This window comes from Fibrisoma limi BUZ 3, from assembly GCF_000296815.2.
Classification (GTDB): domain Bacteria; phylum Bacteroidota; class Bacteroidia; order Cytophagales; family Spirosomataceae; genus Fibrisoma; species Fibrisoma limi.
The window spans coordinates 115,344-1,038,089 of sequence record NZ_CAIT01000004.1; the positions used below are offsets into that span (position 1 = coordinate 115,344).

Consider the following 922,746-nt stretch of genomic DNA (forward strand, 5'->3'; position numbering starts at 1 on the left):
TGAACAGGCTAATAAACCCTGCAAGTACTATTTTTTTCATAACTGATTGTAAGTTCTGACCCACTGCGACTCATAAACGCTACGTACCTGGAGGGATGTATGTTGCTTAACTGATCTGTTCGCTCAGCCAGCTAAATAACCCCTTTTTTGCCTTCAGCCGTATGGTGTTCCCCGGGTTTGTCGCGTTGAAATTAGTCAGGATTTCGGCTTCGTGCTGTTTGTAAAACTCCGGGTCGAAATTAGCCTGGGGCAGGTGTTCCAGTACGTATTGAATGGTTCGGCGGTCGGTGATCCAGCGGGTCCAGACCTCCTGCCGTTGCCGGATGCCAACCGTATTGACCCCTACGATGACCTGGTCGTCGGCTTTGTAATAAAAGCGCATGGCTTTTCGGCCATCGGCGTGTTCCCAATAAAAGGTCCGGAGGTGGCTATGGTCGCGGAGGTGCGCCGGGGCCAGGCCGTACGTCTGGTACTCAATATTGAAGAACTTGGCCGAGTTGAAAAAAACACCGGGTTGGTAGGTTGTACGGTTGCCCAGTATGGTTTGCGCGACGATTTCGCCCATAATCCGGCCGGTATACCAGATCTGCTCCAGTGGCTTGCGACCGGTGGGCGGAGTGCGGTGCTGCACACAATCACCGATGGCATAGACATCCGGCAGGTTGGTTTCCAGATACTCGTTCACCAGAATGCCCCGGTCGGTTTCCAGTGGGGTATCTTTCAAAAAGTTGATGTTAGGACTAACGCCCACGGCAATGCCTACGAACTGTGCGGGTATCTCTTCGTCGGCCGTTGTCACAATTGCCCGCACACGCCCGCTGCCGTCGTCGAGGAGTTCCTTCAGTTCCGTTCGTATACGCAGGTCTACATGATGTTCCCGAATGTGCCGACTCGCCAACGCCGATTCTTCGTCGGGTAATACGCTGTTCCAGAAGCTCTTCTCCCGCACCAGAAACGTAACGTGAATGCCGCGCGACAGCAGCATTTCGCACAGTTCGATGCCGATCAATCCCCCACCAACGACCACTGCCTGTTTGATACCTTTGGTGCTGGCTTCCATGCGCTCCAAATCCGGAATGCCGTACAACCCCTGAACGCCCGCAAGCGTCTGGCCCGACCATCCGAAAAAATTGGGTTTTGACCCCACCGCCAGAATCAATATATCGTAGCTTATCCCGGCCGCATTGGGTGCCGAAAGTCCCTCTTCTGTAACCGAAGGATTGAGCGTTAGGTGCTTCTGATCAAAATCAATGGATTTGACCTCAGCCCGCACCAGTTCAATCCGATTCTTCTTCCAGAAGCCGTCTTCATACGGTTTGGTATGGTGGTATTCGAGGTGGCCCATGTAGATATACATCAGGGCTGTTCGGGAATAGAAGTGATCGGTTTCGGAAGAAATGACCGTAATTTGGTCATCGCTGTGTTTGCGAATTTCGCGGGCGGCCGTAATGCCTGATATGCCGTTGCCGAGGATAACGATATGGCGCATAGTGGCTAAATGTACGCAATTGTCGGCAGTTTGTATGTCGCCTATCTGACAGATAAACCGACTATTTGTAGCAAGCATTTGAAGCACAAAACGAGCATAATTAAGCTCGCTCTGACGTACCGTCAGTCAGAAGGGGGAGGTTCTATCATCGTTTAATTCCGGTCAGCCGTAACGTCAGACCTAAGGTGGGAACTTTATTCTTGGTCTTACTCGGTCTGACGGTACGTCTGACCGCCGGTATTCGCTATCAGCCAGGATAAGCCGGACCGGCCTAAATCAAAAACGGCCGATTCCCGTAGGAACCGGCCGCTAACGTGGCTTCGTGGTGTGGCAAGATAGATAAAGTTACGGTGATAAAGGCGGCACTACGTCCGCTTCTCTTTCTTCATATAGGTAGAGGCACCCGTACCGCGCCGGGCACCCATCTTGTGCAACTGCTGAGCCTCCTGCTGCGACACGATCTGTAGAGCCGAGTACTCCGTTTTACCCGTGATAAGCGGGAAACCAGCAACACGCTGGGCTGACGAACAACGAACGCAGGTCCTGGTGCTGGGAACAGCCTTTAGACGAGCTTCGGGAATCGGTTGACCGCACTTAATACAATACATAACGTTGCTGAGTAGTACATTGAGATAACAGTCAAATTCAGGAAATAGTGCTATTAAATGACTACTAATTAGCCGTTTTTATTAATTTTATTTAATTTTTTTCTTTCGTTTCGGCGCTCTTTCCGTTGTTTGTTCCACGCCCGGAAATCAGCGGTGAAGCGGTCGAGGAAGAAGGCTGGACCAATGGAATAATATAGACCATTGTAGTTGATCTGACTCGCCGGAATGTCTTTTTTTAGGATGAACCGGTAACCGGACAGGAAGTTCACGCCGAACCAATGGATGGGCCGGAACCCACGGATGGGTGGTAGTTTTACCGAGAACGAGACGCCCAGACCTGCCGGCATAAAATTCCCCTTGGCAATTTCCTGTTCCAGTGCCGGGTTGTCGACGCGTTCGTATTGCGAGTAGCCCCAGCCCAACTCGGTCAGCAGGCTTAGTTCCCACAGCTTTTTGCGGAACAGATACGGCTCATAATAAGCGGTCAGGTAACGTAGCTGACGCCGGACTGACGCCGACGTTTCGGGAATCAGGCCGGGCTTGCTGATCCGCTGGTTGGCGTAATAGACACCAAGCCCAATTTTGTAGGCCGCCGGGAGCAGCATACCTACCCGGGCTCCCCAGACATTTATTGGTACCCACCGGTTAGCTTCGTTGCGGGAGTCGCTGAAAAAGAAGAATCGTTGGTCGGTTTCGGCAATGAGCGTAGCGCGGGTCGGACGTTCAATAATAGCACCGGTCGTATCGGCCGCCGATTTGCCGTTACCCTGCGACAGACCGGTCATCGACTGAGCCAGCAGAAAGAATACCCATAATGCTTCACGTACTTGTTTCATTTTCATAACGCCGTCAGTCATTTTAACTCAAAAGCTATCGAATGGTTAGAATGGCGATTGAGTGTAGACTGGTACTGTCAACTTTTTCGGGCACAATTGGTTAACGGTTGATCACTAATCAGCAAACGACAATGGCGACCAAAATCGAGAAGGATGAGAAGAAGCCCGCTTCCAAAGTGAAGAAAGAAGATGCAAAGCCCAAAGCAAGCAGCCGTTCGAAGAAATCGGATGACAACTATACCGATCCGGAGCTGCGCGAGAAGCTGAAAAATGAAATTATGCAGGGCGACAAAGGTGGTAAATCCGGCCAATGGAGCGCCCGGAAAGCCCAGCTACTCACCCACGAATACGAGAAAGCCGGGGGCGACTACAAGAGCAGGGAGCGTACCGAATCGCAGAAGCATCTGGAGGAATGGACCGATCAGGACTGGCGGACCGAAGACGGCAAACCTGCCGACAAAGGGGATAAAACGGCCCGCTATTTGCCCGCCGAAGCCTGGGAAAAACTAACACCCGCTCAGCGAAAAGCCACCAATGCCAAAAAGCTGAAGGCATCGGCAGATGGAAAGCCCCGCGTAGCCAATACGAAGAAGGCTAAAGAAGCGCGTAAGGAGGCTGAAAAATAAGCATTGGTCCACTACGTTGGTTCCGGCTAGAACCGGACGCCCGCCCGCACGTCAAAACCTTCGGCGGTGTTCAGGATCGCTTTCAGGCCAACACCCAGTATCCACCGATCCTGTAGGGTGTAAAGCAGTTGATACCGCTGAAATACGCGTTCGCTGCGGGACTGGCTGGGCTGGTAGGCGTTGTAGCCGAGATGCGTTGAAAAAACATACCGACCCAGCCATAATTCATAGCCGCCCAGCAACGCCATGCGCCGATGGTCGACGTCGCGGTTTTCGCGCCGGAGTTGTTCACGCGTGTAGCCATCATCAGCGAACTCCAGCCCACCCGTAAACGCACTTAGTCGACTGACGCGGTAGCCAGCCGTGGCCGTAAGGCCCCACAGTGGTTCGGCTTTCTCAGGAAAAAGGGCCGTTTGCGGAACCGTCCGGATGGAGCCAAAGACGAGAACTCGCTTTACAAATCGACGGGATAAGGCCGGACGGGCCCAATGGCGCGCATCGGGGAAAGATGTCTGGTCGGGATGATACGTAACGCCCACCGACACCGTCGGGAAGTTCATACCCCGGTTGGGCTGGCGCGTACCGCCGTTGGAAATGTGGTTGTAGTTGGCCCCGAGTTCGGCATGTACCCGGGGCGTCAGACGAAGATGCGTCTTGAATGACAAGGCCAGCAGCCCGCTGAGCGGGTGGCTGAAGAACGTATTGCGCGGATTCGTTTCAGCGTTGTACACTCGCGTCAGGTAGGCTAGCCCCGCCGTGGCCCGAACAGAAAAATAAAGCGGCTTTCGGTAGTTGATTAACGGCTCGAAGAAGCCACCCAGGCCGATGGTACGTCCCAGTTCGGGGGGATTGTTGAACGCAACGTAGTTGATGTACCCACCAATGCGGGCAAAGCAGTTACAACGCTCATAGGCTTCCTGGGTAATGGCCATACGACTGTATGTCAGCTCAATGCCTACGGGCCGCGATCGAGAAATCTCCTTCAGATCGGCTGCGTGTGGAATGATAAAGCCAGTGTGAGCGCGTACACCGATCTGACGTAACACGGAGTCTGGTTCAGTGAAATCAGCCACTGACCCTAACCAGGTTAGAAGCAATAGCGCTTTCATGGTATGGGCGAAGAGCCTGGGGCTTGGGGCAACTTTTACTCTGAGCCCCTTGCCCCAAGCCCCAGGCGCATTTACGGTTTCAACACCACTTTAATCAGACCTTTCTCTTTCTCGTAGAGCCGCTTGAACCAGTCGGCTCCTTCTTCCAGCGGTACCTCAGCGCTCAGGATCGCTTCAACGTTGATACGACCCGACGAAATGAGCGCCAGAGCCGCTTCGTATTCGCCGTTGATCGCGCAGGACCCCTGCAATCGCAGTTGCCGCGTCACAACCGCTTGGAGCGGTATCTCGACCGACGGGGCCAGATTGCCGACCAGCGTTACGGTCGCTCCTTTCCGAACACAGTCGATGGCGGTTTTAACGGTCGGACCGGCCCCCACCACTTCAAAAGATACGTCGGCCCCGCGGCCGTGCGTGAGCGACTGTACCTGCTTGGCTACGTCCGGCGATTTGCGGTCCGACGCTCCGGCGTTGATTGTGTGGGTGGCTCCGAGTTTCCTGGCCAGTGCGAGCCGGTCGTCGTCTAGGTCAATGGCGATAATTGTTCCGCAACCGGCCAGTTTCAGGGCCTGAATGATGAACAGGCCAATCATACCCGCGCCCACCACGGCTGCCGAATCGTTGACCTGGATGGGCGTCAGGCTGAGGGCGTGCAGGGCCACAGCCACGGGTTCGACCAGCGCGGCCTGCGTAAATGATACGTTGTCGGGAATGGCGTACAGAATGTGGTGAGGAATGGCCACAAACTCCGCGAACGCGCCCTGCCGTTTAAAATCCGGCGTCGAGACGCCTACCACTTCGCGGCCGTCGCTGAGGTTATACATGCCCCGGCGACTGTACCAATCATCGAGGGCGTACACGGTTGAATCGAACGTAACGCGGTCGCCTACCGACCAGCCACGGACGTCGTCGCCCACTTCGGCAATGATACCCGAGGCTTCGTGGCCCATCACGATGGGCGGAATTCGGCGTCCGCTGCTACCGTCCATGCCGTGAACATCGGAGCCGCAGATACCAACTGCCTGCACCCGTACCAGCACCTCGTTGGGCTTGATGGTCGGCTTGGGCAGGTCTTGCACAGAAAGGTGATTGTATTCGGTCAGAACAAGAGCTTTCATGAGTTTATACAGTTGGACCAACGTAGTACAGGCCGCAAGCCACTACGTCGGTTTCTGGTAAATATGGACAAACGCTTCGTTCGGGATCTGCTCGTACTCACCCCGCAGCAGGTGCGGATTGATCTCATAGGTCACTACGTCGTCGGCCGTGTCGGGGACTTCGCCAAACAGGCTGGCGGCCATTGTCGGCGTGTACTTCTTCCTGATCCAGACCAGCCGCTGTTCAGGTAGCTTTCCCCAGGCCGGATTGTCGCCCAGTACCAGTTGGATCTTACCCCAATCGTTAAAGAAATATTCTTGCAACAACGGTATGATTCGGTAACGGAAGGCGTCGCAGAGATCAGCCGTGGTTTCGAGACCCGTCAGGTACGCGTGACCCAATTGGTGGTCGCGGTCGAGCAGATACTCAATTCGGTCGTTTATGGTTTGTAGTAAAACCGGTAGGTCAATACTTTCTACTGTGCTGAGCACAGCCGGATCGGGCACGATTTCGCGGAAGCAGAACCGCCGGCGGAGGGCAATGTCCAGCAGGGCAATCGACCGGTCGGCGGTGTTCATCGTACCGATCACGAACAGATTAGCCGGCACGCCGAACCGCTCCTGCGAGTAGGGCAGCGTCAGCCAGAGTTCATGATCAGCCCCGAGCCGTTTGTTATCTTCTAAAAGTGTGATCAGATCACCGAATACACTCGCTACGTTGGCGCGGTTAACCTCGTCGATCAGCAGATAATGGGGCGGGGCCTGTTGCAGGCGCCGACGTCGGTTGTCGGCCGAGTCGTTGAGGCAGTCGGCCAGCGTGGCGTATCCGGCCTGCTGTACGGCCGTCAGACAGGCCTTGTAAAAGAGACCTTTCCGCACCCGGTAACTAACCTGATTGCCCACCACCTCCGGCCGGATGCCTTCCACAAATTCCTCATAGCTGTACGACGGATGAAACGTAATCAAACTCGCTTTCCCGTCCTGCAAATACGGTTGCAGTGCGAACGTTTTACCCGTACCGGGTGGGCCATACAGAATCAGGTTGCGAGGCTGGTCGGGAGCCGACGGTTGGGGGATGTAATCTGCTTCCGGCTCTTCGGCATGGTGGCCGTTTAACGAGCGGTCGACACCTGAGTGCTTGTCGAGCGTTGGGTCCTGAGCCAGTCGGATCAGGTCACTGAGTCGGGCTTCGTCTTCGGCTGCTTCGTAGATGTCGGAGTTATGCCGGGCCAGGTGCGGACCGCGTTTGTTGCTTTCTACCAGTTCGAGCAGGCAATCTTCCCAGCAGGTGCGCAGGACCGGATGGTAGAGCAAGTGCGCGTTGGACTGCCCAATGATAACCGACAGATAGTCCGACTTTTCGGTTAACGGCTCAAACACCACTTCTTCAAGAGATGCCAGCCGATCCTGGCACGACTTCTTGACCGTCAGCCAGTATTCTACCTCGCCCCGGCGGGGTTTATGAATACGTAGCGCCAGAAAAAAATTGATGTCGGCCGAAATGGTAGCCTTACCCCGCCGGGTCGAAAACGCCAGCCGGGCGTCGCCGTTGGGCAGGTTGACGATGTCGATCAACTCTTTGAGTAACCCAAAGAACCGCCGGATGGCCTCGGGGTGGCCAATCTCGCTAATCCGGTCAAGAAGCAGTTGCTGAGGGTTGTCAAGTACCACTGAATTCGGGATAATTTGTCAATTCGCTAAATTACATTATTCTAACGTCAGAAAGTAGGTAAGCCTATTCATACAGTATACATTTGCTGTGTATAGATCGCAAAAAATGAGACCCTTTTTGTTACCCAACCGTATTCTTGTGTCATTGCTGCTGGTGGCCAGCCTATCCTGTAAGCGCGAGTCGGATCCTGATCCGGTTGTCTGTCGGCTGGTGGGGATGACCGACCAGAACGTTGACCCAAGCGGCAACCTGACCAACGTACTGGAACGTGGCTTCACCTACAACGGACAGGCCCTGGCGGCCCTTTTCGAGCGGTCGGCCCGGCAGGAAGCCAGCTTCCAGACGGTATACGAAAACAATCGTCTGGTACGGGCTACAAACAATCAGGCCACGATCACGTTCGACTTTGCCGGGGCCAACGCACCGGCTACCCGGGCTACCTACGCCAGCGGAGGGCGGACCCAGACGGTCTTCACGATAGAGTACACTACGGCGGGTCGTTTGAGTAAAATCGTGGAAGCACGGCAGGTATTGCCGACCGGTTCGCTGATTAACGAGCGGACATTCACCTTTACCTACGACGCTAATGGAAACCTGATCAATGAGCGCTCCCGGTTTGGCTACGTCGATGGCACGGCCGTGGTGCAGGAAACCGACTATACCTTTGATGCTAATGCTTCACCTTATACGTATATGCCCGAACCCGGCCTGATGACGTTGATGGCGTTAATTCAGAATAATGAAGGATTGCCCGGCCGGTTCTGGCACCAGAAAGCGCCAAGTGGCTTCAGAACGTACGCCATCAACGCAAACGGCACCCGCGGTTCGCTGCGTGAATCCACTACGATCTCTCTGCTCTATGACGCGGACAACAAACTGACGGCTCAGGAGCAGAACTCCCAGACGTACACCCTGAGTGTACCGACGCCCATCAGCCGCAAAAGCCGACAGGCGTTCACCTACCAGTGTCAGTAATAAGGTCTACTAAATAGCGCCAGTTTGCCTTTCAGGCCATTAGCGAAGCCATCCTGTTTGCCGGGGTGGCTTTGCTTGTTTATTGGCTTTCGGCCAGCTACTTACCGTTTGCTCATCGGTTTAGGTTTCATCCGTTAAAATCCGGATTTGATGCTGTCCTGCCTACATTTCAGACCGCTGTCCAGGCCCCCATCCAGTCCACCACCCAATGCCCGGTAGTTTTGAGCCGTAATTCAATCAAACACAACAACTACTGATGAAACAACTCCTTTTTTCACTGGCGGTGCTGGCGACGGCCGCCAGTTGCGAGCCGCCACAGGCTAATGATGATCAGGTTCCGCCCGGTGGCCGAGTCGCGGCCATTGACGTTGGCGGAACACCACCGCCCGCAAAAGCCGGATTGTTCACATTCTGGACCTCCACAACTGGCTGGAAATTCGATCGGATTGACATTCGGCTTAATGCCGACACCGTGGGTACAATCACGACTCCTTTTCTGATCACCTCTCAGCATCCGGTTCCGGAGTGTGGCCTGTCAATTCCTAAAATGCTCGTCGTAGCCAAGCGGCCCGCCGGTCAGTACGTCCTGAAAGCAACCGCCACCAAAGGTGGTCAGGTTGTGAAAAAGTGGAGCGGTACGCTGACTTTCGCGGCAGATGAGTGCCGTCTGTTCAGATTCATTTTGCAATAATCCTCTCAAACCAAAACGTCAATCCATCAATGAAAACGATTGTTATTGCCCTGCTTACCTTATTAACTGCCGTTAGCTGCAGCAACGAACGCGAAGTCATCAAACCCGCTATGGGCAGCTATCAGTTCTACACGAACAAAGCGTCTGATCAGTTCGATCAGATCGAGGTGAGGCTCAATGGGGAATTGGCCGGCTCGCTAACCAAGCCTTATCTGATAGGTCAGCAACCCGACTGCCAAACCGAGATTGCCGGGATGATTCTGCGTGTGGAGCGGCCCGAGGGCAGTTACGCGCTGGAAGCGGTTGCGAAGCTGAGGGGTAAGTCGGTGAGCAAATGGTCTGGTACGGTCACCATTAAAGCTGGCGACTGCGGCCGCAGCCGGCTTAACAGCAATCAATAGGCAGCCACCAGATAAGGTTGTCAGAGCGCCAACACCAATCAGAACAGTAAACAACAAAAGGTATGAAACTCATTCTGTTCACCATCTGCACGCTGTTAAGCCTATGTACTGCGCTCAACCAGACGAGTAGTGCCCGGCCGCACGATCCAACCGGGCCGAAAATCCTGAGCAGGCAGGTTGCCCGTTACCTTACGTATCCCGACGTACTGCAACAGGCCGACCGGGCGGGGGTGGTTGTGATCAGCTTCCGCATTGATACCAGACAACGCATGGCCGACATCCGTGTGCACAGCAAAGACGAATCCCTGAATGCTGAATTAATCCGGCAGTTGCTTGGTAAACCTATGCTCGGCGCTGGTCTTGACACGCAGATCCGGCATATGGTCCGTATCCGCTTTACAATGAAGGATTGATTCCTGACGAAAAGTGCATCTCGATTGGCCGGGCTCTGATGAGCCCGGCTTTTTTGCTGATCGGGTACTGGATACTCAGGAATTCGACCGCTTACTAAGTCATTTGACGCAGAAATCAGGCGTATTCGCCCGTTCGCGGGGTGCCACCCATCGACATAAGGCTATTTCTTGTATCTTGAATCACTGTTGTTTCGAGATTGTATATGCCTGTTCGTCAGCTTGTTCACGCCACCCGTTATGTAGCCGGCCTGCTGGCTGGACTGGTATTTTGCGGCTGGACGACCGATGGGCTGGCGCAGCAGTTTGCCGATCGCAAATACGGTGTGTACGATGGTCTTTCGTACGTCCACGTACGCCAATTGCACCAGGACGCCCTGGGCCGACTGTGGATCGGTACCATTTTCGGACTAAACGTTTATGACGGAACGTTGCCCATTGCCAATCACCGGCGCTACCCGATGCTCCCCGATATGAACGTGTCGGGCATTACGTCTACCGACGACGGGATCGTCTGGGCTAATGCAAACAACCGGCTGTTTCAGATCAACGGCATCGGTACCGCCAGCCTGATCGTGCGCGAACATCATATTGACTATGGTGTCGGCGTGTTTCGGCACCGGATGCGATTTCTGGTCGCCGATCATGAACGTCGGCTCTGGTTTACAGCCGAAAGTAAGCTCGATCATGTAGGCCATCGGCTGTATTGCTGGGTCGGTGGTAAAGCTCAGAATGTAACAGGTCGTTTCTTTGCTAACCCCGAGCAATCATTCCGGGGGGTATTGGCGGACCGGATCAACAAGCGATTGCTGCTGCTGACTGACGACAGGCGTTTGTGGAGCCTGCAAAACAACAGACTTACCGAATTGCATACCGGACCGGCGCTGGATCAGTTGCTGCTTAACCCGGCTGGTCGGGTGTATGGGCTGTCTGGAACAACCCTTTACCGAATTGACGGTCAGTCCCTACAAAAATTGTACACCGTCCCCGTTCCGGCCGATTACCTGTCCATCTGCGCGGTCGGTTTGAACGAGGAAATTGCGTTTCAAAGACAGGTCGACAACCGGAATATCTGCTGGTATGATGGTAAGTCGCTCAGTCATTCGCACCGAAGCAGTTCGCCGATCGACCATCTGCTTTTCGACCGTAATGGCGAACTCTGGGTTGCTTCCTCGAGCGATGGGCTCTATCACCTCCGGTTAAGCGGCTGGCGGTATTTCGACGAATCGGAGGGGTGGGTGAAGGGGACCTGTTCCGTGGGGGAGGATCGTACGGGGGCTATCTGGTTCGGCTCGTGGGGCAATGGCCTGAGTCGGCTTACACCGCATGGCATCACGGTCGACAGTACGTATTTCCGGGGACACCTGATGCGGTATTTCCGGCCGTCTACCCAGCACGATGCCGCTGGAAACATCGTCTTTTCGGCCGGCGATAACGATGGTGTCTTCCGGTTTGATGGCCGTGTGCTGCAACAGTTTCCCGGTACGGACACGACGGACATTATAACCGCTTTTTACGATGACGTACCTCGCAATCGCTACCTATTGGCTGGCTCAGGAGCGTTACTAATCTACAATCGGCGGACGATGAAGCTGACCGACCGAATACCATTGCCGACCGATGAATACAATACAATTGAGCAGGATAAGGCTGGTACGTTCTGGATTGGAGGAGCGTACAAAACGCTGCTGTGGGATGGCCGGGGTCGTAAATTTCGCATCCTGAGGCAGGAAGAAGGGACCCTGCCTGTGCAGACGGTGCGGGAGATCCAGCGCGATAACCACGGCAATCTCTGGCTGGCTACGAACCAGGGACTCTGGCTGTACGACCATAAGCAGTACCGACGCATTGCGGCCGATTACATACAGAAAACAATTACGTACTGCCGCTTTCTGAACAAGTACCTGATCATCGGGACGCTGGAAGGCCTGTTTGTGATGGACCGGCAGCGTTTCTACGAACGGGGAGAGGAATGGGTCATGTATTTCGACCAGGAAAATGGATTCCGCGGAAGCCAGTGTTTCTTTAAAGGCTATTGGCGCGACACAAAGGGGCGTCTCTGGATACCTACGCAAAACTGCGTTATGATGATTCCGGAGACGCAGTTGATAGAACAACTCAAACCCGTTCCGGCCGGCATCTGTTCGTTCCGGGATCTTCGCACCGGCCAGCGCATCGATGTGCAGGCCGATATGCACCTGAATCCAAACCAGAACGATCTGGAAGTCACGCTGCTTGAGCCGGATAACCACAACGCGCTTACCAACAGTACGTATAGCTACCGACTTGAACGACTGGACGGCAAACCCGATCCAACCCTGGCCGAATGGTCGGCGCCCGTCAAGCAGAATATCATCACATTCCGTAACCTGACGGATGGCCGGTATCGGTTGACTGCCAGGGTACTGCGGGCCAATGGCCTCTGGAATACCCGGCCATACGTACAAGCGTTTCAGATTGCTCCGCCCTGGTGGGCAACGTGGTGGTTTCGTACCTGGGTTATTGTCAGCGTAGTGGTCGGGCTGGCGTTCTGGCGAATCCGGCAGGTGCGGACAGTGACCCGTCGGCGGCTCAAAGCGGCCCGTACGCAGCGCCGGCTCGCGCAACTCGAAGCCGAAGCCGCCCATAAACAGAAACAACTTGCCGAAGCCAGTCGCCAGCGTGCGTTGCTGGAACTGAAAGCCATATCGAACCAGATTGACCCGCACTTCGTCTCAAATTTTCTGATGGCGGTACAGTCGGTTGCTTTTGAGAATGATCCTGAAACCATCGTAGAGTATCTGGCCAAGTTTGGCGCTATCTTCCGTAATCAGTTGACGAGCCGTAGCCGGGTCTTTTGGACATTAGGCGAGGAACTGGAGTTTGTCAACAACTACCTGGATCTTGAACGTGTGCGTTTCGGCGAGCGTATTCGGTTTGCCGTACAGGTAGCGCCCGATGTACCAATGCAGACGAGTTTGCCGAAAATGCTCATTCAGGGCTATGTGTCTAATGCCATCAAGCATGGGCTGGAGAATAAACCCGAGGGCGGCACAGTGCAGCTAACGGTCAGGCTCGACCAGGAGCGCCTGTATATCTGTGTAGAAGATGATGGCGTTGGGCTGGACCAGGCCAGGCAGTACCGCCGACGCAGCACGGGTCGGGGACTGAGTATTAACGAAGCCGTTCTGAATCAGTTGAATGAGTACAATACGCTGCGGAGCTGGCAACAAATCACGGATTTAGCTAAAACCAAGGCCGGGGGTGTGGGTGTGCGACAGGAAGCCAGTCTGCCTCTCCATCCCGTTCTCCCACCCGAAGAAGCCAGCGATGATGCACCAGCGACCGAGCCGAAACCTATGTCGGACACTACGTCGGCATTGGCTTGATTAGGATTGCTTAACCCACACAACTATGATTGTACCCGTTGTTAAAGCTGTATTGATTGACGATGAACTGCCTATCCGACGGACCTTGCGAGGGCTGCTGTCGCCTTTGCCCGAAGTGGACGTAGTAGGCGAAGCGGGCAACGTTACTGAAGGTATTGACCTGCTCATTGAGCACAAGCCTGATCTGATTTTTCTTGACATCAAGATGCCGGTCCGGAGCGGTTTCGACCTGCTGGATGAACTATCGGTGCAGCACCAGTCCTACGGGGTTATTTTTGTATCGGGCTACCCCGACGAGGCCCTGACGGCCGTTCAGAAAGCCGCCCCTTACCTGCATTCTGATTTTTTGGTCAAGCCGGTTGATCCACGGCTGTTGAAGGAGAAAGTTCGCCTGTTCTACCATAAATGGCTTGCTGATAAGGAGCATGAAGCCGAGATCGTAGCGCAACTGGAAGAAGCCTTTTCCCAGACCGGCAACTCTGATTTTACCGGTCCCCGGCACCTAATTTTTCACAGTAGTTCCGCGTTTCACCGCATTCCGGTGGCCGACATCATGTACTGCGAAGCGTCGAATCGGCAGATCAGTATTTATTGCAGTCAGGTTGAGCACATCAACGTACCAAATCTTACCCTGGATACGCTCGAAAAACAGCTTCCAAAGCAACTGTTTCTCCGAATTGGCCGTAGCCACATTGTTAATAAGGAAGCGATTAACTACCTCGAAAAAGGAGCCCGAACTCGCTGCCGCCTGCTGTTGAACGGGCGAGTTCGGGAACTGCATATCTATGCCAGCAATGCCGAAAAGATAGAACAAACTACCTGGTCGTGAGTTAGTAGCGGCCGACAGTCTGCCCAGCGAAGTCTTGAATCAGGCCAGGTAGCTACCAATGCTTACTACGTCGGCGAACACACCGGAGGCCGTCACCTCCGCGCCGGCACCGGGACCTTTCACCACCAGTGGCCGATCTTTGTACCGCTCCGTGGTGAAGGACACGATGTTGTCGGCACCGGTCAACTGATAGAACGGATGCTCCGGTCCAACGGACCGTAGTTCAATTATGGCCTTGTTGTCTTCAAACGAGGCAACAAACCGCAGTTTCTTGCCCTCGGCTTCGGCCTCCTGAAGCAGATTTTCGAAGTAGTCGTTATTCCGCTCCAGTTCGTCAAAAAACGCTGGTACGCTGGGAGCATCCAGGCATGATTGAGGCAGCAGGTTTTTGACTGTCACATCGGAGGGCTCCAGCGGGAAACCGGCTTCGCGGGCCAGAATCAGGATCTTACGGGCTACGTCCTGGCCGCTCAGGTCGTCGCGCGGGTCGGGTTCAGTATACCCTTTTTCTTTGGCTTCGCGCACTACGTCCGCAAACGTGGGCCGACTCGCCGGATCGCCGGAACCGAAAGAATTGAAAATGTACGACAGCGTACCCGACAGAATCGCTTCGATTTTAATAAACTGGTCGCCGGCCGTAATCAGCCCCTGCAGGGTGTTGATGATGGGCAGGCCAGCACCAACGTTCGTTTCGTAGAGGAACTTGACGCCCCGGTTCAGCGCCGTTCGTTGCAGTCGCCGGTATTCGCTGTACGGTCCGGAATTGGCTACTTTGTTTGGCGTTACGACCGAGATGTTGGCGTCCAGCAGCGATTCGTAGAACTGCACAATGTCCTTGTCGGAGGTGCAGTCGATGAAGACCGAGTTCGGTAGGTTATAGTCCTGCATTTTCTCCACAAAGGCGGGCAGCGAAGTCGTGACGCCCTCGGTTAGGAGCCGTTCGTGCCAGGCGTCCAGGGCAACGCCCTTCGGATCGAGCAGCATTTTTTTAGTGTTGGCCAGGCCAACGACGCACACCTTCAGCAGCTTTTCGGAGCGCAGGAATTCGTACTGGCTGCAAATCTGTTTCAGCAGCGTTTTGCCGATCAATCCGGTACCAACCAGATACAGATTCAGCACCCGCGCTTCTGACTGGAAGAATACGTTGTGGATGGCGTTGAGGGCCTTCGACAGGTTGTTTTTGTTGATCACCACCGAGATGTTGATCTCCGACGAACCCTGCGCCACCGCTACGATGTTAACCCCGTTCTTCCCGAGCACGGAGAACAGCTTTCCGGCGATACCCGAGCTCTTCCGCATCCCCTCACCGACGGTGGCAATAACCGACAGATCGCGCTCGATGCTGATGTTATCGATGTGTCCATGAGCAATTTCGGTCGCGAATTCCATGTCCAGAATGGCCTTCACGTTCTCGGCTCCACGCGGATCGATGGCAAAACAGATCGAGTGTTCTGACGACGCCTGCGAGATCAGGATGACGCTGATCCGGTGACGGGCCAGCACCCCGAACAGCTTGGCCGATACACCCGCTACCCCGATCATGCCGGAGCCCTGTACGTTTACCAGCGCAATGTCGTCGATGCTCGAAATACCGGTGATGGTGTATTGCCGCCGTTCGGCCGTCCGGCTCACGACGGTACCGTCGTGCGTCGGGTTGAACGTATTGAGCACCCGAATCGGAATGTTGCGGGCAAAGGCCGGCTGTAGGCTCGGCGGGTAGATTACCTTGGCGCCGAAGTGCGACAGTTCCATCGCTTCGGCATACGTAATGGTCGGGATATTGAAGGCGTTGGGTACCTTGCGCGGGTCGGCAGTCATCATGCCGTCTACGTCGGTCCAGATGTCGATGCGGTCGGCGTTGAGGGCCGCACCAAGGATGCTGGCCGTGTAGTCGGAACCGCCCCGGCCGAGGGTGGTGGTTTCACCTTTCTCCGTCGAGCCGATGAAGCCCGTCACGATCTGCAACGCTGTTTCTTTTGCAAAATGAGCCTGCACCAGCTCGTTCGTGAGCGTGTAATCCACCTCCGCGTGGCTGAACTGATCGTCGGTCTTGATGATCTTCCGGGCGTCGCAGAAGGCGACAGAAAGCCCACGACTACGCAGACACTCGGTCACGACGGCCGTCGATAGCCGCTCGCCGAAGCCCATAACCAGGTCCATCGTACGGGGCGTTAACTCGCGGATCAGCGATACGCCCCGCAGCAGGTCTTCGAGTTCGTTGATAACCCCCCGGATGGACGCAAATACCTTGCTTTGTTCCTTGATCGGAATTAGAGCCTTGACTACGTTGAAATGCCGGTCTTCAATGCGCCGGACGAGTTCTGAGTAGTCCTGGTTACCACCCGTAGCCATCCGCCCGATTTCAATAAGCTGGTTCGTTACTCCGCTCATGGCCGACAGCACAACGGCTATAGTATCGCCCTGTTCGCGGTGGGTTTCAATGATCTGGATAACCTGTTTTATGCTCTCGATCGAGCCAACTGAAGTACCGCCGAATTTTAATACGAACATTATAATAATTGCGAATGAGTGAATGAGCGAAAGAGCGAATTACTGCTGCCAAGGGCATACGACACTCAAGCTCATAACTAATCAGGAAGCCGTTGATGAGGGTAACTGGAACCGCAAAGATAACGGAAAGACAGCGGCAAGCCACCGCGTCGGTAGCAGAAATTAAAAAGACATGTTTATCCGGTCGTGCGTGTCTGACCAATTGCCGACATCCGAGTGAGTAGTAAGTCCAAGGAGTAGTCAACGTTTCGGCAACCAGCAGGGGCAGTCTTGATTCAACAGCTAGGGGTACTCACAGAGCCACACAGGTTGAAATAGACTTTTTCATAGTATATGGGATGAGTAGAATATTTGATTCGTTTTGATAACACTGTCGGAGAAGCTCGTTAAATTTTAGAAAATTAGCGATTCGAGTCAGGTAAAAATGGGTAGTAAGTCAATCAGGTTTTGCTTTCTGGCTTGGTACTATAAATAGAAAATCAAGATTCGCTGCGTATAATTGCGTACCATCGGATTCAGGAAGTGGAAGTACATAATCAAGCACTTCCGGCCGATTTATTAAGCGTTCACTATTCACTGTTTAACCATTCCCTTATGTCCATTTTTAGCTGTAAACGCCTGCTCAGCGGGTTCAGGAAAGGGGCGTTGGTCAGTCTGTTCGTACTGATAGCCCACCTGAGTTATGCGCAGACCTCGGTCAGCGGTCGTGTCACCGATGCCGCTACAGGCGACGCCCTGGCCGGTACGACCGTTCAGGTTAAAGGCACCAGCGTGGGGGCGACGACCGACGCCAATGGCCGCTACCAACTTACGCTGCCCAGCGGGGCCAGAACGCTCGTTTTTTCGTTCATCGGCTATCAGCCCAACGAGGTCGAAATTGGTAACCGTACGGTCGTCGATGTCAAACTGACCAACGCCGACAACGCCCTGGGCGAGGTAGTCGTGGTGGGTTATGGGGTGCAGAACCGGCGCGACATCACTACGTCTATCGGCTCTGTAAAAGCGCGGGACATTGCCAATCAGCCCGTGACGAGCTTCGATCAGGCCCTGGTGGCCAAAATCGCGGGGGTGCAGGTGGCACAGACCTCCGGCGCACCGGGCGCAGCCCTGTCGGTACGGGTGCGTGGTACGGGCTCAATCAGTGCCGGTAACGATCCGCTTTACGTAATTGACGGGATTCCGCTCTCGCGGGATACAAAGTTTGCAACCGGCAGCACCAATACCCAGTTTCCGGACAATCCGATCAACGTATTGAGTACAATCAATACCGACGATATTGAGAGCATCGAAGTACTGAAGGATGCGTCGGCGGCTGCTATCTACGGCTCGCGGGGTTCCAACGGGGTGGTGCTGCTGACAACCAAACACGGTAAGGAAGGCCGGACAACGGTGAGCTACGATACGTACGTCGGGTTTCAGCAGGTGACCAAAAAGCTGGATCTTCTCAACGCCTACGAGTACGCTCAACTCAATTACGAAGGCAAAAACAACGCTTACCTCGACCGGAACCCGAACGGGCGACCAACCGACTCCAATGAGATCCGGCAGCGCGGGGTAGGGGCTCCCAGTACGTTGATTCCACCCCAGGTTACCCCGTATCTGTCGGGGCAGCCCGGCCTGACCAATACGGACTGGCAGGACGAGATTTTTCAGACGGCCCCCATTCAGAACCACACGCTCTCGATTGCCGGTGGGAACGCCAACGTGCGGTATTACGTATCAGGCAACTACTTCGACCAGCGCGGGGTGGTGATCAATTCAGGGTATAAACGGTACAGTACCCGCGCCAATGTCGACATAAAAAGCGGGAAGCTATCGGTCGGGTTCAACCTCAACCCCACGTTTGCGCACCATGACCTGATCAAAGCGGAAGGACCTTACCTGGCCGATGGCGTCATTGGTTTGGCAGTGCAGATTGCGCCCATCTGGCCGGTCTACAACCCCGATGGTACGTATAATTTCGACGCCAATGGCTGGGGCTACGGAGCGACATCTATCCTGAATCCGGTAGCGGTGGCTCGCGAAGTGAGCGACAAGCTCGATCACCTGCGCCTGCTGGGAAATGCATACGCGCAGTACGACATCGCCAAAGGCCTTTCGTACCGGCTGAGCGTTGGATCGGATATTAACAACTTCCAGCGTAATTACTACCGGCCATCGATTGTTGAAATCCGCGACCGCAAAGGCCCTTCTGTCCCGACTGGATTCGCCCGGACACAGAATTTCATCAACTGGCTGGTCGAGAATACGTTAAACTACAACCGCACCATTGGGCTGCACAACCTATCGGCTCTGGTCGGCTTTACGGCCCAAAAAGATCGGCGGACATCGGCCGAACTGACGGCTACCAATTTCCCGAACGATCTGGTGCAGACGCTTAACGCCGGGCAGGTAACCGCCGGGGGGACCGATATTCAGGAATGGTCGCTGCTGTCGTATCTCGGTCGGGTTCAGTACGACTATAACGGCAGGTACCTGGTATCGGCGGCTATCCGCGCCGATGGGTCATCGCGTTTTGGGGCCGCCAACCGCTGGGGCTACTTCCCGAGCGTATCGGCCGGCTGGAATGTTTCGCAGGAGTCATTTCTGCGTTCACAAACCTGGCTGAGCGATTTAAAGTTACGGGCCAGCTATGGCCTGACCGGGAATTTTCAGATTCCCAACTATGGCTCGCTCAGCCTGCTCGAATACCGGAACTACATTTTGGGGGCCGATGTCATTACGAGTGGTCTGGCACCGGTGAACTCGGCCAACGACAACCTGAAGTGGGAAAAAACGGCTATGCTGGACATCGGTTTCGACGCCAGTTTCTTCCGCAATCGCCTTAGCCTGACGGTTGATTACTACGACGCCAATACGTCGGACCTGCTCCTGAATGTACCCGTGCCGCGTGCGTCGGGTTTCAGCACGGAGCTACAGAATATCGGTAAGGTAAACAACCGGGGCTTTGAGTTTACCCTGGGTACGCGGCAAACGTTTGGCCAGTTTCAGTGGACTGCCAGCGCTAACCTGGCTACGAACCGCAACCGGGTAGTGGCACTCGGTCCCTCCGGTGATCCGATCATCGTGTCGGGTGGCGTGGCCGGGGCACAGTTCATCACGCAGATTGGTAGCCCCATTGGGCAGTACTACACCATGCTGGTCGATGGTGTATTCCGGAACCAGGCCGAAGTGGATGCGTATCCGCGAACGGCCACGACCAAACCGGGCGACTTCCGGTTTGTCGATGTAAACGGCGATAAGCGCATTGACTTCAGCAGCGACCGTACCGTTACGGGCAGCTATTTTCCCAAATACACGTTTGGCTTCGTTAACAACTTCGCGTACCGGGGTTTCGACCTGGGGGTAACGGTGCAGGGCGTGCAGGGGAATAAGATCATGAACCTGATCCGGCGATATATCTACAACGAAGAAGGCAACGGGAATCAGTTCCGGGGGGCGCTGAACCGCTGGCAGTCGCCGGAGAATCCGGGTGATGGGCAGCATAACCGGGCCAATCGGCTGCAAACAGGCTCCAACGGCGAAATCTCAACCTGGCACATCGAAGATGGTTCGTTTGTTCGGGTACGGACCATTTCGCTGGGCTACGCCCTGCCAACGTCCCTGTTGCAGAAACTACGCATGACGCGGGCCCGAATCTACGCGACGGCTCAGAATCCGTTTACGTTCACCAACTACATCGGTTACAACCCCGAGGTGAGCAGCCGGCCCGACAATGCGCTTTCGGCTGGTGAAGATTACGGCACGTACCCACTTCCACGCACCATGTCCCTCGGCCTTAACGTATCCTTCTGAGTTCCATGAAAAACGCATTCATACTCCTTTGCGGCCTTGGCCTGGTTGCCTGCCAGAACGATTTTCTGGATCTCAAGCCGCAGTCGCAGCCTAACGTTGATAACTTTTACCGGACCGCCAACGACTTCGGTAATGCGGTGAACGGAGCCTACGATGCTCTGCAATCGTCGAACCAGTACGGCGGAGATTTCAATACGCTGATCGAAGCCCGGGGCGACAACGTACTGGACAATGATCCTTCGTCGAATGCTGGTCTGCGCTACAACATTGACCGGTTCATCGAGCCCACCACCAACACCATCCTGCGCGATACCTGGGGGAGTTTATATACGGGCATCAATCGCTGCAACCTGATTCTGGATAAGATCGACGCCGTGGCGATGGACGCCAGGCTCAAAGCCCGCTACAAAGGTGAAGCCCAGTTTATCCGGGCGCTGTCGTATTTCAACCTGGTGCGGTTATGGGGAAGGGTACCCCTCGTCCTGAAGGCCGGTACGACTGCCGATGCCCGGTCGTATGTCCGTAACGACGTGACTGAGGTCTACGCGGCTATTGAAAAAGACCTGACCGATGCTGCGGCCAACCTGCCGGCCAGCTACACCGGTGCCGATATTGGGCGGGCTACATCCGGGGCGGCAAAGGGACTGCTCGGCAAAGTATACATCACCGAAAAGAAATATGCCCAGGCCGTTCCGGTGCTGCGCGAAGTGATCACCAGCGGTACGTACCGGCTGCTGCCCAACGTAGCCGATGTGTTCAACGTAGCGAACAAAAACAACGCGGAGATCGTGTTTGCCGTGAAGTTCAGAAAAGGCGTGGGCGGCTCACTGACCGAAGGCCACGGCCTGTGGTACGGTACCAACATTGGCGACAACATCGAACCGACGCTGCGGGCAGCCTACCCGGCCGGGGACAAACGCCTTCCGTTGACGGTGCAGGTACCGGTACCGAGCAACGTAAACGTAGTACCCCGTAAGTATTACGACGAGTTTTCGGCCACCAATGACGTAGGCAACGATTTTCCGGTACTGCGTTACGCCGACGTACTGCTGCTTTACGCCGAAGCACTGAACGAAGTAGAGTACCAGGCTACCGGCGAGGCTTTCCAGCGGTTAAACGAAGTCCGGACGCGAGCGGGCGTTGCTACGTATACGGCGACCCAACTGGCAACGAAGGACGCGTTTCGGGCGGCTGTGATTAATGAACGGCGGCTGGAACTGGCCCTCGAAAATGATCGATGGTTCGACCTGATTCGTACCGGAACGGCCGTTGACGCGCTCAAGGTGACGAACATTACGGTGCCGACGTACCGGGTCGTGTACCCGATTCCGCAGTCGGAAATTGATACGTACAATAACCCCACAGCTTTTCCGCAGAATCAGGGCTATTAAGCGCCTGACAAGAAGATAGGTACATAAGCGGCCGGGTACGTTAGCAGGAAGAACCTGCTGATTTGCCCGGCCGCTTATGCACAAGGAATTACTGGCCTATTGCTGCTGGCTGGAATCCAGGTAATTAGAAATGAGATTATAAAGTATCACAAGCAGCGGAAGCCCCTGTACGACCAGAGCGGTAATTTTAGACCAGTTGTAGGGCATTAGGTTCAGGCCGGCCATGGCTGCCAGCAGGATGACACCAACGACCAGAAAACCTCCTTCCATACCTCGCCCGGCCGCGTCGTTGCCGGGGCGATTGATATTGAATAGTGTAAAGATGAGCAATAGCCCATACAGACCAACCAGGACCCAGTTGAGGGTAGTTATCGTTTTCATGATGGGATAGGGTTTAGACTACCGTAAAAGCACCGGGCCGTTCTCTTCTATCGGCTTGCTACCCCAGAATTGTTTCAGCGGTAGGGTTTGTTTCTACAAGTTTCTGCGCACCCCGTCCCAGTGCTAAAAACAGGCGACCTGTTCTGACTCCCGTCCATGGTCAGTTCATTACGGTCTGTTTTGGCGCAACACCGTATTGAGCTGGGCGTGACCAGTTATAAGGGAGTGGTTGAGCTGCAGCGGCTATAAGGAATTAGCCGGAGTTTTCTGATGCCCGACTGTTACTTCTAGTTAGTAGTTGAATCGCCCAGCCACAGGCCATGAAAGCCAAGCGGGATGTTGTGGGGTAGCCGCAGTCGGGCTACGGTTTTCAGGTCTTCTGCATCGGCCACGATCAGATCGGTCTTCTGCGAGGGTGCGTGGAAACGGAGGTACAGCAGCCAGGCATCGTCTTCCCGCGTGCTGCCCGGGCGTGGTACGACAATCGGCTCGCTGGGCAGGGTATCAGTCTCGTAGGCGTGGCAGCCCTCGCCGGTTTGTACATTCAGCTTTACGATATGATCCAGCAACGGCATGGAGTGGGTAGCCGGCCGACCGATTGTCCAGGTGTATTGGTACGGTTGGCCTACCCGGTTCGGATGAATTTCGGGAAGCTCGCCCTGGTAGTCAGACAGGACCTCATGCGCGACAGTCTGGGAGTCCAGGTTGATACGGTACCGAACAAAGCGGGCCATGTCAGTGTCGTCGGGAATGTTGCCGACAAGGTATTCCTTCATGCCCGGCGACTCTGGGTAATCGGATAACCGAAGCGCATCAACCACCAGCGTGCCGTTGGTGTCCTGGTAGCCGTTGATGTAGTGAAAGACAAAACCAAAGTGGGTCTTGAGCCGGTATTCCCGGCCATCGGGGGCGACTACGAGAACTGTAGTCTGGCTGGACCGGTCGACGCGCATGGAAGCCGCCGGAGAGGTAATGCCTGCAAACGCCCGCAGCATATCGAAGGCGACCGGGGGCAGAAAAAAGATGCGGTGTCCACTCTGCGTCAGCACGAAATCGTGCGCAAAAATCACCGAGGGCATCTCAACAGTTTTGGTAATACGTGCCCGGCCAGCCGGGTCTACTTCGTACAGAACCAGCCGTTGTTTGGTGCCGGGTACCGTGCCGAAATTATGCATAATGCCCGTGGTCGGGTGAATTTTAGGGTGAGCCGAAAACGGTAGTTCCGGCATAATCTGTCGGTCGAGCCACGAAAAGGAATTGCGCAGAACGCCGTCGTAATCGTAGCGGCCGATGGTATCGAGCGTATCGGGGTCAATATGGTGGGGCAATCCCCCTTCCCACATAGCCAGCATGTTACCGCCGTGCCAGACGACGCTGGTGTTGGCCGTATTCTTGAACCGCATATTCATGATGTTCTTCCACATGCCACCGGGGATGTTGGTGCCGAAGCTCCGGTACAGCATCCGCCCGGCCTTTTCTTCCTCCACAAACTCAGCGGTGCGGACGTAGCGGTTGCGGTAGCGAACGCCCGTTTCGTCGAAGGTGAAGCGGGCAATCATTCCGTCGCCGTCGAAGAGATGGTCGTACATGACTCCCTGGTGCTCGAATCGCCCATTGCCGTTGCGGTACAGCGATCCGACGAGCCCGGCTGGTAGGCTGCCCTCAAGCAGCGGTAGCACTACGTCGGTATACTCTTCGGTAACGCAGCGATTTGCCTGGATGTAATCGCGCAGTGTGGCGTAGTTACGAACTGACATGAACCGGTTCGGTTTGATAAAGCGTATCCGTACAACCCCGCGTTAACCGGTTTGTTTGGCTTCAATCGGGCTTTTTCATCGAGTTTGCTGCTCATATTGAAAGGGTTAGCTTTCTAGCCTGGATGGGCTCGCCCCAGAACAGACTCGCCTGGCGTTCAAAGTTTTCGGCGGAATCAGTCGTGTAAAACGCCAGCTTCCCGCCCTGGCTGCACTGGGCTTCAATCTCGGGGTGGCGGTTCAGGTAATCGGCGAGGCTATCGGCCACAATAGTACCCTGGCTCAGGATGGTGATTGCCGGTGACGTAAAACCCTGAATTTTGGGCAGCAGCAGCGGATAGTGAGTACAGGCCAGTAACAACGTATCCAGCTCCGGATCGCGCTGTTGCACCCGGTCGAGGTGCTGCCGTACGAAATAGTCGGCGCCGGGGCTGAGGTGTTCGCCGTTTTCGACCAGCGGCACCCACATCGGGCAGGCTTCCTGCACAACGGTCAGCTCCGGGAAGAACTTGGCAATCTCGACTACGTACGACTCCGACGTAACAGTACCCGTAGTAGCCAGAATTCCAACGTGGCCCGTTCGGGAGTACTGCCCGATCACTTCGGTGGTGGGTCGGATAACACCCAGTACCCGGCGGTCGGGGGCGATACGCGGCAAATCCAGTTGCTGAATGTTGCGGAGTGCTTTGGCTGAGGCTGTGTTGCAGGCCAGAATCACCAGTCGGCACCCCATAGCAAACAAATGCTGAACGCACTCGAGGGTATAGTGATAGACCGTATCGAAGGAGCGGGTGCCGTAGGGGGTGCGGGCGTTGTCGCCGAGGTAGACATAATCATACTGCGGGAGCTTGCGAACGATCTCTTTCAGGACCGTAAGGCCACCGTAGCCGGAATCAAATACGCCAATGGGCTGGTTCGTAATCATGCTGCAAAACTACCGACTTCGGTGGTTTCTGCGGTTGAGGTAGCAAAGAGCAGATCGTTTACGGCTGAACGGCAATCCCTGTTTCAGCCGTAAACGATGATATACGGGGTTAGTCCCGGTTTACAAACTTGACAAACCGGCTCTCGTTGCCATCCTTGGTTTCTTCCTGGTACAGCATCGCCAGGTTATTCTTGTCGAACTCCTCGAAAAACTCGTCCCAGGAGATAGCTTCCAGCTTGTCTTCACCAGCACCGGCCGGGAAATCAATGCGGATAACGCCTGAGCCGTCGCCGTTTTTTTCGGTGCCTTTTACGCGGGCCGGTTTACCGTCGCGTTCCTCCACATACGTCCGAATCTCGTCGTGGTTGGTCGTCGTTTTTGCGCTTGCCATAGTCGTTGTGGTTAGTTGTTACGGGTTAACTGCATTTGAAAAGACCCGGTTTATTATTTTATTAAAACTATAGATTATATTGTTTTTAGGCGAATCGTTGCAATTCATATAAGAAATTGACCGCTTGTGCCAAATTATTGTGCGTAGGTTGCAACGGCTGCTTACATTACGGAGTCCATACGTTATGAATGCGTAGTGGTGTTAGCTTTGCCTGAGTGCTCATGCGGTGTCAACTCCTTCTGTTTTTACTTCTGCTTGCTGCTAGTCCCATTCTGGGGCAGTCGGTTAGTGCCGATACGTCGTTTGTTGGGTTAGCCGCTACTCAGGCCGTTCGGGTCTATGAGCGGGCTTTTCCGGACAAGCCACACCTGAACAACGGGACAGAATACATCCGATACGACTATCGTATCACGGGCCACCCTTATTTCCTTACCGACAGCACCCTAACCGGCTACATTCAGTACAATGACGTACGCTACCACGACGTAGCGATGCGCCACGATATTGTTCGGGATGAAGTACTGATCGATCAGATCGATAAACTGTTTCGCATCCGGCTGCATAGCGAGCGGGTCGATTCGTTTTCGCTGGGGCCACACCGCTTCATTCGACTGGTGGCCGATAGTCTGAGCAACAACGGCATTCGTACCGGCTTTTACCAGGTGCTCTACGATGGCTCTGTCCGGTTGCTGGCCAAACGCGTTAAGACCATCCACGAGGATATCTCGAGCGGGAAATACAAAGCCAATTTTGAGGAGAACGACCGCTTTTTCGTGCAGACAAACGACGGTACGTATCACGAGATTAAATCGCAGCAATCGTTGTTCGGGCTATTTCCGGATCAGGAAAAAACGCTGCGACGCTACCTGCGTACGAACGGTATAAAATTCCGAAAGCAACGCGAGCTGGCCATCACCGGCGTTGTGAAACAGTATGATGCCTTAGCCCGTTGAGTATGACCTATTTTTACCGGACCACACTTCTTGTATTCACTCTTTTCTGGTTTGTTCGGCCTGGTTTCGGCCAGACCGTTGCTGATAAACCCCTCAACGGCGACTACACCAACCTGCGCTTCGAGCAGTTTGTGAAACGCCTGGAAGTCAGTACGCCCTACCGGTTTTTCTACAACCCGGCCGAGGTCGACAGCCTGGTTGTCAATCTACAGATTGATCGGCAGCCATTGCCGGAGGTACTCAGGCAGCTCTTTACCGGCACGAACTTCGCCTACGCCATCGACAAACAGCAGCGGGTTTACATTACGCTGAACCGCCCCATCCGGACCGAACTGCCCATTGGTTTTTTTGAGCGGGGAATCACAGGCGGTTCGTCGGCCGATTCTATAGCGGCCGCTTCTTACCTGACCGAAACGCGCCGGAAACTGGTAGCCGCCGAAACGAAGATTTACGAAGTAGGGCAGCGAACTAATCCCATTCGGTCGGGTCGGGCCACGGCGGCCGGTCACGTCCGAAACGCTGCGTCGGGTGAGCCCATCATCGGGGCGGCCGTCTACATCGACAATCCCCGTATTGGTACGGTAACCGACCAGTTTGGCTACTATTCCATTACGTTGCCACGCGGGCGGTATGACCTCAGACTCCGCAGTATCGGCCTGAAGGATACCCGGCGTCAGATTATCCTGTACAACGACGGCAAGCTCGACATCGAGATGGAAGACGATGTGATTCCGCTAAAGGAGGTCGTGATTGAAGCCGAGAAGGACGTGAACGTGTCGGGCCTTCAGATGGGGCAGGAGCGCATCAGCATCGCCACCATGAAGCAGGTCCCGACAGCCCTGGGTGAAACCGACCTGCTGCGGGTAGTGCTGACGTTGCCGGGTGTGAAATCCGTAGGTGAAAGCTCAACCGGGCTGAACGTACGCGGGGGCGCAACCGACCAGAATCTGATCCTGTACAACGACGCGACCGTCTATAACTCCGCGCACCTGTTCGGCTTCTTTTCGGCCTTCAACCCCGATGTGATTAAAAGCGTTGAACTCTACAAAAGCGGGATTCCGTCGCGTTATGGTGGGCGGTTATCGTCGGTGCTGGATGTGCTGACCCGCGACGGCAACAAGAAGAAGCTGACCGGCTCGGGGGGGATTGGCCTGCTCACCGGTCGGCTGACGCTGGAAGGCCCAATCATCAAAGAGAAAACCTCGTTCATCGTTAGTGGCCGGTCAACGTATTCCAACTGGCTGCTGCGGCAACTACCCAATGCCGCGTATCAGAATAGTCAGGCATCATTCTACGACCTGAATCTGCACATCACCCACGATTACAATGAGAAAAACAGCCTGTTTCTGACCGGCTACCTGAGCCAGGACCGGTTCCGGTTCGATCGGGATACGGTGTATCGCTACCAGAACCAGAACGCAACGCTGAAATGGAAGCACATCTTTAACAACAAACTTTACAGCGTTTTCACGGGCGGGTATAGTTACTACAAATACAACATCACCAGCGAATTAAATCCGGTAAACGCCTACCAGCTCGGGTTCTCCATCGGCCAGGGTACCGTAAAGGCGGATTTTAATTATTACCCCAACGCCAGGCATACCATCGATTTTGGGGTGAGTTCGACGTACTACAAACTGCAGCCCGGTACGTTCCTGCCGCGCGGAGGGGAGTCGCTGATTACGCCCGATGTGGTGCCTAACGAACAGGGGCTGGAAAGCGCCGTCTACATTGGCGACCGCTATGACATCAGCCAGCGGTTGTCGATCAGCGCCGGCCTCCGGTATTCCCTCTATAACTACCTTGGACCCCGGTCGGTGTTCTACTACGCCCCGGGCCTGCCACGGTCGGTGAGCAACATTGTCGATACGGTCGCCTACAACAACAACGAGGTGATCAATACGTACCACGGGCCGGAATACCGGTTCTCGGCCCGCTACAGCCTGACGTCCGAGGCATCGGTCAAGGTGAGCTTCAACCGGATGCGGCAGTACATTCAGATGCTGTCGAACACGACGGCCATTTCACCAACCGACATCTGGAAACTGAGCGACCCGAACATCAGACCACAGGTGGGCGATCAGTACTCGCTGGGCTTGTACAAGAACTTCAAGAACAACACCATCGAAACATCGGTCGAGGGGTATTACAAGACCATGGAAAACATGCTTGACTACCGGAACGGAGCCACGCTGCTGCTCAATAACCACATTGAAACGGACGTAGTCAATGCCGAAGGGAAAGCGTACGGTGTGGAATTTCTGGTGAAGAAACTAACAGGTAAGCTGAACGGCTGGGTAAGCTATACCTACGCCCGGACGCTGCTGCGGGTGAAGCCGACTCCTTCGAACGAAGGGATCAACCAGGGGAACTGGTACCCCAGCAACTACGACAAGCCGCACGACTTCACGATGATCAGCAACTACAAGATTAACCGGCGGTTCAGCATGTCGCTCAATTTTACCTACAATACGGGGCGACCCATCACCTTGCCGCTGGCCAAATACACGCTCGGCAACTCGCAGCGGGTACTGTACTCGGAGCGCAATCAGTATCGCATCCCGGATTACTACCGGGTCGATTTCTCGATGAACATCGAAGGCAATCATAAGATCAAAAAGCTGGCGCATAGTTCGTGGACCGTCGGGGTCTATAACCTGACCGGTCGGCGGAATCCCTACTCGGTGTATTTCCGCTCGGAAAACGGGGTCATTCGCGGGTATAGGCTGTCGATTTTTGGCCAGCCGATTCCGTCCGTTACGTACAATTTCAGATTCTGATTACGCATGAATACATCCCTGAAAAAAGGACTTGGCTGGTTATTGGTGGTGTTGGTCAGCAGTTGCGTGGACCCGTACCGGCCCCCTGAAATTGCGGCACCCAACACCTATCTGGTGGTAGACGGGTTTCTGGATAGCGGCCCGGGCACAACCACAACCATCCGGCTGTCGCGGACCCAGAACGTTTCGGATACGAAAGCCCCAACGGCCGAAACCCGGGCGCAGGTTACCATTGAAAGCGAACGCAACGAAACCTACCGCCTGAACGAAACCACTACGGGCGTTTATTCCATCACCGGACTGAGTCCGCAAACCAGCCAGAAGTACCGGCTGCGTATCCGCACGTCGCGCGGAAGCGAGTACCTGTCCGAGTATGTGGCGGTGAAGCAAACGCCCGCTATCGAAGACATCGGCTGGCGGGTCGAGAACGATGGGATTCAGCTTTTTCTGGATACGCGCGACCCGCAGAATAACACCCGCTATTACCGCTGGGAGTTTGAGGAGACCTGGCGATTCACGGCCGGTTATCAGTCCTTTTATGAGATCGTAAACAGGGAGGTGCTGCCACGGTTGGTTGATATTTTTCGGTGCTGGGCTACCAATCGCTCGACGAACATCATGCTGGGCTCATCGGCGCGACTAAGTCAGGATGTGATCAATGACTTTCCGCTGACGTTCATCCCCGGCACGTCGGCCAAACTGGGCATTCGGTACAGCATTCTGGTGAGGCAGTACGCCCTGACGCGCGAAGCGTACGAGTACTGGGATCAACTGGCCAAAACTACCCAGAGCCTGGGGTCATTGTTTGATCCGCAGCCGACCCAGGTGACGGGCAACGTTCGGTCGGTGTCAAACCCGAATGAGCCGGTACTGGGGTACTTCGGCGCGGGTTCCGTAGCCACGAAACGTATTTATATCAATCGGAGTGATTTACCTTTCCGGCGGACCATCACGGGCTACGAAAGCTGCGTCGTTGATACACTGACGTTACCAGAGTTGATCGAGCAGAACAAATTCATTATCGATATCAACGACGACGGGCGATACTTCGCTACTTCCGACGGCTGCGTCGATTGCCGCCTGAGGGGCACTAACGTTAAACCGGCATTCTGGGAAGACTGACATCTACTGATGCAGAACCTGACTAACACATCCTTGCTACGTTGCATGAAAGGTAACCAACTCCGTTTTGTTTGCTGTCTGCTGTTGCTCGTTGGGTACGGAGCCGCCGGGCAACCCGCCGAGGGGCTTCAGCCGGTCGTGCAGCGGCTCGATCAGTATCGGAAACAGACGCTTCAGGAGAAAGTGTTTGTCCACGCTGACCGGGCGTTTTACCTCACCGGCGAAATGCTCTGGTTCAAGGTGTACTGCGTGGACGGTACGTTTCACCGGCCGCTGGACGTGAGTAAGGTCGCTTATGTGGAGGTGCTCGACCGGGAGCGTAAGCCAGTCGTGCAGGCTAAAGTAGCGCTGACGGCCGGAAGCGGCAATGGAGCCTTTTTTCTGCCCACGTCGATCAATTCGGGTCATTACCTCCTGCGGGCTTATACCAACTGGATGAAAAATTTCGGTGCTGATTTCTTCTTCGAAAAGCCGATCACCATTGTCAATTCCTTCAAACGATTGGAATTGCCGGTGCTGGCGGCTGCCCCCGACTACGATGTTCAATTGTTTCCGGAGGGAGGTCAGTTGGTACAGGGGCTGAGCAGTAAGGTTGCCTTTCGCGTAACCGATGAGTCCGGCAAAGGCATTGCCTTTCGGGGGGCGCTCGTGAACCAGCAAAACGATACGGTGAGCCGGTTTACTCCGCAACGCTTCGGCATTGGTCATTTCATGGTCACACCCGAGCCGAACACAACGTACCGGGTGGTAATTACGGATGAAAAAGGGCGAGCGGTGGTGCGGCCACTGCCGGCAGTTCAGGCGCAGGGGTACACCATGCGGCTGGAAGAAACCGGGGGTGACCAGCTTAAAGTGACGGTCAGCACGAACGTAGTCGGCCAGGCGCTGGTGTATCTGCTGGGGCATACGCGGCAGGTCGTCAACGTAGCTGAAATGCGACCCATGCAGCAGGAAGCAACATTCCTGATTGACAAAAAGAAGCTGGGCGACGGCATTTCGCACCTGACCGTGTTCAATATGGATCGCAGGCCGGTCTGCGAACGCCTTTATTTTAAGCGCCCCGAACAGTCCCTGAACATCGGGTTGACGCCGGACAAAAGCGAGTATGCATCGCGGACAAAAGTGAGCATCGATGTAACGCTGCCGTCAATGGCTAAAAACGGTGCGGCCGATCTGTCGGTGGCCGTGTACCGGCTCGATTCGCTGCCCGCAGCTTCGTCGGGTAACCTGCTGAGTTATCTATGGCTTACCTCCGATTTGCGTGGGACAATCGAATCGCCCGAATACTACGTACAAGCCGAAAATCCGGACGTTAAGGAGGCTGTCGATAACCTGATGCTGACGCATGGCTGGCGTCGATTTACCTGGGATAACGTGTTGACGAAGCCATCGACTGCGTTTCAGTTTGCACCAGAATACAATGGGCTGGTTGTGCAGGGTATGGTGAAAAACCCCGTATCGGGTGCGCCGGTCAAAGGCATCACAACCTACCTGTCGACCATCGGCAAACCCATTCGGTTCTACGTGGCAGAAAGTGATACGGCCGGCCGGGTTTTATTTGAACTAAAAGACGCGTACGGGCCAAAACAGGTCGTTGTCCGGACCGAACCCGCCGATAGCCTGAACCGCCTGTCGATCATAAACCCGTTCGCGGAGCAATGGTCGGCTACCCGACTGCCCGCATTTGATCTGAGCCAGCAGACGGCCGAATCGGTACTGAATCGGAGCGTCGCCATGCAGGTACAGAACACCTACTGGAGCGACCGCTCGGTACGATACCGCTACCCGGTGGTCGACAGTACGGCTTTTTACGGCAAGACCGACGAATCGTACAAATTGGATGATTATACCCGATTCACGACCATGGAGGACGTATTGCGTGAGTACGTGCTTGGGATTCAGCCCCGGAAGCGGCAGGGCAAGTTTCGGCTGGTCGTCATCAACGCACCGTACCGGGCATTCTTCGACGAACCGTCGCTCGTGCTGATGGACGGGGTTCCGGTGTTCGACATGGACCGGATTATGGCGTTTAGCCCGCTGAAGATCAACCGACTGGATGTTATGACGAAACGGTACTTCATTGGTAGAACGGTGTTCAACGGACTGATCAGTTTCTCTACATACAAAGGCGATCTGGCCGGTTTCGAACTTGACCCCGGTCTGCTGAAAGTCGATTACGATGGACTGCAATTGCAGCGCGAGTTCTATGCACCCCGCTACGATACCCCAAGGCAGTTTGAAAGCCGCCTGCCCGACGCCCGGACCCTTTTGTACTGGTCTCCTGGTTTGGCAATTGATGCATCCGGAAAAGGAAAGATTGAATTTTTTACCTCCGATCAGGAAGGGCGCTACGTGATCGATGTGAATGGCCTGACGAAGCAGGGGCAGGGGGGGAGCCAGCAAACAACATTTACCGTAAAGAATCCGGTCAGGTAGTACCAGTTTCATGCTGGTATTGTGTGTTACCCCCAACCCCCTGGAGGGGGTAACACACAAAAGTAAAGTGCGGCTGTCCACCAGAACCCATTTAAAACCCCCATGCCAGCAGACCACCGTCTACGGCGATGGTCTGGCCGGTCACGTAACCCGACGCAGGCATACACAGAAACGAAACCACGGAAGCCACCTCCTCGGGTTCACCGATGCGCTTCATGGGCGTACGGCTCAGAATGCCCGCCAGCTTGTCGGGGTTGTTCAGCACGGGGCTGGCTAATGGCGTGCGAATGTACCACGGCGCTACGGCATTGACCCGAATGCCATCCGGTGCCCACTCTACAGCCAGATTGCGCGTAAGTTGGTTCATGGCGGCTTTGCTCATGCCGTATAGTGAGCCGCTGCTGGTGTGCGTCAGGCCCGATACCGACGATATGTACACAATCTTACCGTGACCCGACGCTTTCAGCAGTGGATAAGCGGCCTGGCTTAACTCATAGGCCGATCGGAGGTTCGTTGTCAGAACGTGGTCGTATTCTGCGGGGCTGTAGTCGGCAGTGGGTTTACGAATGTTTGTGCCGGTGTTGTTCACCAGAATGTCCAGGTTGCCCCAGGTCGTCTGAACGGCGTCGATGATCTGCGAAGCAACGCCAGGCTGGCTTAGGTCGGCCGATAAACCCGCTACGGAGTAGCCTTGTTGACGATACGTTGCCAGTTGCTCCTGCAGGCGTTCGTTATCGCGGGCGACGATGAATACGGCTGCGCCAAGCTGTAAAAACTGCTGTACGATGGCTTCTCCGATGCCTTTCGTACCGCCCGTTACGAGCGCCCGCTGGCCGTTGAGTTGCCAAGTAGGTAAGGTCATTGATTACGTTTCAAAAGTTTCGGCTGAAAGTTATGCGTTCCGGCCGGTACTTCGACAACGTAGCAATCACCTTTTTGCCTGGTATCCCTGTACTTCCCGCCTTTCTGTCGGTTGCTGCTGGGCGCGATAAGCAGGCCGCCGATCCGGTCAATAGAAGCTTTCAATTTTAAGGATCTGCCGTTCCACATTGGAAGGCACTACCCGACGATTGCGCCAGATGTACAGTGCTGAGCGGAATGCGTCCTTCAGACCCCGGCGCACGTTGTGGTCCCGGCGGCTAATCCGGACGATATGCCAGGTATGGCGCAGGGCGTAGTACAGCGGCCGACGAAGCCAGTAATACCAGATCGTGTCGCGGGTAGTGAGGGCGGTGCGCACGGGCATGTTACGAACACTGGATGCATAATGGCGGGCAACTATGTCTTCTGCATAGGCCAGGCTCCAGCCTTTTGTTCGCATATCGACTGCAAACATTCGCTCTTCGACGGCAATGGCAAAACGAGTGTTGAACCCTCCTATTTCCAGAAAGGCCTGACGACGTACCACCACGGCACAGCAGACGAAGCCCAGAATAGCCGGGCCGGGTAGTGGTTGGGGATCGGTGATCGGGCTGTCGTGCATGGCCTGACAAACCGGTTCCAGACGTTCGCCGTGAATAAACACTTTGGCTGCCAGTACGCCTAGGTGCGGATACTGACGAAAATACTGTACAGCTTTAGTCAGCGCGCCCGGTTCCCAGTACGAATCATCATCGCAGAACGCAACCAATGGCGTCTGGGCAGCTTTTACCCCCTCATTTCGACCCGAACAACCCCGGTTCTCCGGTAGGGCCAGCACCGTAACGGCGGGGAACGTAGTGCGTACCTGCTCAACCGTGTCATCGGTCGACTGGTTGTCGACAACAATGATGGGAGGCTGTTCCGGTAAGGCCAGTAGCTGCTCGAGTGTGCTGAGAAGGCCCTTTGCCCGGTTGCGGGTGACTATCACCACGGTAACATCGGCGTTCATACGGAGCGGTTAGTGGTTAAACCCTAATGAAACCCGGGCCGTCGGCGGGGCGTTTGGACTCGGATTTGTCCAGTGAGGGAATGGTCTGTCGGCTGCTGACTTACCATTTTGTTCGTCGGCAACAAATTCGGCCGAAGGACCAGCAGACGCTGACAAACCAGTGCTAGTCAAAGAGTGAATTGGAATTTTATCGATAGAAAAACTACCTTTGCAACGCGTTTAAGGTTTGCCCGGTAACACGGGCGATTAAAAGGGAACACCGGTGCAAATCCGGGGCTATTCCCGTAGCTGTAAGCTCTTTTTCCAGTCGGCAACACAAAGGCCACTGCCCCTCGGGTGGGAAGGCGTTGTCGGTAGAGCGAGCCAGAAGACCTGCCTCAAACGAATTCATGATCGAGCTTTCGGGAAAAAAGCCGGGGATGAAAGACGTTTGTCTAGCGATTGGCGTGGGCACGCACGTGTCCGTTGACGGGTGAATTTCTCGTCTATCTTTTGTTTCACTTTCCGACAGCTCATTACTTAATCAACCTGATTAATGATGAGCAAAACTACTACGTTGCTGTCGGCCTTCATGGCCACTCTCTGCCTGCCTGCATTGGGGCAGGACAATCCCAATTCATCAGTATCACGCTCCCTTCAGTTAGACGCCGTTACGGTTACGGCCAATAAGGTCGAGCAGAAGCTTTCACAAACCGGCAAGGTCGTCACGGTATTATCCGATTCAGTGCTGCAACGGTACGCTACGCAGTCGGTCAGCGAACTGCTGTCTCGGCAGGCGGGGTTGCAGATCGTCGGTGCCAACGGACCGCTCGGTACCAACCCCGACATCTACCTGCGCGGGGCATCGGCCGGTAATACGTTGATCCTGCTGGATGGGCTGCCTATCTACGACCCTTCGGGATCGGCCAATACCTTCGATCTGAACCTGCTGACGGTTGGGGAGTGCGATCGCATCGAGATTCTGCGCGGGGCTCAGTCGACCACCTATGGATCGGATGCCGTGGCGGGGGTGATCAACATCTTTACCAAACGAGGAACGGGTACCGCTGGCCAGAAGCCGCTGGGCGCTACGGCCTCATTGAACTACGGGACGTATAATACCTTCCGTGGGACGGTTGGCGTAAGTGGCCAGACCAGCAAACTGTCGTATAACGTTCAGTACACGCGCTTGTCGTCGGCCGGCTTTTCGGCTGCTACGGATACCACCGGCACCCGCAACTTCGACAACGATGGCTATCGGCAGAACGCGTTCCTGGGTAACCTGACGCTGCAACTCACCCAAAAGCTGAGCCTGAAACTGCGCGGATTGACAACGGCCTATCAGAGTGATGTAGATGCCGGAGCATTTGCCGATGAGAAAGACTTTACGTTCCGAAATCAGTTCAAGCAACTGGCTACGGGTTTGGAATACCGCCACCAGCGTGGCCAACTGGTGATCAATTACGGCCTGAGCGATACCCGCCGGACGTACCGTAACGATTCGACCGCTATTGAATCCGGTGCGTTTGAGAACTACTCATACCAGGAATACGGTGGCGTGGCTCATTATGCCGAAGTATATCATACACTGAAAGTAAACACCTGGGGCGAGTTACTGACGGGAGCCGATTACCGATTCAGCAACACCGACCAGAGCTACCTGTCCATCAGTGAATATGGGCCGTACCAGTCTCCGCCGATCGGGGCTGATACGGCCCGCATTGGCCAATTGGGGGTTTATGCAACGGGCATCGTGACGCCGTACAAAGGCCTGTCGATTGAACTGGGTGGACGCTACAACCGGAATTCGTTATACGGAAGTGTCTTTACGTATTCGTTCAATCCATCGTACCTGCTGGCCGATCAGATCAAACTGTTCGCGAATCTGTCGTCGGGATTCCGCGCACCAACGCTCTATCAGCTTTTCTCGCCCTACGGCAACAAAGCCCTGAAACCGGAGCGAAGCCATACGGTCGAAGCGGGGGTTCAGTTGTTCACCAAAAGCCGTAATGCCTGGCTGCGGGTCGTGTATTTCGATCGGCAGATTCAGGACGTGCTGTATTTTGAATCGCTGAACGTAGACCCCTACGGTCGCTACATCAATTTTGACCGCCAGCATGATCACGGCTGGGAACTGGAAGCGCAGGGGCAGTTTGACCGATTGCTGTTAACGGCCAACCTGACCTTGCTCGACGGCGCCATCACGACGCAGGTGGCCGGACGCGACACAATGTACAACAACCTGTTCCGCCGACCCAAAGCGCAATTCAACGCCAGCGCCGGGTATCAGATCACGCCCCGAGTGCTGGTCAATGCGACGGTTCGCTCAATTGGCTCCCGAACTGACCGGTTTTTCGGGGGCTCGGCAACCCGTAATGTTACGTTGGCCGGTTACACCACCGTTGATCTGTATGCAGAAGGCAAACTGACGTCTCAGCTTCGGGTGTATGCTGATGTGCGCAATTTGTTTAACGAGAAGTACTTCGACATTTACGGATACAATACCCGTGGCCGCAACGCCATGGTTGGCTTACGATTCACCTGGTAATAGATAGTGACCTCATGAAACAATCCCTCAATCCCCGCTTCGTTGTGCTGCTGCTGTTCATTGGGCTGGCTGCAGCGGTACGTATCGTCAACACGGTCGACGATGTATCGGCCATCTCGACGTTCACGCCCATCGGCGCTATGGCGCTCTTTGGAGGTTCGTATTTTTCGAACCGCTGGAAAGCGTTCGGTCTGCCGTTGCTTACCCTGTGGCTCAGCGATCTGGCAATCAACGTCGTTCTGCTCGACGGTCGGTTTGGTATCATGTACGACGGCTGGTACTGGATTTACGGCATCTTCGCCCTGATTGTGTGGTATGGCAAGGTGCTGTTGCAAAAGGTATCGGTTAAGAACGTACTGGTAGCCGCTTTGGTAGCCTCACTGACCCACTGGCTGCTGGCCGATACGAGTGTCTGGCTGGTTGGCGGAACAGACCTACGCACAAACCTGCCGCTGAGCCGCGATTTTGCGGGCTGGCAGCAGTGCATATTGCAGGGCGTTCCCTATATGCGCAATTTTCTGGCCGGTACGTTGATTTACAGCGCGGTGCTGTTCGGTGGATTTGAGTGGCTGCAAGCACGCTATCCGAAGCTGGCAGTAGCATGATATTAACCGCAAAGACGCCAAGATTACGCAAAGTTCGCTAATATATTCTTTGCGCTCTTTGCGTAATCTTGGCGTCTTTGCGGTGAAACTATGAATTATGAAAGCTTGTTCGTTTTTGCCCGCTGCTACCCAGATGGTCTACGACATGGGCCTGCAGGATTTATTGTACGGCGTTACGTTTGAATGCCCGGAACCAGCCCGCGCCGAAAAAACCATCCTGGTGCGATGCGTGCTGGAAGGGCACGACTACAGCAGCGAAGAAATCGACCGGATTTTTTCGGCCTCCAAAGCCGAAGGGCGCAGCCTATACTACGTGGAAGAAGACGCTCTGCATCAGATTGCACCCGACGTAATCTTCACGCAGGATGTCTGCGAAGTCTGCCAGATCGATACGAAGTGCACACACGCAGTGCTGGACCGATTGCCTAAGCAACCCACCGTAGTACCGCTGACGCCCCAGAGCCTGACCGATGTGTTCGATACGGCCGTGGCCATTGCCTCGGCGCTGGGGCATGAAGAAGCGGCTTACACGTATCTGCAACGGTTGCGCGACCGGATTGACGCGGTGATTGACCGGTTGCGGGCCGAGCGGGCGCTACCCAAACGTGTCATGGTGATGGAGTGGATGGCCCCGATTTATAACTGCGGCCACTGGATTCCGCATCAGATTGCCTATGCGGGCGGTATCGACATGCTCGGCAATCCGTCGGGCGATAGCATCGTCACGTCCTGGGAGAAAGTTCGCCGGTATGACCCGGAGGTGCTGGTGATTGCGCCATGCGGGTTCGCAACCGACCGGACGCTTCAGGAACTGTCGGTGCTGGAGCGGCAATCCGGCTGGCACGAACTGCGGGCCGTACAGAACAAAGCCGTTTATATTGCCGACTATGATTTGTTTACGCAACCCTCGGCGGCTACCTTAGTGGACGGTATTGAACTCCTCGCGGCTTGTTTCCACCCCGATCTGTTCGCCGTTCCTGAAGCCTTACGCCATAAAGTTCATGTCCTGTATGCTCCCTCGACAAGCGTATCTGCATCTGATTACGGGCGGGGCGCGTAGCGGTAAAAGCCGGTATGCGCAGGAACTGACCCGGCAGTGGAGCGAAACGCCTATTTACGTAGCAACGGCCCGGGTCTGGGACGATGAGTTTGCTGAGCGGGTAACGCACCACCGGCATGACCGTGGTCCGGAATGGACCGTTTTTGAAGAGCAGCGGTACGTCAGTCGGTTACCCTTAGCAGATCAGGTGGTGATGATAGACTGCGTAACGCTCTGGCTGACCAATTTCTTTCTCGATACGCAACAGGACGTAGCGCAGTCGTTATATTTGTTCAAACAGGAAATCGATACGTTGCTGACGATGCCCGGTCGGTTCATCATCGTAACGAATGAGCTGGGCATGGGTGTTCATGCCGAAACAGCCGTTGGTCGGGCATTTACCGACTTGCAGGGCTGGGCCAATCAATACGTAGCTGGCCAGGCCGACGCCGTTACCTTAATGATCAGCGGGATACCAGTACCAATCAAAACAGCGATACCATGAACAAAGCCATCATGAACTGGAGCGGGGGCAAGGATTCGGCGCTGGCGCTCTACCACGCCCGGGAGTCGGGACAATGGGACGTAGTAAGTCTGCTGACGACCGTCAACGAGCAGCACAACCGTGTGAGTATGCATGGTGTCCGGGCGGACTTGCTGATGGAGCAGGCCCGGCAACTCCGGCTGCCGCTTCACCAGTTGCTGCTGCCCGGCGACGTATCGATGGAAACCTACAACGCCCGGATGTTCGAAACGTTGCAAGCGTTTCAACAACAGGGTGTCACGCATTCCATCTTCGGCGATATTTTCCTGGAGGATCTCCGGCAGTACCGCGAAACGCAGCTCCAGCAGGTCGGTCTCAGGGGCGTATTCCCGATCTGGCAGCGTAGTTCCACGGATCTGATCCATGAGTTTGTTGATCTGGGTTTCCGGGCGGTATTGGTCTGTGTGAACGAAAAGCAACTGAGTCGCGAGTTCGTTGGCCGCGAACTGGACCTGGATTTATTGAAAGACCTGCCCAAAACGGTTGATCCCTGCGGAGAAAACGGCGAGTACCATACCTTCGTTTACGACGGGCCTCTGTTCGCTCAGCCCATTCCAATCGAGAAAGGAGAGGTAGTGCGCCGAACCTACGCCCCATCCGGTGGCAGCGACTGCCATACCGATCAAACGGATAGTGACTGGGACACGGGTTTCTGGTATCAGGAACTCTGGTTGGCGCCCCAGGAAGTGGCCATTCCGTAGCCACCCAGAGCAGGATAATTCATAAACAGCGATGCGGTAGTTTTGGCATTCATTTGCCTTTCATTACTAAATTTACGAGTTATCGTACAATGCGTTGCCTTACTCGTTTCTGTTTATGACATCCTTCCGAATCCCCTTCTCATCCTCTATGGCCCGGCGGGCGCTGGTCTTTTCAGCGGCCGGATTGCTCGTGGGAGGAGCGCTGATTGGCGCGTATCAGAACCGTAATCTCAACCAGGCGTCGGGAACATATCTGAACCGGCTCTTCGCGCAACTGAGCGACGACGACAAACACGACCCGAAGTACGCCGTTGGTAGCCTCAATATCGCTCCCGGACTGGAAGCTACGCTGTTCGCAGCCGAGCCGATGCTGACCAACCCGACCAACATCGATGTGGATGCCAAAGGTCGCGTTTGGGTCTGTGAAGCGTACAACTACCGCCCGGCCATCAACGGTAACCCAACCCACAAGGAAGGCGACCGGATCGTGATTCTGGAAGACCAGAACGGCGATGGTAAGGCCGACGTGAGCAAGGTGTTCTATCAGGGGCCAGACGTTGAATCGCCCCTGGGAATCTGGGTGCAGGGCAACAAAGTAATTGTGTCGAATAGTCCGAACGTCTACGTCTTCACCGACGAAAACGGCGACGATAAGGCCGACAAAAAGGAGTTACTTTTTACCGGTATCGGTGGCGAGCAGCACGACCACGGCATGCACACCTTCGTGTTCGGGCCCGATGGTAAGTGGTACTTCAACTTCGGTAATTCCGGCGAACAACTCCTCGACAAAGATGGTAAGCCGGTCATTGACAAAGTTACCGGGAAAGCCATCAACAAAGAAAACTTCAAGCAGGGCATGGTGTTCCGCTGCGACCCGGGCGGTAGTAACGTAGAAGTGCTGGGGCATAATTTCCGGAATAACTACGAAGTCGCTGTTGACTCCTACGGCACACTCTGGCAGTCGGACAATGACGACGACGGCAACAAGGGCGTCCGGATCAATTTCGTTATGGAAGGTGGTAACTATGGTTACACCGACGAAATGACCGGAGCGGGCTGGCAGGCGAATCGCACCAATATTGAGCCCGAAATTCCGAAACGCCACTGGCACCTGAACGACCCGGGTGTTGTGCCGAATCTGCTGCAAACCGGTGCCGGTTCACCAACGGGTATCATTGTGTACGAAGGTACGTTGCTGCCGCAGCAGTTTCAGGGACAGATGATTCACTGCGATGCTGGCCCGAACGTAGTCCGGTCGTATCCGGTTACGAAAGACGGTGCTGGTTATAAGGCCAGCATTGTGAACATTCTGGAAGGCGCCCGCGACCAGTGGTTCCGCCCGGCCGACGTGTGCGTAGCGCCGGATGGGTCGCTGATCATCGCCGACTGGTATGATCCGGGGGTGGGAGGTCACCAGGCTGGCGATCAGAACCGGGGTCGGGTGTACCGCGTTGCTCCGCCCAATACGCCTTACAAACAGCCAAAAGTAGACGTTTCGACCACCGAAGGAGCTATTGAAGCCCTGCAAAGCCCGAGCATGGCTATTCGCTACGCCGGTTGGAACAAGCTTCACGAAATGGGTGCGAAAGCGGAAAAGCCGCTGGCGAAATTATACAAAACTGCCGCCGACCCGCGCATGAAAGCCCGTGCGCTGTGGTTGCTGAGCAAGCTGCCCAAAGGTAAATCATACGTTGAAACCGCGCTGAAAGACCCTAATCCGGACCTGCGCATCACGGCCTTACGTGCGGCTCGCCAGCTCAGTAACGACCTGACCATCGCGGCTGTGAAGCAACTGGTCAGCGACCCCGACCCGCAGGTACGTCGTGAGTGCGCCATCGCGTTACGTCGCAGTGCAGCGGCCGAAGCCCCGGGTCTGTGGGCGCAACTGGCCGCCAAACATGACGGTAAAGACCGCTGGTATCTGGAAGCCCTCGGTATCGGGGCCGACGGCCAATGGGACAGTTACTACGCTGCCTGGCTGAAGCAAATGGGTAATGAACGCGACGGCGCCCCGGCCATTGCCAGTGCCGCTGGCCGCGATATTGTCTGGCGGGCCCGTACGAAAGAGTCAGTACCCCTCCTGGCTAAGCTGGCCGCCGATCCGGGCGTTGATCTGAACAACCGGCTGCGGTACTTCCGGGCGTTCGATTTCAATTCCGGCGCCACTGAGAAGTCAACGGCGCTGCTGAACATCATTCAGTCGGGACAGAACACGGACGTAAACAAACTGGCGCTGCGTCACCTCGACCCGGCGTTTGTGCAACAGAATAAGGTAGCCATGACCGCCCTCCAGAACCTGCTGGATCAGGTCTATGGCAAACCGGACTATATGGAACTGGTAGCCCGCTACGAACCTGCTTCCGAAAATGCCCGGCTCCGCCAGTTGGCACTCGACAAGCCAAGCGATAATGTCGGCAGCGCAGCCGCCCGTCAGTTGCTCAAACAGAAAGGCAGTTCGATGGTGTGGGACGTACTAAACGGTACTGATCCGGATGCCGCGGTCAGTATGGTGACCGCGTTACGTCGGGTTGGCAGCAAAGAATCGCTGGACATATTGAAAACCGTAGCGCTGGACGAAAAACGGTCGACGGCCTTGCGTATGGAAGCAAACCGCGCACTCGGAGGCAGTGGCAACGGCGAAGATATGGTGATTGCCCTGTTGAAGTCCGGTGATATTAAAGGCGATTACAAAAAAGCCGCCGTACAGGGTGTCAGCGGTGCCTGGCGTAAGAAAATCCGGCAGGAAGCCGCCAGTTATCTGGACGGTGGTAACAGCGCGGAAGGCAAGAAACTACCTACAATGAACGAACTGCTGGCCATGAACGGCGACGCCAGCCGTGGGGTTACGGTTTTCAAAACCAACTGCTCAACCTGTCATCAGGTCAACGGCGAAGGCATGGATTTCGGACCAAAATTGTCGGAGATTGGCAGTAAACTTCCCAAGGAAGGGCAGTATCTGGCTATCCTGCACCCCGACGCGGGTATTAGTTTTGGCTACGAAGGCTACGAAGTGAAGTTCAAAGACGGCAGCACCATGGCCGGTATCATCGCCAGCAAAACCGAAACTGACCTTCAGATGAAGTTTCCGGGCGGTGTTGTGCAGAACTACAAGATGGCCGATGTGGTCTCGATGAAGAAGATGGATTCGTCCATGATGCCGTCCGGTTTGCAGGAAGCCATGAGCACCCAGCAACTGGTGGATCTGGTGGAATATCTGGCAAGTTTGAAGAAAAAATAATTCTTTTCTTTGTCTGCCAGTCGCATGATCGGCTGGCAGACACAATTGATCCTTTCCTTTTTATGCAACGACGCAACTTTGTAAAATCAACATTTGGTCTAGCCGGAGCGGCAATAACTGGGGGAACCGCAGCCGGCGACTGGCATTCACAACCGGCTTCACTGGCCAAGAACAGTTTCAAACTCAAGTACGCTCCGCACTTCGGCATGTTTGAGAACAGTGCCGGTAAAGACCTGATTGATCAGCTCAAGTTCATGGCTGACATGGGCTTCACCGCGCTGGAAGACAACGGCATGATGGGTCGCGATGCGGCTACGCAGGAAAAGATTGGCAAAGAGCTTGATCGACTCGGCATGACCATGGGTGTGTTCGTAGTCGATAAAGGGGGCAACTCACAGAACACCCTCGCGGCTGGTAAGAAAGAACACATCGACATTTTTCTGAATGGCTGCAAGCGCGCAGTTGAAACGGCTAAGCGCTGTAACGCCAAGTGGATGACGGTCGTACCCGGTGATTTTGAGCGTAATCTGCCGATTGGTATTCAAACCGGCCATGTGATCGACGCGCTACGTCGGGGTGCCGAAATCCTGGAGCCAAATGGTTTAGTGATGGTGCTGGAACCGCTCAGCGATACGCCCAACCTGTTCCTGCGTACCTCCGATCAGACCTACGAAATCTGCCGTGGTGTAAACAGTTCCGCCTGTAAGATTCTGTTTGATATCTACCACATGCAGAAAAACGAAGGGCACATCATTCCGCACATCAATTGGGCCTGGAACGAAATCGGGTATTTCCAGATTGGCGACAACCCCGGTCGGAAGGAGCCAACTACCGGCGAAATCAACTACAAGAAGGTGTTCGAGTACATCCACAAGAAGATGAAGGAAGACAACCGCGATTTTATCTTCGGTATGGAACACGGCAACTCAAAGCCCGGCAAAGATGGCGAGGTAGCGCTGATCAAAGCCTACGTCGAGTCGGATAGTTTTCAGGTCTAATCCATTCGGTACAATTCATAAAAAAAGGCCCGACCAGACGGTCGGGCCGACCAGACGGTCGGGCCTTTTTTTATGAATTGTACAATTACTTCAATACAACTACAGAGTTTTCTTCGTTGGAAACCCCACTTGCTACATACTTATCAGCGTCCTTATCGTTTGTCCACTTCTCACCATCAAGTACAAAACGATACTGGTATTCTGCACCTACAGGGAGTTCGAGTGTCGTTTTGTATGAACCATCTTTTTGCTTCTTGAGGGGGGAGGCACTTACATCCCAGCCATTAAATTCACCAGCCAGCGAAACAGTTTTAGCACCATTCACGGCATCGGCCGGTAATTCAAACGTTACTTTAGCAACCGGTTTACTTTTGAGAAATTGCTTGGCAACAGCCATACGGATCGATTGTTTAGTTCGTGGGACAAAATTATATTACAAAAATTACAAGATCATAATAGTCAGGGTTTTAAGGGCTAAACTTCTTGCTAAAATACTAAGCAATGTATTTTGTTTTATACTGCCATCGAAAAAGTAGACAATTTTTTACTGTACGGCCCCTTCCCTATGTAAGTGGCTGTAAGTGCGGTATTCACGCGTCCAGTTGCGGGCTCCTTCCAGTGCAAAATAACAAAAAATCAGGTACTCAAGGCTGACCAGTTTTACCCCTTTTACGTAGTACATGTAGGCCGAAATCAGGTCAATAATCAACCAGAGGTACCAGCATTCCAGCTTCTTGGGGATCATCAGAAAGGTGGCGATGATGCTCATGGTGGTGGTGAACGAGTCCAGATACGGAAACGCACTCGGCTTGGTAAATAACACCGGGAACCACTCATGCAACCGACTCGCAGACGTACCCAGCAGGACGGTAACCAGCGACCCCGCCGATAGCCAGGTTAGTAGCTCCCGGGTAGTTAGCCGGGAAACGCGAAGTTCGCGCTGCCGGACCACTTCATCGGCCTCCGGATGCGTCCACCGCCACCAGCCGCGCAGGTAGGTGATGACGAAAAACACTTGCAGAAACATATCGGGATACAACTGAATTTGATAGAAGAGGAAGAAAAACAGGACTGCGCTCAGCACGCCCACCGGCCATGTCCAGGTGTTGTTGCGGGCAACCAGCCAGGTAGCCAGCCCGCCGGTGGAGACACCTATCAGTTCCAGGTAACTCATCGAGTAGCCCCAAAGAGTGAAGGCAATCGTATTAATGTCAAAAAAATCGGTCATAGTTGGAAGTAATCAGCGGGGGTTTTTACCTTTAGCCCTGCGAAAGTACAGCCTTACCTTGGTTATGCCATACCGAATAAGGCAGCTTTGTTCACTAACCTAATAACCAGTCTATGCAACGCATTGCCATGTTAGGGGGCGGCTTCATCGGCCGCTTTTATGCCGAATCACTACACGGCCAGCGCAGCCGCGACCGGGTGGTAGCCATCTACGCCCGCCGGGAAGAAACCGCTAAAAAGTTTGCTGACGACTACGGGTGCTCCGTCTGGTCGACTGATATGGAGGAGGTAATTGCTCATCCCGATGTCGATATGGTCTGCATTGCCTTGCCCAACAATCTCCATGAGCCTGCCGTTCAGCTTTGCGCCAAGCATAAAAAGAATGTAGTCTGTACGAAGCCGCTGGGACGTAACGCTGACGAGGCTTTACGCATGGTACAGGTGGTTGAAGAAGCTGGGATCTTTGCAGGATACCTGGAAGACCTATGCTACACGCCGAAGTTTCTGAAGGCGATGGAATCGGTTAAGAATGGTGCACTGGGACGTATTCTGTGGGCAAAGTCGCGCGAAACACACCCGGGCCCGCACTCGAACTGGTTCTGGGACAAGGAGCAGGCCGGTGGCGGTTGTATGCTCGACCTGGGCTGTCACTGCGTTGAGATTGCCCGTAATTTCATTGGTAAGGACGTACGGCCCGTAGAAGTGATGTGCTGGGCGGCTACGCAGGTGAAGCCAATCGATGCCGAGGACCACGCGATCGCCCTTGTGAAGTACGAAAACGGCGCGATCGGCCAGTTTGAAGTGAGCTGGACATTCCGGGGTGGTATGGACCTGCGCGACGAGGTGATGGGTACCGAAGGAACGATCTGGATTAACAACTTCCTGCGCACCGGCTTCGAGATGTTCACGACCGGCAAAGGAGCCGACTACGTAGCGGAAAAAGCGGAATCCAACACGGGCTGGTTATTTCCCGTGGGCGATGAGGTCAACGACCTGGGCTACAACCACATGTTTACGGACATGTTCTTCGCGGCCGAGGAAGGCCGCGAAGCCGCTGAAACCTTCTACGATGGGTACGTCGTCAATGCCATTCTGGATGCGGCTTACAAATCGGCCGAAACCAAACAATGGGAACCGGTGAACCTGCCCGTGTGGCGCGGCAAAGAAGGCCTATCGCAGGAGCAAACCCTGACGGACTACGACGAGCAACACTATCTCATTAAAGAAGAAGTAACCCACGACGGCCGGCATAAGGTGATCCTGAAGGAGAAAGCCAGCGGAAAAATCGTTGAGCGGGATTTGGTGTAATGAAACTGGCGCAGGTACCAACCTTGCGCCAGTTTGTTTTCTACTTGCTTGAAATGACCTGGCTTACTAACAAACGAATTGTCGTCGTAGGCGGCACAACCGGTATTGGCTTATCAGCGGCTCAGTCATTCGTTCGCGAAGGGGCCAGAGTTGTTGTTGTCGGGCGGAACCCGGAAAGCTGTACGGCGGCTGAACGGCAACTTAACGGCGATGGGCTGGCTATGTCGGGCGATGCGGCTGACCCACAAACGGCCAATAAAGCGATCGCGTTGTGCCAAACCATTTTCGGGGGATTCGACGGGTTGTACCACGTAGCAGGTGGCAGTGGTCGACGCATGGGCGACGGACCCCTCCATGACCTGACGCTGGAAGGCTGGAACTTTACCGTCAACCTGAATCTGACCTCACTGATGCTGTCGAACCAGGCGGCTGTTCGGGCGTTTCGGGCGCAGAAAACCGGCGGAACCATTCTTAACATGGGCTCCGTGCTGGGTTCATCGCCTTCGCCGGCCTACTTCGCTACGCATGCCTACGCAGCCATGAAGTCGGCGGTGATTGGCTTTACCAAATCGGTAGCGGCTTACTACGCCCACGACAATATCCGCGTCAACGTACTGGCGCCGGCCTTAGTCGAAACGCCCATGGCCCAACGAGCCGCCAATGACGATACCATTATGGCCTTCACCCGTACCAAACAACCCCTGGATGGCGGGCGCATCGGTCAGCCCAACGACCTCGACGGAGCCGCGGTTTATTTTATGTCCGATCAGTCAAAATTCACCACCGGGCAGGTATTGACCGTCGACGGCGGGTGGAGTGTTTCGGAAGGACAACTATGAACGCGATCGGCATTGACCTTGGTGGTACGTGGATCAAGGGCGTACTGATGGATATCTACACGGGCGAAATCGTCAAGCAGCTTTATCACCCGACCAACGGCGACAATGACCGAAGCGACGCCCATTGGAAACAGGCCGTCGCCGAAACAGTAGCTGATCTGCGGCAACAAAGCCCGGGATCGGTAAAGGCCGTTGGGTTGTCGGCACCGGGTTTGCCCAATGAGTCCAACCAGTACATTGCGTTCATGCCCGGCCGGTTGCAGGGACTGGAAGGCTTCCACTGGGGCCATTTCCTGAACGATCGTGTTTACGTAGTGAACGACGCCCACGCGGCCCTGATGGCCGAAAGTCGCTTCGGGGTAGCCAAAGGGCACAGCAACGTAGTGATGTTAACGCTGGGAACGGGCGTCGGGGGCGGCATACTGATCGATGGAAAGCTGCACCAGGGTTCATTCCAGAAAGCGGGCCATGTAGGCCACATCACGGTCGATTCCGAAAGCGACCGCGACATTACGGGCGTACCGGGTAGTCTGGAAGACGCGATTGGCAATGTTACCATACAGAAGCGGTCGCTGGGCCGGTTCTCCTCAACGTATCAACTGCTCGAAGCCTACAAACGGGGCGATTACTTTGCGCAGTGGCTCTGGCTTACGTCCGTGCGGAAGCTGGCGGTGGGAGTTAGCTCGCTGATTAACTGTTTCTCGCCGGAACTGGTCGTGCTGGGGGGCGGCATCACGCAGGCCGAAGATGACCTGCTGCTGCCTTTAGCCGAATTCATGAGCTTATACGAATGGCGTCCCGGTGGGCAGGCCACGCCCGTCAAGATTGCCCATTTTGGCGATATGGCTGGTGCTATCGGGGCCGCGAGTTTTGCTATTCAGACATCACTATGATTCAACAATACCTTCAAAAATGCCGTGCTATTCTCGATACGGTCGAGCAGCAGCAGGCGCAGGTACAGCAGGCCGCCCGCTGGTTCGCTGATTCCATCCTGGCCGGCCGGATGGTGCACGTCTTCGGCTCCGGCCACAGCCGGATTATGGTCGAGGAGATGTGGCCGCGCTACGGTTCCTTTCCTGGCTTTAACCCCATCGTTGAGCTATCGCTGACGTTCCATAACCTGGTCGTCGGGGCAAACGGCCAGCGGCAGGCCATGTTCCTGGAGAATGTACCGGGCCTGGCCGACCGCATTCTACGTAACTTCGACCTGAGTGCTCAGGATTCCGCGCTGATCATTTCGTCGTCGGGCTGCAACGTCGTACCAATTGAAATGGCTGAACTATTCCAGCGACACAGCGTCAGGGTCGTGGCACTGATTACGAAGGAACACTCCGAAAAAAGCACCAGCAAACGCGCTGATGGCAAAAAACTCGGCGATTTTGCAGATCTGGTTTTAGATACAGGTGCCCCCGTCGGTGACGCGATGGTGACGGTGCCGGGACTGGACACGCCCGTAGCACCGGGTAGCACGGTCGGTGGCGCGGTGCTGGTCAACTGCATCAAAGCCGAGGTTGCCCGTCTGCTGACTGAAGCCGGGCAGCCGCCTAACGTCCTGAGTGCCGGGGCTGTTGTTGGCTCCGAACGGGCCGTGGAACTGTTCGAAGCCGCTTACGATGAGCACGCACACCGGCTGGCTAAGCTCTACGAAAACGTAGGGATTGCTTCCTACGTATCAAAATCAAACGCTCATGAATAAGATCAACGTCATTGACAAATACGGCCTGTTCAACGACCATTGGAATCCGCGTATTATCGGTGAACTCAACGGCCAGCACGTTAAAATTGCCAAGGTGAAGGATGAATTTATCTGGCACAGTCACGAGCAGGAAGACGAACTGTTTCTGGTATGGAAAGGGACGTTAATCATGGATTTTCGGGACAAAACCGTTGAGATAGCCCCCGGCGAAATGCTGATAGTGCCCAAAGGCGTTGAGCATCGGCCACGAACCAATGGCGAAGAGGTCTGGATCATGATGCTGGAGCCGACCACTACTGTTAACACAGGGGCGGTCGACAACGAACGTACCCGGAAGGAACTAGAGAGTATCTGAGTCGTATGATCAATACCCGGCGCCTGACCCTTGTTCCACTGACCCTCCAGCAGCTTCAACTGCACGTTGCGGATAGCCACCGGCTGGAGCAGACGATGGGTTTACTGCCCGGCCATCGGCAGGTGACGGAGCCGTTGCTCAGCATAATCGTTCACTTCACTGTTCCCCGGTTGAAAGACCCTGCCTTTGATCCTATTTTCCATACGATCTGGATTGCCATTGATCGCGAAAAACGACAGATTGTCGCCGATGCCAAGTTCAAAGGTGAGCCCGACGAAACCGGTACGGTCGAGATTGGCTACGGTACCTACCCGGCTTTTCAGCGGCTGGGCTACATGAGCGAAATGGTGAGCGGACTGCTGGCCTGGGCAAAGCAGCAATCTGACATACGGCGTGTGGTGGCCGATACGGACGTGGAGAACGTAGCGTCCCAAAAAGTGCTGGAAAAAAACGGATTTCGCCTGTTCGGACGGGTCGAGCATCTGCTGTGGTGGGAGTTTGTGTTCGATGAGTAGCCGCAGTTGAGCAAAATCAATTCTTATCTAAATTTCAGTGAAGTTTACGTTCATTTTTACCTAATGAAAGATCTGATCGAAGCGTATCTCGCGGCTTACAACCGGATGGACGTAATCGGCATGCTGGACCTGTTACACGACGACGTTGTGTTCGAGAACGTATCGAATACCGATGGCGTTCTGACCATCCACGGCAAAGCCGCTTTCGCTGAACTGGCTCATCGTTCGGTTGAGTTGTTCTCCGAGCGAACGCAGTTGGTACGTTCAATGGTTCTGGGCGACGACGTAGCCGCGGTTGAGGTCGATTACCACGCTACGTTGGCGCATGACCTGTCCGATGCGAAGAAAGCAGGCGATACGCTGGCCATCCGTGGTGTCAGTTTCTTTCGCTTCAAAGACGGTAAAATTTCTCAACTAACCGATTATAGTTAAAAAAGGAGGAGGGAGTAACGGAGAAAGGTTATAAACCAGTTACGTCCTTTCTCCTTCCTCCCTTTCTTCCCCTTTCACCTTTTCCATGCAACCCGTACCTATCAAAACCACCGTTGTCGGCTCGATGCCGTTTCCTGGTTGGCTTGAGTTTTCAAGCCAGAATCTTTCCGCGTTTGGGCCCGCCGACATCAACGAAATGATTGAAGACGCTGTTGTGGCATCCGTGCACGATCAGGTCGCGGCTGGGCTCGATGTCATCACCGACGGCGAACAAACCCGCTTCGATTTCAACCTGTCGTTCTACGGCTACATCAAGGGCATCCAGAACAACGAAACTGAACTTCGTCGATTCGGGCCACCCGCTCACGACCAGCGCGGTAAGCACAACATTGTTGAGCCGCTGACCGCCCCGAGGGGGCTGGGCGTCGTGGAAGAATACCAGCGTCTGAAACGACTGGCACAGGAAGGGCAGGGGCTAAAAGTGTCTATTCCCGGGCCTTATACGCTCAGCGGACGGTTGCTGCCGGGCAATTTTTACAAAGATCGCTGGGAGATAACCGAAGCGCTGCTGCCGTTGGTCAGTAAAGAAATCGCCGATCTGGTGGCGCTGGGCGTTCCCGAAATCTGCGTCGATGAACCGTCGATGAGCTGCTACGCGTACAGGGAGGACACGAAACGCTTTGTCGACATTTTTAACCGGACGGTAGCGCCGGGTGTGGGTAAAACGCGGTTGTCCATGCACCTCTGTTTCGGCAATTACAAAGGCCGCTCGGTCGGCAAGAAGACCATTGCGCCCATGCTCCCCGACTTCCTGGACATGACGGTTGACGAACTTCATTCCGAGATGACCATTCTCAATTTTGCGGAAGTGAACCTGCTGGAAAGATTCGCCGAGAAATTCGACGTAGCGGTGGGGGTCATCGACGTGAAAAGCTACTACATCGAAACACCCGACGACGTAGCCGAACGTATCCGCAAATGCCTGCCTTACGTACCGGCCGACAAACTGGCCGTTGCGCCCGATTGTGGCCTGAGCCAGACCGCCCGCTGGGCCGCGAAGCAAAAGCTGGCCAACATGGTGGCCGGGGCCAGAAAGGTGCGGCAGGAGCTTGGGGTTGTATAGGAGGACCATTCTGAAATTAAGTGATTTAACCCGCTGGTTCTTTAGGCACAGTAAAGGGCAACTATTCTTCTTTACGCAGCTAAGATGCTGTAAGCGGTTTAGCTTGCCTCAGGCATTTCGTTTACAACTTGACGTCAATCACCACATAATTGTACAAATGCGTACTACCGGTTGATGTGCTGATAGATCTGTTGGGTCTATCCACGTCATGGGCAGAATAGGTAGGTGTATATGCTCTGGGTGGTACGTTAAGAATGATGCGTTGAAATAGATAACTGTATGCTCTCCTTTCTTGGATTTGCCACCATTAGTCTTTTCCTGGCGCTTATTATTAGCAAGCGATTGTCGGTCGTTACAGCACTGGTCTTAGTGCCGTTGGTTATGGGGCTTTTGGCCGGATTCAGCCCGAAGGAACTGGGCGAGATGATTCTGGCGGGCATTAAACAGGTAGCCCCCACGGGAATCCTGCTCATGTTCGCGGTCCTCTATTTTGCGACCATGCTTGATGCGGGGCTGTTCGATCCAATCATTGCCGGAATCATCCGGTACGTCAAAGGCGATCCACTCAAGGTAATTGTCGGTACGGCTATTCTGACCATGATCGTCCATCTGGACGGTGACGGTACGGCTACGTTTATGATTGTAATGTCGGCCTTCCTGCCTATCTACAAACAGCTAAAGATCAACCGTCTGGTCTTGTCCGGCATTGTCGCGCTAAGCGTTGGTCCGTTGCATTTGGTTCCCTGGTCGGGCACATCAGCGCGCGCGATTTCGACGCTAAAGACCGACGCTACGCAGTTGTTCAATCCAAATATTCCAGCCATTATTGCCGGCGTCGGCTGGGTACTTTTTGTGGCCTACTGGTTTGGGCAGAAAGAACGAAAACGGCTAGGCATTACCGACCTGACCTATTCGCATCACGAAAATTTAACCGAACAACAGCAGCAGCTACGACGGCCTAAGCTGTTCTGGATCAATGCCCTATTGACAATTGGACTCATTGTTACCCTGATGAAGGGCTGGGTTCCGACGCCTGCCTTATTTGTGGTAGCAGGTGCGGTTGCGCTGTTCATCAATTACCCCAGGCTACCCGATCAGCAAAAGGTACTGCGAAGCCACGGTAACAATATTTTTATGGTGTCGAGTATGATCTTTGCGGCAGGGGTGTTTTCGGGCATCCTGACCGGATCGAAAATGATCGACGCGATGGCAACCTCCCTGGTTTCGCTTATCCCCGAGCAACATGCAGCGTGGTTGCCAACGCTGACAGCGATTACCAGCATGCCCGCCAGTTTGTTGTTTACGCCAGACGCCTATTATTTTGGAGTTGTCCCCATTTTAAGTCAGACCGCTACGCAGTTTGGTATCGATCCGCTCGAAATTGGCCGGGCTGCGTTGCTGGGTCAAATGACCGTTGGTTTTCCGGTCAGTCCCCTTACAGCTTCGACATTCCTGTTGGTTGGCCTGGCCGAAGTTGATCTGGGTGATCATCAGAAATTTATCTTGAAATGGGCCTTCGGAACAACACTGGTGATGACACTGGCCGCGCTGCTCACTGGATCAATTCACCTATAAATGGCGAGGTGCTATGAACAAGAGTATTCGTATTGGCTGCGGAGCCGGTTTTTCCGGCGACCGACTGGAACCGGCGGTTATCCTGACCCAGCAGGGGCAGTTAGACTACCTGGTGCTGGAATGCCTGGCCGAACGAACGATTGCGCTGGCCCAGAAACGGAAGCAGCAAAACCCGGCACTTGGGTACGATCCACTGCTGGAACGTCGTATCGACCGTTTGTTGCCGTCTTTGCTGGCCAACAAGGTTCGTTTGATTACCAACATGGGTGCCGCGAACCCGCTGGCCGCTGCCCAGGTAATCGTCGGCATCGCCAGACGGCTTGCGTTGTCCGTAACTGTAGCTGTTGTAACGGGCGATGACGTAGTTGATCAGTTGACAGGTGATGAGATTTCGCTGGAAATGAGCCAACCTGTACAGGAAGCCGGTCCATTGATTTCTGCAAACGCGTATCTGGGTGCGGACGCTATCCTGCCCGCTTTGGCAACCGGTGCCGACATCATCCTTACCGGGCGCGTGGCTGATCCGTCGCTGTTTGTCGCGCCGATGGTTCACGAGTTTGGCTGGTCGCTGGATGATGCGGATCGTATTGGACAGGCCACGGTCATTGGGCATTTGCTGGAATGTGCGGGCCAGTTGACAGGTGGTTATTTTGCAGACCCCAGCAGAAAAGACATCCCGGACATGGCACATCTGGGCCATCCGTTTGCCGACGTTTCGGCCGATGGAACGGCGGTGTTTAGTAAAGTAGACGGGACAGGTGGATCGTTAAACGTAGCGACGGCCAAAGAGCAGCTTCTGTACGAGGTCATGGACCCAGGCCGGTATTTGACTCCCGACGTAGTAGCCGATTTTACAAAGGTACGTTTGGAGGAAATTGGGCCAAACCAGGTGAAAGCGACGGGTGGACAAGGCCAATCCCGCCCGAGTACGGTAAAAGTGAGTGTTGGGTACAACGCTGGGTTTGTTGGCGAAGGGGAAATTTCTTATGCAGGGTCAAATGCGCTGGGTCGGGCGAAACTGGCCGGAGCGATTATTCAGGAACGATTGCAGGATCGCTTTACGGACCTTCGCATTGATTACATGGGCACTACGTCGGTGCACCGGACTAACTTTGGAGACCATCCGGACCCGTACGAAGTGCGGCTTCGGGTTGCAGGGAAAGCGTCAACCCCTGAGCAGGCGGCTTTAGTGGGCGAAGAGGTCGAAGCGCTTTACACCAATGGGCCAGCGGGTGGTGGTGGTGCCCGAAAATACGTTCATGAAGTGGTCGGTATTGTATCGACACTCCTGGATCGCGATAAAACCAATCCTCAAGTTACGCTCTTTCAGTCATGACCATCAAGCTGTATGACATCGCTCATAGTCGGGCGGGGGACAAAGGCAACACCCTGACGCTATCGCTGATTCCTTACAAACCGGAGGACTACCCGTTATTGTGTGAGAAGGTAACGGCTGATGCTGTTAGCCACCACTTTCGCGATCTGGTACTGGGCGAAATTACGCGGTATGAATTGCCAAACCTGCCTGCTCTACAGTTTGTCTGTCAACAGGCTTTGAGTGGTGGCGTGACTACTTCTCTAACGATCGACACCCACGGTAAAAGTTTGAGTTATGCGCTGCTGGAGATGGTTATCGACAATGATCTCTAGCGAAATAAGCACCAATTAGCATACGCTACTCACAGAGGTGCTTTTGCGTCAAAAGCTCTTTTTCCCGGAGACCCTTTCCGGGCTGATGGTGGATAAGTTGGCAAGAAGATCTCCCCTGTATACATCAGTAAGTTTTATACTTTTTCAGCTTATTAAAGTACTTTATTCTTTACTAAGTTAAGTAACTCCTGATGACAGATATTCTTCAGTTGCTTGTTGACGAGCTTACCGGTTTCCTGGGCATTCACCACTGGATGGAAATGTTTCGCTCCGGTGATTACCAGTCGTTGCTTACCTGGAAGGGGATTCAGGGGGCTCTCTCTCCCCTTATTCCGTTGCTGTTACTGATCGAATTAATTCGGGGTAGCTTATACCGCAACTTTAAGGTGGAAAACTATAAGCTACCCTTTCTGACTTACATCTTCAATCGCTTCGTTTCCCGCTACCTTTCCATCAGTGCAGTCGCTTATTGCATTGCCTTATTTGAAGAACACGCCTTGTTGAAGACTACCCTCACCTGGTACTGGTTTCTCTACGGGTACGTAGTGTGGGAACTAGCTCACTTTGTCTATCATTATTTAGGGCATAAAGTGCGGTTGTTGTGGTGCCTACATGCTACGCACCACGCCCCGGAAGACATGAATCTTTCGGTTACCTATGCTCACTTTTTCCTGGAGGCTCCCTATGCCGATGTCATTCGGACCACCATTTGCCTCTTACTCGGGGTGAACCCTCCGCTTTTGTTTCTCATCATGTTCATTGATGGGACCTGGGGCTCCTTTATCCATGTGGGAGAAAACCTCTTGAAAGACGGACGACTGGGCTTTCTCAACGGCATCCTGCTAACCCCTTCTCACCACCGGGTGCACCATGCGAAGAACCCGCTTTACATGGACACTAACTTTTGTAATTTACTACCTATTTGGGACAAAGCATTCGGTACGTTACAAACCGAAGAAAAAGAGCTCCCCATTGAATATGGCATATCCCGTCAGATCAGGCGCGGGCATTTTGGGGATGCCTATTTTGGAGAGTTTTATGCTTTATTCAACGATATAAGGCGGGCACCGGGCTTGAAAAATAAGCTTCTATACGTAGTTATGCCGCCTGGCTGGAGTCATACAGGCGATCACAAAACAGCGAAAGTGGTTCGTCACAATTATCGTCAACAAGCCACCGGCGAACCCGTGGCTCAAGTAAGCTAAGTTTACATAAGCTGGCCCTTCCAACAGCCAGTGTATGTAGGCCATACGCGGCTGAGAAACTGTATTTTCTGCTTCGGAAGGGGGCTACGTTGCCATACATACGATTGACCAACGCTAAATGCCTTTTTGCTGGCTTCTGATTGACTCATACCTTCCTGATGGGCTCGAAAGGTACGCTATCAGTCAGGTAGTCATCCGGTAAGTTACTCTTCTGATTTCTTGCTGGTTCTCTGTAGCTTAAACGCCCTATTGAAGAATCAAATACGTGAACGCTCCCTTCCGATGATGCAGTAGTCGGACTATGGGTCAGTCACTATTTTCACACTTTAACAGAGCTATCTTATTACCGCTTCGTTTAGTAGGTTTTCGTAAACTATGCTTTATTTAGAAACATAAAACATTACAAAAGGGATATTCTATGTGCAAAAAATACAAATACGTACTGCCGTTTATTGTTTTATCCGGATTACAACTAGGTGGCCTCACCGTTTTTGCACAGGGTCCGGGCCCGGGACAACGGATACCCCTCCCGCCCATACCTATAAAAGGCGATACGACCCATACCCTATCCAGGCACTTCACACCGGCCTCTGCCGCCAAAAAAACACCGGATGCCAAGGGGTTTATTCAACGCTGGCTGGTGCTGGAACCGGTAAAAAAAGACATTGTCAGGAATAACATATTCACGGACAACTACCTCAGAACAACCTTTTCAGCCGACAATTTTTCCCCTGATTACACCGCCGTTCCCCGAAATGGCGAAACGGTAAACGTCGGAAACCAGGACCTGAAGTGGTATGCGCTGGACAGCAAAACCTTCAACGTTAATTTATATCATTTTACCTACGCCCTTAATAAGCCCAAATACGGAATACTTGTCTGGCTTGTCACGGTCATCGATTCCCCCGAAGAAATCAAAAACGTAAGAATGGCCGCTGGCTGTAACTCCGGCAGCATGTGGTGGCTGAATGGTCAGGAAGCCTTGCTGCTTTCCGGCGATAGGGATATGATTGCCGATAATGGTACCTCAGCGCGCTTAACGCTCAAGAAGGGCAGGAACATCATCCGTGGGGCAGTCATAAACGGACCGGGTATGGCTAATTTCTGTGTTCGTTTTATAGATGAAAAAGGATCGCCCGTAAAAAACCTCAGTATTAGCTACGAATAAGTAAATGAGCGAATTAGTGAATGAGTGAATGACCTGGATTACCTCTGCTGGTCACTCAATTCAGTTTACGCTAGTTAAACCACCATTGTACATGAAACGCATGAACATATCCTGCCTGACAACCGTATTCGCTTTACTGATAACCCAAACCGTACTAGCGCAGGTCGGAAGACCCTTTATCCATGATCCCTCAACCGTCACGGAATGCGACGGCAAATATTACACATTCGGCACAGGCGGTGGCGGATTGATTTCCAACGATGGCTGGACATGGTACGGTGGCGGGGTGAGACCGGGTGGGGGCGCAGCTCCTGATGTCATCAAAATTGGGGATCGCTACCTGGTCATCTATGGAGCAACCGGTGGTTCGCCCAGCCACAAAGGAGCGATTCTGACCATGTGGAATAAGACACTGGACCCAAAGTCTCCTGATTTCAAGTACTCTGAACCGGTTGTCGTGGCTACGTCGGATGGCTATGAAGAGAACGACGCCATTGACCCCGGTGTCATGCTAGATCCCACTACCGGACGCCTTTGGCTAACCTACGGCACCTATTTTGGCTACACTCGCCTGATTGAATTGGACCCCAAAACCGGAAAGCTCAAGGCAGGGAATAAACCCGTGGATGTCGCCATCGTATGCGAAGCCAGTACGTTGGTCTACCGCGACGGTTGGTACTACCTGCTTGCCACGCATGGCAGTTGTTGTGATGGGGCCAACTCGACCTACAATGTGGTGGTGGGTCGTTCCAAAAAAATAACCGGCCCTTACCTCGATAATGTAGGCAGAAGCATGCTGGAAGGTGGCGGTAAACTGGTGGTGGCTACCCGTGGCGGGTTAATAGGTCCCGGACATTTCGGGCACATTATGCTTGAGAACGGCGTTGAAAAAATGTCCATCCATTATGAAGCTGATTTAGAGCAGGGTGGCCGTAGCGTGTTGGGCATACTGCCGGTAGTTTGGAAAGATGGATGGCCGGTTGCGGGCGAAAAGTTTAAAGAAGGCACGTATGAAATTGAATCCGTACGAAGAGGATATGCCTTGGAGCTGGCCGTTGATTTTACACGAATGCCTGTTGTACGGGGATTCGGTCAGCCCAACAATGACCCCATAAAGCCCGTTCCGGCTCAGCAACTAGCCGATGTCGTGAAAAACTGGCCGACCGGGAATATTCAGCTACGCATAGGCGACTACATGTCCCGTCCCCACCAACAATGGACGATTACGGATGCGCCTGACAGCACCGGGTATTTAGGTGGCCCCTATTATAAAATTGTCCTGGCCGGAACCGATCGGGCCTTGGCTGCCACGGCCGATGCCGAAGTCATCACCGTACCGGCCTTTACCGGCGCACCCGAACAGTTATGGCGCATCGATCAATTGACGGATGGCACCTACCGAATACTGCCTAAGATCGTACCGAATTCAGGAAAGAAGCTAGCGCTGGTATCCTCCGGAGACAGCACACCGACCCTGGCAGAATTTGATTTTAACAGCGATAATTCCAAATGGAATTTCAGGGCTCACTAAGACGACTATTCATTACACCGTTGATGCTGTGAGGCAAGCTTGAGTGGCATAGCCTAACCCTTGATATTCTGGATAGATAAAATAGCCAATATGACCGGCGTACTTAGTAATCCAATCAGTGTTTCCTAATCGAAGGGTAATTTCACCAACCGGGCTGTCATGTTCAATCAGGATGGTAAAGGTGAGCGCCGGGACCCAGCCTTTATGGGCATCACCGGCTGATTTAACCGGTTTGCCTAACTTTATGGACATTATTCAGCGTTGTATCATTAAGATAATTCCTGCTGTAAGGCATCCGTCAACTGGCACCGTTCGCTTTGTAGCTTCCCTACATTCTGATTCAGTTGCATGCGCGTTACGGCATTGTCGAAGTGCTCGCCATAGGCGGCTCGCAGTTCCTTTCGCTTCATAGCTTCCAGAAAACGCCGGACATCTTCGGTCGTTTCGAGCAGGAGCGGTGGGACTTCCGTGGGTTTGCCGTTGTCGTCCTTGGCAACCATCGTGAAGTACGACGTATTGGTGTGCTTGACCGTTCCCAGCTTCACGTTTTCAGCAATCACTTTAATACCTACAACCAGCGACGTCCGGCCGACGTAATTGACCGACGCCAACAACGACACCAGATCGCCGACATCGACCGGTTGCCGGAAATTGACGCCATCGACGGAGACCGTCACGCAGTATTCACCGGCATGTTTGGAGGCACAGGCATACGCGGCTTTGTCCATCAGGGACAGAAGAATACCACCGTGAATTTTGCCGCCGAAATTGGCGTACGACGGAATCATCAATTCGGTGAGCGTGGTACGGGAGGCACTGACGGGCTTGGCAGATAGTGACATAGGAGAGGGTGGGAGACAAAGAAAAAGCACCGCCATGGAAGCTGACGATGCTTTAATCACAACTAATCAAGGTAAGCTCGTTATACGGCGAAACTTTCACCGCAACCGCAGGTACGGGTGGCGTTGGGGTTCTTGAACTGGAAACCCTTGCCGTTCAACCCGTCCGAAAAGTCGAGTTCTGTACCGGCAAGATACAGCAGACTTTTGCGGTCCACCAAAATTTTAATGCCTTTATCTTCAACGACGTGGTCAGTTGGTTGCTGCGTCGCATCGAACTGAAGGTCGTACATCAGACCAGAGCAACCTCCGCCCTGAACGGCTACGCGGATGGCAAACTCATCGGTCAGTCCGTCCTTCTGGCGAAGTTCAACAATTTTATCTTTAGCGATTTCTGAGACAGTAACCATAGTCGTATTTGAATCCTAACGAACGCGAATCGGCGCTAATCTATTAACTTTCCGCCGAACGGAAAAGTTCTTTTCAACCTATGCTTACCAACGTCGAACACATTGGCATTGCTGTCCGCGACCTGGCCGCATCCAACGAATTATTTACCAAACTGCTCAACGTAGGGCCCTACAAATCCGAAGCTGTCGAGTCGGAGGGTGTGACGACGTCGTTTTTCAAGGTTAGTCAGACCAAGATCGAACTTCTTGAAGCAACCAACCCCGACAGCCCGATTGCGAAGTTTCTGGACAAGAAAGGCGAAGGAATTCACCATATTGCGTTTGAAGTCGACGACATCCGGGCCGAGATGGAGCGCCTGAAAGGGGAGGGGTTTACCGTCCTGAACGAAATCCCCAAACGCGGAGCCGACAACAAGCTCGTCTGCTTCCTGCACCCAAAAGGCACGAACGGGGTGCTGGTGGAGTTGTGTCAGGAAATAAGGGAGTAAGGGGAGAAAAGGAGGAGAGGAGGAGAGGAGGAAAGGAGTAGGAGGGTATAAGTAATAAAAGAGAAGGAATATGCTGAAGCGCGTTTCGATACAAAATTTCAAGAGCCTGAAAGACGTCACGCTCGACCTGCAAAAGGTGAATCTGCTCATCGGGCCTAACAACTCGGGGAAGACGAATTTTTTGAAGGCGCTGGAGTTCTTTGACTTTTCGGTGTTACAAGATTACGTAGCAGCCGAGCGACAGGCAAGTAATGTTCGATTCATGCGTTCAGCCAGTTCAATGTGCCTTGAACTAACGTTTCAACGTGAAGATGAAGAGTTAGTATTCTTGAGAAGATTTAATTTCGAAAATACCGTAGATGTTAAGTCCTCCCAACGAAATTTGAAGAAAGGACTTGAAGTGACTAAAAATGATGAAGGATACCCTGATGTACTTTTTTTGCGTCGCCAGCTTAACTCTTTAAGAATATACCGACCTGATCCTAATAAGCTCACTCAGCCTGGACCAGTAGGGGCCGGTATAGAAACAGTTAACGCTGATGCCTCTAACTTGGTTGGATTTTTAGACCAAATGCTGGGCAAGTATAGGAGAACAGTATTCAGTCGTATTGAAGATGATTTGCATACTTGTATTTCCGAATTCGATGAAATTAAGTTAGAAGACGCAAAGCCTACTGATGAACTTAGAAAACTGGTTGGTGATAAATCTTTTAAGCGTTTTGGGCTAAGTAATAGTAGTCAGGGAGCGACTTATTGGGCCGATGAACTATCCGAAGGAACCCTGTATTTTCTTGCTCTTCTCTGTATTATCCATCAACCCAACCCGCCCAAGCTCCTGCTTCTTGAAGAACCTGAAAAAGGTATTCACCCGCGCCGAATTCGAGAGGTGATGGATTTTATATTTCAGTTGGCCGAGCAGAAAGATATTCAGGTTATTTTGACGACACACAACGAAAATGTGCTGAACGAATTTACGTCAATGCCGGAAGCTGTTTTTGTTTTTGAGAAGGATGAGGAAGGAGTAACTCGCGTTAAGAACTTGTTGAAAGATATTATTGAACCCTCCCACCAACTGAGCCGAGAGACAGGTACGAAAGAAATAGATTTTGCTAGCAACTTAGGTGAAAACTGGATGTATGGTCTGTTAGGCGGTGTTCCTCAAGAGAATATATGAAGCAATCCTTAGAATATACCCTTGTTGCCGAGGGTTTTGCTGAGTACTCGTTTATTCCAGTTTATCTAAAGCGTATAGCAAGTGCAAGAGGATTACAAGTCAAGCGCAGTAGTTTAGATTTATTGAAGAAGCAACCCAGTAAGTCGAAAGTGATTCAGGAAGCTGAAGACTTGTGTTTACGGGCGCTCCGTGACGAGCAGCAAGCGTTTTGTATTGTGGGCGTTGACTTGGATGGCCCCGACCACACTGATGAACAGGAAAAGTATACAATGGAATGTGACAACCTAAAGAAAGCTTTGGGAAGCGCTCACAAACGTTACGAGCAGCAAATTGTAATTTACGTCACCATTCAAGCCATTGAACACTGGTTGTTTTACCAACTACATCAGATAAAATCGATTGACAAACCGGTAAAAGATAGTATTGAAAAGCAGCCGCAAGCCAAATTGAAGAAGCTGTTATACAACGGCCGAGAAGATAGAAGACAAATGGAATCGGTTGCCCGGAGCATTGCTGAGAAAGCAGACTTCGACGAATTAGCCAAACAATCCCGCAGCTTTAACCATTTTCATAAACAGATAACCGCCTTTCTCAACGAGTACAACAAAACGTAGCCATGAAATACTACAATAACATCATAGAAACCATTGGCGATACGCCGTTAGTCAAGCTCAATAAAGTCACGAAGGGGATTCCGGGTACGATCCTGGCTAAGGTTGAATACTTTAACCCTGGTAATTCTGTCAAAGACCGTATCGCCATCCGGATGATTGAGGACGCCGAGAAAGACGGCCGGCTCAAACCGGGTGGCACCATCATCGAAGGCACCAGCGGCAACACCGGCTTTGGTCTGGCCCTGGCGGCAATCGGAAAAGGCTACAAGTGCATCTTCACCATGGCCGACAAGCAGTCGAAGGAGAAGATCGATATTCTAAGGGCCGTGGGCGCGGAGGTGATCGTTTGCCCGACCAACGTAGCGCCAGAAGACCCACGTTCGTACTACTCGGTGGCGAAGCGGCTGAACCAGGAAATTCCCAATTCATTGTACCCGAACCAGTACGATAACCTGTCGAATACGGCCGCACACTACGATACGACTGGCCCCGAAATCTGGCGCGACACCGAAGGGAAGATTACGCACTTCGCGGCTTCGGTTGGGACTGGTGGCACCATCAGTGGTACGGCGAAGTACCTGAAAGAGCAAAACCCGAACATCGTTACGGTAGGACTGGATACCTACGGCTCGGTGTTCAAGAAATACAAGGAAACCGGCATCTTCGATCCCAACGAAATCTACCCGTACCTGACGGAAGGTATTGGTGAAGACATTCTGCCGCAGAACGTCGACTTCGATGTAATTGACCACTTTATCAAAGTCACCGATAAGGACGCGGCTATCATGACCCGTCGACTGTCGCGCGAGGAGGGCTTGTTTGTCGGTTGGTCGTGCGGAACGGCCGTACACGGCGCGCTGGAATACGCCCGCGAACACCTCAAGGAAGACGACGTGATGGTGATCATCCTGCCCGACCACGGCACGCGCTACCTGGCTAAAATCTACAACGATACGTGGATGAAGGATCACGGCTTCCTGGAAGACCGCGCGTTCAAGACCGCCCGCGATATCGTCCATGCCAAGAACGGTCAGGCGAAACTTACTACCATTGAAACGGGTGTTACGGTGAGCCAGGCTATTCAAACCCTGAACCGGAATGGTATTTCGCAGATTCCGGTCACGGATGATTCCGGTCACATCGTCGGCAGCCTGACCGACTCAACGGTGCTCAGCCGATTGATTGAAGACCCGGCCATTAAAGACCAGCCCGTTAGCGAGGTGATGGATAAACCGTTCAAATTCGTGGGGCTGGACAACACCGTCGACGTATTGTCGTCGCTGATCGACCGGGAGAACAAGGCGCTGCTGGTTCGTGATGAGACACAGCAGGTACACATCATTACGCAGGCCGACCTGCTGGCTGCGATGACGAATTGATTGTGAGGGAGGAAAGGAGGAAGGAATTTGCGGTGTTACCATGCTCCTCTCCTCCCTTTCTCCTTTCCTCCTTTCCTCCTCTCCTCCTCCTTATCTCCTATTATCTTCCCCCTCTATCATACTCAGGTAGCTCATATAGCGGGTTTCGGCAATGTCGCCTTCGCCGACGGCATCTTTCACAGCGCAGCCGGGTTCGTTCAGGTGCAGGCAGTTGTGGAAACGGCACTGATTCAGGCGGTCGCGCATTTCGGGGAAATAATGGCTGATTTCCTCTTTTTCCATATCGGCCAGCCCTAATTCCTTAATCCCCGGCGTATCGATGATGTACGTATCCGGAGCCAGCTCGAACATCTCGGCGAAGGTGGTCGTGTGAACACCCTTGTTGGCAAAGGTCGATACTTCGCTGGTACGGAGGTTCAGGTTCGGCGCAATCGCATTCACCAGCGACGACTTTCCAACGCCCGAGTGACCCGACAGCAGCGTAATCTTATGATCGAGCAGTTGCCGGAACGCATCGACGCCCTGGCCTTCCGTAGCCGACGTAGCTAAACATTCGTAGCCGATGCTTTCGTACAGGGTCATAATTTCCTGCTGATACGCCAGTCCCTCGTCGCTCAGGATGTCGGTTTTGTTAAACACCAGCGTCGTGGGGATACGAAACGACTCGGCCGTTACCAGAAAGCGGTCAATGAAGCCCAGTGATGTTCGGGGCAAAGCCAGCGTGACCAGCATGACTGCCTGGTCGATGTTGGCCGCCAGAATATGGCCATGCGCCGTTTTGTGCACCGACTGCCGGATGATGTAGTTTTCCCGCGGTTCAATATCGGTGATAACGGCCGTGTTTTCGGTTTCATCCTCGACCTCAAACTGAACACGGTCGCCCACGGCAATCGGGTTGGTGACCTTCAGGCCTTTGATTTTAAATTTTCCTTTCAGCCGTCCCTGGTAAATATGGCCGTCGGAGTTGCGGACATCGTACCACGAGCCGGTGGAGCGTATAACTAAGCCTTTCTGCATGTTTGGATTAAACGCAGAGAACACAGAGGTTGACGCAGAGAGACAGAGAAAACTTCTGCGCGCTCTGCGCTAGTCTCTGTGTTCTCTGCGTTTAAGAATGTTTTCTACAACCTCCATAACCTTAGCTGTTGCGCCAATGTTCCGCTCGACGTAATAGCGGGCTTTCCACGACGCTGAGTTGTAATACGCCGAATCGTCGTACAGGCGCGTGAAGCAACGGGTCAGCTCGGCTGCGTTGTTGACGGGAAAGGCGGCCTCGTTACGTACCAGGTCAACGGCTTCCTGAAACCGCTTGTAATTAGGGCCAAAAAACACCGGCGATCCGAACGTGGCTGCTTCCAGAATGTTGTGCAGCCCTTTACCAAACGCCCCACCGACGTAGGCAAACTCCCCGTACTGGTACAGCGACGATAACATGCCAATGTTGTCGATCAGCAACACATCGTAGGATTCAAGCGTTGACAGATCAAACGTTGGTGACTGGGCTTCAGAGTAGCGTATGGATTTGTTCTTCAGTTGATTACGCCAGCGTTCGATTTCCTCATCATTGATTTCGTGCGGGGCAATAATCACCTTCAGCGGTTTTCCGAACTGGTTGATAACGGGTATCAATACGTCCATGTCGGCTTGCCAGGCGCTGCCAATCACCCAAAGAGGGTGCGGCATGTCGTTTCCATTCGCCTTGAACGCAGCAGCCAGGGCAATGTCTTTTTTGGCATCCGCAACCTGCTTTACCCGGTCGAAGCGCGTGTCGCCAGCCAGCGTTACCCTGGTTATCCCAATCGATTTCAGCAATTCTACCGACTCTCCGTTCTGAACAAGAACTTGGTCGAAGTAGGTGAGCAGGTTACGGTAAAAACCGCCGTACGGTTTAAAAAATAGCTGCCTGGCGCGGAAAATTGCCGAAAAGGAAATAATTGGTACGTCGGCGGCTTTTAGTTCACGCAGGTAGTTGTACCAGAATTCATACTTGATAAAAAACGCGATACGGGGTTTCACCAGCGCCACAAATTGCCGGGCATTAGCGGGGGTGTCGGTCGGGAGGTAACAGATGTAATCCGCTCCGCTGTAGTTTTTGCGCACCTCGTAACCCGATGGGGAAAAGAACGTTAGCAGAATCCTGTACGTCGGAAATCGTTGTCGAAACGCTTCAATAACCGGGCGTCCCTGTTCAAACTCGCCCAGCGAAGCTGCGTGGAACCACGCAATGGGCGCGGTGTTACCCGCGAGCTTATTTCTCAGTTGGTCGGGCCAGTCTCGCCGGCCTGCCACCATCAGCCGTGCTTTCTCATGAAAGGGAGCCGCCAGCCGAAGCACCGTCTGGTAGGCATGAATCGACGCGTTATACAAGGTAGACAGCAAGTGCACGGGCTTTTGATTACTTTTGCAAAGCTACAAACTCACCCACAATCTGCGAGTATCATGCAAACCTACGACACAGTGACCGAAGCACTCGACGACCTTCGTCGGCAGGGCTTCACCCGTGACTACAATTTGCACACTAACCACCTGAAGTGCCAGCAGGATGGTGTGGAGTTACCTCCCGACCAGTTTGAAATTCTCAATGTATTTCGGTTCGAAGGCATGACTGATCCCGGCGATGAAACCATCATATACGCGCTCGAAGAGAAAAATGGCCAGCGCGGTACCCTCGTAAATGCCTATGGACCCTACTCCGACGACATGTCGGCCGAGATGGTACAGAAGCTACACGTACACAATGGATAATCTGAACTTTTTCTAATCAGAAAGCCTTCTTAAGCAGTATTGTAATAGTATACCAATGAACTGGAATAAACTAACGAGCGAAGAGCAGTTAGACGGCATAAGGCACGAATCGGCGCAGCATCCGGTGCTGATTTTTAAACACAGTACAACATGCTCAATCAGCGCTATGGCGCTCAGCCGTATGGAGCGCAACTGGAACGAACAGGCGGGGATTAAGCCGTATTATCTTGATCTGCAAGCTAACCGTTCGGTTTCTAACAAAATTGCCAATGAATTTGGTGTTGAACACGAATCACCGCAGGTACTGCTGATTCGTAACGGTGAATGTGTTTATGATGCTTCGCACATGGCCATTTCATTCGATGGCCTGCGGCAGGCGGTTTAGTTCTTAAAAGGAGTAAAGCCGGAAGGGAGGGAAGGAGAAAGGAAAACCAGTTGGGTAATTCCTTCTCCTTCCCTCCCTTCCGGCTTTACTCCTTCAGTGTGATCTTAGCGCGGTGGCAGACACCCCCAACAGGTGGATTGAACTTAGAGACACTTACTTCCACAGATTCAACGTCTGCGTACTTCTGGCGTATCTCGTCAATAATGCTGTGAGCAATGTGCTCAAGCAACCGCGCCGGCCGTTGCATAACCGAAGCGGTAATCCGGTATAATTCTTCGTAATTGACCGTAGCGCTCAGGCGGTCACGCCTGGCTGCTTCCGAGAAGTCGGTCGTCACGACGATATCGACCGAGTACTTATTACCAATTTTCTGTTCTTCGTCGTAGAAACCGTGGTAAGCGAAAAATTCGAGACCTTCTAACGTAATTGTTCCCATTCGTACCGTAGCCGGGTCGGCCTTTCGGTAGAAAACCCGTCCGATGATGCGCGGGTTCGCTTCCGCATTACTTAAATCTGGTCAAAAAACGACCCGCCCTTCTTTACCTCCGATTCCTGAGCAACTGGTTCCGGCTTCTCTTCTTCGGCCATGGTCGGCTGGGTTTCGTACACGCCATTTGACGTAGCTTCTATGGGTACGGCTGTCTCGGCCTGCGCCGTTTCTGCCTCGATGTCAGCGTTGACATGATCCCCCGATTCAATTTCTTCCGACTGTTCGATGGCTTCGTCCACCTTTTCCATCAGTGGCTCATCCGTCGGGATGGCCTCCGGTACAAATTCAGTCCGGTCGGTGAGTGGGGGCAATTCCGCTGCCTCGTGGTTTGGTTCCGAGACCTGCGCCACAGGAACGTCGTCGGCTGGTTGACTCTCGTCGTGTTGTTTTATTTCTTCCTCGATTTGCGCGGTTACCTCATCGATTTTGCCTTTCAGGTTGTGTTTGGCAAACTTCTTCTCGAAGCGATCAACACTATCAATGGCGTTGCCGGCCAGCGTCCGAATCTGCACCGACAGATTTTCCTTATATTTTTCGAGGGCCTGAAAATCGTGTTCCAGGGCTTTCAGATCATTCAGAATATTATCTTTCAGGTAGCGGGCCTGATTTTCGGCGTCCTGCACCATCAGGGCGGAACGTTTGCGGGCTTCGGCCAGAATATCGTCAGCTTTCTGACGGGCTTCAGCCAGGTATTGTTCAGCGGCTTTGTTGGCCTGATCGGTAATCTGCGTACTGGTATCTTCGGCGGTCTTGAGCGTGCGGAACAGCGTCATCTCCACCTCTTTCAGCTTGTTCAGTTCCTTTTCGGCTATTTCAAGCTGCATCTTCATCATTTTATGATCGCCGATCACGCGTTCCCATTCCTGGGACAACGAGACCAGAAAGGCGTCTACATCCTCGGGTTTGTATCCGCGCAAACCTTTCTCAAACGTATGCTGCCGTATTTCGATGGGCGTGATTTTCATCGGTGCGCTTAGGTTTTGGGTAATGCTGAATTGTCTGTTAAAAGTGAAGTAACGCCCATTATATGGATTTAGCAAAAATTAGCAAGAAAAATCTACTATTTTGTCCGGTTAAGTGAGTTTTAGGTTACCTGCCAGACCGAAATGGTTCGATCGTCGCTGGCTGATATTAACTCAGATTCGTAGTTTGTCCAGAGCAGTTTATTAACCGATGTGCCGTGTCCGGCATGGCGTGCGCGGTCGACGACCTTCAGGAGCCGGAACGTATCAGCATCCCAGATTTTGATGGATTTGTCCATACTGGCCGTAGCCAGCAGACTACCGTCCGGGCTAAACGTCAGGTGGTTGATCGCGAACATATGCGCTACAATGTCGTGCCGGAGTATGTACTCATTTTCGGCGTCCCACACCTTCAGATGGGCATCCCGTCCGGCCGTCAGCAGGAACCGAAAATCCGGGGAGTAACTGACGGTAAAAACCGAATTGGTGTGGGCCGCAATGACTCGTTTCAGTTCGTACGTTTCCAGATCGTAGATGCGTACGGCATGGTCGCTGTAGCCAACGGCCAGTTCCCGTTCAACAGGATTGAGGGCCAGGCTCCGCGCCGACTTGTCCGACGATTTCAGGTATTTTCGGACAACCACCCGCTCGGTATCCAGTATCACAACCACACCGTCGGAAAGGGCCACGAACGTATCGTTTTTGTAAAACGCGATGTCGAAGATGGCGGCTGTGGTCAGTTTAATCGACGCAACTTCCTGCTTTTGGGCCGGATCAATCAGGTGAAGGCCCTCATAGTTCTGCCCGACCCATAGCAGACCGCTGGGCGTGTGGAAGGCAATGGCGTATACCGAAGCGGGCACCCGCGCAACCAGTTCGCCCTGGTCCGGGCGGTCGAGTTGCCACCGTACCACCAGCCCATCCGCGCCGGAGGAGAAAAACTGCTCCGGCTGTGGGCCTTTATCGAGGGTGTACACACAGTCGCGGTGACCACCAAACGTATCAAGTTTCTGAACGACCAAACGCTAAACAGGCTGTGATTCCGGCCGTAGGTAGCGGGTTACCGACAACCGGACGTCATTACTAATGAACTTACCGCTAATTTTACGGCAAAAGTAAAGAAAATGCCCCTGTCCACGAATTTACCGCTCAACGACGAGTGCATGGCCGTTTTATGGACCATCACCGAAGATGAGCCGATGTTGCGAACAAACCTGACCATCACTACGTCCGAACTGGAAGAACTGGAAACCATCCGGCATCCGGCGCAGCGTGTGGAGTGGCTGGCCTGCCGCGTGGCGATTCGCGATCTGGTCGAAGCGCAGGGCGTACCGTATCAGGGGCTGGTCAAAGATGAATACGGAAAGCCGCATCTGATCAATCTGCCGTGGCACGTATCCCTTTCACATACGACCGGCTGGGGGGCTGCGGTGCTGCATCGGTCGCGGCCGGTAGGGATCGATATTGAGCCGGTGCGGGATCAGTTTACGCGGGTAGTGCCCCGGGTGCTGTCGGAGGCCGAAATCAGTCATGCCGCCGGAGAAGCCGGTCGGCTGGCGGTGTACTGGTGCGCCAAGGAAGCGCTCTACAAGCTGTATGGAAAACGGCAGCTCACGTTTCGCGAACACCTGCACGTAGAACCTTTTGCCGACGGGGCCGATCAACTGATCGGGCACGTCCGGCTTCCCGATCACGAAGCCCAGTTGACCATCCGTTGCTTCAACACCGGGCCGGGCCTGCTGGCTATAGCGTATTAAAAAAAGCCCGAACGATATCGTTCGGGCCAGTCGTTAGCGTTGGGTATAATCCGAAAGCGGCAGTCCGTCGCCTTCATCCTTCACCGCTTCCAGAATTCGCTCTACCTCGCGGACACGCTCCGTATCGCCGTTTTTCTCAAACGCCAGCGTCAGGTTGCGCAGCACACGCCGGACAATATCGGCATTTGTGCAGGGCTGGTAGAACGTATCGAGATGCTTGAGGTTGAGCTGGTCGATGTACTGATCGATGTCCTTTTTTGAAAAAATCAGCCCCCGGTTAAATACGTTGATGTAGAACTGAACCCCGTTGTTGTCTTTGTACGTCAGCACAAACAGGTTCGGCAGGTTCACCCCGAAGATGGGCAGGTTCAGCCGCTTGGCAATCAGCATATAAATAACACAGAGCGCAATGGGATTACCCCGGCGGGTTTCCAGCACCTGGTTAATCATCGAGTTGGCTGGTGAATGAAAATGCTTGGTGTTCGGAGCAAACTTAAGTTTGGTAAAGAAGGCGTTGTTCATGGCCTTGACCTGATCGAGCGGGTGCATATCCGGCTTGATGTCGAGCCACACGTCGTAATACAATTGCTCCAAATCCTGCTGTAACTTTTCCAGCGACAGGTCGGGGTACTGATACGTAGCTACGATCCACAGGCCTTCGAGTAGGTCCATCGCGCCCCCGTTTTTCCAGGTTCGCATCCGTTCCAGTACCGATTCGTACTGCAGGTCATGAATAAGTTCTTCGATTCGTTTCTGGAAGTCAGGATTAAAACTGCTCTCCCACTCAGTCTCCAGCAGGGGGATCATCTGACCGCCCATTTGCCGGATGCGCTGCTCGACGTGCTCCACCACTTCCTTGTCCTCGTCGTCTAAGAGCGAGATGAGCGCTTTTAATTCGTTGTCGTTCATGCGTTTTTATGGATGATCCGGGTGACCCCAGGATAAATACTACTTTTGGAAACCTCCTGAATATACTACTTTTGTCGGGTTTCAAAGCCTGCTACTCAAAAGTAACAACAAAAATTTTATAAAAAACGATTTGAATCCAACAGGCAATCTCCCCAAAATCCTGGTTACCGGTGGTGCGGGTTTCATTGGTTCCCACACGGTCGTTTCGCTGGTAGAGGCCGGTTTTGAGCCGGTTATCGTTGACAACTTCTCCAATTCTGAACGTGGTGTGCTCGATGGTCTGCGGGGTATTCTGGGACGCGACGTTATCGCCTACGAAGCGGATTGCAACGACGCCGGCGCTATGGAAGACATCTTCCAGAAAGAAGCGTTTATCGGTGTTATTCACTTTGCGGCTTTCAAGGCGGTGGGTGAGTCGGTTCAGCAGCCGCTGAAGTACTACCGCAACAACATTGATTCGCTGCTGTTGCTGCTCGAACTGATGCCGAAATACAAGGTGCATAACCTGGTGTTTTCGTCGTCATGCACCGTGTACGGACAACCTGAGCACTTGCCTGTTACGGAAGAAACGCCCCGGTTGCCGGCGCAGTCGCCCTATGGTAACACCAAGGCCATTTGTGAGGACATTATCCGGGACGCCGTGCGGTCGCAAGTACCGGTCAAATCCATTGCACTGCGGTATTTCAACCCAATTGGCGCCCATCCGTCCGGATTGATCGGGGAACTGCCACGGGGGGTACCAGGCAACCTGGTGCCGTTCATTACGCAGACAGCCGCTGGCCTGCGCGACCAGCTCACCGTGTTCGGGAATGACTACGATACGCCCGACGGCACCTGTGTCCGGGATTTTATTCACGTCATGGATCTGGCGGAGGCCCACGTGCAGGCCCTTCGCAAACTCAACGAAACGAACGCCGACGCGTACTATGATGTGTTTAATATCGGAACCGGCCGGGGCGAAACCGTACTGGAGGTGATCAATACGTTTGAGCGTGAAACGGGCGTTTCGGTCAATTATACCATCGGTCCGCGACGGGCGGGCGATGTGGAAAAGATTTACGCCGACGTTACGAAAGCAACGCGCTCACTTGGCTGGGAGGCTAGTCGGTCGCTGGCTGATTCGCTGCGGGATGCGTGGCGCTGGCAGCAGAAATTAGGGCAGGAAGTTTGATGTTTACAGTCAGAAGTTTGACGTCAGTTCACCTCAAGCTTCAAACCATAATACCATGAAAACCATTCTCATCACCGGCGGTGCCGGCTTCATCGGATCGCATGTGGTCCGGCTGTTCGTTACCAAGTATCCTGAATATCGGATCTATAACCTCGATAAACTGACCTACGCCGGTAACCTGGCGAACCTGTCGGACATCGAAGACGCTCCCAACTATACGTTCATCAAAGGGGATATTACCGACGCGAAGTTTCTGGAAGACCTGTTCGCGGAGGTACCCGTCGACGGGGTGATCCACCTGGCGGCCGAATCACACGTTGACCGGTCTATCACCGATCCGATGGCGTTTGTAATGACGAACGTAGTAGGCACGGTGAATCTGCTCAACGCGGCCAAGAATTCGTGGGTAGCAAATGGATTTGACGGCAAGCGGTTCTATCACGTATCAACCGACGAGGTATACGGATCGCTGCACAACCCTGAGGAATTCTTTACGGAAGAAACGCCGTATGATCCGCAGTCGCCGTATTCGGCGTCCAAGGCCGCTTCCGACCACTTCGTACGGGCCTATGGCAATACGTATAAAATGCCAGTGGTACTCTCGAACTGTTCGAATAACTACGGTCCGAACCACTTCCCCGAAAAGTTGATTCCGCTGATGATCCATAACATCCGGAACAATAAGCCCCTGCCGGTTTATGGCAAAGGCGAGAACGTTCGGGACTGGCTCTACGTAGTCGATCACGCCCGGGCTATCGATACGATCTTCCACAACGGCAAACTGGGCGAAACCTACAACATCGGCGGGTTCAACGAGTGGCGGAATATCGACCTGGTCAATCTGCTGTGCTCGATCATGGACCGCAAGCTGGGTCGGCCGGAAGGGACTTCTGCCCAACTGATCACTTACGTAACCGATCGTGCCGGCCACGACCTCCGCTACGCCATCGACGCCCACAAGATCATGAACGAACTCGGCTGGGAACCGTCGCTGCAATTTGAAGAAGGCTTGGAGAAGACCGTCGACTGGTTCCTCAACAACCAGGAATGGCTCGACAACGTAACCTCGGGCAACTATCAGTCTTATTACGAATCCATGTACGCAAACCGATAATTGCAAGGGGCGAAGGGTATAGGGCTGGGGGTGTATCCTATGCCCTATGCCCTTCGCCCCTTGCCCTATGCATTATTATGAAAGGTATCATCCTCGCCGGAGGCTCCGGCACCCGACTTCATCCGCTGACGCTGGCCGTATCGAAGCAGTTAATGCCAGTGTACGATAAGCCGATGATTTATTACCCACTGTCGATTCTGATGTTGGCCGGTATCCGGGACATCCTGATTATCTCAACCCCCCACGATCTGCCGCATTTCGAAAAGCTGCTCGGCGACGGCTCCCGCATTGGTTGCCAGTTCAGCTACGCCGTACAACCCAGCCCGGATGGTCTGGCGCAGGCATTTATCATCGGCGAAGAGTTTGTCGGCAACGATAAGGTAGCGCTGGTGCTGGGCGACAACATCTTCTACGGCTCCGGCCTGTCAAAACTGCTGCAATCCAACAACGACCCGGATGGGGGCGTCGTATTCGCTTATCAGGTACAGGACCCCGAGCGCTACGGCGTTGTTGAGTTTGACGGTGGCTTCAAGGTATTGTCCATTGAAGAGAAACCGGCCAACCCAAAGTCGAACTATGCGGTGCCGGGTTTGTACTTCTACGACAACGAAGTCGTCGACATCGCCAAAAATATTCAGCCATCACCCCGGGGCGAACTGGAGATCACGGACGTAAACCGGGTGTATCTGGAACAAGGCAAGCTAAAAGTTGGGGTACTTGACCGCGGTACGGCCTGGCTCGACACCGGTACGTTCGCGTCGCTGATGCAGGCTGGCCAGTTCGTGCAGGTGATTGAAGAGCGGCAGGGGCTTAAAATCGGCTGTATTGAAGAGATTGCTTACCGTATGAAATTCATAAATGCCGAGCAACTGGAGGCCGTAGCGCGCCCGCTGGTAAAGAGTGGATACGGTCAGTATCTGCTGAATATACTAAAGTAGCTGACTGGTGGAGTTGGTATAATACGGCACCACCTGATTGTGCATATTGGCCCGGAAGTTCTGATTCCGGGCTTTTTTATGGTCTACAGATTCGTGATCGAATCATCGTAAAACAACGATGACTTGCCAATCAGATTGTCGGCAAGCCATTCGCAACCTAACCTATTTATTGAAAAGCAAAATTTAGTAAGAAGTAAAGCTGGGCTTATGTTTAACCGGCTGTGGCTACCAGATTAGTACGGGTCCACAACGGGCGGAGTTGGCTGATAAACTGAACGGCCTGGGAGCACGAAGTCAGGGGTGGCAGAAAACGGCAACGTTCCATCGGGCCGTCTTCCCGCACATGTTGACTCAGGTAACCGGCCACCCGGGTAACGAACGCGGGAATGAGCCGCGCCTGTGCAATGGGCTGACTGCTGTGAGACCGCGGACTTTGTAAGCCATCGGTCAGGATCAGGTGTGGTTTATCCTGCGTTAAGGTCAGGTGTTCGAGCAGTTCGTCGTACGTACTGAAGAAATATAGGACGCAGTCGGGGGCGGTGCGGCTGAAGGCCCGTAGCAGTAAAAGTTGCGTGTCTTCCTCCACGCCGATCACGTAAATTAAATAGGGCTTAGTCATAGTAAGGTTGGGTTTACAGGAATAAGGCATCAATGAACGAGATTCTAACTATTTGTACTGAATAAAGCAACGACCAACCGCCGGTGCAGTTGGTCGCTCGCCCGCTCCATTTTCAATGATGTGCATGTCGAGCGAAAAGCTGCCCTTAACAAAATTGGTAATATCTGCTTAAAATGAAGGATTTTACTGCTTAGAAAAATATTAGAAAGGGAACGGGCTGGATCAGAACTCACTATGTTGTCTCGGTAAATCAAACGAAGATCGGACTTGGCGCAAATAATGGGTGCATTATGGATAGCTTGTGTACTTAGGGTTGCACTAAATTTTCTTACATTTAGTGCAACCCTAAGCTCATTTGTTTAACCCTTCTAACCATATAAGTTATGAAAGCCTGCATCACAGTTTGGTTGTTACTTACGGCTATTGGTACGGGCCTTTCACAACCGGTTGGCGTTGTCGCTATCGAAGATCCACAATTTGATGCCCAGTTTTCAAAACGGAAAATACCCCAAGTCACCGGTAAACTCCTCCACATAAGCCCACAGGAAATAAAGGAAACCACCATCAAATATACGCTCGTTACACTTTTAGGACAGAAAACGAAAACCGCTCACTTAGCAGCGGACGGAAGCTTTCAACTGGAACTGGACTATCCGTTGCCTTACCAGCAGATCTGGGTACATTTCGGCGAACTGTTTTATACCGGTCTCTACGCCAACAAACAGCTCTATGTCGAGTTAGACGTCACCAAACTAAAAGCAGCCGGAAAGGAGCTTGCTTTTAAAGCAGACGGGGTTCGGTACCTAGGCGAAGATGGGCCACTAAACGAGTACATGAATGAGTACATCCTCTTCAAACGGGCCGACCAGCTGGCCCTTTCTTCTCGCATACAGCAGATTCCCCAGTCTAAACACCCAGTGGCCAGCGAAGTGCTTGCTACTTTAACCCCTGTTTTCGATTCGATGAAAACGATTCAGGCTGAGTTTGCCGCTACTCATCCGTCTCCCTACGCCTGGCTACTGGAGAATGAGCGCCTGTCCGAGTTTTATAGCCAGCTTTGTCTTCATCACTGGGGGCATCCGATGGAACCGGCTCTTTTCGATCAGATTAAGGCGCATAAGACCTATCTAGTATCCAATAGCAGTATGTTATTTCGCCTATACCTGTCCACTTATTTCCGCCAGCTTCCCGCCGATCGAGTGACGGTCAGTTGGCAGGACGTTGCTCGTTTGCCTGATCTTACAGAGGAGGAAAAGGCCGTCCTTGATTCCTTACGGAGTACGGAACCGATTTCGCCCGCTCGTGCCCAGTGGGCCAAACAGTTGAGGCCAAGAATGGAAGAGGTGTTCCAGAATCAGAGGGTTGCCCGAGGTATTCATTGGCTGGATAGTCTCTATTCCCCCTCTAGGGCCGACATCATGAAGTTGCAGTTGAACGATAGTAAGGATATTGCCGAACAGAAAGCGGCCCTGGAACAAATCCTGCCCAGTATGTCTACTAATTGGTGTAAGGTAGTAGCCCAAAAAGAATATGATCATGCTGTTGAGCAGCTAGCCTCGGTGAACAGGGCACTGGCCGCTTCGGGAAATTCACCCACCGCAGCCAGTTTCGGCAGCCCTTTACAACAAACTGATTTTGGGGCAACGTTGTATAAGCTCTCCGGAATGAGCGGGGCGGATTTTTTAGCCAAACTCAAGCAGAGTTTCGAAGGCAAGGCCATCGTCCTTGACCGGTGGGCTACCTGGTGCGCGCCCTGCTTACAAGAAATGCCACATAGTAAACAGTTGCAGCAGGACGCCAAAGAGTTGCCAGTAGTCTTTGTATACATTTGCACAGCCCGAGGTTCAGACGAGGACAAGTGGAAGCGAAAAGTAGCTGAGTTAAAACTGCCTGGCATTCATATCTTTATTGATGAAGCTCTGGATGCGAAACTGGGGGAGATGTTCTCTTTCAGGGGTTACCCAGGGTATGCCTTCATCGATCAAAAGGGGGTCTATAAGCCAGGAGCTATCACCAGGATATCAGCGATAAGAGACAGTACTGCCCTGGCAGCACTGCTAGAGTAAGCGGGTGAAGAAAAGATTTCTATTTTACAGCTTAGCCTACTCAATCCTTATTCAGAATAATTCAGTAACCAAACCATTTATTTATTCCCACACAATCCGCCCTCGTGAGATAATGAAAACTGCCCTTAAATGGGGCGTTTTATGACCCTATCTAACTGGTCCAGCATCGAATGATGGTCAAACAAATAGCGATTGAGGGAAACGCCATCAACGACATTGCCTCCTTTTATGAGGAGATCAACCGGGTATTTATGATGGAAGAAAGCTGGACGATCGGCCCAAGCCTTGACGCGTTCAATGATCTACTGTATGGGGGCTATGGTGCCCTACAAGGAGCCCAATGGGTTGAACTTTTCTGGCGTCATATGGACCACAGCCACAAAGCGTTAGGATATCAAACGACCCGAAACTACTATCTGGATAAGCTTAGGCCTGGATCGCCCTATAACAGGAAACTATTTGCCGAAAAGCTGGGCGCTCTCGATAGTGGCCATGGCGAAACGTATTTTGACAGCGTCATGGCTATTCTTGCTGAGCATCCGAGGATTCGGGTGGTTAGTGCGTGAAGATACGGGTGGTAATCACGACTTCAGTTGTTAGATTCCCCAGCGTTGCAGATATAAAACAACAATGACTTGCCAATCAGATTGTTAGCAAGTCATTCGTAACCTAACCTATGAGATGATCGGACCGCCGAAGCGGAAAATCGTTCTGATCTGAACCGTTTAAGTGCTCGATCAAGTACGTTACAAAGGTATAGCTGGGTTGCAAAGTATATGAGCGCAGAAACCCCTTTTTTGGGCATTTGGCGCAAAACAGGCAGAAATCCGCACTTTGGTACGTAGTTCTACGTATTCGATTCACGATATAGCCCGAAAAGGGCATATGGTTCCATAGTCGATTGACAAGCCCGAGAATAAGTGATAGTTTTCAGCGGTTAATTATCACTAGTTCACGTACATATGCCAGTTTTTACTAAAGATGCCGGTCGGTTTCTGGCGTCAGAAGAAGTAGTTCCGCTTAAAGAAGCGTACCAGAAGCGCAAGGCCGAATCTGGTCTTGCCAAGGATAAAGTAGTCCAGTCGGAGTTTTTTGGAATAGATCAGATTCAGCGGTTGCTCAGCCAGCCGGGTTGCGTTGGTTTGCGAATTCACCATGCCAAACGGTGGGAGGATGAAAATGGTCGGCCTACGGCACCGGGGAAAGGCGATCTGAAGCCCCGGGTCCTGCTGACGGCCGTAGATAGTGCCGGTCGGGACCTGCCGCTCAGGTCGGCTAACGGCGGACTGAAGGATAGTATGGGAAGGACGGAGGCTTTGGGGGATGGGCCCGTCTGCCCACGGCATTGCGCCGAAGACGATATACAATGATGTACAATACGGTATGTGGGAAAAGTTTATTGAGCTTAGTAGTAAATACCCGTTAGACACGCTTTCTCACGCTGCCAGTTTATTGCCGGTCTTGATTGGTCTTACCTTTCTGAACCAGTTGAGACCGGCAGCCAGGCTAATGGTACTGCTTGTAGGCTTGTTCTTTCTGAAAGATTCAGTTGCCTTATACCATAGCCTGCGCAGTGAAAGCAATTTGTATTTATATAATCTTCAATCCTTTGTTGAAATTGGCGTGGTAGGGGCCGCATACGCAGTTGTATCGCCTGTTTCGATAAAGAAGGTAATTATAAGTAGTGCGATAGCGTGTTTAGTAGTTAATGTGATCTTTTACAGTAGCCTCGAATTGTCCCCGGGTAATCTGACCGTTGCCCGGCTATTTATGTTAGCTGTCGTGCTGATGTATCTGACCAGAATCACAAATCAGGTCATTGTGCGTAATATCATGACGCACGATTTATTCTGGTTTAGTGCGGGATTGCTGGTTTACATTGCGGGAACGTTCTTTATATTTTTGTTTGGGCATTACTTGTTTGAAGAAACAACGTCTCTTGATACGTTTAATTTATACTGGAACATACAGCAGGTGATTTACATTATTTTTTGTGTCATCTCTGCTGTAGGTTTGTGGATGAGTCGGTTCGAGCGCGTTAAGCCGCTCCCGGCCTTGTAAATGATTAGCTGTTTTAGCCACCGCAAGGGTGGATCGCCTGAGAGACGTATCGTTTGGGTAAGTTCAGAAGAGAATGGTTGATCATCAGTAATTTACAGTTGTGGACGCTTACACAGTTAAATTGTATATCGCCATGGGAACCGCCGTACTGTTGATGATGGTCTTGTTCATCATCATCTTTGTGGCCTATTACCAGCAAAAACAGGTGAAGCAGCAACTGGCGTTTAAAGAACTTCAGGAACAGCATCGGCGCGAACTGATGGCCGCTACCTTTCGGGGCCAGGAAGAAGAGCGCCGTCGGCTGGCGGCTGAGTTGCACGATGGAATCGGCACGATGCTGTCGGTGACCAAAATGAGTTTGAATCAGGTAGAGCGACAATTAGGCGGGGAGGTCCGGGTGGGGTTACAGTTTCAGAAAACTCGCTTTATGCTTGATGAAACCATGACCAACGTTCGGCGGATTAGCCGTGACCTGGTGCCGACTACTCTTGAACGGTTCGGGTTTCTGGCCGCGCTGGAAGAGCTGGCCGAACGGGCTACCGATTCCGACCTGCAGGTGCATCTGGACTGCCCTGAGTCAGTGGCTCAACTGACAGCACCGCTGGAACTGATGCTGTACCGGATTGCGCAGGAACTGCTTAACAATGCCATTCGTCACGCCCGGGCTCACCACATTACGATTCAGTTGTATTGCCAGGCCGACGAAATCCGGTTGTCGGTACTGGACGATGGCGTCGGCTTCGATTTTGATGCCATCATGGAAGATAAACAGCGTGGTTTAGGACTGCGCAACATTGAGAGTCGCCTGAGCGTGGTCAACGGCCACGTGACCTTCGACGTGGCCCCCGGCCGCGGTTCGCAAATTCATGTACAGATTCCGCTCAGCGATCCTAAACCCGTCGCGTTAATGTCCTGACCAACCGCTCTTCAACCTATCCAATGAGTATGCGTAAGATTAAACTGGCGCTTTGCGACGACCATACCCTGTTCCGGGTTGGGATGTCTACGATTCTTGGCCAGATTCACGATTTTGAACTGATCCTGGAGGCTGCCAACGGGCAGGAACTAATTGATAAGCTACCCCGCAAAACCCCCGACGTTGTATTGCTTGATCTCCAGATGCCGGTCATGGACGGTACCGCTACGGCCGACTACCTGCGCGAAAATTATCCGCTGGTCAAGATCGTCGTACTAACCATGCACGACGAAGACCGGATGGTGCTGCACTTGCTCGAAAAGGGGGTGAGCGGCTACCTGCTGAAAGATGCCGAAGCCGGCGAGGTTGAGAAAGCAGTGCGCAAGGTGATGGACGAGGGCGTTTACCTCAACGAGTTTGTCTCGAAAGCCATGCTACGGAAAATGACCAATAAAACGACCGTAGCTAAACCGGCTAACCCGTTTTATAACAGCAAGGTGCTACTGTCGGAGCGCGAAAAAGAAGTACTCCGCCTGATCTGCGAGGGGTTATCAACGAACGAAATCAGCGAGCGGGTCTTCCTGAGTCCACGTACCGTCGAAGGGCACCGCCTGCGTATTCTCGAAAAAACCGGCACCAAAAACACGGCCGGTATGGTTGCCTACGCGTTTAAGAATGGCTTAATTTAAAGGAGGAAAGGGAGGAGGGAGAAAAGGAGAAAGGTAACGGTCACCGCTAAAGCCTTTCCTCCCTTCGCCCTTTCCTCCTTTTTCAAAGACTTCCCGTCTTTCCGCCATCCACCGGGATGTTGATGCCGCTGATCGATGCGGCTGCGGGTGTGCATAGGAATGCTGCGGCCGCGGCCACTTCCTCAGCCGTAGCAAAACGACCAATCGGAATTTCGCTTTCCATCTGGGCCGCTACTTCTTCCTCCGTTTTGCCCGACGATTTTGCCCGCATGGCCAACACCGCATCCAGTCGGGCCGTACGGGTGTAGCTCGGCAGTACGTTGTTGACCGTAATGCCATACTTGCCCAGTTCGAGCGACAGTGTTTTGGCCCATTGGGCCACTGCCCCCCGGATGGTATTGGATACGCCCAGGCCAACAATAGGCTGCTTTACCGACGTACTGATGATGTTGACAATACGGCCGTAGCCTGCCTGCTTCATCGCCGGAACGACGGCCTGCACGAGCGTCTGGTTGTTGAGCAGGTGGTTGTGAAACGTTTGGATAAACTCTTCGGGTTTGGCGTCGATTAACGGGCCACCGGCTGGGCCGCCCGTATTGTTGATTAGAATATGCACATCGGGATATTGCTGTAAATGCTGCGTAATGGCCGTCTGCACAGCCCCCGGTTGGCTGAAGTCAGCAACGAGGTAGCGGTGGGTTTGGCCCTGCCGTGTGTCAAGCTCGTTGAGGGTTGCGCCGAGCGCTTCTTCGTTGCGGGCAATTAGCACTACGTTGGCACCCAGCAGGGCCAGTTCTATCGCCGTTGCCCGGCCGATGCCCTGTGTGCTACCACCTACCAGGGCGGTTTTTCCGGTCAAATCAAGATTCATGTGCTTGTTGGTGTATGATGGTTGACTCGTTCGGAGCCAAACCTTTTGTAAAGGACTGGCGTATGTATGTAAAAACTGTATCACTCATGACCAAGATAGGAAACCTGACGCGGGCCTGTTTGTTGATTGGCCTGCTACTCATACTTTCTCCGGCCCTGACCGGCCCACCTACTGCATGGGCTGATGCCACAAGTAGCGGCCCTGTCGATCACAGCATCTACGATCAACTGCTGAAAAAGTACGTCGATGAGCGCGGGCAAGTTAACTACAAAGGCTTCAGGAAGGACCAGGCCGAGTTTAAAAAATACCTTGATCTGCTCAGCAAAAACCCTCCGGCAGCTTCGTGGAGTAAAAACGAGCAGATGGCTTACTGGATCAATGCGTACAATGCTTTCACAATTCAGTTGATTCTGGACCACTACCCCGTTCAGAGCATCAAGGATATTGGCAGCAAAATCCAGATTCCGTTCGTGACTACCCCCTGGGCTGTTAAGTTTATCCCTATTGGCAAGGAGAAGATTAGCCTCGACAACATTGAGCACGGTACGCTCCGGAAGAAATTTGATGATCCCCGCATTCACTTCGCGCTGGTGTGTGCGTCGAAGTCGTGCCCGCGGTTACGGAACGAAGCGTACACGGCCGATAAGCTCGACACCCAGCTTAATGATCAGGGCCGTGACTTCCTGAATAACCCGGCCAAAAACGCCATTACGCCCAAACAGGCCAGCTTGTCGAAGTATTTCGACTGGTACAAGGGCGACTGGAAAGACAACGGCAAATCCATTGAAGAATGGGTCAATCGGTATTCAAACACGAAGATCAATAGTAATACGAAGATCTCGTTCATGGACTACAACTGGAACCTGAACGAGCAGTAAGGCAGGCTTAATTAGTTCGCTTGGCGATTGTCGTAACCATACCATCGGCCGATAAGCGCCGGATGCAGTCGTTGCCCCCATCGAGTATGTAGATGTTCTGTCGGCTGTCGATGGAAACGGCGCAGCGTTGGGGGAAGTTGAACAGGGCAGCCAATGCCTTTCCATCTTTGTAGCCTTCTTTCGACCGGCCACCCATGTTGACGTTGTTAGGTTGAATCTCGCTGTTACCGGCCAGGGTCGCTACGGTTTGGTTGGCAACCTTGATGATGCGGTTCAGGCGACCATCGGCGAAGATAACGGCCCCAGTACGGTCGATTAGAATGTCCTCGGGTGCCATTAACTCCGCTTTACTAATAGTACCCTGTACGTAGACGGGGTGGAATTCACGCTTGCCGCAAAGCCCCGCTACGGTACTGATGATACCGTTGGAAGCCACTTTTTTAATGCATCGGCCGTCGCCATCACTAATGTACAGGTTGCCCTGGGAGTCAATCCCCATGCCGGCAAGCCATCTGGATTTGAAGGCCGGATTATCGCGGGTGTTGAACAGTGTGGTCACCATACCATTCGTGTCGATTTTGCGGATGAGGTAAAAGTCACCGAGGTTGTCTTTGTTGGTATTGTCCCGTTCGGCTACGTAGATCGTCCCGGTCGCGTCGACCTCCAGGAACTCAATACTGCGGAACTGGGCGGTTGCAACAGGGCCATCCTTGACGGTGGTGGTAAACGGCACCCCGGCAAACAGGGTAACTTTTCCATCGGGCGTCATCTTCCAGATCTTCTCACCATCGGCCATGTAAACGTTGTCGCGGGTGTCGATGGCCATGGCGTTGCAACTCGGATAAGGCGACTTTTTGATGTCTTTGCGGATGTCATCAGTAACGACGGACAAGTTACCGGCTGGGGAGAGCTTGAGAATCCGTCCCCGGTATACATGGATGATCAGGTTATCCTGGCTATCGACCACGAACGCCATGGGTGAGGAGGGCAATTTAGCGATGGGCGGCTGTGCCAGAGCCGTACCGGCTAGTAGCGAGATGACGATTAATGCCTTGATAGTCATGTTGGTTGGTGGGTAAACTGCTAAGGTACAGAGAGGAAGTAAAGATAAGTCGGCGCGTTTAGTAAACGGTGTGGGCAGTAAACATAATCGGGGCTTCGGCGTTGACAATGTATAGTTACTTTACGATTACTGCTTACTACTTATGCCCAAACGAATCCTGTACTGGTTCCGGAACGATTTGCGTCTGCACGATAACGAAGGGTTCGCCCGGGCCGTTGCTGATGCTGATGAAGTCCTGCCTGTTTTTGTGTTCAATCCCCGTTTGTTCGCCGAGGTCCATAACCTTGGCTTCAAGAAAACGGGTATTTACCGGGCCAGCTTCCTGCTCGAAAGCGTGGCCGATCTTCGTCAATCGATACGGGCAAAAGGAGGAGAATTGATTATTCGCATTGGAGAGCCCGCCAACATTCTGGCCGAACTGGCCGAATCTGCCGACGTTGCGGCTGTGTACGCCAGCAAGGAAGTGACACAGGAAGAAACTGATGCGGAGTCGAACCTAAGTAAGCGGCTGAAACCCCTCAACATCGATCTTGACCTGTTCTGGGTGGCGACACTTTACCATGTGCGGGACCTGCCGTTCGAAATTTCGAAGCTGCCGGATATTTTCACCCAGTTTCGTACCCGAATTGAAAAGTACGGAAAAGTACGGCCAACAATTCCTGCTCCCGAACAAATTCGAATCATGTCGGAAGTTGAAGCCGGCGATATACCAACCCTGGCCACCTTTGGCTTTGCGCCCGACGTAGCGCCGGATATTCGGGCCGCCGTGCCGTTTAAAGGGGGCGAAACCGTAGCGCTCGAACGGCTCAACCGCTACGTGTGGGAACGCGAACTCATTCGCACCTACAAGGAAACCCGCAACGGGATGCTGGGCGAAGACTACTCGTCTAAGTTTTCGGCCTGGCTGGCGCTGGGATGCCTGTCGCCCCGGCTGATCTACGAAGAGGTAAAGCGCTACGAGGATGAACGCGTCAAAAATGAATCGACGTACTGGCTTATATTTGAACTGCTCTGGCGGGACTTCTTCCGGTTTGTTGCCCTTCGGTACGGTACCCGGCTGTTTAAACCCAGCGGTATCCGTCATGACTTTAATCGAAAATGGCGACGCGATACCGACGTGTTCATCCGCTGGGCTGAGGGAGAAACTGGTATCCCCTTTGTTGATGCCAATATGCGGGAGATGAACGCGACCGGCTTCATGTCGAACCGTGGGCGGCAAAACGTCGGTAGCTTTCTGGTAAAAGACCTTGGCATCGACTGGACCTGGGGAGCGGCCTACTTTGAAAGCCTGCTGGTCGATTATGACGTTTGCAGCAACTGGGGCAACTGGAACTACGTAGCCGGGGTGGGCAACGATCCCCGCGAAGACAGGTACTTCAACATCTATTCTCAGGCTACCCGCTACGATGAACAGGGCGATTACGTCAAACACTGGCTCCCGGAAATAGCGGGCGTGCCGGCCGATAAGATACATCTGGTGTCGAATCTGACCAGGGCCGAACAGGAGCAATTTGGGGTGGCGTTGGGCGACACGTACCCCTTGCCGATTGTCAATCCAAACAAGTGGCTCAGGCCAGAAAAGAGCCACTGACACCATTTTTTGAAAACAAATCGATAGTTTTATTCAGTTTTGTCCTAGAAAACATGTGTGAAGAGTACCATCCTTCATGCATAACCTATACACTAAAACCATGTCACGAACCTTAATCATTGTCGTTGTTATTGCCGTACTGCTGGGTATGTACGGTTGTAGTTCTTACAATGGCTTAGTCGAGAAAGATACACAGGTTGAAAACGCCTGGGCCAATGTGCAAACACAGTACCAGCGCCGGGCCGACCTGATCCCGAACCTTGTTCGGACGGTACAGGGGGTTGCTAACTTTGAAAAAAGTACGCTCACGGCCGTTCAGGAAGCTCGTTCGCGGGCAACCGGCATCAACCTCTCCGCCGATCAGCTGACGCCCGAAAATCTGCAGCGGTTTCAGCAGGCACAGGATCAGTTAGGCGGGTCGCTGTCGCGGTTGCTGGCGGTAGCCGAAAACTATCCGCAGCTCCGGGCCACGCAGAACTTTTCGGAGTTGCAGGCACAGCTCGAAGGCACCGAAAACCGGATCGCTGTAGCACGTAATGATTTCAACGGCGTTGCGACCAGCTACAACCAGTCGGTGCGATCCTTCCCGAACAACATCTTTGCTGGCCTCTTTGGCTTCGAGCGCAAGGGCTTGTTTGAGGCCAGTCAGGCTGCTCAGCAGGCACCAACGGTTCAGTTTTAATTGCGCGGGGAATTGGGCTTAGCGCTCCGGGTAACGATACCCAGCTCGCTAGGCCCAACGCCCCAAGCCCTTTGCCCCAGCGCCATGCAAGCGAATCCCTTCTCTGCTGAGCAGCAGCAGCGCATCATTGAAGCCATTCGGCAGGCCGAGAAAGCCACATCCGGCGAAATCCGGGTACACATTGAGCCGCAATGCCCAAATCCGGATCCCGTTCAGCGGGCTATCGAGGTCTTTGCGAGGTTAGGTATGCACCAGACCAAAGAGCAGAATGGGGTTCTGTTTTATCTGGCTCATGCCGACCGTAAGTTCGCCGTTATTGGCGATACGGGCATTGACGTAAAAGTCCCGGCCGACTTCTGGGAAAGCACAAAAAATATTCTCCGCAGTCACTTCGCAACAGGTGATTACACTGAAGGGCTTTGCCGGGGTATTGAACGGGCCGGTCAGCAGTTGAAGCAGTTTTTTCCATACGCCAGCGACGACACTAACGAACTCGCCGACGATATTTCGTTTGACTAACACTTCCGTGAACGTACCCATTCTGACAACATATACCGTCCGGACCGTCAGTTTGTGGATGCTGGTATTCCTGCTGGCTTTCACGACTGGGTTGCGGGCACAAAACCTCCCGTCGACGGCCGATTCGGTGATTCCGAACCGACCCAGCCCCCCCCGGCTGGTCAACGACTTCGTGGGCATTTTAAATCCAGGTGACCGGGCGCAACTGGAGCAAAAACTACGGGCTTACAATGACTCTACCTCCACGCAGATCACCATTGTGATCGTTCGGACAACCGAACCCTACCCGATTGGTGATTTTGCGTTTCAGGTTGGCCGCAAATGGGGCGTCGGGCAGCAGGGGAAAAATAACGGCCTCGTGATTGCCTGGGCCACGCAAACCCGCAAAGTCTTTATTGCAACGGGCTATGGGCTTGAAGGAGCCATCCCTGACGCCATTGCCAAGCGTATCATCAGCAACACCATTGTTCCTAATTTCAAGCAGGAGCAGTATTATCAGGGACTGGATCAGGCCACTACCGAAATCATTCGGCGAGCCAGCGGAGAATATGACGCCGAGCCATCGGAGGATGGGGGCGGGGGTGGCTTCATCGTCTTTGTCATCCTGGCCATCATCATCTTCGCCATTATCTGGGGCCGTCGAAATGGCGGTGGAGGCACCCGCTACCGGGGTGGTGGCTGGGGTGGTCCTGTCTTCTTCCCTACGTCTACTTTCTCCGGCTGGGGATCATCCGGCGGGGGCGGCTGGAGTGGTGGGGGCGGAGGTGGCGGCTTCGGTGGTTTTGGGGGCGGTAGCTTCGGGGGTGGTGGTGCCGGTGGCGATTATTAAGCCACCGCTACTGAACGACCCCTTCTACCCGAAACTCGTTCTTGTCGAAGTACGAGAGTTGCTGAAAACCGGAAAGCTGATAATGCTGCACCTGCCACTGGCTGTCGCTGGCCGGGCCACTTTCGAGCAGCAGGCGACGTTCGGAGGTGTAAAGTGGATTACCGGTACGTAGAACAGCCTCAATCCGGCGGGGTTGCTGCGTGGTGGGATCAAGCTGCACCCGTAGCGACCGAACCGTCAGTTTTTCTTCCCCTTTTTTCAGCGTGTATTGATACGTCAGCGAATCGGGCCGGGAAATCTGGTAGCTGTTGCGCAGCGCTGGTTTGTTGATGTCGGCTTGCGAAAACAGCTCCAGCTCACGATTCCAGTTGATGTTGCGGGTAGCCTGTCGGCTGCGCTCTCCTTTAATCTGAGTAGCTTTGTTGACCAATGGTTTATGCTGCGAAAGCAGCGTAATCTGGCGTTGCACAAATCCCGCTACGTCGTAGTATACATTGGGTTGCGTCTGTTGAGCAGGATTGTTGCAGCCGGCCAGAAAAAACAGCGCTGAAAAGGCGAAGAGGATACGATTGGATTGCATGGATGAGGTACTGACTACCCTCCCGAAGGAGGTCATTACTGAACCACCAACACGAATTTCGGTAAATCAGTTTGGTCTATCGAAATCTGAACCAATTTTGCATCAACAATGCTTACTAATTAGCTAACTATCGAACCTCATATGGAATATGACGTTATCGTCATTGGCTCCGGGCCAGGCGGTTACACCGGCGCAATCCGTTGCGCTCAGTTAGGCTTAAAAACAGCCATCATTGAGAAATATCCCACCCTCGGCGGTACGTGTCTGAACGTAGGTTGCATTCCGTCCAAGGCGATGCTCGATTCGTCGGAGCATTTCTACAATGCAGCACACACCTTCGCTGAACATGGTATCCAGCTCGCTGATCTGAAAGTGGACCTTAACCAGATGGTGGTCCGCAAACAGGGCGTGGTTGACCAGACGACGAAGGGCGTGGCGTTCCTGATGAAGAAAAACAAGATCGACGAGATTCACGGCGTTGGGTCGTTCGTTGATCCGCATACCATTAAAATCTCTAAAGCCGACGGTTCTGAGCAGACTATTACGGGGAAGAACATCGTCATTGCGACGGGTTCAAAACCGCTGTCCTTTCCGTCGATGCCCATCGATAAAAAACGCGTCATTACGTCGACAGAGGCCCTAACGCTGGAGCAGGTACCCAAGCACCTGATCATCATTGGCGCGGGTGTGATCGGTGCCGAACTGGGCTCGGTATACGCCCGGCTTGGTGCCAAAGTGTCGTTTGTGGAGTTTGCTGATGCCATGATCCCGACTATGGACCGGACCATGGGTAAAGAACTTCAGAAAGCTATCAAAAAACTGGGGGCTGATTTTTACTTCAACCATAAAGTCACCAGCGTTGAGAATAAAGGCGAGGAGGTCGTTGTCAACATCGACACCCCGAAAGGCCAGCAGATGACGCTGACCGGCGACTACTGCCTGGTATCCGTTGGTCGCCGTCCCTACACGGATGGCCTGAACCTCGAAGCCGCCGGACTTAGCGCTGACTCGCGCGGAAAAATTGACGTGGATAACCACCTGCGCACGAAGGTGCCGCATATTTATGCCCTGGGCGACGTAATCCGGGGAGCTATGCTGGCGCACAAAGCCGAAGAAGAGGGGGTGTTCATTGCCGAAACGATCGTGGGGCAGAAGCCGCACATCAACTACAAACTGATTCCGAACGTAGTCTATACCTGGCCTGAAGTGGCGGCCGTGGGCTACACGGAAGAAGAACTGAAGCAGGAAGGTATTCCCTACAAAACCGGGTCGTTCCCGTTCAAGGCGCTGGGTCGGGCTCGGGCCAGTATGGATATAGACGGTTTGGTAAAAGTGTTGGCGCACAAAGAAACCGACGAATTACTGGGGGTTCACATCATCGGACCGCGTGCGGCCGATATGATTGCCGAAGCCGTAGTGGCGATGGAATTCCGGGCTTCAGCCGAGGACGTATCGCGGATGTCGCACGCGCACCCAACGTACACCGAAGCGTTTAAAGAGGCCTGTCTGGCGGCTACCGACAACCGGTCTATCAACATGTAAAAATAAGCCTCACCGGTACCATATCGGTGGGGCTGTTTGCTACATTGTTGAACGGCTAAAAACTTTTGTCCAGAATTTTCTGAAGTTCCTCAGACGCGTCCGGTAAGGGCGCGTTTCGTTTTATGATCTTACCGGTTCGGTTGATGACCGTTGCCGAGATTTCCTCCTCTGGTCGCAGTTGTTCAATGATGTCCGAAAACTGTCCTTCCGTTGCCAGTACGTGATCGCCGGACAGATTATACCGGGTACTGATTTCAGGCCAGAGGGTTTTCTCGGTGTTAGGCATAGGTACGTACACCAACGCAAAATCGCGGGCGCGGTACTGATTACGTAGTCGTTGGGCGTCGATAGCCGCCTGCCTGCCCGCGTCGGTTGTCGGCGATGTCATCAGCACGTAGATGACTTTTCCCCGATTGGCGTTAAGCACCTGGTTCAGTAACGTGAAGCCATCTGAGCCAGTACTCTGACTAACAAATACACCCGGCGAGATTTCCAGACTCTGTGCTGTTGAGCCGGCTTTGGTTAACTTCCGGATGGCCGTTCGAATGCGCGTGCTATCGTTTATCTGAAGCTGATACAATTCGTTGAGCGACGCGACCAGTTGCGGGTTATTTAGCTTGGGCTGCACGTAGTTATACAGCAAATCGGCGTAGTTAAGCGTCAGGCCAGGCAGGGCTTGTGCCAGCCAGTACGCTGCTACGTATTCCATCGACGTACTGTCAAAATCCTGCCGCCCCCGCTGAAGCAGGGCTTCGTAATTCACCAGCCGGGTAAGCGTATCGGCATTTCGGCGGAGCAACGTATCAAAGAAGCGCAGGTCCGATGCCTTCGCCGAATTTTTGGTTTTGTACTCCTGAAGCCGATCCCGGTCGCTCGCGCTCAGGTTGCGACCATACTGTTCCAGCAGCGTGGCTAGTGCCCGTACCGAAAGGCCGTTGTTACGCCCTGAGACTGGCGAAGATGCCTGCTGTACAACGTAATCCGAGAACCGGTTGGTAGCCGCAGCCCGGGCCGCCGTCAAAAGTGGTTCTCTACGAGGACGGAGCGAGTCCTCCAGTGCTACCGTACTGCCTTCAAAAGCTGCTTTGTCGTACAAAAACGCAACGGCATTGTACCGGTTATTGGCCGTGATCCATTGGGTCAGTAAGGGAAACGGCTTCTCCTGCGCGGCAAATGCACGAAACGGGGCGCTGTACGCATCAAACAGAACGGAGTAGGCCCGACTGTCGCTCATGCCGGTTACCTGCCGGGATAGTTTCTTGGTGTCAGGTTTGTTGGTATAACCCGCTTCAAACGCTTTGTAGCGGGCGTACTGCTGGTTTACCTGGGCATTTGCCCCCCTGAATCGGAAAGGAACGGCGGCCGTGAACAGCGAGTCAGCGTCGAGGGTAATGGTGATAGACCCAGGCGCGGCCAGAAAAGCGGTGGAAATGCGGCCATAGTTGAAGTACAACTCTTCCTGCGGATAGAGCAGCGGAACGGATACCCGGAACGTTCCGTCGGCATTGAGCTGAGCAGGTCGTACGAGTTCGCGGCTGGCCTGTAGAATATTATTGCGGCTGATTAATACCTGCGGGGATTCGCGGTACAGCCGGGCCGTCAGGTGGTCAATGCGCCCCGACACAAGAACCGAATCAGGCTGGGCGACAGAAGGCGTAGTGATTAAAAAGCAGACTGCCGTGAGTAACAGGCACACGCAACAGACTCGAAATGAATTTCTCATGAATTGACAGTATCGGTTCACAAGGTAATAACAAATGAAACCACAAAACTGCCGATTGACAAAGGATTACTGATTGCGGATGCCGTGATATTCGTCTATTTCCTGATAATCCGTTCGGAGTGGATGCCCAACCCAGTCGGTGGGCAGCAGAATTCGGCGGAGGTCAGGGTGCCCCTCGAAGCGGATGCCAACCAGGTCAAATGCTTCGCGTTCGTGCCAGTCGGCCGTTCGCCAGATCGATGTAACGCTCGGTACACTCGGAAGCGGTTCCCCCGCCTGGTTGCGCGGGACAGTCACGTAGAGAGACAGGTTCTGCTCGTACGGGATTGACGTGAGGTTGTAAATTACGTCCATCGTGGCGGTTGCCGGGCCGTTGTCGATGGCTGTAACGCAGGCCAGCAGATCAAAAAATAGCCGGTTATCATCGCGCAGGAATTGACACACGTCAACTAATCGATCAGTCGGAACGACAAGATACGGCTGTGGGTTCTGCGTACTTACCTGAAAAATCTGACCAAACTGGTCTTCGAGTAGGGCCTGTATATCAGTAAAGGTCATGCGTTATTCGAATGGATTGGTATCGGGGTTGCTGCGGGGGGCTAACAAACCCAACAGCCGACTAAAACTAAGCCTATTTAAGCCGTCTTGTTCTCTTCGGCGGGGGTGGGTATCGCTGGTGTTGGCTTGTCACCAGTCAGCGGGTGTTCGGCTCGAATCTTCTCCTGCAATTTTAGAAAACCGTCGATCAGCGCTTCAGGTCGCGGAGGACAGCCGGGTACGTATACATCGACGGGAATGATCTTGTCGACGCCTTTGACCACGTGATAGCCATGCTGCCAGTACGGGCCACCGCAGTTGGCGCAGGAACCCATCGAGATGACGTAGCGCGGCTCCGACATCTGCTCGTACAGCCGCCGAATCCGGTCGGCCATCTTATAGGTTACGGTTCCTGACACAATCATAATGTCCGACTGCCGGGGCGAAGGCCGCGGAAAGATACCGAAGCGCTCAAGGTCGTAGTTAGACGCCATAGCCCCCATCATCTCGATCGCGCAGCAGGCCAGACCGAACGTCAGCGGCCACAGCGACGAGGACCGCGACCAGTTCAGTAACTCCTCGGAGGTGATAAAAAATACACTGGCTTCGCCGGATTTGTTGGATGGATTCATGAGTACTAAAGCTACGTAATGACAAACGTTTCAGGGTTGCGGGTAGTTCAGTTGCTCCTGCTGGTAGCGGTACGTGAAAGGCAGGAGTCGTCGGCGGAGGTTCTCATTCTGGTCGGCCTGATCGCGTTTCAATGGTCGGATAACCCGCCGACCACTCCCGCTGACGGCGTGACCCAGCAACGCACCGGTCGCGGCCCCGCCCCCTATGCCCATCACCAGATTAATACCGTACAGAGTTGGACTACGGAATGGACTTTTCCGGGCCGACCGAACAACTACCAAACCCGTAAGCAAACCGCCAATGATAGCTCCCTGAAGGGTGTACCGGTGATTACTAGCCCGTTTCAGCACAATCTTTCTGACCAGGGCCAGGGGGACGCGACCGCCCGACCGCCATTGCCACGAGCCATTGGGTGCATTATCAATCAGCAGGGCTGTTTCATCAACATCGGCCAGTACGCCCTGCAGGCGGCCACCGTTCGTCATCACCACCCGAACCAGGTATGCGTCTACTTCCGACGACTGCGCCAGCGTTATTGAGCCTGTCAGCAACAAGAACAGTGTCAGGATCGTGGACTTTATCAACGTTGTGGGCGGCTGTACTTGTCGTTGATCCGCTGGTACAGATCCGCTGGTACGTTCGTATCGACTTGAGGAATTTTGGGCTGCGGTTTTACCCAGTCGAGGTAACCTTTGGCCCATACGTACGCCAGACCCAGGCCCAGAATAACCACGAACAAAACGGCTTCTGTCAAAGCGAACCAGCCCCAGGTGCCGTTGGTCTCGTTGATGAGCCTGGCCTGGCCAAACACGGTGGCCCACGGAAACAGAAAAACCAGTTCGACATCGAACAGCACGAAGACCAGCGCTACTACGTAGTACCGGATGTTGAACTGGATATTGGCATTTCCGATTGGCTCCTCGCCCGATTCATACGTACTGTTCTTTTCCGGATTTGGGCGGTGGGGCCGGAGCAGCCGTGCCACAAAGAGCACAACGGCAATGAACGCGAAGGCGGCCAGAATGAACAGCAGAATGATGCCGAAGTCGGAGAGCATGTTCAGGGAAAGTTAGTGCCCGATGAAGGGGGATGTCCCGCCCATCAGTTTTTCTTTTTCTCTTTAGGGTACAGATTATACACAATGCCTACCTGCAGCGTTCGGTTTTTGTAGGTTGCCAGCGGCTCTGGCGATACGTTGTTCAGGCCGTATACATACCGGACATGCAGGCTGAATTTGTCGAGAAAATCCAGGAAATCATAGTGAGCGCCCACGGCGATACCAACATCAGTGCGGTTACCGGGGCCGTTTGTCTGGCCCGCGTTGAGGGCATAGCTAAATTCAGGACCCGCCTGAAGCGTTATACCTTCGGTCGGGATAAAACCCAGCAGCACCGGGACGCTGGCGTACAAATACCGGTTCCGGATGGTTTCGCGCTGGCCAAGCCGTTCGATCTGGAAGCTACCGCCCTTGCTGGAAAGAAGAAGCTCCGGCTGAAGCACAAAACGCTGGAAGCGGTATCGATACATTACGCCCAGATGAGGGTCCAGCGTACGTTTGGGAATGTAAGGACTTATACCCGAAACGGCCAGTTGCGTAAGCGTCGGCCCCGCTTTAAGGCCAAAGTGGCCACCTCGGGGATTATTGCTCTGCGCTCGGGCCAGCAGGGGGGAAACAAGGAAAAAGACAAAAACGAGTAGTCGGTTGCTGCGCATAATTGAATGTCAGGACGGGGATAACCTTCCCATAACGCTTGGTTAGCCGACAAAATTGGTTAAAAAAAGTTAAAGGTGACCGAGTTAATTTAACCGCGGGTCGACCGGGTAGTTGGCAATGGCTTTGTATTCGCCCCCCATGCGCTTCAGTACACCCCGCCAGAACTGATCGGAAGGGGTATCGAACAGGAAATCAGCATCGGTCCGGGTCACGATCCAGGCTTTCTGCTCAAGCTCATCTTCCAGTTGGCCTTCGCTCCAGCCCGAGTAACCGACAAAGAACCGGGCGTCGCGTTCGGTGAGGGTACCTAGATTAACAGCCCGCTTAATTTCATCAAAATCGCCACTCCAGAACAAACCCTCCATAATCCGGATCGAATTATCGATCAGGTCGGGACGGCGGTGAATAAAATGAAGGGTGTTTTGTTGTACTGGTCCGCCCACAAACAGGGGTACATCGGCATAAATATCCTCAATTACGTCGCTCAGATGCAGGTTAGTCTGCTGATTCATGACGAGCCCAAAGGTACCGGCTTCACTGTGTTCGCATACCAGCACAACACTACGCTCAAAATTGGAGTCGCCCAGGAAAGGCTCGGCAACTAACAGATTTCCGTTCGTAACAGGGGGCGTATGGGTGTTCATAAGCGTAGCATTGTTGTCTGCCTAAAAAACCGGCTTTACTAAGCCGATGTTATCGAAAAATGCCGGAAATATGAATTTCCTTCATATAATGTTTCTGAATGGACGAACCTGGTGTCCACACTAAAGACCCGGCCGGATTAATCAGGGTTGGAACACCAGCACCACCTTGCGGCCTGACACTCGTTCGAGCAGTGGCCGCAGCAGGGGAGCGGCATTCTGGCGAGTCTGTTCCAGGATGTTGCTGCGCAGCGCCGATTGCCGAATCTGTCGCTCGGCCTGGCGGTAGGCGTCACTCACCAGTTGCGATTCATCCAGAAACGCAAACCGGGTGTCATATACCCGCGACCGGTCGTGGTTGACCTTCCAGCCACACAGCTCAGGGCGGGGCAGGTGTACGACAACAGAATCGCCTTCGATACGAATATCGTCGGGTTTGATCTTCGTCAGGTCGAGACAACCCGTTGCTTCACCTTCCACGATCAGGACAGCGCTGGAATTAGGCCAGAAGGTTTTATTCTGCTCATGCTCGACGATATCCCGGAAGGTGTACTTGACCAGTTCGAGTCGTCCCAGTGAGGTAATTTCCCGAATAATAACGCTCTGGTTCACCGAATCATTACGCCGAAAGCGGCTCAGGTACTCGCTGGTACGAACCTGCTCCCATACCGCAACCAGACCGGCGACAAGAACCGCCAGCAGAAAGACACGAAGCAGGGCATTGATGAGTCGGGACATTCGTATGCGTCAGGTAACGTTGATATAACGAATTTGAAAGGCTTTTTCATCCAAATCGAGCTTTATTTTTGATAAGCTGCGTATAAAGAAAAGCCCCGGATCAAGGCTGACCCGGGGCTCCTTAAACAACATTATATGGCTTAGTACGTGCGCTTATGCTCTGCATCAGCAGCGGGCTGGCGCTCGAGATCAAACAGGTCGTTCAGAACGTCGATCAAGGTTTCGGCTTCACCGCGTTTGCAGGCTGCCTTCAGTTGCAGCACGGGCAGCTTGATGATCTTCTGCATGATGCCCCGCGTAATTTTATCTATCTTCTCCGACTCTTCGGTGGTCAGGTGCTTCAGATGGCGGGCAATCTCGTCCCGGCGGATTTGCTCCAGGGCGTTTTTGAGCTTGTTGATCGTCGGCGAAACGATCATCTCTTTCGACCAATCCCCGAATTCAATCAGTGACTGGGTAATAATGGCTTCGACCTGCGGAATAGCAGCCAGCCGCTGGTTCAGGGCTTCGTCGGCTCGGTTCCGGATATGGTCGATGTTGTAAACCAGCACGCCCGGAATCTGCTCAACGGCCGCATCAACACTGCGCGGTACCGACAGATCAATGAAATATTTGTACGTCAGTACGTTCAGATCATGCAGCAACGTCGGCGTAATAAGCGGCTCATCGCGCATCACTGACGAGATGATAACATCGGCTTTCCGAATCTCATCGGTCAGGTTGTCGAAGTTTGCCACCCGAAAACCGTATTCGGCCGCCATTGCTTCTGCCTTGGCATAGGTACGGTTGCAAAGCGTAATATTTTTCAGGCTATGATCAGCCAGGTTCTTGCACACATCTGTGCCGATCTCACCCAGACCGATCACCAGTACGTTCGGATTCTGGTGAGTGCCAACCAGTTCCTCAATCAGCTCAACGGCTGCGTACGAAACCGAAGCGGCCCCGCCGCGGAACGATGTTTCCTGGGCGACCCGCTTGTTGGTGAAGAAAATCGTGTGCATCAGCCGGTGCAGAAATGGCCCGGCCATGTCCAGATCTGCCGACCATTGGTAGGACTGCTTCACCTGGTTAGGAATCTGCATATCGCCAACTACCTGCGAGTGCAGTCCGACACATACCTCAAACAAGTGACGCACCGCGTCGTCGTGGGCACTGAACAACTGAAAATAAGGCAGGTACTGGTCGGTATCGGTTAGTCCCTTCTCAATCAGTAACAGCCGGGCAATGTCGGCGTTCAGGTCCTGGTCAAACGCGTAATAAACTTCCGTACGGTTACAGGTGGAAATAACGAGAAGATCGGACAACCCGAAAAAGTCGCGCAGCCGAAGCATTAATCGCTTGGCTTCCTCTTCGTTCAATGCAATTAGCTCCCGCACACGGAGAGGTGCCGTCTTATGGGATAAACTAATTGATTTAAAAGTGTCTAACATACTTTCAACTGACGCTAATTGACCTTTAGCCAGCACAAAATTACTGCACAATCGCTGGACGTGAAACGTTCTGGGCAATCGGTTTGGTTATTTAGAAATTGTATAAATAATCAGGCCGATTTCTTACTTAAATTCTACTATAAACAGAACACAACAGCCGGGCTGTGCGTTCTGAAATGCACCATGAAGTACGTTTTTTCGTTATCAATTGCCTAGTAATTTCGTTATCAACCGTATAGATTGTCCGTTGAAACAGGCAGGTCGCCCGATGAAGTGAATAGCAAAGCCTTATGCTTAAGTCATTTGATATATATAATCAGAACAACGTTCTGAAAATCATCGTTGCGCTGAATCTACTGCTGGTTGGAACGGCGTCATTGCTATACACTAACCGGCTTATTAACCGGCTGGAAGAACGCGAGGAGCGTTACGTCCAACTCTACGCCAAAGCCATATCCTATCTCGTTGATCCGTCTCATAACAACTCGGGCGATATAACGTTTGTAACGAACGAGATTCTGACGGTTAATCATTCGGTGCCGGCTATCTATGTTGATCCAGAAGGTAATATCTCTATCTATCGAAATTTTGAACTTCCAGAGGGTACGCCAGAGCAACAACAGCAATTTCTGCGTAGTAAAAAGGCAGAAATGCGGGAAAGCCATGTACCGATTGTGGTAGAAGTGGGCGGAGGGCGACGTGGTTTAGTCTACTTCAACAATTCAACGTTGTTACGTCAATTACGATATTTTCCATATGCCCTGCTGGTCATTCTCGGGGTGCTGGGCGTATTGGCTTATCTGGCCTTCAGTTCGTCGCGGAGGGCTGAGCAGAACCGCGTCTGGGTGGGACTGGCCAAGGAAACGGCGCACCAGCTCGGTACGCCCATGTCGTCGCTGATGGCCTGGGTGGAGTACATGCGCTCCGATCCGCAGCAGTACGACGAGAGCATTACTGACGAACTAGAAAAGGACGTCCGGCGACTGGAAACCATCACGGCTCGTTTCTCCAGCATTGGCTCAATTCCTACGTTGAAGGAAGAAAACCTGAGCGAGGTTGTGTTTCAGTTTACCGACTACCTGGCCAGACGTATTTCGACCAAGGTTAACATGACCGTGACGAGTCAGTTGCCGGCTGGGCAGATGGTGAAGATTAACAAACTGCTGTTTGAGTGGGTGATTGAAAACATCTGTAAAAATGCCGTTGATGCGATGGGGGGCGTTGGGGCGTTACGGATCAATATGCTGCTGCTGCCGCACCAGGAAATTGGCATCGACATCACCGATACGGGTAAGGGGATTTCAAAAGCGAACCTACAGAAAGTGTTCTCGCCAGGCTACAGTACTAAAAAGCGGGGCTGGGGACTGGGCCTGACGCTGGCCAAGCGGATCGTGGAGGAATATCACAACGGCAAACTCTTTGTCAAACACTCGGAAGTGGGGAAAGGCACTACGTTCCGGATTGTATTGAAGACTGAACAAACAACGAAAGCTGTGCAACCACAGCTTTCAACAGTTGAAAAAACGTGAAATAACGCGCTATTGCTCCAGTAGCGGAACGCTGACGGTATCCGTTTCGATTTCGTTGCTGACGTTGAGCGCCCGGTCACGAATCTGTATTCTGAACCGTACAGGGTATTTTCTGGAAGCCGAGGTATAGAAATAGATTTGTCGGAATTCGAGCGTTCCTTCAATCGGGCCTTTCTGTCCCTCACGGGTCAGTCGGGGAAATACCAGGAAATTGTTTTCAGTTAGCTGGACTTCCTGTTCCTGACCTCTGACCACCTTGAACGTTCGAATCCGGTAATTGCCCCAGTTACCATTTCGTAGATACCGATTCTGCGTGGCGGTATCAAGCGGAATATTATCACCGAGGTCACCATCGCCGTCCTTAAAACCGATGGTGATAATAACCGAGTCACGGGCAGCCTGTCCGATGCCCGTTCCCCCGGGAATGAAAAAAGGCGGAGTCACTTCCTTATACTCAATCTCAGGGGAGTTTGGAAAGTCCGGCTCGTTGAAGCAGGCCGTCAGCGATAAGGCTAACCCTATTATGAAGAGACCCTGGTGAATTTGTCGCCGTTGCATACTGTTGTATCGGTAACGCAATAAAAAGCTGTTTTACAATTGTCTGATTCTCGTTTATTCTCCGCCGAAGTGGCTGCCCAGCGGCAAACGCTTCGAACGCGCATTCTGAACGCTGCCGCAGCCGACTTTGATTCGCTGGCCCTGGCGGTGTTTTACTACCAGGCGGCTCATAATCCGGTCTATGCTACGTATCTGGGTCACCTGCGCGTTCGGCCTGAGCAGGTTTCGAGGCTGTCGCAGATACCGTTCATGCCGATCGGCTTTTTCAAGCGCCACGCCGTGCTGACCGGGATCGAAACGCCACCCGATACGGCCGTCACCTTCGCCAGCAGTGGCACAACCGGCTCGCAGACCAGCCGGCACTACGTGCCTGATGCTGCTTTGTACGATGCCATCAGCACCCGAATCTTTGAGCAAACATACGGTCCGCTCACCGACTTTCACATACTGGCTCTGCTGCCGTCTTACCTTGAACGAAATAACTCGTCGCTGGTGTATATGGTTCAGCAATTTATGGCCAAAACGGGTTCCAGCCAATCGGGATTTTACCTCCATAACGTGGAGGAGTTAACCGAGCGGTTGCACCAACTGCGGACTGCGCCTGATAGACGGAAGGTGCTGCTCATCGGTGTTACGTTTGCCTTGCTCGATTGGGCCGAATCGAATGCCGACGTATCATTGCCTGCTGATTTAATCGAAAAATTGGTGGTGATGGAAACGGGTGGTATGAAAGGACGCCGACAGGAACTCCTCCGCGAGGAAGTGCATCAGATGTTGACCAGTCGGCTGGGCGTTCCGGCTATCCACTCCGAATACGGTATGACTGAACTGTTGTCGCAGGCGTATTCAAAAGGGGAGGGAGTATTCGAACCAAGTGCTACGTTGCGGGTGTTCCTGCGCGACATCAACGATCCATTCCACCTGTTTGCGCCCGGTCAGGCGGTTCGACAAACCCAGACGGGCGGCATCAACGTAATCGATCTGGCTAATTTGGACTCCTGCTCGTTCATCGAAACGCAGGACCTGGGCCAGTACGTTGGCACTGAAGGCGCGTTTCGCGTGATCGGCCGCTTCGACAACTCCGACATCCGGGGATGTAATTTGATGGTGGTATAAAAGGGGGGAGGAAAGGAGGAGAAAAGGGAGGAGAGGAGGAAGGGGCCCTTGAATTCCTTTCCTCCCTTTTCTCCCCTTATTTAAGCATACAACTTCACATCATCGAGGGTGATGATGTCGCCACACATGATTACCAGGCGTTCGACGACGTTGCGTAGCTCGCGGACGTTACCAGTCCAGGGGAGCGATTGCAGGTACGCCATACCAGCGGGGTCAATGTCTTTGGCCGGAGAGCCGTATTCGTTCGCAATGTCCTGCAGGAATTTGTCGGCCAGCAGCGGAATATCGGAGCGACGCTCAGCCAGGGGCGGCACGTGGATCGGAATGACACTCAGGCGGTGGAACAAGTCTTCGCGGAAGTTACCGTTGGCAATCTCCTGACGCAGGTCTTTGTTGGTAGCCGCAATCACCCGAACGTTAACCTTAATTTCCTTGTCGCCCCCGACGCGTGTAATCTTGCTTTCCTGCAACGCCCGCAACACCTTGGCCTGCGCCGACAGGCTCATGTCGCCGATCTCGTCGAGGAACAGTGTACCGCCATCAGCCTGCTCGAATTTGCCCACTCGCCGGGCGTGGGCACCCGTAAAGGCACCTTTTTCGTGACCAAACAGTTCGCTCTCGATTAACTCGCCGGGAATGGCCGCGCAGTTTACTTCGACCAGCGGCATGGTGGCCCGGTTGCCTTTTTCGTGGATCTGCTTGGCAACCATCTCTTTACCGGAGCCATTCGGCCCGGTGATCAGCACCCGGGCTTCGGTAGCCGCTACCCGGTTGATGGTTTCCTTGACCTTTCGGATTGGCTCAGAATCGCCAACGATCTCGTTGAGCTTGTAGATGCGCCGTTTCAGGGTTTTTGTCTCCTGCACCAGTTTCGACCGTTCAATGGCGTTGCGGACCGTAACGAGCAGGCGGTTCAGATCGGGTGGCTTGGTGATAAAATCGAAGGCACCCCGTTTGGTAGCTTCAACGGCATTCTCCACATTACCGAAGGCCGAGATCATCACAAACTGAGTTCCTTTTTCAGCCTGACTGGATTTAAGCAGCAATTCGAGGCCATCCATTTTGGGCATTTTGATGTCGCAGAGCGCAACATCGTAGCTGGATTTAAGAATCATGTCCAGGCCTTCTTCGCCATCTTTAGCTTCGTCGACTTCGTAGCCTTCATATTCTAAAATGTCACGGAGGGCAGCCCGGATACTCTTTTCGTCGTCAACGATTATTAATCTGGCCATAAATACAAATGGTGGCGCGGTTATGAATTCTGAAGATTGCGGTGGAAAGTAAACGGATAGGTTCTGTCAACACAAGCACAATTTAAATTTTTATTCGCAACTTATTAATAAATGAGCCGATGATACAACTGCGCAATAAGAATTCACATACCATAACATTGAGTTGTCGGGCTCCTGGTGAGTAATAGTTGGCTGTTACCCAGACGAGTTAAAATCTAACAAATTTATTTAAAAATTTAAGTCTAAATTGTAATAAAGCAAAGATTTGTGATACTATTTTAAGTGAAAGAGATACATTTAGCAGTATACAATATCCGTAAAAATAACTACAAATTTGGCATAGTCTGAAATCATATAGGCTTGATATTCAGTAGTATTTATAAAATTTCTTATAAACCATCCTGTAAAAGATTTAACAATTTTGATGTGTTTTTACAGTAAAATTTAAGTAGGTTTGGTTTCTGGTAAAAAAAGCAGATAAAATTGCCTTATTTGATTAATTCTTCATGTTCCAAACCCATGATACAACTCTACTTTATTTCAAAACGAGGCTCTATACTACCCCTGTTGCTCTGGGCGGTATTGGGGTTAGCGGTAACGAGCTATGCTCAGGACCGGCGGGTGACCGGACGCGTTGTGTCTGGTTCCGATCAGCAGGCAATTCCGGGTGTTAACATCCTGCTAAAAAACACCCAAACCGGTACGACTACCGATGCCAACGGTAATTTTACCCTGAATGTCCCGGCAAATGCTACCTTAATCTTCAGCGCCATTGGTTTCGTTGGGCAGGAGGTGGAAGTGGGTAACCGTGCCAATCTTACCGTAACCTTACAACAATCTGAACAAGCCCTGAACGAAGTCGTCGTGACGGCTCTGGGTATCAAGAAAGAAGCCAAAACCCTGGGGTATGCCACGGCCACGGTCAACCCCGAACAGATCACCACCAACCGGACGGTGAACTTCGTGAATGCCCTGCAGGGGAAGATCGCGGGGGTAAACATCTCCAGCCTGGGTACAGGAGCCGCTGGTACGAGTAAAATCCGGATTCGGGGGCAATCGTCGTTCTCGGGGCAAAACAACCCGCTCATTGTCGTGAATGGAGTGCCCATCGACAATACCAACTTCGGCCAGAACAACGGTAATACCGGGGGCGATAACTCCATCGGTAACCGCGACCGAAACTACTCGGACGGGGGCGATGGTCTGTCGTCGATCAACCCGGATGATATTGAGCAAATGACCGTTCTGAAGGGCGGTACGGCCGCGGCTCTGTACGGATCACGCGCGAAAGATGGTGCTATCCTGATTACGACGCGGACCAGGGCGGCCGGTCAGGGTATTGGCGTGATCTACAATACGAACTTCACGACCGATCAGCCGCTGGATTTCACCGACTTTCAGTACGAGTACGGCCAGGGGGAATACGGCGTTCGGCCTACCGCGCCCAACCCGACCTCGGGCGTATGGAGCTTTGGGGAGCGATTTGCCGGGCAGACGCAGGTACTCTTCGATGGCGTAACGGTGCCGTATCAGCCCGTTTACGACCGGATTCGTAAATTCTACCGTACCGGTTCAACCTGGACGAACTCCGTAGCGGTTTCGTCGGGTAACGAAAAAGGTGGTTTTAACCTATCGGTGTCCAATACGGATAATAAAGGCATTACCCGTAACAACACCTACAACCGGAAAACGATTAACTTGGGTTTCAGCTACAACCTGTCGCCGAAACTGAACGTAACGGGGTCTATGAACTATTCGAACGAGTACAACAAAAACCCGCCCCAGATCGCTCAGCAGGACAATAGTACGCCCACGGTCGTTTACACGCTGGCGAACTCTATGCCGCTCGATTTGCTGGAAGCCAAGCAGATCAATCCCGCTACGGGCAACGAGTTTGTGTACTCGCGTTTCATGAACCGTACGAACCCGTATTTCGTCCTGAACAACAAGTTTGAGAACATCCGCCGGGACCGCCTGTTCGGTAACCTGACGGCTCGTTATAATTTCACCGACTGGTTGTATCTGCAAGGACGCGTCGGTCAGGACTTCTGGGCGCGTGATCAGGACTACAACTTCCCAACCGGTCAGGCGTCGCTGGCGGCAGCACCGGCCGGGTTTGTCAACGGGGCTTACGTACAGGAGGCTCGCCGGTTCCGGGAGATCAACGCCGACTTCCTGATTGGAGCCAACCGACAGTTCGGTAAATTCGGTGTCAACATCAACGCCGGGGGTAACCAACTCTATCGGCGGAGCGACCTGAACAGTGTGCAGGTGACGGACTTCATCGTGCGCGGGCTGTACGTACCCCAGAACGGTCGGGTAAAAGACCCCACTTTCGGCCTGAGCGAACGGAAAGTAAATTCGCTGTATGCAGCCGCCGAATTTTCGTACAACGACTACCTGTACATCAACGCCACGGCTCGTAACGACTGGTTCTCTACCCTCGCGCCGGGTAACCGTAGCATCCTGTACCCCTCAGTCACGGGTAGCTTTGTGTTCTCGCAGGCGTTCAACACCCTGCCGGCCTGGGTAAACTTTGGTAAGATTCGGGCGGCTTATGCGGAAGTTGGTAGCGATGGCGACGTAGCGCCGTACTCGAACAACCTGTTCTACGGCGTGGCGGCAAACCTGTTCCCGAACCCCGCCGGTCAGGGACAACCCGTTGGTTTTATCACGTCGAATACCGTGCCGAGTGCTACGCTGAAACCGAGCCGTACGGCCGAAGCGGAAGTAGGTCTGGAGTTGAAGCTGTTCAATAACCGGTTCGGTATTGACCTGACGTACTACAACAAGATTACGAGCGACCAGATCGTAGCAGCCCAGTCGTCGGACGCGTCGGGCTATACGAATACGCTGATCAACAGTGGTCAGAGCCGTAACCGGGGCGTTGAATTGTTGCTGAGCTTCGCGCCGGTCCGGACCAAAGACTTCTCCTGGGACGTAACGTTCAACGGTTCCTACAATGAAACCAAACTGTTGAAGCTGCTGACCGATGATGACGGTTCGCCGGCGAAAGACTATAACAAAGACGGCCAGCCGGAACAGATCATCGTTGGTAACGGGGTCTTCATCGGCGATCTGCGGCAGGTGGTAGGTAAGCCGCTGGGTCAGTTGTATAGCTTCGGATACGCCCGTGTACAAAATACCAATCCTCAAGCTCCTTACTATGACGCTTCCGGTAGATTGGTTGGCCAGATCGTGCATGGTAACGACGGCCTGCCTAACCGTACGGCAACGCCGATTTCGTTTGGATCGGCCCTGCCAAAATACGTGGGTGGTATCACCAATAGCTTTAACTACCGTGGTATCGCTTTGTCGTTCCTGATCGATTTCAAGCTGGGTGGTAAGATGCTGTCGGGTACGAACCTCAACCTGTTCCGCCACGGTCTTCAGAAGGAAACGCTGGTTGGGCGGGGCGATCCCGACAACCGAATGGTGGGTGTTGGCGTAAATGAGCGGTTAGAACCCAACGCGGTTCGGGCTACCGTGCAGGACTACTACTCGGTTGGTCGTTCAAAAAGCCTGGGTGAGCAGGTGGTGTATGATGCCGGTTTCTGGAAGCTCCGTCAGGTTACACTTGGCTATGACTTTACCAAGTTCCTGCCCAAATCGCTGTTCATCAAAGGTGTACGGCTGAACGCTGTGGCTAATAACGTAGCGATTCTGAAGAAATGGGTGCCAAATATCGATCCTGAGTCATTCGGCTTCAGTTCCGACAACCTCGTTGGTCTGGAGTCGACCGGCCTGCCGACCACCCGTAGCATTGGTTTCAACCTGAACGTACGATTCTAAATAAACCTGTTGTCCAATAGCCGCAACCTGGTGGTTAAACGAACTATAGTTTATGAAAAAAATATTGTTGTCAATATCGACGATCGCCTTGCTTCTCGGGGCGAGCAGTTGCGAAAAAGGGTTTGATGAGCTCAACATAAACCCGACGGCCGCTACGGCGCTAAATCCTGTTTTTACCTTTAACAACGCGTTGATCAACAGTACGTTCCCTGGCTCAACGCTGGTGTTCGAACATCCGATCGTTCAGCAGATGTTCTCGCCTAACTCGGGGGTACTGGCCGGCGGAAACTTTAACATCGATAACCGCGGGCCCACCGGGCCGAATGCCGGTCTCTGGCAGCGGTACTACCGGGACGTAGTGCGCTACCTGATCGATGTCCAGAATCAGACCAAAGCAGACCCAAACCGGTCGAATTTGTACAACATGACCCGAATCTGGCGGTCATATATTTCAATGGTGCTGACGGATTCGTATGGCGATGTGCCGTATTCGGAGGCCGGTCTCGGCTTTATTGGGGCTAACATTTCGCCCAAATACGATACGCAGGAAAGCATCTACAACGACATCCTGAAGGAACTGACCGAGGCTACGGCCGCCCTGGATGACAAGAAGGCAACCGAAGCCGGTGAGGTGCTCTATGGTGGTAACATCACTAAATGGAAACGCCTGGGATATTCCCTAATGCTGCGGGCCGGTATGCGGCTGGTAAAGGTCAATCCGACCCTGGCCCAGTCGACCGTGCAGAAAGCCGTAGCGGGCGGACTGATGCAGGGCAATGCCGACAACGCCTTTATCAGGAACAACGCCAACTACACCAATCCAGTAGGCGCTACGCTCAACTCGACGGAAGCCGCTAACTACTACCTGACTGGTAACTTTGTCGATTATTTAAAAACGACTAAAGACCCCCGGCTGGGGTCGATTGCGGTACGGTACGTGGGTGCCAAAAGTGGTCCGGAGCAAACCGCTGCGCGCGCCAATCGTGACCCGTCTATTCAGATTGGTATGCCCCTCGGCTTCGACAACGGTACCATTCCGGCGCAGGCCACCAAAGATGGTCTGGCGAGCTTCTACGATTATACGCAGTTGGACCGTACGCGGATGGGTAGCCAGTTTGCACCTACGTTCTTTGTGACGTATGCCCAAACGCAGTTGCTGCTGGCCGAAGCCGCCCAACGTGGCTGGACAACCGGCAATCCAGCTGATTTTTATAATGCTGGTATAACGGCGCACATGCAGCAACTGGGCGAATATGACGCAACGTCGCTCGTACCAGCGGCTGCCATAACAACTTATCTTCAGGCGAATCCGTACGTTGCCGCCAGAGGGTTGGAATTAATCAACACGCAGTACTGGGTAGCGTCGTATCTGAACGGGCCGGAGGTGTTTGCTAACTTCCGCCGGAGTGGGTTCCCGGCCCTGAAGCCAAATCCGTATCCAGGCAAGGAGATCAAAGGTGATTTCATCCGTCGGTTGTCGTACCCAGACCTTGAAATTTCTGTCAACCTGGCCAAGGTAACCGAAGCCATCACGCGCCAGGGACCGGATAACCTCGACACCCGCGTCTGGTGGGATAAACAATAGCCATACGTTTTAATCATGCGCGAGTGAAAAGCAGGTTCATATAATTTGAGCCTGCTTTTTTGCATTTGTGTTACAACGGTTTGGGCTCAGATTGTATCTTGTTACCAAAGAACAGCGGAACTCATTAAAGGGCGTATGGCCAGGAATTGTTTTCGAAGTATGTGGAAGCCAGCCTGCCTCTGGCTGTGGTTACTGGGTGGTGTCTGGCTGATGCAGGGATGTTCCTCGCCGGAGCCGGACCCAGAACCGGATTTTGTGCCTGAACCGACGTATCCGAAGGGCGTCCGTACGAATACCTACGATGCCAGGCTGGCTGTGCATTGGGCGAATATGGCTCTTCGCATTACCGCTGGAACGCCCGGTAACTCGCCAACCTACGCGTCGCGGGAGTTTGGTTATCTGGGGCTGGCCATGTACGAAACAACCGTGTATGGCATCGCCGACCGGCAGTCGCTGGTGGGGCAATTGAAAGGCATCAAGGCGTTCCCAACGCCTAAGACCGATAGCGTCTACAACTGGCCGCTGGCCCTGAATGCGGCTCAGGCGTTTCTGCTCAAAAATCTGTACGAACATACGTCGGCGTTCAACAAAACCAGCATCGATTCGCTCGACATGGCGATGCGCACAGCCTTTGGCGATACGCTTAAAGATAAGGCGGTGGTGGCCCGGTCCATTGCGTTCGGGCAGGCCGTGGGGGCGGCCATCTACGAGTGGTCGAAAACCGACGGTGGACATCAGGGCTATAAAAATCCCTTCCCTGAAAACTATGTGCTGTCCACGACGCCCGGCTCGTGGAGTCCCCCCTTTGATGGGCAGGTGGCGATCCGGCGGGCACTCCATCCGTACTGGGGCCGCAACCGAACCTTCGTCCCCGCGAATAGTAGTCTGGAAATGCCCAAGCCGGCACCGTATTCAACTGATCCCAACTCCGCGTATTACAAGTTGTACAAAGCCGTTTACGACAAAAACCTCCGGCTGACACAGACGGAGAAAGAAATCGCCATGTGGTGGGGCGACGATCCGAGCCAGACCTTTACGCCCCCCGGCCATTCGTACAACCTGGCTACGATTACGGTAAAAACCGCCGGGGCAAACCTGGCTAAAGCCGTTGAAACCTACGCCCGCGTGGGGATGGCCGTAGCCGATGCGTTCATCAACTGCTGGAAGTGTAAGTATACCTACCACAATGAGCGGCCATCTTCGTTCATCCGGGCCAATGTGGATAGAACGTGGTCGCCGTTCTGGCCGGAACCCCCCTTCCCGGCGTTTTCGTCGGGACACGCTACGCAGGCGTCGGCAACGGCAACGGTGCTGACCGACCTTTACGGCGAAAACTTCGGGCTGGTCGACAATTCACACGTTAGCCGGCCAAAGGATTTCGGTCGAAACGTGGAGTACAAAGCCCGTACGTTTGCGTCGTTGTGGGCTACGGCCGAAGAATGTGCCCACTCGCGGTTTCTGGGTGGTATTCACACCCAGCAGGACAATGATACGGGCCTGAAAGAAGGAAAGGTCATCGGCGGGAACATCAACGCCCTGCAATGGAAGAAATAACAAACGCCCGGCTTCATAGCCGGGCGTTTGACGTATCGTTTATTGGTCAGCGTCAGCGGGCTCGCCGTCGCCGACCGGACCTGCTCCCGTATCCGACGTACCGCCGAGTGTATTGCTCTCAATATCGGCGTTGTCGTCTTCATTCGGCAGTGGTTCCATGCCGGCCATCTGTTCCGTGGTCATACCACCATTGAACGTACCTTCACCTTCTACCCGACCGCCACCGCTATCGGGGTCGCCGTCAATCATCCGTCTGTTCATGGGATCTCCTATGGTTTTGTTTATTCTGTAACGGGACGACCGACGCATTGTTCGCGACCCCGAGCCAATGGAATGGGCGCTAAATAGCGGTTGTGGTCGGGTCCTGCTGAGCCTGCCCGGGTTGTTCAGGCTGAGCGCCCCGCCACTCGCGACCGTAGCGCCCTCCGCCACACCGGTTGCGCCACTGCTGCCGGAACTGCTCGCGTTCTTCGGGCGTCATGGTCTGCCAGCGTTCGGCCATTTTCTGCTTCCAGGCATGACCACGGGGGCCATAGCCTCTCCGCCAGCCGGGACCCCCGTAGCCACGGAAGCCACCGAACAGCAGCCTGCTCAGTAGCAACAAGCCAAGAGCCTGCCCAAAGTTTATCGCTGATACACCCAGAATAGCGGGTAACAGCGCATTCCAGAGTGCCATGACGGCCAGACCAGCCAGGCCGACAAAGAGTATGGCGAAGCCGAGAAACCGAAGGCCCCGGCGAATCCAAAATCGTTTCATTGGTTAGTTATTCGTTTGATACGTAACATTCATAATATGAGATGGATAGTAAGCCGACTGACTTGTATTCTCCTTCTCCGGCCGGGGTTCAACCCGGTGCTGTTCATGCCGCCAGTGGTTGTGCTGGCCGCGATAACCGTAGCCACCCCGCCCGAAGCCAAATCCGAATAGCAGTCGGGCCAGGAAGAACAGCCCCAGTGCCTGAACAAAACGCAGCCGCGGCCCATTGAACAGCGATGGCACCAGCCAGTTCCAAAGCCGCATCACCACATACGTAGCGAGTAAAAACACCGCAATACCAAGTGCGGCAAATCCAATTCCTTTTAAGATCCACATGGTTTCCATTGTTTTAAAGAGTGAAAGAGCGAATTAGTAGTGCTTCCCTGAAATTCACATTCGCTTACATGGCCGGTCAAGATTCACTCTTTCGCTCATTCACTCATTGAATAAATCCTCGTACAGGTCGCGTAGTCGTTCGCGGAGGTGCAGCACCGCATATCGTTTCCGCGACAGCAGCGTGTTGACGGGAACGTTCCATTCGGCAGCCATCTCCTTAAAACTCTGTCCTTCCAGTTCGTGCCGGACAAATACGTCGCGCTGGTCGGCGGGTAGTTCGGCGAGGGCCTCGGTGAGCGCTTCGTAAAGCGTTTCGCGAAAGAACTCGCTTTCTGGCCCCGTATCGTCGGCCGCAGCCAGCCACTGACCCAGCACCGGCACCTCGCCGTCATCGTCGGTTGTAAAATCTGACGTATCGAGCGAAACCGTCTGCACCCCGTTGGGCCGGGCTTTTCGGTACCAGTCGCTAATTTTATTCCGGGCCACCGCAAACAGCCACGACGCCACGCGCTCTATGGGTTTGGCGAGCTGATAGGCTTCGGTCAACTCCACGAATACATCCTGCAGTACGTCTTCGGCTTCGTCCGGATCGGGCAACCGCCGACGAATGAACTCGAGCAGCCGCGACCGTTCCCGGCGAACCGTTTCGCTCAAAGCCGCATTCGGTGGTTCCGGAGCGGGTGTTTCGGCCGTGGAGCTGCTGAGTGATAAGTTGATACGTAATGCGTTCACGATTCTGCTTGCTATACAGCAGGGTAGTCGGAAGCAAAAGGAAAATATTGTAGAGAAGGTGTCGATGAGGTAAATAAAAAGGATAAGAGGAAGAAAAAAGGGTAGAGCGGTCAGGGTAAATGACGTATTTTATCATATACGAAAAAGACGTATATTGCAAACCGTTTATGTAGCTGATTATGGTGATCTTCTCGCTGATTACTTACTTTTTAGTCAGTTGATTGCTCCAACTGTTTATGACACTCAACGTTGATCTCACTTCCTGTGAACAGGAGCCTATCCATATTTTGGGGCATGTCCAGTCCCACGGCTATCTGGTTGCCATTAAGCCGGAGACATACTCCATTGTTCATGCCAGCGCCAATGTGGCCGAGCTTGTTGGACAACCCATTAGTGAACTACTCGGGCAGTCGCTCGATGCGCTACTGGCTAAAACGGACCTTCCCGTCAATAACCTGAAGGAACTGCTGAACGTTGGTCGGCGCGGTGGCTCCTGGGATACCATCAACCCGCACCAGGTCAGGATTGGCGGTCGGCTCTTCAACCTGATTATTCACGAACACGACGGGCTGTTGCTGCTTGAGTGGGAACCTACCGGCGATACGTCCAACCTACCGTTCAACCAACGGTTGATTGCCGAAGCCCTGAACGAAGTTCAATCCAGCCGCCAGCTCACCGATCTGCTTCAGAATACCGCCCGGCGGGTTAAAGAGATCATTGGTTTTGACCGGGTCATGGTCTATCGATTCGGAGCCGACTGGCACGGGCAGGTCATTGCCGAAGCGAAGGAGCCGCAGCTCGAGTCGTTTCTGGGGTTGCATTACCCCGCATCCGATATTCCACGGCAGGCCCGCGAGTTGTACAAGATCAATCTCGTACGGCTCATTGCCGATGTCGGCAGTACGCCCTCCCCAATTCTGTCCAGTCCGGAACTGTCAGAGGACCGGCCCCTGGACCTCACACATTCGACCTTGCGGGCCGTTTCGACGGTTCATATCGAGTACCTCAGAAACATGGGCGTTCAGGCCTCGATGAGCATTTCGCTGCTATACCGTGGTGAACTCTGGGGGTTGATGTCGTGCCATCATTATTCGCCACGTTTGGTCGACTACTCGGCCCGGCAGTCGGCCCGGTTTGTTAGTCAGCTATTGTCGGCGGCACTTGAGTTTCGTCGGGATGCCGAAGACCAGCAGCAGCTTCAGCAAAGCCGGGAGTACGGCCAGCAACTGCACGAGCAGTTGATTGCAGACGATGACGTGGTGCGGGCGCTGACCAAGCGAGCGGTAACGGCTCTTGATCTAAATTCGGCCACGGGGCTTGTACTGCTGTTTAACAATCAACAGTATCACTTGGGCAAAACGCCCGACGAAGCGGCTATCCGGGACTTAACTACCTGGTTGAAAACGGCCAACCCCAATACGTTCATGGAGACCAACCAGCTACCGGTACTATATCCGCCCGCCGAAGCGTATGCGGGGGTGGGAGCTGGGTTGCTGGCCATTGAGCTATCGCGGGAGTTAAACGAATACCTGCTCTGGTTCAAGCCCGAACGGATTCAGCAGGTAACCTGGGCCGGTAATCCGGAAAAGCCCGTTTCAGTAAGCGAGAATGGCGAAGTGCGGCTGAGTCCGCGTAAAAGCTTCGCGGCATGGACCGAACTGGTACGTAACACGACCGACCCCTGGACCGAAGTTGAAGTGTCGGCGGCCGTGAAACTGCGGGAAGATATCCTGCAGATTGTGACGCGGCAGGCTAACGAAATCCGGTTACTTAACCAGCGGCTACAGGCCGCTTATGAGGAACTGGATGCCTTCAGCTATACCGTATCGCACGACCTCCGAACTCCCCTGTCGTCGATCCGGTGTTACGCCGAAATTCTGCTGGAGGAATACGGGCAGGACTTCAACCCTGACGCCCGGGCGTTGTTCCAGAAGATCATGGATTCGACCGACAAGATGCGGGCGCTGATTCGGCACATCCTCTATTATTCCCGCATGGGGCGTACGGAGATCAATGCTCAGCCGATCGACATGCGGAAACTGCTCGAAAGCATTCGGGAAGAAGTGCTGATTTCTGAAAAAGACCGGGCGCTGAAAATTGAGCTGGACGATACGCCCTCGTTCAATGCCGACCCGACCATGGTCACGCAGTTGTTCACCAATCTGGTTGCTAACGCAGCTAAGTATACGCGGCCCAGGCCGGAAGGGTTTGTGCGCGTTAGTGGGCAACAGAATGGCGATGAAGTGGTTTATCAGGTTGCCGACAATGGTATCGGTTTCGACATGAAAGAAGCCGGTAAAATGTTTGATCTGTTCAAGCGGCTGGAAAATGCCCGATCTATCAAGGGGTCTGGCGTAGGGCTGGCCATTGTAAAGCGTATCGTTAGCCGTCACAAGGGCAAAATCTGGTACCACAGTGAGCCGAACCGGGGGGCTACCTTCTTTATCTCGTTTCCGATAGATCCGGCTGATTGAGTATGGTTGATATATTGTACGTTGAAGATAACGCGGACGATGCGGATATCTTCAGTCGTTTGTTGCGTAAGTACGAGGAGCCGGTAACCTATTCAATTCTTACGAGTGGCTCTGAAGCTATCGAATTTCTACAACAGGCGAAAACACTTCCCAAACTGGTCCTGTTAGATTTGAACCTGATCGGCCTGAGTGGATTTGATGTATTGGAAACCATCCGCAAGAACCACCATACCCGTCGACTGCCGGTCGTCGTGTTCAGCACGTCGGATAACCCCAGCGATATTCGAATGGCTTATGAATCCGGCGTCAACGCGTATCTGGTGAAACCCGGCACGTATCAGGCTACCGGGCGGCTTATTCAGCGGCTGTGCCAATTCTGGCTGGAGGATAACACGCAAACCAACGAACGATGAAAACGCTACTGGAACGACTGCGCGACGAAACCCGGCTTCAGCACGAGCAAACCGAACAACTGCTGTATACGAGCGAGCTGCGCGGTGGAACACTATCGGCAGAACAGTACGTTCATCTGTTACTCACCCACCTGGCTTTTCACCAGGCGCTGGAGGGTGCCATCAGCGAGTATCCTGATTTTTTTGAGCCGTATGAGCCGCAGAAGCGCCGGAAAACGCCCTGGCTGCTGGCCGATCTGACAACCCTTGGTGTCCCGTTGCCGACCACTACGCCTGTTTTTGCCGGTTGGTCGCCCGAGGACTTACTGGGGGCAGCCTACGTTGGTGAAGGCTCGATGCTCGGTGGAAAAACTGTGTGGCACTATCTCCAGCAAAATCCGGCCTTACAGCCTTTGTTGGTCCAGGCCCGTTTTTACCGGGGGTATGGTGCTGAAACCGGGCCTAACTGGCGGGCGTTTGGCCAATTTGCGATGGAACGGGGGGCTGGGCTGGAAGACCGCGTGGTGGCGGCTGCCGGACGGGCTTTTACAACGTACCAGCAACTGTTTCGGCAACGGCAACCGGAGGCAAACCGCTACGCTTTGTCCTGATAAACCGGTAAAAAGACTTTGAATGTAGAGCCTACGTTGGGTTGGCTGCTTACGTCGATTGCTCCGCCATGACTTTCGGCCACTCGCTGACAGATGGCCAGGCCAATACCGGTTCCGCTAAAGGCAGATGTATCGTGCAGCCGCTGGAAGGGATGAAAAATTCGGTCTTTGTATTTCTCTTCGAACCCCAGGCCATTATCCGTGACACTGATGAGCCAGAAGGATGATGTTGTCTGGTTGTGTAGGGTGGCCGGTAATTCGTTGGCAGCAGCCAGCCGCGCAGCAAACTGAATTACCGGCGACTGGTTAGCTTTTTTAAACTTCAGTGAGTTGGCAATCAGGTTCTGAAATAGTTGCCGTAGCCGCGACGGACTACCCAGTATGGTGGGCAGGTGGGATACCTGCACGGTGGCGTTTTTTTCGGAGACGGCTATTTCCAGGTCACTCAGCACGTCGCGAATTACGTCATTCAGGGCTACCGGCTCAAACGGGTCGCGTTGCGAAGCCAGTTGTGAGTATGCCAGCAAATCCTTGATGAGCATCTGCATCCGTTTGGCTGATCGCTGAATCCGCCGGATCATATCGCGTTCGCCATCCGCCAGATTGTCTTCAAATTGATTCTGAAGAATATCGCCGAAGGTTTGAATCTTTCGCAGCGGCTCCTGTAGGTCATGGCTGGCCACCTGTGCAAACTGACGCAGGTTTTCATTGCTCTGGCGCAGTTCAAATACCATCCGGTGCTGAAGCTCGTTCTGTTCTTTCAGCCGCAGTTCACTCCGCTTTCGGGCGGTGATCTCCATCCCCGTGACGATGCAGCCGTCGTTCAGTTTGGTGATTGACGTATCGTACCAGACCTGCGGTTTAGGGTAATAGATCTCCAGACGAAAGGGCTCCCCGGTTTCAATCACCCGAACGCAGTGATTGAACTGGCCCATCTCACGCGACTGAGGGTAGATGTCCAGGAGAGTGTTTCCAATTGCTTCCTTACCCATGTAGGTTTTCACATCCTGAACGGCCTTCTCGTTCGCAAACCGGATATAAAAATCCTGAATCACTCCGTTTTCATCCCGAATGGCTTCGTAGACGAATATATTTCCCAGCGATGCGTTTAATACGTTGGTGATCCACTGAAGCTGGCCGTCCGGCGCCGGCTGAGGTGTGTCCCGGATCGTAATCAGCACCCCATCGGTAATCGGAGAAATCCGCAGATTGGTCGATGGGAAAAGAGAATCACTCAGCGAATAGTTGACTGTTTGCCCTGTTTCAACAACTTCCTTGCAGTGGTCAGCGATTGGCTGCCAGCGTGCTGTTTTATCAGCATCGCCGGTCAGCATCTGCTCGTTGGCAGCCAGTTGGCAGTCAGCAGGCATCAACTCCTGAAACAGGGCATTGGCATAGACCAATTTGAAGTCGGTGATGAAACCGTTGTGGCGAACGGCCTCGTAGCTGGCGACCCCGTCCGGTAATTGATCGAGAATGGCAGTTGACACTGCAGACAATCTAAATTTAGTGGTTACTAATGACATTACCGCTCTGGGGAAACAGAGCTAAAGTAACGAATATTCAGCAATACATGAGGTACGTCCGTTGGAGTTTATGGTAATCCATCCTGTTTTGTTAGCCACTGGCAACTTACTGTTTCTGAAAGATCACGTCTGCAAAATACTCTTTGCAGTCGGTGAACCAGTTGGTTAACGAAAATCCGGTTTCGTTCGCGAGTTGTTCGAGCTGAGTACGCGTAAACTTGCGCGAGATTTCGGTATGAATGACCTCGCCGTATGCGAACGGTACCGTTATACTCAACGCCCGAATCTGTACCTGCTGTGCTTTCTGGCTGACCAGATAACTGCGGGCTTCCCCCGACTCGGGGTCGTAGGTTTCGTAGTGGTCAAATGCCGACAAGTCGAAGTTGGCGTCCAGTTCACGGTTAATGCGCCGAAGCAGATTCAGGTTGAACGCACGGGTCAGGCCCTGGCGGTCGTTGTAGGCCGCGTGGATAACGGCCGGGTGTTTTTGCAGGTCAACGCCGGTTAGGACCAGGTCGCCCGGTAGCAGCCGACTGCTGATGCTCCGGTAAAAATGGATGGTCTCGCTGGTGGTGAAGTTGCCGATGTTGGAGCCCAGAAACAGTACGACCCGCCGGGTAGGTGCCCGGTGCGGGCGGGTTTCGCCGGACAGGCGTTCGAGAGCCGTAAAGTAGTCGCTGTGCTGCGGTCGTACAGTCATGGAAGGCCACTGTTGGCGGAGGGTACCGACAAGCCCTTCCAGGGCATCTTCCGAAATATCGACCGGAACGTAGCGAAACGCCACCTGGTTTTCCCACAGGTGTTCGAGCAGTAATTTTGTTTTCAGGCCGTCGCCAGCCCCCAGCTCGATCAGGTCCACTTCGTAGCCACCCGCTGCAAACAGCCTCGCCAGATCCGATTTGTGCGTGTCCAGTATTTCATACTCCGACCGGGTCAGATAGTACTCGGGCGCGTGCATGATTTCCTGGAAAATCCGGCTTCCTTCGGCATCGTAAAAAAATCGGGAAGACAGCCGCTTGGGAGTTTTTGCCAGTCCGGTGCGTACTTCCTCTGCAAGGGGCGATGGGCTAAGGGCTTGGGGTGAAGGGCTTAGGGATAAAGAATCAACTCCAAGCCCCTTGCCCTCAGCCCTACGCTCTACGCCCCCAGCCCTTACCCCATCACCATTCGTATTCCCGTGAACTGCCATTGTTTATCAGGTTGAAAGAAATTGCGATAAGTCGGCCGCGCATGGCCGTCGGGTGTGGCAACAGATGCTCCCCGGAGCACCATCTGCCCACTCATAAATTTGCCGTTGTATTCGCCGACTGCCCCGTCGGCGGTGGTGAAGCCGGGGTAAGGCAGATAAGCCGAGTTTGTCCATTCCCAACGCTGGCCCCAGCGAAGCGATTCGTTGTGCACAGCCGCCGTTTCCCATTCAAATTCGGTGGGTAGCCGTTGCCCCCGCCAGCGGGCAAAGGCGTCGGCTTCGTAATAGCTGACGTGGCAAACCGGCGCATCCGGCTCCACTGGGTTCAGCCCGTCGAAGGTATACACGTACCAATCGCCCTCAACGCGGTGCCAGTATAGGGGAGCCTGTACGTGATGGACATTGACCCAGGCCCAGCCGTCAGATAACCAGTACCGGAAATGCTGGTAGCCGCCAGCTTCAATGAATGCCATGTATTCGGCGTTGGTAATCAGCGAACCGGCCAGCGTTGTTTCATTGAGGTACACGTTATGGACGCCCAGTTCATTATCAAAACAGAAACCATTGCCCTGATAGCCAATCGTATACACGCCTTCCTGTACCGTCACAGCTTTACCGGCTGCGGGAGAAGTATCCGACAGGGCCGGCATCTCGATGGCCGGAAACAGGGGATTGTGGCCCAGTATGTATTTAATATCTGTAATCAGCAACTCCTGGTGCTGTTGCTCGTGGTTCAGCCCCAGGTCGAGGAGTGGAATGAGGTTCGAATCGGCCTCTGCCAGGAAACGGCTCATGTGTTCATCGACGTATGCCCGGTAGCGATAGACATCGGCCACGGTCGGTCGGCTGAGATTCCCCCGGTTCGTACGTAACACACGCCGGCCAACGCTTTCGTAATAGCTATTGAAAACGAAGCTAAAATCCTCATGAAAAATTTGATAGCCAGGCAGATGAGGAACGAGTACGAAGGTTTCCCAGAACCATGTCGTATGACCCAGATGCCACTTAGGCGGACTGACATCGGCAATCGGCTGAACTACATAATCTTCTGTTTCGAGGTGGCGGCAGATTAACTCGGTATGCGCTCGGATTTGCTGATAGCGGTCTACTAAAAAAGCCGTAGCCGATGGGTTAAGCACAAGCATAGTAAACAAGAAGTGTGGTGACCTATCAGTAAAACGATCGAAACCGGCATTTGGATTTAAAATATTTGCCTCCATTCATCACATTTATTTTGTAATTGAATGATCCTGTATCCAAATTTGAGATTTGTAGACTAATTTGTTCGATTTGCCGCTGGTTTTGGTGAATTCTTACCAAATTTTCTACTGAATTAGATTTTTACAATATAACCTATTCTATTGATGAAGAGAAGAGATTTCATGCAGTTGTCGGGCATGGGAATTGGCGCGCTGATGGGTGCATCGGTTCCGGTGTTGGGCAACGCCGTTCCGCTGGAGTACCTGCTGGAGCCACGGGCCGATGCCGCTACGAAAAAGAAGCTGGCTGACGTTGCCCTCAACGCGGCCAAGAGCAAAGGAGCTACGTACACCGATGTTCGGATTGGGCGATACCTGCAACAATTTCTGTTCACGCGGGAAAACAAAGTGCAGAACATTGTGAATGCCGAATCGTATGGGGTGGGGATTCGGGTGCTGGCTAACGGAACCTGGGGGTTCTCAGCCACCAGCGACGTAACGCCCGACGGCATTGCCCGGGCCGCCGAAACCGCCGTGGCCATTGCCAAAGCCAACGCCAAGATCCAGAAAGAGCCCGTAACGCTGGCTCCGCAGAAGGGCGTAGGCGAAGTGACCTGGAAGACGCCGATCAAGAAAAATGCCTTCGAAATTCCGGTGCAGGAAAAGATCGACCTGCTGATGAAAGTCAACGGCGAGGCCATGAAAAACGGTGCGGCTTTCGTTACATCCAATCTCTTCTTTGTCAACGAACAAAAGTATTTTGCCTCAACCGACGGTTCATACATCGACCAGGACGTTCATCGCATCTGGCCGACCTTCACCGTTACGGCCGTTGATCGGCAGGCCGGTGGGTTCAAAACCCGCGATGCGCTCAGCTCACCGATGGGCATGGGCTACGAATACCTCGATGGGGTAGCCACGGAAAAGATTCCCGGACCCAATGGTTTAGTGGGCTACCGTAACTCCTACGATATGGTCGAAGATGCGATCCTGGCCGCCAAACAGGCCAAGGAAAAGCTGACCGCCAAATCCGTACAGCCGGGCAAATATGACCTCGTGCTGGACCCTAACCACCTCGGCCTGACCATTCATGAATCGGTGGGTCACCCCACGGAGCTGGACCGCGTGCTGGGCTACGAAGCCAACTACGCCGGTACGTCGTTCGCGACGCTGGACAAGTGGAAAACCAAGAGCTTCAACTACGGCAGCAAACTGGTCAATATCGTTGCCGACAAAACCCAGCCTTACACCCTCGGTACGGTCGGCTACGACGACGAAGGCGTACCGTGCAAAGAATGGGATCTGATTAAGGACGGCGTTCTGGTCAATTACCAGGCTATTCGCGACCAGGCCAGCATCATCGGCGAGAAAGAATCGCACGGCTGCTGCTACGCCGACAACTGGAGTTCGGTGCAGTTCCAGCGGATGCCGAACGTATCGCTGCGTCCCGGTACGGAAAAGCGGAGCGTTGCCGACATGATCAAGGGCGTCGACAAAGGTATCTACATCATCGGTCGCGGTTCGTATTCCATTGATCAGCAGCGGTATAACTTCCAGTTTGGCGGGCAGTTGTTCTATGAAATCAAGAATGGTGAAATTGCCGGGATGCTCGACGACGTAGCGTATCAGGCCAACACCCAGGAATTCTGGAACTCATGCGCTCAGCTCTGCGACAAAGACGACTACCGCACCTTCGGGTCATTCTTCGACGGGAAAGGCCAGCCCTCGCAGGTCAGCGCCGTGTCGCACGGCTGCCCGACTACGCGCTTCAACGGTGTCAATGTGATCAATACGGGACGGAAGATATAGCATAGTTCGTAATTGGTGGTTTGTCGTCTGCGGTCCACAGCCGCCACTCAGCCACGAACTACGAACCAAAAACTACAAATTGACAGATGGCAATCTTAAGCAAAGAAGAAGCTAAAAAGATAATCGATAAAGTACTGTCGTTCTCGAAGGCCGACGAGATGAGCGTTAACCTTGGCGGTGGGCGGACGGGCAACATCCGGTACGCCCGTAACTCGGTGTCGACCAGTGGCGAATCCAACAACCTGTCGCTGGGCATAACGGCCGTTTTCGGCAAGCGCTCCGGTACGGCCACCATCAACGAGTTCGACGATGCATCGCTGGAAAAAACGGTCCGTCGGGCGGAGGAGATCGCGCGGCTGGCCCCCGAAAACCCGGAGTATGTACCGGCGCTGGGGCCGCAGCAGTACGTCGATACCAAAGCGTACGTGGAAAGCACGGCTAAAATTGATCCCGCCTACCGGGCTCAGGCTGCCTTCGACAGCATTGATCTGTGCAACAAGAAGAACCTGACGGCTGCGGGCTATCTCGAAGACAGCGCCGGTTTTTCAGCCATCGGCAACAGCAAAGGCCTGTTCGGCTATAATCCGGCGACCTCCGTTGATTTCTCGATCACGGTCCGGACGGCCGACGGTACGGGTTCCGGCTACGCCATTCGCGATGTGAATGACGTATCGAAACTGAGCACGAAATCCGCCACGGACGTAGCGGTGCAGAAGGCGCTGGCGTCAACGTCGGCCAAGGCGCTGGAACCGGGTAAATACACCGTTATTCTGGAACCGGCCGCGTCGGTTGATCTGCTTCAGAACATGATGCGCAGCATCGACGCCCGCAACGCCGACGAGGGCCGTTCGTTCCTGAGCAAGAAAGGGGGTGGTACCCGCCTGGGCGAAAAGCTCTACGACGAGCGGGTGACGATCTACTCTGACCCAACCAACGCCGATATTCCGGGTTCACCGTACTCCGGCGACGGTCGGCCGCAGGAAAAAATCGTCTGGGTCGATAAGGGCGTCGTGAAAAACATGACGTATTCGCGCTTCTGGGCCGAAAAAAAAGGCGTGAAGGCCGTGCCGTCACCGTCGGGTTTTATCATGGAAGGTGGCACGCAATCGCTGGCTGATCTGATCAAAAGCACCGAGAAAGGGATTCTGGTGACGCGGTTCTGGTATATCCGCTTCGTGGACCCACAGACGCTGTTGTACACCGGCCTGACCCGCGACGGAACGTTCTACATCGAGAACGGCCAGATCAAATTTCCGGTCAAGAATTTTCGTTTCAACGAGAGCCCGGTCATTATGCTCAACAACCTCGAAGCCATGGGACGGCCGGTACGTGTGAGCGGCAACATGGTTCCCCCGCTGAAGATTCGGGACTTTACCTTCACGAGTCTGTCGGACGCTGTTTAGGAATACAACCGCACCACCAGTTCAGGCTGGTGGTGCATTAATTTTTCAACAAACTTCTCACTCTATGAAAGTTATGCTTATTCTGCTGCTATCGACCGTTTTCCTGTCGGCATTCGTGCTGATCGACAATCCGCCGGTTGCAGATAATCCCTTCTTTGAAGAATACGATACGCCGTTTGGCGTACCGGCCTTCGACAAAATTAAGCCCGAGCACTTTGAGCCGGCGTTTGAAGAGGGAATGAAGCGGCATCAGGCCGAGATTACGGCCATTACAAAGCAAACGGCTGCACCTACGTTTGCCAATACCATTGAGGCTATGGAAGCCAGTGGTGAACTGCTGAGTCGGGTCAGTACGGTTTTTTTCAACCTGAACAGCGCCAATACCAGCGACGCTATCCAGAAAATTGCGCAGACGATCGCGCCTAAACTGTCGAAGCACAACGACGACATATCGCTTGATCCGGCTTTGTTCCAACGCGTCAAGGCGGTGTACGACCAGCGGACCAAACTGAAACTGACTGGCGATCAGCAGCGGCTGCTCGAAAAAATGTACAAAAACTTTGTGCGCAGTGGTGCAGCTCTGTCGCCCGAGAAGCAGGAGCGTCTGCGTAAAATCAACGGCGAACTGTCGGTGCTGACCCTGAAGTTTGGTCAGAACGTACTGGCCGAGAATAATGCCTACACACTCGTCATCGACAAACAGGAGGATTTAAGCGGCCTGCCTGCTTCGGTAGTGGCCGCGGCTGCTGAGGAAGCTAAGAAACGAAAGCTGGCGGGCGATAAGTGGGTCTTTACCCTGCAGAACCCGAGCATTATGCCGTTCCTGCAATACGCCGACAACCGGGCGCTGCGGGAGCAGCTATTCAAGGCTTACCTCGAACGAGGCAATCACAACGATGCGCGCGACAACAAGAAAATAATGGCCGACATGGTGGCCTTGCGGGCCGAAAAAGCACGCTTGCTCGGTTACGAAAACCACGCGGCTTATGTGTTAGAAGAAAGCATGGCCAGCACCCCCGCCAAAGCCCGCGAACTCCTGGACCGGCTCTGGACGGCTACCGTGCCCGTAACGAAGCAGGAAGCTGCCGAACTGCAAAGTGTGATGGATCGCGCGGGAAAAAACGAAAAGCTGGCCGGCTGGGACTGGCGGTACTACGCCGAAAAACTGCGCAAAGAGAAATACGCCCTCGATGAGCAGGAATTACGGCCGTATCTGTCGCTGGACAACGTACGGGAGGGAATATTTACCCTCAGCAACCGGCTCTACGGCCTGCGTTTCGAAAAACTGACGAACGTACCGACCTACCACGAAGAAGTCGTGACGTACGAGGTCAAAGAAGCCGACGGACGGCACGTAGGTATTTTGTACATGGATTTCTTTCCCCGGGCCAGCAAACGCGGTGGTGCCTGGATGACCAGCTACCGGCGGCAGGAGGTTAAGAACGGCAAGAAAGTAACGCCGGTGGTTTCGATCGTCTGCAACTTCCCCCGACCCGCTGGCAATGCCCCCGCGCTGCTTAATCTGGAGGAGACCAGTACGTTCTTCCACGAGTTCGGCCACGCTTTGCACGGTCTGCTGTCGAATGTCCGTTACAGCAGCCAATCGGGTACGGCTGTTCCCCGCGACTTCGTCGAGTTGCCGTCGCAGATCATGGAGAACTGGGCCGAGGAGCCTGAAATGCTGAAGCTCTACGCCAAGCATTATCAGACCGGCGAGGTGATTCCCGACGCGCTCATCGAAAAAGTAAAGAAAAGCAGCCTGTTCAATCAGGGTTTTGCAACGACCGAATACCTGGCCGCTTCGTTGCTGGATATGGATTACCACACGCTTGCACCGGGTCAAGCACCGAAGGACGTACTGGCGTTTGAAAAGCAATCGATGGATAAAATTGGCCTGATTGAGCAGATTCCGCCCCGCTACCGGAGTACGTACTTCCAGCATATCTTCTCGGGAGGGTACTCGGCCGGATACTACAGCTACATCTGGTCGGCGGTGCTTGATGCCGATGCGTTCGAGGTGTTCAAGCAGAAAGGGCTTTTCGATCAGAAGTCGGCCTTATCGTTCCGGAAAAATGTGCTGGAGCGGGGCGGCACCGACGAGCCGATGAAGCTGTACCAGAATTTCCGCGGTGCCGAGCCTGACATCCGGCCGTTGCTTCGGCGGAGAGGGCTGGATAAGGCGTTGTAGTTCGTGGTTTGTAGTTCGTAGTTGCGCTGCTCGATCGAACTACGACCACAAACTACAAACCATGCGTGCAACGCCGACACACCGCTTTACATCATTTATCAAACGAATCTCCAACCTAAAACCACAATACAATCCTTGAATCGTCGCGATTTTCTTCAATTAACGGGTATGGGTGCCGGGGCTGTGATGCTTCCCAACCTGTCGGCCTGGGGCCGTCCCGTTGCGCCTGAAGCCTTACTGGAGCCGGGTATAGACGTAGCCGTCAAGAAGCGCCTGGCTGATGCCGCGCTGAATGCGGCAAAATCGAAAGGAGCCTCCTATGCGGATGTGCGGATTGGTCGGTACCTACGGCAGTTTGTCATTACGCGCGAAGACAAAGTGCAGAACATTGTCAATACCGAGTCATTCGGGGTGGGGGTACGGGTTATCGCGGATGGATGCTGGGGCTTTGCGGCCGTGGTTGACGCCAAAAACGAGAACGATACCGCCAAAGCCGCTGAGAACGCCGTGGCCATTGCCAAAGCCAATGCTAAGCTGATGAAGGAGCCGGTAAAACTGGCCCCACAGAAAGGCTTTGGGGAGGTAAGCTGGCAGACGCCAATCAAAAAGAATGCGTTTGAGGTGCCGATCAAAGAAAAGGCCGACCTGCTGCTTGGGGTGAACGCTGCCGCCATGAAAAACGGAGCCAACTACGTAAACTCCGTGCTGTTCATGGTCAACGAGCAGAAGTATTTTGCCTCGACCGACGGCTCGTACATCGACCAGGACGTTCACCGCATCTGGCCGACCTTCACTGTTACAGCCATCGACCCGAAGTCCGGCAAGTTTGAAACCCGCGACTCGCTGAGTGCGCCGGTAGGCATGAGCTACGAGTATCTGCAGGCGAACCCTTCCGACAAGGTGACCGGCATCACGACCCGCTACAACAAGGGGTACGATATGCTGGAGGACGTAGTGGCTGCGGCTAAACAGGCTAAACAGAAGCTAACGGCCAAATCGGTCGAAGCCGGGAAGTACGACCTGATTCTCGACCCTTCGCACCTCTGGCTGACCATTCACGAGTCGGTTGGGCACCCGCTCGAACTGGACCGCGTATTGGGCTACGAAGCCAATTTTGCCGGTACGTCCTTCGCCACGCTGGATAAGTGGCAGTCGAAAAATTTCAACTACGGCAGTAACATCGTAAATCTCTTCGCCGACAAAACGCAGGTGGGTTCGCTGGGCGCCGTTGGCTGGGACGATGAGGGCGTGAAAACTAAAAAATGGGATCTGGTTAAGGACGGTACGTTGGTCAATTACCAGGCCATTCGGGATCAGGTACACATCATCGGCGAAGACGAATCGCAGGGATGTTGCTATGCCGATAACTGGGGATCAGTACAGTTCCAACGGATGGCGAACGTATCGCTGGCGGCCGGTAAGCAACCCCTCTCGGTCGACCAACTGATCAAGGACGTCAAGAAAGGTATCTACATCATCGGCGACGGTTCGTTTTCGATTGACCAGCAGCGCTACAACTTCCAGTTTGGCGGGCAGTTGTTCTACGAGATCAAGGACGGTAAGATTGCCGGGATGCTCAAGGACGTAGCCTATCAGTCGAACACGCAGGAGTTCTGGAACTCCTGCACCCAGATCTGCGATGATCGCGACTATCGGTTAGGCGGCTCGTTTTTCGATGGGAAAGGCCAGCCCGGTCAGGTCAGCGCCGTATCGCACGGCAGCTCCACGGCTCGTTTCAACGGCGTGAATGTGATTAATACCGCAAGGAAGATATAGCATCAGTTTTCAGTTGGTTAATTTTCGGTAGCTTCTGCTTTAATGCCTGATTTAGGCACTGGTAACCTGAAAACTGTGAACTAAATACCATAACCCGTTTATGTCCATCATACTCACTGAGGCAGAAGCAAAGGCGCTGCTGCAAAAAGTCCTGAGCTATTCCAAGGCGGACGAATGCGAGGTGAACCTGCTCGGCGAAGAGCGGGGGAACCTGCGCTACGCCCGTAACGAAGTATCAACGAGTGGTTCGCTCATCAATCAGAACCTGCAGGTGCAGTCGGCGTTTGGTAAAAAAGTCGGCGTGGCGACCATTGATGAATTCGACGATGCTTCGCTAGAAAAGGTAGTGCGTCGGTCGGAAGAACTGGCGCGCCTGGCTCCCGAAAATCCCGAATACGTTGGCATGCTTGGCCCACAGCAATACCTGAAATCAAACGGATTCTTTGAATCAACGGCTAAAGTTGATCCGGCAGCCCGGGCGGAAGCGGTGGCCAAAAGCCTGCAGCTAACCCGGGAGAGCGGCAGTAATGCCAAACTGACGGCGGCCGGCTTTCTGGACGACCGGCGGGGCTACACGGCCATGATGAATTCTAAAGGGCTGTTCGCGTATTACCCCGATACGAACGTCAACTTCTCGCTGACCGTCCGCACTGAAGACGGAAAAGGGTCGGGTTACGTAACGCGGGGTTACAGCGATTTTGCCAAACTGGATACGGCCGACGCTACCAAAGTAGCCATTCAGAAGTGTGTCGGGTCGGTAGGCGCGCGGGCGCTGGAGCCGGGTAAATACACCGTCATTCTGGAGCCAACGGCCGGAGCCGTACTGCTCGAAAACATCTTCTTCAGCATGGACGCCCGGAGCGCCGACGAAGGCCGGTCGTTCCTGAGCAAGCCGGGCGGGAAAACCAAATTAGGTGAAAAGATCGTGGACGAACGCGTAACGATCTATTCCGATCCGACGAACCCCGACTTGCCGGCTTCACCCTGGTCGGGCGATGGTCGGCCGCAGGAAAAGGTGAACTGGATTGATAAAGGCGTCGTTAAAAATCTGGCGTATTCGCGTTTCTGGGCGCAGAAGAAGGGCGTGAAAGCCGTCCCCTTTCCCAACAACGTAATCATGGCCGGGGGAACGCAATCGCTGGACGAGATGATCAAAAGCACCCAGCGGGGTATTCTTGTGACCAAGCTCTGGTACATCCGCTCCGTTGACCCGCAGACGCTGCTCCTGACCGGTCTGACCCGCGACGGAACGTTCTACATCGAGAACGGCCAGATTAAGTACCCGGTCAAGAACTTCCGCTTCAACGAAAGCCCGGTCATCATGCTTAACAACCTCGAAGCGCTGGGTAAGCCGGAGCGGGTGGTGAGCACCGAGTCGGATAATAACTACCTGATTCCGCCGATGAAGATTCGGGAGTTTACGTTCACGAGTCTGTCGGATGCGGTGTAAACAATAAGTCTTTAGTTGACAATCGTTAGTCATTTATGTTAGATAGTATTCCAATCAATCGGTGACTTTTGACTGTCAACTACTGACCGTATTATGAGACCTTTCATTTTCACCCGTATCCAGTATACCTCCGGCGATTGGGACACCGACCAGCGGATGCCGACCAATCTGCTGCACTCGCTGGTGGAGTACACCACGATTCCGGTTGACCAGAAAGAAAAGGTGGTACAACTGAGCAGTAATGAGCTGTTTAAAAGCCCGTTCTGCTACCTGAGCGGGCATAAACTGGTGGAGTTCTCAAGTCAGGAGCGGGACCATTTTCAGCGCTACGTCCAGAACGGCGGCTTTGTGTTCGTAGACGATTGCAACCACGATATCGACGGCCTGTTCGCGAAATCGTTTGAGCAGGAAATGGCCCGAACGTTCGGACCCAAGGCGTTGCAGCGGATTCCGAATAATCACCCGCTGTATACCTGCTTTTTCAAATTTGAAGATGGCCCGCCTACTACGTCGTTTGAACTGAACGGCTGGGGCGACGACCTCGTCCATGATTACCTCAAGGCCATCGTCGTCAACGGGCGGATCGGGGTGCTGTATAGTAACAAAGATTATGGCTGTGAGTGGGATTACGATTTTCGTAACAAGCGCTTTCTGGCCGAAGACAATACCAAGTTTGGCGTCAACATCGTGACCTACGCGTTGACAACCGTATGAATACAAACCTGAAACGCAGAGAGGCAGAGAAAAACGCAGAGGTTGCAGAGTAACTCAATAAACTCTGTGTTCTCTGCGTTTCCCTCTGCTCCTCTGCGTTAAACAAACGTAAACTTGATTTGGAAACACAGGAACTGACGCATTACAAAACACTTGTCGCCAAGCTCCCATCGCTACGCAACGAGATTGGTAAGGTAATCGTCGGTCAGCATGAGGCTGTCAGCGAAATTCTGATCGCCCTGCTGGCCGGTGGGCATTGTCTGCTGGAAGGCGTACCGGGCCTTGCCAAAACCCTTATGGTCAAAACCATGGCCGAGGCCCTGGACATGAGCTTCAAGCGTATTCAGTTTACGCCCGACCTCATGCCCGGCGACATTGTCGGCACCGAAATCCTGGAAGAAGACCACGATACGGGTAAGAAATTTTTTAAATTTAATTACGGACCCATCTTCGCCAACGTAGTCCTGGCCGACGAGATCAACCGGACGCCCCCCAAAACGCAGGCGGCTTTGCTCGAAGCCATGCAGGAATACAAGGTGACGTACGGTGGCTCGGATTACCCGCTACCCCGGCCGTTCCTGATCATTGCTACCCAGAACCCCATCGAGCAGGCCGGTACGTATCCGCTGCCCGAAGCGCAGCTCGACCGCTTCCTGTTGTATATCCGGCTTAACTATCCCTCAGAGCAGGAAGAACTGGACGTACTGAAAAGCACGACCGGCACCAAACGGCCGCAACTGCAAACCGTGCTGACCGATCAGGACATCATCGAACTGCAAAGCCTTACCCGGCAGGTACACATCAGCGACGATCTGATCAGCTACATCAACCGGCTGGTGCGGGCAACCCGACCCGATGGCAGTCCGTCGGCCTTCGTCAGGCAGTGGTGCGACTGGGGGGGCGGGCCGCGGGCAGGGCAGGCACTGGTCCTCTGCGCCAAAGCACGGGCCGTTCTGAACGGACGTTTTTCCGTTGTTCCGGAAGATATCCAGACGTTGGCGTATCCCATTCTACGCCACCGTATCGCTCTGAATTTCCGTGCCGAAGCAGAAGCGGTAACGACCGATCAGGTGGTTCAGGAGTTGTTGAAGACGGTGAAATAGAGAACGTGAAGTGTAGAGGTGACGCCAGTTTTAAGAAACTGACGTCACTCGAAGTAGACGATACTCATACGAATATGGCGCAACTGGCCACGGAATTAATCAAACTCAACAACCTGCAACTGGCCGGGAAACTGGTCAGCGACGAGCTGTTGCTGGGCATTCATTCCAGTAAACGCTCGGGGTCGGGGACGGAGTTTGAACAGTACCGCCACTACCAGCCCGGTGACGATCCCAAACGAATTGACTGGAAGCTGTTCGCCCGGACGGATAAGCACCTGGTACGGGAATCGGCGACGGAGAGTAATCTGCAAATCCGGCTTCTGCTCGATTTGTCGGGTTCGATGAATTACACTGAGCAGGGGGTAACGCGCCTGAACTACGCCAAGATTCTGCTGGCGTCGCTGGCGTACCTCGGTTATCGGCAAAGCGATCAGATGAGTTTGTATGCGCTTCAGCAGGGTGCCTTACAGACACTCGTACCGGCTGGAACGCAGGGATTCCAGAAGATTCTGTACGCCCTCCAAAACGCGCAGGCAGCCGGTCAGTGGCTCAATACCGAGCCGAAGTTTCCCGAATTTTATCAGAAGCAGAAAGAACTACTCGTGCTGGTGTCGGATTTTCTGCAGGTGGGCGATGAGTGGTTGCGCTTGATTCGAAGCATAGCCAGTCCGCGCCGGGAAATCGTCATTTTTCAGGTATTGGGCGATCAGGAACTGGCATTTAACCTGAGTGGGTTTTACCGCTTTCAGGACCTGGAAACGGGCAAAGAAATCGAATTGCAGGCGGAGAACGTCCGTCAGACGTTTCGGGAAACGGCCGTTCAGTACCTGCAAAACCTGGACGAAGCGCTGCGAATACCGCATGTTCAGTTGATTCGCGTCAAGCTCAGTGACCCCATTGCGATGGTGTTGCGGGAGTTTTTAGCCAAAAGAAAAGTCTGATGGAGTTCATACAACCGGGTTTGTTATGGGGGGCGCTGGCCGTTGTGATTCCGATCGCGATTCACATCTGGCATCAGAAAAAAGGGCAGCTTTTGCCCTGGGCGGCTACTCATTGGCTGATCGAGAAAGAGCAGCAGCAACACCGCGGACTCCGGCTTGAAAACCTGCTCCTTCTACTCCTGCGTTGCCTGTTGCTGCTGTTGCTGGCGTTCTTATTGAGCCAGCCGATTCTAAACTGGCTGAATAAGCCCAATACAGTGCAGCGCATCCATCTGGTTCAACCCGACGCGCTTCTGATTAATAACTTTCGGTTTGAACTTGAAGAAGCACTGAAAAAAGGCGAACCCGTTTATTGGATCGATGAAAGAACGCCATCGGCATCGGCGCTTACGTCACCGCCCGCGTCAAACGGCGCTAACGCATTGACGCTGCAGACAGCTATTAACCGCGTTCGTAAAAACGAAGCCGAACTGCACCTGTACGTACTGAATCAACAGCAATGGGCCGATGTACCGGCTATTTATGTGCCGTCCCAGTTCCGGCTTCATGCGGTGGTAGATTCAGCCCGGCGACCGGTGCAGGCTTACCTGGATGGGGGAAGTAAAAAACTCTTTGTAAACGCGGCCAACCAGTTGACCAGCAGCTCTACGTTGCCGACGGAGGGACGGTTTAAGCCAGCCCCGGTACGTACAGGACCATTGGCCGTGCTGGTCGAGTACCGTAATTCCGCTGAACGGCAAACCGTTGTTGCTGCGTTAAAGGCACTGGCCGATGTGTATGGTCTTGAACTGGCCATTGAACTCGAACGTAGTGCCGCCAAACCGTACGATTGGGTGTTAACGGATCAGCTACCTACCCGGTCATCGGCTCAGGCGCTGTACGTTGTTTCGGGTGTGCAGCGGGAACCGGTGTCGACCAACGTAGTGTATACCGGCGAATCGTTGACGCCCCAAACCTCCGAACGGGTAGCCAGTGGGCAGTTGCCGGAGTGGTTGGGTGAGCAATTTGTCCGGCATTTTGGGCTTCAATCGGTACAGCGCCCCCTGAGCCGGCAGCAACTTGCCGGACTATTTGTGCCGTCGTCCCAGAAAAATACGAAGCACCAGGAACAGGTGCAGCAACTGTTAACCGCTCTGTTTATCGTTTTGATAGCAATTGAGCGGTGGATCGCTTTGAGGAAGAACGCATGAACGAGTTACGGAAAGCCATATCGTCGGTCACGAACCAATTGTACCTGAATGCTTGGCTAAAGACATTGCTCCTGGGGGTAACGCTCAGAATCTTGACCCAGACAGTAGGACTGGAAGGACGTGTCATGGCCGCATTAAGCACGGGAGTAGGCATGGTTATTGGTCTCTGGGCTACCAGACCTTTTAGTAATAAAAAACCGCGGGCCATTTCGATTATTCACCGGTCGGTGGGCGATGCAGAATATAGTCTGCCACTGCTCGATAAGGCGGAACTGAATCTGGCCGAACAACTGCAACTGGAGCGGCTGAACGAACGGATTCAGCGGGTGTCGGTGCCGACCGTTATCTTTTCCAGATTAGGCGTGTATGGCCTGTTGCTGGCCGCAGCAGTCGCCATTCATCTGGCATATCCACTGCTTCAGTCTGATCTAACACCCTCGCCAACCAAATCGGTAAATCGGACGGTAATGCCAAACGCTGAAGAGCAGACTATACCAGCGTTTGAATCAGCTACGTTGCGAGTGCAGCCGCCTGCCTACACTCGATTGCCCGAACGGCGCTCGGCGGATTTGAACGTAACGGCCATCAGCGGGTCACAACTGACGTGGCAGGTGCAGTTGTCGAGCAGCCAGGACGTAACGGTGCGACTGTCCAACAGTCGGGGTGAAGAGCGGCCGTTCAAGAAGGCGGGGGAGCAGTTTGCCTATAGTGATCGGCTGGTTAACTCCGGTCTGTACACCATCAAAGCCTACTGGAACGATTCATTGATTTACCAGTCGGATCTGTACCGGCTGGAAGCGCAGCCCGACCTGGCCCCAAAGATCGAACCGGCTTCGAAAGAACTGTATCGGTATCATTACCTAAAAGACCCTAAAACCATCAACGTTTCGGCCAAAATCAGCGACGATTTCCTGGTCAGTCAGGCGTTTATTGTCGCGACGGTAGCGCGGGGCTCGGGTGAGAACGTCAAGTTTCGGGAGGTCAAACTACCCCTCGGACAGGCTAACTTTAAAGAGTCACGCATCACAAAAAGCATTGACCTGAAGGCTCTCAATTTTGCGCCCGGCGATGAGCTTTACTACTACTGGGCCGCGTTCGACAACCGGCAGCCGGAGCCAAATTTCGCCAAATCGGATACGTATTTTATCGTCTACAAAGACACGACGAAGATGGACGAAGCCGAACTGGCGACGATGGCCGTTAACGTCATGCCCGAATACTTCCGGAGTCAGCGGCAGATTATTATTGATACCGAGAAGCTGATCGCCAAACGGAGTAAGATACCGGCCAAGCCCTTCAATAGTACGTCCAATGAGATTGGCTTTGACCAGAAAGTACTGCGGCTGCGTTACGGGCAGTACCTGGGCGAAGAATTTGAAACATCCATTGGTGGTCACGGCGGCCCGGAAGGGGGCGGGGATGGCGATCCGCTGGAGGGATTCATGCACAAACACGATTCGGGCGAGGGCGAACACGAGCATGACCACGATCACGACGATAAACACGAAGCGCACGAAGAGTCACACGATCATGGCCATTCGCACGGGGGAAATCAGAACCCGGCCGAGGAGAAAGACCCGATTGCGGCCATGATGGAACAGTACGTCCACTCCCACGACGACGGCGAAGCAAATACCTACTACGAACAATCAACGCGGAGCCTGCTGAAAATGGCGCTTGAGCAGATGTGGCAGTCGGAGCTGCACCTGCGGCTGTATGAACCTGAAAAGGCGTTGCCGTACGAGAAAAAGGCCCTGGAGTTTTTGAAAGCTGCCCAGCAGAAAGCGCGGACGTTCGTGAAGAAGACCAGCTTCGATCCGCCACCGATCAAAGAGCAGGAAAAACGCCTGACGGGTGAGTTGAAAAACGTGAACCCCCGGTTCAGCCAGCAGCGCACGTACGACCAGCAGCGAGTTGGGCAACTGGCCGCGGAGGTGCTGGGCTATCTGGACCAATCGAACGAACTCAATGCCGCCCAGCGCCAGGCGGTCCAGCAGTTGGGCACGGCCCTCACTGATCGGGTCATGAACAGCGGCCTGCGCAACTGGTCGGTCTTGAGCAGTTTGCAGAAACTGGTGGGCGGGCAGTCGCTCTCTGAGTCAGAAGAAAACCAATTGAAAACGAAGCTGGCTGAATTGACGGGCGTAACCATCCGCACTAACCGTTCGTATTCCAGCGAACGCAAACTGGAGCAGGCCTTCTGGAAGCGCCTGAAATAACGTACATGATCGACGTAACAATCAACTGGTCTGATCCTGCGAACTGGTTCATTCTGCCCGGATTAGTTGCTCTGCTGGGCATGCAGGTCTGGCTGGTAGTAAGAAACCCCCATCTTTCGGCGGGTCGGAAACGGATTCGGCTGGCCTTGAACGGACTGCTGTGGCTGGTGCTGCTCGGGTATGTGGTGCAGCCGGTCTGGCGGGAAAGCGCCCGAACTACCCACGCCCTGATTGTGGGGGAGGAGGTGCCTTCGGCGGTGGGTCGGCGGGTGCAGGACAGCCTGGGCATTCGTCGGCGGTTTACGCCCGGTACGTTCAAGGGGCAGTTCGATTCAGTCACGCTGCTGGGGCAACAGTACCCGCCGGAGTTATTGGGTCGGCTGAGTCGGTCGGCAATACGTTGGCTGCCGTATCAGCAACCCGATCACCTACAGGCCATACGATGGAAAGGGATTGTGCGTCAAGGTGAAATGCAGCGGATAACGGGGCGCCTTGTTTCCTCGCGAAAGCAGGCACTCACAATCCGGTATGGCGGCCGAACGCTGGACAGCCTGGCCTTGCAGGAAGGCACCAATACGTTTACGCTGCAATTCCCGGCGTTTGTCCGAGGGCGAACGGCAGTCACATTGATTCTGGGAGAAACACCAATCGATACGGTCCGTTTCTTTGCCCGGCCAACCGCTCCGCTAACGTACCAGTTTGTGTTGAACAGCCCGGATTTCGAAAGCAGGACGCTGGCCGACTGGCTGGGAAAGCAGGGGCATACCGTCCGCGTGACCAGTACCCTCTCGAAAGACATCAGCAGCAATCTGACTCTTAACGAGGGGGGACGTAAAAACCCTAAACCCGATGTTGTCATTACCGATCCGTCCAATGCCGCTGATCCGCTGGTTCGGCGGGCAGTTGCCGACGGCAAGTCGGTTCTGTTTATTAATACGACGGAACCCGAAGCCGAAACCCGGCGTATCAATCAGGCCCTGGGTAGTAGCTGGCAGGTTCGAAAGACGTCAACGGAGTCAACGGTACCGGTAGGAAATGGGCTGACCGCGTTGCCGTATGCTATCACTACTTCCATCAATCAGTTCCCGGTACCCGGCTACCCGGTGGCGGTGCAGCAGGGAGCGGGCAAGGTGGGCCTGAGTCTGATTAGTGAAACGTATCCCCTTAAACTCAGTGGCGACAGCGTTACGTACGACCGGATCTGGACGGCGATTCTGGCTCTGCTGCAACCTGCCGGCGTCAACAACGTAATCGTCGATGCACCGGCGATTGCGGGCCTGCCGACTGGCGTGCGGCTCAATAACGTACCGACCCGGCCTGCCACGCTGGCCGTCAGCCGCGATACGGCTGTGCTGGCCTACTCTCCCCTCAACGGGCTATCGGCACAGGCTACGTACCGGTTCAATCGGCCGGGCTGGCATACAATTCAGGATTCGTTGGCCGTGTATGCCTACGATCCGCAACGGGTAGGGTCGGTGGCCGGCAACCAGTTACTGAATCAGTACGTTCGGGTGCATGCTGCCTATCAATCGGGCAGGGAAGTAACCGAGGCCGTGATTGACAATTCGGTTCCGAACTGGGTCTGGCTGGTGCTGCTGCTGACTTGTCTGACGGCCCTCTGGCTTGAGCCGAAGCTGGGCTAAGAGGGGCCGGTCAGCGCAGCATCTCCGCGACCAGAATACCCAGGTACGTACCGATAGCGTTGCCGAGCGTGCCGACCAGGACGGCCGGCAGTTGCAGGTCAGCGCGGTTCAGACTCCTGGCCAGGGCCAGCGCCGACGTAGCGCCCCCGATGTTAGCCTGCGACGCAATGCCCAGCACATCCCAATCCTGACGAAACAACGCCCCGAGTCCAAACAGCAGAACGGCGTGTATCAGCACCAGCAGCAAAATCATTCCGAACAGCACCAGGGCCAGTTCACCGTCGCGAAGCAGGGCCGCTACGTCGCAGTACGCCCCAATCACAGCCAGGAAAACATATATACCGAATAGGCCGAGTAATTTGCTTCCGCTCAGGTTGTTGACGACGCGAAACTGTGCCAGAATCAGGGCTATGGTTGTCAGAACCAGAACGAACGGTAGGGTAGGAAACCAGGCTGCAATCTGTTTCGCGAGAAAAATAGCCGCAAATCCCAGTGCCAGCAGCAGGGCCAGGTCAGTGGGGCGGATGGTTTCAGCATCGGAGAACAGCGGTTGAGGAGCCGACCCGTCCTTCAAACCACTTGCGGGGGTTGCCAGTGGGGCCGGATTGACAACAGACGAAGGTAACTGGCGCGGAAACCGGCGCTGTAGCAGGCGGGGCAAGGCCAGCGTAGCCATCATCCAGAGCGTTGTCAGGATGTTGTCGGCGGCCGTGGCAGCAATAAACAGATTCCCGGCTTTCGATACGTTGTAATGGAGCGCGAGGGCGTGAAAGTTGATGCTGCCACCAATGTACGTGCCGGTAAACATACCGGCCAGCGCATAATGCAGTTCGCCTACCGTTTGCGGAGCCGCGAATACCCAAACACTTGTAAACACGCCGATGACCACACCCGCCGAGCCTATCAGGTACATGGTCAGCATGGGTAGGCCCGCCTGCCGAAGGTCTTTCAGGTTGACGCTGAGCAGAAGCAAAAACAGCGCAAACGGAGCCACGTAGCTGAAAATACCGTCGTACACGGGCGTTTCAGTCGTTGGAATAAGGCGCAGGTTTGCTTCAATGGCCGTGAGGACAATGACAAGCAGGGCGGTGCCCAGGTGCCGGAAGAACCGGCGCTGGCATAGCCATTCACAAACAACGACGTTCAGGCAAAGAACGAAGAGGATAAATAGCGAGTCTGTCAAGGAGAAGGCGGATTTGCAGTGGGCAGATGATTGCCACAATCTACTTATTTTCCGCCAACTGCCAATGCATTACGCAGCGGTTTCAATATCGGCCTTGACCAACGAACTGGTTAGGCAGCGTTTTCGTCCAATCTGCTCGGCTACGTAGTATTCCATCTGCCGGATGGTATGCAGCCGGTGCCATTCCTGATCGACGATGCGAATGCCATACCGGATTTCCAGTTGAACTAACAGGTCAATCCGGTCCAGGGAGTCCAAACCCAGATCGAGCGTTAAATCGGCTTCGTTGGTGAGCGCTTCCTGACGAACTCCCATTTCCCGTAACATGCGTCGCACGGGGGCATTCATTGAGTCTGTCATGTCAAAATCGTTTGTCATCGCTCTGTTTACTTAATGGTTTCGTTTGCGTCCGGATACAAAGTGCGTGCGTATTGAGTTGGTAGCTCCGGGCGTCTGTACGTAACTTTATGCAATAAGCAGGCCAGTCGATGCAAGTGGATTAGATAATGGCATTTGGGGAAGCTAATCGATTACTGCAACAAATTGGTTAACAGGATCGTATTGCAGATAAAAAATTACTGATAGGCCTCCTGGTCTTCCTCTGGCCCACACTAGACCTGATTTTCTCAGAAATCATCGGCAATACGTAGCCAGCAGGTGATAAGACGCCGATAAATCAGCCGGTTGTTAGCAAAATCTGGGCCAATAACATAGTTGTTAAATAGAGTATATGAGCCTTTGTGGCAAGCCCGGCCTGGCTCACGTGAGTCAGGCCGGGCTGATTGTAAACGCGGTCGAATGATTCGTTAATTAGTCAGCTTCCATATCGACAAGCGCCGTGGAAGACGGTTCAGTAATCGACGCGGGCGATGTATCAGCCGGATCGGTTGCCGGTTCCTGCTGGTTATCTGCCTGCGCATCCTGGAGCCGTTTAACGAAAACGCCGGCTAAAGCCACCGCCCAGGCAGCGGCCAGAGCGGCCACTTCGTCGTTACGTCCCCGCTGCTTAGCCGCAATACCAACGAAGGCCGTAATAAGCGTAAGCAGGTAATACGGATCGTTCAGGCGTTTTGACACAATGATTCCCAGACCGCCGGTGGCCGACAAAATACCGTACGCCCAGCGCCGGGCGGCAGCGGGCGACACGCGATAACCTGCCTGAAGCAGAAGATTAGCCCCGCTGACGACCGTAGCGGCCGTTAACCAGCCGGTGTAAAGGCTGATCGATTTGCGCAGTGTGTTTTCTGGTTCCGGTACTTCGGTTCGGCCGATTTCCAACTGACGGTGCAGACCCAACGACAGGGGCAGCAATGAAATGGTAGTCAATGCACCGCCCGCCCGGCTGGGCAAATCGGATTTCGAAAAGAAATAGCCGAAAACAAGATTCAGTGCATAGTTGGCCCACAGCCACGGCCGGGCGCTGGCATAGCGAGGATTGTTTTCCTGCGACGGAAGAGCCTGGTGAATCGCCAGACCAATGGTGCCGGTATAGATAACCGGCCAGGCAATGCCAAACGTTGCGTTGGCAGGCGTAGTCAGATTTAAATCCAGTTCCCGTTGTTGTTCATCGGCTATTTCCGTACGGAAGGCCCCCCGGCGCGGCCGACTGAAGAAGTACGTACCAATGATGCTGCCGATCACGAAAGCAGCTGTAGCATAGCGTTCAAGCTGGTTGTTTTTCATTACGACTTTTGATTGTTAAGACGCTATGAAACAACTTCACTCCATAAATTTTGTTCGGTAATGTACTTAATTTAATTATGTAGGATAAGATTGTATTAATAAATGTTGTTTTTAATTAACTCGGTAATTGAGCCATCGCGGTTGTTCAGGAAAATGGGGTTATGAAACGAATGCAGTTTTTGCAGTAATCCGACCAGCACCATCTTCTCGGTTGTAGTCAGATTACCACCCATAAGAATCGCGATTTGTCCCATAAGGGGCCACATTCCCATCAGGAGTTCCTGACCCCTGGGCGTCAATTGCAGTCGTTTACTGCGTTTATCGGTTTCATCGGCATACTGCTCTACCAGCCCATTGGCCAGCAACCGCCGGATGATTTCCGTACCGGTGGTTTTCTCATGGATATTGCGCTCGATGAGGGCGATTTTGGTCAGGGGCTGGTGCTGCCAGAGGGTGGCTAGGTACGTGAAGTCATCAAGCGTAACTAATGGGGTGTTCTCCAGGCCTTTCTTGGCGTATAGCTTGGAGTATCGATTCAGGAACCCGATCATGATGCCGATGTAAACATCGGGCGTCTGGTACGCATCGCGGGTGTAGTCGCTATGTTGAGCGTGCTCAGCGGCCGAGGTAAGCAGGTGTTGGTTCAGCCAGGCGACAAAATTGAACAGCGTCTGCTGGTCGGAGTTGGGCTGGTCACGCTCAAAACTTTCCAGATGGCCGATCAATTCCTGAATGAGCTGGTAATTTTTCATAACGACGGATTAACGTACGGTTCTTCTGGCGAAAGTACGAAACCCTAAAAACATATGCAGGTTATTCGGGCTGACGGCGTATCTGATCCGTACCCAACAACATTTTTCTGTCAATCCCAATTCAATTTCCAACAAAATAACTAAAGTGTTAGTTGTAAAACTAAATGATTAGTCATACCTTTCGTTCACTAAAGTACAGACCGTATGCAACTCCGTGAACTCACTAAGGCTGAGGAAGAAATTATGCGTGTTCTCTGGAAGCTTAAGAAGGGCTTCGTGAAGGACATACTGGCCGAACTGCCGGAGTCGGACCGTACGGACGGACCGGCCAAACCGGCTTACAATACCGTGTCGACGATTGTTCGGATTCTGGAAAAGAAAGGGCTGGTGGGTTATACGGCCTACGGCAAAACGCACGAGTACTACCCGCTGATTACGGAGGAGCAGTACCGGCGTTTCCAGACGGAGCAGTTAATGACCAATTATTTCGACGGGTCGCTGAAGAAACTGGTGTCATTCTTCGTCAGGGAGAAGAACCTGAGCCTGAAGGAAGCCGATGAGATTATTCAACTCCTAAACAAAGAGAAAGAGCAATGAGCGCCCTCGACTATTTCTTCAAGGCCAATCTGTTTCTGCTGCTGTTCTACGGCTGCTACTGGTTGCTGCTACGTCGGCATACGTTCTTCGGTCTCAACCGGGCGTATCTGCTCGGCGCAGTGGCAACGTCGTTGCTGCTGCCGCTGGTTGAATTGCCCAATCAGGCTGCCGAAACGATGCCCGTTCCGGTGGGCGTCATTGTGCTGCCGACGGTTGAAGCGGTGCCGGCGGTTTCCGCAGATAGGCCGGCCGAAACGAATTGGGAAGCGATCGGCCAGTGGGCGTACGTATTGGTGGCTGTTCTGCTGCTCGTGCGGCTGGGAGTCCGTTTATTCGGGTTGGGTCAGCTTATTCGCCGATCGCCACAGGAGCTACAGAACGGCTTTGTACTGGTTCAGCCGATTGACGAGCAGTTGCCTACGTTTTCGTTCTTTCGCTACGTTGTGCTGAACCCGGCCGATGGGCATAACGAACTGATCCTGCGTCACGAACTGGTTCACGTTCGGCAGTGGCATAGCGCCGACATACTCGCGCTGGAAATGCTGAGGGCTGTGTGCTGGCTGTGCCCAGCGCTGTGGTTATACGACCGGGCAATCCGTCAGGTACACGAGTTTCAGGCGGATCAGGCGGCTGCTCAATCGGCAACCTACGCCCGTTTTCTGGTGGCGTACGCGTTTGGGGTTCAGCCTGATTCGCTGGCCAATGGCTTCTTCAATCCGTCACTGCTGCGGCAACGGCTCCAGATGCTGGGTCGGCGGGCAACGAGCCGGTGGGCGATGGGCAAGTATGCCCTCGTGCTGCCGCTGGCGCTTGGGCTGCTGGCCATGACCAGCGTGCCGGAGGAAGTCGCGGCAATTGCGGATGAACCCGCTGATAAGTTCATTACAATTTCTGGCCGGATAACCGCCCCCGATGGTAAACCGTTGCCAGGAGCAACTATTGAGGTAAAAGGAGCTACCCGCGGCACATCCACTGATCTGCAGGGGCGATACGTGTTCTCCCATGTGTTTGGAAAAGATACGCTGGTCGTAGGTTTCGTTGGTTTTAAAAACCAGGAAGTGCCCGTAAACAACCGGACGGTGATCAATGTGCAACTGGCTCCTCAGAAGAAGAAAGTAGGTCAGGGCAGTGGTACAAAGAACCGACTAAATCCAGAAAAGCAGCAGGATAAACGGACAAGCCAGGCGGCACCACCACCGTCAGGTGCTGTAAAACCGCAGTTCACAGCCATACATGACAATAGCCCTAACGCCAGGTACTTACTGGTCAATGATGTGAAGCCGCGTTCGTATAATGCTGTCGATTCAATGTTTACTAAGGGACGATCCAGCATACGCGTCCGGGGCCTTAGGCCATTCGGGGAAAATCCGTTGTACATCGTTGACGGCGTTCGTACTACGGCTGATACGTTGATGACTCTCAATCCAAAAGACATTCAAAACGTTGAGGTGGTCAAATCTGATATGTCGGCTATGTATGGGAAGAAAGCAAAAGATGGAGTCGTCATTATAACCATGAAGAAATCATGAGCGTCCTCGATTATTTTCTCAAAGCCAATCTGTTTCTGCTGCTGTTCTACGGCTGCTACTGGCTGCTGCTACGTCGGCATACGTTCTTCAGCCTGAATCGGGCGTATCTGCTGGCTTCACTGGTCGCTTCGTTGGTTTTGCCGCTGGCTGAACTGCCCAATCAGGCCAGTCAGACACTGCCGGTAAATGTAATGACGCTGCCAGCTATTTCGGTAGGAGCAGGCCCCGAATCGTCGGATTTGTTTTCGCTGCCCATGCTGCTGTGGCTGGTGTACGGCATCGGCGTCGTTTTCATGCTTTTTCAGCTTGGGCGCAATGTCTGGTGGGTATTTCAGCTAATAAACCGCGGCCAGCGGCAAAATGCATTAACGTATATAGGTATACGTTTGCCTGATGATGTGATTAGCTCGTTTTCCTTCGGGCCGTATCTGGTGCTGAATCGCAGCGATGCCCTGGCAGCCGACGAGGCTGTGCTACGTCATGAGGAAGCTCACATTCGACAAATGCATACACTTGACATACTGCTTGTAGAATGTATGCGGGCTCTATTCTGGTTCAATCCGGTGCTGTGGCTGTATAAACGATCGCTGCAACAGGTACACGAATACCTCGCCGACCAGGCCGCCAGCCAGCTCATTAACCCGTCGGATTACGCCCGGACACTGGTAGCCTACTCGCTCAACGTACCGGTGGCCGCGCTGACTACCGCTTTTGTATCAATTAGTAACCTCAAACAACGAATCCATATGTTACAGAAACCTGCAACGCACCGCCGGGCTTTGCTTAGCTACGCGGCCGTACTGATCCCGGCAACTCTCCTCTGGATGTGTATCCAGAAAGACACCGAACTGACCTCTCCGAAGGGAGAAACCATTGAGGTGAATCAATCCGCCCGGCAGGCTGGTGTTGACGGCGAAGTTTACACGGTAGTTGAAAATCACCCGGAGTTTGTGGGCGGGATGGAAGGATTAAGTGAGTACCTCAGTAAGAACTTACGGTATCCGGCCGCGGCCGAACGCGCTAATGTTCAGGGAAAGGTGTTTGTCAATTTCGTCGTCACAAAAGAGGGGAATGTTGCTGATGTTAAGATATTAAAAGGCATCGGCTTCGGGGCGGATGAAGAGGCCGTTCGTGTTATGCAAAAGATGCCGCGCTGGAAGCCCGGCACACAGGACGGGAAGCCGGTAAATGTGCGCTATAACCTACCAATCAATTTCCAGTTAAAAGCTGACACGCCGTCGACGAGTGAAGGGCAAGGTAGCTTGCCAGGAGTGAAACGGTGGATCATTGACGGTAAAGAATATACAAACGAAGAGTTTCAGAAGCTTAAACTGGCACCCAACACAATCAAGCGCATGGATGTTAATAAAGAGGAAGGGGTTATATCAATCACAACAAGAAAATAGGAAGCGAACGCTAATCAGGTAAGAATACAAAAAAGCCCGTCAGGTATCTGGCGGGCTTTTCGCATTATCCGTCTTTACGTTACTCAATTCTATATGCTATAGACGCTCAAAGGGAGGATTGGTCATGTCCGGCTACTACTGATCTTACTGAACGGTTGTTTTGGAGCTTACTACGTCTATAAATCTGCTTTCGCGACTACCCTCTACATAGACAACTATCAGAGAAACCTTTTAAGCGGAAAACAAAAAAATATAAAAATAATAACAAAAGCAGGAGAGTATAGGAAAGTTGCGTACCTGGATGTGATAATATTTGACTCATTATTATCTGTTGCACGCTTACAGTTCATTTACCCGAACCCTTAACCTTAATTCTATGAAAAGCATTTATCAAGTTGTTACCATTTGTCTGGTGGCAGGCTTTTGTACAGGCTTTGTTCATGGACAGCATAGTGACAGGCAACCTGCCTATGCACTTCAGAGTGGGCAACCGGTTGCCAGGAATGCACTCAAGCAACCATTGCTGAATACCGGTGCTGCGCCTGCTGAGATTCCTGTATCTGGAAAAGTAACTGATGAGCAGGGAAACGGACTACCGGGCGTCAGCGTGGTGGTGAAAGGTACAACGCAGGGAACAACAACGGACAGTCAGGGAAGTTTCCGGCTTACGGTGCCTAACACCAACGCAACCCTAGTCTTCAGCTTCGTAGGCTATGGGCGCCAGGAAGCGGTGGTCGGTACGCAGACAACGTTCAACGTCCGACTGATTCCGGATGATCAGACGCTGAATGAAGTGGTGGTTGTCGGTTACGGTAGTCAGGTCAAAAAAGAAGTGACGGGTGCTGTACAGACCGTGAGTGCGCAGGAGATCAAAGACATTCCCGTGTCGCAGGTCGGTCAGAAACTACAGGGCCGCCTGGCGGGGGTCCAGATTAACCAGACCACCGGTCGGCCGGGTGCGGGTATCAACATCCGGGTTCGGGGGCAGGTGTCGGTAACGGCCGGCAGCGATCCGCTGTATGTAATCGATGGCTTTCCGATTACGGGGAACATTGCTCAGTTAAACCCCGACGAGATCGACGACATTTCTATCCTGAAAGATGCAGCTTCGACGTCGCTCTACGGGTCGCGGGCGGCCAACGGCGTAGTGCTGATTACCACCAAAAGAGGGAAAAGCGGAAAGACAAACATCAGCTTTAACGCCTTCGCTGGTACGCAGCACGTTCCGGAACGCGGCCGTATCAAAATGCTGAACGCCCAGGAATTTGCGCAATTTAAGAAGGAGTACTACGAAGATCAGGGTCAGGCGGTGCCGGTTGAGTTCCAAAACCCGGCAAGCTGGGCCGACAAAAACAACGACTGGTATGGTGCCGTTCTGCGGGATGCTCCGATTCAGAGCTATAACCTGACAATATCCAGTAACACCGAGCGCTCCAATACGTCTCTGGTGGCCGGTATCTTCAACCAGGATGGCGTAGTTATCAACAACAAGTATAAGCGCTATTCGCTGCGGATGAACTCCAACTATAACCTGTCGGATAAGATAACGGTTGGTTTCAACGTAGCACCTTCGTATGTATTTGACAATACACCCCGAACCGACGGCGACCGCGGTACGGGTATTCTGTTCAACGCCCTCCATACCTGGCCGGTAATGCCGATCCGGGATGACCAGGGCAATCTGACATTAGTCAACCGCTTCCCCGGCAGCACGGGTAACATTTTCTCATATCCGAACTGGGTACGGGCCGCCAGTGAGCTGACCAACGAGACCAAGAATACCAACCTGCTCGCCAACGCGTACGTACAGTACTCGCCGATTCCGGGGCTGTCGTTGAAGTCGACCATCAACGTCGAATACCTGAACTCGCGGTTCTTCTTCTTCAATCCGTCGACGGCAACCAACCAGATCAACGTCCCCATTCCGACACTGGCCGTTTCGATCCGTCAGAACCGGGAAGACATTTCCTGGCTGAACGAGAACCTGGCTACGTACACCCGGAGCTTTAACGAGGTTCACAACTTCGAGTTACTCGCTGGTTTTACGCAGCAACGGTTTAGTCAGGACATCACTCGAATTCAGGCCGATACCTACGCCGATGATCGGTTACCGACAATTCAGGGCGGTCTGAATATAAACCGCGCGGGTTCTACCAATGCCATAAACCAATGGAGCCTCTTATCATACCTCTCGCGCCTGACGTACAACTACAAGGGCAAATACCTGTTTACGGCGGCTATCCGGACCGATGGTTCGTCACGCTTCGGGGCCAACAACCGCTGGGGTACCTTCCCGTCGGTTTCGGCGGGCTGGGTGCTTTCCGATGAAAATTTCATGAAGACGCTCACCCCGGTTTCGTTTGCCAAAGTGCGGGCCAGCTACGGGATCATTGGTAACAACAACATCGGTAACTACACCCAGTACGCGCTGGTAAACAATACGGTGAACGCAGCGTTTGGCAGCACAGTTGCGCCGGGAGCGGTGGTCACCTCCATTGCTAACCCCAACCTGGGCTGGGAGACCACTAGGCAGCTTGACCTCGGTCTCGACCTGGGTCTACTGAACGACCGCATCAGTTTTGTGTACGACTTCTATACCAAGCGGACCACCAACTTGTTGTATGCCGTACAATTGCCACAGGAGTCGGGCTTCACGAACTTCAACGACAACATTGGTGAGATCAAGTTCTGGGGGCATGAGTTTGCGCTGAATACCCGCAACACCACCGGTAAGCTGAAGTGGAACACCAACGCCAACATCTCGTTCAACCGGAACCAGGTGGTAGCGCTGGCCCCCGGCATCGACCGGGTGTATGGTTTGTTCCACATCACGCAGGTAGGCCAACCCTTTGGGCAGTTTTACGGGCTGGTCAAGGATGGCTTCTACATGAACGCCGAGGACCTGAGAAGTTCGCCGGTTATTCCCGGCCGTTCGGCAGTCGGTACGATCAAGCTGAGAGACGTGAACGGCGACGGCGTAATTACGTTCGGCGGTGATACCGACGACCGGGCCATCATTGGAAACCCGTTCCCGAAGTTCACGTACGGGATTGTGAACGACCTGCGGTACGGCAACTGGGATATGTCCATTACGGGTTCCGGCTCCTACGGCAATCAGTTGTGGGTGCGTCACCTGTACAGTACGGCTAACCTGGATGGCGTATTCAACATGGTTGCCGGCGTAAAAGACCGCTTCCGGGTCGATAGCCGGGGTAACGTGATCACACCGGGCAAGGGTATGTTTGGGGCCACCAACGGCGGTGGTAACTTCACTGGTATCGAGCGCGACTGGCCCAGCTCGCTTTTTGTGGCGGATGCCTCGTTCTTCACCATCCGGAACATCACGCTGGGCTATACCTTCGGCGCTCTGAAGAAATTCTTTAATTCGGCCCGCGTGTACGCTTCGGCGCAGCAGGTCTATGTGTTCACGAAGTACACGGGTGGTCCTAACCCGGAGACCAGCGCCCAGGGCGACGGTCAGGGTGATGGCGGTAACCTGAGCCAGGGGGTCGACCTGTCGAACTACCCGGTTCCGCGTACCTACACCATTGGTGTTAACCTGAATTTCTAATTTCCGGCAATCAGTCTTTCATCCTTACCCGACTATAGAATGAAAACGAAAATTCTTTTAGCAAGTCTGATCGGCCTGTCTGTGACGAGTTGCAACAACGATACGTTTCTCACCGTGGTGCCCCAGACGGCGTTGAGTTCGGCTACCTTCTTCACCAAAGAAGCCGACTTTCAGCAGGCGGTGAACGCTATTTACGTACCGCTGCGGCCGATGTACAACGAAGCGGCCTGGGCGCTGGAGGAGATGCACTCCGACAATACCTACTACGCCCGAAACGTACTGTTCGGGGCGGTGGATAATACCCAGAACCTGGCCGACTTTGCCATATTGAATGCCGGTGGGCTCACCGCCAATACGATTGTGCTGAACATGTACCGCCTGAACTACCAGATCATTGCGCGGGCCAACCAGGTGCTTGCCCTGATTGATAATGTGTCGTTTGGGACCGATCAGAAAAGTACCGATTCGAAGAATAACCTGAAGGGACAGGCCTATTTTCTCCGGGGGTTTGCGTACTTCAAGCTGGCTCAGTTGTTCGGCAAAGCACCCTTGCACCTGACCCCCGTAGCCGACCGCGAAGGCGCGGCCAAGCCCCTGGCACAAGCGGCTGAATTGCAGGGGCAGGTGGAGAAAGATATGCAGGAAGCGATTAAGCTGCTGCCGCTGAAGAAGGATCAGGAAGGGGGACGGGCTACCTCAGGGACCGCCCGAATGCTGCTGGCCAACCTGTACATGGTTCAGAAGAAATGGCCTCAGGCCGAAACCCTTCTCCGGGAGATCGTCACCAGCGGGGAGTACTCGCTGATGGCCGACTACAATGATGCGTTCTCGACTACGACGGGTAACAAGAATAATCGGGAGTCGGTTTTTGAGGTACAGTACATCGAGGGAGCTGCCGGTCTGAACGGTAACCAGATCTACCGGTTTATTCCGACACCGATCACCGCCGACGAATTACGGCCCATTACCGGTACGTCGAATCCGCAGGCCATCTCCGGCGAAAATAACAACGTGCCAACGCCCGATATGATCGCGGCCTACGAACCCGGCGATAAGCGGAAGGATATTTCCATCGGCAGCGTAACGCTGAGCCAGAGCTTACGGGCTAACAAAACCTACCCGTACATCAAGAAGTACGCCCGGCCGCACGCGCAGCACAACAACACGGGGCAGAACTGGCCGGTGTATCGTTACGCTGAGGTGCTGCTGTTCCTGGCCGAAGCCCTGAACGAGCAGGGTAAAACGGTCGAGGCTGTCCCGTTCCTGAATCAGGTGCGCAGCCGGGCCGGGCTGGCGGCTGCTGCGGCTGCTGCGGCTGCTTCGCAAGCCGGCATACGTGAGGCAATCTTTAAAGAAAGGCGCGTTGAACTGGCGTTTGAAAACAAGCGCTGGTATGATCTGGTGCGGACCGGCCGGGTCAATGAAATCATCACCGCCTACGGAGCCCGCATCAAGGCCAACCCGCAGGATTATTACTTCCCAAGCGGTGCTGTGCCCCCACCGAACGCATTCACTAACCTGGAGGTGTATTATCCGTTGCCGGCCGTTGAAGCGGCTCTGACCCCGAATTTCTGATCACTACGGTCCCGTGTACTCGGAGAAATGCCCGGGACCGTACTGTTGACGCGCGAATGTCGCCGGGATTCATTACAGTAATCAGTAGATTAAACCCGGTTGGGATCTCTTAGTAAAGAATGAAACGGCGACGTAGAGCCTCCCAGCAGTTGACGCTTCAGACAACGATATTCTGTAACCCTTTATGAAAAACACCATGTTTTCTACCACTAATAAAACTAAACTCGGGTTAGTGGTCTCTGCCCTTGTGCTGCTCGGGTCGTCCTGGATCAGCATGCAGAGTTCGGAAGTGGCGAAATCCGCGCCCGACAATCCCAGGCTGGATAAACTAAAACTGCTCCCCGGTTTTAAAGCTGAACATCTCTATAGCCCATCTGACAGCAAACAGGGGTCGTGGGTGGCGATGGCGTTTGACGACAAAGGCCGGATGATCACCTCCGATCAGTATGGGTTCCTGTACCGGCTCGAAATGCCGCCGATCGGTTCGGGCGGGTCACCAAAGGTCGAAAAGCTCCGGATCGGTGCCGTGCAGCCCGGCGACACCAGTTCGAAGGTCGGCATGGGCTACGCGCAAGGCCTGTTGTATGCATTCAACAGCCTGTACGTGATGGTGAACAACCGGGAAAATAAAAACTTTGAAAAGAGCAGTGGTCTGTATCGCTTACAGGATACGGATGGCGATGACCAGTTCGACAAAGTGACGCTGCTGAAAGCCCTGAAAGGTGAGGGTGAGCACGGCCCGCACAGTATTGTCTTGTCGCCTGATAAGCAGTCGCTTTATGTTATCTGTGGAAACCATACTGACGTTCCGAAACTGGATGCGTATCGACTGCCCCCCAACTGGCAGGATGATAATCTGTTTCCTAAAATCACCGACCCGCGTGGGCACGCAGCCGACCGCAACGCGCCCGGAGGGTGGATTGCCAATATCGATCCGGAGGGCAAACGCTGGGAACTGGTTAGTGCCGGCTTCCGAAATGCGTTCGACATTGCCTTCAATGAAGTCGGTGACATGTTCACGTATGATTCGGACATGGAGTGGGATTTTGGATTGCCCTGGTACCGGCCCACGCGTATTTGCCACGCAACCAGCGCCAGCGAATTTGGCTGGCGTACGGGCGATGGGAAATGGCTACCGGCCAACCCCGATAACCTGCCTCCCGTCCTGAATATCGGGCAAGGCTCGCCGACCAACCTGCTCTATGGCCAGAATGCACGGTTTCCGCAAAGATACCGTCAGTCGCTGTACGCGTTTGACTGGAGTTTTGGTATTATCTATTCCATTCATTTAAAGCCGAAAGGCGCTTCCTATGAAGCCGAGCGTGAGGAGTTTGTGTCAGGCTCTCCGCTGCCGCTGACGGATGGAGCCATCGGACCGGACGGAGCGCTGTACTTCCTGACGGGGGGGCGTCGGCTGGAATCGGATCTGTATCGGGTGTATTATAACGGTTCCGAGTCGACCGAAGCTGTGGCAAAAGCGCCGACTCCTACCAAAGAACGCCAGCTCAGAGCCCAACTGGAGCAATACCACGGCGAACCGAATCCGGCGGCTCTGGCAGCAGCCTGGCCGAATCTGAACCACCCGGATCGCTTTGTTCGGTACGCAGCCCGGCTGGCCGTGGAGCATCAGCCCGTAAGCCAGTGGCAGGACAAGGCATTGACGGAAACCGATCCGCAGCGGGCAACGCAGGGGATCATTGCACTGGCGCGACATGGAGATGCGGCTATGAAGAGTAAGCTGCTGAACGCGTTGTTGAAAATCAACATGAGTTCGTTGTCCGAAGCGCAGCAGTTTGATCTGGTCCGGGCGTTTGAACTGGTATTTACGCGCATGGGTATGCCCGATCCGGCCGATAAAGAGAAGGTGATTGCTTACCTGAATCCACGCTACCCGGCTAAAACCGCGTTGATGAACCGGGGGCTGAGCCGGGTATTGATTTACCTCGAAGCGCCGGGCGTGGTGTCGAAAACGCTGGCACTGATGGACCTGAAAGACGAACCGGGCAGTCGGGATCTCGGGCTGGAAACCGCTACGGCATCGTCGGATCTGATTTTGCGCAACCCGCAGTACGGTCTGGACATCGCCAAGATGCTGGAGAAGGTACCACCCCTTCAGCAGACGTTCTATGCGGTTATGCTGAGCCGTCAGGAAAGTGGCTGGACGCCCGAACTCCGGAATAAATACTTTACCTGGTTCGCCAACGCTTTCAAATACCAGGGAGGCCGTAGCTACATCGGCTTCATCGACAAAGCCCGCAAACTGGCCCTGGCTCATGTACCTAAAGAGCAGTTAGCCCGGTACGACAAGTTATCGGGTGGGGATTTGTTGACTAAATCCGGAAATGATCTGGCCCTGGATTACACGCCCAAAGGACCGGGCCGCCCCTGGAAGCTCGAGAATGCAGTAGCCGTGGTCGACAGTGGAGCGCGGGCTCGGGATTTTGACCGGGGTAAGAAAATCTACTCGGCCGTGCTGTGCAGCCGCTGCCACACGATGCGGGGCGAAGGCGGAGACATTGGCCCGGATCTGACGCAACTGGGTACGCGCTTCTCGAACAAAGACATGCTGGAGGCCATTATTCATCCCGACAAGGCCGTTTCGGATCAGTATGCCTCTACCATTTTTACGCTGAAAAACGGGCAGTCGGTGCTGGGTCGGCTGGTAGGCGAAGACAAGGTCAATTATTCAATTTCACAGAACCCCTTTGCACCGGATCAGCTTCGGAAGATTTCTAAAAAAGATGTCGTGTCGAAAAAGTACTCAACCGTGTCGATTATGCTGCCGGGGCTGATCAACAGCCTGAACCCCGATGAGCTGAGAGATCTAATGGCATATCTGAAATCGGGAGGTAATCAAAGTCATGAGGTGTATAAGGCACCAGACGGTGGGTCAAAGGGCAGATAAGGCAGTATTGCAGTGCTGCTGTGGTGTCAGGTATACGTACCTGACACCACAGCAGCACTGCAATACACACCAGAATTTGACACCACAGCAACACAAACACTCATCATCTCACGTAGTATGGTTGTAAAAAGACCCTTTATGCTCACCAAAGCAGGATTACTACTAATCATCCTGATAACTAGTTTTGATGTTATCAGCCTGGCTCAGGGCAAAAAAGATAAGGATGGCTTTGTCCGGATATTCGACGGTAAATCGTTGAAGGGGTGGGATGGCGATCCGACGTACTGGCGGGTCGAAAACGGTAATCTGGTCGGGGAGATCACTCCTACAACACTCCTGAAGGCCAACTCATTCATTATCTGGCGGGGTGGGGAGCCCGCAGATTTTGAGTTCAAAGGCGAATTCAACATCACCGAAGCGGGCAATTCCGGCATCAACTACCGCAGCGAACAACTGACCGACGTACCGTTTGCGCTCCGGGGCTACCAGGCCGATATCGACGGCAAAAACCGCTACACCGGCCAGAATTATGAAGAGCGTCGGCGCACTACCTTAGCCTACCGGGGAGAGAAAGCGAAAATCAACGCCTACGATGGTCCGGCTACTCTGGAAGGGGTTAGGGCCAATGTGAAAAGTAATGCGTGGACCGGCCGTGCTGTGACAGGATCGTTGGGTAACTCCGACTCCCTGAAGACTTTAATAAAAAGTGAGGACTGGAATACGTTCCGCCTGATCGTGAAGGGCAATCGCCTGCAGCACTACATCAACGGGGTGCTGATGAGCGAGGTTGTAGACGAAGATACCGTCAACGGCCGGGCCAAAGGGCTGCTGGGCGTTCAGGTACACGTAGGGCCGCCCATGAAAGTGCAGTACCGGAACCTGATGTTGAAGCAATTATAATTTATAGAACGCCTGAGTTCTCTGTAAAGGGAGCTGGCGCTTAAGCTTATTTGAATGTTGGCACAGTACCCCTGGAAAGACAAAGTATCGAACCCGGCTCAACTGGGAGGCATTGAAACGGCCGTGCTGGACAACGGCGCAGGGCGGGGCGTCCGGATTGCCTGGATCAACACCGGTACGGGCCTGCGCTACAAAGTGGTGCTTGACCGGGCTATGGATATTGCCGAAGCATTCTACAACCAGCATAGTCTGGCTTGGCTCAGTCATTCGGGCGTTACGGCCCCTCAACCGTTTACCGAACGGGGTATTAACTGGCTGCGGACGTTTGGTGGAGGCCTGCTGACAACCTGTGGTCTGTCGCACGTGGGTGGTCCCGAACAGGACCAATACGGCGAACGCGGATTACACGGCTACATCAGCAACATCCCGGCGGAAATCGAATCCATCGTTCAGCCGGACCCAGCCAGTGGCCAGTTGGCGTTCAGCATCACAGGTCGCATGCACGAAACGACGGTGTTCGGCCCGAGTCTGGTGTTGAAACGTACCATTTCGGGAACGCTTGGGCAACCCGTCATCCGAATTCACGACGAGGTAACGAACCGGGCCAATACGCCTGCTCCGCATATGCTGCTGTACCACGTCAACTTTGGCTGGCCGCTGGCCGACGAAGGGGCGAAACTTATCTGGCAGGGCGAGTGGCAGGCGCGGCCGGGTGGTATCAACGGCGATATGTTTCGGGAGGGCAACGACTTCCGGACGTGTCCGGCTCCGCTCGATGCGCATAGCGGTACGGGAGAAGCCGTCGCGTTTATTGATCCTACCCCCGATGATAGCGGACAATGCTCGGCCGGCCTGTACAATGAAAAACTTGGCTTTGCGGTGGCTCTGCGGTTTCAGAAAGAGCAGTTGCCGTGGCTTACCAACTGGCAGCACTGGGGCAGGGGCGAGTACGTAACGGGCGTTGAGCCTGGTACCCACCCACCCATCGGACAGGCCAAAGCCCGCGAAGAGCAGTCGCTTATTTTTCTGGAACCGGGCGAACGTAGAAGCTACGATCTGGATATTGACGTACTGCAAAATCAGGCACAGATCAACCAATTTACCAAACAGCAATCAGTAAATCTGTAAACTGTTTGTGGTCTGTAGTTGAGAACGCCTAACTACAAACCACAAACCACAAACACGAGCCCTTAATGGAAACGACGACGAACGTTAGCTTGGCAGAAAAAGCGTTAGAGCAAGGTAAAGGTATTCTACGGCTAGCCCCAACCTGGGTTCCCCGGTCGTTCTGCGTACCCGGCCGACGTATCAAACTGCACCCCGACGATTACTACGTACTCGGTGGCGTGCGCGGTGGCATTGATGAACGCTGGCTGTCGTCGACCACGCCCGCTAAAAATGGTCCGTTAACCGGCGAGAACGAGGGACTGAGTATGGTCGTCTTCAACAACGGAGGCAAAGAAGTTCAGTTCCTACTGAAGGATGCTATTGATGAATTGCAGAGCGCGTTGATTGGCGAACGGCTATGGAATCAATACCAAAGCTGGCCGATGTATTCCAAGTTTTTCGATAACATGGGGCCGCTGCCGCACCATGTGCATCATAATGACGAACAGGCCGCCCTGACCGGCCAGTTGGGCAAACCCGAAGCGTATTATTTTCCTCCTCAACTGAATAACCACGGTGGAGACTACCCGTACACGTTCTTCGGCATCGCACCCGGTACGTCGAAAGAACAAATCCGCGAGTGCCTGATGAATTTCACCAAAGGCGACAACAAAATCACCAACTACTCGTCGGCGTATCGGCTTGAGCCGGGTACGGGCTGGGACGTTCCGCCGGGACTGCTCCACGCACCGGGTAGTATGTGCACGTACGAGCCGCAGAAAGCGTCCGATATTTTTGCCATGTATCAGTCGCTGGTCAACGAGGCCATTGTTCCTGAAGAACTACTCTGGAACGGTACGCCGAAAGATCGCATCGGCGATTATGACCTGCTGATGGACGCCATTGACTGGGAACTGAACACCGACCCGAACATGATGGCGAACCGATACATGGTACCAGTGCCGGTGAAAGATCTGGCCGAGATGGAAGCCGAAGGGTACGTTGAAAAATGGGTTTGCTACAAATCCGACGCGTTCAGCGCTAAAGAGTTGACTGTCCTCCCCGGACAAACGGTAACTATTAAAGACAGTGCTGCCTACGGCCTGATCATGATGCAGGGACACGGTAAAATGGGCGTGTGGGACATTGAAACACCCGCTCTTATCCGCTACGGTCAGTTGACCAACGATGAGTTTTTCGTCAGTGAGCAGGCTGCTATGGAAGGTGTTACGATCACCAACCCGTCGACTACCGACCCCATCGTGATGCTCAAACACTTCGGGCCGGGCAATCCGGACCTAGTTCTATAAAAGTATGTGCCGGGCCGCCGGGCGGTTTGTGGTTGCTGCCGCAAACACAAGGGAGCGGCAGCAACTACAAACGTCAAACCACAAACTACAAATCATGAACCTTAAAACCATAAACCTCCCATGAACGACAACAATTTCCCCAAACTTCACAACGCTACCTGGCCGGGGCTCGTAGGAAAAGGCGAAAATTCGGAGCCGCCTATTTCGTTTGATGACATGCTGAACATGACCGCTGCCGCTGAAGTAGACGGGATAAAATTCGACGGTGTTGATATTGGGCTGATGCCTCCCCACTTCGATGTCGAAACCATGACGGATGATGACATCAAGCGCCTGGCCGATAAGGTTGCCTCGAAGAACCTTAACATCGGCAGTATGGTAGCTCCCATCTGGGGTGGTCCCATTCTGGGCTCAAAGGAAGACCGGGCTACGTTCGTCGAAATGGTTCGCAAATCGTGCGAGATTGGCCAGAAGCTCCGCGAACTGGGTGTTCGGCCGTACGGCGTAATTCGCATCGACTCGGCCAGTTCTCCGCAGGAATGGGAGAAAGACCCGGTAGGTAACTCCAAACTGATCGTCGAAACGTTCCGGCAAGCCTGCGACGTAGCCGCTGACTTTGGCGAGCGTTTAGCCGCCGAGGGCGAAATCTGCTGGGGCGGTATGCATAGCTGGCGGGTGATGGTCGAAACGCTGGAGGCTGTGGACCGTCCGAACATGGGGTTCCAGGCAGATATGGCGCACACCCTGCTGTATCTGATGGGCTATAACCACCCGGAAGACCGAATTTTGCCCGAAAACTTCGACTGGAACGACCGCGCTACGTTTACGGAAGCGCTCAAAACTCTGACGCGGGCCCTGCGTCCGTGGACCATCGATTTTCACGTGGCTCAGAACGACGGCACCGTATTTGGGTCCGGCTCGCACGACAAAACCGGTCGCCACTGCCAGGCTACGGACCCTAACGGCAAGCTCGACATCGTAACGGATGCGGGCCTGTGGCTACGGGATGAAAACGGGGAGTTGACGAAAGCATTCAGGCACATTTGCTGGGATGGCTGCATGTTCCCGAATGCGGTTATGACCAATCAACAGACCTGGAACGACATTCTGGCCACCATGATTAAGGTACGTCAGCAGCACGGCTGGTACGAACCGGAGCAGGTAGCCGTTGGCACTGTGTAGTCTGAAGTGCTTGCTATTGATGTGCTGTCGGGTATGAGTACCCGACAGCACATCAAGCACATTGCAACACGGCATTAAATACTAAAACACTTAACCCCTTACTCTTCCCACATAACATGTCAACCAAGAAAGACTTGCGAATCGGAATTATAGGCACGGGCTTCATGGGCCGGACGCATTCCAACGGCTACAGCCAGGTCAGTCATTTCTTCCCCGAACTGCAATATAAGCCTGTCCTGAAAGCCGTTTGCTCACGGAACCCCGAGAAGGTGCAGGCCTTCGCCGATCAATGGGGCTACGAATCCATTGAAACCGACTGGAAAGCACTGATTGCCCGCGACGATATTGACGCGGTCGACATCTGTACCCCCAACGATTCACACGCCGAAATTGCGATTGCCGCAGCGGAAGCCGGTAAGATGGTGCTGTGCGAGAAGCCGCTGGCCCGCACCGTAGCCGAAGCGCAGCAGATGGTCGATGCCATTGACAAGGCGGGTGTGGCCAATACCGTCTGGTACAACTACCGGCGTTTGCCGGCCGTTACGCTGGCCAAACAGATCATCGATTCTGGTAAGCTGGGCAAGATTTTTCACTACCGGGCTAACTTCCTTCAGGACTGGACCATCAGCGCCGATGTGCCGCAGGGCGGTACCGGTACCTGGCGGATGGACGTTGAAGCGGCCGGTTCGGGCGTAACGGGCGATTTGCTGGCCCATTGCATCGACACGGCCATGTGGCTGAACGGCAGTATCACCGACGTATCGGCCGTAACCGAAACATTCGTGAAAGAACGGATGCACGCGGTGACGGGTAAGGTACAGCCGGTTGGTATCGATGATGCCTGTATCTTCCACTGTCACTTTGAGAACGGTTCGCTGGGCTTGTTCGAGTCGACGCGCTATGCCCGGGGCCACAAAGCGCTCTACACCTTTGAAATCAACGGCGAGCACGCGTCGATCCGCTGGGACCTGCACGACCTGAACCGGCTGGAGTATTTCGACCATCGCGATGAGGGAATTGTGCGCGGCTGGCGGTCCATCCACGTCACGGACGGAGATCAGCCGTATATGAACAAGTGGTGGGTGCCGGGGCTGGGCATTGGCTACGAGCACAGTTTCATTCACCAGGTAGCCGACTTCCTGAAGAGCCTGGAAACGGGCGAACCTTGCTCACCAACCTTCCAGGACGCGCTCGAAACCCAGAAAGTGTGCGAAGCTGTGCTGGAATCGGCCGCTTCGAGAAGCTGGAAAGAAACGGGCATAGGCGCAACAGTCAGTCAGGAAGCGTAAGTGGTTTCTTGATTTTAGTCATGCTGACCGGTACGCCGGAGCGGAAGGAAGCATGACAAAAGTAGCTTCATGTATTTTCGATAACTTGATTACTAACAGGTTAGTGCCAGCCATGTGAATGGCTGGCACTTCTGAATTTTACGCTACTTATGCCATTCGACCGGGACTATGTACTCACCATCCGTGGCTTAACCAAAACGTTCTCAGGCGTCAAGGCGCTTGATAATGTGGAGCTGACCGTGCGCCAGGGCGAGGTTCATGCCCTGATGGGGGAGAATGGTGCGGGCAAATCGACCCTGATGAAAATCCTGATCGGGTTGCTGACCGCCGATTCGGGAGAGATCTTACTGGATGGGCATGAGTTGAAAAATGGAGATGTCAACGAGGCCATGAAGCGTGGCATCGCTATGATTCACCAGGAGATTATGGCGGTACCGGAACTGACCGTGGCGCAAAATATCTTCCTGGGGCGCGAAACAACGGGAAGTTTGTTCGGCTGGCTGAATGACAACCACCTGAACCAGCAGGCTAAGCAACTCCTCGACCAGATGGGCATCAGCATTCGTCCGGATACGCGCATGAAGTACCTGAGCGTGGCTGAGATGCAGATGGTGGAGATTGCCAAGGCCATTTCCAACGATGCCAGGGTGATTATCATGGATGAGCCAACGTCGGCGCTGTCGGATAAAGAAGTCGCTACGTTGTTTGGCATCATCCGGGATCTGAAGCAGAAAGGCGTGGCAATCATTTACATCTCGCACAAAATGGACGAGATATTCACCATCGCCGACACCATCACCGTCCTGCGCGATGGCCAGTACATCGGCACACGTCCAGCCGCTGACCTGGATATTGATCGGTTGATCGCCATGATGGTCGGGCGGGAGCTTGGCAGCCTGTTTCCCGAGTCGAGTATTCGCAAAGGGAACGAAGTACTTTCCGTTCGTCGGATCAGCCGGACAGGCGCATTCTCGGACGTAAGTTTTTCGGTGCACGAAGGCGAGGTGCTGGGCATTGCCGGGCTGATGGGGGCGGGCCGGACCGAGGTTGCCCGCGCCATCTTCGGTCTTGATCGTATTTCCAGCGGTGAAATTCGGATCAAAGGGCAGCCGGTTGTGATCCGGTCACCACAGGATGCCATTCAGTACGGCATTGGCTATGTTAGCGAAGATCGGAAAGGGTGGGGCTTTGTGCCGCGCTTGTCCGTAAAGCAGAACATTACGCTGGCAAGCCTGCCGAATCATACGAAAGGCGGGCTGCTTCAGGAGAAAAGCGAGACTGATGTCGCCACGAAAATGATCGCTGATCTACGCATAAAAACGGCGAGCCCTGACCAGCACGTACTGTATCTGAGCGGTGGTAACCAGCAGAAAGTGGTCATCGGGAAGGTATTGCTGGCGTCGCCGGATGTAATCATTCTCGACGAACCGACTCGTGGTATTGACATCGGCGCTAAAGCCGAAATCTATAAACTCATCAATCAGTTGAAAGCCAGCGGTATCGCTATCATTATGATCTCGTCGGAGTTACCGGAAATACTCGGGCTGAGCGACCGGATACTGGTGTTGACTAAAGGAAAACAAGCTGCAATGCTTTCTAAAGAAGAAGCGACGCAGGAAACCATTATGGCCTACGCCATGCAGTACTAAACCATGAAAAACACGATAGATCCCTACTTAAAACCGGTTCGTGAGTCGTACAGGACCCGCGTCAGTCGTCTTGGCAAAGCCGGAATTTTTGTGGCGTTCATCGTGGTATGTGTTGCGCTTTCGCTGATTACACCCCGATTTCTGACGGTCCCGAACCTGATGATCATCGTCACGCAGGTGTCGATCAACGCACTGCTGGCGTTTGGCGTTACGTTCGTCATCATCACCGGTGGAATCGATCTGTCGTTGGGTTCAATGGTGGCCGTGACGGGCGTCGTTGCGGCCCTGTTCGCCCGGTCGGAGACGTACCCGGTCGTTGTTCCCATCCTGGCCGGATTGCTCAGCGGACTGCTCTTCGGCGCTTTCAACGGCTTCGTAATCACCCGCAGTAAAGTCCCGCCCTTTATTGTTACGTTAGGCACGATGACCATCGGTCGAGGTCTGGCGCTGATTCTGAGTAAAGGTCGCCCGATCTCTAATCTGTCCGACTCGTTCAATTTCATCGGTGGCGGTCAATTATTGGGCGTTCCCATGCCGATTATCATCCTGGTTGTTCTGTTTGCAGTCTGTTCAGTAATCTTGAGAAAGACCGTACTGGGACGCTACATGTACGCCGTGGGTGGCAATGAGCAAGCGGCTAAAGCATCGGGCATTCAGATCAATAACGTCAAAATGGCCGTTTATACCATGAGTGGTCTGCTGGCAGCCCTGGCCGGTATCGTCCTGACGTCCCGTATCACTACGGGTCAACCGAACGCCGGAGCGGGTTTTGAACTTGACGCCATTGCCGCGGCCATCATCGGTGGCACCAGTACGTCGGGCGGCACCGGCACCATGGCGGGTACGTTGATCGGTGCCTTGCTGATTGGCGTTATTAGCAATGGCCTGGATTTGCTCAACGTATCGTCGTATTATCAGCAGGTCGTGATGGGGGTTATCATCATCGGGGCCGTTGTACTGGATAGTGTGAATCAGAAGTAGTCCGGGCCATGTCCGGGCCAAGCTCCAGCTTGGCCTTAGTATAACAGTTTTACATTAACAGGCCAAGCTGGAGCTTGGCCCGGACATGGCCCAAACAGTACCATGAAATCGACATTCCTAACCGTACTCACTACCGTACTTGTACTCACTGGTTGCAACCAATCGGACTCCACCCAAGCCAGTCAGGGCGATGGTGGCAAAAAGCTCGTTGTGGGTGCGACCATGCTCAGTATGCAGAACGAGTTCATTGTCAACGTTAATGATGAGATGGCTAAGCAGGCCGAAGACGCAGGGGTTGAATTGATCACGGTCGATGCCGAACGGTCGGCGTTGAAACAGGTCGAGCAGGTGGAAAGCTTCATTGCGCAGAAGGTCGACGCCATTATTATGAATCCCTGCGAAGTCGAAGCCAGTTCGCCGGCCGTAGCAAAGGCCCTGGCCGCCAAGATTCCGATCATCAACGTAAACTCAGAAACCAGCACAAAACCCTCAGCGTTCGTCGGCTCCGACGATGTAGAATCGGCCCGCATTGCCATGAAGTTTATTGCCGATAAGCTCGGTGGCAAAGGCAACATCGTGATGATGCACGGCTACATGGGTCAGGCCGCCCAGATCAAGCGGGAGCAGGGCGCACGGGAAATCCTGAAGCAGTATCCCGGTTTGAAACTGATTGCCCACCAGACCGCCGAATGGGATCGCGCCAAGGCGATGGATCTGATGGAAAACTGGATTCAGTCCTACGGTTCGGGGGTTAACGCGGTGTTTGCGCACAACGACGAAATGGGCATGGGTGCCGTAAAAGCGCTGACCGATGCCGGGTTGAAAAATAAAGTCATCGTAGTCAGTATCGATGCTATTCCCGATGCCTTACAGGCCGTTCAAAAGGGAACGCTGGACGCTACGGTTTTCCAGAACGCCGAACAGCAGGGATCGAAAGCCATCGAAGCGGCTGTAAAACTAGCTAAGGGTCAGGCGGTTGAGAAAGAAACGCTGATTCCGTTTCAACTGGTCACGAAGGACAATGTGGCTCAGTTCATGAAAAAGCCCGAGTAGTCGCACCGGGTAAATCGATTGGAAATTCTTCTTTTTTACTCAGTTCACCTTTTTACCTTAAACCTGCTTTCATGAAAACCCAACGACGAGATTTTTTACAACAAGCTGCTAGTTTGCTGGCGGTAGGCGGCCTGTCGACCTGGACGGAAACCGTTGCCGCTACGGCGGACAATGCCAATAAACCCTACGTCGTGTTCGTTACCGGCGATCATGAATACAGCAGTGAGGAAACGATGCCGCTGTTTGCCGCTGAACTGGAAAAGAACTACGGCATGCGGACGACAGTGTTGAAGTCAGTGCCCGACTACAACGGCGAAAAAGACATACCCGGCCTCGAAGTCCTGAAAGATGCCGACCTGGCGGTTTTCTTTCTGCGGTGGCGATTACTGCCACAGGAGCAGCTCAATCACATTGACAATTACCTCAAATCCGGTAAGCCGGTAATGGGTTTTCGTACAACTACCCACGCGTTCAACTATCCGGAAGGCGACGAGCGTCGGCGGTGGAATGCCTTCGGGGAGTTTGCGTTCGGGAGCCCTCCGGGCTGGGGCGGGGCGGCCAAGCACACGCACTACGGCCACAACAGCACCACCGACGTAGCGGTCATTACCGAAGCCGTTAAACACCCTATTCTGACGGGCGTTGAACCAAATTTTCACGTAGCCTCCTGGCTGTACCGGGTTAAGCCGGATTATCCGCCTAAAAATGCGGTGCCGCTGCTGATGGGAAAAGCGGTCAATCCTGATAAAGAAGCCATTGAGAATCCCGTGGCCTGGACCTGGCAGAACCAATGGGGCGGCAAGGCGTTTCTGACCACGCTGGGCCATCCCGAAGACTTCCGCCAGGAAGCCGTTCAGCGGTTGGTCGTCAATGCAATCCACTGGGAGCTGGGTCAACCGGTTCCAAAGCGGTGGAAAGGTAAGATGGATATCAACGTACCGTATGGCCACCCCAAAAAATCGTGATGGTATGAAGCGGCTTTCTCTCCGAACAAAAAGCATATACGGCCTGCTCATCGTCTCGGCCATACTGATCGGTTTCAGTGCGTTTCAGTTTTATAGCGCCAAAACGCTCCAGCTAAAGCAGGGCGCGCACATTGTCCTGCTGGGTAATAACCTGGGCTCCCGGATGATGAATTACGATCATTTCGAGACCGAGATGCACCTGCGCTACCCCGACAGTCAACTGTTCATCCGCAACATGTGCGACGGGGGCGATACGCCGGGTTTCCGGCCGCACGCCAGCCGGTTCTCACCCTGGGCGTTTCCGGGGGCCGAAAAATTTCAGACGGAGCTGGCTACTCCGTCCGAAAGTGAAGGGCATTTCGAATCGCCGGATCAGTGGCTTACTCGCCTGAAACCGGATGTCATCATTGCGTTTTTCGGCTACAATGAATCGTTTCAGGGACCGGCCGGGCTGGCGAACTACAAGGCTGAACTTGATGCGTTCGCCAGGCATACACTGAATCAAAAGTATAACGGTACAGCAGCCCCGCAACTCGCGCTTGTTTCGCCGATTGCTTTTGAAGATTTATCGGCCCTGTACGACCTGCCGAACGGCAAGAAAGAAAACGTGAACCTGGCGCTGTACGCCAAGGCCATGAAGGAGGTGGCCGATAAGAATAATCTGCTGTTTGTGGATGCTTTTACCCCTTCGCAGAAGTGGTATCAGGAAAGCCAGGAGCCGCTGACCATCGATGGCTTTCAACTGAACAATGAAGGCTACAAACGGCTGGGCGTTTTGCTGGCCGATCAGGTTTTCGGCAAAGTGCCGGCCAAAGCGGAGGCTAACCGAAAACTGGTGTACGATGCCGTCATTGAGAAAGACTGGATGTGGCATAACGACTTCAAAATCCCGAACGGTGTGCACGTGTACGGTCGTCGCTACAATCCGTTTGGGCCGGATAACTACCCCGCCGAAATCGAGAAAATCCGGCAGATGACCGCAAACCGGGATACGGCTGTGTGGCTGGCGGCTTCGAAAGGACAAAAAATGGACCTGGAAGCCGCTGATGCCAGAACCCGACCGCTGCCGGAGGTTAAAACCAATTTCAATCCTCAAAAGAACGGAAGCCTGACGTATCTCTACGGGCAGGATGCGCTCAGCAAGCTTAAGGTTCCGGAGGGCTACAAAATTGAGCTGTTCGCGTCGGAGCAGGAGTTTCCAAACCTGGCCAAACCGATGCAGATGTCGTTCGACAACAAGGGCCGGCTGTGGGTAGCCTGTATGCCGAGTTATCCGCATTACAAGCCCGGCGACCCGAAGCCCGATGACAAAATCATCATCTTGGAGGATACCAACAACGATGGCAAGGCGGATAAGGAAACGGTATTTGCCGATAAGCTGCACCTGCCGCTGGGCTTCGAAATTGCGCCCGAAGGTGTGTACGTATCGCAGGGCACGAATCTGAAGCTGTTTGTTGATACCAACGGCGACGACCGGGCCGATAAGAGCGAGATTCTGCTCAGCGGCTTCGACGATCACGACACACACCACAACAGCCACGCGTTCACCACCGATCCGTCCGGAGCGATTTACTCGGGCGAAGGGGTGTTCCTGCATACGAACGTAGAGACGCCGTACGGGCCGGTTCGGGCAACCAACGGCGGTTTCTACCGCTACGCGCCCCAGCTCAAAAAACTGGAACGTACCGCGCAGCTTGCCATTCCAAACCCCTGGGGCATTGCCTTCGACGACTGGGGCCAGCCGTTCTTTGCCGAAACGTCCAGTCCGGACTTCCGCTGGATGCTGCCTGGATCGGTGCTGCCGCGCTACGGCGAATCGACGCATAAGTCGAAGCAGCTAATCGAAGACGCGCACCGTGTCCGGCCGACCTCCGGGGTTGAGTTCGTATCGAGCCGCCACTTCCCCGACGAAATTCAGGGCGATTACATGATTAACAATACCATCGGCTTCCTAGGTACCAAGATGCACACCCTGGAAGACGAGGGTACGGGTTACAAAAGCCGTCACCGGATGGATTTGATCGTGAGCGACGACCGCAACTTCCGGCCGGTGGACATGGAGTTTGCGCCGGATGGCTCGCTGTACGTCATCGACTGGCACAACATCCTGATCGGTCACATGCAGCACAACGCCCGCGACCCGCTGCGCGACCACATGCACGGTCGGGTGTACCGGATTACGTACCCGTCGCGGCCGCTGGTGCAGCCTGCCAAAGTTGCCGGAGCCAGCATTGACGAGTTGCTGGACAATCTGAAACTACCCGAATACCGCACCCGCTACCGCACCCGGCGCGAACTGCGCGGCCGGGATGCCAACGAGGTGCTGGCGAAGCTGAATACGTGGGTCGCGAAGCTCGACAAAAACGACCCGCGCTACGAACACCACCTGCTCGAAGGCTTGTGGGTAAGCTGGGGCCTGAACAAAGTGGATCAGAACCTGCTGCGCCAACTGCTGAAAGCGAAGGACTATCGCGCCCGGGCCGCGGCCGTTCAGGTCGTGCGATACACGGGGCACCAGGTGCCTGACCAAGCCAATCTATTGATGCAGGCGGCTCGGGACGACAACAGCCGGGTTCGGTTAATGGCCATCGTAGCAGCTTCGTGGATTGGTCCGGAAAAGGGACTGCCCATTCTGGCCGAAGCAGCGAAAAAGCCCCTCGACGACTGGATGGTTCATGCTCACGAAGCGGCCGTAGTCCATCTGAAAGGCGAACCGGTGAAGAAAGAAAAGGAGATTGCCACTACGTCGAACCTGAAGGGCGAAGAACTGGCCCTGCATACGCTTGGTAAGCAGCTTTTTGCCAAAGAAGGCTACTGCATTACCTGCCACCAGCCCGACGGTAAGGGGCTGGCCGCGTCCGGGTTCCCGCCGTTGTCGGGTACCAAATGGGTGCTGGGCGACGAAGAGCGGCTAATCAAGATTGTTCTGAAAGGACTGATGGGACCGATTGAGGTAAACGGAAAAACCTACCCCGGCCAGGTGCCCATGACGCCCTACGGTGGTCTGATGAATGACCGCGAAGTGGCGGCCGTGCTGACGTACGTACGGAATGCTTTCGGCAACCAGGCCCCGGCTGTTTATCCCGAGAAGGTTAAGAAAGTTCGGGCGACTGTAGAAAGCAAAAAGGATTTTTACACGCCTGAGCAACTACTCAAGGAGCATCCGATGGAAAAGGATGTGTCTTCTCGATAACACGTTAGTTCAATGTGACAAGTTCAAGCTGAACCTTGAACTTGTCACGTAAGATACCAAACACATTCCTATGCCTTCAGCAACTGAATCAACCCAACGTTCACCCATTGGCTTCAACGTATTAGCCTGGTCGGCCTCGATATCGGAGAAGATGCACCCGATCACGGAGCGGCTCAAAACCATAGGCTACGACGGTATCGAGTGCTTCATCGACAACCAGGACGTCAGCGTCTATCGGCAATTTGGGGACCACTTAAATCAGCTTGGCTTACGGAGTACGACCGTGATGGTGATCGGGCCGGACGAAAACCCGGTTAGCGAATCGCCACAGGTCCGCGAAAAGGCGGTTACGTACCTCAAAGGAGCCATCGACCGGGCGCATGCCATGGGCGCTACGGTGATTGCGGGGCCCATGCACTCTGCCTTTGCTACGTTCAGCCGACGGGAGCCACAGGCCGACGAGTACGCCCGCAGCGCCGAAGTACTGCATGCCGCCGGTGAGTACGCCAGACAGGCCAATATCGTGCTGACGCCCGAAGCGCTCAACCGCTTTGAGTGCTATTTGTGCAATACGATGGAGCAACTGGCGCACCTGATCCGGCTGACCGATCACCCAAACGTACGGGCCATGTTTGATACCCACCACGCCAACATGGAAGAAAAGCGCTTCCCGGAAGCGATCCGAACCATTGCGCCGGTACTGGCCCACGTCCACATCAGTGCCAACGATCGCGGTACGCCCGGTGCCGATCACATCCCCTGGGACGAAACGTTCCGGACGCTGGCTGAAGTGAACTACACGGGTTGGATGACGATCGAAGCGTTTACGCGTAATGACGTCGATTTTGCTAATTCGATCGGTGTCTGGCGTGAATACAACGACCCGTGGCATATTGCCGAAAACGGGCTGACATTTATCAAAACGATGCAGGAGAAGTACGCGAAAAAAGAACTGGTCTGAGAAAGCCCGGTTGCCGAATCGTTGGTCTGCATTGCGGATACGTAAAGCCGTGACTACCCCTCTACGCGACGGAAAAACTCATCCCGGTAGGTGTCGCCGATAGGGATCACGGCCTTGCCAATATAAATCCGGTTGCGCTCGATGGACTCAATCCGGTTGAGCGCCACGATATACGATTTATGCACCCGCACAAAGCGACTGACTGGTAGCTTCTCTTCCAGGTGCTTCATGGTCTGCAACGTCAGCAGGCGAGTGGGGTTGGCGGGCTGGCCGGTGTACAGCGAAACGTAATCTTTTAATCCTTCGGCATAGAGAACGTCGGCCAAATCGACGCGCTGGAGCCGGTATTCCGTTTTAACGAAGATAAAGTCGGACGTAGCGGTGTCGGCAACAGCCGTGGCAGCGTCGGTAGGTTGACGAGGTTCCGGGGCGGAAACGGCGCCCGGGCTGGGAAGCAACTTCTGCACCGCCCGGTAGAATCGCTCGAACGAAATCGGTTTCAGCAGGTAATCAACTACGTCGTGTTCATAGCCGTCGAGAGCGTATTCCGAGTAGGCGGTGGTCAGGATGATACGGCAACGGTTACCAACAATTTTAAGAAACTGAATGCCCGTAAGCTCCGGCATCTGAATGTCCAGCAATACTACATCGACCTCACCCGCCTGTACGCGCTGCAAAGCTGCTATGGGGCTGGTGGTGGCCCCAACCAGTTGTAGAAACGGCACTTTGCCAACGTAGTCGCTCAGGATCGTAAGCGCCAGCGGTTCATCATCTACGAGTAAGGTACGGAGCATGGTGACAATGTGAATGGTCGTTGACAATGTCGGGTAACCGGAAAAGAAAGCAGCAGGCAGGATCAGCTACCCAGACTCTCTCAGCGGCCCGGCATAAACTTACTACAAACTTAACACGAGCCGACACGCGTAGGTCTGTTCGTCTTCGTCGACGTGCAGCGTGTACTGGTTGGGATACAGCAAATCCAGGCGTCGGCGAACGTTGGGCAGGCCAATGCCGCCCGTCGCGTCTTTCTGATGGTGGTTTTTTTGTTCAAAATGTCGGCCTGTAACTGCCCCTGCCGAACGCTCAGTTGAATAACGAGAGGCTGATTGGGATCGGTCAGGTCGCCGTGCTTAAACGCGTTTTCTACGAACGAAATGAGCAGCATTGGCTCGATCCGATATAGGTCGGTGCTGCCTTCTACGTCAAACTGTACCTGCGCGTTTGGCACCCGAAGCTTCTCCAGATCAACCAGGTTGCGTAGGTACTGAATTTCCTTCGCCAGCGAAACTTTATGCGATCCCTCCCGGGTGGCCGTAGTATGGCCGTTTGTCGGTAGCGCGGGCCCGGCACTTTCATAGAGCATATAGCGCATCAGTTCCGACAGCTTCAGGATAGCGCCCGGTGCGGCATCTGATTTGGTGTAGGCCAGTGCATAGATGTTGTTGAGCGTATTGAACAGAAAATGCGGGTTGATCTGCGACTTCAGAAAAGCCAGTTCAGCCGTTGTTTTCTCATTGACCAGCGCCCGGCGCTCCTGCTGGTGGACAAACCAATCTTCGATCAACTTGAAGAGTATGCCCAGCCCAACAGCGGTAAAGGCGTAGTACTGATTATCCTGAATATAAAACCATACGGTTAACCCATCAGGATCGTAATTCACTGAATTTATCAGGATAGGTGCCAGTTGCTGCTCAATCAGGTAACGAACCGTAATGAAGAAAAATAGCGCCCCGACTGAGCCGAGAAGAGCCGCCCAATACTGTCGACGGTCTAGGAAACGGTTCAGGATAACGACGTGCTCGAACCAGGCCGTAAGCAGAAAGACTACGTTGAACGAAATGCCAAAAAAGCTGTATTGATACGCAACCTGACTGGGATTGATGAGGTTCAGGGAAATAGGCAACAGCAGGATACCAACATACAGTAGGTTGCGGGTACGGGCACGGTTGGATCGAACGGATTCAGTCATGGCTATTAGTGTAAGGTAATACTGAGGGACGGAATATTCATCGTAGGCTGCAAATATGGGGCGGTACAAACGTCTGACTTGTGGACCGGAAGCCCAACGCCGTTCGACCAACGCCCTTTTTTTGCCGACCAACCGGCAGGGTGCTCTGCGTGGACGTTGGACGATAAAACCAGTGGGTTTGTCGAATTGAGTCGTTGACTGCCAGGGGTCTGCTTCACTTTTGTTGCATCAATCGCACAACAAAAAACGCAACCCCATGAAAACGCTTACCACCTTCGTTCTCTTTCTCGTCGCCTTCTTCGCAAATGCCCAGAATCAACCCCTTGAGGTATTGATGGTGGGTACGTCTCACAGTTATGGCAAGCAGCCCGTTGAGAAATTCGACGTACTCATCGACAAGATAGCTGCGTTCAGACCCGATGCCGTATACGGTGAATTCCTGTCGCCCGAGGATTACGACGCTATCAAGGATTACTGGAATAAGAAAGCCATGGAAAAACGCTTTGCCTACCTCAACAGCCTCAACTATCCGGCACCGGCCAATCCAGATCGGTTCATCCGGCAAACGCTCGAACGGCTGCGCAAACACCCTAACCTTCATCAGGATCGTATGAAACTGGCGCGAGCGCTGTATCTCAAGCACGACGTCGCCAATGCCCGGTACCAACTATACCGACTGGATAAAGCCCGGCCGAACTTCGGACCGGAGGAGGTGGCCGCTTACCAGGCTATCCTCGGTGTGCCGGATTCGTTGTACGGCAACCGTTCCAACGAATACCACAATATTGTCTTTCCGTTAATGGACAAACTCGCGATTGATCAGCTTGGCGCGATGGACAGCCAACGCCACGACCTGACCTGGCAAGCGGCCTGGGACAAGGCGGATGCGCTGTTTCGTACGTGGGAGAAAACGATGGAAGATACCACCTTGGCCGATGCCCGTCGGTATTCGGCGCTCATCACCCGAGCAAAAGCGCTGGGCAAAGCCGAAAAGGAAGCGGGCCTCGCCGGGAAAGAAACGTGGTATGTGAACTCACCCGACGGCGATGAACTCCTGAATATCGTCAATTTCTACGGTGCCCGGCGGTTGTTTGGTACCAAAGGGTTTCCTGAGCAGGAGATTGAGGCCATGCTCGCCCAATGGCAGAACCGCAACGACGACATGGTACGTAATACCGTCGAGCGGGCCCGCAAAGCCGGGGCAAAACGCGTCGTTGTGTTTGCCGGTGCCAACCACCGGAAAATTATGGTCGACGGCTTCCGGGCTACTCCAGGCGTGACCGTTTATGAACTAAATTCTTTGTGAGGGTTCAAAGGCTGGATTGATGTGAGGTAGGGATGGTAAGCAGTCGAATCCATTGTTTACCAGCTTACTATGGTAGCTTTTTTGTCATCCCGAAGAATGAGGGATGACAAAGTTTACAGATTTAAGAAGTTATCCATAACTCACCCCAAACTAGTGAGCGTTTTTCGGTAAGGCTATGTATTCGACCTCACCCCAACCCCTCTCTTTTTGAAGGAGAGGGGCTTTTGAATCTGTGTTTGTAACGAAAGTGCTGCGGGTGATGGAAATTGCCTTACCAGTTATTCTTTGACTACCTTCCGATTCACGACGCCACTCGGTGTCTGAACCTGGAGCAGATACATGCCTTTGCTCAATTGGCCCAGATCGAGCGTTACGGTGCTGGTGCGGCTGCGGGGCGTTGTCTGCACGGCCGTTGAGCCGCTCAGCGTAGTCAGCGTCAGGGTCTGAATGGGGGCGGTCGTTGGTAGTTCCACCGTCAGGGTGCTGCTGGCGGGGTTGGGGTACACCTTCAGTTGGTCGGCCAGGGTCGGTTCCAGCCCCAGAACGGCCAGTACCGTGAACGTGCGGTCAACCGGCGTGGCGGCATTGAACGTCGTGTTGCCGTCCTGCGAGGCCCGGATCGTAACGGTACCCGGACCCATGATCTTCAGTTTCGTGCCGTTAAGCTGGGCCGGACCGCTGCGTACGGTAAACGTAACCGGTAAGCCCGACGAGGCCGTGGCTTTCAGCGTTACGTCGCCCTGATCGGTGTAGCGGTCGGTGATCGCATCGAAGGAAATCGTCTGGTTGGTTTTCGTGACCGCCCGCTGGCCCTGGGTGTACCAGACCGGCCATTTGGCGTCGGTGTAGAGCACGGTGGCGTTGCCAACTATGGTTAGTTTATCAGCGGCCAGATTTATACCCGCTACGTCTTCGCGGCCGTTGGTTTCGGTGTTGAACACCAGCCGGTTGTCCAGGCGCGAGTAGCTTGGGAAACCCAGGGTGTTGTTTTCGTAGATTACCTTCAGGTCGCCTTTGCTGAGGTCGCCCCCGAGGACGTAGTAGGTGTCGTCGTTTTCGTTGAAGTAATCGAACGCGATGATGTCGGGCGAGTTCTTCGAGAACGATGGGTTACCGATGCTTTCGCCCTCGTCCAGGCTCGGAATCAGCTTCTCAATCTGACCATCGGCGAAGTTGTTGGTGCCTTTGTCCCATACGTGGATGAACCCTACATCCCAATAATTGATGGGATCGCCGTCTGCCTTTTTGATCTCATTATACGCGTCGTAGACGACATACTCGCCGGAGAAATCCCATTCAAACGAGTCGGCGTATTGAACATCGCCGGTTTCAACGCCTTCGGTGTAGGTCGGGTTGTAGAGCTTGAACTGCTTCCATTTCTTCAGGTCGTAGCTGTACACCCAGATCGACGCATCTTTCTCCTCGGTCAGCGCTGCGAGCTTCTTGCCGTCTCTCGAAATCGTAACGTTGTCCCAGACTGCCTGATCGGTCAGCTTCTCTTCTTTCGGGGTTCCGGTCAGGTTGACGGCGCGGAGGTAGTTATCCGACGACACGTAGTACGCAAACTGACCATCGTCCGTAACGCTCGGCCGGTGGAGCAGCGACGTTGCCGTTTTCTTGTCAAACTTGGCCGGTGTCACGGCTACGTCCGTCGAGTACAGATTCTGGTTTTCCGTATCGGTGAGCAGGAGCAGGTCGCGGCCGTTGGCCACCGGTACGTCGGGCTGCTTGCCGGGGTCAGGATTCTGCGTGTTCTCCGTAATGCCCACGGCGTCGAAAGCGGCTTTGGCGGCTGCTACTTCCGGACCCGTGGCTCCATACAGATCGCCTGCGGCCTTGATCACGGCCAGGCGCAGATCCAGGAACTGTGACGTCCGGACGAGGTAGTTTGTCAGCGCCCGGTAGTAGACCTTCTCGGCCTTGTCTTTGCCGACGCTGTTGTTCGTCGCGAATAGGTAGAAGGCGTAGTTGCTGATGCCGCTGTTGCTGTGTACCCCGCCATTGTCGTCGGTCGTGTTGTTGTACTGGGCCATCGTTTTCGGCTGGTACCCACGGGTGCCTTTCCCGTTCTGGTTCGGGTCCGACAGGCTCCGCATCGCGCCCGACGGATAGTACTGTGTTTTAACGATGTCTTCGCCCAGCGTCCAGTCGTCGCGGTCGATCATAGCCCCGAAAATGTCGGCAAACGACTCATTGAGGGCACCCGACTGGTTCTTGTATTGCAGGTTGGCCGTGTTCTGAATCACGCCGTGGGTCATTTCGTGACCGGCGGCATCGAGCGCACCGGCCAGCGGTTTGAACGCTACGTTGCCGTTGCCGTACGACATGAATTTTCCGTTCCAGTAGGCATTGTCGACGCCTTTGCCCTTGTCGTCCACGATGTTAATGACCGATACAATCGTGCCGCCGTTGCCGTTGAGCGCGTTACGGTTGAAGGTCGTGCGGTAGTAGTCGTAGGCGATTCCGGCGTTGTAATGAGCCGATACGGCCGTGGCGTTCCAGTTGGTATTATTGGTGGACGTAATCTGATACGTTTTCTCATTGTCGCCGTAGGTTTCGCGGGCATCCAGCGTCCAGATGGCCCCGACCGGACTGCCGGGCATGGTCGACCCTTTGGCGTTGAACATCGGCCGCGAGGCATCGATCAGGTAATAGCCACCGTCGTGCTGATACGTCTGGAAGGTACGCGATACGCCGTTGAGGTCCCGGGCGGTTGCCTTGAATGGCCCATCGAGCGAACACGTGTGGTTGTATTTGTCGAGTACCGCACCCGTCTGGGCATCGATGACGTACTCCCAGCGTTCGAGCAGATTGGGCCGGACGGTCAGTTGATACGCCAGGGCGGCTCCTTTCTCCGATGTGTACACGCACAATTCACCCTCTACCGGTTTCATGTCGAACAGGTTAGCCCCGAACGTCCGGACAATGGCTTCTTTTCCTACGTCGTTGAGCGCCCGGCTCGTCGCGTCGTTCATCGACAGTTTGGGCTTCGTGGATAAGGTAGTCGGTACGGGCTGGTAGCGGCCGTTCAGAACAGTTACCTCGCCATCGGTCAGGTGAGCGACCAGTTCGCCACCCAGTACGGGCAACCCCTTGTGGGTTTGCGTCAGACGCACGTGCGTCTGCCCCAGGTCGTCGACTTCCGAGCGTACTACGTTGAAACTGGCCTCTGGATTGTCGATGTTCAGCAGGGTACGTACCTGACCGAGAAACTGGTACGTTGCCGCCGTCGCGCTGACGCGGGCGTTCCGGTTGGTCCGGCCGGGCGATTTGGCTGACGGTTTGCGCTCAATAAACACCGGCAGCCCCGTGGCCGTATCGCGAACGACACGCAACCGCAGGGGCTGGCTAACCAGTTGCCGCCCGTTGGCCAGCAGCGATTGACCGCCCGTTCGGTTACTGGGCAGGGGCACTACGTCGGCACCCAGTTTTTCGGCCAGACCGGGCGTTGGGGCCGCGGTCTTATACTTGTGCGTAAAGCCTTGGGTGGCTGAACGTGGCTTCGTCAGGCCCGGTTGCTGGGCCAGTACGGCTGATGACAGCAGGAAGGTGAACGGGAGTAGAAATGGTTTCATATGGTTGATGGACAGTATTACAGACGCGACGACGTTGGGATCATCGCCATGAATGAGGTATAAAAGCGTGGATAAGCGCCGGGAACGGTGGTGTCGGGGGCGCCCCAGGTGACTTTGTACGTCTGCCGACCTTTTTTCCAGCCAACGAACGTGTATGTATTGCCGGGGTTATCGAACCGGGTCGACTTGATCTTACAGGTGTTTTCCAGGGCGGTAAATACCCGTTTGGTATTGGCGGCCGTTTGCTGGCCAATGAAGCGGAACCCCGAATCCTGACTGCGCTTACCGAATAGCTTGCCGTTATCGAGCAGGTAATACGTCGTCGATTCGCCGGTGAAGCCCCCGCCCGTGCCGACCATAATCTGCCGACCTGCGTACGTAGCCGGGGTTTTGGCCGCGGCCGTTTTGCGAACCGATACCGGTACGCTGCCGGTTGTTTGCGCACCGGCCGCGGTGGCGAGTAGGGCAATCAGGAACGTGTAGAACAGGCGTTGCATACGGGTCTGGTTGATCAGGGTGGTTGAGGTTGATACGCTGCGGAGATACCGTAACGCTCGTTGACAAAGGTATCAGGGTGGGGTAGTGGGGGCAATACTGCATTTGCATGATTTGTCATTATCAAATCATGAACCGGAGAACCGGCCGCCTAAAGCGTACCGAATTGCCATGAGGCCGGGCGGTTTGGGGTGGTAATCAGGTCGCCTTGTATCGTGAGAGGGAGAATGGTCAGGAGCAGGTTACGACCACTGGCATTTGCCCGAATAGAAAGGAGTACATTTACGAAGTGGTTAGTTAAGAGTTTATAAGTAATTTGCTAGGCACTCTTTCTTACTATAGTACAATCAGGTCACTGGCCAGTAGCGTGTACTTTTCTGATGAGCATTAAAAGACGTTAGGTGAAAAAATCAGAATTACATAAGTATAAACTTGTTTAATCATCAATGTCTAATGCATTACATTTCCTGTAAAGCTAAATCAAGCTGACGGCATAAGATTGACTCCTTTAAATGAGCGGGCAACTGAATCATTAGTTGATAAACATTAGCCCGCCCTAACTCCAGCCGATACCAGCAGAGCAGGTACAAATTCACCCAGGATAAAGGATGACGTTCTCTAAATGTAATTAGCTGTCGCCGACGAACTTCTATTAGATTCATACCCGTTCTGACAAAGCTCATTACTCTACTTGAATCATAAGCAACGCTTTTTTGATGTAAGTACCCCTAATCTCAGACAGTACCAATTAGAGTTTCTTCGTTTTCAATCACCCTGCTTTTCCACTCTTCGGGCGTGAGATTACCCAATGACTCATGGGGTCTTCTTAGATTATATTCCTCTATCCAATCGCTCGTCAATTGCCGGACCTGTTCAAGGTCAAAAAATAGGTAAGCATCCAAAATAGCCTCCCGGTATAGTCGATTGAACCGTTCAACGTACCCATTTTGCATCGGTTTGCCTGGCTGGATGTATTGAATCTCAATCTTCTCGCCCCTACACCAAAGCTCAAAATCACCCGAAGTAAATTCCGGGCCATTGTCGGTTCGAATGGTCTTGGGCTTTCCTCGTTCTTTTATCACCCGTTCCAACGTTCGGATGATCCTTTTGCTGGAAAGTGAGGTGTCGATCTCAATCGCCAGCACCTCCCTCGTACAATCATCGATGACGTTGAACGTCCGGAATTTACGGTTACCTACCATCGTATCACTCATGAAATCCATACTCCAACTGCTGTTAATTGCGGTCTGTTGTTGCAGCGGATGCTTCACTCGAGTTGGCAGCCTACGCTTCCCCTTACGTTTTCTATTCAGCTTGAGCAGTTTATAAATCCTATACACCTTTTTATGATTCCAGGTCTGGCCAGATCTTCGGATATAGGCAAACAGTTTCCGGAACCCATACGAAGGATGGGCAAAAGCCAAATCCTGCAATACCTCAATCACAGCCGTATCATCCTTCCTGGTGTTATAATAGAATTGCGAACGCGGTAAAGACACTAGCTGACAGGCCCTGCTCACGGGAATAGCGTGCTCCTGAACAATCTCCTCGGCTAATTGCCTTTTGGTGGCAGGGCCCAACCTTTTTTTGTGAACAGATCCTTCAGGATTTGATTGTCCATCGCCAGATCAGCGTACATCTTCTTCAAGCGAGCGTTCTCCTCTTCGAGGTCTTTGAGCCGTTTGACATCGGAAGCTTCCATACCACCATACTTGCTCTTCCAATTATAAAAAGTAGCTTCAGAAATGCCATGTTCGCGGCAAATTTCCTTGGTGGGGATGCCATTCTCCTGCTGCTTAAGGATTTTGACAATTTGGGATTCGGTGAATCGGGTCTTTTTCATGGGAATCAGTTTAAAATTAGCATTTTTCTCTAATTCAAAACTGTCCGAATTTTAGGGATACTTACACAATCTCACGAAAGATGACAAGGTTAGAGTCAATCTTAGCTTGAGCTTGCTCGGCAGTTAACTCTCCTGTCAGCACCTGTTTGCGTGGTCCAATAACGAAATCATACAATTGGGATAAGCCTGGTCCAGAAAAACAGCCGACATGAGTAACATGAGGAGATAAAGTAGCTACTTTAGCTGCTACAGGTGCCCCCTCTGAGTGACCAGCCACTATAATTCGTTTCTGGTCAATATTCACTTTGTTGTGAAGGTCATCAAGAACTAGAGCTGCCGCTTCGGCCCTCCAATTCAAACTAGCTCTGTCATTATATGATCTGCCGCACTGTTGGTCAACATACTTAGTTTCCGCAAATTTTCCGTAGTCAAATGTTTGTAACGATTCAACATGGACTGTATCGGTAAAGGGGATGCCTGGCTTACTAATCAATACGACATGGAAGAAATCAGCTAAGCTGTCCGCTTTTATCATGATCGACGATAAGGTGTAGCGAGACTTTTTTGTATCTTCTACAACGGTTCGAAGGGGAATACAACCTGATCCATCAAGCCATAAAAGGACGGGCTTTTTAATCGAAGAATCCTTTGAAAGAATGTGATAGTTTACTTCCCTAAGCTTAGAATGATTGATTAGAAAGTGTTTGTACTGTTTTGTTAGTGGCTGGCCATGAACGGTGCTCACTAGCCTAAGCATGATTAAGAAGAGTGGAAGCTTTATTCTCATAAAAACATTATAGAACTGGTTGTATAATCTCTTACATATTAACTATAACCAAATATATACCAGAAATCAATGAGCCCAAGCTTCTCCTGACCCTATTCTCGTCAAGGAATATCAACTAAAAATGATAAAGGCTACGTTTTGTCAATCTATGCTGGCCAGGTTGCCATATACTGACGCCCGGACACGTAGAGGTACGCATCCAGGCGCTTGTGGAATTGAATAAATCAGTGCTTGAAATAGTGACCCAGGTTGAGGTCGTCAATCAGGCCGGGGTGCGTGGGCTGCCAGCCCAGTTGTTCCCTTGTTTTCTCGCTGGATGCCGGACTATCGAACTGAATAAATCGACTCATCCAGTCGAAGTGACTGACCGCTTCTTCAGGAGATATCGAAACGACGGGCAGGTTGAGGTGCCTGCCGATTAGTTCAGCAATTTCCCGAACGGGTATGCCTTCGTCGCCGATGCTGTTATACCGACTACCAGCAGTTCCTTTTTCCAACACCAACCGGAACAAATGAGCCGCATCAAGCCGGTGTACAGCGGGCCAGCGGTTACTACCATCCCCTGCGTAAGCCGATACGCCTTTTTGCCTGGCCGTGTTTATGATGTACGGTACAAAGCCGTAATCCCCAATGTCGTGAACTGAGGGCGGAAGTCGAATAACCGACGCGTGAACGCCAGCTTCCGCCAGCGACATGGCCGTTGCTTCTGAGGCACGCGGAAATCCGGGAGCGGGGTCGTCTTCAGTTGCGGGAACCCCATCGTTTCGCAAACCCAATATGCCGCCGGTAACAACAAGCGGACGAGTAGAGCCTGCCAGGGCGGAGCCAAGGGTCTCGATAGCCCGTTTATCAGTTTCGGCAGCCGCCAGATAGTTGGCAAAATCGTGAATGAAGGCCGTATGGATAACACCATCTGCCTCCGTGGCACCCTTTTTTAAGCTGTCAAGGTCTTCCAGATTGCCCAATAGGACCTCAGCACCAGCCTCCGTGAGTGATTTAGCTGAGGCTTCTGAACGAGCAAGTCCTACAACCTGATGGCCTGTACGTAGCAGTTCCTGTACAATGGCCGAGCCGATGAAGCCTGTGGCTCCCGTGACGAATACACGCATAGTTGTCAATGAGTTGGTTGTTGATCGGATGCGCACAATCCTGTACCTGCAATCAGGTTGAAGATTACGCGGCACCCTTATTTCATCGGCCAAAATTGATACATAGGCGAGTGGCAAAAGAGGACATTTGTCCCTATTTTAAAGAGCGCTGAAGCTGCGCCTGCCGGATACGGGTGAGGGTTTTGACCGAAACGCCCAAATAAGATGCCACCATGCGTAACGGTACGCGTAGCAGAATGCCAGGATAGGCGTTTATGAAATCGTCGTACTTTTCTTCCGGGGTGGCGCTAATGACTTTATAAAGGCGGTTCTGGCTCGAATACAGGTTCCGTGAGATGAGCTGGTCGGAAAATGCTTTGAGGGCAGGAATCTGATTGAGCAACGTATCAAAACAATCTCTGCTCCACATCAGCACTTCACTAGCCTCAATTGCATCAATGCTGTACGCAGACGGAGTACGATGTGTGTAGCTTTCACCGTCGGTAATCCAGGTAAGCTCCGTCGAAAACTTCAAAATGTGTTCGCTGCCATTGGCTCCGGTACGATACATCCGCAACAAGCCTTTAGGGATGAAGATTTTATGCCGACATGTTTCCCCTGCCTGTAACAGTATTTGTTTTCGATGAACGACCCTTTTAACCGCAGCCGCGCCGATCAGTCTGATCTGGTCATCAGACAAGGCGGTACCCTGCGCTTTCATGTATTCTTCGAAAACCGTAACCATCTCCTGCTGCAAAAACTTAGTTCGGAACCGCTTTTACCAGCACTAAGTTCCATCATATAAGTATCTGGCCTATCATTCGCCTATTTGCTGTTTTGTCGTCCCGACGTCAGGAGGGATCTTCGGGTGAAGCTATGTTTTCTTCCACTTACCGAAGATCCCTCCTGACGTCGGGATGACAAAAATAGTAGCTAATTGAATATAGTATTCGTCAAATAGACGCCTGACTTACGGAGCCGTGGGCTGTCCATACGTTCGCTGATCGAGCGAAACAGATTGGCCAAACGGTTTCTTTTTGATCTTCACAACCAGTAGGTTGTCAAAATCGCCGGACTCAATTTTGGGTAGGGTTGGCTGGGTGCCCAGGCCCTTCGCTACGTCCAGAATTGTGTTGCTGTGGCCTACCACCAGTACGTCTTTGCCCCGGATGCGTTGAAGCCGCTCAACGATCCGCTGTGTCGATTGCGCCGGGTAATTGACGATTGGAACGCCAGTCTGTCTGGCAAGCGGTTCGGCGGTCTGCCGGGTACGTCGGTACGGAGTGGAGAAGATCGAGTCAATGCCGGCGCTACGTAAGGTTTCGGCCAGGGCTGCGGCCCGTTCGTGCCCGACCGTAGTGAGATTGGTCGAGTCGGTTTCGTCTACTTTTTCGGCATGGCGGACAATGTAGACGGTTGTGGTAGCGCAGCCGGAGGCCATCAGATAGATAAGCCCGGCTGTAACGAATTGTACGATGGGGTGTACGCGCATGAGTGGCGGATTTTTAGCAAATTACGGTCAAGTAAAGCTATAAAGCGAATTGTAACTAATCAGACGTGGTTTTCGTTACGATCTAACCAACACCTCTTTCCCATCGTATGCCCTCCATTGAAACGCTGAAACAGTTTCCAGCCTTTGCTGCCGTTCCGTCCGAGCAGCTTCAATGGCTGCTCGACCGCGCCGAAGAACAATCCTATTCCCGTGAGCAGGTTATTACCAAAGCCGGTGAGCCTATTGACCACCTGACGCTGGTGCTCGACGGGCGCATTCGCATCGACGGCGGGCCCAACGGTCAGGCCGACGAAATTGCGGTGTATGAAAGCCACGGCATTCTGGGGCTGCTGCCGTTTTCCCGTATGGTTAAAGCCGTAAGTCGGATAGTGGCTGAGCAACCAGCACACGTACTGCTGCTGCACCGTACGCATCTGCGCGAGATGCCCGCAACCTGCTACGAGTTGACCGAAGCCCTGGTGCATCAGATGACCACACGCGTACGGGATTTTACGAAGCTTGTGCAGCAGAACGAGAAGCTGGCGTCGCTGGGGCGATTGTCGGCGGGACTGGCCCATGAGCTGAATAACCCCGTAGCCGCCGTGGTTCGGTCGGCCGACACGCTTCGGGAACACATGCGGGCCACGCCCGACGCGTTCAAGACCATCATGCACCTGAACCTGACGGATGAGCACGTTGATGCGGTCAACGAAGCACTATTCCGGCGACTGGATCAAAAGCCCCCGACCCTCACGCTGATTGAGCGGAGCAACCTGGAAGACGAGATCACCGACTGGCTCGACGACCACGATGTACCCGACAGCCTGGACCTGGCCGGGCCGCTGGTTGAATACGGCTTTACGACCGATGATCTTGACTGGGTGCTCGACCGCGCCGATGAGAAGAACATCGGTGGAGTAATCAACTGGCTGGTTAACAACCTGATTACCGAGAAACTGGTCATGGATATCAGCGAGGCTTCCAAACGTATCTCGACGCTGGTCGGCTCGATCAAAAACTACACCCACATGGACCGGGGGGCGGGTCGCGAAAGCGTCCGGCTGAGCGAAGGCATCCGCAGTACGCTGACGCTCCTGGATCATAAGCTCAAAGCCAAGCACATCAGCGTTGAGGTGGACGTACCGGACAATCTGCCGATGGTTTGCGGCTACCCGGGCGAGCTGAACCAAGTCTGGACGAACCTGATCGATAACGCCATCGATGCCCTGCCCGATGGCGGTAAGCTGGCGATTACGGGTGAAATTGACCGCGAGTTTGTGCTGACCAAAGTGATCGACAACGGTACGGGTATCCCCGACGACGTAAAGGATAAAATATTTGATCCGTTCTTTACGACAAAAGCGATAGGGCAGGGTACCGGCCTGGGCCTCGACATCGTGAAAGGAATCGTGAAGCACCACAACGGTTCCATTAAAGTTCAGTCGCAGCCCGGCCATACCGAATTCAGCGTCTGCATCCCGATCGAATGATTTAACTAATCCTATGAAGCTACCCATCATCCTTTCCATCGACGATGATCCACAGGTGTTGCAGGCCGTTCAGCAGGACCTGCGCAAACAATACCGGAAACAATACCGTGTCATCTGCACGACGTCGGCGCAGGAGGCCCTTGATTCCCTGACTGAACTGAAAAAGAAGGGTGAAGTGGTCGCCATGTTCCTCTCCGACCAGCGGATGCCTGGGATGGCCGGGGTTGATTTCCTGACGAAAGCAAGGGTTATTTATCCCGAGGCTAAACGGGCGTTGCTGACGGCCTATTCCGACATCGACGCGGCTGTGCGGGCGATCAACGAAGTGCAACTGGACTATTACATCGCCAAGCCCTGGGACCCGCCCGAAGAAAAACTCTATCCCGTACTCGACGATCTGCTCAGCGACTGGCAGTCGAATCATAAACCCGATTTTGAAGGGCTGCGGCTGATTGGCTACCAGTTTTCGCCCCGCTCGCACGAGTTGAAGGATTTTCTGGCCGGCAACCTCTTTCCGTACCAGTGGCTCGACATCGAAACGGACCCCAAAGCGCAGGAGTTGCTTGATCTCCATAGCGTTGAGCGAAAAGATATACCCGCCGTCGTGCTTGAAGATGGCACCATACTCCTCCAGCCGAGCCTGAGTGAACTGGGCGAAAAGCTGGGGTTGAAGCCCAAAGCGATGGAGTCGCTTTACGATCTGGCCATCATCGGGGCAGGACCGGCCGGGCTGGCCGCGGCCGTATACGGCGGCTCCGAAGGACTGAAAACAATCCTGATCGACAAGCGGGCGCCGGGAGGGCAGGCTGGTACCAGCTCCCGAATCGAAAACTACCTGGGTTTTCCATCAGGACTGAGCGGAGCCGATCTGGCACGCCGGGCCATTACGCAGGCGCAACGGTTCGGCGTTGAGTTTCTGGCTCCGCAGGAAGTGGTCGAGATCAGTTCGCAGGGGCAATACAAACACATCCGGATGGCTGATGGCAGTGAGGTGCTGACCCGCGCTATTTTGCTCAGCACAGGCGTGTCGTACCACAAGCTTGAAAACGAAAGCCTGGATAAATTTACCGGTGCGGGGGTTTACTACGGAGCCGCCACCACCGAAGCCTACGCATTCAAAGGGCAGCCGGTGTACATCGTCGGGGGAGGAAACTCGGCTGGGCAAGGGGCTATGTACCTATCCCGAACGGCCTCGGAGGTATTTATCTGTATCCGCCGGTCGAGCCTGAGCGAAACCATGTCGCAATACCTGATCGACCAGATCGAAAAAACGCCGAACATCACGCTTTTGCCCTGTACGGAAGTAGTGGAAGGCCTGGGCAACGAGCGGCTGGAGTGCCTGGTGCTTGAAGACATGAACACCAACGAACGGCGCACGGTGAAAGCGGGCGGTCTGTTCATTTTCATCGGTGCCAAACCCCTGACCGACTGGATCGAAATGGACATCATCAAAGACAACCGGGGCTTCATCGAAACAGGACGAGGTCTGGCCCGCTACGATGACTTCAAAAAATCGTGGAAGCTGAACCGGGAGCCGTACGCACTGGAAACGTGTAGTGCCGGAATCTTTGCCGCTGGCGATGTGCGGGCAGGAGCCATGAACCGCGTAGCCTCAGCCGTGGGCGAAGGGGCTATGGCGGTTAGCTTTGTGCACAAGTATCTGGCTGAGAACTGAGTTCGTGGTTGTTGTAGTTGCTACGCTGTTCTTAACATCCAGGTAGAGCCACGAACCATTAACCATGAACCACGAACGTTACACGTAAAACCAACCCACTTTATGCCTAAACAACAGGTATGCAACCACCTAGCCGAGCTAACCGAAATCAAACCCGCTCATGCCTACGTTTGTGACGAATGTGTGAAAGTAGGCGGGACGTGGGTACACCTGCGTACGTGCCAGACCTGCGGCACCACGCTCTGCTGCGACTCGTCGCCGGCCCGTCATGCCACGCAGCATTTCCACGCGTTGGGCCATCCGGTGGTGGCATCGGCCGAACCGGGCGAGCGCTGGGTGTGGTGTTATGCCGATCAGCAAATGGCGCAGTATTAGCGGCCGACTGGTACCAGATAAACACGAACGCGCCCCGATCAACTGACCAGGGCGCGTTCGTGTTTGTTGCTATGTTGTTTACTGCAGGCTGATCGTACGCTCAACCACAGGGGCCTTCGTTGATACTGTGAACGGATACGTATTCGTGGTCTGGCCGTCGTTCACTTCGACTTTATATTGACCATCCGTAACCTGTTGCAGATTGAATTTAACCCGGTACGTACCTGACTTACGGTTCAGTGACTGGGCAGCCAGTTCGTTTCCTTTGTTGTCAACTACCCGGATTTGCAGCACTTTGGTAGCGGGTTTTTCAACAATTACGTTCAGTACGTCGTAGTTAGCCGTTGGATAGATAGCTACCTGGTATGAAGCTTCCGTTTTCTTAACGACTACATCGTCAATTGAGGGGGCCGTTGTTTTAGCGTCTACAGTATAAGCGGTTGTCAGCGCAAAAGCGACCAGCAGGGATTTGAAGACAGTTTTCATGGCGTGTAAATGGTTTTTGTGTTGTTCTTTGTTGTTTACGATTCAAAGGTATAGCGGTCTGCTAACGTAGCCACTATCATCTTACGCCAATGGTTATAATAGCGGGGTGAACCGTACAAAATTCGGTTTGAATGGTTTTAGGTCTATTATGATCGGTGAAATGAGCCAAATAAGAGGTTTATTGCCAAATAAAGTAGAAGTACGCAATAATTAACTGTCAAACTGCGCAGAACTACGTAAACGTTCTACAAGCCGGTCAAACTGCCTAATTATATGAACGTTTTCGATTAGCGGCTTGCCTCGTTTAATACGGCCGAACAGCAGCGTCTTTCCGCCGTCGGTGAGGGTAGGGGCAAACTCGGCATCGGCCGTGTTAATATCAGGCCCCAGGTTCTGTGGGCGGCTCCACCGGCCATTTTGGTTGAACGAGATTACCAGGTCGCCGTCTCCGTAATCCTGCTGGCTATCGCGCCCGACGTAAATGATAAAGTCCTCGTTCGGCGCAATGCAGGGGTTCCCTTCGTAATCGCCGGTGTTCAACGTAGTGCCAAGGTTTTCCGGTTTCTGGTAAACGCCATTGCGCTGAACGGAGCGCCAGATGTCGGCTTTACCCAGTCCACCCTGCCGTGTAGACGAAAAATATAAGGTACCGTTGGCCGCCACGCTGGCGTAAAAATCCGACGAATCGGAGTTGACCGTAGCGCCCAGGTGATACGGTTCACTCCAGCCTTTGTTTGTCCGGCGAATGGCCCAGATGTCGAAATCGCCGGGTTGATTTCGGCCGGGCTTCGGCCGGTTCGAGTTAAAAATCAACGTACTGCCATCGGGCGAAAAGAAGGGATCAATGTCTTTGTACTGGCCCGAAAAGGGAACCCGGCTTGGTTTCTGCCACTGGCCATTTTGCCGGCTGGTCGTGTAGAGGTGGAGGGTGTCGCGCCCGCCGTATGACTTGACGAAGAAGGCCGTCTGCCCGTCGGGGGCGATGGTAAGGCCAAACACGTCGTTGGTAGAAACTGTGTCCGGCGCGTATAGAGGGGCTTTGTCGATGCGGTTGAAAATCTTGCTGACAACCTGCCAGCGTCCGTCGATCTTCAGCAGGTTGAAGTAATCGATGAACGTGTGCGTCGGTGCGTTGATTTCGAGCTTGGCCTGGGCGGCTGTTCCCGTAATGTCAATGGCCAGAATGCGGGTTGTGCGGTTGGCACGCTGGCCCGCCGACGCCTTTGCCCGGTTCAGGTAATCGGCGATGGGTACATCCCGAAATTGCCCCGTAGTTTTATCCACAAACTTCATCGTTGCCGATGGGTGAAAGGCACGGATCAGCCGGGTTGTATCGCCGTAAGTACCGCCGTCTAGGTAATCAAGTGCGGCCGCTTCGACCTGGGCACGTTCGGTTTGCTGGGCTGTGGCCGGCAGACAGCCAATCAGCAGCAGGAGGGCGGTAGTCAGGTGCTTGTTCATTTGGATGAGTTGTTTTTAGGCCGGCAAGTTTCCGTAACGACGTAGCGATCAGCAAGTAAAGTAGACCCCTGCCCCGGTTTTTTCGGCCGAATGGGCCAATGGCCGTCTGTCGAAAAAATGAGGTCACCCGTCGAAATGCTGGTCGTGGCTCGGTTGATTTCGCTTATCTTCCCGGAATGAAAAAGCCTGTTTTGCCGTGGGTTCAGGTGGGGCTGTGGGTGATGGTGTACCTGCTGCTGCTGGTCTATACGATCCAGAAGGGAAGCGACTGGCAGTATGGGTTCGTGTACACAACCGTTGGGGTGGTGTTTTACGTCGTGACGGTATATCTCCATGCAAATTGGTTGCTGCCGCGTTTCTTCTACCAGGGACACCGTGGGTACTATGCTCTGTTTGCCAGTTTGCTCCTGGTCGGGCTGGTGTTGGTCCGGATGTGGCTGGAATACGAACTGTTGTTCATCCGGTTAAATCAGCACCAGTTCTTCGGCTGGAACGCTGCCCATGCCGCTTTCGATTCGATCACGATTCTGCTGGCGTTCCTGTTCGGGTTTCTGCTGCGGGTAGCCATCAATTACGTTGACCTGCTCCAGCGCGAAGAACGGCTGCGCAGTCAGCAAACCGCCAGCGAACTTGCCCTATTGAAGTCGCAGGTGCAGCCCCATTTTCTATTCAATACGTTGAACAACATTTACGCGCTGGCCGTAGCCCGGTCGGAGCAGACGGCCGAAGTGGTGGCCCGGTTGTCGGACATTATGCGGTATTTTGTTGACGAAGCGCCCAAGGACCGGGTGCCCCTCTCGTCGGAGATGACATTTATTCAGAATTACCTCGAACTGGAGCAGATTCGGCTGCGCTATCCGCTACCGGTGCAGGTTTGTGTTAACGTGGCCAACCCGGCCCCAGCCATCCCGCCCATGCTGTTGATTCCGTTCGTGGAGAATGTCTTCAAACACGGCATCGACAAGACCCGCCCCGACAACGAAGCGGAAATTCGGCTGACGTATCAACAGGAACGGCTGGATTTTCTGGTGCGGAACAAAGTCTTCCAGACGTCGGAAGGGCCGTGGCGCGGGCTGGCTAATCTACAGCGTCGGCTGGAACTGGTGTATCCCGGTCGTTTCGAGATGCAGGTGTTTCAGGAGAAGGAGTATTTTTATGCGTCGTTAGTCATTTCCCGCCCATGAGTCTGACCTGCCTGATCGTTGATGATGAGCCACTGGCCGTGCAGTTGCTGGAGGGGCATATTCGCCTGACGCCCTTCCTGACCCATGCCCACACCTGCTACCACGCCCTCGAAGCGCTCAAATGGCTGGAAACGAATACGGTCGACCTGATTTTTCTGGACATCAACATGCCGTATCTGTCGGGTGTTCAGTTGAAGGCCCTGCTGCCGACGCAACAGCCGGTCATCTTCACAACCGCTTATTCCGACTATGCCGTAGAGAGTTACGAACTCAACGCGGTGGATTACCTGCTGAAGCCCATTACGTTCGACCGCTTCCTGAAAGCCGCCATGAAGGTCCGCAAGGCAGGGGAGCATCCCCAGGTACCGGCCGTACCGTCTGTAACCGAGTCGGACACGTACATTTACATCAAATCCGGTAAGGACTACCTGAACGTAGCTTACGACGACATCCTGTACATCGAAGCTCTGAAAGACTACGTCACCGTGGTCACGCCAACGGCCCGGATCATTGCCTACAAACGCCTGAAGGACCTGGAACAAACGCTGCCCGGCCAGTTCAGTCGGGTACACCTGTCGTACATCGTCAACCACAACAAAATACAGAAAGTGGTGGCCAATCACATCTGGATTGGTACGCAGCAAATCCCGCTCAGCGATACGTACCGGGCCGCGTTCCTGCAACGGATCGAGCGGCAACTGTGGTAGTTGGGGCTATTCTAGAGCCATTCGAGGGATGAAAACGGGCTGGTGATGCAGGCAAATCATGGATGAAGTTATAATTTGCACCGACCTGCATAGCGCCGATCATTCATGACGACAACACGACCCATCAAAGCCCTCTTCCTCGACATAGGGGGCGTATTGCTGACCAATGGCTGGGACCGGGATGCCCGGCGTCGGGCCGCCGACCTGTTCGGTCTTGATCACGACGAACTGAACGAACGCCATCACCTGACGTTCGATACGTACGAAGAAGGCAAGCTGAGCCTGGACGACTACCTGAAACGGATCGTTTTTTACGAAGAACGCTCATTTTCAGAGCTGGAGTTTACCCGCTTCATTATGGAACAGTCGCAGCCGTTCCCCGATATGATTCAACTAATCAGCCAGTTGAAACAACGCCACGGCCTGAAACTGCTGGCAGTCAACAACGAGGGGCGGGAGATCAACGAGTACCGCATCAAACAGTTTGGACTGGATAAATTCATCGACGCGTTTGTGTCGTCCTGCTACGTCCATTTTCGTAAGCCCGACACCGATCTGTTTCGGCTGGCGCTGGATGTAGCGCAGGTCGACCCGCAGCAGGTCGTCTATATTGATGACCGGCGCATGTTCGTGGAGGTGGCCCGGTCGATGGGCATGAACTGCCTGCATCACACCAGCTACGAATCGACGGTGCAGGTCCTGGCTAACCTTGGCCTGGCGCTATAGGCGCAGAAACGGGTAGCGGAGGTATAGGGAAGTGGTGTCAGGTGCAGCACCTGACACCACTTCCCTATACCTCCGCTACCCCACTCCGATTACATTAATTGCCGCATAGGCAGGATGATGCGGAACGTAGCGCCCTGTCCTTCGGCTGATTCAGCCCAGATTTCCCCCTGGTGATTTACTACAATCCGCTGACATAGCGCCAGGCCAATGCCGGTGCCCTCGTAGCGCTGCCGATGATGCAGGCGCTGGAACAAACCAAAGATTTTTGGCGCAAACGCCGGATCGAAACCAATACCATTGTCGGCAACACTAATTTCGCAATGCGGCACCTGCTGATTCAGATGGTCGCGAGCCGCTAACTCATCGGGCGTAAGCTGGCGGGATGAGATGGTAATGGCCGGTGGTACGTCGTCGCGGACGAACTTGAGCGCATTGCTGATCAGGTTGTGGAACAACTGCGTCATCTGCAACGGAATGGCATCGATCGTGCAAAGGGTGTCGTAGGTGACGCGGGCGTTCTTCTGACTCAGCAGCAGGTCAAAGTCCTTTAGCACGGACGTAACCGTTTCGGTCAGGTTTACATCCCTGACAAATCGGACGTTCTGGCTGATGCGGGAAAAATCAAGGATATTTTTGATCAGCACCGACATGCGGTTGGCCGAATCCTGCATTTTGGTCAGGTAGTCGAGGTCTTCTCCACTGACGTTCGATTGCAGGCGCTCAGAAAGCAGGCTGGCGTAGAGCTGAATTTTGCGCAGGGGTTCCTGTAAATCATGCGACGCTACGTAGGCATAGCGTTCCAGTTCCTGATTCGACTGCTGAAGCTGTAGGTTCGATTTTTTTAATTCTTCCGTCCGTAACTGTACCTGATTCTCCAGTTCATACTCCGTCATCCGCTGGGCCGTAATGTCCTGCGAGGTACCCCGTAGCAGATACGGCACATCCTGTTCATTAAACAAAACGCGGGCCTGCGTTCGCAGAATGTGCTCCTGGCCGGTTAGCTGGTTTACAACGGTGTACTCCAGGTCCATCCGACTGCCCGATTCCAGGTGCATGGCCGCCCGAAACTTCTGGTCTACCTGCGCCCGGTCTTTTTCATGAATGCACCTGGAAATGAGCTCAGGCGTAACCGCTTCGGTCGTGCCCAGCCAATCCTTCACCCGGTCAGATGAAGTCATTTCACCTGTCAGCAAGTTGATTGTCCAGGTTGCTAGTTCGGCCAGATCAACGGCTTCGCTAAGACTCTCCTGGGCTTCCTGTAGTTGTTGTTTGGCCAGGACGTGGTGCGTCACATCGACGGCCATGTTCAGAATGGCGTACACATTGCCATCGGCGTCGTGGAGGGGCTTGTAAGTAAACGTAAAGTAGAAGCTTTGCAGTACCCCGTCAATCACCAGATCGGCGCGGTCTTCGGTGGCCTGGTAGGCAACTCCCGTGGTATACACATCGGCCAGCAGTTGGTGAAAAGGCTGACCTTCCAGTTCAGGTAAGGCGTGGCGCAGTTTTTTTCCAATCGCGGATGCGTCTTTGCCCCACAGTTTCAGCATTGCGTCGTTGGCCAGTTGAATGACCATGTCCGGACCGGCATAAACGGCCGTAGCGAAGGGCGCATCCAGCACCAGATGGCGGAACCGCTTTTCGCTTTCTTCCAGTTCTTTTTTGGCTTTTACCTGCGGGGTCACCTCGGTAGCGACAGTCAGTACGCCGTTGATGGAACCGTCGGTATCCCGAACGGGTGCGTACACAAAATTGAAGAAGCAATCGTCCAGTTGCCCGTTGCGGTAGAGTTTGACCGGAGTCTCATAGCCATAATACGGGTTTCCGGATGTGTAAACGCCTTTATAGAGGTCAATAAACCCCTGTTCTTCAATTTCGGGAAGAGCGTCGGCCAGCGGAAGACCAATTATGTCGGCGGTCCGGCCCAAAAGGTTGAGCATGTAGTCGTTGGCCGATTCGAAAACCAGCTTATCGCCCCGGAGCAGCGTAATGGCTACCGGTGCCTGCATGATCATACCCCGGAACCGCTCTTCACTTTCCATTAAGGCCTGTTGGGTCGCCAGTTCCGGGCGCATATCCCGCATCACGGCCCCTATCGCAATGGGCTTACCGCTGTCGGGGTCGTCGATCCGGATCGTATTGTTGAATACCGGAAAAATTTCGCTGGTTTTCAGGTTCCGGACCAGCATCTTGCCCGACCAGCGGCCGAGGTTCATGACCGAGGGCAGAACGTCCTGCTCTACCAGAGAAAAATGCTCGGGTGCGTGAAGTTCGGCGATGGGCGTTTCCTGAACCTGCTGAAACGAGTCGAAGCCCAGCATGTCCATCCCGGCCTTGTTGAGGTAGGAATTTTTGCCGTCCAGTTCCAGAATGGACATAAGTTCAACGCTGTTGTCGACCAGCGTGAGCAGTTTTCGCTGGGCTTCTTCGGCGGCTAGTTCCGGGCGCAGGTCGCGCATGGTGAACCCGCGACCGATGGGTTTACCCGTACGGGGGTCGTCGATCCGGATCCCGCTGGCATGGCAGAGAATCGGTTCGTCCGTCTGGAAATGCCGCAGCACCACCTGTCCCGACCAGTGGCCCTGCTCCAGGACTGTTGGCACCGCTACGTCGCGAATGAAGCTGAAATGGTCCGGTGCGTAAAAATCAGCTACCGTCTTTCCCGCAGTCAGGTCGGCTTCGGCCAGCCCAACGAGTTCGCGTCCGGCCCGGTTAACGTAGGTAACTTGTCCGTCAAGCGTAGCGATCGCCATAAAGTTCTGGCTGTTCTCAACCAGTTTCAGGAGTTTCTGCTGTTCGTCACGCAGCGCTACGTCGGCGGTGATGTCCTTGATGATGGAGAAAAGGCTTTCGGGCTTTCCTGCCTCATCGAAACTGATGGTGGTCTGGCTGTCGGTCCAGATGACGCTGCCATCCTTCCGAATCCATCGTCGCTGGACGTTTATGGTGTTTTCAGTCCCGGGTAGTAAGGTTTGCAACCGACTGTGAAAATCGGGGAGTTCATCGGGGTGGAGGATGACCGTGAACGTGTTGTTGTGAAGTTCCTCGGCCGCATAGCCGGTCATCTGGCAGAACGCCTTGTTAAACTCGATAAACGTACCGTCTGGCTCAGAAATAACAATGCCAACCGACGCATTGTCAAAAGCAGTCTGAAAGCGTTTTTCCGCGTTTCGAAGAGCGGTTTCCCGGCGTCGGTCTTCCGTAATGTCGAGCAGGGTTCCGGCTAATCGGTACGGGCGACCGTTGTCATCAACGTACAGTTTGCCGTGGCATCGAATCCAGCGCAGCCGACCATCGTCGGCACCGACGACGCGAAATTTACGATCAAATCGACCGGTTAAACCAGCCTGCAAAGCCTGTTCTATATTCGAGTCAACACCGGCGCGGTCGTCCGGATGAATGAGCCCCAGCAGTTCGGTCAGGTGAATAAACTCTCCTTTTGAATAGCCGAAGAACGACCGGCTGCGTTCGTCCCATTTGACCAGACTATTCGTCGGGTCGAGGTTCCACGTACCCAACTCTGCCGATTCCAGCGCAATACGCCAGTCTTCGTGTTTTTCCTGCTGCGCCTGTTGCAGTCGGACCCGCTCAGATAAGTCGGTCATCGCTCCAACCATCCGGATGGTTTTGCCGTTGTGGCGAATGGTGAACCCCCGGTCGTATACGTGTGCATAGGTGCCATTAGCCAGCCGGAATCTGTATTCATCCGACCACTCGCTGCCCTGTTCAATAACTTCGTGTATCCGGTTGACCACCCGTTCTTTATCGTCGGGGTGAATCCGGCCGTACCAGAATTCTACGCCCGGTTCGATGGTTTCGGTATGGCTGCCAAACAATTTTTCAAACCCTTCGTTACGCCAGATCTGGTTGGTTTCCAAGTTCCAGTCCCAGAAAATATCATGAGTTGCCCGGGCTATGAGTTCAAACCGTTCATCGGCCGGTGCCGTGTACTCATCAACGGGATTCTGATTGTCAGGCATGCGTGGCTTTTACGTTACAGGTGTCAGGAATACTTACTTCATGGCCTCAAGTTAACGGGCTGAGCTACCGGCGCGTAAACGCACAGCATATAACACATCTAATCCAGGATCAGTTATCGGTTAGACGCCTTTCACAAACAAAATAGCCCACAGCGAAGCACCGTGGACTATCCGGTAGTTCCATTTTGTACTCAATGGATGTTACAAATATATTGAATAAAGTATACGGTGCTTTCCTGGAGGAAAGTCCGGAATCATCCAGGTAGGGTCAGACACTACTTTACTGAATTTGTGGTGCTGCTAAGGAGCGTTTTCAGGAACTGGCTGAGGCTGTTAATGCTCTGTTGGATGGTTGTGATAGGGGAGAGCTGATCAGGGCGGGGGGCGCTGCCGGCCAGCGTATCCGACGCTGAAACAATAGACTGAAGCAGAGGCTGAGCGTCCGTTTGGAGCGTATGCCTGGCAACCACGATGGCCTGATGCTCGGCTTTCTGTTTCTGTTGGGCTTCGGTGAGGGCCAACTGAGTTTTTCGCAGTTCAAACTCCGTACTTACCCACCTCGCCAGCGCTTTCAACGACATTAGCTGATTGTCGGTGAGGGTACGGGGGCGGTGGTCGATGACGCATAGGGAGCCAAGCGCGTGACCATCGGGGTTAACGAGCGGTACACCAGCATAGAACACTACCCGGGGATCGCTAACGGTGAGGGGATTGTCGAAAAAACGATCGTCGGTACGTGCGTCCGGAACAACGAAAATTTCGTCGGGCTTCAGAATCGCATGGGCGCAGAACGAGTATTCGCGGGGTGTTTCGTCGTCGTTTAACCGCCGTTTTGACTTGAACCACTGCCGATCTTCATCCACCAGACTGACCAGCGAAATGGGTGTGCGGCAAATCTCAGAAGCCAGCCGGGTGATGTCATCGTATACTCCCTCAGGTAGGGTATCCAGGATGTTGTACGAATGTAAGGCTTTCAGGCGTTCAGACTCGTCGTCGGGCAGGGGGGCTGATTTCATCAGATGTGTATGGTGATAGAAACAAAGATAGCGACAAATAGGAACGGAATTGCATCACGTCGACCAGAGGGCTATCGCAAGTCGCGGAGGTTGAAGCCGTACAGCACGGCGAAAATGATGCTGAAAAAGACCCCGAACGTATGCAGGAAGGCGTCGCTGCCGGCCAGTATGAACGGTAAAATTAAGCCGGTCGACACACCCAGCAGGTAAATCCAGAAGCCGATCCGGCGGAGTCGAAACATCAGAATTGCGCCAATCAGTGTGAGCAGTGAATACACAAATTGAGCAATGGCCAGCGAACGGATCTCTTCCGGATCGCCGGGCATGGGAGCATCGCCCGATGACCGGTCCTCGAAGTATTCGGTAGGCTGTTGTTTTTGCTGTTCAGGGGTTAGTGTCCGCTTAATGTAGGGAGTTTGCGAAATGGCATCGGTCCGCCAGAACGAAACGGCCGAATCAAAAAGGCCCCAGCCGCAACTCAGAAAGGTTAATACACAAAGAAGGGTCAGAAATTGGGAACGCATGCTATTGGGCGGGTTAAAACCCACTTTATACTGTTAAGGCAGACATCCGTCCGCTATACCTAAAAACCTTATTTTCGCGCGAGAGTTTCCATAATGAAAACTCAATAACCAGCTATTCGTATGAGCCTCCAGGAACTAACCGAACAAATCCGCACCAAAGCTACTCACGCCGACAGCCTGAACGCAACCGCCAAGATCGTAACCGAACAGGGTGTTGTTTATATTGATGCAACCCAATCGCCGGCTGTTGTATCGAACGACGACCAGCCCGCCGATTGTGAACTACACGTCAAAATAGACGATCTGGTACGTATGGGCACCGGCGACTTGAACCCCATGATGGCGTTTATGTCCGGCAAGTTAAAAGTAAAAGGCGACATGGGCGTAGCCATGAAGATGGGCCAGGTGATGGCGTAAATTAAAGAGCGAAAGAGTGAAAGATTGAAAGAGCGATTTGATAAATTCGCTTATTCACTCCGCCATTGCGATGGTGCGCCACAGCGATGGTTTGTTTCACTCTTTCACTCATTCGCTCTTTAAAATGCCTAATCCCTCACGACGTAAATTTTTGCAAAGCAGTGCCCTAACGGCGGCTGCGTTTTATATTGTACCCCGCCACGTATTAGGAAAAGGTTATGTAGCGCCTTCCGACAAGCTGAATATCGCGGCCGTCGGCTGTGGTGGGAAAGCCGATTTTAACATACAACAGGCTTATAACAACGGCTCCGACAACATCGTCGCACTGTGCGATGTTGATGATCGGCAGTCCAAAAAATACCGCGAAAAGTTTCCGTCCGCTCCCTATTTTCAGGACTACCGCGAACTGCTCGACAAAGCGGGTAAGACGTTCGACGCGGTGATCGTTACCACGCCCGACCACATGCACGCACCCATTGCGATGGCGGCCATGCAGCTTGGCAAGCACGTATACGTAGAAAAACCCCTCACTCACGATATTTACGAGGCCCGGATGCTGACCGAGGCCGCCCGCAGGTTTAAGGTGGTGACGCAGATGGGCAACCAGGGCAGTAGTGGCGATGCGACGCGGATCATCGAAACGGCGATTCAGAACAAGACGATCGGGCACGTGCATACGGTCTATTGCTGGACTAACCGCCCCGTATGGCCGCAGGGCGTCAGGTCGCCCAAGGATAAGGGCGAGTCGCAGCCAATTCCGCCCGAAGTGAACTGGCCACTGTGGCTCGGTACGGCCCCGGCGCGGGAATACCACGAAGCGTATATGCCGTTCCGGTGGCGGGGCTACTGGGATTTCGGTACGGGCGCGCTCGGCGACATGGGGTGTCACTTCGTGGACGTACCGTTCCGGGCGCTGAAACTCAAATACCCAACGTCGGTCGAGTGCAGCGTCGGGTCCGTATACGCTGACTTCTTTCAGGAGGCTTTCTTTGATGATGTCTGTCCACCGTCGGCCGCTATTCACCTGACGTTCCCTTCCGAAGACCGGAAGGTGAAAGAGATCAAACTATCGTGGTTCGATGGGGGTATCCGGCCGCAGCTTCCCGAAGGCATCGCCTACGAAGACGTATTTCGTAGTGTCGACGGGGGCGTATTGTTCATCGGTACAAAAGGCATGCTGGCGGGTAACCTGTTCGGGAATGACCCGATTCTGCTACCCCGCGACAAGTTTGAGAACAAGTCCCTGCCCACACCTGAAAAACCGCTCGTGGAGGGCAAAACGGATGGGCATCAGCAGCAATGGGTCAAAGCCTGCAAGCAAGGCTACGGTGCTTACACGTCTTCTTCGTTTGACGAAGCCGGTCCACTGACCGAGACGGTCCTGATGGGCAATCTGGCCACCCGCAGCTACATGGCCCGCGAACCCAGAGCCGACGGACGCGGGTTCACCTTCCCCGGCCGCAAAAAACTGTTCTGGGACGGCGAACACATGCGGATCACCAACTTTGATTTCGCCAACCAGTTCGTGAAGCGGCAGTATAACGGGGGGTATTCTTTATAGGGGGAGAAAAGGAGGAAAGGTTTTCTACTGCATAATCAATACGGCCCGGAGTCAGCTTTGGAACTCAACAACGCTCCAGCGTTCGGGCTGGTGGGTATCGTATAATCCGTGCGGGGTCATGACCATCGCCGGATGGGGCTGTACTTCCTTACCCGATACCGTCAGTTTCTGGAAGCGGCCTAGGAAGAGCCGCCACTGATCGCCGTTTTCAGGCGGCAGTGAACGACCATTGGCCAGCCACGTCAGGCTTTGCCACGGAATGGCAATTTCCAGGCTCCAGCCCCGGTCGATGTCACTGTTGTCGTTTAACGTACCGTCGATCTGAACCGCCGTTTGCAGGCCCGGCATATCGTAGTTCAGGAACGCCCAGCGTGTGCCGCGAGGATGGGTACCGTACCAGAATGAAGAACCGCTCCGGTCGTAGTCACCCCCAAAGGTCATAGCGTGCGGCTGGTGTACGTCGAAAAGTGGTACGTCGAACCGGCTGCCCCGCTGGTAGGCATCGCGCCAGATGAAAAACACTTCGTAGATGGTGTTGAGGGCGTTTACTTCCAGTTCGTAGTAACAGTCGCCACCGTCGATGAAGAGTTCGAGGTCGTTTTCGAGGAAAATGATTGAATCGCGCCTGGTCTGGTGGGCTTCTACGAATGGTTCTTCGGCCGAGAAAGCGACGTAGAGATGGGTGTCGTTCCAGAGAATAGCCGCCCGGGTGTCATACAGGCCTGCCGCACCGGTGACCATATCAACAAAGCGCTGACTCCACGTAGCCGACTGCCAGACTGGCTTAGTGACATCGCCGTTGATGGCTATGGTTTCGTTGACTTTTTGGGCGATGTAAGGCTGTATCATGGCAGGATGTTTAGCCAAACATACGGCAAAACCCGTAAAGTCGATGCTGGTGCCATTCGGCCCGGGCTACTAGAATAGCTTTTGCATATCCTCACCCCAAACCCCTGAAGGGGCTTAGCGCTGCTAATTTCAAGGGTCCATGGTAAGCAGCGCTAAGCCCCTTCAGGGGTTTGGGGTAAAGCGTAGTGCCAAGATGAAACTGTTCAAATTCGTCTGATCGGGTAGGGGTCCCCATTCGTTATTGCCCGCTACTCCATCAAAAAAACACATACCCAGCCTGGCATTGGCGTCGTCAGGCTGGGTACGTATACGGATGACTCGGTTCGATCTAAACCGGAACAGGCGCGGCAAAAACGGCTTTGTGTTGGGCTACCCACTCGCTGATGGACGTCATTCGGACCGGCAGTTTGTCCAGTACCGGCTGCATATCCACCTGGAAGTTTGGGCGCTGGTCGGGGAAGTCCCACATCCGCTGGTATTCGCTGGCGGCAGCGGCTCCGGCCCCCGGCCCGAACAACTGATCCAGGATGCCACCAAAGTCGCGGGGCGGCATGGCGTAGTAGTCGACCGAGCGGCCTAAGCCTTCGGAAAACGCACGGGCCAAGGCCGGTCCGTCCGGGTTCTCCAGACCACTGATCGGCCAGTTGGCACCCGCCAGTTCGGGTCGTTCGAGGGCGGCTACCACCAGCGCACTGACATCGTCGGAGGCAATCCAGCTTATCGGCATATCGCTCGGTGCCGGGTATGCTACCCGATTCTCGTTCGCAACAAAAGGAGCCGTCCAGGGGCCGAGCAGGTTTTCAAGGTATACACTGGGTTGCAACACGATGTAGGGCAAGCCACTGCGTTGCAGGTAGTCCAGAATATCAATACGTACGTCGATCGATGGGTTACCCGTTCGGACGGGTAAAATGAATCCACTCGTATTCCAGGCCAGCAGGTTTACCCCAGCGGCTTTGGCGGCATCAATCGCCTGACGGCCGTAGTTGATCACTTCCGCGGGGTTGGCGAAAAACGGAATCAGCAGCGATACGGCGTCCATGCCTTCGCTGAGTTCGCGCAACCGGTTGGCGTCGGCCATATCGCCTTCTACAACAGTGGCTCCGGCCTGCGCATGATGTGCTGCCTTGTGAGCCGACCGGGTGAGTACGTACGGTTGATGGCTGCGTTCCAGCAGCCGGGTCGGGATAGCACCGGCCTGTGAGCCCGTGGCACCGTACACCAGTACTTTGAGTTTTTTGTTAGTGTCCATGACGGATCGTTTGCTTAAACTACGTCACAAAGGTGGGCTGAGTTGCTATATAAAATATATGGCTATACTTTTGTATAGTACTATACTTCACCATAGCCTCTGATAATCAATATGAAAGAGACGTATTGCACGGCGCACCTTCGCTCCATCTCCGACACGCTGGAGCTTATTGGCGGCAAATGGAAGCTGCTTATTATGACCTTACTGTTCTCGGAAAGCCCCATGCGATTCAGTGAAATTCAACGAGCCCTGGGTACCATTACGCCCCGAATGCTGTCGAAGGAGTTGAAAGAGTTGGAACTGAATGAGTTGATCGAGCGACGCGTGTACCCGACCATGCCCGTATCGGTAGACTACCGCCTGACCGACTACGGCCGTTCGCTGGATAGTGTCATGGTCGCGCTTGGCGATTGGGGAAAGCAACACCGAAAACGGATCATGCACCCAGCAAAGGAAGAAGCCGTACCCGCTTGATACCGTACGGCTGACAAACACGAAGCCGTTCGACAACAGTGAGTTCGTCGAACGGCTTCGTGTTTGTCGGATTAGTACCGATTTTAGTACGTTGCCTGCGGCTATTGTGGGAAGCAACCGGCGCAGACACGCTGTATCAGCGATTCTTTACGTACTCATCCCAGTTGATCTCGGCCTGAGGACGGGCCAGTTGCCGGAAAATAGTACCCCGGTCGAGCGTTACGTCTACGTTCTGGGCGTTGAGCCGGTCATAACGACGGAGGTCGACCCAACGGTGGCCCCAGGGCTCGGCCCAGAGCGAATACCGGCGCTGAAACAGAATTTCGTTGATCAGCGCATCGCGGGTCGTTGCGCCAGTGTAGTTACCAATACCGGCAGCCGTCCGAATCCGGTTGATGGCAGCAACGGCGGCAGCCGTGTTGCCTAACTGCGCATTGGCTTCGGCCAGGATCAGAGCTAGCTCTTCGTTGCGGATAAACTTAACCTCGCTTGTGTTGACCGGAAACCGCCGGTCCTGAAACAGCCCGGCCAGGGACGTACCGTCGGCGGTAACCGCAACGGGCGCGGTTCGCCGGAAGAACTTGGTCCGTACCCGCGCATCGCCGGGGATCGTGTCCCGCAACACCGACGGATGAACGACCATCATGGTGGTTACGTTGGCGTTCAACACAAAAAACAGCGGGTTGAACGAGTCGGGAGGAGCGCCGTAGGTATGGGCCGGTCCCGCATCCAGACTACCCGTGGCGTTGTAGAACGAGTTGTTTACGGCCGAGATTGCCCCCTGCCAGTCCTGCTGGTACACAGCCAGCCGGGCGGCAATAGCGCGGTTCATCTGACGTAGGGCGGCAATTGTCCCGAATCCATTTCCGGTAAAGCCACTCGTCAGGCGCAGGGGGAAATTGCCCGTACCCGCGTTGGAGAGTTCTGTATCGCCTTCGTCGATGATTCGTTTAATCTGCGCCAGCGCTTCGTTAAAGGGAAGAAATGGACCTGGGTTTTGCAGGTCGCTGATGTCGATCCGGATGCCGTTTTCGTACTGCCCCAGCGCCACAATCAGGTACTGATACGCCATCAGGGTCTTGGCAAAACCCGATACGGCGTTCTTTTCCTGCTCCGTAAACGTATTGGTGTTCCGAACGGCGTCAATCGTGGTCAGCGCCTGCCGAATGGCAAAATAGGGGTTCTGATACGTAGGCAGATAGCCGAACATATTGGCCGTTGCCGTGCGCCCGTTTATACCCAGCCAGTCGGTTTGCCAGCGTGGGTCGGAGGCATTCAGGTACCAGAGTTCACGCCCCATCGTACCGTACAGCATCGTTACGGTGAATACGTAGTCGCGGTGGCGCGATTCCAGACCGGTAATCAGGTTTTGTACCTGGGTCCGCGATGCATTCTGGGATACACTGCCCAGCGATGGGTTGTTCGGGTCGTTCGGGGCGTCGAGTTCAAAAAAGCTGCAGGCATTCAGCATGAGCAGCCCCGCGAGCATCGGTATGTATATGAGAAGTTTTTTCATGGGTCAATCTGGCTTGGCTTAGAATTCAACGACGAGATGGCCAAAGAAACGACGCTGTGTGGGGTAGGGAGCAATGTCGACCCCTGAACCAACGGCCTGCACGCCGAACGTAGACGTTTCGGGGTCGTAGCCGAAGTAGTTGGTAAACGTTAACGGATTCTGGCTCGATGCGCCGATACGGATGCGGGAGATGCGGCTGCTGAACCATTTGCCAAAGGATTGTACCGGCAGGTTGTAGTAAACGGCAACCTCGCGGAGCCGGACATACGACGCATCCTGTACCCACCGGTCGGCGCCGTTGTGCGGAGCCAGGCCGCGCTGCCGGCCATTGGGTGTCCCGTCTCCGTTATCGTCATCATCCCAGTCAGGCGTTGTGCCGCCCGAATCCATCAGGAACTGCGTCAGGTTGATGTTATCCCCGCCCTGCTTCCAGTGCCAGAGCATGTTGACATCGATTTTGCCGAACAGGGTAAACTCGTTCAGCCACGACATCTGGAAGTCGGGCTGGCTATTACCCAGGATGAACGCCCCCGTACGGACGTTCTGAGCCAGTGGCGTATCGCTGGCATCACGCGCCGGTCGTGTTCCGACGATGGTTGTTGGCGAGAAACCTTCCTGATACAGGAACGTACCCAGAGTTACGCCGAACGCCCCCGAGTTGTAAGGGGGAATGCCAAGCCGGGTCAGCAGCAGGTTATTACGCCACCACATCAGGCGGGTGTTCCAGCGGAAATTGATAAGCTGCGCCGGTACGACACTCAGTGCCAGTTCAACCCCCCGATTCTGAAGCTGGGCCAGGTTGGTCGGAATGGTGCTGATACCAACGGCTGGCGACAGTTGCAGGTTCTGGATATTGCTCCGCGTCTGCTTGTCGTAATACGTAGCTTCCAGCGAAATGCGGTTGTTAAACAAGCCTAAGTCGAGGCCAAACTCCAGCTCACCAGCCCGCTCGGGTTCAATGGCATTGTTACCCGCAGCCGTGGTGACGACCGATCCCAGCAAACCACCGATGTTTGCCGAGTTCAGCGGGGTGAAGGTCGTACCAAAGGCCGGCACGCCCGCCGTTTCGCCATAGGCAACGCGGGGTTTAATCTGCGAGAAAATAGTGGATAGCCCCGACGACCGGATGAAATTGAAGTTGGCTACGTTGACGGCCAGCGAAGCTTTCGGGAACGCCCAGAAGCGGTTGGCGTCGCCGATAAGCGTCGATTTATCCCAGCGAACGCCCACCGTAGCGATGATTTTATCCTCCCAGTTGGCTTCCTGCTGGGCAAACACCCCTACATCGGTAACTTTCTGGAACCGCTGGTCAAAGATTTCCTGGACCGTTCCCTGCCGAAGGTTGTTCTGCCCACCGGCCAGCCCCCGCGACCGGTTAAGCAGGCGATCCTCGCGGAAATTCAGTCGAACTACACCTACCTGAGAGGTGAGGTTGACGCGATTGACGTTCCAGTTGAACACCAGAGCCGCTTGTAAGTTCGTGTTGACGTTTTCGGTCTTCCCCCAGATTACGTCGCCCGGGTTGCCCTGGGCACGCTGAAATTGTAGATCCTCGGGCAAATAAACCTGCGTTGTGTTCTGCGCAAAATCCAGCCCACCCTGGCCGATCAGTTTGAGCAGCACCCGCTCTGATTTGTACAGATTGGCCGTCAGGTTGAATGACTGGATAAAGCGGTTCACGTTCGAGTTGTTAATGCCCCGATCCGTAACGGCCACCGGGTTCTCCGAGAAATACGGGTTGTCGGGGTAGCGACCGCTGGCGTCCGGAAACAGGCTGAAGTAGTTGGGTACGTAGGCGATGTTGTAGCCGATACTGGCCCCGGAGTTGTTCTGGTTACCGGTAAAGCCCCGGTCGGTGTTGGTGTTGATGTAATTGGAGCCGACCGACAGCGTAATATCCTGGGTCAATTTATGATCAATGTTGGCCCGGATGGAGTACCGTTCGAAGCCTGTACGCCGGATGATGCCCTTCTCGTTCGTGAAGGCTCCTGAAATGTAAAACCGGGTTTTGTCGTTGCCGCCCGACAGACCCAGTCGTGTGTTTGAGAGCGGGGCCGTGTTGCCGTAGAAATACTTTTCGTAGTCGTACGTCTGGCCATTGGACGCCCGGAACCGATCCAGTTCGACAGGCCGCCGGGCTGCGGCAAAGAACGTGTTGATCTTGTCCTCCGACCAACTGTCGACGCCCAGCAGCCGCTGCGCCACGGCGAAGCCATAGTCCTGCGCAAAGGTCAGGCGGGTTTTGCCGGCGGTGCCCCGTTTGGTGGTAATGATGATAACGCCCGCGTTGGCCCGTGTTCCATAAATAGCCGCAGCCGAGGGCCCCTTCAGTACCTCGACCGTTTCGATGTCGTTCGGGTTGAGGTCGGAAATACGGTTCGCTGCATCGTCCTGGGTTTCGACCCCCGACGCGCCCGTTACGCTTCCCCGGCCGTTACGGTTTACGGCGTTGTTGGCATAGACTCCATCAATGATATATAGGGGCTGCGAGGCTCCCACCAGCGACGAAATACCCCGGAGCTGAACGGAAACACCTCCACCCGGCGCTCCGCCATTGGTGTTGATGTTCACCCCGGTCAGTTTACCATAAAGGGCATTGTCAACGGTTTGAATCTGCGTGGTACCGATCAGCTCCTTGGCCGAAACCGTCGATATGGCGTTAGCAAGGTTGGATCGCTTGATGCTGGTTGCCAGCCCCGTTACCACCACTTCTTCCAGATTGGCGACGTCTTCAGTGAGCGTAACATTCAGGGTGTTGCCTGAACCAATGGCTACTTCCTTGGACTGGAAGCCGATCGAGGAAAACACCAGCGTGGCGTTTCGTTGCGAGACATTGAGCGTGTACGTTCCGTCGGCAGTGCTGGTTGTTCCGGTGGAGGTGCCTTTCACCACGATGTTTGCACCCGGAATAGGTGTACCATTTTCTGACCTGATTGTGCCGCTGACTGTCGTTTGTGCAAAAGCGACCGCATGTAACAGGCACATCCCTGACCACAGCACAAACCTGGCCAGTCGGCGATAGGTAGTAGTTTGCATGAATGGATATGTTTAGGTTGATGATAAGTACCCAAAGCGCTAAAAATTGGGCCCATTAAAATAGCATTAAAAATGAGAATAGGAAAATAAAAAATTAGAATATTAATACTATAGAGTAACTAAAAAAGCGACGACCCCAATAAGAGACCATCGCTTTTTTATAAATACGTTACTAAAGTGTAATCACTGGCTCAGCCAGCGCGGCTTCACCGTTTCTTCTTTCGGGAATCGAACGGTTTTTTATACGACGACTTCTTAGCGTCTGGCTTCTTGGGCACTCCTACCAGCTTTTCGGCCAGATCCGGGCGGTTGAGTTTGTTCAGCCGGTTGCGAATCCAGTCCTTGAACTCGGGCTTGTACCAGAAGAAGTAGCGGTTCTGCGCCTGTTTTTCCTCACGGGTTTTGGCCGTTTTGACTGGTTTCAGCGTATACGGGTGAACACCCGAGTAGTAGATGACCTCGGCCACCGTCATCGGCGTGGGCGTGAAATCCTGCACCTGTTCGAGCTGAAAACCCATGTCTTTGGTCTCGGCCGCCAGATTCGCCATGTCCTGTTCCTCGCAACCGGGGTGCGACGAAATGAAGTACGGAATCAGCGGCTGCTTCAGGTTGTGCTTATCCTGAATCTTGTCGTACTTTTTCTTGAACAGCTTAAAGTATTTGAACGACGGCTTCCGCATAATGCGCAACGTATCGTCCGATGTATGCTCTGGAGCTACCTTCAACCGACCCGATACGTGGCGCGTAACGAGCTGCTCCATGTACTCATCGTGGTTGCCGTCTTCGTTGTTCTTGTTGAAATCATCGACCAGCAGGTCGTAGCGAACACCTGAGCCAACAAACGCCTTCTTGATATTGGGGTTGGCGTCCACCTTGCGGTAGAGTTCCGTCAGGGGCTTGTGCGACGTATCGAGGTTTGAACAGATCACCGGGTGAATACAACTCGGGCTCTGACAACGGGCGCAGATCGACTCATCTTTGCCCTTCATCTTGTACATGTTCGCCGACGGGCCGCCCAGGTCGGAAATGTACCCTTTGAACTCTGGATGCTTCGTGATTTCGTCGACTTCCTTCAGCACCGACTTCTCAGACCGCGAGGCAATGAACTTACCCTGGTGCGCCGAGATGGTACAGAAGCTACAGCCGCCGAAACAACCCCGGTGCATGTTGACCGAGAACTTGATCATTTCGTAGGCCGGAATCGGGCCCCGCTTTTTGTATTTTGGGTGCGGCAGACGCGTATACGGCAGATCGAACGACTTGTCGATCTCAGTCTCGTCCATCGTCTTGAACGGCGGATTGATTACCAGAACCTGGTCACCCACCCGCTGCGTAATCCGGTTGGCCTGCCACTTATTCGACTCCACCTCCACGATCTTGAAGTTGGCCGCGTACCTGATCTTATCTTCCAAGCAAACTTCGTGGCTGGCTAGCTCAACGTTTTCCCAGTTATTGTAATCGCGCAGGGGGCCGGTTTTGGTATCGTGCAGAAATGCCACCTGGTTGATGGTCCGCATCGACGTAAAGGGTACGCCTTTCTGCACCAGTTTCAGAATCTCGCGCAGGGGTTGTTCACCCATACCGTACACGAGCATATCGGCCCCCGAATCGACCAGGATCGACGGCATGAGCCTGTCCTGCCAGTAATCGTAGTGCGTAACCCGGCGCAGCGACGCTTCGATGCCGCCGAGCAGTACCGGTACGTCGGGATATAATTCCTTTAAGATTTTTGAATACACGATGGTCGCGTAGTCGGGGCGGAAACCCGCTTCGCCACCAGGCGTATAGGAATCGTTGGAGCGCAGGCGCTTGTTGGCCGTGTAGTGGTTGACCATCGAGTCCATGCACCCGGCCGTAACGCCGAAGAAGTATTTCGGGCGACCGAATTTCCTGAAATCCCGCAGGTCGTCTTTCCAGTTGGGCTGGGCGATGATCGCTACGCGAAAGCCTTCACTCTCCATGATCCGACCAATCACAGCCGTGCCAAACGCCGGGTGATCGACGTAGGCATCGCCCGACACCAGCACGATATCCACTTCGTCCCAGCCTCTCTTCTCTACTTCCTGTTTCGTCAGCGGTAACCAGTCTGTTATTGGTCTTTCAATCATGAGTACGTGAAAAAGTCTACCTGAGAAACACCGAAATTACAAAATAATTCCATTCACACCGGGCCAAATTGTCGCTTTTGGATCTCGTGTATGCGGTTTATTTGCTTGAAAGCGAATTGATTAACTTCGTTATTTCAGGAGGTTGGTAATCTACTATTAAAGTAGGGTGATTGGTTCTGTTGTCGTAGCATTGACACTTATGCCTGCGTGCGGCACTCGTTGTCTTTATCCAACTCAGTAACCAGATCGACCATTGTATCAATGACCATTTCCATACGGTCGTGGCCAACAATGGCGTCGAAGTGGTTACGGGCCTCCTGCATACACTCCCGCAACGCGATGAATAGCTTTTTTCCGCGCTCGTTGAGAAAGATCACACTAGAACGGGAATCGGTCGGATGTTTCTGCGTATAAATGTACCCTTCAGCTTCCAGCAGACTGACAATTTTACTCATCATCTGCTTCGTCACGCAGGCACGTTTGGCTAACTCATTATTTGTAATACCATTTTCGTTGATGTTGGCCAGAAACATCAGGTAGCTCATCTTGAAATCGGTATAGCCCATCGCGTGCAACCGGGGTTCAATGAAGTTGTCCATGAACCGCTTCAGGCGCCAGATCAGACGACCCAAGGCACGGCCCCGGATGAGCTTAAACTCTTCAAAGTCAAACGCTGTATTGTCTTTTTCGACGATCATATTGGCAAAATAAAATAAATCACATGAATTCTCGAACAATGTCTGTACAAATATAGTCAACTTCCTTGACTATAAAGTCAACTCAGTTTACTTTTGCCCTCGGATAGTCAAACAAGTTGACTAAATTATTTGTTCTAAACGCGCATTCAATCAGTAAGTACATATACGTTCATGGCAACCGAAGAAACCAACTCATTCCGTAAGAACATGCCCCGCATCATTATCGCCATTGTGCTGTTGGCGGGTGCTTTCTACGGATTTCAGTCGTATCGCTACAACCAGAAGTTTGAAACGACAGACAACGCTCAGATTGAAGGTAACTCAGCTCCCGTACTGGCGCGGGTGGCGGGCTACGTGCAGCAAGTAAATGTGGCCGACTACGCAACGGTTAAGAAAGGACAGGTCCTCGCAACCATCGATCCGCAGGAGTACGATGTGGCCCTGCAACAGGCTGAGGCCGATTATCAGTCAACGCTGGCCGATTTGCAGACGGCCCGGGCCGAACTGGCCAACGCTCAGGCAAATTTGCGAAACGTACAGGCTGGCCTGAAAGTGGCGCAGACAAATGCCGACGTGCAGGCGATCCGTCGCGATAAAGCCCGCAATGATCTGAACCGCGACCAGAACCTATACAAAGAGCAGTCGCTGACACAAAAGCAACTGGAAGATTCCCGGAACAACGCGCACGTGCAGGCCAGTCAGTATCAGGCAACGGTCGAGCAGGTGGCGCAGGCCCGTACGACCCAGGGGGTAGCACAGGCGGCTATTCAGCGCGCGCAGGCGAACATCCAGAAAGTAGAAGCGCTTCTGAAAGTGAAGCAGGCCGCCATCGAAAACGCGAAACTGCGCGTCGGTTACGCCCAGATTACGGCTCCTATCGAGGGAAAGATCGGACGGAAAAACGTAGTGGTAGGCCAGTACGTACAGCCCGGCCAGAACCTGATGACCATCGTCGCCGATTCGACGTTCTGGGTGGTGGCTAACTTTAAGGAAACCCAGCTTGAAAAAATGAAAATCGGCCAGCCGGTCAACATCAAGCTCGACGCTTATCCCAATCTTGACATCAAGGGGAAGGTTGTGTCACTGTCGGAAGCGACGGGCGCCCGGTTTGCCCTGCTGCCCCCCGATAACGCGTCGGGGAACTTCGTGAAAATCACGCAGCGGGTGCCGGTCAAAATCGAAATCCAGAATCCGCAAAACTACAAGGAACAACTGCGGGCGGGGCTTAGCACAGAAGTCGCTGTTCAGGTAGGTAATTAAGATTAAAAGGAGGAAGGGGAGAAAAGGGAGGAGAGGAGGAAAGGGAGCTGAACGGTTCCATTCTCCCTCCGCCTTTCCTCCCTCTCCGGCCTTTTCTCCCCTCTAAATCATGGCACAAAGTGGATTTCGGCGGTGGATCGTCGTCATAACGGCTGTTTCGGCGGCCATTATGGAACTGATTGATACGTCGATCGTGAACGTCGGCCTGACCGACATTGCCGGTAACCTCGGCGCTACCATCGAAGACGTTTCGTGGGTCGTTACGTCGTATGGCATCGCGAACGTAATCGTGATTCCGATGACGAGCTTTTTGCAGGGTTACTTCGGTCGTAAGAACTACTACATCGGCTCAATTATTCTGTTTACGCTGGCCTCCTACGGCTGTGGCGTAGCCCCGGACCTCTGGACGCTCGTGGCGTTCCGCTTCCTGCAAGGGGTAGGCGGTGGAGCCCTGCTGTCAACCTCACAGGGAATCATGTTCGATGCCTTTCCGCCCCAGCAGCGGGCGCTGGCGTCGGCGCTGTTTGGTCTGGGTATCGTGCTGGGTCCAACGTTCGGACCGACGCTGGGCGGCTACATCATCGATAATTACCATTGGAGCTGGATGTTCTACATCAACATTCCGGTGGGGATTCTGGCGGTCTTTCTGAGCCTGAATTTCATCGAGAAGAAAGAAGACGAGTATGACATTGACCGCAGTAAGATCAACATCGACTGGACCGGAATTCTGCTGCTGACCGTAGGCGTGGGTAGTTTGCAGTACGTACTGGAGCGTGGTGAAGCCGACGACTGGTTCGAGGATAACATCATCCTGTACCTGACGGTGGCCGCGGCTATTGCCATACCTTTCTTCATCTGGTACGAACTCCGTGGTACCAAAACGCCGGTGCTGAACCTGCGGGTGCTAAAAAACCGTAATCTGGCGCTAGGGGCTTTTCTGGTCTTTGTGGTCGGATACGGTCTGTTCACGTCCGTACTGCTGTATCCGCTGTTTGTGCAGCGGGTGATCGGCTACACGGCTACTAAAACAGGCCAACTGCTCATTCCGGGCGGAGCCATCGCGGCCGTTTGCTTTCCGCTGGTAGGCCGGCTGCTGGCCAAGGGGGTGTCGCCCCGCTACATCGTGATGGCGGGCTACGTGCTCTTTGCTGTTTTCTGCTTCATGATGTCGGGCTACAACGCCGAAACAACCGACGGCTATTTTACGGAGGCACTGCTGATCCGTGGGGTTGGTCTGGCCTTTCTGAACGTACCGCTCATCAACTCGTCCGTTTCGACGCTGAAGCCGTTTGAGTTGCCGACCGGTATCGCGTTCACAAACATGACGCGGCAGCTCGGTGGGGCGTTTGGGGTGGCGATTACCAACACCTACATCGCCCAGCGGTCGGCGTATCACCGCGTCGATCTGGTATCGAACATCAACCCGGATAACCCGCTGGCAACCGAACGGATCAACAGCATCGCGCAAGGACTGATTGCGAAAGGTATCAACTCACTCGACGCCATATCTGGGGCTTACCGTAACCTCGAACTGGCGGTTCAGAAACAGACGCTGCTGCTGGCGTACCTCGATACGTTCCGGCTGGCGGGAGTGTTCTTCATCGTGTCGTTTCCGCTGCTGTTCCTGTTGCAGAACAAAAAAATGGATGCTGCCACGGCTAAAGCAGCCGCTGAAGCAGCGCACTAAAACTGGTTTTCTACTCGTGACAAACTCAATGAAATCAATTTTAATAGTCGTCGCTGCCCTGGCCGGTAGTGTTGCTCAGGCTCAGACACAACCGGTGCCGCTGCCCGACGAACTGCGGACGCTGATCCAGCAGGCCAACGCTAACTACCCGGTGCTGAAACAACAGGACCAGCTTATCCGGGCCGGTGAGCTACGGATCGACATCGCCCGAACGGCGCTACGTCCATCGGTTAACCTGAACGGCAATTACACGTACATCACACCGGTACCACAGGTTACGTTTCCAATTAACGGCCAGGAGGCTACCCTGAAGCTGGCCCCGAACAACAACATCAACGGCAACGTCGGTATCGGGCAGACGATCTACGATTTTGGTCGGACGGAGGCTGCGGTTCGGCAGGCGACCGACAACGTACAGGTGCTGCGCCGGACGTATGAACTGACCCAGCAGACGTTGGGATACCAGGTGGCCGCGGCTTACTACGGTGTCGGGTTTTTACAGAAGAGTCTGGCCGTGCAGGATTCGGTGATCAAAACAGCAGGGGCTAATGTGCGGTTGTTGGCCACACGACTGCAAAACGGCGACGCTCTCGAATACGACGTATTGACGCAGGCGGTACGGGTGAAAGTGGCTACGAACCGCCGAATCGAAATCCAGAACCAACTGGAACGCCAACTGGCCCTGCTGACGTACCTGACGGGTATTCCAAATCCAAACGTTAGCGAGGCCGTCAACCAGTTCAACGCTGGGCTAGCTGCCGCCGGCGTACCGGCCGCCGGTACGCCGGTTCAGCCGCTCGATCTCAGCGGAGATGTACAGGGCATATTGGCCGGCAACAAGGACGTACAGCTTGCTCAGGACCGTTTGCGGGCGGCCGAGACCGATATTCTGGTGAACAAACGGGCCGGACAGCCGAGTATCGCGTTCAGTGGGACGGCGGGATTTAAGAACGGGTACCCACTGGAAGTGGAGAAGCCCCGGGCCAATATGGCGGCCGGGATCAATATTGTGGTGCCGCTTTATGCCGGCAATCGGTACAACTTGCAGAATCAGGCGGCTCACCTTAACCTGAATGCCAGTCGCTACGCCCTCGAAACGGCCAACGCTCAGCTACGGCAGAGCATCGCGCAGTTGAACGCCGACATCCGGAGCAACCAGACCCGCCTGCAAAATCTTGAAACGCAGGTGCTCCAGGCCCGAAAGGCGCTGGATATCGCCAATGCCCGGCTGCGCAATGGGGTGATTACAAACGTGGAATTGCAGAGTGCGGAAACGGGGCTGGAAGAAGCAGAACTTGGCCAATTGAATTTTCAATACCAGTTGCTGCTCAACCGGCTTGAGTTGAAGCGGTTGCTTGGGGAGAGCCTGCAGTAGCGTTGTTAAAAAATCTAAAATTGATGGCGTCGCTACATACCAAACCCCGCCCGGTGGGAGTTAGTAGTAACGAAAGTACATCACCCATCAACCTTATAAACGGCAAATTATGAAAGAGCGCGTTATCCAGCTACTCAAGAATTTTGGGGTTCAGGAATCGGCCCTGGCCGAACAGAACGGCCACCCGCTGCATTTTAACCGGGATCTGGGCTTCGATAGCCTCGACAGCGTGGATCTGATTATGCAACTGGAACAGGAGTTCGGTATCCGCATTCCCGACGAAGATTATCCGAAACTAACCACGCTGCAAGGCGTATACGAGTACCTGCAAAACGAACAGCAGGTGGCTGAGGTCGTTTAACGATGTCAGTCAGATACCATTGAAAAGCCAGGCTTTCGGGCCTGGCTTTTCGTTTTATAGTTCCATGCTGACCAGCGAGTTGCCACGTAGCACCGGAATTACGTCGTAGAGGTCGTGTTGCAGGCAATAGGTGATATCGCGCTGAATACCCAGCCGCTGCAACCGCCGGATGTGCGACGAATTGGCGAGGTAGCTGAGCAGGTTGTCTTTGCCCTGCTGGTACAGTCGCCAGGCCATCAGGGCGCTGTCTTCGGCGGTCATGAAGTGGCTTTTCAGCCGGTCAACCAGGGCGCCCGCAAACAACGTATCTTCCAGATTGACTTTACCCTTCCAGCCCGCGCATAGCACCAGCACATCGTACGGCTCCGAACGGAGATACCGCGCAATGGCTTCCAGATTCAGGAAGGAACCGACCAACACTTTCACGGCCGCCCGTGAACGGGTGATGGCATACGTGCCGTTGGTAGTAGTCATGGCCACTTTTTCGCCCCGAATCATTTCCTGCATGTACGTAAATGGCGAATTATCCAGTTCAAAACCATCTACCTTGCGGGCATTACGTTCGGCTGCGGCCAGGTAGCCGCGTTCCTGCCAGAGCTGGCATTCGTCGATGGTGGCAACGGGGATGATACTGTCCACGCCATAGGCAAAGGCCGTCACCATACAGGATGTCGCCCGGAATACGTCGGCAACGATCACAATGGTGTTATCCATTGCGTGCAGATGCAACAGTTCCGGTGTCAAACAAACGTCGATTTGTTTCATAGTTGTCAGAACTGGGATTTAAGGGATTGACCTGATTGGCAGGATTTTGCTTTGGTTAAGCGCAGGACGCTTCACAAAGTCGTGTTAATCGGCTCAATCCCTTAAATCCCGGTTCAGCTTATTTTTTTACGAAAGGAAGCTTAACGATCTGCGCTTTCAGGAGTCGATCGCGCACGTTTACAAAAATCTCGGTGCCGGGTTTGCCAAAGGCCGTTGATACGTAGCCGAGGCCGATCCCTTTTCCCAGCGTGGGCGACTGCGTACCGGACGTTACTTCGCCAATGGCGTTGCCGTCGGCATCAGTGAGGGCGTAGTGACTGCGCGGAATGCCCCGGTCAATCATCTCAAAGCCGACCAGTTTCCGGCTGACGCCCTGTTCTTTCTGTTGTTTGAACTGGTCTGCCCCGATGAAGTCATGGGTAAATTTGGTAACCCAGCCCAGTCCGGCTTCAATGGGAGAAGTTTCGTCGGTGATGTCGTTACCGTATAGGTTGAACCCCATCTCGAGTCGTAATGTATCGCGGGCACCGAGTCCGATGGGTTTGATGCCGTAAGGTTTTCCGGCTTCCATAATCGCGTGCCAGACCCCTTCGGCCTGCTCATTGGCGACGTAGATTTCAAAGCCGCCCGCACCCGTATAACCCGTGGCCGACACGATGACGTTGGCCGCTCCGGCAAAATCCGTTTTCTCGAAGGTATAGTAACCCATCGAGTCCAGTTTGGCCGGGGTCAGGGATTCGAGCGCTTTGGCCGCCAGCGGCCCCTGCACGGCAAACAGGCACATACCGTCGGAGATATTGACCATGTCAACGTTGTCGGTATTGTGCTGGCTGATCCAGTTCCAGTCTTTGTCAATGTTCGACGCGTTGACAACGAGCATGTACTCGACCGCACTGATCCGGTACACGAGCAGGTCGTCGACAATGCCGCCCTGGTCATTGGGGAGGTAGCTATACTGCACCTTACCGTCGTAGAGCGTAGACGCATCGTTGGCCGATACGCGCTGGATCAGGTCCAGCGCCCCCTCACCTTTGAGGATGAATTCGCCCATGTGCGATACGTCGAAAATGCCGACCGCATTACGGACGGTGTTATGTTCGTCGAGATCGGAGGTATAGCGAACGGGCATTTCGAAACCCGCGAACGGCACGATCTTCGCGCCTGACTGCTGATGAACGTGATGGAGAGGAACTTGCTTCAGGGACATTTAATCGGGGATTATCCGACAAATTTATCGAAAAATGGGGATAAACCGGTTAATAACCCGAACAGATCCAATCTGAGGCAGCTAACCGCGCTTTCGAGCAACAATATAAGAAAGACCAAGCTGAGGATGAGCGTAATAGCCTATGTACCGACGACTGGAGAAACCATCAGAAAGCGTACGTACGTTATACTGAAAACCGTAGCTCAATTCTGCGCGGAGGGTAGGAGAGAGCCCAATGCTTAATCCCGGCATAAACAGCGCCGACCGCTGGAGCCCTGGCTCCCGCCTGGCAATACCCGGTGAATTCAAGGTTCGGCGTTCAAATTGATAAGTTAGCTCAACGAAGGGGGATACGCGGGTGCGGGTAATTTGCCAATGCACCATCGGTCCGGCACTGAAGGTTTGGTAACCAGCTTTACCTAACCACTCACGGGTGTACAGACCGGCTACCCCGAGGAGCAATTTGTTGGCTACGAAATAGCCTGCATTGAGTTGCGTATTGATCCGATTTCGGAACAAAATGCCGCGCAAATAGCCGCCACGGGCAGTAAATTGCCAGTTGCCCCGATCAAACGATTGACTAAAGGCAGGGCGAATGGGTTCCTGTTGGCCACTTGATTGAGCGTTGACGCAACAAGGTAATAAAAGGCAGAGGTACAGGACGTTTTTCATAAGGGGTGAAGGTTGACTCCTCTAAAACGTCCATTTGTTGATGGATGATATGTAACTTTATGTTAAGTTTTTTAACGCAGCGTTACAGACTGACATTGAAGTGAGGACCGTAAGATCATCACTGAGAAACCGGCTGGGCAACGGTCCGCTTTTTGAATGAAAACCGGTAGCCAACGCCTAGACCCGCCATACCGCTGATACCACCATTGACCAGATCAGCGTACCCAATTCGGCTGTGCAGGGATATGTTTGGTTTGATCAGGTATTCGTATTCAACCGTCAGGTGGTAGCCAAAATCATTCGTCTGTTGGCGCTCGCGTTGCACCGACGTCGTCGCAAGGCTACCATCCGGCAACCGGACCAGGTAATACCCCGTCAGTACGTCATCATCGCGGTACCAGAGTGATGGGCCGGCTCCTGCCCGCAAGGCATGGCGATTGCTCGGTAGAAAGTCGTAGAGAAACGTAAGGTCGCCGGTTAAGCGGGTCCGCTGATCCTGGCCTAGCGGTACGTCGGTAAACGTCTGCTGATCTGTTGAATACGTCAGATAGCCAAGGCTGGCGGCTATTACAAACCGATCGTTGAGAAAATGGCGAGCGGCCTGAACGCTAAACCGTAAGCCTGCATCCTCAGGATTGGATAGCGTCATGTAGTCCACCGTAGCCCGCACCGAGTTTTTGTGCAGCGGAAACTGGGCATATGATAGCGAGGCATTCAGGAATAGCAGAATCAGTAAAGTTTTTCTCATAGCGAATCATACATAGTCACTTACTGGCTGGTGCGTCGACCGGTCTCGATGACCATGCCAATCGCCGTACAAGTTGCCGTAAAGTAAGTGATCAGCAGCCAAACAAATAGCTTAAGCCATTGCTTCGTCCGGAAACTTAGTGTAAGGTAAAATTGATGGGCAGGGCATACCGTACCCGTACGCGCCGGCCGCGTTGAAAACCCGGTTCCCACCTGGGCGATTTGTTTACTACCCGAAGCGCTTCTTCATCGGCGCCAAAGCCGAGCCCCTGCAAAACGTGTACGTCGGACAGGGTGCCATCGGTATTAACAACAAAACTAACCAGAACGCGCCCCTGTGCCCGGGCTTTCTGGGCTTCGGCAGGGTAGCGTAGATTCTGAGCCAGGAATTGGCCCAACGCCTGCATGCCACCTGGAAATTGAGGCTGTTTCTCCAGGGTTGTGTACCGTAGCGTATCGGAACCGGCTACTATCGATTTACCACCCTGGCAAATTCCTTTATCGTAAGTTTCTTCGTAAAAAAAGGAGCCATCTTTGTAGCGGCCCGTCCAGACGCCCTGCTTCAGGCCGTCGACTATTTGTCCTTTTTCAACAAACAGCGTTTGCTGGGCCGTATCCTTTTCAGAGCGCTGGGGTTCAGATAGGACAGCCAGCCCATTGCCCTCCTGGACGAGATGTTCACCGGTGTTGCTCCACAGACCCATGATTTTGCCGGGTGCATGACCGTCTTTTGCTTTCGGCAACGGGCTGACCAGGACCTGCCGCAGTTGCCCATTAGGATACCAGGATGTAGTGACGATCTGCGTGTCGTATTCTTCCCGTTTTTGTTGCAGGACGCCGGAGGAGTCAAATGTGAATGAAGTGCCAACGGGCCTCCCTTTTTCGTACGATTGCTGGCTGCGGATTATTCCGGCTTCGTCAATCTCAAAAACGATTCCTTCCCACCGGCCAGGGGTAGACTGATACCCAAGCATGTACCTCCGTTTGTCGGCCCGGTTGAGCGGTTTAACGTCTTTCTGGACCAACTGTAGCCGGTTGTATTCCTGCCAGGACTTGCCTTTACGTTCGAATACGACGACGTCGGCGGTGGGCAACCCGGCCGAATCCATCGGGCTTACCTGCTTGTAGCGGGCTTGCTCAGTGCTGTCGGGTAACTCCCTGAAGTCCTTATCGTAGTAGCTGACGGTTGCACCATTAACGTAGAGAAACGGCTGGTTGGGCTTGAACAGAATCGGGAATGTCACCTCCTGCGACACCTGTTTGTCGGCTTTTCGGGCGGGCGACCAGTTTTTATATAGCGAAAACACACGTATAGCTTCGCGGTCGCAATCGGGCCGCAGTGACTTAATAACCTTTACATCGGTGGGAGAACCATCGGCCTGAATAACGGCACCGATAATTACACGGCCATTGATGTTCTGCGACCGGGCAGATATTGGTTTGCGAAGGTTAGCCTGAACGAAAGCGTCGAGGTATTGTGTACCGCCCTGGGGCTCGGCTGGTTTGTCAACTTCAAAGGGCTTAAAAGCTTGTTTTTGAGCAAATAAAGGTAGACTAACGAAAAGGAATAAGAAAAAAATAAGGGGTCTCATGAGCAGTTTGTGATGTAGATAGCCGCAAATTAACTAAATATAGTAACATAGTAGAATACGTAAAAAAGCTTAATTATTCGGTAATGTAGCCAGCGACGAACCCAGTGCCAGCCGCTCCACGTCGGCCGCTACCAACTGTTCCATCTCGCTTTCCGATGCCCCATCCACTACGATTTTGACGCCTACTGATGAGGGTACTAATTGCCGGAACGCCAGCGCGCCGTCGAGGGAGAAACGGCTGGTCTGATCGGCGTCAGTCCGGTTCTTGATGAAATCGGCTCCGGCGTCGGCTGCCAGTTTTATCATGTTGACCAATTGGTCCCGATTGAGGAGCGACGACTCCAGGATGACCGTGAACAGCTTCTCCTCGGCATGAGCCAGCGCGATCAGTTTGACCAGTTCGATTTTCAACCAGACAAACGTTGGGGAGAACAGTGCCGAGGTGTTCAGTACCGCTTCGATTTCGCTGGCCCCGTCTTTCAGTGCCCATTCGACTTCGGTTTGTTTGGCTTCCGTGCGCTGGTAACCGTAGGGATAACCGACGACCGTACTCAGCACCGCCGGATGCGAATCGCCCAGTTCGCGCCGGAATTTTTTGACCCAGAAAGGTGCAACCGTTAGTCCGGCCAGGCCAAGCTGTGTGACTTCGTCCAAAGCTTCGTACTGCTCGTTGATCGTTACGCCCGGATGCAGCAGCGTCCGCTCGATGTAAGGGAACAGGTGGTTCAAGGAGATAGGATTGATCGTGTATGGATAAGACCAGCAGGGCAGCCGCGTTGTTTGCGCTGATACGCTATACTACAACAAAAGCCCCTGTTTTGGGGCTTTTGCTCTCGGAAGAACGAAGGTAAACCGCAATACGACTAGTCAGTCTGGCGGACGTTTCCCCGGATTTCACCATTCGGAAACTGCGCCGAATGCAGATTGACGTACGTACGGCGAGCATACATCTCATCCTGTTGCGCCTGGCTGAGCGCAACTGTACCAGAGATAGGCGAGGCCAGTGAGCCTTGGAACGGAATAGAAACCGGTCCGTTGTTGCCCTCAGCCGTGGTAGCCGTTACGGAATGGATGTGACCCATAGTCGGCGTAAAGCCCTGGTAGGCTACGGTGTAGCTCAGTACCCGCGTTACCCGGTTGTAGTTGGCCGTGTAGGTGCCGGTGGCGGTCGAACTGGTTGGAGGTACCTCCTGGCCGCCGTTCAACGTGGCGCCAAACGTATCGTTCGGATCGTCGGGCGTTGAATCGTCGTCGTCATTGCAGGAGACCATCAGGATTGGGGCGGCCATCAGTGCCATGGCCATGAGCCACTTTTTGGTGTTCATAACGTAGTGATATTTAGTTGGACAAAGCAGTAAGCATACGAAAGGATGTTCGCATCCTTCTTCATATGTACTCCTTCCAACGGGTAGTTCAGAACTTTTGTTGAGTTGCTGCGGACATTTCTATCAAACAGCCTGCTGCTAACAACTAAAAAAAAGCACATTGTAAACGAAAAAAGCGGGCTCTCCGTAGAAGAAACCCGCTTTTACTGCTGTCTGAAAAAAATTAGTTGAAGTACTTGAGCTTGACGACTTCTTTTGGCTCCAGGAACCGCCACTTACCCCGTGGCAGGTCTTTCTTGGTCAGCCCGGCGTAGGTAGTACGGTCAAGCTTGGCCACCTCATACCCGAAGTGTTCGAAGATCCGGCGCACAATCCGGTTCCGGCCGCTGTGTAGTTCAATGCCGATTACCTGGGCGTCGGGCGTTACGATGCTGAGGGCATCTGGTTTGATGAAACCATCTTCCAGTTCGACCCCCTGCTGAATAGCCTCGAAGTGTTCTTCCGTGATGGGCTTGTCGAGTTCAGCCTGGTAAATTTTCCGGATGTTGTTCGACGGGTGCGTCAGCTTATCAGCCAGTTCACCGTCGTTGGTCATCAGCAATAGACCCGTAGTGTTACGGTCCAGCCGACCGACCGGATACAGCCGGAAATTACCCGCATCGGCGATAAGTTCCATAACGGTCTTACGCTCTTCCGGGTCGTCGGTTGTTGTGATATAGTCTTTCGGTTTGTTCAACAGAACGTAGACCAGCTTTTCCGGATTCAGCACCTTCGTACCAAACTTGACGATGTCGCCCTGTTTCACCTTGTAGCCCATCTCGGTCACGACGTTGCCGTTCACCGAAATGTCGCCCCGGGCAATGAGTTCGTCGGCTTCCCGGCGTGAACAGATACCCGCGTTGGCAATGTAGCGGTTCAGGCGCGTCAGGCCTGGCTCGCTGGTGCGATTAGTGTTGGCCTCTTTGTCTAATTTAACGCGTTGCTTAGCCGGCAAACCGTCGCGGATGGCTTCGAAGTTATAATCCGGCGAACGGTCGTAACGACCCGTACGGCGTTCCCGCGACTCGCTGCGTTGCTCATTCGTGTACCGATTTTCGGCATCCGACGAATGTGAACGGTCGGTACGGTCGTCACGCCGTCTGGTTTCCCGACGATCAGTATCCCGATCAAAGCGCGGTTTCTCGGGGCGATCGTTTCGCTCAAACCGTGGCCGATCGGTACGGTCGGCGTCCCGACGGTCGGCGTCCCGACGGTCATTGCTTCGGCGGTCATCATCGCGCCGATCAAAACGAGGCCGGTCACTACGGTCCTCCCGATCCCGGTTTCCAAACCGGCGTTCACCACCTTCATCCCGGCGCTCGAAGCGGGGTCGGTCGTTACGATCGCCATCCCGGCGGCCGGCGTCCCGGCGATCGGCGTCGCGATTGAACCGGGGCCGATCAGTACGGTCGGTGTCCCGACGGTCGTCGCTCCGGCGATCGTTGCGCTCCGAATACCGGCGCTCGCTGCCAAAGCGGTTGTCGTCCCCTTCTTCGCGGTTATCGTTACGTCGTTCGTTGAATCGGCGGTTATCGCCGAATCGATCCGGGCGTTCAGTGCGGTTATCGAAACGTGGCCGCTCAGTACGGTCGTTGTCGCGTCGATTATCAGTAAAGCGGGGCTTATCACTACGGCTGTCCCGGTCAAAGCGGGGGCGGTCACTACGGTCATTATTCTGACGGTCGGGTCGATTGTTGAACCGGCGCTCACCTGATTCATCGCGTCGGTCAGAACGTGGGCGCTCATCACGGTCGCGATTGAAGCGCGGGCGCTCCGAACGGTCGGTTCCCCGACGGTCGGCGTTCCGACGGTCGGCGTCCCGACGATCGTTGTCGCGGTAGCCGCCCCGGCGGTCATTGTCCCGGTCGCGGTTAAAGCGCGGCTCATCGTCACGATTGCGTGAGCCCGTGCTTCGGTTAAAACGTGGTTGGCGGTCATCATCCCGACGATCCGACGAACGATCAAACGGTCGTTGTGGCTCGCCATCCCGGCGGCCGTTGTTCCGGTCGTTCTGTTCAAAATCCTGATTCATGGAAAAATACAGTAATCACTACTGTTGTGAAAAAGTACTGGTGCTGATTGTCAGCGGTTTGAGTTGTGCCTTCAAGTAAAGGGCTGCAAAGTTACGCCTTTTGTTGATAACTAACTGCGAAGCCTTTTACCCACAACGTTTTTTATCAAAAAAACAATCCGGATACGCAAGAAGTAAACACAAATACGTTTACAGAAAGGCAATGTCATGATTGTTCAATCACCTTGCCGACTGTCTGCTCCGGCAGGCATCCGACCTGTTTTTCGTATCCTGACACAAACCTTCATCATCGACCGACACATGGCCGGCTCTACACTGACACCGCTTTATACACCTACCCCGCGCAGCCGCGAACAGTCGCTGCTCAAACGATACATGGACTGGCTCTTCATTAAAAAAGGGCTCTATTTCCGCGATTACGATGACCTGTGGGACTGGTCCGTTACGGACCTGGAAGATTTCTGGGAGAGTATCTGGCAATTCTTCGACGTGCAGGGGCACACGCCTTATAACCAGGTTATTGTGAAGCCAGGTAGCCGGTCGTCGGCTGCGGGGATGATCGGAACGCAGTGGTTTACGGGGGCCACCCTGAATTATGCCGAACACATTTTTCGCCATAAAACTACCCAGCGACCGGCCTTACTTTTTGCTTCCGAACAGCAACCCCGGCTCATGACTATGTCGTGGGCGGAACTGGAGCGGCAGGTAGCGGCCGTTGCTGCTTACCTTACTCAACAGGGGGTCGGTATTGGCGACCGGGTCGTGTCGGTGCTGCCCAACTGCCCCGAAGCCGTGGTGGCGTTTCTGGCGACCAACGCCGTGGGGGCGGTCTGGTCGAGCTGCTCGCCGGATTTCGGAACGGCCAGCATCGTCGACCGATTTCAGCAGATAGAACCGAAACTGCTTTTTGCCGTCGATGGCTACACGTACAACGGCAAACCCATCGATAAGACCAACGCCATGCGCGAACTGCGGGTGAGCCTGCCGACGCTGCAACGGGTTGTGTGGATACCGTATCTGAACCGAAGTAGCCCCTACGCGGCCGAAAAGCTGGAACGATCGACGCTGTGGACCGACGTACTGGATACTGTGGCACCCGAGGGCCTTCAGTTTGAGCCGGTGCCGTTCGATCATCCGATCTGGATTCTCTATTCATCGGGGACGACGGGTAAACCCAAAGCCATTACGCATAGCGTGGGCGGGTGTCTGCTGGAACACCTCAAGGCGCTGGGGCTGCACCAGGACGTACGGGCGGGTGAGACGTATTTCTGGTATTCGACCACCGGCTGGATGATGTGGAACTACGCCCTCGGCTCCATGCTGTTGGGTACAACGCTGGTGTTGTACGATGGAGCCGCCGGTTATCCCGATCTGAGCGTGCTCTGGAATCTGGCCGAGCAGGCCCGGATCAATCATTTCGGCGGGGGGGCTGCCTTCTACCTGGCCTGCCTTCGGGCGGGTGTGCGGCCGAATCTGATGAACCGGTTTCCGCAACTGCGTACCATCGGCTCTACAGGTTCCCCCCTGCCACCCGAAGGGTTCCAGTGGATATACGAAGCCGTGAAGTCCGACGTATGGCTGATTTCGCTCAGTGGCGGTACCGATGTATGCAGTGGATTTGTGGGTGGAAATCCATTGCTGCCGGTGTATGCCGGTGAGATTCAATGCCGGATGCTGGGCTGTAAAGTAGAAGCTCTGGATGAATCGGCGCGGCCGGTGCGGGGCGAACTGGGCGAGATGGTAATCATGGAACCGATGCCTTCCATGCCTATCTATTTCTGGAACGACCCCGGCAACAAGCGCTATTTCAGCAGCTATTTTGAACAGTACCCCGGGATCTGGCGGCATGGCGACTACATCCGGATCACCGAACGTAGTGGGGTCATCATCTACGGCCGCTCCGATGCTACGCTCAATCGCGACGGCGTTCGGATCGGTACGAGTGAAATCTACAGCGCCGTCGAAAGTCTGCCCGAAATCGCCGACAGCCTGGTGGTAGGGCTCGAGCAGCCGGGTGGCCGGTATTTTCTGCCGCTGTTCGTGGTGCTCCGGAATGGGTATTCGCTGACGGATGAACTGGTTAGCCGGATCAAACAACAACTACGTTCGCAGTTCAGTCCGCGACATGTACCGGATGCTGTGTATGCCATTCCCGAAGTGCCGTACACGATCAGCGGTAAGAAACTCGAAACGCCCGTCAAGAAAATTTTATCAGGTGTTGACCCATCGCTGGCGGCCAGTAAAGACACGCTTCGTAACCCAACAGCGCTGGATGCCTTCGTTCATTTTACCATCGATAGCGAGTCCTGTCGTTAACTTTTGGAGGTGCGCATAATTTTTTATCCCAATTAGGACTTTCTCCTAAACATTTAGCTATATTCCAAACGTTTAGAGATACATACGACAGTTATCAGGAAGAGAAACGAATGGAGGAGAACGAACACTTTGGTGAGGAGCCAACCGGACGCAACGACGCCCGGCAGAAAAGCAGCGGACAGCGGATTCAGAACGACAAAGCAACGGTTCGTTTGCCGATGCTGATGGGAATTACGCTCGCGGGCGGGATGTTGATTGGCGCGACGTTTTTTGGAGGAGCGAAAAGCCTGAATAACATTGGACGTGGGTACACCAAGTACCGGGAGATATTACAACTGATTGAAAATAACTACGTGGATACCGTTAATACCGACGAACTCGTGGATTTTTCAATCAATAAAATGCTGGAAAAACTTGATCCACACACCGCTTACATGAATCCGCAGGAAGCCGTTGCGGCCCGTTCGCAACTGGAGGGCGGCTTCGATGGTATCGGGGTTGAGTTCAATATTTACAAAGACACGGTGTATGTAGTAACGCCCCTGGCGGGTGGCCCGTCGGAAACGGCCGGTATCCAGAGCGGGGATAAAATCATTCGGGTAAACGAAACGGACCTGACCGGCAGCAAAGTGGATAATGCCAAGGTGTTCCAGACGCTGCGCGGTAAACGGGGTACAGAGGTGAAACTGACGATTGTGCGTAAAGGCGACGCTGAACCAAAAGTGTATACTGTTACCCGCGACCGAATTCCAACGTACTCGGTCGATGCGGCCTACATGGTTGATAACAAGACAGGTTACATCAAAGTCAACCGCTTCTCCGAAACGACCTACGACGAGTTCAAAACGGCGTTGTCATCGCTAAAACAGCAAGGGATGAGCCAGTTGATGCTCGACCTGCGCAACAACCCCGGGGGCTATATGGACCGGGCAACGAGCATTGCCGATGAGTTTATCTCGGGCAACAAACTGCTGGTGTATACCGACGGGAAGGACAACCGCTACGACCGACAGACCTACGCTCGTATTGCCGGACAGTTTGAGGAGGGAGCCCTGGTGGTCCTGATCGATGAGGGTAGTGCATCGGCGTCGGAGATTGTAGCGGGTGCGTTACAGGACCACGATCGCGCCCTGATTGCCGGTCGCCGGTCGTTCGGAAAAGGGCTGGTGCAGATGCCGGTCCAGTTGTCCGACGGCTCAGAACTGCGGCTGACGATTTCACGGTACTTCACGCCGAGCGGCCGCAGTATCCAGAAGCCGTACGTACCGGGTCAGGCCGGCGACTACGAACACGAACTGGAGCAGCGCTCGAAACGCGGTGAGTACTTCATTGCCGACAGCATTAAGAACGATCCGTCGAAGAAGTTCAAAACCGACGCCGGACGGGTTGTGTACGGTGGCGGTGGCATTACGCCGGACTACTTCATCCCGCGGGATTCAAGCTGGCAGACGAACTACCTCGTGCAGCTATATGGCAAGAACATCATCCGCGAGTTTGCGATGGAATACGCCAATGATAACCGGAAGAAACTGGAGAAGATGCCGTTTGCCGAGTTCAATAAAACGGTGATCATCAACGACGAGCAGATGAACCGACTGGTGAAGGATGCAACGGCGCAGGGAGTGAAGTTCAACGAGAAAGAATATATCCGCTCGAAGAACTACATCCGGACGCAGGTGAAAGCCCTCATCGCACGGTATGTGTACCAGAAGAACAATAAAGGCGGACAGAACAACGAGTTCTTCCAGGTGCTTGGCGATTCGGACGATACGTACCAGAAAGCGCTGAAGCTCTTCGACCGGGCCAACAAGCTGGAACAGGGAACGTACACGTACAATACGCCGGAGAGGAAGTGATTTTTTGAGGAGTAAAGGAGGAAGGGGAGGAAAGGAGTAGAAGACGCCGGATAGCGATCCCTTTCTCCTTTCCTCTCCTTCCTCCTTTACTCCCTTTTCTTAAATTGATACGCTACGCCGAGGAACGACTGCAAAACTCCGACTTTGAAATTCTTCTGGGCGTAAGGAGCGATCTCGAAGGCTACCCGAAGGTTTGGTACGGATAAAATTGGCTTCACCCGCACTCCGACGTGCAACGCATACCCTTCCAGTACGTCCCGGTTATCGATGCCGTTCAGGGCGTTGAACCGTACGCTCAGGCCGGTGTAATAGTTGACTTGCTCGCGCCGAGCTACATTAATCATCGGCGCGAGGGTGGTGCTCAACGAACCAAAAAACGTATTGGTTTGCACGCGGGCGTCGAGCCAGAAAGCCCGGTCGGCATTGGTGCTGACACTGATGAGGGAATTGAACGGATAATAGGCCACCGATGCCTGGCCGAAACTAAGCTGACTGCCCAGACCGAACAGCAGCGCGAAGATAGATGAGCGGATTGTCATGCCGTAAAGATAGTAGCTCAGCGCAACACCATCAGACTCCCACGATAGAGATTCTGATCATCGCCGAGCCGAATCTGGTACGCATAAGCGCCCGCTTCGACCGGAACGCCCCTGAACCGTCCGTCCCACGGCTGCGCATACCCCACCGACTGAAAGACAACACTGCCCCAGCGGTTGTAGACCGTTACCTCACAATTCGGATACGTACCGATGCCCGGCAAGTCCCACGTATCATTCAGGCCGTCGCCGTTGGGCGTAAAAGCGGTCGGGATAGAAACCTGCCCGAATACCCGAACCGGTACGCTGGCCGTGGCCGTACAGCCGGCAGGGTCCGTTACGCGGATGGTATAGGTCTGCGACTGCTGGGGGCTGGCCTCCGGCTGCAACAACTCTATATCGTTCAGGCCATCGGGTGGCGACCACTGAACCCGAACCTGGTTGTTGCTGGCGCTGACCGCTAACGTGACTTTACTGCCTGCCAGGATGGAATAACCGCCCGGTACGTTCAGTTGAATCGGCTGACCGACATTGGCAATCCGTTGTTGGGTAATTTTACAGCCGCTGGTATCCGTAAACGTATATTGTATAGCGTGACGCCCGGCCCCAGCCGCGTTCGGGCGAAACGAGGTGCCCGAAATGCCGGGCCCCTGAAACTGACCACCCGCCGGGCTGGCTTTCAGGGCGACGGCCGGCGAACTGGGATCGCACATCGACGGAATGGAATCGAACACCACCGTTGTCGATGATTGATTTACCTGAACCGGCTTGGACATAGTGTCGCGGATGCAGGTGCCCGTCGAGCTTTTGATTACGGTGTATAACCCCGTTTCCCGAACGTTCAGGGTTGCTGAAGTAGCGCCGGGAATATTTGCGCCGTTTCGCTGCCACTGGTACGCCCAGGTTGCGCTGGTCGGCACGCTTAGCCGCAGCGAGTCGTTGGGGCAGAGGCTGACCGTCTGCACGGGTGCATTGTTACGGGTAATGATCGGCGGTTCGAGCGTTGACTTCGAACAATCGACTACGAGCAGGTAAAACTCCCGCCGGGCCAGCCCGATCACCTGTCCATTACGTCGTTCGGTCACCTCCACCGCAAACGCAAACAGGCCCGTTCGGTTCGCTGATAGGTTCAGGATGCCCGTAGTAGCGTCAATTTGCAGCGGTACAGCACCTGGAATTACGTTATTATCGCCAAAGCCGGTCTGCCATCGGATTGTTGGGTACGACGTTCGGGGCGTACGATCGCCTGTGGTGGTTGTCTGGGTCGTGTAGCCCGACCATGGGGTGACCAGTCGGTACGAAAGCTGGTCGCCGTCGGGATCGCTGGCGTTAAAGGCAAGTTGAAATGGCTGGCTGAGGCAGGCATACGTACCGGGCGCCGTCGAAAACTCGGGACTGGAGTTAACGATATCCTGCCCGTTGCTGCGCATGGCGGGAAATTGCAGGTAAAGGACAATGCCGGCCTGCCCTGCGTTGGCAATATTGATGAGGTCAGAGTTTCGGCAGCACCGCTCCCAGACCAGATAATAGCCATCTGGATCGTTATAGAGGTTTACGTCGAACTGGTAAGTTGCTTCATACGTCACCTCCACATTCTGAAGTTTATTGGCTTTGGCACAGGCCGGGTTTTGATAGATCAGCGGCTGGTTCCTGGTCTGTCGGAGGCTGATCTGTTCCATGTACGTATTTGTCCGGCGACTGAATACGTAGACAATGAGCGAGCTTTCGTTAGTCGTACGGGTAGGATCGTTCGGGTCTTCGTTCCAGTGCTGTTTCATGAAGACGCGGAACTGGCCGGGTTTGCCCAGATACGTCATGCCTAGTTCGCCACCAATAAGGTGGTTGGCGCGTAGCGATAAAGAAGTTAATGTAAGCCAGGACAGAAATAGTAAGCGTAAAGTCTTTGGCATAACGTGCTGAGATAGAAACCGTAGCTAAAAATACGGTGATAAACAGAAAAAGCCCGACATATTAATCGGGCTTCTCTTAAACGGTCGAAAACAGTCGGATTAGCGCATCATTTTGTTGAGCTTACCGGATGCCTGCATCGTATTCATTTTCTTCATCATCTTCCGCATTTCATCGAACTGTTTCAGCAGGTTGTTCACTTGCTGAATGTCCGTACCACTACCGGCGGCAATGCGTTTCTTGCGGCTACCGTCGATGAGTTCGGGGCGTTCGCGCTCCTTCGGCGTCATCGAACTGATGATGGCTTCAATGGGTTTGAACGAGTCGTTGTCGATGTCAAGGTCCTTAATCATCTTGCCCATGCCGGGAATCATGCCGAGCAGGTCCTTAACATTCCCCATCTTCTTGATCTGCTGCAATTGCGACAGGAAGTCGTTGAAGTCGAACTGGTTCTTGCGCATCTTGGCGTTGATGCGCTTGGCTTCGTCTTCGTCGAATGCCTGCTGTGCCCGCTCTACCAGCGAAATTACGTCGCCCATGCCGAGAATCCGGCTGGCCATCCGGTCGGGGTAGAACACGTCGAGGGCTTCCATCTTCTCGCCCGTGCTGATGAACTTGATCGGCTTGTTGACGACCGTTTTGATCGACAGCGCGGCCCCACCCCGGGCGTCGCCATCGAGTTTGGTCAGCACTACGCCGTCGAAATTCAGCCGGTCGTTGAAGGTTTTGGCCGTGTTGACAGCGTCCTGGCCGGTCATCGAATCGACCACGAACAACGTCTCGGTCGGGCTGATGGCCCGCTTCACGTTCTCGATTTCCTGCATCATCGCTTCGTCGACAGCCAGACGGCCGGCGGTATCAACGATGACAACTTTCTTGCCGGTCTTACGGGCCTGTGCAATACCGTTCTGGGCAATCTGAACGGCGTTTTTGTTCTCCGGCTCGGCATACACCTCTACGCCAACCTGCTCGCCCAGTACTTTCAACTGGTCGATAGCGGCCGGGCGGTAAATGTCGGCTGCGACGAGCAGTACGTTACGCCCCTGCTTTTTAAGGTAGCTGGCCAGTTTGCCCGAAAAGGTGGTCTTACCCGATCCCTGCAAACCAGCGATCAGCACTACAGCCGGCTCACCTTTGATATTGATGCTTTGGGCTTCGCCACCCATCAGGTCGGTCAGCTCTTCCTGCACGATCTTGACGAACAGTTGGCCAGGCTCTACGGAGATAAGAACCTTGCGGTCGAGGGCTTTGTCGCGAATACGATCGGTGATGTCCTTCGCGACTTTGTAGTTCACGTCGGCATCGGTGAGCGCACGACGCACCTCCTTAACCGTTGCCGCTACGTTGATTTCGGTAATGCGGCCCTGCCCTTTGAGGGTCTTGAAGGCCTTATTTAATTTATCCTGAAGATTCTCGAACATAATCGCTTACAAAACAGTGGCGCAAAGATAACAGTTTCCGGCGGGCAACAGTTGCCGTGCGTTGTGAAAGGCGGTTAGTTTCAGTATATTTGAAAAGAGACGAAGAGTTATCATGGAAGTCGAGGTAAAAAAAATATCGGTAGCGGAGTTTCAGGAGATGGAGTTCGACGAGAACGATTCGCACTTGTACGAACTTATCAATGGAGAACTTGTGAAACGGAAGGCACCCACCCCGCAACATCAGCGCTTGTCAATCAAATTGTCTGTGTCTATTCATACGCACGTAGAGCAGCATAAACTTGGACAAGTATATTATGCGCCAATCGACGTGTTTCTCGATGACCACAACTCTCCCCAGCCGGATCTGGTATTCGTAGCCGCCGATCAGCTATCAATTATCACTAAGAATGGCATCGAGGGCGTACCAGCGCTGGTCGTTGAAATTATCTCTCCTACGTCAATTATTCGGGACCGGGTGACGAAGAAAGAACTGTACGAACGCTCGGGTGTGCAGGAATACTGGCTGGTTGACCCGCAAAATCAGGAGATCGAAATCTACACGCTTCAGGATGGACAATACGTGCTGCTTAGCGCAGCTTCGTCGCTGGAAGGAGAACTTAAATCAGCCGTTTTACCTGGCCTGTCAATTGATACTAAAACGTTATTCAGTTAGCTGGGTCAATGCGCAGAGCGACCCCATATCAGAATAGTATTCGGTAAAAAATTAGGTAAACAATATCATGGAATAATCATACTGACGTTATTATAGTAAGAGCCGATGGTTAGCAGCGATCGGATATGGATAGTTTACTATAAACAATGTACGTATGAGACAATCCGTGTTGAAGCAGGTGGCAGGAGGAATAGCGATTGGCTTGTTACTCAGTTACCAGCCTGATGTATCCATTGCTGGTTCAATGAACTCTGAAAAGGCTCCTACAGCAAAAACGGAAACCAGCGCTCCGGTTCAGGCAAATCCGAAACCCGAACCCGCTAACGTTCGTAAACCCAACGCAACGGGGGAAGAAAAACCGATTGCCCGATACTGGAGACGTATCATGGAGGCTGTTCGGGAAGTGCAGCAGGCTCAATCGACAACTGAAGTCAAATAAGTTGTTCAGGGTTTCAGGTTCAACCAAACCATACGTTGAACCTGAAACTCTGAACTTGAACCAAGTAAACCTACCTCCCTTTCGATTCCTTACTGGTCTTTTCCAGCTCCGCCCGCTGGTCGTCGCGGAGGGTCGGATACTTGATACCTAACTGTTCCAGATACGTTTTATACTTCGTTGGGTCGTAGTAATACTTCTGTAGTTCCGGCTTGAATTTCGTCATGATTTCGCGGTTCAGATAAACGGCCGGAAACTCCTTGGGCGAAATCAGCGGAGTGTATTTCTGCTCTTTGGTCTGCTCGTCGTTGTAATACGTCCACGCATCCTTAACCAGTTCGGGCTTCATCAGCAGGTCCAGCAGGGTCATGGCTTCGGCTTTTGCTCCGGCTACAATTCCCTTGTGGGCAATGGGCGTAGCCATCGAAATGGCGTTGCTCCAGTGGTGACCGGGCAGGTCCGGAATATTCGACGGGTAGCGCAGCACGACCGTCGGCAGCGACCAGGCAATGTCGGCAATATCGTCGGAGCCGCCCGTCAGCGGAATGAGCGTCTGACCGCCCATCATCACCGTAGGGGCCGTAGACGCGGGCAGGCCGATACTGTCCAGCTTTATGGCCAGACCTTCTATCTTACGGGCTTCCAGTTCCTTCTGAGTAGCTTTGGCCAGCATCTGATCCTCGGCCGACCAGGTGGGCAATCCAACTTTCCGGATGTTCTGGTACATAGCTTCGGCGATGGGTTTGTTGAAATGCCCCGGCCAGGCTGATCCCAGCACCTCATACGTAACCTTGGTGTCGGTCATCATGGCAGCTCCTTCGGCAATCTTGACGCCGGTATCGAATAGCTTCTTGATCTTCGGGTAGCTGCGTTCGCGGAAATAATACCAGACTGATGCCTTCGACGGAACTACGTTCGGCTGATCGCCCCCGTCCGAGATGACGTAGTGCGACCGCTGGGTCAGTTCGAGGTGCTCGCGCCGGAAGTTCCAGCCAACGTTCATTAGTTCAACCGCGTCGAGGGCGCTGCGACCGCGCCAGGGGGCACCGGCCGCATGAGCCGCTGAGCCTTCGAACGTAAATTTGACCGATACCAGACCGTTGTTGCCCGCGTCGCCGTACGATACGTTGAGGTTGTTGCCCACGTGAGTGAAAATGCAGGCATCCACATTTTTGAAGTACCCGTCGCGGACGTAGAAAGCCTTGGCCCCAACGAGTTCTTCGGCTACGCCCGGCCAGAGCATGAGTGTGCCGGACAGCTTTTCGCGCTCCATGAGCTGCTTCACCGCCAGTGCTGCAACGATGTTCAGCGCTTGTCCGGAGTTGTGGCCTTCGCCGTGGCCGGGTGCGCCATCAACCAGCGGGTCTTTGTAGGCCACGCCTGGTTTCTGGTTTGCTTTTGGAATGCAGTCCACATCGGAGCCGATGGCAATAACGGGTTTGCCTGATCCCCAGGTAGCGATCCAGGCGGTAGGCATTCCCGATATATTTTTCTGAATGGTGAAGCCTTCTTTTTCAAGGAGGGTCGTCAGGTACCTGAACGATTCTTCTTCCTGAAAACCCAGCTCCGAGAAACTGAAGAGCATGTCGTTGATCTGCTGCGCCTGGTCTTTGCGGGCTTCAACGGCGTTGATCGCTTCCTGCTTCAGCTTATCAATCCGGCTCTGGGCAGCCGTAGGTTTTCCTGCCTTTCTGGCTTGCCCAAAGAGGACGGCGGGCATCAGCAGCAGACAAACGAGATAGATTTTTCTCATGATCAATGTTTGTTAGGTTAGATGGACTGGTTAATATACAAAAAAACACCGGGTTAGGGCTCGGTGCTGCTGTAAAATAGCCTCTTTGGCTGGCCCAGGAAAACCATACGTTTCGGTAAAGTACGCACGGAAGGCCGCTCAGGCGGTTGCCAGGAAAGGGATACGGCAAACTGAGCGAGGAGGAGATGTGGGTAAGCCGGTCAGCGACAAACAGTGGTAACGTCTTAACGTTGACCAACGTTTATCGCTGACTAAACGGCCCCCATTCAGAGAGGGGTTGTGGATGGTGTGGATAGAGTAATCAGTACTGCGGCTTCGGCTTACAGCGAGTCATGCATATCTGCCGATAACCATCATTTAGTGTTGGATAGTACGTAATTTAAGGCTGCTTCGACAAGGTGGCTGGGCGTCTGGTTTGATGTCAACAAAAGTAGGTGCCTTAATAAACCCTGTCAACTGCGAAAAATCGCAGGTTATCAATCTTTTTGTAACTTGTGCGTGCAGAAATCTATCCGCATGTCTACACCCGGAGAATACTCGAAATCAATGATTACGACTGTTCCGGCCGACCTGAACAGTGAAGAAGCTCAATACTTCAGGCAAACACTGAAGCGGTTTCCCAATGAAGCCATCTATATCTACTCGTTCCAGCAGAATCGTATGCTGTATGCTGATGGGTGGGAGGAAATCCTGGGTTATCGTGACGATGAAATCAACATGCTGACGATCGTCAGCATCACTTCGGCTAAGTACGCGCGCTTTTCCAATGAGTTGAACGACAAGGCGCTTCGGTTTATCCTGGGTAAATCGCAGGAGTTAGAGAAGTACAGCTTTACGATTGAACTACAAAAAATGCACAAAAACGGAACCCCCGTGCCTATTATCGTCAAGGTGGGGGTGTTCCGTTCCGAAAATGGCCGGGTAACCGAGATTATTGGTCGTAATGAAGTGAACTACAGCATCAACCTGGGCAGTGTGATGCGGTACGCAGCCTTTGGTCCGGAAAAGTCCGAGTTTGAAGAGGAGCTTAACAAAGAGCTGTTTCACCACTTTGCGATCTCTCAAAAAGAAAAAGAAGCGCTGGCGATGGTGGCCAGTGGCTACTCGTTCAAGGAGATTGCGCATCATTTCAAGGTATCGCAGTCGGCTATTGAAAAGCGTATTCTGCCCTTGTACCGGCGATTTGAGGTAAAAAGCCTGACACACCTGGTAACGTTTGCCTACGAAAATCACATTTTGCCCTGAGAAGCAGCCGGTGACGTTTTAAGCGGAAGACTTACCGAATGAATATCATCTTCGTCGACGCCAATCAGCCGGAGCATATCGGCCCACTTCTGATTGATCAGTTCCTGTTGATCATCCTGGCCCAGTATCCAGATCACGTCCTTTTCGGCAAGTGTTTTCCGGTTGTTGGGATTTGCGTCCAGCAGGCGCAAAAACTGACTGGGCGTAATCAGATCGTCAATCAGGCCGCCGGGGTTGATATCGTCAATAACTAACACCGAAGCCTGACGCCAGGTCCATAGATTTCGTTGGTGGTGCAGCGATCTGGAATTTCGCTCCGAAAACATGCTATACAGTTTCATGCCCGTAGTGTAAAAGCAGGTTTCATGCGCAATGGACCGCTCGGTGGCAATACCTACGCCAAGGCTTGTTTTGCCGTTGCCCCGGCCCCCAAAAATCAACAGGTGTTTATGGCTTCTTTTGGCGTTCAGGAACGACAATACGGTTTGCCGGTCTGCCTCGCTGATCGAAAAAGTCCACTGGCTCAGGCGGCACTGAAACGGATACTGAGCGGCCTGCAGATACATTTTAGTGATGTACCAGTAGCGGCATGGGAGTAGTAAGATCAGAAACAGCAGCAGATATACTTTTGAGGATGAGGGCGTTTCATATAGGTACGCTGAGTAAGCCCCCAGCCAGAAGAAACCGATATCCGTAATCGTATCATACGTAATGTTGCGCCAGTCCGGCTGAAAAACGTATTTGTGTCGGCTGGGTACGAACAGGTGTTTTGCCCGCGATACCCGCTTGGAAAGCAGGGGCCCCAGAAAATTATAGATTTCAAACCCAAACCAGAAAACAGCGATACCCAGGGCGGCCCAAATAGCTGGCGCTTCGAGATTGGTGAACTTTTGTAGAAGGGCCTGAATAAGCAGGGTAGGAATAAACCCTAACGTAAAATGCCCTAATTGGTTGGCGAGCCAGGAATACGTAAACGTAACCCCACGGTGTGAATCTTTGCCGATGAGGTCGGCTTCTAACTGGCGCAAGACATCGCGCCCGGTAATGATCTTACCCATGTCTGTTTGGTGTGGTTGCCTGAAAAATCGCCGACTAAGCTAAGCAATTCCACCGTGTATGTGTGCAGCCGACGCCAAGTTTTGTTGGCCTACTGCCTGGCAATCAATAATAAAGCCGCTTCGGGTGCCCGATGGCTTATCCGAAACGGCTCTCTGACATGTAACAAATCCATTTGCATAACCCCAACCCGTGGAGGAGCTTAGCGCTGCTAAATTGAAAACCCAACTTCAGCAGCGCTAAGCCCGTACAGGGGGTTGGGGTAAAGACAAAAACTATTTGATGCAGGATTATCCATTACTCCGTCCGGTTGAACCGTGCGGATCAGTACTGGGGCGACTTCCCGCTCCTGGACTGGTTTCGTTACGTTTTCCCCTGCCCAGCGTCCGGTACAACATCACACCTGCCGCGATAAAAGCAAGGACAAGAAATAGCATGATCAATGACACACCCATAGCTCTGTTGGTTTAATTGCTGAAATGCTTACCCATAAAATCTTTAATATTGATAGATTTTGTGGTTTATTGTTTCATCTCATCAACGCATGAAACGTAGCCTGGTTTTCCCCGAGTCCTGGGAATTAGCCAATGGGTACCGTATTGTTAGGTGTTAGGCTGAGTGCAGCAATGATTTATCGGCAACAGGTAAGTAAATCTCAAACGTAGCCCCCTGACCAGGTTGCGCAATTGCTTTAATAACCCCACCGTGGTTGGCCACCACTTTCTGGCAAACCGCCAGGCCAATGCCCGTTCCGGCGTACTGGCTTTTGCCGTGGAGTCGCTGAAAGACCTGAAAAATGCGTTCCGCATACCGGTTATCAAAGCCGATGCCGTTGTCGGTTACCTGAACGTACTGGTACTCTGCCGCTGGTCGCACTGGTACAATGAAGGCAGGCAGGTCGGTCGCAGCAATCCGGGTAGCTCGCACGTGTATGTAAGGAGGAGTATCTGGCCGTCTGAATTTGAGGGCGTTGCTGAGCAGATTCTGTAATAACTGCCGTAACTGCGACTCATCGCCTTCCACAACCGGCAGTTCGCCTACGTCGATGGTGGCGCCTGTATCCTGAATGGCCAGTTCCAGGTCATCAATAACATCGGTTAAAACGTCGGTCAGCGAAACCTGTTCCCGCCTGGCCGTCTGGGTTGACAACCGCGAATACATCAGAAGATCCCGAACCAGGCTCGACATCCGATTGGCCGAAGCCTGCATACGCTGGATCATATCAAGCCCTTCCTGGTTCAGATTCAAACCATGGCCGTTCAGCAGAATGTCGCCAAACGCCTGAATTTTGCGGAGCGGCTCCTGGAGGTCATGCGAGGCAACGTAGGCAAATTCACTCAGGCTCGCGTTTGATTTCTGAAGCTGCTGGTTGGCTTCGTTGAGTGCGCTGGTCCGTTCCGTTACCCGCTGTTCCAGTTCTTCGGCACTTCGGCGCAGGGCTTCCTGGCTTTGCTTTACTTCCGAAATATCGAAGACAATGCCGGTAAACCGAATGAGCTGGCCCTGTTCGTTGCGCATCGTTTTGCCTTTGGCGTGCACCCAGCGCTGGTAACCCTCCATGCTGACGGTTCTGAATATAAGGTCGTGTTGACCATCGCCAGCCGGATTCAGCGCCTGGCCGTTTGCCCGGCTAACCCGCTCGCGGTCGTCGGGATGAACCCGGCCCATCAGTACGTCAGCAGTAACGGAAATACCAGGCGGCAGGCCAAACAACGCCTTGCAGGTATCGGACCACTGCACCCGACCCGTAACCAGGTCATAATCCCAGGTGCCGAGCGAGGCCGCGTCGATGGCCAGTTTCAATTGCTCTTCGCTCTCCAGGTATCGAAGTTCGGCCAGCTTTCGATCGGTGATATCGACCAGAACGCCCAGCAGTAAGTCAGGCAATTGAGGGCTGTGGCCGGCAAATTGCGCCCGTACGATTACCCAGCGAATGTCGCCGTTGGCCAACACGATCCGGTATTCGGTATCAAGCCCCGTGCGGGTATCGACTGCGGCCCGGAACTGCGCCTGTACGCGCTCGCGGTCGTCGGGATGGATAGCGCTTATGAACTCATCGAGTGACAGACCGGCCGTTGCCCGCTGTTCGCCAATGCTGAACAGGTCGGCCAGGTTTTCGTCGGCATAAATCTGATTGGTGGGCAGTTCCCACAACCACGTCGCTACCCGCCCGGCCGAGAGCGCTGTTTGCAGGAGAATCTGCGTACGCTGCAGGACGGCCTCCGTTTCCTTACGCAGGGTTACGTCCTTAACGGCCAGCATCAGATGCGGCCTGCCTCTGTACGTAAATGTCTGCCCCTTCACGGCGACCTGAATTGGTCTGCCCGACTTGTGCTGGTGAGTGCTTTCGGTGGCGAAGGGCGTGTCGTTCGATGGATTGGTGGTAATAGTCCGGAATGAGGACCGATCGTCCGGGTGGATCAGATCAGTACTGCCGAGTTGCAGGAAGTCTTCATGCGTATAACCATACAGTCGGCAGGCAACCGGATTGGCTTCCGTAAGCCGGCCCTCATGATCGACGATCAGGATGGCATCACTGGTTGCCAGAAATATACGTTTGTACTGTTCCTCCTGTTCGCGCTGCTGTTGAAATTTCCGTCGCCGTTCGATTTCGTCCATGATCAGCGTAGCGAAGCGGACGAGTAATTGCCTGTCCGACTCGGTGAACGCACGCGGCTGTTTGTCGATGACGCAGGCGGTACCAATCGTGTACCCATCGTGGGTGATCAAAGGGGCCCCAGCGTAGAACTGCAAACCAAAGTCGCCGGTAACCAATGGGTTGGCCAGCAGGCAGGGCTCGCGCAGGGCATCTTCAAATACTGTCGGTTCCGTATCCAGCACCGCCAGCGAACATAGACTGACGCCCCGATCAGTCCGGTCAACCTCCGGCATGCCGACGTTGGCCTTAAAAACCACCTCCTGTTCATCAACGAGCGAAATCAGAGCGATCGGGGTCCCGAATACCTGGGCCATGATCTGCGCTATGTTGTTGAAAGTTGCTTCGGGCAGACTATCGATCAGGTCGTAATGGTGGAGTGCCCGCAGCCGACCTGCTTCATTCTCCGGGATGATCGCTTTACCAAAAGTGTTCAGCATACTATAATACATCCTCTGTAGAATGTATTGAAATATTTGCGAATATACAAAGTAATAAATACTCGCCAATGTTTTACAAGTCTGTTCGTCATCACGACCAGGTAGTAGTGATTAAGTAATGATAACTAATTTGCAGACAGGCTGTTCGGCTATTGTAGTGCATATGCCATTATTTTGATTATACCGCACCTGCTGGCTGGTAGCCATTTTGCTCTCGTAATAGAAACGGGTAGGTTGTAGTGTTCGTGCCGCGTCTGGCTTTATTTTCTAACGGTACTAACATCCGGTATGACCAGGGGCGGGTTGTTTTCGATAACGAAGAGGTGTATACGCCGGGACCGATTCGAAAGCTATTTCCAGATTCGGATTGCATGGGAATAGGAGTTGACAGTAAAATTCAGTACCCTGTAATGCCTTTATTACTACTTTTGCGTCCTGATTCTGTGTCTGTTTTTCCGCTTATAAAACCAATCGCATGGAGAAAATTAAAGTGGCGAATCCCGTCGTCGAACTGGATGGCGACGAGATGACCCGTATCATCTGGAAGTTCATTAAAGACAAACTCATCCTTCCCTACATCGACGTTGACATCAAATACTACGACCTGGGCATCGAATACCGCGATGAAACCAACGACCAGGTAACGATTGATGCCGCCAACGCGATCAGACAATACGGTGTCGGTATCAAATGCGCCACCATCACTCCCGACGAAGCCCGCGTCAAAGAATTTAATCTGAAGCAAATGTGGAAGTCGCCGAACGGTACCATCCGGAACATTCTGGACGGTACGGTGTTCCGCGAGCCGATTGTGATGCAGAACGTACCGCGTCTGGTTACGAACTGGTCGGCACCGATCATTGTCGGTCGTCACGCCTTCGGTGACCAGTACCGCGCGACGGATTTCGTGGTACCAGGTAAAGGTAAACTGACCATGAAGTTCGAAGGCGAAGACGGTACGGTACAGGAGTTTGAGGTGTACCAGTTCAAGGGAGCCGGCGTCGCGATGGGTATGTATAATGTCGATGAGTCGATCCGGGGCTTTGCGCGTTCGTGTTTCAACGTAGCAATGCAAAAAGGCTGGCCGTTGTACCTGTCGACCAAAAACACCATCCTGAAGAAATACGACGGCCGTTTCAAGGACATCTTCCAGGAAATTTACGAAACTGAGTTTAAAGACAAAGGCGTTCACTACGAACACCGCCTGATCGACGACATGGTGGCCTCCGCCCTGAAATGGGAAGGTAACTTCGTGTGGGCGTGTAAGAACTACGACGGCGACGTACAGTCGGATACCGTAGCGCAGGGCTTTGGCTCGCTGGGGCTGATGACGTCGGTACTGCTGACGCCAGACGGTCAGACGATGGAGGCCGAAGCCGCCCACGGTACCGTAACGCGTCACTACCGCGAACACCAGAAAGGCAACAAAACCTCGACCAACCCGATTGCATCGATCTACGCCTGGACGCGTGGTCTGGCGTTCCGGGGCCAACTGGACGGCAACCAGCCGCTGATCGATTTCTGCCACGCGCTGGAGCAGGTTTGCGTCGAAACCGTCGAAAGCGGTAAAATGACCAAAGACCTGTCTATTTCAGTGTATCCGGATGTGAAAAACCTCGTACCGGGCGAACATTACCTCTACACGGAGGACTTCCTCGAAGCACTGGATGCTAATCTGAAAGCAAAGCTGGGATAAAAAGTAAAATTCGATTTCGTCTGAAACATCCAGCCCTGTAAGGTTTTGAAACCTTACAGGGCTTTTTTATTACGTAGCGCGACAAAATCACCTTGAGCTATATCAACCAGCTTAGCGCTTGCCAAGATTCATCCCGGCGATGGCCCATGCCAGATTTTGGCAAACCAATCAATGACTCGGTGGCGATTACCAAACGGTAGACACAATCCCGCCAAATTCCGCAACATATCTGCCTCTTTCAAACACATGATAGTTGGTTCACAACGCCCGTAACCTCCCGGACGTACTTGTTATAGAATCCTGAACATGTGTGCACCATGATTCAAGGACAAAACACATTACAAACCTACTTTCACCTACTATGAAAACCTTCTTGTGGTCTGGCCTTATCCTGGCAATCGGTCTTTGTGTGAGCTGTGTAAAAGACCATATTGCATCCCCGATGTCGCTGGAGGAATATACCGCCTTACTCAATCAATTAGTAGCCATTGATACCTCCCACACAGCGTCATACGCAACTGCTCGAGAGTCTATCTTAGCTCAAGCGGAAGGATATCGCAAGCAGTGGGAAGAATTAAGGGCAGTTACTGCTCCAGTGGAAGTGACTGAATCTCATAATGCTTTTGTTAACGCGCTGGAAGAGCAATACAAAACTAGTTTGGATGCAGGTCAGAATACTCCTGCTAGTTTGGCAGCGACGGAAGAAAACGTTAATGAATATGCTCACTATCATGCCGATGTAGGCTACGCACGGGATGATCAGGCCAAAGCAGGCTGTCAACTACAGGCAAAGCTGAAGGAATACAACCTTACTTTTAATGCTGCTGGTGTATGTAGTGCCGCTAACAACCCTAGAGTGCAGGGTAAAACGGCAGGTAGCCAACAAAATCCGGTTAATGACGTGTATATGTTACACGACATTATCAAAGAATCCGACGGAAGTAGTATACGACCCAATGTCGACGGTTTTGAATATGATACGATTTACGCGAAAGCGGATCAATCGCTCACCATTCAGTTCGACAATCGAAATCCGGCTCCCTTCGTCTTTAGCTTTTCGGTTTACAAGGGGAACGACGAGCGGGTGAAAGGAAGTGATTTTGTTGCTGGAACACCTGCTTACGCGGGGGTACGAGTCCATACGCTGACTACGACCTTGTCGGCGGGAACCTATACGTACGTCGATAATGTGCATCCCATCGCGATGCGTGGAACGCTGATTGTTGTGCCCTAGGAGCCGATTCAAGTCATGGTTCGAACGGGACAGACTGGGCAGATTGTTCTGCTCGAACCATGACGAAGTTAACTTACTTGTGCCGGTAATTCATACAGAATCGGGCTTTACTGCGTTCAGATGAAAAAAGAACTTTGATGCCCGGGTCGATGAATTCAACTCAGGTGATAAACCGTCAGTTTGTAGCCCGGAGGTGCTAACATGTCGATTAAAATGAGAGTACTACCTACACCCATCAGTGTTCTTCACCTAACTGGCTGGTTGGCTTACTTATTCCTTCCGCTCCTGTTTTTTCTGATTGTACCGGTAAAGCCATCGGCTTTAGGCTATGTTTTACTGGCTAAAGTAGGAGTCGACCTGTTGCTGATGATGGTCTTCTATCTCAATTACTATTATTTAACGCCACGACTCCTTTTACGCGAGCAGAGAATCAGGTTTGTCGTCGCGATGTTCCTGGTGTTTCTGGTCGTCCACGGTATAAATGCCTTATTTACTATTCACTATTTATCAAATAAATTATTGTCCTTACCATCAACTAGTTTACCAGGTTCAGCAAAAAATGAACAGGTTTTTTACATGCAGCCAGTTGGCGTCACCGAAACGCTTCCCAATCTATTGGGCATCTCTCTGTCTTTTTCGTTGGTAGTTCTGCTGAGTTCGCTGCTTGTTCTCTTCAAGGAACGGACCCGGATCAAGGAAGAACAGCAACAGGCGGTGCTGGAAAAAGTACAGGCTGAGTTAGCGATGCTGAAGCTCCAAATAAGCCCTCATTTTCTTTTCAATACCCTCAATAATATCAGTTGGCTCGCCCGAAAGCGGTCGGATAAAACCGAGTCGGCCGTGATCCAGCTTTCTCAACTGCTGCGGTACATCATTTATAAACCGGAGCACGAACTCGTATCACTCCGGGAAGAAATTCAGCACCTGGAACATTACATCCACCTGCAGCAGATGCGCCTGGCTCACAATACGACCGTTCAGTTCACCTGCCAGGGGCCGGTATCCGTTCAGATGATTAAACCGCTCTTGTTGATACCGTTTGTCGAAAACGCCTTTAAACATGGTGTCCATAGTTATCTGCCAAGCCGGATTGAGATTGGCATCAGCGTTGAACCAGACCGGTTGCTTTTTTACACCCGGAATCCAATCTTTACCCCCGAGTCGACAAACGGCCAAACGGATGGGATTGGCGTCAACAACACGCGCCGTCGGCTCAATTTGTCTTATCCGGGCCTGCATACCCTGCGTATTGATAAGGATGGCCAGCGGTTTTGTGTGTCCCTTGAAATCTGCTTTACCTCATGAGCGTTCTTCGCTGTATTGCCATCGATGATGAGCCATTCGCCCTGGAAATTATTGCCGACAATATCAGCCAGGTGCCTTTTCTTCATCTGGTGGGCACGTTTTCCAATCCCTACGATGCGCTGGATGTATTGAGTAGCGGGCAGGTAGACATTCTGTTTCTGGACATTCAAATGCCCATGCTGACGGGGGTACAGTTTTTGCGCAGCTTCCCTCAGCAAACTCCCGTCATTCTAACCACTGCTTACGAGCAATACGCTCTGGAATGATTTGATCTGAACGTGATCGATTATCTACTCAAGCCGGTTCCTTTCGACCGTTTTCTACGGGCGGTCAACAAAGCGCGGGAGTGGCGCAGTGTCCGTACAGCAATGGATGCGTCGGACAATCGCATAACGTCATCGGCCTTCTTTACAGTGTTTTCTGACTACAAACAGGTTCGCATCTACTTCGATGATGTGCTCTACATTGAGGGATTGAAAGATTACGCCAAAATTTTCATTGTTTCCAGTCAGTATCCAATTGTCACCCGAAGTAATTTGAAAACGCTGTTTGCCCGGCTACCGGTCGGGCAGTTTTGCCGCGTCCATCAGTCTTTTATTGTAGCCATTAAACGAATTACGGCGCATCAGAAAGCTCGTCTATTCATTGGTACACAAGAGATTCCGGTGGGTGGGCGGTTTGCCAAAGAGTTCGAACGGGTCATGAATAATTCATACTGACGTTCTGCCATCAAAAGGCTTGGTTTGCATGAAAGCCTGTGGGCTATACTTACGCTAGCAAAATTCTCACGGCCCGACAAGAATAAAACAGTTTGTGGCTAACTTACCGGCCATTCCAAGTTAACTCCCTCGTATGAAAAAATTGTTTGTATCGCTGGTGGTACTGATGCTGCTGTCAGCTAGTTCCTACGCCCAAAGTACTGCAAAACCCATGACCGGAAAAGTCCTCCAACACATCGTTCTGTTTAAGTTCAAGCCGGAAACCACACCCGAAAAAGTGAACGAGATCGTCGCGGCTTTCGAAGCCCTGCCGTCGAAAATCAAAGAGATCAAGAGCTTTCAGTGGGGAACGAACAATAGCCCCGAAAATCTCAACAAAGGTCTGACCCACGCCTTTATCCTGACATTCGACAACGAGAAGGATCGGGATGCGTATTTGCCTCACCCGGCTCACAAAGAGTTTGGTAAGGTTGTTGGCCCCTGGCTCGCCGACGTAACCGTAGTTGATTTTACCAACAAAGCGAAATAACCCAATCTATCATCCTGAGCCGGAAAAACGTAGTCATATTGGCTGGCTCAGGATGACAATACGCCATTCAAAAAGTCTGCGCTCTTCATCCGCAGTGACGATTCGCGCACGACAAGCTGAGTCGGCATGACCGTAGTTTCGGGCGTAATCGGGCCGTCGGTGGCTTCTAATTGCCGGAGCAGCAACCGTACCGTTTCCATACCCATCTCCTGAATCGGCTGGCTGATGCTCGTCAGCGAGGGCGAAAACAGCGAGGATAACGGCTCGTTGTTAAAGCTGACTACGGCCACATCGTCGGGAATCCGCACACCTTTTTGTTTCATCGCATACATAGCCGGGTACGCAATCCGGTCGCTGACCGTCAGCAGACCATCCGGTGGTTGCGGTAGGCTCATGAGCGCCAGCGTCTGCATCAGTGTGTTCTCCTGCGTATAGTCGCAGTGAAATACGTACTGGTCGCCCATGTACAGGCCGTGTTTAGTCAGCGCATCGCGGTAGCCCGCCAGCCGTTGGTTACTGAGTACCAACTGAGGAGGTCCGGCCAGAAAGGCAATCCGTCGGCAGCCGTTCTCAATCAGGTGCTCGGTTGCCTTAAAAGCCGCTTCGCGATTGTCGACCATCACTTTTGACGCAGCCATGTTGTCGGCATAGCGGTCAAAAAGTACCAGCGGGACGTTTTTTTGAATCAGTCGTTCGACGTGAGCGCAGTTGCTCGTATCCCGCGACAGGGATAAAATAAAACCTTCTACCTGACTACGCAGCAGGTTCTGGATCTGCATGGTTTCCCGCAAATACGATTCGTTCGATTGGCAGACCAATACGCTGTAGCCCGCCTGAATGGCGGCATCTTCGATGCTGTTGAGCATCGCCGAGAAAAAATAATAACTCAGGTTAGGGACAATGACACCGATAGTTTTAGTACGGCTCTTGGCCAGGTTCTTCGCCAGTTGGTTGGGCTGGTAGTCCCATTCTTCGGCCAGCCGCATCACAGCGCTACGCGTATCAGGGTGAATTTCGGGCATACCCCGTAGCGCCCGCGAGACCGTTGAGATGGATATATTCAGGGCCTTAGCAATATCCTTGATGGTAACGGGTGCGCTCTTCATACGTAGTAATCAATATGAAATTTTCGAGTTTTTCTTCCCAAAAGAAGATGAATGTATACTATTTTAATTCTAAGGCTTTACGAGTGCTCTTGCAAAAATAGTGTAATGTTTTCAGAGTTAAATTCTTTTTGCAAACGCTTGCGGTAACGTTTGCAGTGAAAAATATACTTTTTACTTCGTTAAGGCTCTTGACATGCTTGGCTTTCTCGTATAATTTCCTCTAAAAGTTAAGTTTTGTGGCATCCTGGTACGCTTAATCAAGGAACTCATCACTATCTTATCTTTTCATTAAGAGTTGTATTTTTTTTATAAATAACGATTTTTCGTCTGTCAGAACACTACTCAATCCATGCTCCTCCAACAAACCATTATGCCTGTTCGCCACACGGTGGGCCAGAATGAAATTCAGCGGTTTACGACCCGCGAACTTCGGGACAATTTTTTGATCGATACCGTGTTTGAGCCGGATACCGTTCAGGTTGTTTACACACACTACGACCGGGTTATTGTCGGGGGGGCGTTGCCGGTCTATGAACCCCTTCCGCTACCGACCTACGATAACCTGAAGACACCTTATTTTCTGGATCGGCGCGAGCTGGGCGTTATTAACGTTGGCGGGCCGGGTTCGGTAACGGTCGATGGTGAGCGCTTCGATCTGACCAAGCTGGATTGTCTGTATGTAGGGCAAGGCTGCCGGGATGTGCAGTTTGACAGCCTTTCGTCTGATACGCCGGCCCGTTTTTTTCTGTTGTCGGCTCCCGCCCATGCCGCCTACCCAACCACCAAGCTGGCAAAGGAGGAGGCTAACCCGACTCGTCTGGGCTCGTCATTAACGGCTAATGAACGTACCATTTACAAGTACATTCACCGCGATGGTCTGCAAAGCTGCCAGTTGGTGATGGGGCTGACGGTGCTGGAGCCCGGCAGTGTCTGGAACACCATGCCGGCGCACGTGCACGACCGGCGCATGGAAGTGTATTGCTATTTCGATTTGCCTGCCGATCACCGGGTGTTTCATCTGATGGGGCAGCCGCAGGAAACGCGTCACCTCGTAGTGGCGAACGAACAGGCCGTAGTATCGCCCCCGTGGTCGATTCACTCAGGTTGCGGTACCACCAACTACTCGTTTATCTGGGGGATGGCCGGCGAAAACATGGATTTCGCCGATATGGATCATTCGCCGATTGCTGACCTTCTCTAATCCGATTAGCTTACTACTAACCAGACCTATGAAATACTCAGTTGTTTTCGCGCTTGTGCTGCTGGTCAGCCGTTCACTGGCACAAAGCCCGATCGACGTTAAGAAAGAGTTTGCTTTTGCAGCCCAGCAATACGAACGGATGCTGGCTTCGCACCCCGACACGACTAAATTTCCGCAATCGACCAACCCCGATGGCAGTCCCCGCGACATGAAATCGTCGTGGTGGTGCAGCGGTTTCTTCGGCGGTTCGCTCTGGTACATCTACGAGCAGACGAAGGACTCGAAGTGGAAAGACGCGGCCCACAAATGGTCGATGGCCGTAGCGAAGGAGCAATACAACACCGGCACCCACGATCTGGGCTTTATGCTGTACTGCCCCTTAGGCAACGGCTACCGGCTGACCAAAAACGAAGCGTACCCGCCCATCATGCTGACGGGTGCGAAGTCCCTGTCGACCCGGTTCGATCCTAAAGTGGGGCTGATCAAGTCGTGGAATAAGTTCAAAGACTACAATTACCCGGTCATCATCGACAACATGATGAACCTGGAGTTCCTGTTCTGGGCGTCGAAAAAATCAGGGGATAAGCGGTTCCGGGAGATTTGTATTACCCACGCCGACAATACACTGAAGAACCATTTTCGGCCCGACGGCAGCAGCTACCACGTTATCTGCTACAATCCGGACGGTAGCGTAGCCGCTAAAATGACGCACCAAGGAGCCGCCGATGAATCCGCCTGGGCGCGGGGGCAGGCCTGGGGCTTGTACGGCTATACGGTTATGTACCGCGAAACGAAGGATAAGAAGTATCTGCAGCAGGCTCAGAAGATCGCTGATTTTTACCTGAACCACCCGAACCTGCCCGCCGACAAAGTGCCGTACTGGGACTTCAACGCGCCCGGCGTAGATTCGCCGAATACATCGAACGAAGAGCGCGATGCATCGGCCGCGGCCATCGCTGCGTCGGGGCTGCTGGAACTGAGTACGTACACGGGAGCCGCTGGTAAGACGTACTACCAGGCCGCCGTTCAGATGCTGCAAAGCCTGGCCAGTCCGGCTTATAAGGCAAAACTGGGGGAGAATAACAACTTCATTCTGAAACACTGCGTAGGGCACAAGCCAGGCAAGAGCGAGGTGGATGTACCGCTGGTGTATGCTGATTACTACTATCTGGAAGCCTTGTTACGTTACGAAGCCCTCCGCCAGAAGATGGGTTCTCGGTCCTGACCGTATTGAATTTCCAAGCTATTCGTAAACCCTAATCTTTTCACCTATGCGAAACGTGTATCAGGTGCTGAGAGCCAATGTCGCCTGGCTCCTGTTGTTACTACTTTGGCTAAATTTCCCGGCGTATGCCCGAATTGCTGATGTGCCTGTCTCGGGTAAAATTACCGACGAGAAAGGTGAGCCGCTACCCGGTGTGAGTGTCGTTGTTAAAGGAACCACGCGCGGAGCCACAACTGACGGCAACGGTCAGTACAAACTCAATGTACCCAACGGACAATCCGTATTGATTATCAGTTTTGTCGGCTATCTCAAGCAGGAAGTCGAGGTGGGTGGCCGCTCGGTCATCGACGTTCAGTTGCAGACCGACGACAAATCGCTGGAGGAAGTGGTGGTTATTGGTTACGGAACCCAGAAAAAGGTCAATCTGACGGGAGCCGTATCGACGGTTGATTCAAAATCGCTTCAGTATCGTCCGTCCACGAACCTGGCCAATGCGTTGCAGGGCGTAACGCCGGGCCTGACCATCACCCGCACGAGTGGTCAGCCAGGAAATGAAAGCATCCGGTTGCAGATTCGGGGCGTTACGTCGGCGAACGGTAACGTTGATCCACTGGTGGTACTCGATGGGGTGAACGTACCGATCTCGACCATGACGACGCTCAACCCGAACGATATTGAAAGTATCAGCGTACTGAAAGATGCCGCAGCCGCGGCTATCTACGGGGCGCAGGCTGCTGGTGGCGTTGTGCTGATTACGACCAAAAAGGGTAAATCGGGTAAAGTGACGTTTGATTACCTCGCGCAGTATGGTACCGACTGGGCCATCAACGTACCGGGCCGGATGAGCCTGCTCGACGAAGCACTGTTCTCGAACCTGGCCCGGAAAAATTCAGGCAGTGGACCCGAATACACGGATGAGGATCTACAGCGAATCCGCGATGGTATTCCATACGTTGTGAACCCAGCGGATACCGGTACGTATCTGTACTACAATCAGCAGCCGCTGACGGACCAACTGCTCAAAAAATACACGGTTATGAAAACGCATAACCTGACCATGCGGGGCGGTACGGATAAACTTAATTTCCTGTTTTCCGGCGGTTATTACGAAAAGCAGGGGCTGTTCAAAGTAGGACCCGACAAGCTCAAACGCTACAACCTGCGGCTGAACGTAGGGGCGCAGTTAACCCAGCACCTGTCGCTTGATACACGACTATCGTATATGCTGGAACAGACCCGCCGATCGTCCATTGATGCGAATGGAAGCGGTCTGATGTATCAGGTATACCGGCTGCGTACCCGAACCCCGTTCTTTACGCCAGAGGGCCGCTACAACGGGGCTGGATCTGCCGCAACCGCCTATGGCCTGCTCGAATCCGGCGGGTACAACAACTACGACAGGAATCAATTCGACGGTGTGTTTACGCTACAGGCGGCCAACTTTGTGAAAGGGCTGACCTTACGCGCCGTGGCCGGGATGCAGCACCGACCCGCCTATCGCGAAATATTTAACCGGACGGTGCCGCTCTGGGGCAGATCCCGGATTCTGAGTTATGCCAACAACCCGAACTCGTTTACGGTCCGTAATGAACTGGTTCGGAACACGAACCTCCAGTTCCTGGCTAATTACGATTTCAAAGTGGGCGACAGGCATAACTTTGGCTTGTTTGCCGGTTATCAGTGGGAAGACTTCCGCGACGAGTTTGTACAGAGTGGAGCTACTAACCTGGTCAGCAACGACCTGCCGACGCTGAACCTGGGCGATGACCGTACCAAGAGCAGCAGCGAGGGCGTTGGTACGCGGGCGTTCCAGTCCGTGTTTGGCCGGTTCAATTACAACTACGCCGACAAATACCTGTTTGAGGCAACCCTTCGCCAGGACGAAAGCTCGAAACTGGCACGCGACGGACGAATTAAATTGTTCCCGTCGGCGTCGGTTGGCTGGAATATGCAGCGCGAAGAATGGTTTGGCCGTGCCTTACCATTCATCACCGAATTCAAGCTACGTGGTTCATGGGGACGGCTTGGTGGTGCTCTCGGCGATAACATTGGGAACTACGATTACCTGAGCCAGTTAAGCCGCAGTGCGAACCTGGTACTAGGCGACTCCCGTACGTCCTACATTTATCAGGGCTATATCCCTTCCACCAATTTGTCGTGGGAAACAATCGAGACTACGAACGGCGGTCTGGATCTGGGCTTCTTCCAGAATCGGCTGCAGTTCACGGGCGACTACTACGTGAAGTACAACCGGAACATGCTGACCCCGCAGCAGTTACCCGCCACAATCGGCATCGCGACGCCCCTGAAAAACAACGGTGAGCTGAAATCGTGGGGTTGGGAGGCTGAGGTCCGTTTCCGCGACCGCATCGGTAAGGATTTCAACTATTCGTTTGCGGTGAACCTGTCGGACAACCAAAACCGGTTATTGAATTACTCGAACCGGAATGTGATTGGGGCCGGTACGAACGGCATCATCGAAGGCTACCCGCTCAACACCATCTGGGGCTACCAAACCGCCGGCTATTTCCGGACAGAGGACGAAGTGAAGGCCTGGGCGTTTCAGGATAACCGCACCGGAGTTGGTGACGTAAAGTATATTGATCAGAATGGTGACAACCGGCTTTCAGTGGGGAAAGGTACGGTAGCCGACCATGGCGATCTGATCTTGCTGGGGACGACGCAGCCCCGCTACCAGTTCGGCGTTACGCTGGGGGCACAGTGGAAAGGTTTCGACCTGACCGTTTTCCTGCAAGGAGTAGGCAAGCGTAATTACCGCCCTACAACGGAATCCATTGCTCCGTTGCTCGTAACGTGGAAACAGGCGCTGGCCATCCATGCCGATTACTGGACGCCCGAGAATCCAGATGCCCTGTATCCCCGTCCGTACGTGGGCGCTACACACAACTACGTAGCTTCCGACAAATGGGTACTCGACGCCAGCTACATGCGCCTGAAAAACCTGCAGTTTGGGTATACGCTGCCCACAACGCTCACGCAGAAGGTCAAGGTGCAGCAGGCTCGCCTGTTCTTCTCGGGTCAGGACCTGTTCACGATTTCCGGACTGGGGCCGTTCCAGGGTTACTACGATCCTGAAATGCGTGATAACGTAGAAAACGATTATCCGTTCTTCGCTACGGCGTCGCTGGGTCTGAACATCTCATTCTAAACCGGTTAGCCAAACTTGAACGAACTTATGAAATCAATTCTGAAACATACAACGCTCGCTTTGGCATTGCTGGCTGCGCTGCCTTCCTGCGAGGTGGATCGTCTGCCCGAAACGTCGATCAGTGACCAAACCTTCTGGCAATCGGAAAACGACCTAAAGTCCGCGGCTAATTACCTGTACACATTTTTGCCCGGCTGGTCTGGAGATGATGTTTGGTCCGACGATGCGTTCGGGCTGGCTTCGAATGGCATCAGTGACGGGTCGCGTCTGGCACCAGCAACAGATGGGAATTACAACAATAACTACGCACTTATCCGGGCAGCAAACAATATTTTGGAGAAGGCTCCCCGTGCACTGGCGGCTACGTCGCAAACCATTGTTGATCGCTATTCAGCCGAGGCCCGATTTTTCCGGGCATGGGGTTATTTCAATCTGGTGCAGCGTTACGGCGATGTCCCGCTGATTCTGAAAACCCTTGATGATAGTTCACCTGAGCTACAGGCACCCGCCAGTCCGCGGACGCAGGTAGTCGACCAGATTTATCAGGACCTTGACTTTGCGGCATCTAAACTGCCTACGCCAACGGCGCTCGGAACCGCCGATTTTGGTCGTATTTCCAATACGGCAGCGCTGGCATTCAAGGCGCGGGTAGCTCTGTTTGAAGGAACGCGGGCGAAGTTTCACAGCTACGGCGAGCCTAACAAACACCTGAAGATTGCCGCCGATGCGGCCAAAGCCGTGATCGATAGTAAACAGCACGACTTGTTTACGGGCGCTTACTTCGATCTGTTCCAGATGGCGGGCGAAGGGCGGCAGAACCGCGAGAACATCCTTGTTCGCCAGTACGGTGTATCACAAACCGACCGGGTTGCTACCCATGCGTATTACCGGGGTACGTTAGAGAACGGCAACATGAACCCGACGAAGAGCCTGGCCGATTCGTACCTGATGAAAGACGGCTTACCCATCACGAAGTCGCCTTTATACAAAGCGCCGGTGCAGTCGATTGATGTGTTTAAAGACCGCGATACACGTATGGGCGATACGTTTATGAAGCGTGGTGACCCGATGATGACGACCAAACCCATCTTCGACATCGCGAATCTGGTGTTCAACAAAACGGGTTTCATGTTCCGGAAAACGGCTAACATCGACGACTGGAACACCCAGGCATCGACCATTGATCGGCCTGTTCTGCGCTATGCTGAAGTGCTGCTCATTTTTGCGGAAGCTACGTACGAACTGAACGGTTCCATCAGTGATGCTGACCTGGACCTGACCATCAACCGACTGCGGCAGCGGGGTGGTGTGGCCAAGCTGACCAACGCGTTCGCTACGGCCAACGGCCTGACTATGCGCGATGAACTGCGTCGCGAGCGCCGGGTGGAACTGGCACAGGAAGGGTTCCGGTACTGGGATCTGATCCGCTGGAAAACGGCCGAAATTGAATTGCCGAAGCCGGTACTGGGTAACTTCTATTTCAAAAGTGAGTTTACCGGCGCTACGGTGAATCTGACACCTGACAACTACATTATGGTGCAGGCGGCCAGTTTCCGCAAATTTGACCCGAATAAGGACTACCTCTGGCCATTGCCAATCAACGAAATCGCACTGAACCAGTCGCTGAAACAGAATCCGGGCTGGTAGCACTGAAACGAGGAACTGAGGGAGTTACGTCCCCGGTTCCTCGCCTTCCGACGTGTACCCTGCCGGGCAGGGCAGCTCTTGTTTTGCCTGAAAAATCGCTGATCGAAACGTTCCTGGCTTCAGTTGAGGTTAGTAAATCCAGGCAACTTACTAAAAATCAGGACGATATACTCACCAGTGCTGACCGGTAATTTGATCTGACTTTGCATCTGTCGATATCCTAAACCAATACCAATTGATGATACGATTACAACCCACACAAGCTGGTTTGGGACTCCTGTTGCTGTTAGCGGCCGGAATTCCAGACGTTGGGGCACAGACGCGCTTAGTAGCGTATCAGCTACCCACATTACCGAATTCGGCTGCCCGCAAGCCGGCCACGACGCCCCCGCCCGTATCAGGAGCAATCCGTCCGGAGTGGCTGGCTAATCGGCCGACTGGTCCTGCTGCCTCGGCTCGTCAGGTTAGCCGCATTCCTGTCGATCTGGTAGCGCCAACCGACATCACAATTTCCGGTAAAGTAACAGATGCCGATACGAAGCAGGGGTTGCCCGGTGTTAGCGTAGTTGTGAAAGGGTCTACGCGGGGTACCAACACGGATGCCGATGGCCGGTACTCAATTTCTGTACCCTCCGAGGATGCCGTGCTGGTCTTTTCATTCGTGGGTTATTTGGCCCAGGAAGTACCGGTGGGCAACCGCAAAGCGGTGGACGTAACGCTCCGAACGGATACAAAAGCGCTGAACGAAGTGGTGGTAGTCGGCTACGGTACGCAGAAAAAAGAAAACCTGACGGGGGCCGTAGCGGCCGTAACCATCGATGAAAAGATATCGAGCCGATCGCTGGTCAACGTGTCGTCGGCTCTTTCGGGGCTGGTGCCGGGGCTAGCCGTTCAGCAGTCGACGGGTATGGCGGGCCGTAGTGGTGCATCGCTGGTAATCCGGGGCCTGGGCACGGTCAATAACGCCGGTCCGCTGATCGTGGTCGATGGGATGCCTGACGTGGATATCAACCGCATTGACATGAACGACGTCGAAAGCATCTCGGTTCTGAAGGATGCGGCTTCGGCCTCCGTCTACGGGTCGCGGGCGGCCAACGGCGTTGTGCTGATTACGACCAAAAACGGATCGAAATCCAAGAAAGCGCAGATTAACTACACCGGCACCTACGCGATGTCGCAGCCGACAAATTTCTACAACTACTTCGACGACTACGCCCGGGCGCTGACAATGCACCTGCGGGCGTCGGCGGCTGGGGCGTCGTCAACCACGTTCCGGTACGGTACGGTAGAAGAGTGGCTGGCGAAGAGCATGGTCGATCCCATTAAATACCCCAGCACCAACTGGTGGGATGTGATCCTGCGCGATAACGGACGTATTCAGACGCATAACTTATCGGCGTCCGGCAGCACCGACAAAGCCAATTTCTACGTATCGGCCGGTATGCTCGACGAACTGGGCGTTCTGGTTAATCATGATTACAAGCGCTACAACATGCGCTTTAACATGGATTATAAAATTCGGGATGCCCTGAAAGTAGGTGTCCGGATGGACGGTCAGTGGTCGAAACAGCAGTACGCGAACCAGGAGGGCTTGATTACCTACACGGGTACGGCCGGTTACGACATTCGGTATGCGGTGGCGGGGATCTTACCGAAGGAACCCGAAACCGGGCGTTACGGGGGTATCATGGCTTATGGGGAAGACGCGTTCGCCAGGAATATGCTGACCATCATGGAGGTCAACCACAACCTGCGCGATCGGCAGGAACTGAACGGCAACTTCTACGCCGAATGGGAGCCAATTGCCGGGCTGAAAGTGCGGGGCGATTATGGCTTACGCTACTACAACCAGTTTACGAAAAGCTATTCTGATCCGACGGACGAGTGGAATTTTCAGACCAATCAGGTTGCACGAAACATCATAGCCCCCAGCGCGGGTATTGCCAATGCAACGGCGCAGGGATATAAAACGCTGTTGCAGGGGCGGATTAACTACAACAAGACCCTCTTCGGGAATCACCAGTTGAGCCTGCTGGGAGCCTACACGGAGGAGTACTGGTTTGCCCGCAATCTATCGGCCAGCCGTCAGGATCGGATTCACCCGAACCTGAGCGAAATCGACGCAGCGTTAACCACTACGCAGAGTGCCTCGGGCGATTCGGAATCCGAAGGTTTGCGGTCTGTGATTGGCCGAATCAACTACGTCATTAACGATAAGTATCTGTTTGAAGCCAACGCCCGCTACGATGGTTCCAGTAAGTTCCTGCCTGGGTTTCAGTACGGCTTCTTTCCGTCGGCTTCGGCGGGCTGGCGCTTTTCCGACGAGCCGTTTCTGGCTGGGCTGCGCTCCTGGCTGACCTCGGGTAAGCTGCGCGCTTCTATCGGTCAGTTGGGGAACAACTCCGGCGTTGGGCGCTACGAACAACGCGATATCCTGGCCCTGACGAATTACATTCTCAACGGGAAAATCGTCAAAGGCTTCAGCAGCAACAAGATCATCAACGAGGATTTCTCCTGGGAGGAAACCAACGTAACCAACGTTGGTCTGGATCTGGCTTTCTTCGGGGGGCGGCTGAACGCGGAGATCGATTTGTACCAGAAGATGACCAACGGCATGATCCGGCCCTCGTCGCTGTCTACGTTCCTGACCGGGTACAGTGCGCCACGGGTCAACATCGGTCGGCTGCGCAACCGGGGTCTGGAAATGAACCTGACGTACCGGGCTAAAATTCGGGATGCCAACGTGGGGGCTAACCTGAACATGGCCTTCAACCAGAACCGGCTCCTGGAGTGGAATGAGTTTCTGGGCAAAGGATTTACGTATCTGAACATGCCGTACCATTTTGTGTACACCCGCATCTCAAACGGAATCGCTCAGTCGTGGGAGGACATCGCTAATGCGCCTTACCACGGTCAATACTTCTCTCCGGGCGACATCCTGTACGAAGACCTGAACGGCGACGGCCAGATCAACGATGAAGACCGGAAGGCAATGCCGCAGTTTAACCGGGATCAGCCGGTCGGTACGTACGGCCTGAACCTGTTCGGCAACTGGCGGGGCTTCGATCTCAGCATCCTGTTCCAGGGCGCAACCGGTCGCCGGGACTTCTGGCTGGAACCGTTCAACAACGTGAATATACCGGGTGCCCGCAACGCATTTCAGGATTTTCACTGGTACGACACCTGGAGTCTCGACAACCGGACGGCGTCGTTGCCACGGCTGATTACCGGCTCTGGCGGAGCCAACCAGAACGAATCAACATTCTGGCTGGACAGCTTCAGCTACCTGCGGCTCAAGAACGTACAGTTTGGGTATAACATCCCGGATAAGTACACCAGCCGCTTCGGGGTTAGTCGGGTGCGCCTGTATTTCACGTCGGAGAACCTGCTGACCTTCACGCGCTACCGGGGCGTCGATCCCGAAAAAAGCACCAGCGTAGCCGGGGCTGATAACAACGACGACCCTTTCCCGCTGCTGAAATCGTATTCATTTGGCCTTAACCTCAGCTTGTAATAACCATGATTCGTACTTCATTCCTTCTACGTGGCGGCCTGTTGCTGAGCCTGTCGCTGCTGCTCACCTGTTGCACCGAAGATTTGCTCGATCAGATTCCGGCCTCAGACCTGTCGTCGGAGCTGTTCTGGAAAACGACGGATGATGCCATTTATGCCGTCAATGGTGTTTATCAGGCCAACCGGACCACGTTTGACCGGGACTATTATTTCGACGGAGCCGGTGAGTTTGTCAATACCCGCGGTACGAGCAATAACCAGGGGAGTTATAACCCGAGTGGTATCGGGTCGAGCGGTAATTTCGGATTTCTCTGGGGCGACTGTTACCGGACAATCAATCGAGCGAACGATGTGCTGGGGAACATCTCGACGTTGCAGACGTCGGTCAGTAGTCCGACCGATCAGGCGCTGTTAACCCGGCTCGTTGCCGAAACCCGGTTTATGCGGGCGATCAACTATTTCCGGCTCATTGACCTCTGGGGCGACGTACCGTATTTCACCAAAAAGCTGAACGGAAATGCGGAAGCTTATTCCCTGAGCCGTACCCCGCGGGCCGTGGTTAAAGATTCAATACTGGCCGATTTGGCGTATGCCGCTTCCGTTTTACCGGAACGCTACTCGGGCGATAACCTGGGGCGGGTGACGCAACTGGCTGCACTGGGCTTCCGCGGAAAAGTGAATTTATACTGGGCGTGCTGGATGAAGAATGAAGGAAAAGCCAGCGAAGCCCAGGCGCATTACACGGCTGCTGCGGCCGACTTCAAGAAAATCATCGATAAGAATATTTCGTTGTTCCGCGGGGGAGAACCCGGACCGGCCGACAACCCGAACTACTGGCACCTGTTCCAGTATTTCAACGAGTACGATCCCGAAATCATCTTTTCCGTACAGTTTGGTGGGCCGCTGCTCGGACAAGGCGAAGAGCTGATGCGGGACTTCGGAACCCGCAACACGGGCAACGCGCAGTGCTGGGTGGCGCCCACAATCCGGCTGGCCAACCGATACCAGCTTATCTCAACCGGCGATTTTGCTCCGGCACTGATTGCGTCGCGGAATACGACCCAGGTCAACAGTGCAACCAACCCGAAATCGTACGTAGGGCGCGATTACCGGATGCGGGCTACGATGCTCTGGGACGAGCAGAAAATGCTCCGGCTTTCGACCGATGGGCTGAACGTACAGGACAGCATTCCGTTCCGGTTTGGTAGTCGCGACGGCGTGACGTACATCAACTACGACGGGGCACCCTCGGGCTATATTTTTCGGAAATGGGTGCGGCAAACGGGGGGCATCGGACGTAGTGATGGGCCGCAGGACATCTATCTGATGCGGTTGCCTGATGTGTGGCTGATGTATGCCGAGGCCGTTAATGAGCTGAACGGGCCTAACGAAGAGCTGTTTACGCTGCTGGACCGCATTCGGCGCCGGGGAAATCTGCCGCCTTTGAGCCGGGGTAAGTTCAGCGCTAAAGAAGAGTTTTTTAAAGCCATTGAACAGGAACGTATTATTGAACTGGTGGGCGAAGGCCATCGCTTCTTCGACATCCGGCGCTGGAAAAAGCTAGAAGAAATCTGGCCCGCGCCGAACGGGCAGGTGCTGACCGATTCGCAGGGAACCCGAATTCGGGATGAGTTTGTGAACGCGCCCGAACGCAACTACCAGCGCTATTACATTTTCCAGATTCCGCCCGGCGAGATTGAAGTCAATCCGAAGATCATCCAAAACGAACCCTGGCTTTGAGCCGTAATGCAACGTACTGACATGAAAAGACGATTCATCTATACCTTATTGCTGGCAGTGTCGAGCGTATGCCTCTTCGGCTCGTGCGAAAAAACGCCGGTCGACGCCGACGGATTACTCATCACGCAGCGGTCGCAGTGCTTCATGACCTTCTTCGATGCGCTGGGCTCTGACCATCGAACGGTGCTGGTGTCCGGTTCTACGCAGATCGATACCACCGCACTGACCGTGAAAGCCGTGGCCCGGTTTGGAACGAATCTCAAACGGATCAAGCCGTATTCCAGCGTAGTAACCGACGCCATTGTCGAGCCCAATATGGGTATCTGGACCGATTTTTCGACACCCCAGCAGTACACGGTGGTGTCGGGCAACCGGAAAGTACGCAAAACGTACACGATCACGATAACGCTTCAGCAGTAACCCTTTACCAAGCCATGACCATGAAAGCGAATAGAAGTTACCTGTTGTTGCTGGCGATTGTCGCGGTTGGCTTAGCGTCCTGCGAGCCAAAGGAAGTCGAAAACGAAGGACCGCTGCGGAACGATCTGCTCAAAAAAACAACCAGCCCGGCCGTTATCGGCGACCGTATTGAGTTTGTCTACGCCCTGGGAACGCTGGAAGGTACGTTGAAAACCGCCCGAGCGGAGGCATCCATTCCGGGCGCGGTCGGCACGGGTTTCAGCCGGTATTCCTGGTTCACGAACCGGAGTAACGGACAGGACGTACCAGTCTTGACAGCCAGCGATACAATTACCAACGGAGCCGTGTCAACGGCCTCAATCCTCGACGGCGATAACAACAAAGCGCTGTCTCTGCGCTATTACTACGCCGTTCCGGAAGAGGCCCGGGGGAAAACGGTCTCCTTCCGGTTCAGCGGTACCTCCTCCACGGGCCAGGAGGTAACCATAAATTCCCCCGCTTATACGGTAAGCCGGATGGATATGAAGCGGCAGATTACGTTGAAAGATGCGGAAAAGTGCTACGTGTCCCTGGCCGACATGACGGCATACACGAAAGAGGAAGTTGAACAGAAAGGGCTGTCGGGTAAGATTGATTTCGTGTATGTGTACCGGGCCACGCTCGGTGCCAACAAGTATGCGTTCGGCCACGCGATGGTTTCGCTGGCCAACGGTACGTATCTGAGCGATCTGAACCTGCCGGCATCGTGGACAAAGACGCCTACGCTTTTAGATAAGCGGGTAGATGTCAAGGACGCTCAACTGCGCGGGGGCGGCTTCGACGTGTACATCGATGATACTGATCTCGAACGGACTACGTTCACCAACTCGGCTGACTTTGCCTATAATCTGGCTGCCGATCAGGGCGCTTTTGTGCGGTCGGGCGATGGTACGTACGTTGCGTATGTGTTTGTCAACAGCGTCAATAATACGGCGAAGACAATGACAGTCAGCATCAAACGGCTGCAAGTGAAGTAACCCAATGCCACCTGGGATGATGGTACGTATGTTGTCATCCCAGGTCTAAACCCAACTTAGATCATGCAGACAGTGTGGCAACGACTGGCCGTCTGGACTGGTACGCTCGTTATGGTATCCCTGTTGCAGACTTTTGCTCAATCGGGGCAGGCACCCGCTACGTTTCTGCTGGATGGAACCGTCCTGAAGGCAAATAAGGAAAAAATTCAGCGGGGGGATCAGGCGTTGGTAGCCGCCCGGCAATCGCTGCTGGCCACCGCTGACCAGATTCTGACAAAACCGACCCACTCCGTCGTTGAAAAGAGCAAAACCCCGCCCAGTGGTGATAAGCACGACTACATGAGCGTGGGGCCGTACTGGTGGCCGGACCCGACCAAGCCCAACGGATTGCCGTACATTCGAAAAGATGGCCAGATCAATCCCGAGCGGATGGCGATTCAGGATAACGCGTATCTGAACGAACTGTGCAGCCAGGTGCAGACGCTGGCCGTTGCGTATTATTTCTCCGACGACGAAAAATATGCCCGGCGGGCGGCCGACCTGCTGCGGAACTGGTTTCTCGACCCCAAAACCCGCATGAATCCGAACCTGAACTACGGTCAGGCGATTCCCGGTATTACGGAAGGGCGGGGGATTGGCCTGATCGATACGCGGGGATTGGCCGAGGTGGCGGATGCAGTCCAGTTGCTGAAAGCATCAAAAGCCTGGCCGCAGCGCGATCAGGTGGCTTTACAAGGGTGGTACCGGCAGTTTCTGGACTGGATGCTGACGAGTCCAATCGGCAAGGACGAAGAAGACGAGCATAACAACCACGGCACCTATTATGATTTTCAGACCATTGCCTTCGCCTTGTTTCTCGGTGATAAAGACCAGGCCCGGCAGATGATCGAAAAAAAGACGTACGCTCGTATTCAGAGCCAGTTGAAAGCCGATGGTAGCCAGCCGCACGAACTGGCCCGAACACTTTCCTGGAATTACTCGGTGATGAACTTGAAAGGCTTTTTTGGGCTAGCCGCACTGGCCGAAAACGTGGGGATTGATCTCTGGAATTACGAAACCCCAGACGGTAAAAGCATCAAAAAAGCGTATTTGTGGTTGCTGCCGTACGCCGAAAATCAGAAGCCGTGGGAGCATAAGCAGATTAAAGAGCTACACCTCGACGAATTCAGGCCGGTCATGGCCGTGGCTGAAACCAAGTACGGCCGCCTGGCAGATACGGAGAGTAAGCCCAGCGTTAACGATCCTTTCTTTGCGCTCACTCGCTCGCTGTTCTAAATCCGTCCTGGCGTTTTATCGTTAGCAACCGAAATCCTAACCCACTCAATGAGATACCTATTTGTCGTTGTCGTAATTAGCCTGCTGGGGTGGCCGGTCTGTGCTCAGCAGCCGGATCTGCTGAGCGGAAAGTTCTCGCCGGAGAAACTAAAAACCGTGCTGATTCCGCAGGCGCAGTGGACACCTTTTCCCAAACGGGACGATCGGGCGGGCTGGGCGAAGGCCGACGCGGCTATGATGAACGCGTACTTGAAGAAAGCCGAATCGTACCTGAATTACGAGTGGCCATACATCCCAGCTACCAAATCGCTGCTGATTGAACGTACCGGCGACCGGGATCAGTACCAGGCCGTGAGCTTTCAGAAGCGGGAGGTGCTCGGTACGCTGCTGCTGGCCGAAATCTATGAGAACAAGGGTCGGTTTGTTGATCCGATCATTGATGGCGTATGGTCCATCTGCGAAGAGTCGTTCTGGGGCGTACCGGCTCACCTGCCCAAATCGAAGGCATACGCCGGTCTGATGGACGTTTCGCAGCCGTTCGTCGACCTGTTCGCGGCCGAAACCGCTACGTATCTGGCCTGGGTTGACTACTACCTCGGGGATAAGCTCGACGCCGTTTCGCCCCAGATCCGGAAACGGATTTATACCGAAACCAACAACCGGATTTTTCAGCCGCTGATGACCAAACCCCACGGCTGGATGACCAAAACGGCCAACGGCCGCGCGCCCAACAACTGGAATCCGTGGATCTGCTCGAACTGGCTGAATGCGGTTCTGTTGCTGGAAAAAGACGATGACAAGCGGGCCGCCAACGTAGCCAGGCTGCTGGACGTACTGGACGAATTCCTGAATCCCTATCCACAGGATGGGGGCTGCGACGAAGGCCCGAGCTACTGGGGGGCTGCGGCTGCTTCGTTGTACGACAATATTGCAATGCTCAACCTGGCCAGCAACGACGCTTTTGCGTACGTATACGCCGACGAGAAATTTAGGAACATGGGCCGGTTTATTTACCGCGCACAGATCAGCGACCGGTATTTTCTGAATTTCGCCGATGCCGATCCGCAGCCCGGCATGGCCGCTACGATGATTTACCGCTACGGTAAAGCCATTAACGACCCCGACATGATGCGGTTTGGCGCGTATTACCGGAAGCCGGAGGATGGCACCATCGGGAAGTTTCATTACTTCCGTAATTTCTACGCCCTGTTCATGCAGGATGAGTTTCAGAAAGCCGCACAGGGGCTACCGCTGCCCAAAGACGTCTGGTTGCCTGACCTGCAGGTGTTCGTTGCCCGCGACCAGGCCGGTACGACCGACGGCTTCTACGTAGCGGCCAAAGGGGGGCATAACGACGAGAGTCATAACCACAACGATGTGGGCAACTACGTGGTCTATTACAACGGGCAGCCATTGCTGATCGATGTTGGTCGGGGAACGTATACGGCCAAGACGTTCAGCGGCAAGCGGTACGAAATCTGGTACAATTGTTCGGACTACCATAACCTGCCGACCATCAACGGCAAAACGCAGCCGCCCGGCCCTCAGTTTAAAGCCGCCCAGGTAGCGCATAAAGCAGGAGGAGCGTTTACGCAGTTTGACGTCGATATCGCTCAGGCGTATCCTAAAGATGCCGGGGTTACGCATTGGCAGCGTAGCGTCCGGCTGAACCGGGGCAAAAATGTGCAGGTTACGGATGTCATCAGCCTGGAAAAAGCCGACGCCCTGACCCAGCACCTGATGACGTGCTACCCCGCTGAAGTGCAAAAACCGGGGAAACTCCTGATTCATTATCAACCGGCAGGTACTCCGGCCAAGGATTTTGTGGTGACCTACAATCCGGCTCAGTTGCAGGCATCTGTTGAGAAGGTAAAGCTGGAAACGCCGGAAGACAAGGGCATTATTACCAAATGGGGGGATACGATCTACCGGATCAATCTGAAAGCTGTGTCACCGAAAAAGTCGGATAAACTTATGCTTTCGGTTGCTGCGGAGTAATCTCCCGGGCCACGGATGGGCTCAGTTACCCGACAATCAGATTATTGACAACGCTACGTTTCAGGCAACAAGTGGGAACGTACGTTGCTGTCTTACGAAATCGTCTTTCATAGGTTTAAAGTGGGCATCAGTGCTTCCGGTGTAGGGGCACTGATCTTTGTTTTAAAGCTATTCAGTACGCTTGAGGGCGGTGATGTCAGGTGCTGAATCTGACATCACCGCCCTCAAACACGTATTCGGATGTTAGAGATTTTTTTCGATGAAGTTCGTCATCATCTGATAGAGGTGCAGCCGGGTATTGCCCCCCGAAATACCATGATTACGGTTCGGGTAGTAAAACGACTGGAACTGCTTACCCGACCGGATCAGGGCGTCTTCGAACATGACCGAGTTCTGGAAATGCACGTTGTCGTCGCCGGTTCCGTGAATGAGCAGGTACGGACCGCGCAGCTTGGCCGCGTGCGTTAGGGGTGAATTTTCGTCGTAACCCAGTGGATTTTCCTGGGGGCGTTTAAGGTAGCGTTCGGTATAGATGGTATCGTAGAAACGCCAGGTCGTAACGGGCGCCACCGAAATCCCCATTTTGAATGTATCAGCTCCTAACGTCATGCACAGCGCCGTCATGTAGCCCCCGTAGCTCCAGCCCCAGATACCCACGCGGTTGGGGTCGACGTACGGCCACGTCTTGAGCGTCTGTGCCACCGCGATCTGATCCTGCGTCTCGAGCTTGCCAAGCTGCGCGTAGGTCTGCGTCCGGAAGGTCGTTCCCCGCGCACCTGTGCCGCGATTGTCAACCGATACAATCACGTAGCCTTTATCGGCCAGCACCTGATACCAGAAAAAGTCGCGGGTATCCCAATCGTTTTCGACGGTTTGTGAACCGGGGCCGCCGTACACAAACATGAGTACCGGGTATTTTTTGGTGCTGTCGAACGAGAGAGGCCGTATCTCAAAACCATTCAGCGGGGTACCGTCGGCGGCTTTGGTAGTGAAGAACCGTTTGGGCGAGATGGCATACTGACGCAGCCGGCCGGTTAGCCCGCTATTGGTTTCCAGTACGCGCAGTTGCTCGGCCGTTGGGGCTTTGCGCAACGTAACGACGGTGGGCGTAGTGGTTGAGGTGTAATACTCCAGATAATACGTAAAATCCGGGTTGAACTTGATGGAATACGTGCCCGGCTGTTTGGTCAGTCGGGTTTTGTTGCGTCCGTCCAGTCCGATGCGATACAACTGCCGTTCGAGCGGAGAATCCTCCGTCGACAGGTAATAAACGGCCTGATTCTTCTCGTCAACGCCGAGGATGTTAATGGCTTCAAACTCGCCGGAGGTAATCGGGCGAATCAGCTTACCGCTCATGTCGTGCAGATACAGATGCTTGAAGCCACTCCGTTCGCTGCTCCAGACGAAGGCTTTGCCATCGCGCAGGTAGGTCAGGTCGTCCGTGAATTCCAGGTCAACGTAGGTCGGGCTGGTCTCCGTCAGAATGGTGGTAGACTGACCCGTAGCGGCATTGATGTGGAGCAGATCGAGCCGGTTCTGGAGCCGGTTCAGTCGCCGGACCGACAACAGATTAGGATTCTGGGTCCATTGAATTCGTGGCAGGTAGATGTCGGTATCCGTACTCAGGCCGGTTTGGGCCTGAACCTTTTTGCCGGTTTGGCCTTTTCCGGCTACGTCTGCAATCCAGACCGTCACGGTCGAATTTGCTTCCCCGGCTTTGGGGTATTTGAACCGGTAGTCAATAGGGTAGAGGTTACCCCAGAGCTGCATGTTGTATTCCGGCACGCGGCTCTCGTCGAACCGTATCCAGGCAATACGGCGGCTGTCGGGCGACCACTCGAAGGCCCGCGACATCGTAAATTCTTCTTCGTACACCCAGTCGGCCGCGCCGTTGATGATGGCGTTCTGTTTACCGTCGGTCGTGAGCTGGGTTTCCTGCTTCGTGGCCAGATCGACCACAAACAGATTATTGTCGCGCACGAACGCCACCAGTTTGCCATCGGGCGAGAACGTTGCGTACAACTGCTTGCCTCCCTTACTCAGCAGGGTTAGTTGCCCCGATTGCAGGTCATACACGTAGAACTGGGCGCGGCTCGACCGGCGGTAGATGGGTTCATCGTCGGTCGTGATGAGGAGTTTACGTTCGTCGGCACTGAGTTGGTAACCCTCCAGGTTGATGTGTTGGCTGCCACCTGCCACGACAGCCGTACGCTGGTCAAACAACGTATCGACCGACTGGCCGGTGGTGATGTTGAATTTAACGATACGGCCGTCGTTCTGAGTGGTATAAAATCCACCGGTTTTCATCCAGTTGACACCTTCGACGGTACGTTGGGTAAATACACCGGCATTGCGACCCCAGACGTCGTCGAGCGTGACGGCCCGCTGCATCTGTGCCGTTGCCAGGGTGTGGGTCAGAAAAAGGAGCGCAAGGAGCGAACCTATGTATTTCATATAAAAATGGGTTAACTGTAAACAGAAAATCCAACCCTGCGATGGAGTTGGATTCTCAAAAATAGCAAAATAGCATTTACGATGGTTCGCCCAGCAGCCCTTTGCGCTTCAGCAGGGCATCGGTGAATTTCAGGTCGTTTTCGCTGTTGAAGATGGTATAAGGCAGGTACAGAAACTGGGCCTTTGACAGCCCACGCGTCACGGTCTTGGCGATCCAGTTGGCTTTTACGTTCTGCAGCGCCTGTTCGTTATTCAGGAAAAAAATGTAGGCTTCTTTGTCCTTAATTACGCTGCCGATCTGGTCCCATTTCAGCATACCACCTTCGCGGGCGTTGATGCGCATGAGAATCTGCCGACTGTCAATTTCATACACGTATTTCTGAAACAGGGCTTTGCTCTGTTCCATCTGCGTGATGCCTGTAATCTGCACCGCCCAGAACAATACATACAGAATGGTCAGAAGCACAATGACAATGTAGATCCAGATGTTGGGATAGACTCCCGTAACGTTCAGGACAACGTTCAGAATAATCAGTCCCAGAGGAACAAATGCCCATTTCCAGTTATCTTTTAACCACTGACGCAGGGCTATGTTAATGTACGTTTTTTGATCTAACGCGTATTTCTTGGTTTTAACAATCATGGTACCTCATAATGAAGGCACAAAGATAGGAGTTTGTTAGGAAAGGAGGAAAGGAGGGAGGGGGAGGAAAGGAGGAAGGGGAGGAGAGGGATGAAGGTTAGGTCGTTCTCCTTTTCTCCTTCCCTCTCTACGCTTCCTTACGGAAATGAAGGGCGTTGATGACGTACTGTCGGCCGGCGGTTTGCCGCATCAGTACGTAAACCGTAAACGTCCGGCCTTCCGTTGCGTAGGTGCCGGTGTTGTATAACAGCCGGTCCGATGCACCCCGGTACACAAACTGGAAGTTATGGGGCGGATACTTTCGGAAAAAACTGCGCAGAATCAACTCTGCGTGCGGAGCCGCCAGGGACGTAAACTCCACTTTCTCCGAATCAATAATTAACTCAATGGTGCTGGCAAAATGCGCTGAGAGCTGGCCGGCGTTGCCGCTGCGAAGCGAAGTACGTATGGTCTCGCTGAGTTGCGAACCGGGCGATGAGCTGGCCGGGGGCGTCGTCCATAATGTGGAGAAGAGTAAAATAGCGATCAGGGCTTTCATGATGATGGTTGTAATCTCGGTATGCCCTGACAATTGGCTAAAACTATGCCAAAGCTACCCTATCGCTGAAAGCCTTCATGCTGATAGAGTCTGGCCACGTACTGGCGCTCTGGTGACTTTTTCCCATCTTTGCAGGGCTAACCATCGTTACAGCCGGTATGACGACCGCTCAACCCACGCTCATCCTGAACGCCGAACAGATTCAGCAGAAAATCCGGCGGATTGCGTTTCAGATTTACGAAAACAATTTCGAGGAACCGGCAATCATTCTGGCGGGCATAACGGGCGAAGGTTATGCGCTGGCTGAGTCACTGGCACAGGAATTGCGTCAGATTGCACCCTTCCGGCTTAATCTGGTGCGACTTACCCTCGACAAGTCGCAGGCTGCTCAGCCGTCTGTTCAGGTGGATGGGGCTGACGCCGACTTTACCGATAAGGTCGTGATTGTGGTGGATGATGTGCTCTACACCGGCCGGACGCTGGTTTTCAGCTTACAACCCTTTCTGAGCGTACCGGTTCGCAAGCTACAGGTGGCCGTACTGATCGACCGTAATCACCCGCGCTATCCCGTTGCCGCTGACTACAAAGGGTATGAACTCAGCACTACCCTTACGGAACACGTTGACGTGATGCTGAGCGATCCAGGCCGGATTGGCGTTTACCTGCAATAAGAAATAAAAGAGCGGGGACATGGACCGAATTGAATCTCGGTCCATGTCCCCGCTATAGTACTACGCCTTCGTGCTGCGAATCAGGCTAACCCCGGCGAAGAAAAAGATGCCGCCCAGCACCAGGAAAACAAAGGATGCCTGCGCGACGCCCCCTTTTGAAAAATCAATACCCGCGTAAATCAGACCAATTAGACCGATCACTGTCAGGATAATACCGAAGATGCTTTTCGTATTCATACGTTGAGCTGATTATTTTGGTGAATGATAGCGTATATCTCCTCAGTAACAAATACGGAGCGCTACCTTCCCAAAAATCTTGTGAACGTACAACCAGCGTTACTCCAGGAGCACCATGACGTCTTCCTTGGTCAGGGATTTGACAAAGTTTTCTTCGGTGGCGATGAGGTTACTGGCCAGTTTCTGCTTAGACCGCTGCAAGGCCAGAATTTTCTCCTCAACCGTGTTCTTGGTGATAAACTTGTAGGTAAATACTGTCTTCTTCTGACCAATGCGGTGCGCCCGGTCAACGGCCTGGGCTTCAATGGCGGGATTCCACCACGGGTCCAGAATGAATACGTAGTCGGCGGCCGTCAGGTTATGGCCAAGCCCACCGGCTTTCAGTGAGATTAGGAAAAGCTTCACCGAGTCGTCGGTCTGGAACAATTCCACCTGCGACTGTCGGTCCTGCGTCGAGCCATCCAGATAGGCGTATTTGATGTTCTTCTCCTTCAAATATTGACGAACTACGCTCAGGTGTTTAATGAACTGGCTGAATACCAATACCTTGTGGTGGTCGGTCATGGCGCTTTCCAGACGCATCAGTACGTCCTCCAGCTTGCCCGAGTCGCCTTCGTAGGTATCGTCGATCATGCGGGGGTGGTTCGCAATCTGCCGGAGTTTCGTCAGGCCCTGCAGCACAATCATCTGCGATTTAGCCATGCCGTCTTCCTCGATGCGTTCCAGAATCAGGTTCCGATAGTACGACTTCGCTTCTTCGTACTGCTTCTCCTGTTCGGGCGTCATTTCCGAATACAGAATGCTCTCTACTTTCTCGGGCAGATCCGTGGCTACCTGCGCTTTGTTCCGACGGAGCATAAACGGTTTGATCAGCCCGTAGAGCCGCCCTGTTTTCTGCTCGTCGTGCCGTTTCTCAATCGGTACCTGAAACTCATTGCGGAAAAACGACTGGCTGCCCAGCAGCCCCGGATTGATGAACGTCATCTGCGTCCAGAGGTCCATAGTACTGTTTTCCAGCGGAGTACCGGTCAGTATCAGCCGGTTGGCCGAATTGAGCTGCATGACCGCTTTTGTAATATGCGACGAAGGATTCTTGATAGCCTGCGACTCGTCCAGAATCACGTAGTTGAAGCGGTAATCCTTAATCAGTTCAATGTCGATCCGGACGATACCATACGACGTGAGAATCAGGTCGTAGTCGTCGAACTGCGCCGTGTTCTTATCGCGGTATGTGCCGGTGTACACCATTACCCGCAGATCGGGCGTAAACTTGCGGGCCTCCAGTTCCCAGTTGTACAGCAGCGAGGTAGGCATAACCAGCAGCGTCGGTTCCGTAATGCCGAGTTCTTTCTGGCCCTGTAGCATGGCCAGCGTCATCACGGTCTTACCCAGACCCATGTCGTCGGCGAGACAACCGCCAAACCGATACTGCCGCAGAAAATTCATCCAGTCGTAGCCGGCATGCTGATAAGGACGGAGCGTACCGTTAAACTGTTTCGGCAACGGGAAGCTTTCAATTTCCTCAAAGTCGCGCAGCCGTTCGAGCTTGCGGGTCATCACGGCCGTTGCCAGGCTGTCGCGTTCGAGTTCCTGCACCAGCGCCAGGTGGTGTTTGCGCAGCACGAGCTGGTCGGTACCGTCAGGTTGTTCCAGAAAACCGAACAGTTCTGAATACTTCGTGAACCAGGCTTCCGGAATGACAGCAATCTCGCCGTTCGGGAGCGTAAATTCGCGCTTTTTACTCAGAATCAGGTTACGTAGCTTAATGAACGGGATTTCAAATTCGCCGAACCGGACATTAGCGTAGATATCGAACCAGTCGCGGCCCTCCTGAATCGATACGTCGATGGACGAGTAACCCAGAAAATAGCGTTTGGTGTCCTGGGCGCTCTGCTGTAGCACAAACCCGGCCTGTTCGAGCTGGGCGCTGTGCTCCGAAAGCCACGAGAAGGCCTCTGACTTAGGCAGGGCAAGCCGACCGTGCCGAATGTCGAGGTTGTGTTCGCGTAGCCAGTTTAGTTTCTGCCGTTCAAGTCGCTGATCCCGGCGAATCTTATGAAAGATGTAATCGTCGCCGTTTTTCTCCAGACTTACGTTGGCCGAAGCCGCAAAGCTGTCGAACCGGAACGTAAAGGAACCGTAGCGAAACGCCAGATCGAACGCGATACGTTGACCAGCATCATCGTCGGGGTCGGCACTATCCGCAAAAAGCGATGCCGCCACCGGTCGGCTCGAAGCCACCTGTTCCGAAACAGTCAGAACAGGCACCGGCTCCACGGTTTCCGTTTTTATTTCGAACCCTTTGGGATATACGTCGTATGATGCGATCAGTGGGGCTACAAATCGCTCATAGTACTGATGCTCAATATTTTTCGGGATAACAATGTGGTTCTTGTTAAAGAACGGTCGAAGTTTTTTCCCGTCTACATTCTTGCTAAAATGATAGAGCCGATTGTTCACCATCATGTAGGCCGGCTCATCGCAGATCATCAGCGCATCCTTAAACTGAAACTCGACCCGCTCCGTTTCCCGCGTGGCGTTCTGGCCGTTGATCACCTCGCCGATCTCGGCGACCGGATAGCGAATAATAGGAAAGTAATGGGTAGAATCGTCGTTCCGGACGAAATGAAAATGTACGCGGGCGGGTTCCGGCATCCACTCAATGCGTGACCATGCCGGATTTCCGTCGTTGCCCATCACGTAAAAGGGCTTGCCGGGCAGCAGGGCCATGACCTGCGCCTTCAGGTTTTCCAGATAACCCGCAATGGCTTCCTGCACCAGCTTGTCGCCTTTCTGCGGGTCGTATAGTTTAAGGAAGAAGTCGACGGCCGGCAACCGCCGGGTATTGAATTTCTTAACGATGGTATCCTGCTGAATACTTTCGATCAGCCGAACAAGTTCGAAATCCCGCTCATCGAGCTTTTCGGCAAACTCGCCGACGTTCTGTGTTGAGAGGGTCTGGTTAAGCAGCGTCAGTTCCCCCCGGTTGTTAAGCTGAACGACAAAGGCTTCAATCAGAAAGCCTAAAAATTCATGCTCCAACAGCGAATAAACGATCTGAAACGGATCAGATGGTGAAACTTTCATGACACTGTATATGATCGGCCAGCGCTAACGAGGAAGGCGAGCAACTGGTATGACGAGACTAACAACTAAACCCCTGAATCGGCCTGGCTAAAATCAGTTGATAAGTCATGTAAATGATTTATTGTCAACAGTTTATCAGGCAGAATCAGAACATAACGATCTCAAATATACGAACTGGGACAAAAAACCCAACTCTACATTTCAGCCAAAATAAACAAAGACGGATTGGATCGCGAATAACCTTATTAAACGGCAAGGCTGGCCTGTAAAATCAATCAGCGCGTAGGTAGGCGCTTGCCGAATCATTGATAGGATGATCGATTGAAAGATAACTTTGGCATAGTATTAGATGATCGGTCGTTCAAGTAAAAAAGCAGTTGGCTGACCCGAAGTTGGTGTTGATAACCTCGAACTGATAGAGCGAATAAGGACTGGCTCGGCAACTAACAGATTAAAAAACGACTAATTTTTACTGGAGTAAATCGTAGCACGAACGTATGATTTGTTTGTCGTATTAATGAATTAACTAGTAATAATATGTAGGTTTTTGTTATGCATTATGTCTACTAAGTGGTTAATAATAAGTACATTATCTAAGAGTTTGTTGCATTATTATAGATTAGGTAGGGTTGTTTATTTTCGCTACCGATCCATTCGTTATTCTCCTGTTTGCCCATCGATTATACCCCTGTCTTTCGGGCGATAACCCCTCTTCAATTCGGTAAGCTGGCACTCTCTTTGATAGTTTCTGGACAGCTACATAAAGGATAGGCGGGATTAGCTCCTAATCGGCTCCGTTTGACTGTCACTTCGTAGGCAATCTTAAAACGTTACTCTATCTGCGTATGGTAAAGAACATTTACCCTCTTGTATATAGTCTGCACAGTATTTTCCGCCAGGAAGGCTTTAATAGGCTATATCGGAACCTTGTTCCCTTGCTTCTTCTGCTACTGCTGGGAGGTAACGCAGTCGCCCAGATATCAGGGACGGTATATCGGGATTTCAACGCAAACGGAACCCGGGAATACAGTCCCACGTCGCTCACCGGCGAAGTTGGCGTTGGTGGCGTGACCGTCACCGTTTACGCGGGCGGGGCGGTGGTCGGAACAGCGACTACCAGCTCCGTGGTTGCCACGCAGGGGCAGTTTAGCATTGTACCCTCAGCGGTCGGTCCCTACCGCATTCAGTTTACCAACCTGCCATCCGGCTATTTTGCGGGGCCAAGAGGATCGCAGAGCGGTACAACCGTTCAGTTTGCCAATACGTCGCCCGCAACGGTCAATCTGGGTATCAACTACCCAACCGATTATTGCCAGACGGAGCCGAACTTTTATGTGCCCTGCTACGTAAACGGTAACCCGACCAGTACGACCGGCAACGCCGGAGCACAACCCGTTCTTGTCACGTTGCCTTACAGCACCACGAGTACCGGAACAACCACGGCCGAAGTTGGTATTGCTGTCAATAGTCAGATTGGAACTGTGTACGGCGTTGCCTATCAGCGCGCGTCCAGAAATATTTTTTCGTCGGCTTTCGTGAAGCGGCATTCCGGTCTCGGGCCAAGTGGCGCGGGTGCTATTTACATCACTAAGCCTGGTTCCGGAACGACGTACACATCGTCTTTATTCGCTACGATTCCGAATGTCGGTACGGTAGCAACCAATACGGCCCGGGGTTTAACGGGTACTATCACCGATCAGAACCGGGATGTATCGGTATTTGATCAGGTTGGAAAAACGGGTCTTGGCGACCTGGAGATTTCGGATGACGGTTCGCAGTTGTACGTCCTTAACCTGAACGACCGGCAACTGTACCGGGTGCCTATCACTAACGCAAACAGCGCCAATCCCACGGCCGGAACGCCCGTGGCGTTTACCGTTCCTTCACCATCACAGACAACGGGGAGTGTGTTCCGGCCATTTGCGCTCAAGTACTACCGGGACCGGGTGTATGTCGGGGGCGTCACAACGAACGAAGGTGTAACGGCCACCCGAACTTTTTCTGCTGCGGGAAGCTCGGTTTCTTCGCCTAACCTGATCACCCGCGATACGGTCGGTATGAAGGCTGTCGTGTACGAATTCAACCCGGCTACCAACGCATTTACGCAGGTTTTGTCATTTCCGCTGACGTACAAGCGAGGAGCCGTTAACAACGATAAAGTTGGTGTTGACCGCTCGGAGTACTGGCTTCCCTGGACCAACATTCAGCCCGGTTATGATCAGAACAACCCGTCGAATGCTAACCCGATACCGAACCGGTTTTCGCGGGCCGATCTGGCTAACTGTAGCTATCCGCAACCCTGGTTTTCGGGTATTGAATTCGACATTGATGGTTCGATGATTGTCAGCATTCGGGACCGTCTGGGCGATCAATACGGTAACCTGAACTTAGGGTTAAATCCGAACAGTACTCAGTTGTTCCGGCCCATTTCGCCGGGCGACCTTCTCCGGGCCGGTCAGTGCTCACCGGGGCAGTGGACGATCGAGAACAATGCCCGTATTTGTAACGGAACCCCAACGGCCGGAGCCAACAACGGACAAGGACCGGGCAATGGCGAATATTATTTCAGCGATGCTGTATCGGTGGGCGAAACCGTCAATAACGTGTTTCGCCCGTACCACCTTGAGATGAGTGTGGGCGGACTGGCCGTATTGCCGGGACGGGATGAGGTAGCCGCGACCGTCATGGACCCTACCACGAATATTGATGCGGGGGGGATTCGGCGTTTTCGGAACTCAAACGGAACCGGTAGCCCGTCGACCAGCGTGCAGATCTACGAAAGTTCGAACGTAGCGACTTTCGGTAAGGCTAACGGCCTGGGCGATCTCGAGATTGGCTGTAATTATCAGCCGATCGAGATCGGTAACCGTATCTTCAACGACGGATCGGTACAAACGGCCAATGGTGTTCAGGACAATGGCCAGGGAGCGTCGAATTTCGCCAATATTACCGTTCAACTGTATCAAGGCGGTACGCTCGTCGGCACCACTACGTCCAATGCTAATGGCGAATATTATTTCACTAACCTGCTGCCTAATACAGCGTACGAAATACGGGTGCCGCTGAGTCAGACCGCTCTGGCTGGCTACACGCCAACAACCGCCAATGCCGGGTCGGATGATAATATCGACAGTGACGGCGTTACCGTGGGCAACAACGTTGTTATTTCTTTGACAACCGGCGACTATGGCGAGAACAACCACTCCTACGATTTCGGGTTTGCCACCTGCCCCACCATCACGAATGCCTCCGCGTCACAAACCGTATGCTCGGGCACGCCTGTCAGCTCACTGAGCGTAACGACGACGGCTACCGGGACGGATGCCATCCGCTTTGTCTATTTTACCAGTCCACAAAGCGGGACGGCAGCCTATTCGGGCGGCACGAGCCTGGGAACAGCTACACCTTCCGGTGGCACAGCGTCGATCAGCAACGTTGCTTTTCCGGCTAACACCGGTACGACGCCAGTTACGTATTATGTATATGCCATCCTGAACCCGACACCCGGGGCGGTAGATTGCCGACCGCAGGACGATATTCTGATAACAGTCCGGCCATTGCCAGCTGGTAGTGCCACAGCTACCGCTATAACCTGTGCCGCCCCGGCTACCGTGACGGGCACGTCGTCGCTGACCGGTTCAACATTTAGCTGGACCGGCCCGGGCGGCTTTACCTCAACCGCAGCCAGCTTTACGACGAATACGCCAGGTACGTATACACTGGTTGTGTCGGCCAGTGGCTGTACTGATCCGACACCCGCTACGGTGGTGGTCAACCAGAACACTACGCCCCCGCAGAACGTAACAGCGACTAATAACGGCCCGCTGACCTGTACCAATCTGTCTGCGACGGTATCAGCTACAAGTTCAACGACCGGAATCACTTACCGCTGGGTCGGTCCGAGTGGCTTTACCTCGACGGCCCAGAGCTTTACGACCAGTATTTCCGGTACGTACTCGGTGACGCTAACAGGCCCGAACGGTTGTACGGCCACGACATCGACAATCGTATCCAGCAATACCACCGCGCCTTCGGTAACGGCTTCCGTAAGCAATACGCTGACCTGCGCCCAACCCACGGCGACGGTTTCGGCCAGTAGCACTACCGGTGGAGTGACCTACCGCTGGGCGGGTCCGGGCGGCTTCACGTCGACTGCGGCCAGTTTCACCACGGCAACGGCCGGCACCTATTCAGTAACGGCAACGAATCCGGTCAATGGCTGCTCGGCTATTACGTCAGTGGTCGTTAGCCAGAACACGACACTACCGGCCAATGTCGGTGCTTCCAACACGGGCCCGCTGACCTGTACGCTGACGACGGCGACGGTATCGGCCAGCAGCACCACGGGCGGAGTTACTTACCGCTGGGCGGGACCGGGCGGCTTTACCTCAACGGCCCAGAGCTTTACCACGGCAACAGCCGGTACCTATTCGGTCACCGTTACGGCTCCGAACGGCTGTACGGTGGTTACCAGCACGAGCGTCCAGCAGGACCTTACCGCGCCGACCATCACGGCAAGCAACACGGGTCCGCTGACCTGTACGCTGAATACGGTGACGGTTAGTGCTACCTCCGACGTAGCGGCTACCTACCGCTGGGCAGGACCGGGTGGCTTTACCTCAACGGCCCAGAGCTTCACCACGGCAACAGCCGGCACCTACTCGGTGACGGTGACCTCGGCCAATGGTTGTACGGCCGTGACAAATACAAACGTTCAGCAGGACCGTACCGCTCCGACCATCACGGCGAGCAACACCGGTCCGCTGACCTGTACGCTGACGACGGTGACGGTCAGTGCTACCTCCGACGTAGCGGCTACCTATCGCTGGGCAGGACCGGGTGGCTTTACCTCAACGGCCCAGAGCTTCACCACGGCAACAGCCGGCACCTACTCGGTGACGGTGACCTCGGCCAACGGTTGTACGGCCGTGACAAGTACGTCGGTAGGACAGGATGTGGCGGCTCCAACGGTAACGGCTACTAACACAGGCCCATTGACCTGTACGCTGACTTCGGTTAACGTTTCGGCGTCAGCCAGTGAAGCAGTGACGTACCGGTGGACCGGCCCCAACAACTTCAGTGCTACTACACAAAGCTTTACTACGTCTGTACCGGGTACGTATACCGTAGTCGTAACAGCAGCGAATGGCTGCACGGCTACGGCAACGTCAACAATTAATCAGAACACAACCCCGCCGGCTGGCGTAGTCGCATCGAACAATGGCCCACTGACCTGTAATCTGGCGGCTGTAGGAGTCAGCGTCACCAGCAGTGGGGGCGTGGCATACCGCTGGGTCGGCCCGAGTGGCTTCACGACCACATCGCAGAGCTTTACGACTTCCGTAGCTGGTACCTATTCAGTCACCGTTACGGCAGCCAACGGCTGTACGGCGACGGCCAGTACGAGTGTGACTCAGGATGTAGTTCCACCGGCCAACGTAGCCGCCACGAACAACGGCCCCATCACCTGCGCCCAAACCACGGCGACGGTATCAGCCAGCAGCACCACCGGTGGGGTAACCTACCGCTGGGTAGGTCCGGGTGGCTTCACCTCGATTTCGCAAAGTTTCGTAACGACCGTAGCGGGCACCTACTCGGTGACGCTGACGGCTCCCAACGGCTGTACCGCTACGGCCAGCACCACCGTTGGGCAGAACATCACCCCTCCGGCTGGGGTGGCCGCCACCAACAACGGCCCCATCACCTGTGCTCAACCTACAGCAACGGTATCGGCCAGCAGCACCACGGGTGGGGTAACCTACCGCTGGGCGGGTCCAAACAGCTTCAGCTCGACGGCTCAGAGTTTTGCCACCAGTGTAGCGGGTGTGTACTCGGTGACGGTGACCAACCCGGCCAACGGCTGTACGACCACGGTAACGACCACGGTCACTCAGGACGTAACAACTCCGGCTGGGGTGGCCGCTACCAACAATGGCCCCATCACCTGTGCCCAACCCACGGCAACGGTATCAGCCAGCAGCACCACGGGTGGGGTAACCTACCGCTGGGCAGGACCGGGTGGCTTCACCTCAACGGCTCAGAGCTTCACCACCAGCGTAGCCGGTGTGTACTCGGTGACAGTAACTTCGGCCAACGGCTGCACAGCTACGGCTAACACTACGGTCGGTCAGGATATTGTTCCCCCGGCTGATGTTACAGTTTCCAATACGGGTCCGCTGACCTGCACATTGACGGCAGTAAACGTATCGGCCAGCAGTTCAACGCCTGGCGTCACTTACCGCTGGGCAGGTCCGGGTGGCTTCACCTCGATTTCGCAAAGTTTCGTAACGACCGTAGCGGGCACCTACTCGGTGACGCTGACGGCTCCCAACGGCTGTACCGCTACGGCCAGCACCACCGTTGGTCAGAACATCACCCCTCCGGCTGGGGTGGCCGCTACCAACAACGGCCCCATCACCTGCGCTCAACCTACAGCAACGGTATCGGCCAGCAGCACCACGGGTGGGGTAACCTACCGCTGGGCGGGTCCAAACAGCTTCAGCTCGACGGCTCAGAGCTTTGCCACCAGCGTAGCGGGTGTGTACTCGGTAACGGTGACCAACCCGGCCAACGGCTGTACGACCACGGTAACGACCACGGTGACTCAGGATGTAACAACTCCGGCTGGGGTAGTCGCTACGAACAACGGTCCGCTGAGCTGTACGCTGACAGCGGTGACCGTCTCAGCCAGCAGCACCACGGGTGGGGTAACCTACCGCTGGGCAGGACCGGGTGGCTTCACCTCAACGGCTCAGAGCTTCACCACCAGCGTAGCCGGTGTGTACTCGGTGACAGTAACTTCGGCCAACGGTTGTGTGGCTACAGCCAACACCACGGTTGGTCAGGATGTGGCTCCGCCAACGGTGATCGCGTCGAACACGGGTCCGCTGACCTGTGCACTGACCACCCGTACGGTATCAGCAACCGCCAACGAAGCGATGACCTATGCGTGGAGCGGTCCGGGTGGTTTCACCTCAACGGCGGCCAGCTTCACGACGAGTGTGGCGGGTACGTACTCGGTGACGGTGACCTCGGCTAATGGCTGTACGGCCACGGCCAGCACTACCCTCCAGCAGGATGTGGTTCCTCCGACCGTAACAGCAGCTAATAACGGCCCGATCACCTGCGCCCTGACAGCGGCCACAGTGAATGCTACGGCCAACGAAGCAGTGACATATGCCTGGAGTGGCCCAGGTGGTTTCACCTCAACGGCGGCCAGCTTCACGACGAGTGTAGCGGGTACGTACTCGGTGACGGTGACTTCGGCCAACGGCTGTACGGCCACGGCCAGCACTACCCTCCAGCAGAATGTGGTGGCTCCAACCGTAGCGGCTTCGAACAATGGCCCGCTGACCTGTCTGATCACCAGTGCTACGGTTTCGGCGGTTGCTAACGAAGCGGTGACCTACCGCTGGGTCGGCCCAGGTGGTTTCACCTCAACGGCTCAGAGCTTTACAGCATCGGTAGCAGGCACCTACTCGGTGACGGTAACCTCAGCCAACGGCTGTACGGCTACGGCCAGCACCACACTCGGTCAGAATATCACTCCACCAGCAGGTGTAGTTGCCTCTAATAATGGTCCGCTGAACTGTGCTCAGCCGACAGCCACGGTGAGTGTCACCTCGACCACGCTGGGTGTTACCTATAGCTGGAGCGGTCCGGGCGGTTTTACTTCAACGGCGCAGACCTTTACGACTTCCGTCGCGGGTGTATATTCAGTGACAGCCACCAATCCAGTTAACGGCTGTACAACGGTTACTTCGACGAACGTAGTGCAAAACAACACGCCGGTTGCGAACGTAGCGGTTTCCAACACGGGGCCGCTGACCTGTACGCTGACGACGGTAACCGTTTCGGCCAGCAGTTCAACGCCGGGCGTTACGTATGCATGGACTGGCCCAGGTGGTTTCACCTCAACGGCCCAGAGCTTTACGACCAGCACACCGGGTACGTATTCGGTGACGGTATCCGGACCAAATGGTTGCTCGCCGGTTACGGTCAGTACAACGGTAGGTCAGAATATTACTCCGCCGGCTAACGTATCGGCAACCAATACCGGCCCGCTGAGCTGCACATTGGGTTCGGTGACGGTATCGGCCAGCAGTACGACTCCAGGTGTCACGTATGCGTGGAGCGGTCCGGGTGGCTTTACCTCATCGGCTCAGAGCTTCATTACGGCATCGGCCGGTGTCTTCTCCGTGACGGTGACTTCGGCGAACGGCTGTACGGCTACGGCCAGCACCACCGTCGGTCAGGATAATACGGGTATTCAGAATGTAACGATCAGCAACACCGGTCCGCTGAACTGCACCCAGACATCCGCAACGGTTTCGGTCAACACAACAACGGCAAGCGTAACGTATAGCTGGGTAGGACCGGGTGGTTTCACCTCAACGGCTCAGAGCTTCACCACCAGCGTAGCCGGTACGTATTCAGTGACGCTGACGAGTACGGTTAATGGCTGTACGGCCGTAGCGGCTACCACTGTGGAGCAGAACATTGCGCCCCCAGCGGCTGTAGTGGCCAGCAATACGGGTCCGTTGACCTGTACGCTGACGACCGCTACGGTGAGTGTGACAACAACGACACCGGGCGTTACGTATAGCTGGGTGGGTCCGGGCGGTTTCACCTCAACGGCCCAGAGCTTTACGACCAGCACACCGGGTCTGTACTCGGTGACGCTGACGGCCCCCAACGGCTGTACAGCTACGGCCAGCACCACCGTTAGCCAGAACATCACCCCACCAGCGGGCGTAACGGCAACCAATACAGGTCCTTTGTCATGTACGCTGCTGAATGCAACAGTATCAGCCAGCAGTACGACCCCGGGTGTCATCTATGTCTGGGCGGGGCCGGGTGGCTTTGTCTCCACAAGTCAAAACTTCGTCACCAGTGTGCCGGGTGCGTACACGGTTACCGTGACGAATCCAGCGAATGGGTGCTCAACCACGGCTGTAACGACCGTTGGTCAGGATATTACCCCGCCGGCCAACGTAACAGCTACGAACAATGGCCCGCTGAGCTGTACGCTGACAGCGGTGACCGTCTCAGCCAGCAGCACCACGGGTGGGGTAACCTACCGCTGGGCAGGACCGGGTGGCTTCACCTCAACGGCTCAGAGCTTCACCACCAGCGTAGCCGGTGTGTACTCGGTGACGGTAACTTCGGCTAATGGTTGTGTGGCTACAGCCAACACCACGGTTGGTCAGGATGTGGCTCCGCCAACGGTGATCGCGTCGAACACGGGTCCGCTGACCTGTGCGCTGACCACCCGTACGGTATCGGCAACCGCCAACGAAGCGGTGACGTATGCCTGGAGCGGCCCAGGTGGCTTCACTTCAACTTCGGCCAGCTTCACGACGAGTGTGGCGGGTACGTACTCAGTGACGGTGACCTCGGCCAACGGCTGTACGGCCACGGCCAGCACCACCCTCCAGCAGGATGTGGCTCCGCCAACGGTGATCGCGTCGAACACGGGTCCGCTGACCTGTGCACTGACCACCCGTACGGTATCGGCAACCGCCAACGAAGCGGTGACGTATGCGTGGAGCGGCCCAGGTGGCTTCACCTCAACGGCGGCCAGCTTCACGACGAGTGTAGCGGGTACGTACTCTGTAACGGTGACCTCGGCCAACGGCTGTACGGCCACGGCCAGCACTACCCTCCAGCAGGACGTAACAACCCCAACCGTAGCGGCTTCCAACAATGGTCCAATCACCTGTGCGCAGACGACTGCCGCTGTAAGTGCTACGGCCAGTGAAGCGGTGACGTATGCGTGGAGCGGTCCGGGCGGGTTTACCTCAACGGCCCAGAGCTTTACGACCAGCACACCGGGCACCTACACTGTCGTAGTGACAGCAGCTAACGGTTGTACGGCCGCTACTTCGACGACTATTTTCAACAATACCGCGACTCCCGACGTAACGGCGACGGTGAGCAACACAATAACGATCAACCAGCCTACGGCGACGCTTACGGCCAGCAGCACCACACCAGGTGTTACTTATCAGTGGAACACGGGTGAGACTACGGCCACTATCTCGGTGAGTGCAGCCGGAACCTACTCGGTGACGGTTACTGCTCCCAACGGCTGTACGGCGGCTACAACCACGACGGTGGTCAGCGACACAGCCGCGCCGAGCGTAACGGCATCGGTGAGCAACACGCTGACCTGTGCTCAACCCACGGCGACCATCTCAACGACGGCTACACCGGGTGTTACCTACCGCTGGAATACAGGTGCAACCGCGGCTTCGATTGTCGTGAGTGAAGCCGGTACCTACTCGGTGACCGTCACGGCTCCGAATGGGGCAACTGCGGCTACGACTACGACGGTGGTCAGTGACACGACCGCGCCGAGCGTGACGGCATCGGTAAGCAACACGCTGACCTGTGCTCAGCCCACGGCGACCATCTCGACCACGGCCAGCCCGGGCGTAACGTATCAATGGAGCACGGGCGAGACCACGGCGACAATCTCGGTAAGCGCAGCGGGTGCTTACACGGTAACCGTAACGGCTCCGAACGGCTGTACGGCAGCTACGACTACGACGGTAGTGAGCGATACGGCAACGCCGGATGTGACCATTGCGGCAAGCAACACCCTTACCTGCGCTCAGCCCACGGCGACGCTGACGGCCAGCAGCACCACGCCAGGTGTTACTTATCAGTGGAACACGGGTGAGACTATGGCCACTATCTCGGTGAGTGCAGCCGGAACCTACTCGGTGACGGTCACTGCTCCCAACGGCTGTACGGCGGCTACAACCACGACGGTGGTCAGCGACACAGCCGCGCCGAGCGTAACGGCATCGGTGAGCAACACGCTGACCTGTGCTCAACCCACGGCGACCATCTCAACGACGGCTACACCGGGTGTTACCTACCGCTGGAATACAGGTGAAGTAGCACCTTCCATCCTGGTTGGATCGGCGGGCGTCTACTCGGTAACGGTAACCTCGGCCAACGGCTGTACGGCGACCGCGACCACGACGGTAGTGAGCGATACGGCTGCGCCAACCCTGACTGTCGGGGTAAGCAACACGCTGACCTGCGCCCAGCCAACGGCGACCATCTCGACCACGGCCAGCCCCGGCTCAACGTATCTGTGGAGTACGGGTGCCAACACGCCGAGCATTCTGGTCAGTGTAGCCGGTACGTATTCGGTAACGGCTACCACACCCAACGGTTGCGTGGCAACGGCCATCGGTGTAGTTGAGCAGAACTTCCTGCCACCAACTAATGTGACGTCTTCGAACACCGGCCCGCTGACCTGTACGCTAACGACGGTAACGGTCTCGGCCAGCAGTTCGGCTCCGGGTATTACCTATAGCTGGAGCGGTCCGGGCGGCTTTACGGCCAATACACAGAGCTTTACAACGTCAGTAGCCGGTACATACTCAGTGACCTTAACGGGTATCAATGGCTGTACGGCGGTGACCAGCACAACGGTGCAGCAGGATGTAGTCGCGCCAAATGTGACAGCTACGAACTCAGGGCCGCTAACCTGTACGCTGACGACGGCTGCGGTAAGTGCCACGGCTAACGAAGCGGTGACGTATGCGTGGAGCGGTCCGGGGGGTATTACTTCAACGGCCCAGAGCTTTACGACCAGCACCCCAGGTACCTACACCGTAGTCGTAACAGCGGCTAACGGTTGTACGGCCACCACCACGACCACTATTCAGATCAATCAGGCGGCTCCGACCGTAACGGCTACCAACAGCGGTCCGCTGACCTGTACACTGACGACGGCTGCGGTAAGTGCCACGGCTAACGAAGCGGTGACGTATGCGTGGAGCGGTCCGGGGGGCATTACCTCAACGGCTCAGAGCTTTACGACCAGCACGCCGGGTACTTACACCGTCGTCGTAACCTCGGCTAACGGCTGTACAGCCACCACCACGACGACTATTCAAATTGATCAGGCGGCTCCGACCGTAACGGCCACTAACACGGGCCCGCTGACTTGTACGCTGACCACAGTTAGCGTGTCGGCTTCGGCTAGCGAAGCGGTAACGTACGCCTGGAGCGGTCCGGGGGGTATTACTTCAACGGCTCAGAGCTTTACGACCAGCACCCCGGGTACCTACACCGTCGTCGTAACCTCGGCTAACGGCTGTACGGCCACCACGACGACCATCATCACCAGCAACACGATCGCACCGGCACTAGTCGCTACGGGTGGGGTGATCAGTTGTGAGGGAACCTCGTTGCAGATTACGGCCAGCGCCACACCTACGAACGTAACGTATGCGTGGAGCGGTCCGGGCGGGTATACCAGCACGGAACAGAATCCGACGGTAACTGCTATCGGAACCTATACGCTGACGGTAACCTCGGCCAACGGCTGTACGGCCACGGATACGGCCATTGTCTCGAAACAACCGTGTGCCAGCCTGGGTGACCTGGTCTTTGAGGATACCAACGCCAACGGCCAGCAGGATGCCGGTGAGCCGGGTATTGCAGGTGTTACGGTTACTCTTTTACAGAACAACTTAGTGGTCAATACGACCACGACGAATGCCAGTGGCGTCTACAGCTTCACGGGCCTGACGCCTGGCTTGCCTTACGTAGTGCAGTTTGGCGCACCAACCGGATACACGGCTACGGTCGCAAACGTAGGCCCGGATGCCACTGATTCGGACGCTGATCCGAATACAGGGCAGACCATCAGCTACATTCTGGCAGCCGGTGAAAACAACCTGACGGTCGATGCGGGCTTCTACCGGCCGGCCTCTCTGGGAGATCGCGTCTTTGCCGACGCAAACCGCAACGGTATTCAGGACGGCGGAGAAACCGGTATCCCGGGGGTAACGGTTACGTTGGTGAACAACGGCACAGCCGTGGCCAGCGTAGTGACGGACGCGAATGGCGTCTACAGCTTCACGGGTCTGACACCGGGTGTATCGTACCAGGTGCAGTTTACGGCCCCGGCCAACTTCACGGCGTCACCGGCCAATCAGGGTGGCGACGATGCGACCGACAGCGATGCCATCAACGGGGTAACCCAGAGCGTAACGCTGGCGTCGGGTGAGAACAACACCACGCTGGATGCAGGCTTCTACCTGCTGCCGGCCAGTCTGGGTGACCTGGTCTTCGAGGATATCAACGCAAATGGCGTTCAGGATGCCGGTGAACCGGGTATTGCGGGTGTAACGGTCAACCTGTTGCAGAATGGAACGGTGGTTGCCACAACCACGACCAATGCCAGCGGGGTATACAGCTTCACCGGTCTGCTGCCGAACGTAGCGTACGTTGTGAGCTTCACCGCCCCAGCCGGCTTTACCGCTACCCTGGCCGACCAGGGGGGGGACGACGCGGCTGATTCCGATGTCAATCCGCTGACCGGACAAACCGGCAGCTACACACTGGCAGCGGGCGAAAGCAATTCGACGGTCGATGCGGGCTTCTACCGGCCGGCCTCTCTGGGGGATCGCGTCTTTGCCGACGCTAACCGCAACGGTATTCAGGACGGCGGAGAAACCGGTATCCCGGGGGTAACGGTGAGCCTGCTTCGGGATAATACCGTGGTGGCTATCATTACGACGGATGCAAATGGTGTATACAGCTTCACGGGTCTGACCCCGGGCGTATCGTACCAGGTGCGCTTCACAACACCAGCCGGCTACACGGCAACGCTGGGTAACCAGGGTGGCGACGATGCGACCGACAGCGATGCCATCAATGGGGTAACCCAGAGCGTAACGCTGGCATCGGGTGAGAACAACACCACGCTGGATGCAGGCTTCTATCTGCTGCCGGCCAGCCTGGGTAACTTCGCCTTCGAGGATATTAATGTCAACGGTATTCAGGATCCGGGCGAACCGGGTGTGCCGGGCGTAACCGTCAGTCTGCTCCAGAACGGCGTGGTGGTGCAGGTTACGTCAACGAATGCAAACGGAGAGTATAGCTTCACGAATCTCCTGCCAGGAGTAGCCTACCAGGTGCAGTTTGCGCCCATGCCGATGTTCACAATCACGGCCGATAATGAGGGTGGGGACGATGCGCTTGATTCGGATGCTAACCCGCTGGACGGCGAAACCGGGGTGTACATCCTGGAGTCGGGTGAGAACAACACAACCGTTGATGTGGGGCTGTACCGCCAGGCTGCCTTGGGTGACCGGGTGTTTGCCGACGTGAACCGCAACGGTGTGCAGGATGCCGGTGAGCCGGGTATTGCAGGCGTAACCGTTACGCTGATCAGCAACGGCTTGTCGCTGACGACCACAACGACGGATTCGAGCGGGGTGTACAGCTTCACAGCCCTGACCCCGGGTGTACCGTACTCAGTGAGCTTCACGGCTCCGGCCAACTATACGGCTACGCTGGCTAATCAGGGAGGTGACGATGCTGCCGACAGTGACCCGATCAACGGGGTAACGCAGAGCATCACCCTGGCATCGGGCGAGACCAACAACACCCTCGATGCTGGTTTCTACCTGCTCCGCTTCGATCTGGCCCTGTCAAAAGATATAGTCTCCGCGCCGAGTCCATTGTTGCCGGGAGGGGTCATAACCTACCAGATTATAGTCACCAACCAGGGAGAACTGACCGCGACTAATACAGAAGTAACCGACTTTATACCCGACGGAACAGCGTTCAATGCGGCTGCCAGCCCTGGCTTCACGCAATCGGGCAGCAATGCCGTGGCGACTATCGCCAGTCTGGCACCGGGTGAGTCGGCTACGCTGACGATCGGCCTGACGCTGACGGCTACGACGGGTGGCATTATCACCAACCGGGCCGAGATCACCGCCGATAGTGGCGACGATGTAGACTCAACACCGGGCAATGCCGGTACGGTACCTAACGAGGATGATACCGATACGGCTCTGTTGCAGCCGCAGCAGTTCGCGGCCCTGGGTGACTTCGTCTTCGAAGACCTCAACGCGAACGGCCAGCAGGATGCCGGTGAGCCGGGTATTGCGGGTGTGACGGTGCAACTGCTGCAAAACGGAGTAGTGGTGAACACCACAACGACCAATGCCAGTGGGGTGTACAGCTTCACGGGCCTGACGCCGGGCCTACCGTATCAGGTGCAGTTCACGGCCCCGGCCGGCTATACGGCTACTCTGGCCAACCAGGGTGGTAACGGTGCGACAGACTCAGATGCAGATCCGCTGACGGGTCGCACGGCTACTTTCACCCTGGCTTCAGGCGAGGTTGATCTGTCGGTCGATGCGGGCTTCTACCGCCCGGCTTCCCTGGGTAATCTGGTCTTCAACGACCTCAACCAGAACGGGCAGCAGGATGCGGGCGAAACAGGAATACCAAACGTAACGGTGCAGTTGCTCAATACTAACGGCAACGTACTGCTGACTACGACGACGGATGCCAATGGTGTCTACAGCTTCACGAGCCTGACGCCGGGTATAATCTACGTCGTAGCGTTCACGCAGCCTGACGCCTTCACGTCGACAACGGCCAATACCGGCAACGATGCGACCGACAGCGATGCCAACGAAGTGACCGGCCGGACTGGGCCGTACGTACTGGCCTCCGGTGAGAACAACACGACGGTCGATGCAGGCTTCTACTGCATCACGCCAGTGATCGCGGCCAGCGCTCCGCCGGTGTGTTCGGGCGAAACCCTGGTGCTGACGGGTACTACATCGTCGACGGGCGTTTCCTACGCCTGGACGGGTCCGAACAGCTTCACGGCCAGCGGGGCAGTGGTCACTATTCCGAATGCGATGACGGCTAACAGCGGTTCGTATACGCTGACCGTCACCAACCTGATCACCGGTTGCAGCAGCAGTATCGGAGTTGACGCGGTAGTGAATCCGGCACCGGAGAGCGTCACGCTGGCGGCCCGGGAGGCTACCTGCGACGGGTCTACGTCACGTTCCGATGGCCAGGTGGTACTCGGAAACTTCGGCCCGAACGACCGCTTCGACGTATCGACCGGTACGACCTACAACGGCGCTACGAGCTACAATGACGCCCTGCCGATTCCGGCCAATGGGGTTATCCTGAGCAACATCAGCCGGACCGGTACGCCACAGACGTATATCGTCCGGGTGTTCACTCAGGCCGGGTGCTTCATACAACGGTCCGTTGTGCTTCAGAACACCCAGTGTGAGTGCCCACCGGCGAAGTGCGTACCGTTCGTGATTCAAAAGATAAAAAGCCGCACGGCTGGAAGATAGTGCACATAGAGAGAATGTGTCGAATAAAAACCCTGGCGATAGCATTTCGCCAGGGTTTTTTGTTTTCGGATACCGATTAACTTTTAGTAGTCGTTAGGTGTTAATCCATTGAAGTGATTGACTGATTTGGAAGCATTGACCAGTTACTTTATTTTCACCCGTTTGTTGAACGTACAGCGTCAGTCTTTGCACTGGCCCGTCGACCGGAACATGACTTATTGGGAAAACACAGCCTTCTCGGACGTTTTCTGCATCGATTTAATGAATTACCATTACCCTGCATGATCCTGATTGTTGATGACAGACGGGAAAATATCCTGCCTCTGAAAAAAATACTTGAGCTGCATCGATTTGTGGTCGACACGGCCGAATCGGGAGAAGAAGCACTACGGAAAGTTCTGACTACGTCCTACTCCGTTATTATTCTCGACGTGCAGATGCCGGATATGGATGGGTTTGAGGTCGCGAATGCCATTGCCGGGTTTAGTAAGGCCCGGTTCACGTCCATCATTTTTCTGTCGGCGGTCAATACCGAAAAGAAGTTTATCACCAAAGGCTATACCTCGGGCGGGGTCGATTACCTGACCAAACCGGTCGACGCCGATATTCTGGTTCTGAAAGTCAAGACGCTGCATAAGCTATACGAACAGCAGCAGGAACTCCGGGCGGCTCAGGATTCGCTACGGAAAGAGGTGGAGGTGCGAAAACAGGCACAGGAGGTCCTTACCGAACGTATGCAGGAGCTTCAGGGCGTGCTGGCGTCGTTGCCTCAGGTCGCCTTCACGGTGGCTTCGAATGGGCAATTGGAATACGTCAACGAGTACTGGTTTCGCTACGCACCCTCATCGTCGACGTTTCCGGCTGTGTACGCCGACGATAACGTCTGGGATGAATGGAAGCGGTCGTTGACCGACGGTGGTGAATTTACGCGGGAAGTCCGGCTGAAGGATCTGAATACGGGCGACTACCGGTACCACCTGCTGCGTATCATTCCGATCCGGCAGCAGGGCAACCTCACCCGCTGGATCGGTACGTTCACGGACATTCACCCGCAAAAGCAGGCTGCCGAATTGCTGGAGCGCGAAGTAGAAGTCAGGACAAACGAACTCCGGGTGAAAAACGCCGAGCTGGAGCGGACAAACCACGAGTTGCAGCAGTTTACGTGGGTAGTATCGCACGACCTGAAGGAACCGCTGCGGAAGATTCAATTGCTCAACGACACCATCAAGGAAAAATACCTCAAAGATAATCCGGAGGCAACGCCGTATCTGGATCGGACCATCCGGTCGTCGGCGCGGATGGCGACGCTCATCAATGATCTCCTGTCGTACACGCAGCTATCGGCCCCCGAAGCGTTTCACCCGACCGACCTGAACAGCCTGCTAACGGATCTGCTCCAGGATTTTGAGGATGTAACCGCGAAAAAAGGCGCTATTGTAGACGTAGGGCCTATTCCGGTGCTGGACGTGATTCCGACGCGTATTCGGCAGGTTTTTCAGAACCTGATCAGCAACGCTCTTAAGTTTGCGAAAGAGAACGTACCGCCCGTTATCACGATTCGGGCCGAACGTATCGATACAAAGGACATTAATGGCTGCCCGGTCCCGGATGGTGCCTATTGCCGGATTGTGGTGCAGGACAACGGCATCGGTTTTGACGAGAAGTTTCTGGATCGGATCTTCGTCATTTTTCAGCGGCTCCACAACCGGACTAATTACGAAGGTACTGGCATTGGCCTGGCTATTGCCCGCAAAAACATTGAAAAGCACCACGGCATCATTTCAGCGCGGAGCCGTGTGAACGAAGGAGCCAGTTTCATTCTTGTGTTGCCGGTCAAACAAGCTGCCAACGAGTCGGTTTCTGAAACGCGGTAAGCTGCATTTATCTCTTTTTTTATGCCACCAAACGCTACGTCGAACTCAATTATCCGGCAACTTCAGGTTGTCTTCTCGCTCTCCACAATCTTGCTGCTGCTCAGTCTGGTAGCTTCGTTTGTAAGCATCCAGCGCCTGATCAGTAATTCTGAACTGGTCAACCACACCAACGAGGTGCTGATCGAGTCGGAAAATATCATCTCATACATGAAGGATGCGGAAACGGGGCAGCGGGGCTATCTGGTCACCCTCGATCCGGTTTTTCTGCAACCGTATGACGGCAGTTACGAAAAAGTGGTAGCCAGTTTCAATCGGCTCGGCGTACTCATGGCCGATAATGCTGTCCAGCAGAAAAATTTGGCGCAGTTGAAAGCCCTCTTCGAGGCCAAATTTGATCAGATGCAGAAGGTCATTGACCTGACCAGGGCCGGGGCCATTACGGGCCGGGATACAGCCCGGCGATATCGGGAAATGGTACGCGGTAAACAGGTGATGGATGATTTACGGTCGGTAGTCAATCAGATCAAGGCGCAGGAAAACCGATTGCTACAGGTCCGGACGGATCAGCAGCAGGTGTACATTACGTATACGCCTATTCTGCTTGTCATCACAGCCCTCATCTCCATGCTGATAACGGGCTTTGCCTACGTTCGTATCAAGCGGGATATGGATGTCCGGCTGGCTGAACAGCAGAAAACCGAAGAACAATACGTCGAAACCAACCGGCGGATCGGCATCATGGAGGGGATTACCCGTAAAATAGCCGATGGCGACTATGCCGTCCGGAGTACCGATACGGAAGACGATGAGCTGGGTCGGATTGCAACCGCCCTGAACAAAATGGCGGCCTCGCTCGAACGGACTTTTACGGACCTGAAGAGCCGAAACTGGCTGCAAACGGGTGCCGTGGCCGTCAGTGATGCCATTCGGGGCGAAAAGGACCCGAAAAAGCTGGCCAGCCGGGTGCTGGCTGCGTTGGCGGAGTACATGGAAGCGCCACTGGCTACCATGTACATCATTGACAATGACCGCAACTACCGATTGGCGGGTAGTTACGCAGTGCAGAAAGTGCCGCCTGTCGTCAGCATCGGAGAGGGGCTGGTTGGGCAGGTCATTGAACGTAAGAAAACCGTAGTCGTGCAGGACGTACCTGCCGACTATAGAAAGGTGAGTTCGTCGCTGGGTGAGGCCACTCCGGTGTCGCTCATCATCAGTCCGCTGGTCTACGACGGTGTCACCATCGGAGCCATTGAGCTGGGAATGCTTCGGGCGCCTACCTCGCTGGATGTCGAATTTGTGGAAGCCAACCGCGAGACTATGTCCATTGGGGTGAATGCCGCGCTGGACTATGGCAAAATGCAGCATCTGCTCGAAGAAACCCAGGCGCAGGCTGAAGAACTACAGGTGCAGCACAGCGAACTGGAAAACCTGAATACGGAACTGGAGATGCAGGCCCAGCGGTTGCAGGCGTCCGAAGAAGAACTTCGTGTGCAGCAGGAAGAACTGCAACAGACCAACGCCGAACTGGAAGAGCGGGGCCTGCTGCTGGAGGAAAAAAACGACGAGATTCAGAAGAAGGCAGACGAACTGGAACTGGCCACCCGCTACAAGTCCGAGTTCCTGGCCAATATGTCGCACGAATTACGGACACCCCTCAATTCGATTCTGCTGCTGAGCCGGCTGCTGGCCGAAAACATGGACGAGAACCTGACCAGCGAACAGGTAGAGTACGCCCGTGTCATCCAGTCGTCGGGGAACGGGCTGCTGGGTCTGATCGACGAGATCCTGGATCTGTCGAAGATTGAAGCCGGGCAGATGAAACTCGAATACGAGCGTATACCGGTCAGCGACATTGCCGACGAGATGCAGGCGTTGTTTGGCATCATGGCCCAGGAAAAAGGCTTACAGTTTGGGATTACAGTTGCGCCGGATGTACCGGCCGTTATCGAAGTTGATAAGATGCGGCTGGGGCAGATTCTAAAAAATCTGTTGTCCAACGCCCTCAAATTTACCGCGAAAGGAAGTGTTACGCTGGCCATCAAACCGGAGAATCGGTCGGCGAACCGGCTCTGCTTCATCGTGAAAGATACCGGCATTGGCATACCGCCCGAGAAGCAGCCGCTTATCTTTGAAGCGTTCCAGCAGGCCGACGGATCAACCAAACGGAAATACGGTGGAACGGGCCTTGGACTGTCCATCAGCCGCGAGCTGGCCAAGCTGCTGGGGGGCGAAATCACCCTGAACAGCCGGGTCGACGCAGGTAGTGAGTTTACGTTGATTATCCCGATAGTTGCCGTACCTGGCGCGGCTGCTCCGTCAGCTCCTGCGCCGGCTGAGGTTGTAACGCACCACGTGCAGAAACCACCGGTGCACGAACAGCCGTCGCCGAATGATACGCCGGTGGCCGAGACGAAGAAATACATCAGCCCAACCATTCCGGAGCCCGTTCCCGACGACCGGCAGACGATCACCGAGCAGGACAAGATTATTCTGATCGTTGAGGATGATACAAACTTTGCTAAATCGCTGCTTGAGTTTGCCCGCAAGAAAGGATACAAGGGGGTTGTGGCCGTACGGGGCGATGAGGGGTTGCGGCTGGCGGCTGCCTACCGACCCATCGGCATCCTGCTGGATATTCAGTTGCCCATCATGAGCGGTTGGGAAGTTATGGACGCCCTGAAGGCTAATCCGCAGACCCGACCTATTCCGGTGCATATCATGTCGTCGCACAAACTTAAAAATGAGAGTTTGCTGAAGGGCGCCATCGATTTCGTGGATAAGCCCGTCGCGTTCGAGCAGATGCAGGAGGTTTTCGGCAAGATCGAATACGTCCTGAATCGGGATACCAAAAAGGTGCTGATTATTGAAGATAACCCAAAACACGCCAAAGCGCTGGCCTATTTTCTGGAATCCTTCAATATCAATTCTGAACTGCGGAGCGATATTTCGGAGGGAATTACGGCCCTGAAACGGCGGGAGGTTGACTGCGTTATTCTGGACATGGGTATCCCGGATAACAAAGCGTACGATGCCCTTGAGGAAGCCCGGAAAAATCCAGAACTGGAAAACCTGCCAATCATCATCTTTACGGGCAAAAGTCTGTCGCTCTCGGAAGAGCTGAGGATCAAGAAATACGCCGACTCGATCATCGTCAAAACGGCCCATTCGTACCAGCGCATGCTCGACGAAGTGTCGCTGTTCCTGCATCTGGTGGAGGAGAACAAGTCGGCGGCCAACACTAACGGAACGACGAAAAAGCTGGGTGCGCTGACGCAGGTACTGAGCGGAAAAACCGTGCTGGTAGCCGACGATGACGTACGGAACATCTTCTCGATGTCGAAAGCGCTTGAGCAGTATAACATGACCGTTGTTGCTGCGCTGGATGGCAAAGAAGCCCTGCAGCGGCTGGAAGAAAATCCGACTGTCGATGTGGTGCTGCTGGATATGATGATGCCGCAGATGGACGGCTACGAAACGGCCCGCAAAATCCGCGAGCAGTATCGATTCAGGAACTTGCCGGTCATTGCCGTGACGGCGAAAGCCATGACCGGCGACCGGGAAAAATGCATCCAGGCCGGTGCGTCGGATTACATTACCAAACCCGTCGATATTGACCAGCTTATATCCCTCTTGCGCGTCTGGCTGTACGAACGGTGAGATGGTTTGTCGTTTACGGTGCCTGGTGGAATTTGCAACCTGTTCAAACAGAGAAAGCCGTAAACGTAAAACCACAAACCGTAAACCTTAAGACTATGGAGAAAAAACGAGTATTGATTATTGACGACGACGTGCGGAACATCTTTGCCCTGACGGCCACGCTGAAGGCAAAGGGGTACGAGTGTCGGTCGTGCCAGAGTGCCCCCGAAGCGTTGGATCTCCTGAGTGCCGACGCGGTTGTCGACGCGGTCCTGATCGACATGATGATGCCGGACATGGATGGGTACGAGGCCATACCACGTATTAAGAATATACCTGGCCGGAGCAATATGCCCATCATCGCGGTGACGGCGCAGGCAATGGTCGGCGACCGGGAGAAATGCCTGCGGGCCGGGGCTACCGACTACATTGCCAAACCCATCGACGTCGATCGGCTCCTGGCGCTGCTATCGCGTATCTGAGTGTTATTATGATTGAGGAAGAAGAAGTTACGCTCTTATTGAGTGATCTGCTGGAGCTTTATGGCTATGATTTTACCCAGTATGCCCGCGCGTCGATCAAGCGTCGGGTCAACCGGTTATTGACGCTGGACAAGTTTCCGAGTTTTGCCGAATTGCGGTACCGGGTCCGTAATGACGCCGATTACCTGAAACGATTTGTGGAGGAACTGACGGTCAACGTCACCGAAATGTTCCGCGATCCGTCGTTTTACCGGGCACTCCGGAAGGAGGTGCTGCCCGCGTTAACCGCCAAGCCCTTCATCCGGGTATGGCACGCAGGCTGTTCAACGGGGGAGGAGGTATTTTCGATGGCCATTCTGCTCAAAGAAGCCAATCTGCTGCATAAGTCGCTGCTCTACGCCACCGACCTGAATCCTGAGGTGCTGGAGGTAGCGCGCAAAGGTATTTTTGCACTTGCTCCGATGCGGCAGTACTCCGAAAATTACGTACTGTCGGGGGGGACAGCCGACTTTTCCAGCTATTATACCGCGCAGTACGACTACGTCAAATTCAACGAGGAACTGACCCGGAAGATGGTTTTTTCGACCCACAACCTGGTGTCCGACCGGTCGTTCAACGAGTTTGACCTGATCCTGTGCCGCAACGTACTGATCTATTTCGACAAAACCCTGCAGGATCGCGTACTGACCTTGTTCGACGAGAGTCTGGGTATGCTCAGCTTTCTTGGGCTGGGGTCGAAGGAGACGCTGCGTTTCTCGAGCATCCGACAGAAATACAAACAGGTAGGCAGCGAAAAGATATGGCGGAAAATCGAGTAGTCAGCAACAGCGCCATGGTTGTCATTGGGGGCTCAACCGGCAGCATCGACGTATTGCTGAATCTACTCCCGGCATTGCGGTCACCTCTACCGTTTGCACTGGTGATCGTGCTCCACCGGAAAAGCACCTCCGATACGTCGCTGGCCGATCTGTTTGCGCTGAAAACCAGCCTGCCGCTTCATGATGTGGAAGATAAGGACGTTATCTTGCCGGGACACATTTACCTGGCTCCGGCCGATTACCATTTGCTGATTGAGCACGACGGTACGTTCTCGCTCGATGACTCTGAGAAAATCAACTACAGCCGTCCCTCCATCGACGTCACGTTCGAGTCGGCTGCTGACGTATATGGCCCCGCTCTAACCGGAATCCTGCTATCGGGGGCCAACGCCGACGGAACGGCCGGCCTGAAAGCTATTCAACAAGCCGGCGGCCTTACCATCGTCCAGCGGCCTGACACGGCCCAGGTCGCCTACATGCCCCAGCAGGCCATCTTAAACACCCGACCGGATTACGTACTGGATGTGGTAGGGATGGTAAGGTTGTTGGAGAGGTAAGTTATGCTACAATAACTGCTACTAAATTCGTGAAGTAAAGCGGAACGTTGAGTTCAGGACTCTTTCTCCAGGCAACACCGACGAGTTGATGTTCTCCCGTTTTTTACGTGGAACCCACACCCGTGCGGAGTTTAATGCCTAAGTGATTCATTACAAAAACTGTCTGTAATGAATCACTTAAGCCTGAATAACCGTATACGCTACGTTTAACTTACCATACTACGGTTTCTCACTATCTGCTGGTTACTATTCAATAGCCTGTAAGTAGTGTTAAGCGCCTAACTGCCTGCAGAAACTGGCATGGTCCCAGTCGATATCCAGGTGGGTGATACGGTCAGCAGTGTCGAAGCGGAAAACAAAGATGTGATCGCTGTTAAAGCGAAGTCCCTGGTTAGCAATGCCCATAAAATCCTGAGCTTGTGTCCCGAAGATGGCAACGCTGGCCCTGATGGTATCGCCGTCGGTGACTAAACTATCAACAGTGTTGTCTACGTCCGGGAAGCAGTCCATGATAAGCTGCCAGACGCCCTGGCCAAATTCCCAGAACGAACCTTTACCATCTTCGCCCATCGGCATAAAATGAACGGTAGCATCCGGAGCTGCTAATTGGATCATACGGGCCGTATCCATGTCCTGGTAGGCCGAAAAGAATGCCAGACAAGCGCCCTTGCGGGTTTGCTCAGTGAGCGAGATTTTGCGTATAGTTTCCATTGGTTGAAGGGAAGATTATTTTTTCAAAGCGGTTTCTGTGGGGTAGTTGGGATGTTGCTTGATCTTGCGAATCTGCCGTAGGTGCCGGTCGACGTGCCCCCACTGATAGATGTACACCTGGTGTAGGTTGCGGGGCGATTGGGTGGCTGTTAACTCAAACTGCGCCCGCATGTCGGCCTGCGTCGTATCGGCAAACGTAATGGCCTGATCCCGTAGCGTCCGAAAGAACGTCAGGTTGTTTTTGCCCTGGATAAAGCCGGTTGGTCGTGAATAAGCCTGGGATTGGTGCAGCTTGCTCTCCATAATAAAATCTAGGTAATAACTGTCGGGCTTGCTGGTGGCAATAAGGTCAGGACGGGCGGTATTGCGGACACCCATACCGATTTCGCGAGCCCAGATGATTTCAAACAACGCGAGGTGTTCAACGACCTCGGCAATGCTCCAGCGGTCGGGCGACTCGTGGAAGTGCCACTGCGCATCGGTCAGGTGTTCGGTTTCCCGCGTCAGTTCATCGCGGGTACGTTTGAGGTTATCAACTGTGTAGCGTCGGTCGGCCTCGGTCCAAAGCTTCTGGGCGTAGCTGGTCGTGATTGCCAGCGACAGCATAGTCAGCAGAATTAAGCGTTGCTTCATCGTTTGTCTTAAAAAAGAGGTGATTCCTGACGACAAAACTACTGGAGCCCCCGAACGGACTATTGTACAAATGCGACATTCGCTCAGGACAGGTACTGGGCCAGTTCTTGGTTATCCTTGATGTAGAGCGTTGGGCGTTTGCCTAAAAACTGCGTGAACTCGCGGATAAAATGCGATTGATCGTAGTAACCACACTGATAGATCAGGTCGTGCCAGTCAGTCACCTGCCAACGTTGGTTGGCGAGTTGAGCGCAGAGATGACCTACTCGGCGAATGCGGGCAAAATACTTGGGACTTACTCCTACTTTGTGCAAAAACTGCCGTTCAAACTGCCGTCGGCAAACGTACAGTTCGTCCATTAACTCGCCGACGTTGATAATACCTTTGCGCTCGATGATTAGATTCGCTACGTAATCCGTCCGGTCGAAGGAGTTCCCTTTTTTCTTAAACTGCTGATGTAAGAATTGGTCAAGTAGTTGAATTCGCTCGGTTAAATTCCCTGCCTGTATAATCTGCTCGTGCAGGGATTGGCATCTATTGCCTAATACATCGATCAGATTGATGCGCTCGTCGGTAAACTCGTACATGGGTAAACCAAACAGCGACGCCAGACCCGACGGCTTGAAGACGACGCCTATCATACCGATTTTTCCACTCAGCTCAAGTGCATAGCTGTGCGTGGCTTGTCCCGTTAAAAACGCGGGCGGAACCAGTAGTTCGTTGTGTTTGTCGTTGTAAAGGCGATAAACATCGCCGTAGTTAAACACCATCGACGCATAACCACTTGGGGGCGACTCAATGCGAAGAGGGGCGATCTGCATGTCGCGTCTTTCCCATACGAAGTAACATTCCACGTAGGGGGACAAAGGGATAGATGGAGCGATCTTGCGGTAGTACATGAGAAGCCTCAGCCCTTACGCTGCTGATTTGCCTCAATGTTAGCGAGGTAAATCACAGCCGATCCTCCTTTTTTATTCATCGGTTGCGAATTGAAAAAATAGTGAACTTAATCTGACCTTGACCTCTTCCACACAAAGCAGTTGTAGCATCATTGGTGCGATTGCTCCGCTCTACCCAACCGGGTCGCCAGAGCGATGACAACCCATTGAGTGTCGGTTCATCCTCTGTATGGTTATAGTTTTTCGACTATAAAGATGACATGAGTCTCCACTTTCTCAATTAGCCAACACGCTCTTAGTGTAACTAAACACCAAGATCACGGCTGAGATTGGAGGGATTACAGGAATCTGTTTAACGCATACACATCAAGTTGTAAACTTCGCTCGAGCCATAAAGCAACCCCATCTTCTCCAATTAAACATCGATACACCTTCGGCACTTTAATTACCAGTCAGTGTACTGGCTATTGCAACAGTACAGTCATATTGATATCTCTCTAACAAGCAAATGCCTTATGTAAAACCATGCATAAGGCATTTGCTTGTCTTATGACCATAAGCATCCTTTTGCTCAAGGTTGCTGGCTTATTTCGATTTGGACTTCTTTTTCGTTTTCTGCTCCCGAAGTTCCCGGTCCAGTTTTTCGCTGTCCTTGATCATCTGCGCCGGGTTGTCCATCTCCGAATTGGCTTCTACGGCTTTCCAGTTAAACTTCTCGTCCAGAGGGGTCAGGGCCTTCTGCGGGTCGAACAGCCGCGCATCTACGGGTTTGGCATTGTAGGGCGTGAAATCCGGCTTATTCGTGAACAGGTCCGACAGGTCGGAAGCACCGGCGTCGTACTGGTTTAGGTACGGCGTGTTCAGCGTGTGCCAGAACGTCTTGAAAATACTGCCGAAGCTGTAGTGTGCCGATCCGACATATCCCCGTTTGACATAGGGTGAAATGACCAGCAGCACGCTCCGGTGCGCATCCACGTGGTCGACACCCCCCTGCGAATCGTCTTCGGTGATGACGATCGCCATGTTTTTCCAGTACTTCGTACGCGACAGGTATTCGACCACCCGGCCGATAGCCAGGTCATTATCGGCCATGTAGCTGTGCAGGTAGGGGTAGCCGTCTTCCGGCCGCTCGCCTGCTCCGTGGTCGTTGGGAATGCGGAGCGTCATGACAGCGGGCAATTCCTTACCCGACTTGACCCAGCGCATGTCAGCCTCTTTGATGAACTGGTCGACCCGGAACTGATCGGGGATGGCGGTGTTGTAGACCGGGAACATCCGCGACGAGTTTTCCCACAGCGAACCGGGCAGCGGAAAGTTAGCCAGGTATTTAACACCCAGCGGCTTGAAGTCGCGGTCGTTCAGCCGGGCGTTCAGGCCCAGGCCCAGGCCGAAGTTAAAATACGTGATCCTGTGGCGGTCGAAGTGATCCCAGATGGAACCGTGTTCGTTGTAATCTTCGGGATAAATCGCGCTTGATGAACCCGTTATGGCCAGGTTACCGGGAGCTTTGGAGTTAGCGCGCATGCTCCGGTTATTGCCGTAACTGGCCGACGTACTGGTTTCGACCCACTGGTTCGGATACGTACCCACCAGCCAGCGGTGCCCATCGGCGGAGTGGTCGGCATCGACGTAAAAATTATCGGCCACGGCAAACTGACGGGCCAGGGCCAGGTGATTGGGCATCACAGACACCCCCGAAAGCGCGGGCGTACTGGCATTGCGGGACGCGATACTCACGTTTTCACCAAAACGTGCAATCGTCGGGTCCCCGTTGGCCGTCGTCAACTGACCAAATACCTCGTCGTACGTCCGGTTCTCTTTCGAGATAAACACCCAGTACTTGATCGGCGACGTTTTTTCGCCGGGGCGGCCCGGAATGGGATTATTGGTCCGCTGACCGGCACTGGCGGGTTGAAACGTAAAGTTGTTGGTAATGACCTGCTGCGTGTAGCGTGCCAGGTCGGCATCCGCCGGAATCGGCAGAATCGATACGGTACCTTTCATCAGTTTTCCGATGTTGCTGCCTTCGGGACCGGGGGTAAACGTACGGCCACCGTTCGGGCCGCTGCCGTAGCCTTTGGCGTTGCTCACAATCAGTTGATTGTCGCGGGTGACGGCCAGCTTGGCCGGAAACCAGCCAACCGGCAGATGCCCCAGCACCCGGCGCGTCGGTACGTCGATGATACCCACGGCGTTGATACCGGCTTCGGCTACGTACAGGCGTTTCTGATCGGGCGAGAGCGCCAGCCCGAACGGGATGATCCCCCGCAGATTACCCAAGCGCGGTTCGGGATTCAGAAAGATGTTGTTTAGCATCGCGTGCGTCCGGGCGTCGATCACCGATACGCAGTCGTTATTGCCGTTGCTGACAAACACGTAGTCGGCCGTAGCGACCAGTGAGTTGGGGCTGGCCCCACCCACGGCGGGAATGTCTTCCAGCTTCTGACCAACCAGAATGCCCGTTTTCGTTTTGGCAATAACCTGTGGCGTCGCCCCGCCTACATCGACCGTCCAGACCGAGAAGGACTCGGGTACATTGGGATCACCCAGGCCCGGCACCCGAACCGAATCGGTTTTTATCCCCTCGCGGGCTTCGCGGCTGTTGACGCCAAAGGGCGGAAACGTCAGGGCCGTACCCGCCATATTCTTAGGGTCCAGACTTTCGACGGGTTTGTAAACGAACATACCGACGTTGGCAACGTAGACCCGTTTTTCGTCGGGCGAGAGGGTTACGCCAAACGGATACCGGCCAACGGGAACGCTGAACCGCACCTGCTTCGACGGTACGTCGATGACCACAAGCCGGAAGCCAATCTGGTCAACGGCGTAAATCGTCCGGCCGTCGCGGGTCAGGACCAGATCCCCAATGTAGCCGTGGGTATAGTCGGCGGAGTCGGTTTTGGCCGAGCAGTCGATGAAGCCGCGCGATTCGCCCGTGGCCAGATCAAATTGGTAAACGCGGTTTTCCTGGCCACCGGCTACGTAGATGGTCTGGCCTGCCGAGCCACCGCCGTTGTCCGGCGAAATGGCCAGCCCCATGAATACCGAAGCCAGCACCCCCTTGTCGGAATTGGCACCGGGCGGAATCTGCTGCACTGCCGGCACCGCTTCCCGGATTTTCCGGATAATGCTGATTGAGAGCGGGCTGGTACCAGAATTGGCCGTCACGACCGTATTGCCGTCGGGGCTCAGCACCAGACCGTAGGGGTGCGGTGCTACGGTGACCTGCCGACCCATCGGCGTGATATACCGGCCATTGGGCAGAATAGTCGTGCCGTTGCGGTCAATGCGCGTGGGTTGTTTACCCGCCGGTGCCGAGATGAGCCATTGATTGGTTTGCTGCGACAGCCCCAGCAATGGCAGCAGGCAGAGGACCGCTACCGTAAATTTTCTGATCGAGAACGTGTGCATCATGTAGTCAGGAAATAGGGTTGGTTCTAAGTAGCCGTGTTCCCTGAGCGGACGAAAACCTAATCGCCACCCAGGGAACAACGGTCAGTAGCCAGTAGGCCGGTGCGGATTTAGTTGCCCATCCACCACAGCCGGGTATTGATATCGTCGGGGCCCTGCACCTTCACGGCCTCCGTGTAGTTCGTCCGGTTGGTCACCTGCTGGTTGGTCGGGTACCGGAACCGGACTGGAATCCGGTTGGAGTTGTTGTTCACGAACGACGGCTGGAGCCGCGGAAAACCGGTGCGCTTCCACTCGTGCCAGCCTTGCAGGTCGTTGAAATACAGGGCGATCCATTTTTGCGTCGCAATCTGCTCCAGCGCCCTGTCGGCCGTTAACGCAACGGTTGGCTGCGCCAGGTACTGGGGCGTGACGCTGATGTTCGTTCCCGACATCTGGCGGTAGTAGTCAACCGACGCCTGGATACCGGCCGTGTAATACGTCGAGGCATTGCCCGTGATCCAGCCCCGCTGAGCGGCTTCGGCCAGGATAAACTGCACCTCGGCGGCCGTCATAATTAGGCCCTGCGCCGGTACGGCTACCTGCAAGCCCCGGTAATACGACGACCCCAGCGCCGACACCGTCCGGTCGATGCTACTCCCCAGGTTCTGATCGGTTTCGCCGTTGCGGACGCCCGTGTACACCAGCGGACCGCGCCCGGCCGTGAACGCATCCTGCGACGCGGCCGTCGGCTGGGCAAATACGGCCAGTCGCGGGTCCTGCAGGGCATTCAACTGATCGGCCAGGGTCTTGCTCAACCGGCGGTCGAAGAAGAAACCGGACCGCTGGCCTGTGAGCGGGTACAGGTTCGGCGCTTCTACGTAACGCAGTACGGCGTTGTCGGCATTGGTCAGAATCAAGGGGTTGGCCGCAGGGTCAGCGAGGATCTCGCGGATAGCCGCCGACGGATCGACCCGCTTCGACTGGCGCACCAATACCCGCAGCCGCAGCGAATTGGCCAGCCGTTTCCAGCGGGTGATGTCGCCGTTGTACAGAATATCGCTCCGGACCATACCGCCCGTTGCCGACAGCAGCCGGTTGGCCTCGACGAGATCGGCCAGGATGCCGCGGTAGATCACCTCCTGACGGTCGTAGGCCGGGGCATAGATCGGATTTTCTTCCTTGCCTTTCAGCGCGTCGGTGTAGGGCAGATCCCCGTAGGCGTCGGTCATACGGGCGTAAATCAGCGACTTCATCACCAGCGCGATGCCCTTGTAGTTGTTCAACTGCCGTTCTTCAGCGATTTTGTAGAGGTTGTTCACGTCGCGAAGCACGGTGTAGCCGTTGCCCCACGTATCGAACGAACCCCAGATGTAGCGGTCGGTATTCGGTTCGCGGATTTCGGTCGCGTACTGTGCCACTACGTTGCCCGTTGAGAAGGCTTCGTTGACCATCTGGTTCACGGTACCCCGGATGACGGTCACCATCAGCAGTTCAGGATTAACCACCTCGGGGTTATTGGGGTTGGCGTTAACCTCCTCAAACTTGTTGTCGCAGGACGTTGTGAAGACGCCCAGAACGGCCAGTACAGCGATAAAAAAGTAGGTGCGTTTCATGATCGTCAGTAAGGTTTACAGCCGGAAGTTGATGTTGAAGCCAAGGCTGCGCGCCGACGGCAGCGACATATCCTCGATGCCAGGCAGCAGGGTGTCCCCGCTGATACCGGTAGTGTCGGGATCGATGTGCGGCACTTTTGTCCACAGGAACAGGTTGCGACCTACCAGCAGTACGTTTACATCGCGGAACGGCAGACGGGTCAGCCAGCGATTCGGCACCTGGTAGCCAAACTTCAGCTCCCGCAGTTTCAGGAACGTCGCGTCAAACGTGGCCTGCTCGGGGTTGAAGAAACCTGAGCCCCAATAGCGCTCGGCCGTTACGTTGACATCGTTCGGCCGGAATGTACCGTCCGGGTTGCGGATTACACCCGGTCCTACGTAGCCATTGTCACGGCCCGGTAGTGACTCTACCAACTGCCCGGCTTCGTTGCCGCGAACGTACATGTACGAATAGATGCTGCCGCCCTTGCGCATATCCAGCAGGCCGCCCAGCGTGAAGCCTTTGAATGTAAAGGTGTTGTACAGACCGCCCGTCCAGTCCGGATTGTAGTTGCCAACTTTAATCAGTTCGTTGGTGAACAGCGGCAACCCATCGGCGTGGATGATGTTACCCTGCGGATCGCGCAGGAAGCCCCGGCCATACATGTCGCCCATCCGGCCGCCGACCCGGGCCTGCACCGACACGTAGCGGCTCGGCAGCGAATACGTATCCAGGCCATCGACGAGTTCCACCACCCGGGCGCGGTTGGTCGCCCAGTTCAGGGCCACATCCCAGCGGAATCCGTTGCTCAGTTTCACCGGCGTTGCGTTCAGCACCACTTCCAGCCCCCGGCTGCGGATTTCGCCCGCGTTCAGGAAGCGGGACGTGTACCCACTAGTCTGATCGAGCGGAATGTTGATGATCTGGTTGCGGCTGACCGTATTGTAGTACGTCACGTCCAGACCAAGGCGGTTGTTAAAGAAGCGGATGTCGGTACCAATTTCGTAGGTATCGACCGACTCGGGCTTCAGGTCCGCGTTGTTGATCACCGACGATTCCGATACAGCCTGGTTGCTCTGCCATGGCGTGTTGTAGTTGTACACGTTCCGCAGGCGATATGGGTCGGTGTCGTTACCTACCCGGGCCCAGCCTACCCGCAGCTTCGCAAACGACAGCGTCTGGGTTCGCAGCCGATCAAACAGATCAGTCAGCACCACGCTGGTGGCCACCGACGGGTAGAAGTACGAATTGTTACTGGCGGGCAGCGTACTCGACCAGTCGTTGCGGGCCGTCAGATCCAGGAACAGTGCGTTTTTGTAGCTGACCTGCCCGAAGCTGTACAGGCTGTTGATACGGTACCGCGAATCACTCTGGATGTTCACCAGCGGTACCTGCGAGTTACCCAGGTTGTACACGCCCGGCACACTCAACGCATTAGCCCGAGTGCTTAGTTCGTCCCGACGCTGGCGCATCTGGTTCCCGCCCACCGACACCTTGAACTGCCAGTCGCTGGACAGGGTCTTGTCGTAGGTAAGGAGGAAGTCGGAGTTGCGCTCTTCGAAATAATCGCGGTCCTGGCTGTACATACCCAGCGGGAAGGCGTTGCTGCCGAACGTCCGGCGACGGTCGGCGCGTTCGTTGCTCATGTCCATACCCGTCCGCACCAGTAGGCTCAGTTCAGGCGTAAACTGATACGTAGCGGTGATATTCCCTGTCAGGCGGTTGCGTAAGAGGCCGTTCAGGTTCTCGTACATGGTGTAGTACGGGTTGTCGTTGAACTGGTAGTTGTACGTAAACGGCTGCGTTCCTTCCAGTCCTTTCACCCAGTAATCCCGCATTTTGTCGGTGCGTACCTGCCGGCCTTCCCAGATCCAGGTGTACACGATCGACTCGTTACCGTAGCTAAGCACCGGCCGGTTGTTGCTGATCGTGTAGAAGTAATTGACCCCGGTGCTGATGTGCAGCTTGTTGGTCAGCGCGTACTTACCGGTGATTGAGGCCGTGTGGCGCTGCTGATCGGTGTTCGGCACGATACCGGTCTGGTTCAGGTTGGTGTACGACAGGCGGAAATTACCGTTGTCGTTGCCGGCGGTCAGAGCGATGTTGTTGGTCAGCGTCCGGCCTACTTCGTAAAACTCCTTTACATTGTCGGGATACGGCACCCAGGGCACCATTTCACCCGTTTTCGGTGGCCATTCGGTATTGACCGGCACGGCGATCATACGACCGTCGAGTTTAGGGCCCCAGCTACGGCCACCGTCGCCGATGTTGTACTGACCACCCCGCCCCTGGCCGTATTCGTTCTGGTAGTCAGGCAGCCGCAGCACCGACTCAAAACTGGTCGTTGAGTTCACCGATACACCGACGCCTTTCTTGTTTTTGCCCGACTTGGTTGTGATCAGGATAACGCCGTTGGCTGCCCGTGACCCGTAAAGTGCGGCTGCATTGGGGCCTTTGAGGACCGAAATCGTCTCCACATCGTCGGGGTTGATTTCGGCGGCTCCGTTGCCGTAGTCGATGTTCTGCCGTTGCGACGACGCGCTGACGCTGTTGTTAATGGGGATACCATCCACCACGAACAGCGGCTGGTTGTCGCCGGCCAGTGACGTTTCCCCCCGGATCACAATCCGCGACGAGCCGCCAATGGAGTTGGAGCCGCCGGTTACGTTCACACCCGCTACTTTACCCGCCAATGAGTTGATGAGGTTCGTTTCGCGGGCCTGCGTCAGGTTGTCGCCTTTCACTTCCTGTACGGCGTAGCCCAGCGCCCGTTTCTCCCGCGTAACGCCCAGGGCCGTCACGACGACTTCTTCGAGCTGGCCCGCGTCGGCGACCATCCGAACCTCGATTACGTTCTGGTTGCGAATGCGGACCGTCTGTCGCTGGTAGCCAATGTATGAAAACAGCAGCGTAGAAGCCGAATCGGGTACGTTCAGCGAAAAGTCACCCGTTGCCGACGACAGCGTACCGATCCGGGTACCTTCGACGACGACGTTCACCCCTGGCATCCCTTCGCCCTGCTCATTAAGGACTCTCCCCCGAATGGGCCGCTCGGCCAACCGGGCAAACACCGCGGTTGACAGGAGCAGAAAGCTGACACACACCATGAAGCAGCGGCCGACTGCTGACCAACAGCGCGACCGGATCGGGCATGGCGATGCCATACCTGATGTTGTTTCACAAAAAGACAGCATAGGTGATTAATTAGGTATGTTGAGTGGGTTGACTGATTGCCAGTATCAGTAGCCTTTGATGTATTCGTCGGCAATCATCCCTGGGTACAGGATTCCGTCGGGTACTTTGAAATCGATGCCCAGCGTGTAGGCCACCAGGGGTGCTACGTCTTCCATGCCGAGCGTCGGCACGACCATTTTCTTACGCAGGCCCGGACCGAAGGCTACGAAACCGGCGTTCAGGCTGGGCCGGTCGGGCAGCATCCCGTGCGAACCGCCCGGCGTTGACTGCACCAGATCGGGGTGGTTGTAGCGCGAGGTACATACTACGCCCTCCACGGTCTGGATAGCCAGGGCGGCATTGGGATCGGCACCATACTTGTCCAGTTCGGCGCGCTCCACAATACGGTACAGTTTGCGGATGGGCGCCGGTTGCTCTTCAATCAGCTTCCGGACGCGGGCTAGGGTAGCTTTATCGTTCGGGTCTTTCAGGATCAGGAACTGGTCCTTGAAGCAGGCTTTCCAGTTGCCCCGATCCGGCTTGTTTTCGAGCAGACCTTCCTTGATCAGCAGGGAGTTCCAGGCCAGTTGGGTGTGGCGATCTTCAAAGCCGTGGTCACCCGCGATGATGAACACCGTGTTTTCATAAATCCCGGCTTTTTTGGCAGCCTCCACCAGTTGACTTACGCACACATCGGCGTGGGCCACCGCTTTGTACACCTTATCGCCTTCCTTACCCTGTTCGTGCTGCACGTGGTCGGTCGTCACGAAATGGACCGTAATCAGGTTGGGTTTATGCTTCTGAATCAGGTAAGCGGCTACGTTGGCGGCCCGCATATCCGACGCGTACGAATCGAAATCGGTTGACGTCTGACTACGATCTGCAACCGGCGTTTTCCCAGTTACGTTCTCCTCAATTTCCTTCAGAAACTCGTCGGGAGCGCTGCTGTCCGGCGTGCGGTACGAACGGTAGTACCAGTTTACCGGAGCGCCCACCGACACCGGCCAGTTGATGGCCGCGCACGTGCCACCGGATTTTTTAACGGCATCCCACAGGGTCGGCACCTTGATCTGGCTGCTGTTCGAAAAACTGCCCGCACTCCATCCTTTTGCATCAAATGGCTGGTTGTGGTAGATGCCATGCCGCATGGGCAGCGCCCCGGTGATCATGGTGATGTGATCCGGCAGAGTTACCGACGGCAGCACCGGGCGCATACCCCGCGCCTGGATGCCTTCTTTAGCTAACTGCTGAATGGTGTAGGCCGGCCATTTGCTGTCGGTGTAGAAATCGGGGCGCATGCCATCGATGGAAATCAGGATGACGTGCTTGGCAGTCGGTTTCGGCTGGGCAAAACCCGGCTGAGCTACTACGGCCATCAGCAGCAGAAGTAGAAATGCAGTCAGTTTCTTCATGAGTTGGGGAATAAAGTGGTTAGCGAAAAAGCTGGATTTATTGATTCTGGGTTAACAAACGGGGATTGGCATCAATAGCTGGTTGCGGGATGGGAAACAACCGACGCTTCGGGTCTTTGTCGGTTTTCGACGCCCGCGTGTCTTCGTACTTACCGAACCGGATCATGTCGGTCCGCCGAACCATTTCCCAGTAGAGTTCGTATCCGCGCTCGTTGAACAGCGCATCCAGCGTCAGTTCGTTAGCGGCCAGCAGTTTGGGGTGTTTGCGGGCTCTCCGCACAGCGTTGACGTCTTCGAGGGCAGCGGCTACGTCTCCCTTGCGGAGTTTGGCTTCGGCCCGCATCAGGTAGATGTCCGCCAGACGAATCAGGGGCTGGTCAACCCGCGAGTAGTTCCGGCCGTTGGTAGCCCGGGGGTCCACTTCGTATTTGGATACCCGCACTCCGTTGGAGTGCCCGCTGTTCCGGTCAAAATCAACGGCCACGGAAAAGTCAACTGCTTCGCCGGTCCGGGCCCGGTTGAACAGTTTTTCGATGACCAGTTCGCCGTTGGCCGTCCGTTTGAATCCGTTTCCGGCGCTGTTGAGCACAATGCCGTACTGCTGCCCCTGCAACAGGCCCCGGTTCAGTCCCCAGCGGCTTTCGGGCACCGACGTAACGGAGCCGTCCTGCGGAATCACTTCCTTGTAGAAGCGCGGATCGTTGCGGTTGTTCTGCCAGGTGTTCCAGAACTCGGGCGTGATGGAGCCGCCATCTGTACCCACCGACTGCGGATTGATCAGGCTGAAGTGGTGATTGCGGGCCAGGGCAAACCAGGTGAACCGGCCGCCGTTGTTGGCGTCGTCGCGCTGGTCAAGCACGAAAATATGTTCCGGATGGTTGTGGTTGTCGAGGTTGAAAATCCGGAAATAATCGGTGGTTTCGAGGGCGTACTGGTTTGAGCTGATGATGCGGTCGCAGAACTCAATCGTCCTGTTCATATCATCGGCCGGGAACGTGAACGTCGAGGCCGTACGATTTAGGTACACCGCCTTGTTCAAATAGATTTTGGCCTTCAGCGCCCAGACAGCCCCCTTTGTGAAGCGACCGGCCCCCACCTGGCTTTTGGTTTGGAGCGTGTTCTCGACCGCGTCCAGTTCGCGAAGCAGGAAGTCGATAGCCTCCTGCCCCCGGAATACCTGCGACTCGCCCGTACCGGCGCTGATCGAAGCCGGATCGCGGTACAGACACAGGCCAAAGGCATCGAACAGAACGTAGTTGTAGAACGCGCCCATGGCCCGTGCTTCGGCTCCGTAAAGGGTTGCGTTCGGGTCGTTCAGCGTCTTCAGGGTGCTTTCGGCGATACCCGCCCGGGCAATGCCTTGCGTCAACTGGTTCCAGACGTTGGCAAGGCTCGTGTGGTTGCTGCTCCAGGTATGCTGGTGCATTTCGATCAGTACCCCACCGTTGTACCAGTCGGTACCACCCCGGAACGGCACGATGGCCTCGTCCGTAGATACTTCCTGGAGCAGAAAATAATCTTCGTGGCCGTTGAACAAACCGTTCATGCGGGCGTAGACCGGAGCCAGAATGCCACCGGCTGCGCCGGGTCCCTGCAACAGGTTCGTATTCAGAGCTTCGTCCAGCACTTCTTCTTTCAGGTCGGTGCACCCGAACGTCAGTCCGAGCAACATCACAAACAGTATCTTTTTCATGGGTTGAGACTGAGTAGATTAGAATGAGACATTTATACCAAGCAGGTAAGTGCGGGCTCGTGGATAGTTGGTGATATCAATACCGTAGGCAATGATCCCATCGGTATTGGCCGGCACGTTAACTTCGGGGTCGAAGCCTGTGTAGTTGGTGAAGGTCAGCAGGTTCTGGCCCGTGGCGAACACCGACAGGTTTTTCAGCCAGTTAATCTTCGCCGTGTTGAAGTTGTACCGCAGGGTGGCGTTATTCAGCCGCATGAAATTGCCGCTCTCCAGGAAGCGGGTCGAGGCCGTGGCGGAGTTGGTATTGCTTTCGTTGGCCGTCACATACGCCTGTGCAATGTTTTGGCCGGATGCCAACTGGGGCAGATTGAAGTAGGCATTGGCCGTGTTGTTATAGATTTTGTTGCCCGACACCCCGTTGAAATTGACCGACAGATCAAAGCCTTTGTAGCCGACGTTACCGTTGAAGTTATAGGTAAAGTTCGGAATGGGCGAACCAGCCACAATCCGGTCGGCGGCACTGATGGTTCCGTCGCCGTTGACATCGCGGAAGGCGTTCAGACCGTTTTCATTCAAGCCGGTGAACTCCTGCAGGTAGAACGAAGCGATGGGATACCCGTTCAGGTTACCGCTCACCGTTACGCCCGACAGGCCCGGACCGCTGATGGAACCGGTACGCAGGAACGAGAAGGGCGCATTCTGCACTTCATTCCGGAGGAAGGTCGCGTTACCGCCCAGTTGCCAGTACACTTTGCTGTTGCGGGGCGATGCGTAGTTCAGGCCCAGTTCCAGCCCTTCGTTGATCACGTTCATGTCCACGTTCTGCCACCGGCTGCCGGTCGGCGATACGGGATCGGACACGGTGATGTTCAGCAGCATATCGCTGGTGTTCTTGTAGAAGTAATCGACTGTACCGGACAGCGCACCACCGAACAGGCCGAAGTCCAGCCCGATGTTGGTCTGCGTCGTTACCTCCCACTTGATGTCCGGATTAGCCGTCCGCGAGTACGTGTAGCCGGGCGTAATACCGGATTCAGTCAGCGGGTAGCCCTGGCCGTTACCGGTACCCGACGTCAGCAGTGGCAGGGTGATCTTGCCGGGAATTTCCTGGTTACCGGTCTGGCCCCAGCCCGCCCGCAGCTTCAGATCACTGACAAAATTTAAACCCGACAGAAACGCTTCATTCTTGAGCTTCCAGGCGCCCGATACTGACGGGAACAGACCGTAGCGGTTGTTGGCTCCGAACTTCGACGATCCATCGGCCCGCACCGTGGCCGTCAGCAAGTATTTGTCGGCAAAGGCGTAGTTGACCCGGCCGTAGAATGATTGCAATTCGTTAATACTGGCACTACCCAGGATAGGATTCTGGCTGATGCTCAGGCTGGTACCGATGCCTGGATTGTAGATGGCGTCGATTTCGCTGGTCGAGAAGTTGTTGATGCTCGACGAGTTGGTCCGCTGGAAGAAGCGCTGGTACGAATGACCGGCCAGCACATCAAACGTATTGTTCCCGACTGAAAAGGCGTATTTCAGGTAATTTTCAATCAGGTTGCTGGACGACTCGTTTTTGGCGAACACCGCCCGGCCTTCCGGGAAATCCAGCTTTGGCAGACCGCTCCGCTTCACCTGCGTTTCGCCGTTGCCGACGCTCCGGTCGATCGCGAAATTGATCCGGTATTCCAGGCCTTTGATGAGCTTCAGTCGCCCTTCAATGTTACCCAGAACCCGGTCGGTGCGGGCGTAGCTGTCGAACAGCTCCAGATCGGCCAGCGGGTTACGACCTTGCGGGAACACAAACAGTGATCCATCGGGGTTGCGCACCGGGTACGTCGGGTTGGCCCCCAGCGCATCCGGAATTAGACTGCCCGAGTTGGCTCCGGCGAAGTCGTTGCGCGGAGCGGCCCGGTTGTTTGTATGCCCCGCCGTAAAGTTGACACTCACCCCCAGCCGATCATCCAGCAGCTTCTGCGTAAAATTGATCCGCCCGGTGTAGCGCTTCAGTTCATTCGTTTTAATAATTCCCTCCTGGTTCAGCAGCGACAGCGATACGTAGTACGTTGAGTTTTCGGAGCCACCGTTCAGCGCCAGGTTATGGTTCTGCGTGAAAGCCGTGCGGAGAATCTGATCCTGCCAGTCGGTACTGATGTTGCGGTTGTAAATATTAGCGGGTCGGTTGTTGGCATCCTGAAACCGGATAAACTCCTCGGCCGTGAGTAGGTCAATCTTATTGGCCACCGTCGATGCGCCGAAGTAATTGGAGTAGCTCAGGCCCGATTTTTTGGCCGATCCTTTTTTTGTCGTAATAATAACGACACCGTTGGCGCCCCGGCTTCCGTAAATCGCCGTTGCCGACGCGTCTTTCAGTACGTCTACAGACTCAATATCAGCCGGGTTGATGAAGTTGAGCGGGTTCAGCGGGGCGCTGGAGCCGAAGCCTACGTTAGCCGACCCGGTACTCACCACCGAATTGTCGAGCGGTACGCCATCCACCACGAACAGCGGAGTATTACCACTACGGATTGAACCTGGCCCCCGCACAATGATCGTCTGGTTAGCGCCCGGCTCGCCAGTGTTACCGGTTATATTCACCCCCGACAGCTTACCCTGAATCAGTTGCTCCGGCGAAGTGATGACGCCCCGGTTGAAGTCTTTTTCGCCAACCGACCCGATGGCCCCCGTCACGTCGGCCCGCTGCTGAGTACCGTAGCCAACCACTACCACTTCGTTGAGGGAGCGCGTATCGGTCTGCATCGTCACGGACAGAACCGTACGTGTTCCCACCGTCACTTCCTGCGTAACGTAGCCGATCGAGCTGAACACCAGCACGGCGTTCTGATTTGGTACGTCGAGCCGGAACTGCCCGTTGCCATCGGTCGTCGTACCGGTGTTGGTCGATCCTTTCAGGACCACGTTGACACCCGGCAGCCCTTGCCCGGCGTCATCGATAACCCTGCCGCTAATTCCCACAACCGTGCCTGCAAACAAAGCGTGCATAGCCATTCCCTGCAGCACAAAGACAACCATCATTAGTCTTACCAGGTGCATTCGAAATTTTCGTAGTTGTAAGCTCATTTTTCAGCCGTTTTACGTGTAATGTTCTTAGTAATCATATGATTGCGCTGATGAACGCTTCCGGCAACAGTCATGCTGACCGGTCAAGGAGGGGGCTTTCAGGAATTGATCTGATCAATTCGGTGGCAAGATTATCGCGGCTATGTTAGGGTTATATTTGAAATCGTTTAGGGTTCTGGTTCCCCGTTTTAAGTTTCGGTTAAGGAATATTGGCCAGCGAAACAGGTAAATAATGTAAGTCGGGTAGACAGGCGATCCGGATGGCTGAGGGAATTTTTAGAAGAATATACGTACCCGAATGGACTCTTGTGCCAGTCGGCCTCACTAACTAAAACCTAATACAGGTCTAATCAAATCGACACGTTTGTGCCGGAATATTAAGGTCTGACCAGCAAGGTTATACCACGCCTACGCGTGAGATGCGTGATGTTGCTGGTAGAGATTAAAGCCAGCAGATAGGTGTAAATGTGTGCTGAGTCTATGGAAAGCGTGTCAGCGCCGGTTCAGACGCGCTTAGGGTAAACTGTTAATCCGAAACGGCGGCATGGTATGCCCCTGGCGCCGACAGACTCGCCAGCGATTTAATACTAACATAAACTCAGTATTCAGGCGACTCACTAATTTAGTCGTTACAGAATGCTAACAATCCAGATCACTTCTTGTGTAGTCCAAGCCTTTTCAGTGGCAACTCAATGATAGTTTCGGCTATTAACTGGACATACGAATGAAATTTTCAACAATTGTCGTCATCGACGACGAGGAAGATATTCTAGACCTGATCCGGTACAATCTCGAAAGAGAGCGAGCTACCGTCCATACCTTTCTGTCGGGGAGGGAAGCCCTGCAGAACATGTACGCTATCCGGCCCGATCTGGTGGTGTGTGACTGGATGATGAACGACATTGACGGGCTGGATCTCTGCCGGCTGATGAAACGGGACAACAGTCTGTCGCACATCCCCTTTGTGATGCTGACCGCCCGGGCCGACGAAATCGATGCCGTAACGGCCCTCGAATTGGGGGCCGATGAATACCTCATCAAACCCATTCGAATTCGCGAACTGATTACCCGCATAAAAAAAATTCTCATCCGCACACAACCAGTCCCTTTGCTGCTGGCCGAGCCGGAACCGATAGAAGTAACTCCGGACGACAAGGTTCTTTCGTTCAAAAAGCTCACCATGAACATTGAGCAGCACCGGGTTCTAATTGATACGGAAGCAATCGACCTGACCTACACGGAGTTTAAACTGCTGCAACTCCTGATCAGCAAACCCGGCCGGGTGTACACCCGCAACCAGATCATGGAGAAGGTCAACGGCATGGACTATTTCGCCACGGAACGCTCCATCGACGTGCAGGTGGCAGGGCTTCGAAAGAAACTCGGACCGTATAAAGACTACCTTGAAACGGTACGGGGCGTGGGCTATCGGATGCAGGAATGAAAATACTACTGTAATTGAATGCTATCTGTTTCCTAACCAAATCTGAATATAGCCCAGCTACTTTTGTCTGCTCACTGATCGAAACAGCCGTTTATGGAGCAGAACCAACGTACGGACTACATTCTTTGCGAATGCCCGCTCGACAACCTGACCAGGTTTGTCAATGACTTATCTGATCGCTATCAACCCAGTCTCCTGAAAGCTCCCCGCCTTTGTCTGACCATGATCCAGGCGGAAGATTCAGTCGAATACCAGCCTTTTTACCTGGGCGAAGCACTCACCACGACCTGCGAGGTAGCCATCAATGGTAAGGTTGGCTATGGCATCTGTCTCGGCGACGAACCGGAGCGGGCGTATTGCCTGGCCGTTATGGATGCGGTCATGGCGCTGAACGACGCCCAGGCCCCCGCCATTGACGCTTTTCTGGTCGAACAGGAACGGCTGATTCAGCGTCGGGACGAAGACGAGTTCAGCCATATAATGCAGACTAAAGTAGATTTCAAACTGATGGAGCAGTCCTGAGGGCTTCTCTGTCTTTTCAGATATGATACGGGAAACTTCTTACGACGAGGTCTTCGACGCGCAGACGCATTTCAGGCTTATTATGGACAGCATGGCGCGGCCGGGCAAACTCAACGTACTCAATGGGGTAGCCATTCAGCCACCCGATTCCCTCAACCGGGCGTCGGCGCTGATCGGTCTGGGGCTGCTTAACGCCGACGTGTCTTTTTTTGTCGCCCGGAACGCGACGGCCATTACCACCTACTTTACGGTGAATACGGCCTCGCGACCAGCCCCGGCCGCCGAGGCCGACTTTCTGTTCCTGCACGGAAACGACAGTCCGCAGCACCTCGACGCGGCTAAACCCGGCACACTCACTTACCCTGATACGAATGCGTTTGTGATCATCGACGTAGCCAGTATCAGCCTGCATCCCGATCAAACGACCGAACCCCGGCTCCAACTGACCCTGTCGGGACCGGGCGTAAACGGGCAGCAAACCGTGTTCGTTGCTGGCCTGAACGAAGCCCTGCTGACAACACTGCGCGACAAAAATGCAGAATATCCGCTGGGTATTGATACGATCCTGACCGATCAGAACGACCAAATTTTGTGCATTCCACGATCTAATCGGTTTGTGGTGGGTGGTTTGTAGTTAGTGGGTGGTTTGTGGTTCGTGGTGAGTGGTTTGTAGTTGTCGGACGGCTATGCTTATTGGCCAGCGAAACACTACGAACTACAAACCACTCACCACAAACTACACCACCCCCTACAAACCACCCACCACGAACCGCAAACCAAAAACGACCATGGGTTACGTTGCCGTCAAGGGAGGGACCGAAGCCATTGCCAACTCGATTGATCTTGTTGAGTTTTACCGGATAAAAGACGAAACGCCCCCCATCCACATCAAACAGTTGCAGGCGCAGTTCCGGCTGGCTATTGACAAGATCATGGGCGAAGGCTCCTTCTACGCGCCTGAATACGGAGCCCTGGCCCTCAAGCAGGTGGAAGGGGATGTGTTCGAAGCTGCGTTTATCATGCGGGCGTTCCGGGCAACGCTGCCCCGCATGTATTACTCAGCGGTAATTGACACCCGAAACATGTTCGTTCAACGGCGGATTTCGTCGTCGTTTCGGGATATTCCCGGCGGACAGGTACTCGGCCCAACCTACGATTATACCCAACGTATCATCGACACCCGCCTGGCCGACGAAAGTTACGAGCAGGTGCAGGCGTTTCTGGAGCAGTTCAAAGCCCGAATCAGCGAAACCGACCGGAAAGCCGTCACAACGTTCGGCAAAGTCATCGACATGCTTCGCGCCCAGGGGTTGCTCAAAGGCGTCGGCAACCGGGACGACGAATCGGAGGAAGGTCGCCGACTGGTCGACATCACCCGCGAGGCCATTAAGTTTCCGGCCCCCCGCTCCGCCCGGCTCCAGATGCTGGCACGGGCCGAAACGGGCGGCATCATGGCCCTCGGCTACAGCAGCATGCGGGGCTACGGCGGGGTTCACCCAACCGTGGGCGAACTTCGGGTCGGACTGGTTGAGGTGAACGTTGCTGACCCATCAGGCCGCAGCCGCTACATTGGCCGCATCCGGGTGACCGAAGCCGAGATGATTACCAAAGCTAAAACCGGCAAAAAGTCGGAACGTAGTGCGGGCTCGGTACCGTACTACGCCATCGGCTACGGCCTGTGCTTCGGCCAGAACGAAACCAAGGCGATCTGCATGGGGATTCTGGACCGGGCCATGCGAAACGGCACGAAAGACGCCCCGGCCAATGACCAGGAGTTCGTGCTGTACCATACCGACGGTATTGAGGCTATGGGTTTCACAAACCACCTCAAGCTGCCCCACTACGTTACGTTCCAGTCGGGACTGAACAACGTGCGCCGGGCCGTTGCCAAAAGCAAAAAGAAAACGGAGGCCAAACCCACGTCACCGACGTCAACCCCGGCCAACGGCGCATCCGGGCCATCGGCCGGGGATGCCGAGCGTATGCCAACCGAAGTCCTGACCGAACTATGATCCCGACGTTCAAAAAATTCGATACGCAGTTCAATTTCGCCTTCATTGATGAGAATACAAAGCGCGAAATCCGGCGGAAACTCCTGAAAGCCATCTGCATACCGGGCTACCAGGTGCCGTATTCGTCGCCCGAAATGCCCATTGCGCGGGGTTGGGGAACGGGCGGCCTGCACGTCACGCTGTCGGTGATCGGCAAAGACGACCGCTTCAAAATTATCGATCAGGGCAGCGACGCCAGTGTGAACGCCTGTAACCTGCGCGATTTTGTACACCGGGTCACCCACTGCCGCGTCACCTTCGATACGCACGAAGCTACGTTGATTCAGACCCGCCACCGGATACCGGAAGAGCAGTTGAACGACGGCCAGATTCTGGTGTTTCAGGTACCCCAGCCCGAGCCGCTGCGGGCTGTGGAGCGCTACGAAACCAAAACCCGCGAGATGCACGGCGAAGCCGATTACGCCCGGATGTGGGTGTCGCTCTACGAAGCCTTTGTTCGCTACGGCGATATCATGCAGGGAGCGGGCTACCCGGTGATGGTCAACGGGCGGCACATCATGTCGCCTTCGCCCATTCCCCGCTGGGACGTTCCGAACCTGAACCAGAGCGACTGTTTGTACCTGTTCGGCGCGGGCCGGGAGAAACGACTCTACGCCGTGCCCCCCCACACGGACGTTGTTCCCCTTGAGTTTGAGGACGTCAAGTTTCGGATTGAGCAGTTTTCCGGCATTCGCTGCTCGATGTCGGGCACGGGGGGCGCATTTATGGACGAACTCTACAACGACCTCGGCGACTTCCGGCACGTGATCAACGACAGCGACTTCCTCGACAAGCTGGTCGAACGCAAAACCCGCCCGCAGCAGTGGTCGAACAAGTATTTGCAGGAGGTGCTGGATGAGATGAACGCTAATACTGACCCGCAACCATGACCAACCTATCCGATAACTGGCTGCTCAAAGTAGAGGGGCTGACCAAGATTTACGGCGAACCCAACGAAAACTCCGTTCGGCTGACGGGCCCGCTGTTCGGCTCCAACATCTGCCCCGAAACGGACAGCATCGTGGCCTGCGCCGACATTAACCTGGAGTTGTTTCCGGGCGAAGTGCTGGGGGTCGTCGGCGAAAGTGGCTCGGGCAAAAGTACGGTAGTGCGCCTGCTGTACTTTGATCTGGAAAGCACGGCGGGCGTGGCTTACTTCAACCAGTACGGCAACGGCGCCATCAACATCCTGAACGAGTCCAGCCAGAAAAAGCGCTTCATCCGCAACCACCTGATGGGCATGGTGTACCAGAACCCGAAAGACGGCCTGAACTTCCGGTTTTCGTCGGGGGGCAACATCGCGGAGAAGCTGCTGATGGCCGGCAATTTCAACGTCGGCCGTATCCGCGAACGCGCCACCGAACTGCTGGAACAAACCGAAGTACCCGTCCGGCGTCTGGACGACAGCCCGGCCAGTTTCAGCGGGGGTATGCAGCAGCGGGTGCAGATTTCCAAGGCCATCGCCAACAACCCACCGCTGCTCTTTCTGGACGAAGTCACGACCGGACTCGACGTATCGGTACAGGCCAAAGTGCTCGATATGATTCGCACGCTCCAGCAGGAACTGGGTATCGCCATGATTGTGGTATCGCACGACCTGAGCGTCATCCGGATGCTCACCGACCGGACCATCGTGATGAAAAACGGGCGTATTGTCGAGCAGGGCCTGACCGATCAGATTCTCCAGGACCCCCAGCATCCGTATACGCAATTACTGGTCAGCTCGCTCTTGTAAACTTGTTTGTGGTTTTCGGTTCTCGGTTTTCCCTTGATAAAGCCCCTGAGCCGCTCAGAGGACTTAACCACAAACTACAAACCGTAAACCACAAACCGTAAACCTGTAAACCAAACCCCTGCCCCATGCCCCCCATCCTCGACGTCCGGCACTACACCAAGCGATTTGACATGCACGTATTGAATGGCAAACGCATCAACGCGCTCACCAACGTTTCGTTCAGTCTGGAGCCGGGCGAAATCGTGGGGCTGGTCGGGAAATCTGGCTCCGGGAAGTCCACCCTGATGAAAAGCATCTACCGGACGTATCTGGCCACCAGCGGGGCGATTTACTACCAGTCGCTGCGCTACGGGCCGATCGATCTGGTACGGGCCACCGACCACCAGATCATTGCCCTGCGACGCGACGAAATCACCTACTGCTCGCAGTTTCTGAGTGTAATCCCCCGGGTATCCGCTGCCGATGTGGTCGCCGAAGGCTTGTTCCGCCGGGGTGCTGGGCGGACTGAAGCTTGGCACCAGTCGCGCGACTACCTTGACCGGCTGGGGCTTCCTCAGGAGCTCTGGGATGCGTACCCATCGACTTTCAGCGGGGGGGAACAGCAGCGCATCAACGTAGCCCGCGCTATCATTGCCCGCCCACGGCTGCTGCTGATCGACGAGCCGACGGCCTCGCTGGATCAGCGGACGAAAGATGTGGTGATCGACATGATCATAGCTCTGAAAGCAGAAGGGACGTCGGTGCTGTGTATTTCGCATGATCTTTACACCCTCGACCGGCTGGCCGATCGACGGATCGAACTTAAAGATGGTCACATTGTAGCTACCACCTCACCTGTGAGTTAACCCTAAACTACGTTTTCAGTCCATGCTTCTCTACAACGCCAGTATCGTCACCCCCAAAGGACTAATCCGAAACGGCTATGTACACCTGTCAGGGGGAAAAATCATGACCATTGGTAAGGGCAGTCTCGACTACCTTTCGGTTAAAGATGCCATCGATGCACAGGGCAAATGGTTGTTGCCGGGACTTATTGATCTGCATACCGATGCCATTGACGCCGAGATTTCGCCCCGTCGGAGCGCCGACTTCCCGATCGACGTAGCGTTTCGCGAACTCGAACGGCGCATGAGCGGCTGCGGCATCACAACGGTCTACCATTCCCTGCATTTAGGGTATACCGCAGCCGAACTCAATGCCCAGAGCAAATACAGCCGGCGGGAGATTTTTGACCGGGTGTACGCCCTTACCCGGCAGCGAACCCTGATTAACAACAAAATACACCTGCGCTTTGAGCTAACGGGTATCGACGCGTTTGAAACTGCCTGTGACCTAATCGAAAAAGGCTGTATCGATCTGCTTTCGGTTATGGATCACACACCGGGGCAGGGGCAGGTCAGCGTTGATAGTTTCATCCGGATGGCCGTTCGGCAGGGGATGTCGGAGGCTGAGGCCCGGCAGGACCTGGCCGAAAAACAGGCCGCCCCAATCCTGCCCACGAACCAACTTGACATTCTGCTTGATTTAGCCCGCAGCCGCTCAGTAGTTGTGGCATCGCATGATGACGACACGGCTCAGAAGGTGGATGACATGTACGCAGCCGGAATCCGTATCTGTGAATTTCCGGTATCGATGGAAGCGGCCCAACGCGGCAAGGAACTGGGTATGTACGTTATCGGCGGCTCATCGAACGTGCTGCGGGGGGGCTCTCTGTCGGGCAACCTCGGCGTTGAAGAAGCCATCCGGGCGGGGGTTATCGATAGTCTCTGTTCGGATTATTACCCCCCTTCGTTGCTTCATGCGGTGTTCCGGCTGGCGGCCAATGGCATGGCACTCACCGAAGCGGTTAAACTCGCAACCCTGCACCCGGCGCAGGCCGTCGGCATCGATTCGATGACGGGTTCCATCGAAACGGGCAAGCAGGCTGATTTGATTCTGGTGGACGTATCCGAAAGCACGCCCATTGTTACCCATACGTTTGTGAACGGCCACCTGGTCGCGCAGGCGAATCTGCAACCTCAACCCGAACCCGCATGGCAAGCCTAGACACGTCGGCGGTCGCCGAACTGACGTACCACGAATACCAGCAACGGCAACTCCGGGAAGTTACTGAAGATCAGCTTCGGTACCGGGCCGGGCAGCTCCGGAAAGCCGACCATTTTGCGTATGTAGGCGGCCAATGGCACCACCTTCCCTACGAAGGTTACGCCGTCGTTTCGATGGTGGATACCAATCCGGGCAACGACGATGTGAGCCCCCGATTGCGTGCGATGCAGGGGCAGATAGCGACCGGCTTCGACCGACCCGATGCGTTTTTCCCGCTGCCCGCCGACAGTTTCCACCAGACTGTCGCCAATACCCTGTCCGCCGAGCGGTACCATGCTCACGTAGTAGCCGCCGGACTGACCAACGAATACCCGGCACTGGTGAGCGGGGCGTTTGCCCAACTGCCGCAGGCCACCGAGGCCACCCCGATCCGGATGCGTCTGGTCGGGGTGAGTCTGTTTTCCAGCGCGGTGGGGATACTGGGAACATTCGATGAGGAGCGTGACTTCGACCGGATTCTCCGGTTTCGGGAGCAGTTCTACGCCGACGAACCCCTCCGCGCCCTGACCGTTCGGCGCACCCGGCCGTTTATCGGGCACATTACGCTGGCTTATTTCGGCTCTTTGCTTTCCGAAGCCGAAAAAAAACGGTTAATCAGCACCTGTGCGACGATCAATGACGCCCTGAACCGCGAACCCCTGTTTTTTACCGTATCGACAACCGAATTACGCAGCTACCAGCATCTGGCTCATTTCGAGACCAGGCCTGGCTACCCCGTGTATTCATTTATCAAGTCCTGACGTATGCTCCTAGCCATCGACCGTTTTCCCGAAGACCCCGAACCGGCGGGTGGAAAACTCCTGAGCGAAGAACCGACCATCCATCCAACCTGCCGGATTCATAAGAGCCAGGTGGGTAGCTGGACAGCCCTCGGGCCTCATACCACGCTTTCCGAAGCAACGTTCGGCGATTACAGCTACACGGCCGGTCATGTGTCTATTATCTACGCCGACATCGGTAAGTTCTGCTCTATCGCCAACAGTTGCCGCATCAACCCCGGCAACCACCCGCAGTGGCGCGTAACGCAGCACCACAGCACGTATCGCCGGATTCAGTACGGTTTCGACACCGTCAACGACGAAGCATTTTTCGACTGGCGCCGGGAGCACCGCTGCACCATTGGCCACGACGTCTGGATTGGTCACGGGGCCATCATCATGCCGGGGGTTCGGATCGGGACGGGGGCAGTTATCGGCAGCGGGGCTGTAGTCACCAAAGACGTCGGGCCGTACGAGGTGGCGGTCGGCGTTGCGGCAGCGGTTATTAAAAAACGATTTCCGGACGATGTCATCGAGAAACTCCTGGCTATTGCCTGGTGGGACTGGGACCGCCCGACCCTCGAAGCGCGCTTCAAGGATTTGTTGGACGTGCCCTCATTTCTGGAAAAGTATAGCCAATGACGTCGCCCACCAATTAACATATCCGGCGACGTTGCCCGAATAGGGGACACATGACCCATTGTTAACGATTTCATCACAGCATCCTAACTTTTTAAACAAATGCCCCGGCTATTTTTAACAATCGGTAAGCGTAACCTCTTACTTCCTACTGCAATGAAAACAGGGTGGTCAACCCTACTGGTTTTTGTGCTGGCCGGAGGATTGCTGGCCGGTTGCGGCCGTTCAGAAGACCAGTCTGACAGTAATCCGGAGAAGCTCCGGTTTGGGCTGTTGGTTGCGCAGGAAACCGAGCAGACATATGAGCGGCTGGACGTCCTGACGAAATACTTCGCCAAACAACTAGGGCGGGAGGTGGAGTTTTTGCAGATAACAACGCCCTCGGCCATGATTGAGGCTATGCGGGCCCGAAAGATTGAGGTCGCGGGGGGCACCGGCGCGTTTACGTATCTGGTTGCTTCGAAGGTGATCGGGGCCGAAGCCATTGCCACTACCACGGCTGCCGACGGGAACGTACGTTACTACAAAAGTTGCCTGATCACGAGCCCTAACTCGGGCTTACGATCCATTGATGACGTCATAAAAAATGCCGGTAATATTACGCTATCCTGGGCGTACCCTACATCTACATCGGGTCACCTGGTTCCTCGCTACTACCTACAGAAACGTGGCATAAAACCACAGGATTTTAAGGAAGTATTTACGTCCACCGATCACACCGCTACCCTGTTCTCGGTCGCGTCTGGCAAGGTCGACGTAGCTGCGATCATGTACGCTACCCTTGATCGATTCATGAAGACCGGTAAGGTAAAGCCCGGTGCTGTTCGGGTTATCTGGGAATCGGAGCCGATTGCACCGGGTCCGATATTTGTCCGGAAGGATCTGGACCCGGCTTTGAAAAAACAGATCCAGCTAGCCTACACGAACGTAGCGAAAGCTGACCCCGACGCTATGGAGGCCTTACAGTCACAGTTTACCTATAGCATGAGCTATATTCCCGTTACGGATTCACTATACCAGTCACTGCGACAGATGGCCAATCAGATTGAAGGACTTACTCTGAAAGAAGAATGATAACTTTACGTATATCCATACGGCCAAGAAGCTACGTCGAGCTATGAAATTACTGCTGATCTCTAACTTTAGCGACATCCCCAACGAGCACTACGTCCTAAATCTGCTGTTCTGCGAGGGACTGCGCTATTTCCATCTGCGCAAACGCGATTATACGATCCACCAGATGGCCAACTACATTGAACAGATCGCCGAGCCGTTTCGCCAGTATGTTGTCCTGCATTCCCACTTCGAGTTGATCAATGAATATGGCTTAAAGGGCGCTCATTTTACCAAAAAGTTCGGCTATGACGATTACCTGCTCAGCCGAAAGCTTCCCTCAGACTCTCCTTTGGCATTTGAACACCTCAGCTTTTCGTTGCACTCGATTCCAGAGATCAAGCGGATGCCTGTTTTTTACGACTACCTGTTCCTGAGTCCGGTTTTCGATAGTATTTCCAATCAGGGATATAACAGTAAGTTCAGGACGCAGGAGCTAAAAAGCTTCCTGACACAGAAAACCAACCGACCGGAGGTAATCGCCCTCGGGGGAATTACGGATGAAGTCGTCACCAGTGTGTTCGATACCGGATTTGACGGGATGGCGTTGCTCGGCTACATCTGGACAACATTCGAACGAACCCAAGACATTGTTCAGGCGGTTAAACGATTTAAAACCATTAAAAATCTGATTCGCACCCGAGAAGAGGCTACGGCGCTTTCGTTAGCGGCTTCGAGAGAATAGTCCGACGACGGTTTTGCCCGCTAATCGAACCCTAACAAATGGCTTAATAGGGGCTAATACGATGCGATTACTTTCGTTGCAGATTTTTAGCCCGCATGATAGAGGTTCGACAGATCACGAAATCGACGAAAGAGGGGGTGCCTATCCTGAAGGGTATCAGCTTCACCATAACCAAAGGCGAATTTGTCGGCATACTGGGTCCGAGTGGCGCCGGTAAGACGCTGACCATGCGATGCCTCAACGGACTCACCCGACCCACCAGCGGTGAAGTCCTGTTTACCGACCACCAGAATAACCTCGTCAATCTGACGCATGCTAAAGGCCGTGAGCTTCGAAAGGCACGTCGGCAGATCGGGGTGATTTTCCAGGGGTTCAACCTGGTGAAACGTCTGTCAGCGATTGATAATGTCATGATCGGTCAGCTCGGACGTATTAACCTGTTGCGCAGCCTGTTCTATGGCTTTACTGACGACGAGGCCATGCGTGCGCTGGCCGTGCTTGAGCACCTTAAAATAGCCCACCTGGCTCAGCGCCCGGTCGGATCGCTGAGCGGGGGCGAACAGCAGCGGGTAGCCATTGCCCGCGCCATCTACCAGCAGCCGTCTGTGATGTTGGCTGACGAACCCATTGCGAACCTAGATCCGACTAACGCCCGAAAAATCATGCAGATTCTCAAGCCGCTGGCTGAGCAGATGCCAATTATCGGGGTTTTTCATCAGCCTGATCTGGTTATGGAGTTCTGCACTCGGATTATTGCGCTTAAAGATGGTGTGGTGGTTCGCGACGGCGATAATAAGATGACACGCAGTGAACTGATTGATCTCTACGGGGCTGAACTTTCAGAAATTGAAGCGTCTCAACGAATTCTACAGCCTGTCTGATGAAACAGAACGTATCCTGGACATACAGCAGCTACCGGCGTAAGCAGACGTTACGTAACTGGACGGTGATGCTGGCTACCTTTTTCTGTGCCTACTGGGCTGGTATTTCCTGCAAGGTCGACTTGGACGCTCTAAGAGCTGGGATTCCTAAAGGCATAGAATTTATCAGCTATTTGTTTCCACCCGACTGGACCGCCTTTGCCGACATGGCCATGCCGGCCCTAGAAACTATCTTACTCGCTTTTCTGGCAACTGTCCTGGGCGCGTTTCTGTCGCTTTTTTTTGGATTGGCTGCTTCGTCGAATATTGCTCCCCGGTGGCTGCGCAACCTGAGCCGTTTTCTGCTGGCTACGGAGCGATCCCTACCTGAAATTGTGATTCTCCTGTTGCTGATTTCTGCCCTGGGGCTGGGACCTTTTCCCGGCGTTATTGCGATGGCGTTCGGATGTATCGGCATGCTGGGTCGGTTGTTCAGCGATGCTATTGAAGAGATAAATCCGGCTACACTGGAGTCCATCGAATCGGTGGGGGCTCGCAAATTGCAGGTAATCGCCTATGGTGTGCTGCCCCAGGTGCTGCCCTCTCTGTTGAGCAACACCATCTTCCGGTTTGAAGTCAACATCCGGCTTTCGGTGCTGCTGGGGGCCGTAGGGGCTGGTGGCATTGGGTTTCAATTGTACTATTCGTTTCAGACACTGCAATACCAGCGGGCTACTACGGCCATTCTCATCACGCTGTTGCTTGTATTCCTCTCTGAACGTCTGTCGAACTCCATTCGGAAAAAGCTATCCCAGGAGGCTAAACTCTGATTAACCCTGTAATGCTTGCGGTTCAACTTGTCAGCTAACCTCTTTCGCTCTATGAACGTATCGCTCGATAAGCAGTATCTGCCTTCCGAACGCTACAAACGCCATGCTGCATATCTGTCGGTGCTGGCTTTAGTGATCATCGGCCTGTGTACGTATTTTAAATTTGAGCCGCTGCTGTTTATCACCGATTTTCACTACATGGCCGACCTGGTGGTCGAAATGACCCCGCCTAATTTTGAGGTCTTGTGGCGCAAAGAAAAAATCTTCATTTCCATCCTGCAAACCTTATCTATGGCGTTTCTGGGTACGCTGGTTGGTAGTACGGTAGCGATGGGACTGGCATTCCTGGCGGCCCGCAATACAACTCCTCACCCAACGGTAGGTGTCATTGTCCGGACGCTCCTGGCCATCGAACGGGTCATTCCAAGCCTGGTCATACTGCTTTTATTCCTAATTGCCGTGGGGCTCGGCCCCTTTGCGGGGATGCTGTCGCTGGCCGTAGGTACCGTCGGGATGTTCGGTAAATTGTTTGCCAATGCCATCGAAGGGGCTGAGAAAGAACCCATCGACGCCGTGTACTCCGTCGGAGCCAGTAAGCTGCAGGTCATCCGGTATGCGGTGATGCCTCAAGTGCTGCCCTCGTTTATTGCCAACCTGTTCTACGCCTTCGACATCAACCTGCGGGCGGCCATTGGGCTAGGGGTTTTCGGGGGCGCGGGCGTCGGTTACGAAATCAGTATGGCCATGCGGCTCGTGCGCTATCGGGATGCGCTGGCCCTGATCTGCTTTACAATTCTGCTTGTTTTTGTGGTGGAAAAGCTGTCGGACTGGCTTCGGAGCCGTGCGTTGGGGCAGGACCTGCTCAAATAGCAACACGCCCTGAAAATCTCATGCACCCCTAATCTGTCCCTAACAAACGGACTTCACCTTTGGCTGTCTTTTCCGAACGTTTGCTCTTGCCCAACTGTATGAACCACCATATCCTGACCAACGCCCACATCATTACCTCGTCCGACGATTTTACCGGCTCCGTTGTCATTGAAAACGGTCTGATTACCGACATCGTCAGGGGAAAAACCTACGCCGAGGGCGATAACCTGCAGGGTATGTGGCTGGCACCGGGCTGTATAGACATTCACTCCGATTACCTCGAACGCGAAATCCACCCACGGCCGGGTGCTGACTTTCCGATTCCGATGGCGTTCCATTTTATGGATCAGCGTGCGGCAGCCTGCGGACTGACCACCGTTCTGAGCGCAGTCAGTTTTTCAGACAATGATGGACTAAACCGCTCGTTCAGCCAGGCTATTGGCCAGTCGCGGGAGATTGATGAGCTGCGGAAAGGGGCGCTGGTTCGGCATTTTGTGCACGCCCGGCTGAACCCGAATACGGATACGGTGCTGGACTACCTCGACCAGATGAAGTCGATTGAAAGTCTGAAATTAGTGGTGTACAACGACGCTATCCCCGGCCAGCGGCAGTTTACGTTTGAGGACCTGGTAGTCAAACGCATGAAAGTCTGGAACACGAACGACGCCGAAACCCGGCAGCGGTTGCACCAGCAGATTGACGAACTGAGCCGTATTAACCACCGCGACGCCATCCAGGCTGCTTTCGAAGGGGTTTGTCCGCTGGGTAGCCACGACGATACGACCGTAGCCCATGTTGAAGAAGCCCGGCATTTTGGCGCTACGTTATCAGAAATGCCGACGACGCTGATCGCGGCTCGCAAAGCTAAAGAACTCGGCATGCTCGTATGTATGGGAGCCCCAAACTACGTTCGGGGGGGATCGCACTGCGGTAATCTGTCATGTGTGAGCGCCATGCAAGAGGATCTGGTCGATATGATTTGCTCAGACTATCACTTCCCGACCATGCTCACGGCGGTGTTAATGATGATGCACGATGGCATGTCGCCTAGCCAGGCTATCAACTTAGTATCGCTCAATCCTGCTAAGGCTATAGGATTGGATAAAATTGTTGGCAGTATTGACGTAGGCAAAGAAGCTGATTTGATAGCTTTTTATAGCAAAGGCACGTACGCTGATGTAAAGAAGGTATGGGTACGAGGGGTTGCAAAGTTTCAGGTTGCAGCCCAGGAAGTTACCAATTCGATGGGTGTCAATGTGGCGCTTTCATAGTCACAAGGGGATCGATACTTTTTTTTCTCTTTAGCCTTAACGAAAGGTCGATACACCCGGACTTCAATTCTCGATCAGCCTCCGATCCCCCTCTTTGGACTTGGGAGGGCTGACGGTATGGGAAATCGACGATGAGGTTCCTCACAATTATCTACTGCCCTCGATTGTCCTCGCGTTACGTTCTGTGCCCGAACTGACTGCAACCGAACGAGCTATCTGGCACCGTGTTAAATCACGTGTGATGCCTCTTTATGAAGTTACAGGATCCTGTGATAGTTCAAATGCGGAATACGCGGCCGCCTGTAGTCTAACTATTTAGTAACTCAATAAATCTGGCTCCTGTTTCAGCTAAAGGTTGGTCATTATTGAGCAGTACCAAATTAGGATGCATAACCGGCGCCATGAGTTGTGAGCGTTCAATGCGAGCGTTGATTTCGCTGGTAGTTTCGCGGCCCCGATCGATCAACCTCTGTCGTAGTACCTCTGGACTTACGTCAATCAACACTACCCGCATCGCTGGAAACCGTTGGCTGGCTGTTGGCAAATATTCCCGTGAGCCATTAACTACTACATTGGCTCCCATTTTAAGCCACGAAAGAATTTCAATACCGATGCCATAGAAGTTCTGATGGCTTTGCCAGTCGAGTGCGAAAAAGCCCAATTCCCGACGTTTCAAAAACTCGGTCTGACTCAGTTCAATGTGGTTTTCGCCCCCAGCTGACATAGGTCGTGTTATGTACCGATGCGCGAACACCACGGGCAGTTTGCCGTTGATTTGCTGACGAGCGTAATTCATTAATGTGTCCTTCCCCGCCCCTGAAGGCCCAATTACGTAAAATAGCTTTCCGTCTGCCATAAACTGGTAGTGAAAAAATGAGTGTTTTCAAGCTTTGCTCGAATACCAAAAGGTGTTGACACCCTGATGGTATACATCTTAGTACTTCTTACAAAATGACGTAAATCATCAATGGCTGGCCATCGCGGGTGTTCGTCCGTCACCACGTTCTGATTTTCGGAGCCCGAACGTACAGCTGACAATCCATTGATCTCTGATACGTTCAATGTATGAGTTAGTAAAGTCAGCTCAATTCGGCTTGAATCATTACCCCGAAATGATCACTCGGGTAGATACCCGCTTCATCGGGCGTGTCAAGAACGATACGGGCGTCTGTAACATGTGGATGCGAAGAGTGATTGTATGACAGCGAGAAAATAAAATCAATGCTTTTACCCTCTGCTGACGGCTCGCCAGACTGATTAACAACTGTATAACAAGGCTGTTTACCATTTCCAACCTGGTAGAGATTATGCACTGAAACAGTCGGATGAGCCAATAAATATTGAATTTCATCCGAATGCAGGTCAGCATTAAAGTCGCCACATAAAAAAATAGGTATGTCTTTCTCATACAAATCGACCTGCGCCAATATCGCCTGCAGTTGTGCTTTGCGAAGGGTCGAACCGTTGTACAGGTGTGTCAAGTGCGTATTGATGACCAATACGGTTGTACCGTCGCAATCGAGCTGGCAAAAAAGGGCAGTTCGTTCACCATCCCTCTCGTTCATTGGCAGTTTAATTGTATCGGTATTAACAATTGGATACTGAGATAACAGGCCCAATCCTGAACAACTCTCCATTATCAACCCCTCAAACAGGCGAGGTTTACAGCGGGTGGAACTACCATGGTAATACATTCCCAGATGGTCGGCCAGGTCTCTTCCAGTATCAGCTCCCGCGGCCTGAAATACCTCCTGGCAAGCGACTACATCAGGCTTCAAAGCTTGCAGTTGATGTTTTAGTAACTTGAGTCGAGCCCAGTACGTACCGTCGCCTTTCCAGGTATTAATGGTGATTAGTTTAAGAGAAGATCCCATAACGCGCTCGAGCGATAACAGATTTTCGTGTGAGTTCAAGGGAAACTCCGATGCAAATCTACCGCAATCTTAAACAGTCAATTATTAAGAATTTATGTATTTGATGTGCCGATAAAACGCGCAATGCAACTCAAAGGCGCACTGGGGCTTTCGTTGCGAATTCTAAAATTTTATCCTTTATATCGAGTAAGTATGAGCAAAATATAGCGAAGGCAATTCAACCGGCCCGCAACAAAAATTTTTACGGGCCGGCTAAACGTTTATGCATGTGCGAACAAGAACTTACCTTAATGCTTTCCCCGGTTTGCCGAGAATGTTACCGTACCCACGGATCAACGACATTAACCCTGTCAGGACTTATAGTAATGTTAGTAGTTGGTTAGGCTGACTTAATCGCTTACAGCAAATGTAACCTCTTGTGCTTACAAGGAGTGGGAACCCCTATCTTTTACAATAGATTGCTAATCTCAAGTTCAGGCACCACCTGCCTGCCGTTCTGGTTTGCCCCAGCAATTTGGCATAGGGTAAAATTACTCACTTATATGGGGCGAGAGCCAGATATTGTAATACTTGTAACACAAAAAAGCCTCAAATCGTGAGATTTGAGGCTTTGTGCTCCCGAAGCTGGGCTCGAACCAGCGACCCTCTGATTAACAGTCGTATGTAATTTTATTCTTGTTATTTATTGTCGTTTGCCTGTATTTGTTAAAGTATTGAAAAACAGAACCTAACAGGCGGTAAGGCTTTGCCATTGTTTATAGTTGTTGCGTGTTATTATGTAAGTTTGTGTATCAAACTGTGTTCACGCAAAAAAATATTAACGTATGCCCACAGGTAAATCAGAGGTTAAGCCCACTGCTGCGGTCGTCTTAGACACCCGGCGCCAAAAAGTCAATGGTACATTTCCCATTCGGCTACGAATAACGTACCAGCGAGAGCGTAAGTACTATTCCATCAGGTTGGACGATTTAACTTCTGAGGAATGGTATAAGCTGAGGAAAGCAGAACGTCTTAAAGACAAACGTTTGGTGGCTATGCGTGATGAAATTGCGGAGTACGAAAAGTTGGCCAAGGACATTATCAAAGAGATACCACGATTTTCGTTTGAACGTTTTGAAGAACGATATTTTGCCGACCATTCCATTGACGCTAAGTCGCGAGCCGATGACGTTTACATGGCTTTCACGGATGAGATTGCAAAGTTGCGAGGTCAAGGTCGTGTGTCAACCGCTAGTACATACGAAACAGCGCTTAATTCGCTTAAAAATTATAGGTCACGTTTACGGTTCACCGACCTAACCCCCAAACTTCTTGAAGAATACGAAAACCGTTTGGTACATGAGGGAAGATCAATCACAACAGTCGGAATATACTTGCGTAATCTACGGACGCTGGTAAATCAGGCTAAGGCGAAAGGGGTAATCACTGCTGCCGAGTACCCTTTCGGAAAGGGGAGGTATGAGATACCCGCTGCCAGAAACGTTAAGAAGGCCTTGACATTGTCAGAGATTGAGCGAATTTATAATTCGCCTACAGTGCCGGAGTCACCCGCTGATCGTGCCAAGGATTTGTGGTTTTTTTCTTATCTGTGTAACGGCATTAATGTGAAGGATATATGCCGCCTGAGGTGGGCCAATGTGGATCAGGACCGAATCACGTTCGTCAGAGCTAAAACGGCACGTACCAGAAAAAGCAATCAGAAGCCGATATCAATTATTGTGACCAAGGAGGTTCGTGCAATAATAGAAAAATGGGCTGACAAGGACCATTCATCTAACGGTTATGTATTCCCATTCCTGCCAGCTAATGTCACCCCTCAACGGGAGCGAGAACTTGTACAGTACTTAACCAGATCCATCAATAAATATGTCAAACGGATTGCCGTTGAACTTGGGATAGACAAACCGGTTACGACTTATACCGCTCGCCATTCCTACAGTACCGTACTAAAGCGTTCAGGGGCACCGATTGAATTTATAAGTGAAAGTCTTGGTCACAGCGATCTTCGGACGACAGAAAATTATTTGGACAGTTTTGAAGACGATACCAAACGACAATATATAAAGAGTCTGTTGAATTTCAATTATTCGACAGATTAGTTACACGTCTTGCGTTATATGAATGAAACAGCAAAACGAACGTGTAACTGTTGTATAAGCAGATGATTATGTAAAAATGAGAAGGATTTTGTTCGGTTTTTAGTCAAATCATTTTGTAGAGGTTGGTTTTTGCGGAATTAAATTTTGTACAAAATACATTGATTCGTTGTTTTATTACGGTTAATCTATCAATTTTGTGACTGTTAAAGTTCCTTGAAATATTGGGTCATGAGGAATTATTCCTTTGATGAACTCTTTGAGCGTTTGCACCGTATCGAACGGAAGTTGGACGCCATTGAGTCAAAGGCCAACGGTATGGGGCACGCCAAACCCACGCCGGAGCCAGCGGATCTGATCGATATTCATGTCGCATCAGTTATAATTGGTAAAGCGGTGTCTACCATTTATAGTATGGTAAACCGCAACGAGATTCCCTACATGAAGCGAGGTAACAGGTTGTATTTTTCTCGCGAAGAATTACGGAATTGGATTAGGGACACACGGAACAGAACTGTGGACGAGTGTAAAGAGGAGGTAAGGAGCGATCTACGAAACAGGAGCAGGGTGTAAGATGACAAATCATTTAATCGAACTTCATTTTGACAGTTCGCCGTTGGGTGGTGTCACGCTTGATGGGTTGCTTGCCGAGTTTGACCGGCTCGACCAGCTACTTAGTAAAGAACAGGAAAATTTTGGAGCCTTAATCGTTCGTTCAGGTAACGAATGGCTGGAACGCTCAAAAAGTAAACCTGTTCCTAAGAAGTTGTTCGACTGCTTATGGTTTGAGGGTGAAATATGCATATTGTTTGCCAGCTCAAACCAAGGCAAATCGATCCTGGCTGTTCAAATTGCTGATGCTATCAGCAAGGGAAGGCCCATACCTGGTTTCCGATTGGAAGCTGACACTCAGCCTGTGCTTTATGCTGACTTTGAAATGTCGGAGAAGCAGTTCGAAATTCGTTATGGTGACGGAGAGGGTAATTTTTACAGGTGGTCGAATGACTTCATGCGGGCTGAACTTAATCCCGAAGCTGATCTGCCGAAAGGTTATACAAACTTCGAAGATTACGTGATTGACTGCATTGAACAGTTTATTGTACAAACCCGTACGAGAATACTTGTCATTGACAATCTCACCTATCTGGCAACGAACACAGAAACGGCCAAAGAAGCCGCACCGTTAATGAAAAAACTGAAGCAGTTAAAAACCAAGTATGATTTATCGCTGCTGGTGCTGGCCCACACGCCTAAACGTGATTCGTCGAAACCATTAACGCAGAATGATTTGCAAGGCAGTTCACGGCTTATACAATTTTGTGATAGCTGTATTGCGATTGGTTCCAGTGTCCAAGGGAGCGACGTGAAGTATCTGAAACAACTGAAAGCTCGAAATACTGCTTATGAGTATGATGAGGACAACGTTGTAATCTGTCAGATTAAGAAAACGGACGGTTTTCTACATTTCGAACGGATTGGTAACGGTAAGGAACGCGACCATTTAAGGACGGCTTTTGAGGAAAAGAATGTTCAACGTACCGAAGTAATGAGCTTAGCTGCTCAAGGCATGACACAACGTGATATAGCCTTGACTATCGGTAGGTCAGCGTCTTTCGTTAACCGGTTGCTGAAAGCCCAAAGTACCTAATCCGCTGTGTTCAGTTTCAAGTGTTTCATTCGTTTCATTCACGAAACAAGCGAAACATATGAAACATATCAGTCTCGTATTCGTACCATCCATGGTGATCAGGGCGGTACACCCTGGCTCGGTTCAAACGAGCGAACCTATGTACGACCCTATTATTGAACTGTGAAGTGGCGTGCTAAGCAGTCAATGTTTATCTGACGACCGGGAGCTTGTAGCTCTCTACTTCGTTGTTAGAAGCGAAGATTATTGATTTTCTTCTAACATTGGCTGGTGTGCTCATGATGGATACACCAGCCAATTCTTTTTATTAATACACATGTACGTAACAGGCATTTGATTAAACAAACAACCGCCAATACAATACTATGGCATACAATGAAATTGACGAGTCAGCCGAAAATATTACCATGATGCCCCGCTGGCTGTCCAAACCGCCAAGTTTAATTGACCCTGAGGTGGTAAAGCGTTCATTGGTCGATTATAAAAACAACAACCTGTTTCATTACCTGAGTCAGACGTTTAACGTACAGGTGGCTACAAATCTCGCTCAAGCCTATGTGGTCGGAACAACTGATCATTGGCCAGGAGCGAATACGCTATGGCGTAAAAACCAAAACGGTCACGTTCAATTTGGTGAATTGGTCTTGTTTGACTCTGCAACAGGAAGACGACGAAAAGAGCTCGAACATACACCTATTCAGGTGCATTCTCATTTAAAACTCGCCAGTTTTAATGCCGTTCCATGTTTCTTCGGGGAGCATCTGCTTAAAAATCGCCCCACTAACATTGTTGCTGTCGTTGAACGAGAGGAAACTGCTATGATAGCTTCAATCTTTAAGCCGGATTGGGTCTGGATAGCTGTGGGTGACACAAACATGTTTGAACGGTATAATTTGCAGGTATTATCTAACCGTAAGGTTGTCGTATTTTCGACATTATCCGATCATGATCATAAAAGAAAGTTTTGGGAAAAACTGCATATGTCGCTTTCACTGATATCGGGTTGTCAAGTCACTGTTTCCACTTACCTGCAAGACAAGTCCACAAACGAACGACGGGTTGCTGAATTTGACATTGCTGATGTGCTTGTACGATACCGCGACAAGGGAACCGGTATTATACCCGACGACTTAAATGAGGACGCTGTATTGGGGTAGGATGCATAAACTGTTGGGGAGCCGCGTTAGTGCCTGGTAGGACAGGTCTAAGCAGATTGACCAAAGCACCAATAGCCCCGGTCAAATTGATGATACGCTGTATGTCAAATCTTAGCGGTTAAGGGCCGAACCTCAGTATCGTCGTCAACGCTTCGGGTTGAACCTGTTCCTCCTTCCGCTAGGGCACCTGCCGTTAGGTTAAGAACCAGTTCTTCGGTTTTTGAGGACGGATTCGTCACTCGAAGGGCGGACGGTTGGTTGAGTTAACGTAAATCCATCGGCAGGGAGTGGGCAATGCAAAACTACTCAAATCTAACTCGGTCGTTTCTCCTGATTGAACCGCCCATAGGGTCTTCTCCAATGGCTGTTCCTCGGCGGATTTGCCTTTGCTCTTTTTTGCCATACGTTGGTTTAAGGTTCGAGGGTAAACAAACAGTAATCTCACAAAAACCTATTCTCACGGTAACGCTCACCCCCGTGCAAGTATACTATATACCGGTGATGTGGTTGATTAACGACCACAGTTTTTTTAATGAAACATGTACGCGTGAGAATGCGGTAACCACTTATACGGTGTTTTTTCGAGTTATGTGTCCCGCACAAAAATGGGGCGATACAAAGATCAAAGCAAATGGCTATAAATGGCATCGACGCCCGTCATCGAATGGGCAAATTCTTTCAGAGGAGCGATGGTGCAAAACGGGCATGCGAAAAATTTTGCGAAAATTTTTACGGGAATCGTCACGGTTCGTGGCAGTGCGAGCCTGAACCTACCCCCGTGCTCTCCCCCCGTACGTTGGCGCATTGCTCCTACCCCCGGTGTGTCTATTGGGCATGACTCAGCAACAAGTATAAATAACCTTGCTGGTACATTTCAAATAAGGCTTTGATGCGTCTTTTGCACCAGATACTGAAATATCATTCACTTGGATACGTGGACATGCTGTACGGTAAACGTGACCCAATCACAGTCAAACAAATAAACATGTTTTGATTGCCCTGTCAGATCGGTGTGTTACTTTATATAAACGTCCATCACTCCTGATGCAGACAAAGTATTGGTATAACGGAACTCATTAAGACCAGGCCCAATGCCGTTAATCAACCCGATATCGATACGCCATGCTACGGACCTACAATCAATCCTCGAATGGGGGTGACACACTTATTTCTGGTACTGGGGCCTGTAGTGTACCCGATGTACGTATGTCATACAGGGTGATCATGCAACACTGTTCACGTTCATCAGAAAAGTAAGCCCGGAATGCTGAGTTCCGGGCTTATATCCTTAACCACTGACCGCGTAGATGACCTCATGAGCCTCCCATGGAACGGGTATCTCCAGTTTTGTGAGTAGTTGGCTGATCACCGGCTCCGGTACCACGTATTTACGGTTGCGGTTCTGCTCCATGAGTTGGGTGTAAGGTACTTCTACATATACCAGCCGCACTTTGGCCCGGTAGGTCACAAATAAGTCAATCAACTGCTGGCGTATCGTGCGGGTAACGTTGGTCGCGTTCCAGACAAAAGGCTGCTGGCGACGCAGATACTGGCGAGCCAGCTCTTTGGCCTGTTGCACCACCCGCCCTGTACCGCTGCGATCCTGAGCATTTATGCCAGCCTTTCGACGAAGGGCGTCCAGACTTACCACCGGCCAGTCCGCATAATGACGCCCGGCGTAGTAATCCTTTCCGGACCCCGGTAATCCGCACAGCAGGGCCACTTGTGTCTGGGTGGCATCGAAGGCAGCATAATCCGGACTGCGTTCAGGCTGGTTGAAGTAAGCGTAGCGGGTAAACGGGTCCGGAAACGGATAAGGTCGTCCCCAACAACCCTGCTCCTGAGCGTAGTCGGCAAACAAGTCGACACGATAAGCCAACTCTGCCTGATCGGCACATACCCGGCCTAAAACATCAGCCCGAGCCAGCATCGTCAACTCGGATGTATCCAACAGCTGACTGACCCCGAGCATTCGTTGATGCGGATCAGCCTTGTCCCACAACCACAAGGGCAGTCCATGATGCCGTACCAGTTGGGCCACCGCTTCGCGTAGCAAAAACGGAGTAGGGTGGTCTATGTAAAGTAACGAGCGTGCGGTACGTTCTCCACGCTTGGCGTGACCTCGTGAGGTGATACGCCCATCGGGTTCCCGAACAGTCGTTGATCGCTTTTCCACATCGTGTAGCAAGGCTGCCGCCCAGACAACAGCCTGCCGCTGGCGAGGTAACGACTGATAAGCCTGCTGGCTGGTTAGGGCTTCGAGAACCATCTGGGTATGAGCGGCTACGTCGCCCTCGGCATGGTAGAGCGCATCCTGGGGTACTCCTCGCATGGCTCGTACCCAGTCAAACTGATCTTCAAGTGCTGACCAGTCGGTTTGGGTGGATAGTTGCCAACTCATACCGTTCTCCTTTCTGCCCGTAAGGGGGCACGTTGCCAATGGCGGGTCCAGTGTTCGTCTGTCTGTACATGTCCGGACCGTACGTACTTGAAGACATTATTGGCAAATTGGGCGACGGGAAAGCCATCAGCATTGCGGGATACGATTCCCTCCCGGCTACAAGGAAAACCGGTCAAAGCGTCCACTGAGCCAAACACGCTGGGTTGACCCGCCAGTGCTTTTACCTGCCCTTGCACCTGGTCCGCTGTAAAAGGCTGATTGCACAACGCCAGTTGCGGCACGGTGTCAAAGTCCAGCAGCCGGGTGTAAAAAACCACTTCCTCCCAGGACAGCCAACGGTCGGCATCTCGAATTGCAAACACGAAGAAGTGGCTGTCGAGTTGTGAATAACGAATTGAATGGATGGCGTACAGATTCTCGCCAAATACTTCCAGTTCACCCAGTTCGTGGCGAATTCGCTGCCAACGTTCCCGAAGCCAGGCCGTCCATGGTGAACTGGAAGGAGCCGCGTGCGAACGGGCGAAGACACCATATCGACTCAGGCAGTTGTTTTCCCCGTCGAGTTTTTCGGTATGAACCAGCGTATTGATGCCAGCGAGGTGATGGGCAAAGTGGTGATTGATTCGGTCGTCTTAAGCAGTACCCGGTGAAAAAGGATAGTGGTACGTCCGACCGTACTTTTGGGATATAGCCATGGTATTATTGTTTGCATGAAGACAATGAAGCAGCAGGCAACCGGCCTAAAGCAGGTGCGGCTGACAAAAGCATCAATCAGTCAAACATTACATGGCTCAACGCAGACAGAATATGACCCTTTATGGGATTGCAAAGATACAACACTTAATTGCATCTGTGGAATGACTAATGACAGAACGAGACGGCATTTGTGTATAAAACGTACCAAACTACTGCTCCTCGTGGTTACATGTCGTAACGTGAAACGTCAATTTCTGCCCATACACGCTACTCAGGGGGTTAACCGCTAAACGTTTACGAGTTAAACTGCTGGGGTGGCGCTTTGATGATGTCGCCAGTTAGCTCATTTGCAGGAAGTTGGTGCTGAATGATACCTGAGCTTGCTGTTTTTTCAGGAGCAAATGCATACCAGATTGCATTATGGACATGGTTTGGCAATGACGCTTAAGCAAGCTGTATTGTGACGTCAGATTATGACTCTAGGGGCGGCAATGGAAAGTCAAACAGATCACCGACCGGTACTTCCAGTGCTCGAGCCAAGACAAATACGGTACTGATGGTGGTGTTGATCTCACCCCGTTCAATGCGGCCAATCTGTCGGATGTCGATCTGACAACGGTCGGCCAGTTCTTCCTGTGAGAAGCCTTTCTGTAACCGCTTTTGCCGAATGCTGATCCCAAACCGTTTGATGGCTTCTTTGTCCCGTGTGCCTATCACAGGGCAAAGAATTGCAATTGGATAAAAAAACGTTAGGGCATGTATGTCCTATTGCGTGTAAGGTCGCTTATATTTACGTATGCTTTATGCGTAAAGCCGAAAGCACACAACCGGATTGATTTTTCTATATATGAACTGATCAATCTCTACAAGGAAAGGCATACAAGAAACACAACGAACGTCAATGAAAAATCACACCAATTTTGATTACAGTCAGTTCAGATTTGAAATCAGGCAGAGGATTCGTGTTGGGAGTACTGAATCCATGTCCCTTCAGGCGATGCTGGCCCCCATCGTCGCTGATATTTATGACCGGCTGAGTGACCCGGACGAATCGCTGGAAACAAAAGAAGACGGCGATACTAAATCCGCTGAGCCAACTTCTGTGGGCTCAAGCAGTAAGCCCGAACTGACCCAAAATACACCTGTTTTCGATCAAAAAACCGATAAGGTGGTTCCTCAACAACGCCGGGAATTCCCTGAAGAGATTAAGCAACACATCCAATTTCTTTTTAGGAGCCTCAGTACGTATAATAACATAATGCATCAGGTGGCCGAGTATGGGGTTGGCTTATCAGATGTTATGTCCTTGACTGACTGGATTTTACCCAGAATTGCCAACTGGCTGAAGCACCCTCTTAAGCCGGTGTATTCGTTTTTGTGGGTTGCCAGGATGCCCTTCGTACCAGAGGTGGCCGGTCATTCCAACGATTATTTTATGTATGTCGTGCTTAGTCTGGATATGCAGGGGCGGCAGGATATGGTCGGATTGTACTTCAGTAAACGAAGCGAAGATTTGTGGCCCAAATTAACCCAGGACCTACAGGCGCGTGGGGTTAAGGACATCCTCATCACCTGTAGTAACGAACCAGCCGGGCACGAAGAGGCTCTCAGAAAGGCGTACCCCCAAACGCATATTTTGAGCAGCCTAATGCTGCAACTGCGATATAGTCTGTATGCTGTGCGCAGTTGGGATAAAAAGGCGGTGGCTGCCGATTTAAGCGAGTTGTATTCGGTAACGAAGGTAAAGCAGGCCAATCAGCTATGGCATTCGTTCAAAGCCGAGTGGGAGGACCGTTACCCAGCCTTGGTGGAAAGTTGGGAACGGGATTGGTCACGGTTAATGGCACCGCTTTCATACCCTGCTGTTATATGGGAGCGCGTAAATCGGTTTGCGGCACTTCAAAGCCTGCAGAGAAATATGATGGAATTCTTTGAGCATGACGCTCCGTACCCTAAGTTAACAGAAGTGTGCAAAGCAGTGTACTTGTCTTATCGTCGGGTTGCTTCAAAAGAGGTGTCCTCCTATGGAAGGCAAATATCGGGGAAAAAGCCTGCGGGTTACTACACATATGGTCCGGGCTTCTCGACACAGGTGGACAACTGGGCTGCGTTGTCGGAGGAGCTTATCAGGCTTTTCGGCGATCGGGCAAAAGTCCCTGACGATACGGTTATCAAACCGGTACACGAATTCAAAATCACGACATGATTAATGGGTTAACCACAGTACAGTCTCCACCGTACATCATGAGCGCTTTTATACTTATTCCTGATTGAGAAGCCCGATAACTCAATCCCCGTGCCACGATTGGTGTCTTTGGCCAATCAACACGATATATACATGAAATGATTCTGAGAGGTAAGCTGCGTCTGGGGCCTTTCAATACCATACGTGCGCTTGTGGTTCGTTTTGCTGTTTGTTACGAGGGCGAGCTTTTTGACGCAATGTGTATGGTATTGGCACCCCGGACGCAAATGCCTTTGCCGATGTCATATATGAGCTTAGCACGCACCACTGAAAGCCGGTCGAAGCCAATTGCAACCGGAAAATAAAACATCTTCTGTTGGTGAGGTGGATTTCATACTTTCCGTATACAAACCACCGATAACGAATACCCGTGCACATCGCGTACCTGGACGAGTGGGGAAACAAAGGCCTCGATTTCACCAAAAAAGACGTATCCACCCATTTTATCGTCTGCGCGCTGACGCTCCCCAGGGAGAAACTGCCCGAGGCCGAAGAGCATATTGAAGCCGTACGGAAACGCTTCTTCCAGACCGGCCCCATTAAATCATCCGGCGTTGGAAAGAGCGACACTCGCCGTCGGCAGATTCTTACCGAGTTGATGAAAGCACCGTTTCAACTGTTTGCCCTGGTAGTGGACAAGCGACGGCTATGGTCGGAAGGCTTCACGTATGCTGGATCATTTTACAAATACCTGCACGGTTTGGCCGATAAGGAGTTGTACCGGCTCTTTCAGGATTTGGAACTGGTTGCTGACCAGCACGGCAGTGATACGTTCATGGAAGGTTTTATCCGGTACGTACAGGCCCGGCAAATCCCCCCCACCATCTTCAACCAGTCTTCATTTACGTTCGTCAACGACAAGACGAACGTCCTTATACAGGCGGCTGACTTCGTCGCCGGTACCCTGGCCAGGTGCTACGATGAAATGGTAATGTCTGACCAGCGCCAGGCGTTTACCGAAATTATACGCCCCAAACTGTTGATGCTGAAGTATTGGCCCGAGGTTTTTCCTGAGTTGACTGTAACACCAAACGTTGATGATACCCGATACAACGCTGAATTGGCGCAACTCAGCATTAACCTGGCCAATGATCACCTTAATAAGCGAACCGGACGAGCACCACAGCAGATTGACCAGATAACGTGCCTGCATTACCTGATATTTTACTTTCGTTACGTCGATCCGATGCGATACGTATCAAGCCGTGAATTGATGCGTCATATCAGCGAACGACGAGGGAAAGTGGTAACCTTGCATTACTTCCAGACACGTGTAATTGCCCCATTACGGGACGCGGGTGTGCTGATCGCCAGCAGTTCGAAAGGGTACAAGCTCCCTGCTTGTGAGCAGGACCTGTACGACTACATCAACCATAGCAACACCATCATTCAACCGCTGCTATCCCGCATCCGTAAGTGCCGGGACCAGATCCGACTCGCCACTCACGGAGCCGTTGACGTGTTGGACAAGGAAGAGTACGGCTCTCTGAAAAAGATCTTGGAGGACCAATAGGATGCACGAGGCACATGGAGAAAAACACTTGCTCATTTTAATGATGAAACCTGACCCATTAGTGCCCGTTATTCTCGTCATGTCGATCTGTCTTACCGCGTACGGAATATGTGTGGGGCAGCTTTACCAACCCCAAATTTTGCAAAACGACATCTTTATGGAGGACACATTTTTGCGAAACGCCAATTTTCGTAATGCCACGTTTTTGCAAGGCGCCATTTTCCCTAATGCCACGTTTTTGCAAGACGCCAGCTTCGATATAGCCACATTTTCGCAAAACGCTGATTTCAGTCAGGCCACATTTTCGCAACACGCCAATTTCAGTCAGGCCACATTTTCGCAACACGCCAATTTCAGTGGGGCCACGTTTTTGCAAAACGCCGATTTCCGTTATGCCAAATTTTCGCGAAACGCTTCTTTCTATGGGACCACATTTTTGCGAAACGCTGATTTCAGTGGAACCACATTATTTTCGCAAAATGTCTATTTCGATGATGCTCAGTTGCCAGATACACTACGATTCGAGTCTGTTAATATGGGTAACGAAGTATCTGCTATATACCTGAGCGTTGCCTCGGTTGATTCTCTCAGGAAACGAACCGCTGAAAGTACACGAAAATGTGTCATTTTTCTTTGGCATACCGACGTCAGCAAATTAGTCCTTAACCACGACAAGTTTGCGCTTGGATATGATGAAGACGTCAATTGGGAAGACCGGATAAGCACGTATCAACAGACTATTAAAAGTTGCCGCGACCGAGGATTAGAAGCCAGCGCACAAGGTTTCGATATTGATATGCAAAAAATGAAGTTGGAATACTCATGGGGATTTCTGGCCCCAGCAATCATCTGGTTTCAGGAATACTGGTGGAACTTCGGGTACGACCGCAGCCGAATCTTACAAAACACGTTTTACGCTTTTGTGGCATCGTTCCTGTTATTCCTGTTGGGTTTCCAACGATTTATGAACGCATACTTCCCATCGGACCAGCTCGGACTTACCGCATCCAAGGCGCGTGTTTTGTGTTATTACCGATCACCACGAGAACATTGGCCAAACCGGTTTAAGATCGTTTTGTTTTATACCGCGCTGGTGTTCTTCAGTTGGAAGATGGACCACTCGAAAGTAAATTATCGGCAGTACCCGTGGACGTCGCTCGCCGTGTATCTGGTTTTCACCATTGGTTTGATTCACCTTGCGTACCTGGCCGCTTTCGTCATCGCCCGATAATTCGGTTGGCAATTACCGATGATATAAACTCTCAAAATAATTGCTTTCATAGAACCTACCCCATTTGAGAAAGCGATTCGTATTTTACCACCATGAATTGAAAGTGTTCTCAGTCGTCTACGTTATGGGAGATACAAACCGGTTCAGCCTTATCTTCCCGGTCAAACACTACATCCCCACGAACGTAGGGATCATCAGCGCGGCAACTTTGATATGGGCCGGGTGTACGGTTCATCCCCACGAGCGTAGGGGTCATTATTGCTCCGGCGTTGGCGTGTTGTCAATGCCCGGTTCATCCCCACGAGCGTAGGGGCCATTAACCAATCCCTTACTTTCTTTCATTGCCAAACGGTTCATCCCCACGAGCGTAGGGGTCATCAGATCCACTGCTCCAGAATGATGTTGCCATCCGGTTCATCCCCACGAGCGTAGGGGTCATGTCTCGCTGGAACGTGATATGGCCGATAAGTACGGTTCATCCCCACGAGCGTAGGGGTCATCCTGAACGACCCCATCCTAGCGTAATGGCCATCGGTTCATCCCCACGAGCGTAGGGGTCATGCACTCCCGTAGCTCGGGGATTTCAAAAATGACGGTTCATCCCCACGAGCGTAGGGGTCATTCATTGGCCCGTTTTTCGCGCTCTTTCGCTGCCGGTTCATCCCCACGAGCGTAGGGGTCATCACTGGCCCTCTTCTTTCGGGGTAGGTGGGGTCGGTTCATCCCCACGAGCGTAGGGGTCATATCGTGAATGCGAATGTAAAGTGCCATAGTTGCGGTTCATCCCCACGAGCGTAGGGGTCATATAGGTGTTTCAATCAGATCAACCCGCCCGCCCGGTTCATCCCCACGAGCGTGGGGGTCATGCCGTGCGTTTGCACATCTTTCTCGGCCCTCTCGGTTCATCCCCACGAGCGTGGGGGTCATGTCGGAGCTTAACGAAGAGCCGTTCTCTGCCGCGGTTCATCCCCACGAGCGTGGGGGTCATATGTAGCGATAAACGATAATTTAATAGAAGAACGGTTCATCCCCACGAGCGTGGGGGTCATCAAAATGCCCTGATAAGAATAAGTAGATATATCGGTTCATCCCCACGAGCGTGGGGGTCATCACGATAGGATTGTCCTGAAATTTGCGAATATCGGTTCATCCCCACGAGCGTGGGGGTCATCTTAACCCAGTTCTCAACCAGCTTTTTCGAGTCGGTTCATCCCCACGAGCGTGGGGGTCATATCCGAACAGTCGGGCTTTTCAAACGGATTGTCGGTTCATCCCCACGAGCGTGGGGGTCATGTACAAGGGTGCAAAGCGCCGATCTTGTCTGTCGGTTCATCCCCACGAGCGTGGGGGTCATTAAATAAAGCCTTTTTCGGACGTACGTATTTGCGGTTCATCCCCACGAGCGTGGGGGTCATACCGAACCACGTACAGATTTCTTCCCGGCCGACGGTTCATCCCCACGAGCGTGGGGGTCATAACCTCGCTCGGCTGTAGGTGTTTGATCACCTCGGTTCATCCCCACGAGCGTGGGGGTCATGAGTTGTGAGGTCTGATTGGTCTGTACCTTTGCGGTTCATCCCCACGAGCGTGGGGGTCATTGTGAATTGAGAGGATTGTTTCCCTGTCGCTCCGGTTCATCCCCACGAGCGTGGGGGTCATCCTGCAGGTCAGGCCGCACGTTATCGACGCGGCGGTTCATCCCCACGAGCGTGGGGGTCATGCGAGCCCAAAACGTTCGACCGTATGGGTACCCGGTTCATCCCCACGAGCGTGGGGGTCATGGTGGTCTGTTTGGCGATGGGGTGCCGCGTGACGGTTCATCCCCACGAGCGTGGGGGTCATTCATTAATAAAGCCAGATAATGCCGTTTCAATCGGTTCATCCCCACGAGCGTGGGGGTCATTGCTTGTCCAGCTCCTGGTTGGTCTGCTCCACCGGTTCATCCCCACGAGCGTGGGGGTCATATGCCCTTTAGATCGACACAGTTTTCCTAACCCGGTTCATCCCCACGAGCGTGGGGGTCATACGGCGATCGCACTCCACTGCTCCAGTACACCCGGTTCATCCCCACGAGCGTGGGGGTCATTGATTCTGAAGGGCATTGTAGCGGACTGTCACCGGTTCATCCCCACGAGCGTGGGGGTCATTGATTCTGAAGGGCATTGTAGCGGACTGTCACCGGTTCATCCCCACGAGCGTGGGGGTCATAACTTCACGACCGACAGGGCGTTGCGTTCGATCGGTTCATCCCCACGAGCGTGGGGGTCATCACCCGGGCGTTTGATTAAGCCGTCAGAGCGTCGGTTCATCCCCACGAGCGTGGGGGTCATGCAAACGCAGGTTTGCCGCTATCTTTTGTTGTCGGTTCATCCCCACGAGCGTGGGGGTCATCCGGGTAAAGCGGGTCTGCAACTCGCTGTAGTCGGTTCATCCCCACGAGCGTGGGGGTCATATGGGGTACAGGTCGGTCATGGTGTACAGGGCCGGTTCATCCCCACGAGCGTGGGGGTCATACTGGAAATTTACGCCGAAATGGGCAATTTGTATGTCAAAGAACATTTATGTCTATCACGTTATCGGATTGACACAACAAAGCCACGACCTTGTAAAAGGCGCGGCTTTGTCAACACTGTATCGGTATTTATTGAGGTTTCGCCAGTGACAGCATACCAAAACCAAAGGCCTTAGAGGGGCCAATACCTGATTGCAAAGCGCTGGTTAGCAGTGCAGGGTCGGTCACTTGTAATAACCCATCGTAACGAACGCCGTAGATGGGTATCGCGTTTTTGGTAGCCCTACCCCGGTCCATTCCCAACCAAAAAGCCTCTGTGGTGGCGTAAAGAACATGAAACCCATTTTGCTCCCCCTTACGGACCAACCACCCACGAGCTGGTGTTATCTCATCCTCCTCTGCGTAGTCTGGTAAGGCAATGCGCCGACCTTGACGCCGATCAGGTCGTTTTTCCTTCTTCGTCGGGTTGGCCAATAAGCGGAAAGCTAAGGTCTGGCCAACCGAAAAGGTAGGAACCAACAATTTTGTTTCTGGCTTGTGCATCAGGTAAGCTTCCGGCAACTCGTTCCAATTCGGGGCCGTTGCCGACTGCACCAGTACCGCCGGAAGAGCGGTTGCATGAGATAGCGGCTCAATACGAAACAGTACCTGATGTTGCGCCCGGTAATCTTGACCGGAATCTGTTGTGTAGGCATGCGCCAGCGTTCGGTGTAGTTCGTAAGGCGAACTTAGATCACGCTGAACCTCCCGACAGCGTGGATTGAGAATTAGTTTAGACAAATGCATCGTGCGTTGTGGCATAAATGGATACTTCGCGTGGGGCGAATCGGCGATCTTCAAATGAGAGGGGAACGTCTGTCCGTTGCGCTTTCCGAGTCATGGCTAACCTCGCTTCTGCTAAGAGAGTGTCGTCTAGTGTTCCGTCTATGACTAGGCGAAGTGTACGTGTATTTTCCTCAAGAGGCTCAACCGGTTGGTCGGTACGGCGCACGTACAATTGACGGGTCAGCAACGGATCACGGGCAGAAAGCAGGGCTTCGCCCAGCGGCAGATCAACTATGCCAGGCATGGATGCGCCAAACGGGTTCGTCGTTGCACTGGAAGCGACGTCAATCGTGTAGCGCACGGGCAGAGCAGGCATGAACGCTTTACGACCCAGGCTAAGGGGCCAATACGGAGCAGCCAATGCTTCATCCAACGCTTGCAGCAGAGCACGGTCATCGCTTTCCAGGCCAACCAAGAAATAAGCATCGCTCAGGTAATAACGCTCAGACAGCACCGTGTTCTGCAAATCACCATCGGCGGTGGGTTTGCCGGGGCGCAGTTTCGCTTTGGCGCGCAGTACGTTCTGAGCCGTATGGTAGTCTCGCCGGACGGTTCCCTCCCGCACAACCCGCACACCAAACCGTAAATTGGCTAAGTCATTTAAGGTTCGCGTTTGTCCGCCGACGACGTGCGTTGTGGCGGCCCGGTCCCAACCCAGTGCGGCACAGAGTAAACCGATTACTCCGCTCTTGGAAGGTTCAGTGAGCGTTTCACGAATGGAAAATCGGCTGCTTACTCCCCACGACTGCATTGGCCCTGCCAGGCGCATGATGAGTGTATGACTCATGGAGAAGCGGGTTTAGGTATTGATGGTTTGCTTGAGGTTAGTCAACAGCGCATGTACATCTTCCTGAACTACAACCCCGGCTCTGCTGAGTTGTTCGGCTTTGTCGGCACCATCGAGCAGCACACAAACGGCCTTTCCGTTGAGTCCATACACCTTCTTTAATTTGTCGTAGTGTTGGCTTAGTGCTTCAATAGCGCCGTCGGTCAAACTCCGCTCACGCTGGGGTGATACCGGTTTTTCGAAGGCATTAGCAAGGGATACAGGTTGCCCCTTTTCACGGACCACAATTAGGATGAACGCCGGTAGTGAATGAGCCGCAAAAGTATTCTGTTTGCCGGAAGGGCGAGCTTGGATAAAGGCCTCGGCAAAGGCCATAACGCCTTCACGAGCTGCGGCAGCGTCACCACCGAGGTTACGTGTCAATTGATCCCAGTCCACGCAGGCAAAGCGGTAGAAGCACGACGACGCAAAACCAACAGTGCCAATCATACCCGCGCCAGCGTTATCTTCGGGTTGCAGGTCGTCAACCGCCGTGAAGTAGTCGAATTCCATGTTCATCCGGTTCACCGAGATGGCGTGGCTGACCTGACAAGCCGCATCAATGTTTTCGGCAGGATTATCAGCCAGCATTCGCCCGAAAAGGGCTACGTCAACCGAGCGGACGTGTTTGGGGTACGTCTTCTTGTACTGATCAGCCAACGTAGCAAAAGTCTTAGCCGCTTCGTCAATTTCTTTCTGTTTCGCGTCTCTTTCCTTCTTCTGGAGGGTGGCAGATTCGGCTCGAAGCGTGGCTAACGTTTCCGCAACAGCCCCGGTATTATCATCGGCCTCTTGCAGTAACGTAGCAGCCCGCTGCAACTCTTCGGTGCCAATGTAGAGCAGATAATCAGTCATGCCTTTGTCGTTCACGCCGTACAAAGCCTCGAAGAACTCTTCGGCCATCGCTTTAGCGCGTGTCTCAGACTGGCCCTGTTGCACGAGCAGTTTAGCGACTTCGATGGGTGCGCGTTTGGTGCGCAGCCCCAGCCGGTCGTTCATTTGCTCGCGGAACGTATCCGACTGACGAACCGAGCGTTTTAGACACTGCGAGGAAATGCGCTGCCGTCGGTAACCACCGAAGTCGCAGTCTTTGGGGGCACCACTGTCGTCACGGTTGAGGTTGGAAGGGGGAAAATTCTGTAAAATGTGGAATTCGATCGTTTTCATTGACATAAGGGGTTATGATTAAGAATTTGTTTCAAAAACGGTTTCTGACTTGTCGGTTTCGGCAACGGCGGCTTGCCAGTAATCGCGTGCCCAGACACGTCCGGTTTCCTCGCTGTGCCACTTGATAAGGTCCTGAAGCAGCCGGGCGAAGTCAATGGGAATCTTGTCACCTGTGGCGATGCGCTGGATCATCCCCCGTAATGGCACGGCCAAATCATCCCGGTAGGTGTCGAGCAGAGCCGATACGCGCAGGTCCAGACTGTCCTGACCCACGCTGAGACTGTTTCTTAGCCGACGTAGTGAAGCCCCCAGCGACCGTCGTTTGTCGTTCTTACCAAAGCGTGGCAGTTCAAGCTGCCCATCTCGGCCCCAGAACTTGGTGGCATACAGGGCAAAAAGCGTGGCGGTGAGCCGGTGTGCGTCATAAACCCAATCGTCGTCGGGGGTTGGGCGGCTTGAATAAGGCAGGTAATCGCCAAGTATTCGAATATCGCGTAGGTCACTGAGCGGATTCATGGCGGCTCGGCGTAACTCGGCTAGATTAGCCCGAACGTCGGTGCGTGAGCCGTCCCGCTTTCTGCCGGTCTCCAAAAAGGCAATGAAGTCGCGGGCTTGCTCGTCAGTTAGCTGGTTCATACTGCTTCGGTTGTTTTAGTGTTTAAGGGTTCGTTTTTGGGATAGAGCGTTCCGTATCGGAGCACCATGTCGGCATCAGCCAGCGCTTGGTACGTACGGGCGTCCTGCGCTAGTGACCGGAGCGCATCGTTGAGTGCCGTGTAAGCCGCTTTCCAGATAAATTTTTGCCAGTCGGCCCGCACATTCGACAGTTCTTCGATGGGTGACGTAGCAATGCGGGTCAGGTATCCATCAAACCGGCTGCCGAGTAGAAGCCAGTAGCGGCTGTCGGTATCGAGCATCTGCACGAAGGCGTCCCGGTCGGCGCGTTCAACATCACCCAACCGAACACCCCAGGGCTTGTTGAGCCGGGCACGGGTAGCAAACGCACGAGTCGCTTCCCGCAACCGGTCGGCCCGTTTTTTAGCGTCGTCCGCCGGATTCTTTTCGTCGTTCAGCAGTTCCATCAGTGCCTGCCAGCGGGTTTCGTTGGCAATGATCTCAGGATAAATGGTAACCCGTTCGTGGCGCCATAATTCCACCTTGGCCTGATCGTTAACCAAGCCAAAGACGTCCACGGCGTAGGCTGCTTGTGAGTCGATACCGTACTGCCGCATCGTCCTCTTCGAAAGCCAGTTCAGCGTGCGGGGGGCGTGACCGTCCGTACCTGTCTGCTTCATCATGTAGATGGCGCTGTCCTGCCAAAGTGCCCGGCCCAAACCGAAACGTAAGGGAAACTCACCGTCTTTGTTGCTGCGATAGGCCAGGTATGGGTCATGGAAAAGCAGCTTTTCAATTTTACTGCCCTGATTATACCGCACTCCGATGACCTGCCGGTCACTATTCAGCACAAGCTGCAACCGACGGCTTTGAAACGTGAACAGGTCGCGCAGGTTGCTTACGTCGCGCTTTTGAGCAACGGGTGGTTTCTCCGATTCCCACGTGGCCGAATTAGGCGCATCTTCGCCCCACACCTCAGTCGTTGGCGGCAGGTTGAGCAGCAACGCCCGAAACAGCGAGGGGGATTCGTTAACCGCTCCACGCAGCCAAAAGAACGCTCCACCAACCAAGGGGGCGTGACAAAGATTGAACGGCTGGGCTACGCCCCCACCCAGCGCGGCAGCTTGTGTACAAACCAACGCACGGGCGGCTTCAGCCAGGTCAACTGGTTTGTTAACAGCATCTAAGTCATGGCTGAACAATACGGCGTTGTTACCGCTGGCCGCTGCGTGTTGCAGCCGCGACATGGGTGAAACCTCTTTCGCATCGGTCTTCGGGTCTCCGTAGAAGGGACGCGTAGGCGATAGCAAATCGAAGTGGTCAGTGTGCCGATCAAGGTAAGCCGCATACCGATCCACGTCGAATTGTCCCTTTTTCCAGGTAGCCGCCCATTCCCGCGGCTCAATCAACTCGGGAAACGCCGAAGCCACCACCGCCACAAGCAACCGGTTTAAAGCAATCGTTTCGAGTGGGTTGTCGGTCGCTAATTCGCTAATATCGTGTGCCTTTACTATGGCATCGCGTAGGCCCACCATCGAAGGGGGCGAGTCCCCGCACCACCGTACCGGTAGCCAGGGTTCATCAAGCAGGTTGAAGGGAATCATTGCTGTAAACGAATGTGTAGCCGAATATTGACCAGCTCGGTCATTTTATGGATGGCGGTTTGTAGATTCGGATTTTGAGCCGTCAAAGCTTTTTCAATGGCCGCTCTTTCACATGGCGTCAGTACAATAGGCAGGAAGTTGTCTTCGCAGGACGTCCAAAAACATTTTATTCGCCTTTCCGTACGGCTTTTTATATCGAAACCGCTATCTTTTAAGTGTTTAATAACCTTTTGCGTAGAGCGTTTCGTAACGCAAAGCTTATCGGACAATTCGTCCAGTGTACATTGCTTCTCTTTCAGAAGCGCAAGAGCACGTAACCCTTTTAATTGTGTTTGGTTCATGATGTGATTTATATAATTACTCTGCTTTGAAATCGTTGAGACAAAGCAAAAACGCTTTCCGGAAAGTACCAAACGTAACCGCGAACAAAACAGGGCGCATGACATAAATTCTTTTTCTTGTACTTTGCGATATTCCACTCAAGTGGGAATGAACCGCAGAGCAATTACATGATAACTGCTCGTTATTTGCATTCCTCACATCAGTGGGGATGGATACGTGAAATAGAAGGCCGATTATCGGCCTTCTATTGCTAATCCTAGGCGATCATCTAACCGAAGCGTTGCGTTACCAACGGTGGCCACGTTTCCGGTTAGCTCGATCAAGTGAAAGCGTTGTAGTACGCGGTTATGCTCCTGTTGCTTTTTCCATTCTTCGTTTTTCTGTTGCCAGAGCGCAGCCACCACATCCGGCTGACTAATGCGAATAGATGCGCCAAAGACTGTACGAAGCGTCTCTGGGTCCAGAAATCGGGGTCTATCACGGTACAGCACCGTTGGTCCACCTGCCTCTACACTCCAACCTTGGTCCGTACGGTGTAATAATAGCACCTCGGCGTTAATGCCATCCGGGTTACGGGTTAGCGCCTGAAGGTGTTCGGGAAGTTGGCTTTTTTGGCCTTCGTCTTCTTCGGCCAGTTCAGGTTTCTCGAACGTAAAGAGATCCTCAAAGCGCTCCGGCTGGGGTACGAGCCGTTTGCGGGCATCAGCCGCCTGACGGTTGTCTTTAACATCCCATTTATCCAGCGACTTAGTGTAGGTGGTCTGCGCCTGGTCGTTCAGGTCATCCGGTGGTAGATTCAGGTGGCCATACACTGCTTCGATCAGGCTCCGGTAACCTGGCAATCTAGCATCGCCTAATGGCAATGCCCAGCCGCCAACCCGCCGAAGCAGCGCGTACGTTTTCCAGAGCAGTACTTCCCCGTAGATTTTTCCACCACCCGAAATCTCACCTACCTCGGGCAATTCACCTGACTGCGCTTTGGGACAGGCTATGTAGAACACTGGTTCCTCAAAGCCAGCCGGTCGGTCTTTACGCTTATGTCGGTGAAGTCGTCCGGCCCGTTGCAGCAGTAAATCGACTGGGGCCAGGTCGGTGATCATGGCGTCGGCATCCAGATCTAAGCTTTGTTCAATCACCTGCGTACCGACGAGCAGGCCGGGCCGGGTTGGACGGTCCTTACCGAAGCGAGCCAGGGCTTCTTTCTCGCGTTTTTGCCGCCATGCCTGAGGCATTCGGGCGTGGAGCAACATTCGGTCTTCTTGGGGCAACAGGTTATCATCGTCCAGGGCTTCAAACACCTGCTGTGCCCGCGCAACTTTATTGCATATCACAATCACCGTTGCGCCTTCTTGGAGCAGCGTTCTAACCCGTTCGACAAGAGTTTCTACTTCAGCACCGCACCAACGAAACATGAGCCGCTGCCCCCGGTCAGGAGCGGCATTAAACGGGTGTACCTGCATCTGCCCATCGGTCGCGTGCCAAACCACCGGGTAAGCGACCGTAGCCGGATCTGCTACAGTTGCCAAAGCAACACCCCACGCACGCAGCATCTGTTCACGGGCACTGCCGGGTAGGGTGGCCGACAAGATCACGACGTTCACGTCTAGGGCCCGCAACCACTGCAGTAATTGCCCAAACAGTGTATTCATGTAGGTGTCGTAGGCGTGGACTTCATCGAAAATGACCGTCTTACCACAAAGTGCAAACAGCCGTAGGAAAAAGTGCTTGGCGTACAGAACCCCTAGAAACACCTGGTCTACTGTCCCAACGCCGTAGGGTACCAGCAAGGCCCGTTTCTTGGGCATAAACCAGGACAACAGCCGCCCTTTACTTGACTCGTCAGGCTTGGTGGACTTCTCGTCTTCGTCGGCAATGGATGCGGTTGCCTGGTCAATTGTCAACAGCGACAGCGCCTCATCGTGTAACAGATCATTACCGTGTACGAGCCGTAGGGCCGTCGTTTCGCCCTCGTGCGCCGGAGATAAGCCCTTGTCCAGGTCGCCCTTGATGAACTGGCGTAATCGTGGAAACAACCCGTCAGAGGTTGACTGAGACGGCATAGCCACGTACAGTCCCCCACCCAGCCGGGCCGCGCCATAGAAAGCCGCTTCGGTTTTACCCTCACCCGTCGGTGCTTCGGCAATCAGCAGGTTTGGGGAGTCGGTGCTAAGGGGCAGATCGCGGATGATGGCTTGCAATGGACGCGGCTCATAGTGAAAATGCTCTTCGAAAGTCAACGCCCGCAGATTAGGCCGCTGGTTTAGGCCCGCCTGTTGGTAAGCTCGCTCTGCCCCGGCGCGGCTATTGGGCACATAATTCGCCAAACTGGCACCGGCCAGAATACTGGTATCATAGCACCGCTGCATTGACCCCAGCCAGTCGGCCAGCGTTGCCCATCCTGCAAATGCCATTAACCAGTCAGGCCAGGCATCGTTAGGTCCGCCAATGCTCTCGAATCGACTCAAGTCGGGCCAGTCGGCTCCCCAGGCGGTGAAGACGGCTTCGGCCAGATCAAGTTGTGCCCGTTTCCACTCTTCATTACCTAATACAGCATTTGGTTTTTCGTCCTCGGCTACCTCTTCCCAGCAATCGCTGTGGCATAATTTACCGTGGTGAATACCTACGCAGGCTGCTGTAGCGTCAAGCAGCGTGTCGAAAGGCAGGTCCTTAGCCCGCAGCCATCGCCAGACAATCGCAATGGACGCATGACCGTGGTGGAGTCGGTTAGGACGTTCGTGAAATATAAGTCCAGCGTCAGTTAATTTCTGCTGCGATGGGGCGTGCATCCCTTGAAAATTGGGAATGCCCTTGCCCAGGTCGTGCAGGCCAATCCAGATGCTGAGAAAACGACCAGCCTCGTCAATGGTCATGCCAAGGGCATCGGCCATTTTTTGTTTTAGCGATGCGGGTAGAAAATTGTCCCAAAGTACCTGGGCCGCACTACCCACATCAATCAGGTGTGCCCAAAGTGGATGTGTCCAATCGTCGGGCAGGTCCGCAATTTTTTCACGGTTGGTTTTGGCCCAAAACAGCCGCCATGTTTCCATGTTTCTAAGGGGTGTTGGTGATTACGGTGGAAAGCTACGCGAGAGGGATAGCCTGAGTAGACATTAAATGTCCGTTTATCAGGCCCCATACCGTTCCAGCAGTACCTGGGCTTCCTGATACAGGCGATCACGCAAACTGACCGGTTCCAGTACGGTGATCCCCACACCCCAGCTTTGACAGAACGAACGCATCTCTTCGAAACCTTCCAGTTCGTATGAGACGATTAGTCGTCCGTCAGGTTGCTCATTTTCAACTTGTTGTGTAGGGTGATAGAGCCTGCGCCGGAAATAAGCGGCCTTGTTGGGCTCAACCAATAAGCGTAACTCGTAACATTCTCCCGTCGAGATAGCCCCTAATGATCCTCGAAAGAAATCTTCTGGTACGAAGTCAGCCGGTATCTCAAAAAAGGCGTCTTCCGTAGTTTCGTCGCAGGGTGTTACTTGACTAATACTCGCTACGGCAAAGGTGATAGGCTTGGCGCGGGTATGGCAGTAGGCAACGAGCATCCAGGCCCGGTTCCGCAGGGCAAAAAAATAGGGATCGACCTTCCTGCTCTTCGATAAACGACCTTTGCTGGCGGTGAAATAGTCAATTTTGACCGATCGGCGTTCGTCCATTGCCGTCTCGAGTTGTCGAAAGCAGTCCAGCGCAATTTGGTCAGCGGAGTTGTCATCAAAGTGCCACTCATTCATGGGTTCTTCCAGGTCGAAGAGATAAGTCGCTGGTCGGGCACGATCGAGCAACTTGTCGAAGGCACTTTGTAAGGCTTGCGCATGAGGAGTACCACTAAGCATGGAACGACTTGCTTTGGCCGCAATGGCTAAGGCGCGTAGTTCAGCCGAATCGAATTGTAGGTCAGGTACCATCACCTGTTGACGGTCAGCCGGCAATGAGAACACTTTGTGTCGGCCATTACGATGTTCTTGAACAGGAAGCCCTTCGCGCTGTAATTGTCGAATTAATCGCGACGCCTGTTTGTCTCCTAAGCCCGTAAGGTGTTGAATCTGCTGGTAGGTGAGTTGCGCTCCGGCGTTCAGGCGCTGACGGAGTACTTCCGCCGAATTAAGTCTTGGCATTATGGTCGTGGATAAGGCTTGAAAGTAACAATATGTGTTCAAAATATACAATTTGATTTTTTAACTGGACATTTTGTGTCCGGCCTAACATTCAACTGCGCATAGCTTTCGGCAAAAACATTTGAAAAAGTCATGAAGCACAAACACGCTATGCGCGATCTGCCCAAGATCCGCGATTCGCTGTCTTTTCTGTATTTCGAATACGGTCATCTTGAACAGTCAAAGCTGGGTGTCGAGTTTGTCAACAAGCAGGGACGTGTTCCATTACCGGTTGCCAGTTTATCAGCCTTAATGCTTGGACCTGGCACAACGGTCACGCACGGTGCTGTACGCACGCTAGTGGAAGCAGGTTGCTCTTTAATCTGGTGTGGGGAAGCAGGAGTTCGTTGTTACGCCCAAGGAATAGGCGAAACGCACAAGGCATATCGGTTGATGCAGCAGGCGGAATTGTCAGCGTCGCCCGATTTGCGAATGCAGGTGATCGAACGGCTTTATCGGGCACGCTTTCCGGAGCCCTTGCCGACAGGATTACGATTGGAGCAAATTCGAGGGCGAGAGGGAATTCGGGTTCGGGAAGCATACGCGAGTGCTGCCCGTCGGTTCGGCGTTGAATGGAACGGTCGGAACTACAACCGCACATCCTGGAATGATACTGATCCAATTAACCGGGCTTTATCGGCGGCCAATGCGTGTTTGCACGGCTTAGTACATGCCGCCTTATTGTCATCCGGTTACTCACCAGCATTGGGTTTTATTCACCAGGGCAAGCAGTTATCTTTTGTGTATGACATTGCGGACCTTTATAAGATGCAGTTAACCGTACCCGTGGCTTTCTCGGTGGTAGCCGAGGGTTTATCTCAGCCTGAGACGCACGTACGAAAGCGTTGCCGTGATGCCTTTACCAACATGCGCTTATTACAGCGCATCGTCCCCGACGTTGATCGGCTGTTACGCTTGGACATTGAACCAGAAAATCCGGATGGTTTTGATCCGGACGAAGATCCTGCGTTACCAACACCTTGGTGGAGTAATCCAAAACAAGACCAACCATGACTGTATTCATCTTGGAAAGGGTATCCCCGTCGCTACGTGGCGATCTAAGTCGATGGCTCGTTGAAGTACAGGCCGGTGTGTTTGTAGGCCGAATCAATGAAGTGGTACGCGACGCATTGTGGGAGCGGGCGACGGACCGGGCGGATGACGGTACTGTCACCATGTTATGGCGTATGAACAATGAGCAAGGGTTCGACCTAAGAACCTGGCAGCCTAAGCAATACATACCCATCAACATAGAAGGTATATGGTTAACGATGCGACCTTTGACACATAAAAGTTAGATTGTCCATAAAATCGGCCTTATTTTGCCATTGGTCAGTGTGTTCCCTACGTACGTGGGGATGAACCGGACAGTTTGTAGGTACAAATAAGCCTTTTGAGGTGTTCCCTACGTACGTGGGGATGAACCGACGGCGGTAAATTCTTTAAGGTTCTTAACTCCGTGTTCCCTACGTACGTGGGGATGAACCGCCTGGGTGCGACCCGTCCCATGGCGAAAAGAAGTGTTCCCTACGTACGTGGGGATGAACCGATACCGTCGTTGCCCGCTGGATTCGTAAGGTTGTGTTCCCTACGTACGTGGGGATGAACCGGACAAAGGGGGAGCGGCAGAGGTCGCTAAAAAGTGTTCCCTACGTACGTGGGGATGAACCGACCGTGGCCAGATTGATCGTTGCCAGCTCAACGTGTTCCCTACGTACGTGGGGATGAACCGTCGTTGTCATCCCGGCGGAAAACGCCCTCTTTGTGTTCCCTACGTACGTGGGGATGAACCGTGAACTGAACAAGGTCACCGCCTACCACAGTCGTGTTCCCTACGTACGTGGGGATGAACCGAATGAACGGACGGTGCTGAATGCCCTGGGCGAGTGTTCCCTACGTACGTGGGGATGAACCGGCAGTTGAAAAGGACGTACTTTATGCAGAGAGGTGTTCCCTACGTACGTGGGGATGAACCGATGGCGGCTATGCCAAAATTGACTCCTCAGTAGTGTTCCCTACGTACGTGGGGATGAACCGGTTGTGGTTTTCATGGGGAGGGAGGGGTTAAAGTGTTCCCTACGTACGTGGGGATGAACCGCCCTCTGGGATCAGAAAGGCCAGCGCGTCCGGGTGTTCCCTACGTACGTGGGGATGAACCGACATTTGCCACCCGCTACTGCCTGAACTGGGGGTGTTCCCTACGTACGTGGGGATGAACCGACCTCGATACCAAGGAAGGGATTGTCACGGGCGTGTTCCCTACGTACGTGGGGATGAACCGATTGACGATGTGCTCAGGGAGTTGAACCTAAAGTGTTCCCTACGTACGTGGGGATGAACCGTGATTAGATTCAGTAAAACAATAAGGGAAAAGGTGTTCCCTACGTACGTGGGGATGAACCGTTGTTCGCGCCACCAGTTTGTCGCCAGTGGTGGTGTTCCCTACGTACGTGGGGATGAACCGGAGAAAGTGCCAAAGGCCGTTAAACCCGAAAAGTGTTCCCTACGTACGTGGGGATGAACCGGACCTGCTGCAGGGAACGGCCGACGCCCTGGCGTGTTCCCTACGTACGTGGGGATGAACCGACCGGGGTATGTTCTTGAATCATGCTCTGATCGTGTTCCCTACGTACGTGGGGATGAACCGCATTAGGAATATAACTTACTACAACTAAACTAGTGTTCCCTACGTACGTGGGGATGAACCGCGGGATTGGGCAGGGAGCCTGACCGTTGACAGGTGTTCCCTACGTACGTGGGGATGAACCGGCCGCTGATAGTCTGGGTGCGCTCAATTCGCTGTGTTCCCTACGTACGTGGGGATGAACCGGTCGGTAGCTGTAGCCGAGTAGTTGCCGGTGATGTGTTCCCTACGTACGTGGGGATGAACCGACACGCTTATTTTCAAGACGCCGGGCTTTGGTGTGTTCCCTACGTACGTGGGGATGAACCGAATGGACGGAGTTCGTAAAAGCTGAAAGAGCGGTGTTCCCTACGTACGTGGGGATGAACCGGATCTGGCCACGGTCGACTTGCAGGGCATCGAGTGTTCCCTACGTACGTGGGGATGAACCGTTGGGATTAGTCAATGCTCAACTGACGAGAGAGTGTTCCCTACGTACGTGGGGATGAACCGACGTTCGGCTGATCCCTAATTCGGATGCTATAGTGTTCCCTACGTACGTGGGGATGAACCGGTTTAGGCGAAAAGCTGGGATTTAAGCGCGTCGTGTTCCCTACGTACGTGGGGATGAACCGGTGGAACCCCTGCAAATCACGTACAAAACGGAGTGTTCCCTACGTACGTGGGGATGAACCGTAAAACAACATTATCAAAATGGCGATTGCATAGTGTTCCCTACGTACGTGGGGATGAACCGGTCGCAGTATTTATTCGTACTGATTACCAAGCGTGTTCCCTACGTACGTGGGGATGAACCGTCAGATAAGCGCGTGCTGATTACCGAGAAGGAGTGTTCCCTACGTACGTGGGGATGAACCTACATTTTCGGGCTGAACGATGCGAGCCGCGCAGTGTTCCCTACGTACGTGGGGATGAACCGCTGATCCTGCCCGAGGTGAAAGTGACGCCAAAGTGTTCCCTACGTACGTGGGGATGAACCGAAATCGACGCCGAAAAACGGGCGCTGGATGAAGTGTTCCCTACGTACGTGGGGATGAACCGTTAGCCGACGCAACTACGGTTGTACTTCAATTGTGTTCCCTACGTACGTGAGGATGAACCGTTTGGCCTGATTCTTTTTCGTATCGCCTAACAGTGTTCCCTACGTACGTGGGGATGAACCGGCCAGCGTGTCCGGGGCAAGCACCGCGATATAGTGTTCCCTACGTACGTGGGGATGAACCGTTGTCGGCAGCCACCTGTCGGCGTTTCGGCCGGTGTTCCCTACGTACGTGGGGATGAACCGCCCGCCGTAGCAGGTCTGCTCTGAAAGGTCGTGTGTTCCCTACGTACGTGGGGATGAACCGGATACGCTGCGCTCGCCCCGCTACCGGATGGGGTGTTCCCTACGTACGTGGGGATGAACCGGATGCCGCTGCATCAAGTGTAAACCCGCACCGGTGTTCCCTACGTACGTGGGGATGAACCGGAACAACTCGCACGTACAGGGGAAGCGAAATCGTGTTCCCTACGTACGTGGGGATGAACCGATAGCGTCGTTGTGGTCGTCGTTGGTTCAAAAGTGTTCCCTACGTACGTGGGGATGAACCGGCGGCTGTCCGTGGCGCACTCAACGACCTGATGTGTTCCCTACGTACGTGGGGATGAACCGGCGCACCCTGAGTTTTGGGAGGCAGTCACGCGGTGTTCCCTACGTACGTGGGGATGAACCGTGATCCGGGCCTGTACGACCACAGACAACAAAGTGTTCCCTACGTACGTGGGGATGAACCGTTTGACGATTTATCCGTGTTTGGCTAATGAGCGTGTTCCCTACGTACGTGGGGATGAACTATCCGTGGATGCACTGACATGGGTCAGGTAGTTGTGTTCCCTACGTACGTGGAGATGGCAATTAATTTGTGGTATTTGTATAATTTGTTCTTGCATAAGCGGTAAGAATCAGCGCTGTTCATTGTAAACATAAGCGAACACTTGTGTATCAAGTTGTGTTCACGTAAAGCAAATGAGCCACTTAGTACTTGTACTAAGTGGCTCATTTTCAAAGCTCCCGAAGCTGGGCTCGAACCAGCGACCCTCTGATTAACAGTCAGATGCTCTAACCGACTGAGCTATTCGGGATCGTTATCGAAAACGTGGTGCAAAAGTAGTGTAGATAGCGATAGCACGCAAGCTCCAACCGCAAAAAATCTGCAAAATTTGCAAGCTGATGCCCTTACCGCCCCGGATAGCCACCCCGTGGCGTATCAAACGCGTCGGGCCGATTGTTCGGTACGTTCTGGAGAATCAGCTCTTTAACCCGCCGGGCATCACCCCGCGTAAAGTTTTTGATGACAATCTCCGGGCGAGCCCGGGGAATCACCCGGATGGTCGAGAAAAACAGACCGTTGTCGATTTCAACGCCTGATATATCCGAGTAGAAGACAAAATTGTCGGTACCACCGATGAGCTTGCGAACCCGGAACGTAACGCCCTTGTCGTTGAACTCAATAATGTCGCGGTTGAGCGGATCTTTGAAACTGCTGGATGCGAATCGTTCGTTTGCCATGGTTTGCTGTAGTTCGTAGGTTGTGGTTGGTAGTTTGTCGTTGATCAACGCATGTGTGGTTCCTCCCGCGTCAGTTAACGATCAACTACGAATCTCAAGCTACAAACCTATTTCTATTTCTTCGGAATGTAAATCACTTTTTTGGTCTCAAAAAACGGCTCCTCGAAGTAGTCCGACAAGTCGTAAATTCGGTACTTGTCAGGTACTTCGCTTAACTCTTCAGTCAGGTCGCCACCTTTGAGGTACAAAACTCCATTGGGCAATTCATTGTTGCCCTGCTTGTGAATTTTGTAGCGTACCCAGCCCAGAAACGGCTTCAGCCGCGTTACAGCCCGGCTTACCACAAAATCATAGGTGCTGTTCAGGTGTTCTACGCGCGCCTGTTCGGCTTTTACGTTCTGCAAACCTAATGCACTGGCTACCTCCGTTACAACCTTTGTTTTTTTTCCGATGCTGTCTACCAGGTGAAAGTCGACCATCGGGAACAGAATGGCCAGCGGAATCCCCGGAAAACCCCCTCCGGTTCCGACGTCCAGCACCTCGGTTCCGGGTGTAAACTGAATCACCCTGGCAATCCCCAGCGAATGCAGTATGTGCTTTTCGTACAATTGATCGATGTCCTGCCGCGAGATGACATTGATCTGGGCGTTCCAGTGATGATACAATTCGTTCAAAGCCGCAAAGCGCTCCTGTTGCTCGGCGGTCAATTTGGGAAAGTATTTATAAATTAAATCGACGTTCATGCGATCGCGTTATGGTTTTCGGTGCGGCTGGCCTTCAGCGCCAGTATATCTTCCGACGGCGGTTAATATACGTATTCAGCCCCATCACAATGTAGTACACTGCCAGCGTTACGTCCATCAACGGCATCATGACCCAATGAACGGTGTGCGCCAGCCGGTAGCTGATCCGCCCGACAATGCCCCAGAAAGCCACCAGCCGTAGGACAAATAAGCCTCCAACTACTTCGAGTAAGAGCCGATCAACGTCGGTGAAAGGTCGACCGACCTGCCAGACTGCCAGCAAGGTCAGCCCTACGGTTAGACCGAGCCACCACATCAATACGTGCGAGCCGGTTAACAACCCCAATCGAAGCTTGTGCCCAGGTTTGTAATGCTTGCCCACATGCAAATGCCGACGTTTCTGCATCCGCCAGTCAGCCCAGCTTTCCTTGGGCTTCGACCAGGTGAACGTATCCGGATCGAGACTGACAGCGGTGTTGCGACTGGTCGCTACTTCGTTAATGAACAGGTCGTCGTCGCCCCCCAGCACGCTCATGTGTGAGTAAAAACCCCGGTTATCGAAAAAGAGTTGCCGCCGGTACATCAGGTTCCGGCCCACGCCCATGTAGGGTCGTCCGGCCAGTGCCAGCGATACATATTGTACGGCCGTGAACAGCGTTTCAATCCGAATCAGCCAGTTTAACAGACCCGGTTGGTACTCGTAAGGCGAGAAGCCAAGGACAATGTCGGTACCAGGTTTGTTCAAGGCTCCAACCATACCCGCCAGCCAATCGGTACCAGCCGGGCGACAATCGGCATCCGTGAGCAGTACGACGGGGTGAAGCGCCTTCTTCAACGCAATCGTAACGGCGTACTTTTTTGGGGTAACGTGGTCGTAGTCCTTGTCGATCCGGATAAACCGCACCCGAGACAGGTGACTGATCTCGTTCTCGAGGAAGTGCTGAGTCCCGTCGGTGGAGCGGTCGTCCATGACCAGCACGTCAAACGCAGGATAGACCTGACCATCCAGCAGCGGCAGTAGCTCGGTTAGGTTATGAAGTTCGTTGCGGGCGCATACCACCAGCGTAACTCCTGGACCGGAATCATCAGCGGGTTGATCAGGCTGGCGGTAAAAGGCCGTTCGGACAAAAACGAAAAGAACAAAAATGAGCTGAATACTGATGGCTATTCCCCACAGTATCAGAAGGACAGTAAGCACAAGGTAAATGTGGTTCGCTAATTAATTCAGTTTAAGGCGGTAAAGATAGGAGGAAAGGAGGAAGGGGAGGAGAGGTGAAAGGGGAAGAAAGGGAAAAAAGACAGGCCTGGCACCCCTTGCTCCTTTTCTCCCTCCTCCCTTTCCTCCATCTTTTCCCCTATTTTTGTAAAATGACATTCTCAATTTCAGCCCAGGATCAGCAGTCGAAGGCCCGCACGGGTACGTTGACGACCGATCATGGGCCTATACATACACCTATTTTTATGCCCGTTGGAACGGCCGGAACAGTCAAGGCGGTCCATCAGCGGGAACTGGAAACCGACGTTCAGGCCGAAATCATTCTCGGCAACACATACCATCTCTACCTCCGGCCGGGGCTCGACGTACTGAGTCAGGCAGGTGGTTTGCACAAGTTTAATGGGTGGAGCCACCCGATCCTGACCGACAGTGGCGGGTATCAGGTTTATTCGCTGTCCAATACCCGGAAGATCAAGGAGGAAGGCGTTACGTTTAAATCACACATCGACGGGTCGACGCACCGATTTACGCCCGAGGGCGTCATGGACATTCAACGGACCATCGGGGCCGACATCATCATGGCCTTTGATGAGTGTACGCCCTATCCCTGCGAGTATGGCTACGCCCGGCAGTCGATGGAGATGACCCACCGCTGGCTGGATCGCTGCATCGGTCGATTCGATGCAACCGAAGGGTATTATGGCTACCAGCAAACCCTTTTCCCCATCGTTCAGGGGAGTACGTATCCTGATCTTCGTCGGCAGTCGGCGGAGTTCATTGCGTCGAAGGAGCGCGAAGGCAACGCCATTGGTGGACTTGCCGTGGGCGAACCAGCGGAAGAAATGTACAAAACAATCGAGCTGGTCAACGAAATACTGCCCGTCGATAAGCCCCGTTACCTCATGGGCGTCGGCACGCCGGCCAATATTCTGGAAGCCATTGCGCTGGGGGTGGATATGTTCGACTGCGTGATGCCGACCCGTAACGCCCGGCACGGGATTCTGTTCACAACGGAGGGCATCATGAACCTCAAGAACGAAAAATGGAGCCGTGACTTTAGCCCAATTGATGCCGGTCTGGGCGGCTATGCCAGTACGTTCTACACGAAAGCGTACCTGCGTCACCTCTTCAAAGCCGAAGAAATTCTGGCTGCGCAGATCGCCAGTCTGCACAATCTGACCTTTTATTTGTGGCTGGTACGGCAGGCGCGGGTGCACATTGATGCCGGTGACTACGTGACCTGGAAGAATGAAATGGTTGAGCGATTAATGCGCCGGTTATAACATTTTTAAGTTGGCCGGATCGTTGCATTCAAAAGGATTCGGGCCGGACCAGTAAACAATGACCGGACGAGTTGGTTTGTAAACTTGATCGAGAGCCCCTGTTTGCCCCACGGTGCTGTTCGGAAAGGCTTGTTTCGGCCGGGGCAGACGGTACGTGCCGGTCAGGTCGCTTTATCCATCCGTTGTCTATAGTCTATAACAAAACCCTGAACGCGATGAGGAAACTGCTTCTACTGCTAACGTTTTGTTGCCTGCTGGGGCTCCTACCCAAAGCCGCTCAGGCTCAGTATAATCCGAAAGCCACTTACGACGGTCCCGCCCGGTTGAACACCTGGTCGGTGTCGGCCCATGGCGGCTGGTCGCAGTTCTATGGCGATTTGCGGGAGTACGATTTCTTTCCCGTAGGCGCTGATAATTTCGACAGCGTCAATGAGCGGAATTCGTTTTTTGGCGGGTTGGCCCTGGGCAAGCAACTGTCGCACCTGTTTGGCGTACAACTCGGCGTGAATGCGGGCAACCTGCGCGGCATGAAGCGCCGGATTTATTACTCCTATTTCCGGTCCAACTTCGTGCAGACGGATCTGACGGGCAGCGTCAATCTCAAAAGCCTGCTGTTCGGAGTCAACAAAATGAAGCACTGGAAAGTGGATGCGTACACGGGCGTGGGCGTTATTTTCTATAATTCCAAAGCGTTTGAGTTGACCACAGGGCGGCTGCGTCGGCAAACCGGCGACGTTAGTGATCTGGTCGTTCCGATGGGGCTGGCGGTTCATTACGAAATCAGCCCGCGCTTCGATGTGGGGATCGATATCCGTGTAAACCACGTGAACTCCGAGCGGCTGGATGCCACCATTGGGGGCGATGCCTCCAGTGTGTTCGATCTGGTTGGCAACCGGGGGAGCCTGAGCGAAACGTTCGTGCGCCAGGGCAATTCAGCGAAAGATAAGTGGGGCTACGGCGGTATCGTGCTGACGTATAAGCTGGGTCGCCGGGCGATTCGGGTGCAGAAGGTGAACGATAAATTCGACTACGATACCACAGCGGGAACGTATCACCTCCGCTGGACCGACCCTAAATCACTCATCAAGCCACCAGTTATCCTGACACTGGCGCAGATTGATTCAGTGGCCAAAGCCAACCGACCACCCGATATTGATCCTAAATTGCTGACCGACACCGACAATGACGGCGTATCGGACTATTTCGACAAAGAACCTAATTCGCCGGAGGGTAGCGTCGTGTCCGGCTCCGGCGAAGTCATTGACTTCGACAAATACGTCAGTGCAGCCCTGCCTGGTATCGCCTGCGCGGAGATATTCGCCAACATTGAGTTTGATACCGATAAGAGCATCGTAAAGCCAGCGTTTAAGGAGGTATTGAACAAGGTGGTCGAACTGATGAACAAGACGCAGTGCCGGCTGCAACTGGCAGGACATGCTGACCGGCGGGCGTCGGATAAATACAACCTGTCCCTGTCGCGTCGGCGGGTGGAGGCCGTTCGGACGTACCTGATTGAAGCAGGACTGAATGACCCCAGCCGGATTCTGGTCGACTACTTTGGTGCGTATAAACCCATTGCCGATCCGAGTAAAACAGGCTTACAGAAAAACCGTCGGGTCGAAATGAAGTTGATACCTTAGTCACTTACTATATAGACTTTGAGTAAAAACCCTCATCGGTAATACGATGAGGGTTTTGTCATTTTTTAATCTACCTAATGTGTTGTTTTTGGTTACAAAGGCATACATTTGCGCGCTGCTCTATCGCTGGAACAGTCACCGTAACTTTGTAAAAATACTTAGTGAAAACATTTTTACCGCTTGGCCGGCTTATCCTGTCGTGTCTACTGGTACCGCTTTCCCTATCCTGGGCGCAGAAGGTAGATAATCTGACCGATGAGCAGATCCAACAGTTTGTGCAGCAGGCCCAGGCTAGTGGTCTGTCGGAAGCGCAGGTTGAGCAGTTGGCGCAGACGCGCGGATTTACATCGGCCGATATCAGCAAAATGCGGCAACGGATTGGGCAGGTCAAAACTGAGCCGTCCAAACCTGCTGAAAGTAACGTGGTTCGGGAGCAGCCATCAACCCCCGCACCACCGCCGGTGTCAGCGGCCTCGGCCGTATTTGGAGCTTCTCTCTTCACCAATGCCAACCTTTCCTTTGAACCGAATCTACGGATTCCAACGCCACGTAACTACCAGGTTGGCCCTGAAGATGAACTTATTGTCGATGTGTACGGCAATGCCCAGCAGACCTACCGCCCGAAAGTCAGCCCCGAAGGGAGTATTCGCATTGAAAACCTAAGCCCGATTTACGTCAACGGCCTGACCATCGAACAGGCCGAGCAGCGCATCATAAGCCGGCTTCGGACCTTGTATGCCGGTCTGAACACCGCGACAAGCGGTATCTTCGCGCAGGTGACGCTGGGGAGTGTGCGGAGCATCAAGGTAACTCTGCTGGGGCAGGTCGTGCGGCCGGGAACGTACACGCTGTCGTCGCTGGCTACGGTGTTTAATGCCCTTTACGCAGCCGGTGGCCCGGCCGCGGATCGTGGCTCATTTCGCAACATTCGGGTGTACCGCAACAACCGGCTCGTCCGCACGCTCGATGTCTACGACTTTCTCCTGCGCGCTGACCAGAAAGATAACATCCGACTGCTCGATCAGGACATCATTTTCGTCGATCACTACGGTACCCGTGTCGAGTTGACGGGCGAGGTAAAACAGACTGGTCTGTACGAAGTTCGGCAGAGCGAAACGCTGCTGCACGTACTGGCGTTTGCTGGGAGCTTCACCGACAAAGCCTATACGGCATCAATTACGTTGCGACGGAATACGCCCACAGAACAGCAATTAATTACTATTATACCGGCTGAGTTTGGTCAGTTTTTACCAAAGTCGGGCGATCGATACACGGTTGGGGCCGTGTTGGAGCGAGTGGCGAACAAAGTATCCATCATGGGTGCTGTCTTTCGGCCGGGCGATTATGCGCTGGAGAAAAACACAACGCTGAAGCACCTGATTAAAACCGCCGAAGGGTTGCGCGAAGATGCTTTTCTCAACCGGGCTACCATTCGCCGGCTCCGTGAGAACCTGGACCCGGAAGTCATCTCGGTTGATCTGGGGCGGTTGCTGCGGGGCGAAACCGCCGACGTACCGTTACAGCCTGAAGATGTCGTACAGATTACAGCCGTGGGCGACCTGCGTACCAAACGTACCGTCAGCATTCAGGGAGCGGTCAATCGAGGTGGTTCGTTTGATTACGTAGACAGCATGACCGTCGCGAACTTGGTCGTGCTGGCTGGTGGCTTTTCGGAAGGGGCAATTTCGTCGCGGATGGAAATTGCCCGACGTATTAACGGCGATACAACGGGTATCCCCACGAACCAGAATGTCCAGCTCATTGCGTTTTCTATCGACCAGCATCTGAGCCTGGCCCCTAACGATGCCCGGTTGACTCTGCAACCCTTTGATCAGGTGTTTGTCCGCCTGTCGTCCCGCTACGAAGCACAGAAAGGAGCCGCCATCGCTGGTGAAGTCGTATATCCGGGTACGTACGCTATCCGTGATCGAAACGAACGTATTTCCGATCTGATTACGCGGTCGGGCGGGCTTAAAGCGGGGGCATATTTACCGGCTACGCGCTTTTCACGGAAAGGCGAACTGGTTTCGCTCGATCTGAAGCGCATTTTGACCAACCCCGACGACGTGAGTAATCTGTTGCTGGAAGACGGCGATGTACTGACCGTGCCGCGGCAGACCGAACTTGTTCGCATTCGGGGGGAGGTTGTTAATCCAGCCACGGTGGAATACGATCCAGCCAAGTCGTTTCGGGAGTACGTCAATGAGGCCGGTGGCTTTACGGCAAAAGCTTCAAAACGAAAGGTTTATGTAGTCGGAGCCAACGGAAAAGTCAGGCCGACGCGTTCGTGGCTCGGCATTCGGAACTATCCGGCGCCGGAAGCGGGTATGGAACTGGTTGTACCCGCCCGGCCGCCTAAAGATCAGACTAAGTTATCAGCCAGCGAACGCCTGGCGGTACTGACGGTCATTGCCACCGCATCGACAGTAATTTTAACCGCTATCCGCGTTATTACGAACCGATGATGGAGCCGATCATGAACGCATCGCACGCTGGCCGACAAACCGGCTTTACCTTGTCGGCCGGTGAAGTGATCCGGATACTGTTGCAGAACCGGGTGCGGGTATTGCTCGTTGCCCTGCTGTTTGGGCTGGCAGGAGTTGGTGTGGCCCTGATGGCTACACCGGAGTTTGTGTCGGAGGCTAAAATCATGCCTGAGATGAACAGCAGCTCCAACGACGTGTTCAAGCGGTTGGCATCCGTGGCGGGGTTTGCCGGGATCGATATGGCCGAAACGGAAGGTGTTGATGCCGTACGCCCTGACCTATACCCAAACGTATTGCAGAGTACTCCCTTCATTCTGTACCTGCTCGATCGACCCGTACGTACCCGAACCGGGCAGCAACAAACAGTGGCCAGTTTTTTAGATAGCCACAAAAGCTGGTCCGTTGGAAAGTTTCTTGCCCGAAACGAAGAATCACAGCGTTTGGTGAAAAACACCCCCGGTCAGCCGGTGGAACTGACCCGGCAGCAGCAGGATCTGGCGGAGGAGGTGCAGAAGCGGGTGTCGGCTAAGCTGGATACGCGGTCGGGAATTATTACTATTTCGGCAAAGATGCCCGATGCGAATGTAGCTGCCGGGGTTGCTCAACTGGCGATGGACTACCTGACGCAGTATGTAACGAGCTACCGGACCGAAAAAGCCCGGCAGGATCTGCAATTTTACGCCGATCGACTGAGCGAAGCCCGCCGACGGTACCAGAATGCGCAGAAGGGCGTTTTTGAATACAACGATCAGCATCGTTACATGGTGGTACAGGCCGCTACAATGGACAAACAGCGTCGGGAAGCTGAACTGTCCATTGCGCAGACAGTTTATACCGAACTGGCCCGGCAGTATGAGCAGGCTAAACTTAAAGTGCAGGAACGTACGCCGGTATTCAAGGTGCTCGAACCAGCCAGAGTACCACTGATTCGGGTATCGCCCAAACGAACGGTGATGCTGCTGTTGTATACCCTGGTTGGCCTTGCCGTCGGCAGTTTGCTCGTGCTGGTAATAAAGCTGAACCTTGTGGAACGCCTAAAACTATTGATGGCGTCCTGAGCTACGCTGTCTGGCATGATTGCGATTATTTATTGACTTAACACTACGTATACTCACTTGAATCCCACCATGTACGAAGAATTGCTTCAGAAACAGAAACGGATTGCCGTTGTTGGCCTTGGCTACGTCGGGTTGCCGATCGCGCTGGAATTTGCCCGGCATTTCCGCGTCATCGGTTTTGACATCAACGCCGACCGAATCGCCATGATGAAACAGGGCGAAGACCCGTCCCGCGAACTGGAGTCAGCCATGTTTTGCGATAAAGACATTCTGTTTACGTCCGATCCGGATGATCTGAAGCAGGCAAATTTTTTTGTAGTAGCCGTACCGACACCCGTGGATGACTACAAGGTACCCAATCTGAAACCATTGCAGCGGGCATCGGAAATGATTGGGAAGGCGCTCAAACCCGGCGATTACGTTGTCTATGAATCGACAGTCTATCCCGGCTGCACGGAAGATGATTGCCTGCCGTTTCTGGAGGAACAGTCCGAGCTGACGCTCGGTCGGGATTTCAAGATCGGCTACTCGCCGGAGCGCATCAGTCCGGGGGATAAAAAACGAACATTGACCACGATCAAAAAGGTAGTCTCGGGGAGCGATGCCGAGGCTCTGGAGCAGATCGCGGCTGTCTACGGCAGCATCATTAAAGCCGGTGTCTACAAAGCGCCGAGCATCAAGGTAGCCGAAGCGGCCAAGGTCATTGAGAATACCCAACGTGACCTGAACATCTCGCTGATGAACGAACTGGCGATCATCTTCGACAAGATGGGCATTGATACGCAGGAGGTGATCAAGGCCGCCGGTACGAAGTGGAATTTTTTAAAGTTTACCCCCGGGCTGGTCGGGGGACACTGCATCGGAATTGACCCGTATTACCTGCTCTACAAAGCCCGTCAACTGGGCTACGATCCGCAGGTGATCAACAGCGGCCGACGTATCAACGACGGTATGCCAGCCTACATCGCCACGAAGCTGCTGCAGATGCTGCTGAAAAAGGATAAGAATCCCCGGCAGACCAAAGTGCTGGTTATGGGGCTGACTTTCAAGGAGAATATTGCCGACATCCGCAATTCGAAGGTCGCCGAACTGGTGCGCGAGCTTATGAAATACTCCATCAACGTACACCTGGTTGACCCACACGCGTCGCCTAATGAAGTGGCGCACGAATACAACCTGACGCTGATGGACGGCCCATCGAACAAATACGATGCGGTGATTGCCGCGGTTTGCCATGACGAGTACAAGGCGCTGGATATTAGCTACTTTAAGGAGTTGATGAACGGCCAGCCTATTTTGCTGGATTTGAAAGGAATGTATGCGGTACGTGAGGACGATGGGGTAGAATACTGGCGCCTGTAACCCTTAACCGACTCGCTGCTTGATACACCGTATACTTCGTGCGATGGCCGCCAACGCAGTTGGACAGGCTACTACATTGCTTATTCAGTTGATCAGTGTACCCCTGCTGCTTCATTATTGGGGAGCCGCCTACTATGGCGAATGGCTGTTGCTGTTCACTGTACCGTCGTACCTGACGTTGAGCGATGTTGGTCTAGTTGCTGCGGTGTCCAATGAATTGGCCGTCAGTGCCGCCCAGCAAGCGTACCGACGAACCATTGTACTGCTGAGCAGTGGTCTGGTGGCGGTGGGTTACCTGAGCTTACTGTCCACAACCGGTCTTTATACCCTGCTGTCGGCGGTACCGTATCAGCAATGGCTGCGTATCCGGCTCATTACGGAGGAAGAGAGTGCCTGGACGTTGATTGCGCTGATGTTATACGTTGTTTTGTGTCTTCAGCAGGAACTCCTGAGCGGTGTGTACCGGGCAGAAGGGCGTTATGCTACCGGACGGTTGTGGATTACCGCAACCCGGCTGGTAGAATTCCTGATAATGGCGCTGCTTGTGTTGCTGGGAGGAGAGGCACATCGAGTGGCTATAGCCTACGCCCTGGTGCGCGGGGTTAGTTTACTAGGCATGTCGGTCGACTGTCGCCGACGGTTTTCGTGGGTTAAGCAGATTCATCCGCGCTATGTAGAATGGCCGGTAATCCGGGAACTGGTGTCGCCCTCCGTGTCGTTTCTGGTGTTTGCGCTGGCGAATGCCGCAGTACTACAGGGGAGTATACTGCTGATCGGCGCTCTGCTGACACCAGTTCATGTAGTGGTGTACAATACCCTCCGGACGCTCAATAACGCCATTCGGCAACTTGTCGGGGTGGTTACGTTCTCCATCTGGCCCGAGTTCACACTGGCAATTTCGCAGGGGTATACGCACACGGCAATCGACCTCCACCGAAGGGCCTGCCAGCTTACCCTCTGGCTGGCGGTTGGAGCCATTGCCGGACTGGAACTGATGGGCGGCCCTATCCTGCACTACTGGACGCAAGGTGCCGTGCAGGCCGAACAACCCCTTTTTACGTTCATGCTGCTGGCTACGTTGCTCTACACCTGCTGGAACACCAGCGCTACGACACTCATCGCCGTTAACCGGCACCAGTCCATCGCGCTGTCGTTTCTGATCGGTAGTCTCGGCGCGTTAGGGTTGGGCGCAGTACTGATGCCCCACTGGGGGTTGGTTGGACTTGCTGCGGGCTTTGTGGTGGCGGATGCCATTCTGGTCTGGGTAGTGCTTCGGCAAAGTCTGCGGCTGCTGGAAGGGGAGCGAATGAAGGAGCTATTCCAAAGCATAATAACCGATTTTGGCTGGATAAGGCAGGTAAAACAACTACACCGACCCACGAACAGCGTAGCAAAGGAGATGGAGCCATGACAACGAAGCAGGCAGCAACTACCCGGTGCGTAACGGCTCATGCCGGTGCCCGCGATTACTACCAGCTCAGTCTGGCCCTGTACGAAGCGGGCTTGCTGGAGCGGTTGGTTACTGAAGCATATGCACCCGACTGGCTGTATGCGGTGGCACCGAGGCAGGCCCAGAAACGATATTGTCAGGGTTTGCCTACATCGGCGGTCAAGCTTTCGAGAGGTGCTTTGTACCGCACGGTTCGTTCCCGGTTGCTCAATTCGTCCGATACCTTTGCCATCGATCATTGCCTGAGCCGAACGGCCTATGAGGTTGCCAGACGAACGGATAGTAACCTGTTTCTATACAGCTATTACGGTCACGAAGCATTCTGGCGGGCGATTGCGGACCGTAGCCAGCGTCACCGTATTCTGTTTCAACTGCATCCTCACCCAATGGCCATTCGGCACCTGCTGGCTGGGGAAATAGAGCGGCTGCCCTTCGCGGCTCAGTCCATACGCGATGAGGAGGAGTTCCAACTGCCACCTGATCAACTACACGCTCTGGCCGAGGAACCGCTGCTGGCCACGTTGTGCGTAACGGCCAGCCAGTTTACACGGACATCGTTGATTGAGAATGGAGTCGCGGCCGATCGAATCCGGGTGGTGCCTTATGGAGTTGACACGAGGGCATTTCCCGCCCGGACCACTTCGCCCAAAGCCCGGCCGTTTCGGGTCGTGTTTGTGGGTCGGATGAACCAGCGAAAGGGCCTGGCCGATCTGCTACAGGCAGTCAGACTGTTAAACAGCCGACACATAGAAGTGGTCATTTGCGGACGGGGCTACGTTGACTATACCCTTCTCGCAGAGTATCGGGATGTAGCCATCAACGTTCAATATGCCATCTCGACAACCCGGCTGGTTCAGGAGTTACACCAAAGCCACGTGTTTGTGCTGCCGTCGCTGGCCGAGGGCTTTGGGCATGTCATTCTGGAGGCCATGGCCGCTGGTTTGCCGGTGATTACAACGGCTAATACCTGCGGCCCCGACGTACTGACCGAAGGCGAACACGGGTATCTGGTACCCATCCGCAGTCCCGAAGCCATTGCCGCCCAACTGGAAGAAGCCATTCGGAACCCGAACGACTGGTTTGCTATGGGGCAACTGGCGGCCCAACAGGCACGGTCGTTTACGTGGGAGCGTTTTCGGCGTGGCGTTACGGAGGTATATCTACACGCTACGGCTTCTCAACCAAACCCCGCCTTATGAAGCCTAAACTCAGTTTTTATACCAACATCCCGACGCCGTACCAGGAAGACTTTTTTTCGGCGCTGGCAGCCTACGTCGAGCTGACGGTAGTGTACTACGCCACCACGGAGCGTGGCCGACAGTGGGTCGTCGATCAGCAATCCCGGCCTTACGCCATTCACTGGCTACGGGATAGCCGCCTGGCCTGCTTTCTGCAACGTTGGCTGAAAGATTATCATTTCAGTTGGCGCATTTTTCGAACCGTTCTGAACGACCCGGCCGACTACGTCATTGTGGGTGGTGGGTACTGGATACCGAATGCTGTAGTGGCGATGTTGCTGGCTCGCTGGCGGGGCAGGAAAGTCGCTTTTTTCGGCGAACGCCTGGCCGGGAGACCGTCCGGCTGGCGAGCTATTATCAAGCGGCTCTTGCTTTGGCCGCTACGTTACGCCTGCGTTCGGGTATTTGCCATTGGTCAGGAAGCCGCCGATACCTACACCACGTTTGGCGTGGACCTGCCCAAAACAGTTGTGCCTTACTCCGTTGCCATCGAGCCGTTTATTCAGGAAGGCCAACGACCGGTTGCCAGCGATGGACTGGTTAGGCTGCTGTCGTCGGGGGCGTTGATTCCCCGGAAAGGTATGGATACGTTGATCCGGGCGGTTCGGGCGCTGAACGAGCCGCACTATGCTACGCTTCGCTTGCAGATCGTGGGGGAGGGCCCTGGGCGACCGGCGCTGGAGCAACTCATTGGCGACGACCCGCGAATTGAACTGCTGGGATTTGCTGATACCAATACGTTGCCTACGCTCTTTCAGCAGGCAGATGCGTTCGTGTTTGCGTCGCGCTACGATGGCTGGGGCGTAGTGATCAACGAAGCCATTGCTGCGGGCTTACCCATTATCAGCAGCGATGCCGTGGGAGCCACCCGCGAATGGGTTCGGCATGGGCTGAACGGCTTCGTCTGCCCACCCGACGACGTAGCCGCCTTTCGGACTGCCATAGGTCGGATAGCCGACGAACCAGCGCTACGGGACGAACTGGCTCGCTACAACCGGGCCTTTCGGGAGCAGACCAGTTCGGCACATTACGCCCGGCTCATGTTTCAGGTCATTCAACAGGATATGAGCTTATGATCTGGATCTATACGCTGCTCAATGCGCTGATTCTCATTGTCGGTATTCGATACGTGCGACACCAGGGAGCGCGGTACGTGATTCCGTTCGCTGTTTGCCTGGGGTTGCTGGTCGTCTACTGCTTACTAACGCCTTTTTACTATTACCTCAATGGCCGTGAAACCGTAACGGGCGATCTGGGCATGTTCCGATTTGTGGGAAAAAACATCCGGGCGTATTTTGAACCGGGTATGCTGGCCTACCTGATCGCGAACGGCTGTTTTGTGCTGGGGTTTGTTAGCCGGGGGCTACCCGAATCAAGTAATAATTCATCATTGGCTACGGATACGCTGGCTTCCCTGCGCCGGTTCGTCGTTGGGTTATACGGGTTGTTCATGGTCATCGTACTGGCCGATGTCGTCATCAGCGGGGTCAATCCGCTGGCGGTGCTGCTTGGTAGCTCCGACCAAAATCTGTTTGCGTCGCAGAGCGCCAGCAATACGTACTATTTCCGTGCCTTCGCCGACTCCATCATCACGACAATTGTTCTGTATGCTTACCTGCGGGGCAGCTTCCCGAAGCTGATCGTGCTGCTCGTGCCGGCGTTTGTGCTGTTTGCCCTGCTTGGATTTCGCTACCGCTTAATTCTGACCATTCTGGGGTTGGTGCTGGTGTACATGCTACAGGGCGATTTGACCCTGCATCTGAAGCGATGGACGATGGTTGGCCTGCTGATTTTTTATTTCATCTCGACGATTACGCACAATCGGTGGTACTTCATCAGCGGCCAGTACGACGACATGACCATCGACCCGACCCAATACGATTACTCGATGTTTTTTGAACAAACCCGGGGTTCGCTGGCCGACTTCAACATGCTTCGGTATTACGACGAAAATCCGGAAACGCCCCACGATTATGGTCTGTCGATGTTTGGGTACGTACTGGTTCGCGTGGTGCCCCGGCAATTGTTTCCGGGGGGTGAGAAGCCGTATCCATCGCCCTACCTCGACGTACTGGACCGGTCGCTGGAGCTACCCCGCGAGTGGCTGCGGATTGGTGAGGCTACCCTGCATTACGGGGCTTTCTACGCCGGTTTCGGTTGGCTGGGCTTCTGGCTATTGCCGTTTGTGATGGGGCTCTGGATTAACCAGTTCGTCCGGCGAAATCCGGCCGCTACGCCCCTGGGATTTAGTAAACAGATTGTGTTTTCGCTGGCCTTGTTCCAGCTCATTACCCGCGGCTATTTTCCGCAATTTGTTGATCACTACGTATACCTGTTCATTCCGCTGTGGCTGATTGGCCGCCGGATGCGGCAGGCTGCCGTTCCCACCGTACTATCCGTTCATCATGAAGCTGTTTATTAACGCCGTCAATTTGTCGTCGGCGGGAGGGCTAAACGTGGCCCTGAACTTCCTGAAAGGCATTTCAACGCTCAAACCGGACGACCTCCAGGTATATGTAGCGGCTCCGCGTCAATGCGGTTACGAAGCCCTGGCGACCGATGCCATACACCTGTACGTTCTGCCCAAAGGTTCAGGCTACTGGGTATCGCGCCTGTACATCGACTACCATTGGGTGCCGTCGCTGATTGACCGCATCCAGCCCGATGTCGTGTTCACGATGGGCAACTTTGCTACGCCCGTGGCTCATCGACAAGCCGTATTGCTGCACTATCCGCATCCGGCTTACCCCGATGAGGTCGAAATCTGGAAGCGGCTGGACCTGTTTGGGAAGCTGAATGTATGGATGCGGAACCGAGTGTTCAGCCGGCGAATCCGGTACACAGATGTACTGCTGGTACAAACGGAGACCATCCGGCAGCGCATCCGGCGGGTATATCCTGATCTGCCCACTATCTCGCTGATGCCGAATGCGTACACTACGTTGCGCAGTCAGACTACATACTCACTTCCGTTCGTGAAGCAGCCGGGCGTTCGCTACCTGATGTGTTTGTCGCGTTATTACCCACATAAGAATATGGAGATTTTGGTGGACGTAGCCCAATTGATTCGCGATCGAAACATGCCGTATCGGCTGCTGCTGACCATCGAATCGACCCAGCACCGCAAGGCTCGCCGGCTGCTGAAGCGGATTGAACGGCTGAAACTGAGCGATGTGCTGATGAACATTGGGCATGTGCCGGCTACGGGCATTGCCTCCCTGCATCAGCAGGTAGATGGGCTGGTGCTGCCGACCCTGCTCGAATCATTTACGGCTACCTATGTCGATGCCATGCACTTTGGGCTACCGATTTTTACTTCCCGTCGGGATTTTTCGGAGGAGATATGCGGAGACTGCGCCTATTATTTTGATCCGCTGTCGGCCGAGGATGTTCTGAATACCATTCATGCCGGGTTCAGCAATCCGTTCCGGATGCAGCGAAACATCGACCGGGGGCAGCAACGGTCGATGCAACTGCCCGACTGGCCGACGGTGGTGCAGATGGGATTAGAATCGCTCCGGGCGCTCTGTTCTGAATCGCAATCTATCCTGAGCCGCCCATGAACGCCGTTGATTTTCATTCGGACATTGCCGAGGCCTTTGATGAGCGTTACCGGCAGTCGCCGGGGTTTCAGGAGCGGTTTCGGGTCTGGACGAAGTTGTTTGGCCGCTACGTCAAATCGACCGATAGGGTGCTGGATTTGGGCTGTGGGTCAGGGATTTTCAGCAGTTACCTCGCCGATCGGGGCTGTACGGTCACGGGTATCGACGGATCGGCGGAAATGATCAGCCTGTGCCGACAGAAGACGTTGACTGCCAACGTACGCTACGTAGTGGAGCCGTTGCCGCTGGTATCGCCGGGCGATTACCCCGTGCAGGACGTTATCATTGCGTCCAGCCTGCTGGAATACATCGAGGACATGACGGCCATGATCACACAGGCCCACGAACTGCTTCGGCCGACGGGCCTGCTGATCGTTTCCATGCCCAACGAACGGAGTCTGTACCGTCGACTGGAGCGGGTGCTGTTCGCACTGACGGGGCGACCGCGCTATTTTGCCCACATCCGGAATCTGTCGAGCGAGTTAAAATTCAATCTGTTACTGCGAAAAATGGGCTTCGATCATATTGAAACGGCTTATTTCTCCAGTTACGATCCCGTGTCCCGCTTTGTAAAATTCGTTCTGCCGCGCCCGTACGCCAATAACTTGTTCGTGGGCGTGTACCAGAAGCGATAAGTTCTGTTACCCACCGTATCTATGAAAATTCTGAATATTGTAGGGGCCCGGCCTAACTTCATGAAAGTAGCGCCCCTGCACCGAGCGTTCGGGCGACAACCGGGCTTTCAGTCCCTGATTGTACATACGGGACAGCACTACGACGCCCGCATGAGCGACGTCTTTTTTGGGCAGCTCGAGTTGCCTGCACCTGATTATTACCTCGGCATCGGGGGCGGGACGCAAACCCGGCAGACGGCCGACATCATGCTTCGGTTCGAGGAGATCATGACCGCCGAACGGCCTGATCTGGTGCTGGTTGTCGGCGACGTTACGTCGACCGTCGCGTGTGCGCTGGTGGCCGTACGACTCGGTGTACCGGTTGCCCATGTCGAAGCCGGGCTGCGCTCCGGCGACCGCCGAATGCCGGAGGAGATCAACCGCATAATGACCGATCATTTGGCTGACTTGCTGTTCGTGACGGAGCAGGCCGGACTTGATAATCTTCGGCGTGAAGGTATAGACGACGCCAGGGTTCGTTTTGTCGGGAACGTCATGATCGACTCGCTGCTGCATTACCAGATAAAAGCCAATGAGTTGAATACCGTTGGCGCACTGGGTCTGACGCCGGGGCAGTACGTTATTATGACGATGCATCGACCGGCGAATGTAGACCACGAAGCGGGTCTGCGAAACATCGTCCGGATTGCCGAAGATACGGCCCGCCGTAAAACGGTCGTGTTTCCCATCCATCCACGCACCCAGGCAAATCTGGTCCGTTTTGGGTTGATGGATCGGCTGGATAGCCTGGCTAACATCCATCTTCTGGAGCCGCAGGGGTATCTGGAGTTTCTGAACCTGATGGAACACGCAGCCATCGTGATTACTGATTCGGGTGGCATTCAGGAGGAAACGACTTTTCTGCAAGTGCCCTGCCTGACTTTCCGCGACAGTACCGAACGCCCGGTGACGGTCGAGTTGGGAACGAATCAGCTACTGGCCGATCTGAATCCTGCGACGGTACAGCAACACGTAGCGGACATTCTGTCGGGACGTTCGAAGCCCGGTGTCATTCCTCCATTGTGGGATGGGAAGGCTGCCGAACGAATTGCCGATGTGCTAAGCCTAAGCAGGAAGTCGTTTGACACTGTTCTCGCCGGGGCCGCATGAAACAACTGGTACAGAATCTTAAAACCGGCGAAACCGTTCTGGAAGACGTACCGGCCCCGCAGGTTCGAAGGGGGCAGGTGCTGATCCGTACCCGCCGGAGCCTGGTGTCGCTCGGTACCGAACGCATGCTCGTTGAGTTCGGGAAAGCGAGCCTGATTGCCAAGGCGCGGCAGCAGCCCGACAAGGTAAAACAGGTGCTCGACAAAATTCGGACCGATGGACTCGTACCGACATTGGAAGCCGTATTCCGAAAGCTCGATCAGCCGCTACCACTCGGTTACTGCAACGTAGGGGAGGTGATTGCGGTGGGGGAGGGCGTACTGGACATACGACCGGGCGACCGGGTAGCCTCCAATGGACCACATGCCGAAGTCGTTTGCGTACCCCGACATCTGGTTGCTCAGATTCCCGACGGGGTGAGCGACGACGAAGCCGCCTTTACAGTCATCGGTGCCATTGGGCTACAGGGCATTCGGCTCCTGAATCCTACGTTGGGTGAAACGGTGGTTGTGATCGGCCTGGGGCTAATCGGTCTGTTAACGGCCGATTTGCTGCGGCTTAACGGCTGCCGTGTCATCGGCGTCGACCTTGACGAGACTAAAGTGCAACTGGCTCGCGATAAAGGTATACAGACCGTTCAGGTGACCGATGGAACGGACGTAGTCAGCTACGTTATGGCGCAGACGAACGGCATTGGGGCCGACGGCGTTCTGCTGACAGCGTCCACGGGCAACGATGAACTGATCTCGCAGGCGGCCCGGATGAGCCGAAAACGGGGACGGCTGGTGCTGGTGGGCGTTGTGGGGCTAACCCTGAACCGGGCGGAGTTCTACGAAAAGGAACTGACGTTTCAGGTGTCGTGCTCCTACGGGCCGGGTCGCTACGATGACGTCTATGAACAGCAGGGGCACGATTATCCGCTGCCGTTTGTCCGCTGGACTGAGAACCGTAATTTCCAGACCATTCTACAATTGCTGTCGACGGGGCAACTGGACGTAAAGCCGCTAATCACGGACGTTGTGCCGCTGACCGATTACCGGCAGATTTACGACCGGATTGGCCGGTCGCGTTCCATTGCATCGCTGCTTCGTTATCCCGAATCGATCGAGCTACGTACTACGGTCTCTCTGCCCGAACACCGATACGTCGGGCTCGGGGCTGGGCAGAAAACGCCGGTAATAGGGATCATTGGGGCGGGTAACTTCACGGGGGCCACCTTGCTTCCCGCGCTGCAACCTACGGGGGCGGCCCTTCGCATTATTGCCAGTGCCGGTGGGCTCAATGGGACGTTGCTGGCAAAAAAGTTTGCGATTGCCGAAAGCACCACCGACTACCAGCAGGTTATTCGCCATCCCGAAGTCGATATTGTCGTCATCACAACCCGGCACAACAGCCACGCCCGCATGACAAGCGAAGCTCTTCGGGCCGGAAAGCACGTGTTCGTCGAAAAACCGCTGGTCATTTTTGACGAGGAACTGCCCGATGTTGTGGCGGCCCAGCAGGAAAGCGGCCGGACAGTGCTGGTAGGATTCAATCGTCGGTTTGCCCCACACGTGCAGCGTATGAAAGCGATGCTCGGTGGCATACGGTCGGCCGATGTGCCGATGAACGTAGTTGCTACCATGAATGCAGGGTTCATCCCGGCCAGTGCCTGGGTACACGACCGCGCCGTGGGCGGGGGGCGACTGCTGGGTGAAGCCTGTCATTTCGTTGACCTCATTACGTTTCTGACCGGCAGCCGGGTTGCGGCCGTTTGTATGAATGCGATGGGGAGCCGACCGTCTGAAACGGTTGATTCGGCCTCGTTGCTGCTACGGTACGAGAACGGGTCAACGGGCGTGGTCAATTACTTTGCCAACGGAAGTAAAGCCTACGCCAAAGAACGGGTTGAGGTGTACGCGCAGGAGCGAACGCTGATACTCGACAATTTCCGGAGCCTGAAAGGGTATGGATTCAGGCGTTTCTCCGGGCTGAAAACCCGCCAGAATAAAGGCCATAAAGAGCAGTTCCGGCGGTTGGTCGAGCAGGTACGAACGGGTGGCGAACCCCTGATACCATTTGCTGACATCGTTAACACGACACAAGCGACCCTGGCTGCCTTACGGAGTCTGCGCGAGGGCCGGTGGGTGGCTGTTGAGGAAATAAGCGTATCTCGATCCGAAACCCAACTGGCCGTATGATACGCCGATGCGCATTACTCTGGCGGACGGTACGACATTTACGGGTACAGCAGGTTATCTACCAGGTCTGGAACCGGCTACGGCCAGCGTCCGTAGTACGGTTGCCGGCAATGGTACCGGCTGCCTACTGGCTTCGCGTACCTACTGCCGATAAACCTGTTTCCCGTAAAGGACAGGCGTTCTCGTTCCTGAACCAGACGGTTGTCTGGGATGATCCCGGTCAGATTGACTGGAATTATGCGGCTAATGGCAAACTCTGGACGTATAATCTGACGTACTTCGACTGCCTGAACCAGCCAGACGTACCGCCGGGTATCGGGCTGGCGATGATCCGCAGCTTTATTAACCAGACCGATCGGATCACCGATGGGTTAGAGCCGTATCCCACCTCCCTGCGCATCATGAACTGGGTTCAGTTTCTATCGCGGCACCAGATTCAGGACGAGCTTGTTCAGTCCCATCTTTACGCGCAGGTATCGTTGCTACGGGGGCGGCTGGAATACCATCTGGCCGGTAATCATCTGCTCGAAAACGGCTTTGCGTTGCTGATCGCTGCGTTGTTTTTCCAGAAGCGAATCTGGTTCCAGACCGCAGCCACACTCGTACGGCAGGAGCTAACAGCGCAGGTTCTAACCGACGGTGGGCACGACGAACGGAGCCCTATGTACCACCAGATCCTGCTCGATCGGTTACTGGACGTGTGTCTGGCCGTTGGGGCCGACCCCTGGCATGGCGATCCGACCTTTGCTGTATTCCTGAATCAGAAGGCTGCGTTGATGCTAGGCTGGCTGGAGGCTGTTACCTTCTCAGACGGTAGCGTGCCGATGGTCAATGATGCTGCTGAGGGAATTGCCCCTTCTACCGCGCAACTTCGGCGAAAAGCAGAACTGACTGGCGTTTCGACTGCCTCTGTAAAGCTGGGCGAAAGCGGATACCGATTGATCCGCCAGGGTCGACACGAACTCTTTGTCGATGTCGGCGCTGTCGGACCCGATCATCAGCCGGGTCATGCCCATGCCGATACCTTCTCGTTCATTCTGTACGTTGATGGGTTGCCCGTGCTGGTTGATCCCGGTACGTCGACCTACCAGCTTGGTGATCAGCGGCAATGGGAACGTAGCACACGGGCACACAACACCGTTACCCCGCAACTTGCCTCGGATGAATCGCCCAATTCATCCGAAGTCTGGAGTGGGTTTCGGGTCGGTCGGCGGGCGCGGGTTACTTTGCTTGATGATACCGACACCAGCCTGATAGCCCGGCACAACGGTTACCGTCGACTGGGCCTGACCCATCAGCGAAGCTGGCAGATGCCAATTCACGATCAGTTTGTCATTTCTGATCAATTAACCGGTTACGGGACAAAAACCGGTGTGGCTCGCTTCTACATCCACCCTCGCTGGGCAGTCGATGTGCAGGTCAGGGGCGTTAAGATCGGCCCCATACAAATCACATTTCAGGGTGAGGCCGTTGGCGAAGTAACAACCCGGCCCTATGCCATGGCTGCGGGTTTCAATCGCCTTCAGCCGGCCCGCTGCCTGGTTGTTCTGTTTACCGGCTCTTTGCAAACCACCGTAACCATCACACCATGACGATTCTGTACCTAACCTTTTACTTTGAGCCGGATCTGTGTGCCGGGTCATTCCGGAATACGGCGCTGGTTGCCGAACTGGCTAATCAACTCAGTCCTGACGATTCCATCCACGTCGTTACGACCCAACCGAATCGGTACCAGTCGTTCAGCGCCAAGGCTCCCGATCATGAACGGCGCGGAAACATAACAATTGATCGCATCACGGTACCAACCCATGCCAGCGGTCTCGCTGATCAGATTCGTTCGTTCCTGACCTATTACCGGCAAGCCCAGCGACTGACTCGTGGCCGGTCATACGATCTGGTGTTTGCCTCGTCGTCGCGGTTGTTTACGGCCTTTCTGGGCGCTGGTCTGGCCCGAAAACGACGCGCTCCGCTGTTTCTGGACATCCGGGATCTGTTCCGGGAGACAATTCTGGAAATGCTCAGGAATCCGCTGCTGCGGGCCATGCTGAGTCCTGTATTGTGGGGTGTGGAACGCTATACGTTCGGGTATGCTACCCACATCAATCTGGTATCCGAAGGGTTTCTCCCGTATTTTAAGCGCTTTGGGCAGGCGACGTACAGTTTTTATACCAATGGCATTGATGACGAATTTATAAACTGGTTGCCAACCGACCGAACCCCTACAGGTGTTCGAATGGTGCTGTATGCCGGTAACATCGGCGAAGGACAGGGGCTGCATAAAGTCATCCCTCAGGCCGCCCGGGCTCTTGGCGATGGATATCGCTTTATCGTTATTGGCGACGGTGGCGCTAAAAGCAAACTGGAAGCCGCCATTGAGCAGGAGGGTGTTTCCAACGTAGAACTTCGTCGGCCGATTAGTCGTGCCGTGCTTATTGCCGAGTATCAGGCGGCCGACTACCTGTTCGTACACCTGAATGATCTGGTTGCGTTTGAGCGCGTACTGCCGTCGAAGCTGTTCGAATACGGCGCTACTGACAAACCCATCATAGCGGGCGTGGCTGGTTACGCAGCTCGGTTCATACGGGAACATATACCCAATAGTATGTTATTCTCGCCCGGTGATACGGTAACAATGGTGCGATTATTGCGCGAAAATTCGTACAAAAGTCAATTAAGGACAGAATTTACGGCGCAGTTTGGTCGCAGGACTATTATGCAGCAAATGGCTCGGCAAATCCTGACGAAACTTCACACGAAAACCTTATCACCAACCGCTGTATGAACGTCCTGCTAACTGGGGCATCGGGCTTCCTGGGAAGCCACATTTACCGTGGGCTGAGTGTTGACCACCTGGTTACGACCGTAGGGAGGCAACAAGTGGGACATCGGCATATTTCTTGCGATCTGGCAGCCGAAGTGCCCAAGCTGCCACAGCAACAGTTTGACTACGTCGTTCATGCGGCCGGGAAAGCCCATTCGGTTCCCCGCAACCGGCAGGAACTGGCCGAGTACGAGCAGGTGAATGTTCAGGGCACGGCCCGATTGCTGGCCGCTCTTGAACGCCTGCCATCGCTGCCAGAGGCCATTGTGCACATCAGTACCGTGCTGGTCTACGGCCGTGATGAAGGGTACTGGCTTACGGAAGAAACGGCTTTACGGGACAACGGTGTGTATGGGCTCAGTAAGATCAAGGCCGAAACTCTGGTCCAGGCGTGGGGGCAACGTACTGGAGTTCGGAGCGCCATCCTGCGCCTGCCGCTGGTACTGGCCGAAGAACCTTCCGGCAACATGGCTGCGCTGATGACTGCCATCCGGCGCGGCTACTACGTCCGGCTGGGCGATGGGGCCGCCCGGCGGAGCATGGTCCGGGCCGACGACATTGCGACTATCATACCACGGGCGGCAGCCATCGGTGGTATTTTTAACCTGACGGATGGGTGCCATCCCAGCGTTCGGGAGCTCGATGAGATGATTGCTCAGTACGTTGGCCGAAAAAGAGTCATGGCTGTTCCGGTTGGACTGGCCAAAGCAGTAGCCCGCGCCGGCGATGGCGTCAATGCCTTAATTGGGCGAAAGTTTCCGCTCGATTCCATCGCTTTACGTAAATTGACGAGTTCGCTGACCTTTTCGGATCAGGCGGCCCGCCAACGGCTGAACTGGAATCCCCGACCTGTACTAGACTTGTTCGTATGACATTTACCTTCTACCTGTTCATCACAACTGTGCTGTTTGGTACCGAGCTGCTTTACCTCCAGGTAGCCGAGCGGTTCCGGATTGTCGATAAGCCCAACGAGCGTAGTTCGCACACCGCCCTCACGATCCGCGGTGGAGGGATTTTGTTCTGGATTGCCGCATTGGGCGCTTTTGTGTACAGCCAGTTTGCGTTTCCGTACTTCTTCCTGGGGCTCACGCTGGCAGCCGTCGTCAGTTTCCTGGACGATCTGTATACGTTACCCAATCGCTACCGAATTGGCGTGCAGTTTGTTGCGGTAGCGTTACTGCTGCGCGAAACGAACGTATGGCCGATTGAACCCTGGGTTTGGGTAATCGTACTGGTCGTGGGTGTCGGTACGCTGAACGCGTATAATTTCATGGACGGGATCAATGGCATTACGGCGTTTTACAGCCTCGTTACGGTCGGGACGCTGTGGTTCTGGCAGATTCAGCAGCCTGTTCTGGTGGCTGATTCACTTTTTGCGTTCGTGCTGGCTTCGGTGCTGGTGTTTACCTATTTTAACGCCCGGCGAAAGGCTGTTTGCTTTGCGGGCGATGTCGGCAGCGTGTCAATTGCCGTGATTATCCTGTACATGCTGAACCAGTTTATCATCTACTACCAAACGTACCTGCCCATTCTGCTCCTAGCGGTCTACGGCGTTGACAGCGTGCTCACGATCCTCCACCGGCTGTATCTCGGGCAGAACATCTTTCAGGCCCACCGGCTACATCTGTTTCAACTGCTGGTTCACCGACTGCAATGGCCTCATTTGCGGGTATCGGCTTTATATGCCTTGCTGCAACTTTCTATTAACGCGATGGTACTGGCCGCCATCGACTGGTCAACGACGGCTCAGATAGGATTAGTGGGGTCGATTTTGCTGACATTATCCGTGGGGTATTGCCTGTTTAAGTTGCGGCTGATGGGTACTGCGCTGGTTGCGTAGCAGGAAGTAGCCATACACCCACAACGACACTACCGTAATGCCGTGAATCCATTCGGTACCCGGTACGGCAAGTGGCGCGTTGAGGACAATCAGCATATCAACGATTGGGATTATAGAACCTGCCAGGGCTACCACCGCGAGCGGTTTCCGCCAGTTTGCCGCCGTGAAAACAATGAAGAGCAATCCCGAGAACACATCCCGGACACCCTTGATGTAGTGAAACGCATCGGTCGGCTGGTCGAAAATTAGGCCGTAGCCACGTTCGGCAACTTCAGGGGCGAGCAGGAATCGGCCGCCGATAAACACAAGTCCGGCCCCGAACAGGTAGCCTACTACTTTGGTCCAGCTAGAAAGTTGGTTCGTTTGCATCGTCGTTTGTGAGTTAGTTTGACGAAGCAAAGGTCTTCAGCACCGCTTACCGGTGCATTCACCCAGGTGAAGATCAGTTAATACGATTTGCCGGCCCGGGCCGCCCGAATCCGGCTAAGCGACTGGGGTTTGATACCGACATACGACGCTATTACGTACTGCGGAATGCGCTCCTGCAATGTTGGAAAGGAGCGAATAAAGGTTTCGTAGCGTTCTTCGGCCGTTTCCTGGTAGAATGACGTCAATTTCTGAAGGATGCCGACAAATAGTTGCTCAGCCACCAGCCGCCCGAATTTCTGACCTTCACCGATGGAATTATACAACCGTTGCAGGTTGTTGTAGTTGATAACCAGCAGCGCGGTCGGTTCGATGGCCTGAATAAAACGCGTAGAGGGTGTCTGCGTCAGGAAACTTTCGTAGTTGCTCACAAACGTTTGCTCGGGTGAGAAGTCGTAGGTGTGTTCGGCACCATCGTCGAGGATGTAGTAGCGGAGCAGGCCCTGCGTAACGAAGCCGGCATACCGGCAAACGTCGCCAGCCTGGAGGAAATAGCCATCGGTCGGCAAAATCATCGGCTCAAACAACGACGATACTACAGCTTCTTCTTCTGTCGTGAGAGCGATGATCCGGCGAATCGCCTGCAACAGAGTTGAGTAATCGGTAGTCATAATTCTACGTATGCGTTACGAATTCCACGATTCACACACAGGCGGGACCCTTCGGCTGCAACGCCACGAGCCCCATATTGATCGGTTTTTCTTTCGGGATCGGACCGTACGCCAGGAACGGTTGCTGACCATTGCCTGGAACGCCGGGCCGGACGCACCTGTCGTCATTGATGGCGTTGAGTACCTGTTTCCAGCGCAGTCCATTTTGCCCCTGATGGTCAACCAGTCATTCCAGATTGATCAGTCATCCAACGTAATAGCGTGGCAGTTTGATCGGGAGTTTTATTGTATTGTTGACCACGACAAAGAAGTGTCGTGCATTGGGTTTCTGTTCTATGGTGTCAAGGACGTTATGTTTTTGCGCCTGGATACGGTCGAAGAGCGAAAGTTTGAGGCACTCCTGGCCGTATTTGAAGACGAATTTTCGACGAAAGATACAATTCAGGGCGAGATGCTGCGGATGCTCGTGAAGCGCCTGATCATTAAGCTGACCCGGTTGGCCAGGGAGCAGTACCTGGAGCCGGATGTCAGTGAGAAAGATTTTGATATTGTCCGGCGTTTTAACCTGCTGGTCGAAAATAACTACCGGTACCTGCACGCCGTGAGCGACTACGCCGATCTGCTGAATAAGTCGCCCAAAACCCTGTCGAACCTGTTTGCCCTCTATCGCTTCCCAAATCCATTGCAGGTTATCCACAACCGTATTGCTCTCGAAGCCAAACGGCTGCTGATGTACACGGATAAATCGACGAAAGAAATTGCCTACGAACTTGGCTTCGAGGAGGTGGCCCATTTCAGCCGATTTTTCAAGAAACAGAGCGGGGCGGCTCCTACGGAGTTCAAGGAGCAGCTCAAAGCGACGCTGATCGGGAAGAATTGATAACAAGCCGGGAATTGCCGTCATTTCTTACGGGCGATCGCGGCTGCAACTTTGCCATGTCAATCAACCAATTAAACAACCACGACAATGGCACAGTACACGATCCCCACAAAAGAAACCGCGAAGCCGGAAAGCGCAGCTATGTTCGCTAACCTGGAGAAGGCGCTCGGATTTACTCCTAATCTCTATGCGTACATTGGGCATTCACCCGCTACGTTGGCCAATTACCTGAGTTTCCAGCAAGGACAGGCCAAGGGCGCGTTCCGGGCTAAAGAACGCGAAGCTATCTTTTTGGCCGTCAGTGAGGTAAACGGTTGCCGGTATTGCCAGTCCGCCCATACGGCCCTGGGCAAGATGAACGGCTTCTCCGACGACGAAATTCTGCAACTACGCGCCGGAACCCATCCCGACGAAAAACTGAACGTACTGACGAACCTGGCCGGTGAGATCCAACGGACGCATGGGCACCCATCGCCGGCGCTGCTCGACCATTTCTTCGCGCTGGGCTATGATCAGGCGGCCCTGGTCGATCTCATTTCGCTGGTGGCCGATAAAGTGTTGGCGAACTACCTCCACAACATCACCCAGATTGCCATTGACTTCCCGGTAGCGCCTGAACTGCAGGCCGTTGAGGCTTAACGTATTCAATGCCTACCATCGGACGGTATAATGCCGTCCGATGGTAGGAGTAAACAACCTTCCAACGAACGTAAAATCACCACAACGATGAATACCACAACTCCCACCACACAGACTGGTGTACCGGATTATTTTACGAAATACGAACATCTGCACCTAAGCCGCACCACCGACGGCATTCTGGAAATCCGGTTTACAACCAACGGAGGGCCAATTGTCTTCACGGGTAAAGATCATACGGAATTTGTCGAAGCGTTCTTCCAGATCAGCCGAGACCGGGCCAACAAAGTAGTCATTCTGACCGGCACCGGCGACGAGTGGTTTGCGCAAATCGATGGGCCGAGCCTTGGGGATATCACTAACCCGCGCGAATGGTATAACACCTGGTGGGAAGGACAGAAAGTGTTGCAGAACTTGGTGGATATCAACGTACCCGTTATTGCTGCCATCAACGGCCCGGCCACGGTTCACTCCGAATACGCACTGACGGCCGACGTGCTGCTTGCTTCCGAAAACGCCTATTTCCAGGACTTTCCGCATTTGACGTTTGGTATCGTTCCCGGCGATGGCGTGCAGACCGTCTGGGCAAAAGCGTTAGGCGATTACCGCGCTAAGTATTTTCTCTACACCCAGCAAAAACTGTCGGCTCAGGAAGCCCGGCAGCTTGGATTAGTGGCCGAAGTACTTCCCGACAGCGCTGCCTTGATGAACCGGGCGTATGAAATTGCTCGTCAGTTGCTGACCATTCCGGACCTGACCCGGCGCTTCATGCGGTCGGTATTCACGCAGAACCTGAAACGTGATTTTCTGGAGCAGGTTGGCTATGGCATGGCCCTCGAAGGGATTTCGGCCACCGATCTGAAGATTGCCGCTGAAGAAGCAAGCCGGAATAAATAACACCAAAAATTGCCGGCTGAACGGGTATTCTAACCAGCCTGGGACCGACGTAGTTACTAAATCAGTATATTGTTTCGTCAGAAACCCTGCCGGTCAATACCATGAAGCGACGCATCGTACACAAGCACCCCTTAGCCATCCGCTGGTTTCACTGGATCAACTTTCCCGTACTGGGCATCATGATCTGGAGCGGCCTGCTGATCTACTGGGCCTACGACCCCTACAAGATTCAGCTTGGCGACTGGACACTCGTATCGTTCTTCCCCGACGGGTTCTATAAGGCCCTGAAGCTGTCGCGTCGGCTGGCCGAGGGGATGGCGTGGCATTTCGTGTTCATGTGGATTTTTCTGCTGAATGGTCTGCTCTACGTCGGCTACACGTTCATTTCGGGTGAATGGCGGCATCTGGTTCCCAATCGAAATTCGTTTCGGGAGGCCGTTCACGTGACGCTGTATGACCTGGGGTTACGCAAAGATCAACCGCCGTTTATCAAGTACAACGGAGCGCAGAAGATCGCCTATTTCTCCATCATGCTGATGGGTGTAGGCTCAATACTGACCGGGTACGCGATTTATAAACCCACGCAGTTTTACTGGCTGACGGCCCTCATGGGTGGCTATAAAACAGCCCGGCTTATTCATTTTGCGCTCACGGTGGGCTACGTCCTGTTCTTCGTCATTCATATCGGGCAGGTGATCCGGGCGGGCTGGCAGAACTTTCAGTCGATGGTTACGGGATTTGAAGTGCTTAAGCCGAGTGAGCCTGATCGACCGGCCCTGACCGACGTTACACCCGAGCCCGGTCCATCGGACGACCCTGAGCCTACCGAACCCCGTCCCGACAGTACTCCCTTTCAACCCGCCCTTTCATGAAAACGACAAATGAGCCTGATTTGCCCGAGAGCGATCTGCCGGAGTCAGTGATCCGTCGCCGTACCCTGAAAGCGTTTGGCTGGTTTGCCCTGGCCTCGGTCGTACCGGTAGGCGTGTACTCCTGGATTCAGAACAGCCCGAACCTGGCCGGAATCCGCAAGCCGCTCCGGAAAATGCTCGATGTAAACGAGGACATTGCCAGTACGTATTTCAGCAACAACCACCTGGTCAGGACGTATCCGGTCGAAGCCGCGGCCCGTGTTCCCCGCGTAAACGGTTTCGACGGGCTACGGACGCCTTTGCCGGACGACTGGAAACTCCAGATTGACCGACAAGGCAGTGACGGAGAACCACAGGAACCACTGCTGCTGACAATGGACGATGTAAAGGCGCTGCCCCGGCAGGAACTGGTTTATGACTTCAAATGCGTGGAAGGCTGGAGCCAGATTCAGCACTGGAGTGGGGTCAGGTTCTCGGATTTCATGGAACGCTACCAACTCGGTACCCGAAGCGGCAAAGCGCCCAGCCCGGACAATACCGACGATCTGTACAAATTCGTTGGTATGGAAACGCCCGATAAAGGCTACTACGTCGGTATCGACATGGAGAGCGCCATGCATCCGCAAACACTGCTGGCCTACGAATTGAACGGCGAGCCAATTAACAACCAGCATGGCGCACCCGTCCGGTTGCTGATTCCGCATAAATACGGCGTTAAGAACCTGAAACGCATCGGCCGGATTTTTTTCAGCGATACGCGCCCCCGCGATTTCTGGGCCGAGCGCGGCTATGATTATTATCTGGGATTGTAGCAGGTGTGAGGCTGAGGGGTAGGGGCAAAGGTGAATCTGACGTTGTACCCTATGCCCCTTGCCCCACGCTCATCGCTGGTGCTTTGTAGCCTTTCTCGACGACACCACGCACGATATTGTGGAACCACGACAATGGAATCAGTCGGCGCACCGTGAGCAGAGCGCCGGTCTGGCTGTTGCCCGTTACGTAACGCAGCCGGAAGCTGCGGTCGTTGGCGGCTTTGAAAATGGTTTTGGCTACTACCTCTGGACCCGGCGCGTTCTCGCCCTCTTTCTGGGTGTTGGCGAGCGTAACCCGAACGTACTCGTCGTAGGCAGTCAGTCCGTCTTTTTTCAGGACATCCTGCGAGCGATCATAGAAGTCAGTTTTAATTGCCCCCGGCTCTACGTTTTTGACCCGGATGTTGAACGGGCGCAGTTCAAACGACAGGGCTTCAGCAAATCCCTCAACCGCCCATTTCGTGCCGTGGTAGATGCTGTAGCTCGGGAAGGTAATCAGGCCACCCATCGACGTTACGTTGATGATGGTACCGTCGCGTTTCTCGCGGAAATAGGGCAGAATCTCCCGGATTACGTTCATGACGCCGAAGACGTTTGTATCAAACTGACGCTGAACCTGCTCCGGTGTAGCGGCCTCAAACGCTCCGACCGCGCCGTAGCCGGCGTTGTTGACAATAGCATCGATGCCACCAAAAGCCGCCCGGGCATCGGCAATGGCCTGACGAATGCTGTCGGCATCCATTACGTCCAGGCGGAACAGCTTGACGTTGGGCAGTTTCGTCAGTTCGGTTTCTTTAGCCGGTGTTCGCATGGTGGCGGCTACGTTCCAGCCGTTTTCGGCGAAGTAGCGGGCGGTGGCCTTGCCAATGCCCGACGAGGTTCCGGTAATCAGTACGGTTTTCATGCGTTTACTCCCTGTAAGATGAGTTTGGTTAACAATCGTGTTTCGTGTTCGACCTCAGAGTAATCAATCGCGTGTGTGGGGCCAAATCCGGCGTCGCGAACGGCTTTGTGCTTCAGCGCATCGGCTACGTTCAGCAGCAGACTGGCCAATTGGCGGGCGTCTTCGCTGGGCGGAATGGCCTTGCGCATCAGCGTTTCGAGGAAATCCAGTTCCTGCTGGAGTACACTGGTGTAGAGCTGTTCAAACTGAGGTTCCAGTGTCTGGAGATTTTCGATAGACAGACTGTGCAGATTAAGCACCTGCTTGTAGTAGCGCAGCCGTTCGGTCAGATACGTACTGATTTGTTCGGCTGGGTCGTCGATCGTCGCGACCTTGGTCATCAGGTCGGTCATAAAAGCCGCGCTTTCCTGCAGCACGACATCGATGAACAGTTCCTCTTTGTTTTTATAGTAATAGTAGAGCGATGCTTTGTTAAGCCGGATCACTTTACCAATGTCATCGAGCGTTGTTTTATCATAGCCGTAGCGGGCAAAGCAGTCGGCGGCTGCCTGGCGAATTGCCCGGCGTTTTTGGTCGGTTTTTGTCTCTTCTGTTTTCGTCTCCATCGTTTCAACTTCACATTGGCGAAACAAAGATATTTTATTTTTCAAACAATTTAACAAAAAGTTTGAAAAATAATTTTTGTGTTTGTTAAGTGGTTGTTTTGATGTAGAAACGATTGACAGGCAACTGCTTATCTTATTTTCTTGTTACATCTACAATCTGCCAAAACTAAACGCAGCATGAAATACATAATCATTGGCGGTATACTTCTGGTCGGAGTTGCCTCCTGGACGCTGGTACGAAACCCGGAAAAAGACGTAAAGGTGGCTACCCAGCCGGTTGTGGTGCTGGAGTTGTTTACATCGCAGGGGTGCTCAAGTTGCCCACCCGCCGACCGGGCTTTGCAGGAGATTACGCAGCGGGCCGCCAGTGCCGGACAGGCGGTTTATGGGTTGTCGTTTCACGTCGATTACTGGAACCGGCTGGGGTGGCAGGACCCCTTCAGCACGAAACAATACACCGACCGGCAGCGGCAGTACGACCGGCTGCTGAAAACGCAGACCTATACGCCCCAACTGGTCATCAATGGCCGACACGATGTGGTTGGCGGGCAGCGCGGCCGTATTGACCAGCTCATCCGGTCGGTGCAGGAACAGCCAGCGTCCCAGTTCATCCCGGTTGACGGAAGTTTGACGCGGCAGGCTAACCAACTCACTGTAAGGTATCAGTTACCGGCTGGTCCATACCGCCTGAACGCTGCGTTAATACAGAAGGAAGCCCGAACGAATGTGCAGCGGGGCGAAAATGGCGGCCGAACGCTGGTCAATACCAACGTTGTCCGGCAGTTCCGCACCCTCGATCAGCCCGGTCAATCGGGGAGTGTTACGATGCCAATGCCGGATGGTTTGAAACCGGACGACGTAACGGTGGTGCTGTACGCCCAGCGAACCGATAACAGTCAGGTCGTGGGTGCAAAGCGGTTGTAGCCGTCTGGTTATGTTGCTTCGGCCATCGGTTAGCCAACTTAAGCGAACTACCGTTTGCATTTGCTATAGATCGTGGTGCCGGATTCTTAAATGCGACCAGTTAGGGTTCTGAACCCTAACTGGTCAGGTTCGGAACCTGACCGCACAAGTGCATAGATGCGGATACCAACATGGTTCATTAATTTCCACTTGGCAAGACTTGATTCACTTAATCGCCTTTACAAACTCACTTCCTGCCGTCCTCCCTTCAGCGCCAGCGATTTGCCATTCCAGCGCAACGTACCGGTCAGGTTGGCGGGTAACGTAACAGTACCGGTCAGGCCACCTGATGGTGTTTTAGTAAACTGTACCGTAATGTCACCAGCCGGGTGCGGCACTTTTCCCTCCACGCCGGGCAGGTTACCGAGGTAAGGCGTAATGCGTACCGAACGGAAACCGGGCTCGGCCGGATTAATCCCGCATACCGTCGAAAGAAATTCGTAGAGGGGCGAGGCACTCCACGCGTGGCAGTCCGAACGCGTAGGCTCGGGGTTTTCGGCAAAGGTGGTCAGGCCGATCGCCAGCATGTCGCGCCAGGGTTTCAACTGAGCCAGATACTGATCGCCCATACCCGTTTTCTTCAGCGCTTGGAATAGGTAATATTTGAAGTAGAACGTAGCCTGCGTTAAGGACGTATCCGCCATGACTTTCTGCAATACGGCCTTCTGTTGCGCTACCGGTACGGCATCGGTTAAAACGGCCCAGATGCTGCCATGCTGGCTGAAGCTGTTCTTGGCGGGCGTATCGGCCATCAGGCCCCGCGTCGCATCCCAGCAGGTGGCCATAGCCGCTTTGTTGATGCGCCGGGCCAGTTCGCGGTAATGCTCGGCGCGTTCGTTCTGTCCGTAGTGGGCCAGGAGATCGGCCGCCCGGAAGTACGTGTAGGCCTGTTGCAGCGACAGAATGCTGGAACCACCTTTCCGCGCTCCAGCCGGAACGCCCCCGGCTGCTTCGTCTTTTGCGTTCTGCCACTTGGCCCAGTCCACAAAATTCCACCATTCGAGCGGACCGTTCAGGCCGGTTTTGTCCAGCCGCTGTTCATGCCAGTTCAGCACCTGCAAGATTCCCGGTAAATACGATTGGACAAACGCATCGTCCTGCCGGTGCAGCCAGTAGTCGTGGATCATGCAGACCCAATACAGCGAAAACGGCGGAATCACCTGGAAATCGGCGCTGGGGTAGCGGCTTTGCGTCAGCCCGTCGTTAAACCGGCTATGGTCATAATCCATAATTGCCTTGCGCATCAGCCGGTCGTCGCCGGTTACGTACAGCGAGATCATGGCCTGGATACGTGTATCGCCGGTGTATTGCAGTTGCTCATAATAAGGGCAGTCGTAATACGTCTCGCCCGCGCAGAGCCGGGCCGTCCGCCAGCCAACGTTCCAGATTTGCCGCAGGGACGAGTCGGCGGTTGCGCCCGAACCGGCCATGAATGTCGCTTTTTGCTGGAACGGATAGCCGGTAAACTGGCCAACCAGATCCTCCAGCACCAGCGGGTCTTGGGCAGTCTGGACGGTCAGTTGCAGGTAGCGGTACGTCCGGAACCAGAGCGGCCGGAACGTCCGTTTGGCGTTGCCGTCGGATACAAACTGATCCTCAAAGCCGATGAGCTTTCTACCCTCAACTTCATTTCGATTGCCTTTCTGCCCTTTATCATTGACCAGCGCTTCGGCGTAGGCCATCGTCACTACGGCGCTCTTGCCTCCGCTGACGGTTAGTTCCGGGTACGCGTTCGTCAGATGTCCCTGATCGAGGAGGAACGTAGCTTTTGTGTTCGCCTGTACGGTCACGGGGCCCTTTCCGGCCAGAAAATTGGCATTCATCTGGCCATTCTCCGCGCGCCGGACAGCCGTGAGCCGCAGCGTACTTTCTTCCATCATCGGAATGGTTCGCGGCACCAGGTTCCAGTTGCCATCCGTACCGAGGCCGCGCGGTTTGGCGGGGTAGCCAATGGGACGGGCATTGGGCCAGTTTTTATCGTCAAAATTGGGCTGTTCCCAACCCCAGGGGTACTGAACGCCATCAACACGGTCGCCGGCCCCAACCACGATGTAGGTGCGTAGCTTGGCGTTGTCATTGACAACGGGCGAGTAGGCCGGGTTCTGGAAAACTTTCCAGGTTGCGTCGGTATTGGCCACTTTCTCGGTTTCACCGTCGCCCTGAAGCACGAAGCCCAGTTGGTAGCTCATCTGTGCAAACGGAGCCGATTCGCCAAGATACCAGACCTGGGCGGCCAGTACGTTACGGCCGACCTGTAGATAAGGAGCCAGGTCGAGGGTTTCATAATTCCAGTTCTGCGTATCGCTGCGGGCGGGTCCGAGCGCCACCGAGCGCCCGTTGACAAACAGCCGGTAGCGGTTGTCGGCCGATACGTGCACGACGAAGTGGGCTGGTTTTTGTTTCAGGTCGATGGCTTTGCGGAAGTGGTACACCCCGTACTGCCGGGCGGGCGTTGTCGGATGCATCAGCCACCGGGCCGTCCAATAGGCGTTCTGCCAGCGCGACGTAGCCGAAACACTCGTGGGCGTCGTTTGGGAGAAGGCGTTCAGGGAAAGGAAACAGGCAAGAATAAAAAGCCGGGCATTCATCAAAAGCAGAGCATTAACGTACTGCCGCGAATATAACGACAATCCGGCGCTGATGTAGGATGTAGTGTCCTGCTCAGCCTCATCAAGTCCACTTTTGTATACTTTTCTTTGAGATGTTTATAAATGTAGCTCGATTTTTGATATGAGTTCACAGTAGTGAAGTGTAGCTACCTGTCAACTACTATGGCCAAATTTATACTTTTATCCTGTATCATTTTTTCATTAATCGCTTTCAACTCTCAAGCCCAGGTTGGTATTGGGATATTAAATCCAAAAGCATTTCTGCATGTAGCAGAGGGTAAAAACGTATTATTCGGTGATACGGCTTCTGGTCAAAAAAGATTCTTCTGGAGAGGAGATAAAGGGGCTTTGCAAGTTGGCACGGGTTATACCAGCCATGTTGACTGGATGGGTAAAAACTCATTCTCAGCCGGAAATGGCTGTCTGGGATTTGGTGAAAGTTCAATTGCTCTAGGGTGGGCTGCTTATGCCTATGACGATCAGTCCGTTGCGATTGGTCGTAGTGTATCGGCAAGTGGCATAGGCTCTGTTGCAATAGGAGGAAACGTGAATACCAGACACTCAGGTAGTATAGCTATCGGGGACGGAGCCCCTTTTACATCCGAAACAGGAGGTGAGAACCAGTTTGTAGCACGGTTTCTGGGAGGATACACCTTAACGACAGGGATAAACAATGGTTATGGTGTAGGAGCTATATTAGGTCCCGGCCAAAGTGCATGGGAGACTCTGTCGGATTCAACTAGTAAAGAGAGGTTTCTACTCGCCGACGGGGCTGCTATTTTGAAGAAGATAGCCCGTATGCGTCTGGGAAGCTGGAACTATATAGGTCAGGATGCTAAGCAGTTTCGGCATTATGGGCCAATGGCGCAGGATTTCTTTGCAGCCTTTGGACAAGATAATATTGGAATTATTGGTAACGATAAGACGATCAACCAGGCAGATTTTGATGGTATCAACCTGATTGCGATAAAAGCGTTGATTGAGCAGAACGAACAACTTAAATCAGAGAATCAAGCTTTGCGGTCTGAGTTAGCTTTATTGCGGTCGGATATTGAGCAAATAAAGAAGGCGTTGTATCGTAACGGCTTAACAGCGGCTAGCAAATGAAAATTTTCGTGGCTTTGTTAGTCGTTGTGAGCAGTGGTCTGAGCCAGACAACCTGGGCGCAACTAATGAATCGGGATACATTAGTTGTTAAGGCGAACACAGCGATCGCGGTCAAACAGGATCTGATAAATCAGGGTAACCTGTTAGTAGAAGGAACGCTTCACTTGGAGGGTAGCTTAATCAATCAACGTGTTATCGCTGCCGACAAAGGACGCCTGAAATTGGCGGGAGAACTACTACAGATCATTTTTCAAGAAGATTATAGAACTAAGCTGGCCGTCAGTCATTTGATCATTAAAGCCAAAGAAGTTCGCTTGTCTCATCCTTTGCTCGTTCTTGATACAGTACGGTTTGAAAAAGGCATTATAGACGCCCAAAGCTCATTAAATCAGTTAATTATTTCACAATCTGGTGTGGCAATAGGTGCATCAGACAGCTCGCACGTAGTAGGCGTAATAGAAAAATTAGGAAATACAGAATTTATCTTCCCACTTGGAAGCGGAACCAGCTATCGACCGGTTCTTCTTACGCCCAGTAATGGGCAGCAAACTGATTGCTATGTCGTGGAATATAGTTCGGATGTAAGATTCCCTCTTGAACGCGAACCATGCCTTCAACAAGTTGCGGAACGAGGATACTGGCGGATCTTAACCAACAATGAGTCAACACCTTTCCAGATTGGTCTACCGGTAGCTCGCTTCGAAGAATTAGGCTTGCCAACTGTTAACCCTTCAGCAGTACGAGTTGCTCAGGTTGACAGCCATAACAAATGGGAAGCATTAACGTGTAATCGGGCTATCCTTACCCCATCTGGATTTGTCAAATCCGCCGATCTCATAAGACTCGTCAATCGTAATACAGGGATGTTTACCCTGGCCGTAGTCGCCGAATGTGTAGGCCCGAAATATGCGCCATTACGGATCAGCCGATTACGCTAACTCGTCACCACAAACGTATAACCGGCCGCTACGTTACTGCCTTTGTTCGCTACGTTCATCAACAGTCTGGGGTTAAATAGCCCATCCCGGCGGTTGCCCGGCTCATCCGGAAAATAAAGCTGGGTAGTCAGCACGGGTTTGTTGGGGGCCTGCACTTTAACGTGAAAATGGCGCGTTCGGCCGGGATACAGCCCCGGTACGATGGTCTCTAACTGAAAATTGCCGTTTTTATCGGTGTACTGGTGACCCCGCAGCCGGAAGCCACGGTTGTCGTAGTCGCCCTCGTTGTCGGCATGCCACCAGTCCAGCAGCGCATGGGCAACGGGTCGGCAGTCGGTCGTCAGCACCCGGCCGGTCAGCACGAGTCTGGTACCGCCCATGCCCTGCTCCAGCAGACTATTACGTTCCGGAGAATTAGGTTTGAAGTAAGGCCCTTCGGTTTCCGATGGCGTCGGTTCGTCGTGGTCGTCGCAGGGGGGCGTAGCGGGCAGCGTCAGGAACTTCGCGCGGAAGCTGGCCGAAAACAGGCCCGTGAGCGGCAGAGTGGCCAGTAGGGAGACAAACCGGCGCCGTGTCGTTTCCATGTCGAAAGGAAGGGGTTGGTTATCAATTAAAGTTAACAATTTATTTACCTGATAACGGGTGGACAGGTAAAAAACGGCGATGGTATGCCAGAACGGGAGCCGCGGTTATTGTCTGGTGAATCGTCTGTCTGGTTAAATTGGTCATAGGTTGAACATTTAGTCAAAACAACCTATTGACAATCAAAAGTTTTTGTACCTTTTGTCTCCTTTCAACCTCTATCTGCATGGAATCTACTCAATCTGAAACATCAGGCAGTCCCTCCATACCTGCTCAGTCGCCCCGACGCTCTGCTTTATTAGTAGGTAGTATGCCCTTTGCCGATGAGGAAACGTGCATGCGTCGGGCGCTCGATGTGCTTGGACCAGCGCTGTTTTGTTTGCCCGATGGTGAGATTGGCGAGAAGACCCCGGCCTTTCCGAAAGGGAATCGCATCGCCTGGGTGGTATATGCCATCGAAAAACTGACTGAGGATAAAACCAGTTGGCAGGTCATCAAACAGCCGGTGCGTAGTCCTGAGGACGGCATGGCCGATAGCTACGAAAATTTCCAGAAACTAAAACCACTGCATTCGCCGGCCGATATGCCGCAGCATGTGCAGCTAGGGTACGATCTGTTCTTTGCGAAGAGTTATCCTGTTTTTGTGCGGTTGCGCGAGACGTATGGCTTACCGCAGTTGAAATTTCAACTGGGCGTACCAACGGGGTTCGCGATGGGATTTGCCTTCGCCAGCCCGATCACCTGGCTTCGCTATACGTACGCGTTCAACACCGTAATCGCCCGTGAGGTCAATGCGGCCCTGGCTATGGCCGGTCACGACGTTATTGTGCAACTGGAAGTACCGCCGGAACTTTACGCAGCTTACAAACTACCCACTCCCCTGATTGGGCTGGCGCTTCGGCCTATCAAGGATCTTCTGAACAAGATTACACCCGGTGCCCGTGTCGGCATCCACCTGTGTCTGGGCGATTTTCATAATGAGGCCCTGGTGCATCCCAAAACGCTGGGGAAAATGGTAGCCTTCTCAAATCGGCTGGTAGAGGAGTGGCCAACGCAGCATACTCTCGAGTACGTACATTATCCGTTTGCCGAGGGAATCGTTCCCCCGCCGACAGAAGCCAGTCACTACGTTCCGCTGAAGGATATTGCCCTGCCTCGATCGGCCCGTTTTATTGCCGGGTTTGTTCACGAAAAGCGGAGCCTGGCCGAAAATAAACACATTCTGGAGAGTATCGAATCCGCCCGTGGGCAAGCTGTCGATGTCGCGAGTTCGTGTGGTTTAGGGCGTCGTACGCCCGAAACGGCCGACCAGCTACTGGAACTGACCGCGCGGTTGACCAATGCCTGATACGCCCACAGTTCAATCACTGGCCACTCACTTTTCAATTAATATTACAACCAGAACCCAACCCAACTACCATGTTTGCGCGCGTCGTTCAAGTGCCCCTCCAGCCCGGCTCATCAACCGAAGCTGCCAATTATTTCAAAGAGTCGGTGGGGCCGGCCCTGAAACAGCAGGCCGGATTTATAAACAGCCGGTTCCTGACGAATTCGGAGACTAACAAATGTCTCATGGTGACGCTCTGGGAGTCTGCCGACCACCGGCAGGGAGCCGAGTCAAATGGTTTCCTGCAAGGTGTATTGCAGGAGATGAAACAGTACTTTGCCGGCGCTCCGACGATTGACTACTACGACGTTGATGTTCAGGTGGTGAACTAATCAGAAATTCATCTAAACGTAAAATCCCTGCCAGAGTCCATCCGGCAGGGATTTTGTCTATTCTTTGGCTTACTGACGACCGCGGCCACCACCCGACGGCGCACTTTGCCGACCTCCGCCATTGTCGTTGCCGCCGTTACCAGCGTCACCACCATCACCTCCTTTTACGTCATCGTTGTTAACCGATCGGTTCCGGCGCTTGGGGGAGTCGAAACTCATCTTACCGAAGCGATAGCTGATGTTCAGGCGAACGCCGGCGTTATAGAAGCTCGTTACGCTGCTCTGCGACAGGATGGGCGAGCTTACCTCCGAGCGTACTGTGAACGGGTGGTTCAGGAAGTTTTCGGCGGCCAGACCGATGCTACCCCGCTTTTCGGCAAAGTCTTTCTTGATGCCGAGGTTGTAGAAGGCAAACGTACCCTGGTAGCCCTGTAATTGTACCTGGCGACCACGCATACCACCCCCGGCCTGGATCGCCCAGCCGTTGGGTAAGGTAACCGTCGAGAACAACCGGCCGGCCAGTACCCAACCCGAATTGCTGGCGTTGTAAATCGGATTCGGGTTGTTGTTGGTCAGCGTTACGTGGTAGGCATCTACACTTCCGTTAAGCTGCCAGCGTGAGAACAGGCTGACGTTGGCAAACAGGTTCATACCATACGTATTCTGCAAGCCTACGTTCTGGTACGACGTCCGGATGACGCGCTGCAGCACCGGGTTGGTAGGGTCGCCCAGGCTTTGCGTTATCGTATCGCGGATGCTCGTGATCTCGTTGTTGGTTCGGCGGGCAAACACCGATGCGTTGAGGTAAACACCTTTTACGTTACCGCTGGCACTGAACTCCAGGTTGTCGGTCAGCTCGGGCGACAGGTACGGATTACCAACCGAGATGTTTGTCGGGTTAGCCGCGTTCACGTTCGGGTTCAGGAACTGAATGCCAGGCCGCTGTAACCGGCGATTATAAGCCAGTTTGATCGTTTTGCCGCCTTTCAGCGATTTCGAAATGTTGAGGCTGGGCACCAGGTTGCCATAGTTGGGCAATGTCGGATTTTCGCCGGATTCGTTGCTGAATCGCGCATCAAGGAAGGTGTACTCATAGCGGGCACCAGCCTTGATTGTGTATTTATTCTTTGTCGTGAGCGTATATGACAGATACGTGGCCGCGATGTTCTGATTGTAATTCAGCGTGTTGGCCGGTCGGGTTACGTCCAGTAAGAACGGGGCGCTGGGGCCATCGGCGTAGTAATACTGGTAGTCACTGTTCACCTCCCGCAGAATGCCCTTACCGCCGAACTCCAGCAACTGGTTCTTGCCCATTGGGGTCTGGTAGTCAATTTGCAGCGTCGATTCCTGATTGTAGCTGACGTTGTTGTTGCGCTGGCGGGCCGTGATCGTTTCAAAATCGACATTGCTGAGCAGATCGGCCGTAAAGTTGTTCGTGCGGTTGTTGCGGCTGAACAGCCCCAGAACGCTCAATTCCTGCTGTGGCTGATAGGTACGAATGTAGGCTACGTTGGCATCGATCGTACCGGACAGATCTTTCGTATCAACGTTCCGGCTGTTCAGGCGCGGGAAAAAGTCGGTTGGGCCGAGGGTCTGCGTTAAGAGATTATTCTGCGAGCTCAGGCCATTGCGGGCTCCGTAGCGGATGCTGGCTGTTAGCGATGTATTCTTGTCGATGTCGTAATCCCATCCGAGCTGATAGTTACCAAACATCCGTTGAGTCAGCGTATTAGCACTTTGCGTGACGATGGTGTTGCCCTGTGTACCGATGGTGGTCTGCACGTTGTTGAACGACCCCCGAACGTTGTATTCAGCCCGGCCGAAACCGCTGAGGCTAAAGCCCATCTTGCCGGTCCGGTAGTTGCCGTTCAGGCCGAGGTTGCTGCCCCGGTTGCCACCGCCCGCGTCGACGTTGAGGGTAGCGCCCTGAAGTGTATTCTTTTTCGTTACGATGTTGATGATCCCCGCCGAGCCCTCCGCATCGTAGCGGGCTGAGGGCGACGTAATTACTTCGACAGTCTTGATCTGATCGGCCGGGATCTGCTTCAGAGCGTCGGCTACGCTGCTGGCTACCACCGTCGACGGTTTGCCGTTGATCAGCACCCGGACGTTGCTGCTGCCCCGGAGCGACAGGTTACCATCCAGATCGACCGACAGCATCGGTACCTTCCGCATGATGTCGGTGGCGTCGCCCCCGCGGGCCGTGATGTCCTTGTCGGCGTTGAAAACCAGCCGGTCTACTTTTTCTTCGACCAGCGCGGCCTGACCCACTACGTTTACTTCGGTCAGCGTCCGGACGTCCGGTGCCAGCCGAATCGTACCAACGTTCAGGTCGTCGCCCCGCTGGATGGTGATTGTCTTGCCAGTCAGCGCTTTATATCCTATAAATGAGTATTGAAGCTGGTACTGACCCGGCGCAACTTTGCCCATCGTGAACCGACCTTTATCATCGGCCGTGGTGCCGTCGACGGGTTTGCCGGTCTGCGGATTGAGCAGGGCAACGGTCGCATACTGTACGGGTTGGTTGGTCGTTGAGTCGATCAGCGTACCGGTGATTTTGCTGTTGCCGCGGGGCTCGTCGGTCGACAGCGCCGGACCGGGTGTGCCAATGGTATTGCGATCAGGGCGCGTAGCTCTCGTACTGTCGGGTCGGCCTGCCGGGAACTGCTGAGCAAGGGCTGGGGCCGACAGACTGAACAGGAGGAGTGGGATGAACAACTTATTCATGGTGTATCGGTATTGCGATGCGTTAGAAACCGTCTGACTCCTTTGCCACACGGTTGACGAATCAAAACAACAGCGGCCCAACGAGTCTGAAAAATGCAATAGACGGACCCTGAGCAAATACCGATGGATGTATGACTTTAACCGATTAGTTGCGTTTAGGGGGAAATAACGCCATTGAAGGGCATTAATCGGCATAAACCGGCAAACAGTCGGGAGAATTGGGCAACTGGTCGGTTTGGCCGGTTTGTTTGTACAGGCAGTGGTAGGTTTGTATCATCAATACGTTTACGTTTGCTCCAAACAGGTAAGCGTGTTTCATATTTAGGTATAGCATACAGACAGCCTGGCTCACTTGAAGTCAGGCTGTTTCGTTCCACGCAGGTCCATTCCATCGGCTGAAATACCTGAACAGTCGGGGGGGCGGGGCTATCGGTCGATTGGCAGCGGTAACTTTCGTGTTTTTGCGTAAACTTGTATAAACCATTCTTGACCAAACTAATGCCAGGCTATTCAGTACGTCGCAACGTCACCTTTCTTATGCACCTGCTGATGTGGGGCGTATTTGGCTTTGCGTTTTTTGTTTTTCAGCCGCTCAATGCCAGCGTCAACTTCCCAACTGGGTTCTGGATAAGACAGGGGATTTTTTTTACGACGCTGGTAGGAGCTTTTTACCTGAACGTGCAGGTACTGGTACCTCGTTTGCTGTTTCGCGACCGCACGGCCACCTTCATTGCTGCGGCCGTTGGCGTAGTGGCGGCTGTGATACTGATTTTCTGGGCGGTCGATGCGTGGCTTAATCTGACCGAGTTGATGTATAAAGCCTATCATCCGGACAAACCGATTAAAAGACCATTGCCGCAGTTTCGCTGGTTCCAGCCTACTTTAATGACAACGCTGCTGGTGATGGGGGTCAGTACCAGTATTGCTACCGTACTGAAGTGGCAGGCCGACGCCCAGCTTCGGCAGGCGCTCGAACAGGCCAAAACAGCATCAGAACTGTCGTTTCTGAAAGCGCAGATCAACCCGCATTTCTTCTTCAATACGCTCAATAATATCTATGCCCTGACGCTGGTCGATGTTGAAGCCGCCCGTGATGCCCTGCACCGGCTCTCGCGCATGATGCGCTACGTGCTCTACGAAACCCAGGCCGGTTCGACCATGCTGAGCAAGGAGATTGCCTTTGTACAGGATTACATGCAGTTGATGCAGTTACGCCTGACCGACAAGGTAGCCGTTACGTTCGAGCAACCCAAGCCCCTCCACGACGTACCCATTGCGCCCATGCTTCTGCTTCCTTTTGTCGAAAACGCGTTCAAGCACGGAGTCAGCTCGGTGTATGATAGCCGGATTCATATCGGTATTCATCAGCACGGCAACGAATTAAGCATGGAAGTCCGCAATACGGTTTTCCCCGAAAAAATGCCTTCGCTGGAAGCCGGTAGCGGGATTGGCCTGACCAACACCCGTCGACGCCTGGACCTGCTATATCCGGACAAATACGTGCTGGCGGTAGAAGAAAAAACGCCGGAGAACGAATACGCTGTTCACCTGAAGCTGTTTCTGGATGGTCAGGCGGTTCCTGTAGAGCAGGTGATCGCCACCTCGAACGTACCGGTTTAAGTACCCCTTTCCGTTATCTTTACCGTTGGCGGCCTTAGCTGCCGACATCTTCTATGACGTTATCCTGCATTGCCGTTGACGACGAGCCGCTGGCACTGGGGCTGGTGAGCGCATTCATTGAAAAGACGCCATTTTTAAACCTGGTAGGGCGCTATTCGAGTGCGGTAGAAGCCCTGCGGGGGCTGCACGAACAAGCCATCGACCTGGTATTTCTGGACATTCAGATGCCGGACCTCACGGGTATCGAACTGGCCCGGGTGCTTGAACCCGGGCCGAACGGCCGCGCTCCCCGGGTGATTTTCACCACCGCCTACAACCAGTTTGCCCTGGACGGCTACAAGGTTGATGCGCTGGATTACCTGCTCAAGCCGTTCAATTATGAAGAGTTTTTGCGGGCGGCTAATAAAGCGAAAGCGTACGTAGAACTGCTCCAGCGCGCTGGTTCGTCGCGGTTCGAAGGTCCACTCGATCGGTCTGGCCCGGAATTGAGCCCCATGCGGCCGGTTGGCTCATTCGAGTCAACGGATCAGCCCGCGGTCCCGGCTCCGACAGGCTCCCACCAGCAGGAAGACTATCTGTTCCTGAAGGTTGAATACCAACTGGTACGGGTCGCATTTGATGATATTCTGTATATCGAGGGGCTGAAAGACTACGTGAAAGTTCACCTCCGCTTCGACCCGCATCAGAACAAAACGCCCAAGCCACTACTGTCACTAACGAGCCTGAAAGCCCTGGAAGAAAAACTGCCCGCCCGGCGATTCATGCGGGTCCACCGGTCGTTTATCGTTTCGCTGGACAAGATCGAAGCCGTCACGCGCAACACCATCCAGATTGGTACCGTAACAATTCCGGTCAGTGATCAATACAAAGACGCTTTTGCACAGTTCTTAAGTAAATGGACCTGATGCATCATGCGCAACACACGATGGGTATTGGCACATAGCTGGCTCTGGATGGCGGGCCTTTTTCTGATCGGCACGAATGCTTTGGCACAAAGTCAAATCGAGAAAACCGTAAAAGCCGGTAAATGGCAGAAACGGATTTTAGTCGTGTACACTCCGTCAGACCAGTCGGCCGACTACAAACAACAGAAAGAAATCCTGGCCAGCGAAACGTCCGGGCTGAACGACCGCGATATGCTCATTATCGACGCGCTGGAAAACCAACTCTCCATCGCCGATAAGACGTACCTGCGCGACGACCTGAACGTAAAATCCAGCAATTTTGCGGTAGTGCTGATCGGAAAGGATGGCGGTGTTAAGATCCGGCAGACGAAGCCCTTACCAACCAAGTCGCTATTTGCTACCATCGACGGTATGTCGATGCGGCAGCAGGAAATGCGGGAAAAGAAGCGAAAGCAATAGAAAGGGGCGCTCAGTGCTGAGCGCCCCCTGTATTCAGATACGTTGGATAAGCTCGTTGACCTTATGTACTTCCCGGCCCATAATATGGTCGATAATGGCCTGGGCGTGTTCACGGCCGTTTTCAATGAACACTTTTTCGGTGTAAATGCCGGCCATCACTGTCCCGCAGACATACAGTCCCGGTACGTTGGTTTCGAAGGTCGTTTTGTCGTAAATCGGTACGTGCGTTTCCGGATTCAGTTCAACCCCACAGCGACGAAGCAGATCGGAGTCGGGTACGTAGCCGGTCAGGATAAACACAAAATCGGCGGGTAATACATCTTCCTCGCCGGTCTGCACATTAGTAATCCGAACGCTGTCTGGGGTGATCGCCGTTACGCACGAATCGAAGCGGGTTTTGATCTTACCTTCCTTCACCCGGTTCTTTACATCCGGAATCAGCCAGTACTTTACCGTTTGCCGGAAATCTTCGCGCCGGTGAACAACCGTTACGTCCACGTCGTGGCGATACAATTCCAATGCGGCTTCAACGGCCGAATTCGACGCACCGACAATAACGACTTTGGTAAACGAGTATTTAAATGGTTCGTCATAGTAGTGCGATACGTTCGGCAGGTCCTCGCCCGGGATGCCGAGCCAGCGCGGCTTGTCGAAATAGCCCGTTGCCAGAATTACCTTACGCCCCTGGTATTCCTCACCGGATGTTGTACTCACGGTAAAAACGTCGCCATGTTCATGGTGGCTGTGCTTCTGTACCCGCTCGACTTCCTGAAAAACTTTGGTGTTGAGTTTGTAATAAGCGGCCACCTTGCGGTAGTACTGCAACGCTTCGTTCCGATTGGCCTTTACGCCTGAAATCGGAAACGGAATGCCGCCAATTTCAATGTTTTCGGCCGTCGAAAAAAAGCGCATCATCCGTGGGTAGCGCCGGATGGACTCCGTAATGCTGCCCTTCTCCAGAATTACGTGACTCAGGCCTGATTTGGTCGCTTCAATCCCCGCGGCCAGTCCGCAAGGACCTCCACCTACAATAACGACGTCGTATGGTTGTATTCCGTTGTGCATAAAGTAAGGCGGGTGGAAACCCGCTCAGTAATAGCATTCATGGGTGTAAACACCGCCTTAGTTCACTAACATACAAATTTATGGGAAAGGTTTACGTGGGTTGGCCTTTTTCCAGACTCCGCGAAATCCTTTTCGGCAGCCGGGCGTTTATCCCTATATTTACTAAAACGACCGCTCAGCACCCTCCGTGGATACGTCACTACGCACCTTATTTTCCCACCTTGAAGACGAAGAAGTCACCTTTTTCGCCGATCTGATTCTGCCCATTCCGGTCCCTCGGCTCTTCACGTACCGGGTGCCGCGTGGCATGGCCGAGATCCTCAAGATCGGCGCTCGGGTGATCGTACCGTTCGGGAAAAACAACGGCCGCGTGCTGACGGCCGTAGTGGCACGGCTGCACAACTCCCCACCGACAGGCTATCAGGCCCGCTACATCAGCGAAGTTCTCGACGAGTACCCACTCGTGACGAGCTACCAGTTGGAGCTGTTTCGCTGGATGTCTGAGTATTATATGTGTTGCATCGGCGACGTCATGAACGTAGCGCTGCCGTCGGGCCTGAAAATTTCGAGCCAGTCGAAAGTGCAGTTTAACCCCGACTTCGACTACCCCGAACTGCTCACGCCGGTTGAGGAAATGCTGTTGACCGAGTTGAAAAAACACCCGGCCTTGTCGTACGAAGAACTGGGGCGGTTAGTAGGAGAGGGGGGCAACGTACCGGCCGTTATCAAATCGCTGGTCGGCAAAAAAGCGGTGATTGTCTTCGAGGAAGTGAAGGAAAAATACGTTCCGAAGATGGTCCGCAAGATTCGTCTGCACCGCAATTACGAAGAGAAAGAGCAGTTGCTGGTGCTCCTGCAACGGCTGGAGAAACTGCCGAAGCAGCAGGAGGTGGTGATGCGGTACCTCCGTCACGTACCCGTTCAGATCACCCCGTCGCTCAACCAGAAAGGGCTGGATAAGAGCATTCTCAACCAGGACGATGAACTGTCGCAGTCGTCGCTGACGACCCTGATCAAAAATCAGGTGTTCGAAACGTTTGAGGTAATCCAGCCCCGCTTTGCCGACAACCTGGTTCCTCAGGCCGAAATCCGGCTGACCGACGCGCAGCGGCAGGCAGCGCAGGACATCATGGCGCAGTTTGAGCGGCAGAACATCGTGCTGTTTCATGGCATAACGGGCAGCGGCAAAACCGAGATCTATATTGATCTGATTCAGCAGGCGCTGGCCGGTGGTACGCAGGTCCTGTACCTCCTGCCGGAAATTGCCCTGACGACCCAGATCGTAGTGCGGTTGCAGCGGGTGTTCGGCGACAAAATGGGTATCTATCACTCTAAGTTCTCTGACAACGAACGCGTGGAAGTCTGGAAGGGCGTTGTATCAGGGCAGTACCAGTTTGTGGTGGGCGTACGGTCGGCGGTGTTTTTGCCGTTCGATAACCTGGGGTTGATCATCGTGGACGAAGAACACGAGACCTCGTATAAGCAGCATGACCCGGCCCCACGCTACCACGCCCGCGACGTAGCGATGATGCTGGCGCACTGGCAGCAGGCTAAAGTGCTGCTGGGTTCGGCTACGCCCTCGCTGGAATCGTACTACCAGGCCCAGCAGGGACGCTACGGATTGGTCGAACTGTTTCAGCGGTTTGGCGATGCCACCCTGCCTGATATTATGCTGGTGAATACGCAGCAGGAAAAAAAGCAGAAGACGATGAAAAACGAGTTTTCGTCGGCGCTGCTGGATGAACTGGAAACGAATCTGGAGCGCAAAGAACAGAGCATTCTGTTCCAGAATCGTCGGGGGTATTCGCCCTATATGCAATGCGAGGATTGCGACTGGACGGCCGAGTGCCCGAATTGCGCCGTAAGTCTGACGTATCACCAGCGCGACGCCGAACTCCGCTGCCACTACTGCGGGCACAAGGAAGCCGTGCCACGCGTCTGCCCGGTCTGCGGCTCAACCAAAGTACGTACCATCGGCTACGGTACTGAAAAGCTGGAAGACCAGTTACAGATCATTTTCCCACAGGCCCGAATCCTGCGGATGGATCTGGATACGACACGGGCCAAGAACGCGTACCAGCAGATCATCCAAGAGTTTGAAGGCGGGCAGGTCGATATGCTCGTCGGGACGCAAATGATCACCAAAGGGCTGGATTTCGACAATGTGAGCCTGGTCGGTATCTTCGACGCCGACCGGCTGATTCACTTCCCTGATTTCCGGGCTACGGAGCGGGCGTTTCAGATGCTCACGCAGGTTAGTGGTCGGGCGGGTCGGCGGGCAGGCCGGAAAGGGAAGGTATTGATCCAGACGACCAATCCGCAGCAGACCATCCTGCAGAAAATCATCGAAAACGATTACAGAGGACTATACGAAGAGGAAATCCAGGAGCGGCAGAATTTCAACTACCCGCCTTTTTCACGACTTATCAAATTAACCATACGGCACACCGACAAAGCCATCAGTTTGCAGGCGGCAGAACGGCTGGCTGCTGAACTGACCGACGCCCTGGGCGAGAGTCGGGTGCTCGGGCCGGAGGAACCGCTGGTAGAGCGTATCCGAAATCAGTTTCTGTTTGATATTCTGATCAAGATCGAGCGCGAGAAGATGAACGTGAAGGCTGTGAAAGCCTACATCCAGGACCGTATCAACGACATCCTGACGGACAAAGGCCTTCGGCAGGTCTCGATAGTAGCCGATGTTGATTGTTTATAATGCCAAACCTGTTGAGCTATGTTAACTACAGTAACTGGAACGTATGAAAATGGGCAAATCCATCTGGACGAAGAATTGCCAATTAAATCAGGAAAAGCAAAAATTATAGTAACTGTAGTAGAGGAACTGGTAGAGGAGATTACAAAGCCAAAACGTGAGTTAGGCCGTTTGAAGGGTATGTTTGCTCATCCATACTGGTCGTCCAAAGAATTTAATGACCCGATTGACGACTTAAAAGACTACATGTGATGAATATTTTGCTGGACACACAGGCCTTAATCTGGTCGCTCGATAGCCAGGAAAGGTTGACAGGTAAGGCTTTGCAAAGTATTCAGGATGCTGAAATTGTTTATGTAAGCCCCATCAACTTTTTTGAAATAGCGATAAAATCGACAATTGGTAAGAGCCCCACTATCAAGCAATCATTACGTGATATTATTGAGGGCTCTGTCCAATCTGGTTTCGTTTGGTTACCCTTAATGGCTTCACATATTGAAGCTTACACAATGATTCCATTCTATGATCAGCATCGTGATCCATTTGATCGATTGATTTTAGCTATTGCTTTTGCAGAACAATTGAATATTGTTTCTTCAGATCACAATTTTTCGTTATATCAACCTCTGGTTAACATCATATGGTAGCAGGCTTATAACCTGTCAATAACGCCTTCGCAAAAATTTTACGCACATTTTTCCGGTAGCCGGTTATTTTTGCACCGGCTTCTGGCCGCTTTTGCCTCATTTGTTCCTTACTCATGTCCAAAAAAACCAAGATTGTGGCCACCGTTGGCCCAGCTTCCGAATCCAAAGAACAACTACTGGCACTGGCCAAAGCGGGAGTGAATGTTTTTCGGCTCAATTTCTCCCACGGTACGCACGAAGACCACCTTGCCCGCTTGCAGCGCATTCGCGAAATAAACGAAGAGTATGGCCTCAACCTCTGCGTTCTGCAGGATTTGCAGGGGCCCAAGATCCGCATTGGTAACGTTGAGAATAAGGATGGCGTCCTGATTCTTCCTGGCAACAAACTCATCTTTACCAACGACGAAGTGGTTGGCACGGCCGAGCGCGTCAGTACACCGTATAAGGATATGTACCGCGATGTGCAACCCGGCGAACGCGTACTGATGGACGATGGCAAGCTGGAGGTGAAAGTACTGAGCGTCGACGGTACGGATGTTATTACTGAAGTCGTGTACGGTGGACCGCTTAAATCCAAAAAAGGCGTGAACCTGCCCAATACGAAAGTCTCCATGCCGTCTGTTACGGAAAAAGACTGGGCTGACCTTGACTTCGGGCTGGAAAATAACGCCGAATGGATTGCTTTGTCGTTTGTACGGCAGGCTTCCGAAATCCTGGAGATCAAGGAATACATCCGGTCGAAAGGTAAAAGCAGCCGCGTTATTGCCAAAATTGAGAAGCCGGAAGCCATTGAAAATATCGATGAAATCATCGCGGCTACCGATGGCCTGATGGTAGCCCGGGGTGACCTGGGGGTTGAACTGCCCGCCGAAGAGGTGCCGATGATTCAGAAGATGCTGGTCGAGAAATGCAACAAGGCTGCCAAGCCCGTCATCGTAGCGACGCAGATGCTCGAAAGCATGATCGATGCCCCTCGTCCGACCCGCGCCGAAATTAACGACATTGCCAATTCCGTACTCGACGGGGCTGATGCCGTCATGCTGAGCGCCGAAACCGCGTCAGGAAAGTATCCGATTCTGGCCGTAGAAAGCATGGCCAATACGATCCGGCAGGTTGAGAAGAGCAGCGAAAAAATCTATTTCCGCTACCACGCGCATGTCAACGAGGAGCCGACGGAGAATGTTATCAACGACAACGTAGTGATGAGTGCCTGCCGGCTGGCTCGTGATACGAAGGCAAAGGCCATCATCGGCATCACTAATTCCGGATACACGGCCGTGCGGTTGTCGCACCACCGCCCCAAAGCTGATCTGTTCGTGTTTTCCAACGACCAGCAGTTGCGCAACACCCTTGGGTTGTACTGGGGCGTTCAGGTGATTGCGCACGAACCGAGCGCAGACCTGACCATCGACCAGACCGTCGATGATATCAAGAAAACGCTGGTTGAAAAAGGGAAGCTGCAGTCGGGTGATATCTTTATCAACACCCTAAGTATGCCGCTGGCGCAGTCGCGCCGAACCAATACGGTAAAATTGAGTGTGGTGGACTAACGAAAAGGTCTGACACACGTCTAACCCGAAAACAGGGGCGTACAGAGACCTGAACGTGCCTGATTAGCCGGTCAGACGTTCCGTCAGACCTTGTTGCCAATAGTCGTTAAAAAGTCAAAAAAGCCGCGAAGCCAATGGCCCATCGCGGCTTTTCTACTATTCACTGAAAATGGAGACCTTTCTTTGTTATACCGGGAATCGACCGTGGTCTGATCCGATACAACAAAAGTTATGCGTTAGATTCCTCCTGCGTTTCCGCTGAATCGGTTGTTTCGGGGGCCGTTTCAGCTTCAGGAGCCGGAGCGGCTTCCTGCGTTTCAAACACCTCGGGGGCGTACTGACGCAGGATACCGTACCAGGTAATCAGTTTCCGAATATCACTGGCCCGAACCCGCTCGCGATCATACTCCGGAACCACCGACTCCATGAAATCGGCCAGTTCGTCGTTAGAGCCTTTCGCGTTGACCGTCAGGTTCTCACCATATTTTTCGTTGATCGCCGTCAGTACATTGGCCAGAGGAATTGACTGGTCGGGCGTATCGACGTAGATCGAAATATCATTCAGAACCGAGACTCGGGCAGTTGGCCCCATCATAGTCTTGGCTTTTTTGTCGTCCAGCGACTCAACAATCACACCGGTGCGGCTGGGTTTCAGAATACGAAACAGGCCACTCTGGCCGGCGATGTTGGCGATTTGTTTTAATGCTTCCATGCTTACTCGATAAAATGGTAACGCCCGCTTAAGCAGACGTATTGCCTTTGCTTTTAATTAAACCGCGAATTTAGCGGGTGTTATCTAATTTGACCTGAACTCTTTGTTCAATGAATGGATCAAAGCCAGCACCTCTTCACGCCCGGCAGCAGTTATGGCCGACGTGACAATGATTTGAGGAGCCTCTTCCCAGGTTTCGAGCAGCGTAGCCCGATACTGTTCAAGCGTAGCCTGTAGTTTGGTGGCGCTTAGTTTCTCTGATTTGGTCATCACAATCACAAACGGGATGCCCTGTTCGCCCAGATTAGTCATAAAATCCAGATCAATCTTCTGGGGGGCAATGCGCGAATCGACCAGCACGAACGTGCAGAGCAGATTGGAGCGGGTGGTAAGGTAGCCATTGATCAGTGCTGCAAACTTGTCGCGTTCGGTCTTGCTTACCTGTGCATAACCGTAGCCCGGTAAATCAACCAGATACCACTCGTTGTCAATCAGAAAATGGTTGATTAGTTGTGTTTTGCCGGGCTTGCCCGATATTTTAGCCAGCGACGTCCGGCTGGTCAGCATGTTGATCAATGACGACTTGCCTACGTTCGAGCGACCGATGAATGCGTATTCGGGGCGGTCGGGAGCCGGGCATTTGGCCGGATCGGAATTGCTGATAACAAACTGAGCTTGCTTGACAGGCATACAATTCAATGGTAAATGTGCACAAAGTTCGGAAAGATTGACAACATAGGCACAGCAACCGACGTTTAAACGCTAACAAACCCGGCCGCCGTCCTTCGTGGTTTGCGGCATTGTGCGGTGTGGAGCGGGACGGCTGGGTTTGGGATTATCAATCTTGTGCTGTAATTTGGTGGTCAACAAAGCGGTCGTGAAACGAAAGCGATGGGACGCTGCGTTATAGGAAACGAAACTAATTAGTTGCGTATGAAAAAAGTGTTTTGGATGCTGATGATGCTGACTGTTACGCTGGGTGCGGCAGTGGCTGGAGATGATAAAACGCCCAAGGGCAGCGAACCTGGTATTCAGTTTACAGAATCGTCCTGGAAAGAGGTACTCAAGCGTGCCAAAGCCGAGAAGAAAGTCATTTTCCTGGACGCGTATGCGAGTTGGTGCGGTCCCTGCAAGCTGTTGCAGAAAAAGGTATTTACGCAGAAAGAAGTAGGCGATTATTTCAACGGCAAGTTCATCAACGTAAAGATGGACATGGAAAAAGGCGAAGGCCCGGCGCTGTCGCAGGTATATCCGCTGGAAGCGTATCCTACGCTGCTGTTCATTGATGGTAACGGACGCGTACTTAAGAAAGTTATTGGTTATCAGTCACCGGAGAATCTGCTTTCAATCGGAAAGAGTGTGAAAGCATCCATCTGATCAACCGCCCATACATGTTAATCCGGCCCCGGTTCGCCTTGAACCGGGGCTTTTTTGTGGGGGCGACCCGACTTTGTCCAGCAAGGCCGTGTCGAAAAATCCTTTGGGAAGTACACGGCTGATCGGTAATCGTTGCCTATGGTTTACGGCTAAAGACGTAATTTGCCGAAAAACAGACCGTATGCATTTTCAAACCCTCGATACTGGCCTTTTCAAATTAGACGGGGGCGCTATGTTCGGCGTCGTGCCTAAGCCTCTCTGGAACAAACTCAATCCGGCCGATGAGCAGAACCGCTGTACCTGGGCGATGCGCTGCCTGCTCTTCGAACCGGACAACAGCACGGCTAACCGACGCCTGCTGTTGGTTGATACGGGAATTGGGGATAAACAGGACGCTAAATTTTTCGGGCATTATGCTCCCGACCGTACACACTCGTTAGTAGGGTCTATTCAGGCGGCCGGTTATTCCGAATCCGATGTAACGGATGTGTTACTGACCCACCTACACTTTGATCATGTTGGAGGGGCTGTTAAGCGCGACGGCGACCGGCTGGTTCCGGCATTTCCGAACGCTACGTACTGGACCCACTCCGCGCACTGGGACTGGGCCATACAGCCCAACCCCCGCGAAAAAGCGTCCTTTCTGGCCGAAAATATTCTTCCACTACAGCAAAGCGGTCAACTGAAGTTTCTGAACCAACAGTTATTTCCTTTCGAAACGATTGCCTTGGTGTACGTCGATGGCCACACCGAAAAAATGACCCTGCCCATCTTTCATGTGAATGGCCGGCTGGTAGCCTACGTCGCCGATCTGATTCCGTCGTCGGCGCATGTGCCGCTGCCTTACGTAATGAGCTACGACGTCCGGCCATTGCTGACTATGGATGAAAAGGCGCAACTGCTGAAACGTGCGGCTGATGACGACTGGATTCTGGTGTTTGAACATGATCCGGTAGTCGAAGCGGCCACGGTTGAACATACTGATAAGGGTGTGCGTATTAAGGAAAAGGGCCGACTGGCCGACTTTCTGTGAGATCGTAAACCGAACCCTTCCTGTCAGCGTTGTAGTAATGAGTTCAATGTTTCGCGGTCGCGGTGTTGCCGTAGTCTCACCGGCAGATGTTAAACTGGCTATATTAATACGTACTTGACTTGTCATGAAAATAGGTTTGGTTTTATCCGGGGGCGGAGCGCGGGGATTTGCACACCTGGGTGTTATGAAGGCGCTCCGGGAAATGGGCATTACCTTCGACCGGATCGCGGGAACCAGCGCCGGAGCCATCACCGGTGCGCTGATCGCTCAGGGATATACTCCCGACGAAGCCCTGAAATTAATTGAATCGTCGTCATTTATGCGGCACCTGCGACCGGCCTGGAACCGAATGGGCCTGCTGCGCATCGACGGTATTGCGGAATTATACCGGAAATACATTCCACACGATTCGTTTGAAGGGTTGAGCATTCCGCTGCACGTTCTGGCCGTTGATATCAATGATGGTGAAGCTGTGGTGTTTGAGCAGGGAGAACTAATTCGACCCGTGCTCGCTTCGTGCTGCCTGCCGGGCGTATTCGAGCCGCTCTATATCAACAAACACCAGTACGTTGATGGAGGAGTACTTAATAATCTGCCCGTGGAACTGATTGAAAATAAGGTCGATTTCGTGATCGGTTCACATTGCAACGTCTTGGGGCCGAGGAAGCCCCTCACCTCCATGCGAGGAGTTATTGAGCGAAGCCTGGTACTGGCCGTGCAGAATAAAACTAAAGAGCGCTTTTCAAAATGCAATGTATTGATTGAGCCGGCAGAAATGGCACAGTACAGCGTAACAGATGTTAAAAAAGCCCGGGATATGTTCCGGTTCGGTTATCTGCACACACGCTCGATGGCAAATGAGTTAGAAAAAGCGCTGACCAACCCTTCATTGTCGGCTACATAATATAAAATTCAGATAAGCATGAAAAAGCCAGGTTGATAGCCTGGCTTTTTTGTTTTCAGCACAGGCGGAACATTTTTGTACTATCACCAGAATAAATTTTAAGTATAAATAACTAACACCCAATCTAAGTGACACAAAATAAAATTTTATTTATTAGTAATAGTTTGAAATATTATAATGAGATTAAGCTTAAAGGTAAATTATTTGTAAAGTGTCGGCCAATTATTAGATTTGCTGAAGTAACACGTTTTCTTGACCTAACTTAAACTGTACATGAGTAGAATTCTACTGGTGAGCTTACTTGTAGTATGCTCATCCTGGGCCACGGCATGGGCTCAGGAGCGGAAGATCACGGGCAAAGTCACGTCTGCCGATGATGGTGCACCGATCCCAGGTGTATCGGTCGTTCTGAAAGGAACAACGAAGGGTACAAACAGCGACGCCGAAGGTAATTATTCAATTGCCGTGCCTGATAAAGGAGGCAAACTGGTATTTAGCTTCGTCGGTTCAGCAACGCAGGAAGTCGAAGTTGGCAACCGCTCATCCATCGACGTCCGGCTCGAAAATGATTCCAAGCAATTAACGGAGGTTGTGGTAACGGCTGTCGGTATTCAGCGGGATAAAAAAGCCCTTGCCTATGCCGTATCGAACGTTAAAGGCGACTTATTACAGCAACGCTCAGAGCCGGACCCGCTGCGGGCACTGGCCGGTAAGGTACCGGGTGTAAATATTACGGCCGGGAACGGAGCTCCGGGTGCCGGTACACGGATCACCATCCGGGGAAATAACTCGTTCACGGGTAATAACCAGCCGCTGTTCGTTGTCGATGGTATTCCCTTCGATAACTCGGTTAACTCCACACAGGGGTATAACCAGAACACAGTGACGACCAACCGGGCCTATGACATCGATCCCAACAACATCGAGAATATGACCGTGCTGAAAGGCGCGGCTGCTTCAGCGCTCTACGGTTCGCGGGCTGCTAATGGGGTAATTGTCATCACCACCAAGTCGGGTAGCAAATCGGCCCGCAAAGGGTTAGAAGTCAATTTCAATTCTTCCTATTCGATCGAAAACGTATCCTCAATCCCTGACTATCAGAACACCTATACGCAAGGGTCTAACCAGACGTATAACGGGGGTTTTATTGGTAACTGGGGAACCGTTTTTCCAGCCGAAGTGGATCGGGTTAATGCGGCCTTAGGGTTTGATCGGTATTCTAAAGTAGTTGATCCCGACTACCCAGCCGGTACGATTCCCCACCCACTCGTCGATGCGACCGTTCCCTACGGGGCGGCTCGTTACCAGACGGCTTTCCCGGAACTGTTGCAACCGAATGGCCGGGGTATTGCCGTACCGCTGGTACCGCACGACATCATAGGCGGGTTTTTCCGGACGGGTAAAGTATTGGAAAACGGTATTCAGATCACCTCAACCGGGGATAAGACGTCGCTGAATGCATCCGTCTCGCGGACAAAAAACGAAGGTATTATTCCTAACTCATTTACGGAACGTACTACCCTGAGCTTTGGCGGAAACGCTACGTTGTCGAACAAGCTTAACGTAGCCGGTAGTGTGGCCTATACGAACACCAATCAGCAAAGTCCACAGTCGGGGGCGGGTTATTACGCTGACTATGGCGGGTTGGCGTCGGCAGGCTCTATTTATGGACGCTTGTTTTACCTGCCCCGTAACTATGACCTCAATAACTATCCGTTCGAAAACCCCGTCGACGGGTCAAACGTATTCTACCGAGCCCTGGATAACCCGCTCTGGACGGCCAAATATAACCTGTACAACTCCGCCGTCAACCGGATTTACGGGAATATGACCCTGAGCTACGACGTGACTCCCTGGTTGAATCTGACCGCCCGTGGTGGACTCAACACGTATTCGGAAACCCGCAAGAACGTGATTCGTCCCGGTGGTACGTTCGTGCCATTAGGCTCTGTATCCCGCCAGGATCTGACCAAAACGGAGGTTGACTTTACGTTTCTGGCGACGGCACAGCATGATTTTTCGGAAAAGTTTAATGCGAAACTGCTGCTTGGCTTTAACCCCAACGAACGTACCTACACCGAATCGTCCGTTACCGGATCGCCGGTTATCGACCCGAATGTGCTGACGATTGGCGGGACGCTGAACCAGAACGCGGCTGATTACAGGTACACACGCCGTTTGTACGGCATCTTTGGTGAGTTGACGCTGGGCTACAACAACTTCGCCTTCCTGACGGCGTCAGTGCGGAATGACCACTCGTCTACGTTGCCGGCCGGTAACAACAGTTACTACTACCCGGCCGTAGCAGGTTCGTTCGTGTTCACGGAGGTGCTGAATCTGCCGAAAAACATCCTGAACTTTGGTAAGCTGCGGGCCAACTACGCCATGGTTGGTAAGGATGCTGACCCGTATCAGGTGTTCACGGCTTACAACCTCGGTCGTACGTTTTACAATGGAACGGCCATTTCGACTGCCAGCCTTCCCAGCCAGTTGAATAACATCAACCTCAAACCTGAATTTACCTCGGAGGTTGAGTTAGGCGCTGAGCTGCAGTTCTTAAATAACCGGATTGGGGTTGATGTTGCGCACTTCGACCGGATTTCGACCGACCTGATTGTTACCCGCGAGTTGCCACGGACCACGGGTTTTGCTACCGAAATCACCAACGCCGGTAAAATCTCGAACAAAGGTTGGGAGGTTGGCCTGACGCTCGTTCCGATTCGGGCCGCAAACGGACTTACCTGGAGTTCGTTCGTAGCCTATACCCGCATCCGCTCACGAGTTGAGGATGCTGGCCCGGGCGGAGAAATTTTTATCGGTGGCACGGGCCTGTCGTCGCTGGGAACTATCTTCCGCAACGGCCTGCCGTATGGCCAGATCATTGGGTCGAGGAATGCGCGGGATGAAAACGGAAATCTCCTCATCAACCCGAACACTGGTTTGCCGATCCGGGCGGCTAGTTCAGGAATCATCGGTGACCCAAACACAAAATATACACTGGGCTGGACCAACACCGTATCGTTTAAAAACTTCAACCTGTCGGTGCTGGTGGATTACAAAGCCGGTGGAAGCCTGTTCTCAAGTACGGCGGCTTCGTTGCTGCTGCGGGGGCAGTTGAAAAACTCGGAAGATCGCGAAGGAATGCGGGTAATCCCTGGCGTATTGGGCGATCCGGCCACGTACAAGCCACTGATTGGCGAAGATGGGAAGCCAATCAAAAACACCATCGCCATGACGGCTTTCCAGTACCACTTTACGGATGGATACGGGGCTTACGGAGCGGATGAGGTGAATATTTATGACGCCAGTGTGGTGCGGCTGCGTGAGGTATCGCTGGGGTACAGCGTTCCCAAGGCTTTCCTGCAACGGTACGCGAAAGTGTTCGGTAGTCTGCGCCTGTCAGTATCGGGTCGTAACCTGTGGTTCTATGCACCCAATATGCTGGAAGGGCTGAATTTTGACCCAGAGGTATTGTCAAACTTCGCCGATTCAAACATTCAGGGTTTTGATCTGGGGGCTTCGCCTTCGACACGTCGTTTCGGGGTCAACCTCAATGCTTCCTTCTAATTACGATCAAAAATGGCGGCCCGCTGTCGTTTTTGCTTCTTACCTAACTGTTAACAACCGAATTAAGATGGTTAATCTGACTATAATCAGGACACTGGTACTGGCTGGGCTTGTCAGCGTAGTCAGTTCGTGTAACCTGACCGAACTGGATATAAATACTGATCCCAACCGACCAGCAACGGGTTCGCTGGGGCTGCTGTTACCGGTAGCCGAGAATGCAGCCGTCAACGCGTTCGGCGCTGTTAATAGCAACGCCATGGGCTTCGCCGGTCTTTGGAATTCTGCCGATGCGTATAATCTGAGTAATACCAGCTACCAGGGAACCTGGAATGGCGCGTTTCAAAGCTTGCAAAGCATTGAAGAGTTGTTGCGAGCCACTGAAGATGGCAAAAATCCCCGTTACCGGGGCATTGCCCTGGTGCTCAAAGCCTATTCGATGGGTAACTACGTGGATATGTTCGGGGATATGCCGTATTCGGAAGCCTGGAAAGGTAACGCAGCAGAACCCAACAAGTCGCCTAAGTTTGACAAAGATTCGGATATCTACGAAGACCTGCTCAAACTGTGCGATCAGGCAGTTACCGAATTAGCTAAAGCCCAGCCCGTGGCCGTAATCAACGACTATATGGGAGCCGGCAACGCAACGACCTGGACACGGATTGCCAAAACCGTTAAGCTGCGCCTGCTGCTGAATTCGCGCAAAGGTCGCACCAACGGCAATGCTGAGCTCAAGGCGGCTTTTGATGCAGGTGGGTTTATCACAACCCCGGCGCAGAACTGGACATATCTGTATTCAACGCAGATATCCCCGGCCGATAACCGGCATCCCTGGTATTTCACTTATGCCGGGCAGGGTGATCCTACATACATCAACCACCAGTTGATGGGCGAAATGATCCTGAACAAGGACCCGCGTCTGCCTTTTTACTTTTATCGGCAAACAGCCCGGGTACTCGATCAGAACAACCCAACCGACCGGGGTACCACGCCTTTTGGTGGGTCGTATCTGCCCCTACGGGCGTCGTTCCTGGATGAATATAAACGGGCGTTTAGCATCACAGGTGATGTCCCGGCCGCTGATCTGGCCTACATCGCCGGGTATTTTGGCCGCGACCGGGCCGACGTATCAGGTGCGGCTGCCGATGGTCCGTTACGGACTACCCCGGGTACGTATCCAGCCGGTGGAGTTTATTCTGATCGGAGTACGCCAGCCGTAGCGCTGACCGGGCAAGCCTCGCTGAACTACGGCGGCAACGGGCAGTGGCCACTGATTAACAGTTGGAACACCAAGTATTACCAGATTGAAGCGATCCTGGATGGAACCGGCGTAACCGGCGATGCGAAGGCGCTGTTTGAGGCTGCCATGCGCGAACAGATTGCGGTGGTGGTGGCGCAGGGACTCAAATCAGATCCCAGTAAGGCAAAAGCCCCGGCTACGGCCGATGTTGATGCGTACGTAAAAGCATGGCTGGGCCTATACGATGCGGCAACGACTAATCAGGCTAAACTGAACGTAGTGGCCAAGCAAATCTGGTTCTGCTCGTGGGGACAGGGTATGGAAATCTGGAACCTTCAACGGCGGACGGGTTATCCGATTCAGAGCCAGTTCAAGCAGTTCTCCATTGGTGTACAGGCTCCAATTTCGAGGCCGCCCCGTCAGTATGCGCTGCGGTTGCCGTATCCTCAGCAGGAAGGTGCGCTGAACCCGAATGCAGCCAAGTACATCACCGACGTTATTTTTGACCGGGACCCAATTTTCTGGGATAAAGTAAAAGTGAAGTGGGAGTTTTAAATGAATTACAGGTAGCTCAACCAAAGCTAACCGTAGGCGTGGTTGAGTTGCCGGAAAACGGATAATAACAATGAAAAAATATTTAATATATTCATTATCAGCCGTAATTGCGCTTTTGGTAGGTTGCCGAGATGAGGCCCTCAACCCCAATAAGCCCTGGGAGCCGGGGGTTCACGCATTAACTGTTTTTGCGGACATACCCGAGGGTAAATTAGGGACGAGTGACAAAGCCAACTTTGCAGCCAACGGTCGAAATTTCCCATTAACCGGTCAGGACAATGCAAAGCTGGATCTGAAGATTCGTTGGGTATCGCTCGATAACAAGCTGACTGTTACCAAGATCGTTATTAAAGCAGATATGATCGAGTCGTACACCGACCCGGATGGTAACCCTAAAACGGTGTCGCTGGGCAGCGGAGGGAAAATTGTAAAAACGATTGAGTCGCCCGCAGCTAACCGGCAATGGAACACGTTCAGCATCACCCCCAATGAAATCTACAATCTGTACAAAGATGCAACCGTGAAGTACGACAAGGTAAACGCGGTAAAAGTCTTCGAAAACCCTGCTCGTCCTCGCCCGGCCGGTGCCCGGTTGCAGGGACCACAGGTTGTTGGCGGTAGGACAGTTGCTAATGCCGATGCCTTTGTTGTGACGTGGGAGCTTACCACCTCCGACGGCCTAGTATTTAGAGTGTGGAACGAAGAAAGTATCTGCCTCGATCCTACGCCGGTGTCTCAGGCCAATTCAAATTGCCGCCTGAATTTTACAGTCAGATAACCGTGCCTGTAATTTGTACTGGAGCAGCAATGGGCTTACCCCATTGCTGCTTTTTTCATCACTAGAGACTATGTACTACGGGCGAACTGGTTTTTGGCTACTGCTTTGGTTGTTTATGAGCCATGTTATTGTAGCTCAGTCGCCTACCTACGTCCAGCACGTTAAACCAATTATTACACGACACTGTGGAACCCCCTGTCATCATTCCGGGGGCGTCGGGCCGTTCAGCTTGCTGACGTACGAGGACGTAGCCAAGCGTGGAAAGTTCATTGCCAAAGTGACACAGGCCCGGTACATGCCACCATTTCCGGCCGATCGGGAGTTTCAGCACTACGCCAACGAACGAGGATTGTCGGATGCCGAAATTGACCTGATTCAGCAGTGGGTACAGGCCGGAATGCCGGAGGGTACACCGAGGGAGATGACCGGTCTGCACCGAAGGTCTGACCAGTCATCTCCCTCGGCAATTGGTGTATCCGGTGCAGACCAGCAACGAAAGCCTGATCTGGTGCTGCGTATGAAACCGTATGCTATCAAAGGCGACGGCCGCGAAGATTTCCGGTATTTTCACGTACCGATGGGCCTAAGGCAGGACGTTTGGGTAGAAGCCATCGAATTTGTACCGCAGAATCGCAAACGGCTGCACCACAGTCGACTGATGGTTGATTCGACGGGGACTATGGCAGGGATCGACGGCCTGGCGGAAGATGATCCCCGGCTGCGGGACTTCCAGCGGACGCCTTTAGCCGATGCATTCCTCTACGGCTGGGTACCCGGCAACGACCGCGTTACGTTTCCGGTAGGGGCCGCCAAGCGCATTCCGGCGGGCAGCGACCTAATCCTGAATCTCCACTATGCTCCGTCGCCGAAACCCGAAACCGATCAGTCGGAGGTTCGGCTGTATTTTGCCCGAAAGCCGGTGGAACGGGAAGTTCGGACGCTGACACTAACGGAGAATGATATAACTAATCAGCCATTTGTGCTGCCGGCCAATACCCGCCCGACGTTTTACATGAACTATGGCCCGATCAGCGACACGATTCGGTTGTTATCAGTGATGCCGCATATGCATTGGCTGGGCCAGACGATCAAGGCGTTTGCCATTACGCCCGCCGGCGATGCTATTCAATTAATAAAAATTGACAATTGGGATTTTAACTGGCAGTTATCCTACTTTTTTCGCGAGCCACTTGTGTTGCCTAAAGGCTCGACCATCATCGCCGAGGCTTCATACGACAATACCGACCAGAATCCGCTTAATCCCAACCGCCCGGTTCGACAGGTAGGCTACGGCTGGAACTCCACCGACGAAATGATGAATCTGGTCTTCTACTACGTGAAATAGCGAATCACGCTCTATTCAATCAGACACCCCACCGCATCCGTCCGCGGAACAGCAACAGGTTGCCCGGCCAGCAGCGCATCCAGCGCATCACGGAGAAAATGTTGAGTAGGGGAGGGCCGATGCTTCCCGAGCGATACGTACCAGTCGTCAATGGCGCCCTGGTAGCTTACTGTTCCATCTGCAGCCATCAGAACAACTTCAGGTGTAACGTGAGCCCGAAAATAGCGTGCGAGCCTGGCACCTGGATCGGCCTGCCCCGCAAACGGAAGCTGATATAGTTTATGAAATTGCCGGATGGTTTGAGGTAGGTCTGTCCGAAGCGGATAAACACCCACAAAGCGCACGTCCGATTTCCTGAAGCGCCGATATAGGTCGGCAAGCCGTGGGGTGTACTGCTGGCAGACCGGACATTCGGTATTCAGAAAGATGTAAACCGTAGGCTGCGGTTTAGGCTCTTTACCTGCCCTATCGTATTGTGGACTCTGCACGAATAGAGCGAGTAGGAAATGACTAAGTACAAATAATGCGTTCATTGCGCTGAGGTGAATAGCCATCATTTAACAAAAAAAGCAAGGCGATCAGTCCTGCTATTTTATTATTTAACGAGTTTGCTGCAAAAAAATACTATCAAATATTGGTTGCCTGCAACGTTCCATTTTTATCTGTGTCATTAATTGAATTGTTGAAAATATTGTTCGGAATCTCTCTTGTGTTAACAGATTTTTAATATTTAATTTTGCAGTTTACTTATCTCACAATACCACTTTATGAGAAAAATTATATTGCTTCTGCTTTTAATGGTGGGGGTTCTGCACCTCCCGGCAGTTGCACAAGATCGTCGGGTGACCGGGAAAGTCACATCGGCGGAAGATGGCAACGTGCTGCCTGGTGTTTCTGTACAAATCAAAGGAACAACACGGGGTACGCAGACGGATGCCGAAGGTAACTACTCAATCTCTGTACCCAGCACTGCAACAACACTCGTGTTCAGTTTTGTGGGAACCACGGCGCAGGAAGTTGTTATTGGAAACCGCAGCCAGATTAACGTAGCGCTCACCAACGATTCGCGCGCGTTAAGCGAGGTGGTGGTTGTAGGTTACGGTACGCAGCAGCGCCGTGACCTGACCGGTTCACAGGCCAGTATCAGCGGGAAAGACATTGCTAACCTGCCCGTCCAAACGTTCGAAACGGCGCTACAGGGCCGCACGCCAGGTGTGCAGATCACGCAGGGCAGCGGTAAGCTGGGAACAGCACTTCAGATCCGTGTTCGGGGAGCCGCGTCGATTTCGGCCGGTAACGAGCCGCTGTACGTACTGGATGGTATTCCCATTACGTCGCAGGACCTGAACACGACGGACAATGAGCAGTTTAGCCCGTTGGCCGACATTGATCCGAACGACATTGAATCCATCGAAATCCTGAAAGATGCGTCGGCATCGGCGATCTACGGCTCCCGGGCCAGCAACGGCGTTGTGCTGATCACCACCAAGCGCGGTAAAGCCGGTCGGACCAACGTGCAGGTCGGCTACTACACCGGCATCAGCAACCCGACCCGGGTGCGTGAATTCCTGAATGGTCCGCAGTATCTGGAGTTGTTTAAGGAATCATTGACCAACGCTGGTATCGATCCGAACGACCCGAACGACGGTTTCCCGGGCTATGGTCTTGATCCGAATTCAACGGTTAATAGCGACTGGTCCGGTGCCGCTTTCCGTCAGGGAACGATAAATCAGGCAAACTTTGCCATTAACGGTGGTAGCGAGAAAACCCGGTTCAACCTGTCGGGGGCCACTAACAAGCAGATTGGCTTCATCATCGGCAACAACTTCCAGCGGAACAACGTCCGCCTGAACCTCGACCATACGGTTAGTGATAAGTTCAGTCTGGGGGCCAGCATTGCGTTTGCTCGTACCAACAACAAGAAAGTGCCGGGTGATAATGCGTTCTCGAACCCAATTCAGTTGAACGCCCTGCCGCCGATCCAGCCGATCTACGATCCGAACGATCCGACCGGCTACAACCGGCAGACGTTGTACTACAACAACCTGGTTGAGCTGAACAACGCGTCGAACTACGCACGTACGTACCGCACATTCGGTAACCTCTTCGGTCAGTATCAACTGCTGCCGGGGCTGACGTTCCGGAGCGAATACGGTTTCGACGTATTAAACCTGCAGGAAGAAATTTTCCAGGGCCGCGTAACGGAAGATGGTGCCCCGACCGGCTACGGCTATCAGGCACAGACCCGTTCAAATAACTGGACCGCCAACAACACGTTCAGCTACCTGCGGACGTTCGGTGGGGTGCACAGCATCGACGCTCTGGCGGGTATTACGTACCAAGAGCAGAATGTACAGACCGTATCGGCAACAGCCCGCAACTTCCCGAACGACAAATTTCAGGAACTGGCCAGTGCCAGTCAGAAAACCGATGCCAGCTCAACCGAAACCGGCTTTAGCCTGGTGTCATACCTGGCGCGGGTGAACTACAAGTTCCGCGATCGGTACCTGATTGGTTTGTCGGGCCGTATCGACGGTTCGTCCCGCTTCGGTCTGAACAATCGCTACGGTTTCTTCCCGGCTATTTCGGCGGGCTGGATTCTGAGCGACGAGCCGTTCATCAAGAACACGGTTCCATCGCTTAGCCTCCTGAAACTGCGGGCCAGCTACGGCGTGACGGGTAACTCCGAAATCGCCAACTTCGCGTCTCGCGGTCTGTACGGTACCATCAACTACGCCGATCAGGTTGGTATTCGTCCGTCGCAGGTGGCAAACGCTGACCTGCGCTGGGAGCAGTCGACGCAGTTGGACATTGGTCTGGAGTTTGGTTTCCTCAACAACCGCATCAACGGACAGATCGACTTCTATAATAAGGTAACGAACGACCTGTTGCTGAACCAGCCGCAGCCAGCTATTAACGGGTTCACCACCATTGCCCGGAATATTGGTAGCCTGCGGAACCGCGGGGTAGAATTCAGCATTACGTCGCAGAACCTGACGAAAGCGCTCCGGTGGTCGACCAACTTCAACATCTCGTTCAACCGCAACCTGGTGACGAAGCTGAACGTATCGCCGATCCGGGCCAACTCGCGGTTCCTGAGCTACGTAACGGAAGGCCAGCCGCTGGGTATTTTCTACGGCAAGAAGTACGTAGGCGTCGATCCGCAGACAGGTGATGCGCTGTACCAGGGTGCAGACGGAAATCCGACTGCCGACTATGCAGCAGCACCGGAGATGTTTGTGGGCAACCCAAACCCTGATTTCACGGGCGGTCTGACCAACAACTTCTCGTTCAAAGGATTCGACCTGAGCTTCCTGCTGCAAGGGGTTTACGGCAACGACATCTACAACACGGCGGCTATCTATCAGTCGGTGAACGGTGACTATTTCGACAACCAGACCGTCGATCAGTTGAACCGCTGGCAGAAACCTGGTGATATTACCAACGTACCGAGAGCTGTTTTTGGGGGTGGTAATGGCACGGGCGTATCGTCGCGTTGGGTGCAGGATGGTTCGTTCCTGCGCGTGAAAACCGTATCGTTTGGCTACAATCTGCCGAGTGCGCTGCTGCGGAAAATCTCCGTACAGTCGGCGCGGGTGTACGTATCGGCGTTGAACCTGTTCACATTCACCAACTACACCGGCTACGATCCGGAGGTGAACACGCAGTACGCGAACGGCAGCAACCAGACAGCCAACATCGCCCTGGGCCACGACTTCTACACGCCACCTCAGGCCCGGACGTTCACGGTTGGTATCAATTTAGGTTTCTAAGCAAAACAGTCATGGCGCCGGGCAGCTAACCCGGTGTCTATACGGATATATAGAGTATGAAAAAAATAATTGTATCGCTGGGTCTGGCGCTGGCCTTGGTTGCCTGCGATGACCGGCTGAATATTGAACCCCGGCAATCGGTTGATGCAGCGACGGCGCTTTCGTCGGCTCAGGACATCGAGAGTGCCATTATCGGTGCGTATGGTGTATTGCCCGGCGTGCAGGGCGGTGGACTGGCCGATGCCGAATTGTACGGAACCAACCTGAACCTCCTGGCCGAGCTGCTGGCGTCAGACGACTACGTAGCGTGGCGCGGTACGTTCCAGGGCTACCGGGAGGTGGCAAACCGGCAGATGCTGGCTACCAACTCCGAAGCGCAACGGACGTGGGTGACGGCCTATCAGGTGATCAACGTAGCCAACAACATCCTCGGATCACTGGACAAAATTCAGAACGCCGACCAGAAAGCGGAGTTTGAAGGCGAAGCCCGTTTCCTGCGGGGGATCATGTATTTCGAACTGGTACGGCTGTATGCCCTGCCGTGGGGCACTCGCGCTGATAACAGCCAGCCGGGCGTACCCCTGGTGCTGCGTCCTACACTGACGCAGGAACAGGCGGCCGAAACCAGAGCCCGCAATACGGTAGCGGAAGTTTATACGCAGGTACTGGACGATCTGACCAAGGCATCGACGCTGCTGCCTACCGATAATGGCGTACGGGCCGATAAGTATTCGGCGCTGGGTTTCCTGAGCCGGGTGTATCTGCAACAGGCCGATTATGCCAAGGCACTCAATGCCGCCAACCAGATTCTGCAATCGAACCAGTTCCGGCTTAACCCCGGTGTGGCGGATGTGTTTCGGAATAAGAACACGGCCGAAAGCGTTTTCGAGATTCAGGAGAATACGCAGAACAACCCCGGAACCACCAACGATGGCCTGACTACGTTCTACGCCAGCATTCCGGCGGATGGCGCTGCTGTAGGCCGGGGCGATGTGCAGGTGCTGAACAGCTTTGTCGAGTCGTATGCCCCCACCGATAGCCGTCGTGAAGATTTGTTTTACATCGGCGTGAAAGGTGCCGGTACTCGCTACTATTCGGGCAAGTGGACTGATTTCGGTGGTAACGTGCCTGTCATCCGGGTTGCCGAAATCCTGCTGACACGGGCCGAGTGCAACCTGCGGCTTAATTCGGCGGTAGGCGCAACGCCCGCCGAAGACCTGAACGCCGTTCGGACACGGGCTGGGCTGGCCCCCATTGCCAACCCCACGCTCACGGACGTACTGCAGGAGCGCCGGTTAGAACTGGCCTTCGAAGGCTTGCGTATCCACGACATCAAGCGGCTGCGGCAGAATGCGGGTACCCTGCCCTGGAACTCGCCCAAACTGGTATTGCCGATTCCAAAGAGTGAGATTGACGCTAACTCAGCCCTTGTTCAAAACGAAGGCTATTAATACTAGTTTCACATTGCTTTTACCCCAAACCCCTGAAGGGGCTTATCACTGCTCAGCCAGAATACGTGAAATCAGCAGCGCTAAGCCCCTTCAGGGGTTTGGGGTGTCATGATACAAAAGGCTATTCTGAAGTCGTGTATGTAATTGTATCAAATCAGGCTATACCGAGCAGGTGTAGCCTGATTTGTTTTTAAGAGGTGGAGTCCTGCGGTCAGGGTGGTGTCAGGTTCTGAACCTGACACCACCCTGACCGCAGGACTCCACGTATCATCCACTTATGCTAGTTACTAGGCTTGCTGAAAAATGAAAAGCAGCGTATATAATTTGCCGTAAGACAACGGGCGTGCCGAAAGACTTGTCAGTATGCTATACGGGTTGTGTTACCCGAAATTTTATTTTACATTATAATTCGTTAGCAATTGTATGGTTGGTTTTAATTGAAGCAAAACAAATTTGATAATTTTCACGTAATTGTTGTTTTAACAAAATTTTAACCACAACTTTTGCTGCCTATTTTCTCATAACATAATTTCAACGACCGCTCTATGAAGAGATTTTTATTGTTTGTGGTATGGTTGGGAGCATTCGCCCTGCCTGCCCTGGCGCAGGAGCGCCGGGTAGCCGGGAAAGTAACCTCAGCGGAAGACGGAAACCCACTGCCAGGCGTTTCTGTCGTTGTGAAAGGAACAACCCGTGGTACTCAGACCGACTCAGAAGGTAATTATTCTTTAACCGTACCGGCGAATGTGGGGACACTCGTCTTCAGTTTCGTTGGCACCACCTCGCAGGAAATCCCTGTTGGTAATCAATCCACAATTAACGTGCGGTTAGGGGCCGACACGCGCTCGATCAATGAAGTGGTCGTTGTCGGCTACGGTAGTGAATCGAAGCGGAACCTGACAGGTAACATTGCTAAAGTATCCGGCCGGGAAATCGAGAATCTGCCCGTTACCAGCGTTGAGCAGGCCATTCAGGGCCGGGCCGCCGGTGTGCAGATCACCTCCCTGAACGGTAAAGTTGGCCAGGGGCTGCAAATCCGGGTGCGGGGCTCATCGTCCGTATCGGCCAGCAACCAGCCGTTGTTCGTGGTCGATGGAATTCCCATTACAACCGGTGCGCCGGGGGACCCGAATGCAACAGCAGCGCTGACAAACCCCATTGCCGACATCAACTTCAACGACATTGAGTCCATTGATATCCTGAAAGATGCGTCGGCGTCAGCCATTTACGGATCGCGGGCTAGTAATGGCGTGGTGCTGATTACGACCAAGAAAGGACGGCAGGGTAAAACGCAGTTTGAACTGAATGCCTACGGTGGTTTCAGCAACCCGACCCGCAGGCGTGAGTTTCTGAATACGCAGGAATACGTTCAGTTTTTTGAAGAAGCGCGGGCCAACTCGGTAGCGCTCGGTCTGACCAACATTACCCAGGCGCAGCTTCAGAACTTCTTCACGTCAAATGCGGCCGGCGACCGGGCTAACTGGGAGCAGGGACGTATCAATACGAACTGGCAGGATCAGGCGTATCAGGATGCCCCCATTCAGCAGTATGACCTGAGCGCCCGTGGTGGCGACGCCAAAACGCGCTTCTACGTATCGGGGTCGTATCTCGATCAGAGCGGTATTCTGATCAGTAACCGTTTCCGCCGGTTAAGCGGTCGGGTTAACCTCGACCACTCCGCCACTGACAAGCTGACGCTGGGTGTTAATCTGAACGTAGCTCGCACGGTCAACAACCAGTTGGCTAACGACAACTCGTTTACGACGCCGATGCAGATTGTCGCGTTGCCGCCCATCTCACCGGTTATTGATCCAACAACTAATCGGCTCAACGACCAGACCTACTACTACAATTCCCTGCTCGACCGGGATTTCGCATCGTACGTAACTACGTCGTATCGGGTAATAGGGAATGTGTTTGCCGAGTATCGCATTCTGCCCGGCCTGTCGTTCCGGTCGGAGTGGGGATCTGACATCCTGACTAAGAACGAAGAGCAATACTACGGTCGCGAAACGCTGCTGGGTAATCCAAACGGCGTTGGGATCAACAACTTTGCGCAAATCGTAAACTACACGACCAACAACTTCTTTACGTTTGGGCGGACGTTTGCTGAGCGGCACGATGTCGATGCTACGGTCGGTATGTCGTACCAGGAATCGAGCACCAATTTTACACAGGTGCAGGGTAGGGATTTTCCAAGTAACGCCTATAAGCAGATCATCGCTGCGGCCCGCATCACGGCCGGTTTGTCGACCGAAACCTCCTTTAGTTTCCTATCCTATTTCGCCCGTCTGAACTATCGCTTTAATAACCGTTACCTGCTGGGATTGGTAGGCCGGGTAGATGGTTCGTCGCGGTTTGGTGCCAACAATCGTTACGGTATCTTCCCGTCAGCATCAGTAGGCTGGATTCTGACGGAAGAGTCGTTTATGAAGAACATTCCGGCTATCAGTAATCTGAAGCTGCGGGCCAGCTATGGTCTGACGGGGAACGCTGAGATTGGGAACTTCGGCTCGCGGGCGCTGTACGACGGAACGGCCAGTTACGGCGGGATTCCAGGGCAGGCTCCCTCGCAGATTGCTAACCCGGATTTGAGCTGGGAAAAAACGCTTCAGACGGACATCGGTCTTGAATTCGGCCTGCTCGATAACCGCATTACCGGCGAAATCGACTATTACACGAAGAATACCCGTGATCTGCTGCTGAACGTGAATGTACCGGGAACAACCGGTTTTGCTACCCAGCTACGGAACGTCGGTCAGCTGGAAAACAAAGGATTTGAATTTGTCATTAACACGCAGAACGTTCGGGGCGCTTTCCAATGGAGCACCAACCTGAATATTGCCCGCAACACCAACAAGATCACGAACCTCGACGGGCAGATCATTCAGGGCGGCTACATCAACCAGGCGCAGGAAGGAAGCCCGATCGGGGTGTTCTTTGGCCGTGAATATGCCGGGGTAGACCCGCAGAACGGTGACGCCCTTTACTACCGCAATACCACCAACGCAGACGGTAGCCTGGATCGGAGCACCACCAACAATCCGAACCAGGCCGAGCGCGTAGTGATCGGCAATCCGAATCCTTCCTTTATCGGTGGGGTAACCAATACCTTGTCGTACAAAGGGTTGGAGCTTAGCTTCCTGTTCCAGGGACAGTTCGGCAACCAGATCTACAACGCAGCCGGTCAGTACATGTCGGCCAACGGTAACTTCTTCGACAACCAGACCCGCGATCAACTGCGTCGCTGGCAGCGCCCGGGCGATATCACCGACGTACCGCAGGCCCGGTTAGTGGGCGGTAATGGAACGGTCGAGTCGTCACGTTACCTCCAGGATGGAGATTATGTTCGGTTGAAAACGGCTACGCTGGGGTATACCTTGCCTAAAACGCTGACAAACCGGGCGAAACTCAGCCGGGTTCGCGTCTACGTAACGGGCCAGAATCTGCTGACCTTTACCAACTACACTGGCTGGGACCCTGAAGTGAACACCGATGCAGCGGCTGGCAACATCGGGTTGGGTAACGACTTCTACTCGGCTCCGCAACCCCGGACCATTACGGCGGGTATCAACATCGGTTTTTAATGGTAATCTGAACAACTCATTGCTCTTAATTCGGTATGAATCATATAAAACTGTCAATCGTTGGGTCGGTGCTGGCCGTGGGCCTGTTGCTGACCGGATGCGATAACAAACTGGATATTAATCCGATCAACTCGGTTGATGCACAGCAGGCGTTGCAGACGGCCCAGGATCTGGATGCCTTACTGGTCGGTGCCTATGATGCGCTCGGGAATGGAAATCTGTACGGCGGTAACCTGCTACGGGATGCTGAACTTTTGGGCGATAACGGCGAGACTACCTGGAACGGAACGTTTCTGGAACCAGCCGAAATTGCCCGCAAAGCCATACTGACCACAAACGGACAGGTTAGAGATACCTGGTTGGCTGCCTATTACACGATCAATATCTGTAATACGGTGCTGGCTAATCTGAATCTCGCAGAAGCTAGTGAACGGGGACGCATTGAAGGGGAGGCCAAGTTTATCCGGGGGACGATGTACTTTGAACTGGTGCGCTTCTATGCCCGGCCCTGGGGCGACGGTGATGCGAACACCAGCCCGGGTGTCCCCCTCGTGCTGACGCCTACGACGGTGCTTAACCAAAGCAACCAGGTACCGCGTAACTCGGTAGCGGAAGTGTATGCCCAGGTAATCAAAGACCTGACCGAAGCCGAAACCCGGCTACCGGCCACCAACGGCTTCTTTTCTACCAAAGGAGCAGCCGCCGGCATGCTGGCCCGCGTGTATTTGCAGCAGGGCAGTTTCGGTCCGGCCGCCAGTGCCGCCGATCGGGTCATTGCGTCGAACCGCTATCAGTTGGTGCCCATTGAAGAAGTATTCGACCTGCGCTTGTTCATCAATGGGTTCAATACAGACGAAACCGTGTTTGCAGTGCAGGTAACCGATCAGGACGGGGTCAATAACCTGAATCTGTATTACGCTATCCGGGACTACGGCGGTCGGGGTGACATCTACATTCAGGAGCGCCACCTGAACCTGTACGAGCAGGCCGATCAGCGCGGTGGCCTGTTCTATGAAGATGATGGTGGTTTGCTCCGTACGGCTAAGTTTGTCAATCAATATGGCAACGTACAGGTACTGCGGCTGGCCGAAATGTACCTGATCCGGGCCGAGGCTAATTTCCGGAACAACACGTCGGTGGGGGCTGCCCCGCTCGATGATGTAAACCTGATCCGGGCGAGGGCCGGGCTGGCGCCACTGACGCCCGCACAGCTTACGCTGAACGCAATTCTGCGGGAACGCCGGCTGGAACTGGCCTTCGAAGGCACGCTGATTCACGACATCAAGCGGACCCGGCAGAACATCGGTACCATCCGGTTCAATGATCCACGGCTCATTTATCCAATTCCGCAGCGGGAAATCGATGCCAACCGGGCCTTGGTGCAGAATGCGGGGTATTGATTCTTAGGCGTATACATGAAGCGAGGGCACACCCGACCGGGGTGCCCTCGCTTCGTTTTAAAACTTACCACTTCTTGAACACGAAGAAAACCGCCAGCACCAGAAAGACAAAACCAACGATGTAGTTCCACTTTATCTCTTCTTTCAGATACAGCACAGCAAAGGCCGCAAACACAATCAGCGTTACAACTTCCTGAATCGTTTTGAGCTGAAATGCGTTAAATTCAAAAGAACCGATACGATTGGCCGGCACCGCAATGCAGTATTCAAAAAAGGCGATGCCCCAGCTTATCAGGATCACTTTCCAGAGCGGTTCGTTATGGTATTTCAGATGCCAGTACCAGGCAGTTGTCATGAAAAGGTTAGAAACGATCAGTAGTAGTATCGTACGCATAAAAAATTGAAAAGCAGAGAAATTAAACCCTAAACTACCCGGCGTAATCAAACGTTTAGTAAAGGTAAGCGCTCTGTAAACAACGATCATGAACTGCCGACACATTATCCTCTTTTTGCTGCTGCTCAGTCCGTTTGGTCTACGGGCTCAGGCGCAGTACACGACTGAAAATCCCCGCGTTGATGACGTTAACGACCGCGACGTAACCATCCGGCGCGTCGAGCTGACGGATCAATACACGATCATTTACATGACGTTTCGCTCGAAACGGTCGTCGGGGCAGATGTTTAAAATTCCGTTACCGAACGGACGTGGCTACTCGCTTCCTTCGGGTAATACCATCAGCTTCGTACCGACCGCAAGGCTCTACGTGAACGATGGCGAAAAGTCGTTTAAGTTCGTCAGAGCGGAGAACATACCCACCGAAAAACGGCGGGACGTATCGCCGGGCGAGCAGGTTGATTTTGTGGCTTATTTCGAGCGAATCACCCCTGGTTACGAGGTATTCGACCTCTTCGAGTGTAGTGATCAGAACCGAAACGGCGAGATCTGTTTTAACTTCTGGGGGGTTCATATCACCAATCCGGCGAAGAAACCAAATGCCAGACGAGCCCCGACTACGCCACCCAAACAGGAGCCGAAGCCCCGTGAGACACCCCGGGCAACGCCAACCGTACCGACGCCGGAGCCCGAAAAACCTAAGCCCAATACGCCCGTGGCCGTGGCTATCAACGGTACCGTGCGCGACGTTAAAACCAAAAAACCGTTGAAAGCGACTATTACGTACCAGTTGCTGTCGGGGGCTGAAACGAACGGAGACGAACCCGCCGATTCAGTACGTAGTGATGCCTCTACCGGAAAATACAGCGCCCCCGGCCAGACCGTTGCGGTGTATGCCGTTATGGCCTCGGCAAAGGGTTATTTTAGCCAGAGCGACACCCTGGCGACCAGTCGTTCGGACGTAACCCGGAATTTTGACCTGGTTCCGATCGAGACCGGCGCAAAAATCACGTTGAAGAATATCTACTTCAACGTGTCCAGGTTTGATCTGAAGCCGGAATCATTCCCGGAACTGGATCGGCTGGTTGGAATTATGCAGGAAAATCCGACGCTGACGATCCGGCTCGAAGGACACACCGACATTGTCGGTAGCTTTGATGCCAATGTCGAACTCTCGCGCAACCGGGTCAACGAGGTAAAGCGATACCTAGTCTCCAAAGGTATTGACTCCGACCGTATCGATACGGTTGGCTACGGTCCGTCGCGCCCGATCAATTCCAATAAGAGCCTGAAAGAACGGCCCGAGAACCGCCGGGTCGAACTGGTGATCACGAAGGTCTAAAAACCCTGGATGCGGGTTTTCGGTTTACAGTTTTCTGTTTGCGCTTGGGGCGGATAGCCAGTATCACCAGCCGTGAACAGAAAACTGTAAACCGAAAACTGAATGAAGCCTGATTTTGATCTTACAACCGTTCTGAACCTCATCGACAAGGCCATTCAGCCGTACCCGAAGGCCGCCATGTTCGAGCTGGCAGAGCGGGGCTACAACAGCCTGTTTGAGCAACTGATTTCGTGCATCGTTTCCATCCGGACGCTGGATGAAACCACCATTCCGGTGTCGGAACGATTGTTTGCGGTTGCCCGTACGCCCGACGAGTTGCTGGCTCTCGACATTCCGACCTTAACGGAATTGTTGTACGGTACGACCTACCCCGATCAGAAAGCGTACACCATGCGGGGGATTGCCGAACGTACTGTTTTAGAATTTGGCGGTACACTCCCCGCTGATTTTGAATTGCTTACTTCCTTTAAAGGCGTAGGGCCAAAGTGCGCGAATCTGGCATTGGGCGTAGCGGCCGGTCAGGCGGCCATCAGTGTGGACGTACACGTGCATCGGGTGGTTAATCGCTGGGGCTATGTTCTGACCCGGCAACCCGAACAAACGTTGAAAGTGTTGGAGACTAAGGTACCGCAGGGGCAATGGATTGATATCAACCGGCTGCTCATGCCGTTTGGGAAGCACATATGCACCGGAACGCTACCCCACTGTTCGACCTGCCCCGTTTTGCAATGGTGTGAGCAGGTTGGTGTGACAAAACATCGATAAATAGACGTAGCTCGTTACAGTTCAGCGTAGAAGTCCTGCCAATTCATACTGTTCAGATAGGGTTCCAGCGAATTCAGCTCTGTAAACGTGCAGATACAGGTAAGCGTTTGCTGCGCTTCATCGAAACACATTTCAGCGAAGAAGTCGTTGAACTGATACAACTGCCGAAATCGGCCTGCTTCAGAGTAAGACGATAATTGCGTTCCCCATAAAATTAGAGCGCCAATCTTAATGGCAAAGGGGAGCTGATCGTATGCCTGTCGTTCAATTTTCATAGCGTATTCTTGAGTAAAAAGAGGAAGCACTGTTGGCTTTTTCTAATGTTGACGTAAACAAGGGCAATTTTGTTTGTTTCTACTTATATAATTAAATAGACTTATTATAAATTTACTGGGTGGTGTATAAAGAAAAAGCCACCGACAGGCAACGGCCTATCGATGGCTTTGGGAGTAGCTCCGACGGGAATCGAACCCATATCAAACGTTTAGGAAACGTCTATTCTATCCATTGAACTACGGAGCCAAATAAAAGGCGGTTGTGAAACCGCCTTCCTATCCGCAAAATTGCTTAAAATTCGTCAACCTGCCAAACCGTCGCCGTATTCCGCCGATTCAGAAAGTGGTACGTTAACCCAGTTCGGATAAATCGTAAAGTGCTTCTCTTTCACGAGATTATAAATCAAGTCCCGCAGTTCGTCGATATTTTCCCGGTTTTGGGCCGATATGAACACAACGTGCTCGGCTTTCTGGGTCAGGTACGTCTTCTTGAGGTATTGCAGCGCCGTTTGTTTACGGACGGCCACCGGAACCTCGCCTTCCTGTTCCTGCACCAGTTCATAAGCCGAATCCTCCTTCGGCTCAAACTGGTCAATTTTGTTGAACACCAGAATTGTTGGTTTGTCGGCCGCACCGATATCACTCAGCGTTGAGCTAACTACCTCAATGTGTTCCTCAAACGACGGGTGCGATACGTCGACTACGTGCAGCAGGATGTCGGCTTCGCGTACCTCGTCCAGCGTCGATTTAAACGACTCGATCAGCGTTGTCGGCAGTTTTCGGATAAATCCAACCGTGTCCGTCAGCAGAAACGGAATATTACCCAGCACTACCTTCCGCACGGTGGAATCGACCGTAGCGAAGAGTTTGTTTTCGGCAAAGACCTCGGCTTTAGCCAGTGTCCGCATCAGCGTTGACTTACCGACGTTGGTATACCCAACGAGGGCTACCCGAGCCAGTCGGTCGCGTTCTTTCCGGCGGGTCTGGCTTTGCTTATCAATCTTCTCTAGCTTCTCCTTCAGGAATGCAATCCGGTCTTTTACAATCCGGCGGTCAGTCTCCAGTTCGGATTCCCCTGGACCACGCATCCCTACACCCCCTTTCTGGCGGCTTAAGTGCGTCCACATGCGGGTCAGCCGTGGGTAGAGGTACTGGTACTGGGCCAGTTCGACCTGTACGCGTGCCTGCGCCGTTTGCGCCCGCATCGAGAAAATGTTCAGAATTAACAAACTCCGGTCAAGTACCTTAATCTCCTTAAACTCACCTTCGAGGTTACGCACCTGGGCAGGTGTCAGGTCATCGTCGAAGATAATCGTATCAACCGGGTTATCGGTAATGTAGGTTTGAATCTCTTCTAACTTACCCTTACCTACGAAGGTACGCGTATCAGGCCGTTCAAGTTTCTGAACGAACGTTTTAACGGTTCGGATTCCCGACGTCTCGGCCAGAAACGCCAGTTCATCTAAATACTCTTTCGTCTGGTCGGCGGTTTGCTTCTGTGTTACCAGCGCGACTAAGACTGCGGTTTCAGGGTTTTTATGGGTGTCGATCATGTACTAATTTCGGATTAAAGGTGCTGATCCAACCAAGGGTCAGATCAGTACCGTATAAATAATAACGGGGCAATTTGGCTAAAAGTTTCGGTCTGAATCAGCCGTTTTGAGCGGTCTGAGCTATAATTTGCCTAGACCTGAACCACCTTCCACCGACCCCGACGGAACACAATGATGGCAATAATTGCCAGCAGCGATTCGCTAATGGCCACGGACCAGAATACGCCCGGCGGACCCCAGTTCACGAACGTTGCCAACGTATACGCTAAAGGAATCTCAATCACCCAGAAGCATAGAATGTTTATGAGTGTTGGTGTACGGGTATCGCCGGCTCCATTGAGCGCCTGGCTGATGACCATGCCGTACGCAAAGAACACGTACCCTAAGCAGAACACCCGTAGGCATTCAACCGCTACGTTCACCACCCGTGGGTCGCGTTCAAACAGGCCCACAATCTCGGTTGCCCCGATAAAGAACGTAATCCCAACCACAACCAGAAAGATCATGTTGCACAGGGCCGCTCGCCAGGCCGAAGTTTCGGCGCGTTCGGGCTGGCCTGCCCCAAGGTTCTGGCCGACCAACGTGGCGGCTGCGTTGGCCATGCCCCACGACGGCAGAATGGTGAAAATCATGATCCGGATAGCAATCGTATAGCCAGCCACTACGTCGCTGCCGAACGTCGACAAAATCCTGGTCAGGAAAATCCAACTGGCTGATCCCACCAGAAATTGCCCCGTGCCACCAGCCGCAATGCTCAGCAAATTCCGGACGATATCGCTGTTGAACGACAGGTCGGACCGGCGAACGTTGACGGAACCGCTACGTCTGGTCAGGGCGTACAACTGATAGAGCACCCCCGCCGTCCGGCCGGTGGTTGTTGCCATGGCAGAGCCCATAACGCCCATCGCCGGTATCGGGCCAAATCCGAAAATAAACACTGGGCACAGGATAATATTAAACCCGTTGGCAATCCACAGCGACCGCATGGCGATGGAAGCCTCACCCGCACCACGCAGACAACCACTGAGTGTATAGAGCAGGACGATGGCTGGTGCACTGGCAAAGATCATCCGTGTAAAACCCGAGCCATTCGCAATCAGGCGCTCATCGCCACCCATCAGGCGGAGGATGTCTTCGGCAAACACAAAACCCGGAATGCCCATCACCAGCGCAACAGCCAGTGAAACGAGAATGACCTGCCCGATTGTTGTGCCGGCTTCGCGTTGGTTTTCTTCGCCCACGCGACGGGCTACCAGGGCCGTTGCCGCTGTACTCAGGCCGATAGCGATGGCATACACCAGTGTCAGCACGGACTCCGTCAGACCCACCGTTGCGACGGCTTCGGTACCAATTTTAGCCACGAAAAACACGTCTACTACCGCGAACAGCGACTCCATGACCATTTCCAGAATCATGGGAACGGACAGGAGAAAGATAGCCCGGTTAATACTGCCGGATGTGAAGTTAGATTCTGAACCGCGCAAAGCGGCCAGGAATAACCGAATAAATCTGGTCATTGATACAATGAATTAAGCCGCAGCCTGGTTGGCCGACAACAGCATGTGGATAACGAAAAATGAGAATAGCTGCCCGAGCGGACAGTAAATCTGGAAGAAGAGAAGACCTACGTAGGGTCTTAAGCGAGGAACTTCATGGGCTTTTGGGAACCGCGGGCGCGGTTGCTTTTGCGCTGCAAACCTACAAAAAAGATCTACAAACTTGCAAGGGGTCTTGAGCAAACGGTTGGTTTCAGGCAGTTAGCGAAACCATACGTAGTCGATTCCGTTGCTTAATAAACGCCCGTTGGATGGAGCTACGTGAGTTTATTGCCTTTCTGGATCAATGTTTTGCAACTGACCGATACGCTGCTTCTGAACAGGGTGGAATTTATTGGCCAGCAAAAGAAAAAGCGGACGATTTGTTCATAAAGCGCATTGGGCTTGCGTTGGAACCCTGGCCAGGTATATATGAATGGATCGTTGAAAAACATCTGGACGTACTTTGGCTACACCGCCCCTGGAAGCTGGAAATTGAGCGTGTGTCGCACAACGTATCTGTACTTTACCATCATCTGCCCTTCGATGAGACACTGACGATGGGATACAACCTGCGTTTGGCGCAAACGCTAAAAATGAGCAACCCTGAGGAGATCGGCTACAAGCAAACCGTAGATTTGCCCCGACGGGCTATCGGTATGCTTGGCCAGACGCCTATGGCCGACGTAATAGACTGGAGTCAGATGGTTGAGGGAGTTTTTGGCGGCTATGATCAGGTTCACCAGGGAAGTCAACCAGGCATCGGCCGTATTGCCATTGTGGGCGCAATGAACGAAGCTCTCATCCGGGAAGCCGCCGACCGCGGGGCAGGCTTATACCTGACTGGTGAGTACCGAAAATCAGCACAAACGGCGGTTGAGGAAACAGGAATATCCGTAATTGCCGTTGGGCATCGGCGTAGTGAGGAATGGGGCCTACGGGCGCTGGCGGATCTATTGCGGGAGCAGCGGGAAGGGGTAGTTGTATATTGCCCTAACATAATGAGCTGATATACGGCAGGAGTGATTTGTCTTTTTCCCTAAAAACGTCTTTCTTATCCTATCAATCTTTCGTTGATCGTGTGTTTTTCAAAATTTTCAACAAACTTGCCCCTTTGTACGCCTGAATCTTAACCCGATACCGGGTTACTTGCCAAACTATGAAAGAATACATCCGTCCAATTCGTCGTTTGTTAGTCGCTAACCGGGGCGAGATTGCTATCCGTATCATGCGGGCCGCCACCGAGCTTGGCATTACCACCGTCGCTGTCTATACCTACGAGGACCGCTATTCGCTCCACCGCTACAAGGCTGATGAAGCCTACCAGATTGGCCGCGATGATGAGCCGCTGAAACCCTACCTCGACGTTGAGGGAATCATTCTGTTGGCTAAACGGCATAAGGTTGACGCTATTCACCCCGGCTATGGGTTTTTGTCCGAGAACGTGAAGCTGGCGCGTCGTTGCCGCGAAGAAGACATCATCTTTGTCGGGCCGTCGCCGGAAGCGATGGAGGCCCTTGGCGATAAAGTACGAGCCAAGAATCTGGCAACCCGCGCGAACGTACCGATGATTCCGGATTCCCGGCAGGATTTGTCGGATTTCAACTTAGCGCAGTCGGAAGCGGATCGGATCGGCTTTCCGGTGATGGTAAAAGCCGCAGCCGGTGGGGGAGGACGTGGTATGCGCGTCGTCAGGAATGCGGATGATTTTGAGAAAGCCTACAACGAGGCCCGTAACGAAGCCCGCAACGCGTTTGGCGATGATACAATCTTCCTCGAAAAATTTATCGAGGAACCGAAGCACATTGAAGTACAGTTGCTGGGCGACAACTACGGCAACATCGTTCACCTCTACGAGCGCGACTGCTCGGTGCAACGGCGTTTTCAGAAAGTTGTTGAAGTAGCCCCCTCGTTCGGGTTGCGGCAGGAAACCAAGAACAAACTATACGACTATGCCCTGCAAATCGGGCGGGCGGCCAACTATTCAAATGCCGGTACGGTAGAGTTCCTGGTCGATAAGCAGGAGAATATCTACTTTATTGAAGTTAACCCACGTATTCAGGTAGAGCATACCATTACTGAAGAAGTGACCGGTATCGACATCGTGCGGACGCAGATCCTGATTGCAATGGGCTATAAGCTGTCGGACAACGGCATTTATATCAACCATCAGGATGAGATTCCGCTCAACGGCTTTGCTATTCAGTGCCGAATCACAACCGAAGACCCCGCCAACGGCTTCAAACCCGATTTTGGTACGATCATCGCCTACCGGAATGCGGCTGGTTTCGGTATCCGGCTGGACGAAGGCAGTAGCTACCCCGGCGTAAAAATTTCCCCGTATTTCGATTCGATGATCGTAAAAGTGTCGGCACGGGGCCGCACCCTCAAGGGCGCTACGCAACGTCTGACGCGGGCGCTGGTCGAGTTTCGGATTCGGGGCGTCAAGACGAACATTCCGTTTCTGCTGAACGTAATTAGTCACCCGATTTTCCAGCGGGGCGAAGCGCGGGTGTCGTTCATCGAAAGCCATCCCGAGCTGTTCAATCTGCGGAAGCCGCGTGACCGTTCGACCCGGGCGTTGAACTACCTCGCCGATGTCATCGTGAATGGGAATCCAGAGGTAAAAAAGAAGGATACGACCAAGGTGTTCCGGACACCGATTGTTCCGCCGTTCGACGTATACGGCAGCTACCCCAAAGGCAATCGCGACCGTCTGAAAGAACTGGGACGGGATGGATTTGTGCAGTGGGTGAAAGACCAGAAATGCGTGTTGTATACGGATACTACGTTCCGGGACGGTCACCAGTCACTGCTGGCTACGCGCGTTCGGACCCAGGACATGCTGAAGGTAGCCGAAGGGTTCGCCAAAAACCATCCCGAACTGTTCTCGATGGAAGTGTGGGGGGGCGCTACCTTCGACGTAGCTATGCGGTTCCTCTACGAATCGCCCTGGAAGCGGCTCGAAGCCTTACGGGAGGCCATGCCGAACATGCTGTTGCAGATGCTGTTCCGGGGGTCAAACGCGGTTGGGTACTCGGCTTACCCGGATAACCTGATCGAAAAGTTTGTCGAGAAATCGTGGGAAACGGGCGTTGATGTGTTCCGGATTTTCGACTCGCTGAACTGGATTGACGCCATGAAAGTGAGCATTCGGGCCGTTCGCGAACGGACAGATGCCCTTTGCGAGGGGACCATCTGCTACACCGGCGATATGCTCAATCCGGCCGAGCATAAAAAATACTCATTGCAGTATTACCTGGATCTGGCCCGGCAGCTTGAAGATGAAGGTGCACACCTGCTGGCGATCAAAGACATGGCCGGTCTGCTGAAGCCCCTGGCAGCCGAGGTGCTGGTACGTGAGTTGAAGCAGGCGGTTGATATTCCGATTCACCTGCATACCCACGATACGGCGGGTATTCAGGCCGCTTCTTATCTGAAAGCCATTGATGCCGGGGTTGATATTGTGGATTGCGCCCTCGGTGCGCTCTCCGGTCTGACTTCCCAGCCGAACTTCAATTCAGTCGTGGCCATGATGGAGGACCACGAGCGCCGGTGTGAGATGAATCTGGCGTCACTCAATGCGTATTCAAATTATTGGGAAGATGTCCGCGAATACTACTATCCCTTTGAGTCGGGGATGAAGGCCGGTAGCGCGGAAGTCTATGATAACGAGATTCCGGGTGGGCAGTATTCCAACCTGAAACCTCAGGCGGTTGCGTTGGGGCTGGGCGATAAATTCGAGCTGCTCAAACGAAACTACGTAGTAGCGAACGAGTTATTCGGAGACATCGTCAAGGTAACGCCCTCGTCGAAGGTCGTGGGTGATATGGCCATTTTCATGACGGCCAATAACCTGACGGCGCAGGACGTACTGGAACGGGGCGAATCGCTGTCGTTCCCCGAGTCGGTAAAAGAACTCATGAAAGGAGTGCTGGGCCAGCCGTACGGCGGTTTCCCGAAGCAAATTCAGGAGGTCGTGCTACGTGGTGAAGAACCCATCACCGGGCGGCCGAACGAACACCTCAAGCCAATTGATTTCGACCAGGATTTTGAGGCTTTCCAACAGAAGTACCCGCTGAACGATGGTTTCCTTGATTACCTGTCGTATCAGATGTATCCTAAAGTCTACGACGAATATTACAAGGCGGTGGTGCAATACGGCGATGTGAGCATCATCCCGACGCCCGCGTTCCTCTACGGCTTGAAGGAAAACGAGGAAATCCTGATTAACATCGACGAGGGCAAGAACATTCTGGTGCGGCTGCTGTTCAAATCAGAGCCGGATGAACTGGGTATGCGCACCATTACGTTCGAGCTCAACGGCCAGAGCCGTCAGGTGCAGGTACGTGATAAAGCGCTGAAAGTCGAAAAACAACAGAACCAGAAGGTCGGCAAAGACGGCGACGTTGGCGCTCCGTTGCAGGGCCGCCTGACCCGTATCATGGTGAAGGAAGGCGACGCGGTCAAGAAAAACCAACCCCTGTTTGTGATCGAAGCCATGAAGATGGAAAGTATCGTGGCTTCGCCCAGAGCCGGTACGGTGTCAAAAATTGTGCTGAGCGAAGGAACCGTCGTTGAGCAGGACGACTGGGTGGTTGAAGTGGCGTAAATCAGACCAAGCAATAAGGCCCCGGCTAACTACGCCGGGGCTTTTTCATTTATGTACGTCCCTGAAACGAAGCATCTCGCCCAGGCGTTGCTCTTTCTCGTTATCAAAGCCGCAGCTCGACGTAAACTCTTTTGGGTTTTCGTACGTACCGAATAACATGTCCCACCATACAATGTCGCCGTAGTTATTCGTGTGCTTTTCGTACTCATGGTGAATTCGGTGCATTTCAGGCCGTTGAAAAATGTAGCCAACCCACTGGGGTGTTTTTACGTTCGTATGATAAAAGAATTCGCCTAATGCGGTGCAGAGCGTGTAAATGCCACCGGCTTCGGGTGTTAAGCCCAGCAAGGTGTAAACCAGCAGGCTGCCAATGATGGAATTAACCGTCATTTCGAGGGGATGCTTGTAGAACGACGTGATAACTTCAAGTCGCTGAGGGCTATGGTGGATCTGGTGAAAGTGCGTCCACAGGAAATCGACAGTGTGCCGCCAGCGGTGCCACCAGTAAAAAATAAACGTGGCAATAATGTAAGCGATAATGCCACCCCCTACATCACCTACGAATGCTGATAGATGAAAAACGGAGTAAGCTGAGAGCCACTTTTCCCAGGTATAGCCGGCGACGATCACCACAATTAACTGGACGAAATTGATAGCTAACACGCGGATGGTCCAGGTAGGGACTTGCGGGAGCCTCCAGCCGGGGATGAGTCGTTCCAGCACAAAACAAAAGGCGAATACGGCGAAAATAATGGGTAACATACCAGTTGATTGGTTTAGTGAACAACCAAAACTATCGTTACGCATCCGACCAAGCATTGACGGATATCAATTTCGACCGTTACCCCTTCTGGCGCCAATGTTTCGGGCGAGATCCCCAGGTGCGAGGCAATGTATTTAAGCGGTACGCGCTGGAAGATGGCCGGAAAGTCTGCCAGCAATTGAACGTACCGTTCGTGCGCCGTCATCATGCGTAGGTTCTGCGTCCGTAGTTCGCTCAGAACGTAGTATTTCTCGGTTAGCTGCCGCCCCACCGCGTTGAATTCCAGAAACTGACGGTAAAGCTGTTGAAGCTGATCAAAAGTAATCGACCAGACTACACTGTCTTCGAGCAGTTCAATGTATTCCCGGGCGGGCTGCCGGGTATAAAAACTAATGATGGAAATAATGAAATCGTTTTCCCGCATAAACCACGACGTAACCTCACGGCCGTCGGAACGAGGCCCTTCTGCGCCAGCCAGTTCTTTAAGATAATAGCCCCGCACAACGCCTTTTTCGATAAAATAGATCCGGTCGGAAATCTGACCGGGCTGAAGGAGCCAATGGCGCCGGGGCAATTCGTCACGTCGAAGCAAATGCCGTAGGGCCTGCTCCAGTTCCTCGGTAATCGGTGCCAGTTGACGTACTTGAGTAAGTAAGATTTCCATACACGTAGTGTTAGTCGTTACTGGTTCAAATTCAAGGTTTTTAGTTGGATAAATCGGTTAAATTTCTCTATTTGAATCATACTTTAACCAATGTCTTATGGAAAATCAGCCGTCTTCTGTTCCACCTCCAATGTCTGGTTCGACTCCACTGAGTGATTCGGATGCACGCATGTGGGCTATGTTAACTCACCTGAGCGCTCTGCCTGGTTCTTTTTTCGTGATTGGTGCGGTTGTAGCTCCGATTGTTATCTGGCAGATCCAAAAAGACAAATCAGCCTATGTTGATTATCACGGTAAGGAGGCCGTTAATTTTCAAATCACCATGGCAATAGCTTTTGCGGTATCGTTCCTGCTGATGTTTGTTCTGGTAGGTATCTTTCTAATCTGGGTGGTTGGTATAGTGTGGCTTGTTCTGACGATCATAGCCGCCGTCAAAGCCAACAACGGCGAGTATTACCGCTATCCGCTGACGATTCGGTTCATCCGCTGAACAGAAACCCCCAACACAGTAACTCGGGTTTGCTGTTACGTCGGTATGACCGCCGGCTGAGTAACTAGTGAGGTTCAATATGAACCAGTACGTCGGTCACCTGGGGCATGCGTTGGCGAATTGCGTCCTTGACTTCATGCGCAATGGTATGTCCCTCCCGGACAGTTAATTGAGCCGGGACCAGTACGTGCAGATCGACAAAGTAATAGCTTCCCATCTTTCGAACCAGGCATTTGTCAATGCCCGTAACTCCTGCAACGGTCAGCGCGATGTCCCGCACCTGATCAGCCAGCGTTGAGGGCGGGGCTTCGTCCATAATTTCTGCTAAGGCCGGACGGAAGATGGCGTAGGCGTTGTAGATGATAAACGCTGAGGCAAAAAGAGCCGCGTAGTCGTCGGCACTCTCATACCCTTCGCCCCCAATGATGGCAATGCTGATACCGATAAAAGCGGCAATGGACGTAAATGCGTCACTTCGCTGATGAACAGCGTCGGCCTGTACGGTCGTGCTGCCAATAGCCTGTCCAATCCGGCGCTGATAGCGGAACAGCAACTCCTTCACCACAACTACGAGCGCCAGAATGCCCAGTGTAAACGGCTTCGGATTTTCGTGGGGTTGAATAACGTTCTCAATACTCTGGTAGCCGATCAGCACTGCTGCTGCGGTAAGGCAGAAGGATAGAAACAAGGCCGTGAGCGGTTCGGCTTTACCATGTCCGTAGGGATGGCGCTCGTCGGGATTGCGTGAAGCCACCTTAAGGCCCCAGTAAGCCACCAGCGACGTTACTATATCGGCCGTCGACTCAACCGCGTCGGCAATGAGCGCATACGAATTGCCGACGATACCTCCAACGCCTTTAACGACAGCCAGTCCTATATTGATGGCGATGCCCCGACTAATGGACTGAATGCCCTGTTCAGCTGATGTCTGCTGATTACTTGTCATAGCACAAAGGTACGACCGGCACGGGAAGACTCAGTCCAGTTGGATACATACTGGTTCAAGGTTTCAGGTCGTGCCCAACGTTAAATAGACTTGACTCTTTTAACTGTTCAGAACGGGGTTAGTTCAGATTCACGCCCAATGAAACGCCCAGCCAGGGTTTCTGGCGGTAGATCCAGAAGCGATTATTGCGGTCGGCCAGATTCTCGAAACCAAGCGCCAGCCCGACCGTCACGGTTTTGTATCCAACCAGCCCTAGCACGCCGTAGTTGATACCCAGTCCTTCATACTCACCCGTGAACCGCCCCGCCGTACTGAACTCGTTGACCGTGACCGGATCGATGCTGATGAACGTCCCGAACCCAAAGCCAAACGACTCGATGTTGGAACGGCGATCCTGCCGGAAGTAGATGTTCTGATACCGCCCGACGTCGTAACGAATACCGGCGTACACCCCCAGATTAGCGCTGGTAGTGAGTTCGCCCGGCTGTCCGGCCTGCCCAAACCGGTATTTGAACGGTGCCGTAAACAGATCCACATCAAATGAGGTCAACTGGTACCGGAACCAGGGGCTTTTTTCTTCAATGTGCTTCAGCTTCGGGTTATAGTGATAGAAAAAAGTGGTCAGCGAATCCGATCGGTCCAGTGTGGCCGGATTCTGGTCCGGGCGTGGTAGGGTTTCAGCCAAAAAATCAGCGTACAGGGTATCTTCCCGTTCGTACAAAGCGGCCTGTGCCCCCCGGGCAATCAACTGCTTGGCCCGTACGTTGCCTCGTCGGTCCAGAGCATACAACTGCTGTCGCGGTTTTATCTGATAGATTTTGTTGAGCGTTATGAGGTCGGAAGTAGTATGAAAACGTGAGCAGGATACGAACAGACTGCCAAACGCGAACAGACAACCCAGACGGAAAAGGCTGGTCATGGCAAAACTGGATGGTCGAAGTTAGCCGGAAAGATAAGGCTTTCCGACCAACCAGCATCGGTTGCTTCGACAGAGCAGTAGATTCTAACGCTACTGGCTAAAACCAGGGTCGTCGGGTCTTGAACGAACGGCGCAGGCCGCTGATCAGCAGAAATGCCCCCAGCAGCCCGAATATGACAGCCAGGAGGGTAACTTTCGTTAGCGCAAAAATGACCGCTATCAGAATAACAATAACTGAAGCCTTGAGCTTCCAGCTAATGCGCTGCCACCAGTTCAGTTCTTTGCGAAGGGGCATGCCCAGTTTTTCGCGAATACGGTTGCCCAGACGCATTTTTGGCTTAGGCTTCGGACGAGGCTGCTTATCGAGCGTCGACGGTGTTGCCAGCATGGATTGAGCCCGGTGCATATGCCGTTGCACGCGGGTGGTGGTCGGTTCAGAGCGGTTGGTCGGGGTGGGTAAACTGGCCAGCGCGGGACCGCTGAGGACAATCGGCAGGCTGTCGGGGAGGGCAACGACGGCCGAATCTGCTTCTGGCTGGGCTTGCGATGAAGTAGGGGCTACCGGTCGAGCTGAGGTAAAATGTTCGCGTTGACTGGGTTGGAAGTAGGCGTATGGACGGTGGCAGGACGTACTAAAAAGACTAAGCGCAAGCAGTAAATAAGCAGCGGAGTTTCTCATCAGGTTGTAGTAGACGAACAAAAATAGACGGGCCGAAGAACCGACAGTAGAACGAATGAGAAAAGCCGGTTCATATTTTTCGTCCTAAAATAATATCATAAAAACGGCTTTTTGCCCTCTGGACTGGGGTAAATCAGGTAAAAGAGTAGGTACGAAAAGCTGGTTTGCTTTAGATATAAACCGACGTATCCATGAATCGACTTCCCTACAGCCTGGCTATTCTACTGTTTGTTGCTCAAATGGCCTGGGGCCAGGAGCCACAGGCTAACTACGATGAAAGTAAGGTAGGTACGTTTACGCTGCCCGATCCTCTGTTAATGAAAAACGGGCAGCGCGTTACCACGCGCGACGGTTGGGAAAAGCGACGGGCCGAACTGTTGGCGTTGTTTGCCGAGCATGTCTACGGTAAAACCCCAACTCAATCCGTACGGCTTCGCTTTCAGACGTTGCAGACGGACAACAACGCGCTCAACGGTCGGGCCATCCGTAAACAGGTTGCCATATTCTTTACTGATTACCCGAAGTTGCCGCCAATCGAGGTACTGCTCTACGTACCAAAAGCTGCCCGACAACCGGTACCGGTCTTTCTCGGCCTGAACTTTTGCGGCAACCACTGCGTCTCGACGGAGGGCGATCTGCCGCTGTCGACCCGCTGGATGAGCACGGCTGTTGGTGGAGAAATAGTCAATAGGCAAAACGGGGAGCCGAGGGCGACCGAAAAGGCTCGCGGGTTCCAGGCCCGACGCTGGCCGATTGATACAATTCTGGCGCATGGTTATGCAGTGGCAACAGCCTACTATGGTGATATTGAACCCGATCATCCGAAAGGCTGGCAATCGGGTATTCGGTCAGTACTGGGCGACACAGCCCGTGCCGACAATTGGGGAGCCATTGGCGCCTGGGCGTGGGGCATGAGCCGAATACTCGATTACCTGCAAACTGATCCGGCCATCGATGCACAGCGGGTGATTGGTATCGGACACTCACGTATTGGTAAGGCTGCCTTATGGGCCGGGGCGCAGGATCGGCGTTTTGCGGCTGTCATCTCAAACGAATCCGGTGAAGGTGGAGCTGCGCTGGCTCGTCGGTGGTACGGCGAAACAGTAGAACGAATCAACAACAGCTTTCCGCACTGGTTCTGCGGGCGCTACAAAACGTACGGCAAGCAGGTGGCCAATCTGCCGGTTGACCAGCACGAGTTACTGACGCTGATTGCTCCCCGACCGCTCTACGTAGCCAGCGCCGAAGGTGATCAGTGGTCCGATCCGAAAGGTGAGTTTCTGGGGGCCGACCTGACGGAGCCGGTGTATAAACTGTACGGCAAAACGGGCATTGGTGGCGCGGAATTTCCGGGGGTGAACCAACCTGTCGGACAGACCGTTCGCTACCATAACCGAACTGGCAAGCATGACGTAACAGACTACGATTGGCAACAGTATATCCGCTTTGCCGATGATCTGGTGCGTCGGGATCCTCGTTAAAACTGAGTATGAACTAACCGAAAAGCGGCCCAGCCAATCCTGACTGGGCCGCTTCGTTGATACGGAATCAACTACGGAATGCGAGAGCCTTTAGGGTCGGGTGTACCATCGGGATCGTTGGTGACAAATCCTTTGGCATAGATAGTACCACCGTTGGCCAGCAGGATACCTGACAGGTGGGCGGTAGCTGCGGTGGTTCCCTGCGTAATGGTCAGATAACCGCCACCTTTATAGGTCGACTTAACGTTTACGGCCGGAGCGGAAAAATCAATAGGTGGGTTACCAACGCAGGAAATGGTGGCAAAAACGCCCTTGTTATCGTGCCCCGAAGCCGTGTAGAAATTAGGGCCGTTGGCGCGGGCCGGCGAAATCTGATTGGCATTCGTTACGCCGGAGCCGACATTTGTGTTTCCTGCCGAAGCCGCCACGAAGATTCCTTTGGCCGCCAAACTAATTACAGCCTGATCAACGGCGTCGGATGCCGCAACACCCAGGCTGATGTTCGCTACGTCGCCCGGCTTACCGTTGGCTGCCACGAAGTTGATCCCGGCAATAAAGTCTGAGTTCACTACTTTCGTTGGGGCTGCGCAGACTTTGACTGGCACAACCGTAGCGCCGGCGGCTACCCCCACTACCCCGGTTGTGTTGTTAATGGCTGCAATAATGCCGGCTACCAGCGTACCATGACCGTCGAAATCCTTAACCGAGCGGTGAGCACCAAATTTAAAGACCGAGTACCCCTTCGTTGAATCTACTTTGAGGTCAGGGTGAGTTAGTTCGATGCCTGAATCAATAACATAGGCAACGTTGGAGCCGGTATAGTTGACCGAGCCACCTACGTAGGTGATGCCCCAGGGTGTTTCCTGGCCGGCCGCCACTCTGGCCGACTGCGTTGTTGAAGCTAACTGGTCGGCTCCGCTGTTCGAAATCTTATCGGGTTCAACATAAGCGACCAGTGGATTTTTACGCAAAATGGCTACTTCTGCGGGCGACAAACGGGCAGCAAAGCCCGGAAATGCGGAGCCGTATACCTGTAACAGATCCTCGGGGGTGGTTTTCAGCCGTTGTAATAGTTGTTCGGCAACCTGCTGCATTCGGGATTGCTGACGAACGTAGGATTCCAGAGCCGATAGCGACAGTGCCTCTTTTTTTAGTACAACAATGTATTGATCCGAAACAGTCGACGCTGCTGAAACGGCCTGTACCGCATCTGTATTGACGGCTACAGAGCTGTCGACGGTGATCTCGGCAGGAGAACAACCCGTTAGCCAGATCAGGCCCGCTCCGACTAATAGACTACCTAGGTTGAATGATTGATTCATAGACATGTGAGATGATTTTCTTACAAGCAAAAGAATCAGCTTGATACGTCATTAATAAGTAAATATGCTTAGTGGTAGTGTTGCGTTAAAAGGTTATTAAAAGGCGGACTGGTATTAGTTTTTATATTTTTCTCAGCTTAAATAAAAAGCCCTGGTTGGTTAGAAAGCCGCAGTGTGTCGTAGATGGCTACGTTGATTTTTCCATATTTGCATCGTAGACGTAACATTTCTTTCATTATCTGGCTGCTATGGTAGAATCAAGGGGAAAGGCATCACTGCCCGATGATCCGGCACCGTTTCAGGTTGAGCATTCTGAATACGTTCACCGGTTGCCGTGGTTCACGGTGCGGAAAGATGCCGTGCGGATGGCCAAAGGCGGCTATATTCCCGATTATTTTATTCTCGAATATCCGGATTAACTGAACGTAGTGGCCGTTACGAACGACGGGCAACTGGTTCTGATCCGCCAATACCGGCATGGCATTGGTGGGGTTCATTACGAACTCTGTGCCGGGGTAATTGATCCTGGTGAGGAGCCTCTTCAGGCCGCTCAGCGGGAACTGCTCGAAGAAACAGGTTTTGGTGGAGGGCAGTGGCAATTATACCTAACGTTATCGGCCAATCCGGGAACGCACACAAACCGAACGTTCTGTTTCCTGGCAACAGGTGTTGAGCGGCTTCAGGACCAGCAATTGGAAATCACCGAAGAGATTTCAGTGCATGTTCTATCGCCGGAGCAGGTGCTGGATATTATCGACGCGGGCGGCATAATGCAGGCGTTGCACGTAGCGCCACTATTGAAATACTGCCTGACCCAGGTTTAAACCAGATTTACAGGATTGTTTTTAGGGCTATCTTTGCGGTTCGCTACATCAACATACAAAATCTGTAAATCTGTCTAGCTGATAAATCTTGATTCAGAAGTGATTATTCCCCTGGCTCATCGGGCCGATCAAACGCAGGAATACTATTTTTCCGTTAAATTAGCCGAAGTCCGTCGCCTGCAGGCGGCCGGCCACGATGTCATCAACATCGCCATTGGTAACCCCGATATGATGCCGTCCGACAATACGCTTGATGCGTTAACCACGTCGGCGCGGCAATCTGGAGCGCATGGGTATCAACCGTACAAAGGTACGCCGGGATTTCGTCAGGCCATTGCCCGGTTCTACGCGCATACGTATGGCGTTACCCTTGATCCGGATACTGAAATTCTGCCGCTGATTGGCTCGAAAGAAGGAATTACGCACATCTCGCTGACGTTCCTGAATGATGGCGATGGGGTGCTGGTGCCGGAACTGGGCTACCCGGCCTACCGGGCCGTCAGTCAGATGCTCGGCGCAACGGTACGTGAATACTCGTTGCTCGAACACGGTGGCTGGCAACCGGATTGGGAAGCAATGGCTGCGCTGGTTACCGAAGCCCCCGCCGACCGACCCGTGAAGATTATCTGGCTCAACTACCCTCATATGCCGACAGGCGCTCCAGCCACCCGCGACCTGTTCGAGCGGGCTGTGCAATTTGCCCACGACCACCGGGTACTGCTTTGCCACGATAATCCGTACAGCCTGATTCTGAACAAAAAGCCGCCGATCAGTCTGCTGGCTATCGACGGTGCCAGCGAGGTAGCCATTGAGCTGAATTCCATGAGTAAGTCGCACAACATGGCCGGATGGCGCGTTGGCTGGATGGCTGCGGCTAAACCATACGTCGATGCCGTGCTGGCTATCAAGAGCAACGTTGATTCCGGGCAGTTCAAACCCATCATGGACGCTGCGGCTGAAGCCCTGGGCAACTCCGATGAGTGGCACCGCCTGCGCAACGAGGTGTATCAGGGACGCCTGGATGCCGTACACGCCTTCCTGAATGCACTGGGTTGTACCTACTCAACGGATCAGGAGGGACTGTTTATCTGGGCGAAGCTACCCGACTCGGTTCGCTCTGCCGAAGCCCTGGTTGATGATCTGCTGTATAATAAGCACATATTTATAGCACCGGGCTTTATTTTCGGACCCAAAGGCGAGCGCTACATCCGAATGTCGTTGTGCATGCCCAGGGAGCGTATTGAGGAGGCTTTAAATCGTTTACGGAAATGATTATCAGTATAATCGGCATTGGCTTGCTGGGCGGCTCGTTCGCTCTGGCCGTGCGTGAAAAATACCCCAGAGCGCAGTTCATTGGCGTAGACGCTTCACCGGTGCATGGTCAACTCGCCATTGCGAAGGGCATTGTCGACGAGATTCGGACGTTCGATGAAGCCGTCGCCGTCAGTGATCTGATCGTGCTGGCTATTCCTGTGAACGCAATCGCCGATTTGTTACCCTCGCTGCTGGACCGCGTACCCGACAAAGCTACGGTTCTTGATTTGGGGTCGACCAAAGGGTTGATCTGCCAGGCGGTTGAAGGTCATCCTAAACGGGCGCAGTTTGTGGCGGCTCATCCCATGGCTGGCACCGAAAACTCTGGTCCGGGGGCTGCATTCCGGGAGTTGTTGCCCGGCAAGAACCTGATCATCTGCGACCGCGACAAAAGCCGTTCGGATAGTCTTAAGCTGGCCGAAGCACTGTTCCGCGACATTGGTATGAAGATTTTTTACATGACTCCCCAGGAGCATGACCTGCATCTGGCTTATGTCTCCCACCTGAGCCACATCAGTGCGTTTGCGCTGGGTTTGACCGTATTGGAAAAGGAAAAAGACGAGCAGGCTATTTTTGACATGGCCAGCACGGGCTTTAGCTCTACCGTTCGGCTGGCCAAAAGCTCCCCCCAGATGTGGGCACCCATTTTTGACCAGAACCGCACGAACGTATCGCAGGCACTGGCCGACTACATTGAGTTTCTGCAACAGTTCAAGCAGGTGATCGATCAACAGGACGTAACGACTTCGCTGGAGTTTATGCAGCGGGCAAACGTGATCCGGCGCGTACTGGAGGGGATTGAAAAACGGTAGCTTTTTCGATGGCCCGCAGATATGTCACATCATAAATCTCGGCAAACTGGCGGTCGGTAAGCGATTTAGGTAACGCTCCCATAGCTGCAAATAAGAACGGTTTCAACCAGCCGGGGGCATTAACGGCCTGGCCAATTTGCCGGGATACCTGAACAATCCGGTCGGCCTTCGGTTTGCGTAGTGCCTGAAACTGCCGGAAAGCTTCGTCGGGTGCCTGATACCGGTACAGACAGGCCGCTACGGCCCAGGCGTCTTCAATGGCCTGACAGGCACCCTGGCCCAGATTGGGTGTTGTGGCATGAGCCGCATCGCCCAGTAACGTAACGCGTCCCGTCGACCAAGTCGGAAGCGTCGGTAAATCGTACAGGTCGGCCCGGTGAATACGGTTCTCCTCAAACTGTTCCAAAACTGCTTTTACGGGTGGCGCGAACGATTGGCTTAGGGAAAGCAGCGTTGGCAGGGAGTTTGGAGCAAGTTGCCCGGCTGGTGATGCGGCCGTTACGTACACATACAGTTGGTCAGCTCCTAACGGCACAAGTCCAACCCGCAAACCAGCGGGTAAACCCCAGTATTCGTATGAGGTAGTCTGGGTTTCGGTTGGTAGGGGGAGATCTACCAAACCACGCCAGCAGGTCTGGCCGGAGTAGCGAAGCGGTTGGTCGCCAAACAACTGTTGCCGTACAACCGAACGAATACCGTCTGCACCGATTACAAAATCGCCTTCGGCTGTGCTGCCGTCGGCAAACGTAACGCGTACACGCTCGCCGTTATCGTATAGATCTACCAGGCGTTTGCCGGTATGAACCCGATCGGCAGGCAACGAATTTAGTAAAATGGTTTGCAACAGACCACGCTGGATGGCTACCATACCAAACCCATACCGTCGGCTTAGTGCCCCTACATCGACGGTTTGAATAGCTGCACCGTCGGGCCGGGTAATAAATCCTTTTTGCAAAGCCCAGCCTGTTCGCTGAATTGATTCGGCCAGCCCCAGCCAAGCCAGCACCTGCATGGCATTAGCCGCCATGATCAGACCAGCGCCAACTTCCCTGATTTCCGGTGCCTGTTCATACACATGAGCGTCGATGCCCCGTTGCTGTAGCGCGATGGCTGTGGTTAAACCGCCAATGCCCCCGCCAATGATGATGCCTTGCATGTTTGTTCCAGTTAGTATAATTTTAGAACAAATGTACTAGAAGTGTTTTCGGTTAGAACACCTGTTCTAAAAATTTAATGACCACGAAGGAGCGAATTGTTGAAAAGGCCCTACTGCTGTTTAATGAACAAGGGGCGGATAATGTGACCGTACGAACCATTGCGGGCCATTTAGGCATGAGTCACGGCAATCTGTGCTACCATTTTGCCAGCACCGATGTTTTGATCGAACGGTTGTATGATCAGTTGGTTGACCGGCTGAGCATTGGCATCGATGCTGTATCAACCATGCCTGCATTAACCATGGGTTTGCTGCGGGAGCTAAGTAAGCAAAGTTTCCACCTGTTGTATGACTATCGCTTTCTGTTGCGGGATTTTGCGGGTATTATGCGCCGGATTCCGGCATTGGCGGAGCGTCATCAGGCACTGGTTCGTCGGCGGAAAGAGGTGTTTCGGATGTTAGTGGCGCAGATGAGGGCTAACGGCTGGTACCGAGCGGAGCCGTACGCGGGCTACGACGAGCATTTTCTGGAGCAGTTGTTTATCATCGGTGACTTCTGGCTGTCCAGTGCTGAAGTCCTGTACGAAGGACCTGAGTCAGAAAAAATAAATCATTACGTTGCCGTGTTCGAGGCTGCCCTGGTACCCATGTTAACTCCGGCCGGCATGGCCGCCTGGGGCAGGGACCAATAACGGATCAGGGTTCTTTCAGCAGAAAATTGACGCCGATGGTTGTCTGGGTTAACGACGTAGGCTTATCCGCCGACCGCCGGCTGACGTTGATTTCGTGCTGCGCTTCAATTGACCACCGTTTGCCCAGCCGGTACTGCGCCCCAACGCCCGCATTGACCATGCCCGACCGGTTGACCTGTTCAACACGTAGCACCCCACCGGTTGGCGTGGCTTCGATCGTGTACGTCCGGTTACGGCTCTGGCCGTAGAAATAGCCGCCCTGTCCGAATACTGTAACCTTGTTTGTCCGCAGCACGTAGTACCGGGTCGTGAGGCCTATGCCCGTATAGCTGGATTGGCGGCCATTGGTTTCGTGGCGGCCTTCGACGTTGACTGACCAGCCATTCTTTAGAAAATACTGGGCTTTAGGGGCAACCCGGCCATACGTACCTACGGAACTGCCTGTTCCACCTCCAAGGCCTACATTGACGCTGAATGTTCCCTGGCCCAGCAGGTCATTCGGCTTGCTTCCCGACGGGTCCTGCGCAAAAGCTACCCACGGAAGCATCACGAAGAGAAGTGATATATATCTTTTCATAAAACAGTTTCCCAAGTTATACAGTAGATAGTAGGACAGCTAAAATAGTTGCAACGACTTAACATTTATTAACAATTAACTTATCGTTTATGCAGCCAACGACCGCTCACCCCGCTACTCAGTCCGGCACGTTCACCATTGGCGGAGACATTACCGTTAATCGATTAGGATACGGTGCCATGCGCATCACAGGGGAGGGAATCTGGGGGCCTCCTAAAGATCATGACGAAGCGATTCGGGTGTTGAAACGGACACTCGACCTGGGCATCAACTTCATTGATACGGCCGATAGTTATGGACCTCACGTATCGGAAGAGTTGATAGCAGAAGCATTACATCCGTATCCGGATGGCCTGCTCATTGCCACAAAAGGCGGTTTGCTACGTACCGGACCGAACCAATGGCCTGTTGATGGGAGCCGTAAACATTTGGAAGAAGCCCTCAACGGGAGCCTGAAACGTCTGAAAGTTGACCACATCGACCTGTATCAGCTACACCGCTTCGACGATAAAGTGCCGGCTGAAGAGTTTCTTGGCTTTTTGCAGGAAGCCCAGCAGCAGGGTAAAATTCGCCACATTGGCTTATCGGAGGTAGACGTTGCTCAGATCAAACAGGCGGAAGAATACTTCGAAGTTGTGACGGTGCAGAATATGTACAGCTTCGGCCAGCAGAAGTGGAACGAAACACTGAAGTATTGCGAAGAAAACAGCATTGGTTTCATTCCCTGGTATCCGCTGGGTGGTGGCAACCTGGAAGCCGAGCAAGCCATTCACCGCGTAGCCGAACGGCACGGAGCGACGGAGTACCAGATCGCTATTGCATGGTTGCTGGCTGCGTCGCTGGTAATACTGCCGATTCCGGGTACGTCGTCGGTGAAACACCTGGAAGAAAACACCGCGGCCGCCGAGATTAAACTGACCGAGGAGGATCTGAAGGATTTGCCTTTGCCGAAGTAACTGTCTGGGCCGGGCTGCTACGGTAGGCCGCAGCAGCCCGGCCCACAAGCTTTAGAAAAGACGTTTGAGAATGGTAGCGGGGTGGGTATTCATAAGCGTCATCGGTCTGGTTCTGCTGTTTGTCGGCTTTGTCTGGTGGCATAGCCCGGGCAAAACACCGCCTATCATTAGCAATGACGGTAAACCGCTACCCAACAGTATTGCCACGCTGGAAGCGGTTGAGATAAACGGCAGTACGCAATGGCTCCTGATACGGGGCCATGACCAAACGAAGCCGGTGCTGCTGTTTCTGCACGGCGGCCCTGGCCTCCCCGAAATATCGCTGCTGTCGGGGCATGAACTGGAAAAGGAGTTTGTGGTGGTCAACTGGGAGCAGCGCGGGTCGGGAAAGTCGTACGGGGCCGGTAAATCTGACAGGTCGTTTACGGTTGATACGTTCGTTGACGATGCTGCCGACGTGAGCCGCTGGCTGAGTCGCCAGTTCAACCAGCCGAAAATCTATTTGCTGGCTCATTCGTGGGGTACGTTCCTGGGCGTACTGACGGTGAAAAAATACCCGGAGCTGTTTCGAGCTTTTTTTAGTATCAGCCAGATTGCCCGCCAGTTGGAAGCCGAGCAGATTTCGTACGATTGGGTGCTACAACAGGCGCGTAAACGCTACGCAAACCGGGTGGTCAGGCGGCTCGAAAAGCAGGGCCGTCCGCCGTATCCGCCGGAGGCATGGCTGGCCTACCTGACCTGGCAGCGCGAAGTGGTGGCCCGGTATCGCGGAGGGATGTACCGGGCAAACTTTTTTCCGTTTTTTATCCGGAGCATTCTGCTGTGCCGGGAGTATACGCTGGCCGACAAGGTCCGCTACGCTCTGGGGGCGCAGAAATCGGTTCGTCTGCTTTGGCCTCAGGTGGTGGCGACTGATCTGTTTGAAACAGCCCCTGTGTTACACGTGCCTTATTACCTGTTTCAGGGTGTTCATGATTACCAGACCCCCTATCCAATTGCCCGGCGCTATTTTGATCAGCTACAGGCACCCCGCAAGCAATTGTTTACCTTCCTGGAGTCGGCACACAGTCCCATCTTTGAAGAGCCTGACTTATTTCGACAAGGATTCAACGAAGCGATGCAACGAGAGCTGACCACTGCTGCCGCCGATGACTAGAATCCTGAACAATACGTGGAAGAACCGGTTCTACCACCGAACAAATCTTTTCCTGTTATGACGCCACAGAATCAGGATACCCAGCAATTAATGACAGTCACCCTGCAAGGACTACAGGGCGATGTAACGACACTGGCTCCGCAAGCCAACGATTTAATTGAGCAATGGAATAAGGTACTTGGCGAAGGATACGATACCCGCGATGACGTAGCGGATGAGCTATACCAGCTTAAACGGGTACTGGCCGAGGGGAGAATTGCGCAGATTGCCAGTTCGCTGCATACACTCTGTAAACTAACCCGACGAGCCGCCGACACGGCCGATGAAGATACGGCTGCTCAGCTTCGTCAACTGGCCGATACATTGGATGATGCCTCCGCGCGGATTGCGCAGTCGAGGTGAGCGGAAAAAAAGGAGGAATCAGGAAAGGGAGGAGAGGAGAAAGGAAACTACCAATCTGCCTTTTCTCCCCTTCCTGCTCTACAATTACGCCGGCTGCAGGGATTTGATGCGATCATAAGCAGACTGAAGCTCAGTCAGTTGCTTTTGCAGATCCTCCTTGATGTAGGCCGGAATGTGATCTTTTTCGATAGCGTCCTTGTACGCTTCGATGGCGGCATTCTCGCCAAATTCGACTGAACCCAGAATGGCTGAACGGTCTTTGCCCGTAATAGCGGCCTTAATGTCGATCCAGGCGCGGTGAATTTTGCTGGTCAGGTCCGTAGACGTAGCATCCGTTACACCTGTGCCGTCGATGCGGACAATATGATCGGCCAACTGGCTGCGGAAGTTCTGACTCTGGATTACGTAGTGCCGGAACAGATCGTCCAGTTGCGGGTCTTCGTTGTCTTCTACCGCTTTTTCATAGCCCTGAATGCGGTCGTTGTTGATCTTGACCAGTTCGTTGAGGTCGTCGACAATCTCCTGATTCTTAATCATGATAATTGATAGTTTGTGAACCATTACATGAACCCCGGCCTTTGGTAAATGTTTTGCAAAAGGCGGGGATTTGAGTTTGCGACATATTTCTATGCGTTAACTCATTCATCAGCTCACGATATGGGCGGGGGCGGCAGCGTCGTCCGGCACCCGGCGCTCGAGCGACTTCTTCGCACCCAGATATAACGATAATCCCCACGGCACTGCCGTGGGGATTATCGTAAAGGAAAGTTTTTTCTAGTAACCTTATTTTACCATGGCCTTTAACTGCTCAATGTTCTGCTGCGCTTTGGTTACGAGTTGCTGCGCAAATGACTTCAGAGCGCTGTTGTTGCCGTACTGGAGGTAGGTATTGGCCATGTCAATGGCATCCTGCCGGTGTTCCTGATACAGTATGGCGAAGTTCTTATCAAAGTTATCGCTTAGCTTGTCCTCGGCACCTCCTTGCTGCATTTTCAGCGCCATTGCTTCCGTGTTGCGGCTTTGCTGTTGCACAAAAGCCTGGTTAGGCCGGTTAGGTTTGATCTGCCGGATCAGGCCGTCGATGGCAGCCATATCGGCCTGAGCAGTCGTCAGCATGGTTTTCGCGGCCTGCTTCAACGAGTCGTTTTTGCCATTTTGTATCTCCTGATTCAGCAGGTCAATAGCGCCCTGTGTGTGGACTTTGGCCCGAAACGCATAATCGAAGTCCGGATCACCCGTCGTTTGCAGTTTCTTGATTTTATCCATCATCTGCCGCATCGGTTGCAGCAGCGGAGTTTTGGCCGGATCATCGGTAGACACTTTCGCTCCAGCCCTGGCCGCCCGGGTAGCGAGGGTTGTTGATTGAGCACAGGCATTCAGCAAACCTGCCGTAAGCAACAAAGCTACGCCAACTATGTGGAAGGAGGTATTTTTAATGAGTTTCATAAAACAAACTAAGTTTTGTGATACATCTATGAGATGGTGTAAAGCTAAAAAGGTTTAACGAGCCGTCTACGAAGTAACGTACGCTATTTCCAGAATTGCTGTCAATCAGCCCGACGCCCTGACTCGGATTAGGCCCATATCCTACTATTTGCTCAACTATTTAGAAGCGACAATGTTGCCTCGTGCAGCGGTGCTGGGTCGGTTCCGTGGTACATCATAACCAACGTAAACCAAGTTTGCGTACCTGACCTGCGTCGATGCCATTGTGATCGAACGTTCTACCAACAACATCTACGTATGTGATGCCAAAACAAATGCCATTCGGATTGTGTCGCCGAATGGGGCTAGCCGGGTACTGGCGCAGAATGGTGATACCAATGGGACAGAGGGACGATTGGACGAACCGGACGAACCGTTACTCCGGAACGATCGACTGTATATTGCCAGCTACAACGTAACGATGATGGGACGATCAATGTCAAATCTGATGCTCCGCATACCGTGTCGGTTCTGGAACCGAAGTAGTGGTCACCAACGCAAAAGCCGCCCAGGTGAGCGGCTTTTGCGTTAGGTATGATTCGTCGATTACAACCGAATAATTTCGGCTCCGATGGCATTCAGGCGGGTATCAATATTCTGATAACCCCGGTCAATCTGCTCAATGTTGTCGATGATGCTGTTGCCCTTAGCCGATAGAGCCGCAATCAACAGCGCAACCCCCGCCCGGATGTCAGGTGAGGCCATGCGGATGCCTTTGAGCGGCATCTGCCGGTTCAGGCCGACCACCGTGGCGCGGTGCGGGTCGCAGAGGATGATCTGCGCGCCCATTTCGATCAGCTTATCCACGAAGAACAATCGGCTTTCGAACATTTTCTGGTGGATCAGCACCGTACCGCTGGCCTGCACGGCCGTAACGAGCACGATACTCAGCAGATCAGGCGTAAAACCAGGCCAGGGGGCATCAGCTACGGTCATCATGCCGCCGTCGAGGAACGTATCGATCTGATAGCGTTCCTGCGCCGGTATGAAAATGTCGTCGCCCCGGAATTCCATCTGGATTCCCAGTCGCTTAAACGTATCCGGAATAATGCCCAGTTGAGGTATCTGGCAGTTTTTGATCGTAATCTCCGACTGCGTCATCGCAGCCATACCGATAAACGAGCCGATTTCGATCATATCGGGCAGCATGGTGTGTTCCGTGCCGTGCAGTTCCGATACACCCTCAATGGTGAGCAGGTTGGAACCAACACCGGAAATCTTAGCCCCCATGCTGTTCAGCATTTTGCTTAACTGCTGGAGATACGGCTCGCAGGCGGCATTATAGATGGTGGTCGTACCCTCGGCCATCACGGCGGCCATCAGGACGTTGGCCGTACCGGTCACTGACGCTTCGTCCAGCAGCATGTACACACCTTTGAGGTGATCGCCTTCGACGCGGTAAAAATCACCGTCGTAGTGGAAGGTAGCGCCCAGCTTCTCAAAACCGAGGAAGTGGGTATCCAGCCGACGGCGCCCGATTTTATCGCCACCGGGCCGGGGAATCCGCCCTTTCTTAAAGCGAGCCAGCATAGGCCCCAGCAACATAACCGACCCACGCAGGGCAGCGGCTTTGCGCTGGTACGTCTCACTTTCGAGGTAATCCAGATTAACATCACTGGCCACGAAGCGGTACGACGATTCACCAATTTTTGTAACCCATACGCCCAGATCGCCCAGCAAATCGATCAACTGGTTGACGTCGCGGATATTCGGAATGTTATGAATAGTGACGGGCTCTTTCGTGAGCAACACGGCGCAGAGGATTTGAAGAGCCTCGTTTTTAGCGCCCTGCGGAATCAATTCTCCCTTGAGCCTACGCCCACCCGTAATTTTAAATGAAGCCATTAAAGAATTAGTTTTCAGTTAATCGGTTTACTGTTTTCCGGTATGGCTTGACGTACTTTGAACCAACAACCCGAGCGCCCGATACGTCGGCGCGAGGGTGGAAAACTGAAAACCGGAAACGGTTTCTACCGCCGACGGCCATTACGGTCGTTGTTTCGGTTCGGTCCTCCGCTGTTCGGACGATACGGCCCACCATCGCGACGACCCCGCTGGTTGGCATTGGGGTTATTACGTTGGTTGTTGCGCGAATTGTTATTCTGGTTGTTGCCGTAATTACCGGAGAAACGCGACTGACCACCACCGCGCTGCCCTTGTCCGCCTTCATTGCGGTAATTGTTGCCGCCCATCCGCTGGGGCTGGTCGCCGGTACGTTCGCGGGGCGTACCTTCCACAAAGCCGTTCGTCCGGATTTCCTGTATTTCGTCCGCCAGCTTCCCGTTCGACAGTTCCAGCAGACTCTGAAAAATAGTCTCGTCTTCGACGGATTCCTTGTTCCAGGCGGCATAGAACGTTTTCATCAGCCGCGCGAGGTAGGAAACAAACGCCCGTTTCTCGTCGGCATCTTCAATGGAAATCGCTTTGGCTACCAGCAGTTCAACGTTCCGTCCAAAGTGTTTGAACTTCAATTGATGCATATTGTAAGGCACCTGCTGCGGCTTTTTGCCCAGGACTTCGGGCGATGGGGGCGGGTAGGGGCTGTCAACGTCCAGCGTAAAACCGGACATGATGTACAGGTCGTCCCACAGTTTGTTGTAGTAGTCCTGCCCATCTTTCATGTTCGGATGGATTTGCCGCATTAATTCAACCAGGATGTGCGCGTAGCGGGTGCGCTTTTCCCGGTCCTCAATGTTGACCATGTTGTCAACTAACTTCTGGATACTACTGCCGTATTCTTTCAAGGGCTGTATCGGATTCGTGTTCAAGAAAACAAAAGTAAGAACAATATACTGAAAACTGGTTTAACATACCCATAAACGTCATCAGGAACCCCGGGTGCGTGAACCGACGTTACGTCACCATGAAAAAGTTTATCCAAACCTATCGTCCGGAGATTGCTGATACCTTGCGCCTGAGCATTCCCATCGTGATTGCCCAGCTTGGTGTTGTTCTGATGGGCGTTACGGATAATTTATTTGTAGGGCGGTTGCTGGGGGCTGTACCCCTGGGAGCGGCCGGACTGGCTACGTCATTGTCGTTTCTTGTATCCTGCATTGGCGTGGGCGGATTGGCGGTAGTGGCAACACTCGTGTCGCAGGCCCATGGACGCAACGATAGTACGGCCATTGGCCGGCTATTCCGGGCGGGGCTGTGGGTAGCCGGGTTGCTGAGTGTCGTGTTGGGCGGAATCTCCGTCGTTGTAGCGTATAATTTTGACCGGATGGGGCAATCGGCCGAGGTAGCAAAGCTGGCGGGCGATTTCATGCTTTTGCTCACTGTTTCCATATTACCCCTGCTGGTTTTTGTGGCGGCTCGCCAGCTTTGCGATGGGCTACGCTACCCACGGGTGGCAATGGCCATTACGCTCTCAGCGCTGGTGTTGAACGCTGTATTTAACTACATACTTATTGAAGGTATTGGGCCATTTCCGGCTATGGGCCTGATGGGTTCGGCGATGGCTACGTTACTCTCCCGCGGGTTCATGGCCACGGCGATGCTACTTTATGTCTACCGCGCTGACCTGTTTGGCGAATACGTCCGGAAAGTGGTAGACACTCGTCCGTTAACCGATGAGATCTGGACAATTCTGCGGCTGGGTATTCCCGGCGGCCTGACGTTTTTCTTTGAGGTAGCTACATTTTCTCTCGCCGTTGTTATGGTCGGCTGGCTGGGTGAAGCGCAACTGGCGGCCCATCAGATTGCGATCAATATGGCATCGACTACTTACATGATGGCTACCGGCATTTCGTCGGCGGCAGCCATCCGGGTAGGTGCGGCCGTCGGGCGAGGTAGCCAGGAAGGGGTTCGCCGGGCGGGTATTGCTGCGTTTGTGTTATCGGCGGGGTTCATGAGCCTTTGCGCCCTGCTGTTCCTGACGGCCAACGATTGGCTGGTGAGTCTCTACATTCGCGATAATGCAACGGTGGCTGCTTTTGCTGCTTCACTGGTCATTATGGCTGGCTTTTTCCAGTTGTCAGACGGTATTCAGGTGGTAGGCGTAGGGTCGCTTCGGGGCTTGTCGGATGTGAATGTACCTACGGTTATTACGTTGTTTTCCTACTGGGGTGTTGCGTTGCCGATGAGTTATGTGTTTGCGTTTCCTCTTGGTTTAAATGTAGTCGGCGTTTGGGTTGGATTGCTGGCGGGGCTAACCATCGCGGCTGTGCTGTTAACAATGCGGTTCTTCCGGCGGGTACGGCACATTAACCCTACAAACGTTTCGGATGCTCAGCTCGCTCACAGTGCCTATTGATTCCTTGCTGCGTACTGGATTTCCGTTTTTTAGGTTTTACCCCAAATCTTTGCAGGGTTACCCCAAACCCCTGAAGGGGCTTAGCTCCGCCATTTCAGGCATCTATCTCAGCAGCGCTAAGCCCCTTCAGGGGTTTGGGGTAAAACGTAATAGCTATCAACCGAAGCACAAAAAGCCTTACCGCATCTTTTCTAAAAGCTCATCGCGCGTAGGCTTATCGGCAGTCAGGTCATAACCAATGCCTTCACGATCGAGATAGTCCATAAACGAGGTGTAATCGTCTTTGGGAACGGAGAAAACGTACCAATTGTCGAATGGTTCGCTGAATACTTCGGTTTCCGTCAGGGCCGCTTCCTTTTGTAGTGCCTGAAAATGGATGGTTTCAAGCGTATTCTGTTTTATCAAAAAATACCACATATCGTTGCTGATTGTACAGCCCTCAACGAAAAACCCCACGTAACGGTTTGTCACGTGGGGTTTTTCGTTGAGGGCTGTACGTTGATTACTTATTCACCGCAATGATATAATCGGCCAGAATCCGACCTGCTTCGTTCAGATACAGGTCTTTTTTCTTCTTGGGCGCGTTGGGCGACGGTGTGCCGGTTTCATCGATCGGGGCCGTCATCTGGCTTACCTTATTGGCGGCCGCCCGCTTGCGTTCAGCTTCTTCACGTTCTTTCCGACGCTTGGCTTCCTGAAGCGAGACCACCGTATTTTCTTTCGCCTTCTTGAAGTCGGCCAGGTCCTGAGCCAGTTGCTTCAGTTCCGGATCTGACTTCAAACGCTGCTCAAACCGGTCGCGCAGACGAGAAAGAACTTTATCGTCCAGGCCACGGCTAACTTCGTAGCGAGTAGAGCTGATCTGGTCCCATGGCAGTGCGCTGGGCTGAGAGCTTTCGCCATACTCCTCGGCCGTGAAGCCCGAAGGTAGCTCAATGTCCGGCGTTACGCCCTTGTGCTGCGTGCTGCTGCCATTGATGCGGTAGAACTTCTGAATGGTCATTTTTACCTGACCAGCTTTCTCCGGCTCTTTCGGCAACCACTGATTCAAATCGATCAGGGTTTGCACGGTACCTTTACCGAATGTCTGTCCCCCAACGATGATACCCCGCTTGTAGTCCTGAATGGCAGCGGCAAAAATTTCGGATGCAGACGCACTGAAACGGTTGACGAGCACGGCCAGCGGACCATCGTACGTAACAGACGGGTCCGGATCGGTATAAACCTCCGTCTCACCCGTTGATTCACGAACCTGAACAACAGGGCCTTTCGGAATGAACAGACCCGTCAGGTTGATGGCTTCGGTGAGCGAGCCACCGCCGTTATCGCGCAGGTCAATCACGATGCCGTCCACTTTTTCAGCTTTCAGTTCTTCGACAAACTTCTTCACATCACTCGTCGTGCTGCTGAAGTTTTCTTCGCGTTTGCGCGCGCCTTCAAAGTCGCGGTAGAACATCGGGATGTTGATAACCCCAATCTTGAACGGCTTACCATTGTCGGTGATGTCGATCACTTCCTTTTTGGCACGCTGCTCTTCAAGCTTGATTTTCTCCCGCACCAGTCGGATTTCTTTCGGCGGAGCACCGGCGATGGCGTTTGGCGAAATCACCTGAAGCCGTACTACGGTTCCTTTAGGCCCTTTGATGAGTTTGACAACCTCATCGACCTGCCAGTTCATGACATTGACCATCTGGCCGTTATCGCCCTGAGCTACCCCCGCAATCTTATCGTCCTTGTTCAGCAGCTTGCTCTTGAAAGCAGGGCCGCCGGGCAGCACCTCCGTAATCCGGATGTAGTCACCATCTTCGCGGAGCAGGGCACCAATGCCTTCCAGCGACTGGCTCATCTCCTGGTTAAACCGGTCGGCGCTGGTTGGCGACAGGTAGTTGGTATGTGGATCGAGCGCTTCGGCGAACGAGTTCATGTACATCTGAAATACCTCCGGGCTCTTGATCCGGTTGATCGCCCGATCGAGGTTCTTGTACCGATCCGTCATCGTAGCCGCTACGGCGCTGTCCTTCCGGTTGCCGAGCTTTAGTTCCAGCGCCTGATTCTTCAGAATCTTGCGCCACAGATCGTTCTGCTCCTCAATGGTCTTAGGCCAGCTTGCTTTGTCGCGGTCGGTGTTGAACGTCTCGTCAGCCGTGAAATCGAAGGGTTTCTTCAATTGATCCTTCACAAACTCACTACGCTCCTGATACCGTTTGCGGAACACGTTGTAGAGTTCGTAAGCCGCCGTCAGGTCGCCGTTCACGAGGGCGTCGTCAATCTGATAGCGGTATTTTTCGAATGCAGCTACATCGCTGGCGAGCAGATACGTTTTGTTATTGTCTACCTCCTTAAGGTAGTTATCCCAGACAACCGACGACAGGGAGTCGTTCAGCCTCACCTTTCGATAGTGGTAGGTAGTCAGCAGCTTAGCAACGAGTTGCTCTACTTTTTCCTGTGAGACCGACGGCTTAAGGTCCTCAGTCGGTGCGGTCACCTCCCGGCCGGGCAGCAGCTTCAGTGGTGCGCTGCTCGACGGCGAATCCGGCTGAAAGCTCAGCATCAGCACGGGGACTAAGGTTACGAGATACTTCTTCATGCACGTAACGCGGTTTGAAAAATGAGGCCGCCTGATCACACGCCGAACGGATGTTTAACTAAAAATCAGTTCGGTATTATGGCCGTAACGGCAAACGTAAGTTAGCAATTATTGCTTTACAATGTCGAGCAATTCGACATCAAATATTAAGGTAGACCCCGGTTTGATATCCGGGCCCGCTCCACGATCGCCATAAGCCAGTTCAGCCGGAATAAATACCTTCCACTTGGAACCAACCGGCATCAGCTGAAGCACTTCCGTCCACCCTTTAATTACTTCGCCCACACCAAATTCAGCGGGCTGGCCACGTTCGACCGAACTATCGAACACCTTCCCGTCAATCAGGCGGCCGGTGTAATGTACCTTAACCCGATCAGAGGCCGTTGGTTTAGCACCTGTGCCTTCTTTTTCAACCAGGTACTGCAAACCACTGGCTGTAGTCTGTACGCCCGGCTTGGCTTTATTTTCGGCCAGAAACGCATCGCCTATCTTCTTGTTTTCGGCAGACACTTTCTGCGTTTCAGCCATCCGCTGAGCCGACTGTTTCTGGGCATACGCGTTCAGCACCTGACCGGCTTGTTCTTGGGTAAGTTGCGTTTTGCCGCCCTTCAGGGCATCCTCAATACCGCGCACCAGCGCTGTGTTATTCAGGTCGGATATACCTTGCTGCTGCAAATTCTGCGCCATATACAGGCCGATGCTGTAGCTGAGCGAATCCTGCGAGGATGCGAGTGTTGTACCGGTTGCCGACCGAGTGGTAGGGGTTGGTTTTGCCGTTGACGAAGGTTTTGTTGTAGCTGGCTTTTTGGCGGCTGGTTTAGTTTGAGCAGCTGCGGAGCCACTGATAAAAACGGCCGATACCATACCGGCCAGCATCCACTGGTTGAACTTCATGCGAAACAATTACAGGTTGTATGAACGTAGAAATCGTTACTGATAAAACGTGAAAGAATAACGGAAAAGTTTGGCAAAACCTATTTTCTGTAAAATTTCATCACTGAATCGTATCGTTCGTTGCCAATATGTCAGCAGAGCAACGAAAAATACGTACCTGGTAAAAGTAGCAAAAAAGAATGGTTAAGGCCAATTCGCCCGGACCAAACCAGGATGAATTTGGACGAACGGTTTCAGCAGTCATTCAACGGTTTAGGTCCGGGGTTGCGTCATATTGGAAAAGTCTAACATTCAGCCGATACTTTACGGGCTCAACGTGTTTTTATCAAATTTTACTCGTATCTTTGCGGCCGAATTCTTATTAGTTAACTAAAGCATCCATCTAATTCATATGACATCCGTAAGACCCGACGAGGTATCGGCTATTCTCCGCGCCCAACTGGCCGGGGCCCAAACTGAAGCCGAACTCGAAGAAGTCGGTACGGTGCTGCAAATCGGCGACGGCGTAGCGCGTATCTACGGCTTGTCGAAAGTGCAGGCCGGCGAACTACTGGCGTTCCAGAACGGACTTCAGGCGCTCGCGCTGAACCTCGAAGAAGACAACGTGGGAGCCGTGTTGCTGGGCGACTATTCTGAAGTAAAAGAAGGCGATACGGTGAAACGCACTAACCAGATTGCTTACGTCCGGGTGGGCGAAGGTATCCTGGGGCGTGTTGTCAATACGCTGGGTGAGCCAGTCGACGGCATGGGCCCGGTTCAGGGCGAACTTTTCGAGATGCCGCTCGAACGGAAAGCGCCGGGCGTAATTTACCGTCAGCCAGTTAACGAGCCGCTGCAGACCGGTATCAAGGCTATCGACGCCATGATTCCTATTGGTCGGGGGCAGCGTGAATTGATCATCGGTGACCGCCAGACGGGTAAAACTGCCGTGGCTATCGACACGATCATCAACCAGAAAGAGTTTTTCGACAAAGGCGAGCCGGTTTTCTGTATCTACGTAGCCTGCGGCCAGAAAGCGTCAACCATCAAGCAGGTGGAAGCTACGCTGCGCAAGGCCGGTGCCATGGAGTACACGGTGATTGTAGCCGCTGCCGCTTCTGACCCATCACCGATGCAGTTCTACGCGCCGTTTACCGGTGCCGCCATTGGTGAATATTTCCGCGATACGGGCCGTCCTGCTCTTGTGATCTATGATGACCTCTCGAAGCAGGCCGTATCTTACCGCGAAGTATCGCTGCTGCTGCGTCGCCCGCCGGGCCGTGAGGCTTACCCCGGTGACGTATTCTACCTGCACAGCCGTCTGCTGGAGCGGGCCGCCAAGATTACGGCCAACGACGATATCGCCCGCCAGATGAACGACCTGCCGCCTTCGCTGGCAGGTAAAGTAAAAGGTGGTGGTTCGCTGACAGCACTGCCGATCATCGAAACGCAGGCTGGTGACGTATCGGCTTACATCCCGACCAACGTGATCTCGATCACCGACGGCCAGATCTTCCTTGAATCAAACCTGTTTAACTCGGGTATTCGTCCGGCCATCAACGTGGGTATCTCGGTATCACGGGTAGGTGGTAACGCTCAGATTAAATCGATGAAGAAAGTGGCGGGTACACTGAAACTTGACCAGGCCCAGTTCCGCGAGCTGGAAGCCTTTGCTAAGTTCGGTTCAGACCTTGATGCCGCTACGAAACTGACGATCGAGCGTGGACGCCGGAACCAGGAAATGCTGAAGCAGCCCCAGTACTCACCCGTACCGGTTGAACAGCAGGTGGCTATTATCTACGCATCAACAAACGGTCTGCTGGACAAAGTGCCGGTAAACCGGGTGAAAGAATTTGAAAGCCAGTTTGCCGCCGTTCTGAGTGCGCAGTATCCGAATGCGCTGGCGACGCTTCGCGCCGGTAAACTCGACGATGAGACGACCGCGACGTTGAAGAAAGTGGCTGCTGATCTCTCGGCGAGCTACGCATAAATGTGTTTGTCGGTTTTTGGTGTACGGTTTTCGTTAATAAACGAGGCCGTACGCCGAAGACTGAATACCGCAAACTCACTGAAAAATGGCAAGTTTAAAAGAAGTACGCAGTCGTATTGCCTCCATTAACTCGACGCAACAGATTACCAAAGCCATGAAAATGGTGGCGGCCGCTAAGCTGCGTCGGGCGCAGGATGGTATTACGCAGATGCGGCCGTACGCGCAGAAGTTAAGCCAGATGCTGAGCACCGTGTCGGCCGGTGCTGAATTGGCTGCCGATAGTCCGTATAAGCAGGCAAGGCCCATTGACCGGGTACTGCTGATCGTTGTTACGTCTGACCGGGGGTTGTGCGGAGCCTTCAATACCAACGCAATTAAGGCAGCCATAAGCCTGCTCAACGACCGCTACGCAGCCCAGGCCCGGGCCGGTAACGTTGAAATCATGGCGCTCGGTAAGAAAGGTGCCGAAGCGTTTATCCGGCGCGGCTTCCGGGTCAACACCAAACACACGAATATCTTCGGCTCGTTGAATTTTGCCACGGTACGCCAGGCTGCCGAAGAAGCTATGGACGGTTTTGTATCGGGTCGTTACGATGTGGTCGATATTGTCTTCAACGAGTTCAAGAACGTAGCGACGCAGATTATTCGTACCGAACAGATGCTGCCCATCGTGGCGGCTGAAGCACCAGCCGGAGCAACTTCGGCGGTTAACTACCTGTTCGAGCCGTCAGAAGAGGAAATCATCAGCGAACTGATTCCGAAGACACTGAAGATTCAGTTGTATAAAGCAGCTCTGGAATCGAATGCTTCTTTCTATGGTGCTCAAATGACCGCTATGGATAAGGCTACCGAGAACGCCGGGGAATTGTTAAAAGAACTTAAATTGGTGTACAACCGGACGCGTCAGGCCGCCATTACGAAGGAAATCCTCGAAATTGTGGGTGGTGCAGAAGCCCTCGCAGCTGACTAAGACGTGTTAAGTGTCTAATAAACAGACAAGTTTTTATATACATTAAGTGTAAACACCCCCAATGGTTAACATATCATTGGGGGTGTTTTCTTGTTTTATAAACGATTGATAACTAGTGTGTTAAGTGTGCTTCGGGGCGGGGTTATATATGAACAGTACCGAACTTAACAGTTGCATTTTTAGTTATTTAGATATACTATACGATTGAGCATTTTTCTAACGTTAAATAGTCGGTTAGACAACCTACTAACGATTCAACTAATATGAGATTCAAAGGCATAATCGCAAGTCTGATGGTGGCCGGTACGCTGGCTTCCTGCGCGCCGGCTATAACGGTTAAGTACGATTACGATCCGAAAGTGAATGTTCGTCAATTTACGACCTACCGTATTGAAGCCGACCGTCAACGTAATGCTGACCCGATTGTGGGCAGTAACCTGAACCAGCGCCGGATTGCCGAAGCACTGGAGCAGTCGCTTAAAGCCCGTGGCTATAAGCCTGTTGAGCAGGGTGAAGCTGATTTGATTGTTCGTTTCTTCGCCGATTCGAAAGATCGTCAGCAGATCCAGTCGAATAACGCATTCGGTCCGTACTCATGGTGGTATGGCGGTTACAACAACAACGTATACTCTCGTCAGTACGAAGAGAACCGGGTGGTTGTTAACGTAGTCGATGCCCGTACGAATGATATTGTATGGCAGGGCTGGGCAACTGGCCAACTGAATTCACGGAAGCGTGAGCGTGACCGCGATCAGGCGTTCCGTGAAACGGTGACGAGCATCATGAAGAACTTCCCGGAAAGCGCCGGGCAGGACTACGGTGCCTCCCGCTAAACAGTGAACAGAAGTACACATGCGGACGCCTACGATTCAGCCGAGTCGTAGGCGTTTCTTTTAGTTAACCGTTTTCGTTACTTTGTGTAGGTGAAAAGATACCATGGCTACAGAGAACCAGAGCACTGTCCGTACGTTACTTGTCGCAGTTGTAGTACTGCTGGCAGGAATAGCGGCTTTGCTGTGGGTAGCGTATAACCGACACCAGAGGCTGGTTGATGAAGCGCAGGATCTTCGGCGCAATCTGCATCAGAAAAGCAGCCAGATTAAGCAGTTGGAAAACCGGCTTCAGAATTGTGATACGGTCCAGACGGTCGTTGATTCATCGTGGGGCGCCCAGCCGACTACCACAACGGGAGTCGCCAGGCGATACTACTGATTGGCTGATCTGACATCAGGGAGCAATCGTCCTGGCAATCCAGCCCGCCAGTCCTTCTTCACTCCGGACGAGCAGATATTGACCATACGTTGCCAGAACCTCCAGCGTAGTACCAGTGGGCAACGTATCAATCACCCCGGCCGTCGGGGCGGCCGCATCCAGTAAATTGCTGATGCTGGGAAGCGTGTATTGCCGAAGCGGCCGCGTAGCCGATTCGGCTGTATTGCTGTTAAGGTAGCCCGTCAACCCATCGGGAAGTTCGACCCGCAGCCAGGTGGCTGTTCCGCCAAGGATCGTGAAGGCGGTTGTCCGAGTCAATTCCCGCAAAATGGGTGCATCGCTGCCCGGCGACGATCGCATCGGGGAGCGAGTAGTCGAAATGCGCATTGAATCGCCTAATCGGGAAGCCGCCAGCAGTGACTGTTTGGCCGGTCCCCGACCCAATCGGACAAAGGGCAGTGGATCAACTGCGCCTTCGCTAAACTGATAAATACCAAAATGCAGATGAGGAGCGGTGGTGCGGGCGTTACCCGTATTCCCAACAAATCCGAGCGTATCGCCGATGCTGACGCGCTGCCCATCGGTTACGTTGAAGCGGTCGAGATGCGCATAGTATAGCCGCAGGTTTCGGTCATTGTCCGACAGAAAAACGACGTTACCGCCCAGGTTGTTTGTACCAACGCCCGTTACAACCCCATTGGCCGCAGCGACGGCGGGCGTGCCACGCGGAGCAAAAATGTCAATGCCTTCGTGTCGCCGACGCCCGCCGTCGCGGGGAGCGCCGAAATAACTGCTGATGCGTCGACTGTCCAGCCCCTGCACCGGAAAGCTCAGAGCCGGTTCACGGGTGATGGAAATGGTGTAACGACCACTACGTAACAGCTCCGGCTGAACCCGAATCAGATGAGTCTGCGTCCGGTGGACTTCCCAAACCAGATTGTTGGTATCGGCTTTCGACGAGGCCAGGCGGTCGGGTGTCCGGCCGCCGAGTTCGAATACGTCGATAAAGACCTTGGCATCACGTTGCCCCTGCGTTTCTACCTGGACAATAAACCGATCACCGCGCGTACCGTCGATTCGGTACCCAACTGCAAATGGTTTGCTGGCTGAGAAATAGCCACTTTCCCGGTACGGTGTAGTTATCTTAAGTGAATCGCGGAGCGCTTTTTCGCTTGCCTGTAGCCAATCAATACCTAAGGCTGTCTGGTCCAGTTTAGCTTCCTTCAGCGAATGGGCGTATTGCTCATGGGGCGACGAAGAGCGAAAGAGATTTGTAGCCGGTCCCAGGCCTGTGCAGGCGCTCAGGTAGCTGAGGAGCAGCCCACAGAAAACCAGTTGATGCCAGTATGTTTTACGCATAGAAATTCTATGAATTTAACGGACTTTGGCTGCCAATATTTTAGTGCAGCGTCAGTCAGCGTGATCACTCAAGCAGCAGGTTGACGAAAAGAAAAGGAATACCTGATTGGAACGCCAGATCGATGTTTTTAACAAAAACAAAGCCGTATGGTTCTGAACGACAACTGAACGCTATTGTATGATACCAGAATGGCTTAAGGCTGGGCTGTGGGGCCTGCTGTCTGGTGGGGCTCTGCTGATTGGCGCTTCATTCGGTTATTTCGTGAACGTTCCACAACGGTTTATTGCAACCGTGATGGCATTCGGTAGCGGTGTGCTCTTCTCAGCATTATCGTTTGAACTGGTTGATGAAGCGTACCAAACCGGTGGAATTGATGCTACGGCACTGGGCTTTCTCGGTGGGGCAGGGGTATATACAATCGTGAACTACTGGCTGTCCAGACAGGGGGCGAAACACCGCAAACGGTCTGGTCAGCAACAAACGTCTGAACAGGATCAGGCGGGCAGTGGACTTGCTATCGCGATTGGGGCCCTGCTCGATGGTATCCCGGAGTCTATTGTGATTGGCTTGAGCCTGATTGGTGGCAAGGGGGTGAGTGTGGTGGCTGTGGCGGCCGTATTTCTATCGAATATCCCAGAGGGTTTATCCAGCGCGGCCGGGATGAAAAAAGCTAATCGGTCGATGAAATACGTGCTGGGGATCTGGGGTGGCATTGCCATCGCGTCGGGGGTTGCTGCACTGGTCGGCTATACCGTATTTCAGCACTACTCCAACGATGTGATTGCGGCTACCAGCGCCGTTGCGGCCGGGGCTATTCTGGCCATGCTCGTGGATACAATGATACCGGAAGCCTTTGAAGAAGCCCATGAGTTTGCCGGATTTATTACGGTAGTCGGGTTTCTGCTGGCCTTCATGTTGTCAAAGATGGGCGGTTGATGCTCATCCAAACGAACATTACGTGGTTTGTAAAGTTATCTCTGCAAAATCTATCAACGTTATGGAAAGTAGAGCAAAGATTGTAGGACATCCGGCGCATCCGATCCTGATTGTGTTTCCGCTGGGATTGCTGGCAACGGCGGTCATATTTGACATTGTGTATCTGCTGAACGATAACCCAATGATGGCGACGGTATCGTACTGGATGATCGTAGCCGGATTGATTGGCGGGCTGGTGGCGGCTGTTCCCGGCTGGAAAGACTGGTTCAATATCCCATCCGGTACGCGGGCGAAACAGGTTGGTCTGGTACATGGTCTTGGGAACATGCTGGTGTTGTTGCTGTTTGCGGTAAGCTGGCTGTTCCGACAGGACGAAGCAGCGTTTGAGCCGTCGACTCCGGCGTTGGCGCTGTCATTTCTTGGCTTTGCCATTGCAGGCTTTACCGGTTGGCTGGGTGGTGAAATGGTGGATCGGCTCGGGGTAGGCGTTGATAATGGCGCGCACCTGAACGCTCCCAATTCCTTATCGGGGCGTCCTGCATCGGATATTGATGCGGGGTATCGAACCGGCCGAATTAAGGATACTCACGGCCGCGAACGGTTTGCGTAAGTAAGAATGTCAATAGTACATAGTATGAAAAAGGGGGTCGGCTTCCAGAAGCCGCCCCCCTTTTTAGGCTAGTAATTGCTATTCTATCGCCCGCTGGCCGCGACGAGTCAGTAAGTAAACCGGTACGCCTAAGCCTGCAATGAGGAGCCCCATGCCGGTATTGAACGTTTTGGTGTACAGCAGGATCCCGCAGATGGTTAGGCCCGCGATGATGTACAAGGCCGGAACGAGCGGATAACCAACTGCCCGGTAAGGCCGCTCGGTATCAGGTTCTTTCCGCCGGAGTACAAACAGACCAATGATCGTGACAATGTAAAAGCACAACGAAGCAAACGTGCAGTAGTCAAGCAAATCACCGTAGCGACCCGACAGGCACAGGATTGAGGCCCAGATGCACTGGAGCCAGAGCGCCTTGCCCGGTACGGCGTTTTTGTTCAGGTGCGAAGCCTGTTCCAGAAACAGCCCGTCTTTCGCCATCGCGTAATATAGCCGGGCACCCGCCAGGATCAGGCCATTGTTACAGCCAAAGGTCGAAATCATGATCAGCACTGCCATGATGCTGACCGCTACGTTGCCGAAAATAACGGACGATGCAGCCGTGGCCACCCGGTCGGCTTCGGCAAACTGAATCCCTCGACCAATAACGTCGGTGGCCGTCGGTGAACCCGTCAGCGGAAGCAGCGATAGGTAGGATACGTTAGCGAGCAGGTAAATTGTTGTTACGAGCAGCGTACCGAAAAAGAGAGCCAGTGGAATGTTCCGGCGCGGATTTTTGATTTCGCCCGCGATGAACGTTACGTTATTCCATGCGTCGGCCGAAAACAGTGAGCCAACCATCGACGTACCGAAGGCCAGCAGCAGGGCAATGCCGGTCAGCGGCAGCACCGACGCAATCGTGCCGTCGGGGTTGAGCAGGGTCTGGTTCGCATTCCAGGCATCAGTCAGGTTGGCCGATAAAACTCCGCTGCTGATCCCAAGCCCAATGCCTACAACGATCAGGCCCAGCAGGGCGATCAGCTTGGCCGACGTAAATACGTTCTGAATCAGTTTGCCACTTTGTACGCCCTGGCTGTTCAGCCACGTGAGCAGAACCAGACTGGCGATGGCAAACAAAGACCCCGCCGAAATATCGACGGGGCCGAGGGAAAACAGTACGTTGGCTGGGCTCAGGGCTGGGACGAAAACAGCCGTGTATTTTGTGAAGGCTACTGCTACGGCCGCGATGGTACCCGTCTGAATGACCATGAAGACCGTCCAGCCGTAGACAAAACCGAGCAGGGGACCGAATGCCCGCTGAATGTATACGTACTGCCCTCCAGCCTTAGGCATCATACCGGCCAGTTCGCCGTAGCTGAGCGCGGCCGCAACGGTCAGTACGCCGGTCAGCACCCACAGCAGCAACAGCCAGCCCGACGAGCCGAGGTTGCGGGCCATGTCGGCCGATACGATAAAAACGCCGGAGCCAATCATCGAACCGGACACGATCAGGGTCGAGTCCATCAGCCCCAGCGAGCGTTTGAAGTCTGTTTTCTCTTCGACGGCAGGTTGCACGGAAGTACGCAGATTTAGGTGAATATCTAAGCAATAAGCAGAGCGTACTTTAGAAAAACAAATTCGGGGTTACGTTTAAAAGCGAACAACAATACTGGCACCCGATTGTCCTAAGGTAGAATACGGGCGAAGCTCCCAGGATACCTTCTGTTTCAGGGCCCGGTTATAATACTGTACTGCCCGCAGGAAAGAGTCTGCCCGTCCGGCGGGGGCTGAGACATAAGCAATAAGGCCAACCAGGGTTGAGATCGCACCACCAATGATCAGGCCCCGGCCGTTGGGTCGGTTGACTTCTGTTGGTGAGGACGACAAAAAGCCCGGGGCAGGAATCGTTTTACCGGGAGTTGTGATCTGAACAGCCGGTATCTCATTAGGACCAATTGTCGTTTTGTAGCCCTGGTAGGGCCCTGAAGTCATGCAAGTATAAGTTATTGTCCCATCGCTATTGCCAGTGCCTATCCAGGCGTTGCAGGCATTTATGGACGACGTAGTTGTTGGCGGGAGTGTGATGGTGCCTGGCGAAGGGGCTGGGCTCCAGGCATTTCGCTGCCGGGTTAATTCCTGGTTGTAAAGATTGGCCTGCACAAAACCAATACTCATGCTAATGATGCCCGACCAGAAAAAAATAGCGCCAACCGTCCGACCTGTTTGTTGCCCCTCCACAATTCTCGTAAAATTCTCGTGTTCGCGCTGAACGTCTGGATCATTCAACGCCAGCATGCGGGGCCACAGCTCGCGTTCGGGGTCTTCAACATCAATGCCATCGTATGTATAAATGCGTTGTAAGGTGGTGCTTACATGCCGACGGTTTCCATATGTAAATGGATATTCCCGGAACTCAATGGGTTTGAGGGTATCACCATAAGGCTTCGGTAAGACGCTGCCCGAATTGACCGTTTTGGTCTGAGCCCATACGCATAGAGGTGAAACGGCTAGAAGTAAAAGTAAGGTTTTCATGAGCGTTGATTCTGAAAGCAATGTATCAAAAAGTACTATATATCAATATATCCTGTTTAAAGAAATGAGTAGCCAAAATGTCGATTTGCGTGTTATACATGAGAAACTTGTCCATCATGGCGCAACGCTCCTTCTCGACTGCTACGTCAGTTAGTGATCTGGTCAGTAAAAAATCAACCAACAACACCGTTTACGACGCCGACCGAGATATATGGTGGGATCCCGATGAGCTGTTTTTCATGCTGAAGACGTCCGTCAATCCGGCGCGGTTTAGCTATTTCAACCGTATTCTGGCTGCTCAGGATAGCGTTGTTCGGGGAGCCGCTCTGCTGGATGTGGGCTGTGGGGGCGGGATTCTGGCCGAGGAGTTTGCCGAATTGGGAATGAACGTAACAGGGATCGATCCGTCGGCATCAGCCATTGCTACGGCTCGTCGTCATGCTCAACAACAAGGCTTATCGATTGATTACTACGTTGGCGCGGGTGAAAAGCTGCCGTTTGCCGATGCGTCCTTCGATTATGTCAGTTGCTGCGATGTGCTGGAACACGTAGAGGACGTCAACCAGGTACTGAGTGAGATCAGTCGCGTACTACGGCCGGGTGGCTTGTTTTTCTATGATACCGTAAACCGGACGTGGCTGAGCTGGCTGTTTTTGATCAAAATTGCCCAGGACTTGAAACGCTGGGCGTTCATGAAGCCTGATCAGCACCTGTATGAGTTGTTCATCAAACCGGCCGAACTCAACCGGCACCTGAATGCCGTTGGCCTGACGAACCAGGACGTACGCGGTATGGTCGCCGACTACAATCCACTGCTGACCCTGCATTACCTACGCAAACGCGCCACTGGCCGCTGGACCTTCCGGCACCTCGGCGAACGCATGAAAATGCGCGAGGGCAAGGATACGAGTTTGTGTTATATGGGATGGGGGAGGAAAAAATGAAGAAAGGGAGGAAAGGGATGAGGGGGAGGAAAGGGAGGAGGGGATGAAATTACCGTTTCTTCTCCCTTTCTTCCCCTTTCTCCCTTTCCTGCTTATTTTACCTCAATTTCATCCACGGCCAACTGAGCGGGTTTGCCGGGGTTGCGGAGTCCGGCAGGGACGCGCCCGACGTTCAGAGCCGTAATGCGGACGTAGCGGGCCGACGTAGGCGCAAACTCAAAAGGGAGCCGGATAATGCCCCGCTTACCGCCTTCGGCTGCGTTGCTCTTGAACGTACCGACCGGTCGGTACGTCTGCCCGTCGTCAGAAACAGCTATATCAATCTGTTTAGGCAGGCAGAGGTTGCGGGCCGTGTACTTGACAAATCCCACCGAAACCGACTGGACCGGCTGCGACTGGCCAAGATCGACGACGGCACTGAAATTACCCGAGAACGACACCACATCCATCAGTTCGTACCCGCCCATGCTGCCCAGGACGCCGTCGGTCAGGTTGTTTCGATCGGGACGGCCTTTGGTGGCCGGAGCCAGCAGCGTGTACGGTTTACCAGTGGCTTTCGAGATAAGGTATTCCTTTTGCATAATTCGGCCCATAGGTACCTTCATCGTGGTGCTATCGGTGAAGGCTACGGCCCGGATGGTAGTCGTTTTGTTGAGGGCGATCGGAGCCGTGTACTGGGGTGATTCACCGGAAGGGACGGAACCGTCGGTGGTGTAGCGGATTGCAGGAACCTGTACGCCGGTCGACAGCGAAACAGAAAGCTGACCGGTTGATGTTACGGTGGTTTTAGCGGTTACGTTGTACAGACTGCGGGCGTAGTTGGCGCCAACGGCATCCAGGCGCTTAAAATGCGTTGCGAGCCGTCGGGTAAAATCGGTATAATCCTTTTGTGCCAGGGGTGTCCACACGACCTCAGCCAGCGCAGCCGCCCGGGGCCAGACCATGTATTCGACATAGGCCGAATCCTGTATGTATTCAGTCCAGACGTTACCCTGAGCCCCCAGGATGTGCTTTGCTTGCTCAGCGTTCAGTTCGGTGGGCGTCGGGTTGTACGAATACACCAGCGACAGGGGAACAAGGCCGCCGAAAGCCGTTGGCTCCTGACCCGGATCGGCCTGATAGTGGTCGAAGTAGCAGAAGGTGCCGGGCGTCATCACAACGTCGTGGCGCTGGCGGGCGGCTTCAATACCCCCTCTGGTTCCCCGCCAGCTCATCACGGCGGCATTGGGCGACAGTCCGCCTTCCAGGATTTCGTCCCAGCCGATGATTTTTCGGCCTTTCGACGTAACAAACTTGTCGATGCGCGTGATGAACCAGCTTTGCAACTGATTTTCGTTCTTTAGTTTTTCGCGCTTAATCAACTGCTGAGCATACGCGCTTTTCCGCCAAGTTGACTTGGGACATTCATCACCCCCAATATGAATGTATGGGCCGGGAAACAGCGCCATTACCTCCGTCAGTACGTCCTGAAGGACCGTAAATGTTTTTTCATAGGGGCAGAACACATCCTCGAAAACACCCCACTTGGTAGCCACCTGATACGGCCCCGCAGAGCACCCCAGTTCAGGGTAAGCCGCCAGAGCCGCCAGCGAATGGCCCGGCATTTCAATTTCCGGAATCACGTTGATGTGTCGGGCGGCTGCGTATTGAACGACTTCCCGCACTTCGTCCTGGGTGTAGAAGCCGCCGTAGGGTTGACCATCGAATACCTGCGGATCGTACTCGTCGTAGTGGCCGACAATGGTCTCGCGACGCTGCGACCCGATCTGGGTCAGCTTAGGATACTTCTTGATTTCAATACGCCAGCCCTGATCGTCGGTCAGGTGCCAGTGAAACGTATTGAATTTATGCAACGCCATCAGGTCGAGGTACTTCTTGATGAAGCTGACCGGAAAGAAATGCCGGCAAACGTCGAGGTGCATACCGCGATACACGTAGCGGGGCTGATCTTCGATGCGGCAGGCCGGAATGAGCAGAGGGCCTGTGGCTGAGGGCGTGGGGGCAGGCGTTATACCGCTCGATTGCCCCATGCCCCCGGCCCCACGCCCCAATGCTGATGGTGGGAGTAACTGATAAAGCGTCTGGACGGCGTAGAAAAAGCCTTTCGCTTGACGGGCTTCAATGCTGACGACCTGATCCGTAATGTCGAGCCGGTAGGCTTCGTCGCCCAGGGTTACGTCGGTGGAGGGGATAAACTGAATCAGATTTCCGGGTAGCGCCATCTTGTTGACGTTCCGCACCGTAATGCCTAAGCCACTCGACTGATTAAGCTGGCGAGCGAAGTTGTCGGCAATGGTTTTCAGTTCCGCCTGCGCAAACGGCACCATGATCGTGGTCGTATTACTGACAGTAAACTGACCCGGGCGGGGCTGAAGCTGCGCCGGGCGCGGAATAATCGTGTACTGATTTTCAGATTGGCTAAACCCTGAGCAGGCACTCAGTAAGAACAGAAACAGCAAATACGTGCAGCGCATAGAAAGACACTAAGCAAGTTCACGTCAAAAGTACGGTATTTCCGTCGAGCCAGACGTTTGGACCCGATGCACCTATAACAAGAAGAGGTAAGCTATCGTTAGCTTACCTCTATTCATACTACATAAAAACCTATGTGACTCACCTGATTTTACCCCCAACTCACTGGAGAAGGTTGGGGTAAAAAGATGGGTGATTTACTCCCGCAGGTTCTTCAGATACGCGATGCTCTTCGGTACCTGTTCGCCTTCTTTGTTGCTTTCGTCCTCAATGAAATAGTGCTTGATACCAACCTTCTTGGCCGTTTTCAGAACGGCGGGCATGTTGATCTGGCCGTCGCCCAGCACGACGTCGTTTTCCGGAGGGGTACCACCCGTAAAATCGCCTTTAATACCTTTCTTGAGGTCTTTCAGGTGCATTAGTTTCCAGCGGCTGCCGTACTTATTCAGCAGCGCAACCGGATCGGCACCCCCGTGGGTGGTCCACAGGATATCCATCTCAAACGACACGTAATCGGGGTTGGTGTTCTGTACCATGTAGTCGAACAGCGTCCCGTTTTTATAGGGCTGAAACTCAAACCCGTGGGTGTGGTAGCAGAAGGTCAGGCCGTTTTCTTTCAGCACCTTGCCAACCCGGTTAAAATCCTCGACGGCTTTCTGCGCATTTTCGAGCGTGAAGTTGCCCTTCTGATGAGGAATCCAGGCCACCATCACGTAGGAGGCACCGAGTTCTTTGGCCCGATTCACGGCGTCCATCGGGTCTTTGACAATCTGCTCGTAACTGGCTCCGGTAGCCGGGATTTTGATGTTACGCTCGGCAAGCAGTTTTTTAAAGGTCTCAGCAGACATACCTTTCGGCACACCCCCTTCCATCTCGGTAATGCCCAATTTATGAATGGTGTCCAGCGTAGCTACTACGTCTTTAGGGAACCAGTTCCGGTAGGTGTAGGCCTGAACGCCGATTGGAAACGTGTACACCGGCTTCCCCGATTGGGCCGAAGCCGTGATATGGCCCGCACTAAACAGGGCCGCCAGGCAGAGAGAATAAGTCAGCCTACGCATCAGTAGCAGTTTGGTAAGGTTTAGTTGTGTTCGTTTATAAGGGATAAGAAAGTTGACCCAAACTACTACTCTTTTGATTAGTGTAAATCAGCTTAAACGCAGCATAAAGTAAAGTTCTGTACGTAACGTCCAGGCTATGCGGCCCGTAAACCTCAACCGTGCGTTACATGGGATACTACGTCCATCTGAACGTATCCGTGAGATGGCAAAAGATCAATGAGTGTCGCGCTACTTTGGGTGTAGCGTTAAAACTTTCTGACTATGTACACACCGGCGATAACCAGCAGAACACCCGCCACGCGTTGCCAATTAATACGATGAATGGGCGCGTTAAGTAATTCAAACTGGTCAATCAACAGGGCCGCGATTACCTGGCCCAGTAACACCATCAGCGTTACGTTGCCAATGCCGAGCCTGGGCGCGCAAATGACAATCAGCAGAATGTAAGTGCCACCCAGAATGCCGCCCAGGTAACTCCACCAGGGGGCGTTGGTAAACTGACTGCTGCCCGGTAATGTCTGCTGACTGACCAGATTGTATAGCGTTAAACCGACAGCGGCCACCACAAATACGGTCAAAGCCGAGTAGTAAGGACTTTGCAAACTTTTACCTAACTGCGTATTCATGGCACTCTGAAACGGAATCATAGCGCCGGCCAGTACTGCCAGAAGGATAAATAGAAATTGCGGATTCATTTTCATACGGTTCGTAGGATCGGTGGTCAATCAATGGCGATGGGTTTTTCGAAGGTTATACGATAGCCCGACAGTCAACAGCCGATCGTTGGGCAGAACCTTGATAATGACGACGTTTTCATGTGTGTAGGTGTATAACGCGGTAAGGTTAAGCCCTCGCCAGACTGGGACGTCAACGCCCACATCGAATTGCCACCGGTAATTGTTTGCGTCCGAAAAGGCGGGTTGCCAGAAGGCGTCGTAGTACAGGCGCAGGTGGTTGTCGAGCAGATAATGCCAGCCACCCAGCCAGGTAGTCGCTCGCCCTACCGCGATAGAGCGCGAACCGTTGTAGCGTTCGCTCGAAAAAGTTGAGGCCGTAAACCGCGTGTCTTCATACACTCCACCAGCCGACAGTTTTAATACATTCAGACGGCTACGCCAAAGCTGTATGGTAAGCCCTGCTCCGGCAAAGTAGCGAAAGTCGATCTGCCGCCGATAGTTCGTACTTATGTAGGCAATGGCAAACGGATACAGGCGCTGATACGGTCGGAAATACAAATAATTTCGACTGAACAGGTCATTGTCTGCCTTGACCGAGTAAAACTCCTGATACAAACTGGAGTTTTGCGACTTAAACACCCAGTTACGTCCGGGGGATGCGGTAAAATCCAGCCGGCCCCTAAAGTTCAATACGTCCACGTTACCGGTCTGGTAATTGCCGGTCAGGGCAGTACGTAGCTGGAATAGTGTTGTGTCGCTTTCATTCAACTGGGCCTTCGCCATCCGCCCCCACAGGCAGAATAAAGTTAGGTAGAGCCAGGGCTTCATGGCTTACTTGGCAATCAGGTCTGCCAGCTTAGCGGGATGGCTAAAAAACGGACTGTGCGACGAATCCAGTGTGTATATGGCCGACACGGGTGTTTTGCTGACCATCTGTTGCTGGAGATAATAGCTGACAGCATTATCCTGCGTGGTGTGGACATATACCTTCTTCACTCGGCCAAACCTGTCGGCGGTCAGATTGACGGGCGTTGCTAAAGGAGCCAGTGCATCAGCCTTGTGGTTCCGGATGAGTCTCTGAACAATAGGCTCATCGCAGTCGGCCGCAAAACACTCTTTAATACCCTCAGGGGCAATGTAAGCTGGCGAGTAATGCTCTGGATCATCCTGCCGCCAGTATTTTCCGATATGGCTGTCTTTGTCCTGTTGACTCAGGCCGTATAAGCTTTCGCCATTCTGCGGCAGATAAGCGGCTACGTACATGAGTTTGTTTAGCTGAGTCGGAATAGCTTCGGCCACTTGCGAGATAACCATACCGGCCATACTATGACCCACCAGAATAACATCGTCTTTGTTCCCAATGGCGTTTTTAACCGCATCAACGTAGTTCTGCAACTGAATTTGTTCGTACGGTGTGTTGTCGGGGCCATGGCCGGGAAGGTTCACCGCCGTTACGTCATAGCCTTTGTTTGTCAGAAGCGGAACGACCTGATCCCAGGCCGAGGCATCCATCCACGCGCCGTGGACAAGCACGATTGGCTGACTCATGTTTCGTTGTGTTTGACGTTTAGTTTGTAGTGAATACGGGGCTTAGCGTTGCAGGACTTTCAGCGCTATGTTACGGCCTAGTTTAGAGCCGAAGGCCAGCGTTGTCCAGACAAACGCCAATTGCTCCACCAGCGGAATCCTGGTATCATCCCCCAGATCGTAGCATTCGGAGCATCCTAGTTCAAGAGCCAGCAATCGGGTAGCTTCTTTCGCTTCGTGACTATTACCGGCCATGAACATGTCAATCCCTTCGCCCTGATAGGAAGGGTTGAGCAGGTTTTCGTAGCCGGTCGAATTAAAGCACTTGATCACATCGGGACATCCGGTAATTGCTTTCAGAGCGGCTACGGCGTTCGGAAAATCAGACGTACCCAACGAACCGTTGGTGGTTTCAATGATGTATTTACCGCTCACCTGACCCAACTGATTGGCGACGTCAATGACCGCCTTCGCCGGTACGCTGACTACGATCAGATCAGCGGCTTGAGCAGCTTCCGGTATGGTGTGTGCCGTAATGGTTTCATACTGCGCCAGCAAAGCGTCTGATGTAAACGCTGCGGGGTCTTTCACCCCGAAAAAGATACGGTGTCCGGATTTTGCCCAGCCCTGTGCTAAAGCTCCACCAATGTTTCCAGCACCAATGATCGCTATGTTCATAACCTGTAAGTGAAAACCTGACCTGCTTTGATTTTCTTCCGATTTATTCAGCTTACTCCCCCAAGGCCTCGATGATGGCTCTGGCGGTTTCTGCCCCCGAGAAGTTTTGCTGTCCAGTGATAAGGTTACCGTCGCGGATGGCGAAGCCTCGCCATAGACCGGCCTGTACGTAGTTGGCGCCTATTTTTTTCAGTTCGTCCTCAATACGCCAGGGCATCACGTGTTTGTCGCGCGAGAGCAGACCGTATTCCCAGACGGCATTGTCGGCGAAATCTTCTTCTACGTTAGCGAAGCCGGTTACCGTCTTGCCTTTTGCCAGATACTCACCGTTGGAAAGCCTGGCGTAGCGCAGGATTGCCGTGCCGTGGCAGAGCGCCGACGTTACTTTACCCGCTTCGTAGAACTCGACAAACTTCTTATGCAACTCGGTCGCATTGTCAAACGTGAACATAGGCGCTTGTCCGCCCGCAATGACAATTGCGTCAAACGCATCGACCGTTAGTTCAGAAACCGGTTTTGTGTTGTCGATCAGTGCCCGAAGCTTCTCGGTGTGAATAAATCCCTGCGAAATGAGGTCCGTTGACGAATAGCCGCTGGGATCGTTGGGGTCACTCATGGCATCAGGTTCGCACTGGCCGCCATTGGGGCTGAATACCTCTACTTCGTAGCCTTTTTCGGCAAATTCGTAGTAAGGATGGGTCAGTTCGCTCCACCAGAAGCCGACGGGCCAGCCGGTGGTTGTTGAAACGGCTGGATTTGAGATAACAAGGGCAACGCGCTTCGGGCGTTTCGGGCTGACTACATTAGGGTCTTTTAAGCTCATGATTGCCAAGCGTTAGAGTTGAAAAGAGATTAGCTCATCGGCTTGCGCAAAACTATAGCGAGCATATACTTTTGTAAATATATATACTACGAAGTGTGCTACTCTCTAAAAGGAGAGCGTTTGATAATCAATTGGTTAAATCATGCCTGATTTCATTTATAACGGAAAGCTCTACTATAATCCCGTTGAGCTGGCGATGGACCACATCGGAGGGACCTGGAAAATGCCAATTCTCTGGCGGCTGAACAAGCAAGTAATGCGGTACAGTGAGTTGAAAAAATACCTGCCGCACATTAGCCATAAGATGCTGACGACCCAGCTTCGTGAACTGGAGAAACACGGCTTTGTCAGTCGAAAAGTATATCCGGTGGTTCCCCCTCACGTGGAATACAGCATCACCGACAAAGGTCGTCGGGTCATTCCTATCATTGAGGTAATCCGGGCGTTTGGCCGCGAGTTGATGGAAGAAGTGGGAGTCAAAGAAAAGCCGTAGCGATGCCCAGACGTAAACGTCCTTAAGTAGGCAAGGGTAAGTACAGAATGCGTTTAGCTTAGGTGTAAATGAAACAAAACAGGCGAATGGCGGTAGATACGTACATCGGACCTGCAAAATTTTAACAAATCAAGCTGCTTAGGTTCCGAACCGATCGCGTTTAAACGCGGCAGTCATGTCCTGATTAGCCTTTGGCCGCAACACGGCAGCCGAGGGTATTATCGTTGATTATTAAATGATGAAGTTTTTTCTGACTTTCCTGTGGCTGAGCCTAGGGTTCAGCTCGTTTGCCCAGTCATCTAACAATGCATCCGAAACCCATCACTACGCCATCGAAGTGGCCGGCATCCGGGTTGGTACCATGACCGCCGTTCGACAACCCCAGCCAGACAACCGCACCACGTACACGCTGATTAGCGACGTGAAGGTTAGTTTGCTGGTTTACACCGTGAAAATTTACTATAAAGTCGTCAATCAATTTCAGGGCGACAAGCTGATGCTATCAACGGTTGAAGCGAAAACCAATCGCGGTAATTACGCGTCGAGAACCGAATGGAAAGGGGATCATTACGACATTGTGGCGAATCAGTACAAGTACGATCACAAGGCTACCGAACGGACACCTATTGATTTTACTATCTCCTCGTTGTATTTTGCCGAGCCCTTACAGCGAAGTAAGGTGTATGCCGAGTACTTTGGCGATTATTTTACGTTCTCCCGAACGTCCCGCGGAACCTACCGCGCCGTGCTGAACGATCGGGAAGATGAGTATGTGTATGAGCAGGGGAGATTGGTGAAAATAATCAAACACAATGCGGTAAAGAATTATGTGATGCGGCTGCTGGATTAGCACAGCGGAGACACGACACGGAGGGGGCCGCCGAATACCGGGCACGTTCTGAACGGGCTTAGGATACGTAACCATCGCAGCCCACCGTTGTATGACGAAGCTGATTCTGATAGCCGCAGCCGGTTTCAGCTGTGGCAGTTTTGCCGTAACTTCCGTAAACGCAAAGTCGCCGACCTACGCTACGGCCCTTCCGCTTACTACCATAGCGCCAACCCTTTTTGCGCTGCACAAACCCATCGAAGAGAAGCCGGTCGTCCGGTTCTGTGGGGAAAGTCTACCCGCCAACCAGCCCGATATTACGGCCCGTTGGGCTCGTACGTTGAGCCGACAGGCTGCCAGGGCGGGTAGCCTGGCCGCCCTGAAACGACGCGCATCGGTCGTGTTTCCGATCATCGAGCCGATCATTTCGCGCTACGACATCCCTAATGATTTCAAATACCTGCCCCTGCTCGAAAGCGCTCTGACCACCCGCGCCGTGTCGCGCCAGGGAGCGGCCGGTTTCTGGCAATTGATGCCGCAGACGGCCCAGTCGATGGGACTGAGCGTGGCGCGTCGGCGCGACGAACGATTTAACTTGTTGAAGGCGACCCATGCAGCCTGCCGCTACCTGAAGCAATTGTATCAGCAACTGGGTTCGTGGATGCTGGTGGCGGCTGCCTACAACGCCGGCCCGAACTACGTTCAGCAGGTACGGCGGCAGCATCCCGATCAACATCCGCTGGCGTTGCCGCTCAAAGGCGTTACTAAAGCATATCTGTACCAGGCCGTAGCGGTTAAAGAACTGCTGACCCGCCCCGAAGCGTACCGCGATTACCTGAGCAGTCGGCATCTGGCCGCGCTGAGCGATTCGCTGGGTGAGGCCATAACCACCGACGAACGCAGTACCATTCTGGCCTCGCTCGACATGAGTGCGTGGACTCCGACCGATTCGGTGGAGACCGAATGGGGTATTGCCATACCGGATAGTACGTCGGGGGTTGAGTTACTGACCGAAGCGGATGAAACCGACGAAGCTGCTACAACGACTGATTCGGTAGTTGTTGCGCCGGTGGCGGACGTTGCCAAAGCGCCCTCCGTTCCGCGGCTGACGACGCGTAGTTTAAGTGAGGGTGCTATTACGGAAGGGCAGTTGTGCGTGTTTCAGGTCGTGCAGCCCGTTACGCTCAATGGCTATACGTTTGCCGTCGGCGATATGATCTACGCTCACGTCGAACTGCTGGACGCGACCACGGGCAAAGCATTCCTGCGGACGGACAAAACCGTAACGGCCGATACGCAGGAAAGCCGTCCGCTGAAGCTAATCGCGGCCGACCAGCCCCGGCAGCCGGGCGTACCGATTCCTTCGCGGCTGGAAAACTGGCGGCTGGAGTGGGAGCAGTTGTAAAAGGATTACAGTAAGTGCGTCAGTTGGCTATTTCTCAAAGGCCACGTAGTTAATCTTGACCGGCTCAGGAATCCAGCCAGTCTTTCATTTGACGACTCGCCGGTCGTCGACATTTAGTTTTCGTACACGATGGACAACCCCAGAAACTGATAGAAGGGGATGTTCCGGAACTGGCCATGGGGATTCAAGCCCGTGTAGGCTCTGAGATAGGCGCCCAAACGGGGTATGTTCGCGGAATTAGACGAAAACTTCCAGCCCATGTATCCGTTAAAACAAAGCCTTCGTTGCTCGTTGTTCTGGATCTCGTTCAGCAGGCTGGGGTCCGATACGGTACTACTGTTCAGGTAGAAGGGATAGCCAAACTGCACTCGATTGCGTACCTCCAGTGAGAGGATAAACCAGGCGTTTCGACTAGCCAGCCATCCCCGCACTTGCTGGTACTGATACTGCGCATACTGTTCAGCCCAGCGCCTGGAAGGAACCACTTTGGTCGTGTCTCCCTCAACGGACCGGATACTGTACCACCCTTTTGACGGATTCAGTAAGGCCCGTACCCCGATTTTGAACGCATGATTATTTTCTGCTCGGCCATTTGGATCATTCAGGGTCAGGGCTGCTTCGGCAACCTCGTAGGAGATATTAACCCGGGTAATGGGCAGTGCGCTGCTCACGCGGTTTATGACAAGCTCATCGCCCAGATGAGTGCTCTCGTGGAAAAAGGGAATCAGCTTTAGAGCTACATTTTTTAGATGACGCCGATTGAGCTCTCTGAGCACGTTTAGTTCCACAAGGGCAAACCGGTAATCGGTGTTAAGGATCGGGGCCGTAATCTGCTCGGTAAAGTCAAACCAGATGTTGGTCGAAACCGGTATGGAAATAGCCAGTCGCGTTTGTTGCCGTCGCCGGTTTAACCAGGTTGCGGAATAAATAGGTACCTCGACAGCCAGGTCGGTTTCGTTGTAAAACACATACAAGGCCTTCCGATTGGTGTTAATGTTGTACTCTCTCAGATTCAGACCGGCTCCTGCCTGAAGTTTAGTGAAAGGCGAATAGATGTCGGCGAGGAAATATTTTCCAAAGGAGCGTTGACTAAAAAAGCTTTTTTGGCTTACTGAGCTATCGTTTTGAGCAAACGTAGGAAGCGAGTAAAACAGGCTTACCAGGCAAAGTAGATAAGTCCGTATGAGCCATTGTCTTTGCATACCGTTGAATTTATTGGTTAACTCCCGCTCTGCAAACACTGTTCAACAGCCTAAGTTTGTCGAAGGAGAGATAGTGAATTTGATTGCTTACTATGCATAACCCACGTTAGACTATTGGCCAGTTTGGCAAAAACGGCTGAACACTTAATACACAGTCTGCAACAGATCCTCCACCTCGGCCAGCATGCGCTCGGTAGTTGCGTCTTTTTCCAGCACGACGCGGTGGCGTTCGCGATCCAGGGGAGCCCATTCGGCGGGGTCGGCGGAGGTGAAGACAACGACGCTCGGCGCGTGGCAGGCTGCGGCCAGGTGCGATACACCGGTGTCGTTGCTGATGAGCACGGCGGCTCCGTCCAGAATGGCCGCCAGCGAACCAAGATCCGTCTGGCCGGCAATACTCACCGATGGGTGACGCATCAGCGCCTGAACCCGCTGGATGATGGGTTCTTCGGCGGTCGTGCCGGTCAACACAATGGTGTATCCCTGTTCGGCCAGAGCGTCGGCTACGTCGGCGAAGCGATTCTCCGGCCATCTTCGGCCCGAAATACCGCCCGCATGAATGCAGACGTAGGAGGGGGAATGTCGTATTTCGTTTTCTGTTTTCGGTTGTATGCCCGCTGTCGTCAGGATAGCCTGGGCCCTGGCACGGTCGTGTTCTTGAATTGGGAATTCCAGCTCATAGCCCTGCGCCGGAATGCCGACATACTCCATTAGCCGCACGTGGCGTTTGACCTCATGCTCTTTTTCCGGGTAGGGCATGAATAACTCCGGATGGGGTAGAAACCGTTCGGGGTGATTTGTCGGGTGATAACCTACCACCGCTTTAGCGCCAAATAACGTCAGCATCGCGTTCACCAACGTACCGTTACCCTGCATCTGAAACACCATGTCCCACTGCCGGGCCTGCATTTCCTGCAGGAAGGCCACCGATTTTACTATGTCAAGCGGTTGCTCAGGCAATCCCGGCCAGCCGGGAAACGTAATAAATTCGTCGAAGATGTGGTTATAGCGCTCAACAAACTCCTGCGCCCAGGGTAAGGCAATGAGGGCGATGTGGGCGTCGGGGTAGGCCCTGCGAATCGCCCGGAACGCCGGTACGGCACAAAGCAGATCGCCAAGCTTGATGGCGCGTAAAACGGCAATACGTTGGGGGGAAGCGGGTAGGGCGTTGTGGAATTGCATGGCGGGGCGTCGGATTGGTCGATACTACGCGTGGCTCGGAAGCACGAACGATCTGGTTAAACGTTCGTGCTTCCGGATGACAAAAGTGAAACCTACCAATACAGTACTCGATACTTGAAAGCGCCGTATAGCCGCCAGTATACCGACAGGAACGGCGTTGGTACGGCCGTCAGGATAGCGTGTTTGATGTCGATCCACCGCCAGTGTCCCTCGGGGAGTCGTCGGATGGTCAAATCAGCCGTAGACAGGAGCCAGACCGAAAGACCGGCCGAGGCAACGAATCCGCTGAATGGCAGGGTTAACAGGCCGATCACACCACCCACAACGGTCAGGTAGTACTGAAACACCAGCCCCCGGTACGCCGGAATCCGTTCGCGGAACAGGTCCGGGTGACGTTTGTAGAGCAGGGCATCATACCGGTTTTTCCGCTCGTCGCGCAGGGGAGCGTACCAGGGCGCTTCGCGCAGGGGATGAACAATCACCGCTTCAGGGCACTTTGTAACAGGAATGCCTAACTCCAGAAATTTGAATTGCAAATCGCTGTCTTCGCGCCAGGCAATGTCGAACGCTTCTTCAAACCCACCGACCCGCTGCAAGGCAATCCGGGAACAGAAACAGTTGGCTGTTACAAACTCCGCCGTTTCGAGCAGGGCCGTAGTACGGTCGTGGTGCGTAGCCTGATTGGGCAGCGGCATACGTACCGAGCCGGTAACGACCTGCGCGCCCCGCCGAAAACACACCAGCGCGGCCGACAACCAATCGGGCTGCGGCACACAATCGTCGTCGGTAAAGGCCACGACCCGGCCCCGGGCGGCCCGCCAGCCCCGGTTGCGGGCGGCAGCCGGACCCCGCCGTTCGGGCTGGCCCAGATAGCGAATCTCCAGCGGGCCACCCTGCCGGGCTACCCGTTTCGTGAACTGCCAGACGGCCTCAGCCGTTTCGTGCGAGTTACCGTCGTCAACTACAATAATCTCAAACTGGTCGCGGGGCAGCGTCTGCTGACTCAGGGCTTCCAGACATTTCATTAAAAGGGCCGGTCGCTGATACGTCGGAATCACGACCGAGAACTCCGGTGTCATGGTATTGTGTAGTTAACTGTATTAAGTTTCATGTTCCAGGTGTCAAGTTTTCGTTCGGCTGACAGAGTACCTGTTGGAACTTAGAACCTGAAACCGGGAGCTTTAACTTTCTTCAACTAAAAAGGGGCTGGAACTCCTTCGAGACGGCTTCGCTCTGGCGCGACCAGCTACTGCCGGTTTTCTCCAGCATGAACGAGCCGATCACCAGCGCATCCAGGGGCGATGTCCAGAACGATTCCACCGCATCGCGCGGGGTGCAGACCACCGGTTCGCCCTGCGTATTGAACGAGGTGTTGATCAGCACCGGTACGCCCGTTTTCTCCCGAAACGCCTTCAGCAGCCCGTAGTACGACGGGTTTTGCCCCGCGTTAACGGTCTGGATTCGGGCCGTTCCGTCGGTATGCGTTACGGCCGGAATCTCGTGTTTGCGATCGTCGCGGACGTCGTTCACAAACAGCATGAACGGCGACTTGCGGGCGTTGACGAAATACGTATCGGCGTACTCCTCCATCACCACCGGCGCAACAGGTCGAAAATCCTCACGATCTTTCAGGTCGTTCAGTTTTGCCTGCATCTCGGCCGGGAACGGGGGCGCCAGTATTGACCGAGCGCCCAGCGCTCGTGGACCAAACTCCATGCCCTGCTGGAACCAGCCGATGATATGCCCGTCGGCAAGATACTCAGCGACTTCTTCCGCTACGTTGTCCAGTTTTTTATACGGTAGCTTCGACCATTGTAAAAACCGTTCTATTTCGTCATCGGCAAATTTGGGGCCAAGATAGGCGTGTTCCATCTCGTAGCTCCGTTCGTCCGTCCGGCGTTGCTGCGCGTCAATCCACATGGCCGCACCGAGGGCCGTACCAGCATCGCCCGCGGCTGGCTGCACCCAGATGTTTTTGAACGGTCCGCGATCGCGTAGTCGGGCGTTCATCACGCAGTTGAGTGCCACACCACCCGCCATGCACAACGTATCGACACCAGTTTTTTCGTGCAGCCACGTAATGAGTTGCAACACCGTTTCTTCCAGTACGGTCTGCACCGAATGCGCAATGTCGAAGTGGATGGCTTCCAGCGGACCACCCTTGTCGCGGGCGGGGCCGAATGTTTCGACCAGCTTCAACGGCGCAATGGTGTACTGCCCATCATTGCTTATTCGAATGAGACTACGGAAATAATCGACATACTTCGGTTTTCCGAACGATGCCAGCGCCATGACCTTGTATTCGTCCGATGAGTGGAGGAAGCCGAGGTAGCTCGTCATCTGTTCGTACAGGAGGCCCAGCGAATGGGGCAGGGCTACTTCACCCAGCAACTCCAGTTCGTTGCCGTTGCCCATCCAGTAGCTGGTCGAAACCTGCTCCCCGCGTCCGTCGAGCACGAGTACGGCCGCTTTTGTGTGCGGACTAGGCAGAAAGGCGCTGGCTGCGTGGGCCAGGTGGTGGTTGACAAACTGCCACTGCCCGAGGTTGTCGAGCGTAGCGCCTTTGAAGCGTTTCGACAGGTGCAGCGGTACGCCGTCGACCAGGTGTCCCGGTGCGTTCAGAATCGCCGACAGAAACATACCGGCGTAGGGATTCTCCCAAGCCAGCCCACCGTTGGGGTTGAGCGAAGTCTGGGTGCCCTCCGGCCGCAGGGGAATCTCTACGGTTAGTTTCTCCTGATGATCGCCCAGCAGCGGATACGGGTCGAACGAGTAGGCGATGTGGTCGACTTCGCTGAGGGTGATACCGGCGGTTTTCAGGCAGAAGTCAATGGCGTTGTAGGGTAACTCCCAGGTCGAAAACGGAACAGGCCGCTTGCCGTGCTTGATGTGCGTGAAGCGTTCTTCTTCGGCGGCTGCCAGCACCACACCGTCTTTAACAAGGGCTGCGGCCGGGTCGTGAAAGGCCGCATTGATACCAAGCGTGATCATGCGTTGAGTAGTCGGTTTGCGTAGGAAACTAATTTAGATAATACGTTGACAGGCTGCGGAGCCAGTTCCCGCACGGCCCGAACAATGGCCTCGGGCGAAGCGACGGGCTCGGCTGGCTCGGGAAATTGCTGCAACAGCACATTTTTAGAGCGCAGGGCTTCGGGTACGTCGAAATACAGCACCCGGCCCGGTACCTGCCAGGGCGTATGCTGCGGATTGGTTTTGGCATACAGCACCACCACCGGCGTACCGATGGCAGCCGCCAGATGAACAGGCCCCGTGTTGTTGGCAATCAATACCGGCGCTTCGGCAATCAGAGCCGCGAGTGTCGCCAGGTCCATCATACCGGCCAGATTGAATGCATCGGGGCCGATCTGCTGACAGATACCGTCAACGTAAGCCCATTCCGATGCGCTGCCAGTCAGGATGATCTGATAATCGTGGATATCGGCCAGGCGATTCGCGGCTTTGACGTAGCAGTCGGCAGGATAGCGCCGTTTTTCTTCGCTAACGCCCGGATGCAGGATAAGCCACGGCCGGTTTGGACTCACACCTGTTTCTTTCAGCAGGTCAATGGCCTTTTCATGAGCTTCCGCCGGAATTTGCAGCGACAGGTGGGTATCATTGGTGTAGCAGCCAATGGCAGCCACCAGATCAAGTTGCCGGTTTACTTCATGTCGGGTTGCGACCAGTACCTCTGGGTCCGGAATCCAGTCGGTGATCAGGCGATACGGGTTTTCGCGGCAGTAGCCGAGCACACGCGGAATACCGGCTAGGTAGCACAGCATAGCGGCCGGCAGCGGATTCTGGCTCTGCACCGTGAACAGAATAGCCGCATCGAACCGCTGTTGCCGGAGTTCTTCGGCCATCGTTACTACGTTGGCTGGGTCGTGGTCAGTTTGTTCCGAGCGCACCCAGGGTACATCAACCGTAATTACATCATCAATTTCAGGAATCATCCCGGCTACGGCCGCTCCTACGGGCGAGGTGAGCAGGGTCAGGTGGCAGTTAGGATAGGTTTCCTTCAACGCCCGAAAAGCGGGCGTTGTCATCAGTACGTCGCCAAAGTTGTCCGGCCGTACGCAAAGGATACGTAACGGCTTGCCGCTAAGTAAGTTGCCCCAGTAAGTTTCGTTCATAACGTTGCGTCAGTTTCGAGTATACCAGCGTTGAGTTGATCGCCTGGTTGGTTAACTCCGAAAACGGTAGCTAAGATTTGTATAGGTAGCCTACGGCCGGCTTATCAATTACACGGCTATTGGGTGGTCCGGCCGAAAGAATCAGATCGGAGGCTTCGGCCAGATCGCGAACCGTAGCCAGTGGTTCTCGATGAGGCCCTGGCTTCCATTCGGTTTCGTTACCCCGGTCGACCAGGATAGACCGGCATCCGGCGCGGTTACCGGCTTCGACATCGTTCAGAATATCGCCGATCATCCATGACTCGCCCAGATCAATGTCATGTTCCCGGGCGGCCTGTAACAACATGCCCGGTTCGGGTTTGCGTAGTCCGCAACGAATGGCATACGGCGTTACGGTGCCGTCCGGATGATTGGGGCAATAATACCAGGCGGCCAGCCGAACGTTGAAGGGAGCCAGAAGCTCGTTCAACTTCGCAAATACGGCAGGCAGGGCGTCTTCCGTAAAATAGCCCCGGGCAACCCCGGCCTGGTTCGACACGACTACAAATTGATACCCTGCCTGCTGTAGTTTTTGCAGGGCAGGTCCGGCTTCCGGATAAAGCGAAATTAAGGCCGGATCAACGTTGTAGGGAATATCGGGAATAATGGTGCCATCCTTGTCGAGAAAAACGGTCCGCTGCATAATCGCCCGAGTTCAGTTTTCAGAGGTTAATACCCGGGATGAATCCGGTTCAATGGATGACGGGTCGATAACCCGCCGTTTCAGTCGAGCCGGTACCAACTGCCCCGTCAGGATCAGTTCGTACAGATTGGCCGTTTGCTGGGCAACCTGAAGCCAGGTGTAAGAGTCCTGTACGTGCCGGATTGCTTCCTCACTCAGTAAGTCGCGGAGTTTTTTGCTGTAAAGCAAAGCCGCCAGCTTGGCTGCCAGTGCGGCTGGGTCGTTTGGCGGTACCAGAAAACCGGTTTCGCCGTCGAGTACGGTTTGCTTGATGCCACCTACGGCCGAACCCACAACGGGCGTACCACAGGCCATTGCTTCAAGGGGGGTGATACCAAACGGTTCATAGAGGGGCGTGGTCACGAACGCATCGGCGGCACTGTAATAATAGCGTAAGGTTTCGCGCTGCCGTCTACCCGTAAACGTCACCTGATCCGTTACGCCTTCTTCGGTGGCAATTCGTTGCAGGCGGCCAATTTCGGGAGTTAGTTGCGGATCGGGTAGATCCGATTCACCCCCCACAATCAGCAGCCGGGGTATCATGCCGTACGACCGGCGCAGGCAGCCCATCGCCCGCACTACGTTATCGACCCCTTTACGCGGCACCATCCGGCCCAGTTGCAGAATGATAGGTTCGTTAGGGTCCAGTCCCAGTACCATCCGGGCCAGGGGTTTTTCAATCGGATAAAATTCGTTGGGGTTGTATCCGTTCGGAATGGTAAAGATTTTAACCGGATCAGCTACGTACAGATTGATCAGATCGTCGCGATCCTGCGGGCAGAGAGCAATCAGTGCATCAGCTTCGCGGATAACGCGCTGCTCAACCGTGAATCGCTCGGCCGGAAACCGGTCGCAGTCGCCCTGAATCTGCTTGCGTACCTCGCCCAGAGCGTGGAACGTAACGGCAAAGGGAATGTGCAACGCTCGCTTGATGTTGGCCGCAACCAGCCCGGACATGAAGAAGTGGGCGTGAATCAGGCGATACGGGTCCCCTTCCTGTTTAAAGAACCGGACGGTGTTTTCGGTAAACTCGTCCATGTAGCATAACAGCTCCTCCTTAGGTACAAAGCCAACCGGTCCCGCTTTGATGTGAACAACCCGAATACCTGGTTTCCAGTCTACCGTTTCGGGAAGGGCGTTGTTGTCCCACCGGGTAAAAATGTCAATCTGGTAGCCCAGTTTCGACAAATGCTGGGCCAGTTCGGCAACGGCGATGTTTTGCCCGCCAGCATCAACCCCGCCGATCAGTGCCAGCGGTGAGGCATGTTCACTGATTAATGCAAGTTTCCATTCCATTGAGTAGTTCTTCAGCAATGAGTGCGTAAGAGTAAAGTAGTCTTCTAACTTTATATAGTAAGAAAGGTTGTTAAAATGCAGCATGAAGAACTGTTTATGTTCAAAATTTGAGGTTACGGACCAGAGGTTTTTTCATCGGAATCAGCCAGTAGATAAAACCCTGATAATGCGTAGTTTTGCGTCGTAAACAGGCTTTTTTGCTGTAATAGCCTTACATTCATTTGTTGAATATAACACTCATTATGACACGGATAGCGTTGATTACCGGAGCGTCGTCGGGCATTGGTCTAGCCACCGCCGAAGCCTTTGCTGATTTGGGATATAGCCTGATCTTATGCGGTCGGCGGCAGGAACGGCTCGATGAATTGACTCAGAATCTTCGGCAGCGGACCAGCGAAAACTCAGCCGATGAGGAAACGCCCTCGTTTACTACGCTCAACTTCGATGTCCGCGACCGGAACGCAGTCGAGTCGGCGATTGGTAGCCTGCCCGACGAGTGGAAAGCCATCGATATTCTGATCAATAACGCCGGTAATGCCTACGGGTTCGCACCCATTCAGGACGGCGACCCGGACGACTGGGACCTGATGATCGATGGTAACGTGCAGGGGTTGCTCTACGTATCAAAAGCAGTCATTCCGGGCATGGTTGAGCGTAAGCGCGGCCACATTGTTAACCTGAGTTCCATTGCTGGTAAGCAGACCTACGCCAACGGAGCCGTGTACTGTGCGAGCAAGGCTGCCGTCGAAGCCCTGAGCGAAGGAATGCGCCTGGACCTGACCCAGCACGGTATCAAGGTAACGAACATTGCACCGGGAGCGGTTGAAACCGAGTTTTCGATGGTGCGTTTCAAAGGCGATGCCGACCGGGCCGCGAAGGTGTACGAAGGGTTTACGCCCCTTACGGCCGAAGACATTGCCGACACAATCGTGTATGCCGTAACGGCCCCGGCCCACGTCACCATTGCTGACTTAACCATTCTGGCGAGTGCCCAGGCGGCCGCCACAACGATTCACAGGAAGTGATAGTAGCCGCAGATTACACGGATTTACGCAAATTTTATTTAATTGTAAGTGTAAATCCGTGTAATCTGCGGTTATGTTCGATCGTCTGAAAACCAGCCTGGAACGATTTCTTCCGCTTACCCGCGAGGAGTTCGTACACTTTGCCGCGCTGCTGACACCCCGTAAGCTGGCTAAGCACGAACATTTCCTGCGGGCTGGCGAGGTATGTACCCAGATTGCCTTTATCAATCAGGGATGCTTGCGGTATTACTACCTCAACGACGGCGACGAGTTCAACGGCCAGTTTTTCTTCGAAGGGTCGTGGATAGGAGAGTACCAGAGTTTCCTGACCGGGCAACCGTCCATTCAGTATTTTGATGCACTCGAAGACTCTGAACTGTTGGTGATGCAGCACAGCGACCTGCAAAAGATCTACACCGACCTGCCCAAATTTGAACGCTTTGGGCGGGTTTTGGCCGAGAACGTCGTGATCGGCTCGCAGCGTCGAACGGCTTCTCTATTGTTCGACACACCCGAAGAGCGTTACCTCAAACTCATCAGAGAGCGGCCCAAAGTTGTGGAGCGTATTCCGCTGCACCACATCGCGTCGTACCTTGGCATTAAGCCCGAAAGTCTTTCCCGTATTCGCAAGCGGCTTGCCGAAAACCGCTGACTTCGCTTCAGCGAGTTGGGGTGTAGATCAAGCGGCCCAGGCTTGGAAACTGACCCCTTTGCAATGGCAGGCTGCGTTCCGGTAAGCGCCAACTAACCTTAATATTCCCGTAACAGGGGTCTTCAATCCCTTTTGCAACTTTATCCTGAAATCAAACGGTTATGGGTGAAGAAGCGAAAGGGATTGATTTTTTGAGCCTTGGGCTGCAGGTGGTCGCTGGTCTGGCGCTGTTTCTGTACGCCGTGACGCTGATGGGCGACACTCTGAAAGAGCTCGCCGGCGACAGGATGAGGACATTCCTGGCCCGGTTTACCAGCAATCCGTTCAGTGGTATCCTTACTGGCACCGTGGCCACTACGTTGCTGGATTCTTCGTCGGTCGTCATCATCATGGTGCTGACGATGGTGAACGCCAGCCTGATCAGCAGCATCGAGTCTTTCGGGGTCATCATGGGAGCCAACATCGGAACCACCATTTCCAGCCAGATCATAGCCTTCAACATCGCTGAGTATTCACCGATACTGCTGGTGTTTGGCTTGCTGCTGAGTACCATCGGCGAGAACGAAACCCGACACAAAATAGGCAAAGTTGTTTTTGGGGCCGGTCTTATCTTCTTCGGTCTCTGGACGATGGACAAGGCCGTAGAGCCGTTGCACAACTACCCACCGTTTTTTGAGTGGATGAAAAAGCTGGACAGCCCTATTGAGGGAGCGCTGATCGGTGGTTTGTTGACCTTAATCATCCAATCCTCGTCGGCCACGGTTGGTATTGCTATAGTCCTGGCTTCTCAGCAGTTAATCTCATTGCAGGCCGGGATAGCGATCATGCTGGGTGCCGAGATCGGAACGTGTTCGGATACGCTGCTGGCCGTAATCGGCCGTTCAAAGGAAGCCGTTCGGGCTGGGTTGTTCCACCTCTTGTTCAACATCGCATCGGTCATTATCGGCCTGCTACTGATTCACCAACTGGTTGCGACCGTCGAATGGCTCAGTGGCGATGCACCCCTCGGGCGTAAAATCGCCAATGCCCACGTGCTGTTCAACGTACTGGGCGTAGTGCTGTTTGCTTGGTTCATTCCGTACTTCCACCGGTCGCTGAACGCGCTGGTTCGGTGAAGATGAGTCCTTGCACCTTTGTATTGAGTAAGTAGTCAATAGCAGTTATTACTGGTCATTTGTTCTGAACCGTCGGGCGATCAAGCTATGAATAGACCGCGCATTATAACGAATGGCTACATAACGGTAATACATCATTTCTCATGGCCGGTTACCAAATGTTCTCTAAAATTGGGTGAGGGTCGATCCCCCCGATAGGTTCTGCGTTATTTTTGGCGTACCCCGATAACGAATCCGGCTTCCGCCAGATGCCGTTATGTTCAGCTCCTGGCTGACGTTGAGTTCAGCGGTACTACCACCCGAAGCATCGATGGTGCAGGTAGCCGCGGGCAGATTGACCAGACGCAGCGTACCACCCCCACTTAGTGCCGATACTGAAACGGTTTTCGCCGTACCTGACAGTTCAATTTCGGAGCCACCACTGCTGTTGATGGACAGTACGTTGGCAGTCAGCAGGAGGTTTACAAATCCACCACCATTTACGGTAAGGGCCAGATTGGTCGGCTGGAAATTATCGGTACTGGTCACCCGCGCTCCGCCCGAGGTGGTCAGATTCGTCAGCGCTTTCATGGTTACCATAGCCCGTTTCTCCGTTAGGCGGCTGCTTTCGAGCCGGTCGTCGATCCGGATGCGCAACACACCGTTGACAACTTCTGTCAGAATATACGGCTGGTAGCCTTCGCGGGCTTCAATCGTTACGCCTTCGGTAGTTCCTTTTACGATGGTTGCCTGAATGCCATTTTCAATCGATAAGCCACTGAAACCCGAAACCGTACGGCTGGTAGTCGTCAGGTTGCCCGGCTCTGGCGAAACATTATCGTCATTAGTGCAGGCCGAAACTATGAGCAACAGGAGGGCAAAGCCCGTAAGAGCTGAAAATCGAATAAAGTTTTTCATAACACGTAGTCGGTTGATTGTGAATATGCGGACTCCGTTAAAATCCGTACCCTATCCCAATGCCACCCCAGGGCTGAAACCGGCCACCTAACGGAGCAAAGGGAAACCCACCGTTGTTAGTGAGGGTTTTCATACCATAGAAGGGTGTGAAACCAGCCTTTAGCATCAACCCACCGTCTGACCGTTGGTAGCGGTAGCCGGCGATGCCCGTCAGGTTCGGGAAAACGTCCGTTTTTCGGTTAAATTCAGTCAGGTTGCCTGATCCGTACACCAGATTGATACCACCCCCAATCTCCGCGTGATGGGGCGACGAACCGAAATTAATTAAGTAGCTGACGGTGAGCGGCACCGTAATGATCGTCTGCTTTTTGCGCGAACCTTTTTCCACTACCTGCAACCAGGAAACGCCCAATCGAACGGCAACCGAACGATTCAGATTACGCTCGTAATTCAGACTATAACCCAGACCATTGCCGCCCGCTTCGGCGAAGATGGTCTGACGCGGATACGGATTTACCTGGGCGGGTACCGGGCTACTGACAAGCAGGACTAAACCGAAGAGATAACGAAACATGGATTATAGTGCGTTTTTAATGAGTTGAAAGAGCGTATATCCCGAAACCTCGTCCTGATAGCGCGATGTGCTATTATACCAGACTACCCCCGCTGGTGAGGTGCCGGTGTTGTTACGCAGCACAACGGCCAGATTCCTGCTGCGGTCAACAATCAGGAAGTGGCCTCCCGCGCCATCGGCCCAGAACGTTTGCGAGGCTTTGTTGGTCCACCACAGGTAGGCATAACCATCGTAGAATGGTTGCTCGGCTGCACTCAGGTCATTATCGACCCCCTGCATCGACACGGGCCGGGTACTTTCGTCTACCCACTTTTTCGGTACGATCTGCTGGCCGTTGTACACCCCGCCCTGGAGCATGAGCGAGCCTAACCGCGCCAAGTCTTCGGCCGAGATATAGACCCGCGTCTGTGGATACTCAGTATAATTGCCGTATTCATACTTGACGTTATCCGGGCAGAAATCCCGCATGCCGGTCGGCACTGCCAGCCATTCGTAAATCAGCTCCCCTATTTTCTTTCCGGTCACGCGTTCCAAATAGATGGGTAGTGTATTGAAATCCCAGTTGTTATAGTAAAAATGTTCACCTGGCTTATACTGTCCTCGCTTAGGTCGGCGCCGTTTCATACTCGACGACTCACCAAGGGCCGGGATGTATATCCCTGAGCGAGCCTGGAGCAGGTTGCGGAGGGTGGCCTGTTTCTCGGTAGTCGTCAGTGGATTTTTGCTGTCGTCGATGCCCAACTGCGCCAGTGTAGCGTCTAAGTTGACAATGCCTTTACTTTCGGCAATGCCGTAGAGCATACTAAAGATGCTTTTTCGGGCTGATGCGCAGTTCATGGGCAACCGGGTTTCGCCGTGCTGAAACAGCGCATTTTGACCGCGAACAACGACAAGCGCGTCGAAGTCTGTTTTGTTGAATTCGTTGACGAGTTGCGTTTGGGACTCGGTGGAAAGCCCTGCAACAGTCGATAATGCCTGGGTGTTGGGGTTGCACGATTGATTCGGATCGACATAATTGTCAACCTCGATACAGGCTGAGCAACAAACCAGGAGCAGTCCAGCAAGCGATACCTGTTTTAAAGTCTTCATTGCGTAAATGCGAATTACATTCCTTTGTTCAGTAGCTGACAGCCGACCGAAAAGGCACGCAAAATTGGCTGGCTGCCTTATACCGCACCAGTCGTACTTGGCCTGAAAACAGGTATTGTAGAGGATTTTGGACGTATGTGTAGAATGCTGGACGACCGATGTTATAATTTCAGACGTTGGTTGTCCTTGTACTGAGAAGGGGTTAGGCCGGTAACTTTTTTGAAAACGGCCTGAAAGGTCGATTTGGCATTGAAGCCGGCCTCACGCCCTAAACTTTCCAGCGTATAATGCTGAAATGCCGGTTCCGTGAGTAGCCGCTTGACCTCATCAACACGGTACTCATTTAACAAATCATTAAAACTTTTTTTTGCCTCCTGATTGATGATTCGCGATAGATAGTTTGGTGTCAAGTCTAATCGCCCGGCCAGATCACTAAGCTTAAGCGACGGATTTTTATAGAGATGCTCGTCAGTCAGCAGCCGCTGAAACTCCTGATAAATACGCTGTTGGGCCGGGGGCGAAAGTTGAGGAGCCAGATTGGTTGTGTTCTGAGCGGTATCTGAAGCTATACGGGAGTCGATCATCAGGCTGTTAAGACTTACCCAGAACAGCGCCACCGTTACGGCCAATCCCTGCGGATAATAAAGCCATTGCCCAGGCCAATCGAACAAAAAACTGTAGATCAGAGGAAACGTGACCAACGCAAAAATGAGAACGAATATTCCGAACAGTGTCCAAATCCAGCGAATTCGGTAGCCGGACTGTCCGGCTGGTAGGTGAGCCAGTTGCCGACGATAACGTTCCGCTAATTGTCGGATGACGACCATAGTAGCAATGGCAAAAGGGATGCTGCCGATATTGACCGCTTTCTTGATTGTCAGGGCAAAACGAATCAGGTCTTTGTCGAGAGAAGATAAATAGAGGGCCGCCCCAAAGGGCATCAGATGTCCCAGCAATTCGATGATAGCCGCCCATTTCAGGGCTGTTGTCAGGCGGGCAAAGTCTTTTTCGGCATTGGTAAAATGTTTGACGTATGTAAGCAGAAAAAAAATAGGCATTAGCACCGAATTCAGAGGCAGTAACAGAACCAGGCGCAAAGACAGAATTTGAGGGTAGTCCAGGGTACCAGAACCCTGCCAGCCCAGCAACCATAGAAATACGTTACTGGGCGCGAACGTCAGCAGCAATAGAGCCATCCACCGATCCCAGGGAAGACAGGGTCGCTTGACTAAATGAACCAATCCAAGCACTATTCCCTGAATACCGCCGATTAGAATGACTAACCTGATGAAGTCAACAAGCATAGCTCAGGTAGTGACCGACCAATCTGCAAAATATACATTTCGCTTGTAAGATACGGGGTATGTCGGTAAACTGTAGCCGGAACGTAGTATTACTTATCCGTTGATTCTGCCAATTTTATTCTAATGTTTGTGCCGTTGGTGACTATAGTAACCGAGTCAGCACCTCCGGCTCCACCCGATGGCCGCCCTCGTAGGCCGTCAGCTTCAACCCCGGTATGTCGTTCTGAATTCGGCGGAGGTACCCTTCTACATCGTCCAGTTCAGCGATATACTCATCCTGCCGCCCGTAGACGTAGTGTGTTTCAACCGAAGCAAGCTGAGCCGGATCAATCAATTCCCGTACGCCATTCGGAAAAAAGCCCGCCCACAGAATCAGGCGGTGGACCTGAATAGTCCCGGCATTCAGCCAGCGACAGGCCGTGGCGGCTCCCTGCGAAAAACCCAGCACCGTAAGGTGCAGGTCGGCCAGGGTTACATCGGTCAGCAAGTGGTCGTAGAGCGAATTGAGGTAGTTGACGTAATCGTCAATTTCGTGTTGCCGGTCCTCGCGGGTCATCCACGACGCCCCCACGCGCTCATAGCGACCGTTCAGGTAGGATCGCGACAAGCCCTCCGGCACAACAATCAGCGTCTGACCATCGTCCAGCCCCGTAAATTTCCGGCTGAAAAAGCTGGCTAACTGCCCGAAACCGTGCAGGCAGAACCAGATGCGTCTGGTGTCGGCGTTCAGTTCGCCAAGCGTGTAGTAGCGGGCCGTCCGCTGAACGGTGAGGTGATGTTCGGTAGCCATGCGCTAGCGTTGAAAACGCGATTGTTGCCGGTCATTTTTCCGTTGTTCGTAATGCGCTTTGTCGGCGATGTAGCAAAGCCGCTCTATTTCGGCGTGAACAACCTCGTTCGCATCGACCCATTGCAGTCGGAACGTCCGTTCAGTCTGGCCGTTGGCTGCTACGTTCTGCCGGATGCTGTCAAGGTCATCGTCCGTCAGCAGGTAGCGCGTATAAAGCGTCTGGCGGGCTGGTTTGCGGAATCGAATGCTGCCCGCTTTGTCCCAGACGACGTACTTATTGCCCAAAATCCGGAGCAGCATCAGCATGTAAAACGGATCGGACGCTGAGAACATACTGCCGCCGAAGATCGTGCCGACGTAGTTGTACGTCCATATGCTCCGGCGTAGGCGCAGATGAACTTCCTGTGAGTCGCCCGACCAGAACAGGATTTTCCCGCCCGTTCCGAAAAACATAGGGTACCAATTCATCAGCGTTCGGAACCGCCAGGATTTGAACGATTCAGTACGGGTGGTTTGCCGAAAAGATGGCTTCATGATTCGTTGATTGAGTCCTCTGCTATTCTTTAGGAAGCTTCGTTAACAGTTTGTCCGAGAGCAGGCTTAAGCCATCGACAGCATCCGTTCCCAGCTCCTCCCGGACGCGTTGGTTGAGACCCTTCCAGATTTTGTGGCAGCGCTTGGCCAGGGCTGTCCCCTCGTCAGTCAGGAACAGACCATTGCGGACGTTGTCGGTAATCCAGCCGTTGCGCTGCATTAGTTGAATATCCCGGCTCACGGCCGATTTTTCGATCTGCAATTGCTTCGACAACGTAGCCTGCCGCACACCGGGCTGCGGAAAAATGTACATCAGCAGACTAGCCTGGGCAAACGTAACGCCCTCAGCCGTGAAAGCGTCGTTGTACAGACCCGTAACCACCCGGGCCAACATGCGTAACCGACCGGCAATGCAGTAGTTCTGGCTTTCCATAGCACAAAAATAATCAATGAAGTTGTATATGCAACTATTATTCCTCACTTTAGCCGCATCATTCACCTTCTGAGAAAACGTATGAACCTTACCGAACAGAAAACAGCGCTGACCAATGCCCTGCAGGCCATTACTGACTTGCTGGAAACCTTCTCGACCGACGACCTGCACCGACCCCAAGGCACCAAGTGGACGATCGCTCAGGAGATGGATCACCTGCGGAAATCGACGCAGGGAACGGCTTTTCTGCTAAGTCCGGCCAGCCGCCCGAAGTGGTATCCGTATACGGGAGAGTCGCGGTCGTACGACACCATTGTGATGCAGTATCAGTCGTCATTATCGGCCAATACGCTGGTTAATAACGTAGCTACGCGCCCAGCCGACGAAGTTGCTGACCTGACGATAGACCAGCAAACCGAAGCCTGGCAAACGGCCGTTCAGCAGCTATCGGCCAGTGCTGGGCAATTAACCGAAGCGGATTTGGATGCATTTACGGTCTGGAAACACCCGCTGCTGGGACCGCTGACGGTGCGGGAGATGATCTACTTCACCACGCATCATACCGAACACCACCACGCCAGTCTGGTCCGGAAACAGAGCGCGATCGCTACGGTGTAGTGCTTTCGCCGGCCAATACTGCCCGAATTGGGACGACTATTGTGGTTGTCCCAATTTTTTTTAAACGCAACCGCAAGTTTTTTGTCCAACCGGCATTTATCTACGTAGCGATTCAATTTTTCGCCGTTTGGACGTACCGCAACTCATCAGGGAGCTACAGCAGGGGAATCAGGCCGCCTTTCGAACGCTGGTCGAGACCTACCAGAGCCGCGTTTATAACACGGTGCTGGCTATTGTACAGCACCCTGAGGAAGCCGAAGACGTAGCGCAGGAGGTGTTCGTACAGGTGTACGAGTCCATTGGCCGGTTTGGGGGCGATATGAAACTAACAGCCTGGATTTACCGCATTGCGACCACCAAGGCGCTGGAAGCGTACCGGAAACGCCATGCCCGAAAACGGTTTGGTGGCACGCCGTTTTCGTTTCTGACCAGTCTGTTCGGGTCCGACGAGGACGACGGCCCCAACGACCGGCTGCACCCAGCCGACTTCGAGCATCCGGGCGTAAAGCTGGAGCAGCAGGAGCGGGCCAAAGTTTTGTTTGGGGCTATCAGCCAACTGCCTGAGCAGCAAAAGGTGGCGTTTACGCTGCACCACCTTGAAGGGTTGAGCTACCAGGAAATTACGGAGGTGATGCAAGCCTCGCTGTCGTCGGTGGAGTCGCTGCTGCACCGGGCGAAGCAGAACCTTCGAAAACGGCTGGCGGGGTATTACAAGGATGACCAATGGACTTAAACGAATACGCTGATGGAGCCCAATGAGCGAATGAACAACAAGATAGACGAAACGCTGCGGTCGCTCGATGGCCTGGAGCGGGCCAATCCCGGGCCGTTTTTTTACACCCGGGTGCAGGCACGTCTGGATAGGCATCGGGAGGGCCGAACTGCCAAAAGCTGGACGTTTCGACCGGCCTGGGTAGCAGCTTCGCTGGGACTGGTGCTGGCGCTGAACGTGTCGGCGGTGCTGATGTACCAGCGCCAGCTTACGACGCATGAACAGCAGCAGGCTACCGAAACCGTAGCCGACGAGTGGGGGATTGACCCCCTGAGTTTAGATTGGTAATGAACATGAATGATAAGCGAAAATTTTACTGGCTCTGGGCGGCTATTGGTCTGCTATTGTTGCTGAACCTCGGTACGATTGGCTGGATACTGACGCGTGGCCGACAGGTTCGCGCTGTTCGCCAGAATACGGAAATGGTAATGATCCGGCGGTTGGGCCTGACGCCCGACCAGCGTCGGCAATACCAACAGGCGCGTCGGCAGTTCAGGACTACGGTTCAGCCGCACGAAGACAGCCTGCGGGCGATGCGTCGAGAATTGCTCGGACTGCTCGATCAACCTACTGTATCTGACGAAGCCATCGATCAACTGGTCAGCCGCATGGAGCGCCAGAGTGGGCAAATAACCCGGCTACGGTTCCGGCACTGGCGACAGATCCGGGCGCTGTGTACGCCCGACCAGCAGGAGCGCTTCGACCGGCTGATCGGGCGGCTAACGCAGGCCATGCAGCGTCAGCGGCCCGGCAATCAACCCGACCGGTTGCGGAGTCCATTTTAAAAAAAAGGTCGGTCACCGCAAGTTTTCAGAAACAACTGCATTCTTAGTCTTGTGGACCCGCGACGGGTACAGCAAACGCTTTTCCAACTAAATAAACCATAAAACCAAACAACAATCAGTTCCATGAAACGCAATCTGTTTTTAGCCCTTTTCGTAGCCACGTTCACGTTCGTACAGGCTTGCGCACAAACAACACCGTCGGATGAACCCACCATGTCGCGTCGGGAATACGGCCGGGCGGCTGCGGCTATGAACCCCGAACAACTCGCCGACCGTCAGACTAAGCGCATGACCAAGCAGTTCTCACTGTCGTCGGATCAACAAACGGCCGTAGCCGAGATCAACCTCAAGTACGCCAAGCAAATGCAGACATTACTCAAAGAGGCCGAACAGAACCAGGCTAAAAGAAAAGAAATTCGAAGCCTGACGGCCAGCAAAGACGAAGAACTCAAGAAGGTGTTCAGCGCTGATCAGTACAAACAGTATGTCGAGTTGAAGGATACGCAGCGCGACCGTATGAAGCAGGCTCGTAGCCGACGGGCTAATTCTAAATGAGTTTAATTACGGCCTGAACACTGACCACGGCCAACCATAGGACCGTGGTCAGTGAACATACTCAACCGAAAAAGCCATGAAACCGATACGATTGATTCTCGCATTCGCGTTAGGTAGTTGTCTGTTAGCTGGTTACGATGCCGAAGCGCAAACTGTTGTTATTCGTCGTCGGCCGGTATATCGACCGCCCGTCGTAGTGGTACCGCCCCGCCCGCGGGTAGTCGTTGTCTCCCCCGCGCCGGTAGTGGTCGTGCCGCGTCCGCGTCGGGTGTATGTAGCTCCTCCAGCACCAGTCATTGTTCGTCGGACTTTCCGCCCGTATGGTCGGGTGGTGTGGTGATCCGCCAAGCTAAAACCAACCTAGTATGAACACAACCTCGAGGCAGCAGCAGGTTCAGCACGTGTACTGGCGGGCTGGCTTCGGCACAACGCCGGCGGTTATCCAGCGCGAAAGCCGCAAACCCATCCGCAAAGTGGTCCGTGATCTGCTTAACGAAAGCGACGCTTTTAAGCCCCTGATCGTCACAGCGCAGGAACAACTCGTGACCCGGCAGGCGCTGCGGGGTATGTTTCGCGATGGAATGCTGGACCGGGATAAACTCAAGCAGCAGCTCAAAGAAAACAATGAGCGCATCCGGGACCTGAACGTACTGTGGCTCGAACGCATGGCTTCGGGCGAAGGCGCTGTTCGGGAAAAACTGGCGTTTTTCTGGCACGGGCATTTTGCCTGCCGGGTGCGAAACCCGGTAACGGTTCAGCAGTACGTAAATACACTGCGACAACATGCACTGGGTACATTCGGCGACCTGCTCATGGCCGTATCAAAAGAGCCGGCCATGCTTCAGTTTCTGAACAATCAGCAGAATCGCAAAAACGCCCCGAATGAGAATTTCGCCCGTGAGGTGATGGAACTGTTCACGCTCGGCCGTGGTCACTACACCGAGCATGACATCAAAGAAGCCGCCCGGGCCTTTACGGGCTGGGGCTTTAACGTGCAGGGGAATTTCGTGTTCCGGCCCAATCAGCACGACGATGGCCCTAAAACCATATTCGGGCAAACGGGTACCTTCGCGGGCGAGGACGTAATCCGGCTGTTGCTCGAACGGAAGGAAACGGCGCAGTTCATTACGGGGAAGCTGTACCGATTTCTGGTGGATGAGCAACCGGAAGCCGACCCGACAGCCCCGCAACGTATCAACGCGCTGGCCGACCGGTTCTACCGCAGCGGCTATAATATCGCCGATCTGGTTGAGACCATTCTGACCGCCGACTGGTTTTACGAAGCCAAGTACATGGGCAACCGGATTAAATCGCCGGTGGAGCTGATCGCTGGTATGCAGCATTCGCTCGGCGTGGAAATGGCGCAGAAGCAACCGTTGGTCTATTTTCAGCGCGTATTGGGGCAAGTGCTGCTGTATCCACCCAACGTAGCGGGCTGGGCCGGTGGCCGGAGCTGGATTGATAGTTCGAGCCTGTTGTTCCGCATGAAGCTGCCCGACATTTTGCTGGGGGCCGATCAGGTGGCGATCCGGCCGAAAGAAGATGGTGATGTAAACACTGAAGTCCTCGACCGGCGCGTCCGAAAACCCCAGAACGTTACGGTCGACTGGGCTACGTTCGAGAAAGCGTTTGAGCGGGTCAGTGATGACAAACTGCCCGACGAACTGGCGGCTTATCTACTTCAGCAGCCCCTGCAGTCCGCTCAGCGCACGATCGTGCTGAAACAGTTAAAGCCCGGTGCAACACGCAGTGAGCAAATCCTGCGACTGACTATCCGGCTGATGGCATTACCGGAATACCAACTGTGCTAAACGAACCGGCCTGAGCCAACCAAAACCATGAATCGGAGAGATTTTATCAAGCAATCGGCCCTGACTACGGCAGGTACCATGCTCATTCCGCACTTCCTGAAGGCGTATGAGCTGGACCGGCTGGGCGCGGCTTCTGCAACTGGCAAAACACTGGTGATCGTACAGCTTTCCGGCGGCAACGACGGTTTGAACACGGTCATTCCCTTCCGGAACGATATTTACTACCGCGAGCGACCTACGCTGTCCATTGCCAAAGAGAAGGTGTTGTCGCTCAACGACGAGATTGGCTTCCACCCGGCGCTCGAACCGCTCAAGGCGCTCTACGACGATGGGCTGGTAACGATCGTGAACAACGTTGGCTACCCAAACCCCGACCGGTCGCACTTCCGGTCGATGGACATCTGGCAAACGGCCAGCAGCGCCAGCGACTACCTGTCGACAGGCTGGATTGGCCGATTCCTCGACGCCAACTGCGCCGGAAAGGATTGCCTTCCGTACCGGGCTATTGAGGTAGACGATACGCTCAGCCTGGCCCTGAAGGGTAACCAGGTGAATGGCCTGGCCATGCTCGATCCGCAGAAGCTCTACAACCAGACCCGTAGCGGCATGGTAGGGCAACTGGCCAAAACCCAGCACGAGCATCATGACCATGATAACGTCAGCTATCTGTATAAGACTCTGGCCGAAACCGTATCGTCGTCGGCCTACGTGTATGATAAGGCGAATATCCACCGTACCAAGGGCACGTATCCGGCCAGCGAACTGGGTAACCGTCTGAAAACGGTATCGGAACTGATCCAATCGGGGGTGAATACCAGCGTCTACTACATTTCGATTTCCGGTTTTGATACGCACGTGGGGCAACTGGGCCAGCAGGAGCGCTTACTGCGCCAGTATGCCGAAGCTGTCCACGCGTTTATGAGCGACATGAAAGCCACGAACCGCCAGAACGACGTCCTGCTGATGACCTTCTCTGAGTTTGGTCGGCGGGTGAAACAGAACGCCAGCAACGGTACTGACCACGGTACGGCCAACAACGTATTTCTAATTGGCGGACCGCAGCGCATTCCATCGGGGCGGGTGTTCAACGAAGCGCCCAACCTGACCGATCTGGACGAAGGTGACCTGAAATACACCGTCGATTTCCGGAGCATTTACGCCACCCTGCTGCGCGACTGGCTCAAGGCCGACGACAAAGCCATTCTCGGTCAGTCGTTCAAGCCCTTAGAACTGGTGTAAATCCAGTTCGGAGTTATACTAATACGCTCGAACGTTGTCAATCTGACAACGTTCGAGCGTATTAGCCGGGCTATCTGTCAAGTACAAAAACGCCAGTTATATTAGGGAGGTGTTGGCGAACTATTGCCGCTTCGTCTAGCCGATAAGGCTTTTTATTTTGATAACCAGGGTCCGAACCTATTTTTTCTATTGACTGCCTTTACATACGTATCAGTCGTTTTCATTGATCTTATTACCAGGAGCTGATTTTTATAGACTTGAAATTCCATTGATACCCATTCTTGTTGGTTAAGTTATCTAATCTATAATGCTTTGGGACTCGTTATAGTCCGCTGACTTCCTTTTCATTCACTCCTAGTAATTCAAGCAGGCAGTAATCGGCTGTTGGCCTGTTTATACGTAATAAGCTATTCGTAATTGATACACACAGCAATAAATCTACGTGTAGTATCGGCCGTAGTATGTGTCCTGGTTTTAGCAAGATAACAGTAAAGCTCAGCTTGCCTCATCCAAAAAAATAAAATTTTATTGGTTTTGACATAGTTTTTTAAAAATGTGTATGTTTGACACATAAATAGTGTGTTATCTACACAATTGTGCATTGGGAAGGTTTATGACGGGGTATCAACACAGTAGCCGAATACTGGTAGCGTTGGATTGTATCATCTTCGGCTTTGACGGAGAAGCGCTGAAGTTGCTGTTAATCAAGCGGAATTTTGACCCCGAATTCGGCAAGTGGTCGCTGATGGGTGGTTTCTTAAATGCAGACGAAGACCTGCACGATGCCGCCACCCGTATTCTGTTTACGTTGACCGGCCTGCAGAATAATTACCTGGAACAACTTCAGACGTTCGGCGCTGTAAAGCGGGACCCGGTTGAGCGAACCATCTCCGTTGTTTATTACTCGTTGGTAAATATCGATGATCAGGATCCGCTCGCTCTCAAGACACACAATGCGTCCTGGATCGATCTGAGCAACAAGCCCAGGCTCATTTTCGACCATGATCAGATGGTAGAAGCCGCCCTGCGGCAGTTGCGCTACAAAGCGGCCCTGTACCCGATCGGCTTTGAACTGCTGCCGGAGAAGTTCACCGTCCCCCAATTGCAGAAGCTGTACGAGGCCATTTATAACGTGAAGCTCGACCGGCGAAATTTTAGCCGCAAGATCATGGCTACTGAACTGTTGATGGGCACCGGCGAAAAAGATCTGACCTCGGTGACTAAGAAAGGCCAACTGTTTAAACTCAATAAGGAAAAATACCAGGACTACCTGAATGGGTATCAATCGTTTTTGCCCGAATTCACGGAGTTGTCTTTGTCATAAATAGCCTGATTATAAACACCTCCTCCAGTCGGCAGTGGGTGGGCTATGCAAGTTAACTATTTGTTTATCATTGGTTAGTAAGGCAGTAAACAGGTGAGACTATGTTTCACCTGTTTCTCTCAACAGATAGCAAAAACGTACTCAGTCATGCATAATCAATATGTCATCGGGGTTGACTTCGGCACCGATTCCGTGCGGGCTCTCCTGGTCGATACCCAAACAGGAGAAGTAGCCGGCACGCACGTGCACGAATACACCCGCTGGAAACAGGGGTTGTACTGCAATCCGGCTACCTCGCAGTTCCGGCAGCACCCGCTCGACTACCTCGAAGGTCTTGAAGCGAGTATCAAGGGCGCTTTAGCTAATGCACCGTCCGACGTCAGGCAACAGGTAGTCGGGATTTCTATCGATACAACGGGTTCAACACCCGGTCCGGTCGATGAAACTGGTCTTCCTCTGGCGCTACGTCCCGATTTTGCCGAGAATCCGAACGGCATGTTCATTCTCTGGAAAGACCACACGGCCAATGCAGAAGCGGAGGAGATTAACCACTTAGCGCATCATTGGGATACAGATTACACCAAATACGTTGGCGGTATTTATTCGTCGGAGTGGTTCTGGGCCAAGATCCTGCGAACCTTGCGGGTCGATGAAGCGGTTCGTCAGCATGCTTTTTCGTGGATTGAACACTGCGACTGGATGTCGGCGGTACTGACGGGCAATACCAACCCGCTGACGCTCCGGCGGTCACGCTGCGCAGCCGGTCACAAAGCGCTTTGGCACAGTGAATTCAATGGCTTGCCATCGGACGAATTCCTGACCCGGCTCGATCCGTTGCTGGGCGGTCTACGTGATCGGCTCTTTACAGATACCCACACATCCGATCAGGTTATGGGTACTCTCGCGGCCGAGTGGGCGGAGAAGTTAGGGCTTACGACCGATGTGGTAATTGGTATCGGTGCTTTTGACGCGCACATGGGCGCGATTGGTGCCGAAATTGAGCCGTATGCCTTTGTGCGGATCATCGGTACGTCCACCTGCGACATTCTGATGGCTCCGAACGACGAGATCGGTCACCGGCTCATCCGGGGCATCTGTGGGCAGGTAGATGGTTCCGTAGCGCCTGGCATGCTCGGTCTGGAAGCGGGGCAATCGGCTTTCGGGGATGTTTATGCGTGGTTCGCCCGGCTCATTACGGGTCCGGTGCGCGATCTGCTGGGCGATGAAGCCGCCAATACGTTAGCAAGTCAATTGATTCCGCACCTGGCCCAGCAAGCGGCTCAACTGCCCGTCACGGAAAATGATCTCATTGCACTCGACTGGATCAACGGCCGCCGGACACCCGATGCCAACCATACCCTCAAGGCGGCCATTGCTGGTTTGAACCTCGGTACAGATGCCGTTAAGGTATTCAAGGCGTTGGTAGAAGCTACTGCCTTTGGGTCGCGGAGCATCGTCGAGCGGTTTATTCAGGAAGGGGTTCCCATCCGCAAGGTGATCGCCATTGGCGGGGTGGCTAAAAAGTCGCCGTTTGTGATGCAGACCCTCGCCGACGTACTCAACAAACCAATTCAGGTTGCACAGGCGGATCAGGCCTGCGCCCTGGGGGCGGCCATGTGCGCTGCCGTAGCGGCCGGGGTTCATCCATCGCTGGAAGCCGCTCAACAGGCTATGGGTTCAGGTTTCGACGCCGAGTATACCCCTCAGCCCAGTAAAGTGGCGGTGTACGAAACGCTGTATCAAAAATACCTCAAGCTGGGCAGTTTCGTAGAGGCTCTGCCCACGCGGGCACAGGTCCTACCCGAAGTCGTTTAGAAAGGCATACCAACTACTAATCAATAGCAAGTTTCATCATTCATTTTTGACGGAATGCTCGACCTGAAGCAATTTGAAATCTGGTTTATTACGGGAAGTCAGCATCTGTACGGAGAAGAAACCCTTCGGCAGGTTGACGCCCATTCACAGCTTATCGCGGAGTTTTTAGACAAAGCGGCTCCCATGCCGGTACGGGTGGTATTTAAGCCGGTCGTGAAAACTCCGGACGAGATTTACGCTATCTGCCAGGAGGCCAACGTAGCGCCGAGCTGTGTCGGTATTGTCGCGTGGATGCACACGTTCTCACCCGCCAAGATGTGGATTCGGGGACTGACGATCCTGAAAAAGCCACTGCTGCACTTGCATACGCAATTCAACCGTGACATTCCGTGGGGCGATATCGACATGGACTTTATGAACCTGAACCAGTCGGCGCACGGCGACCGTGAGTTTGGTTTCATGATGTCACGGATGCGGCTTAACCGCAAAGTGGTGGTGGGGTTCTGGCAGGAAGACGCCGTAGTGCAGAAGATTGCCGCCTGGGTGCGGGTGGCCGTCGGAGCGTACGAACTCAAAACCCTGAAGGTTGTCCGTTTCGGCGACAACATGCGCCAGGTGGCCGTAACCGAGGGCGACAAAGTAGCCGCTGAAATGACCTTCGGGATGTCGGTGAATACGCACGGTATTGGTGATCTGGTGGCCGTAATTAACCAGATTTCCGACGCCGAGGTAGACCGACTCGCCCAGGAATACGCCGATACGTATACGCTCATGGAATCCCTGCAGAAAGGTGGAGACCGGCACAGTTCGCTGCGCGATGCGGCCCGGATTGAACTGGGTATGCGGGCGTTTTTGCAGGACGGCGGCTTTGGCGCGTTCAGTGATACGTTCGAGGATCTGCACGGCATGAAACAGTTACCCGGCATCGCTTCCCAACGCCTGATGGCCGACGGTTACGGATTTGCGGGCGAAGGCGACTGGAAAACGGCCGCGATGGTACGGGTGCTGAAAGTGATGGCGGCCGGACTGACGGGCGGTAACTCCTTCATGGAAGATTATACGTACCACTTTGATCCGGCGAATCCCCTCGTACTGGGTTCGCACATGCTGGAGATCTGCCCAAGTATTGCGGCCGGTACTCCATCCTGTGAGATTCATCCGCTGGGGATTGGGGGTAAGGAAGACCCCGTTCGTCTGGTATTCAACGCTCCGGCGGGTCCGGCCATTAACGTGTCGCTGATCGACATGGGTAATCGTTTTCGACTGCTGGTCAACGAAGTAGAAGCGGTGGAAGTCACTGAAGCGCTACCGAAGTTGCCTGTTGCCCGGGCGCTCTGGAAACCCATGCCCGACATGGCCACCGGTTGTGCAGCCTGGATACTGGCCGGTGGTGCTCACCACACCGTATACAGCCAGAACCTGACAACTGAGCACATCGAAGATTTCGCCGACATATTCGGTGTAGAACTGGTCGTCATCGACCGTAACACCAATCTCCGTCAATTGAAAAACGAACTGCGCTGGAGCGAAGCAGCTTTTAAATAAAGAGTGAAAGAGCGAATGAGTGAATGAGCGAAATGCTGAATCACTCATTCGCTCTCTCGCTTTTTCGCTCTTTACCCATGAACAAATACATCCTAACTCTACTCCTTTCCCCACTCAGCCTGAGCGCGTTGGCGCAAAACCGGGTGACGGTCAATGCCGATCAGGGGAAGACGGTCATCAGCCGTCACATCTACGGCCACTTTGCCGAACACCTGGGCCGGTGCATCTACGACGGTTTTTACGTTGGCGAAGGCAATACAAAGATTCCCAACAAAAACGGCGTTCGCCTGGACGTAGTCGAGGCTCTGAAAAAGATGAAGATTCCGAACCTGCGCTGGCCGGGTGGGTGCTTTGCCGACACGTACCACTGGAAAGATGGTATTGGACCGAAAGCCAAGCGACCGAAGATCGTCAACACCTGGTGGGGGGGCGTTACGGAAGACAACAGCTTCGGTACACACGATTTTCTGAACATGTGCGAACTGCTCGGCACGGAGCCTTACCTGGCCGGAAACGTCGGCAGTGGGACAGTACAGGACCTGAGCGATTGGGTGCAGTATGTCAATTTTCCCAGCAACAGCCCGATGTCGAATCTCCGGCAACAGAACGGACGCCAGGTTCCCTGGAATGTGCGCTACTGGGGTGTTGGGAACGAAGCCTGGGGTTGCGGAGGGAACATGACGGCCGACTACTACGCCAACATCTACCGCCAGTACGCTACGTTCATGGAACCCAAGGTCGGCAACGAAAAAATCTTCCGGATTGCGTCGGGGGCCAGTTCGGATGACTTCAACTGGACCGAAACGCTCATGAAAAATATTCCTGGCAAGATGGTCGAAGGGGTGGCCCTGCACCATTATTCCACATTCGGCTGGGGTCCGAACGAGAAAGGTTCAGCCACTGAATTTACCGAAACCGACTACGCTCACACCATGAACGAAGCCTTGAAAATGGACACGTTCGTGCAGAAGCACTCGGACATCATGGACAAGTACGACCCGCAGAAGAAGATCGCCCTGGTGGTCGATGAGTGGGGGGCGTGGTACGAAGTCGAGCCGAAAACGAACCCAGGTTTTCTGTATCAGCAGAACACCATGCGCGACGCGATTCTGGCCGGGGCTACGCTCAACATCTTCCACAAACACGCCGAGCGGGTCCGGATGGCGAATCTGGCCCAGGCCATTAATGTGCTTCAGGCCGTAATTCTGACCAAGGGCGACAAGATGCTGCTGACGCCTACGTACCACGTGCTGGAAATGTACAATGTGCATCAGGACGCAACGATGCTGCCGATTGATATAAAAACGGAAGAGTATAAAGTGGGGGACTATAAGATGCCGGCCGTATCGGTATCCGCGTCGCGGGATAAGGCGGGCAAAACGCACATCTCGCTGGTCAACATTGACGCTGGTAAACAGCAGGAGATTACGGTTACTCTGAAGGGACTCAAGGCATCCGGCGTAGCAGGGCGCATACTTACCTCCGCCAAGGTGCAGGACCATAATACGTTCGAAAACCCGACGAAGGTAAAGCCCGTCGCCTTTACCGGGGCTAAACTTACCGGCGACAATCTCACCGTTACGTTGCCGCCGGTATCGGTGGTGGTGCTGGAACTATAAAGAGCGTTTATAAAGAGTGAAAGAGCGAATGAGTGAAAGAGTGAATGGCTGACGCAAACTTTTCGCTCTGCATCAGATAGCTCGGTTTCGCTCTTTCACTCATTCGCTCCGCTTCGGCGATGGTCCGCCATTGCGGTCCGATTTCACTCATTAAACTATGTACAAGACACTTCAAGAAGAATGTTACGAGGCCAATATGCAGCTACCGAAGCTGGGACTGGTCCTGTTTACGTTTGGAAACGTCAGCGCTGTCGATCGTGAGCGCGCCGTATTCGCCATCAAGCCGAGTGGGGTGCCCTACGAAGCTTTACGACCCGAGGATATCGTGATCTGTGACTACGACGCCCGGGTTGTTGCTGGTACCATGCGCCCTTCGTCGGATACGAAAACCCACGCGTTGCTTTATAAAACCTGGGACGATATCGGGGGCATCACCCATACGCACAGTACCTACGCCGTTGCCTGGGCACAGGCGGGAATAGATATACCGATCTTCGGAACAACCCACGCCGACCACACGCACCAGGACATTCCCTGTGCGCCGGTGCTGACCGATGAAATGATTCAGGGCGATTACGAGTACGAAACAGGCAATCAGATTTTCGGTGTCTTCGGGCAGAAAGGATTGTCGCACCAGGAAATGGAAATGGTCCTGTTGCAGAACCACGGGCCGTTTACGTGGGGTAAAACCGCCGAAAAGTCGGTCTACAATGCGGCTGTGCTTGAGGAAGTTGCCCGCATGGCGTACCTGACGCTGCAAATCAATCCCGACACGCCCCGCATCAAAGACACGCTCCGGATGAAGCATTATGAGCGCAAGCACGGCAAAAACGCGTACTACGGACAGGGCTGTTAAACTACCCACTTATCTAATTCCTTACCCCTTATGACGCTTGGACTTGAAACCATCGACTACGTAATTTTTTTCATCTATTTCGTCATTGTAGCTTCCTACGGCTACTGGGTGTATCATCATAAAGGCAGACAGAATGCCGATAGCAAAGACTTCTTCCTTGCCGAAGGATCACTGACCTGGTGGGCCATCGGCGCGTCCATAATTGCGTCAAATATCTCGGCTGAGCAGTTCATCGGCATGTCGGGGCAGGCATTTCAATTGGGGCTGGCCATTTCGGTTTACGAGCTGGTCGGGGGGCTGTCGCTGGTGGTCATCGCGATCTATTTTCTGCCGATGTACATCCGCAACAAGATTTACACCATGCCGCAGTTCCTGGAAATGCGCTACGATAAGCGGCTGGCAACGATTATGGCGGTGTTCTGGCTGTTTCTGTATATCCTCGTCAACCTTACGTCGATCATCTACCTCGGTGCGCTGAGTCTGGAGAAAATGACGGGATTTGCCTTCATGCCCTGCGCTATTTTCCTGACGGTGTTTGCCGTGTTCATTACGCTGGGCGGCATGAAGGTCATCGGCTATACAGACGTGATTCAGGTTGTGTGTCTGGTCGTCGGCGGACTTGCTACGACGTATCTGGCCTTGAGTCTGCTGTCGGATAAGGTTGGTACGGGGGCAGGGGTGTTCGAGGGATTGAGCCTGATCAAGCAGAAAGCCGACCACCATATGCACATGATTTTTGAGCGGGGTGAATACTTCGTGCACGACGGCCGGGGCGGAAAAATCGACGCTTACAATCAGTTGCCGGGACTGATGATGTTCATCATCGGCGGGCAATGGATCGTGAACTTCAACTACTTCGGCTGTAATCAGTACATGATCCAGCGCGCACTTGGCGCTGATCTGCCCACGGCCCGGAACGGCGTTCTGTTCGCGGCTTTTCTGAAGCTGATGATGCCGTTTATTGTTGTATTGCCCGGCCTGGCAGCTTACGTACTGTTTCAGGAAAACGCCGATGCCGCCATCGTGCAGGGTATTACCGACAATAATATAGTCAAACCCGACAATGCGTATCCGGTGCTACTGAACATCCTGCCGACTGGCCTGAAGGGGCTTTCCTTTGCGGCCCTGACGGCGGCCATCGTGGCCTCGCTGGCCGGAAAGGCAAACAGCATCTCGACGATTTACATGCTGGACATTCACAAAAAATTCGTTAACCCCAACATCAGCGAGAAGCAGACCGTCTGGCTGGGTCGCGTAGCGATTGTTGTTTCATTTGCCATTGCTCTGGTAATCAGTCCTTTTCTGCAAAACTTCGGGCAGGGCTTCGAATACATTCAGGAGTACACCGGTTTTATCTCACCGGGCATTCTGTGCATTTTCCTGCTGGGTATGTTCTGGAAACGCGCTACGGCCAACGGAGCGCTGGCGGCTGCGGTGCTGAGCATCCCGTTATCGACTCTGTTGAAGTACCAGGTTCCGGATATGCCGTTCCTGAACCGTATGGGTACGGTCTTCTGGATTTGCGTCGTCGTGCACGTAGCCATTAGTCTGATTGAATCACGCGGACAGCGTAATCCTAAAGCGTTTGCCGTAGATCGGCACTGGTTCCAGACCAATCCCTCGTTCCGGGTGGGCGCTGCGGCCGTATGTGCGTTGCTGGCCCTTGTCTACGTAATTTTCTGGTAACGAATCCGAGCCGCCGGCGTGAGTACTCAGTAAACTTTTAATCTGTCATAGCACTAGTAAATATGAGAATCCTACCGCTTGTTTTAGTCGCCCTGATGGCCTTATCTGGCTGTAATTCGAATAATATGAACGAACAGAAAGCTGGAATTGACAAGACTTCCTTTGGGAAGCTAACCGACGGCCGGGAGGCAGAGTTGTACACGTTGCGTAATGCCGCCGGTATGGAAGCGAAGATCACCAATTATGGGGGCATCATCGTATCGATGACAGCGCCGGATAAAGACGGTACGTTCGCCGATGTTACCCTCGGTATGGACTCGCTGGCTGGCTACGAAAAAGGCGTACCTTACTTCGGGGCGCTGATTGGCCGCTATGGGAACCGTATCGCCAAGGGGAAATTCACGCTGAATGGCCAGGAGTATACGCTGGCTACCAACAACATGGGGAACCATCTGCATGGCGGACTGAAAGGATTTGATAAGGTGCTGTGGTCGGCAACGCCCGTAGATGGCGAAGAGCCGGCGTTGAAACTGGCCTATACGGCGAAGGATGGCGAAGAAGGCTACCCCGGCAACCTCAACGTAGAGGTGACCTATACCCTGCAGAAAGATAATGCCCTACGGATCGACTATAAAGCGACAACCGACAAGCCAACCGTGGTGAACCTGACCAACCATTCGTATTTCAACCTGGCGGGTCAGGGCGACATCCTCAGTCACGAAGTTACCCTCAACGCCGACCGCTTTCTGCCGGTAAACGAAACCCTGATTCCGACGGGCGAGTTGAAGCCGGTGGCCGGTACGCCCTTCGACTTCACGAAGTCAACGGCCATTGGCAAGCGGATCAACGATTCGTCGGATGTGCAGATCAAGTATGGGTTGGGTTATGACCACGCCTGGGTGCTGTCGGACAGCTCAAAAACAAGCAAACTGGCTGCTACGGTATATGAACCCACAACCGGCCGCGTTATGGAGGTGTACACGACCGAGCCGGCCATTCAGTTCTATACGGGTAACTTCCTCGATGGGACGCTGACGGGCAAAGGGGGCGTGGTGTATCAGAAACGTACGGGTCTATGTCTGGAAACGGAACACTATCCCGACTCACCCAATCAGTCTAGCTTCCCGACGACCACGCTACAGCCTGGCGAAACGTATCAGACGACCACAATTTACAAATTTTCAGCCCGCAAGTAAGCCGATCTGAAACCTGGAATGATGGATTTCAACCCATAGGGCACCGGTTCTACCCTAGATAGTGCCAGGAAGTTGTAACAGCTTGTCAATCGAGTGGCTGTTTTGGTTAATTTTTAAATTGTACAATTAAATTTATTTGTATAATTTTTTCAATCAACTTAATCAGGCTACATGGATTCCCGAAACAAAGACCAAGCCTTATGGCAATCATTTCGTGAGGGAGAAAAACAGGCATTGGGGCAACTGCTTGAACGCTATTATCGCGTGCTGAAGCACTATGGGTTGAAATTTATGGTAGACGAGGCCGTAGTAGAGGATTGTATTCAGGATCTTTTTCTACAACTCTGGCAAAACCGCGAACAGATCAACGATACCGATTCGGTTAAGCATTATTTATTAAAAGCTTTACGGCATCATGTACTTCAGTATTTACGGTTACAGAAACGCATGACCTATGAAGAGCCGGATTGGGATAGTTCGCTGCCGGAGGAGCCAGATTCCGAAGCCTTAATGATACAACAGGAGTCATTTGAGCAACTGAAAAAAATCATAGGAGCGCAGTTGGCCAGCCTGCCGAACCGGGAGCGGGAAGCGCTGTATTTGCGCTTCTATGAAAATTTGTCTATTCCTGAAATAGCGGAGGTTATGAATGTGAACCGTCAATCAGTGTCCAACTTTCTGCAAAAAGCGCTGGCTAAGCTTCGTAATCAGTGGCTTTCACCCATCCTCTTAACGTTTTGCATTATTTTATAAAAAAATTTCCTTTAAGTAGGGTATAGCGGAGCCAAATATTCATACTATCATTGAAAATAGCCGAAAAGTTCAATGGACTTCCCTCCTGAAACCCTTTCGAGCGTCGAGGATTTCTTAGCAAATGATGCGTTTCGAAAATGGATGCTGGAAAGGCGTCCGGAAGATCAGTTGGACTGGCAGCGATGGCTGGCGCAGCATCCGGAAAAGAAACCCCTTTATGAACAAGCCGTTGCTACCTTTCTGGTAGTGCAGGGCAAACGCATAAAGATTTCGGACCGGGAGGTCAAGCGCCGAACGGAGATCATGCTGAATCAACTGCCGGACGCAGCTCCTGTTGTTAAGCCGTTGATCAACTGGCGATGGGGCGGATGGGCAGCCGCAGCAGCCGTAGCTGGTTTGGTTGTCTGGTGGCAGGTAAGTGGCCTTCCACCCAATCCATTGACGGATACGCGTAAAGCCGACGCTCAACAGAATGAGGGCTGGAAGGTAGTCAGGAATACAACGGGGCAGGCGTTGATCGTGCTCCTGCCGGATAAGTCATCAGTACTTTTATCGACAGATAGTCAATTACGTTTTCACAAACAGATGCAGCAGGCGGTACGGGAGGTTTTTCTGGAAGGGGAAGGGTTTTTTGAGGTGATGAAAGATTCGACCAAACCATTTGTAGTGTATACGCCAACGTTAACCACGAAGGTGCTTGGAACGAGCTTTCAGGTTCGGTCATTCATGAAAGAAGCGATTGCCTATGTGAAAGTAAAAACGGGTCAGGTTACCGTTGTATCAACAGCAACCCCTGACAAGATTGTGTCCCTGAAGGGAAATGAAGAAGTTAATCTTGAAACCGCTAATAAGCAATTTGTTAAGCAAAAAATTCTCACGGTAACGAATACAGCCCCAATTCTGAAACAACAGTTTACGTTTGAATACACGCCTGTTCCCGAAGTATTTGCCCGGCTTGAAGAAAATTACCACGTATCTATTCGCTATGACCGGAACAGGCTCAGTAACTGCACCTTCACCGGTCAGCTCAACGACATCCCCTTTCTCGAGAAAATACGCCTTATCTGTATGGCTACTGAATCCACTTACGAGTTCGTGGATAACCAAATTACCATACAGGGCCTTGGATGTAACTGATTGTTAAACACTTAATCATACAAATGCCAATGCTGTAGAATCTATCCGTACTCGTGCGATGCGATAGTATTCTGGTACTACCGCCTATTTTTCACAAATGTGTAAAAATGACACATTTTATTGTATGTCATTACGTTTAAAACCCCCAACCCATGCAAAACCGGTTAACTAACCGCAACATCTGGATCAGGATTATGAAGCATTCAGGCCTGCAACTTTTGCTTGCGTTTACCCTCGTCAACATTAGCCTTGCCTTTGATGGCAAGTCGCAGGAACTCCTGAATCGACGCATTACCCTTGTGGCTCAGAATCAGGACGTCGAGTCGGTCATTAAACGACTCGAAGAGCAAGCCAAGGTGCAATTTTTATTCAGCAGAGAGATTATCCAATCCAAAAGAAAGGTCAGCTATCAGGCAAAAAACGAACAGCTTCATCTGGTACTGGATCACATACTGACTCCGCTCAACCTGAGCTACGAGGTTGTTGGCCAGCAGATTGTAATCAAACGGAATGCCGCACAATCAAGCAATATCCCGCAGGAGAATACCTTGCTCGAAACCTCGCAAGATGCAGCCCTGCAGGATGTTCAGATTTCCGGACGGGTCACGGATGAGAAAGGCGAAGGACTACCCGGGGTCAACATTCAGATAAAATCGACGACGCGCGGAACGATTACGGATGCGGATGGTAATTACAGACTTTCGGTTCAGAACACCGGCGCTGTGCTTGTTTTCTCGTTGGTCGGGTACGTAGCCCAGGAAGTGACGGTCGGTTCGCAGAAAGTGGTCAATATCAGTCTAGCACCGGATGACAAAACCCTGGACGAAGTCGTGGTTGTTGGCTACGGTACACAGCGGAAACGGGATGTTACGGGTTCGGTAGTGTCAGTGAACGAAGCTACGCTGAAAGAAGTACCGGCTCCCAACCTGGTCAACCAGCTCAAAGGCCGCGCGGCTGGGGTAACCATCGTTAGTAACGGCTCTACACCCGGTTCGCAAGGGCAGATTCGTATTCGGGGTAACCGGACGCTGACCACCGGTAACGGCGATGGACTTGATGGTCCGCTGGTAGTTGTGGATGGTATTCCGTACGGGGGGCTGAACGACATCAACCCGGATGACATTGCCAACCTTGAAATCCTGAAAGATGCATCCGCTACGGCTATCTATGGGTCGCGAGGTGCTGGCGGGGTTATTTTAGTCACTACTAAACGGGGTAAAGTTGGCAAACCAGTATTCACCTACGATGGCTATCACGGGCTCACTAACATCATGGGCAAATACAATGTCATGAATGGCACTGAGTATGCCCAGTTCAAACAAGATGCAGCCAAATACAACCGTACGGCACCCGGAACCACGGCTTATCCGCTCACAATCAAGGAGCAGGAAGCACTGGCCGCTGGTGTTTCTACCAACTGGCAGGACCTGATTTACAGACAAGGTTTTAATACGAACCATCAGTTGGGCCTGCAAGGGGGTACTGAAAACACGCAGTATTCGATGGGAATGGGCTATTTCAACGAAACCGGTATTATCCCCAGCCAGAAGTTCGAGCGGTACACGATACGCGCTACCATCGATCAGCGGCTTGGAAAGAACATCAAGATTGGCCTGAATACGCTGAACACGCTTACTTACACAAACACGCCGGGCGGTGGTGGCATACCAGGTGGTTTGGTACGGTTAACCCCACTGGCTGCTCCCTACAATGCCGACGGTAGTGTGAACCTGTTTCCTTTAGAAGGCTCAATCGATGCTGCTAGCGTAAGCCCGCTCACCATTATCACGAAGAAAGATTCATATCTGGGCCGTACCCGGTCGATACGTACCTTTAACAGCTTATACGCTGAGGTAAACATTTTACCGGGTCTGCGCTATCGGTTCAATGCCGGTCTGAACTTCAGTCAGTCGAATTACAACGGCTACGGTGGCCCGCTCACGTACTTCAACAACGCCACGGTTCAATCGTCGTCAAACGCTGAGATCAGCAATACCGAATTTTGGGACATTAACCTCCAGCACCTGTTGTATTACGACAAAACTTTTGGAAAGCATAAATTAGGCTTTACTGGACTGTATGAAGTTACGCAAAACCATTCGCTGGGCAGCCGATTCACGATAACCGGGGTTCCAGCCGATTACATTAAAACGTCTAACTTCTCGCTGGCTTCCGGAACACCGGTCGCCAACTCGGACTTTGGCAACTCCTTTACCGAAACGGGACTGCTGTCGTACATGGGCCGCGTCAATTACAGCTACAATGATCGCTACCTGTTAACCCTGACCCTGCGTCGGGATGGTTCTTCAACCCTGTCGCCCGGCAACCAGTACTTCAATTATCCGGCCATTGGCGCAGGGTGGAACATCATTGAGGAAGGTTTCATGAAGGGTATACCGGTTATTTCAAACCTGAAACTACGCGGAGGCTGGGGTATATCGGGCAACCGGAACGTAGGGGCCTATGCCACACTGGGCGCGCTGTCGGCAGGTTACTATAATTTCGGTCTGGGCACGGCCGGTCAGCAATTGGCCTATACGGTGACCAGCCTGCCAGCAACGAATCTGGGCTGGCAGTCAACCTCGCAGGTGGATATTGGCGTTGACTTCGGTTTCCTGAACAATCGAATTACGGGTACGGTAGACTGGTATCTTCAAAAAACCAAGGACATTCTGCTGTCTGTGCCGCTGCCCCCCAGCAATGGCGCTGGCTCAACGCTGAGAAACCTGGGAAGAACAGAAGGCCGGGGTCTGGAAACATCGCTGACGTTTGATATTTTCAGAAAGCCGGGCGGATTCAACTGGAGCGCCGACCTGATTTATTTCTTCAACCGGGAAAAGATCACCCAGCTCACCACACCGACCGAGCTCTCGAACGTAGGAGCCGGCTGGTTTGTTGGCCAACCTCTTTCGGTCATCTACGACTACAAAAAGATCGGTATCTGGCAAACTGCTGACCAGGAGAACGGTACGTTGCAGAGACAAACCGCGCCCGTGCAGTTTCCAGGACAAATCAGAGTTGAGGACGTTAATGGCGACAATAAGATTGATCCGGCCGACCGGCAGATTCTGGGTAACTTTCAGCCCAAGTTTGAAGCGGGCATCACTAACCGCTTCACGTACAAAGGTTTCGATGCGTCGATTGTCACCTTTGCCCGAATGGGAATGAAAGTAGTTGTGCCTTACCTGACGGGTAACTCCACTGGTTCAGGCGGGTTTGCCTTCTTCAACCAAGGCCGGGTAAACCAGGTAAAAACCGACTACTGGACCGAAACCAACCCAACCAATGCGTTCCCTGCACCTGATGCGGGTGGTGCTGTTCAGTGGTTCGGCTCAACGCTGGGCTATTATGACGGGTCGTTCGTGAAAATAAGAAGTATCAACGTGGGCTATACCTTCAGCAGTCAGCTCATCAAAAAGATTGGTGTCAGTTCGGCCCGGCTTTACTTCAACGCCACCAACCCGCTTATCCTGTATTCGCCTTTAGTACGTGATAATCTGGCTGTTGACCCAGAAGGTAACAGCTATGCGTCTGGTTCGGCAACGCTCAATGCTCAGGGAGCAGACCGGGCAACGCCGGAGCGCCAGATCGCGGTGAACCTGAACAACCCGCCGGTTCGGCAATTCACGTTAGGCGTTAATCTTAAATTCTAATCTTTGACACTTCTATGAAAGCTATAAACGTTTGGACCCTGATTGGCCTTACGGCTTTACTGAATACAGGGTGCGAAAAAATACTGGAAGAGAATCCACAATCGCAAATTGTCCCTTCTTACTTCAATAGTCCGGCTGGTGTACTGGGCGGTATTGCCGGTGTCTATAACGACATTCGGGGCCAGTGGGGTACCGAAGGATTTACCGTGGAGATGCAGGCCGGCACTGATGATTTCCTGCAGGGTGCCAGCTCAGGCGGTGGACCCGCTTACACCTACAACGGCCTTAACGGCAGTAACTTTGGTTCGGCATGGGGCGTGGCCTTCCAGGATATCAATACGTTGAACGGTGTACTCCAGTACGGTCAGACCATTGATTTGCCGGAGGCTACCCGAAAGCAGTACCTGGCACAGGCTAAGTTTCTGCGCGGATTCTGGTATTTCTATCTGGTGCAGACCTGGGGCGATGTGCCGCTGAGTACTACCTTTATCACGGTTCCCTCACAGGCGGCTGCCCGTCAGCCAGCGGCCCAGGTGTACGAGCAGATTATTAAAGACCTGACCGAAGCGGCTGCTGATTTACCCAACCAGCCAACGGCACCTTTTCTGGGCAAAGCCGCAACGAAGCCTGTCGCGCAATTGCTATTGGCGAAGGCGTACCTAACCCGCGGCTGGCTGAATAACACCCAGGCCGATTTCACGCAGGCCGCTACTATCTGTGCCGATATTATTGCCAACAAGGCAGCCTATGGTCTTGATCTGTGGCAGGATTATGGTGATGCCTTCGTACCGGCCAACGATTATGGCAAAGAAACCATGTTTGTAAGCGACCACGTCAACGATCCCAAGTTTGGCTATTATACTGTAGGCGGTGGTGCCAGCGGTGGGGCGGCACAGAACCTGACCCCCTGGTTCACTAACTGGAACTATCCCAACAACAGCGGTGTCAACTCGTTCGTCAATGCGGCTGGAACGCTGGTAAACAGTGGCACGTCCGGTATGATTCGCGACTCTCAATACGGACGGCCCTACGTTCGTATGCGGCCTAACACGGACAAATTAAAAACAGGGCCTAATGTGGGCAAGAGTTACTTCCTGGATCAGGCATTTGTCAAACGGGACGTTGACTCACGATTCGCCAATTCGTTTATTACTGTGTACATTTCCAACACGTCGATTTCTAACCAGGCTAATGCTGCCAACAACCGCCGGGGTATCGGCTACACTACGGTAGTTGGCGCCGACACGGCTGTCTGGTTACCAGATTACGAAGTGGCCGGGGCTCCGCAGTTTGTCGGCACCAGACCATTCAAAGGGATTGTGGTGCCGCCGAGCTTATGGAATAATGGCATCTTCCCGGCCCTGAAGAAGTTCATGGACCCCAGCCGGGGTGCAAACTTTAACGACCCGTCGACCCGTCCTGTGGTACTGTACCGCTTCTCTGACGTTTACCTGACAGGCGCTGAAGCGTACCACAAAGCGGGTAACAACCAGCGGGCTGCCGAGTTGATCAACGTCGTACGGCAGCGGGCCGCGTTCCGTAAGACCAATACCGCTGCGCAAAATGCCGCAGCTGCAACAGCCATGACGATTTCTGCCAGCGATGTAACGGTAGATTTCATCCTGGATGAACGGAGCCGCGAATTCTTTGGCGAATGGCAGCGGTGGCATGATCTGGTGCGGACCCGCTCGCTGGTTCGTCGCGTGAAAGCCTGGAACCCGGAGGCCGCGAATTATATACAGGATTTTCATATGCTGAGACCGATTCCGCAGAACCAGATTGACCGCACGGTGGAGGGGCCTAAGTTTCCGCAGAATCCGGGCTATTAATTCCATACATTGTTGACTGATAGGATGCAGGAGGACTAAAATCCTCTTGCATCCTTTTAATGCAAAATAGAAGTTGTACAAACCCGGCTGTAAATAGCCGGGCGTGCGCTTTAGAAAGCAGCAAGATTATGAGAACATTGGTGTGTACCGAACCGGGAAAACTTGCCTATTCAACAGAGGAAAAGCCCTCGTTGAGTAAAGACCGGGCGATCATCAAGATTAAACGCATTGGCATCTGCGGAACGGATTTGCACGCCTTTGAGGGTACACAGCCCTTTTTCAGCTACCCACGCATTCTGGGTCACGAGCTATCAGGTGAACTGATCGACGCGGATGGAGCCTCTGATTTTAAACCCGGGGAAGCCGTATCGTTTATCCCTTATTTCAACTGCGGCACCTGCATTGCCTGCCGGAGGGGTAAACCAAACTGTTGTACCCACATGCAGGTCTGCGGAGTGCACATAAATGGAGGCATGGCCGAATACCTGTCGGTGCCCTCAACCGCTTTGTTGCACGGCGAGGGACTAAGTTTCGACGAACTGGCCCTGGTTGAACCGCTGGCCATTGGTGCGCACGGTGTTCGACGGGCGGGGGTAGAAGTGGGGGAGTTTGTACTAGTGGTAGGCGCTGGACCTATCGGCTTAGGAACTATGGAGTTTGCGCGGATTGCCGGTGGGAAGGTCATTGCGCTGGATGTGAACGACCGGCGGCTTCAGTTCTGTAAGGACAAGCTACAGGTTGCACATACCGTCAATGCGCTGGACCCTAACGCGTTTGAACAGATACGGGACATCACCAACGGCGATATGCCCACGGTGGTTATTGATGCGACGGGAAGCCTGAAAGCGATCAACGACGCGTTCAAGTACATGGCGCACGGAGCCCGTTACGTCTTAATTGGCTTGCAGAAAGGGGATATCTCGTTTAGTCACCCGGAGTTTCACAAACGGGAAGGCACCCTGATGAGCAGCCGTAATGCGACCCGGCAGGACTTCGAGCACGTGCTGGCATCCATGCGAACGGGCGACGTCGACCCCAAAACGTACATCACCCACCGGGTATCGTTCGACAACGTTGCCGATGAATTTGAATCCTGGCTTAATCCGGCTACGGGCGTAATTAAAGCAATGGTGGAGATGCCATAAATTAAAGACACCATCTTCAGCATCCGTCCGAAAAAGTACGCGACCTATGAACTACTATTCGTATCTGTTTTTAGTACTCTTAACAACAACCGTTGGCTTTTCGCAAAACAAGCCGGCGTTCAAACTTTGGTATAACCAACCCGCCGGACAAACCTGGGAAAATGCCCTGCCCATCGGAAACGGTCGGCTGGGCGCTATGGTCTACGGCAACGTAGCCCGGGAAACGATTCAACTCAACGAACACACTGTCTGGAGTGGTGGCCCCAACCGTAACGACAACCCGGATGCGTTAGCCGCTTTACCTGAGATCCGAACATTGATCTTTGACGGGAAGCAGAAAGAAGCCGAGAAACTGGCCAACAAAGCAATCATCACCAAGAAAGCGCACGGGCAAATGTTTCAGCCCGTGGGTAATCTGCACCTGACCTTCAACGGTCACGATAACTACACGAATTATTACCGTGATCTGGATATTGAGCGGGCTATAGCCAAAACGACCTACACCGTAGACGGAGTGGCCTACACCCGCGAAGTCTTCACGTCGTTTCCCGATCAGGTGATTGTCGTACACCTTACGGCCAGCAAGCCAGGACGTATTGACTTTACTGCTTCGTACTCAACACAACAAAAAGCCGATCGCAAAACAACTCCGGCCAAAGACCTGACCATAGCCGGTACTACGTCGGACCATGAAGGGGTGAAAGGAATGGTACGGTTCAAAGGTATTACCCGCATCAAGACCGAGAAAGGGACGCTCGCATCGACGGATACCACACTCACCGTCAAAGGGGCCAATGCCGCAACGATTTACATTTCCATTGCTACGAATTTCAATTCGTATAAAGACGTCAGCGGGGATGAAAACGCCCGGGCGGAATCGTATCTGAACAAAGCGTACCCCAAATCATACGCGGCCATGCTGACTCCGCATGTCGCTGCGTATCAAAACTATTTCAACCGGGTTCGGTTAGACCTTGGCTCAACGCCCACCGAAGCCGCGAAGCTCCCCACCGACGAGCGGCTGAAAAATTTTCGAACCGCAACCGACCCGGAGTTTGCGACCCTCTACTACCAGTATGGGCGCTACCTGCTGATTTCGTCTTCCCAGCCGGGGGGGCAGCCCGCCAACCTACAGGGAATCTGGAATCATAGAATGCGACCGCCGTGGGACAGTAAGTACACCATCAACATCAACGCCCAGATGAATTACTGGCCCGCCGAAAAAACGAACCTGGCGGAGCTGCACGAGCCGTTCCTGCGGATGGTGAACGAGTTGTCGGAAGCGGGGCAGGAAACGGCCCGGGTCATGTACGGAGCCCGAGGTTGGATGGCGCACCACAATACAGACATCTGGCGGACAACCGGCGCTATTGACGGAGCTACCTGGGGTATGTGGATTGCGGGTGGCGGCTGGACGGCCCAACACCTCTGGGAGCACTACCTATACAATGGCGACAAGGCGTATCTGGCCTCGGTTTATCCGATTCTCAAAGGAGCTGCCCAGTTCTACGTAGATTATCTGATCGAACATCCCAAATACCACTGGCTGGTCGTCAATCCCGGTACTTCGCCTGAAAATGCGCCTAAAGCGCACGGTGGTTCATCACTGGACGCGGGCACGACGATGGATAATCAGATTGCGTTCGACGTATTCAGCACAGCGATCCGGGCGGCCGAGATTCTGAAAACCGATGTCGCCTTTGTGGATACGCTGAAGCAAAAGCGCAGTCAGCTTCCTCCCATGCATGTTGGTCAGCACGGTCAGTTGCAGGAGTGGCTGGAGGACATCGACGACCCGAATGACAAGCACCGGCACATTTCGCACCTGTACGGCCTGTTTCCCTCCAATCAGATTTCCCCGTACCGTACGCCAGATCTGTACAGTGCGGCCCAAACGTCGCTCATCCATCGGGGCGACGTATCGACGGGGTGGAGTATGGGCTGGAAAGTTAACTGGTGGGCGCGTTTGCAGGACGGTAACCACGCCTATACGTTGATTCAGAATCAGCTTACGCCCCTGGGCGTCAATAAAGAAGGGGGCGGTACGTACAATAATCTGTTTGATGCGCACCCACCCTTTCAGATCGATGGCAACTTCGGTTGCACATCGGGCATCACGGAAATGCTGTTGCAAAGCGCTGACGGAGCCATTCACATCCTGCCTGCCCTGCCCGACGTGTGGCCAACCGGCAGCGTGACCGGGCTGCGGGCGCGTGGAGGTTTCGAGGTAGTGGACATGCAGTGGAAAGCTGGTAAACTGACGAAGCTAACGGTCAAATCAAATCTGGGTGGTAACCTACGTTTGCGGGTACGGAATGCGCTGAAAACTAGCGGAGGAGGGGCGCTCACGACCGCGTCGGGACAAAATGCAAACCCATTTTACTACGTCGAAGATACGCCGACGCCAGTCGTATCTGCCCAAGCCGGTAAGCCAGCGTTGACCCTGAAAGAAACTGTGGTCTACGACATGCCTACGCAAGCGGGTAAGGTCTACACGCTGGTAGCTCAATAACCAAACTACTGACTTAATAACCTGAAATTGTTTTCTATGAAGAAGTGCCTGTTTCTTATTGCGTTTACGGCAATATCCTGCGTGATAAACTGTGTCAGTTTTGCGCAGACAACGCTGATTAACCCCATCCTGACTGGCTTTTATCCAGACCCGAGCATTGTGCGAGTGGGGGCTGATTATTATTCAGTACATTCTACGTTTTCCTATTTCCCGGGCTTGCCGATCATGCACAGTCGTGACCTGAAAAACTGGAAGCAGATCGGCAATGTAATCAACCGGCCCTCGCAGATGGATTTCATGGGCGAACGTATGACGCGCGGGCTATTTGCCCCGGCCATCAGTTATTACAAAGGGACTTACTACGTAACCTGTACGGATATTGACCATGATGGAAATTTTGTTGTAACGTCCAAAAATCCGGCGGGACCCTACAGCAATCCGGTGAAAATTCCGCAGGTACGCGGGATTGACCCGTCAATCTATTTTGATGAGGAAACCGACAAAGCCTACATTATTTATAATAGCGATGCCCCCGACCGCAAACCGCTGTATTCGGGCCACCGCACTATTCGGATGTACGAGTTCGACTATAAGAATTTGAAAGTGGTGGGTGAAGAAAAACAGCTGGTGAACGGGGGCGTAGATCTCTCGAAGAAGCCGGTTTGGATTGAAGGACCGCATATTCTGAAGCGCAATGGCTGGTATTACCTTTACGCGGCCGAGGGCGGCACATCGGTTAATCACTCGGAGGTAGTGTTGCGGAGCAAGGATGTATGGGGGCCATACGTTCCCTTTGAAGGCAACCCCATTCTAACGCAGCGGGACCTCCCCGCCGACCGCAAAGACCCCATTACCTCGGCTGGACACGCTCAGTTTATCGAAGGTCCCGATGGCAACTGGTATTCGATTTTTCTGGCGGTACGTCCCTACGAAGGCGATTATTATAATACAGGTCGCGAAATGTTTATTGCTCCGCTGACGTGGGTAAACGATTGGCCGATGATCGAACACGGCGAGAAAGCCATTGCCTACCAATACAAAACCAACATCAAAGAAGTTAAACAGAAAGGGGCTTTACCGCAAAATGGCAACTTCGGATATACGATGACCTTCGACAAAGGGCTTGATCTGTCGATGCTTTTTTTGAGAACGGTGGATAGCAGTTCGTTTAAAACATCAAAGGCCAATGGATTGACGCTGACACTTAAACCAGAAACGATTTCTGAAATGGGAAACCCTTCGTTTGTGGGTAAGCGTCAGCAACACCTTTACAGCACCGCCGAAACTGAAGTGATGTTTTCGCCAAAAGCCGACAATGAAAAAGCGGGGTTGGTGATTCTTCAGGACGAACGCCATTTTTACTTCGTGGCCAAATCGAAAACCGATGGCAAAGACGTGGTTCAATTGTTCAAGAGCAAAGACAAAACCCTGGAAATGGTGACTGAAGTGCCTTTACCTTCATCCGTTGCCAAAGTGAATTTTAAAATACAGTCGGAAGGAGCCTTGTACAGCTTCTATTACTCGACCGATGGGAAAAAATGGAACTTGTTAAAAGACCAGGTTGACGGCAAGTTTTTGAGTACCAAAGCGGCCAATAGCTTCATTGGCTGCGTGTATGGCCTGTATGCTACCTCATCTGGCGAAAAGTCCGAGAATGCTGCTTCATTCAAGTACCTGAAATACAAAGGCGACGACCCGATGTATAAGTAATTGATAAGCCATTGAAAACGAAAGTATTACATATCACTCTCCTAGTTCTGCTCAGCCTGTCGGCAGGGGCGCAGATGCAGCCGTTTACCTTGCAGGAGGTGAGGCTGACGAGTGGACCGTTCAAGCAGGCGCAGGACGTTGACCTGAAGTATATCCTGGCGCTGAACCCGGATAAACTACTGGCTCCATACCTGATCGATGCCGGTTTGCCGTTGAAAGCGCAACGCTACGGTAACTGGGAAAGTGTAGGGCTGGATGGGCACATCGGCGGGCATTACCTGTCGGCGTTGGCCATGATGTATGCCTCAACGGGCGAACCCGAACTTAAAAAGCGGCTCGACTACATGATAGGCGAACTAGCCCGATGTCAGGCCAAAAATGGGAACGGATACGTCGGGGGTATTCCGCAGGGTAAGGTGTTCTGGGATCGGATTCACAAAGGCGATATTGACGGCAGCAGCTTTGGGCTGAACAATACCTGGGTGCCGCTGTACAACATTCATAAACTGTTTGCGGGGCTGCGCGATGCCTATGCATACGCCGGAAATGGGCAGGCTAAGCAGGTGCTGATTGGCCTCGGTGACTGGTTTGTTGAATTGATCAAACCCCTGTCGGATGAGCAGATTCAGCAGGTGCTACGTACCGAACACGGTGGTATCAACGAAACGTTTGCTGATTTGTACATCCTGACCAACGACAAGAAATACCTCGAAACGGCACAGCGTCTTTCCCATCGGGCCTTGTTGTATCCGTTGCTGGAACAACAGGACAAACTTACCGGACTGCACGCCAACACGCAGATTCCGAAGGTGATCGGTTTTGAGAAAATTGCTACGTTGACGGGTAAGACCGACTGGTCAGAAGCTGCTATGTACTTCTGGCGGAACGTATCACAGACGCGTAGTGTGGCCTTTGGCGGGAACAGCGTTCGCGAGCATTTCAACCCCACAACTGACTTTAGTCAAGTATTGCGGTCGAATCAGGGACCGGAAACCTGCAATTCGTTTAACATGCTCCGGTTGAGCAAAGCCCTGTTTCTGGATAAGAACGACGTAAGCTACCTCGACTTCTACGAGCGAACCCTGTACAACCACATCCTGTCGAGTCAGCATCCCGAAAAGGGCGGGTTCGTCTATTTTACGCCCATACGCCCCAATCACTACCGGGTGTATTCGCAGTCCGAAACCAGCATGTGGTGCTGCGTGGGGTCAGGGCTGGAGAATCACACTAAATACGGTGAGCTGATTTACAGTCATTCGACTAATGACCTGTTCGTTAACCTGTTCATCCCATCAACGTTAAACTGGAAAGAAAAAGGGGTTCGGCTGAACCAGCGCACCAATTTTCCGTATGAAAATGGAACGGAACTAGTTGTACAGCAGGCAAAACCACAGGTATTTTCGGTGCAAATCCGTTATCCGAAATGGGCTGAAAACCTGGAGGTGTTGGTCAATGGGAAGCAGCAGGCTGTAAATGGGAAACCTTCGGAATACGTAGCTATTTCCCGAAAGTGGAAAGCAGGTGACATCATAACGGTGCGTTTTAAAACGTCTACCCGGCTGGAGCAGTTGCCGGATGGCTCAAACTGGGCCGCGTTTGTGCATGGTCCCATTGTGCTGGCCGCTAAAACGTCAACGGCAGATCTGAAAGGACTTTTTGCCGACGATAGCCGGATGGGGCATGAGACAAAAGGAAAGCTGTACCCGCTGACTAGTGCGTATGCGCTTGTCGGTGATTCGGCGACGTATCTCTCGCGGCTGAAACCCGTTGACAGACTGCGTTTCCAACTGGACACGCTGACATTGCAGCCCTTCTATGAAGTTCACGATGCCCGCTATCAGATGTACTTCCAGACGTTTACCCAGGCCGCCTTCGACGAACAGCAGGCCCGACTGAAACAGCAGGAGGCCGAGACTTTGGCGTTGGAAGCCATTACCATCGATAAGGTTAATTGTGGTGAACAACAACCCGAAGTGGATCACGCGTACAAGGGCGAAAAGAGCGAATCCGGCTATGACGACGAGCGGTTCTGGCGACGTACCCGCTCGTATATATCGTACCAGTTGCAGAACAAAGGACTGGCAGGTAAATCCATTTCTATCACGGCTTTAGATGATATAAAGCCAGAAAACGTAGACTTCCTGCTTGATGACGTTCCTGCCCAGGCTATAACCACTGAGGGGAAAACGATTCAACTGAAAGCGAATGACAAAGAGGTGGTCACCTTGAGGATAGTGGCCCGAAACGGAAAACAAACTCCTCGCATCAACCAAATCAGACTCTTAACCCGTTAACGACTTTTTGAAATGCCTAGAAACTTTCCTATTACCCTTAAATGTGTCGCTTTGACACTATTCGTTTTTGGTAGTGTTTTCACCACCTTGGCCCAATCCAATTTTACCAGCAAAACCATTGGGATCGGTGTGGTGGTGGCCGACCTCAACCGCTCGCTTGACTTTTATGTAAATGGTATCGGTATGGTGAAAACCGGCAGCTTTACCATCAACGAAGAATTTTCGAAACGCTCGGGTCTGGCAAACGGGACGTCTGCGGCCGTAACGATTCTGAAGCTGGAAAACAGCCCCGAGGCCACGGATTGGAAGCTGATGAGCTTCAACACGAAAGCGTCGCATCCAAAGCCCAAGGTCATTCAGGACGATACGGGCATGCAGTACATCACGATCAACGTGAAAGCCCTGAAACCGATTGTTGAGCGACTCAAGCAGATGAATGTGCCGTTTTTAGGCAGCACGCCAACGCCCCTGAACGACAAAGCCCACTTTGTTCTGGTGCAGGACCCCGACGGAACGTTCATTGAACTGATCGGCCCGCTGGAATAATACAGCGAAACCACTGCTCGAAACCTTTAGTCCATGAAAACCCTGTTTTCTCGTTCTGGTCTGTTGCTGCTTGCGCTCGTATTGGGGACGCTTTCAGTTAACGCCCAGACTGCCCGTAACCCAATCATTTTCGCCGATGTGCCGGATATGGCCATGATTCGGGTGGGCAATACCTACTACATGAGCAGTACGACCATGCACATGAGTCCGGGCTTACCAATCATGAAGTCAAAAGATCTGGTAAACTGGCAGATGGTGGGTTATGCCTATGATACACTGGCGAGCGTCGACGCCCTGAATCTAACCAACGGCAAAAGCACCTACGGACGCGGTTCGTGGGCCAGTAGCCTGCGGTATCATAACGGTCTGTACTACGTAACGACCTTTGCTCAGACGACCGGTAAGACCTACATCTATACCACGAAGAATATTGAAAAAGGCCCTTGGAAAGAAGTGTCTTTCAAGCCTTCGTACCACGACCACAGCTTGTTTTTTGATGACGATGGCCGGACGTACCTGATTTACGGGGCGGGTAAGCTCAGACTTGTCGAACTCACAGCTGATGCGTCGGGCGTAAAGCCCGGTACTACCGAGCAGGTTCTGATTGAGAACGCCAGCACACCGTCGGGCACCGGTGGGGGCTTACCCGCCGAAGGGTCGCAATTGTTCAAAGTGAACGGCAAGTATTACCTGTTCAACATTACCTGGCCGAAAGGGGGGATGCGTACGGTGGTCATTCACCGAGCTGATCAGCTAACCGGCCCCTGGGAGGGTCGCGTGGCTTTACAGGATTTAGGCGTAGCGCAGGGCGGCCTGATTGATACGCCCGATGGCCGCTGGTTTGCCTATCTGTTTCGGGACTTTGGCGGAGTTGGCCGCATTCCGTATATGGTACCCGTCAAGTGGGAAGACGGCTGGCCCGTGCTGGGCGAAAACGGCAAAGTGCCTGAAACGCTTGGCCTCCCCACCAGCAAAGGGCTAATTCCGGGCATCGTTGCATCGGATGAATTTACCCGAAAGAAAGGCGAACCTGCTTTGCCGCTGGTGTGGCAGTGGAACCACAACCCGGATAACCGTCTGTGGTCGGTGTCTGCACGGAAAGGCTACCTGCGGCTGAAAACTGGCCGTACCGACACCTCGTTCGTCATGGCTCGCAACACGCTCACCCAGCGTACCATTGGCCCTGAAAGTACGGGCGCTACGTTACTTGATGCCTCGAATCTGAAAGATGGCGATTTTGCTGGTTTAAGCCTGTTGCAGAAGAACTACGGCTTGGTGGGTGTGAAGGTCGAAAATGGCAGCCGGTTTATCGTCATGGTCAGCGCGGCTACGGGAAAGCCGATAGAGGTGCAACGGGTGCCATTAAACCAGAAGACCGTCTACCTAAAAGCCGAATGCAATTTCAGAGATCGCAAAGACACAGCCCATTTCTTTTACAGCCTCGACGGTAAAGCCTGGACCGCGATTGGCGAACCGCTGAAGATGCCCTACACCATTCCACACTTTATGGGCTATCGGTTCGGACTATTCAATTACGCTACCGAACAAACGGGTGGCTTTGCCGACTTCGATTATTTCCGGATAGACGATAAAATCACTAAAAAATAACGCTTGATTACTCAAGTACTAGAATGAAGTCTATAGTTTGTCTTTTATTATTGACCGTGTTTGGGGCTTACGCGCAAACGAATAACTCGGTTGTGAGCAGCCCGGACGGAAAGCTGGTGGTCACCGTTTCGTTGGAAAATGGCAAGCCAGCTTATACCGTTTCACTCAACGGAAAACCATTTCTGAATAAATCCCCACTGGGGTTAAAAACCAACGTCGGCGACTTTAGCGAGGGACTGGAAGCGGGGAAACCAACCCGTATGACTAAAATTGACCAGACCTACGAATTGCCCAACATTAAACAAAGTAAGGTACATTACGTAGCAAACGAAGGCGTCATCTCGTTCAATAAAGCCAATGCGGCCGCTATCGACGTAACCTTCCGGGTAAGCAATCATGATGTGGCGTTCCGGTATACCGTGTATCCCCAGAAAAACGCCTTGTCTTGTGTGGTCAATGCCGAACAAACGGGGTTTGTCTTACCAGCCGGTACCACCACGTTTCTCTCGGCACAGAGTAAAGCGATGGTGGGTTTTGCCCGCACTATGCCCAGCTACGAGATTCCGTATACGGTCGATGATACGCTGGGCGAAAACGGACGGAACAACGGCTATACCTTTCCTTGTCTATTTAAAGTGAATACCAACGGCTGGGTGCTGATTTCCGAAACAGGGGTCGACAGTCGCTATTGCGGAAGCCGACTGATGGGCCATCCGGACGGATTGTACACCATTGGATTCCCGATGCCGGACGAAAACAACGGCAACGGGACATCTGCCCCCGGTATTCCCCTGCCGGGCCAAACGCCATGGCGTACGATTACGGTCGGTGAAACCCTGGCCCCGATTGTCGAGACGACAGTCCCGTTTGATGTCGTGGAACCGCGGTATGAAGCGTCCCAAAAATACGAGTATACAAAAGGTTCGTGGAGCTGGATTATCGGCATGGACAGACGAACGGTTTATGATGAACAAGTAAGATACATCGACTTCAGCGCGGCCATGGGGTACAAAACTATCTTGATAGATGCGCTGTGGGATACCCAGATCGGACGCGACAAGATAGCCGAATTAGCCAAATACGGGGCTAGTAAAGGGGTTAGTCTGTACTTGTGGTACAACTCTAATGGCTACTGGAACGACGCCCCGCAAGGGCCGCGCGGCATTATGGACAATACAATTGCCCGCCGGAAGGAAATGGCCTGGATGAAACAGATCGGCGTGAAAGGCATCAAGGTTGACTTTTTTGGCGGGGATAAGCAGGAAACCATGAAGCTGTACGAAGACATTTTGTACGATGCCAACGACTATGGCATCTTGTGTGTCTTCCACGGTTCGACACTCCCCCGCGGCTGGGAGCGCATGTACCCCAACTACGCAGCCAGTGAAGCGGTCTTGGCGAGCGAAAATCTAGCCTTTTCCCAACGAAGCTGTGATTATGAAGCGTTTAACGCCACCCTGCACCCGTTTATCCGCAACACGGTAGGCAGCATGGATTTTGGCGGTAGTGCCCTGAATAAATTTTACAATGCCAATAATACCCCAAACCGAGGTTCGAAACGGGTTACGTCGGATGTGTACGCATTGGCAACGGCGGTCCTGTTTCAGAGTGGAGTTCAGCATTTTGCCCTTGCGCCCAATAACCTCACCGACGCTCCAGGCTGGGCGATTGACTTTATGAAAACCGTGCCGACGACCTGGGACGAAGTACAGTACATTGATGGTTACCCGGGCCGGTACGTGGTGCTGGCTCGCCGTCAGGGTGCGAAATGGTATGTAGCCGGAATCAACGCCCAGAAAGAACCTCTTAAACTAAAGATCAAACTCCCAATGCTTGCCGCCGGAGCTGCCTATCAGCAATACAGCGACGACGCGCAATTAACGGGCAAAGTAACCACCGCAAAACTTCCAAAGAGTCAGGAAGTGGAGTGGACTATTCCGACCAACGGGGCTGCGCTGATCGTGAATTGAGGTGTACGTTGCGATGCGCTAGCCTGTTTTCCTAAACCCGATGAAGTAGCTACTAAACCTTTATGATGATGAAAGCGCTGGTTATCGTTTTTCTGCTTACCCATCTGTTGTTGACGGGTAACGGTGCCTTTGCTCAGGATCGTAACTTTCATATTTACCTCTGCTTTGGGCAGTCGAATATGGAAGGTAACGCCAAAATCGAACCGCAGGATACCGTCAATATAAATCCACGTTTTCAGGTGATGGAAGCCGTTGACTGCCCGAGCCTAAATCGGAAAATGGGTCAGTGGTATACTGCTGTTCCGCCGTTGTGCCGGTGCCGCACGGGCCTTACCCCCGCCGATTATTTTGGTCGAGAACTGGTAGCGAACCTGCCCGAAAAAGTTCGGATTGGCGTCATCAATGTGTCCGTGGGGGGCTGTAAAATCGAGTTGTTCGACAAGGATAATTATCAATCGTACACCGCCAATGTACCGGGCTGGATGAAGAATTTCATCAGCGAATATGGCGGCAATCCATACGCCCGACTGGTTGAGATGGCCAAGCTGGCACAGAAAGATGGAGTCATAAAGGGTATTCTGCTGCATCAGGGCGAATCGAATACGGGCGATACGCTATGGACGAAAAAGGTCAAGGTGGTCTACGATAACCTGATGCACGACCTGGAATTGAAACCCAAAAAAGTGCCCCTGCTGGCGGGTGAGACCGTTAATGCCGATCAGGAAGGCCGATGCGCGAGTATGAATACGATCATTGCCACGCTGCCGCAAACCATCAAAAACGCACATGTGATTTCGTCGGCGGGCTGCACCGATTCGGCCGACAACCTGCACTTCAATGCCGCCGGGTACAGGGAGCTGGGCAAACGATATGCGACTCAGATGCTGTCGTTGCTGGGGTATAAACCGGTTGCTGTTAACTAACGCGAGTTATGGATGATGCACTAGGCTAACATAGTCCTTTTTGTCATTCTTCGGGATGACAAAGACTCTGAATTGCCATAAACCCTGACAACATGAAACCATTCATTCTAGGAAAGTTAGGTCAAAAGATAATACCCACAGCTGCGCTGACTGGCTGGCTAATGGCTACTTCCTTAAGAGTAAACGCCCAGGAAATCATTCCACTCTATTCGGGTGCGGTGCCTAACTCAAAAGTGTCGGATATGCAGGAGTCAGGTGCGGATAAAGGTGTCCTGAAAGGAATCACCAAACCAACGCTGGAATATTTCAAACCCGCGCCCGACAAAGCGACCGGCACGGCGGTCGTCATAATTCCCGGTGGAGGATATGGCGTAGTGGTGTATCAGGGCGAGGGTGTCAATACCGCCAAAGCACTGGCTGAAAAAGGCGTGGCGGCTTTCGTATTGAAGTACCGACTTCCCAGTGACGCTATCATGACCGATAAGAAAATTGGCCCGTTGCAAGATGCTCAGCAAGCGATCAAACTGGTTCGGGAGAATGCCGCCAAATGGGGAGTTGATGCCAGCAAAGTCGGTATCATGGGTTTTTCGGCGGGTGGGCACCTGGCGTCAACGGCCGCTACGCATTTTGAAAAAGCGTATATTGATAACGGTAGCAACACAAGCCTGCGACCCGATTTTCAGATACTCATCTATCCAGTCATCAGTATGCAGGACAGCCTGACTCACGGTGGTTCGCACGATAATCTGTTGGGCAAAAATCCGTCACGGCAGGACATCGACCTGTTCTCCAACGAACTACAGGTACGTGCCAACACGCCACCTACCTATTTGACCCACGCAGCCGACGACAAACTGGTGGATGTAGATAACAGCATCATTTATTTCGAAAGACTGAGACGCCAGAAAGTACCTGTAGAAATGCACATCTACCCGAAGGGTGATCACGGTTTCATCTTCCGACACCCCGGCTGGATGGACCCCTTGTTTGCCTGGATGAAAGCGAATAGCTGGGTTAAAAACTAAGTAGCCATTTCTATAAAGCTTCCTAAACCATGAATCGTGTAGCCCTACTTTGTTTTCTTCTGCTTTGTGGCCGGATAGTTTCTGGGCAGCCATCGCCGGTTTCGATTCAGGTCAATGCCGCAAAGCCGGTTGGCGAGATGAAGCCATTCTGGGCGTTTTTCGGGTATGATGAACCTAACTATACTACCCGTAAAGACGGACAGAAGCTGCTTACCGAACTTCAGCAACTAAGCCCCGTGCCAGTGTACGTTCGGGCGCACAACCTGCTGACCTCTAAAGGCAATAGCCCCGGCCCAGACCTTAAGTGGGGCTTTACCGATGCCTACCGGGAAGACGCTACCGGCAAGCCAATTTATACCTGGACGGTCGTTGACAGCATCGTAGATACGTATGTGAGACGGGGTATGAAGCCCCTGATGGAAATTGGGTTTATGCCGAAAGACCTGTCATCGAAACCCGAACCGTATGAACATACCTGGAGCAAGGGCGGTAACATCTGGACGGGCTGGACCTACCCACCGAAAGACTACGACAAATGGCGGGAACTGGTCTATCAGTGGGCCAAGCACTCCATCGACCGCTACGGCAAACAGGAAGTAACGAGCTGGCTCTGGGAGGTCTGGAATGAACCGGACATCGGCTACTGGTCAGGTACGTTCGACGAGTATTGCAAGATGTACGATTATGCCGCCGACGGCCTGAAACGGGCTTGTCCCGAATGTACCATCGGCGGGCCGCATACCACTAGCCCCCGCAGTGAGAAAGCGTATAGTTACCTCACCCGATTTATTGAACATTGTCTTCGCGGACAGAACTACGCTACCGGAAAAACGGGTACGCCCCTGCAATACATTGGCTTCCACGCCAAAGGCAATCCTGAGTTTGTCGACGGTCATATCCGCATGAATATGGGTGTGCAGTTGAAAGATATTCAACGGGCGTTTGAAGCGGTTAATTCGTTTCCGGAACTGAAAAACATTCCCATCATCATCGGTGAGTGCGACCCCGAAGGATGCGCAGCCTGTGCCGTCACCCGCGACCCGAAATACGGCTACCGAAACGGTACGATGTATTCCAGCTACACGGCTTCGTCGTTCGCCCGCATATACGAACTGATGGACCAGTACAACGTAAACCTGCGCGGGGCCGTGAGCTGGTCGTTCGAATTTGAGGATCAGCCGTGGTTTGCGGGTTTCCGCGACCTGGCCACGCATGGGGTCGACAAGCCAGTGCTGAACATTTTCCGCATGTTCGGTAAGATGGGTGGGCAGCGCGTTGCCGTACAGACCAATCGGGGGCTAACTGCCGCCAACATCATCGCCAACGGCGTTCGGGCAGCAAACGACGTCAACGCCATCGCCAGTAAAAACGGAAATACAATTGGCGTGATGGTCTGGAATTACCATGATGACGATGTGACGGGCCCGGCAACACCGGTTCAGCTAACCATCAGCGGTCTCGACAAAAACAAGGTGCAGGTGCGCCATTACCGTGTGGATGACAAGCACAGCAACTCGTTCGAGACCTGGAAGGCAATGGGTAGTCCGCAGCAGGTGTCGACCGACCAATACAAAACACTGGAAAAAGCGGGACAACTACAGGAACTGGCCCCACCAGCAACCAAAACGGTCGCCAACGGAACAACAACGTTCACCTTCGACCTGCCCCGGCAGGGTGTGTCTTTTCTGCAACTGACTTTATAACGCCTACGTCCCGTTCATTATGCTTAAATCGGTCTTCATTTCGCTAGCGCTTTACCTGCTGAACGGTCTTGCCGGATTGGCGCAGACAACGCCCCCGCAGCCGGTTGGTCCGCTTCCCAGCGAAAATCAACTGCGTTGGCAAAAAATGGAGTACTATGCTTTTATCCATTTTTCGATCAATACCTATACGGATATGGCCTGGGGGCTGGGTAACGAAGATCCAAAGCTATTCAACCCGACGAACCTGGATTGCCGACAATGGGCGCGGATTTGTAAAGAGGCCGGGATGAAAGGCATCATTTTCACCGCCAAACATCATAGTGGATTTTGCCTCTGGCCCTCGAAATACACGGAATACTCTGTCAAAAACGTACCCTGGCGCAATGGGAAAGCGGATATCGTTCGCGAACTGGCCGATGCCTGCAAGGAATATGGGCTGAAATTCGGTGTATATCTGTCGCCCTGGGACCGTAACCATGCTGACTATGGCAAACCTGAATACATTACGTATTTCCGCAACCAGCTGACCGAGCTATTAACCAACTACGGTGATATTTTTGAAGTCTGGTTCGATGGAGCCAATGGCGGGTCAGGCTATTATGGTGGGGCCAACGAAACCCGGAAAATCGACGCCAAGACGTATTATGACTGGCCAACTACGTATAAACTCGTTCGTAAGCTACAACCTAAGATCGTTATCTGGAACGATGGGGGTGATCGGGCCGACCTGCGTTGGGTGGGTACTGAAGCCGGGTACGTGGGCGAAACCAATTGGAGTTTACTGAATGCCACCGGCGATGTGCCCGAGGAGCAATTGCGGCACGGTGTAGAAAATGGCAATGCCTGGGTGCCGGGTGAAGTTAACACGTCGATCCGTCCCGAATGGTTTTACCACGAGCGCGAAGACCGGAAAGTGAAGACCCTGTCCCAACTGATGGATACGTATTATAACTCCATCGGCCGGAATGCGACGTTGCTCCTCAATTTTCCGATCATGCCGAACGGGCTGATTCACGAAAAAGATGAAAAAGCTGCACTGAGCTTTGCCAAAGCCGTTAACGACGCCTTTGCCTTAAATCTGGCTAAAAATAGCCGCGCTACAGCCTCGCAGGTACGCGGAAAAAGTTCGATGTACGATGCCAGCAAAGCCATTGACAACGATACAGAAAGCTATTGGGCAACGGACGATGCCGTCAGAAATGCATCGTTGACGATCCAATTTTCAAAACCCACAGCTTTTAATCGGTTTCTGGTACAGGAGCCCATTCGATTAGGGCAGCGGGTTAAGTCGTTTACTGTCGAAGCTTTGGTCGATGGCAACTGGAAAGAAATTGCCAGGGAAACCACCATTGGGTACAAACGTATTCTACGCTTTCCGACCGTCGAAGCTACGCAACTGCGACTGACCATTCTGGATGCCAAAGGCTGCCCGTTGATTTCGAATCTGGAAGTGTATAAAGCCCCACTGATTCTGACATCCCCCGTCATCACCCGGAATCAGGCAGGCGACGTTCTCATCAAATCCGGCGACACCGAATCGGAATTGTACTACACGCTCGACGGCAGCACGCCGACCGCGCGTTCGAACAAGTACGTAGATCCGGTGAAAACCAGCTCGGGAAAAGTTGAGATAAAGGCCATTGCCTACAATCCGTTCACGAAACAGAGCAGTGTTGTCAGCGAAGAAAAATTTGACATTGCCCATACGGCCTGGAGAATCCTGAATACGGAAGCCAGGTCGGCGTATCAGCTTTTGGATGGTAATCCCGGCACCTCCTGGCAGCAGCCCAAAAGCCAGCAGATGCCTGCTGATCTCGTTATTGATCTGGGTAAAGAAGAAACGCTGACCGGTTTCCGGTATCTGCCTGCGCAGAACTGGTGGGAAGAGGCCAGCATCATTACCCACTATCAGTTTGACGTGTCAACCGATAACAAAGCCTGGACGCGAGTCAGTGAGGGTGAATTTTCCAACATCAAAAACAGCCCGTTCTGGCAAACTAAACCGTTTGAGCCAACTAAAGCCCGATACATTAAACTGCGTGCCCTGAAAAACACGCAGGAAGGTTCGGCTTCGGGCTATGCTGAAGTAGACGTTGTTACGCAGTGAGTGCAACCCGTTTTTGTCATCCCGACGCAGGAGGGATCTTCTGTAGCCAGAGGTTTTTTCAGCCTCGCCCGAAGACCCCTCCTGCGTCGGGATGACAAAAAAACGAGCAATTCTAAACCTTTAACCAATGATGAACAGACCCTTACCCCTTCGCTTCTGGCTTGTTAGCCTGCTGCTTTGTCTGAGCAGGCTAGGCCTGGCCCAACCGCCCGGCGGGCCAACGGTGGTATCACCACAGGTCAACGCTGACAACACGGTCACGTTTCGGTATCTGGCCCCGGCGGCCAAAGACGTAAAGCTGAACGCCCAGTTTGAGAAGTCGCCCGTCGCTATGACCAAAGATGCACAGGGCATCTGGAGCATTACGACGGGACCGGTGAAGCCCGATATGTATCCATATAGCTTTCAGGTCGATGGAATTTCGGTGGCCGACCCTAAAAACTCGGCCATCTTCCCAAACGAAGGTTTTCAGAACAGCCTGGTCGAAATAACGGGTAATACGCCCCTCGTGCATACTATCCAGAACGTACCGCATGGCACCGTATCGTACCGATTCTACACATCGCCCGAGCTGGGACAGCGGCCCGTGGTGGTGTACACCCCGCCCGACTACGAAACGGATGCTAAAACAACCTACCCGGTGCTTTACCTCCTGCACGGTACTACGGATTTGGAAGAAACCTGGACCAAAGTGGGGCGGGCAAACATCATTCTGGATAACCTGATTGCGCAGGGAAAAGCCAAGCCGATGATCATTGTCATGCCCTACGGACGGGCGTATCCGGTCATCAGTAAATCGTCGGGGAGCCTTCGCAATTGGGATAACCTACAGGAGTTCAAGAAGGATTTCCTGGGGAATCTGATGCCGTTTGTTGAGAAGAATTATCGGGTAAAGAAAGACAAAGACAGCCGGGCCATTGCCGGGTTTTCAGGGGGTGGTGGCGAAACGCTCTATCTGGGGCTGAACAATCCCGAACTGTTTAGCTGGGTTTGTGGCTTTGCACCGGGTATGCTCAAAGAGGAATTTGACCGCAACAACGCCACTGCGTTTGCCAACCCCGCTCAGACCAACCAGCGACTGAAGCTATTCTGGATTGGCGTTGGGAAAGAGGATATGCTCTATCCGGTCATCAACGATTATCTGAAGGTGCTCGATGAGAAGAAGCTCAAACACGAAACGCTGATTTCGGACGGTGGACATACCTGGATGAACTGCAAGCTCTACCTGTCGACCATCGCCCAAAAGCTGTTCCGATAAACCACTACCTATTCCTAAACCTGTTCAATACCATGATTACAAAAACACGTACACGTCTATTGTTGCTCTGGGCGATACTGTTCGTGCCTGGACTGGCCCTGGCGCAGCCGCCACGTGGGCCGCTGGTAGTGTCGCCCCAGGTGAACGCCGACAAAACCATCACGTTCCGGTATCTGGCTCCGCAGGCTAAGTCGGTGGAACTGAGTGCGCAGTTTGAGAAAGGACCTGTGCCCATGACCAAAGATGCGCAGGGCATCTGGAGCGCAACGGTCGGCCCCGTCAAGCCTGATATTTATCCGTACAACTTTCGGGTGGATGGTGTCTCGGTCATGGACCCGGCCAACGTAGCGTTCTTCCCGAACGAACGCTTCAAAGCCAGTCTGGTCGATGTGCCCGGCGATACGCCCCTCATTCACGCCATGCGCGACGTACCCCACGGTTCCATCAACTACGAGTATTACCCATCAATGGAAGGAACAACGGGATCGCTGGTCGTTTACACCCCACCGGGTTACGACCAGGCGCTGTCAAAAAAGTACCCCGTTTATTACCTCATCAGTGGCACGACCGATACGGAGGAAACCTTTTTCAAAGTTGGCAAAACCAACCTGATTCTGGATAACCTGATCGCCGAAGGCAAAGCCAAACCGATGATCATTGTCATGCCCTACGGCAACATTGCCGCACGGATAGCCGAGCAAAAAGGCGGTTCCAAACCCGCCGACCCGACCGTGCGCGACGGGGCCGATGCCGTAAAACGGGCTAACGACTTCACGACCGATCTGGTGAGCAACGTCATTCCTTACGTTGAGAAAAGCTACCGAGCAATCCCTAACCGCGACAACCGAGCTATCGGAGGTTTCTCGCGCGGGGGTGGGCAAACCCTGCGAACAGCCTTCAACAACATGGACAAGTTTGCGTGGGTGTGCGCGTACAGTTCATACCTGTCGCCCCAGGAGATGGATGGCAATTTCAGTCAGATTGTGGCCAAGCCCGATCAAACCAACAAGCAGCTAAAACTGCTGTGGGTGAGCGTGGGAAGCGATGATTTTTTGTATAAAGGAACGGTGGAGTTTATGGACTACCTTAAGGCTAAGAACGTGAACTTCAAAAGCCTGATTACCGACGGAGGCCACACCTGGATGAACGTGAAAACGTACGTTGCCGCCACTACGCCACTTCTGTTTCAATCCCAAACCCCACGCCCATGAACCGACTTGTCTATCTCCTGTCTATCCTGACCGTAGCGTCGTTATCGGCTCGGGCGCAGCAACGGCCACCGGCCATTAGCTCGCCCGACGTACACCCCGATCATAGCATCACGTTCCGCTATTTTTCCCGCAATGCGAAAAAAGTAACGCTCAGTGGCGAGTTCCTGAAAGCCCCCGTGCCTCTGACCAAAGACACGTCTGGAATATGGAGTGTGACCGTGCCACCCGTCAAGCCCGACATCTACCCGTACAGCTTCACAGTCGATAGTGTGCAGTTAGCTGACCCCAGCAACACCTACATCTTCGCCAATGAACGCTTCAAGCGCAGTATCGTCGACGTACCCGGCGATCAGCCGCTGGTGCATTCGTTGCAGAACGTACCGCACGGCAAAGTCAGCTATAGGTATTACAAGTCGGGTACGCTGGGTACCACGCGCCAGTTGCTGGTCTACACCCCGCCCGGCTTTAACCCGAACGGTAAGACCAGATACCCGGTGCTGTACCTGATTCACGGCGGCTCCGACACGGAAGAAACCTGGACGAAGGTCGGTCGGGCCAACCTGATTGCCGACAACCTGATTGCACAGGGCAAGGCCAAACCGATGTTGATTGTGATGCCCTATGGGAACGTCCGTCCGGCCCCCATGCCTGATTTCACGAAGGATATGGTGAACGACATTGTGCCGTTTATCGAAGCCAACTACCCCGTCATAAAAGAAAGCAAAGGTCGCGCCGTCGCTGGCTTCTCGGTCGGTGGCGGACAAACGCTGAACATCGGCCTGACCAACCCGTCCACATTCGCCTATGTCTGTTCGTATGCGCCCTACACGGCTACGGAGGAGTTTAAAAAGAACTTTACCGACTGGTCGCCCAATGCTGACCAGATGAACAAACAATTGAAACTCTTCACCATCAGCGTCGGTACAGAGGACTTTCTGTACGAGCCCGTGAAGCAAAACATCGCCATGTTTCAGGACAAGAAACTGGCCGTGAAAAGCTACATCGTGCCCGGCGGTCATACCTGGATGAATTGCAAACAATACCTGGCAACGACATTGCAGGAGTTGTTCAAATGATTGCGTTTTTGTCATCCCGACGTTAGGAGGGATCTTCTGTAGCCAGAGGGTGTACAAGCCTCACCCGAAGATCCCTCCTGACGTCGGGATGACAAACTCGTCGGCAGGACAAAGACTATACCTCTGAACTACAAAAAAGAGCATCGTATCAACTATTTCTAAACCAATAATTAACATGACAGCCAAACCAATTGCTGCCTTATTCGCAGCCACACTGATTAGTACAACCTGCTTTTCGCAGGCCAGCCAACCGGCCATCGCCGAGGATTTTAAACCCTCTACGCTAAACCAGCCGGGGCAGGAGTACCCGCAGGTCAATTCGCAGGGGTATGCCCGCTTTCGGATAAAGGCACCCCTGGCCGATAGTGTCCGGGTAAGCCTGGGACTAGGTGGACGAGGAGGAACCATTCTCACCAAAGGGGAAGACGGCTTCTGGACCGGCACGACGGCGGGTCCGATGGATGAAGGATTCCATTACTATAACGTGACAATCGACGGCGGGAAGTTTAATGACCCCGGTGCCAAGAACTATTACGGCTCTGTTCGGTGGGAGAGTGGCATTGAGATTCCGGCTCACGATCAGGACTTCTATGCATTAAAAGACGTGCCCCATGGTAACGTCCAGCAGATACTTTTTCCGTCAAAGAGCACCGGTACACCGCGTCGGGCGTTTGTGTACACGCCACCGGGCTACGAGAAGGATAAGTCAAAAAAATACCCGGTGCTGTACCTGCAACACGGCTGGGGTGAGGACGAAACGGCCTGGAGTAATCAGGGGCACGCTAACCTGATTATGGACAATCTAATCGCCGAAAGTAAAAGCAAGCCTTTTCTCATTGTGATGACCTACGGCATGACCAACGAAGTAAAGTTTGGTAAAATCCGGGAGTTCAAGATTGAGCCTTTCCAGACGGTACTGGTCGACGAGCTGATTCCGTACGTGGATGCTAATTTCCGTACGCTGACGAACCGGGATAACCGGGCGATGGCGGGGCTATCGATGGGCGGTATGGAAACCAAAATGATTACCCTGAACAAACCTGATGTGTTTGGCTACTACGGTCTGCTCAGCGGTGGCGTCTACGCCCCCGAAGACCTCAATGGGAAAACCAAACCGAAGCTTGTATTCATTAGCTGCGGCAGCAAAGAACGGCCCGATGGCGTAACCAAAGCGGCTACCGACCTAAAAGCCGCTGGTTACAACGCCGTTTCGTATGTCTCCGATAAGACTGCGCACGAATTCCTGACCTGGCGTCGTAGCCTGCACGAGATGGCCCCGCTGCTGTTTAAGTAATAACGCTTTTTTGTCATAGCAACGGCCACCCGATCCAAAGAACGGAAAAGACATTTTTTGTCATCCCGGGGCACGACCGGGTCGCCGGGATGACAAAGAGTACTCCTTAAAAACCTCAAATGCAATACTCAACCGGTATTATGGTACGATCAATACGAGCTAAGCGAATCGGCGGGATCAGTTTGTGGCTGATACTGGCCGTGTTATGTAGCGGACAGGGAGTCGTTTTCGGGCAGAGCAAAACGGCAATTAAGCCTAAATACCGCAACCTGTTTCGGGAGGCAGGCTATAGTCAGGCCGACACCGACGCGAAAGTGGCGAAAGCGTATCACGACATATTTGAAGGGCCGAATAAGGTCTACTTCGAAGTAGGTGATACGATGGCCTACGTGTCGGACGTGAAAAATAAAGACGCCCGTACCGAAGGACTGTCGTACGGGATGATGATCGCCGTTCAGCTCGACAAAAAAGACGTATTCGACCGAATCTGGCGCTGGTCCAAGAAGTACCTCCAACATCAGAGCGGCCCCCGCGAAGCCTACTTTGCCTGGAGTATCAACCCGCAGACGATGAAGAAAAACGCGGAGGGGTCAGCCTCCGACGGCGAGTTGTACTACATCACGAGCCTGTTGTTTGCTGCTAATAAGTGGGGGAATAATACCGGCATCAACTATTATGGTGAGGCCCGCCGAATCCTCGACGCCATGTGGAAAAAGGACGGCACCGGTAACATTTACAATCTCATCAATACCGACGCCAGGCAGATCTCGTTCGTACCGGAAGGCGGCATGTATAACTGGACTGACCCGTCTTACCACCTGCCAGCCTTCTATGAAGTATGGGCGTTGTACGCCAAAGATGGTCATGAAGCTTTTTACAAGGAGTGCGCCGATACGTCGCGGGTGTTTCTGCACCGGGCCTGCCACCCCGTAACGGGCCTGAACGCCGACTACACCGAGTTCAGCGGCAAGCCACACGACACCCGTTGGTCGCCCTCGGCTTTTCGCTACGATTCATGGCGAGTGCCTATGAACATTGCAATGGATTATACCTGGTACGGCAAAGACAAAGTCTGGCAGGAAGATTACGCCAAACGCTTTCAGGGCTTCCTTCGCTCGAAAGGCCTGGATACCTACGAAGATCAGTTTAATCTCGACGGTTCTCGTCCAGACTTTATACTGCAGGCCGGGCCAGTGAAAAAACTACGGCACTCAATAGGCCTGGTGTCAACATCTGCCACGCTCTCGCTCATCAACAAAGAGAAGAACAGTCTTGATTTTGTGCATGCCTTATGGAACGCCAAACTGGAGCCTTTCGAGGATGGCTATTTCGATCCGTATTACGATGGGCTGCTGTACCTGTTCAGCCTGATGCACCTGAGCGGGAAGTATCAGATTATCACTCCGCAATCCCGTTAATAAACCCTATGCTGACCTTTTCATGAAAACGATCATCGCTTTAGTTGCCTGGGCTGCGTTGCTCACCGCTACCGTTCGGGCTCAGGATGCGGGCGTACCGGCATCCACCAACATTCCGGGCCAGAAATACCCGCAGATTCTGCCCGACAACCGCGTCGTGTTTCGCGTGAAAGCCCCGGAAGCACAAAAAGTGCAGATGGACCTGGGCCGGAAATACGACATGGTGAAAGATACGAGCGGTTTCTGGACCGTCACGACCGACCCCATCGTGGAAGGTTTTCACTATTACTCCCTCATAATCGACGGCGTTCCTCTTTGCGACCCGTCGAGCCAGACGTTTTACGGCATGGGCCGGATGGCGAGTGGCATCGACATTCCGGACAAAGACATGGACTACTACCAGCCCAAAAATGTGCCGCATGGTCAGGTTCGCTCCGTTAGTTACTACTCCGACATGACCAAAGCCTGGCGACGCGCGAATGTCTACACCCCACCCGGTTACGACGAAAGCCCAAAAAAGCGTTATCCGGTGCTGTACCTGCAACACGGCTCGGGCGAGGACGAAACCGGCTGGCCAACGCAGGGTAAGATGAATTTTATTCTCGACAACCTGATCGCCGAAGGCAAGGCAACGCCCATGATTGTGGTGATGGAGCGCGGCTACGCTACCGACCCGACCAAACCCGTCAGCACAACGGTCAGCGGACCCGCCAGCATGAACAGCAATGTCTTCCCCGACGTACTGGTGAGAGAGGTGATTCCAATGATTGATAAGTCGTTCCGAACGCTGACGGATCGAGACAATCGGGCTATGGCTGGGCTATCGATGGGCGGCTTTCAAACCTTCCAGACCACGATGACCAACCTCGACAAGTTTGCTTACATCGGTGGTTTCAGCGGGGCAGGACGGTTGCAGCCGGGCGCTGACATCCAGCAGCTTTACAACGGGGCCTGGGCCGATGCCGACGCTTTCAACAAGAAAGTGAAAGTAGTCTACGTAAGCATCGGTACCAAAGAGCCGGAGCGGATGTATGCCGGCGTGAAAGGCTTCCACGAAGCGCTCGACAAAGCGGGCATCAAACACGTGTATTACGAGTCGCCGGGTACGTCGCACGAGTGGCAAACCTGGCGCCGGTCGCTCCGGCAGTATGCGGGCCTGATCTTTAAAAAATAACCGGCGTTTTTGTCGTCCCTACCGGGATTCGTAGGCAAAGATTTATCATCCCGACGTTAGGAGGGATCTTCAGGTGAGGCTGAAAATATCTCCGATCAAAGAAGATCCCTCCTGATGTCGGGATGGCAAAATAGGACCGGCCCTATCGTCGGAATGACAAAAAACATCATAAGCCAACGGATACTTACAAACACACTATATACAAATGAAAGGACTCTTTCTACTAGCAGCCATCATGGGCGTTTTCTGCTGTGACGGCTTCGCTCAACCCACGGACAAAGAAGCGCCCAAAGGCTTCGATCAGCTCCGTTCGGGCATTGCTACAGGCAAGCTTGATTCGATCAGTTACCCATCGAAAACGGTAGGGACTACCCGTAAAGTGTTGGTGTACACGCCACCGGGCTACTCCAAAAAGACAAAATACCCGGTGCTGTATCTGCTGCACGGCATCGGGGGCGATGAAAAAGAATGGCTGAAAGGCGGTAGTCCCCAAGTGATTCTGGACAATTTGTATGCCGACAAGAAGCTGGAGCCTATGATCGTGGTGATGCCTAACGGCCGGGCCATGAAAGACGACCGCGCCATAGGCAACGTCTTCGATCGGGAGAAAGTAGAGGCTTTCGCTAAGTTCGAGAAAGACCTGCTCAACGACCTGATTCCGTTTGTTGAGAAAAAGTATTCGACCCTGACCGACCGCGAACACCGGGCCATTGCCGGGCTGTCGATGGGCGGGGGACAATCACTAAATTTCGGACTGGGCAATCTGGATAAATTCGCGTGGGTGGGCGGTTTCTCGTCGGCACCGAACACGAAACGGCCCGAAGAACTGGTCCCCAATGCCGACGAAGCGAAGAAGAAGCTGAAACTTCTGTGGATCTCGTGTGGTGACGCCGACGGCCTGATCACCTTCAGCAAGCGTACGCACGACTACCTATACCAGAACAACGTACCGCACATCTATTACGTGGAGCCGGGTGGACATGATTTCAAGGTCTGGAAAAACGGGCTGTATATGTTTTCGCAGTTCCTGTTCAAGCCGGTTGACAACGCATCGCTGACCAAATACACCGTCCTGGGTTCACCGGCAACTACCAACATCCGTTCGGCCAAATACCCGCAGGTTCTGCCCGACAATCGGGTTGTGTTTCGCGTAAAAGCGCCACAGGCGCAGAACGTGCAGATTGACCTGGGCAAGAAGTACAACATGGTGAAGGATACGGCCGGTTTCTGGACCGTTACGACCGATTCAATCAGCCGCGGGTTCCATTACTACTCGCTTTTGATCGATGGCGTCCCTCTTGTCGATCCCGCCAGCGAAACGTTCTACGGCATGGGCCGGATGGCCAGCGGCATTGAGATTCCGGACAAAGACGAGGGCTTTTATGCGCTGAAAGACGTACCCCACGGCGACATTCGTATCAAACGGTACCTGTCAAAAGCCTCGAATACCTGGCGGGAGATGTACGTCTACACCCCACCGGGCTACGATAAATCAACGGAGAAATACCCCGTGCTGTATTTGCTGCACGGTGGGGGTGAAGATCAGCGTGGCTGGGCTACGCAGGGCCGTACTGACCTGATTCTGGACAACCTGATTGCCGAAAAGAAGGCAAAGCCAATGGTAATTGTCATGCTCGACGGCAACATGAACATGCCCGGTGGGCTGGCGGGTTTCAACGAAAACGTACTGCGCGCCTTCGAAAACGAGTTGAAGCAAGGAGCCATTCCCTTCGTCGAAAGCAACTTCAGAGTCGAAACCGACGCGAAAAACCGGGCGCTGGCGGGCCTGTCGATGGGCGGCTTACAAACGCTCTACGCGGGTATCAAGAACACGAATATGTTTTCGTCGCTGGGGGTGTTCAGTTCGGGATGGTTTGCCAATAACCCCAAACTCACCGACCCGCAGTACGCCTTCATGAAAGACAATGCCAGCACCATCAACAGCAACCTGAAAAACTTCTGGATTTCGATGGGCGGCAAAGAAGACATTGCCTACCAGAACTGTCAGGTGATGATGAAGAAGTTCGACGATATGGGCGTCAAGTACACCTATAGCGAGTATGCGGGCGGCCATACCTGGCCGGTCTGGCGGCACGATTTATTTCAGTTTTCTCAATTACTTTTCAAATAAGTTGTAAACCAAAACCCCAATTTTCACCATGAAAACGTTGTTTTTTTCTTTACTTCTATCAATTGTCAGCCTTGTAGCATTTGCTCAAAATCCAATTGATGGCAACTGGAAAGGCAGCCGTGAAACGCCGAACGGTACTTTCGAAGTAAACTATACCTTCAAGGTAGAAGGCAACAAATTAACAGGAACATGGAAAACTCAATTTGGCGAGTCTCCCATACAAGAAGGGACTGTTGATGGCAAAAAGATTTCGTACAGTATCACATTTAACGATCGTAAAATGAGTTATACTGGCGAATTAGTGTCTGATAAAGAATTAGTTGTTAAAAGTGAGCGTGGTGAGATGAAGCTCGCTAAGCAGTAGGAAATTTTTACCGTTTAACTGAGCAAAAAAGGCTCAGTTAAACGGTGTTTTTAGGAAGCACATAGTTCCTATTTAAGGATTCTGCTCAAAAGATAGTTATCTCCATGATTTCAAAAAGAAACTTCGTGGCTGTAAGTACGGCCATTTTCATGATAGGAACCGTCCCTGGATTTTCTCAATCTATTCCATCATTAAAAGACGCGTTTACACGAGATTTCGGGATTGGTACATGCCTGAACAACGCCCAGATTGAAGAACGAGACCCACAAATGACCGAGTTCATCGCGCGTCAGTTCAACATGGCTACACCGGAAAACGTCATGAAGTCAGGGCCGATCCACCCGAAATGGGATACCTATAATTTCGAGATGGCGGATAAGCTGGTGGCGTTCGGGAAAAAGCACAACATCAAAATCAACGGCCATACGTTGGTCTGGCATAGCCAGTTACCACCGTTTATCAGGGGAATAAAGAGTTCGGATTCGATTCGCACGTTCTTTAATGAGCACATCAAAACCGTTGCCGGGCGCTATAAAGGCAAGGTATTTTCGTGGGATGTCGTCAACGAAGCCCTCAACGAAGATGGTACGATGCGTAAGTCGGTGTTTCTGCAACACCTCGGCGACAATTTCGTAACCGAAGCCTTCCGGCTTGCGCAGGAAGCAGACCCTAAAGCCGAACTGTATTACAACGATTACAACAACGAACAACCGGCCAAGCGGGCGGGCTGCATCACGCTCATTAAGAAAATACAGGACGCTAAGGTGCGGATTGATGGCGTAGGTATTCAGGGGCACTGGCACGTGGGCAAAGTACCCCTGAAGGACATCGAAGAAAGTATCCTTCAGTACGCAGCTCTGGGGTTGAAGGTCATGTTTACGGAACTGGACATTGAAGTGCTGCCCCGTAATTTCCAGGGTGCCGATGTGAACCAGCGTATGGTCAACAATGAACAGTCGAATCCATACGCGAACGGTTTGCCGGACTCCGTGCAGCAGCAACTGGCGGCCGACTACGAAGCCTTGTTCAAACTATTGCTCAAGCACAAGGACAAAGTCACCCGCGTGACGTTCTGGGGCGTCAACGACGGTGATAGCTGGCTGAACAACTGGCCGATCCGGGGTCGGACCAGTTACCCACTGCTGTTCGACCGCAACAACCAGCCTAAACCAGCATTTTATAAGGTGTTGGCACTAAAAAACAGGTGATTCACAGTAAACGTGTAAAATCTCACTCTTGGGTAACATATAAAATGGTACGCCAAATCAGCGGAGATGCTAGAATAAGCCAGTTGTGATGTGCGTACCTGACAGAACGTAGCAATTTATTGTACGAAAAATCTGACCCAAGTAGTCACAGTATTGACCTGAATATCTGCCACAGGGTATCCTTTCTGTCTCATAATGAAACTTAATACCCAAAGTTGTGCTGTTGAGGGATAAAGTGTGTTTGAACGAACTGCAAAGACAGCGATTCGCTTGTAAATGAGTGCATAGCGAGAAGCTTTACAGATTAAGTTTTTCAGAAATCCTGTTAACTAAGCGCTTAACAGAACAGCCTGGTTCAGCGAAGCTAACCAGGCTGTTCTGTTAAATGTACAAAAATGGACTTCTACCCATGCTCTTAGTTCAGGACAAAAATCTATTCGTCGTCTTCCCCCTGGTCGACGTGTCCATGAATAAATCCGCCGGGTAGCTCTTCCTGATCTTCCAGGGGGGTATCCCCAGGTTCGTGCGGTCCTTCCTGACGGAGAACAGACTCTCGATCGTTAGCACTGTTTCCTCCTTGATCTGCCTCGCCCCCAGGCGAATACCATCTAACAGTCTTCATATCCAATTCGGTTTGTTCGTATTGTCCCTCAGAAAACGGTTGAAACGAGATGAAGTTTTTTTTTATAGGATTTGGTCAGTAGACGTAGTTGTAAGATATGCCTAGACTGAAGGTACGTTTCTGGTCATACTCACTTGTCACCAACAGGTATATTGCTACCCGCTAGTCTACTTATTGATGTATTGACTTTCTGCCCGGGGCGCCTGAAAACGATTCCGCAGAATCTACGCCACCCTGCTGCGCGACTGGCTCAAGGCCGACGATAAAGCCATCCTCGGCCAGTCCTTCAAACCGTTGGAACTGGTGTAGTTTTGGTTGCCAAAAAACACTGTTACGTATTACCCCAAACCCCTGAAGGGGCTTAGCGCTACTTTATCAGGTTTTACCCTAGCAGAGCTAAGCCCCTTCAGAAGTTTGGGGTAAAGCAGGTTGAAAGAAATATCAAGCCGCCGTTTGCGGGGTTGACGTAGTCCCGACGGCGACCTCTTTCGGCGGGCGCTGACTCCAGTACGTGGCAAGCAGCGAGCCTGTTGTGTTCATAATCGGTCCGAATAAGGCAGGGGCCAGTCCAACCGTAGCGACTTTACCCAACTGCACGGCTATACCCGACGCCAGGCCGCCGTTTTGCAGACCAACCTCAATAGCTACGGTCCGGCAGCTTTGCTCGTCCATGCCAAAGACACGGGCGCTCCAGTAGCCCAAGAAGAAACCCGTCAGGTTATGAATGAGTACGCAAAGGGCCAGGGTCCAGCCGACGGTCAGCAGGCTGTCGCGGCCGGCCGCGGTGATAATGGCTACGATCAGGACAATACCAGCCATCGACACCAGTGGCATAACCCGGTTAATGAACACGGCCGATTTGTGGAAAATACGATTCAGAATTAAACCGACAATTACCGGAAGAATAACGATCTGCATGATTTCGAGCATCATTTTCCAGAACGAAATCTCGATGAACTGCCCGGCAAGTAGCTTCATCAGGGCGGGCATGACAAACGGGGCCAGTAACGTCGATATAGTCGTGACGGTGATGGAGAGTGGTACGTTGGCTTTCGCAATGAAGCACATGACGTTTGAGGCCAGACCGCTGGGTGAGCAGCCGATCAGCACGACCCCGGCCGCAATTTCGGGCGGAAAACTGAATGAATTAGCCAGGGTATAGCCCAGCAGCGGCATAATAATGAAGTGACACGTAACGCCTACGAATACCGCCCGCGGTTGTTTGATAACCCCCTCAAAATCTTTAATGGCCATCGTCGTACCCATACCAAGCATGATAATCTGCAACAGCGGCACGATTAACCGTTTCAGTTGAAAGTCACCAACTTGAGTGAATAGGTTCGGAAAAGCCAGCGCCGTGGCCACGGCGGCAATAATCAGCGCTGTGTAGATCAGGTTGCGGTATGAGGATTTGGCGTTCGTTTCTGATTTCATAAGGGTTTCGGTTTTCGGAAAAAGTGAAGCTACGTTAAAATTTACCTAAATCCCATAGAAGAAAAGCTCCCCCCGATATCCGGAGAGAGCTTCGTTGAACCAGTGTGTACAGAAGGTAACCGATAGACAACCACTGCCCCGGAAAACCGGACACGACAGTCGGGGCTTTCCGGGCAGTTTTATTTCTTTTTCGAATGACCCGCGCTGATCTCATTGGCGAACCGATCCTTTTAACGGTCAACGCATCAGGTGTCAGCTTAAGGTGCTTAAAACGCCTTCTTTCAGCGAGTAAGTTGAGGTACGGATGTGATCGATGCGATACGTTTTCAATACGTAATCGATGAGACAAACGGCCACAACTATCATATCGACCCGCAACTCAATCATACCCGGTAGAGCCATACGTTCGTCGTGGTTGCGAGTCAGTAACAGTTCGTAGGAACGATAGAATTCAGCCACCGGAAGCTCAAACGCTGTCTGCGACGGGTCGGGAAAATGGCCCTGATCGTGCATGCACCACATGTCAACCAACGTATCAAATGAACCCGACGACCCAACGAGCATGGTCGGCTGGTACTGGTGAACCGCATTGACCAGCGGCAGCAGTTGTTCCTGAAAGAAGCTGGTCAGGCGCTGTACCTGGGTAGGCGGAATCGGGTCGGAGCGTTCCGGCGCACCGGGCATGAAGCGTTCGAGGAGCCGCTGCCCGCCTATCTCGAAACTTTGCTTCCAGAAGATCCGGTGCTGGTTTCCCAGAATGAACTCGACGCTGCCCCCGCCGATGTCCATGATGAGGGCCGTATGATCGTCGAGTGACCCAGCCGCCCGAACGCCCCGGTATATGTAGTCGGCTTCCTGATCACCGGAAATGACCTGAATCCGGATGCCGGTTGTGTGCTGGACTCGATCAATGAACTCGCTCTGATTACGAGCAACCCGGATGGCGCTTGTACCAATAGCAACGACCTGTTCGGGAGCCACACCGTACTGGTCCAGTACTTCGCGGAAATAGCGCAGTACGGTCAGAGCCCGTTCGACGCCTTCTTCCGTAATCATTCCCTGATTGATGCCGGCTTTGCCGATTTTAGCCGGACGACTTTCCCGAAAGAGCGTCTGGTACAAACCATCCGGTCGGCGGTCAACGATGAGTAGGTGAAAGGTATTGGTTCCTAAGTCGATAATAGCTTGCTTCATGTCCGCAAATCTACTATCTTTGCCGTCCGCTATTAGCAAAAATCAATATCCGGATATGCTTATCATAAACGTTAAAGACAACGAGTCCATTGACAAGGCGCTGAAACGCTTCAAGAAGAAATTCGAGAAGACGGGCGTTTTGCGGGAGTTGCGGTCGCGGACGGCTTTCGAAAAACCGTCGGTAAAGCGTCGCACTCAGGTTATTAAGGCTGCCTACAAAGAAAAAATGTACGGCAACCACACCGAGCAATAGATCGGTGACGCGCGTAGGGTTGGTACTTGGCTGTTGATGTGCGCAGTCAACATAGAGTAGCTAACCATAAAAACATCGAAGCAGCAGGCAGGAATGTCGGCTGCTTTTTTGTTGCCCAGCATTAGGATTTATGTGACAAGGGTTACTTTTCACAATAATGATCCCCCTCTTTAATCGGCTCAGCGTTGTTCAAGCCGGATTTTAAAAATAACGGAGCTTGCCCCATGAAGGGATTGGGGTGATAGATAAAACGTGAATGCCGGGATTGGTATAGAAACATTGACCTGTTAGCTTTGGTAAGAAATTAAGTTAAGTCAGCTACAGCTTATGAATCCGATAGGGCCAACCTTTGCTTCAGACTTCCTCCAGCACATTCGGTACGAGAAGCGCCTGAGCCATCATACCCTGACGGCCTATGCCAACGATCTGGAGCAGTTCGGTACGTTTCTGGCTGCGGAGTGTAACCTGGAACAGCCTGATAAAGCCGATTTCCGGCACATTCGGTCGTGGGTGGTTAGTCTGGTAGAGAACGGTCTCGATAAAACGTCGGTAAATCGAAAAATAGCGACCCTGCGAAGCTATTACGGATTTCTGCTGCGCCGGAAACTGATTACCGTCGATCCGATGGTGAAAATCCAGGCGCTGAAGACAAGTAAGAAACTGCCGGTCTATGTTGAAGAAAAACCAATGGCGACGCTGCTCGACGACATTGACTTTCCGGACACATTTGAAGGCATACGCGACAAACTGGTTCTGGAGCTACTTTACAGCACCGGCATCCGGCTGAGTGAACTTACCGGCCTGAAAACGGCGGATGTTAACCTCTACGAAAAAACCATCACCGTGCTGGGTAAGCGAAACAAACACCGGATCGTTCCCCTGACGCAGCCGCTGTTTGACCTGGTGCAGCAGTATACCCGGCTGAAACAGGAAACATTTGGCGAACAGGCTGATGACGTACACCTGATCGTGAGCGACAAAGGGATTCAGGCTTATCCGGTGCTGATTCAGCGAATTGTGAAACGCCACCTGAACGTAGTCACGACGCTCGAAAAGAAAAGCCCGCACGTATTGCGTCATACGTTCGCGACGCATCTGCTGAACCGGGGGGCGGATCTGAACGCTATTAAGGATTTGCTGGGGCATACCAGTCTGGCCGCGACGCAGGTCTACACGCACACCAGCCTTGAGCAGTTAAAGAAAACCTACGACCAGGCACACCCAAAGGCCAAGAAGTAACCCTACCGTGCTACATTTGCCCTTATGAATATCCTGACCATGAGCCAGACGCTGTTCTACATATTGGAGCAGCAACCTGATGCCGAAAAAGCGACTATCTATCTTCGTCAGCAGGCCGACGTATTCCAGCAAAATCCGCAGACGGCTACGTTCTACCGCGTGTTTGTGTCCATTCCCCGATTCACCGGTAAGCAGGTACTTGAGGTGTCGCCTGATATGGCGTTCGCGCTGGAACGAATCCGACCCCATTTCACCGTAACCGGCTGGACGCGTGATCGGCTGGCGCGGGTCTGGTGGCTGTTGCAACTACCCGCCGACGATGAGACTGCTTACGTTAAAACCATTACTGAACTATTCAAGACGGCTGAGCTAAACGAACTTGTTGCGTTGTATTCGGCCCTGCCTGTACTGGAATACCCGGAAGCCTGGCGGTTTCAGGGAACGGAGGGGATTCGTAACAATATAGCTGATGTTCAGTCGGCCATCATGCTCCACAATCCCTATCCAATGGAGTACTTCGACGAAGCCGCCTGGAACCAGCTCGTCTTAAAGGCGTTTTTCACCGACAAGGACATAACGCAGATCATTGGGCTGCACGAACGCAAAAACGCCCGACTGGCTCAGACGCTGGCGGACTATGCCGCCGAACGCCGGGCTGCCGGGCGTAGCTTACCTGCCAATATTGATTTGCTGATGAATTAATTAATTAGTTGTTCGTTGTTTGAAGTTGAATTAACTACAAACAACGAACAGAAATTAATACCACCGGTACGTAATACCCGCCGAGATCAGCAGCGAAGGGCTGCTGTTGGGCAGTTCGGCGTAATTAAAGAATACGTGCTGGTACTGCGCCTGAATTTCAGCACCAAGGCCTTGTTCACGTCTGCCGTAAAATTTCAAACCAATGGCCGGGGCTACAGCACCTTTGAACCGGGAGTACTGATCAGATAACACACCGTAAAAGTTCGTGTAATCGACGAAAGCGCCACCGCCGGCCAGTTGTACGTAAGGCCGTATAGCTGCTGCGTTATCGGAGAAATAGTAGGAAGCCGTTACCATCGCCGGAATCGTCGTCAGCGTACGGGTTTGCACGGCCGAAATGGTTTCTCCGCTTGAAAACTGATACGTACCACGCGGCAACCGGTTCTGGTTGTACTGGTAGCCTGTTTTCAAACCCAGCGAGAAGCGCTGTGGGAAGAGCCATTCGCCCTGCAGTACGAAGTTGGTCGGCGAAATCTTATCGATGTACGTTTGCTGACCACCCAGCGGAGCCGCAACGGCGTAGTGCGCTGAGATGCCGAACGTAACGTATTCCTGATACGGCGACGGAAAGGCCGTGTATTCGTCATTAGACTGGTTTTGTGCCCATGCGCTTGTTGCCAGCACTGACAACAGAGCCACTAGTGATCCTATACCTTTCATAATCATTAAGGAGCTGCCTGTAAATAAGGTGATTGTTCAAATACGGCATTAACGGCCCGATCGACGGACTCTTCGTTGAAGATGCCATTGCCACGAATGTCGGCCTGATAGATTACCCGCAGTTGATTCTGGTCAGAACCATTGTTGCCGCCGTTGGTTGGCCGGTTTCTGAGGTCAACGATCTGTAGTTCCCAATACTGTTCGCTAACCTGATAGAATTGATAGTAGCTCGGATAATAGGGGTAATACCCACCAAAGCCAGGCCCTAAACCACCATAATAGCCGGCCCCGTACCAATAATCAAGGTAGTAGGGCGAATACGGAACCGAAGTTACGCCCGTGTATCGGTTGTTGACCCGGATGGCAGCCACGCCCATGTCGGCGGTCTGCCCCTGTGCCACGCGCTGGAACCCACGACTGGTTAAAGCAGCCGCAACCTGGTTGATAAACCGGGCTTCGACCGTAGTGAGCGAACCCTGATACGTATTGTTGGATTCAACCAGTACGGAATCTGGTAGGCTAAACGTACGGTACTGAGCAAAGTTGACATTCCGGTCGTAGTTGGTGATGTACACCTGGCTGTCTTCCGGACTTAGATCGTCGACTGCATTATCGCGACAGGCCGTCAGGCCACCGCCAATAGCGAACAACAGGGCCATCCAAATGCCCAATTGGTTTTTTTTGAACGTCTTACTTGTTTTCATCTTCAATGTCAATTACCACTTATCTATCTAGTTAACTAATAGACTTGTTAAGTGGTTATGAAAAGAAACTAAAAAATGAGATAGTTGTCGCATAAATAGAGACGGCTATTTTGTTGAACTTTGCGTGTTAGAACCGGACGTACTGAACGCCCTTAGCAATACAATTATTTATGAGTTTCTTGGACTCCATCCGTGGCATGACGTTCTTCGACATGCACGTACACATGACGTCACGTACGACTGACGATTATCAGGCTATGGCCGACGCAGGGGTAGTGGCATTGATCGAGCCGGCTTTCTGGCTGGGTCAACCCCGCACCGGCGTTGACTCGTTTCGGGACTATTTTGCCAGCCTCGTGGGGTGGGAGCGGTTCCGGGCGTCGCAGTTTGGTATTCGTCACTACTGTACCATCGGCCTGAACTCAAAAGAAGCCAATCAGGAAGCCCTGGCCGAGCAGGTTATGGAAATTCTGCCGCTTTTCATCTATAAGGAAGGCGTTGTGGGAGTGGGCGAGATTGGTTTCGACGACCAGACGGCTGCGGAAGAAAAGTATTACCGGGCGCAACTGGAACTGGCCAAAGAAGCCGGTTTGCCGGTGCAGATCCATACGCCCCACCGTGACAAAAAACAGGGAACCAGCCGGAGTATGGATATTGCCATTGAGCATGGTATTGACCCCGGTATGGTGATTGTTGACCACAATAACGAAGAAACGGTACGCGAGGTGCTGGACCGAGGCTTCTGGGCAGGATTCACGATCTATCCGTTTACCAAAATGGGCAACGAACGGATGGTCGAGATCGTGAAACAATACGGTCCCGAACGGATTATGGTCAACTCGGCCGCCGACTGGGGGATCAGCGATCCGCTGGCTGTACCAAAAACGGCGGCTCTCATGAAAGAGCGCGGTATCTCCGACGAAGCGATCCGGCTCGTAACGTTTACAAACGCCGTTACAGCGTTTGCGCAGAGTGGCCAGCTAAGCCTCGCCGAACTGGAGCAGCCGATGGACATCGATCAGAGCCAACGCTACAACGGTAGTTCCGTACTGCGCGGTGGTCAGGCTCCGCGGGTAGATAAAAGTTCAACAATTATCAAATGAGTGAAATCGGCGTGCCGATTTCACTCTGTCGCTCTTTATGCTTCTTGCTCTTTTGCGTCTGACACGTCCGGCAAATTTGGTAACGGCAATTGCTGATGTGCTGGCGGGCATGGCCATTGCCGGGTATTTTGTGTTATTTAAAGCACCACCAGCGCCGGTTGGCTGGTTGTGTCTGGCAACGGTTGGCCTGTACGGAGGGGGCGTAGTTTTCAACGACGTCTTCGACGCTGAACTGGATGCGATTGAACGGCCGGAACGCCCTATTCCAAGCGGAATCGTCAGTCGGCAGGCGGCTGCAACGTTGGGCACCGTTCTCTTTGCCATTGGGATTGCCGCTTCATTTGCCGTTAACGTAACGGCCGGCGCTCTGGCTGTTGCTATTACGGTAGCCTCGCTCGTTTATGATCGTTTTGGCAAACACCATGCGTTTTTTGGACCGATCAACATGGGGCTATGCCGAGGGTTGAATCTGCTCTTGGGGGTTAGCATTTTACCGGATCAGGTTTTACCCTGGGCCTGGGTTGGGCTGATACCCATAGCGTATATAGGGGCTATCACGATGATCAGTCGGGGGGAAGTACACGGCGGAAAGGCGGGAACCATGCGGCTGGCAGGACTGCTCTACGCTATTGTGATCGCGTGCATTGCGGCCATTGCGCAGCGTCGGCAGCAATTAGGAACGGCGCTGCCGTTTCTGTTTATCTTTGGCTACTACATTTTCCCTCCCCTTTGGCGGGCTACCCGCGAGCCAATTGGCCGTAACATCGGTCTGGCCGTAAAAGCAGGCGTTATCTCCCTGATCGCCATGAATGCAGCCTGGGTAGCTGCGTTCGCGTCGTTCCCGCTTGCCTTCCTGGTGTTCTGCCTGTTGCCCCTGTCGCGGCTACTGGCAAAACTGTTTGCTGTAACATAAGAAAAGCGGGCTTCCACCCGCTTTTCCTGATTACTCATATGTCGGCAGGTTTCTACCCGCTTTCCTTTAGGCGTTTGCTGGATCGCAGAACTCTTCCAGCGCCATTTCGAGGTGCTGGGCGATCATCTGGGCCGAACGGCCTTCGATGTGGTGCCGCTCAATAAAGTGCACCAGTTCTCCGTCCTTGAAAATACCAATCGACGGCGACGACGGCGGATACGGCAGCAGGAACTCCCGCATCTTGGCCGTAGCTTCCAGATCCGCACCGGCGAAAACCGTTACCAGTTTGTCGGGCTTTACCTGGCTGTTGGCCAAAGCGGCTTTTACGCCCGGGCGAGCCGCACCGGCCGCGCAACCACAGACAGAGTTCACCACCACCAGCATCGTGCCTTTGGTGTTATCCATCGTTTCTACCACTTCTTCCGGTGTGGTCAATTCCTGGAACCCAACGCTCGTCAGGTCTTCCCGCATCGGGACAAGCAAATGAGGAGGATACATAATTAGTTTACAGTTTGTAGTTAGTAACAATCCGCCGTAGCGGTTTACAGGTAAATATTACATGAAGCCAAGTTCAAGTTTCGCTACTTCCGACATCATTTCGGTCGTGTAGGGCGGGTCGAAGGTTAGTTCAACGCTCACGTCGTTAACACCGTCAATCTCCCGAACCTTCTGCTCAATCTCACCCGGAATGGATCCGGCGGAGGGGCAGGAGGGCGACGTCAGCGTCATCAGGATGTAGACGTTATTGACCGGAAATATTTTGATGTCGTAGATCAGGCCCAGTTCGTATACGTCGACCGGTATTTCGGGGTCGTACACGCCCTTGAGCGCCATCACAACCTGTTCTTTCAGTTCTGCGTCTGTCATGGTTGGGAAACGTTATGCATTTGATTTCAGATCAGCCTGCACGGTCGAAAAATCCTTCATCTGCTTCAGCATCGACGCCAGACCACCGGCCCGGCGTGAGGTAACCAGGTTACTCAACCCGATGCGCTCAATAAAATACAGGTCGGCGTTGGCTACGTCTTCCGGTTTTTCGCCGTCGAGCACCCGGATCAGCAAGCTGACCAGCCCTTTACTGATCTGGGCAGTTGGTTCACTGTCAGCCTCGAAGTGCACGTTATCGCCGGTCATTTCGCTGTGCAGCCACACTTTCGACTGACACCCCCGGATCAGATTGTCGTCGGTGCGGTATTGCTCCGGCATCGGCGGCAGTTTCTTTCCGAGATCGATGATGTATTGCGTCTTGTCGAGCGGATCATCGAACAAATCAAATTCTTCGATGATATCGTCCTGCTTTTCGTTTATAGTCATGTTTATATTCTTCCTAATGGACTGGCTTGATGTCTTACGCCTACCACTGTAATCGTGTTGTGGAGGTAGATATACAACAAACGATAATTCCCAACTAACAATTCTCTGAAATGGCTTAGCTGCTTTTCGGGAACAATACGGCCCATTTCGGGAAAGGACTCTAACAATTTAAGCTTTCGTACGAGTTCATCTGACCAAGCATCAACAGGCGGACGGAGAACGTGAAAGATAACGTATTATGTCACGAACGTCTTCTTTGGCTTCGTCTGTCCAGATTATCTCTGTGCCTGAATCCATTCCTTCATCTCTCGTATAACATCCTCGTTTTTGTGGCCTTTGTTCTGACCCATCTCTTCCATCGCACGTTCATAGCGATCGAGAATGATGAGTCTTTCAACGGCTTCATCGAGTGTTATTTCACCAGGTATGGCCTGAAAAGATTCAACAATCTTGGCAGTACTAAGCATGTCTGAAAACTGGTTTAGGTACTACGACATCATCTTCTTCACCCGGTGCAGACCCTGTACCAGGCGGTCGATTTCGTCTTTGGTGTTATAAACCGCAAACGATGCCCGCGTAGTTCCGGCAATGTTGAACCGGCGCATCAGCGGCTGGGTGCAGTGGTGACCCGTCCGGACGGCGATGCCCAATTGATCCAGAATGACACCAATGTCCTGGTGGTGAATGCCATCCATGACAAATGACACGACGCTAATCTTGTTTTTCGCCTGACCAATAATTCGTAGCCCCTCAATCTCGCTCAACTGTGCGGTGGCGTATTGAAGCAGGTCATGCTCGTGGGCGGCAATGTTCTCCTTACCCAGCGTGGCCATGTATTCCAGCGCCGTCTTAACGGCCACTACGTCGGCGATGTTCGGTGTCCCGGCTTCAAACTTATACGGAATCTCGTTATACGTCGTCTTCTCGAACGTCACTTCCTTAATCATCTCACCACCGCCACGATAGGGAGGCATGTCGTCCAGCAGCGCTTTCTTACCGTATAGAACCCCCATGCCGGTCGGGCCGTAGAGCTTATGGGCCGAGAAAACGTAGAAGTCGGTGTCCAGCGCCTGCACGTCAATGTCGACGTGCGAAGTCGCCTGGGCGCCGTCAATCAGGACCACCGCCCCCACGGCGTGGGCCATGTCGATGATGGTCTTAACCGGATTGATCGTTCCCAGAGCATTCGATACGTGCACCACCGACACAAATTTGGTCCGGGGGGTTAACAACTTCTCATATTCCTCCAGAATCAGTTCGCCGTTATCATCGACCGGGATCACCTTTAAGATGCAACCACGCTCCTCGCAGAGCATCTGCCAGGGCACGATGTTGGAATGGTGCTCCATGGTGGTGATGATAATCTCGTCGCCTTCGTTGAGAAACCGGCGGCCATATGTCTGCGCTACGAGGTTGATACCATCTGTAGTACCGTACGTAAAGATAATCTCTTCCCAATGCCTGGCGTTCACAAACTGCTGAATGGCCCGGCGCGATGCTTCAAAAGCGGCCGTTGCCTTCTCGGCGAGGTAGTGAATGCCGCGGTGGATATTCGCATTATAGCCTTCGTAATACCGAGTCAGGGCGTCGATTACCGGCAAAGGTTTCTGGTTTGTAGCCGCGTTGTCGAAGTACACCAGGGGCTTGCCATTGACTAATTGGTCAAGCACCGGAAAATCACGGCGTATTTGCTCTATATCGAGTGTATGATCTACCGCAGTTTGCATAAGAACGTAGAGAGGTTGTATAAAATACAACAAAACCGGCGGGGGAAAGGTGCAGATTACAGGCTGATAAAGGCTGTGCTGATTTGCACAGCCTTTATCAGACGTCACATAGCCAGCTTCTGCTGAACTACGCCTTCGAGGTACTCGCGGATGGGGTCAATTTTAATCTGGCTTAGTACGTCTTCGGCGAAGGCATACATGAGCAGCGTTTTAGCTTCGTCTTTCGGGATACCCCGCGACCGCATGTAGAACAGCGCTTCTTCGTCGAGCTTACCCGTCGTTGTGCCGTGTGAACACTTCACGTCGTCGGCAAAGATTTCGAGCTGTGGCTTCGTGTTCATCGACGCATTCGGCGACAGCACTACGTTCTTGCACGACTGGTAGGCATTGGTCTTCTGCGCATCCGGCCGAACGAAGATTTTACCGTTGAAAACGCCCGTACCGCTGTCGTCGAGGATACCCTTGTAGAGTTCATTGCTGTAGGAGTTTGGCATGGCGTGGTCAACCAGGGTGTGGTTGTCGACGTGCTGCCGTCCGTTTGGCATGTACAGGCCGTACATGAAGGCTTCGCAGTGCTGACCGTTCAGAACAATGTTCAGGTTGTTACGAACAAAATTACCGTTCAGCGTTACCGTTGCTGAGTAAAAATGGCTATTGTCGGCCTGATAAACCTGCGTCGTGCCAATGTGGTAGGCCGCTTCGCTTTCGTTCTGCACCTTGTAGTATTGAGCGCGGGCGTCCTGCTCAACCACAATCTCCGTAACCGCATTGCTGAAGCTCGACCGGTCGCCGAGCGTACGATATGACTCGGCCAGCGTTACCTCGGCATTGCGGCCGACGATGATCAGGTTGCGGGGCTGTGAGGCAATGTTTTTCTCGCGGGCGTCGGTGATAAAGCGCAGGATAATGGGCTGTTCAACCGTTTTGCCGTTTGGTACTCGCACCACTACACCATCGTTGGCCAGAGCCGTATTCAGGGCCGTAAAGGCGTTGTCCTGGTAGTCGGCGTAGCGGGCGAAGTGTTTGTCTATCAACTCCGGTTCGGCTTTCAGGGCTTCGGCGAAGCTGGTAATCTGTACCTGTTCGGCCGGGCTTACGATCCGCGACAGGTCAGGTTTGTACTGGCCGTTCACGAAGTAAAGAATGTTGCCTTCCAGGTTAGGAATCTGAAGATCGTCCATGTCAGCTTCCGAAATAGAGGAGGCACCGTCAATGTCGAACGCCTGTTTGATCAGGCTATTGACGTTCGAGTACTTCCATTCTTCGTGCTTGATGGTCGGGAAACCCAGCCGCTCGAACTGCTGTAGGGCCGACCGGCGCAACTGATGCAGCGGAGCTTTGCTCTCGCCGTTCAACCGCTCTTCGTTCGCCCGGAAAGCCGCCAGCAACTGGTCTTTAAACTGGTTGTATTGTTGATTCGATGGAGTCATAATTAGTTTGCAGTTTACAGTTCACGGTTTATGGTTGGGTAGCCGGCAGGCTATAAACCAAAGACCATAAACCGAACACTGTGAACGGTTAAGCGGCTTCGGCTTCGGCCCGAATCCAGTCATACCCTTTTTCCTCCAGTTCGAGGGCCAGTTCTTTCGGGCCAGATTTAACAATGCGGCCCTTGTAAAGCACGTGCACGAAATCAGGAACGATGTAGTCGAGCAGGCGCTGGTAGTGGGTTACAACGATAGTAGCCCGCTCCGGCGAACGTAGTTTATTCACCCCTTCGGCAACGATCCGCAGCGCGTCAATATCGAGACCCGAGTCGGTTTCGTCAAGAATTGCCAGTTTCGGTTCGAGCATGGCCATCTGGAACACTTCGTTCCGTTTCTTTTCGCCACCCGAGAAGCCTTCATTCAATGACCGGCTCAGCAACGACTGGTCAATGTTAACGAGCTTCATCTTCTCTTTCATCAGTTTCAGGAACTGCACAGCGTCGAGCGGGTCCTGCCCCCGGTGTTTACGAATCTCGTTCAGGGCTGTTTTGAGGAAGTTTGTCGTACTCACGCCCGGGATTTCGACCGGATACTGGAAGGCCAGAAAGATACCCGCTGCCGCCCGCTCTTCGGGGGCCATGTCGAGCAGATCGTCACCTTCAAACAAGACCGTTCCCTCCGTGATTTCGTAATCTTCACGACCAGCCAGCACGGAGGCTAACGTACTTTTTCCGGAACCGTTCGGACCCATAATTGCGTGAACTTCGCCGGCATTGATTTGAAGGTCAATGCCCTTTAATATCTGCTTATCGCCAATTGAGGCTTGTAAATTGCTGATAGATAACATGATAGGTTAGTCGTGGCAGCTAAAATGAAGCCGCAAAGTTAACACATGATTCGGTACTATACCTGTTACCCTAACAAATTCAGCGGGTTAAAAGTTGACTGCGGGTTTCAACAAAAAAACGGCCCACAAAAACAGAGACCGGTTTGCTAAAAATCCTGAATTAAAAATCATCGTCCGTTACCATCCAATTGGGGTGGGCTACCTGGCGTTTGCTGCGATTTTCGCAAGGATGTTCCCTGCGTCGGCCGTCGGGTACGGGTTAGTGCAACGACCGTCGTTGCACAACGGGCGGGTGGGCACGTGCAAATCGTGGGCGGCAACAAAACGGTCTGGTCAGCATAACATCCCAATGCATTGTATACGCGGATTGTGTACGGTGTACTGGTTGCAACGGCCGCCAGATTGACGGCTAAAACGCCGTTGGCCGGTACCTGGGCGGTATCCGCTAACGGTGTTGCTGCGGTGAAACTCGTACCGGGTGAAATCTGATAGTGAAAGGCCGTCGATAATCCCGTGACTACGATCTGCCCGTTGCTTTGGGGCGTATTGTTTGAACAGGTAGCTGCTGCGGCAAATACCTTAAAAGCAGGTATCGTATCTTCTTCAACAATGAACGGACAGCAGCTCAAATCGGCGCATTGACCAGCCAGACTATCCGCTACGACCCGGTATTCGCCGGGGGTCGATACGGTAAACGAGTTGACCGGACTATCCTGCACCAGCGCCGATCCACGGTACCATTGATAGCGGCTGTAGCCGGATTTCACGGAAAGAACAAACTGGTATTCGCTGCCACGGCATACCTTGATTGGCACGGAGGTGCAGGCCTGAACCGTGTCGACACCGGGCAATGACGCAGTGTTATACACGAGCCCATCGAGCAGAATCCTGGCCCGGATGGTCAGGGTTACCGAATCGCCGGGTACTACGGTATTGAGTGACCACGTACCACCGGGCGCTGCGGCTGTAAATGAACCCGCCGAGGCAGTGGCCGAAACAAACGCCAGATTTGCGTCCAGGGAGTCGCGGATGCTGAGGTTGCCTGAAGCGGCCAGTCCTTTGTTGACCAGGCTGATGATGTAGGTAAGGGTGTCACCGACGGCAGCCCGGGATTTATTAACCCGCTTGGTAAGGTATAGTCCGGGCAAAGCCTTCGGTGCTGTGACACTAATGAGGGCGGGTTGATCATTTCTATCGACTGATTGTAGCAAACCGGCTAAAAGGCCATCCGGCCGATGCACGAATGCCAACGTACTGTTAAGACCCGGTTTGGTGAAGGATGACCCTGTTCCCTGCTGGCTATTGGTGTTAAAATCCCGGGATACCCGCCCGGATTGAGCCAGTACCTGACTCAGGGTCAGGCTCACCAGCCAAACCAGCATCAGCCAGCCGCCAGGTTTAGTAGCGTGGGTATCAATTCGTCGCATGAGAGAATGGTGTATTGCTTCATTAACAAACACGGCAGGGCGTATCATACCGCAGCCGCGTCGGTCTGAATGGCGCAGGCTAGTCTCCTCAAGCTGAGGTTTGAACTAACCCGAACCGGTTAGTAGCAAGCAGTTACAAAATATATGCCAGGATGAAAACTTTTAAGTCTACCGTTTACTTAGAGAATAGTAGTATGGTAAGGTCAATTACCCTGAAATGACCGGCTGTGGGCTATTTCACCAGGAACGTTAACTTTCTTTTCCGGTCGCAAAACTGTACCTTGCCAACCCGGCAGACTGCTTTATGGGCTTGCCGCTGATTGTATGAAAAATGGAAAACACGCGCTTGATACCCCAACTACGGCTGTAACAACTGACTCAATATTGACCAATTCGTCAGCACCGAAAGGCCAGCTACAGGAGGGACGCCCGGAAAATCGAATCAACGTTTCTTCTGAAGTGGGTACCCTCAAACGACTGCTCATTCACAGTCCGGACCGGGGGTTGGGAAAAGTGATTCCGTCCAAAGCGCAGGACTGGCTCTTTGAAGATATTGTGCATCTGGATATGATGCGCCGGGACGAATACGACTACTACGTTAAGATTCTCCTGTATTTCCTGGACCCCGATAAAGTGCGGGGCCGAATCGATGGGCTGGGTCCTGATTCCGACCGATCGTTTTTTAAACCCGATCATCCCGGCTACTTTAAGTCCGATAAAGTAATTGATATACAGTGTCTTTTGTCTGATATTCTGGCCGACGACGAGATTCGCCCGAAGCTGATCGCGTCGATCTGCGCCGTCGAGCGAACTTCCTTCCGGATTCAGCAGCAGCTTAATCAGTACGATCCGGTTGAACTGGCCAAAATCCTGATTTCCGGATCGCTGCCTGACCGGACGATGCTCTTTGCTCCGCTACCGAATTTTATTTTTACCCGCGACATCGGTATCGTGATCAACGACCACATACTGCTGAATAAACCCGCCAAAATGGCCCGCACCCGCGAGGCCCTGCTGGCTCAGTACATCTTCTTCCAGCACCCCTTGTTTGCGGATTACCGCGATAAAATCATCGAGATTCCGGACAACGAGTACGCGTTTCTGCTGGCCGAAGCCGACACCGACCGCGACCTGACCCGCTCGACGCTGGAAGGGGGCGACGTGATGATGATCTCTCCACGCCATCTGCTTGTCGGCGTTAGCGAACGGACTACGCTGTATGCCGCTCAGCAGGTAATGCGGCTGGTGTTCGCCAAGAATCTGGTCGATACCGTCACGATCATCAAGATACCCAAGAAGCGTGACTACATGCACATTGATACGATCTTTACGCAGGTGAAGCGGAACGTATGGGTGCTGCTGGGGTCGCTGGCGCGGCTGGGCGACGAAGCCCGTAAGCGGGATATGCTGCACTTTTTTGCGCCGAAGGATTTGTCGGAAGATCTCCGCATTATGCAGTTTATCAAGGGGCTGGAACATAAACCCATTGAGATCGAAAACCTGGAAGACCTGCTGGCCGACATCAGTAAGAACGATCTCGGGGCCACTGAACCCGTGCGGTTTATCTACTCGGGTAACAACGAGTTTCCGTTTGGAGCCCGGGAGCAGTGGACGGATTCCTGCAATCTGCTGGCCCTGAAAGACGGCGTAGTGATTGGGTATGACCGGAACGAAAAAACCGCCGAAGCTTTCCGGGAAGCCGGTTTCGACGTAGTGGCTGCCGTTGATCTGCTCACTCGTTTCGAACGTGGCGAATCGTCGCCGGAAACCATCGAGAACACATTAATTATGCTGCCTTCCGCCGAGTTGTCGCGGGCGCGGGGTGGTTCGCACTGCATGAGTTTGCCGCTGTTGCGCGGAGACATATAGTCGCGCCAGTAACCCGGGAATCAAGGGCAGATAGTGGCCTGACTGGTCGTGAGCGTGGTTCGAACGGTTGATTTTTCGCCCACGCTCACGCTTTTGATGCGGTACCCGATGCGCAGTTCGCCAGGGGTAGCTTACCAGGCTTAGGGTTGTGCTAAGTCGTTCTGTATCAAAACTACTGCTGTCAGTGCCAGCACTGGCCATATAGCCTGCCTGTAACCCTGATTTAGGAAGGGGCTGGCTTCCGGGAGCCGCCGAAGAACTTTCAAAAATGCAGTACGTGTTCTCGCAAACGTTGAACAATTGATTTATCAATACTAATTTGCCTGCTGGTTAGGTATAGCTAACCGGTTCAATGACTCACTGACTGATCAACTAACTTCATGCAATCACAGGCTACTTCTCAGATTTTGATGATTCGTCCGGTTCGGTTTGGTTTTAATGAACAGACCGCCCAGTCGAATGCATTCCAGGACATCAAAATGGCGGCTCAAACCAAAGATGTGGCTCAGGGAGATGCCTTGCATGAGTTTGAGGAAATGGTTCGCCAGTTGCGGGCCCTTGGCGTCGACGTGATTGAGTACGAAGACACGACGGAGCCGTACACGCCTGATTCCATTTTTCCGAACAATTGGGTATCCTTCCACGCCAGTGGTACAGTCGTATTGTATCCGATGCAGGCCGAAAACCGGCGGTTCGAACGACGGATGGATATCATCGAAGATCTGGGTCAGCGCTTCCACGTAGCGAAAGTAATTGACCTGACGGGATTCGAACAGGAAGGTAAGTTTCTGGAAGGTACGGGCAGTATGGTGCTGGACCGGATGAACCGGGTTGCCTTTGCCTGCCTGTCGCCCCGTACGCATCCGGACGTACTGGCCGAGTTCAGTAATCGGACGCGCTACCGGGTCGTGTCGTTCCGCGCATCGGATTCCAACGACAAGGAAGTGTACCACACGAACGTACTGATGTGTATCGGCGACTCTTTCGCCGTTGTGTGCCTGAGCGCTATCAAGGACCCCGACGAGCGGCTGATGGTCCGGCAGGAGCTGGAGCGGCTGAATAAGCGCATTGTTGATATTTCGCTGGAACAAATGGCCAGTTTTGCCGGTAACATGCTGATGGTTCAGAACCAGAAAGGACAGAAGCTGCTGGTGATGTCAACGCAGGCGTACAAAGCATTAACGCCTAAACAAATTGATCAGTTAGACGACTATGCAACACTAATTCACTTTGACCTGTCCATGATTGAAGGAAACGGTGGTGGCTCTGCCCGCTGTATGATGGCCGAAGTACATTTACCAAGAAAATAATAATTTTGCTTGCACATACAAGTGTTGAATAGTACTTTTGCACAGGCAACACCAATAAATCGATGACTAGAGAAACGATTGACACAGTAGATGCAAGCGTCGATAACCGGTACAGCGCCTGTTTGCTGTTTTCGGCTAACGCGCTGGCGCGGGTAATCACGGCGATTGGTGATGAGGAGTTTGGTCGGTTGGGACTGGCCTATTCGCACGCTTATTTGCTCCGTGAAGTGGTGGATCAGCCGGGCGTAACACCCACGCAACTGAGTAATACGTTGTTTTTGACGCCATCAACGATCACCCGACTGATCGAGAAGCTGGAACAGAAGCAACTTGTTGAGCGCCGGGCGGAGGGAAAAAACACCAAAGTTTTTCCAACTACCAAAGGAGAACAACTGCGTGATGAGGTCGTAGCGGCCTGGCTCCGGACGTGGGATCGGTACGCAGGCGCGATTGGAGAAGAACAGGCCAAAACGCTGACGCAGCAAATTTTCAAGGCCGCCCAGGCACTCGGGGCCGTTTAAATTTTTTTACCCTAAATTTTTGTGTGTACAAGCAACCAGTGTAGGTATGAAAAAGAAAGAAGAAGCAGTTGGGCTGTTGATTGGCAACGGCGATGCGGTCACGAAACAAATCTGCCAGGCACTGGCCAAGGAAGGTATTACGTCGCTGGTTCGCCAAAAAGGGGCTGACAGCGTATTACCCAGTGATGAACAGGTACGGCAGTTGGCCGGGGAGCCGGGAAAGGATCTGTTTTTCAACGGATGGAAATTGTTATTCTAATCGATTATAGCCTATGCAGTACGTAATTACAGGGTCGTTGGGGCACACGGCCCGGCCCATAACCGAAGGCCTTATTAAGGCAGGCCATACCGTAACGGTTATCACCAGCAAAGCAGACAATGCAGCGGCCATTGAGGCCCTGGGGGCAAAAGCGGCCGTTGGTTCGGTTGAAGATGGTGAGTTTGTAAAACAGGCGTTCGCGGGTGCCGACGCCGTTTACCTGATGATTCCTCCGAAATGGGGCGTAACGGATTGGCGGAGCTATCAGAACGCCGTCGCTGATAATTACGTAGAAGCCATCAAAGCCCACGACATTCGCTTTGTCGTAATGCTCAGCAGCATCGGTGCGCACAAAGGCCAGGGAACCGGCCCGGTTGATGGTCTGTATGATCTGGAACAAAAACTAAAAACGGTTGCCGGTCTGAACGTCAAGGTGCTTCGTCCGTCATATTTCATGCAGAACCTGCTCGGCATGATTGGTATGATCAAAGGGGCCGGAATCATCGGTGGTAACTTCGGGAGTGACAAAATTGTACTTGTACACACCAGCGATATTGCGGCTGTTGGGTTGCAGGAGTTGCTGAACCTTGATTTTACGGGTATACAGGTTCGCTACATTTCCAGCGATGAACGAACGGGCCAGGAGATTGCCCACGTGCTCGGCGAAGCCGTCGGGAAGCCTGATCTGCCCTGGGTTATATTCTCCGACGAACAGAGCCAGCAGGGGATGCTGCAGGTCGGTATGAACGACGAAATGGCGCGGCTCTATACCGAGATGGGTCATTCGATTGCTGATGGTTCTATGCAGGAAGATTATTTTGCCAATCGCCCGGCGTTCGGCAACGTAAAGCTGGAGGACTTCGCCCGGAACGAATTTACACCGGCGTATCAAGCCTGATTTTACGTAGCAAACAACAGATTATCAGGATTGTAAGGCATTTTGCTAAAACCAAATCCTGCTTGTGTGAGTTGGGTTAAGGATACCACAGTAACCTGACTCACACAATGGGAATTAAAACTGCCCTCATCACCGGCGGCAATTCCGGTCTGGGATTAGCCACCGCCCGCGCACTTGCCCAGCGTAGTTTCGATCTCATCCTGCTTTGTCGTAATGAAGAGAAGGGCCGCGAGGCTCAAGCCGACGTGCAGCGTGCCAACCCCAGTATTGCTGTCGAACTCGTTACGGCCGATCTCGCCAACGTAGCTTCCGTCCAGCAGGCAGCCGACTACATCAAGAGCCACTATGACCGGCTCGACGTGCTGATTAACAACGCTGGCTACACCCCCGCAACGCTGAAGTTTACGGCCGAAGGCATCGAAAAATCTTTTTTCGCCAGCCACATCGGACACTTTGCGCTGACGCATTACCTGACCGACCTGCTGACGAAAACTGCGGCTCAAACCGGTGATGTCCGGATCATTAATCTGTCGTCGGGGGCGCATCTGCTGGGGCGGAAAGAGCGATTCTTCCGCCGGATTGATAACCTGGCGTTGTTTTCCGCTTACGGGGACGACAAACTGGCCAATCTGCTTCATGCCCGTAGTCTGGCTAGCCACTTTGCTGGTCAGGGCATCACGGCCTATTCTGTTCACCCCGGCGCCGTACAAACAAACTTCGGCAGCGATACGCCCGGTTTTGTCGGGAAGGTGTTCAAAGCGTTTGGGCCGTTGATGCGCACACCCGAAAAAGGAGCGCAAACCACCGTTTTTCTGGCGTCGGCTCCGCTCAAATCCATCGGTGAAAGCAACAACGGCGGCTATTTTGCCGATAGCCGACCCAAGTATACGCCCCATCGCGACGTTACCGACGAAAATGCGGAGTGGCTCTGGCAGAAAACAATGCCCTACGTGTAGCGAACGCCGGGCGACTCGCACCCGTCTTACTTACACAACGGCATCAATCGCTTCAAGAATAAGGTGGCAGGCCTGCCGGATTTCATCGTCCGTAATGATCAGGGGCGGAGCAATGCGCATGGAGTTGTTGCAGAACAGGAACCAGTCCGTAATCACGCCTACGCCCGATTGTCCCTTTGCAATGGCGTGGTCGATAATGGGTTTCAGTACGTCGAATGAGTCGAACTCAACGGCCAGCATGAGGCCTTTGCCCCGAACATCGCGAATGGCCGGATGCGTCAGCAATTGTCTGAACAACTGCCCCTTGGCTTCTGCTTGCTGGTAGAGTTGTTCGTCGCGGATGACGTTCAGCGTGGCCAGCGAAGCCGCGGCCGATACCGGATGCCCGCCAAAGGTCGTAATGTGTCCCAGAATCGGGTTGTTTTTGAAGACGCTCATCACCTCCGCCGAACTGATAAAGGCACCGATGGGCATACCGCCCCCCATTCCTTTGGCGCAGAGTACTACGTCGGGGATGATACCAAAATCCTGAAAAGCCCAGAACGTACCGGTTCGCCCGAATCCGGTCTGAATTTCGTCGACGATCAGCAGGGCTCCTACGTCCGTGCAGCGCTGCCGGACGGCCTGTAGGTAGGCTGCTTCGGGAACGCGTACGCCCGCTTCGCCCCCGATAACCTCCATCACAACGGCCGCCGTACGGTGGCTGATCTGCTCAATATCAGCCCATTTACGGTAGCGAATATGCCGAACATCGGGTAGGAGGGGGCGGTAATTCCGTTTAAAGTTTTCATCGCCCGACAGCGATAGCGCTCCCTGCGTAGAACCGTGGTACGCATTAAAACAACTGATGATCTCACTCCGGCCGGTGTACCGCTTGGCCAGTTTCATGGCTCCTTCCACGGCTTCGGTGCCCGAGTTGGTAAAATACACGTTGTCCAGTTGAGCCGCCGGGCCATTGTGCTGCAAGGTCTCGGCGAGGGCATGCGCCAGTTGAGTCTGGGGCGACTGAACGTATTCGCCGTATACCATCAGGTGCAGGTATTTGTCCAACTGCTCGTGGATGGCAGCCAACACCCTGGGGTGACGGTGACCAACGTTGCTCACGCCAATCCCCGAAATCAGATCGATGTATCGTTCGTGCGACGGACCAACGTGCGACGCCCCGAATAAATAAATGCCTTCGGCCCGGTCGATTTCCAACCCTAACGGGAAATCGGAGGTCTGTGCTACGTGCTGAAAAAAAAGTTGGCGGTGCGTCAGCGTTTGCATGAACGTATTTACTACTATTACTTTACCTGAACTCGTACGTTAATGAAAACACTTCTCCTTGGTTTGCTGTTCCTGCCTTTTCTGGGGTTCGCTCAATCCGTACAGATTACACAAGAAGATCTTCAGCGTACCGAATCGTTCCTGCTTCTACAGGATGGGTCGGTGGTCCGTGGGCGCATTATTCGCCAGGACAGTACGTTGATCACCGTTCAAAAGCGAAACGGTGAATCGACGTTTATTGAAGCCGACCAGCTCGTTCGCATTACAGCAACCCGGCTCAACGAACCGGCAGTTGTTGATCTACAGCGACCATCGCCGTACACTGTTTTTGTTTTCAAGGACGGAACGCAGGTCGAAGGCAAATTCGTTCGGCGCGACAGTACGATGATTACCGTTCGGAAACGGGACGGCCGGCTGACTTATTTCGAACCGGAGCTGCTACTCCGGGTGGATTCTGCCCAGGCAGTGGCCGCTGCCCCTGATTCGGGCCGGACGTTTCCGAACCGGTTTGCGGCCTGGCTGCTGACCGATCAGTCAGCCTTCAATCCGGAGAAAGGACGGGGCTATTACCGCAATGTGTGGCTGGCCTATAACGAAGTGGGCTACGGGATTACGTCCTGGTGGAGTGTGAGTGGCAATATAGTCGCCATTCCTGGTCTGGACATCCGGGATGTGTATATAGATGGCCTGGAAACGCGTCTGTCAACCAAAATAAGCATTCCGGTCAGTAAACAATTCCGATTTGGTTTGCGGGCTACGTATCAACCCACCAAACGCTACGACTATTACCGGGTAGATGAGCAGTGGACGTTTCACGCATTGGCATCTATTGGTGATAGCCAACAGAACGTAACGATCGGGTACGGACAGACCCGGTACCGAAACACAAATGGGCAAAGTCGTTCGTTTGTAACGCTGGGTCTTGCCCAACGACTGACCCACAATCTGACGCTCGTCAGCGAAAATGCGATTTATCCCGACCGCCGATTCAGTGATCCGCTTTATACGTTATCAGCCGCGCTCCGGCTCAATCGACAGCGCCATGCTTTCGATCTGGGCGTTTACAGCTTCATTTTTCAGGAATTTTACAATCAACAAGGGCAGATCAGGACTCGGCATCGCTTCGTGCCGCTGCCCTATATTGGCTACAACCTGATTATTGGCAGACCATGATCCGGCGGTCTACTGCTCAAAGAAACAGACAGTCCCCCCAACCCAGTCGAAATCCTTGTTGAAGCGCACGCCGATCATTTCACCCCGGCTCAGTCGGGCCAGATTGGTGAGCAGCAGGGGCCGGGGTTCGCGCTTGTGCCAGATAAACAGCATCCGGATTTCGCACTTGATGAAACCGTCGGGGGCCTGGATCACCGGTTCATACTTCACCTTACGCTGAAGCAGGTAGTTGTGCCGCTCGGCTTCCGGAATGGCATCCAGATCGGCCGGCGAAATGTTCAGCCTGACGCCACTCCCCGCAAATGAATACAGCGGTTTCAGGACGTAGTTCTCCAAATCAGCCGGGTATTCGCTCACGGTCGACAGGTAATAGCTGGGCGGTACGTAGGGGCTATTCAGCAGGGGAAGCGTGTACTTGCTGATGCGGAAAAACCAGTTTGGGTGGCCGATCCATTCTACGTCCACGTCGTCGGTGAGGGTAAACTCCGTTTGCAGGTCCGGGAAGTTTTGCAGATCGTCGAAGATCAGCCGGTTATAGATACGCTTAATATGAACCAGCCGTCCGTCTTTTTCATAGTACAGCTTTCGGCCCTGCTTTTTGATTTTGGTCAGGCAGACGGCGTCGATGCCGAGGTAGCGTTTGGTCAAGGCGAAGTCGATGCGGGTTTTCTGTTTTTCGGGGAAAATTTCCAGCAAAATTACCTCTTCCGGGTCGCACAGGCCGACGATCAGCCGACGCAAATGCTGGAGGTACGTATCGTTACTATCGACATTGAACAAATGCGACAGGTTGTCGGGGATGGGGAAATGGGCCCGGAACTGATCGGCGATGTAGGGCTGAAACGCATACAGCGACGGAAAGCCCTGCAATTCGATTAGTTGGGGCGTCAGTTCGCCCTGCTCGTCCCGACAAATCGCGAAGTCGATGGCCATGAACTGCGTATGGTCGCCCAGATCGTCGGACTGTTCGTTCGGTACCCGTTGCCCGGCCGGGATGGCTTGCTCGGTCAGGTCTTTGAAATGTTCGCCGGTGATCACGTCAACAATGTCATCGCAGGCCGCCAGAAGCTTATCTGTCAGGGCTTTCGGTACAAAAACGGGCGTTTCGGCCACTCGGAAATCGAGTTGTCCCGGCAGGTCGGCGTGAATGGCATCCAAAAAAGCCCGGTAACGTTCCGGGCTGAAAGCTTGGTTGTACGTCTGACGAACAGATTGGAGCATACGGAAAAAGTTCTGAAAAAAGGTTGTCGAGAACCAGCTTTCAAACCAGGAGACTGGTTCTCGACAGACGATATATTATGAATGAGCTACGTTTTCTTCCGCGACTTCAGCCAGGTCTTCCAGGGCGTTACGCAGAAACGTGGGCAAAATGACGGATTCCGTCAGGGCAATTTTATCGGGGTCCTGAAGGTACGCAACCATTTCGTCGTATTTCTCCTGACCGTAATTTAGAACGATGTGATTGCGTTTTTCGTCGGTCAGGAAGTACCGCAGCATTCCTTCCCCATCAGCTTCGGGGTGAAACTGCGTACCGAAAATTTCGTCGGAGAACCGAACTGCCATAATGGCCCGCTCCAGCGGTACGTGCGGTCTGTCTTTCTCCAGGCAAAGAATCTCAGCACCAATTTGGTCAATTCGTTCCAGATTCGGCTGGGTTACCTGGTAATCGCGGGAATCAACGGCGTAGAACGGATCGGGCAACGGATCGAGGTTGTGATATAGCTGGCCTTGATCGGTTTTATGTACCGGGAAGATACCGAACGAAGTCGATTTCCGGCGGCTCACTTCGCCCAGTTGCAGGTGCCGCATGACCAGTTGGAACGAGTGGCAGATCATGAACAGATACTTCTTCCGCTCGTTGGTGTGATTCCAGGCAAACAACTGATCGATCAGCTCAAAATAAGGTTCCTCCCAGGCTTCACCGGACGGGAGCGGACTACCGGGCCCGCCGGTTGAGATGTAGATATCGTAGTCCAGTTCCGGCAACTCATTGTTGGCCCGAACATTAAAGATGTCGAACGTAACATCGGTGTTTTCCTGCTGTCTGACGGTCCGGATGATCTGTAAAATACAACGCATACCCTCGTTGGCATGGTTGTCATACATGTCCAGAATTGCAATTTTAACAAATCTCATAGGTTGTATTGGCAGCCTGTTGCTGCTCGTTTAACGGTGAACGATGACTGGCTGCGCAATGGGCGCGTACGGGTGGGTTGCCAGTCGTATTACTTGATAACTACCTGATCCCGTGAGAAGTTTCTTCGACTATGTAATCCACTACTCGCTTCAGGTCGTTGGTCTGGTGGTAAACGGCCAACTGGCGGTCGGCCCCTGTACCCATTTCAAGAATTTTCAGTACGTACTCACATTCCGCGCGGCTACCCAGTTCGTCCAGTACGTCGTCGATAAAATCGAGGAGTTCGTGGATTAACTGGTGGGTCGGTACTTCGGCCTGCTTCCCAAAATCAATGAGTTTACCCTCAATACCGTAGCGAGCCGCCCGCCATTTGTTCTCGCTGATCAGGACCCGCCGATAGGGCCGGAAGTTGAGGTTCTGCCGGTGCAGTTTGTCAATTTTAGCTACCAGCGCCTGCATGATAGCGGCCAGACAGATGGTTTCGTCGACCCGCATCGGTACGTCGCAGATACGGAACTCAACGGTGTTGAAAAACGGGTGCAGCCGGATGTCCCACCAGATTTTCTTGCCGTTGTCGATGCAGCCGGTTTTCACCAGCAGGTTGATGTACTCGTCGTATTCGGCTGCCGACGAGAAGAAGTCAGGGATACCGGTACGCGGAAACTTATCGAAAACTTTCGAGCGGTACGACTTAAACCCGGTGTTCCGGCCCCGCCAGAACGGCGAATTGGTCGACAGGGCGTAGATGTGGGGCAGAAAATAGCGTACGGCGTTCATGATCTGGATGCCCTCGTTGCGGCTCTCGATCCCCACGTGTACGTGCAGCCCAAAGATCAGGTTGGACCGGGCTACGTCGCGCATTTCCTCAATCAGCCGGTCGTAGCGCTCGTTCGGGGTGATGAGCTGATCCTGCCAGTCGGAAAACGGATGGGTGCCTGCTGCCGCAATTTTCAGGTTTTGCTGGTCGGCGAGGTCCATGATCATCTTCCGCAGATACGTCACCTCATGCCGGGCATCCTGGATGTTGTTGCAGATGTTCGTACCTACCTCCACTACGGCCTGGTGCATTTCGGCTTTCACGCGCTCCTGAAGGGTAATCTGACCGCCATCGACGATCTTCGACATGTGCGACCGGAGTTCACCAGTCTTCGGATCTATGGTTTGAAATTCTTCTTCTATTCCGAGTGTGAATACGGGCATTTGAACTGCTTGGTTTGGGTCTGGTGGGTTTATGCGCCACAATGATGGTTTAATATACTGTTTTTTATCAAAACCCAATGATGAAAAGATGGTTTTTGTTTTAGGAATCCATATAAAACTAACCAAATCTTAGCATGAACGATACCATGCAAACGTCGCGGGAGAAGAAACTGCTCACGAAATACTGGGTGTTCGGAGGCAGTGGCGCTATGCTGCTCGGCAGCGGATTATCTGTGCTGCTACACGGCTCGAAGCTGAAAGAGGTAGGGGCTGATTCGTGGTTCTGGGTCAGTACGGGCGGTTTTGCGCTCATTATGTCGGGGCTGAGCTTCATCGGCGATGCCAACCGCTTCCGGACGATGGTGGACGTGCTGCGGGAATTGGATGCGCGGGAGAAAGCCGCTCATTAATAACTGGAACGTAACAACTGATTGGCTATGACCGCTTATGCTGAGCAACTCGAAGATTTTATTCAGGACGTGTTGATCTCGTTGCACGCCAATATTCGCGACCTGGAAGAGAAACGTACCTTCGCCGACCCTGAAGAGCACAACTACATCGACGGGCGGCTATTCAGCTACGTTGAGATGCTGGCCATCCTGCGCGCGTCGGCAAAGGACACGGGCGTCGACCCCAGGCGGCTTGGGTTGTAAGGTGCTTACTCAATGGCCTTCAATTGCCGGAGTATAGCAGTGGTGATCGTCTTGCGGCAGGCAGCAAAATTGGGGTTTGGTGTTGAGCGTGGTTTGATGAGCCGGGTGGCGAAGAAATAGACAGTATCGTTTCGTTCGACGTAGCCAACCCACCAGCCGGTATCGTTGCCGCCGTAGCGTGTCCAGCCAGTTTTAGCCCGAATGGTGTAGGCATCTGTTTGCTCGGCTACCATGATTCGCTTCAGGATGGCGTAGCTGCGCTTGGAAAAGGGAAGTTTTTCGTCATAAACATCCTTCAGAAACAGGACCTGATTACGGGGCGAAATGCCAAACGCGCCAAAATTCCAGAAATCGTCGTCTGGATGCGATAGGTTGCCATTGCCGTAGTGACACCGCTGGAGATACTGCCGGTAGCGCTCCTTGCCGATTCGTTTGGCCAGTTCAATGTACACCCAGCCCGCCGATTGCTCAAACGCTTCTTTCATGCTCATGTTGTGGTAGATCTCGGGACGGTAGCCGTACAGCACCGTATCAACCTTACCGACCCAGGCGACAATTTCGTTTTCGTCCCTGATCACGCCCGTTTCCAGCGCAATCAGGGTATTGATAATCTTGAAGGTTGACGCGGGTAGCGTTTCTTTTCGGCTGTCGGCTTCATCGCTGACGGTCCACCGCTGGTGCTTATAATCATAAACTGTAGTGCTCCCGTTGAGTCCACAATCCTGAAATGGTTTTTTGAGGTCCACCTGACCAAAGGAGGTGAAGAACGAAAAAGCAAGGAAGCAGAGAAGCCAAAGGCGCATAGACAGATGGATACGTAGCTGATCGCTAAACAAAGTAAGAAAAAGTACGCATCAGGACGTTAGCTTACGTTTCATCCCCTCATGCGTCGCCTTGAATCCCAGCGACTCGTAGAACTGGATGGCGCGAGGGCGTTGCTTGTCGGTGGTCAGTTGCAGAACGTAACAACCCTTTTCGGTAGCCCGCTCAATGGCGTAGTTGAACATCTGGGTACCGAGCCCTTTGCCGCGGTGGGCAGCGCTCACCCGTACTGCTTCAATCTGAGCACGCAATCCTCCCTGATGGGTCAGGTACGGAAGGAAGGTCAGGTGGAACGTACCGGCTATGGCCCCGTTCAGTTCAACAACGGTCAACTCCTGGTTGGGGTCGTTTTTGATGCGATCAAAAGCCCGTAGGTAACAGTCGGGGAGTGGGGTTTCTAACCGTTCGCGCTGGGCACCCAGCGGATCGTCGGCCAGCATGGCAATAATGGCCGGCAGATCGGCTTCGGTTGCCAGTCGATACGTAAGGTCTGGAATCATGTAGATGAATGGGGTACCGGTGGCATACCGCTGACTACGTACTACACAAACGCACCGGCGTTGGTCGGTGCGTTTGTGAACAAATCAGGTTATTTTTTCTTCTTCGGCTTGTCGGCTTTATCCTCGACCTTGTCAGCCTTAGCGGCTTTCTTCGGTTTTTCGTCCTTCTCGGCTTTGGCCGCTTTGGGCTTACTGGCCTTGCTGCCTTTCTCGATCACACTGGCCTTTTCTTCCTGAATGGGTTCGCCGAGTTCGATGGGTTTCGCCGACTTCTTTGGCTTGGCTTCGTCGGTCGGGGCTTCCGGACCGGTGCCGGTTACGGAGCCGCGCACGAACGTACCCCACGTCAGATTATCCTTACCCTGCTGCACACGTTTGGCCCGCTCGATGGCCATGTTGGCGGCTGCCTCGACCACCCACTCAAAATTGGCCTGACCCACCGAATGCAGGTCGGCATCCGGGGCAGGGTTGCAGAAGTCGATGGCAATCGGTACGCCATTACGGACGGCGAACTCCACCGTATTAAAATCGTAGCCGAGAGCGTGGTTAAGTTTCAGGACGTAGTCGGTCATGGTCTGAAGCAGCTTCTGGCCCGCGTCACCGGTCGTTTTCATTTCGGATGCGTAGCGCAGGTGGTGCGGGTTGCGCGGCTCGTAGGGCATGATCCGGACGTCTTTGCCGCCAATGCAGTAGCAGCGGAAGTAATCCTCAAACTCGATGGCTTCCTGATACAGCATCACCAACTGGCCGGTTTCGTCGTAGGCCCGGAACATCTGCTCGGGGTTGTCGACTTTGTAAACGCTCTTCCAGCCACCGCCCGCGTGGGGTTTCATAAACGCCGGGAAGCCGATGTGGTTGAAAATGGCGTCCCAGTCCATGTGCCGCAGGTTGCGGAACGAGTTGTGGTTGGTATCGTCGGGGCGCTCTTTGGAAGGCAGCAGAATGGTTTTGGGAACCGGCACGCCGATCTGCACGGCCAGGGCATTGTTGAAGAATTTCTCGTCGGCGGCCCACCAGAATGGATTGTTGACAACGGCCGTACCGGTCAGAGCCGCATTTTTCAGGTACGCTTTGTAGAACGGTACGTCCTGCGAGATGCGGTCGATGATGACGGCATAGTCCGTGGCGACGCTTTGTTCGACGCGGTCGATGCTAACGAACTCCGCTTGAAACTCGCTTTGTTTTTCATTGACGCGGTCGACAAACGCCTGGGGAAACGTGTTCTCCTGACCAAAAAGGATACCAATTTTGGTTAAGTTGCTCATAGTGTGTTGATTATTGGCTTTAATCGGGCGGAAAAAACCAACAATGGGTCAACATTGCGTGGATTGCTCCCGATTTCATACCGGCAAGATACAGTTTTGCCTGAATCTCAGTGGAGGTAAATTAGGCTGTGGAGTTGATCGGTATCCGCCAAAATTAACCGCTATAGTACCAGATTATAATTAGAGTGCCTGGAAAGAATAATAATGTTTACATTTGCCATATCAAAATGCTGTAACAAGCATTATGGTGTGGATAGAAGCAAACACCCTGACACAGATTGATGTCAGGGTGTTTTTTTTGAGAATAAGTGCGTATTAAATTCCAGAGAGTAAGCACTGACTTGATGCCGAACGGCAAGTAAAGCACCTAGTGTTACAAAGCAAATCAGCGGCTTTAGATCATACTCAGATACTCCGGGAATTGCTGTTTCCAGACGGGCCAGTCGTGAACACCCCACGGCTTGATATCGAGCCGGTGCCGGATGCCCTTGCGGTTCAGAATACCTGAAATGTGCTGCGTCGAGGGTTTGCAGAAATCGTACTCCGACGACCCCAGCACGATATTCATGTGGTAAAACTCGTTGTTCTGCGCGTTGGGCAAGTAATCGGGCGGGTTGTTGAAATAAACGTTGTCGTCGTAGTACCCATTCAGGAATGACCTGATGTCGAAAGCCGCCCCCATCGTAAACAGGTGTCCGACCTGCTCGGGATGCCGGAACGCAAAGTTTAGCGCCTGGTAACCACCAAAACTGGCCCCGGCTACGCCGATCTTCTGTACGTTACATTCCCGCTGGATACCCGGCACCAGTTCGTGGTGGATGAAGCGGTCGTAGAGTACGTGGTTCCAGATGCGGGTGCCGGGGTGGAGGTGCTTGCCGTACCAGCTATCCCGGTCGATGCTGTCCACGCAGTACAGCTTCACCTTACCGGTCTCGACGAACCACCGGGCCGTTTCGATCATCCCGAAATCTTTGTACTCATAAAAACGGCCCATAGATGTCGGAAACATCAGAACCGGATAGCCCCAGTTGCCGAAGACCAGGAGCTCAATGTCGCGGCCGAGGTGGTGCGAATACCACTTGCGATAAGATTCGTGCAAATCGAAGAATGGTTAAGATTGACATGAATTATGTTGCTGAAAATTAAGCAAAGCAGCATAAACCACAAATTGCGACGATAGGTAAGCCAAAAAAATGGCTACTTTGCAAAATCGTGACGTTTGTATTTACCCTGTTGATTTGCTTTATGGCTGATTTTTCGCCGGCCCTGACCCACGCCGAACCGCCTGCGGTGACGGTGGTGCGGGATGATTCGTTGTATTCGGTTCCGTTGAAACGTACCGTTCGGCTGGACATTATGCTGCCGCCCGGTTACCGCCCGACCGATGCCCCGTATCCTACATTGTACCTCAACGACGGCCAGGATCTGCCCCGGCTGCGCATGAGGGCCGTACTGGACTCGCTGTATCAGCAACAAACCATCCGGCCGTTCGTGCTGGTGGCTATTCACGCCGGCGACCGGATTCAGGAATACGGTACGGCCGCCCGCGCCGATTACATGGAGCGGGGGAGTAAAGCCGATCTGTACACTGATTTTGTGCTGACGGAGCTGCTGCCCTACGTCCGGAAGCACTACCGCGTCAGCGACCGGGCCGATCAGTCAGTATTTGCCGGCTTTTCGCTGGGCGGCCTGTCGGCGTTTGACATCGTGTTTCACCACCCGGAGCGGTTCAGCAAAGCGGGCGTATTCTCGGGTTCGTTCTGGTGGCGCAGCAAGGCGTTCGACAGTACGTACTCAGACGATACCGACCGAATCATGCACAACCTCGTCCGGGCAGGCAAGCACCACAACAACCTCAGCTTCTGGTTCGAGACCGGCACCGACGACGAAACCAGCGACCGGAACAACAACGGCATCATCGACGCCATTGAGGACACGACTGATCTGATTGATGAACTGGTGACGATCGGTTACCACCGCACCAACGACATCCGCTACGTGGAAGTGCAGGGTGGGCAGCACAACCAGGAAACCTGGTCGGCCGTGATGCCCGATTTTCTGACATGGGCTTTCGGTAAGCAGTGAGAAAAGCGAACCCCCGTGCTTTTGTGGCTATGCTAAAACTACTTTTTGCTACCGGCGTAGCGGCCCTGATTGCCTGCGGAGCAACCGAGCCCACTGTACCGGCTGTTCAGTCGCCGGGAACTGCGCCCACCGCCCGCAAGCTGGTCTGGGCCGATGAGTTTGACAAAGCGGGCCTGCCCGATACGACCAAATGGGCCTACGAAGTGGGTGGCAACGGCTGGGGCAACAATGAACTACAGTTTTACACCAACCGGCGCGCCGACAACGCCCGTAGCGAGGGCGGTAAGCTCATCATTGAAGCGAAAAAGGAAGACTATCAGGGCCGAAACTACACCTCAGCCCGGCTGCTGACCCGGGGCAAAGCGGAGTGGAAATACGGCCGTATCGAAGCCCTGGCCAAGCTCCCGGCCGGTCGCGGTACGTGGCCCGCTGTCTGGATGCTGGGCAAGAATATACCAACGGCCGGCTGGCCCCGCTGTGGTGAAATCGACATCATGGAACACGTCGGCTTCGACGAAGGGGTTGTTCACGGTACGGTCCATACCGAAGCCTACAACCACGGTAAGAAAACGCAGAAAGGCCAGCAAACGCCCGTGCCCGACGCTACCCAGGCTTTTCATCTGTACGCCATCGAATGGACTCCCGATAAGATAGATTTCTTCATCGACGATCGGAAATACTACACCGTGGAGAAGTCGGTTTTGGGCAGTACCGTAGCCGAATGGCCATTCGACCAGCCGTTCTATCTGATCCTGAACGTAGCTGTAGGCGGCAACTGGGGTGGTCAGAAAGGCGTCGACGAAACCATCTGGCCCCGGCGTATGGAGGTAGACTACGTGCGGGTGTATCAGTAAGGAATTGTAACGTTTTACGTTGTCAATCAGAGCCGTTGCCATCAGGTAACGGCTTTTCTGCTATATTGCTCAACGCATTGCCTCCCGTTTAACACAACCTGCCATCTATGAATCGACTCACTACACTCCTGATGCTTTGCTTTGGGCTGGCCACTACGGCCGCGATGGCCCAGACTACCTTCGCCGTTGCGTTTACGGATTCGCAACGTACCCAGCCGCTGGATGGGCGGGTGCTGCTTATTTTGGCCAAAACCCAGTCGCCCGAACCTCGTCAGCAGGTCAGCGATGCCGTCAGTACGGCGCAGATTTTCGGCAAAGACGTAGATAAGCTGAAACCCCGCGAACTTGTTACGTTCGACGGCTCGGTGTTTGGCTACCCGCAACGGAGCCTTGACAAGGTGCCACCCGGCGACTACTACGTACAGGCTGTTCTACATAAGTACGAAACCTTTAACCGAAAGGACGGGCATACCGTTAAACTGCCCGCGGACCGGGGCGAAGGACAGAACTGGCGCACGGCTCCCGGCAATCTTTTCAGCAAACCTCTCAGGATCAGCATCCGGCCGGGCGCGAAACAGCGATTCACCGTGCTGATGGATCAGGTAAACCCGCCGATTCCGGAGCCGAAAGACACAAAGTTCATCAAACACATCAAGATTCAGAGTAAGCGCCTGACCGAATTTTGGGGACGGCCTATGTACCTGGGCGCACACGTACTGCTGCCGGCCGGCTTCGACGAACATCCGGAAGCAAAGTATCCGCTCTGTATCTACCACGGCCATTTCCCGGCCGACTTCGACGGGTTCAGCGAAACGCCCCCACCCGCCAACATGGACACGACGGACTATATTGAACGGTTCAAGGTGCGGGGCTACAAGAAACTAGTGGCGCAGGAAGCACATGATTTTTATAAAAAGTGGACCAGTAAGGACTTTCCGCGCATGCTGATTGTCGAGATTCAGCACGCTAATCCCTACTACGACGATTCCTACGCCGTCAATTCCGAAAACCTTGGCCCTTACGGCGACGCGATCATGTATGAACTACTACCCGAAATCGAAAAGAGGTTTCGTGGCATTGGGCAGGGCTGGGCACGGTTCACATACGGCGGCTCAACGGGTGGCTGGGAAGCGCTGGCCGCGCAGGTTTTCTATCCCGACGAATTTAACGGTTGTTTCGCAGCCTGTCCGGACCCGATTTCATTTTCGGCTTACACTGTCGTTAATCTGTACAAAGACAAAAATGCGTACTACGTCGAGGGACCGTTTCGCCGGACACCCCGCCCCGGCCAGCGGGACTACCTGGGCCACGTGAAGTGCACGCTCGAAGAAAGCAACCACCGCGAACTGGTCCTTGGCACCCACTCTCGCTCGGGCGACCAATTCGACATCTGGGAGGCTGTGTATTCGCCCGTTGGAGCCGATGGGTATCCCCAGCCGATCTGGAATAAACTGACCGGCGAGATTGATACGACGACTGCTGCCTACTGGCGCGAACACTACGACCTGCTCCATATTCTGAAGCGCGACTGGAAAACCCTCGGCCCGAAGGTCATGGGCAAGATGCACATCTACTGTGGGGACATGGACAATTACTACCTCAACAACGCCGTGTACCTGATGGAGGATTTTCTGAAGCAGACCAGGAACCCGCCCTATGCCGGCGAGGTAGCCTACGGTGACCGGGCCGAACACTGCTGGAACGGTGATCCAACCTTACCGAATCACATCACGCGACTCCGCTACAACACCATGTACATTGACAAGATCCTGAAACGTATTGAAGCCAATCACCCTCAGGGAGCCGACCTGACGAGCTGGAGGTATTGAAGAGGGGAGGAAAGGGAAGAGAGGGAGAAAAGGAGAAGGGAGGAAGGGTACGGCTAATTCTTTCCTCCGTTCCTCCTTTTCTCCTTCATTTCTACAGGCCCGCTAAAAACGCCATGGTGTCGATTCCATCAGGGTAGTCGGTCAGGCCGGGGCGCTGGGTTTGCCCGAAAGCGACGCTGCCCGGGTACCAGCCCGTGCCGTCGCCCCGGTCGGCCGACGCAACGACCTGAATCTTGTCGGCGCGTTCGGTCAGGAGCGCCGTTACATCATCCGTCGTCTGGTACGTCTGGTAATACACGACCGAGATCGGCGACACCAGACCCGGGTTCTCCGTCAGCAACAGAAAGCCGTTGTCGAAGTGGGGCACCTGGTTAACCAGGTAGATTGACTTGTTGTAGTCGTAGTTATTCAGGTACTTATGATGATTCAGGAAGTCAGGCAACTGGGGTTCGAGGGTTTGCAATAAACCCGTGAAATTATAATCGTCCGGAACCAGCAGCGTAGAAATATTACGGCATCCCAGGCCGAAGTAATCCAGCAGGTCGTGGCCCAGTTTTTCGAACTCCGGTTGCCCTTCGGCACCCATCAACAGACCCACGGAAGTGCGGTTTCTGCGGATTACATGCGGTTTTTTGGCAAAATAGTACTCAAAGTACCGGGCGGTATTATCGCTGCCGGTAGCAATGTAAGCTTCGGCCGCATTCAGCCGTTCGGCCACCTCAATGTACGCCGAAAAAGCCGGATTTATCTCCTTTATTTTTTGTATTAAATATTGAATTAGTACAAAATCTTGGGAGCTCAATTTAGCCAGCACTTTGTGTCCGCTGACGAGTATACAAAGCAGATCGTGAAAACCAACCGCCGGTATATTGCCCGCCATAACCACCCCCACGACCCGGGGAACGACCGGTGTATCTGTGCCAGACTGGTCGGTATAAGAATGAGCCCAGGGAAGTAATTTGTCGGCCGCGAGGAATTCATCGGCAATTGCCTGAAGAGCACTTAGCGAATTGTTGGGAGTAAACCAGTTGTTTTTCTGATGAGCCTGGTGGGCAAGTTCAGTCAATTCAGATTGCGCGCCGGGCGAACGCAGAAAGTCACCCAACGCCACGAACGTTTGCAGTCGTTCTGATTGCAGCATGTATTCGATAAAAGATGAGTACTCAGATAGGAACCTCTAAAATTTATTTTTAGTTTGGCGCCAACCTTTAAATAATTATATTTGTTGTTCAATCTAAAGATAACTGATTTTACAGCCATAAAATTGTATCGCTCATGGCAATCATGATCACCGACGAGTGCATCAACTGTGGTGCCTGCGAACCGGAATGCCCGAATACCGCTATTTATGAAGGCGGTGTTGAATGGACATGGGGGGGAGGAACTGAACTGACAGAAGTTGACTTTGGCGATGGTACGGTGGTCAGTGGTAAAGCACCACAGTCGCCCGTATCAAACGAATTTTACTACATCGTGTCAGATAAATGTACTGAGTGCGTGGGTTTTCACGAAGAACCTCAGTGCGCGGCCGTCTGCCCCGTCGATTGTTGCATTCCCGATCCGGACCATGTTGAGGATGAGGAAACGTTACTAGCCAAGAAAGCCTGGTTACACGCCGAAGCGTAAGCAACCATACGTATACAGAACAAAAAGCCCGACCTGCGCAGGTCGGGCTTTTTGTTTTAGCTCTTTACCGAGCTAACGATACTAAACAATTTCAGAGAAGTTATGTTTTTAAGCATTTCGATTAAATTTTGAGAAAAATTCAAAAAAGTAGCTTTGTTTTTATGCTATTTACAATGAAAAATTATAATAAATGATGAAAAATAGGTTTTTGGCGTAACTTCCTATTGCTCATATAATATTTTGTGATAAAATTTGTGACAATATTATAGTAGGTAATTTTACAGCAAAACAGAATATTATTATGAGAAAAATTCTTTTACTTGTTGGTTGTTCTATTGCAGCATATGTGGGAAAAGCACAAGATTCAACGGCAATAGCCGTTAAAACGACGGCTTCTACGGCTTCACAGACTGCTGCGCCGGATGCTGAGCCAGTTAGCACCGGTAAATTCACGTTTTCTGGATATTTAGATACCTACTATTTCGGGAATTTCAATAATCCAAAGAGTCAGTCAAACCTGGGTCTAAATGGGGAGGGGTTCGGTAATGCGCGGGCATTTGATCAGAAGGCCGGTCAGTTTGGCATCGGTCTGGTGCAGGCCAAGGCCTTATATACGTCTGATAAAGTAGACGCTGTATTTGATCTGGCGTTTGGTCCGTTTGCTGATCTGGGTAACTACGGGAACAACGTTGGTTTTCTGGGGGCCGGCTCAACGTCACTGGCGATCAAACAGGCATTTGTTACCCTGAAGGCTACGCCGAAACTCTCGTTCACCGCCGGTCAGTTTGGTACGCACATCGGTTATGAGGTAATCGACGCGCCGGTGAACTACAATTATTCTTTATCCAACTTATTCAATAACGGACCGTTCTATCACATCGGTTTGAAAGGCCAGTACAACTTCAGCGACAAGGTATACCTGATGTTGGGCGTGGTTAACAACGTCGATAACATTTTCGACAACAACAAGCGGAAAGGCCTGATCGGTCAGTTGTTCTTCTCGCCGGTATCGGGCTTGAATGTGTATCTGAACGGAATCGTTTCCAACGAATCGTCTCCTGACTCGCTGGGGAACACACCCGACGGCAGCTACTCGCTGTTCGACCTGACTACTACGTATCAGATCAGCTCTAAATTCTTCCTGGGCCTGAACGCGGCCGTCGGTTCGCAGAAAGGTGACTTCCAGGGCTACGGTGGGCCTGTTACGGCAAAGAGCTGGAGCGGTATTGCGTTGTACAGTAACTACGCCTTCACCGACAAGTTCGGCCTGGGCATCCGCTACGAAATCTTCGACAACAAGAGTGGCGTTCGGGCACTGACCGATGCCGCTGGCAACGGAGCCAGTGTGAACTCAATCACCATCACCGGCAACATCACGGCCGCTGAGGGACACGTACTGCTCAAGCCTGAATTCCGGCTCGATAGCTACTCAGCCAATAAATTCCAGAAAAACGACGGCTCGCTGACTAAATCGCAGGCGACGCTGGGTATGGCTGCCATCTTCAAGTTTTAACACGTTTTCGTAACCTAACCTACACATTTAAACCTAATTCAAGTACAACAAAAACCTCTTTAGCATTATGCAAAAGCCTAATTACGTACCCCTTGTTCTCCTGCTGGCCGTTGCCATACTGGGCATTATACCCGGCTTCAACGCTGTGCCTACCCAGATCGTTACGGAAGGCATTAACTCGGGCGATACCGCCTGGATGCTCGTGGCGACAGCTCTTGTCTTGTTGATGACCCCAGGCCTGGCCTACTTCTACGGCGGGATGGTGAACAACAAAAACGTTATCTCGACCATGCTGCAGAGCTTCATTGCCATGGGAGTGATCAGCATACTTTGGGTGGTGGTAGGTTTTAGCCTGGCGTTCGGCGATACTATCGGCGGATTTGTTGGTAACCCAGGTACGTTCTTCATGTTCAAGGGCGTACTGGACGGTAAGCCGTGGTCATTGGCGGCTACCATTCCACTGGTTGTCTTCGCTTTCTTCCAGCTTAAGTTCGCTGTCATTACGCCTGCCCTCGTAACGGGGTCAATGGCCGAGCGGATCAACTTCCGATCGTACGTGCTGTTCATGATTCTGTTCAGCCTGTTCGTATACGCTCCGCTGGCCCACTGGACCTGGCATCCGGAAGGGTTCCTCTTTAAGCTGGGTGTGCTTGACTTTGCCGGTGGTACGGTCGTACACATGTCGGCGGGTTGGGCGGCTCTGGCGGGCGCGTTGTATCTGAAGCGCCGGAAGTCGCACCTGGAAGCGAATTACTTCCCGCCTGCCAATATTCCGTTCGTTCTGCTTGGTACGGGTCTGCTGTGGTTCGGCTGGTTTGGTTTCAACGCTGGTTCGGCTGTGGGTGCTTCTCCGCTGGCGGCTTCGGCATTCGCTACGACAAACACGGCCGCTGCGGCTGCGGGTCTGGCCTGGGTATTGTTCGATGCAGCTAAAGGTAAGAAAGTATCGGCCCTTGGTTTCTGTATCGGTGCTGTTGTAGGTCTGGTGGCCATTACGCCCGCTGCTGGTTTCGTAACGGTTCCGACGTCAATCTTTATCGGTACAATTGCCGCGATCACCAGTAACTACATCGCTCACCTGCGCACAAAATCAACGCTGGACGATACGCTGGACGTATTCCCCTGCCACGGCGTAGGCGGTATGGTTGGTATGGTCATGACGGGTATCTTCGCATCGAAGGGTGTTAACTCGGCCGTTGTTGATGAAGGTCTGGCTTTCGGAGTAACGAAGCTGTTCACTACGCACATGCTGGCCCTGGTTATCGTATCGGCCTTTGCGTTCGGTATGTCGCTGCTGCTGCTGAAAGTAACCGACCTGATCCTGCCGCTGCGTGTGTCTGAAGAAGATGAAAAAGTTGGTCTGGATGTCAGCCAGCATGACGAATTCCTGATCGAAGGATAAGAGCTCACGACAGAGCCACAGGCACCTGCTTAGCCTATTTGGGTCGGCAGCCTAACTGTGGTTTTGTTGTACTCAGGAAGCCGTTCGCCTTTGGCGGGCGGTTTCTTTTATTTTTACCGGTCTACTCCTTATCGAACTGTGCCCGTTTGTTTTGGGCCGCCATCCGGACAATCTGGGCTATCCGCGTTTGCCGGGTTTCGGAGCGCCTAGCGTTGTTGAGCCACTCCAGTATCCCTCGCTTTACTGACTTGGGAAACCCCTCGAAATACTGCCGGGCGGTTGAGTTTTCGGCAAAGGCTGCTTCCAGGTCTGCGGGGACCGTCAGGTCTTCCACCTCATCAAGCTTGGTCCAGGAGCCGTCTTGTTTCGCCTGTTCAATCTTCGTTAGGCCCGCTTCGGTCATCAGGCCGCCGGCAATCAGCTTGTCGATCCGCTGTTTATTTACCCGCGACCAGCCACTTTTGGGCTTTCGCGGGGTAAACAATTGCTTGAACCGCTCGTCGTCGAGCTTGTTGGGCACACTGTCAATCCAGCCAAAACACAGCGCTTCTTCAACGGCTTCGTCGTAGGACACCCGTGGTTTTCCGCTATTTTTTTTAAAGGAAACAAGCCAGATGCCCGACGACGTAGCGTGGTTGGCCTGTAGCCAGTCGCGCCATTCCTGTCGGCTCTGCGCAGAAAACTCGGGAAGTTGCTGATTCGATTTTGCCATTACTGAGTAAGAATAGTGGAGCAAACGTACCAAAATGCGCTGAAGTAGGAGATCGTAGCCGTCATCGCCGGTGCTACGGCCGTTTCCTTATTTTCGGGGGACTTGCCAGCCAATTTACGGCGAAATACGTTAAGCCAGAGATCAATCCAAACAACACACTCAACGCTTAAATTGACGTACAGCATGAACACTGGCGAACAGACGAACACGTACGAAAAAAAAGATCCACAGGAAAAATATCCTCAGCCTCCTTATCCGGAGCAGCAGCAGGAAGTTCCCGGCACGGAAGCAGCGATGCAACCCCAGGCCGATCATGGCGAAACGTCGTATCGGGGATCGGGCAAGCTGACGGGCCGAAAAGCCATCATTACAGGAGGAGATTCGGGTATTGGCCGGGCCGTAGCGATTGCCTTTGCGCGGGAAGGTGCCGATGTGCTGATTGCTTACCTGAACGAAGATCAGGATGCGCAGGAAACAGCTAAGTACGTTAAGGAGGCCGGCCGAAAAGCGGTTCTGGTACCGGGCGATGTTGGTGATGAAGCTCACTGCCGGCAGATTATTCAAAAGGCGATCGATGAGTTTGGCCAGATCGATATTCTGGTGAATAACGCAGCCTTTCAGATGTCGCGGGAGTCGTTGCAGGAGGTGTCTACTGAGGAGTGGGACCATACCTTCAGGACGAATATCTACGCCATGTTTTATCTTTGCAAAGCGGCCGAACCCCATTTAAAGCCGGGCAGTACAGTTGTCAACACGACATCGATAAACGCCTACAAGCCGCGTCCAACGCTAATTGCCTATGCGGCTACCAAAGCGGCTATCCAGAACTTTACGGCGAATATGGGCCAGCTATGGGCTGAGAAAGGCATCCGGGTCAACTGCGTTGCGCCGGGACCCATCTGGACTCCGCTCATTCCGTCGACTATGCCGCCGGATCAGGTAAAATCGTTTGGACATGACGTACCCCTGAAACGGGCCGGACAGCCCGCCGAACTAGCGCCGATCTATGTGCTGTTAGCTTCCGAAGATTCGAGCTACATGACCGGTAGTACGGTGCAGGTGACGGGTGGCTCGCCGACCATATAACGATAACGCTTACCACATAACAACCGGCCATTGTATGTACAGTGGCCGGTTGTTATGCGTAAATTGCTAAGCGAATACGGGCGATACGTCCTGATAAATACGTACCAACTACCGTAACGGCCTGCCTGGGTACGTCGAAGTCCTGAATACCCACTCGTATCCGGCAACGGTCTTCGTGCATAAGCCCGAGGGCATAGAAGTAACTTCGGTAAGGAAATTTAACGTTTCCGGCTTTTTGAAAATCAGACTCCGTTGCCACGTAAAGATGCCGATCCGCCGGCGCAACGCCGACTACCTGCCGAAGGAATTTGTGAAACTCAAAATTGAACGGAGTCTGATGAACCATAGTGCTTACGCTGATCTATGGCCGCGTCGGCTTATTTCTTAGCGTTGAAAAACTGATACGTACCGAACAGGAAATCGTTGATACCGGCCGTATGGTCTTTACCCGGCAGGGGGATAAACTCAACGTTTGTTGCCCCCCGTTTGCGCATGGCCTCGTAGGCGTCTACTGAGTTAAAATAGAACACCTGCTGGTCGGCATCGCCGTGGTAGAGCTGTGTGGGTGTGCGAGGCTTCCAGTCGTAGATGTCATTGTCTTTCACGGCGTTGATAAATTGCGTATCCGTACCGTCGTTTATCCCCTTGCGGAATGAATCCGTAACGGCTTCGTTGAAACTAACCGGAATATTGCTGCCGAAAGGATCTTTCTGCACGGCCGCGGCATATGGCTCTTTGAGGTAATAGGTTAACGGCCGGTTCAGCTTGTAGACCTGGTTGATTGTCGCTAATACCATCGTGTACAGGCCATTGTAATAAGGATTTCCGTGCGTTTTCTGATTAAGCAGATACGTCATGAACGCCGATGAGTGGTAGGCCCCGGCTCCGCAGCTCGATGCCACCAGATTAAATTCGGTACCGGTTTCTTCCTCGATTTTCTTTTGCAGCGCCATGGTCGCAAAGCCACCCAGCGAATAGCCGGCAACGAACAGCTTCTCGTTCCAGTTAACTTTTTCCTGCCGTAGAAACTCCCGGGCGGCCCGGATCATATCCAGCGATGAGGAAGCCAGCGAAGCTCGGTGCTGATAGGGATGCGGCAGGTTCTTCGACTCGCCGTAGCCGATAAAGTCGGGCAGAACCATAATGTAGCCGTTGGAGCCCAGCAACGCACCGGAAAAATAGGTTTCGCTGCCCGTACCGTTGTAGGAAGGGGCCTGGTCGTCGGTCCGGATGGTGCCGTGCTGTTCGCTGATCATCGGAAAGCTCAGGTTCTTATCCGTGGCCACAGGAACAACCACCGCACCCGAAGCCTGAATGTCGGAACCATCCACGTTTTTGGTCTTGTACACCAGTTTGTACACCTTGATGGAGTGGTTCAGCAGAAACGTAATGAGCTGACCACCATCTGTGCCCGCAAACCGCTGCGCCAACTCGGTGCGTGTGTATTCGCCGAGCAGGCTGCTGCTGACAAGATACTGATTGGTCGGATTAGGCTGCGGATCGGGTTCAGTAGTGCTGCTCTGGCAACTGGCCAGCCACACCGACCAGATGAACACAAACGCAAAGCGAGAGGTAGAACGACGTGAAATCATACTGAGTAGTGGAAAGAGGGATTAGTGTACTGTCAGTAAAACGAAGGCACTCGGCTAATCAATATAGCGTATTCCGGATGAATAACCAATGAATTACACGAGAATGTCAGCTTCTTCAACTTCAACCAGACTGTCGGCGTTGACGGCCAGCAGCCGGATGCGTTTGGTTTCGTTGATCAGCAGCGGATCGTATTTGGCAACCACCCGAACGTAGTTCTCCGTAAAGCCCTGCATGTGGCCGTCGGCAATGTCTTCTTCGAACAGGACGGTGGCCTCGCGGCCCAGTTGTGACTCGTAAAAGGCCCGGCGCTTCTTATCCGACAGAATGTGCAGCATCTTCGACCGCTCGGCCCGTACATGGCCGGGTACCACCGGTTTGATGCTGAGTGCGTAGGTGTTTGGCCGTTCGGAATAGGTAAATACGTGGAGGTATGATACCGGCAGCTCAGTCAGAAACTGGTACGTTTCTTTGAACAGTTCGTCGGTTTCGCCCGGATGACCCACAATGACATCTACGCCGATGCAGGCATGCGGCATCAGCTCCTTGATTTTAGCGACGCGATCGGCGTAGAGTTCGCGTTTGTAGCGACGGCGCATCAGGCCCAGTACCTTGTTGCTGCCCGATTGCAGCGGTACGTGAAAATGCGGCACAAACCGTTTGGATTGAGCAACGAACGCAATGATCTCGTCGGTCAGCAGGTTTGGTTCGATCGACGAAATCCGGAATCGTTCGATACCGTCAACTTCGTCCAGCGCCTGAATCAGGTCGAGGAATGTTTCCTTCTGGTGTAGTATCTCCCCGCTGCCATCTACATGGCCAAAATCGCCGATGTTGACGCCGGTCAGAACAATCTCCTTAACCCCCCGTTCCGCAATGTCATGCGCGGCCCGGACCACGTTGGCGATCGTATCGGAGCGGCTTTTGCCCCGGGCGAGCGGAATGGTGCAGTAGGAGCAGGGGTAATCGCAGCCGTCCTGCACCTTCAGAAACGTCCGGGTGCGGTCGTTCAGCGAATAGGAGGCATGGTACTCGATGGCTTCTTCGATGGGCGAGTTAAATACCCGGGCCGACTCGCCGGCGGGCTGCTTATCAAACGTCCCGATCAGTTCGTGCAGCCGAAACTTCTCTGCCGCACCCAAAACCGCGTCGACGCCCGGAATCTGGGCAATTTCCTGCGGCTTCAGTTGCGCGTAGCAACCCAGAATCGCTACGTAGCCATCAGGATTGATCTTCTGCGCTTCGCGGACAATCTTCCGGCATTTCTTGTCGGCATTGTCTGTCACGGAGCAGGTATTAATAATAAAAACGTCGGGCTGCTCATTGAATTCTACCCGCTCGTGCCCCTGCTCTTCAAGGAGCCTGGCCAGTGTGGATGTTTCGGAGAAATTCAGTTTGCAGCCGAGAGTATAAAAAGCAACTTTCTTCATGATTAACAGTCCCTTACCTGGTCCCGAAGGGCGGTAGAGCATCCTGCAAAGGTACAAAAAAATAGACGGCTCGGTTCCGTTTTGAGGCTATCGGCACCGAGGAAGGCAGGTTTCAAAAAATAAATCTATGGGGCAGAAAAATAATATTTAAGCCTAATCGAGGATTGAAAAGCAAAATAATCTGACCAAAAAGTAGATCAATGCCATAAAACTGCCTTAATTCCGAAAATAGTCGCGTTCCAAACAAACGGAGCTATAAATTGTAAATTACAAACGAAAATTAGGAATATTTTGCAAATATGCAATTAAAAGTAGGTTAAGGGCCTAAGGGCTGCTATAATTTTTTGGACTGTATTATATATTTGTTAGGAAATCATCGTACTTATCTGTTCCATACAATTTTATTTACGTACACCTATGGCAAAAGCTAAGTTGGAGTATATCTGGCTTGACGGTTATAAGCCCACCCAGAGCCTGCGCTCGAAAACCAAGATTGTAAGTGATTTTTCCGGTGAACTGGCAGACTGCGAAATGTGGTCATTCGACGGTTCATCAACTGAGCAGGCTCCGGGCGGTTCGTCAGACTGTCTGCTGAAGCCGGTGTTCATCGTGCCTGATCCGCAGCGTAAGAATGGATACCTGGTTATGTGCGAAGTGCTGAACGCCGACGGAACACCCCACGAGTCGAACGGTCGCGCTACGATTGAAGATGACGACAATGATTTCTGGTTTGGTTTCGAGCAGGAGTACTTCCTCTACAGCCGCGAAACCAACAAGCCGCTGGGCTTCCCCGCCGAAGGTGAACCGGCTCCTCAGGGACCGTACTACTGCTCAGTTGGTGCTAACCACGCGTTTGGTCGGGAAATCATTGAAGAGCACCTGGATGCCTGCCTCGAAGCTGGTCTGAACGTAGAAGGTATCAACGCGGAGGTTGCCCCGGGTCAGTGGGAATTCCAGATTTTTGCCAAAGGTGCCCAACAGGCCGGTGACCAGATCTGGGTAGCCCGTTACCTGCTGGAGCGTATCGGTGAGAAATACGGTGTCTGGATCAACTGGCACTGCAAGCCGCTGGGTACGGATGCTGACTGGAACGGATCGGGTATGCACGCCAATTTCTCGAACTCGACCCTGCGTACGGCTGGTAAGAAAGAAATTTACGATACGATCTGCGAAGCCTTCGCGCCGGTGGTTAAAGAACACATCGACGTGTATGGCGCTGATAACCACCTGCGTCTGACGGGTAAGCATGAAACCCAGTCAATCGACCAGTTCTCCTACGGCGTATCTGACCGGGGCGCTTCGATCCGGATTCCCATTGCTACCGTTGAGCGCGGCTGGAAAGGCTGGCTCGAAGATCGCCGTCCGAACTCAGCGGCTGATCCGTATAAAGTAGCAGCCCGGATCATCAAGACGGTTAAATCAGCAAACGTACTGCAGGAAGCCTAAGCGTTTCGCACACGTTTATAATCAGAAGCGGCTCAGGTGACTGAGCCGCTTTTTTGTTGGTTACTAGATACCCACTCTGAAACGCCGGTGGGGCAAAGTTCATACCAAGTTAACCAACCTATGTTGATAAAAGCCAAATTACTGAAGAACGGGCGTAGCTAGCCGGAATTGCGGGTTATCGAACCAGACTCCCCCCTTTTGGCATGTATTTTGAGCCGGAACAACGGACGCCACCCGATTGCGTATGCCGGATCTCTCCAAGCTCAACGTTTCCTTCCCTCGTCGCATTTTAAGCCGAATTGGGCTACTGCTGCTACTCATCAGCGGCATGACCTTCAGTACGGTCACGCCGGCTTTGGCCCAACTGGTCGAAATCTGTAACAACAATATCGACGATGACGGCGATAACCTCATTGACTGCCAGGATCCCGACTGTCCGGAATGCGCGCAGACGATTGAATGCGGTACGTCCAATACGTGCTACATGCCGCCCATATACGGCAACCCGACAACGGCTAATGTCAATTACTTCGGTTCGCAGGACCTTGTTCTGTCTACGAACGCTCCCTTCACGACCGTACGCATCCGGACGCCGGATGGGTCCTACGACCAGACCGTTGTCGTAACCTCGACCGGATCGACGATCGTATCACTTCCAACCAGCCTGACGGGTGGCCAGACCGTGGTTATGTCGAATACGGTAAATACGGTTCAGCGGAACAAAGGGCTGATCATTACGTCGGATGAGCCCATCCAGGCAACCTACCGACAGACGGCTTCTCTGAACCAGGACATTGTACCGCTCAAATGCCGGGCGGCTCTTGGATATGCTTTCTACACCGGTAGCCAAACCCGGCTAACCACGACCAACAACAACCTGGATGAGCGGCATTTTGTGGGCGTCATGGCGACGCAGAACAACACGGTCGTTACGTTTCGGTTGCCACCCTCCGCTGCCGGGGCACCCACCAGTGTAACCTCGTTGCAGGGCATCACCACGTTTCCGCATACGGTAACGCTGAACGCCGGTGATACGTATCTGGTATCGACCCGGATAATTGGTACGGCCAACTCGGAAAACCGGTCGGTAGCTGGGGTGTTGGTTACGTCGAACCAGCCGATCGTGGTTAATTCCGGGTCGCAGCACAATGGACAACCCTACAGCGGTAACAAGGACGCCGGGATCGACCAGTTGGTACCGGCCCGAACGACCGGCCAGAACTACGTGGCAGTTCACGGCCAGAATACGACCGCTAATTCTGATTACATATTTGTGGTTGGGATTGAGCGGGCAACGACGGTTACGATCTCAGGGCCGACATCGGCGGGGGGGACTGTCACGGCTCCGCTGGCAACCACTGTCATCAATAACGGAGAGGTATTCACTTACAATCTGCCCAACTATCCGAACCGGGCCTTTACCATCACTACCTCCCGGCGGGCGTATACGTACCAGGTGTCATCGTACGCAGCCAACGAATTCGGCATGGGAATTCTGCCGACCATCAACCCCTGTAACGGGAGCAGGCGTATCGATTTCTACCGAACCAGCAGTAGTTCCAACGATCAGGCCATCGTGACCATTCCCCAGGCTGGCTTGTCGAGCCTGCGGTTCAGAGGGCAACCCTATACGACCTATGGTACCGTTGTAGACAATGTAACGGTAGGGGGCGTACCGCAAGCCATTGTCAGTTTTCCCAACGGCTCGATTGCTGCGGCTGGTACGGTCAATACCGTTACGTCCAACGAGCGGTTTCAGGTCGGTGTAATCAGTAATACGGGGGGGACCAGCACGGGTAATTTCGGCTTCTACTCAAACTACGACGCACGTGTCGATGTACTGAATCCCGACAACAACCTGCCCGACGATTTCTATACTGCGGCTGAAGTTACACCGGGGCAGGCCGTTACGCGGTGCCTTCGGCTGGCCAGTTGCGGTACCCGAAACCGGATTACCAGCATTGTAGGCGGTTCGCTGACGCAGTCAGTTAGTTTCTCCCAGGATAGCTGCATTACGTACACGATGCGGGCTAACGCCCCGTCCTGTTCGCGCGATACGATCCGGGTGGCTGTCGAAAATGAGCTTGGCCGACAGGGGACTGTCTGTCTGGAATTTGTGAACCGGAACAATGACCTCACCGTCACTATTTTGCCGGCGAATCCGGTGGTTTGCTTACCGGGCGGTACAACCTCGCTGACAGCCGTAGCTACTAGTTCGAGTGGCAACTATACGTATCAATGGATCACGCCGGACAAGCAGATTCTGACTACCCGGGTTATTTCGACAACGGCGGTCGGGCGATATAACCTGACCGTCACCAACGCGCAGGGGTGTCGGGATACCACCTCGATTGTGGTGCAGGCCGAAACCCCAACGCTCAGTTTTGCCAGCGGACCCACAACGGCCTGTACCGGTAGCACAGCCACCTATACCCTGGCCGGTAGCTCGGGAACGTATAGCTGGTCGGTCACCAACGGAACCATCACGGCGGGCGGAACGCCAACCAGTAACAGTGTGACGGTGCGCTGGACCGGTACAACGCCCGGAACCGTCCGGGCAACCGTGACGACGCCAAGTGGTTGTACGGCTACGGTAGCGCAGTCAGTGACGGTGTTTGCGACTCCTACGCTAACCGTTACCACTCAGAACCCACGATGCAACGGCAGTTCCGACGGACTGGTAAATCTGACGGTAACCGGTGGAACATCACCTTATACGTATCGGTGGAGCAACGGCGCGACTGTTGAAGACCTGGCGGCTGTTCCAGCCGGTACGTACTCGGTGACGGTTACGGACCGCAATACCTGCCTTGCTACGCCCACGCCCTTGTCGGTCACCCTTACCCAGCCCACGGCCCTCACCCTGACTACGGCCGTGACGAACCTGTCGTGCAGCGGGGCTACGACTGGTACCATCAATCTGACGGCAACGGGAGGAACACCGGGCTATACGTATCGGTGGAGTAACGGCGCGACGACTCCGAACCTGGCGGGCGTTACGGCCGGAACCTATTCCGTAACGGTCACCGATGCGAATAGTTGTACGGCCACTACCTCGGCCACGATCGCTCAGCCGCCTGCTCTGCGCGTAACGCTCGATGAACGGGATGCGCTCTGCAATGGGACCAGCACCGGTTCGGTCAGCCTGACCGTAACGGGCGGTACAACACCCTACTCTTACCGTTGGAACACCGGTGCGACGACCCAGAACTTACCGGCCGTTTCGGCGGGGACCTACTCCGTGACGGTGGCCGATGCCAATAGTTGTACGGTTACCGGCTCCATCGTGGTCAGCCAGCCCCCGGCTCTTACGCTCACCGCGCAGGCAACGCCGGTTCGCTGTTTCGGCAGTGCCACGGGGGCCGTATCGCTGGCCGTAGCAGGCGGTACGCCGGGCTATACATATCGGTGGAGCAACGGGGCCACGACCCAGAATCTAAACGCAATTGTGGCCGGGGCGTATTCCGTCACGGTCACGGATGCCAATAGTTGTACGGCTACCACGTCCGTGACGGTGACGCAGCCAATAGCATTAAGCCTGAGTACGACGCAACAAAACCCAACCTGTTTCGGTAATGCGAACGGCAGTATCAATCTGACCGTAACGGGCGGCACACAGCCCTACCAGTACCGCTGGTCGGATGGTGTCCTGACCGAAGACCGTTCGGCACTGGTCGCCGGGGTGTATTCCGTGACGGCCACAGATAACAACAACTGTACGGCGGTTACGTCGGTAACGCTGACGCAGCCCGCAGCCCTGACCGTAGCAGCATCGGTTATTAATGTGGCTTGTGCCGGGGGCACAACGGGCACTATCAGCCTGACCGTGTCGGGCGGAACGGGACCTTACACGTATCGCTGGGCGGATGGACCGACCACGGCGAATCGCACCAATTTGGCGGCCGGTACGTATCAGGTTACGGTAACCGACGCGCAGGGGTGCCTCAGCAGCCGTAGTTTTATTGTCGATGAACCGCAGCCGCTGCAACTGAGCCGGACCTTCACGAATGTGCGGTGTTTCGGCGGTACCGACGGCAGCATTGACCTGTCGGTCGTAGGTGGTACACAGCCATATGCTTACCGGTGGAACACAGGGGCGACCACACAGGACCTGACCGGGCTGGTAGCGGGTACTTATTCAGTAACCGTTACAGACGCGAATAGCTGTTCGGCCGCCATAACCACTACCATCACCCAGCCAACGGCGCTGAGTCTGAACACTCAGGTGACGGGCGTTGCCTGCAACGGGGGTGCCAACGGCGCTATCAATCTGTCCGTTACCGGTGGTACCCTACCGTATCAGTTCCGCTGGACAACCGGCGCGACGACCGAAGATGTCTCGGGCCTGACTGCCGGGGTGTACTCGGTCACGGTTACCGATGCAAATCTGTGTACGGCTACGACGTCCGTGACGGTGACGCAGCCGACGGCTCTAAACCTCTTGACCGACGCTACGAATCCGTCCTGCTTCGGCAGCGCCGACGGGGCCATCAGCTTGACGGTGCTGGGCGGTACGGTTCCGGATACGTACCAGTGGAGCAACGGCGCGATCACCGAGGGCCTGATCGGACTCACCGCCGGGGTGTATTCCGTCACCGTGACGGATGTCAACAACTGCACCATAGCTACATCGGTGTCACTCACGCAGCCGGCCGCCCTAAGCCTGACTACTTCATCGACCAATGTGGCCTGCAACGGTGCCCGCACCGGAGCCATCAACCTGACTGTGTCGGGTGGTACCACGCCCTACCGCTATGCCTGGAGCAATACCAGTGGGATACCCGGCGCGACCACCGAAGACCTGGCTAGTTTACCGGCCGGAACGTATTCAGTGACGGTGACCGATGCGAATGGCTGCACGGCTACCACCTCCGTAACCATCACTGAACCTCCGGCGTTGGCTATTCAACTCACCGAGCAGGATGCTGCCTGCAACGGTGCCACCAACGGGGCGGTCAACCTGACCGTCACCGGAGGAACGCCCGCTTACACGTATCGGTGGAGCAACGGAACCACGACCGAAGATTTGACCGGACTGGTAGCCGGAACGTATTCCGTGACCGTAACCGATGCCAATAGCTGCACCATCAGCGGCTCCGTGGTGGTAGCGCAGCCCACCGCACTCAGCCTGACGACGCAGGCGACGCCGGTACGTTGCTTCGGCGGATCGGACGGCAGCGTTCAGTTGGCCGTAGCGGGCGGCACGTTGCCCTACGCGTTCCGCTGGTCGACTGGTGCGACCACCGAGGACATTACGGGAGTATCGGCCGGTGTCTATTCCGTCACCGTGACCGATGCCAACCAGTGTACCGGCGTTATGTCGGCGACCGTGGGGCAGCCCACCGCGCTGAACATTGCCGCCGTAACTCGCGACGTTGGCTGCTTCGATCAGCCAACGGGCAGCATTAGTGTGACCGTAACGGGTGGTGTTGCCCCCTACGAATACAGTTGGAACGACAATGTCAGCACGCGCAACCGACAGGCTTTGGTAGCCGGGGTGTATTCTGTCACCGTGACCGACAATAACCAGTGTACGGCTTTCCGTTCCTTTACGTTAACACAGCCCGATTCGTTGAATCTCAGCGAGGTCATCAAGCCGGTGTCCTGCAAAGGAGGCTCCGACGGCGCCATCGACCTGACCGTAACGGGCGGTACGGCTCCGTATCAATACGCCTGGACTAATACCGCCGGGCAACCAGTTGCAGCAACCCAGGACCTGGCAAATATTCCGGCCGGTAACTATACCGTGACGGTAACGGATGCGGCCGGATGCGTGAGCCGATCTACCTCGGCCGTGACGGAGCCTGATTCGCTGATTGTCGAAGGCATGCCGAGCAATCTGCAATGCAGTGGGCAATCGGGCAGCATTACGCCGGCCGTTCGGGGTGGCACACAACCCTACAGCTATCAATGGAGTAACGGAGCTACAACGCCGAGTGTATTTGGCTTGCCGGCCGGCTCCTATACGCTGGTCGTTACCGATGCGAACGGCTGCCAGGCTTCGCTACAAACCGTGATTACGCAGCCACCGCCGTTTGCCATCAGCGCTCAGGTGACGCCCGAAACCTGCAACGAAAGTTCCGACGGTGCCATCAACCTGATCATCGAAGGAGCGACACCACCGTACCAGTTCCGCTGGTCAAACGGTGCCACTACCGAAGACCTGACCGGTCTGACGGCGGGCACATACTCCGTTACCGTCACGGATGCAAATGGGTGTACCGAAACACTCATGGCTACCATTACTGAACCACCGGCGCTTGTACTCAGCGCCACCGAGGTAAACGCATCCTGTTTTCAGGGACGCACCGGCAGCATTGACCTGACCGTTACCGGTGGCACGGCCCCGTACAAGTATCGCTGGTCAGATTCCTTGACGACCCAGGACCGGACCAATCTGGAAGCCGGAACGTATGTTGTGACGGTGACTGACAACAACGGCTGCGTCCAGAGTCTGACCGTCGTTATTACGCAGCCCCCGGCGCTGGTGATCAATACCTCTGAGCAGGACGTATCCTGCAACGGTGGCAGCAACGGCTTCGTTCGGCTGACCGTAACGGGTGGCACAGGGGCCTACGCGTATCGGTGGAACAACGGCGCGACAACCTCCGAAATCAATGGATTAACAGCCGGTATTTATTCCGTGACGGTGACTGATGCGAACAGTTGTACAGCCACCGAGCGGGTCGTGGTCAACCAGCCAACGGCGCTGAGTCTGTCGGCGGCTGATCAGGATGTTCGCTGTTTCGGTGGTAACGACGGCTCAATCCGGCTGGCGGTTTCGGGGGGGACGCAGCCCTACACGTATCGGTGGAATACCGGTGCTACGTCCGAAAACCTGTCGGGGCTGACGGCCGGGGTGTACTCGGCGACCGTGACCGATGCCAATGGCTGTTCCATTAGCCTGACCGATGAACTTACTCAGCCGGCCGCCCTGAGCATTGCCGCTCAACAAACGAATGTTCGCTGCTTCGGTGGCGACGATGGCACCATCAGCCTGACGGTTACCGGCGGTACATTACCGTATGAATACGAATGGGCGGATGGAGCGGCCACCCGAACCCGCCAGGGGCTGAGCGCCGGGGTGTACTCACTGACGGTCATGGACGGTAACAATTGTGTGACGAGCCTGAGCATCACCATCAGCGAACCGCCTGCGCTGACCTTGCAGGCGCAGGTGCAGGCGGTAGCCTGTGCCGGTGGTGCAACGGGGACTATCAGCCTGACGGTGTCGGGCGGTACGGCTCCTTACAGCTATTCCTGGAACACCGGCGCTACGACGCAGAACCTGACCGGGCTGACGGCGGGAACGTATCAGGTTACCATCACCGATGCGAACGGGTGCCGACTCACCCGCAACTTCACCGTCGACGAGCCGACTCAACTGCAACTGAGCAATAGCTTTACCAATGTTCGCTGTTTCGGCGGATCGGATGGGACCATCGACCTGACCGTAGCGGGCGGAACTCAACCGTACAGCTATTCCTGGAATACCGGCGCAACGACCGAAGATTTGACGGGGCTGGCTGCCGGTGTCTACACCGTAACGGCTACCGACGCCAATCTGTGTACGGCTACTATGTCCGTCACGATTTCGCAGCCGCAACCCCTTAGCCTGACCGCACAGGCCACGCCGGTTGACTGTTTCGGCCAGGCGAACGGTACTATTCAACTGGCCGTTACGGGTGGTACGCAACCGTATGCTTATCAGTGGAACACCGGTGCCACCACCGAAGATTTGACTGGCCTGATCGCGGGAATTTACTCAGTGACTGTTACCGATAGCAATGGCTGTACGGCCGCTACGTCCGTGACCGTCACGCAGCCCACTGAGCTAAGCCTGACGTATCAATCGCAGGACCCGGATTGTTTCGGGGCATCCGACGGAGGTATTCAACTCACTGTGGCCGGCGGCACTCAGCCGTATACGTACCAATGGAACACCGGCGCAACCACCGAAGACCTGGCCAACCTGGTGGCGGGGGTATATTCCGTTACGGTGACAGACACCAACGGCTGTACGGCCGCTACCTCGGTAACCCTGACGCAACCTACGGCGTTGAGCCTGAGCGCATCGGCCACGAACGTGGTCTGCAATGGGGCGGCAACCGGCCAGATCAATCTAACTGTCAATGGCGGGACTACCCCGTATCTGTATAGCTGGAGTAATGGAGCGACCACCGAGGATCTTTCCGGTTTGCTGGCCGGGGTGTATTCGGTTACCGTAACGGACGCGAATCTGTGTACAGCCATTACCTCCGTCACGATCACCCAGCCACCGGCCCTGACACTCGCCCTGGCCGAGCAGGATGTGCTTTGTAATGGCGGGGCTACAGGCAGTATCAATCTGACCGTAACCGGCGGAACGCCCGCTTATACGTATCGGTGGAGCAACGGAACCACAACGGAGGACCTCAGCGGGCTGGTAGCCGGGGTGTATTCGGTCACGGTAAACGATGCCAACAGTTGTACCGCTACCGGAACCCTTGTCATCAATCAGCCTACGGCTCTGACCGTAGTGGAAACCAGCCAGAACGTTCGCTGCTTCGGCGGGAACGAAGGGGCTATTCAACTGGCCGTTTCGGGTGGTACCCAGCCGTATACATATCAATGGAGCAACGGGGCTACAAGCCAGAATCTGACGGGCCTTATTGCGGGCGTATACTCTGTAACGGTGGCAGATGCCAACGGCTGTACGCAGGCTGTTTCCGAAACCATCACCCAGCCTACGGCCCTGAGCCTTTCTGCACAAACGACCAATGTGCGCTGCTTCGGTGGTCAGGACGGAACCATAAACGTGACTGTTACCGGTGGTACGGCTCCCTATCAATTCGAGTGGGCTGATGGTACGGCCACGGAAGATCGGCAGGGCCTGGTAGCTGGGACGTACTCCCTGACGGTTACGGATGCTAACAACTGCGTGACGAGCCTGAGCATCACCATCAGTCAACCGCCTGCGCTGGCCCTTCAGGCGCAGATACAGCCGGTAGCCTGTGCGGGAGGGGCCACCGGAGCCATCAGCCTGACGGTGAGTGGCGGAACAGGCCCCTACAGCTATTCGTGGAACACCGGTGCTACGACGCAGAACCTGACGGGACTGACGGCGGGGGCGTACCAGGTTACCATCACTGATGCCAACGGCTGTTTGCTGACGCGTGGGTTTACGGTGACCGAACCGACTCCTCTGCTGGTAAGCGGCAACGAAACGGATGTCAGTTGTTTTGGCGGTTCGAATGGCAGCGTCACCCTGACCGTGGGGGGCGGCACACAACCGTATACGTATCAATGGAACACCGGGGCAACGACCGCCAACCTGAGCGGGCTGACGGCCGGGGTATATTCGGTGACGGTTATCGATGCGAACCAATGCACCGGTGGCTTGTCGTTCACCATTAGTCAACCATCAGCCTTGAGTCTGTCGGCGCAGACGACCCCGGCGCTTTGCAACGGCACCAACACCGGCACTATTAACCTGATGCCTTCGGGAGGAACCGCGCCGTATACGTACCAATGGAGTACCGGCGCAACGACCGAAGACCTCGACAGTCTGGCGGCTGGGCAGTACGTCGTAACCGTAACGGATCGTAACAATTGCGTTCAATCGCTGACCGTTACGATTGGCCAGCCGGATGCCCTGGTACTGACCTTTACCACCCGGAATATTCGCTGCGAAGGCGACCTGGCCGGTCTGATCAATCTGACCGTAACCGGTGGAACAGCCCCGTACTTGTATGCCTGGACGAACGCCACCGGCCAACCCGTTGCGACGACCGAAGACCTCAACAACATCGGAGCGGGTACCTATCAGGTTGTTGTAACCGATGCGAATGGTTGCCGCGACAGCACCCGGGTCACCATCACGGAACCGTTCCGGCTGGAGTTTGAAGGGTTCGTGACGAACGTAACGTGCTTCAGTGGTAATACCGGTAGTATCGATATCAGTACCCGGGGAGGTACCCCGCCTTACCGCTTTCTCTGGAACGACGGCGTCACGACCGAAGACCGCACGCAACTGGTGGCCGGAACGTACTCGCTGACCGTGACCGATGCCAACGACTGCCAGTTCTCACAAGCATTTGGGGTGACGCAGCCCGCAGGCTTCCCGGTCGTTACGGCGAATAGTAATGCACCCATTTGTTCGGGAGATACACTCCGGCTGACGGCTACCGCCAGTGTGTCGGCTACGTATCGCTGGACCGGACCGGCCAATTTTACCGCCAACGTAGCCAACCCAACGCTGGCGAACGCAACTACCGCCAACGCGGGATTGTACATCGTTACGATCACGGATTCGGCGGGCTGTTCGGGGGCTGATTCGGTCAGCGTCACTATCAATCAGCGCCCGGCCTTTAACGCTTCGGCGGTATCACCGACCTGCGTGGGAGCAACGCCCCAGACAGACGGCCGGATTGTGCTGGGCGGCTTCAACCCCGCCTACCGGTACGACGTCTCCGTTGGGCCAACCTACACCGGTCCGGCTACCAGTCCGGCGGGATTGCCGACCATACCTGCTACTGGCGTCGTTGCTCAGAATCTGGCCAACCCGGCCAGTCCGCAGCCCTATACCATCCGGGTGTTCAACGACAACGGCTGTTTCCGGGACGTAACGGTCGTGCTGGTGCCAAGCACCTGCGAGTGCCCGGAAATCTGCGTACCCGTGAGCCTGCAAAAGGTTTCGCGGTAGTAAGTGGGTCGTCTGACGAACAGAATGAGCTTGATGTCAGGAGTTGGTCAACTGCGGAGCGGCCTTGTAGTTGAGCAGTTTCAGTACGGCCGCTTCCTGGCGCGGGGTGTCGGTCGTAATCTTCTGCTGTAGCGACCGGACGCGTTCTGCATAGGCATTCTGATCGGTGAGTAGCATACTGATTTGCCAGCGGATTATGTTCGGATCGGCTTTCCGCAGTTCGCCCGCCAGACCCAGTCGATGGTACAGCACCCGGCCGACGTTACCTACCTGATCGCTGGTCAGGTTGAGCGGATAAACGAGCATGGGCACCCCGGCTGCGAGACATTCCGTAACGGAGCCAATTCCGCCGTGCGTCAGCATCAGATCGCAGTGGGGGAGGAGCTCAGGCTGTGGTACGTGCGCAAACAGGTGGATATGCGACGGAAGCGACACGTCGGGCTGAGCGGCCAGCAGTTTGTTGGCGATGATCACCTGAACGCCCGGCAGGGGGCGCACGGCTTCCACCACCTTGTGCAGAAACTGAACCGCTACGTCGGCCTGATCGGCGCTGAGTGTACCCAACGCTACCAGAATCACTTTGTCTTCTCCACGCAGCACCGGCGAAATGGTTTTCCAGAACGGAGCATTGTCGGTAGTATCCCGGCGCTGGTAGGGCCGGGTCAGAAAGAACTCCGCAGCGGTCGGCCTGAACCAGGGGTACTCAAACGCCTGGGGCGTCATGTAAATGGACGACACGCCCCGGACGATGTCGTACAGAGCGTTATTGCGCTGGTCCAGACGGCGCTTGTCAACCCCGAACCTGCGACCCCGGCGCCCGACAAAATACAAATCGTTTTTGCCGAGAAACACGCCCTCGCGGAGCCAGCGCCCAACCCGTCGGCGCATCAGGTGTTTCTCCCACGACCACCAGCTATAGGCCCGGTCGCGGAACGAATTGAAGCTTGGGGTTGGGTCGGTCATCGGCGGCAGACCAGGAGCGCGCCGGGTGGGTGGCTTGATGTGCAGAAAACAGACCTGCGGCACCAGGTGCTGCACCAGGTAATAATAATAGTTCAGATGCTCGTCGATCAGCACGTGATCCGGACGAACAGCTTCCAGAACGCCTTCGATGGACCGGACCTTTTCCAGAAACTCGCGGTACCGCTGCCGACCGAACTGTTTGCTGCGGATGGTCCGTTTCAGATCCTCCAGGCTTTCGTGTCGGTTAACGACGTAATATTCGATGAGGTAGTCGAGCTCGATAAACGCAAACCCCTGCGATTCGATGTGGTTGCGCAGGTAAGCCGTCCCCGTAAAGACAACCCGGTAATCATGGGCGCGAAGCAAATCGGCCAGCCGAAAAAAGCCATTATAGTGGCTGGGTAGCGGATTAATCAGGAACAGAACGGTCTTCATCGAACAAGCAGGCAAAAAGGCACGTTCCGAAGTTCCGAAAATTCGGAACGTGTGCTCGTCTTGAAAGCGGCAGAGTTTGCGCTTATTTTCTGAGCGGTTGTTTTCTGCCTATTTTGACTCCCTTCGTTCGACGAGGTAACGTTGATTAGGGCAAAATTTGGCCTGTTCGCTTCTACTTAAAATCAAACAGGACCGGAAACAGGAAGGTCACGACGACGGTCCACAAGCTATAAACCGGTAAAAATCCGGCTATGACGTTCCCCACAACTTCGGCGCGGAGGGTGGTCCCGTTCTGGCCGCTTCGGATGGCCTGAAAAAGCGTACGCGTTACCAGAATCAAATTGACCAGAATAAGCACATTGCCCCCTAAAACGGCGAGCCGGTTTGGGGTAATGCCCCATTCGGTTATCCGGTATAGGATGGCCGACAGCGCAATGCCATTCACAATGATGGTCGTAAGCGCCAGCACGAACAGCAGCAACACTTCGTTGCGGTTAACAGCCGCCTTCGACGATTCGGCTACGGAAAACAGGATTAGGGCCATAACCCCAATCAGGAGCAGGTTGAAAACAATCAGAAAATCCCGGTCTTTAAACGGATCTTTACCGGAAGTTACGATGGCGATCAGAAAAGCGATTACGGTAAGTAACGCCAGGGGGGTAAAGAGCCGGGCGATAACGGGTGAGACCCGGCCGACCAACTGGGGGTTGGTGCGAACCAGGTACGTACCGACGAAGGGCGCGGCCGATACGCCAAAAACGACAACATAGCGGCCATAGAATTCGCCAATGTTGATTTGTATTGATTTAAACAAGCCAATCGTGATCGCGGTGAACAGGAAACCCGCGATGGCAATCAGGGCCATCATTACCGCCAGATCGCCATTGTAGCGCAAGAAGTCGAGCCGTTTCCGGCTGTCTGTTATCCTATCGCCGACGAAGCTGAATCCCAGTAACGTCCACAGGAAAAGGGGGAGGTGAATGCAGGCCAGAATCAACGTATCGCTCCTGGGCGCAACAGGCAGTTTGTTAATATACAGCAGCGAAATCAGCGTCACCGAGGCCACGCCAATCAGTTTGTTTACGCTACTTTTCTGCGTCCAGAGGAAGTAAGCCATCAACAGCGGAAGCACGATGAAAGCAATATTTCTCGAATAGAAATATTCTTCGTCGATTGCCAGTAGTTCCGGCAGTTTGGCAAACAGCCCGGCCAGAACGGAAGCGATAACGGTGAAGGTTAAGTCTCTGGTCGAATCCTTGGAAATCGCAGGACTGGCGTAATTCAGCCGTTCGTACCAGATCGCTACGGTTTTGTTGTTTTTTAACTCTTCGTAAATCGAGTTGAACGACTGCGTAAAGGCGGTTTGGTTGTCCCGGTACAATACTTCGAGCTGCCGGGGATTGTCCAGATTGTTAAGAATGGCCTCTTTCATGGATGTGGTCGTTTTACGTTAATACCAGAGTACGGCTTGTAAATCAGTACGTTTGTTACGGTTATAGGTTTTTTATGAACTCTTCCAGGGCGTTCAGGTGATCGGTGAAAGCCTGCCGACCGGCGTCGGTGGCCGAGTAGGTCGTATTGGGTTTGCGGCCAATGAATTGCTTCTGCACGGCAACGTAACCGGCTTCCTCCAGCGCCCGCAGGTGTGTAGCGAGGTTGCCGTCGGTCAGGCTGAGCAGTTCTTTGAGGGCATTGAAACTGAGTGACTCATTTACCACTAGTACGGACATGATGCTCAGCCGCGCTTTGCTCTCAAAGGCTTTGTTAAACTGCGCTAACAGGTCTTTCATCATGCCGTATCGGTTTTGCGTTCGTACTTGTACCACATGGCCAGTCCATACACGATGTGCAGGACCCCGAAGCCCAGCGCCCAGGCCAGCAGGTTGATCCCACTGATGAACAGGGACAGCAAACCGAGTGCGATTTCGCAGTAACCCAGCGATTCAACATCGCGGTGCGTGTATTTACTGCCGTTCAGCAGCGCCAAACCGTAGAAAATAAGCGTCGTTGGGAATGTCAGCCAGACCAGATTGTAGCGGATGAATGCCAGACACACCAGGCCCCCCGTCGCCAGCGGCACCAGCAGCGCCCACAACAGCCGCCGTGAACTGGCATTCCAGACGCTCAGCCCCTGCCGACGAGCCCGGCGAACCGTAAAAAACGTACCAGCCAGCAGCGCAAGCACCAGCACGACAAGGGCATCCGTGATGAGGAACGTAACCAGATCGTGCCGGGTGGTAGTCGACGGAATAATCGGGCGGTCGTAGATGGCGCGGGGATACGACTCGGCGGCTTTTCGGAGGGAAACTACCCCCACCCCCACGAGTGCGATAATGCCCGCCGAGACGCCCGATAAACCACTTAAGGACAGGAATTTGGAAGAGCGCTCCATCAGGCTGCGGATCTCGGTCAGCGTCTGGAGGTGTTCGCGCGATTCAGACATGGTCAAGGTTGGATGAATACGTAAATTAACGGAAGGAGTACTGGCTGTACAGGAGGTCGACCAGTTTTCCACCCAGGATTATGACACCGACTACGACGGACGTAATGGCCAGCACCAGAACGGCTCCCGACGACAAATCTTTAACGGCTTTGATCGTTGGATGAAGTTCCGGCATTACCAGATCGCAAAGCTTCTCAAGGGCTGTGTTAAACGCTTCGGCGGCCCAGACCAGCCCGATCTGAGTCAGGATAATTGCCCATTCCGTGCGGGCCAGACCTAACCAGAGGCCCGCAATAATGACAGCCGCAGCGATGAGTAAATGAACTTTGGCGTTGTTTTCGTACCGAAACAGATCGACAATGCCCTGCCCGGCAAACCGGAAGCTGCGAAAAACCTTGTGAACATTAATCATGAAGCAAAATATCGGTGAAACAGCCGGACGTTCATGGGCTTATGCGGGCAACCGGCCAGCGTGAAGTAGCGGTCTTCCCGGCGGAGTATCGATGCTGGAAGCAAAAACGGATTCATGGCGTGACTATACGGCTCAGGCTTTTGCATCGCTATCCTGCTCGACGTACCAGTAAAAAGCCACGTACAGGACCGTCAGCACAAAGCCATACGCCAGGGTTAGTTTCAGGCTCAGGTGATCCTGGTACGAACTCGTTACGGCGTTCAACAGCAGCGACGGTTTAGTCAGAATGTGCCAGCTATTCCACCGCCCGAACCGCCCGAGGTAAATTCCGAAGCCCGATAGGAGCTGGCAACCGATCATCAGGACCCAGGCGAGGCTATGTTCTGTCAGGGGGCGAATCATCCGGTGAACCAGCAGGGTTGAGTACAGCCCCGCCAGCAAACCCGTCAGGGCAAACAGGAACAGCGTCATGGTGTCGAACCACAACAGGGAGTCCTGTAAGTTCTTGATGTGAAACAGGTCGGTGATGATGTACGGCGCATTAGGTACGAAGGCCAGCCAACCAGCCAGACCAGCGGCCAGTAGCCACATCTGTCGAAAACCAGCCGCCCGCAAATCGCGCAGCACCAGTACCACGCCCAGCGGAAACCACGCCAGAAACAGGTTCCACGTCAGCATGATAAAGAACCACCAGTTGCCGGTCAACAGCCCGCGGGTGATCAGCAGGCTCAGGCCGGCTACGGTGAGCAGCGTAAGGGCACGCAGGCCACGGCTGGTCGATACGTCCTGAAACGGGGAGCGGTACGTACTTAACGTCTGGGTAAGATTATTCATGTTATAAAGTACTTTGTGTTGCAAAGTAAACGGATAAATGAAATGCCAGTCAAGGAGACCGGCAAAATTATTTTCAGTGGTTCAGTTCGTCACCACAGCCGTGCGGAAAAAACGAATGAAAAAGCCCCAGCCAATCAACACCATCGACCCCGCTACTACGATGGGCAGGTGCACGTTAATCGTATCCATGTAGGCCGCGAGGATAGGCGGTAAGGCAAACGCCGATGACAGAACCGACTGGTTGATGCCCAGCGTCCGGCCCTGTTCCTGCGCTCCCGCGCTCTGCGACACCAGGGCCGTGGAATTAGGGGAGGTCAGGCCCTGAAATAAAGCCAGAATCGGCACAACCAGAAACAGTTGCCAACTCTCCTGGGGCAGCAGGAACAGCCACAGCGCAAACCCAAGGCCAAGGACGCTGAACCGCAGAATTTGTTGGGGAGCATACGAATTGGCCACCCGACGTACCACCGTGCCCTGCATGAGCGCTACCCACAGACCCACGTAGGCGAAATACCGCCCGATCTGGGTCTGGTTGTAATCAAATACCTTAATGAGAATGACCTGAAAAAACTGGGTGTAGAAGTTAAAACCCAGCGCGTAGAAAAACACGCCCAGAAACAGAATACGTAACCGTGAGTCGGTAAAAGCTTCGGACAGGTTTCGGATACCGGTCAGGATCGTAACCGGCCGGTCGACGGGGTGTTGCAGCGTTTCGCGGAAGTTCAGCACGACCAGCCCAATGTTGATCAGCGACAGCAGGGCCGCGGCCAGAAACGGTGTCGTGAAATTAAACCAGGATACGGTGTTTGGGTTCGCCAGTTCGCCACCCAGGGCCGGACCAATGATGAACCCCAACCCAAAGGCCACGCCAATCAGCCCAAAGTTTTTCGTGCGGGACCGCTCATCACTTACGTCGGCGATAGCCGACTGAATAACGGAAAGGTTCCCCCCACCAATGCCGTAGATGGTTCGGCTCAGAAACAGCAGCGGGACATTCTTCAGGTAGATTCCCAGGGCAAAGATCAGGTAGCCGGTAAAGGTTAAGCCCAGCGACGCCAGCAGAACTTTCTTCCGGCCGTAGCGATCCGATAGAGCGCCCAGTAGAGGGCCGCTGAAGAAACCGGCAATCGAGAACACGGCAATCAATACGCCCAGAAGTAGTGTGCGTTCATTCTCACTGTAGTCGGCCGGCAGCATACCCGATTCTGGCCGGAGCAGCAACGGTGCAATGATCGGATTGGCAATACCGACGCCAACCAGGTCCAGAAAAACGGTGAAAAAAATCGTGCCCAGTCGGAGCCTGTTTGCTGACGTTTGGGATGAAGTTGGGGTGTTCATACTCAGAATAACCACCGATGACGGGTAGTTTCTTAGGATTCACAATAGAACTTATTGGGTGGTTTGGCGATCCGTCGGCTTAGCGTTGGACGCATAACCTTACAGAAATTTCTGCCATGAAAAACACTTGCTTTTTAAGTCGGTTTGCTATTTTTAACTGCTGATAATCAGTGTGTTATGTTTAAAATTTATTCCTTTCGTACCTCTGTTGTGACTGTAAGTAATACTAAAAAATAAACATGTTACTGTATGCCGGTGTGGAATGTTGATACGGCGCGTCACCTACTGTCCCGGTGCTTATTCGGTTACACACGTAGTGATTTGCGTAAGGTCTTGTCGTTCGCATCGGCTGATGCGTTTGTCCGTACCGAACTGCTGACCGATCTGCCGCAGCCGGCTCCGCCTGATACGTGGGTGTCCGAAACACCGGTGGCCAACAACGCCAGAGTCGACGGGGATCGCTACAAGGAGCTGACCAACTGGTGGCTGAACCGGATGCTGACCGAAGGCACCAGCATGCGCGAAAAAATGGTCCTGTTCTGGCATAATCATTTTACGTCCGAACGCCAGAAGGTGAACTACCCGCAACATATGTACCAGCAGAACGCCCTGTTCCGGCGGTATGCGTTCGGTGATTTCCGGCAGTTCGTCAAGGACGTAACCATCGACCCCGCCATGCTGATCTACCTCGATGGTCGGCAGAATAACAAAAACGCGCCGAACGAGAACTACGCCCGTGAACTGATGGAACTGTTCACGCTGGGCCGGGGCGACGGACCGACTGGCAACTACTCGGAAACTGACGTAAAACAGGCTGCCCTGGCCCTGACCGGCTGGCGGGTAGAGGGGTTGAAGGCGGTGTTCAACAAAGCTAGCTTCGCCGACCGGGACAAGACATTTCTGGGTAAAACCGGCAACTTTACCTATAGCGACATTGTCGACATCATTCTGACAAAGAACGCCGTTGCTGAATTTATCAGCCGAAAGCTTTACAAAGAGTTTGTTTACTATCAGCCCAACGAAGCCTTCATCAACCAGATGGCGACTGTGTTTCGGCAGGCTAATTACCAGATTAAACCCCTGTTGCAGTTTCTGCTGACGTCGGAGGAGTTTTATAAACCCGACTACCGGGGCGCTAAGATCAAAACCCCGACTGAACTGCTGGTTGGGACCATCAAAGAACTTGGCATCACTAACCCCGACTGGAATTACCTCGCGGATGTAGGCAAAACGCTCCAGCAGCAGCTTTTTCAGCCACCCGACGTAGCAGGCTGGCCCGGGCAACGCGACTGGATCAGTTCCAATACCTACCCGGCTCGTGGCGGCTTTACCGATTCCATCGTGAACGGCCGCCGGGCCAGTGGCCAGGCCTTGTCGTTTGCCCTCAATCCACTTGGCTATGCCCGAAGCTTTGCCAGCGCTGAGCAGGCCGAACTGTTCGTGAAAGAGGTTACGGACTGGCTGCTGCGGTTTCCGCTCAGCGACCAACGGCGGAAACAACTGCTGGAGACTCTCCTCGACGGTACCATTGCGGCCAACTGGTCTACGAACACACCCATGGCCGACGTACGTATCCAGAAGTTTATCAAGGCAGTCATGCGCCAGCCCGAATATCAACTAACATAAGGGAGGAAGGGGAGAAGGGAGGAAAGGATAATGCAGTTAGACTCCTTTCCTCCCCTCCCTTTCCTCCTTCATTTCCATGAACCGCAAGGATTTTCTACGACAACTGGGTTTGCTGACCGGCGGAGTTGCCTTCGGCATGGAGGGCATACCGGTCCGGGCGTATGCGCACAGCCCCTTGCTGTTCGACCTCGATGGTACGAACGGCAACGTATTGGTGCTGGTACAGCTACAGGGCGGCAACGATGGCCTGAATACGGTCGTGCCTTACGAAAATGATGTGTATTACCAGAAACGCCCGGCTATCGCCATTCCGAAGGATAAAGTATTGAAACTGACTAGCCAGCTTGGTTTCAATCCCGCGCTGGCCGCTTTTCGGGAACTGTACGACAACAGCCAGTTGTCCATCGTCCAGAACGTAGGGTATCAGTCGCCGAACCGGTCGCATTTCCGATCGACGGACATCTGGCTGTCGGCATCGGATGCGAATCAGGTGCTGACGGAGGGCTGGGTGGGGCGTTACCTGACCAGCCGGTTTCCGAACTACCCCGTTACGTTGCCTGATCAGCCCATGGCCATTCAGCTTGGGTCGGTCGAGTCGATGCTGCTGCAAAGCGAACTGGGGTCAATGGGTACGGTATTCGACAACCCCAATGCGTTCTACGAGCTGGTGAAAGGCAGCAGTACCGACAGCGAAATCATTCCTGACACCGTAGCGGGGGAGGAATTGAAGTTTTTGCGCCAGATTGCTGCCCAGTCGATTCGGTACTCCGACGTAATAAAAAAGAAAGCCGACATTGGGAAAAACCAGGTCACCTACCCGAACACGAGCCTGGGCAAGCAGTTAGCCATCGTGGCCGAACTCATCGCCGGTGGTCTCACTACGCCCGTTTACCTGACCACCCTTGGCGGCTTCGATACGCACGCCAATCAGGTGACGGCCGGGAACGTAACCAGCGGTCAGCACGCGACGCTCCTCAGAACCGTAGCCGAAGCGGTGGCTGCTTTTCAGAAAGACCTGGGCAAACAAAACCTGGCCGATCGCGTCACGGTGATGACGTTCTCTGAATTTGGCCGACGGGTCAATCAGAACGGTACGACCGGCACGGATCACGGTACGGCTGCCCCGCTGTTCGTTATCGGAAAGCCCGTTCGTGGAGGTATCGTCGGTACGCCCCCCGATCTGAAAGACCTCGACGGCAGCGGAGATCTGAAGTTTAAGAATGAGTACCGGCAGGTGTACGCCAGTGTGCTACAAGATCATCTGGGCGTCGACGGACCTACCACCCGAACAATTCTGGGTCGTGATTTTGACACTCTGCCTATTTTCCGGCAGTCTGCTGCCTTGCAGGTGGCAGAAGGTGTGTTTGCTCTTGGCCAGAATACACCTAACCCCTTTGGGGACCTGACAGAAATTCAGTTTACGGTAAAAACCGCTCAGTACGTCCGATTGGCGCTTTACGACATGCAGGGCCGCGAGGTATCCATCTTGCGTGAAGGTCGTGTGGATGCGGGTAACTACATCGTACCGGTCAGTGGTTCGGGTCTGCCCGCCGGGCATTATCTCTACAGCCTGCAAACCGATACCGGTCGGGCGGTAAAGCGACTGGTGAAAATATAACATCAGAGAGCCGGATAAACCATCCGGCTTTTTTTGTTAGGTCCAAAAGGAATGGGCAATTTTGTACTATGACAACCAACAACCTGGACGAGAAAATTGACGCAATGTCTCCCCGCCGACGGGAGCAGTTGCTGGCCTTCGATCGGCTGCTGACCATCATGGACGAGTTGCGAGAACAATGCCCCTGGGACCGCAAGCAAACCTGGGAAAGCCTCCGCCATCTGACCATCGAGGAGACCTACGAACTCTCCGATGCAATTCTGGAAAACGACGCTCCTGAGGTACGGAAGGAACTGGGCGACCTGCTCCTGCACCTGGTTTTCTACGCCCGGATTGCGTCCGAAACGGGCGTCGAACCGTCGAACCGTTTCGACATTGCCGACGTACTGAATGGCATTTGCGATAAGCTCATCAGCCGGCACCCGCACATCTACGGAAATACGAAAGCTGAAACAGAAGAAGAAGTAAAGCAGAACTGGGAACAGCTAAAACTGAAGGAAGGAAACAAATCCGTGCTGGGGGGAGTGCCGGGTTCACTACCGGCACTGGTGAAAGCCATGCGAATCCAGGAAAAAGCGCGGGGTGCGGGTTTTGACTGGGAAGAAAAGCAACAGGTGTGGGAGAAGGTAGAAGAGGAGATGCAGGAGTTTAAGAATGAATTTAACGCAGAAAATAACGAGACGATCGATAAGCAGCAGGCGGAGGGTGAATTCGGCGATTTGCTGTTCTCGCTGGTCAACTACGCCCGTTTTATCGACATCAACCCCGAAACGGCCCTGGAGCGGACAAATAAGAAGTTCATCAAACGATTCCAGTACCTCGAAGCCCGCGCTAAAGAAAATGGCCGGGAGCTGAAGGATATGACGCTGGCGGAGATGGACGTATTCTGGAACGAAGCGAAAACAGCCCTATGAGAATCGCTTTTATTACCGATCTGCACATTGGGGCTGAAGGCGAAAAGCCCATGGACGTTGATGTTCGCCAGAATTTCCTGAATGCGCTGGCGTTTCTGCCCGAAATCAATCCGGCCTGCCTGATTATTGGGGGCGATCTCTGCTACCAGACCGGCGACCGGACCATTTACCAGTGGATTCGGCAGCAGGTAAGCCGACTGCGGTTTCCGTGTTATTACATTGCCGGCAACCACGATGATTCGACGATGCTGGCGGAGGAGATGAACCTGACGCACAAGCTACAGGATGGCGAACTGTATTACGCCCTGCCGCTGGAAGGTTACCCGGCGCTGTTTCTCGATACGTCGCGCGGGACCATGTCATCGACGCAATGGGAGTGGCTGCGGGAGCATCTGCTGGTGCTGAAAGACAACAACGTAATGGTTTTTATGCACCACCCACCCATCGAAGCCGACGTTCGGTACATGGACGCGACGTACCCCTTTCAGCAGAGCAATCAGTTTCTGTCGCTGGTCAAGGAGCTACCCTGCCACGTAACGGTGGTCTGTGGGCACTATCACGTTGAAAAAACCGTACTGCGGGGCAACCTGGCCGAGTTGGTAACCCCCTCCCTGTTTTTCCAGATGAAACACGATCCGGCTCACGAGGCCGTCATCGATCATTACCGCATTGCCGTGCGGGAAATCAACCTGACTTCCCACGGCACCAGCAGCACGGTGCACTATTTATGATGAAATGAGTTGCTGACGGATTGACTTAATACGCAAATCGTCCATTCAATCAGTCAGCAACTCAATCAGTCAATCCCATTTATCGCACCGAATAGTTCGGCGCTTCTTTCTGAATCTGGATGTCGTGCGGGTGGCTTTCGCGGGAGCCGGCAGCCGTAATTTTTACAAACTTGGCCTGCTGCAACGCCGGAATATCCAGTGCGCCACAGTAGCCCATGCCCGCTTTCAAACCGCCGACGAGCTGATACACGATTTCCGATACGCGTCCTTTGAACGGTACCCGACCAACGATCCCTTCCGGCACCAGTTTCTTGATGTCGTCTTCGGCATCCTGAAAGTAGCGGTCCTTCGAGCCTTCTTCCATCGCTTCGACGGAGCCCATGCCGCGGTACGTTTTGAACCGGCGGCCTTCGTACAACACCACCTCGCCCGGGGCTTCTTCCGTACCGGCCAGCAATGACCCGATCATTACCGTACTGGCTCCACCGGCCAGCGCTTTGGTGATGTCGCCGGAGAAGCGAATACCACCGTCGGCAATAACGGGAACACCCGTACCCTGCAACGCCTTGGCGGATTCGTACACGGCCGTCAACTGGGGCATACCGATCCCGGCAATGATCCGGGTGGTGCAGATACTACCCGGGCCTACGCCCACCTTCACGGCATCGGCACCCGCATCGGCCAGGGCTTTGGCACCTTCGCCCGTAGCGACGTTACCGGCAATGACTTCCAGGTTCGGGAACCGCTGTTTGATGTTCCGCACCGCGTCCAGCACACCTTTGGAATGACCGTGGGCCGTATCGACGCTGATAACATCGACGCCCGCTTTGACGAGGGCTTCGATGCGCCGGATCAGGTCGGGCGTAACACCAACGGCCGCACCAACACGCAGTCGACCCAGTTCGTCCTTGCAGGCGTTGGGGTGGTTCTTTTTCTTCAGGATATCCTTGTACGTAATCAGTCCGACGAGCTTATAGTGCTCATTGACGATGGGCAGTTTCTCGATCCGGTATTGTTGCAGAATACTCTCGGCTTCTTCGAGCGTCAGTCCTTCACGGGCGGTGATCAGGTTCGCTTTCGTCATGATATCCGTGACGGGCTGCGACAGATCGGTCTGGAAGCGAAGGTCGCGGTTGGTCAGTATACCAACCAGTTTGTTGTCGGCATCGACAACGGGAATCCCGCCGATTTTAAACTCGCGCATGATCTTGTGCGCATCGGCGAGGGTGGCGGTTTCAGCCAGCGTAATGGGGTCAATGATCATACCGCTCTCCGACCGCTTTACTTTCCGAACCTGATCGGCCTGGGCCTCCACGCTCATGTTTTTGTGAATCATGCCGATACCGCCCTCCTGCGCCATCGCGATGGCGAGTTCCGACTCCGTCACGGTATCCATAGCCGCCGAAATAAGCGGAATGTTCAACCGGATGTTACGGGTGAGTTGGGTAACAGTCTGAGTGTCGCGCGGGAGAACCTCCGAATAGGCAGGCAGGAGCAGTACGTCGTCGTAGGTGAGAGCCTCGTAAAGAAACTTGCTGGCGTCTAAGCTCATGGCAAATAAACAGGTGGTGTTATTTGCCGGACAAAAGTACGAAAAATTTCTGATCCGAATTTACCCGATGAATGGTTTTACCCGATTTTCCAACAATACAGGTAAGAATCCTGAAAATCATTTGAATCGGATAAATCCTGCCCGCCGGGCTGTGTGTTCGACCGAATCAGAGTAACTTAATACTAATCGCTTTGTCGCTGGCGCCGACCTGAATCTCGCAATCCTTAAACTTGGGAGCCGACATCACCGGGCGGAAATTATTGCTGAAGCCGTAAGGTTCCTTGGGGATGCCGAACATACGTTTGTCCAGCACACCGTTGGCATTGGCGTCGTGGTACACCGCCACGGCGTAGTTGCCAGGCTCTACCTCGAACGAGGTCTCAACGCTCTTTGTACTGGCTTTGATCAGCCTAAAATCAAGGGGTTTGCAATTCGGAAAATTGTCGCAGGCTTTGAAGATGGCAATGTGTATGGACCCTTTGGCTTCCCGAATGTTCTGGACGTCAACGTGGAGCTTGGTTTTTTCGGTCAGAAGGCTGGTGGAAGCGGTTGACAGAAAGCCGCAGAGCAGCAACAGGAAAACAGGCATTGGCATCGTAGTTTTTCCAACAACGAAAATATACCGGATTTAGTAAATTCTGGCAATCGTTATTTTTCAAATGTATGGCTGAACAATTAACAGCGGCTTCCGATGAATCGCATGATCGTAGCCCCAACTTGTGTCAAACTGAACCAGTCAAGGGGCAGGCGTTGAGACTAACTGACCGGATAATATTTTTCCATGACATATGGAACGAGGATTTGCCCATCCATCCATGAAGCTATTAACAACTGATTTGATTATGGGTGCAATCGATTGCATAAAATTTAGTTTATTTGAGAATCTAAACAGATTAACTGCCTGGTCCTTTTGTAGAAGCTGTCGGAAGGAGCCGTAATTTTTAGATGCTGAGAAACAACTTTGTGCGAGCATACCGATTAACAATGAAACGATTAACTCTTCTCTGCTGGCTGCTGATAGCCAGTCTGACCGTACAGGCGCAGTTGCGTTTACCTAAACTCATCAGTGATGGCATGGTGCTGCAACGCGATACACGCCTGACTATCTGGGGCTGGGCGAAGGCAGGGGAGCGAATCACGGTACGTTTCAAAAATAAAACGTATAAAGCCACAACAGATAATCAGGGGAAATGGAAGGTGGCATTACCGCCCATGCCCGCAGGTGGGCCATTTACGATGGAGATTACGGGTGGGAATTCCCAATTGACCGTCAACGATGTTCTCCTGGGCGATGTCTGGTTGTGCAGCGGCCAGAGCAACATGGTTCACCAGATGAATATTCACGACGTGACCTATGCGAAAGAGATTGCGGAGGCCAACTTTCCCCAGATCCGCCAGTTCTGGGTACCTACGCTGACAAACCTGCGAGGGCCGCAACCCGATTTTCCGCAGGGGCAATGGAAAGCGGCCATAGGGGAGGACGTCCGGCCGTTTTCGGCGGTGGCTTACTTCTTTGCCAGGAAGATTCACCAGAAGTATAACATACCGGTTGGCATCATCAATGCCAGTGTGGGTGGAACGCCTATTGAAGCCTGGATCAGTGAGGAGGGTCTGAAGGAGATTCCGGCGCAGCAGGCGCTCATCGAAAAGAACAAAGACACAACCTACGTCAACGGCCTGGCCCGACGGAGGACTAACGCTCCCCGGCCCGCACCCCCAGTCGATTTAGGCACGGCCGGTGCCACCAAATGGTACGACCCGGCTTATACGCCCAAAGGCTGGCGGCCGATCAATATTCCAGGCTATTGGGAGGATCAGGGCATCAAGGACCTGAACGGTGTGGTCTGGTATCGGCGGGAGGTAGACATTCCGGCTTCCATGACGGGCAAGGCAGCCAGGGTGTTTCTGGGCCGAATTGTGGATGCCGATGAACTCTACATTAACGGCAAACAGGTTGGGCGAACGACCTACCAATATCCGCAACGTCGGTATGCGGTCCCGGCCGATGTGCTGAAGCCTGGTAAGAACGTCTTTGTCGTGCGGGTGACGAATATGGCCGGAAAAGGCGGCTTCGTACCCGACAAGCCCTATTGCATCTTCGCCGGTGCCGACACTGTTGATTTAAAAGGAACCTGGCAGTATAAAGTAGGTACGGCTTACCGACCATTTACCGGTGGCGGCTTTGGCGGGGGCAATCCAGCCGGAGGAATCAATGCGCAGAATCAGCCGACGGCCCTGTATAACGCCATGGTCGCTCCGGCCATCGACTACGCCATCAAAGGGGTGTGCTGGTACCAGGGCGAAAGTAACGCCGGCCGTCCCGGGGAGTACGAAGCTTTGCAGCGGGCACTGATCAGCGACTGGCGAAACCGGTTCAACCAGCCAAATCTGCCGTTCCTGTACGTGCAGCTTCCCGGCTTCATGGAATATACCTATCAACCTGCCGAGAGTAGCTGGGCCGTCTTGCGGGAAGCGCAGCTTAAAGCCCTTTCGGTACCTAATACGGCCATGGCGGTCGCGATTGACCTGGGCGAATGGAACGACATTCACCCTGACAACAAAAAAGATGTGGGTGAACGGCTGGCCCTGGCTGCTATGAACGTAGCGTACAACGAAAAGCTGGTTTACTCGGGACCGCTGTTCCAGTCCGCCACGATTGAGGGCAACAAAATCGTGATTAGTTTTACGCATGTAGGCAGTGGTTTGATCACCAACGACGGCGAAGCACCTGGTGAGTTCGCCATTGCCGGCAGTGATAAAAAGTTTGTCTGGGCGAAGGCGAGAATAGAAGGTGACAACGTGGTGGTGTGGAGCGATGAAGTGGCTTCGCCCCAGTACGTGCGCTACGCCTGGGCCGACAACCCCGTTAACCCGAATCTGTATAACAAAGAAGGAATACCTGCTTCTCCGTTCCGAACGGATGGTAAGTAGAGGTAATTTAGGGACCTCACCCCAACCCCTCTCCTTTTGAAGGAGAGGGGCTACGCGTAGCCCATGTTAAGCTAGCTCTAGCGTTGTCGCAGAGGACAAAAGAAATCTCATTAAAGTCTCCCCTCTCCTTCTGAAGGAGAAGGGGCGGGGGTGAGGTCGACGCCATGTATCAGCCATAATCCAGACACTCAATCAGTCTACCAACACATAAAAGAAGCTTTTTCAACACATTTCAACCTCCCACTCATAAATTAAACCCTTATCAATCAACCACATTCGTCATGGACAAATCAATTGGTTTAACAGCGCTACTCGGTGGTTTACTTTGCTTCGGAGCCACGGTCGAGCCCGACAGGCACCTGGCTGAGCCTACGTTGAAAGAAGCCTACAAGAACTATTTCCCGATCGGGGTGGCCGTATCGCCCAGAAGCCTGACCGGGCCGGAAACGGAGTTGATTCGGCAGCAGTTCAACAGCCTGACACCCGAAAATGCCATGAAAATGGGCCCGATTCATCCTGAGGAAAACCGGTACTTCTGGCAGGATGCGGATGCCATTGTGGCCTTCGCCCAGCAGAATAACTTCAAGGTTCGGGGGCATACGCTCTGCTGGCACAATCAGACACCCCGCTGGTTTTTCACCGACGCCCAGGGTAATCAGGTAAGTCGTGAGGTGCTGCTGAGTCGCCTGAAACAACATATCAACGACGTAGTGGGGCGGTACAAAGGCAAGATTTACGCCTGGGACGTAGTCAATGAAGCGGTGCCGGATACGGGTACGGGCCTCTATCGACGGTCTAAATTTTACGAGATCATCGGGGAGGACTACATCGAAAAGGCGTTTGAATATGCCCACGCGGCTGACCCCAAGGCTACGTTGTTCTACAACGACTACAACACCGAAAATGCGTCGAAGCGGGAGCGGATTTATCAGGTAGTGAAAAAGCTGAAGAACAAAGGCGTTCCCATCCACGGGGTTGGCTTGCAGGGCCATTGGTCGATCTACGAACCAACCGTCGAGGAGCTGGAAAAGTCCATCAGGCAGTTTGCCAGCCTGGGTTTGCAGGTTCAGATCACGGAGCTGGACGTATCGGTTCACCCGAAAGAACACGAGCGCCGGCCTAAAAAACCAACCGATACGGGTGAGCTGACCCCGGATATGGTGACAAAACAGGCGGCTCAGTACAAGATGCTGTTTGATACGTTCCGAAAGCACAAAGGAACCCTGACCGGCGTTACGTTCTGGAACGTCTCCGACAAAACGACCTGGCTCGACAACTTCCCCGTTCAGGGGCGAAAAGATTACCCGCTGTTGTTTGATCAGAATTTTCAGCCCAAGGAAGCCTTCAAAGGAGTTGTCAATTTCTAAGTCGGCCAAATACCGCAGCGAATAGCGCGGGAATTGACTTGAACAGGGGCGGTGACTTTACCCGCAGCCGGCCTTTTTTGGTCTGTTGCGCGGTAAATTCACCGCCCATTTTTTACATTTGTAAAAGCCCCTCAACCGGGCCATTAGTAGCCATGAGCAGTTCAAGGGCAAACGTAAGCGAACAGAGGGTGGATCAAGCCTGCTGAACCTTACACTTTGACCGGCTTAATGAACGTAGTTTGCCAGTATGATAGCCCAGCCGACACCACCCCCGAAACGATGGATTACCAAACCCCTCCCTGACTCGTCAGCGCAGCGGGTGGCTATCGAAGCGCTTACCCAATCGTTGAATATCAGTCCGTTTCTGGCCGGGCTGCTCGTGCAGCGGGGCATCCATACGTTCGAAGAGGCCCGTACTTTCTTCCGGCCGGAGCTGGGCCACCTGCACGATCCGTTCCTGATGAAAGACATGGACCGGGCCATCGAGCGCCTGAAACTGGCGTTTCTGCGGCAGGAAAAAATTCTCGTGTATGGCGACTACGATGTCGACGGTACAACGTCGGTCGCGCTGTTTTATGGGTTTCTGAAGACATTCTACCCCCACGTTGACTACTACATTCCCGATCGATACAAGGAGGGCTATGGCGTATCGAAAGCGGGTATCGAGTGGGCCGTCGAGAACGAATTCTCGCTGATCGTCAGTCTCGACTGTGGTATTAAATCGGTCGATCGGGTGACCGAGGCCTGGCTGCTCGGGGTCGATTTTATTATTTGTGATCACCACCGCCCCGGACGCGGAACCGCCGGCGATGAACTGCCGCCCGCTGCGGCTGTGCTGGACCCCAAACGCTCCGACTGCAACTACCCCTACAAGGAACTGACCGGCTGTGGCGTTGGCTTCAAGCTGCTACAGGCTTATTGCATCTTTGAAAATATCCCGCTCGAAACACTCTTCGGCTACCTCGATCTGGTGGCCATCAGCATCGCGTCGGATATCGTACCCATCACGGGCGAAAACCGCGTAATGGCCTACTACGGACTGAAAGTGCTGAATCAGTCGCCCCGGCCGGGCGTGAAGGCGCTGATTAAGGTAGCCGGTTTCACGCGGGAGCTCGACATCACCAACGTAGTGTTCGGGCTGGGACCCCGCATCAATGCCGCCGGGCGGATTCAGCACGCCAAAGCGGCCGTGCAACTGATGCTGTCCGATTCGGAGGAAGAAGCCGAAACGTTTGCGCAGGAGATTAACCAGCACAACGCCAGTCGGCGCGAGTTCGACACGACCATCACGGAGCAGGCGCTGTCTATGATCCGGCGTAACGAGACGATGGTAAAGGCCAAAACCACCGTACTTTACGATGCCACCTGGCACAAGGGCGTGATCGGTATCGTGGCGTCGCGTTGCATCGAGCATTTTCACCGCCCGACAATTATCCTGACGCAGTCGCATAACAAAGCGGCCGGGTCGGCGCGGTCGGTACCGGGCTTCGACGTGTACGAAGCCATTGAAGAGTGCGCCGAACTGCTCGAACAGTTTGGGGGGCATACCTTCGCGGCCGGGATGACGCTGCCCATCGATAACATCGAGGCTTTCCGGCGGAAGTTCGAGGAGGTGGTCGCCCGCAAGATCACCGAAGAACACCTGACTCCCCTGGTCGAAATTGACCTGCCGATGGACTTCAGCGAAATCGAGCCCAAGATGGTCCGCATTTTGAAGCAGATGGCGCCGTTCGGCCCGCAGAACATGTGCCCGGTGTTCATGACCGACGATGTGTATATGGTCGGATTGCCGACGATCATGAAAGAAAAGCACCTGAAGATGACTGTCCGGCAGGGGCGCTCGGGTCATACGTTCACGGCCGTTGGTTTCGGCTTTGCCCACTGGGCCGATCAGCTCAGTTCGGGTGAGCCTTTCTCAATCTGCTACCAGGTTGAAGAAAATCACTACGGGGGCAACATTTCCCTGCAACTGATGCTGCGGGACATTAAATGGTGATGCATATTATGACACTACGCATCCAGTTCGTGATGGGTTTATTTGCGGTCGGTGCGCTTGTGGCCTGCCAGTCTGAGCCGGAGGGACGGTCGCTGACACCAACCCTCATGGTGTATGCCGACAAGCCTGAACCAACGTCCCCGGTTGCAACGCCCCCGGCCGGCGTACCCGACGGAATGGTGTTCGTTCCGGGTGGCCTGACGCAGATCGGGGCCGACGATGGACAGGCGTGGGAAAAGCCGTTGCTCTGGGTGCAGGTTAAGCCGTTTTTCATGGATGAACACCCGGTTACGGTGGCTGAGTTTCGTCGGTTTGTGACTGCAACGAAGTACAAAACCGAAGCCGAAAAGTTTGGCGATGGGGCCGTACTGGACGAAACCACCCGGCAGTGGACACTCCGCAAGGGAGCCAAGTGGTCGCACCCACAGGGGCCCGAGCAACCTCCAGCCCCCGACAATCATCCCGTTACGCAGGTATCGTGGAACGATGCCCAGGCCTACGCCCGCTGGGCCGGTAAGCGGCTGCCCTATGAGTTTGAGTGGGAGCACGCAGCCCGCAACGCGACCAACAGCCGAACCCGGTATCCGTTTGGCAATGAGTTGATAAACGCTGACGGTAAGTACCTGGCTAACACCTGGAACGGAACGTTCCCCGAATCCGACGCAGTACTGGATGGCTTCCACCTGACCTCGCCGGTGGGCCAGTTCGGCAAAACTCCGCTCGGCCTGACCGATATGACCGGTAATGTCTGGCAGTGGTGCGAAGACTGGCGACAGAACTACGCCGACGTAATGGCTGGGCAGCCACCCACCAACCCGACCGAGAAAGTACAGCGGGGCGGTTCGTTCCTGTGCGAACCGGGCTGGTGCCACGGCTACCGGGTGTCGGGCCGGTCGTTTACCTCACCCGAAACATCGCTGATGCACGTCGGTTTTCGTTGTGTGAAAGACGTGTGATCGCTACGCCTTCTACTCCCTCTGAAGTGGGTTAAAACAAAAATGGCGACAGCCAGGAGCCACCGCCATTCCGAAACCCACTCTATGAGAAATAAAAGTCTAAAGTTCGTTTTTTCTGGTTTATACTTTCAAGTAAGCAGTTAACCGTATCAGGCCTATCGTCCGCCCAGCGGAATCAAGTAGCCAAGGGTCCCCTGAAGCTCAATAAGGCGGCTGTCGGTATTGATTTCTTCGGTGGTACCAAGTGTATACAAACCACGTACTTCAACAGTCAGGTGACCGGGACCCGCTTTAAAGGCCGCTCCCAGCCCGGCCGCAGCCCCGACGCTGAACCGGGTATCCAATACGTTATCGAGGTCCTGTTCTATACCATTGCTGGTGGCGCGGTAGAGATATGAGCCGTACGGACCAACGTTGAAAAAGAAGCGGTGCCCCGTGGCCTGACCCGACGAAAATTTCAGCAGCAACGGAACCTCGATCTGGGTGAACCGGGCGTTGATGGAGCCCAAAAAGGGAATCGATGTATTGAAGCCAAACTGGCTGTAATTAACCTCCGGCTGAAACGATACGTTACCCCGCCCAAATTGCGCTACAATGCCCCCCACATAACCGATGCTTGGGTCGGCGCCCTGATTTTCCAGAAAGATTGGGTACGTAACGCCACCACGAATCCCTACCCGAACGGCCGCTACATCGCGGGGAATCGTTAGGTCCGATTGAGACGAACCAACGGGCCGGGCACCAGCCTGACGGCTTGTGGACGGGGAGGTAAACCCACCCCGATTCTGGGCAAGAATCGGCGCTGAAAGGATTGACAGGATAAAGCTAAATGTCAAAAGAAACGATAGTGGTTTCATAAAGATTAGTGGAGACACCACAAGTTTAGTCGGTATATTACAGAAAAAGAGAACACTGATGAGGAAATGGCAACGGTGTTTTAGCTTACGGTTGTTTTCCTGAACACCTGTGCGACGGAAGCAGTTAAGGATTGGATGGCCAACATCCGGCCGTCGTCGAAAAGGTTGCGTTCTGGTTTGGGCGATGTATTACATATTGTGTGCCAGACATATCGCAACAGCAGAAAAACATCCATGATTACTGAACATTCACGTACGGCCTTTATTACAGGCGCTAACAAAGGTATTGGCAAGGAAACTGCCCGGCAGCTTGCACAACAGGGCTTTGCCGTTTTTATCGGAGCCCGCGACATGGCCAAAGGCCGCGAAGCCGCCGAAGAACTCTGCAATCAGGGCTTCGAAGCTACGTTTATTCACCTCGACATTACGGACCCGGTCAGTATTAAGAACGCGGTCGGTACGTTCTCGCAGAAAGCCGACCACCTCGACGTATTGATCAACAATGCGGCCGTGCTGGAAGACCACGGCGAGGACATTACCAAACTCAATACCGAAATGCTCGACCGGACGCTGAAATCGAACGTTACGGGGCCGATTCTGGTGACGCAGTATTTTTTGCCGTATCTCCAGAAAAGCCCGAATGGAGCCCGTATTGTCAACGTATCGAGCGGGGCCGGGGCGCTGCACGATATGGATACGTACGCACCCGCTTATAGCATTTCAAAAACGGCGCTGAACGCCGTAACGCGCCAGTTTGCGGCCGCCCTGCATAAGCATAACATCGTGGTCAACTGCGTTGATCCGGGCTGGGTACGTACCGACATGGGTGGTCCCAGTGCCAGTCGTCCGGTGGAGAAAGGAGCCGACACCATTGTCTGGCTGGCGGCTCAAGCGTCGCCGACCGAAACCGGCAAGTTCTGGCACGACAGGCGCACCGTGGAGTGGTAATGAGCGCGGGATTCGGAGATTCGGGTCAGACGTGCCGTCAGACCCTTGAGATAGGCGTATGATTCGGGTCTGACGGTACGTCTGACCGGGCACGATAGACCCGCGTAACGAGCCGGGAACTGGGTGCAGACGTGCCGTCAGACCGCGTAAAGGTGCGGTCAGGTTCTCAGCCTGACCGCACCCGAACATCAACTTGCACTTAATCAATCTCTTCGCTGGTCAGGAGGGTCTGGCGGATCAGTTGGCTGAGTACACCATCGTTCTGCATTTGGTTGACCGCCACCGAAAGACTAACATCCTTCTCCGGGTCGTAATACAGCACGCATCCCCAGGAACCGCTGTGGCCGATCAGCGTATACGAACCAAAACGAAGCCGCCGGATACCCAAACCGTAGTCGCTGGTTGGTGAGCCGAGCATGAACCGCGCATTGTTTTCGGGCCGGAAATCCGTCATCTGGGTCAGCGTGGTCGGCTTCCTGAATAAGCGACCGCCTACCAGGTTCCGAATGAACCGGTGCAGATCGGCATGGGTAGACACCAGACCACCCCCGCCCCAGTCGAACGAGGTGTTTATGTGCCGCAGCGATAATTCACCAACGTACGGATAAAGCAGAGGGGCCTGACCACGGGGTGGCTGGTAGAACTCCAGGTAGGTGTTGTCCATGCCCAATGGCTCAAAAATGCGCTCCGTCAGGTTCTGGTGCAGCGGTTTATCGGTAAGCTGCTCGATCAGGATGGCCAGCAGCACGTAGTTGGTGTCGGCGTAATGCATCCGTTCGCCCGGGGGCGCTACGGCTTTGTCAGCCAGTTTCAATTCCTCGAAACACTGCATGATGGTCTCCGCCGACCAGTGCTGTTGCGGGTTCGCCATCACATTGGCCAGAAACGCTTCGTTGTCGATATAATCGGCCAATCCGCTCGTGTGCCGGAGCAGATGTTCGACGGTGATAGACTGTCCATAGTCGTGTCCGCCAAACCGATGCAGGCGGTCGGGATGAACGTAACGAACGCCCGAAAGCCGGTCGGCGATCCGGTCTGACAGGGCAAGCCGACCTTCTTCAATCAGTTGCAGCACGAGCGTGGCCGTGAACAGTTTCGAAATGCTGGCGATGCGAAAGGCGTGCCCGACCGTGATGGCTTCGCCCGTTTCGGGTACTCGACCGGCGGCCCCGCTGAACTGATCCGGGCCCTGCAACTGCATCGATACGTAATGAATGGGGTGGTGGCCCCCGGGTTGTATAACCTTATCCAGCAGATTCTGGGTTTGTAAGGTAGTCATGGTCTTATGGCCTTGTGTGTCGAAGAGGTAGTAACAGCCGAGCGTCGTCAGGCCAAGGGCCAGAACGCCCAGCCATAGACTAGGCCGTTTCATGGCTTGATGAGGTAAGGTGGACGAACTGATCGGCCGCTACCGGCGCGGGATACGTGCAATACTGGCTGAACACGCGCAAAAACGCATCCGGGTCGAAAGCGGCTTCCGGTGTGAGTACCCCCCGTTTGATTAGTTGTCCTTCGGCCAGCAGCGACAACCCAACGGCCAGCGGAATGCCCGTCATACCACCCATACCCGGCGCAAAAGCCCGCAAACTAATAGCTCGTTGCTCCCGTTGCCCATCAATCCAGCCCTCGCCCCAGGCAAAAAGCGACGGAACCTCGGCTGCATCGGCCGGTAGTATGTCCTCCCGCGTCGGATTCGCCTGTTGCTCCTGAGCAATCTTGTCGGCGGCTTCTGCTACGGTGAGCTGCCCCTGATTCACCGCAGCGGCCAGTTGCGCTATACCCTGATACGTTGCCTCCTGCATGTGCATCAGGTTCTTGCATTCGCGAAGGCCGGGCAGCGACAGCGGCAGGGTTACCGCTTCGGGGTGCCCGAGCGTATAAAACGTCCGTTCGCCCACGCCGGGGTAGTGAAGCGTGACCGGTTCCAGCGGCCGGGCCGTTTGCCGCATTCCGTTCTGATGTACTTCGATCTGCCCCGTGAACTGGTGGACCCAGTGTTCGATAGCCGCCCGACTGTCGACTGCATCAAACGACGACTCAACCCGCCAGCCGGTGTAGAGCCGGTCGATCTGGTCGAAGGACGCGACCAGTTTCATCGCCAGCAGATTCGATACGCCCGGACTGGCACCTAAGCCGATTACAGCCGTAATCCCCGCTTCTGTGGCCGACGCACTCAGGCTGAGCATATCGAGCGTCGGTTCCCAATCGTCGCAGAGATCGAGGTAGTGACAACCCGCCTGAATGGCGGCTTTGAGCGTCGGTACGCCAAACCGATAGTACGGCCCGACGCAGTTGAGCACTACGTCGTGGGTACGCAGTACCTGCTGCAACGTGACCTGGTCGGTAACGTCGAGTGCCATGGCTTCGGCTTTCGGGCCGCAGGTGTCGGCCAGTGCCTGGGCTACAGGCAGGCTACGGTCGGCGATGGTCAGCCGCGTGACGGCTTCAAGTTGTACGGCGGTTTGAGCAGCCCACTGGCCCATGCTCCCCGCGCCTAACAGCATTACGTTCATGATGTTGCGTTGGTTGATTGACGGGGCAAAGTTGGCGAGGGCCGCCGGGCCGTTGCTTGACAAGTATCAAAAGCCGATTTGACTAATGTCAAAAACGGTCAGTCGATTCGGGCGCGGATGCGGCTGAGGGTTTCGAGCGTGATGCCGAGGTAGGACGCGATATAGCTCAGGGGGACTTTCTGCACCAGATAGGGCTCGTTGCGCAGCAGGTCGGCGTAGCGTTCGGCGGCCGTGTGGAATTGCAGGGAAAAGATGCGCTGCTCCAGCCACATCGTGTAGTAATCGTTGCTCAGCCGGTCAATCTGGTCGATCTCGGGATAAGCGGCCCGCAGCGATTGCAGGGCGTCGTAGTCAAGCAGCGTTACCGCCGATTCTTCCAGCAGTTGGATAGCCGACTGGCTGGGCACCTGAAGGTAGAAACTCTGGAAAGACGTGACGAAATCGCCCGGAAAGAAAAAGGCCGTTGTTACGTCGGTGGCTCCGCTTCGGCCTTCCGGTTTGAGGTGGAAGATCCGGGCTGAACCGCTCTGCAACGTAGCGATGGTGCGGCAAACGAATCCCTGTCGGCATAGGTAGTAACCTTTGGGCAGCAGTTCCCGGCGCGTAACGGCGTCGTAGGCGGTACGGGCCGAGGGCGACAGGTTGTCTACTAGCTGCAGGTAGCGCCGGCGAAGGGATTGAAGGGCATCCATAACCCGAAATTACACCGGAATGGCGGCAAGGCAAGGGGTGAGGGCATGGGGCATAGGGTGAGGGGGATTCGGGTCTGGCGGTACGTCAATGGGTGCTCTCTAACCCTCTGTAAGCCTGTTTAAAACCGTTTAGTTTATATTTTTTGAATACCGTTAATAATTATTGCCTTAAATGTTGCTTATACTACATTTGCGAAGCATTAACGTATATTATTGATTGTTAAATGTAAGAATGTGGTGTGAAAATGTACGTAAAATAATGTCCTGGGTTTATTGATAAATCGAATAGTTGCCTAAGTGTTTTCAGTAAGTATACATGTTGACGGTAACCCTGACGAGCTTTAGTTTGTAAATAGTTTCCTTTTTTTAATGTACACCACTTCTAAAACTTGTACCACGTATGAGAAGATTTATATGGCTCTTCTTAGGATTAATAACGCTATCTACCGTAACCCAGGCTCAGTCGCAATCCAGTGCGGCCCTTGATTCGCTTACTAATCGGCTCGCGTACTTTCAGAAGAAAGCGCAGTATTTGGCCAGGCGTTCGAAAGGATTAACCCAGCAGGTTTCCAAACTCAATACCAGAAACAAAAAGCTGGTGCTGCATGTCGAAGCTCTGCGGCAGGATAGCGTCCGGTTCAAACAACTGCTGGAGGAGTCGTACGCTGAAAACAAACGACTGGTGAAGGCCTATGAGCTTCGGATTCAGGGCATGGCCGGCGAACTCCGGGCGCTCCACGACTCGGTGGCTTCTCTGCGCGTGGTTAAGCACGATCTGGACGTAATCAAGGGCTATTTTGCTACGGCCCGGCTGGCCAAGCGGGAGTATGACCTGCCCGTCGATAAGGTGATCCAGGCGCTGAACGACTTGTTCATCAAGCAGAATTCGCCGTATAAGATCAAGTCCATATCCGATAAGGAACTGGTAATTACCGAAGATTTTACGCTGAAGCGCCAGACCTTGTTGTTCATCAAGGCCAGCGTTCAGATGCAGGGCGAGTACAAGCTGATTATGAAGCCGCACCCGTTCGCCAGCGATAAGACGCTGGTCGACCTGCGGGATTCGCTGGTACACAAGCGGGGGGATGTACTAGTGACCGACAACAGTTCGGTTGACCAGTTACGGGCAGAAAGCAGACTGTTCTCGTTTATCGACAAAGCGATTTACTGAGATGAATTCGTATTGCAAGTACATACTTCTGGTAGTGTTTCTGACTGCCGGCAGGGCGTGCTTGGCCAATTCCCCGGCAGCTCGATCGGCCAATAAAGCCTGCCGTCCGGATTCGATGGTCGTGACTGAAAATCAACGACTGGTCGACGAGGGACTACGTTTCTGGGAACGAAAAGACTATACCAAAGCAGAACAATGTTTTCGGAAAGCGGCCGATAAGGGCTACAGTTGGGGGCAATACAACCTGGCACTCTGCTATTTTCACGGTAAGGGTGCCAGCAAAGACCTGTCGAAAGCGGCCGTTCTGTTTCAGTTGGCCGCGCGACAGGGGAATACCGAAGCCCAGTGTTGCCTGGCTACCATGTATCACTTCGGGATGGGTATCCATACGAATTTTGAGCAGGCGCTGAGTTGGTACACCCTGGCCGCCAAAGCGGGTAACGTGCAGGCACATACCTACATCGGCTCGATGTATCAGTTTGGGCAGGGTGTTCAGAAGGACTACCAGACGGCCCATGACTGGTACCAGAAAGCCGCTCAGAAAGGCTGTGCCAATGCCATGTATTACCTGGGTAGCCTATATGAAGGTGGTTACGGCGTGGCGAAGAACACGAAGGAAGCCCTGACATGGTACCGGGCCTCGGCAGATCAGAACAACGCCGAAGCCTGCTACCGGGCATTCCGCATCTATTATTACGAGCTTTCGGATGCGGCTAATGGGTATAATTATTTGACCCGGGCAGCCGCTCAGAACCACGTAGGAGCGCTCTATGAACTGGGAGAAACCCATTATCTGGGGCTATTGGGACGACCAGTCGACCGGAAGAAAGCCCGGCTGCATTATACAAAGGCCGCCGACGCCGGTAACGCAATGGCCCAGATGGCACTCAAAGTGAGAACTTTTGACGAGTAGTACGTAGTAGTTAGTACACGGCCGTATTGTTGCTCTGGGTTGGGGTCAGCAATACGGCTTTGTCTTGTTACGTTGGGGCGTATGGCGAGGGGCAGGGGGCATAGGGCGAGGGGTGATTCGGGTCTGACGGTACGTCTGACCGGGTCACAATAGACCCGCTGGATGGGATGGTTCGGGTATGGAAACTGGGGTGCAGACGTACAGTCATCCCCCAGCCCTACGCTCCCTCCACAATCACGATTTCTTCCGGGGTGAGCGCAAACAGGGCGTACACCATCTGGTCCAACTCGGCTTCCAGGGCCGACGTATCGGCCTTAGGGTTATCCCGTTTGGCTGCTAAAATCGCATCCACTTTCTCAATAAACGGAGCCTGCGCATCGGCAGAGATGTCGGGAATGGGAATTTGTGAAATGTAAACGGGCTTATACTCAAAATAGCCGTTTTGTTTGGTGGAAGAAATTTGCTGCATGACAAAATTCGTCGTGCGGCAATTCATAATTCCTAACACATACTTGTTGGCCGTGGCAACGATTGTTGTCTTTTCGTTGAAGTAAATGCCGCTTTCATCCCAGATACAGGAGGATTCTTTAGTTGTAGTCGGAGCAATAATATGTGGCTTCTCAAATTCAGGAAAGTAATCAACGGCATCCTGAATTTCATACCAGTTATACGTGCCTGCCTTACGGCCGTTCCATTTTCCCGAGAAACCTTTGGGTTTCGGCATTAACTCTTCCCTGTACGTTTCGAGGTGTTTCAAAATGGCCGGGTAATCTTCAATCTGGATACCGCGACGGGCGAATATCAAAAACTTCTCTGCCTTGGGCGTCTGATAGCGTTTAATATCCCGGCCGGCCAGGAATGGCTTGATGACCTCGGCGCTACGTGGGTCTTCGGCAATGAGCCGGTCGCGGGTTTCAGCGTTGATGACAAAAGCTTCGTTCAGGCCGGTTTTGACGCCGTAGTAAATCTTGTCCTGGACGTACTCGCAGAGGGGTTTGCCGGTCTTCCGGAGTTTGGTCAGCAGGTTCTGCACCGACGCATCGGACAGTACCCAGCCCCCATCCTGCAACGAATCCGTCGGGACGCTGAACGTCCGGTCGGGGAGGTACGCGGCCAGTCCACCTTTGCCAAACTTGAGCGTATCGACCTGCGCGGCCCGTAGCTGCCCCGTCGACGGCGCTTTCTGAATGGCCAGGATGCTGGGGTATGTAGTTGCTTCGTCGAACACCGGCAAATCGCCAAAGTCCGTAATCTGCTCGATGTTCCACTGTTTCAGCCATTTGCGGAGATTCGCGCCGTAGCCCGCCCGCATCCACTTGTTCGGCAGGATATAGGCAAACTGACCGCCGACCCGTAGCAGGTTCAGCCCCTGTTCGATGAACATCACGTAAAGATCGGCCGTACCGGCGTAGGTGTTCGGAAACGCCTTCTGGTACACCGTCTTGTTCGCGCCCAGTTCTTCCTGCCGGATGTAGGGCGGATTGCCCACGACTACGTCGAAACCAACGAAATTGCCGGTTTCGTCGAGCACCTCCGGAAACTCGAACCGCCACTCAAACGCATTCCGGAACAGTGGATTCCGGCGTTTGTCTTCCAGCGCTTGTTCTTTAACCGCCAGCTCAGTTTGCAGTTTCTGGCGTTTCTGCTCCTTCGTCGGCTCACCTTTTTTGCCCCTGGCCGGCGGCAGCGACGTAGCAAACAGATCGAGGCTGCTGTCGAGCAGGGCCAGTTCGCCCCGTAGCCGCGAGATGTCCTTCAGCAGCGGGTCGCGGTTGAGGTAAATACCCCGCAGGTAGGCATTGATGTCGTTCAGAAACCGGCTTACGTCCTGCTTCACGTCCTTGCTGCGGGCCTGTTTGTAGGTCAGTACGGCCGCGCGGTACGCCCTGAGGTTAAAACGCGGGTGCTCAAAAATCTCGCTGAACGACCGATCCAGTTCAAACCGCCCGATCAGCGAATTCCCCGCCTTGAGGTTGATGTCGAGGTTGGGGAGGGTTTGGAGGGTAAACGCTGAGGGCGTGGGGCCGGGGGCATGGGGCATGGGGAGGGGGGCGTGGATGGCATCAACCTCATGCCCTACGCCCCCCGCCCTACGCCCCATGCCCCCGGCTACATAATAAGCACTCTTCAGCAGTTCAATCCACAACCGAAGCCGGCAGATGTTGACCGAGTTGGGGTTGATGTCCACCCCGAACAGGCAGTTTTCGATCAGCGTCTGTTTTTCGTGAAAGAGCGTTTCCTGCACCCGTTGGCGTTCGGAAAGGGCGTGGATGGTGCCACCCCCATGCCCTACGCCCCCAGCCCCACGCCCCTGGCCCCCAGCCCCACGCCCTACGCCCCCCGGCGCAAAATACTGAAACGGCAGGCCGTCTTCGTCGGTGATAACCAGCTCGTCGTTCACGATGGCGATGTCGTAGCCGCGCAGTCGGCGGCCGTCGCGGTCGGCCAGGATACCGAGTTCGGCCTTGATGGCGATGAGTTCGTTCAGGGCCGACACCAGGAAGTGGCCGCTGCCCACGGCCGGATCGCAGATGCGCAGGCCGTTGATGACCGCGTTGGCCTCGGCGATGGGGATACGGTCGAGCTGGTTGTAGACGTCGGTGAGGTCGCGGGCCGTCCAGCCAAACTGCTCGTTGAACCGGCCGACCACGGCCCGGCGGATGGCGTCGCGGACCATGTACATCGTCACGAAGCCGGGCGTGAAAAACGAGCCGTCGCGGTAGCCGTTCAGCTTTTCGAAGATCAGCCCCAGCACGGCCGCGTTGATGAGCGGTTTGTTCTCCGACTGGATTTCGGCCGGGCCTTCGGACGAGAAATCGTAGGCATCCAGAAACGCCAGCAGGTAGTTGAGCGTCGGTAGCTGGCCGGTCTGGCGTTTGCCGTGCTGGTTGCGGAGTACCGTCTGTTCGTAAAGCGGCAGTTCGAGCCGGTCTTTCAGGTCCTTGATTTTGGCTTTCCGTTCCAGGTCGGTCAGTTCAAACAGCGAACTGTTCAGGTACGGGATCGGACCAAAGCGCGTCTGGATACTGGCCGGGCGCTGGCCTTCCGGTACGGCCAGAACCTCGAAAAACAGTTCGTGCAGCTCGTCGAATTCGCGCAGGTGCCGCGAGGTCAGAAACTGCACGCTCCGGTCGTTGTGGTGATAGCGTACCAACTGGCCTTCGAGCAGTTTAAGGAACAGGATGCGGTTCAGCCACGTAATGCACAACCCCAGCCCCACACCGAACAGTTGTTCCTCTTCCGTCTGACCGTACTGATCGGGTGCGTCGAGTTCGCTCAGCACGTTGTCGACCCGCAGGATGTTGATCGTGTTTTCGAGCAGCGAGCCTTCCTGGCGTTCGCCCTCGGGTAGCCGCTGGATGAGTTTCCGGCCGCCCTGAACGGTTTCGTGCAGCCCGATGATGTGGAGCAGTTCGTTATAAAAACTCCGGTTGAGCTGGTTGGCGTCGTTGGCAAAAGGCAGCTTCAGCAGGTGCTCCGGCGAAAACAGCTTGTAGACCGGGATGAGCCGCGCCGGGTCGGCGTCGAGGAGGTCGGCGGCCTCGCGCAGATTGAGGTACGTAACGGGCAGTTCGTCGTCCAGTTCGCGCAGAATACGAGCCGTTTCGGCGTAGAAAAACGTATTGTCTTTTTTCTGCTGCTGCTTGATCTGGTACAGCTTCCGGAGCTTGGCGTTGTCGTAGAAAAAGTGCCGGAAATCGTTCTCATCGAAGAAAAACCAGTTGTACACGTCGGTGATGACCAACTGGCTGATGGCGATGTTCTGGTGGCGTTCGCGCTCCTCGAAATAGTACAGAATCAGTTCGTGCAGCGCCTTGACGTTGTTTTTGATGGGCGTAATCATCTCGCCCGCAAACACCCGCTTGGCTTCGATGATAACTGCAGGCTCGTCGTGGCTGGTCGGACCTCTATGAATCACGAGGTCGATACGCTCCCGGGTGTTGATCTCGAAACGGTCGGCATAGAACGCTTCATTCAGAAACCCCGCGACGATGTTCTTCTGGTGCTCTTCGGTTTCGTCCTCGTCGAGTCGGGAAAAGAGCCGTCCCAGCGCCCGCCGGAACGTATCCATGCGCTCCTGCGTGATCGACTGTTTGGCGTATGCTTTATTAAGAGATTGGGTGGGTTTGCGGAGTTGAAGCCTCATACTGCAAAGGTAAACTGATCGGCGGATTAGCACCAGCTTCGGACGGTGGGGTGATCAGACCGGCGCGTTTTTGTTCCGTATAGTAAAGATTGAGTATAACCAGCCCGCAGGCAGACAGTTTCTTTGTATGTTAGTACAATAATTTGATAGACTAAACGGATAAAAACACACTTGTCTGTTTATAATCGGTTCGTGCCTACAACCTGGATTTGCGTATGATTCTTTCATTTACAGCCATTGATAAGAACGCTCAGCTCCGAAATTTCTCTTGTATGCTGGACGGGCTGGAAGTAGCGCTGGACGTACTGACCACAATTGTATCCTTCGGCGATACGATTCTCGACGCGCAGGTGGAGGAGGATGACTCGGCGATTCAGTTACCCTGCGAAGTATTCGACGGCGAGTCGATGTCGGTGCATATTCAGCAACTGGAGCAGGAGTGGCAGGCTATTCTGAGCGAGCCGTTTCGGTCGCCAAAAACCGATGGAAAAGAAGAATTACTTTCGTTGACACGCCGACGGGTCACGTTATACGAAACCAGAATCAACCTCCTTAACCAGGCCAGTTCCACATTTGAAAGCCTGATTCGGCAAACGGAGGAGGCATTGCCCGAAGGAATCCGAAAAAATCAACTCCTGGATCGTTACCGTTCGACTCTTAGCAGGCACCAGCGGTTGGTGAAGCGCAGCAAGGTAGATTACATGTACCTGCTGGAGCGTCTGTCGCAACTGACGGCTGCATAACATGGCAGGCTGCTGGTCTGGTGTGAGGTTCGGAACCTGACACCAGACCCGCAGCCTGTTTTTTTAATTTCCTTCCTTATCGCCAAACAACTGGCCCCAGAGGGCTTTGGCACGCTCCTTGGCTTCTTCAATCTGCACGGCTGCTTCAGCGCGGAGGTCGTCGAGCTTCTGCTGAGCGACCTGTAGCTGCACGGCCGCTTCGGCTCTCATCTCGTCAAATTTGTCGTCGGCCTGATCGACCAGTTCGTCTACTTTCACAGAAGCGGCTGCCACTACGGTTTCTGCCTGGGCCTGCAGGGCGCTGAGCTTCTCGGCGGCCGTTGCTTTCGCGGCTTCAAATTGCTGGGTGGCCTGTGCTTTCAGCCCCTCAACGTCGATGTCATTGGTCGCTTCGGTGGCTCTGGCCACGAGCTGGTCTTTCAGTTCGTCGAGGTGGGCCGCAGCCGCGCTGAGGTGCTGCCCCGCTTCCGTCTTGAAGTGTTCAAACTTTTCGGTGATTACGGTTTTTGCTTCCTGCAGTTTGTCGGCGGATGCGTTGGCGGGCGTGTTGGGTTTGTTTTCCATCGTGTGGTCCGGACTTCCGTCCGGTTGGTATAGGATGACTCGTCTTTAATTAATAAGAAATCAGTCAGGCTGAGACCGCTTCGATACTACCCCAGCCGCCGGACAATCAGCCCGTTGACCAGTTCAAACAGCGATACCGGCTTCAGGGTTCGCCAGTTGGCAATGTCGAGCGTACCGCCGAAATTGATGTAATAATCGAGGTGGTATTTTTTCCATTCGCGTTCGATGAACTCCGGCGAGTGAATAGCCGCGATCCAGCCGTCTTCTACATCTTCGAACCATTCTTCGTAGTAGGAATCGTCGGAGCCGTGGAAGTTAAACAAGTTTTCGCTGATTAGCATAAAGTACTTGATGCCTTCGTTCACGAGCGGGTCAACCACCTGTCGTTTCAGGTACATGATGTCGTTGTGGAGCGTATCGTTCCACTCGCCGAACAGCTCGATGATGACAAATTGCCGGTCGTAGTTGGCAAACAAAATCTTGCAATACAGCGTCTCCGAGCCGATGTCGTCCCAGAGCGGGTGGATATAGTAGCCGTAGATGTTGTTCTCGTACTGCTGCATGTTGTATTCCCGCTCGTGAAACGGAGACCGTTCGTCTTCCGACGCTACGTAGTACTTTTCCCAGCCGTAGAAGGGTTCAATGTCCTGCATAAAGTTTTCATGAAACGGCCTGCCGGTTGCCGGGCAGGCAATCGAAAAGATAACGCCAATTACCGTTGTTTGTTAAACGAAGCATACCGCCTTTTTTGTAGCTTGTAGCTCTATGGAAGACCTGTTTCGCCAACTGCAAACGCTCGTTACGTTGCCGGAAGCTGCCCGGCAGGCGCTTGAGTCGTTGTTTCGCCCGGTGTCCCTGCCCCGACACGCCTACTTTGTCCGGGCCGGAGACCCTACCGACGACGTCGCTTTCGTTCAGGAAGGAATTCTGCGGGCGTTCTGGACTTCGGCCGACGGCGTGGAATATAACAAAACGTTTTTTACCGAGGGCGACCTGATGGGAATTTACTACGCTTTATTGCTCAAACGCCCCAGCCATCTGTCGGTCCAGGCCCTTACGCCCTGTTCGCTTTGGGTAGCCAGTTTTTCGCGTATCGAAGCGTTGTATGACGAGCACCCGGCCATTGAGCGGTTGGCCCGCAAGCAGGCCGAACAGCTATTTCTCATCAAAGAACAACGCGAAATTGACCTGGTGATGCTCGATGCCAAAGCCCGCTACGAGAAACTCCAGCGCGAGTACCCTGATCTGGTGCAACGCATTCCGCAGTATCATATTGCGTCGCACCTGGGAGTAACTCCTACGCAGCTAAGCCGGATTCGGGCGCAGTAGCGATTTCTTTACGTATGTAAATGGATGGGGCCTGGGGGCCCTTTTTCTTTGCATTGAGGTCAACGTAATCGGTTGATTGTCACGAATCAATTTTTATCTCATACGCACGATCGGTATGTCAGCTTCCAGCAATCAGGCGCAGAGCGCCACCGTTCTTACTCAGGAAAAGAACACCTTTATGAACCCAGCCGGGCTATTCAATCCGGTGTACAACGGATTCTCGCACATCGGCAAGGTGCCGGCCGGAACAGAATTGATTTATCTCTCGGGGCAGTGGGCGTCGGATACGGATGGCAAACTGGTTTCCGCTGACTTTGAGGAGCAGGTTCGCCAGACGCTCAACAATCTGACGATTGCACTGGCCGCTGCGGGTGTATCGACCCGGCACATCGTGAAACAAACCATCTACATCGCAGACTTTACACCCGATAAGAAAGCGACCTTAATGAAGGTGGCGGCTACCGAATGGGACGCAGACGTATTCCCGGCCAGTACGATTGTTCCGCTGCCGCTGCTGGCAACGGCTCCGGGCTGCCTGATCGAAATTGAAAGTGTTGCCACCAAATAGCCGTTGGTTATGAAACTCCACGGACAATGCATTGTACTCACGGGCGGTACGTCGGGCGTAGGCCTGGCGTTGCTCAAAGCCCTGCACCAGCGCGGCAACCAACTGGTCGTGGTTGGTCGTAACGAAGCCCGCATCGCCGAACTACAGGCAACTTTTCCCGACGTAACGTTTCTGCGCGCTAACCTGGCGTCGACCACCGACGTAGCGAATCTGATACTGACACTCCAGCGCGATTTCGGTAACTGCTCAGTACTCATCAACAATGCCGGTGTTCAGTTTACCTACACCGTAGGCGATAACGCCGAAGGCCAGTCGCGCATCGCGAGCGAAATCCAGATAAACCTGACGGCACCCATTCAGCTAACGGATGCGCTGCTGCCCACCATGCGCCGACAGCCCGCTGCGGCCATTATCAATGTAACGTCGGGGCTGGGGATTTCACCGAAGCGGTCGGCGCCCGTGTACAGCGGGACCAAAGCGGGATTACAGGTGTTTTCGAAGGCGATGCGCTACCAACTGGAGGGCACGCGGGTGCAGGTCGTGGACGTAGTGCTGCCGCTGGTCGATACACCCATGACGGCTGGTCGGGGGCGCGGGAAGATTTCGCCGGAACAGGTGGCCCGCGAACTCATAGGGGGCGTAGAACGGGGGCGGTCGGTGGTGAACGTCGGTAAGGTTAAGCTTTTTCGGGTAATCCACCGGCTGGCACCAGGGCTGGCTGACCATCTGTTAAAAAACGGCTGATGTCGTCTGCGCCGGCTTCCACCACAGTTATCTTATGTCGTACGTAGGCTTTCACCTGTTCGATCTCGGCAATGGCCTGGTCGAGGTGGCTTAACTGGTCGTGGAGCACGCGCAGCTTGTCGGCGACGGATAAGTCACCGGTTTCCCAGCTATCGATTGTCTCCCGGATCTGTTGTAAACTGAAGCCCATCGCTTTGGCGTACTTGATTTGCAGCAGCCGGATTACGTGCCAGTCGGTATACTGTTTGAAACCACTACCCGTTCGTTTAACGGGCAGGAGGCCAAGTTTTCCGTAGAATCGAATGGTGTCGTGCGTAAAGCCCGTACGCTCCGCCAGTTCGCCGATGTGCATAGCGGCTGTTTTTTTGGTAAGTTACGAACTCTGGAGTTAACTCCAGGTTGTTGAGCCCTTGAAGCAGTACATCAGCCATGAAATCAAGTAGCAAAAACATCCTGATCACGGGCGTATCGACCGGCATCGGTTGGGGAGCCGCCCACCAGTTCATCGAACAAGGGTATACCGTATTCGGCAGTGTCCGCAAGGCATCGGATGCCGACCGGCTACAACGCGAGTGGGGCGAGCGCTTTGTGCCGCTGCTCTTCGACGTAACCGACGCTGAAGCCGTTGCGGAGGCAGCGCAGTCGCTCACAGGCCGGCTGGCCGGGAGCGGGCTGGCCGGGCTGGTCAACAACGCGGGCATCGCCATCGGCGGCCCGCTCCAGCACCAGCCAATGGCCGAAATCCGGCAGCAGTTCGAGGTGAACGTATTTGGGTTGCTCCAGGTGACACAGGCCTTTCTGCCCCTGCTCGGTGCGCGGGAGAATCATCCGGTGCCGCCGGGCCGGATTCTGAACATCAGTTCGGTAGGCGGTAAGATTGCGGCTCCGTTTATCGGGGCCTACGCCGGAACGAAATTCGCCGTTGAGGGACTGTCGCACAGCCTGCGCCGGGAACTACAGCTCTACGGCATCGATGTGATTGTGATCGGGCCGGGCGCGGTCAACACGCCGATCTGGGACAAAGGCGTTGATGCCAGTCCGTATGTTCAGACGGCCTACGGCCCGGCCATCACCCGGTTCGTGAAGAATTTTATTGAAGAAGGGCGCGTAGGGTTTACGCCGGATTATCTCGGCAGGCAGATTGTCCGCATTTTTGAAACGCCCAATCCCAAAACCCGCTACGCGCTGGTGCCGAAACGGCTGGAACGCTGGGTGCTGCCCCGGTTATTGCCCGATCGGCTGCTGGACCGAATTCTGGGCCGTTTGACGGGATTACGCCCGGCGAAAGGGTAGATGGGTTAGTGGTTTGTGGTTTGTAATATGTATGGTGAGTGGTTTGTGGTTGCGCTGCAAGGGTACCGGGCTCCAGTTCCACACACCAATAACTACAAACCACAAACCCATAAACCACAACCCTCCATGCTCAAGCCCGCTTTTCAGAAAGACGATGCCCTGCTGGCCGACCTCAAGGCTGCCGCCGGCCACCCCGAACAACTCCACATCTGGTGGCTGGGGCAGAGTGGTTTTCTGCTGCAATACGTCGGCAGACGACTGCTGTTCGATCCGTACCTGTCCGATTCGCTGACGCGCAAATATGCGGCTACCGACAAACCCCACGTCCGGATGTCGGAGCCGGTCATCGATCCGGCGAAACTGACGGGCCTTGAGGTGATTACGTCCAGCCACAACCATACTGACCACCTGGACGCGGAAACGCTGTGCCCGCTGTTTGAGGCTAACCCTAATGCGCAGTTTGTCATTCCGGAAGCCAATCGGGCGTTCGTGGCCGACCGGCTCGGGTGCGATCCGGACTGGCCCATCGGCCTGACGAGCGGGCAGACCACGACGGTGGGGGGCTTCGTGATTCACGGGGTACCGGCGGCTCACAACGACCTGGCCGTCGATACGAAGGGGCACAACCTGTACATGGGGTTTGTCGTCGAACTGGGACCGTACAAAGTCTACCATTCCGGCGATACGCTCTGGTTCGATGGCCTGGAAAACCTCCTTCGGCCGTTTGCGGTGGACGTAGCGTTTCTGCCCATCAACGGCAACAAACCCGAACGGCGCGTGGCCGGAAATCTCAACCCCGACGAGGCCGCCCGGCTGGGGCGCGACATCGGCGCGAAGGTGACCATACCGCACCATTACGACCTGTTTGAGTTCAACACCGCTGACCCAGCCGAGTTTGTTCAGGCCTGCAACCAACACGGAACACCCTACCACGTACTGCGGCTGGGCGAGCGGATGACCATCGGTCAGGCGGTAGAATGAGCAGGAGGGCGGCTTTTTTGGGTATCCATGACCCGAAACGCCATGAAGAACGTCCTGCTTTTCCTACTGTCAATAACTACGCTGCCGCTGTCTGCTCAGGCACAATCAATCCCCAACTTCAGGATTCAGGTCGTCGACAACCAGATCGACATTGGCTATGGGATGGCCATTGGCGATGTCGATGGCGACCGTCGGCCGGACATTCTGCTGGCTGATCAGAAGGAGTTTGTCTGGTATAAAAACCCCGGGGGTAGTTCTTCCGGCGATAAAACCAGTACGTGGCAGCGGTACGTTATGGCGGCCAATCTGACCCCACAGGATAATGTCTGCATTGCGGCCCGCGACATCGACGGCGACGGGCGCGTGGAGGTGGCCGTGGGTGCCGGCTGGAACCCCGCCGAAACCGACGACAGCACGAAGTCCGGGGCGGTTTTCTACCTCATTCGCCCTAAAGACCCGACGCAGCCCTGGGAGCCGGTGCGCTTGCATCACGAGGTAACAACGCACCGGATGCGCTGGGCGAAAGTAGGGCGCAACAACTTTCAATTGATTGTGGTGCCCCTGCATGGTCGCTATAATCGCAATGGTGAGGGGAGGGGTGTTAAAGTCCTGGCTTATGAAATGCCGAAGAATCCGCGGGATACGTGGAAAATGCAACTGGTCGATTCGACCATGCATATGACCCACAACTTCGACATCTGGGAGGATGGAGCCGAAACGCAACTACTGATCGGCAGCAAGGAAGGTGGTAAGCGACTGGCGTACCGGAAAGGCCGGTGGGAGCCGCTGGGGCGCTGGATCGGGCAGGGCAACGGCATGGGTGAAGTCCGCCGGGGGTTTGATAAAGGCAAGGTTCCCTTTGTCGCATCGGTTGAGCCGATGCATGGCAACAAAGTGGCCGTGTATCGCAACGGTCCCGTCGCCGACGCGCCCGATCGGCTGATGTACGGCGTTACGCAGCCGCTGACCGACAAGTTCAACCAGGGCCATGCGCTGGTCTGTGGCGATTTTCTCGGGCTGGGCAGCGATCAGGTAGTGGCCGGTTGGCGCAATCCCAATGCCGACAAGCAGGTAGGCATCCGGATGTTCGTACCGGGTGCGGCCGGGCAATGGCAGGAATATCCGATTGACGACAGTGTTCGGATGGCGTGTGAAGACCTACAAGCCGCCGACCTCGACGGGGATGGCGACCTCGATCTAATAGCCTCCGGCCGTGCAACCCTGAACGTACTGATCTACTGGAATCAGCGGAAGTAAAATTCAATAGATACCGATCTGCTCAGTTACTCAATCTGAACTAAAAGGCAAGGTCAAAATAGAGGTAGTAATTGTCAATTTTTAACCATATTGGCTGTAAACGGTCATTAATAGGGTTAATAAAGAGTCAAATTTTTAAAAAATTTAAGATTTATATCGATTAAGTACAGTAGAAGCATACGGTAGTACCCTTTTCCATCTTTGAAGAAAAAACATAAAAAAACCTATGCAAAAACCTTTAACCGGAACGGCTTTTCCTGCGCTACCTGGAGGCCATCCTGTGGAAAGCAGGCAGGTAAGGAAATTTCTTTATTTACTCCTCCTGCTCCAATGCTGCGCCATTACGGCCTGGGCGCAGACGAGAGTAAGCGGTCGGGTCATTGACGAACAGAACTCAGCGCTACCGGGCGTGAGTGTGGTTCTCAAAGGCACGACAACGGGTACCGTAACGGACGCCGACGGCCGTTATCAGTTGAACGTGACGGGCAGCAACCCTACGCTGGTGTTCTCCTACATCGGCTACGTTACGCAGGAACTACCTGTGAATGGCAAAAGCTCAATTAACCTGACCCTGGCGGCTGACACCAAATCGCTGAACGAAGTGGTGGTTGTAGGGTACGGTACGCAGAAGAAAGAAACCGTTACGGGCTCAGTTGTGTCTGTGAAAGGGGCCGACCTGATTAAATCGCCGACAACGAACCTTTCCAACTCAATCGCCGGCCGTCTGCCGGGTGTAATTGCCGTAAACCGTAGTGGTGAGCCCGGCGCTGATGGTTCGGCCATCCGGATTCGGGGAACCAACACCATCGGTAATAATGACGCGCTGGTCGTTGTGGATGGTATCCCGGCCCGGGCGGGTGGTCTGCAGCGTATCAACCCGAACGACATCGAGAGCATCTCCGTTTTGAAAGATGCGTCGGCCGCGATCTATGGATCACGGGCCGCCAACGGCGTTATCCTGATTACGACCAAACGTGGTAAAACCGGTAAACCGCAACTGTCTTACTCCTTTAATCAGGGCTTTGCGCAACCAACGGTTATTCCAAAGCTGGCTAATGCAGCCCAGTACGCGGAGATGCTGAATGACCTGAACATCTACGAACTGCCGGTTTCAGAATGGTCTGCTGCTAACCAGGCCTATAAAACGACGGGTACGTTCACCCGTCCCAATGGTACTGTTCGGACGGCTCCGTATTCACCAACGGATATTGCTAAATACAGAGATGGCTCCGATCCGTGGGGGCACCCAAATACGGACTGGTACGGGTCGACGCTGAAAACCTGGTCGCCCCAGCAGCAACATAACCTGCAGGTAACGGGAGGAACAGAAGACTTCAAGTATCTGGCTTCATTGGGTTATCAGAATCAGGACGCCTTTTACAAAAACTCCGCAACGGGCTATAAGCAGTATGATGCACGGGTGAATCTGGACGCCAACATCAACAAGTACGTTCACCTGGCCGTTGGCTTGTTGGCTCGCGAAGAATACCGTTATTACCCGACGCGCCCAGCTAGTGCTATCTTCCGGATGCAGATGCGTGGTAAGCCCAATCAGCCGGCTTTCTGGCCCGACGGTCGTCCCGGTCCTGACATCGAGAATGGCGAAAACCCGGTGGTAATTACCACCAACGCAACGGGATATGACCGCGATAAGCAGGATTATTTCCAGTCGAACGGTCAGGTAGATTTCAAAATTCCGGGTGTTGAAGGACTGAAAATCAGCGGTACAGCGGCTGTCGATAAACGCCTGCGTAACCGCCGGCTGTGGCAGACGCCCTGGACGCTCTACGAACGCGGAACGGGCACGGATGCGAACGGTAATCCGAACTTGATTGCCAGCGTACGTGGACCGGCTGAACCCCGCCTGAACGTGTACGGTGAAACGCAGTTAAACATTCTGTTAGGGGGGCTTGCTACCTACGAGAAGAAATTTGGCGACCACGCGCTGACATTCCTGGCGGGTGTAAACCGTGAAACCATTCAAGGGGATAACGTAGAAGCTTTCCGGCGGTATTTCATCTCGACCGCTATCGACCAGTTGTTTGCCGGTGGTGACCTCGAGAAAAACGCTACGGGTGGTGCCTACAACCGCGCCCGGATCAACTACTTCGGTCGGGTTGCCTACAACTACAAAGAGAAGTACCTGGCTGAATTCCTGTGGCGGTACGACGGTTCCGATATCTTCCCCGAAGTAACCCGTTACGGCTTCTTCCCTGGTTTCCTGGGGGGCTGGGTAATCTCGGAAGAAAACTTCTGGAAAAACTCAATACCAGCGGTAAACTACCTGAAACTCCGTGGTTCGTGGGGCCAGTTGGGTAACGACCAGATTTATTTACCGGGTACCACAAACCTGGCTACGTATCAATATCTGGCTACGTACGGATTCAATACGTATATCATTGACAACGCTCCCCGCACAACACTATCAGAAGCTCGTATCCCCAACCCGACCATTACGTGGGAAGTGGCTAACAACACCGATATTGGTCTGGAAGGGCAGTTGTTCAACGGTAAAATCAACTTCGAGTTCGATTTCTTCAATAACCTGCGGACGTCAATCCTGTATCCCCGAAACGCGTCGATTCCTCGCTCAACGGGTCTGACGCTGCCTCCCGAAAACATCGGAAAGCTACGGAACCGGGGCTTCGACGGACAGATTGGCTACAACGGTCAGGCTGGCGCACTGCGGTATTCGGTGAGCGTAAACGGTGGTTACTCTCAGAACAAAATTCTGTTCTGGGACGAAGCGCCGGGTGCACCCGAGTGGCAGCGTACGACCGGCCGGGCGCTGAACTCATACCTCGTGTATGAATACGACGGTGTATTTAAAGATCAGGCGGATATCGATGCCAATAAGATCGACTATTCGGCAATCGTGAAAACCATCCGCCCCGGCGACATGAAGTACAAGGATTACAACGGCGATGGTAAAATTACGCCTGACGACCAGTATCGTCTCGAACGTACGAACCTGCCGCTGTTCCAGGGTGGTATGAACATTACGGCATCGTACAAAAACTTCGATCTGACGATCCTGTTCCAGGGGTCAGCCGGTGCTCGTCAGTACATCAGCCTGGGCGAATCGGGGAACATTGGTAACTACCTGCAGGAGTTTTATACCAATCGCTGGACAATCGAGAACCCGAGCAGCGTTCACCCGCGGATTGCCAACCGGAGCGATCAGTACTACTCAAATGGAAACACGTACTGGCTGCGTTCGGCTGATTATCTCCGGTTGAAAAACTTCGAACTGGGTTACACCGTTCCGGAGAAAATTGGCGGGAAAGTAGGTATCAGCAACCTGCGGGTGTATGCCAATGGGCTGAACCTGTTCAACATCATTAACAAATTAGGTTCGTATGATCCCGAATCAGATAACGCGACGGGACAGTATTACCCGCAGTCCCGTATTATGAACTTCGGTGCAGCAGTACGATTCTAACCCACATTGTCAATATGATACGTAACGTTAAAACGATAAGTTTAGTCCTGGCCATCGGTGCGATGACCGTGACGAGCTGTAACGACAATTTTGTCAATACGCTGCCGCTGGATCAGGTGTCCGGCTCGGCCGTATGGTCAGATGCGCCCCTGGCCGAAGCCTTTGTCACCGGTATTTATGCCGGCTTGGATATGGGTGGTTTCAGAGAGGAACAACTCGCATCGACCACCGACGAAACGCAGTTCACCCACCCCGGTCGCGGTATAACAACCATTACGGAAGGACGGGCAAACCCCGCCGATCAGGGCTGGTCGAATAACCCGCACGAATGGAACAACATGTACCTGCGGATTCGGGCCTGTAATCTGGCCCTGGAAAATCTGGCCAAGCCTGGTTTTGCGAACACGAACAACATCGTGGAACGGCTAACCGGCGAAGCCAAGTTCCTGCGGGCGTACTACTACCATCAACTGGTCCGGTTTTACGGCGGTGTACCGATTGTGGACAAGACGTATGGACTGGGTGCCGCCGATTATACAGTGCCCCGCAATACGATGGAAGAGTGCATTAATTTCATCGTGAAAGATTGCGATGATGCGGCCACGCTGCTGAAAGGTAGAGCCATGGCGCTGGGTCGGGCTAACGAAGCAGCCGCACGCGCGCTGAAAGCCCGCATCTTGACGTATGCGGCCAGCGATCTGTACGATGCAACAACGGCTAAGCAGAAATCAACCGCTCATGCTGCCTTTTCTAAGCCAGAACTGCTTGGCTACGTAAGCGGTAGCCGCACGGAGCGCTGGCAGAAGGCCAAAGCGGCTGCGAAAGCAGTACTGGATCTGACGGCCTACGGTTCGCAACTGAATCTGTCAGCACCGGCCACATCAGCGGCAGGTTCGGAGAACTACATGAACATAGCCCTGGCGCGGAATGGTGGCGAAAAGGACATTCTTTTCTCGCGCTTGTTCAACAACATCAAGCAGGAAGACGGTGGTCGCCAGGGTCTGTACAACGGACCGAACGGCTATCATAACTGGGCGGGTAATACACCCATCCAGCAACTGGTTGATGATTACGAAATGATGGACGGCACCAAATTTAGCTGGAGTAACCCAACCCACGCTTCGGCGCCCTACGTCAACCGCGATCCGCGCTTCTATGCGTCAATTCTGTACGACGGTGCTCCCTGGAAACCCCGTACGGCCGACGTAGCGGCTAAAGACCCCGCCAACCAGATTCAGACCGGCCAGTACGAAGTGACCAGCGGCAGCGGCAAAGTGTCGGTTGCCGGACTGGACACGCGCAAAAGCACGGTTGAAGACTGGAACGGCAGCTATACCGGCTACTACATGCGGAAGTTCATTGATCCGAACCCTGCCATTGTTGACCAGAACACCTGGCAGCAGATTCCCTGGCCGTTCCTGCGCTATACGGAAGCCGCGCTGAACTATGCCGAAGCCTGCATCGAGTTGGGTGAGGAAGCCGAAGCCCGCACCTGGCTGAATAAGATTCGCTTCCGGGCTGGTATGCCTGCAATAACCGCGTCGGGTGATGCACTACGCCAGCAGTACCGGAACGAACGACGTGTCGAACTGGTCTTCGAAGAGCACCGCTACCACGATGCCCGGCGCTGGATGATTGCGCCTACCACGCTTGGCCGTAAGGTGCAGTGGATATCCATTAACGGTACGTTGAAACCAGGCAAATCGGTGACTATTTACAAATACGACCCGACTAACTACGATTACACGTATCGGGTGGTTGAGGGAGATCCCGGTAAGGAAAACCGTGCCTGGCTCGATAAAATGTATTTCCGACCGATTAGCCGCGACGAAATGAACCGGAACAACAAGCTGGTGCAGAACCCCGGCTACTAATCCGATCATTTTGCCAGATTGCACCGGTGCCAGCGTAGTGATGCGCTGGCACCGGTTGTTTAAGCCCCATTGATTCAAACGAACAAATTGGGTAATTTCCTTGCGTTTGCCCCTTATAGCCTTAGCCTGTCGCACCTAATCAACCCCTTATCCCATGAAAGCGGTTTTTCTCACTTTACTCCTGGGTGGCCTGACCCATGCTGGCCTGGCTCAGTCAGACGTACTGCGGCTCAAAGGCGGGGCCGCCGGTGAAAAATCCATCCCATTCGCCGAACGGTACCGGTACGACCAGTTTCGAGACGGCAAAATCCTCTACCAGAATGGAGCGTCGGCCAACGCCCGGTTCAACTACAACATTGTGCTGGGCGAGATGCAGTTCATCGACCAGCGCGGAGATACCCTGGCGGTGGCGAGTGAGCCGGTGGTTCGGATGGTCGGGGTTGGTTCAGAAGTGTTCTGGTTCGATCGGTCGCTGGGTTTTCTGGAGCTGATTGGGGAGGAGACCCCCGTAAAACTGGCCGTGAAGCATGGATTAAAAACGGTCAAGAGCGAGAGAAAAGGAGGGTATGGGCAGTCATCCGGCACATCGGCCATCACGAACTACCAGTTTTATTCGTCCGGTAATACGTCCGTACGGGCGCTCGATATCAAAGGGGATGTGCTGGTGAGTAAAGACAAATCGTTTTTTCTGATTGATCAGAACGGCCGCGCGTGGCCGGCTAACCGGGCCAGTGTCCTGAAAGTATTCAGTAAACAGCGGGATACCCTCAAAACCTACCTGGATCGTGAATCCATTGATTTCAAACAGCAGGACGATATGAAAAAACTTCTAAAATATTGTAGTAACTTGCTCTAGTTTCCGTACGCGTTTCTCATGAAGTTTACCGTTCTCTCTGTCTCTTCCTGCTTATTTCTGATCATGCTTTGGGCACTGTCCGGTTGTGGTGATGCCGCATCCTCGACTGGGCAAACGGCCGCTTCAGACACAATTCCTCCGTTGTTTACGCTGCTTTCGCCCGATCAGACCCACGTCGACTTCTCCAATAACCTGGCCGAAGGTCCCAACACGAACGTACTGATGTACGAATATTTCTACAACGGCGGGGGCGTGGCTGTAGGCGATGTCAACGGCGATGAACTGGAAGATCTGTATTTTACGGCCAATATGACGCCGAATCGCCTGTACCTCAATAAGGGCAATATGCAGTTCGCCGACGTGACAACTGCGGCCGGTGTAGCCGGGCGCGAAAGCCCCTGGAAAACCGGAGTGACCATGGCCGACGTGAACGGCGATGGACGACTCGACATTTACGTGAGCTACTCCGGGACGATACGGCCTGAGAACCGCGTTCCCGAACTCTTCATTAATGACGGTCCCGATGCGAATGGGGTGCCGCACTTTACAAACCGCACCGCTGAATACGGTCTCGATCATCCGGCCCAGAGTACGCAGGCCGTCTTTTTCGACTATGACCGCGACGGCGACCTGGACCTGTTTCAGCTCAACCATAATCCGCGTCTGCTGCCTGTGCTCGACCCGTCTGCGACGGCCGCACTGCTGAAACAGGCCAGCCCCGAAATCGGCGTCCGGCTGTTCAGAAACACCCGCAACCGGTTTGAAGACGTTACCGAGCGCTCCGGCCTGAGCAGTTCCGTGCTGACCTACGGCCTGGGCGTGGGCGTATCAGACCTGAACAACGACGGCTGGCCCGACCTCTACGTATCGAATGATTATGGTGTACCCGACTACCTGTACCTCAATAACCGCAACGGTACGTTTACGGATGCCCTCAAACGCAGTGTAGGGCATACGTCAAACTTTTCGATGGGTAACACGGTGGCCGATCTCAACAATGATGCCCGGCCCGACATCCTGACGCTTGATATGCTGCCGGAAGATAACCGTCGGCAAAAGCTGCTGCTGGCCCCCGACAACTACGACAAGTATGATCTGGCCGTAGCATCGGGGTTCCACCACCAGAACATGCGCAACATGCTGCAAATCAGCAACGGCACGGACCGGGATGGCGTACCCTCATTTCGGGAGGTTGGCCAACTGGCGGGTATTTCCAATACCGACTGGAGCTGGGCACCCCTCGCAGCCGACTACGACAACGATGGCTGGAAAGATATTTTCGTTACCAACGGCTACGTCCGGGACTACACGAACCAGGATTTCCTGAAGTACATGAACGACTTCATGCAGAACCGCCCGACGAACCCGAGCCGGGAGGAGGTGCTGCAACTGGTGCATCAGATGCCGGCGTCGAATGTGATCAACTACATGTTCCGGAATCGGGGTGGCCAGTCTGACGAAGTACGCTTCGACAACGTGGGCGCTGGCTGGGGACTGGCGCAGGCATCGAACAGCACCGGCGCGGTCTACGCGGACCTGGACAACGACGGCGATCTGGATCTGGTAACCAACAACACCAACCAGCCTGCGTTCATTTACCGGAACGATGCCGAAAGTCGGCTCAAACATCACTACCTGACCGTGAACCTGATGGGGGCCGGTGCCAACACGCAGGGGCTGGGGGCCAAAGTGACGCTGTACCGGGCCAGTCGGCAGCAGTTTCGGGAGCAGATGCCGACGCAGGGCTATCAGTCGAGCGTATCGCCCCGGCTGCACTTTGGGCTCGGTACCGAACCGGTCATTGATTCGCTGCGCGTGGTCTGGCCGGGCGGCAAACAACAGGTACTTACTACGGTTAAAGCCGATCAGATGCTGACGCTGAAGGAAACCGACGCTCGGTCGACGTACCGGGCACCGGTATCAGAACCCGCTGTTTTCCGGGAGACCAAATCGCCTATTGCACACGCATTTCCCGCGAAGCCGATCAACGATTTCAAACGACAGCCGCTGCTGGTCAATGCCGTGTCGCACAACGGCCCCTGCCTGGTCAAAGCCGATGTGAATGGCGATGGTCGGGAGGATGTGTACGTGGGCGGTAGCAGCGGACAGGCCGGGGTCCTATACGTTCAGCAGTCAAATGGACAGTTTAGCCTTCAGCCTGAGCCTGCGTTCGAAGGCGATAAAAACAGTGAGGATACCGACGCGGTCTTTTTCGATGCCAACGGCGACGGGTTTCAGGATCTCTACGTTTGCAGTGGAGGTTACCACGATTTTGAGACTAATAAATCCCCGCAGTTGCAGGACCGGCTCTACCTGAACGATGGTAAAGGGCAATTTACTAGGAGCCCGAATGCACTGCCGGTCATGCTGACGAGTACGAGCTGTGCCCGGGTAATGGATGTCAACGGCGACGGTCGGCCGGATTTGTTCGTGGGCGGGCGCGTAATCCCGGGTCGCTACCCCGAAACACCCCGCAGCTACCTGCTCGTCAACGCCGGGAATGGAACGTTTACCGACCAGACGGCGAAGCTGGCCCCTCAGCTCGAACGCATCGGGATGGTGACCGACGCGGCCTGGACCGACCTCAACGGCGACCGAAAGCCGGAATTGGTGGTAGTAGGGGAGTGGATGCCCATTACGGTACTCGGCTGGCAAGCGAACCAGCTAACGGATCGTACGAACGAGTTTTTAGAAAAAGAGTACCGCGGTTGGTGGAACAAACTGCTGGTAGATGACATCAACGGCGACGGTCGGCCGGACCTGATTGCTGGCAACCAGGGGCTGAACACCCAATGCCGGGCCAGTGACAAAGAGCCGGCCGAACTGGTGTACAAAGATTTTGATAACAACGGGAAAATTGATCCGGTCCTGTGCCTGTACGTGCAGGGACGGAGTTATCCCCACGCGACCCGCGACGAACTGCTCGACCAACTGGCGATGCTGCGGCCACGGTTCACGACCTACGACAAGTATGCTAACGCTACGCTGACAGACGTTTTCACGGCCGACGAACTTGACGGCGCTCAGCGACTAACGGCCAATCAGCTACAGACAACCTGCCTGCTGAGCAATAAATCGGGTAAGCTTGTTGAGAAAGCGTTACCGCTGGCGGCTCAGGTAGCGCCGGTGTTCACCCTGACGTCCCTCGACTACAATCAGGATGGGCATAAAGACCTGTTGGTATGCGGCAATACGACTCACGCCCGGCTGCGATTCGGGCGGGCGGATGCCAACTACGGTGTGCTGCTGCGGGGCGACGGAAAGGGAGGCTTCACGGCCGTACCGCAGGCCCGGTCGGGGCTCCAACTGACGGGCGATGTCCGTAGCGTGTTACCGATTGGCAATACACTTCTGTTTGGCATCAACCAGCAGCCGATTCGGGCGTACCAGCGACAGGCCAGTACGGTGCAGTAAGGCTGATGGTCAATGGTTCCTGAGTTGTCCAGCGGCAGTTTGCAGGGCCGATGAGAGCGCTACGAGTCGGGTCGCTACGTCGCCTTCCGGTCCCAGCCGGGTGCTCAGGTCCTGGGTTTTGGTCGACAGATCTGTCAGTAACTGAGCCAGTTCCCCTTCGTTGATCTGTCCACTTTTCAGTTGATTCTTCACCTGTTCAAGGGAATCGGCAATGTCGGCCGTATTTTCCGCTTTGCGGAGTTGTTCCAGCCACTCGTCGATGATGCCGGTACCACTTTGGGGCGTCGCGTTGGCAATGTCGCCCTTAAGGGTACTCATCGTGGCATCGAGCAGGTCAGTTGAGCGTTCGTGTGAGGTCATGATTGGTTAAAGTTGACTGCTGAGGTTTCGTAAGGACTCTACCAGTTGCTTGAGCTGACTAACCGTTTGGTCATCAATCGTGGGATCTTTGGTTACGCGGTCGGTGTGGCTGGCGAGATTCAACAATAATTCCCGAATACGGGCCAGATCAGGGCGTTCTGACCGGAGGTGCGTCCGGAGCTCGGTGAGTTCGGCACTGATTGCTCCAGTGGGGGCATCGCCCCGCAACGCGTTCAGCCAGCCTTCAACGAGCAGCAAGCCCTGATCGGGTGATTGAGTAATGGTGTTGATATTGCGGCCAGAGCCAAACAGGCCCAGGGTATCGGCCAGCATTCTTTTTTCCAGTGGGTAGGTTTCCATTGTATTAAAGCTTTTCGCTAAAGTTTCGTAATACTTTCGACAAACTCATCAGCTTGCCGGTCCAGGTGCCTTCAGACGTTGGGGCCTTAGCGCCCTGCTCAGCCTGGTCGGCCAGATTGGATAACAACTGCCGGATGTGCCTTCCGTTGGGCTGGGCGGCCTGAAGCTCCGTACGCAGTTCGTTGAGATACTCCTGAAGCTGGTCCAGATTAGGGTCGCCATGCAGCGCCTGGAGCCAGCCGTCGATCAGCATGACACCCTGCGCCGGCGATACGCCCGCCTGGTTGCCATCGCGGAAGAGACCGAGCGTATCCTCGAGCATTCGATCTTCCAGAATATTTGATCCTAACATGAAGTATATGGTTTTACAGGGTCCGATTTACGGTTTTCAGTTTGTGGTTTTCAGTGTACGGTTTACTGTATTTTGAGCCTGGCCGCGAAGCACACCGTTACCAACTCTGAAAACCGTAAACCACAAACTGAATACCGCAAACGAACTCTGATTTAAAACTGACTGCTGAAATTTTGTAGTCTCAGAGCCAGGTCCGAGAGTTTATTAACCGTAGGCTCCTGCAAGTCCGAGCCCTGCGCAATCTGGTTGGTATGCTCGGCCAGTGACATCAGAAGTTCCCGAACGCGGTCGGCATCTGGGTTTACAAACTGCAACTGACCCCGCAGCTCCTTTAGTTTTTCTTCGATGTTGACCGTCTTGGGCGAACTGTCGCCTTCCAGAACCGTCAACCATTTAGTGATAAGCTGAACGCCATCCGTGGGCGAAGCCGTAGCGGAACTACCTTCGCCGAACATCGTTTGCATCTGTTCGAATAAGCGCTGATCCAATGCGTGTGAAGCCATGTTATTGTCAGGGGTTTGGGTGGTAGTGGGGTTTGTGGTTTACGGTGGGCTGACGCAACATCGTTGAGCCGAACACTACAAACCGTAAACCACAAACCGACTACGTATTACCGTCTATACTGCCGTTGAGAATTGACCTGCGAAGTTGCGAAGCGCCGTTGCCAATGTAGTCAGACGGGAGGGAACATCACCTTCTGTTTCGCCGGCCAGTCGTTCCGTCTGATCGGCCAGTTGGTTAAGCAGTTGCTGCATCCGGCCTGCATTGGGCGTGCCGGTCTGGAGTTCGTCGCGCAGTTCGGTGAGCGGCTGCATCAGTTCGCCGGCTTCGTGGTTGTTTTTAACGGACGAGAACCAATCCGTAATGAGGGAGAGGCCTTCCTGAAGAGAAGCGGCCTGGCCCTGATCGAATGCCCGAACGGTTTCGTCAATAAGCGTCGTTGCTTTCGAGCCTTCCGTTTGAGAATGTTGATTTGCCATAAGTTGAGTCATTATCGTTTAGTTAAAACCCGGCCATCGTCGGTTTGTTTTGACCGTAAAAAAGAGATGCCTCCCCTGGGTTGGAAGCATCTCTTTTACAGCTTTATGCAAAAACTAGCTGGAGCGACCGCCTGAGGAACCGGTTTCTGAATCGCTCTGGCCACCGCTGATGGAGCCGCCCCCCACCGGGCCGCTGTGCATGTCGCGCTCCGTACCTGAGTTTGGCGTACCTTTTTCGGCCGTCGAGCCGGTACCGTAGCCGGAGCCGTAGGAGCCGCCCCCCTGGGTGTTGCCAGCGTCGGGCTGATCGAAGCGGGCCGCGTCGTCGGTGGTGCCATAAGCCGCCCCGCTGCGATTGTCGCCTACGTCTGTCTGCCCCGACGACGTACCTGTGGTGGGACTGATACCCCGCGGTTCGATGTCACCATCGCTGCCGGTCGGATCATCCATGTACGATTGGGTAGAACCCGATGTTGTGGTACCAACGCCACTGGTCGACGAATTACCGCCAACCGTACTGGCCATGGGTGCCTGCCCCCCCGTATTGGCTGGTCCAGCCTGACCGGTGAGTTGCTGCTGAAAACTTTTTAGCGCATCCACCAGCGCATTGACCTGAGTCTGCACGCCCGTATCGGCGGAATTGGCTGCGTTACGTGCCTGATCCGTAAGCGCCTTCAGAATCGTTGAAATCTCGCTTGTGCTCGGATTGCCTTTCTGTAGTTCGGTTTTCAGAGCTGTCAGGCTGTCCGAAATAGGATTGGCCTGCTCATCCGTCGACCGGAATGCGCTAATCCAGCTATCAATCAGTGTAATGCCATCCTGCGGAGAGACCGCCGTTACATTGCCGTTGAACGTCTGGATGGTTTGGTCAATCAGACCTGATGCTTGTTGTTCGAATGCCATTGGTTTGTTGGTTTAGTCTAACGTACTGTTAATTGAGCGGATCAAACACCGCCTGTTTACTGCTCATTGGCCGACGCGTTGGCGAGTTGCCGGTGCAGGTTTTCCAGTGTAGCGACGAGTTGCTGAAGTTCGACTTCCTCGGCGCTGGCTTCGGCCGAACGGGCTACCTGCTGGGTCTGGTCGATCAGGTCCTGCAACAGCGACGTAATGCGCTCGGTGTTGGGTTGTTCTACTGCCTGCGGATCGAGTTGTGCCCGCAGGTCTTCCAGAATATCAACGATTGCATCGGTGCTGTCGAGGCCGTTGTTCTCCAGTACATTGAGCCACTCGTCGATGAGTTGTACGCCATCTTTGGGCGTGGTTTCGTGGATGTCGCTGTCGAGCACGTCGTCCATACGTTCGATCAGCGCCACCGTTTCCGGATTTTTTGATGTTAATGCCATGTTGTTGATAAGTTGTATCTGGGTTGGTGGTTTGAAGTTTGTGGTTTGTCGTTAATAGGTTGTTGTTGCGCTGCGGGCGTAAACTGCCTGGTTCCTCTCAACACGAACCACAAACGACAAGCAAGCTTCACCCCCTACTTAGCCATTCCCTGTGCGAAGTCCCGTATGGCCGTAGCCAGGTTGCGGAGTTCCTGTTTGTTTTGTCCTTCGGCTGCGTTGTTGGCCAGGTCTTCGGTCTGACCGGCCAGATCGCGCATTACCCGCTCTACTTCGCGTATATTGTTTGAGTCGAGCGCATCGCGTAGTTTCGCCAGCGGCTCGGCTACCCACTGCGTGTTGACGTTCGTACGAACGATTGCAATCCAGTCTTCGACGAGGTTGACGCCGTGTTCGGGCGACGTAGCCGGAGCACCCCCGCCAAGGGTGTGCAGGGTGTCGTCAATCATGGTTTGTATTTTCTGATCGTGATGTGCCATGTTGATAGTTGAGTTTGCTATTTGTTGAGAAATGGTTTTCAGTTTTCCTTATCCGGTTCTGGGCGGTCGACGATCACCGTGAACTGAATACTGAAAAACGGAGGAACCGAAGCTATAGCCGATTCAGGTCGAGGGCGAACGACCGGAGCGATCCCGCGAGTTGATTGAGAGAATCGGCGTAGGTCGGACCGGCGTTGCGGGCCAGATGTTCGGTTTGCTGAGCCACCTGGTTGAGCAGGTCGCGGGTGCGGGCTGCATCGGGCTGCGGGTTGCTCAGTTCGTCGTAGAGCGCCTGCAGGCTTTGGGCGGCTGGCTGGGCACCTTCCGTGTGGTTCAGCACGGAGAGCCAGTCTTTGATGAGATCAGCGCCGGTGCTGGGTTCGAGACCCCGTTGCTGTAAGGTTTGCAGGGTTTCGTCCAGCATGGTGTTGGGATGCGCATGTGCCATAACGTTGAATGGTATAGTTTGTAGGGAACAAACTGACCCGTCCGGCGATTGTTCGCTTAGAGAATCTGTTTTTTCTTGAAAACCTATTGAATGACTAGAGAGTAATGGATGCGACTCGTTTACAGCCCGAATTGCAGTACCAGTTTGCCCGCAGTGGTGGCAAAGGTGGTCAGAACGTCAACAAAGTGGCGACGAAGGCCGAACTACGGTTCAGTGTTCGGGAGTCGGCCCTGCTGACGGATGACGAACGGGCTGTGTTGCTGGAGAAACTGGCCACCAGGCTAACCACCGAGGGCGAACTGGTGTTGAGCCACCAGACCGAACGAACCCAACTGGCCAACAAGGAGAAAGTAACCCGGAAGTTCTACCGGCTCATCGAAAAGGCGTTTGAGCAACCGAAACCCCGCAAGGCTACCAGGCCCACGAAGGCATCCGTAGAAGAACGCCGGGCCGAGAAAAAGCGCAAGGGTGAGGTGAAGGCGGGTAGGAGGAAGGTCGAATATTAGCCGGTCAGAGGATAACGTCGGGACCGAACCGCTGGCTTGGTCACTAGAGCAGACCGTGATGGGCACCTGTCAGTTTATTTACCGGTTGCTCCCAGTAGATTGTCAATGGCCGCTTTAGCTTTATAATAAGGGTCTAGCGGGCCGAATCGACTATCTACTCCTATCCAGGCCTGTTGAATAATACCCTGCCCGTCTACTACGTAGGTCGTGGGATAGCCCGTAATGGCAAAGGAATCAGCCAGGCGCTGGGCATCAGCGACAATGTTAAAGTTGAAGGGAGTTTTCTCAAAAAATTCGGGTTTTAGCCGGTCGGTTTTGTCGGGGGTAAACCCGAAAAAGAGCACATCTTTTCCTCTGTACTCGTCAACCAGTTTATTAAGAGCTGGCATCTCTGCCCGACAGGGTGCACAGCTCATGAACCAAAAATTGATCACGACAACCTTACCGGCTAAGGCCGCTGTATCATACGATTCACCTGTCATCGTTTTGAAGGCTGAGACAGGCGCTTTTTGGCCTTTCACACAGTCTGACCACTCCAGATAGCTTTGTTCGAGTTTCTGAGACGCGGGGCTGAAGAGCGTAAGAGATGGAAATTGATGGGGCTGGTTGCGATCGGTTGCTGCCTGTCTTGCTGTCCGTATGGTTTCGGAACACTGCTTCAGCGAACGGTTTTGAGCGTAGAGGCTGGGTTTTCCTGCCACAAGCAGGCAAACTAACGTAGAGCCGAGTACCAGAGCCGTCCGGAAGGGTGAGGAAAACATTGGATGTGCGTGTTTCGTGCAGACTTATCCGAATAACGAAGTCTACATGTTATTCTTTTACTCAGGCAGGCGTATTCGCTGACCATAGTGTTAACGGTGCCGAATCGCGTCAATCAACCAATTGTCAGTTAACCTACTCTGTGGCAATCAACTCAGTGCTGCGTTCGGTAATACTTATCTCCTAAAACACTGATCTTTTGTAATACGATGCTGTTCGTGTGTTCGCCGTGGTAATCGGTATCAGGCGGTACGATAACCTGACCATGCTGATGATCCCTTAGCGAGAAAACAACCGGTAAAATGTAATGACCAACGTAGCCTGGACTTAAAGGAGGAAGTCGATTAAGTGTTGATTTTACGACTGCATCGTAGAATTTGTGGTGATCTTCCTCAGTTGGTTGTCGTATGATCTGAACGTTGCGAACATGACCTCGTTCATCAACGGAAAAGCGAGCATACACCATAAGAGCAACCTTATATTCGTCCCGGACGGAAGGGTAGGTAAGCCGCCGTCGCATGACTTTTCTGTACACCGGGTCTTTGTCGAGGGGACTAGTATCCAGCACAGATGTATTGCCTGCTGTTAGCAGTAAGCAGAGCGTCAACGGGATGGTAAGAACGTGGATCATCTTGTTTAGGTAGTTTCATAATAGGGGACTACGTAAACGGCTGCCATCTTACGTTGATTGGCCTGGACTGGGTTCGCACTGGGCTCAATCCTGGGAACCTACCGACGTAGGGCGCCGTCTATGTCGTAAAGTAGTGAAAGATTGCGTTATTTTCTGTAAATCAGCGGGTAAACCGGAAAGGTCGTAGTGACTTAGTAAGGCACGTGCCATAAAGCCTGGGCGCCACCCAGGCTTACCCCGGCGTCTGAAATAAGCAAATAGTTGAGGAAGACCAATAGCTTAAAATAGAAAGCTATAGCCATTGAGGATTGTAGGGCATTCCGAGTCCTCTGTAAGCTGCGAACGGCAGCCAGTTCGCCAGATTTCCTGGGGAGGCTTCCAGGCAGTTCACCAAGATTACCGCCAGAGCGGTTTCTTCTTCAGCCGAGCACTACTGGCCTGGTAATCCGCCAGCCAGTTGTAGACGTATTAGGCCCGAGCGCTACCTTGGTTGTCCAGCAAGGTAGCGCTCGGGTTATTGCCCCATGCCCCCAGCTCCACGCCCTAAGCCGTAGTAGGACGTAGCTCCCCTTGGCGATACCGGGCAAAGGTCTTCGCGGGTGAAGTCCTTTACGACAACACCAATGCTGACACATGAAGAGCGGGTTGTAAACCAGGTTGGCGAGCGGATTACCGTCGCTATCGTAGTTAAGGTTTACCCGGATACCCTAATGACTTTCTGGCTGCATAAGCGGCATCGTACATGCCATTGAAGCATTTGATGAATGACGTAAAGCCGTCGGTCAGATCCCATAAGGGTAAGTAAGCAACTAGTGATACATCCGTGAGGGGATCGTAGGCCATCACGGCCAGATTACCTATGCGGGCCCCGTTGTGCCCGTAGCCCAGGTTGGGCGTAAATGTGCATCCTAACGCGTAGGTTGGGTTTGCCGACGATACACTGGTCTGCATCAACTTCACGGTTTGGGGCGTCAATACGTTCTGCCCTTTCATCAGGGAGCGAATGTAGCTGTTCAGCGAAGCCATGTTGCCGTAGCCGTTACCTTCGCCCACCTGGGCGCTCATGTTATAGTCACCATACCGCTTCTGGATGTTACCGGGCAACAATTCAAGGCCTTCTACCCGGGGGCTGGGCAGTACCGTATCATCGGCCCGAACCGGGAAACGTATGGTAACCGGGATGGGTGCACCAGGTCCCACTACGTAGTCGTACAAATAATCGCCATAGGTTTTCGTAAGACCGCTTCGGGCCGAGTACACGCGTGCAATGATGTAGCTCAGGATCGAATACCCAGTGTTGCTGTAGTGGTAACCCGTACCCGGAGCGAAATAAGAAAGCTGATTGAGAATAAGCTGATGTACCATTTCCTCCGTAGTGAACTGGTGAGTTGGGTCCGCCGTTTGAACGGCTTCGGTATAGCTCATCCCATTAAATCCGGGTACGGAATCGTTGTCGACATCATACACCCCTGCACTGTGCTGCAACAACTGCTCAATGGTGATCTGATCCTTGTTGGGAAAGTTCCACTCGGCCGTAGCCGGTACGTAGGGCTGGGTGCTGCCCGGCATCAGGTCAGTGATTTTCGCTTTGTAATCCAGCCAACCGTCTTCGTACATGTTCAGGATGGCTGTGGCCGTAAAGTTCTTGGTGTTGCTGGCAAAGCGGAAGTACGTTTGAGGGGTGATGGGCGACTGGCCGGCCGGCACTGAGGATGCGAAATAGGTCTGGGATGGGGTCTGGATAAGCACGCTCATCGAGGGCACGGTGTGTCCCAGGCTGTCTTCGAGGGCTCGTCGGACACTGTCGACGGCGGCCTGGACGCGGAGCTGGTTCTGGTCATCAGGATCAGGCTCCCGGTGGTCGGCACAGGCAAACAGCAGGCCAGCAAGATTCAGCAGCAGCCACAAACGACTGGTTCGTCGGCTGATACTGCCGTGGGATGGGGCATGGCTGGCCCGCAAAAAATGCAATACGATAGTAGTCATGCGATTGGTAGGTTTCGGGGCAAATTTGCCCTTACATTGCTGTTAAAAGATGAATGCGGTTAATGGCCCTGGATCACCTTTATCGTCTGCTGGTGAGAGCCTGCTCGCACACGCAATAATAACACACCACCCCAGACCGGACTAATGCGTAGATTGAGTTGCTCAACCCGGGCAGATCGTTCGATACGTTCGCCGGTTAATTGTCGCCCATTGAGATCCGTAAGCGTTAAGTCAACTGACTGGCCTTCTACACCTTTGAGTTCCACCCTGATTTGGTGATCTGTAACAGGGTTACCCAGTAGCCTGACCTGCATACCGGCACCGATTTCCTCAACGGCGGCCCGGCGGGCACTGCTGGTAGCCTGACAACCCGCCAGCCAGTTGTAGACGTACTGAGTCTGAGCGTTGCCTTGCTGGGCCACCAACGTAATGGTCGGGTTATCGCCCCATAGCTGTAGCGTATAAGGGCCCGGAGCCGTAGTAGAACCTAGCTCATTGACCACCGAGAAGATGATAGGTTGGGTGTTGTCCTGGCCGGCGTACTGAGGTTGCAAGCTGATTTTGTAACGCTTGCTGTTGGTGGCATCCTCCAACTGGCAGTCGACCACCTCAGCCCCCGTCAGCGTAAAACCACCGGATGAGGCAGGGCAATTAGCCAGCCAGTTATAGGTGTATTTGGCTTCGTCGCTTCCCTGCTGGGCCACCAGCGTGATGGTTGGATTGTCGCTCCACAGGTGCAGCGTGTAAGGGCCTGGAGCCGTGGTAGGACTTAGCTCATTGACCACTGAGAAACTAATGGGCTGAGTGTTGTCCTGACCAGCGTATTGAGGCTGCAAGCTGACTTTGTAGCGCTTGCCATTGCCAGCCTCTACCAACTGGCAGTCGACTACCCGCGCCCCGGTAAGGGCGAAGTCGGTAGAAGAGGCAGGGCAATTGGCGAGCCAGTTATAGGTGTACCGGGCCTGGGCGTTGCCTTGCTGGGCCACCAGTGTGATAGTTGGATTGTCTGTATATAAGCGCAGGCTGTAGGGACCGGATTGAGTAGTGGGCAAGAGCTCATTGACCACCGAGAAGCTAATCGGCTCGCCATTGATGCCCTCGTACTGGGGTGTGAAGCGCACCTGACGTTGATTCTCGCTGAGGGTCTCACAATTCACGGCCGTCACGCCCAGAATAGCAAAGCGCTCCAGGCCAACCTCCTCCCCAATAACCGTGACTGATACGGTGGCCGTGGCCGTTCCCTTGTTCTGGGTAACCACGGTGAGTGTATAGAGCTGAACACCAGAACCCTGGGCCGTTACACTTTCCTGGAAGGGCGCCCCATAGAAGTCACCCGTTAGCGGAACCGACTCCTGACCGTTGGTGAGCGTGTAGCTGTATAGATCCGCGTTGGTTAGCCCATCCAGCGTAGCGGTAAACTCGACCGACTGGCCTGATTTTACGGGGTTCGCCCGGGCCTGAAGGCCGGTGATGGAAAAGGCCCCAACTGTGACCGTGACCGTGCCGGTGACTGAGTAGGGAGAATCGCCGATGGTGAGCGTATAGGTCTGGAGACCGGTTCCCTGTGCGGTCAGGCGCTGACTGAAGCTCGAACCGCTGGCCGTACCAGTCTGGATGCTTCCGGCTCCGTTCGTGAGTGTGTAGTTGTAGGGAGCCGTCACGCCACTCACTGTAGCGGTGAACTCGATGGATTGGCCTGGCACAACCGATTGGGGAGAGGCCGAGAAGTTCGTCAGCGTTGGCGTGCACTGGGTCTGGGTGAAGGTAGCGGCCTCGGAATAGACCGTACAGGAACCGCTCGTGATTTTCACCCGGTACTGGCGCCCATTACCTTCGTCCCCATTGGTGGTCAGCGTAGCCGTATTATAACCTGGATACGCGCTGGCATAGGCGCTCAGCGGGTACCAACCGCCCCCGTCGTTATATTCCCACTCATACGTCAAGCCAGTTCCGTCCGCCTTCACCTCATACGTAAGCCCCTTGCCCGAGCAGGCGAATTGGTTAGTAGGCTGGACATTAATAGTGGGCGTCGGTGCGAGCGTGAACGTAGCGGGTTGAGAGAACGCTATGTTACAACTGTAACCAAAACCTACACGGTACTGGCGGCCATTCGGTTCCTCACCATTGGTGGTCAAGATGGCGGTGGATATACCTGAATACAAACCATTGTCGGGGCCTAAGGAAGTCCAGCCTTTGCCATCGTTATATTCCCATGCATACCCAATTACATCACCATCTACCTTGACCTCATACGTAAGTCCCTTGCTCGAGCAGGCGGTTCGGCTGAGGGGCTGTTGGGTGATGGTGGGCGTCGGTGCGAGCGTGAAGGTAGCGGGGGTGGAATAGGTACAACCATTATTGATTTTCACCCGGTACTGGCGGCCGGGGGTTTCAATGCCATTGGTAGTCAGTGTAGCCGTGTTGTAGCCTGGATAAAACTCGGCAAAATCACTCAACGGCTTCCATGTATCCATGTCTGGGTCTTTGAATTCCCAGTCATAGGTCACCTGGCCCGTACTTTCAACCACCACCGTGTACTGAAGGCCATTGTTGTTGGCTGAGCAGGCAGTTCGGCTGCTCGGCTGTTGGGTAATTACCGCAGGATTTGTCGCTAGGGTGAAGGTAGCCGATTGGGAATAAAGCGTAGTGCCACAGCTGTTCGTGATTTTCAGGCGGTATTGGCGGCCGTTGGCTTCATTGCCATTGGTCGTTAGGGTAGGAGTGTCATAACCCGGATATAGTTGGGCATACTGACCACCCAACGACACCCAGTCCGTCATATCAGGGTCTTTAAATTCCCAGTCATAGGTCACCTGGCCCGTGCTTTCAACCACCACCGTGTACTGAAGGCCATTGTTGCTGGCCGAGCAGGCAGTTCGGCTGCTCGGCTGTTGGGTAATTACCAAAGTGGGAAGCGTAAAGGTGGCCGAGTCGGAATAGATGGTACCACAGTCGTTGATGATCTTCACCCGGTATTTACGGCCGGGGGTCTCTACTCCGTTGGCGGTCAGCGTAGCGGTAGTATAATCCGGATACGTATCAGAAAAATTACTAAATGACACCCAGTCTGTCATGGTAGGGTCTTTAAATTCCCACTCGTAGGCTAAATCATCTCCATCGGCCTGTACACTGTATGTAAGCCCCTTCCCATTACCCGAGCAGACGGTTTGGGTGATCGGCTGTCGAGTGATGACTATTTCTCTCAGTTTCGTGAAGGTGACCGAGTTGGAGTAGATGGGGCAATACCCGTTGCTAACTTTCACCCGGTATTGGCGGCCACTAGGCTCATCCCCCTTGGTGATCAAGACGGCGCTGTTGTAGCCCTGGTACGCGTTGGGGTTGGCACTCAGGGGGTACCAGTCACTACTATTACTGTCTTTATATTCCCAGTCGTAGTTGTAGCTCAGGCCTTCTTCTTGCTTTACCTGTACCCTGTAGTCGAGCCCTATGCTTGAACAGGCGATCTGGTCGGCTGGCTGTTGGGTGATGAGCGCGGTCGGCAACTTAGCCAAAGTGGCCGGCTGGGAAGTGACCGAGCCATAGTCGTTCGACACAACCGCCCTGATCTGTACCTGGTACTGCTCACTACTGGGATCGTCATCGAAAACAGTCACCGTATTGGTATTGACACCCTGAAAGAAGGTTTGAAACGGCAGCGGGAGCAGCGTATCCCAAGTACCTTTGTCGGGGTCATAAAACTGCCAGGCATACCTTAAGTCCGTTCCATCGGCCTGCACGCTGAATTGAATTCCATTGGCCGAGCAGACGGTTCTGCTTACGGGCTGAACCGTGATGCTGGGTGGTACTTCCTGCGTGAGCGCAGCGGGTTGGGAATAAACAATGCGGGAATCGCTCGTACTTTTCGCCCGATACAAACGATGATTACCCGCATCCCCGCTGGTGGTCAACGTAGCAGTTTTGCTGGTTGGTTGTTTTATAATGGAGACGGTGGGCCAGGAGCCGTAGCCACTACGTCCACCGTCATCGTCCGGGTATACAAAGTACCTGAGTCCACTCTGCCCCCAGGTAGGCTGAAGACCCAACAGCCATAGATACAATACCCACTGAAGGAAAGCCCAGCATTGGCTCGTCCTGTTTTTGCGCTGTCTTGCGGGGAAAATAAATGTTGGCATAAAATTATAGAGGTAAATACGGCCAAGACCATCCGTCTTGGCCTGTAGCAGAGGTTTCTAAATTGTGCTGTTTCGATAGATCCGCGATAGCCTAGAGCTTAATAGAATGGCTTAGGGTGCTTTAGACCGGGTAACCGGCGTAGTATATCCACCGGACGTAGGTTATGAAAGAGGCATCGCTCTTGGAGAAGTCCTGCAGCGACAGCAGAGCTACTCCGCGATGACTCCGTTGTTGTACCTCGGATTGTACGTTATTGGGCTACTGTTGTCTGGGTAGCAAATCCCCTTTCCCGAGCCGTCAGGAAAATTAGTCATTTGGCTTGAAGCAGACTGGTTATTTGAGGGCTGCCGCACGCGCTTTAAAGGATGCCCAATGTGCCTCGCGATCCGCTTTTAGCTCCTCAGTGATCAACGTCGACGAATCGCCGAGTTCTGGGAAGGCTTGGGTAAAATCATCCGCTGTCCGTTCTGTGGGGCTCGTTATATAAATAGTACGCATTGCGTCCGTGCCTGCGGGTAACTGCAAATTCATGTACTGGAAGCCAAACACTACAAGATAGGCACCGAAGTATATACTTGATACATAATGACCGGAAGGAGGTTTTACCTCAACAATATATGAATTGTTCAGGGTGCCAGTCCAGGGACTAGTTGCCCCGTCTTTATATACAAACTGAATAGCCGATACGCCTAGAATATTATTGTCGTATTGGGGTGGGTATTTGTTAAAACTAAGTCGGACAAGGACGATCGGGTTGGTAGGTGATATATGAAATGTACCACCTTTGGGCGGCTGGTTACTACCCCCGGTCAAACTATCGAGTCCCATCCGGACCGTTTGCGTAATACCGTTTAGTCCACCACCTGTTGGATACGTTACCTGCATCCCTTCAATTACTTCCCCGCCCCATATGGTTATCTGAGTAGGGGCCTTCTTGGGCGGAACGCTATAACCAATTAAGAATGAATTCGTAGGGTTAAACCCATATTTTTGTACGAGATCGAATCCTTTACAATAGCCCTGCAGGCCCGAGTAAATCTCGCGACTTAACGGTATCCTCGGTCCGTTAGGGTAGAGGGTTACATCAAAATAGGGCCATGTCGCAGCGTAATCTTGTGCGAGTAGAGTCATAGTACTCGCGTAAAGAACACCTGCTGCCTCAGCATCACAAAGATCTTTACCGTTGTTTAGCGCCTGACCAATGGCATTATCATAGCCAAATCTAAGCGTATCGTAGGTATAGGATGCATAAGCAGTTATCGCACTCTGTAGGTCGAGAATATCCTGTTGATGCTCAGCTTCGCTTCTGCCCCAGGCTTTACCATCAATTACTATATCTCGCAGCAGCGCCAGGTGCATGCTGGCAAACGGAACAAAAAGGGGCAACAGCAGGTCTTCATAGTTGTCTGCCTGGAAATGGGGGAGAGCGTTCACAAACGCAGCCCGGGTAGACACCCACTGCCTTATAACGCCTTCGGGGGATGCATTTGGATTTGTCTTAAGGGTCTCATTGTAGGCTTTGACTTCGTCTAGGTAAAGCGTCATTAAGCCAACCAAACCTCCTGGCTGACCATTTTTAAAGCCGCCCAAATCCTGCTTAACCTGCTGATAGACAAGTTCATCGATGTCCTTTTTTATCAGAGCTTCCACCCGATCTTTCACCTCATCCCACGGGTCTTCCTTAGTCTCAGGCCAAAAGATCTCAACCAGAGCAGCCAGAATTTCGCCTACTTCGGGTATCATGCCAAGTGCGGTTACGACGCATGTTTTGGCAATGTCATTGCCATCATAATCCTCGTCTCCTACCGGCGGAACGGCAGGATCACCGGGACCAACAATACGGTGGTCAGCGCAGCTGGTCAGCAGCCCTGGGAAAAAGAGCATACTACCGGCACCCAGTGCCGTTTGTCCCAGAAACTTTCGGCGGTTAGTTTGTAAAAACATATAGTTTGGGTGTAAATAGTTTACAGAAGTTTTTTTGCAACGGGTGGTCCTCAAAAGGCGTCAATGGCTCGACGCCCCGAGTTGTCTTCTCATACACCCTTCCCATACCAAGTTTTGTGGGTGAGCCGCTGTTAAGAAGGCCGACCGGTAGCATAGCTTTGACTGCTTAGCCTCAGCAGGCGGAACCTGTAGCCGCCTGCTGAGGCTAAGCAGTCAATAAATAGCCTTTATCGTATGATAGGATAGCCCAGCGCACCTTTGGCCGCGTAAGCCGCATAGTACATGTGAAAGAAACAGGTGTCAAAGGAGTCAATTCCCCTGCTGAAGTCCCACAGCGGCAGCATCGCCACCACCGATACGTCGGTGTTCGGATCATAAGTCATCACCGATAGATAGCCCGCAATGGCCCCATTGTGACCGTAGCCGAGATTATCGAACCACTCGGTGCCCAGGCCATACTTGGGATTCTTCACCGATCTATCCGTTTGCAGCAGTTGCACGGTTTGTTTGTCGAGCACGTTCTCGCCCCGCATCAGCGAGCGGATATACTTGTTCAGGGCCGCCATGGTGCCGTACCCATTGCCTTCCCCCACGTGGGCGCTCATGTTGACCGGACCAAAGCCCACGCCCCACTTGGATGACTGCCGGATCAGGCTGGCTACATTTGGCTGGGGTAGCAGTTGGTCGTTGGCTCGATACGGAAACGAAACCGGGATGGGTACCCGGCTGGCCGGACCGGTGATGTAGTCGTGGAGGTAATCGGCGTACGTCTTCGCGCTACCACTCCTGGCCGAATAAATCCGCTCGATAATCCGGCTTAGGATGGCGTACCCGGTGTTGCTGTAGTGATAGCCCGTACTTGGAGGAAAATAGGAGAGCTGGTGATCAATGAGCGGTTTGATCAATCCTTCGGTGGTAAACTGATGGGTCGAATCCCGGGTTTGGACGTAGTTGGTATAGGTCTCCCCACGAAGGCCGGGTATGGTATCATTATCGGTATCGTAGACCCCGGCGCTGTGTTGGAGCAGTTGCTCAATGGTAATCTGACTTTTGTAGGGGATATTCCAGTCTGGGGTAGTGGGCACATAGGGCAGGTTGGTACCCGGAATCAGATCATTAATTTTCGCTTTGTAGTCCAGCCAGCCATCCTGGTACATCTTCATAATGGCGGTGGCGGTAAAGTTTTTGGAGTTGCTGGCAAAGCGGAAATAGGTATCAGGGGTAATGGGTTGCCAACCCGGGGCGACCGCCGAGGCAAAATACGTCTGGGATGGGGTCTGGATGAGCACGTTCATCGAGGGTACCGGCCCACCCAGGCTGTCTTCCAGCACCCGACGAACGCTATCGACGGCGGCCTGGACGCGGAGCTGGTTCTGGTCATCAGGATCAGGCTCCCGGTGGTCACTACAAGACAACGCTAAACCACTCAAACTGAGTAACCCGAGCTTTATTAGCCTAAGTCGCCATGGGTAGTGACGGCTCGGCAAAGTCGACGGAAAGGAGTAGGCTGATTCGGAGGGGTAGACATCAGCGTGCTCACTGGTTAAAAGTTGACGGGGCAAGTTGCCCGAAACTTGAGAAATGAGTCGATTAACCCAGGAAAGTGGAAAGAAACGAAAAGCCATAGCCGGACATGTTAAGAGAGCAGGGATAAAACCAGTCGGGTTCTATCGTCTGCGTAAAAATGGAAAGGAGTTCCAGCCGCTGCTCGGAATTGGTAACGAACAACCTGATTTGGTGAACGAACAACTATATTTAGCCACTAAAGAAAGAAGGGTTCGACATATGTGGCAAGAATCAACGCTGGACTGATCCGGCGTCCATTGGAATCAACAGTTGAAAATAGGTACCCTGGTGGGTTGTCAGAATCATCTCGCCCCCCAGTTGACTGGTTAGTTCCCGAATCAATCGTTGCCCGAACGATCGGTCCTTGTTCATCGAACTGCGTTCTGATCCGGATTGGAGCGTATCGGATGGTATGGCGTTTTCCAGCCCGGGCCCGTTATCCTGCACTTCAAGGAGCAACTTGCGCCCAGCCGTTAGTTGGAGCCGAATCTGTAGAGAAGGCCGTTTTACGTCGTTGTACGCGTATTTGAAGGCGTTGGTCAGCACTTCGTTGAGAATCAGACCCAACGGTACGGCTATTTCGACATCCAGTTGGATATCAGCTACGTCGATCTGGCAGTCAAACTGTTCCGGATCAAAACCGTAGCCTAACACCAGGCTTTCCGTCAGCTCAGTCACGTAGGTTTTGATACCCACCTCGACCAGATTGTCGGTCTGGTAAAGCTGCTGATGAATCAGTGAGATCGCTTCTACCCGGCGCTGGCCATCCTGCACCGCCTGCACCGCCCGTGGATCATGCAGCCGTCTGGACTGCATTCGTAGCAGACTCGATACAATTGCCAGGTTATTCTTAACGCGGTGGTGCAGTTCCTGCATCAGAACGCTGAGCTTTTCGGCTTGCTCGCTGATTTGCCGGTTCTTGTCCGAAATGGTCGTATTGGTGCTGCTCAACCGGGCATTCACCTGGCGGATGGTCCGATACTGCCAAAGGGCGAGGCCCAGGAGTCCAACCAGAATTATCAGCCCGTTGGCCTGCCAGTTGATCTGGTTTAGTTGACGCTGATTGGCCTGGTTGAGCTCGTTGATGCGAATCTGTTTCTGAGCGGACTGGTAGCGGGCTTCCACTTCGGCTAGCTGACGGCTTTTTTCGACACTCTGCACCCGATTCCAATACTGATTAGTTAGCCGTTCATACCGTAGCGCCTGCGCAAACTGGCCTCTGGTTTCTGCAATGCGTGTCAGTAGACCGTATACCTGAGCCCTGTGTTCATCCTGGCGTTCGGGGTCGTTTTCAATTCGATTTAACGCCAGCGTGGCGTACCGCTGAGCTTCATTCAGGCGATTGAGCTTCAGCAACGGTTCGGGCAGGTGCATGTATTCATACAACTCCCGTCGTTTATCACCTTGTCGCAGACTGTAGGCCAGACATTGTCGAAAGATTTGTTCGGCCTCCTGATACCGATCCGCTGTCGTTAATCTAACGCCATACCCGTCCAGAAGGCTATAATAATTCGGCCAGTTTCGTCGCACCCAGTAAACCGTCATGGCTTTCTTATGATACGTTAAAGCTGAATCGGTTTTTCCTGCCTTCTGGAAGTCTTCGGCCTTGTCTAAATACCTTAATGACAGAGTAGAAATCTGGTTGTATGTCTGTTGTAACCCGGTAATTTGTTGAGCCAGTTCTTTACTTTTAATTAAATCGCCTATATAGCCATATTCGTTCAGAAGGCGGCTGTAAACATGCTGCTGATTGTCATAACTATGCTGGGCTCGGTAGAGGTCCAGGGCATTGAGGTAGTAAGTAACTGCCAGGCTATGATTACTGGCGGTAGTTTCAACTAAACCTAAGAGCTCATACAGGTTAGCCATCCGAGCTTTTAAGCGTGCCTGCTGAGCGACTTTAAGGGACGTTTGTAGAATTGATCTGGCTTCAGAAAAGCGCGATTGTCCATTCAGAAAAACGGCATATTGGATGGCCCAGTCGATACGTTGTACCGGTGCAAGACCCGCCATTCGCCGTTGGAACAGACTATCGTAATTAATTGGTTTTGGGGGTATAGCCAGACTGCTAAACGCCAAAAGCAGCAATAAAAGCAGCAGACCGATACGCATATACATTACTGGACGGTGAAGTGACGCATAAAATCGGGCTTATAGAGTCTGCCCAGCGGTAGGGTAATTGTGGGTAAACAGACTTCTCGTTCATTAAAGGTGCTCACCCAGTTCAGATTGACGGCGTAGGAGCGGTGGATGCGAACCAGTCGAGGCAGGTTGAGCCGGGTCAGCACCTGGCTTATTGTTAAACGTAAGGCATATCGATGTTGGGAGGTGACTAAAAAGGTATACGAACTGTCGGCTTCCAGATACTCGATCTCCGCAATTTTTATTTTCACAAACTGGTACTTATGCTTAACAAACACGGCGTCATCAATCCGCAGGATGGGCTCCGAGGGTACTTCTTCTTTTACTACAGCCGCAGGTGATACACCGGGGTTAGAGTCCGGTACTTTGGCCATCGATTGGGTAAACGTTCGTAGGGCCAGTTCGACGGCCGCCCGAAGACCGGGTAGGGTGACGGGTTTGATCAGATAAGCCGCCGGGTAAAGCCGCATGGCCCGTTCGAGGGTTAGCTTATCGGTAAGAGCCGTTAAGAAAATAATCGGAATTGCTCGTTCGGCCAGCAATCGTTCTGCCGTTTCGATACCATCCCATTCGCCTTTAATATGAATGTCGCATAGAGCCAGATCAATCTGGTTTTGCCGGTGCAGGCTCAGGGCTTTGGGGCCGTTGTTTGCCGTCGCTGTCACAAAGTAGCCTTCCTCTTCCAGCAGATCGCTAAGGTCCATAGACAGCACGGCTTCATCTTCAATGATCAGGATGTTAATGGATGTAGCCATAATTATCGGCAGTTTATGTACTCAATAAGCACTGTATCCTTGACCATGTTCAGCGCATCGGCACTGGATTGCCTGGTTATATAGCCCTGGCGATCGGTTTGCCAGCTAACCGTTACATCCGAGCGCTTAATGAGCTTCGTGGGCGTTTCGGGGGCAGCATAACGGTAGGTTTCGATGCGACGAGCAAGCGCTTCAGAAATCGGAAAAACCTCACCCCAGGTTATCCACGGATGGCGGTTAAGGTCATACAGTGTCTGCTGAATCGAGCCGAAAGGGTTTTTTACCAACGGATCGAAGTTGTGCTGAACGACGCGATGATAAAGTACACCTTTGTCCGTGTAGGCATCAAGTTGTACGTAACGCCCCTGCTTATCAAGCCGGTATTGCGTCGAATACGCCATCAGCCCGCTGTTTTGAAGTGGAATGCCCTTCAGCCCCACCACCTGCCCCTGAGCGTTTAATCGTATCTGATACCGATAAATAGGTTGTGCTTCATGAAAAAAGTCGATGAATGAGAGTCGCCCATTGCGGTAGTGGTAACGCGTTTCGCCCCTTTCGTACTCTACCTTTTCCAGCAAACCGTCATTTGTATAGCTCATTTTCTGCTCAAAGGTGTATTCGTTTAAGCTGTATCCGTTTTCGACGGCATAGCACTGGGTCAGGTGGTGGGTGGCATCAAAAAAGTAGGCATACCGATTTGTGTTGTATGCATGCCATACCAACCGTTCGCACTGACGATCGGCCTTACTATATGCTTTATGATCGGGCCATGTACGGGTTTGTACTACTCGTTTGTTTTGGTCGGTAGTTGTGCAGGTAATCAGAATACTGATCAGCCACTGAATACTGATGAGCGTTTTCCATTTGGCCATCTTATCGATGTGAATAGCGTCAAAAACTGCTCACAAAAGGCTAATCGAATTGATCACCTACCCTATGTTGATTAAATAATCTTAGCACGTAGTTAGTCTGAAAGTGAACAATTTCAGGCTTTCATGCCACGAAATTGACTTGAACGACCCGTTTTCGTACACAAACGACAAAAACAAAGGAGTGGACGCTGATGCCCCGTTTGGTCGCGTCAATCACAAGGCTCTTTCAACTCCTCAGCTACCACCAGTAACCACGAGAGCTTTTGCTGATTGATTCGGTGCCTTCTTAACTATTGACCTTAATCAAGCACGATCACCGACTTTCCAAGGATGTTACCCCGACGGGCTTCCTGGTAGGCTCCCCTGACGTTGCTGAGAGGATACGTCTTGTCCAGGACAATTTGCAGGTCTGCTTCTGCAAGCTTTGTTAACGTAGTGAGCCCTTCAGCGGTTGGTTTTACGATCAGGATCTTACGTTTCTGCCCGGAGAAGATATTGTTAATAAACGAGGAAATGAGTGCCACAGGAGAAGGGAGCGTACTGACAAAGATGGCCTTTTGCTTCATCAGGCGCTTTGCCTCGCTAAAGGAAAGCCTGGTGGATAGGTCAATGACCGCGTCGAACTGCTGATTTAGCTGCCTGATAGGCTGCTTTGTGTAATCAACTACGGTATCTGCGCCCCATTTTTGGGCCTCGGCAACGCCTTTTGTACTGACAACCGCCGTCACCCGGGCACCGCGTTTTTTGGCGATCTGCACGGCAAAGATGCCAATCCCACCGGTGGCACCGTTGATCAATACGTCCTGATTAGGGCCGACTACTGCCAGTTGATCAATGATTTGCAGGGCAGATAGTCCCGTCAGGGGTAGGGCGGCTGCCTCTTCAAACGAGCTATTGACCGGTTTTAGGGCAATATCGGTCTCTTTGACAGCAATGTACTCGGCCAGGGCCCCGCCTTTGAATACGTCCAGTAAGCCCATTACCGCATCACCCACTTTGAAGCGTGTAATGGCGCTGCCTGTTTGTTCAACAACACCCGAGAAATCGATGCCCAGCGATTTAGGAAACGTAGAGCCAGACATCAGTTTCATTTCTCCGCCGTACACCTTCCAGTCCAGGGGATTGATGGAAACCGCTTTTACCCGAATCAGCAGTTGATCGTTCTCAATAGCCGGTACCGGTTGCTCCACTACTTCCAGTACGCTTTCGTCGCCAAACTGGTTATACATTACTTTTTTCATGATTGCCGTGCGTTTTAGTTTTGACACAGCAAAGTTGGACCTGTTGCAGACGGAGAAATAGCGCAAAAAGCCAGAAAAACAGTCGAATCCGACGAGGCAGGTTAAGCCCGATAAATAGGTGACAGTTGCTTATTACAGAGTGCACGGAAGGTATGGATTCGATCTTGTGGTTTGTCCGATAGGACTGATTTGTTGTCCCATCGGAATATTTTTCAACAGGGAATCGGCCGAACTTTGTGACGTATTTAAAAGCAACTCGCATGGAAAATCACAAAAAACCGTTCACCGTGGGCCCCGAAGAGGGGAAAAGCGTCTCCGTTGTTGGCGACACCTACCGAATCCTGATCAGCGGAAAAGACACGGGCGGAGCTTTCGCCACGATTGATATGCTTGTCCCTCCCGGCGGTGGCCCTGGCCCGCACGCTCATGCAGCGTTTGAAGAATCCTTCTATGTGATCGAAGGCGAAATCGAGGTCAAATCCGAGTTTGGCAGCTACACAGCGACCAAAGGGTCATTTATCAGTATTCCGAAAGGGGGCGTCGTACACGGCTTTAAGAATAACACCCAGCAAACGGCCCATCTGCTCTGCACCGTGGTACCTGCCGGCCTGGAAACGTTCTTTGAGGAAATTGGCCAACCCGTTGAAGCCGGCCAGTTCCTGCCTGTTCCCCATTTTGATGCTGCGACCATCAAACAACTACAGGCTATCGCCGAAAAGTACGGGCAGCAAGTGTTCCCACCCGATTATCTGGGGTAGGCAGCGCGTTACGAATACGAGTACCGCTTCGGGCTTAGGCCGTAGTGCTTTTCGAAGAGTCGGCTGAAGTGGCTCAGGTTGGAAAAGCCCAGTTCATAGCCTACTTCGCCCACGGAATGCTTGCCCTGCTTCAACAGGAAGGCGGCTTCTTCCATTCGGGCCTGCTGGTAATAGGTGTAGATCGTAGTGCCAAACGTTTGCTTGAAAAGCTGTTTTAGTTTGGTTTCGCTCATGGCGGCAATCTGTGCCAGTTCGCGGATTACCGGCGGCACACTCAGGTCGCTGATGATCTCATTGCGTATGTACAGGAGTCTTTCTGCGTCGGCGCTGTTGATCATTTGATGAGCAGCGCTTTCGCGTAAAGACAGTTTATGGAAAACCAGATAAAGCAGTTCCTGCACTTTGATCTGCATGTAGAAGTGGCTCAACGGGTCATTCATATCCACGGCACCCATGTTTTTCAGCAGCAGCTTGGTCTCGGCTTCCATACGTTCGAAGAACAGAAAGGAATTACCACTGCCGGTAATGGTTTTGAGTACCGAATTGGGCTCGCAGCCGACCAGTAATTCCTGCAAACGGCGCGGCTTTATGGCCACAACCACGTAATGAACAGTTTGGTGGGCGGGAAAACGGATGGTCGAGTTGAGATCGTTTGACGTAACCTGGATAGCCGACTCGTCGCGCTGAGAAAACAGGACCTGGGTGTCGTCGTTGTAATCGATCTCAAGTGCCTGCTCGTTGTTGTAGAAAAAGACGGTGATCAGGTCATTTCCCTGGCCGGATGTATTGCGGTTGAGGATGAGATCTTCCTTAAGGCAGTAACGGTGTATGGTAATCTTGAAATCCTGCCCGAAAACCAACTTGCGAATGTAGCCCTGTCCCAGGTGATCCGGTATCGTCAGAAGACCGTTCTGTACGGTTGCCTGTATATGACGGGCAAAATACGTCATGAAGTCAAAATCGGGTGTGGCAGTAAAACTGAATATCATAACGGTAAGAAAACGTATAGAGCTAACGATCGGCAATATTGACTAATCGTACTGTATAATTACAGATTTACATTCAAAACATATCACATTGAAATAGCCTGACGCAGACAGCATCAGGCTATTTCAATGTAACGTAACAATAAGTAAGTCAGCCCTACCGGAACCGGGATAAAGCGAAAAGTATTATGCTACAGCTCCCGGATCCGGATGTTCCGGTACCAGACCTTCTCGTCCGGGCTGTGGTTTTGCAGCGCAATCTTGCCTTTGGCGTGGGGCGTCGCGTAAGCCCAGTTGGCAAACTTGCTCTTGGCTACCATCGCTTTCCACTCGTCGGTGCCGTATTGATAATCGACCACTTTCTTGCCGTTCAGGTAATGTTCGACGTGGTTGTTGTTGACCACAATCCGGCCTTTGTTCCACTCACCGGCCGGTTTCACGGCGGTCAGGTCGCTGGGGGCCATCATGTCATAGTTGGCACCTGTCAACTGGCTACCCTTTAGTTTGGTGCTGTTACCCTGAGCGTCTTTGACCCGGTAAAATTCGTCGTCGATCACCTGATATTCCGGACCCGACATGTACGTGGTTTTGTTGTCGGGACTTTCGATGATCTTGTACACGACTCCGCTGTTGCTGCCTTTCGGAAGCTTGAATTCAAACTCCAGATCGAAATTTTCGTATTCCTTGTCCGTTACCAGGTCGCCACCCGTACCGTCGGGCGTCAGCGTGCCGTTTTCTACGTTCCAGCCGATGGCGCGGTCTTTCAGGTAGCTATGCCAGCCTTTCACGGCTTTGCCGTCGAACAGGGTGACCCACTTGCCGGGAGCTTCATACGTTGTTCGGAAACCGGGCAGGGCAACGGCCCCCGCCAGTAAACCGACCAGAATAAGGGATGTCTTTTTCATAGTACTGAATGGATTTGCGTTGGTGTTGTCGTCGATTGCGAAAAGGCCAAAATTAAGTTGCATTCAGGATCTTCATCGCGTTCGGGTCCCAGCCGACAATCTTCTTCTGGAAATAACTCATGTTGCCGCACTGGGTCGGACCGCAGGCACGGAGACCAAATGTAGCGTCCTCGATATTCGGCTTTTTGTCGCGCACGGAGTTGAAGAAGTTCACGAAGTGTTCGTAGCGGTCGCCTTTGTAATCTTTCGGGACAACGTACTTGAACTCCTTCGGGCCTTCCATTTCGGGCCGCTGCGGGTACATCTTGGTGTACTCGGCGATGAACAGTTCTTTCTGATCCTTCGGGAAATTGTCGATCGACATACCCGGGGCTTTCGGAAACTTATTCCGCCGGACCGTCAGGCTATCCCAGCCGATGGACAGATCACCCTCCGTGCCGACCAGACGTACCAGGTAGCCACCACCGCCCCCATCAACAAAGTTGGAGCGGGTGGTCAGGTTAAACTCGGGATGCTCGGCTGTTTTGGGGTAATCGTAGATACTCAACTGAATGTCCGGTACGTCGCGGCCGTCTTTCCAGTAGCGCAGTCCACCACTCGAGTAGACCCGGTTCGGTCCTTTGGAGCCCGTGATGGTATGCAACGTAGTAAGGAGGTGAACGTAGAGGTCGCCGGCAATACCGGTACCGTAGTCCTGGTAATTCCGCCAGCGGAAGAAACGGAGCGGGTCCCAGGGGCGTTTGGGCGCACTACCCAGGTACGTATCCCAGTCGACGGTTTGCGGAGACGCATCGGGTGGAATCGAATATTGCCAGGCACCCATGGCGCTGTGGCGGTCGTACTGTGCTTCGGCAAACACCAGCTCGCCGATATCGCCGGCTTTCAGCAGCTCTTTGGCTTTGGAAATGATGATTGAACTGGCAAACTGACTACCTACCTGAAACACCTTGCCCGTGTCTTTCGATACCTTGATCAGCGTATGGCCGTCCTCCACTTTCTGAACCATCGGTTTTTCGCAGTACACGTGCTTGCCTTTCCGCATGGCGTCGGACGAAATCTTTTCGTGCCAGTGGTCGGTGGTGGCGTTGATAACCGCGTCGATGTCGGTACGGTCCAGCAGTTCGCGGTAATCGCGGGTGGTTGTCAGTTGATCGCCCCAAAGCTCCTTGGCCCGGCGCAGACGGCCGTCGTAGAGGTCGCAGGCGGCAACCATCTCAATACCATCGACCATCAGGGCCGTTTGTGTATCGCCGATGCCCATACCGCCCGTACCGATCAGGGCAATCCGTACCTTGCTGTTGGCAGCCGTACTGTTGTGGCTTTTGATCAGGTTGAGGTACTGGGTCGATGAGCCCGTCGAAGCGGCCAGCGTTTCCGGGGCTGCCGCAGCCGCCGTACCGGCCAGGCCGAGGGTCTTCAGAAACGACCGGCGCGAAGAATTGTCATGCTGCATAGGTTGTTCAATTTATCATAACCCAAACGCTCATTGGCGTTGAGGATTGTATTTGTAAAAGGGCCGGAACCGCCGGAGCTACTGGAAATTATCGATTTCATTATTACCCCAAGTACCCCAAACCCCTGAAGGGGCTTAGCTCCGCCAGGATAAAAACCTGATAAAGCAGCGCTAAGCCCGGCAGCGGCCGACCGTCTTCAGGGGTTTGGGGTGACGTAGCACAAATGCAAAAAAGCCGGGAACAAAAGTCCCCGGCTACGTACAGTCTGTTGATGGTTGGTAATTAGATAACGTCCTGCCGTGCGGCTTCCGGATCGTTGTATTTCAGGTCCAGCCCCTCGGTCGATTTCTGATCAGACCGGTCTGAGCCCGTAATCATATCATCGGCTTTCACGCTGCTTTCGTCCATCGATGCGCGGGGCTGTTCCCGCATTTCGGTAGCTTCCTGCGGCCGTTCGCCGGGCTGATACGTGTCGTTGTCTTTCGCGTTCACGTCGTAAGGTCGTGCCGAGTCGCCGGTGTCGGGTTCGTCTTCCATGCCTTCTTCCGGCCCGGTCGACATACCCTCGTACTGATTACCCGGTACGGCTTCCCCTGGTTCTACGTCCTCCCGTTCCGGACGGTCGCCCAGAATATCGCCGGGCATATCCGTCCCGCTGGTTGGATCGGCCGAAAACGATGAGGTGAACGTAACGAAATTAGTCGCGTTGATGTCCGGCAGCGGCTCCGTACCCGGTTCCTGAATGGGTGGGTTTACGGGTGGTACCTCCGGCAACGGCGGATACTCCGGCACCGGTCCGCCCGGCGTTGGGGGCTGCGGGGTTTCGGGCGCTGGTGGCACCGGATTATTCGGATCGGGTGTTCCTGGAGTTGGCGGAATCATATCACCCGCCGGGAATGCCCATCCACCGAACGAACTGGTTGGGGTGGCGTTTGGATCGGTTTCGGTCCGGTCGTTGGCGGGTTCGTCTTCCGACGGCAGACCGGTGTTCACCGACGCACCTGCATCCGGATTGCCCGTGATTTCGGCCGTAGCAATGGGGTCATCAGGAACGGCATTGCTGTCCGTAACAAAACCGCCCGATCGCAGGGCCGCTTCCGACGTTTCGTACTTCTTCTTGTCGTCGCCGGTTAGTGCCCGCTCTTCGTCGCTTCCCAGGCGAATACGCGGCATATCTTCAGAGACATCCCCGGTTGTATGGCCCGTTGGTTCCAACTTGCCATCGACCAGTTTGACCATATGCGTTTCGGCCTGATCAGCCCCGAACATCGTTTCCGCGTCATCGCTGGATACCTGATTGGCTTCTCGTGCGCCATCAGAAAGATTTGCTGATTGTGCCATGGTTGTTCGTGTTAATGATTCATAAACAACCACCGACTGCGCAAAAGGTTTTGCTATCCCGGAGCCTGCGTTCGGAAATGATACTAACTCAAATCAAACCTGCCATGCCCAGACTACCTGAGGGCGTCGAACAGAATCTCGGCGGGGTGCTTAGCCTTACGGCCGGTACCATCCTTGATCTGGTGGCGGCAACTGGTGCCTGCTGCTGAGATGATAACGTCCTCGTTCGTTTTGCGAATAGTTGGAAAAAGGACCAGTTCGCCAATCTGCATCGAGATGTCGTAATGCTCGGTTTCATAACCAAACGAACCCGCCATGCCACAGCAACCGGATGGGATCAACTGCGCCGTGTAGTTTTGCGGCAGCGACAGAATCTTTTTGACCGGTACCATCGACGACATGGCCTTCTGATGGCAGTGACCGTGAATTTTCACCTGTCGGGCCTCAGTCGTAAACTGGCTTCGGTCGATACGTTTGGCATCGACTTCGCGGGCGAGCCATTCTTCGAACAGGAACGTATTTTGGGCAATCCGCTGCGCGTCGGCCTTCAGGTCGGCCGGAACCAGATCGGGGTATTCGTCGCGGAACGTCAGGATGGCCGAGGGTTCCAGCCCAATCAGCGGGCTGTTATCCGTTACCTTATCCTTCAGCAGCGTTACGTTACGAATGGCAATCGCCCGGGCGTCATCGACAAGGCCCTTCGACAGATACGTCCGGCCACTTTCGACGTGCTCTGGAATGGTTACGTCATACCCTAAACGTTGCAGCAATTGAATGGCCTTCTGACCCACTTCAACGTCGTTGTAATTCGTAAACTCATCGGCGAAGAGCAGGGGGCTTGGGGGCTGGGGCTTGGGGCGAAGGGCATGGGGCGTGGGTGTACCAGTATCCGCCCCTTGCCTCACGCCCTTCGCCCCCTGCTCCTTCGCCCACCGCCGTAGCGTAGTCCCCGCCAGTCGGGGCATGGTGCGCTCAGGGTGGAACCCGACGGTGCGGTTGGCCATGCGACGCAGAGCCGGGCTGTCGTAGATGGCGTTGTAGGCCCAGGGCGCCAGGCTGGCCAGCGACATCAGCCGGGTGAAATTGCCGACCAGCCTGGCCCGCAGCGGCACGCCTTTTTCCGCGTAATACTGCTGGGTAAACTCGGCCTTCATGCGAGTCATGTCCACGCTCGATGGGCACTCGGCTTTGCAGGCTTTGCACGACAGACACAGATCCAGTACGTCCTTCACGGCTTCGTAGTCGTGTTGGGCTGGTTTGTCCTGATTGGTGTAAAAATGCCGCAGGATGTTGGCCCGGGCGCGGGTGGTGTCGTGTTCGCTACGGGTTGCCATGTAACTCGGGCACATCGTTCCGCCCGAGATGTGGGTCTTGCGGCAGTCGCCGGAACCGGAACATTTTTCGGCCAGTTCGAGCAGACCCCCGTCTTTCGAAAAGTCAAAAAGGGTCTTTGGCTGCGGAATGAACTTATCGGCTTCATAGCGCAGAAACTCATTCATTGGTGGTGTATCGACTACCTTGCCGGGGTTAAACAGCCGGTGCGGGTCCCACAGCACCTTGATGTCCTTGCACAACTGGTAGTTTTCCGGACCCAGCATGAACGCAATGCACTCACCCCGTAGTCGGCCGTCGCCGTGCTCGCCTGAGAGCGAACCGCCGTAGCGTTTGACGAGCTGGGCCGTATCCATCAGTAGCGACCGGAATTTCTGCCGCCCTTCCGACGATTTGAGGTTGATGAGCGGTAATACGTGCAATTCGCCGGCGCCGGCATGGGCCGAGTATTCCAGCTTCAGGCCGTGATTTTTCCAGGCCATCCGATCCAGTTCATCGATGTAGTCGGGGAGGTCGCGGACATCTACGGCCGTATCCTCAATTACGTTCGCCGGTTTGTCGTCGCCGGGGATGTTGTACATAATGCTCAGCCCGGCTTTACGGAGTGCCCACGGCTTTTTGGTGTCATCGCCGAACAGAACCGGGTAGGCGTATCCCAATCCCTTGGCCTGTAGGTCAGCAATAAAACGCTCAGCCCTACGCCCCACGCCCTCCGCCGTTTCATCGAAGAACTCGACCATCAGAATGGCTTTGGGGTCGCCTTCGGTGGGATGTGGTTCCACAAAGGTGCGATTCCGGGCTTGGTCGATATTGGTTTTGGTCAGCTCCAGAATGTAATCGTCGACCAGTTCGGAAGCGGCACAGTGGTGATTAAGTGCCACCAGGTTAGCTTCCAGCGACTGCCGGATGCTCAGGAAATGACCGCAGACCAGCGCCACTTCTTTCGGTGGCAGAGGCAGCAGATTCAGCTTGGCTTCGGTGACGAAGCAGAGTGTTCCTTCCGAGCCCGCGATGAGGTGGGCAAAGTTGAAGGTCGGTTCCGCAAGCGGGCGAATTAATTCGCCCGCTTGCGGAACCGACGACTCGAAAAACTCTACCAATGCATCGACCGCGTAGCCCGTGTTTCGGCGGGTAACGGTCGGCTTGGGATACCCATCGCGAATCTGCTTCCGGATGGTCGGGTCCGACAGCCACGTATTGACTTGCTGGTATAGCTGCTGCTCAAGGGGGCTTATTACATTTTCGCCCGGTGTGGATGCACCCGGTGTGGATGCACCCGGTGTGGACGCACCCTGGCATTTAGCATTGAATTGTGCCTGCGTCAACGGCCCAAACGTGACCTCGGTGCCGTCGCTCAGCAGGGCTTTGACTTCGAGCAGGTGATCGCGGGTCGTGCCCCATACGATCGAGTGCAGACCGCAGGAATTATTACCGATCATCCCCCCAATCATGGCCCGGCTGGCCGTTGAGGTCTCCGGTCCGAACATCAGCCCATACGGTTTCAGGTAGGCATTGAGGTCGTCGCGGATGACGCCCGGCTGCACCCGTACCCAGCGTTCTTCAACGTTCACTTCCAGAATGTTGCCGAAATACTTGGAAATATCTACTACGATGCCGTTGCCCACGACCTGACCGGCCAGCGACGTACCGGCCGCCCGTGGAATCAGCCCAACCGCTGCGCCGTTTTGTCCCTGCTGCCGGGCGAACCGAATCAGTTGTTTGATGTCGGCTACGGATTTCGGTATGGCCACGGCGACCGGCATCTCCTGGTACACGGAGGCATCGGTGGCGTAGAGAATACGCTGGGCGGTGTGTTCGGGCGATTCATCAAAGTACAGTTCGCCCTCGAACGACGAGCGCAGATCGGCAAATCGGGTAGGTGCTATTCGGAACATACCCTAAAGGTACAACAAAACTGCCACTCACTGTCGCTACACCAGCTTATCGGGCGTGATGGGTAGTTCGCGGATGCGTTTGCCGGTTGCGTGGTACACGGCGTTGGCCACTGCGGCTGCAAAGCCCACCATGCCGATCTCACCAATGCCTTTCGCGCCGGTCGGGCTGACAATCGGGTCGGGTTTATCGATCAGAATCACATCAATGTCGGGCGTATCGGCACAAACCGGTACGTGATACTCGGCCAGGTCTTTGTTCATGTAGCGACCGAACCGGTGGTCGATCACGCCTTCTTCCATCAGGGCCATGCCGATGCCCCAAATCGTTGAGCCAAGTACCTGGCTTCGGGCGGTTTTGAGGTTCATAATCTTGCCCGCGTCAACAGCCGATACCACCCGTTTGACCTGCACCATACCCGTGGCCGGATGGACATGCACCTCGATGAACGTAGCGCAGAAGGATTTGGTCGAGAACGTTTCTTTCTCCGGCCCGCTCTTCGATTCCTTCGTCACTTCCAGTTCCGGCAGGTTGTTCAGCTTCAGAATCTCGGTATACGTCACCCCGTTCGACCGGCCTTTGAGCCGGATGGCGTTGTCGGCAAACACCAGATCGTCGGCACTGGCCTGATAGAGCGCCGACCCTTGTTTGTTGATGGCCAGTTCCTGCAATCGCTGCTTCAGGGCAACGCATACGTCGTGTACCGCCGAGCCGACCGAGGCCGTCGTGTGGGAGCCGTATTGCGGGGGAGCCTGTGGAAACGATGAGTCGCCCAGCTCAAACCGCACTTTGCCGACAGGGAGGCCCATTGTATCGGCGGCAATCTGCGTCATGATCGTGTACGTACCGGGACCAACGTCGGCGGCTGCGCTCTGCACCACCAGCGACCCGTCGGCGAGCAGTTTGGCGCGGGCCGAAGCCGGAGCGCGTTCAGCTTTGTATATACCGGCGCTCATCCCCATGCCGACCAACATGTCGCCGGCCCGCATGGAGCGGGGTTTGGGGTTACGTTTTGACCAGCCAAACCGTTCGGCTCCTTGCTCGTAGCAGGTTTTAAGAAAATTGCTCGACCAGGGTTTGTCGTTTTCAGGGTCTTTGTCGGCGAAGTTTTTGAGCCGCAGCGTCAGCGGGTCCATATTCAGCGCGTAGGCCAGCTCATCCATGGCCGATTCCAGCGCAAACGAACCGCTGCTTTCGCCGGGGCCACGGGTCCAGCAGGGGGTACTCAGATCCAGCGGAACCAGCTTGTAAACAGCGTTGAGGTTCGGCGAACTGTACAGCGACTTGGTTGGGTGGACGATCCGCTCCGTGAATTGCTCATAAGTCGACGTCAGGCCCATCGCTTCGTGGGTGACGCCAATCAGTTTGCCGTCGGCGGTAGCACCCAGGCCGACTTTCTGGATCGACCGGGGCCGGTAGCCGACCATGTTGAACACCTGATCGCGTTTCAGCACGACCTTCACCGGCCGGCCTACGTGTTTGGCACCCAGTATGGCGGCCATTTCCTGCGGCCAGATGCGCGACGAACTCCCGAACGCACCCCCAACGAAGGGCGAATGAATCCGGACGTTTTCCGCCTTAAGGTCAAACGACTTCATGATGTCCTTCTGCGCCAGCTTCACCCCCTGCGCCTTATTGTAAACGATCACCTTGTCGTTGGTTTCCCAGACCGCCGTGGCTGCGTGGGGTTCCATGGGGTTGTGGACGTGAATAGGTGTGTGGTAGTCCTGCTCAATCCGAACCGGGGCTTTTTTGTAGGCATTGGCTTCGCCCCGGGCGTAGTCCTCCGGTCGTTCGGGTTTTATGGCCTTTTCGGTCTGCGTTTTGATATTGGTCTGGTGCTTATCCTCGTTGTACGTCACGCTCACAAGGGACGCTGCGTACGTAGCACGTTCCAGCGTATCGGCAATGACGAGGGCCACCGGCTGGTTGTTGTAGTAAATCCGATCGTCGTAGAACACGCGGAATTCCTGTCCGTACACCCGTGAGCCCTCATTGTCCGTCCCCGCATTATAGCCCGGTACTTTCGGTGAATTTTTATGCGTGACAACAGCCAGTACGCCGGGTGCTTTTTCGGCGGCTTTCGTATCAATAGCCCGGATGCGGCCTTTCGTGATCGTACTGGTGGTCAGCACGCCGAATGTTATGCCGGGCAGATTGTATTCGGCCGCGTAGCGGGCTCCACCCGTTACTTTCAGGCGACCATCGACCCGATTCAGCGGATCGCCGATCTGGCCAGGTTTCAATGTATATTCTTCCATGAGCTGTTTCAGGCTGGGCGAGCCGCCGTTTTAAGGGCTTCTACGATAGAACTGGGGGCCATTCTGATTTTGAACGCATTGTGCTCAAAGGCTTTAGCCCCCTGCATGGCGATGTCGGCGGCTTGCCGGAACGTCGCTTCGGTGGCAGGTTTGCCAACCAGTGCTTTCTCGGCGTCGAGCAACCGCCAGGGTTTATGCGCGACGCCACCCATCGCCAGCCGAGCGTCGCGGATGGTGCTGTTGCTGAGGTCCAGCGCAGCCGCCACCGACACCAGCGCAAAGGCATACGAATTCCGGTCGCGTACCTTCAGGTAATGTGTATGTCGGGCGAAAGCATTGTCGGGAACGTCGATGGCCAGGATGAGTTCACCACGTTCGAGGTTGGTATCCCGTTCGGGCGTATTGCCTGGCAGCCGGTGAAAATCGACGAACGGAATCCGGCGTTCACCGTTCGGCCCGGTCACCAGCACCGTTGCGTCCAAAGCCACCAGCGCTACGCACATGTCGCTGGGGTGTACGGCGATGCAGGCCGTCTTCGGATCGCGGTCGCTGGTGCCGAAAATCGCGTGGATGCGGTTGAAGCCTTCCAGCGCCCCGCAGCCTGAGCCGGGTTCGCGTTTGTTGCAGGGCAGGGCCGTATCATAAAAATAGTGGCAGCGGGTCCGTTGCAGCATGTTGCCGCCCATGGTCGCCATGTTCCGAATCTGCGCGGAAGCCCCCGCATTGAGGGCCTGTGTCAGCAGGGGTTGCTGCTGGCGGATCATCGGATGGTCGGCCACGGCGCTGTTCAGGGCCAGGGCTCCGATGCGAATGCCGCTGCCCTGCTTGTCAATGCTTCGGAGCGTCAGGGCGTTGATGTCGACTACTTTCTCCGGAGCCGTTACGCCCCGCTTCATCAGGTCGATGAGGTTGGTCCCTCCGGCTATGAACTGCGCGGTCGGATCACTGACCAGGGCTGTTACGCAGGCCTGCCGGGTGGTGGGGCGGACGTACCGGAAATTAATCATACTTTTTGTCCGCCTTTTTTGACTTCCTCAATAGCCGCAATGATGTTCGAGTACGCTCCGCACCGGCAGATATTGCCGCTCATGTACTCCCGGATTTCAGCCTCGGTGTCGGCGTGCCCTTCGCGGAGGCAGCCCACCGCCGACATGATCTGGCCGGGAGTACAGTAGCCGCATTGAAAACCATCGTGTTTGATGAACGCTTCCTGCATGGGATGCAGCCGCTCGGGCCCTTCGGCCAGTCCTTCGATGGTCGTGACTTGCTTCCCCTGCATCATTACCGCCAGGCTCAGGCAGGCCAGCACCCGCTGCCCGTCCACGTGAACCGTACAGGCTCCGCACTGGCCGTAGTCGCAGCCTTTCTTGGTACCCGTCATATCGAGCTGCTCACGGAGCAGATCCAGCAACGAAACCCGAGGTTCGACGGACAGTGAGCGGGACGTACCGTTGATTTCGATAACCACCGGAATGTTTTCGGCAGTTGGCGACCCTTCAGTACCCAATACCGTCTCCGCGGCCTGTAGGACAGTTGAGGGGGTGAGCGCCAGGGCGGTCAGCAGAGACGACTGCTTTAGAAAATCGCGTCGGCCCGCCTGCGGTGGTGCCTGACCGGGGTTGATCAGCACACTGAAGGTTCTGTTTTTCATCACCGTTGAGTTACTTGCCTGTATAACCATTGGGCGGGGAGAAGGTTACCAAAAGAAAAAGACCAGTGGTTTACTGGTCTTGGCAAGCGGAGGCAACAGATGCCGGAGCGGGTAATCAGTGTCGTCGGCTTCCACATAGTGAGGTCACTCAACTGGACCTGCCAGATGAAGACGCAATACAACAAAGAAGGCCCGCCAGTTTATTCTGGCGGGCCGCACACCTGTTAACACCGTCTGATGAGTAATTTTTTATCGATTCAAATAGACACTACCACTGGAAGCCGCAATCTCGACCGGGACACCACCGCCGTTAACCTTACCACGAACGCGGTCTTTTTCGTGCGATCCGCTGAAATTGCTTAACGTACCAACTTCAACGCGGTTGCCGCTCAGGTCGAGGTCAAGGCCTTTGTTCATCGGCATCTTGACGCGCACGCTCCCGGCCGTTGTACTCAGCCGAACGTAGTCGCCGAGCTTGTTCAGGCTAACCTCGATGCTCCCGGCACTGGTGCTGGCATCGAGGCTGCCCGATACGTTGGCCAGCCGAACCGATCCGCCCGAGGTACCAGCCTTGAGCGTACCGGCAATGTCGCTGCCCCGAACGCTGCCCCCGCTGGTCCGGGCGTCGATGGTACCCTGGAGGTCGTTCAGTTCGATGCTGCCGCCCGAGGTGTGCAACCGCATTTTCCCTTCCGAGGCTTCAGCGTGGATGGAGCCGCCGGACGTTTGCAGATCGATGCGGCCATCCCGGTCATTTTTGCAGCGGTCGAGGTGGATGCTGCCGCCCGACGTCTGGCCGCTGATGTCGCCTTCTACGCTGGTCAGGTGCAGGCTACCACCACTGGTTCGGAAATCCTGGTTGCCGGCCAGGTCGCTGAGCCGGATGCTGCCGCCCGAGGTGCGCAGGGTCGTTGATACGTTGCGGGGTGTGTAGATTTTGAAGCCGATGCTGAGGGAGCGTTTCCAGTCGCGGTTGTTGTTTGACCGGCGTTTGGCCGTGGCGATGATCGTGTTGCCTTCCTGACGGATGTTTACGTCATAGTCCTTCAGCCGCTCGTCAATTTCGGCTTTATCCAGTTCGTTGCGGCCGTTCCAGTTGTTCGGCCGAACGTACATTTCCACTTTGGCACCACTGCCGGAGCTGCCTTCGACGGTCAGGCTACCCCCTGATGTTTCGGCCCGAACGGCGCTGATGTTACCCGTAAATGTCTTGGTGTCATAGGGCTTTGTGTCGTCGTTCAAGCGAACGATTCGGTTGGGATCGGTTGTAAAAGCGCTGAAGGTAATGGCTCCAACGCCGAGCAGGGAAAGGATAAACTGGTTGCGTTTCATGGCGTATCTGATAAGTACACGACTTAGTTTGGTTGAAAGATGCAAAAGCAGGACAGTTCGTTGCGTCCTGACCCCTACGTCTGCTGTATTATTTTAGCCAGACAGGCGTAGCGATGCTCAAAAAACCTGAAAACAGGTCAGAATCGTTGTTCCGGCCAGCAATTATCTATGAAATTACTCAGCGTGATGATTTCGTTTTTCTGGACGGTTCGGTAGCTATCGAGGGGGCCAGTTCACGGAGGGCTGCGTTCAGCACCGGGTCACGACCGGCCTGTACGTCGGCCACGGTCGGGCGCACCAGGATGTCGGGCTGAATGCCTTTGCCAACCCACTCGGTGCCGTCGGGGAAGGCGTCGCGTTTGGTGCAGACCCGGGCCATAATGCCACCCGGCAGCGAAAAGACCAGCGGCTGACCGGTGCTGCCACCCGTTGGTTCGCCGATCAGTTTGCCGCGTTTCATAGCAGCAAACGCTACCGTAAAATCTTCGGCGGCCGAGAAAGTCATGCCGCTAATGAGCACAACCACCGGTTTGCTGTACAGCTTCTGGCCGTTTGCCGACCACGTATTGCCCGTGTCGACCGGTTCGAACAGGACGTTTTCGCCCCGCGCCCGCCGAACCGGGCTGTATAAACGCGAACGGTAGCTACCAGTAGCGAATGATTTATCAGTCAGGTAACTGAGGATGTTCCAGCCGTTGCCCGAATCACCACCGCCATTTTGCCGAACATCCAGAATCAGGGCGTTGGCAGCCGCAATGGTATCGAAAGCCGCCACGAAGCGCTTAAATCCCCTGTCGCTGTCAAACTCGTTAAGTTGGACGTAGGCGACGTTCCCCGGCAGGATCTTAATGGACACCGATTCGACCGGAGCCAGTTTCGAATAGCCACTACGGGGTAACACGCGACTGAACGTCTTGCCCTTAACGTCGCGGAACGTTACCATCACGGGCCGATCCTTTGGACCACGCAACAGTTGATAGCCATACGTCTGGACGTCAACGTTCTGGGGTGTTGAGCCGCTTTGATACGGCCGGACGTAGCGATCGGCATAGTCCCGGACAGGCATACCGTCGACCTGCACAATCTCCAGGCCGGGAACAACGCCGGTACGCATCAGACTATCGTGCCGTACCTGCTGCACAAATACCCGACCTTCAATTAACTGAGCCAGTACGGGTGGGCGGAACGCCACCGAATCGGCCAGCGGGCCGTTAGTCGCCCAGACATCGGTATGGCCGTCGCGGAGTTGGGCGTAGAATTGTTTCAGCACCCGGTAGTAGGCCACCGTGTTGGGCGTGGCACGTACTTTCGGCAGGTATTCCAGATACAGCTTGTCCCAGTCAACGTCGGGGATTTGGTCAAAATAGGCGAAGTTATATTTGGCTTCGGCCCACATCTTCGACAGACCTGCTACTTTCTCGTCGTCGCTGATGTTCGGTTGGTAGGGCGTTGTCAGTGCTTTCGACCGGAAGGTATTGATCTGTGAGGCCGCCTTATCCAGAATCGGTTTCAGGGCCGGATCCTGCCGGACTGAAGCCAGATACGGGTCGTCGAGAATCCAGGGTGAGTACACATCGGCAAATTCCGGCGTCAGCAGTTGCTGCAGAGTGGCCGCAGCCGCCGGTTGATCGTTGAGCCGACTCTGAATACGCGATAAATCGTAGAGCATGTCTGTTTTTCGATAATACAGCGATTTGCTGGTCTTGGCCAGCGCCAGTACGTCGGGGCGTTGGTAGTAGGCCAGTGCTTCCTGCAGGACCTGAGCGCCTTTCCGTAGGCTGTCGGCCGACGGCTGATCGCTGGTGCCAATAATCTGACGGACCCGGGCGCGTTCGTTCTGAAGGTATTGATAGGCCTGATTAGCCGTAAGTGCGGTCTGGGCGTTACTTACCAGCGGCCACAACAGGAGCAGGCAGATGCATCGAAATAGAGACATGGAGTCAACAGGGCTTACACGTTGTACAGATGAAAATACGGTTTTTTTCGTATCCTTTGTCAGTGTACCTGTATTTCCACCCGCCGGTTTTTAGATCGGTCGGATTCGGTATCGTTGCCCGCTACCGGTCGGGTGCAGCCGTAGCCTTTCGCTTCGAGCCGTTCTTCCGCAATGCCGTGACGAATCAGGTAGTTCATCACCACCCTGGCCCGATACTCCGACAGCGACTGGTTGAGCCGTGGGTCGCCCACGTTGTCGGTATGCCCACTGATCACAAGCTGAACTGTTGGATTGTCGCGCAGGGCCTGCACCAGTTTGTTTAATTCAACGTACGATTCGGGCAGCAGTACGTAACTGCTTTGCTGAAACATGACGTTCTGAAGCACAAGCGTCTGCTCTGATTCCAGCTTTGTGAACGTAACGGGCGGCTGTTCTTTCACAACGGCCGGTGGGTCTGTCTGCACAGTGGTGGTTGGAGTCGGCCTGGTGGCGACCGCTGGTTTACCCGTCGGCTTGGCGGTGGGTTTGGACGCCGGTACCGTCGGTTTGCTGGTTACTGCCACTGAAGGCTGAACCGGGGTGAGTTTCTTCGCGGTAGGCTGGGGCGTAGTAGTCTTTGGCGTAGCGACCACCGGCTGAGGTTTGGGCGTCGGCGTAGCGGCCACCGCTGGTTTGGGCCGGGGCGGCATAATCAGGTATTGGGTATCGATCAGTTGTTTTGGACCGACAGGGGTATTATCAGGGCCGATCATCTGCCAGTACAGCTTGATTTCTCCCTCCAGAATGTCGTTATAATAATCGATGCGCAGGTCGTAAAAACCGCCCCCTTTCAGCTTAACCTTGCCCGTAAACGTCACGTTGTTGTGCAGGCCCCAGGCGTCGATGATGTTCCGGTTGCCCACCCATAACCGGATGCCGTCGTCGACCTCAGCCGTAAACTGATACGTTGCGTCGGTTGGCGGCTGGAGCAAACCCGTCCATCGAATGGAATAAAATTCCGTGCCGATGCCCCGGCCGGGACTCGTGCCCCGCCAGTTGAAGTTGATCTGCTTGTCGTTGCGGATAAATACCTTCCGGTTGAAGTTTGGACCATCGTAGTATTCCCCCCGCAGTCCATGCTGTGCATGGGTGCTGACAACCAGCAGGGTCAGCAGCGCCATCAGGGTAAAGGGTTTCATAACAGTAGAGCGCTTTTGGCAGGAAGAAGTTATGAAAAGAAATAGAGCGCGAGGGTATATTTACACCGGTGGTAAAAGGGCCGTTCTGAATTGCTTAGCGGGCATTCGGCCGGTGAATACACGGCCGTCTATCGGACCTGAATTTCGACCCGTCGGTTTTTGGCCCGCTCGGATTCGGTGTTGTTGCCGGCTACCGGGCGGGTGCCTCCGTAGCCCTTTGCGTCGAGCCGGTTTTCGGCAATGCCGCGACGAACCAGGTAGTTCGCCACCACTTTCGCCCGGTTCTCCGATAGGGCCAGGTTGAGCCGCGGGTCGCCCACGTTGTCGGTATGGCCGCTGATTTCGAGCCGGGCTGCGGGATGTTTCTGAAGGGCTTTCAGCAGCCGGTTCAATTCCGTGTAGGATTCAGGTAGCAGAACATAGCTGCTCTGTTCAAACAGGACGTGCTGCAGCACCAGCGTCGTTCCAGCGGTCAGCGTCTCGAACGTATTGATGGGATTGCTCACGGGGGCAGGCGCACTGGCCTCGTTTTTAGCCACCGGTTGACCAACACCGGCCGTCTTTGGAGGAACCGGGCGCAACGACCGCGTAGCCGTCGCCACGGGCTTGCTGGGCTTGGCCACAACATTAGGTTTACTGACGACCGGCGGCTTCGCGGCTGCTACCTTCGGTTTGGTTGGGAATGACGGAACGAGAAAATTGGCGGAAATCACCTCCGGGGACGTAGTCGCTGCGATTCGCTTGTCTACAGGTAGTTTCCAGAACAGGTAGATGATGCTGCCTTTCCAGTCGTTGTAGTACTCAACTTTCAGGTCATAATAGTTGCCGGCTTTGAGGATGATCTCACCGACGAACTGGGTGTCGTCCTGCTTACGCCACTCGTCGATTACCTTTTTGCCACCAACCCAGACCCGTACACCATCATCGACCGTAGCGCTGAACTGGTATTTGCCCGACCGGGGGGCGTAAAGCTTGCCGGTCCAGCGCACGGAAAAATACTCGCGTGGCACGCCCGGACCGGGCATCTGCCAGTTCCAGTCAAAACTTACCTGCGGATCAATCCGGGTCAGGACTTTGTGTTCGAAGTTTGGGCCGTTGAAATATTCCCCTTTCAGGCCGTGCGTAGCCGCCTGTCGACTGGATGGCGACTGTGCAAAACCACTCCCCGAAACCACACCCCAAAGCACAACCAGAAAACCACACGCGCGACACATAGGCAAGTCTGTTTACGTGATACGGGAAAGGTAACGATCCTGATGCTGAACTCCTTCCCGGTGGCTAAGTTGTCATGCTTTTAGAAGAGCGTTCATTAACGAAGCAGCAACAAAGTGCCACTATGTTTACGAACACCGCCCAACGCGGACTCGAAAAGTAGCTGGTAAGGATAGACACCCGCGCCGACCGTTTCGCCCTGAAAGGTTCCGTCCCAGCTTATCGGGTTGTTCCGATTGGATTCATTACGTTCGTGAAAGATAACCTGACCCCACCGGTTGTATACGGTCAACAGCTTAACTTGCTTTACGCAGGGGCTTGGCATGATTGTGAACTGATCATTGATTCCGTCGCCGTTTGGTGAAAAAGAGTTGGGGAGATTAATTGTGCACGGGACTACCTGAACACGTACGGTTTGAGACGCTTCGCAGCCTGAGCCGGGCGTTCGGGCGGTTAGCCGATATTGAGTTGTTTGGCCAGGCTTTGCCCAGGTTGCAGCACAAGTGGAGCAGGCTAAGCCATCGTTAGGTGACCAACTGTAGGTATAATTGGCTTCGTCCGGAACAAGGGCTTTTAACTGTATACTATCGCCCTGCACCACCAATGTATCCTGGAAAGGAGCAAGATCAACTTGCTGAACCACGAGATGGGTGGTTACTAAGCTGTCACAGAGGGGAGCAGCCCGGCGAATGCGGGTCTGGTACGTACCAGCGGTTGTGTAGGTGCTGTCGCCTATCTTTAATTGATCGCCCTTACATATTGTCTTGCTTTGTGTCTCACTAACTAGGGGGAGAACCGTCAGTTTTGTTAAAATTACGCTATCACATAGTGGGTCAGGGCGTTTGATGACGGTACGGTAGGTGCCCGAACGGGTATAAACAGAGTCGCCAACCGGGTATGATTCACCCGCACAGAGGGTAATGTTTTGGCTGATTGGTACAATGCCTTCTTCAACTTCATACGATAGCATCAACTCCACTGAGCAGTCAGGTCTGAGTGTAGACTGAGACCGAACCTTCACCCAATAGCGATCGCCAATCCGAGGAGTGATGGCAATAGTTGCCGTAGTATCTCCCGTACTCCATTGATATCGGTCGAAACCTGTTGGAGCGGATAAGATCATGGTTGTGTCTCGTTGCGAACAGAATGAAGAGGTGGTTACAGCGGCTTGGAGACATTGCGCGTCAAAATAAGCGTACCCAAAATGTCCTCCATCCGTACAACCATGAGCAATCACCTCAATCGTTAGTTGCTGGCCAATGTAAGGACGCAGATCAACTACACAGTTTGTCCATTTCCGGTAAATTAAACCACCTTGCTTGGAGAATCCTGCAGTCTGATTGCTTGCCGATGCCTGATAATAGCCGCACGGAATTGTATCTCCCTGTAGTGTACGGATAAGTAGCCGAAAGGCTGGCTGTTGGTAAGGTTTATGGTTGGGATTTTGCAATACCACTGCAAATCGGTAAAGTAACAAAGGCGTATCTGCACTTACTCGCAGCGTTGATCGGAGTTGATCGGCGGTGCTACCAATTGCCGACGTACCGAGTCGAACAGAATGTTGGCTGCCCGGAGCCACTACCGGTATCTTCTCAGTGATGATTGGATCGTATCCATCAGTAACTTGGGTAATCATATGCCCCAAAAGCGCTGTACCTAAATGTTCGCTGCCTGGTCGGAGGCTAACGAAAAACAGTTTTTGGGCAGAGTCGGCGGGTAAGCCTATCCACCGCTCCCAACTTCTGAAGGTGCCTTCTTCAAAGCCAATGTTGTTACAGTCAACGGGCTGGCTGTAGCCGACTACGCCAGCAAACAGGCATGCCCAACCAAGTAACAGGAGCCGGATCATACTACCGATTTTCTCGGAAAACGGAGGTAGTAAAAAATTAGTATACTGGTTGTGTTAAGAAATGTACTTAAAAGGCATTGATTTGAGCGTATGGCTTCAATAGCCTATTTTTTGACAAGGCTATATAGGGCGACTTTGAGTTATAATCGTGAAGGAGAATAGGGGTGATTAGGGTCCATTATCTGTCTTCGCTTGATCACTCCGTCCGCAAGCTGTCCGTCGGATTGGCCTGCGCGGCCCGGTACGTTCGCAGCCCAATTGTCAGGCCGCCCACGAACAGCAACAGCCCCAGACAAAACCCCAACGTTTCGAAGCCGATGGAAACGCGGTACGCAAAATTGGACAGCAGGGCCGTGCCCGCCAGATAACCCAGCGGGTAGGCAATCAGTCCGGCAATGAGCAGCAATTTCACAAAGCTCCACGAAAGCAACGTGACAATCTGCGCAACCGTAGCCCCCATCACCTTCCGAATCCCCACTTCCTTGATCCGCATCTGGGTGTTATACGTTACCATGCCTAATAAACCCAGGCAGGCAATGGACAGCGCCATGCCGATGAGGAGTGATAGTAAGTTAATTGTTTCACTGTTATCGTATTTTCGGGACAGATTGTCATCATACCACTCGCCCGTGAATGGTTCGTAAGGCAGCAGACCTTTCCAGATGCGCTTTGTTTCGGTCTGTATGGTCAGTTCGGCTCCTTGTGCCGCGGCAACGCTGACGTAGCGAAACTGCTGAGGTTGATGTATCAATAGTAAAGGCTTGATTGGTTGAGTTAGCCAGCCAAATCGAAAACTTTTCAGCACACCCGCGACCTGCACCTCAGTGCTGTCATTTACCCACAACGAACGGCCGACGGCTTCGAGTGGATTGCCCAATTGAAACGTCCGGACGGCTTCTTCGTTAATTAGGGCAAAACGAGACTTCTGTCCGCGCGATGCCGCTCCATTGTTGGTAGGTAGATTCCGACCTGCCAGGAGCGTCAGGCCCATGGTTTGAAGAAAATTGGAATCAATGGAGACCAACGCGGCTTTTGCGGAATCACGCCCGTTACGTTCACGACGTACATACTGTGAGTCGTCTAACTCGCTCAACAGGTTCGATGTGGCCGTTACGTGCTCTATACCCGCAAGCTGTTTCAACTCGTTGATCATCCGCTGTGCTGGCTGGTCGCTGATGCGAATGGTTAAGAGTCGTTCGCGCCGAAAGCCATAGTCGGCCGTTGAGAAGTAGTGGAACTGTCGGACTATACTCACCAACACGATCATGGCGACCAGTGAGATAGTGAATTGAGCAACAATCAGTGTTTTGCGAAACGACAGTCCCCGGATAACGCGCAGGCCGGTGTAACTCCTGAACACCTGGGCAGGCTCAAATCCCGACAGTATCCGCGCCGGAGCTAAGCCCGCCAGTAAACCGGTTATCAATGTAAAGCCAATCAGGATCAGCCAGAGAGGAACGTCCCACTTTAGCTTAATCATAAACTGGTATTGCGGAATAGGCATGATTCGGATAACTTCTGCCAGTCCATACGCTAATCCCAGCGCCAGCAGCGCCAACACGACTGATTCGGCCATGAACTGGCCCATGACCTGCCACCGTAAGGCACCAACTACCTTGCGGACACCGACTTCACGGGCCCGGCTAATGGACCGGGCCAGGGTTAAGTTAACGTAATTAAAACCGGCCAGAAGCAACGTAATCAAACCTATGCAGAACTCACCCGCTAAATCGTCGTAGGTGCATTCATTCATCATCGATTGCCGCAGCCGCTCACGGGAAGGAGAAATTTGGGTAAGCGGCTGTGCCCGTAAGCTATAGCTGTTTTGGCTCGGTGAACGTAGCTCTTGATGTACCCGCTTCACGACGGAAGGCAACACCTTTTCTAGGTTAAAAACCGTAGCCGAAGGTTTCAGCAAGACGTACGTATAGCCATTATCGTACTGTTGCCAGCCCCAGACCGGGTCCTGTTGATCAGGATTCTGATAAATCGTTAGAGAAGTGAGTGCATCAAACTTGAAATGGGTGTTCAACGGCAAATCGCCCAAGACACCCGTGATTGTTAATGGACCAAGCGTAGCGTGATTGAGTGTTTTGCCAACAACGTCCGGCGAGCCGAAGAAGCGCACGGCTGTTTTGTGGGTAACCACAACCGTACGGGGTTCGGTGGCAGGGCGGCCTTTTTCCAGCGGAAAGTTGAAGACCCTGAAAAAGCCGGGGTCAACCGCAACGGTTTCAACGTTGAGCCGTTTGTCATTACCGGTCATCTCTTCCGGGAGTTCCATGATGCGGACAGCCTCTTCAATGAAGCCGTAATCGCGCTTCAGGGTCGAAGCCAGCGACAACGGTGAGGTCGCATAAACGGCTTTACCGGTGGTTCGGCTGGTTACGTCGGTGATGATGCGGTACGTGCGGTCGCGGTTTGGGTGAAAATTATCGTAGTCGAAGACACCCTTGATGTGCGCAATAGCCAGAAAACACACCACCAGCCCCGATGCTAAGCCGAACACATTGATGGCTGAAAACAGCTTGTGTTTCCACAGGTTGCGTAGAGCAACAATGAGATAGGACCGTAGCATGGGGTAGTGGGTTTAGGTTGAACGGGGGCAACCAGGGGAGCAGGGATTACTCCGGCTTCGTCTTCCGAATCGTTACGTCGCCGATGACCAGGCCCTTGTCAAGGTGACCGCCACCTGCGTATTTCACGTCTGATTCGCCGAAAGCCGTGACGCCGATGCGATTAGATGCGTACAATCGCAATTTGCTGTCGCCATACAGACTGGTCGAAACGTCTTCGCCGATCAGGTTCTCAGCGTTGATCTCGCTTTCGCCATAAACGCGGTATTTCTGTTCGGTAGCCTGCCCTGACTGGATAGTAATCCGGTTTTCGCCGTAGATCGATGCCACCAGTCGGCCGGTTTTCAGCGACGATAGCGTAACGTTGGCCTGGCCATACACCCGCAGTTTGAATACATCGCTGGTGATGTCGCTCTGGCAGGTGGCTTCTTCTTCGCCACGGATTTCCAGTTCGCTCAGTTGGCGGTACGTTACGTAGGCGGTCACCTTCACACTCTTATCGTAAATAGGTTCTTTGCGCGTCCGGTAGCCGTTTTCATACGTTCGCTGCTTTACGGTAATCTTGGCATCATCAAGAAAGATGCGCAGGGTGTGGCCCTCAACGTAACAATTGACCTTATCGGGCGATACGTTTTCGTACTCCAGCCGGGCGTTTTCCTGTTCACCAGCTACCAGAACCAGACGAATCAGCGGACTGACGATAACTTTATCGAACGACGGCAGCGTTTTGGTGGACGTTTGGGCCTTGGTCCAGAAGCTTACCAGACAGAAAATAAACGTAAAAATCAGTAGACGTTTCATGGTTACTCCGTGTTTAGTGTGTTTGTGTGATTTGTTACTCCGTCCGCAGGCTGTCGGCTGGATTCGCCAGCGCAGCCCGGTACGTCCGGATTCCTATCGTTAAGACACCCAACACCAGCAACACCCCTACGCACAGACCAAATGTTTCGAGTCCAATCGATACGTGGTAAGCAAACGAGGTCAGAAACGCATAGCCGGCCAGGTAACCCAGCGGCATAGCAATGGCGGCCGCCAGCAGCAGGAGCCGTACAAAATCGCGGGATAGCAGCCAGACGATCTGGCGGACTTCAGCGCCCAGTACTTTCCGTACGCCCACCTCTTTCACCCGCGTCTGGGTGTTGTAGGTGACCATACCTAACAGACCCAGACAGGCAATGGAAAAGGCCAGAGCGAGCAGCAGACCCATGAAATCGGTATCCTCGGTGTGCGAATGCCGTTGACGCAGATAGTCGGTGTACCACTGCCCCGCAAAGGGTTCGTACGGCAGGAATTGCTTCCAGATCCGCCTGACATCGGCCAGGACGGCTTCTTCGGCTCCCTGCGCAACCGCTACGTTGATATACCGGAAATTGGCGGGCTCGTACCGAAGGATCAGGGGTTTAATATCCCAGTTGAATGTAGTATACCGGAAGTCCCTGACAACGCCCGCAATCTGTACTTCCTTATCACGGAGCCATATCGTCTGACCGATGGCTGCCCGACTGTCGTTCAGCCCAAATGTACGGAGTGCTTCTTCGTTGACCAGAACAAAATGCCCCGACGAATCAGCTACGGACCGCGACAGGTTACGGCCCGCCAGCAGAGACAACTGCATGGTTGGAAGGAACTCCGCGTCGACCGACATGACAAACGCCATGGCGGAATCCAAAGCGGACCGCTGCCGCCGAACCATCGCAATCTCCTCGCCCCCGTGGTCGGCCAGCATGACGGAGATGGGCGATACGCCTTCCACGCCCGAGAGTCGGTTTAGTTCATTGGTAAAACGCTGGACGGGTACGTCGTTGATTGGCAGGGTCAGCAGGCGCTCCTGCCGAAAACCGTAGTCGCCCGTAGCCATGTAATCCATCTGGCGGATCATGGTCCGTAGGGCGATCATGGCCACCAGCGAGATAGCGAACTGAATGACAATCAGTGTTTTTCGTAAAGAGAAGCCTCGTGCTATTTTCAGACCGGTCTGGCTGCGTAACACCTGCGCCGGTTCAAAACCGGATAGCACCCGGGCCGGAACGATACCGGCCAGCAGACCCGCAATGATGCTGAATCCAATAAACGTGCTCCAGAGGGTCCAGTCCCAGTGAACCCCGCCGATGAGCCATTGCTGGACAAAGGCCATCGGTTTAACGGCTTCCAGCATCACAAAGGCCAGTCCCAGCGCCAGCAGCGACAACACGATTGATTCGGCCATAAACTGCCCCATCACCTGCCGACGTAAGGCACCGGCTACTTTCCGGATACCTACTTCGCGGGCGCGGCTGAGGGACCGGGCCAGGGTCAGGTTGATGTAGTTAAAAGCCGCCAGCAACAGGGTTACCAGGCCGACGCCAAACTCAGCGAGCAGACCCGTAATTTGAGGCTCGTACGTTCCCCACATCAACTCTTCGCGGGCTGGCGAAAGCCGATCCAGGCGCTGGGTCCGAAAGCTGTAGCTTTTTGCGGTTTTGAATGACAAGCCACGCGTAACCCGGCTAACGACCGATGGCAGAATTTTATCGAGCGCATCGTCGGGCGTATCCGGTTTGACCAGTACGTACGTATGCCCCGTTTCGAACTGATTCCACTGCTCGAAGGCGGCACGATGCTCGGGTTTGTGCAGTGTCTGAAGCGAATAGAGCATGTCAAAGCGTAGATGCGATTTGGCCGGTGGTTCGGCCAGCACCCCCGTGACGGTGAACGTACCCAGATCGCTGTTCTGAAGCGTCTGCCCAACCGGATTTGCCGTGCCAAAAAACCTCTCGGCCGTTTCCTGCGTCAGGACGACCGTATTGGGTTCGGTAGCCGGACGGCCTTTGGCTAGTTTGAAATTGAAAATCCGGAAGAAAGCCGGGTCAACCGCAAACGACATCATGGTAAGTCGTTTATGATTGCCCGTAAACTCCCCATACTCCTTGACGGCCCGGGCGGCTTCCTCAATGAAGCCGTATTGCTGCTTCAGCAGAGCGCCCAGGGGCATGGGCGAGGTCGCAAAGGAGGCCAGGTCGTTATCTTTCCCGATTACATCCGTGATGATGCGGTACGTCCGGTCGCGGTTCGGATGAAAATTATCGTAGTCAAACGTGCCTTTGATGTGCGCAATGGCCAGCAGACACACCGTCAGGCCCGACGCCAGCCCGAAGACGTTGATAAACGAAAACAGCTTGTGTTTCCACAGGTTCCGAAGGGCGATTTTGAGGTAGTTCTGGAGCATGGGGTATCTGGAAGATGGCTGAGCGGATAATCTTGTCGCTCAAATCACATACCATATTAGATAAATAGCTAAAAACCAACCGAATATCTATTGGGCCCAATAAAGACTGTCCGCAACCGGACGCCATATACGTTCAGTTGCGGACAGCTTCATAGGGTATACTCTATCTGAGCAGGCTTGCCTACGGTTTATCCCACCAGAGGGGCGTCGACAGTGGGACATCGTCTGGGACGTTTACGCCGTTTTTCGACGTTTCGCCGTTTGGATAGGCCACCCGACGAATGAACGTAGGCAGGGCTGCGTTGAGGGGCAGCGTAAATCCTTTATAGCGGTAATCGTACCGGCGGGCGTCATTCCACGCTTCTGGATTCAGGTACGTGGTGACGTATTTCTCCTTGAAAATCAATTCGAGTGTGAGCCCATTGGCGCCAACCCCAACCGCCGGATTGGATAGGTACGCATCACGGGCGGCTGCCGCTACGCCAAGTTTATCCATATTGGCCCGAATGCCCGCCAGATAAGCAGCATAGGCCCGCGCCCGGTCACCGGCCCGCAGAGCGGCTTCTGCCTCCACAAACTTCATCTCCGAGTAAGTGACAATCAGCAGCGGGGAGGCATCACCGCTCAGGGGTGAATTCAGTGAAATATAGACTTCATCTTTGGTGGTGTTGTTGCCGCCCACGTTGCCCTGACCGTTTCGGGTGCCGACGTAGGTATTGTTGACCGTTCTGTCCGTAATCTTCTCGATGCGGGGGTCAACAATGCTGTAGGTGGTGCCGTTCAGGTGGTTAACCAACTGCGTCGACAGCCAGCCATCCAGCAACAGGTTTGCGTTGTTGCGGGCTACCTGCGCCCACGGGTTCCGCAGTTGAAAAGAAGCCATCTGGGCGTCGTCCGCATTCGACGAATACGATTTGGAAACCGCGTCGAGAACAGCCGCCGGATCGTAGCTGCTCTTCTTTGAAATCTTATTCAGCATCCTGGCTCTGAGTGCGTGGGCCGTTTTGATCCAGGCGGCCGTGCTCCCTTTGTGGATCAAATCATTAGCGGCCACCAGCTTGATCCGCGAATCAGTTTTCGCCAGTTCAGTAAGGCTCTCGTTGAGAAGGCTCAGCGCGGTTGTGTACAGCGTCTCTTCCGAATCGTACGTCGGTGTGAGTGTTGTGCCATCGAAAGCATTCGAAAAAGGGGCGGCCCCGAACGTATCAGCGATCAGGTTAAGGTGATACGCCAGCATGACATCCGCTACACCCACGTATTCCGAAGCGCCCTGTTCCTGGGCCTGTAACTTCATGTCGCGCAGATCGGCCAGGGCAAAATAAACGTAATCCCAGGTGGCGGTGTAATCCGTAACCTGGTACGTATCGGTTGACCCGCCGGCGGTCGGATTCGCCAGATACTGGACAAAATAAGACGTGAAGTTTGCCACCCGCTGCGAGCTGAACGCCGTTTTCTGCGTTGTGGTCGACAGCAACGCGCTCAGGGGTGGGTTGGAAATCAGACTTGGGTTGGTGTCCAGTTTAAAATAATCCTGACAGCCGCTTGTTCCGCCAAGCAGCAGGACCGCCAGCGCGAACGTTGTATATCGAGTATGAAATTTCATGAGTTGCGTTGTGAAAGAAGTGATTAAAAACCAGCATTCAGGGTGAACAGGACGCTCCGGACGGCCGGGTAGGTGAAACCGGTGAAGCCGTCGACGTTGCTGCCGCTGTTGAACGAGCTGGTTTCCGGGTCGTAGCCGCTGTATTTTGTCCACAAGGCGAGATTGTTGCCTGTTACGCTCAGCGTTACGTTTTTGACGAACGAGTTTTGGAATAGGGACTTGGGGAGCGCATACGTAATTCCCGCCGAGCGCAGCCGTACCCACGAAGCGTCTTCAATGAAGTTTTCGGATACCCCCCGGTGTATGTTCCGGTAGAAACCGTTCGTATAATCGACGCCGTCCGGGCCTTTACCCTGACCGAGCCAGACGGCCTTTGTGTTTGGTGTTCCGTCGGCCAGAACGCCCTCAAACACCTTGGTCGTGTTGCGGTCTTCGGTGTATTTGGCGATGCCGAAAGCCGAGAAAAAGTTGCCCAGCTGATTGTACCGATCCTGACCCACGCGGGCGTCGAAGAGGGCTGTCAGCGTGAAATTGCCGTATCGCAGGGTGTTGTTCAACCCACCGATCCAGTCGGGCTGCGAGTTGCCCAGAATCTTTTGGGTCGTATTGATCACCGGAAAACCATTCGCGCCAATCACGATCGGGCGGCTGCGATCCAGTTCGGGTGAGGCATTGGCTTCGGCTGCGTTGGGGTAGTAGCGCTGGTAGCTGCGACCATACAGGTTGCCGTATGGATAGCCCGGTACGAGCCGCATGGTGACGCTTGAACTCAGATAGCCGAACTGATTGGCGTAGTTGATCTCGGTCAGTCCTTCGCGCAGGCTCAGGATTTTGTTCCGGTTGGCCGAAAAATTCAGGTTAACGTCCCAGCTCAACTTACCCGTCTGAACCGGTGTTGCCCGCAGAATCAGTTCAATACCCCGGTTTCGCATGGAGCCGGAGTTGATCGCGGCCTGCACGTAGCCCGTCCCCGACGATACATCCACCCGGATGATCTGGTCCCGGCTGAGGGAGTTGTAATAGGTCAGATCCAGCCCAAACCGGTTGTTGAAAAAGCCCATTTCCAGCCCGGCTTCGAACGTATCCGTGAACTCAGGGCGCAGATTAGGATCGCCCAGCAGCGAACCCCGCGTGAAACCGGTCAGCCCGGAAGGCAGTGCGGTGTAAGCTGCATACCCCGTAACGGTCGAGTAGGGGGCTGCGTCCTTTCCGATCTGCGCGTATGATGCCCGCAGCTTACCCAGACTGATAAATTCAGGCATTTTGAACTGCTGCGAGAAAAGGTAAGAAAGGCTGGCTGATGGGTAGAAGAACGAATTGTTGGGGGCCAGGAGCGACGAGGTGATGTCATTCCGGCCGGTCAGGGTCAGAAACAGGTAATCGCGGTAATCCAGGGTCAGTTCGCCGAAGACACCCATCAGGCGATAGTCCTCGTCGTTCTGAACCGTCCGGACCGTCTTGGCGTTGCGCAGGTCGAAATAATCATACACGGTCAGCTCATTACCTTCCGCACCGAAGCTCCGGATCCGGCGGTCGTACAGGTCGTGACCCAGACGAAAGGTGGTGTTGAAATACTGGCCCAGTTTAGTACTGGCGCTGGCCGTGAACGTCGACGTAATGGCCCGAAAATTTGTATTGTATTGATATACAAAGCCCAGACCATTGTCTTCAAAGACCCGCTCACCCGCCAGGCCAGTTGGCCCCGGCGCGGTACGAAGACGACCTTCCGAATACGTATCCAGACCGACCCGGTAGTTCAGCGAAAGCCACTTAAACGGATTGTAAAGGAAGTTCAGACCACCTACGAGCCGGTTTACGTTGTCGCGGAGTTTGTTGGTGTAAGCGCCGTAGATCGGATTACCATTGCCGTAGGTATTCTGCGTGCCGTCGGGCTTGATGTAATCCCGGACGTCGTAACGTGGTGACCAGTAGCTCAGGCTCTCGTTGAACCGGTCGGCGTTGTAGCGGTCGCCACCCGAGTTGATGTAGTTCAGCGAGGTGTTGACCCCGAATTTTTCGCTCAGTTTGACGTTTGTATTCAGTCGGACCGACAGTTTATTGAAGTTCGTAAATGGAATTACCCCTTCATGGCGCAGGTGGCCGATGGACGACAGAAACGTTATCTTGTCTGTGCCACCGGTAAACGACAGGTTGTTCTGGTATTGTTTCCCCGTCTGATAGGCGTCCCGGAAGTGATTGTACAACTGCTGCGGGTGCGTCGGGTCAATCCGGATGGCTTCTGCCACGGTTGGCCCCCAGGAAGGAAAGAAGTCTTGTGGGTTATATACACCCGCGTAGCCAATCGTATATTGATCCTGTACTTCCGGGTATTTGTTAACGTTCTCGATGCCGAACGTGCTGTTAAGATTCGCCCGGAACGCACCGGCTTTCCCTGATTTGGTGGTGATCACCACCACCCCGTTCGCTCCCCGCAGACCGTAAAGCGCCGTAGCCGCCCCGCCTTTCAGAATATTGATCGTTTCAATATCGTCCGGGTTAATGTCGGCCGCCCGGTTGGTAGCGCCCCGCAGTTCAGCACCTGAGCCAAAAGTCGACGTAGTATTGTCTAACAAAATCCCGTCGACTACAAACAATGGCTGATTATCGCGGCTGGCATCGAGCGAGTTGATGCCCCGAATGAGGATACGGGCACCTTGCCCCGGTGCGCCACCCGTGTTGGTGATGGTCACGCCGGCAACTTTTCCCTGGAGCGCACTAACGACGTTTGTCTGCCGATTTTGACTGATTTCGGCTGCATCGACGCTTTGTGTAGCGTAGCCCAGATCTTTTTTCTGGCGGCTGATACCCAGGGCCGTAACTACCACTTCGTTGAGTTGCTGATTGTCCTGCTTCAGCACAAGGTTGATGCTGGTCCGGTTCCCGACGGTAATCTCCTGAGTTTGAAAGCCGATGTAGCTGAAGACCAGTATGGCATCGGTCGAGTTAACCCGCAGCCGGTACTGACCACTCGCGTTGGTTTGCGTACCTGTAGACGTGCCTTTTACTGATACGTTTACGCCCGGCAGCGGAGCGTTGTCTCCTTCGGCCGTCACAATACCGCTTACGTCGATCGGCTGCGCCATAACCTCCGAAAAACAGAGCGAAAAGGCAATAACCATACAGACTCGTAATAAGTTTTTCATGTTGATAAGTAAAGATTAAGAATAGTTTTAAAGCTAACAGTACGTAAAAATAAGGCCTTCGTAAAGTTTCGCAAGCTTAATGAAAGGGCAAAGGATAGTTGGATCCTCAGTTGCGGGGATATAGCGTATAATGAGAAGAGGGAGATGCCTTACTTGCTTTCACTCCGTTCGCAAGCTCTTCACCGGATTCATCAATGCGGCCTTTACACTTTGCAGGCCGACGGTCGCCAGCCCTACGGCCGTCGCCAGAAACCCCGCCAGGGCAAATACGGGCCATTCTATATCAATCTTGTACGTGTATTCTTCCAGAAACTGGCTCATGGCGTAATAGCCAATGGGAGCCGCAATCATGAAGGCAATGAGGATGAGCCGGAGAAAGTCCGTTGATAACAGTGTTACAATACTGACGACCGTAGCGCCCAGCACTTTCCGCACGCCAATCTCCTTAGTTCGCTGCGTGACTACGAACGATACCAGACCGAACAAACCCAGGCAGCCAATGAAGATGCCGACAATGGCGAGTAGTGACAGAAAGTTGGTCAGCTTGCGTTCGTCTTCGTAAAACGTTCGGAGGGTATCGTCCAGGAATGCCGGATCGTAGTAATGGTTCGGAAACAGGGCTTTCCAATGCTGGCCGATGTGCGCCAGGGCGGCCGTTTTCTGCTTTGGATCAATGCGGATACTGGCTTCCTGAAAATTCCAGTCGGCATAGAGAAACACGTGCGGCACAATACCCGACTTCAGGCTCTGCGAATGGTAATCTTTCACGACGCCCATGATCGTGAAGGGTTTGTCGTGGTACAGATTGATACGTTCGCCGATTGCTTTTTCCGGTGTTTGAAATCCCAGCTCACGGGCCGCTTTTTCATTGATAATCGCAACGGTGTTCGTATCGGCGCGGGTCCAGGACCGTCCGGCCACTAGGGGTATCCTGAAAAACTGGAAGTAATTCGTGTCGACGTATTGGGTCCGGAACTCGTATTCGCCGTTGGGCAGGTTCGGGTGGCGTACCGTACCCCACCACCAGTTGTTGTTGCTGGACGGTGTGGTTAAGGCAAAGGCAACGTCTTTGATTTCCGGATGCTGCCTCAACTGTTGACGCAACCGTTCGCGCAGAACAGGATTGCCACGGTCGGGCATCCGGACGGTTACGACAGCTTCTTTATTGAATCCCAGATCAGTCTGGTAGAAATACCGAATTTGTTTGGTTCCGATCAGGGTGCAGATAACTAGCACCTGAGCAATAACAAACTGCGTAACGACCAGCGTCTGACGTAGTGAAATCCGGCCGCGATCCGGGGTACTTAACCGGCTTCGCAGCACCCGCACCGGCTGAAACCCTGACAACACCAGGGCCGGATAGCTACCCGCCAGCAGGGTTACGATGCTGCCCAGCAGCACCAGAAAAGACACCGTATTCTGGTCCCAGACAGTTGATTGCGACACCTGTGTCGTCAGCAGGCGGTTGGCGTAGGGAAGCAACTGCATGGCTAACAATCCGCCTAAACTGATGGACACTAAAACCAGAAAAGCCGTCTCACCAAAGAACTGCGCAATCAATTGAGTGCGGCTGCTCCCAAGCACTTTCCGTACGGCGATTTCGCGGCTGCGCCGTACGGCCTGCACCGTGGCCAGGTTTACGAAATTAATGCAGGCAATGACGATCAAGAACAAGCCGATGCTGGCCAGGGTGTACAGCATCCACTGCGGAATGACGTAGTTATACGGATCGGCATCACTCTGTGTGTCGCGGTGTACGTCGACCAGCGGCAGCAGGTCAAAATTCGTGTAATGGCTTTCGGACCTATGCTGGGCGGCCAGTTTACCCACGGTTGCTTCAATCGCCGACGGAGCCGTATTGGGTTTCAGCAGCACGTAGCCGTGGTGCATGGAGTCGCCCCCGCTCCAGTAGGTTTCGTTGGTGTACTGCGGCATAATTCGCTTCAGCGTCTCTCGCGACGCCAGCACCTGAAACTGAAACTCGGTGTTGGCCGGCACCTGCCGGATAATGCCCGATACGATCAGGGTGACGCTGTCCCGAATGCGAAGCGTTTTTCCCAGCGCATCCCCGTTTTTGAAGAAACGCCGGGCGGTCGGTTCGTCGAGCACTACCTGATACGGTTGACTGAGCGATTGCTGGGGCGATCCGCTGAGCCAATCGACGTCGATCATCTCCAGAAAGGCCGGGGGCGCAAAATAGATGTGCTTCACGTTGAAAACCGTTTGGCCGACCTTAACCCCGTCCGATTCGATTGCGTAGGTGTTCACGGCCCGCTCAACGCCGGCTACCTGTTCATTCAGGGTTTTAATAACGCCCTGCGGTACGTGCGACCCCTTTTCGCCGTACTTATCCTTACCAATGAGCCGATACAGGCGGTCGGCGTTTTGGTGGTAGCGGTCGAAGCTATACTCAAACCGCACAATCCAGAACAGCACAATGGCTACACCGAGACCCAGCGTCAGGCCGGTCAGGTTGATCAGCGCGTAACTCCGGTTGCGGAGCAGCGTGCGCCAGGTGGTTTTAAGATAGTTGGTTAGCATGGTTTTTAAGGGGATAAGGGCTTGGGGACAACTACCCCAAACCCAGCACTATTCATTACGTAAACTCTTCACCGGATTCATCAGAGCTGCTTTCACCGTATGGAAGCTAACCGCCAATACCGCCGTTAGCAGACCCATTGCTCCGGCTAAGGCAAATACATCCCAGCCAATGTCGACTTTGTAGGCAAAGTCCTGCAGCCATTTCGACATCAGCCACCAGGCGGCCGGTACGCCCAGCGCAAAAGCCAGCAACGCCAGCCGGAACGTTTCACGGTTAAGCAGCAGGAACAGTTGCGACACCGTAGCGCCCAGTACTTTGCGAATGCCGATTTCTTTGGTTCGGTTTGCGGCATTGAGCCCCGACAACCCAAATAGTCCCAGACAGGCTACCAGAATGGCAAACAACGTAGCCGACGCCATAATATTCATCCAGCGGCTGTAGGATTCGTACTGTTTGGCAATATCCTGATCTAGAAAGGTGTAGTTAAACGGCTGACCATCTGATAGCTGTTTCCAATCGCTGCCGATACGGGCAATGGTTTCGGGCGAGGCTCCCGCGCGGAGTTTGAGCAGGAATTGCCCCGCACTTTTCGGGTCGACGCGTAACATCATTGGCTCAATCTTCGACTCCAGCGTTGAGAAGTGATAGTCTTTCACAACGCCAATGACCCGCTGGTTACCAAGTGGTTTTAAGGGCTGGTTGAGGGCGAAATCCTTGCCCAGACGTCGGGCCAGGGCCTCATTGATGATAACCGCTTGTTCCTTACTGGCGGTGTCGCTGGGGAACCTGGGGGAGAAATTGCGCCCTTGAGTCAGCCTGAGGTTGAGCAAAGGCAGGTAATCGTAATCCACACCGTACGAATATACCCAGGTGTCCTCGTCGTTGATTTTGTAGAAATACATATTTGTGCCCCGACCCAGTGAACTGGACGTACCGCTCACGGCTACCAGATCCGGATTGGTGCGCTTAAGGTCAACCAGTCGTTCTCGTACTAATTTCACTTTGTCGGGGTTCTGGTCGTAGTTGTTGACAACCAGTACGTGTTCCTTGTCAAAGCCCAGATCTTTCTGCGCAATGAATCGCATCTGCCGATTCATCACCAGGGCCGCGGTCATCAGAAACAGGCAAATGCCGTATTGCACGACCACCAGTGCCCGCGACAGAACAGGGTTTACCCGATACGTCTGGTGCCCCCTTAGCAAGCGAATGGGTTGATAGCCCGAAAGGACCAGCGCCGGATAGCCGCCTGCCAGCAAACCAATGACGAGAACCAATACGGTACTGCCGCCGACAACCCATCGGTCAGACCAATCAAGCAGGAGTTCACGGCCGGTGTACTGATTGAAGGTGGGCAGAAAGGCGGCCGTAAGTACGTAGGCCAGAACAAACGCCCCGAGCGTCAATAGCTGCGTTTCAATCCACAACTGAAACCAGACCTGGCTTTTACCGGCACCAACCACCTTCCGAACGCCGACTTCCTGCGTGCGCGTAGCCGCATTAGCCAGGGTCAGTGATACGTAATTGACACAGGCCACAAACAGCATCAGGGCGGCAATACTCATCAAAATATAGGCGTACAGCGGATTGGTGACCTCGGGGAAGTAAACGGCGCTGTCGAAATGCAGATCGGGTAATGCTTTGGCTTTTAACTCCAGACCCGGTTTGTCCTTCGGTAGCCGATTGTTTTTCTTCCAATCGCTGATCATGCCTTTGAAGTAGTTGTTGGCAAAGACGTTCAGCTTGCGGCTAAAAGCGACCGGGTCTACGCCGGCTTTCACCTCAATCATTGTGGACGTGCAGAAGCAGTTGTCCACCGTGTTGGCGTATTCTTCATACGCCGGATTGCGCTCTATGCGCACCAGCATGTCAGGTTTCAGGCTGGAGTTCGAAGGAATGTCGTCCATGACGCCCCGCACCGTAAACGGCTGCATACCCTCAATGTCCAGATTGATCGCTTTGCCGACCGGGTTGCTGTTGCCAAAGTATTTCCTTGCCAATTCCTTCGACAGCACTACATCGTTTGGCTCGCGGAGCGCTGTTGGGCGGTCGCCATACACGAGCGGGAACGAGAACATGTCCAGAAAGGTCTGATCGACGTAGTATAGCTTCTCGCTGGCCATCTGCTCACCAACGCGCATGAGTGCCTGGCCCTCATTGAAGCGTACGGCGTTCTGTACGTCTGGCAATTGTTGCTTAATGGCTGGGGCAATGGGGTAGGGCAAACGCACCAGCCGCTTGTTGTCTTTGGGGGTAAGTGAGCTGAGGAACCCCGACGACCAGGTCATCGACGCATTAACGTTGTCGATGTAATCGATTCGGTAGATTCGGTCAGCTTTGGCATGGAAACGGTCAAAACTGTACTCGTGCCGGACATACAGGTAAATCAGCAGGCAAAACGCCATCGCAACGGCCAGACCTGCCAGGTTGATAGCGGAGTAGACGCGGCTTTTCCACAGATTTCGGAGCGCGATTTTAACGTAGTTCCGGAGCATGGTTGGTTTGGAGTTCGGTTGAGGATTTAGGTCTGACGGTACGTCTGACCGGCTAGTCCAGTGTTGTTAAACACGATTTCGATTTGGTTAACTCCGGTCAGACGTACCGTCAGACCTACATGAGCCTGCTACTTCATGGCCTGCAACGACTTCGGTGGAGACTGCCAGAGTACGTTGACAATCATCCAGCGACCGTTATCCTTCATCAGGTGGATATAGTCAATACCCCAGACGGCCGTCACTTTAGCCGAAGCCGTTTTGTCGGCTATTTCGAATACGTCTACAATTCTCGGGGAGTTGGCATTGGCGCGTTTCCCATCCTTGTTCCAGGTACTGGCCAGCCGGATCAAGGCCGGAAAGGGCATTTCCAGTTGCCTGGAATACGCACTGGTTTTGTCGCTGTAGGAGAATCCGCGCTTTTGCAGACTGGGATGGATGCTCTGGTACGCCAGCGTCGTATCGGCTTTGTAGAACGTATCAATATAGTCATAGCAGGCCTGTTTGACGCCCGCTACGTCGTCGGTTGGGCTACTCTGGGCATACAGGACGGCCGTGGTAAGTGCCAGAAACGTTGTAATCGCTAGTTTTCTCATAGGGTTAAAGGTTTTATCAAGATTAATGTCATTTGCCGGTTTTGAAAGCCACTTCGTGTTCGACCAGTGGGTAACCATCAGTCGTTTGAAAACTTCTGTCGGTTAATTTGAAGGAATACTCCCAATTCGGTTTCAAGGCAACCTTCAGTCTCAGTGACCGATTGTCGTTGCTAAATCCAAGCATGTCTCTTAGCGGGAAGTGCTCTTTCCCTTTCTCCCCCATGTTGATCGAGATTTTTTTGGGGTTCATTGGCTTGTCGAAGCGGATGACCAGTTCGGTTAGGGTTGGATCAACGTCGATGGTTTTGTCCGCCAGCGGTTCAACAGCTACTACGTGCGCCCGTTTTTGGTCGTAAGCTTGCCGCAGAGCTGGGAAGTCGGCGGCTGTTTTGTCGAAAAATTCAACAATTCGCGGCATGAAACTGGCCAGCGTCGGAAACTGGTCGCGGCTCTTTTCGTACTCCTCAAGTAAGTCGGTCAGGCTTTGGGTCCAGATGAACCCGTTCGCTTCTTCGGCCCTCACCTGACGCCAGACAGTTTGCCCTTCAGGATCATGCCTGGCCAGATAGCGCACCACGGACGCCCGGACCAGTGATTCGTAATACATTGTTTTCCAGTTGCCGTACGCCTGCCTGCGCATCTGATCGGCTACCTGTGGGAAAATAGCGTTGCCAGATGATTCTAGCGCATCCTCATGAGCATCAATCAGCGAATTGACAAATGAGTGGTTAAACTCGTGGATGATGATGGGCAAAACGGAAGACGCTTCGTACGTAGGGTTGTTCAGGCTGTCGACTGCCCACGTGCCCATAATGGCGTAGATTTCTTCCTGGCCGTCTGCGTGAATGACCTTTGGACCAAAGTTTCCTCCGCCGTTGCCAACCCCGATCACTACGTTGAATTTCCCGGCTGGTACTGTCCCATAATACTGCTTGTACCAGCTTTGGTCTACTTTGTCCAGGACCTGACCGAACCGGGTAATGGCCGTCTGATACATGGCTTCGTGCTGATCGAAGAATGCCTGACACCGGGCATCCTGGTAGAATCGTTGTAGGAGTTTGGCAAAGCTTTCGGCGTTCGTAGCGCCCCACCGTTTGTCTAATTGCGCCTTGGAGAACGCCATGATGGGTTTCAGCGACGGCGGCTGTTCCAGGTGGATAGCCATGGACATAACCGCATCGTAGCCCACGCCGTTATCCTGCGCCAATTGCCTGGCCATCGCCACGGCCGGGTGGTTTTTATGCGCATCGAAGTGCCGATGAATATCGTTTACATAAGCACCGAACTGATGGCCATTGTATTCGTCATTGCCGGCCAGCCGAAACACGATGCTCAGCAGCTCAACGCGCCGGTCAACCTGGGGGTTGAGCTTGACGGGTTGGGCAAAAAGGCAGGATGACAGGCCGATCAGTACAGTGAGTATGGTCAGTTTTCGTAGCATAGGGGTTGGAGGAAAGGGAGAAAGGGGAGGAGAGGGACGAAAGGAAGGAAAGGGTATGGTGTACTCAATACCTTATCCTTACCTCCCCTTTCTCCCTTTCCTTCCTTTTTATTCCGTTCTTAATGATTTAACCGGATTCATCAGGGCGGCTTTGATGCTCTGAAAACTGACGGTGAGCAGCGCAATGCCTACGGCCAGTACACCCGCCAGGGCGAACATCCACCATTCGATCTCAATTTTGTAGGCAAATTTCTGGAGCCATTGATTCATGATGTACCAGGCAATGGGTGAGCTTAGCACCAGGGCAACCAGCACGAGCCGAACGAAGTCAATAGAAAACAAACCGAAGATGTGGGCCGCTGATGCGCCCAGCGCTTTCCGAATTCCCACTTCTTTGGTACGGGTTTCGGCCATGAAAGCAACAACACCGTAGAGTCCCAGGCAACCGATGAACAAGGCTATAGCGGCCAGCAGTTGGAACAACGAGTACATGCGCTCTTCGCCCTTGTAGAAGTTGGCTAGGGTTTCGTCCAGAAACGTGTACTTGAACACAAAATTCGGGAAGGTGGCATTCCAGACCGTTTCTATTTCGCCCAGCAACTGACTGATGCGTTCAGGACTGGTTTGGCCGGCCGCTAGTTTGATGCCCAGGCTTCGGTACTGATCCCGGTAAGAGGTTAAAACACTCGGCTCAATTTTCTGATGCAGTGAAAAGGCGTTGAAATCCTGTACTACGCCGACGATAGGCTTTTTTACATCTTCGCCATTTACCCGCAAAAATTTACCAATGACTTGCTCCGGCTTCTGAAAACCCAATCGTTTCATGAAAGCCTCATTGATCACAAACTCCCGCATACTGTCGGCCGCCTGAAACGTCCGCCCAGCTATTAGTCTCAACCCATAGGTGCGTACGTAAGCCGAATCGGCTGGCCGCATCAGTACCCCATAGTCGGGTTCTTTGTCGTCGTTTTCAAAGCGAAATCCGGTAGTCCAGTTGCTGGCCGATGAGGGTGTCGTCATGCCGAAACTCATGGACTGTATGCCGGGCAAACCCGTCAGCTTGGCTTTCAAACTTTCCAACTGGCCGGGTTTTTTCTCCGGAATCAACACGGTCAATACGGCATCACGGCTGTAGCCTAAATCAGCCGAGCGGAAATACGTCATCTGGCTATAGGCAACAATGGTACCGATCATGAGCAGTTGCGAAATGGCAAATTGCCCCACAATCAATCCCCGGCGAAGCGTAAGCTGATTAAGGCCTGCCGATGAGGCTCTAACCTTTCCTTTCAAGGCCAGAATTGGCTGGTAACCCGACAGGACGAGGGCCGGATAGAAGCCGGCCAGCGCGGTTGTCAGAAAACCCAGTACCGCCAAGCAGATAAGCACTGTTGGGTCGAACAGCGTCGTAGCACCTGGTTTAATGTTGAGCAGCTCGCCAACATAGGCTAGCGATACGTGCGCCAGGAACAGAGCCAGCACCGTAGCGAAGCCTGTTAGTACGCCGGTTTCGCCCAGGAACTGCCGCACCAGTTGCCCGCGCGAACTGCCCAGTACTTTGCGGACGCCCACTTCCTTAGCCCGCCGAATGGCCTGCGCCGTAGCCAGATTGACGAAGTTGACGCAGGCTGTGATCAGAATAAACAAACCAATCAGCGCCATCGCCCAGATCATTTCCTTGCTGATGGTTCGTTTGGCGTAGTTGTCGGTGCGGGTATCGAAATGAATACTGGTCAGCGGTTGTAACGCATAAATCAGGTCGCGGGCATCGTCAGGCTTATGGTATTTTTTTACAAAAGCGGTCAGTTGCTGATTCATATGGGCAGCCGCAACGGGCTGATCTTGCGACGCACCAGGCAGCATCAGGTACATTTGCGCGCCACCGTAGGTCGACTGCCAGTCGTCCCAGTTCGTGCTGGCGCCGTATTGTTTTAACGAGGCAAATGACAGCAGAACTTCAAACGGCAAACTGCTCGTAGCGGGAGGAGACTGCACGACGCCTGTCACCAGGAAATCCATTTTGTTCTCGACGCGCAGTGTCTTTCCAATGGGGTTGCCGGTGCCAAAATATTTCTGGGCCATCCGATCGCTCAACACCGCTGTATTGGGGTTATTGAGCGACGTTTGGGGGCTTCCTTTCTGCCAGCTGAAATCAAACAGCCGGAAATATTCGGGTTCAACAAAAGCAACAACTCCGTCGCCTTCCTGAAATTTGTTCACGGATTGACGGGTTTTTTCACCCACTGTTATCACTGCACTGGCAATCCGGTTGACCATCGTAATCTGGTGTTTCAGACCAGGGAAATCAGTCCGCAGAGCCGCCAGCGCCGGTAAAGGCATACCGACCTGCCGACGATCATCGTTCGATTTTTTGTTGAATGACACTAGCCGATACGTCTGGTCTGCATGGGCGTTATGCTGGTCAAAACTTAATTCATAGCGAATAGCCAGGAATAAGAGCAGACAGCAGGCCAGACTGAGCGTTAACCCAAGTACATTGATAAGCGAATAACTCCAGTTGCGTCGTAAAGCGCGGAGGGCGGTGGTGAAATAACTCTTTAGCATATACATGGCTTGCCGAGTGTTAACGATTGGGTTGGGTGCTATTCGCTTCTTAATGATTTAACTGGGTTCATCAGGGCGGCTTTGATGCTTTGGAAACTGACGGTGAGCAGCGCAATGCTTATGGCCAGAGCACCCGCCAGCACAAACACCCACCATTCGATGGCAATTTTATAGGCAAAGTCAGACAGCCATTGATTCATGCCCCACCAAGCTACTGGTGACGCAATGGCAATCGCAATTAAGACCAGCTTCAGAAAGTCTTTGGATAACAGTGTTACAATACTGGCGACCGATGCCCCCAGCACTTTCCGCACACCGATCTCTTTAGTACGTTGCTCAGCGGTAAACGTAGCCAGGCCAAACAAACCCAGGCAGGCGATGAAGATAGCTATGCCGGAGAAGCCCAGAAACAGGCCACCCTTTCGCTCGTCGGAGCGGTACTGCTCAGCAAAGGTTTGGTCCAGGAAAGCGTATTCGAACGGTTGGCTGGGGTTTACCGCTTCGTACGTTTCTCGTACGTAAGCCAATGCCGCCGGTACGTTCTGGGGCGCTATGCGAATCAGTAAGTTATCACCCCGATCCGGGTGAAGAATCAGCACCAGTGGTTCGATCTGGTTGTGTAGCGAGCGCAGGTGAAAGTCACGGATAACCCCGGCGATCGGTATTTTGCGGGTATCAAACTCGATCAGGCCAGCGGTACGGTTTTTCCAGCTTAATCGCTTGAGCATCGCTTCGTTGATGAGTACAGCACCCGCCGAATCACTGGCAAAGTCAGGTGAAACGTTACGGCCCTCTTTCAACTTGATTTGTAAGACATTCAGGAAGTCATGATCAACCGAGAAATACTCGGTACTAACTGGCTGCTCCCGGCCGCCTGCATAAAAGCTGAACGTTGTTTTGTTGTTCATTTCACCGCCTACCGACCCGTCAGTCAGACTGACGCCTTTGATGATCGGGTTTTGCAATAGCTTGTTTTTTAGAAACCTGGAAGCTTGCTGAACGGAAGGCGATTTGAGCGGAACGGTAAGCACCTGTTCCTGATTGAAGCCTAACTGCGTATGCCGCATGTACTGCAACTGCTGATATACGACGATCGTACCAACAATCATGACCATCGAGATCGTAAACTGTAGGACAACCAGCGATTTCCGGAGCAAAGCGCCTTTCCCGCTGGCTGTAAAAGCTCCCTTGAGAACGATGATCGGTTTCAGTCGGGATAGGATAAGGGCGGGATATAAGCCGCTTATCAGGCCAACCAACAGCGTAAAAGCGATCAATACCATGGCTGTCTGCGTATCCGTTACGTCGATCGTCAGCGTCTTAGCCGACACCTCGTTGAAGAGTGGCAACAGGGCATACAGGAGCAGCAAACTCACCGAAAGGGCTACGAATGACAACAATGTCGATTCGGCCAGGAATTGGTTTACTAGCTGAAATCGTAACGAACCGATGGCCTTGCGAATGCCAATTTCCCTGGCTCGTCCTGCCGAACGGGCCGTGGCGAGGTTGATGTAATTGACAATGGCGATCAGAAGAATAAACAAGCCGATGGCCGAGAACGTGTAGACATACGCCATATTGCCGCCGTTCTCTTCACCCATCAGGTGCGTTGAGCGCAGGTGTATGTCTGCCAGCGGCTGGAAGGTAATAGTAAACGTAACCTCCTTCCCACTATCATCCCCGATGGCTCGGGCAATGTATTTTTGGTAGAAAGCAGCCATCTTTCCTTCCAGCTTCTCGCGGTCGCTGGCCTTGTTTAACAAAAGGTAGACCATCGAGTTGAAGCTATCCCACTTACCCAGGTTGATCCCGCTGATTTGCTGGTTGGAATACGGTAAGATGGCCTCAAATTTCAGATGGTGGTTGGCAGGGACATCGCTAATGACACCGGCTACTGTAAGCGGCTGATCGTCTTTCACCTTAACGATACTGCCTAGTATGCCATTGGTTTTTCCGAACAGGCTCAGGGCTAACTGTTGCGTCAATACGATGCTGTTTGGACTGGCAAACGCTGATTGTGGGCTACCGGTGACGAAGTCATAATCAAAGAAGGCAAATAGCGTCGAGTCGGCGTAAATAACGTCTTTTGCATACAACGCTTTATCGCCCACCCGCAACAGGGTTTCGCTGCCGGTCTTCACCCGCAGTACCTGCCGGACCTCAGGGTAGTCCTGTTGTAAGGCAGGACCCATGGGGGCTGACGCGATGCCGAGCTTGTATTCATTGTCCGACCAGTTGATATGCAGGTTGATACGGACTATTCGCTCGGCGTTGGCATGATACTGGTCGAAACTTAATTCGTCCTTGACATAAAGCCCCAATAGAATAGCACAGGTCATGCCACTGGCTAATCCCAGCAGGGTCAGTATGCTGTAGGTTTTGTTGCGAATCAGGTTCCGCCAGGCGATTTTGAGGTAGTTGAGCAGCATAGGGTTTTGAGGGAGGAAAGGGGAAGGAAAGGAGGAGGGAGGAGAGGAGGAATGCTACAGCCCTTTTCTCCTTACCTCCCCTTTCTCCCTTACCTCCTTTTTTATTCCGTTCTAAGTGATTTCACCGGATTCATTAAGGCCGCTTTCACGCTCTGGAAGCTGACCGTCAGCGCTGCGGCCAGGACTGTTGCCAGCAAAGACAGCAGAAAGACAGCAGGGCCAATAGTTATTTTGTATTGAAAGTTGGCCAGCCAACCCGTCATAACCCACCACGATAATGGCGCGGCTATGGCAAAAGCGATAAGAATGAGCCGGGCAAACTCCCGGTTGAAGAGCCAGAGTAAACTCTGTACGCTGGCACCGAGCACTTTCCGGATACCAATTTCTTTCCGCTTCTGCCCAACCATGAACAGAACCAGGCCGTAGAGCCCCATACTGCCAATCAGCAACGACACGCCAGCAAAGAAATTAATGAGCATACTCATGGTCCGCTCCTGCTGGTAGTTCTGTCTTATTTGCTCGTCAACAAACTGCGGCTCGAAGAAGCTGTCTGAATAGACCTCATTGTACGCTTTTTCCAACTGCGCGAGAGTTTGTTGGTAATTGGCAGAACTCAGCGAAATGTTGGCGAAGTAATAGCCCGTTGCAATCGTCGTCAGGAAAAGAGGCTCGATGCCCACCCGAAGGTTCGACTGGTTATAATCGTTCAGCACGCCAACTATTTCCAATGGCGCGAGACTCTGTTTATGAATGAATTTACCAAGTGCGTCGGTCGGGCGAGTAAGGCCAAGTCGCTTCACAAAGGTTTCGTTGACAACAGCCTCGCGCGCCGTGTCGGAGGGCTGAAGATTACGTCCGGCAATCAATTTGAGCTTGTACACATCAACGTAGTCAGCGTCGATCCAGGCTTGCTGAGGGCTGAACGACTCTTCGTTTTGGCGGGTGTCGAAACGAATCGTGGTCTGGCTGGTCCAGCCTGATTGCGGTGGGCCACCCATGGAATAGCTCACTTGATCAACACCCGGTAAGGTTGTAGCCAAATTCCGGAAGGTGGCCATTTTGCTCTTATCCTGACTAGGCACCGAGGGCAGAGCGACCGTAACTACGGCCTTTTTCCGAAATCCCAGTTCCTTGTCTTGCATATACTCCAACTGATTCGCCACCACGGCCAATCCAATAATCAGGATTTGCGAAATGGCGAACTGTGCGATTACTAGGCCGCTACGCACGGAGAAACTTCCCGACGGTTGCGTAGTAAGCCGACTGGCTAATGCCGTGACCGGACGAAAACCGGCCATTATGAATGCTGGATACAAGCCGGACAACAAAATGACCCCCATAACCAGGAGTGAAAGCCAGAGCAGGACTGCCGGCGAGAAGTAAAACCTGAAACGGAATATGCCGGTGAGGTACTTGTCGGCCAGCGCCTGCCCGACATCAAATATCCCCATGGCCAGGATCGTTGCCGCTACCACAATTAGCGCCGTTTCGCCCATGAATTGCCAGAAAAGCTGGGACCGTGTGCTGCCCATTACCTTCCGGACACCCACTTCCCGCGCCCGCTTGAGTGCCTGTGCCGTTGCCAGATTCACGAAGTTGATGCTCGCTGTACCAACCAGCAGGAAACCGATGGCCAGCAGCGACAGCAGTAGGTTCCGACTGACGCCACCGTATTCCTCCGACAGGTGCATGCTGCTGAAAGGCTCGGCCGGATAAAAGGTCTTGTTTACATTCTTCGGGTTGTGCTTTTTGACAAACGATACCTGCTGCCGGTTCCAGTCGGCGAGCGTAAATCGATCGTTAAACAGCGCATAGCAGTGGGTGCTGCTGTTGGTGTTATCGAAGGGTTCACTTTCCGGCCTGGCCCCGCGCGTGTCTTTCAGCGTGGTCCACGACGCCATAATCGAATAAGCCAGATCTGTGTTATCCTGGTAATCCGCAAAAACGCCCACAATCCGGGCCGGAACACGGGCATCGAGCAGCAAGTTCTGACCCACCACATTTGCAGTCCGGCCGAAGCATTTGCGGGCCATTCTGGCGCTGATCACCACCGTATTCGGTTGGTTAAGGGCTTCGGGGCCACCAGCCAGCCACTGGTAGTCGAACAGTTGAAAATAAGCCGGCTCGACAAAAGCACCCGATTGCTCTTTATCCTTGATTTTCTTACCCGTACCGATTTTCGCTGGCACGATGACCAGTGGCTCTCCCCACTCTTCGAGCATCGCTACGTGGTTAAGTTCAGGGTGGTCGGTACGTAGTGCCTGTCCAAACGGATAGGGTATTCCTCGTGTCCTGAACTCACCTTCTGCCGACGTGAATCTTGACGCGAACTGATAAATCTGGTCATACTTGTGGTGATGCTGGTCTGTCTGGTAGTGGTAGCGCACCAACGCGAAAATCAGCAACGCGCAGCCGATGCCTAGTCCCAGACCGGTTACGTTGATAAGGGCGTACGACCAGTTTTTTTGTACGTTCCGCCAGGCGATTTTGAGGTAATTGAGCAGCATAGGGGTTGAGGGAGGAAAGGAGAAGGAAAGGAGAGGGACGAGAGGAAAGGGGATGGTGTACTTAACCCCTTTTCTCCTCTCCTCCCCTTTCTCCCTTTCCTCCTTTTTTATTCCGTTCTAAGTGATTTAACCGGGTTCGTCAGCGCTGCTTTGATGCTCTGGAAGCCTACGGTCAGTAGCGCAATTGCAATGGCCTGAACGCCCGCCAGGGCAAACATCCACCATTCGAGGTCAATCTTGTAGGCAAATTCATTTAACCATTGATTCATAGCATACCAGGTAAGGGGGGAGGCAATGAGGATGGCAATCAGCACCAGTTTTAAAAAGTCTTCGGAAAGCAGGGCAACGATGCTGGTAACCGATGCGCCCAGCACTTTACGTACGCCGATCTCCTTGGTACGTTGCTCGGCTGTGAAGGCCGCTAACCCAAATAAGCCCAGACTGGCAATGAAGATGGCGAGGACGGTAAAGGCAAGCAGCACCTGACTCTGTTTTTCTTCCGTTTTGTATTGCTGGGCAAAATTTTCGTCCAGGAAATGAAACGAGGGGGTACTGGCCTGATCGAACGTATGATACACCTGACTGATATAAGCGAGGGCTTCTTTGGTTTTCTCGGGACGTATGCGGACGTAAAGATTGTCCTTCTCCGACGGCGCGGGCATTTGCAGCACCAGCGGCTCAATCTTGTGCTGGAGCGAGTAAATATGGAAGTCGTTGACGACACCGACCACGCGGGCTTCTTCAACGTTATCTTTACCCAGAAAATACCGGACGCGCTTGCCGATGGGCTCCTGCCAGCCCATTTTCTTGACCAGAGCTTCATTCACCAATACCGCCCCTAACGCATCGCTGGGGAACGATTCGGAGAAGTTACGCCCCTTCAGGAGCTTAATTTCCAGGGTGCTCAAATAATCTGAATCGACGGAGAATTTCTGAACAATCTGCGTAGCGGTGGGTATCGTACCGTTTTGTTCGAAAAACATGCCGTTGGTGCCGATGTCATTGCGACCAATTGGGTTGCTGGCTGCGGCTACCTGTTCGATGAAAGGGCTTTTGCGGAGTTCTTCTTTCAACGCCCGTACCTGCTGGCGAGATGCCTCATTCTCCAGGTGAAAGGTTAACACCTGCGTTTTGTTGAAGCCCAGCTCTTTATTGAACATGAAGTTCATCTGCCGGAATATGACACCCGAACCGGCAATCAGACCAACAGCTATGATAAACTGGAACACCACCAGCGACTGGCGTAACCGGGCTTTTCCGGTCAGGCTGCCAACCTGGCCCTTCAGGGCAATAACGGGCCGGAAGCCGGACAGGAGCAGGGCTGGGTACAAACCGCTGCCAAACCCGAGCAGCACCGTGAATACCAGCACGACGGCTAATGGGGTGAGCTGACCGTACTGCGCAACGGACAGCGACCGGTCGGCTAGCTGGTTAAACCAGGGCAACGCGGCTTCCATCAGTATAATCCCGAGTACACTGGCTAGTAAAGCCATCAGGACCGACTCGGTTAAAAACTGGACTACGAGCTGGCTCCGGCGCGAACCGATGGCTTTGCGAACACCAACCTCGCGGGTTCGGGTAATGGCCCGGGCGGTATACAGATTGACGTAGTTGATACCGGCGATGAATAAGACCAGCGCGGCTATAATGACAAAAACAGAAATCGTTTTGGCGTTACCATTGGGGCCGATTTCGTAGTCGAGATGGGAGTGGAGATGAATGGACGACAGCGGCTGAAGCTCCATCCGGTAGGTGAGTTCGCCCATTTCCTTCTTGAGGTGCTTGGTGTAAAACCCCGGGAGTTTTGCTTCCAGCGCCTTGTAATCAGTGTCCTTTTTCAGCAGCAGGTACGTATAAAGCTCGAAGTTCTGCCAGCCGTTGGTGTAATCCGCCGGGAATGAGCGTATGGCGCTGAAGCGCAGGTGCGAATTGTTCGGAACATCGTCGATAACGCCCGTTACCGTATTGATAAAGTTATTGCTGAACGCGATCGGCTTCCCAACGGCCCTGGCTGCATCGCCGAACAGATTCTCGGCTAAACTCTTCGTCAGGACAATGGTTTGGGGCCGCTCCAGCGCAGTAGCGGGGTTGCCGTACAGGAACGGAAAGGAGAAAACATCGAAGAAGGTTTGGTCGGCAAAATAGATGTCGTTCGCTTCGATCGTTTTATCCCGGTAGGTAATCATACCGCCCCCCTCGGGGTGAATCCGGACGGTTTTTTCAATCTCGGGATAATCGGTCTGAAGCGCTTTCGCGTACGGCGCTGACGTAGGTGCGATCTGGAGATTTCCCGTTGGCCAGCTTGCATAGTGCACAACGCGAACGATCCGGTCGGTGTTGGTATGAAACCGGTCGTAGCTTAGCTCATGCGCGATGTAAAGCGCCATCAGGCCAACAGCCGCAATTCCGATGCCCATGCCGACTATGTTTAACCCGCTAAAGAGCCGGTTTTGCCAAAGATTTCGAACGGCGATTTTGAGGTAGTTCAGCAGCATGGTCGTTTAGCGTTAAGAAAGGTTGAACAAGGTGTGCCAGTAACTGCCCAAATGGCGTACCACAAAAGTCAGTGGTTTGATAATTAGTGGGTTAGGGGTGGGTCACAAATGGGAATGTCCGCAAACGGACGTCTTTACGTTCACTTGCGGACAAGGATGAGCCAGCTAATTGGCTATTCTACAGGGGCTTGCTCAACAACGAACCGATACCCTACCCCATGTACTGAATTAATGCGCACGGCCGGGTCGTTCTGAAGTAGTTTGCGCAGCCGGGATACGAATACATCGGCGCTGCGGCCTACAATGATCCCTTCGTCTTCCCAGACGGATTTGAGGATAAAATCCCGTTCAAGCACCTGATTCGGATGATCCGCAAAGAGACGGAGCAGCTTCGCTTCCCGATACGTCAGTGTGTGGTGGGTGTCGGCTACGTCGAGCGACAGATTGGCGGGGTTGAATACGGTATTGCCCAGTCGAATGACGTCGCTGGACACCGGGGGTAAAAAGGGCTGAGGGGCTACTGGCTCTCCTTTCGTTTTAGCAACCCGATACCAGACAAAACCACCCAGTCCGGCCAGGATGAAACCCAGCGCACCCGCCCACCAGGCGTTGATGGGCTGGGGTGCTGGTTCGGCGGCTGCGAACGTAACCTGGAGCGTGTAGCAGCCGCGCTGCTGCTCCCGACCGACACAGGGAACCTCGTTATGCCGGGTATAATCCAGAAAGTTGTAACCCAATTGCAGCTCGCCGTTCGAACAGTCGAGCACGGCGACATCGTAGTTGGTACCGATCCGATGAAGGGCCAACGATTGCTGTAAGAGGGTGGGCAGCCGACCGTAATCAAACGGGCGCTCCAGCCGGATAACGAACGTAGTGGCATTCGTTTGCTGCACCGGCGGAATCCGCGATGTTGAGTCACCTTTTTCGGCCAGGAGGTGGTGGGCCGTCCTACGCAGGGCGAGGTTGACTTTCCGGGCAAACGGACTGTTGTCTGCTCTGTCGACTGCGGGCGTCAACCCCACAAACTGCGTGAACAGCATCCCGGCCAGTAAAAGTCCGATAAGGGCGGCTGCTTTTCCCATACTACACAAAGGCTTCTATGCAAAGATACAAAAGCCTCGATTTCAACACCCATCGGTTGCTTTCTTCGGTAGAAAGAGCCACTTGGAGATGGGCATATTTATGTAATTTACTACCTGAAAGGTGCGTCTGGCACTACCCTCATTTTGCCGGACCGGTTCAATAATCAGCTCATCGCCGTGCTTGGCCACCGCTAAAACGTTACCTATTTCTACTTCCGTAACCACCCGGTTCGGGTTAGACCCCGTGCTGGTAATGAGGGCGTTCCCTCGCTTCAGGTAAATTCTGAACGGAATCGGGGCTGTTTCCGGCTCATCGGGATGAACAGCATGCAGGGCTAACGTACCCCGGCTGCCGATGGTGAACGTCGTATACGTCATTGGTTTGCCGTTCAACAAAATCAGACTGCGGTCAGCATCGGCAGTGTTATTTCGTGCAAACGCACCCAGACAAGCGAGGACCAGTACTCCCAGCATGATCCCCGGATAGTTTATAGATCGACGGTTCATTGGACCAGAATTTCGTTGTGTGGAAGGGCGTATTGGTTTCCGATAGCCATCAGGACGATGTGATCACCTTTCTGGCACTTAGCCAGTACGTTCCGGATGTTCACCTGTCTGTACTGGTTAGCTGAGAAGGGTACCAGCTTCTTCGTGGCTTTGTCCCGGATGGCTACTTTAAAGGGAACTTTGCCGAGAGCTTTTACCGATTTTGGGGATAGGGCGACGGTCTGGACGCTCAACTCACCGGTCGACGTAGCGGGCACTACGCACTTCCCTGTCGTGCTGTATTCGTTCACCACCATCCGGTTGCCCAGAAAAGCGGCCGTGCAGGATTGGGTTGTACTTTGCCCGAAGCTTAGGATCGATACTGCGCTGAGCGCAATTGTAAACGTGAGCCAATGGGTGCGTTTCATAGTTCTGTCTGTTTATGGATGAAAGACGAACAAATGTACTGGCTCACGTTCGGGCAGGCGAAAAAGGGGTGTAAAAGAGTGTAAAGGAAACGTAAAAGTTTGATGGCGAAGGTTTGACAGCATATTTGTAAAATGTGCTGTTTGCTAATCAGCATATTACGTCAATAGATAAAGGACTGATAACCAAAAAGTGTGCTCCTCTGCAATGGATTTGGCTATGAATCACCTTGGCTTTTATCAGCTTTGATTGTCTTTCATACGGGAACCCAATGCCCGTCCATTGTGTAATAAAGGCATCTTATGAAAAAACGATTAAAAAGACACTATCGGGTTGCCCGGTACGTCGTCTACCGACAAACCATTCTGGAGCCGGTTGATCATTTGTGGACATTCCTCGGAACGTTTGCCGCCATCTCTTCGATTGGGTTGATTCAACAAGCGGGCTTTACCCGGCAAGACACTATCTTTTTGATTGGCTCATTTGGTGCCTCCTGCGTTTTAATTTTTGGGGCTACGCACAGCCCACTGGCTCAACCCAGAAACTTGATAGGCGGCCATCTATTGGCTTCCCTCATTGGCGTTGCTATTCATAAGTGTCTACCCGACCAACTCTGGTTATCCTCTGCCCTGGCAGTGTCTTTATCTATTGTTGTCATGCAAATAACGAAGACCATGCACCCTCCCGCCGGTGCCACCGCGTTAATTGCTAATATAGGTTCAGAAAAGATTATTCAGTTAGGGTTTGGGTACACACTAACTCCGGTTCTCACGGGAGTTAGTGTGTTGTTTGTAATTGCGCTTATTGTCAATAATCTGGCACCCCATCGAACGTATCCTACGCAACCGCTTTCGTGGCCAGGGCGTTTCAGGGGTTTGCGCCGTCGGTTGCAGTCTTCAAAAACGGAAAGTACATAACCGGCTACATTATTACGACCCGCTTCTTTTTTACTCCGCCCGCAGGCTCTTCACCGGATTCATCAACGCAGCCTTGATGCTCTGGAATGAGATGGTGACGAAGGCAATGGTGATGGCCAGCGCCCCCGATACGACGAACACCCACCACGGAATAGCGATCTTGTAGGCGAAGTTGTCCAGCCATTTGCTCATGGCCCACCAGGCCACCGGCGACGCAATCACGATGGCGATCAGCACCAGCTTCATGAAGTCCGTTGCCAGCAGCATAACAATGTTTGTCACGGAAGCCCCCAGGACTTTGCGAACGCCGATCTCCTTAGTACGTTGCTGGGCTGCAAAAGCCGCCAGACCGAACAAACCCAGACACGAAATCAGGATGGAGATGATGGTAAACGTACTGACGATGCGCGAGGTGCGGGCTTCGGCCTGGTAGTTATGCTGGAAATCTTCGTTCAGGAACGTGAACGCAAACGGCTCGTCGGGGCGGATGGCTTTCCACTTCTGTTCGAGGAAGCTTAGTACACTGGCCATATCGGCCGTATTGACGTGGACGATGATGTAGTTGAAGTCCGGATCGTTATTCAGCAGGAAAGCGTACGGCTCAATCGTCTGGTGCAAATCCTGGAAGTGAAAATCGCCGACGACCCCGACAATCTCAAACTGCTGCGTTTCTCCCTGCCATTCGAAGTCCAGTTTCTGACCGATGGCCTTCTGTTCCGGAATCTGAAATTTGCGCAGGGTGGCCTCGTTCACAACGATACGTCGGTTGGTGTCGCCCGGAAATTCGCGCGAGAACAGACGCCCCTGCTTCAGGCGAAAACCCATCGTTTGCAGGTAATCGTAATCTACCCAGTTGGTTTTAACATCGTGTCCCTGCGAGGCTGTCTGCTCGGGTAAATGCAGAATAAAATCGGTAGCGTTGGCAATGCCGGGGTAATACTGCGTACCGGCCGCCGAAACGACCTGATTGTTGCGTAAAATTTCGTTGCGGAAAGCCGTATAAGCCGCCCGCGATTCCGTACTGCGGAAGGGGATGGCGATCTGCTGATCCTGCGTAAAGCCCAGCGGTTTGTCGCGCAGGTAGCGCATCTGCTCCTGGATGATGAACGTAGCCAGTACCAGTCCCACCGATACCACGAACTGGAAAATAACCAGCGCCCGGCGCAACGTAATCGCCGACATGGAGTTGATGAACTTACCTTTCAGAACCTGCGCCGGATTGAACAGCGATAGGTAAAAGGCCGGGTAACTGCCGGCAATCAGGCCCGTGGCCAGTGCTAACGCCAGAAACGCCAGCGCGATCTGGGGCTGAAACAATTCAAAAACGGACAGCGACTTGCCGGTGAGCTGGTTAAACAAGGGTAAGAAAACCGCTACCATCACGATCGCAATCAGCAAGGCCATCAGGGTCAGGATCATCGATTCGCCGAGGAACTGGCGAACCAGCGCCCCCTGTTCGGCCCCCATTACTTTCCGAACGCCCACTTCGGCCGCCCGTTTCGCCGACCGGGCCGTCGATAGATTCATGAAGTTGATGCAGGCAATCAGTAACGTAAAAAGCGCGATGGACCCCAGAATGTACAGGTACGTAACGCTATTGGTTGGCGTAATGACGGATTCGAAGCCGCTGTACAGATGCAGGTCGGGCACCGCCACCAGAAACAGTTTCTTGTCGAAGCCGACCATTTTCAGGTCATTGCGGGCGTGCTTTTCAATAAACGCCGGGAACTTCTGCTCCAGCCGGTGCGGGTCCGAATCAGGGCGTAGCCGCAGGTACGTCACGAACATATTGTTGCTGGCAAAATCCAGCCGGGCTTCGCGCAGGAACCGACCCGTCCAGCCGGCCGACATCGGTATGAAAAACCGGGCGTCGATGTGGGATCGATTACTCTCGTCTTTGTAGACCCCCGTAACCTTATAATCCTGCCCACGGCCCATCGTTCCATTGATACGGATAATCTTGTTCAGGGCGGGGTTTTTGCCGAATAGCTTCTGCGCTACCGTTTCCGAGAGTACGACGGAGTTGGGATCAAGCAGGGCCGTTCTGTGATTCCCCTCCGTAAACTGATAGGTAAACAGGTCGAAGAACGTAGAATCAATCTGGTAGCCTTTGGTTTCGTAAAAGGATTGCAGGACTTTACCGGATTCGCGTACCTGCAACAGCGCTTTATCGTCAATAATGTTGACCCACAGGCGGCCGACCTGCTCAATCTCCGGATAGTCTGACTTAAGGGCAAAGGCAAATGGGGCCGATGCACTGCTGGTTTTTTCTCCGATGCCATTGAGCGCTTTACCGCCGATGGTCATTTGTTGACCCATCAGATACAGATTGTCTGCGTGCTCGTGGTGCTTGTCGAACGAGAGTTCGCTGCGGATGTAGAGCAGCAACAGCATACAGCAGGTCATGCCTACCGATAAACCCAGGATGTTAATAGCCGAAAACGACTTGCTCCTCAGCAAGTTCCGGACGGCGATTTTGACATAGTTGCGTAGCATAGGGGTAAGGAGAAAAGGGGAGGAAAGGAGGAAGGGGAGGAAAGGGTAAGCCGGATTCTTTTCTTCTTTCCTCCCCTTCCTCCTTCTCTCTCCTTTTTTATTCCGTTCTAAGCGATTTTACGGGGTCCATCGTCGCGGCTCGGATGGCTTGATAGCTCACGGTCAGTAAGGTAATGATGGTTGCGCCGATGCCGGCGAAAGCAAATACCCACCAGGTAATGCCGGTTCGGTACTCGTATTGCTGGAGCCAGTCGTCCAGGAAAAACCAGGCGATGGGAGCCGAGATGAGAAAGGATATAATGACTAGGCGCACAAAGTCTTTGGACAGCAGCGTCCACAAGCTGACTACGGATGCCCCGAGAACTTTGCGGACGCCAATTTCTTTCGTACGCTGTTCGGCCATGAACGAAGCCAGGCCAAACAAGCCCAGGCAACTGATGAAAATAGCGAGCACGGCAAAAATTCGGGCCAGTTTTCCGATCCGTTCTTCAGCCCGGAATTTGGCATCGTACTCATCGTCGGTAAACTTGAAATCAAAGGGACTGTCAGGGTCGTACTGCTTCAGAACTGCTTCCACTTGCTTCAGCGCGTCTTTTACGGGCGTGCCGGGTTTCAGTTTCACGTTGAGGATACTGGCCCAGTTGTAGTTGACCAGGAAAATGGTGGGTTTGATCGGTTCGTACGGCGACTCCATCACCATGTCCTTGACGACGCCCACGACCTGCATAGGCTTCTCATTGAAGCGAATCGTTTTGCCGACGATGTTCTGTAGGCCCGTCAGTTTAACGGCGGCTTCGTTCAGGATGAAGGCTGACGTATCGGTCGAGTAGTCGCGCGAGAAATCCCGGCCGTTTATGATTTTCCAGCTAATGGTTTTGCCGAATTCGTGGGTGCAGGCAATGGTTCCGAACAGGGGGAGCGACTTGGGGTCTTTGCCCTCCCAGTCGAAACCGATCTGATTCGACCAGACGCCGGTGGTCGGGCTGGACGACTCACTGACCTCGTAGACTGCCCCCGATTTCAGCAGGTCCTGCCGTAGTGGATCGAATTTACCCCGCAAGGCCGTACTGATGTTGACCTGGAGAAGCCCGGAACGATCATAGCCGATCGGCCGGTTTTTGGCGTGTTGAATCTGACGGAACACGATGACTGTCCCGATGATGAGGGTGATGGATACGGTGAATTGTATCACTACCAGCATTTTGCGGGGCAACGAAGCCCAGCGCCCTACCCGGAACGTACCTTTCAGCACGCTGAGCGGATTGAAAGACGACAGATACAGGGCCGGATAGCTGCCCGACACCAGGCCCGTCAGGAGTGTAAAACTGAGAATAAGCAGCCAGAAAACCGGCGATTGATACGGTATGGCCGCCTGTTTGCCGGCCAGCTCATTGAAAGCAGACAGGGAAACCAGGACCATCAGCAGCGACAAAATCAGGGCGAAGAAAACAACCAGAATGGATTCGCTCAGAAACTGCATGATCAGTTGCTGACGAAGCGAACCAACGGCTTTACGAATGCCCACTTCCTTCGCTCGCTTTTCGGAACGGGCCGTACTGAGGTTCATGAAGTTGATGCATGCCAGGAGCAGGACAAACACGCCAATGATGCCGAACAGCCAGACGAACTGAATGTTGCCTCCTACGTTCCGGCCGTTTTTAAAGTCGGAATACAGGTGCCACTTGCTCATTGGGTGCAGAAAATATTCGGGATTTTCGCCCGGTGAACTATGCGGTTTCTCTACGTTCTTGATCTTGGCGGATACTTGTTCAATATCCGCTTTGTCTGCAAGCTGCGCAAAGCTCTGAAACGAGTGGTTGCCCCATTGCTCCTGCGAATTTTTCACCCAGGGTTCATCGGCCAGGTAAGCGCTCCAGGGCATGTATAGTTTGACCTCGTAGAACTCCGAGTTGAACGGCAGGTCCGCAAACACGCCCGTGACCCGAACGTCCCGCTTGGCATCCAGCCGGATGATCTTGTTCATGGGGTCCTGATCGCCAAACAAGGCCTTAGCTACCGATTCCGCTAACAGGATGGACGAAGGTTCCTTAAGAGCAGTGGCGTAACTGCCTTTCAGCATGTCCAGCGTCAGCATTTCCGGTAAGCCCGGATCGACGAACATGCCTTCCTGATTCAGCTTTTTATCTCCGTTTACCAGCAGGTGGCTGAAGTTCCAGGAAGCCAGCGATACGTATTTGAAGTCAGCTGCGTACTTGGTCCGGATTTCGGTGGCCGACGGGATCGAAACGGCCCGGCTGGCGCCTGTAGTGCCGTTGAACGTCTGGTTGACGTAGAGTCGGGCCAGCCGGTCGTAGTTTCGGTGGAATTTGTTATACGATAACTCGTCGTACATCCAAAGACCGATCAGCATGGCGATAGCCATACCGACGGCCAACCCCAGGATGTTAATGGCCGAATACGCCTTGTGTTTGGCCAGGTTGCGGAGGGCAATTTTGAGGTAGTTGCGTAGCATAAAGCAAAGGGGTTGGAGCATGGGGCGAAGGGGGTGGGATGGAAGGTGTTACCCCAAGCCCTTCGCCCCATGCCCTACGCTATTCTGTTCTAAGCGATTTCACCGGATTCATCAGGGCGGCTTTGATGCTCTGGAAGCTGACGGTCAGGAGGGCGATGAAGACCGTTAAGCCACCCGCCAGCAGGAACACCCACCAGTGAATGGTCGTCCGGTAGGCGAAACCATTGAGCCAGTTGTACATGGCGTACCAGGCCACCGGAGAGGCAATGACCAGCGCGATGAGGACTAGTTTCAGGAAATCTTTTGAGAACATGGTTACCAGGCTGAACTCCGATGCACCCAAAACTTTACGGATGCCAATTTCTTTGGTCCGCTGCTCGGCCATGAACATCGACAGACCAAACAAGCCTAAGCACGAAATCAGGATAGCCACCCCGGCGAAGATGCTAAACAGCGTTTGCTGCGTTCGTTCGCGGGCGTAGAGCCGGTCGAAGCGCTCATCCAGAAACTGATAGTCGAAGGGCCGCTCCGGGAAGTATGTTTTCCAGACGGATTCAATGTGCCTGAGCCCCGCTTCGACGCTTCGTCCACCTCCGCCGATGTGCATCGACACCCAGTTGAGCTGCTCGGGAGACATCACCATCGCGATAGCCGACATATTCTGGTGGAGCGACTCAAAGTGAAAATCTTTCGTCACACCAATGATCTGACCGTCGCGGGAACCGTATTTGAATCGCTTGCCAATGGCTTGCTGAGGGGTCCAGCCCAGAAGCTTAACCGCCGTTTCGTTCAGGACGATCATCGACGTATCGGTCGAGAACGAACGGGAGAAATTGCGTCCGGCGGCCATAACGATCTGATACGTTGGAATAAAATCCTCGTCGATCTGCAAGCCCCGCAGGTTGATACTGACCGGGGCCATGGTGTCGCCTTTCATGGCCGAAGCGTCCCACGAATCCAGCAGCCGTCCCGACGGAATCCGCGACGACCGCCCTACTTCGCGAATAATACCCGTCGATTTCAACGCCTGCTTAAGCGTTTCGTAGTTGGTCGTGGAGTCGCCAACGTCGGGCAGCAGCGCAATCTGGTCTTTCTGGTAGCCCAGCCGGTAATTCTGAATGTAGCTCATCTGGTTGTATACGACCGCCGTCGCGATCATGAGCGCAATCGCAATGGCAAACTGGGTAACAACCAGTACCTGCCGGAGCTTGCCGTTACGCATGGCCGATGCCACCTGCCCTTTCAGGACGCCAATCGGTCGGAACGACGTCAGAAAGAAAGCGGGATAGCTACCCGCCACCAGGCCCGTAAGCAACGTAATGCTGATGAGAATAGCCAGGAACGCAGGATCAACCAATTGACGGAACGAAAGCTGTTTCTGCGTAAAGTCATTCAGGGCGGGCAAACAGAGTACCACCAGCCCAATGGCAAGCACCAGGGCAAACAAGACTAGTAAAATAGACTCGCTCAGAAACTGGCCGACCAATTGGTTGCGCAAAGCCCCTACTACCTTACGCATCCCGACTTCCTTGGCGCGGCCAGCCGAGCGAGCTGTGGCCAGATTCATGTAATTGATGCAGGCAATCAGCAAAATGAACAAACCAATGGCCGAAAAAAGATAGACATACTTAATATCGCCGGACGGCTCAATTTCTGAGTCGGTATGGGAGTGAAGGTGGATATCGGTTACCTTTTGCAAAGTCAATACCGACCACTTCGACGCTTTGGTGCCACCTCCGGATGGAACGTGTTTATCCTGAAATGGCGCAAAAGCTTTCTCCATGCGCGCTGGATCAGCACCTTTGGCCAGCAGCAGATACGTATTGAAGGAGTTGTTGCTCCAGTTGGTTCGCAGTTGTTCGGCTCCGTAGATACGTGGGTCGTTCAGGGTCGAGAAGGAAACCAGAAAATTCGGGTGAAAATGCGCCTGGGCGGGTAGCGGTTCGTACACGCCCGTCACCGTCAGATCATACTGATTCTCATACCGGACCGTTTTGCCGATTGGGTTCTCTTTTCCGAAATACTTCTCGGCCATTGGGCGCGAGAACAGGATTGAAAATGGGTTCTCCAGTGCCTTGTCGGGATTACCACTGACCAGATCAAAGCTTAAGATCTTGAACAGATTGTCTTCCGCAAAAAACACATCTTGCTCATCGAACCGATTGTCGCCGTAGCGAATCAGACCGCCGGTTTCGATCGTTCGAACAACCAGCTCCGCTTCCGGAAAATCCTGCTTAATCAGGGGGCCAAACGGCGGAGCTGCCTGCGCCAGCCGTAGTGAAGGCACACCATCCGACGAGAGGAACGTACGTGTAACACGGTACACCCGATCTGCGTTGGCATTGTAGCGGTCGTAGCTGAGTTCGTCTTTAACGTAGAGAGCGAGCAGCAGAAAGCAGGCCAGACCAACGGCCACACCAACGATATTAATCGCGCTGAAGGCTTTGTGCTTACGCAGGTTGCGTAGGGCGATGAGGATGTAATTGCGTAGCATAAGAGCTTGAGGTTAAGGGCTTGGGGCTAAGGGCGCGGGGTAACAGCTACCCTCCGCCCCAAGCCCTTCGCCCTACGCTATTCGGTACGTAATGATTTCACCGGATTCATCAGGGCGGCTTTGATACTCTGGAAGCTGACGGTCACTAAGGCAATACCGATGGCCAGCACACCCGCCAGTACAAACACCCACCACTGAATATCAATCTTGTAGGCAAAATTTTGCAGCCATTGATTCATCGTCCACCAGGCAATGGGTGACGCGATGAGGATGCCAACCAATACCAGTTTCAGGAAATCCTTCGACAGCAAGGCGATAATGCCGGTGACCGATGCACCCAGGGCTTTCCGAATTCCGATTTCTTTGGTACGTTGCTGGGCGGTGAAGGTGGCCAACCCGAACAGACCCAGGCAGGAAACCAGCACCGCAATGCCGGCGAAGAAGTTGAACAACTGGCCCGTGCGCTGCTCCGATTTGTACATGCTGTTGTAGTCATCGTCCAGAAACTTGTACTCGAAGGGATAATCCGGGCTGTAGCGTTTCCAGATCCGTTCGGCCGCGGCAATGACGGCGGGAGCATGCTGTCCGGTCGTCTTGATGTAAAGACGACCGTAATTGCGGGTCGGTCGGTAGTAGAAAATGGCGGGCTCCATCTTGGAGCGCATCGACGCAAAATGGAAATCTTTCACGACGCCGATAATGGTTCCTTCCGTCTGCCAGAGCTTGAACCGCTTACCGATCGGGTCCTTAATCCCCGCGTTCTTGACGGCTGTTTCGTTCAGGATGTAGTGGGTAGAATCAGCCCGGGAGCCGGTAAAGACACTGCCCGCCACCATATTGAGCTTGAACGTCTGGATAAAATCTTTCTCTACAGCCAACGGGTGAATAATGAACATGCTGTTCTTCTCCTTGCCGTCCCAATCGGTGTCGCCGGTGGAGTTGCCATTACTGATGATGTTATTGCTCGCCGACGTAACGGCCCGCACGCCCGGTTGCTGTGCCAATTCGTTCTTGATGGCTTCGTAGTGTTTGCCTACGTCTTCGGTCATCCAGAAACCAAAGACGTTCTCCCGGTCGTACCCCAGATTCCGCTCGCGGATGTAGCGGAGTTGATTACCGATGATGAGGGTGCCGACAATCAGGGCTGTAGAGAAGGCAAACTGCGTCACAACCAGTGCCTTTCGGAACGCACCGCCCCGACCGGCTGCCGTGGCTTTGCTGCGCAGCACTTTCAGCGGTTCGAAGGACGACAGCACCAACGCCGGATAAATGCCCGCGACGGCCAACGTAAAGGTCAGAGCGCCAACCAGCACCAGCCACACCTGCGGATCAAACAGGTTGAAGGATTGGGTTTTGCCGGTTAACTCCAGGTAAACCGGTTCAATCAGCTTAATGAGGACAACGGCAAGTAAAAGCGCCATGAGGAAAATCAAGGTGGATTCGGCCAGGAACTGCCCAATCAGGTGTTGGCGGCCTGCACCGACTACTTTCCGAACGCTCACTTCCTTAGCTCGTTGGGTTGCTCGTGCCGTAGCGAGGTTAACGTAGTTAATACAGCCGATTGCCAGCAGAATCAGCGCCACTATGCCCATCATGCGTACCTCCTGCATGGCCGACGGCGTACCATCAGCGTTGTAGAGGTGAATGCCTTTCAGCGCCTGTAGGCGGTAATAGGTTACCTGATCGTACTGGTTATTCTGGTGGTGCAGATCGGTCAGCGTTTTGGCAATTTTGTCCAGATTCGCCTGCGGATGAACCTGCAGGTACGTATTGGCCATCCAGTTGCCCCAGTCACTTTCAATCGATTTCCAGTAGTCATTGGCCTGATACCCTTTGATGAGAATCTCGAATGGAAACAGCATGCTGTACTTCATCGTCGAGTTATCGGGGAAGTCGCGGATGATACCGCTGACGACGTAGCTTTTCTTCTTGGGTACTGAGTACAGCATTTTGCCCATAGCCTCCGCGTTACCGAAGTACCTGCGAGCGGCTGATTCGGTCAGGATCACCGATTCGAGGCTTGAGAACGGGCGTTCTTTGCTGCCTTTTACCCACTCAAAGTCGAACAGGGTAAAAAACGCAGGGTCGACATACACGCTCTGTTCTTCCACCAGCGTTTTATCGGCCACTTTGAAAGGAGACATGTCGTAGTTCTGCACCACCCGGGCTGCTTCGATAACACCGGGTACCTGACGTTTAGCGTAAGCGGCTACCGGCGCAACAATGGAGCCCGAAACCTGCAAACTACTGCCTGTACCAAACCCACCATTTACGCGGTAAATCTGATCCCCTTTTGTATGAAACCGGTCGAAGCTTAATTCCCCCTTAACCCACCAGAGCAGCAGGATACCAATGCCAAGTGCGACAGCCAGCCCTCCGATGTTTATCGCCGAATAGCCTTTACTGTTACGCAGTCCACGCCAGGCGGTTTTGAAGTAATTACGTAGCATGATGTTTCTGTATAAGTTGAAAAGTATCGTGCTTAGTCCGCTTCAAATGCTATACCATTAAATGTAAGATTTTGATAATCAATACATAGGCGATTGGGTTGGCGGGTTGATTGTCCGCAATCGGACGTGAGAGCGGACAATCTGAACCGAACCGTGAATCTACTCTGCCCGCAAGCTCTTTACGGGGTCCATAAGGGCGGCCTTAATACTCTGGAAGCTGACGGTAAACAGCGCAATCGCAATGGCCATCAGACCGGCTACGACGAACATCCACCACTCAATGTCGATGCGGTACTTGAAATCCTGAAGCCACTGGCTCATGCTGTACCAGGCAACGGGCGTCGCAATAACAATGGCGATCAGCACCAGGCGTAGAAAATCTCTGCTGAGCAACGTAACGATGCTGGGTATGGAGGCTCCCAGCACTTTCCGGACACCAATCTCTTTGGTACGTTGCTCAGCCGTGAACATGGCCAGGCCGAACAGCCCCAGACAGGCAATAAAGATGGCCAGAATCGCGAAGTAGTTGGCCAGCTTACCAATGAGCGTCTCGCTTTTGTACTGCTTCTCGAAACTGTCGTCGGCGAATTCATACGCAAAAGGATAAGCCGGGTTGTGTTTTTTGGACAGTGTTTGCATACTGGCAATGGCCTTTTCCGTTTCGCCGGGTCGCGTACGAATGATAACGGTACTGTTATACGTCGTGTCCAGCCGGAGAATCAGCGGCTCGATCGCCACCCGTAGTGAGTTCAGGTGGAAGTTCTTCATCAAGCCGATGATTTTGCCGGGTTTGTTCCAGAATTTGAGGTCCTGCCCGACCGGCGCTTTCATGCCCATGCGTCGGGCGGCTTCTTCGTTGACGAGGTAGTTAGTGCTGTCGGTAATGAAGTCTTTGGAAAAATCGCGGCCATCCAGCAGCTTAATCTTCATGGTGTTGATGAAGTCGTAGCTGATGGGCATTTGCGTGAAGAGCGTCTTATCGTTCGGATCTTTGCCTTTCCATTCCACACCAATGGTCGAATTGCCGATTGCCAGCGGATCGGAACCCGACGAGGTTACAGACTGAATGCCCGGCGCTTGCAGCAGTTCCTGCTTAAAAACATCGAAGCGTTTGGGCAAATCGCCTTCCAGAGCCATGTACACGACGTTCTCCCGGTCGAGACCGAGGTTTTTGGTGCGGATGTAATCGACTTGCCGACCCGCGATCAACGTACCGATGATGAGCAGCAGCGACAGGGCGAACTGAAACACGACGAGACCCTGCCGAAACAGTACGGCCCCGGCTTTGAACCGCAGCGTACCTTTTAAGATCCTGACCGGTTGCAACGACGACAGGAACAAGGCCGGATAGCTGCCGGACACAATACCGGTTACCAACGCCAGACCCAGCAAGGTTAGCCAGTAAAACGGGTTACTATAATCAATACTGATTTGCTTCTCGGTCAGCTTATTGAAGACAGGCAGCAAAACCTGCACGAGGAGGATGGCAAAGATGAGCGCCATCCCGGCGGTCAGTATAGCTTCGCCAATAAACTGCCCGATCAGGAACGACCGTTCTGCACCAACTACTTTACGAATACCGACTTCTTTAGCCCGTTTCGCCGATCGGGCCGTGGCCAGGTTCATGAAGTTGATGCAGGCGATAATCAGGATGAAAATGGCAACGATGGTGAATAGACGTACGTATTCAATGCGTCCGCCGTCGGGTTTGCCATTTGTAAATTTGGAGTAGAGGTAACCATCTTCGAACGGAAAGAGGAACATTTTGATAGTCGTCACGTTTTTTTCGTGCTTATGGACAAAGTCCAGAATCTTGGCGTTGACGCGGTTCACATCGGCGTTGGCATGAAGCAGCGCAAACGTTCGGATACCGTTATTGTCCCATTTGGTGAGCCACTGGTTTTCTTTTTCGAACGGCTCCAGCGGCAGCACGAAGTCAAACTTCAGCGATGATGTTTCGGGAATGTCCTGCATCACACCCGTAATCTGCCGATCCTCTTTGTTGTCCAGTCGAATGATACGTCCTACTACGTCCGTTTTACCGAAGAATTTCAGGGCCACCTTTTCGGAGATCACAATGGACGTAGGTCCGGTTATAGCCGTTTTTCCATTACCATGCAGGAGGGGAAATGTAAAAATCTGAAACAGATCGGTACTCGCAAACCGACCTTTCTCCTTATAGGCTTTTTCGCCCAGGGACAGCAGCCGTTCTTCCTCCCACGTAATCTTGACGGCTTTCTCTACCTCCGGTACTTCGGCAACTAAGGCCGGAGCCAGCGGGCCGGGCGTAGCCGGTGTGGTGCTGATGTCGTTGCCGGTCCACTGCTGATTTTCCAGCACCTGATACAGGCGTGGGCCGTTGGCGTGAAAGCGGTTAATGCTTCGTTCGTCCTGTACCCAAAGCAGAATCAGCAAACTGCACGTCATACCCAGGGCCAGCCCCAGTACATTGATGAACGAGAAGGTTTTACTCTTGGCGATGTTCCGCCAGGCAATTTTCAGGTAGTTGCGTAGCATAGCGCGTGGGGCAGGGGCTAAGGGTAAGGGTGTTGGAGTTTGATAGCAAAGACGACTGAGTTACGCGATCATTACAACAGATGCAGAAAAAGTATGGAACGTTGCATGAGGGACTGCTAGACTCGGTCTCCGCGACTCGGTCTCCGTGACTCGGTCTCCGTGACTCGGTCTGACGGAACGTCTGACCGCTACTGTACCTGACCGGGTTCAAAAAGTCAGACGTTCCGCCTGTGTCCGCGCCGGAGGAAACGTTTACTGTGGCGTAGGATTGTCAGCGTGTACACCTCCAACCCTTTGCCCCTAGCCCCCGTCATTACTTTCCCTTCCGGACGTAGATACTGCCCTGCATGCTCTTCATCATGACTTCGGGGCCACCCCCGTTGATCTTGCCGTATACCCAATCTTCCACACTGACCCGGTACATGCCCGACTGGCTGGATCGCGTGGCTTTCGGCTGTGCTTTTTCGATGTCTATGTCAAAATCGCTGAAGATATCGCCCCGGTCAGATTTCATCTTGACGTTGGCTTTGGCATTGGAGGGAAACGTAACATCCACACGGCCGTTGAGCGTTGAAAAGGCCATGGGTGTTTTGGGGTCCACATCCCGGAAAGTCGCTCGCAAATCGCCATTGACCGTATTGGCTACCGCTGAACCACTAATGTTAGTCAACTCAATAGGACCGTTGACGTTGTTGATTTCCAGTTCGCCGTTGACGTTTTCGACAGTAATATCGCCGGAGTTGACAGTGCTTAACTTGAGCGAGAACCGTTGTGGGACCTTGATCGTCAGATTAACCGGCTTCGCATGGCTGGTTGCGTGAACCTTCACCCGGTTATTGCGCTCTTCGGCCGACACTTCAAGGCTATTCCCCGTTGGGATTCGTCTCATACCTGACTCAGTGTTTCGGCTTTCGCTTCGGGTAGTACGTCGTTGACCATCGGAGGCCGCGTCGATGACGACATCTTTGCCGTTGTAGCCCACTACGTGAATGAAGCCGTTTATTAAGCCGATTTCCATGGAACCGGGCTTGCCGGGGTCCGTTAGGGGGACAACCAATTGTTCTTTTACGTCATCCTGAGCAAAAACTGGTGCCGAACCGGTCAGGAGCAATAAGGCAATAGCCGTTACGATGTTATTCATGTCAATTAGGATTGCTTTTTAATGTAAACGTTACCGTTGAATGTCTCGAAACGAAGGGTTTTACCACCGGCTCCGATACGTATGGATGTGTTTTTGTTGAGTTTATACACCGTCTTATCGCCCCGGCGCTCTTCGTTTTTAACGACCTGTACGGGTAGGATTTCGGTTTCAGGAAAGTCGGTGTAAAACTCGCCCTGAAAGCTTTTGAATTGCAGATCAGCCGAAAGGTTGGACGGGTAGCTGACTTTAATATCACCATTGAGGGTGTAATACGACGATTTCTCGGGTGGACTGGCGAGGTAGTTTGCTTCTACGTTGCCGTTGATGGTGTGGGCATTGGTGGCTCCTTTGGCATTGGTCAGCCGAATCGCTCCATTAACGTTACTGACCCGCATTGAACCCGTTACGTCCTTGACCGTTACGTCACCCCGGTTAACTGTCGCTACACGGACGTTCATCTGACGCGGTACTTTCACCGTAAAATCCAGCGTGAAGTCGTAGTCAATACGTCGATTGTTGCGGTCCTGCCAGTTGTTGCGATTCGGACGAGAATCAAACGGTTCAGCAATGTAAGCGATAATCGTATCGCCTTTCTGCTCGAAGGCCAGTTTGAACTCCCGCTTGCCTTCTTCGAGAGTTTCCTTGTCGTCGGCGGTGATGCGCTTATCCACCTCAAACGACACCTTATCGCCGGAAGTGCCCTCCACGTTGATAAACCCGTTAATGTTGTAGATGACCAATGTGCTGGCTCCGGTGAACTCCTTGCTCACCTTCTCGTTAAATTCGGGCGACTGGGCGTTCGATTGGGCACAAGAGAAGACCAGCCCCGCCAAAATGGGGATTAGAACGTTTTTCATGATGGAAAGATTAAACAGTGAAAGGTTACTAAAGAGCGAAAGAGTGAATGAGTGAAAGAGCGGTTTAAACCACTGCTACATTCTGATCTTTGGAAGAGCAACTTCGCTTCAGAGAGGGTTCACCACTAGGGCCCGACTTCGCTCTTTCACTCATTCACTCTTTCGCTCTTTGACTAGGTTATGACAATTCCCGGATTGTTTGCTCGATTTTGCTCTTCACCAGGTCGTTAATGCCTTCCTGTTTGAGCATCTGCCGAAGGGGTTTCAACGAGCGTTTCTCCTGCAACTTCACCATCACGTCGGCCAGGGCAACCTGCACCAGCGGAGAGTCCTGCCTGGACAAGGAATGAACCAGTCCTTCGCGCACTCTCGAATCGTGGCCCAGATCGGCCAGGGCTTCGAGCGTCACCAGGCGCACGTTGACGTTGGGGTCGTTGTTGAGCGTTGTCAGCAGGGCATCAATCACGCGGCCGTCTACGTCATTGATTTCCTTCGTGATGCTTACGGCCCGCAGTCGCTCCGTTGCCGATGGGTTCTCCAGCATCGAGAGCATCATCATCTGGCGCATTTCCTGCACCTGCGACGACAACGTATCGATCTGCTGCCTGTACGCTACGTCGGGCGACTGCTTCTGTTGTAGCCAGTAGCCCGACGCAACGCCAATGCTCACGAGCAGGAGACTGTAGGCCAAGCGAGTTACTAATGTTGGTGTCCAGAAGGCCTTAATATGTTCCAGAATGCTCGTCCACGAACGTGTTGGCCTGGCTGCCTCGGCTTCAGCGAACGTATCGAGCATCGCGTAAAAATTCGCACGCATGTCCGGGCGGGGTTCCGGTGTCGGAACGGTCGCCATCAGTTGCCAGATCTGCCGGTTGTCTGCCAATTCCCGCTGGCAGTCGGGGCAATTAGCCAGGTGCGCGTCGAGGGCAGCTCGTTCGGTAGCCGGTAGCTCGTCGTTCAGGTAGTCAAGCAGCCTGTCTTTCGCGCCCTCGCAGTTCATTATTTGTTTGTTAGTGTTCAAGCTTCAGGTAAATCTTTTTCAACTCGTTCATGGCCCGATGAACCCGCACTTTTACGGCACCTTCTGATACGTTCAGAATTCGGGCAATCTCCTCATACTTCAACTCCTGATACCGGCTCAGCACCAGTACCTCGCGGTATTCGGGGCTGAGTCTGGTCAGTGCATCGTGGAGCGTTGCGAGCTCCTGTTCTTTCTGCAATGACTCATCGGCCGTTGTTCCGCCCCCGATTCGTTCGGCATATTCGGCTACATCCTGATGGTAGGCCGATCGCTTGTTCTTCTGGGCCGAGTCAACCAGTACGTTACGGGCCAGATGGTACATCCAGGAACGGAAGCTACCCTCGCCGGTGAACGTATGCCGGTATTTCAGCATCCGGTAGAACACCGTCTGGGCCATGTCTTCACTGGCGTCGGCGCTGCCGCTCATGTGATACAGGAAGCCGAACAGCTCACGATGATAGCGCTCAAAGAGTAAGCCCATCTTGTGCATATCGCCCGCCTTGACCTGAAGCATCAGCGCGTTGTCCGTTAGTGAATTCAACCTGGTAACGAATGGGTTTTTCGGAATCTGACGTGGAAACCGGGGGAATTGGAGAAGGTTACAGAGAAAGTTGAAAAAAAATCGAGGCAACCTGAAACCGCCTTGTAAAGAAGGATACCCTACAACAGTAAGGTATCACTAGTCTTGACGTAATACCTGTTGTAGGGTAGGTAATTGGCTAGCTTACTCTGCCCGTAGGCTCTTCGTCGGATTCATCAACGCGGCCCGGATGCTTTGATAGCTCACCGTCAGCAGGGCAATAACCACCGCCACCAAACCAGCCAGCCCGAACATCCACCACTCAATGGTAATTCGATATTCAAAGTTTTGCAGCCACTGTTGAGCCACGTACCAGGCCAGCGGAGTAGCCAACACAATGGCAGTCAGCACTAACTTGAGGAAGTCCTTCGACAGCAGCGTAACGATGCTGGCTATTGATGCACCCAGCACTTTCCGTACACCAATTTCTTTCGTCCGTTGCTCGGCTGTGAAAGCCGCTAAGCCGAATAAGCCTAAACAGGCAATGAAGATAGCCAACCCAGCAAATACGTTAGCCAGCGTTCCGACAACGGTTTCGCTTTTGTAGAGCTTCTCGTACCCGGAGTCAACAAACATATAGGTAAACGGAGAGGCAGGGTTCATCTTTTTGTACAAGGTTTCCAGACTGGCTAAAGCCTGTTTGGTTTGGCCGGGTTTCGTACGGACCAGCACAATGCCGTAATAATTTTCGTTCTGTAAGCGAACAATCAGGGGGCGGATTGCTTTGTGCAACGAATTGAAATGAAAGTCCTTCATTACCCCAATAATCTTTCCCGGTTTGCTCCAGAACGTGAGAGGTTGCCCAACCGGGTCTTTGTAGCCGATTCGTTTAGCGGCTGCCTCATTGATGAGGTAATTGGTTGAATCAGTACCAAAAGCTGTTGAGAAGTCACGCCCTTGTACGAGCTTGATATTCATGGTTTTGATATAGTCATACCCCACAGCCGTGTTATTAAACTGAATAGCCACCCTGGGATCTTTACCTGCCCAGCTTGCTCCGTCCGATGTGTTACTGTTTCCCAGTGGGCTCGTCTGAGAGTACGTCACAGCCTGAATACCAGGCATGCGGAGCAACTCATCCTTGAACGTCAAGTATCTCGTGCTCAAAGAGCTGCTGTTGGTCGAGATTTGAATCAGGTTATCGCGGTCGTAACCCAGGTTCTTGGTTTGGATGTAGTCAAGCTGCCGGTACACTACTACTGTGCCCACGATCATTAGCATCGACAGCGCAAATTGGAAAACCACCAGACCCCGACGGAATGACTGCGCTCCTGCGCCGAATCTTAACGTACCCTTCAGCACCCGAACCGGTTGTAGTGACGATAAAAACAACGCCGGATAACTCCCCGCCAAACCACCCGTCACGACCAGTAAACCAGTCAACAGCACCCAGACGTAAGGCTGGTTGAGCGGTAGAATAAGCTGCTTGTCGGTTAATTGGTTGAAGAGTGGTACTGATAGTTCAGCCAGCAGCACGGCCACGCCAAGCGCCAGCGTAGAGATGAGCAGGGCTTCACCCATAAACTGCCGGATCAACGACGCCCGCCCGGCCCCAACCACTTTCCGAACCCCTACCTCCTTCGCCCGCCTGAATGATCGGGCCGTAGCTAAATTCATGAAGTTGATGCTGGCAATTAACAGCAGAAACGCGGCTACGACGCTGAACAGCCGCACGTACTCGATACGGCCACCGTCGCGCTGTCCGTTTTTGAAGTTAGAGTACAGATAAGCTTCCGTCTCGGGTTGCAGAAACAGTTGAATATTGTATTTGGCCTCAATGTCCTTGTTGCGGCCTTTCAGAAAAGTCCTGAGTTTAGTATCAACTTTGGCCGGATCAGCATCAGAACGGAGTTGCAACCGGGTGCCAGGGCCAGAATTTTCCCACACATTAAGCCAGGGCTCTCGCTTCAGAAAGACATTCCAATTCAGCAGGAAATCATACTGGTCAGGTGCATTGTTGGGTAAGTTCTCGAACACGGCCGTTACTTGGTAATTGGTTTGATTATCGAGCCGCACAGACTTACCAAGCGCCGTTTGTGCATCACCAAAGTAACTCTCGGCCAATTTTTGAGAAATAGCGAGATTGTTGGGTGCCTTGAGGGCTGTTTCGGGTGAGCCAGCCAGCAACGTCATACCGTACATCCTGAACCAGTCGGCTCCAACAAAGTGTCCTGTTTGTCGGGCTACCTTGTCACCTACGCTCAGTACATGTTCTTCCGGCCCGGAAAACCCGGCTGCGTAAACAACCTCGGGAAGTGCTCGTTTCAGCTCATCTGCCAGAATGCCCGGCGTATCCTCGTCGGTCACAATCCGCCCGTCGGCAATTTCGTGTTCCATCACCCGGTACAGATACGGCGCGTTCGGGTACTGCCGGCCAACGCTCAGCTCATCCTGAATCCAAAGCCCAATCAGCAGACTGGACGTCATGCCCAGCGCCAGGCCCAGGATGTTGATGGCTGAGAAGGTTTTATTGCGGACCAGGTTCCGCCAGGCGATTTTGAAATAATTGCGTAACACAGCGTCGAGAGTTTGTTAGGTCATGTATTTTACTGAGGTTTATAATCCCAAATGGTATACCACAATTATAAGCATTTGTATAACAAGGTATTACATAGTTGCTGCAAATAAAAATGTCCGCAAATGGACGGGTTAGGTACAGTTGTGGACACTGTCTGAACCGCATGGGCGGCCCCGCAGGATTTATGTGATTTTGATAATCTCTATGATTCTGAACCGTACAGGTACTAATCAAGGTAATCATCAAAATCACATGAATCCTGGTCTTACTCCGCTCTCAAACTCTTCACCGGATTCAGCATCGCGGCCCGGATGCTCTGGAAACTGATCGTAATCAGCGCAACCACTACGGCCAGCAGACCCGCCAGGGCGAACATCCACCACGATAAATCAATCTTGTAGGCGAAGTTCTGCAACCACTGGTGGGTGGCGTAGGCGGCAATGGGAGTGGCAATGATGATGGCGATGAAGACCAGCTTGAGGAAGTCTTTCGACAACAGCGTAACGATGCTGGCTATTGATGCCCCCAACACCTTACGCACACCGATTTCTTTGGTACGTTGCTCGGCCGTGAACATAGCCAAACCAAACAGGCCCAGACACGCGATGAAGATGGCTAAGCACGAAGCCGTTGTGAAAATGGAGCTGTACCGCTTTTCGGCTTCGTACTGCCTGTCGTAGCGTTCGTCGACGAAGTAATAGTCAAAGGGATTGCCCGGATAGCTTGTTTTGAAGAGCCGTTCCAGTTCCGCCATCTTGGTTTGCATGTTATTTGCCGTTAAACGGACGGTTAGGTCGCCATTTTCCGTGCGGGGCAGGAAGATGATCGGGTCAATGGCCTGACGCAGCGATAGATGATGATAATCGTTCACTACGCCAACCACCTCGTAGGGTTGTCCCCAGTTAATTTTTTTTCCTACCGCTTCCTGCGCATTACTGAAACCTAACTGCTTAGCCGCGGTCTCATTGATCAGCACTTTAGCGCTCTTTTCCCAGGCCAACTCACACATGGCCGGGGTAAAATTGGTGCCAGCGGCCAGTTTGATCCCGTACGTAGCCAGGTAGCGATCATCCACAATCATCATGGCGTACCCTTTTTTCTCGTCGCCCGCCCGAGGGGTCGGTCGAGTGATGCCATTGGCCGTAAAGGCGTAATAACTACCTGGGCCCGCCGAACTGCTGTAATCTTTGACGTAGGCAAGCTGGCTAACCTGCTGCCGGAAGGCCGTCTTCTGTTGGTCAAACGTCTTTTCGTCGGGACCAATCGCCGGACCCTGAATCACCAGCAACTGCTCCAGATTCATCCCTAAGTCCTTGTTCTGTATGTACTGTAATTGCCGGTATAGTACGACCGTAGCAATAATCAGGACAAGCGAAATACTGAACTGAAACACGACCAGCGACTGCCGTAGCCACGCCCCTTTGCCGACCTTGCCGTTCATGCCTTTTAAAACGTGCGTTGGCTGGTACGACGTCAGGGCGAAGGCCGTATAAGCCCCCGAGGCCAGGGAGCCAATCAGGAGTAATCCGACACCAATGATCCATAAGTTCGTTTCACCAAAAACCGCCAGGGACAGCGGTTTGCCGACAAACACGTTGAAAGACTTCTGACACGTATTCACCAGGAATAACGCCAACCCGAAGCCGAGCAAGTTGAGCAGGACTGATTCGCCTAAAAACTGCCCGATGAGTTGTTCTTTATTGGCCCCAACGACCTTGCGCACGCCCACTTCTTTGGCCCGTTTCAACGACCCGGCCGTTGACAGGTTAACGTAGTTGAACCAGGCGATGACCAAGATCAGGATGGCGATTCCGGTGAGCAGATAGACAAATTTCAGATTTCCGTAGGTGGTGTACGGGTCGTTCAGAGATGCGCCCAGGTGCATGTTCGCCAACGGCTGCAACCGAATCTGCTCATCGCTCCTGGGGTCTACTTGCTTCTTGAAGTCGTTGATCTTCTCTTCTAAAGCCGCAGCATCAACCGAGTTTTCAACCCTGAAAAACGTCTGGACATAGGTACCTGCATCCAGCCTGTCCAGAGCCGCCCAGCCGTTGCCGTTGAGATTCGCCGGATTCGCAAACGTCTTCAGCGAGAAGAGCATGTCGAGCTGTAAGTCCGAGTTGGCGGGCATATCCTGGTACACGGCCGTTACGGTATACGGTGTTTTGCCAAAGTTGTTGTTGAGCGTCAGGAGCTTACCAATGGCTTTGTCCTGGCCGAAATACTTGCGGGCGGCTGATTCCGAAATAGCAACGGTATTGGGTTGCCGCAACGAAGCGCCCGAGCCGGCCACCAGAGGAAACGAGAAGAAGTCGAAGAAACTGCTATCGGCCATGGCGATATTCGATTCGCGAAACGAGCGTAACGGCGCGTTGCTTTGGGGATCCTGGTATGACACAATTCCCTGAACTGGACTGTTTGCTGAAACCCGGCAGAAGTCGGAAACCTCACCGAACTGCTGCTTAACAGCCGTAGCAATAGCCGGTGAAACGATTTCGTAGGTGTTGCCTTCTTTCGTTTGAAACAGCAAGCGGTACAACGTCGGCAGGTTACGGTGGAACTCGTTGGTGCTGCGTTCGAATCCAACGTATTCGAGAATCAGCACAAAAGCCGCAATGCCAAGCGCCAGCCCGGCCACGTTAATTCCGGTGAAGACTTTGTTCTTCCACAGGTTGCGGAAGGCGATGGTGAGGTAGTTGTAAAGCATAGAGGTGGTTTAGTGCTGATTATAATAAATGTGCTACCCTATACGAGGGCAATTTTGGTCATCGGTTCAGTCACATTAATCCCGGCTCGGATCATTCCGTCCGCAAACTCTTCACCGGATTCATTAGAGCGGCCCGGATGCTTTGATAGCTCACCGTAAGCAGGGCAATAACCACCGCCACCAAACCAGCCAGCCCGAACATCCACCAATCGAGAGAAATGCGATACGCAAAGCTTTGCAGCCACTGATTCAGTGCATACCAGGCGATGGGCGTAGCAATAAGAATAGCCAGTAGCACAGGCTTTATGAAATCTTGGCTGAGTAGTAACACCAGGCTTGCTATACTGGCACCCAGCACTTTGCGAACACCTACTTCTTTGGTACGTTGCTCAGCCGTGAACGTCGCCAGGCCAAACAGCCCCAGGCAGGCTACCAGAATAGCCAGCCCCGTAAAAACAGTAAAAATCCGCTGAAATTGCCGCTCCGACCGGTATTGTTCGTCAAACTTCTGATCGAGGAAAAAGTAGTCGAATGGGCTTTGCGGAAAAAGCTGCTTCCAGATCTGGTTCACCTGGTCAATCGTGCCCGGCAGTTGCTGCGTGCCCAGCTTCACCGAAAAGTAGGCCATTCGGGTGGGCGGTGGACAGGTGTATAAAATTGGGCGGGTAGGTAACTTTAGCGATTCAATATGAAAATTATCCACAACGCCGATAATCCGCATGTCGCTGCCCCGGCGGGTTGCTTCTCCGCCGAACACCAGCGATTCGTCGACGGCTGCTTCGGGCGACGGAAAGCCAAGGGCTTTTAAGGCGGCCCGGTTAATAATGTAGCGGTTGCGCCAGTGCGGTTCGTTTGCCTGGAAGCCCCGGCCTGCCAGTTGCCGAACCCCATACGTGCGCATGAACTGCTCATCTACATTGACAAAGTAGATGGTCGGTTTGTTAGCGGTGATCCGTTTCTTCCAGTAGACGCCATCGCTGGTGCCGCCAATGGTATTAATGCCTTCGCCGGGCACTACTGATGAAGCCGTTATGTTGCGAACGGAAGGCAGTCTGGCCACTTCTGCCTTAAATACCGCATACTTCTTCTGATAAACGGAGTCCTGATTGAAATCAAAGCGGGGTGCTTTCAGCACAAGCATCTGATCAATGGATACGCCCAGGTCATGCTTTTGCAGAAAGGTAAGCTGACGATAAATTGTAACCGTTGCCGCCAGCATCCCGACAGTACAAACCAGTTGAAAAACGACTAACGCTTTCCGTAAGGCCAGCCCTTTGCCAACCCGACTAAATGAGCCGCGCAGCATACTCATCGGCTCGTAGCCCGACAGCACCAGGGCTGGGTAGAAACCGGCACCTACCACGCTGATCAAAAACAACGCAGCCAGCGTAAGCCCAAATAGTACGTGATTCGTGTAAAACCAGTTGGTCAGCGGTTTACCCGTAAGTTCGGCAAAAGCCGGACCCGCCAGTTGCATGAAAAACACGGCCAGGCTGATGGCGAGCAGATTAACAACAATGGCCTCGCCCAGAAATTGCCCAATAAGCTGACTTCGGCTGGCACCGATCGTCTTCCGAAGCCCTACTTCTTTCGCTCGTTCCATCGCCCGTGCCGTTGTCAGATTGCTGTAATTAATCCAGGCGATACCCAGAATGAAAGCCGCAATCAGCAGGAGAAAATACACGATACGAACGCTGCCATTCGGTTCATGTTCGTACGTAAGATCCGAGCGAAGATGAATGTCCGTAAGCCGCTGCATATTCAGCGCCAGGTTGCTGGTGCTCAGATACCGCTTGCTGAGTTCGGCCAGCTTAGCCCGCACCAACTCCGGATTGGCCTGTGGATGCAACTGAATGTAGTTGTAATCCCAGTAATTCTCCCAGTTGTCGGTATGCCCCTGGCTGTACAGCGTCTGGTACGGCAAGAGCATCTCAAACTTAAGGTGCGAGTTGAGCGGGACATCCTCGATCACGGCTGCGACGGTATGCGGCCCGGTAAACCACCCGCCCACCAGTTGAAGCGTTTGCCCAATGGGATTTGCAGGGCCGAAATACGTTGCTGCTGCTGATTTGGTCAGGATAACACGGCCTGGCTGGCTTAACCCCTGCGTGGCGTTGCCCTGTAGCACCCTGTACGGAAACATACGCAGAAAGGCAGGCTCTACCGCGTAGGCTTTGCTTTGTGTGTAAGGGGTTTGCTTGTGAATAACCGTCAGATCGCGGGCGCTATATACGCGGGTGTAATCGACTACTTCGGGCAATTCAGCTTTCAGGGTTGGACCAACCGCGCTGTGCGTGTTCGCATCCCGGGTATCGAGGGAGCCGTTGCTGTAATTCTCCGTATAAATCCGCCAGATCTGCTCAGCGTGTGGACTTTGCCGGTCGTAACTACGCTCAAACAGAACGTACTGTACAATCAGCAGACAAGCTGCCATCCCCACCGCCAGACCAACAATCGTTACGACGGAGAAAACCTTGTGCTTCAGTAAGCTACGTACGGTAATGATAAGGTAGTTTTGGAGCATGGGGCAAGGGGTTTAGGGTGTGGGGCAAGGGGCGTGGGTTGGCCGTTACTCCAAACCCCTTGCCCCACACCCTACGCTATTCAGCTCGTAAACTCTTCACCGGATTCAGCATCGCGGCCCGGATACTCTGGAAACTGACCGTAATCAGCGCAACCACTACGGCCAGCAGACCCGCCAGGGCGAACATCCACCACTCAATGCTGATCTTGTACTCAAAGTCTTTCAGCCAGCCGCTCATGACGTACCAGGCCACGGGTGAGGCTACCACCAAAGCGATCAGAACGAGTTTGAGGAAGTCGAGGGAGAAAATACTGAAAATATGCACCGTCGATGCACCCAGCGCCTTGCGTATGCCCACTTCCTTTGTGCGCGACTCGACCATGAAGGCGACGACACCGTAGAGACCTAAACAGCCGATGAAGATAGCGATACCGGCTAACAGCCGAAACACCGAAAACAGTCGCTCTTCGTTCCGGTAGAAGTTGTCAATGGCTTCGTCCAGGAACTCATATTTGAATACAAATTCAGGAAAAGTTGCCTCCCATGACTGTTCAACTGTATGGACAAGACGGTTGATCGCTTCGACACCGCCTTGTCGAGTATCAAACTTGATACCCAGCGTATTGTAGGCGTCCCGCGATGACGTTAAAATAGACGGGGCCGTTTTTCGGTGCAGGGAGTAGGTGTTGAAATCTTTAACTACGCCAACCACCGGTTTCTTTTCCTGACTGCCGCCCAACGCAATCCGTTTGCCGATAATCTGTTTCGGATCGCGGAAGCCCAATTTTTGGGCCAGTGACTCGTTCACCACCAACTCCCGCATAGTGTCGGCGGGCAGGTACATACGTCCAGCAATCAATTGCAACCCATAGGTACGGATGTACGATGTATCGGCCGGGCGCATGACCACGCTAAAATCGGAGTCTTTATCGGCGTTTTCGAAGCGGATGCTGGTCGACCAGTTGCCATTGGCCGAAGGAGCTGATATGCCATAGCTCAACGATTCTACAGTAGGCAGACCGGCCAGTTTAGCCCGTAAGTTTTCCAGTTGTCCGGGTTTGCGTTCAGGAATTGGTATAGTCAGGACGGCATCTTTGCGATAGCCCAGGTCGGCCGACCGAAAATGCTGCATCTGGCTGTAGGCAATGATGGTACCAATGATAAGCATCTGCGAGATGGCAAACTGCACCACAATCAGGCTCCGGCGCAGGTTTAGCTGCTTACTGCCTGACCCACCAAGTTTGCCGGATGCAGCTCGCCCTTTCAGCGCCAGCACGGGCTGGTAGCCTGATAGTACCAGCGACGGATAAAAGCCCGCCAGAAAAGTGGTAAAAATGGCCAGTATGATCAGAAAACCGAATACGACCGGATCCGCTAATGTCAGATTGTCCGCTTTAATATCCAGAAGTTTAGCCACACTGGGAAGAACGGCATAGGCCAGCACCAGAGCCAGCCCGACGGCTATCGTAGTAAGCAACCCCGTTTCGCCCAGAAACTGACGTATTAACTGTGCCCGCGAACTACCCATTACCTTACGAACCCCCACTTCCTTCGATCGGCGGATGGCCTGGGCTGTGGCTAAGTTGACAAAATTGACGCAGGCCGTGATGAGAATAAATAAGCCAATCAATGCCATAGCCCAGATCGTCTGCTTACTGACAGTGCGGTTGGCATAATTGCCAGTTTCTTTACTGTAATGAATATCGGTCAACGGTTGCAGTTCAAACCTGAAATTCTTTGCATCCTCTGGGCGTAGGTATTTCTTGCCGAACGCAACTAATTTATCGTCCATCTGCCGGGTCGCTACCTCCTGATCCGCTGACGATGAGGGTAAGCTCAGATAAACCTGTGCACCACTGTAGGTCGACTGCCAATCATCCCAGCCGGTAAATGCTCCGTATTGCTTTAAGGAAGCAAATGCGAGTAGTATTTCAAACGGTACGCTGGTCGTAGCGGGCGGGTTCTCCACAACGCCAGTTACGGTAAAATCCATCTTATTCTCTAAGCGGATAGTCTTACCAATCGGGTCGGTGTTTCCAAAATACTTCTGCGCCATGCGCTCCGACAGCACGACCGTATTGGGGTTCTTGAGGGCTGTCTGCGCATTGCCTCGTTTCCAGCCGTAATCGAAGATGTTGAAGTATTCGGGTTCTACAAACGATACCAAACCACGGCCTTCCTTGAACTTGTTCGTGGTCGAACTGCCTGTTCGGATAACCACATCCGCGATCTCGTGGGTTAGCGTCACGTGTTGCTTCAACTCCGGGAAGTCGTTGCGCAGAGCGGCTAATACGGGCAACTGGATGCCGGTGTTTAACCCTTCCTGCTCACCATTTTTATAGTGACCAATCATCCGGTACGTACGGTCGGCGTTGGCGTTGTGCCGATCGTAGCTCAGTTCGTAGCGAATGGCCAGAAACAACAACAGGCAGCACGCCAGGCCGAACGTCAGCCCGACAACGTTAATGACCGTGTAGTTCCAGTTGCGCTTCAGGGCGCGAATTGCCGTTGTGAAATAACTCTTTAGCATTGTTGTAAGAGGCTTGGGACTAGGGGTGCAGGGCAAGGGGAATCGGTACCCTATGCCCCTCGCCCGACGCTATTCGGTTCGTAAACTCTTTACTGGATTCAGCAGCGCGGCCTTAACGCTCTGGAGGCTGACCGTCAGGAAGGCAATCAGCAGCGCCATCGCTCCGGCCAGTGCAAACACCCACCACTGAATGTCAATTTTATAGGCGAAGTCCTGAAGCCACTGATGCATACCGTACCAGGCCAGTGGCGATGCGATCACGACCGATACCAGCACGAGTTTCAGGAAGTCTTTGGCCAGCAGTGTGACAATACCCGGTACCGATGCGCCCAGCACCTTCCGGACGCCAATCTCCTTCGTACGGCGGACAACGGCTAACGTAGCCAGACCGAACAGACCCAGGCAGGCAATCAGGATCGACAGGCACGACGCCATGGTGACGATCCGGCCCAGGCGCTGTTCCGCTTCGTACTGTCGCTGCAAATCGGCGTCGAGGAACGTAAAGCTGAACGGCTCGTTAATCGTCATACTTTTCCAGGTCCGTTCCAGCATCGCTACCTTATCGGACAGATTTCCGGCCGACAGCCGAACCGACAGATCCGGCGACGGCGACGATTGGTACATGAGGTTCTCAATGCCTTTGAAAACTGAATCCGACCGCATCATCAACATGAGCGGCTCCACTTTTTCGTGCAGCGATACGTAGTGAAAGTCCTCTACTACGCCGATAATCCGGTGGGCCGGGAACCGGCTCGACAGCCGGGCGTTCATCGGGTCTTTCCAGCCGAACTTCTTCACAAAGGCCTCGTTGACGATGATGGCACCGAAGTTGTCGGCGCTGTTTTTGGCGTCGAAGTTGCGACCGGCCACCAGCTTGATACTGTAAGTTGGTATGAAATAGGGGTCTACTACGTTGAAATTTGTTTCGCGGTACACCTTCTGATCGTCGGTGAAGCCCATTTCACCCCAGCCACCACTGGCAAACGGAAAAGCCGATGACGTTACGCTCAGTACGTCTTTCTGGCTGGACACCGCATTGCGAAACCGCTCGACAAGGGCCCGGCCTTCGGGGCCGCCTACGCCAACCGGAATGACTACGGTTTGGTCTTTCTGATAGCCCAGCGACTTGTTTTGCAGGAAGTTCAGTTGCTGGTTCAGCACGAACGTACCGGCAATCAGCATCACCGACAGGCTAAACTGCACAACGACCAGGGCCCGGCGGAAGAAACTAACGTCACCTTTCAACGACAGCTTGCCTTTGAGCACCTCAACCGGCCGGAAGCCCGAAAGGACCAGCGCCGGATAACTACCCGCGACCAGACCGACCACAACTACCAGCCCCAGCAGAAGCAGGGCCGTTGTGCCGTCGAAGCGGAAGTGAAGTTCCTGATTGGCCAGTTGCCCAAACAGCGGAGTGAGTACGATTGCAAGCGCTAAGCCCAGCACCACGGCCAGCACAGTCATCAGCAGTGCTTCGCTCCAGAACTGGTTCATCAACTGGCTTCGGAGCGCCCCCATCGCCTTACGAACGCCCACTTCCTGCGCCCGGCTAACCGATCGGCCCAGCGACAGGGTCATGAAGTTGATGCAGGCAATAACGAGCAGAAACAACGCGATACCCGACAGGATATACGAATAGGCCGGGTCGCTCACGGGCTCATACCCACCGTTCAGGGCCTTGTTCAGGTGAATGTCGGTGATTGGCTGAAGATTAATGACGTAATTATTCCCTTTATAATCATCGCCGAGTGCCGAGCGAAGCAGGGAAGGGTATTTAGTAGCCAGTTTGTCGGCGCTGGCCGATTCGCGGAGCAGGACGTACGTTTCGGGGGTAACGTTGAACCAGCTTTTCAGGGTGCGGTCCGACACCAGATTCTTGACATGGGCCATCGGGATCAGGATACCAAACCGGATGCTCGAACTGGTCGGTACGTTCCTGGCAACGGCTTTAACGGTAAACGCCTGCATGGTACTATCCAACTGCATGTTCAGCGTTTTACCGATGGGATTCTCCGTTCCGAAATATTTCTGAGCCATCTCTTCCGACAGCACCACCGAGAACAAATCCTGAATGGGATTACCTCCCGGCGAACTGACTAATGGGAAGTCGAACATCCGGAAGAAGTCCGGATCGGCCATGTGAACCCGTTCACTGAATACCTCCGCTCCTTTCCGGACATTGACGGTGTTGACCTGCACCCGGCTCATGGCTTCCACCTCCGAGAAAGTCTCTTTGAGGGTAGGACCGAGGATATAGGGGGTTGATACGTTGACAAATTGTTCGCCTTTGTACACTTCCTGCGTCCAGGCCCGGTGCAGCCGGTCGGCTTTGGTGTGGAACCGGTCGAAGCTCCACTCGTGCCGAACATACAGGCCCAGCAACAAACAGCAGGTTACGGCGATCGTTAGTCCTCCCAGGTTGATAAAGGCATACACCTTGTGCCTGGCGAAGTTGCGCAACGCCACTTTTAGGTAATTCCGGAACATGAGAAAGGAGGTTAAGGGCAAAGGAATAGCCGGGAAAGAAAACGGCTTTCGCCAACTTTCTTTCCGAATAGTATAGTGCGCTTGGCGTAGGATATTACTGGTTCACCGACTTGATGCCGAGGCTGCGCTCGGTTTCTTTAATAATCGCCTGCTTTTCGCGCTCGGACTTGCCGATTACGTTGACGGTCCGTTCGAAAACCAGTTCATCGCCGTCTTTCTTAAAGGTATACTGCATCCACAGCCGACCGTTTTCCTTGTCCTCACGGAACAGAACGGATGCAGGCGGTACGTCGCTCGGCGAGAGGGTTCTGGCGGATTTGGCTTCGAGCAGTGCTACCTCCGGGTCAGCAGAGGCCACCTGGTCTTCGGCATCAATCCTGGCTGCGAAAGCCACCTGTTCGGTGCAGTCTTTCTTTTTGGACTTGCTACTCTTCGATTCCCGCTTCCGCTCGTTGAATACGCCGGCATACCGCCCGTCGCTGGCCTGATCGAGGGAGTCCAGTACGCTGCGTTCGAGGTCGCGTACGGCGCTGACGCTCATGGCCGATACGTCGAACGAACGGCTAAAGCGTATTACGCGATTGGGTTGTTCAATGTCAACGCGAATCCGAAGCTCCCGACCGTCGGTCGTCACTTCTTTGCTGTAGGATGACCGCTGGGCCAGGGCACCAAAGCCAACCGTAAGTAACAGGAGCGTAAGTAGCGTTTTCATCAGTTGCAGAGAATTTTCGTATTGAGCAGTATAAGTAGAAATCCGTATACATGGCATATCTATGATCATGCCAAGTAATTATCCGTTTGAAAAACAATTAGTTATGTCGGCGTATAAGGCAGGAAATGTCCGTTTGCGGACAAGTGCCGTACGACAGCGGACAGCGGCTAAGCTAGATAGGTTCTGCCGGTTGCTCCAAGGAGAATTACACGCACGGTCTGATTATGCTCATGAGTGGGCAGAATAGCATGGAGCAAAGGGCGTGGGGCTGTGGGCAAGGGGTAAACAGAGCCACCTCAACCCTATACCCCCTGCCCTTCGCCCCATGCTATTCTGCCCGCAAGCTCTTGGCGGGATTCATCAGGGCGGCCCGGATGCTCTGGAAGCAGACGGTCAGAATGGCGACGGCAATCGCCAGTACACTCGCCAGTATAAATACCCACCACGCGATGGTCGTTTTATACGCAAAGTTCTGTAACCAGCGATCCGTCATGTACCAGGCAATCGGCGAAGCGATCACAATGGCAATCACGACCAGTCTAAGGAAATCTTTGCTGAGCAGAACGACCACCCCGGCGACGCTGGCTCCGAGCACTTTCCGGATGCCGATCTCTTTAGTACGCTGCTCGGCCATAAACGTAGCCAGCCCAAAAAGCCCCAGACAGGAAATCAGAATCGCCAGACCAGAGAAATACAACACAACCTGACCGGTTCGCTGCTCACGCCGGTATTGCTGGTCCAGTTCCTGATCAACGAAGCCATATTTCAGTGGAGCTTCCTTTTCATATTGCCTGTACACCTGCGCTATCGTTTGAATGGCCTGTTGTGCCTGACCCGGCCGCGTTTTGACCAGCATCTGGAAATACGGATTGCCGGGCGCATACTGGAAGATGAAGGGTTCGATCGGTACGTTCAGCGGACGGAAGTGAAAGTCCCGGACTATACCACGGATACGGCCTTTCATACCCCAGAATTCGACCTGTTTGCCCATGGCGCTCTGGCTGGTGTAGCCCATACGCCGGGCGGCTGTTTCGTTCACCAGGAACGTCCAGGTGGTGTCCTTCGCCGACTTCTCCCGGAAGTTACTGCCTCGCTCCAGCTTCATGCCGACCGTCGACAGAAAATCGGGGTCAACGTTCATCTGGGTGATCAGAAACTCATCTTTCGGTTGCTGACCTTCCCACGTAATATTGGATTCATTGCCAACGTCGACCAGCGTAGCGGTTGTAGCAGCCGCCGATTCAATGCTGCTCTGGCGCAGGAGTTCCTGTTTAAAGTCGAAGACCTTCCCTCGTAATGCCCCCTTCAGGCGCACGTACAACAACTGCGATTTATCAAAACCGAGGTTCTTTTGCTGCATATACTGCAACTGTCGGTAGACAAAGAACGTGCAGATGATTAATGCTATCGAAAGCACGAACTGCCCAACGACAAGCGCCTGGCGGAACGTCTGACCCGACCCCACCCTGAATACGCTCTTCAGTACCCTGGCCGGCTGAAACGACGATAATAGAAACGCCGGATACAAACCCGCCATAAAGCCAACAAACAACGTCAGCACGACCAGTGCCAGCCAGAAAGGGGGAGCCGAGTAATCCAGCGTCAGTGTTTTGCCGGAGAGCTCATTGAAGACTGGCATCAGGATACTGGACAGGACAAGCGCTGTCACTACGGCCAGACCCGTCAGCAGGAACGATTCGCCGAGAAACTGACAAATCAGGTGCCACCGCTGGGCACCCACCGTCTTCCGGACGCCCACTTCCCGCGCCCGCCGGGTAGAGCGGGCCGTCGATAGGTTGATGAAGTTGACGCAGGCAATCAGCAGCACAATCAAGCCGACTACCCCGAACAACTGAACGTAGAAGATGTCGTTATGCTGCCCCCAATCGGTATTGAAGGCGAAGTTCGAGTATAGATGGATGTCTGTCAGGGGTTGCAGACGTAGCGTTGTGCCCGTCTTGGCATACCGCATGTACTGACCTTTAATTTTCTGGTCGAAAGCAGCCGCGTCGGTGGCAGGTCGTAACTGGACGTAGGTGTGAAAATTATTACTTTCCCAGTTGTAGTTCCACTTATCGAACAACTCCAGATTCTTGAATGACAGCAGGATGTCAAACTGTATATGGGAGTTGGCCGGTACGTCTTTCAGAACGCCGACCACCCGGTAGTCCCGCTCGTTGTTCAGCCGTAACGTAGCGCCGATTACGGCCGGGTTCTGCTGCCAGTTATTACCGAAATACTTGCGGGCGCTCGTTTCGGTCATGACCAGTTCGTCGGGGCGGGTCAGGGCCGTCGCGACGTTGCCTTTGACCAACGGGAAATCGAACATCCGGAGCAGGCCATTGTCGGCAAAAAACAAGTTGCCTTCTTCAAAGACCTGCTTGCCGGATTTCATCAGGCCACTCCACCGGCCGATTCGGCCCACTTCGGCAACTTCCGGGAAGTCGGCTTTCAAGGTTGGGGCCAGAGGACCGGGGGTTATGGCAACGTCGTAAATTTCACCTGATTGGGGTTGTTTCTCAACGACGCGGTAGATGTTGGGGGCGTTGCGGTGGAAGCGGTCGTAGCTCCATTCGTCGTAGACGTAAAGCGCTATGAGCAGGCAACAGGCGATGCCCAGGGCCAGCCCACCGATATTGAGCAGGCTGTACAGGGGTGATCGCCAGAGGTTGCGAACCGCGATTTTAAAGTAGTTGTAGAGCATACAAAACAGGCTACGAAACCATCAGCAACTGACGCTGTTTTACCAGATCCTCCTTTTTCACGAACGTAATAGGTACAAACTGTTCCGTCGGTGACCCAATGTAGTAGAGCGTCCAGTCCTGGTCGTAGTCAGACAGCATTTTACGGATGCACTCAACCCGGTCGAAGCTGGGTACGTCGCAATCAGCCCAGTAGAATAGCTCCACGCGGTAATGCAGGGCCTGCTTCTGGCCGTTGACGGTCACTTCAATCTCGACGTCCTGTTTGCCGGGAATCGTAGGGATGGGAATAGCGATGTGTGCCATAGTGGTTTAGAGGTTATTTGTGTTAATAAAATGCATGGGGCAAAGGGCGTAGGGCAAGGGGCGCAAGGTTATTTACCCCAGGCCCCTAGCCCTACGCTATTCGGTTCGTAAACTTTTTACGGGGTTCGTCAACGCGGCTTTAATGCTTTGAAAACTGATGGTTAATAAAGCGATGGAGATCGCCAAACCGCCCGCCAGCGCGAAAATCCACCAATCAATGTCAATCTTGTAGGCAAAGTCCTGCAGCCAGCGATTCATGGCGTACCAGGCCAGGGGCGAGGCAATGATGATGGCCAATGCCACCAGCTTGATAAATTCGGAGGACAGCAGCGCCACGATACTCGCAACGGACGCGCCGAGCACTTTGCGGATGCCTATTTCTTTGGTGCGCGCTTCAACGTTGAACGTAATAAGGCCCAGCAAGCCCAGGCAGGCTACCAGCAGCGTAAGGCCCGTGAAGGCGTTGAACAAACGGGCCAACTGGTCTTCTTTGGCGTACAGTTTGTTATAGGCGTCATCGAGGAAGTAATATTCGAAGGGTGTTGTCGGTTGGAGGTTATTATAAATTGCCTTGAGCTGATCGAGCGCTTTGGGTACGTCAGTCTGGGCCGCGAGCTTAACCAGTACATAGCCGCCGTCGGCAACTATGGCGCGGCTCGTATCGCTCCATACCGTCAGCTGCATGGGCGACACGGGACCGTGTAGACTGTTTACATGAAAGTCAGCTACGACACCGCCAACGATACCTTCTTTAAGAAACGGATCCTGCAATGGCAGAACCGTTCCTTTCATGCTGGTTTCTTGCACGACAGTCTGGTTATAGACCGTTACAAATCCCGACACGTGCTGCTTACCCCAGCCGATTGGCGGAATAGCCCACCGGATGCCCAACGTTTTGAAAAAACCTTCATCGACTGATAGGGCCTTGACCATCAGTTGCTTCTTGGTTTTCTTGTCCTCCATGAAATAAGTCATGATGTTGTTGGTAAACAGGGCCGCGTTGGTGGCTGCTACGTTATCATACCCCGCCCACCGCCGTACCGCGTCCCGAAAGCCAATAAACTGCCCTTTCATATCCGCTTCGACGGTAATGGCGACAACCTGCGCCCGGTTAATTCCAATGCGTTTGGCCCGTAGAAACCGCATCTGAGCAAAGAGGACAAAGCTGCATATGAGCAGCCCAATCGACGCCGTGAATTGTACAGTAGTAAAGAACCGGCGCATACCGGCTCCGCGTCGTCCCGCGCTTACCGAACCTTTCAGAACGTCCTGGGGGCTAAATCCGGATAAAACCAGGGCAGGGTAACTACCGGCCAGCAGGGCGCAGCTAAGCCAGAAAGCCAGCATAAGTCCCCAATAGCTTCCCTGACGCAGCACCCGCTTATCCATGTGCAGATCAAGCGCCTGGCTGGCCCAGGGGAAAAGAGCCTGCAACAGAAGAATCGACAGGCCAAAGGCCAGCGTCGTCGTAAGTAACGACTCCGTGTAGAACTGGCCCATCAATTCGTTCCGAAGGCCACCTACCGCCTTCCGGACGCCTACCTCGCGGGCGCGTTTGGTGGCGCGGGCAGTGGTCAGGCTAACGTAGTTGATAATAGCCAGGGTTAAAATAGCCAGCGCAATCGACAGAAGGATATATAGGGTTTGTTTGGAGGCCGATGAGCTTGAACGACTCTCCAGGTGTAAAGCGGGCAGCGGTTCTAGAATAAAACGGCTGGATGAATTGGTGAAATTAATGCCGATGCCCACATTGATCTTGCTGAGCTTCTGCTCAATAGGGGGTACGTTCGCATCCGGACGAAGAACGAGGTACGTTTCCAGAAATCCGGCTCGCTCGTACACGTCCCGGTGTTTAGGTCCTAACGTTGGTAGGCTACTGATCGGGATCAGGGCATTGAACTGAAAAACGCTGTTGGTGGGTAAATCGGCGAGGACCCCCGAAACGGTCAAGGGATATTGTTTGTCGTAGATTAACGTCTTCCCAAGCGGGTTCTGACTGCCGAAATACGTCTCGGCTAACCGGCGGGTCAGCACAATACGTCCTGGCTCAGCCAGGGCCGTTCGGGCGTCGCCGATCAGCAATGTAAAACCCAGTGCCGACAGGAACGATGCATCCGTGAAGCCGATCTCTTCTTCCTTAAAGCGTGTCGATCCATATTGCAGTAAGGTAGGGCCAAATCCTCCCGAAAACCGAACCGCCTGCTCTACTTCCGGCAACTGCCGCTTGGCCTCCCGCCCGAACGCTTCCTGAAGACCCGGAAACGTAACTTCATCGCCCCCGTACGTAGCTACTGACAGAATACGGTATGTTCGGTCGGCGAAGGGATGAAACCGGTCGTAGTGAAATTCGTGCCATACGTACAGGGCAATGAACGTACTGACGGCTAAGCCGACGGTTAATCCGACGATGTTCAGGAGGCTGAATAGTCGGTTGCGCCAGAGTTGGCGGAAGGCGATTTTGAGGTAGTTGCTAAGCATAGGGTAAGGGGCGTAGGGCGTTGGGCTTGGGGCGTAGGGTAGTTAACCCCATGCCCCAAGCCCAACGCTATTTTTTACTTGGCTTGATACCAAGTTCTTTCTCAATACCCTCGATAAGCTGTTGCTTCTCGCGGTCGGTTTTGCCTTTGACGTTCAGCGTACGTTCGTACGTATGCTCATCGCCGTTTCGCTCGAACCGATACCGCAGGTGCAACTCGCCCGTCTCCGAATCTTCGTCGACCTCTTTGCTATAGGGACGATCGCCGACCTCAACCTGTGACCGGTGGTAGCCGTGGCTATACGACATTGATCGGTGATGGGGTGGCGTCGGCGGAGTTGGCGGTGTCGGCGGAGTTGGTGGCGTCGGAGGTGTTAGGTTAATTCCCAGCGAATCCTCGATGCTGGCCATGAGTTTGTCTTTTTCCGAAGCGGTCATACCCGCTACGTCGAATCGTCGGTTGTAGCGGATGTGCTGTGCGTCATTGTCCACTTGAATGCGAACATCCAGCGTCTTGCCGTCGTCGTTGACCGACTTACTGATATGCTGTTGGGCGACCGCATTAACGCTCAAACCCAAAAGAATGACTGAAAGGATACGGTTCATACTAATCATAGTTATTCAGTACGTAGTGATTTTACCGGATTCATCAGCGCGGCTTTTATACTTTGGAAGCTGACCGTCAGGATGGTGACGACCGTCGCCAGGATGCCAACCGTCAGGAACATCCACCACTCGATCGTGATCTTGTATTCGAATGACGTCAGCCACTGGTTCATGGCGTACCAGGCCACGGGCGTTGCGATGACGATGGCCACGAAAACCAGTTTGAGGAAGTCTTTGGAAAGTAGTGCCACCAGGCTCACTACCGATGCACCGAGGACTTTCCGGACGCCAATTTCCTTGGTCCGGCGCTCGATGACAAACGTAGCCAGCCCCCACAAACCCAGACAGCAGATGACTAAGGCCAGGCCCGCAAACACGCGCAGCAAGGTAAACTGGCGCTCCTCTTCCTCATACTGCTCCTGTAGGCTCTGGTCCAGAAACGTAGCGTCAAATAGGCCTTCCGGGTAAAATGTTCGGAAGGTTTGCTCAACCGCTGCTATTGTCTTTTGGTAATTCGCCGTCCGTAACTTCAAACCTGCCGTTCGGTAGAAGTAAGGGAAGTTCATCATGACTACCGGCTCAATCGGTTTGCGGAGAGAACTGCTATGAAAGTCTTTGACAACGCCGACGATTTCGGCCGTGATGTTGTTGATACCCGCCCTGATTTTACGCCCTAATGCCTGTTCAGGCCGCGACAGGCCCAGGGCTTTCACTACGTTTTCGTTGACCACAAAAACGTAACGCCGTTGCTCTTCGGGAATCTTGCTGGAAATGGCCAGCGTATCGTGGTGGTCGAGGAAGCGACCGGCCAGCAGCTTCAGACCATACGTTTTCAGATAGTCGGCATCAACAATCTTGAGCGATATGCCTATTTTTTTATCATCATTGGTAGGGTCAGGGTGCATATCGGTGCCGAAGTTGTTGTCCGACGTAGGAGCGCCCAGCGCAAACGAAACCTCCTCAATACCCGGAATCTGCCGAAGTTCCTGCCCCAAAGGGGTTAAGTTTTTTGTCTCGGGCAAGCTAATCGTGACAATAGCATCGCGGCTGAATCCCAGATCTTTCTGGCGGAAATAACTCATCTGCCGGTACACGACCAGCACACCCACCGCCAGTACCAGCGAGATGGTGAATTGAAACACGACCAATCCCTGGCGCAGCCAGGCTTGCCCCCCGCGGCCCGGTTCAGCATGAGTTTTTAAGACTTTGACGGGTACAAACCGCGCCAGGAAAAAAGCGGGATACATACCCGCGCAAACCGTTGTCAGCAGGGCCAGCACCGCAATGAAGACCACCGATTCGTTCCACCGGAACCCGATCTGCTTCTGCATGAAGTCGTTCACTAGGGGGAGTAGGCCGTACGTTAACACCAGCGCCAGCACCGCCGACAAACTGGTCAGCCAGAAGGCCTCACCCAGAAACTGACTGATCAACTGCCCTCGCGTTGCGCCGACAACCTTGCGAACGCCTACCTCGCGGGCGCGGGTCATGGCGCGGGCCGTTGACATATTGATGAAATTGACGCAGGCAATCAGGAGCACGAACAGCCCGACGATGCCGAACACATAGAGGTACGTCGGCGAGATTGGTGGTGCGAATTTGCTGCCGTCGAAACTGGTGTTGAAGTGTATGTCGTGCAACGCCTGCAGTACCAACTGATGGGTTGAGCCCCGCTCCTCAGCGAAGTATTTTTTACTGACCGTAGCCAGCCGGGCCGCGTATTGTTCCGGCGAACGGCCCTCGGGCAGCAACACAAATGCGCTCCCACCCGAGCGAAGGCCCCACTGATCAACTGAAAACTGGAAATAATCCTTCATTGTCGGGAAGGATACGATCATCCGGGCGTTCAGGATCGACTGCGAAGGAATGTCGCGCATGATGCCCGCAACCTGCACCATCACTTTGTTGTCGAGCTTGAACGTCTTACCGACGGCCGAGGTCGTTCCGAAATATTTCCGGGCCGTGCTTTCCGTTAAAATGGCTTGATTGGGCTGGCTCAGAATCGCGCGGCTATTGCCTGACACCATGTCGAAACTAAAGAGTTCGAATAGCTCCGGTTCCGCAAAGAGGATTTTATCTTCCAGCAGAATCTTCTCCCGGGACACCATGACCGTCACGTCGCGGTCGGCGTGAATTCGGGTGATCTTCGACCAGTCGGAGAAGTCGTTGCGCAAGGCCGGAGCCAGCGGGTACGGTGTTATACCCGAGCGGTCTACCTCATCGCCGGTGTTTATGATTTCGTTGACACGGTAGATACGTTCGCCCAGTTTATGGTACCGGTCGTAGCTCCACTCGTTACGTATGAACAGCAGAATCAGTAGGCAGGTCGTTAAGCCCAGGGTCAAACCAAGCAGGTGAATGCTGGTAGTTGATGGATGCTTAAGCAGGTTCCGCCAGGCGATTTTGAGGTAATTCTTGATCATGAAAAGTCGGGTGAGAAGACGTTGATAAGTATTGGGAACCCTGACCAAACCTCGTACCAGACTTATAATGCGTTGACTGTGAATGTGTATGAGTGTCGGGTGGTCTAAAAATGTCCGCAAACGGACGGTTCGTTGTACAGTTGCGGACAGGAAATTAGGTGCTAAAGGTCAGGGTGTTACAGGATAACTTTTGCCCTGCTACGTTCCGCTTCCGCATTAACTTACACCGCCATTCCTACCAACGACTGACTATTATGAAAACCGAACTGGAAAAGATGCTGGCCGGTGAACTCTACATCGCCAATGACCCAATGCTGGTGGACATGCGCTTCAAAGCCCGCGCGTTGTTCTCCGAATTTAACCGGACTCCCCACGATGCCGAACCCGAACGACAGGCCATTCTTCAGCAGTTGTTGGGAGACTTCGGGCCGGGGCTCAACATTCAGCCGCCGTTCTACTGCGACTACGGGGTTTTTATTACGTTCGGCAGGAATTGCTTTCTCAACTTCAACTGTACGTTCCTGGATTGTGCCCGAATTACCATCGGCGATAATTTCCAGTGTGCGCCGAACGTCCAGTTATACGCAGCGTACCACCCGGTCAATGCCGTCGAACGCGACAAAGGACCCGAACTGGCGGCTCCGATCACCATTGGCAACAGTGTCTGGCTGGGTGGTGGCGTGATTGTTTGCCCCGGCGTAACGATCGGCGATAATACCACCATCGGCGCGGGTAGCGTCGTCACGAAAAACATACCCGCCAACGTATTCGCGGCCGGGAATCCCTGCCGGGTGATTCGGGAGCTAACGTAGCGTAGGGCATGGGGTAACTGAGTGGCCTCCCCATGCCCCAAGCCCCACGCCCCACGCCCCACGCTATTCGGTACGTAGTGATTTTACCGGATTCATCAGCGCGGCTTTCACGCTTTGGTAGCTGACCGTCAGCAAGGCAATCCCCACTGCTAGTATGCCTGCAATAGCAAATACCCACCATTCGATATCAATCTTGTAGGCAAAGTCCTGCAGCCAACGGTTCATCGCGTACCAGGCTACGGGCGTAGCAATCACAATGGCGATCACGACCAGCTTGATAAAATCCCTGGAAAGCAGTCCGATCAGACTAGGTACGGATGCCCCGAGCACTTTACGAACCCCGATTTCCTTGGTTCGCTGCTCAGCGGTGTAGGCGGCTAACCCGAACAGACCCAGGCAGGCAATCAGAATCGCCAAGCTTGAGAAGGTAAGCACCACGGTTGCCGTCCGTTGCTCGGCCCGATACAACGTATTGAGAAAGTCATTGAGGAATGTGTACTCAAACGCTGATTCCGACAGGTCCTTTCGGAAAACAGTCTCCAGTTGCCGCATCGTCTGGGATAAGTTGGCCGTCCGCATTTTAACCAGCAGATACGGCCGACCTTCGGTGTCGGCGTTGTGGAACGCGTAGGCGCCAATGGGCTGATGAAACGATTCGAAATGGAAGTCATCAACCACCCCAATGATTTCGGCACTGTCCCAGCCGAACAGATTGTGCGCCTTTTTACCAATGGCTTGCTCCGGCGTATAGCCCAGGTAATCGACGGCCTTCTTGTTTAGTAAGACCTGGACCGTAGTGTCTTTAGGATCTTTGTAAGCCGGTAGCGTTTTGCCCGCCAGAAGCTTAAGACCCAGGACGCTGATGAATTCGGGCGTAACGCGGTTCGTCCGAATGGCGGTACCTTCCCTGGGATTGTTGGACTTTGATAACGTACGTCCGCTACCCCCAGAGCCCGGAAAAACCTGCGCCCGGCAAACCTCTTCCACGCTGCTCAGACCGCGGTAGTCGTTCATGAGCGCTTCGATCTGTTCGGGGTTTCGGGCACCCGCCGTCGTAATGGCCAGCACCTGCGTTGGCTCATAACCTAGTTTCTGATTCTGAATGAACTGAAGCTGTTGGTAAAAAATAAGGGTGCTGATAATCAGAACGACCGACGCCGTAAACTGAATCACTACTAACGACCGCCGAAATAAGCCAGCCCCCGACTGGCTTCGAAACGTAGTACTCAGGAGTTGTTTGGGTGAAAAGGACGATAGGTAGAAAGCGGGATAGGCACCGGCCAGCAACGTAATGACGACGCCAATGGCTACCAGGCCAAGCAGAACCTGTGGGGTGAAGACCGTCCAGAAAGATAGCTGTTTATCCGTCAGTTGGTTAACGAACGGAAGGCCAATGGCCACCAGGGCAATTGCAAATACCATGGCTAACGATACCATAATGCCCGTTTCCAGGTAGAATCGGCCAATCAGGTGCTGCTTGGTCGCGCCAACGGTTTTCGTAAGACCCACCTCTTTAAAACGGATCTGAGCCCGCGCCGTAGCCAGATTCATGTAGTTAATGCAGGCAATTAGCAGGATCACCAGGGCCAGCATAAGCATAATCTTGACCTGACGGGAGTCGCCGACGCGCTGTGTGTTAGCGTTCGTAATTTCGGATGAGCCCAGGTGAACATCCGTCAGCGGCTGGAGCCACAAGCTGTAGAACTGGTCTGCTTTGGGAACGTGCTTATTCACCATAGCCGCCATTTGTTTCTCTATCTGGGCTACGTTGATCTGAGGAGCCATGAGCAGGTACGTCTCGAAGCTGGCGTTGCTCCAGCTTTGATTCGTGGGGTTGCTGGCCCAACGGACGCTCGCAAACGATCCAATCAGGTCGGCATCGATGGTCGATGCGCCCGGGAAATTGGCGTAGACGCCAGTTACTTCAAGCGTATCTTTATTATCTACTATGATGACCCGGCCCATTGGATTATCAGCTCCAAAGTACCGGTTCGCCGTTGACTCGCTTAGAAGAACCTTCCCCGGAGCGTTGAGCGCGGTTTGAATACTTCCCTGCCGGAGCGGAACATCAAATACATCGAACAGGGTACTATCGGCCCAGTAGAATTTTTTCTCTGCAAACTTCTTCTCGCCCGAACCGACGAAGGCGGTCTGGCCAAAATTGTGGTGCAGGAAGCGGACCTGCTGTTGCACACCGGGGATTTCTGCCTTGGTGGTTGGTCCGACTACATTCGGCGCGTTGGCCCATTTCATCGTCTGACCATCGAAGGACACGGTCAGGTTGACGCGGTAAATACGGTCCGCCTTGCTATGATACCGGTCAAACAGCAACTCATCCTTCACGTAGAGAACAAGCAACATCGCAACGGCGAGGCCAGTTGCCAGACCAATCAGGTTAAGGGCCGAAAACAGGCGGTTCTTTAACAAGCCACGCCAGGCGATTTTGAGATAGTTTCTAAGCATTTCTGTATCAGGTTAAAGGGGGAGGTCATGGGGCTTGGGGCAGGGGGTAACTGAGCGGCCTACCCCACGCCCTGCGCCCCACGCTATTCAGTACGTAGTGATTTTACCGGATTCATCAGGGCGGCTTTAACACTTTGATAGCTGACTGTCAATAAAGCAATACCGACGGCGAGGATACCTGCGACGGCAAACACCCACCACTCAATGTCGATCTTGTAGGCAAAGTCCTGCAGCCAGCGGTTCATTGCGTACCACGCCACCGGCGATGCCACGATGAAGGCGATCAACACCAGCTTCAGAAAATCCCTGGATAACAGCGCGACGATGCCGGGAATGCTGGCTCCCAGCACCTTCCGGACGCCAATCTCTTTCGTACGCTGCTGAATGATGTAGATGGCTAAGCCAAGCAGCCCCATGCAGGCAATGAGAATAGCCAGCAGCGAAAACACACCAAAAATGCGTTGCGACACCTGCTCCGATTGATACAGGGCACCCCAGTCTGATTCCAGAAACGAGTAGTGAAACGGCTGGTCGGGCAGGTAGCGTTTCCAGATGCCTTCCGTCCGTGCCAGTACCGCCTGCGGATTCGGAGACTGGATGCGCATGACGACCTCGTTGTTGGTACGGCCAAACCAGCGGTCATTGATGATGAACAGGGGGGCAATGCGTTGGTGCAGCGACGCAAAGTGGAAATTTTTGACTACACCAACTACCGTGTAGACAACCTCGGCATCGCCCTCCCGACCGAAATCATCCGGGCTCACGACGCGTTTGCCGATGGGGTCGGTCAGGCCGAGTTCTTTGGCGGCTTCTTCGTTGATGACCACCGACAGCGAGTCGTTAAATGCCTTGGAGAAAGGCCGGCCGGCCGCCATCGTCATCTGTAAGGTTTGCAGGTATTGGTCATCCACCACCATCCCACGCCCCGTTACGGTTTCGCGGTCGCCTTCTTTCTTGAATGTGATACCAAAGTAGTTGGCTTCTCCAGGGGTAGCGCTTGTGCCGGCCACGGTCTGCACGCCGGCAATCTGACCGATGTCCTGCTTGAAAGCTTCGGTATTGTTACCCAGAAAGCCGGCGCCCTGTACGGTAATGACAGCCTCCTTCGCGAACCCTAACTCTTTGTTCTGAACGTAGCGCAACTGCCGGTAAACGACCAACGTGCTGATGATGAGCATGATCGAAATGGAAAATTGAAACACGACCAGGCCATTTCGCAATTGGTGCCCCTGGCGCGTGGAGAGAAACTTGCCCTTGAGCACCTTGATCGGCTCAAACGAGGACAGTACCCCGGCCGGATAGCTACCGGCCAGCAAACCGACCAGCAGGGCCAGTATGAACAGAGCCGGTAGGGTAGTCCACCGGATCAGAAACCGGGCCGACAGTTCCTTATCCGCCAACTGATTGAACAGGGGCAGCAGCAGAATCACCAGCCCGATAGCCAGCGTAAAACTGAATACGCTGAGCAGCACCGACTCGGTCAGGAACTGGGCCGCTAACTGACTCTTCGTTGAGCCCAGCGATTTGCGGATGCCTACCTCTTTGGCCCGCTCCGACGACCGGGCGGTGGCCAGATTCATAAAATTGATGCAGGCAATCAGCAGCACGAACCCCGCAATAACCATGAACATGTAGACCAGCGTCCGACTGCCGTTCGCCTGTAACTCACTCTCCAGGTTCGAGTCGAGGTGGATGCTACGTAGCGGTTGCAGAAAATAGAAATAGCCGTTCCTTGCTTTCAGGTATTGGTCAAAGTCAACGCCGAAATTACGCTGTACCTCACCCGCTGCGTACTTGGCTACGAGGGCCGGAAACTTGGCCTGGACTGCGTCGGGGGCAGCGTTGGGCCGTAGCAGCAGATACGTTGTGGACGAAAAGTTGATGTGGTTGATTTGGTCCGCTACGGGAAACCCCCGCGTCGAGGCCAGGAAGTCGAAGGTAAAGTGGACATTCCTGGGAAGGTCCTCGCAAATGCCGGTCACTTCCAGCTTGGGACCTTGTACCATTTCGAGTGTCTTGCCAATCGGGTTGGTGTTGCCAAAAATTCGTTTGGCTGTGCTTTGGGTCAGTACAACGGTGTTCGGTCGGTTTAAAACCAGATCCGGCTTTCCTTCCAGCAGCGGTACCTGAAACACGCGGAAGAAGCTCGAATCGGCCAGCATAACATGCCGCTCTTCAAAGGTCTGATTCTGGTATTTCAGCAGGGTAGGGGCGTTTTCTCCGCCAAAGCTGATCAGCCGGACACTTTCGGCGACTTCCGGAATCTCACGCTTAACATCCTGGGCGTAGGAAGCAGGAATGATGGCGTATTTGGCGCTACGATCGGGGTATTTGCGTTCCAGTGCCATTCGGTAAATACGTTCTCCGTTGGCCCAATAACGGTCGTAGCTCAGCTCGTCGGCTACGTACATGACAATCAGGATGCAGCAGATCATGCCGACCGACAAACCCGTGATGTTGATCGCGGTGTTCATCTTGTTTTTTTGCAGACTGCGCAGGGCGATTTTCAGGTAGTTCTTCAGCATGTTTGCATCGGTTTGGGTGTGTTTTCGGTTGGTCCGTCGGCTGCCGTTGTCAGGCAGCCGCTACAGCGTCTTTCCTTCCGAAACGGCTCTGATCATGGCTTCTACGTTGGTTTTGTTCTGCGGATCGGGGGCCTGGGCAAGGGCATTTTGCAGATAGCGCAGCGCTTCCTTCGGCTTGCCAATGGCCGCCAGCCCCCGACTCATGCCGATGTTCGTGGTGAACTGGTTGGGGTATTTGTCGTAGTTGGCTTTGAAAATAGCATAGGCTTCCTGACCTCGTTGCTGGGCCAGCAGACTGCGCCCGTACTGATGGAGTTCATTCATGGTGCCGAGTGGCAGGGCTTCGGCCATCAGGGCATTGGCTTCGTCGGGCCGCTTGAGGGCCGTCAGCAAGGCGGCTTTGGTGCTGAGCGTCTGAAAGTTCTTCTGACCTACGTAGCGGGCATTAACGGCCTGATCGGCCCAGAGTAGCCCCTGTTTCAGATCATGGCTTGTGGTCAGACAGTACGTAGCAGCCTGCACCAGCGACTGCCAGGTGAAGCCGGGTTTAGACAGCAGCTCGCGACGAAACGAGGCCATTTGCTGCCCGACCAGATCGACGCTTACCGTGAACGGAATCATTCGTTTCTCCCACGACAACGCAACGGCGGCCGAGCTGTCGGTCTGATTTACGAACGAGTAGGTTAAGAGTTCCACCGATCGGTCGAGCGGTTGGTTTTTGACCGTCACACGCAGCACGTCCATCGCCGGATCGTAGTAGTAACTCCCCCACGAAACGACAATTTTGGAGAAGATAACGGTGGTTTCCTGCTCGCCCAGGTTCATAAACAGGCCATAAGTTCCGGCAGCCATCGGTTTCCCTTCTACGCGTACGTCGTCAGAAAACGTAATGGTAGTGGTTTCATTTGCCCCCGCCCGCCAGGGTGCCGGCTTCCCTGGTCCGTACCCCAGGTCCTGAAAGCCGTAGTGGGCAATGGGCGTTCCCCAGATGTTGCCTTCCCGTCCTTTCACACCAGGTCGATCGTAGTGAATCGTGACGGTTGTGAGGCCAATCTGCTCAGATACTGACGCCTTTTTATTACCGCCAATGGGTGGGGTAGTGAGTTGAGCTTCTGCCGGATGGGCGAAGAAACCGGCAGACAGTAAAACCAGCAGGCTGATTTTGAGGTAGGTGTGTGGCATGGGGTTTAAAAGTTTAGGGCATGGGGCGTAGGGTAGAGAACCCCATGCTCCACGCTACTCACTTCGTAAACTCTTGACCGGGTCCATCAGCGCGGCTTTCACGCTTTGGAAGCTGACCGTCAGTAAGGCGACTACCGTAGCCAATACACCGGCCAGGGCAAATACCCACCAGTCAATGTCGATGCGGTAGGCGAAGTCGTTCAGCCACTGGCTCATGGCGTACCAGGCGATGGGCGAGGCAATCAGAATCGCAATCAGCACCAGTTTGAGGAAGTCTTTCGATAATAACCCAATGATGCTGACCACCGACGCGCCGAGGACCTTGCGGACGCCAATCTCCTTCGTTCGTTGTTCAGCCATGAACGCGGCCAGTCCGAACAGACCCAGACAGGCAATCAGGATGGCCAGAGCCGCGAAGGTTAGCGCAATGGTGCCGACCCGCTGTTCGGCGCGATACATGTTGTCGAAGGCTTCCTCCATGAATGCGTAGTTGAAAGGCTGACCGGGGGCCAACTCTTTCCACTTGCTTTCGATCTGGCTGACTAATGCGGGCAGATCGGTACTGCTTAAGCGGAACGAAGCAGCTCCACTGTTGGCATCCATTACTAACCCCAGCGCTCCGATGTTGCGCCGAAGCGACTCGAAGTGGAAGTTTTTCACGACGCCGATAACCGTGTAGGTTTTGAATGATTTGAGCGTGGGGTCATCGAACGACATGATCCGTTTTCCGATGATGCCGTTTTGGCCACCGAACAGCCTGGCGGCCGTCTCGTTCAGGATTACGGCCGTTGAGTCGGAGCCAAACTCGCGGGAGAAATCCCGCCCCTGCACAATCTGCATGCCCAGCGTTTTGACGTAATCATGGTCAACACCCCAGGCCTGCATGCTGACGGCGTTGCGCTGGTCGACCTGACCTTCGGGGAAGAACGAATTATCCGTACGGCTCGACGGTGTTGGCAGGAAGCCCGATACAGACCCACTTACCACACCGGGTAGGCGCAAAACTTCCTGCTTGAAAGTTTCGGCTTGCTTACCAAGCGCGTAGACGTCGTTGATCGTCAGAACCTGATCACGTCTGAAGCCAAGGTTTTTATGCTGAATGTACGTGATCTGGCGGTAGACGATAATTGTGCCGACGATCAGAATAACCGACATCATAAATTGAAAAACGACCAGACCACTCCGCAGACTGACGTTTTTCAAACTGACATTGATGCGGCCCTTCAGGACACTGATCGGTTTGAACGACGACAGGAAGAAAGCCGGGTAGCTGCCCGCCAGTAAACCGACGGCAACAGGAAGCACGACAAGGATAGGTAGCAAATACGGCGACAACAGGCTTTGAATGCTCAACTCCTTAGCCGCAATGGTATTGAAAAACGGAATAGCCGCGGCTACCATAAGCAGAGCCAGGATCATAGCCAGCACCGTCATCAAGACCGACTCGGCCATGAACTGGCCGATGAGCTGCTGCCGTTCGGAGCCGAGTACTTTCCGAACGCCCACTTCTTTAGCCCGGTTGGCTGAACGGGCCGTAGCCAGGTTCATGAAGTTGATGCAGGCAATCAGCAGGATAAAGAGGGCAACGGCCGAGAAGATATAAACGTATTGGATATCCCCGGCGGGCAGAAATTCAATCTGCTGTTTTGAATGCAGGTGAATGTCGGTTATAGGCATCAGCCAGAACTGGTAGCGGTTACCGGCCTTCCTGAACTGATCCATTGTTGAACCAATGGCCTGAAGTGCCTGCGGGCCTACGTATTTTTCAATGACGGCGTCGAAATTCTTCTCAAACTGCTTATAATCGACGCCCTCTCGCAGAACAATGTAGCTGTAGTGATTATTACTGAGCCATTGCCCCCACGGATAGTCATCGTTGAGCATGGCCAGAAGGAAATCCGAATGAAAATGGGAATTGGTGGGCATATCACGCATGACGCCGGTTACCTTGAAGGCCTGCTTGTTGTCGAAAACCAGCGTTTTACCCATGGCATCCTGCTTGCCGAAGTGCCGTTTAGCCGCCGACTCGCTGATGACCACCGTGTTGGGCGACGCCAGCGCCCGCTTCGGATCACCCGAAACCAGCGGTAACGTAAACACATCGAACACAGTAGAATCAGCGAAGGTGATATGTTCTTCGCGTAGGTTGGTAGCCGAGCCGGCGGGCTTGACCAGCCACGTACCCCGCTCGTGCAGCCGAACAAATTGTTCAACTTGTGGGTAGTCCTGTTTGAGCGTAGGGCCAACCGGATCGGGCGACACCGCCATTTTCATGTCATTACCGCCAAACTTGATGTCGGAATTGATTCGGTAGATACGGTCTGCCTTCGCGTGGAAGCGGTCGAAGCTCAGTTCATCGACGACGTAGAGCGTGATGAGCAGGCAGCACGCCAGCCCAACGGCCAAACCAAAGATGTTGATAAAGGTAAACCCAACGTGTTTACGCAGGTTACGGATGGCGATTTTGAAATAATTACGTAGCATGGTTTATCAGGAGGAAAGAAGTTGGTGTTCTGTAAGCGGGGGACCGCGACGGCGGACCGATTAAACCGCCCGCTAACGGAAGGCTTAGTCTGTTCGCAAACTCTTCACCGGGTTCATCAAAGCCGCTTTCACGCTCTGAAAGCTGACCGTCAGCAGGGCAATACCGATCGCGAGTAAGCCAGCCAGGGCGAATACCCACCATTGGATGCCAATCTTGTAGGCAAAATCCTGTAGCCACTGGTTCATGAAATACCAGGCCACCGGCGAGGCAATAAGAATGGCTATGACAACGAGCTTGAGAAAATCCGTCGAGAGTAAGGTTACAATACTGGCTACTGACGCCCCCAGTACTTTGCGCACGCCGATCTCCTTCGTGCGCTGAACGGTGCTGTAGGCTACCAGGCCAAACAACCCCAGGCACGAAATGAAAATAGCCAGACCTGCAAACAGACCCAGCAACTGCCCTTGCTGCTCCTGGGTGCGATAGAGATTATCCAGCGTTTCGTCGAGGAAGGCATACTCGAACGGCCGCTCGGGGAAGAAGGACTCCCATTGTTTTCGCAAATGAGCGATTGTCTCCGGCATCCGATCCGGCAATACGTTGACAGCAAAAACCGTGAAGCGCGGTACGTCGATGTCAATAATCAGCGGCTCCAGTGGCTGTTCGAGTGGATCGAAATGGAAGTCTTTCACTACGCCAATAATCAATCCTTTTTTACCGCCTTCGCCCCCGCGCTGAATCGGTCGCCCGACAGCCGAAGCTGCGTTCGCGTAGCCAAACGACTTAGCCGCCGACTCGTTCAGTATGAAGGCTGCCAGGTGGTCCGTTCCGGTCTGTTTCGAAAAATTACGGCCAGCTACAAGAGGAATGCCGAGGGTCTGGAGAAAATCGTAGTCGACGGAAACCCAGGCTGCAAATACGTTGCTTTGCTCAGTTTTGCCCTCAGGCACAACCAGCGAACGCACGTAGCCGCTGCCGGGTAGTCCCGATAAGGCCGTAATGCCTTTTACCCGAGTCGATTGCACCACGGCTTCCTCGAAGGTATTCATGCGCATTCGTAGCGGTCCGTCGATACCCTGCGGCAGGTTGCCCGATGCGCCACTGCCGAACAGGGGAATAGTTACGACCTGCTCTTTCTGGAAGCCGAGCGGTTTGTTGCGCAGATAAGTCAGTTGCTGGAAGATAACAACGGCCGCTACAATCAGTATCAGTGACACACTAAACTGCGCCACGACCAGCACCTGCCGGAATCGAGAGCCGCGCTGCTGTCGTTCGCTGGTCTGCCCTTTGAGTGCCAGCACGGGTCGAAACTTCGACGCGAAAAACGCCGGATACGTACCGGCCAGCAATCCCGTCAGCACGAACAGGCCAATCCAGAGCGATAGCAGACCCGGACGAAGGAAATCAGTAATGACGAACGACTGACCCGTAAACTGGTTCAGATAGGGGAGCAACACCACCGCCAGTACCGACGCCAGACCGAACGCCAGACTGCTCATGAGCATGGCTTCACCCAGAAACTGGCCAACCAGTTGGCTACGAACCGCCCCCAGCGTTTTACGTAATCCGACTTCTTTCGCCCGCCGGAGTGAATACGCTGTGGCCAGGTTGATAAAGTTGAAACAGGCAATCAGCAACGTAATGCCCGCAATAACCGAGAGCAACGAGACGTACCGGATATTGCCCGTGCTGCTGGAACCCGACAAGTCAGCCGAGTATAAATGAATGGCGTGCAGGGGTTGCAGCGACAGTCGAACGTGTTTGATGACCCGCTCGTCGTTGCTCCGACGCAGAACGCCGGGAAACTGGGCTTCTACCCGACTGGCCGGAAAACCGGGTGCGAGCCGGATGAAAGCCTGGGCGGTGTTGTACAGCCAGTCTTTCCGCAGAAAATCAGCCGATCCCTCCGTTTCAACGGCAAAGAGGGTTGCGAAATGAATCAGGAAATCGGCTTTAAAGTCGGTGGTTGTCGGAATGTCGGCATAAACGGCCGTGACGGTCAGGTCGACTTTATTTTCGTGCCGGATGATCCGCCCAATTGGGTTCCCATTCCCGAAATAGGTACGCGCGACGGTCTCCGAAATTGCCACCGAAGCGGGGGCTGTCAAAGCGAGTTTAGGATTGCCCTGACGTAGCGGCAGCGGAAATACATCGAAGAAGCTTGAGTCGGCAAAGACAACATGCTGTTCCTGAAACAGCTTGGGCGACTGACCCGCTTGAGCAATCCGCATACTGCCGCTCCGCTGAAACAGTCGGGTCATAGCCTCTACGCCCGTCACCGTCCGGGCAATCGTCGGACCCGCCGGAACGGATACCGTAGCGGCCTCGCGCTCTTCCTCGAAGTGGTTGGTCTGGTTGATCCGGTAGATGCGCTCGCCGTTCGCCCAAAATCGGTCGTAGCTCAGTTCATTCTGAACGTAGAGCGCAATCAACAGACAAGCTGCCATCCCCACCGCCAGTCCGGTGATATTGATGACGCTGTACGTCCGGTCTTTCCGAAGGTTCCGAACAGCGATGTTGAGGTAGTTTCGGAGCATGGAGCAAAGGGGTTGGGGCGAAGGGCTGGGGGCAAGGGGCGTGGGGCATAGGGTAACAGAACCCTTAGCCCCACGCCCCCGGCACTACGCTATTCGGTACGCAACGATTTCACCGGGTTCATCAAAGCCGCTTTCACACTTTGGTAACTCACCGTCAGCAGGGCAATACTGGTAGCAACCAGACCCGCCAGCACAAACACCCACCAGCCCACGTCAATGCGGTAGGCGTAATCGTCCAGCCACTGATTCATAGCGTACCAGGCGATGGGCGTGGCAATCACAATGCCGACAATGACCAGTTTCAGGAAATCTTTGGACAGCAGGGCGACGATGCTCAGCACGGAAGCGCCCAATACCTTACGCACACCGATTTCCTTCGTGCGCTGCTCGGCCATGAACGTTGCGAGGGCAAACAAACCCAGGCAGGCAATGAAAATGGCGAGTCCGGCAAACAGGGTGCAAACGCTGCCAAACTGTTGTTCGGCTTTGTATTGTTCGTTGAAAAACGAGTCGAGGAAGAAGTACTCGAACGGATTGCCGGGGAAGAACTCAGCGTACTTCGCCTTGATCCCGGCCAGTTGGCCTTCCAGCTTGTCGTCTGAGCGGAGCTGAAGAGAAAAGTAACTGGCGTTATCAGGCAGAAGCCGCATCAGCATCGGCCAATGACCTTTTTGTAAGCCCTGCTGGTGGTAGTCTTTCACTACGCCGACAATCTCCAGCGTATCGCCGGAGCGAATCTTTTTACCCAGCGCATCAGCCGCCCCGTTGAATCCCAGTAGTTTCACGGCGGTTTCATTCAGTAGCGCCCCCTTTCGGTCGGTGCCAAACGTTTTGCTGAAATTTCGGCCGGTCACCAATTTGATGTCGTACGCATCCAGAAACTCATAATCGACCGACGTAATGTAAAGCGTATTGGACGGAACATCGGAGCGGTCCAGGCGCCGAAAACCGTTGGTCCACAAGATTTCAATGCCCGGTACGTAGGCTGATGCCGCGGCTTTCTCGACCAGACTGGCCCGTACCAGTCCCTGCTTGAAGGCATTTGCTTTCGCTTCGTAGGTTGAGTCCCGAACGTCCGCACCCCGGACAATCAGCTTTTTGTTGACGGTAAAACCCAGGTCCTGTTCCTGCATGTAACGCAGTTGTCGATAGACCGTTACGGTGCCAATGATGAGAATGATTGAGGCCGAAAACTGGAAGATAATCAGACTCTGCCGCAGCGTTAGGCCACCGGCTGCACTCTTCAGGCGACCAAACGTTGTGCGTCCTTTGAGAACCGTGATAGGCTGGAAACCCGAAAGCATGAACGCCGGATACAAGCCCGACAGCACCGTCCCCAGCGCCAGCACACCGACGGCCGGCACCCAGAGGTTCGTCTGGAACCATTGTGTCAGGGACAGCGGTCTTCCCGTCAGCTCATTGAATGCCGAGGAACTGACCTGCACAATAACCAGCGCCAGCACCGCAGCCAGTAGGTTGAGCAGCAGCGATTCCAGCATGAATTGACGGATTAGCTGAAGGCGTTCGGCCCCCACTACTTTGCGAATCCCCACTTCTTTAGCCCGGTCGATGGCCCGCGCCGTAGCCAGGTTGATGTAGTTGATCCAGGCAATCAGCAGTATGAAAGCCGCAATGATAGATAGTACCGTTACGGCCTTTCCGTTGCCGTTTACTTCGGCTTCCTGGTTCAGGTTCGAGGTCAGGTGAATGTCGCGAACGGGTTGCAGCAGGAGCTCATCCCGGCTGTTTGTGTTCTTGAACCGGTTCGGGTCGTGGTTGATGACCAGGTTCAGGAGTTTGCGCTGAAATTGGTTAACGTCGGTGCCCGGCCGCAGCTTCACATAGGTGAAGAAGTCGTACCAGCCCCAACTGGTTTGTGCATCGGGCTCGGTCAGATAAGAGAACAGCAGATCGATTTCCAGGTGGGAGTTTTTGGGATAGTCTTTGAAAACACCTTTAACCAGATACGGCTCCCGCCCGAGTTTAACCGTTTTGCCAAGTGGATTTTCAGCGCCAAAGTATTTGCGGGCGGTAGTCTCCGACATGACTACCGTGTTCTTGTCGAGGAGCGCCGTTTTAGGATTGCCGCTGATAAAATCCAGCTTGAATAAATTAAATGCGGAGTTGTCGGCGAAGTAGAAATTCTCTTCCCGAAAATGTACTGTCTTGTACGTTACTACGCTACTGTTGGCGTCGAATAACCGGGCGGTCTCCAACACCTCAGGAAACTCTTTCTTCAACGTAGGCGCAATCGCCGGATACGACGTAGCCGACCGAAACGCCAGCTTCCCGTTCTGGTAACTGTCCAGCTCGATCCGGTAAAGGTTATCAATGTCGGCGTGGAAGTTGTCGTAGCTCCGCTCAAACGTCACATACTGGAGAATAAGCATACAGGCCGCCATGCCGACGGCCAGCCCCAGCGTATTGATGACGAAAAACGGCTTGTTCTTCAGTAGGTTTCGCCAGGCGATTTTGAGGTAGTTGCTGAGCATGGAGCAAAGGGGTTGGGGCGTTGGGCGTAGGGCTAAGGGCGTAGGGCTAAGGGTTCTGTTACCCCATGCCCTTAGCCCTTAGCCCCCGGCCCTACGCTATTCAGTACGCAAACTTTTCACCGGATTCATCAACGCGGCTTTCACGCTTTGGAAGCTCACCGTCAGCAAGGCAATACCAATCGCGAGTAAGCCGGCCAGCACAAAGACCCACCACTCGATCTCAATCTTGTAGGCAAAATCCTGTAGCCACTGATTCATAAAATACCAGGCTACGGGCGAGGCAATTACAATACCGACGATGACCAGTTTGAGGAAATCTTTCGACAGCAGCGCGACAATGCTCAGCACGGAAGCGCCCAGCACTTTCCGGACGCCGACCTCCTTGGTCCGTTGTGTCATGACCATTACGGCAATAGCGAACAGACCCAGGCAGGAAAGTACGATCGCGACGATTGCCGCACTGATGAACAACTGCGACAGGCGTTCTTCGGCTTTGTACAGACGATCCGTGTTCTCATCGAGGAAACTACCCTGGAACGCTGAATTTGGGTCGAGCTCTTCCCACGTCTTTTTCAGCATGGCCATCGTAGCCGGTACGTTGTCCGGCGCAATCTTGACCAGGGCGTAGCCGAGCGGCCATTTCTGGTCCATAATCAGCGTATTGGGCTGAATTTTCCGCTTCAGCGATTCGTGGTGGTAATCTTTCACGACACCAACGACCTGCAAGGGTGTCCGCCCGGAGTCGACCTGCATGAGTGCTCCAATAGGATTCTTATCGCCCAGTTCCTTCGCCATCGCTTCATTGATGATGACGCTGGTGGTTGTATCGGTAGCGTACTCACGCGAAAAATCCCGACCCGCAATCAGTTTTAAATCAAGGGTTTTCAGGTAATCGTAGTCAACAATCTGCCAGTGGCTGTGTACCGAATGGTTATTGTGTTCAAAGCCCATGATCGACGTAACAGTTGAGCCATCCAGCCCCCGGCCGAAATTCTTATAGGCACCCGTAATGCTCAGAATACGCGGTTGCTGAGATAAGCGGTCGCGTAGCAGACGTAGCATCTGGCGGCCGTTAATGCTGCCCCGGATCGGAATGCTGATCACCTGATCTTCGTTGTAGCCGAGGGGCATTTTTCGCAGAAAATTGATCTGCTGCCATGCAATTACGGTACAGGCGATCAGCAGCGTAGCGATAGCAAACTGCACGACCAGCAACGTATTGCGCATCACACTCGTCCGGTTCAGCGAAATGACGCCTTTCAACACCTTAATGGTGTTGAATCGGGCCATGAACAAGGCCGGATAACCACCCGCTACGAGGGTAATCAGCAGAAACCCGACCAGCAACGAAATCAGAATAGCGGGTTGCTGAAAATAAGACAGGGAGGTTGTGCTTCGGAACACCTGCTTGAAAACCGGCAGCAGCCCGTACGTGAGCAGTCCGCCAAGAAGTAGCCCAAACACGCAGATCAGCAGCGCTTCACCCCAGAACTGGAGAAATAACTGGCTTTTAAGTGCTCCCAGGGCTTTCCGCATCCCAACCTCCCGCGAACGCGTTAGTGATCGGGCCGTCGATAGGTTGACGAAATTGATGCAGGCAATGGCAACAATGAAACCGGCCACAATCAGCAGCAGGTACGGATACGATTTTTTCACTGCTCCGACTTCGGCACCACCCACTTCCGTGTCAAAGTGCAGGTCTTTCAGCGGAAGCAGCCGCAGGCTATACAGATCGCCGTTCTCGTCGGGCTGACCGCCGTCGCGCTTGAGATTACTGAGGTTCCCGGCGTAGTATTTTTTGACAACACCCCGAAGTTTTTGTTCAAACGACGCTTCGCTGACGTTATCGGCTAGTTGAAGAAACAGCGTGTGGTAGCTATTATCCCAACTGTCTTTACTGCTGGCATAATCCGGGTCCGCTTCAAACCGGGCGAGTACGTCAAACTTGATACTGGAATTATCGGGGTAGTCGGCAATAACGCTCGATACGACAAAGGGCTTCCAGGTATCGTTTTCCTGGATTAAAAGCGTTTTGCCAATCGGGTTTTCGCTACCGAAAATGTCTTTGGCGGACGCTTCGTTAAGAACAATGTTACTCAGGTTACTCAGCGCCGACTGCGGACCTGCGCCCTGCCGAACCGGGAACGAAAACATTCGCAGGTAGGGCTCATCCACGTATCGAACCGTCTTGCTAAATTCTTTATTGCCGTAGCGGATCATCCCCCCACTGACCACTCTGGCAATATGTTTGACATCCTGCGGAAATTCTTTCTTCAGGACCGTAGTCAGCGGAGCCGGCATGGGTACTCCCTTGTCCGACAGGCCGGTCTGTTGATAAACCTGGTAGATGTTTTTGCCGTTCGTGTGGAAATTGTCGAACGACAGTTCGTGGTAGGCCGTCAGAAACAGCAACAGGCAGCTCCCAAAAGCTACCGATAGCCCTACCGTGTTGATGAGGGTGTATGTCTTATGCTTCCACAGGTTGCGGAAAGCGATTGTGAGGTAGTTGCGCAGCATAAGGGCGAGGGGCTTGGGGCGAGGGGCTTAGGGTGAGATGGCGCATCTTAACCCAATGCCCTACGCCCCAAGCCCCTCGCTATTGGTGCTACTAAACGTGAAAATTCTCGGTTACAATCTTACCGTCGAACAGGTTCACGATCCGGTGCGCGAAACCAGCGTCATACGGTGAGTGCGTCACCATGATGATGGTCGTACCTTCGTCGTTCAACTGCATCAGGAGCTTCATCACCTCCTCGCCGTTGGCTGAGTCGAGGTTACCCGTCGGTTCGTCGGCCAGGATCAGTTTGGGTTTCGCGACCACGGCGCGGGCGATGGCCGTCCGTTGCTGCTGACCACCCGACAACTGCTGGGGGAAGTGATTGCGCCGGTGCATGATGTTCATGCGGGTCAGTGCTTCTTCCACGCGGGCCTTACGCTCGTCGGCCGGGGTTTTCAGGTAGAGCAGCGGAAGCTCTACGTTTTCATATACCGTCAGCTCGTCGATCAGGTTGAAGCTCTGGAACACGAATCCGATGGAGCCTTTGCGGAGTTGTGCCCGTTGCCGCTCCGACATTTTCGACACTTCCGTGCCGTAGAAGTGGTATTCACCGCCGGTTGGGTTGTCGAGCAGACCCAGGATGTTCAGCAGCGTAGATTTACCACAGCCGGAGGGACCCATGATGGCCACAAATTCACCATCGCGGACATCCATCGAAATGCCGTGCAGAGCGGTGGTTTCAACCTCTTCTGTCGAGAAGAGTTTCTGGAGGTTAACGGTTTGTATCATATTTTTTTAGGAGAAAAGGGAGGAAGGGGAAGAAGGGGAGGAAAGGGAAGGTACCTTTTAGGTAGCTTTGCCTTCCTCATAAACCCATCGTAACTAACTCCTGATTTTCATGGCAAAAGTTGAACAGTTTGAAGATTTGATCGTTTGGCAGGAAGGCTTAGCGCAAGCTATTGGCATTTATAAACTTCTTGCTGATTGTAAAGATTATAGTCTGCGAGACCAGATGCGCCGTTCTTCGGTTTCGGTACCTTCCAACATTGCCGAAGGATTCGAACGGCACGCTAACAAAGAGTTCATTCGTTTTCTACGCATAGCCAAAGGTTCCAATGGTGAATTACGGACACAGATTCATCTAGCTGTTGCTGTCAATCTACTGGATGCCGAAACGGGGCAGGCACTCATTGCAAAGAGTCGGGTTATTTCGTCAATGTTGCAAAACCTGATAAAAACGAGGTTAGAAAGATTTTAGAGAAAAAGGGGGAAGGGGATGAGCGGGCAAAAGCGTAGTCGTTTTCCCCTTTGTCCCTTTTATTCCCCTCCTCCCTTTTCTCCTTATGAGTTAAAACTCCAACACCTCATTATCTCCAAAATTCTCGTAGCTCGACGTAATCACCTGCTCGCCGGGCTGCAAACCTTCCAGCACTTCGTAGTATTCCGGGTTCTTGCGGCCCAGCGTGATGTTACGCTTCACGGCCCGCTTGCCGTCATTGCCGACTACGTATACCCAGTTACCACCCGTGTCGGAGAAGAAGCCACCCACCGGCAGCAGGGTCGCTTTAGAAGCTTTACCCAGTTCAAGCTGAATCGGCGACGACTGCCCGCGCTTGATGCCTTTGGGAGCCCCTTTCGTGAAGATCATGTCCACTTCAAAGCGGCCGTTGCGGACTTCCGGATAAACCCGGGTGATCTCCAGTTCGTGTTTCTCGTTGTTAAACTCGAAGGTTCCTTTCAGACCGGTGAAGATGCGGTTCAGGTAGTGTTCGTCAACACCGACACGCATTTTAAAGCCATCCAGGTCGTCGATCTGGCCGATGTTCTGGCCCTGGTTGATGTTCGAACCTACTTCTATGTCCATCGACGACAGCAGACCCGAAACGGGGGCTTTGACGACCAGGTTATTCAGGGTTTGCTGCCAGAGCGCTACGTTCTTCTGGGTCCGGGCCAGGGTGCCTTCGAGCATTTGAATCTGCGTTTTGGCGTTCTCTTCCTGGTATTTCTGCGACTCTACTTCAATCTTTCGCTGCTCAACCAGACGCTCATAATCGTTTTTAGCTTTTATGTAATCCTGCTCCGACACGACCTTATCTTTGAACAGCTTAGCCTGCCGGTCGTAAACGTCTTTCGCCTGGCTGATCTGAAAATCCAGGTCCGACAGTGTCTTCCGTTGCGTATAGCGTTCCACGCGCAGGCGTTGCCGGGTGTTTTGCAGATCATTGACGAGTCGGTTGGCTTCCGTTTCCGACTGCAGGAAGTTCAGCCGCAGGTTCTGGTTTTCCAGACGGAGCAGCACGTCGCCCTGCTTCACCATACTGCCGCCTTCTACCAGTTTCTCGGTTACATACCCCCCGGCGATGGCGTCGAGCCGGATGGTTTTCAGGGGTTGAACGACACCCGTTACAGCGATGAAATCTTCAAAAGGCCCGGTCGATACAGTTGATACGGTTATCTTTTCGCGCTCAACGTTCAGTTTCGAGCGGTTGTCAGCGAATAAAAACGTATAGGCCAGCAGGGAACTAATAAGCACTGCACCTACGGCGATAAGAATGCGCTGTTGAGTCCAAAATCGTTTAGGTAAGACGCGATCCATTAGTCAAAAATTGAATGATTGAGGGTTGACGATTAAACTGATTATTCTGCTCGATCATTGATCATAGATTCCCAATAGTCGTGCCAACCAGACAAATATACTGACAATCAGTGGTGTTAGGCCTGGTGCGCTTTTAAAGCTGTCCGCTTTCGGACGAACGGCTGTCCGCTTTTGTGATTCAACCCTTCAGCAAGTCAACCACTCAATTTTTGACCTCCAGCAAGACATATGGCTGTAGAGTTTGCGGCCGGGTGGCTGGGTTCAGAAACGGGTAGCTGAGTTTGCTGACGTGGTAGTACGGAAAGGTTGCAACCGTACGGGGTGCAAATCCGTTGTTGCGTAGCGAATCCGCGTAGGCCGCAGATGTAAACACCAGAACAGGTTCCTGGGCAACCCGTCGGCGCAGCATCGAGTCCGGACGAGCGTACCAAACGGGCCGGTCGACGTAAAATTCGTAGGACCAGGCGCTCTCGCCGTACGTACCGGTACCGTAAATGGCGGTCGTTGGGGGCAGGTCCTGTCGGGTGTTAACGTAGTGGGCGGCAACCATACCGGCCTGATACTGAAGCAGCGACGGGTAAAAGAACAGGTTCAGTACGCCCGCCAGCAGCAGCATAACACCCGTCATACGTCCCATGAGCGAGAGCAGCTTGTTGTTTCTGAAAAGCAGTGCGGTTGCCAGTGCCACAACCCCTACCCAGACCAGCGCTCCGGTGAGTCGCTCGGGTTGGAACAGAAGCAGTACGGCTACGATCAGCACAACGAGCAAGCCCCCGATGATTGTCTGGCCGATGGTCCAGCGGCTGAGGTTGACCGGCGACAGGCTAACCAGAAACTGGGCCGTCAGAATGGCGAAGAACGGAAAGACGATGTTCATGTAGTGCGGCAACTGGAAGCCCGAGGCCGAAAACAGCAGGAACGTAGCCAGTCCAGACCCCAGCGATACGTATTCGGGCAGCGGGTTGCGCCGACGAGCCAGCCCGAGTAGTACACTACCGACGCTGATGTATAGCGGGAGTGACCAGGGTAGAAACGCCCAGAGTAACGTATGTACGAAGAAGAACGGATCGCCCGAGCCTTTGATCGGTCCTGTATTGAAAAAGCGGCCAAACTGGCTGTCCCAGAAGAAGAAACGGACACCGGAAACGTCGGTCTTACCGAAAACTACCTTGTCGGGATGCAGATCGAATTGCAGGTAAAGGGTGATGATCTCGGGGAGTGTAAACAGCGCCGACAGGATCACCACAACGTACCAGCGGGGCTTCAGCAACTCCCGCCAGTTGCCCGTCAGCAGCCAGTGCAACACCAGCCCGGCCCCGATCGGTACCACCACAAACGGCCCCTTGGTCATCAGGGCGCAACCGGTCAGGAACGAACCGAGCAGGATGTGCAGCCAGGGCCTGGGGGCGTTCTGAAATACGCGATAAAAGTGATAAACCGGCCCAATTACCAGCGCCGTCAGGTACGGTTCGGCCCGAACGTCGCTGTTGGATAGGATACCGTGAAAAGCCGTCAGGAAAACGATAGTGGCTACCTGCGCAACGATTTTGGAGTACATTAGCCGGGCAAACCGGTAGGTATACACCGTGCTTAACCCAAAAAAGAGCAGGGCCGGGAGCTTGTAGGCGACCGTATTAATACCCAATAAAAGATAACTAAACGCCGTTATCCAGAACGGAAAATGGGGTTTGTCGAGCCAGTCGCGGCCAACTGCGTACAGGTTGACAAAATCGCCGTTGAGGGCCATCGTTTTGGCGATACTGGCATATAAGGCACCGTCGGGTTCGAGGATCGGCGGGTATAGTCCTGTGGCGTTTAAAAACAAACCGGTAGCGACAAGGGCGTAAAACCAGCGGTCGGTCAATGCATGAGTAAGGTGCTCCTGAGAAGTTAACATGGTACTGATCGGGTCGGAGGCTCAGCTCCGACGTAATGGCAGCTTTATAAGTCTGAAAGCCGACACCAGAAATTTCAACTGGTAAGGCAAAATAACACAACAAAACCGGATTTTAGCCGCTGATACAGCCTTGTGTGCAACTATCACGCCGATACGTTTATCTTTGGTCTATGCAAGAGGGCAAAATACTCATTGTTGATGATGATACCGATGTACTGCTGGCGGCCAAGCTGCTGCTGAAACGACATTTCTCGGTAGTAGACATCGAAAAGAATCCCGAACGTCTGCCGTTTCTGGTCGGCAATAATGCCTACGATGTGATCATCCTGGACATGAATTTTACGCGGGATGTCAATTCAGGCAAAGAAGGGTTCGACTGGCTCGACCGAATCCTGGACCTGAACGCTCAGGTCTCGGTCATTCTGTTCACGGCCTATGGCGACGTTGAGATGGCTGTGCGGGCCATCAAGGCGGGCGCTACTGACTTTGTGCTGAAACCCTGGCAGAACGATAAATTTCTGGAAACCATTCGGCTGGCCGTTGAAGGGAAACGCAAACGGGAAAAATCAGACGACGAGTCGCTGCGGAAAAGCAAAACATCGGGAAAGCGGGCTGGCTCCCAAACCCTGATCGGCCCGGCCATGCGTCCGGTGCTGGAAACGGTGGAGCGGGTGGCCCCTACCGACGCTAACGTACTGATTCTGGGCGAAAACGGGACCGGTAAAGACCTGGTAGCCCGCGAAATTCACCAGCAATCGAGCCGGCGTGATAAACCGTTCGTGAGCGTAGATGTCGGGGCGTTGAGCGAAACCCTGTTCGAGAGCGAGCTGTTCGGCCACGTCAAGGGGGCCTTCACCGACGCCCGCGAAGACCGCGCCGGTCGTTTCGAAGAGGCTCACGGCGGTACGATCTTCCTCGACGAAATCGGAAACCTGACGGCTTCTCAACAAGCCCGGCTGCTGACCGTTCTGCAACAACGCCAGGTAACCCGCGTAGGCTCCAACAAACCCCGGGCGGTGGATGTACGGCTCATCTGCGCGACCAACGCCGACCTCAACGAGCGCGTTGCCGACCGTACGTTCCGACAGGATTTGCTGTATCGGATCAATACGATTGAGCTGCAATTGCCGCCCCTGCGCGAACGCCCGGACGATATTGTGCCACTGGTTGAACACTTTCTGAAGCTGTACAGCAAGCAGTATAACCGGCCCGTAACGACCATCAATCCGGCGCTGGTGAGTCAGTTGCGGCAATACCGCTGGCCGGGTAACGTCCGCGAACTACAGCACGCCGTTGAGCGGGCGGTGATTCTGGCGCGGGGAAGCGTGCTGGAACCGGCCGATTTTGCCCTCAAGGCAGCCGCTACGGTTGGTGGTCCCGACACCTCTCCGCGCGACAATCCTGTTCGCGAAACCATGCAGTTGGAGGACATGGAAAAACAACTCATCCAGCAGGCTATGCACAAACACCAGGGCAGCATCACCGACGTAGCCAAAGAGCTTGGCCTTTCCCGCCAGGCGTTGTATCGGCGGCTGGAAAAATATGGACTGTAATGTAGTTTGTGGTTTGTAGTTGAACTAGACGAAGCAACCACGAACTACAAACCACAAACTACAAACCACAAGCAATGGGGCATTTTAGCGTAGGACTGGCGTGGCGTTTACTTTTGATCGTGCTGTTATCCGGCCTGATGGTATACGTGTATCTTCAGCAAGCCAGTGGGCTGTTGCTGTTGCCGCTCCTGATTTTGCACATTGTTATTTCAGTCAGTCTATACCGCTACGTCACGGGGCTGAATCGTAAGCTGACGCGGTTTCTGGAATCCGTGCGCTACTCCGATTTTACGGTCGCTTTCCGAACCGACAATGAGCTTGGTCCCAGTTTTCGCGATCTGAACAGTCAGTTCAACGAAGTACTTGATGCCTTTCGGGTAGCCCGCGCCGAGAAAGAAGCGAATCTGCATTACCTCAACACCATCGTTCAGCACGTTAGCGTCGGTCTGCTCACCTTCGATGCGGCCGGACAGGTAGAACTGGTCAACCAGGCTGCCCTGCGGCTGCTGGGTATCTACCGGCTTCGGCACCTCAATGACCTGAAGAACGTCCATCCGGAACTGGTCGAACTGTTACAGTCGCCGGATCGCGGGCCGTCGGTCAACGTAGCTGCTCCCATTGTTTACCAGACCGGATCGCGGCTGAAAGGCTCCGACCGGGAACTGTCGATTCGCTGCGCGTCGGTGCGGCTGCGTGGACGGTTGGTGACGGTAGCCTCGCTGCAAAACATCCGTACCGAGCTGCAGCAGCGGGAACTGGAAGCCTGGCAAAACCTGACAAAGGTGTTGCGGCACGAAATCATGAACTCCATTACGCCCATTGTATCGCTGGCCGGTACCATGCGCGACATTGTCGAAACAGATCTGTTGCCGCTGCCCGCTGGGCCAAATTCTGCCGATCACAATTTGAACGGGAACGGTAGTACGTTCAGGCCGCCTGATGCTGCGTACGCCGATGCGGTAGGCGACTTGCGCGATGCGTTGATGACGATCGAGCAGCGGGGCGAAGGCATCATGCGCTTTGTGGACGCGTATCGTCATTTTACATCGATCCCTCAGCCGGTTTTTGACGAAGTCGCCGTCGAGAAGCTGCTCCGCCACGTAGCCCAGTTGGTCCAGGCCGATAAGCCAGATTTCCCCATAACCATTTCCGTTGCCACGCCAAATTTGAGCATTCGGGCCGATGGGGGGCAGATCGAGATGGTGCTGATCAATCTGTTGCGCAACGCCGTCGAAAGTTTGGGCAGCAAACCCGACCCGCTGATTCAGATCAGTGCCGCTCAGGATGGAACCCGAGTTATTGTTCAGGTAGCCGACAACGGGCCGGGTATTGAACCCGAAGCGATGGAGCAGATTTTTATACCCTTCTACACTACCAAGAAAACCGGCTCGGGGATTGGTTTAAGCCTGTCACGACAGATCATGCAGCTCCACGACGGTCAACTGACGGTTGAATCAACTGTCGGCAAGGGCAGCACGTTTAGCCTGGTCTTCTGAATTATTTAGGCATCGGTAAAGATGGATCAATATTTTGCCGGTAATTTTGTGTGAAACTAGTTGGTTTCGTACTTGCTTACCTCCTCCAATACAACCTCAGCCACCCTTCGTAGTACGAGCCTGTACACGTTGCCGTTCTGGCTACTGTGTGCCAGCAACTTTCTGTTCTCGGCCAGCTTTCAGATGCTTATTCCCGAACTACCCGACCATCTGACGCGGTTGGGTGGGCGCGAGTACGTTGGGTTGATCATTGCCCTCTTTACGCTTACGGCGGGCATATCGCGTCCGTTCAGCGGCAAACTGACCGATACCATCGGCCGCGTGCCGGTCATGGCCTTTGGATCGCTGGTGTGTTTTGTCTGCGGCTTTCTCTACCCGTATCTCCTGACCGTCTGGGGCTTTCTGATGCTCCGGCTTGTCCACGGCTTTTCGACCGGCACCAAACCCACGGCCACGGCTGCGTACGTGGCCGACGTAGTACCCGCCGACCGTCGCGGGGAGGCAATGGGGGCGCTGGGCCTGTTCACGGCTACGGGCATGTCGCTCGGACCGGCTATCGGTAGCTGGCTGGCCGATGCGTTTTCGATCAACGTACTGTTCTGGGTATCCTCCATGTTTGCCCTGCTGTCGATTGGTATCCTGCTGCGGATGCCCGAAACGCTGCCGGTACGTCAGCCGTTTCGGTTCGGTTTGCTCAAGCTGAAAGCCAATGAGGTATTTGATAAACAAGCCACTAAACCTTTCATCGTTTTATTGCTGCAATCATTCTCGTCGGGGGCGGTGTTGACGCTGGCTCCAGCCTTGAGTACGTCGCTCGGCATTACCAACAAAGGTTTATTTTTCACGGTCTATACCATTGCGTCCCTGGCTGTGCGGCTAACGTTCAGCCGGTCGTCGGATCGCTACGGCCGCGTTCCCGTGCTGGCGCTGTCGACGGCGGTGCTGGTTGTTTCCATGATACTGCTGACGCTGATCGACGCTGGCGATCCAAATGCGTCTGTCTGGTTCTGGGCGGCCGGTATCTGTTTTGGATTGTCGTGGGGCATGAACTCGCCCACCGTGCAGGCCTGGACTGCCGATCTCAGCGACGAAGCGACGCGTGGTCGGGCTATGGCAACCATGTACATTGCGCTGGAAGCCGGCATCGGGCTTGGGGCCGTGGTGTCGGGCTGGCTGTTGAATCACTTTGCCGGCGAGGCAGGACTCGACGCTTCGTTTGGGCTTTCGGGGTTGCTGGCGGCCGTGGCAACCCTCTATCTGATTGGGTTATGGCGTCAGCGGAATCGGTCAACGGAGCAGAGCCAATGACGTTGGATGACCTTGAGCCACGTATCCGCCCATTGGTGGAAGCCCTGAACCAGACCGGGCTGCTCCGAACGTTTTCGAGTTGCGAAGGGCACTATGAGCCGCATGAACAAACGTTAGTCGACCGTAATTTTGCATTTGTCAAATTTGTGCCGGCTGATGGGATCACGGAGCAGGCGGTAGAGTCGTTTCTGGGGGTGTTGCTCGCCCGGTTCAAAGCCCGACATGGCCTGATGCCCATTCATCTGATTGGCTACAAATTGTTTACCCCGTTGGATGAGGAAGCCGTCGAACGCTCATTCGTACTGGAGCTTCGGCCGTTCAACCGCTTTGATCCGCCTGCCACAAAACGCTCGGATACTGACCGGGCCATTGAGCGACTGGTGCGGCTTGTCCAGTAACAGCATCTGCCCTAGCGCTTAATGATAGAGCAGGACAAGCTGGCCCGATGAATTGATTACTTTTCCGGGCAGTTCATTCAAAAATCTAATTTCGGCATCATCAATGAAACGTATCCTGCACGCGTGGCTGTTGCTCATTGGGCCATGGCTGCTGATGACCTGTTCGCCCGGAACGGAAGCACAGGTGACGGCAGATAAGGTCGTTACTGTTACGGTCGATACAACCAAAACCTTCCAGACAATGGTGGGTTTTGGCGGCTATAATCCTGAGAAACAGGCCGAGCGGCTGGTCAATGACCTGGGGCTTACCATTCACCGGGGTGAGGTCGGCTATGGGTTCAGGGAGACCCCCAACGGACCCTATAACTTTGATAAAGCCAACGATGTCAGCGGAGGAACGGCCAATCTGCTGCGGTTAAAGCAATTGGGTGTCAATACGTTCATTGCGACCTTATGGAGCCCGCCCGCCTGGATGAAAGAAAACGAGAATCTGCGGGGACAGGGCGATCCGAAAAATCGACTCAAGCCCGGTATGGAGGAGGCTCTGGCAAATTACTGCGTTGAGTACGTCCGGCAGTTTTATGAGCGCGTAGGGCTTGAGTTATATGCGTTGTGCGTACAGAATGAGCCGTTTTTTGCCCAGCCGTTTCCGTCATGCGTATTCAAGCCAAATGAACTACCGGCCATCATGGCACTGGTGGGCCGGAAACTGGCGAACGCAACCTACGCGGACGGGAAGCCGGTTACAACCCGGCTGTTTGGGCCGGAAGATGTGCAGTATTTCCCCCGTATCAGTGAGTATTTCGATAATATTCACGCGAATAAGGAGGCCTTGCAGTACACGCGGTTCCTGGCCGTTCATGGGTATACGAACGACGGTGTGAAGCCTACCGATAAGAATCCGGCTAACTGGCGCGGCACCTACGCGCTGGCCCAACGTAGTGGCAAAACACTCTGGATGACCGAAACATCCGGTTATTCAAACACCTGGGAGCCAGCTCCTGTTTTTGCCGATGGTGAAACCAAAACCCTGCCCGGCGCATTCGGGCTGGCTGAGAATATCTACACCGCCCTCAAGTTCGGTAACGTATCGGCCTGGGTGTGGTGGCGACTGAGTGTTCAGGAAGACTACTGGATTGACGAAACGCTGATCTATAAAGGAGTGCCGCACCGGTTTTATTACACCTCTAAACAGTTTTACCGGTACATCCGGCCGGGTGCTGTACGGGTTGAATGCACGGCCGACAACGATGACGTACTAACGGTGGCGTTCCGACATCCCGACGGGTCAGTAACATTGGTGTTGATGAATCGCGGCCAGCAACCGGTGGCCATTAAACTGGCAGGAGCGGGGCTGTCCCGAAGCCTGAAGCGGTACCAGAGTTCACCAACTGAAAATTGCGTTACAAAAGAAAGTATAACTCCGACCGACATCGTGACGATGCCCGGTCGGAGCGTGATAACCTTGACGGATGTTAACTAAGCGAGAGACTCGCGATGACTAACCATTACAAAATAAACTGGCTCAGGTCCCGGTTCTGCACCAGACCGCTCAGTTTTTCAAGTACCAACTCTTTCGTGACCACAACGTGGGCGTTGGCGCCAATCATGTCCGGAATGTCGAACATGAAGTCATTAAGCAGGTGACTCAGTACCGTTTGCAAGCGTCGGGCTCCAATGTTTTCGACCTCCGAGTTGACCTGGAAGCCAATCCGGGCCAGTTCGCGCAGGGCATCATCCTGGAAGGTTAGTTCAACACCTTCGGCCGCGAGCATCGCTACGTATTGCTTGGTCAGGGCGTTCTTTGGCTCTTTCAGAATCTGGTAGAAATCATCTTCCGACAGGCTCTGCAACTCCACCCGAATCGGGAAGCGGCCCTGCAGCTCGGGAATCAGGTCGCTGGGCTTGGAGACGTGGAACGCACCGGCCGCGATGAACAGAATGTGGTCGGTATGAATAACGCCGTACTTCGTGTTCACCGCGCTGCCTTCCACAATCGGGAGCAGGTCGCGCTGCACACCCTCCCGGCTGACGTCCGGTCCGCCCGCGCCGTTGCCCCGCGCTGAGGCTACCTTGTCAATTTCGTCGATGAAGATGATGCCGGCGTTTTCAGCCTTCCGGATGGCTTCTTCCTTCACTTCATCCATATCGATCAGCTTGGCGGCTTCTTCCTCCAGCATGATCTTTTTGGCTTCGGCGATGGTCACCTTGCGCTTCTTGCCGCGTTTGGGCATCATGCCGCTGATCATCTCCTGAATATTCATCATCGACAGCTCATCGACCGTACCGCCCATGACGCCGATGTTTGGGGCCTGATTTTGCTGCACTTCAATGTCGATCTTGCGGTCGTCCATTTCGCCGGAGCGAATCTTTTCGCGGAATCGTTCGCGGGTCCGTTCGTTTAGTTCGGCGTCGGGGTCGTTGTTGTTCTCAAAGCCCATGTGGGTAGTGGTGGGCTTGACGGGCGGAATGAGGATGTCCAGAATGGCATCTTCCACAAGCTGCTGCGCTTTTACCTGTACGGCTTCTTTTTTGGCCGCCCGCACCATATTGACCGACTGCTCGACCAGGTCACGGACCATGCTTTCGACGTCGCGGCCTACGTAGCCAACTTCCGTAAACTTTGAGGCTTCAACTTTGGTGAACGGGGCATCGGCCAGCTTAGCCAGCCGACGGGCAATCTCCGTTTTACCGACGCCCGTAGCGCCGATCATCAGGATATTGTTCGGCGTAATCTCGCTCTGCATGTCGTCCGGCGCGTTCATTCGGCGCCAGCGGTTCCGGAGCGCAATTGCAACGTTCCGTTTGGCGTCGTGCTGGCCGATAATGTATTGATCCAATTCGGCAACAATTTGCCGGGGAGTTAAATCTTTGAGTGACTGGGTCATTATGAAACAGTAAACCGTTTTGTTTCAGGTGTCTTGTTGGGAGTGGAAGTCTCCGCAACAAAGGGACTGTTTCAAAGAAACACAGGAAACGACAAAATGTGCGAACTGACCGGGATTTTTTGAAGAATGGTGTGCACGAAGGAGGTATGGATCAAAAGACGCCCTCGTAAATGTCGCGTAGTGTAAACGTGATAGTCAGAGCTGTTACGTCGAACGAATCGGTAAGGTCGGTGTAAAAGGCGTACTCCCATTTCGTACCGGTGCGTTGGTAGACTTCAACAAGGGGCTCGGCTTGAGAAACAATCAGGTAGCAGTCGACGGAAGGCATGGCTACGTACTCGTGAAACTTCTCGTCGTGATCTACACCCGATGAATTTTCCGACGTCACTTCAACGGTCATCACCGCTTTATGAACGACGTGCGTATCGTCGGCATCGTCGGCCGGAACGACCATGATGTCAGGGTATCGGTATCTGCGGTTAGGTATCGTCCGAAGTTTAACGTCGTGATTATACACATCAAAAGGTAAACCTTTCAGGTTCAGGCGCAGGTGAAAATAGATATTCCCGGCTACTTTGTTGGCTTTCTTCGATTCCCCCGGCATTTCAATTAAGATTCCATCTACAAATTCGTGCTTTACCTCCGAGCGCTTTTCCAGTTCGAGGTACTCATCTACGGTGTAGATGCGTTTTCCGGTCTCTTCCGCTATCATATTGACTCGCTCTGATTTGATATTGGTGAAAATACGAAGGTTACCCCGAAAAGCCAAGCTATGCACGCAGGTATCAGGCCGCTGCGTACAGGCGTAATCCTACGATGCCGATGCCAATCAGCATCAGGAAGAACAGTTCGGTTACGGACCAATTGGCGTGGAAGATAAATACATCCACGAGTTTAATCAGAATAAGCGCCATGGCTGTCCAGACGGCAAAAGCCGTTGGGGTTGGAATCTGCTTAATCGCCATTGAGAAGAAGTAGATGTTGGCAATGCCGAACACGACGTACCCGACGATGGGGGCCAGGATGGGCAGACCGATCTGGGGGCTGTAGAAGTTATGCCAACGTAACAGCTTGAGATCCGTAAATTTCATGTACTTGACAGAATACGTCCAGGCCGTTTCGAAGGTGGCAGCAATCAATAAAAAGAACCAGGCTTGCACAGTACGTAATGTTGTCTGAAATGGCTAAGTAACAACTGACTTCTCGGAGTAATTTAATCAATCACCGCCGATTCGCAGACGTAGGTCGGAATGATGCCGGTGCTGCGGATACGGATTTCGGCGTCTTCGGCCTGGGTATTGCCGGTCAGCACAAGCGCCGTATCCAGCCCGAATTTGTTGCCCCCCAGGATGTCGGTATGCAGCGTGTCGCCCACCATCAGGATGTCCTTTTTGGTGACGGTCGAGGGGCTGCGAATGTGTTCGTACGCGAAAATGAACATCTGGGCGTCGGGCTTACCGAAGCGGATGAACTGCTTGCCTACTACGGTTTCGAGCATCTGGGCCACCCCGCCAATGGCAATCGCCAGCCGGTTCTGCGACACCGGATACGTAGCGTCGGTGTTGGCAACAATAACCGGAATGTTACGTTTGCGCAGCAGATTGACGGTTTTGTTCAGGTCCGTATTCCAGTCGAATCCTTCATCGTCGAGCATCACCAGCGCGTTTACTTCCGAGATCGTGTTAAGATCAAGCTGGCTGATCGAGAGGGTTTTCAGGCCGGCCGTTTCGATGTAGTGGGCCGAGTTCGCAGTGCCCAGGTACGCCACCGTGCCGTGGTTGACTTTCAGCTCCAGGTACTCCCGCGCCAGCATCCCCGACGAGATAATGCACTGCGGCACTACGTCGTGCAGACCCAGGACGTGATACGAATCGGCCAGTTGGTCAGGGCTCCGCGATGCGTCGTTGGTCAGGACGTAGAAATCTTTGTTCTGGTCTTTGAGATAGGCAAAGGTCTTTTCAATACCCGGAATCAGGCCGTGGTACGTCTTCAGGACGCCGAACGCATCAAAAAAAATGACCTTGTACTTCGAGATTATCGTTTTAAAATCGTCAAACTGCATACCGTACCGGTGGGGTTAAATGTTCAGTGCCCGGAGGATTTTATCCGCATCAAACTGCTGGTCAATCGACGGGAAATAAATCTCGTAGGCTTCGCGCTGGAGTTTGGTGGCATAGGTCCGGTGGAAAAAATACCGACCGTACTTGATCACGTAGTTTAAAATAAAGAAACGATACGCTTCTTTCATAAACCGAACCTCATTCTCTGTTAGCGGATAAACCTTGTGGTATTCCTGCAGGAACAGAATAAACCGGTCTTCCATCAGCGGGCCGATGAAGTAGCTGAACACCGTCCGGTCGCCGACGTCGGACGTAACGCGGCTGAAGAAGTAGAAGTCCATGACGCGGTAACTGATGCGAAACCAGTCGTAGTCCCAGCGCGAAAACAACTCCAGATTATCCGTAACCGAGAAGTTGCCGATGTTCCAGTCCACAAACACGGGCATGGTTTCAACGGTGCCGGCCACGAGCTTTTGCCGGTTTTTCAGGAAAATGTCGCACTGCTCGCGGAGCATATTCACATGGTTGCGGTGTTCAAACTGCCCGGATTCGGTGTCCAGAATATCGAGCAACCCCTGAATATCAGAACGCAGTGTCTTCGACGACTTCGGCAGTACGCTGCTGACCCGGGCGCAGGCTTTGTGGAATTTAGCGATCTGCGTGCCCAGCGTCCGGATGTGGTGCTCCTCCAGCCGACGGGGCATTTTGTTCATCGTCCGGATCGGGTTGTAAAACACCACCCAGGCATCAACCAGCCCTTCTTTGTACCGGTACGTGTACACCTGATTGTTTTTCAGCAGCGACTTGGCCAGTACGTTCTCAAATGGATACAAGAGGTTGTTGGCCAGCGCCTGAATGATGCGGTGGTCTTCCTTGAAGTGTTCGTACTTGCCGAAATATGACAGCTTGGCGATGACAATATCGCCGTTGTCGAACCGAACCCGAAATACGTGGTTGGTCGAGACGCGGGCGCTGATGTCTTCGATGGTTTGTATGGTTTGGGAGGCATCAAATCCTTTCCACGCTTCCCGAATTATAGAAGGGTAATCGACTATGCGCATTGATTAGATAATCTCAAAATAACGTTTCAACTCCCAGTCACTCACCTGGCGGGCGTATTGTCGCCATTCCCACTCGCGGGTGCGGGTGAAATGATCGACAAAGCCTTCGCCGAATAACTCGGTAGCAATGGAAGAAGTTTTCATGGCCTGGGTTGCTTCCCAGAGGTTTGCCGGCAACGTACCGTACTCTTTATTCTGATAGCCGTTGCCGACCGTGGCTGGAATGTCCAGCTCCAGCCCGTGCCGGATGCCATACAGGCCCGACGCCAGCGAGGCCGCAATGGCCAGGTAGGGGTTGGAGTCGGCCCCGGCAACGCGGTGTTCGACCCGGGCATAGGCCTCCTTGTGATTCAGTACACGCAGCGCCGTTGTTCGGTTATCGACGGACCATGTTACGGTTGTGGGTGCCCAGGCACCTTCAACGAGCCGTTTGTAGCTGTTGATCGTCGGAGCAAACATCGGTAAAATGTGGGGCAGGCAGTGCAACTGACCGGCCATGAACTGCCGCATCAGGTCGCTCATGCGGTCGGGTTTTGCCGGATCGAAGAACAGGTTTTTAGAACCATCCGGCGTCCAGAGACTCTGGTGAATGTGGCCGCTGCAACCGGGCAGATCGGCGTTCCATTTCGCCATAAACGTCGCGACGAGGCCATGCCGGTAGGCGATCTCCTTCACTGCTGTTTTAAACAGAATGGCTTTGTCGGCCGCCCGAACGACCTCATCGTGCATGATGGCAGCTTCGTAGACACCGGGGCCGGTTTCGGTGTGCAGGCCTTCGAGCGGAATGTCAAACTGAGCCAGCAGGTCAAACAGGTCGTGGTTGAAATCGCTTTCCAGCGACGGCCGCAGAATCGAATAGCCAAACATGCCGGGCGTCAGCGGTTCCAGTTGACGAAAGCCTTTCTGCTGTAACGTATGGGGTGTCTCCCGAAAGTTGAACCACTCAAATTCCTGCGCAAACTCGGCCCGATAGCCCATCTCCTCGCTCTGGCGGGCGATGCGTTTGAGCAGACTGCGCGGGCAGGCCACCAGATCGTTGCCGTCGGGGCGGCTGAAGTCGGCCAGAAAGAACGGCATCTGATCCTCCCAGGGGAGTTGCCGAAAAGTCGATACGTCGATCCGGACGGGGGCGTCGGGATAGCCCGAATGCCAGCCCGTAACAACGCCGTTATCGTATGGCGTATCGGTGCAGTCCCAGCCGAACACAACGTCGCAAAAACCGTAGCCATCGGTCAGGCCGTCCAGAAACTTGTTGCGGTGGATGATTTTGCCGCGTAGCACCCCGTCAATATCGGCGAAGGCGTAGCGTATTTTTTGTAGGTCCTGCTCCTCAATAAAGGCAATAATGGCTGACTGGTCCATGGTTGTGCTGCGCTTCGGGTATGCCGCGCCCATTCGTTAATAACCGGCTGCTGCTCGCTGCTTAATCGGCCGGATACGTATCGATCCGCTCCTGACTGGGCTGAGGGTTTGGTTTGCGCCGACTCAGCCATCGCAGCAAATTGGGGCGAAGATAGTAATACCGTGAGAACCATTTGTACCGTAAGAGCGCCCGTTCGTCGAAGCGCCTGAACGAGAAGGCGTGTTGCATGAAATAATCCTTCGGAAAATCGTAGTATAGACCCCAGTTTTCGGGCTTGTCGCCGGGGGCATGACCAGGGTCGTAGACCGTCCCGAAGAGGTAGTCAAAAAACGAAAACTTGGTGCTGAAATTAGCATGAAACACCTCTCGGTAATTAGCGTGATGCCACAAATGCAGGTTCGGCGTGTTGATAATGTACTTCAGCGGACCGAGATTGACCCGGACGTTGGCGTGAATGAACATGCCGAACATGGCATCCAGCAGGGCTTTAATGGGGATCACCGCCGGGTCGGCACCCAACAGCAGAATGGGCGCAAACTCGATAGTCTGGTTGATGATGATTTCGAGTGCGTGTGACCGCGAGCCGGCCAGAAAATCAACCTGCTTGTTGGAGTGATGCGCTTCGTGCGTGCGCCAGAGCCACTTGTTGGCGTGCTGCCAGCGATGAAACAGGTAGATGTACAGGTCGTGGGTAAACAGAAAGAACAGCACCTGCACCCAGATGGGCCAGTCGCGGACAAACTGCCAGTCCGACCAGTTGAAGTGGGTTTGCAGCGGGGCAATGATGTAATCGAAGATCAGGATTTTCAGAACGTAGCTTTGGATAATGGTGTACCACACCAGATCCACCCAGAACCCTTCCCGAAACAGGGACAAGCCCTTACGATACGGCGCAACCCGCTCCCAGATCAAAATGATCCCGATCCAGACGATCAGAATGGCGGTGGTGATGCGAAGTACGTCTTCCTGTGGCATGGTGAACAGGGTTCTTGGTTTGTGGTTTGTAGTTCGTGGTTTTGTGCGTCAGTAACTACAAACTACAAACCACAAACTACTCCCTATTTCGAATACTCCGGGCTGATATTGACCCGCAGGCGCTTCATGGGGCCGAGTTCTGAGTCGTACACGCGCTTTACGCCGTCGCCGAGCGCTGTTTCGACGTCGCGAATGTCGCGTACCAGTCGTTGCAGGCCCTGCGGCTCAACGGAAGCGGCATGGTCCGAACCCCACATGGCGCGGTCGAGGGTGAAGTGACGTTCAATGAACGTAGCGCCCAGCGTTACGGCGGCTACCGTAGTGGCCAGGCCCGTTTCGTGACCTGAGTAACCGATGGGCAGGTTCGGGTAGCGGCTTTGCAGCGTCGGAATCATGCGCAGGTTCAGCTCTTCGGGCTTGCAGGGATAGGCTGAGGTCGAGTGGGCGACCAGCAGCGGATAGTCGGCATCAAATTGCTGAACAAGCTCGATAGCCTCTTCAATCTCGTGCATGGTCGACATACCGGTCGACAGAATCAGTGGGCGACCCGTTTCCAGTATCCGTTCGATCAGCGGGTAGTCGGTCAGCGAGGCCGATGCCAGTTTATACAGGCACGGATCAAACTGCTCCAGAAAATCAACCGACTCGGTGTCCCAGGCCGAGGCAAACCAGTCAATCCCTTTTTCGTGGCAGTACTGATCGATGGCTGTGTAGTCCAATACCCCAAATTCAGTCTTACGCTTGTAATCGATGTACGACATTCGACCCCAGGGCGTATCACGCATGACGTCCCATTGGTCGCGGGGGACGCAGATTTCGGGTGTTCGTTTCTGAAACTTCACGGCATCGGCTTTGGCCGCAACGGCCTCGTCGATGAGTTGTTTGGCCAGTTCGAGCGAACCGTTGTGATTAATGCCGATTTCGGCGATTATGTACGTGGATTGACCGGCACCAATGAGTCGACCGGAGCTAAGCTGGACTGTTCTCATGCACTGAGAGAATTTGTGTTGGTTGAACGCTTATACCTTGTTTTGCATGAATAATGAATTCGGCTACTTCACGGAAGCAGCCTTCTCCTCCTTTGGTGTCGCAGCAATAATGAGCAATCTCCTTGTTGAACCGGGTGGCGTCGGCCGGGCAGGCTGCCAGACCAACGGCCTTCATCACGGCCAGGTCGTTAACATCGTCGCCGATGAACGCCACTTCCGATGCCGTCAGGCCCTTGCGTTCCAGGATGTCGGACAGCAGGGCCAGTTTATTTTTGATACCTAAATGTAACTCTATGATCCGCAGTTTCTGCGCCCGCATGACCACCGATGGCGAGGTTTCGCCGGTGACGATGCCGGTCTCAACATCGACCAGTACGCGGAGCCGCTCGACGCCCATGCCGTCGCGGATATTAAATTTCTTCAGCACCTCGCCGGATTCTCCGTAGTAGACCCCGCCGTCAGTCAGTACGCCGTCGCAGTCGGTCAGCAGGAGTTTGATTCGGGCCGCGCGTTCGAGTAGTTCCTGTGTCAAGGTAGTCTGGGGTTTATAGGTTCGTAGTTTGTAGTTCGTGGTTTGTTGTTGCTCTGCAAGACTGCCTTCAACCACAAACCGTTCAAATCGCCGTCCAGCCTCCATCGACAACGAGGTTGCTGCCGGTCATGTACGACGACGCGTCGCTGGCTAAATACACAATGGCGCCCTGGTATTCGTCGGGCTGAGCCATGCGCCCCAGTACGGTTCGCGCCGAGTAATTCCGCACAAACGTTTCGTTCTGGTTGTTCTCAACCCCGCCCGGCGTTAACGTATTGACCCGAACGCCTTTGTGGCCCCAGTACGACGCCAGAAAGCGCGTGAAGTTGACCACCGCGCCCTTCGTGGCCGGGTAAGCGGCTGTTTTGTAAAACGTCTGTTCGCCAGCGTCGTTACGGTAAATACTCTGGTCCGGCCCGACCAGCCCGTAGGTCGAGGCAATGTTGATGATGCTGCCTTTGCCCCGCTGCGCCATCACGCTGCCGAACACCTGCGAGCACAAAAACACGCCCGTTACGTTTACGTCCAGTGACGCCCGGAACTGCGCCACCGGAAAATTTTCAAAAGCCGTCAGGTCCAGCGCCATACCGGGATTTTCAACGGCTTCGTTCATGGCTGCGTTGTTGACCAGAATATCAATGCGGCCGTATCGGGCCAGAACCTGGTCGCGAACGGCCTGTACACTGGCTTCATTCGTTACGTCGAGGGCTACGCCCAGGTGCTGATCACCCAGTTGAGCCGCAAACGCCTGCGCCGTTGCTTCATTCAGGTCAGCGACCACGACGCTGGCACCGGCTTCGGCCAGGGCTTCGCCATGTTTTTTACCTAATAGACCGGTTGCGCCCGTAACAATGGCTACCCGGCCGGTTAACGAAAATTGGTTGAGCATCTGTTTGTTAAACGCTGGTTCGGGCATCTGCCGGTCAGACGCACCGTCAGACTGGCGGATCTCAAGATCTGACGGTACGTCTGACCGAAATACACCCACTTGCTTATCTTCTTATCCTGGCCTGAGGTTACCACGGTCAGACGTACCGTCTGACCTATGTGCACTCAAACTACCGTCGCTTTCGGCTTCACACTACGGTCAGACAGACGTACCATCAGATCTTGCAAACCTATAGGTCTGACGGTACGTCTGACCGGCTAAACCTCTGAGTCGGTCGCTATGTCTGACCGGCCGTTGCTTTCGGCTTTATGTTGTAATTGCTCGTTTTGCGGAACACGGCCTCCAGTACCTCGCCTTTCAGGTAGCTTTTCACGTTACCGCTTTCGATGGCTTCCTTCATGATCGGCATGACGTCGCGGTAGGCCGATAGCGTGTATTGTATATCCTCGTCGCTGTGGCTGAAGCACATGTTATGAAACCCGGCCCACAGGATGCCCCGCTTGATCATCTCCTGCTGCATCAGTGTTTTGACCTCCAGCCCATTGCCAGCCTCGATTGCGAAGGTTACCATGGTGCGGCAGTTATAGCCGATGCACCTGGTCAGGTGAGCCATGCCGAATTCCTGAGCAATCTGGTTGTAGCCGTCTTTCAGCAAGCCCCCTTTTTCATTCAGATAGGTCGGTACGTTCTTGTCGCGCAGTTCGTGAATCGTAGCGATGCAGGCCGCCAGCGAGAGAGCTTCACCACCAAACGTCGTGTAGCTGAACACCTCGCCGTTGAAGAGTTCCATTACGTCGGCGCGGCCGGTCAGCAGGGCGATCGGCATGCCGTTCGCGCAGGCTTTGGAGTACACTGCCAGATCGGGCGTTACGCCGAAGTACTCCTGAGCGCCACCGAGCGCAATCCGGAAGCCCGTCCACATTTCGTCGAAAATGAGCAGCGTACCGTTCTGCCGACAGACCTCGGCGAGTTCCTGCAAAAAGCCATCTTTCGGCGCTTCGAAAATGAACGGTTCCAGAATCAGGGCCGCTACGGTGTCGTCCAGAGCAGCTTTGATCGACTCAATATCGTTGTACTCGAACGTATAGGTCATGTCCTGAATCGCTCCCGGAATACCGGCGTTGCGACTCGTTACGGCAATGTACCAGTCGTGCCAGCCGTGATAACCACAGCAAAACACCTTTTCGCGACCTGTAAATGCCCGTGCCACCCGGATAGCCGCCGAACAGACATCGGCCCCGGTCTTGCTGATCTTGACGGCGTCGGCATTAGGAATAATCTCGTGTATCAGCTCGGCCAGTTCGACCTCCAGGGGCGATGTCAGGGAGAACGTAATGCCTTTGGTCAACTGTTGGCGAATGGCCTCGTCGACAACCGGGTAGCAATAACCCAGGGAAATGGGGCCGATGGCTCCATTGAAGTCGATGTACTCGTTTCCGTCCACATCCCAGACGTGCGAACCCAGGCCGTGGTCGAGGTACTTGGGAGCAACGCCTTTGGTGAACTGGCCCGGCCCCTTAGCCAGCGTCTGGGTGATGGGTTTCTGGACCGCCAGCCCGCGTTCGTAGTATTGATCCGAGATGGTTATGTCGGGGTAGTTTTCGTTAAAGCGGATGGTGTTCGGCATAGGTTTGAATACATTTTTAAACGCAGAGAAGCAGAGGTTAAAAAGAGTTCGCAGAGTTATTTCTGCGTCCTCTGCGCTATCTCGGTCTCTCTGCGTTTAGAGAAAATTCTAATTGCTCGGTGATACTGGCCGCCAATTGCTGACCGGTGAAGCCTTCGTGTTGAAGTACTTCGTTCAGTCGGGCGGGTTTATACCATTTTTCTTTCAGGGCGAAGGGCACAACGTGGGCGGTGGTCCGGTGTTTCAACAGGGTTTCGGCCACGATACTATATAAACCGCCCGTCTGGAAATGATCCTCGATCGTGACCAGTACTTGTGAGGTTACGGCCGCTTCTAGAATGGCCTGCTCATCGACCGGCTTCAGGCTGCGCATGTTGATCAGACCAACTGACTGACCAGCATCCTTGAGTTGCTGAGCCGCCACCAGCGCCTGTTCGAACAGCATACCATAGACCAGTATCGTTACGTCGGTGCCTTTACTGATCACCTCCGCTTTCCCGATTTCGAACGGCTGCTCGTGCTGATACGTAGCCGGGCGCGTGTTGATCCGGACGTACGAGGGCGCCGACGATGCCCAGATGGTCGGCAGCATGGCCAGCAGGTCCTGCTCATCGGCCGGACAGAACACCTGCATGTTCGGAATACCGCGCATCAACGCTACGTCCTCGATGGCCTGGTGCGTCGGGCCGTTGCCATCGGACAGGAAGCCCGGAATGAAACTGCTCAGCTTGACCGGCAGGTTGCCAATGCCGACATCGGTCCGGATGAACTCATAGGCCCGCATCGACAGGAACGCAGCCAACGCGTGAACGACCGGCGTCCGGCCCCGTAGCGCCAGACCCGCAGCCGCCCCGATCATGCACTGCTCCGTGATACCGGTATCGATAAAGCGACGGCCCAGGGTAGTCGGCATATTGCGAACCAAGGCCCGATTCTCGGCCGTCATGACAATGTATCGCTCGTCGGCTAAGGCGGTTTGGGTAAGTAGTTGCTCGTAATTCATTTGTCAGGAAGGTTTCACCGCAAAGACGCTAAGGATAACGCTAAGAACGCAAAGTATACATTAGCGAACTTTGCGATTCCTTAGCGTCTTTGCGGTGAATTAATCATCTAACAACCAGCGTTTCGGATTCGAGTGTTGCGTTGGCTTCACCGTGGAGTTCGCGGAGTAGTTCCTCTACTTCGTCGTGCGTAAAGTTGCAGAACCAGCGGTCGGCGCGGGCCTCGATGCTCGGCAGTCCTTTGCCCCGGCGCGTGTCGGCGATCAGGACGTTCAGCTTACCGACCTCGAACGGGAACGTCGACAGGGCCTCGTCCAGGGCGGTGAAGTCGTGGCCATCCACGCGCCTGACGGCCGCGCCGAAGGCGGCAAACTTATCGGTCAGCGGTTCAAGCGGGATCAGTTCTTCAGTCGGCATGTTGGCCTGGAAGAAATTGCGATCGACTAAGAACAGCAGGTTGTCGAGCTGGTAGGCGTTGGCTACCAAAACCGCTTCCCAGACCGAGCCTTCATTCAGTTCGCCATCGCCCAGCACGCAAACCACTTTGTTGTTGGTACCCCGCAGCTTACAGTCCAGAGCGACGCCCAGCGCTACCGACGGCAGATGCCCCAGCGAACCCGAATGAAACTCAATGCCGGGTATGTTGACGTTGGGGTGCCAGTAGAGGTGATCGCTGGTTGAGAGGTGGTTCTGTAACCGGTCGGCCGACAGCCAGCCCAGTTCAACGAACGTACCGTACAGCGCGGGTACGTCGTGCCCTTTCGACAAAAACAGATAGTCGCGGTTGGGATCTTTCAGGGTATCCTGCGTTACGTTCAGAAATTCTGAATACAGGTAAACAATAACGTCGGTGGCCGAAAGCGAGGCCCCAGTGAAACACCCGCCGTCGGTCGACATGCGGATGATGTGTTCCCGGACCCGGAAAGCCGTTTGCTGCAGGCGCTCAATGGTTTTGTGCTGCATGGGTTGGGTTGTCAGATTCGTGTCGCGTTTGATTGACAGTAACCGTATTTAGTTCATCCAGGTGATGGCGGTACCAGTTCACACCGGCGTAGCGCGCATTGATGTCGTAGAGTTCCGGCCGGTTGGCCAGCAGCGCCAGAATGTCATCGCAGGAAAATCGCGGATTCGTTGGATAAAGAGCTTCGTAAACAGCCCGGATAAACTCGTAGTCCTCGCGGTAGTCGATCGTAAACCGATGCGACATGGAATAATCAAGGCCCGTTGGCCAGGTCACGTTCGCCCGGCGAAACTGTTCGGGGGCGGTATCCCAAATATACGGGGTTGTGTGTTCCAGTTCCAGCGGTCTGGTCGCTTTCTCCCAGGCGGTCTGCAGGCAGGCGCGGCTCATCACTTCCACATCGTTGCCATCGGGCCAGGTAGCCGGGTGAAGGTTGCTGACAAAGTCGTACTCGTTCGGATGTTCCAGAAAAAAACGCAGCACCTGATCAATGGCCCGCGGGTCGATCAGCGGGCAGTCCGACGGGATTTTAACGGCCACATCGGCGTTCCAGCGTTCGGCAATCTGGTAGTGCCGGTCGAGCAGATTAGTCAGGCTACCCCGGTAGTACGCTATGCCCTCCTGTTCGCAGAACTGCTCAATGACATCGTCGGCCGGGTCAGTCGACGTAGCCACAACGGTCGTGAACGGTTGCTCAGCCTGCTGTATACGTTCGATCATCCGGTACAGGAGCGGCTTACCCAGCAGGGGCAGCATTACCTTGCCCGGCAAACGGCTCGACAACATCCGGGCCTGGACAATGACGACGATAGTGAGGGTACGCATAAAACAACCAGTCGGCTTTACGCCAATGATGGCAAATAATCGTGCTAATTACTACGAAAGATTTGTTGCCTGACTTAGCACCGGCTCGAATCGATACGATTTAACAAATTCTTTACGTGGACCGGTAAACTCAAGAAAGTCCCGGCAAATGGTCGCAATGTTGGTCGCCGATGTGCCACCGTTCTGAATCGGGGTCAGCCGACGAAGTTCGTCCAGATCAAAATACGATGATACAGTCTTGCCCAGCGCCATGCCGACGTACACGACGGTCGAATACTGCGTAATCAGTTCCTGGCAGTTGGCAATCATTTCGTTGGTGTTGCCTTCCTGAAAGACCAGCGTCCCTTCGGGGGCGTTCTCGCGGATTTCGGCCTCGGCCCGTTCCCGGTCTTCGTTGGGGTGTAGTTTGAAAAGCAACGGCCGACCGGCGGCCATTTCCACGGCTTTACGGATAAAGGCCGGGCGATCTTCCGTCCGGAACGTTTCGCGAATGTCCGACGTAGCCACCATCACGTAGTCGCGGTGGGGAAAATCATTCCGGCGAAACTTGTCGAGGTCATCGAAATTGGGCATACCCGTCACGAAGATTTTGCCGGGATCGGTGCCCATTTTAGTAAAAAACGCCTTGTATCCCTCCGATGCAGCGCAATACACATCGCAGAGGTTCGAGGAGCCGTTCAGCGACGTACCGACGCTGAGATAGCGGGGCAGTTTCAGCGATTTGATGATGTGGGTAAGGGGCGTTACGGGGTCGACCATACCCTCCTGCACCCAGACGCTCCGGGTGGCGCGCACGTTGGCGGGGACGATCAGATCCGAGCAGTGAATGACAAGATCGTATGGATGTTTCCGACCCTGATAGTCGAGCTGCTTACCATTGTCGAGCAGGTAGGCTTCCGAAGCGGTCCGAAACCGGCCACCCATGATGGTGTGATCCAGCCACCCCTGGCGAATGGCCCAGTTGATGATCGGCGAATCGGCATAATACTGGCTGAACCAGCAGTCGTATTGGTCGCCCAGGGCCTTCGCAATCTGGACCATTTGCGACGTTTGATTGAATGAGCCGACAGTGAGCAGTATTCGTTTGCGCATATGCGATGCCTTGATCGAATGTTGTAATTTATGGTCCGAAATTATCGAATTAGCCGACAGCCCTGCCTAACCCACCAACTCCCGGCCGAATCAAAAATCAAACTTCATTCGAAAACGAACGCCAAATCCTTTGGGCACATTGGGGTTATCTAGATACGACAGCCGCTTCACCAGATCAACCCGCAGAATCTTAAAGATATTGGCGATACCGAAGCTGGCTTCTATGTACGGTCGTGCCCCCAGCGCAAACGACAGGGGCGCCCCCTGTTCGTCGGTGGGGAACCGCAGTAGCCCTGATTGGTCAGGATTCGACGACTCTGGCCGATTCTGCTCCCGAATGCCGCCCCAAAGGCCCTTGAAGGTAACAACTTCACGGAGTTTCAGCTTCTTCAGCAAGGGAATCTTATTAAAAATGAACCCATTGAAATAGTGGTCAACGAACGCCGTTGCGTAGTGGTCGCTGATGAACTCCATGAAATTCATCATGTTGTACGATTCCAGTTGATACGCATAGGTCTGGTTGGCCCGGTGGATCGTGAGCAACGGGTACGGTACGCGCCCGAACGTTTCTCCGCCTTCGAGCGTAACGTCGGTATAGCCGATGGGTGCGAGGTAGAATCGCTTGTTGGCATAGGCCATCAGCCGCTGAAACGCGTACTGCCCCCCCAGCAGGTCTTTGACGCCAGCCGTGAAACGTACCTGAAAAATCGGGTACTTGTTGACGATCGGAACCCGGTAATTTTTGCCCTGATAAAACTGCTCGTGGGGCGCGTACCGGAGGCCGAGCGTCACTTCGGTGGTGGTCAGGTGGGCGAGGGGTACCGTCTGGTCGCCCATATCGGCAACGTATTGATCGAACCGCAGCACCCCGGCCGGAGCCTGATCAATGCGCTTGAGATTTACGTTGAAGGCAAGCCCTCTTTTGGATTCGTTCAGGTAGTCGAGGTTGACAACCTTATTATACGTCATCCGGTTGTTCGGCCCCCGCTTGAACGACAGCAGGAAATTATCTTCCTGGACAAACTGTAGCTCCTGCCCCGGTATCTTGATCTCGTTCTGGTAGCTTACCTGAATGTGTTTGATGGGGTAGGTATAGGTGTTGTGGTTCGTCAGCGAGAACGTAGCGGATGCGAAATACTTAAACCGCTTATCGCGGAAACCGTAGGCACCGTAGGTTTCAAACGCCATCCGGTCGCTGAAACCGACCGTTGTCCGGCCACCAACCCGGGCGCGGAATCCTTCGATGGGGTTAAAACTATAGAACGTATTGACGGGGCCGATCTCAAACGGTCCGATGGGTTTGTAACCTTCCAGCAGAAACAGCGCCGTGTTCATAAATTTCTGAAAAAGCGGCACTTTTCGTACGCTGTCGGTCATGGCGTAAATGCCTTTCTCCTTGTTCGTCAGCTCCTGGTGTCGGGCGGTGGTCCAGTAGGTATCGTCGCGGTCAAGATTGAGCTCTTTGCCCTCCTTCGATAACCCGGCCAGCAACTCCGGCCGAATGGGATGGTTCAGGACGTAATTGCGGTACGAGACGGTCCGTTGGCCAAACAATCCCATGCCGTTTTCCCGCTTCAGGAGGTTGAACTCGATAGCCAGTTCATCTTTCGTCAGCATCAAGCCATCATTGCCTACCTGGTCGAACTCCTGAGCGATGCGGAGGTCGGTCACAAAATTGATGTTGATGTCGCGCGGAAAGCCCATGATCACCTTCCGGATGGCGTAGCTGGAGTCGAGCGCCACGGCCATCGTTCCCTGAAACAGCAGGTCGGTGGGATTGCGGGGCGAAAACCCGAGGTTGACGCAGCGGGTTGGCCCGATGGTCGTCGTGTCGACGATGACAAATTTGTAGAACTGTGGGGATAGGGGAGACGTAGGACCCATGAACTGCTGCGCCAGTAACATGATGTTATTGTCGTAGACGTTGATGTCCTGATACAGCGTTTCCAGGTACACCTTGATGCCGTTGTTGTCGACGTAGCTGCCGATGCCCGACGATTTTTCAGCTTCCAGCGCTTCGCGTTTACGCTCGGGATTGCGGCTGTAAAAAACGTTGGCGATCGACTCGCGCAGGTAGATCGGGAGGTTGACTTTACCGGTTACTGCCGAGGTGTCGAGGTAATTGAACACAAAGTCAAATTTGCGGAGGGAGCGCCGGTTGCGGAACTTCTCCGACACATTGCTGAGGTCAAATTCAACCTTCTCGTACTTGTTGTACTGGTAGTAGCTGAACGACTCCCGCCGGTTCCGGCTCTTGTGGTCGATCACTTTCTGGATGAGCGCGACGGCTGGATTGTCTTTGTTGCGGTAGCGGTCTTTCTTCCCCTTCACCGTCACTTCCGAAAGGTTGGTTTGCTGAGGCTGCAACCGAAACGTGAGCGTTATCACTTTCTGCTGACTGCTTACCGCTACGGTTCTGGTGTCGGGCGAGTAGCCAACGTACGACGCTTTCAGGGTAACGCTGCCTTTAGCCACCGTGGCTGAGTCGAGGGTGATGGCGTAAGCGCCGTTCAGATCGGATTGAGTGCCGGTGGTTGTGCCGGTCAGCAGTACGTTCGCAAATTCAACGGGCTTATTCCGGCGGGCGTCAAGGATTTTACCCCGAATAATAACGGTCTGGGCCAGTGCGAACTGAAAGCCGGAAAAGAGCAGAAAAAATAGATAACAGACAACGCGAGTTCCTTTGCTGAATGGGCATAAAGCAAAGGCAACCGAAAGACCCGTAGCAGTCTTATTCATTACGTAACGATCGAATGGTGGTAGTGTGTGGCCGATACGCCAGCGCGATACGGCTCCTGTCAGCCAGGTAATTTGGCTACGTATGCGCTAAAGTAAACCTGGTTGACTAATCCCGACAAGATTATTGTACAAAAGGTTCAACGTGAATGCCGGACAGGTGTAATCCCCTGCCTGTAAGCCTGATCCGACGTGGCATTGAACCGACGTACTGATCCAGGGCATTCGGCCAGGTCTGTTGTCTGCTGGATCTCGGTCAGACGTACCGTCAGATCTCGCGATCCCATAGGTCTGACGGTACGTCTGACCGGAACATACTACCCCTCTGATTATGTTGCCGTTTATTTCACAAAACGATCCAGATCGACCCGCAACGATAACTGGCTCGTTCCTCCGGCTGCGGGCGCGTAGCTGAACCGGCCATACGTAAGCTGAAAACCACGTGCCTGCACCGACGCCCCGAACGAAATACCGGCTCCTCCGCCACCCGTTGTCAGCTTGCCTTCCTGCCGACGCTGGTGATTGTAGCCCAGCAGCAGATGCACGTAGCGACTGATCAGCAACTCGGCTCCAACGCTCAGGTGTCGGGCCACTTTCTCGACCGTACCGATGGTTTGAGGGATAGGGTTGCCGTTCAGATCGTACTGAACGTTCAGGTTCGGATCGTTGTAGGCCATATCGAAGCGATGCAGTTGGTGGGCGGTCAGGGTCAGGCGGATGGGCGCGTAACGAGGTTTGAGCGTTACGCCTGCCTGGAGGTCAAAGGGAAGGTCAGCGTCCGCCGGACCGTAATTTTTGAGCAGGTAACCCGCATTTTTAGCCACCAGCCCTACGGTAAGGTTTCCGTTCGGGTGTCGCCAGATACCACCCAGATCAGCCAGCACACCAAAGGCCGAATACGTCTCAATGGCCGATCCAACGGCTTTGACCGTAGCGCCCAGCGTAAAATTGCCTTCGGTGCGGGCGTGGGTCAGGCTGAGGGCGTAGTCGTTGGCCGTAAACGTACCGAGCGAGTTGCCGACCGGGTCGGTGAGCGTAAACTGCCCGTAGGTCAGGTACTGGAGACCAAGCGCCCAGCCGGAGTTTTTTGTCTTTACCGGAATAGCGTAATGCAGGGTGTAGTATTTAGCAGCAGCCAGGTAGGGCATTAGGCTAATGGCCAGATCGTTACGTTTGGCGGAGTCGGCCAGCGCCGGGTTGTTGAGAAAGTATACGCCATCAGGATTCGTAGCCGAAGCGACCTGCCCGCCAAGGGCCGCGACACGGGCGTGAGTCGGTAAGTCCAGAAACGGAAACACCCGCTGCCCGCCGAGGGGCTGGGCCAGAGCCAACTCATGGCCGACGACCAGTAGCAGTAAAGTCAGATAAAGCCAACGCAAGGTTTTACGGAAGCAACGTTTCCGGCAAAGGTCCGAAAACCGGACTAAAGCCCAAAACCTACTTTTAGTCCGGCCGTGAGGCTGGGTGTCCACTGACTTCCCTCGGTTTCGAACGACCGACCGGGGCCGCAGCCGCAGTCCATACCCATCGACGTTGGGCTGTTCCGGCGAACGTCATTGATGGCCCAGCGGACACCGGCTCCCAGGTAGATATCGAACAAGGTACGGGAGAAGGTGCGCCGGTATGGATCATAAAACGCAAACTGACGGCCGATCTTGACGTGTGTGCCTGCTACGTAGCGGCTAATCGACATCTGGCCGAGGTACCTGGGCGCCGAACTGGCCTCAATGGGTTGGTAGCTGTATTCATTTTTTGTCACGTTGATCTGCTTCGCAAATCCTTCGATGGCCCAGTAGTTGCCCAGCGGAAAGCTGCTTTTTACGGCAATTTCTTTGCGTCGGTTGGTGCGGTAACGATTGGTGTAAAAACGAACCTCACTACGCGCCCGCCAGACTTCGGCTTTCTCAAAATCTTCCAGATCGGCTTCCAGCAGGGAAAGTCCTTTCCAGCCGTACCCGAATTCCGCCTGTACCGACGTTCGTTGGCCGGTACGATATTCCAGGCCAGCCTGAAGGGTGGCGTCCTGATCCACCAGGGCCAGCGGGGCCAGCTTGATAACGGCCCGAACCGGTCGCCGAAGCGAAACGGTTGAGTCCTGAGCCGTTGCGGTGCCTATCGTTGCCAGCGTGATCAGCAGCGCGGCTAACAATATGTAGCGTGATTTTATCATGAAAAGGTACAGGTTAAGAAGTAAGCTGGCAATACCTTACAATAGTTAACATCAGAAAGCATAGCCAATCCGGAAGCCGGTTGATATGTTGGGCGTAACGAGGTAATCCAGGTTAAGGCCGTTGGTGAAACCACCCGACGAAACCCAGCGCTGGCCGGCATCGTCCGGGATCGATTCCTCGTCGTGGCTGATGGTACGTTGCCGAAAACCCAGGCCAATGTACACATCAATCAGCAGGCGACTATCCGCCGATAGGTCCAGAAATCGCTGGTGCCCAAGCTTCACATGACCGGCCCATACCGACTTCTGCACCGGCGACCGGAATCGCTGGTAATACTGGCAGGTGCCGTCTTCACAGGCCCGGCCCATCGTACCGGTTTCAAAGCTGTTGACCTGTTTATAAAACAAGTCGAACGCGACGTAGCGGCCCATCGGTTTAACAGCTACTACCCGGTTGAAAGGCGGTCGGCGCATGTGCCGTCCGCTGCCCAGATAAATGCGCCATTCGGCGCGGCCGCGCCAGGTTTCCCAGCCACCCGATTCGTTGAAGCGGCTGGACCGCCACATGTTCAGGGCGCGGGGCCCGTAGCCTACCTCAGCTAACAAGGAGTGTCGGCCGGCCAGCAACCGTTCCACCCCGACCGTAAGCGTATTTTCCAGGTCGAAAAAGGCCAGAGGAGCTACACTGACTACCCAGTGCGGACCGCGTTCCAGCGACCGGATGCGTAGGGTATCTGCACTGGCGACGTAGGGTACCTGCGCCAGAGCCGACGTAACAAAACCGGTCAGCAGACCAGCCACCAACAGCAGATGAAACCGGATCATAGCGTTGTCTCGACGGGAAGTTTGCTGATGAGTTTCAATTGCTTTGCGTCGGCATAACTGTACTGATAAATGCCGTCCTTGCCCGTTACGATGAGCCGCTGCTGCTTCGGAATAACGTCGTACGCTTTAACGTCGGTCAGGAACTGAACCTCTCTGATATCCAGCGGATTCGTAGCGTCCAGCACCCGCAGGCCATAGTCTCCCTCCGTCACGAACAGCAGATTCCCGTCGACGCCCAGCCCGTGCGGACTTCGCATGGGGTAGCTGCGCATCAGCTTTGGCGTTCGCAGGTCGGTGATATCCAGTACGTCCAGTACATTGGCCGCGACTGGATTTCGGCAGGCCGTACCACTGCGCAGCGTGACATAGGCGTAGTTCCCCTGCACCACCACCGGATCGCAGCTCAGGACGTGGTTGTATTGGGATACGAAACTCGGCTGACCGTTCGGACCGATCGCGTAGATGAACATACCCGTCTGGGTGCCGATGAACAGGTGATTGCCATACGGAAATATGGTCTCCACGCCAAAGCCCAGCTTGGTTTTCTGGCCGAGCTTCGGGTTTGTGTTCTGGGTAATGTCGTAGGCCTGTAAGCTCGTGTTGGTCACAATGTACAGGTTGTTGCCGGCCACGGTGAAGCGAGCCGTTGAGCCACCGGTGCCCGCGCCCGGCGAAACAGAGTCACTGCTGCCTTCCGAGCAGGCGTTCAGCACAACGGCGCAAAGCAGCACAAAAAGAATAGGTTTCATAAAAAACTGAAGGGTAGGTATGGAGACTATCGGAAGCACTGCGGATCGGTCACTTCAGCCCTTTCCCAGCCGATAACGAGACCTTTCTCCGGATCAGGGCACTCGAACCGCACGTTGTGCATGGGTGGGTAAGCCGCGTAGGTGAAGGCATTCTCGACCCGCTTCGCCAGCCGGACGTTGCGGGGGTTGGTGATGTTCAGCGCCACCAGATCGATGATGTTATCGACGTACAGAATACTGTCCTTGATGGCCAGTTCGCGGGCGCCGGGAATAGCAACGAATGACACCTTTGTTGGGCTGGCCGGATCGCTGTTGTCCACAATGTGAATGCCCCGACCAACGTCGTTGATGAACAGGAACTGGTCTTTGATGTAAATCTTACCCGCCGTACGAATGGGTTGCGGGTCCAGCGTTTCGACCGTTCGAACCCGGTCGTAGGTGCTGTAGATGGGCCGGTACGTTTCCCGCCGGTCGGCGCCTGGCTCGGTAGCGGGAGAGATGTAGCAGCCATCCAGACTCAGCAGGCACGTGAGCAGGAGGGCGGTTACGTATCGTCGGACAGGGTAATGGTATGGCATAGGCGCAGGAGGTTGCGGACAATTTGCAACATAGATTCAACTATATTCTAATCGGTTGGAATCGTAAAGAAAATTTAACTTTGCCTTATCGATAGTTCGACGATACCTGACTCCATGCAAACTGAAACCCGTCCTGAGACCGATCAATCCTCAACATCTCATCTGTCAAAAACCGACATGCTGGCCCGCAAAAACGTGGAGGCTGAACTCGGTGGTGGACAAAAGCGCATTGATGCGCAACACAAGAAAGGAAAACTAACCGCCCGCGAACGCATTGCGCTGCTGCTCGACGAAGGCTCGTTCGAAGAGATCGGCAAGTTCGTGATGCACCGGACCCGCGATTTTGGTCTCGACAAAGAGCATTACCTCGGCGACGGCGTCGTGACCGGCTACGGCACCATCGACGGACGATTAGTCTACGTATTTGCTCAGGATTTTACGGTCTTCGGCGGGGCTCTTTCCGAAACTCATGCCGAGAAGATTTGTAAAGTGATGGACCTGGCCATGAAAAACGGTGCGCCCGTAATCGGTCTGAACGACTCGGGTGGAGCCCGGATTCAGGAAGGCGTATTGTCGCTGGCGGGGTACGCTGATATCTTCTACCGCAATACGTTAGCTTCGGGCGTAATACCGCAGTTATCGGCCATCATGGGTCCCTGTGCGGGCGGTGCCGTGTACTCACCGGCCATTACGGACTTCATCTTCATGGTCGAGAATACGTCATATATGTTCGTGACCGGCCCGAACGTGGTCAAGACCGTGACGCACGAAGAAGTGACCGCCGAAGAACTTGGTGGGGCCAGTACGCACAGTACGAAGTCGGGCGTTACGCACTTTGCCTGCGAGAACGAACTGGCCTGTATCCAGCACATCAAGCAACTGCTGAGCTACATTCCGCAGAACTGCGAAGACGAGCCGCCAATGCTGCCCTACGAGCCGCAGGACGAAAGCCGCCCGAACCTGAATACCCTCATTCCCGACAACCCCAACCAGCCGTACGACATGCGCGAGGTGATCGACGAGCTGGTCGATGCGGGGACATTCCTGGAAGTACATAAGAATTTTGCGGAAAATATCGTCGTTGGTTTCGCCCGGATCGGCGGACGTAGTATTGGCGTGGTTGGTAACCAGCCGGCGGTGCTGGCCGGGGTGCTGGACATTAACGCCAGCACGAAAGCCGCCCGGTTCGTGCGGTTCTGCGACTCGTTCAACGTACCGCTGCTGGTGCTGGAGGATGTGCCCGGCTTCCTGCCCGGCACCGATCAGGAGTGGAACGCCATCATCACCAACGGGGCCAAACTGCTGTATGCCTTCTGCGAAGCGACGGTTCCCCGCGTAACGGTCATTACCCGCAAAGCCTACGGTGGTGCCTACGACGTCATGAACTCCAAGCACATCGGCGCGGACATGAACTACGCCTGGCCGAGTGCCGAAATCGCCGTAATGGGAGCCAGCGGAGCCGCCGAAATCATTTTCAAACGCGAAATTGCCGAAGCGGAAGACCCACAGGCCAAGCTTCAGGAGAAGGTGCAGGAATACACCGAGAAGTTTGCCAACCCGTATCGGGCCGCGCACCGGGGCTACATCGATGAGGTCATCTACCCCGACCAGACCCGCCAGAAACTAATCCGGGCGTTCAGGATGCTGGAGAACAAAGTCGCGAGCCTGCCCAAGAAAAAGCACGGGAACATTCCGTTGTGATTAATTGATTGGTAAACCTATCCGAATGCTTCAGCAACAAACCCAACTTGTTTGCCAGAAAGAGCGCTTTGCCCTACCTGACCATACGCATTACATCAACTGTGCTACCCGTGGGCCGTTCAGCCGGTCGGTGGAGCAGGCGGGTGTGGAAGCGATCCGGCGACAAACGAATCCGTTTGGCATAACTGCCCACGACTTTCTTTCGGCGTCTACGCGGTCGAAGGCGCTGTTTTCGCAACTCATCCATAACCCCGACCCCGAGCGGGTGGCCGTTATACCATCCGTGTCGTATGGCATGGCCGTTGTGGCCCGAAACCTGCCGCGCAAGCCGGGCATCGCTCGTGGACAACGTATTATATTGATCGATAGTGAGTTCCCCAGTGATGTTTATGCGTGGCAGCGGGTGAGCGACGAACTGGGTCTGCATATCCACACCGTACAGATGCCGGACCGGTTTCCGCTGGGTGCCGAGTGGAATCAACGCATTCTGGAAGCGATTGACACCAACACTGCCCTGGTTGTGGTGCCGCCTGTGCACTGGATGTACGGCATCCGGTTCGGACTCGAGGCCATTGGGCAACGGGCCCGGGACGTAGGCGCCTGGCTGGCCGTCGATGGGACTCAGTCTGTTGGGGCGATGCCGTTCGATTGTGAGCAGATTCAGCCCGATGCGCTGATTTGTGCGGGGTATAAATGGTTGATGGGACCCTACTCGTCGGGCTTTGCCTATTTCAGCGACGCGTTTGACGATGGCATTCCGCTCGAAGAAAACTGGATGGCCCGTATTGATAGCGACCAGTTTCATCGCCTGACCGACTACCAGCCAACGTATCGTCCGAAGGCATATCGGTATAACATGGGCGAACAAAGCCATTTCATCCACTCACCGATGATGGAAGCGGCCCTGGCGCAGCTTCTGGAGTGGCAGCCCGACCGGATTCAGGACTATTGCCGAACATTATTGGCCGATTCGCTAACCGATTGGCAGGAATTGGGTTGTCAGATCGAACCGGAAACCGGACGAAGCCATCACCTCGTGGGCGTTTGGCTGCCGCAGCAGGCCGAACCGCTGGCGATTCAGCAGGCGCTGCTGAAACGGAACGTATCGGTGTCGGTGCGGGCCCGGGCGTTACGTATTTCTCCGAATGTCTACAACGATGAGCGCGACGTAGTGGCCCTGACCGATGCGCTGAAACAGGCTTTGACGTAATCACAGAAATCGCAACGTTATGACAAATGACCTTCCTCCCAAAAAGCCGGCTAGTCTGGTCAAAACCATACTCATTGGCTCAATCATCATTTTCGGACTGGCCTTATTGGTGGGGCTGATGGCTACGTTCTTTGCCTAACGTTTGGATTGAGACGCTTCCTTCAGCAAATCATTTGATATATCTTTTTTGCCCTACCCGTTAAATGGGGCCAGTTTTACCATGAATAGTTTTCGGAAATCCATTTGCTACGGCATCCTTTGTTTTGCTTTCCTGACCTGTAAAAGCTCGGCACCATCCGGTGGCATCAGCCGACAGGCGGAGGCTATTCAATCGCCAACGGTAGTAATACCCGGCGATTACCCCGACCCGTCGGTGGCCAAAATTGGCAACGCCTACTGGGCTACGGCCACCTCGTCGAACTGGTTCCCGGCCTATCCGCTGTTAAAATCCAACGATCTTATTCACTGGGAAACCAAAGGCTTTGTATTCGAAAAGAAACCGGATTGGGCCGATTATTACTTCTGGGCTCCCGAGATCGCCCCCGAGAATGGGAGGGTGTACATCTACTATACGGCTCACAAAAAAGACGGCAATCTGTGCGTAGGTGTGGCCAGTGCGGATAAACCCGAAGGCCCGTACCGCGATCATGGCCCACTGGTTTGTCAGAAAGACGGGTCAATCGACGGCTTTCCCATGCGCGACGAAAATGGCAGGCTGTACCTGATCTGGAAAGAAGATGGTAACAGTGTTAACCAGCCGACGCCTATCTGGGCTCAGCCACTCAATGAGGAACGTACCGCCCTGACCGGTGAAAAAAAGGAGTTGTTTCGCAACGATGCTCCGTGGGAAGCGAATCTGGTCGAGGGGGTGTCGATGATACGGCACGGTGACTATTACTACGCCATATATGCGGCTGCCGGTTGCTGCGGCAGCGCCTGTACTTACGGCACCGGTGTCGCCCGCGCGAAAAGCCTGCTCGGACCCTGGGAGAAATACAGGCAAAACCCCATTCTGACGGCTGAGCCGCTCTGGAAATGTCCGGGACACGGTACACCCATTGAGAAGGACGGCCGCCACTATTTTCTGTACCATGCCTACAGCGAGCAGGGAGGCATATTTGTCGGCCGACAGGCGTTGTTGCGGGAGTTTCGTTTCACCGACGATGGCTGGATTGCGTTTGAACGTAACGCAACACCGGCTGCCTCGGTAGCTGGCCAGTTCAGGGACGATTTCAACAGTAGTGAATTGTCAACGGCGTGGAACTGGTCGGTATTCCGCCAGCCCGTTATTCAGGTGCGGAAAGGCCAGTTGCAGCTAACCGCGCAGCCCGACAAGTTCGGTGATTATATCGGTCACCGCACTCTATCGCCTAACTATACGGCTCAGGCTGTCGTCGTGCCTCAGGCAAACGGTCCCCAAACTGGATTGGCCATCATCGGCGACGATAACAACGCCATTGGCGTTTCCGCGCAGGACGGACAGGTACGGGTATGGAGGCTCGAAAAAGGGAAAGAACAGTCGCTGGGGACGGCCCAGGCTGGCAACACGTCGGCTATAACGCTGCTGGCGAAAGTCGAGAATGGCAGCCGTATTTCGTTCTCGTACAGTACGGACAACGGCAAGTCATTCACACCCGTGGGTGATCGTTCCATCGATGGAACGTATCTGCCGCCCTGGGATCGGGCCCTGCGTGTTGGCTTAACGGCAAAAGGAACGACCAGCCAGACCGCTCAGTTCGATAGCTTTTCGTTGAACTCAGGATTATAACCCAAACGCTGGGTTGCAGCGGTCACAGTACTGAGTGGGTGTCTTTGATGATATCCATAATGAACACGCTCTGGGCTTTCCCGATGCCTTTCACCTCGCCGAGGTAATTGATGAAAAAGTCGTGGTACGTCTCCATGTTCTCCGTAATGATCTTGAGCATGAAGTCGTATTCACCGGCAATATTATAGCACTCGACCACTTCCTTGAACTGGGTGATACCGCTCACGAACGCGTGGGCGGTTTGTTTATCGTGTTCCTTCAACGACACCAGACACAGTACCATCAATTTGCGGTTTACTTTTCGGTTGTCAAGCAGGGCTACGTACTGCCGGATGACTCCCTGCTGTTCGAGTCGTTTAATGCGCTCATGGGTAGGCGTGGGGCTAAGGTGAACCCGCGCTGCCACTTCGCGTACGGTCAGTTTTGCGTTGTCCTGTAGCAGCCGTAAGATTTGAAAATCCTTCTCATCTAATGCAAATAGAGTTGACTTATCTTGTTCTGGAATGGCCATAAGGAAAGCGTTGATTTATTAGTTTGTTCTACAGGTCTGTCAATATTAACGTATCTGTTCTAAAAAATGAATACTTCTTTTTTGTTTTTGCTATGATTTAGTCCTTTGCGTAAAACAAAGTGTGTTATATGCAGGAAGGAACAAGGCAATCGTTTATTCTGATTATCACGTCCATTAGTATCTTTTTTGAGGCTCTGGACATCGCCATCATCAACCTGACGATGCCCCTCATACAGACCTCATTCGGGCTATCGGCTAACACGGTGCAATGGCTGCAAACGCTTTACGTACTGCTTTATGGCGGGTTGCTGATCGTCGGTGGGCGGCTGTCCGATACGGTAGGCCGCAAACGTATTTTTCTGGCGGCTTCGGGCTTGTTCCTGCTTACCTCGTTCGGTGCTGGTCTATCAACTACATTTAACAGTTTGCTCGCCTTCCGGGCCTTACAGGGCGTAGCGGCTGCGTTGCTTATGCCCGCTGCCCTATCGATCGTTACCAATACCTACACCGATACACAGGCCCGTGGCCGGGCCATTGGGGTTTTTAGCTCATTTGCCGCCATCGGATCGGGCAGTGGGTTGTCGGTCGGTGGGCTGATTGCTTCATCGTTCGGCTGGCAGTGGGTGTTTTTTATCAATGTCCCGGTCATCCTGCTCTGCATGGTGCTGGCCTACCGCTACATTCCCGGTGATAGGGAAACCTCTACATCCATTCCTGATCTTAGTTCGGGCCTGCTCCTGACGCTGCTCATTACGGCCCTGTCGTACATCGTTCATGAACTGGGCAACTGGCGCACCCAGGGTGGGTGGCTGGTGCTGCTGACGGCCTTCGTGGTGCTGGGTACCCGGGAGTTCCTGCGACGTAATGCCGCCCAGCCCGATCCCCTGATTCGGTTTGCGGTATTGCGGCAATCAACCCTGGCCATCGGCGAGATGCTGCTGTTAGGGGCGATCTTCACCAGTTACCTGTTTCTGATTTCACTGGTGTTGCAGAAAGACCGGCAGCTCAGCGCGGCTCAGGCTGGCCTCTTACTCCTGCCGTTTAGTGTGCTATCGGCGCTGACTGGTAAATTTCTCATGCCATTTCTGCTGAAACGTCTGTCGGTGCGCCGAATCGCCCGGCTGGGTATGTTGTCTATGCTGCTGGGCACTGGCCTACTGCTATGGCAAACTCAATTCGCGCCTGATAACGTAGGCTTGTTACTGGGCTCCATTGCCTGCGTCAACGGGTTTGGTATTGCACTCTGTTTTTCGGCGCTGACGGTGTTGTCGTTGCAGCCGGTGCCCGAAGCGTACCACGGACTGGCATCCGGCGTGGGCACTACGTCCTACTTCGTTGGGGGAGGGTTGGGGTTGTCTTTACTGTCCTTGTTTCTGAGCCAGCCAGCTACCGGAGGCAGTGGGATTGGTAGTGTGCCGCTGGCAATCCTTGGCGCTTATGCCGCTATCGGTGTTTTGGGACTGGTGGGCGCTCCTAAAGTGAGAGTTTTGTAAGTAAAAGGCTTCGATTACCCCAAGCTCCTTGAGGGGTTGGAAGTAGTCATACGCGGTACCAATGTGAAACTAGTATTAATTGGTTCGCTCGATAGGCAATCAGCTCAGCGGCTTTTTTTAAAATAAAATTTGCCCGCTATCACATGGTCTTCTTGACTACTACGGTTACGTTTGTGCAGATGCTGGTTGTGCTTTAGGTGCTGCCGCTGCAATGATATTGGATTAACAATGACAACGAACCGCTCACAGAAACCCGGTAGCCTGCTGCGAACCATTCTGGTTGGTCTGCTGATCATCTTCGGCCTGGCGTTGATCGTGGGGCTTATGGCAACGTTCTTTCCGTAAATCGGCCGAACAGAAACGCACCGTTTGTGTTCAACCAGTTCAGCACGTTCGTAACAACTCAATTCCTATGCAATTCCGAAAACTCGGCAAAACCGGTTTTACCATATCCGAAATCAGTTTAGGCACCTGGCAGGTAGGTGGCAAATGGGGCGATCCTTTCAGCCACGAAAACGCCGACCGCATTCTCAACGATGCCGTTGACGCGGGCATTAATTTCATCGACACCGCTGATGTGTACGGCGATGGCGAAAGCGAAAAAGCCGTTGGCCGACTCGTGCGCTCGCGGTCAGAACGTATTTATGTAGCCACCAAATGCGGTCGCCGGTTGCAGCCTCACGTCAACGAAGCATATCAACCCGAGGTCCTGCGCCGTTTCATAGAGGATAGCCTGCGCAACATGGGCCTGGAGACGCTGGATCTGATCCAACTGCACTGCCCACCAACGGAGGTGTACTACCGCCCCGAGATTTTCGAATTGTTCGACCGCCTGAAAGAAGAAGGAAAAATTCAGTATATGGGCGTTAGTGTCGAGAAGGTAGAGGAAGCGCTCAAAGCCATTGAGTACCCCAACGTGTGCAGCGTTCAGATTATCTTCAACATGTTTCGGCAACGGCCCGCTGAGTTGTTCTTTCCGGAAGCGAAACGTCGGGACATCGGTATCATCGTTCGCGTACCGCTGGCGAGTGGATTGCTAACGGGTAAGTTCGACCGGAACACAACCTTCTCAAAAGATGATCACCGGAACTTTAACCGCAACGGCGCGGCCTTCGACAAGGGTGAAACTTTCTCGGGCGTAGAGTACGAAAGGGGCCTGGCTGCCGTGGATCAGCTACGTACCGTTTTCCCGGGCGACGATAACCTGGCTCCCGATGCATTGCGGTGGATCTTGACGTTCGATGCCGTAAGCTGTATCATCCCCGGTGCGTCGAAACCCGACCACCTGACGTCCAATTTGCAGGCGCTTGAGCGGCCGGCTCCTTCGGCAGAACAGATGCAGGCCGTAACCAGTATCTACGACGAATACATCAGAAATCCGGTGCATTATTTGTGGTAGACTGTCGTTGCGTGCTGATTGATAGCGCCTTACTTTTTTGCCAGGGGCTTCCATTCGGCGCGGCTACCGTCCATGGCGCAGTGGTAGTGCAGGACCTCCAGCAGTTGCGCGTCGGTGCCATCAGCTTTGACCAGCCAGACCGGGCGTTTGTCGGCTTCTTTTTCCTGGTACGTCTTTTCGCGCTTTTGGGCGTCGCGCCAGTAGGCTTCCTCCGTTACGCGGAAGGTCAGGTATTGATTATCCGGCGAAAAGGCGGGGGAGCTACTGATTTTCTTCAGATGGGTGATTTGCTTGAGGTCACTACCGTCGGCGTTGCATACAAAAATTTCGGCGTAGTCGCCAGCCTGTCCCGAAAAAGCAATCATCTTGCCGTCGTGCGACCAGACCGGCGCAATGCCCCCAATCTGGCTTTCATTCGGGATGATCTGTTTCCGGTTCGATCCATCAGCGTTCATGACCCACACCCCGAAGCCATTGGTGCCCTGCTGCGTGTACACGATCTGTTTCCCGTCGGGCGAGATGTTGCCGTCGCGGCCCTGCGCCATGGCTTTCATGTCCTTACCATTGGGCCGAATCCGGTAAATCTGGCTGCTGTTGCCTTCGTTGAAGTAAATGTACTGACCATCGGCCGTGAAGCAGGGCCAGTACGCTACCGAACCGGCGGGCAAATGGGTTAACGCCTGAGCCCGACTGCCATCGGCGTTGGCAATGTACAGGTCAAAGGTTTTGCCATCACCCCGGTTGGAGGTAAACACAATCATTTTCCCATCCGGTGACCAGGCCGGGTAGCGTTCTTCTGACTGAGGAGCATTCGTCAGATTGATGGATGTGCCTGATACGGGATCGACCGCGAAGATGTCCGTATTACCGGTGCGTACGGATGTGATCAGCAGGGTGCGGCCGGTCGTGGCCGGTATAGGCTGGCTAAGTCCGGCATAAAAACCGAAGAGGGGCAGCGTGGTAAGAACGACAGTTTTCATAAGGTTTAGGGCAGCGAATTAGCCTGTCAAACTACCAAATTTTTGACAATGATTCCATAGGCGTGGTGTCATCACTACGGACGGGAACCACTACGTTAGCTTGGTTTCAATCTTCGTGTATTTGCCCCGCCAGTGTTTCCAGCGCTTGTGCGACCAGAGCCAGTCCGATGGGTGGTTCTGAATGGTATTGGTAAGGGCGTCGCGGTACCGATCGAGAATTCTTCCTTCCGGCAGATCTGTGTACGGAGGATCGCCGATGAGCGTAAACGTAACTTCATAATACCCGCGCCGAACCCGCACCAGTTCAGTGTAAAAAACCGGCAGGTTCCGGCTGCGGGCCAGGCGTTCGGAGCCGGGGTAGAACGGTGTGTCGCGGTGCAGGAAATCAATCCAGTAGGCATGTTCAGGCTGATCCGGCACCTGATCGGCTACCAGCGCAATAATTCGTGGCACGTCCTTCTGAGCGACCATCCGGCGGGGGAGGGTATTCATCGGTACCGGCACCGCGCCAAAACTTGACCGAATCGAGCGCATCAGCTCTTCAAAGAAAGGGCTGTTCAGGGGTTTGTAAATGCTGTCGGTCGGCATCCCGTACAGTACGGACGCCGACGGAATCCATTCCCAGTTGCTTTGATGGGACGCCATCCCGATCACCGCCTGACCCGCGTCCAGCCGATCTTTGACAAGGTCAATGTTCGTAAACTGGACACGGCGTTTCAGGTCAGCCGGGGAGAGAGTCGGCATTTTGATTGTTTCGACCAGCAGATCGGTTAGGTTCCGGTAAAATCGTCGGGCGATCTGCTGCCGCTCACGGTCCGACCGTTCGGGGAAAGACAGACGTAAGTTTTCATCAACGACACGCCGGCGGTACCGGATAACATACAGCAGTAAAAAGTACAAGAAATTGGAAATTCCATACAAGATACTGAGCGGCAGACGGGATAAGAGTCGGAAAAAGATCATTCGCAAAAAGATAGACGACAACTAGGTAGAATTCGTTATACGTACGAAAACACCCTTTAATTAAAATTTGGCAAAAACCGTTGGCGGTATTGTTTTTTTACGTTAATTGGTGACGGATACGTTTGTTATTATTGGAAAAGTACCAACCGGCTCCTCCTGTACCAACCCAACTTCTCATTGAGCTGCATTACCTGCCCTGTCTGGATTACATGACGGGTCTTTTTCAGTACGATGAAGTACGGATCGAAGCCGCCGAACATTATCAGAAGCAAAGTTACAGAAATCGCTGCTACGTCCTGACGGCAAACAAGGTGGATGCACTCACGGTACCGGTGCAGCAGGGTACGCACAAGCAACTCATTCGCGATGTGCGAGTGGACAATGGTCAGTCCTGGCAGGATCGGCATTGGCGGTGCCTGCAGGCGGCTTACGGTAAAGCTCCGTTTTTTGAGTACTACGCGCCCTACTTTGAACCGGTCTATCGGAAAAGCTGGACGTATTTGTTTGATCTGAACTGGGAACTGCTGACAATTTGTCTGAAACTACTTGGTCGTTCACCGGCTATTAACCTGACAGATTGGTACGACAAGGAACCGCCGGCCGGCATTTTTGACGCTCGGTCGCGGATACATCCACCGAACCAGGTAATTACGTACGTATTCCATCACGCAGCGCCCTACGAGCAGAACTTTGGCCGGGAATTTGTACCAAACCTGAGCATACTTGATTTATTATTTTGTCAGGGGCCGCGCGCGGTGGAATGGTTAACGTAATTTATTTGTTATTTACATGGGCGGTCGTTTGATTGATTTGGCTTATCACCTTTGCCGGCGAATAAACTGAAAACACATCACGCAATCCACCAACTGACCAACCCTTAAACCGGGTGAACAAAACCTGAAAATACTTCGTTAAGCCATTATTACGCTTACGATAGGAGACCCAAAGCGAATGGAAGCAAAATTCTCAAACCGCGTCAAGGAAGTGATCTCGCTGAGCCGGGAAGAAGCCTTACGCCTGGGCCACGACTACATCGGCACGGAGCACCTGCTGCTGGGTATGATCCGCGAGGGCGAAGGGGTAGCCGTGGGGCTGCTGAAAAAACTGGGCATCTCGCTGGATGAACTCCGCATTACCATTGAACAAGCCACTAAAGGAACGGCCACCAATAACGTTAAAAATCTGGCCAATATCCCGCTGACCCGTCAGTCGGAGAAGACCCTGAAGATTACGTATCTGGAAGCTAAAATCTTTAAGAGCCCACTCATTGGTACGGAGCACCTGCTGTTGTCAATTCTGCGCGACGAAGATAACGTGGCGACGCAGATTCTGAATAAGTTCAACGTTAATTATGAGGTGATCAAGGAGATGCTGGAATATCAATCTTCGGGAAGCCGTCCGGTGATGGGCCCCGAAACCGACGACGACGACAACGACCGTGGCATGTTCGGTGGCAGTGGCAGCTCCAGCTCAGGCAAAGATCCGAAAGGCTCCGAAAAGTCTCGGACCCCGGTGCTGGATAACTTCGGCCGTGACTTGACCAAGCTTGCTGAACTTGGCAAACTTGACCCCATTGTTGGTCGCGAAAAAGAAATTGAACGCGTTGCTCAGATTCTGAGCCGCCGGAAGAAAAATAACCCGATCCTGATCGGCGAACCGGGTGTTGGTAAAACGGCCATCGCCGAGGGCCTGGCGCTGCGCATAGTGCAGAAGAAGGTGTCGCGGGTGCTGTTCGGCAAACGCGTAGTTACGCTCGACCTGGCGTCGCTCGTGGCTGGTACCAAATACCGTGGCCAGTTCGAAGAGCGGATGAAGGCCGTCATGAATGAACTGGAAAAATCACCCGAGGTGATTCTGTTCATTGACGAATTGCACACCATCGTCGGCGCAGGTGGCGCTTCTGGTTCACTCGACGCATCGAATATGTTCAAGCCGGCTCTGGCCCGGGGCGACATTCAATGCATCGGTGCCACGACGCTGGATGAGTATCGTCAGTACATCGAGAAAGATGGTGCGCTGGCCCGTCGTTTCCAGATGGTGATGGTTGACGCTACGTCGATCGATGAAACCATCGAGATTCTGAATAACATCAAGGATAAGTACGAAGACCACCACCACGTCAACTACACGCCACAGGCAGTTGAAGCGGCCGTGAAGCTGTCGGAGCGTTACATCTCCGACCGGTTCCTGCCCGATAAGGCCATCGACGTACTGGACGAAGTGGGCGCCCGCGTACACATCTCCAACATTACCGTTCCTGAAGATATTCTGAAGCTTGAAGAGCAGATCGAGAATATCAAGAAGGAAAAGAACCAGGTTGTCAAGAGCCAGAAGTACGAAGAGGCAGCTCAGCTCCGCGACAAGGAGAAGCGCCTGATCGACCAGCTCGAACGCGCCAAGCAGGCCTGGGAAGAAGATACCAAGAAGCGTCGCTACACGGTCAACGAAGAAAACGTAGCCGAAGTAGTAGCGATGATGACGGGTATCCCGGTCAACAGCGTATCGCTCGATGAAGGTCGCAAGCTGATCAACATGGGCGAAGAACTGAAAGGCAAAGTAATCGGTCAGCAGTCGGCGATCGACAAGCTGGTGAAAGCCATTCAGCGGACGCGGGTTGGTCTGAAAGATCCGAAGAAACCGATTGGTTCGTTCATCTTCCTCGGCCCAACCGGGGTTGGTAAGACGGAACTGGCCAAAGTGCTGGCGACGTACCTGTTCGACAAGGAAGATGCGCTGGTGCGGATCGACATGTCGGAGTACATGGAGAAGTTTAGTGTTAGCCGACTGGTCGGCGCTCCTCCGGGCTACGTTGGTTATGAAGAAGGTGGTCAGTTGACCGAGAAGATTCGCCGGAAGCCGTACTCAGTCGTACTGCTTGACGAGATCGAGAAGGCGCACCCGGATGTGTTCAACATCCTCCTGCAAGTGCTCGACGACGGTATCCTGACCGATGGTCTGGGTCGCCGGGTGGATTTCCGGAACACGATCATCATCATGACGTCGAATATTGGCGTACGTGACCTGAAAGATTTTGGCTCTGGCATAGGTTTTGCTACCCGCAACAAGGCTGAGAACCAGGACGAACTGATGAAGACCACGATTCAGAACGCCCTGCGGAAAGCTTTCTCGCCGGAGTTCCTGAACCGTCTGGACGATGTGATTGTGTTCAACTCGCTGCAGCGCGAAGACATCCACAAAATCATCGACCTCATGTTGGGCAAGCTGCTGGGCCGCGTAACTAACCTGGGCTACAAAGTCGAGCTGACCGACAAAGCAAAAGACTTCCTGTCGGACAAAGGCTACGATCCGCAGTATGGTGCCCGTCCGCTGAGCCGCGCCATCCAGCGCTACCTCGAGGACCCCGTTGCCGAAGAAATCCTGAAAGGTGAACTGAAGGAAGGCGACGTGATTCTGGCGGATTATGACGGTAACGGCGAGTCGCTGACGATCTCGGTTAAGAAACCGGAAGCCGTGGTAGAATAAGATTTATCGCCATACAATAAATACGAAGGAGCCGAACCATGTGTTCGGCTCCTTTTTTGTTGGAAATCATTGTGAATAAGTGGCTTAGCGTTTCAGTAACTTGGCAGGCAATGAATGGGGTTCAGGATGGTAGGATCAACGTAGTGGAGTTTCTCGTTCATGAAAGCATTAGCTTATTTACGTATTTGGGCGCTTTGTGCGGTCTGCCCGGGTGTGCAGGCGCAAACCGAAAAGGGCAATGGTTTCTGGACAGGCGGCCTGGGTGGGCAATTGGCTACGTCACGCCAGTACCAGGACAACGCTTCTGACCTGGCCATGCAGTTGTTTGCAGGCCGGGGTGTATTCGTGCGAAAAAATTTCCTGTTAGGGGCGGAGGTGACAGCGGAGCTGAGCAAGGCGAGTACGAAGGCCGGCTTCAACTTCGACACCCGGAATAGTCGGTTCGATAGTAAACTCTCCCTAACACCGTTTGCCCGGCGTTATTGGGGACCACCTTCCGGCAACCGGTCGTTCAACTGGCGGGTCTATCTCGGAGTCGGGCTGTCGGGCGATTGGGAGCGGGGTGTGTCCCGATCGCAGGCAACTACGCAGCGTTTCTCACAAACCCGCGAAAATCGGTTCTTTCTATCACCTGAGCTACAGGCCGGCTTTATCTATTACATTACCAACTACTGGGGTATTGAAGCCATTACCCGGTCAAACACCTTTCCGCTTACCGTCACCAATCTGGGCGTGGGGCTTATTGCCACAACAGGGCGGCCACCCTCCCGGCCCATGGAGAACCCCGTATTTCCGCCGAACCAGTTTGTGCGGTCAAACTGGCTGGTGGCCGGGGGCTTTGAACTGACCACCAGCAATCGAAAACTTATTACCAGCCGGAACGTAGCGGATGTGTTCAGGGAAGAAATGGGGCGGGGTTTTTCGATAAATCCATCCATTGGCTATCTTGTCAATACGCGGCTGGTTGTGGGGGTTGCTACGCCGGTAGCCTATAGTAAACTTACGGACCAGTACCTCGGCGGACTGGATCAGCAATCGGTGCGGTCGGAGCGGTGGACGGTAGGCGTTCATCCGTTCGTGAAGCAGTATTTCAGCAACCGTCGGCTTACCCCGTATGCAGCCGCTGAATTAGCCTGGGAGTGGACCGACGACTCGTTCGTGACGGATACGTACCGGGGGCAGTTGAGCGCCGGATTGGCTTACCTGATCGGTACGCGGTTTATCTTGGAGGGAGAAATAATGAGCCTGGCCGGAGGGTGGGTACGGACCCGAAACGATGACCGCATACAAACTTTTGGAAAAGTAGGGGCTACTTTACGACCGGGTTTTACTATATCCTATGTATTTTTATAACAAAAACACTTATGTCGGTCGGCTATGTAGCCGAAAGCCTGGACTGGAAGGCCATTGGTTGGTTGATGAGCAGTCAATCTGAGTCTGTGATTCCCGCTTGCTTACCAGTTACGACAGGTTCGGTGAACGTTATGAAAACTTCGTATGAGTACAGTTCGGAAAATCCTTCAGCACCCGTTTTTAATTAATTATCTGTCCGGGGCAAATAACTACTCGTGGGTGTACTACAGAAATGGCGAGAAAGAGCTGGCGGCCAAGTCGCTGAATTTTTTTGAAGTCAACCTGCCCACGTTTATCCGCGTCCATAAAACGGCCCTGGTCAATCCCCAATGCGTTGAATCGGCTCAGGCTCCCCCACGGCCAAAAATGGCGGGCTCTGTCCAGTTAACCGACGGAACAACGCTTCCGGTAAGCCGCCGACGGTGGAATCAGGTAATCGACGTATTGCAAACCTCTTTGGTGGAGGCTGATTTGGTGCCGGCCGGGGACGATGAGGACTTCAATTCCACTCAGCAGGACGACTACGCCACGGAGCGGTCGGTGGTGGTCATCAGCGACGATATGCCCAACATGCAGTTGCTTCAGCAGTTGCTGGATGAGAAGTGGGGGCAGTATAACCTGCATGTATTAGATCAGGGCAGTATTTTGCCCGAGATGCTGGAGTTCACGGCTGAGGATGAGCTACCCGTGTTGATTCTGATCGATGCGCGTACGTCGAAAATGGACAGAGTCAGAACGTTGCGCCGGTTGAAAGAAAACTCCCGGCTTGCCGCTATTCCCGTTGTGATGCTGGTTTTGCCGGCAAGCCAGGAGGTGGAGCAGGCCTATACGCTACATGCCAATTCGGTTGTATCGGTTACGAACGATAACAGTCGGCTGGTCCAAACGCTCGAACGGCTGTGCGATTACTGGTTTTCGACGGTTGCACTGGTTCATTGAGGGGAGGCACCCGGCTCAAAAACTAAATCTCATTTTGGGCAGAGTGACTGTTTCCCACCAATATGAACGTAGTTTCTGAAAGTAGCTTACCCATTCTTCCTCATGAGTTGGTTTGACCAGGTACGATGAGATGCCCTTTTGGTAGGCCTCGGCAATATCGTCGCGCTGGTTTGAATAGCTAAGCATTACGATTGGTATCTGGTTGATGGGCGTTGGCATTTGCCTGATGTGTTCCAGTATGCGCCACCCGTTTTCACGGTTTGGTAAATACAGGTCCAGCAGAATGAGTGTTGGCAGGTCCCATTCCTGATAAAGACAACTATCCATGTAGGCAATGGCTTGCTGTTCGGTGGACATGTGGATCGCCGAAACCTCCGATAAGCAGGTTTTCATTGCTTTTTCAATAAAGAAACGGTGATCTGAGTTGTCTTCGATTACTAGTAATTTAGAGTTGCGAAAATTATTTTTCATAGTGTTGTGTACAAAGTTGTAAGGTCAAAAATACAACATTCTATAAATGTAGTAGATTAATTTTTTTATTGGTTTCGCCAATTGTCGCAATACGTAATGATCGTTACGGATAAATGTATTCACAATTACGTTCATTTTGTCGTGTTTCGTCTACGTTTCTATGCTTTTCAGGTGTATCGCATAGATTAACAGGTCTTTGTATGTTAACAAAGACCATTATCTAATTACTTCATTTGTTTTTAAACCGCCGTGAGTGGCCGTCATGTTATTTGCTGAAGGTTAGTTCGTTTTTCGGCGCTTTACTCATTGGGGAGTAAAACGAGTAAGCAACTCAACGTTCAGCTATGACATTTAGGAATGAATCGGCAAGTACTATTGGCTTATCGTCAAAGCGCGTCTCAGGATTATCAACAAATGGTAAGCAACAAACGTCAGGGGTGGTTGAGCACCTGCTTTGTTTCTCACACCTGCGCTGGAACTTTGTTTATCAACGACCACAGCACCTTTTGAGCCGGGCAAGTCGCCACTGGCAGATCTGGTTCATTGAAGAACCGGCATGGGGAACTGAGTATCGGCTGGAGATTAAGGCCGTTGATGATCGATTACGGGTGGTTGTTCCGCACCTGCCCCACGGTACCGAAGCGGAAACGGCCATTGAGCTGCAACGGCAGCTATTGGACGAACTGCTGCTTGGGGAGCGGATCAGTCGATACGTGGCCTGGTATTATACCCCAATGGCCTGTCTGTTCAGTAATCACCTGCGGCCGGAGCTGACGGTCTACGACTGCATGGACGAGCTGTCGGCGTTTGCAGGGGCGTCGCCGTTGCTGCTGGATCAGGAAAAGCAGCTCCTTCAGCAGGCCGACCTGGTGTTTACGGGGGGCTACAGCCTGTACGAAGCCAAGCAGAAGCGGCACCCACGCGTATTTGCCTTTCCCAGTTGCATTGATTTTGAGCATTTCAGGCCAGCCCGGCAATCGCTGCCTGACCCCGACGACCAGCGATCCGTCTCCGGTGTTCGCATTGGCTTTTGCGGGGTGATCGACGAACGGCTCGATCTGGCCTTGCTGGACGAATTGGCGCAGCGTCGACCGGACTGGCAGTTTATTCTGCTCGGACCCGTAGTGAAGATTTGCCCTGATTCGCTGCCCCGCCACCCGAACCTGCATTACCTCGGAATGAAAGACTATAACCAACTGCCGGCCTATTTCAGCAATTGGGACGTTGCCATGCTGCCCTTTGCGCTGAATACGGCTACCCGGTACATCAGCCCGACCAAAACTCCTGAATACCTCGCGGCCGGTTTGCCGGTGGTATCCACGCCCATCCGGGATGTGGTGCGTACGTATGGGGGCTGGGAGCGGGTAGGCATTGCCGATTCAGTTGAAGCATTCGAGAAAGCCATTGATCTTTTTGTCCGGAATAAACAGGGCGACGACTGGAAAGCGATCGATGCATTTCTGCGGGAGCAGTCGTGGGAAAATACGTGGGGGCAGATGCAGCGGCTCATGCAGGTAGAGTTGCAGGGTATCTTAACCGAGCAATAGTCTGATGAGCAACCGATTTATAGCCAGCCCCGACAGGCTACGGGACAGCCAGCCCCAGCTTGCTATGTGGAGCGGCATCGAATGCACCGTCAATCGGGTCGGTGATGTCTATCAGGATCAGGTCCTTCGAACCGGTCATCACCACCGTCACGAAGACATGGATTTCCTGACAAAGCTGGGTGCCGGAACTGTTCGCTACCCTGTGTTATGGGAACGAACGGCTCCGTACAAACCTGACGAACTGGACTGGCGCTGGTCCGACGAACGCCTGGCCCTACTGCGCGAGCGTTCGATCCGGCCCGTAGTGGGGTTGGTTCACCACGGCTGCGGACCGCGCTATGCTACGTTTGAGCGGTCGGCTTTTGAGCGGGAATTGCCCCGCTACGCCCGGCGCGTGGCGGAGCGATATCCGTGGGTGGAACTGTACACGCCCGTCAACGAACCGCTGACGACCGCCCGGTTTTCGGGCCTGTATGGTCATTGGTATCCGCATGCCAACTCGGACCGGCTATTCGTGGATCTGCTGCTACGCGAATGCCGGGCAACGGTCCGGGCTATGTATGAGATCCGGCACGTACAGCCCAACGCCCAACTGGTGCAGACCGACGATCTGGGCTATACGCATAGTACGTCCAGGCTGGCCTATCAGGCAGAGTTTGAAAACTATCGTCGGTGGCTGACCTGGGATTTGCTTTGTGGGTACGTAGTGCCCAGCCACCCGATGTGGTCGTATCTGCGCTGGGCCGGTGCATCGGAGCAGAACTTGTGGTTTCATGTCGAAAACCCCTGTCCACCTTCCATTATCGGTATCAACCATTACGTTACGAGCGAACGCTATCTGGACCATTCCCTCGATGGATATCCCGCTCACCTGCATGCCGGAAACGGTCAGGATATTTATGTCGATACCGAAGTTGTCCGGGCGGCACCCGGGCAGCGACTGGGCCTCAGCAAGCTGTTGTTGCAGGCCTGGCAACGGTACCAGATACCGCTGGTCGTTACCGAAGCGCACCTGGGTTGCACCGTCGATGAGCAGATGCGGTGGCTGGGCGAAACCTGGCAGCAGGCCCTGATGGCTCGTTGCGAAGGCGTCGATGTGCAGGCTGTAACCGCCTGGGCCGTGTTCGGGATGTACGACTGGCACTGTATGCTGACCCGCTGTGAGAAGCTCTACGAACCCGGGGTGTATTGCCTGCGGGACGGCAGGCCGGAGCCAACCGACCTGACCCGGATGGTGCAGCGACTGGCCGCCGGCGAATCCGTTGAGGCACTTGTGCCAAGAGGGCCTGGATGGTGGCAGGCGAAGCCATCGGTTTTGTGTATCGTTTAAGGTAGGGAAGCGTATGCCAATCAGCCTGTCTGAATTTGTACAGCTATCTAAACGGCTTCAGTGTGCGGTGTTGTATCAGGCAGGAATACCCCTGATGCCCCGGATGCGGGGGAAGGAGTACCTCATGCTGTACAGCCTGGGCAACTTCTACGTAGAGGCCAGCTGGTGGAAAGAGCATGAATTAAAATACATATACGCCTTCAAGAGTACGAGTGAACTGGCTCCCTACCTCGATAGTATCAACTGGCATGAGTTTGTTTAGAGATGCTGGCGACAGAAAATGGGATAATCAACAGGCAGAGACAGGCGCTCTGCCTGCTTCATTTTAGGCGGGGCCATTCCCTCATTTACGCCGTTTGTTTTGGGGCTCCTGCCCGTACTGAAAAGTTCCCTATTGAAATGACAGGCTAAGTAGGTATTTGCTTGGCCTGACTGAAACCTCTCCAACCGATTTTTTAGCAAAAACTACTCAACGTATAAGGCTATGTTTCTGACTGGTGTATTGATTATTGCCGCTGTTCTTATTGGGTGGGTGTCGACGGGGTATTCACAATTGCGATCAGGGCGTGGAAAGGAAGGAAGTCCGGATACCATCAACCCTGGCACGACGCCGGCTGAAGCCGAAGAGGGAAAACACGAACCGCATTCGATCATACGCAAATACATTTTCTCGGAAGATCACAAGACCATCGGCAAGCAGTACATGATCACGGGAATCTTCTGGGCTGTTGTCGGAACGACCTTGTCGTTGCTGTTTCGGATGCAGCTCGGTTTCCCGGACATGAGAATGGACTGGATGCGTCCGATTCTGGGCCGCTGGATTAACGAATCGGGTAAGCTTGATCCCGAATTCTACCTCGCTATGGTGACCATGCACGGCACGATCATGATCTTCTTCGTGCTGACGGCCGGGCTGAGCGGTACGTTTTCCAACTTTCTGATTCCGCTCCAGATCGGTGCCCGCGATATGGCTTCGGGCTTTCTCAACATGCTTTCGTACTGGTTCTTTTTCGTGGCCAGCTTAGTCATGTTTACGGCTTTGTTTCTGGAAACCGGTCCGCCGAACGGGGGCTGGACGGCCTATCCACCACTCAATGCCATCAAAGAGGCCGCTCAGGGCTCGGCGATGGGAATGACATACTGGATTGCCAGTATGGCACTGTTCATTATTTCCCAGTTGTTGGCGGGCATTAATTATATTACTACGGTGATCAACCTCCGGACGCGCGGGATGTCATTCAGCAAATTGCCGCTCACGGTCTGGGCGTTTTTCCTGACGGCTGTTCTGGGGCTGTTGTCCTTTCCCGTCTTATTTTCGGCGGTATTACTGTTGCTGTTCGACCGGGAGTTTGGTACTAGTTTCTACCTTTCTGATCTCTACATCGCTGGCGAGGCCTTGCCGAATCTGGGGGGGAACCCGATCGTCTACCAACACCTGTTCTGGTTCCTGGGCCACCCGGAGGTGTACATTGTGTTGCTGCCTGCGTTGGGCATTACGTCGGAAATCTTCGCTGTACATTGCCGCAAACCCATTTTTGGCTACCGGGCTATGGTCGCATCCATGATAGGCATTACGTTCCTGGCCTTTCTGGTGTGGGGGCACCATATGTTCGTGTCAGGTATGAACCCGTTTCTGGGGTCAATATTCATGTTCCTCACCCTGATTATCGCTGTGCCTTCAGCGGTAAAAGTTTTTAACTACCTGACAACTTTGTGGAAGGGTAATATTCATTTTACCCCTCAGATGCTGTTTTCGATCGGCCTGGTGTCATTTTTCATTACAGGGGGCCTAACGGGCTTGATATTAGGAAACAGTGTAATTGATATCCACCTCCACGATACTTACTTCGTGGTGGCACACTTCCATTTTGTGATGGGGGGCGTATCGTCGTTTGGTTTCCTGGCCGGTATCTATCACTGGTACCCCAAAATGTTTGGCCGGATGATGAACCCAACGCTGGGGCACATTCACTTCTGGGGTCTGTTCATTGGTATCTACCTGTTGTTTTTTCCCATGCATTACATGGGCATAGCTGGCTTTCCGCGTCGATACTATGCGTTCACCAGTTACGATTTCATGAAGGATGTGTTCGGCGACATGAACAGGTTTATAACGCTGGCGGCTATTCTGGTGCATACGGCTAACGTTACGTTCCTGTTCAATTTCTTCTACAGCATGTTCTACGGCAAAAAAGCGCCACAGAACCCCTGGAAGGCTAATACGCTGGAATGGACGTCGCCCATCAAACTTATGCACGGCAACTGGCCAGGCGAGATTCCGGCTGTGTATCGCTGGCCATATGACTACAGCAAGCCGGGAGCCAAGGAGGATTTCATTCCTCAGAACGTACCGTATTCGCAGACACCGGAGTCGAACCTGCCCCACGAGAACGAACTGATTCCGTTGGAAACGCAGATCGAGCGGCAGAATCTCAACGATCAGTTCAAGCAACCGCACTGAACATGGTCCGCGAAGGGCTTTCGGTTGCCCTAAGTCGCGGGAGGTCACTCATTGCTGCCACGAAGCAACAGGAGAATGATCTCCCGCGACACCAACTGATAACGTAACGACTATCTGATAATACATCCTTATTCCTGACCTTCTATGAATTTCACCCTGAAAGTCTGGCGGCAGAAAAACACCAGTGCGCCCGGGAAGCTGGTTGACTACAAAATGACGAATATCTCGCCGGACATCTCGTTTCTGGAGATGTTTGACGTACTGAACGGTGAACTGACCAAAAAAGGCGAAGAAATCATTGCCTTTGACCATGATTGCCGCGAGGGCATCTGTGGCTCCTGCGCCATGTACATCAACGGTCGCCCGCATGGTCCGCAGACCGGCGCGGCTACGTGTCTGCTGCATATGCGGTCGTTCAACGATGGAGACACGATTATTGTGGAGCCCTGGCGAGCCAGAGCCTTCCCGATCGTGAAAGATTTGATGACTGACCGCACGGCTTTTGACCGGATCATACAGGCAGGCGGCTACATCTCAGTCAATACTGGCTCGGCCCCCGATGCGAACGAAACACTCATTCCACGCGGTACTATCGAAGAAACCATGGATGCTGCGGCTTGTATTGCCTGCGGGGCCTGCGTAGCCGCCTGCAAGAATGCATCGGCCATGCTGTACGTCGGGGCGCAGGTGTCGCGGTTTGCCTTATTGCCGCAGGGGCAGCCGGAGCGTCGGGAACGGGCGCAGCGGATGGTGGCCCAGATGGACGCCGAAGGGTTCGGTGCCTGTTCGTTTACGGGGGCCTGCGCCGTAGAGTGCCCCGCTTCGGTATCGATTGAAAACATTGTTCGCCTGAACCGCGAGTACCTTGGTGCCCGGCTGACATCGAAAAACCTGGAATGAACAGATGCGGGCCATTTAGAAAGTTTTAATTATTTATTGGGAAAGTTATACTATTTTTATTCTACGTTATGAATATCGGTTCCGAAACAGGGGGCCATTCGCTAAAAGGCTAAATAATCCGGCAAAACAAGTAAAACGGTTTATCGTTGAGTAAGCGGTATTACACAAAATTATAGGTATAAACTTCACAGATAATCTATGACCATGCGCTGCCTGTTATAACCGGGTATGCCAATCGTCTGTCAACCTTAACAATCAGCGAACGTACCGCTACTACGTTCTGCTACCTTATCTGCTCAACAGCTATGAAAATTCTGGAAATTCGTACCCTACGCGGACCAAACTATTGGTCGATCAGGTACCCTAATCTTGTTGTTATGAAGCTGGACCTGGAGCAGCTCGAAGACTACCCGACCAATCGGATTACGGGTTTCTACGAGCGGCTTCAGCAATTGATCCCGAGCCTCTACAGCCACCAGTGCTCCGAAGGGCGACCGGGTGGATTTTTCTTCCGCGTCAAATCGGGTACGTGGATGGGCCACGTCATCGAACACATCGCCCTGGAACTTCAGTCGCTGGCTGGTATGGAATGCGGCTTTGGTCGAACCCGTGGTACCGGCGATCCGGGCGTCTATAATGTTGTGATAGCTTACCAGCAGGAGCGGGCGGGCATCTACGCAGCCCAGTGCGCCGTAGCTATTGCCGAAGCGCTGATTGAAGGGGAGTCCTACGATCTTCAGCACGATCTGGAAGAACTGCGCCGGATCAATGAAACCGACAGACTTGGCCCCAGTACGTCGGCCATTGTGGAGGCCTGTCTCCGTAAGGGTATTCCGTACGTACGGCTGGATAATGACTCCTACGTTCAACTGGGGTATGGTGCGCAGCAAAAGCGGATCAACACTACCGCTACGTGGCAGACGAGTATGATTGCGGCCGATCTGGCCGGCGATAAGAACGAAACCAAACGCATTCTGGAAGATGCCAGCATTCCGGTGCCTTTCGGCGATGTCATTGAGTCGGAACGCGACCTGGAAGCCGTTCTCCGGCGTATCGATTTTCCAGTGGTGGTGAAACCACTGGACGGTAACCACGGCCGGGGCGTAACAACCAATATCCAGAGCGCCCAGGAGCTGTTCACGGCCTTTGTGCGGGCGAAACGCCACTCGTCGAAAGTGATTGTCGAGCAGTTTGCGAAAGGCAAGGATTACCGCCTGCTGATCATTGACTATAAGTTTGTGGCGGCTGCCGAGCGGGTGCCGGCGCAGGTAATCGGCGACGGTAAATCAACCATCACCGAACTGGTGGAACTGGCGAACAAAGACCCCCGACGCGGGGATGGCCACCTCAATCTGCTCACAAAAATAAGGCTGGACGAGTGCAGCCTGGACTATCTGACCGCGCGTGGTCTGACTCCGGAATCAATACTTCCGGAAGGGGAGGAGTGCAGCCTGAAGCGGACGGCGAACCTGAGTACGGGCGGAACGTCGGTGGACGTAACGGACATTGTACATCCCGAAATTGCCTTCATGGCTGAGCGGGCCGCCCGCGCCATTGGGCTGGACATCTGCGGTATCGACCTCATTGCGGAAGACATTACGCGTCCGCTGAAAGCATCCGGTGCTACGGTAATTGAGGTGAATGCGTGTCCTGGCTTCCGTATGCACACGCACCCGTCGGAGGGGAAGCCGCGCGATGTGGGTAATAGTGTTGCTGAAATGCTGTTTCCCAACGATGCAAACGGGCGTATCCCCATTATCGCCGTTACGGGAACTAACGGCAAAACAACCACGACCCGACTGTCGGCTCACATTGTTCGGCAAACGGGGACCCGGGTCGGTTATACCACTACGGATGGTATCTACATCGGTGATTACATGATCGAGCAGGGCGACACCACCGGCCCCATCAGTGCGTGTAAGGTGCTGAAGGATGCGTCGGTTGAATTTGCGGTGCTGGAGTGCGCCCGGGGCGGTATGCTGCGCTCCGGACTGGCGTTTGACCAGTGCGATGTTGGTGTTGTGACCAACGTAGCGGCTGATCACCTCGGTCTGCACGGCATCCGGACCGTAGAGGACATGGCCAAAGTAAAAGCGGTGATCCCCGAAGCGGTAAAGAAAGATGGCTATGCCGTGTTGAACGCCGACAATGAATACACCTACCAGATGCGCGAACGAATCAGTTCGAAGCTGGCGCTGTTCAGTATGGACCCTAACAGCGACCGGATTCTGCGGCACGTTCGGGAGGGTGGTCTGGCGGCTGTTTACGACGAAGGCTACATCACCATCCTGGATGGTCCGGAGCGGATGCGTGTGGAGCACGTAAACGACATCCCGCTGACGTTTGGCGGTACCGCTACGTTTATGATCGAAAATATTCTGGCTGCCACGCTGGCTACGTACGCCAGCCAAATATCGGTCAGCCGGATTGCGCAGGGGCTGCGGACGTTCATCCCGTCGTTCGAGAATACGCCGGGCCGGATGAATCTGTTTCAATTTAACGAGTTCTCGGTACTGGTCGACTACGCCCACAATCCGCACGGTTTGTCGGCGCTCGGTGCGTATATCAATCAGGTCGACGCGAGCTGTAAGATCGGCGTGCTGACCGGTGTCGGCGACCGGCGGGATGAAGATATCTTCGAACTGGGGCGCATCGCTGCCGGGCTCTTCGACAGGGTTATCATTCGGCTGGACGAGGACTACCGGGGCCGGAATCCGGAGGAGATCGTGACCCTGGTCAGTCGGGGAATCCAGGCCATCGAGCCCGATAAGGCCATTGAGTTCATACCCGAAGAACTAAAGGCGCTGGATTACGCCATTCGCCATGCTGAGTCGGGGTGCCTGATCGTTCATTTGACCGAAAAAGTCAGCAAGTCGGTGGAGATCATCCAGGCTTTCAAAGAGCTGGATGAGAAATACGGCCGAACGATGCCGATCGAAGCCAAGGCGTGACGGTACGGCCAGAGTGAGTCTTAGGCACTACTTATCATGTCGAAAAGCCGCTTACAGGTTAACCTGGAGCGGCTTTTTCTACGGTCAGTTCATTGTCAGTTTACCGCTGCTGACCGGGCAAATTCATCAGTCCTGATACGTATCCAGTTCTATTGGCTCATTAGCTCCTTTGACTCGCTTTTAACGGCTCGGTCGTAAACCTTCGCTCGTTAATGCGGTAACCCGCGCCGTTGGCCAGGATATGAATGCGTAAGTTATTGACGTATACGGGTTCCAGTTCAGGGATTTCGTAGTAGTTCGTCTGCTCCACTTCATCGGCTTCGACAATGAAAACCCCGCCCGACCCAATCGCTTTCAATTGGTTGCCACGTGTGATAACAACCCCCGTATCCACGCACAGGCCAATACCTACCAGACCCGGATTGCGGAGCAGGGCTTCGGTCAGACGAGGCAGACGGCCCCGCTGCATGAAATGGGTATCAATTACGGCAGACGGTAGTAAGGAAAGCCCTTTTTCGGTTTCAATGAGCCCTTTGATCAGTGACTCTGCGCTTTTCCCTTCTTTGATGGCCAGTTTTGACATGGCGGCTGCTCCGGCGCTGGTACCGGCAATAACGAAGCCATCGTCGTTGTGGTAGCGGTCATGAACGCATTGAAGAAGCCGGGAGTCCTGCAACGTTTCGATCAGCTTTGTCTGGTCTCCGCCGGTAAACAATACCCCGTCTGCTTTCTCGATTCGCCTGATGTTTTCAGCTTTGTCGGCTTCTTCCGGCGACTCGAAATACAGGACGTGTACGTTCTTACAACCCAGCCGCCCGAACGCATCCAGGTAACTTTTACCCATCTCCTGCGGCATTTCAGATGCGGCAGGAATAACTTCTATGCGCGACTCGGGGCCTTTGACTTCGCGTAAGAATTCTTCAAGTATGCCCGATTCGAAAAAGTTATTTTGCCGTAGCTCACTCGACGTAGCATCCGTGCCTGGACCCTTGGCTTCACCTCCGCCAATTGGTATCAATTTGCCTTTCGGTGCTGACATAAAACGTATTGTTGATGGTCTGAAATGCAATCGTAATTCAGGCCATTTGGTTATCCTGAACGACAAATAATTATCGTTGTAACCAGGCAAAAGTGGAAACAGACAGGTATCCGTACGGTTTCTGAGGCAAAGGAGCTTTCGTGGTCAAAACAGGTCTGTTGTCAGAGTAAGTATAGGCGTATCTTTGTTGACTTTTAGGTAGGCGTAAGCCATTACTTCACTTTATTCCTCGTGCAGCTTTCTACTAACCATACGACCCAAAGCAGGGCGCGTAAAGCGTATATGCTGGTGGTTGATGATAACCCCGATGATGAGGCCCTGATGCAGCGGCTGGCCCGTCGGCAATTGCCCGATGTGCAGACCTACAGCGTCAATTCGGTTGCGCAGGCACTGGCTTATCTCGACAGTTGCACGGTACATGAACTCCCCCGACTCATCTTGATGGACCTCTACCTGCCCCGGCGGGAAGATGGCTGGCAACTACTGCAACTACTGAAAACTCACCCGCTTCGGCATCGACTTCCGGTGATTGTGGTGAGTAGTTCCGACGAACAGGAAGATATAGGCCGGAGCTATGAGCTGGGGGCCAATTCGTTCATCACCAAACCGAGTTGTCGGGCAGAGTGGCAGGTGTATTTTGAGTCGCTCCGACAATACTGGTGGGATACGGTCACTGTTCCACCGTATCGTCCCTTCTAAAAACGGCTACAAGGTAGGCCGCCTATGGTCGCGCAGGAAGGTTCGGCTCCGGAGGGATATCGGCTGACGAACTTTAGCCTGGCAGCCTTAACCTATGCGCTTCGGGATTAGTTTTACCGATAGTACCACTTAAGCGGCCGTTATGACCATTCACGGGACACTCATTGCGATTGGAGGAAACGAAGACAAAGGCATTAAGAAAAAAACGCTGCACGTTCAGGACACACCCCACGATTTTGTGACATCAGGTATTCTGTACCGTGTACTCACCGAAACAAACAACCCGGATGCACCCATCGAAGTAATCACTACGGCGTCCAGCATTCCCGATAAAGTAGGAAAAGACTATGTGAAAGCGTTCCGGAAACTGGGCCATAAGAAAGTGAAGGTGATGCACGTAGCGTCGCCCCAAGAAGCCGACGATAAAAAAGTGCTGGATCGGATCGCGAAAGCAGGCTGCGTTATGTTTTCGGGGGGCGATCAGCTCAAACTAACGACGGTTTTCCGCGATACCCTGTTTGCTCAGCTCATTCACGAGCGGTACGTCAACGATCATTTCATTATTGCCGGCACCAGCGCCGGGGCCATGGCCATGTCGGACCTGATGATCTACCCCAGTCTGCGCAAGAAAGGCCTGACACCCGAAGTGCGGCTGTTTCCAGGGCTTTGTCTGGTTCACGAGGTAATTATCGACACCCATTTTCTGGTACGTGGACGCTTCCGGCGGCTGGCTGTGGCCGTAGCCAATAATCCAACCCACATCGGGATTGGTCTGGAAGAGGATACGGGCGTAATCATCCGGAACGGCAATCAGCTCGAAACCATCGGCTCGGGGCTGGTAACGATCATCGACGGCCGGAGCCTTCAGGATGCGAACCTGACCGTAGCACAGGAGAAGCACGACATTTTTATTGAAAATATGCTTGTGCACGTGCTCATCCACGGCAATAATTTCACCCTCCGAAACAAAACGTTTTCGTAAATCCCTGTCCTGGCCAGGCTCCTGTCTGGCCATTTTACTAACTTCCAGGGTCAGGCAGGAGCCTGGCCAGGACTTAGAAAACACTGATTTCGCCGTCGCCTGCTTCGTTGCGCCAACCCCGGAACATACAGGACGAATTGAAGGGCATCGCCACCTCACCGGCGCGGTTCAGGGCAATCAGGCCACCTTCGCCACCAAGATGTTTGAGTTTGTTGAACACAACCCGCTCGCAGGCTTCGGGCAGCGACGAGCCACCGTATTCGATCAGGCAGGAAACATCGTAGGCTGCTACGCTCCGGATCATAAACTCTCCGTCGCCGGTGCAGGATACGGCGCAGGTCGCGTTGTTGGCATACGTGCCGGCTCCAACGATCGGACTGTCGCCTACCCGGCCGGATTTTTGTCCAGTCAGGCCACCTGTCGACGTAGCTGCGGCCAGATTGCCGTGTCGATCCAGTGCCACCGCGCCAACAGTGCCCATGCTTTTCGTTGCCAGCTCTTGCTTCAGTTCATCGTAGCTGTTTTGTGAAAAGAAGTAGTCGTCGGATTCGAACGGTAGCCCCTGTTCGCTGGCAAACGTTTCAGCGCCGTCGCCGATCAGAAACACGTGCTCAGATTTATCCAGGATGGTCCGGGCGAGGGCGATGGGGTTACGGATGTTCCTGACCCCGGTGGTAGCACCGGCTTCCAGGGTTTGCCCATCCATGATTGCGGCTTCCATTTCGTGGGTTTCCCTCAGGGTGAAAGCCGCTCCTTTTCCGGCGTTAAACAACTCGTTATTCTCCAGGGCAATTACCGCCTGCTCAACAGCCTCAAGGGCAGTACCACCGTTGACCAGTACGTCGTAGCCGGCGTTCAGGGCCACCGTAAGCCCTTGTCGGTACGTCTGTTCCTGTTCGGGGGTAATGTCTGCGGACGTAAGGGATTTAGCCCCACCGTGTACGGCGATAACGAACATAGATTATACGTCGTCGTCGTTGAAGCCGGTGCCGCTCGTCACCGTGCCGCCACTTGTCCAGAGACCGCCACCCCGTTCACCGCCGTTTTTGGTGTTTTCGCCACTGGGGCCATCGTCGGGTACGTTCCGGTTGGGTGTGTTCTCGGGATCATAGTTGTCGGCGTGGCTGCCCGGATACAGTACCTTGCCCGGTTTATCAGGATCGGGGCTTTCGGAATAGGATGAGTCGACAGGCTGCTCGTCTTCAGGGTATTCTTTATGGGAGTCGCGGTTGATACCGGTCTCGTCCGGGTCGGGCGACAGTTGATACCTGTAAGTCCAGATCATAATGGTATGTATGCAAAGCCCACCTCCCGGCAAACATCCAGGTTCTAAGGGAGGTGGGGAACTCAACAAGGAATTAATCTATACTTTCTCGCCGGCATGCTGAAGCTGTTCAACCTGCGCGTGGCCTTCGGCGGCTGGTGGTCCCAGTTTTGGCTCCTGACCGTACGGCTTCGCTTTTTCTTCGCGGAACTGCGACTTGCCATCGATTGACTGACCCTGAGTCCAGCGCCGATTCTGCCCGATCGATGGTTCGTCCGGATCAATGTTGGTGTTGACAAAGACGTAACTGAACTCCTTGGCCTCTTTATCCTGCGGGAAGCTGTTCGGGATCGGGTGTACGTTGCGCATATCGCCGTGGCCCAGTTCTTCCAGTACGGCCAGCCACTGGTTCTGGTGCATCGTATCGCGGGCAATCAGAAACGACAGCATATCTTTCATACCGGCATCGTCGGTCAGTTCATACAGCCGCGTAGCCAGTGCCCGGCCGGTCGATTCGGCCATCACGTTGGCGTACATATCGGCAGCAATGTTTCCGGAGCTTACTACCCACGATCCGTTGAAGGGCACGCCGTTCGCATCGGCGGCCATCGCGCCCAGACCCCCCGACAAAAAATGGCGCGGGTCCATACCGCCCATTACTTCCTTCATCATGGTGTTATTACCGATGATCTCATCGACCAGGCCGCTCGATGCGCCTTCGAGGTTCATCGCTACGGCCGTTACCAGCAGTTCAACATGGGCCATTTCTTCCGTGCCCGTATCCAGCAGCATATCCCGGTACCGCTGCGGACCACGGGAATTCCAGGCCTGAAACAGATACTGAAGGCAAACCCGAATCTCACCTTCAATTCCACCAATGGCTTGCTGTAGCGCCCGGGCGAACTGCGGATTCGGCTTTTCGACCCGCACCTTGTACTGGAGTTTTTTGTCGTGATAGAACATAGATTTAATAGATTTATTGACTCTGGTTTAAGTGGTTTTCAGCCGGCTTTTGTTTCGTTTTTTTTGCTGTTTTTTTCGAACGGTCTGCCGTTGCTCAATAGCGATAACCACTCCTTTCAGTACGATCACCGCAGCTAGAAGCCCCAGTAACGTGTTCAAAATGAGCATTAGTAACCCTTCCACGCGTAATCAAACTCAAGTAAAAAACAGGTAGTACGTGTCGCCACTTCGTTCGTCTTGCGGACAAAGTCTACCCGGCCAACAGTATAGTCGGCCAGGCAGCTTTGCGGCTATTACTACACACTATTATCCCTGGCACTCGTTCACAATGTCCGGTTCATGAACACAATTACAGCATTACGCTGAGGTGAATCATGCTCATTCATTGCCCAGGTAATCGTTTAACAGATAAGCGTGAAATAGGAGGGAGATCGTATTGGAATTAGTGAGGCAATGGGGAGGTGCCGCCCGCCCGACGTTTGTTCAGGGGCGGTTGCCACATAGCGGTGGGATGGGGTTTCTGGGACTGATGCAGGTTCAGCCCGGCTACCGCATGGCCTGTACGGCTTCGGCAACTTTGTCGGTATTGATGATGTCGACGCCCAGTCTTTTAAGTTGTTTCCAGGCGTTGGGCGTATCAGGAATGGCCCAGAACCGGATGGGTTTACCGTCGTTGTGGGCCCGTTTGATGACCCGCTTCAGTTTGGCCCGGTCTTCGTCAGAAATGTTCCCGTTGCCGTCCCAGCGCGAATAGCTGTGGAAACTATCGCTGACAAGCGCTACGTGCTTCAGAGTCTGGGTGTCGTAAATCTCGTTAGGGCGACCGTCGAACTGGATAAATGCCGGGTAGTCAACGAAGTTTTCCACTTTGGGCCGGTTGCCGCTGATGATCACCTGAACGGCCAGTGGATTGACCTGTCGGTTGAAGCAAACCATATTCTCCTGTAATAACGCAATCAGTTTGGGCAGTACGGCAACTGCTTCGTCTTTGACATCGATCATCAGCGCAAACGTGTAGTCGCGATCAGGGCTGACGCGGTCTTTGTACTGCTGAAACCGCCGGACGATGGGTTTCAGATACAGCGAATCGAGAGTAGGGGCGGTGGCCACCTGGTTTTTGTCATGCGCAACCACGAGCACACCATCCCGCAGCCACACATCGGCTTCGATGAAGTCGGCCCGCTGTTCATACGCGTTCACAAACGGCTGGGCCTGCGCGTAGTCGTTATGGGCGTGAATTTTCTGGCCGTAAGCGACGGGAATGGCCAGCCAGATCGAAACCAAAAGAACAGGTATGAAGCGCAGCATAACAAACGTCAAGGTGCAGTGAGTGCCGGAAAGTTACTCAACTGTTTTGACTTGTGCTGATTTTGCCGACATTTCATTAACAAAATTAAGCGATGTTACATATGTTGACGTGCTGAAAAATGATACATTGCTCCGCCGAAATTATAGTATCAACCTTATGAAAAAACAGCTATTCACAGGCGCCCTTTTGCTTTGGGGTGGCACACTTCACGCGCAGATTGAGAAGGGAAATGGGATTCTGAGCGGAACAGTTTCCATAAACTACAGCCAAACCGAATCAACCCTTGAGCCAGTAAAACGCTGGCAGCCTGCCGCTAATCTAACGGTTGGCCGGTTCGTAGCCGACAACTGGCTGGCTGGGTTGTCGGTCGGAGCCACTACGTCATTCGCTACCGAAAGTCAGCTTGTGTTAGGCAGGCAGTTTACGAACCGGAATAATACGCTGACCGTAACGACGACGCCGTTCGTGCGCCGGTACTGGAAATTTACGACCGGCTACGTGTTTGCGGGAGCTGGTTTGGCCGTAGCCGTCAGCGGTTCCCGGCAGACGGGCGTTGAGTCGAGCGGAGCACAGGTGAATTCAATTGATAACCGCAACCGTAGTGTAAATGTCAGCCCTCGTCTGGAAGCTGGATTAAACTATTTTTTCACCAACCGGCTAGCTCTCCAGCTTGCGGCCAGCACTAACTCCATACCGTTCAACACCGCTGGACTTGACGCCGGACTGGTGTACTGGACAGGACCCGGGCGGAAGGCCAGTCCGCAACGGGAGCGGACTAATCCACAGACCGATGCTGGGCGTTGGCTGGTAGAAGGCAGCTTTTCGGTAAACAACCAGTCGGCCGATCAGTACCAGACTACCATCCGCCAAACGTCGCGAGTCTCCAGCACAACGTATTCGATTAGCCCGTCGGTTGGTTATTTTATCGGGAAGAATAAGCTGCTTGGGGTCAGTTTACCACTGTCGTGGAGTTCGTTCCGCTCGGAACTGCTCGATGAGACGGGTCATGTCTGGTCAGTGGGTGTTTCACCTTACTACCAGCAGTACTGGACATCAACGCGGCTTACGCCCTTCACACGCGTGAATGCCTCATATACGTACCTGAAATTCGATGTCGACAATGACGTAGATGATCTCAGTAGCTACGGAGCCGGTGTGAGCGTGGGACTGGCCTACATGGCCGGGCAGCGGTTCATCATCGAAACCTCGCTGGGCAATGCCTCCGTAAACGTTGTGGATACGAACGGGCCGAACAAGGCGTGGAATGCCAGTATAACCGCTGGCCTGACGGGTAATTTTGCCATACGGTATGTCTTTAAGTAGCGGTGGGCTACCTTGTCGTTTGGCCCTAAACCGCTATTTTTGGCCTGATTGTATGTTATAACCACCCGCCGTATCAGTCGGGCTTCATTTACCACATGGATTTAGTAAAAGGAAAAGTAGCGTTGATTACGGGCGCATCGCGCGGCATCGGCCGGGCCATTGCCCAACGGTTTGCGCAGGAAGGTGCCGCCGTAGCGTTTACCTATCTGTCGAGCGTCGAAAAAGGCCAGGCCCTGGAAGAAGAACTTCGGGCTTTCGGAGGGCAGTTGAAAGGGTATCGTTCCGATGCCTCCGACCACAAAGCCGCCGAGGACCTCGTGAATCAGGTCGTTGCTGATTTCGGGAAACTCGATATTCTGATCAACAACGCCGGTATCACGAAAGATGGTTTGCTGATGCGGATGTCGGAGGAACAATGGGACGCCGTAATTAACGTTAATCTAAAGTCGGTCTTTAACCTGACGAAAGCGGCCATCAAGCCGATGATGAAAGCGAAATCCGGTTCGATTATTAACCTGACCTCGGTAGTGGGGCTGCGCGGTAATGCCGGGCAGGCTAACTACGCGGCATCGAAGGCGGGTATCATCGGGTTTACCAAGTCGGTCGCGCTCGAACTGGGCTCGCGGAATATTCGCTCAAACGCAATTGCGCCGGGCTTTATTGAAACCGAAATGACCGGCGAATTGAATGAAAAAGCACTGGAAGACTGGAAGCAGGCCATCCCGATGAAACGCGGGGGGCAACCCGACGAGGTGGCCGATTGCGCCGTCTTCCTGGCATCCGACCTCTCGCGCTACATCACCGGACAGGTGCTGCAGGTCGACGGGGGAATGTTAACGTAAAAAAGGAGGAAAGGGAGGAGAGGGAAGAAAGGGAGAAAAGGGATAGATGCTGGCGCAAGTCATTCCCCTTTCTCCCCTTCCTCCCTCCTCCCTTTCCTCCCCCTAACTTATGAACGTCATTTTCCAATCCTCCCCCTGGTGGATTCTGGTTTGTTTGCTGGTGGGGGCGGCTTATGCGGCCCTGATGTACCAACGGCTTCCGCTGTTACGGCCGTCGCGGGTCGGTGGCAGTACGTCCGGAACGGTCGGTGGATTCGATCGAACTACTACTTACGCCCTGGCGGCTTTGCGATTTGTTGTCGTGAGCCTGATTTGCTTCCTGCTGCTGAATCCGCTGATCCGGAGCATCCGGACGCTGACCGAAAAGCCGAAGGTGGTGCTGGCCGTCGATAACTCCGAGTCGGTCGTCGCGGCCGGCCGACCAACCCTGAACCGGTCACTGGAAGCGCTGCAAACAATTCGGCAGCAACTGGCAGATAAAGGACTGGAAGTGTCGGTACGGACGCTGGGCGATACGGTAACCGACGCCGATCTGACGCAGATTCCATTTACCCGCCGAAGCACCGACCTCTCAGGATTGCTGGCCGGTATCCGCTCCGATTACGAGGGCCGCAACCTGACCGACGTGGTGCTGGTCTCCGACGGTATTTTCAACCAGGGGTTGTCGCCGACGTTCGGGCAGTACCCGTTTGCCGTGCAGACGGTTGGGCTGGGCGATACGGTGCCCAAGCGGGACGTGCAGCTCAAAGCCGTGATCGCTAACCGCATTGCCTACCTCGGCAACCAGTTTCCAATTCAGGCCGAGGTGGTCAGCAACGGTTTTCAGGGCGGAACGGCCACGGTGGTGCTCCGGCAGAACGGGCGGGAACTAGGTCGGCAAACCGCTAACCTGAACCGAAATCAGGGATTCAGTCAGGTGACGTTCCAGACCACAGCCGCACAGAAGGGCGTTCAGCACTACGTGGTGGAGGTGCTGCCGCAGCCGGGCGAGTTCAGTACCCGCAACAACCGGCAGGATGTGTACCTCGATGTGATCGACGGTAAGGAGAAAGTGCTGCTGCTGGCCCTGACACCTCACCCCGATGTGAAAGCGATCCGGAGCATCCTCGAAAAAAATCAGAATTACGAAGTGGATGTTCGCGTGCTGACCGGCGCTACGGATGCAGCCGCGGCTACGGTACCTACCGATAAAACCTACGATTTGATCATTACCCACCAGATTCCCGACAACGGAGGGATTGGAAGTCCGGTGTTGCAGCGTTTGTTCGCGAAAAACACACCGGTGCTGTTTGTACTGGGTAACCAGTCGTCGCTCGGGCCGTTCAATACGTCAAATCCGGTTATGCAGGTAACGGCTCAGCCGAATCAGAGCGACAAGGTTGTTGGCCATTTCAACCCCGACTTCAGGCAGTTGAACTTAGACCCGACCCGGATGGAAATGCTGGAGAAGTTCCCCCCAATGCTGGTACCATACGGCGAATTCAAACTGCAACCGGGCAGCGAAGTGGTTCTCTGGCAGCAGGTCGGTAACGTCCGCACGACCAAGCCGCTGCTGGCGGTTAACGTAACGGGTCCGCGCAAAGCGGCCGTGCTGGCCGGTGAGGGTATATGGGGCTGGCGACTGGAAGAGTACGCCTTGACAGACAAGCAGGAGGTCATGGACGAACTGATGCAGAAGGTTATTCAGTTGATTTCGGTGAAGGAAGACCGGCGCAAGCTACGTGTGTATCCCGTTCGGAATGAGTTCATCGCCGGTGAGAAGGTGGTGTTTGAAACCGAACTTTACAACGACATTTACGAACGGCTGTATGATCGGCCGGTGCGGCTCGAAATCACCGACGAAAAGGGCCTGACGCGTTCGTATAACTATACGCCAACGCAGGCTAATACCCGCTTCGAGATCAGCCGCCTGCCCGAAGGTGCGTATCGCTACCGGGCTACTACGTCGGTGAACAACCGTACGGAGCAGTCGGCGGGGCAGTTCATTGTGCGTGATCTGCAACTCGAAGCGCTCAACACCACCGCCGACCACGGTCTGCTTCGGCAGTTGTCGGGGCAGACGGGGGGGCGTTTCTACACGACGGCTCAGGTCGATAACCTGGTGACGGATTTAACGTCCCGGTCGCGCCCGGCCCGGCTCAGCAGCACCGAAGAGATGGACGAGATCATCAACTGGCGCTGGCTGTTCTTCGTCGTACTGACGCTGGCCGCCATTGAATGGGGGCTGCGAAAGTTCTACGGCGGCTATTAAGATTCCAGTTGCATTTAGGTACTAGGCTTTACCCCAAGCCCCTTCAGGGGTTTGGGGTGAACACGCAAAAGCTACTATGAAGTAATAGTAAGATTCCAGCAGGGACGCTACGTTACTCGTCGGACCGCAGCGCGTTCAGCACGAACCGGAGTTCGCCGTACGTAACGTCCTTGCCCAGCGCGTTTTTGGCTTCACTCAATGAACTGGGTTGATTGCTCGCAAAATACTGTTGAATCCGTTTGAGCTTGTTGGGCGGCAGGAGGGCATCGAGCGACACCTCGCCGTGGCGAACGTACTGAGCCAGGTGCCCTTCGATGGTCGAGACGGCCATGTTTCGTTCGGCGGCAATCTCCTCGATAGTTCGGCCAGCCTGAAACAGCGCGAGGGTGATGGCCCGCGTATCAATTTTCTCTTTTTTCGGCTTTGCACTGGCCGACTTCTTAGCGGGCGCTTCCCGGCGTTCGGGTTTCCCGGCGTACTCGCGGATGATCTGCAGGACCTCCGCGCCGATCTGCTTCACTTTAGTTTTGCCGAACCCTTTCACCGCCAGCAGTTCGTCGGTGGTCGTTGGCCGCAGTTTAACCAGTTCGTAGACGGTTTTTTGCGGCAGGACCATATAGCCCGACGTATCGTGTTCGCCGGCTTTGTCGTTCCGCCATTTGATCAGGGCTTTGTAGAGACTGCTGCCCGTTGAGCCGTCAGTGGCCAGGACCTCCACTTTTCGGCGGGCGGGCTGGAAATCCAGTTCAGCGCGGTTGCGGGCCTGTAGGTACGTCAGCGCCCTGAATCCGTTTTGGCAGCTTTCAAAACTGCCTAATTTGGTGAACAGTTCTTTTTCCAGTTCGTCCAGCACCTCCACAACGGCCTCGCGGATCTGCTGGTTGTCGCAGTCGGTCGGGCACTGGCGCAGCAGCGGCAGCAGTTCATCGCCGATCAGCGTCTGAAAATAGGCCCCGGCTTTGCTGACCCGTTCCTGTAGCGACTCGTTCTCTTCCGGAAGGCGATTATCGGCGAAGTAGGCCGACAGTTGCTGCTGAAACCGGATCGTTACCTCACGAGCTTTTTCGCGAAGCAGGTCGTTGAGCTGGTTCAATCCGGCGCTTAGCTCCTCCGGCAGGTTGTCGGCGCTGTCGCGGACCAGTTTCTGGGCGCGGTACAGCAGGGAGGCCGCCAACTCGAACGAAAACAACTCCCGCAGCAGATTCTCCTGATTGGTACGTTTGGAGTCGAGCAGTTCCTGCTCCGTCGGGATACGTTGCTGCACCTGCTCGTGAAAATCCTCCAGCGTTTGCTCGGTTTTGATGCTGTGCGACGGAATTGGCGTACGCAGCACCAGACCCTCCAGGGATTTGCATCGGCTCAGAGCCACGTATACCTGCCCGTGGGCAAATGCCGCCGACGCATCGATAATCGCCTTTTCGAACGTAAGACCCTGGCTTTTGTGGATCGTAATGGCCCAGGCCAGCTTCAGCGGAAACTGCACAAATCGACCAATCGGCTCGGCTTTGATTTCTTTCGTGGCCGGATCGAGGCTGTAACGAACATTCGTCCACTCGACCGGGTACACGGCAATGTCGTCGTCATCGGACGGGCAGCGGACGTAAATCACGTCATCGTCGAGGTCCACGATGCGCCCGATCTTGCCGTTGTAGTACAGCTTGTCGCGCGAGATGTCGTTCTTGATGAACATCACCTGCGCCCCGACTTTCAGCTCCAGTTCGGCTTCGGTCGGGAAGGTATGCACCGGACATTCGCCTTCTACCGTAGCCGTATAGGTTCGGCTGCGGCCTTTAAGCGCCTGCAATTTCTGGGTGTTAATCTGCTGCGCACTGGCGTTATGCGTCGACAACGTAATGTAGCCTTCTTTTTCGTCGGGCGAAAACTCGGGGATGTAGCGCTGGTTCAGTTCATCGAGTTGCGTGCGGGTGATGGTCTTCTCCCGAATGCCGTTGAGTAGGCTGATGAACTGCGCGTCGGATTGCCGGTAAATATGCGTCAGTTCAATGGACACGTAGGGCGTTACGCGCAGGGCCTTGCTGCCGAAGAAATAGCCGGTCTGGTAATGGGGTTTTAGCAGGGCCCAGTCCTCGTCTTTGATCACGGGGGGCAACTGCTGCATATCGCCGATCATCAGCAACTGCACCCCACCAAACGGCTCCGAGCGGTTGCGGTACCGGCGTAGTACGTCGTCGATACCATCCAGTACGTCGGCCCGCACCATACTGATCTCGTCAATCACCAGCAGGTCGAGCGTACGCAGGAGCCGGATTTTCTCGCGGGTAAACTTCCGGGTTTCGCGCTGCATGGCACCCGGCACAATGGGGCCAAAGGGTAGCTGAAACAGCGAATGGATCGTGACACCCCCCGCGTTCATGGCTGCTACGCCCGTCGGAGCCACCACCATAAGCCGCTTGGCGCTGGCCTGTTTGATCTGGTGCAGAAAGGTCGTCTTGCCGGTCCCCGCTTTCCCCGTCAGAAAAACGTTGCGGTTGGTGTGCAGCACAAAGTTATAGGCAAGTTCAAGTTTCTCGTTTACGGGCGGCATGAGGTAAGTACACAAAGCAACACAAAGGTACAGTTTTACCGGCGGTGTACCTACCGATTCGATGCGCTGGTAACGCAGCAGGATCAGGTAAGGTGATGGATGAGTAGCCAACCAATACGGGTAAAGGTATTACAAAGACCGCCCATTCGTTATGGGATTAGGACGTGAATTTTCAGTCGAAATTGGGCTAATGATCGGGTAGGTGATAAGCAGCGTTTGCCCGAGGGAAATGCGAACAAAAATTGACTACTTTTCTTTATAGGCTGTACTCGCTTTCGAACTATAACTTGATCGGATCAGTAAAATGAAAATATTAAAGTATATCTGTATAGTGGATGATCAGGCTGACTTGCGGTTCTTACTACAAAAATTGTTTGCGCTATCCTATCCCAATCATCCGGTACGCCTGTTTGAAAATGGACAAGCTCTCCTGAATGAGTTGGCTCACGCAGAAGTATTACCTGCCTTAATCCTGATGGATCGACACATGCCCATTCTCGATGGTTATCAAACGTTAATTCAACTAAAACAGCATGAAACGTATCAACCCATTCCGGTGGTCATGATGAGCGCCGAGGCCAGTTTGGCCGAGGTAAGGGCCTTGTATCGGGCGGGAACCAATTCATTCGTGAGAAAGCAGGTTGATTTCGGCGCACAAATGGAAATGGTTTCTCAAGTTGGAAAATACTGGCTTGAAACGAATCAGACCGAGTAATTACACGTACCGTTTTAATCTGATTTCGATACGTTCGGCATAATGTCCTTCTCGATCTTGTCACGATCCTGCAGGTACTCCTTCAGGTCATGCTCTGTAGCAAACAATTTTGGCTCTTTGATGGGTATATTAATTCTGACCGGTAGGCGCATCAACTGACTGTACTTTCCTGTCGGCTTAACGACATAAACCGCAGTTGATACTTTCATTTCAAACGTCTCGACGGGTTCCGTAACAACACTCATCTCTTCCAGACGGCCATCAAAAAAGATACGTTCAATCTCGGCTTCAAAATAGGGGTATGCTTCCTCAGCTTTATTATCTGATCGTTGGTCATGCTTTTCATTGACATAAATCGTGTCACCTACTTTGAAAGGCAAATGGACGGCTTCGAAGGTGATGGTCATCGAGTTAGCTGTTTAGTGGAAGTTGGGTAAGGATATATGTAAATAACGTCTAAATGCTTTTCTACTGGTAGACATTTTCATTTTTTATTTAATCTGGATCTTTTTCGTTGAACTCGGCTTGGTCAAAATCCTCGACCGATTCAACCACTGAATAACGAACCTTTAGGGAATGGCCCCAAACAGCTCCCTGGCTGTTTGGGCAAATGAAATAACCACCTCATTTTTGAAGATTGCTAACACAACCTCATCATTGCCGGATGGGATACCAACAGTATCACTGACTAGTTTGCCTTCGCGTCGATGAGCGTATAGTTTATAACCCATCTCCTTTAATCGGTCGGCAATACAAGTATGAACCCGTTCGGCTTGCTCTTCGTTAAGTGGCTGAAGGGAGAAAGAATTTCATGGATTGGCGATTTAAAGAGCGCTGATCACCAATTTAGAGAAGTGAAGGAGAGTAATCCAGATGAGGAGTTTGGCTACAGAAGCTTATAAGCTAGAACGCAACTCATTACAAATTGTTCAGAAAGATAAACCTGCCAGCCTGTACCAGCAAAATCAGTCCCTTGCCCAATAGTTTATGAAAGTTGGTAATCACATTGCCCCAGGTGTTGATGAATTCAGTTGGAAACCCTTAAATGCTAGAGTTTATAACTTCATCGGGGTTGGAGCCTGACGTTGCTTTTCAGTAAACCCACATTGCTGTTGCCAGACTTCATAACTGGTTAACTAACTCTTCCGGCAATCCCGGACATATGGCCACAATATGAAGCGTTTGATCGTCTTCTTTGGCAATGAAAGCCAAAAAGTAATGAATACGGCTAAGATCACGCTTATTTTTGAGCCGCAAGTCCCGCTCCTGAGCATGATAAAAAAGTATTTCAGAGCCTGTTGGCTACCGGTCACACTTGTCTTGATGGGATTGGCCGGGACAATCCGGGCGCAGGATACAACCGCCCGAACGCCCAACTACCGGGCTCGAATGCGCACACTGCTCATTGGCGAATCCGTGTTGTACGTGGGGTCGCTCTACGGCCTGAGCACGGCCTGGTACACCGATCCGCTGACTCAGTTCAAATTCTTCGACGATGTGGGTGAATGGAAACAGATCGACAAGATCGGACACGTCTACACGGCCTACCACATCGCCCGGATGTCGGCGCAGGGCTACCGCTGGGCGGGTCAATCGCCCCGAAAAGCGGCCTGGTACGGTGCCCTGACGGGTTTTATCTTCCAGACACCCATCGAAATTCTCGACGGCTTCGCGCCCGGCTACGGCTTCTCGGTCGGCGACGTAGTGGCCAATACGCTTGGCTCAGCCTTATATGCCGGTCAGTTTGGGTTGTGGGGCGAGGAGCGGATTCTGCCAAAATTCTCATTTCATCAGACCCGCTACGCTGCCGTCCGGCCAAACCTGCTCGGTAAGGGGCTTAGCGAAGAATGGCTCAAGGATTATAACGGACAGACGTACTGGTTTTCGGCCAACGTAGCGTCGTTTCTGCCGCGCCGGGACGAATCCCGTTTTCCGCGCTGGCTGAACGTAGCGGTCGGCTACGGCGTTGAGAACATGGTGGCCGCTTATCCCAACAGCAGCGTCGAACGGGGCTACGTGCCATACCGGCAGTATTTCCTGTCGCTGGATGTCGATTTTGCCCGCATCCGTTCGAACCGGAAACTGGTACGGACGTTATTGTTTTTAGCCAACAGCGTAAAAATTCCGGCTCCCGCCTTGGAGTTAAGTCGTAAAGGCGTCAAATTTCATCCGTTGTATTTTTAACGTAAGAGTAGCTGCCCATTACCCGGATTACGCAAGGGCTCGTCGGTTAGCCGAAAATCAAGGTGCGTGATCCGGGTAACGGGCGTTAATTTACCCTTTCCATTGCTTATGAACATCGGCGACAAAGTAAGAATGCTGCGGGCCAAAGAACAGGGCGTCGTAACGCGCTTTCTGCCCGGCAATCAGGTTGAAATCGAAATCGAGGACGGTTTTCGAATTCCGGTCATGCGCTCGGAACTGGTCGTGGTATCGCCCCTCGAAGCGGAACGGCTGGTGAAAACGCCGACCCAGCAGCCCATTGTGCCGCGGCAGCCGGCGGCATCGACTATTGTGTCTAATCAGGGGGTTTACTTCGCGTTTGTAGCACAGAATGACCGCGAGTATGCCCTGCACATCATCAACAACACCGACTGGGAGCTCACTTACGTGGTTGGCGAGGAAACGGCCGCGCCGAGTGGCGGTGCGCAGTTCAACGGCTTGCAGAGTGGTAGTCTGAAACCCAAATCGCAGCTAAAACTCAACGAACTGTATGTGCATGCACAGTTCGATACCTGGCCGACGTTTGTCTTACAGGCGCTCTGGTTCCGCTCGGGTCGGGCGAGCCTGCGCCCCCCGCTGGTGAAACGAGTAAAATGCCGGGCCGCTACGTTCTTCAACAACAAGGCGACCGTACCGGTATTAAACCAGCCAGGGCATTTGTTCCAGTTGGATGCCGACGAAGCCAGTCCGTCGCAGGCCGGTGGAACGCGGCCAACGCCGTCGCCCGCTGCCATACAGCCCGAAACCCTGAAGCAGGAAATGTTGAAGCCTAAATCGGACCCGGCCAGTCTGGCCGTTGAGCGACCATCGGCGGTAGTGGACCTGCATGTCGAAGCGTTGCTGCCACAGGGGCCCGGCCGTCGGTCGCCTGCCGAACTGCTCGAACTGCAACTACAGACGTTTGAAAAAACGCTCGAAAACGCCATTGCCAGCGGTATGGGCGAGATTACGTTTATTCATGGAGTAGGGAGCGGAGCCCTGCGTACCGAACTGCACCGGCGGTTAGGGCAGCATCCCAACGTCCGATTTTTTGAAGATGCCCAGAAACAGAAGTTTGGCTACGGAGCCACAAAAGTTACCATCAAATAGCGTAAGAACACCAAGAAAACCGATGAATAAGGCGCGTGGCCTGGGCGTACGAAGGTCGCTTGTAGAGAGGATCGATTGGCTGAGGGGTGGGTGGACTACAGTGGCCGGGCTGTCCGTATATAGTTGCCTGTTGGTATGGTGGCTGGCAAGCTGTCAGCCGGGCAAACAGGTTCATCCGAAAGCGCCCAAAGCGTCTTACACCACTACGAAAATGGAGGTTCGCAACGAACAACTGGTATCGACCGTCAACGTTCCGGTAGCCATCGCCCTCGCCGACGTAGAGCGGCAGCTCAACGCACAGGTCAACGGCCAGATTTATGAAGCCAATACCCTGAACGACCCGGCCAGTAAAGACAAGTACATGATCAAGGTCTGGAAGCGCGGGACCATCCTGGTCATGGCTGGTGGCGAGTCGGCGCAGGATAGCCTGTTTCACTTCACCGTGCCGCTCCGTATCTGGGTAAAAGCGGGCGTATCGGTGCTGGGGATTACCACCTTCCGGGAAACCGAGTTTGACATTGATCTGCGGTTCCTGACCAGGTTTGACCTGGACCGCGACTGGTCGGTTCATACGCAGACGCGGGCTGACGGCTACGGCTGGGTGCGGAAACCGACAGTGAGCGTGATCGGTCTGGATATTCCCATTACGTCGCTGGTGAGCCGGACGATCGACAAAAACATGGGTACCGTTACGGCCGCTCTGGACAAAGAAATCCGCAAGAACGTCGACCTCCGGACGCCCGTCCTGAAAGCCTGGAATACGTTGCGGGAGCCGTATCTGCTGTCGGAGAAGTACCGGACGTACCTGATGGTGGTGCCGAAACGGGTGCTGATTACGCCCCTGCGGTTTGAGGGCCGGTATGTGCGGACCACCATCGGCATTGAAGGCTACACGCTCACCACGACCGGCGCGAAACCCGATGTTCGGCCCTCCGTTGCGCTGCCCGATCTGGTGGTCGTGCCGCAGGTAAAAGACGATTTCCGGATTGGCCTGGTCAGCGAAGCGTCTTATCAGGAAGCGGCCCGGCTGGCAGCCGAGGAATTTGTGGGCAAGAACTATTCGTTCAGCGACGGGCGCTACAATGTGCGCATCACCGGCATTGATCTCTACGGCCAGGACGAAAACCTGATCATCAAGGCCGGGCTGGCCGGCAGCATCACCGGCGACATCTACCTGAAGGGGCGACCGTACTACGATGCCCAGTCGCAAACTATTTCGCTGAAGGATATTAAATACGATTTAGACACAAAAAGCTGGCTCCAGCGAACGGCCAACTGGCTGCTGCAGGGCACCTTTGCCCGTATGATGGAGAAGCAGTTAACCATTCCGGTGGGCTCCCAGCTAAACGAACTCCAGCGGATGGTGCAGGAGCGGCTTAAAAACAATCAAATCGCCAGGGGGGTTATACTCAACGGTCAGATCGACGAAATCCGGCCCGATCAGGTGTATTTGACACCCACCGCCCTGCTGGCCGTTGTGAACGCCCGCGGTCGGCTGGACGTTAAAGTAGATGGGTTGCAATGATACTATGCGTACCTTTGCGCCTGCCTCAGCGGTACAAGCCGTCTTATCGCGCCTAGCCGGTCCACTGGATCGGATCGGGTGAGGAAAGTCCGGGCAGCATAGAGCACCATACTTCCTAACGGGAAGGCGGATTCCTGGCGACGGGAATTCGACAGCCAGTGTCACAGAAAATATACCGCCGGTTTAAAGAGTGAAAGAGTGAATTAATGAAAGAGCGAAGTGGCTCAATTGGACTTTTTCGCTCATTCACTCTTTCGCTCTTTAGACCGGTAAGGGTGAAATGGTGGGGTAAGAGCCCACCGCCCGGCGGGTGACCGGCGGGGCAGGACAAACCTTATGGGCTGAAAGACCAAATAGGCGTCGGATGCGAGGCTGCTCGTCTCCGTTCCGATTCATTCCTTCGGGAACGATCCGGATGCCGGCGCGGGTAGGTCGAACGAGGTGGTTGGTGACGACCATCCCAGATAAATGATAAGACGCCGGGCAGTTAGCTGCCCGGTGACAGAACCCGGCTTACAGGCTTGTACCGTCGAGGCTTTTTTTGGATGGGGTTCCTAGTTTGACGTTTGTAGTTTGAAGTTCATTGGTTGAAGGTAGCGCGTGTTCTGGTCTCAGCTTCAAACGTCAACCCTTACACGTTGAACTAAACCTGGAGGTTTATGCGAAAGAATTATCTCAACGTTTGTCTGCTTTTTCTGTTGATTGTTCCCTTGGCCCAGGCGCAGAATCGGCCGTACGAGGGTGAATACAAACTCAACACCTGGTCCATAACCCTCGCGCCGGGCTTAACTCAATTTTACGGCGACCTCCGGCAGTATAGCAGTCCATTCAAGCTGGGCCGCGAAGAGCTGATCACCGGTGGACTTGGTCTTTCGCTGAACAAGCAGATATCGCACCTGTTTGGCGCATACGTAAACGCTACGGTCGGTCAGCTCAGCGGCTCCAAAAACGAGGTGTATAATGCCTATTTCCGGACGCCCCTATTCATTCAGGGAACGCTGAACGGAACGGTCAATCTGAAATCATTGCTGCTGGGTACCCGAAAACTTCGGCGCTGGAAAGCCGATCTGCACGCCGGAGCGGGTATGATGTGGTTTTACACCGACGTGTACAGCCTGGCCGACGGGCGGCTTATCCGTTACAGCAACGACCGGCTGGATTACAGTTCGCGAACGGCGGGCCGCTGGGAAGGCTCCGGTACTACGTTCACCCGCGAACTGGTGATTCCCGTTGGCTTTAACCTGCATTACGAACTGACTCCTCGCTTCGATCTGGGCCTGGATTACACCTACAACCACGTCAATACCGAGAAGCTGGACATGACCGTAGGGAGCGACATACCGGGCTACAACGACAATTCGTCCAATATCTTTCTGTTCCGGAAAGGCGAGTCACCCCTCGATAAGTGGGGGTTTATGTCGGTAACTCTAACCTATAAGTTGGGTCGGAATGCCGCCAAAGCAGAACGCGACGGTACCTACGATGCCGCCCGGGGTACGTATCATCTTCGCTGGACGGACCCTGCTGATCTGGTTAAGCCGCCCTACAACCCGACGCTGAGTGATGCCGACTCAATCGCAAAAGCCAATATGCCCGATCCCGTCGACCCCCGGTTGTACACCGATACGGATAAAGATGGCGTGGCTGATCTGTTTGATAAACAGCCGGATACGCCCGAGGGTAGCGTTGTGTCGGGTGGGGGTGTGGCCATGAACCTCGACAGTCTGGTGTCGTCGCTGATGCGCTCAAAGCTGAAGAGCGAGTGCGATACATTGCTGAGCAACATCGAGTTCGATACCGATAAAGCGATCATCCGCCCGGCTTCGCAGGAGGCTCTGCGTCAGGTGGCCGAACTCCTGAATGTCCGCCCGAACTGCCGCATCATTCTGATCGGTCACGCCGACGCCCGGGCTTCAGACAACTACAACCAGCAACTTTCCAAACGGCGGGTCGAAGCGGCCAAACGCTTTCTGGTCCGCGCCGGTCTGACCGATCCCAGCCGTGTAACGCTTGAATATTACGGTGAGCTACGACCCATCACGGGCAACCGGACCTCGGCCGGTCTGCAATCCAACCGCCGGGTCGAAATCCGGATTGAACCCATGAACGACCTGCGGTCGCGTTATCCCGCCGGTTTCCGGCCCAAAGGCAGGCGTTAGGCGCTGAGAGAATACATTCGGAACCTACGCGGTTGTATGGTTGCAAATGCTATTTTTGAAATAGTTATCTTGCATACGTATTCCGCCCGAATCACTCTTGAAAGCGTTTAACGATACCAGGATCCGCATCATTGGCCCATTCATCCTGTTTCTGGTGGGCACGCTTTTCTTCCGGCTTAACTGGTATCTCGAACTCCCGGCCAATCGGTTGCTTCGATCCGACCTGATTGGACTTAGCGCCGGGTACGTGTGCTGGAATCTGGCCCGTTGGGTGGTGCTTCGACTGCAACAGCATTATCCGGGTCTGGACAATACGCGCCGACGGTTGATGTGGATGCTAGTGCTCATGCCCGTGCTGGTTAACGTAGCGTGGCTGCTTCGTCAGCTTGGGCACATAGCCTTCAATGACGCCAGCCGGATTACACAGACCCTGCCTAACTATACCTACGCCATCGGTATTCAAATTTTTTACCACTGTATTTACTTCGTCATTTATGAAGGTATTTACCTGCTCTGGGCCTGGCGACAGACCTACGAGCAGCATGAGCGGCTGAAGAAAGATAAACTGAAGTACCAGCTTACTACCCTGAAGACGCAGATTAACCCGCATTTTTTGTTTAACTGCCTCAACTCGCTGTCTATGCTGATCCACGATGACCCGCGGCAGGCCGAAGCGTTCGTGGATGAAATCAGTACGGTATATCGCTATCTGCTACGGGCTAATGATCAGGAACTGACCACCCTGGGCAATGAACTCGCTTTCATTGAGTCGTATTTCCAACTGCTGAAAACCCGTTACGGCGCCGGGATTGACCTACGGGTTGCGGTTGACGACGCCTGCCTGGATTGTAAAATGCCACCCTTAACGCTCCAATTGCTGGTCGAAAATGCGGTCAAGCACAACGTTACCATGACGCGCCGACCGCTCAGGATTGAGATCATTAGCCAGGGGCAGTCGCTGATCGTGCAGAATAATCTACAGCGAAAAAGCATAGCGTTGCCCTCAACAAAGGTTGGGCTGGCTTCCATTGCTACCAAATACCGCCTGCTGGTCGGGAGTGAGATTGCCATTAGAGAAGAAGAAAATCGGTTTGTCGTTACGTTGCCGTTACTGGCAAACCGTGTTGAAACCCGGGCTGCGCTATGACACCGTTGAATGACACCCGACTCCGCCTGCTCGGTCCGGTAGGACTGTATGTGTTCGTCAGCGTATTTTTCCGGCTCGAACTGTACCTTGACCTGGCGCTAAGACAACTGCTGACCAATGCGTTCATTGCTATAACTGCCGGCATTTTCTGCTGGAATCTGGCCCGCTGGGTGGTGCTCCGCTTACAGCGTCAGCATCCCGGATTAGATAATACCCGCCAACGCCTGATGCGGCTGCTGGCCGTTTTTCCGCTACTGGTGATCATTGCCTGGCTCATCCGCCATGTTATTCGCTTCTTAATCAGCGGAACGTTTGAGCCCTATACAACACCCGTCGAACTGAGCCGCAACATTGGCATCCAGCTATTTTACCAGTTTATTTATATCGCGATCTACGAGGGCTGGTACATTATGCAACAGTGGCAGCGCGAAACGATCGAGGCCAATACGCTGGAGAAAGTTTCATTGCAACGCCAGCTTACTTCCCTCCAGCACCAGGTCAATCCGCACTTCCTGTTTAATAGCCTGAACTCGCTGTCGTCGCTGATTAATGAAAGTCCGGATCAGGCCGATGCGTTTCTGGACGAGTTGACGGCTGTTTTCAGGTACCTGCTCACAGCCAGTGACCACGAACTGGTGCCGTTGCGCGACGAACTGGCGTTTATCCGGTCGTTCGGTCACCTGCTTCAGACCCGCTACGCTAACGGCATCGAACTGGAGATCGCAGTCAAGCCTCCGGATGAGTCACTGCTGATTCCTCCGCTGGCCCTGCACGTACTGGTCGAGAATGCGGTACGCTACAACAAAATCCTGCCCGATAAACCGCTGCGAATCCGGATCGCTTCCGTAGCGGACCAGCGGCTGAGCGTAGCCAATACGCTCCAGCGCAAAAACCTGCGCGTTGATACGGTTCGGGCCGGCCTAACCGACCTGGCGAGCCGGTACCAGCTCCTTAATCAGGGTGAGCTACAGATCGAGGAACAGGCGGACTGGTTTGTGGTCAGCCTGCCCCTGGTCAGCGAAAACCGACTGACGGAAGTAGCGTAAGAAGCGGCCCTAATGAACCGCTTCTCACATTAACAGCCCAAAAGTCGTACGGCTTAGCTCAGTTTAAACACCCACACGGGTTGTCCGGCTAGTTGCTTCCGGACGTTCTCCGGAATAGCGACGGTGGTAGCAGTCCCCGATTTCTTCCATGTCAGGGCGGACTTTGCACCCAGCAGGGTCAGGGTTTTGCCGGGTACGATCGGCAGCGTTACGTTGGCGGGTAACTGGTCTTCGCCTTCAGCGGGCAGATAGGATACGTAGGTCACGTTACCTTTCTTTGTAAACGCCCATTTATCCTGCCGGTAGGGAGCCAATGGCTTGGTGCCGTAGATCGACTCACCGTTTGCATCCATCCATTTGCCGATCTCGGCCAGGCGACCATACGCTTCTTCGTGCCATTCGCCGTCGGGGCCGGGCGCGATGTTCAGCAGGAGGTTGCCGTTTTTCGCTACGATGTCGACCAGAATCTGCACCAGCTTGCGCGACGATTTGAAGTTCTCTTTCGGAATGTACGACCAGCTATCGCCCATCGTCATGCAGGTCTCCCAGGGGATAGGCATGTAGTGATCTGGAATCTGGTGTTCGGGAGTTACGTAGTTTTCAAACTCTCCCGTTACGGTACGGTCAACGACCAGCAGACCCGGTTGTTTCTGACGGGCTTCGCGGGCAATCCGGGCCATGTCGATATCCTGATCGAACGTAATGGCCCGCTGCCAGCTAATGGTCGAATCGATGGTACTGAACGGCCGGACCCAGCCGCCGTCGAGCCATAGAATATCGATCTTGCCGTAATCGCTCATCAACTCCTGAATTTGTCCGTTGGTGAAGTCGGCAAACTTTTTCCATTCCTTGGGGTACTTTTTCGGATCGTAATTGACGTTCCGGTCTTTGGGCGGCCAATACGGCTTCCAGTAGCTGTCGATATGCCAGTCGGGTTTCGAGAAATACGTACCGACCATAAAATCCTGCTTCCGGAAGGCCTCCAGCACTTCTTTCGTGACATTGCTGCGTGGATGGCTGGCGAAGGCTGTTTTAGGATCGGTAATTTTATAGTCCGTCAGTTTTGTGTCGAACATGCAGAACCCGTCGTGGTGCTTGGTCGTAAACACCATGTATTTCATGCCGCCCTTTTTGGCCGCTTCGGCCCAGCGCTCCGGATTGAATTTGACGGGGTTGAACTCCGTCCGGATGTTCTCGTACGCTCGTTTGTATTCGGTGTAGTTACCTGCGTACGGTCCCCGGCGCTCACACCAGCCTTCGTCTTCGGGGCAGAGCGACCACGACTCCACAATGCCCCACTTGCTGTACGTGCCCCAGTGCATCAGCAGGCCAAACTTAACGTCCTGCCACTGGCTCAGCTTTTGTTTGACTTGCTCGTCTTTGGGCCAGATGTATTTGGAATGGTTCTGTTCGGAATGCTGCTGGGCGAAAACCGGAGCAGAGGCCAGCAGGGCGGTGAGTAGAGGGATACCAAAACGTTTCATAGAAATAACAGATACAGTGAGTTTGTGTAGTGTGTACTGGGAATACCACCGAAATTAACTCAGCAAATGCCGACGTTCGGTAAAGGTCTTCAGGACAAACTCGCCGAATAACGTATTAGCCCAGGCGAACCACTTGCGCGTAAACTTCGACGGATCGTCTTTGTGGAACGACTCATGCATGAACCCCGTACCGGCGTTGCTGACACGTAGCATATCCAGGCAGGAGCGTATCTCCCGGTCGTCGGTACTGGTCAGTCCGCGCATGGTGATGCTCAGGGGCCAGATCATGTCCATACCTGCGTGTGGCCCACCAATACCCGCGCCGGCTTTGCCTGCAAAATAGAACGGATTGTCCTGGCTCAGCACCAGCTTGCGGGTGTTCTGGTAGATCGGGTCGGATAGGGGCATGGCACCCAGGTACGGCATGGCCAGCAGACTCGGTACGTTGGCGTCGTCCATCAGGTTGTAACTGCCGAAGCCGTTGACCTCGTACACGTATACTTTTCCGAAGCGCGGATGCGTCACAATGGCGTGCTGCTTCAGCGCAGTTTCTACCTCACCGGCCAGCGCCTTGGCGTCCGCAATGAGTTTGGTGTCTCCTTTCAGGGCCGTAAGCATGTCGGCCATTTGCCGCAGGGACGTAACGGCGAAAAAGTTAGCCGGGATCAGAAAAGGATAGATCGTAGCGTCGTCGCTCGGCCGGAAGATGGAGCAGATCAGGCCAACGGGCCGAACGGGATACCCTAGCCGCTCAGCGGTACGCCGTCGGTAGCCCAACTGGTTGTCCGTTCAAATTTATAAGGCCCATTACCGTTTTTGCGCTGTTGCTCCCGGAACGTCTGCACCACCAGGCGCATGGCGTCCTGCCAGTCGGCGTCGAAGGGAGCCACGCTGCCCGTTCGTTTCCAGTACGCATAGGCCAGCCGGATGGGGTAGCACAAGCTGTCGATCTCCCATTTTCGCTCGTGCAGGCCGGGCTTCATGTCGGTTATGTCATCCTTCCATTCGCCGACTTTCGTATCGTCCTTGTAAAAAGCGTTGGCGTACGGGTCTTTACGGATGTTGCTGGTCTGTCGGTAGATAACACCCTCAATGAGCTGACGTAACGGCTCGTCCTGCTTCATCAGGGGCAGATACGGCCAGACCTGCGCCGTCGAATCCCGCAGCCACATGGCGTCGATGTCGCCCGTGATGACGTACGTATCCGGCCGACCGTTGACCATCGAAAAATCGACGGTCGTATCAAGCGTATTGGGAAAGCAGTTTTCAAACAGCCAGCCCATTTCAGGATTTTTGATCTGGCCACGTACCATCCGGATCGTGTCTTCGACGGCTTTGCTGCGGAAGTTGCGCTGATTCTCGGCTACGCGGACGGTTGGTAAGTCGCGGCCGGAAAAGCCGAAAGCTGAGCCTGCTGATAAGGCCACCGAAGCCAGGGCCGATTGGTGGAGGAAGGTACGTCGGTTCATGTAAAAATGGGCGCAGTGGGGTTTGAGTGGTTGCTGGTTTTGGGGTTTGTGGTTAGTAGTTTGTGGTTTGTAGTTGGTTGACACCGGAAGAACCACAAACCATTATTTCACAGCCGTAAACGTCATCTTCGGTTGTTGCATGGCGTTGTCGAGCAGCCGGATGCACAGCTTGAGAATTTGCTCTTCGGCCTGCGCGTCGATCTTGTCAGGATCGTCGGTGGGCTTGTGGTAATCGGGGTGCCCGCCGGTATGAAAGAACAACACCGGAATTTGCCTGGCGTAAAAAGCTGCGTTGTCGGAGCCACCGTTCCCGGCCCGGTCCGTAAAAAACTTGATGGGGCTTTCCACGCCCTTGAAGACCTGTGGCCAGGTCTCGCTGGTACCGTAGCCGCCAATGCCGACACCCCGCTCCGGGTTATACCGCCCTATCATGTCCATGCAGATCATGAAGTTGAGGTTGGTCAGCGGCAACGTCGGCTGGTTCAGAAAATAGCGCGACCCTTGCAGACCTAGTTCTTCGGCCCCGAAGGCCATGAACAGCAGGTTGTACGGTTCCTTTACGTCGTTGGTAGCGTAGTAACGGGCTAGTTCCAGCAATCCCGCCACCCCCGACGCATTGTCATCAGCACCGTTATGGATCTGTCCTTCCGGCTTCTCGGCCAGCGAACTGCCTTGTTTGCCCATCCCCAAATGATCGTAGTGAGCGCCGATCACGATGGTGTAGGGGGCGTCGTTGTTCAGGAAGCCAATAACATTGTTAGCCTTCCGTAGACTGTCTGTCACAACTACGCGCCGGACTTTGGCCGTAAATGGTTGGTAGAAGCCATCGGTGCCCAGCGGTTTCAAACCAACCTTTCGGAACTGCCGAACGATGTAGGCGGCTGCTTTGGCGTTTTCGGGACTGCCGGTGCCCCGACCCTGCATCTTATCGGAAGCCAGCCAGTTGATGTGTCGGTTGATACGATCGGCAGAAGGCGTCTGTCCGAACGAAGCGCCGACCAGAAGAAGCATGAATACGGTAGGGAAACGTTTCAAGATGGTAGTTTCAGTGAATTTATCATTGCCGATTAAGCGGGTAGCCCACGGTCGTGAGCTACGATCAGGTATGTTCTGGTAGACTGACCGACAGCATATAACCAGTGCGGCTATGCATCGGCTAAAAGTCTGCGAACAGGTTTTCCATGACATACGCATGCGTACCAAGCCACTTGGCTGCCCCGTTCAGTTTCGTGACCTCTACCGTCAGATCATTGCGAAATCCGCTTAGGCAATGCTTGTTGATGGCCTGCTCGATAGGGTTGGTAATGAATACGGCCGCCTGGGCCAACACACCGTCGACGATGATGACCTCAGGATTGAACAGGTTTATGGCAATGGACAGACCTTTGCCGAGCTGGTAACCCGTTTCGTGGAGCTGGTCAATAGCGAACGCATCGCCCTGGTGAGCCGCTTCAATGACGTGATGAATCGTAATCTGGCTAACGTCGTTCTGCTGAGCGGCCAGTTGCGACACGCAACCGTCCAGCACCGCCCGCTGCACCCGCCGGACCAGCGAGGAGGCCGACGTAATCGTGTCCAGACAGCCCACCTTGCCGCAGTAGCAGAGCTCCCCGTCGGGATCAACCTGAATGTGGCCCAGCTCACCGGCGTATCCTGATGCGCCCTGGAAAACTTTTCCGTCCAGAATAATACCCAGACCGACCCCCCAGTCGATGTTGATCGACAGGACATGCTTTTTACCCAGACCACCCCCGAATCGATTTTCTCCCAGGGCGGTGGCTTTGGTATCATTAATAAGGTAAACCGGCAAATCCAGCCGCTCCTCCAGCCAGGCCGTGATCGACTGGCTGGTTGGGTTGAGACTGCTGTAGGTCAGGTTGAGATCGCGTCGTGCATCGATCAGCCCCGGGATAGCCAGTCCCATGGCCAGAATTGCCGTCTTGGGAATTACCGACCCGGCCAGGGTTTCCGTTACGAACTGGGCCAGGAAATCCAGGAACTCGGCTGTGTCCTCCAGCCGGCGATTGACCGTACGCTGGAAAACGATCTGGCGCAACGGGTTCACGATCAGCAAACGGGTGTCGTGCGTATTACTGTCCAGCACGATGACGTAATGGCCATCCGGTCGCAAACCGAACAGGGCCGGGCGTCGGCCGTTGTTGCCGGTCACGATACCGTTTGAACTAACCCAGCCTTCTTCCATGAGCTGTTCAACCAGCCCGGTGACTGACGGAATACTGGTATGCGCTACGTCGGCTAACTGAGCCAGTGTGCAGGCTCCTTCCTGGTATAAGTACGATAATACGCTTTTAAGTCTCAGGTTCTTTTTATGAATGACAACTGATTTCTTAGGTACGGATTCTTCTTCGATGGTGGTCATCAAGGTCATGCTCTTGGTTCGAAGGTATAAGAGTATTAGTCAGGGAATCTAATCAACCCCAAATAATTTACTTTAGAGCCAATGTTTTTAAAAATATTTATTAACTCAGCGCAAATTTTGCAAAAATATCGTAAGATTGTGCGTAGTTATCTTTTTATTAATACCGAGTATACTTGTTAACGTAACCATCATCTCACGGGTGTATGAATCGATTATTACCAATTTTTCTCTTCCTGTTCATTAGTTCGCTCGTTAGCGCGCAGAACAGACTTACCGTGTCCGGTACCGTCAAAGACGATCAGGGCGTTGGTATTCCGGGTATCTCCCTGCTTGTAAAAGGGACTACCGTTGGTACCAGCACGGACGCCAATGGTACGTTTCGACTGAACGTACCGAATGGCAATGCCGTCCTCGTCGTGTCGGGTGTGGGGTATACGCGTCAGGAAGTTCCAGTCGGCAATGCGACTACGCTTGCCATTACTATGAAGGAGGACCCTAAGTCATTGGACGAGGTGATTGTGACAGGCTTTGGGATAAAACAGGAAACGCGGAAGCTGTCGTATGCCGCGCAGGAAATCCAGGGGCAGAATCTGTTACGGGCAAACACACCCAACCTGGTGAATGCCCTGCAGGGTAAGGTTGCCGGGGTACAGATTGACCAGGGCTCAGGTGGGCCGATGTCCTCGTCCCGCATCCGGATTCGTGGAAATGCCTCGCTCAGCCCGAATACGCAGCCGCTGTTCGTTGTGGATGGGGTGCTGATTCGGCCGACCACAACGGGAGCCGACTCGTGGGGTGCTGCGCAGGATTTCGGTAACATCATGAAAAACCTGAACGCCGATAACGTCGAGACGGTAACGGTGCTGAAAGGTTCGGCTGCCAGTGCCCTCTACGGTTCAGAAGCGTTGAACGGCGTTGTCGTCATCACGACCAAAAAAGGACGTGATCAGAAAGGACTGGGCGTATCGTATAACCATACGTCGTCGTTTGAAACGGCTTACCGGTTTGTAGACGTGCAGAACCAGTACGGTGCAGGGCTTTCGCCTACGTTCCCCAAAGCCGCCGATGGAGTAGACGTAGTAGAATCGCAGAACAGCGCCTGGGCGTATTCATTTGGTCCGAAGATTGACGGCCGTATGGTCCGTGATCTGGATGGCCGCATGGTGGAGTGGAAGGCCAACAACCCGCTGGACTTCTTCCAGACGGGTCGGTACACGAACCACAACGTAGCCGTTGAAGGGGCCAACGACCGGGGGTCTTTCCGGGCGTCGTACTCCAATCTGTTCAACAACACGATCATGCCGGGTGGTGCCGAACTGAAGCGGAATAACTTCAACATCCGGGCAACGCAGCGGATCGGTAAAATATTCAACCTGGACGTAGCAGCCGACTACACCATCAACGATAACCTCAACCCAATCCGCCAGGGCGGCACCTACAACCCGGTCTTCCGGTTCGTGTACGGACGTCCCCGGACGCTGGATATTGACTACTGGGCTAACAATTACCAATCGCCCCTGGGTGGTCGGAAAACCGGTACGGCTGACCCGTACAACATTTCCCAGTTCATGTGGGAAACCTTCCAGTACAATACGTTCCGCAACGAAAAGATTTTCCGCGGCAACATCGACGTAACGGCGAACATCACCCCCTGGTTAACGGCTCTGGTACGGGCAAACATCCAGAACGAACTGTACGCTACCGAGAATAAGAACCTTGGAGCCGGAGTTGGCTTTGGTGGTGGCGAATACTCAGAATATTCACAGGCTAACAACCAGTCACGTGTTCAGGCCTTACTGACGGCCAGCCGGGATTTTGGCCCATTGTTCCATCTGAACCTGTCCGTGGGTGGCGAAACCAACCGCATCATCGGCGGACGCGAATTCAGATTACGTACGGACGGCGGATTGCGGATTCCGGGACAGTTTAACCTGCCGAACTCTGTTAACCCAGTCGTTGCAGAAGGTCGCCTATCACCTTCTAAGCGGACTGATGCCATTTATGCCTACGGTGATCTGAGCTACAAAGATGCTTTGTTCCTGAACTTCACGAACCGGATTGACTACTCGTCGGCCCTGACGTACGCCGATGGATCGGGTCAGTACTCGTATTATTATCCGTCCGTTGGTCTGGCCTGGGATTTCACTCAGTCAGTGAAAGAGCTGCCTAAAGCGCTTACGTTTGGTAAGCTGCGGGCCAGCTACGGCTTCACCGGTGGGGACACTGATCCCTGGATCACCAACCAGACCGGTTTTTATTCCGCGAATGGTATTTTCACGTCGATTAACGGACAAATTCAGCGATACGGTTTCCGGGACAACGTTCTGCCTAACTATAACCTGCGGAACCGTCTGGCCCGGGAGTGGGAAGTGGGCGCCGACCTGCGGTTATTCAACAACCGGGTAGGTATCGACGTAGCGGTGTACAACAAATTGACCCGGAATGAAATCTTTAACTTACCTGTAGCCCAGGAGGCCGGGTTAACTAACCGGTTGGTCAATGCCGGTAAAATTCTAAACCGTGGGGTTGAAGTTTTGCTGACCGGTACGCCTATCAAGACGAATAAATTCCAGTGGAATACGTCGTTCAACTTCAGCCGCAACCGGAACAAAATCCTGGAATTGGTCGACGGGGTTGATACGTACGAGTTGAGCCTGGCGTTCGGTAACGATGTTCGGTCAATCGCCCGGGCGGGTGGTGATTATGGCACCATCGTCTCCACGTATGCTTTTGCCCGCGACGCGCAGGGCCGGAAGCTGATTGGCGCGGCCAGTGGTACTAACGGTGGCTACCTGACGTATCTGCGTAGCGGAGCGGCCGGCCAAGGATCGAAAGACCTGGGTACGATGCTGGAGAAGTTCCTGCTTAGCAACGTCAACAACTTCCAGTACGGTCGGTTCTCGGCTACCTTCCAGGTGGATTCTAAAATCGGGGGCGTGATGGCGTCGGCAACGCACCAGTATGGGTCTGCATTCGGTACGTTCAAGAACAGCCTGTTCGGTCGTGACACCGAGTCGGGTGGCATCACCTTCACCGATGCGCAGGGTAATGTCCGCAACGATGGTATCATTCCGGATGGCGTACTGAACACGGGCGTAACGGCAACCGTCGATGGCAAACAGGTTGATCTGGGCGGTATGACCTACAAAGAAGCCGTCGACAAAGGCTACCTGAAGCCGATTCCGGCCTATGCGTATTACGACAACCTGTCGAACTGGGGCTCAGGCATCCGCGAATATTCTGTATTCGAGAACTCGTGGGTAGCCGTGCGCGAAGCCTCTGTGAGCTACGACGTACCAGCCACGGTGCTGAACAAGGTTAAGGTACAATCGTTGCGCCTGAGTGTAGTTGGTCGTAACCTGGGTTATCTGTACCGCACCGCGAAAGATGGCATCAACCCGCAGGGGCTGTTGAGCAACCGGGCCGGTGAGTTTGCCGAATACGGCGGATTGCCGTTCAGCCGGAACATTGGCGTAACGGTTAACGTAGGCCTCTAATACACAGTACATCCGTTTAATCCGACATTACACAATTATGATTACACCCTATAAAAAATACGTTGCTGGTCTGCTGACGGTGGGTACACTGGTGTTCAGTGGCTGTCAGAAAGAAGCATTTGTGGAAACGAACATCAATCCGGAAGGGTTGACGTCGGTTCCGCCCGGCAGCCAGTTTCTGAATGCAACGATTAACGTTCACAACCGCGATTTCGAAGCGTTCTACGACTTCTACCGGCGCATCATGCCCTGGATGCAATACTCAACGGGCGTAACCGGCAACGGTCAGAACTTTACGCAGGTGTACGATAACTTCGGGCAACGGTATGGTTCGCTGTATACCGGGATCGGCAATGCCCTGACCGACGTTGAAAAGCTGGTTGGAGATCTGCCGGCCGAAGAGCAGCCGCGCTACGTACACATGATCCGGATTGCCCGGGTGCTGAAAGCATACTATACGTTTTACGTGAGCGATATCTACGGCAGTATTCCGTATACCGAAGCGTTTCAGGCGCGGTACGGCGGTACGCAAACCCCGAAATACGATACGCAGCCGGCTCTTTTCGCAACGCTCGACACCGAGTTGAAAGAAGCCATCACGACCTTGAAAACTCCCCAGTCGGCCCCTCAGGTATCGCTCGGTACCAACGACCAGTACTACGGTGGCAATGTGCAGCAGTGGGTAAAAGCAGCCAACGCCCTCCGGTTGAAAATCGCTTCCCGGCTGGCCAAGCGCGATCCGGCCAAGCTGAAAACCATTGCCCAGGAGGTACTAAGCTCGCCCGCTGCGGATCTGATGAGTTCAAATGCAGATGGCTGGGTGTTTGTTACTCCGGCCGGCTTCACAGGCGACGCGGGTTCCAACTTCTTCCCGGAAGTGCTGCGGGCCTCCAGGCCTCTGGTCGACTTCATGTACGAAGTGAAGGATCCGCGCATCGATGCGTTCTTTACACCCAACGGCTATTCGCAGGCCAATATCGACCTGTTGATCGCCAACCGCCAACTGCCCGCCGGTACGAAAGAGTCGCCCAAGCGTTACATTGGTAGCTTCACCAGTCCGGACGAGTCAGCAGCTCAGCAGAACGTACGCCGGTATTACACGGTCCGGACACTGGCCGTTAGTGGCGCGAATCAGACGTTTGATACGTTGTCGTACATTCAGCCCCGCTTGTTCCAGGCTTCCTATGCTGTAAACGGAACCGCTGGTACTGGTCGCAATTATTTCCCGGTGATCAACTACGCTGACTTCTGCCTGATGCGGGCGGAGATGGCCGCTACGGGCATTACGACCGAGGACGCAAAAACCTGGTACGAAACCGGCGTAACGGCATCTATCGATTGGTACGATATGGTGGCGCAGGGGGGCCAACTGACGAACTACACGCCGGTGACGGCCGCCGAAAAAACGGCGTATCTGGCTCAGCCGAAAGTAGCGTTTAACCCAGCGAAAGCTCTGGATCAGATTGCCAGCCAGCAGTACGTTCACTTCCTGCGTCAGCCGAGCGAAGGCTGGGCTACCTGGAAACGCACGGGCTTCCCGAATCCGACGTCGACGGTTATGCTGCCGAATCTGATTTCGAACGGTGCCGTGCTGACGGTGCCCCGGCGTGCCCCGCTGGGTATTCCGAGCCCAACGGAACCCAACTACGCGAACCGTAAAGCGGCTTACGACGACATGGCGAAAGAGCCGGGCTTTGGCCGGGATCTGCAGGATGCCACGGGTCGGGTGTGGTGGGATCGTCCGTAACGGAGGACATTACGCAGTTCCATTCCTATAAATTTTGTATTTTCGTAGCTTGTTGCCAACCCGCCGACGTCGGCGGGTTGGTTGTTTTAGCTTTTTATGAAACAGGTGTTGGTTGGTAAACTGGTTGGATTTCTGGCCCTGCTGTGGGCGCCGACTGCGTTTGCCCAGAAACAAACGTTTTATCAGGACATCCAGCCGCTGATTCACGCCAAGTGTGCCGTATGTCACCGGCCGGGCGAAGCGACTCCGTTCTCACTTATCACGTACGAGGACGTAACCAAGCGGGCTACATTCATCAAAAAAGTAATCAACGCGGGCTATATGCCACCCTGGCGGGCCGACGATCACTACGTGGCCTTTGCCAATAAGCGCAGCCTGACGGCCGATCAGATCAGCGCCATCACAAACTGGATCGATGCGGGGTTGCCGAAGGGTAAAGTCCGCAAGGAAGCTGAAGAGCAACTCCTGGCCCGGGTTCAGGCAGGTACGGGCTATACCCGTCAACCAGATCTGACGCTGAAGGTAAGCAAGCCGTTTCTGCACCGGGGCGACGGAACCGAGCGGTTTATGGTATTTAAGATACCCTTCGAACTGGCTCAGGAGGCCAACATCGAAGCGCTGGAATTTACGTCGACCAACAAGAAAGTCATTCACCACGCCAACTTCGCCATTCACCAGGTGGATGACCCGGCCATTTCGCTGACGAACACCATTGAGCAGGTGGACCTGAACGCTGAAGATGCCTGGCACTATCAGGAGTGGCTGCCCTACAAGAAAAAGATGACGTACTACGGCGGCTGGATTCCGGGGGCGTCGGTCGAAACGTACCCGAAAGACATGGGCTGGGTCATGCCCAAACGGGGTGTCGTGCTCCTGACCGTGCATTTTGGTCCGGCCGGTAAAGACGAAGAGACAATCAACGGCGTCAATTTCTTCTTCAAAAAGGAGCCGATCAAACGAGTCGTTAACGTCATTAGCCTGGGGTCGGGCGGTATCGGGCAGGAGGAGATCAAGCCGCCCCTCTTTCTGTTCGGGGGCGAGGTCAAGACCTGTAGCCTGAAGGTGGCGTACCAGAATAAGCCCATTACGTTGCTCTATGCCTGGCCGCATATGCACCAGATCGGGAAGGAGTTTACGGCCTTCGCGACGGTGCCTAACGCCGATACGCTGCCCCTGGTCCATATTCCCGACTGGGATTTTCGCTGGCAGGAACTGTATCGCTATCAGAAACCTGTCGTTTTGCCAACCGGCGCGACGGTGAACGTAGTCGGGACCTACGACAACACCGACGCGAACCCCATGAACCCGAACAAACCGGCCAAGCTTATTACGTCGGATGGACAGATGCGGAGTAATCAGGAGATGATGACGCTGATTCTGATTTACACCACCTACGAACCCGGCGATGAAAACCTGCGATTAGACTAACCTCGTCCGTATGATGCCTCGACTATCCGTTATCGTAGTGTCAATCCTGCTGGCCGTTCCAATCTGGTGGGCCATGCGACCGCCTGAAACCCCGCTGTTTACGCGGCTGTCGGCGGCAGAAACGGGCGTTGACTTTACGAACCGGATTGTCGAAACTGATTCGCTGCACATTTTTCGCTACGAATACCTGTACAACGGCAACGGCGTGGGCGTCGGTGATTTCGACGGCGACGGCAAGCCAGACCTGTTTTTCTCGGGCAATACGGTACCCCATAAGCTCTACGTCAACCGGTCGGAGACAAACGGAAAATGGCAGTTTACGGACGTAACGAAGCAGGCGGGCGTTAGCGGCAACGGCACCTGGGGCACGGGCGTCAGCGTAGTGGACATCAACGGCGACGGACGGCTGGACATTTACGTTTGCCACTCGGGTAAGTTCGGGGCCGATAAGCTGGTCAATGAACTATTCATCAATGAAGGCGTTCAGCGGCAGGATAATGGACCCGCTATTCCGCATTTCAGCGAACAGGCCCGGCAGTACGGCCTTGATCTGCCCGGTACGCAAACGACGCAGGCCGCCTTTCTCGACTACGACCGCGATGGGGATCTGGACGCGTTTATCCTGAATCACTCCAATCACACCTTCAACCCACTGCTGAATACCCGGAAGCTGCGGGCCACGCCAGACATGCGCTACGGCAACCGGCTCCTGCGAAACGACGGAGGGAAGTTTACCGACGTAACGCTGGCCGAAGGTATTCTAAACAACCCCATTAACTTTGGCCTGGGCGTCGGGGTGGCCGATGTGGACAACGACGGCTGGCCCGACCTCTACACAACCAGCGACTACACCGAGCAGGATTGCCTGTACCTGAATCAGCACGACGCGTTGGGTCGCCACACGGGCTTCAAAGAGTCGATCCGAACCAGCATGGCCCATACGTCCAAGTTTTCGATGGGTTGCGACATCGCTGACTACAACAACGATACGCTGCCCGATATTGTAACGCTGGACATGCTCCCGGCCGATAATCACCGGCAGAAAATGCTGAAAGGTCCTGATGAGTACGATGCCTACAAACTGCTGATCGACAGCGGCTACGTTCGGCAGCAAATGCGGAATATGCTCCAGCTAAATCAGGGCACCGATGCGCAGGGCGCGCTACGGTTCAGCGAAATCGGGCAACTGGCGGGCGTCTCGGCTACGGACTGGAGCTGGTCGGCCTTGCTGGCCGATTTTGACAACGACGGCTGGAAAGACTTATTTGTCTCAAACGGTTACCTGCGCGATTTCACGGATATGGATTTTATGAAGTATACCGTGGCCGACGCCAAACTGGAAGAAGCCGCTAAGGGTAACCTAAACTTCCAGACCCTCGATCTGGTCAAGAAAATGCCATCCAACCGGCTGTCCAGCTACGTATTTCGGAATAATCACGACTTAACCTTCAGCAACCAGTCGGCGGCCTGGGGGATCGAACAACCGGCCGTATCGGGGGCGGCTGCCTACGCTGATTTCGACGGCGACGGCGATCTGGACCTGGTTGTCTGCCACCAGAACGAGCCCGCATCGCTGTACCGGAACAACGCCGACCAGCAATCGGATGTGGCTCACTCGCTACGGGTACGGCTGGTAGGCGCGGGGGCAAACACCCAGGCACTGGGGGCGCGGGTCGTAGTTGAAACGGCTACCGGGCGGCAGCTACAAACCGTATCACCCACGCGGGGCTATCAGGCGTCGGTCGAAACAACCCTGCATTTTGGTCTGGGCCGCGAGACATCGATCAAGAGACTAACCGTTTACTGGCCTGATGGCAGGCAGACGCAGCAGCTAAATCCCTCCGTCGATCAGACATTGATGCACCGCCAAAGCGACGCGCAGTCGGCTTCCGCGGTGCCCCTCGCCAGAAGCGTAACGCCCTGGTTTCGGCCCCTGCCGATGGCGTCGATTCTGCCGTTCCAGCATCGGGAAAATGACTTCATCGATTTCAAGGTCGAGGTGCTGATTCCATACCAACTTTCGCGGCTGGGTCCGGCGTTGGCTGCGGGCGATGTTAACGGTGACGGCCGCGACGATCTGTATCTGGGCGGAGCCGTAGGGCAGTCCGGCGAGTTGTGGGTGCAGCAGGCTAACGGTACGTTTGTCCGCGGTCCGCAGCAACCTTGGCAGGCGGAAGCCGCCCATGAAGACGTGAACGCCCTATTTTTCGACGCTGACCGCGACGGCGATGTCGATCTGTACGTCGTTAGTGGGGGGAATGAATACGAAGCCGGTTCGCCTGAATACCAGGATCGGTTGTACCTGAACGACGGGCGGGGTGGATTTGGTCCGGCCGTCGCGGGGGCATTACCAACCATGCGCGACAGTAAGATGGCCGTGGCCGCGGCTGATGTAGACGGTGATGGCGACCAGGACCTGTTTGTTGGTGGGCGCGGTAAGGCAGGGTCGTTCCCCCTGCCGTCAGCCAGCTACCTGCTCCGCAACGATACGCCAGCCGGAGGTGCGGTACGTTTTACCGACGTAACGGAGGAAGTAGCCCCCGCTTGCCGACAAGCGGGTATGGTGCAGGCCGCTGCCTGGGCCGATCTCAACGGCGACAAACAGCCCGATCTGGTCCTGGCTGGCGACTGGATGCCCGTGCGGGTGTTTTACAACCAACGCGGTAAGCTGACCGATCAGACGAAGCAGGCGGGGCTAGGTCAGAGTAAAGGGATGTGGGCGTCGTTACGTCTGGCCGATGTTGATCAGGACGGCGATACGGACATTGTAGCGGGGAACGCGGGCCTGAACAACCCGTTTCGGGCCAGCCTGGCCGAACCTATGTCGGTCGTAGCCGGGGATATTGATCAGGACGGCGTACTTGATCCAGTCTGGGTGTACTACGTGCAGGGTAAAGCCTACCCGGCGGCTTCGCGTGATGAGTTGCTCGATCAGGTCGTGCCCCTGCGGAAGCGGTTCTCCCGCTACCATCAGTACGCCGATGCTACGGTCGAAACCATTTTCGGTGAGCAGGCGCTGGCGAACGCAACTACCGTTGAGGCCTTCGAACTGGCGTCGGGCGTGTTCGTAAATCAGGGGAATGGCCAGTTTTCATTTGCAGCCTTTCCGCTGGAAGCCCAGTTCTCGCGCGCGAGCAGTCTCCTGATCGACGACTGGGACGGCGATGGCAAATCGGACGTCTTGGTGGCGGGCAACTTTCATCCCTACCGGGTGCAGCACGGCCCCTGCGATGCCAGTTTTGGGGTTATTTTGCGGGGCGATGGCCGCGGCAAGTTCAGCGCGGTGGCACCCCGGCAGTCAGGTTTGTGGGCCGGAGGGGATGTACGGACGGGCGTTCAGCTACGTACCAGCTCCGGACGGAAGCGGGTTTTGTTCACCGTAAACGATGGTCCACTGATTGGGTTCGAACGATGAAGAACTGGATAGTCACTTGCTTAGCCATAGTTGGTCTGGTAGCTACCTCCGGTTGGGCGCAGCAGACGGCCGATACCGATGCATTTGAGCGGCAACTGTTCCATCGCGCGCATGACGCGTTGACGGAGGTTATCGTGGCCGACATCTTTTCGCCCCCCGTTGCCTCACGGATCTACGTCTACGCTCATGCGGCTGCCTACGAAACGCTGGTCTTGAGTCAGGGCGGGCCGTACCGGTCGGCGGCCGGACAATTACCAGGATTAACGCCACCCCCTTCGCTGACGCTGACCGGTGTGCATCCCGCGCTGGCCGCTACCGAAGCGTTGCTGGTGGTGGGGCGTAGTCTGGTTTTTTCGGAAAAACGGCTCGATGATCTGGCGGAGAAGCTCTGGCAGCAAGTCGGTAAGCAGGGATACGCGACTCAGACCATTACGGCTTCCCGGACCGTGGGTCGGCAAATGGCCAGCCACATTCTGGCCTGGGCTGCGGGCGATCAGTATAAGCAGACGCGCTCGCTCCGGCGTTATACTCCGCAAAAAAAACCGGGAGCCTGGTTGCCGACTCCGCCCGGCTACATGGCGGCCGTTGAACCGTACTGGCGACGTATTCGGCCATTAACGCTCGATTCGGCGGCTCAATACAAACTGGTTGCTCCCCCCGAGTTCGCCACCACGACCGACAGCCGGTTTTATCGATCAGCCCGTGAAGTACGTGATGTGGGCAACCAGCTTAGTCCGGAGCAGCGACTGATTGCCAACTACTGGGACTGCAATCCGTTCTACCTGAATACGCAGGGGCATATGAATTTTGCCAGTAAGAAACTGTCGCCGGGTGGTCATTGGCTGGCCATTGCCGGTCAGGTAGCGCGCCAGTCCGGGGCCGATCTGCTCAAAACCAGTACCGCTTATTTCCTGACGGCGGTGGCGCTGTTCGACGGTTTCATTGGCTGCTGGGATGATAAATACCGCTACAACGTGATCCGCCCCGAAACGTACATCAACGCCCACATTGATGAAAGCTGGAAACCGGTGTTGCAAACTCCCCCATTTCCGGAGTACCCCAGCGGTCATAGTGTTATCTCAACGGCCTCGGCAGTGGTACTGACTCATCTGTTTGGTCCGAACCGGGCGTTTACCGATAGTACAGAAGTACCGTATGGGCTACCGCCCCGACGATTTACGTCCTTTCACCAGGCTGCGGCCGAAGCTGCGGTCAGTCGGTTGTACGGCGGCATCCACTATCGCGAGGCCATCGAGAATGGTCAGAAACAGGGCCAGCAGGTAGGTAATCAGGTAGTACGTAAGCTGCAGTTGGTGGCTCTTCCTGCAAAGAAATGAATCGCTTTTAGCGACAACTTTCCCAATAATATTCTGAATCCGCAGCTTACGGGCAATAATCGTTTAGTTTTTAAAATTTTTTAGAAACTATTTTATAACTTATCCCCCTAAATGGTTTAAGCGATTTCCTTGATGAAAAAATTAATTATCCTCTGTTCTATTCTTGTACTGAGTCGAATTGTGCTGGCACAGTCAACAACGTACGCCATTTTACCTAAACCCAACAAATTAGCCGAAAAGACGGGGACGTTTACCTTGCCCAATACGGTAAAAATTTCAGTCGACGATGAGGCCGTCCGATTTATAGCCGACATGCTGGCCGGTCAGTTAGCGAAAGCCACGGGACGTACCCCGTCGGTCACGACCGGTAAGTCAGGCAAGGCTGCTATTCGGTTTGAATCCGCCAAGGGGGACAAATTAGGCGCAGAAGGGTACGCATTACGGGTTACTCCCAAACAGATTGTGATCTCGGCTGAGAAACCTCAGGGCTTTTTCTACGGGCTCCAGTCGCTGCTTCAGCTAATGCCGGCCGAGGTGTTCAGCCCAACGGCCGTCCGCAATGTTGTCTGGTCAGTACCTTGCTGCATTATCGAAGACCAGCCCCGCTACGCCTACCGCGGACTTCACCTGGACGTAGGGCGGCACTTCTTCCCGGTTAGCTTCGTCAAAAAATACATCGATCTGATTGCGCTTCACAAGCAGAATGTTTTTCACTGGCACCTGACCGAAGATCAGGGCTGGCGGATTGAGATCAAGAAATACCCTAAACTGACCGAGGTTGGGTCGCAGCGGAAACAGTCGATGATTGGCCGTTACGGCGAGAATCGCTATGACGGAACGCCTTATAGTGGGTTTTACACGCAGGACGAAGTGCGGGAAGTGGTTCGCTACGCGCAGGAACGGTTCGTTACGGTCATTCCCGAAATAGAGCTGCCGGGTCACTCGATGGCGATTCTGGCGGGCTATCCGGAGTTGGGTAGTAGTCCCGATAAAATCGTACCCGTCGCGACAAAGTGGGGTGTGTTTGACGACGTGCTGTTCCCCCGCGAGGAAACATTTACGTTTTTGCAGGATGTCCTGACGGAGGTAATGGATCTGTTCCCCAGCCAGTACATTCACATTGGGGGCGACGAGTGCCCGAAAACGCAGTGGAAACAAAGCCGGTTCTGCCAGGACCTGATGAAACGGGAAGGGCTGAAAGACGAGCACGAATTGCAGAGCTATTTCATCCGGCGCATCGACAAATTCATTACGTCCAAAGGCCGTAAGATGATCGGCTGGGACGAAATCCTGGAGGGGGGCCTGTCGCCGAACGCTACGGTCATGAGCTGGCGCGGTACCGAAGGCGGCATTGCGGCTGCCCGGCAGGGACACGACGCGATCATGACGCCCGGTGGGTTCTGCTATCTGGATCATTATCAGGCCGATCCAAAAACACAGCCAATCGCCATTGGTGGTTTTACAACCCTCGAAAAAACGTATGGGTATGAACCAACGCCCGACAGCCTGAATGCCGAGGAAGCCAAGCACATCATAGGTGTGCAGGGCAACGTCTGGACGGAATATATGCTGACGCCGGAATACGTTGAATACATGGTCTGGCCCCGTGCCATTGCGCTGGCCGAAGTTGGCTGGACTAATAAAGACCGGAAAAACGTAGATGAGTTCAAGCAACGGCTGGCGGTGCATCAGAAACGGCTCGACTTCCTGAACGTCAACTACTTCGGAGCGCCGATCAACAACAAATTTCAGTACCAGATGCCTACCCAGACGGCGTCGAAGAAATAACATCCATGAACGTACCGGTTATGAACAAACGAATTGCCAGTGCCTTACTCGGGCTCCTGCTCAGCGGTCAAACGCAGGCACAGACGACTCAACCTACCAGCACGTCGAGCGGCTACCAGTTTACAAAGGGCCTGGTGGCATTGACAGGAAGCCGCTACGGTCGGGAGGCTATTTATACCGATCCGCTGGCTTATCAACTTTACACAAAGACGCTGAAGCAGCCGGCAGAAGGGGCCGTGTTCGGGCGGAACGAACAAGGTGGAGAGGTTAAATGGTTGCCCGTTACCGCCGATAGCCTGAACCGGCTCCGGCTGCGGAGCAATGCGTTTCGGAACGGGGGCGCTCCGGCCGGGCCCGGCGTAACGCCCGGTAGCCTGCGGGGTGGCCTTGGTGGTGGGGGCGGCTATACGTATCTGACGTACCCATCGACGCGCGAGCAAGTGGCACTGCTGAATATCAAGGGGAACAGCAACGTGTACGTGAACGGCGAACTGCACATGGGCGATGCCTACAGCATGGGGTACCTGCACATCCCGATTCAGCTTAAAAAAGGACTCAACGAATTCTACGTGCGCGGCATTTCCGTAACGGCCAATCTGGAATTTCCCACCAGGTCGGTTCTGCTACGTACCGACGATCCGACCCTGCCGAGTATCCGGCTCGGTGAGTCGAATACGTCGTTGCGGGGTGCTGTAGTCGTTATCAATACGTCCAACGCCCCGCTGACGGGTCTGCAACTGAAAAGCAGTCTGGCGGGTAAAGAGCAGTCGACTACGTTACCCACCATACCGGCCATGTCGAGCCGCAAAGTGACCTTCGACTTCGACGGCAGTGGCGTAACGGCCAAAGGACCCCAATCCTGCCGCCTGAGCCTTACGCAGAAAGGTAAAGTGCTGGACGAAAGCACCGTATCAATCGACGCGGCTGCTCCCGGAGCTTCGTATAGTCAGACGTTTATCAGCCAGATCGACGGGAGCTTGCAGTATTATGCCGTAACGCCCCAATCGGCTACCGGCGCGGGACGGTCAGCTCTATTCCTGTCCGTACACGGAGCCGGGGTTGAAGCCACCGGGCAGGCGCGGGCCTATAAACCTAAAGACTGGGGGAACCTGGTAGCCGCTACGAACCGCCGGCCGCGTGGCTTCAACTGGGAAGACTGGGGGCGTCTGGATGCGCTTGAAGTACTGGCGCTGGCCAAACAGCAGTTCAAACCCGATCCTCGGCAAATCTACCTGACCGGCCACTCGATGGGCGGCCACGGTACCTGGTTCCTGGGCGCTACGTACCCCGATAAATGGGCGGCTATTGCCCCCTGCGCGGGGTATCCGACGCTGAAAGAATACGGTTCGGCGGACGGGGTCATCCCGGACGGAAGCAGCAATCCGCTGGAGCAGGTGTTGCTGCGGGCTGCCAACCAGAGCGACGTACTGAAACTGACTACTAACTACAAGCCGCTGGGCGTGTACGTTTTCCACGGGGATGCCGACCGGACCGTACCCGTCACCTACGCCCGCCAGATGCGCAAGCTGTTAGGGGAAACGCAGCCGGATTTGAGCTACTACGAGTATCCCGGTGGCAGTCACTGGTTCGGCGACCATAGCGTCGACTGGAAGCCCCTGTTCGAGTTTTTCAAGTGGCACCAGTTACCGGTCGATTCAACGGTGAATACCATTGACTTTACCACGGCGAATCCCGGTATTTCCTCATCGTATCGCTGGGCGTCGATTGAACAGCAGGTGCAGCCGCTGGACTACAGCCGGATCCAACTCAACCGGAGCCGTCAGGGAATCACCGGCACAACGACGAACGTAGCGGTGCTGAAACTGGCCCTCAACGAATTTGGGGCAAAGGCATCGGTAAAAATTACGTTGGATGGCCAGCCTGCTATTGAGCACACGACAGCCACTGCCAGCGATACATTGGTGCTGCGCCGGGAGGGCGATCGCTGGAGCCCGACGGGTCGGCTTGATCTGGCGCAGAAAGGCCCACACCGCAATGGAACGTTTAAGGACGCCTTCAACAACCGGATGGTGTTTGTATACGGTACGACCGGTACGGCAGAAGAGAACGCCTGGGCATACAACAAAGCTCGCTTTGACGCCGAAACCTGGTATTACCGGGGCAACGGCGCGGTCGACATTGTCGCTGACAAGGCTTTTGATCCGGCCCGCTATGCCAACCGGGGCGTTATTCTGTACGGTAATCAGACGACCAACCGGGCCTGGAATGCCCTATTGGCCAACTGCCCCATTCAGGTGAGCCGCGGGCAGTTGACGGTAGGTAGCCAGCGTTATACGGGCGATGGGCTAGGGACGTACTTTGTGTGGCCACGTCAGGATAGCCCCGTTGCGTCGGTAGCTGTTGTTGCCGGTACGGGTATGCCCGGTTTACAAGCCGCGAACGCTAACCAGTATTTTGCGGGCGCCAGCGGTTTCCCGGATTATATGGTGTTCGACATCAGCATGCTTACCGATGGGGCTAAAGGCATCAAAACGGCCGGTTTCTTCGACAACAACTGGTCGCTGCCAAGCCAGACAATGGCGAAGCAGTAGGGGTGACTTTGTTAGCCCAGGTTTGGGTTGTCATCCTGAGGTACGAAGGATCTTTGGTAGAGGCTGTAAAAAGTGACAGGCTGTAACATCACCAGCGACCAGAGATTCTTCCTGTCGTCAGGATGACAAAACCTGTCGTCAGGCCAACCAACAACGCTCAATATCCCACAGACCACACCCGCTCCACACCTCAGGACAAACGTCTGTTCGTAAACAAGGCTTCGTATACAACTCGCAATTTCATGAAAAAGCCCCACGCATTCTACACGTTCTTAATACTGGTTGCTCTGCTCGTCAGCGGAGGTGTTGCCGGGCAGGCTCAGTCCGCTCGCCCGTACGTCGTTATTGGGTACGTAACGGACAAAGGCTGGACGAAACAACAGATTGATCCGTTCAAACTAACGCATATCAATTACGCCTTTGCGGTACCCGCTCAAAACGGCGAACTGGCGGCCATTACCCCGCGGGATTCGGCTAACATGGCCATTCTGACTTCGCTCCGATCTGTTAATAAAAACCTGAAGGTGCTGATCTCCGTAGGGGGCTGGGGTGGCTGTAAATACTTTTCCGACGCGGCCCTGACGGACGAATCTCGTCGGAAGTTTGCCAATAGCGCCGTTGCCTTCCTGAAAAAACACAAGCTCGACGGCGTAGACATTGACTGGGAATACCCGGCTCAGGTAGGAGCAGGGAATATTTATCGACCCGAGGACAAAGAGAATTTCACCCTGTTCCTGAAAGCCATCCGTGACCGACTCGACGAACAGGGGCGGCAGGATAACCGAACCGGTCAGAACCATTACCTGCTGACGGCAGCTACGGGGGGCGATACGGCCTTTGTCAATCATACCAATCTGGGCGAAGCGCAGCAGTACCTTGACTACGTCAACATTATGACGTACGACCTCTACCACGGCAATGACAAGGTGACGGGGCACCACAGCCCGCTGGACCAGTCGAAAAAAGGGGATCAGTCGCGCAACAGTTCCATGTCGGCGGTCGATGGCCACATTCGGGCGGGCGTTCCCGTGGAGAAGATCGTGCTGGGTATTCCGTTCTACGGCCGTGGCTGGGCCGACGTGAAGCCGGTCGACAATGGCCTGTTCCAGCCCGCAACGGGAAAACATTCGTTTCTCAGCTACGACGAACTGGTAGCCAAGTATATCAACAAGAACGGCTTTGTTCGGTACTGGGATGCCGATGCCAAAGCCCCGTACCTGTGGAACCCGACGTCGCGAACGTTTATTTCCTACGCCGATGCGGAGTCCTTCGGGCCGAAGGTAGACTACGTCAAACAGAAAGGGTTGGCCGGGGTCATGTTCTGGGAGTACATCTACGACCTACAGCAGAAAAACGTATTGCTAAACAAGCTGGTTGATGGACTGAAAGAACCTTCCTCCAGATCAGGTGCTGGAAGGTAGGCGGGCTAACCAGAAGGACTACAAAGAAACTCGGCAGGCAAGGCTCACTAATACAATATTTTTTCGTACCTTTGCGGCCACGTTTTACCGGAGGGATGCGTCCCTCATCAAAAACAAGCAAGCAAAAATGGCTGTTAAAATTCGTTTAGCGCGTCGTGGACGCAAGAAGATGGCGATGTACGACATCGTTGTGGCCGAAGCCCGGTCACCCCGCGATGGCCGGTTTATCGAAAAAATCGGTACGTACAACCCCAACACCGACCCATCGACGGTTGTCTTGAAATCAGAGCGGGCCGTTCATTGGCTCATGGTTGGTGCTGAACCGACCGATACCGCTCGGTCAATTCTGTCGCACGAGGGAATTATGTTGCGTAAGCACCTGCAGGTAGGCGTTAATAAAGGCGCTATCACCCAGGAGCAGGCCGACGAAAAATTCGATACCTGGAAGCAGGACAAAGAAGGCCGTATCACTGGGGCTGCTGATGTTAAACAACAGCAGATACAACAGGATCGGGAGGCTCGCCTGGAAGCAGAGCGTAAGGTAAACGAAGCTCGCGCCGAGGCTATCGCCAAGAAAAACAAGGTGGAAGAACCAGTTGCTGAAGCTGCACCTGCCGAAGAAGGAGCAGCCGAAGAAACGCCGGCCGCAACGGAAGAATCAACCCCAACGGATACAGCCGCTGCGGAATAAATCGACCGAAGAATGTGTTATGAATGAGCCTGTTCAGTTGAGCAGGCTCTTTTTGTAAATACGACGGCAGCGGTGGCAACGCCCTGCCGCCCAAAGTCTGAATAAACTGTGACGAAAGACGATTGCTATCAGGTAGGCCACATTACCAAGACGCACGGTGTCAACGGGGAACTGGTCATTTTTCTGGACGTCGATGAGCCGTCGGATTATGCCGACCTGGACTCCATTCTGCTCGACGTCAAAGGCGAACTTTTGCCTTATTTTATTGAGTCCATTGCGATTGTGAAAGGAAGCCGTGCGATTGTTGCCTTCGAGGATGTGGACACAATTGAGCAGGCCGAACGACTCATCAACTGTGGCGTGTATCTGCCGCTCGATAATCTGGAGCCTATCGAGGACGAAGATCGGTTTTACTTTCATGAGATTGTGGGGTACCGCGTTGTCGATAGCCGCGAGGGAGAACTGGGCATTGTCAGGGGGGTGTATGCCATGAACGCCCAGGACCTGATTGCCATGGATTATCAGCAGAAAGAGGTGCTGATTCCTATCAACAGCGACATTGTACACACCATCGATCGGGCTAACAAGCGCCTGAACGTAGCGCTGCCTGATGGGCTGCTGGCTATCTACCTCGAAGACGATACCACGACTAAAGCCGAAACCAACGGCGACCGGGACGATACCGATGAGGATTGATATTATTACGTGTCTGCCCCGGTTACTGGACAGCTTCTTCGCCCATTCCATCCTGCAGCGAGCGCAACAGGGCGGTTTTGTGGAGGTAGTCACGCACGACCTCCGCGATTATTCGACGGACAAGCACCGGCGTGTCGACGATTATGCCTTTGGTGGGGGAGCGGGTATGGTCATGCAGATTGAGCCGATTGCCCGCTGTATTAGGGGGTTACAGGCCGAGCGGGACTACGATGACGTTATCTACATGACGCCCGACGGCGAACGCCTGAGCCAGAAGACCGCTAATTCCCTGTCGCTGAAGCAAAATCTGATTATTCTCTGCGGCCACTACAAAGGGGTTGATGAACGGGTGCGTGAGCATTTCGTGACCAAAGAAATCAGCATTGGCGACTACGTATTGTCGGGTGGGGAACTGGCTGCTGCGGTCCTGTCGGATGCCATCATCCGGCTCTTGCCGGGCGTACTGAACGACGAGACCTCGGCCCTGACCGACTCGTTTCAGGACAACCTGCTGGCTCCGCCCGTTTATACTCGACCGGCGGAGTTTGAAGGCTGGAAAGTACCCGACATTCTGCTGTCGGGTCACGAAGCTAAAATTGACGAGTGGCGGCATGAGCAGGCCCTGGCCCGAACCCAGGCCCGCCGTCCCGATCTGCTGGAATAGACGAGGTTAACTCCCCTCACTCTCCTGTTGAGTCTGGTCCCTGAGCTCGCGCTCCCGGCGCTTGCGTTCCCGCCGTTCCTGCCGGAGCTGCCGGCGGGTTTTGACCGTATCGGTTGGGGCAGCAACGGGATCGCCTGAATTGCCGCGCTCGGGTTGAACCGTTGGCCGATCCGGTTCATTCCGTTGATCATCGCGGTTGCCGTTGAACAGGTCGCGCAGGAAATTATTGAAGTCGCTGCCATCGTCGGGCTCCGTCATCAGGCTGTCGCTCTGGAACAGTGAATCCGGCGGAGCCACCTCCCGGCGCAGCCCCTCCCGCAGTCGGACACCATAGAATCCGTAGGCACCGCTATCCGGCTCGGTCAGTCCGCGCCGGGCCATAATCCGGCCGATGATGCGGAAATAACCCCGTACGTTGCGACTTTGCAGTGTGCCGTCGGGGTTAAACCAGTTCAGGGCTCGTTTGGGGCTTGGAATTACAAAGGCCAGAAAGATACTTTCGCCCAACGACAGGTCCGAGGGCGACTTGGCGAAGTAATACCGGGCCGCTTCGTTAATGCCGTAGATATTACGACCCCACTCAATGATGTTGAGGTATACCTCATACATCCGTTCTTTGGGAATCAGCCGCTCGTTTTCGATCAGCCACACAATCAGAATCTCCTCGACCTTTCGCGACAGGGTTTTATTCCGGTTCAGAAAGGCGTTCTTGACGAGCTGCATCGAAACAGTGCTGGCTCCGCGTTTAAACGACTTTTCCTTGAAGTTGGTCGCAATCGAAACGCGGAACGCTTTCTCATTGAAGCCTTTGTGCGTGAAGAAGTTGTAGTCCTCCGACGTAAGCACGGCATTGCGCAGGTCGCGGGAGATGGCGTTTAACGGTGTAAAGTCCGGATTCTCCGGCCCAACCACAATATCACGGACAGGCTTGCCTTTTTCATAGGGGGTGTAAACGAACGGCTTGTTGATGGCTGTAAAATCGGTTTGCCCCATCTTCAGAATCCGGAAATTATCGGGTGTCAGGCTGGAGTTGAATTTAACCGAGTCGGGCAGCGATGCATCCAGTTGAAACGCCAGATCGTACTTCAGCTTGCCGGCTACCTTCATGCCTTCCAGCGACTCGAACAGCCCCTGGGGGAACGAATTGAACAGAGCCTGAGCATCGAGCGCACCCGTATGCAGTTGCAGTTCGTAGACCTTATTGGGCGACAGCGTGTACTTAACAAAGGGGTGGGCACTGACTTCGCCCAGATACAGGGTCGATGAGCTATCGATACCGACGTAGTTCTCGCCCACGAACAGGTTGGCGTCCATAGCCGCTTTAGCTACCACTACGTCCGTGCGAGCAATGGCCGGGTGGTTCAGGCGAAGGTTACGGACTGACCCTATTCCCTCCATCCGAAATTCACCGCCCGACCGGTCAACGTCGCGGAGTTCGGCCCGGAGTGTATCGGCCTGTAGTTTCAGGTTAAATTTCTTCTCGATGTACGGTAATTCGAGTGGCTTGTTGTCCGCGTACAGCGCCAGATCGTATTCGCGGTCGCCGGGGTCGGCGGTGCCCGTTACGTGCCATGTCGCCTGCCCGCCGTTAAGCAGGAGTGTCGACGAGACGTCTTCGTCGTCGATAAGGGCCGTTTGGGTCAGCAGTGAGATCGTATCTTTATTATCCTGTACCCGAAATTCCAGATTCTGGACGTTCAGATCGTCAGGAATTTTTGACAGCAGGTTATCAATCAGATTTTCGGCTACGTCCGAAAGATCGGCGCGCCGGCTGGAGGTGGTTTTGGTGGAGTCGCGCTGCCGACGGATCAGAAAATCGATATTTGTCAATGAATCGCGTCGAATTACCTGCACCAGGCCATTTTCGAGCGATAATCCGGCGAGGCTCACCTTCCCCAAAATCAGCGGCCAGAACCGGACACTGATCTCGGTTTTTCGGATGCGGGCCAGGGTATCGCGCTCAGCCGGAACGACTGAAACATTGGTAAATGCCAGCGATGAGAAGCCGGTAAAAGCCGCTGAGCCAATCCGGACATCGAGGTTATAATCACGTTTGGCTTTACGGATGGCCCGATCCAGGGCAACCTGTAATAAACTTTCGCGTTTGGAGTAAGCGATTCCCGCACCAATGCCGGCCAGTATAAAAAGACCCAGGAGGGTCCAGCCAACAATGCGAAGGGCTTTACGTTGACGATCCGTCATGCTAAAAAAATATTCCAGTACAAAGATAGGGTTCTTTAGGGAGAAAGGGAGGAGAGGAGTAAAGGAGAAAGGAGGGGAGACCGCCCTTTTCTTCCTTCTCTTCTCTTTCCTTCCTGCTTAAAAATCCAGGTGGCAGTTGGTCCAGCCGTCGTCGAAGCGGGTACCGAACTGTTGGTAAAATCCGATCGCAGGTGCGTTCCAGTCAAGCACCTGCCACATCATACCGGTACAATGGGTTTCGTGGGCGGTGTCAATAGTGGCGTCGAACAGCAGCTTGCCGATGCCGTAGCCCCGGTAGCTTTCAGTAACGATGATGTCTTCCAGGTAAAGCCGCTTGCCTTTCCAGGTCGAATACCGGAAGTAGTAAAGCGCCATACCAACAATTTGATTTGTATCGGAGTCTTCGGCTACCAGAAAACCAAACAGCGGATTGGTACCAAACCCATCGTCGGCCATTTGTTGGGCGGTATTCGTCACCTGATCGGCGGCTTTTTCGTAAACGGCTAACTCAGTTACCAGCGCAAAGGCCTGTGGAATATCGGCGCGTACACCAGGGCGGATACTGATCATAGAAGGAGTGATTTTGGGGGACGAAGGTATGGAATATAGTTTTAGTTACGTTGGATCAGCCGATGAGCCATGGTCGGCGAAAGTGCTTCAAAACGTTGACGGACCTGTGATCAGGCGATCTCCGGAACGGCACTGATCGTAAACACGGGCGTTTCCTCGGAACGGGACGCCACGATGATTTCGGTACCATCGCGGTGGGGCATGAACAGGTCTCTGGCTAGCTGAGGGCAGTTGTTCTCTTTCGAGAGGTGCGCCAACAGGACGTGGCTCATGAACGTCGGCTTGTGGGTTCGGAACAAAGCCAGAGCCTGCTGGTTGGACAGGTGCCCTTTTTCCCCGCTGATCCGGCGCTTGAGGTAATACGGGTACCGGCCATTTTCGAGCATGTCTTCATCATAGTTCGCTTCCAGGAAGGCAGCGTGGCACTGGCTGAAATGGTGAATGACTTGCTCACAGGCCATCCCGATATCAGTAAACACCCCTACTTTGGTCGAATCGTAGTCGATCACGAAGCTGTGCGGGTCGCTGGCATCGTGGAGTTTAGGAAATGCCGTGATGGTAATGCCGCCGATCGATACCGGCTGATTGCTCCGGAGCGGACGGAGGTCAAGACCGGATTGCTCCAGCCGTGATTGGCGAAGTGTTCGGGGGGTAATGAATATGGGTAACCGATGTTTCCTGGCAACCTGGGCGGCTCCGCTGATGTGATCGGTATGTTCGTGCGAAATAAAAATGGCTTTGACCTGCTGCAATGGCAAACCTAGCCGCTGCATGCGCTTTTCAGTCTGTCGGCAGGACAGTCCCGCATCGATCAGAACCGCTTCGTGAGTGTTCCCGACGTAGTAACAATTGCCGTTACTGCCGGAATTGAGTGAGGTAATAAAAAGTGGCATCGTTAAGCAAAGTAACGATTTTTTGGTAAACAAATGGTACCAGAACCAGGGATAAATCGGGGATTATGTACTGACTGGATGCATCCGGGCTCTTCTTGTACAGAACGGGGTGGTGTGGTGAGAAATCGATCGAGAAGGGCAGCAGTGGAGAAGGGGTTCATTAAGTAAAGTACTCGCTTACAACAGAATGGCCAGTCGATCGATGGAGTAGTCTGGTTGGTAGCCCAACAGCGACCACTTACGAAATATTGGCGCGTAAACGAAATCAAGCTACCGCCCCGCTTTACGAATTCCGTAAATTAGCCATTCGTTAAGCCAAACGCTTGTCCGGTTATGAAAGTAAAAGCTATTCTGTTTTTAGGAGTTGGTCTATTTGTGGCGACCTGCCGCCCTAAAGGATTAACTGCCGCCGATCGCTATGCAGGGTCCTGGGACTGCCAGGTATCCATTACGGAAACTAATGTTAAGAATCCACGCACGTATCGGAAGATCAGTCAGGTGGATATTTCCACAATTGATGACAATCGCGTACTTATTGTTTTACCTGATTCCTCAGGTCTGAGAATGGAAGCCGAGATTCGTACCGGCAATAACCTGGTAATTTCCAGACAGAAAGTGTATCTCTACTCTACTGGGCGTTACAATGGGGAGGTTTTTGTTGTTGGGCAGGGTTCCAATATGAACAATCGACTTTCGCTCAGTTATACGGCCATTGACGCTAATAATGAAATCGGGTTTGCGCAGTCGGCGCAGATGAGCGGCACCAAGCGCTAGTCGGCTACACCGTTACGTAGTTTCTCCATTTTTCCAGCACGGCCCGAAAGTCGTCGGGTAGTTCCGAATCAAACTGTAGCCACTGGCGGGTGCGGGGGTGTTCAAATCCCAGCGATTTGGCGTGGAGTGCCTGCCGGGGTAACAGCTTGAACGCATTATCGACGAACGATTTATAGCTGCCCACGGGGGTACCGCGCAGAATCCGGTCACCACCGTACATAGCGTCGCTGAACAGGGGGTGGCCAATGTGCTTCATGTGCGCCCGAATCTGGTGGGTTCGGCCGGTTTCCAGGTTACATTGCACGAGCGTCACGTACCGAAGGACTTCCAGCGTTTTGTAGTGCGTTACGGCCCACTTGCCCTTGCTCTCATCGTCGTAAATCGTCTGTACTTTCCGGTCCTTAACGCTACGGCCGATGTAACCGGTGATGGTTCCGGCAGGTGGTTCGGGTATTCCCCATACCAGTGCGTTATACGTCCGTTCGATGGTATGATCGTAAAATTGCCGGGCCAGGTGCGTCATGGCGTATTCCGTTTTGGCAATCACCATCAGACCAGACGTATCCTTGTCGATCCGGTGCACCAGCCCTGGTCGGGCTACGCCGTTCTGCGTGGTTGGCAGGTTCTGAAAATGATACACCAGTGCGTTGACGACCGTACCATTCCAGTTTCCATAAGCTGGGTGGACCACCATACCCGCGGGTTTGTTCAGAACCAGTAGCTCGTCGTCCTCGTAAATGATGTTGAGCGGAATGTTTTCCGGAACCAGGTCGGTTTCGCGGGGTGGATGTGGCAGCGATATCGTGATGACATCCAGTGGCTTAACCTTGTAGCTGGCTTTGGTCGGACGGTCGTTGATGCGGACGGATTCGGCGTCGATGGCGGCCTGGATCTTGGTGCGGGTGGCGTTGGGTAGCCGGTCCATCAGAAACCGATCCACGCGCAGCAGTCCCTGTCCTTTGTCGACCACGACGCGATGGTGTTCGTATAACTCGTCTTCTTCCGAAAATTCTTCTATCTCTTCAGCCACGGATTTCGCAGATTTACGCCGTTTTATCCCGCAAAAGTACGGATTATGGATGAATTGGAACGGCAACTGGCGGCTTTCGTCCGCGACTCCCCCTTACAGCGGCTCAACGAACCGTTCCCGGAGCCGCTGCCCATTCACCTCTATCTGAAGCGGGACGATCTGCTCCACCCCCTGGTGTCGGGGAACAAATGGCGTAAGCTGAAATACAACCTGCTCGAAGCCCGTCGACTGAAGGCTGATACGCTCGTGACCTTCGGTGGGGCGTTTTCAAATCACTTGTACGCGACGGCTGCGGCCGGGCAGGTGTTCGGATTCCGGACGGTTGGCATCATTCGCGGGGAAGAGTACACGCACCGCGATGCGCCCACGCTCGCCTTTTGTCGGCAGGCGGGAATGCAGGTATACGCCGTTAGCCGGACGATGTATCGCGAAATAACGATTCCTGAAAGGGCGTCAGATGCATCGGATTTTGTAACGGGCCTTACCAGGTTGTCGGCGGGGGTATACGTATTGCCGGAAGGGGGGACCAATGGCCTTGCCGTTCAGGGTACAGCCGAACTATTGCCCGAACTTAACGGGCAGTTGGGCCGAATGCCGGATTTCGTTTGCTGCCCCGTCGGGACGGGCGGCACCGTAGCCGGATTGGTCAGCACGGCTCCACCAGCGACTACCGTAGTCGGTTTTTCTGCGCTCAAGGGCGGTGGGTTTCTGAACGGGGAGGTAGACCGATTACTGGGATACAGCCCAGAGAATCTACGTATCCAGACGGAATACCCCTTCGGTGGGTACGCCAAAACGACTCCCGATCTGCTGGCTTTCATCCGGTTGTTTGAGCAGAAAACCGGCGTGCGGATCGAGCAGGTGTATACCGGAAAAATGCTGTTCGGATTGTATGATCTGGCCCGTAAAGGCTTCTTTCCAACCGGGTCATCGGTAGTGGCGGTGCATACGGGTGGTCTACAGGGGCGCAGTCCCGTGCTGGACACCTACTAACGAGTGGCGGCTCGTCGTAGCCGGTCATTGATGGCGCGGCCCAGCCCCTCATCGGGTAATAGCTGCGCGTAGATATGACTGACGGGTAGTTTATCGAGTGCCCGGAGGTAGCTGAACAGATGGCGGGCGGCTTCGTTCGGGTCGCCGGTAGGAGAGAGGACGTATTGATTCTGTAACGAAATGCCCTCAAACGGTGTCGTAAATACCAATGCACCACTTGCTGCGTCTGGTTTCGGTAGTTGGTCATCAGTTAGCAGCGTCAGGGGCTTGCGGGGGGCATAGTGGCTGCTCAGCATACCCGGTGCCTGTGGATTGGAGGTCGAATGGCTACGAACATTTACAGGTCCAATCACCGCTTCAATTGCTTCCAGAGCAATGCCGCCCAGCCGGAAGACAGTTGGCTGAGGCTCATCAAAACCAATAATCGTTGACTCCAGCCCCACCTGGCTAATGCCACCGTCCAGAATATACGGCACCTGATCCCCAAGCTGATCGGCTACGTGCTGAGCCGATGTGGGACTAATGTACCCGAATGGGTTGGCGCTCGGAGCCGCCAGCGGAAAGTCAAGCGAACGCAGCAGTTCAAGCGTAAGTGGATGGTTGGGTATCCGAATGGCCACCGTATCCAGACCGGATGTCGTGAGGTCGGGTACGATGTCTTTCTTGGGTAATAACAGGGTTAGTGGACCCGGCCAGAAGGCCTCAGCCAGTTGAAAAGCTGGCTCCGGAATGTGCTCAACCAGTCGGTCGAGTTTAGCCGGTGAGTCGATATGAACAATCAGGGGATCGAAAGCCGGCCGGTTTTTTACCTGAAAAATCGTCAGCACAGCATCCGGACTGAGGGCGTTGGCAGCTAATCCGTAGACGGTTTCGGTGGGGATACCAACCACCTGATTTTGCTCCAGTAGTTGCCTGGCAGCCTGAATGTCCTGACCAATTTGTGTCATGGCGCAAAAATACGAAGCGCATAAATGCAAAGAAACCGGCCACTTTGCAGCGGCCGGTTTCCGGGACGTATTCGTTTACGCGGTTAGCGTCTACGTGTTTTCTGAATCACAACCGGTACGCACTTCGGTGCCGGGCACTGGCAATCGGCCGGCTGGAGCGTAACGGTAACATCGATGAAGCAGCTACCGCCCGCGCTGAACAACCGGACTGTGTACGGCTGAGCAGTCGTCGGGTTCGGGAGGTTCTCGAACACCACCGTTCCATTCACCACCGATACGTTGGTCGGTGCGCCGTAGGCCGGACCACCTGCATACGTAGCACCCGCTACGATGTCGGCCCGTTCCGTATTCACCAGCGTACTCAGTGTGATACGAGCGTTGTTGTTGGCCGTTGCGCCGTTACACGTAGCCGGGGTAGCAATCGGTGCCGCCGTAAAGCTTGGTGCATCGCTGACCGTTACCGTTGCTGCTGTGGTTGACGAACAGCCCGTTGTAAACGTACACGTAGCTGAGTAGGTCGTAGTCAGTGTCGGTGCAACCACGAGCGAAGCCGTGTTATCACCGGTCGACCAGACTAACGTACCGCCTTCGCAACCGCCGACAGTCAGCGTGGTTGATGAACCAGCGCAGATCGTGGCCGAGCTTACGGTCAATACCGGTGTCGGGTTAACCGTGATCGTCGTGCTGGCGACATCCGAGCAACCCTGCTCGTTGCTAACCGTTACGGAGTAAACTCCAGTTGCTGTTACCGAGATGGTCGCCGTCGTTTCGCTCGTTGACCATAAGTAGCTGGTACCACCGCTGGCCGTGAGCGTTACGCTTTCTCCTTCACAGACCGTTGCGCTCGTCGGCGTTATGGCTGCTACAGGTGCCGGGTTCACCGTCAATATGCCGGTGGCTACCGTCGTACAGCCCTCAGCCGTGGTAGCCGTCACTGTGTAGGTACCAGCCGTTGAAACGATGGCCTGGTTGGTCGAGCCGATCTGGGTAGCACCCGCACTGAAGGTGTAGGAGGCAAAGCCTGTCGAGGCCGTCAGCGTAGCGGATTCCCCGGCACAGATGGTGGCCGAAGTCAGGGCCAGCTCAGGGATCGGGTTGACGATCACCGTACCAGTGGCTACCGTCGTACAGCCCTCAGCCGTGGTAGCCGTCACCGTGTAGGTACCAGCCGTTGAGACGATGGCCTGGTTGGTCGAACCAATCTGAGTAGCGCCCGCACTGAAGGTGTAGGACGCAAAGCCTGTCGAAGCCGTCAGCGTAGCGGACTCACCAGCACAGATGGTGGCCGAAGTCAGGGCCAGTTCCGGGATCGGGTTGACGATCACCGTACCCGTAGCCACTGTGGTACAGCCCTCAGCCGTAGTGGCTGTCACCGTGTAGGTGCCCGCTGTTGAGACGATGGCCTGGTTCGAGGTACCGATCTGGGTAGCGCCTGCACTGAAGGTGTAGGACGCAAAGCCCGTCGAAGCCGTCAGCGTAGCGGACTCCCCGGCACAGATGGTGGCCGAGGTCAGAGCCAGTTCCGGGATCGGGTTGACGATCACCGTACCAGTGGCTACCGTCGTACAGCCCTCAGCCGTAGTGGCCGTGACGGTATACGTACCAGCGGTGCTCACGATGGCCTGGTTGGTCGAGCCGATCTGGGTAGCACCCGCACTGAAGGTGTAGGAGGCAAAGCCCGTCGAAGCCGTCAGCGTAGCGGATTCCCCGGCACAGATAGTGGCCGAAGTCAGAGCCAGTTCCGGGATTTGATTAACTGTAACCGTTGTCGATGCAGATGCCGTACAGACACCACGTTGAGTCGACGTACAGGTAACCGAGTATGTCGAAGTGGTCGTTGGGGCTACCTGAATGCTGGCTGTCGTTTCGCCGGTACTCCAGGCAATCGTTCCACTCGTACAACCGGTAGCCGTCAGCGAAATGGTTTCGCCAATACAAATAGCCGGCGTGGCCGGTGCAATGGCGAGATCTGGAATAATACCGTCTTCTACCACAATCGGGCAGCATCCGCCCGCCGGGCATTGGAAGTTTGTTGTCGTCGTAAACCGGTAGCTTCCCGCTTCAACAATCGTGAAGCTGTTGCCGGTGGCAATTGGTGTTGTACCGCCGTCTTTAAACCACTCTACATTGGTAAATTCGGCCGGTATCTGTGCTATGTAAGCTTCGTCGGGGCAAAGTACAATCGGCACTGAGATACACGCCCGGGTGCTGTTGTTGCGGGTGAAATCTTCCGAATCTGTAGTCGAAACACCTGCTGCATTGAACAGAACCCCGTCAGCCTGGGCGGTTGCGGTCACCGATAGGCTCGTGACGCTACCGGGCGCTACATTGCCCAGATTCCAGGTTAAAATGTTACCATTGACCGTAGCGGTCGGTGTTGATGATACGTACACAAAGCCGGGATCGAGTGTATCCCGTACCACTACGTTCGTGGCTGTTCCCTGACCAATGTTATTGATCTGAATGGTAAACGAAGCGTTTGAACCGTAGCTGACCTGCGGAGTATCCGCCACTTTGCTGATGGCGAGATCGGGATTGCCGGCGGCAAAACCAAAATCATACGAATTAGTAGGCGTATCGTTGGCGCTGGTAACGGCGTAAACCACGGCATTGCCGCCGATTAACTGGGCGTCGCTATCGGCGGTGTTGTCACTACCCTGCTGGCGGGGTGTTATTGATCTGCCGTCTGGAAAATCGGAACCAAGTATCCGAAGCTCATAGACCGTATTCGGAAGCAGACCACCCTGTACGTTGGCGTTGGTGAACGAAAACGTACCGTTCGCGTCGGTAGTGGTAGTGCCTCGCTCGATGCCGTTCAGATAGATACGAATCGGCAGATTTGCAATACCTGGTTCGCCTGTGTCCTGGATGCCGTTTCTGTTGAGGTCATCAAAAACACGGTCGCCCAGGCCAAGGGCCATGGGGGCAGGCAGGCGGGTCGGGGCTTTCCCGGGCGCAGTTGCCCAGGTTATGTGCCCTAGCAGGACCAACAGACCAACTAGCCACAGCCGACAAAGGCGTAGAAGTCGGTAGGAGGAGATGTGTTCCATCTGGGAATTGATTTGGTTACGTGAAAGTTGAGTGCTTAAACAGAGCAGTTGGTGTAGGATCGATCATGCAAAATCTGTCCGGTCAGAGCAAAGGCCGGAGGACGCTGGAAACAGCGAGTAAGCCTGGAGAATCGTGGGGTAACGGTAGTCATACGGATCTGTAGCCGTCGGCTTATCGACTGGCTGATCAAATCCGTGCAAAAGTCTTGCAAACGTAAAAACGTAGCAGAAAATTAATTATAGTGACTTAAAGGTATCTGAAAATGAGTCTATTATAAACTTAGTGTATAATGTATATACACTAAATATGCTTAATTGACATAATTGTCAATTTTCCTGCCAAAGTATGTGACAAAAAAATGTTTAATCATATAAACCTAATGGAGTCTCAAACAAGCGTTATGACGCTTCGTATCCGATTGCTTTGTAAGCCAATTCGTTCCTATGAAAAGTCTATTACCTAAATCGGCGTAGTTAGAAGAAGAAATACTAGTTTATAAGTGTCTCATTTGTAATATATTAATATGTAGGAATGCACTGGGCTATAAATAATTTGAAAAAAGTGTCCACATCTTGTCCGGTTTGATTAAGGCCGTTCGTCTAAGAGATGAAAAAATTCAGGGATACATTTTTAAACTAACCAGTATCATGAAAACCGTTCTGGTTTCCAGCTTTGACGAAGCTGCTTTTTTATCATTGGCATTGAATTGGCTACATGAGGCCCCTCAAGCCCCTTCGAATCGTCCCGGCAGCCTGTACGTGAGATTCACTACTTCGCTGAAAAATGAACCCAGTGCCATTTACACGCACTAGTTAGAAGATCTGATTCCGACTGTCTAATCGTGTAATTCCAGAATTTACCCCTTATTCATTCATCCATCACAAGTCCAATCAAACACGTATCATGGAAAAGTTCATGCTTATCTTCCATTCACCGTATTCACAGGAAACGGCTTTTGTGCAGCAGTCGCCCGAAGAGATCCAGGCCGAAATCCAGAAATGGAACCAGTGGATCGGCGGCATTGCGGCCCAGGGTAAAATTCTTAGTACGGAAGCTCTGCTGCCGGTTGGCAAGGTTATGAGCAAAGGTGGCCAACTCGTTACCGACGGGCCCTTCACGGAGGGTAAGGAGATTGTGGGTGGCTACGCCCTTGTCAGCGTTGACAGCATCGACGAAGCCACCGAGCTGGCCAAGGGCTGCCCTATTTTTGATGCGGAAGGCTCCGTCGAAATCCGGCAAATCATGAAGTTTGACTAACCCCCGGATTCCGGTAAATTGTCATCGTGCAGCCAGTCGCGGCACGATGACAATTTTTGCAGCATGCCCCCTTCTTCTGAACCCAATCAATTAGTTGCTCACCTGTTTCGTCACGAAGCGGGCCGTATGGCGTCGGTACTGACGTGCATGCTTGGTTTCGACCGGCTCGAACTGGCCGAAGACATCGTGCAGGACGCTATGGTACAGGCCCTGCATAGCTGGCCGTTTCAGGGTATTCCGGACAACCCACGGGCGTGGCTTTATCGGGTGGCGAAAAATAAGGCACTGGATGTAGTGCGACGCGAAAATCTGTTTCGGAAAATCAGCACGGAACTCGTGTACGACCAGCCGCCGGAATCGGTAGAAGCTATGGTTGATCAGTATTTTTTCGAGGACGACATCAACGACAGTCAGCTCCGGATGCTATTTGCGTGCTGCGATCCATCAATCGCGATCGAATCGCAGGTGGCTATGTGTCTGAAAATTCTGTGCGGCCTCAGCGTCAGGGAAATTGCCGGAGCTTTTCTTACCTCGCCCGATACCATTGAAAAAAGGTTGTACCGGGCCAGGGAAAAAATTCGGACAGAAGGCATCCGGCTTGAAGTACCCAGCGGTTCGCAGTTACCCTCTCGGCTGAATGCAGTGCTGAAGAGCCTGTATCTGCTTTTCAACGAGGGCTATAATTCCCTCCATCCCGATCAGCTTATCCGTCGGGATTTGTGCGAAGAAGCGATGCGGCTATGCCTGTTGCTGACCCAGAATCCCCGCACGGCGCTACCGGCCGTACAGGCACTACTGGCACTGATGTGCTTCCAGGCAGCTCGTTTTGACGCCCGTACCAGCGAAACCGGAGCCATTGTGTTGCTGGCTGATCAGGACCGGAGCCGCTGGAACCGCGATCTGATTCAGAAAGGACATGAATACCTGAACCACTCAGCCGAAGGCGATAACCTGAGTGAATACCATCTGGAAGCGGGCATTGCCATGCTGCACTGCATAGCCCCGTCGTACGAGACCACTGACTGGCCGACGGTCCTGCATTACTACGATCTGCTGCTTCAGCATAAACCCTCGCCGGTGGTGGCGCTGCATCGGGCCGTAGCACAGGCCAATGTGGAAGGTCCGTTAAACGCCATTCTGACTGTATCAAAGCTGAGCGGGCTGGATACCAACCACTACTACCACGCTATTCTGGGCGATCTATACGAACGTAATAGCCAGCCCAGCATCGCCCGACAGCACTATCAGCGCGCTCAACAGTTGACTTCCTCCGCGGCAGAGAAGGAACTGCTGACGCGTAAGATAAACCGCTGTATGCCAGATGAATGATTTTGTAGCCAGCTTTTATGCTGTAGAATAATCGAACCAATTAGTTCACCCAACTAATGACATATGTAAGGGAATTGTTTAAATTTAGTTAATCAAGAAGGTGAAATTATAAAGTATTGATAGTCAAAGATTTGTAGTTAAGGCAAATCGTACAATTAAAATATAATATATGACATGTAATAAATAAACGCCGTTAAATCAATTTGCAATCGAAGCTACGCCATGAAGTAAAATATTTTGTTTAACATTGCTCTTACAAAAACAGCTATAAAGTTAAACAAAAAGTCTTGGTAATGAAGCCCCACCGCTCAAAAACTGCTATTGTTTCTGGTAACAAATCGATAGCAACAGAAATCCTGGAAGATTGGTTGGATGCGTCGACCAACTTCTATGTATACTACAATCAGTTAATAGCCTGCGTTAGTCAATCAATCCATACCGTTTCATCGTATCAGCAGCCTACCTTTATCGGCCAATGTCCACTGGATCGGCTCGTAAGCATTGTTATAGACATGCAAGCCGAACTGGAGGTGCTCGTCAAGGAAATGAAGGAACTTGACAAAAAAGAGAGTAAAGGACGTAGTAGCAGTTCCACTGCTAAAAAGGAACTAAAGCTAGCTAAACATACTCGTCGACTTAACAAGCTGAATCAGCACGCCAGCACCCGATTGTGGTTGGCAGGCCTGAGTCCCTCGTGAACCGGTACGTCACTGCATGGAGTCAGATTTAAATGGGGGCTGGGGTTTGTAGACTGTATTGACCAGCCGGGTGTATTTCTCACGTAACCGTGTCGGGACTGATCCTGATCCAAGGAGCTGGCTATTCACTAGGGTTATATAATCTTCAGCCAGCCGTTTAAAATGAGTAGGATCAATCAGGGGTTTCTTCTCCATCGCGTCTGTGTGTTGCGTATTAAAACAGAATATGTTCCGGAGTGAGTGTACCTGCTAAGTATGTAAATTACTAAATAAAGCGTGATGTTAACAAATCTATATTATAAGTAGAACTCTTTGTTAAAAATTATATCTAACGGTTCTGTACCTGCAAAAAACATTCTCGACACTATCAGCGATTTGTTAAAAAATAAAAGGGCTAATCATCGATTAGCCCTTTTATGATCGCCTAACTGTCCCTTGCTTCATGCTTGCCGTGTCTCGATCCGGAGCACTGACAAGGGCGTCTAAAACACACCCAAAATTGGCAAGAACCCACCAGAAGGGCTTTCAATTTTGGGACTATTTCTATCGATTTTGGGCCAAAACAAGCCACCAGGCCATTATTTTCCGCTACCAGCCCGATTTGGCTGACTCGCGGTTGGGCTACTCGGTTCCTTGACAAATTTTTCCAGCCAGCCGTTCATCTCGTTCAGCATGTGCAGCAGCGACTCCTTCGCTACGTAGCCATGGCTCTCGTAGGGGAGTAGCACAAAGCGGGTGGTGGCTCCCATACCTTTCAGGGCGTTGTAGTACCGCTCAGACTGGATCGGGAACGTACCCGTATTATTGTCCGCTTCGCCGTGGATCAGCAGGAGGGGCGTCTTCATCTTGTTGGCGTTCATGAACGGCGACATGTTGTTATATACCTCCGGGGCCTGCCAGTAAGTACGTTGTTCGTTCTGGAAGCCAAACGGAGTCAGGGTGCGGTTATAGGCACCGCTGCGGGCAATCCCGCCTTTGAACAGATTACTGTGCGTAAGCAGGTTGGCGGTCATAAAGGCTCCGTAGGAGTGTCCACCCACGCCAACCCGGTTCGGATCGACAACGCCCAGCCGAACGCCTTCATCAATGGCGGCTTTAGCGCTGGACACCAGTTGCTCCACATACGTATCGTTCGGCTCTTTATCGCCTTCACCCACAATAGGAATGCTGGCGTTTTCGAGCACGGCATAACCCATCGTTACAAACGCAGCGCCGGTCCAGTAACTGATCCGGTTAAACTGGTACGGCGAGCCCTGCACCTGCCCGGCAGCATCTTTGCTTTTGAACTCTGCCGGATACGCCCATAGGAACGTTGGCAATGGTCCCTGTTCTTTCTTGTACCCTGCCGGCAGATACAGCGTTGCCGTTAAATCTACGCCATCAGGACGCTTGTAGCGAAGCTGCTGTTTCTGTACACCTTTAAGCTGTGGGTAAGGATGCGGGAACGACGTTACCTGAATCGGCGCAATCCGCTTCTTCAGATTCCGGACGAAGTAGTTCGGGTTCTCTTCCGGCGACTCGCGGGTAGTCAGAATAATGCCCCCGGCCGCATCGATAACGGCAACCGGTCGCTCGAAGTACGGGGCCTGCGACCGCCAGAGTTCCTTAGTCTGTTTGGTGTTCAGGTTCAGGCTGTTCACAAAAGGCCGATCTCCTTCTGGCGAAGCCCCCTGGAACCCAAGCATCAGAATCTCACCATTGGGCTGGAGGTTCAGTACCTCGCGGCCGTACTGGTTCCGGCGCGTGTCGGGCTGGCCGGGATTGGAATAACGATCTTCATACGACCGGTCGAACAGTACCGTTGCCTGACCCGTTTTGGGATTAACGACTTTAGTGATCGTTTTACGGGTCTGCCACCAGCGTTCAGAAGCCAGGGCCGTGGTTTCGTTACCCCATTCAAAACCGGCAAACCGGTAAGTAGACGCATAAATCTCTTTCGGCTGGGCCGAGAAAGGCGCTTCGAGCAGGTAAACCTTGTCCCGGATGTCGGCTTTTTGTTTTGGATCGCCGTTATCCTGGGCTACGGTCCAGTACACAGAAGCTGGTGTATCGTTCCGCCACTCATAATTGCGGGGACCGGTGGGAACACCATCGGCGCTGTAGGGGACGTTTTCGTGCAGTTCGCCCTGGTTCAGCGTTTTGACAAGCGCTCCACCGATGGCATATATGTCGGTGCGGAGCGGAAAGCGTCCCACCGGAACCAGATAAGAAAACGGCCGGTGTACGGCCTCCAGCATTACGTACTGACCATCCGGCGACGGTTCGGCCGAGGCTACCAGACCAACGGGGCCGATGGGTTGCGTTGAACCGTCGAGGCCGATCCGTACTACCTGAGCTGTAGCGTAATACTCGAACTGCCGCTCGTCGGAGGTGTTCTTCAGCAGATCCTGAAAGGTTGGTGCCTGTGCCTTACGGCCCATGTTTTCCTGCACGGTCGGTCCCGTCGGGACGCGGCTGATCTCGGGCGCACTGCCACGTGAAGCCGGTATCGTCTTGACCAGCAGGTTTTTGCTGTCGGGCATCCAGCGGAAAGGAGCGCCATATACGGCATTCAGCGCCAGATCACTCACTTTCCTGGCTGCTGCCGTCGCAACATCGGCTACGTACAGCTCGATTTTACTGTCGGTCGAGTTCGTAAAGGCAAACTTCGTTTCGTCGGGCGACCACTGCACATTGCTGATAAGCGGAGAAGCCGGCAACCCACTGACTGCTACTTCGTCTTTGCCCGACATCTTTTTGATCTTCAGTCCCGTGATGTACCGAATGCGGCTCGGACCATTGTTGGCAGGATTCAGGCGCAGACCGGCCAGGCGAAGTTCTGGTTGGGACAGTTCGTCGATGGACGGGGCCAGCGCCTGTTCCAGAATCAGCAGGTAATCGCCTTTTGACGTAACGCTGACCCCGGGCGTGGGCGGCACGTTTACCAGATCGGCCAGCGGTTTTGGCGGAGTCTGGTACGCCGTTGCGTTGTCCTGTGCGCTGAGGGGCAGCACACCGGAAAAACCTAGCAACAAAATGAGCGTCGACCGACGCATTGTACTGCGGAAAGAACAAATCATGCGTTGAATGAGTTGGAGAAACTCAAAAATACAAAATTTTATTATGCAGGTAGTAGGAGTTTAACGAAAAGGCAATATCCAGATGCTCGAATTCGCGGCTAATTCATACGTTTCTTTCGTTACTTTGGTGATTAAATCAACAAGACAGCTTTACATGCGTATCCCCGTATTTCTGGCCAGCCTGCTGGGGCTGGTTTCGTGCGAACTGACAACGCCTGGTTCATCGGAGGTTCAATTCTCGTCGGAGCCGACCACTACGCCCGTCGCGCCGGGTCAGATCGATGAAGCTTCAGGAATGGCAGATAGTCGTAGTCAGCCGGGTAACCTCTGGATTCAGCAGGATAGCGGTAGTCCCGCCGAACTGATCCTGCTGGGACACGATGGGACCGTTAAAGGGAAAGCGGCCGTTCCGAACGCATCAAACCGCGACTGGGAGGAAATGGCCAGCGGGCCGGGACCGCAGGACGGCGTCAATTACCTCTACATTGGCGAAATCGGCGACAACAACGGACAGTATCCGACCTGCCTTATCTATCGCTTACCCGAACCGGCTAACCTTCAGACCCCCATCGCTCAGGTTGAACGTATTAATTTTAAGTATCCCGACGGACCCCGCGACGCCGAAGCGATGTTTGTGGACCCTAAAACCAAAGACATCTGGATCATTTCGAAGCGCGAGCCCAACGTTCGGCTGTACAAGCTGCCTTACCCGCAGAATATCAATGAGGTGACTACTGCTCAGCCGTTTGGCGAATTGCCCTATACATTTGTGACGGGGGCTGCCATCTCGCCCGACGGGTCTGAAATCGTGCTGCGGACCTACACCCAGATCGTTTACTGGAAGCGGCAGGATGGTCAGAGCATTGCCGATGCCATGCAGAAACAGTCGGCCCGTACGTTGCCCTACCGTCAGGAACCCCAGGGCGAAGCCATCTGCTTCGGTCGCGACGGTCGGGGTTATTTCACCATCAGCGAGAAGGCCGGAGCGTCGAGCGTCAACCTGTATTACTACGCCAAAAAGTAAACCCAATACCAGACGGCAGATGATGCCACGCCCCTAGCTGTGCTAAACTTTTTTGTTAGACCGGCGCTTTTACTCATGAGATACAGTCATTCGTTTCCGTGAGTAAAAGCGCTGTTGTTATTGGTGCCGGTATTGCCGGTATTGCGTCGGCTATTCGGCTGGCGGTGAAAGGGTATTCGGTTGATGTGTATGAAGCTAACGCCTACCCCGGCGGGAAGCTATCGAGTTTTGACCAGGCCAGGCCCGGCGGAGCTGTGTATCGCTTTGATGCCGGTCCGTCGCTGTTTACCATGCCGCATCTGGTCGAGGAGTTGTTCAGGCTGGCGGGCCGCAACCCAACCGACCATTTTCACTACGTTCGGTTAGACGAAACCTGCCGGTATTTCTGGGACGATGGAACACGCCTGACGGCCTGGGCCGACCATCAGCGCTTTGCCAGTGAAGTTGAGACCGTACTGGGCGAACCGGGTGAGCACCTGCTGGCGCACCTGAACGACAGCGCCCTGAAATATGGCGTAACCGAAAAGCTGTTTCTGCACCGATCCCTGCACAAAGCGTCGACCTGGCTGAACCGGGATGCGCTGCGTGGCTACCTCAACCTGCCGAAACTGGGTGTATTCGGAACCATGAACGGTGCGAACGAACGGCGTTTCCGGCACCCTAAGCTGGTGCAGCTATTCAATCGGTACGCTACGTACAACGGCTCCGATCCGTACCAGACCCCCGCGACACTGAATATCATTCCGCATCTGGAATACAACATTGGGGCCTTTTTCCCGAAAGAGGGCATGATCGGTATCACCAACAGTCTGGTCAACCTGGCCGAAGACCTGGGCGTTCGGTTTCACTATAATACCCGCGTAACGGAGATCGTGACGGAGGGGAAACGGGTGGTGGGGGTAAGGGCTGAGGATATGGAGCTTGGGGCTGAGGGTATAGTCCTCAGCGCAGAGCCGTCGGCTGTCAACACTCCGGGGGCCGAACCCCATGCCCCGCGCCCCGCGCCCATTGCCCTTTGCGTGACAAACATGGACGTAGTCAATGCGTTTCGGAAGTTGTTGCCCAACGCGAAGCAGCCGGAGCGGATTCTGCGCCAGCCGAAATCCAGTTCGGGCTTGATTTTTTACTGGGGCATCAAACGGGAGTTTGCGGAGTTAGGCTTGCACAACATTTTTTTTAGCAACGATTATCGCACGGAATTCGACTACCTGTTCCGGCGGAACAAACTGTACCATGACCCAACGATCTACCTCAACATCACCTCAAAACATAAGCCCGACGATGCGCCCCCCGGCTGCGAGAACTGGTTTATCCTGCTCAATGCACCCAACAACACGGGTCAGGACTGGGACGCCATCATCGACCGGGCGCGGCAGGATGTGATTCGCAAACTCAGCCATAACCTGGGGGTTGATGTCGGTTCACTGATCGAAACCGAATCCATTCTGGACCCCCGGAGCATCGAAAGCAAAACTTCCAGTTCGCAGGGGGCGCTGTACGGAAACAGCAGTAATAACCGGTTTGCGGCTTTTCTGCGCCACGCCAATTTCTCGCGCGAGTTCGAAAACCTGTATTTTGTGGGAGGGAGTGTTCACCCGGGCGGGGGAATTCCGCTTTGTCTGTTGTCGGCCAAGATCGCGACGGGTTTCGTGCGGGGGACGTAGGGTAAAGATTGGGAAACTGTGCTTTTTTACCCTACGCCCTTGGCCCCAAGCCCTACGCCCACTAAACTTGCCACATGGATTCGTCGTATCTGATTATTGTCCTAAGCCTGTCCGTACTGATTTCATACGCTTTTGACCTGTTCAGCAGCCGGTTCAAAACGCCATCGGTGCTGCTGTTGCTGTTGCTGGGGGTGGTGATTCGGCAGGCAACCAGTTACTTAGGGGTTCAGGTGCCGTTTGCCAATGCCATTCTGCCGATCCTCGGAACGCTCGGGCTGATTCTGATCGTACTGGAAGGGGGGCTTGATCTGGAGCTTCATCCCGAAAAATACGGACTGCTCCGACGGACACTGCTCTCGTCACTGATTGAGATTGTGGGCATCACGTTGCTGCTGGCCGGAGCGCTCTATCTGCTGCTGAACGATACGTTCTATCATTGTCTGATCACGGCGCTCCCGTTCTCCATTCTGAGTAGTGCCGTAGCGATTCCCAGCCTGTTGAATCTGTCGAGCGAACAGGGTGAATTTGTAGTGTACGAATCCGCATTTTCGGCCATATTGGGCGTCATGGCGTTTAACTTCCTGCTGCTGAGCCGCGATTCAGTGCTGGGGGCGGTCTGGATGTTCACGCGCGATACGGTCGTTATGGCGCTGGTGTCGCTGGGCTGCTGTTTCCTGCTGCTGTACCTGATCGGCCGGATCAACCACCGCATCAAGTTTCTGCCCATCATTTCAGTACTGTTCCTGGTATACGCCATAGCCGAAATTTATCGGCTGTCGTCGTTGCTGCTGATTCTGATTTTTGGCCTGTTTCTCAATAATACGGAACTGTTCATTCGCGGTCGGCTCAATCAGGTACTCAAAAACGACCTGTTCGAAAAAGAACTGGACCAGCTTAAAAACCTGACGGCCGAGGGGGCGTTTGTCGTGCGAACGTTTTTCTTTCTGCTGTTTGGCTACGTTGTTGTGCCGCACGAATTAGTCGATCCGGATGCCCTGATTGTAAGTGGTTTATTTGTGCTCATTATTATTGCCTGGCGGTGGCTGACCCTCCGGCTGACCTACCGGGGCAGCCTGCGACCGTTGCTCTGGATTGCGCCCCGCGGTCTGATTACCATTCTGTTATACCTGAATATTCCGGAAGATCTGCGTCTGGTGGGTTTCCGCGAGGGGATTCCTATGCTGGTCGTCGTGCTGTCGTCGCTGGTGATGATGGCCGGTGTGGTTGGATACCGGGGCCGTACTCAGTAGGGCCATAAGTACATTTTATTCAGGCTTTCTGCGTAGTACGCAGGTACTGGCTGAACGCAAACCACGTTCGGGTGGTTAAATACTGTAGGTCGCGCTCGTTGGAAAACGCTTCGCGCTCGAAGCTGATGTTGCGGTAGGCTGTGTAGTGATCGCGATATTGCCAGCGACGGATAAGGTACTCGATCCCGTACCAGAGGTAGAACGGAACAATGCCCAGTTCAAGCTGCTGCCGCAGGTGAATTCGTTCGTGATTGAGTAGCGTGGGGCCAGGATCGGGCCGTCGTACCAGAATAAATGGGAACAGCGCCATGCCATCCGGTCCCAGAAAAGGGACTGTGATAATCAACTTTTTCGACAATTTTGCCATTCTAAAGTAAGGCTTCCCCAGGTTGTAGTGGCCGTTTGCCATTATATAAACCACAACATAAAGTAAACATCCGTTCACTCAGCATGACGTTAACACTTATCATCATTTTTATTGTCGGATATCTATTCATTACCATTGAGCATTCCATCGGCATTAATAAAACGGCGACGGCCCTGATTACGGGCGTAGTCTGCTGGACAATTTATGCGCTGGCGGGTCACGACGTAACCGAAGTGGTTGAGCACTTAGGCGAGCACCTGATCGAAATTTCGGAAATCCTCTTTTTCCTGATCGGAGCCATGACCATCGTGGAGTTGATCGACGCGCACGACGGCTTCACGGTCATTACCGACCGGATTGCCAGCCGCAACACCCGAACACTGCTCTGGATTATCAGTTTTCTGGCTTTTTTTCTTTCGGCCGTACTGGACAACCTGACGTCATCGATCGTGATGGTGTCGGTGATTCGGAAGCTGGTGCGCGACCCGGATCAGCGGAAGGTTATGGCGGGTGTGGTTATTCTGGCGGCTAACTCCGGTGGGGCCTGGTCGCCCATCGGTGACGTAACGACGACCATGCTCTGGATTGGCGGTCAGGTGACGACAACCAACATTATTAAAACCCTGCTGTTACCCAGCCTGGTATCGCTGGTGGTGCCTTTGACCATCCTGACAATGATGTATAAGGCCGACACGGAAGCTTCGGTTGCCACGGCGACCCAGGGGATCAGTCGGCCGTATGTGACCCCCGAAGCCCGGCGCGACCGGCGGCTGATGCTGGCCGTTGGCCTGGGTGGTCTGTTGTGGGTGCCCATCTTCAAAACAGTTACGCATTTGCCGCCTTACATGGGCATGATGCTGGCGCTGGGCTTCATCTGGCTTATTTCGGAGCTAATCCACCGGGACAAAGACGAGGCAGACCGGCACCGATTCTCGGCATCCTACGCACTGAGTAAAATTGATACGCCCAGCGTACTGTTTTTTCTGGGCATTCTGCTGGCGGTAGGATCGCTTCAGGCAACGGGCATACTACGTGGTCTGGCCGAATCGCTCAACGAATCGGTTGGTAATCTGGATGTGATTGTCCTGCTGATCGGCATGGTGTCGGCCGTGGTCGATAACGTTCCCATTGTGGCGGCTGCTATGGGTATGTACGACCTGCAAACCTACCCGGCCGACGCTAAACTCTGGGAGTTCCTGGCGTATTGCGCCGGTACGGGTGGTAGTATGCTCGTGATCGGCTCAGCCGCGGGCGTGGCCGTGATGGGTATGGAACGGCTGGAATTTGGCTGGTATCTGCGCCGAATTAGCTGGCTAGCCCTGATTGGCTACCTTGCCGGGGCGCTGGTATACCTGGCTGAGTTCTGGATTAAGGAGTGAGGAAATTAATTATACTACTTCAGAATAGCTGTTGCGTGTTTATGTGCTCACCCTAACCCCCCGAAGGGGCTTAGCGCTGCTTGGATAGACGCCTGAAATGTCGGAGCTAAGCCCCTTCAGGGGGCAGTACCAAAATGAAACTGGTAGTACCCACAAAGTGAGTTACCCTCGATTTGAATACAGCAGCTTCGACGCTCGGAACGGACCGTCTGCTGCCTGCAACAATTTAGCTTTCAAACGAGGGTTATAAGTCGGATGCTCCGCCAGGAAGGTCCGGATCAGGTGCGCTACCTCGGGAGTCTGATACGTACTCAGCGTGGAACGTAGCCACGATTCAGGGAAGAAAATATCGCCCGTCCTTTGAATTTCCTCCAGCAGGTCCAGGCTTGCGCGCAGGTACTTGGCCGACGTAGCTGCCCGCAGCGGGTGGTGCAGATACCCTAAGGCCGCCGTGACATAGGCTTCGCGCTCCCGATTCAATACGTCTTTTAACGAGGCAAAAAACGCGTCCCGAGTAGCAACATCCGCCGATAGAGCCGGCATCATAAATTGCAGACGCTTCTTGCGGTCCGGGTTTTTGATCCGCTTTAGTTGTTCCTCCAGCAACCCCTCGGCCGGATAGTCCCGCACGGCCAATGCCAGGGCCAGACTCGTATAGTCATCTTCGGTGAGGGTTACGCCGGCGGGGGCCTGCTGATTTTTCCAGATGCCATACAGTCGATCGCGGGCCTCGGTAGTCAGCGCAATACTCTGATAGCACCGAAACAGGAGCTTCTTTTTGCCAGCGTGCGTTTCCTGCTGCATCAACGGCCAGATTTCTTTCTCAGCCGCTGTGGCCAGCGCCAGCCGATCTTCGGGCCGGGTGAATCGCCAGACGATGTCGGATAACTGGCTGGTCAGCAGACGAACATTCAATTCTTCCGGCTCGTGGGCCAGTTGCTGTATGTATACTTTAGCCAGTTGGGCTGGTGTTATTGATTGACCGCTCAGCATGTTTTCGAACAGACTGATGTACGCAGCCGCCCGCGTCACGGGATCCTTGAGTTTATCCATGCCCGACACCATGCGTTCATCCACCGGAAACAGACCGTAGCCCTGCCCCGTCGAATTAAAGACGACAAACTGGGGAACCGCCTTACCAACGGCCTCTTTCAGCGCTACCTGCGCCTGGTTCATGTCGACGGTCAGTTGCTCCACCCGGTCGGGGTATACCAGCGCTACCTCAAAAAACTGGGGCCATTGCCGGGCTGAACCGTCTTCACCCACCTGACTAATCACGAACGAAGCAATTTTGTCGTTCGCGGTTTTGAGCTGATACGTAAAACGGGGCCGACCTGTCTCGTTCACCCAGACCCGGTTCCAGCGTTGCAGGTCGGCGGGGGTGTATGCATCCAGAATCGCGATCAGATCGGGCCAGGATGCGTTGCTATAGGCGTATTTTTTGAGGTAGTCCCGCAGCCCATTCCGTAGCGCTTCTTTACCCATCAGCCGCTCCAACTGCCGCATCATGATGGGCGCTTTGTGGTAAATGATACCTCCGTAGAGCGTTCCGGCCTCCTGCAAATTAGCGAGGGGCTGCCCAATCGGGTTGGCGCCTTCGGTCCGATCCACATCATAAGCCGCCGGGAAGTGCGCCAGCAGAAACTCAAGATCGTAGTTACTCTCGGGCATACTGGCCTGAGTGATCTTGTCGGCGATGAAGTTGGCGAACACCTCTTTCATCCATACATCGTCGAACCACCGCATCGTCACCAGATCGCCAAACCACATATGCGACGTTTCGTGAGCAATCAGGGTGGCCCGGCTCAGTTTCTGGTCGCGGGTGGCTCCGTTGTCAAGGAACAGGCTCGACGCCCGGTACTGTATCGCCCCGACGTGCTCCATGCCCCCGTACTGGAAATCGGGAATGGCCACGAAATCAAACTTTTTGAATGGGTACGGAATCTGGGTATATTCTTCCAGAAATGTCAACGCGTCACCGTGGAGCGTAAAAATTGGCTCCATGCTCAACCGGATTTTGGACGAGTCCGTTTCCCGATGCAGAAACTGCATAGTCCGTCCATTACGCTGTTCACCAACCGACTCGAACCGGCCGGCCGCAAACGAAAACAGGTACGTACTGATCGTTTCGCTGGGCGCAAAACGGAAAGTCTGGCGGTCGCCCGATGGAGTCCGGCTTTGCAAGGCTCCGTTGGTCATGGCCTCCCAATTGGCCGGTACCGTCAGCGTCAGTTGAAAAGATGCCTTGAGATCGGGCTGGTCGAAGCAGGGAAACACCGTACGGGCGCGGTCGGGTACCAGCAAGGTGTAGAGGTAGTCATCGTTGCGGTTCAGGGAAAGGTTGCCCGCCGTAAACTGAATCGCAACGGTATTTGCCCCCGGTTTCAGGTGGCTGGGATCAATCAGAACATGCTCCTTCTCAAAGCGAATCGGTATCTCGGCTTGATTGACCAGAATCCGGGTCAGGTGGTCGCGCTGCTCCTTGAAATCAATCTGGAGCGGTTGGGTGTTGGGCTTCCAGGCAAACGAAAGGGTTTCGGAAGCCGGGATGGGTTCGCTCTTTTGAGCCGGAATATCAAACTGTAAGGTGTACGCCAGTTCGCTGATGGTTTGTTTTCGAAAACGCGCCAGAACCTCTGACACACCCGTCTCGACCTTAGGTTGACTATTGAGCATCGGTTTAGATTGACCCGGTTTGGACTGACCCGGTCTGGCGAGACCCGGTCTGGATTGGCCGAAACCGGTCATGGACAGCAAAAACAGAAGAAAGAGAGCGGCATAAAACCATCGTCCCCGAATAGCATCAACGTTCAAATACATACGGCTGGCAGGCTGCAAGGCAATTGGGATAACTCTCAAAGATAAGAAAATGGCCGTGGAAGCAGGTCATTCAATCAAATTGCAGCAGTACCGAAGATGTTAAATAAATCAACTTAACGCGAATTATGGATACCGTTTAAGCCATAAAAGCTGGTGTTTGTCATCCCGACCTAAGGAGGGATGACAAACACCAGCTGACTTACGTATTTATAGATCAAATGTTTATCTATTAAACATCCATAACTCACGTTAAGCCAGACATGTAAAAGGTAATCCGCTAATGGGAAGAACCCAACGTTTAGCCACGGAATCTACAGAAGTAGCGTTACGTTTTGTCCGGATTCCACCTGGCAAACGGATGCTTAAACAGATTGGCGTTGTAGTATTTAGCTTCAGTGGTCACTTCCTTGCCGACCCAGGGTGGGAGTTGGATGGCCTGATCTTCGTCGGTTAGTTCGACCTCCGCTACGACCAGACCCTGGTTTTCGCCCTGAAATTCATCGACCTCCCAAATTAAGCCTTCATACGGAATCCGGTAGCGGACCTTTTCAATGATGGGCTTCTCGCATAGCTGATCCAGCATCGCTACGGCATCCTGGTACGGGATCGGATATTCGTACTCACTCCGGCTGGCTCCCGTTGTCTTTCCTTTAATGGTCAGATACCCCTCATCCTCCACCGTACGTACCCTGACCGTCCGTTCAGGCTGACTACTCAAATAGCCTTGCCGATATTGTTTACCCGTCGCACCTTGTTTCCAGTCATTCCCGTTGACCAGAAACTTTCGTTCAATTTCCATTCCCATAGCTTCAAGCCGCCTGAAGGTTATCCGATACGTGCTCCTGCGAGGCCTCAGCCCACCATAGTTTCCAGTATAGCCGGTACCTGCCGACAAAATCACGTGTCTTCTCGGCGAATAACCGGTTCGCTAAAGGGAAAATCTGCTCCTGCAACGATGTCCGCTGCTGATGAAGCAGGTGCAGCACCGTTTCTTTCGTTTTTGCGTTGCGCACCAGAAGCCTTCCTGAATCAATCTCCTGGGCCAATACCCCAAAGTCATGGTCATCGCCTAATAGCTCGCCCAACCGGCCGAATTCGTGTTTGTAGGCCGCAAAAAGCTCGGGCCAGATCGGCTCCAGCAAACGGGTGTGATACCAGATGGTTTTTACCTCTTTTCGTAATTCGTGCAGATTATGAATGGTCGATTCCTGAGTGGCGAGTGTTAACGCTTTTCGTCCGCGACGGTAAATTCCTTTCATATTCGGGGAAAGAGCCGAGAAGGAGTGATGCTTCTCCGACAGGCCGGGAACCGCCAGGGGCGCTTGCCGAAGCGCGTCTGCCACGCTCCGGATGTTGCTTTCGTCGTCGAAGAATTCCCGGGATGCGTGGTCTTCCTTCTGAGCCAGGGCTTTTCGGATCGTAGTGAATACCCGGGAGGAAATCGTATTCGGTTTCGCTTCCCGCAGTTTCTCCAGTGTTTTGATCATTACGGTGGCATCTCTCAGGTGAGAAAGCGTCTGACCAATCGTGCGGTATTGACTATTGGCTTGCTGGAAAACGTCCTTATCCAGTTCGCTCCTTACCAATCTGAAAAGAGCCCTGATCTTTTTGATTCGTTTTCTCACATCATGAATCGACTCGCCCTTTGATTCGCCAGGGTTCTCCAGCGAGTCAATAGCGGCAGTAGCCTGTTCAGCAAGTATTCTATTTACGTTACCAGCAACTGATTCGTCTCGATTAAATACGTAGCCCATCTTCGTTACTTGTTTGGTGTCACCCGATGCGTTATAAACAAGTAAACGGCCGATTGGATTTGGAAACCCTTATTTAACCGCAATCCATTGCACGGCGTCGGCGACAACCGCGCCGTCGGCCCCCTGGTTCGTGACCTCGACGTAGGCTTTCTTTCCGGCCGGGAACGCGAACGTACCGATTTTTACCCACGCGCCCGAGGTTTGGCCTTCTACCTGAATCGTTTCTTTTTTCAACGTAACGGGTTGCGTACTGGAGCCATTGTGAATCAGCAGGGTTGTCTGCGAACTGGCGTCGGGCCGGCGGGGGAAGTAGGCGTAGAGGTCATATTGCCCGGTTTTAGGCAACGTTGGAGCGAACCGAACGGCTTTGGCCGACTGGCCTTTACTGTCGTCAACCACCAGCGACCGGCCGTAGCCACCGCGCGTTTCTTTCGTCCAGTCGCCGGTCATGGTCACCTGCCTGGTATCATCGTCATCGACTACTACGTCGGGGGTGCTGCCGTCGAGCAGCGGATTTTCACGCAGGATCTTCTGCACGGCCGCTACGTTGACCTGCTGAACGGGCTGTTTCTGGTCAATAGCGAGGCTGGCCGCTACGGCCGCCGACTGCCCCAGCACCATAAACACCGGCTCCATCCGGATCGACCCATAGGCAATGTGGCTGGCTGACAAACAGACCGGTACGAGCAGGTTTTTGCACTCGTTTTGTTTGGGAATCAACGACCGGTAGCTGATGGGGTAGGGTGGGAAGCCGCCCACCTCTACGTTGCCTTCATTCTTGACCATCTTCATGCCGTTTTTCTCGATCACCACGCGCTGGCAGTTATGCGAATCCATGGTGTAGGCTGCCATCCCGACACCGTCTTTCACGACTTCTTTGCCTTCGCAGTTAGCCTGCGTCATGACGTAGTCGCCGATCATGCGCCGGGCTTCGCGGACGTACATCTGCGGTGACCAGTTGCCGTTGTCGGTGTATTCGTCTTTCGGGTAGCCGAACTTCAGCATCTGTTCGCGAATCTCCGGGCGCATTCTGGGGTCGTGGCCGATGAAATACAGCAGTCCTTTGTTGTACAGTTCGTGTTCCCGCTGAATCTGCGCCCGGCGGTCGTAGCTGGCTTCGGGGAAGTCGTAGTTCGTCCCGATCATGTCGGTCGAAAACGGACCAAAATTGTTGATGTCCGTCTTCTGATTCGGCATGCGGTCGGGCTTCAGAATCCGGTTGAACGTCAGCTTAGGGTCTTTCTCCATCGCCCGAAGGAGCAGCTCGTAACGAGTCGAATCGTAACCCTCCGGTCTGGTAATGGGAATCATGTTGGCTGGATCGCTGCTCAGGCAGATGCGGAAATTATAGGCCTGCACCTTCTTGTCGCCCGTGCCGGTAGCCGCAACCGGCTCCGGGCTGATGCCCCACAGCAGACCACTTTCTGGCTTGCCCGGCACTTTGTACGGGTCAACGCCATCGGCAAACTGGTGACCATTCAGGATTTGAACCCCGTTCCAGGTTTCGTTGTACTGGCTGTTGGCTTCCCGACCAACGGTGTAGCTTACCCCCGCTTTGGCCAGGAGATCGCCTTCGTAAGTTGCGTCGATGAACATCTTCGCCCGCACCGTGTTGACCGGCTGCACCGACGATAGGGGCGTTTCGAGCGTAATCTCCTGAATCGTGCCGTTTACCTTCTTCGCCGAAACGATACGGTGGCCGTACACGACCGGTACGTCCCCTCGCTTAATGTATTCCCTGAATAAGTTCTCCGCTACGCTCGGCTCGAAAATCCACTGCTCAAAGTTGCCGTAGTGCTTGCCGAGTCGTCGGTAGAAATCGAGTGATAATCCCGTGATGGCGTATTTATTGCCAATGTCGGTATAGCCTAAGCCGCCCGTGGTCAATCCGCCGAGATGACGACCCGGCTCGATCAGGACTACTGACTTGCCCATCTTTCGGGCGGCATACGCGGCCATGACACCCCCCGATGTACCGCCATACACGCAGACGTCGACCGTTCGGATGGATTGGGCAGGCAATTGGGTAACCGAGCTAATCAGAAGTAGCCAGATGAGCATTCGTTTCATGAGGGCACAAGGGTTAAGCCGTATTCTACTCCAAACGCTGCCCATCTTTCAGCAGCACATCTCTCAGCTTTTGATAAGGCAGCCGTTGCGGAGAGACTTTGTTATTGATAGCCAGTACCGCAGCCGTGGCCGCCGACTGACCCAGAATCATGAACACCGGCTCCATCCGAATTGACCCAAAGGCAATATGTGAACTCGATACGCAGACCGGCACCAGCAGGTTGTTACACTCCTGTTCTTTCGGCAGTATCGACCCGTAGGCAATGGAATACGGCTTGTCGGGGTGAACACCGATGTCGCCTTCGTTCTGCACAAAACCGTCATTCTTTACGTACCGCTGGGCCTGGTGCGCGTCGAGCGTGTACGATCCCATGCCAATCGGATTCGGTACGGTCGTTTTGCCCAGGGCGTCGGCTTCTTTCATCACGAACTCGCCGAGCATGCGCCGGGCTTCCCGGATGTAGAGCTGGTGGGGCCAGCCGCCGTTGTCAACGAATTCATCTTTGGGTAAGCCCCACTGCTGCATCTTCTCGCGAACATCGGCCGGTACGCGTGGGTCGTTCTGCAAAAAGTACATCAGGCCTTTCTGGTACAGCTCGTGTTCCTTGATGATTTGCTTCCGACGCTCGTAGGTTGCTTCGGGGTAGTCGTAGTTCTTGCCGATGTAGTCGGTGCTGAACGGACCGTGGTTGTTGGTATCGGTTTTCCGATTGGGAATGGGGTCAAACTTGTTGAATGTTTCGCGCCAGCCGCTGTCAAACACGCGTCCCAGCAGTTCGTAGCGGGCGGGGTCGTACCCTTCTGGTTTGGGAAACGGAATTCGGTTGTCGGGGTGATTGCTCAGGCACATCCGGAAGCAATACGCCTGAATTTTGTTGTCGCCGGCACCGTATTCGCCCGGCGGCTCCGCCGACACTTCGGGCAGCAGGCCACTCTCCGGATTGTTGGCCACTTTATACGGGCTGATGTTGGCCGTGAAATGGTGCCGGTGGTGGAACACACCCGTCTGTACGCCGTTCCATTTCTCGCCATAGACGCTGTTGGCTTCCCGGCCAACGTGGTAACGTACGCCCGCAGCCGCCATCAGGTCGCCCTCGTAGGTCGCGTCGATGAACATCTTGCCTTCGTAGACATTGCCGCTCAAGGTCCGGAACGATTGAATCCCGCCCGACTTCTTCGAGATCCCTTTCGCGGAACGATCCAGCCATTCGTCGCGGTAGATGGTGATTTTGTTTTCCTTCACAAAATCCTCAAAGACTTTCTCGGCGGCATGAGGCTCAAAAATCCACATGGTCCGGGCGTTACCGTCGATGGCGGGCGTACCCTGACCTTTGTTGCCGTACTCGTCGCGTTTCTGCCACTTCCACGACTCCGATTGTTGATAGTGGTTGTACAGCCGCTGGTAAAACTGCCGCGATAGCCCACCAATCACCTCTTTATTACCCGTATCAGTGAACCCTAAACCTCCGGACGACAATCCGCCGAGGTGTTTTTCCGGCGACACAACGATGACCGATTTGCCCATCTTTTTGACTTGCACGGCCGCCATGACAGCCGCCGACGTACCGCCGTAGATAATCACATCAGCCTTCCGCGTGGCCGTGGGGCGATGAGTAGGAGCAAAGCCTGATAGCAGTGTCAAGCTGGTCAGGGTAATCAGGAAGGTAAGTCGTTTCATACGGTCGAAAGGGTAAGCTTGTTTACAAAAGGCAAAGCCAGTACCGGCCTAATCAACGGATGGTACATTAATAGCCCGGATTTTGTGTCAACTGTGGATTGACGTCCCGTTCGGTCTGCGGAATGGGATAGAGCAGATGGCTCTCCGGAACGACGATGCTCGGGTTCTGGGCTTTCATAGCGTCGATGAGCCGGCCGGTGCGGACAAGGTCATACCAGCGATGTCCTTCAAACGCCAGTTCGAGCCGCCGTTCGAGCAGGATGGCATCGCGGAACTGGTCTTTGGTTAACCCGCTGAGGTCAGCCAGACCCGCCCGTCGGCGAATGCGGTTAATGGCCGCGTACGCGTCGGCGGTGGGGCCGTTCTGCTCGTTCAGGGCTTCGGCATACATCAGCAGCACGTCGGCGTAGCGGAGAATCGGATAGTTGTTGCTGCCTTCTCCATTGCCCGTTGCCGATGGGTCCAGGTACTTATACACGTAACACGGAAACGTAATACTGGCCGGAGCCGCCGGGGTACTCGTCGCTGAATACAGTTTCAGGGTCACATCCCGCCGTTTGTCATCCGGCCGGTACGTTCTGTACAGGTTTTCGGTCGGGGGATCGTCGCCGAAACCGGCCACCCCGTTTACCCGGTCAAACGGAGGCCGCATATAGCCCTGCATAAGGCTTCCTTCGCTGAAGCCGCCACCCAGCGCCTGCATCTCAAACACAGATTCTTTCCCGTTTTTGTTCGCAATCAGGAAAACTTCGGGAAACGTAGTCCACAGGTCGTACGTACCGGAATCGATTACCTGCTTGGCCTTCGTTACGGCATTGGTCCAGTCGCGTCGGGTCAGATATACCTTGGCCAGAAAGGCCGTCGCGGCTCCTTTCGTCGCCCGTCCCCGGTCAGCACCTGTGTAGGTAGCGGGCAGAACGGCTTCGGCATCCGTAAAATCCTGAACGATCTGTTTGTACACGTCGTCAACCGACGCCCGCGCTACGTTCAGGTTATTGAGCGACTTCGTTTCCTGCAACACCAGCGGTACGCCACCGAACAACCTAACCAGCGAGAAGTAGTAAAATGCCCGCATGAACTTAGCCTCGGCTATGTAACGAGCCTTCAGGGTTTCGTCCATTGTTATGCCCGGCACGCGCTCAATGACCGCATTAGTCCGGTTGATACCCTGGTACGTTGTTGTCCAGATTGACTGGAACGTGGATGTTGCGGGCGTGAAGGTATGTTTGTCCAGGTCGTTTTTAGCCTGGTTCGCCGTTGAGCGCCCACCGCCCCATTCGGCGTCGTCGGTGGCCTGGTCCTGGAGAATCCAGACAACCTGCCCAAACAAATTGGAACTATTGAGAGGATCGTAGACGCTGCTGACAGCGGCCCGGGCGTCATCTGCGTTTTTGTAAAAATTGTCGGGTGTGAAGCTCGACTCGGGTATCTGCTCCAGCACTTCGCAGGCGGATAAACTAAAGAGTGAAAGAGCGAAAGAGAGAATGAGCGAGACGTTTCGCCGGGCCCTTGTGGCTGTTATTGGTGGTAACTTCATGTCTGTGTTCGTTAAGGATAGCGGAGGAAAGCGATGGAGCTACTTGTTGGAATGAGCTGACACGAATTCATGCGTTTACTCATTCCTTCGTTCGCTCGTTACATTAGAATCCAACATTTAAGCCAAGCATCCAGATTTTTGCGGCCGGGTAACTGGCGTAGTCAAAGCCCTGGCTACGGCTGTCCTGACCGAAGCGGTTCACCTCCGGATCGTAGCCTGAATAGTTTGTCCAGGTCGCGAAGTTTTGCGCTGTTGCGTACACCCGCAGCGACTGGATGTTGAGCTTCTTGACGAGCGTAGCCGGCAGGTTGTAGGCTAACTGGACGTTCTTCAGCCGCAGGTACGACCCGTCTTCAATCTGCCGGGTCGAGATGCGGTTGGCCGGCCGGGTCGTCGATGCCCGCGGAATGTCCGTGTTTGTATTGGTAGGCGTCCAGCGCCGGAGCATGTCGCGGTCCTGGTTGTTGGTACCATTCAGATACTCCAGCTCAAAGCGGTTGGCGTTCAGAATCTGGTTTCCGTAAACGCCCTGGAAAAATACCGTCAATTCCAGTCCTTTGTACGAGAACGTATTGTTGAAACCACCCAGGAACTTGGGCTGCGCTCTGCCAATAATGGTACGGTCATTGTCGTCAATTCGCTTGTCGCCGTTCAGGTCGAGGTATTTCCGATCACCCGGTTTCCGGGCCTGGGGGTCTACAAGAGCGGCTAGTTCGTCGGTGGTCTGGTATAATCCATCCGTCACGTAGCCGTAGAATGATCCCAGCGGCTCACCAACGCGAATAATGCCTGAGTTGACGTTCTGGGCGATGTTGGCGACCTGACCGGCGAAAATCTGCGGAGCCCCGCCAATGTCCAGTACCTTGTTTCGGTTCAGCGAGAAGTTCAGATCAGAAGTCCACCGGAACGCCCGATCCACATTCACGGAAGAAATGCTCAGCTCAAACCCCTTGTTTTCAACCCGGCCGAGATTCTGAATGGCGCTCGAATAGCCCGACGTACTCGGGATCGTTACGTTCAGCAGCAGGTCGCGGGTCCGTTTCAGGTAGGCGTCGGCAGTAACTGTAATGCGGTTGTTGAGCAGACCAAGATCAATACCAACATCAGCCTGGGCGGTTGTTTCCCACGACAGATCCGGGTTAGCAATCTGGTTAGGCCCGATGCCGGTCGCAACTGCATTGCCAAGGGTATAGTTCTGCGTGGCCAGCAGGGAGTAGGCCGGGTAATTCCCGATTCCATCCTGGTTGCCGGTCAAGCCGTAGGTGGCCCGTAGTTTCAGATCGCTCAGGACACGAACGTTTTTCAGGAAGTCTTCCTCGGAGATACGCCAGGCCAGGGCTGCTGATGGAAAATAACCATACCGTTTGTTTGCACCGAAACGCGACGAACCATCCGCCCGGAACGAGGCCGTAACGAGGTACTTGTCCCGGTAGCCGTAGTTGACCCGCGCCAGGTACGACCGCAGGCCCCACGTACCGATGCCCGACGAAGGCGTCAGCGGCACCGATCCAGCCCCGAGATTACCGGTGTTCAAATTGTCGTTGACAAAATTCCGGGATGCGGCCGTACTGTTTTCCGTCCGGTTGGCCTGCTGCGTGAAGCCCACCAGGGCACCAAGACTGTGCACTTCGTTGATGGTGCGGTTGTAGGTCAGCAGGTTCTCATTCAGCCACGTAACGGCCTGGCTGTTGAAAAGTGAACCAACGCCACCCTGCGACAAACCACTCGTTACGCTCCGGGGTAAGTACGAGTCCTGTTTTTGCAGAATTGCGTCGATGCCCAGAAGGACCTTCAACGTTAGCCCGTCGATGATCTGATACTCCCCGAACACGTTCCCGAAGGTCCGGAAGGCGGTGTTGCGGTTCTTACTGTCGCGGGCCAGCGCTACGGGGTTGTCGGCTGTAAAGTTTAATTGCGGGCCGGTTGTGAAGTAGCTGCCGTCTGGATTGCGAACCGGAATGATGGGCGGAAACTGCAGGGCGGCTATGGTTACCAGACCGGCACTGCCCAGGTCACCGTCGGAGCGCGACTGGTTGGCTACCGTCCGGTTCACGGTCAGGCTGTTGCCGATTTTGATTTTGTTAGTCAGCTTCCGGTCCAGGTTGATGCGGAACGAATAGCGGTCAAAATCAGAGTTAACCACAATGCCCTGCTGCTTGAAATAACCACCACCAATAGCGTACTGCGTGCGCTCGTCGCCACCGGAAATCGATAGCTGATAATTCTGGATCGGCGCCGATCGGAAGATTTCATCCTGCCAGTCGGTGCCCTCCCCGAAGGCGTCAATCTGCGCCTGGGTGTAGACTGGGTTCCGGCCTTCGTTGGTGTTGGCTTCGTTCACGAACTGGGCGTATTCGCGGGCGTTCAGCACGGGGTATTTACGCCGAACATTCTGAACGCCGTAGTACGTCTCAAAGTTGATCGTCGATTTTCCCGCTTTTCCCCGTTTGGTCGTGATGATCACCACGCCGTTAGCGCCCCGCGACCCATAAATAGCGGTAGACGACGCATCTTTCAGCACCGAAATGGACTCAATGTCGCTTGGGTTAAGCGTACTCAGGACGTTGAAATTACCGCCGTTGTTAGCGCCGTCGTTTTTGAAGGGCACTCCATCAATCACATACAGGGGTTCGTTATCGCCCTGGATCGAGTTGCCGCCCCGGATTCGGATGGTGGTCGTGCCGCCCGGCTGACCGGAGTTCTGCGTGATCTGTACCCCGGCCGCCCGGCCCTGCAGCGACTGGTCGAGGGACGTAACGGCTACTTTCCGAATTTCCTCGACTGGTACGGTCGCTACGGCTCCGGTCAGGTCGCTTTTCTTCTGCACCCCATAGCCAATCACGACTACCTCGTTCAGCGATCGGTTGTCGGCCGCCAATTGTACGTCGACGGTAGTCCGGTTGCCAACCGTAACCTCCTGACTAACGTAGCCCACGAAGCTGAATACCAGCGTCGCTTTAGTGTCCGGTACGCTGATCTGATAACGCCCGTTGGCATCGGTGTTCGTGCCGCGTGTCGACCCTTTCACCACCACGCTCACGCCCGGTAAACCCTCGCCGGTTTCGCCGGTAACGCGGCCCACTACGCGAACCTCAGCCGAGGGCGCTTCCATCGGTTGAATCGTTCGTAGCCCCGAAATACCATCCGGAACCAGCACGGGCGTTGCAACCGACGTAGTTGGAAGTAGGGCGGGTTGCACGTACGTCGTTTTCTCGCTCTTTTTGTTCGATAAAATCAGGTAGGCACCCGAACGGAGCTTCTTGAAACGCAGCCCACGCGGTTTTAGCAGCGTATTCAGGTTCGTTTCCAGCCGGGCATTTAGGTTGACGGGTTCAGCGGGTTTGCCGTCGGTTTCGGCAATGACCGACTCTTCAAACAGAATATCGGCTCCGTAATGCTGCTTGAGTTGCAGCAGCGCCTGACGTAGCGAAAGACCATGCGGAATCGTATTCTGGGGCAACCGGGCGGGCTGCCAGCCTGCCGCACCGGGCTGCACTGACGCCAGTGCCTGTGCCATTAGTGGACTGGCCGCTACAGCAAGAAGCCAGCCGAAGGTCATAGCGAATGGTAAGCATTTCCTCATTGATTCGTGATTTTATCGGTGTTCGGAGAAAAGACAAGGGTTTGATTGGCGTGTGTGACGCGTAAGTCGAGTAGTTCAGCCAGGGCTTCGGCCAGTTCGTCGGAGGAACCGGCGCGGATGGTGCCCGTCAGGGTGCGTCGAGCCAGCTCGGGGTCGTTACAGTGAACCGTTACGCCGAACACCTCCCGCATCTGCCGAAAAACCTCGGGTAAGGGCGTGCTGTTGAACACGAAATGACGGTATCGCCAGCCCGCGAATTTGAGAGAGTCTGTCTGCTGACGGAGCTTGAGCGTGCCTTTCTGATCGAGCTGTACCCAATCGCCGGGTTTCATAATCAGATTTTCCTGAACCTGCTGGGCGGACCTATAGGCCAGTTTTACTTTTCCTTTCTTCAGGACGACCTCCGTGCTGGTTCGGCGATTGCTCACCGAAAACTCAGTGCCCAGTACCTCCACGTTTACGCCTTCGGGGGTTTGTACAACAAAGGGCTGATGGTCGGGTAGATGACGGACGCTGAATACGGCTTCGCCCCGAAACTGCACCCGGCGCGATAGCAAACCGTAGCCCCAGCGTGGCACCCGCAGGGTTGATTGGCTGTTCAGCGCTACGGTCGAGCCGTCGGGCAGCGTAACGGTACGTAGCTGCTGGGCGTTGGTGGTAATGGTCCGGTAGTTCCACCAGTCCTGGGTAAGATACAGACCGGCGGCCACCAGCACCGGGATCACCACGGCGGCTGCCCATTGCCAGCGCCACCCGGTTCGGAAGGAAGGCTCTGCCCTGTAAAGCTGGCGGAAAGGCGACGTAGCCGGAGCGGGATCGTCGAAACGCTGCCGAAGCCGTTCCAGCACGGCGACCGAATCGGGGGTGTATTGCGGGTGGCTTCGTTCCCACTCGTCCAGCCACTGGAAAAATTGTTCGCGGGCGTCGGGGCGGTTTAGCCATTCGCCGATGATCTTCTTCTGCACCGACGTAGCGTGTCCGGCAAAGTAGGTGTATACTATTTCTTTGGTTGGCTCCATGTAGTAGGGAGGAAAGCGTTGAGAGTTAGCGCAGTGCAGCCAGTAAAATCACGATCAGACCCAGCAGGTTACTGCGACGCAGCGCGGCCCGGACGGACGACAAGGCACGTAGCAGGTGGTTCTCGACCGTTTTGGGGGACAAGGCCAGTTCGCCGGCGATTTCCTTATACGATTTTCCATCGAACCGACTCATGATAAAGATGCGTTGCCGCTGCGGGGATAGTTCCTGAACCGCCCGTTCGAGGGTCTGGTACAGTTCATCCTGCAGGAGAAGCTGGTCGGGCTGCCCAGATTCCTGGTCGGGTTCGTTTACGTCGGGCTCGTCGGTACCCTGCCGACCCAGTTCCCAGCGAATGAAGTTGAACGCCCGGTTGCGGACGGCCTGGTACAGATACGCCCGGTACGAGCCCGTTACGCGCTCGTACTGTCGGTCAGCGTAAAAATGGTAAAACAGATCGGCTACCAGGTCTTCCGCTACCTGCCGGTTATAAACGAACCGGACGGCGTGGCTGCAAAGCGGGGCAAAATAGAGCCGAAACAATTGTTCACAACCCTGCCGGGCGTCCTGTTCGAACGCTTTTCGAATGAACAGCTCATGGTCATACGTAGCCGTGGCCGACGACTCGGCTGATGGATTGGATACTGGTGTACCCGGCCCGGGCGGACGAAAAGGAAACGTGTTGGCAGACATTCGGGTAAGGGGCTATCATCGGTAAGACAAGTTTGCCCCCGAAAATCCCCTAATACGATAGTCAATTTTTTGGTGATATAATGCAAATAGTGATAGATTGAACAAAAATTACTTGTCCAGGCAGGTAAAGCCCTGCTTGATGAAGGTGTCCGGATCAGTAGCGGCACGTGTCAAGGGCAGGTTCGTACGGTCAGCAACATCGTTTAACCAACACATAGTATGAGAAAACTAGCGTCAACTTTTTGCCTGCTGCTCACCATGGCGGGGTCTGCCATGGCCCAGACTACGCCAACCGCCGAGGCCGTAATGGACAAGTACCTGGCGGCCATCGGTGGCAAGGATCTGGTGAAAGGCATAACCGATCTGCGGGTCGATATGTCGTCGGATTTTAACGGCAACCCGATCATGATTACACGGAAGTCGAAAGCGCCCAATAAGTTCGCTATGGTGGTGAATGCCAACGGTATGGAGGTCATGAAGATGACCAGCGATGGCTCGAAGGTGTCTATGGGCGGCATGCAGGGCAACCGGACCATCGAAGGGGCCGAGGCACAACCCATGATCTTGCAAAGCATGTTGTTTCCCGAAGTCCGGGCCGCCGAAGCCGGCATCAAGAGTACGGTAGCCGGTACAGAAAAGGTCAACGGGAAAGACGCCTACAAGGTCGTACATACATCATCGGATGGTAGTGTTTCCTGGACGGATTTCTATGACGCAGATTCTGGCCTGAAAGTCCAGACCATCTCAAAACAGCGAATGGGACGGGGTGGCAACGAGGTAGAACAGACCACTACCTACAGTGATTACAAAGATTTCAAAGGGCTGAAATACCCGACCGTGATCGCACAATTGGGCGGTGGGCAGCAGCGCCAGATGACCGTCGATAAGGTAAAATTTAACGAAGGCACGAAAGATTCTGAATTCGCAGCAAATTAAGTTTGTGGTTTGTAGTTCGTGGTTCCGAGTTTGTAGAACCGGTGTAGGTTACGTCCGGAGTGCAACTACGAACCACAAACTACAAACCAATAACCACAACCCCACTTTACCGCTCTGCATCGCTTTCGACCCCACCGGTATCCGCTTCCTGATTGATACGCTCTTCACTGCCGGGCGGTTCCGGCGCGAAATAATCGCTGAGGATTAGTCCGACGATGAGGGTCGCGGTGAAGCCCATGAGCCAGACGGCGTTGAACGGCCAGAACAGCCCTACAACCAGGAGTATGATCGCTACCCCGCCCCGCACGCTCATGCCCCGAATAAAACTGGCGTGCGGTGGTCCCGCTTTCAGTGTCGTCAGACTGATACCGGCCTCCGTCAGCAGGTAAGCGGTCACTGAGCCGACCAGAAGCCAGCGGGCACTTGCCGTCAGATCAGCCTGCGCCGACGCCTGAATGACGTACGATAGCCCTACGCCAATCAGTGTCAGGGCAACCGTCAGCGGGAGGTGCAGATACAGCCAGGCGGCATAGAGCCGGGCCGTACCGCCTTCGCTCACCTGCCGCACGGCATCGTCGTCCAGGCGGTCGAAATACGCCCACCAAAGCCCAATAATGACGATACCACCCAGCACGGCTGTCAGCAGCGGAATGAATGCCAGTCCGCTGCTGATGAGTCCCTGCGTAGTGCCCGTCACCGATTGGCCCAGTACGAGCAGCGTAAACAGACCGTAGCGTTCGGGTAAATGGCGCACGTCGGGTGGGAACTGGCGATGCAGTTGACCGCCGGTGGGCGTGAGCGGAGTGGTTAATTCTATCAGCAGTCCGATGCCCCACAGGACGTAGCGGTAGGGAATTGACACAAACACCGACCCAATCCAGAGCAATACCG

General features: G+C 53.9%; 729 protein-coding genes, 2 tRNA genes, 1 other RNA gene, 1 pseudogene, 2 CRISPR repeat arrays and 1 riboswitch (2 of these 736 running past the window's edge). Of the genes and pseudogenes, 379 read left to right on the plus strand and 354 right to left on the minus strand.

What is annotated here, in order from left to right; all coding sequences use genetic code 11:
• The 4 genes from BN8_RS01030 to BN8_RS01045 all read right to left on the minus strand — a co-directional run.
• A protein-coding gene (locus BN8_RS01030) for a hypothetical protein (protein WP_009279903.1) crosses the window boundary here: on the minus strand, positions 1-40 show its start. It extends 356 nt beyond the left edge of the window; the window shows 40 of its 396 coding nt (coding positions 1-40); the start codon lies at positions 38-40; its stop codon lies beyond the left edge, outside the window.
• Positions 41-106: 66 nt separating this feature from the next.
• A complete protein-coding gene (locus BN8_RS01035; RefSeq protein ID WP_040005213.1) occupies positions 107-1,489 on the minus strand; it encodes an NAD(P)/FAD-dependent oxidoreductase in 1,383 nt (460 codons plus the stop codon).
• A gap of 365 nt (positions 1,490-1,854) precedes the next feature.
• Positions 1,855-2,097, minus strand: a complete 243-nt coding sequence (locus BN8_RS01040; protein ID WP_009279905.1) for a TraR/DksA family transcriptional regulator — start codon at positions 2,095-2,097, stop codon at positions 1,855-1,857.
• Between the two features lie 68 nt (positions 2,098-2,165).
• The gene (locus BN8_RS01045) at positions 2,166-2,933 is read right to left on the minus strand and encodes a hypothetical protein (RefSeq protein WP_229367621.1); all 768 of its coding nucleotides are present in this window, start codon (positions 2,931-2,933) and stop codon (positions 2,166-2,168) included.
• 131 nt (positions 2,934-3,064) lie between these two features.
• Here BN8_RS01045 and BN8_RS01050 point away from each other — a divergent pair, with 131 nt between their 5' ends.
• Positions 3,065-3,559 carry a hypothetical protein gene (locus tag BN8_RS01050; RefSeq protein WP_009279907.1) on the plus strand — a complete coding sequence of 165 codons (495 nt, stop codon included), beginning with the start codon at positions 3,065-3,067 and terminating at the stop codon, positions 3,557-3,559.
• A gap of 26 nt (positions 3,560-3,585) precedes the next feature.
• On the opposite strand, the gene BN8_RS01055 is transcribed toward BN8_RS01050, so the two are convergent.
• The 3 genes from BN8_RS01055 to BN8_RS01065 form a co-directional block, all read right to left on the minus strand.
• Complete coding sequence (locus BN8_RS01055; protein ID WP_009279908.1) at positions 3,586-4,668, minus strand: acyloxyacyl hydrolase; 1,083 nt, start codon at positions 4,666-4,668, stop codon at positions 3,586-3,588.
• Between the two features lie 71 nt (positions 4,669-4,739).
• A complete protein-coding gene (locus BN8_RS01060) occupies positions 4,740-5,786 on the minus strand; it encodes a galactitol-1-phosphate 5-dehydrogenase (protein ID WP_009279909.1) in 1,047 nt (348 codons plus the stop codon).
• A gap of 42 nt (positions 5,787-5,828) precedes the next feature.
• Positions 5,829-7,436 (minus strand): McrB family protein, encoded by a 1,608-nt coding sequence (locus BN8_RS01065; RefSeq protein WP_009279910.1) that lies wholly within the window; start codon positions 7,434-7,436, stop codon positions 5,829-5,831.
• A gap of 106 nt (positions 7,437-7,542) precedes the next feature.
• Here BN8_RS01065 and BN8_RS01070 point away from each other — a divergent pair, with 106 nt between their 5' ends.
• The 6 genes from BN8_RS01070 to BN8_RS31460 all read left to right on the plus strand — a co-directional run bounded on the left by BN8_RS01070 (position 7,543) and on the right by BN8_RS31460 (position 14,111).
• Positions 7,543-8,412, plus strand: a complete 870-nt coding sequence (locus BN8_RS01070) for a hypothetical protein (RefSeq protein WP_009279911.1) — start codon at positions 7,543-7,545, stop codon at positions 8,410-8,412.
• Between the two features lie 256 nt (positions 8,413-8,668).
• Complete coding sequence (locus BN8_RS01075) at positions 8,669-9,103, plus strand: hypothetical protein (protein ID WP_009279913.1); 435 nt, start codon at positions 8,669-8,671, stop codon at positions 9,101-9,103.
• A 29-nt stretch (positions 9,104-9,132) separates the two neighbouring features.
• Positions 9,133-9,504 carry a hypothetical protein gene (locus BN8_RS01080; RefSeq protein ID WP_009279914.1) on the plus strand — a complete coding sequence of 124 codons (372 nt, stop codon included), beginning with the start codon at positions 9,133-9,135 and terminating at the stop codon, positions 9,502-9,504.
• A 62-nt stretch (positions 9,505-9,566) separates the two neighbouring features.
• Positions 9,567-9,917 (plus strand): energy transducer TonB, encoded by a 351-nt coding sequence (locus BN8_RS01085; RefSeq protein WP_009279915.1) that lies wholly within the window; start codon positions 9,567-9,569, stop codon positions 9,915-9,917.
• A gap of 203 nt (positions 9,918-10,120) precedes the next feature.
• On the plus strand, positions 10,121-13,282 hold the full coding sequence (locus BN8_RS31455) for a sensor histidine kinase (protein ID WP_009279917.1): 3,162 nt from the start codon (positions 10,121-10,123) through the stop codon (positions 13,280-13,282).
• A 25-nt stretch (positions 13,283-13,307) separates the two neighbouring features.
• Positions 13,308-14,111, plus strand: a complete 804-nt coding sequence (locus BN8_RS31460) for a LytR/AlgR family response regulator transcription factor (RefSeq protein WP_009279918.1) — start codon at positions 13,308-13,310, stop codon at positions 14,109-14,111.
• Positions 14,112-14,150: 39 nt separating this feature from the next.
• Here the strand turns inward: BN8_RS31460 and thrA are convergent, their stop codons facing one another.
• Complete coding sequence (gene thrA, locus BN8_RS01100) at positions 14,151-16,622, minus strand: bifunctional aspartate kinase/homoserine dehydrogenase I (protein ID WP_009279919.1); 2,472 nt, start codon at positions 16,620-16,622, stop codon at positions 14,151-14,153.
• A gap of 594 nt (positions 16,623-17,216) precedes the next feature.
• Between thrA and BN8_RS01105 the strand changes: the two genes are divergently transcribed.
• Positions 17,217-20,417, plus strand: coding sequence for a SusC/RagA family TonB-linked outer membrane protein (locus BN8_RS01105; protein ID WP_009279920.1), 3,201 nt, complete (start codon positions 17,217-17,219; stop codon positions 20,415-20,417).
• Positions 20,418-20,422: 5 nt separating this feature from the next.
• The gene (locus BN8_RS01110; RefSeq protein WP_009279921.1) at positions 20,423-21,808 is read left to right on the plus strand and encodes a RagB/SusD family nutrient uptake outer membrane protein; all 1,386 of its coding nucleotides are present in this window, start codon (positions 20,423-20,425) and stop codon (positions 21,806-21,808) included.
• 96 nt (positions 21,809-21,904) lie between these two features.
• Here BN8_RS01110 and BN8_RS01115 read toward each other — a convergent pair whose 3' ends face one another.
• The 4 genes from BN8_RS01115 to BN8_RS01130 all read right to left on the minus strand — a co-directional run bounded on the left by BN8_RS01115 (position 21,905) and on the right by BN8_RS01130 (position 25,259).
• Positions 21,905-22,189 carry a hypothetical protein gene (locus BN8_RS01115; protein WP_009279922.1) on the minus strand — a complete coding sequence of 95 codons (285 nt, stop codon included), beginning with the start codon at positions 22,187-22,189 and terminating at the stop codon, positions 21,905-21,907.
• Between the two features lie 287 nt (positions 22,190-22,476).
• Positions 22,477-23,946 (minus strand): carotenoid oxygenase family protein, encoded by a 1,470-nt coding sequence (locus BN8_RS01120; RefSeq protein ID WP_009279923.1) that lies wholly within the window; start codon positions 23,944-23,946, stop codon positions 22,477-22,479.
• Between the two features lie 91 nt (positions 23,947-24,037).
• Complete coding sequence (murI, locus tag BN8_RS01125) at positions 24,038-24,868, minus strand: glutamate racemase (RefSeq protein ID WP_009279924.1); 831 nt, start codon at positions 24,866-24,868, stop codon at positions 24,038-24,040.
• A 109-nt stretch (positions 24,869-24,977) separates the two neighbouring features.
• A complete protein-coding gene (locus tag BN8_RS01130) occupies positions 24,978-25,259 on the minus strand; it encodes a hypothetical protein (protein WP_009279925.1) in 282 nt (93 codons plus the stop codon).
• A 221-nt stretch (positions 25,260-25,480) separates the two neighbouring features.
• Here BN8_RS01130 and BN8_RS01135 point away from each other — a divergent pair, with 221 nt between their 5' ends.
• From BN8_RS01135 to BN8_RS01150, 4 genes are read left to right on the plus strand one after another with little or no spacing between them, the layout of a single operon-like run.
• On the plus strand, positions 25,481-26,212 hold the full coding sequence (locus BN8_RS01135) for a hypothetical protein (RefSeq protein WP_009279926.1): 732 nt from the start codon (positions 25,481-25,483) through the stop codon (positions 26,210-26,212).
• A gap of 2 nt (positions 26,213-26,214) precedes the next feature.
• On the plus strand, positions 26,215-28,992 hold the full coding sequence (locus tag BN8_RS01140; protein ID WP_009279927.1) for a TonB-dependent receptor: 2,778 nt from the start codon (positions 26,215-26,217) through the stop codon (positions 28,990-28,992).
• Between the two features lie 6 nt (positions 28,993-28,998).
• The gene (locus tag BN8_RS01145) at positions 28,999-30,114 is read left to right on the plus strand and encodes a DUF4249 domain-containing protein (protein ID WP_009279928.1); all 1,116 of its coding nucleotides are present in this window, start codon (positions 28,999-29,001) and stop codon (positions 30,112-30,114) included.
• A 9-nt stretch (positions 30,115-30,123) separates the two neighbouring features.
• Positions 30,124-32,550, plus strand: a complete 2,427-nt coding sequence (locus BN8_RS01150; RefSeq protein ID WP_009279929.1) for a hypothetical protein — start codon at positions 30,124-30,126, stop codon at positions 32,548-32,550.
• A 91-nt stretch (positions 32,551-32,641) separates the two neighbouring features.
• Here the strand turns inward: BN8_RS01150 and BN8_RS01155 are convergent, their stop codons facing one another.
• Positions 32,642-33,412 (minus strand): SDR family oxidoreductase, encoded by a 771-nt coding sequence (locus tag BN8_RS01155; protein WP_009279930.1) that lies wholly within the window; start codon positions 33,410-33,412, stop codon positions 32,642-32,644.
• Between the two features lie 147 nt (positions 33,413-33,559).
• Positions 33,560-34,420: a glycosyltransferase family 2 protein gene (locus tag BN8_RS01160; RefSeq protein ID WP_009279931.1), complete on the minus strand. Its 861-nt coding sequence runs from the start codon at positions 34,418-34,420 to the stop codon at positions 33,560-33,562.
• Positions 34,421-34,625: 205 nt separating this feature from the next.
• Positions 34,626-34,814, plus strand: a riboswitch (cobalamin riboswitch).
• A gap of 141 nt (positions 34,815-34,955) precedes the next feature.
• Between BN8_RS01160 and BN8_RS01165 the strand changes: the two genes are divergently transcribed.
• From BN8_RS01165 to BN8_RS01195, 7 genes are all read left to right on the plus strand, one after another.
• Complete coding sequence (locus BN8_RS01165; RefSeq protein ID WP_009279933.1) at positions 34,956-36,947, plus strand: TonB-dependent receptor plug domain-containing protein; 1,992 nt, start codon at positions 34,956-34,958, stop codon at positions 36,945-36,947.
• Between the two features lie 14 nt (positions 36,948-36,961).
• On the plus strand, positions 36,962-37,552 hold the full coding sequence (locus BN8_RS01170) for a DUF6580 family putative transport protein (RefSeq protein ID WP_009279934.1): 591 nt from the start codon (positions 36,962-36,964) through the stop codon (positions 37,550-37,552).
• Between the two features lie 97 nt (positions 37,553-37,649).
• Positions 37,650-38,612 carry an ABC transporter substrate-binding protein gene (locus BN8_RS01175; protein ID WP_009279935.1) on the plus strand — a complete coding sequence of 321 codons (963 nt, stop codon included), beginning with the start codon at positions 37,650-37,652 and terminating at the stop codon, positions 38,610-38,612.
• Positions 38,563-39,096 carry a bifunctional adenosylcobinamide kinase/adenosylcobinamide-phosphate guanylyltransferase gene (cobU, locus tag BN8_RS01180; protein WP_040005217.1) on the plus strand — a complete coding sequence of 178 codons (534 nt, stop codon included), beginning with the start codon at positions 38,563-38,565 and terminating at the stop codon, positions 39,094-39,096. The genes BN8_RS01175 and cobU overlap by 50 nt, the downstream gene beginning before the upstream one ends.
• The gene (locus BN8_RS01185) at positions 39,093-39,836 is read left to right on the plus strand and encodes a Dph6-related ATP pyrophosphatase (protein ID WP_009279937.1); all 744 of its coding nucleotides are present in this window, start codon (positions 39,093-39,095) and stop codon (positions 39,834-39,836) included. The genes cobU and BN8_RS01185 overlap by 4 nt, the downstream gene beginning before the upstream one ends.
• A 115-nt stretch (positions 39,837-39,951) precedes the next feature.
• Positions 39,952-43,074, plus strand: a complete 3,123-nt coding sequence (locus BN8_RS01190; protein ID WP_009279938.1) for a PVC-type heme-binding CxxCH protein — start codon at positions 39,952-39,954, stop codon at positions 43,072-43,074.
• A 62-nt stretch (positions 43,075-43,136) separates the two neighbouring features.
• Positions 43,137-44,072: a hydroxypyruvate isomerase family protein gene (locus BN8_RS01195; RefSeq protein WP_009279939.1), complete on the plus strand. Its 936-nt coding sequence runs from the start codon at positions 43,137-43,139 to the stop codon at positions 44,070-44,072.
• Positions 44,073-44,157: 85 nt separating this feature from the next.
• On the opposite strand, the gene BN8_RS01200 is transcribed toward BN8_RS01195, so the two are convergent.
• Positions 44,158-44,469, minus strand: coding sequence for an isoamylase early set domain-containing protein (locus BN8_RS01200; RefSeq protein ID WP_009279940.1), 312 nt, complete (start codon positions 44,467-44,469; stop codon positions 44,158-44,160).
• Between the two features lie 147 nt (positions 44,470-44,616).
• Entirely contained in the window at positions 44,617-45,300 is a 684-nt protein-coding gene (gene pnuC, locus BN8_RS01205) for a nicotinamide riboside transporter PnuC (protein WP_009279941.1), read from the minus strand.
• A 113-nt stretch (positions 45,301-45,413) separates the two neighbouring features.
• Here pnuC and BN8_RS01210 point away from each other — a divergent pair, with 113 nt between their 5' ends.
• The 14 genes from BN8_RS01210 (at position 45,414) to BN8_RS01275 (ending at position 58,696) form a co-directional block, all read left to right on the plus strand.
• On the plus strand, positions 45,414-46,607 hold the full coding sequence (locus tag BN8_RS01210) for a Gfo/Idh/MocA family protein (protein WP_009279942.1): 1,194 nt from the start codon (positions 45,414-45,416) through the stop codon (positions 46,605-46,607).
• 53 nt (positions 46,608-46,660) lie between these two features.
• The gene (locus BN8_RS01215) at positions 46,661-47,446 is read left to right on the plus strand and encodes an SDR family NAD(P)-dependent oxidoreductase (protein ID WP_040005348.1); all 786 of its coding nucleotides are present in this window, start codon (positions 46,661-46,663) and stop codon (positions 47,444-47,446) included.
• Entirely contained in the window at positions 47,443-48,339 is an 897-nt protein-coding gene (locus tag BN8_RS01220; RefSeq protein ID WP_009279944.1) for an ROK family protein, read from the plus strand. Before BN8_RS01215 ends, BN8_RS01220 begins: the two co-directional genes overlap by 4 nt.
• Positions 48,336-49,142: a sugar isomerase domain-containing protein gene (locus tag BN8_RS01225; RefSeq protein WP_144051552.1), complete on the plus strand. Its 807-nt coding sequence runs from the start codon at positions 48,336-48,338 to the stop codon at positions 49,140-49,142. The genes BN8_RS01220 and BN8_RS01225 overlap by 4 nt, the downstream gene beginning before the upstream one ends.
• Positions 49,135-49,497 (plus strand): cupin domain-containing protein, encoded by a 363-nt coding sequence (locus BN8_RS01230; protein WP_009279946.1) that lies wholly within the window; start codon positions 49,135-49,137, stop codon positions 49,495-49,497. Before BN8_RS01225 ends, BN8_RS01230 begins: the two co-directional genes overlap by 8 nt.
• A 5-nt stretch (positions 49,498-49,502) precedes the next feature.
• Positions 49,503-50,012 (plus strand): GNAT family N-acetyltransferase, encoded by a 510-nt coding sequence (locus BN8_RS01235; protein ID WP_009279947.1) that lies wholly within the window; start codon positions 49,503-49,505, stop codon positions 50,010-50,012.
• A gap of 63 nt (positions 50,013-50,075) precedes the next feature.
• Positions 50,076-50,444 (plus strand): nuclear transport factor 2 family protein, encoded by a 369-nt coding sequence (locus BN8_RS01240; protein WP_009279948.1) that lies wholly within the window; start codon positions 50,076-50,078, stop codon positions 50,442-50,444.
• A gap of 85 nt (positions 50,445-50,529) precedes the next feature.
• The gene (locus tag BN8_RS01245; protein WP_009279949.1) at positions 50,530-51,567 is read left to right on the plus strand and encodes a methionine synthase; all 1,038 of its coding nucleotides are present in this window, start codon (positions 50,530-50,532) and stop codon (positions 51,565-51,567) included.
• A gap of 279 nt (positions 51,568-51,846) precedes the next feature.
• Entirely contained in the window at positions 51,847-53,142 is a 1,296-nt protein-coding gene (locus tag BN8_RS01250; RefSeq protein ID WP_009279950.1) for a CitMHS family transporter, read from the plus strand.
• 13 nt (positions 53,143-53,155) lie between these two features.
• Positions 53,156-54,478: an acyclic terpene utilization AtuA family protein gene (locus BN8_RS01255; RefSeq protein ID WP_009279951.1), complete on the plus strand. Its 1,323-nt coding sequence runs from the start codon at positions 53,156-53,158 to the stop codon at positions 54,476-54,478.
• A complete protein-coding gene (locus BN8_RS01260; protein ID WP_009279952.1) occupies positions 54,475-54,792 on the plus strand; it encodes an AtuA-related protein in 318 nt (105 codons plus the stop codon). Before BN8_RS01255 ends, BN8_RS01260 begins: the two co-directional genes overlap by 4 nt.
• Positions 54,793-54,983: 191 nt before the next feature.
• A complete protein-coding gene (locus tag BN8_RS01265) occupies positions 54,984-55,997 on the plus strand; it encodes a sterol desaturase family protein (RefSeq protein WP_009279953.1) in 1,014 nt (337 codons plus the stop codon).
• A gap of 418 nt (positions 55,998-56,415) precedes the next feature.
• Positions 56,416-57,165 carry a hypothetical protein gene (locus BN8_RS01270; RefSeq protein WP_009279954.1) on the plus strand — a complete coding sequence of 250 codons (750 nt, stop codon included), beginning with the start codon at positions 56,416-56,418 and terminating at the stop codon, positions 57,163-57,165.
• Positions 57,166-57,256: 91 nt separating this feature from the next.
• Positions 57,257-58,696: a family 43 glycosylhydrolase gene (locus BN8_RS01275; RefSeq protein WP_051040977.1), complete on the plus strand. Its 1,440-nt coding sequence runs from the start codon at positions 57,257-57,259 to the stop codon at positions 58,694-58,696.
• Positions 58,697-58,708: 12 nt separating this feature from the next.
• Here the strand turns inward: BN8_RS01275 and BN8_RS01280 are convergent, their stop codons facing one another.
• The 3 genes from BN8_RS01280 to BN8_RS01290 form a co-directional block, all read right to left on the minus strand.
• Positions 58,709-58,948 (minus strand): GNAT family N-acetyltransferase, encoded by a 240-nt coding sequence (locus BN8_RS01280; protein ID WP_051040978.1) that lies wholly within the window; start codon positions 58,946-58,948, stop codon positions 58,709-58,711.
• A 17-nt stretch (positions 58,949-58,965) separates the two neighbouring features.
• Positions 58,966-59,538 carry an acyl-CoA thioesterase gene (locus tag BN8_RS01285; protein ID WP_040005219.1) on the minus strand — a complete coding sequence of 191 codons (573 nt, stop codon included), beginning with the start codon at positions 59,536-59,538 and terminating at the stop codon, positions 58,966-58,968.
• An 80-nt stretch (positions 59,539-59,618) separates the two neighbouring features.
• Complete coding sequence (locus BN8_RS01290) at positions 59,619-59,945, minus strand: HesB/IscA family protein (protein ID WP_009279957.1); 327 nt, start codon at positions 59,943-59,945, stop codon at positions 59,619-59,621.
• A gap of 80 nt (positions 59,946-60,025) precedes the next feature.
• Between BN8_RS01290 and mce the strand changes: the two genes are divergently transcribed.
• The 4 genes from mce to BN8_RS01310 all read left to right on the plus strand — a co-directional run bounded on the left by mce (position 60,026) and on the right by BN8_RS01310 (position 63,600).
• Positions 60,026-60,433, plus strand: coding sequence for a methylmalonyl-CoA epimerase (mce, locus tag BN8_RS01295; protein ID WP_009279958.1), 408 nt, complete (start codon positions 60,026-60,028; stop codon positions 60,431-60,433).
• Positions 60,434-60,503: 70 nt separating this feature from the next.
• The gene (locus tag BN8_RS01300; protein ID WP_009279959.1) at positions 60,504-61,607 is read left to right on the plus strand and encodes an AAA family ATPase; all 1,104 of its coding nucleotides are present in this window, start codon (positions 60,504-60,506) and stop codon (positions 61,605-61,607) included.
• Positions 61,604-62,221, plus strand: coding sequence for a DUF4276 family protein (locus BN8_RS01305; RefSeq protein ID WP_009279960.1), 618 nt, complete (start codon positions 61,604-61,606; stop codon positions 62,219-62,221). Before BN8_RS01300 ends, BN8_RS01305 begins: the two co-directional genes overlap by 4 nt.
• Before the next feature lie 2 nt (positions 62,222-62,223).
• A complete protein-coding gene (locus tag BN8_RS01310) occupies positions 62,224-63,600 on the plus strand; it encodes a cystathionine beta-synthase (protein WP_009279961.1) in 1,377 nt (458 codons plus the stop codon).
• A 90-nt stretch (positions 63,601-63,690) separates the two neighbouring features.
• On the opposite strand, the gene rsgA is transcribed toward BN8_RS01310, so the two are convergent.
• Positions 63,691-64,617 (minus strand): ribosome small subunit-dependent GTPase A, encoded by a 927-nt coding sequence (gene rsgA, locus BN8_RS01315; RefSeq protein WP_009279962.1) that lies wholly within the window; start codon positions 64,615-64,617, stop codon positions 63,691-63,693.
• A 69-nt stretch (positions 64,618-64,686) separates the two neighbouring features.
• Positions 64,687-65,979: a 3-deoxy-D-manno-octulosonic acid transferase gene (locus tag BN8_RS01320; protein ID WP_040005220.1), complete on the minus strand. Its 1,293-nt coding sequence runs from the start codon at positions 65,977-65,979 to the stop codon at positions 64,687-64,689.
• A gap of 60 nt (positions 65,980-66,039) precedes the next feature.
• Between BN8_RS01320 and BN8_RS01325 the strand changes: the two genes are divergently transcribed.
• Together BN8_RS01325 and ytxJ are read left to right on the plus strand one after the other, a co-directional pair.
• Positions 66,040-66,345, plus strand: a complete 306-nt coding sequence (locus BN8_RS01325) for a hypothetical protein (RefSeq protein WP_051040979.1) — start codon at positions 66,040-66,042, stop codon at positions 66,343-66,345.
• Between the two features lie 55 nt (positions 66,346-66,400).
• A complete protein-coding gene (gene ytxJ / locus BN8_RS01330; protein ID WP_009279965.1) occupies positions 66,401-66,730 on the plus strand; it encodes a bacillithiol system redox-active protein YtxJ in 330 nt (109 codons plus the stop codon).
• Positions 66,731-66,815: 85 nt separating this feature from the next.
• Here ytxJ and folB read toward each other — a convergent pair whose 3' ends face one another.
• The 3 genes from folB to BN8_RS01345 all read right to left on the minus strand — a co-directional run bounded on the left by folB (position 66,816) and on the right by BN8_RS01345 (position 69,204).
• Complete coding sequence (gene folB, locus BN8_RS01335; RefSeq protein WP_009279966.1) at positions 66,816-67,166, minus strand: dihydroneopterin aldolase; 351 nt, start codon at positions 67,164-67,166, stop codon at positions 66,816-66,818.
• Positions 67,167-67,237: 71 nt separating this feature from the next.
• Complete coding sequence (locus tag BN8_RS01340; RefSeq protein ID WP_009279967.1) at positions 67,238-68,185, minus strand: DivIVA domain-containing protein; 948 nt, start codon at positions 68,183-68,185, stop codon at positions 67,238-67,240.
• A 119-nt stretch (positions 68,186-68,304) separates the two neighbouring features.
• Positions 68,305-69,204 carry a WD40 repeat domain-containing protein gene (locus BN8_RS01345; protein WP_009279968.1) on the minus strand — a complete coding sequence of 300 codons (900 nt, stop codon included), beginning with the start codon at positions 69,202-69,204 and terminating at the stop codon, positions 68,305-68,307.
• 102 nt (positions 69,205-69,306) lie between these two features.
• Here BN8_RS01345 and BN8_RS01350 point away from each other — a divergent pair, with 102 nt between their 5' ends.
• Positions 69,307-69,939: a 4'-phosphopantetheinyl transferase family protein gene (locus BN8_RS01350; RefSeq protein WP_009279969.1), complete on the plus strand. Its 633-nt coding sequence runs from the start codon at positions 69,307-69,309 to the stop codon at positions 69,937-69,939.
• Positions 69,940-69,972: 33 nt separating this feature from the next.
• On the opposite strand, the gene BN8_RS01355 is transcribed toward BN8_RS01350, so the two are convergent.
• Positions 69,973-70,848, minus strand: a complete 876-nt coding sequence (locus BN8_RS01355; protein WP_009279970.1) for a transglutaminase-like domain-containing protein — start codon at positions 70,846-70,848, stop codon at positions 69,973-69,975.
• Positions 70,849-70,978: 130 nt separating this feature from the next.
• On the opposite strand from BN8_RS01355, the gene galE reads away from it, so the two are divergent.
• From galE to rfbA, 3 genes are all read left to right on the plus strand, one after another.
• On the plus strand, positions 70,979-72,019 hold the full coding sequence (galE, locus tag BN8_RS01360) for a UDP-glucose 4-epimerase GalE (protein WP_009279971.1): 1,041 nt from the start codon (positions 70,979-70,981) through the stop codon (positions 72,017-72,019).
• Between the two features lie 55 nt (positions 72,020-72,074).
• Entirely contained in the window at positions 72,075-73,133 is a 1,059-nt protein-coding gene (gene rfbB / locus BN8_RS01365) for a dTDP-glucose 4,6-dehydratase (protein ID WP_009279972.1), read from the plus strand.
• A 77-nt stretch (positions 73,134-73,210) separates the two neighbouring features.
• Positions 73,211-74,071, plus strand: a complete 861-nt coding sequence (gene rfbA, locus BN8_RS01370) for a glucose-1-phosphate thymidylyltransferase RfbA (RefSeq protein ID WP_040005221.1) — start codon at positions 73,211-73,213, stop codon at positions 74,069-74,071.
• Positions 74,072-74,282: 211 nt separating this feature from the next.
• Here the strand turns inward: rfbA and BN8_RS01375 are convergent, their stop codons facing one another.
• Complete coding sequence (locus BN8_RS01375; protein WP_040005222.1) at positions 74,283-74,690, minus strand: hypothetical protein; 408 nt, start codon at positions 74,688-74,690, stop codon at positions 74,283-74,285.
• A 383-nt stretch (positions 74,691-75,073) separates the two neighbouring features.
• Between BN8_RS01375 and BN8_RS01380 the strand changes: the two genes are divergently transcribed.
• The 6 genes from BN8_RS01380 (at position 75,074) to BN8_RS01405 (ending at position 80,422) form a co-directional block, all read left to right on the plus strand.
• Positions 75,074-76,756, plus strand: coding sequence for a TlpA family protein disulfide reductase (locus BN8_RS01380; RefSeq protein ID WP_009279975.1), 1,683 nt, complete (start codon positions 75,074-75,076; stop codon positions 76,754-76,756).
• Positions 76,757-76,926: 170 nt separating this feature from the next.
• Positions 76,927-77,322 carry a barstar family protein gene (locus BN8_RS01385; protein ID WP_009279976.1) on the plus strand — a complete coding sequence of 132 codons (396 nt, stop codon included), beginning with the start codon at positions 76,927-76,929 and terminating at the stop codon, positions 77,320-77,322.
• Between the two features lie 396 nt (positions 77,323-77,718).
• Positions 77,719-78,126, plus strand: a complete 408-nt coding sequence (locus BN8_RS01390; protein ID WP_009279977.1) for a hypothetical protein — start codon at positions 77,719-77,721, stop codon at positions 78,124-78,126.
• Between the two features lie 13 nt (positions 78,127-78,139).
• Complete coding sequence (locus tag BN8_RS01395) at positions 78,140-78,817, plus strand: hypothetical protein (RefSeq protein WP_009279978.1); 678 nt, start codon at positions 78,140-78,142, stop codon at positions 78,815-78,817.
• A 133-nt stretch (positions 78,818-78,950) separates the two neighbouring features.
• Positions 78,951-79,733, plus strand: coding sequence for a sensor histidine kinase (locus BN8_RS01400; RefSeq protein WP_009279979.1), 783 nt, complete (start codon positions 78,951-78,953; stop codon positions 79,731-79,733).
• 29 nt (positions 79,734-79,762) lie between these two features.
• Positions 79,763-80,422, plus strand: coding sequence for a response regulator transcription factor (locus BN8_RS01405; RefSeq protein ID WP_040005223.1), 660 nt, complete (start codon positions 79,763-79,765; stop codon positions 80,420-80,422).
• Between the two features lie 82 nt (positions 80,423-80,504).
• Here the strand turns inward: BN8_RS01405 and BN8_RS01410 are convergent, their stop codons facing one another.
• Positions 80,505-81,293, minus strand: a complete 789-nt coding sequence (locus tag BN8_RS01410) for an SDR family oxidoreductase (RefSeq protein ID WP_009279981.1) — start codon at positions 81,291-81,293, stop codon at positions 80,505-80,507.
• Between the two features lie 86 nt (positions 81,294-81,379).
• On the opposite strand from BN8_RS01410, the gene BN8_RS01415 reads away from it, so the two are divergent.
• Complete coding sequence (locus tag BN8_RS01415; RefSeq protein ID WP_040005354.1) at positions 81,380-82,171, plus strand: DUF547 domain-containing protein; 792 nt, start codon at positions 81,380-81,382, stop codon at positions 82,169-82,171.
• Between the two features lie 7 nt (positions 82,172-82,178).
• Here BN8_RS01415 and BN8_RS01420 read toward each other — a convergent pair whose 3' ends face one another.
• Positions 82,179-83,234, minus strand: a complete 1,056-nt coding sequence (locus BN8_RS01420; RefSeq protein ID WP_009279983.1) for an NHL repeat-containing protein — start codon at positions 83,232-83,234, stop codon at positions 82,179-82,181.
• Positions 83,235-83,376: 142 nt separating this feature from the next.
• On the opposite strand from BN8_RS01420, the gene BN8_RS01425 reads away from it, so the two are divergent.
• The 4 genes from BN8_RS01425 to BN8_RS01440 all read left to right on the plus strand — a co-directional run bounded on the left by BN8_RS01425 (position 83,377) and on the right by BN8_RS01440 (position 86,855).
• Complete coding sequence (locus BN8_RS01425; RefSeq protein WP_009279984.1) at positions 83,377-84,825, plus strand: DASH family cryptochrome; 1,449 nt, start codon at positions 83,377-83,379, stop codon at positions 84,823-84,825.
• 100 nt (positions 84,826-84,925) lie between these two features.
• Positions 84,926-85,507 carry a LemA family protein gene (locus BN8_RS01430; RefSeq protein ID WP_040005224.1) on the plus strand — a complete coding sequence of 194 codons (582 nt, stop codon included), beginning with the start codon at positions 84,926-84,928 and terminating at the stop codon, positions 85,505-85,507.
• A gap of 84 nt (positions 85,508-85,591) precedes the next feature.
• Complete coding sequence (locus BN8_RS01435) at positions 85,592-86,026, plus strand: TPM domain-containing protein (RefSeq protein ID WP_009279986.1); 435 nt, start codon at positions 85,592-85,594, stop codon at positions 86,024-86,026.
• A complete protein-coding gene (locus BN8_RS01440; protein ID WP_040005225.1) occupies positions 86,019-86,855 on the plus strand; it encodes a TPM domain-containing protein in 837 nt (278 codons plus the stop codon). The genes BN8_RS01435 and BN8_RS01440 overlap by 8 nt, the downstream gene beginning before the upstream one ends.
• Positions 86,856-86,862: 7 nt before the next feature.
• Here BN8_RS01440 and BN8_RS01445 read toward each other — a convergent pair whose 3' ends face one another.
• A complete protein-coding gene (locus BN8_RS01445) occupies positions 86,863-87,435 on the minus strand; it encodes a lipoprotein (RefSeq protein ID WP_051040980.1) in 573 nt (190 codons plus the stop codon).
• 141 nt (positions 87,436-87,576) lie between these two features.
• Here BN8_RS01445 and lpdA point away from each other — a divergent pair, with 141 nt between their 5' ends.
• Positions 87,577-88,977 (plus strand): dihydrolipoyl dehydrogenase, encoded by a 1,401-nt coding sequence (gene lpdA, locus BN8_RS01450; RefSeq protein WP_009279989.1) that lies wholly within the window; start codon positions 87,577-87,579, stop codon positions 88,975-88,977.
• A 55-nt stretch (positions 88,978-89,032) separates the two neighbouring features.
• Here the strand turns inward: lpdA and BN8_RS01455 are convergent, their stop codons facing one another.
• From BN8_RS01455 to hemA, 9 genes are all read right to left on the minus strand, one after another.
• The gene (locus BN8_RS01455; protein WP_009279990.1) at positions 89,033-90,700 is read right to left on the minus strand and encodes a hypothetical protein; all 1,668 of its coding nucleotides are present in this window, start codon (positions 90,698-90,700) and stop codon (positions 89,033-89,035) included.
• A 66-nt stretch (positions 90,701-90,766) separates the two neighbouring features.
• Positions 90,767-91,258 carry an NADH-quinone oxidoreductase subunit C gene (locus BN8_RS01460; protein WP_009279991.1) on the minus strand — a complete coding sequence of 164 codons (492 nt, stop codon included), beginning with the start codon at positions 91,256-91,258 and terminating at the stop codon, positions 90,767-90,769.
• Positions 91,259-91,335: 77 nt separating this feature from the next.
• Complete coding sequence (locus tag BN8_RS01465; protein ID WP_009279992.1) at positions 91,336-91,869, minus strand: NADH-quinone oxidoreductase subunit B; 534 nt, start codon at positions 91,867-91,869, stop codon at positions 91,336-91,338.
• A gap of 30 nt (positions 91,870-91,899) precedes the next feature.
• Positions 91,900-92,454, minus strand: coding sequence for a hypothetical protein (locus BN8_RS01470; RefSeq protein WP_040005226.1), 555 nt, complete (start codon positions 92,452-92,454; stop codon positions 91,900-91,902).
• Positions 92,451-92,927 carry an NADH-quinone oxidoreductase subunit A gene (locus tag BN8_RS01475; protein WP_009279994.1) on the minus strand — a complete coding sequence of 159 codons (477 nt, stop codon included), beginning with the start codon at positions 92,925-92,927 and terminating at the stop codon, positions 92,451-92,453. The genes BN8_RS01470 and BN8_RS01475 overlap by 4 nt, the downstream gene beginning before the upstream one ends.
• A gap of 44 nt (positions 92,928-92,971) precedes the next feature.
• Positions 92,972-93,583: a porin family protein gene (locus BN8_RS01480; RefSeq protein WP_009279995.1), complete on the minus strand. Its 612-nt coding sequence runs from the start codon at positions 93,581-93,583 to the stop codon at positions 92,972-92,974.
• 84 nt (positions 93,584-93,667) lie between these two features.
• The gene (locus BN8_RS01485; protein ID WP_009279996.1) at positions 93,668-94,228 is read right to left on the minus strand and encodes a YqgE/AlgH family protein; all 561 of its coding nucleotides are present in this window, start codon (positions 94,226-94,228) and stop codon (positions 93,668-93,670) included.
• A 141-nt stretch (positions 94,229-94,369) separates the two neighbouring features.
• The gene (locus tag BN8_RS01490; protein WP_009279997.1) at positions 94,370-94,963 is read right to left on the minus strand and encodes a DUF4230 domain-containing protein; all 594 of its coding nucleotides are present in this window, start codon (positions 94,961-94,963) and stop codon (positions 94,370-94,372) included.
• A 140-nt stretch (positions 94,964-95,103) separates the two neighbouring features.
• Positions 95,104-96,393 (minus strand): glutamyl-tRNA reductase, encoded by a 1,290-nt coding sequence (gene hemA, locus BN8_RS01495; protein WP_009279998.1) that lies wholly within the window; start codon positions 96,391-96,393, stop codon positions 95,104-95,106.
• Between the two features lie 290 nt (positions 96,394-96,683).
• Between hemA and BN8_RS01500 the strand changes: the two genes are divergently transcribed.
• Entirely contained in the window at positions 96,684-97,922 is a 1,239-nt protein-coding gene (locus tag BN8_RS01500) for a sensor histidine kinase (RefSeq protein WP_009279999.1), read from the plus strand.
• A gap of 9 nt (positions 97,923-97,931) precedes the next feature.
• Here the strand turns inward: BN8_RS01500 and BN8_RS01505 are convergent, their stop codons facing one another.
• Complete coding sequence (locus BN8_RS01505) at positions 97,932-98,480, minus strand: hypothetical protein (RefSeq protein WP_009280000.1); 549 nt, start codon at positions 98,478-98,480, stop codon at positions 97,932-97,934.
• 39 nt (positions 98,481-98,519) lie between these two features.
• Between BN8_RS01505 and BN8_RS01510 the strand changes: the two genes are divergently transcribed.
• Positions 98,520-99,596: an acyltransferase gene (locus tag BN8_RS01510; RefSeq protein ID WP_009280001.1), complete on the plus strand. Its 1,077-nt coding sequence runs from the start codon at positions 98,520-98,522 to the stop codon at positions 99,594-99,596.
• An 80-nt stretch (positions 99,597-99,676) separates the two neighbouring features.
• On the opposite strand, the gene BN8_RS01515 is transcribed toward BN8_RS01510, so the two are convergent.
• Complete coding sequence (locus BN8_RS01515; RefSeq protein WP_009280002.1) at positions 99,677-100,828, minus strand: sigma-54-dependent transcriptional regulator; 1,152 nt, start codon at positions 100,826-100,828, stop codon at positions 99,677-99,679.
• 519 nt (positions 100,829-101,347) lie between these two features.
• On the opposite strand from BN8_RS01515, the gene BN8_RS01520 reads away from it, so the two are divergent.
• The 3 genes from BN8_RS01520 to BN8_RS01530 all read left to right on the plus strand — a co-directional run bounded on the left by BN8_RS01520 (position 101,348) and on the right by BN8_RS01530 (position 107,759).
• The gene (locus BN8_RS01520; protein ID WP_009280003.1) at positions 101,348-104,620 is read left to right on the plus strand and encodes a SusC/RagA family TonB-linked outer membrane protein; all 3,273 of its coding nucleotides are present in this window, start codon (positions 101,348-101,350) and stop codon (positions 104,618-104,620) included.
• Between the two features lie 52 nt (positions 104,621-104,672).
• Positions 104,673-106,205, plus strand: a complete 1,533-nt coding sequence (locus tag BN8_RS01525; RefSeq protein WP_009280004.1) for a SusD/RagB family nutrient-binding outer membrane lipoprotein — start codon at positions 104,673-104,675, stop codon at positions 106,203-106,205.
• A gap of 159 nt (positions 106,206-106,364) precedes the next feature.
• The gene (locus BN8_RS01530; RefSeq protein WP_229367627.1) at positions 106,365-107,759 is read left to right on the plus strand and encodes a vanadium-dependent haloperoxidase; all 1,395 of its coding nucleotides are present in this window, start codon (positions 106,365-106,367) and stop codon (positions 107,757-107,759) included.
• A gap of 39 nt (positions 107,760-107,798) precedes the next feature.
• Here BN8_RS01530 and BN8_RS01535 read toward each other — a convergent pair whose 3' ends face one another.
• The 4 genes from BN8_RS01535 to BN8_RS01550 form a co-directional block, all read right to left on the minus strand.
• Positions 107,799-108,020 (minus strand): hypothetical protein, encoded by a 222-nt coding sequence (locus tag BN8_RS01535; RefSeq protein ID WP_009280006.1) that lies wholly within the window; start codon positions 108,018-108,020, stop codon positions 107,799-107,801.
• Positions 108,021-108,099: 79 nt separating this feature from the next.
• Positions 108,100-108,516, minus strand: a complete 417-nt coding sequence (locus BN8_RS01540) for a hypothetical protein (RefSeq protein ID WP_009280007.1) — start codon at positions 108,514-108,516, stop codon at positions 108,100-108,102.
• 3 nt (positions 108,517-108,519) lie between these two features.
• The gene (locus BN8_RS01545; protein ID WP_009280008.1) at positions 108,520-108,861 is read right to left on the minus strand and encodes a hypothetical protein; all 342 of its coding nucleotides are present in this window, start codon (positions 108,859-108,861) and stop codon (positions 108,520-108,522) included.
• Between the two features lie 90 nt (positions 108,862-108,951).
• Positions 108,952-109,584: an RNA polymerase sigma factor gene (locus BN8_RS01550; protein WP_009280009.1), complete on the minus strand. Its 633-nt coding sequence runs from the start codon at positions 109,582-109,584 to the stop codon at positions 108,952-108,954.
• A 236-nt stretch (positions 109,585-109,820) separates the two neighbouring features.
• Here BN8_RS01550 and BN8_RS01555 point away from each other — a divergent pair, with 236 nt between their 5' ends.
• From BN8_RS01555 to BN8_RS01565, 3 genes are read left to right on the plus strand one after another with little or no spacing between them, the layout of a single operon-like run.
• Entirely contained in the window at positions 109,821-112,058 is a 2,238-nt protein-coding gene (locus BN8_RS01555) for an ATP-binding protein (protein WP_009280011.1), read from the plus strand.
• A gap of 2 nt (positions 112,059-112,060) precedes the next feature.
• The gene (locus tag BN8_RS01560) at positions 112,061-112,471 is read left to right on the plus strand and encodes a response regulator (protein ID WP_009280012.1); all 411 of its coding nucleotides are present in this window, start codon (positions 112,061-112,063) and stop codon (positions 112,469-112,471) included.
• Entirely contained in the window at positions 112,468-113,061 is a 594-nt protein-coding gene (locus BN8_RS01565; protein WP_009280013.1) for a biliverdin-producing heme oxygenase, read from the plus strand. Before BN8_RS01560 ends, BN8_RS01565 begins: the two co-directional genes overlap by 4 nt.
• Here the strand turns inward: BN8_RS01565 and BN8_RS01570 are convergent.
• The 3 genes from BN8_RS01570 to egtB all read right to left on the minus strand — a co-directional run bounded on the left by BN8_RS01570 (position 113,046) and on the right by egtB (position 116,921).
• A complete protein-coding gene (locus BN8_RS01570; protein ID WP_051040981.1) occupies positions 113,046-114,551 on the minus strand; it encodes a PAS domain-containing sensor histidine kinase in 1,506 nt (501 codons plus the stop codon). The two genes, BN8_RS01565 and BN8_RS01570, sit on opposite strands and share 16 nt — an antisense overlap.
• 142 nt (positions 114,552-114,693) lie before the next feature.
• Positions 114,694-115,776: an L-histidine N(alpha)-methyltransferase gene (gene egtD, locus BN8_RS01575; RefSeq protein WP_009280015.1), complete on the minus strand. Its 1,083-nt coding sequence runs from the start codon at positions 115,774-115,776 to the stop codon at positions 114,694-114,696.
• Positions 115,740-116,921, minus strand: coding sequence for an ergothioneine biosynthesis protein EgtB (egtB, locus tag BN8_RS01580; RefSeq protein WP_040005229.1), 1,182 nt, complete (start codon positions 116,919-116,921; stop codon positions 115,740-115,742). Before egtB ends, egtD begins: the two co-directional genes overlap by 37 nt.
• A 219-nt stretch (positions 116,922-117,140) precedes the next feature.
• Here egtB and BN8_RS01585 point away from each other — a divergent pair, with 219 nt between their 5' ends.
• The 11 genes from BN8_RS01585 (at position 117,141) to BN8_RS01635 (ending at position 133,411) form a co-directional block, all read left to right on the plus strand.
• Positions 117,141-118,784: a TldD/PmbA family protein gene (locus tag BN8_RS01585; RefSeq protein ID WP_009280017.1), complete on the plus strand. Its 1,644-nt coding sequence runs from the start codon at positions 117,141-117,143 to the stop codon at positions 118,782-118,784.
• Positions 118,785-118,870: 86 nt separating this feature from the next.
• Positions 118,871-120,187 (plus strand): TldD/PmbA family protein, encoded by a 1,317-nt coding sequence (locus BN8_RS01590; protein ID WP_009280018.1) that lies wholly within the window; start codon positions 118,871-118,873, stop codon positions 120,185-120,187.
• Between the two features lie 64 nt (positions 120,188-120,251).
• Entirely contained in the window at positions 120,252-122,375 is a 2,124-nt protein-coding gene (locus BN8_RS01595; protein WP_009280019.1) for a M3 family metallopeptidase, read from the plus strand.
• Between the two features lie 135 nt (positions 122,376-122,510).
• Entirely contained in the window at positions 122,511-124,151 is a 1,641-nt protein-coding gene (locus BN8_RS01600) for a TldD/PmbA family protein (RefSeq protein ID WP_040005230.1), read from the plus strand.
• 100 nt (positions 124,152-124,251) lie between these two features.
• The gene (locus BN8_RS01605) at positions 124,252-125,601 is read left to right on the plus strand and encodes a TldD/PmbA family protein (RefSeq protein ID WP_009280021.1); all 1,350 of its coding nucleotides are present in this window, start codon (positions 124,252-124,254) and stop codon (positions 125,599-125,601) included.
• A 93-nt stretch (positions 125,602-125,694) separates the two neighbouring features.
• The gene (locus tag BN8_RS01610) at positions 125,695-126,315 is read left to right on the plus strand and encodes a DUF4159 domain-containing protein (RefSeq protein ID WP_009280022.1); all 621 of its coding nucleotides are present in this window, start codon (positions 125,695-125,697) and stop codon (positions 126,313-126,315) included.
• A 119-nt stretch (positions 126,316-126,434) separates the two neighbouring features.
• Positions 126,435-127,418, plus strand: a complete 984-nt coding sequence (locus BN8_RS01615; RefSeq protein WP_009280023.1) for an AAA family ATPase — start codon at positions 126,435-126,437, stop codon at positions 127,416-127,418.
• Between the two features lie 74 nt (positions 127,419-127,492).
• Entirely contained in the window at positions 127,493-128,359 is an 867-nt protein-coding gene (locus BN8_RS01620; RefSeq protein WP_040005232.1) for a DUF58 domain-containing protein, read from the plus strand.
• Complete coding sequence (locus BN8_RS01625; RefSeq protein ID WP_009280025.1) at positions 128,359-129,549, plus strand: BatA domain-containing protein; 1,191 nt, start codon at positions 128,359-128,361, stop codon at positions 129,547-129,549. The genes BN8_RS01620 and BN8_RS01625 overlap by 1 nt, the downstream gene beginning before the upstream one ends.
• Positions 129,546-131,768 (plus strand): hypothetical protein, encoded by a 2,223-nt coding sequence (locus BN8_RS01630; RefSeq protein ID WP_009280026.1) that lies wholly within the window; start codon positions 129,546-129,548, stop codon positions 131,766-131,768. Before BN8_RS01625 ends, BN8_RS01630 begins: the two co-directional genes overlap by 4 nt.
• Positions 131,769-131,773: 5 nt before the next feature.
• On the plus strand, positions 131,774-133,411 hold the full coding sequence (locus BN8_RS01635) for a hypothetical protein (RefSeq protein WP_009280027.1): 1,638 nt from the start codon (positions 131,774-131,776) through the stop codon (positions 133,409-133,411).
• Between the two features lie 10 nt (positions 133,412-133,421).
• Here BN8_RS01635 and BN8_RS01640 read toward each other — a convergent pair whose 3' ends face one another.
• From BN8_RS01640 to BN8_RS01655, 4 genes are all read right to left on the minus strand, one after another.
• Positions 133,422-134,594 (minus strand): DUF819 family protein, encoded by a 1,173-nt coding sequence (locus BN8_RS01640; RefSeq protein ID WP_040005234.1) that lies wholly within the window; start codon positions 134,592-134,594, stop codon positions 133,422-133,424.
• A gap of 69 nt (positions 134,595-134,663) precedes the next feature.
• Positions 134,664-134,972 carry an acyl carrier protein gene (locus BN8_RS01645; protein ID WP_009280029.1) on the minus strand — a complete coding sequence of 103 codons (309 nt, stop codon included), beginning with the start codon at positions 134,970-134,972 and terminating at the stop codon, positions 134,664-134,666.
• Positions 134,973-135,404: 432 nt separating this feature from the next.
• Entirely contained in the window at positions 135,405-136,277 is an 873-nt protein-coding gene (locus BN8_RS01650) for a TspO-related membrane protein (protein ID WP_009280030.1), read from the minus strand.
• A 95-nt stretch (positions 136,278-136,372) separates the two neighbouring features.
• On the minus strand, positions 136,373-137,029 hold the full coding sequence (locus tag BN8_RS01655) for a MarR family winged helix-turn-helix transcriptional regulator (RefSeq protein WP_009280031.1): 657 nt from the start codon (positions 137,027-137,029) through the stop codon (positions 136,373-136,375).
• Between the two features lie 204 nt (positions 137,030-137,233).
• Between BN8_RS01655 and BN8_RS01660 the strand changes: the two genes are divergently transcribed.
• The 17 genes from BN8_RS01660 (at position 137,234) to BN8_RS01740 (ending at position 163,202) form a co-directional block, all read left to right on the plus strand.
• Entirely contained in the window at positions 137,234-137,626 is a 393-nt protein-coding gene (locus BN8_RS01660) for a BlaI/MecI/CopY family transcriptional regulator (protein ID WP_009280032.1), read from the plus strand.
• Complete coding sequence (locus tag BN8_RS01665) at positions 137,623-139,155, plus strand: carboxypeptidase-like regulatory domain-containing protein (protein ID WP_009280033.1); 1,533 nt, start codon at positions 137,623-137,625, stop codon at positions 139,153-139,155. Before BN8_RS01660 ends, BN8_RS01665 begins: the two co-directional genes overlap by 4 nt.
• Positions 139,152-140,561 carry a M56 family metallopeptidase gene (locus tag BN8_RS01670; RefSeq protein WP_009280034.1) on the plus strand — a complete coding sequence of 470 codons (1,410 nt, stop codon included), beginning with the start codon at positions 139,152-139,154 and terminating at the stop codon, positions 140,559-140,561. The genes BN8_RS01665 and BN8_RS01670 overlap by 4 nt, the downstream gene beginning before the upstream one ends.
• Positions 140,562-140,937: 376 nt before the next feature.
• On the plus strand, positions 140,938-144,132 hold the full coding sequence (locus BN8_RS01675) for a SusC/RagA family TonB-linked outer membrane protein (RefSeq protein WP_009280035.1): 3,195 nt from the start codon (positions 140,938-140,940) through the stop codon (positions 144,130-144,132).
• 39 nt (positions 144,133-144,171) lie between these two features.
• Positions 144,172-145,707, plus strand: a complete 1,536-nt coding sequence (locus BN8_RS01680; protein WP_009280036.1) for a RagB/SusD family nutrient uptake outer membrane protein — start codon at positions 144,172-144,174, stop codon at positions 145,705-145,707.
• A 196-nt stretch (positions 145,708-145,903) separates the two neighbouring features.
• Positions 145,904-148,612: a c-type cytochrome gene (locus BN8_RS01685; protein ID WP_040005364.1), complete on the plus strand. Its 2,709-nt coding sequence runs from the start codon at positions 145,904-145,906 to the stop codon at positions 148,610-148,612.
• Positions 148,613-148,729: 117 nt separating this feature from the next.
• On the plus strand, positions 148,730-149,512 hold the full coding sequence (locus BN8_RS01690) for a 3-keto-disaccharide hydrolase (RefSeq protein ID WP_009280038.1): 783 nt from the start codon (positions 148,730-148,732) through the stop codon (positions 149,510-149,512).
• A gap of 54 nt (positions 149,513-149,566) precedes the next feature.
• Positions 149,567-150,640 carry an aldose 1-epimerase family protein gene (locus BN8_RS01695; RefSeq protein WP_009280039.1) on the plus strand — a complete coding sequence of 358 codons (1,074 nt, stop codon included), beginning with the start codon at positions 149,567-149,569 and terminating at the stop codon, positions 150,638-150,640.
• Between the two features lie 65 nt (positions 150,641-150,705).
• On the plus strand, positions 150,706-151,929 hold the full coding sequence (locus tag BN8_RS01700) for a class I mannose-6-phosphate isomerase (protein WP_009280040.1): 1,224 nt from the start codon (positions 150,706-150,708) through the stop codon (positions 151,927-151,929).
• 120 nt (positions 151,930-152,049) lie between these two features.
• The gene (locus tag BN8_RS01705; RefSeq protein ID WP_009280042.1) at positions 152,050-153,111 is read left to right on the plus strand and encodes a sugar phosphate isomerase/epimerase family protein; all 1,062 of its coding nucleotides are present in this window, start codon (positions 152,050-152,052) and stop codon (positions 153,109-153,111) included.
• 116 nt (positions 153,112-153,227) lie between these two features.
• Entirely contained in the window at positions 153,228-154,400 is a 1,173-nt protein-coding gene (locus BN8_RS01710) for a Gfo/Idh/MocA family protein (protein ID WP_009280043.1), read from the plus strand.
• A gap of 149 nt (positions 154,401-154,549) precedes the next feature.
• Complete coding sequence (locus tag BN8_RS01715; protein WP_009280044.1) at positions 154,550-156,049, plus strand: sugar ABC transporter ATP-binding protein; 1,500 nt, start codon at positions 154,550-154,552, stop codon at positions 156,047-156,049.
• Between the two features lie 3 nt (positions 156,050-156,052).
• A complete protein-coding gene (locus BN8_RS01720; RefSeq protein WP_009280045.1) occupies positions 156,053-157,030 on the plus strand; it encodes an ABC transporter permease in 978 nt (325 codons plus the stop codon).
• 102 nt (positions 157,031-157,132) lie between these two features.
• On the plus strand, positions 157,133-158,083 hold the full coding sequence (locus BN8_RS01725; RefSeq protein WP_009280046.1) for a sugar ABC transporter substrate-binding protein: 951 nt from the start codon (positions 157,133-157,135) through the stop codon (positions 158,081-158,083).
• Positions 158,084-158,154: 71 nt separating this feature from the next.
• A complete protein-coding gene (locus tag BN8_RS01730; protein ID WP_009280047.1) occupies positions 158,155-159,048 on the plus strand; it encodes a ThuA domain-containing protein in 894 nt (297 codons plus the stop codon).
• A 4-nt stretch (positions 159,049-159,052) separates the two neighbouring features.
• Positions 159,053-162,241 (plus strand): PVC-type heme-binding CxxCH protein, encoded by a 3,189-nt coding sequence (locus tag BN8_RS01735; protein WP_009280048.1) that lies wholly within the window; start codon positions 159,053-159,055, stop codon positions 162,239-162,241.
• A gap of 70 nt (positions 162,242-162,311) precedes the next feature.
• Positions 162,312-163,202: a sugar phosphate isomerase/epimerase family protein gene (locus BN8_RS01740; protein ID WP_009280049.1), complete on the plus strand. Its 891-nt coding sequence runs from the start codon at positions 162,312-162,314 to the stop codon at positions 163,200-163,202.
• 53 nt (positions 163,203-163,255) lie between these two features.
• Here the strand turns inward: BN8_RS01740 and BN8_RS01745 are convergent, their stop codons facing one another.
• Positions 163,256-163,996: a LytR/AlgR family response regulator transcription factor gene (locus tag BN8_RS01745; protein ID WP_009280050.1), complete on the minus strand. Its 741-nt coding sequence runs from the start codon at positions 163,994-163,996 to the stop codon at positions 163,256-163,258.
• 110 nt (positions 163,997-164,106) lie between these two features.
• Complete coding sequence (locus tag BN8_RS01750; RefSeq protein ID WP_009280051.1) at positions 164,107-165,171, minus strand: sensor histidine kinase; 1,065 nt, start codon at positions 165,169-165,171, stop codon at positions 164,107-164,109.
• A gap of 256 nt (positions 165,172-165,427) precedes the next feature.
• Between BN8_RS01750 and BN8_RS01755 the strand changes: the two genes are divergently transcribed.
• Positions 165,428-166,477: a DUF5694 domain-containing protein gene (locus BN8_RS01755; protein WP_040005235.1), complete on the plus strand. Its 1,050-nt coding sequence runs from the start codon at positions 165,428-165,430 to the stop codon at positions 166,475-166,477.
• 278 nt (positions 166,478-166,755) lie between these two features.
• Here BN8_RS01755 and BN8_RS01760 read toward each other — a convergent pair whose 3' ends face one another.
• From BN8_RS01760 to BN8_RS01795, 7 genes are all read right to left on the minus strand, one after another.
• Positions 166,756-170,052, minus strand: a complete 3,297-nt coding sequence (locus BN8_RS01760) for a M4 family metallopeptidase (protein ID WP_009280053.1) — start codon at positions 170,050-170,052, stop codon at positions 166,756-166,758.
• A 17-nt stretch (positions 170,053-170,069) separates the two neighbouring features.
• Complete coding sequence (locus BN8_RS01765) at positions 170,070-170,549, minus strand: hypothetical protein (RefSeq protein ID WP_009280054.1); 480 nt, start codon at positions 170,547-170,549, stop codon at positions 170,070-170,072.
• Between the two features lie 732 nt (positions 170,550-171,281).
• Positions 171,282-172,390 (minus strand): IS3 family transposase gene (locus BN8_RS01770; RefSeq protein ID WP_374755517.1). Its coding sequence is split into 2 segments (ribosomal slippage): positions 171,282-172,129 and positions 172,129-172,390, totalling 1,110 coding nucleotides; the frame shifts between segments, so codons are not numbered across the junction.
• Between the two features lie 61 nt (positions 172,391-172,451).
• A complete protein-coding gene (locus tag BN8_RS01780; RefSeq protein WP_192579008.1) occupies positions 172,452-173,147 on the minus strand; it encodes an alpha/beta hydrolase in 696 nt (231 codons plus the stop codon).
• Positions 173,148-173,401: 254 nt separating this feature from the next.
• The gene (locus BN8_RS01785; protein ID WP_009280055.1) at positions 173,402-174,286 is read right to left on the minus strand and encodes an SDR family oxidoreductase; all 885 of its coding nucleotides are present in this window, start codon (positions 174,284-174,286) and stop codon (positions 173,402-173,404) included.
• Between the two features lie 133 nt (positions 174,287-174,419).
• On the minus strand, positions 174,420-175,022 hold the full coding sequence (locus BN8_RS01790) for a Crp/Fnr family transcriptional regulator (RefSeq protein WP_229367631.1): 603 nt from the start codon (positions 175,020-175,022) through the stop codon (positions 174,420-174,422).
• A gap of 213 nt (positions 175,023-175,235) precedes the next feature.
• Complete coding sequence (locus tag BN8_RS01795) at positions 175,236-175,757, minus strand: SixA phosphatase family protein (RefSeq protein WP_009280058.1); 522 nt, start codon at positions 175,755-175,757, stop codon at positions 175,236-175,238.
• Positions 175,758-175,864: 107 nt separating this feature from the next.
• Between BN8_RS01795 and BN8_RS01800 the strand changes: the two genes are divergently transcribed.
• The 3 genes from BN8_RS01800 (at position 175,865) to BN8_RS01810 (ending at position 179,297) form a co-directional block, all read left to right on the plus strand.
• Positions 175,865-177,247, plus strand: a complete 1,383-nt coding sequence (locus BN8_RS01800) for a sensor histidine kinase (protein WP_009280059.1) — start codon at positions 175,865-175,867, stop codon at positions 177,245-177,247.
• Between the two features lie 13 nt (positions 177,248-177,260).
• Complete coding sequence (locus BN8_RS01805) at positions 177,261-178,922, plus strand: FAD-dependent oxidoreductase (protein WP_009280060.1); 1,662 nt, start codon at positions 177,261-177,263, stop codon at positions 178,920-178,922.
• A gap of 102 nt (positions 178,923-179,024) precedes the next feature.
• The gene (locus tag BN8_RS01810) at positions 179,025-179,297 is read left to right on the plus strand and encodes a UBP-type zinc finger domain-containing protein (protein WP_009280061.1); all 273 of its coding nucleotides are present in this window, start codon (positions 179,025-179,027) and stop codon (positions 179,295-179,297) included.
• 78 nt (positions 179,298-179,375) lie between these two features.
• Here BN8_RS01810 and BN8_RS01815 read toward each other — a convergent pair whose 3' ends face one another.
• Positions 179,376-179,783 (minus strand): T9SS type A sorting domain-containing protein, encoded by a 408-nt coding sequence (locus BN8_RS01815; protein WP_009280062.1) that lies wholly within the window; start codon positions 179,781-179,783, stop codon positions 179,376-179,378.
• Positions 179,784-179,993: 210 nt separating this feature from the next.
• On the minus strand, positions 179,994-181,244 hold the full coding sequence (locus BN8_RS31465) for a nuclear transport factor 2 family protein (RefSeq protein WP_009280063.1): 1,251 nt from the start codon (positions 181,242-181,244) through the stop codon (positions 179,994-179,996).
• 176 nt (positions 181,245-181,420) lie between these two features.
• On the opposite strand from BN8_RS31465, the gene BN8_RS01825 reads away from it, so the two are divergent.
• From BN8_RS01825 to BN8_RS01835, 3 genes are all read left to right on the plus strand, one after another.
• Positions 181,421-182,428: a sensor histidine kinase gene (locus BN8_RS01825; RefSeq protein ID WP_192579009.1), complete on the plus strand. Its 1,008-nt coding sequence runs from the start codon at positions 181,421-181,423 to the stop codon at positions 182,426-182,428.
• Positions 182,425-183,135, plus strand: coding sequence for a LytR/AlgR family response regulator transcription factor (locus BN8_RS01830; protein ID WP_009280065.1), 711 nt, complete (start codon positions 182,425-182,427; stop codon positions 183,133-183,135). Before BN8_RS01825 ends, BN8_RS01830 begins: the two co-directional genes overlap by 4 nt.
• A 105-nt stretch (positions 183,136-183,240) precedes the next feature.
• Positions 183,241-183,861: an HAD family hydrolase gene (locus BN8_RS01835; RefSeq protein WP_009280066.1), complete on the plus strand. Its 621-nt coding sequence runs from the start codon at positions 183,241-183,243 to the stop codon at positions 183,859-183,861.
• A gap of 89 nt (positions 183,862-183,950) precedes the next feature.
• Here BN8_RS01835 and BN8_RS31470 read toward each other — a convergent pair whose 3' ends face one another.
• From BN8_RS31470 to BN8_RS01850, 3 genes are all read right to left on the minus strand, one after another.
• On the minus strand, positions 183,951-187,838 hold the full coding sequence (locus BN8_RS31470) for a PAS domain S-box protein (protein ID WP_009280067.1): 3,888 nt from the start codon (positions 187,836-187,838) through the stop codon (positions 183,951-183,953).
• A 275-nt stretch (positions 187,839-188,113) separates the two neighbouring features.
• Positions 188,114-188,854: a GAF domain-containing protein gene (locus BN8_RS01845; RefSeq protein ID WP_009280068.1), complete on the minus strand. Its 741-nt coding sequence runs from the start codon at positions 188,852-188,854 to the stop codon at positions 188,114-188,116.
• A gap of 71 nt (positions 188,855-188,925) precedes the next feature.
• The gene (locus tag BN8_RS01850) at positions 188,926-189,378 is read right to left on the minus strand and encodes a hypothetical protein (protein WP_009280069.1); all 453 of its coding nucleotides are present in this window, start codon (positions 189,376-189,378) and stop codon (positions 188,926-188,928) included.
• 120 nt (positions 189,379-189,498) lie between these two features.
• On the opposite strand from BN8_RS01850, the gene BN8_RS01855 reads away from it, so the two are divergent.
• Both BN8_RS01855 and BN8_RS01860 read left to right on the plus strand, forming a co-directional pair.
• Entirely contained in the window at positions 189,499-189,795 is a 297-nt protein-coding gene (locus BN8_RS01855) for an SCP2 sterol-binding domain-containing protein (protein ID WP_009280070.1), read from the plus strand.
• Between the two features lie 124 nt (positions 189,796-189,919).
• Entirely contained in the window at positions 189,920-191,356 is a 1,437-nt protein-coding gene (locus tag BN8_RS01860; protein WP_040005241.1) for a Gfo/Idh/MocA family protein, read from the plus strand.
• A gap of 51 nt (positions 191,357-191,407) precedes the next feature.
• On the opposite strand, the gene BN8_RS01865 is transcribed toward BN8_RS01860, so the two are convergent.
• Together BN8_RS01865 and BN8_RS01870 are read right to left on the minus strand one after the other, a co-directional pair.
• Complete coding sequence (locus tag BN8_RS01865) at positions 191,408-192,205, minus strand: carbohydrate-binding family 9-like protein (protein ID WP_009280072.1); 798 nt, start codon at positions 192,203-192,205, stop codon at positions 191,408-191,410.
• A gap of 328 nt (positions 192,206-192,533) precedes the next feature.
• Positions 192,534-193,457 carry an SDR family oxidoreductase gene (locus BN8_RS01870; RefSeq protein ID WP_009280073.1) on the minus strand — a complete coding sequence of 308 codons (924 nt, stop codon included), beginning with the start codon at positions 193,455-193,457 and terminating at the stop codon, positions 192,534-192,536.
• 111 nt (positions 193,458-193,568) lie between these two features.
• Between BN8_RS01870 and BN8_RS01875 the strand changes: the two genes are divergently transcribed.
• Entirely contained in the window at positions 193,569-193,931 is a 363-nt protein-coding gene (locus BN8_RS01875) for a winged helix-turn-helix transcriptional regulator (RefSeq protein WP_009280074.1), read from the plus strand.
• Between the two features lie 136 nt (positions 193,932-194,067).
• Here BN8_RS01875 and BN8_RS01880 read toward each other — a convergent pair whose 3' ends face one another.
• From BN8_RS01880 to BN8_RS01895, 4 genes are all read right to left on the minus strand, one after another.
• The gene (locus tag BN8_RS01880) at positions 194,068-195,447 is read right to left on the minus strand and encodes a RagB/SusD family nutrient uptake outer membrane protein (RefSeq protein ID WP_040005243.1); all 1,380 of its coding nucleotides are present in this window, start codon (positions 195,445-195,447) and stop codon (positions 194,068-194,070) included.
• A gap of 18 nt (positions 195,448-195,465) precedes the next feature.
• Complete coding sequence (locus BN8_RS01885; protein WP_009280077.1) at positions 195,466-198,483, minus strand: SusC/RagA family TonB-linked outer membrane protein; 3,018 nt, start codon at positions 198,481-198,483, stop codon at positions 195,466-195,468.
• A gap of 206 nt (positions 198,484-198,689) precedes the next feature.
• Entirely contained in the window at positions 198,690-200,591 is a 1,902-nt protein-coding gene (locus BN8_RS01890; protein WP_009280078.1) for a YgiQ family radical SAM protein, read from the minus strand.
• 197 nt (positions 200,592-200,788) lie between these two features.
• Positions 200,789-201,289, minus strand: a complete 501-nt coding sequence (locus BN8_RS01895; protein ID WP_009280079.1) for a MarR family winged helix-turn-helix transcriptional regulator — start codon at positions 201,287-201,289, stop codon at positions 200,789-200,791.
• Positions 201,290-201,460: 171 nt separating this feature from the next.
• Here BN8_RS01895 and BN8_RS01900 point away from each other — a divergent pair, with 171 nt between their 5' ends.
• From BN8_RS01900 to BN8_RS01915, 4 genes are all read left to right on the plus strand, one after another.
• Positions 201,461-202,549: an HlyD family secretion protein gene (locus BN8_RS01900; protein ID WP_009280080.1), complete on the plus strand. Its 1,089-nt coding sequence runs from the start codon at positions 201,461-201,463 to the stop codon at positions 202,547-202,549.
• A gap of 109 nt (positions 202,550-202,658) precedes the next feature.
• Positions 202,659-204,236, plus strand: coding sequence for a DHA2 family efflux MFS transporter permease subunit (locus tag BN8_RS01905; protein ID WP_009280081.1), 1,578 nt, complete (start codon positions 202,659-202,661; stop codon positions 204,234-204,236).
• A 28-nt stretch (positions 204,237-204,264) separates the two neighbouring features.
• Positions 204,265-205,611 carry a TolC family protein gene (locus tag BN8_RS01910; RefSeq protein ID WP_009280082.1) on the plus strand — a complete coding sequence of 449 codons (1,347 nt, stop codon included), beginning with the start codon at positions 204,265-204,267 and terminating at the stop codon, positions 205,609-205,611.
• Between the two features lie 109 nt (positions 205,612-205,720).
• Entirely contained in the window at positions 205,721-205,972 is a 252-nt protein-coding gene (locus tag BN8_RS01915; protein ID WP_009280083.1) for an acyl carrier protein, read from the plus strand.
• 54 nt (positions 205,973-206,026) lie between these two features.
• On the opposite strand, the gene BN8_RS01920 is transcribed toward BN8_RS01915, so the two are convergent.
• The 8 genes from BN8_RS01920 to BN8_RS01955 form a co-directional block, all read right to left on the minus strand.
• The gene (locus tag BN8_RS01920; RefSeq protein ID WP_009280084.1) at positions 206,027-206,737 is read right to left on the minus strand and encodes a 2-phosphosulfolactate phosphatase; all 711 of its coding nucleotides are present in this window, start codon (positions 206,735-206,737) and stop codon (positions 206,027-206,029) included.
• A gap of 118 nt (positions 206,738-206,855) precedes the next feature.
• The gene (gcvT, locus tag BN8_RS01925) at positions 206,856-207,944 is read right to left on the minus strand and encodes a glycine cleavage system aminomethyltransferase GcvT (RefSeq protein WP_009280085.1); all 1,089 of its coding nucleotides are present in this window, start codon (positions 207,942-207,944) and stop codon (positions 206,856-206,858) included.
• Between the two features lie 81 nt (positions 207,945-208,025).
• Complete coding sequence (locus tag BN8_RS01930) at positions 208,026-208,616, minus strand: transporter family protein (protein ID WP_009280086.1); 591 nt, start codon at positions 208,614-208,616, stop codon at positions 208,026-208,028.
• 118 nt (positions 208,617-208,734) lie between these two features.
• Positions 208,735-209,364, minus strand: coding sequence for an outer membrane beta-barrel protein (locus BN8_RS01935; RefSeq protein ID WP_009280087.1), 630 nt, complete (start codon positions 209,362-209,364; stop codon positions 208,735-208,737).
• Between the two features lie 136 nt (positions 209,365-209,500).
• A complete protein-coding gene (locus tag BN8_RS01940; RefSeq protein WP_009280088.1) occupies positions 209,501-210,955 on the minus strand; it encodes an energy transducer TonB in 1,455 nt (484 codons plus the stop codon).
• Between the two features lie 69 nt (positions 210,956-211,024).
• On the minus strand, positions 211,025-211,684 hold the full coding sequence (locus BN8_RS01945) for a deoxyribose-phosphate aldolase (protein ID WP_009280089.1): 660 nt from the start codon (positions 211,682-211,684) through the stop codon (positions 211,025-211,027).
• Positions 211,685-211,818: 134 nt separating this feature from the next.
• On the minus strand, positions 211,819-212,280 hold the full coding sequence (locus tag BN8_RS01950; RefSeq protein ID WP_009280090.1) for a CHRD domain-containing protein: 462 nt from the start codon (positions 212,278-212,280) through the stop codon (positions 211,819-211,821).
• A 223-nt stretch (positions 212,281-212,503) separates the two neighbouring features.
• Complete coding sequence (locus tag BN8_RS01955; protein ID WP_009280092.1) at positions 212,504-214,351, minus strand: pseudouridine synthase; 1,848 nt, start codon at positions 214,349-214,351, stop codon at positions 212,504-212,506.
• Positions 214,352-214,651: 300 nt separating this feature from the next.
• Here BN8_RS01955 and BN8_RS01960 point away from each other — a divergent pair, with 300 nt between their 5' ends.
• Together BN8_RS01960 and BN8_RS01965 are read left to right on the plus strand one after the other, a co-directional pair.
• Positions 214,652-216,667, plus strand: coding sequence for an acetoacetate--CoA ligase (locus tag BN8_RS01960; protein ID WP_040005245.1), 2,016 nt, complete (start codon positions 214,652-214,654; stop codon positions 216,665-216,667).
• Between the two features lie 110 nt (positions 216,668-216,777).
• On the plus strand, positions 216,778-218,523 hold the full coding sequence (locus BN8_RS01965) for a S41 family peptidase (protein WP_009280094.1): 1,746 nt from the start codon (positions 216,778-216,780) through the stop codon (positions 218,521-218,523).
• An 86-nt stretch (positions 218,524-218,609) separates the two neighbouring features.
• Here the strand turns inward: BN8_RS01965 and BN8_RS01970 are convergent, their stop codons facing one another.
• The 3 genes from BN8_RS01970 to ffh all read right to left on the minus strand — a co-directional run bounded on the left by BN8_RS01970 (position 218,610) and on the right by ffh (position 222,388).
• Positions 218,610-219,062: a hypothetical protein gene (locus tag BN8_RS01970; protein WP_009280095.1), complete on the minus strand. Its 453-nt coding sequence runs from the start codon at positions 219,060-219,062 to the stop codon at positions 218,610-218,612.
• 17 nt (positions 219,063-219,079) lie between these two features.
• Positions 219,080-220,969: a T9SS type B sorting domain-containing protein gene (locus BN8_RS01975; RefSeq protein WP_009280096.1), complete on the minus strand. Its 1,890-nt coding sequence runs from the start codon at positions 220,967-220,969 to the stop codon at positions 219,080-219,082.
• 99 nt (positions 220,970-221,068) lie between these two features.
• Positions 221,069-222,388 carry a signal recognition particle protein gene (gene ffh / locus BN8_RS01980; RefSeq protein ID WP_009280097.1) on the minus strand — a complete coding sequence of 440 codons (1,320 nt, stop codon included), beginning with the start codon at positions 222,386-222,388 and terminating at the stop codon, positions 221,069-221,071.
• Positions 222,389-222,500: 112 nt separating this feature from the next.
• Between ffh and BN8_RS01985 the strand changes: the two genes are divergently transcribed.
• Positions 222,501-223,061, plus strand: coding sequence for a Uma2 family endonuclease (locus BN8_RS01985; protein WP_009280098.1), 561 nt, complete (start codon positions 222,501-222,503; stop codon positions 223,059-223,061).
• Between the two features lie 154 nt (positions 223,062-223,215).
• Positions 223,216-223,500, plus strand: coding sequence for a hypothetical protein (locus tag BN8_RS01990; RefSeq protein ID WP_009280099.1), 285 nt, complete (start codon positions 223,216-223,218; stop codon positions 223,498-223,500).
• A gap of 70 nt (positions 223,501-223,570) precedes the next feature.
• On the opposite strand, the gene BN8_RS01995 is transcribed toward BN8_RS01990, so the two are convergent.
• The gene (locus BN8_RS01995) at positions 223,571-225,250 is read right to left on the minus strand and encodes an amidohydrolase (RefSeq protein ID WP_009280100.1); all 1,680 of its coding nucleotides are present in this window, start codon (positions 225,248-225,250) and stop codon (positions 223,571-223,573) included.
• 546 nt (positions 225,251-225,796) lie between these two features.
• On the opposite strand from BN8_RS01995, the gene BN8_RS02000 reads away from it, so the two are divergent.
• Entirely contained in the window at positions 225,797-226,495 is a 699-nt protein-coding gene (locus tag BN8_RS02000) for a LuxR C-terminal-related transcriptional regulator (RefSeq protein ID WP_229367634.1), read from the plus strand.
• On the opposite strand, the gene BN8_RS02005 is transcribed toward BN8_RS02000, so the two are convergent.
• Complete coding sequence (locus tag BN8_RS02005) at positions 226,480-227,553, minus strand: P-loop NTPase family protein (protein ID WP_009280102.1); 1,074 nt, start codon at positions 227,551-227,553, stop codon at positions 226,480-226,482. The two genes, BN8_RS02000 and BN8_RS02005, sit on opposite strands and share 16 nt — an antisense overlap.
• 607 nt (positions 227,554-228,160) lie before the next feature.
• The gene (locus tag BN8_RS32275; protein ID WP_009280103.1) at positions 228,161-230,647 is read right to left on the minus strand and encodes a PAS domain-containing protein; all 2,487 of its coding nucleotides are present in this window, start codon (positions 230,645-230,647) and stop codon (positions 228,161-228,163) included.
• Positions 230,648-231,122: 475 nt separating this feature from the next.
• Here BN8_RS32275 and BN8_RS02015 point away from each other — a divergent pair, with 475 nt between their 5' ends.
• The 6 genes from BN8_RS02015 to BN8_RS02035 all read left to right on the plus strand — a co-directional run bounded on the left by BN8_RS02015 (position 231,123) and on the right by BN8_RS02035 (position 236,130).
• A complete protein-coding gene (locus BN8_RS02015) occupies positions 231,123-232,343 on the plus strand; it encodes an NADP-dependent isocitrate dehydrogenase (protein WP_009280104.1) in 1,221 nt (406 codons plus the stop codon).
• A 361-nt stretch (positions 232,344-232,704) separates the two neighbouring features.
• Complete coding sequence (locus tag BN8_RS02020) at positions 232,705-233,577, plus strand: cupredoxin domain-containing protein (RefSeq protein ID WP_009280105.1); 873 nt, start codon at positions 232,705-232,707, stop codon at positions 233,575-233,577.
• Between the two features lie 576 nt (positions 233,578-234,153).
• Complete coding sequence (locus tag BN8_RS02025) at positions 234,154-234,882, plus strand: sensor histidine kinase (protein ID WP_192579010.1); 729 nt, start codon at positions 234,154-234,156, stop codon at positions 234,880-234,882.
• Positions 234,879-235,148 carry a LytR/AlgR family response regulator transcription factor gene (locus BN8_RS33525; protein ID WP_009280107.1) on the plus strand — a complete coding sequence of 90 codons (270 nt, stop codon included), beginning with the start codon at positions 234,879-234,881 and terminating at the stop codon, positions 235,146-235,148. Before BN8_RS02025 ends, BN8_RS33525 begins: the two co-directional genes overlap by 4 nt.
• A gap of 12 nt (positions 235,149-235,160) precedes the next feature.
• Complete coding sequence (locus BN8_RS33530) at positions 235,161-235,601, plus strand: LytR/AlgR family response regulator transcription factor (RefSeq protein WP_229367637.1); 441 nt, start codon at positions 235,161-235,163, stop codon at positions 235,599-235,601.
• 133 nt (positions 235,602-235,734) lie between these two features.
• A complete protein-coding gene (locus BN8_RS02035; RefSeq protein ID WP_009280109.1) occupies positions 235,735-236,130 on the plus strand; it encodes a Dabb family protein in 396 nt (131 codons plus the stop codon).
• 47 nt (positions 236,131-236,177) lie between these two features.
• Here BN8_RS02035 and BN8_RS02040 read toward each other — a convergent pair whose 3' ends face one another.
• Positions 236,178-237,236, minus strand: a complete 1,059-nt coding sequence (locus tag BN8_RS02040) for a LacI family DNA-binding transcriptional regulator (protein WP_009280110.1) — start codon at positions 237,234-237,236, stop codon at positions 236,178-236,180.
• Between the two features lie 349 nt (positions 237,237-237,585).
• On the opposite strand from BN8_RS02040, the gene kduI reads away from it, so the two are divergent.
• From kduI to BN8_RS02090, 10 genes are all read left to right on the plus strand, one after another.
• Positions 237,586-238,437: a 5-dehydro-4-deoxy-D-glucuronate isomerase gene (gene kduI, locus BN8_RS02045; protein ID WP_009280111.1), complete on the plus strand. Its 852-nt coding sequence runs from the start codon at positions 237,586-237,588 to the stop codon at positions 238,435-238,437.
• 28 nt (positions 238,438-238,465) lie between these two features.
• Complete coding sequence (locus BN8_RS02050) at positions 238,466-239,662, plus strand: glycoside hydrolase family 88 protein (protein ID WP_009280112.1); 1,197 nt, start codon at positions 238,466-238,468, stop codon at positions 239,660-239,662.
• A 46-nt stretch (positions 239,663-239,708) separates the two neighbouring features.
• Positions 239,709-242,831: a SusC/RagA family TonB-linked outer membrane protein gene (locus BN8_RS02055; protein ID WP_009280113.1), complete on the plus strand. Its 3,123-nt coding sequence runs from the start codon at positions 239,709-239,711 to the stop codon at positions 242,829-242,831.
• Positions 242,832-242,858: 27 nt separating this feature from the next.
• A complete protein-coding gene (locus BN8_RS02060; protein WP_009280114.1) occupies positions 242,859-244,478 on the plus strand; it encodes a RagB/SusD family nutrient uptake outer membrane protein in 1,620 nt (539 codons plus the stop codon).
• A gap of 238 nt (positions 244,479-244,716) precedes the next feature.
• Positions 244,717-247,992 (plus strand): SusC/RagA family TonB-linked outer membrane protein, encoded by a 3,276-nt coding sequence (locus BN8_RS02065; RefSeq protein WP_009280116.1) that lies wholly within the window; start codon positions 244,717-244,719, stop codon positions 247,990-247,992.
• Positions 247,993-247,997: 5 nt separating this feature from the next.
• Complete coding sequence (locus BN8_RS02070; RefSeq protein WP_009280117.1) at positions 247,998-249,731, plus strand: RagB/SusD family nutrient uptake outer membrane protein; 1,734 nt, start codon at positions 247,998-248,000, stop codon at positions 249,729-249,731.
• A 21-nt stretch (positions 249,732-249,752) separates the two neighbouring features.
• Complete coding sequence (locus BN8_RS02075) at positions 249,753-250,151, plus strand: SGBP N-terminal domain-containing protein (protein ID WP_040005249.1); 399 nt, start codon at positions 249,753-249,755, stop codon at positions 250,149-250,151.
• Positions 250,152-250,171: 20 nt separating this feature from the next.
• Complete coding sequence (locus tag BN8_RS02080; RefSeq protein WP_063827453.1) at positions 250,172-251,167, plus strand: DUF4466 family protein; 996 nt, start codon at positions 250,172-250,174, stop codon at positions 251,165-251,167.
• 63 nt (positions 251,168-251,230) lie between these two features.
• Entirely contained in the window at positions 251,231-252,442 is a 1,212-nt protein-coding gene (locus BN8_RS02085; RefSeq protein ID WP_009280120.1) for an alginate lyase family protein, read from the plus strand.
• 48 nt (positions 252,443-252,490) lie between these two features.
• Positions 252,491-254,440 (plus strand): heparinase II/III domain-containing protein, encoded by a 1,950-nt coding sequence (locus tag BN8_RS02090; RefSeq protein ID WP_009280121.1) that lies wholly within the window; start codon positions 252,491-252,493, stop codon positions 254,438-254,440.
• Positions 254,441-254,683: 243 nt separating this feature from the next.
• On the opposite strand, the gene BN8_RS02095 is transcribed toward BN8_RS02090, so the two are convergent.
• The 3 genes from BN8_RS02095 to BN8_RS02105 form a co-directional block, all read right to left on the minus strand.
• Entirely contained in the window at positions 254,684-256,894 is a 2,211-nt protein-coding gene (locus BN8_RS02095; protein WP_009280122.1) for a S9 family peptidase, read from the minus strand.
• Positions 256,895-256,970: 76 nt separating this feature from the next.
• Entirely contained in the window at positions 256,971-257,537 is a 567-nt protein-coding gene (locus BN8_RS02100) for a hypothetical protein (RefSeq protein ID WP_009280123.1), read from the minus strand.
• A 127-nt stretch (positions 257,538-257,664) separates the two neighbouring features.
• Positions 257,665-258,075 carry a DUF4783 domain-containing protein gene (locus BN8_RS02105; protein ID WP_040005250.1) on the minus strand — a complete coding sequence of 137 codons (411 nt, stop codon included), beginning with the start codon at positions 258,073-258,075 and terminating at the stop codon, positions 257,665-257,667.
• Positions 258,076-258,233: 158 nt separating this feature from the next.
• Between BN8_RS02105 and BN8_RS02110 the strand changes: the two genes are divergently transcribed.
• Positions 258,234-258,746, plus strand: a complete 513-nt coding sequence (locus BN8_RS02110; RefSeq protein WP_009280125.1) for a phosphoribosyltransferase family protein — start codon at positions 258,234-258,236, stop codon at positions 258,744-258,746.
• A gap of 60 nt (positions 258,747-258,806) precedes the next feature.
• Here the strand turns inward: BN8_RS02110 and BN8_RS33115 are convergent, their stop codons facing one another.
• Both BN8_RS33115 and BN8_RS02115 read right to left on the minus strand, forming a co-directional pair.
• Complete coding sequence (locus tag BN8_RS33115; RefSeq protein WP_009280126.1) at positions 258,807-258,983, minus strand: hypothetical protein; 177 nt, start codon at positions 258,981-258,983, stop codon at positions 258,807-258,809.
• Between the two features lie 99 nt (positions 258,984-259,082).
• On the minus strand, positions 259,083-262,070 hold the full coding sequence (locus tag BN8_RS02115; protein WP_009280127.1) for a DEAD/DEAH box helicase: 2,988 nt from the start codon (positions 262,068-262,070) through the stop codon (positions 259,083-259,085).
• Between the two features lie 935 nt (positions 262,071-263,005).
• Here BN8_RS02115 and BN8_RS02120 point away from each other — a divergent pair.
• The 6 genes from BN8_RS02120 (at position 263,006) to BN8_RS02145 (ending at position 285,588) form a co-directional block, all read left to right on the plus strand.
• Positions 263,006-278,221: an SdrD B-like domain-containing protein gene (locus BN8_RS02120; protein WP_192579011.1), complete on the plus strand. Its 15,216-nt coding sequence runs from the start codon at positions 263,006-263,008 to the stop codon at positions 278,219-278,221.
• Positions 278,222-278,502: 281 nt separating this feature from the next.
• Entirely contained in the window at positions 278,503-280,095 is a 1,593-nt protein-coding gene (locus tag BN8_RS02125; RefSeq protein WP_009280130.1) for a hybrid sensor histidine kinase/response regulator, read from the plus strand.
• A gap of 21 nt (positions 280,096-280,116) precedes the next feature.
• Positions 280,117-283,752, plus strand: coding sequence for a response regulator (locus BN8_RS02130; protein ID WP_009280131.1), 3,636 nt, complete (start codon positions 280,117-280,119; stop codon positions 283,750-283,752).
• A gap of 95 nt (positions 283,753-283,847) precedes the next feature.
• The gene (locus tag BN8_RS02135; RefSeq protein WP_040005251.1) at positions 283,848-284,213 is read left to right on the plus strand and encodes a response regulator; all 366 of its coding nucleotides are present in this window, start codon (positions 283,848-283,850) and stop codon (positions 284,211-284,213) included.
• A gap of 8 nt (positions 284,214-284,221) precedes the next feature.
• Positions 284,222-285,031 (plus strand): CheR family methyltransferase, encoded by an 810-nt coding sequence (locus BN8_RS02140; protein WP_040005252.1) that lies wholly within the window; start codon positions 284,222-284,224, stop codon positions 285,029-285,031.
• Complete coding sequence (locus BN8_RS02145; protein WP_009280134.1) at positions 285,013-285,588, plus strand: chemotaxis protein CheB; 576 nt, start codon at positions 285,013-285,015, stop codon at positions 285,586-285,588. The genes BN8_RS02140 and BN8_RS02145 overlap by 19 nt, the downstream gene beginning before the upstream one ends.
• Positions 285,589-285,858: 270 nt before the next feature.
• Here BN8_RS02145 and BN8_RS02150 read toward each other — a convergent pair whose 3' ends face one another.
• The 9 genes from BN8_RS02150 to BN8_RS02190 all read right to left on the minus strand — a co-directional run bounded on the left by BN8_RS02150 (position 285,859) and on the right by BN8_RS02190 (position 302,168).
• Positions 285,859-286,299 carry a nuclear transport factor 2 family protein gene (locus BN8_RS02150; RefSeq protein WP_009280135.1) on the minus strand — a complete coding sequence of 147 codons (441 nt, stop codon included), beginning with the start codon at positions 286,297-286,299 and terminating at the stop codon, positions 285,859-285,861.
• 15 nt (positions 286,300-286,314) lie between these two features.
• Positions 286,315-286,932 carry a DinB family protein gene (locus tag BN8_RS02155; RefSeq protein ID WP_009280136.1) on the minus strand — a complete coding sequence of 206 codons (618 nt, stop codon included), beginning with the start codon at positions 286,930-286,932 and terminating at the stop codon, positions 286,315-286,317.
• Positions 286,933-287,015: 83 nt separating this feature from the next.
• Positions 287,016-287,831 (minus strand): DUF6597 domain-containing transcriptional factor, encoded by an 816-nt coding sequence (locus BN8_RS02160; RefSeq protein WP_009280137.1) that lies wholly within the window; start codon positions 287,829-287,831, stop codon positions 287,016-287,018.
• Positions 287,832-288,416: 585 nt separating this feature from the next.
• Entirely contained in the window at positions 288,417-291,245 is a 2,829-nt protein-coding gene (locus tag BN8_RS02165) for a bifunctional YncE family protein/alkaline phosphatase family protein (protein ID WP_009280138.1), read from the minus strand.
• 107 nt (positions 291,246-291,352) lie between these two features.
• Positions 291,353-292,837 carry a SusD/RagB family nutrient-binding outer membrane lipoprotein gene (locus tag BN8_RS02170; RefSeq protein WP_009280139.1) on the minus strand — a complete coding sequence of 495 codons (1,485 nt, stop codon included), beginning with the start codon at positions 292,835-292,837 and terminating at the stop codon, positions 291,353-291,355.
• Positions 292,838-292,852: 15 nt separating this feature from the next.
• On the minus strand, positions 292,853-295,981 hold the full coding sequence (locus tag BN8_RS02175; protein WP_063827448.1) for a SusC/RagA family TonB-linked outer membrane protein: 3,129 nt from the start codon (positions 295,979-295,981) through the stop codon (positions 292,853-292,855).
• 75 nt (positions 295,982-296,056) lie between these two features.
• On the minus strand, positions 296,057-297,403 hold the full coding sequence (locus BN8_RS02180) for an alkaline phosphatase family protein (protein ID WP_009280141.1): 1,347 nt from the start codon (positions 297,401-297,403) through the stop codon (positions 296,057-296,059).
• A 37-nt stretch (positions 297,404-297,440) separates the two neighbouring features.
• On the minus strand, positions 297,441-299,096 hold the full coding sequence (locus BN8_RS02185; protein ID WP_009280142.1) for a RagB/SusD family nutrient uptake outer membrane protein: 1,656 nt from the start codon (positions 299,094-299,096) through the stop codon (positions 297,441-297,443).
• Between the two features lie 18 nt (positions 299,097-299,114).
• Entirely contained in the window at positions 299,115-302,168 is a 3,054-nt protein-coding gene (locus BN8_RS02190) for a SusC/RagA family TonB-linked outer membrane protein (protein ID WP_009280143.1), read from the minus strand.
• A 724-nt stretch (positions 302,169-302,892) separates the two neighbouring features.
• On the opposite strand from BN8_RS02190, the gene BN8_RS02195 reads away from it, so the two are divergent.
• From BN8_RS02195 to BN8_RS02270, 16 genes are all read left to right on the plus strand, one after another.
• On the plus strand, positions 302,893-303,612 hold the full coding sequence (locus BN8_RS02195) for a response regulator transcription factor (RefSeq protein WP_009280144.1): 720 nt from the start codon (positions 302,893-302,895) through the stop codon (positions 303,610-303,612).
• Between the two features lie 93 nt (positions 303,613-303,705).
• Positions 303,706-304,134: a phosphonate C-P lyase system protein PhnG gene (gene phnG / locus BN8_RS02200; protein WP_009280145.1), complete on the plus strand. Its 429-nt coding sequence runs from the start codon at positions 303,706-303,708 to the stop codon at positions 304,132-304,134.
• 22 nt (positions 304,135-304,156) lie between these two features.
• A complete protein-coding gene (phnH, locus tag BN8_RS02205; RefSeq protein ID WP_009280146.1) occupies positions 304,157-304,768 on the plus strand; it encodes a phosphonate C-P lyase system protein PhnH in 612 nt (203 codons plus the stop codon).
• A gap of 52 nt (positions 304,769-304,820) precedes the next feature.
• Positions 304,821-306,146 (plus strand): carbon-phosphorus lyase complex subunit PhnI, encoded by a 1,326-nt coding sequence (locus tag BN8_RS02210; protein WP_009280147.1) that lies wholly within the window; start codon positions 304,821-304,823, stop codon positions 306,144-306,146.
• A complete protein-coding gene (locus BN8_RS02215; protein WP_009280148.1) occupies positions 306,143-307,075 on the plus strand; it encodes an alpha-D-ribose 1-methylphosphonate 5-phosphate C-P-lyase PhnJ in 933 nt (310 codons plus the stop codon). The genes BN8_RS02210 and BN8_RS02215 overlap by 4 nt, the downstream gene beginning before the upstream one ends.
• Positions 307,072-307,920: an ATP-binding cassette domain-containing protein gene (locus BN8_RS02220; RefSeq protein WP_009280149.1), complete on the plus strand. Its 849-nt coding sequence runs from the start codon at positions 307,072-307,074 to the stop codon at positions 307,918-307,920. The genes BN8_RS02215 and BN8_RS02220 overlap by 4 nt, the downstream gene beginning before the upstream one ends.
• A 125-nt stretch (positions 307,921-308,045) precedes the next feature.
• Positions 308,046-308,765, plus strand: a complete 720-nt coding sequence (locus BN8_RS02225; RefSeq protein WP_009280150.1) for a phosphonate C-P lyase system protein PhnL — start codon at positions 308,046-308,048, stop codon at positions 308,763-308,765.
• A gap of 22 nt (positions 308,766-308,787) precedes the next feature.
• Entirely contained in the window at positions 308,788-309,966 is a 1,179-nt protein-coding gene (locus tag BN8_RS02230; RefSeq protein ID WP_009280151.1) for an alpha-D-ribose 1-methylphosphonate 5-triphosphate diphosphatase, read from the plus strand.
• Entirely contained in the window at positions 309,954-310,766 is an 813-nt protein-coding gene (locus BN8_RS02235) for a hypothetical protein (RefSeq protein WP_009280152.1), read from the plus strand. Before BN8_RS02230 ends, BN8_RS02235 begins: the two co-directional genes overlap by 13 nt.
• Before the next feature lie 3 nt (positions 310,767-310,769).
• Positions 310,770-311,426: a DapH/DapD/GlmU-related protein gene (locus BN8_RS02240; protein WP_009280153.1), complete on the plus strand. Its 657-nt coding sequence runs from the start codon at positions 310,770-310,772 to the stop codon at positions 311,424-311,426.
• 153 nt (positions 311,427-311,579) lie between these two features.
• A complete protein-coding gene (locus tag BN8_RS02245; RefSeq protein ID WP_040005255.1) occupies positions 311,580-312,497 on the plus strand; it encodes a phosphate/phosphite/phosphonate ABC transporter substrate-binding protein in 918 nt (305 codons plus the stop codon).
• A gap of 43 nt (positions 312,498-312,540) precedes the next feature.
• Positions 312,541-313,221 carry a thiamine phosphate synthase gene (locus BN8_RS02250; protein WP_009280155.1) on the plus strand — a complete coding sequence of 227 codons (681 nt, stop codon included), beginning with the start codon at positions 312,541-312,543 and terminating at the stop codon, positions 313,219-313,221.
• Positions 313,222-313,316: 95 nt separating this feature from the next.
• Entirely contained in the window at positions 313,317-314,102 is a 786-nt protein-coding gene (locus BN8_RS02255) for a phosphonate ABC transporter ATP-binding protein (RefSeq protein WP_009280156.1), read from the plus strand.
• Positions 314,102-314,911: a phosphonate ABC transporter, permease protein PhnE gene (gene phnE, locus BN8_RS02260; RefSeq protein ID WP_009280157.1), complete on the plus strand. Its 810-nt coding sequence runs from the start codon at positions 314,102-314,104 to the stop codon at positions 314,909-314,911. Before BN8_RS02255 ends, phnE (BN8_RS02260) begins: the two co-directional genes overlap by 1 nt.
• A gap of 51 nt (positions 314,912-314,962) precedes the next feature.
• Complete coding sequence (gene phnE, locus BN8_RS02265; RefSeq protein ID WP_009280158.1) at positions 314,963-315,781, plus strand: phosphonate ABC transporter, permease protein PhnE; 819 nt, start codon at positions 314,963-314,965, stop codon at positions 315,779-315,781.
• A 98-nt stretch (positions 315,782-315,879) separates the two neighbouring features.
• Positions 315,880-317,052: an alpha-D-ribose 1-methylphosphonate 5-triphosphate diphosphatase gene (locus BN8_RS02270; RefSeq protein ID WP_009280159.1), complete on the plus strand. Its 1,173-nt coding sequence runs from the start codon at positions 315,880-315,882 to the stop codon at positions 317,050-317,052.
• A gap of 307 nt (positions 317,053-317,359) precedes the next feature.
• Here BN8_RS02270 and phnN read toward each other — a convergent pair whose 3' ends face one another.
• Both phnN and BN8_RS02280 read right to left on the minus strand, forming a co-directional pair.
• Positions 317,360-317,908, minus strand: a complete 549-nt coding sequence (gene phnN / locus BN8_RS02275; protein ID WP_009280160.1) for a phosphonate metabolism protein/1,5-bisphosphokinase (PRPP-forming) PhnN — start codon at positions 317,906-317,908, stop codon at positions 317,360-317,362.
• A 223-nt stretch (positions 317,909-318,131) separates the two neighbouring features.
• Positions 318,132-318,926: an endonuclease/exonuclease/phosphatase family protein gene (locus BN8_RS02280; RefSeq protein WP_040005257.1), complete on the minus strand. Its 795-nt coding sequence runs from the start codon at positions 318,924-318,926 to the stop codon at positions 318,132-318,134.
• Between the two features lie 824 nt (positions 318,927-319,750).
• On the opposite strand from BN8_RS02280, the gene BN8_RS02285 reads away from it, so the two are divergent.
• The 4 genes from BN8_RS02285 to BN8_RS02300 all read left to right on the plus strand — a co-directional run bounded on the left by BN8_RS02285 (position 319,751) and on the right by BN8_RS02300 (position 323,827).
• Positions 319,751-321,025 (plus strand): site-specific integrase, encoded by a 1,275-nt coding sequence (locus BN8_RS02285; protein WP_009280162.1) that lies wholly within the window; start codon positions 319,751-319,753, stop codon positions 321,023-321,025.
• Between the two features lie 315 nt (positions 321,026-321,340).
• Positions 321,341-321,595 carry a helix-turn-helix domain-containing protein gene (locus BN8_RS33835; RefSeq protein ID WP_374755518.1) on the plus strand — a complete coding sequence of 85 codons (255 nt, stop codon included), beginning with the start codon at positions 321,341-321,343 and terminating at the stop codon, positions 321,593-321,595.
• A gap of 1 nt (position 321,596) precedes the next feature.
• Positions 321,597-322,670 carry an AAA family ATPase gene (locus BN8_RS02295; RefSeq protein ID WP_009280164.1) on the plus strand — a complete coding sequence of 358 codons (1,074 nt, stop codon included), beginning with the start codon at positions 321,597-321,599 and terminating at the stop codon, positions 322,668-322,670.
• Positions 322,671-323,035: 365 nt separating this feature from the next.
• The gene (locus BN8_RS02300; RefSeq protein WP_009280165.1) at positions 323,036-323,827 is read left to right on the plus strand and encodes a toprim domain-containing protein; all 792 of its coding nucleotides are present in this window, start codon (positions 323,036-323,038) and stop codon (positions 323,825-323,827) included.
• Positions 323,828-324,062: 235 nt separating this feature from the next.
• On the opposite strand, the gene BN8_RS33120 is transcribed toward BN8_RS02300, so the two are convergent.
• The 3 genes from BN8_RS33120 to BN8_RS02315 all read right to left on the minus strand — a co-directional run bounded on the left by BN8_RS33120 (position 324,063) and on the right by BN8_RS02315 (position 326,770).
• Positions 324,063-324,230, minus strand: a complete 168-nt coding sequence (locus BN8_RS33120) for a hypothetical protein (RefSeq protein WP_192579012.1) — start codon at positions 324,228-324,230, stop codon at positions 324,063-324,065.
• A gap of 885 nt (positions 324,231-325,115) precedes the next feature.
• Positions 325,116-326,228 carry an AAA family ATPase gene (locus BN8_RS02310; protein ID WP_009280167.1) on the minus strand — a complete coding sequence of 371 codons (1,113 nt, stop codon included), beginning with the start codon at positions 326,226-326,228 and terminating at the stop codon, positions 325,116-325,118.
• Complete coding sequence (locus tag BN8_RS02315; protein ID WP_229367705.1) at positions 326,225-326,770, minus strand: RNA ligase family protein; 546 nt, start codon at positions 326,768-326,770, stop codon at positions 326,225-326,227. Before BN8_RS02315 ends, BN8_RS02310 begins: the two co-directional genes overlap by 4 nt.
• Between BN8_RS02315 and BN8_RS33535 the strand changes: the two genes are divergently transcribed.
• A complete protein-coding gene (locus BN8_RS33535) occupies positions 326,738-326,878 on the plus strand; it encodes a hypothetical protein (protein ID WP_009280168.1) in 141 nt (46 codons plus the stop codon). The two genes, BN8_RS02315 and BN8_RS33535, sit on opposite strands and share 33 nt — an antisense overlap.
• Before the next feature lie 517 nt (positions 326,879-327,395).
• On the opposite strand, the gene BN8_RS02320 is transcribed toward BN8_RS33535, so the two are convergent.
• The gene (locus BN8_RS02320) at positions 327,396-327,641 is read right to left on the minus strand and encodes a helix-turn-helix domain-containing protein (RefSeq protein ID WP_009280170.1); all 246 of its coding nucleotides are present in this window, start codon (positions 327,639-327,641) and stop codon (positions 327,396-327,398) included.
• A 184-nt stretch (positions 327,642-327,825) separates the two neighbouring features.
• Between BN8_RS02320 and BN8_RS02325 the strand changes: the two genes are divergently transcribed.
• The 3 genes from BN8_RS02325 to BN8_RS02335 all read left to right on the plus strand — a co-directional run bounded on the left by BN8_RS02325 (position 327,826) and on the right by BN8_RS02335 (position 331,913).
• Positions 327,826-329,130 (plus strand): transposase, encoded by a 1,305-nt coding sequence (locus tag BN8_RS02325; RefSeq protein WP_040005260.1) that lies wholly within the window; start codon positions 327,826-327,828, stop codon positions 329,128-329,130.
• A gap of 409 nt (positions 329,131-329,539) precedes the next feature.
• Positions 329,540-330,682, plus strand: a complete 1,143-nt coding sequence (locus BN8_RS02330; protein ID WP_009280173.1) for a DUF3800 domain-containing protein — start codon at positions 329,540-329,542, stop codon at positions 330,680-330,682.
• A gap of 157 nt (positions 330,683-330,839) precedes the next feature.
• On the plus strand, positions 330,840-331,913 hold the full coding sequence (locus tag BN8_RS02335) for a pentapeptide repeat-containing protein (RefSeq protein WP_192579013.1): 1,074 nt from the start codon (positions 330,840-330,842) through the stop codon (positions 331,911-331,913).
• Positions 331,914-332,140: 227 nt separating this feature from the next.
• Positions 332,141-334,426: a CRISPR direct-repeat array (repeat unit 29 nt; unit sequence CGGTTCATCCCCACGAGCGTGGGGGTCAT).
• A 128-nt stretch (positions 334,427-334,554) separates the two neighbouring features.
• On the opposite strand, the gene cas6e is transcribed toward BN8_RS02335, so the two are convergent.
• The 8 genes from cas6e to BN8_RS02375 all read right to left on the minus strand — a co-directional run bounded on the left by cas6e (position 334,555) and on the right by BN8_RS02375 (position 343,928).
• Positions 334,555-335,211 (minus strand): type I-E CRISPR-associated protein Cas6/Cse3/CasE, encoded by a 657-nt coding sequence (gene cas6e, locus BN8_RS02340; RefSeq protein ID WP_040005262.1) that lies wholly within the window; start codon positions 335,209-335,211, stop codon positions 334,555-334,557.
• Complete coding sequence (cas5e, locus tag BN8_RS02345; protein ID WP_009280179.1) at positions 335,198-336,037, minus strand: type I-E CRISPR-associated protein Cas5/CasD; 840 nt, start codon at positions 336,035-336,037, stop codon at positions 335,198-335,200. The genes cas6e and cas5e overlap by 14 nt, the downstream gene beginning before the upstream one ends.
• A 12-nt stretch (positions 336,038-336,049) precedes the next feature.
• Positions 336,050-337,243, minus strand: coding sequence for a type I-E CRISPR-associated protein Cas7/Cse4/CasC (gene cas7e, locus BN8_RS02350; RefSeq protein ID WP_040005263.1), 1,194 nt, complete (start codon positions 337,241-337,243; stop codon positions 336,050-336,052).
• Positions 337,244-337,261: 18 nt separating this feature from the next.
• Entirely contained in the window at positions 337,262-337,879 is a 618-nt protein-coding gene (casB, locus tag BN8_RS02355; RefSeq protein ID WP_009280181.1) for a type I-E CRISPR-associated protein Cse2/CasB, read from the minus strand.
• Positions 337,876-339,462 (minus strand): type I-E CRISPR-associated protein Cse1/CasA, encoded by a 1,587-nt coding sequence (gene casA, locus BN8_RS02360; RefSeq protein ID WP_009280182.1) that lies wholly within the window; start codon positions 339,460-339,462, stop codon positions 337,876-337,878. Before casA ends, casB begins: the two co-directional genes overlap by 4 nt.
• Complete coding sequence (locus BN8_RS02365) at positions 339,459-339,803, minus strand: HTH domain-containing protein (RefSeq protein WP_040005265.1); 345 nt, start codon at positions 339,801-339,803, stop codon at positions 339,459-339,461. Before BN8_RS02365 ends, casA begins: the two co-directional genes overlap by 4 nt.
• Positions 339,804-340,037: 234 nt before the next feature.
• On the minus strand, positions 340,038-342,851 hold the full coding sequence (locus BN8_RS02370; RefSeq protein ID WP_009280183.1) for a CRISPR-associated helicase/endonuclease Cas3: 2,814 nt from the start codon (positions 342,849-342,851) through the stop codon (positions 340,038-340,040).
• A 78-nt stretch (positions 342,852-342,929) separates the two neighbouring features.
• Positions 342,930-343,928 (minus strand): WYL domain-containing protein, encoded by a 999-nt coding sequence (locus BN8_RS02375; RefSeq protein ID WP_009280184.1) that lies wholly within the window; start codon positions 343,926-343,928, stop codon positions 342,930-342,932.
• A gap of 132 nt (positions 343,929-344,060) precedes the next feature.
• Between BN8_RS02375 and cas1e the strand changes: the two genes are divergently transcribed.
• A complete protein-coding gene (gene cas1e, locus BN8_RS02380) occupies positions 344,061-344,981 on the plus strand; it encodes a type I-E CRISPR-associated endonuclease Cas1e (protein ID WP_009280185.1) in 921 nt (306 codons plus the stop codon).
• Positions 344,978-345,265 carry a type I-E CRISPR-associated endoribonuclease Cas2e gene (cas2e, locus tag BN8_RS02385; protein WP_040005267.1) on the plus strand — a complete coding sequence of 96 codons (288 nt, stop codon included), beginning with the start codon at positions 344,978-344,980 and terminating at the stop codon, positions 345,263-345,265. The genes cas1e and cas2e overlap by 4 nt, the downstream gene beginning before the upstream one ends.
• A gap of 39 nt (positions 345,266-345,304) precedes the next feature.
• Positions 345,305-348,445: direct repeats of the CRISPR family, unit length 29 nt; unit sequence GTGTTCCCTACGTACGTGGGGATGAACCG.
• Between the two features lie 213 nt (positions 348,446-348,658).
• On the opposite strand, the gene BN8_RS02390 is transcribed toward cas2e, so the two are convergent.
• The 4 genes from BN8_RS02390 to BN8_RS02405 form a co-directional block, all read right to left on the minus strand.
• Positions 348,659-348,732: transfer RNA gene (locus BN8_RS02390), tRNA-Asn, on the minus strand.
• Between the two features lie 94 nt (positions 348,733-348,826).
• Positions 348,827-349,159 carry a hypothetical protein gene (locus BN8_RS02395; protein ID WP_040005385.1) on the minus strand — a complete coding sequence of 111 codons (333 nt, stop codon included), beginning with the start codon at positions 349,157-349,159 and terminating at the stop codon, positions 348,827-348,829.
• A gap of 113 nt (positions 349,160-349,272) precedes the next feature.
• The gene (gene rsmG, locus BN8_RS02400; protein WP_009280187.1) at positions 349,273-349,902 is read right to left on the minus strand and encodes a 16S rRNA (guanine(527)-N(7))-methyltransferase RsmG; all 630 of its coding nucleotides are present in this window, start codon (positions 349,900-349,902) and stop codon (positions 349,273-349,275) included.
• A gap of 34 nt (positions 349,903-349,936) precedes the next feature.
• Positions 349,937-351,100: a glycosyltransferase gene (locus tag BN8_RS02405; protein ID WP_040005268.1), complete on the minus strand. Its 1,164-nt coding sequence runs from the start codon at positions 351,098-351,100 to the stop codon at positions 349,937-349,939.
• Between the two features lie 170 nt (positions 351,101-351,270).
• Between BN8_RS02405 and tgt the strand changes: the two genes are divergently transcribed.
• The 17 genes from tgt to BN8_RS02490 all read left to right on the plus strand — a co-directional run bounded on the left by tgt (position 351,271) and on the right by BN8_RS02490 (position 373,862).
• A complete protein-coding gene (gene tgt / locus BN8_RS02410) occupies positions 351,271-352,401 on the plus strand; it encodes a tRNA guanosine(34) transglycosylase Tgt (protein WP_009280190.1) in 1,131 nt (376 codons plus the stop codon).
• A 215-nt stretch (positions 352,402-352,616) separates the two neighbouring features.
• On the plus strand, positions 352,617-354,041 hold the full coding sequence (locus tag BN8_RS02415; RefSeq protein WP_009280191.1) for an OmpA family protein: 1,425 nt from the start codon (positions 352,617-352,619) through the stop codon (positions 354,039-354,041).
• A gap of 161 nt (positions 354,042-354,202) precedes the next feature.
• Entirely contained in the window at positions 354,203-356,506 is a 2,304-nt protein-coding gene (locus BN8_RS02420) for an SLBB domain-containing protein (RefSeq protein ID WP_009280192.1), read from the plus strand.
• Positions 356,503-357,585, plus strand: coding sequence for a Wzz/FepE/Etk N-terminal domain-containing protein (locus tag BN8_RS02425; protein ID WP_229367644.1), 1,083 nt, complete (start codon positions 356,503-356,505; stop codon positions 357,583-357,585). Before BN8_RS02420 ends, BN8_RS02425 begins: the two co-directional genes overlap by 4 nt.
• A 69-nt stretch (positions 357,586-357,654) precedes the next feature.
• The gene (locus BN8_RS02430) at positions 357,655-358,947 is read left to right on the plus strand and encodes a nucleotide sugar dehydrogenase (RefSeq protein WP_009280194.1); all 1,293 of its coding nucleotides are present in this window, start codon (positions 357,655-357,657) and stop codon (positions 358,945-358,947) included.
• A gap of 43 nt (positions 358,948-358,990) precedes the next feature.
• Positions 358,991-360,358: a lipopolysaccharide biosynthesis protein gene (locus BN8_RS02435; protein ID WP_009280195.1), complete on the plus strand. Its 1,368-nt coding sequence runs from the start codon at positions 358,991-358,993 to the stop codon at positions 360,356-360,358.
• Positions 360,355-361,596 carry a glycosyltransferase family 4 protein gene (locus tag BN8_RS31485; RefSeq protein ID WP_009280196.1) on the plus strand — a complete coding sequence of 414 codons (1,242 nt, stop codon included), beginning with the start codon at positions 360,355-360,357 and terminating at the stop codon, positions 361,594-361,596. The genes BN8_RS02435 and BN8_RS31485 overlap by 4 nt, the downstream gene beginning before the upstream one ends.
• Complete coding sequence (locus tag BN8_RS02445) at positions 361,593-362,711, plus strand: glycosyltransferase family 4 protein (RefSeq protein ID WP_009280197.1); 1,119 nt, start codon at positions 361,593-361,595, stop codon at positions 362,709-362,711. The genes BN8_RS31485 and BN8_RS02445 overlap by 4 nt, the downstream gene beginning before the upstream one ends.
• Complete coding sequence (locus tag BN8_RS02450; protein ID WP_040005269.1) at positions 362,708-364,057, plus strand: hypothetical protein; 1,350 nt, start codon at positions 362,708-362,710, stop codon at positions 364,055-364,057. Before BN8_RS02445 ends, BN8_RS02450 begins: the two co-directional genes overlap by 4 nt.
• A complete protein-coding gene (locus BN8_RS02455; RefSeq protein ID WP_009280199.1) occupies positions 364,041-365,198 on the plus strand; it encodes a glycosyltransferase in 1,158 nt (385 codons plus the stop codon). Before BN8_RS02450 ends, BN8_RS02455 begins: the two co-directional genes overlap by 17 nt.
• A complete protein-coding gene (locus BN8_RS02460; RefSeq protein WP_009280200.1) occupies positions 365,195-365,872 on the plus strand; it encodes a class I SAM-dependent methyltransferase in 678 nt (225 codons plus the stop codon). The genes BN8_RS02455 and BN8_RS02460 overlap by 4 nt, the downstream gene beginning before the upstream one ends.
• A gap of 21 nt (positions 365,873-365,893) precedes the next feature.
• A complete protein-coding gene (wecB, locus tag BN8_RS02465; RefSeq protein ID WP_009280201.1) occupies positions 365,894-367,021 on the plus strand; it encodes a non-hydrolyzing UDP-N-acetylglucosamine 2-epimerase in 1,128 nt (375 codons plus the stop codon).
• Positions 367,018-369,201: a bi-domain-containing oxidoreductase gene (locus tag BN8_RS02470; RefSeq protein ID WP_009280202.1), complete on the plus strand. Its 2,184-nt coding sequence runs from the start codon at positions 367,018-367,020 to the stop codon at positions 369,199-369,201. The genes wecB and BN8_RS02470 overlap by 4 nt, the downstream gene beginning before the upstream one ends.
• Entirely contained in the window at positions 369,198-370,793 is a 1,596-nt protein-coding gene (locus BN8_RS02475) for an alginate lyase family protein (RefSeq protein WP_009280203.1), read from the plus strand. Before BN8_RS02470 ends, BN8_RS02475 begins: the two co-directional genes overlap by 4 nt.
• Complete coding sequence (locus tag BN8_RS02480) at positions 370,790-371,983, plus strand: glycosyltransferase family 4 protein (RefSeq protein ID WP_009280204.1); 1,194 nt, start codon at positions 370,790-370,792, stop codon at positions 371,981-371,983. Before BN8_RS02475 ends, BN8_RS02480 begins: the two co-directional genes overlap by 4 nt.
• Positions 371,980-372,894, plus strand: coding sequence for an NAD-dependent epimerase/dehydratase family protein (locus BN8_RS02485; protein WP_009280205.1), 915 nt, complete (start codon positions 371,980-371,982; stop codon positions 372,892-372,894). Before BN8_RS02480 ends, BN8_RS02485 begins: the two co-directional genes overlap by 4 nt.
• Positions 372,891-373,862: an MraY family glycosyltransferase gene (locus BN8_RS02490; RefSeq protein WP_009280206.1), complete on the plus strand. Its 972-nt coding sequence runs from the start codon at positions 372,891-372,893 to the stop codon at positions 373,860-373,862. Before BN8_RS02485 ends, BN8_RS02490 begins: the two co-directional genes overlap by 4 nt.
• Here BN8_RS02490 and BN8_RS32280 read toward each other — a convergent pair.
• Together BN8_RS32280 and BN8_RS02500 are read right to left on the minus strand one after the other, a co-directional pair.
• Positions 373,803-374,231, minus strand: a complete 429-nt coding sequence (locus BN8_RS32280) for a DUF4267 domain-containing protein (protein WP_009280207.1) — start codon at positions 374,229-374,231, stop codon at positions 373,803-373,805. The genes BN8_RS02490 and BN8_RS32280 overlap by 60 nt on opposite strands.
• A gap of 77 nt (positions 374,232-374,308) precedes the next feature.
• Positions 374,309-374,899, minus strand: a complete 591-nt coding sequence (locus tag BN8_RS02500; RefSeq protein WP_009280208.1) for a Crp/Fnr family transcriptional regulator — start codon at positions 374,897-374,899, stop codon at positions 374,309-374,311.
• Positions 374,900-374,909: 10 nt separating this feature from the next.
• On the opposite strand from BN8_RS02500, the gene BN8_RS02505 reads away from it, so the two are divergent.
• The 5 genes from BN8_RS02505 to BN8_RS02525 all read left to right on the plus strand — a co-directional run bounded on the left by BN8_RS02505 (position 374,910) and on the right by BN8_RS02525 (position 378,999).
• Complete coding sequence (locus BN8_RS02505) at positions 374,910-375,779, plus strand: AraC family transcriptional regulator (protein WP_009280209.1); 870 nt, start codon at positions 374,910-374,912, stop codon at positions 375,777-375,779.
• Positions 375,780-375,866: 87 nt separating this feature from the next.
• Positions 375,867-376,418 (plus strand): carboxymuconolactone decarboxylase family protein, encoded by a 552-nt coding sequence (locus BN8_RS02510; protein WP_009280210.1) that lies wholly within the window; start codon positions 375,867-375,869, stop codon positions 376,416-376,418.
• An 87-nt stretch (positions 376,419-376,505) separates the two neighbouring features.
• A complete protein-coding gene (locus BN8_RS02515; RefSeq protein ID WP_040005271.1) occupies positions 376,506-377,315 on the plus strand; it encodes an enoyl-CoA hydratase/isomerase family protein in 810 nt (269 codons plus the stop codon).
• Between the two features lie 101 nt (positions 377,316-377,416).
• Positions 377,417-378,187 (plus strand): cytochrome b/b6 domain-containing protein, encoded by a 771-nt coding sequence (locus BN8_RS02520; RefSeq protein ID WP_009280212.1) that lies wholly within the window; start codon positions 377,417-377,419, stop codon positions 378,185-378,187.
• The gene (locus tag BN8_RS02525) at positions 378,184-378,999 is read left to right on the plus strand and encodes a molybdopterin-dependent oxidoreductase (protein ID WP_009280213.1); all 816 of its coding nucleotides are present in this window, start codon (positions 378,184-378,186) and stop codon (positions 378,997-378,999) included. Before BN8_RS02520 ends, BN8_RS02525 begins: the two co-directional genes overlap by 4 nt.
• A 49-nt stretch (positions 379,000-379,048) precedes the next feature.
• Here BN8_RS02525 and BN8_RS02530 read toward each other — a convergent pair whose 3' ends face one another.
• Positions 379,049-379,903: an SDR family oxidoreductase gene (locus BN8_RS02530; protein WP_009280214.1), complete on the minus strand. Its 855-nt coding sequence runs from the start codon at positions 379,901-379,903 to the stop codon at positions 379,049-379,051.
• Positions 379,900-380,508: a TetR/AcrR family transcriptional regulator gene (locus BN8_RS02535; protein ID WP_009280215.1), complete on the minus strand. Its 609-nt coding sequence runs from the start codon at positions 380,506-380,508 to the stop codon at positions 379,900-379,902. The genes BN8_RS02530 and BN8_RS02535 overlap by 4 nt, the downstream gene beginning before the upstream one ends.
• Positions 380,509-380,685: 177 nt before the next feature.
• Here BN8_RS02535 and BN8_RS02540 point away from each other — a divergent pair, with 177 nt between their 5' ends.
• Entirely contained in the window at positions 380,686-381,432 is a 747-nt protein-coding gene (locus tag BN8_RS02540; protein WP_009280216.1) for a DUF1223 domain-containing protein, read from the plus strand.
• Between the two features lie 218 nt (positions 381,433-381,650).
• Here BN8_RS02540 and BN8_RS02545 read toward each other — a convergent pair whose 3' ends face one another.
• Positions 381,651-384,059 (minus strand): family 78 glycoside hydrolase catalytic domain, encoded by a 2,409-nt coding sequence (locus BN8_RS02545; protein ID WP_009280217.1) that lies wholly within the window; start codon positions 384,057-384,059, stop codon positions 381,651-381,653.
• Positions 384,060-384,242: 183 nt separating this feature from the next.
• On the opposite strand from BN8_RS02545, the gene BN8_RS31490 reads away from it, so the two are divergent.
• Positions 384,243-385,187 carry a tail fiber domain-containing protein gene (locus BN8_RS31490; RefSeq protein ID WP_051040984.1) on the plus strand — a complete coding sequence of 315 codons (945 nt, stop codon included), beginning with the start codon at positions 384,243-384,245 and terminating at the stop codon, positions 385,185-385,187.
• Entirely contained in the window at positions 385,184-386,125 is a 942-nt protein-coding gene (locus BN8_RS02555) for a hypothetical protein (RefSeq protein ID WP_009280219.1), read from the plus strand. The genes BN8_RS31490 and BN8_RS02555 overlap by 4 nt, the downstream gene beginning before the upstream one ends.
• On the opposite strand, the gene BN8_RS02560 is transcribed toward BN8_RS02555, so the two are convergent.
• The gene (locus BN8_RS02560) at positions 386,122-386,709 is read right to left on the minus strand and encodes a dioxygenase family protein (protein ID WP_009280220.1); all 588 of its coding nucleotides are present in this window, start codon (positions 386,707-386,709) and stop codon (positions 386,122-386,124) included. The two genes, BN8_RS02555 and BN8_RS02560, sit on opposite strands and share 4 nt — an antisense overlap.
• Before the next feature lie 224 nt (positions 386,710-386,933).
• Between BN8_RS02560 and BN8_RS02565 the strand changes: the two genes are divergently transcribed.
• Complete coding sequence (locus BN8_RS02565; RefSeq protein ID WP_144051556.1) at positions 386,934-388,055, plus strand: hypothetical protein; 1,122 nt, start codon at positions 386,934-386,936, stop codon at positions 388,053-388,055.
• A 71-nt stretch (positions 388,056-388,126) separates the two neighbouring features.
• Positions 388,127-388,426: an antibiotic biosynthesis monooxygenase family protein gene (locus tag BN8_RS02570; protein ID WP_009280222.1), complete on the plus strand. Its 300-nt coding sequence runs from the start codon at positions 388,127-388,129 to the stop codon at positions 388,424-388,426.
• A 69-nt stretch (positions 388,427-388,495) separates the two neighbouring features.
• Here the strand turns inward: BN8_RS02570 and BN8_RS02575 are convergent, their stop codons facing one another.
• Both BN8_RS02575 and BN8_RS33735 read right to left on the minus strand, forming a co-directional pair.
• Entirely contained in the window at positions 388,496-391,153 is a 2,658-nt protein-coding gene (locus BN8_RS02575) for a TonB-dependent receptor (RefSeq protein WP_040005272.1), read from the minus strand.
• A 184-nt stretch (positions 391,154-391,337) separates the two neighbouring features.
• Complete coding sequence (locus BN8_RS33735; protein ID WP_262493821.1) at positions 391,338-391,472, minus strand: hypothetical protein; 135 nt, start codon at positions 391,470-391,472, stop codon at positions 391,338-391,340.
• 179 nt (positions 391,473-391,651) lie between these two features.
• On the opposite strand from BN8_RS33735, the gene BN8_RS02580 reads away from it, so the two are divergent.
• Genes BN8_RS02580 through BN8_RS02590 form a run of 3 tightly spaced genes read left to right on the plus strand, consistent with a single transcriptional unit; the run spans position 391,652 to position 394,137 of the window.
• Positions 391,652-392,773, plus strand: a complete 1,122-nt coding sequence (locus BN8_RS02580) for a sensor histidine kinase (protein ID WP_009280225.1) — start codon at positions 391,652-391,654, stop codon at positions 392,771-392,773.
• A gap of 53 nt (positions 392,774-392,826) precedes the next feature.
• Positions 392,827-393,678, plus strand: a complete 852-nt coding sequence (locus BN8_RS02585) for a LytR/AlgR family response regulator transcription factor (protein WP_009280226.1) — start codon at positions 392,827-392,829, stop codon at positions 393,676-393,678.
• A gap of 6 nt (positions 393,679-393,684) precedes the next feature.
• Positions 393,685-394,137 carry a DUF4174 domain-containing protein gene (locus tag BN8_RS02590; RefSeq protein WP_009280227.1) on the plus strand — a complete coding sequence of 151 codons (453 nt, stop codon included), beginning with the start codon at positions 393,685-393,687 and terminating at the stop codon, positions 394,135-394,137.
• Positions 394,138-394,170: 33 nt separating this feature from the next.
• On the opposite strand, the gene BN8_RS02595 is transcribed toward BN8_RS02590, so the two are convergent.
• Positions 394,171-395,202, minus strand: a complete 1,032-nt coding sequence (locus BN8_RS02595) for a YpdA family putative bacillithiol disulfide reductase (protein WP_009280228.1) — start codon at positions 395,200-395,202, stop codon at positions 394,171-394,173.
• 187 nt (positions 395,203-395,389) lie between these two features.
• Here BN8_RS02595 and priA point away from each other — a divergent pair, with 187 nt between their 5' ends.
• From priA to pyk, 4 genes are all read left to right on the plus strand, one after another.
• Positions 395,390-397,915, plus strand: coding sequence for a replication restart helicase PriA (priA, locus tag BN8_RS02600; protein WP_009280229.1), 2,526 nt, complete (start codon positions 395,390-395,392; stop codon positions 397,913-397,915).
• A gap of 18 nt (positions 397,916-397,933) precedes the next feature.
• Positions 397,934-398,164 carry a hypothetical protein gene (locus BN8_RS02605; protein WP_009280230.1) on the plus strand — a complete coding sequence of 77 codons (231 nt, stop codon included), beginning with the start codon at positions 397,934-397,936 and terminating at the stop codon, positions 398,162-398,164.
• Complete coding sequence (locus BN8_RS02610; protein ID WP_040005274.1) at positions 398,164-398,559, plus strand: type II toxin-antitoxin system VapC family toxin; 396 nt, start codon at positions 398,164-398,166, stop codon at positions 398,557-398,559. Before BN8_RS02605 ends, BN8_RS02610 begins: the two co-directional genes overlap by 1 nt.
• Positions 398,560-398,672: 113 nt before the next feature.
• Positions 398,673-400,109, plus strand: coding sequence for a pyruvate kinase (gene pyk, locus BN8_RS02615; protein ID WP_009280231.1), 1,437 nt, complete (start codon positions 398,673-398,675; stop codon positions 400,107-400,109).
• Between the two features lie 229 nt (positions 400,110-400,338).
• Here the strand turns inward: pyk and BN8_RS02620 are convergent, their stop codons facing one another.
• Positions 400,339-400,821, minus strand: a complete 483-nt coding sequence (locus BN8_RS02620; protein ID WP_009280232.1) for a DUF5606 family protein — start codon at positions 400,819-400,821, stop codon at positions 400,339-400,341.
• A gap of 84 nt (positions 400,822-400,905) precedes the next feature.
• Positions 400,906-401,511, minus strand: coding sequence for a ribosome biogenesis GTP-binding protein YihA/YsxC (gene yihA, locus BN8_RS02625; RefSeq protein ID WP_009280233.1), 606 nt, complete (start codon positions 401,509-401,511; stop codon positions 400,906-400,908).
• 243 nt (positions 401,512-401,754) lie between these two features.
• Between yihA and BN8_RS02630 the strand changes: the two genes are divergently transcribed.
• The 7 genes from BN8_RS02630 (at position 401,755) to BN8_RS02660 (ending at position 411,617) form a co-directional block, all read left to right on the plus strand.
• A complete protein-coding gene (locus BN8_RS02630; RefSeq protein ID WP_009280234.1) occupies positions 401,755-402,198 on the plus strand; it encodes a thioredoxin family protein in 444 nt (147 codons plus the stop codon).
• Between the two features lie 181 nt (positions 402,199-402,379).
• The gene (locus BN8_RS02635) at positions 402,380-403,231 is read left to right on the plus strand and encodes an MBL fold metallo-hydrolase (protein WP_009280235.1); all 852 of its coding nucleotides are present in this window, start codon (positions 402,380-402,382) and stop codon (positions 403,229-403,231) included.
• Positions 403,232-403,355: 124 nt separating this feature from the next.
• Positions 403,356-404,135, plus strand: coding sequence for a patatin-like phospholipase family protein (locus BN8_RS02640; protein ID WP_009280236.1), 780 nt, complete (start codon positions 403,356-403,358; stop codon positions 404,133-404,135).
• Positions 404,136-404,408: 273 nt separating this feature from the next.
• Positions 404,409-407,702, plus strand: coding sequence for a SusC/RagA family TonB-linked outer membrane protein (locus BN8_RS02645; protein WP_009280237.1), 3,294 nt, complete (start codon positions 404,409-404,411; stop codon positions 407,700-407,702).
• The gene (locus tag BN8_RS02650) at positions 407,689-409,494 is read left to right on the plus strand and encodes a SusD/RagB family nutrient-binding outer membrane lipoprotein (RefSeq protein ID WP_009280238.1); all 1,806 of its coding nucleotides are present in this window, start codon (positions 407,689-407,691) and stop codon (positions 409,492-409,494) included. The genes BN8_RS02645 and BN8_RS02650 overlap by 14 nt, the downstream gene beginning before the upstream one ends.
• A gap of 70 nt (positions 409,495-409,564) precedes the next feature.
• Positions 409,565-410,272, plus strand: a complete 708-nt coding sequence (locus BN8_RS02655) for a hypothetical protein (RefSeq protein WP_009280239.1) — start codon at positions 409,565-409,567, stop codon at positions 410,270-410,272.
• A gap of 115 nt (positions 410,273-410,387) precedes the next feature.
• The gene (locus tag BN8_RS02660; RefSeq protein WP_229367647.1) at positions 410,388-411,617 is read left to right on the plus strand and encodes a monooxygenase; all 1,230 of its coding nucleotides are present in this window, start codon (positions 410,388-410,390) and stop codon (positions 411,615-411,617) included.
• An 11-nt stretch (positions 411,618-411,628) separates the two neighbouring features.
• On the opposite strand, the gene BN8_RS02665 is transcribed toward BN8_RS02660, so the two are convergent.
• Positions 411,629-412,150: a redoxin domain-containing protein gene (locus BN8_RS02665; protein ID WP_192579014.1), complete on the minus strand. Its 522-nt coding sequence runs from the start codon at positions 412,148-412,150 to the stop codon at positions 411,629-411,631.
• 234 nt (positions 412,151-412,384) lie between these two features.
• Between BN8_RS02665 and BN8_RS02670 the strand changes: the two genes are divergently transcribed.
• The 4 genes from BN8_RS02670 to BN8_RS02685 all read left to right on the plus strand — a co-directional run bounded on the left by BN8_RS02670 (position 412,385) and on the right by BN8_RS02685 (position 421,828).
• Positions 412,385-415,390 (plus strand): SusC/RagA family TonB-linked outer membrane protein, encoded by a 3,006-nt coding sequence (locus BN8_RS02670; RefSeq protein ID WP_009280242.1) that lies wholly within the window; start codon positions 412,385-412,387, stop codon positions 415,388-415,390.
• 56 nt (positions 415,391-415,446) lie between these two features.
• Positions 415,447-416,841: a RagB/SusD family nutrient uptake outer membrane protein gene (locus BN8_RS02675; RefSeq protein WP_009280243.1), complete on the plus strand. Its 1,395-nt coding sequence runs from the start codon at positions 415,447-415,449 to the stop codon at positions 416,839-416,841.
• A gap of 545 nt (positions 416,842-417,386) precedes the next feature.
• Positions 417,387-420,428 (plus strand): SusC/RagA family TonB-linked outer membrane protein, encoded by a 3,042-nt coding sequence (locus BN8_RS02680; RefSeq protein WP_009280244.1) that lies wholly within the window; start codon positions 417,387-417,389, stop codon positions 420,426-420,428.
• 35 nt (positions 420,429-420,463) lie between these two features.
• On the plus strand, positions 420,464-421,828 hold the full coding sequence (locus tag BN8_RS02685; RefSeq protein ID WP_009280245.1) for a RagB/SusD family nutrient uptake outer membrane protein: 1,365 nt from the start codon (positions 420,464-420,466) through the stop codon (positions 421,826-421,828).
• Positions 421,829-421,892: 64 nt separating this feature from the next.
• Here the strand turns inward: BN8_RS02685 and BN8_RS02690 are convergent, their stop codons facing one another.
• A complete protein-coding gene (locus BN8_RS02690; protein ID WP_040005392.1) occupies positions 421,893-422,222 on the minus strand; it encodes a DMT family protein in 330 nt (109 codons plus the stop codon).
• 88 nt (positions 422,223-422,310) lie between these two features.
• On the opposite strand from BN8_RS02690, the gene BN8_RS02695 reads away from it, so the two are divergent.
• Positions 422,311-423,564, plus strand: coding sequence for an OmpA family protein (locus BN8_RS02695; protein ID WP_009280247.1), 1,254 nt, complete (start codon positions 422,311-422,313; stop codon positions 423,562-423,564).
• A 102-nt stretch (positions 423,565-423,666) separates the two neighbouring features.
• Positions 423,667-424,329: an endonuclease III domain-containing protein gene (locus tag BN8_RS02700; RefSeq protein WP_009280248.1), complete on the plus strand. Its 663-nt coding sequence runs from the start codon at positions 423,667-423,669 to the stop codon at positions 424,327-424,329.
• A gap of 14 nt (positions 424,330-424,343) precedes the next feature.
• Here BN8_RS02700 and BN8_RS02705 read toward each other — a convergent pair whose 3' ends face one another.
• The 4 genes from BN8_RS02705 to BN8_RS02720 form a co-directional block, all read right to left on the minus strand.
• Positions 424,344-424,604: a hypothetical protein gene (locus BN8_RS02705; protein WP_144051557.1), complete on the minus strand. Its 261-nt coding sequence runs from the start codon at positions 424,602-424,604 to the stop codon at positions 424,344-424,346.
• Between the two features lie 175 nt (positions 424,605-424,779).
• Positions 424,780-424,851: transfer RNA gene (locus tag BN8_RS02710), tRNA-Arg, on the minus strand.
• A gap of 55 nt (positions 424,852-424,906) precedes the next feature.
• A complete protein-coding gene (gene hflX / locus BN8_RS02715) occupies positions 424,907-426,157 on the minus strand; it encodes a GTPase HflX (RefSeq protein WP_009280250.1) in 1,251 nt (416 codons plus the stop codon).
• A gap of 131 nt (positions 426,158-426,288) precedes the next feature.
• Positions 426,289-427,674 carry an MATE family efflux transporter gene (locus tag BN8_RS02720; RefSeq protein WP_009280251.1) on the minus strand — a complete coding sequence of 462 codons (1,386 nt, stop codon included), beginning with the start codon at positions 427,672-427,674 and terminating at the stop codon, positions 426,289-426,291.
• A 290-nt stretch (positions 427,675-427,964) separates the two neighbouring features.
• Between BN8_RS02720 and BN8_RS02725 the strand changes: the two genes are divergently transcribed.
• Complete coding sequence (locus BN8_RS02725) at positions 427,965-428,702, plus strand: Nif3-like dinuclear metal center hexameric protein (RefSeq protein WP_009280252.1); 738 nt, start codon at positions 427,965-427,967, stop codon at positions 428,700-428,702.
• Between the two features lie 149 nt (positions 428,703-428,851).
• Entirely contained in the window at positions 428,852-432,304 is a 3,453-nt protein-coding gene (locus BN8_RS02730) for a pyruvate carboxylase (protein WP_009280253.1), read from the plus strand.
• 45 nt (positions 432,305-432,349) lie between these two features.
• Here the strand turns inward: BN8_RS02730 and BN8_RS02735 are convergent, their stop codons facing one another.
• Positions 432,350-433,066 carry a sterol desaturase family protein gene (locus BN8_RS02735; protein WP_040005277.1) on the minus strand — a complete coding sequence of 239 codons (717 nt, stop codon included), beginning with the start codon at positions 433,064-433,066 and terminating at the stop codon, positions 432,350-432,352.
• 14 nt (positions 433,067-433,080) lie between these two features.
• Complete coding sequence (locus BN8_RS02740; protein WP_009280255.1) at positions 433,081-433,731, minus strand: Crp/Fnr family transcriptional regulator; 651 nt, start codon at positions 433,729-433,731, stop codon at positions 433,081-433,083.
• A gap of 97 nt (positions 433,732-433,828) precedes the next feature.
• Here BN8_RS02740 and BN8_RS02745 point away from each other — a divergent pair, with 97 nt between their 5' ends.
• Positions 433,829-434,221, plus strand: coding sequence for a DUF4870 domain-containing protein (locus BN8_RS02745; RefSeq protein WP_009280256.1), 393 nt, complete (start codon positions 433,829-433,831; stop codon positions 434,219-434,221).
• A gap of 64 nt (positions 434,222-434,285) precedes the next feature.
• Here the strand turns inward: BN8_RS02745 and BN8_RS02750 are convergent, their stop codons facing one another.
• The 3 genes from BN8_RS02750 to BN8_RS02760 form a co-directional block, all read right to left on the minus strand.
• Positions 434,286-435,167 (minus strand): cation diffusion facilitator family transporter, encoded by an 882-nt coding sequence (locus BN8_RS02750; protein WP_009280257.1) that lies wholly within the window; start codon positions 435,165-435,167, stop codon positions 434,286-434,288.
• Between the two features lie 118 nt (positions 435,168-435,285).
• Positions 435,286-436,086 carry a hypothetical protein gene (locus BN8_RS02755; RefSeq protein WP_009280258.1) on the minus strand — a complete coding sequence of 267 codons (801 nt, stop codon included), beginning with the start codon at positions 436,084-436,086 and terminating at the stop codon, positions 435,286-435,288.
• A gap of 97 nt (positions 436,087-436,183) precedes the next feature.
• A complete protein-coding gene (locus BN8_RS02760) occupies positions 436,184-436,765 on the minus strand; it encodes a hypothetical protein (protein ID WP_009280259.1) in 582 nt (193 codons plus the stop codon).
• Positions 436,766-436,956: 191 nt separating this feature from the next.
• Between BN8_RS02760 and BN8_RS02765 the strand changes: the two genes are divergently transcribed.
• Positions 436,957-438,246 (plus strand): glucuronyl esterase domain-containing protein, encoded by a 1,290-nt coding sequence (locus BN8_RS02765; protein ID WP_009280260.1) that lies wholly within the window; start codon positions 436,957-436,959, stop codon positions 438,244-438,246.
• A gap of 71 nt (positions 438,247-438,317) precedes the next feature.
• Here the strand turns inward: BN8_RS02765 and BN8_RS02770 are convergent, their stop codons facing one another.
• Positions 438,318-439,568, minus strand: a complete 1,251-nt coding sequence (locus BN8_RS02770; RefSeq protein ID WP_040005279.1) for a S8 family peptidase — start codon at positions 439,566-439,568, stop codon at positions 438,318-438,320.
• Positions 439,569-439,816: 248 nt separating this feature from the next.
• Here BN8_RS02770 and BN8_RS33740 point away from each other — a divergent pair, with 248 nt between their 5' ends.
• The 4 genes from BN8_RS33740 (at position 439,817) to BN8_RS02785 (ending at position 442,518) form a co-directional block, all read left to right on the plus strand.
• Complete coding sequence (locus BN8_RS33740) at positions 439,817-439,987, plus strand: hypothetical protein (RefSeq protein ID WP_009280262.1); 171 nt, start codon at positions 439,817-439,819, stop codon at positions 439,985-439,987.
• 9 nt (positions 439,988-439,996) lie between these two features.
• Positions 439,997-440,392: an NUDIX hydrolase gene (locus BN8_RS02775; RefSeq protein WP_009280264.1), complete on the plus strand. Its 396-nt coding sequence runs from the start codon at positions 439,997-439,999 to the stop codon at positions 440,390-440,392.
• Between the two features lie 99 nt (positions 440,393-440,491).
• A complete protein-coding gene (locus tag BN8_RS02780; RefSeq protein WP_009280265.1) occupies positions 440,492-441,664 on the plus strand; it encodes a pyridoxal phosphate-dependent aminotransferase in 1,173 nt (390 codons plus the stop codon).
• Positions 441,661-442,518: a prephenate dehydrogenase gene (locus BN8_RS02785; RefSeq protein ID WP_009280266.1), complete on the plus strand. Its 858-nt coding sequence runs from the start codon at positions 441,661-441,663 to the stop codon at positions 442,516-442,518. Before BN8_RS02780 ends, BN8_RS02785 begins: the two co-directional genes overlap by 4 nt.
• On the opposite strand, the gene BN8_RS02790 is transcribed toward BN8_RS02785, so the two are convergent.
• Positions 442,463-443,674 carry an FAD-dependent monooxygenase gene (locus BN8_RS02790; RefSeq protein ID WP_009280267.1) on the minus strand — a complete coding sequence of 404 codons (1,212 nt, stop codon included), beginning with the start codon at positions 443,672-443,674 and terminating at the stop codon, positions 442,463-442,465. The two genes, BN8_RS02785 and BN8_RS02790, sit on opposite strands and share 56 nt — an antisense overlap.
• A 77-nt stretch (positions 443,675-443,751) precedes the next feature.
• Here BN8_RS02790 and BN8_RS02795 point away from each other — a divergent pair, with 77 nt between their 5' ends.
• Positions 443,752-444,366 (plus strand): TetR/AcrR family transcriptional regulator, encoded by a 615-nt coding sequence (locus BN8_RS02795; RefSeq protein ID WP_009280268.1) that lies wholly within the window; start codon positions 443,752-443,754, stop codon positions 444,364-444,366.
• Between the two features lie 4 nt (positions 444,367-444,370).
• On the opposite strand, the gene BN8_RS02800 is transcribed toward BN8_RS02795, so the two are convergent.
• The gene (locus tag BN8_RS02800; protein WP_009280269.1) at positions 444,371-444,943 is read right to left on the minus strand and encodes an outer membrane beta-barrel protein; all 573 of its coding nucleotides are present in this window, start codon (positions 444,941-444,943) and stop codon (positions 444,371-444,373) included.
• A gap of 89 nt (positions 444,944-445,032) precedes the next feature.
• Here BN8_RS02800 and BN8_RS02805 point away from each other — a divergent pair, with 89 nt between their 5' ends.
• The 3 genes from BN8_RS02805 (at position 445,033) to BN8_RS02815 (ending at position 447,457) form a co-directional block, all read left to right on the plus strand.
• Positions 445,033-445,899, plus strand: coding sequence for an aldo/keto reductase (locus BN8_RS02805; protein WP_009280270.1), 867 nt, complete (start codon positions 445,033-445,035; stop codon positions 445,897-445,899).
• Between the two features lie 70 nt (positions 445,900-445,969).
• Positions 445,970-447,055 (plus strand): alpha/beta fold hydrolase, encoded by a 1,086-nt coding sequence (locus BN8_RS02810; protein ID WP_009280271.1) that lies wholly within the window; start codon positions 445,970-445,972, stop codon positions 447,053-447,055.
• A gap of 57 nt (positions 447,056-447,112) precedes the next feature.
• Entirely contained in the window at positions 447,113-447,457 is a 345-nt protein-coding gene (locus BN8_RS02815; RefSeq protein ID WP_009280272.1) for a hypothetical protein, read from the plus strand.
• 84 nt (positions 447,458-447,541) lie between these two features.
• On the opposite strand, the gene BN8_RS02820 is transcribed toward BN8_RS02815, so the two are convergent.
• Both BN8_RS02820 and BN8_RS02825 read right to left on the minus strand, forming a co-directional pair.
• Positions 447,542-447,994, minus strand: a complete 453-nt coding sequence (locus BN8_RS02820; protein ID WP_040005395.1) for a ferritin-like domain-containing protein — start codon at positions 447,992-447,994, stop codon at positions 447,542-447,544.
• A gap of 246 nt (positions 447,995-448,240) precedes the next feature.
• Positions 448,241-448,903, minus strand: a complete 663-nt coding sequence (locus tag BN8_RS02825) for a DUF305 domain-containing protein (protein ID WP_009280274.1) — start codon at positions 448,901-448,903, stop codon at positions 448,241-448,243.
• A 265-nt stretch (positions 448,904-449,168) separates the two neighbouring features.
• Between BN8_RS02825 and BN8_RS02830 the strand changes: the two genes are divergently transcribed.
• Positions 449,169-449,474 carry a hypothetical protein gene (locus tag BN8_RS02830; protein WP_009280275.1) on the plus strand — a complete coding sequence of 102 codons (306 nt, stop codon included), beginning with the start codon at positions 449,169-449,171 and terminating at the stop codon, positions 449,472-449,474.
• Between the two features lie 14 nt (positions 449,475-449,488).
• Here the strand turns inward: BN8_RS02830 and murA are convergent, their stop codons facing one another.
• Both murA and BN8_RS02840 read right to left on the minus strand, forming a co-directional pair.
• Positions 449,489-450,787 carry a UDP-N-acetylglucosamine 1-carboxyvinyltransferase gene (gene murA / locus BN8_RS02835; RefSeq protein ID WP_009280276.1) on the minus strand — a complete coding sequence of 433 codons (1,299 nt, stop codon included), beginning with the start codon at positions 450,785-450,787 and terminating at the stop codon, positions 449,489-449,491.
• A 125-nt stretch (positions 450,788-450,912) separates the two neighbouring features.
• Positions 450,913-451,686, minus strand: a complete 774-nt coding sequence (locus tag BN8_RS02840) for a DUF4290 domain-containing protein (RefSeq protein WP_040005397.1) — start codon at positions 451,684-451,686, stop codon at positions 450,913-450,915.
• A 119-nt stretch (positions 451,687-451,805) separates the two neighbouring features.
• On the opposite strand from BN8_RS02840, the gene BN8_RS02845 reads away from it, so the two are divergent.
• Positions 451,806-453,197: an MATE family efflux transporter gene (locus BN8_RS02845; RefSeq protein WP_009280278.1), complete on the plus strand. Its 1,392-nt coding sequence runs from the start codon at positions 451,806-451,808 to the stop codon at positions 453,195-453,197.
• A 177-nt stretch (positions 453,198-453,374) separates the two neighbouring features.
• Here the strand turns inward: BN8_RS02845 and BN8_RS02850 are convergent, their stop codons facing one another.
• From BN8_RS02850 to bamJ, 3 genes are all read right to left on the minus strand, one after another.
• Positions 453,375-453,614, minus strand: coding sequence for a hypothetical protein (locus tag BN8_RS02850; RefSeq protein ID WP_009280279.1), 240 nt, complete (start codon positions 453,612-453,614; stop codon positions 453,375-453,377).
• Positions 453,615-453,699: 85 nt separating this feature from the next.
• Positions 453,700-455,784 carry a carboxy terminal-processing peptidase gene (locus BN8_RS02855; RefSeq protein WP_009280280.1) on the minus strand — a complete coding sequence of 695 codons (2,085 nt, stop codon included), beginning with the start codon at positions 455,782-455,784 and terminating at the stop codon, positions 453,700-453,702.
• A 108-nt stretch (positions 455,785-455,892) separates the two neighbouring features.
• Entirely contained in the window at positions 455,893-456,678 is a 786-nt protein-coding gene (gene bamJ / locus BN8_RS02860; protein WP_009280281.1) for a BamJ family beta-barrel-assembly machinery protein, read from the minus strand.
• A 391-nt stretch (positions 456,679-457,069) separates the two neighbouring features.
• On the opposite strand from bamJ, the gene atpA reads away from it, so the two are divergent.
• The 4 genes from atpA to BN8_RS02880 all read left to right on the plus strand — a co-directional run bounded on the left by atpA (position 457,070) and on the right by BN8_RS02880 (position 460,829).
• Positions 457,070-458,647, plus strand: coding sequence for a F0F1 ATP synthase subunit alpha (gene atpA / locus BN8_RS02865; protein WP_009280283.1), 1,578 nt, complete (start codon positions 457,070-457,072; stop codon positions 458,645-458,647).
• Between the two features lie 85 nt (positions 458,648-458,732).
• A complete protein-coding gene (gene atpG / locus BN8_RS02870) occupies positions 458,733-459,617 on the plus strand; it encodes an ATP synthase F1 subunit gamma (RefSeq protein WP_009280285.1) in 885 nt (294 codons plus the stop codon).
• Positions 459,618-459,880: 263 nt separating this feature from the next.
• Positions 459,881-460,450, plus strand: coding sequence for a DUF4136 domain-containing protein (locus tag BN8_RS02875; protein ID WP_009280286.1), 570 nt, complete (start codon positions 459,881-459,883; stop codon positions 460,448-460,450).
• 103 nt (positions 460,451-460,553) lie between these two features.
• Positions 460,554-460,829: a hypothetical protein gene (locus BN8_RS02880; protein ID WP_009280287.1), complete on the plus strand. Its 276-nt coding sequence runs from the start codon at positions 460,554-460,556 to the stop codon at positions 460,827-460,829.
• 15 nt (positions 460,830-460,844) lie between these two features.
• Here the strand turns inward: BN8_RS02880 and BN8_RS02885 are convergent, their stop codons facing one another.
• Entirely contained in the window at positions 460,845-462,188 is a 1,344-nt protein-coding gene (locus BN8_RS02885) for a M23 family metallopeptidase (RefSeq protein ID WP_009280289.1), read from the minus strand.
• 178 nt (positions 462,189-462,366) lie between these two features.
• On the opposite strand from BN8_RS02885, the gene BN8_RS02890 reads away from it, so the two are divergent.
• Both BN8_RS02890 and BN8_RS02895 read left to right on the plus strand, forming a co-directional pair.
• Positions 462,367-463,125, plus strand: a complete 759-nt coding sequence (locus tag BN8_RS02890) for a ZIP family metal transporter (protein WP_009280290.1) — start codon at positions 462,367-462,369, stop codon at positions 463,123-463,125.
• A 61-nt stretch (positions 463,126-463,186) separates the two neighbouring features.
• Positions 463,187-463,735, plus strand: a complete 549-nt coding sequence (locus tag BN8_RS02895; protein WP_009280291.1) for a DUF2231 domain-containing protein — start codon at positions 463,187-463,189, stop codon at positions 463,733-463,735.
• A gap of 78 nt (positions 463,736-463,813) precedes the next feature.
• Here the strand turns inward: BN8_RS02895 and BN8_RS02900 are convergent, their stop codons facing one another.
• Together BN8_RS02900 and BN8_RS02905 are read right to left on the minus strand one after the other, a co-directional pair.
• A complete protein-coding gene (locus BN8_RS02900; protein WP_083882477.1) occupies positions 463,814-465,235 on the minus strand; it encodes an APC family permease in 1,422 nt (473 codons plus the stop codon).
• A 126-nt stretch (positions 465,236-465,361) separates the two neighbouring features.
• Positions 465,362-466,243 (minus strand): hypothetical protein, encoded by an 882-nt coding sequence (locus tag BN8_RS02905; protein WP_009280293.1) that lies wholly within the window; start codon positions 466,241-466,243, stop codon positions 465,362-465,364.
• A 98-nt stretch (positions 466,244-466,341) separates the two neighbouring features.
• Here BN8_RS02905 and ubiG point away from each other — a divergent pair, with 98 nt between their 5' ends.
• Entirely contained in the window at positions 466,342-467,187 is an 846-nt protein-coding gene (gene ubiG / locus BN8_RS02910) for a bifunctional 2-polyprenyl-6-hydroxyphenol methylase/3-demethylubiquinol 3-O-methyltransferase UbiG (RefSeq protein WP_310589764.1), read from the plus strand.
• Between the two features lie 92 nt (positions 467,188-467,279).
• Here ubiG and BN8_RS02915 read toward each other — a convergent pair whose 3' ends face one another.
• From BN8_RS02915 to BN8_RS02945, 7 genes are all read right to left on the minus strand, one after another.
• On the minus strand, positions 467,280-469,661 hold the full coding sequence (locus BN8_RS02915; RefSeq protein WP_009280295.1) for a glycoside hydrolase family 20 protein: 2,382 nt from the start codon (positions 469,659-469,661) through the stop codon (positions 467,280-467,282).
• Positions 469,662-469,856: 195 nt separating this feature from the next.
• Positions 469,857-470,720 carry a sugar phosphate isomerase/epimerase family protein gene (locus tag BN8_RS02920; protein WP_009280296.1) on the minus strand — a complete coding sequence of 288 codons (864 nt, stop codon included), beginning with the start codon at positions 470,718-470,720 and terminating at the stop codon, positions 469,857-469,859.
• 245 nt (positions 470,721-470,965) lie between these two features.
• On the minus strand, positions 470,966-471,415 hold the full coding sequence (locus tag BN8_RS02925) for a DMT family transporter (RefSeq protein WP_192579015.1): 450 nt from the start codon (positions 471,413-471,415) through the stop codon (positions 470,966-470,968).
• 30 nt (positions 471,416-471,445) lie between these two features.
• Entirely contained in the window at positions 471,446-472,225 is a 780-nt protein-coding gene (locus BN8_RS02930) for a DUF481 domain-containing protein (protein WP_040005284.1), read from the minus strand.
• 3 nt (positions 472,226-472,228) lie between these two features.
• Positions 472,229-472,945, minus strand: coding sequence for an alpha/beta fold hydrolase (locus BN8_RS02935; protein WP_009280299.1), 717 nt, complete (start codon positions 472,943-472,945; stop codon positions 472,229-472,231).
• Positions 472,946-472,987: 42 nt separating this feature from the next.
• A complete protein-coding gene (locus tag BN8_RS02940; protein WP_374755519.1) occupies positions 472,988-473,719 on the minus strand; it encodes an NADPH-dependent F420 reductase in 732 nt (243 codons plus the stop codon).
• Positions 473,655-474,425: a type 1 glutamine amidotransferase domain-containing protein gene (locus BN8_RS02945; protein WP_009280301.1), complete on the minus strand. Its 771-nt coding sequence runs from the start codon at positions 474,423-474,425 to the stop codon at positions 473,655-473,657. Before BN8_RS02945 ends, BN8_RS02940 begins: the two co-directional genes overlap by 65 nt.
• A gap of 142 nt (positions 474,426-474,567) precedes the next feature.
• On the opposite strand from BN8_RS02945, the gene BN8_RS02950 reads away from it, so the two are divergent.
• From BN8_RS02950 to BN8_RS02960, 3 genes are all read left to right on the plus strand, one after another.
• Positions 474,568-474,918 (plus strand): winged helix-turn-helix transcriptional regulator, encoded by a 351-nt coding sequence (locus BN8_RS02950; RefSeq protein ID WP_009280302.1) that lies wholly within the window; start codon positions 474,568-474,570, stop codon positions 474,916-474,918.
• Positions 474,919-475,153: 235 nt separating this feature from the next.
• Positions 475,154-475,768: a DUF6134 family protein gene (locus BN8_RS02955; RefSeq protein ID WP_009280303.1), complete on the plus strand. Its 615-nt coding sequence runs from the start codon at positions 475,154-475,156 to the stop codon at positions 475,766-475,768.
• A gap of 91 nt (positions 475,769-475,859) precedes the next feature.
• A complete protein-coding gene (locus BN8_RS02960; RefSeq protein ID WP_009280304.1) occupies positions 475,860-477,152 on the plus strand; it encodes a lytic transglycosylase domain-containing protein in 1,293 nt (430 codons plus the stop codon).
• 113 nt (positions 477,153-477,265) lie between these two features.
• On the opposite strand, the gene BN8_RS02965 is transcribed toward BN8_RS02960, so the two are convergent.
• The 7 genes from BN8_RS02965 to BN8_RS02995 all read right to left on the minus strand — a co-directional run bounded on the left by BN8_RS02965 (position 477,266) and on the right by BN8_RS02995 (position 485,683).
• Positions 477,266-478,354 (minus strand): hypothetical protein, encoded by a 1,089-nt coding sequence (locus tag BN8_RS02965; RefSeq protein WP_009280305.1) that lies wholly within the window; start codon positions 478,352-478,354, stop codon positions 477,266-477,268.
• A 144-nt stretch (positions 478,355-478,498) separates the two neighbouring features.
• Positions 478,499-479,536, minus strand: a complete 1,038-nt coding sequence (locus BN8_RS02970) for a glycosyltransferase family 9 protein (RefSeq protein WP_009280306.1) — start codon at positions 479,534-479,536, stop codon at positions 478,499-478,501.
• 92 nt (positions 479,537-479,628) lie between these two features.
• Positions 479,629-480,615, minus strand: a complete 987-nt coding sequence (locus BN8_RS02975) for a glycosyltransferase family 2 protein (protein WP_009280307.1) — start codon at positions 480,613-480,615, stop codon at positions 479,629-479,631.
• A gap of 112 nt (positions 480,616-480,727) precedes the next feature.
• The gene (locus BN8_RS02980) at positions 480,728-482,527 is read right to left on the minus strand and encodes a carbamoyltransferase family protein (RefSeq protein WP_009280308.1); all 1,800 of its coding nucleotides are present in this window, start codon (positions 482,525-482,527) and stop codon (positions 480,728-480,730) included.
• Positions 482,524-483,666 (minus strand): glycosyltransferase family 9 protein, encoded by a 1,143-nt coding sequence (locus BN8_RS02985; RefSeq protein WP_009280309.1) that lies wholly within the window; start codon positions 483,664-483,666, stop codon positions 482,524-482,526. Before BN8_RS02985 ends, BN8_RS02980 begins: the two co-directional genes overlap by 4 nt.
• A gap of 70 nt (positions 483,667-483,736) precedes the next feature.
• Positions 483,737-484,348: a D-glycero-alpha-D-manno-heptose-1,7-bisphosphate 7-phosphatase gene (locus BN8_RS02990; RefSeq protein ID WP_009280310.1), complete on the minus strand. Its 612-nt coding sequence runs from the start codon at positions 484,346-484,348 to the stop codon at positions 483,737-483,739.
• A 12-nt stretch (positions 484,349-484,360) separates the two neighbouring features.
• On the minus strand, positions 484,361-485,683 hold the full coding sequence (locus BN8_RS02995; protein WP_144051558.1) for a glycosyltransferase family 4 protein: 1,323 nt from the start codon (positions 485,681-485,683) through the stop codon (positions 484,361-484,363).
• 242 nt (positions 485,684-485,925) lie between these two features.
• On the opposite strand from BN8_RS02995, the gene BN8_RS03000 reads away from it, so the two are divergent.
• From BN8_RS03000 to BN8_RS03010, 3 genes are all read left to right on the plus strand, one after another.
• Positions 485,926-486,708, plus strand: coding sequence for an SDR family NAD(P)-dependent oxidoreductase (locus BN8_RS03000; protein WP_009280312.1), 783 nt, complete (start codon positions 485,926-485,928; stop codon positions 486,706-486,708).
• Positions 486,709-486,781: 73 nt separating this feature from the next.
• Positions 486,782-487,360 (plus strand): Crp/Fnr family transcriptional regulator, encoded by a 579-nt coding sequence (locus tag BN8_RS03005; protein WP_009280313.1) that lies wholly within the window; start codon positions 486,782-486,784, stop codon positions 487,358-487,360.
• 161 nt (positions 487,361-487,521) lie between these two features.
• A complete protein-coding gene (locus tag BN8_RS03010; protein WP_009280314.1) occupies positions 487,522-488,475 on the plus strand; it encodes a Na/Pi cotransporter family protein in 954 nt (317 codons plus the stop codon).
• Between the two features lie 165 nt (positions 488,476-488,640).
• Here the strand turns inward: BN8_RS03010 and BN8_RS31495 are convergent, their stop codons facing one another.
• The 7 genes from BN8_RS31495 to BN8_RS03045 form a co-directional block, all read right to left on the minus strand.
• On the minus strand, positions 488,641-489,372 hold the full coding sequence (locus BN8_RS31495; protein WP_009280315.1) for a head GIN domain-containing protein: 732 nt from the start codon (positions 489,370-489,372) through the stop codon (positions 488,641-488,643).
• Positions 489,373-489,409: 37 nt separating this feature from the next.
• Complete coding sequence (locus BN8_RS03020) at positions 489,410-489,946, minus strand: hypothetical protein (protein ID WP_009280316.1); 537 nt, start codon at positions 489,944-489,946, stop codon at positions 489,410-489,412.
• A 3-nt stretch (positions 489,947-489,949) separates the two neighbouring features.
• Positions 489,950-491,035: a serine hydrolase domain-containing protein gene (locus BN8_RS31500; RefSeq protein ID WP_009280317.1), complete on the minus strand. Its 1,086-nt coding sequence runs from the start codon at positions 491,033-491,035 to the stop codon at positions 489,950-489,952.
• A 161-nt stretch (positions 491,036-491,196) separates the two neighbouring features.
• On the minus strand, positions 491,197-492,339 hold the full coding sequence (locus BN8_RS03030; RefSeq protein WP_009280318.1) for a helix-turn-helix domain-containing protein: 1,143 nt from the start codon (positions 492,337-492,339) through the stop codon (positions 491,197-491,199).
• 142 nt (positions 492,340-492,481) lie between these two features.
• Positions 492,482-493,129 (minus strand): alpha/beta hydrolase, encoded by a 648-nt coding sequence (locus BN8_RS03035; protein ID WP_009280319.1) that lies wholly within the window; start codon positions 493,127-493,129, stop codon positions 492,482-492,484.
• Between the two features lie 3 nt (positions 493,130-493,132).
• Positions 493,133-493,663, minus strand: coding sequence for a DUF4442 domain-containing protein (locus BN8_RS03040; protein ID WP_009280320.1), 531 nt, complete (start codon positions 493,661-493,663; stop codon positions 493,133-493,135).
• A gap of 22 nt (positions 493,664-493,685) precedes the next feature.
• On the minus strand, positions 493,686-494,096 hold the full coding sequence (locus tag BN8_RS03045) for a MarR family winged helix-turn-helix transcriptional regulator (RefSeq protein WP_040005289.1): 411 nt from the start codon (positions 494,094-494,096) through the stop codon (positions 493,686-493,688).
• An 81-nt stretch (positions 494,097-494,177) separates the two neighbouring features.
• Between BN8_RS03045 and BN8_RS03050 the strand changes: the two genes are divergently transcribed.
• The 39 genes from BN8_RS03050 (at position 494,178) to BN8_RS03235 (ending at position 545,966) form a co-directional block, all read left to right on the plus strand.
• The gene (locus BN8_RS03050) at positions 494,178-494,714 is read left to right on the plus strand and encodes a DinB family protein (RefSeq protein ID WP_009280322.1); all 537 of its coding nucleotides are present in this window, start codon (positions 494,178-494,180) and stop codon (positions 494,712-494,714) included.
• A gap of 127 nt (positions 494,715-494,841) precedes the next feature.
• Positions 494,842-495,447: an RNA polymerase sigma factor gene (locus BN8_RS03055; RefSeq protein ID WP_009280323.1), complete on the plus strand. Its 606-nt coding sequence runs from the start codon at positions 494,842-494,844 to the stop codon at positions 495,445-495,447.
• 12 nt (positions 495,448-495,459) lie between these two features.
• Positions 495,460-495,774, plus strand: coding sequence for a hypothetical protein (locus BN8_RS03060; protein WP_040005290.1), 315 nt, complete (start codon positions 495,460-495,462; stop codon positions 495,772-495,774).
• A gap of 5 nt (positions 495,775-495,779) precedes the next feature.
• A complete protein-coding gene (locus BN8_RS03065) occupies positions 495,780-496,271 on the plus strand; it encodes a Spy/CpxP family protein refolding chaperone (RefSeq protein WP_192579016.1) in 492 nt (163 codons plus the stop codon).
• Positions 496,272-496,394: 123 nt separating this feature from the next.
• Entirely contained in the window at positions 496,395-496,826 is a 432-nt protein-coding gene (locus tag BN8_RS03070; protein ID WP_009280326.1) for a DUF4890 domain-containing protein, read from the plus strand.
• A 76-nt stretch (positions 496,827-496,902) separates the two neighbouring features.
• Positions 496,903-497,166, plus strand: a complete 264-nt coding sequence (locus BN8_RS32785; RefSeq protein WP_144051559.1) for a hypothetical protein — start codon at positions 496,903-496,905, stop codon at positions 497,164-497,166.
• 25 nt (positions 497,167-497,191) lie between these two features.
• Entirely contained in the window at positions 497,192-498,637 is a 1,446-nt protein-coding gene (locus BN8_RS03075) for a DUF1800 domain-containing protein (protein ID WP_009280327.1), read from the plus strand.
• A gap of 27 nt (positions 498,638-498,664) precedes the next feature.
• Positions 498,665-499,876 (plus strand): DUF1501 domain-containing protein, encoded by a 1,212-nt coding sequence (locus BN8_RS03080; RefSeq protein WP_009280328.1) that lies wholly within the window; start codon positions 498,665-498,667, stop codon positions 499,874-499,876.
• Positions 499,877-500,489: 613 nt separating this feature from the next.
• Positions 500,490-501,200 carry an NUDIX hydrolase gene (locus tag BN8_RS03085; protein ID WP_009280329.1) on the plus strand — a complete coding sequence of 237 codons (711 nt, stop codon included), beginning with the start codon at positions 500,490-500,492 and terminating at the stop codon, positions 501,198-501,200.
• Positions 501,201-501,347: 147 nt separating this feature from the next.
• A complete protein-coding gene (locus BN8_RS03090; RefSeq protein WP_009280330.1) occupies positions 501,348-503,015 on the plus strand; it encodes a ribulokinase in 1,668 nt (555 codons plus the stop codon).
• Between the two features lie 54 nt (positions 503,016-503,069).
• Positions 503,070-504,560 (plus strand): L-arabinose isomerase, encoded by a 1,491-nt coding sequence (gene araA, locus BN8_RS03095; protein WP_009280331.1) that lies wholly within the window; start codon positions 503,070-503,072, stop codon positions 504,558-504,560.
• A gap of 77 nt (positions 504,561-504,637) precedes the next feature.
• The gene (locus BN8_RS03100) at positions 504,638-506,179 is read left to right on the plus strand and encodes an alpha-N-arabinofuranosidase (RefSeq protein ID WP_040005291.1); all 1,542 of its coding nucleotides are present in this window, start codon (positions 504,638-504,640) and stop codon (positions 506,177-506,179) included.
• Positions 506,180-506,336: 157 nt separating this feature from the next.
• Positions 506,337-507,035, plus strand: a complete 699-nt coding sequence (locus BN8_RS03105; protein WP_009280333.1) for an L-ribulose-5-phosphate 4-epimerase — start codon at positions 506,337-506,339, stop codon at positions 507,033-507,035.
• Between the two features lie 30 nt (positions 507,036-507,065).
• A complete protein-coding gene (locus tag BN8_RS03110) occupies positions 507,066-508,721 on the plus strand; it encodes a sodium/sugar symporter (protein WP_009280334.1) in 1,656 nt (551 codons plus the stop codon).
• Positions 508,722-508,783: 62 nt separating this feature from the next.
• A complete protein-coding gene (locus BN8_RS03115; RefSeq protein ID WP_009280335.1) occupies positions 508,784-509,917 on the plus strand; it encodes an aldose epimerase family protein in 1,134 nt (377 codons plus the stop codon).
• 171 nt (positions 509,918-510,088) lie between these two features.
• Positions 510,089-510,670, plus strand: a complete 582-nt coding sequence (locus BN8_RS03120) for an RNA polymerase sigma factor (RefSeq protein ID WP_009280336.1) — start codon at positions 510,089-510,091, stop codon at positions 510,668-510,670.
• A gap of 72 nt (positions 510,671-510,742) precedes the next feature.
• A complete protein-coding gene (locus tag BN8_RS03125) occupies positions 510,743-511,807 on the plus strand; it encodes a FecR family protein (RefSeq protein ID WP_009280337.1) in 1,065 nt (354 codons plus the stop codon).
• A gap of 152 nt (positions 511,808-511,959) precedes the next feature.
• A complete protein-coding gene (locus tag BN8_RS03130) occupies positions 511,960-515,460 on the plus strand; it encodes a TonB-dependent receptor (protein ID WP_009280338.1) in 3,501 nt (1,166 codons plus the stop codon).
• 14 nt (positions 515,461-515,474) lie between these two features.
• Positions 515,475-517,289, plus strand: a complete 1,815-nt coding sequence (locus tag BN8_RS03135) for a RagB/SusD family nutrient uptake outer membrane protein (RefSeq protein WP_009280339.1) — start codon at positions 515,475-515,477, stop codon at positions 517,287-517,289.
• A gap of 128 nt (positions 517,290-517,417) precedes the next feature.
• Complete coding sequence (locus tag BN8_RS03140; protein WP_040005293.1) at positions 517,418-518,434, plus strand: zinc-binding alcohol dehydrogenase family protein; 1,017 nt, start codon at positions 517,418-517,420, stop codon at positions 518,432-518,434.
• A gap of 46 nt (positions 518,435-518,480) precedes the next feature.
• Entirely contained in the window at positions 518,481-520,946 is a 2,466-nt protein-coding gene (locus BN8_RS03145; RefSeq protein WP_009280341.1) for a glycoside hydrolase family 95 protein, read from the plus strand.
• 36 nt (positions 520,947-520,982) lie between these two features.
• Positions 520,983-522,656: a glycoside hydrolase family 43 protein gene (locus tag BN8_RS03150; RefSeq protein WP_009280342.1), complete on the plus strand. Its 1,674-nt coding sequence runs from the start codon at positions 520,983-520,985 to the stop codon at positions 522,654-522,656.
• A gap of 11 nt (positions 522,657-522,667) precedes the next feature.
• Positions 522,668-524,950: a glycoside hydrolase family 127 protein gene (locus BN8_RS03155; protein ID WP_040005294.1), complete on the plus strand. Its 2,283-nt coding sequence runs from the start codon at positions 522,668-522,670 to the stop codon at positions 524,948-524,950.
• A gap of 12 nt (positions 524,951-524,962) precedes the next feature.
• Entirely contained in the window at positions 524,963-525,496 is a 534-nt protein-coding gene (locus tag BN8_RS03160; RefSeq protein ID WP_009280344.1) for a VOC family protein, read from the plus strand.
• A gap of 33 nt (positions 525,497-525,529) precedes the next feature.
• Positions 525,530-527,104 carry a glycoside hydrolase family 43 protein gene (locus tag BN8_RS03165; RefSeq protein ID WP_009280345.1) on the plus strand — a complete coding sequence of 525 codons (1,575 nt, stop codon included), beginning with the start codon at positions 525,530-525,532 and terminating at the stop codon, positions 527,102-527,104.
• A 23-nt stretch (positions 527,105-527,127) separates the two neighbouring features.
• The gene (locus tag BN8_RS03170; protein WP_009280346.1) at positions 527,128-529,074 is read left to right on the plus strand and encodes a glycoside hydrolase family 97 protein; all 1,947 of its coding nucleotides are present in this window, start codon (positions 527,128-527,130) and stop codon (positions 529,072-529,074) included.
• Positions 529,075-529,142: 68 nt separating this feature from the next.
• Positions 529,143-529,997: a sialate O-acetylesterase gene (locus tag BN8_RS03175; protein WP_040005404.1), complete on the plus strand. Its 855-nt coding sequence runs from the start codon at positions 529,143-529,145 to the stop codon at positions 529,995-529,997.
• A gap of 161 nt (positions 529,998-530,158) precedes the next feature.
• On the plus strand, positions 530,159-531,022 hold the full coding sequence (locus BN8_RS03180) for an alpha/beta hydrolase (RefSeq protein WP_229367655.1): 864 nt from the start codon (positions 530,159-530,161) through the stop codon (positions 531,020-531,022).
• Positions 531,023-531,051: 29 nt separating this feature from the next.
• Positions 531,052-532,725, plus strand: a complete 1,674-nt coding sequence (locus BN8_RS03185; RefSeq protein WP_009280349.1) for a GH39 family glycosyl hydrolase — start codon at positions 531,052-531,054, stop codon at positions 532,723-532,725.
• 19 nt (positions 532,726-532,744) lie between these two features.
• Positions 532,745-534,832 (plus strand): alpha-L-fucosidase, encoded by a 2,088-nt coding sequence (locus BN8_RS03190; RefSeq protein WP_009280350.1) that lies wholly within the window; start codon positions 532,745-532,747, stop codon positions 534,830-534,832.
• A gap of 127 nt (positions 534,833-534,959) precedes the next feature.
• Entirely contained in the window at positions 534,960-536,090 is a 1,131-nt protein-coding gene (locus BN8_RS03195; RefSeq protein ID WP_009280351.1) for an esterase, read from the plus strand.
• A 32-nt stretch (positions 536,091-536,122) separates the two neighbouring features.
• Positions 536,123-537,301 carry an esterase gene (locus tag BN8_RS03200; RefSeq protein ID WP_009280352.1) on the plus strand — a complete coding sequence of 393 codons (1,179 nt, stop codon included), beginning with the start codon at positions 536,123-536,125 and terminating at the stop codon, positions 537,299-537,301.
• Entirely contained in the window at positions 537,298-538,377 is a 1,080-nt protein-coding gene (locus BN8_RS03205) for an alpha/beta hydrolase (protein ID WP_009280353.1), read from the plus strand. The genes BN8_RS03200 and BN8_RS03205 overlap by 4 nt, the downstream gene beginning before the upstream one ends.
• 175 nt (positions 538,378-538,552) lie before the next feature.
• Positions 538,553-539,671, plus strand: a complete 1,119-nt coding sequence (locus tag BN8_RS03210; protein ID WP_009280354.1) for an alpha/beta hydrolase-fold protein — start codon at positions 538,553-538,555, stop codon at positions 539,669-539,671.
• Positions 539,672-539,811: 140 nt separating this feature from the next.
• Entirely contained in the window at positions 539,812-541,089 is a 1,278-nt protein-coding gene (locus BN8_RS03215) for a family 8 glycosyl hydrolase (protein ID WP_144051560.1), read from the plus strand.
• Positions 541,090-541,111: 22 nt separating this feature from the next.
• A complete protein-coding gene (locus tag BN8_RS03220; RefSeq protein WP_009280356.1) occupies positions 541,112-542,263 on the plus strand; it encodes an alpha/beta hydrolase-fold protein in 1,152 nt (383 codons plus the stop codon).
• 205 nt (positions 542,264-542,468) lie between these two features.
• Positions 542,469-544,394: an alpha/beta hydrolase-fold protein gene (locus BN8_RS03225; RefSeq protein ID WP_009280357.1), complete on the plus strand. Its 1,926-nt coding sequence runs from the start codon at positions 542,469-542,471 to the stop codon at positions 544,392-544,394.
• Between the two features lie 28 nt (positions 544,395-544,422).
• Complete coding sequence (locus BN8_RS03230; RefSeq protein ID WP_009280358.1) at positions 544,423-544,758, plus strand: hypothetical protein; 336 nt, start codon at positions 544,423-544,425, stop codon at positions 544,756-544,758.
• A 149-nt stretch (positions 544,759-544,907) separates the two neighbouring features.
• Positions 544,908-545,966: an endo-1,4-beta-xylanase gene (locus BN8_RS03235; RefSeq protein ID WP_229367658.1), complete on the plus strand. Its 1,059-nt coding sequence runs from the start codon at positions 544,908-544,910 to the stop codon at positions 545,964-545,966.
• Between the two features lie 433 nt (positions 545,967-546,399).
• On the opposite strand, the gene BN8_RS03240 is transcribed toward BN8_RS03235, so the two are convergent.
• From BN8_RS03240 to BN8_RS03250, 3 genes are all read right to left on the minus strand, one after another.
• Positions 546,400-546,588, minus strand: coding sequence for a hypothetical protein (locus BN8_RS03240; protein WP_040005295.1), 189 nt, complete (start codon positions 546,586-546,588; stop codon positions 546,400-546,402).
• A gap of 441 nt (positions 546,589-547,029) precedes the next feature.
• A complete protein-coding gene (locus tag BN8_RS03245) occupies positions 547,030-548,022 on the minus strand; it encodes a bile acid:sodium symporter family protein (protein WP_009280360.1) in 993 nt (330 codons plus the stop codon).
• A 252-nt stretch (positions 548,023-548,274) separates the two neighbouring features.
• Positions 548,275-549,216, minus strand: a complete 942-nt coding sequence (locus BN8_RS03250) for a Ppx/GppA phosphatase family protein (protein ID WP_009280361.1) — start codon at positions 549,214-549,216, stop codon at positions 548,275-548,277.
• A gap of 55 nt (positions 549,217-549,271) precedes the next feature.
• Here BN8_RS03250 and rpsU point away from each other — a divergent pair, with 55 nt between their 5' ends.
• The 3 genes from rpsU to BN8_RS03265 all read left to right on the plus strand — a co-directional run bounded on the left by rpsU (position 549,272) and on the right by BN8_RS03265 (position 551,410).
• Entirely contained in the window at positions 549,272-549,469 is a 198-nt protein-coding gene (gene rpsU, locus BN8_RS03255) for a 30S ribosomal protein S21 (RefSeq protein WP_040005296.1), read from the plus strand.
• 327 nt (positions 549,470-549,796) lie between these two features.
• Positions 549,797-550,708, plus strand: coding sequence for a tyrosine-type recombinase/integrase (locus BN8_RS03260; protein ID WP_009280363.1), 912 nt, complete (start codon positions 549,797-549,799; stop codon positions 550,706-550,708).
• 24 nt (positions 550,709-550,732) lie between these two features.
• Complete coding sequence (locus BN8_RS03265; protein WP_009280364.1) at positions 550,733-551,410, plus strand: EboA domain-containing protein; 678 nt, start codon at positions 550,733-550,735, stop codon at positions 551,408-551,410.
• A 54-nt stretch (positions 551,411-551,464) separates the two neighbouring features.
• Here the strand turns inward: BN8_RS03265 and BN8_RS03270 are convergent, their stop codons facing one another.
• Both BN8_RS03270 and BN8_RS03275 read right to left on the minus strand, forming a co-directional pair.
• Positions 551,465-552,130 (minus strand): OmpW family outer membrane protein, encoded by a 666-nt coding sequence (locus BN8_RS03270; protein WP_040005405.1) that lies wholly within the window; start codon positions 552,128-552,130, stop codon positions 551,465-551,467.
• Between the two features lie 5 nt (positions 552,131-552,135).
• Complete coding sequence (locus tag BN8_RS03275; RefSeq protein WP_009280366.1) at positions 552,136-552,834, minus strand: DUF4136 domain-containing protein; 699 nt, start codon at positions 552,832-552,834, stop codon at positions 552,136-552,138.
• A gap of 170 nt (positions 552,835-553,004) precedes the next feature.
• Here BN8_RS03275 and BN8_RS03280 point away from each other — a divergent pair, with 170 nt between their 5' ends.
• Both BN8_RS03280 and eboC read left to right on the plus strand, forming a co-directional pair.
• Positions 553,005-553,937, plus strand: a complete 933-nt coding sequence (locus tag BN8_RS03280) for a TatD family hydrolase (RefSeq protein ID WP_009280367.1) — start codon at positions 553,005-553,007, stop codon at positions 553,935-553,937.
• 37 nt (positions 553,938-553,974) lie between these two features.
• Positions 553,975-554,850: a UbiA-like protein EboC gene (gene eboC / locus BN8_RS03285; RefSeq protein WP_009280368.1), complete on the plus strand. Its 876-nt coding sequence runs from the start codon at positions 553,975-553,977 to the stop codon at positions 554,848-554,850.
• Positions 554,851-554,916: 66 nt separating this feature from the next.
• Here eboC and BN8_RS03290 read toward each other — a convergent pair whose 3' ends face one another.
• From BN8_RS03290 to BN8_RS03325, 9 genes are all read right to left on the minus strand, one after another.
• Positions 554,917-555,348 (minus strand): BrxA/BrxB family bacilliredoxin, encoded by a 432-nt coding sequence (locus BN8_RS03290; protein ID WP_009280369.1) that lies wholly within the window; start codon positions 555,346-555,348, stop codon positions 554,917-554,919.
• Positions 555,349-555,405: 57 nt separating this feature from the next.
• Positions 555,406-555,717 carry an SUF system Fe-S cluster assembly protein gene (locus tag BN8_RS03295; protein ID WP_009280370.1) on the minus strand — a complete coding sequence of 104 codons (312 nt, stop codon included), beginning with the start codon at positions 555,715-555,717 and terminating at the stop codon, positions 555,406-555,408.
• Between the two features lie 12 nt (positions 555,718-555,729).
• Positions 555,730-556,164 (minus strand): SufE family protein, encoded by a 435-nt coding sequence (locus BN8_RS03300; RefSeq protein WP_009280371.1) that lies wholly within the window; start codon positions 556,162-556,164, stop codon positions 555,730-555,732.
• A gap of 2 nt (positions 556,165-556,166) precedes the next feature.
• On the minus strand, positions 556,167-556,394 hold the full coding sequence (locus tag BN8_RS33840; RefSeq protein WP_083882478.1) for a type II toxin-antitoxin system RelE/ParE family toxin: 228 nt from the start codon (positions 556,392-556,394) through the stop codon (positions 556,167-556,169).
• 45 nt (positions 556,395-556,439) lie between these two features.
• The gene (locus BN8_RS03305) at positions 556,440-556,631 is read right to left on the minus strand and encodes a hypothetical protein (RefSeq protein ID WP_009280372.1); all 192 of its coding nucleotides are present in this window, start codon (positions 556,629-556,631) and stop codon (positions 556,440-556,442) included.
• A 21-nt stretch (positions 556,632-556,652) separates the two neighbouring features.
• Positions 556,653-557,891: a cysteine desulfurase gene (locus tag BN8_RS03310; protein ID WP_009280373.1), complete on the minus strand. Its 1,239-nt coding sequence runs from the start codon at positions 557,889-557,891 to the stop codon at positions 556,653-556,655.
• Between the two features lie 104 nt (positions 557,892-557,995).
• Positions 557,996-559,321, minus strand: coding sequence for a Fe-S cluster assembly protein SufD (gene sufD / locus BN8_RS03315; RefSeq protein ID WP_009280374.1), 1,326 nt, complete (start codon positions 559,319-559,321; stop codon positions 557,996-557,998).
• A gap of 88 nt (positions 559,322-559,409) precedes the next feature.
• Positions 559,410-560,165 (minus strand): Fe-S cluster assembly ATPase SufC, encoded by a 756-nt coding sequence (gene sufC, locus BN8_RS03320; RefSeq protein ID WP_009280375.1) that lies wholly within the window; start codon positions 560,163-560,165, stop codon positions 559,410-559,412.
• Between the two features lie 167 nt (positions 560,166-560,332).
• On the minus strand, positions 560,333-561,592 hold the full coding sequence (locus BN8_RS03325; protein ID WP_040005297.1) for a DUF11 domain-containing protein: 1,260 nt from the start codon (positions 561,590-561,592) through the stop codon (positions 560,333-560,335).
• A 324-nt stretch (positions 561,593-561,916) separates the two neighbouring features.
• Here BN8_RS03325 and BN8_RS03330 point away from each other — a divergent pair, with 324 nt between their 5' ends.
• The 6 genes from BN8_RS03330 to BN8_RS03355 all read left to right on the plus strand — a co-directional run bounded on the left by BN8_RS03330 (position 561,917) and on the right by BN8_RS03355 (position 567,405).
• A complete protein-coding gene (locus tag BN8_RS03330; RefSeq protein WP_009280377.1) occupies positions 561,917-563,461 on the plus strand; it encodes an arginine deiminase family protein in 1,545 nt (514 codons plus the stop codon).
• Positions 563,462-563,841: 380 nt separating this feature from the next.
• Complete coding sequence (ctlX, locus tag BN8_RS03335) at positions 563,842-564,771, plus strand: citrulline utilization hydrolase CtlX (protein WP_009280378.1); 930 nt, start codon at positions 563,842-563,844, stop codon at positions 564,769-564,771.
• A 62-nt stretch (positions 564,772-564,833) separates the two neighbouring features.
• Positions 564,834-565,292 (plus strand): MarR family winged helix-turn-helix transcriptional regulator, encoded by a 459-nt coding sequence (locus BN8_RS03340; RefSeq protein WP_009280379.1) that lies wholly within the window; start codon positions 564,834-564,836, stop codon positions 565,290-565,292.
• Positions 565,293-565,338: 46 nt separating this feature from the next.
• Positions 565,339-565,551 (plus strand): hypothetical protein, encoded by a 213-nt coding sequence (locus BN8_RS03345; protein WP_040005298.1) that lies wholly within the window; start codon positions 565,339-565,341, stop codon positions 565,549-565,551.
• Between the two features lie 13 nt (positions 565,552-565,564).
• Entirely contained in the window at positions 565,565-566,449 is an 885-nt protein-coding gene (locus tag BN8_RS03350; RefSeq protein ID WP_009280381.1) for an NAD(P)H-binding protein, read from the plus strand.
• 107 nt (positions 566,450-566,556) lie between these two features.
• Complete coding sequence (locus BN8_RS03355; protein WP_009280382.1) at positions 566,557-567,405, plus strand: SDR family NAD(P)-dependent oxidoreductase; 849 nt, start codon at positions 566,557-566,559, stop codon at positions 567,403-567,405.
• A gap of 30 nt (positions 567,406-567,435) precedes the next feature.
• On the opposite strand, the gene BN8_RS03360 is transcribed toward BN8_RS03355, so the two are convergent.
• Complete coding sequence (locus tag BN8_RS03360) at positions 567,436-568,674, minus strand: aspartate aminotransferase family protein (protein WP_009280383.1); 1,239 nt, start codon at positions 568,672-568,674, stop codon at positions 567,436-567,438.
• A 42-nt stretch (positions 568,675-568,716) separates the two neighbouring features.
• On the opposite strand from BN8_RS03360, the gene BN8_RS03365 reads away from it, so the two are divergent.
• Complete coding sequence (locus tag BN8_RS03365; protein ID WP_009280384.1) at positions 568,717-569,847, plus strand: hypothetical protein; 1,131 nt, start codon at positions 568,717-568,719, stop codon at positions 569,845-569,847.
• Positions 569,848-569,856: 9 nt separating this feature from the next.
• Here BN8_RS03365 and BN8_RS03370 read toward each other — a convergent pair whose 3' ends face one another.
• The 3 genes from BN8_RS03370 to BN8_RS03380 all read right to left on the minus strand — a co-directional run bounded on the left by BN8_RS03370 (position 569,857) and on the right by BN8_RS03380 (position 573,184).
• Positions 569,857-571,068 carry a hypothetical protein gene (locus BN8_RS03370; RefSeq protein ID WP_009280385.1) on the minus strand — a complete coding sequence of 404 codons (1,212 nt, stop codon included), beginning with the start codon at positions 571,066-571,068 and terminating at the stop codon, positions 569,857-569,859.
• Between the two features lie 75 nt (positions 571,069-571,143).
• Positions 571,144-571,983 (minus strand): type 1 glutamine amidotransferase, encoded by an 840-nt coding sequence (locus BN8_RS03375; protein WP_009280386.1) that lies wholly within the window; start codon positions 571,981-571,983, stop codon positions 571,144-571,146.
• 100 nt (positions 571,984-572,083) lie between these two features.
• Positions 572,084-573,184: a carboxylate-amine ligase gene (locus BN8_RS03380; RefSeq protein WP_009280387.1), complete on the minus strand. Its 1,101-nt coding sequence runs from the start codon at positions 573,182-573,184 to the stop codon at positions 572,084-572,086.
• Between the two features lie 134 nt (positions 573,185-573,318).
• Between BN8_RS03380 and BN8_RS03385 the strand changes: the two genes are divergently transcribed.
• Both BN8_RS03385 and BN8_RS03390 read left to right on the plus strand, forming a co-directional pair.
• Positions 573,319-573,594: a hypothetical protein gene (locus BN8_RS03385; RefSeq protein ID WP_009280388.1), complete on the plus strand. Its 276-nt coding sequence runs from the start codon at positions 573,319-573,321 to the stop codon at positions 573,592-573,594.
• Positions 573,595-573,621: 27 nt separating this feature from the next.
• Positions 573,622-573,837 carry a hypothetical protein gene (locus BN8_RS03390; RefSeq protein ID WP_009280389.1) on the plus strand — a complete coding sequence of 72 codons (216 nt, stop codon included), beginning with the start codon at positions 573,622-573,624 and terminating at the stop codon, positions 573,835-573,837.
• A gap of 5 nt (positions 573,838-573,842) precedes the next feature.
• Here the strand turns inward: BN8_RS03390 and BN8_RS03395 are convergent, their stop codons facing one another.
• The 4 genes from BN8_RS03395 to BN8_RS03410 all read right to left on the minus strand — a co-directional run bounded on the left by BN8_RS03395 (position 573,843) and on the right by BN8_RS03410 (position 577,523).
• Positions 573,843-574,640, minus strand: coding sequence for a penicillin-binding transpeptidase domain-containing protein (locus BN8_RS03395; RefSeq protein ID WP_009280390.1), 798 nt, complete (start codon positions 574,638-574,640; stop codon positions 573,843-573,845).
• Between the two features lie 51 nt (positions 574,641-574,691).
• Complete coding sequence (locus tag BN8_RS03400; RefSeq protein ID WP_009280391.1) at positions 574,692-575,159, minus strand: GNAT family N-acetyltransferase; 468 nt, start codon at positions 575,157-575,159, stop codon at positions 574,692-574,694.
• Positions 575,160-575,248: 89 nt separating this feature from the next.
• A complete protein-coding gene (locus BN8_RS03405) occupies positions 575,249-576,424 on the minus strand; it encodes an ATP-grasp domain-containing protein (protein ID WP_009280392.1) in 1,176 nt (391 codons plus the stop codon).
• Positions 576,425-576,818: 394 nt separating this feature from the next.
• On the minus strand, positions 576,819-577,523 hold the full coding sequence (locus tag BN8_RS03410) for an esterase family protein (protein ID WP_009280393.1): 705 nt from the start codon (positions 577,521-577,523) through the stop codon (positions 576,819-576,821).
• A 146-nt stretch (positions 577,524-577,669) separates the two neighbouring features.
• On the opposite strand from BN8_RS03410, the gene BN8_RS03415 reads away from it, so the two are divergent.
• The 3 genes from BN8_RS03415 to BN8_RS03425 all read left to right on the plus strand — a co-directional run bounded on the left by BN8_RS03415 (position 577,670) and on the right by BN8_RS03425 (position 581,192).
• Positions 577,670-578,509 carry an alpha/beta hydrolase gene (locus BN8_RS03415; RefSeq protein ID WP_009280394.1) on the plus strand — a complete coding sequence of 280 codons (840 nt, stop codon included), beginning with the start codon at positions 577,670-577,672 and terminating at the stop codon, positions 578,507-578,509.
• Positions 578,510-578,538: 29 nt separating this feature from the next.
• On the plus strand, positions 578,539-579,363 hold the full coding sequence (locus BN8_RS03420) for a glycoside hydrolase family 16 protein (protein WP_009280395.1): 825 nt from the start codon (positions 578,539-578,541) through the stop codon (positions 579,361-579,363).
• A 107-nt stretch (positions 579,364-579,470) separates the two neighbouring features.
• Entirely contained in the window at positions 579,471-581,192 is a 1,722-nt protein-coding gene (locus BN8_RS03425; RefSeq protein ID WP_009280396.1) for an alpha/beta hydrolase, read from the plus strand.
• 91 nt (positions 581,193-581,283) lie between these two features.
• On the opposite strand, the gene BN8_RS03430 is transcribed toward BN8_RS03425, so the two are convergent.
• Positions 581,284-582,333, minus strand: coding sequence for an acyl-CoA reductase (locus BN8_RS03430; RefSeq protein ID WP_009280397.1), 1,050 nt, complete (start codon positions 582,331-582,333; stop codon positions 581,284-581,286).
• A 134-nt stretch (positions 582,334-582,467) separates the two neighbouring features.
• Here BN8_RS03430 and BN8_RS03435 point away from each other — a divergent pair, with 134 nt between their 5' ends.
• The 3 genes from BN8_RS03435 to BN8_RS03445 all read left to right on the plus strand — a co-directional run bounded on the left by BN8_RS03435 (position 582,468) and on the right by BN8_RS03445 (position 585,733).
• The gene (locus BN8_RS03435) at positions 582,468-582,818 is read left to right on the plus strand and encodes a 4Fe-4S dicluster domain-containing protein (RefSeq protein ID WP_009280398.1); all 351 of its coding nucleotides are present in this window, start codon (positions 582,468-582,470) and stop codon (positions 582,816-582,818) included.
• 301 nt (positions 582,819-583,119) lie between these two features.
• Complete coding sequence (locus tag BN8_RS03440) at positions 583,120-584,331, plus strand: porin (protein ID WP_009280399.1); 1,212 nt, start codon at positions 583,120-583,122, stop codon at positions 584,329-584,331.
• Positions 584,332-584,398: 67 nt separating this feature from the next.
• Complete coding sequence (locus tag BN8_RS03445) at positions 584,399-585,733, plus strand: ammonium transporter (RefSeq protein WP_009280400.1); 1,335 nt, start codon at positions 584,399-584,401, stop codon at positions 585,731-585,733.
• 121 nt (positions 585,734-585,854) lie between these two features.
• Here the strand turns inward: BN8_RS03445 and BN8_RS03450 are convergent, their stop codons facing one another.
• Positions 585,855-586,445 carry a YdeI/OmpD-associated family protein gene (locus BN8_RS03450; protein WP_009280401.1) on the minus strand — a complete coding sequence of 197 codons (591 nt, stop codon included), beginning with the start codon at positions 586,443-586,445 and terminating at the stop codon, positions 585,855-585,857.
• A 183-nt stretch (positions 586,446-586,628) separates the two neighbouring features.
• Between BN8_RS03450 and BN8_RS03455 the strand changes: the two genes are divergently transcribed.
• Positions 586,629-587,531: an SDR family oxidoreductase gene (locus BN8_RS03455; RefSeq protein WP_009280402.1), complete on the plus strand. Its 903-nt coding sequence runs from the start codon at positions 586,629-586,631 to the stop codon at positions 587,529-587,531.
• A gap of 52 nt (positions 587,532-587,583) precedes the next feature.
• Here BN8_RS03455 and BN8_RS03460 read toward each other — a convergent pair whose 3' ends face one another.
• The 3 genes from BN8_RS03460 to mtaB form a co-directional block, all read right to left on the minus strand.
• Entirely contained in the window at positions 587,584-587,877 is a 294-nt protein-coding gene (locus BN8_RS03460; protein WP_009280403.1) for a hypothetical protein, read from the minus strand.
• A gap of 31 nt (positions 587,878-587,908) precedes the next feature.
• Complete coding sequence (locus tag BN8_RS03465) at positions 587,909-589,123, minus strand: alpha/beta hydrolase family protein (protein ID WP_009280404.1); 1,215 nt, start codon at positions 589,121-589,123, stop codon at positions 587,909-587,911.
• Between the two features lie 93 nt (positions 589,124-589,216).
• The gene (mtaB, locus tag BN8_RS03470) at positions 589,217-590,551 is read right to left on the minus strand and encodes a tRNA (N(6)-L-threonylcarbamoyladenosine(37)-C(2))-methylthiotransferase MtaB (protein WP_040005300.1); all 1,335 of its coding nucleotides are present in this window, start codon (positions 590,549-590,551) and stop codon (positions 589,217-589,219) included.
• Positions 590,552-590,968: 417 nt separating this feature from the next.
• Between mtaB and BN8_RS03475 the strand changes: the two genes are divergently transcribed.
• On the plus strand, positions 590,969-591,997 hold the full coding sequence (locus BN8_RS03475; protein ID WP_009280406.1) for a glutamine synthetase beta-grasp domain-containing protein: 1,029 nt from the start codon (positions 590,969-590,971) through the stop codon (positions 591,995-591,997).
• A 244-nt stretch (positions 591,998-592,241) separates the two neighbouring features.
• Positions 592,242-602,681 carry an adhesin AidA-related gene (locus BN8_RS32790; protein ID WP_009280407.1) on the plus strand — a complete coding sequence of 3,480 codons (10,440 nt, stop codon included), beginning with the start codon at positions 592,242-592,244 and terminating at the stop codon, positions 602,679-602,681.
• 36 nt (positions 602,682-602,717) lie between these two features.
• Here the strand turns inward: BN8_RS32790 and BN8_RS03485 are convergent, their stop codons facing one another.
• From BN8_RS03485 to BN8_RS03515, 8 genes are all read right to left on the minus strand, one after another.
• Positions 602,718-604,079, minus strand: coding sequence for a nucleotide disphospho-sugar-binding domain-containing protein (locus BN8_RS03485; protein ID WP_009280408.1), 1,362 nt, complete (start codon positions 604,077-604,079; stop codon positions 602,718-602,720).
• Between the two features lie 172 nt (positions 604,080-604,251).
• The gene (locus tag BN8_RS03490) at positions 604,252-605,511 is read right to left on the minus strand and encodes a hypothetical protein (protein WP_009280409.1); all 1,260 of its coding nucleotides are present in this window, start codon (positions 605,509-605,511) and stop codon (positions 604,252-604,254) included.
• 61 nt (positions 605,512-605,572) lie between these two features.
• Positions 605,573-605,872, minus strand: a complete 300-nt coding sequence (locus BN8_RS03495; protein WP_009280410.1) for a winged helix-turn-helix domain-containing protein — start codon at positions 605,870-605,872, stop codon at positions 605,573-605,575.
• Positions 605,869-606,522, minus strand: a complete 654-nt coding sequence (locus tag BN8_RS03500) for a hypothetical protein (protein ID WP_009280411.1) — start codon at positions 606,520-606,522, stop codon at positions 605,869-605,871. The genes BN8_RS03495 and BN8_RS03500 overlap by 4 nt, the downstream gene beginning before the upstream one ends.
• A 25-nt stretch (positions 606,523-606,547) precedes the next feature.
• Positions 606,548-606,934: a diacylglycerol kinase family protein gene (locus BN8_RS03505; protein ID WP_009280412.1), complete on the minus strand. Its 387-nt coding sequence runs from the start codon at positions 606,932-606,934 to the stop codon at positions 606,548-606,550.
• Entirely contained in the window at positions 606,931-607,080 is a 150-nt protein-coding gene (locus tag BN8_RS33125) for a hypothetical protein (RefSeq protein WP_009280413.1), read from the minus strand. Before BN8_RS33125 ends, BN8_RS03505 begins: the two co-directional genes overlap by 4 nt.
• On the minus strand, positions 607,067-607,768 hold the full coding sequence (locus tag BN8_RS03510; RefSeq protein ID WP_009280414.1) for a DUF1361 domain-containing protein: 702 nt from the start codon (positions 607,766-607,768) through the stop codon (positions 607,067-607,069). The genes BN8_RS33125 and BN8_RS03510 overlap by 14 nt, the downstream gene beginning before the upstream one ends.
• 81 nt (positions 607,769-607,849) lie before the next feature.
• Positions 607,850-609,106 (minus strand): MFS transporter, encoded by a 1,257-nt coding sequence (locus BN8_RS03515; RefSeq protein WP_009280415.1) that lies wholly within the window; start codon positions 609,104-609,106, stop codon positions 607,850-607,852.
• Positions 609,107-609,355: 249 nt separating this feature from the next.
• Here BN8_RS03515 and BN8_RS03520 point away from each other — a divergent pair, with 249 nt between their 5' ends.
• From BN8_RS03520 to BN8_RS03535, 4 genes are all read left to right on the plus strand, one after another.
• Positions 609,356-610,732 (plus strand): DUF1800 domain-containing protein, encoded by a 1,377-nt coding sequence (locus tag BN8_RS03520; protein ID WP_009280416.1) that lies wholly within the window; start codon positions 609,356-609,358, stop codon positions 610,730-610,732.
• 76 nt (positions 610,733-610,808) lie between these two features.
• On the plus strand, positions 610,809-612,350 hold the full coding sequence (locus BN8_RS03525; protein WP_009280417.1) for a DUF1501 domain-containing protein: 1,542 nt from the start codon (positions 610,809-610,811) through the stop codon (positions 612,348-612,350).
• Positions 612,351-612,418: 68 nt separating this feature from the next.
• The gene (mazG, locus tag BN8_RS03530) at positions 612,419-613,264 is read left to right on the plus strand and encodes a nucleoside triphosphate pyrophosphohydrolase (RefSeq protein WP_009280418.1); all 846 of its coding nucleotides are present in this window, start codon (positions 612,419-612,421) and stop codon (positions 613,262-613,264) included.
• Positions 613,261-613,995: a metallophosphoesterase family protein gene (locus BN8_RS03535; protein ID WP_009280419.1), complete on the plus strand. Its 735-nt coding sequence runs from the start codon at positions 613,261-613,263 to the stop codon at positions 613,993-613,995. The genes mazG and BN8_RS03535 overlap by 4 nt, the downstream gene beginning before the upstream one ends.
• Positions 613,996-614,074: 79 nt before the next feature.
• Here the strand turns inward: BN8_RS03535 and guaB are convergent, their stop codons facing one another.
• A complete protein-coding gene (gene guaB / locus BN8_RS03540; protein ID WP_009280420.1) occupies positions 614,075-615,547 on the minus strand; it encodes an IMP dehydrogenase in 1,473 nt (490 codons plus the stop codon).
• Positions 615,548-615,713: 166 nt separating this feature from the next.
• Positions 615,714-616,136 (minus strand): DUF2141 domain-containing protein, encoded by a 423-nt coding sequence (locus BN8_RS03545; RefSeq protein WP_051040987.1) that lies wholly within the window; start codon positions 616,134-616,136, stop codon positions 615,714-615,716.
• Positions 616,137-616,531: 395 nt separating this feature from the next.
• On the opposite strand from BN8_RS03545, the gene BN8_RS03550 reads away from it, so the two are divergent.
• From BN8_RS03550 to BN8_RS03565, 4 genes are all read left to right on the plus strand, one after another.
• Positions 616,532-618,478 carry a sialate O-acetylesterase gene (locus BN8_RS03550; RefSeq protein ID WP_040005302.1) on the plus strand — a complete coding sequence of 649 codons (1,947 nt, stop codon included), beginning with the start codon at positions 616,532-616,534 and terminating at the stop codon, positions 618,476-618,478.
• 281 nt (positions 618,479-618,759) lie between these two features.
• Positions 618,760-619,845, plus strand: a complete 1,086-nt coding sequence (locus tag BN8_RS03555; protein WP_009280424.1) for an endo-1,4-beta-xylanase — start codon at positions 618,760-618,762, stop codon at positions 619,843-619,845.
• Between the two features lie 247 nt (positions 619,846-620,092).
• Positions 620,093-621,841, plus strand: a complete 1,749-nt coding sequence (gene recJ, locus BN8_RS03560; RefSeq protein WP_009280425.1) for a single-stranded-DNA-specific exonuclease RecJ — start codon at positions 620,093-620,095, stop codon at positions 621,839-621,841.
• An 8-nt stretch (positions 621,842-621,849) separates the two neighbouring features.
• Positions 621,850-622,797 carry a formylglycine-generating enzyme family protein gene (locus BN8_RS03565; protein ID WP_229367665.1) on the plus strand — a complete coding sequence of 316 codons (948 nt, stop codon included), beginning with the start codon at positions 621,850-621,852 and terminating at the stop codon, positions 622,795-622,797.
• Between the two features lie 155 nt (positions 622,798-622,952).
• Here BN8_RS03565 and BN8_RS03570 read toward each other — a convergent pair whose 3' ends face one another.
• Entirely contained in the window at positions 622,953-623,654 is a 702-nt protein-coding gene (locus tag BN8_RS03570) for a porin family protein (protein ID WP_009280427.1), read from the minus strand.
• A 234-nt stretch (positions 623,655-623,888) separates the two neighbouring features.
• On the opposite strand from BN8_RS03570, the gene BN8_RS03575 reads away from it, so the two are divergent.
• A complete protein-coding gene (locus BN8_RS03575) occupies positions 623,889-624,602 on the plus strand; it encodes an SDR family oxidoreductase (RefSeq protein ID WP_040005304.1) in 714 nt (237 codons plus the stop codon).
• A gap of 199 nt (positions 624,603-624,801) precedes the next feature.
• Here BN8_RS03575 and BN8_RS03580 read toward each other — a convergent pair whose 3' ends face one another.
• The 3 genes from BN8_RS03580 to BN8_RS03590 form a co-directional block, all read right to left on the minus strand.
• Positions 624,802-625,974 carry a serine hydrolase domain-containing protein gene (locus BN8_RS03580; protein WP_009280429.1) on the minus strand — a complete coding sequence of 391 codons (1,173 nt, stop codon included), beginning with the start codon at positions 625,972-625,974 and terminating at the stop codon, positions 624,802-624,804.
• On the minus strand, positions 625,961-627,115 hold the full coding sequence (locus tag BN8_RS03585; RefSeq protein ID WP_009280430.1) for a saccharopine dehydrogenase family protein: 1,155 nt from the start codon (positions 627,113-627,115) through the stop codon (positions 625,961-625,963). The genes BN8_RS03580 and BN8_RS03585 overlap by 14 nt, the downstream gene beginning before the upstream one ends.
• 98 nt (positions 627,116-627,213) lie before the next feature.
• Complete coding sequence (locus tag BN8_RS03590; RefSeq protein ID WP_009280431.1) at positions 627,214-627,807, minus strand: Crp/Fnr family transcriptional regulator; 594 nt, start codon at positions 627,805-627,807, stop codon at positions 627,214-627,216.
• A 400-nt stretch (positions 627,808-628,207) separates the two neighbouring features.
• On the opposite strand from BN8_RS03590, the gene BN8_RS03595 reads away from it, so the two are divergent.
• Both BN8_RS03595 and BN8_RS03600 read left to right on the plus strand, forming a co-directional pair.
• The gene (locus tag BN8_RS03595) at positions 628,208-628,978 is read left to right on the plus strand and encodes an MreC domain-containing protein (RefSeq protein WP_009280432.1); all 771 of its coding nucleotides are present in this window, start codon (positions 628,208-628,210) and stop codon (positions 628,976-628,978) included.
• A gap of 1 nt (position 628,979) precedes the next feature.
• Positions 628,980-629,891: a tetratricopeptide repeat protein gene (locus BN8_RS03600; RefSeq protein WP_009280433.1), complete on the plus strand. Its 912-nt coding sequence runs from the start codon at positions 628,980-628,982 to the stop codon at positions 629,889-629,891.
• A gap of 217 nt (positions 629,892-630,108) precedes the next feature.
• Here the strand turns inward: BN8_RS03600 and BN8_RS03605 are convergent, their stop codons facing one another.
• Positions 630,109-634,038, minus strand: coding sequence for a class I SAM-dependent DNA methyltransferase (locus BN8_RS03605; RefSeq protein WP_009280434.1), 3,930 nt, complete (start codon positions 634,036-634,038; stop codon positions 630,109-630,111).
• A gap of 215 nt (positions 634,039-634,253) precedes the next feature.
• Between BN8_RS03605 and BN8_RS03610 the strand changes: the two genes are divergently transcribed.
• Positions 634,254-634,781 (plus strand): hypothetical protein, encoded by a 528-nt coding sequence (locus BN8_RS03610; RefSeq protein WP_009280435.1) that lies wholly within the window; start codon positions 634,254-634,256, stop codon positions 634,779-634,781.
• Between the two features lie 63 nt (positions 634,782-634,844).
• Here the strand turns inward: BN8_RS03610 and BN8_RS03615 are convergent, their stop codons facing one another.
• A complete protein-coding gene (locus tag BN8_RS03615) occupies positions 634,845-635,345 on the minus strand; it encodes a hypothetical protein (RefSeq protein ID WP_009280436.1) in 501 nt (166 codons plus the stop codon).
• 86 nt (positions 635,346-635,431) lie between these two features.
• Positions 635,432-635,998, minus strand: coding sequence for a hypothetical protein (locus BN8_RS03620; protein WP_009280437.1), 567 nt, complete (start codon positions 635,996-635,998; stop codon positions 635,432-635,434).
• Positions 635,999-636,110: 112 nt separating this feature from the next.
• On the opposite strand from BN8_RS03620, the gene BN8_RS03625 reads away from it, so the two are divergent.
• From BN8_RS03625 to BN8_RS03635, 3 genes are all read left to right on the plus strand, one after another.
• Positions 636,111-636,674, plus strand: a complete 564-nt coding sequence (locus BN8_RS03625; protein ID WP_009280439.1) for a Crp/Fnr family transcriptional regulator — start codon at positions 636,111-636,113, stop codon at positions 636,672-636,674.
• A 115-nt stretch (positions 636,675-636,789) separates the two neighbouring features.
• A complete protein-coding gene (locus BN8_RS03630) occupies positions 636,790-637,242 on the plus strand; it encodes a RidA family protein (RefSeq protein WP_009280440.1) in 453 nt (150 codons plus the stop codon).
• A 9-nt stretch (positions 637,243-637,251) separates the two neighbouring features.
• Positions 637,252-637,986, plus strand: coding sequence for an SDR family oxidoreductase (locus BN8_RS03635; RefSeq protein WP_009280441.1), 735 nt, complete (start codon positions 637,252-637,254; stop codon positions 637,984-637,986).
• Here the strand turns inward: BN8_RS03635 and BN8_RS03640 are convergent.
• A complete protein-coding gene (locus BN8_RS03640; RefSeq protein ID WP_009280442.1) occupies positions 637,919-638,338 on the minus strand; it encodes a MerR family transcriptional regulator in 420 nt (139 codons plus the stop codon). The genes BN8_RS03635 and BN8_RS03640 overlap by 68 nt on opposite strands.
• Positions 638,339-638,415: 77 nt before the next feature.
• On the opposite strand from BN8_RS03640, the gene BN8_RS03645 reads away from it, so the two are divergent.
• The 7 genes from BN8_RS03645 to BN8_RS03675 all read left to right on the plus strand — a co-directional run bounded on the left by BN8_RS03645 (position 638,416) and on the right by BN8_RS03675 (position 651,103).
• Positions 638,416-639,279 carry an SDR family NAD(P)-dependent oxidoreductase gene (locus BN8_RS03645; protein ID WP_009280443.1) on the plus strand — a complete coding sequence of 288 codons (864 nt, stop codon included), beginning with the start codon at positions 638,416-638,418 and terminating at the stop codon, positions 639,277-639,279.
• A gap of 126 nt (positions 639,280-639,405) precedes the next feature.
• Positions 639,406-640,260 carry an MBL fold metallo-hydrolase gene (locus BN8_RS03650; RefSeq protein ID WP_040005305.1) on the plus strand — a complete coding sequence of 285 codons (855 nt, stop codon included), beginning with the start codon at positions 639,406-639,408 and terminating at the stop codon, positions 640,258-640,260.
• Between the two features lie 42 nt (positions 640,261-640,302).
• The gene (locus tag BN8_RS03655; protein ID WP_040005413.1) at positions 640,303-641,517 is read left to right on the plus strand and encodes an FG-GAP repeat domain-containing protein; all 1,215 of its coding nucleotides are present in this window, start codon (positions 640,303-640,305) and stop codon (positions 641,515-641,517) included.
• 226 nt (positions 641,518-641,743) lie between these two features.
• Positions 641,744-644,959: a SusC/RagA family TonB-linked outer membrane protein gene (locus BN8_RS03660; RefSeq protein WP_009280446.1), complete on the plus strand. Its 3,216-nt coding sequence runs from the start codon at positions 641,744-641,746 to the stop codon at positions 644,957-644,959.
• 14 nt (positions 644,960-644,973) lie between these two features.
• Positions 644,974-646,833, plus strand: a complete 1,860-nt coding sequence (locus BN8_RS03665) for a RagB/SusD family nutrient uptake outer membrane protein (protein ID WP_009280447.1) — start codon at positions 644,974-644,976, stop codon at positions 646,831-646,833.
• Between the two features lie 154 nt (positions 646,834-646,987).
• On the plus strand, positions 646,988-647,689 hold the full coding sequence (locus tag BN8_RS03670) for a hypothetical protein (RefSeq protein WP_009280448.1): 702 nt from the start codon (positions 646,988-646,990) through the stop codon (positions 647,687-647,689).
• Between the two features lie 18 nt (positions 647,690-647,707).
• Positions 647,708-651,103 (plus strand): VCBS repeat-containing protein, encoded by a 3,396-nt coding sequence (locus BN8_RS03675; RefSeq protein ID WP_009280449.1) that lies wholly within the window; start codon positions 647,708-647,710, stop codon positions 651,101-651,103.
• Between the two features lie 9 nt (positions 651,104-651,112).
• Here BN8_RS03675 and BN8_RS03680 read toward each other — a convergent pair whose 3' ends face one another.
• From BN8_RS03680 to BN8_RS03720, 9 genes are all read right to left on the minus strand, one after another.
• Positions 651,113-651,463 carry a hypothetical protein gene (locus BN8_RS03680; RefSeq protein ID WP_009280450.1) on the minus strand — a complete coding sequence of 117 codons (351 nt, stop codon included), beginning with the start codon at positions 651,461-651,463 and terminating at the stop codon, positions 651,113-651,115.
• A gap of 6 nt (positions 651,464-651,469) precedes the next feature.
• Positions 651,470-651,823 carry a hypothetical protein gene (locus BN8_RS03685; protein ID WP_009280451.1) on the minus strand — a complete coding sequence of 118 codons (354 nt, stop codon included), beginning with the start codon at positions 651,821-651,823 and terminating at the stop codon, positions 651,470-651,472.
• 4 nt (positions 651,824-651,827) lie between these two features.
• Complete coding sequence (locus BN8_RS03690; RefSeq protein ID WP_009280452.1) at positions 651,828-652,175, minus strand: hypothetical protein; 348 nt, start codon at positions 652,173-652,175, stop codon at positions 651,828-651,830.
• Between the two features lie 152 nt (positions 652,176-652,327).
• A complete protein-coding gene (locus BN8_RS03695; protein ID WP_009280453.1) occupies positions 652,328-652,678 on the minus strand; it encodes a hypothetical protein in 351 nt (116 codons plus the stop codon).
• Between the two features lie 114 nt (positions 652,679-652,792).
• Positions 652,793-653,155 (minus strand): hypothetical protein, encoded by a 363-nt coding sequence (locus tag BN8_RS03700; RefSeq protein WP_040005306.1) that lies wholly within the window; start codon positions 653,153-653,155, stop codon positions 652,793-652,795.
• Between the two features lie 114 nt (positions 653,156-653,269).
• Positions 653,270-654,058 (minus strand): hypothetical protein, encoded by a 789-nt coding sequence (locus tag BN8_RS31510; protein ID WP_009280455.1) that lies wholly within the window; start codon positions 654,056-654,058, stop codon positions 653,270-653,272.
• 56 nt (positions 654,059-654,114) lie between these two features.
• On the minus strand, positions 654,115-654,501 hold the full coding sequence (locus BN8_RS03710; protein ID WP_009280456.1) for a hypothetical protein: 387 nt from the start codon (positions 654,499-654,501) through the stop codon (positions 654,115-654,117).
• Between the two features lie 134 nt (positions 654,502-654,635).
• Positions 654,636-654,977: a hypothetical protein gene (locus BN8_RS03715; protein ID WP_009280457.1), complete on the minus strand. Its 342-nt coding sequence runs from the start codon at positions 654,975-654,977 to the stop codon at positions 654,636-654,638.
• A 112-nt stretch (positions 654,978-655,089) separates the two neighbouring features.
• Positions 655,090-655,425, minus strand: coding sequence for a hypothetical protein (locus BN8_RS03720; protein WP_009280458.1), 336 nt, complete (start codon positions 655,423-655,425; stop codon positions 655,090-655,092).
• 104 nt (positions 655,426-655,529) lie between these two features.
• Between BN8_RS03720 and arfB the strand changes: the two genes are divergently transcribed.
• On the plus strand, positions 655,530-655,931 hold the full coding sequence (gene arfB / locus BN8_RS03725; RefSeq protein ID WP_009280459.1) for an alternative ribosome rescue aminoacyl-tRNA hydrolase ArfB: 402 nt from the start codon (positions 655,530-655,532) through the stop codon (positions 655,929-655,931).
• A 74-nt stretch (positions 655,932-656,005) separates the two neighbouring features.
• Here arfB and BN8_RS32375 read toward each other — a convergent pair whose 3' ends face one another.
• The 6 genes from BN8_RS32375 to BN8_RS03755 form a co-directional block, all read right to left on the minus strand.
• Positions 656,006-656,692 carry a TlpA family protein disulfide reductase gene (locus tag BN8_RS32375; protein ID WP_009280460.1) on the minus strand — a complete coding sequence of 229 codons (687 nt, stop codon included), beginning with the start codon at positions 656,690-656,692 and terminating at the stop codon, positions 656,006-656,008.
• 152 nt (positions 656,693-656,844) lie between these two features.
• Positions 656,845-657,321, minus strand: a complete 477-nt coding sequence (locus tag BN8_RS03735) for a hypothetical protein (protein WP_040005308.1) — start codon at positions 657,319-657,321, stop codon at positions 656,845-656,847.
• 687 nt (positions 657,322-658,008) lie between these two features.
• The gene (locus BN8_RS03740) at positions 658,009-659,307 is read right to left on the minus strand and encodes a serine hydrolase domain-containing protein (protein ID WP_009280461.1); all 1,299 of its coding nucleotides are present in this window, start codon (positions 659,305-659,307) and stop codon (positions 658,009-658,011) included.
• A gap of 59 nt (positions 659,308-659,366) precedes the next feature.
• Positions 659,367-663,440: a hypothetical protein gene (locus tag BN8_RS31515; RefSeq protein ID WP_009280462.1), complete on the minus strand. Its 4,074-nt coding sequence runs from the start codon at positions 663,438-663,440 to the stop codon at positions 659,367-659,369.
• Between the two features lie 334 nt (positions 663,441-663,774).
• Positions 663,775-665,385, minus strand: a complete 1,611-nt coding sequence (locus BN8_RS31520; protein WP_051040990.1) for an insecticidal delta-endotoxin domain-containing protein — start codon at positions 665,383-665,385, stop codon at positions 663,775-663,777.
• Between the two features lie 227 nt (positions 665,386-665,612).
• Positions 665,613-666,800: a serine hydrolase domain-containing protein gene (locus tag BN8_RS03755; RefSeq protein ID WP_229367669.1), complete on the minus strand. Its 1,188-nt coding sequence runs from the start codon at positions 666,798-666,800 to the stop codon at positions 665,613-665,615.
• Positions 666,801-666,966: 166 nt separating this feature from the next.
• On the opposite strand from BN8_RS03755, the gene BN8_RS33130 reads away from it, so the two are divergent.
• Positions 666,967-667,197 carry a hypothetical protein gene (locus BN8_RS33130; RefSeq protein ID WP_040005310.1) on the plus strand — a complete coding sequence of 77 codons (231 nt, stop codon included), beginning with the start codon at positions 666,967-666,969 and terminating at the stop codon, positions 667,195-667,197.
• On the opposite strand, the gene BN8_RS31525 is transcribed toward BN8_RS33130, so the two are convergent.
• The 4 genes from BN8_RS31525 to BN8_RS03780 form a co-directional block, all read right to left on the minus strand.
• A complete protein-coding gene (locus tag BN8_RS31525) occupies positions 667,183-669,063 on the minus strand; it encodes a histidine kinase dimerization/phosphoacceptor domain -containing protein (protein ID WP_192579018.1) in 1,881 nt (626 codons plus the stop codon). The genes BN8_RS33130 and BN8_RS31525 overlap by 15 nt on opposite strands.
• Positions 669,064-669,068: 5 nt before the next feature.
• Positions 669,069-669,848 (minus strand): LytR/AlgR family response regulator transcription factor, encoded by a 780-nt coding sequence (locus tag BN8_RS03770; RefSeq protein ID WP_009280466.1) that lies wholly within the window; start codon positions 669,846-669,848, stop codon positions 669,069-669,071.
• Positions 669,849-669,850: 2 nt separating this feature from the next.
• Entirely contained in the window at positions 669,851-670,720 is an 870-nt protein-coding gene (locus tag BN8_RS03775) for a hypothetical protein (RefSeq protein ID WP_009280467.1), read from the minus strand.
• Between the two features lie 299 nt (positions 670,721-671,019).
• Positions 671,020-671,961 carry an NAD(P)-dependent alcohol dehydrogenase gene (locus BN8_RS03780; RefSeq protein ID WP_009280469.1) on the minus strand — a complete coding sequence of 314 codons (942 nt, stop codon included), beginning with the start codon at positions 671,959-671,961 and terminating at the stop codon, positions 671,020-671,022.
• Positions 671,962-672,221: 260 nt separating this feature from the next.
• Between BN8_RS03780 and BN8_RS03785 the strand changes: the two genes are divergently transcribed.
• A complete protein-coding gene (locus tag BN8_RS03785; protein ID WP_009280470.1) occupies positions 672,222-672,719 on the plus strand; it encodes a cupin domain-containing protein in 498 nt (165 codons plus the stop codon).
• Between the two features lie 8 nt (positions 672,720-672,727).
• On the opposite strand, the gene BN8_RS03790 is transcribed toward BN8_RS03785, so the two are convergent.
• The 29 genes from BN8_RS03790 to BN8_RS03930 form a co-directional block, all read right to left on the minus strand.
• Complete coding sequence (locus BN8_RS03790) at positions 672,728-673,708, minus strand: helix-turn-helix transcriptional regulator (RefSeq protein ID WP_009280471.1); 981 nt, start codon at positions 673,706-673,708, stop codon at positions 672,728-672,730.
• A gap of 188 nt (positions 673,709-673,896) precedes the next feature.
• Positions 673,897-674,610: a 3-keto-disaccharide hydrolase gene (locus BN8_RS03795; protein WP_040005420.1), complete on the minus strand. Its 714-nt coding sequence runs from the start codon at positions 674,608-674,610 to the stop codon at positions 673,897-673,899.
• A 52-nt stretch (positions 674,611-674,662) separates the two neighbouring features.
• Positions 674,663-676,063, minus strand: a complete 1,401-nt coding sequence (locus BN8_RS03800; protein WP_009280473.1) for a Gfo/Idh/MocA family protein — start codon at positions 676,061-676,063, stop codon at positions 674,663-674,665.
• Positions 676,064-676,346: 283 nt separating this feature from the next.
• Positions 676,347-677,405, minus strand: a complete 1,059-nt coding sequence (locus tag BN8_RS03805; protein WP_009280474.1) for a hypothetical protein — start codon at positions 677,403-677,405, stop codon at positions 676,347-676,349.
• Between the two features lie 113 nt (positions 677,406-677,518).
• Positions 677,519-680,632 carry an FAD-binding and (Fe-S)-binding domain-containing protein gene (locus BN8_RS03810; RefSeq protein WP_009280475.1) on the minus strand — a complete coding sequence of 1,038 codons (3,114 nt, stop codon included), beginning with the start codon at positions 680,630-680,632 and terminating at the stop codon, positions 677,519-677,521.
• 36 nt (positions 680,633-680,668) lie between these two features.
• Positions 680,669-682,891: a xanthine dehydrogenase family protein molybdopterin-binding subunit gene (locus tag BN8_RS03815; RefSeq protein ID WP_009280476.1), complete on the minus strand. Its 2,223-nt coding sequence runs from the start codon at positions 682,889-682,891 to the stop codon at positions 680,669-680,671.
• An 8-nt stretch (positions 682,892-682,899) separates the two neighbouring features.
• A complete protein-coding gene (locus tag BN8_RS03820) occupies positions 682,900-683,898 on the minus strand; it encodes an FAD binding domain-containing protein (RefSeq protein ID WP_009280477.1) in 999 nt (332 codons plus the stop codon).
• Entirely contained in the window at positions 683,895-684,542 is a 648-nt protein-coding gene (locus BN8_RS03825) for a (2Fe-2S)-binding protein (RefSeq protein WP_051040998.1), read from the minus strand. Before BN8_RS03825 ends, BN8_RS03820 begins: the two co-directional genes overlap by 4 nt.
• A gap of 249 nt (positions 684,543-684,791) precedes the next feature.
• Positions 684,792-685,874, minus strand: coding sequence for a DUF4097 family beta strand repeat-containing protein (locus BN8_RS03830; RefSeq protein ID WP_009280479.1), 1,083 nt, complete (start codon positions 685,872-685,874; stop codon positions 684,792-684,794).
• A 178-nt stretch (positions 685,875-686,052) separates the two neighbouring features.
• Positions 686,053-687,810 (minus strand): S41 family peptidase, encoded by a 1,758-nt coding sequence (locus tag BN8_RS03835; RefSeq protein WP_009280480.1) that lies wholly within the window; start codon positions 687,808-687,810, stop codon positions 686,053-686,055.
• 59 nt (positions 687,811-687,869) lie between these two features.
• On the minus strand, positions 687,870-688,988 hold the full coding sequence (locus BN8_RS03840; protein WP_009280481.1) for a PA14 domain-containing protein: 1,119 nt from the start codon (positions 688,986-688,988) through the stop codon (positions 687,870-687,872).
• A 128-nt stretch (positions 688,989-689,116) separates the two neighbouring features.
• Positions 689,117-690,202, minus strand: a complete 1,086-nt coding sequence (locus BN8_RS03845) for an OmpA family protein (protein WP_009280482.1) — start codon at positions 690,200-690,202, stop codon at positions 689,117-689,119.
• 95 nt (positions 690,203-690,297) lie between these two features.
• Complete coding sequence (locus tag BN8_RS33135) at positions 690,298-691,323, minus strand: T9SS type B sorting domain-containing protein (protein ID WP_192579019.1); 1,026 nt, start codon at positions 691,321-691,323, stop codon at positions 690,298-690,300.
• A 922-nt stretch (positions 691,324-692,245) separates the two neighbouring features.
• A complete protein-coding gene (locus BN8_RS03855) occupies positions 692,246-694,627 on the minus strand; it encodes an ABC transporter permease (RefSeq protein ID WP_009280485.1) in 2,382 nt (793 codons plus the stop codon).
• A 46-nt stretch (positions 694,628-694,673) separates the two neighbouring features.
• Positions 694,674-695,426 carry a head GIN domain-containing protein gene (locus BN8_RS03860; RefSeq protein ID WP_009280486.1) on the minus strand — a complete coding sequence of 251 codons (753 nt, stop codon included), beginning with the start codon at positions 695,424-695,426 and terminating at the stop codon, positions 694,674-694,676.
• Between the two features lie 34 nt (positions 695,427-695,460).
• Positions 695,461-697,830, minus strand: a complete 2,370-nt coding sequence (locus tag BN8_RS03865) for an ABC transporter permease (protein WP_009280487.1) — start codon at positions 697,828-697,830, stop codon at positions 695,461-695,463.
• Between the two features lie 181 nt (positions 697,831-698,011).
• Positions 698,012-699,433: a SusD/RagB family nutrient-binding outer membrane lipoprotein gene (locus BN8_RS03870; protein WP_009280488.1), complete on the minus strand. Its 1,422-nt coding sequence runs from the start codon at positions 699,431-699,433 to the stop codon at positions 698,012-698,014.
• Positions 699,434-699,456: 23 nt separating this feature from the next.
• On the minus strand, positions 699,457-702,576 hold the full coding sequence (locus BN8_RS03875) for a SusC/RagA family TonB-linked outer membrane protein (RefSeq protein ID WP_009280489.1): 3,120 nt from the start codon (positions 702,574-702,576) through the stop codon (positions 699,457-699,459).
• Between the two features lie 159 nt (positions 702,577-702,735).
• The gene (locus BN8_RS03880) at positions 702,736-705,117 is read right to left on the minus strand and encodes an ABC transporter permease (RefSeq protein ID WP_009280490.1); all 2,382 of its coding nucleotides are present in this window, start codon (positions 705,115-705,117) and stop codon (positions 702,736-702,738) included.
• 48 nt (positions 705,118-705,165) lie between these two features.
• Positions 705,166-707,610: an ABC transporter permease gene (locus tag BN8_RS03885; protein ID WP_009280491.1), complete on the minus strand. Its 2,445-nt coding sequence runs from the start codon at positions 707,608-707,610 to the stop codon at positions 705,166-705,168.
• Positions 707,611-707,738: 128 nt separating this feature from the next.
• Positions 707,739-708,203 (minus strand): nuclear transport factor 2 family protein, encoded by a 465-nt coding sequence (locus BN8_RS03890; RefSeq protein WP_051040992.1) that lies wholly within the window; start codon positions 708,201-708,203, stop codon positions 707,739-707,741.
• Positions 708,204-708,231: 28 nt separating this feature from the next.
• Positions 708,232-709,644, minus strand: a complete 1,413-nt coding sequence (locus BN8_RS03895; protein WP_009280493.1) for a DUF4932 domain-containing protein — start codon at positions 709,642-709,644, stop codon at positions 708,232-708,234.
• A 108-nt stretch (positions 709,645-709,752) separates the two neighbouring features.
• On the minus strand, positions 709,753-712,206 hold the full coding sequence (locus BN8_RS03900) for an ABC transporter permease (protein WP_040005426.1): 2,454 nt from the start codon (positions 712,204-712,206) through the stop codon (positions 709,753-709,755).
• 38 nt (positions 712,207-712,244) lie between these two features.
• Positions 712,245-714,635, minus strand: a complete 2,391-nt coding sequence (locus tag BN8_RS03905) for an ABC transporter permease (protein ID WP_009280495.1) — start codon at positions 714,633-714,635, stop codon at positions 712,245-712,247.
• Positions 714,636-714,736: 101 nt separating this feature from the next.
• Entirely contained in the window at positions 714,737-717,142 is a 2,406-nt protein-coding gene (locus BN8_RS03910) for an ABC transporter permease (protein WP_009280496.1), read from the minus strand.
• Between the two features lie 107 nt (positions 717,143-717,249).
• Complete coding sequence (locus tag BN8_RS03915) at positions 717,250-719,637, minus strand: ABC transporter permease (protein WP_009280497.1); 2,388 nt, start codon at positions 719,635-719,637, stop codon at positions 717,250-717,252.
• A gap of 173 nt (positions 719,638-719,810) precedes the next feature.
• On the minus strand, positions 719,811-720,719 hold the full coding sequence (locus tag BN8_RS03920) for a winged helix-turn-helix domain-containing protein (RefSeq protein ID WP_009280498.1): 909 nt from the start codon (positions 720,717-720,719) through the stop codon (positions 719,811-719,813).
• A gap of 42 nt (positions 720,720-720,761) precedes the next feature.
• Complete coding sequence (locus tag BN8_RS03925) at positions 720,762-721,226, minus strand: hypothetical protein (protein WP_009280499.1); 465 nt, start codon at positions 721,224-721,226, stop codon at positions 720,762-720,764.
• Positions 721,223-721,633 (minus strand): hypothetical protein, encoded by a 411-nt coding sequence (locus BN8_RS03930; RefSeq protein WP_009280500.1) that lies wholly within the window; start codon positions 721,631-721,633, stop codon positions 721,223-721,225. The genes BN8_RS03925 and BN8_RS03930 overlap by 4 nt, the downstream gene beginning before the upstream one ends.
• A 300-nt stretch (positions 721,634-721,933) precedes the next feature.
• On the opposite strand from BN8_RS03930, the gene BN8_RS03935 reads away from it, so the two are divergent.
• Positions 721,934-722,548, plus strand: coding sequence for an HPP family protein (locus BN8_RS03935; RefSeq protein ID WP_009280501.1), 615 nt, complete (start codon positions 721,934-721,936; stop codon positions 722,546-722,548).
• Between the two features lie 30 nt (positions 722,549-722,578).
• On the opposite strand, the gene BN8_RS03940 is transcribed toward BN8_RS03935, so the two are convergent.
• From BN8_RS03940 to BN8_RS04035, 20 genes are all read right to left on the minus strand, one after another.
• A complete protein-coding gene (locus BN8_RS03940; RefSeq protein WP_009280502.1) occupies positions 722,579-725,044 on the minus strand; it encodes an ABC transporter permease in 2,466 nt (821 codons plus the stop codon).
• 97 nt (positions 725,045-725,141) lie between these two features.
• Positions 725,142-727,517 carry an ABC transporter permease gene (locus tag BN8_RS03945; protein WP_040005312.1) on the minus strand — a complete coding sequence of 792 codons (2,376 nt, stop codon included), beginning with the start codon at positions 727,515-727,517 and terminating at the stop codon, positions 725,142-725,144.
• A gap of 79 nt (positions 727,518-727,596) precedes the next feature.
• Positions 727,597-730,011 (minus strand): ABC transporter permease, encoded by a 2,415-nt coding sequence (locus tag BN8_RS03950; RefSeq protein ID WP_009280504.1) that lies wholly within the window; start codon positions 730,009-730,011, stop codon positions 727,597-727,599.
• 77 nt (positions 730,012-730,088) lie between these two features.
• Positions 730,089-732,461: an ABC transporter permease gene (locus tag BN8_RS03955; RefSeq protein ID WP_009280505.1), complete on the minus strand. Its 2,373-nt coding sequence runs from the start codon at positions 732,459-732,461 to the stop codon at positions 730,089-730,091.
• Between the two features lie 159 nt (positions 732,462-732,620).
• Positions 732,621-734,978, minus strand: coding sequence for an ABC transporter permease (locus BN8_RS03960; RefSeq protein ID WP_009280506.1), 2,358 nt, complete (start codon positions 734,976-734,978; stop codon positions 732,621-732,623).
• A gap of 313 nt (positions 734,979-735,291) precedes the next feature.
• On the minus strand, positions 735,292-736,119 hold the full coding sequence (locus BN8_RS03965) for a DUF4097 family beta strand repeat-containing protein (protein ID WP_009280507.1): 828 nt from the start codon (positions 736,117-736,119) through the stop codon (positions 735,292-735,294).
• A 5-nt stretch (positions 736,120-736,124) separates the two neighbouring features.
• Positions 736,125-736,976, minus strand: a complete 852-nt coding sequence (locus BN8_RS03970; protein WP_009280508.1) for a DUF4097 family beta strand repeat-containing protein — start codon at positions 736,974-736,976, stop codon at positions 736,125-736,127.
• 178 nt (positions 736,977-737,154) lie between these two features.
• Positions 737,155-737,976: a zf-HC2 domain-containing protein gene (locus BN8_RS03975; protein WP_009280509.1), complete on the minus strand. Its 822-nt coding sequence runs from the start codon at positions 737,974-737,976 to the stop codon at positions 737,155-737,157.
• Between the two features lie 10 nt (positions 737,977-737,986).
• A complete protein-coding gene (locus BN8_RS03980) occupies positions 737,987-738,511 on the minus strand; it encodes an RNA polymerase sigma factor (RefSeq protein WP_009280510.1) in 525 nt (174 codons plus the stop codon).
• A 210-nt stretch (positions 738,512-738,721) separates the two neighbouring features.
• The gene (locus BN8_RS03985) at positions 738,722-741,094 is read right to left on the minus strand and encodes an ABC transporter permease (protein ID WP_009280511.1); all 2,373 of its coding nucleotides are present in this window, start codon (positions 741,092-741,094) and stop codon (positions 738,722-738,724) included.
• A 266-nt stretch (positions 741,095-741,360) separates the two neighbouring features.
• Positions 741,361-743,802: an ABC transporter permease gene (locus BN8_RS03990; protein ID WP_009280512.1), complete on the minus strand. Its 2,442-nt coding sequence runs from the start codon at positions 743,800-743,802 to the stop codon at positions 741,361-741,363.
• Between the two features lie 91 nt (positions 743,803-743,893).
• Positions 743,894-746,326 carry an ABC transporter permease gene (locus BN8_RS03995; RefSeq protein ID WP_009280513.1) on the minus strand — a complete coding sequence of 811 codons (2,433 nt, stop codon included), beginning with the start codon at positions 746,324-746,326 and terminating at the stop codon, positions 743,894-743,896.
• Positions 746,327-746,402: 76 nt separating this feature from the next.
• The gene (locus tag BN8_RS04000) at positions 746,403-748,856 is read right to left on the minus strand and encodes an ABC transporter permease (RefSeq protein WP_009280514.1); all 2,454 of its coding nucleotides are present in this window, start codon (positions 748,854-748,856) and stop codon (positions 746,403-746,405) included.
• A gap of 69 nt (positions 748,857-748,925) precedes the next feature.
• Positions 748,926-751,343 (minus strand): ABC transporter permease, encoded by a 2,418-nt coding sequence (locus BN8_RS04005; protein ID WP_009280515.1) that lies wholly within the window; start codon positions 751,341-751,343, stop codon positions 748,926-748,928.
• A 94-nt stretch (positions 751,344-751,437) separates the two neighbouring features.
• Entirely contained in the window at positions 751,438-752,055 is a 618-nt protein-coding gene (locus BN8_RS04010) for a hypothetical protein (RefSeq protein WP_040005313.1), read from the minus strand.
• Positions 752,056-752,383: 328 nt separating this feature from the next.
• Positions 752,384-754,759 (minus strand): ABC transporter permease, encoded by a 2,376-nt coding sequence (locus BN8_RS04015; RefSeq protein WP_009280517.1) that lies wholly within the window; start codon positions 754,757-754,759, stop codon positions 752,384-752,386.
• Positions 754,760-754,769: 10 nt separating this feature from the next.
• Entirely contained in the window at positions 754,770-755,063 is a 294-nt protein-coding gene (locus BN8_RS04020; RefSeq protein WP_009280518.1) for a hypothetical protein, read from the minus strand.
• Between the two features lie 96 nt (positions 755,064-755,159).
• Entirely contained in the window at positions 755,160-757,541 is a 2,382-nt protein-coding gene (locus BN8_RS04025) for an ABC transporter permease (protein ID WP_009280519.1), read from the minus strand.
• A gap of 67 nt (positions 757,542-757,608) precedes the next feature.
• On the minus strand, positions 757,609-758,145 hold the full coding sequence (locus BN8_RS04030) for a hypothetical protein (protein ID WP_040005427.1): 537 nt from the start codon (positions 758,143-758,145) through the stop codon (positions 757,609-757,611).
• Between the two features lie 11 nt (positions 758,146-758,156).
• The gene (locus BN8_RS04035; RefSeq protein ID WP_009280521.1) at positions 758,157-760,568 is read right to left on the minus strand and encodes an ABC transporter permease; all 2,412 of its coding nucleotides are present in this window, start codon (positions 760,566-760,568) and stop codon (positions 758,157-758,159) included.
• A 254-nt stretch (positions 760,569-760,822) separates the two neighbouring features.
• Here BN8_RS04035 and BN8_RS04040 point away from each other — a divergent pair, with 254 nt between their 5' ends.
• Entirely contained in the window at positions 760,823-761,380 is a 558-nt protein-coding gene (locus tag BN8_RS04040) for a sugar O-acetyltransferase (RefSeq protein WP_040005314.1), read from the plus strand.
• A 63-nt stretch (positions 761,381-761,443) separates the two neighbouring features.
• Here BN8_RS04040 and BN8_RS04045 read toward each other — a convergent pair whose 3' ends face one another.
• The 8 genes from BN8_RS04045 to BN8_RS04080 all read right to left on the minus strand — a co-directional run bounded on the left by BN8_RS04045 (position 761,444) and on the right by BN8_RS04080 (position 778,350).
• Positions 761,444-763,843, minus strand: coding sequence for an ABC transporter permease (locus BN8_RS04045; RefSeq protein WP_009280523.1), 2,400 nt, complete (start codon positions 763,841-763,843; stop codon positions 761,444-761,446).
• An 83-nt stretch (positions 763,844-763,926) separates the two neighbouring features.
• Complete coding sequence (locus tag BN8_RS04050; RefSeq protein ID WP_009280524.1) at positions 763,927-766,368, minus strand: ABC transporter permease; 2,442 nt, start codon at positions 766,366-766,368, stop codon at positions 763,927-763,929.
• Positions 766,369-766,428: 60 nt separating this feature from the next.
• Entirely contained in the window at positions 766,429-767,550 is a 1,122-nt protein-coding gene (locus BN8_RS04055) for a DUF2911 domain-containing protein (RefSeq protein ID WP_009280525.1), read from the minus strand.
• A gap of 54 nt (positions 767,551-767,604) precedes the next feature.
• Positions 767,605-770,034, minus strand: a complete 2,430-nt coding sequence (locus tag BN8_RS04060) for an ABC transporter permease (protein WP_009280526.1) — start codon at positions 770,032-770,034, stop codon at positions 767,605-767,607.
• An 84-nt stretch (positions 770,035-770,118) separates the two neighbouring features.
• On the minus strand, positions 770,119-772,572 hold the full coding sequence (locus tag BN8_RS04065) for an ABC transporter permease (RefSeq protein WP_009280527.1): 2,454 nt from the start codon (positions 772,570-772,572) through the stop codon (positions 770,119-770,121).
• A gap of 89 nt (positions 772,573-772,661) precedes the next feature.
• Complete coding sequence (locus BN8_RS04070; protein ID WP_009280528.1) at positions 772,662-775,064, minus strand: ABC transporter permease; 2,403 nt, start codon at positions 775,062-775,064, stop codon at positions 772,662-772,664.
• 96 nt (positions 775,065-775,160) lie between these two features.
• Positions 775,161-777,581, minus strand: coding sequence for an ABC transporter permease (locus BN8_RS04075; RefSeq protein WP_009280529.1), 2,421 nt, complete (start codon positions 777,579-777,581; stop codon positions 775,161-775,163).
• 91 nt (positions 777,582-777,672) lie between these two features.
• Positions 777,673-778,350: an ABC transporter ATP-binding protein gene (locus tag BN8_RS04080; RefSeq protein ID WP_009280530.1), complete on the minus strand. Its 678-nt coding sequence runs from the start codon at positions 778,348-778,350 to the stop codon at positions 777,673-777,675.
• Positions 778,351-778,459: 109 nt separating this feature from the next.
• On the opposite strand from BN8_RS04080, the gene BN8_RS04085 reads away from it, so the two are divergent.
• Positions 778,460-778,819: a four helix bundle protein gene (locus tag BN8_RS04085; RefSeq protein WP_009280531.1), complete on the plus strand. Its 360-nt coding sequence runs from the start codon at positions 778,460-778,462 to the stop codon at positions 778,817-778,819.
• A gap of 90 nt (positions 778,820-778,909) precedes the next feature.
• On the opposite strand, the gene BN8_RS04090 is transcribed toward BN8_RS04085, so the two are convergent.
• Entirely contained in the window at positions 778,910-780,157 is a 1,248-nt protein-coding gene (locus BN8_RS04090) for an efflux RND transporter periplasmic adaptor subunit (RefSeq protein WP_009280532.1), read from the minus strand.
• 202 nt (positions 780,158-780,359) lie between these two features.
• A complete protein-coding gene (locus tag BN8_RS04095; RefSeq protein ID WP_009280533.1) occupies positions 780,360-782,054 on the minus strand; it encodes an ArnT family glycosyltransferase in 1,695 nt (564 codons plus the stop codon).
• A 170-nt stretch (positions 782,055-782,224) separates the two neighbouring features.
• On the opposite strand from BN8_RS04095, the gene BN8_RS04100 reads away from it, so the two are divergent.
• From BN8_RS04100 to BN8_RS04120, 5 genes are all read left to right on the plus strand, one after another.
• Complete coding sequence (locus BN8_RS04100; protein WP_009280534.1) at positions 782,225-783,607, plus strand: sigma-54-dependent transcriptional regulator; 1,383 nt, start codon at positions 782,225-782,227, stop codon at positions 783,605-783,607.
• Between the two features lie 74 nt (positions 783,608-783,681).
• Positions 783,682-785,103 (plus strand): sensor histidine kinase, encoded by a 1,422-nt coding sequence (locus tag BN8_RS04105; RefSeq protein ID WP_009280535.1) that lies wholly within the window; start codon positions 783,682-783,684, stop codon positions 785,101-785,103.
• A 72-nt stretch (positions 785,104-785,175) separates the two neighbouring features.
• Positions 785,176-786,411, plus strand: a complete 1,236-nt coding sequence (locus BN8_RS04110; protein ID WP_144051561.1) for an MFS transporter — start codon at positions 785,176-785,178, stop codon at positions 786,409-786,411.
• Positions 786,408-786,809, plus strand: a complete 402-nt coding sequence (locus tag BN8_RS32725) for a hypothetical protein (RefSeq protein WP_009280537.1) — start codon at positions 786,408-786,410, stop codon at positions 786,807-786,809. Before BN8_RS04110 ends, BN8_RS32725 begins: the two co-directional genes overlap by 4 nt.
• Positions 786,810-786,912: 103 nt before the next feature.
• A complete protein-coding gene (locus BN8_RS04120) occupies positions 786,913-788,292 on the plus strand; it encodes a glycoside hydrolase family 30 beta sandwich domain-containing protein (RefSeq protein ID WP_009280538.1) in 1,380 nt (459 codons plus the stop codon).
• 25 nt (positions 788,293-788,317) lie between these two features.
• Here the strand turns inward: BN8_RS04120 and hslU are convergent, their stop codons facing one another.
• From hslU to BN8_RS04225, 22 genes are all read right to left on the minus strand, one after another.
• The gene (gene hslU / locus BN8_RS04125; protein WP_009280539.1) at positions 788,318-789,697 is read right to left on the minus strand and encodes an ATP-dependent protease ATPase subunit HslU; all 1,380 of its coding nucleotides are present in this window, start codon (positions 789,695-789,697) and stop codon (positions 788,318-788,320) included.
• Between the two features lie 151 nt (positions 789,698-789,848).
• A complete protein-coding gene (locus tag BN8_RS04130; RefSeq protein ID WP_009280540.1) occupies positions 789,849-790,409 on the minus strand; it encodes a Uma2 family endonuclease in 561 nt (186 codons plus the stop codon).
• A gap of 73 nt (positions 790,410-790,482) precedes the next feature.
• Positions 790,483-790,857, minus strand: a complete 375-nt coding sequence (locus BN8_RS04135; protein WP_009280541.1) for a DMT family transporter — start codon at positions 790,855-790,857, stop codon at positions 790,483-790,485.
• 53 nt (positions 790,858-790,910) lie between these two features.
• The gene (locus BN8_RS04140; RefSeq protein WP_009280542.1) at positions 790,911-791,759 is read right to left on the minus strand and encodes an HAD-IIA family hydrolase; all 849 of its coding nucleotides are present in this window, start codon (positions 791,757-791,759) and stop codon (positions 790,911-790,913) included.
• 15 nt (positions 791,760-791,774) lie between these two features.
• Positions 791,775-792,818 carry a hypothetical protein gene (locus BN8_RS04145; protein ID WP_009280543.1) on the minus strand — a complete coding sequence of 348 codons (1,044 nt, stop codon included), beginning with the start codon at positions 792,816-792,818 and terminating at the stop codon, positions 791,775-791,777.
• A 3-nt stretch (positions 792,819-792,821) separates the two neighbouring features.
• Positions 792,822-794,180: a glutamine synthetase family protein gene (locus tag BN8_RS04150; RefSeq protein ID WP_040005315.1), complete on the minus strand. Its 1,359-nt coding sequence runs from the start codon at positions 794,178-794,180 to the stop codon at positions 792,822-792,824.
• A gap of 61 nt (positions 794,181-794,241) precedes the next feature.
• Complete coding sequence (locus BN8_RS04155; protein ID WP_009280545.1) at positions 794,242-795,156, minus strand: sterol desaturase family protein; 915 nt, start codon at positions 795,154-795,156, stop codon at positions 794,242-794,244.
• An 83-nt stretch (positions 795,157-795,239) separates the two neighbouring features.
• Complete coding sequence (locus tag BN8_RS04160) at positions 795,240-796,145, minus strand: N-acetylneuraminate synthase family protein (protein WP_009280546.1); 906 nt, start codon at positions 796,143-796,145, stop codon at positions 795,240-795,242.
• A complete protein-coding gene (locus BN8_RS04165; protein ID WP_009280547.1) occupies positions 796,126-796,782 on the minus strand; it encodes a KdsC family phosphatase in 657 nt (218 codons plus the stop codon). Before BN8_RS04165 ends, BN8_RS04160 begins: the two co-directional genes overlap by 20 nt.
• On the minus strand, positions 796,760-797,566 hold the full coding sequence (locus BN8_RS04170; protein ID WP_040005431.1) for an SDR family oxidoreductase: 807 nt from the start codon (positions 797,564-797,566) through the stop codon (positions 796,760-796,762). Before BN8_RS04170 ends, BN8_RS04165 begins: the two co-directional genes overlap by 23 nt.
• Before the next feature lie 277 nt (positions 797,567-797,843).
• Positions 797,844-799,193 carry an aminotransferase class III-fold pyridoxal phosphate-dependent enzyme gene (locus BN8_RS04175; RefSeq protein WP_009280549.1) on the minus strand — a complete coding sequence of 450 codons (1,350 nt, stop codon included), beginning with the start codon at positions 799,191-799,193 and terminating at the stop codon, positions 797,844-797,846.
• Positions 799,194-799,269: 76 nt separating this feature from the next.
• On the minus strand, positions 799,270-800,196 hold the full coding sequence (locus BN8_RS04180; RefSeq protein ID WP_009280550.1) for a transketolase family protein: 927 nt from the start codon (positions 800,194-800,196) through the stop codon (positions 799,270-799,272).
• A gap of 103 nt (positions 800,197-800,299) precedes the next feature.
• Complete coding sequence (locus tag BN8_RS04185) at positions 800,300-801,157, minus strand: transketolase (RefSeq protein ID WP_009280551.1); 858 nt, start codon at positions 801,155-801,157, stop codon at positions 800,300-800,302.
• The gene (locus BN8_RS04190) at positions 801,138-801,980 is read right to left on the minus strand and encodes a cytidylyltransferase domain-containing protein (RefSeq protein WP_009280552.1); all 843 of its coding nucleotides are present in this window, start codon (positions 801,978-801,980) and stop codon (positions 801,138-801,140) included. The genes BN8_RS04185 and BN8_RS04190 overlap by 20 nt, the downstream gene beginning before the upstream one ends.
• 51 nt (positions 801,981-802,031) lie before the next feature.
• Positions 802,032-803,072 carry a UDP-N-acetyl glucosamine 2-epimerase gene (locus tag BN8_RS04195; protein ID WP_009280553.1) on the minus strand — a complete coding sequence of 347 codons (1,041 nt, stop codon included), beginning with the start codon at positions 803,070-803,072 and terminating at the stop codon, positions 802,032-802,034.
• Positions 803,073-803,162: 90 nt separating this feature from the next.
• Positions 803,163-805,811: a DUF5686 and carboxypeptidase-like regulatory domain-containing protein gene (locus BN8_RS04200; protein WP_009280554.1), complete on the minus strand. Its 2,649-nt coding sequence runs from the start codon at positions 805,809-805,811 to the stop codon at positions 803,163-803,165.
• Positions 805,812-805,948: 137 nt separating this feature from the next.
• Complete coding sequence (locus BN8_RS33140; RefSeq protein WP_009280555.1) at positions 805,949-806,095, minus strand: hypothetical protein; 147 nt, start codon at positions 806,093-806,095, stop codon at positions 805,949-805,951.
• Positions 806,096-806,149: 54 nt separating this feature from the next.
• Positions 806,150-807,187 carry a type IX secretion system protein PorQ gene (porQ, locus tag BN8_RS04205; protein ID WP_144051562.1) on the minus strand — a complete coding sequence of 346 codons (1,038 nt, stop codon included), beginning with the start codon at positions 807,185-807,187 and terminating at the stop codon, positions 806,150-806,152.
• A 44-nt stretch (positions 807,188-807,231) separates the two neighbouring features.
• The gene (locus tag BN8_RS04210; RefSeq protein ID WP_009280557.1) at positions 807,232-807,978 is read right to left on the minus strand and encodes a hypothetical protein; all 747 of its coding nucleotides are present in this window, start codon (positions 807,976-807,978) and stop codon (positions 807,232-807,234) included.
• A gap of 51 nt (positions 807,979-808,029) precedes the next feature.
• The gene (locus tag BN8_RS04215) at positions 808,030-808,803 is read right to left on the minus strand and encodes a hypothetical protein (protein ID WP_009280558.1); all 774 of its coding nucleotides are present in this window, start codon (positions 808,801-808,803) and stop codon (positions 808,030-808,032) included.
• A complete protein-coding gene (locus tag BN8_RS04220) occupies positions 808,800-809,552 on the minus strand; it encodes an LVIVD repeat-containing protein (protein ID WP_009280559.1) in 753 nt (250 codons plus the stop codon). The genes BN8_RS04215 and BN8_RS04220 overlap by 4 nt, the downstream gene beginning before the upstream one ends.
• Before the next feature lie 26 nt (positions 809,553-809,578).
• Entirely contained in the window at positions 809,579-810,130 is a 552-nt protein-coding gene (locus BN8_RS04225) for an LVIVD repeat-containing protein (RefSeq protein ID WP_009280560.1), read from the minus strand.
• 114 nt (positions 810,131-810,244) lie between these two features.
• Between BN8_RS04225 and BN8_RS04230 the strand changes: the two genes are divergently transcribed.
• The 3 genes from BN8_RS04230 (at position 810,245) to BN8_RS04240 (ending at position 814,809) form a co-directional block, all read left to right on the plus strand.
• Positions 810,245-811,831: an acyl-CoA carboxylase subunit beta gene (locus BN8_RS04230; protein ID WP_009280561.1), complete on the plus strand. Its 1,587-nt coding sequence runs from the start codon at positions 810,245-810,247 to the stop codon at positions 811,829-811,831.
• A 25-nt stretch (positions 811,832-811,856) separates the two neighbouring features.
• The gene (locus BN8_RS04235) at positions 811,857-813,041 is read left to right on the plus strand and encodes an aminotransferase class V-fold PLP-dependent enzyme (protein WP_009280562.1); all 1,185 of its coding nucleotides are present in this window, start codon (positions 811,857-811,859) and stop codon (positions 813,039-813,041) included.
• Positions 813,042-813,261: 220 nt separating this feature from the next.
• Positions 813,262-814,809, plus strand: coding sequence for a family 43 glycosylhydrolase (locus tag BN8_RS04240; protein ID WP_009280564.1), 1,548 nt, complete (start codon positions 813,262-813,264; stop codon positions 814,807-814,809).
• A 22-nt stretch (positions 814,810-814,831) separates the two neighbouring features.
• Here the strand turns inward: BN8_RS04240 and BN8_RS04245 are convergent, their stop codons facing one another.
• A complete protein-coding gene (locus tag BN8_RS04245) occupies positions 814,832-815,320 on the minus strand; it encodes an Lrp/AsnC family transcriptional regulator (RefSeq protein WP_009280565.1) in 489 nt (162 codons plus the stop codon).
• Positions 815,321-815,448: 128 nt separating this feature from the next.
• Between BN8_RS04245 and BN8_RS04250 the strand changes: the two genes are divergently transcribed.
• On the plus strand, positions 815,449-816,813 hold the full coding sequence (locus BN8_RS04250; protein WP_009280566.1) for an MFS transporter: 1,365 nt from the start codon (positions 815,449-815,451) through the stop codon (positions 816,811-816,813).
• Between the two features lie 412 nt (positions 816,814-817,225).
• On the plus strand, positions 817,226-818,212 hold the full coding sequence (locus BN8_RS04255) for an aldo/keto reductase (RefSeq protein ID WP_009280568.1): 987 nt from the start codon (positions 817,226-817,228) through the stop codon (positions 818,210-818,212).
• A gap of 29 nt (positions 818,213-818,241) precedes the next feature.
• On the opposite strand, the gene BN8_RS04260 is transcribed toward BN8_RS04255, so the two are convergent.
• A complete protein-coding gene (locus BN8_RS04260; protein WP_009280569.1) occupies positions 818,242-819,192 on the minus strand; it encodes a TolB family protein in 951 nt (316 codons plus the stop codon).
• Between the two features lie 90 nt (positions 819,193-819,282).
• Complete coding sequence (locus BN8_RS04265) at positions 819,283-820,155, minus strand: lysophospholipid acyltransferase family protein (RefSeq protein WP_009280570.1); 873 nt, start codon at positions 820,153-820,155, stop codon at positions 819,283-819,285.
• 122 nt (positions 820,156-820,277) lie between these two features.
• Between BN8_RS04265 and BN8_RS04270 the strand changes: the two genes are divergently transcribed.
• The 4 genes from BN8_RS04270 (at position 820,278) to BN8_RS04285 (ending at position 825,930) form a co-directional block, all read left to right on the plus strand.
• The gene (locus BN8_RS04270) at positions 820,278-820,928 is read left to right on the plus strand and encodes a WbqC family protein (RefSeq protein ID WP_009280571.1); all 651 of its coding nucleotides are present in this window, start codon (positions 820,278-820,280) and stop codon (positions 820,926-820,928) included.
• 178 nt (positions 820,929-821,106) lie between these two features.
• Positions 821,107-823,638, plus strand: a complete 2,532-nt coding sequence (locus BN8_RS04275) for an ATP-dependent Clp protease ATP-binding subunit (protein WP_009280572.1) — start codon at positions 821,107-821,109, stop codon at positions 823,636-823,638.
• Between the two features lie 159 nt (positions 823,639-823,797).
• Positions 823,798-824,991: a hypothetical protein gene (locus BN8_RS04280; RefSeq protein WP_009280573.1), complete on the plus strand. Its 1,194-nt coding sequence runs from the start codon at positions 823,798-823,800 to the stop codon at positions 824,989-824,991.
• Positions 824,992-825,135: 144 nt separating this feature from the next.
• Positions 825,136-825,930, plus strand: coding sequence for a LytTR family transcriptional regulator DNA-binding domain-containing protein (locus BN8_RS04285; protein ID WP_009280574.1), 795 nt, complete (start codon positions 825,136-825,138; stop codon positions 825,928-825,930).
• Between the two features lie 15 nt (positions 825,931-825,945).
• Here the strand turns inward: BN8_RS04285 and BN8_RS04290 are convergent, their stop codons facing one another.
• Positions 825,946-826,401: a response regulator gene (locus BN8_RS04290; RefSeq protein ID WP_009280575.1), complete on the minus strand. Its 456-nt coding sequence runs from the start codon at positions 826,399-826,401 to the stop codon at positions 825,946-825,948.
• A 344-nt stretch (positions 826,402-826,745) separates the two neighbouring features.
• Between BN8_RS04290 and BN8_RS04295 the strand changes: the two genes are divergently transcribed.
• From BN8_RS04295 to cphA, 6 genes are all read left to right on the plus strand, one after another.
• Positions 826,746-827,948 carry a glycosyltransferase gene (locus BN8_RS04295; protein WP_009280576.1) on the plus strand — a complete coding sequence of 401 codons (1,203 nt, stop codon included), beginning with the start codon at positions 826,746-826,748 and terminating at the stop codon, positions 827,946-827,948.
• A 4-nt stretch (positions 827,949-827,952) separates the two neighbouring features.
• Complete coding sequence (locus BN8_RS04300) at positions 827,953-829,278, plus strand: family 1 glycosylhydrolase (RefSeq protein ID WP_009280577.1); 1,326 nt, start codon at positions 827,953-827,955, stop codon at positions 829,276-829,278.
• Between the two features lie 13 nt (positions 829,279-829,291).
• Positions 829,292-829,540: a hypothetical protein gene (locus BN8_RS04305; RefSeq protein WP_009280578.1), complete on the plus strand. Its 249-nt coding sequence runs from the start codon at positions 829,292-829,294 to the stop codon at positions 829,538-829,540.
• Positions 829,541-829,762: 222 nt separating this feature from the next.
• A complete protein-coding gene (locus BN8_RS04310) occupies positions 829,763-831,739 on the plus strand; it encodes a cytochrome c oxidase subunit I (protein WP_009280579.1) in 1,977 nt (658 codons plus the stop codon).
• Positions 831,740-831,883: 144 nt separating this feature from the next.
• Positions 831,884-832,639 carry a succinate dehydrogenase/fumarate reductase iron-sulfur subunit gene (locus tag BN8_RS04315; RefSeq protein WP_009280580.1) on the plus strand — a complete coding sequence of 252 codons (756 nt, stop codon included), beginning with the start codon at positions 831,884-831,886 and terminating at the stop codon, positions 832,637-832,639.
• Positions 832,640-832,944: 305 nt separating this feature from the next.
• A complete protein-coding gene (gene cphA, locus BN8_RS04320; RefSeq protein WP_009280581.1) occupies positions 832,945-835,590 on the plus strand; it encodes a cyanophycin synthetase in 2,646 nt (881 codons plus the stop codon).
• Positions 835,591-835,750: 160 nt separating this feature from the next.
• On the opposite strand, the gene BN8_RS04325 is transcribed toward cphA, so the two are convergent.
• Positions 835,751-836,629: a cyanophycinase gene (locus tag BN8_RS04325; protein ID WP_009280583.1), complete on the minus strand. Its 879-nt coding sequence runs from the start codon at positions 836,627-836,629 to the stop codon at positions 835,751-835,753.
• A gap of 231 nt (positions 836,630-836,860) precedes the next feature.
• Here BN8_RS04325 and BN8_RS04330 point away from each other — a divergent pair, with 231 nt between their 5' ends.
• Both BN8_RS04330 and BN8_RS04335 read left to right on the plus strand, forming a co-directional pair.
• A complete protein-coding gene (locus tag BN8_RS04330) occupies positions 836,861-837,328 on the plus strand; it encodes a response regulator (protein ID WP_229367681.1) in 468 nt (155 codons plus the stop codon).
• A 142-nt stretch (positions 837,329-837,470) separates the two neighbouring features.
• Positions 837,471-838,310, plus strand: a complete 840-nt coding sequence (locus BN8_RS04335) for a cyanophycinase (RefSeq protein ID WP_009280585.1) — start codon at positions 837,471-837,473, stop codon at positions 838,308-838,310.
• Between the two features lie 73 nt (positions 838,311-838,383).
• On the opposite strand, the gene BN8_RS04340 is transcribed toward BN8_RS04335, so the two are convergent.
• The 4 genes from BN8_RS04340 to BN8_RS04355 form a co-directional block, all read right to left on the minus strand.
• Entirely contained in the window at positions 838,384-839,268 is an 885-nt protein-coding gene (locus tag BN8_RS04340) for an isoaspartyl peptidase/L-asparaginase family protein (protein ID WP_009280586.1), read from the minus strand.
• Between the two features lie 3 nt (positions 839,269-839,271).
• Complete coding sequence (locus BN8_RS04345; protein WP_009280587.1) at positions 839,272-839,595, minus strand: hypothetical protein; 324 nt, start codon at positions 839,593-839,595, stop codon at positions 839,272-839,274.
• A gap of 78 nt (positions 839,596-839,673) precedes the next feature.
• Complete coding sequence (locus BN8_RS04350; protein ID WP_009280588.1) at positions 839,674-840,537, minus strand: manganese catalase family protein; 864 nt, start codon at positions 840,535-840,537, stop codon at positions 839,674-839,676.
• 546 nt (positions 840,538-841,083) lie between these two features.
• Entirely contained in the window at positions 841,084-841,845 is a 762-nt protein-coding gene (locus tag BN8_RS04355; RefSeq protein ID WP_009280591.1) for a phosphatidylinositol-specific phospholipase C/glycerophosphodiester phosphodiesterase family protein, read from the minus strand.
• A gap of 157 nt (positions 841,846-842,002) precedes the next feature.
• On the opposite strand from BN8_RS04355, the gene BN8_RS04360 reads away from it, so the two are divergent.
• The 3 genes from BN8_RS04360 to BN8_RS04370 all read left to right on the plus strand — a co-directional run bounded on the left by BN8_RS04360 (position 842,003) and on the right by BN8_RS04370 (position 846,262).
• A complete protein-coding gene (locus BN8_RS04360) occupies positions 842,003-843,169 on the plus strand; it encodes an outer membrane beta-barrel protein (RefSeq protein ID WP_040005318.1) in 1,167 nt (388 codons plus the stop codon).
• A 95-nt stretch (positions 843,170-843,264) separates the two neighbouring features.
• Positions 843,265-844,011: a 3-oxoacyl-[acyl-carrier-protein] reductase gene (gene fabG, locus BN8_RS04365; RefSeq protein ID WP_009280593.1), complete on the plus strand. Its 747-nt coding sequence runs from the start codon at positions 843,265-843,267 to the stop codon at positions 844,009-844,011.
• A 109-nt stretch (positions 844,012-844,120) separates the two neighbouring features.
• Positions 844,121-846,262: a hypothetical protein gene (locus BN8_RS04370; protein WP_009280594.1), complete on the plus strand. Its 2,142-nt coding sequence runs from the start codon at positions 844,121-844,123 to the stop codon at positions 846,260-846,262.
• Positions 846,263-846,374: 112 nt separating this feature from the next.
• Here BN8_RS04370 and BN8_RS04375 read toward each other — a convergent pair whose 3' ends face one another.
• Positions 846,375-848,807, minus strand: a complete 2,433-nt coding sequence (locus BN8_RS04375; protein ID WP_009280595.1) for a helix-turn-helix domain-containing protein — start codon at positions 848,805-848,807, stop codon at positions 846,375-846,377.
• A gap of 304 nt (positions 848,808-849,111) precedes the next feature.
• Here BN8_RS04375 and BN8_RS04380 point away from each other — a divergent pair, with 304 nt between their 5' ends.
• The gene (locus BN8_RS04380) at positions 849,112-849,522 is read left to right on the plus strand and encodes a response regulator (protein WP_009280596.1); all 411 of its coding nucleotides are present in this window, start codon (positions 849,112-849,114) and stop codon (positions 849,520-849,522) included.
• Between the two features lie 14 nt (positions 849,523-849,536).
• On the opposite strand, the gene BN8_RS04385 is transcribed toward BN8_RS04380, so the two are convergent.
• Together BN8_RS04385 and BN8_RS33145 are read right to left on the minus strand one after the other, a co-directional pair.
• Positions 849,537-849,929 (minus strand): hypothetical protein, encoded by a 393-nt coding sequence (locus BN8_RS04385; protein WP_009280597.1) that lies wholly within the window; start codon positions 849,927-849,929, stop codon positions 849,537-849,539.
• 162 nt (positions 849,930-850,091) lie between these two features.
• Positions 850,092-850,253, minus strand: a complete 162-nt coding sequence (locus BN8_RS33145; protein ID WP_009280598.1) for a hypothetical protein — start codon at positions 850,251-850,253, stop codon at positions 850,092-850,094.
• 487 nt (positions 850,254-850,740) lie between these two features.
• Here BN8_RS33145 and BN8_RS04390 point away from each other — a divergent pair, with 487 nt between their 5' ends.
• The 7 genes from BN8_RS04390 (at position 850,741) to BN8_RS04415 (ending at position 858,711) form a co-directional block, all read left to right on the plus strand.
• Positions 850,741-851,706 (plus strand): DUF2279 domain-containing protein, encoded by a 966-nt coding sequence (locus BN8_RS04390; RefSeq protein ID WP_144051563.1) that lies wholly within the window; start codon positions 850,741-850,743, stop codon positions 851,704-851,706.
• Between the two features lie 108 nt (positions 851,707-851,814).
• The gene (locus BN8_RS04395) at positions 851,815-852,834 is read left to right on the plus strand and encodes a DUF8465 domain-containing protein (protein WP_009280600.1); all 1,020 of its coding nucleotides are present in this window, start codon (positions 851,815-851,817) and stop codon (positions 852,832-852,834) included.
• Positions 852,835-852,856: 22 nt separating this feature from the next.
• The gene (locus BN8_RS04400) at positions 852,857-854,359 is read left to right on the plus strand and encodes a DUF4403 family protein (RefSeq protein WP_229367684.1); all 1,503 of its coding nucleotides are present in this window, start codon (positions 852,857-852,859) and stop codon (positions 854,357-854,359) included.
• Between the two features lie 30 nt (positions 854,360-854,389).
• An RNA gene (gene rnpB, locus BN8_RS31535) (RNase P RNA component class A) lies at positions 854,390-854,891 on the plus strand.
• Between the two features lie 127 nt (positions 854,892-855,018).
• The gene (locus tag BN8_RS04405) at positions 855,019-856,518 is read left to right on the plus strand and encodes an OmpA family protein (RefSeq protein ID WP_009280602.1); all 1,500 of its coding nucleotides are present in this window, start codon (positions 855,019-855,021) and stop codon (positions 856,516-856,518) included.
• Positions 856,519-856,615: 97 nt separating this feature from the next.
• The gene (locus BN8_RS04410; RefSeq protein WP_009280603.1) at positions 856,616-857,665 is read left to right on the plus strand and encodes a sensor histidine kinase; all 1,050 of its coding nucleotides are present in this window, start codon (positions 856,616-856,618) and stop codon (positions 857,663-857,665) included.
• Positions 857,662-858,711, plus strand: a complete 1,050-nt coding sequence (locus tag BN8_RS04415; RefSeq protein WP_009280604.1) for a sensor histidine kinase — start codon at positions 857,662-857,664, stop codon at positions 858,709-858,711. The genes BN8_RS04410 and BN8_RS04415 overlap by 4 nt, the downstream gene beginning before the upstream one ends.
• Positions 858,712-858,764: 53 nt before the next feature.
• Here BN8_RS04415 and BN8_RS04420 read toward each other — a convergent pair whose 3' ends face one another.
• The 4 genes and pseudogenes from BN8_RS04420 to BN8_RS04435 form a co-directional block, all read right to left on the minus strand.
• Positions 858,765-860,195, minus strand: a complete 1,431-nt coding sequence (locus BN8_RS04420) for an alpha-L-fucosidase (RefSeq protein WP_009280605.1) — start codon at positions 860,193-860,195, stop codon at positions 858,765-858,767.
• A gap of 54 nt (positions 860,196-860,249) precedes the next feature.
• Positions 860,250-861,664 (minus strand): annotated as a pseudogene (locus tag BN8_RS04425) (glycoside hydrolase family 125 protein).
• A 102-nt stretch (positions 861,665-861,766) separates the two neighbouring features.
• Positions 861,767-862,699, minus strand: coding sequence for a M20/M25/M40 family metallo-hydrolase (locus tag BN8_RS04430; RefSeq protein ID WP_229367687.1), 933 nt, complete (start codon positions 862,697-862,699; stop codon positions 861,767-861,769).
• A gap of 121 nt (positions 862,700-862,820) precedes the next feature.
• Complete coding sequence (locus tag BN8_RS04435; RefSeq protein ID WP_009280609.1) at positions 862,821-864,053, minus strand: ROK family transcriptional regulator; 1,233 nt, start codon at positions 864,051-864,053, stop codon at positions 862,821-862,823.
• A gap of 194 nt (positions 864,054-864,247) precedes the next feature.
• On the opposite strand from BN8_RS04435, the gene BN8_RS04440 reads away from it, so the two are divergent.
• From BN8_RS04440 to trmD, 11 genes are all read left to right on the plus strand, one after another.
• Positions 864,248-867,541 carry a SusC/RagA family TonB-linked outer membrane protein gene (locus BN8_RS04440; RefSeq protein WP_009280610.1) on the plus strand — a complete coding sequence of 1,098 codons (3,294 nt, stop codon included), beginning with the start codon at positions 864,248-864,250 and terminating at the stop codon, positions 867,539-867,541.
• A gap of 37 nt (positions 867,542-867,578) precedes the next feature.
• The gene (locus tag BN8_RS04445) at positions 867,579-869,288 is read left to right on the plus strand and encodes a SusD/RagB family nutrient-binding outer membrane lipoprotein (protein WP_009280611.1); all 1,710 of its coding nucleotides are present in this window, start codon (positions 867,579-867,581) and stop codon (positions 869,286-869,288) included.
• Between the two features lie 96 nt (positions 869,289-869,384).
• A complete protein-coding gene (locus BN8_RS04450; protein WP_009280612.1) occupies positions 869,385-870,716 on the plus strand; it encodes a c-type cytochrome in 1,332 nt (443 codons plus the stop codon).
• A 10-nt stretch (positions 870,717-870,726) separates the two neighbouring features.
• A complete protein-coding gene (locus BN8_RS04455; RefSeq protein ID WP_009280613.1) occupies positions 870,727-874,131 on the plus strand; it encodes a VCBS repeat-containing protein in 3,405 nt (1,134 codons plus the stop codon).
• Entirely contained in the window at positions 874,128-875,468 is a 1,341-nt protein-coding gene (locus BN8_RS04460) for a vanadium-dependent haloperoxidase (RefSeq protein ID WP_009280614.1), read from the plus strand. The genes BN8_RS04455 and BN8_RS04460 overlap by 4 nt, the downstream gene beginning before the upstream one ends.
• 132 nt (positions 875,469-875,600) lie before the next feature.
• Entirely contained in the window at positions 875,601-877,256 is a 1,656-nt protein-coding gene (locus BN8_RS04465; RefSeq protein ID WP_009280615.1) for a beta-N-acetylhexosaminidase, read from the plus strand.
• 20 nt (positions 877,257-877,276) lie between these two features.
• On the plus strand, positions 877,277-879,808 hold the full coding sequence (locus tag BN8_RS04470) for a carboxylesterase family protein (protein ID WP_040005444.1): 2,532 nt from the start codon (positions 877,277-877,279) through the stop codon (positions 879,806-879,808).
• 242 nt (positions 879,809-880,050) lie between these two features.
• The gene (locus BN8_RS04475) at positions 880,051-881,229 is read left to right on the plus strand and encodes a glycoside hydrolase family 18 protein (RefSeq protein WP_040005319.1); all 1,179 of its coding nucleotides are present in this window, start codon (positions 880,051-880,053) and stop codon (positions 881,227-881,229) included.
• Between the two features lie 127 nt (positions 881,230-881,356).
• Positions 881,357-881,920: a 30S ribosomal protein S16 gene (locus BN8_RS04480; RefSeq protein WP_009280618.1), complete on the plus strand. Its 564-nt coding sequence runs from the start codon at positions 881,357-881,359 to the stop codon at positions 881,918-881,920.
• 108 nt (positions 881,921-882,028) lie between these two features.
• A complete protein-coding gene (gene rimM, locus BN8_RS04485; protein ID WP_009280619.1) occupies positions 882,029-882,616 on the plus strand; it encodes a ribosome maturation factor RimM in 588 nt (195 codons plus the stop codon).
• A complete protein-coding gene (gene trmD / locus BN8_RS04490; RefSeq protein ID WP_009280620.1) occupies positions 882,606-883,280 on the plus strand; it encodes a tRNA (guanosine(37)-N1)-methyltransferase TrmD in 675 nt (224 codons plus the stop codon). The genes rimM and trmD overlap by 11 nt, the downstream gene beginning before the upstream one ends.
• A 6-nt stretch (positions 883,281-883,286) precedes the next feature.
• Here trmD and BN8_RS04495 read toward each other — a convergent pair whose 3' ends face one another.
• The 3 genes from BN8_RS04495 to BN8_RS04505 all read right to left on the minus strand — a co-directional run bounded on the left by BN8_RS04495 (position 883,287) and on the right by BN8_RS04505 (position 886,945).
• Positions 883,287-885,482 (minus strand): transglycosylase domain-containing protein, encoded by a 2,196-nt coding sequence (locus tag BN8_RS04495; protein WP_009280621.1) that lies wholly within the window; start codon positions 885,480-885,482, stop codon positions 883,287-883,289.
• A gap of 117 nt (positions 885,483-885,599) precedes the next feature.
• Complete coding sequence (locus BN8_RS04500; protein WP_009280622.1) at positions 885,600-886,052, minus strand: GNAT family N-acetyltransferase; 453 nt, start codon at positions 886,050-886,052, stop codon at positions 885,600-885,602.
• Between the two features lie 110 nt (positions 886,053-886,162).
• Positions 886,163-886,945 (minus strand): MBL fold metallo-hydrolase, encoded by a 783-nt coding sequence (locus BN8_RS04505; protein WP_009280623.1) that lies wholly within the window; start codon positions 886,943-886,945, stop codon positions 886,163-886,165.
• Positions 886,946-887,278: 333 nt separating this feature from the next.
• Between BN8_RS04505 and BN8_RS04510 the strand changes: the two genes are divergently transcribed.
• Complete coding sequence (locus tag BN8_RS04510) at positions 887,279-887,719, plus strand: hypothetical protein (protein WP_009280624.1); 441 nt, start codon at positions 887,279-887,281, stop codon at positions 887,717-887,719.
• 4 nt (positions 887,720-887,723) lie between these two features.
• Here the strand turns inward: BN8_RS04510 and BN8_RS04515 are convergent, their stop codons facing one another.
• Entirely contained in the window at positions 887,724-888,749 is a 1,026-nt protein-coding gene (locus tag BN8_RS04515) for an RluA family pseudouridine synthase (protein WP_040005320.1), read from the minus strand.
• A 45-nt stretch (positions 888,750-888,794) separates the two neighbouring features.
• Between BN8_RS04515 and BN8_RS04520 the strand changes: the two genes are divergently transcribed.
• Positions 888,795-889,742 (plus strand): 1-aminocyclopropane-1-carboxylate deaminase/D-cysteine desulfhydrase, encoded by a 948-nt coding sequence (locus BN8_RS04520; RefSeq protein WP_009280626.1) that lies wholly within the window; start codon positions 888,795-888,797, stop codon positions 889,740-889,742.
• Here BN8_RS04520 and BN8_RS04525 read toward each other — a convergent pair.
• On the minus strand, positions 889,739-890,689 hold the full coding sequence (locus tag BN8_RS04525; protein ID WP_009280627.1) for an L-threonylcarbamoyladenylate synthase: 951 nt from the start codon (positions 890,687-890,689) through the stop codon (positions 889,739-889,741). The two genes, BN8_RS04520 and BN8_RS04525, sit on opposite strands and share 4 nt — an antisense overlap.
• 83 nt (positions 890,690-890,772) lie before the next feature.
• Positions 890,773-893,739 (minus strand): SdrD B-like domain-containing protein, encoded by a 2,967-nt coding sequence (locus tag BN8_RS04530; protein ID WP_009280628.1) that lies wholly within the window; start codon positions 893,737-893,739, stop codon positions 890,773-890,775.
• A 648-nt stretch (positions 893,740-894,387) separates the two neighbouring features.
• On the opposite strand from BN8_RS04530, the gene BN8_RS33150 reads away from it, so the two are divergent.
• The 4 genes from BN8_RS33150 (at position 894,388) to BN8_RS04545 (ending at position 897,024) form a co-directional block, all read left to right on the plus strand.
• Positions 894,388-894,552: a hypothetical protein gene (locus tag BN8_RS33150; RefSeq protein ID WP_192579020.1), complete on the plus strand. Its 165-nt coding sequence runs from the start codon at positions 894,388-894,390 to the stop codon at positions 894,550-894,552.
• 91 nt (positions 894,553-894,643) lie between these two features.
• Positions 894,644-894,997 carry a YciI family protein gene (locus tag BN8_RS04535; protein WP_009280629.1) on the plus strand — a complete coding sequence of 118 codons (354 nt, stop codon included), beginning with the start codon at positions 894,644-894,646 and terminating at the stop codon, positions 894,995-894,997.
• A 63-nt stretch (positions 894,998-895,060) separates the two neighbouring features.
• The gene (locus BN8_RS04540; protein ID WP_009280630.1) at positions 895,061-896,326 is read left to right on the plus strand and encodes an RNA polymerase sigma factor; all 1,266 of its coding nucleotides are present in this window, start codon (positions 895,061-895,063) and stop codon (positions 896,324-896,326) included.
• Between the two features lie 293 nt (positions 896,327-896,619).
• The gene (locus BN8_RS04545) at positions 896,620-897,024 is read left to right on the plus strand and encodes a hypothetical protein (RefSeq protein WP_040005322.1); all 405 of its coding nucleotides are present in this window, start codon (positions 896,620-896,622) and stop codon (positions 897,022-897,024) included.
• 9 nt (positions 897,025-897,033) lie between these two features.
• Here the strand turns inward: BN8_RS04545 and BN8_RS33155 are convergent, their stop codons facing one another.
• Both BN8_RS33155 and BN8_RS04550 read right to left on the minus strand, forming a co-directional pair.
• Positions 897,034-897,219: a hypothetical protein gene (locus BN8_RS33155; protein ID WP_009280631.1), complete on the minus strand. Its 186-nt coding sequence runs from the start codon at positions 897,217-897,219 to the stop codon at positions 897,034-897,036.
• 383 nt (positions 897,220-897,602) lie between these two features.
• Positions 897,603-900,083, minus strand: a complete 2,481-nt coding sequence (locus tag BN8_RS04550; RefSeq protein WP_009280632.1) for a S9 family peptidase — start codon at positions 900,081-900,083, stop codon at positions 897,603-897,605.
• A gap of 154 nt (positions 900,084-900,237) precedes the next feature.
• Here BN8_RS04550 and BN8_RS04555 point away from each other — a divergent pair, with 154 nt between their 5' ends.
• The 3 genes from BN8_RS04555 to BN8_RS04565 all read left to right on the plus strand — a co-directional run bounded on the left by BN8_RS04555 (position 900,238) and on the right by BN8_RS04565 (position 904,021).
• The gene (locus tag BN8_RS04555; RefSeq protein WP_040005445.1) at positions 900,238-901,107 is read left to right on the plus strand and encodes a hypothetical protein; all 870 of its coding nucleotides are present in this window, start codon (positions 900,238-900,240) and stop codon (positions 901,105-901,107) included.
• Positions 901,108-901,205: 98 nt separating this feature from the next.
• On the plus strand, positions 901,206-902,771 hold the full coding sequence (locus BN8_RS04560) for a phytoene desaturase family protein (protein WP_009280634.1): 1,566 nt from the start codon (positions 901,206-901,208) through the stop codon (positions 902,769-902,771).
• Positions 902,772-902,845: 74 nt separating this feature from the next.
• Positions 902,846-904,021 (plus strand): hypothetical protein, encoded by a 1,176-nt coding sequence (locus tag BN8_RS04565; RefSeq protein WP_009280635.1) that lies wholly within the window; start codon positions 902,846-902,848, stop codon positions 904,019-904,021.
• Positions 904,022-904,040: 19 nt separating this feature from the next.
• Here BN8_RS04565 and BN8_RS04570 read toward each other — a convergent pair whose 3' ends face one another.
• Positions 904,041-904,388 carry a hypothetical protein gene (locus tag BN8_RS04570; RefSeq protein ID WP_040005323.1) on the minus strand — a complete coding sequence of 116 codons (348 nt, stop codon included), beginning with the start codon at positions 904,386-904,388 and terminating at the stop codon, positions 904,041-904,043.
• Between the two features lie 83 nt (positions 904,389-904,471).
• Here BN8_RS04570 and nhaD point away from each other — a divergent pair, with 83 nt between their 5' ends.
• Positions 904,472-905,767 carry a sodium:proton antiporter NhaD gene (nhaD, locus tag BN8_RS04575; RefSeq protein ID WP_009280637.1) on the plus strand — a complete coding sequence of 432 codons (1,296 nt, stop codon included), beginning with the start codon at positions 904,472-904,474 and terminating at the stop codon, positions 905,765-905,767.
• 162 nt (positions 905,768-905,929) lie between these two features.
• Here nhaD and BN8_RS04580 read toward each other — a convergent pair whose 3' ends face one another.
• The 9 genes from BN8_RS04580 to BN8_RS04620 form a co-directional block, all read right to left on the minus strand.
• Positions 905,930-908,443, minus strand: coding sequence for a M1 family aminopeptidase (locus BN8_RS04580; RefSeq protein ID WP_009280638.1), 2,514 nt, complete (start codon positions 908,441-908,443; stop codon positions 905,930-905,932).
• A gap of 469 nt (positions 908,444-908,912) precedes the next feature.
• Positions 908,913-909,386 carry a CYTH domain-containing protein gene (locus BN8_RS04585; RefSeq protein ID WP_229367691.1) on the minus strand — a complete coding sequence of 158 codons (474 nt, stop codon included), beginning with the start codon at positions 909,384-909,386 and terminating at the stop codon, positions 908,913-908,915.
• Positions 909,387-909,396: 10 nt separating this feature from the next.
• On the minus strand, positions 909,397-910,341 hold the full coding sequence (locus BN8_RS04590; RefSeq protein WP_009280640.1) for a CHAD domain-containing protein: 945 nt from the start codon (positions 910,339-910,341) through the stop codon (positions 909,397-909,399).
• Between the two features lie 69 nt (positions 910,342-910,410).
• A complete protein-coding gene (locus BN8_RS04595) occupies positions 910,411-912,411 on the minus strand; it encodes an FAD-dependent oxidoreductase (RefSeq protein WP_040005324.1) in 2,001 nt (666 codons plus the stop codon).
• Between the two features lie 25 nt (positions 912,412-912,436).
• Entirely contained in the window at positions 912,437-914,089 is a 1,653-nt protein-coding gene (locus tag BN8_RS04600; RefSeq protein WP_009280642.1) for an FAD-dependent oxidoreductase, read from the minus strand.
• A 67-nt stretch (positions 914,090-914,156) separates the two neighbouring features.
• On the minus strand, positions 914,157-915,626 hold the full coding sequence (locus BN8_RS04605) for a RagB/SusD family nutrient uptake outer membrane protein (RefSeq protein ID WP_009280643.1): 1,470 nt from the start codon (positions 915,624-915,626) through the stop codon (positions 914,157-914,159).
• A gap of 103 nt (positions 915,627-915,729) precedes the next feature.
• Positions 915,730-919,209: a SusC/RagA family TonB-linked outer membrane protein gene (locus BN8_RS04610; RefSeq protein ID WP_009280644.1), complete on the minus strand. Its 3,480-nt coding sequence runs from the start codon at positions 919,207-919,209 to the stop codon at positions 915,730-915,732.
• Positions 919,206-920,228 carry a FecR family protein gene (locus BN8_RS04615; RefSeq protein ID WP_009280645.1) on the minus strand — a complete coding sequence of 341 codons (1,023 nt, stop codon included), beginning with the start codon at positions 920,226-920,228 and terminating at the stop codon, positions 919,206-919,208. Before BN8_RS04615 ends, BN8_RS04610 begins: the two co-directional genes overlap by 4 nt.
• 25 nt (positions 920,229-920,253) lie before the next feature.
• A complete protein-coding gene (locus BN8_RS04620) occupies positions 920,254-920,919 on the minus strand; it encodes an RNA polymerase sigma-70 factor (RefSeq protein WP_009280646.1) in 666 nt (221 codons plus the stop codon).
• A 219-nt stretch (positions 920,920-921,138) separates the two neighbouring features.
• Here BN8_RS04620 and BN8_RS04625 point away from each other — a divergent pair, with 219 nt between their 5' ends.
• Positions 921,139-921,855 (plus strand): hypothetical protein, encoded by a 717-nt coding sequence (locus tag BN8_RS04625; protein ID WP_009280647.1) that lies wholly within the window; start codon positions 921,139-921,141, stop codon positions 921,853-921,855.
• Between the two features lie 106 nt (positions 921,856-921,961).
• Here the strand turns inward: BN8_RS04625 and BN8_RS04630 are convergent, their stop codons facing one another.
• Positions 921,962-922,746 carry the 3' portion of a low temperature requirement protein A gene (locus BN8_RS04630; RefSeq protein ID WP_144051565.1) on the minus strand. Its footprint extends 466 nt past the window's final position, so 785 of the gene's 1,251 nt are visible here — the last part of the coding sequence; its start codon lies beyond the right edge, outside the window; it ends in the stop codon at positions 921,962-921,964.

Bases quoted from the DNA above. Each gene is read 5' to 3' on its own strand.
- BN8_RS01035 (WP_040005213.1), bottom strand. From the start codon at position 1,489: ATGCGCCATATCGTTATCCTCGGCAACGGCATATCAGGCATTACGGCC.
- BN8_RS01040 (WP_009279905.1), bottom strand. From the start codon at position 2,097: ATGTATTGTATTAAGTGCGGTCAACCGATTCCCGAAGCTCGTCTAAAG.
- BN8_RS01045 (WP_229367621.1), bottom strand. From the start codon at position 2,933: ATGAAACAAGTACGTGAAGCATTATGGGTATTCTTTCTGCTGGCTCAG.
- BN8_RS01050 (WP_009279907.1), top strand. From the start codon at position 3,065: ATGGCGACCAAAATCGAGAAGGATGAGAAGAAGCCCGCTTCCAAAGTG.
- BN8_RS01055 (WP_009279908.1), bottom strand. From the start codon at position 4,668: ATGAAAGCGCTATTGCTTCTAACCTGGTTAGGGTCAGTGGCTGATTTC.
- BN8_RS01060 (WP_009279909.1), bottom strand. From the start codon at position 5,786: ATGAAAGCTCTTGTTCTGACCGAATACAATCACCTTTCTGTGCAAGAC.
- BN8_RS01070 (WP_009279911.1), top strand. From the start codon at position 7,543: ATGAGACCCTTTTTGTTACCCAACCGTATTCTTGTGTCATTGCTGCTG.
- BN8_RS01075 (WP_009279913.1), top strand. From the start codon at position 8,669: ATGAAACAACTCCTTTTTTCACTGGCGGTGCTGGCGACGGCCGCCAGT.
- BN8_RS01080 (WP_009279914.1), top strand. From the start codon at position 9,133: ATGAAAACGATTGTTATTGCCCTGCTTACCTTATTAACTGCCGTTAGC.
- BN8_RS01085 (WP_009279915.1), top strand. From the start codon at position 9,567: ATGAAACTCATTCTGTTCACCATCTGCACGCTGTTAAGCCTATGTACT.
- BN8_RS31455 (WP_009279917.1), top strand. From the start codon at position 10,121: ATGCCTGTTCGTCAGCTTGTTCACGCCACCCGTTATGTAGCCGGCCTG.
- BN8_RS31460 (WP_009279918.1), top strand. From the start codon at position 13,308: ATGATTGTACCCGTTGTTAAAGCTGTATTGATTGACGATGAACTGCCT.
- thrA (WP_009279919.1), bottom strand. From the start codon at position 16,622: ATGTTCGTATTAAAATTCGGCGGTACTTCAGTTGGCTCGATCGAGAGC.
- BN8_RS01105 (WP_009279920.1), top strand. From the start codon at position 17,217: ATGTCCATTTTTAGCTGTAAACGCCTGCTCAGCGGGTTCAGGAAAGGG.
- BN8_RS01110 (WP_009279921.1), top strand. From the start codon at position 20,423: ATGAAAAACGCATTCATACTCCTTTGCGGCCTTGGCCTGGTTGCCTGC.
- BN8_RS01115 (WP_009279922.1), bottom strand. From the start codon at position 22,189: ATGAAAACGATAACTACCCTCAACTGGGTCCTGGTTGGTCTGTATGGG.
- BN8_RS01120 (WP_009279923.1), bottom strand. From the start codon at position 23,946: ATGTCAGTTCGTAACTACGCCACACTGCGCGATTACATCCAGGCAAAT.
- murI (WP_009279924.1), bottom strand. From the start codon at position 24,868: ATGATTACGAACCAGCCCATTGGCGTATTTGATTCCGGCTACGGTGGC.
- BN8_RS01130 (WP_009279925.1), bottom strand. From the start codon at position 25,259: ATGGCAAGCGCAAAAACGACGACCAACCACGACGAGATTCGGACGTAT.
- BN8_RS01135 (WP_009279926.1), top strand. From the start codon at position 25,481: ATGCGGTGTCAACTCCTTCTGTTTTTACTTCTGCTTGCTGCTAGTCCC.
- BN8_RS01140 (WP_009279927.1), top strand. From the start codon at position 26,215: ATGACCTATTTTTACCGGACCACACTTCTTGTATTCACTCTTTTCTGG.
- BN8_RS01145 (WP_009279928.1), top strand. From the start codon at position 28,999: ATGAATACATCCCTGAAAAAAGGACTTGGCTGGTTATTGGTGGTGTTG.
- BN8_RS01150 (WP_009279929.1), top strand. From the start codon at position 30,124: ATGCAGAACCTGACTAACACATCCTTGCTACGTTGCATGAAAGGTAAC.
- BN8_RS01155 (WP_009279930.1), bottom strand. From the start codon at position 33,412: ATGACCTTACCTACTTGGCAACTCAACGGCCAGCGGGCGCTCGTAACG.
- BN8_RS01160 (WP_009279931.1), bottom strand. From the start codon at position 34,420: ATGAACGCCGATGTTACCGTGGTGATAGTCACCCGCAACCGGGCAAAG.
- BN8_RS01165 (WP_009279933.1), top strand. From the start codon at position 34,956: ATGATGAGCAAAACTACTACGTTGCTGTCGGCCTTCATGGCCACTCTC.
- BN8_RS01170 (WP_009279934.1), top strand. From the start codon at position 36,962: ATGAAACAATCCCTCAATCCCCGCTTCGTTGTGCTGCTGCTGTTCATT.
- BN8_RS01175 (WP_009279935.1), top strand. From the start codon at position 37,650: ATGAAAGCTTGTTCGTTTTTGCCCGCTGCTACCCAGATGGTCTACGAC.
- cobU (WP_040005217.1), top strand. From the start codon at position 38,563: ATGCTCCCTCGACAAGCGTATCTGCATCTGATTACGGGCGGGGCGCGT.
- BN8_RS01185 (WP_009279937.1), top strand. From the start codon at position 39,093: ATGAACAAAGCCATCATGAACTGGAGCGGGGGCAAGGATTCGGCGCTG.
- BN8_RS01190 (WP_009279938.1), top strand. From the start codon at position 39,952: ATGACATCCTTCCGAATCCCCTTCTCATCCTCTATGGCCCGGCGGGCG.
- BN8_RS01195 (WP_009279939.1), top strand. From the start codon at position 43,137: ATGCAACGACGCAACTTTGTAAAATCAACATTTGGTCTAGCCGGAGCG.
- BN8_RS01200 (WP_009279940.1), bottom strand. From the start codon at position 44,469: ATGGCTGTTGCCAAGCAATTTCTCAAAAGTAAACCGGTTGCTAAAGTA.
- pnuC (WP_009279941.1), bottom strand. From the start codon at position 45,300: ATGACCGATTTTTTTGACATTAATACGATTGCCTTCACTCTTTGGGGC.
- BN8_RS01210 (WP_009279942.1), top strand. From the start codon at position 45,414: ATGCAACGCATTGCCATGTTAGGGGGCGGCTTCATCGGCCGCTTTTAT.
- BN8_RS01215 (WP_040005348.1), top strand. From the start codon at position 46,661: ATGACCTGGCTTACTAACAAACGAATTGTCGTCGTAGGCGGCACAACC.
- BN8_RS01220 (WP_009279944.1), top strand. From the start codon at position 47,443: ATGAACGCGATCGGCATTGACCTTGGTGGTACGTGGATCAAGGGCGTA.
- BN8_RS01225 (WP_144051552.1), top strand. From the start codon at position 48,336: ATGATTCAACAATACCTTCAAAAATGCCGTGCTATTCTCGATACGGTC.
- BN8_RS01230 (WP_009279946.1), top strand. From the start codon at position 49,135: ATGAATAAGATCAACGTCATTGACAAATACGGCCTGTTCAACGACCAT.
- BN8_RS01235 (WP_009279947.1), top strand. From the start codon at position 49,503: ATGATCAATACCCGGCGCCTGACCCTTGTTCCACTGACCCTCCAGCAG.
- BN8_RS01240 (WP_009279948.1), top strand. From the start codon at position 50,076: ATGAAAGATCTGATCGAAGCGTATCTCGCGGCTTACAACCGGATGGAC.
- BN8_RS01245 (WP_009279949.1), top strand. From the start codon at position 50,530: ATGCAACCCGTACCTATCAAAACCACCGTTGTCGGCTCGATGCCGTTT.
- BN8_RS01250 (WP_009279950.1), top strand. From the start codon at position 51,847: ATGCTCTCCTTTCTTGGATTTGCCACCATTAGTCTTTTCCTGGCGCTT.
- BN8_RS01255 (WP_009279951.1), top strand. From the start codon at position 53,156: ATGAACAAGAGTATTCGTATTGGCTGCGGAGCCGGTTTTTCCGGCGAC.
- BN8_RS01260 (WP_009279952.1), top strand. From the start codon at position 54,475: ATGACCATCAAGCTGTATGACATCGCTCATAGTCGGGCGGGGGACAAA.
- BN8_RS01265 (WP_009279953.1), top strand. From the start codon at position 54,984: ATGACAGATATTCTTCAGTTGCTTGTTGACGAGCTTACCGGTTTCCTG.
- BN8_RS01270 (WP_009279954.1), top strand. From the start codon at position 56,416: ATGTGCAAAAAATACAAATACGTACTGCCGTTTATTGTTTTATCCGGA.
- BN8_RS01275 (WP_051040977.1), top strand. From the start codon at position 57,257: ATGAAACGCATGAACATATCCTGCCTGACAACCGTATTCGCTTTACTG.
- BN8_RS01280 (WP_051040978.1), bottom strand. From the start codon at position 58,948: ATGTCCATAAAGTTAGGCAAACCGGTTAAATCAGCCGGTGATGCCCAT.
- BN8_RS01285 (WP_040005219.1), bottom strand. From the start codon at position 59,538: ATGTCACTATCTGCCAAGCCCGTCAGTGCCTCCCGTACCACGCTCACC.
- BN8_RS01290 (WP_009279957.1), bottom strand. From the start codon at position 59,945: ATGGTTACTGTCTCAGAAATCGCTAAAGATAAAATTGTTGAACTTCGC.
- mce (WP_009279958.1), top strand. From the start codon at position 60,026: ATGCTTACCAACGTCGAACACATTGGCATTGCTGTCCGCGACCTGGCC.
- BN8_RS01300 (WP_009279959.1), top strand. From the start codon at position 60,504: ATGCTGAAGCGCGTTTCGATACAAAATTTCAAGAGCCTGAAAGACGTC.
- BN8_RS01305 (WP_009279960.1), top strand. From the start codon at position 61,604: ATGAAGCAATCCTTAGAATATACCCTTGTTGCCGAGGGTTTTGCTGAG.
- BN8_RS01310 (WP_009279961.1), top strand. From the start codon at position 62,224: ATGAAATACTACAATAACATCATAGAAACCATTGGCGATACGCCGTTA.
- rsgA (WP_009279962.1), bottom strand. From the start codon at position 64,617: ATGCAGAAAGGCTTAGTTATACGCTCCACCGGCTCGTGGTACGATGTC.
- BN8_RS01325 (WP_051040979.1), top strand. From the start codon at position 66,040: ATGCAAACCTACGACACAGTGACCGAAGCACTCGACGACCTTCGTCGG.
- ytxJ (WP_009279965.1), top strand. From the start codon at position 66,401: ATGAACTGGAATAAACTAACGAGCGAAGAGCAGTTAGACGGCATAAGG.
- folB (WP_009279966.1), bottom strand. From the start codon at position 67,166: ATGGGAACAATTACGTTAGAAGGTCTCGAATTTTTCGCTTACCACGGT.
- BN8_RS01340 (WP_009279967.1), bottom strand. From the start codon at position 68,185: ATGAAAATCACGCCCATCGAAATACGGCAGCATACGTTTGAGAAAGGT.
- BN8_RS01350 (WP_009279969.1), top strand. From the start codon at position 69,307: ATGCCCCTGTCCACGAATTTACCGCTCAACGACGAGTGCATGGCCGTT.
- BN8_RS01355 (WP_009279970.1), bottom strand. From the start codon at position 70,848: ATGAACGACAACGAATTAAAAGCGCTCATCTCGCTCTTAGACGACGAG.
- rfbB (WP_009279972.1), top strand. From the start codon at position 72,075: ATGAAAACCATTCTCATCACCGGCGGTGCCGGCTTCATCGGATCGCAT.
- rfbA (WP_040005221.1), top strand. From the start codon at position 73,211: ATGAAAGGTATCATCCTCGCCGGAGGCTCCGGCACCCGACTTCATCCG.
- BN8_RS01375 (WP_040005222.1), bottom strand. From the start codon at position 74,690: ATGACTAAGCCCTATTTAATTTACGTGATCGGCGTGGAGGAAGACACG.
- BN8_RS01380 (WP_009279975.1), top strand. From the start codon at position 75,074: ATGAAAGCCTGCATCACAGTTTGGTTGTTACTTACGGCTATTGGTACG.
- BN8_RS01385 (WP_009279976.1), top strand. From the start codon at position 76,927: ATGATGGTCAAACAAATAGCGATTGAGGGAAACGCCATCAACGACATT.
- BN8_RS01390 (WP_009279977.1), top strand. From the start codon at position 77,719: ATGCCAGTTTTTACTAAAGATGCCGGTCGGTTTCTGGCGTCAGAAGAA.
- BN8_RS01395 (WP_009279978.1), top strand. From the start codon at position 78,140: ATGTGGGAAAAGTTTATTGAGCTTAGTAGTAAATACCCGTTAGACACG.
- BN8_RS01400 (WP_009279979.1), top strand. From the start codon at position 78,951: ATGGGAACCGCCGTACTGTTGATGATGGTCTTGTTCATCATCATCTTT.
- BN8_RS01405 (WP_040005223.1), top strand. From the start codon at position 79,763: ATGCGTAAGATTAAACTGGCGCTTTGCGACGACCATACCCTGTTCCGG.
- BN8_RS01410 (WP_009279981.1), bottom strand. From the start codon at position 81,293: ATGAATCTTGATTTGACCGGAAAAACCGCCCTGGTAGGTGGTAGCACA.
- BN8_RS01415 (WP_040005354.1), top strand. From the start codon at position 81,380: ATGACCAAGATAGGAAACCTGACGCGGGCCTGTTTGTTGATTGGCCTG.
- BN8_RS01420 (WP_009279983.1), bottom strand. From the start codon at position 83,234: ATGACTATCAAGGCATTAATCGTCATCTCGCTACTAGCCGGTACGGCT.
- BN8_RS01425 (WP_009279984.1), top strand. From the start codon at position 83,377: ATGCCCAAACGAATCCTGTACTGGTTCCGGAACGATTTGCGTCTGCAC.
- BN8_RS01430 (WP_040005224.1), top strand. From the start codon at position 84,926: ATGTCACGAACCTTAATCATTGTCGTTGTTATTGCCGTACTGCTGGGT.
- BN8_RS01435 (WP_009279986.1), top strand. From the start codon at position 85,592: ATGCAAGCGAATCCCTTCTCTGCTGAGCAGCAGCAGCGCATCATTGAA.
- BN8_RS01445 (WP_051040980.1), bottom strand. From the start codon at position 87,435: ATGCAATCCAATCGTATCCTCTTCGCCTTTTCAGCGCTGTTTTTTCTG.
- lpdA (WP_009279989.1), top strand. From the start codon at position 87,577: ATGGAATATGACGTTATCGTCATTGGCTCCGGGCCAGGCGGTTACACC.
- BN8_RS01455 (WP_009279990.1), bottom strand. From the start codon at position 90,700: ATGAGAAATTCATTTCGAGTCTGTTGCGTGTGCCTGTTACTCACGGCA.
- BN8_RS01460 (WP_009279991.1), bottom strand. From the start codon at position 91,258: ATGACCTTTACTGATATACAGGCCCTACTCGAAGACCAGTTTGGTCAG.
- BN8_RS01465 (WP_009279992.1), bottom strand. From the start codon at position 91,869: ATGAATCCATCCAACAAATCCGGCGAAGCCAGTGTATTTTTTATCACC.
- BN8_RS01475 (WP_009279994.1), bottom strand. From the start codon at position 92,927: ATGCTCTCCGACTTCGGCATCATTCTGCTGTTCATTCTGGCCGCCTTC.
- BN8_RS01480 (WP_009279995.1), bottom strand. From the start codon at position 93,583: ATGCGCAGCAACCGACTACTCGTTTTTGTCTTTTTCCTTGTTTCCCCC.
- BN8_RS01485 (WP_009279996.1), bottom strand. From the start codon at position 94,228: ATGAACACCCATACGCCCCCTGTTACGAACGGAAATCTGTTAGTTGCC.
- BN8_RS01490 (WP_009279997.1), bottom strand. From the start codon at position 94,963: ATGTCCCGACTCATCAATGCCCTGCTTCGTGTCTTTCTGCTGGCGGTT.
- hemA (WP_009279998.1), bottom strand. From the start codon at position 96,393: ATGTTAGACACTTTTAAATCAATTAGTTTATCCCATAAGACGGCACCT.
- BN8_RS01500 (WP_009279999.1), top strand. From the start codon at position 96,684: ATGCTTAAGTCATTTGATATATATAATCAGAACAACGTTCTGAAAATC.
- BN8_RS01505 (WP_009280000.1), bottom strand. From the start codon at position 98,480: ATGCAACGGCGACAAATTCACCAGGGTCTCTTCATAATAGGGTTAGCC.
- BN8_RS01515 (WP_009280002.1), bottom strand. From the start codon at position 100,828: ATGGCCAGATTAATAATCGTTGACGACGAAAAGAGTATCCGGGCTGCC.
- BN8_RS01520 (WP_009280003.1), top strand. From the start codon at position 101,348: ATGATACAACTCTACTTTATTTCAAAACGAGGCTCTATACTACCCCTG.
- BN8_RS01525 (WP_009280004.1), top strand. From the start codon at position 104,673: ATGAAAAAAATATTGTTGTCAATATCGACGATCGCCTTGCTTCTCGGG.
- BN8_RS01530 (WP_229367627.1), top strand. From the start codon at position 106,365: ATGTGGAAGCCAGCCTGCCTCTGGCTGTGGTTACTGGGTGGTGTCTGG.
- BN8_RS01535 (WP_009280006.1), bottom strand. From the start codon at position 108,020: ATGAACAGACGGATGATTGACGGCGACCCCGATAGCGGTGGCGGTCGG.
- BN8_RS01540 (WP_009280007.1), bottom strand. From the start codon at position 108,516: ATGAAACGATTTTGGATTCGCCGGGGCCTTCGGTTTCTCGGCTTCGCC.
- BN8_RS01545 (WP_009280008.1), bottom strand. From the start codon at position 108,861: ATGGAAACCATGTGGATCTTAAAAGGAATTGGATTTGCCGCACTTGGT.
- BN8_RS01555 (WP_009280011.1), top strand. From the start codon at position 109,821: ATGACACTCAACGTTGATCTCACTTCCTGTGAACAGGAGCCTATCCAT.
- BN8_RS01560 (WP_009280012.1), top strand. From the start codon at position 112,061: ATGGTTGATATATTGTACGTTGAAGATAACGCGGACGATGCGGATATC.
- BN8_RS01565 (WP_009280013.1), top strand. From the start codon at position 112,468: ATGAAAACGCTACTGGAACGACTGCGCGACGAAACCCGGCTTCAGCAC.
- egtD (WP_009280015.1), bottom strand. From the start codon at position 115,776: ATGGCAGTTCACGGGAATACGAATGGTGATGGGGTAAGGGCTGGGGGC.
- egtB (WP_040005229.1), bottom strand. From the start codon at position 116,921: ATGCTTGTGCTTAACCCATCGGCTACGGCTTTTTTAGTAGACCGCTAT.
- BN8_RS01585 (WP_009280017.1), top strand. From the start codon at position 117,141: ATGAAGAGAAGAGATTTCATGCAGTTGTCGGGCATGGGAATTGGCGCG.
- BN8_RS01590 (WP_009280018.1), top strand. From the start codon at position 118,871: ATGGCAATCTTAAGCAAAGAAGAAGCTAAAAAGATAATCGATAAAGTA.
- BN8_RS01595 (WP_009280019.1), top strand. From the start codon at position 120,252: ATGAAAGTTATGCTTATTCTGCTGCTATCGACCGTTTTCCTGTCGGCA.
- BN8_RS01605 (WP_009280021.1), top strand. From the start codon at position 124,252: ATGTCCATCATACTCACTGAGGCAGAAGCAAAGGCGCTGCTGCAAAAA.
- BN8_RS01610 (WP_009280022.1), top strand. From the start codon at position 125,695: ATGAGACCTTTCATTTTCACCCGTATCCAGTATACCTCCGGCGATTGG.
- BN8_RS01620 (WP_040005232.1), top strand. From the start codon at position 127,493: ATGGCGCAACTGGCCACGGAATTAATCAAACTCAACAACCTGCAACTG.
- BN8_RS01625 (WP_009280025.1), top strand. From the start codon at position 128,359: ATGGAGTTCATACAACCGGGTTTGTTATGGGGGGCGCTGGCCGTTGTG.
- BN8_RS01630 (WP_009280026.1), top strand. From the start codon at position 129,546: ATGAACGAGTTACGGAAAGCCATATCGTCGGTCACGAACCAATTGTAC.
- BN8_RS01635 (WP_009280027.1), top strand. From the start codon at position 131,774: ATGATCGACGTAACAATCAACTGGTCTGATCCTGCGAACTGGTTCATT.
- BN8_RS01645 (WP_009280029.1), bottom strand. From the start codon at position 134,972: ATGACAAACGATTTTGACATGACAGACTCAATGAATGCCCCCGTGCGA.
- BN8_RS01650 (WP_009280030.1), bottom strand. From the start codon at position 136,277: ATGAAAAACAACCAGCTTGAACGCTATGCTACAGCTGCTTTCGTGATC.
- BN8_RS01655 (WP_009280031.1), bottom strand. From the start codon at position 137,029: ATGAAAAATTACCAGCTCATTCAGGAATTGATCGGCCATCTGGAAAGT.
- BN8_RS01660 (WP_009280032.1), top strand. From the start codon at position 137,234: ATGCAACTCCGTGAACTCACTAAGGCTGAGGAAGAAATTATGCGTGTT.
- BN8_RS01665 (WP_009280033.1), top strand. From the start codon at position 137,623: ATGAGCGCCCTCGACTATTTCTTCAAGGCCAATCTGTTTCTGCTGCTG.
- BN8_RS01670 (WP_009280034.1), top strand. From the start codon at position 139,152: ATGAGCGTCCTCGATTATTTTCTCAAAGCCAATCTGTTTCTGCTGCTG.
- BN8_RS01675 (WP_009280035.1), top strand. From the start codon at position 140,938: ATGAAAAGCATTTATCAAGTTGTTACCATTTGTCTGGTGGCAGGCTTT.
- BN8_RS01680 (WP_009280036.1), top strand. From the start codon at position 144,172: ATGAAAACGAAAATTCTTTTAGCAAGTCTGATCGGCCTGTCTGTGACG.
- BN8_RS01685 (WP_040005364.1), top strand. From the start codon at position 145,904: ATGTTTTCTACCACTAATAAAACTAAACTCGGGTTAGTGGTCTCTGCC.
- BN8_RS01690 (WP_009280038.1), top strand. From the start codon at position 148,730: ATGGTTGTAAAAAGACCCTTTATGCTCACCAAAGCAGGATTACTACTA.
- BN8_RS01695 (WP_009280039.1), top strand. From the start codon at position 149,567: ATGTTGGCACAGTACCCCTGGAAAGACAAAGTATCGAACCCGGCTCAA.
- BN8_RS01700 (WP_009280040.1), top strand. From the start codon at position 150,706: ATGGAAACGACGACGAACGTTAGCTTGGCAGAAAAAGCGTTAGAGCAA.
- BN8_RS01705 (WP_009280042.1), top strand. From the start codon at position 152,050: ATGAACGACAACAATTTCCCCAAACTTCACAACGCTACCTGGCCGGGG.
- BN8_RS01710 (WP_009280043.1), top strand. From the start codon at position 153,228: ATGTCAACCAAGAAAGACTTGCGAATCGGAATTATAGGCACGGGCTTC.
- BN8_RS01715 (WP_009280044.1), top strand. From the start codon at position 154,550: ATGCCATTCGACCGGGACTATGTACTCACCATCCGTGGCTTAACCAAA.
- BN8_RS01720 (WP_009280045.1), top strand. From the start codon at position 156,053: ATGAAAAACACGATAGATCCCTACTTAAAACCGGTTCGTGAGTCGTAC.
- BN8_RS01725 (WP_009280046.1), top strand. From the start codon at position 157,133: ATGAAATCGACATTCCTAACCGTACTCACTACCGTACTTGTACTCACT.
- BN8_RS01730 (WP_009280047.1), top strand. From the start codon at position 158,155: ATGAAAACCCAACGACGAGATTTTTTACAACAAGCTGCTAGTTTGCTG.
- BN8_RS01735 (WP_009280048.1), top strand. From the start codon at position 159,053: ATGAAGCGGCTTTCTCTCCGAACAAAAAGCATATACGGCCTGCTCATC.
- BN8_RS01740 (WP_009280049.1), top strand. From the start codon at position 162,312: ATGCCTTCAGCAACTGAATCAACCCAACGTTCACCCATTGGCTTCAAC.
- BN8_RS01745 (WP_009280050.1), bottom strand. From the start codon at position 163,996: ATGCTCCGTACCTTACTCGTAGATGATGAACCGCTGGCGCTTACGATC.
- BN8_RS01750 (WP_009280051.1), bottom strand. From the start codon at position 165,171: ATGACTGAATCCGTTCGATCCAACCGTGCCCGTACCCGCAACCTACTG.
- BN8_RS01755 (WP_040005235.1), top strand. From the start codon at position 165,428: ATGAAAACGCTTACCACCTTCGTTCTCTTTCTCGTCGCCTTCTTCGCA.
- BN8_RS01760 (WP_009280053.1), bottom strand. From the start codon at position 170,052: ATGAAACCATTTCTACTCCCGTTCACCTTCCTGCTGTCATCAGCCGTA.
- BN8_RS01765 (WP_009280054.1), bottom strand. From the start codon at position 170,549: ATGCAACGCCTGTTCTACACGTTCCTGATTGCCCTACTCGCCACCGCG.
- BN8_RS01780 (WP_192579008.1), bottom strand. From the start codon at position 173,147: ATGCTTAGGCTAGTGAGCACCGTTCATGGCCAGCCACTAACAAAACAG.
- BN8_RS01785 (WP_009280055.1), bottom strand. From the start codon at position 174,286: ATGCGTGTATTCGTCACGGGAGCCACAGGCTTCATCGGCTCGGCCATT.
- BN8_RS01795 (WP_009280058.1), bottom strand. From the start codon at position 175,757: ATGCGCGTACACCCCATCGTACAATTCGTTACAGCCGGGCTTATCTAT.
- BN8_RS01800 (WP_009280059.1), top strand. From the start codon at position 175,865: ATGCCCTCCATTGAAACGCTGAAACAGTTTCCAGCCTTTGCTGCCGTT.
- BN8_RS01805 (WP_009280060.1), top strand. From the start codon at position 177,261: ATGAAGCTACCCATCATCCTTTCCATCGACGATGATCCACAGGTGTTG.
- BN8_RS01810 (WP_009280061.1), top strand. From the start codon at position 179,025: ATGCCTAAACAACAGGTATGCAACCACCTAGCCGAGCTAACCGAAATC.
- BN8_RS01815 (WP_009280062.1), bottom strand. From the start codon at position 179,783: ATGAAAACTGTCTTCAAATCCCTGCTGGTCGCTTTTGCGCTGACAACC.
- BN8_RS31465 (WP_009280063.1), bottom strand. From the start codon at position 181,244: ATGAACAAGCACCTGACTACCGCCCTCCTGCTGCTGATTGGCTGTCTG.
- BN8_RS01825 (WP_192579009.1), top strand. From the start codon at position 181,421: ATGAAAAAGCCTGTTTTGCCGTGGGTTCAGGTGGGGCTGTGGGTGATG.
- BN8_RS01830 (WP_009280065.1), top strand. From the start codon at position 182,425: ATGAGTCTGACCTGCCTGATCGTTGATGATGAGCCACTGGCCGTGCAG.
- BN8_RS01835 (WP_009280066.1), top strand. From the start codon at position 183,241: ATGACGACAACACGACCCATCAAAGCCCTCTTCCTCGACATAGGGGGC.
- BN8_RS31470 (WP_009280067.1), bottom strand. From the start codon at position 187,838: ATGCCTGACAATCAGAATCCCGTTGATGAGTACACGGCACCGGCCGAT.
- BN8_RS01845 (WP_009280068.1), bottom strand. From the start codon at position 188,854: ATGAAATCAGCCCCCCTGCCCGACGACGAGTCTGAACGCCTGAAAGCC.
- BN8_RS01850 (WP_009280069.1), bottom strand. From the start codon at position 189,378: ATGCGTTCCCAATTTCTGACCCTTCTTTGTGTATTAACCTTTCTGAGT.
- BN8_RS01855 (WP_009280070.1), top strand. From the start codon at position 189,499: ATGAGCCTCCAGGAACTAACCGAACAAATCCGCACCAAAGCTACTCAC.
- BN8_RS01860 (WP_040005241.1), top strand. From the start codon at position 189,920: ATGCCTAATCCCTCACGACGTAAATTTTTGCAAAGCAGTGCCCTAACG.
- BN8_RS01865 (WP_009280072.1), bottom strand. From the start codon at position 192,205: ATGATACAGCCTTACATCGCCCAAAAAGTCAACGAAACCATAGCCATC.
- BN8_RS01870 (WP_009280073.1), bottom strand. From the start codon at position 193,457: ATGGACACTAACAAAAAACTCAAAGTACTGGTGTACGGTGCCACGGGC.
- BN8_RS01875 (WP_009280074.1), top strand. From the start codon at position 193,569: ATGAAAGAGACGTATTGCACGGCGCACCTTCGCTCCATCTCCGACACG.
- BN8_RS01880 (WP_040005243.1), bottom strand. From the start codon at position 195,447: ATGAAAAAACTTCTCATATACATACCGATGCTCGCGGGGCTGCTCATG.
- BN8_RS01885 (WP_009280077.1), bottom strand. From the start codon at position 198,483: ATGCAAACTACTACCTATCGCCGACTGGCCAGGTTTGTGCTGTGGTCA.
- BN8_RS01890 (WP_009280078.1), bottom strand. From the start codon at position 200,591: ATGATTGAAAGACCAATAACAGACTGGTTACCGCTGACGAAACAGGAA.
- BN8_RS01895 (WP_009280079.1), bottom strand. From the start codon at position 201,289: ATGATCGTCGAAAAAGACAATACAGCGTTTGACTTTGAAGAGTTTAAG.
- BN8_RS01900 (WP_009280080.1), top strand. From the start codon at position 201,461: ATGGCAACCGAAGAAACCAACTCATTCCGTAAGAACATGCCCCGCATC.
- BN8_RS01905 (WP_009280081.1), top strand. From the start codon at position 202,659: ATGGCACAAAGTGGATTTCGGCGGTGGATCGTCGTCATAACGGCTGTT.
- BN8_RS01910 (WP_009280082.1), top strand. From the start codon at position 204,265: ATGAAATCAATTTTAATAGTCGTCGCTGCCCTGGCCGGTAGTGTTGCT.
- BN8_RS01915 (WP_009280083.1), top strand. From the start codon at position 205,721: ATGAAAGAGCGCGTTATCCAGCTACTCAAGAATTTTGGGGTTCAGGAA.
- BN8_RS01920 (WP_009280084.1), bottom strand. From the start codon at position 206,737: ATGAAACAAATCGACGTTTGTTTGACACCGGAACTGTTGCATCTGCAC.
- gcvT (WP_009280085.1), bottom strand. From the start codon at position 207,944: ATGTCCCTGAAGCAAGTTCCTCTCCATCACGTTCATCAGCAGTCAGGC.
- BN8_RS01930 (WP_009280086.1), bottom strand. From the start codon at position 208,616: ATGAAAAACGTCCTGTACCTCTGCCTTTTATTACCTTGTTGCGTCAAC.
- BN8_RS01935 (WP_009280087.1), bottom strand. From the start codon at position 209,364: ATGAGAAAAACTTTACTGATTCTGCTATTCCTGAATGCCTCGCTATCA.
- BN8_RS01940 (WP_009280088.1), bottom strand. From the start codon at position 210,955: ATGAGACCCCTTATTTTTTTCTTATTCCTTTTCGTTAGTCTACCTTTA.
- BN8_RS01950 (WP_009280090.1), bottom strand. From the start codon at position 212,280: ATGAACACCAAAAAGTGGCTCATGGCCATGGCACTGATGGCCGCCCCA.
- BN8_RS01955 (WP_009280092.1), bottom strand. From the start codon at position 214,351: ATGAATCAGGATTTTGAACAGAACGACCGGAACAACGGCCGCCGGGAT.
- BN8_RS01960 (WP_040005245.1), top strand. From the start codon at position 214,652: ATGGCCGGCTCTACACTGACACCGCTTTATACACCTACCCCGCGCAGC.
- BN8_RS01965 (WP_009280094.1), top strand. From the start codon at position 216,778: ATGGAGGAGAACGAACACTTTGGTGAGGAGCCAACCGGACGCAACGAC.
- BN8_RS01970 (WP_009280095.1), bottom strand. From the start codon at position 219,062: ATGACAATCCGCTCATCTATCTTCGCGCTGCTGTTCGGTCTGGGCAGT.
- BN8_RS01975 (WP_009280096.1), bottom strand. From the start codon at position 220,969: ATGCCAAAGACTTTACGCTTACTATTTCTGTCCTGGCTTACATTAACT.
- ffh (WP_009280097.1), bottom strand. From the start codon at position 222,388: ATGTTCGAGAATCTTCAGGATAAATTAAATAAGGCCTTCAAGACCCTC.
- BN8_RS01985 (WP_009280098.1), top strand. From the start codon at position 222,501: ATGGAAGTCGAGGTAAAAAAAATATCGGTAGCGGAGTTTCAGGAGATG.
- BN8_RS01990 (WP_009280099.1), top strand. From the start codon at position 223,216: ATGAGACAATCCGTGTTGAAGCAGGTGGCAGGAGGAATAGCGATTGGC.
- BN8_RS01995 (WP_009280100.1), bottom strand. From the start codon at position 225,250: ATGAGAAAAATCTATCTCGTTTGTCTGCTGCTGATGCCCGCCGTCCTC.
- BN8_RS02000 (WP_229367634.1), top strand. From the start codon at position 225,797: ATGATTACGACTGTTCCGGCCGACCTGAACAGTGAAGAAGCTCAATAC.
- BN8_RS02005 (WP_009280102.1), bottom strand. From the start codon at position 227,553: ATGGGTAAGATCATTACCGGGCGCGATGTCTTGCGCCAGTTAGAAGCC.
- BN8_RS32275 (WP_009280103.1), bottom strand. From the start codon at position 230,647: ATGCTGAACACTTTTGGTAAAGCGATCATCCCGGAGAATGAAGCAGGT.
- BN8_RS02015 (WP_009280104.1), top strand. From the start codon at position 231,123: ATGGAGAAAATTAAAGTGGCGAATCCCGTCGTCGAACTGGATGGCGAC.
- BN8_RS02020 (WP_009280105.1), top strand. From the start codon at position 232,705: ATGAAAACCTTCTTGTGGTCTGGCCTTATCCTGGCAATCGGTCTTTGT.
- BN8_RS02025 (WP_192579010.1), top strand. From the start codon at position 234,154: ATGCAGCCAGTTGGCGTCACCGAAACGCTTCCCAATCTATTGGGCATC.
- BN8_RS33525 (WP_009280107.1), top strand. From the start codon at position 234,879: ATGAGCGTTCTTCGCTGTATTGCCATCGATGATGAGCCATTCGCCCTG.
- BN8_RS02035 (WP_009280109.1), top strand. From the start codon at position 235,735: ATGAAAAAATTGTTTGTATCGCTGGTGGTACTGATGCTGCTGTCAGCT.
- BN8_RS02040 (WP_009280110.1), bottom strand. From the start codon at position 237,236: ATGAAGAGCGCACCCGTTACCATCAAGGATATTGCTAAGGCCCTGAAT.
- kduI (WP_009280111.1), top strand. From the start codon at position 237,586: ATGCTCCTCCAACAAACCATTATGCCTGTTCGCCACACGGTGGGCCAG.
- BN8_RS02050 (WP_009280112.1), top strand. From the start codon at position 238,466: ATGAAATACTCAGTTGTTTTCGCGCTTGTGCTGCTGGTCAGCCGTTCA.
- BN8_RS02055 (WP_009280113.1), top strand. From the start codon at position 239,709: ATGCGAAACGTGTATCAGGTGCTGAGAGCCAATGTCGCCTGGCTCCTG.
- BN8_RS02060 (WP_009280114.1), top strand. From the start codon at position 242,859: ATGAAATCAATTCTGAAACATACAACGCTCGCTTTGGCATTGCTGGCT.
- BN8_RS02065 (WP_009280116.1), top strand. From the start codon at position 244,717: ATGATACGATTACAACCCACACAAGCTGGTTTGGGACTCCTGTTGCTG.
- BN8_RS02070 (WP_009280117.1), top strand. From the start codon at position 247,998: ATGATTCGTACTTCATTCCTTCTACGTGGCGGCCTGTTGCTGAGCCTG.
- BN8_RS02075 (WP_040005249.1), top strand. From the start codon at position 249,753: ATGAAAAGACGATTCATCTATACCTTATTGCTGGCAGTGTCGAGCGTA.
- BN8_RS02080 (WP_063827453.1), top strand. From the start codon at position 250,172: ATGAAAGCGAATAGAAGTTACCTGTTGTTGCTGGCGATTGTCGCGGTT.
- BN8_RS02085 (WP_009280120.1), top strand. From the start codon at position 251,231: ATGCAGACAGTGTGGCAACGACTGGCCGTCTGGACTGGTACGCTCGTT.
- BN8_RS02090 (WP_009280121.1), top strand. From the start codon at position 252,491: ATGAGATACCTATTTGTCGTTGTCGTAATTAGCCTGCTGGGGTGGCCG.
- BN8_RS02095 (WP_009280122.1), bottom strand. From the start codon at position 256,894: ATGAAATACATAGGTTCGCTCCTTGCGCTCCTTTTTCTGACCCACACC.
- BN8_RS02100 (WP_009280123.1), bottom strand. From the start codon at position 257,537: ATGATTGTTAAAACCAAGAAATACGCGTTAGATCAAAAAACGTACATT.
- BN8_RS02105 (WP_040005250.1), bottom strand. From the start codon at position 258,075: ATGAAAGCCCTGATCGCTATTTTACTCTTCTCCACATTATGGACGACG.
- BN8_RS02110 (WP_009280125.1), top strand. From the start codon at position 258,234: ATGACGACCGCTCAACCCACGCTCATCCTGAACGCCGAACAGATTCAG.
- BN8_RS33115 (WP_009280126.1), bottom strand. From the start codon at position 258,983: ATGAATACGAAAAGCATCTTCGGTATTATCCTGACAGTGATCGGTCTA.
- BN8_RS02115 (WP_009280127.1), bottom strand. From the start codon at position 262,070: ATGAAAGTTTCACCATCTGATCCGTTTCAGATCGTTTATTCGCTGTTG.
- BN8_RS02125 (WP_009280130.1), top strand. From the start codon at position 278,503: ATGATCCTGATTGTTGATGACAGACGGGAAAATATCCTGCCTCTGAAA.
- BN8_RS02130 (WP_009280131.1), top strand. From the start codon at position 280,117: ATGCCACCAAACGCTACGTCGAACTCAATTATCCGGCAACTTCAGGTT.
- BN8_RS02135 (WP_040005251.1), top strand. From the start codon at position 283,848: ATGGAGAAAAAACGAGTATTGATTATTGACGACGACGTGCGGAACATC.
- BN8_RS02140 (WP_040005252.1), top strand. From the start codon at position 284,222: ATGATTGAGGAAGAAGAAGTTACGCTCTTATTGAGTGATCTGCTGGAG.
- BN8_RS02145 (WP_009280134.1), top strand. From the start codon at position 285,013: ATGGCGGAAAATCGAGTAGTCAGCAACAGCGCCATGGTTGTCATTGGG.
- BN8_RS02150 (WP_009280135.1), bottom strand. From the start codon at position 286,299: ATGGAAACTATACGCAAAATCTCGCTCACTGAGCAAACCCGCAAGGGC.
- BN8_RS02155 (WP_009280136.1), bottom strand. From the start codon at position 286,932: ATGAAGCAACGCTTAATTCTGCTGACTATGCTGTCGCTGGCAATCACG.
- BN8_RS02160 (WP_009280137.1), bottom strand. From the start codon at position 287,831: ATGTACTACCGCAAGATCGCTCCATCTATCCCTTTGTCCCCCTACGTG.
- BN8_RS02165 (WP_009280138.1), bottom strand. From the start codon at position 291,245: ATGATGCACACGTTCTCGATCAGAAAATTTACGGTAGCGGTCCTCTGC.
- BN8_RS02170 (WP_009280139.1), bottom strand. From the start codon at position 292,837: ATGAAACGCACCTACTTTTTTATCGCTGTACTGGCCGTTCTGGGCGTC.
- BN8_RS02175 (WP_063827448.1), bottom strand. From the start codon at position 295,981: ATGGCATCGCCATGCCCGATCCGGTCGCGCTGTTGGTCAGCAGTCGGC.
- BN8_RS02180 (WP_009280141.1), bottom strand. From the start codon at position 297,403: ATGAAGAAACTGACTGCATTTCTACTTCTGCTGCTGATGGCCGTAGTA.
- BN8_RS02185 (WP_009280142.1), bottom strand. From the start codon at position 299,096: ATGAAAAAGATACTGTTTGTGATGTTGCTCGGACTGACGTTCGGGTGC.
- BN8_RS02190 (WP_009280143.1), bottom strand. From the start codon at position 302,168: ATGAGCTTACAACTACGAAAATTTCGAATGCACCTGGTAAGACTAATG.
- BN8_RS02195 (WP_009280144.1), top strand. From the start codon at position 302,893: ATGAAATTTTCAACAATTGTCGTCATCGACGACGAGGAAGATATTCTA.
- phnG (WP_009280145.1), top strand. From the start codon at position 303,706: ATGGAGCAGAACCAACGTACGGACTACATTCTTTGCGAATGCCCGCTC.
- phnH (WP_009280146.1), top strand. From the start codon at position 304,157: ATGATACGGGAAACTTCTTACGACGAGGTCTTCGACGCGCAGACGCAT.
- BN8_RS02210 (WP_009280147.1), top strand. From the start codon at position 304,821: ATGCTTATTGGCCAGCGAAACACTACGAACTACAAACCACTCACCACA.
- BN8_RS02215 (WP_009280148.1), top strand. From the start codon at position 306,143: ATGATCCCGACGTTCAAAAAATTCGATACGCAGTTCAATTTCGCCTTC.
- BN8_RS02220 (WP_009280149.1), top strand. From the start codon at position 307,072: ATGACCAACCTATCCGATAACTGGCTGCTCAAAGTAGAGGGGCTGACC.
- BN8_RS02225 (WP_009280150.1), top strand. From the start codon at position 308,046: ATGCCCCCCATCCTCGACGTCCGGCACTACACCAAGCGATTTGACATG.
- BN8_RS02230 (WP_009280151.1), top strand. From the start codon at position 308,788: ATGCTTCTCTACAACGCCAGTATCGTCACCCCCAAAGGACTAATCCGA.
- BN8_RS02235 (WP_009280152.1), top strand. From the start codon at position 309,954: ATGGCAAGCCTAGACACGTCGGCGGTCGCCGAACTGACGTACCACGAA.
- BN8_RS02240 (WP_009280153.1), top strand. From the start codon at position 310,770: ATGCTCCTAGCCATCGACCGTTTTCCCGAAGACCCCGAACCGGCGGGT.
- BN8_RS02245 (WP_040005255.1), top strand. From the start codon at position 311,580: ATGAAAACAGGGTGGTCAACCCTACTGGTTTTTGTGCTGGCCGGAGGA.
- BN8_RS02250 (WP_009280155.1), top strand. From the start codon at position 312,541: ATGAAATTACTGCTGATCTCTAACTTTAGCGACATCCCCAACGAGCAC.
- BN8_RS02255 (WP_009280156.1), top strand. From the start codon at position 313,317: ATGATAGAGGTTCGACAGATCACGAAATCGACGAAAGAGGGGGTGCCT.
- phnE (WP_009280157.1), top strand. From the start codon at position 314,102: ATGAAACAGAACGTATCCTGGACATACAGCAGCTACCGGCGTAAGCAG.
- phnE (WP_009280158.1), top strand. From the start codon at position 314,963: ATGAACGTATCGCTCGATAAGCAGTATCTGCCTTCCGAACGCTACAAA.
- BN8_RS02270 (WP_009280159.1), top strand. From the start codon at position 315,880: ATGAACCACCATATCCTGACCAACGCCCACATCATTACCTCGTCCGAC.
- phnN (WP_009280160.1), bottom strand. From the start codon at position 317,908: ATGGCAGACGGAAAGCTATTTTACGTAATTGGGCCTTCAGGGGCGGGG.
- BN8_RS02280 (WP_040005257.1), bottom strand. From the start codon at position 318,926: ATGGGATCTTCTCTTAAACTAATCACCATTAATACCTGGAAAGGCGAC.
- BN8_RS02285 (WP_009280162.1), top strand. From the start codon at position 319,751: ATGCCCACAGGTAAATCAGAGGTTAAGCCCACTGCTGCGGTCGTCTTA.
- BN8_RS33835 (WP_374755518.1), top strand. From the start codon at position 321,341: ATGGGGCACGCCAAACCCACGCCGGAGCCAGCGGATCTGATCGATATT.
- BN8_RS02295 (WP_009280164.1), top strand. From the start codon at position 321,597: ATGACAAATCATTTAATCGAACTTCATTTTGACAGTTCGCCGTTGGGT.
- BN8_RS02300 (WP_009280165.1), top strand. From the start codon at position 323,036: ATGGCATACAATGAAATTGACGAGTCAGCCGAAAATATTACCATGATG.
- BN8_RS33120 (WP_192579012.1), bottom strand. From the start codon at position 324,230: ATGGCAAAAAAGAGCAAAGGCAAATCCGCCGAGGAACAGCCATTGGAG.
- BN8_RS02310 (WP_009280167.1), bottom strand. From the start codon at position 326,228: ATGAGTTGGCAACTATCCACCCAAACCGACTGGTCAGCACTTGAAGAT.
- BN8_RS02325 (WP_040005260.1), top strand. From the start codon at position 327,826: ATGAAAAATCACACCAATTTTGATTACAGTCAGTTCAGATTTGAAATC.
- BN8_RS02335 (WP_192579013.1), top strand. From the start codon at position 330,840: ATGGAGGACACATTTTTGCGAAACGCCAATTTTCGTAATGCCACGTTT.
- cas6e (WP_040005262.1), bottom strand. From the start codon at position 335,211: ATGCATTTGTCTAAACTAATTCTCAATCCACGCTGTCGGGAGGTTCAG.
- cas5e (WP_009280179.1), bottom strand. From the start codon at position 336,037: ATGAGTCATACACTCATCATGCGCCTGGCAGGGCCAATGCAGTCGTGG.
- cas7e (WP_040005263.1), bottom strand. From the start codon at position 337,243: ATGAAAACGATCGAATTCCACATTTTACAGAATTTTCCCCCTTCCAAC.
- casB (WP_009280181.1), bottom strand. From the start codon at position 337,879: ATGAACCAGCTAACTGACGAGCAAGCCCGCGACTTCATTGCCTTTTTG.
- casA (WP_009280182.1), bottom strand. From the start codon at position 339,462: ATGATTCCCTTCAACCTGCTTGATGAACCCTGGCTACCGGTACGGTGG.
- BN8_RS02365 (WP_040005265.1), bottom strand. From the start codon at position 339,803: ATGAACCAAACACAATTAAAAGGGTTACGTGCTCTTGCGCTTCTGAAA.
- BN8_RS02370 (WP_009280183.1), bottom strand. From the start codon at position 342,851: ATGGAAACATGGCGGCTGTTTTGGGCCAAAACCAACCGTGAAAAAATT.
- BN8_RS02375 (WP_009280184.1), bottom strand. From the start codon at position 343,928: ATGCCAAGACTTAATTCGGCGGAAGTACTCCGTCAGCGCCTGAACGCC.
- cas1e (WP_009280185.1), top strand. From the start codon at position 344,061: ATGAAGCACAAACACGCTATGCGCGATCTGCCCAAGATCCGCGATTCG.
- cas2e (WP_040005267.1), top strand. From the start codon at position 344,978: ATGACTGTATTCATCTTGGAAAGGGTATCCCCGTCGCTACGTGGCGAT.
- BN8_RS02395 (WP_040005385.1), bottom strand. From the start codon at position 349,159: ATGGCAAACGAACGATTCGCATCCAGCAGTTTCAAAGATCCGCTCAAC.
- rsmG (WP_009280187.1), bottom strand. From the start codon at position 349,902: ATGAACGTCGATTTAATTTATAAATACTTTCCCAAATTGACCGCCGAG.
- tgt (WP_009280190.1), top strand. From the start codon at position 351,271: ATGACATTCTCAATTTCAGCCCAGGATCAGCAGTCGAAGGCCCGCACG.
- BN8_RS02415 (WP_009280191.1), top strand. From the start codon at position 352,617: ATGAGGAAACTGCTTCTACTGCTAACGTTTTGTTGCCTGCTGGGGCTC.
- BN8_RS02425 (WP_229367644.1), top strand. From the start codon at position 356,503: ATGATGGAGCCGATCATGAACGCATCGCACGCTGGCCGACAAACCGGC.
- BN8_RS02430 (WP_009280194.1), top strand. From the start codon at position 357,655: ATGTACGAAGAATTGCTTCAGAAACAGAAACGGATTGCCGTTGTTGGC.
- BN8_RS02435 (WP_009280195.1), top strand. From the start codon at position 358,991: ATGGCCGCCAACGCAGTTGGACAGGCTACTACATTGCTTATTCAGTTG.
- BN8_RS31485 (WP_009280196.1), top strand. From the start codon at position 360,355: ATGACAACGAAGCAGGCAGCAACTACCCGGTGCGTAACGGCTCATGCC.
- BN8_RS02445 (WP_009280197.1), top strand. From the start codon at position 361,593: ATGAAGCCTAAACTCAGTTTTTATACCAACATCCCGACGCCGTACCAG.
- BN8_RS02450 (WP_040005269.1), top strand. From the start codon at position 362,708: ATGATCTGGATCTATACGCTGCTCAATGCGCTGATTCTCATTGTCGGT.
- BN8_RS02455 (WP_009280199.1), top strand. From the start codon at position 364,041: ATGAAGCTGTTTATTAACGCCGTCAATTTGTCGTCGGCGGGAGGGCTA.
- BN8_RS02460 (WP_009280200.1), top strand. From the start codon at position 365,195: ATGAACGCCGTTGATTTTCATTCGGACATTGCCGAGGCCTTTGATGAG.
- wecB (WP_009280201.1), top strand. From the start codon at position 365,894: ATGAAAATTCTGAATATTGTAGGGGCCCGGCCTAACTTCATGAAAGTA.
- BN8_RS02470 (WP_009280202.1), top strand. From the start codon at position 367,018: ATGAAACAACTGGTACAGAATCTTAAAACCGGCGAAACCGTTCTGGAA.
- BN8_RS02475 (WP_009280203.1), top strand. From the start codon at position 369,198: ATGATACGCCGATGCGCATTACTCTGGCGGACGGTACGACATTTACGG.
- BN8_RS02480 (WP_009280204.1), top strand. From the start codon at position 370,790: ATGACGATTCTGTACCTAACCTTTTACTTTGAGCCGGATCTGTGTGCC.
- BN8_RS02485 (WP_009280205.1), top strand. From the start codon at position 371,980: ATGAACGTCCTGCTAACTGGGGCATCGGGCTTCCTGGGAAGCCACATT.
- BN8_RS02490 (WP_009280206.1), top strand. From the start codon at position 372,891: ATGACATTTACCTTCTACCTGTTCATCACAACTGTGCTGTTTGGTACC.
- BN8_RS32280 (WP_009280207.1), bottom strand. From the start codon at position 374,231: ATGCAAACGAACCAACTTTCTAGCTGGACCAAAGTAGTAGGCTACCTG.
- BN8_RS02500 (WP_009280208.1), bottom strand. From the start codon at position 374,899: ATGACTACCGATTACTCAACTCTGTTGCAGGCGATTCGCCGGATCATC.
- BN8_RS02505 (WP_009280209.1), top strand. From the start codon at position 374,910: ATGCGTTACGAATTCCACGATTCACACACAGGCGGGACCCTTCGGCTG.
- BN8_RS02510 (WP_009280210.1), top strand. From the start codon at position 375,867: ATGGCACAGTACACGATCCCCACAAAAGAAACCGCGAAGCCGGAAAGC.
- BN8_RS02515 (WP_040005271.1), top strand. From the start codon at position 376,506: ATGAATACCACAACTCCCACCACACAGACTGGTGTACCGGATTATTTT.
- BN8_RS02520 (WP_009280212.1), top strand. From the start codon at position 377,417: ATGAAGCGACGCATCGTACACAAGCACCCCTTAGCCATCCGCTGGTTT.
- BN8_RS02525 (WP_009280213.1), top strand. From the start codon at position 378,184: ATGAAAACGACAAATGAGCCTGATTTGCCCGAGAGCGATCTGCCGGAG.
- BN8_RS02530 (WP_009280214.1), bottom strand. From the start codon at position 379,903: ATGAAAACCGTACTGATTACCGGAACCTCGTCGGGCATTGGCAAGGCC.
- BN8_RS02535 (WP_009280215.1), bottom strand. From the start codon at position 380,508: ATGGAGACGAAAACAGAAGAGACAAAAACCGACCAAAAACGCCGGGCA.
- BN8_RS02540 (WP_009280216.1), top strand. From the start codon at position 380,686: ATGAAATACATAATCATTGGCGGTATACTTCTGGTCGGAGTTGCCTCC.
- BN8_RS02545 (WP_009280217.1), bottom strand. From the start codon at position 384,059: ATGAATGCCCGGCTTTTTATTCTTGCCTGTTTCCTTTCCCTGAACGCC.
- BN8_RS31490 (WP_051040984.1), top strand. From the start codon at position 384,243: ATGGCCAAATTTATACTTTTATCCTGTATCATTTTTTCATTAATCGCT.
- BN8_RS02555 (WP_009280219.1), top strand. From the start codon at position 385,184: ATGAAAATTTTCGTGGCTTTGTTAGTCGTTGTGAGCAGTGGTCTGAGC.
- BN8_RS02560 (WP_009280220.1), bottom strand. From the start codon at position 386,709: ATGGAAACGACACGGCGCCGGTTTGTCTCCCTACTGGCCACTCTGCCG.
- BN8_RS02565 (WP_144051556.1), top strand. From the start codon at position 386,934: ATGGAATCTACTCAATCTGAAACATCAGGCAGTCCCTCCATACCTGCT.
- BN8_RS02570 (WP_009280222.1), top strand. From the start codon at position 388,127: ATGTTTGCGCGCGTCGTTCAAGTGCCCCTCCAGCCCGGCTCATCAACC.
- BN8_RS02575 (WP_040005272.1), bottom strand. From the start codon at position 391,153: ATGAATAAGTTGTTCATCCCACTCCTCCTGTTCAGTCTGTCGGCCCCA.
- BN8_RS33735 (WP_262493821.1), bottom strand. From the start codon at position 391,472: ATGAAACACGCTTACCTGTTTGGAGCAAACGTAAACGTATTGATGATA.
- BN8_RS02580 (WP_009280225.1), top strand. From the start codon at position 391,652: ATGCCAGGCTATTCAGTACGTCGCAACGTCACCTTTCTTATGCACCTG.
- BN8_RS02585 (WP_009280226.1), top strand. From the start codon at position 392,827: ATGACGTTATCCTGCATTGCCGTTGACGACGAGCCGCTGGCACTGGGG.
- BN8_RS02590 (WP_009280227.1), top strand. From the start codon at position 393,685: ATGCGCAACACACGATGGGTATTGGCACATAGCTGGCTCTGGATGGCG.
- BN8_RS02595 (WP_009280228.1), bottom strand. From the start codon at position 395,202: ATGCACAACGGAATACAACCATACGACGTCGTTATTGTAGGTGGAGGT.
- BN8_RS02605 (WP_009280230.1), top strand. From the start codon at position 397,934: ATGTTAACTACAGTAACTGGAACGTATGAAAATGGGCAAATCCATCTG.
- BN8_RS02610 (WP_040005274.1), top strand. From the start codon at position 398,164: ATGAATATTTTGCTGGACACACAGGCCTTAATCTGGTCGCTCGATAGC.
- pyk (WP_009280231.1), top strand. From the start codon at position 398,673: ATGTCCAAAAAAACCAAGATTGTGGCCACCGTTGGCCCAGCTTCCGAA.
- BN8_RS02620 (WP_009280232.1), bottom strand. From the start codon at position 400,821: ATGGAAGCATTAAAACAAATCGCCAACATCGCCGGCCAGAGTGGCCTG.
- yihA (WP_009280233.1), bottom strand. From the start codon at position 401,511: ATGCCTGTCAAGCAAGCTCAGTTTGTTATCAGCAATTCCGATCCGGCC.
- BN8_RS02630 (WP_009280234.1), top strand. From the start codon at position 401,755: ATGAAAAAAGTGTTTTGGATGCTGATGATGCTGACTGTTACGCTGGGT.
- BN8_RS02635 (WP_009280235.1), top strand. From the start codon at position 402,380: ATGCATTTTCAAACCCTCGATACTGGCCTTTTCAAATTAGACGGGGGC.
- BN8_RS02640 (WP_009280236.1), top strand. From the start codon at position 403,356: ATGAAAATAGGTTTGGTTTTATCCGGGGGCGGAGCGCGGGGATTTGCA.
- BN8_RS02645 (WP_009280237.1), top strand. From the start codon at position 404,409: ATGAGTAGAATTCTACTGGTGAGCTTACTTGTAGTATGCTCATCCTGG.
- BN8_RS02650 (WP_009280238.1), top strand. From the start codon at position 407,689: ATGCTTCCTTCTAATTACGATCAAAAATGGCGGCCCGCTGTCGTTTTT.
- BN8_RS02655 (WP_009280239.1), top strand. From the start codon at position 409,565: ATGAAAAAATATTTAATATATTCATTATCAGCCGTAATTGCGCTTTTG.
- BN8_RS02660 (WP_229367647.1), top strand. From the start codon at position 410,388: ATGAGCCATGTTATTGTAGCTCAGTCGCCTACCTACGTCCAGCACGTT.
- BN8_RS02665 (WP_192579014.1), bottom strand. From the start codon at position 412,150: ATGAACGCATTATTTGTACTTAGTCATTTCCTACTCGCTCTATTCGTG.
- BN8_RS02670 (WP_009280242.1), top strand. From the start codon at position 412,385: ATGAGAAAAATTATATTGCTTCTGCTTTTAATGGTGGGGGTTCTGCAC.
- BN8_RS02675 (WP_009280243.1), top strand. From the start codon at position 415,447: ATGAAAAAAATAATTGTATCGCTGGGTCTGGCGCTGGCCTTGGTTGCC.
- BN8_RS02680 (WP_009280244.1), top strand. From the start codon at position 417,387: ATGAAGAGATTTTTATTGTTTGTGGTATGGTTGGGAGCATTCGCCCTG.
- BN8_RS02685 (WP_009280245.1), top strand. From the start codon at position 420,464: ATGAATCATATAAAACTGTCAATCGTTGGGTCGGTGCTGGCCGTGGGC.
- BN8_RS02690 (WP_040005392.1), bottom strand. From the start codon at position 422,222: ATGCGTACGATACTACTACTGATCGTTTCTAACCTTTTCATGACAACT.
- BN8_RS02695 (WP_009280247.1), top strand. From the start codon at position 422,311: ATGAACTGCCGACACATTATCCTCTTTTTGCTGCTGCTCAGTCCGTTT.
- BN8_RS02700 (WP_009280248.1), top strand. From the start codon at position 423,667: ATGAAGCCTGATTTTGATCTTACAACCGTTCTGAACCTCATCGACAAG.
- BN8_RS02705 (WP_144051557.1), bottom strand. From the start codon at position 424,604: ATGAAAATTGAACGACAGGCATACGATCAGCTCCCCTTTGCCATTAAG.
- hflX (WP_009280250.1), bottom strand. From the start codon at position 426,157: ATGATCGACACCCATAAAAACCCTGAAACCGCAGTCTTAGTCGCGCTG.
- BN8_RS02720 (WP_009280251.1), bottom strand. From the start codon at position 427,674: ATGACCAGATTTATTCGGTTATTCCTGGCCGCTTTGCGCGGTTCAGAA.
- BN8_RS02725 (WP_009280252.1), top strand. From the start codon at position 427,965: ATGGAGCTACGTGAGTTTATTGCCTTTCTGGATCAATGTTTTGCAACT.
- BN8_RS02730 (WP_009280253.1), top strand. From the start codon at position 428,852: ATGAAAGAATACATCCGTCCAATTCGTCGTTTGTTAGTCGCTAACCGG.
- BN8_RS02735 (WP_040005277.1), bottom strand. From the start codon at position 433,066: ATGTTACCCATTATTTTCGCCGTATTCGCCTTTTGTTTTGTGCTGGAA.
- BN8_RS02740 (WP_009280255.1), bottom strand. From the start codon at position 433,731: ATGGAAATCTTACTTACTCAAGTACGTCAACTGGCACCGATTACCGAG.
- BN8_RS02745 (WP_009280256.1), top strand. From the start codon at position 433,829: ATGGAAAATCAGCCGTCTTCTGTTCCACCTCCAATGTCTGGTTCGACT.
- BN8_RS02750 (WP_009280257.1), bottom strand. From the start codon at position 435,167: ATGACAAGTAATCAGCAGACATCAGCTGAACAGGGCATTCAGTCCATT.
- BN8_RS02755 (WP_009280258.1), bottom strand. From the start codon at position 436,086: ATGACCAGCCTTTTCCGTCTGGGTTGTCTGTTCGCGTTTGGCAGTCTG.
- BN8_RS02760 (WP_009280259.1), bottom strand. From the start codon at position 436,765: ATGAGAAACTCCGCTGCTTATTTACTGCTTGCGCTTAGTCTTTTTAGT.
- BN8_RS02765 (WP_009280260.1), top strand. From the start codon at position 436,957: ATGAATCGACTTCCCTACAGCCTGGCTATTCTACTGTTTGTTGCTCAA.
- BN8_RS02770 (WP_040005279.1), bottom strand. From the start codon at position 439,568: ATGAATCAATCATTCAACCTAGGTAGTCTATTAGTCGGAGCGGGCCTG.
- BN8_RS33740 (WP_009280262.1), top strand. From the start codon at position 439,817: ATGGTAGAATCAAGGGGAAAGGCATCACTGCCCGATGATCCGGCACCG.
- BN8_RS02785 (WP_009280266.1), top strand. From the start codon at position 441,661: ATGATTATCAGTATAATCGGCATTGGCTTGCTGGGCGGCTCGTTCGCT.
- BN8_RS02790 (WP_009280267.1), bottom strand. From the start codon at position 443,674: ATGCAAGGCATCATCATTGGCGGGGGCATTGGCGGTTTAACCACAGCC.
- BN8_RS02795 (WP_009280268.1), top strand. From the start codon at position 443,752: ATGACCACGAAGGAGCGAATTGTTGAAAAGGCCCTACTGCTGTTTAAT.
- BN8_RS02800 (WP_009280269.1), bottom strand. From the start codon at position 444,943: ATGAAAAGATATATATCACTTCTCTTCGTGATGCTTCCGTGGGTAGCT.
- BN8_RS02805 (WP_009280270.1), top strand. From the start codon at position 445,033: ATGCAGCCAACGACCGCTCACCCCGCTACTCAGTCCGGCACGTTCACC.
- BN8_RS02810 (WP_009280271.1), top strand. From the start codon at position 445,970: ATGGTAGCGGGGTGGGTATTCATAAGCGTCATCGGTCTGGTTCTGCTG.
- BN8_RS02815 (WP_009280272.1), top strand. From the start codon at position 447,113: ATGACGCCACAGAATCAGGATACCCAGCAATTAATGACAGTCACCCTG.
- BN8_RS02820 (WP_040005395.1), bottom strand. From the start codon at position 447,994: ATGATTAAGAATCAGGAGATTGTCGACGACCTCAACGAACTGGTCAAG.
- BN8_RS02825 (WP_009280274.1), bottom strand. From the start codon at position 448,903: ATGAAACTCATTAAAAATACCTCCTTCCACATAGTTGGCGTAGCTTTG.
- murA (WP_009280276.1), bottom strand. From the start codon at position 450,787: ATGGCTTCATTTAAAATTACGGGTGGGCGTAGGCTCAAGGGAGAATTG.
- BN8_RS02845 (WP_009280278.1), top strand. From the start codon at position 451,806: ATGAAAAAGTTTATCCAAACCTATCGTCCGGAGATTGCTGATACCTTG.
- BN8_RS02850 (WP_009280279.1), bottom strand. From the start codon at position 453,614: ATGTGGTATTTTTTGATAAAACAGAATACGCTTGAAACCATCCATTTT.
- BN8_RS02855 (WP_009280280.1), bottom strand. From the start codon at position 455,784: ATGAAGAAGTATCTCGTAACCTTAGTCCCCGTGCTGATGCTGAGCTTT.
- bamJ (WP_009280281.1), bottom strand. From the start codon at position 456,678: ATGAAGTTCAACCAGTGGATGCTGGCCGGTATGGTATCGGCCGTTTTT.
- atpA (WP_009280283.1), top strand. From the start codon at position 457,070: ATGACATCCGTAAGACCCGACGAGGTATCGGCTATTCTCCGCGCCCAA.
- atpG (WP_009280285.1), top strand. From the start codon at position 458,733: ATGGCAAGTTTAAAAGAAGTACGCAGTCGTATTGCCTCCATTAACTCG.
- BN8_RS02875 (WP_009280286.1), top strand. From the start codon at position 459,881: ATGAGATTCAAAGGCATAATCGCAAGTCTGATGGTGGCCGGTACGCTG.
- BN8_RS02880 (WP_009280287.1), top strand. From the start codon at position 460,554: ATGGCTACAGAGAACCAGAGCACTGTCCGTACGTTACTTGTCGCAGTT.
- BN8_RS02885 (WP_009280289.1), bottom strand. From the start codon at position 462,188: ATGCGTAAAACATACTGGCATCAACTGGTTTTCTGTGGGCTGCTCCTC.
- BN8_RS02890 (WP_009280290.1), top strand. From the start codon at position 462,367: ATGATACCAGAATGGCTTAAGGCTGGGCTGTGGGGCCTGCTGTCTGGT.
- BN8_RS02895 (WP_009280291.1), top strand. From the start codon at position 463,187: ATGGAAAGTAGAGCAAAGATTGTAGGACATCCGGCGCATCCGATCCTG.
- BN8_RS02900 (WP_083882477.1), bottom strand. From the start codon at position 465,235: ATGGACTCGACCCTGATCGTGTCCGGTTCGATGATTGGCTCCGGCGTT.
- BN8_RS02905 (WP_009280293.1), bottom strand. From the start codon at position 466,243: ATGAAAACCTTACTTTTACTTCTAGCCGTTTCACCTCTATGCGTATGG.
- ubiG (WP_310589764.1), top strand. From the start codon at position 466,342: ATGAGAAACTTGTCCATCATGGCGCAACGCTCCTTCTCGACTGCTACG.
- BN8_RS02915 (WP_009280295.1), bottom strand. From the start codon at position 469,661: ATGCGCTGCACGTATTTGCTGTTTCTGTTCTTACTGAGTGCCTGCTCA.
- BN8_RS02920 (WP_009280296.1), bottom strand. From the start codon at position 470,720: ATGCGTAGGCTGACTTATTCTCTCTGCCTGGCGGCCCTGTTTAGTGCG.
- BN8_RS02925 (WP_192579015.1), bottom strand. From the start codon at position 471,415: ATGAATCCGCAATTTCTATTTATCCTTCTGGCAGTACTGGCCGGCGCT.
- BN8_RS02930 (WP_040005284.1), bottom strand. From the start codon at position 472,225: ATGAAGCCCTGGCTCTACCTAACTTTATTCTGCCTGTGGGGGCGGATG.
- BN8_RS02935 (WP_009280299.1), bottom strand. From the start codon at position 472,945: ATGAGTCAGCCAATCGTGCTTGTCCACGGCGCGTGGATGGATGCCTCG.
- BN8_RS02945 (WP_009280301.1), bottom strand. From the start codon at position 474,425: ATGAGCTTAAAAGACCCTAATGTAGTCAGCCCGAAACGCCCGAAGCGC.
- BN8_RS02950 (WP_009280302.1), top strand. From the start codon at position 474,568: ATGCCTGATTTCATTTATAACGGAAAGCTCTACTATAATCCCGTTGAG.
- BN8_RS02955 (WP_009280303.1), top strand. From the start codon at position 475,154: ATGATGAAGTTTTTTCTGACTTTCCTGTGGCTGAGCCTAGGGTTCAGC.
- BN8_RS02960 (WP_009280304.1), top strand. From the start codon at position 475,860: ATGACGAAGCTGATTCTGATAGCCGCAGCCGGTTTCAGCTGTGGCAGT.
- BN8_RS02965 (WP_009280305.1), bottom strand. From the start codon at position 478,354: ATGCAAAGACAATGGCTCATACGGACTTATCTACTTTGCCTGGTAAGC.
- BN8_RS02970 (WP_009280306.1), bottom strand. From the start codon at position 479,536: ATGCAATTCCACAACGCCCTACCCGCTTCCCCCCAACGTATTGCCGTT.
- BN8_RS02975 (WP_009280307.1), bottom strand. From the start codon at position 480,615: ATGACACCGGAGTTCTCGGTCGTGATTCCGACGTATCAGCGACCGGCC.
- BN8_RS02980 (WP_009280308.1), bottom strand. From the start codon at position 482,527: ATGATCACGCTTGGTATCAATGCGGCCTTTCACGACCCGGCCGCAGCC.
- BN8_RS02985 (WP_009280309.1), bottom strand. From the start codon at position 483,666: ATGAACGAAACTTACTGGGGCAACTTACTTAGCGGCAAGCCGTTACGT.
- BN8_RS02990 (WP_009280310.1), bottom strand. From the start codon at position 484,348: ATGCAGCGGACCGTTTTTCTCGACAAGGATGGCACCATTATTCCCGAT.
- BN8_RS02995 (WP_144051558.1), bottom strand. From the start codon at position 485,683: ATGGAATGGAAACTTGCATTAATCAGTGAACATGCCTCACCGCTGGCA.
- BN8_RS03000 (WP_009280312.1), top strand. From the start codon at position 485,926: ATGACACGGATAGCGTTGATTACCGGAGCGTCGTCGGGCATTGGTCTA.
- BN8_RS03005 (WP_009280313.1), top strand. From the start codon at position 486,782: ATGTTCGATCGTCTGAAAACCAGCCTGGAACGATTTCTTCCGCTTACC.
- BN8_RS03010 (WP_009280314.1), top strand. From the start codon at position 487,522: ATGGGTGAAGAAGCGAAAGGGATTGATTTTTTGAGCCTTGGGCTGCAG.
- BN8_RS31495 (WP_009280315.1), bottom strand. From the start codon at position 489,372: ATGAAAAACTTTATTCGATTTTCAGCTCTTACGGGCTTTGCCCTCCTG.
- BN8_RS03020 (WP_009280316.1), bottom strand. From the start codon at position 489,946: ATGTTTCGTTATCTCTTCGGTTTAGTCCTGCTTGTCAGTAGCCCGGTA.
- BN8_RS31500 (WP_009280317.1), bottom strand. From the start codon at position 491,035: ATGAAGACTTTAAAACAGGTATCGCTTGCTGGACTGCTCCTGGTTTGT.
- BN8_RS03030 (WP_009280318.1), bottom strand. From the start codon at position 492,339: ATGCTTGTTGACTTCATCAGGTTAGTCATTCTAATCGGCGGTATTCAG.
- BN8_RS03035 (WP_009280319.1), bottom strand. From the start codon at position 493,129: ATGGCTACCGAACATCACCTCACCGTTCAGCGGACGGCCCGCTACTAC.
- BN8_RS03040 (WP_009280320.1), bottom strand. From the start codon at position 493,663: ATGAAGCCATCTTTTCGGCAAACCACCCGTACTGAATCGTTCAAATCC.
- BN8_RS03045 (WP_040005289.1), bottom strand. From the start codon at position 494,096: ATGGAAAGCCAGAACTACTGCATTGCCGGTCGGTTACGCATGTTGGCC.
- BN8_RS03050 (WP_009280322.1), top strand. From the start codon at position 494,178: ATGAACCTTACCGAACAGAAAACAGCGCTGACCAATGCCCTGCAGGCC.
- BN8_RS03060 (WP_040005290.1), top strand. From the start codon at position 495,460: ATGGAGCCCAATGAGCGAATGAACAACAAGATAGACGAAACGCTGCGG.
- BN8_RS03065 (WP_192579016.1), top strand. From the start codon at position 495,780: ATGAATGATAAGCGAAAATTTTACTGGCTCTGGGCGGCTATTGGTCTG.
- BN8_RS03070 (WP_009280326.1), top strand. From the start codon at position 496,395: ATGAAACGCAATCTGTTTTTAGCCCTTTTCGTAGCCACGTTCACGTTC.
- BN8_RS32785 (WP_144051559.1), top strand. From the start codon at position 496,903: ATGAAACCGATACGATTGATTCTCGCATTCGCGTTAGGTAGTTGTCTG.
- BN8_RS03075 (WP_009280327.1), top strand. From the start codon at position 497,192: ATGAACACAACCTCGAGGCAGCAGCAGGTTCAGCACGTGTACTGGCGG.
- BN8_RS03080 (WP_009280328.1), top strand. From the start codon at position 498,665: ATGAATCGGAGAGATTTTATCAAGCAATCGGCCCTGACTACGGCAGGT.
- BN8_RS03085 (WP_009280329.1), top strand. From the start codon at position 500,490: ATGACGGGGTATCAACACAGTAGCCGAATACTGGTAGCGTTGGATTGT.
- BN8_RS03090 (WP_009280330.1), top strand. From the start codon at position 501,348: ATGCATAATCAATATGTCATCGGGGTTGACTTCGGCACCGATTCCGTG.
- araA (WP_009280331.1), top strand. From the start codon at position 503,070: ATGCTCGACCTGAAGCAATTTGAAATCTGGTTTATTACGGGAAGTCAG.
- BN8_RS03100 (WP_040005291.1), top strand. From the start codon at position 504,638: ATGAACAAATACATCCTAACTCTACTCCTTTCCCCACTCAGCCTGAGC.
- BN8_RS03105 (WP_009280333.1), top strand. From the start codon at position 506,337: ATGTACAAGACACTTCAAGAAGAATGTTACGAGGCCAATATGCAGCTA.
- BN8_RS03110 (WP_009280334.1), top strand. From the start codon at position 507,066: ATGACGCTTGGACTTGAAACCATCGACTACGTAATTTTTTTCATCTAT.
- BN8_RS03115 (WP_009280335.1), top strand. From the start codon at position 508,784: ATGAGAATCCTACCGCTTGTTTTAGTCGCCCTGATGGCCTTATCTGGC.
- BN8_RS03120 (WP_009280336.1), top strand. From the start codon at position 510,089: ATGGATTCCCGAAACAAAGACCAAGCCTTATGGCAATCATTTCGTGAG.
- BN8_RS03125 (WP_009280337.1), top strand. From the start codon at position 510,743: ATGGACTTCCCTCCTGAAACCCTTTCGAGCGTCGAGGATTTCTTAGCA.
- BN8_RS03130 (WP_009280338.1), top strand. From the start codon at position 511,960: ATGCAAAACCGGTTAACTAACCGCAACATCTGGATCAGGATTATGAAG.
- BN8_RS03135 (WP_009280339.1), top strand. From the start codon at position 515,475: ATGAAAGCTATAAACGTTTGGACCCTGATTGGCCTTACGGCTTTACTG.
- BN8_RS03140 (WP_040005293.1), top strand. From the start codon at position 517,418: ATGAGAACATTGGTGTGTACCGAACCGGGAAAACTTGCCTATTCAACA.
- BN8_RS03145 (WP_009280341.1), top strand. From the start codon at position 518,481: ATGAACTACTATTCGTATCTGTTTTTAGTACTCTTAACAACAACCGTT.
- BN8_RS03150 (WP_009280342.1), top strand. From the start codon at position 520,983: ATGAAGAAGTGCCTGTTTCTTATTGCGTTTACGGCAATATCCTGCGTG.
- BN8_RS03160 (WP_009280344.1), top strand. From the start codon at position 524,963: ATGCCTAGAAACTTTCCTATTACCCTTAAATGTGTCGCTTTGACACTA.
- BN8_RS03165 (WP_009280345.1), top strand. From the start codon at position 525,530: ATGAAAACCCTGTTTTCTCGTTCTGGTCTGTTGCTGCTTGCGCTCGTA.
- BN8_RS03170 (WP_009280346.1), top strand. From the start codon at position 527,128: ATGAAGTCTATAGTTTGTCTTTTATTATTGACCGTGTTTGGGGCTTAC.
- BN8_RS03175 (WP_040005404.1), top strand. From the start codon at position 529,143: ATGAAAGCGCTGGTTATCGTTTTTCTGCTTACCCATCTGTTGTTGACG.
- BN8_RS03180 (WP_229367655.1), top strand. From the start codon at position 530,159: ATGGCTACTTCCTTAAGAGTAAACGCCCAGGAAATCATTCCACTCTAT.
- BN8_RS03185 (WP_009280349.1), top strand. From the start codon at position 531,052: ATGAATCGTGTAGCCCTACTTTGTTTTCTTCTGCTTTGTGGCCGGATA.
- BN8_RS03190 (WP_009280350.1), top strand. From the start codon at position 532,745: ATGCTTAAATCGGTCTTCATTTCGCTAGCGCTTTACCTGCTGAACGGT.
- BN8_RS03195 (WP_009280351.1), top strand. From the start codon at position 534,960: ATGATGAACAGACCCTTACCCCTTCGCTTCTGGCTTGTTAGCCTGCTG.
- BN8_RS03200 (WP_009280352.1), top strand. From the start codon at position 536,123: ATGATTACAAAAACACGTACACGTCTATTGTTGCTCTGGGCGATACTG.
- BN8_RS03205 (WP_009280353.1), top strand. From the start codon at position 537,298: ATGAACCGACTTGTCTATCTCCTGTCTATCCTGACCGTAGCGTCGTTA.
- BN8_RS03210 (WP_009280354.1), top strand. From the start codon at position 538,553: ATGACAGCCAAACCAATTGCTGCCTTATTCGCAGCCACACTGATTAGT.
- BN8_RS03215 (WP_144051560.1), top strand. From the start codon at position 539,812: ATGGTACGATCAATACGAGCTAAGCGAATCGGCGGGATCAGTTTGTGG.
- BN8_RS03220 (WP_009280356.1), top strand. From the start codon at position 541,112: ATGAAAACGATCATCGCTTTAGTTGCCTGGGCTGCGTTGCTCACCGCT.
- BN8_RS03225 (WP_009280357.1), top strand. From the start codon at position 542,469: ATGAAAGGACTCTTTCTACTAGCAGCCATCATGGGCGTTTTCTGCTGT.
- BN8_RS03230 (WP_009280358.1), top strand. From the start codon at position 544,423: ATGAAAACGTTGTTTTTTTCTTTACTTCTATCAATTGTCAGCCTTGTA.
- BN8_RS03235 (WP_229367658.1), top strand. From the start codon at position 544,908: ATGATAGGAACCGTCCCTGGATTTTCTCAATCTATTCCATCATTAAAA.
- BN8_RS03240 (WP_040005295.1), bottom strand. From the start codon at position 546,588: ATGAAGACTGTTAGATGGTATTCGCCTGGGGGCGAGGCAGATCAAGGA.
- BN8_RS03245 (WP_009280360.1), bottom strand. From the start codon at position 548,022: ATGAAATCAGAAACGAACGCCAAATCCTCATACCGCAACCTGATCTAC.
- BN8_RS03250 (WP_009280361.1), bottom strand. From the start codon at position 549,216: ATGAAGCAAGCTATTATCGACTTAGGAACCAATACCTTTCACCTACTC.
- rpsU (WP_040005296.1), top strand. From the start codon at position 549,272: ATGCTTATCATAAACGTTAAAGACAACGAGTCCATTGACAAGGCGCTG.
- BN8_RS03260 (WP_009280363.1), top strand. From the start codon at position 549,797: ATGAATCCGATAGGGCCAACCTTTGCTTCAGACTTCCTCCAGCACATT.
- BN8_RS03265 (WP_009280364.1), top strand. From the start codon at position 550,733: ATGAATATCCTGACCATGAGCCAGACGCTGTTCTACATATTGGAGCAG.
- BN8_RS03270 (WP_040005405.1), bottom strand. From the start codon at position 552,130: ATGAAAGGTATAGGATCACTAGTGGCTCTGTTGTCAGTGCTGGCAACA.
- BN8_RS03275 (WP_009280366.1), bottom strand. From the start codon at position 552,834: ATGAAAACAAGTAAGACGTTCAAAAAAAACCAATTGGGCATTTGGATG.
- BN8_RS03280 (WP_009280367.1), top strand. From the start codon at position 553,005: ATGAGTTTCTTGGACTCCATCCGTGGCATGACGTTCTTCGACATGCAC.
- eboC (WP_009280368.1), top strand. From the start codon at position 553,975: ATGCTTCTTGCTCTTTTGCGTCTGACACGTCCGGCAAATTTGGTAACG.
- BN8_RS03290 (WP_009280369.1), bottom strand. From the start codon at position 555,348: ATGTATCCTCCTCATTTGCTTGTCCCGATGCGGGAAGACCTGACGAGC.
- BN8_RS03295 (WP_009280370.1), bottom strand. From the start codon at position 555,717: ATGACAGACGCAGAACTGAAAGAACAGGTTGTGATGGCGCTCAAGGGC.
- BN8_RS03300 (WP_009280371.1), bottom strand. From the start codon at position 556,164: ATGACTATAAACGAAAAGCAGGACGATATCATCGAAGAATTTGATTTG.
- BN8_RS03305 (WP_009280372.1), bottom strand. From the start codon at position 556,631: ATGCTTAGTACTGCCAAGATTGTTGAATCTTTTCAGGCCATACCTGGT.
- BN8_RS03310 (WP_009280373.1), bottom strand. From the start codon at position 557,891: ATGCAAACTGCGGTAGATCATACACTCGATATAGAGCAAATACGCCGT.
- sufD (WP_009280374.1), bottom strand. From the start codon at position 559,321: ATGACTCCATCGAATCAACAATACAACCAGTTTAAAGACCAGTTGCTG.
- sufC (WP_009280375.1), bottom strand. From the start codon at position 560,165: ATGTTATCTATCAGCAATTTACAAGCCTCAATTGGCGATAAGCAGATA.
- BN8_RS03325 (WP_040005297.1), bottom strand. From the start codon at position 561,592: ATGCGACGAATTGATACCCACGCTACTAAACCTGGCGGCTGGCTGATG.
- BN8_RS03330 (WP_009280377.1), top strand. From the start codon at position 561,917: ATGAAAAATGGAAAACACGCGCTTGATACCCCAACTACGGCTGTAACA.
- ctlX (WP_009280378.1), top strand. From the start codon at position 563,842: ATGCAATCACAGGCTACTTCTCAGATTTTGATGATTCGTCCGGTTCGG.
- BN8_RS03340 (WP_009280379.1), top strand. From the start codon at position 564,834: ATGACTAGAGAAACGATTGACACAGTAGATGCAAGCGTCGATAACCGG.
- BN8_RS03345 (WP_040005298.1), top strand. From the start codon at position 565,339: ATGAAAAAGAAAGAAGAAGCAGTTGGGCTGTTGATTGGCAACGGCGAT.
- BN8_RS03350 (WP_009280381.1), top strand. From the start codon at position 565,565: ATGCAGTACGTAATTACAGGGTCGTTGGGGCACACGGCCCGGCCCATA.
- BN8_RS03355 (WP_009280382.1), top strand. From the start codon at position 566,557: ATGGGAATTAAAACTGCCCTCATCACCGGCGGCAATTCCGGTCTGGGA.
- BN8_RS03360 (WP_009280383.1), bottom strand. From the start codon at position 568,674: ATGCAAACGCTGACGCACCGCCAACTTTTTTTTCAGCACGTAGCACAG.
- BN8_RS03365 (WP_009280384.1), top strand. From the start codon at position 568,717: ATGAAAACACTTCTCCTTGGTTTGCTGTTCCTGCCTTTTCTGGGGTTC.
- BN8_RS03370 (WP_009280385.1), bottom strand. From the start codon at position 571,068: ATGCTCCAATCTGTTCGTCAGACGTACAACCAAGCTTTCAGCCCGGAA.
- BN8_RS03375 (WP_009280386.1), bottom strand. From the start codon at position 571,983: ATGAGATTTGTTAAAATTGCAATTCTGGACATGTATGACAACCATGCC.
- BN8_RS03380 (WP_009280387.1), bottom strand. From the start codon at position 573,184: ATGCCCGTATTCACACTCGGAATAGAAGAAGAATTTCAAACCATAGAT.
- BN8_RS03385 (WP_009280388.1), top strand. From the start codon at position 573,319: ATGAACGATACCATGCAAACGTCGCGGGAGAAGAAACTGCTCACGAAA.
- BN8_RS03390 (WP_009280389.1), top strand. From the start codon at position 573,622: ATGACCGCTTATGCTGAGCAACTCGAAGATTTTATTCAGGACGTGTTG.
- BN8_RS03395 (WP_009280390.1), bottom strand. From the start codon at position 574,640: ATGCGCCTTTGGCTTCTCTGCTTCCTTGCTTTTTCGTTCTTCACCTCC.
- BN8_RS03400 (WP_009280391.1), bottom strand. From the start codon at position 575,159: ATGATTCCAGACCTTACGTATCGACTGGCAACCGAAGCCGATCTGCCG.
- BN8_RS03405 (WP_009280392.1), bottom strand. From the start codon at position 576,424: ATGAGCAACTTAACCAAAATTGGTATCCTTTTTGGTCAGGAGAACACG.
- BN8_RS03415 (WP_009280394.1), top strand. From the start codon at position 577,670: ATGGCTGATTTTTCGCCGGCCCTGACCCACGCCGAACCGCCTGCGGTG.
- BN8_RS03420 (WP_009280395.1), top strand. From the start codon at position 578,539: ATGCTAAAACTACTTTTTGCTACCGGCGTAGCGGCCCTGATTGCCTGC.
- BN8_RS03425 (WP_009280396.1), top strand. From the start codon at position 579,471: ATGAATCGACTCACTACACTCCTGATGCTTTGCTTTGGGCTGGCCACT.
- BN8_RS03430 (WP_009280397.1), bottom strand. From the start codon at position 582,333: ATGCTGCAATCAGAACGACTGCAAACGTTCGTGGCGTTGGGTGACTTT.
- BN8_RS03435 (WP_009280398.1), top strand. From the start codon at position 582,468: ATGGCAATCATGATCACCGACGAGTGCATCAACTGTGGTGCCTGCGAA.
- BN8_RS03440 (WP_009280399.1), top strand. From the start codon at position 583,120: ATGAGAAAAATTCTTTTACTTGTTGGTTGTTCTATTGCAGCATATGTG.
- BN8_RS03445 (WP_009280400.1), top strand. From the start codon at position 584,399: ATGCAAAAGCCTAATTACGTACCCCTTGTTCTCCTGCTGGCCGTTGCC.
- BN8_RS03450 (WP_009280401.1), bottom strand. From the start codon at position 586,445: ATGGCAAAATCGAATCAGCAACTTCCCGAGTTTTCTGCGCAGAGCCGA.
- BN8_RS03455 (WP_009280402.1), top strand. From the start codon at position 586,629: ATGAACACTGGCGAACAGACGAACACGTACGAAAAAAAAGATCCACAG.
- BN8_RS03460 (WP_009280403.1), bottom strand. From the start codon at position 587,877: ATGGTTCATCAGACTCCGTTCAATTTTGAGTTTCACAAATTCCTTCGG.
- BN8_RS03465 (WP_009280404.1), bottom strand. From the start codon at position 589,123: ATGATTTCACGTCGTTCTACCTCTCGCTTTGCGTTTGTGTTCATCTGG.
- mtaB (WP_040005300.1), bottom strand. From the start codon at position 590,551: ATGAAGAAAGTTGCTTTTTATACTCTCGGCTGCAAACTGAATTTCTCC.
- BN8_RS03475 (WP_009280406.1), top strand. From the start codon at position 590,969: ATGGCAAAAGCTAAGTTGGAGTATATCTGGCTTGACGGTTATAAGCCC.
- BN8_RS32790 (WP_009280407.1), top strand. From the start codon at position 592,242: ATGCCGGATCTCTCCAAGCTCAACGTTTCCTTCCCTCGTCGCATTTTA.
- BN8_RS03485 (WP_009280408.1), bottom strand. From the start codon at position 604,079: ATGAAGACCGTTCTGTTCCTGATTAATCCGCTACCCAGCCACTATAAT.
- BN8_RS03490 (WP_009280409.1), bottom strand. From the start codon at position 605,511: ATGAAAGAGGCCATTCTTAACAATCTGGACAATCCCCGGCAGCTCGAA.
- BN8_RS03495 (WP_009280410.1), bottom strand. From the start codon at position 605,872: ATGATGAAAGACCTGTTAGCGCAGTTTAACAAAGCCTTTGAGAGCAAA.
- BN8_RS03500 (WP_009280411.1), bottom strand. From the start codon at position 606,522: ATGTCTGAATCGCGCGAACACCTCCAGACGCTGACCGAGATCCGCAGC.
- BN8_RS03505 (WP_009280412.1), bottom strand. From the start codon at position 606,934: ATGATTAATGTTCACAAGGTTTTTCGCAGCTTCCGGTTTGCCGGGCAG.
- BN8_RS33125 (WP_009280413.1), bottom strand. From the start codon at position 607,080: ATGCAAAAGCCTGAGCCGTATAGTCACGCCATGAATCCGTTTTTGCTT.
- BN8_RS03510 (WP_009280414.1), bottom strand. From the start codon at position 607,768: ATGAATAATCTTACCCAGACGTTAAGTACGTACCGCTCCCCGTTTCAG.
- BN8_RS03515 (WP_009280415.1), bottom strand. From the start codon at position 609,106: ATGAACACCCCAACTTCATCCCAAACGTCAGCAAACAGGCTCCGACTG.
- BN8_RS03520 (WP_009280416.1), top strand. From the start codon at position 609,356: ATGCCGGTGTGGAATGTTGATACGGCGCGTCACCTACTGTCCCGGTGC.
- BN8_RS03525 (WP_009280417.1), top strand. From the start codon at position 610,809: ATGAACCGCAAGGATTTTCTACGACAACTGGGTTTGCTGACCGGCGGA.
- mazG (WP_009280418.1), top strand. From the start codon at position 612,419: ATGACAACCAACAACCTGGACGAGAAAATTGACGCAATGTCTCCCCGC.
- BN8_RS03535 (WP_009280419.1), top strand. From the start codon at position 613,261: ATGAGAATCGCTTTTATTACCGATCTGCACATTGGGGCTGAAGGCGAA.
- guaB (WP_009280420.1), bottom strand. From the start codon at position 615,547: ATGAGCTTAGACGCCAGCAAGTTTCTTTACGAGGCTCTCACCTACGAC.
- BN8_RS03545 (WP_051040987.1), bottom strand. From the start codon at position 616,136: ATGCCTGTTTTCCTGTTGCTGCTCTGCGGCTTTCTGTCAACCGCTTCC.
- BN8_RS03550 (WP_040005302.1), top strand. From the start codon at position 616,532: ATGAAACGATTAACTCTTCTCTGCTGGCTGCTGATAGCCAGTCTGACC.
- BN8_RS03555 (WP_009280424.1), top strand. From the start codon at position 618,760: ATGGACAAATCAATTGGTTTAACAGCGCTACTCGGTGGTTTACTTTGC.
- recJ (WP_009280425.1), top strand. From the start codon at position 620,093: ATGATAGCCCAGCCGACACCACCCCCGAAACGATGGATTACCAAACCC.
- BN8_RS03565 (WP_229367665.1), top strand. From the start codon at position 621,850: ATGACACTACGCATCCAGTTCGTGATGGGTTTATTTGCGGTCGGTGCG.
- BN8_RS03570 (WP_009280427.1), bottom strand. From the start codon at position 623,654: ATGAAACCACTATCGTTTCTTTTGACATTTAGCTTTATCCTGTCAATC.
- BN8_RS03575 (WP_040005304.1), top strand. From the start codon at position 623,889: ATGATTACTGAACATTCACGTACGGCCTTTATTACAGGCGCTAACAAA.
- BN8_RS03580 (WP_009280429.1), bottom strand. From the start codon at position 625,974: ATGAAACGGCCTAGTCTATGGCTGGGCGTTCTGGCCCTTGGCCTGACG.
- BN8_RS03585 (WP_009280430.1), bottom strand. From the start codon at position 627,115: ATGAACGTAATGCTGTTAGGCGCGGGGAGCATGGGCCAGTGGGCTGCT.
- BN8_RS03590 (WP_009280431.1), bottom strand. From the start codon at position 627,807: ATGGATGCCCTTCAATCCCTTCGCCGGCGCTACCTGCAGCTAGTAGAC.
- BN8_RS03595 (WP_009280432.1), top strand. From the start codon at position 628,208: ATGAGAAGATTTATATGGCTCTTCTTAGGATTAATAACGCTATCTACC.
- BN8_RS03600 (WP_009280433.1), top strand. From the start codon at position 628,980: ATGAATTCGTATTGCAAGTACATACTTCTGGTAGTGTTTCTGACTGCC.
- BN8_RS03605 (WP_009280434.1), bottom strand. From the start codon at position 634,038: ATGAGGCTTCAACTCCGCAAACCCACCCAATCTCTTAATAAAGCATAC.
- BN8_RS03610 (WP_009280435.1), top strand. From the start codon at position 634,254: ATGATTCTTTCATTTACAGCCATTGATAAGAACGCTCAGCTCCGAAAT.
- BN8_RS03615 (WP_009280436.1), bottom strand. From the start codon at position 635,345: ATGGAAAACAAACCCAACACGCCCGCCAACGCATCCGCCGACAAACTG.
- BN8_RS03620 (WP_009280437.1), bottom strand. From the start codon at position 635,998: ATGCAGGACATTGAACCCTTCTACGGCTGGGAAAAGTACTACGTAGCG.
- BN8_RS03625 (WP_009280439.1), top strand. From the start codon at position 636,111: ATGGAAGACCTGTTTCGCCAACTGCAAACGCTCGTTACGTTGCCGGAA.
- BN8_RS03630 (WP_009280440.1), top strand. From the start codon at position 636,790: ATGTCAGCTTCCAGCAATCAGGCGCAGAGCGCCACCGTTCTTACTCAG.
- BN8_RS03635 (WP_009280441.1), top strand. From the start codon at position 637,252: ATGAAACTCCACGGACAATGCATTGTACTCACGGGCGGTACGTCGGGC.
- BN8_RS03640 (WP_009280442.1), bottom strand. From the start codon at position 638,338: ATGCACATCGGCGAACTGGCGGAGCGTACGGGCTTTACGCACGACACC.
- BN8_RS03645 (WP_009280443.1), top strand. From the start codon at position 638,416: ATGAAATCAAGTAGCAAAAACATCCTGATCACGGGCGTATCGACCGGC.
- BN8_RS03650 (WP_040005305.1), top strand. From the start codon at position 639,406: ATGCTCAAGCCCGCTTTTCAGAAAGACGATGCCCTGCTGGCCGACCTC.
- BN8_RS03655 (WP_040005413.1), top strand. From the start codon at position 640,303: ATGAAGAACGTCCTGCTTTTCCTACTGTCAATAACTACGCTGCCGCTG.
- BN8_RS03660 (WP_009280446.1), top strand. From the start codon at position 641,744: ATGCAAAAACCTTTAACCGGAACGGCTTTTCCTGCGCTACCTGGAGGC.
- BN8_RS03665 (WP_009280447.1), top strand. From the start codon at position 644,974: ATGATACGTAACGTTAAAACGATAAGTTTAGTCCTGGCCATCGGTGCG.
- BN8_RS03670 (WP_009280448.1), top strand. From the start codon at position 646,988: ATGAAAGCGGTTTTTCTCACTTTACTCCTGGGTGGCCTGACCCATGCT.
- BN8_RS03675 (WP_009280449.1), top strand. From the start codon at position 647,708: ATGAAGTTTACCGTTCTCTCTGTCTCTTCCTGCTTATTTCTGATCATG.
- BN8_RS03680 (WP_009280450.1), bottom strand. From the start codon at position 651,463: ATGACCTCACACGAACGCTCAACTGACCTGCTCGATGCCACGATGAGT.
- BN8_RS03685 (WP_009280451.1), bottom strand. From the start codon at position 651,823: ATGGAAACCTACCCACTGGAAAAAAGAATGCTGGCCGATACCCTGGGC.
- BN8_RS03690 (WP_009280452.1), bottom strand. From the start codon at position 652,175: ATGTTAGGATCAAATATTCTGGAAGATCGAATGCTCGAGGATACGCTC.
- BN8_RS03695 (WP_009280453.1), bottom strand. From the start codon at position 652,678: ATGGCTTCACACGCATTGGATCAGCGCTTATTCGAACAGATGCAAACG.
- BN8_RS03700 (WP_040005306.1), bottom strand. From the start codon at position 653,155: ATGGCAAATCAACATTCTCAAACGGAAGGCTCGAAAGCAACGACGCTT.
- BN8_RS31510 (WP_009280455.1), bottom strand. From the start codon at position 654,058: ATGGCATTCGAACAACAAGCATCAGGTCTGATTGACCAAACCATCCAG.
- BN8_RS03710 (WP_009280456.1), bottom strand. From the start codon at position 654,501: ATGGCATTAACATCAAAAAATCCGGAAACGGTGGCGCTGATCGAACGT.
- BN8_RS03715 (WP_009280457.1), bottom strand. From the start codon at position 654,977: ATGGCACATCACGATCAGAAAATACAAACCATGATTGACGACACCCTG.
- BN8_RS03720 (WP_009280458.1), bottom strand. From the start codon at position 655,425: ATGGCACATGCGCATCCCAACACCATGCTGGACGAAACCCTGCAAACC.
- arfB (WP_009280459.1), top strand. From the start codon at position 655,530: ATGGATGCGACTCGTTTACAGCCCGAATTGCAGTACCAGTTTGCCCGC.
- BN8_RS32375 (WP_009280460.1), bottom strand. From the start codon at position 656,692: ATGTTTTCCTCACCCTTCCGGACGGCTCTGGTACTCGGCTCTACGTTA.
- BN8_RS03735 (WP_040005308.1), bottom strand. From the start codon at position 657,321: ATGATCCACGTTCTTACCATCCCGTTGACGCTCTGCTTACTGCTAACA.
- BN8_RS03740 (WP_009280461.1), bottom strand. From the start codon at position 659,307: ATGACTACTATCGTATTGCATTTTTTGCGGGCCAGCCATGCCCCATCC.
- BN8_RS31515 (WP_009280462.1), bottom strand. From the start codon at position 663,440: ATGCCAACATTTATTTTCCCCGCAAGACAGCGCAAAAACAGGACGAGC.
- BN8_RS31520 (WP_051040990.1), bottom strand. From the start codon at position 665,385: ATGTTTTTACAAACTAACCGCCGAAAGTTTCTGGGACAAACGGCACTG.
- BN8_RS33130 (WP_040005310.1), top strand. From the start codon at position 666,967: ATGAGTCGATTAACCCAGGAAAGTGGAAAGAAACGAAAAGCCATAGCC.
- BN8_RS31525 (WP_192579018.1), bottom strand. From the start codon at position 669,063: ATGCGTATCGGTCTGCTGCTTTTATTGCTGCTTTTGGCGTTTAGCAGT.
- BN8_RS03770 (WP_009280466.1), bottom strand. From the start codon at position 669,848: ATGGCTACATCCATTAACATCCTGATCATTGAAGATGAAGCCGTGCTG.
- BN8_RS03775 (WP_009280467.1), bottom strand. From the start codon at position 670,720: ATGGCCAAATGGAAAACGCTCATCAGTATTCAGTGGCTGATCAGTATT.
- BN8_RS03780 (WP_009280469.1), bottom strand. From the start codon at position 671,961: ATGAAAAAAGTAATGTATAACCAGTTTGGCGACGAAAGCGTACTGGAA.
- BN8_RS03785 (WP_009280470.1), top strand. From the start codon at position 672,222: ATGGAAAATCACAAAAAACCGTTCACCGTGGGCCCCGAAGAGGGGAAA.
- BN8_RS03790 (WP_009280471.1), bottom strand. From the start codon at position 673,708: ATGATATTCAGTTTTACTGCCACACCCGATTTTGACTTCATGACGTAT.
- BN8_RS03795 (WP_040005420.1), bottom strand. From the start codon at position 674,610: ATGAAAAAGACATCCCTTATTCTGGTCGGTTTACTGGCGGGGGCCGTT.
- BN8_RS03800 (WP_009280473.1), bottom strand. From the start codon at position 676,063: ATGCAGCATGACAATTCTTCGCGCCGGTCGTTTCTGAAGACCCTCGGC.
- BN8_RS03805 (WP_009280474.1), bottom strand. From the start codon at position 677,405: ATGGCACAATCAGCAAATCTTTCTGATGGCGCACGAGAAGCCAATCAG.
- BN8_RS03810 (WP_009280475.1), bottom strand. From the start codon at position 680,632: ATGTTCCGAATAGCACCTACCCGATTTGCCGATCTGCGCTCGTCGTTC.
- BN8_RS03815 (WP_009280476.1), bottom strand. From the start codon at position 682,891: ATGGAAGAATATACATTGAAACCTGGCCAGATCGGCGATCCGCTGAAT.
- BN8_RS03820 (WP_009280477.1), bottom strand. From the start codon at position 683,898: ATGATTAATTTCCGGTACGTCCGCCCCACCACCCGGCAGGCCTGCGTA.
- BN8_RS03825 (WP_051040998.1), bottom strand. From the start codon at position 684,542: ATGAAAAACAGAACCTTCAGTGTGCTGATCAACCCCGGTCAGGCACCA.
- BN8_RS03830 (WP_009280479.1), bottom strand. From the start codon at position 685,874: ATGAAACGCAACCAGTTTATCCTTTCCCTGCTCGGCGTTGGAGCCATT.
- BN8_RS03835 (WP_009280480.1), bottom strand. From the start codon at position 687,810: ATGTCTCTATTTCGATGCATCTGCCTGCTCCTGTTGTGGCCGCTGGTA.
- BN8_RS03840 (WP_009280481.1), bottom strand. From the start codon at position 688,988: ATGAAACCCTTTACCCTGATGGCGCTGCTGACCCTGCTGGTTGTCAGC.
- BN8_RS03845 (WP_009280482.1), bottom strand. From the start codon at position 690,202: ATGTGTCGCGCGTGTGGTTTTCTGGTTGTGCTTTGGGGTGTGGTTTCG.
- BN8_RS33135 (WP_192579019.1), bottom strand. From the start codon at position 691,323: ATGATCTTATCCGCTCCAACAGGTTTCGACCGATATCAATGGAGTACG.
- BN8_RS03855 (WP_009280485.1), bottom strand. From the start codon at position 694,627: ATGCTACGGTCCTATCTCATTGTTGCTCTACGCAACCTGTGGAAACAC.
- BN8_RS03860 (WP_009280486.1), bottom strand. From the start codon at position 695,426: ATGAAACGTCTACTGATTTTTACGTTTATTTTCTGTCTGGTAAGCTTC.
- BN8_RS03865 (WP_009280487.1), bottom strand. From the start codon at position 697,830: ATGCTCCAGAACTACCTCAAAATCGCCCTTCGGAACCTGTGGAAACAC.
- BN8_RS03870 (WP_009280488.1), bottom strand. From the start codon at position 699,433: ATGAAATTTCATACTCGATATACAACGTTCGCGCTGGCGGTCCTGCTG.
- BN8_RS03875 (WP_009280489.1), bottom strand. From the start codon at position 702,576: ATGAAAAACTTATTACGAGTCTGTATGGTTATTGCCTTTTCGCTCTGT.
- BN8_RS03880 (WP_009280490.1), bottom strand. From the start codon at position 705,117: ATGCTAACCAACTATCTTAAAACCACCTGGCGCACGCTGCTCCGCAAC.
- BN8_RS03885 (WP_009280491.1), bottom strand. From the start codon at position 707,610: ATGCTCCGGAACTACGTTAAAATCGCGCTCCGAAATCTGTGGAAAAGC.
- BN8_RS03890 (WP_051040992.1), bottom strand. From the start codon at position 708,203: ATGAGAAAACTAGCGATTACAACGTTTCTGGCACTTACCACGGCCGTC.
- BN8_RS03895 (WP_009280493.1), bottom strand. From the start codon at position 709,644: ATGCTACGAAAACTGACCATACTCACTGTACTGATCGGCCTGTCATCC.
- BN8_RS03900 (WP_040005426.1), bottom strand. From the start codon at position 712,206: ATGCTAAAGAGTTATTTCACCACCGCCCTCCGCGCTTTACGACGCAAC.
- BN8_RS03905 (WP_009280495.1), bottom strand. From the start codon at position 714,635: ATGCTGCTCAACTACCTCAAAATCGCCTGGCGGAACCTGATTCGCAAC.
- BN8_RS03910 (WP_009280496.1), bottom strand. From the start codon at position 717,142: ATGCTGCTCAATTACCTCAAAATCGCCTGGCGGAACGTACAAAAAAAC.
- BN8_RS03915 (WP_009280497.1), bottom strand. From the start codon at position 719,637: ATGCTGCTGAACTACCTCAAAATCGCCGTTCGAAATCTTTGGCAAAAC.
- BN8_RS03920 (WP_009280498.1), bottom strand. From the start codon at position 720,719: ATGGGAAAAGCAGCCGCCCTTATCGGACTTTTACTGGCCGGGATGCTG.
- BN8_RS03925 (WP_009280499.1), bottom strand. From the start codon at position 721,226: ATGAACCGTCGATCTATAAACTATCCGGGGATCATGCTGGGAGTACTG.
- BN8_RS03930 (WP_009280500.1), bottom strand. From the start codon at position 721,633: ATGAAACGCACCCATTGGCTCACGTTTACAATTGCGCTCAGCGCAGTA.
- BN8_RS03935 (WP_009280501.1), top strand. From the start codon at position 721,934: ATGAAAAAACGATTAAAAAGACACTATCGGGTTGCCCGGTACGTCGTC.
- BN8_RS03940 (WP_009280502.1), bottom strand. From the start codon at position 725,044: ATGCTACGCAACTATGTCAAAATCGCCGTCCGGAACTTGCTGAGGAGC.
- BN8_RS03945 (WP_040005312.1), bottom strand. From the start codon at position 727,517: ATGCTACGCAACTACCTCAAAATTGCCCTCCGCAACCTGGCCAAACAC.
- BN8_RS03950 (WP_009280504.1), bottom strand. From the start codon at position 730,011: ATGCTACGCAATTACATCCTCATCGCCCTACGCAACCTGCGTAAGCAC.
- BN8_RS03955 (WP_009280505.1), bottom strand. From the start codon at position 732,461: ATGCTACGTAATTACTTCAAAACCGCCTGGCGTGGACTGCGTAACAGT.
- BN8_RS03960 (WP_009280506.1), bottom strand. From the start codon at position 734,978: ATGCTACGCAACTACCTGAAAATTGCCTGGCGGAACATCGCCAAGAGT.
- BN8_RS03965 (WP_009280507.1), bottom strand. From the start codon at position 736,119: ATGAATAACATCGTAACGGCTATTGCCTTATTGCTCCTGACCGGTTCG.
- BN8_RS03970 (WP_009280508.1), bottom strand. From the start codon at position 736,976: ATGAAAAACGTTCTAATCCCCATTTTGGCGGGGCTGGTCTTCTCTTGT.
- BN8_RS03975 (WP_009280509.1), bottom strand. From the start codon at position 737,976: ATGAACTGCGAGGGCGCGAAAGACAGGCTGCTTGACTACCTGAACGAC.
- BN8_RS03980 (WP_009280510.1), bottom strand. From the start codon at position 738,511: ATGCTTCAGGTCAAGGCGGGCGATATGCACAAGATGGGCTTACTCTTT.
- BN8_RS03990 (WP_009280512.1), bottom strand. From the start codon at position 743,802: ATGCTTTACAACTACCTCACCATCGCCTTCCGCAACCTGTGGAAGAAC.
- BN8_RS03995 (WP_009280513.1), bottom strand. From the start codon at position 746,326: ATGCTCCAAAACTACCTTATCATTACCGTACGTAGCTTACTGAAGCAC.
- BN8_RS04000 (WP_009280514.1), bottom strand. From the start codon at position 748,856: ATGCTAAAGAGTTATTTCACAACGGCAATTCGCGCCCTGAAGCGCAAC.
- BN8_RS04005 (WP_009280515.1), bottom strand. From the start codon at position 751,343: ATGTTCCGGAATTACCTAAAAGTGGCGTTGCGCAACTTCGCCAGGCAC.
- BN8_RS04010 (WP_040005313.1), bottom strand. From the start codon at position 752,055: ATGAAAACGCTACTTACGCTCCTGTTACTTACGGTTGGCTTTGGTGCC.
- BN8_RS04015 (WP_009280517.1), bottom strand. From the start codon at position 754,759: ATGCTCTACAACTACTTTAAAATCGCGGTTCGCAACCTCTGGCGATCA.
- BN8_RS04020 (WP_009280518.1), bottom strand. From the start codon at position 755,063: ATGGCACACATCGCTATTCCCATCCCTACGATTCCCGGCAAACAGGAC.
- BN8_RS04025 (WP_009280519.1), bottom strand. From the start codon at position 757,541: ATGCTTAGCAACTACCTCAAAATCGCCTTCCGCCAACTCTGGCGCAAC.
- BN8_RS04030 (WP_040005427.1), bottom strand. From the start codon at position 758,145: ATGAACCGTATCCTTTCAGTCATTCTTTTGGGTTTGAGCGTTAATGCG.
- BN8_RS04035 (WP_009280521.1), bottom strand. From the start codon at position 760,568: ATGATCAAGAATTACCTCAAAATCGCCTGGCGGAACCTGCTTAAGCAT.
- BN8_RS04040 (WP_040005314.1), top strand. From the start codon at position 760,823: ATGAAAACCGAACTGGAAAAGATGCTGGCCGGTGAACTCTACATCGCC.
- BN8_RS04045 (WP_009280523.1), bottom strand. From the start codon at position 763,843: ATGCTTAGAAACTATCTCAAAATCGCCTGGCGTGGCTTGTTAAAGAAC.
- BN8_RS04050 (WP_009280524.1), bottom strand. From the start codon at position 766,368: ATGCTGAAGAACTACCTGAAAATCGCCCTGCGCAGTCTGCAAAAAAAC.
- BN8_RS04055 (WP_009280525.1), bottom strand. From the start codon at position 767,550: ATGCCACACACCTACCTCAAAATCAGCCTGCTGGTTTTACTGTCTGCC.
- BN8_RS04060 (WP_009280526.1), bottom strand. From the start codon at position 770,034: ATGCTACGTAATTATTTCAAAATCGCCATCCGTAACCTGCGTAAACAC.
- BN8_RS04065 (WP_009280527.1), bottom strand. From the start codon at position 772,572: ATGCTCCGAAACTACCTCAACATCGCTGTTCGGAACCTTCGGAAAGAC.
- BN8_RS04070 (WP_009280528.1), bottom strand. From the start codon at position 775,064: ATGCTCAGCAACTACCTCAAAATCGCCTGGCGAAACCTACTGAAGAAC.
- BN8_RS04075 (WP_009280529.1), bottom strand. From the start codon at position 777,581: ATGCTGCGCAACTACCTCACAATCGCTTTCCGCAACCTGTGGAAGCAT.
- BN8_RS04080 (WP_009280530.1), bottom strand. From the start codon at position 778,350: ATGATACAAACCGTTAACCTCCAGAAACTCTTCTCGACAGAAGAGGTT.
- BN8_RS04085 (WP_009280531.1), top strand. From the start codon at position 778,460: ATGGCAAAAGTTGAACAGTTTGAAGATTTGATCGTTTGGCAGGAAGGC.
- BN8_RS04090 (WP_009280532.1), bottom strand. From the start codon at position 780,157: ATGGATCGCGTCTTACCTAAACGATTTTGGACTCAACAGCGCATTCTT.
- BN8_RS04095 (WP_009280533.1), bottom strand. From the start codon at position 782,054: ATGTTAACTTCTCAGGAGCACCTTACTCATGCATTGACCGACCGCTGG.
- BN8_RS04100 (WP_009280534.1), top strand. From the start codon at position 782,225: ATGCAAGAGGGCAAAATACTCATTGTTGATGATGATACCGATGTACTG.
- BN8_RS04105 (WP_009280535.1), top strand. From the start codon at position 783,682: ATGGGGCATTTTAGCGTAGGACTGGCGTGGCGTTTACTTTTGATCGTG.
- BN8_RS32725 (WP_009280537.1), top strand. From the start codon at position 786,408: ATGACGTTGGATGACCTTGAGCCACGTATCCGCCCATTGGTGGAAGCC.
- BN8_RS04120 (WP_009280538.1), top strand. From the start codon at position 786,913: ATGAAACGTATCCTGCACGCGTGGCTGTTGCTCATTGGGCCATGGCTG.
- hslU (WP_009280539.1), bottom strand. From the start codon at position 789,697: ATGACCCAGTCACTCAAAGATTTAACTCCCCGGCAAATTGTTGCCGAA.
- BN8_RS04130 (WP_009280540.1), bottom strand. From the start codon at position 790,409: ATGATAGCGGAAGAGACCGGAAAACGCATCTACACCGTAGATGAGTAC.
- BN8_RS04140 (WP_009280542.1), bottom strand. From the start codon at position 791,759: ATGCAGTTTGACGATTTTAAAACGATAATCTCGAAGTACAAGGTCATT.
- BN8_RS04145 (WP_009280543.1), bottom strand. From the start codon at position 792,818: ATGCGCATAGTCGATTACCCTTCTATAATTCGGGAAGCGTGGAAAGGA.
- BN8_RS04150 (WP_040005315.1), bottom strand. From the start codon at position 794,180: ATGGACCAGTCAGCCATTATTGCCTTTATTGAGGAGCAGGACCTACAA.
- BN8_RS04155 (WP_009280545.1), bottom strand. From the start codon at position 795,156: ATGCCACAGGAAGACGTACTTCGCATCACCACCGCCATTCTGATCGTC.
- BN8_RS04160 (WP_009280546.1), bottom strand. From the start codon at position 796,145: ATGAGAACAGTCCAGCTTAGCTCCGGTCGACTCATTGGTGCCGGTCAA.
- BN8_RS04165 (WP_009280547.1), bottom strand. From the start codon at position 796,782: ATGGAGGCTGGACGGCGATTTGAACGGTTTGTGGTTGAAGGCAGTCTT.
- BN8_RS04170 (WP_040005431.1), bottom strand. From the start codon at position 797,566: ATGCTCAACCAATTTTCGTTAACCGGCCGGGTAGCCATTGTTACGGGC.
- BN8_RS04175 (WP_009280549.1), bottom strand. From the start codon at position 799,193: ATGCCGAACACCATCCGCTTTAACGAAAACTACCCCGACATAACCATC.
- BN8_RS04180 (WP_009280550.1), bottom strand. From the start codon at position 800,196: ATGAATTACGAGCAACTACTTACCCAAACCGCCTTAGCCGACGAGCGA.
- BN8_RS04185 (WP_009280551.1), bottom strand. From the start codon at position 801,157: ATGCAGCACAAAACCATTGAGCGCCTGCAGCAAACGGCTTTCCGGGTC.
- BN8_RS04190 (WP_009280552.1), bottom strand. From the start codon at position 801,980: ATGCGTACCCTCACTATCGTCGTCATTGTCCAGGCCCGGATGTTGTCG.
- BN8_RS04195 (WP_009280553.1), bottom strand. From the start codon at position 803,072: ATGCGCAAACGAATACTGCTCACTGTCGGCTCATTCAATCAAACGTCG.
- BN8_RS04200 (WP_009280554.1), bottom strand. From the start codon at position 805,811: ATGAATAAGACTGCTACGGGTCTTTCGGTTGCCTTTGCTTTATGCCCA.
- BN8_RS33140 (WP_009280555.1), bottom strand. From the start codon at position 806,095: ATGGGATCGCGAGATCTGACGGTACGTCTGACCGAGATCCAGCAGACA.
- BN8_RS04210 (WP_009280557.1), bottom strand. From the start codon at position 807,978: ATGATAAAATCACGCTACATATTGTTAGCCGCGCTGCTGATCACGCTG.
- BN8_RS04215 (WP_009280558.1), bottom strand. From the start codon at position 808,803: ATGATCCGGTTTCATCTGCTGTTGGTGGCTGGTCTGCTGACCGGTTTT.
- BN8_RS04220 (WP_009280559.1), bottom strand. From the start codon at position 809,552: ATGAAACCTATTCTTTTTGTGCTGCTTTGCGCCGTTGTGCTGAACGCC.
- BN8_RS04225 (WP_009280560.1), bottom strand. From the start codon at position 810,130: ATGCCATACCATTACCCTGTCCGACGATACGTAACCGCCCTCCTGCTC.
- BN8_RS04230 (WP_009280561.1), top strand. From the start codon at position 810,245: ATGCAAACTGAAACCCGTCCTGAGACCGATCAATCCTCAACATCTCAT.
- BN8_RS04235 (WP_009280562.1), top strand. From the start codon at position 811,857: ATGCTTCAGCAACAAACCCAACTTGTTTGCCAGAAAGAGCGCTTTGCC.
- BN8_RS04240 (WP_009280564.1), top strand. From the start codon at position 813,262: ATGAATAGTTTTCGGAAATCCATTTGCTACGGCATCCTTTGTTTTGCT.
- BN8_RS04245 (WP_009280565.1), bottom strand. From the start codon at position 815,320: ATGGCCATTCCAGAACAAGATAAGTCAACTCTATTTGCATTAGATGAG.
- BN8_RS04250 (WP_009280566.1), top strand. From the start codon at position 815,449: ATGCAGGAAGGAACAAGGCAATCGTTTATTCTGATTATCACGTCCATT.
- BN8_RS04255 (WP_009280568.1), top strand. From the start codon at position 817,226: ATGCAATTCCGAAAACTCGGCAAAACCGGTTTTACCATATCCGAAATC.
- BN8_RS04260 (WP_009280569.1), bottom strand. From the start codon at position 819,192: ATGAAAACTGTCGTTCTTACCACGCTGCCCCTCTTCGGTTTTTATGCC.
- BN8_RS04265 (WP_009280570.1), bottom strand. From the start codon at position 820,155: ATGATCTTTTTCCGACTCTTATCCCGTCTGCCGCTCAGTATCTTGTAT.
- BN8_RS04275 (WP_009280572.1), top strand. From the start codon at position 821,107: ATGGAAGCAAAATTCTCAAACCGCGTCAAGGAAGTGATCTCGCTGAGC.
- BN8_RS04280 (WP_009280573.1), top strand. From the start codon at position 823,798: ATGAAAGCATTAGCTTATTTACGTATTTGGGCGCTTTGTGCGGTCTGC.
- BN8_RS04285 (WP_009280574.1), top strand. From the start codon at position 825,136: ATGAGTACAGTTCGGAAAATCCTTCAGCACCCGTTTTTAATTAATTAT.
- BN8_RS04290 (WP_009280575.1), bottom strand. From the start codon at position 826,401: ATGAAAAATAATTTTCGCAACTCTAAATTACTAGTAATCGAAGACAAC.
- BN8_RS04295 (WP_009280576.1), top strand. From the start codon at position 826,746: ATGACATTTAGGAATGAATCGGCAAGTACTATTGGCTTATCGTCAAAG.
- BN8_RS04300 (WP_009280577.1), top strand. From the start codon at position 827,953: ATGAGCAACCGATTTATAGCCAGCCCCGACAGGCTACGGGACAGCCAG.
- BN8_RS04305 (WP_009280578.1), top strand. From the start codon at position 829,292: ATGCCAATCAGCCTGTCTGAATTTGTACAGCTATCTAAACGGCTTCAG.
- BN8_RS04310 (WP_009280579.1), top strand. From the start codon at position 829,763: ATGTTTCTGACTGGTGTATTGATTATTGCCGCTGTTCTTATTGGGTGG.
- BN8_RS04315 (WP_009280580.1), top strand. From the start codon at position 831,884: ATGAATTTCACCCTGAAAGTCTGGCGGCAGAAAAACACCAGTGCGCCC.
- cphA (WP_009280581.1), top strand. From the start codon at position 832,945: ATGAAAATTCTGGAAATTCGTACCCTACGCGGACCAAACTATTGGTCG.
- BN8_RS04325 (WP_009280583.1), bottom strand. From the start codon at position 836,629: ATGTCAGCACCGAAAGGCAAATTGATACCAATTGGCGGAGGTGAAGCC.
- BN8_RS04335 (WP_009280585.1), top strand. From the start codon at position 837,471: ATGACCATTCACGGGACACTCATTGCGATTGGAGGAAACGAAGACAAA.
- BN8_RS04340 (WP_009280586.1), bottom strand. From the start codon at position 839,268: ATGTTCGTTATCGCCGTACACGGTGGGGCTAAATCCCTTACGTCCGCA.
- BN8_RS04345 (WP_009280587.1), bottom strand. From the start codon at position 839,595: ATGATCTGGACTTACAGGTATCAACTGTCGCCCGACCCGGACGAGACC.
- BN8_RS04350 (WP_009280588.1), bottom strand. From the start codon at position 840,537: ATGTTCTATCACGACAAAAAACTCCAGTACAAGGTGCGGGTCGAAAAG.
- BN8_RS04355 (WP_009280591.1), bottom strand. From the start codon at position 841,845: ATGCTGCGCTTCATACCTGTTCTTTTGGTTTCGATCTGGCTGGCCATT.
- BN8_RS04360 (WP_040005318.1), top strand. From the start codon at position 842,003: ATGAAAAAACAGCTATTCACAGGCGCCCTTTTGCTTTGGGGTGGCACA.
- fabG (WP_009280593.1), top strand. From the start codon at position 843,265: ATGGATTTAGTAAAAGGAAAAGTAGCGTTGATTACGGGCGCATCGCGC.
- BN8_RS04370 (WP_009280594.1), top strand. From the start codon at position 844,121: ATGAACGTCATTTTCCAATCCTCCCCCTGGTGGATTCTGGTTTGTTTG.
- BN8_RS04375 (WP_009280595.1), bottom strand. From the start codon at position 848,807: ATGCCGCCCGTAAACGAGAAACTTGAACTTGCCTATAACTTTGTGCTG.
- BN8_RS04380 (WP_009280596.1), top strand. From the start codon at position 849,112: ATGAAAATATTAAAGTATATCTGTATAGTGGATGATCAGGCTGACTTG.
- BN8_RS04385 (WP_009280597.1), bottom strand. From the start codon at position 849,929: ATGACCATCACCTTCGAAGCCGTCCATTTGCCTTTCAAAGTAGGTGAC.
- BN8_RS33145 (WP_009280598.1), bottom strand. From the start codon at position 850,253: ATGGGTTATAAACTATACGCTCATCGACGCGAAGGCAAACTAGTCAGT.
- BN8_RS04390 (WP_144051563.1), top strand. From the start codon at position 850,741: ATGAATACGGCTAAGATCACGCTTATTTTTGAGCCGCAAGTCCCGCTC.
- BN8_RS04395 (WP_009280600.1), top strand. From the start codon at position 851,815: ATGAACATCGGCGACAAAGTAAGAATGCTGCGGGCCAAAGAACAGGGC.
- BN8_RS04400 (WP_229367684.1), top strand. From the start codon at position 852,857: ATGAATAAGGCGCGTGGCCTGGGCGTACGAAGGTCGCTTGTAGAGAGG.
- BN8_RS04405 (WP_009280602.1), top strand. From the start codon at position 855,019: ATGCGAAAGAATTATCTCAACGTTTGTCTGCTTTTTCTGTTGATTGTT.
- BN8_RS04415 (WP_009280604.1), top strand. From the start codon at position 857,662: ATGACACCGTTGAATGACACCCGACTCCGCCTGCTCGGTCCGGTAGGA.
- BN8_RS04420 (WP_009280605.1), bottom strand. From the start codon at position 860,195: ATGAAACGTTTTGGTATCCCTCTACTCACCGCCCTGCTGGCCTCTGCT.
- BN8_RS04435 (WP_009280609.1), bottom strand. From the start codon at position 864,053: ATGACCTTGATGACCACCATCGAAGAAGAATCCGTACCTAAGAAATCA.
- BN8_RS04440 (WP_009280610.1), top strand. From the start codon at position 864,248: ATGAATCGATTATTACCAATTTTTCTCTTCCTGTTCATTAGTTCGCTC.
- BN8_RS04445 (WP_009280611.1), top strand. From the start codon at position 867,579: ATGATTACACCCTATAAAAAATACGTTGCTGGTCTGCTGACGGTGGGT.
- BN8_RS04450 (WP_009280612.1), top strand. From the start codon at position 869,385: ATGAAACAGGTGTTGGTTGGTAAACTGGTTGGATTTCTGGCCCTGCTG.
- BN8_RS04455 (WP_009280613.1), top strand. From the start codon at position 870,727: ATGATGCCTCGACTATCCGTTATCGTAGTGTCAATCCTGCTGGCCGTT.
- BN8_RS04460 (WP_009280614.1), top strand. From the start codon at position 874,128: ATGAAGAACTGGATAGTCACTTGCTTAGCCATAGTTGGTCTGGTAGCT.
- BN8_RS04465 (WP_009280615.1), top strand. From the start codon at position 875,601: ATGAAAAAATTAATTATCCTCTGTTCTATTCTTGTACTGAGTCGAATT.
- BN8_RS04470 (WP_040005444.1), top strand. From the start codon at position 877,277: ATGAACAAACGAATTGCCAGTGCCTTACTCGGGCTCCTGCTCAGCGGT.
- BN8_RS04475 (WP_040005319.1), top strand. From the start codon at position 880,051: ATGAAAAAGCCCCACGCATTCTACACGTTCTTAATACTGGTTGCTCTG.
- BN8_RS04480 (WP_009280618.1), top strand. From the start codon at position 881,357: ATGGCTGTTAAAATTCGTTTAGCGCGTCGTGGACGCAAGAAGATGGCG.
- trmD (WP_009280620.1), top strand. From the start codon at position 882,606: ATGAGGATTGATATTATTACGTGTCTGCCCCGGTTACTGGACAGCTTC.
- BN8_RS04495 (WP_009280621.1), bottom strand. From the start codon at position 885,482: ATGACGGATCGTCAACGTAAAGCCCTTCGCATTGTTGGCTGGACCCTC.
- BN8_RS04500 (WP_009280622.1), bottom strand. From the start codon at position 886,052: ATGATCAGTATCCGCCCTGGTGTACGCGCCGATATTCCACAGGCCTTT.
- BN8_RS04505 (WP_009280623.1), bottom strand. From the start codon at position 886,945: ATGCCACTTTTTATTACCTCACTCAATTCCGGCAGTAACGGCAATTGT.
- BN8_RS04510 (WP_009280624.1), top strand. From the start codon at position 887,279: ATGAAAGTAAAAGCTATTCTGTTTTTAGGAGTTGGTCTATTTGTGGCG.
- BN8_RS04520 (WP_009280626.1), top strand. From the start codon at position 888,795: ATGGATGAATTGGAACGGCAACTGGCGGCTTTCGTCCGCGACTCCCCC.
- BN8_RS04525 (WP_009280627.1), bottom strand. From the start codon at position 890,689: ATGACACAAATTGGTCAGGACATTCAGGCTGCCAGGCAACTACTGGAG.
- BN8_RS04530 (WP_009280628.1), bottom strand. From the start codon at position 893,739: ATGGAACACATCTCCTCCTACCGACTTCTACGCCTTTGTCGGCTGTGG.
- BN8_RS33150 (WP_192579020.1), top strand. From the start codon at position 894,388: ATGAAAACCGTTCTGGTTTCCAGCTTTGACGAAGCTGCTTTTTTATCA.
- BN8_RS04535 (WP_009280629.1), top strand. From the start codon at position 894,644: ATGGAAAAGTTCATGCTTATCTTCCATTCACCGTATTCACAGGAAACG.
- BN8_RS04540 (WP_009280630.1), top strand. From the start codon at position 895,061: ATGCCCCCTTCTTCTGAACCCAATCAATTAGTTGCTCACCTGTTTCGT.
- BN8_RS04545 (WP_040005322.1), top strand. From the start codon at position 896,620: ATGAAGCCCCACCGCTCAAAAACTGCTATTGTTTCTGGTAACAAATCG.
- BN8_RS33155 (WP_009280631.1), bottom strand. From the start codon at position 897,219: ATGGAGAAGAAACCCCTGATTGATCCTACTCATTTTAAACGGCTGGCT.
- BN8_RS04550 (WP_009280632.1), bottom strand. From the start codon at position 900,083: ATGATTTGTTCTTTCCGCAGTACAATGCGTCGGTCGACGCTCATTTTG.
- BN8_RS04555 (WP_040005445.1), top strand. From the start codon at position 900,238: ATGCGTATCCCCGTATTTCTGGCCAGCCTGCTGGGGCTGGTTTCGTGC.
- BN8_RS04565 (WP_009280635.1), top strand. From the start codon at position 902,846: ATGGATTCGTCGTATCTGATTATTGTCCTAAGCCTGTCCGTACTGATT.
- BN8_RS04570 (WP_040005323.1), bottom strand. From the start codon at position 904,388: ATGGCAAAATTGTCGAAAAAGTTGATTATCACAGTCCCTTTTCTGGGA.
- nhaD (WP_009280637.1), top strand. From the start codon at position 904,472: ATGACGTTAACACTTATCATCATTTTTATTGTCGGATATCTATTCATT.
- BN8_RS04580 (WP_009280638.1), bottom strand. From the start codon at position 908,443: ATGCTCAATAGTCAACCTAAGGTCGAGACGGGTGTGTCAGAGGTTCTG.
- BN8_RS04585 (WP_229367691.1), bottom strand. From the start codon at position 909,386: ATGGAAATTGAACGAAAGTTTCTGGTCAACGGGAATGACTGGAAACAA.
- BN8_RS04590 (WP_009280640.1), bottom strand. From the start codon at position 910,341: ATGGGCTACGTATTTAATCGAGACGAATCAGTTGCTGGTAACGTAAAT.
- BN8_RS04595 (WP_040005324.1), bottom strand. From the start codon at position 912,411: ATGAAACGAATGCTCATCTGGCTACTTCTGATTAGCTCGGTTACCCAA.
- BN8_RS04600 (WP_009280642.1), bottom strand. From the start codon at position 914,089: ATGAAACGACTTACCTTCCTGATTACCCTGACCAGCTTGACACTGCTA.
- BN8_RS04605 (WP_009280643.1), bottom strand. From the start codon at position 915,626: ATGAAGTTACCACCAATAACAGCCACAAGGGCCCGGCGAAACGTCTCG.
- BN8_RS04610 (WP_009280644.1), bottom strand. From the start codon at position 919,209: ATGAGGAAATGCTTACCATTCGCTATGACCTTCGGCTGGCTTCTTGCT.
- BN8_RS04615 (WP_009280645.1), bottom strand. From the start codon at position 920,228: ATGGAGCCAACCAAAGAAATAGTATACACCTACTTTGCCGGACACGCT.
- BN8_RS04620 (WP_009280646.1), bottom strand. From the start codon at position 920,919: ATGTCTGCCAACACGTTTCCTTTTCGTCCGCCCGGGCCGGGTACACCA.
- BN8_RS04625 (WP_009280647.1), top strand. From the start codon at position 921,139: ATGAGAAAACTAGCGTCAACTTTTTGCCTGCTGCTCACCATGGCGGGG.